Raw genomic sequence first — 689,169 nt, forward strand, 5'->3', positions numbered from 1 at the left:
CCGCCCTGGCCACCGCGCTGTTGGGTGCCTGGGCCGCACGCAGCGGGTTGCGCCCGTTGCGGCGCATGGGTGAAGTGGCCGCCGGTGTGTCCGCCCATTCCCTGACCCAGCGCCTGCCTCAACAGCACATGCCGATGGAGCTGGCGGAACTGGCCCAGGCCTTCAACGCCATGCTTGGCCGCCTGGACGATGCGTTCCAGCGCCTTTCGGCGTTCTCCGCCGATATCGCGCATGAACTGCGCACCCCGTTGTCGAACCTGCTGACCCAGACCCAGGTCATCCTTACCCAGCCGCGCCCGCTGGAGGATTACCGTGAAGCGCTGCACAGCAACCTCGAAGAGCTGCAATGGATGGCCCAACTGGTCAACGACATGCTGTACCTGGCCAAGGCCGACCACGGCTTGTTGATGCCCAAGCGTGAACCCTTGGCACTGGCGGATGAGGCAGAGGCGCTGCTGGAATTTTTTGCATTGCTGGCGGAAGACGCACAGGTTTCGCTGGTACGCGAAGGTAGCGCCCATACGGCTGGGGATCGCGGCATGCTGCGCCGGGCGCTGTCGAACCTACTGGATAACGCGCTCAGGTTTACCCCGGCGGGCGGCGAAGTTCGCGTGAGCCTGAGCGAACACGCAAAGGGCGTAACGCTGACGGTGGCGAACACCGGCGACGGGATTCCGGCGCAGCTGTTACCCAAACTGTTCAATCGGTTCTACCGGGCCGATCCGGCGCGCTATGAAGGTAGCAGCGAGCATGCGGGGCTGGGCCTGGCGATTACCCAGTCGATTGTGCGGGCGCACGGAGGGCGGATTTTTTGTGAGTCTGAGGCGGGGTTGACGCGGTTTGTGATTGAGTTGCCGGCTGGAGATTGAGGCAAGCTGTACCGGCCCAATCGGGGGCAAGCCCCCGATTGCAATCTAAAGGCTTACGAATACCTCAGCGCATGCGCCGGCTCAATCTTCGCCGCCCGATACGCCGGGTACAGCGTCGCCAGGAAGCTCAACACAAACCCGGCCGTGCAGATCAGCAGCACATCCGCGCCTTGCAGCTCCGAAGGCAGGTTGCTGACGAAATACACGTCCGAACTGAAGATATGCTGCCCACTCACCCGCTCGACCCAACCCACCAGCTCACTGACGTTGAGCGCCGCAATCACCCCCAGCACCCCACCTATCAGGGTGCCGACGATACCGATCACGGTGCCCTGCACCATGAAGATCGCCATGATCTGCCGTGGCGTGGCGCCGATGGTGCGCAAAATCGCGATGTCCGCGCCCTTGTCGTTCACCACCATGATCAAGGTGGCGATGATGTTGAACGCGGCCACGGCGACGATCATCAGCAGCAACAGGCCGATCATGGTCTTTTCCATTTTCATCGCGCTGAACAGGCTGCCCTGAGTGTGGGTCCAGTCATCGGCCTTGTAAGCCGCGCCCAGGCCGGTAGCGATAGCCGCCGAGACGCTTGGCGCCGCATACAGGTCTTTCACCGCCAGGCGCACGCTCTGCACCTGGTTGGGCTGCCAATGTTGGATTTGCGCCGCGTCGGCCATATGAATCAACGCCATGGAACCATCCAGCTCGGCGCCGACCTTGAAGATCCCGACCACGTTCAACCGCTGCATACGCGGGGTGATCCCCCCTGGTGCGCTGCTGATTTCGGGCACGATCAACGTGAGCTTGTCACCCACGTTCAGGCGAAAACGCCGCGCCGTGATTTCGCCCACCACCACGCCGAACTCGCCGGGCTTCAGGTCATCCAGTTTGCCCCGCACGATGTGCTGCGCCACGATAGACACCTTGCCTTCCTGGGCCGGGTCGATACCGCTGATCTCGATGGGCTGCATCGCGCCTTTGTAGGAGAACATGCCGTCCATTTGTGTGAACGGAACAGCGGCGGTCACTTGCGGGTTCTTCATCGCGGCGGCGGCCACCGGCTGCCAATCATCGATCGGGTTCACGCCGACGATGGTGGCGTGCGGCACCATGCCGAGGATGCGCGAGCTCATTTCGCGCTGGAAACCGTTCATCACCGACAGCACCACGATCATCGCCAGCACGCCCAGGGCGAGGCCGATCATCGAGGTCATCGAAATAAACGAAACAAAACGGTTGCGGCGCTTGGCGCGGGTATAGCGCGTGCCGATAAAAATCGATAACGGTCTGAACATTCGCGGGCACCGTTGAAAAAATAGAAAACCCGGCGTCGGACGCCGGGCTTGAAACAGGTCAGATGGCGACCAGATGACCTTCCTGCAGGTGCAGCACACGGTCCATCTGACGGGCCATGCTCATGTCATGGGTCACCACCAGGAACGCGGTGCGCATCTGGGTGCTCAGTTCCAGCATCAAATCCTTGATGCCCTGAGCGGTGTGGGAGTCGAGGTTGCCGGTCGGCTCGTCGAGCATCACCAAGCCTGGGTTGTTCACCAGGGCACGGGCAATCGCCACACGCTGACGCTCACCGCCGGACAACTCGGCCGGCTTATGCTCCAAGCGATGGCCCAGGCCGACGCGTTCCAGCAGGGCCTTGGCACGCTGGCGCGCTTCGGGGATTGCGGTCTTGCCGATCAACAACGGCATGCACACGTTTTCCAGGGCGGTGAACTCCGGCAACAGGTGGTGAAACTGGTACACAAAGCCCAACGAGCGGTTACGCAATTGGCCACGCGCCTTTTCGCCCACGGCCGACAGCTCTTCACCGGCCAGCCAGACGCTGCCCTGGGACGGCGTATCGAGGCCACCCAGCAGGTTCAGCAAGGTACTTTTGCCGGAACCGGAACTGCCGACGATCGCCACGCGCTCGCCCGGATGCAGCTCCAACTGCAGATTGGACAGCACCACCACCGACTCCGGACCTTCCTCATAGGATTTGCCCAGGTTGCGGCAGCTCAGGATTGCTTTTTCACTCATGCCCGATTCACTCATAACGTAAGGCCTGTGCTGGCTGGGTACGTGCCGCGCGCCAGGCTGGATACAGGGTGGCAAGGAAACTCAAGACCAACGCGGCGCCGCCCACCATCAACACGTCCTGGGCCTGAACCTGGGACGGCAAATAGTCGATGAAGTAGACATCGGCGTTGAGAAACTTGTGGCCGATCACTTTTTCCAGCAAGGCGATGGCGGCGCTGACGTTCAGCGCCGCCAGAATACCGACCGCCGTGCCGATCAGCGTTCCGACCACGCCAATCACGGTGCCTTGCACCATGAAGATCGCCATGATCTGCCCCGGCGTTGCGCCCAAGGTGCGCAGGATGGCGATGTCACCCTTCTTGTCGTTCACCACCATCACCAGCGTGGAAATGATGTTGAAGGCAGCAACCGCGACGATCAGCAGCAACAGCAGGCCGATCATGGCTTTTTCCATACGGATGGCCTGGTACAGGTTGCCGTGGGTACGGGTCCAGTCGCGAGCGTAATATTGGCTTTCACCCAGGTGCTGGGCGATTTCCCAGGCACCGCGCGGGGCGTCGAACAGGTCGGAGAACTTCAAGCGCAGGCCCTGCACCTGGTCCGGCTGCCAGCGATGCAGGCGCGCCAGGTCGGTGAGGTTGGTCAGGCCCAGGTAGCCATCGATTTCGCCGGCGCCAACGTGGAAGGTACCGACCACGGTAAAGCGCTTCATGCGCGGGAACATGCCGGCCGGGGTCACGGTGACTTCCGGCGCGACGAACGTCAACTTGTCGCCCAGGCCCACGCCGAGCTTGGCCGCGGCCTTGTCGCCAATCACGATGCCGAAACTGCCGGGCGCCAGGTCATCGAGTTTGCCCTGCAGCATGAACTTGTCGATGATCGAGACGTTGCGCTCCTGGGCCGGGTCGATGGCATTGAGCAGGATCTTCTGCACCTTGCCGTCGTTGGTCAGCAGCCCCTGCATCTGGGTGAACGGCGCGACGGCCACCACCTTGGGGTTCTGCTTGACCTTGGCGGCCAGGCTTTGCCAGTCGCTGATGGGCGCATCGCCCTCGATGGTTGCGTGGGGCACCATGCCCAGCACGCGGGTGCGCATCTCATGATCGAAGCCATTCATCACCGACAGCACCACGATCATCACGACCACGCCCAGGGCGAGACCGATCATCGAGGTCAAGGAAATGAACGACACAAAATGATTGCGACGCTTTGCACGGGTATAACGCGTGCCAATAAATACGAAGAGAGGTCTGAACATGTCGGGGCTTGTTCGGAGGAAAAGAAGACGTCCCGGTGGCGGGGTCTGATAAGCAGCTTTACACTCAGACCATTACCGTTACCTGGGGTTCGCCATGTCGACATTAGATGAAGAAGAGCGCCGCGAATACTACCGTATCGATGACATGATCGCACTCCAAATCAAAAGCCTGTCTGCCCCCGAAGCGGCGAGCAAGGAAGTGTTGCTGGATGATTCGCCGCTGTTCAACCTGCTCAGCGAGCTGCACCTCAGTGAATTCGAAGCCCAACACCTGTTGCGCCAGCTCAGCGAGAAGGATCGCACCCTCGCGGCCTTCCTGCGCGTACAGAACAAACGCCTGGATTTGCTCAGCCAGATCATGGCCCGCGGCCTGCTGGACGAGGTCGGGGCCCCGCAGCCGGTGATCATTTCCGAAGGCGGTATCGACTTTCAACACCCTGCCCCACTCGCCACCGACACCCACCTGGCCGTCAAGCTGGTGCTGATGCCCCAGGCACTCGGCCTGCTGCTGCGCGCAAAGGTGACCCACTGCGATCCCAAGGGCGACGGGTTTGATGTCGGCACTGAATTCGAAGCCATGACCGATGCCCAACGCCAACTGCTGGCGCGCTACATTCTGCAGAAACAAGCCCAGCAACGCCGACTGGCGCGGGAAAAGAGCGACGCCCAAGACACCTGATTTCGTATTGACCTGGCCAGAAGACCTGGCATTGAGGAGCAACTGTGACCCTGATTTACGGCCATCGCGGTGCCAAAGGCGAAGCACCGGAAAACACCCTGAGCAGCTTTCAGGAATGCCTCAAGCACGGTGTACGCCGTTGCGAACTGGATTTGCACCTGTCCATGGACGGCGAGTTGATGGTCATCCACGACCCGACCCTCAAGCGCACGACCGACCGGCGTGGCAAGGTCGTCGAATACTCGGCGGCCGACCTGGTAAAGATGGACGCCCGTAAAGGCGGCCCGGGCTGGGTCACGCCGTGCCCGATTCCACGCTTGGAAGAACTGTTCGAACAGTGCGATTTCGATCACTGGCAACTGGAAGTCAAAAGCGCTTCGCGCACCCGCGCCGCGACCACCGTGCTGGCGATCCGTGAAATGGCGGTACGTTTCGGCCTGATGGATAAGGTCACCGTGACCTCGAGCTCGCGGGAAGTACTCAAGGCGGCGGTTGAACTCACACCGGACCTGTCGCGCGACCTGGTGGCCGAATACGCCTGGCTCGACCCGTTAAAGGTCGCGCAGAACTATGGGTGTGAGTACCTGGCGTTGAACTGGACGCTGTGCACCCCTGAGCGCCTGGAAAAAGCCCAGCGCCAGGGTTTGCACGTGTCCGTGTGGACGGTCAACGAACCTGCACTGATGCGCAGGCTCGCGGACTTCGGCGTAGATAGCCTGATTACAGACTTTCCCGGTTTGGCCACTGCCACCCTCGGGAATTACTGAAATCGGTCTCCCCGGCCGGCTCAGGCCACCGGCCGGAGCCGCTCAAAAAAGCCGGTTGAGGCCGTCGTAGGCGGCGACCCGATAGGCTTCGGCCATGGTCGGGTAGTTGAACGTGGTGTTCACAAAATACTTGAGGGTATTTTGCTCACCCGGCTGGTTCATGATCGCCTGGCCGATGTGCACGATTTCTGAAGCCTGATAGCCAAAGCAATGCACGCCGAGCACTTCCAGGGTCTCGCGGTGGAACAGGATCTTCAGCATGCCTTGCGGCTCGCCGGCGATCTGCGCACGCGCCATGCTCTTGAAGAACGCCTTGCCTACTTCGTAAGGCACCTTGGCCTTGGTCAACTCGTGCTCGTTCTTGCCGATCGAGCTGATCTCGGGAATCGTGTAGATCCCGGTCGGCACATCGTTGACGTAACGCCAGCTGCCATTATCGACAATGCTGCCGGCCGCCGAACGGCCCTGGTCATGCGCCGCACTGGCCAGGCTCGGCCAACCGATCACATCACCGGCGCCGTAGATGTTCGGCACGCAGGTGCGATAGTTCTCATCCACCTCGATTTGGCCACGGCTGTTGACCTTGACCCCGATGTTTTCCATGCCCAGCTTGTCGGTGTTGCCGGTACGGCCGTTGCACCACAGCAAGGCGTCGGCCTTGATCTTCTTGCCGGACTTGAGGTGCAGGATCACACCGTTGTCCAGGCCTTCGACGCGCTCGTACTCTTCGTTGTGGCGCACGGTGATGTTGTTGTTGCTGAAGTGGTAGCTCAACGCCTGGGAAATTTCCGAGTCGAGGAAGCTCAGCAACTGGTCGCGGTTGTCCACCAGCTCCACCAGCACACCCAGGCCGCTGAAGATCGAGGCATATTCACAGCCGATCACGCCGGCGCCGTAGATAATCAGTTTGCGCGGGGTGTGGCCCAGGCTCAGGATGGTGTCGCTATCGTAGATACGCGGGTGGTGGAAATCGATGTCCGCCGGGCGATACGGGCGCGAACCGGTGGCGATGATGATGTGCTTGGCCACCAGTTTCTCGACCACGCCGTTGGAGCACACCACTTCAATGGTTTGCTCGTCGGCGAAGCTGCCGGTGCCGAAGAACAGGTCGACACGGTTACGGGCGTAGTAGCCGGTGCGCGAAGCGACTTGCTTGGAAATGACTTTTTCGGCGCTTTTCAATACGTCCGGGAACGAGAACCAGCGCGGCTCACCAATGGCCCGGAACATCGGGTTGGTGTTGAACTGCATGATCTGGCGGACCGAGTGACGCAAGGCCTTGGACGGGATGGTGCCCAGGTGGGTGCAGTTACCGCCGACCTGGCGACGGCTATCGACCATCGCGACCTTGCGCCCAGCTTTGGCGGCATTCATCGCCGCACCTTCTCCAGCCGGGCCGGAACCCAGTACCACCACGTCGTAGTTGTAGACAGCCATGCGTACTCCTCAGAACAGGCCAGGCGTACGGTTGGACGCCGGGCTAAATCATGCCGCGGCCAGCGGGCATGAAGGACAATTTGGCTCAAGTGTGTGAACCGGGGCACAGTCTATATAAGGCTCAACGCCGCGCACATTAACCCTTGGTCGCGTCGTAGGCCAGTATTGCCATACTACATGACGCAAATCAGCGCCAATTTCAGGATGAGCCATTATGCGACAACTCTTTATCTGTTTGATGCTGATGATGTCGATCACGGCTCACGCCAACGATGCGGATCGACTCAAGCATGCTGATTTCCCCGCACAGTTCGAGGGCCTGGCCCGCAAAAACCAGGCGGTGCTCACGTATCTGTGGGCCGATGTATACGCAGCCGCGTTGTATGCCTCTGCGGATGTGAGCGCCAGACAGGCCTGGGCCCAACAACAGGACCTGCGCCTTGTGTTGTATTACTTTCGCGACATCGACCGAAAGGATGTGATCAAAGCCGCCACCGCGACGTTGGAGCGCCAGCAAGCCAGTGCTCGTTTGAAGCCTGAGCTGGATCAACTGCATGCGCGCTTTCGCAATATCCGCAGCGGGGATCGTTACGCCCTGGATTTTCGGTCGGGGCGCGGTTTGAACCTGGAGATCAATGGCCAGGTGGTGTTCAGCAGTCGGGATACTGAATTGGCGAAAGCCTATATGGGTATCTGGCTGGCACCGAAGGGGTTGTCGGACAGTTTGCGTGGGCAGTTGCTCAATTGATGCGTCGGCTGAGCTACCAAGCCTCTTCCCACATTTGAATATATTCACAAATCAAACTGTGGGAGGGGGCTTGCTCCCGATGAGGCCCATACCCACACCACAAACCACCAGCCATAAAAAAGCCCCGAACCAGTCGGGGCTTTTTCATTCAGCACTCAGGCTTAGCGCGGAAACGCAGGCGGGTTGACCCCGGCCATGTCTTCCATCACGCGAACCACCTGGCAGCTGTAGCCGAACTCGTTGTCGTACCACACGTACAGCACAACGCGGTTGTCCTGGGTGATGGTCGCTTCCGCGTCCACCACACCGGCGTGGCGCGAGCCCACGAAGTCGGTGGACACCACTTCCTGCGAGTTGACGAAGTCGATCTGCTTGTGCAGGTCGGAGTGCAGCGCCATGTAGCGCAGGTACTCGTTCATCTCTTCACGGGTGGCGGCTTTCTCAAGGTTCAGGTTGAGAATGGCCATCGACACGTTCGGCGTCGGCACGCGGATCGCGTTACCGGTCAGCTTGCCGGCCAGCTCAGGCAGGGCCTTGGCAGCAGCGGTGGCCGCACCGGTCTCGGTGATCACCATGTTCAACGCGGCGCTGCGACCACGGCGATCGCCTTTGTGGAAGTTGTCGATCAGGTTCTGGTCGTTGGTGTACGAGTGAACGGTTTCAACGTGACCGTTAACGATGCCGAACTTGTCGTTCACTGCCTTGAGCACCGGCACGATGGCGTTGGTGGTGCAGGAAGCGGCGGACACGATCTTGTCGTCAGCGGTGATTTCGGCGTGGTTGATACCGTGCACGATGTTCTTGAGCTTGCCCTTGCCAGGCGCGGTCAGCACAACACGGTCAACACCCGGGCATGCGAGGTGCTGGCCCAGGCCCTCGGCATCACGCCATACGCCGGTGTTGTCCACCAGCAGGGCGTTCTGGATGCCGTACTGGGTGTAATCCACCTCAGTCGGGTTTTTCGCGTAGATCACCTGGATCAGGTTACCGTTGGCGGTGATGGTGTTGTTTTCTTCGTCAATGGTGATGGTGCCGTTGAACGAGCCGTGTACCGAATCGCGACGCAACAGGCTGGCGCGTTTGGTCAGGTCGTTTTCGGCGCCTTTGCGCACCACGATCGCACGCAGGCGCAGGCCGTCGCCGCCGCCGGTTTTTTCGATCAGGATGCGCGCCAGCAGGCGGCCGATACGACCGAAGCCGTACAGCACAACGTCGGTGCCTTTGCGGGCCGCCGCGTTTTGCTGGCCAACCACATCGGCCATTTCTTCACGCACGAACTGCTCGGCGCTGCGGCCATTGCCTTCGTTGCGGAATTTGTACGCCAACTTGCCCAGGTCTACCGAGGCCGCGCCGAGCTTGAGCTCACTCATGGCCTTGAGCAGTGGGAATGTTTCGTGGACGGAGAGTTCGCTGTCGTCGGCGGAGCGATGGCGCGCAAAGCGGTGCGCCTTGAGAATCGCGATGACAGACTGGTTGATCAGGCTGCGGCCATAGATCGAGCTCACCACATTGTTATTGCGGTACAGCTGACCGATAAGCGGGATCATCGCTTCTGCGAGTGCTTCACGGTCGATCCATTCACCAAGACACTGGTCGGGCTTCTGAGTCACGGGAACCTTCCACATGTAGGGGCTGAAAAAAGGGGCTACATTATGTCGCCCGACTGCGCGTTGAGCAATGCGCGACGGGCAACAAAAAGCCCTTGCAAAAAAATACCACCCCGCCACAGGCCAGGAAATACGCGGGCTTCAGAAGGCCACCATTGGCACAAGCCTGCCGACTTGTCCGTAACCCTCCGAAATATCCGCGCCGTTTGGCACTACATATTGAGTCAAAAGGCTGCATTGTTTGTCTTAACCACTACATTTCCTACAAACCGCATTACACACAGTCAGCAACTGACAGGCGGCACCTCGGGCCGCTACAATTACCGACTTTGTCGCAACGCTTGGAGCTCAACCTTCCGTGCCCGTTCTGCGTCTACCGCTACTCCCTGCCGCGGCAGGTAAACAGCATTGGGGCAACCTGCCCGGTGCCGCCCTGAGCCTGGCCATCGCCGAGGCTGCCAGCGCAGCCAAGCGCTTTACCCTGCTGCTCACCGCCGACAGCCAAAGTGCCGAACGGTTGGAGCAGGAGCTGAGCTTCTTCGCCCCCGATTTGCCGGTGCTGCATTTTCCCGACTGGGAAACCCTGCCCTACGACCTGTTCTCGCCGCACCAGGACATCATCTCCCAGCGCATCGCCAGCCTGTACCGCTTGCCGGAACTGGCCCACGGCGTGCTGGTGGTGCCGATCACCACGGCGCTGCATCGCCTGGCGCCGACCAAGTTCCTGCTGGGCAGCAGCCTGGTGCTGGATATCGGCCAGAAGCTCGATGTGGAACAGATGCGCACACGCCTGGAAGCCAGCGGTTACCGTTGCGTCGACACGGTGTACGAGCACGGCGAGTTCGCGGTGCGCGGCGCCCTGATCGACCTGTTCCCGATGGGCAGCAAGTTACCGTACCGCATCGACCTGTTCGATGACGAAATCGAGACCCTGCGCACCTTCGATCCGGAAAACCAGCGTTCCATCGACAAGGTGGAATCGGTCAAGCTGTTGCCGGCGCGGGAATTTCCACTGCAAAAAGATGCGGTCACCCGTTTCAAGGCGCGCTTTCGCGAGCGCTTCGACGTGGACTTCCGCCGCTGCCCGATCTTCCAGGACTTGAGCAGCGGGATTACGCCGGTCGGTATCGAGTACTACCTGCCGTTGTTCTTCGACGAAACCTCGACCCTGTTCGATTACCTGCCCCAGGACACCCAAGTGTTCTCGCTGCCAGGCATTGAGCAAGCGGCCGAGAACTTCTGGAACGACGTGCGCAACCGCTACGAAGAACGCCGCGTCGACCCCTCCCGGCCTTTACTGCCGCCCGCCGAACTGTTCCTGCCGGTGGAAGACTGCTTCGCACGCCTCAAAAACTGGCCGCGCGTGGTCGCCAGCCAACAGGACGTGGACGCAGGCGGTGGCCGCGAACGTTTCCCGGCGCAAGCGTTGCCAAACCTGGCGATTGAAGCCAAGGCCAACCAGCCGCTGGAAGCGCTGTCGAACTTCCTGGGTGGCTTCCCCGGCCGCGTGCTGTTTACCGCCGAATCCGCCGGGCGCCGTGAAGTGCTGCTGGAGCTGCTGGAGCGCCTGAAGCTGCGGCCGAAAACCGTCGACAGCTGGCCGGACTTCATCAGCAGCAAAGAGCGCCTGGCGATCACCATCGCCCCCCTGGATGAAGGCTTGTTGCTGGACGACCCGGCCCTGGCCCTGATCGCCGAGAGCCCACTGTTCGGCCAGCGCGTGATGCAGCGTCGTCGCCGTGAAAAACGCGCCGACGCCAACAACGACGCGGTGATCAAGAACCTCACAGAGTTGCGCGAAGGCGCGCCGGTGGTGCATATCGACCACGGCGTCGGTCGCTACCTCGGTTTGCAGACCCTGGAGATCGATAACCAGGCAGCCGAATTCCTCACCATGGAATACGCCGAGGGCGCCAAACTCTACGTGCCAGTGGCCAACCTGCACCTGATCGCCCGCTACACCGGCAGCGACGACGCCCTGGCACCGCTGCACCGCCTGGGCTCCGAGACTTGGCAGAAAGCCAAGCGCAAGGCCGCCGAACAGGTGCGCGACGTGGCCGCCGAACTGCTCGACATTTATGCGCGCCGCGCGGCCCGCGAAGGGTATGCGTTCGCCGACCCGAAAGCCGACTACGCCACCTTCAGCGCCGGCTTCGCCTTCGAAGAAACCCCAGACCAGCAAACCACCATCGAAGCGGTGCGCGCCGACATGCTCGCGCCCAAGCCGATGGACCGCCTGGTCTGCGGCGACGTAGGCTTCGGCAAAACCGAAGTGGCCATGCGCGCCGCCTTTATTGCCGTGCACGGCGGCCGCCAAGTGGCGATCCTGGTACCGACCACACTGCTCGCCCAGCAGCACTACAACAGCTTCCGCGATCGCTTTGCCGACTGGCCGGTAACCGTCGAAGTGATGAGCCGCTTCAAGTCGGCCAAGGAAGTGAACGCGGCCGTCGCCGATTTGGCCGAAGGCAAGATCGACATCGTGATCGGCACCCACAAGCTGCTGTCGGACGATGTGAAGATCAAGAACCTGGGCCTAGTGATCATCGACGAAGAACACCGCTTTGGCGTACGGCAAAAAGAACAGCTCAAGGCCCTGCGCAGTGAAGTCGACATTCTTACGCTCACTGCAACGCCAATCCCACGCACCCTGAACATGGCCGTGTCGGGCATGCGCGACCTGTCGATCATCGCCACGCCGCCGGCGCGACGCCTGTCGGTGCGCACCTTCGTCATGGAACAGAACAAAAGCACGGTCAAAGAAGCCCTGCTGCGCGAACTGCTGCGCGGCGGCCAGGTGTACTACCTGCACAACGACGTGAAGACCATCGAGAAATGCGCCGCCGACCTCGCCGAACTGGTGCCCGAAGCACGCATCGCCATCGGCCACGGGCAGATGCGCGAGCGCGAACTCGAACAGGTGATGAGCGACTTCTACCACAAGCGCTTCAACGTGCTGATCGCCTCGACCATCATCGAGACCGGCATCGACGTGCCGAGCGCCAATACCATCATCATCGAGCGCGCCGACAAGTTCGGCCTGGCGCAACTGCATCAGCTGCGCGGCCGCGTTGGGCGCAGTCACCACCAGGCTTATGCCTACCTGCTGACGCCGCCGCGCCAACAGATCACCTCCGACGCAGAAAAGCGCCTGGAAGCTATCGCCAACACCCAGGACCTGGGCGCAGGGTTTGTGCTGGCCACCAACGACCTCGAAATCCGTGGCGCCGGCGAACTGCTGGGCGACGGCCAGAGCGGGCAGATCCAGGCGGTGGGTTTCACCCTTTATATGGAAATGCTCGAGCGCGCCGTGAAAGCCATCCGCAAGGGTGAACAACCGAACCTCGACCAACCCCTGGGCGGTGGCCCGGAAATCAACCTGCGCCTACCGGCCTTGATTCCCGAAGACTACCTGCCCGACGTGCACGCGCGGCTGATCCTGTACAAGCGCATCGCCTCGGCCACCGACGAAGAAGGCCTCAAGGATTTGCAGGTCGAGATGATCGACCGCTTCGGCCTGCTGCCGGAACCGACCAAGAACCTTGTGCGCCTGACGCTGCTCAAACTGCAGGCCGAGCAGTTGGGAATAAAGAAAGTCGACGCCGGGCCTCAGGGCGGGCGTATCGAGTTCGAAGCGCAGACGCCGGTAGATCCCTTGGTGCTGATCAAGTTGATCCAGGGCCAGCCCAACCGCTACAAGTTCGAAGGGGCTACGCTGTTCAAATTCATGGTGCCGATGGAACGTGCCGAAGAACGCTTCAATACCCTGGAGGCGTTGTTTGAGCGCCTCATTCCGAAATCTGTTTGAAGGACGCCCCAATGCGCTTGTTCCGCATGCTGAGCTTGTTGTTGGTAGTCGTGGCGCCTTCGGCCTTCGCCGACAGCCCGTACCTGGTAGAAATGATTTTGGTACGCCAGAACGCGGAGCCCGTGATCAACAGCCGCGCCGCGCCGGAAAACTGGGATGCCGGGGCCGTGCGCCTGGGCGATAAAATGAGCCCGCCGCGCCTGAACAACATCGTCGACAAGCTCAATGCCGATAGCAGCTACACCGTGCTGGCGCATAAAACCTGGGAGCAGAACCTGGGCGAGCAGCCGGTGAAAATCGCGATCACCGACGGTCAGGAGCAGTTCGGCCAGTTTCCCATTGAGGGCACATTGAGCCTGCAACTGGGCCGCTTCACCGATATCGATGCGCAGTTCTGGGTCAACCAGTTCGACAGCAACGCCAGCGTGATCGCCAGCGAACACCTGAGCCAGACCGACGTGCGCACCAAGAACAATCAGCTCAATTACCTGGATGGCGGCCACCTGGCGCTGCTGATCAAGATTACCTCGCTGACCGCCAAGCCACCCAGCGCACCACCGCCCGACATCCAGGACTGATCCAGCGCCATGCCCCTGACGTCGTCGTTGACCAAGCCCCTGGCCCCTTCGTGGGCCAATCGCTTCAAAGAGCAAAGCCTGGAGCGCGGGCGGCGGTATGCCTTGGAGAACCGCGTGCGCATCGTCGAATCCGGCGACAGCACCATCATCGCCAATTGCGAAGGCTCGGGCGGCAACGTTTATCGGCAGACCATTTCACTGCGCGAGTCAGCCAAGGGCACGTTGATCCTGGTGGACAGCCGCTGTACCTGCCCGGTGCACACCAACTGCAAACACATCGCGGCCGTGCTGCTCAAAGTCCAGGAAACCCTGGCCTACCCGGCAGCGGCCCAGGATGCCGAGTTGTTGCAAAAACTCCAGGCCGTGCTGGATAACCGCGTGGTGCTGCCGCAAGTGGTGATGGACGATGTGCTACCGATCCCGCGCCTGTGGCTGGCCAGTGTCGAATTCAGTGCGTTTGAGCCGCGCAACGGCAAGATGCAGCGCTATATCCAGCACCGCGCGGCGCTGTCGTTCAACTATTTGGGCAACTATGTCAGCGGGCAGAAGAACGCCGACATTATTGTGCGCCAGGAAACCCAGAGCCTGCGCATCAAGCGGCATCCCGAGCTGGAGCAGCGCTATCGCGAGCAACTGCGCCTGCTGGGCTTCAAAATCGCCACGCGCCAAAGCAAGGCCTTGCCTGAAAGCGCCGGCGAGCTGTTCGAGATGGTCAATGACAGCGCCTGGCTGAACTTCACCCTCAATGCATCGCCCACCTTGCGCAGCGCGGGGTGGGAGTTGCAGATCGATGAGGATTTCGGCTTCGACCTGAGCCCGGTCGATGACTGGTACGCCACCGTCGATGAAGGGCCCGAGCGTGACTGGTTCGACCTGGAGCTGGGGATCATCGTCAACGGTGAACGCCTGAGCCTGCTACCGATCCTGCTGAACCTGATGCGCTCCCACATCGAGATCCTCAACCCGGAAAAAGTCGCGCGCCGCCGCGATGACGAACTGATCCTGGTGAACATTCCCGGCTTGCCCAACGGCGGCCACGGCCCCCTGCAAGTGGCACTGCCCTACGGCCGCCTGAAACCGGTGCTGGCCACATTGGGCGAGTTCTACCTGCAAGAGCCCGGCACCACCACCCTGCGCCTGGCCAAGGCCGATGCGATTCGCTTGAACCCTCTGCAAGACCTGCCCCTGCAGTGGGAGGGTGGCGAGAAGATCCGCCACTTCGCCCAGCGCCTGCGGGATATCAAGGACTTCACGTGTGTGGCGCCCGAAGGCTTGAATGCGACGCTGCGCCCCTATCAGCTGGAAGGCTTGAGCTGGATGCAGTCGCTGCGCCAGCTCGACGTCGGTGGCATTCTCGCGGATGACATGGGCCTGGGCAAAACCCTGCAGACCTTGGCACATATGCTGAGCGAAAAGATCGCCGGGCGCCTGGATCGGCCGTGCATGGTGGTCATGCCCACGAGCCTGATCCCCAATTGGCTCGATGAGGCGGCGCACTTCACTCCACAATTGAAAGTGCTGGCGCTGTACGGTGCCGGGCGCAAGAAGCATTTCGACAACCTGCAGGATTACGACCTGCTGCTGACCACCTATGCGCTGCTGCCCAAGGACATCGAACGGCTGGCCGCCCTGCCCTTGCATGTGCTGATTCTCGATGAAGCCCAGTACATCAAGAACCCCTCCAGCAAGGCCGCCCAGGCCGCAAGCGAGCTGAACGCGCGGCAACGCCTGTGCCTGAGTGGCACGCCACTGGAAAACCACTTGGGTGAGCTGTGGTCGCTGTTCCACTTCCTGTTGCCGGGCTGGCTGGGCGACGTAAAAAGCTTCAACCGCGATTACCGCGTGCCCATCGAAAAACGCGGCAGCGAGGTGCGATTGCAGCACCTCAATGGTCGGATCAAGCCGTTCCTGCTGCGGCGTACCAAGGAACAGGTGGCCACGGAATTGCCGCCCAAGACCGAGATCATCCACTGGGTGGACCTCAACGAAGCGCAGCGCGACGTGTACGAAACCATGCGCCTGGCCATGGACAAAAAAGTCCGCGACGAGATCACCCGCAAGGGCGTGGCGCGCAGCCAGATCATCATTCTTGAGGCGCTGCTCAAGCTGCGCCAGGTGTGTTGCGATTTGCGCCTGATCAACGACGCTACCCTGCCCGCCCGTGGCAGCACCTCGGGCAAACTCGACAGCCTGCTGGAAATGCTTGAGGAGCTGTTTGCCGAAGGCCGGCGCATCCTGTTGTTTTCCCAGTTCACCTCGATGCTGAGCCTGATCGAAGCAGAACTGAAAAAACGCGGGATTGCCTACGCCCTGCTGACCGGTCAGACCCGTGATCGACGCACGCCGGTGAAGGATTTCCAAAGCGGCAAGCTGCAGATTTTTCTGATCAGCCTGAAGGCAGGCGGTGTCGGCCTGAACCTGACCGAAGCCGATACCGTGATCCACTACGACCCTTGGTGGAACCCGGCCACGGAAAACCAGGCCACCGACCGTGCGTATCGCATCGGGCAAGAGAAGCCGGTATTCGTCTACAAGATGATTGCCCGCGGCACGGTGGAGGAGAAAATCCAGCACCTGCAGAAAGAAAAATCCGACTTGGCAGCGGGCGTGCTGGATGGACGTACCACCGGGGACTGGCAGTTGGGCAACGAAGATATCGAAGCGCTGTTTGCGCCGTTGCCCACTAAACAAGAGAAGCGCGGTTAGAGTGCGCCGGATGCCCAATCATTCGATGAGTTGGGCGGCCCTCAGAGCAGTCAGCGCCGCCAACCAACGCGGATCCTGCTTGTAGTCCGGTGAAGCGATCCCCTGGCCGCGCATGCGCGCGATCCGTGCCGACGGCTTGACATTCATGCGCTGCGCTGCGGTGAGTGCCAGCTCGGCAGCCGCGCGATCATTGCACACCAACCCCATGTCGCAACCGGCGGTCAGCGCCGCTTCTATGCGACTGGCTGCGTCACCAACCACATGGGCACCGGCCATGGACAGATCATCGCTGAAAATCACCCCGTCAAATTGCAGCTCGCCACGCAGAATCTCCTGCAGCCAGCGGCGCGAAAAGCCGGCGGGCTGGGCGTCGACCTGCGGGTAGATCACATGCGCCGGCATCACCGCCGCCAGTTGCTTGCTCAAACGTGCGAAAGGTATCAGGTCATTCGCGCGAATCTGTTCCAGGCTGCGTTCGTCATTGGGAATGGCGACGTGGGAATCGGCCTCAGCCCAACCGTGGCCAGGGAAATGCTTGCCGGTAGCGGCCATACCCGCGCTGTTCATGCCACGAATAAACGCCCCGGCAAGCACGGCGGCGCGCTCGGGATCGCCCTCGAAAGAACGCGTGCCCACCACGGCGCTGCGCTGGTAGTCCAGGTCCAGCACCGGGGCGAAGCTCAGGTCCAGGCCGACGGCCAGCACTTCGGTGGCCATGACCCAGCCGCACTGTTCGGCCAGGTACTCAGCGTTGGGGTTGTCCGCCAACGCGCGCATGGCCGGCAGACGCACAAAGCCCTGGCGCAGGCGCTGTACCCGACCGCCCTCTTGGTCGACAGCCAGCAGCAGGTCCGGGCGCACCGCGCGAACCGCCGCACTCAGCTCCCGCACTTGGCGCGGGTGTTCGATATTGCGCGCAAAAATGATCACGCCACCCACTTCCGGCTGGCGCAACAGGTGGCGATCCTCGGCCGTCAGCCAGGTACCGGCAACGTCGACCATCAAAGAACCTTGCAGGGCAGCAGTCATAAACCTTCCTTAAATAACGCGCACAACCCGTTGCCCTCAAGCGGCGCAATAAGCACAGCGAGGTACAACGGGTTGCGAGTAAATAGCTGAAATCGGCATGGCGGCTAGCTTAGCGGATGCAAGCGGCCGCGCACACCCGGAGCGGTCAAACCTTGGCGGGAACCGGCACGGTTTTGCTGCGTGGGCGCAACTGTGCGGCGGCCATGGTCGGGTCGGTCACACCGGTTTCGGCGCGCATGCCGGCGGCGAGGAACGGCACCATCAGGCGCATCACCTGCTCGATGGACGTGTTGACGCCAAAATCGGTCTCGGCAATCGCGCGCAACGCCTTGATCCCGGACATGCTGAACGCGGCCGCACCGAGCATGAAGTGCACGCGCCAGAACAATTCGATCGGCGGAATACGCGGCGCGGCGTCGTTGACCAGCAGCATATAGCGACGGAACACCTTGCCGTACATGTCTTCCAAATAACGACGCAAGTGACCCTGGCTCTGGCTGAACGCCAAGCCCAACAAACGCATGAAGATCGACAGGTCATTGCCGCTGCGAGGCTGAACCACCAAGGCCTGCTCGACGAGGATTTCCAGCAGTTCTTCCAGGCTGGGCTTGTTGTCGGCCTTGGCTTGGCGGCGCTCCAGTTCGCGGTCGAGACTGGCGCAGAACGGGCCCAAAAAGCGCGAGAACACCGCCTGGATCAGGGCCTTTTTCGAGCCGAAATGGTAGTTCACTGCGGCAAGGTTGACCCCGGCTCTGCTGGTGATAAGCCGCAATGAAGTTTCGGCAAATCCTTTTTCCGCGAACAATTGCTCGGCAGCATCGAGAATGCGTTCAACGGTTTCCGACTGGGCCATGGCTACTCCGCCTGACAAACACTTGTTTGAAACATACGTTTCAGGGTGTGTCTTGTCAAGCCTGCAGGTTCGTTTTGCGGCCGGGCAGTCATCTATTTGAGCGCTATTTAATCACATCCTTTCAGGTCTGTAGGCAGCGCTATCTCAACGGCGTAGGACGGCGGACCAATGACCGTCCAGCGGAGTCATGTAAAAGGATGATTGCCAAGCGCAGTTCACTGTATATAATCCCAGTCACTGTATAAAAAGACAGAGCGATCAACATGCTAAAACTGACGCCACGCCAAGCTGAGATTCTGGCTTTTATCAAGCGCTGCCTCGATGACAACGGTTATCCGCCGACACGAGCCGAGATTGCGCTGGAACTGGGGTTCAAGTCCCCCAATGCCGCTGAAGAACACCTCAAGGCCCTCGCTCGCAAAGGTGCGATCGAAATGACCCCCGGTGCCTCGCGAGGTATTCGCATCCCTGGTTTCGAAGCCAAGGCCGACGAATCGACACTGCCGATCATTGGCCGCGTCGCCGCCGGTGCGCCGATCCTGGCGCAGCAGCACGTCGAGGAATCCTGCAACATCAACCCGACCTTCTTCCACCCGCGCGCCGACTATCTGTTGCGGGTACATGGCATGAGCATGAAGGACGTGGGTATCTTCGATGGCGACCTGCTGGCCGTTCACACCACCCGCGAGGCCCGCAATGGCCAGATCGTCGTAGCGCGTATCGGTGATGAAGTCACGGTCAAACGCTTCAAGCGTGAAGGCAGCAAGGTCTGGCTGCTGGCCGAGAACCCTGAATTCGCCCCGATTGAAGTGAATCTGAAAGACCAGGACCTGGTGATCGAAGGCCTGAGCGTCGGCGTTATTCGCCGCTAAAGGAGGCATCATGCAGCTCGTGCACACCCCACAACACACGCAACTGTCGCTGTTCGAAGCCTTTATGGCCCAACCCCTTGTGCCTACTCTCAAGGAAACAGTCGAGGCGCCCTGGAGCGCCGAACCTGAGGCGTTCAGTGAACTGTCGTTGCGCGGCGCTGCCGGAAGCTGCCTGAGCCTGCTGGCACCGATACTGCGTGAGTTGAGCGAAGAGCAGGATGCCCGCTGGCTAACGTTGATCGCCCCGCCCGCCAGCCTCACCCAGGCCTGGCTGCGGGATGCCGGCCTGAACCGCGAGCGCATCCTGCTACTGCAACCACGCGGTACGCAAAGCGCCCAGCAGTTGACTTGTGAAGCGCTGCGCCTGGGGCGTAGCCACACGGTGGTGAGCTGGTTGAACCCGTTGAACGCGACGGCCAAACAGCAGTTGATCAGTGCTGCGCGCACAGGGGATGCGCAGAGTTTGAATATTCGATTGGGATAAAATCACAGGCTTGGCCTGTAGTGATCGGGCTCGCCACTAAAGCCCGTTCACCACGAGACTCAGTGAAGAATCCGCGGTCCGTCGTCTTTTTCCGGTTCGCCTTCCGCCAACCGACCGGCCATCTGCACACCCACGCTCAACATGGCTTTTGCCACTTCCACGTGCTGGCCTTGCAGAAACACTTTGGCGTCTTCGGAAAAATCCAGAGTAACCAGAGAACCTTCGTCCTCGGCCCGGCGCAGTTCGATTCGACCGTCAGGCAGTTCAACAATTTCCAGAAAGGACGTCGGCATAAAAGTCTGTTCTCCACGAAAGGCCGGGATTATATCAGTCATACACCCAGCCTCGCTGAGGATCTGAACAGGTTTCTTTACAGCTTGATGAACGGTGCTTTTTGAGTCCGAGCCGCTATTAGCACTCGTTAAGACCTTCACGAAAGCGCAGTGCCATCTTCTTCAGCTCTTGCCGCCAACCTTCCAGCTCCGCCCGACTCAGTGGCTGGGGCTCCTCCTCGTCCAAGGCTACCGCTACGATCAGCGGTTGAGTGACGTCACCCTTAGGCACATGGGGAACACGCGGCGGCTGGAACATATCAGCATGGGCCTTGAGCAAACGCGCCACCCAGCTGTCGGGGCTCTGAGCCATCTCTACCAGCTCGGCCAATTCGGGGATGGCCATGGACTCCAGCACTTCATGGTTCATGATCATTTCCGCACGAGGCGAACCGGCCTGGGGCAAACGGTAGAACCCTGCGATCTCATGGCACAGCCCGAGCAAGGCGCCGTACAAGTGGAACAACGCCGCCTCGCGCCCTGCCTGGACCAGCGCGATAGCATTCATCTCCTTGCCTTCCTCCGCACGGCCAAGGGCCTCCAGAGACAAACCCGCGAAGTAAATTTTCTGATTGGTACGGGTATAGAGTTCGTTGGCCATACGGCAATCTCCACAACGAATGAGGCAGGATGCTGGCTGAACAGTGTCACGGATCAGCCGAGCCCACTGCAAGTGCCATGAACGGCCGCTTACGTGAGAAGAAACTTCACTTACAGAACCACGCAGATGCAAAAGGGGCTTGCTCCCGATAGCGGTATACCAGTCGACGTGTATATAGACTGATGCACCGCTATCGGGAGCAAGCCCCCACACTCAAGCGTCGGCGTCTCCGGCGGATCAAGCGCCCTGGCGCTTGTCCTCGACTTTCCACTTGCCACCGTCGTAGAACGCTTTCCAGCCGGTAGGCTTACCGTCCACTTCGGTCTGCACGTACTGCTCCTTGGTTTTACGGCTGTAGCGGATCACGGCTGGACGACCATCCGGATCCTTCTTCGGCGCTTCACACAGGAAGTGGTACTTCGGATCGATCTCATCCTTGTGCGGCACGATCTCCAACACCAGCGGTGCACGGGTCTCGCGGTTTTTCGGGAACTGGCTGGCAGCCAGGAACAACCCCGAGGCACCGTCACGCAGGATGTAGGTGTCGTTGACCTTCTCGCACTTGAGTTCAGGCATCTTCACCGGGTCCATCTTCGGCGGCGCTGCGTCACCGCTTTTGAGCAGTTTGCGGGTGTTCTTGCAGGTCGGGTTGGTGCAGCCGAAGAACTTGCCGAAACGGCCGGTCTTGAGCTGCATCTCGCTGCCGCACTTGTCGCATTCCAGGCTCGGACCTTCGTAGCCCTTGATGCGATAAGTGCCCTCTTCAATCTCGTAGCCGTTGCAATCCGGGTTGTTACCGCAGATATGCAACTTGTGCTTCTCGTCGAGCAGGTAGGCATCCATCGCCGTGCTGCAGATCGGGCAACGGTGCTTGCCACGCAATACCAGCGACTCGGATTCACCTTCGTCATCGGCAGCGATTTCATCACCCGGCACCAGGTTGACCGTGGCCTTGCAGCGCTCTTTTGGCGGCAGGCTGTAGCCCGAGCAACCGAGGAACACACCGGTGGATGCGGTACGAATCTGCATCGGGCGGCCGCAGGTCTGGCACGGGATGTCGGTCATCACCGGCTGGTTGGCACGCATGCCGCTGTCAGGGCTTTCGGCCACTTCGAGTTTCTTTTTGAAGTCGCCGTAGAACTCGTCCAGCACGTTTTTCCAGTCACGCTCGCCCTGGGCCACGTCATCGAGGTTCTCTTCCATGCCGGCGGTGAAGCCGTAGTCCATCAGGTTGGAGAAACTCTCGGACAGACGCTCGGTGACGATGTCACCCATCTTTTCCGAATAGAACCGACGGTTGTGCAGCGCCACGTAGCCACGGTCCTGGATGGTGGAAATGATGGCCGCGTAGGTCGAAGGACGACCGATACCGCGTTTTTCCATTTCCTTGACCAGGCTGGCTTCCGAGTAACGAGCCGGCGGCTTGGTGAAGTGCTGCGACGGATCGAGCTTGATCAGCTTCAACGTGTCGCCCTGGGCCATGTCCGGTAGCACATCGTCATCGCCCGGTTTGGCGATTTGCGGCATCACACGGGTATAGCCGTCGAACTTGAGGATACGGCCCTTGGCACGCAGCTCGAAGTCGCCGGCGCCCACGCTCACGGTGGTGGACAGGTATTGCGCCGGCAGCATCTGGCAAGCCAGGAACTGGCGCCAGATCAGCTCATAGAGGCGCTCAGCATCACGCTCCATGCCGCTCAGCTTGGCCGGCGTGGTGTTGGCGTCGGAAGGACGAATCGCTTCGTGAGCCTCCTGGGCGCCTTCCTTGCTGCTGTAGACGTTTGGCTTCTCCGGCAGGTACTTCTTGCCGAATTCGCTTTCAATATAGGTGCGCGCCATCGCCACCGCGTCTTGCGACAGGTTGGTGGAGTCGGTACGCATGTACGTGATGTAGCCGGCTTCGTACAGACGCTGGGCCATCATCATGGTTTTCTTCACACCGAAGCCCAGGCGGTTACTCGCGGCCTGTTGCAGGGTGGAGGTGATGAACGGCGCCGACGGCTTGCTGCTGGTCGGTTTGTCTTCACGCTTGACGATGCTGTAACTGGATGCCTTGAGCTTTTCCAGCGCGGCCATGGCCTGGGCTTCGTTCAGCGGCTTGAAGGCCTCGCCTTTCTCGCGGGCCACTTCAAAGCGCACGTTGGCGCCCTTGGCGGTGCCGAGGTCAGCGTGGACTTCCCAGTACTCTTCGGGGTTGAACGCACGAATCTCACGTTCGCGCTCCACCACCAGCTTGACTGCTACCGATTGCACACGACCGGCGGACAGGCCACGAGCGATCTTGGCCCACAACAGCGGCGAGACCATGTAGCCCACGACGCGGTCGAGAAAACGTCGCGCCTGCTGGGCGTTGACGCGGTCGATATCCAACTCGCCCGGCTTGGAGAAGGCTTCCTGGATGGCTTTTTTGGTGATTTCGTTAAACACCACGCGTTTATAGCGGCTGTCATCCCCGCCAATGGCTTCGCGCAGGTGCCAGGCAATGGCTTCCCCTTCGCGGTCCAAGTCCGTTGCGAGATAGATGGTGTCGGCATCTTTGGCGAGCCGGCGCAGCTCTTCGATGACCTTTTCCTTGCCCGGAAGGATTTCGTACTTGGCCTTCCAGCCATGATCCGGGTCCACACCCATGCGCGAGACCAGTTGCTTGCGCGCTTTCTCTTTTGGCGTGAGTACCGGACCTTCACCCGCAGCCGCCTTGCCGCGCTTGGCGGCAGGCTCCTTGCTGGCGCTAGCCGAACCGCTGGTGGGCAGGTCTCGGATATGGCCGATACTCGACTTCACCACGTACTCGTTGCCCAAGTACTTGTTGATGGTCTTGGCCTTAGCCGGGGATTCCACAATGACCAGCGATTTGCCCATGGATCGGAAAATTCCTGAATTCGAGAAGTGAAAGGCAGTTGGCGCCTGACGCGGCAACGCTATATATAGTGGCAACCGGGTGAGGTCAAGCGCAGCATTCTGCGCGACCTGCCGTTATTGCCCTGAAAAAACACTGGGTTCGGCCTGGACCAAAGCAAAGCGCGGGACCTGCTCGCCGTCAACTTCGACGGACTCCAGGAACATGCTCAAGGGGCGCACCCAAAAGCCGTAATCACCATACAGAGCTTGGTAGAACACCACTTCCTCTTCGGTTTCGGAGTGCCGCGCCACACTGAAAACACGGTACTGCGGCCCCTTATAATGTTGGTAGAGCCCTGGTTCGACTTTCATGCTCCGGCCCTCTTACAAAATTTGTTTAAAAAAAAATACAAAACTGCCCAAAAACAAAAACCGGGGCACTGGGCCCCGGCTTCCGTCAACCCAACGCTCAGACGCGTTCGAAGACGGTGGAAATGCCTTGGTCGAGGCCAATGCACATGGTAGCTACCCCGAGGTTGCCGCCATTCTGCTTCATCACATTGAGCAAAGTGCCAGAAATCCGCGCACCAGAGCAACCGAATGGGTGGCCCAGGGCGATCGCACCGCCGTGCAGGTTAACCTTCTCGTTCATCTTGTCGAGTACTTTCAAATCTTTCAGCACCGGCAGGGCCTGTGCGGCAAAAGCTTCGTTGAGCTCGAAGAAGTCGATATCGGAGATGGAAAGGCCCGCACGCTTCAAGGCTTTTTGCGTGGCCGGTACAGGACCATAACCCATGATCGCAGGGTCCACCCCCGCCACCGCCATCGAGCGGATCACCGCCAGCGGCTGTATACCCAGGTCCTGGGCACGCTGCGCCGACATCACGATCATGCACGAAGCGCCGTCGGTGATTTGCGACGAAGTACCGGCAGTCACGGTGCCGCCCTTTGGATTGAAGGCAGGTTTAAGTGCCGCCAGGCTTTCCAGGGTGGTGTCCGGACGAATGGTTTCGTCATAGTCAAACAGTTTCAGGAAACCGTTTTCGTCGTAGCCGTTCATCGGGATGATTTCATCCTTGAACTTGCCTTCCACGGTGGCCTTGTGGGCGAGCTGGTGAGAGCGCACGCCGAACGCGTCCTGGGCTTCGCGGGTAATGCCATGCATTTTGCCGAGCATTTCCGCGGTCAGGCCCATCATGCCCGAGGCTTTTGCCGCGTACAGCGACATGTGCGGGTTAGGGTCGACGCCGTGCATCATGCTGACGTGGCCCATGTGCTCCACGCCGCCGACCACGAACACATCACCATTGCCGGTCATGATCGCCTGGGCGGCAGTGTGCAACGCGCTCATCGACGAACCGCACAGGCGGCTCACGGTCTGACCCGCCGCAGTGTGCGGGATCTGAGTCATCAAGGAAGCCATGCGCGCAATGTTCCAGCCCTGCTCCAGGGTCTGGTTGACGCAACCCCAGATCACGTCCTCGACTTCATTCGGGTCGACCTTGACGTTGCGTTCCAGCAGTTTGCTGATCAAGTGCGCCGACATGTCTTCGGCACGGGTGTTGCGGTGCATGCCGCCCTTGGAGCGGCCCATCGGTGTGCGACCGAAGTCGACAATCACCACGTCTCTTGGATTCAAGCTCATAAATATTCTCGCTCTAGTCGTTTGGGCGCTTAACCGAAGAAGCTCTGGCCGTTCTTGGCCATTTCACGCAGCTTCGCGGTCGGGTGGTACAGCGGGCCCAAATCAGCGTATTGATCAGCCAGGGCAACGAATTCAGCCACACCGATCGAGTCGATGTAACGCAGCGCACCGCCACGGAATGGAGGGAAACCAATACCGTACACCAGGCCCATATCGGCTTCGGCGGCGGTCTCGACGATACCGTCTTCCAGGCAACGCACGGTTTCCAGGCACAGCGCGATCATCATCCAGTTGATGATGTCCTCGTCGGACACCTCACGCTGCTCATAGATAACCGGCGCCAGTACTTCGTGCACCGACGGGTCAGCAACTTTCTTCTGCTTGCCCTTCTTGTCGGCCTCGTAGGCGTAGAACCCCTTGCCGTTCTTCTGGCCCAGGCGCTTGGCGTCGTAAAGTGCGTCGACAGCCGAGCGACGGTCGTCCTTCATGCGGTCCGGGAAACCTTCAGCCATCACGTCACGACCGTGATGACCGGTGTCGATGCCGACCACGTCCATCAGGTACGCCGGGCCCATTGGCCAGCCGAATTTTTCCATGACCTTGTCGATACGCACAAAGTCCACGCCAGCACTGACCAGCTTGGCGAAACCGCCGAAGTACGGGAACAGTACGCGGTTGACCAGAAAGCCCGGGCAGTCGTTGACCACGATCGGGTTCTTGCCCATTTTCTTGGCGTAGGCAACGGTAGTGGCAACGGCCAGCTCGCTGGACTTCTCGCCACGGATCACTTCCACCAGCGGCATCATGTGCACCGGGTTGAAGAAGTGCATGCCGACGAAGTTTTCCGGACGCTTGAGAGCCTTGGCCAGCAGCGAGATGGAAATGGTCGAGGTGTTGGAGGCCAGGATGGTGTCGTCTTTGACCTGGGCTTCCACTTCAGCCAGCACGGCCTGCTTGACCTTCGGGTTCTCGACAACCGCTTCGACCACCAGGTCGACATGACCGAAATCGCCGTAGGACAGCGTAGGACGAATACCGTTAAGCACTTCGGCCATTTTCGCAGCAGTCATGCGACCTTTATCAACGCGGCCCACCAGCAGTTTGGCGGCTTCCGCCAGGCCCTGCTCGATGCCGTGCTCGTTGATGTCCTTCATCAGGATCGGCGTGCCTTTGGACGCCGACTGATAGGCGATACCGCCGCCCATGATCCCGGCGCCGAGCACGGCGGCCTGTTTCACGTCTTTGGCGATTTCGTCGTAGGCCTTGGCTTTTTTCTTCAGTTCCTGATCGTTCAGGAACAGGCCGATCAGGCTTTGGGCAGCCGAGGTTTTCGCCAGTTTGACGAAGCCTGCCGCTTCTACTTCCAGGGCTTTGTCGCGACCGAAGTTCGCGGCTTTCTGGATGGTCTTGATCGCTTCAACCGGCGCCGGGTAGTTCGGGCCGGCCTGGCCAGCCACGAAACCTTTGGCGGTCTCGAACGACATCATTTGTTCGATGGCGTTGAGCTTGAGTTTTTCCAGCTTCGGCTGACGCTTGGCCTTATAGTCAAATTCGCCGCTGATGGCACCCTTGATCAGGTTAAGCGCGGCTTCGGCCAGTTTGTCCGGGGCAACCACAGCGTCGACGGCACCGACTTTCAGCGCGTCTTCCGCTTTGTTTTCCTTGCCGGCGGCAATCCACTCGATCGCGTTGTCCGCGCCAATCAGGCGTGGCAGGCGCACGGTGCCGCCAAAACCTGGGTAGATGCCCAGCTTGACTTCAGGCAGGCCGATTTTGGCAGTGGCCGCCATGACGCGAAAATCCGCCGCCAGGCACATTTCGAGGCCGCCGCCCAGTGCGATGCCATTGATGGCGGCAACGGTCGGCACATTGAGGTCTTCGAAATCGCTGAAAATCTTGTTGGCTTCGAGGTTGCCAGCCACCAGCTCGGCATCGGGCAGCTTGAAGTTGTCGACGAATTCGGTGATGTCAGCGCCGACGATGAACACGTCCTTGCCGCTGGAAACGATCACACCCTTGACCGAAGCATCTGCTTTGATGGCGTCTACGGCCTGACGCAGTTCGTTCAGGGTTAGACGATTGAATTTGTTGACGGACTCACCCTTGAGGTCGAATTTCAATTCGACGATGCCACTTTCAAGAGCCTTAACCGTGATGGCTTTACCTTCGTAAATCATCAACTGATCTCCACGATATGGAAGCTGAACAGTACACATTGGACGCTGGCCTCTGGTTTGACACTGACAGTTGCATCAATGCTCACGCCAATCCGCCAGGCACACCCGCCAATGCGATAGTCGGGATTCTGTATGAACGGTCTGACAGACAAACGCTCAATTCATACGCCCGTTTGATTTGGGTACGCCACCTTCATCCAATTCAGGGCAATTGTCAATCGCCCGAAAGGCTAGGAAAAAGGCGACTTTCCAGTCATTTTCAGAACCTCGCCCCAGGCGCGCGCCTCGCCAATATCTAACTATTCACGAAATCAATAATTCAAAAATTTTACGAAAGACTGTACAGAACGCGATATGCCGCTAGGCTTGCGGCAACCGTACCGCGCGCGGATCAACATCCGACGCGCCAAACCCTGATTTACCGGCCTGCCTGGCCAACTCCAGCCCGATGATGATGTCGGGCTTTTTATTGCCTGCTTATTTTAACCAAGTGCTATCAAGCCAATGCCTTGAGCAGTGCATCGATGGCCAGCAAGTCACTTGCCTCACCCTTCTCGCCCCAATACAGGGCGATCATTTGTTTGTCGGCGTCGACTTTGTAGACGTTGGCCGGCAACGTCGCAAAATGCGGCAACAACCTTTCATCCACACACACTTCGCGCCACTGATTGACCCACACACCTGGCTCCAACTGCCAATAACTCCAGATCGCCGGCGTACCGCCGCGCCGTGGCCGGCAGTACTGCGCGCACGGGCTTGGCGGCTCATGCTTGAGCCAGTGGGGCCACTCCTGAGGCGCCAGTTGCATGGCCAGGCCAATGCGGCGCGCCTCCATGCGCAAGGCCATGCGCCCGCTCTGATGGCGCGAAGGGCGCAGCCATGCCAGAGGGCTCAAAACCACGACAAGGATTGACACCACTATCCAGACCGTCATATGTGTACTCCCGATTTTTCTGATGAGCGGATTTGACCTGACGCAAGCCGATCCGCTTGAAAGCAGCCATACTGAATTTATTGCAGTCCCCCTGGAGGAACGCCTCATGCCCTACGAACATATTCTGGTCGCTGTCGACCTGACCGAAGAGTGCGATCCAGTGATCAAGCGCGCACAGGAATCTGCATTGGCCAATGGCGCCATACTGTCGCTGGTGCATATCGTCGAGCCCATGGCCATGGCCTTTGGCGGTGACGTGCCGATGGACCTTTCCCAGTTGCAGCAACAACAATTCGACCAGGTCAAGGAGCGCCTGGACCGTTTGATTCTCAAATACCCGCACCTGAAAAAGGAAGACTGCCACCTGACATACGGCCAACCGCGCCAGGAAATCCATCACTTGGCCAAGGAAAAGGCTTGCGACTTGATCGTGGTGGGTAGCCATGGTCGTCACGGTTTGGCGTTGTTGCTGGGTTCTACTGCCAATGATGTACTGCACGGCGCGCCGTGCGATGTGTTGGCCGTCAAACTGGTCAAAGACAAGTAAGACCGATGAAGATCCAACGTGGGAGGGGGCTTCCTCCCACATTTGAACTGCATTTCATATAAAAAAGCCCGACGCTCAATCAAACGAGCGCCGGGCTTTTTATCAGACCGCCATCACTCAGCCATCCAACTCAGCCCAACGCTCCACCAACACTTCCAGCTCCTGGTTCAGCGTCTCCAGGGAAGCGATGACCTTGGCGGTTTCCGCCGCAGGGCGCTGGTAGAAACCCGCGTCAGCCATTTCTGCTTCTACGGCGGCGATCTGCTGTTCCTTGGCGTCGATATCGCCCGGCAAGGCTTCCAGTTCGCGCTGCAGCTTATAGCTGAGCTTCTTCTTATTGGCCGTCGGCGCTGCCTCCGGAACCGGCGCAGCTGCCACAGGGGCGACCACGGCCGACGTCAGGTCGGCTTTGCCCGACTTACTTTCAGTCACGCCCAGCAAACGCGGCGAGCCACCCTGGCGCAGCCAGTCCTGGTAACCACCGACGTACTCGCGCACCTTGCCTTCACCTTCGAAGACCAGCGTGCTGGTAACCACGTTATCGAGGAATGCCCGGTCGTGACTGACCATCAGCACGGTACCGTTGAAGGTCAACAGCACTTCTTCCAGCAGTTCGAGGGTTTCCACATCGAGGTCGTTGGTCGGTTCGTCGAGCACCAGCAGGTTTGCCGGTTTGCTGAACAGCTTGGCCAGCAGCAAACGCGCACGCTCGCCACCGGACAAGGCCTTGACCGGCGTACGTGCACGCTGCGGGCTGAACAGGAAGTCGCCCAGGTAACTCAACACGTGGCGGCTCTGGCCGTCGATATCGATGAAGTCGCGACCCTCGGCCACGTTATCGATCACGGTTTTTTCCAGGTCCAGTTGATGACGCAACTGGTCGAAGTAGGCCACGTCGATGCGCGTACCTTCCTCCACGGTGCCGCTGGTCGGTTGCAAGCCACTGAGCATCAACTTGAGCAAGGTGGTCTTGCCGGTACCGTTGGCGCCCAACAGGCCGATACGGTCGCCGCGCTGCAGGACCATGGAGAAGTCCTTGATCAGGAACGGGCCGTCCGGGTGGTGGAAGCTGACGTTCTCCAGCACCATCACCTGCTTGCCCGACTTGTCGGCGGTATCCAGCTGGATATTGGCCTTGCCGGTGCGCTCGCGACGTTCGCTGCGCTCAACGCGCAAGGCTTTCAGCGCACGTACGCGGCCTTCGTTACGGGTGCGGCGGGCCTTGATGCCCTGGCGGATCCAGACTTCTTCCTGGGCCAGTTTCTTGTCGAACAGCGCGTTGGCGGTTTCTTCGGCGGCCAGCGCGGCTTCCTTGTGTACCAGGAAGCTGGCGTAGTCGCCGTTCCAGTCGATCAGGCCGCCGCGGTCCAGTTCAAGGATGCGCGTGGCCAGGTTCTGCAGGAAGGAACGGTCGTGCGTGATGAACAGCACGGCGCCCTGGAAATCCTTGAGGGCTTCTTCCAGCCAGGCGATGGCCCCGATGTCCAGGTGGTTGGTCGGTTCGTCGAGCAGCAGCAGGTCCGGCTCGGACACCAGCGCCTGGGCCAGCAGCACGCGACGACGCCAGCCGCCGGACAATTGGGCGAGGGTCTTGTCGGCCGGCAATTGCAGGCGGCTCAGGGTGCTGTCGACCAGTTGCTGCAGGCGCCAGCCGTCACGGGCCTCGAGGTCCTGCTGAACATGCATCAGCTTGTCCAGGTCTTCTTCGGTGACGCAGTTCTGCGCCAGGTGGTGGTATTGCGCGAGCAACTCGCCCACGCCGTCCAGGCCTTCGGCAACCACGTCGAACACTGTCCGTCCGTCGGCCACCGGTAATTCCTGGGGCAATTCGCCAATCTTGAGGCCCGGCGCGCGCCACACAGAACCGTCATCGGGCTTCTGGTCGCCTTTTACCAGCTTCATCATGCTGGACTTGCCGGTGCCGTTGCGGCCGATGATGCACACCCGCTCACCACGGGCGATCTGCCAGGACACCTTGTCCAACAACGGCATAGCGCCGAAAGCAAGGGACACATCGCTGAATTTGAGCAGGGTCATACGCTTCTCCAAAAACTGGGCGCGCATTCTACCTGAGTTGAGGGTGGGATGCGGCCCGCATTTTCTCTGTCGACACGTTCTGTAGGACATTTCCGATGAACTTGAATGAACCGCCCGGCAAAGCTTTCGCCGGTCGCTGGCAAAAGGCTAAGCTAGGGGCAATCAGTGTCGGCGGTGCCGGTGCTAGTCGTGATTTCTCTGCACGGACGTCTCATGCGCAGTCGCCTTTTCAACTTTTTATCTTGTCTGCTTCTTTCCGCCACCGCCGTTCAATCCGCCCAGGCCGTGGACCTCACCACCCAACGTCAATATTACGATGAAGCCAAACGCGCCCTCGCCAAGGGCGACAGCGGCCCGTACATGCAATACAGCCAGGCCCTGGCCGACTACCCGCTGACCCCCTACCTGGCCTACGACGAACTGACCGCCCGCCTGAAAACCGCGAGCAACCCGGAAATCGAACAGTTCCTTGCCAAAAATGGCGACCTACCCCAGGCCAACTGGATGAAACTGCGCTGGTTGCGCTGGCTGGCGGAACGGGGCGACTGGCAGACCTTTGAAAAGTACTACGACTCCAAGCTCAATTTCGTCGAACTGGACTGCCTGCACGGCCAATACCAACTCACCCACAACCTGAAGGCCGAAGGCTACAAGACCGCTGAAAAGCTGTGGATGACCGGTAAATCCCAGCCTGCCGCCTGCGATGCCACCTTCGGCCAATGGGCGGCGGACGGCCAGCTCACCGAACAGAAGATCTGGGACCGCGCCAAGCTCGCCGCCGAAGCGCGCAACTACGCGCTGGCCAATAGCCTGGTGAAAACCTTGCCCACCCTGGGTGCCCAAGGCCGCCTGATGGTGGACGTGGCGCAGAAGCCCGACATGCTCAGCGACCCATCGCGCTTCCTGCCGGCCACCGAGGCGATGTCGGATGCCGTCGGCCTGGGCTTGCGCCGCCTGGCACGCCAGGACCCGGACAAGGCCATGGCCCTGCTCGACGGCTACGCCAGCAGCATGCACTTCTCCCGTGACGAAAAAGTGTCGATCGCCCGCGAAATCGGCCTGACCCTGGCCAAACGCTTCGACCCGCGCGCCCTTGACGTGATGACCAAGTACGACCCGGAACTGCGCGACAACACCGTCTCCGAATGGCGCCTGCGCCTGCTGCTGCGCCTGGCCCGCTGGGAAGATGCCTACCAGTTGACCCGCAAACTCCCACAAGACCTCGCCACCACCAACCGCTGGCGCTACTGGCAGGCCCGCAGCCTGGAACTGGCCGAACCGAAAAACCCGCAAGCCCTGGTGCTGTACAAGAACCTGTCACGCGAGCGGGACTTCTACGGTTTCCTCGCCGCGGACCGCTCCAAGGCCCCTTACCAGTTGAACAACAAGCCACTGGTGATGAGCCAGGCGCTGATCAACAAAGTGCGCAATACCCCTGGCGTACGCCGCGCCCTGGAGTTTTACGCGCGTGGCCAGGTGGTCGATGGCCGCCGCGAGTGGTACCACGTCAGCCGCCACTTCAACCGTGACGAAATGGTCGCCCAGGCCAAGCTGGCCTATGACATGAAGTGGTATTTCCCGGCCATCCGCACCATCAGCCAGGCGCAATACTGGGACGACTTGGACATCCGCTTCCCAATGACCCACCGCGATACCCTGGTGCGCGAAGCCAAAGTCCGTGGCCTGCATTCAAGCTGGGTGTTTGCTATCACCCGCCAGGAAAGCGCCTTCATGGACGACGCCCGCTCCGGCGTCGGCGCCAGCGGGCTGATGCAACTGATGCCCGGCACCGCCAAGGACACCGCACGCAAGTTCAGCATCCCGCTGGCCTCCCCGGCCCAAGTGCTGGACCCGGATAAAAACATCCAGCTCGGCGCTGCCTACCTGAGCCAGGTGCACAGCCAGTTCAACGGCAACCGCGTGCTCGCCTCCGCCGCCTACAATGCCGGCCCCGGCCGCGTGCGCCAGTGGCTGCGCGGTGCGGACCACCTGAGTTTCGACGTGTGGGTGGAAAGCATTCCATTCGACGAAACCCGCCAGTATGTGCAGAACGTGCTGTCTTATTCGGTGATCTACGGGCAGAAGCTCAACTCGCCACAGCCGTTGGTGGATTGGCATGAGCGGTACTTTGACGACCAGTAAGGCACCCTTGGCAGAACGAAACCCCTCCCACATTTGGTTATTTGTAATGTCTGAACTGTGAGGCTCGTTAGCGCTCGCCACCACTGAACTGCAACGCCGCCAACCGCGCATACAGCGGATTGCTCGCGATCAACTGCTGATGCGTGCCCACCGCCACCAGCTTGCCCTGGTCCATCACGGCAATCCGGTCTGCATTTTTCACGGTGGCCAGGCGATGGGCGATGACCAGGGTGGTACGTCCCTGCATCAATTGCGGCAGGGCTTGTTGGATCAAGTGCTCACTCTGTGCATCCAGGGCGCTGGTGGCTTCGTCCAGCAGCAGGATCGGCGCATCCACCAGCAAGGCGCGGGCGATGGCCAGGCGTTGGCGCTGGCCGCCGGAAAGGCCCATGCCGCCATCGCCCAGATGGGTCTGGTAACCGTTAGGCATTTGCAGGATGAAATCGTGGGCGTGGGCGATGCGCGCGGCGGCTTCCACCTGCTCGCGGGTGGCGCCTGGGTTGCCGTAGCGGATGTTTTCTTCGACGCTGCCAAAAAACAACGCCGGGCTCTGCGACACCAGGGCGAAGTGGCGGCGCAGGTCCATGGGGTCGAGTGCGGTCAGCGGCTGGCCTTCGAGCAGGATGCGCCCCTGCTGGGGGTCGTAGAAGCGCAGCAGCAGGTCGAAGATCGTCGATTTGCCGGCGCCGGACGGGCCGACCAGCGCCAGGGTTTCGCCGGGGTTGATGGTCAGGCTCAGGCCATCGACGGCGTAACTGTCAGGCCTTGAAGGGTAGGAAAACCGCAGGTCCTGCAATTCCATGCGGCCGCTGACCCGCTGCGGCAATTTCACGGCGGCGGTGGCGGGTGCCTGGATGTCGTTGCTGGACTGCAGCAGTTCACCGATGCGCTCGGCTGCGCCGGCCGCGCGCTGCAACTCGCCCAGCACTTCACTCAACGTACCGACGGCGCTGCCGACGATCAGGCTGTAGAACACAAACGCCGCCAGCTCGCCGCCGGAAATGCGCCCGCTGATCACGTCCATACCGCCCACCCACAGCATCACACCCACGGCGCCGAGCACCAGCATGATCACCAATGTGATCAGCCAGGCGCGTTGCGCAATGCGCTTGCGCGCGGTGGCGAACGCCTCTTCCACCGTCACGGCAAAGCGCTGCTCGTCCTGCACTTGGTGGTTATAGGCTTGCACGGTCTTGATCTGGCCGAGGGTTTCGGCCACGTAGCTGCCCACATCGGCAATACGGTCCTGGCTCAGGCGCGACAGGCTGCGCACACGCCGGCCGAAAATCAGAATCGGCGCCAGCACCAGCGGCAGCGCCACCACCACGATGCTGGTGAGCTTGGGGTTGGTCACAAACAACAGCACAATGCCGCCGATCACCATCAAGGCATTGCGCAAGAACAGGGACAGCGATGAGCCGATCACCGATTGCAGCAACGTGGTGTCGGTGGTCAACCGCGACTGGATTTCCGAGCTGCGGTTGTTCTCGTAGAAACCGGGGTGCAGGTAGATCAGGTGGTTGAACACCTGGCGCCGAATGTCCGCCACCACCCGCTCGCCGATCCAAGACACCAGGTAAAACCGCGCAAAGGTGCCCACCGCCAGGCCCAGCACCAGCACCATGAACAGGCCGATAGATTGGTTGAGCAAGTGCGGCGACTGGGTCATGAACCCTTGGTCCACCAGCAGGCGAATGCCTTGGCCCATGGACAAGGTGATGCCGGCGGTGACGATCAGCGCCAGCAAGGCACCCAGCGCCTGCCAGCGGTAGGGCGCGATAAAGCGGCTGGCCAGGCGAATCGCGCGGCGTTGACGGGTAGAGAACATAGAAGGCATCACCGATGAGGAACCTACCCCTCAACATTGGGGGAACTCTGGCAAATAACAATGAGTCAGGTTAATTATGCCAACCGATGCGGGCCGCTAGAGGCTATTGGTCTAATGCCTGGCTGGCAATTGGCCGCCGTTTCTGGTGGACTGAGCGTTCGAACCGCCGACCCGCCAAGGAGTTGTAACAGCGTGGTCACGCGAGGGTTTTAGAGTAGGTACACAACCTGATGAGGAGACAGGCCATGACCTTGCAACACAGCAGCGATGCCAAAATTGAAGTCATCCGCCAACCGCAGCAACTGCCTTGCTCGTACATCGACGCCAAGGGCCGCGAAGTGCAGATTACCGAAGAAATGATCCAGCAAGCCTGCAGCGAGCTGGAACAGCGCCTGGTCAAACCTGCCCAGCAAGGCTGAAGCGCCCACGCTCTTTCAGACCCGGCCTAGATGGCCGGGTTTTTTATGCGCGTCAGATCAGTTCAGCGCCCAAGGCCGAGACGATCTGCGACAGCGCGGCGGATTCGCCGTTGATCCGCACCTTCAACCCCTCGATCTCACGGCGTGCGGGGTAGTGCTTGCGCAGCAGGTCAAACGCCGTGCGCTGTTCTTGCACTGTTCCTACAAGGCTGCGACGAAAATCCGCATCGTCGCGGCGCGGGTCGTAGACACTGCGGCACAAGGTCGCCAACGCCCACGCCGGGTCGGTTGCCGCATTCAAGTGCACCTCGGCCAGCCACAGGGGCGGCAGCAGGTCATTCAGTAGAATGCCTGGCGCCTGGCCCAGGTGCGCGCAGAACGCCTGATAAATCTGCGCCGTGCCGCGCTGCCGGCCTTCAAGGCTGTAACCGGCGATATGCGGCGTGGCCAACACGCACAGGTCGGCGAGGTCGACGTCCACCTCGGGCTCGCCCTCCCACACGTCCAGCACCGCTTGCAGGTCTTCGCGTTCCAGCAACACCTCGCGCAGCGCGGCGTTGTCCACCACCGCGCCACGGCTGGCGTTGATCAGCCAGGTGCCGGGCTTGAGCTGTTCAAGGCGTTGGCGATCAAGCAAATGCCAGGTGGCGCCGTTACCGGACTTGATCAGCGGCGTGTGCAGGCTGATCACATCGCACTGTTCGATGACCTGCGCCAGGCTCACATACTCGCCACCTTCGGCGCTCTGCCGTGGCGGGTCACACACCAGCACATTCCAGCCCAGGCCCTTGAGCACCTTGACCAGGCGCCCGCCCACTTCACCGGCACCGACGATGCCATAGGTGCGCGTGGCGAGGTCGGCGCCTTCGATCTCGGCCAGGGTCTGCAGGCTGCCCAGCACGTAGTCCACCACCCCACGGGCATTGCAGCCAGGGGCACTGGCCCACTGGATACCGGCCTGCTTGAAGTAGTCCAGGTCCAAGTGGTCGGTGCCGATGGTGCAAGTTCCCACAAAGCGCACCTTGGAACCCTCCAGCAGCGCACGGTTGACGTTGGTCACCGAACGCACCAGCAACACATCGGCCTGCTCGACGCTGGCGCGATCCATGGAGCGGCCGGGTACCCGGCGAATCTCGCCAAACCCTTGGAAAAATGCATCGAGTAGCGGGATATTTTCGTCGGCAACAATCAGCATGGCAGGCTCCTTTGGCGGACCGGCAGTGTACAGGCTTGCGAAGATCCAATGTGGGAGGGGCACTGATCTTGGGAGTGCTTACAAATCGCTAACACAGGTTTTTTCCTGACCGTTGCGTCAAAGCGTAGAATCCGCCGTCCTTGCGCCCCTTCTATCGGACACCTGTACGTGAACACTGCCATCGCCCCACTCACCCGCCCCGCCCGCATCCGCCGGGAAGTGCGCGACCTGCTGACACTCGCCCTGCCGATCATGATCGGCCAACTGGCCACCACCGCCATGAGTTTCGTCGACGCGGTGATGGCCGGGCGGGTCAGCCCTCAGGATCTGGCGGCGGTGGGCCTGGGCAACTCGATCTGGATCCCGGTGTACCTGCTGATGACGGGCACCCTGCTGGCCACCACGCCGAAAGTCGCCCAGCGCTACGGCGCAGGTCACTTTAGTGAAATCGGCCCGCTGGTACGTCAGTCATTGTGGTTGGCGGTGGTCGTGGGGGCCATCGGCGCCTTGCTGCTGCTGTGTGCCGAACCGATCCTGCAGGCGATGAAGGTCGAAGCCGACCTGATCGAACCGTCCATGGGCTATCTGCATGGCATTGCGGCCGGCATGCCGGCGGTGGCGCTGTATTACGTGCTGCGCTGCTTCAGCGACGGCCTGGGCCGCACCCGGCCCAGCATGGTGATGGGGCTGGTCGGCCTGGCGCTGAATATTCCACTGAACTACATCTTCATCTACGGCCACTTTGGCGTGCCGGCCATGGGCGGCGTGGGCTGCGGCTGGGCCACGGCCATTGCGATGTGGGTGATGATGCTCGGCATGGCCGTCTGGACGCGCTGGGGAGCGGCGTACCAGAGCAGCGAATTGTTCAAACGCTTCGACTGGCCGCAATGGGCGGTGATCAAACGCGTATTGGGGATTGGCCTGCCGATTGGCGTGGCGATCTTTGCCGAATCGAGCATCTTTGCCGTGATCGCCCTGCTGCTCGGCAGCCTGGGCGCCACGGTGGTGTCGGGGCATCAGATCGCGCTGAACGTCAGTTCGCTGGTGTTCATGATCCCCTACTCCCTGAGCATGGCGGTCACCGTGCGCGTCGGCCAGGCCCTGGGGCGTGGCGAGGCGCGTGAAGCTCGCTTCGCCGCTGGGGTCGGCATGGGCACCGCGCTGGCGTATGCCTGCCTGTCGTGCAGCCTGATGTTGGTGTTTCGCGAGCAGATCGCGGCCATCTATACGCCGGACCCGATAGTGATCCACCTGGCGTCGACGCTGATCGTGTTTTCCGCGTTGTTTCAGTTCTCGGACTCGATCCAGGTCACCGCCGCCGGCGCCTTGCGCGGCTACCAGGACACTCGGGTGACCATGGTGCTGACCTTGTTTGCCTATTGGGGCGTGGGGCTGCCGGTGGGCTATGCCCTGGGGCTGACCGATTGGCTCGGCGAACCCAGCGGCCCGAGCGGGTTATGGCAGGGGCTGATCGTGGGCCTGAGTTGCGCGGCGGGGATGCTGCTGGTGCGCCTGGCGCGCAGCGCACGCCGGCGCATCCGGGCCGACAAGGCGCGGGGTTAATCGGCCTTCTTGCGGATCCAATACAGGTAGGTACCGGCCTGTTCCTGCTGACCCACCAACTCGTGGTCAAGGAACACGCAGAACTTGGGGATATCGCGACGGGTCGACGGGTCGGTCGCGATCACCTTGAGCAAACCGCCAGCCGGCAGGTCGCGGATGTGCTGGTGCAGCATCATCACCGGCTCCGGGCAATTGAGGCCCGTTGCGTCGAGGGTGCCATCAACGGCGGTGTTGAAAATATCGCTCATTGTCTACTCCTGAAACCGGCGCTCAGTTCAGCGGGCCTTGGTTTTCTTCACATCCACCAGCCGACGCAGGTGGCACGTCACTTCCTCGCGGTCGTGGTACAGCTGCTTGCAGCCGATTTCCACGCGAATGCCGCGCGCCTTGAAGCCGTCTTCGATGCGCTCCAGCAGGCGCTTCACTTCGGCATAACGCTGTTTCATCGGCAACTTCAGGTTCACCACCGCTTCGCGACAATGCCCCTCGCCGATCCAGGTTTCCAGCAGCGCGGCGTTGCGCGCGGGTTTCTCGACGATGTCACACACCATCCAGTCCACCGGTTGCTTGGGCACGAAGGTAAAGCCGTCGGCCATCAGGTGTTGTACCAGGCCGGTGTCCATCAGGCTTTCAGCCATGGGGCCGTTGTCGATGGCCGTCACCAGCATGCCACGGTTGACCAATTGCCACGTCCAGCCGCCCGGTGCGGCACCGAGGTCGACGCCGGTCATGTCGCCATGCAAGCGCTCGTCCCACTGGTCGCGGGGGATAAAGTGGTGCCAGGCCTCTTCCAGCTTGAGCGTCGAGCGGCTCGGCGCTTCACGCGGAAACTTCAGGCGGGGAATGCCCATCGGCCACATCGCCGAGTTGTTCGACTCGGCCAGGCCCATGAACACTTCGCGGCCACTCTTGAACGTCAGCAACAGGCGCGGCTTGCTCGGGTCTTCCACCAGCTTGCCGGCATTCAACAAGGCTTTGCGCAGGTGCACTTCGAACTTTTTGCAGAAATTCGACAGCTCCTTGCCATCGTTGGTGTCGACCATCTCCAGCCACAGGCTGCCGCAGACTGGGAAGCTTTGCAGGTGGGTGAGGATGACGCTGATGCGGTCGGTTTCCGGCAGGTCGATGAACACCCCGCGCGCCCACTGCCGGGGGAAGATCAGCTCGGCAAAACGTTGGCCGTGCATCAGGCGCTGGGCGCCGTCCTCTTCGGTGCAGACGAATTCGGCGCAGGCGCTGCCAGTCTTGGCCTTGGCGTAGCCGGACACGTTCAAGCGCGCGGCGTGTTCCGCGATCTCGGAACAGACTTCGCCTTCAAACCCCGGGCGGCAGTGCATAAAAAGGGTGTTCATTGCATCTCCTGGTGAATCAACCGGCGTTGCGCTATCGCCATGCCTGTCATGAAAACGCGCGCATGATAGCCGAGTTCGGAACCTTGGACTCAGCGATAGAGTCCAGTTATTAGCCTGCTAATCAAAACAGAGCTAGTTTTAAAGCTCTGTTCGTCCCGTCAGGTCCGTAGCCGTGCGGACCATAAGGAGTTGCGTCATGTCATCGCTTGATAGCCTGAGAACCCTTAAGACCCTGCAAATAGACAGCAAAACCTACCACTACTTCAGCCTGCCCGAAGCCGCCAAGAGCCTGGGCGACCTGGACCAGTTGCCAATGTCGCTCAAGGTGCTGCTGGAAAACCTGCTGCGCTGGGAAGACAACAAGACCGTCACCGGCGCCGACCTCAAGGCCATTGCCGCCTGGCTCAAAGAGCGCCAGTCCGACCGCGAGATCCAATACCGCCCCGCCCGCGTGCTGATGCAAGACTTCACCGGCGTGCCCGCCGTGGTCGACCTGGCCGCCATGCGCGCCGCCGTGGCCAAGGCCGGGGGCGACCCGCAGCGCATCAACCCGCTGTCGCCGGTGGACCTGGTGATCGACCACTCGGTGATGGTCGACAAGTTCGGCAACGCCGACGCCTTCGAGCAAAACGTCGACATCGAAATGCAGCGCAACGGCGAACGCTACGCCTTCCTGCGCTGGGGCCAGAGCGCCTTTGACAACTTCAGCGTGGTGCCGCCCGGCACCGGTATCTGCCATCAGGTCAACCTCGAATATCTGGGCCGCACCGTCTGGACCAAAGACGAAGACGGCCGCACCTATGCCTTCCCCGACACCCTGGTAGGCACCGACTCGCACACCACCATGATCAACGGCCTCGGCGTACTCGGCTGGGGCGTCGGCGGTATCGAGGCGGAAGCGGCGATGCTCGGCCAGCCGGTGTCGATGCTGATCCCGGAAGTGATCGGCTTCAAGCTCACCGGCAAATTGAAAGAAGGCATCACCGCCACCGACCTGGTGCTGACCGTGACCCAGATGCTGCGTAAAAAGGGCGTGGTGGGTAAATTCGTCGAGTTCTACGGTGACGGCCTGGCCGACCTGCCCCTGGCGGATCGCGCGACCATCGCCAACATGGCTCCGGAATACGGCGCCACGTGCGGTTTCTTCCCGGTGGATGAGGTCACTCTCGACTATCTGCGCCTGTCCGGCCGCCCGGCCGAAACCGTGAAACTGGTGGAGGCCTACACCAAGGCTCAGGGCCTGTGGCGCCATGCCGGTCAGGAACCCGTCTTCACCGACAGCCTGGCCCTGGACATGGGCAGCGTCGAAGCCAGCCTGGCCGGGCCGAAACGCCCGCAAGACCGCGTGGCCCTGCCCCATGTCGGCCAGGCCTTCAGTGACTTTCTCGACCTGCAATTCAAACCCACCAGCAAGGAAGAAGGCCGCCTGGAAAGCGAAGGCGGCGGCGGTGTGGCCGTAGGCAATGCCGACCTGGTGGGCGAAGCCGATTATGAATATGAAGGCAGCACCTATCGCCTGAAAAACGGCGCGGTGGTGATTGCCGCAATTACGTCGTGCACCAACACTTCCAACCCCAGCGTGATGATGGCCGCCGGGCTGGTCGCCAAAAAAGCCGTGGAAAAAGGCCTGGCCCGCAAACCCTGGGTCAAAAGCTCCCTGGCGCCCGGTTCCAAAGTGGTCACCGACTACTACAAGGCCGCCGGGCTCACGCAATACCTGGACGCCCTCGGCTTCGATCTGGTGGGCTACGGCTGCACCACCTGTATCGGCAACTCCGGCCCGTTGCCCGAACCGATCGAAAAAGCCATCCAGAAAGCCGACCTCAGCGTCGCCTCGGTGCTGTCCGGCAACCGCAACTTCGAAGGCCGCGTGCACCCCCTGGTAAAAACCAACTGGCTGGCCTCGCCGCCGCTGGTGGTCGCTTATGCCCTGGCCGGCACCGTGCGCATCGATATCAGCAGCGAGCCGCTGGGTAACGATAAAAACGGCAAACCGGTGTACCTCAAGGACATCTGGCCAAGCAGCCAGGAGATCGCCGACGCCGTGGCGCAGGTCAGCACCGGCATGTTCCACAAGGAATATGCCGAGGTATTTGCCGGCGACGCGCAGTGGCAGGCCATTGAAGTTCCGCAGGCCGCAACCTACGTATGGCAGCCGGATTCCACTTACATTCAGCACCCGCCGTTCTTCGACAACATCGCCGGCCCGTTGCCGGTGATCGCGGACGTCAAAGGCGCCAACGTGCTGGCCCTGCTGGGGGACTCGGTCACCACCGACCATATCTCGCCCGCCGGCAACATCAAGACCGACAGCCCCGCCGGCCGCTACCTGCGCGAGCAAGGCGTGGAACCGCGTGACTTCAACTCCTACGGCTCACGCCGGGGCAACCATGAAGTGATGATGCGGGGCACCTTCGCCAATATCCGTATTCGTAACGAAATGCTCGGCGGCGAGGAAGGCGGCAACACGCTGTATATCCCCACCGGCGAGAAAATGCCGATCTACGACGCTTCGATGAAATACCAGGCCTCGGGCACGCCGCTGGTGGTGATCGCCGGGCAAGAATACGGCACTGGCTCAAGCCGCGACTGGGCGGCCAAGGGTACCAACCTGCTGGGGGTCAAGGCGGTGATTGCCGAAAGCTTCGAGCGCATTCACCGCTCCAACCTGGTGGGCATGGGGGTGCTGCCGTTGCAGTTCAAGCTGGACCAGAACCGCAAGACACTCAAGCTGACCGGCAAAGAGAAGATCGACATCCTCGGCCTGACGGACGTGGAGATCGTGCCGCGCATGAACCTGACGCTGGTGGTTACGCGGGAGGATGGCAGCAGCGAGAAGGTCGAGGTGCTGTGCCGGATCGACACGCTCAATGAAGTGGAGTACTTCAAGTCAGGCGGGATTTTGCACTACGTGCTGCGCCAGTTGATCGCCTCTTGAAGAACGACGCAAACCAATGTGGGAGGGGGCTTGCCCCCGATGGCGGTCTGTCAGTCAATACATCAGTGACTGAACCCCCGCTATCGGGAGCAAGCCCCCTCCCACATTTTGACCGCGTTTAACGCTTCGGCTCAGCCGAACAACCACTTCCACAGCAGTACGAGGACAACCACCGCCAACACCGGCCGCGCAATGCGGTAAGCCTTGGGATGCTTGCGCTTCCACTGTTTGACCTGGCCGCTGAACTTATCGCTGAAGGTCTTGCTCCAGGCATAGGCCTGGTTGATCCCACCGACACGCTCGTCATCCAGGTTCTGCGGCGCGGTGGCACGCCCCAGTTGCTTGCTGACCCAGCGATTGACGCGGGTCATCAGGCGGTTGCTCAGCGGGCGTTCGATATCGCAGAACAGGATCACGCGGGTCTGCTCGGTTTCGTTCTTCACCCAGTGCACGTAGGTTTCGTCGAACATCACATCTTCGCCGTCGCGCCAGGCATAAATCTGGCCGTCGACGAAGATGCGGCAGTCGTCGGAATTGGGCGTGGACAGCCCCAGGTGATAACGCAGGGAACCGGCAAACGGATCGCGGTGCGGGTTGAGGTGGCTGCCGCCCGGCAACAGCGCGAACATGGCGCCCTTGACGTTGGGAATGCTGCTCACCAGTGCCACGGTTTTAGGGCACAGCGCCTCGGCGGATGGCAGCGGCTTGTCATACCACTTGAGGTAGAAACGCTTCCAACCCTTCTTGAAGAACGAACCGAAACCGGCGTCGTTGTTCTTTTCGGCGGCGCGGATGTAACCCTCGTCAAACAGGTGCATGGCCTCCTCGCGAATCACTTCCCAGTTGTCCTTGAGCACATCCAGTTCAGGGAACTTGCTGCGGTCCAGATAGGGTTTGGAGGGCACCGCCGAGAACAGGTACATCAAGGCGTTGTACGGGGCGAACAGCGCCGAATGGTTGACGAACTGGCGCAACATCGGCAAACGGGCCTTACCGCGCAGGTGCACATACAGCGTGCTGCCGATAAACAACAGCAACACCGACAACTTGGCGGCCAACGAAACGGTCATGCAGCAACTCCTGAAAATAAGCGCCTAGCCAACAGCAGACATAGCAGCTGGCCATGATAAACAGTTGGGCCAGTATGCAGAAGGCCCTGGCTATCGGCGCTGACCCAAATCAAGCCTGGTTTTCCTGCTCGGTAAACAAATCGCTGAACAGCATGCTCGACAGGTAGCGCTCACCCGAATCCGGCAGAATCACCACGATGGTCTTGCCCTGCATTTCCGGCTTCTCGGCCAGTCGCACCGCCACCGCCATCGCCGCGCCGCAGGAAATACCGCACAGAATCCCCTCCTCCTGCATCAGGCGCAGGGCCATGGCCTTGGACTCGTCGTCACTCACCAGCTCCACGCGGTCAACCATCGACAGGTCGAGGTTTTTCGGCACGAAACCGGCGCCGATCCCCTGGATCTTGTGCGGGCTCGGCTTGATCTCCTGACCGGCCAGGGCCTGGGTGATCACCGGCGACACGATCGGCTCCACGGCCACCGACAGAATCGGCTTGCCGGCGGTGTTCTTGATGTAGCGCGACACGCCCGTGATGGTACCGCCAGTGCCCACGCCGGCCACCAGCACGTCTACCGCGCCGTCGGTGTCATTCCAGATTTCCGGGCCGGTGGTTTTTTCATGGATCGCAGGGTTCGCCGGGTTTTCGAACTGGCCGGGCATAAAGTAGGTAGCCGGGTCGCCAGCCACGATTTCAGCAGCTTTCTCGATGGCGCCCTTCATCCCTTTGGCCGGCTCGGTCAGCACCAGTTCGGCGCCGAGGGCCTTGAGCACCTTGCGGCGCTCGATGCTCATGGATGCCGGCATGGTCAGCAGCAGCTTGTAGCCACGCGCGGCGGCGACGAACGCCAGGCCGATGCCGGTATTGCCCGAGGTGGGTTCGACGATGGTCATGCCGGGCTTGAGTCGGCCACTGCTTTCCGCGTCCCAGATCATATTGGCGCCGATGCGGCACTTCACCGAATAACCCGGGTTACGTCCTTCGATCTTGGCCAGGATGGTCACGCCACGCGGGGCGATGCGGTTGATCTGAACCAGGGGCGTGTTACCGATCGAATGCGCGTTGTCAGCAAAAATGCGGCTCATGACGGGTCCTATTGGGCAATTTCAGGAAGGCAACAAGGGTATGCCTCGTCTTCCAAGGCGTCCAGTCGGAGGAACGTTGCGCCCATCGCAACAGTCCATCCCCTATATGGAACAGAGGACCCTTCCCATGAAACGTCGCTACAGTTGGCCGCTCCTGACCATCGCCGGGCTGGTGGTGGTTCTGGTTGCCTTGACTATCGCCCTGCCCTACCTGGTGCGCAATTACTTGAATGACAAGCTTGCGGACATGGGCGACTACCGTGGCCAGATCACCGATGTGGACCTGGCCCTGTGGCGAGGCGCCTACAAGATCAACGGGCTGCAGATCGTCAAGGTCGACGGCAAGGTGCCGGTACCGTTCGTCAAGGCACCGCTGATCGACCTGGCAGTGAGCTGGCACTCCTTGTGGTACGACCATGCGGTGGTGGCCACCGTGCTGTTTATCGACCCGCAAGTTAATTTTGTCGACGGCGGCGCCAACAAGCAGGCGTCCCAGACCGGTAAGGGCACCGACTGGCGCGAGCAACTGGGCAAACTGTTGCCGATCACTCTGGATGAGGTGCGCATCCAGAATGGCAAGGTCGCGTTCCATAACTTCAACTCCCAACCGCCGGTGAACATCAACGCTACCGAGGTCAACGCCAGCTTCTACAACTTGACCAACGTGGTCGACCTCAAAGGCAAGCGCGACGCACGCTTCGACGGCAAAGCCCTGCTGCAAGGCCAGGCACCGCTGGAGGCCAGCGCCACCTTCGACCCGCTGAGCAATTTCGAAGACTTCGAATTCCGCTTTCGCGCCAAAAACTTGCAGCTCAAGCGCATGAATGACTTTGCCTCGGCCTACGGCAAGTTCGATTTCAGGGCGGGCACCGGGGACGTGGTCATCGAAGCCCAGGCCGACAAAGGCCAATTGACCGGCTACATCAAGCCGCTGATGCGCGATGTAGAGGTATTTGACTGGCAGCAGGATGTGGAAAACAAAGACAAAAATATCTTCCGCTCGATCTGGGAGGCCGTTGTGGGCGCCAGCGAGACCGTGTTGAAAAACCAGCGCAAAAACCAGTTCGCCACCCGCGTCGAACTCAGCGGCAGCGTGCATCAGCAAGATATCAGCGCCTTCTCCGCATTTTTGGCGATCCTGCGCAACGGTTTTATCCAGGCCTTCAACGCACGCTATGAACAACCCAAGCCGTCAGCGGATTGATGTAAAGCTGACCGGCCATTCAGAGACTGAATAACCCGTCTGCGTTCACAGTCGCCGGGGCTGCGCGGTATAGTCCGGGCATTGATGAATTCGAGGAAACACCGATGAAGTTCGAAGGCACCCAGGCCTATGTGGCTACCGATGACCTGAAACTGGCCGTCAACGCCGCCATTACCCTGGAGCGTCCGTTGCTGGTCAAGGGCGAACCGGGCACCGGCAAGACCATGCTCGCCGAGCAGCTGGCCGAGTCTTTCGGCGCCACGTTGATCACCTGGCACATCAAGTCCACCACCAAGGCGCATCAGGGCCTGTATGAGTACGACGCGGTCAGCCGCCTGCGCGACTCGCAACTGGGCGTGGACAAGGTGCACGACGTGCGCAACTACCTGAAGAAGGGCAAGCTCTGGGAGGCCTTCGAGTCCGACGAGCGGGTGATCCTGCTGATCGACGAAATCGACAAGGCCGACATCGAATTCCCCAACGACCTGTTGCAAGAACTCGACAAGATGGAGTTCTACGTCTACGAAATCGACGAGACCATCAAGGCCAAGAAACGCCCGATCATCATCATCACCTCCAACAACGAAAAAGAGCTGCCGGACGCGTTCCTGCGCCGCTGCTTCTTCCACTACATCGCCTTCCCCGACCGCACCACGTTGCAAAAGATCGTCGACGTGCACTACCCGGACATCAAGAAAGACCTGGTCAGCGAAGCGCTGGACGTGTTCTTCGACGTGCGCAAGGTACCGGGCCTGAAGAAAAAGCCGTCCACCTCCGAACTGGTCGATTGGCTCAAATTGCTGATGGCCGACAACATTGGCGAAGCGGTGCTGCGCGAGCGCGACCCGACCAAGGCCATCCCGCCGCTGGCCGGTGCCCTGGTCAAGAACGAGCAAGACGTGCAATTGCTGGAGCGTCTGGCGTTCATGAGCCGTCGCGGTAACCGCTGATGTTGCTCAACCTGTTCAACGAGATGCGCGCCGCCAAGGTGCCGGTGTCGGTGCGCGAGCTGCTCGACCTGATCAACGCGCTCAAGCAGCGCGTGACCTTCGCCGACATGGACGAGTTCTACTACCTGGCCCGGGCGATCCTGGTCAAGGACGAGCGGCATTTCGACAAGTTCGACCGGGCTTTCGGGGCCTACTTCAACGGCCTGGAAAAGCTCGACGACCACCTGCAGGCGCTGATTCCCGAAGACTGGCTGCGCAAGGAGTTCGAACGTTCGCTCAGCGATGAGGAACGGGCACAGATCCAATCCCTCGGTGGCCTCGACAAGCTGATCGAAGAATTCAAGAAACGCCTGGAAGAACAGAAGGAACGCCACGCCGGTGGCAACAAATGGATCGGCACCGGCGGCACCAGCCCCTTTGGTTCAGGCGGCTACAACCCCGAAGGCATTCGCGTCGGCGACGCCGGCAAGCGTCAGGGCAAGGCGGTGAAGGTCTGGGACCAGCGCGAGTACAAAAACCTCGACGACCAGGTTGAACTGGGCACGCGCAATATCAAGATCGCCCTGCGCCGCCTGCGTAAATTCGCCCGCCAAGGCGCGGCGGACGAATTGGATATCGACGGCACCATCGACCACACCGCCCGCGATGCCGGCCTGCTGAATATCCAGATGCGCCCGGAGCGGCGCAACACCATCAAGCTGTTGCTGCTGTTCGACATCGGCGGCTCGATGGACGCCCACGTGAAGATCTGCGAAGAGCTGTTCTCGGCGTGCAAGACCGAGTTCAAGCACCTGGAATATTTCTACTTCCACAATTTCGTGTACGAATCCGTGTGGAAAAACAACCTGCGCCGCACCTCGGAGCGCACCTCCACCCAAGACCTGCTGCACAAGTACGGTGCCGATTACAAAGTGATCTTTATCGGCGATGCGTCGATGGCGCCGTACGAAATCACCCAGGCCGGCGGCAGCGTCGAGCACTGGAACGAAGAGCCGGGGTATGTGTGGATGCAGCGCTTCATGGCCAAGTACAAGAAGCTGATCTGGATTAATCCGTATCCGAAAGACACCTGGGACTTTACGGCCTCGACGGGGATTGTGCGCGAGTTGGTGGAGGACCAGATGTACCCGCTGACGCTGCGCGGGCTTGAGGAAGGGATGCGGTTTCTCTCCAAGTAACCACACATCCAGATAATTCAGGTAATCCAATGTGGGAGGGAGCCCCCCTCCCACATTTGGACCTCGGTGTTTTTCAGGCGGTGCTCAGCCGCTGCAGAAATTCGATGTGCTGCCGATGCGCCGTCTCCTGCACCACCGGCGCCAACCTCACCTTTTCCCCCGGCAAACATTGCGCCAGTCGCGCCAGCGATAAAGGCGTCAACGCGCCCAGACGCGGGTACCCGCCAATGGTTTGCCGATCATTGAGCAACACAATCGGCTGCCCATCGGGCGGTACCTGGATCGCGCCAAGCGGGATCCCTTCGGAAATCAACGACGGCCCCTGGTACTGCAATGGCGTACCCAGCAAGCGCAAGCCCATGCGGTCGGCGCGGCTGTCCAAGGCCCAGTCGGTGTTGAACGCATCAAACAGGCTTTGCCCACTGAACTGGCCAATTTGCGCGCCGACGATCACCTGCAGCGCTGCTTTAGCGGGCAAGGCGGGCTCGCTGAGCATTTTCATCGCCCCGCCTGTGCCCGAATAAGCCAACCGCCCGCCTTCGCCCAAGGCTTTGCCAAAACCGTCCAGGCCGCCCAACTCCTCGCGCACTACCGTGGCGCAACTGCCCAGCACAGCCGGCGCCTGGAACCCACCCGGCGCCGCCAGGTATGCCCGCGCGCCGCTGAATGGCTGGGTAAAGCGCAGACGCTGGCCCTTTTGCAGGATAAAACTGCGTCCAGGGCTGATGGCGCGCTCGTCGATATACGCGCCCAGATCCGCTCCGGCCAGGGCCAGCAGGCAATAATCCTCGGCCTGCACGATAAACCCGCCCAAGGTGATTTCCACCACCGGCGCATCCAATGCATTGCCCAGCAGCCAGTTGGCCCAGGACATCGACACCCAATCCAACGCGCCGCCCTGGGTCACGCCCAGGTGGCGCACGCCAAAGCGGCCGGCGTCCTGCAGCAGGCACAACGGCGTGCTGGCTCTCGATGATCAAGCGGCTCATGGTTGCGCCTCCAACGGTGTGTCATCGCCACCCAAGTTGATGAATTCGGCACGCTCGACGGGTTCAAAACGCACCGTGTCACCGGGTTGCATCAGGCTATAACCGTCACGCTCGCGGTCGAACAGTTTGGCCGGGGTGCGGCCGATCAGGTTCCAGCCACCGGGGGAGACCACCGGGTATGCCGCGGTCTGCCGTTCGGCAATCCCAACGCTGCCGGCGGCCACGCGCTTGCGCGGGGTGTTGAGGCGCGGCGCGGCGAGGATCTCGTCCACCAGGCCCATAAAGGCGAAACCGGGAGCGAAACCGAGGGCGAACACCTGGTATTGGTGAGCGCTGTGGCGACGGACTACCTCGCTTACCGCCAGGCCGCTGCGTTGGCTGAGCAAGCTCAGCTCAGGGCCGACGCTCAGGTCGTACCACACCGGCAGCACATGGCACTGGCCGCTGCCCTGGGCCTGGGCTTGCAGGTCGGTCAGGGCCTGGTCGATCAGTTCGCGTGCCTGGGCCGGGTTCAACGCGGTGAGGTCGTAATGCACCATCAAGGTGGTGTACGACGGCACCAGATCCACCAGCGCCGCGCCGAACCCGCTGCGCAGGCGCTGGGTGGCGGCGAGCATCCACGGCATGTTGGCTTCGGCGATCACGTTAAACAGACGCACCATCAGGCAGTCGATGGCTACCACTTCAATGCGTGGCTTCATGCTGGCTTCAACGCCTCGCGGATACGCTTCACCGCCGCGACGGAACTGGCATTGTCGCCGTGTACGCACAAGGTGTTGGCCTGCAAGACCAAGGGGCTGCCGTCACTGGCGGTGAGCGGTTGGCCACGGGAGAGGGTCAGGGCCTGTTGCACGATGGTGTCGGAATCGTGATGCACCGCGCCCGGCAACTGCCGGGACACCAACTGGCCGTTGTTGTGATAGGCGCGGTCAGCGAACGCTTCGAACCACAGGGTCACGCCGTACTCGTCGCCCAAGGCTTGGGCGGCGCTGTTGTCACGGGTGGCCAGCAGCATCAGCGGCAACTCGCCATAGGCGGCGACGGCCTGGATCACCGCGCGCAACTGCACGGGGTTGGCCATCATGTCGTTGTACATCGCGCCGTGGGGTTTTACGTAGCTGACCCGACCACCCTGCGCCCGGCAAATACCGTCAAGCGCGCCGATCTGATAGTGCAACAGGTCCTGGATTTCCTGGGGTGTGTACTGCATGGAGCGCCGACCGAAGCCTTGCAGGTCTTGATACGCCGGGTGCGCGCCGACTTGGACGCCATGCTTGAGTGCCAGGCTGACGGTCTTGCGCATGATGCTCGGGTCACCAGCGTGGAAGCCGCACGCCACGTTGGCGCAATCGATGAACGGCATGACTTCGGCGTCCAGACCCATGGTCCAGTTGCCAAAGCTCTCGCCGATGTCGCAATTGAGTAAAAGGCGGCTCACGCTGGTCGCTCCTGTAGGCTTTGTTTTTTTGTAGTGTGGGATCTTTTACCAAGATCCCGCAACGCTGTTGTCCTGAAACCCAACCACGCTTATCGTGGAATGGCTCGATTTTTGGCGCTGGCCGGCAACGGCGTCCAACTAATAAAAACCGATCCATGCATAAGAAAAAGTTGATCCCATGAATTTGAAGTTCCTCGAAACCTTCGTCTGGGTGGCCAGGCTCAAGAGCTTTCGCCTGACCGCCGAAAAGCTGTTCACCACCCAGGCTTCGATTTCCAGCCGCATCGCAGTGCTGGAAAGCGAGCTGGGCGTGAAGCTGTTTCTGCGTGATTCGCGCGGTGTGAGCCTGACCCCGGACGGTGTGAAGGTGCTCGATTACGCCGAGCAGATGATGGTGACCATGCAGGGTTTGAAACAGTCCCTGGAAACCACCAGCAGCAAGGTCGGGCGGATTCGCATCGGCGCGATGGACACCGTCATCCACACGTGGCTGAGCCCGTTCGTGGCGGAACTGATGGAGCATTTCCCGCTGGTGGAAATCGAATTGGTCGCCGATACCGCGCTCAACCTCAGCGATCAGCTGCAAAAAGGCTTCCTCGACCTGATCCTGCAAACCGACCTGCTGCGACTCGAAACCGTGCGCAGCCTGGAGCTGTGCAGCCATCCCATGGCCTGGATCGTCGCCAGCCGGTCGATCTATAACCGCGACTACGCGTCCCTCGCCGAACTGGCCCAGGAGCGCATCATCACCTACTCGAAAAACTCCCACCCGCACCAGGATGTACTGAGCCTGATGCAGGTCAACGGCGTGGCCGCGCCGCGCATGAACTGCGTGAATTCGGTGTCGGCGATCACGCGCTTGCTGCGCGACGGGTTTGGAATTGGCGCATTGCCGCCGGTGCTGGTCAGCGAAGAACTGGCGCGCGGGGAATTGGTGGTGTTGCCGCTGGCGCAGCGCTTGCCGCACTTGCAGGTGGTAGTGTCGTGGCGCGTGGGCGTGGAGCTGGTGGAGGAGATTGTGGGGTTGTGTCAGAAGGCGGTGGCGCGGTATGCCGAGGAAGTCGGCGAAGAGCGGATGGTGCTGCCTGCCCTGACGAAACACGATTAAAAATGTGGGAGGGAGCTTGCCCCCTCCCACAGTTTGACCGAGTTGGGTCTTTAGAGGCCTTTGAGGTCACGCTCTTCGATCGGCCGGCTCTGGCGCATGCGCTTGCCGCCCAGCACGATCCAATCGATCAGGCGGAACAGGCATTCCAACCCGAACGACAACAACATCGCCCCGCCCAGGCCCCAACCCATCGCCTCTGGCGTCAGCAGAATCTGGTAGCTGTAGCCGTTCCAGGTTTCCAGGCGGATATCCGGGTCGGCCGCCACCGCCACTTGCAGCGCGCGGATGTACCACGGGCCTTGCATGGCCTGGAATTGCTTGTCCAATGCCACCTGGCGATCGAGCATGGCGCCCAGGCTGTTGGCGTCGCTCTGGAACACCGGGTCATCGCTGGCGCGGTAGTGCGCCACCAACGCGTGCAAGTCGCCCTTGAAAAACTGCTGCGCGGTGGATTCAAACCCGCGCAAGCCGGTTTGGGCTTCGATCAGGTGAGCTTCGACGCGCTTGGCGTAGTCGTTGATAAACCCCGGCACTTGCACCCCGACCAACAGGCCAATGGCAAACAGCACCAACCGCAGATAGCTGAGCAGCATGGTCGATATCCTTACTCGGTAATGCCCTGGCTGACGCATTCACCGCGTCGCCACAAGCTCCATTGGCCCGGTTCGTAGCGGGTCCAGTTTTCATTGTCGGTCAACGGCTCGGTGGCGATCACCGTCACCACGTCATTGGGGGTGGTTTCGGCCTGAAAATCAACGATCACGTCGACATCCTTCAAGCGCGCCGGGCCAAACGGGGCGCGGCGGGTGATCTGGGCCAATTTGGTCGAGCAGTAGCAGAACAGCCAGTCGCCATCGCTGAGCAGGCAATTGAATACGCCTTTGCTGCGGTATTCGGCACAGGCCGCGATCAGGTCGGGCAGCATTTGCTCGATGTCCACAGGCTCCGGGAAGGCTTCGCGCACACGGTTGAGCAAATCGCAGAAGGCCGCTTCGCTGTCGGTATCGCCCACCGGCCGGTAAAAGGTGGCTCGCGGGCTGAAATCCGCCAGTTGGCCGTTATGCGCAAAACACCAGTTGCGCCCCCACAGTTCGCGCACGAAGGGGTGGGTGTTGGCCAGGCTCACCTTGCCCACGTTGGCCTGGCGAATATGGCCAATGACCACTTCACTCTTGATCGGGTAACGCTGCACCAGCAGCGCGACTTCAGACTCACTGCTGGCGGCCGGGTCCTGGAACAGACGCAGGCCGCGCCCCTCATAGAAGGCGATGCCCCAACCGTCGCGGTGGGGGCCGGTGCGCCCGCCGCGCTGCATCAGCCCGGTAAAGCTGAACACGATATCGGTGGGGACGTTGGCACTCATGCCCAATAATTCACACATGCCAGGGCTCTCGCTGCAACGTTAAAGGCGCGGTTCGACCCGCATGCCGCCCGGCGCCGGGCGACGGAATGGCTCGTCGTCATCCTCGTGCGGCTCGGCGGCCAGGGCGGCATCCGTAGCGGCCTTGCGCTCACGGCGCGCATTGGCCGCGCGCTCGATGGGCCAGCGGATCAAGACAATGATGAGATACACGCCAAAGGCGATCATCGTGTACATGAACAAATCGGAAATCGCCCGCCAGGCGTTGTTGCCGACCTTGAGCACCAGGTCCAGGGCGGTGATGGCCACGGCCGGTGCAAACTGGGTCTTGACCGGGTCGACGATGGTCGGGCTGAACAACAGCACCGCCATCAGCAATTGCAGCGGCTCGCGCAGCCAGCGCCAGATCCAGCGGGTCATGCGCCACCACACCAACAGGCAGCCCAAAGCGGCAAAGGCGTAAAGGCCCCACGCGGTCAGATAGTCGTTCTCGGTCATGGTGTCCATGGCAAGGTAGGCAAACAGGCGGCTATGATAACGGCTTTTGCGTGTCGCGGCTGCAATGCCTGCCACCGTCCGCCAGACAGAGAGTGATCCATGCCTATATCGACCGCCCCGATCGCCCGCAAGGCCCCAGGCCAAGACCCGTACGCCTGGCTGCAAGAGCGTGACAACCGCGAAGTACTCGATTACCTCAAGGCCGAAAACGCCTGGCAGGACGCCCAACTCGCCGATCAGGCCGCATTGCGCGAAAGCCTGTTCGAAGAGATCAAGGGCCGCATCCTCGAAACCGACCTGTCGCTGCCCTCACCATGGGGGCCGTACCTGTATTACACGCGCACCACCGCTGGCGACGAGTACGCCCGCCACTACCGCTGCCGCCGCCCGGCCGACGACAGCAACCAGGTGGACGAGCGCAGCGAAGAGCTGCTACTGGACCCGAACGAACTGGCCAACGGCGGCTTCTTCTCCCTCGGCGCGTTCAGCATCAGCCCCGACCACCAGCGCCTGGCCTACAGCCTCGACACCAGCGGTGACGAGATCTACACCCTGTTTGTGAAGGAATTGGCCAACGGCAAGGTCAGCGAACTGGAGTTTCAGGACTGCGACGGCAGCATGACCTGGGCCAATGACAGCCTGACCCTGTTCTTCGGCGAACTGGACGACACCCACCGCCCGCACAAACTCTACCGCTATCGCCTGGACGGCACGGCGGCGCAGGAAGTGTTCCACGAGCCCGACGGACGTTTCTTCCTGCATTGCTACCGTTCCAGCTCCGAACGCCAGTTGCTGCTGACCCTGGGCAGCAAGACCACCAGCGAAGTCTGGGCGTTGGACGCCGACCAGCCGCACCTGGCCTTTACCTGCCTGGCGCCTCGGGTCGAGGACCACGAATACGATGTCGACCACGGCCAACTCAATGGTGCCTGGACCTGGTTTATCCGCAGCAACCGGGACGGCATCAACTACGCGCTGTTCGTGGCCACCGACATTGGCGACGTGCCCACCGAGGCTGAGTGGCAAAACCTGATCCCCCACAGCGATGACGTGATGCTCGACGGTGTGAGCCTCAATACCGGTGCCATGACCCTGAGCCTGCGCATCGGTGGCCTGCCGGTGATCGAAGTGCACCCTCAGGGCGTGCCGGCGTATCGCGTGGAATTGCCCGACGCCGCCTACAGCCTTTACGTACAGAACAGCCTGGAGTTCGCCAGCGACAAGATTCGCCTGCGTTACGAGGCCCTCAACCGCCCGGCCCAGGTGCGTCAATTGGAGCTGGCCAGCGGCGCGCAACAGGTGCTCAAGGAAACTCCGGTGCTGGGCGTGTTCAACGCCGACGATTACGTAAGCCAACGCCTGTGGGCCACTTCCGCCGATGGCACCCAGGTGCCGATCAGCCTGGTGGTCAAGCGCGACCAGCTCGGTAAAGCCGCGCCGCTGTACCTGTACGGCTACGGCGCCTACGGCTCGAGCCTCGACCCATGGTTTTCCCACGCACGCCTGAGCCTGCTCGACCGTGGCGTGGCGTTTGCCATCGCCCACGTGCGCGGCGGCGGCGAGTTGGGTGAAGCCTGGTACCGCAACGGTAAGCAGGCCCACAAGCAGAACACCTTCAGCGACTTTATCGCCTGCGCCGAACACCTGATCAACAACGGCCTGACCACCTCCAAACAGTTGGCGATCAGTGGCGGCAGTGCCGGTGGCTTGTTGATCGGCGCGGTGCTCAACCAGCGCCCTGAGCTGTTCCAGGCGGCGATTGCCGAAGTGCCGTTTGTCGATGTGCTCAACACCATGCTCGACCCGGAACTGCCGCTGACCATCACCGAGTACGACGAATGGGGCAACCCCGAAGAGCCCGAGGTGTATGAACGCATCAAGGCCTATGCGCCGTACGAAAACGTCCGGCCCCAGGCCTACCCGCACCTGCTGGTGATCGCCGGCTACAACGACAGCCGCGTGCAGTACTGGGAAGCGGCCAAATGGGTGGCCAAGCTGCGTGACACCAAGACGGACGACAACCTGCTGTTGCTCAAGACCGAACTCGGTGCCGGCCACGGGGGGATGAGCGGTCGTTACCAGGGATTACGTGACGTAGCGCTCGAATATGCATTTGTGTTCAAGGCGCTGGGGCTGGTTTAAGGAACTAAGGGCGGCGGTTTTGTCTGAACACAGGACCGCCCACGGATTGATGGATCAAGATTGCAGCCATGGCACTACCGACTTTGATGAGTTCTTCCCTACAAACAGAAATCCGCGAAATGCTCATGGATTGCGGCCTGTTTGACCCTCTGTTGCCGGAAGATTTCCACATCGCCGCCGGCTACTTCAACATCAGCACCATAGCCCGCGATGAAGCGATTTTCCTCGAAGGCGATGCCGGCACCTTCATGTGCATCATCCACAGCGGCCAGGTGGCGGTGCAAAAAACCAACCATGACGGGCAACGCCTGACCATCGCCACCCTGCGCAGTGGCCGGGCCTTCGGTGAAATGGCGGTACTCGACGGCGAGCGACGTTCCGCCAGTTGCGTGGCCGCCAGTGACTGCGTGCTGCTGAACCTGGGCAAGGACTCCCTGGAAAAGATGCTCAACGAAGCGCCCAGGATTGCCGCCAAGATCATCCGGGCGATTGCGATTGCCTTGTCCAAGCGCCTGCGCATGGCGGATGGCCAATTACTCAATCAACAGTTTTAACCGCCGGGCGTCTTCGGCTTGCTGTCGTTCTGCTGCAGGCCAGGCACGGTCTGGTCCTTCGGCGGCGCGGGCAGCACAATAGGCGTCAAGGGCGGCGAGCCGTTGGTCTTGGGCAGTGCCGGCGGGGTGACTTGCGGGTACAGCGTCGGTGTCGGCGTGCCCGGCGCACCGGGGGTTGGCGCGGGTGCGACCGGTACGGTTTGCAACTCCTGAGCCCGTACCCCACCGCAGGCGAGCGCGCTCAACACAATGACCGTTAGAATGCTGCACTTCATCGATGGCTCCATGGCCTGACCGGAATGTCGTAAGGCTACTCCCAACCGCGCAAGAATGCCCTTCCCAATGAGATTTCCATGAAACGTTTCGTTCTGCTGGACACCACCCCGATCCCCGACAACGGCGGTGCCTTGTGCCTGTTCGAATACGGTGAGGATTTTGTCATCAAGATCCAGGGCGGTGATGGCGGCCAACTGATGAACACGCGCATGCACGGTTCCGAAGACGCGCTGGCCGAAATCCCCTGCCGCAAGGTCGCTGGCCGCCCGGCTTCACGGGTGCTGATCGGTGGCTTGGGCATGGGCTTTACCCTGGCGTCGGCGCTCAAGCATTTGGGCAAGACCGCCGAAGTGGTGGTGGCCGAACTGGTGCCCGGCGTCGTGGAGTGGAACCGTGGCCCACTGGGGGAAAAATCCGGGCGCCCGTTGCTCGACCCGCGCACGGTGATCCGCCTGGAAGACGTGGCCAAGGTGCTGCAAGCCGAGCCTCAGGGCTTTGATGCGATCATGCTCGACGTCGACAACGGCCCCGAAGGCCTCACGCAAAAAGCCAACAGCTGGCTCTACTCCGCCGGTGGCCTGGCCGCCTGCGCCAAGGCCCTGCGCCCCAAGGGCGTACTGGCGGTGTGGTCGGCCAGCGCCGACAGGCTGTTCAGCGAAAAACTGCGCAAGGCCGGCTTCAAGGCCGAGGAAGTGCAGGTGTTCGCCCATGGCAACAAAGGCACCCGGCACACCATCTGGATTGCGGAAAAGCTCAAGGGCTGAGCACAACACTGAAGATCAATGTGGGAGCCAGCCCCCTTCCACATTGTTGATCCCTGGTCAGTTATGGGAATTGCGGTAGTCGATCACGTACGGGATTTTCTTATCGAAGGTCTTTTCCAGTTCATCGCGGTCCAGCTGGGTCATGCCGCCCAGTTGCTGGGCGGTGAAGCCGCTGTTCCCGACCTGTGCGCCCGGTGCCAGGCGGACCATGCGTTTGGCCACCGCTTCGATAGCGTCCCTGTAGCCGCTTTTTTTGTTCAGGTCGTACTGGCCCAGATCCATTTGCGTGCGCAGCCAGTTGCCCCAATAGAACTCCAGAAATTCCGGTGCGACCTCCCCCGCGTCCGGCTTGCCGTAGGCAGCCTTGCGGGTGAAATACACCAGGCTGCGAAAGGTGTCGTCCTGCAAGTTCTTGAACCCCAGGTGCGCCGGCAGTTGCCCGGGCTGCAGGGGTTGCCCCTGATTGTTCTTGAGCCAAACCTTGCGGGCCGCTTCCATGCGTTGCCAGAAGGTGGCGAGGTCCGGGCTGTTGCTGAAATCGTCGGTGACCTTGACCCACATTTTCAGCTGCGGGCCACCACCGGGGGCTTCCCATAATGTGGTGAAACTGTGATGACCGTCGGTCAGGTACAACTGGCCGCCGGGGCCGACAACCACGGTTTTCATGTCCTCGGGGTGCGCGCCTACCGGGTCTTTGCAGGTGAAGCTGGTGGGCTGGAGCAGCTTGGCGTTCTTGGGCACCTTGTCGGCCTCGCCCTGACCGTTGGTCTCGCAGTATTCATCGAAGGCTTTGGTAGGTTTGTCGGCAAACAACCCGAGGCTGTAATAGATCTGGTCGAACCCGACCACGGCCTGGGTCGGGTGCAGTTGCTCAAGGGCGACCTCGATCACCTGCCCGGGCCTGGGCGTCGACAACGCCTGGGCCTGAGCCGCCAGGGCGCCGAGTAGCAGTGCAAGTATCCAGGTGTACCGGCGCATAGGGTTCAGCTCCTGATGAATTGAATGAACTGATACTACAAACGCGCGCCGGCGGCTAGAATCAAGCTTATCCGTGACCCACCAGACAGCCAGGAGCCATGATGAGCTCGACCAACCCGCCCTCCCACACCGCCAAGCTGGACCGCATTCTCGCCGATGCCCAGCGCGACCGGGAAATGGGCTATCGCGACAAAGCCCTGAAGATGTACCCCCACGTATGTGGCCGTTGCGCCCGTGAATTCGCCGGCAAACGCCTGAGCGAACTCACCGTTCACCACCGTAACCACAACCATGATGACAACCCCCAGGACGGCTCCAACTGGGAATTGCTGTGCCTGTATTGTCACGACAACGAACATTCGCGCTACACCGACCAACAGTACTTCGGCGAAGGCTCCACCAGCAGCCCGACCATTGCCAAGGCCACGCACAACCCGTTTGCGGCGTTGGCCGGGTTGATGAAGAAAGACGACTGAAGAGGCCCTTGCGGCCTCATCGGGAGCCAGCCCCCTCCACACGTTGATGGGTGAATACGTTCAAACGGTGGGAAGGGGCTGGCTCCCGAGAGCGGTGGCCCAAGCAATACATCACCTTCAGGCCGTATAATCGCCGCTTTTCTCCAAGGCACCTTCCCCCGTGGGCAATAAACGCTACAGCTGCATCGGCCTGTATAACCCCAAATCTCCCGAAAACGTCGGTTCGGTCATGCGTGCCGCCGGCTGCTACGGCGTGGCCTCGGTGTTCTACACCGGCGTGCGCTACGAGCGCGCCCGAGACTTCATCACCGACACCAAGAAGGTCCACCACGACATTCCGCTGATCGGTATCGATGACCTGAAAAAAATCCTGCCCCTGGGCTGCATCCCGGTTGCGGTGGAGCTGGTTGAAGGCGCCCGCCCGCTGCCCGAGTACACCCACCCCGACCGTGCGCTGTATATCTTCGGCCCGGAAGACGGCTCGCTGGATAAAGAGATTCGCGACTGGTGCGAAGACGTGGTGTACATCCCCACTACCGGCTGCATGAACCTCGCCGCCACCGTCAATGTGGTGCTCTACGACCGCATGGCCAAGGGCAATAACACCCGCTCGGGCCCCAAGTACTGAGTTTTCGGGAACATCCGGCTCTCGCCGACAGTCAGCTACTTACACTTGCCCTTGTTGGAGACAGATTATGAGCGACAGCAAAACCGTGCGACCTATCATCGAACCCGCGCCACTTCAGTCCCCACCCACGCAAAACGTGCATGGCTGGGAGCGCATCGGCTCGGTGGCCGGTGGCGTGATGATGGTGGGCAAAGGCCTGCGGCGTGGCGGGATTTTCGGTTTGATCCAAGTGGCGATCGGCGGCGTGGCGCTGGCCCGTGGTTTTACCGGGCACAGCTCGCTCAAGGATAAGCTGGAGCAGGGTCGCCAGGAAATGAACAGCGTGCGTACCAAGATTGAGCGCGCGGGTGAAGAGTTGAAAAACTTGAAGACCAAGGCGGAAGTGGCGGCTGAAAAAGCGGTGAAGACCACCGGCTGACCTCGGCCTCCAGACTATTGGAGATTCCAATGTGGAAGGGGGCTTGCTCCCGATAGCAGTGTGTCAGTCAATACATCAGTGACTGAACCACCGCTATCGGGAGCAAGCCCCCCACACATTTCGTTTTGTGCAGGGCTACGAATCAGCGCAGGAGTTTGGAATCGAGCACCACCGACGATTCGCCCAGGATGCTCTCGGCCAATTGAACGAAGCCTTGGGTATTGACGCTATCGGCCCGCATCACCGCCTGCGCCAAATCGTCCAGCGAGCGCTTGTTATGGGTTTTCACGCGAATCTCGCGGTCCAGCTCCTGCATCACCAACACCGCCCGTGACACCGTCGCGCCGCTGACGTGTTCGCCGCGCAGGGTGGTCACGTCCTGGCCTTCCCTGGCCAAGCGCACCTGTATCGCTTTATAGCGCTCATCGGTGATGCCGCCGGCACGCCGCAGCAGATCGATGGCGTAGTACTGCGCCAACCCTTCGCTGATCCAGTCACTGGTGTCGTGGTCGTTGAAACGGCCAATGGCTTGCACCACTTCACGCATCAACGGGCTGCTGCCGTTTTCGCTGACCAACGGCGTGCGGCTGTTGAGGTAAATCGAGTCATGCGCCGCAAATGCGCCACGGCGCATCGGGTCACTCGCCCCCACCACCAATAGTTTGCCCGGATGGCGCGGGAACACGGCTTCCACCTGCGGCCAGACGAACGTCAGCAACGTCAGCACATCCATGCGATGCATGGCCTGGCCCTTGGGCGACGCCACGGTGACTTCGGTTTCGCCCAGGCGCACGCGGCGGCTGCCGAGCGTGCCGGCGAGCATCCAGCCGGTGGGGCGGTCGAACAGGCGGGACACGTTGTCGATACGGAACTTGTTTTTGCCGATGCGCGGCCAGGCGGTTTCGATGCTTTTCCAGCCGGCCGGCAGTTCGAACACCAGCCGCGCGACCAACTCGACGCCGTCCTGCTGGTCCAGCCGCGCGCCAGGCACCAGGTCTTCGCCGCGAAACAGCGCCCAGCCCGGGGTGATACGCGCTTCATAGCTGCCCGGCTTGAGCGCCTGGGTCAGGCGTACGCGGTAGCTGAGGCTGGCCTTGTCGGCGCTGGGCTGCCACACGCCGCGGCTGCCCGTGACCTGCCACCGGCCGTCGGCCTTGAAATCGCTGTAGCGACCGTCGCGGCCAAGGTCGAAGTCCAGGCTGCGCACCGCCGAGCCCTGGGCCAGGCTCACACGCACCTGCGCCTGATCGCTCTGGGGCAGCAGCTTGACGTGATAGTCCAGGTCGACTTTGTTGGCGCACCAGGCCGGAGCGCTCAGCACCAGCAGCACCAGGCCTGCCGCCAGCCGGGTTCCCAGCTTCATACACACTCCTTGTTCAGCCCGCGCGGAAGATCAGGTAATCCTCCCAGTCGTCTTCGGGCACGCTGCCTTCACTGAGCATGCGCCCGGACTGGGAAATGCGTTCGTGGTGCACGGCGTCGCGGTCACCGCAGACCAGGTGGTGCCACAGCGGCAGGTCCTTGCGCTCGCTGACCAGACGGTAGCCGCAGGTGGGCGGCAGCCATTTGAACTGGTCGGCCTGGCCTGGGGTGAGCTGGATACAGTCGGGGACCGAGGCGCGCCGGTTGGGGTAGTCGGTGCACTGGCAGGTTTTCAGGTCAAGGAGTTTGCAGGCGATTCGCGTGTAATAGACGCTGTTGTCCTCTTCATCCTCAAGTTTCTGCAGGCAGCACAGGCCACAGCCGTCGCACAACGACTCCCACTCCTCCTGATCGAGGTGTTCGAGGGTTTTGCGTATCCAGAAAGGTTCGACTTTGGCGGCCATGGTTCTACATCAGTATCGGTAGGTGAAAAGGTCGCCAGTCTAGTACCCAAGGCCTTCGGAACCAAGTGCTTACGACTGGCGGCGTTACAAGACTTGTCAGCCCAGTGGGCGCGCAGTAGCTTGGAACGCCGAATCGTCCTTCAGGAGCCGCCCATGAGCGCCAATCCACGTGTTGCCGACCACTCGATCCACACTCAATTCACCGACCGCTGGTCGCCGCGCGCGTTCACCGGCGAGAGCATCCCGAAAGACACCCTGCTGAGTTTCTTCGAAGCCGCACGCTGGGCGCCGTCGGCCTATAACTCGCAGCCATGGCGTTTCCTCTATGCGCGCCGCGACACGGCAGACTGGGCGCGTTTCCTGGGCCTGCTCAATGAATTCAACCGCGGCTGGGCGCAGCATGCGTCGGCCCTGGTGATCATCGCCTCGAAAACCGACTTCATCGCTCCGGGCGCCACCGAAGAAACCCCGGCGCTGTGGCATACCTTCGACACCGGCTCGGCCTGGGGGCACCTGGCGCTGCAAGCCAGCCTCAGCGGCTGGCACACCCACGGCATGGCCGGCTTCGATCAGGACCTGACGCGCAAGGAGCTGAAGATTCCAGACGGTTATGCACTGCATGCCGCCGTGGCGATTGGCAAGCTGGGAGACAAGTCGAGCTTGCCGGAGTACCTGCAAGATCGTGAAGCGCCAAGCCCGCGCAAGCCGTTGAGCGAGCTGGTTTGCGAAGGTGACTTCAGCCTGTAGGCCTCCCACATTGGTATTGCGTCGTGTCAGTAACCCCGTGCGAAATCAACTTCCCCGCGCAGCGTTTCCTTGGTCCGGTAGGCACGCAGGTTCTGTAAAAACAACTCGACCATCATCGGCGGCGACGTCGGCGCGGAACTGTGCCCGGTCAACAACAGGCCCCAGGCGGTCCAGAACGGGTGGCGCTGCGGCAGCGGTTCCTGGCGGCACACGTCGATCACCGCGCCGGCCAGGTGCCCTTCTTTCAATGCCTCGACCAGGTCGGCATCGACCACCGCCACACCACGGCCCACGTTGATGAGCAAGCCCGTCGGCTTGAACTGCTTGAACAGCGCGGCGTTATACACATCGTGGGTATTAGGCGTGTTGGGCAGCAGGTTGATCACGTAGTCCACCTCCCCTACCAGCCGGCCCAGTTGTTCGAGCCCGGCCACTTCGATAAAGGGTGCTTGCTCGCGCGCGGTACTGGCGATGCCGTACAGCTTCACGCCAAAGGGTACGAGGAACTCGGCGACGCTCTGGCCGATATCGCCCGTGCCGACGATCAACACCTTGCGCCCCGCCAGGCTCTGGCCCGTGCGGTTGTCCCACTTGCGTTCGACCTGGCTGACCAACCGCGCCAGCACTTCGCGCTCATGGCCCAGCATGTAGGTGAGGACAAATTCGGCCATGACCTGGCCAAAAATGCCGACCGCGCGGGTCAGGCGATAATCGCGCGGCAAGCCTTCGGCCAGCAGCGGCGTAATGCCAGCCCAGGTCGATTGCAGCCATTGCGGACGATGGCCCTGGCGCAACAGCGTTGCCAACAGGTCCGGCTGGCCCAGCCACACCGGGCAATCGGCGGCCAGGCGCGACAGTTCGGCCGAGTCGCCGCTGGTGAGCACCTCAAGGTCCGGCGCCACGTCGTTGAGCAATTGTGCGTAGAGCGGGTGATCCTGTTCAGCAATCAGAACGCGCATGGTTCAAACCTTTCAAAAACAGTGCAGACGGCCGCCCGCATCCTTACGGCCACCGCCCACTAATACGATTTCATTGAAGCAGGTGCCCAGGACAGAGCACCGGTCGATCACATCGGGTCGTTGCGACGCAGCAGCTCTTCGGGCAAGTGTTCGATGTACTCGTCCTCGGCCGGCGGCATTTGCAGGTGGTAGCCCTGCGTGTCGAGGTTTTCCAGGACCACGGCGATGTCTTCGCGCGACAGCTTGCGCTCGGGCGTCAGCACCATGTCGAACGCGTGGTGCGGCTTGCCGAAGGCGGCCATCAAGGGCTCGGGCACGCGCTCGAGGGCATCGCTTTTGAGCACGTAGAGGTACATGCCGTCTTTTTTCAAGCTGCGATAGATGGAGCAGATACGTTTCAAGGCTGTTCTCCGGCAGTGGCCAGGCTGTCGAGCAGCGCCTGGCCCATCAACTCGCGGCGCCAGCCACGCAGCGAGTCTGGCAATTGGTAAGGCCCATCGGGGTAGCCACTTTTAACCAGGGCTTCGAGGGTTTTCTTGCGCAGCATCAGTTCCGGCGCCATGTCCAGGCGCTCGGCGAACGTTTGGCCCAGGGCACGCAGTTGCTTGATCAGCGCGGCGGCATCCACCGGCAGCGGTTCAGCCACGGCGGGCGGCCATTGGTCCATGGGCAGGCTGCCGGCACGTTTGATCAGGTCCAGCAGGAACTGGCCATCCTGGCGCACGGTGCGCGGGTGCATGTCTTCGATCTTGCCCAGCGCGGCGAGGTTGTCCGGCTGGGATTTGGCCAGGGGCCACAACGAGTGCTCGCGAACGATGCGGTTGCGCGGCAGGTCGCGGGCGCGGGCTTGCTGCTCGCGCCAGGCGCACAGCTCTCGCAGCACGGCAAGTTGAGCGCGGGACAGTTTCCAGGCCAGCTTGGCGTCGCGGTACACCTCGTACGGGTCGACTTCGCGGCGCAGGTTGGCCACCAGTTCGGCACCGTCCTCCAGCACCCAGGCGTATTTGTCGTCGGACAGCTGCGGGCGCAGGCGAATGTAGACCTCGGCCAAATGCACCGCGTCTTCGGCGGCGTAGCTGATTTGCGTCTCGGACAATGGCCGCTGCAACCAGTCCGAACGCGTCTCACCCTTGGGCAGTTCGATGTCGAGCACGGCTTGCACCAGGCGCGAATAGCCCATGGAAAAGCCGAGGTTCAGGTAAGCCGCCGCCAATTGGGTGTCGAACAACGGCACCGGCAGGCTGCCGGTCAGACGCAGCAAGACTTCGAGGTCTTCGCTGCAGGCGTGCACCACCTTGATCACCGCTGGGTTTTCCAGCAGCGCGGCCAAGGGTTGCCAGTTGTCAATGGTCAGGGGATCGATCAGGTAAGCGCGTGCGCCATCGCCGATCTGGATCAACCCGGCAATGGGATAAAAGGTGTCGACCCGCATGAATTCGGTGTCGAGGGCGACGAATGGCAACTGCTGCCATTCGGCGCAGTGCTGGCCGAGGCTATCGTTGTCGCAGATCCAGTGAATATCGATGGCCACACGGCTCTCCCTTGAAGAATGGCGCGCAGTATATATCGCGAAAGGGACTTGCGAGCATCCACAGTGCACAGGCAACCATGAAAACTCAGACAGGAGACGAAGAATAGCCCTACAGGGGATGGTTATCCTTTCTTACGCAGCACGTAGACACGCCACAGCGCGGAGCCCGGAATGAATTCCTGGTAATTCAGGACTTTGAAGCCGGCCTGGCGAAACTCATCGTCCACTGCCGTACGCGAGTTGACGGAGACAATCACCGTGTCGCGGCTGACCCGGTGAAACTCGCGCAGCAACGCCAGTCGCCCTTCACTGCTGGGCACATGACGAAACAACTCCAGGCAGAAGATGCAATCCACCGCATTCGCCGACAGACCAATGGAAAACGCCGAGCCCTGAAAGGTCTTGATCCGCTTGAGCAATGCCGCCGGGTGATGGGTACAGGCGTGATCGAGCATGGCCTGGGAGTTGTCCGACGCCAGGATCACCCGGTTGACGTGCTCGGCCAACACCGGCCAGAACCGCCCCGCGCCGCAGGCCAGGTCGAGGATCAGCCCCGGTTCGCCGGCCACTTTGAGCGCCTGGCGTACCAACCACTCGTCGCGCCACGACGCCAGGCGGCGGCGCAGCCCAGGCGGGCGCGTGTCGCCGCAGGCCCTGGCGTGTTCGCGGTCACAGCGTTCGGCGTATTCGATCTCGATCGAGGAGGGAGGTTGTGGCGACATCATCGGCTCATAAGGGTTAAACGGGAGTGAACGACCTTGATTCGCAGCTTAACCACTGCAACGTGAAAAAAAGGTCGAAGCCATCACGCCCGTTGATCGGCTCAGGCCTGATGCAAATACCAACGCCAATCCTGCTCCCCCACCTCACCCATGAACTGGCGATATTCAGCACGTTTGACCGCCAGGTACACGCCAAGGAACTCGCTGCCGAATGCCTCCCTGGCCCAGCTGGAATCTTCCAGCGCGCGCAGGGTGGTGAGCCAGTCGGTGGGCAAAAGGCTCTTGGCCTGGGCGTAACCGTTACCCTCGACCGGCGCGCCGGGGTCGCATTGTTCGCGGATTCCCCGGTGGATGCCGAGCAGGATCGCGGCGGCGGCCAGGTAGGGATTGGCGTCGGCGCCACAGATACGGTGCTCGATGTGCCGGGAGCTGGCCGGGCCGCCCGGCACGCGCAGGCTGACGGTGCGGTTGTCCACCCCCCATGTGGCGGCCAGGGGTGCGTAGCTGTTGGCCTGGAAGCGCCGATAGGAGTTGGCGTTGGGGCAGAACATCAGCAGCGAGTCGAGCAACGTGCCGAGCATGCCGCCCACCGCATGCCGCAGCAGCGGCGTACCGTCGCCGGCCTCGCTGGCGAACAGGTTGTTGCCCTCGGCATCCGCCAGGCTCACGTGCATATGCATGCCGGTGCCCGCCAGGTCGTCGAACGGCTTGGCCATGAAGCAGGCGCTCATCCCGTGCTTGTGGGCCACGCCCTTGACCAGGCGCTTGTAGCGCACGGCTTCGTCCATCGCCTGCAGGGCATCGGCGCGGTGTTGCAGAGTGATTTCCACCTGGCCCGGGGCGTACTCGGAAATCGCCGTGCGCGCCGGAATGCCTTGCAGCTTGCAGGCGCTGTAGAGGTCAGCGAGGAAGGGTTCGATCTGCTCCAGTTCGCGCAACCCGTAGACCTGGGTCGAACGCGGGCGACCGCCGTCGACATCCCGCGCCGGTTGGGGGCGGCCGTTGCCATCGGGTTTCTGGTCGAGCAGATAGAACTCCAACTCGGCCGCCATCACCGGGTAATAGCCGTCGGCCTTGAGCGCGTCGATTACCCTGGCCAGCAAATGCCGAGGGTCGGCCACGGTGGCGGGCAGGCCTTCAGTGGGGTGCATGCTGACTTGCACCGCGGCGGTCGGGATCAGGCGCCAGGGCATGCGTTGCAAACTGCCGCTGATCGGGTAGGCGCGGCAGTCGATGTCGCCCACGTCCCACACCAGGCCGGAGTTTTCCACGTCGTCGCCATTGATGGTCAGGCCCAGGATGGTGCTGGGCAACGGGCGCCCGCATTGATACACCGCCAACAGTTCATCCCGGTGCAGCAACTTGCCGCGCGGTACGCCGTTGTTGTCGAGGATGAACAGCTCGAACATCTCGATGTCGGGGTTGTGCTCAAGGAAGGATTGGGCTTCGTGCAGGCTGGCAAACACACTCATGGCGGTTCTCATACGGTTGCGACTGGCGGGCGCGCGGGCGCCGCCGGGCAGATGCGCACAGGCGCGCGTCATCCATGGGGTAGATCAACGTAGGAGAGAGGTGTCTGGAGGGCGTGCATGCCGACAGTGAAACAACGCCCAGAACGCCAGCGTGGACGGCAGTGTCGCAAGGTGCGTATCAGCGGAACCGTCCATGGGCGAATCACGGTGAGGTACAGGCCCGCAGCGTCACACGCCTGGGCAGGCGGTTAAATTCAGGGATGCCGGAGTGTGGTTGCAACCCGGCTAAACATTCGCCGCGCCTTGCCACCCTGCCCCGCGCTGGAAATAATGGCTGCCCCCGACCATGCCCCAAGGACTCGACCGCATGAAAGCTCCGCTCGCCCTGTGTGTACTGGCAACCCTGGCCACCAGCGCCCTGGCCGACACCGCCCCGTCGCGCCTGGATGAAGTGCTGCAACGCGGCACCCTCACCGTGTGCACCACCGGCGACTACAAGCCCTATACCTCCCTGCGCGCCGACGGCACCTATGAAGGCATCGACATTGCCATGGCCGAGTCCCTGGCCAAGAGCCTCACTGCCAAGCTCATCTGGGTGCCCACCACCTGGAAAACCCTGATGCCGGACTTTCTTGCCAAGCGCTGTGATATCGCCGTAGGCGGTATTTCGGTGTCGCTGGAGCGCCAGAAAAAGGCGTTCTTCAGCCAGTCTCTCGGCGAAGACGGCAAGATCCCGCTGGTGCGCTGCGCCGATGTGCAGCGCTACCAGACCGTCGAACAGATCAACCAGCCGCAGGTACGGGTGATCGAGCCGGTCGGCGGCACCAACGAAGTGTTCGCCCGCGCCCACCTGGGCCAGGCGCAGATCCGCCTGCACGACAACGTGACCATCTTCGACGAACTGCTCGCCGGCAAAGCCGATGTGATGATCACCGACGCCAGCGAAGCGCGTTACCAGCAAAAACTCAAGCCCGGGCTGTGTGCGGTCAACCCGCAGCGGCAGATGCAGTACAGCGAAAAAGCCTTTTTGCTGCCGCGCGACGATATGGCCTGGAAAAGCTATGTCGACCAGTGGCTGCACCTGAACGTGGCCACAGGCGAGTACCAAGCCATCGTCAAGCAGTGGCTGGCGGCGCCTTGATCAACGGGCACGCGGCGCGGCGGCAGGCAGTTGGAGGGTAAATACCTCCCGACAAACCGCTCTGATCAGCCGGCACCGTCTACGCTCTTGGAAATCAACAAAACGAGGGACGGGTCATGAAGGCACTGTTGCGGATCACCTGGCTGCTGTTGTTGTGTTTCAGCCAGGTGCACGCCAATCCAACTCAGGCTCAAGACGCCGAGGCGGCCAAGGCCCTGCTGGAAAAAGCCCTGGCTTACTACCAGAGCCATGGCGACAAGGCATTCGCCACGTTCAGCCGCCAGGGCGACTTTATCGACCAGGACCGCTACGTATTCGTGGTCGATACCCAAGGTGTGTTGCTGGCCAGCGGCGGGCCCTCTTCGGCCTTGATCGGCCGCGACGTGTCTGAAGTATTGGGGCCGGACTTGCGCCAGTCATTCAAGGACGCCCTCAAGGTACCCGAAGGCCAGGGTATCCAGCAGGCCGACTACCGCTGGCAGAACTGGAACGACGGCAAGGTCGAGCACAAGCATGTGTTTTATCAGCGCGTCGGCGAACGCATCCTCGCGGTGGGTTATTACCTGCCACGGGCCACGCCGGAACAGGCGCGCGCCCTGCGCAACAAGGCGGTGAACGCGCTGGTCAAGGATGAGGCCGGCACGCTCAAGGCCATCAACTCATTGCAGGGTGGCTTCCTGCAGGACGACCTGTATGTGTTTGTGGTGGACCTGAACACCCGACGCTACGTGGCCCACGGCACCAACCTGAGACTGATCAACACGGACTTCAGCAAGATCAAGGACCCGGATGGCAAACCGGTGGGCGAGCCGATTCTCAAGCTGATGGCCGAGCAGGACCAGGGGGAATACAAGTACCGCTGGAAAAACCCGGTGACCGATAAGGTCGAGAACAAACATGCTTATATCCGCAAGAGCGGGCACTTCATGGTGGCGGTGGGTTACTACAGCCCCTGAAGCTGAAATGCGGTAAAAAAATGTGGGGGGGGGCAGGCCCCCTCACAGATTTTGATCTCTATGGTGTCCGTTATCTGGCCTTGTCTTCGCGGCCGCGCAGTACCCGATTCGGCATGGCGATGGCGGCCGCGAGCCCCAATAGAGACACCGCTGCACTCACCATCAGCAAATGCCGGAACGTCACCGCCAGTTCCCCGCGCAAGGCATCCTGCGCCGGGCCTGGAGCGGCGTTCAGCCCGTCCAACAACACGTTGCCGGAACTGCCCTCGGCCACCAGCGCACCGCTGGCCAGGTGGGCGAAGCTGGAGTCCTGCAACAACGCCAGCAGCAACGCCGACATACAGGCCACGCCCACCGCGCCACCAAGGGAGCGGAACAGGTTAGTGGTGCTGGTGGCAACGCCGATGTCGCGCTGTTGCACCGAGTTTTGCGAGCCCACCAGCGAGGTCGGAAATTGCATGCCGGCGGCGATCCCGCACAGCAGCATGAACACGCCGGTGAGCAGCACGTCCTGAGGCGCACTCACAGCCATGCCCATAATCGCCAGCGGGCTCAACAGCGCACCGCTGAGGATCATCGGTTTATAGCGCCCAGTCACCGAGGTCATGCGCCCGGCGGTATACGCGCCCATCGGCAGGCCCATCGCCAGGGGCAGCAAGTGCAAGGCCGCGCTGTCGGCACCGCCGCCGGTCACGGCCTGAAAGCGCAGCGGCATCAACACTGTCAGGGAAATGGCCTGGAAGCTGGTGAAGAAAATCGTGCACCAGCACAACACCGCGCTGCGGTTGGCGAACAGGTGCATCGGCAGCAAGGGCTCCGGCGCACGGCGTTCGTGCCACACAAACAGCGTCAACGCCACCAGCGCGCACGCCAGCAGGCCGAGCACCTGGCTGTCACGCCAAGGCCGGCCCTGGCCGATTTCGGTGATGCCCAGCAGCAAGGCGGTCAGGCCGATGATCATCAGCACGGTGCCGAGGTAATCGATGATCGGCTTGCGCTGCGGCATCGGCAGCCCCACCAGGGTGCGATAGGCCACGTACCAGGCGCCGGCGCCCAGCGGCAGGTTGATCAGGAACACCCAGCGCCACGACAGATATTCGGTCATGTAACCGCCCAGCACCGGCCCGGCCACGCTGGCGACCGCATACATGCTGCTGAAATAGCCCTGGTAACGCCCGCGCTCACGGGGCGCGATGATGTCGCCGATGATCGCCTGGCTCACCGAGATCATCCCCCCCGCCCCGATGCCTTGCAGCACCCGCGCCAGCACCAGTTGCTCCATGCTTTGGGCCAGGCCGCAAAACAGCGACGCCACGGTGAACAGGCCCATGCCGATCAGCATCATCGGGCGGCGCCCGTACAGGTCGCCCAGCTTGCCGTAGATCGGCACCGCCACGGTCATGGCCACCATGTAGCCGGAGATCACCCAGGCCAGCAGGTTGACATCGTGGAACCGCGCGGAGATGGCGGGCATGGACACTGCGACGATGGTCTGGTCCAGGGCGCCAAGGAAGATCGCCATCATCAACGAGGCGAGGATACTGCGCACCGCCGGGAGCGGCGGTGCGGGCTGATTGAGCTGAGTCACGGTAGAACCTTCGAGCCAGGCCGGCAGGCAACGGCAGCCCACGGCAATGCTCGATACGATAGCAGGCTATTCGATAGCCTCGTAAGGAAGCCCGACGTAATTTTCCGCGATGGTTTTACGCCCGGCTTCGGAGTGAATGAAGTACTCCAGCTCGCTCTGGGCAATGCGCTGGCTGAAGCCATCGGCCTCCGGGAATTGATGCAGCATCGAGGTCATCCACCAGGAGAACCGCTCGGCCTTCCACACGCGGCGCAGGCAAATGGCGGAGTAGCGTTCCAGCAAATCCACGCGTCCTTCGCCATACACCTTGAGCAGGATCCGGAACAGGGTGCTCACGTCACTGGCGGCCAGGTTCAGGCCCTTGGCACCGGTGGGCGGCACGATATGCGCCGCATCCCCGAGCAGGAACAGGCGCCCGTATTGCATCGGCTCCACCACGAAACTGCGCAGCGGCGCGATGCTTTTTTCAATCGAGGGGCCGGTGACCAGCTGTGCGGCCAGGGCGCTGGGCAGACGGGTTTTCAGTTCGTCCCAAAAGCGCGCGTCAGACCACTCATCCAGCGGCTCCTCGGCCGGCACTTGCAGGTAATAGCGGCTGCGGGTGGGCGAACGCATGCTGCACAGGGCAAAGCCACGCGGATGCTTGGCGTACACCAGTTCATCGTGCACCGGTGGCGTGTCGGCGAGGATGCCCAACCAGCCAAAGGGGTAGACGCGCTCGAAGACTTTCAATGACTCCGCAGGGATCGACTGGCGCGCCACGCCGTGGAAACCATCGCAACCGGCGATGTAGTCGCAGTCCAGGCGATACGCCTGGCCCTGGTGCTCGAAGGTCAGCCAGGGGCGATCGGTTTTCAGGTCGTGGGGCTGCACATGGCTAGCTTCGTAAAAAGTCTGGGCCCCGGCGGCGGCGCGAGCGGCCATCAGGTCACGGGTGACTTCGGTCTGGCCGTAGACCATCACCGACTGGCCGCCGGTGAGGGCCTTGAGGTCGATATGGGTGAGCTGGCCATTGAGCGCCAGTTCGAAGCCATCATGCACCAGGCCTTCGGCCTCCATGCGCTGGCTGACACCGGCCTCGCGCAGCAGGTCGACCATGCCTTGTTCCAGCACCCCGGCGCGGATACGGCCTTGCACGTAATCGGCGCTCTGGCGCTCCAGGATAAGCGTCTGGATCCCGGCGTTATGCAGCAGCTGGCCGAGCAGCAGTCCGGAGGGACCGGCGCCAATGATGGCGACTTGGGTTTTCAGCGTTTTCATTATTTTTATCGCCCGCACGTTACACCCGAACGGATCAGGTGAAAGAGTTGTCATTGCTGAGGTAGCTGACATTTTTCACTTGAGTGGGCGGCATAAGAAGGTGAAAACTTAGCCAAAGCCTGCGCTTTTTGCCAATTGGGGCGATTACCGAACAACTATCCTGAGTGTCGGATTGAAACCATGACTAAAACCGCGATTCCGGTCTTCAAGCTTTACGGAGAAAGCCAGCAATGGCCGACCCCCGATTTGTTGCACTGCGAAACCATTTCCCGCCGCAGTCGGGAATACCAGTGGGAAATCCAGCCCCACCGGCACGCGGATCTGTGCCAGTTGTTGTATGTACACAAAGGCCAGGCACAGCTGGAAATCGAGGGCCAGCGCACCACGCTCAACGAAGCCACGCTGCAGGTATTGCCGCCGTTATGCGTGCACGGATTTCGCTTTGCCGAAGATGTCGAAGGCTATGTGGTGACCCTGGCGGCGCCGCTGGTCAGCCATTTGCAGGCCCAGTTGGGCGCCACGGCAGGCGGCCTGCAGGCGTTGGGCAGTTACCCGGCGGGCGCGGACAGCGACTACCTCAACAGCCAGTTCGCCCGCCTGCAAGCGGAATACGCCAACGAACAACCGGCACGGGACATGATGATGCACGCCTTGATCAGCGTGCTGCTGGTGTGGATCAGCCGCCAGGCCATCCAACGTCGCCACCCGCGCGCACCACGGGGCAGCGAGTATTTCCGGCGCTTTACCCAACTGGTCGAACAGCATTACCGCGAACACCCGAAGATCGAGGACTTGGCCCACAAGCTGGGTATTTCGGTCTCACACCTGAATGGAACCTGTCGCGAGCTGGGTGGGCAGCCAGCGTTGCAGATCATGCATGACCGCCAGTTGCTGGAAGCCAAGCGCTTGCTGACTTACACCAGCATGACCATCAATGAAATGTCGGAGGTGCTGGGTTTTTCCGACCCCACCAACTTCTCTCGGCTGTTTCGCCGACGGGTCGGGTTCTCACCCAAGGCGTTTCGCGAGCAACTCAAGGCTGAACCGCCGCTTACCTGAGTGCACTGAAACTGCCGGAGTGGGGAACGCAGTGGTCCTGATGGCAGCTGATCGCGAAGGTCGGCTGCATACGGGTCTGTTCCACCCGGTAGGCGGCAGTCCCGTAGAGTGCGCTGGCCAAGGCGCAGAGGGTGAAAATCATCAGGTATTTTCTGGTTTTGATGCTCATGGCACAGACCTCTGGACGGATCCACACGGTGCTGTTTAAAGCATAGGCCAGCCAGGGCGAGTTGCCATTATTGGGCGACATTCAACAGCGTTATGTCGCCCTAGAGACCGATATCCCATGCCGGCTCTTCGGGGAACCTCAGCACCAGGAAATCCAGCAGGCTGCGCAGCGCCGAGGGCATGTGTTTACGCGAGGCATACACCGCGTAGATGTTCATTTGCCGGGGGGCGGCCTGGGGCAGCAGTTTCACCAATTCGCCGCGGCGGATGTGATCACCGGCCTGGTAACTGGGCAGCATCGCCACCCCGGCCCCGGTCAGCGTCACGCGCAGCAGGGTGCTGGCCTCGTTGGCCGTGATATTGCCGTGCACTGGCACCGACACGTGCTCACCCTGCTCTTCGAAATGCCACAGGCTTTTGCCGAAATACGAGTGGGTCAGGCAGTTGTGCCGCGCCAGGTCTTCGACTTTTTGCGGCGCCGGATGCTCCAGCAGATACGCCGGGGACGCGCACACCACCGAGCGACACACGGTCAGGCGCCGGGCGATCAGGTTGGGGTCCAGGTCGTTACTGGTGCGGATGGCCAGGTCGATGCGCTCATCCACCAGGTTCACCGTGCGGTCGAGCATTTGCAGGTCGACCGTGACCAAGGGGTAGCGCTTGACGTATTCGGCAATGGCCTCGGCCAATTGCGCCTGGCCAAATGAAGTGCTGACGCTCAAGCGCAGCAGGCCGCGAGGCGCATCGTCGGGTTCGCTGACGGCGGCCTGCATGTCACCGCACAGTTCCAAAAGTTGCCGGCAGCGCGGCAAGGTTTCGCTGCCGGCGGCCGTGAGGCTCAGTTTGCGCGTGGTGCGGTGCAGCAGGCGCGCGCCGACCCAGTCTTCCAACTCGGCCAAATAGCGCGACACCACCGGGCGCGACAGGTCCAGATGATCAGCCGCGGCAGACTGGCTGCCCAGGTCCACCACGGTGACGAATACCCGCATTGCTTGAAGACGATCCATGATTTGCCCGATTTCAGAAACAAACTATGTCCCAGCATCGCATTTTTAGTCTTGTTTGGTGCAACTAAGCTCTGTGCACTCTTTGAACCGATTGCTGGAGCTGCACGATGTTCTCAACCTTCAAGCGCTTGACCCTGGCCACCGCCGCCCTGGCATTTGCCGCCCATGCGGCAGCGGCCGACCTGAGCCTGGACCTGTACAACCCTGGCGAGGCGGCGATCTTCCCGGTGACCTCGGTGCTGGTCAGCGGCGCCAAGGACGCGATCCTGGTGGACGCGCAATTCGGCAAAGGCCAGGCCGAGCAGTTGGTGCAGAAGATCCGCGCCAGCGGCAAAAACCTGACCACCATCTACATCAGCCACGGCGACCCGGATTATTACTTCGGCCTCGACACCCTCACCGCCGCGTTCCCGAAAGCCAAGGTAGTGGCGCCGCAACCGGTGGTCGACCATATCAACGCCACCGTGGCCGGCAAATTGGCGTTCTGGGGCCCGAAAATGGGCGCCGACAAACCGGCCAAGACCATCGTGCCGCAGGTGTTACAAGGCCATAGCTTGACGCTCGAAGGCCAGCAGCTGGACGTAATCGGCCTGGACGGCCCGCAGCCGGATCGCAGCTTTGTGTGGATCCCCTCGATAAAAGCCGTGGTCGGTGGAGTAGTCGTCGCCGAGAACATCCACGTGTGGATGGCCGACACCCAAAGTTCGCAGTCTCACAAAGACTGGCTGGCCACCCTGCAACGCATTGCAGACCTGAAGCCGCGCACCGTGGTCCCCGGCCACTACCTGGGCACACCGTCGCCGGCCTCGGTGGCATTTACCGCCGACTACATCAAGGCGTTCGACCTCGAAACCGCCAAGGTCAAGGACTCCGCCGCGCTGATCGCGGCCATGAAAAAGCGTTACCCGACCCTGGCTGACGAAAGCTCGCTGGAGCTGAGCGCCAAAGTCGCCAAGGGCGAAATGAAGTGGTGAAACCGTTCAAACCTTAACCGTACTGGAGAACATCATGAGCACAATCGCAATTATTGGGGCCACTGGCCGTGCGGGTAGTCAACTGCTGGAAGAAGCGCTGCGTCGCGGGCATAGCGTGGTGGCTATTGCGCGTAATACCGACAAGCTGGCCGCGCGCCCGGACGTCACCGTTAAACAGGTCGATGCGCTGAACGCCGAAGCCCTGCAACAGGCAATCAGCGGTAGCGATGTGGTGATCAGTGCCGCGCACTTCGCCACCCTCCCCGCCAGTGCCGTGATCGGCCCGGTGAAAAAGGCCGGCGTACCACGCTTGCTGGTGGTGGGCGGCGCGGGCTCGCTGTTGCTGCCGGGTGGCGGCCGGGTGATCGACAGCGAGGGGTTCCCTGCCGAGTACAAGGCCGAGGCCAGCGCAGGTGCTGAATTCCTGGAGGCCCTGCGCCAGGAAGCACAATTGGATTGGACGTTCCTGTCGCCATCGGCGCTGTTCGATGGCACCGAACGCACCGGTAAATTCCGCCTGGGCCAGGATAATTTGCTGGTGGGCAGTGACGGTAAAAGCTCGATCAGCTTTGCCGACTATGCCATCGCCATGCTCGATGAAGTGGAAACACCGAAGCACTCGCGCCAACGCTTTACCGTCGGTTACTGACCCAACGCGGTCAAAAATGTGGGAGGGGCTTGCTCCCGATAGCCGCGGATCAGTCAGGATGTAACCACTGAACCACCGCTATCGGGAGCAAGCCCCCTCCCACATTTTGATAGGTGCTCTTGCAGTCACTGCAATTTTTCAATAGTGCCTGCGACTTTCTCATTTGCCCCACTCCCCCAACCATGGCCTGATTGCCCCTTGTTCACCCAAGGCAGGCCCATGGAAAACGTTCAGGCAAAACCCACCACCGCCCTCTGGCTGATGATCAGCGTGGTACTGGTCGCCCTTAACCTGCGCCCATCGATGGCGGCGGTAGGCCCCTTGTTGGCGTCGATTCGCGGCGATGTGCCGTTGAGTTTCAGCAGCGCGGCGTTGCTGACCATGCTGCCGGTGATGGCCATGGGCCTGGCGATGTTCTTTGGCATGGGCCTGGCCAAGCGTGTTGGCGAGCACCGCAGCATTGTGTTGTCGCTGGTGGTGATTGGCGTGGCGACGTTGTCGCGGTTGTTCCTCGATTCGGCGCTGGAGCTGATCGTCAGCGCCATCGCGGCGGGCATCGGTATTGCGATGATCCAAGCGTTGATGCCGGCGCTGATCAAGTCGCGCTTCAGCAACAATGTTTCCCTGTTCATGGGCCTGTATGTCACCGCCATCATGGGCGGCGCGGCGCTGGCGGCAGCGTTCTCGCCCTTCGTGCAAGTGCACACCGGCAGTTGGCGCATCGGCTTGGCGATCTGGGCAGTGCTGGCGCTGGTGGCGGTGGTCGTCTGGTACGCCCAGCGCTCGGTGCTGCCACCGTTACCCCACGCCGGTTCAGGCGCACAGGAAGCTTTTTTCGGTAATGGTCGCGCCTGGCTGCTGGCGATCTTTTTTGGCCTTGGCACAGCGTCCTACACCTGTGTACTCGCCTGGCTGGCGCCGTACTACGTCGAGCAAGGCTGGAGCGAACAAAACGCCGGTTTACTGCTGGGTTTCCTGACGGCGATGGAAGTCGTGTCCGGCCTGGTTACCCCGGCCATTGCCAATCGGCGCCGGGATAAACGCAGCGTGGTGGCGGTGTTGCTGGTGCTGATCATCATCGGCTTCTGTGGGCTGATCCTGAGCCCGCACCAGCTGAGCCTGTTATGGCCATGCCTGCTCGGCCTGGGCATCGGCGGGCTGTTCCCGATGAGCCTGATCCTTTCCCTGGACCACCTGGACAACCCGCGCCGTGCCGGTGGGCTGACCGCGTTCGTACAAGGTATCGGCTACCTGATTGCCGGCTTGTCGCCGCTGATCGCCGGGATGATTCGCGACCAATTGGGCAGCTTCGAATGGGCCTGGTGGGCGCTGACGGCGGTTGTGGTGGTGATGCTGTTGATCGTCATGCGCTTTGACCCCAGGCATTACGCGCAACATATCCGCTGACGTCGTGTTGCAAACAGTATTTGTCCCACCAAAAACATAGAAAAAACCTACAGCTCTTTCTATTGGCACGCCCGTTCCGTTAAGCTTTTGCGCTGTTGTGTACTGAGTTCGGTACAGCGGGTTTACGGACGGAATGGATGCTAAACAGTAACTTGCTCAGAAAACTCGATATGCAGGACTTGATGGTATTTATCGCCGTCTACGATCAGAGCAGCGTTACCGATGTTTCAGAAACGCTGTTCGTCAGCCAGTCCACCGTGAGCTACAGCCTGAAGAAGCTGCGCACCAGTTTTGAAGACGAGTTGTTTATCAACACTCGGGCGGGCATGCGTCCTACGCACAAGGCCACGACCATGTACGGCCATGTGCAAAAGATCCTCGAAAGCATCAACCTGTGCCACGCCGGTGGCCAGGCCTTCGATCCCACGCAGAAGGCCGTGACCTTCAATATTTGTGCTCCGGAATACTTCGAGCAATTGATCCTGCCGCGCCTGTTGAAAACCTTCGACCGCGCCGACCTGCCGGTGATCGTCAATGTGCAGAAACTGGAAACCGACATCCCCGCCGACGACCTGCGCGAAGGCCGCCTGGACCTGGTGATCTGTTTCGGCCCGCATTTTCACCGCGCCCATAAAGACTTCAAGACCCAGATGCTGCTGGAAGACGATTTGGTGTGCGTGTTCGACAAACGCTCGGCTCCCCGGGAGCCCGCGTTCAGCCTGCAATCGTTCGTCGAGCGGCGCCACGTATTCCCCACGCCATGGACGTCCGATACCAACATGATCGACGGCTGGCTCGCCCGCCAGGCCCACAAGCGCCACGTGATCGCCCGGGCCAACAGCTACAGCGCAGCCTTAAAGATGATCACCGGCACCGACTTTATCGTCACCCTGCCCCGCCGCGTGCAAAAGCTGCTGGCTCTGGCCCCCGCCTACGGCCACTGCGAGGCGCCCAACGGGTTGCCTGGGTTCACGCTGGATATGCAATGGAATGAAACCAGTGAACAGGACAGCGCCAATACCTGGTTTCGCGAGCAAGTGGTGAAGGTGTGTGCCGAGCACGGTCTGCTCTGAACACCGGTGGTGAGGGAGCTTGCTCCCCCACCCGCCGTGTTAATGCGTATCAGCCGATTGCGACTTTGCTATAAGCGTCGCGATCCATGTCGACCAGTTGAACACTGAGTTGAACCTGCACGTCAGCCGGCCAGTCGCCCAGATCCTGCAATGCCGCCAACAGGCTCTGGGACAACTGCTGTTTGACCTGCGCCGACCGCCCGCTGAGCAACGACAGCTTCACCGCGATAAAGCCGCGTGAACTGAGCGATGTACCCACCTGGAAACTCTCGACTTTCACCGCGCGGCTTTTGATATCGAATTCAGAACCGAACTGCCCGGATGCCATCAACACATTGTTAAGCCGCAACAAGGCCTTTTCGACGGCCAGGCCTGTAAGGTTGGCGGTGTATTCGAGGTGCAGGTGGGGCATGGGTGTCTCCGAGTTCTTGTAGGAAGATTCTTAGATGTATACCACGGATAAACGCTTCAAGCCTTGGCCCCAAGCCCTCGATCACTCATAAACGCCTCCAACCGCGAGCGTACCCAGCGCTCGGCCGGGTCGGTGTCCACGTGGCTGAGCCAGACCATGGACAAGTCCAACGTCGGTGTTTCGAACGGAAACGGCTCACAGAACAGGTTGCCCGACACCGCCATGGCTTCGGCGGTGTAGTCCGGCAGGCTGGCGATCAGGTCGGTACCGGCCAGCAATGCGGGCAAGGCGCTGTATTGCGGCACCGACAGCACCACATGACGCTTGCGGCCGATTTCTGCCAGCCACTCATCGGCAAAGCCCGACACGTTGGCGGTGTGAGACACCAGCACGTGGGGGCGTGAGCAATATTCATCGAGGGTCAGCGGCGTGTCCGAGGCATCGGCGCGCAGCAGTCGCGGGCGGATATGGCGCAGCAATTTGCGCTTGGCATTCGCCGGCAGCCCACGGGTTTGGGTGATGCCGACGGTAATGTCACCGGAGGCCAGCAGGTCAGGAATGCGCCAGTAATCCACGTGTTGCACCACAAACACCACCTGCGGCGCTTCCTGGCGCAAGGCGCGCAGCAACGGCGGCAACAGGCCGAATTCCACATCGTCGGACAGGCCGATACGAAAGGTCATGGTGCTGATGGACGGGTCGAAATCGTGGGTCAGGCTCAGCGCCGAGGACAACGAATCCAGGGCCGGTGACAGGTGCAGGATGATCTCCTCGGCGCGCGCCGTGGGCTCCATGCGGTGGCCGACCCGAATGAACAACGGGTCGTTGAACAAGGTGCGCAAGCGGTTGAGGGCAGAACTGATGGTCGGCTGGCCGAGAAACAGCTTCTCGGCCACCCGCGTGACATTGCGCTCCAGCATCAGTGCTTCGAAGACCACCATCAGGTTGATGTCGGCCTTGCGTAATTCATTGCGATTCATCGGCGCCTGCCTCTTCCCCACGACAGGCCGCAGTGTAGAAAGCGCGGCGCGCGGCGTCTACGCGCCTATCTGCCGATACGCCGCAAGGCCCGCGGCTCAAGGCTTGAGCGGAAACTCCTGATCCCGCTCAGAAAGCTCCGTCCCGTCGTCCGGGTGCTTCCAGGTCTGCGGTTTCTCCTCTTCGTGCTGCCGCTGGGGTTGTTCGCGTTCCGGCTCGTCTTGTTGCTTGCGTTCGTTACCCATAGCCATCTCCCATCCGTAAGAATTGGTCACACCTTTAAGCATAGAACAGGCTGGATGATTTGAACGCTGTGCCCGTCCGGTAAGCGGCTCACAAAAATAAAAAGAAAAATATTCACTTATCATTTCTAAATGTGTCAGCCACTATCTCAGGTCGTAAGCGAAACAAGCACTTTAAAAGAACGCTGGAGACACATAACCATGACTAGCCCTTCCCGGCCCGATTCTGCCAGCTCGAAAATTGGTGCGGTTTTCCGCGTTACTTCGGGCAACTTTCTTGAACAGTTCGACTTCTTTCTGTTCGGCTTCTACGCCACCTACATCGCCGCCGCGTTCTTCCCCGCCGCCAATGAGTTTGCCTCATTGATGATGACGTTCGCCGTGTTCGGCGCAGGTTTCCTGATGCGCCCGCTGGGTGCGGTGATCCTGGGGGCCTACATCGATGACGTGGGGCGCCGTAAAGGCCTGATCGTGACCTTGTCGATCATGGCCAGCGGCACGCTGTTGATCGTGCTGGTGCCGGGCTACCACACCATTGGCCTGTGGGCACCGTTGCTGGTGCTGCTCGGTCGCCTGTTGCAAGGCTTCTCGGCCGGCGCGGAACTGGGCGGTGTGTCGGTGTACCTGGCGGAAATGGCCACCCCGGGCCGCAAAGGGTTCTACACCAGTTGGCAGTCGGGCAGTCAGCAGATTTCCATCGTGGTCGCCGCTGCCCTGGGTTACGGCCTGAACGTGTGGATGGAGCCGGCCGTGGTTGCCGACTGGGGCTGGCGCATTCCGTTTGCCGTCGGTTGCGTGATTATTCCGTTCATTTTCCTGCTGCGCCGCAACCTGCAGGAAACCGAAGAGTTCGCCAAGCGCCAGCATCGCCCGACCATGCGCGAAGTGATGGCGACCCTGGCAAAGAACTGGACCGTGGTGATCGGCGGCATGCTGATGGTAGCCATGACCACGACTGCGTTTTACCTGATCACCGTGTATGCGCCGACCTTCGGCAAGACCGTGCTGCAACTGAGCACCTCCGACGCCCTGCTGGTGACCTTGCTGGTAGCCGTGTCGAACTTTGTCTGGCTGCCCATCGGCGGCACATTGAGCGATCGCTTCGGCCGCAAGCCGGTGCTGCTGGCCATGACTGTGCTGACCGTTCTCACGGCTTATCCAGCCCTGTCCTACGTGGTGAATGCCCCAAGCTTTGCGCATATGTTGGAGACGCTGCTGTGGTTCTCCTTCCTCTATGGCATGTACAACGGCGCGATGATCCCGGCGCTCACCGAAATCATGCCGGTGGAAGTGCGCGTGGCAGGCTTCTCCCTCGCCTACAGCCTGGCGACCGCGGTGTTTGGTGGCTTTACCCCGGCCATTTCCACCTGGTTTATCCACATCACCGCAGACAAGGCCTCGCCGGCTTACTGGATGATGTTCGCCGCGCTGTGTGCCCTGTGCTCGACCCTGGCGTTGTATCGCCGCGCCGGCAACCGTGGGCAGGTGGTTCAGCAGGCGATGTAACGTCGCCTCGGCGCCTCACGACCTGCGTGCCACCCACCCGTGGTCGGTGGCACGCGCTTGCTACACCTGAAAGCGTGCCACCGCTTCGTTGAGTGCAACCGCCAGCCGCGCCAGCTCCTGGCTGGAACCATTGATCTGCCCGGCACCGGAAGACGATTGCGCCGACAGGTCGCGAATGTTCACGATGTTGCGATCCACTTCCTTGGCCACCTGGGCTTGTTCCTCGGCAGCGCTGGCAATCACCAGGTTGCGTTGGTGAATCTGGTCGATAGAGTCGGTGATCTGGCTCAAGGCCCCCCCCGCCCCCTCCGCCAGGGCCAGGGTGTCGGTGGCACGCTGGGTACTGGACTGCATTGAAGTCAATGCATCATTGGAGCCGGTGCGCATGGCGGTCACCATCTGATCAATTTCCAGGGTCGATTGCTGGGTGCGATGGGCCAGCGCACGCACTTCGTCGGCTACCACCGCAAAGCCACGCCCGGACTCACCGGCGCGCGCAGCCTCGATCGCCGCGTTGAGCGCCAGCAAGTTGGTCTGCTCGGCGATAGAGCGAATCACATCGAGGACCTTGCCGATATCCCGTGACTGCTCCGCCAGGTTCTGCACCAGGGTCGAGGTTTCGCCGATATTGGTGCTCAGGGCTTGAATCGCGCTGACGGTCTCGCCCACGCGATGCTGGCCTTCGCGCGCGGTTTCGTTGGACAGCCGCGTGGACTCGGAGGTGGACACCGCATTGCGCGCCACTTCGTCCGCCGCCGAGGTCATCTCGTTGACCGCGGTAGCGGCCTGCTCGATTTCCGCCGTCTGCTTTTGCAGGCTGCGACTGCTTTGATCGGTGATGCCATTCAGGTCGGTGGCAGACGACGCCATCTGCCCCGCTGACTGGCGAATCAGTTGCAAGGTCCCGCGCAGGTTGGCTTGCATGCTCTTGAGAGCCACCAGCAGGCGAGTGACTTCATCGTCGCCAGTCACCGCCACCGTTTGCGTCAGGTCACCCTGGGCAACGTTCTCGGCAGCCCGAACGGCCTGGCTCAACGGGCCGACAATACTGCGCGTGAGTAACCACGCCAGCACCACGGTGCTCAACGCGGCAAGGAGCACAAAACCGAACACCATGGTGCGCGAGCGGCTGTACTGCGACTCCGCCGCTTGCCCCTGTTGGTTGATCTGGGCGTTGTAGTAATCGGCGAGCGCATTGAGTTGAGCGCCGGAGCCATCGACCACGGTTTTCATATCCACCAACAGCAACTTGTTAAGTTCGGCGCCCTGCTGCTTGTCGGCCAGCACGAATGATTGAGCCAAAGCTTGCTGGTATTGGCGAAGCGAGACCTGGAACTGGTCGTAGAGCGTACGGACTTCAGGCGTGTCGATCACAGCCTCCAAATCGGCCAGCCGTTTCGTCAGGTCCTGGCTGCGAGTGTCCATCTGACTGCGGTATTGCGGGATGCCCGCAGGGTTCGGGTCCAGCGCCATTCGCAAAGAGATCGTACGAATGCGCAGCATGATTTCACGAATATCAGCGACCAACCGCATCTTGGGCACTAGCCCGCTTTCAACCTGTACCGCACTGGCGCGGATGCTCGCCATGTTCGATAGCGCAAAAAAACCCAACAGGGCCACGAGCAAAGCAATCAAGGCAAAACCCAGGCCCGCACGGCGGGCGATAGACAGGCTGCGAAGGGACATTTAGGCGGGATACTCTTATTTTGGGATACGACATCGTATGACAGCATTTCGACCAGAAGGAGGCGGACTTTAGGAATCGACCCTCCAATGCACGAAAAGCCTGCTGAGCATTGAGATCAGCGGGCTTTTTTCAGTCACCGACACAAAAACGCCCGCTTGTTCGCGGCGTTGGGGAAGATTTGCTGCAGTCGTTTTTCGGTGATGTTCATCTCGATAGCCCTCAGTAGTGCGTCACGTCCGCCACCAGCAGGGTTGGGGGGTGTCAGGTACGGGTCCTGGCCAACAGGTTGTCTTCCTGCTGTTGAATCTCCGTCAGCAGTTCCTCATAGCCGCGTTGGGTGTTGAGGTGATCAACCGCCAGCGCCGCCCGTTGCCGCCTGTGTAGATCCGGGCGTTGGGCAATGTCATCGCGGACGGCGTCTTCTCCAGTCGCAGGACCGCAGCTTCGCAATTTTCGAGCAGTATAAAGGCGAGACGCGGGTCGCTACCGAAGCGGTAGTCTCCGACGCCAAAGACAACGGTGGCGAGCGACAACAGTAGACCCATGCAGATGAATGAACGCGTGATGATCGGTCGCACGTTATTTCTCCCAGATGGAAAAGTGCGAACGTACCACCGGTTTTCAATCGAGTCTGTCGGCTCGGTCTGTCAGACAGCGGTTATTTTGTGACAACTCAAACTAACCGAGCGTTAATTTTTCCGAATTGATTTTTTTGGAATACATGTCGCTTGAAGCAGCGCACTGATGAAAGCGATCCATCGAACCCAATCGTTATTCACCAGAAACTCCAAGGGGGAGGAAAAAAGAAAAATTGAGCCGTAACGGGCCACACTAAACTGAGCCGCCCCCCAAAGCAGAACACCTACCAAGCACACCCAAAACCACTTCTCGCTAAAGTTATCGCCCGAAAGCTTTCTACTGACCAAGCGACAGACTAAAAATACCGAAAGAGACATTACAAAATAAATTACGGTTAAAAAAACCTGGTCAGCGTCCATCATTTTTAGACTCTTTATATAAGGCATCGACCGTAGCTAAATCAGCAATCATCGCCACGGGCAACCACTTCGGCATAGGCGGTGCTACTTTTGAAAGCGCGATGGTCGTCATCGCTGATACTTAGGCTGCCGCCTTTGTAGATCCGTGTGTTGAGCAGGGTCATCGCAGACGGTGTCTTCACCAGTCGCAAGTCGGCGGCTTCGCAGTTTTCGAGCAGTACGTACGGCGCGGCGTGTGTGTTGCCGAAGCGGTAGAAACCCAAGGCAACGATGAAGATGAACAACGCCAGCACCAAACTGATCAGGGAACGCTTGATGACAGGTCTCACGTGATTTCTCCTGGAGAGAAAAATGCGAAGGTATCATCGGTTTTCAATCGAGTCTGTCAGCTCGGCCTGTCAGCCAGCGGTTGCTTTCGTGGCAACTATCGCTTGTACGGTTTTTTGCTCGGAATGCTCGCTGCCTGTAATAGAACACTGATGAATGCAATCCATCGCACCCAGTAGTTTTGCACAAGAAAATCCAGTGGCTGTGTAAAGAACAAAATAGACCCGTTTTTAGACACACCGTATTGCATCGCCCCCCATAGCAAGACTCCAGCAAGGGACATCAAAAACCATATACCCCTAAAACACTCACTGGAAAAATACCTGATAACGGCACGCCAAAATAAAAAACCCAACATAGAAACAACAAAATATATAACGGTAACAAAAAGCTGATCACCGTCCATCTTCAGCAGTTTCCTTATACATGGAACCCATCGTAAACCCGTCAGCGGTCATATCTACTGCGAAAGCCTGTTTGCTCGTATTGATATACGCACGTTGATAATCACCACGAACATAACGAAACAGGCGCCAAGAGTCAGGTTTCAATACCAACCGGCCTAAACCATAGGCAGACATCAATAAGTCTGCGCCTCCATAGGCCATATTCCCTTCAAATTCGTCACCGCCCATCACTTTGGAAACTTCGTGATAACCCTTACGCACAGGTCCTTGGGTATCCGTGCGGTCCTCCCATAGATTGCGTGCAGTTTCATAAGTGTTATTAGCACCATGCGCCATCAATGGCGCGCCTGCCACCAGACAAAGCGTGCCAACAGAGCCGTAGCAAATCCCTGCCCCCGCCGCGAACTGCAATACACCAGCGACCACCCCGACACCCTTTTGAGCAATTTCCAGTGACTGCTCAAGCAGGCTTTTTTGCTCGTCCTCCAAGTCGCGAAGACCCTGCTCCGGTGATTTTCTACCCTGCTCCACATCGTGGACGATACTTCTCGCGTAGTACGCCACTTCACGATTGAATTGCAGACGTAACACACCATCTTGGATATGGCGGGCGCTCACGGTACAAGCTTGGTTAGCAAGGATGCTTCCAGCGCGGCTGACTTGCCAAAAGTCGCAGCTGCTTGGTTCATTGCCGCCATTCTTATCTCTGAACGGCATCACTCGTCCCCCCCCCCAAGAACTGTACCCGGTCGTTCCAGCAAGGTGGTGGACCCAAGTTATGCTCCGATAACGAATAGCAACATGCTCCTGGGGTTCAGCGTCATTTTGTAAAATGACATGCGGCATATCCAGCGTCAGGTCCGAAATGACGCCCCCTTCAATTGATATCGAATAGAACTTTTCCTGTTGTCCGAAAGAAGACACACGGTAAAAACTAATCGTACATTGAATTTCTTCTCGACTTGAAAGAGCTTGTGCCAGCAACGGTGAAGACTTATCGACATTTTTTGTTAGGACAATTGGCCGATGCGTCGGCTTATCGACATTCCCGAGATTTGCCATGTTATGGCTATAGGAAAGTACCATGATCTCATCGAGATGCCCTGGCTGGCATTTATTACCTATCGAGCTCTGACTTGAACATCCTGCCGAAATCAACCCTTGAATCTTACCAGTGATCGACATATATCCAGTGTTCGCCATGGGTGCCTTTCCTTGTAATAAACCAATCGGCTGAGCAGGCTATTACATCAACCCAAAGCGCAGTTGTAGGACGCTTCTGTATTTCAAAGAAATCTGAAACTCGAAGTTTCAAACTGTCTGCGTCGCCAGGTATTTACGCAGTTGTGTTTCGCCCTCATCCGCATCCAGATCTGCGGGTTCAGCTTTGCGCTGCCATTTCGGCAATAGCTCCAACGCCGTAACCTAAGTGCCAGAAGAAGCAGTTCAGCATTCGCAGTTTTGCCCTAAATTTGCCCTAAACCAAACCCCAACAACGAAAAAACCCCTGAAATGTTCAACCATTTCAGGGGCTTAGTCGTATTCAATAATGGCGGAGAGATAGGGATTCGAACCCTAGGTACCGGTGAAGGTACAACGGATTTCGAATCCGTCCCATTCGGCCACTCTGGCATCTCTCCAACGGCGCGCATCATAACAGCATGACTCGTGGATGCAAAGCGCCGAAGCGATTTTTTTCCGTGCTATCAGATGCTTGCGTCGATTAAAGCGGTACGCCTAGACGATTGGCGACTTCTTCGTAGGCTTCGATGACGTCACCGAGGCCCTGGCGGAAGCGGTCTTTGTCCATCTTCTTCTTGGTGTCCTTGTCCCACAGGCGGCAACCGTCCGGGCTGAATTCGTCACCCAGGACGATGGAGCCGTCGTGGAATACGCCGAATTCCAGCTTGAAGTCCACCAGCAGCAGGCCTGCGTCGTCGAACAGCTTGCTCAGCACGTCGTTGACCTTGAGGGACAACTCCTTCATGCGCGCCAGTTGTTCAGCGGTGCCCCAGCCGAACGCCACGACGTGGGATTCGTTGATGAACGGGTCGCCCTTGGCGTCGTCCTTCAGGAACAGTTCGAAGGTGTAAGGGTTGAGCTTGAGGCCCTCCTCCACGCCCAGGCGCTTGACCAGGCTGCCGGCGGCATAGTTACGCACGACGCATTCGACCGGGATCATGTCCAGCTTCTTCACCAGGCACTCGTTGTCGCCCAGCAGTTTGTCGAATTGGGTCGGAATGCCGGCCTCTTCGAGTTTCTGCATGATGAAGGCGTTGAACTTGTTGTTCACCATGCCTTTTCGGTCCAGCTGTTCGATGCGCTTGCCGTCGAACGCCGAAGTGTCGTTGCGAAACAGCAAGATCAGGCGGTTAGCGTCGTCGGTCTTGTAAACCGACTTGGCTTTGCCGCGGTAGAGTTCTTCACGTTTTTCCATGATGGGCTCCGCTTTGAGTGAGGTGGGCTAGGCGATGTGTCGCCAGTCGAGCCCTGAATCTTGATCGGCCAATTGCAGCCAGTCCGGGTCACACCCTAGGGTGTCGACAAAACATTGCCGGGCAAGCGTCGGCAGGTTGTTCTTGCTGCTCAGGTGGCCAGGACCAGGTGTTGCAGGTCTTGCCAGCCCAACTCATACACCAGGTACGCCGCCTGGTGGTTGTTCAAATGTCCCAGTTCGCCGCCCACCCGCTGCTTGAGGAAGTACGGGTAATGACCGCGAGCCAGCAGGTCTCGGCAGTGGTTGGACTCGATCATCAATGCGTCGAGGTCTCGATAGCCGTCCAGCACCTTGCTGCAATAGGAACCCAGGTCGGTCAGTACGCCGAAGCGCCGCTGCCCATCACTGAAGACATACTGCGTTGGCTCCTGCGCATCATGCGCCACGGCAATCACGTCAATGCTCAAGGCACCGATCTGGAGTTGCTCGCCACCGGCCAGGAAACCTGCGGGTTCAATGGGTTTGCGCATCCCGCGCAAGGTGCCGCGACTTAAGTACACCGCAAGATTGTAGCGCCGAGACAGCAAACCCACGCCATGCACGTGGTCGGCATGTTCGTGGGTCACCAAAATCGCACTCAGCTGCGCGGGGTGAACCCCCAGGCGCAGCAGGCGCCGCTCGGTTTCTTTTAACGAGAAACCACAATCCACCAGTATGTACGTGTCGTCGTGGGCGACCAGCGTGCCGTTCCCTTGGCTACCGCTACCGAGAACAGCAAAACGCATCGGATCAGCCCAGGTTGTCCTGAATCACGCCCAGCACTTTGCGGGCTGTTTCAGCCGGCGCAACGGTGTTGATGTTCTTCTCGACGGTGACTTGCACGCTTTCGCCAACTTTGCTCAAACGCACCTGATAACGCTCGGCGCGGGTCTCGATTTCTTCCTTGGTCGGCTGGCTGCCGAACAGCTTGCCGAAGAAACCAGGCTCGTCGTCTTTGCGCTCGGCCTTTTCAGCCACGTTGATGTAGTAAAGGCCCAGGCTGCGGTTGATGTCTTCAACACGCCACGGGCCTTGCTCCAGGGCACGACCCACGCTGGCCCAGGCACGGTCCAGGTCTTCACCCAGGTTCAGCACCACGTTGCCGCTGCCGTCTTCGGTGAGGCTGACGCGGCTCGGGGTGTCGTAATCACGTGCGGCGAGCAGGGAAACGGAACCGCCCTTCTCGGAAATACGGCTCATGCTGGCCAACATCTCGTCGACCAGTGCCGAATCGACGCCGGTGTTGACCGAACGGTTGGTGAAGGCGACATCGGCGGTGCTGCCGGCGGGACGCTCGGCGCTGACTACGTAGACTTCACTGGTATTGCGCTGCACGCCTGGCTCGATGCGCACACGCACGCGCGCTTCGCTGTCGGCGGCTACACCGCCGACCTGCAGGCGCTTGGCCATAGTGGCGGACAGTTCGCTGCCTTGCTGCCATGCCGTGGTGAATTCCCCGGTCTGCGGGCGCTGCTCGTCGATGCGAAAGCCGTTGTCCTGGAAGAACTGCACAGCCACCGGCCAAACTTCCGCGGGAGGGCGTTGAGCCACGATCCAGCGCGAGTCACCGCTCTTCTGCAGGCTGTAGTCGCTGGCATCCGCCACGGCCGAGATCGGCTGCGGACGAGGCACCACGTACTCACCCTTGGTGGTGTCGTCGGCAACGTTGCGCGGGATCGGCAGCAACGGATCAAGGCGCTTGGCGACGTTGACGCCCGGCGGCAATTCCATTGGTTTGGTGGGTTGTGCTTCCAGGTAATCGCTGCCGCGGTCACGGAAGTAGCCTTCCGGGCCCCAGATCCAACCGCAGCCACTGGTGCTGGAGATAATCAAGGCAAGTGCGGAAAGTCCGGCCAATCGCTTCATGCGTAGTGCTTCCTCAATTAAACCAGGACGCCGGACTGGCGCAGGGCCTGTCGCAGCGGTTCGTGACAGGCTTCGCTGAGACGGGTGAGCGGCAGACGGATACCGTCCGGCATCATGCCCATTTCAGTCAGTGCCCACTTCACGGGAATAGGGTTGGATTCAATAAAGAGTGTCTTGTTGAGCGGCATCAGCTTCTCGTGGATCGCCCGGGCGGTCACGGCGTCACCGGCGATGGCGGCGGCGCACATGTCGCTCATGGCACGCGGGGCCACGTTGGCGGTCACGGAGATGTTGCCCTTGCCGCCCAACAGGATCAGCTCGACAGCGGTGGCGTCGTCACCGGAATACAGCAGGAAATCGCTGCTCACGCCGGCCAGGATGTCCTTGGCGCGCTGCAGGTCGCCGGTGGCCTCCTTGATACCGATGATGTTCGGCACGGTGGACAGGCGGATCACCGTCTCGGCCTTCATATCGCACGCGGTACGACCCGGTACGTTATAGAGGATCTGCGGGATCTGGACGGCTTCGGCGATGGCTTTGAAGTGCTGGTACAAGCCTTCCTGGGTCGGCTTGTTGTAGTACGGGGTCACCAGCAGGCAGGCGTCGGCGCCGGCCTTCTTGGCGTTCTTGGTCAGCTCGATCGCTTCACGCGTCGAGTTGGCGCCCGTACCGGCGATGACGGCGATACGGCCCGCAACACGCTTGACCACGAATTCGATCACCTGGATGTGTTCTTCCACATCAAGGGTGGCCGACTCACCTGTGGTGCCGACGGCCACAATGGCGTTGGTGCCTTCTTGCAGGTGAAAGTCCACCAGTTTGCCCAGGCTGTCCCAGTCGAGATTACCTTGTGCATCCATGGGTGTGACCAGTGCCACCATACTGCCCGCAATCATGCAACCGCTCCTGCCGGAAAAAGAGAGCCGTAATGGTACTGGCGCCAAGATGCTTGTACAAGCAAAGTACCGCGTGTGGATGCGTTCTGGCGCAACTAAACGATGGGCAATGCCATCATCGGGCCAGAGCATGGCTTTGAACGGGGTGAAATCCAGCCGATCACGCAATGAAAACGCCACCTCCTATCCCTTAGCGATGCTTTTCGCTACCCTTGATCCTTTGATCGATACGGCCCCCATAGTATCGACCGCTCATCGTTTAGGAAGGCTGCATGTCCACCCCCACAGTTCGCGAACAATTCCTTGTTATCAGTGCCCTCGGCGCCAACCCCATGGAGCTGACCAACGTCCTGTGCCGCGCCAGCCATGAAAACCGCTGCGCCGTCGTGACCTCCCGCCTGACCCGCCACGGCGAGTGCAGCGCGCTGGTGTTGCAGATATCCGGCACCTGGGATGCGCTGGCGCGTCTGGAGACCGGCCTGCCGGGCCTGGCCAAGAAGCACAATTTCACCGTCAACGTGGTGCGCAGCGCCGCCCTGGAAAATCGCCCCCAAGCCTTGCCTTACGTGGCATACGTAAGTTCGGCATACCGCTCGGACATCGTCAATGAGCTGTGCCAGTTCTTTATCGACCATAACGTCGAGCTGGAAAACCTCACCTGCGATACCTACCAGGCCCCGCAAACAGGCGGAACCATGCTCAACGCCACCTTTACCGTGACATTGCCGGCCGGGGTGCAAATCAGCTGGTTGCGCGACCAGTTCCTGGATTTCGCCGATGCCCTGAACCTCGACGCACTGATCGAGCCATGGCGCCCACAGAACCCAATGTAAGGAAGTACTCATGGCGGTAGTCATCGATAAACCGGTCGCCGATTTCGACGCCCAGGCCACCAGCGGGCAGACCTTCAGCTTGGCCGCGCTCAAGGGCAAGCAAGTGGTGATCTACTTCTACCCGAAGGACAGCACCCCAGGCTGCACCACCGAAGGCCAGGGTTTTCGTGACCAGTACGCGGCGTTCAAGGCGGCCAACACCGAAGTATTCGGCGTGTCGCGCGACAGCGTGAAGTCCCACGAGAACTTCAAGGGCAAGCAGGCGTTTCCCTTTGAGCTGATCAGCGATAAGGACGAAGCGGTCTGTCAGCTGTTTGATGTGATCAAGCTGAAGAAGCTATACGGCAAGGAATACCTGGGCGTGGATCGCAGCACTTTCCTGATCGACAGCCAGGGTGTACTGCGCCAGGAATGGCGCGGCGTGAAAGTGCCAGGGCATGTGGATGCCGTTCTGGCGGCAGCGCAGGCACTGAACAAGGCCTGATGTAACGAGCGGGCTTGCCCCGCTCATTACAAAGGGTGATGCCGCTACAGCAGCGGCGCCACCACTGGCTCCCGTCGCGGCCACGCATCCAGCACCGCCTTGAACAGCGTCGCCAGGGGTATAGCAAAGAACACTCCCCAGAACCCCCACAACCCGCCAAACAGCAACACCGCGCAAATGATCGCTACCGGGTGCAGGTTGACCGCCTCCGAGAACAGCAGCGGAACCAGCACGTTGCCATCCAGCGTCTGGATAATCCCGTACACCGCCATCAGGTAGATGAACTGGTCGCTCCAGCCCCACTGGAACAGGGCGATCAGGGTGACCGGCACCGTCACCACCACTGCGCCGACATACGGCACCACCACTGAAATGCCGACCAGCAATGCCAGCAGCGCTGCGTAGTTCAGGTCCAGGGCGATAAACGCGATGTAGGTCACGCCGCCGCAGATAATGATCTCAATGACCTTGCCACGGATATAGTTGGCGATCTGCCGGTTCATCTCCTCGGCCACTCGGGTAATCAGCGCCCTTTCGCGCGGCAGGTAGCCACTCACCCAGCGGCCGATCATTGCGCGGTCCTTGAGAAAGAAAAACACCAGGATCGGCACCAACACCAGATAGATCATGATGTTGACCAGCAGCGGCAGGCTGGACAGGGAAAAGGTCAGCGCCCATTGCCCGAACTTTCCGATTTCACCGCGCGCCACTTCAATGGCCTGCAGCACCTGCTCATCTGACACCAGGTGCGGGTAGCGCTCCGGCAGTAGCAGCAACAGCGACTGCCACTTGGCGAGCATGCCGGGCAGTTCATTGAACAGCGTGATCAGTTGATGCCACAGCAGCGGCAACACCACCACGATAAACACCACCAGCAGCCCCATGAACAAGGCAAACACTAGCCCTACCGCCGCCCCGCCCGGCAAGCGCAAGCGTTCCAAGGTGGTGACCAGGCCTTGCATCAGATACGCCAGCACCATTCCCGCCAATACCGGCGCGAGCATGCCACCCAAGGTGAGCACCGCCGTAAAGGCCAGAAACAGCAGGACGGCCAGCACCACGGCTTCTTCATCGGAGAAGTAGCGCTGGATCCAGTCTCGTAACACTTTGAACATCAATCAACCTCGAGCGATGGGAGCAAACGGTTCAGGCCTTGCGCAACCAGTAACGGTACACACCGGCGGCGTCTTCTTCGTGCAGCAACGTGTGCCCGGCCAACTTGGCAAATGTACGGAAATCACGCTGTGACCCTGCGTCCGTGGCGATTACCTTGAGCACGGCGCCACTGGCCAATCGATTGAGCTCCAGCTTGGCCTTGAGCAAGGGCAACGGGCAATTGAGGCCGCTGGCATCGAGTTCGGCATCAAAGGCTACAGCGTCGGTCATGGTTTTACTCCGGGCAAGCGTTCGGGGGTGCTTAGAATATCTGGTCCGAAGCTCAGTGTCCGGCTACAGTAAGCTCTTTGTTGAAAGGCTTTGTGCATGACTTTTTTGCGCCCCACTCTGCTGACGCTGGCTTGCCTGCTGGCCTCCCCAGGCTTCGCCGACGACCTGCCGTCGCTTGGCGACGCCAGCTCTGCCATTGTCTCGCCGCAACAGGAATATCAATTGGGCCGTGCCTGGCTGGCTTACCTACGTGGGCAGGTTTCGCAACTGAACGACCCGCAACTCAAGGACTACGTCGAAACCAGCGTGTACAAACTGGTGGAGACCAGCCAGGTCAATGACCGGCGCCTGGAGTTCATCCTGATCAACAGCCCGCAACTCAACGCTTTTGCCGCGCCAGGCGGCATCGTGGGCGTGAACGGCGGCCTGTTCCTCAATGCCCAGACCGAGGGGGAATACGCCTCGGTGATGGCCCACGAATTGGCTCACTTGTCCCAGCGTCACTTCGCCCGTGGCGTTGAAGCGCAACAACGCATGCAGATCCCAATGATGGCAGCCCTGCTCGGCGGCATCATTGCAGCGGCGGCGGGTGCCGGCGATGCCGGCATTGCCGCGATTGCCGGCACCCAGGCCGCCGCCATCCAGGAGCAGCGACGGTTCTCTCGGCAAAATGAACAAGAAGCGGACCGCATCGGTATCGTCAACCTGGAAAAAGCTGGCTATGACCCTCGCTCCATGCCGACCATGTTCGAGCGGCTGGGTCGCCAGTACCGCTTCGACGCCAAACCACCGGAGTTCCTGCTGACCCACCCGGTCACCGAATCGCGGATCGCCGACACTCGCAACCGCGCCGAACAATCCAAGCCCGGCGGCAAGGAAGACAGCCTGCGCTACCAACTGATTCGCGCCCGGGTGCAACTGCAATATGAGGACACATCAGGACTCGCAGCCAAGCGCTTCCAAGCGCAATTGGACGAGAACCCGAAAAACGATGTGGCGCGCTACGGCCTGGCTATCGCCCAAATCAAAGCCTCGCAGTTCAAGCAAGCGCGGGATAGCCTGCAAACCTTACTGGCCAAGGCGCCCAACGACATTACCTATAACCTGGCGCAGATTCAGCTCGATATCGATAACAACCGTTTACCCGACGCCCAGCAACGCACCGATCGGATGCTGAGCCAATACCCCGGCAACTATCCGCTAAATCAGATGCGCGTAGACCTGCTGCTTAAACAGAACCGCACCGCCGATGCCGAAAAAGCGTTGGATGGCTTGCTCAAGTCCCGCCCGGATGATCCTGACGTGTGGTACCAGGTCGCGGAGACTCGTGGATTGTCCGGCAACATCATTGGTCTGCATCAGGCACGCGCCGAGTACTTTGCCCTGGTGGGCGACTTTCAGCAGGCGATCCAACAGTTGGATTTTGCCAAACGTCGCGCCGGCAGCAACTTCCCCCTTTCGTCGCGTATCGACGCACGCCAGCGTGAGCTGATCGAACAGGAACGCTTGGTCAAGGGGATGATGGGCTAAAACCCGATACAAAAAAGCCCCGCCTTCGTTTAACGAAGGCGGGGCTTTTTATCGGGCCGTGGAAGTTATTCAGCCAGCTTGAAGGTGATAAAGCTGGCACGCCCTTCACGCAACACGCGCATCGACACGGAGCGGTTCTTCGGCAATGCCTTGGCGATATCCGTGAATTGCTTGGTCGTTTCAATCGCCTGATTGTTCAGGTGTGTGATCACATCGCCCGGCTGCAGGCCGATCAAGGCGGCAGGACCGTCCTGCACTTCCTTGATCACGACACCGCTCTTGAGGTCGAACGCCTTCTTCTGCTCATCGGTCAACTCCGCCACGGCAATGCCCAAGCGGTTGCTGCTGCGCTCGGCGCCCGGCTTGGTGTTGCCCAGAGCATCCAGCGTTGCGCCTTCTTCAGGAATGGCGCCAACGGTGAGCTCCACATTCTGGCGTTTGCCATCACGGATCACTTCCAGCTTGGCTTTGCTGCCCGCCTTAAGTGCGCCGACCAGGTGTGGCAGGTCTGCCGACATGATGATCGGCTGGCCGTTCATGCTCAGGATCACGTCACCAACTTGCAGGCCACCCTTGGCAGCCGGACCGCCGTCCTGGATCTGCGCAACCAACGCACCGGCCGGCTTGTCGAGGCCGAAGGACTCAGCCAGGTCCTTGTTCACTTCCTGGATCACCACGCCCAACCAGCCGCGGCTCACCTTGCCGCCGCTTTTCAGCTGATTGGAAACATCCATGGCCACGTCGATCGGGATAGCGAACGACACGCCCATGAAACCACCGGAACGGGTGTAGATCTGCGAGTTGATGCCTACCACTTCGCCCGCCAGGTTGAACAGCGGACCGCCGGAGTTGCCTGGGTTGATTGGCACGTCGGTCTGGATGAACGGCACGTAGTTTTCATTCGGCAGGCTGCGGCCGATGGCACTGACAATGCCTTGGGTCACGGTGTGGTCAAAGCCAAACGGCGAACCGATGGCCACGACCCACTGCCCGGCCTTCAAGTCTTGAGACTTGCCCAGCTTGAGCACTGGCAAGTCCTTGCCCTCGATCTTCAGGAGCGCCACGTCGGAGCGCGGGTCGGTGCCCACCAGCTTGGCTTTCAACTCACTGCGATCGGCCAGGCGCACGAGAATCTCGTCGGCGTCGGCAATCACATGGTTATTGGTGAGGATGTAGCCATCGGGCGAAATGATGAAGCCCGAGCCCAGCGACTGCGCTTCACGCTGGCCACCGCCACCGCCACCGCCACGAGGCGCGCGCGGTTGAGGCATGCCACGCTCAAAGAACTCGCGCAGCATTGGCGGCAGGCCCTCCAGATCGGGCATCTGCTGGTTCGAGACCTTGCGATCCGGCAGCTTCTGCGTGGTGCTGATGTTCACCACGGCTGGCGAGGCTTGCTCAACCAATTGAGTGAAGTCAGGCAGCTCGACCGCTTGCGCGGTCACAGCCTGCCCCAGCACCAGCACCGTGGCGACTATGGATAGGTAGGATTTCAAACGTGGTATCGACATACAGCTCCCGTTACGACGAGCAGGGTTGAGCGACAGGGTTCAAGAAACGCCGAAAACTGCGACCGACGTCTTTGTTCCGCGAACAAAACAAGGCCAGAGCCGAGAAGCCCTGACCTATAAAAAACATGAGAGATTTTTGCAAGTGAAAATGCTGATCCGGACATTTCATGTCTCTCGGTAGCCAACGTGGCACAGACCAACAATGAAAGCGCTGGATGAACATAGGATTAACGGCTCACGGCTGAGTGATCGCCTTTTTTTCACCGCGCACCGACAGCGCGATACGTTCGGCCGTACCGATCGGGATTTCCCCCACCACCGTTACCATCATTTCCCCATCCACCGTGTTCAACCGACGGGACACCGCGACCGTGGGGCCCAACTGGGTACGCGTCTCGGTGATGCCCACATCACTGATCGGCTCAAGAAAAACCGAGAAACGCGCCAGCCCATCTTCATACATCAAGCTATCGACGGTGGCTTTGGTGTGGGTGTCTTTGCGCGAAGTGCTATTGGTCAGTTGAAAGCCAGGCGGCAACCATTCCAAATGCCACGCCTCGGTGGACTCAACGGCCGGCGCCCTGCCATCAACCACAGAAATAGGCGTGCACTCCTTGCTGGGCAGCAAGTCGCTATCATCGGGCGGCTTAGATGTGTTCAAACGTGTGAATTGAAAGCGCTCCAACAACTGCCCTTTGTCATTGAGCAAAAGAGACTTGAGCGGTAGCGCGGTTTCCCGATCCAGATGCAGCTCGAAACCGTAGCGGTACTGATCACGCGGCGCGATTGAAACAATCACCGCATTTCGACCAGCCACGCGGGATTTGCCAATGACAGCCAGTTCATAGAATTGATTGAGTTTCTGTGGGTCAAGCGCGCGTGAAGATGCATCACGCGAATTGCCAAGGCCGGCGACAAGGGTGCCACTGACGCATTGGGTTCGGCCATCTACCCGCACGACTTCCTGGGCGGAACCATCAAGCTGCAAGAGCCGCTCACGGACCTGACCGTTCTGGACACGATGCCAGATGTCATGGGTAGAAAAACTGCCGTTACGCTCGTAGACGAACGTCCCTTGGAAGCTTTGCTGCTGCTCTGCACGCCCAAGCCGTGTCAGCCAGTCTTGGGCTTCATCGGCATGGGCGGGGAGTGCAAACCAGCCACTGAGCAAAAGCGTAAGGAGCGGTATGGCGCGCATAGAGCCCCTTAGTGGTTTAGCGGTTTTCCAGGCTTGCAGCGCGAGCGTATGGCAGAGCGCTTTCAGTGCCTTTCAAGGCCGATTCCTGTGCGTGTTGGCGCAGGTAGCCTGGAAGACGCTGGTCTTGCCAGCCGGATTGCCCTTGCAATACACCGTTAGCCATGGGGCCGGTGGTGTCGGAGCTTTCCTTGTAGCCGGCCAGTACTGCTGGGCCTTTGACTTGCGGGCCGGTCATGACCGGTTGCTGCGTCTGCTGAGCCAGTTCGGCACCGGCAATTTCGTCCTGGTTGTACAAGCGAACACCGGCCAGCACTGCAACAGTTACCGAGGCAGCGACCGCCAGACGGCCCAGGCTACGCCAAGGACCACGAGCAGCTTTTGCCGGAACGGCTTCATCGGCCAACGCAGCAGAAACGGCCGCAGCAATATCCAGACGAGGGATTAGAAGATCCTTGTGCATCACCGCCCGAGCGACTTGGTAACGAGACCAGGTATCACGGGTTTCGGCATCATCAAATGCATTGAGCACTCGACGAAGTTCCAGTTCATCCGCTTCGTTATCCATCACTGCGGACAGCGATTCCTGCAGGGCATCACGACTCATGGCGGTTCCTCTCTTGGCTGTCGCCGCTGTCTTTAGTTTTCCTGCAACAACGGTTGCAAGGCTTTATCGATGGCTTCCCGGGCCCGGAAAATCCGGGACCTTACAGTCCCCACCGGACACTGCATGACGCTCGCAATGTCTTCGTAACTCAGACCATCAAATTCACGTAAAGTTAACGCCGTACGTAAATCTTCTGGCAGTTGCTGAATAGTGCGATGAACGGTGCCTTCGATCTCATCGCGCAGCAATGCACGCTCCGGCGACTCGAGATCTTTGAGGCCGTGATCACCATCGTAAAATTCTGCATCTTCTGAACTCACATCACTATCCGGCGGGCGGCGTCCGCGAGACACCAGATAGTTCTTCGCCGTGTTGATGGCGATGCGGTACAGCCACGTGTAAAACGCACTGTCACCGCGGAAATTGCCTAGTGCACGGTATGCCTTGATAAAGGCTTCCTGTGCAACGTCCTGCGCTTCATGGGTGTCGTGCACAAACCGCACGATCAACCCGAGAATTTTGTGCTGGTATTTCAGCACTAGCAGATCAAATGCTCGCTTGTCGCCGCGTTGTACGCGCTCGACCAGCTGCTGATCCTCTTCCTGGGTTAGCATGAACACTCCTCGTTGTGCTTTAAGGAGGCTTGCATAACTAAACGATCAGGCTTGCAAACATAGACTCGGACTTTTCGCAAAAGTTCTCCCCCTTCAAGCAAGTTTCCGGCATGCACTGATTTGGCACACACGAAAAACGCAGCGCGGGCAACGCCGGCTGCGCGAATAATCTTGTCGCCGGTTTTCTGACGCGTCCACTGCTCCCGACGGGCCAATAAACTCAACGTTTTCCCAGCTTTCGGGCAACCTGCTATTGAGTCAGGGCTTATGCAAAAAGTTCCCGTTTCAATAACCGGTTGATTTTACCCAAGCCGTGCACCGTAATCTCACATTGCCACGAATGCCTGACTATTGTGCCGCTCCCCCCTCTATATACTAGTGGGCCGTGTGACCCTTTGATTCGCCGATCCGGGCGTCCTGTTTGCGCCACCCCCTTTGGATCGCTTTTTGCGGAATCCTTCAAATGAGCCAACAGTTTCAACACGATGTTCTGGTGATTGGCAGCGGCGCGGCCGGGTTGAGCCTTGCGCTGACCCTCCCCGGCCACCTGCGCATTGCAGTACTGAGCAAGGGCGACCTGGCCAATGGTTCGACCTTCTGGGCCCAGGGCGGTGTAGCCGCCGTGCTGGACGACACCGACACAGTGCAATCTCACGTCGAAGATACCCTTAACGCCGGCGGCGGCCTGTGCAACGAAGACGCTGTTCGCTTTACCGTCGAGCATAGCCGCGAGGCAATCCAGTGGCTGATCGACCAAGGCGTGCCCTTCACTCGCGATGAACACGCGGGCAGCGATGACGGCGGCTTCGAGTTCCATCTAACGCGCGAGGGCGGCCACAGTCATCGCCGCATCATCCATGCGGCCGACGCCACCGGCGCCGCTATTTTCAAGACACTGCTCGAACAGGCCCGCCAACGTCCCAACATCGAATTGCTCGAACAGCGCGTCGCCGTCGACCTGATCACCGAGAAACGCCTGGGCCTGCCGGGCGAGCGCTGCCTCGGCGCCTATGTGCTCAACCGCACCAGCGGCGAGGTCGACACCTACGGTGCGCGCTTCACCATTCTTGCCTCGGGCGGCGCGGCCAAGGTCTACCTCTATACCAGCAATCCGGACGGCGCTTGCGGGGATGGCATCGCCATGGCTTGGCGCTCGGGCTGCCGGGTGGCCAACCTGGAATTCAACCAGTTCCACCCCACCTGCCTGTATCACCCGCAAGCCAAGAGCTTCCTGATCACCGAAGCCCTGCGAGGCGAAGGCGCACACCTGAAACTGCCCAACGGCGAACGCTTCATGCAGCGCTTCGATCCGCGCGCCGAGTTGGCCCCGCGCGATATTGTCGCTCGCGCCATCGACCACGAGATGAAGCGCCTGGGTGTCGACTGCGTGTACCTGGACATCAGCCACAAGCCCGAAGCCTTCATCAAGGCCCACTTCCCCACCGTCTACGAGCGCTGCCTGGCGTTCAACATCGACATCACTAAAGGCCCGATCCCCGTCGTACCGGCGGCGCACTACACCTGTGGCGGCGTGATGGTCGACCAGCACGGTCGTACAGACGTACCCGGCCTGTATGCGATCGGCGAAACCAGCTTCACCGGCCTGCACGGCGCCAACCGCATGGCCAGCAATTCGCTGCTCGAATGTTTCGTGTACGCCCGCTCGGCGGCGGCGGACATTCTCGAGCAACTGCCGCGCATACCGGTGCCGGCCGCACTGCCGCGCTGGGACGCCAGCCAAGTGACCGACTCGGACGAGGACGTGATCATCGCGCACAACTGGGATGAGCTGCGGCGCTTCATGTGGGACTACGTCGGGATCGTGCGCACCAACAAGCGCCTGCAACGCGCGCAGCACCGAGTGCGCCTGCTGCTGGATGAAATCGATGAGTTCTATAGTAATTACAAGGTCAGCCGCGACCTGATCGAACTGCGCAACCTGGCCCAGGTGGCCGAGTTGATGATCCGCTCGGCCATGGAGCGCAAGGAAAGCCGGGGCCTGCATTACACCCTCGACTACCCGCAGATGTTGCCCGAGGCCCGGGACACTATTCTGGTGCCAACCACCTACGCCGGCTGAACTTCAGACGAACCCGCAGGCGCCGATGCACATCGGCGGCCTGCGAGTCCTTTGGTACACAGATCGATCGCACCCACCATTCGCCTTGCACGCGATAGCGCAGCACCACGAGCAGCGGCAAGGCCAGGCTGTCGGGCCGCAATTGCACGCTGTGCCAGCCTCGCTCGTGACTCAATAGCTGCCAGCCATCTTCATCACGGCGCAGGCCCCGAATCGATGAGCGGTGAGTCAACAGGACATGGCGCGGCAGCACCCAGGCGGCGTGAGCCAGGCACAGGAACCCGCCAAGGAAAGCAAAAGGCAGGTCCAGCACCAGCAGAGCCCCCAGGGCGACTACCTGGGCAAGCAGATACACCGCGAGCAGCAACCGTGAGGCCTGCCAGCGGCATTCAAAGCGATTATTTGGGCTGGACACGATCCAGAATCATCCGAACCATGCGCTGCAACTCAGGGTCCTCAGATTCGGCACGCTCCATGAACCAGCCGAACATGTCCTGGTCTTCGCACGTCAGCAGCCGTACATAAAGGTCGCGGTCCACTGGGTTGAGCGTCGCATAGACCTCTTTGGTAAAAGGCACCAGCAACACATCCAACTCCAGCATGCCGCGGCGGCTGTGCCAGTACAGGCGATTGATTTCTACGTCTTCGACCATGGAACGCTCCTCAAATAGCGCGTCAGTATACAGGCCCGAGTACAGCGGAACAGTCGGCTTTGGTCGCCCCATATCGAAACTATCCATTTGCCGGGCGCCCCTCTATGATGCACCCATGACTTTTTGACCTGCGATGACCCATGGCCGACTCCGCTTTTTTCTGCCCCCTGTCCCACGAAGGCGTTCTCGCCGTCCGCGGCGCCGACGCTGCCAAGTTTCTGCAGGGCCAACTCACCTGCAACCTCAATTACCTGAGTGAAGCCCACGCCAGCCTCGGTGCGCGCTGCACGCAAAAAGGCCGCATGCAGTCGAGCTTCCGCATCCTGCTGCAAGGCGATGGCGTGCTGTTGGCGATGGCCAGCGAGTTGCTGGAACCGCAACTGGCCGACTTAAAGAAGTACGCCGTATTCTCCAAATCCAAACTCACCGACGAAAGCCCCGCCTGGGCGCGCTTCGGTGTAGCCAATGGTGATCACGCCCTTTCCAGTCTGGGTCTTGCGCTGCCGGCCGAGACCGACAGCGTGGTGCGCGCGGACGCACTGATCGCCCTCCGCGTCTCCCCCGGCCGTGCCGAACTCTGGGTGCCTGCGGAGCGGGCCGACGCCGTGCGCAGCCAATTGGCCGCGCACTTGCAGCAAGCCGAGTTGAACGAATGGCTGCTGGGCCAAATCCGCGCCGGCATCGGCCAGGTGATGGCGCAGACACGCGAACTGTTCATCCCGCAGATGCTCAATCTGCAGAGCCGTGGGCGGCGTGAGCTTCAAGAAAGGCTGCTACACCGGCCAGGAGATCGTCGCGCGCATGCAGTACCTAGGCAAACTCAAGCGTCGCCTGTACCACCTGAGCCTTGATGCGACACACATGCCCGAGCCAGGCACTCCGCTGTTTTCCCCCAGCCACAACAGCGCGATCGGCGAAGTGGTGCTTGCAGCGAAAGCTGACCAAGTGATTGAACTTCTGGCGGTATTACAAGCCGAAGCAGCCGATAGTGGCGATGTGCATGTAGGCACGCTGGAGGGTCCTGGCTTGCACCTGCTTGATCTGCCCTACACCCTCGACCGCGATCGAGAGATCCAGCGTTAGTCGCCGCACCTTTTTGCAACACCCTAGAGAGCATGAATGAACAAACTGGCGGAAAAAATCCAACAGGCGTTGGTTAAGGCCATCGATAACGATGACCTGGTTCTGCCGACATTGCCGGAAGTGGCCCTGAACATCCGTCAGGCCGCCGAAGACCCGGAAATCAGCATCAACCATTTGAGCAAAGTGATCGGTCGCGATACCGCACTGTCGGCGCGCCTGATCAAAGTGGTCAATAGCCCGTTGTTGCGCGCGACCCAGGAAGTCACCGACCTGCACACCGCCATTACCCGGCTGGGCACCAACTACAGCAGCAACCTGGCCATCGGCCTGGTGATGGAACAGATCTTCCATGCCCGCTCCGAAACCGTCGAACAGAAGATGCGCGATGTGTGGCGCCGCAGCCTGGAAGTGGCGGGCGTCAGTTATGCCTTGTCTCGCAGCCACAGCCAGCTCAAGCCGGACCAGGCGGCGCTGGGCGGCCTGGTGCACCAGATCGGCGTGCTGCCGATCCTTACCTACGCCGAAGACCACTATGAGCTGCTTTCCGACCCCGTCAGCCTCAACCACATGATCGACAGCATCCATCCGGTGTTGGGCGACAAACTGCTCAGTCGCTGGGACTTCCCGGAAATGCTGGCCAAGCTGCCGGGCCAGTACCTGAACCTGGAACGCGACTCTGCCAGCCTCGACTACATCGATCTGGTGCAGGTCGCCGTGCTGTATTGCCATTGCGATACGGATCATCCGCTGGCCAGAGTGGATGTCTCAAGCGTGCCGGCGATGAAGAAACTGTCAATTGACCCCTACAGCGAGAAGCTACGAGCGGAGCTGGATGAAGCACGGTCGATGTTCTACTGATCAACCGGCGATAAAACTCACCCGCACCTTCAACCCCGCCAGTTCGCCATCGTGCAGGCTGATCTGCGCCAGATGCGCCCGGCAGATTTCGCCGACAATCGCCAGCCCCAGGCCAGACCCCATGCCCTGCTGGCTACGCCGATAGAATCGCTCGAACACACGATCACGCTCGTCGGCCGGAATCCCCGGCCCGTCATCTTCAACTTCCAGTACCGCTGGCGCCGTGACCCGTAAAATCACATTGCCGCCGGGTGGCGTGTGGGCCAGGGCGTTGTCCACCAGGTTGCTCAGCAGCTCATTGAGCAACGTCGGTTCGCCGCGCAACCACACCGGTTCATCGGCCTCCAGCGCCAGCGCTACGCCTCGCGCGTGAGCCAACGGCGCCATCGCCATGCCCAGTTCACGGGCCAATTGGCTTAGGTCCAGCAATTGCGCGCCGCCTTCGGCAATCGCCCGGGCACCGTTTTCGATACGCGCCAGGGACAGCAATTGGTTGGCCAAATGGGTCAGCTTATCGGTGTTCTGCGCGGCCGTTTCCAGCGTGCTGCGCCAGGTCGCCGGGTCTTCGGCGCGCAGGCCCAGCTCCAGGCGCGCCTTGAGTGCCGCCAACGGGGTGCGCAGTTCGTGGGATGCATCGGCAATAAACTGCGCCTGGCGCTCAAACTGGCCGCGCAGGCGCTCGGTGAAGTGGTTGAGCGAACGCACCAACGGGCCGAATTCATGTTGCACCTCCACCAACGGCAATGGCCGCAGGTCGTCGGGCTGGCGCTCTTCCACCGCAGTGCGCAGGCGTTCCAGTGGACGCAGCGCCGCGCTCACGGCGAACCACACCAGCAGCAACGCGCCGATGGCGAGCATGCCCAGGCGTAGCAAGGTGTCGGCCATCAGGCTGCGGGCCATGCTCACCCGCGCTTCATCGGTTTCGGCCACGCGGATTTCCGCCATACCGTTCATGTTCGGTTCGGAGACGGCCTTCAGCAAGCTCACTACCCGCACTTGCTGGCCTTGATACTTGGCGTTGTAAAACCGTGCCAGCGCCGGATAGTCATCGGTTCGCGGCGTGCCGGGCGGCGGGCCGGGCAGGTTCTCGTAACCGGAGATCAGCTTCTGGTGGATGTCATTGACCTGGTAATAGATGCGCCCGGCGCTGTCGTAGGCGAAGGTGTCCAGGGCCACGTAGGGCACGTTGGCGCTGAGGGTACCGTCCACCTGGGTCAGGTCGGCGGCGATGGTCCGCGCCGAAGCCAGCAGTGTGCGGTCATAGGCGGTGTCGGCCGCCTCGCGACCGTTCCAGTAGGCGCTCATGCCGCTGGCCAGCATCAACAACACCAGCAGCAGCGCCAGGTTCCACAGCAGACGCCAGCGCAGGCTGCTGGGCTTATGCATCGCGAGCTTCCAGCAGGTAGCCGAGGCCGCGGAAAGTCACGATGGCGATAGGTTGGCCGTCGAGTTTCTTGCGCAGCCGGTGCACGTAGATTTCGATGGCGTCGGGGCTCGCTTCTTCATCCAGGCCGAACACCTGGGACGCGAGCTGCTCCTTGCTCATCACCCGGCCCGGGCGCGCGATCAACGCTTCAAGCACGGCCTGCTCGCGGGAGGTCAACGTCATCAGTTCGCCACCTACGGTGAACCGCCGCGTATCGAGGTCGTATACCAGCACGCCGCAGGACTGTTGGCGCTCACCGCCCAGCACACTGCGGCGCAACAACGCCTTGACCCGCGCTTCCAACTCCGTCAGTTCGAACGGCTTGGCCAGGTAATCATCAGCCCCCAGGTTCAGGCCATGCACGCGGTCTTTGACATCACTGCGCGCGGTCAACATCAGCACGGGCAGGTTTTTTCCACGGGCGCGTAAACGCGCAAGCACCTCAAAACCATCCATGCGCGGCAACCCCACATCGAGGATCGCCGCCGCGTATTCCTCACTGCTCAAGGCCAGGTCCGCGGCCACTCCATCGTGCAGCACGTCGACGGTCAACCCCGTGCTCTTGAGCGCTTGGGCAACACTTTCGGCGAGTTGCAAATGGTCTTCAACCAGGAGGACACGCATGGATTTCTACCTTATTCGAAAGTGGTCAGTGCCACGCTTTGCGAGGCAGTTTACAGGCGCCGCCTGCCCTGTGAAGCCCGAAAACATTGAAAGGCGATTGAAAGGTTGATGAAAGCTTCGCCCTTTAGCATCCAGACAATGTAGGCCATGCCCGCCCAGCTACCTCAACCGTAGCGCCCGAAAAACGCCTCGAAGCGTTTTCGCCAAAATAAGAACAATAACGGAGTGCACCACGATGCTGTCGACACAGCCCCACGCTTGCCCGCCTGTTCGTTTTTCCCGCCTGACCCAGACCGCCCTTGCCAGCGCCGCCGCACTTGCCGGCTTTTCGCCGCTTAGCCAGGCTGCCTTCTTCGAAGACAGTAGCGCGACCCTGGAAACCCGCAACATGTACTTCAACCGCGACTTCCGCGACGGCACCAGTGCCCAGCAATCCAAGCGCGACGAATGGGCTCAGGGCTTCATGCTCAACCTGCAATCGGGCTACACCGACGGCACCGTCGGTTTTGGCGTGGACGCCCTGGGCATGCTCGGCGTCAAGCTCGACTCAAGCCCCGACCGCACCGGCACCGGCCTGCTGCCCACTCACGACGATGGCCGCGCCGCCGATGAATACTCCAAACTGGGCCTGACCGGCAAAGTGAAAATTTCCGCCACCGAGTTGAAAATCGGCTCGCTGATGCCTGAACTGCCGATCCTCAAGCCCAACGACGGGCGCATCCTGCCGCAAATCTTCAATGGTGGCCTGCTGACCTCCAAGGAATTCAAGAACCTGGTATTCACCGGTGGTCGGCTGGATAAAGCCAAAGACCGCGACGACAGCAACTACGAAGACATCGCCCTCAACAACAAGAACAGCCGCTTCCTCAGCGGCGCCACCGGCAAGCATTTCAACTTCGGTGGCGTGGACTACAAGTTCGCCGACAAAATCACCGGCAGCTACCACTTCGCCCAGCTCGACGACGTCTACCGCCAGCACTTCCTCGGCCTGGTCGCCGCCCGCCCCATGGGCCCCGGCACCTTCGCCACCGACCTGCGCCTGGCCATCAGTGATGACACCGGTTCAGCCCGTGGCGGCAAGATCGACAACACTTCCCTCAACGGCCTGTTCAGCTATGCCCTTAATGGTCACAAGCTCAGCGCCGGCTACCAGCACATGTCCGGCGACAGCGCCTTCCCGTATGTGGACGGCAGTGACCCGTACCTGGTCAACTTTGTGCAGATCAACGACTTCGCCGGTGCCCAAGAGCGCTCCTGGCAGGCGCGCTACGACTACGACTTCGCCAAGTTGGGCATCCCCGGCCTGAGTTTCATGAGCCGTTACCTGTCGGGTGACAACATCAAACTCAAGAACGGCGACACCGGCAAAGAATGGGAGCGCAACACCGAGATCAAGTACGTGGTGCAAACCGGTACGTTCAAGGACGTGGCCGTGCGCCTGCGCAATGCCACGTACCGCTCCAACTACTCGGCCCGCGATGCGGACGAAATGCGTGTGCTGGTGAGCTACAGCGTCGCGCTCTGGTAAGTAGAACCCCATAACAACAACGATGGAGATAACCATGACCCCTTCACTGCGTAAATTGGCCCTCGCCGCCGGCTGCATGCTGTTTGCCGGCCAACTGCTGGCCGCCGATGAGCCCAAGCGCCCGGAATGCATCGCCCCGGCCTCCCCCGGCGGTGGTTTTGACCTGACGTGCAAACTGGCGCAAAGCGCGCTGGTCAACGAGAAGTTGCTGAGCAAGCCGATGCGCGTGACCTACATGCCCGGCGGCGTGGGCGCGGTGGCCTACAACGCGGTGGTCGCCCAGCGCCCTGCCGACGCCGGCACCCTGGTGGCCTGGTCCAGTGGTTCGCTGCTGAACCTGGCCCAGGGCAAGTTCGGGCGTTTCGACGAAAGCGCGGTGCGCTGGTTGGCCGCGGTCGGCACCAGCTACGGCGCCATCGCGGTGAAAAGCGATTCGCCCTACAAGTCTCTTGACGACCTCGTAAAAGCCTTGAAGAAAGATCCGGGTAGCGTAGTGATCGGTTCCGGCGGCACCGTCGGCAGCCAGGACTGGATGCAAACCGCCCTGATCGCCAAGGCCGCCGGGATCAACCCGCGCGAGTTGCGTTACGTGGCCCTTGAAGGCGGCGGTGAAATCGCCACCGCTCTGCTCGGGGGTCACATCCAGGTCGGCAGTACCGACATCTCCGACTCCATGCCGCACATCCTCAGCGGTGACATGCGCCTGTTGGCGGTGTTCTCCGAGAAGCGCCTGGACGAGCCCGAAATGAAAGACATCCCGACCGCCAAGGAGCAAGGCTACGACATCGTCTGGCCGGTGGTACGCGGTTTCTACCTGGGGCCAAAAGTCAGCGATGCCGAGTACGCCTGGTGGAAAGACGCCTTCGACAAACTGCTGGCCTCCGACGAGTTCGCCAAGCTGCGTGACCAACGCGAGCTGTTCCCGTTCGCCATGACCGGCCCGGAGCTGGACACCTACGTGAAGAAGCAGGTGGCTGACTACAAAGTGTTGGCCAAAGAGTTTGGCCTGATCCAGTAAACGCCCCCCCCTGTTCGCGCAGCCACGTCTTTGCGCAGCACAGACGTGGCCCAGGAGTTTCCCATGCTCTTACAACGCATTTTCGCGGCCGTGCTGTTACTGGCCTGTGTCGGCTTGGCGCTGATGGCCTGGCCGTATCAGGCGGCCTTTTCCTACGAGCCCGTAGGGCCCAGGGCCTTCCCATTGCTGCTGCTCGGGCTGATGGGGCTGGCGCTTGTTTATATGCTGATTCGCCCGCAACCGACCAAACACACCGACGACGAACCCGCGCTGGACCGACCGACACTGATCAAGATCGCGATCTGTGTGGTGTTGTTGCTGGTGTTTGCCGGCACTTTCGAATCCCTGGGTTTCATCCTCAGCAGCATGCTGATCGGTATACCGATGGCACGGCTGTACGGCGGCCGCTGGTTGCCCGGTGCGGTGATCATCACCTTGATGAGCGTCGGTCTTTATCTGTTGTTCGATAAAACCATGGACGTACCGCTGCCCCTCGGTCTGCTCGACGTTCTGGAGAACTGATATGGATACTTTTGGCTATTTGGGCCAGGGCTTCGGCATCGCGCTGAGCCCCTATAACCTGGTGACCGCGCTGTGCGGCACCTTGATAGGTACGGTGGTCGGCCTGTTGCCGGGCCTGGGCCCGATCAACGGCGTGGCGCTGTTGATCCCCATCGCGTTCGCCCTGGTCTGCCGCCGGAGTCGGCACTGATCCTGTTGGCGGCGGTGTACCTGGGCTGTGAATACGGCGGCCGTATCAGCTCGATCCTGCTCAACATTCCGGGTGAAGCCTCCACCGTGATGACCACCCTCGACGGCTACCCAATGGCCCGTAAAGGCCTGGCCGGCGTAGCGCTGTCGTTGTCGGCGTGGAGTTCGTTCATCGGCGCGTTTATCGCCACCTGCGGCATGGTGCTGTTTGCCCCGCTGCTGGCCAAATGGGCGATTGCCTTCGGTCCGGCGGAATATTTCGTACTCATGGTGTTCGCGATTGTCTGCCTGGGCGGCATGGCCGGCGACAAGCCCCTCAAGACCTTTGTAGCGGCGCTGATTGGCCTGTTCCTCTCGGCCGTCGGCATCGACGCCAACAGTGGCGTGTACCGTTTTACCGGCGACAACATCCACCTCACCGACGGCATCCAGTTCGTGGTGTTGGTGCTGGGCCTGTTCTCCATCAGTGAGATTCTGCTGCTCCTGGAAAAAACCCACCGTGGTCAGGAAGCGGTGAAAGCCACCGGACGCATGATGTTCAACGTCAAGGAAGCCTTGTCGGTGTTGACCGTGAATATCCGTTGCGGCGTGTCGGGCTTCATCATCGGTGTGTTACCGGGTGCCGGAGCGACCATGGCTTCGGCCGTGGCCTACATGACTGAGAAACGTATCGCGGGTGCCAGCGGCAAATTCGGCCAAGGCGATATGCGTGGCCTGGCCGCGCCGGAAACAGCCATCGGCGCGTCAGTCTGCGGCGCCATGGTGCCGATGCTGACCCTCGGCGTTCCAGGCTCGGGTACCACGGCGGTGATGATCGGTGCCCTGTCGCTGTACAACATCACGCCGGGCCCGCTGCTGTTCCAACAGCAACCGGACATTGTCTGGGGCCTGATCGCGTCGTTGTTTATCGCCAACATTATGCTGGTGATCCTCAACATCCCGATGATCCGCATCTTTACGCGTATCCTCGCCGTGCCGAACTGGGCACTGGTGCCGGTGATCGCCATTATCACTGCGATAGGCGTCTATGCAGTGCATGCCACCACCTTCGATCTGTTCCTGATGATCGCCATCGGCATCTTCGGCTACATCCTGCGCAAGCTCGACTTTCCGCTGTCGCCGCTGCTGCTGGGCTTTATCCTCGGTGGCCTGATGGAGCAGAACCTGCGGCGCGCGCTGTCGATCTCCAACGGTGCGCTGGAGATCCTCTGGTCGAGCCCTATCACCTTCGGCGTCTGGGTATTGACCGCGATCATGCTGTTCGTACCGCTGCTGCGTATCTGGCGTAAACGTGTGCAACAGCGTCGTGCACTGGCCGATGTCTGAGGTCACCTTTAAACAATGGTGGGCAACACCGCTGGTCGGCCTGGCCGGCGGTTACCTGGCCAGCCTCGTCGGCTGGCCGTTGCCGTACATGGTCGGCTCGCTGCTGGCGATCATCCTGGTGCGCTGCCTCACGCCGTGGCAATTGGCCGAAATTCCCGGCGGGCGAAAATGCGGCCAATGGGTGGTGGGCATCGGCATCGGGCTGCATTTCACGCCGCTGGTGATCGAGCAGGTGATGAGCCACTTCGGCCTGATCTTCTTCGGCGCGCTGGTCACCAGCCTGTCGAGCGTGGTCGGTGTGTGGCTGATGCGCCGCAGTGGTGAAGACCGAGCCACCGCGTTTTTCTCCAGCATGCCGGGCGGCTCCGGCGAGATGGTCAACCTCGGCGCCCGCAATGGCGCGGTGCTCAGCCGTGTCGCGGCGGGTCAGAGTTTGCGGGTGCTGGTGGTGGTGCTGTGTGTACCGGCGATCTTCAAGTATTTGCTGGGAGGCGGCGCGCCGCAGTTTCATCCGGCACCGGTCAGCTGGGCCTGGCTGGCGTTGCTGTTTCCCGTCGGCGCGCTGGTGGCGTGGGGCTGGCAGCGTTTGCATCAGCCAAACCCGTGGTTGTTCGGACCGTTGTTGGTCAGCGCCACCGCCAGCGTGGAGTGGGACCTGCATATCGGCCTGCCCGACGGCGGCAGCCAGATTGGCCAATGGCTGATCGGCAGCGGCCTGGGTTGCCACTTCAACCGTCAGTTTTTTCGCAGCGCGCCGTCATTCATGGGGCGCACCCTGATCGGCACGGCGCTGACCATGGCCTTGGCGACACTGGCGGCGGTGGGCTTGAGTGCCCTGACCCACCTCGACCTGCGCTCCCTGACCCTGGGCATGATGCCGGGCGGCATTGCCGAGATGAGCCTCACGGCCGAGACCCTGCAACTGTCTGTGCCGTTGGTCACGGCGATGCAAGTGATGCGCTTGTTGTTTGTATTGTTTTTGGCGGAGCCATTGTTCCGGCATTGGAACCGCCAGCCGGATAAGGCCTGAGCCCTCAGAGCGGTGGCAACCGCCATTCAATCGGCGTTTCGCCGTTCTGCTCAAGAAACTTGTTGGTGCGGCTGAAATGACCGCACCCCAAAAACCCGCGATACGCCGACAACGGCGACGGATGCACCGACGTCAGCACCAAGTGCTTGGTGGCATCGATCAGCTTCTGCTTGCTTTGCGCATGGGCGCCCCACAGCAAAAACACCAGATGCGGCTGATGCTCGCTGACCACTTCGATAATCCGATCGGTAAAGAACTGCCAGCCCTTGCCCGCATGGGCGTTGGCGTTGGCGCGTTCAACGGTCATGGTGGTGTTGAGCATCAGCACCCCTTGGTCGGCCCAATTTTGCAGGTAGCCGTGGTTGGGGATGTCGATGTTCAGGTCGCGCTTGAGTTCTTTATAGATATTGACCAACGACGGTGGCGCCGGCACGCCCGGCTGCACCGAGAAGCACAAACCGTGGGCCTGGCCAGGGCCGTGGTAGGGGTCTTGCCCGAGGATCACCACTTTGACGTTGTCCAGCGGGGTTGAGTTAAGCGCATTGAAAATCAGCGGGCCGGGCGGGTAGATCTCTTTGCCGGCGGCGTGCTCCTGGCGCAGGAACTCGCGCAACTGAGTCATGTAAGGCTTGTCGAATTCATCGCGCAGGGCGTGTTTCCAGCTGGGTTCGAGTTTGATGCGGTCGCCTTCGGTCATCGTGAGGTCATCGTGTAAAAAAGAATGGGCGAACCCTAGGAAAGCCGACCCCGCTTGTCAATTGATCTAACACACCACCCGCACTTTCCCTTGGCGCGACCATACTCATCCTTCACCTTCTTGAATGAGGTCATGATGAACCTGCACTTCCAAGAGCTGACCGGCAGCGCCGGCGCCCGTATCGGCATCGCCAGCCTCGATGCTGAAAAGTCTCTCAATGCCCTCTCCCTGCCGATGATCCTGGCCCTGGGCGAGCGCCTGGATGCCTGGGCCAAAGACCCGCAAATCGTCTGCGTGTTAGTGCGCGGCAACGGCCCCAAAGCGTTTTGCGCGGGTGGCGAAGTGCGCAGCCTGGCCCTGGCTCGCCTTGAGCAGCCAGGCGAAGTACCGGCACTGGCCTCGCAGTTCTTTGCTGCGGAATACCGTCTCGACTATCGCCTGCATACCTATCCAAAACCGCTGATCTGCTGGGGCCACGGCTACGTGCTGGGCGGTGGCATGGGCCTGCTGCAGAGCGCGGCCATACGCATCGTTACGCCGAGCAGTCGGTTGGCCATGCCCGAGATCAGCATCGGCTTGTATCCGGACGTGGGTGCCAGTTGGTTTCTGTCGCGCCTGCCGGGGAAACTGGGGGTGTTCCTCGGGCTCACCGGCGCCCATCTCAACGGTAGAGATGCCTTGGATTTGGGGCTGGCCGACCGTTTCCTGCGCGACGATCAACAAGACGAACTGCTCGACGGCTTGCTGCAACTGAACTGGCAGGAACAGACCGCGATGCAGCTCAACAGCCTGCTCAAGGCCCTGGCTCAGGAGGCCGTGGGCCAGCTACCCGAAGCGCAATGGCTGCCCCGCCGGGCGCAGATCGACGCGTGGCTGGATGTGGGGGATGTACACGGCGCCTGGCGCGCCATCAGCCAATTGCGCGATCACGCCGACCCATTATTCAGCCGCGCCGGCAAAACCATGAGCGAAGGCTGCCCACTGACCGCCCACCTGGTATGGGAACAAATCCAGCGCGCCCGCCATTTGTCCCTGGCCCAGGTGTTCCAGATGGAATACACGCTGAGCCTCAATTGTTGCCGTCACCCGGAATTCAGCGAAGGCGTGCGCGCGCGGTTGATCGACAAGGACCAGAAGCCCCACTGGCATTGGACGGACATCGACAAGATCCCGGAAACCGTAGTGCAGGCGCACTTTACCAAGGCGTGGGAAGGTCGCCACCCGTTGGCCGACTTGTCCGATTATTGAGATATCGGCCCACAAAAAAGCGGCGCTTCATGCGCCGCTTTGTCATGGGACCTGTCAACGGTGCCCACCCCGGTCACCGCCATGACCGCCGCGTCCATGCTCACCGCGCCCACGCCCACCGTTGCCCCAACGATCGCCCCAGCCCTGGTTCGGGTAAGGCCGATAACCGGCCCTTGGTCCCGACGGATAGTAGCGCGGTGCAGGCTGGTAATAACGTGGCGCAGAGTAGTAACGCGGTGCAGGCGCGTAATAGCGTGGCGACGGGTAGTAATCCCGGCGGTACGGGTACGCGGAGCCACCACCGTAGTAGTACGCCGGCGCCGGTGAGGTGTAGACCTCGGATCGATAGTAGCTTTGGCCTCCATCGTAGTAGGGCACACAAGCGCAAAGGGTTAGACCGAGTAAAGCGCTGAGCAGCAGTCGTCGATACATGGCGGCCTCCTGGACCGCGAAAGAGCACCTCCAGCGACGCTGAAGGGCGGCATACAGCTTTCACTGAATGACGAAATATCTGACATCAAAAACCGAATCTGGTGCGTTTCGGTAACAACTTGATACATGATGTGATCCGCAGCATTACCGACCAGACCAAGCTGCTGGCGCTCAACGCGGCAATCCAAGCAGCTCGCGCCGGTGAGGTGCGAGCACAGGCCCATCGCACCCAGACATCCAGGCCCTGTCGCGCCTGGCCACTTCGTTCAATGGGCTGGTCAGCAAGTTCCATTTGTAAGTAGCCGGTCGAGGGTGGGCGCTGTATCGTGCAGGTCCAAGCGAACCATGCCCGATGCAGCCCGCCCCATGACCACGCCAACCCTTTGTCCCGCCTGCGGCGCCCGCAACGACTGCTCCCTGGCCGACCCGCGTACCGCCGACCAGGCCTGCTGGTGCTACAGCGTCACCATCGACCCTGCGGTGCTCCAAGCACTGCCCGATGAAGTGCGCAACCAGGCTTGCCTGTGCCCACGTTGCGCCCAAGTGGACGAACAGTTGCGCAACCGCAATGCGGGTTGATCGCTTCCTCAGCAACTTGCCGCGGTTCAATCGCCAGCAAGCGCGACGGTTGTTGGTTGAACGACGGATCAGCGTGGATGGCGTGACGGTCAGCGACCCTCACTACGAAGTCCGCGAATTCAGCCGCGTATGCCTTGATGCTGAAGTGCTGCAGGCGGGCAAACCGGCGCGTTATTTTATGCTGCACAAGCCCCAGGGGTGCGTGAGCGCAACGTCGGACCCGCAACACCCCACGGTCCTCGACTTACTGCGTGAGTCGGATAAAAACGAGCTGCATATTGCCGGGCGCCTGGACTTCAATACCACCGGGCTGATGTTGATCACCAATGACGGCCAGTGGTCGCGGCGTCTCACGCAACCGACGACCAAACTGCCCAAGGTGTACCGGGTAGAAACTGAAGACGTTATCGGCCCCGATTACGCGGCGACGTTTGCCGCCGGCCTGTACTTCGCGTTTGAAGACCTCACCACCCAACCTGCCGAGCTGGCAGTGCTGGGGCCGACGACGGCGCGCTTGAGCATCATCGAAGGGCGTTACCACCAGGTGAAGCGCATGTTCGGGTACTTCAACAACAAAGTGATTGGCTTGCATCGCGAACGCATGGGGCCGCTTGAGCTGGATCCTGCACTCGCGCCGGGCGAATATCGCGCGTTGACCGTTGAGGAAATCCATCAGGTTTGACGACCGTTCGGCCGGTGAAAGCCAAATCTCTTTTTAACCACTTGCGTGATACCGAGTCTGTGCTTGACTCCCATTCACCAGCCCAATGATGACTGGCGAGTCGCCTATAACCTCCAAGACCTACCTTGCCATCGCCCGCGCTTGATCTACGGGCCCTCCAGGCAAACAGCCCGCCATAACAACACCCGCCGGCCAGCCGTCATCGGACCGACATGGGCCTTCCTTTTCCAGGCGTATGCCTACCTGTCACAAAGCTCGTGCAGAGTTATCTGCGCGCCCTACCCGCTTGCCAGGAGTCTTACGACATGAGGCCAGAAATCGCTGTGTTGGATATACAGGGTCAGTATCGGGTTTACACGGAGTTCTATCGCGCGGACGCTGCTGAAAAGACCATCATCCTGGTCAACGGCTCCATGGCCACCACGGCATCCTTCGCCCAAACCGTGAAAAGCCTGCACCCGCAATTCAATGTGGTTTTGTACGACCAGCCCTACGCTGGCCGCTCCAAAATCCATAACCGCCATGAGCAAATGCTGACGAAGGAAGTCGAAGGCCAGATCCTTCTGGAGTTGATCGATCACTTCGCCGCCGAACACGTGCTGTCATTCTCATGGGGCGGCGCCGCCACCCTGGTCGCCCTCGCCCACCGCCCGCGCCGTGTGGAAAGAGCGGTGATCAGCTCGTTCTCGCCCGTCATCAATGCGCCCATGCGCGACTACCTGGAACGCGGCGTCGACTACCTCGGTAACCTCGACCGCGATCGCGTGGGGCACCTCGTCAACAGCACCATCGGCAAACACCTGCCGTCGCTGTTCAAACGTTTCAACTACAAACATGTCAGCAGCCTGGCCGAACACGAATACGGGCAGATGCACTTCCATATCAGCCAAGTGCTCAACAGCGATCGCCTGTGCTACCTCAAGGCAGCCAAGGCCATCGACATTCCGGTGTTGTTTTTGAACGGTGAATGGGACGAATACACCAGCGCCCAGGATGCCAAGCTGTTTGGCCAGCATGTGGTCAACAGCAGCTTCAGCACCATTGCGGCGACAGGACATTTTCTGGACATGGAACACAAAGCGGCATGCCGGGACAGTCGGGACGCGGTCGTGGGCTTTTTGAAACCGCAGCGGCCGATCAGCCGGTTGCGTTACAGCCAAGGCCAGACACAGCATGCATTTGCGGTTTGAGGCGGCACCTGACGGTGGCGAGGGAGCGCGCTCCCTCGTCATAACTTGCACATTTCCAAAGAAAAACTTCAAATCCAGGCGAACATCTGGTACAAAGTCAGCCGCTCTGAGCGGGTATAGTTTAGTGGCAAAACGAAAGCTTCCCAAGCTTTAGTTGAGGGTTCGATTCCCTCTACCCGCTCCACTTTTTGCGTTCCCCTCGTTTTTCCGCATCATCCCCCCTACGTTTCCACATCAGCGACCTGCCCGGCAACCTGCGCTCTCTGCGGTCGTGTACGCTCATTGCGTAGCGCTAGCCGCACAACTTAGGGATAAGTTGGACATGCACACCTTCATAACAGAATTGCCAAAACCCTAATTTTTATCAAAATCAAGCCAAGGATGACGCTGTGTCACAACCCAATGCAAATATCGACGCCAACATCGTAGACTGGACCTTCCAGAACTACGCCACGCTGGCAAGCATGCTGAGTGGAATTGCAATCTGCGCGTTGATTTTTTATATCTACAAGCGCTCAGGTTCACTAATATTTTTGCGCGACCTCATGTGGCGCTTTTTTGGGGGTTCTACTAAATTCGAAGATGAAGAATATGAACTCGTTCGAAAAAACTTGCGCGAGGTTGAGTACTACCGTTTCGAATTTAATATACCCGCGCAAAATCTGACCGAGACAAAACTTGCTGAAGAGTGGATCAAAAAGCATGGCTTTTGTCACAGGGACGTGGCAAAAGTAAGAAACTACATAAATTGGAATAACTTCAGTACATTAACATTTAAAGAAACGCTATTTTCCAAGCTCACCCAAAACATCACCATTGGATTGCTTATATTCTTTTTTATTATCATTTCTTTCATCGTACCTGTCACAAACTCACCCTACCTGATGGTCTCGTTGAAAGACGCCCCCGAAGCCCCGTCATTTTATCTTTCAAAAGAGAATGCAAAATTCTACTTTTTCAAATCCGAGCCAACGCTATCAAATACGGAATGCCAATCGGCTGAGTCGCTTGAAGCCTTCTCCGAACTTGGATTCACAACAGACCAGTTAGATACTATTTGCTCGTTCTTCTTGCTCGACAACTACCGCACGCATATCGCCGATGGGCTAAAAGGGCAACGAGGCATCTTACTGAGCATTGTCGCCATCTCGATATTTTCCGTATTTTGCATGCTGGTCATGCTCACTAGGCAAGACGTAGCGAGAAAGCTTCATAAAAAAATAAACCTACCGAAAACAACCAATAAATAATAAATCGACTTTCCACTGCATCGCGACTCTACTGCCCTCCTTTAGAGTCGCCTTACATAAGCTATAGCGCATTGAAACTTAGCTAACGCGCTGCTCGAACCAGCATCAAATCCAGATTGCCGCTGACACAACCCCCCCAAGCTTCTCGCAGCCGTCCTGACCCATTGAAAGTCCGAGAAGGCTGCGTGGCCGATAAAGGGGCTCAGTAGTTCCTTGACCAAAAATCTATACAAACACAAAATTCTGTACAACTATAAGACCTTGAGCGCTGGCATGACGCCTCGCACGATCAAGGAGCCAGGCAATGAAACGCCTGCTGGTTTCACTGTTCCTGCTATTGAGCCTGTGCAGCTGCGGTAACGTCGGTGTCGAGCACTATGCCGACCAAAAGCCGCAATTGGACTTGGAGCGCTTCTTCAGTAAACCCGTCAAGGCCTGGGGAATATTCGAGAAACGCTCGGGCGAAGTCGCCAAGCGTTTTGAGGTGGATATTGCCAGTCATCGCGAGGGCAACAACCTTATTCTCGACGAAAAATTCCTGTACAGCGATGGCACGCGCCAGCAACGCGTATGGACGCTCACGCCCGATGGCCCGGGGCGCTGGCGCGGACGGGCCGGGGATGTGGTCGGTGAGGCCATCGGCGAAGTGGCCGGGAACGCATTGCGTTGGCGCTACCGCCTCAACCTGCCCGTGGACGGGTCGGTGTACGAAGTGAGCTTTGACGACTGGATGTACTTGATGGATGAAGACACGATGATCAACCGGTCGAGCATGTCCAAATTCGGCGTGGAGTGGGGCCAGGTCACGCTGTTCTTTCGACGCCAATAACACCCACAGCGAAGGTGAATCATGAATCTGCGCAGGCTGACCGCACTGGCCGAAAAAGGCGAAATACGTGAGTTGGAGTTACTGTCGTTGGAAGGCGGTTTCTATATTGCGCGTATAAAACTTGCGCACCTCGAGATGACGTTACTGGACGACAGCGGCAAGACTTTGCGCATCCGGTCGAGCACGCATTTACGCGACCTGTTGCAGCAAGTGCCGCCATTCCCGTGTGTGCTGGTGCAGCAGTGCGTACATGACGAAATGTGCGGTACCCGTGAAGGGGCGATCGGTGCGTTGCGCATTCCTTTTTCGCTAGCGGCACCCTTTTAAGATCGCGGTGTCTCTTGGCTGCGCTGCCCTTGATAGGCGCCTTCAGGTGCAAGCGGCGCCGGATAACGTCACGATGTTCGCTCCCGTAGAGGCTGCGCTGGCCGCCACCCGGTCAGCGCTATGACCAGAGTCAGCAGCTGAAAACCCATGATCAGCGCCACACACCCCGCCCAGCCCCACTGCTCCCAGATCAACGCCGGAGCGATAGCGCCGCAACTGCCACCCAAGTAGTAACACGTGAGGTAGACCCCAACGGCAGCGGCTTTGTTATCGCGAGCGGTCGCGGTGGTGAAGGCGTTGGCAGCGGCCTGGGCGAGGAATACGCCGGTGGAGCTCAGGGCGAGGTCGGTCACGATGCACCACAAAGATGGCACCAGGGTCAGGGCCGACCCACTTACGCCAAACAACGCAGCACCCGTCAGCAATTGGCCATGCGGGCGGGCTTTACTGAGGCGCCCTGCGATAGGGATCACAACCAGCGCCAGCAGGAACACCATGTACAGCGTACCCAAGGCCGCAGGCCCGAGGTTGAACGGCGGTAGGCCAAGGTACAAGCCCGCGTAGGTGAATGTCGCGACCTGAGAGAACAACACGCAAAAGCCTACGGCATAGGCGGCCAACAACGGTTGACGAAAAACACCTGAAACGGACCCACTGAGCCGCTTTGCTCGCGCACGATTGGCCGGCAGCAGGAACTGAATAAACCCGCCAACCATGAGGCTCAACGCCGCAAGCAATTCAAAGGCTTCGCGCCAACCGACATATTCAGTCATCACGCCGGTGACAAAACGCCCGGCAAACCCGCCCAACACCGTGCCGGCGACATACAGGCTGGTGACTTCAGTGACGGTACCGCCGCTCCAACGGTCGCCGATGTAAGCCACGCTGGTGGCAAACACCACCGGTATCAACATGCCTTCTACGAAGCGCCACACCAGCACTTCGGCAAAACTGTCGGCATACGCGGTCATGAGCGTCGGCAACGCCAGCAGCAGCGCGGCCGCGGCGATGACCGCGCGCTGCTCGAAACGCCCAGTCAGGCGGCTGACAAACGGCGCAGTGAGCGCCACCGCCAGCGTGGTCACGGTGATACTCCACCCGGCAGCCTTCGCGCTGATCTGAAACTGCGCGGCAAAGATTTGCAAGATGCTCTGGGTGGCGTACAGGTTGAGAAACGCCGCGCAACCACACAGGAAGAGGGCAAGGCGGGCACAATGCAGGCGCGGTTTCATGAAACCTCTCGTTTTATGTTGAAAGGCCTTTATAGAATGGCCGAAAGGTTTTGCACCAATACCGAATGACGACCGATTGATACCCAAGGACCTGGATGCTCGACCTACGCAAGCTGCGTTACTTTCTGACAGTCGCCGAAGAATTGCACTTCGGCCGCGCGGCCATTCGCCTGCACCTGGCCCAGCCGCCGCTGACACGTCACATTTCGGCGCTGGAAACCGCGTTGGGCTTCAAGCTCTTCGATCGCACCAGCCGCACAGTGGCCCTCACCGCGCAAGGCCGGTCGTTCCTGCCCTACGCACGTGGTGTGCTGGAACAGGTGGCGCTGGCTCAGGTCATGGCGGATAAACTGGCCGCGGGCACCGCCGGGCAACTGGCGCTGGGCTATGCCAGTTCGATCGCCCTATCGGATCTGTTCAGCCAGGCGATCCAGGCCTTCGCCCAACGCTTTCCCGACGTGCAGTTGACCTTGGTGGAGTGCGCCTCCGGCAACCTGGGCGCACAGGTGGCGGATGGGCGCTTGGATATTGGCCTGAGCCGGCTGTTGCCGCAACGCACAGACGTGCAGGCGCTGTCGCTGGGTGAAGAGCGCTTGGTCGCGGCGGTGTCCACCGACAGCCCGCTGGCGAACCTGGCGCAGATCAGCCTCGCACAGTTGAGCGCGTATCCGCTGATTCTGTTTCCGGCGGACTACGGCTCGGGGCTGAACCAATCCATCGAAGCGCTTTACCGCCTCCACGACCGGCCCTTGCGACGGGGGCCTACCGGGCGGCAGATCACCTCGATCATCGCGCTGGTGGCAGCCGGGCAAGGCGTGGCGCTGGTACCCGAATGTGCGCAAAGCCTGATGAACAAAGGTGTGACGTACAGGCCGATGATGGAATTGGAGGCGTGTGCACAGTTGCTCGTACTCACTCGCGCTGAAACAAAAAATGTATTGATCGACGCGTTTCTGACAGTCCTCACAGAGGCACCACACACGCTGTAATACCATCGAAAAACCCCGCAATACCTCTCTCCTGCGCCCTCTGCGCGCACTCATACACTTCCTTGACCCCCTACCGAAATACCGGTCATCGACTGTCGGTAGGTAGCGTATTGATAATTTATTTTCAGTGGTTATAGTCACCACCAACACACACCACAAGGAGGTGCTGTGGATAGCCGATATTTGATAGGTCACATCGTTGCGGACGGTTGGTATCTGGTGCGCACAAGGGGCAGTCATCATCATTTCAAACACCCTGTGAAGCCGGGGCTGGTGACGATTCCCCATCCAAAAAAGGACCTGTTGGACAAGACCGCCAAGAGCATTTTGAAACAAGCTCTAATGAGCTAACCGTCCCTGGAGGACAACACACATGCTGTATCCCATCGCAATTTCAACGGGCGATAACGACCATGCCTGGGGTGTGGAAGTCCCGGATATTCCCGGCTGCTACTCAGCCGGCGACGACCTGGACGACGCCATGGCCATGGCCCGGGAAGCGATCGAAGGGCACTTCGAGATCCTCGCCGAAGACGGTGCACCGATTCCCAGCGCGCGCAAAGTCACCGTGCATGCCGCCAACCCGCAGTACGCCGGCTGCACATGGGCAGTCGTGGATATCGACGTCACCAAGTACCTCGGCAAGGCGCAGAAACTCAACATCACCTTGCCGGGTTATCTGCTTAACCGCATAGATGAATACGTTCTGCACCACCCTGAAGAGAAAAGCCGTTCAGGTTTTCTCGCATCCGCGGCGCTGAAGGTGCTGCAACAGGATCGGTAGCATCACGTCAGCATTGCCTGACAGCCACCCACAGCAAGTACCCCGACAATGCCGGATTGTTGGCCTGAAAGCGGAAACACCCCATGCTGGAACCTGGACAACCCACACCAAAGTTCATAGTGCGCCAGGTATTCGGTTGGGTGCTGGTACTGCCCCTGCTGGTCTCGTTTATAAAACTGCCGTTTCCCTTGGCGCTGGTACTCTCGCTGGGCGTTTTGGCGGCCTCGCTTTACGGCGTACAGTTAGCCAGGCGCCATGCCAGTCGACGCGTGGCCCTGTTCGCCGCAATCGTCACCGCGCTCAATGGGGTCTCGTTTCTGGCAATGTCGACACCCTCAGTGCTCAAAGCCCTGTATTACATCGTCTGGTTGTACGCGTATCCGCATTATTCAAACTGGGCGTACTGGAGCTTTTAGACCCTGCAGAATTTGATCGCAAGAAACGTAGTTTCCCACCCGGCTGATAGAACTACAGTCACGACGTAACCGTTTGAACCGGCCTTTTGAGGAGCCCATCCATGCCCTACGACTACAAGCTCATGCCCTCCCCCGTCGGCCAGCTCACCCTGGTGGCGCGTGATGGCAAACTCAGCGCCATTTTGTGGGAGTGCGAGCGCGCCAACCGAGTGCGCCTGGGCGAATTGCGCGAGGCAAACGACAGCCGGGTGCTGCTGGAAGCCGAGCGCCAGTTGCGGGAGTACTTCGCCGGCACACGCAGCACATTCGAGCTGGAACTGGACTTCACCGGCACCGACTTTCAGAAGCAAGTCTGGCAGGCACTTCTCACCATCCCCTTCGGTGAAACCCGCAGCTACAGCCAGATCGCCCGACAGATCGGCAACCCCAAAGCCGTGCGTGCGGTCGGCGCCGCCAACGGGCGTAACCCGATCTCGATCATTGCCCCCTGCCATCGAGTGATCGGTGCGTCGGGCGGCCTCACCGGCTTCGCCGGAGGGCTGCAAGCCAAGCAATATTTGCTCGCGCTGGAAGGCACAGGCCAGGCGGCTCTGGCATTCTGAGCCAGGCAAAAAAAACGGCGGTTGAATCAAATCCAACCGCCGTTTTTTATTTCAACCCAAGGCCTCAACCGTCGCCTTGATGACCTTTGCCGTAGGTCGATGCCAAAGCACGGGCTTTGTGCAAACGCTCTTCCAGCTTAGGCAGTGTTTCGTCCACCAGGGCTTTGATTTCCGGGACATCCGAAGCAGCGCCTCCCTGCTTGAACAGGGCGATAGCGTCTTCATTTTCCTTGACCTGTTGCGCGGTGTAGGCGGCATCAAAGGAGTCGCCGTCCTTGAGTTCAGGCATCAGGGTCTCGGCTTTGTCGACGATCTTCTCGCGCGGCGCCACAGGCAGGTCGAGCTTCTTGGCAATGGCGGCCAGGTGCTGGTTGGCAAGGGTGCGCTCGTTGATTACCTCGATGGTGTAGTCCTTGATTTCCTGGGACGAGGTTTTGGCGTGGGCCATACGACTGGTTTCGATATCGGCCATGCCTTTGGCCGATGCCTGCTCGATGAATTCAGCAGGCGACTGGGCGAAAGCATTGCTGGCGCCGAGGCCCAGCAGCATCGCGAAACTGGCGGTGCGTAACCGGATAGCCATGCGGCTCATGATGGGTTCCTCCAGGGCAAAAATAAGTGCGGGGGAACACGCCCCGCCCTGAATTCGAATTTTCAGGACGGTAAAGGTTTAGAAAAAACTTGCCCGCACGACGAACGGTCGTTGCCGCATCAGGCCGGTTTACTGCCGAACAGGCCGGGTAATGCATGCGCCAAGGCGTTGATGGCGAAACCGATAAACATCACGCCGCAGAGCTTGGTGATAAGGATTTCATGACGTTGATACACCGTGCGCACGCGCTGCGCGCCGACCACGCCGACCAGGATCGCATAGGCCAATAGGCCGCCGATAAAGCTCAAAACAATCAACCCCGGCAGCATCGCCCAGGTCAGCATCTCGGCACGACTGGACAGCAACGCAGTGAAGGTTGCAACCGCCACCGGGTAAGCCTTGGGGTTGGTCAAGCCGAACACGATGCCGTGCCAGAACGGATGCCGCGCCGCGCCCTGTGGCGCATCACCGCTACGCTGGCGGGTGCGAATCGCGCGCCAGCCAAGCCAGAACAGGTACAGCCCACTGAGCACGCCCAGCACATCAAACGCACTGCTGCCCACTTCCCGCGCGCCGACAATCGCGATCAGCGCCGTGCTGCACCACACCACATCCCCCAGCAAATGCCCGCAAAGAAAACCCGCCCCGGCGCGACGGCCTCGGGCGGCGCCGATGCCGAACACAGCCAGCACACCAGGGCCAGGCGTGATGCCATAGATAAAGCCTGAAGCAAGGACCGCGAGCAGCAGGGATGGGGTCATGGCGGCGACTCTGGAGAGGTTGAACGTGGAGGGATTCTGCCTGTTCTGCCAAGGAGTGCAAATGCCACGAGCGGGTTACGTCAATACGCCCTGCACCCGCCCAATCAACCACTGCAACCCCGAATCCCCGCCGCGCCGCGCGTGCCATGCCAGCTCAAACGCAAACGCCGGGATATGAAACGGCGGTGGCACGGCCAGCAAATGCTGCTGATCGATATTCAGCAACCCCCGCGACGACACCGTCAGGATCAAGTCCGTGCCTTCAATCAACTGCGGCGCCACGCCCCAGTGCGGCAGGCTGACTGCCACATGGCGCCGCTCGCGAATCGCCGTCAGCGCCCGTTCGATTTCCGGGGTACCGCTGCCGCGCATTTCCAACAGCACGTGGGGACGCGCCAGGTAGGTAGGCAAATCGAGCGTGGCGTTTTCCGGCAGGCTATTGCGGTCCACCAGGCAGGTATAGTGCTCTTCGAATAATGGCGTAGTACGCAGCTCGCAGGGCATGTCGGGAAATACCCCGGCGGCCAGGTCGAGATCGCCATTGAGCACGCCGTCCACCATGCCCTCACGGCTGGCCTGGATGATCTGCAAGTCGATGCCCGGCGCTTCACGACGCAGCACACGGATCAACTTGGGTAGGAAAATTGCCGCGCTGTAGTCCGACATCGCCACGCGAAAACGGCGTTTGGCCGAGGCTGGGTCGAAGCGATTCGGCGCCAGCAGTGCCTGCACCTGGGCCAGGGCTTCGGCCAGTGGGGCAGCCAGCTCCAGCGCACGCGCGGTCGGCACCAATGCGCCGCCCTGGCGCACCAACAACGGGTCACCCAACAGGTCACGCGAGCGCGCCAGCGCATGGCTGACCGCCGGTTGGCTGAGGTGCAGGCGTTCGGCGGCGCGGGTGACATGTTGCTCACTCAGCAAGACGTCGAGGATCACCAACAGGTTGAGGTCGATACGGCGCAGGTCATTCATCAGCTGCATACTCAGCATAAAAACTTTGAATTTAAATTTGCGCGACGAATAACTTAGAGTCCAGCAAAACCTCTAGGAGTTTCGACATGACGATGTGGCATTGGGCAGGTTTGGGCGCGCTGGCACTGATGGCTGGCGCGGTGGTGCCGTTTCAAAGTGCGATTAACGCCAACCTCGGGCGCGGGCTCGGCCACCCGTTGTGGGCCACTTTGGCCTCGTTGCTGGTGAGTATCATCGTGTTGTTGCCCGTGATTATCGCCCTGCGACTGCCCTTGCCGAGCCTGGCGTTTATCACCCAGGCACCCTTGTGGATGTGGGCTGGCGGTGCATTTGGCGTGTGTTTTATTTCCCTGGCGTTGATGCTGTTGCCCAAGCTGGGGGCATCGGGGTTTATTGCCTTGGCCCTGGCCGGGCAGATGCTGGCATCGCTGCTGCTCGACCACTTCGGCCTGTTCGGCCTGGCGCAGCGCCAACTGACAACGCCCCGTGTCGTCGGGGCGCTGTTGTTGATGGCCGCAGTGGCGTTGATTCAGTTCGCCAACGCGCCGGCCAAAGCCTTGGCCGCTGCGTGAAACGAGGTCAGCGCTTGTCGGAGGTACGCATTTTTTGCGGCAGGCCCCACATCAGCAGCGCCGCGGCAACCAACGCGCACACGCCAATGACATACAGCGCCGGCGTGGTGCTGCCGGTGATGTCCTTGATGCGCCCCACCATTACCGGGCTGACGATACCGCCCAGTTGCCCCAGGGTATTGATCAACGCGATCCCGCCCGCCGCACCGGCGCCGGCACCTGCCAGCAATTTGGGCGGCAACGTCCAGAACGTCGGGATCGAGGCAATAATGCCGGCCCCCAGCAAACCCAGCGCAATGATCAGGAAGGTGGTGTGGTTATCAAAGATCCCAGCGCAGAAGAAGCCAATCGCCCCCAACACCACCAACCCACTGACGAACTTGCGACGCTCACCTGTGGCGTCCGACCAACGCCCCACCACGACCATGGTGATGGCCCCGCAGATGTACGGGATGGCGGTCAACAAGCCAATCACCATCGGGCTTTCGATACCCGCGCTTCGGATCAACTGTGGCGCCCAGAAGTTGAGGCCGTAGGACGCCACCTGGATCAGGAAATAGATCAGCCCCAGCATCAGGAAACCCGGGATGCGCACAGCCTGGAGCAACGAGCCTTTCTTGTGCACTTCATGCACCGCGATGCGGCTGGCCAACAGGGCCTTTTCGTCGGCGCTCAGCCAATGTGCATCTTCAATGCGGTCCTTGAGTTGCGTCAGCACCATCCACGCCAACAGCAGGCACGGAAGGCCACCCAGCAGGAACAACCAGTGCCAGCCGCGTATCTGCAGCACGCCATCCATGTGTTCCAGCACCAGCCCGGAAAACGGCGCGCCCACCAGCCCGGAAAACGCCGAAGCCAGGAACAGCATTGACGTGATGCGCCCACGGAAATCCTGCGGGAACCAAAGCGTCAGGTAATACAGCACGCCAGGGGCAAAACCGGCCTCCATGGCGCCGATCAGAAAACGCAGCGCGTAGAACTGCCACTCCGCGGTGACGAACACCATGGCGGCGGTCGCCAGCCCCCACGACACCATGATCCGTGCGATCCAGCGCCGTGCACCGAACTTGTACAGCATCATGTTGCTCGGCACTTCGAAGAGGACGTAACCCACCACGAAAAGACCCGCCCCCAGGCCATACGCGGTATTGCTCAAGCCCAGGTCGGCTTGCAATTGAAACTTGGCGAAACTGATGTTGATCCGGTCAAAAAACGCGAACAGGTAGCACACCATGATCAGCGGCATCAGGCGCCAGGCGACCTTTTTAACCACCGCTTTAATGGCGTCGTCTTTGCCGACCGGGTGCGCGCCAGTCTCTAACGTATCAGTGCTCATTGTGCTTCTCCAGCGGACCGCTCATGGGCGTCCGATTGTTTTTGTTGTCTGGTATGGCGTTACAACGTGGCGATGTAAGCCGCAGGTGAATGCAGGTCACTGTTGCGCCCGGTTCTGACCACCTGGCCGGGTAACTCATGGCCCAATAGCGCCGGCAAACGGCGCGACAGGGTCAGCAGATGCGGCAGGTCGATACCGGTGTGAATCCCCACTTCCTCACACAGGTTGACCAGGTCTTCGGTACAGATATTGCCCGACGCCCCCGGCGCAAACGGGCAGCCGCCAAGGCCGCCGAGCGCCGCGTCAAAACGCCGTGCGCCGGCCTCGTAGGCGGCCAGCACATTGCACAAACCCAGGCCACGGGTGTTGTGGAAATGCAGGGTCAGGTCGCTGACCGGCACGTGTTGCAGCACGCGTTTCACCAAACGCTGCACCTGACGCGGGTTGGCCATGCCGGTGGTGTCAGCCAGGGTGATGCCCTGGATGCCCAGCTCGCGATAGGCCTGCACGATCTGCAGCACGCGGTCTTCGTCGACCTTGCCTTCGAACGGGCAGCCGAAGGTGGTGGCGATGCTGCCGTTGAGGCGCACCGGATGGTCGGCGGCAAACCTCACCACCTCGGCAAACGCCGCCAACGATGCTTCGCAGCGCATGCGCATATTGGCCAGGTTGTGGGTCTGGCTGGCGGACATCACCAGGTTCAGTTCATCGGCGCGGGACTCGATGGCGCGCTGGGCGCCCTTGAGGTTGGGGATCAACGCGACATAGATCACACCCGCTTTGCGTTCGATGCCGTGGAACACTTGCTCGCCGTCACGCAGCGCCGGGATGGCCTTGGGCGAGACGAACGAGCCCGCCTCGATCCGTGAAAACCCGGCGAGAGAGAGTTGGTCGATCAGCGCGATCTTATCGGCCGTCTCGACCCAGGTCGGTTCGATTTGCAGGCCATCGCGCGGCGAGACTTCCTGCACGATCAATGGCTCGGAATAATCCTGGATCATTGCACCACCCCCGTATTTTTTAAGCGTTGGATATCGGCGTCGGCGAGGCCCAGCCCACTGAGGATGTCGTCGGTGTGCTGGCCCAGCGCCGGGCCTTGCCAGTTCACGGCGCCCGGTGTCTCGGAGAGCTTGGGCACGATGCCGGGCATCTTCACCGACACGCCGCCGGGCAACTGGGCGTTGAGCAACATGTCGCGCGCCTGGTAGTGCGGATCGCTGACGATGTCCGCCACCGAGTAAATGCGCCCGGCCGGTACTTCAGCGGCTTCCAGCGCGCTGAGCACTTGTTCGATGGGCAGGCTGCTGGTCCAGTGGGTGATGGCGGCATCCAGCACGGCGCTTTTGGCCGCGCGGCCATCGTTGTGGGCAAACTCAGCGGCTTCGGCCAGGTCGGCGCGGCCGATGGCGGTCATCAGGCGCTTGTAGATCGGGTCGCTGTTGCCGGCAATCACCACGTAGGCGCCATCGGCGGTCAGGTAGGTATTGGACGGTGCAATGCCGGGCAACGCGCCGCCGCTGCGTTCACGCACATGGCCGAGCATGTCGTATTCGGGCACCAGGCTTTCCATCACGTTGAACACACTTTCGGCCAGGGACACATCGACCACCTGCCCATCACCCTGGCCGGTCTTGACCCGCAGCAACGACATCAAGGCACCGATCACACCGTGCAGGGACGCAAGGGAGTCACCCAGGCTCACCCCCACCCGCGCCGGCGGCGAATCCGGGTTGCCGGTGGTGTAGCGAATGCCGCCCATGGCCTCTCCGATAGCACCAAACCCCGGGCGGTCGCGATAGGGACCGGTCTGGCCGTAGCCAGAAATGCGCACCAGCGTCAGCTTGGGGTTTAGAGCGTGCAATACGTCCCAGCCCAGGCCGAGTTTTTCCAGGCCGCCGGGGCGCAGGTTTTCGATGAGGACGTCGGCGTCGCCGAGCAGTTGCTTGATAAGCCCCAGGCCTTCGCTGGACTTGAGGTTCAGGGCCAACGACTTCTTGTTGCGCGATTGCAGGTACCACCACAACGACGTGCCTTCATGCAGCTTTCGCCATTTGCGAAGCGGATCGCCCTGGCCCAGGGATTCGATCTTGATCACTTCGGCGCCAAACTCGGCCATCAACCGTGCGGCAAACGGTGCGGCGATCAGGGTGCCGATCTCGATCACCTTGATGCCGCTCAGGGGAGTCGTCATGAGGTGTACCTCTTATTCTTGGAATGTGAACCAAGGCTAGAGGACCGGCATTAGAGAAATCCAACCGTCAGTCGGCAAGGTTCGTTCGCAAAACGCGAACGCTCAGCGAATAGTCTGTAGGACAGAACTCACAGGCCGCTCAAGGGCAGGCATCGAGAGGCTCAGATAATCGAACAACAAACGGCTCACCGGCGACAACTGCGCCTCGTCACGCGCCACGAGGATCAATCGGCGGTCCGACCAGGCGTCGGTCAGCGGCACCGCGTGCAGGCCCAGCGCACGTCCAAACAGTTCGTAGGCCTTCTGCGGCAGGATACCGATGCCCATATTCGCCTGGACCATGCGGCACATTGCATCAAAGCCCGGCACATGAATGCGCAGGCGCAACATCTTGCCGGCCTCGCGCGCGGCGGCATGGGTGCGCATATTGATGGAACTGGCAACATGCAGCCCCACGTAGTCACTGCCCAACGTCTCGGCGAAAGCCAAACTGTCGCGCGCGGCCAGCGGATGATGAGCGGGCATCAGTACCATCAGTTTGTCGTGGCGATAGGTCACGCTGAGCAGGCCCTTGGTATCGGTATCGCAGGAACAGATGCCCAGGTCCGCCACGCCATCCAGCACGCCTTGCACAACGCCGGTACTCGGGCGTTCTTCCAGGTCGGTCTTCACTTCGGGATGCAGCTCGGAAAAATCCCGCAAATCTTCCGGAAGGAACTGAATGATCGCCGAGAGATTGGCCAGCATCCGCACATAACCGCGCACACCGTGGCTGTGCTCGCCCAGCTCCATGCCCATTTTTTCGACGTTGAACAGCATCTGCCGTGCGTGGTGCAACAGGGTTTCGCCGGCGGCCGTCAGGTCCATGCCCTTGGCGCGGCGCACGAACAGGCTCACGCCCAACACATGCTCCAGATCCATCAGGCGCTTGCTGGCGGCCGATACCGCTATGGCTTCGCGGGCGGCGGCGCGGGTCAGCGTACCCTCCTCGAACACCGAGACAAACAACTGCAAGGTGATCAGGTCGAGGCGGCGCACCAGGCTTTTGTGCAACATCAGTGACGCTCGCCGGCCAAGCGATGGAGATCGGCCTGCTCCACCACCGGTTGCGGCGCGCCCTGACGCACCGCCTGCAACATCGCCCGGCCGACCGTCTCGGTACTCACCACCCAGCCCGGCCTGACACGGCGCACCAGCGACAGCAACGGGCCCAGGACGGCATAAAAACCTTGATACAGCGGCGTCTTCGAGCGCACGCCGTGCAGCGGCTGGATCAGCCCCGGCCGGAACAGGTACACGGCCTTGAACGGCAAGCGCAGCAACGCATTTTCGGTCTTGCCCTTGACCCGCGCCCACATCGACTTGCCCGCTTCGGAACGGTCGGTACCGGCGCCGGACACATAGATAAACGTCATCTGAGGATTGAGCCGCGCCAAGGTGCTGGCGGCAACCAGCGTGAGGTCATAGGTGAGGTGGGTGTAGCGGGTTTCATTCATGCCTGCCGACGAAACGCCGAGACAAAAGAAGCACGCATCAAAGCCTTGCAGCAGGTTTTCCAGGGGATGGAAATCGAGCATGTCGCTGTGCAATACCTGGTGCAGCTTGCCGTGCTCCTGAGGCAACGGCGTGCGGCCGACGGCGACGACCTCCTGCACGTCGGCGGCCAACAGGCATTCACGCAGGACGCCCTGGCCAACCATGCCGGTGGCGCCGAATAACAGAACTCTCATAAGGGGACCTCAGCGGCACGCCGCAAGCTCAAGTTAAACGCATTCGACTTGTAGCTTAACGCGTGCAGCGTGCCGCTGCCCCTATTCAAAACGCGCTGCGAAAGATCTCCTCGATCTGCCGCTGATCCGCGCGTCGTGGGTTGGTGAGCCCACACGCATCCTTGAGGGCATTGCCGGCCAGCAGCGGAATATCCTGCAATTTGGCCCCCAGTTCGCGCAGGCCGGCGGGAATTTCAACATCCTGGGCCAGGCTGCGAATGGCGGCGATGGCCGCTTGGGCGCCCTCTTCATGGCTGATGCCCCTGGTGTCAGCGCCCAATGCGCGGCCCACGTCGCTCAGGCGTCTGGCGCAGACGCTGGCGTTGAAGCTCTGCACATGGGGCAGCAGCACCGCATTGCACACGCCGTGGGGCAAGTCGTAGAAACCACCCAGTTGGTGCGCCATGGCGTGCACGAACCCCAGGGATGCGTTGTTGAAGGCCATGCCGGCGAGGAACTGCGCGTACGCCATGTTTTCCCGGGCGGCCTTGTCACTGCCGTCGCGTACGGCCAGGCGCAGATTGGCGCTGATCAACTCTATCGCCTTGATGGCGCACGCATCGGTGATCGGCGTGGCGGCGGTGGACACGTAGGCTTCGATGGCATGGGTCAAGGCGTCCATACCGGTGGCGGCGGTGAGGCCCTTGGGCATGCCGACCATCAACGAGGGGTCGTTGACTGACAGCAGCGGCGTGACGTTGCGGTCAACAATGGCCATTTTCACGTGACGGGTTTCGTCAGTGATGATGCAGAAACGGGTCATCTCACTGGCGGTGCCGGCGGTGGTGTTGATGGCCACCAAGGGCAGTTGCGGCTTGGCTGATTGGTCGACACCTTCATAGTCACCAATGTGCCCGCCGTTGGTCGCGCACAGGGCGATGCCCTTGGCACAGTCATGGGGCGAACCGCCGCCCAAAGACACCACGAAATCACAGGCACTTTGCTGCAGCAGCGCCAGGCCTTTCTCGACGTTTTCCACATTGGGGTTGGGCTTGGCGCCGTCGTAAATCACCGAATCGATGTCCTGCATCGCCAGTTTCTCGGCGATCATGCTCGCCACGCCCGCCTTGGCCAGGCCGGCGTCAGTGACAATCAGCGCCTTGCGAAAGCCGTAGTTGCGAATCGCGTTCATGGCTTCGTCGAGGCAGTCGGTGCCCATGATGTTGACGGCGGGAATGAAAAAGGTGCTGCTCATGGCGAATCCTCGGATAACGTTTATGCCTACAGCATCGACCTCGCGCGCCAGCGGCATCTTGATCAGGATCAACGCCGGCTCGTGATAAAGTCACCACCCAGCCGATTTGAGTAGACCCGCCGCAATGAAGGACTTCCAAGCTATTGACGCCCACCTTGAAGACTGGAGCGCACTGCGCAGCGCCATCCACTTCAGCGGGATTTTGATCGGCAACGGCGCAAGCCGCACGATTTGGGAAGACTTCGCCTACGACTCGCTGTTTGAAAACGCACGCACCGTGGAAGAAAAACCCCTGAGCCAATCCGAACTCAGCGTGTTCGACGCCCTGCAAACCCGTAGCTTCGAGCAGGCCCTGGGGGCGCTGAAAACCACCAGCCGGGTCAACAAGGCCCTGGCGGTCAGTTCGGCCGCACCGCGCAATCGCTACTACGCAATCAAGGAAGCCTTGATCAATACCATCCACAGCGTGCACATCCCGTGGCGTCTGGTGCAGCCATCGACGCTGGCGACGATCAACGCCGAGTTGAAGCACTACTCAACGGTGTTCACCAGCAATTACGACCTGCTCAATTACTGGGCGACCCTGCATGCCCCCGGCATCGACGATCTATTCGGCAGCGCCGACGCCAGCTTCGACCTGCGCCACACCCACTGCGAGGCCACGCGCATTCTGTACCTGCACGGCGGCCTGCACCTGGTGCGCAACCTCGACGGCACCGCGCGCAAATTGCCGTCCACCGACAGCACCTTGCTCAGCAGCTTTGCCATCAACCATACGATCAAGACCCTCGACGACGTGCCGCTGTTCGTCAGCGAAGGCCAGGTGCAAGAGAAGCTCAAAACCATCCGCAGCTCCGATTACCTGTCGTTCTGCTATGAGCAATTGTTGAACCACGAGGGCGCGCTGTGCGTTTTCGGCCATGAGTTGGGGCCGCAGGACAAACACTTGGTGGATGCGATTCGCCAGGCCCGGCTGACGACCCTGGCGATCTCGGTATCGGGGCGCAGCGAGGGGTTTATCCGCCAGCAGAAGCGGCGCTACTCGGAGTTGTTTGACGGCACCGGCGTGCAGCTGAAGTTTTTTGCGGCGCGCACCCATGCATTGGGTAATCCGGCGTTGTCGGTGCCGGTCGAGCGCTGATTTCAAGCCCCATCGCTATCATTCCTCGGCGCTGTGTACCACCACCAGCAACTGCGCCTGCACCTCCCCCACCGAGCGAATCCGGTGGGGCTTTTGCGCGTTGAAATGCAGCGCGTCACCGCGCTCCAGAATCACTCGCTCATTCATGAAATCCACCTCGACCGAACCTTCATGCACAAACAAAAACTCTTCCCCGAGGTGCTCCTTGAAGGTCTTGTCGCTGAATTGCGCCGGCGGGTAGATGATGAACGGCAACAGGCTGCGTTCGCTGACCTGATGGGCAAGTACCGCGTAACCCGGTGAGGTGTCGGGCCGCTCGTGGCTGCGTACCAGGCTGTAGCTGTCGAGGCTGACACGGTCTTCGCTGAACAGTTCTTCGACGTTCACGTTCAACGCCTTGGCCAGTTTTAGCGCGGCGGCGATGGACGGCGTATTGAGCCCGCGCTCGACCTTGGACAAGTAGCTCTTGGTCATCCCGGATTTTTCGGCCAGGGTCTCCAAGGTTACGCCAAGTTTTTTTCTCAATAATTTCAAACGGATAGACATGTGCTGCAGTTAATCCATGCAAGAAACGATAGGCTGCGCTTGCCAATGACACAAAGTGTCATATAGCATCATTAGTGTCATTTGCCTTCACCCAACGACCTTGCGAGCAGCGGGAAACAGCAAATCCGACGTCCATTGAACCACCCAAAGGACACCGATATGGCCAAGACATTAGCACTCCCCAAAGACCAACTGGTCAAGCAAGCGCTGGTCCAGATGCAAAACACCCTGGCGGATAATACGTGGACCGACCGGCAAAAGCTGGCGCTCACTTGCCGCATCCTGTTCGAGAACGGCCACGACTCCGGTCTGGCCGGACAGATCACCGCGCGCGGGCCGCAACCGGGCACCTATTACACTCAACCACTGGGCCTGGGTTTTGACGAGATCACCGCCAGCAACCTGTTGCTGGTGAACGAAGACCTCGAAGTGCTGGAAGGTCATGGCATCCCCAACCCGGCGAACCGTTTTCACAGTTGGGTGTACCGTGGCCGCCCGGATGTGAATTGCATTATTCACACGCACCCGACGCATATCGCGGCATTGTCGATGCTGGAAGTACCGTTGCAGGTGTCGCATATGGATCTGTGCCCACTGTACGAAGACTGCGCCTTCCTGGAAACCTGGCCAGGGGTGCCGGTGGGCAATGAAGAAGGCGAAATCATCACCGCGGCCCTGGGCGATAAACGCGCGATTCTGCTCTCGCACCATGGCCAATTGTCCACCGGCGCGAGCATCGAGCAAGCCTGCGTGATCGCGCAGTTGATCGAGCGCGCGGCCAAGTTGCAGTTGCTGGCAATGGCGGCGGGCACCATCAAGCCAATCCTGCCGGCGCTTGGGCGCGAAGCCCACGACTGGATCTCCCGGCCCAAGCGTGATGGCGCCGCGTTCAATTACTACGCCCGGCAGAACCTGCGCCAACACGCCGATTGCCTGAACTGACCTGCCCTTTTTCGACCGGAGACTTTCCATGTCCAGCCCAACTATTCACGGCATCATCGGCTACACCATCACTGCGTTCAGCGCCGACGGCCAGCGCATCGACCTGGATGCCCTCGGGCGCTCCATCGACCGTTTGATCGACAGCGGCGTGCATGCCATCGCCCCCTTGGGCAGCACCGGCGAAGGCGCGTATTTGAGCGATGCCGAGTGGGATGAAGTCAGCGCCTACAGCCTGGCAAAGATCGCCCGGCGCGTACCGACTATCGTCAGCGTGTCCGACCTGACCACCACCAAAGCCGTGCGCCGTGCCCGGTACGCCGAGGCCAACGGCGCCGATGTGGTGATGGTGCTGCCGACCTCGTACTGGAAACTCAGCGAGGCGGAAATCCTCGCCCACTACGCGGCGATCGGCGACAGCATCAGCGTGCCGATCATGCTGTACAACAACCCGGTCACCAGCGGCACGGACATGTCGGTGGATTTGATCCTGCGCATCATCAAGCAGGTGAGTAACGTCACGATGGTCAAGGAAAGCACCGGGGATATTCAACGCATGCATCAGTTGCATCGCCACAGCGACGTGCCGTTCTACAACGGCTGCAACCCGCTGGCGCTGGAAGCCTTCGCGGCGGGCGCCAAAGGCTGGTGCACGGCGGCGCCTAACCTGATCCCACAGCTGAACCTCGCGTTGTATGACGCCGTATTGGCCAACGACCTGACCAAGGCGCGGGATTTGTTTTATCGCCAGTTACCGTTGCTGGACTTCATCCTCAAAGGTGGGTTGCCGGCGACGATCAAGGCGGGCTTGCGCTTGACCGGGCTGGAGGTGGGCGATCCGCGCTTGCCGGTGTTTCCATTGGGCGAAGCGGCAATGGAACAGCTGAGAACATTGCTGCGCTGAAGCGGCGATCGAGTGTGGGAGGGGGCCCCTTCCCACCTTTTAAATAGAGACAAATAGCAATAATTCTCGATATCATTCGCGACCTTTCCAAGCCGTGCTTCGTCAAGAAGGATATCCATGTCTCGTCCCAAGCCCGACCCGTTGTCGGCCGATGCCTTTCGCGGGTTTTATACGGACATTCTGTATTTCCTGCGCAAACGCACCGACAACGTCAACGACGCGGCCGACATGACCCAGGATGTCTTTGCGCAATGGCTCAACTACCGCGACCGGGCCAACGTCGAGCAGCCACGGGCGTTTCTGTTCCAGATGGCGCGCAACCTGCTGCGTGATCACTGGCGCAAACAGAAGGTACGGCACACCGTCCATGCGGGTCACGATGACATAGACGCGGAACCTGTCACCGACGAGCAAAACGAACCCATGGCCGCGGCGCTGCGCCTGCAACGCCTGGAACAGTTGAAAGAAGTCCTCGCCGAACTCTCGCCCCGCAGGCGAGAAGCCCTTATGCTGCACCGCTTCGAAGGCCTGAGCCAGGCGCAGATCGCCGAGCGCATGGGCATTTCGACCAGCATGGTGGAAAAGCACATCGCCTTTGCCCTGCTGCATTGCAAGCGACGCCTTCACACCGAACCCGGCACGGAGCAGCCAGAATGAACCGCCTGAGCGACACCGACGCCCTCGACATCGAAGACAGCGACGCCATCGATGCCCAGGCCGCCAGTTGGTTTGCCCGCCATCGCAACGACGCCGACCGTGCCGACCGCAAGGCCTTTGCCGCCTGGCTGGCAACACCCGCGCACGCGCGCGCCTATGCCGAGTTCGAACAACTGTGGGCCGACCTGGCCCAATTGCAGCAACTGAACAAACCCGTGGCGCTGCCGACGCGCAAAACCTCCGTGTGGCGCCCTGCCCTGGCCGTGGCCGCCGGGTTGCTGTGCGCCGTACTGGCCACCCAGATAGGCGCGCCCCGCACGCTTTACCACACCCAGGTCGCGGCGCATGCCAAGGGCATGCGCACCTTGCCCCTGCCGGATGGCAGTACCTTGTATGTGAATGCCAATACGCGCCTGCGCGTGGATTTCACCGCGCACCAACGCATCGTGCATCTGGACAAAGGCCAGCTGTACATCGAAGTGGCCGCCGACAAGGAACGGCCGCTGTTCGTGCAAGCCGGCGAGGCCAGCGTGCGGGTAGTGGGCACCGGGTTTGACGTGCGGCGCAGCCCGCAACAGCTGGTGGTCAGCGTCGCCCATGGAGAGGTCGCCTTCGAGCCGGACGCAAAAAGCCCGGCCACCCTGCTTGGCGCCCGGCAACGCGCCAACTACAGCTACGCCCAGGGCACCGTGCAACAACAAACCCTCACCGGCGAAGAGGTCGCCGACTGGCGCGGTGGCCACTTGTCGTTTCGCAACCGTGAGCTGGCCGGCCTGATCGATGAACTGAGCCTGTACCGCCCCCAGGCACCGATGCAGGTCAGCAACGCCGTGGCGCACCTGAAGGTCTCGGGCAATCTTGATGTGAACGATCCAGACGCCCTGCTCAACGCATTACCGGCCCTGCTGCCGGTGAAAACCGTGGTCTCGGCCGATGGCATCGTACGGATTGAATCGAGCAAATAACTCGCTGAAAGCCACACATGAGAATATTTTTCATTCGCAGGTGTGGTTTTTTTTGCCTGCTCCGTCTTCCTCCGGTCTGCGTTTGATACGCGCACCTTTCTGGCCATTTGGCCGCACCGGGGGATTTCATGTTTCGCGCGCCTTGCCATGCTTCGCACCTGTTTCTTCGACCGACCCTCATCGCCACCTGCCTGGCCTTAAGCCTCAGCGCCCAAGCCGACTCGCTCACGCTGCAGCTGCCTGCGCAGCCATTGGCAACATCCTTGAGCCAAGTGGCGCAGCAGGCAAAAATCCAGCTGCTGTTCGATGAAGAGTTGCTCAAGAACGTAAAGGCGCCGGCCCTCAGCGGTGACTTCACGCCGGAAGTGGCGATCCGCACCCTGCTGAAAAACGGCGAATTCACCTTGATCAAGGTCGGCAGCACCTACGTGGTAAGGCCCGAAGAGGCCAAGACCACCAACAGCGGCGCGATCCAGCTGGACGCTCTGAGCGTGATCGGCACCGGCAATGAAGTCGACTCCAGCACCGTAGGGCGTTCCACCTTGAGCCAGGCGGATATCGATCGATACCAGCCCGACAACATTCCATCGCTGCTGCAGACCCTACCTGGGATATTCATGGGCGGCTCACCCAAGCCAGGCGGCCAGACCATCAACATTCGAGGCATGGGCGACGCCGAAGATGTGCCCATGACCGTGGATGGCGCGACCAAAAGCGGCTTCGAACGCTATCAACAAGGCACGGTTTTTATCGAGCCGGAGCTGATCAAAAGCATTGAGGTAGAGAAAGGCCCCTACTCGCCATTCAACGGCAACGGCGGTTTCGGCGGCACGGTCAACATGACCACAAAAGATGCACCGGACCTGCTCCAGGACGGGCGCAATGCCGGAGCAATGACCAAGTACGGCTACTCCAGCAATACCCACGAGCAGGTGTACAGCGGCGCGCTGTATGGTCGCACCGATGACGGGCGCATGGACGGCCTGATCTACCTGACCAAGCGCGACGGCGCAGACATGAAGCTGGCAGGCACGCCGCCGGACCCGCGCAATGAATACCCTATAAACCCCAAGCGCCTACCCAACAGTGCACAGGATGTAGAAGGCGAGCTGTTGAAGTTCAATGCTCACTTCACCGACGAACACAGCATGGGACTGTCCTACTCCAGCGCCAAAAGCGAACGCATGGCGCCGTTTTCGGCTAAAAGCTACCCGTCACCACCCACGCAATTGACCATCAACCGGTATGGCTACGAAGGCGCGCTGAAACGTCTTCTGGCCGACCGAGAAACCGTCGACACCACCTGGTCGGGCAAATACCAATACCAGCCGCTGAACAATCCGTTGATCGACCTGAAACTCAGCTACTCATTCTCTCAGACCGACCAGACTGACGAGCGCGCCGAGAACGCCGTCATAGGCCTGAGTACCGGTGGACGCAAGATGGAAACGTCTTACACCGATCGAATACTTGAGGTACGCAATATAAGCCTGCTTACCACAGGCCCGCTGGAACACGCGGTCACCACCGGCGTGCAGATCCGCAAGCACAGCCGCGAAACCGAAAGTTGGATGCCGGGGGCGACCTACAACACCGCTAGATACAACTATGGGCATTTCCAGCCCTACTTCATGCCTCACGGCAAGGCCGATACCAACGCTTTCTATGTGCAGGACGCCGTAACACTCGGCGACGTAACAATCACCCCGTCCCTGCGTTACGACCATGTGCGCAACCGCGGCGAAGCCAATGATGCGCCGTACTACAGCAACCCGGACCCGCGTGTCGGCCATGACTACAGCGACCGCACCTATACAGGATGGTCGCCGCGCCTGGCCGCGTTCTGGAACGTGACCCCGGATGTGGCGTTCTTCGCCAGCTGGAACCGCACGTGGCGTGCGCCGGTCATTGATGAACAATACGAGGTCCAAGGTGCCAACAGCACTCGCAGCGCCACCAGCCTCAACCTCGAACCGGAGCGCATTACGGCCATCACAGCGGGCAACGTCACCCATTTTTCCGGTGTCTTTACCCGCGATGACAACCTGCAACTGCGCACCACCCTGTTCCACAACCGTATCGAAGACGAAATCATGAAGGCCACCGGCATCGGCTGCGAACGGGAAATGACGGTGCCGGGCAATATCGATACGGTGTGTACCGACACGGCGTCCAGAACCAACTATCGCAACGTCGGCGGCATGACTATCAAGGGTGTCGAACTGGAGGGCTACTACGACTCGACGTACCTGTTCGGCTCCCTGACTTACTCCTGGGCTACAGGTAAACGCGATAACCCCTACACCAACCCCTGGGCTACCGACCGTCACGTATGGGCACGGGATATCCCCCCGGCCAAATGGGTCGTGGTATTGGGCACCAAGATTCCGAGCTGGAACGCGCAAGTGGGCTGGCAGGGCCAGTTCGTACGCAAGACCGATCGCGTACCCACCGACATCTACTCTGGCGGCTTGAACTCAACCATCGGCGACTTTATCTATGACCAAACCGAAAACGCCAGCTACGACACCCAGGGCCTGTTCGCCAACTGGAAACCGCAACAGGCAGGCCTCAAAGGCACCGAATTCAACTTCACCGTAGACAACCTGTTCAACCGCAGCTACCAACCTGCGCTCAGCGGCGAAGGTGTCTACAGCGAAGGCCGCAACGCCAAGATCAGCGTCACCCGCTTCTTCTAAAACTGTACGGATAAATCCGCGCCCAGCTGTAGGCCCGCGTTCGGCGGGGGTTGTGGCTAGATGGGCTTCCCTTGAAGCCCTCTGGATTTCGGTTACCCCATGAACTCGCGCGAAAACACCGGCATGGCCCTCGGCCTGTTGGGCGTCATCATCTTCAGCCTGACCCTGCCCTTCACTCGTATCGTGGTGCAGGAGATCCACCCGCTGCTCAACGGCCTCGGCCGTGCGCTGTTTGCGGCAGTGCCGGCGGCGGCGCTGCTGCTGTGGCGCCGCGAGCGCTGGCCTAGCTGGCGCCAGGTGCGCGGGCTGTGCCTGGTGATCGCCGGGGTGATTCTGGGCTTCCCGGTGCTGTCGGCCTGGGCCATGCAAACCTTGCCGGCGTCCCATGGTGCGCTGGTCAATGGCCTGCAACCGCTCTGCGTGGCGCTGTACGCGGCGTGGTTGTCCCATGAGCGGCCATCCAAAGCCTTCTGGGCTTGCGCGGCGTTGGGCAGCGGGTTGGTGCTCGGTTACGCGTTGATCACCGGGGCCGGCAGTATCCAGGCGGGCGATCTGTTGATGCTCGGCGCCATTGCGGTAGGCGGCCTGGGCTATGCCGAAGGCGGCCGCCTGGCCAAGGAAATGGGCGGCTGGCAGGTAATCTGCTGGGCACTGGTGCTGTCGACACCGGTACTGATCGGCCCGGTGTGGTACCTGGCGGCGCAGCATCAAGGTGTGATTTCCATACGCACCTGGTGGGCGTTTGGCTATGTGTCGCTGTTCTCGCAGTTCCTGGGGTTCTTTGCCTGGTACGCCGGGTTGGCCATGGGCGGCATTGCGCGGGTCAGCCAGATTCAGTTGCTGCAAATCTTCTTCACCATCGCGTTTTCGGCATTGTTCTTCGGGGAACATATCGAACCGATTACGTGGGTGTTTGCGTGTGGGGTGATCGTGACGGTGATGTTGGGGCGCAAGACAGCGGTGCAGCCTGCGCCCATTCCCAAGGTACACACCGTCTAACGGTGAGGTGCTGTGTTCAGCCCAGCAACCCATCCGCGCGCAGCAGGGTTTCCAGGCAGTGTTCGCTGATGTGGTAGAACGCCTTGAGCTCTTGAATCTTCTCCAGCAACTGCGCGTTGTCCACCGGCTCGGCGCGCTTGACCGCCAGGATCATCTTGTTCTTGTTGGTGTGTTCCAAAGAGATGAACTCGAACACCTTGGTCTCGTAACCACAGGCTTCAAGGAACAACGCACGCAAGCTGTCGGTGACCATTTCCGCCTGCTGGCCCAGGTGCAGGCCGTATTGCAGCATCGGCTTGAGCAACACCGGGCTCTGGATCTGCAGGCGGATCTGTTTGTGGCAGCACGGCGAGCACATGATGATCGACGCGCCGGAACGGATACCGGTGTGGATCGCGTAGTCGGTGGCAATGTCGCAGGCATGCAGGGCGATCATCACGTCCAACTCGCTGGGCGCCACGCTGCGCACGTCACCACACTTGAACACCAGCCCCGGGTGTTCCAGGCGGGCGGCGGCGGCGTTGCACAGGGTTACCATGTCTTCGCGCAGTTCCACGCCGGTGACTTCGCCTTCAGCCTTGAGGGTATTGCGCAGGTAGTCGTGGATCGCGAACGTAAGGTAGCCCTTGCCCGAGCCGAAGTCGGCGACGCGCACCGGTTGCGCAAGCTTCAGCGGTGACGAGGTCAGGGCATGGCTGAACACTTCGATGAACTTGTTGATCTGCTTCCACTTGCGCGACATCGACGGGATCAACGCCTGCTTGGCGTCGGTCACGCCCAGGTCGGCGAGGAACGGGCGGCTCAGGTCGAGAAAGCGATGCTTCTCGCGGTTATGTTCGGCCGAGGGCGCCTCACGCAGTTGCTGCGGCTTGCTTTTGAACAGCGAACTTTTGTTCTTCTTGCTGTATTCCAACTGCGCTTCATCGGTCAGCGCCAGCAAATGCGCGTTCTTGAACGCTGCCGGCAGCAGTTCGGCAATCGCTGCCACCCCGTCGGCCAAGGGCAAGTTCTTGGTGATGTCGCGAGTTTTGTAGCGGTAAACGAAGGACAGGCATGCCTGCTCCTTGACCGTCACAGGCTTGATGATCAGCCGTTGCAGTTCGGCTTCGTCACCCACGTACTTGGCCAGTACCAGTTTGATAAAGGCGTTCTGCGCCAGGTTTGTGCTCAGCAGTTCGATGAACTGGGCGTGATGATCCGGTTGAGCGGTGACAGACATGAACAAAAACGCCTCGGGCAGGGAATACCAGGCATTTTAGGGGGGATGGGGGTTAAGGGCACGGGGTTATTTGATCAGTGGTAAATTCCTGAGCCACTGTAGATCCAATGTGGGAGAGAGCAAGCCCCCTCCCACACTTTTGCTCAGTGGTGGCTGGGCTATTCGAGTACCACCAGGCGATTGGGCAACTCATTGCGAGCCTGCGTCACCGGCACATGCACCTTGAGCAACTCGCCACAGGCTTCAATGCAAGCGATAAACCCGGCCAGCGTCTGCCCCTGTTTCACCTGCTGGGTAAACGCCTTGACGATGGCATCCCAACTGCTGTTATCCAGGCGCTTGGAAATGCCCTCATCCACCAGGATCTCCACATACCGCTCGGCCTCGCTGACAAAAATCAGCACGCCGGTACTGCCCAGGGTGTGGTGCAGGTTCTGTTCGAGGAATTGGCGACGTGCCAGGTTCGAAGCACGCCAGTGGCGCACCGACCGGGGGATAAGCCGCGTGGTGACCTTGGGCAGGCGAAACACCAGGCACAGCACAATGAACGTCGCCCATTGCGCCAGCAACAAGGTGTACATGGTCAGGTAGCCCGACAGGTAATGCACCACACCTGGCACCACCAACGCGATCAAGCTGGCCCACAACAACGGGATGTAGGCGTAATCATCGGCACGCGCGGCCAGTACCGTCACCAGTTCGGCGTCGGTCTGTTGCTCGACCCGGGCGATGGCTTCGGCGACTTGGCGTTGCTCGTGTTCAGTCAGTAATGCCATGGTTGTACATGCTCTTTTCTCGTTATTGTCATCACCAGCCACCTGAAGCGCCGCCGCCGCCAAAACCGCCACCACCGCCACGGAAACCACCGCCACCACCGCCTCCCCCGCCGCCGCGCCCGCTGCTGAGCAGCGCCAGCAAGATCGCCCCCACCGGCAGGCCCATGCGGTTGCACAACCACAACACGCCGATCAGCAGCACGAACAGGCCAATGGAAAACCCGGGATTATCCTTGGCGAAATTGGCATCCGCCACATGGGCGGGCACCGCCAGCGGCTCGCCGCCCACCACCTGGATCATCGCGGCCACGCCGTCGCTGATGCCCTGGCTGAAGTTGCCGGCCTTGAATTTGGGAACAATGACCTGGTTGACGATCACCCAGGACTGCGCGTCGGTGAGCACGCCTTCCAGGCCGTAACCCACTTCGATGCGCAATTTGCGCTCATCGCGGGCGACGATCAACAGTGCGCCGTTGTCCTTGCCCTTCTGGCCAATGCCCCACGCACGCCCCAATTGATAACCGTAGTCTTCAATGGGCACGCCCTGCAGGTCGGGCACGGTAACCACCACGATCTGGTCACCGGAGGTTTGCTCCAGCGCCTGCAACTGTTGGGTTAGCTGCTGGCGCGTCGCCGGGTCGAGCATCTGGGCGTTATCCACCACCCGCCCGGTCAACGCCGGGAAGGTCAACGCCGCCTGGGCCGCGCCCACGCAGGCCAACAGCCACAGCGCCAGGCCTATCCGTAATAAACGCATCGACACCTCAGTGCAGCCTTATTTGAACTTCACTTGCGGTGCTTTATCGGCATCGGCGCTGGTGGCTTCAAACGTGGCGCGGATCGGCAAGTCGCTGTACATCACGCTGTGCCACAGGCGACCGGGGAAGGTGCGGATCTCGGTGTTGTAGGCCTGCACAGCCTGGATGAAATCACGACGGGCCACGGCAATGCGGTTTTCGGTGCCTTCAAGTTGCGATTGCAGGGCCAGGAAGTTCTGGTTGGCCTTAAGGTCCGGGTAACGCTCGGACACCACCATCAAGCGGCTGAGGGCGCCGCTCAAACCGTCCTGGGCTTGCTGGAACTGCTTGAGTTTTTCCGGGTTGTCGAGGGTGCTGGCGTCCACTTGGATCGAGGTGGCCTTGGCCCGCGCCTCGATCACGGCAGTGAGGGTGTCCTGCTCGTGGGCGGCGTAGCCCTTGACCACTTCCACCAGGTTGGGGATCAGGTCGGCGCGGCGCTGGTACTGGTTCTGCACCTGGCCCCAGGCGGCTTTGGCCTGCTCATCCAGCGTGGGGATGTTATTGATGCCGCAACCGCTCAGCACGGTGCTGATCAATAGCAAAGCCGCGGCCTTGAAGCCCCAGCGGTAACCGTGTGCTGCTTGCATGGTGTATCTCCTGCCCAATCTTTGATGGAATTTGACGACTAACCCTATAAACCACGCGCTTGGGGCATAATCCGCCACCACTGGAATGCATCGAGCCAATCAGCTACAAAGATGCCCAGCGCGAAAAAGAGTTCAGAGTGTGCTGCATTTATCTGAACAACACCCGAACAACAATAGACGCTCCCCACATTTTGGCCGACGGCGCCCATGGTGCTGTGCAGTGAGCCGAAAAAGGATATTCATGAAAAAGCTGTGTTTGCTCGGCCTTGTTGCCACTCTGGCCAGTCACCCCGTATGGGCAGAAACAAAGCCTGCTGCGCTTAAAGACAAGGACGCCTTCGTCAGCGACCTGCTCAAGCAGATGACCCTGGATGAAAAGATCGGCCAATTGCGCCTGATCAGCATCGGCCCCGAAATGCCCCGTGAGCTGATCCGCAAGGAAATCGCCGCCGGCCGCATCGGTGGCACGTTCAACTCCATCACCCGCCCGGAAAACCGTCCGATGCAGGACGCGGCCATGCGCAGCCGCCTGAAGATCCCGATGTTCTTCGCCTATGACGTGATCCACGGCCACCGCACCATTTTCCCGATCAGCCTGGCCCTGGCGTCCAGCTGGGACATGGACGCCATCGGCCGCTCCGGGCGCATCGCCGCCCAGGAAGCCGCCGCCGACAGCCTCGACATCACCTTCGCGCCGATGGTCGACATCTCCCGCGACCCACGCTGGGGGCGCACGTCCGAAGGTTTCGGTGAAGACACCTACCTGGTCTCGCGCATTGCCCAAGTGATGGTGCGCGCCTTCCAGGGCGCCAGCCCCGCGAACGCCGACAGCATCATGGCCAGCGTCAAGCACTTCGCCCTGTATGGCGCGGTGGAAGGCGGGCGCGACTACAACGTGGTCGACATGAGCCCGGTCAAGATGTACCAGGACTACCTGCCCCCTTACCACGCGGCAATCAAGGCCGGTGCCGGCGGCGTGATGGTGGCGCTCAACTCGATCAACGGCGTGCCCGCCACCGCCAACACCTGGCTGATGAACGACCTGCTGCGCAAGGACTGGGGTTTCAAGGGCCTGGCCGTGAGCGACCATGGCGCGATCTTCGAGCTGATCAAACACGGCGTGGCCAAGGACGGGCGTGAAGCCGCCAAGCTGGCGATCAAGGCCGGCATCGACATGAGCATGAACGACTCGCTGTACGGCAAGGAGCTGCCAGGGTTGCTCAAGTCCGGCGAGATCGAGCAGAGCGACATCGACAACGCCGTGCGTGAAGTGCTCGGCGCCAAATATGACATGGGCCTGTTCAAGGACCCGTACCTGCGTATCGGCAAGGCCGAGGACGACCCGGCCGACACCTACGCCGAAAGCCGCCTGCACCGCGCCGATGCGCGTGATATCGCGCGCCGCAGCCTGGTGCTGCTGAAAAACCACAACCACACCCTGCCCCTGAAAAAATCCGCGACCATCGCCCTGGTCGGCCCGCTGGCCAAGGCGCCGATCGACATGATGGGCAGTTGGGCGGCTGCCGGCAAACCCGAACAATCGGTGACCCTGCTTGACGGCCTGAACGCGGTGATCGGCGAGAAAGGCAAAATCATCTACGCCCGTGGCGCCAACATCACCAACGACAAGGCGGTGGTCGACTACCTCAATTTCCTCAACTTCGATGCCCCGGAAGTGGTGGATGACAAGCGCGCGCCGCAGGTAATGATCGACGAAGCGGTCAAGGCCGCCAAGGAGGCCGACGTAGTGGTCGCCGCCGTTGGCGAGTCCCGTGGCATGTCCCACGAGTCGTCGAGCCGCACCGACCTGAACATCCCGCAAAGTCAGCGCGACCTGATCAAAGCCCTCAAGGCCACCGGCAAACCGCTGGTATTGGTGCTGATGAATGGTCGTCCATTGTCGATCCTCGAAGAGAACCAACAGGCCGACGCCATCCTGGAAACCTGGTTCGCCGGCACCGAAGGCGGCAACGCCATCGCCGATGTGCTGTTCGGTGACTACAACCCGTCGGGCAAGCTGCCGATCACCTTCCCACGCTCCGTGGGGCAGATTCCGACCTACTACAACCACCTGACCATCGGCCGGCCGTTCACCCCAGGCAAGCCGGGCAACTACACCTCGCAGTATTTCGATGACACCACCGGGCCGCTGTTTCCATTCGGCTACGGCCTGAGCTACACCACCTTCAGCCTGTCGGACATGGCGCTGTCGTCCACCACCCTGAACAAGACCGGCAAGCTCGACGCCAGCGTCACCGTGCAAAACACCGGCAAGGTCGACGGCGAGACCGTGGTGCAGCTGTATATCCAAGACGTGGCCGGCTCGATGATCCGCCCGATCAAAGAGCTGAAGAACTTCCAGAAAATCATGCTCAAGGCCGGCGAAGAGCGCACCCTGCACTTCACCATTACCGAAGAAGACTTGAAGTTCTATAACACCCAGCTCAAGTACGCGGCGGAACCGGGTGAGTTCAATGTGCAGATCGGGTTGGACTCCCAGGACGTGCAGCAGCAGACGTTCGAATTGTTGTAATACCCGCGGCCCCCTCTTCAGCAAAAGAGGGGGCCACGTGCTCGCCCGTGTCGAGCCGCGCTAAGTTAACTTTCGCTCACCTCTCCAAGCCAAGTCCTACATCAAGCCCCCTGCGTACTCGCACACCCTGTCCGCCCAATTTCATGTGCAGGTGTGTGGACTATGTCGCCCACGAAAAACGCCCGAGCGGCAACTCGAAAGACGTTCGATCCATCATCGTTCAAGCGGAATGCGTTCGCCCTCTGTGTCCTTGGCGGCCTCTCGGGTACGCCCGTTGATGCTGCAAATTATGTGGAACAAGGCCGGCTGCACGACGCGGCCAGTTGGCGCAGCGAAGAATTCAAACGTAACTGGGGGCTGGGCGCCGTAGGTGCCGATTACGCCTATGCCCGAGGTTTGAGCGGCGCGGGTGTACGCCTGGGGGTGTATGACTCCGGAACCGACCTGCGTCATAGCGAGTTTGCGGGCAAGCCCAATAATGGCGTGCGTCTGGCAGACCCTGGGTGCATGAGCGATACCGTGCTGTACGACGGCTGCTTCTACAGCGAAGGTGACCGTGGTGCCGTAAACGTTGTGGATGCACTGCCACCCGAAGCGTTGCTCGCCCTGGAAGAGGCCATTGAAAATGGTGACCTCACCAGAGAGGAACTGGACAACTACCTCAAGAACGTGAGCAACCGATACGACCCGCACGGTACTCACGTTGCGGGTATCGCGCTGGCCAATCGAAATGGCGAAGGCGCACAGGGCGTTGCCTACGCCGCCACCGTGAGTGCGGTGCGCCGGTTCAGCAATACCTACCAAGGGACGCCTGGTGAATCACCCTTCATGGTCGCCAATATGACGCGCGAAGCGGTCGACCTCGCCTACGCCGACCTGCACAGGCAGGGCGTGCGTGTGGTCAACCACAGTTGGGGCGCCCCGACATTGCCGGCGGATGAAGCAGCGCTGGACGCGTTGTTAAACAACACCAGTAACCTCCAATACCCAGAGCTCAAGGCCATTGCCGACAGCGCGGTCAAATACGGCATGCTGCAAGTCTGGGCAGCGGGCAATACCCGGGTAGAAAACATGTCCCCGCAAACGGCGCCCTTTCCCGGACTTCATGCCAGCCTGCCACGCGCCATGGCAGAGCTTGAGCCGTATTGGTTGAGCGTGGTCAATTTAAATAAAGAGCTGACCTTGAGCGATCGTTCCTACCGCTGCGGTTTCAGCAAAGACTGGTGCCTGGCCGCACCGGGAACGGGCATCCAATCCACCTGGGTGGCAGGCTCGGTAAACACCGAAAATCACTACGACGACGAAGGCGCGGTCGACGGTTTCAAAGTGACCGGCGACACACCCGAACTCGCTTACTCGACTCAGTCAGGCACCTCCATGGCCGCCCCCCACGTCACCGGCGGGCTGGCGTTGCTGATGGAACGCTTCCCTTACCTCAGCAACCCGCAGATCCGCGACGTACTGCTGACCACGGCCACCGACCTCGGCGAGCCGGGCGTGGACGACGTCTACGGCTGGGGCCTGATGAACCTGAAAAAAGCCATCGATGGGCCCGGCCAATTGCGCGTCGATACCGTGGTGAATATGGACCGTCCTGCCGGCGGCGCCATCGTCTGGCAAGGCGCTGCCTGGGACGACTGGCGCAACGATATCAGCGGCCCCGGACGCCTGGAAAAAACCGGTATCGGCTGGCTGCGCCTGAGCGGTAATAACAGTTTTGCCGGGGCCACGCTCAAGGAAGGCGTTCTGGAACTGGACGGTACCAACCGTCTCAAGGGCGACGTCGCACTCGACGGCGGTGTCCTGCGCCTCAATGGCACGCTGGCTGTAGAGGGTGATTATCAGCAAGCCGGCGGCGCAACCTTGATGACCGGCCTGGTGGCTCAGCCCGCTGCGGCAAACCTGCAGGTCAGCCGGCAGGCTTCGATCAACGGCGGCACGCTGTACCTGAACGCATCGCCCAACAGCTACCCCTTGGGCCAGCGCTACAACATCCTGCAGGCCAAAGGCACGTTGAACGGCGAGTTTGCCTCGATTGACCATCGTGAGTTCTCCCCCTTCCTGAGCGTTTCGCAGCTCAAGCAGGGCAATGACTTGCTGGTGGAATTCGGCCGTGGGCGCTCCCTGGCGTCAGCGGCCGACACTGCCAACCAACGCGCCGTCGCCGCTGCGGCAGACGCGCAAACCTCGCCCACCCCGTTGCTGCAACGCCTGACAGCACTGTTTCCGGACCAGGCGCCGTCCGCCCTCGACCAGTTGAGCGGCGAACTGCATGCCAGCACCCAGGCGGTGTTGATCGAAAACAGCCGTGTGCTGCGCCAGGCGGTGCTTGAGCGTCAACGCGTTGCGCACGACAGCCGCGCCGACGAATCAGATGCGGCGAGCCGTGGCGCCTGGGTGCTGCTGCCCCGCCAATCCGGCCAACTGGCAGGCGATAACGGCAGCGCACGCACGTCGCACAGCAGCACGGGCCTGCTGGTCGGTTTCGATCATCAACTGGAACAAGGCACGCGCATGGGGCTGGTGGCCGGCACCGGTAGCACCGAAATCAAGGCCGGGCCACGCGGCAAAGCGACTGTCGACACCTACCAGTTGGGCCTGCACGCCGGGCACACCTGGGACGCGTTCGGCCTCTATGGCGGCATCGCCTATGCGCAACACGACATCCAGACCAAGCGCCGCGTCAGCTTCCCCGGCGTAGAGAACCGCCTGTCCGCCCACTACGCCAGCCGCACGGTGCAGACGTTTGCCGAAGCCAACTACAGGTTCATCCATGACTTCTGGGATTGGCAGCCCTATGTGCAACTGGCCAACGTGCAGCAGCGCAGCAAGGGTTACAAAGAGCGAGGCGGCGTGGCGGCACTGCGCGGCAAAGGTTCGAAAGAAAGCGTCAACCTGACCACCGGCGGTGTGCGACTCAACCTCGACCTGGGCAAGGCGCAAATCGGCCCATCATGGCTGAGCGTGCGTGGCGCTCTGGCCTACACCCATGCCAGCGGCGACCTGCAGCCTTCCACCCAGGCCGCCTGGGATGGCGCAGGGGTGATGACTGTCAGCGGTGCGCCGCTGGATCGCCTCAGTACCCGCATGGAGTTGGGCGCCACCGCGCGCCTGACCCGCGCGAGTGCCATCGACCTGAGCTTCACTCGGCAGCGGGGCGAACGCACGCGCGACCAAAGCCTCACCGCCCAGTACACGCTGCAGTTTTAAGCCACCGGCGGGGGTGCCTTACCCCCGCCGATCCAACAGGTTGACCACCAACCGATCAATCCAGCCCCACACCCGCTGCTTAACCCGCCGCCACAATGGCCGTGCTTTCCAGGCCTCCAGGCTCACCGCCTGGCTTTGCCCGAAATCACGCTCGAAACTGCCCGCGACCGCCTGCGTCAACTCAGGGTCCAACGCCTCAAGGTTGGCTTCCAGATTGAACCGCAGATTCCAGTGGTCGAAATTGCACGAACCGATGCTGACCCAGTCGTCCACCAGCACCATCTTCAGGTGCAGAAAACAGGGTTGGTATTCAAATATCCGCACGCCCGAGCGCAGCAAACGCGGGTAATAACGGTGCCCGGCGTAACGCACGGAGGGGTGATCGGTACGCGGGCCGGTGAGCAGCAAACGCACATCCACCCCACGCCCGGCCGCTCGGCGCAACGCACGGCGCACGCCCCACGTGGGCAGGAAGTAAGGCGTGGCCAGCCAGATGCGTGCCTTGCTGTTGTTAAGTGCACGGATCAACGATTGCAGAATGTCGCGGTGTTGACGGGCGTCGGCATACGCGACGCGACCCAGCCCAGGCCCGGTGGCCGGCAGCTTGGGCAGGCGCGGCAACCCAAAGTGGGTGGCCGGCTTCCACTCCCGGCGAGCCACGTTGGCGTGCCATTGCCGGTCGAACAGCGCTTGCCAGTCCAGTACCAGCGGGCCGCTGATCTGCACCATGACTTCATGCCAGTCGGCGGTGTCCTGCCCTGGCGTCCAGAATTCATCGGTAACGCCGGTACCGCCAACCACGGCGATGCTCTGGTCAATCAACAGCAACTTGCGGTGGTCGCGATACAGGTTGCGCATCCAACGCCGCCAGTTCAGGCGATTGTAAAAACGCAACTCCACACCCACCTCGGTCAAGCGCTTACGCAGCCCGAGGGTAAACGCCAGGCTGCCGTAATCATCGAACAGGCAGCGCACCCGCACGCCGCGCTCGGCGGCCAGCACCAACGCCTGCACCATGGCTTCGGCGCAGGCACCGGCCTCCACCAAATACAACTCCAGATCAACCTGACGTTCGGCGCGGGCAATGCCCACCAGCATCTGCGGAAAAAAACGCGGCCCGTCGATCAGCAACTCGAAACGGTTGGCGCTGCGCCACGGGAACACCGCGCCACTCACTTCAGCGCGCCGTAAAAATCAGCACCGCACCCACCGGCACCGACAAACTGATCGACTTGAGCCCCGCCGCCTTGCGCAACGCCGCCACACCCGGCGCGAGGTCGAAATCCTCGGCATGCAACACCACAGGTTCCAGGGTGACCACTTGGAAGCGCCGGTCATCCAGGCGCGTGGCGAGTAATTCGGCGCTGTAGGTCTGGGTTTTGCCGTGCAGGGTCACGCTCAGCGGCAAACGCAATTCCAATTGCGCGCCGGGGGCAAGTTCGTTGATGGGTTGCAGGTTGATCTGCGTGTTGATAAGCGCTTCGGGGAAGGTCTTGATCTGGAACAGGCTATTGCGCATGCGCTCGTCACGCAGCGGGATGCCGCTGTTGACCGACTCCAACTCCACCTCCAACTGCGCGGCGCCCTTGCCATCGACCTTGCCGTGCAGCACCAGAAAGCGCTGCACTTCGGCGATCTCGGTGTTTTTGGTGGTGACAAACGACAGGCGTGAGGACTCGTTGTCCAGGTACCAGTCGGCGTGGGCGGGCACGGCGGCACCGGCCAGCAAGGTGAAGGCCAGGGGTTTGAACACAGACGCGTTGAACATAAAAACTCGTGGGGCGAAAAACCTGGACGAACCTTAAGCGCATGTCACGAGCGGCGCAAATCCAAATGTGGGAGAAGGGCTGAATCAGGGGGTCAACCGACACCCCTGCCGCTCGCCCAACCACCGCGCCGTGTGCGTGCGCCCCAACCCAGTCGCCGTCACCTCGCTGCGCTGCGGGTTATCCCTGAACGCGCTGGTGGGTACGTATTGCTTTACATACCCCAGGCAATACGGCGCCGGGTTATTCGCCACGTACCGGCACGAGCAGTATTCCTTGGCGGTGTACGCCGCGATGATGTCGGGGAAGGCCTGCAGGTTGACGCGCTCGTGCCACCCCCAGCCGAGCAAGGCGAGCAACAGCAGCAGGAACAGGCTGGTAAACGGCCGACGACGGATCATGGCTGCACCGCTGCGAGTACGCGTTTAAGCAGTTCGTTGTGACGATAAGTACCGTCGCGATCATCGCCGTAGCGCACGATCACCACGTGTTCGGCGGGCATTATGAACAGTGCCTGGCCCCAGTGGCCAAGGGCGGCGAAGGTGTCGGCGGGGGCGTCGGGCCAAGGCTTTGGCGTGCCCTGGTTAAGCCACCAGTGGCCGCCGGGAACGGCTTCGTCCTGGCCGGTGTTGTAGTGAGCGAACGGCTGGCGGTTGAAGGCGACCCACTCCTTGGGCAGCAATTGCTGCTGGTGCCAACGCCCGTCACGTGCCATCAACAACCCTACGCGAGCCAGGTCGCGGGCGGTGAGGTAGGCGTAGGACGAGGCGACGAAGGTTTCGTCGGCATCGGTTTCCCAGGTGGCGTTGCGAATGCCCAGCGGCTGGAACAGCACATCCCACGGGTAACTCATGTAGGCCTTGTGGCCGAGCATGCCCTTGAGCGCGGCGGACAATAAATTGCTGTCGCCACTGGAGTAACGGAAAGCCTGACCGGGGGCGCTGAATGAGTCGGAGTTGGCGGCGAACTCGGCCATATCGCTGCGGCCTCGGGTGTAGAGCATCGCGACCACCGAAGATTTCAGCGGCGCGTATTCGTAGTCTTCCTGCCAGTCCAGGCCCGAGGCCCAGTGCAGCAGGTCGGCCATGGTCACCGTCGGGTGCTGTTTCATTGGCGGGTAAAAACGCGCCACGGGGTCGCTGAGTTTGAAGCGGTTATCGCCGTAGGCCACGCCGAGCACGGTGGCCATCAGGCTTTTACTGATCGACCAGGTCAGGTGCGGCGTGCTGGCGGTGGTGGGCGCGGCGTAGCGTTCATAAATGACCTGGCCGTCGCGAATCACCAGCAACGCGTCGGTGCGAATGCCTTGGCGGGTGGCGTCATCACGCGCAGGGAATGCGTAGGTTTCGAGGGCTTCGACGGCGGGGCCGGACAGTGGCGGGCCCTTGACCCAGTCCGTGTCGGGCCAGGTTTCAGCGCGGGCGGTAACGGTGATGAACAGCAGGGCAACACACAACAAGCCTCTGACCATGGACGCAGACTCAAGGGGGCATTCGAGCCCGCGAGCCTAGCCCAGGCGCATGACAGATTGACGACAGAGGGGCTGTCATCCAAGCGTCACCATAACTTCATGGAGATGACACCGGGGCTACATAGCCTGAGTTTGGACAAACAAGTCGACCGGCCGAAAGTGGCTGGCACTCGGAGATTCGCCATGACTCAGATCGCCCGCATCAGCGACACCGGCAATGAACGCCGCCTGCAAGCCGAACGCCTGGTTGGCGCCAACGCTTTGCAGGAAGCCCAGGCCCTGCGGTTCAACGTGTTCAGCGGCGAATTCAACGCCAAGCTGAAAGGCGCGGAACATGGCCTGGACATGGATGACTATGATGTTCACTGCAGCCACATCGGCGTGCGGGATTTGAACAGCGGTCGATTGGTCGCCACCACCCGTTTGCTCGACCACCAGGCCGCCAGCACCCTGGGCCGGTTCTACAGCGAAGAAGAATTCAGCCTGCATGGCCTGCTGCACCTGCAAGGGCCGATCCTGGAAATCGGCCGCACCTGCGTCGACCCGGCTTACCGCAACGGCGGCACCATCGCGGTGTTGTGGGGCGAGTTGGCCGAGGTGCTCAACCAGGGCGGCTACAGCTATTTGATGGGTTGCGCGAGCATTCCGATGCACGACGGCGGTATCCAGGCCCACGCCATCATGCAGCGCCTGCGCGAACGCTACCTGTGCAACGAACACCTGCGCGCCGAACCGAAAAAACCGCTGCCGGCGCTGGACTTGCCGTCCAACGTAATTGCCGAAATGCCGCCGCTGCTCAAGGCCTATATGCGCCTGGGCGCGAAGATCTGCGGCGAGCCATGCTGGGACGAAGACTTCCAGGTCGCCGACGTGTTCATCCTGCTCAAGCGCGACGAGCTCTGCCCGCGTTACGCACGTCACTTCAAGGCGGCCATGTGATGAGCCGGCTACGCATCTACGGGCGCATCGCCCGCGTGCTGGTGGTGGTGGCGCTGGGCTTGAGCATGGCCAGTGTATTTGGCCTGTTCGAACGCTTGGGCGTGGCCAATTCGATGGTGCGTCGCCAGCGCTGGTCGCGGTTCTTTATGGCCCGGCTGACCAACGCCCTGCCCTTTCGCGTGACGGTGCACGGCGAGTTGCCGACGCAGCCGATGCTGTGGGTGAGCAACCACGTGTCCTGGACCGATATTCCACTGCTGGGCGCGGTGGCGCCGATGTCGTTCCTGTCCAAGGCGGAAGTGCGCACCTGGCCGGTCGCCGGTTGGCTGGCCGCCAAGGCAGGCAGCCTGTTTATCCGTCGCGGTTCGGGTGACAGCCAACTGATCCGCAAGCAGATGACCCGTCACTTGGAACAACAGCACCCGCTGCTGATGTTCCCCGAAGGCACCACCACCGACGGGCGCAGCCTGCGCACGTTCCACGGGCGTTTGCTGGCCAGCGCAATCGACGCGCACGTATCGCTGCAACCGGTGGCGATCCGCTACCTGCGCGACGGGCAAGTGGATGCGCTGGCGCCGTTTATTGGCGATGACGATTTGCTGTCGCACCTGATGCGCTTGTTTGCCAACGATCAGGGCGATGTGGAAATCCACGTACTCAAACCGATTGCCTGCGCCGGGCAGGAACGCGCGGCGCTGGCGTATCAGGCGCAGCAGGCGGTGCAGAAGGCGTTATTCGGGCCGTTGCCGGAGACCGAACAAGTGGCTGTTCGGCCAGCGTTCGCCGCCTGATATGAGCTAAACACGGTTCCAATGTGGGAGGGGGCTTGCTCCCGATAGCAGTAGTTCAGTCAACCTATACAGTGACTGACCCACCGCCATCGGGGGCAAGCCCTCTCCCACAGCTAGATCTCAGTAGTCAGTTGGTCTTGTGCAAATGCCTGCAATTGTGGATAGAACATCCGGAAGTCCTCACTCAGCGGCTCATACAACACACGCAACTCCTGCATCGCATGTTCCAACGCCTGCGGCTGAGTCAACCGCCGCGAAATCCCGCGCAGCACCTGCTCCATCACCGCGAACTCACGGTACGAGCCCAGCCAATCGTCCGCTGCCATATACGGTGCAATCTGCGCCAGCCGCCCCGGCAGTTGCGGTTCGGCCGCGAGCACGCGGTACACCTGCGAAGTGAAATGCTCCAGCGGCTGGTCGGCATACAGCGCCCAATCCCGCGCCAGGCAGTGGTCGAAAAACACATCGAGGACGATCCCCGCATAGCGCCTGCGCGTAAGGCTGAAGCGCGATAACGCCGCCCCTACCAGCGGGTGGCTGTCGGTGAAGCGGTCGATGGAACGATGCAACTGGATCGCCGATTCGATCGGCAGGCTGAACTGGCCCTGCAGGCGACCTTTGACAAAGTCGCCATAAAGGCTACCCAGCAGTTGTGCCGGAAGTTGGCCGCCCAGATGCAGATGTGCGAGATAATTCATGGCGCGCAGTCTAGCACTGCCAACCACGTATCGTTATAACCCGATATACCGATTCAGAAGGGTCTCAGATCAAAATCATATTGGTATATCGGGATGTAGCGATTTAAAGTTCGCCTCATCGCGATATAACGCTTTACGAAACGAGCAACTGCCATGTCCATCGACCTCGACGAAATAATAAAAGCCCTGGCGCACCCAGTACGACGAGACATTCTCACCTGGCTCAAAGACCCGAAAGTGCAATTCCCCGAGCAACTGCACAACCACGAATACGGCATCTGCGCCGGGCAGATCGACCAACGCTGCGGCTTGTCCCAGTCGACGGTGTCGGCCCACCTGGCCACCTTGCAACGGGCGGGATTGATCAGCAGCCAGAAGGCCGGGCAGTGGCATTTTTTCCGGCGCAACGAGGAAACGATACAAGCCTTCCTCGCGGCGCTTACCACTGAACTCAGCGCTGAATTCAGCGCGCCGCTGTAAAGGACACGAAAATGCCTCTCTCGCTGCTTATCCTGGCCTTGAGCGCCTTCGCTATCGGCACCACCGAATTCGTCATCATGGGCCTGCTGCCCGATGTAGCGGCGGACCTCGGCGTATCGATCCCCGGCGCCGGTTGGCTGGTCACCGGCTATGCCCTGGGCGTGGCCATCGGCGCACCGTTCATGGCGCTGGCCACCGCCAAGCTGCCGCGCAAGGCCGCACTGGTAGCGTTGATGGGTATTTTCATTATCGGCAACCTGCTCTGCGCCCTGGCCAGCGACTACAACGTGCTGATGTTTGCCCGGGTGGTCACCGCGCTGTGCCACGGCGCGTTCTTCGGCATCGGTTCGGTGGTGGCGGCTAACCTGGTGCCGGCCAACAAACGCGCATCGGCCGTGGCCTTGATGTTCACCGGCCTGACCCTGGCCAACGTGCTCGGCGTACCGCTGGGTACCGCGCTGGGCCAGGAAGCCGGCTGGCGCTCGACGTTCTGGGCGGTGACGGTGATTGGTGTGGTGGCGTTGATCGGCCTGATCCGCTTCCTGCCCGCCAAGCGTGACGAAGAGAAACTCAACATGCGCGCCGAACTGGCGGCCCTCAAGGGTGCCGGTATCTGGTTGTCGCTGAGCATGACCGCACTGTTCGCCGCCTCCATGTTCACCCTTTTCACCTATGTGGCACCGCTGCTCGGTGATGTCACCGGCGTGTCGCCCAAAGGCGTGACCTGGACGCTGCTGCTGATCGGCCTGGGCCTCACCGTGGGCAACATCATCGGCGGCAAGCTGGCGGACAAGCGCCTGGCGGCCACGTTGATCGGCGTGTTTATCAGCATGGCGGTGGTGTCCACGGCGTTGAGCTGGACCAGCGTCGCGGTGATCCCGACCGAAATCACTTTGTTCCTGTGGGCCACCGCCTCGTTCGCCGCCGTGCCCGCGTTGCAGATCAACGTGGTGACCTTCGGCAAGGCCGCACCGAACCTGGTGTCCACGTTGAACATCGGCGCCTTCAACATCGGCAACGCCCTCGGCGCCTGGGTTGGCGGCAGCGTGATCGCCCACGGCTTCGGCCTGGCCAGCGTGCCTTTGGCGGCGGCGGCGCTGGCGATCCTCGCCCTGCTGGTAACCCTGATTACTTTCCGTCAGAGCGGCAACGCCGACCTGGCCCCTGCGACCAACTGATCAACTCACTTGAAAGGTGTTATTTCATGACGACTATTTTCGATCCGATCACACTGGGCGACCTGCAACTGTCGAACCGCATCATCATGGCACCGCTGACCCGTTGCCGTGCCGATGAAGGCCGGGTGCCCAACGCGCTGATGGCCGAGTACTACGTGCAACGCGCCTCAGCCGGGCTGATCCTCAGCGAAGCCACGTCCGTGACGCCGCTGGGCGTGGGCTACCCGGACACGCCGGGCATCTGGTCCAACGACCAGGTACGCGGCTGGGCCAACGTGACCAAGGCCGTTCACGGCGCGGGCGGCAAGATTTTCCTGCAACTGTGGCACGTGGGCCGCATCTCCCATGAGTCGTACCTGAACGGCGAGACCCCGGTAGCCCCTAGCGCGATCCAGGCCAAAGGCCATGTCAGCCTGGTGCGCCCGCTGGCCGACTACCCGACGCCGCGCGCCCTGGAAACCGCGGAAATCGCCGAGATCGTCGACGCTTACCGCACCGGTGCCGAAAACGCCAAGGCGGCCGGCTTTGACGGCGTGGAAATCCACGGCGCCAACGGCTACCTGCTCGACCAGTTCCTGCAAAGCAGCACCAACCAGCGTACCGACAACTATGGCGGCTCCCTGGAAAACCGTGCACGCCTGTTGCTGGAAGTGACCGATGCGGCCATCGAAGTCTGGGGCGCCGGCCGTGTGGGCGTGCACCTGGCACCGCGTGCGGATGCTCACGACATGGGCGACGACAACCTGGCGCAAACCTTTACCTACGTCGCCAGCGAACTGGGCAAGCGCGGCATCGCGTTTATTTGCTCCCGCGAGAAAGAAGGCGCCGACAGCCTCGGCCCGCAACTGAAGAAAGCCTTCGGCGGCGTGTACATCGCCAATGAGCGCTTCACCAAGGACAGCGCCAATGCCTGGCTGGCCGAGGGTAAAGCGGACGCCGTAGCGTTCGGCGTGCCGTTCATTGCCAACCCGGACCTGCCTGCGCGCCTGAAGGCCGATGCGCCGCTCAACGAAGCGCATCCGGAAACCTTCTACGGCAAGGGCCCGGTGGGTTACATCGATTACCCGACGCTGTAATCACCTCAGACGCAAAACCAAATGTGGGAGCAACTGTCTTGATGACCCTAACTTTGGCATCGCTTTTTAAGACAGCCAAGCTCCCACAGCTTCAAGCCGTGTGACCTTCAACCACACATCGCTGCAGATTCAGGCAGCGTGTTCTTTCCATTCGGCTCTATAACGCAGCATCGCGTTCAGCCTGACTAACAAAACACGCATGCATGCAATTAGCGCAACTTTTGCGCGTTTGCCTTTGTCGCGCAGTGCTTTATAGCGGGCCTGGAATTCAGGCTGTTCCCGGATGACAACCCAGCAGGCCATGTAGAGCGAGCGACGCACGGAAAACCTCCCGCCGCTAATGTGACGCGCACCTTGGTGTTTCCCACTGTCGTTGTTATACGGAGCGAGGCCCGCTAGCGCCGTGATCGGACGCCTGCCAATCTCGCCCAGCTCCGGCAGATATGCCATTAGGCTAGCCGCCGTAATGAGCCCGATGCCCTTAACTGAGCACAGGCGTTCGACTTTTTCGCGGTCTAGCCTGTTGGCGGTTTCGCGAATCAGCTGCTCTATCGCGTTCACAGCCTTGCTCAAGTAGTCGATATGGCTCTGCAACGCCGGTTTTACTACGTCGCAGGAGGCTGTTTTCAGGCGCCTTCTGTCATCGTCCCTCTGCTGAACAAAGTTCTCTCGCTGCTGGACTAACGCGCGCAACTCGTCATGTTCCGGGCTGGTGATTCGGCTGCTTGGTGAGTCGAGAACCGCTGCGAACTGCGCAAGAGACTTTGCGTCTATCGGGTCGGTTTTAGCGTGTTGCCCCATCGCCCTGGAAAAACTCTTGGCCCGACGGGGATTGACGCAGATGACATTAAGGCCCGCAGCCTGAAGCGCCTTCATGACTTTGCGCTCATAACCGCCAGTAGCCTCCAACACCACGCGTCCGACCTGGTGAAGCAATAGCCACCCAATCAACCCAGGGAAATCTTCTTCGGCGTTAGCGCAATTTACCCCAACGTCAACCTGATGAACTCGAGCTTCAAGGCTGTCCTTGGAAACATCAATGCCTGCTGGATAGGAAAACATAGCCAAACCCTCTTACACTAAAAGTGAGAGCGCTCTGGCTTGATCCACGCTTGTAACTGTTCGAGGTGGGCTCGTTCAACTGTTCGGGCTCATGTCCAGAGCGGAGAAGTGAGTGGCAGCATGGGCTCCCACACGTGCTTTAAGCACTTCGGGCATTCAGCTTGCCACTCACCCTCTCACTCTCAGCTTAATCCCGTATCAAGACACAAGGGGGCTTGCTCCCGATGGCGGCGGGTCAGTCACTGTATGTGTTGACTGATCCACTGCCATCGGGAGCAAGCCCCCTCCCACATTTTTGACTGTATGTTTCACCTTTGAAACATTGCTTCACATAGCGGCAACAATATCGCTACAAAATACTTAGGCGACTACCTATCAACCGCCTGCCAGCCCGTATATAAAGTCACCCCACCAATCAGGCAGAAGGACGATTGACTGTCCTTAGGCTTTACTGTTGACACAACCTGATGCAATTACGCATTTTGTCTCAATTGCGCAGGCTAGGGCTCAGGCGCAGCATGTCGAGCCCTGCATCCACCCAGCGTTCGGCTTCCTGATGTAACTGAAAGCTGTCGGGCACCAGCAACCACTGGCCAATCAACCCGTTGATGTAGGCATGGATGCAAACAGCGCCCCGGGTAGTGTCGAGGTTTTGCGGAAGCTGCCCGCGATGGACCGCGTTACGCAGTGTCAGGCCGATGCGCAAGTTGCATTCCAGGCTATGGGTTTGGCGCTGGCGGCGCATGTCGCACATTTCATCGGTGAATTCGCACTTATGAAACAAAATCTCGTTGATGCGCCGGGTTTTCGGGTCCAGGGCCACTTGATGAAACAGATGAATCAGCAGCTTGCGCATGCAGCCCAGTGGGTCGAGTTCATCCTCGCTTTCACTGGCCCTGGCCAATTCATCCAGCGGTTCATGCAACGTATCGAGCAGCGCCCGCAGCAGATCGGATTTATTGCTGAAGTGCCAGTAAATGGCGCCCCGCGTCACACCGGCCAACGCGGCGATGTCGGCCAACGTGGTGCGCGCGACGCCGCGCTCATAGAAGGCTTGCTCGGCGGCATCGAGAATCTGGCTGCGCGTTTCCTGAGCTTCCTCTTTGGTGCGACGAACCATGGCAGTAAAACCTCAATCAAGACACTTGAGACTATCGTTAACGCAACGTTAATAGACGCGGACGATCATCAAAATATTTGTGGGACGACACCGTCACGGGTGCCGAACGTAATGGAATCGAGGTTTCGGGCGTTGCTTTGTCAACAAAGCGCGAAACCTGTCAAGAGTTTACAAACAACCATGAACGTAAGTATATTGCGTAGCAAGCTACTTATCTACTCACCGTTTGTTTTTTACCCTTCCACACTGCTTGTGCGCACTCTGCGCGCCTGACCCGAGGATCTTCATGCAACTTAAGCCAGCTGTTACCGCTCTGGTCACTGCCGTCGCCCTGGCATCGCTGCTCAGCGGATGTAAAAAGGAAGAAGCGGCTCCGCCCGCTCAAACCCCTCAGGTCGGCGTGGTCACCATTCAACCGCAAGCCTATACCCTGACATCCGAGCTGCCTGGCCGCACCACCGCCTACCGCATCGCGGAAGTTCGCCCGCAGGTCAACGGCATCATTCTCAAGCGCCTGTTCAAGGAAGGCGCAGACGTGAAGGAAGGCCAGCAGCTCTATCAGATCGACCCGTCGGTGTACGACGCGACCCTGAAAAGCGCACAAGCCACCCTGACCCAGACCAAATCCATCACCGACCGCTACAAGCAGTTGGTCGATGAACAAGCCGTCAGCCGCCAGGAATACGACACCGCCGTCGCCAACCGCATGACCGCCGAAGCAAACGTTCAAACGGCCCAGATCAACGTGCGCTACACCAAAGTGTTCGCGCCGATCTCTGGGCGTATCGGCCGTTCTTCGGTGACCGAAGGCGCACTGGTCAGCAATGGCCAGGCCGATGCGATGGCCGTGATCCAGCAACTGGATCCGATCTACGTCGACGTCACGCAGTCGTCGGCTGAAATGCTCAAACTGCGCCGCGACCTGGAAAGCGGCCAGTTGGAAAAAGCCGGCGCCAATGCCGCCAAGGTCAAGCTGACCCTGGAAGACGGCAGCGACTACGGCCAGGAAGGCAAGCTGGAGTTCTCCGAAGTGTCGGTCGACCAGACCACCGGTTCCGTGACGCTGCGCGCCGTGTTCCCCAACCCTGACCACACCCTGTTGCCGGGCATGTTCGTACACGCCCAATTGCAAGCCGGTGTGAACAGCAAGGCCATCCTGGCGCCACAGCAAGGCGTGACCCGCGACATCAAGGGCATTCCGACGGCGCTGGTGGTGAACAAGGACAACAAGGTCGAGCAACGCACCCTGGTGGCCAACCGCACTGACGGCGCTTACTGGCTGGTGGAAAAAGGCCTGAACGCCGGTGACCGCGTGATCACCGAAGGCCTGCAATTCATCAAGCCGGGCATCGAAGTCCAGGTCAAGGACGCTGACAACGCCAAGCCCGCCGGTTCCGCTCCTGCTGCCGCTGCTGGCAAAGGGGAGTAACCCATGTCGAAATTTTTTATCGACCGTCCCATTTTTGCCTGGGTAATTGCCCTGGTGATCATGCTGGTCGGGACCCTGTCGATCCTGAAGTTGCCCATCAACCAGTACCCGGCCATCGCGCCGACCGCTATTGATATCCAGGTGACCTACCCAGGCGCGTCCGCACAAACCGTGCAGGACACCGTGGTGCAGGTCATCGAGCAACAGCTCAACGGTATCGACAACCTGCGTTATGTCGCCTCGGACAGTAACTCCGACGGCAGCATGACCATCACCGCGACGTTCAACCAGGGTACCAACCCGGACATCGCCCAGGTTCAGGTGCAGAACAAGCTGAACCTGGCGACCCCATTGCTGCCGCAAGAAGTGCAGCAGCAGGGTATCCGCGTGACCAAGTCGGTGAAGAACTTCCTGATGGTGATCGGTCTGGTGTCGGAAGACGGCAGCATGACCAAGGACGACCTCTCCAACTACATCGTGTCCAACATCCAGGACCCGATTTCCCGTACCGCGGGTGTCGGTGACTTCCAGGTGTTCGGTTCGCAGTACGCCATGCGTATCTGGCTGGACCCGGCCAAGCTGAACAACTACCAGTTGACCCCGGTCGACGTCAGCACCGCCATTTCCGCGCAGAACGTGCAAGTGGCCACTGGCCAATTGGGCGGCCTGCCCGCCCTGCCCGGTACCCAGCTGAACGCAACCATCATCGGCAAGACCCGCCTGCAAACCGCGGAAGAGTTCGGCAAGATCCTGATGAAGGTCAACGCCGACGGCTCGCAGGTTCGCCTGCGTGACATCTCGCGTATCGAACTGGGCGGCCAGAACTACAGCATCAGTGCGCAGTTCAACGGCAAGCCGGCGTCGGGCATGGCGATCAAACTGGCCTCGGGCGCCAACGCCCTGGACACCGCCAAGGCCATCCGTGCCACCGTGGCGTCCCTGGAGCCGTTCTTCCCGCCAGGCATGAAGGCAGTGGTGCCGTATGACACCACGCCAGTGGTAACCGAATCGATCTCCGGCGTGGTGCACACCCTGGTCGAAGCGATCGTGCTGGTGTTCCTGGTGATGTTCCTGTTCCTGCAGAACTTCCGCGCCACCATCATCACCACCATGACCGTACCGGTGGTATTGCTGGGTACCTTCGGGATCCTGGCGGCGTTCGGTTTCACCATCAACACCCTGACCATGTTCGGCATGATCCTGGCCATCGGCTTGCTGGTGGACGATGCCATCGTGGTGGTAGAGAACGTTGAGCGGGTGATGGCCGAGGAGCATCTGTCGCCCAAAGAAGCGACGGTCAAGTCCATGGGCCAGATCCAGGGCGCCCTGGTGGGTATCGCCCTGGTACTGTCGGCGGTATTGCTGCCGATGGCGTTCTTCGGCGGTTCCACCGGTGTGATCTACAAACAGTTCTCCATCACCATCGTTTCGGCCATGGCGCTGTCGGTACTGGTTGCGCTGATCTTCACCCCGGCCCTGTGCGCCACCATGCTCAAGCCGATCGACCCCGAGAAGCACGGCCAACCCAAGCGTGGTTTCTTCGGCTGGTTCAACCGCACCTTCGACCGTGGCGTTATCAGCTACGAGCGCGGCGTGGGCAACATGATCAAGCACAAGTACCCGGCGTTCTTCGTGTACCTGATCATCTTCGTCGGCATGATCTGGCTGTTCACCCGCATTCCAAGCGCGTTCCTGCCCGAGGAAGACCAGGGTGTGATCTTCGCCCAGGTACAGACCCCGGTCGGCTCATCCGCTGAACGTACGCAAAAAGTCATCGACGACATGCGGGCTTTCCTGCTCAACGACAAGGAAGGCGAGCCCGGCGAAGGCAAGGCCGTGAAATCGGTCTTTACCGTCAACGGCTTCAACTTCGCTGGCCGTGGCCAAAGCTCGGGCCTCGCGTTCGTGATGCTCAAGCCATGGGATGAACGCGATGCTTCGCAGTCGGTATTCGAAGTGGCCAAGCGTGCCCAGGGTTACTTCTTCGGGGCCTTCAAGGACGCCATGGTTTTCGCCATCGTGCCGCCTTCGGTCCTGGAGTTGGGTAACGCCACCGGTTTCGACGTGTTCCTGCAAGACCAGGGCGGTGTCGGCCACGAAAAGCTGATGCAAGCGCGCAACCAGTTCCTCGGCATGGCCGCCCAGAGCAAGATCCTGGCCGGTGTGCGCCCCAACGGCGTGAACGATGAGCCGCAGTACGAACTCACCGTCGACGACGAGAAGGCCAGCGCCCAAGGCATTACGCTGTCGAGCATCAACCAGACCCTGGCGATTGCCCTGGGTGGCAGCTACGTCAACGACTTCATCGACCGTGGTCGTGTGAAGAAGGTGTACGTGCAGGGCGACGCCGCCAGCCGGATGTCCCCGGAAGACCTGAACAAGTGGTTCGTACGCAGCGACTCCGGGAAGATGGTGCCCCTGTCAGCCATTTCTTCGGGCAAGTGGATCTACGGCTCGCCCAAGCTCTCGCGCTACAACGGTGTTGCGGCAATGGAAATCCTCGGTACGCCGGCACCGGGCTACAGTACCGGTGATGCCATGGCCGAAGTCGAACGCATCGCCAAGCAATTGCCGGCGGGCGTAGGCTATGCCTGGACGGGCCTGTCGTACGAAGAACGGCTGTCCGGCTCGCAGGCACCGGCGTTGTACGCCCTGTCGCTACTGGTGGTGTTCCTCTGCCTCGCGGCGTTGTACGAAAGCTGGTCGATCCCGATCGCAGTGGTACTGGTAGTGCCGTTGGGTGTGGTGGGTGCGTTGATCGCAACCAGCCTGCGCGGCCTGTCCAACGACGTGTTCTTCCAGGTCGGCTTGTTGGTGACGGTGGGCCTGGCGGCGAAAAACGCCATCCTGATCGTCGAGTTCGCCAAAGAGCTGCATGAACAAGGCAAAGGAATTGTCGAATCGGCCATCGAAGCATCCCGTATGCGTCTGCGCCCGATCATCATGACCTCCATGGCATTCGTGCTCGGCGTGTTGCCGCTGGCGATCTCCTCGGGCGCCGGCTCCGGCAGCCAGCACGCGATCGGTACCGGTGTGATCGGCGGTATGATCACGGCCACGGTCCTGGCGATCTTCTGGGTGCCATTGTTCTTTGCAACCGTGTCCGCCGCAGGCGAACGCAAACAGACTGAACCCAAGCAAACTCCTAAAGAGGCTGGCCAATGAGCAAGTCGCTACTTTCCTTAGCCGTCACGGCATTCGTGCTCAGTGGCTGCTCGCTTATACCTGACTACCAGCGCCCCGACGCGCCGGTGGCGGCACAGTTCCCGCAGGGCCCGGCGTATTCGTCGGCCCAGGCGCCGAACCAGGCCGCTGCCGAGCAGGGCTGGAAGCAGTTTTTCCATGACCCCGCGCTGCAACAGCTGATCCAGACCGCGCTGGTGAACAACCGCGACCTGCGTGTCGCGGCCCTGAACATCGACGCCTATGCCGCGCAGTACCAGATCCAGCGCGCCGACCTTTTCCCGGCCGTCTCGGCCACGGGCAACGGCAGTCGTTCGCGTACGCCGGCCAAGCTGTCGCAGTCCGGTCAGGCGACCATCGCCAGCCAGTACTCGGCGGGCCTGGGGATCAGTTCCTATGAGCTGGACCTGTTCGGCCGCGTGCGCAGCCTGAGTGAAGAAGCACTGCAAAAATACTTCGCCACTGAAGAAGCGCGGCGCAGCACCCAGATCAGCCTGGTGGCCAGCGTGGCCAACGCCTATCTGACCTGGCAGGCCGACAAGGAACTGCTCAAGCTCACCCAGGACACCCTGGGCGCGTATGAGCAGAGCTTCAAGCTCACCTCGCGCAGCAACGAAGTCGGCGTGGCTTCGGCCCTCGACCTCAGCCAGGCGCGCACCTCGGTGGAAAACGCCCGGGTAGCCCTGGCGCGCTATACCCGCCAGGTGGCCCAGGACGAAAACAGCCTGACCCTGCTGCTGGGCACCGGCCTGCCGGCGAATATCGCCAGCAAGCCGCTGTCGGATGACCTGCTCAGCGAAGTACCGGCCGGGTTGCCATCGGACCTGTTGCAACGTCGCCCCGACATCGTGCAGGCCGAGTACAACCTCAAGGCGGCCAACGCCAACATCGGCGCGGCCCGTGCCGCGTTCTTTCCGAGCATCAGCCTGACGGCCAGCGCCGGTACCGCCAGCCCGACACTGGGCGGCCTGTTCAAGGGCGGTTCGGGTACCTGGTCGTTCGCGCCGCAGATCAACATCCCGATCTTCAACGCCGGTAGCCTGCGCGCCAGCCTGGACTACTCGAAGATCCAGAAAGAGATCAACGTGGCCAACTACGAGAAGGCCATCCAGACCGGCTTCCAGGAAGTGTCCGACGGCCTCGCCGCGCGTGAGACCTACAAGCAGCAACTGGACGCCCAGCGCGGCTTCGTCGCGGCCAACCAGGATTACTACCGCCTGGCCGAGCGCCGCTACCGCATTGGTGTCGACAGCAACCTGACCTTCCTTGATGCCCAGCGCCAACTGTTCAGTGCCCAGCAATCGCTGATCACCGACCGCCTGGCGCAGCTGACCGCCGAGGTCAACCTGTACAAGGCCCTCGGTGGCGGCTGGAACGAGCAGACCGCGAAGAACGAGCCGTTGAAAGAAGAAGCACCGGCGCTGAAGTTGTTCTGATCGTGCTGCTGTAAACAAAAAAACCGCCTCCTCACCAGGAGGCGGTTTTTTTATGCCATTTTTTTACACCATCGATTAAATGTGGGGGCTTGCTCCCGATGGCGGTCTGTCAGTCAGCTCATCTGCAGCTGACCCACTGCCAGCGGGAGCAAGCCCCCTCCCACATTGAATTGCATCAAGCCGCCCTAAACCTGCCGCCTTGCTTTTCCGCCAACCTTTCAGGGTAAAATTAGTTACTGATTCTTACAGACCACAGAGGGAGCTTGTCGTAATGATCGTAGGAATCGACCTGGGGACCACCAACAGTCTCGCCGCTGTCTGGCGGGGTGACGCCGCCGAATTGGTGCCTAACGCCCTTGGCCATCTGCTCACGCCAAGCGTAGTCGGGCTGGATGATCAAGGCCGTGTGCTGGTCGGCCAGGCCGCCAAAGAGCGCCTGCATACCCACCCGCACCTGACCACTTCGCTGTTCAAGCGCTACATGGGCAGTGCCACCGAAGTACGCCTGGGCGACCGCTCGTTCCGCCCCGAAGAACTCTCGGCATTGGTGCTCAAAAGCCTCAAGGAAGACATCGAGCGCACCTACGGCCATACGGTCACCGAAGCCGTGATCAGCGTGCCCGCCTACTTCAGCGACGGCCAACGCAAAGCCACGCGCATCGCCGGTGAGCTGGCCGGGCTCAACGTTGAAAAACTGATCAACGAGCCCACCGCCGCCGCCCTGGCCTACGGCCTGCACCAGCGTGACAAAGAGACATCATTCCTGGTCTTCGACCTCGGCGGCGGCACCTTTGACGTGTCGATCATCGAGCTGTTCGACGGCGTGATGGAAGTACGCGCCAGCGCCGGCGACAACTTCCTCGGTGGCGAAGACTTCGACACCCTGCTGCTGGAGCACTTCGTCGACAGCCAACGCAACGCCGCCGACTTCCCACCCACCAGCAGCGTGCTGCACGCCCTGCGCCGGGAGGCCGAGCGCGTGCGCAAAGCCCTGGGCCAGGACGACAGCGCCGAATTCGCACTGCGTGTCGACGGCCAGCAGTGGGTCAAGACCATCACCCAGCAAGAGCTGGCCAAACTCTACACGCCGCTGCTGGAGCGCCTGCGCGCGCCGATCGAACGCGCCCTGCGCGATGCGCGGATTCGCGTCGGCGACCTCGATGAAATATTGCTAGTAGGCGGCACCACGCGCATGCCGCTGGTGCGCAAACTCGCCGCGGGATTGTTCGGCCGCTTCCCTTCCATCAGCCTCGACCCGGACCAGGTGGTCGCCCACGGCGCCGCGATCCAGGCCGCGCTCAAGGCGCGTTCCGCTGCCCTGGAAGAAGTAGTGCTGACCGACGTGTGCCCCTACACCCTGGGCATCGAAACCTCAAACCAGTACGGCGGCCATATCGAAAGCGGCCACTACCTGCCGTTGATCGAACGCAACAGCAGCGTGCCGGTGAGCCGGGTCAAGAGCGTGGTCACCCTGTACGACGACCAGACCCGCGTGCTGCTCAAGATCTATCAGGGCGAAAGCCGCCTGGTCAAAGACAACATCGAACTGGGCCAACTGGACATCAGCGTGCCCAAGCGCAAGGCCGGTGAGGTCGCGCTGGACGTGCGCTTCACCTACGACAACAACGGCCTGTTGGAAGCCCAGGTGAATATCCCGCTGACCGGCGAGCAACACTCATTGGTGATCGAGAACAACCCTGGCGTGCTCAGCCCGCAGGAGATCCAGCAACGCCTGCAAGCCCTGGCGCAGTTGAAGGTTCACCCGCGCGACCAGCAGGTCAACACCGTGCTTACCGCGCGCCTTGAGCGGCTCTATCAGGAAAACCTCGGCGAACTGCGCGAGCAACTCGGCCACTGGGCGGCGCAGTTCCAGCAAGTGCTCGATACCCAGGACGAACGCCGCATCCGCGAGGCCCGTAGCGAACTGACCCGTCAACTCGAGCAGTTGGACAACGGTTTCTGGCGCTGAGGGAGGACCCGATGGAGTGTTGGAACGTACTGCAACTGCCCGAAGATGCCGACGAGCGCACCATCAAGCGCAGCTATGCGCGGCTGCTCAAAAGCTGCCGCCCGGACGACGACGCCGCAGGCTTCCAGCGCCTGCGCGAAGCCTACGAGCAAGCCTTGAGCGAGGCACGCTGGCGAGCTGACCGCGAGCCACACGAACGCGTCGAAGTGCCGGTGGTCGAACCGACCTATGCCAACCTCAACGATTTGGCCGAGCTGATGGACATCCGGCCCCTGCAACCGGCCCCCTACGAAGCCCCGGCGCCGGACCCGGCCCACGCCCTGCTCAGCGGCCTCACCACACACAACCTCGACGCGCGCTGGGCCCAGGCCCAGCAACAGCACTGCACCGAGGCCTTCCAGGCCGGCCTGCTGCGCCATTGCTTCGATACGCCCGGCGAGCGCAGCGCCATCGCCCAGTGGGCGGTGCAACACCTGGACTGGCTGACGCCGTGGCAACAGATCGCCATGACCCCCTGGCAGCACGAAGCGCTGACCGGCGAGCTGTTGCAAGACTACCGCCGCACCTTGCAGGAATTGCTGGAGCAAAAGGCCGAGCGCGAGTTCATCAGCCAGCTCACTCACTACAACAACCAAGCGTGGCTGCGGGTGTTCGACCTGCAACAACAATGGCAACGCATCATTTTGCAACTGCTCCACGATACCCAGTGGAGCGTGCCGCTGTTCGAGCGCGTGTGCCAGGCCTTCGCCTGGGACGACCAGAAAGGCGTGTACCCGGAGCCGGCGTGGATGTGGCGCGAACTGGTGGGGCGCTGCGAACAGGAAAGCTTCTACGCCCACTTGCAGGACAAGGCCCAGGACACGCGACGCACCTCTGCCGACGCCATGGCCGCACGCTTGCTGCTGACGCCCATGACGGCCACTCAGCAAAACAACATGATCGATGGGTTTGGCGAGAACGAGTGGAATGCCTGCCAGCACCTGGCCCAGACCCTGACCTGGCGCTACCCGCAACTGGTTGAACGCTTGCCTCAGGCCGATGTGTTTTTCTGGCGCAAGTTCGTGCCGCGGCCGATCTACACCCAGGTGTTTATCCGACTGTGGGCAATCCTCGCCCTCGCCATCGGCCTGAACATTGCCCACGACACCCCGGGCAAGCTGGACCTGATGTCGGTGGTTCTGTTCATGCTGATGTCATTCGTGCCGGCCCTTGTGGCCTTCCGCGTCACTCAGTTCTGGGCGGTCATGAGCTCGGTGTATCGGGTGCCGGACGTCTGGCTGAGCCAGTACCTGATTCCCAAACGACTCAACCCCAACGACTATTGGCTGGTGATTCGTCACGGCGTTCCCCAGGCGATCATGCTGATCGCCTGTGCCTTGATGCTCGGCGTACTCGGCGCCGTGACCTATGCCGGCGCGCTGCTGATCAACCTGCTGCACACGAAACGCATCGGCCAGATGAGCCAGAAACTCAGCGAAGGTTACCCCTGGCTGAACGGCCTGCACTGGGCATTCTGGAGCCCGCTGCAAGCGGTGTTCGTGGCGGTGATGGTGGCGCTGATCATCGCCGCCCAGCATTACTTGCCGGCGATCCCCTGGACCCACCTCACCCCGCCCAAATCCTGACCGCCACGGCCGGGCCTCAGCGCCCGGCAACTTGCGTTCGATCATCGCCCACAACCCGCCCTCCCCCAATTGAACCGCCCCCGCACCGCCACGCACCATGGCCGCCACCTGCATAACCCCAATAACAACAGGTCCACCGCCATGAGCACGTTCCGCCCTCGCCAGCTGTTGCTGGCCACCGCTGTCGCCAGTGTTGCCTTGCCTGTCTTCGCCCAAGAACAGGGTTTTCTCGAAGACGCCAGCGCCAACCTCAACCTGCGCAACTTCTTCATCAACCGTAACTTCACCAACCCCACCAAGAGCCAGGGCGGCGCACAGGAGTGGACCCAGAGTTTCATCCTCGACGCCAAGTCCGGCTTTACCCAGGGCACAGTAGGTTTTGGCGTGGACGTGTTGGGCCTGTACTCGCTCAAGCTCGATGGCGGTCGCGGCACGGGTGGCACCCAGCTGCTGCCGCTGGACCATGACGGCCGCCCGGCGGATGAGTTCGGCCGTCTTGGCGTAGCGTTCAAAGCGCGCATGTCAAAGACCGAAGTGAAGGTCGGCGAATGGATGCCGGTGCTGCCGATACTGCGCGCGGACGATGGGCGCTCGTTGCCGCAGACCTTGCGCGGCGGGCAGATCACGTCAAAGGAAATCGACGGCCTGACCCTCTATGGTGGCCAGTTCCGCGCCAACAGCCCGCGTGACGACAGCAGCATGAACGACCTGTCGATGACCGGTAAAACCGCATTCACCTCCGACCGTTTCAACTTCCAGGGCGGCGAATACACGTTCAACGACAAACGCACCCAGGTTGGCCTGTGGAATGCCCAGCTCAAGGACATCTACCGCCAGCAGTTCATCAACCTGATCCACAGCCAGCCCCTCGGTGCCTGGACCCTGGGCGCCAACCTCGGCTTCTTCTATGGCGAGGACGACGGCAGCGCCCGCGCCGGCAAGCTGGACAACAAGACCTGGTCCGGTCTGCTCTCGGCCAAATACGGCGGTAACACCTTCTATGTGGGCCTGCAAAAACTCACCGGCGACAGTGCCTGGATGCGCGTCAACGGCACCAGCGGTGGCACCCTGGCCAACGACAGCTACAACGCCAGCTACGACAACGCCCAGGAAAAATCCTGGCAAGTGCGCCACGATTACAACTTCGCCGCCCTCGGCGTGCCGGGCCTGACGCTGATGAACCGCTACATCAGCGGCAGCAACGTACACACCGCCACTGTCACCGACGGCAAGGAGTGGGGGCGTGAGAGTGAATTGGGCTACACCGTGCAAAGCGGCAGCCTGAAGAACCTGACGGTACGTCTGCGCAATTCCAGCATGCGCCGCGACTACAGCAACAACGAGTTCGATGAAAACCGGTTGATCGTCAGTTACCCGATAAGTCTGCTGTAAACCCGCGCGGCACTTACTGTATCGTGCGCGCCTGCCGCTGCTGATCCACACAGCAGCGGCCTCTTATTCGAGCCTGCGCCCACCATGAAATCCTTTGCCATCGCATCCGCCGTGCTTGCCCTGGCCATGAGCCTCAGTGGCTGCATTGGCGCGCCCATCGCCTTGACGCCACAGACCGCGCAACGCCTGCAAGCCCAGGCGCCGATCCGGTTTTTGCTGACCTTCGATGACGGCCCCAGTGCGTCGGGCTACAACAACCCGAGCCGTTCGGTGGTGGCCGACCTGGCCGACAACCCGGTATTGCCGGGTATCAAGGCCGTGTTCTTCCTGCAGACCGAAGCAACCCGTTCCGGCGGCAGTTCACGGGGCCGCAAGACCATGGAACGGGAGTACGCCGGCGGCCATGTCCTGGCGTTCCACACGGCTACCGCGTTTCATACCAACCACCGCTGGCTGAACAACGCCGAGCTGGAAAGCACCCTCACCCAGGGCGCCGCAGACATTGCCGCCATCACCGGCGCGCCGCCGGTGCTGGTGCGCCCGCCCTTCTGGAACTATGACCGCCGCACCTTCGCCGCCTATCAGCGCCACGGCATGCAGGTGTTGCTGACCGACCTGAGCGCCAACGACGGCAAGATCTGGGGCTTCAACGCCAGCCCGCGTCGCCGCGCCAACCTGTATCGGCAACTGTCGGTGGTGCGCGAGCGCATTGCCCTGGGTGAATTGCCGACGGTGGACGGCGTGATACCGGTGGTGGTGACCTTCCACGACATCAACCGCTACACCGCACGGCATATGCAGGAATACCTGCAAATCCTGATGGACAGCGCCCGCGTCAATGGCATGAAGACGGCTGCCGAGCCGTTCTACACCGACCATGGCGCCCTGGAACGCGCGGCGCTGGCGCGGACGGTGAAGGATGTGAGCGAGCCAGTGCATCTGCCGGGGGTATGGAACTGGGTGTGGGATGGCGATTCCCACTGAAATCTACAGTCCTTGTGAAGAACACACATGTGGGAGGGGGCTTGCTCCCGATAGCGGAGTATCAGTCAGTACATATATCGACTGACACACCGCTATCGGGAGCAAGCCCCCTCCCACTTTTTCTACCGTATTTCAGTCCTGGCGGGACTCCACGCCAAGCTCATCCCACACCGACTCCGCCAGATGGAAAGTGGCATTCGCCGCCGGGATCCCGCAGTAGATCGCGCTCTGCATCAGCACCTCCTTGATCTCGGCCCGGGTCACGCCATTGCTGGCGGCGGCGCGCAGGTGCAGCTTGAGTTCTTCGGCGCGGTTCATGCCGATCAACATGGCGATGGTGATCAGGCTGCGGGTGTGCCGCGGCAGGCCCGGGCGGGTCCAGATATCACCCCAGGCGTGGCGGGTGATCATTTCCTGGAACTCGCTGTTGAACTCGGTCAGGGCATTGAGGCTGCGGTCGACGTGGGCATCGCCCAACACTTCGCGGCGCACCTGCAGGCCTTCGGCATAACGTTGTTTCTCGTCCACAAAATGCTCCTTAGCGGGCCAGCAGAAATTCAATCACCCGGTCGCTGAACGCAGCACCGGCCTGGACATTGGACAGATGCGCCGCATAGAACTCGGCATACTCCGCGCCCCGCACATGGCTCTGGATAAAGTGGCCACCGGCCGGCGGTGTAACGGCGTCTTCAGTGCCGGCAATCACCAGGGTCGGCGCCTGGATTGCCGCCAGTTGCTCACGGAAATCGGCATCCCGCACGGCGGCGCAATTGGCCGCATAGCCTGGCGGCGACGTGGCCGCCAGCATGTCGGTGATCTGCTTGGCCTGGTGCGGGTTGGCCGCGGCAAAATCGGCGGTGAACCAGCGCGCGATGGACGCATCACGCAGCGCAACCATGGCCGCCGCGCCGTCGCGCAGTACCATTTCGATGCGTGGGTTCCAGATGTCCGGCGTGCCGATTTTGGCGGCGGTGTTACACACCACCAGGCGCTCCAAGCGCTCGCCGGCGTTGATCCCCAGCCATTGGCCGATCAAGCCGCCCATCGACAACCCGCAAAAATGCGCGCGTTGAATGCCCAGTGCATCCAACAAAGCAAGCACGTCGCGCCCCAACTGCTCGATGCTGTAGGGCCCTTCGGTGACCAGGGATTTGCCATGGCCACGGGTGTCGAACCGCAACACGCGAAAATGCTCGGTAAAGGCCGGGATCTGGATATCCCACATATGCAGGTCGGTGCCCAGGGAGTTGGAGAGCACCAACACCGGTGCGTCGACGGGCCCGTCGAGTTGGTAATGCAGTTCGCCGTCGGCGAGTTGTACATAGGCCACAGTGGCCTCCTCAGGCAGTCAATTGAAAGTGTTCGGTTACTGCGCGAGTGACCCAGGTGCGCGCCTGGCCCAGGTAGTGGGCCGGGTCGAGCAGGCGGTCCAGCTCGGCGGCTGACAGCTGGGCGGTGACCTGCGGTTCATCCGCCAGCACCGCGCGCAGGTGGCGACCCTCTGCGACGGCACGTTTGCAGCACTGCTCAAGCAAATGGTGCGCGGTTTCGCGGCCCAGGCGTTGGGCCAGCACGATGCTCACCGCTTCGGCCAATACCAGGCCTTGGGTCAGGTCAAGGTTCTGCCGCATGCGCTCGGGGTCGACTTCCAACCCTTCGCTTATCAGCAGCGCCTGTTGCAGGGCGCCGGATACCAGCCGGCAAATCTGCGGCAAGGTTTCCCATTCGGCGTGCCACAGGCCCAGGCTGCGTTCGTGCTCCTGGGGCATGGCGCTGAGCATCGTCGAGACCAACCCCGGCACGCAGGTAGCCGCGCTGATCAGCACGGCGGCGCCCACCGGGTTGCGCTTGTGGGGCATGGTCGAGGAGCCGCCTTTGCCCGGCGCCGACGGTTCAAACACTTCCGCCGCTTCGGTTTGCATCAACAGGCTGATATCCCTGCCCAGCTTGCCGAGGCTACCGGCGATCAAGCCCAGCACGCCGGCGAACTCCACCAGGCGATCACGCTGGGTGTGCCAAGGTTGTTCGGGCAAGGTCAGTTGCAATTGCGCCGCCAACGCTTCGGCCACCGGCAGGGCTTGGTCGCCGAGCGCGGCCAAGGTGCCGGACGCGCCGCCGAACTGCAGCACCAGCAAGCGCGGCTTCAACTCGACAAGACGTTGCCGGTTGCGGCTGACCGCCCCCAGCCAACCGGCGATTTTCATGCCCAGGGTCACCGGCGTTGCATGCTGCAACCAGGTACGCCCGGCCAATGGCACATCGGCGTAACGCTGCGCCTGGTCAGCGAGAACCGCGCCCAGCCGAGCCAGGTCGGTTTCGATCAGTTCCACGGCGCGGCGCAGTTGCAGCACCAGGCCGGTGTCCATCACGTCCTGGCTGGTCGCGCCCAGATGCACATAACGCTCGGCGCCGGCGTCTTCAGCGGCAATCAATTTGCCCAACGCCTTGACCAACGGAATCGCCGAATTCCCCGCCGTGGCAATCGCCGCGCCCAAGGCATCGACGTCATACAGCGACGCCAGGCACGCCTGGGCAATCGGCGCCACGGCGGCCTGGGGGATCAACCCGACCTGGGCCTGTGCGCGAGCCAGGCCGGCCTCGACATCCAGCATGCCCTGCAAGCGGCCCTGGTCGCAGAACACTTCGGCCATGCTGTCGGCCGTGAAGTAAGCGTCGAACAATTGGTTGCTCGTGCGCAGCGTCATAACGTATCCCTTACAAATCGTGGTGCAGGTACGCCGCCTGCTTGGGCAAGCGCAAACTGAACAGGAAGGCCACGGCCATCATCGCAGTGACGTACCAGTAAAAGGTGTTTTCCATGCCCATGGATTTCAACCCCAGGGCGACGAACTCCGCCGAACCGCCAAAGATCGCGTTGGCCACCGCATACGCCAGGTCGACGCCGAGGGCACGGACCTGGGGAGGAAACATTTCCGCTTTCACCAGGCCGCTGATCGAGGTGTAGAAGCTGACGATGGCCAGCGCCAAGGTGATCAGCGCGAACGCCAGGAACGGGCTGCTCACGGTTTTGAGGGTCAGCAGGATCGGCACGGTGAACAACGTCCCCAGGCCTGCGAACCACAACATCGAATTACGTCGGCCGATCTTGTCCGCCAGCATGCCGAATACCGGCTGCATGCACATATAGAGGAACAATGCGCCGGTCATGATGTAGCTGGAGGTCTTGGCGTGCATGCCCACGGTGTTCACCAGGTACTTCTGCATGTACGTGGTAAAGGTGTAGAAAATCAGCGAACCACCGGCGGTGTAGCCCAGCACCGTGATAAACGCCGCCTTGTGGTCGCGAAACAGCGCAGCGACGCTGCCGGCGTCCTTGTCTTCGCGCATTTCCTTGCTGGTGGTTTCTTTCAGGGTACGCCGCAGCAACAGTGAGATAACCGCCGCAATCGCGCCGATCACAAACGGAACGCGCCAGCCCCAGGCACGCAGCTCTTGCTCGGTGAGGATCTGCTGCAGGATCACCACCACCAGCACGGCCAGCAACTGGCCGCCGATCAGCGTCACATATTGGAAGGACGCAAAGAACCCGCGCTGGCCCTTGAGCGCGACTTCACTCATATACGTGGCGGTGGTGCCGTACTCGCCGCCCACGGACAAGCCCTGGAACAGGCGCGCTACCAGCAGCAGGATCGGCGCCCACACGCCAATGTCGTTGTAGGTGGGCAAAAACGCGATGACCAACGAGCCGGCGCACATCATCAGCACCGAAATCATCATCGAGTTTTTGCGCCCGTGTTTATCGGCTACGCGACCAAACAGCCAGCCGCCGATGGGGCGCATAAGGAACCCGGCGGCGAATACACCGGCGGTGTTGACCAACTGGACGGTGGGGTTGTCCGACGGAAAAAACGCCGGGGCAAAGTAGATGGCGCAGAAGGCATAGACGTAGAAGTCGAACCATTCGACCAAGTTACCGGAGGACGCACCAACAATCGCAAAGATCCGTTTGCTGCGTTCTTCTCCGGTGTAATGACTGGTTTCTGTGGTCATGGCGTTTTCACTCAGTGGGAACGGTTATAGCCTAGACATACTTTGCAACAACCATGTTCCGCAAGCAGACATTTGGGTAGGTGTCTTCTGAAGCGGCCCTATCGGGGGCTTGCCCCCGATAGCGGCCTGACAAGCGACTCAATAATCGAAGAACACCGTTTCCTTATCGGTCCCCTGCAGGATCACATTCCACTGATATACCCCCGCCCCATCCGGCTGGGCAATCAAGGTGCCCCGCCGCTCTGCCGGCACACAGGCCAGCAACGGGTCATCGCCATTCAACGCTTCCCCGTCGAAGTAAATCCGCGTGAGCAGGTGCTTGACCAAGCCACGCGCAAACACCAGCACCACCAAATGCGGCGCCTGGGTCGTGCCTTGAAGGCCCGGCACGCTGCCCGGCTTGATCGTGGTAAACCGGAAGCGCCCTTCGGCGTCCACCGGCACGCGGCCAAAGCCTTCGAAGTTCGGGTCGACGGCTTTGTCCTGCTCGTCCTCGGGGTGGTCGTATTTGCCGGCGGCATTGGCCTGCCAGACTTCGAGCATGGCGTCGTTGACCGCATCACCGTTGCCGTCCACCACTTGCCCACTGATCGCCACGCGCTCACCGAGGGTGGCGGCGCTGGTCAGGTCTTCGCGGTTCAGCCAGGTCAGGCCGATGTGGTAATACGGCCCTACGGTATGGGACGTGGTTGCGTAAAGACTCATCTCATTTCTCCATCGGCGTGGCGTCGCGGCCGCGCAGGACGATGTCCCAGCGGTAGCCGAGGGCATAGGAAGGAATGGTTTTCTCCAGGTCGAAACGCGCGATCAGGCGTTCCTTGGCGCTGGTATCAGGCACACAGTTGTAGATCGGGTCGTATTCCAGCAACGGGTCGCCGGGGAAATACATCTGCGTCACCAGGCGCGTCAGCACGCTGGGGCCGAACAGTGAAAAGTGGATGTGCGCCGGGCGCCACGCGTTGTGGTGGTTGCCCCACGGGTAGGCGCCGGGCTTGATGGTCTGGAACTGATACAAGCCGTCGGCGTCGGTGACAGTGCGCCCGGTGCCGGTGAAGTTCGGGTCCAGCGGCGCGTTATGCAAGTCGCGTTTATGGTTGTAGCGTCCGGCGGCGTTGGCCTGCCAGATCTCCACCAGAATGCCCGGCACCGGCAGGCCGTTTTCATCCAGCACCCGGCCGTGGATGATGATGCGCTCGCCCTGAGGCTCGCCTTCATGCTGGGCGGTAAGGTCGTTGTCCTGCGCATTGATCCGCTCGGCGCCGATGGTCGGGCCGGTGATTTCCGACAGGGAATGGGGCAAAAACACCAAGGGCTGAGACGGCGAACGCAGGTTCGTCGACTGGTAGGCCGGGTGCAGGTAATCAGGTTGGGTGCCCGCTTGCGGGCGCCGGTAACCGGGCTTGTCACTCATGGAGCAATCCTCTCTTATTAGACGCGTTCAATCGCCAGGGCCAGGCCTTGGCCGACGCCCACACACATGGTCGCCAGGCCTTTGCGGCCGCCGGTTTTTTCCAACTGATGCAGGGCCGTCAGTACCAGCCGCGCTCCGCTCATGCCCAACGGGTGGCCAAGGGCGATGGCGCCACCGTTCGGGTTGACCTGCGGCGCGTCGTCGGCGATGCCCAGCTCACGCAGCACCGCCAGGCCTTGGCTGGCGAAGGCTTCGTTGAGCTCGATCACGTCAAAATCGGTGACGGCCAGGCCCAGGCGCTCGACCAACTTGCGCACTGCCGGCACCGGGCCAATGCCCATCACGCGCGGCGCGACACCGGCGCTGGCCATGCCCAATACCCTGGCGCGGGCGGTAAGGCCATGTTTTTTGACCGCTTCGGCCGAGGCCAGAATCAGCGCGGCGGCGCCATCATTGACACCCGACGCGTTGCCGGCGGTGACGGTCTTGTCCGGGCCGTTGACCGGCTTGAGTTTGGCCAGGGCGTCGAGGGTGGTGTCACGCGGATGCTCATCGCGCTCCACCACGGTTTCGCCTTTTTTATGCGCAACCCGCACCGGCACGATTTCTTCGGCAAAGTAGCCGGCGGCCTGCGCGGCAGCGGTACGTTGCTGGCTACGCAGGGCGAAAGCGTCCTGGTCGGCGCGCGACACGTTGTAATCGTCGGCCACGTTATCGGCGGTCTGCGGCATCGCATCTACGCCGTACTGGGCTTTCATCAACGGGTTGATAAAGCGCCAGCCGATGGTGGTGTCCTCCAGCTTCATGGTGCGCGAGAACGCCGCGTCGGCCTTGCCCATCACGAACGGCGCACGGGACATCGACTCGACGCCGCCGGCAATCGCCAGCTCCATCTCGCCGCTGGCGATGGCACGGAAGGCAGTACCGATGGCGTCCATGCCCGAGGCGCACAAACGATTGAGGGTCACGCCCGGAATACTCTCCGGCAGGCCCGCGAGCAACAGCGCCATGCGGGCGACGTTGCGGTTGTCTTCGCCGGCCTGGTTGGCGCAGCCGAGGAATACCTCGTCCACCGCCGTCCAATCCACCGACGGGTTGCGCTCCATCAGCGTCTTGATCGGCAGGGCGGCCAGGTCGTCGGCACGCACCGTGGCCAGCCCCCCGCCGAAACGGCCGATGGGGGTGCGGATGGCATCACAGATAAATACGTCGCGCATCAGGCTTCTCCTGGCGCTTGGCCATGGGCGGCGGCGGTGCGCGCTTCGAGGTCACGCAGGGCCGTGAGTTCTAGCTCGGTGGGTTCGGCGGTGGTATCAACCTGGTCGGCAAACCGAATCGCCCAACCGGTGGCCGCCACGACTTGTTCGCGGGTCACGCCCGGGTGCAGCGCGGTGACCACAAACTCATGGGTGCCCTCCTCCGGCTCCATGATGCACAGGTCGGTAATAATCCCGACAGGACCGGCTCCCGGCAGGCCCAGGCGCTTGCGTGAATCGCCGCCTTCGCCGTGGCCTACGGAGGTAATGAAATCCAGCTTGTCGACAAACGAACGCGAAGACTGCTTGAGTATGATCAGTACGCTCTTGGCCGAGCCGGCGATCTCGGGCGCGCCACCGGCACCCGGCAGGCGCACTTTGGGCCGGTGATAGTCACCGACCACGGTGGTGTTGATGTTGCCGAAACGATCAACCTGGGCCGCGCCGAGAAACCCCACGTCAATGCGCCCGCCCTGCAGCCAGTAGCGAAAAATCTCACCGGTCGGCACCACGGTGTCGGCGGTTTCCGCCAGCTCGCCGTCACCGATGGACAGCGGCAGTACCGAAGGCTTGGCGCCAATCGGGCCGGACTCGTAGATCAGCACCACATCGGGCGACGACGTCAGGCGCGCCAGGTTGGCCGCTTTCGACGGCAAGCCGATACCCACGAAGCACACCGAACCGTTCTTCAGGCGGCGCGCGGCGGCGACGGTCATCATTTCATTGGTCGAGTAAGCCATTAGTTGGCCTCCTGCGCGGTGGCCAGTTTGGCCTGGAATTCACTGAAGTCGGCAGTGCCGTGGATGTATTCGTCAATCCATGCGGTAAAGGTCTCACGGTCACGGGCGATCGGGTCCCACGCTTGGTAGAAGCGGTTATCGCGCTCGTTGTAGCCATGGGCATAGGACGGATGCGCGCCCCCCGGTACGTGGCACACCGCAGTCAGGGCCCAAGTCGGCAACACACAACTGTTCATCGGTGCGTTGAGGTCGTCGACGATCTCTTCCACGGTGACGATGCAACGCTTGGCCGCCAGGGCCGCTTCTTTCTGCACGCCGAGGATGCCCCAGAGCAGCACGTTGCCTTTGCGGTCGGCTTTCTGGGCGTGGATCACGGTAATGTCCGGACGCACCGACGGCACCGCTGCCAGCACTTCGCCGGTAAATGGGCAGGTCACGCTTTTGATCAGCGGGTTGACCTTGGGCAGGTCGGAACCGGCGTAGGCCCGCAGCACCGCGAACGGCAGGCCGGACGCGCCGGCGACGTAGGCGTTGGCCAGGTCGGCATGGCTGTGTTCTTCGATCTCCAGCGGCAGCGGCCATTGCTTTTCAACCGCGTCACGCAGCCGGTGCAGGGACCCCACGCCGGGGTTGCCGCCCCAGGAAAAAATCAACTTGCGTGCACAACCGGCGCCAATCAACTGGTCGTAGATCAAGTCAGGCGTCATACGCACCAACGTCAGGTCTTTCTTGCGCTGACGAATGATTTCGTGGCCTGCGGCAGTAGGGATCAGATGGGTAAAACCTTCGAGGGCGACGGTATCGCCGTCGTTCACGAAGCGCTTGACCGCATCACGCAGGGTGAGAATTTCAGCCATGGGGTTGGGCTCCCGGTGTTGATCGAAAAAGGCGCTGAGGTGGCGCCGAACAGCTTGAAGATTAAGCCGGCCCCTTAGGCCAAACAATCCGATAATCGACTAACCGTTCGATTATCGAACCGATTGTTGGCAAGCTATCAATCAACCTCAGGTCGCATCCGCGTGGCTGACCATGCCCTTGATGACCACTGCGGCAGTCGCCAAGGCAGCCGGGATCACCAACGCCGTGAGTACCTGCTCGAAGTTCCAGCCCAGACCCAGCAGGGTCGCGCCCATCCAGGCACCGAGAATCGCGCCGAAACGTCCGATACCGAGCATCCACGACACGCCGGTGGCGCGGCCTTGGGTCGGGTAGAAGCGTGCTGCCAGGGACGGCATCGCCGATTGCGCACCGTTGACACACATCCCGGCAACCAGCACCAGGGTGGCCAGCAGCGTGATGTTGCCCAGGCTCTGCCCGACCGCGTAGGCAAACACCCCGGCCAGCAGGTAGAAGGTGCCGATGACCTTGTGGGGATTGAAGCGGTCCATCGCCCAACCCACGCCGACCGCGCTCAACACCCCGCCGAACTGGAACAACGCGCCGATAAACGCGGCCTGTTCCATGCTCGCGCCGCTGTCACGCATCAGGGTCGGCAGCCAGCTGGTGAGCAGGTAAACAATCACCAGGCCCATAAAGTAGGTGAGCCACAGCAACAAGGTGCCGGCGCTGTAGGTGCCGGCGAAAATCACCGCCAGCACATTGCGGGCCTTTACGGTTTTTTGCTCGGGCACGCTGAAATGGGTGGCTTGACCCACGATATGGGGCTCGATGGGTGACAGTGTTTTGCGCACCTTGTCTGCGCCGCGATTGCGCACCACCAGGTAACGCGCCGATTCCGGCAACCACACCAGCAGCACCACGGCCAGGATCAACGGCAGGATGCCACCGATCAGCAACAGGCTGTGCCAGCCGAACGCTGGTATCAGCTTGGCCGAGATAAACCCACCACCGGCCATGCCCAGGTTGAACCCGCAGAACATGCTGGTTACCAGCAGCGACTTATGGCGTTCAGGGGTGTATTCGGACAGCAGCGTGGTGGCGTTGGGCATCCCCGCCCCCAGGCCCAGCCCGGTCAGGAAGCGCAGCACCAGCAGTTGATCGACGTTGCTGCTGTAGGCCGACGCCAGGCTGAACGCGCCAAACACAAGCACCGCGCCCACCAGCACCACCTTGCGGCCGAAGCGGTCGGCCAGCGGGCCGGAACCCAGCGCGCCAAACACCATGCCGATCAACGCGGCGCTCATCACCGGCCCGAGGCTGGCGCGGTCGATGCCCCAATCCTGAGACAGCGCAGGCGCGATAAAGCCCATGGCGGCGGTGTCGAGGCCATCGAGGAACACAATCAGGAAACACAGAATCACCACGCGCCACTGATAGCGTGACAGTGGCTGGGCGTTGATAAAGGACTGTACGTCCAGGGTGGAACCGACAGAAGGCTGATTCATTATTTTTATTCCACACCGATGGCGGGCCGACCACCTGGGGTCGTCATTATTATTGGGGGCACTGGCAAGAGCGCTGCCGCACATTAATAAGCCTGGGGAAACACCGTCAATTGATCACGCCGGGATCTGTGCGGTCACCGAACACCTTAGGCAAACAGCTGCGCGCTCAACTCACGGCTGGCACTGAGCATGCTCGGCAGGAAGCGCTGTTCCAGCTCGCTGCGGCTGACCCGTCCGGCGTGGGTGCTGACATTGAGCGCCGCCAGCACTTGGCCCGACGCGTCATACACCGGTACGGCAATCGAACGCAGGCCCTGTTCCAGTTCCTGGTCGACGATACACCAGCCCTGCTGACGCACTTGTTGCAGGCACTCGAACAGCGCTTCGGGGGTGGTCAGGGTGCGGCTGGTCTTGGTGGGCAGATCGGCGTGGTCGAGGTAGTCCTGCAGTGACGCGTCATCCAGCGCCGCGAGCAGGATGCGCCCCATGGAGGTGCAATAGGCCGGCAACCGCCCTCCCACTGACAGGTCGACCGAAATCAGGCGCTGGGTCGTGGCCGAACGAGCGATGTAGAGAATGTCATCACCTTCGAGGGTGGCCATGTTGCAGGCTTCGTGAAGCTGCTCGCTCATGCGGTCCAGATAAGGTTGCGCCGACACCGCCAGCGGCGTGGACGACAGGTAGGCATGGCCCAGGGTCAGGACCTTGGGCAACAGCGAATAGGTACGCCCGTCGGTGGTGGCGTAGCCGAGTTTGATCAGGGTGTGCAGGCAACGGCGTACGGCGGCGCGTGGGATTTCGGTGCGATGGCTGATCTGGGCGATGGTCAGGTGGCGCTTGCGTTCTTGAAAAGCCTGCACCACGGCCAGGCCACGGGCCAGGGAAGTCATAAAGTCCGGATCACCCGTGAAAGCCTGGATGCGCTTGGCTGGCGATGCAACGATCGGCGGCGCCACTGACGCGAAAGAGTTGCGCAATTGATCGTTCATGTGGGGGTCCTATTCTCTTATTGTCAACCACTGGAGGGATGGGGCTGCTATTACAAGCCGCGTCGGCCGCGATGCACAAGGCAGCGCCAAGAACATTGGGCGATTATCGGACGATCCGGCGATTATCGCAATTTGGCTGCCGCCCATGGGCTACGAGCGAGAAAACCGCGTAAACCCACCGCAGCGTTAAGGAGAAGTTGTTAACTCTGACCACTTTATACAATCTACGACGCCAGAACGCCTGCAAACTACCCACGCGTTGGTGTAATAAAACGCTCATACAACGTTGACGCTTTTTAACTTTATGCCGATAGTGTTATTCAAATGCGCCGCTATAATGCACCCTGTGCGCGGGTCACCCTTTATCGGGGCCCACGTTCGCCAGGCCATGCACATGCAGTGCATCGGCGGTTGCAACTACCCGCCTCGAAAGGCTGCCGACACCCAGTAATTTCGCCTCATTCAAAGTTGAACACCCACGGTTCAACTTTGGACAACGCGAAGGTGCCAGTCAGGCATAACGTTGCACTGTAATTACACTCAACTCAATTAGGTAACAATGTGACGAAAGATGAACTGCGCGCGGAACTTGAGCGCCAGGAGCAACGTTACAAGGACGTTTACGGCGGGGAAGTCACCACCTACGCCGCCCAGCCTGAACCTGAGCGCAAACCATGGCGCAAACGCGCCAGCTTGCTCGACCAGGCATTTGCCCAGGAAATCCAAAAGATTGAACAGGAACTCAAAGCCGAAGAGCCATAAGCGCTTCGGTTTGAGCCCAGGGCCGGCCTCGGCTGCTCGCCATGCCGGCAGCCGGCAATCCCGCGCCCTTAATCACCTGTAAAATTTCTTACAAATATTTCAGACATGACGTTTTGATGACAAAACCCTGCCTTCTCGCCCCGGCGCGTTATAAATCAAAGGCTTGCCAAAGCCCCGAAAAGCCTGGGACAGCCCGCTTCTACCCGGTTTTTTTCACTGAAGATTGTTACCGATGAGCAGCTAGTGCATCGATTACCGAGGTTTTCTGGCATAATCGCGCCCCCTTACGACCGGGTCAGAAAACCTTCATGATCGATTTATTCAGCGGACTGGATGCTTGGGTTCTCGTGAGCCTGTTGCTCGCCCTGGCCTTTGTCCTCGCCTTCGAGTTCATCAATGGCTTTCATGACACCGCTAACGCGGTGGCCACAGTCATCTATACCAAAGCCATGCCGCCGCATCTGGCCGTGTTCTTCTCCGGGGTGTTCAACTTCCTCGGCGTGTTGCTCGGTGGTGTCGGTGTCGCCTACGCCATCGTGCACTTGCTGCCGGTTGAGTTGCTGATCAACGTGAACACCGGCCACGGTCTGGCCATGGTCTTCTCGTTGTTGGCAGCGGCGATCACCTGGAACCTGGGCACGTGGTACTTCGGTATCCCCGCTTCCAGCTCCCACACGCTGATCGGCTCAATCCTCGGTGTCGGCCTCGCCAACGCCCTGATCAACGATATCCCCTTGGCTGACGGTGTGAACTGGCAGAAGGCTATTGATATCGGCGCCTCCCTGGTGTTCTCGCCGATGGCCGGCTTCCTGGTCGCAGCCCTGGTGCTGATCGGCCTGAAGTGGTGGCGCCCGCTGTCGAAAATGCACAAGACGCCGGACCAGCGCCGCAAGCTCGACGACAAGAAGCACCCGCCGTTCTGGAACCGCCTGGTGCTGGTGATCTCCGCCATGGCCGTCAGCTTCGTGCACGGCTCCAACGATGGCCAGAAAGGTATCGGCCTGATCATGCTGGTGCTGATCGGTATCGTGCCGGCCCAGTTCGTACTCGACCTGGGCAGCACCACCTACCAGATCGAACGTACCCGCGACGCCACCGTGCATTTGAGCCAGTTCTACCAGCGCAATAACGCCACGCTCGGCGAATTCCTGGCACTGGGTAAAAGCGTGAAGGATGACCTGCCGGGCAAGTTCCAGTGCAACCCGCAGCAGACCGAGCCGACCATCAATGCGCTCGTCAGCACGTTAAAGGGTGTCTCCGACTACCACTCGTTGACCTCCGACCAGCGTATCGAAGTGCGCCGCTACCTGCTCTGCCTGGATGACACCGCGAAGAAAGTCGGCAAGCTACCGGGCCTGGAAGCGCGTGAGAAGGCTGACCTGGACAAGCTGCGCAAAGACCTGACCGCCACCACCGAGTACGCACCGTTCTGGGTGATCCTTGCGGTAGCACTGGCCCTGGGCCTGGGCACCATGGTGGGTTGGAAGCGCGTGGTCCTGACCATCGGCGAGAAGATCGGCAAGCAGGGCATGACCTATGCCCAGGGCATGTCGGCGCAAATCACCACCGCGACGATGATTGGTTTTGCCAACATCTTCGCCCTGCCGGTATCCACCACCCACGTACTGTCTTCCGGCGTGGCCGGTACCATGGTTGCCAACAAAAGCGGCCTGCAAGGCGGCACGGTCAAGACCATCCTGATGGCTTGGGTGTTGACGCTGCCGGCAACCGTTGGCCTGTCGGCCGGGTTGTTCTGGTTGGCATCAAAGGCGCTCGGCAGCTAATAGTCCGCTGCAATAAAAAAAGGTGCGATCCGCAAGGGTCGCACCTTTTTTATTGCGTGTTTCAAACGCACCATTGTCCAACTGCGGGAGCCCGCGCCCCGCTTCATGTATCAAATAACAGGCAAAAAAAAGGCGACCGAAGTCGCCCAAAATGCCTTGCGTGCTCATGTAACCCGGAAAAACCTATGGTTTTTTACGCTTGTTCGCGTCTTTCCAGATAAAAAATCCAAACCCTACAAAAAACAGCACCATGAGGCTTACAGTCAGCACTCCGGCGAATACCACATTATCGATAAACATGACCGGCCTCCTGTGCTTGCCCTGTTGCGATAGGGCTAAGTTAATGGAGAAGGCGGGTTGGAAAATTGACGAGGATCAATGTCGCCCACAACAGGGCGTAAAGAAGGGCAATAACTGACCTGCATCAATAGATGCAGGGGGGGTTCAACGCTTTTTAGGTTTGTTTTTTGATTTTTTCTTGGCTTTCCCTAAGGGCATCGCCTGCTCAAACGCTTGGCGAACTTCATTCAGGCGCTTGTCATTGAGGTCATGAACTCGCTTGGCGCGTTCGGCACTCAGGTCAATCAACTTGTCGTCTTCACTCATGGCTTGGCTTACGTCGTGGCGGGAATGGCCCAATAATGCGGCCTCTCCCGCCTGACGGCAAATCAGCGCAAGACAAAAGGCAGGCCCTCGCCCAAAATCGACATTCTCGACCCGACCCAGGAAGCCCATTCAGGTGGCACTGCACAAAGACCTTCCGCCGTTGCTGGCCCTGCGCGCCTTTGAGGCGGTGGCCCGGCACTTGAGCTTTATCAAGGCGGCGGATGAGTTGTCGGTGACCCAGAGTGCCCTCAGCCATCAGGTACACAAGCTTGAGCAATACTTGGGCAAATCGATGTTTGTACGACGCACCCGCGCCATCGACCTGACCGCCGATGGCCAGCAGTACTACAACGAAATCCGTCCCGCCCTCGACATCATCGCTGCCGCGACCCGCGCGCAACGGGTAGCCCCCGGCACCACGGTGTTGCGCATCGGCCTGCTGGCGTCCTTCGCCACGCTGTGGCTGGCCCCGCGCCTGGCCGGGTTTCTCAGCCGCTACCCGCACATCCAGGTGGAACTGCTCCCGGCGATTCAACTGGCCAACGTTGCCGCTGCGCACGTCGACCTCGCCATTCGTTACGGCAAAGGCGGTTGGCCCGATGTAAAGGCCACGCGACTGATGCCGGAAGTGATCTCACCGGTGTGCAGCCCCGCGTTCAAGGCCAGCCGACCGCACAACGCACCGCTGTTGATGGCCACCTCGCACAGGCCGTTCGAGTGGACGGATTGGTCCCGGCATTATCAAGTCGACCTGCAACTCCACCCCCGCGTGATGCTGCACGACTACAACATCGTGGTCGAAGCCGCCGTGGCCGGCCAAGGCATTGCCATGGGGCGTCACCGCCTGATCGAGCGCCGGCTCCAGGACGGCAGCCTGGTCGAGGCTTTCGACTGGCCGCCCTACTACAGCGACATCGGCTACTGGCTGATCAGCCCTCAAGGCGCCACCAACGAAGCGGCCGACTGCTTTGGCCAGTGGTTGAAACAAGCCTGCGGCGATGCTTGAGTTATTTCGATACGTCGAGTGAGTTCTATCCGTTTGTCGCCGCCTCCCGAGCACCACATGCTTGCGCCTTTAGAACCCGAAGGATTGAGATCATGAGCGACTCCCTGCGCCTGGGCGTGTTTATCGCCAGCAGCGCCGATTTCCAGCGCCAAGGTGTGGTGGCCAACGGTGCGTCGAACCTATTGGTCAATGTCCTCGGTGAAAAGGGCCGCCATGTGCGCACGGCGGTGGGTGTTTGCAGCCTGCCGGCCGGCGTAGCGGTGGAGGTTGACGCGATTTTCGAGCTGCGCCCATGAGCCCGCTCGACGTGCGGCAATTGCGGGCCGCCACCCCCGGCTGCCAATCGGGCATCGTGCACTTCAACCATGCCGGAGCCTCCCTACCGAGCCAGGCAACCCTCGATGCCATCATCGATCAACTGCAACGCGAAGCCCGCGACGGCCCCATGGAGGCGGGTGAACAGGGCGCCGTGCTGATGGAAAACGCCCGCAGTGCCGCCGCGCAATTGCTCAACGCACCCACCCGCGCGGTAGCCTTCGCCGGCAGCGGTTCGGCCGCCTGGAATATGGCGTTCCAGGCCTTGGGCCCCTGGCAGCCGGGCGACCGTATTCTGGTGGGCCGTCATGAATGGGGCGGCAACCTGGCAAGCATGCAGTTGGCCGTGCAGGCGGGCGCGCGCGTGGAAGTGATCCCCTGCGATGAAACCGGCGCGGCCTGCCCGCTGGCGCTGGCGTCAATGATCGACGCGCACGTAAAGCTGATCGACCTCACCTGGCTGCCGGCCAACAGCGGCCTGATCAACCCCGCGCAGGCCATCGGCGAAGTGGCCAGGCGCCATGCGATCCCCTATTTCATCGACGCCGGCCAAGCCGTGGGCCAAGTGCCCGTGGATGTGCAGGCGCTGCATTGCGATGTGCTCAAGTCAGCCGGTCGCAAACACCTGCGCGGGCCTCGGGGCACAGCATTGCTGTACGTACGCCCGGATTTCCTGCAGCGGTTGAACCCTGCTCAGCGCGACGTATTTTCGGCACCCTGGAGCCCCCAGGGGTTCGACCTGCGCGACGACGCCCGGCGTTTTGAAACCAGTGAGGTGTCTTTCGCCTTGTTGGCGGGGTTGGGCAATGCACTGCAGGAGATGAATCGATTGGGGATTGAGCGCGTGTGGGAACACGTCTCCCGAACCAGCGCGCGAATCCGCGCAGCACTGTGTGAGATTCCGGGCATTTGCCTGCATGACCTGGGCGCGAAGCAATCCGGCTTGATCGCGTTCAACCTCGCAGGTTGGGACGCCTTTGAACTGAAGCGACAATTGGGTTTGAAGCGGATCAATATCGGTGCCAACGGCGTGGCCTACACCCCACTGGATATGCAGGCGCGCGGCCTGCCCAGCATTGCGCGAATCTCCGTCAGCCCCCTCAATAACGATCACGACATCGAACGGCTGATGGCTGGCCTGCGGGAACTGCGCGGTTAAACCTCGACGTCCACCCACAAGCCCTGGCGCGGTGCATCTTCGATCAGCGGCACCACGGGTACCGTGTTATCGGCGTTGAGCAGGTCGCCGGGGATCGCCAGGTGCTGGTCGGGGTCCGCGTCGGCTTCGCGCCGGCGTTTCTGTTGTTCCTGCTGGCGGCGCTGTTCTTCACGCAGCAAAAAGGTCGACTGCTCGGCATCGCCCTTTTTCAGGTCGATCGTGCTTTCGTTGGCGCCCGCTTGCACGGGGACCACCGGCGGGATATCCGGTTTCTGGCGGACCGGGTCGAGTTGTGACGTAACCGGCACAACGCTCACGGGCAGCATAGGTGGCAACATAATCTTTCTTCTCCTGATCAACAGGCTGTCGGCGCAACACAGGGCGACTTGAACACCCGTTCGCCAACCTGTGACCCAGTCGACACTCGCAAGTGCCCGCCACCTGTCGATTCACGGCTCGCCGCCGCCCTCAAACGGAGTAGTTTTTGTCAGAGTCCTTTGGCTGAGGACCTTGTTCCGTTAAGATAGTCGGCTTTTTCACGGCGGGAGTCAGGCAGCATGGCGCAGCAGTATCAACCGGGGCAACGCTGGATTAGTGACAGCGAAGCAGAGCTGGGGTTAGGCACCGTTCTGGCACAGGACGGCCGCTTGTTGACCGTGCTCTATCCGGCCACTGGCGACACTCGCCAGTATGCGCTACGGAATGCGCCCCTGACCCGCGTGAGGTTCTCGCCGGGCGACTCCATCACCCATTTCGAAGGCTGGAAAATGACCGTACGGGAAGTCGACGACGTCGACGGCTTGCTGGTCTACCACGGCCTCAACGGGCAGAACGAGCAGGTCACCCTGCCGGAAACCCAGCTCTCCAACTTCATCCAGTTCCGCCTGGCCAGCGACCGTCTGTTCGCCGGGCAGATCGACCCGCTGGCCTGGTTCTCGCTGCGCTACCACACTCTGGAGCACACCAGCCGCCAATTGCAGTCCTCGCTGTGGGGCCTGGGTGGCGTGCGTGCGCAACCTATTGCCCACCAACTGCACATCGCCCGCGAAGTGGCTGACCGCATCGCGCCACGGGTGTTGCTGGCCGACGAAGTGGGCCTGGGCAAGACCATCGAAGCCGGCCTGGTCATCCACCGCCAGTTGCTGTCGGGCCGCGCCAACCGTGTGTTGATCCTGGTACCGGAAAACCTGCAGCACCAATGGCTGGTGGAAATGCGCCGCCGCTTCAACCTGCAGGTTGCGTTGTTCGATGAAGAACGCTTTATCGAAAGCGATGCCGCCAACCCGTTCGAAGACACCCAGTTGGCCCTGGTGGCCCTGGAATGGCTGGTGGACGATGAGAAGGCCCAGGACGCGCTGTTCGCCGCCGGCTGGGACCTGCTGGTAGTCGACGAGGCCCACCACCTGGTCTGGCATGAAGAAAAGGCCAGCGCGGAATACGCACTGGTGGAGCAACTGGCCGAGGTGATTCCTGGCGTGCTGCTGCTCACCGCTACTCCGGAGCAACTGGGCCAGGACAGCCACTTCGCGCGCCTGCGCCTGTTGGATCCGAACCGTTTCCATGACCTGCAAGCCTTCCGCGCCGAAAGCGAAAACTATCGCCCGGTGGCCGAAGCCGTGCAGGAACTGCTCGACAAAGGCCGCCTGTCACCGGCGGCGCACAAGACCATCCAGGGTTTCCTCGGCAACGAAGGCGAAGCGCTGCTCAGCGCCGTCAACGATGGCGACACCGAAGCCGGTGCACGCCTGGTGCGTGAGCTGCTCGACCGCCACGGCACCGGCCGCGTGCTGTTTCGCAACACCCGCGCCGCCGTGCAGGGCTTCCCGGAGCGCAAGCTGCACGCCTACCCGCTGCCGAACCCGGACGAATACCTGGAACTGCCACTGGGCGAACACGCCGAGCTGTACCCGGAAGTCAGCTTCCAATCGCAGCCGGACATCGAGGAAGAAAACCGCTGGTGGCGCTTCGACCCACGGGTGGAGTGGCTGATCGACCAGCTGAAAATGCTCAAGCGCACCAAGGTGCTGGTGATCTGCGCCCACGCCGAAACCGCCATGGACCTGGAAGACGCCCTGCGCGTGCGTTCCGGCATCCCGGCCACGGTGTTCCACGAGGGCATGAACATCCTCGAGCGCGACCGCGCGGCGGCCTACTTTGCCGATGAAGAATTCGGCGCCCAGGTGCTGATCTGCTCGGAAATCGGCAGCGAAGGTCGCAACTTCCAGTTCGCCCACCACTTGGTGCTGTTCGACCTGCCGTCGCACCCCGACCTGCTGGAACAGCGCATCGGCCGTCTGGACCGGATCGGCCAGAAGCATGTGATCGAATTGCACGTACCGTACCTGGAAACCAGCCCGCAAGAGCGCCTGTTCCAGTGGTACCACGAAGCGCTGAATGCGTTCCTCAACACCTGCCCGACCGGCAACGCCCTGCAGCATCAGTTTGGGCCACGCCTGTTGCCGCTGCTGGAAAGCGCCGACGACGGCGAGTGGCAAGCCCTGATCGACGAAGCCCGCGCCGAGCGTGAGCGCCTGGAGCAGGAACTGCACACTGGTCGCGACCGCCTGCTGGAGCTTAATTCCGGCGGCGCGGGTGAAGGCGATGCGCTGGTCGAAGACATCCTTGAGCAAGACGACCAGTTCGCCCTGCCGATCTATATGGAAACCCTGTTCGACGCGTTCGGCATCGACAGCGAAGACCACTCGGAAAATGCACTGATCCTCAAGCCGAGCGAAAAAATGCTCGACGCCAGCTTCCCCCTGGGCGACGACGAAGGCGTGACCATCACCTACGACCGTAACCAGGCGCTGTCACGCGAAGACATGCAGTTCATCACCTGGGAACACCCGATGGTGCAGGGCGGCATGGACCTGGTGTTGTCCGGCTCCATGGGCAACACCGCCGTGGCGCTGATCAAGAACAAGGCGCTCAAGCCGGGCACCGTATTGCTCGAACTGCTCTACGTCAGCGAAGTGGTTGCGCCGCGCTCGCTGCAACTGGGCCGCTACCTGCCGCCGGCTGCGCTGCGCTGCCTGCTGGACACCAACGGCAATGACCTTTCCGGCCGCGTCTCGTTCGAAACCTTGAACGACCAACTCGAAAGCGTGCCCCGCGCCAGCGCCAACAAGTTCGTACAGGCCCAACGCGATCAACTCACCCCGCGCATCAACGCCGGTGAAGAGAAGATCACCCCGCGCCACGCCGAACGCGTGGCCGAGGCCAAGCGCCGCCTGGCAGCGGACACCGACGAAGAGCTGGCACGCCTGAGCGCCTTGCAAGCGGTCAACCCGACCGTGCGTGACAGCGAACTGGTTGCCCTGCGCCACCAACGCGAGCAAGGCCTGGCCATGCTCGACAAGGCAGCGCTGCGACTGGAAGCGATTCGGGTGCTGGTGGCGGGTTGATCAGCATTTGAGTCAAAAAAAGGCCCGCAATGCGGGTCTTTTTATTGGCCTTGAGGGCCTCATCGGGAGCAAGCCCCCACATTTGACCGCGTATCCATGTGGGAGGGGGCTTGCTCCCGATAGCGTCACCACTGTCTCAGGCCGTAGCCACCGCAACCGGCACCTCAACCGCACTCAACCCCTCTTTCATCCGCTTGGCATCGCGCACAAAACTGCGCGAGGCCTGGAACAGAAACAGCATGGTCAAGAACAGCGCCACCGGGATCAGGTACATGGCGTCGTGCAGGACCACCGCTTTATAAGCCTCGGTCATCTGTTCAGCCCCCGCTGCGTACATCGCCGAATGGGCAAAGTGATCGGACAAGCCGCCCACCACGATCGGCCCCATGCCGCCGCCGAGCAAATACAACCCGGCAAAGAACAACGCCATCGCGGTCGCCCGCAGGCGTGGCTCAACCACATCCTGGATGGCCGTGTACACGCAGGTATAGAAGTTGTAAGCGAACAACCAACCCACACTGAACAGAGCCACGAACACACCAATCTCGATGCGCCCGGCATGCAAGGCCCAAGCGGTGGTGACGGTGGAAATGATCAGGCTGAACGCGGCGAACAACAGCCGTCCATTGGCGATGCGTTGATGGATCTTGTCGGCAATCCAGCCGCCCAGGGTCAGGCCCACCAGGCCGGTCAAGCCGACGATGACGCCAGTGGCCACCGCCGCGTCCTGCAACGGCATGAGGAAATAACGTTGCAGCATCGGCACCAGAAACGAATTGCACGCATAGGTGGCGAAGTTAAAACACAGCCCCGCCAACACCAGCCAGAGGAAGGTCGGTACCGCCAGGACGCGGCGAATCGGGCGGTCGACGCGTTCCTGGGACACTTGCACGGTTTCGGCCGCACCGCGCTTGGGCTCCTTGATATAGAACATGAAGACCGCGAGGATCAGCCCCGGCACCGCGGCAATAAAGAACGGCGCACGCCAGCTGTCGAACGCCTTGACCATTGCGCCAATGGTGAAGAACGCCAACAACAGCCCCAGCGGCAGGCCCAGCATGAAAATCCCCATGGCCCGGGCCCGGCGGTGCGCCGGGAACAAATCGCCGATCAGCGAGTTGGCGGCCGGCGCATAACTGGCTTCGCCGATACCAATGCCCATGCGCACCAGCAAAAAACTCCAGAAACTGCCGACGAGCCCGTTGATCGCCGTCAGCCCGCTCCAGGCAAACAGGCCCCACCCCATCAGTTTGCTGCGCGAACCGGTGTCGGCCATGCGCCCCAGCGGCAACCCGGCGATGGCGTAGACGATGGTGAAGGCGGTGCCGATGATGCCGAGCTGGAAGTCGCTCAGGTGCCACTCCATGCGGATTGGCTCGATGATGATCGCGGGGATGGTGCGATCGAAGAAGTTGAACAGGTTGGCGAGGAACAGCAGGAACAGAATGCGCCAGGCATTCGCCGCTTGGGTCGAGTTCTGCATGGGTCCGTCTCTTTTATTGTTATGAGAGCTGCGATGCCCGATGCATCCTGCTCAGGTACCTGCAACATAGTCAGGCGCGCGACGGTTGTCTGTAATGATTCGTAAGGCTGATAGGGCGTAATTTCGCCCGTCGTTACGGGACTTTCCTGACAAAAATATATGTGTGTGCCCCCCTTCCTAATGGCCATGGCATGGATAGAATGGCGAGCCTTCCCGTCGTTCCCCTCCCTTACTTTTTATTGATGACGCCCATGTCCGAAGCCAGTCCGTGTCTGAGTTGCGGTGCCTGCTGTTCACACTTTCGTGTGTCTTTCTTCTGGGGCGAGTGCGCCTCATCGGGCGGCACCGTGCCCGATGACCTGGTGGTGCAGATCAACCCCACCCGCGTGGCGATGATCGGCACCGACCAAAAACCCGCACGATGCTGCAGCCTTGAGGGCGAAGTGGGCAAAGGCACGCGTTGCTCGATTTATGAGCAACGCGCAAGCCCTTGCCGAGAATTCGATGCATCGTGGAGCCAGGGTGAACACAACGTCGATTGCGATGCCGCGCGCGCCGCATTCGGCCTGCCGCCGCTGCAAGCCCCATTCGATTTGGACCTGCCCATCAGCGCTTAGCAGCGAACGCTATGGATGCGATGCCAAATTAGTTAAAAGCAAAGTGCCATTATCCGTGGAAAATCCCGCGCGGCTTCTATACTCGAGCCCATAGGTCACCGCCCTAGGCAGTGACGTGGGAGCTATGACGGGGCGTGCTATGGAATGGCTGGGGCTGATTTTTTTCACCGACCTTCCAGAAAACGGGCACTTATTGCTCAATTGCAGCCATAACCCTTTTCTGGTGCTGCTGGCTTATTTGGTCGCCTGCGCAGCTGGCTTCGGCACGCTGGACATGGCTGAGCGGGTCGGTCATGTCGAAGACCCCACCGCCCGTCGCCACTGGCGCTGGCTCGGTGCCAGCTGCCTGGCAGGCGGTATCTGGTCCACCCACTTCATCAGCATGCTGGCCTTCCAGGCGCCCATCGCCATTCATTACGAATTGATCACAACGTTCGCCTCGCTGGTCATCGCCCTGATCGCCTCGTTGTTCGCCATGCGCACCCTCAGCCATACGAACCTGCAGCTGCATCAATACCTGCTGGCATCGCTGTGGATGGGGCTGGGCATTGCCTTGATGCATTACGTCGGTATGTCGGCCATGCGCTCCCAGGCCCTGGTGTATTTTGAGACCGGGCGCTTCTTCGCCTCAGTGGTTATCGCCATTGGGGCCAGCCTGGCCGCGCTATTGTTGTCGAGCTACCTGCGCACCGGCGCGGGCATGTTTCATCAATTGCTCAAATACGCCGCCAGCCTGGTGTTGGGCGCGGGCATTCTGAGCATGCATTTCACCGGCATGGCCGCCATGCAGATGCTGGTGCCGGACGGGGCGGACCTATCATTGCCCCTGGCCGATAACCCCACGCAACTAGGCCTGTCGGTGGCGGTGATCACCCTGCTGGTGATCGGCAGCAGCATCAGCGCGGCCCTGGCGGACAAGAAGCTGCAACACAAGGAGCGCGACCTGCGTCGGGTCAATACGCTGCTCAGCGAACTGGACCAGGCCCGCGTCTCACTGCAACAGGTCGCGCATTACGACGCGCTGACCGATTTGCTCAATCGCCGAGGCTTCAACCAGATTTTTGCAGAGAAAATCGCGGAAAAAACCGCTTCAGGTGGCATGCTGGCGGTTATCTTCCTCGATATCGACCACTTCAAGCGTATCAACGACAGCCTCGGTCATGACGCCGGTGACCAACTGCTCACCGTACTGGCCGGCCATATCAAAGGCTCTGTGCGAAGCCATGCGGACGTAGTCGCACGGTTTGGCGGCGATGAATTCTGCATCCTGATCAGCATTCACCACCGCGACGAAGCCCGGCACCTGGCTCAACGCATTTTGCAAAAAATGAAAGAGCCGGTCGAACTGGCCGGCCGCCGCATGGTGATGACCACCAGTATTGGCATCAGCCTGTTTCCCGACGACGGCCAGACCTGCGAAGAACTGCTCAAAACCGCCGACATGGCGCTGTACCAGTCCAAAGACGCAGGGCGTAACAGCTTGCATTTCTTCAGCTCCAACCTGAAGACCCGGGCCTTCCTCGAGCTGCAATTGGAAGAAGAGCTGCGCAGTGCCCTGCACACCCAGAAACAACTGGTGCTGTTTTACCAACCGATCTTCGACATGCAACTGGGCAAGGTAACGCGCCTGGAAGCCTTAGTGCGCTGGCAGCACCCGCAGCATGGTTTGCTGGCCCCGGACCGCTTTATCGGCATCGCCGAAAGCAATGGGTTGATCGCTGAACTGGATCACTGGGTCCTGCGCCAGGCCTGTCATGACTTGAGCCTGCTCTCCGACAAGGGTTACACCGAACTGACGATGGCCATAAATTGCTCGGCCCTGAACCTGGCCCGTGATGAACTGGCGGACGAAATCGAAGATGCCCTGCGCTTCAGCGGGATCGCTGCAAACCGCCTGGAACTGGAAGTCACTGAAAACGCCCTGATGGGAAATATCAGCAGCACCCTCGCGTTGCTGCGCCAACTCCGCGCCCTGGGCGTGTCGCTGGCCATCGATGACTTTGGTACCGGTTACTCCTCGCTCGCCTACCTCAAGCGCCTTCCGCTCAACATGTTGAAGATCGATCGATCGTTTATCCAAGACATTCCCAAGTCGAGCGCTGACCTCGAGATCGTCCAGGCGATTATCGGCATCGCCCACACCCTGCACTTGCGGGTCGTGACCGAGGGCGTGGAAACCCAGGCCCAATTCGAGCTATTGCATGACCACGGCTGTGATTTCATTCAAGGCTATCTACTGAGCCCGGCGGTGCCCGTCAGTGACATCATTGGCGTAATGCAAGGCATCGACAGACACAACCCGCTTCGTTCGCTCGCTACGGCGGGTGCCCAAAAGGCGCGTTCGCCAAACGAGCCAGCCCCTGGTCGAAGCGGTGCTTTCATCGTCCGGCCAATACGCTGACGCCCAAACTTTGGCATTTCGCCATCAGTTAGCTAAAGATCGCCGACAAACGGCCGATTCATCAGAGTCCGGCCAGGTTTTCCTTGAGAACACAGGGACACGCCCGAACACGCCGGACAAGGACGCACTGCAAAGTCGCGAACACCCATTCCGTGATGGCCATTTGATTCTTTTCAGCCATCCGCCCAGGCACATGGCGCACAATGACTTCTAAAAATAACCCTGCCACCGTGGTATCCGACGTGTTGCCCACAGCTCCTGCGGACAAACCCTCAGGTTCAAAGTCATTGAGCACCACACGCCCGCTGGCCACCCAGCAGTACCTGTACTTCACCGAAACCAATACTGACCGCATCCTCGACAACCTCGACGGCCTGCGCGACATGGTGTTCCCGCGCCCGCCCCATCTTGAAGGCGACAGCGATCCGCGCAGCGAACAGGAATTTCCCTCGGTGTGCCTGATCGGCCTGGGCCGCTGCGGTTCCAACATTGCGCTGGACGTGGCGGAGTTGGTCTATAACGCGCGCAAGTTCTACCTGAACGAATTCAGTAACGAAGACAAACTTCAATTTAAAAAGACCCAGGGCTACAGCCCCACCCAGTGGATCCGCAATAACCTGCGCCTGGGCGGCGGCAAACCCAGCAAACCGGTGTTCCTGGTGGAGCCACTGGTGATGCTGGGCGACCTGGACAAAGACATTGCCGGGCGCATCCGCTTTTCGCGCAAGGGCGAAAAAAGCGGGTTCCTGCGCGACTACAGCAAGATGAAAATCATGGACCTCTCCGAAGTCCATGCCGGCGGCGCCGGTAACGCGCCGATCCTCGGCCAGTACCTGGCCAAGATCATCCTCAACAAAGACACCCAGCGCTTCTCCAGCCCCGACTGGAAGATGATCCACTCGTACCTGATCGACTCGTGCGGCATCAAGGCCAACCAGTCGCGCCTGTATTTTTCGATTTTCAGCGCCGGCGGCGGTACCGGCTCGGGCATGGCCTCGGAGTTCGGCCTGGCCCAGCAGCACTCGTACATGAACAAAACGTTCGACACCAAGCCCGCCGACGAGCACGACAGCAAGAGCGGCCACGCATTTGTGTTCGAGCCGATCTTTACCAGCGGCATCTGCGTGCTGCCGAATATTTCCGATCACCGCAGTGAAATGTCCGAGGCGCTGCACATCAACGCCGGGCGACTGCTGTGCAAGTACCTGTCGGAGGAATGGGACTTCTCGTACAACTTCGCCAATGAAGACAGCAGCGAAGCCAGCGTGAAAGGCCGTATCCGCCCGTGGAACGCGATGATGCTGATTTCCAACGACATCATGCGGTACGCCGAAGAGAGCGATGACGGCAACATCCAGAACATTGACGTCAATGCCATGGAAAAACACGCCAACCAGTACATCTCCCAACAGATCTTCAACATTCTCACCGCCCAGGCCGTGACCACCGACTACGACCAGAACTACTTCCGTCGCGCCGGCATCGACATCGGCGAAACCATCCGCCTGGATGCCAACGACCTGTTTATGAGCCTGGCGGGCCCGGTGGCAATTGCCTACGCCGAATCCGTCGTCCCGGAAACCCCGGCGCCGTCGAATGACAAGTTCAAAGTGTTCGAAAAAGAGCCGCAGCGCCTGAACATCGACGACCTGTTCTTCCGCTCCATCGACTTGCCGCACTTCAACAAGGTCACCCAAGCCATCGAAGGCATCAGCCTGTTGCCGATCGAATCCAAGCGTTACAAGGCGTCTCTGGAGCAGTACAAGAACTCCGGCTACGACGCGGCGGCGCTGCACGACCTGCACTTCTTCAAGAACTGCTCGTCGGTGGTGTCCATCGTCTCGCTGCCCAAGGACTACAAGCTGTCCTATATGGACCTGAACCGGCTCAAGACCCACCTCAACAGCCTGTTCCCCAACACCACGCTCAAACGTTACGCGCTGGTGATCGGCGCGTCGGCCAACCTTTCGCTGACCACCCTGATCGCCAAAAGCCCCTGCCTGTCGGATGATTTCCTGACGCTGATCGTGGCCTTTATCAAGCGCTGCTTCGCCCGTAACCCGTACCGCTTCGACGATACGCTGGACAACTCGATCCTGGACTTCATCATCCATGAGGACTTCGATGAAGACCGCATCGACGAGTTGCTCAACGAATTCGAGAACCCGGCCAAGATCCTCGACACCAACTGGTATGCGATCAAGCCGATGTATGAGAAGAAGTACCGCGAGCTGATCAACGACAAAGACAAGTTTGTGTCGATCAATGACATTCGCCTGTCACGCGATTGCGTGAAGAAGGCGATTAAGTACCTGCGCGAGATTTACCGTCATCGCATCGGCAAGACCAAGGTTATTTCGCTGAATAACCATACGGGCAAGACCGCTTAGACCAAGGCGCCCGTTCGCGAGCAAGCCCGCGCCCCTACCTGACCGCATGTGTGCTGAGATTCGGTCATGTGGGGGCGCGGGCTTGTTCGCGAACGGGCGCTAGACCCGGCAACTGATTTTCTCAGCCTGGAATACTTGGAAACAATTGCCCGCCGTCTCGGCCGCTCTTGTAACTGTTCCCGTGACGTTTACGTCACCCTGACCTGTGACCTTTCTCTACGGCAAGGTGCCATCACGGGCTCGGCGGTTACTCCGCTACACACTTGCCGCACCAGGATCACGCACCTTTTTCGTGCGGACTTTTCTTACACTGCCCTTTCCTGGATCAGAATCCACGGCGAAACCACCACCGCCCACAGGCTCGGATCGCGCTCAACCAGGTCCAATGCCCGCGTGGCAGACACTTCGCCAAGGCTCCCGGCGGCCAGCCAGGCGGCGACTTTGTCGCGGTTATCCTCGGCCATTCCTTCGGCCGCCTCGATCAAATCCAGACCGGCGTCGACCCACAATAGGGCACCCTTGGCAAAGAACGGTTCAAGCTCCTTCCAGGAAATTTCGGCGGTTTCACCGAGCAGCTTGGCATAGAGGGTGCTAGGTTCTTGCGTCATGGGAATCCACCTTGGGAAAAAATCGGCGCAATCATAACGTCGCAGCCCAGGTAGAAAAACCCAGTTGCAAATGAGTCATCGAGAGAAAGTGTCAGGAACGCCAAGGATTGCCCGAAAGTCTGGCACCACCCCGCCGCTATTCTGTCTCTTTCTTTCATTTATGCGACACACCCGGGTTTTGCCCCCAGCAGCCAGCTTTTCAAGCGATCAACCGGCGCTCTACACTGTACCGGTACAGTTGCCAGGGCACTGCCGGGGGGATATCCGAGATATCTGATCCGGTTCAGCAGCTCACGAGGCCGCTAGAACTATAAAAAATACAACAGTAAGAGTGGAGCACTATGAATAAGGCTACTAAGCAGATTTCCAAACTGTTTGCCGCTATGGTCCTGGCTGGGGTTGCCGGCCATTCGTTCGCAGCTGACACCATCAAGATCGGCATCGCCGGCCCCAAGACCGGTCCTGTAACGCAATACGGTGACATGCAGTTCATGGGTGCCAAACAAGCCATCGCCGACATCAACGCCAAGGGCGGCGTTGACGGCAAGATGCTTGAAGCCAAGGAATACGACGACGCTTGCGATCCTAAACAAGCCGTTGCCGTGGCCAACAAAGTGGTCAACGACGGCGTCAAGTTCGTGGTCGGTCACCTCTGCTCCAGCTCCACTCAGCCCGCGTCGGATATTTATGAAGACGAAGGCGTCATCATGATTACTCCTGCCGCTACCAGCCCGGAGATTACTTCCCGTGGCTACAAGCTGATCTTCCGTACCATCGGCCTCGACAGCGCCCAGGGCCCGGCGGCCGGCAACTACATCGCCGACCACGTGAAGCCGAAAATCGTTGCCGTGCTGCACGACAAGCAACAATACGGTGAAGGTATCGCCACCGCCGTCAAGCAGACCCTTGAGAAGAAAGGCGTGAAGGTTGCCGTCTTCGAAGGCCTGAACGCCGGTGACAAGGACTTCTCCTCGATCATCCAGAAACTCAAGCAAGCCAACGTCGACTTCGTCTACTACGGCGGCTACCACCCAGAGCTGGGCCTGATCCTGCGCCAGTCCAAGGAAAAAGGCCTGAACGCCAAGTTCATGGGCCCAGAGGGCGTCGGCAACGACTCCATCTCGCAAATCGCCCAAGACGCCTCCGAAGGCCTGCTGGTCACCCTGCCGAAGTCCTTCGACACCGACCCTGCCAACAAAGCCATCGTTGAAGAGTTCGCCAAGAACAAGCAGGACCCAACCGGTCCGTTCGTATTCCCGGCCTACTCGGCCATTGAAGTCATCGCCGGTGGTATCAAGGCAGCCAAGAGCGAAGACACCGCCAAAGTGGCCGAAGCCATTCACGCCGGTACCTTCAAGACCCCAACCGGCGACCTGAGCTTCGACGCCAAGGGCGACCTGAAGGACTTCAAGTTCGTGGTCTACGAATGGCACTTCGGCAAACCTAAAACCGAAGTTTCCCCTCAGTAAGCCAGGCGTTACTGGCCCTACAAGCCCACTGTGAAAGCAGTGGGCTTTGTTTTACGAGGTTTATGGGCCTGTCACCCGCGATCCGGGCGCTGGCTCACCTGAAAATCTTAAAACCGTCACCAGCGGTTCGCTGGCAAACGCTTTGTGCAAATGTGCTCACAGAACACAGCACGGGGCCGGAACATGACTCCACCAGTGAAATGCGTATCGGGTTTTTAGGAGCGCTGTAATGCCTGAGATCTATCATTTTTTCCAACAGCTGGTTAATGGCCTGACCATTGGCAGCACCTATGCCTTGATAGCCATTGGCTACACAATGGTTTACGGCATCATTGGAATGATCAACTTCGCCCATGGCGAGGTGTACATGATTGGTTCCTACGTGGCCTTCATCGCCCTTGCCGGGCTGGCCATGATGGGTATCCACTCCCTGCCGCTGTTGATGACCGCCGCGTTCCTTGCGTCGATCGTCGTAACCAGTGCCTATGGCTACAGTATCGAGCGCGTTGCCTACCGCCCCCTGCGTGGCAGCAACCGTTTGATCCCGCTGATTTCCGCCATCGGCATGTCGATATTCCTGCAGAACACCGTATTGCTGTCCCAGGACTCCAAGGATAAATCCATCCCCAACCTGATCCCGGGGAGCTTCTCCTTCGGCCCGGGTGGCGCGGAAGAAGTCCTGATTTCCTACATGCAAGTGCTGGTCTTCGTCGTCACCCTGGTGGCCATGCTCGGCCTGACCCTGTTCATCTCCCGCTCCCGTCTGGGGCGCGCCTGCCGGGCGTGCGCTGAAGACATCAAGATGGCCAACCTGCTGGGCATCAACACCAACAACATCATCGCCCTGACCTTCGTGATCGGCGCCGCGCTGGCAGCCGTCGCGGCGGTACTGCTGAGCATGCAGTACGGCGTGATCAACCCCAACGCCGGTTTCCTGGTAGGCCTCAAGGCCTTTACTGCGGCGGTATTGGGCGGCATCGGCAGTATCCCGGGCGCGATGCTCGGCGGGCTGGTGCTGGGTGTGGCCGAAGCGTTCGGCGCCGATATCTTCGGCGACCAGTACAAGGACGTCGTGGCGTTCGGCCTGCTGGTTCTGGTGCTGTTATTCCGTCCGACCGGCATCCTGGGCCGTCCGGAGGTTGAGAAAGTATGAGCAGATATCTTAAATCGGCGTTTTTCAGCGCCTTGCTGGTATGGGCCGTGGCCTTTCCGGTACTCGGCCTCAAGCTGAGCATTGTGGGCATCAACCTTGAAGTGCATGGCACAGGTCCCGTGACCCTGACCATCATTGCCCTGTGTTCGGTGCTGATGTTCCTGCGTGTGCTGTTCACCCAGCAGGTCGGTGCCTTGTTCAAGGGCAACCGCGCCCCATTGGTCTCGCCCAAGGTCAGCCAATTCCTGACCCTGCCGCGCACCCAGCGCTACATCATCATCGGCCTGATCGTGGCCGCGCTGATCTGGCCGTTCTTCGGCTCGCGCGGCGCCGTCGACATCGCCACCCTGATCCTGATCTACGTGTTACTGGGCCTGGGCCTGAACATCGTGGTGGGTCTGGCCGGCCTGCTTGACCTGGGTTATGTGGGCTTCTATGCCGTGGGTGCCTACACCTACGCGCTGCTCTCGCACTACCTGGGCTGGAGCTTCTGGATCTGCCTGCCACTGGCAGGTATGGCGGCGGCCACGTTCGGCTTCCTGCTGGGCTTCCCGGTATTGCGCCTGCGCGGTGACTATCTGGCGATCGTGACCCTGGGCTTCGGCGAGATCATTCGCCTGTTCCTGCGTAACCTCACCGATATCACCGGTGGCCCCAACGGCATCAGCAGCATCCCCAAGCCAACGTTCTTCGGGCTGTCGTTCGACCGCAGCGCCGCTGAAGGCATGCAGACCTTCCACGAGTACTTCGGGATCGCCTACAACCCGGTGAGCAAAGTGGTGTTCCTGTACCTGGTGGCGCTGTTGCTGGCATTGGCCGCCCTGTTCGTGATCAACCGCCTGCTGCGCATGCCGATCGGCCGTGCATGGGAAGCGCTGCGCGAAGATGAGATCGCCTGCCGTGCCCTGGGCCTCAACCCGACCATCATCAAGCTCTCCGCATTTACCCTGGGCGCTGCGTTCGCCGGTTTCGCCGGCAGCTTCTTCGCCGCGCGCCAAGGCCTGGTGACCCCGGAGTCGTTCACCTTTATCGAGTCGGCGATCATCCTCGCCATCGTGGTACTGGGTGGCATGGGCTCGCAGTTGGGCGTGATCCTGGCCGCGATCGTGATGATCCTGCTGCCGGAAATGATGCGTGAGTTCAGCGAATACCGCATGTTGATGTTCGGCGCCATGATGGTGCTGATGATGATCTGGCGCCCTCAAGGCCTGCTGCCCATGCAACGTCCTCACATGGAGCTGCGCAAATGAGCCGCGAGATCCTGAAAGTCGAAAACTTGAGCATGCGCTTCGGCGGCTTGCTGGCGGTCAACGGCGTAGCCCTGACCGTGAAAGAGAAACAAGTGGTTGCGTTGATCGGCCCCAACGGCGCGGGCAAAACCACGGTGTTCAACTGCCTCACCGGTTTTTACAAGCCGAGCGGCGGCAGCATCCTGCTGGACGGCCAGCCGATCCAGGGCCTGGCCGGTCACGAGATCGCCCGCAAGGGCGTGGTGCGGACCTTCCAGAACGTGCGGTTGTTCAAGGACATGACGGCGGTCGAAAACCTGCTGATCGCCCAGCACCGTCACTTGAACACCAACTTCTTCGCCGGCCTGTTCAAGACCCCCGCGTTCCGCAAAAGCGAGCGCGAGGCCATGGAATATGCGGAGTACTGGCTGGACAAGGTCAACCTCACCGAGTTTGCCAACCGCCCTGCCGGCACCCTGGCCTATGGGCAGCAACGTCGCCTGGAAATCGCCCGCTGCATGATGACCCGCCCGCGGATCCTGATGCTCGACGAACCGGCCGCCGGCCTGAACCCCAAGGAAACCGAAGACCTCAAGGCGCTGATCAGCGTGCTGCGTGAGGAAAACAACGCCACGGTACTGTTGATCGAACACGACATGAAACTGGTCATGAGCATTTCCGACCATATCGTGGTGATCAACCAGGGCACGCCACTGGCCGACGGGACGCCGGAGCAGATCCGCGACAATCCTGAAGTGATCAAAGCCTATTTGGGGGAAGCGTAAAATGCTGCAATTCGAAAACGTTTCCACTTTTTACGGCAAGATCCAGGCCCTGCACAGCGTCAATGTGGAAGTGCGCCAGGGTGAGATCGTGACCCTGATCGGCGCCAACGGCGCCGGCAAGTCCACCCTGCTGATGACCTTGTGCGGTTCGCCCCAGGCGCACAGCGGCAGCATCCGCTACATGGGTGAAGAACTGGTGGGCCAGCAGTCGTCGCAGATCATGCGCAAGAGCATTGCGGTGGTGCCGGAAGGCCGTCGTGTGTTCTCGCGCCTGACCGTCGAAGAGAATCTGGCCATGGGCGGGTTCTTCACCGACAAGGGCGACTACCAAGAGCAGATGGACAAGGTGCTGCACCTGTTCCCCCGGCTCAAGGAGCGCTTCAGTCAGCGCGGCGGCACCATGTCCGGCGGCGAACAGCAAATGCTCGCCATCGGCCGCGCACTGATGAGCAAACCCAAGCTGTTGCTGCTGGACGAACCGTCCCTGGGCCTGGCGCCGATCATCATCCAGCAGATTTTCGACATCATCGAACAGCTGCGCAAAGACGGTGTGACCGTGTTTCTGGTGGAACAGAACGCCAACCAGGCGCTAAAAATCGCCGACCGCGCCTACGTACTGGAAAACGGCCGGGTCGTGATGCAAGGCACGGGTGAGCAGTTGCTGACCGATCCCAAGGTGCGCGAGGCCTATTTGGGCGGTTAACCCACGGTTGCTGTAGAAACCGGCGCAAAAAATGTGGGAGGGGTGTTGCCCCTCCCACATTTGTTTTGTGTGCTATGAAGTTTTTTTGACTGAGGTTGTAACGAACTCAGTCCCCCCGTCTCTAGTGGTGCATGCAGGCAATCGAGCCTGCGCATTCAACCACTGCTGGAGAAACACCATGACCACCAAACTGTCCGCCGCTACCCTCGTCCTGGCCCTGGGTTCCGCCCTGAGCCTGTCCGCCCTGACAGGCACCGCCCACGCCGCCGACGACATGCAAAAGTGCTTCGGCGTCGCTGAAGCCGGCAAGAACGATTGCGCCGCGGGCGCCGGCACTTCCTGCGCCGGCACCTCGAAAACCAAAGACCAGGCCAACGCCTGGAAACTGGTCCCCGCCGGTACTTGCACCCAAACCCCAAGCTCCACCTCGCCGACCGGCTTTGGCCAGGAAGCGGCCTTCACCGCCAAGTCCTGAACCGCCACCACAGCCTGAGCACCGATGATGCCCCGTTCATCCCCGACAGCCGTCTCCCAGGCCCAGGCGCCCGGCCTCCCCTCTCGGGCGGGGCTGGGGCTCAAGCGCGAGCACTTCAGCGAAGTGCTCCATACCTGCCCCGACATCGGTTTTTTTGAAGTGCACGCCGAAAACTATATGGTGGCCGGCGGCCCGTTTCATCACTACCTGGGGTTGATCCGCGAGCAGTACCCGCTGTCATTGCACGGCGTGGGCCTGTCCATCGGCGGCGAAGGCCCGCTGAATGCCGAGCACCTGACACGTTTGAGCAGGCTGATCGAGCGCTATCAACCTCAGTCCTTTTCCGAACACCTGGCCTGGTCGAGCCATGGCGAGGTGTTTCTCAATGACCTGCTGCCCCTGGCCTACGACGCCGATACCCTGGACCGGGTGTGCGCCCACGTCGACCAGGTACAAAGTGCCCTCAAGCGACGGATGCTGCTGGAAAATCCGTCTACCTACCTGCAGTTCCAACGCTCCACCCTGGACGAAACCGAGTTTCTCAGCGAGATCATCCGACGTACCGGTTGCGGCCTGCTGCTCGATGTAAACAACGTGTATGTGTCGTGCATCAACCATCAGCGCGACCCGTTGGCCTACATCAACGCCTTGCCACTGCACGCGGTGGGTGAGATTCATCTGGCCGGTTTTGCCGAAGACACCGACAGCCTGGGTGATCGCCTGCTGATCGATGATCACGGCGCGCCCGTTGCCAGCACCGTATGGCATCTGTACGAGCAAGTACTGGCGCGCATCGGCCCGATGGCCACGCTGATCGAGCGCGACAACCACGTGCCCGCCTTCGGTGTATTGATGACCGAAGCCCGGCGGGCCGAATGGCATCTGACGCAGGCACGCTCATGAGCGTTCAAACCATATTTGCCAACGCCTTGTTGGCGCCCGACCAGCCTTGCCCCGACGGCCTGTTCAGCAGCAACGGAGCCGACCCGCAAAGCCGCTTTGCGGTGTACCGCAACAATGTGCACAGCTCATTGATCAACGCATTGGTCGCCGCTTACCCCGTCACCCTGCAACTGGTGGGCGATGATTTTTTTTGCGCAATGGCCAGCGTTTACGTACAAACATCGCCACCCGGCAGCCCGTTGATCAGCGAGTACGGCAGCACATTCGCCGATTTCATCCAGGGCTTCAAACCTGCCGCCAGCGTGCCTTACCTGGCGGACATCGCACGCCTGGAGCGCCATCGAGTGCGCGCCTATCACGCAGCGGACGCCCGGCCACTCGACCCGCTCAGCGTGCTCCAGCAACTGCAAGGTTCAACAGACCTCGGGCAACTGCGCCTGCAACTGCACCCGTCCCTCGCCACGCTCACTTCGCCCTACGCCATTGTCGCGATTTGGGCAGCGCACCAGGTCGAGGGCGCCGTGGCCACCTTAAACCCCTGGCATGCTCAAGCCGCACTGGTCTTGCGCCACGGGCTGGAGGTCAAGGTGTTTGCCATCGACAGCGGCGCGGCGGCGTTTATCGACAGCCTGAACCAGGGCACGGCATTGGAAATGGCCGTGGCGCAGGCCCTCGAAGCCTCGGCCGACTTCAACCTGCAGCAATGCCTGTCGCTGCTGATCAGCCACGACGCCATCACTCAACTCCTTCCAGAACAAAAGGTATCGCTATGAATATCCGCCCTTCGTGCCTGATCAAACAGGTCATCGCCGTTTTCGAAAAAATCCCCTACAGCCTGATCGCCTTTATCGCACGGTTCTCCATTGCCGCCGTGTTCTGGAAGTCCGGGCAAACCAAGGTTGAAGGTTTTGCCATTGACCTGGTCAGCGGCACCTTCCAGCTCGGCGAACCCAGGCTTGCCGCCTCCACCTTGCCGCTGTTTCGCAGCGAATACCACGTGCCGTTGCTGTCGCCGCAGGTGGCCGCGCATATGGCGGCATTCGCCGAACACTTCTTCCCGGTGCTGATCCTGGTGGGGTTCGCCACGCGCTTCTCGGCCCTGGCCTTGATCGGTATGACACTGGTCATTCAGCTATTCGTCTACCCCGACGCTTACCCCACCCACGGCACTTGGGTCGCCTTGATGCTGCTGTTGGTCGCCAAGGGACCGGGGCGTTTGTCCATCGACCAACTGATTGCACGCCGCTATCGCTAAAGCCGATCCAACGCCTCGCCGCTGCGCTTGAACCAATCCACCAGGTAGTCTGCCAGCACTTGGGTGCGACGCGGCAACCCCCCTTGATAGGGATGCACCAGGTACATCGGCAGGCTCCGCGTCTGGTAATCACGCAACAGCCAGCGTAATCGGCCGTCAGCCAACTCCGCCGGCAGCACGTAGGACGGCAGGCGGGCGATACCGGCGCCCACCAAGGCGGCCTTCTTCAACAAGTTGTAATGGTTGGAGGCGAACGTGCCGCTGACCCGCACGCGCAATAGCTCATGTTGTTGGTGATACAGCCACTCTTCGCGGCCACTGTAGTGGCTGTTGAGCAGGCAGTTGTGGGCGGCCAGGTCGGCGGGAGTCTGGGGTTCGCCGTACTGGTCCAGATAGGCCGGGCTGGCACAGGTCATTTCGTGCCAGGCCAGCAGCGGCCTGGCCACCAGGCGCTGGTTTTCAAGCGCGCCCGAACGCACCCCCAGGTCAAAACCGTCCCGCGCCAGGTCGCGGTAGCTGTTGTTGAGTTCCAGCTCGATCTGCACCTGGGGGTACTGCCTGGAAAATTCCAGCAACAACCCATCGAAGAATGTATCGCCTAACGAAACGGGAACTGTCATACGCACCGGCCCGGCCAAATCATCCTTGAGTCGCGCCAAGGCCTGACGGGCGCGATCCACCTGTACCACCAGCGCCTGGGCCTGCGGCAACAACGCCGCGCCGGCTGCCGTGAGGCTCAGTTTGCGGGTGGTGCGATGCAGCAGCACCACGCCAAACTGCGCCTCCAACTGGCTGATGCGCTTGGACAACTGCCCTTTACTGCAGCCCAGTTGCTCGGCCGCCACGGTAAAGCTGCCGGCTTCGATAAGCACGGCAAAGGCTGCCAGGTCATCCATCTCGCTCATGGATTGTTTCCAATTGAAAACCAAAGGTTGCCTATTAGCACGTTTATCCACCTGAAAAGCCACCCTAGACTGGACCCTCATTGACCCCTGGAGTAACTGCATCATGAAAATTCTATTGATTGGCGCCAGCGGCACCGTCGGATCGCAGGTCAAGGCGGAACTGGCCCAGCGTCACGAGGTGATCAGCATCGGCCGCAACAGCGGTGACTTTCAGGTAGATATCAGTGACAGCGCCTCGATCCGCAAACTGTTCGAACAGACCGGTAAGTTCGATGCCCTGGTGTGTGCGGCAGGCCGCGTGAATTTCGTGGCACTGGGCGACATGAGCGAAAGCGATTTCGAGCTGGGCCTGCGTGACAAGCTGATGGGCCAGGTGAATCTGCTGTTGATCGGCCGCGAATACGCCAACGACGGTGCGTCGTTCACCTTGACCAGCGGCATCCTCAACCGTGACCCGATTCGTACCGGCGCGTCGGCCGCGCTGGTCAACGGCGCAATCGACGCTTTTGTGAAAGCGGCCGCGATCGAACTGCCACGGGGCTTGCGCGTCAATGCCGTCAGCCCGACGGTGCTGGTGGAGGCCATGGGCAGCTATGCGCCCTATTTCCGCGGCTACAAACCGGCCAGCGGCGCCGATGTGGCCTTGGCCTACGCCAAAAGTGTGGAAGGCTTGCAGACGGGTCAGACATTCATCGTGGGTTGAATGCCACGTCTGTCAGAAACGCCTGAAGCTGGCAGGCGGGCTTGTGATGCATCGCCAGCCTGCGTAACGTGGCGGCACTTGTCTGGAGACCCCTTATGCGTGCCGTCCGTACCCTCACTTTATGTGCCTTGCTTCCTTTGTTCGCCGCTTGCCAGATGTTCGAAAGCGAGCCGGCCAAGCCGTCTACCGTCGGGCTGACCCGCATGCAGGGGCAACTCACGGCGGTCGGTGGCAAGCTGTTGTTCCAGCCGTGCCGCGATCAGCGCAACTACCTGGTCAAGGACACCGGCGGCACCAACATCCTGCAGGAAGCGGCCTCTTTGGCCGGCCAGCAAGGCGTGCTGTTTGCCGACCTGCGCGGCAAGTTTTCCGGGGTCGCCGCCGGCACCCAGGGCGAAGTGGAGCTGCAGCAGTTGTACCGTGTCGAGCGGTCGACCGCGGCCTGTGACGATCCGGACTTCAAACGCATGATCCTGCGCGCCAATGGCCACAAGCCAGCCTGGGCAATGAACGTGACGGCCAAGGGCATGGTGCTGGAGCGCGAAGGCCAGCCACCCCTGGCGGTGCCTTATGTGGAAGAGCAAATCGGTGACGGCCGCTTCAACCTGATGACCGAAGCCGATAACCAGCACATTGAGCTGTGGGTGGCCCCGCAACGTTGCGTCGACAGTGTCAGCGGCAGCCTGCAACACATGACCGCGCAGTTGCGCGTCAACGGCCAGGTGCAGCAGGGCTGCGCGGCGTTTGGCGGTTCGCGCGACGACTGAATCGGCCCTGCGCTGTTTTAACATGACGGAAACCGGCCATTGGGGCTTATAATCGCCGGTTTGCTAAAACAGCCGGCATCGAAGCCCGCCGCCTACCGGATCCCGTCATGTTACGAATCACCGAACTCAAGCTGCCCATCGACCATCCCGAAGAAGACCTGCGGCCCGCCATTGTGCAGCGCCTGGGCATCGCCAGTGATGACTTGCTCGATTTCACCCTATTCAAGCGCAGCTACGACGCCCGCAAGAAAACCTCGGAGCTGTGCTTCATCTACACCATCGACCTGAACGTAAAGGGTGAAGCCGCCCTGCTGCTCAAGTTTGCCGATGACCGTAACGTCAACCCGGCCCCGGACATCAGCTACAAAGTGGTGGGCCAGGCGCCGGAAGGTCTGGTCGAGCGGCCGATCGTGGTGGGTTTTGGCCCCTGCGGGATCTTCGCCGGGCTGCTGCTGGCGCAAATGGGCTTCAAGCCGATCATCCTCGAACGCGGCAAGGAAGTGCGCCAGCGCACCAAGGACACCTGGGGCCTGTGGCGCAAAAGTGTGCTCAACCCTGAGTCCAACGTACAGTTTGGTGAAGGCGGCGCCGGCACCTTCTCCGACGGCAAGCTCTACAGCCAGATCAAAGACCCGAAATTCCACGGCCGCAAAGTGCTGCACGAGTTCGTCAAGGCCGGTGCGCCGGAAGAGATCCTCTACGTCAGCAAGCCGCATATCGGTACGTTCCGCCTGACCGGCGTAGTGGAGAACATGCGCCAGCAGATCATCGCCCTGGGTGGCGAAGTGCGCTTCGAGCAGCGGGTTACCGACGTGCTGATCGATGATGGCCAGTTGAATGGCGTGGTGTTGGACAGCGGCGAACAACTCCTGTCCAGGCACGTGATCCTCGCCTTGGGCCACAGCGCCCGCGACACGTTCCGCATGCTGCACAGCCGTGGCGTGTACATGGAGGCCAAGCCGTTCTCGGTGGGCTTCCGTATCGAGCACCCGCAGTCGCTGATCGACGCGGCACGCCTGGGTAAATACGCCGGGCACCCGAAACTGGGCGCCGCCGACTACAAGCTGGTACACCACGCCAAGAACGGCCGCTCGGTCTACAGCTTCTGCATGTGCCCGGGCGGCACGGTGGTAGCCGCCACCTCCGAGCCGAACCGCGTCGTGACCAACGGCATGAGCCAATACTCGCGTAACGAGCGCAACGCCAACTCGGGCATCGTGGTCGGCATCACACCTGAAGTGGACTACCCAGGTGGCCCGTTGGCAGGTATCGAATTGCAGGAACGCCTGGAGTCCCACGCTTATATCCTCGGCGGCAGCAACTACGAGGCCCCGGCACAGCTGGTGGGTGACTTCATCGCGGGCAAGCCATCCACGGCCCTTGGCAGCGTGGAACCGTCCTACAAACCGGGCGTTTCGTTGGGCGACCTGGCCCTGGCGCTGCCGGAGTTCGCCATTGAGGCGATCCGAGAAGCACTGCCGGCGTTCGAGAAACAGATCAAGGGCTACTCGCTGCACGATGCAGTATTGACGGGCATCGAAACGCGCACCTCCTCGCCGCTGCGGATTACCCGTAACGAATCGATGCAAAGCCTGAACGTGAAAGGCCTGTTCCCGGCCGGTGAAGGTGCCGGCTATGCCGGTGGGATTCTCTCGGCGGGTGTCGACGGGATCCGGATTGCCGAGGCGCTGGCGCGGGATATGTTGGGTATCGAGGCGTGAGAAACGCCGCATGTTGAATGTGGGAGCAAGCCTCCCACATTTGGTTTTGCGTTGTTTTCAGATATTCGCGCGCAGGATGCTATCCGGCAATGGCTCGCCCCGCTCCACGCTGGCCGCAACGGCCGCGATCAACCCTGGCAGCGCATACCCCTGCGCCGCCAACCACGCCTGATCGTAATAGGTAGTGGCATACCGCTCGCCGCCATCACACAAGATCGCCACGATCGAGCCCGACTCGCCGGCGGCTTTCATCTGCTGCGCCGCCATCAACGCGCCGATCAGGTTGGTCCCGCTGGAACCACCGACCCGGCGCCCCAACCGCTCGGCCAGGTAATGCATGGCCGCCAATGACAACGCATCCGGCACCTTGACCATTGCATCGATCACCTTCGGCAAAAACGACGCCTCGACCCGTGGCCGGCCAATGCCTTCGATCCGTGAACCACAGTCCAGGCGCAGGCTGGCATCACCCGTCTGGTAGTAATCAAAAAATACCGACCGCTCGGCATCGGCGCACAACACGCGCGTGCAATGCTGGCGATAACGCACGTATCGACCGAGGGTGGCCGTGGTGCCGCCCGTGCCGGGGCTGGAAATCAGCCAGCTCGGCTCGGGATGCCGTTCAAAACGCAGCTGCTGGAAGATCGACTCAGCGATGTTGTTGTTAGCGCGCCAGTCGGTGGCGCGTTCGGCGTAGGTGAACTGGTCCATGAAGTGACCACCACTTTCCTGCGCCAAGCGTTCGGATTCGGCGTAGATCTGCGTCGGATCCTGTACCAGATGGCTCTTGCCGCCATAGAAAGCAATCTGTGCGATCTTTTCCTGGGACGTGGTGGCGGGCATGACGGCAATAAATGGCAGGCCGAGCAGCCGTGCGAAATACGCTTCGGAAATCGCGGTAGAACCGCTGGACGCTTCGATCACGGGCGCTCCCGGCTTGAGCCAGCCATTGCACAGCGCGTACAGGAACAGCGAGCGGGCCAACCGGTGTTTCAGGCTGCCGGTGGGGTGGCTCGACTCGTCCTTGAAATACAACTCGATGCCAGGCAAACCCGGCAGCGGCAAGGGGATGAGGTGTGTATCGGCGCTGCGCTGGAAGTCGGCTTCAATGATGCGAATGGCTTCGCGGGCCCAGGGACGGTGGTCGCTCATAAGGGGGATCTCTAAGGATTTTCAATCAGAATTTTAAGATGTTTCCAACACCGCATACCGATACAGTAACGACTCAATTGGTCACACAATTGCCGGGCCAAGGCGCAACGCCAAATCTGTCCATTTTTATAACAAATAAGAATATAACTTTTGTTTTAACAACTAACGGTACGGGTTAGGGTACCCACCTATTGAATCCGGATTGGAGAGCATCCCTTGGCTCTGCGTAGCACGTTCACCCGTTTCTTCCAGCTGGAAGCCGCCAGCGGTCTGTTATTGATCGCCGCCGCCGCTCTCGCGCTGATCGTCAACAACTCACCGTTGTCACACCTGTACGCCGCGTTTCTGGATGTACCGGTGGTGGCGCAGATTGGCGCGCTGAAAATCGCCAAGCCGGCCCTGCTGTGGATCAACGATGGCCTGATGGCGCTGTTCTTCCTGCTGATCGGCCTGGAGGTCAAGCGCGAACTGCTCGATGGCCACCTGTCCAAACCATCCCAGGTTGTCCTGCCTGGCGCTGCCGCCATCGGCGGTATGGTGGTGCCGGCGCTGATCTACTGGGCCATCAACAAAGACTATCCCGCCGCGCTCTCGGGCTGGGCGATCCCGATGGCCACCGACATTGCCTTTGCATTGGGCGTGCTGGCGCTGCTGGGCAAGCGTGTACCCGTGTCGCTGAAACTGTTCCTGATGACCCTCGCCATCATCGATGACCTTGGTGCGATCATCGTTATCGCGGTGTTTTATTCCGCCGATCTGTCCGGCGCGGCCCTGGCGGGTGCGGGCGCCTGCCTGGTGGCGTTGATCGCGATGAACCGCCTCGGTGTGATCAAGCTCGGCCCCTACCTGATCATCGGCCTGATCCTGTGGGTGTGTGTACTCAAGAGTGGCGTCCACGCCACACTGGCCGGCGTGACGCTCGCGTTCTGCATTCCGATGCGCACCAAAAACGCCGAGACCTCACCGCTGCTGACGCTCGAACACGCCCTGCATCCGTGGGTGGCCTATGCCATCCTGCCGCTGTTCGCGTTTGCCAATGCCGGCGTATCCCTCACCGGCGTCAGCCTCGATAGTTTCACCCATCACGTCCCCATGGGCATCGCCGCCGGCCTGCTGATCGGCAAGACCATCGGCGTATTCGGCCTGACCTGGCTGGCCATCAAGACCGGCCTCGCGGCATTGCCCAGCGGCGCCAGCTGGGGCCAGGTGTTCGGCGTGGCGATCCTGTGCGGCATCGGCTTCACCATGAGCCTGTTCGTCGGCTCCCTGGCGTTCGTACCGGGCGCCAGCGAGTTTGCCGGCGAGGATCGAATGGGCATCCTGACCGGGTCGATACTGGCGGCCTGTATGGGTTATGCGGTAACGGCGATGGCGAGTCGCAAAAAAGCCTGACCGTTTGCAGGAGCCGGCAAGCCGGCTCCTGCTTCATCCGATTCCTCCCTCTTTAGCAGTTCCTTCCTACACCCACCCTCCTCGGCTTGCTCTAACGTCAGCACCCGGCTTCTACGCCGGATTTCGTTAAGCATCACGCCAGGAGGGCAAATGGCAAACAACAAGGACGTATTTAAAGTCTGGCGGTCCTACGGCACGGGTACCGGCGGATATCGCCGACTTGAACCCATGACTGAGGCTGAGTCAGCGGCCTGGACGGCAATCCGGCAACAAGCTCAACGAGAATCGATCGACCGTCAGATTGCCGAAGACGCGTACTTTCAGGTTGAATCGCCACCGCCTGAACTGCCCAAGGTGGGGTGCGTGAATTGCGCTCCATGGCCAGGGCGCGCACTCGGGTACGCCTGCATATCGAGCAACGCGACGACGGCACGCTCAAGGGGTATGCCTTCTATACCGGAAAAAATCCCGGCTGGGAGATGATCGACGTCGTGCAGTTTGAGGTATCCGACACGCAGTACATCGCCCACTTGGGGGATGGCATTGAGCTGATCTGGACACCCGCCGCAGACACCGCCGATACACTCGGAATACCAGCACTGGAAGCGGCGCCATCGACACCACACATATGGGTGTATCCGCCGACCGAAAAAGCCGCCGCTATCATCGTGGACCCGATTTATCCGCCTGAGTACAGGGATTTCATTCTTGTCTTCCCGGCGGACTCCGGTGTCAGGCCCCTGTATGTCGTTGTGAGCTGGAAGTATGAGGATGCGCCTTATCACAGCAAGAAGGGCAACTCGGTTAAAAGTAAAAACCCCACTAACGGCCTGGACGCTTTGAACGACTCAGTGTTGGTCAAGCCTGGAGAGCCTCGCCAGATAGGTATTGACCCGCATACGAAGGAGTTTGTGATTGTTGACAAGTCAACAGATGACACTTTTCACGGCCACGTACGATCATGGAGCGCACTTAACCAACATATGAAAAACGCATTGATAAGGGCTGGAAAAACTAACCGCAAAGGAAAAGTCCTAGGAGACCTGAAATGAATATGCGCTATCACGATCCTGACTTGACTCACGATGAATCAGTGACTGATCTTGCCACTGGTGACGTAAGCAAAGTCACCACAGCACTAATTTCAGTGGGGCTCAACGAAACCGATTGTACCTGGGCACAAAGCGTTTGCTTACAACATATGCGTGACGACAACGAAGACATCGCGTCAGCTGCCATAGTTGCCATAGGCCACATTGCACGTCGATTTGGGACATTGGACATGGACAAGGTAATGCCGGCACTGCAACAAGCTATGCGTAAATGCCCTGCGCTCAGCGGTGTCATTGGAAGTGCAATGGATGACATCGAAATGTTTACCTGACACCTTCCGAAAAGCCATTCAACACAAAGCCCCAACCGGTCACCCGGTTGGGGCTTTGTGTTTCTACAACCGATGTTCAGCGAGTAACGCGGCTGGTGCCGTCGACGGTCATGATGCGCACGCGGTCGCCAATGCGGAAGATTTCATTTTCCTGCACGGCCTGTACGTAGGCGCGCATGCTGCCGTCGTCTTCACGAACGGTGATTTCCACGCCTTGTGTGCGGGTCAGGCCTTCTTCGGTGGCCGAACCCAGCAGGCCGCCGGCAACGGCGCCGATCACGGCAGTGACGATACTGCCACGGCCACCGCCAATGGCGCTGCCGCCCACGCCACCAATGACAGCACCGGCCGCGCCGCCGATTGGGGTCTTGGTGCCTTCGATTTTCACCGGACGCAGGGATTCGATGGTACCCATGCGCACAGTCTGTACACGACGCGCTTCATCACGGGAGTACGAGTCGCCGGTCAGACTCGAGGCGCAGCCACCCAACAGCAAGGACAGGGTGGTAAAGCAGGCAACCAGTAAAACGGACTTACGCATAGCATCAACTCCAAAGGACAGGTATTCATTAGACGCTGCGGCTTGACGCCTGTCACGGCAAGCGCGGCAGAAAATTGCTTTCATTCAGCCTTAGTACAGACTGCCAGCACCAAAAACCTCGACGAACGGTAGCACTCTTCTCAACAGGGACGTTCATGGATTACTTCATCATTGTAGTCACTACTCTAGCCGGCCTGTATTTCCATGGCTGGCTGTACCTGCGGATCAAACGGTGGGTAGACCGCGACCTCGCACTGTCTCTGGCCGGCGATGATCCGCTCAAGCGGGCCTTCATGCTGCAACAGTTGGAGCAGGCTCGCACCTTGAAAATCAAACGCGGCGACTTGCCGGGCTGGCTGAAAAACGCCGCGCAGCACTACACACCCGATGCCTCGTTATAGAGACGTCGGGGTGATGTGCATCATTCAGGTGAGGTGACGAAAGGTGCCGCTCAGGGCGCCAGGCGCTCGCGGGTCCAGTCGGCCCCTTGCAGGCGGTAGTTCAGGCGGTCATGCAGGCGACTGGCACGGCCTTGCCAGAACTCGATGCGCTCGGGCAACAGGCGATAGCCACCCCAATGCTCGGGGCAGTCAGGCTGGGTATCGCTGAAACGCTGTTCGGTGGCCTTGAGCAAGTCTTGCAGTTCTTCACGGTCACGAATGACCTGGCTCTGCGGCGACGCCCAGGCCCCCAGACGGCTGCCCAGTGGGCGGACCTGATAATACGCGTCCGACTCTTCGGGCGTGACCTTGACCACCCGCCCTTCGATACGCACCTGGCGCTCCAGGGTCGGCCAGAAAAAGGTCATGGCCGCAAACGGCCGCGTCGCGAGCTGTTGGCCCTTGGCGCTCTGATAGTTGGTGAAGAAGGTAAAGCCCTGCGCATCCAGGCCTTTGAGCAACAGGATACGGCAGTGCGGGCGACCGTCCTGGTCGACCGTGGCCAGGGTCATGGCGTTGGCTTCCACCGGCGGCTGCTCGGTGTTCACCGCATCGGCAAACCACTGGTGGAATAACGCAAACGGCTCGCTCGGGGCCTGGGCCTCGCTCAAACCGTCCCGTGTGTAGTCACGGCGCATATCGGCCAGTGCCTGAGTCATGCGGCTTTATCCTTCTGGTTCAGCAAATCAGTTTTTTGCCTGGTCGTTCGCCGGTGCATCGGCCTTGGCTTTGGCCGGCGCGGGTTTCTTCGCTGCTGGCTTGGCCGGGGCCTTCTTGGCGGCTGGTTTGGCGGCGGCTTTCTTGGTGGTTGCCTTGCTGGCGGCGGCCTTTTTTGCCGGGGCTTTTGCAGCCGGTGCCGGGGCGGGAGCGTTCTGCACCGCGACCATTTCAGCCACAGGCGGGGTCTTGCCCGAGTTGTACTTGCTCAGCAACGCCAACATGGTGCTGCGTTGAGTGAACATGATTTCCATGCGACGGTTCAGGGCACGGCCCTGGGAGCTGTCGTTGGCGGCACGCGGCATCAGGTCCCCCATGCCACGCAGCATCAGGCGATCCTGCTTCAGGCCGCTGAGGCTGAAAATCGAAGCGATGGATTGCGCGCGCTCCTTGCTCAACGCCTGGCTGGCTGGCGCCGTGCCAGTGGCATCGACGTGACCCAGAACCAGAACGGCGGTTTTCGGGTCGGCTTCAACCGCCTTGGCCACGCGTGTGAACGGACCGAGGGTAACCGGCAGCAGCATGGCCGGACGCTTCGGGTTGTAGGAACCGTCTACCGGAGCAATGACCACCAGCACGTTGTCGCGACGTTCCAGTTGCAGGTTGCTGTCCTTGATGGCGGCGCGCAGGCGCGGCTCATAGTCATCCAGCCAGGCCTGGGTGATTTTCGGGTCAGGCATCGGCACGTTGGTCACATCGACCTTGGCCAGTGGCTTGGGTTTGCTTTCGAACGGCCACCACCAGTGGGTTTCAGTCTCGTTTTTGGCAACGGACGGGGCTGGCTCGGCGGCCTTCAGATCGGCCTTCAGGTCAGCCTTGGCGTCAGCGGCCTTTTCATCAGCGGTTTTGGAACCAAACGGCCACCAGCTGGAGCCGGTGTCGGTTTTCGCGGCCGGCGCTACGGCTGGAGCGGGAGCGGCGGTGGCGGCTACCGGTGCGGCAGGCTTGGCGCCAGCGGCGGGCTTGGCATCCGGCTTGGCGTCGGTTTGGGTGACTGCGTCCTTGGTAACGGCCTTATCAGATCCAAATGACCACCAATGCCCACCTTCGGCATCATTTTGTGGCGTTTGTGCGCAGCCGGTAATGGTGAGGCAAAGAGCCAGTGCCAAGGACTTGTTCGATAACATGAGATATCCACAAAATGAGAAAAGAAACGGGGGTCTGGATGACCCGTTAAACAGACGCTTACAGAACTTTAAAGTTACAAAATTTCGTTCAGCGCCTTCTTATAGTTGCCTTTGTAACAAAAAATTGTGAAACAGCAAGGGGTTTACAGACAACCGGCCAATATTCCGACCAACTTCTGCGCGCGCGGGTCCATAAGTACATAGGGTCCCAATGTATTAGTTACGAAACCAAAGGCTACATCATGCTCCGGGTCGGCAAACCCGACCGAACCACCCGCGCCAGGATGCCCGAAAGCACGCGGGCCAAGGCCGAACGTCGCATTGGGCAACTGCGGTTGGTCCAACATGCAGCCCAGGCCAAAACGGGTGTTGGTCAATAATGTTTTGTCCGGCCCGATACTGTGTTCACGGGTCAACTCTTCGAGCATGTCGGCTTCAAGCAAACTACCGTCTAACAAACCACTATAAAAACCGGCCAGGCTGCGTGCATTACCGTGACCATTTGCCGCCGGCTGCTGCATGCGTCGCCATTCTGGCTTATTAGTACTGGTCAGAATGGACGGTGGGTTGGCAAATGCCCGCGTCGTCATTGCAGTCGGCTCACGCATCATTACTTGCAGTAAACGTTGCGCAGCTTCGTCGCCCATGTTGCCTTTGCTGCGCGCTATATGGGCTACGCGATGAAACTCTGCGTCCGCCAGCCCCACATGAAAGTCCAGCCCCAGCGGGCGTGCCACCCGCGCCACGATGGACTCACCCGGCCCACACCCGTCAGCGCGGCGCAGCAATTCACCGACCAGCCAGCCGTAGGTGATGGCCTCGTAGCCATGGCCCTGGCCCGGCGTCCACCACGGCGCTTCGGCGGCCAGGGTATCGACCATCAACTGCCAGTCATAAAGGGCTTCGGCGGGCAGCATCTCGCGGATCGCCGGCAACCCGGCCTGGTGGCAGAGTAACTGGCGCAGGGTGATGGCCTCTTTGCCGGCTGCGGCGAATTGCGGCCAATACCGGGCCACCGGCGCGTCCAATTGCAGTTTGCCCTCGGCCACCAGTTGCAGGGCCGTGACGGCGGTGAAGGTCTTGGTGCAGGAGAACAGATTGACGATAGTGTCGCTGTGCCAGGCCTCGGCGCCGTCCTTGTCAGCGGTACCGGCCCACAGGTCGACGACCGTCTCACCGCCGACCTGAATACACAGCCCGGCGCCACGCTCCTGCGGGTCATCGAACAACGCGGCGAACGCTTCACGCACCGCTTCGAACTGGAGCTCGTAATGACCCTGAACCTGCACCTAAGCCCCCTCGAAAAACACCATGAAAAGTGGCCGACATTGTTCCAGCCCTGGTGGGTTTTGTGAACCCGTCAACGCGCAATCAATGGCCATTTCCCGAATGCCCGCCGGCGTGCCCGGCGCCCTGCCCCGCGCCTTGGCCTGCATGCCCCGGCTTGCCGCCCTCGCTTTCGCGAACCACGTCGGCGGCCTGGGTTTTCTGCGCTTGCCTACCCAGTTGATCGACCGCCGCCAGGTTGCTTTTGCGCACGCTGTCGACAAAGCCCTGATACGGCACATCGGTAATGCCCACCAGGCCGAAGTGTCCGTTTTCCCCGTCAAGCAAACGGCCGGTCACCGGCTGGTCCAGGTACTGGAACCAATGCACACCGACAATCGACGGTTCGGCCATGGCCTGCTTGAGGAAGTTGGCGTACGCCACGCCGCGATCGTCTTCCTTGGCCAGTTGGGTCACGCCGCCCCAGAACGGGCCACGATCGGCCGAGCCAAAGTTGAACTCAGTGATCAGCACCGGCTTGTCCAGTGCGCGCAGCGCCGCGAAGTCATAACCGTCCTGTGGCTTGAGGGTGTACATGTTGAAGCTCAACACGTCGCAATACTGTGCGCAGGAAGCAACCGCTTCCGGGGTGCTCACCGCGTAACGACCGCCCAGCAGCAGCTGATTGGGGGCATGCCACTTGAGCGAATCGGAAAGGGTCTTGAAGTAAGCGTCGGCGAAGGTCTTCTGGAAGTATTTGAAGTCCGCTTCGATTTCCGGGTGCTCAGGGCTAGGCATCGGTGGCTCGAAACCGGGATCTTCCATCAGTTCCCAGCCCGCCAACTGAATGCCCCAGGCTTTCGACAAGCCCGCTTCGTTGCGGTACTTGTCGCGCAATTGCTTGAGAAACGCACGCTTGGCCGGTACGTCGGTGGTCATGCGCAACGTACCGTAGGCCAAGGCGTAACGGGATTTGGGGTCATCACCGGGGCCGGCCCAGGCCAGTTCGTTATCGGCAAAGAAGCCGATCAGCCACGGGTCATCACGATGATCGCGGGCGGCAATGGCCACGGCGCGCTCGGTGGCCATGGCGAAGCGCGGGTCGAACGGGTCGGGCATGCCGCCCCACCAATCGGTGCCGGTACTGATGCTGGCGTAGTCGCCGACGATCGACAGCGGCAAGGTGTAGGGCACGCGGTCGGCGGCGGCCAGCGCATCGTCGCTCCAATTGCCGACGGTGTTGAAACCCCAGGCTTGCAGACGGTCGAGGGTATGGCTGACCCAACGTTTCGGGTCGAAGCCTTCGCCACCATAGGTGCGCTGCAGGTTGGCCGCATAAAAGTCGTACCAACGGCCGGCACCGAAACTGCGCCCTTCGCCCGCACCATTACCGGTGCGGTTGTCGCCGCTGCCGTAATACTTGTCGAACGGCTCACCGGCCTTGGGCAATGCGGCAAACATCCACTCACGGCCGGCTACGTAGGTCTGGCTGTTGTCCGGGGCCACGGTATTGACGCCCAGGGAATAAAACGGATGGCCCAGCGGAGTTACCAGGTACCAGCGACCGTCGCGCTTTTCGGTGCGGAAGAACCCGCTGGCCTTGAACGCCGGGCCCTTGCTCCAGCCACCGTATTGATCCAGTGAGGATTTGTCCCGCGCGGCCAGCCAACCTTGGAGCTGGGTGTGTTCCCTGGCTGCGGCGGCCTTGAGCTGTTCGTCGCTGCTGACCTTCTCGGGCCAACGCGCACGGGTAGATTGCCCGTAAGCATCCACCAATTCGCTGTAGGCCGCCTTTAGCACCGGCTCACTGTCCTGCATGCCAAAGCGCTCCAACAGAATGCTCTGGGCCGCGTTGGGCTTGAGCATCGACAAGGTCACCGAGACCACCTGGCTGCGGTCGATTTCACCGGCGCTGGCGGCCAGCAACACGCGTTGGCCATCCACGGTGATCGGCATCGGCGGGCCGGCTTTCATGCCCTGGCTCAGTGGTGAGTTGGCTTGTAACGGAACCAGCAGGGTCTGGGCCGGACCGGCCGGCAGGTCGATGCGACTGACCAACGTTCGGCCGTCATTGCTCTGCACCTTGACGTAGAGGGTCAATGCCCAGTCCATGGCACTCTGGATCCGCAGGCTCATGGCACCGGACTGCGACCAGTCCCACACGCCGCTTTGCGGGCTGAGCACCAGGCTCGGCTCGGCGGCAGGGTTGAACGTGATACGACGAAGCACCTCGCCTTCAGGGGTTTGTTCGGCGTTGTATTGCGGCAGGCTGGCGTCCTGGGTCGCCACCTTGACCACATCGGCAGGCCGGACGAAGTTGAACAGCGTTTGTTGCCCGGCGGGCGCGGCCATCAAGGGCGCCGCGAACAACAAGGCAAAAAGGGCGGGCAGCGTGCGAATCATACGAGCAAGGTTCTCCCAGAGGGCCGATGAATGGCCTGATGAACGACATGAGATAGACCACGAAGTGGGCGAAACCGCCCACGGTGGCTTAAGAAATTTCGCGCCTGAAGGGCGGCAAAGCATTAAGGATAGCTTTGCCGTAGCGCTGAGTGACCAAGCGACGGTCGAGCAAGGTGATAGTGCCGCGGTCTTCTTCGGTACGCAGCAAGCGCCCGCAGGCCTGCACCAGTTTCAGAGAGGCATCCGGCACGGAGATTTCCATGAACGGGTTACCGCCACGCGCTTCGATCCATTCGGCCAACGCCGCCTCGACCGGATCATCCGGCACCGAAAACGGGATTTTGGCGATCACCACGTGTTCACAGTAGGCACCGGGCAAGTCCACGCCCTCGGCAAAACTCGCCAGGCCGAACAGCACGCTGGAGTCGCCACCATCTACCCGTGCCTTGTGTTTGTTGAGGGTTTCCTGTTTGGACAGGTTGCCCTGGATAAACACCTGCTTGCGCCAGTCGCGATCCAGGCCGTCGAACACGTCCTGCATTTGTTTGCGTGAGGAGAACAGCACCAGGGTGCCGCGCGAACCTTGCACCAGCTCCGGCAGGTCGCGGATGATCGCAGCGGTGTGCGCCGCTGCGTCCCGTGGGTCGGCCTTGAGATCGGGTACCCGCAGCACGCCGGCATCCGCGTGGTGGAAGGGGCTCGGCACTACCGCAGTGACGGCTTTTTTCGGCAACCCGGCGCGCATGCGGAAGCGATCGAAGGTGCCCAGGGCGGTCAGCGTGGCGGAAGTCACCAGGCAGCCGTAAGCCACGTTCCACAGGTTGCGGCGCAGCATTTCGGCGGCGAGGATCGGGCTGGCGTTGACTTCGATATCAAACAACGCACCGCTTTCCGACAGGGTCAGCCAACGGGCCATGGGCGGGTTGTCTTCAGGGTCTTCAACGGTAAAGGCGGTCCACAACTCCCAGTTACCCTGGGCGCGGGACAACAGGCTGCCGAACAGCGGGTACCATTCTTCGGCCTGGTTGCTGGCGATACCGATATTGACTTCGCCATCCATGCCTTCCTTGAGCAGGTCGGTCAGGCGCGTGAACAGGTCGGTCAAGCGTGAAAAACCCTTCTTCAGCTCGATGCCCATTTCGCGCATGTGCTCGGGGATCATCCCGCCGACAAAACGGTGGCGCGGCCGCTCGCGGCCTTCCACGTCTTCGCCGGGCTTGAAGTCGGCCACCTGTTCGCAGGCACTGAACATGAATTGCTGTTGGGTCTTGATCTCCCGCGCCAGCTCCGGCACTTGTTCGATCAGCTTGCCCAAATCGCCGGGCAGCGGGTGCTGGGCCAGCAGCTTGGTGAGGTTCTTGGCGGTGGACTCCAGCCAGTCGGCGGTGGAGCGCAGGCGCGTGTAGTGGGCAAAGTGACCGATGGCCTTGTCCGGCAGGTGATGGCCTTCGTCGAACACGTAGAGGGTGTCGCGCGGGTCGGGCAGCACGGCGCCGCCGCCCAGGGCCAGGTCGGCCAGCACCATGTCGTGGTTGGTGACAATCACGTCGACCTTGCCCATACCCTCGCGGGCCTTGTAGAAAGCGCACTGGCCAAAGTTGGGGCAATGGCGATTGGTGCATTGGCTGTGGTCGGTGGTCAGGCGCGCCCAGTCGGCGTCTTCCAGGGCGGTGGGCCAGCTGTCGCGGTCGCCGTCCCATTTGTTGCCGGCCAGTTTCTCGATCATGCTGGTAAACAGCTTCTGGCTGACTTCATCAACCTCGATCTTGAAGCCTTCTTCTTCGAACAGCGACGCCGTGGCGGTTTGCGCGTGGCCTTCCTGCAACAACACGTCGAGCTTGGACAGGCACATATAGCGGCCACGCCCCTTGGCCAGGGCGAAGGTAAAGTTCAGGCCGCTGTTGCGCATCAGGTCGGGCAGGTCTTTGTAGACGATCTGCTCCTGCAGGGCGACGGTGGCGGTGGCGATCACCAGGCGCTTGCCGGCGGCCTTGGCGGTCGGAATCGCCGCCAGGCTATAGGCCACGGTCTTGCCTGTACCGGTGCCGGCCTCGACGGCCACGACCGCGGGCTCACCTTCGCGGCGACCTTCATCGTCGGTGTCGATATCCCCGAGGACCTTGGCCACTTCGGCGATCATCAGGCGTTGGCCATAGCGCGGTTTCAAGCTTTTGGCTTCGAGAAAACGCGAATAGGCGCCCTGGATCGTGGTTTTGAGTTCAGTGCTGATCATGAATAGTCGGGCGCAAAAAACGCTGGATAAATTTTCAGTGGTTCGGATCGGCCGCTATCATACCCCGCTAATTAATCCCGCGCAGAACGGAGTACCACCATGACCGCGTTTAGCCTCGCTTACACCCTGCATGTATTGGCCGCCCTGATCTGGGTCGGCGGTATGTTTTTCGCCTGGATGATCCTGCGCCCCGCCGCTGTGGCGGCACTTGAAGGCCCTGCCCGCCTCACGCTGTGGGTAAATGTGTTTCAACGTTTTTTCGTATGGGTGTGGGTTGCGGTGCTGATTTTACCGATCAGCGGTGTGGGCCTGTTGCACCTGCGCTTCAGCGGGTTTGAAACCGCGCCGCGCTATGTACAGGTGATGATGGGGTTGTATCTGGTGATGACGGCGTTGTTTATCCGCATCCAGGCGTTGAAGCTCCCGGAGCTGAAGGCAGCCGTGGCGGCGCAGGATTGGCCGGCGGGCGCGACTGCGCTGGGGCAGATCCGCAAGTTGGTGGGGATTAATTTGAGTGTGGGCTTGATCGTGGTGGCGATTGCTTCGGCTCGGCCGATGTTCTGAAGCAGCGTTAGAGGGACCCATCGCGGGGCACGCCCGCGATGGCCTCAGAGCAACCGAATCAAAGCCTCTGGATCGTCACAGAACCCGCAGGCCCCACCGGCCCCGGTTGCCCTTCCAACCCTGGCCGCCCCTTCTCACCACCATCGGCGCGGTACACCAGGCAGCCTTTGGATTCGCCGCCCTTGCCGGGTTTACCCGCCGTGCCGGGCAAACCGCCCGCACCGCCGTCCACCCAGACCTTGATCTGTTGTGCCGGGAAGTCCTTCGGCAACTCGACACGCACTTGCGCCCCCGCCGCGCCCGGCAGGCCATCGCCGCCGTTATCGCCATTGAAGCCGCGCCCGGCCGAGCCCCAGGTGCAACCTGGGTCTTCGCCGTTGGCGCCGTCCAGCCCGGCATAGCCCTTGGCCCCGCTGCCACCACGGGCATCCACCGACAGTTCTTCAGCCGTCAGCTTATTGATCCGCAAGGTCAGGTCACGTCCGGCCTTGGCGGGTTTCTCGTGGGTACCGGGGGCGCCGCGCGAGGTAATCTGGCTGCCATGCTCGAGTTGCGCAGCCCCCACCTGCAATTGCAACGCAGTATTGCCGGGCACAATGGTGATGCGGGCGTCGCGCCCCAAATGCAGTTGATCCACAGTGACCTGGCTGATGGTCGCCGGAATCAGCAATGTGCCGTAATCCGCCACCTCAAGGCGCTCCAGTTGCAACACACCGGTGCTGCTGGGCAGGCGCATCAAGGAGTTGGTTTCAACGCTGACGCTCTGAGCCAGGGCAACGGGGCTGACCAACAGGGCCAGCAGGAAAACCTTACGCATCATGGGGCTCCTGAGTATTTTTTGAATTTTTCTTTGGACGCACAGTAACGACTTCTACAGGCGCTTTGCCAGTGAAGGATCAAAAAAGTTAATAAAGGGGAGGCTTCAACGAGGATCGCCGACAATGCCCCCGTGGAAACCACGGGGGCAAGGGTTATCAGCGGTTGATCTGGATTTCCGTGCGACGGTTCAGTGCGCGGCCGTCAGCGGTTTTGTTGTCGGCCACCGGATGGCTTTCACCCGCGCCGGTCACCGACACAAAATTGCTGCGCGGCACGCCGGCACCGATCAGGTACTCCGTGACCGAATGCGCACGCTTTTGCGATAGTTTCTGGTTATAGGCCTCTGCGCCGACGCTGTCGGTATGCCCGCTGACCCGCAGTTGGGCGCTGGGCGCTTCCTGTTTCAAACGAGTGGCGATGGTGTCGAGCTTGGTTTTGTCGGCCGCCGTCAACTTGGCCGAGTCGAACTGGAAGTGCACATCGCGAATCACGATGGTTTCTTCCTTGACCGCCACGACGTCCTCAACCACCGCCGCCGGGGGGCGCAGGAGGGCAACCATCGGCATCCACCTGTACGCCTTTGGGCGTACCTGGGCATTTGTCGCGGCTGTCCGGCACACCGTCGCCGTCCTCATCGCCGTCGCCATGTACCCAGCAATAGGCGCCGGCCATACCGCCGATCAACAGCGCGCCATAGCCCGCGTAGGCTGAGCTTTCCGTTGCGCCGATCGCCGCACCGGTCACACCGCCGACAGCGGCACAGGTAGGCCAGTCGGTTTTTTGCAAACCTGCGCAACCTGTCAATACTCCGGTTAGCAGAACCAAGGGTAGAGCTGTCCGCATGATGCTCATCTGTTTTCTCCTGAGGGCGTCGGCGGGGGCCGACAAAGCAAGTAAAGACCGCTCTTTTCAACTGCGCCACTACGCCACGCCCCCGTATTCATTGAGCTTTGCGCTCCATGTAGGACTTTTCGCCGCCGCCCGCTCTAGGCCCACACGCTCAGCCGCGCTAGTCTCTAGGGTTCTGATGTGAGGATCTGTGATGACCGCTGGTATTTCTGCCCGTACACCCCAGCAGGCGCTGGCCGCCTTGCTGGATCTGCACCAGCCAAAACGCCTGTTATTGTTGGGCGCCAGCCGGTTTCCGGCGCTGGATGCGTTCATAGAAGCGCATCCCGAGACGCAGGTGTCCGTCGCCGGGCCCGGGGCGCTGCCTGCGGAGTTGGCCGCGCAGCGTTTTGACCTGGCGCTGGTGGTCGACTGCCTGGAGCACCTGTCAAAACCGCAAGGCCTGACCTTGCTCGGCGGTATTCGCAACCTCAATGCCAGCCGCATTGCGGTGCTGGTAGACCTGGCGGCCTGCGACTGGAAGGACACCGACTTCTTCTCACTGGCCCTGGAGGCCGGCGAACGCTTCCAGCGTGATGAACAGGTGTTGACGCTGTTTACCTATGATCTGCTTGACTATAAACAGGTGCCGGACTGGCTTAACGCGCGGTTCTGGGCCAACCCGGAAAACTTTGGCAAGTATTGGTGGTAACCCAATGAGTACATCCATTTGCCCCTGCGGCAGTGGCAACCTGCTGGACGCCTGCTGCGGCCATTATCACGCCGGCCATCCCGCGCCCTGCGCCAGCGCACTGATGCGTTCGCGCTACAGCGCCTATGTGCTGGGCCTGGTGGACTATCTGGTTGCCACTACGTTGCCCGCGCAACAGGCCGGCCTCGACCGTGACGCCATCGGCGCCTGGAGCGCGCAAAGCACCTGGCTCGGCCTTGAAGTGGAAAGCTCCGAGGTATTCGGCGGCCAGCCGGAACATGCCTTCGTGACCTTTACCGCACGCTGGCATGACAGCAGCGGCGAACATAGTCACCGCGAGCAGTCGTCTTTCGTACAGAATGACGGGCGCTGGTACTTCATCGACCCGACGGTGGAAGTGAAAACCGGACGCAACGATGCGTGCCTGTGCGGCAGCGGGCAAAAATTCAAGAAGTGCTGCTCCAGCTATCTCTGACCCCCAAGGACCCACGCCATGCTCCGGATCTACAGCTTGATGCTGGCGTTAACGTTCGGCCTGACCGGGTGTACGTCGTGGTTCGAAGACGATTCGCCGCCGCCCCATGTCTCCCTGGTCAAGGTCGAAGTGGTGCGGGCCAAGCTGCTGGAGCAGAAATTCAAGCTGTACTTTCGCGTAGACAATCGCGACGACGCCGACCTGACCGTGCGTGGCCTGATCTACAAAGTGACCCTGGACGACTTTGTGCTCACCGAAGGCGAGTCCAACGAATGGCTCACCGTACCTCCTCGCGGCCATGGGTTTTTCAAGGTATCGGTGCGCACCAACCTCTGGCCGCAGATACGGGATGTGGTGCAGATGCTGAAAAAAACCCGCAAACCCGTGCCTTATCGTCTGGAAGGCGAGCTGAAAACCGGATTATTCATCGGTTATGACGTGCAGGTGGCCCACAATGGCGAGATAATCCCCGGCGATTTTATTCCGGAGCAACATCGATGACTCAGCAACCCCATGTCCACGGTCCTGACTGCAACCACGATCACGATCACCATGATCACGACCATGGTCATGTCCACGGCCCGAACTGCGGCCACGCCCACCAAGAACCGGTGCGCAACGCCCTGAAGGATGTTGGCCGCAACGATCCTTGCCCATGCGGCAGCGAAAAGAAGTTCAAGAAGTGCCATGGCGCGTAAGCCACACAGATAATCCTGATGCCTGATGTGGGAGAGGCGTGCTCCCTCCCACATTAATTTGCGCAAATCCCAAGATTTCACGCCCGGCCACAACTCCCGCTTGCGTCGTTTCACCGCGCTCACTAACGTAGCGCCTTTACTGACGCTACCCCCGCAGGAGCTTTGCCATGGCCTCGCCAGCCCTCTCACATTTTCTTCCCCGGTTCGGCGTAGCCGCGGCAGTGGCCAGTGCTTTAAGCCTGGCCGGTTGCCAGCTCCAGAGCACCCAGGACACCCTGCCGCCGGTTACCGGCGTGCAGCCGATCAAAGGTCTGGCACAGAATGTGTCGGTGCGCCGCAATGCCCAGGGCATGCCGCTGATCGAAAGCAACACCTTCCACGACGCGCTGTTCAGCCTCGGTTATGTGCACGCCAGTGACCGCATCACCCAAATGGTCACCTTGCGCCTGCTGGCCCAGGGCCGTCTGGCGGAAATGTCCGGGGCCGAGGTGCTGGATATCGACCGCTTCATGCGGGCGGTCAACCTGAAAAAAAGCGCCGGCGAGCTGTACAGCGCCTCTTCGCCGCGCCTCAAGCGCTTCTTCGAAGTGTATGCCCGAGGCGTCAACGCCTACCTGTTCCGCTATCGCGACAAGCTGCCGCCAGACCTGGCCCAGACCGGCTACAAGCCCGAGTACTGGAAGCCGGAAGATTCGGCGCTGTTGTTCTGCCTGCTCAATTTCAGCGAGTCGGCCAACCTGCGCGAAGAGCTGGCCTCCCTGGTGCTGGCGCAAAAAGTCGGGGTCGACAAACTGGCCTGGCTCACCCCCAGCGCACCGGATGAACCGATCCCCCTGGCCGAAGCCGACAAACTCAAAGGCGTGAACCTCAGCCAGATCACCGGCTTGGCCGGGTTGGACACGGTCAGCCAGCAACTGGGCAGCCTCAATTCGCTGGCGGTCACCACCTCGAGCAACTGGGCGATCGGCCCGCAACGCAGCCGTAGCGGCAAAAGCCTGTTGGCCGGCGACCTCGCCGCGCAGCCACAGGCCCCGTCGCCGTGGAACTACGTACAGATCCGCGCACCGAAATACCAGGCCGTTGGCGCCTCGATTGCCGGCCTGCCGACCCTGCTGTCCGGGTTCAACGGCAAAGTGGCGTGGAGCATGAGCACGGTCAAGGGCGACACCCAGGACCTGTTCCTGGAGAAGGTCAAGCGCCAGGGCAATGCGCTGTACTACGAGAACAACGGTAAATGGCTGCCGGCCGGCGTGCGTAACGAAACCTTCTTTATCAAAGGCCAGCGCTCGATTCGCGAAGTGGTGTACGAAACCCGTCATGGCGCCCTGCTCAACAGCAGCCAGGCCCTGACCAGCGGCCTGGGCCTGGCCCTGCAAACCGCCGACTTCAAAGATGACAAGAGCCTGGATGCGTTCTTCGACCTGTCTCGCGCGCAAAACGTCGCCAAGGCTTCGGATGCCACCCGGGAAATCCGCGCCATCGCCTTGAACATGGTGTTTGCCGATGCCACCAATATTGGTTGGCAGGTCACCGGCCGCTTCCCTAACCGCCGCGAAGGTGAAGGCCTGCTGCCCTCCCCTGGTTGGGACACGCGTTTTGACTGGGACGGATACGCCGACGCGATGTTGCACCCCTATGACCAGGACCCGGCCCAGGGCTGGATCGGCACCGCCAACCAGCGCACCGCGCCGCGCGGCTATGGCATGCAATTGTCCAACTCGTGGGACGCGCCGGAGCGCAGCGAGCGCCTGGCGCAACTGGCCAATGCCGGCAAGCATGACAACCGCAGCCTGATCGCCATGCAATACGACCAGACCACCACCTTCGCCGCCAAGCTCAAGACCATGTTCCAGGCACCGGGCATGGCCCTTCCGTTGAAGCAGGCAATCGACGCATTGCCGGTGGTCGAACAGGCCAAGGCACGCGAAGCGTTGAATCGCCTGATGGCGTTCGACGGCCGCCTTGCCTCGACATCCGCCGACGCCGCGCTGTACGAATTGTTCCTGCAGGAAAGCACCCGGCAGATCTTCCTCGACGAACTCGGCCCGGAAAACAGCGCCAGTTGGAAAGCCTTCGTGAGCAACGCCAACCTGTCCTATGCCGCTCAGGCCGACCACCTGCTGGGCCGTGAAGACAGCCCGTTCTGGGATGACGTGCGCACCGCCACCAAAGAAGACAAACCGGCGATCCTCGCCCGCAGCCTGGCCGCCGCGATCACCGCCGGCGACAGCCAACTGGGCGCCGATCACAAGGCCTGGCAGTGGGGCAAACTCCACAGCACCACCTGGAAGAATGCCGCCGGCCAGATCATTCGTGGCCCGCTGGCGTCCGGTGGCGACCACAACACCCTGAACCCCGCGCCGTATAGCTGGGGCCAGGACTTCAACACCACCCAAGTGCCGGCGCTGCGCATGATCGTCGACTTCGGCCAGGCGGAACCGATGATGGGCCAGGGCGGCATCGGCCAATCGGGCAACCCGGCCAGCCCCAACTATGCCAACGGCATCGACCCCTCGCTCAAGGCGCAATACCTGAGCTTCCCGATGCAGCCGCAGAACTTTGAGAAGGTGTATGGGAAGGCGCGGTTGACCCTGACACCGGGGAAATAACAGCCACCCAATGTGGGAGGGGCCTGCCCCCTCCCACATTGGGATCCCATGCATTCAGATAGAACTTCCGTGTCCGGCCTCATCTCATAAGTAACAAGCCCACCTCCCCGGTCACCCCATGGACCTCGTCATCGCCCGCCCCGAAGGCCTCTATTGCCCCGCCGCAGATGTCTACATCGACCCCTGGCGCCCGGTGGAACGCGCGGTCATCACCCACGCCCACGGCGATCACGCCCGTACCGGCAACGAGCATTACCTGGCGGCGGCCCCCGGCGAAGGCATCCTGCGCTCACGTCTGGGCCAGGACATCAACCTGCAAACCCTGGCCTACGGTGAAAAACTGCTGCATCACGGCGTCACCCTGAGTTTCCACCCCGCCGGGCATGTACTCGGCTCGGCGCAGGTGCGCCTGGAATACCAGGGCGAAGTCTGGGTCGCGTCCGGCGACTACAAGGTCGAACCCGATGGCACCTGCGCGCCTTTCGAACCGGTGCGTTGCCACACCTTTATCACCGAGTCGACCTTTGGCCTGCCGATCTACCGCTGGCAGCCCCAGGCGCAGATCTTCGCCGGGATCAATGACTGGTGGCAGGCGAACATCGCGGCCGGCAAGGCCAGCGTGCTGTTCTGCTATTCCTTCGGCAAGGCGCAGCGCATCCTGCACGGCATCGATGCCGGCATCGGCCCGATCCTCAGCCACGGCGCGGTCGAACCCTTGAACCGGGTGTACCGCGAGGCCGGCGTCTATATCCCCGAAACCCTCTATGCCGGTGATTTCAAAAAGACCGACCCCTTGCTGCGCCAAGCCCTGATCATTGCCCCGCCCTCCGCCGGCGGCAGCAGTTGGATACGCCGCTTCGGCGATTACAGTGATGCGTTCGCCAGCGGCTGGATGCGCCTGCGGGGCACACGGCGGCGGCGTGGCGTGGACCGTGGCTTTGTGCTGTCCGATCACGCCGATTGGCCGGGCCTGTTGTGGGCTATCGAACAAACCGGCGCAGAGCGGGTGATGGTCACCCACGGTTCTGTAGGCGTATTGGTGCGGCACCTGCGGGAAAAAGGCCTGGACGCCCAGGGGTTCAGCACTGAATACGGCGATGACGAAGAGGAAGCCAGCGCATGAAGGCCTTCGCCGAACTGTACGCCAACCTCGACGCCACCACGTCCAGTAACGCCAAGCTCGCGGCGTTGCAGGCTTACCTGCGGCAAGCCCCCGCGCAAGATGCTGCATGGGCCGTGTACTTCCTGGCGGGCGGGCGCCCCCGGCAATTGGTACCGACACGCCTGCTGCGCGACATGGCCAGCGAAGCCTCGGGCATCGAGCCGTGGTTGTTCGAGGAAAGCTACCAAGCGGTGGGGGATTTGGCCGAGACAATTTCCCTGCTGCTGCCAGAATCGACCTACACCTCAGAAGACGGCCTGGCCGTGTGGCTGGAAGAAAAACTCCTACCCTTGCGCGGCCTGTCTCCCCAGGACCTGGCCGCACGTTTGCCGACTTTGTGGGCACAACTGGATCAACCCAGCCTGATGGTGTGCATCAAATTGATCACCGGCAGCTTTCGCGTCGGCGTGTCCAAACTGTTGGTCACCCGCGCCCTCGCCGCCTTGGCCGAGCTGGACAGCAAGCGCGTGGCCCAGCGTTTGGTCGGCTACACCGACCTGTCCAACCGGCCCACGCCTGAGGGTTACCTCAAGCTGATCGCCGCCGAATCGTCTGACGAACATGCGCAACGCGGTGGGCAGCCTTATCCGTTTTTTCTCGCCCATGCCCTATCGCAACCGGTGGAGCAGTTTGAGGCGCTGCTCGGCTCACCCGCCGACTGGCAGGTGGAATGGAAGTGGGATGGCATCCGCGCGCAATTGGTCAAGCGCGAAGGCCGGTTGTGGGTCTGGTCGCGTGGAGAGGAGCTGGTAACCGAACGCTTCCCCGAACTCCACAGCCTGGTGAGTGGCTTGCCCGATGGCACGGTGATCGACGGCGAAATCGTGGTGTGGAAGGACTCGGTGCAACCCTTTGCACTGTTGCAGCAGCGTATCGGCCGCAAAACCCTGAGCAAAAAAGTCCTCGAAGAGGCGCCGGTCGCGGTGCTCGCCTACGACCTGCTGGAGTATCAGGGCTGCGACTGGCGCAACCACCCCCAGGCCGAACGTCGCGCCCGACTGGAACAGGTGATTGCCCAGTGCAACCAGCCCGTCTTGCAGCCCTCGCCCGTATTGACGGGCGCGACCTGGGAGGAACTGGCCCAGCAACGCGAAGCCTCGCGCAGCCTTGGCGTGGAAGGCATGATGCTCAAGGACCGCAACGGCCTTTACGGCGTGGGCCGCACTAAGGACATGGGCTTGTGGTGGAAGTGGAAAGTCGACCCGTTCAGCGTCGATGCGGTGTTGATCTACGCCCAACGCGGGCATGGTCGGCGCGCCAGTTTATACAGCGACTACACCTTCGCCGTGTGGGACGGCCCGCCCGGCAGCGAGCGCAGCCTGGTGCCGTTCGCCAAGGCATATAGCGGGCTGACCGACGAAGAAATGCGCAAGGTCGACGCCATTGTGCGCAAAACCACGGTGGAAAAATTCGGCCCGGTCAGCAGCGTGACGCCGAGCATGGTGTTTGAGCTGGGGTTTGAAGGTATTGCCTTGTCCAAGCGCCACAAAAGCGGGATTGCGGTGCGCTTTCCGAGGATGCTGCGCTGGCGCCAGGATAAGGCCGTGGATGAGGCGGATAATTTGGCCACCCTACAAGACCTATTGGCCTGACGCAGAACCCTGGTGGGAGCCCCCTCCCACACGCCCCGAAAAAGTGCACTCAATTTTCAATGCCCATTTTCGGGCACCTCCTACACTCCAAACTTCCTAGTCCTACCTTTTAAAACGAGTATTCGGAAACAAATCCGGAACTATGGTGCAGAAATTGCTACCAGTGATCCGTCTGACACCGTTCAGTAACAGTCCTACACGCGCCACAAGCGCTTATCTTGGTTTCCAGGGATTACATAATGAAAAAAGCATTGCTGACCCTTTCTGCACTGGCACTGTGCATGGCCGCAGGTTCCGCCTTGGCCAAGGAATACAAGGAATTGCGTTTTGGTGTCGATCCGTCCTACGCGCCGTTTGAATCCAAAGCCGCCGACGGCAGCCTGGTGGGCTTCGATATCGACCTGGGCAATGCCATCTGCGCTGAGCTGAAAGTGAAGTGCAAGTGGGTCGAAAGTGACTTCGACGGCATGATTCCGGGCCTGAAAGCCAACAAATTTGACGGTGTGATTTCGTCCATGACCGTGACCCCGGTGCGCGAAAAGGCCATCGACTTCTCCAATGAACTGTTCTCCGGCCCCACGTCGCTGGTGTTCAAGAAAGGCGCGGGTTACTCCACCCCTGAATCGCTCAAGGGCAAATCCGTGGGCTATGAGCAAGGCACCATTCAGGAAGCCTACGCCAAGGCTGTGCTGGACAAGGCCGGTGTGACCACCAAGGCCTACGCCAACCAGGACCAGGTTTACGCTGACCTGACGTCCGGCCGCCTCGACGCGTCCGTGCAGGACATGCTGCAAGCCGAACTGGGTTTTTTGAAGTCGCCAGCCGGTGCCGGCTACGAAGTGAGTGCGGCCATTGACGACCCGCTGCTGCCATCGAAAACCGCAGTCGGTATCAAAAAAGGTAACACTGAACTCAAGGCGCTTTTGGATAAAGGTATCAAAGCGTTACACGATGATGGCACCTACGCCACTATCCAGAAGAAACACTTTGGCGATCTGAACCTGTACAGCGGCAAGTAATGCCCGGGGCGCCCCTCCTCTGGAGGGGCGCTTTTTTATCGCCATAGGTCCTGATTTATGTTCGAAGATCTGTTGCAAACCCTCGGGCTGAGCGCGTTCAGCTTGAAGGGTTTCGGCCCGCTGTTGCTGCAAGGCACCTGGATGACCCTTAAGTTGTCGGTGCTGTCCCTGGCCGTCAGCGTATTGCTGGGCCTGCTCGGCGCCAGCGCCAAACTGTCCAGCCTGCCCTTCCTGCGCATTCCCGCCCAGCTCTACACCACGCTGATTCGCGGGGTGCCCGACCTGGTGCTGATGCTGCTGATTTTCTACAGCCTGCAAACCTGGCTCACCGGTCTTACCGACTTTATGGAATGGGAATACATCGAGATCGACCCATTCAGCGCCGGGGTCATCACCCTGGGCTTCATCTATGGTGCCTATTTCACCGAGACGTTTCGCGGCGCGATCCTGGCCGTCCCCCGTGGTCAGTTGGAAGCCGCCACCGCGTATGGCCTCAAGCGCGGCCAGCGGTTTCGCTATGTGACCTTCCCACAGATGATGCGCTTTGCCCTGCCCGGCATCGGCAATAACTGGATGGTGATGCTCAAGGCCACCGCGCTGGTGTCGATCATCGGCCTGGCCGACCTGGTCAAAGCCGCCCAGGACGCGGGCAAAAGCACCTATCAGCTGTTCTATTTCCTGGTCCTCGCCGCGCTGATCTACTTGCTGATCACGAGCGCCTCCAACTTTGTCTTGCGCCGTCTTGAACGCCGCTACTCCGCGGGCGCCCGGGAGGCCGTGCGATGATCGAACTCTTGCAGGAATACTGGCGCCCGTTCCTTTATAGCGACGGCCAACACATCACCGGCCTGGCCATGACCCTGTGGTTGCTCAGCGCCGCGCTGGTGATCGGCTTTCTGGTGTCGATCCCGTTGTCCATTGCCCGCGTGTCGCACAAGCGGCTGGTGCGTTGGCCGGTGCAGTTCTATACCTACCTGTTTCGCGGCACGCCCCTCTATATACAGCTGCTGATTTGCTACACCGGCATCTACAGCATCGCCGCCGTGCGCGCCCAACCGGTGCTGGATGCGTTCTTTCGCGATGCGATGAACTGCACGATCCTGGCGTTCGCCCTCAACACCTGCGCCTATACCACGGAGATTTTCGCCGGGGCAATCCGCAGCATGGCCCACGGCGAAGTCGAGGCGGCCAAAGCCTACGGCCTTAGCGGCTGGAAGCTGTACGCCTACGTGATCATGCCCTCGGCCCTGCGCCGCTCGTTGCCTTACTACAGTAACGAAGTGATCCTGATGCTGCATTCGACCACCGTGGCGTTTACCGCGACGATCCCGGACATTCTCAAAGTCGCGCGGGACGCCAACTCGGCCACCTTCATGACCTTTCAATCGTTCGGCATCGCGGCGCTGATCTACCTGGCCGTGACCTTCGCCCTGGTCGGCCTGTTTCGGCTGGCGGAGCGGCGCTGGCTGGCCTTCCTCGGGCCGAGCCACTAAGGAGATCCTATGCGTCATCAGGTGCATGAACTGATCGCGCCGGTGCCAGGTACCGCGCGGCAGATTCACAGCTTCCACTTCGGCCCTGCCCAGGCCGAAGGCAAGGTTTATATCCAGTCATCGCTGCATGCCGATGAGTTGCCGGGCATGTTGGTGGCCTGGCACTTGAAGGTGCGCCTGGCCGAGCTGGAAGCGGCCGGGCGATTGTCGAGCGAGATCGTACTGGTGCCCATCGCCAACCCGGCGGGCCTGGAACAGGTGCTGATGGACACGCCGCTGGGCCGCTACGAGCTGGAAAGCGGGCAGAACTTCAACCGCCTGTTTGTCGACCTCGGCGAAGCCGTCGGCGATCGGGTCGAGGCATTGCTCGGCGATGATGCGCAACATAATGCCCGGCTGATCCGCGCGGCATTGAGCGCCGCCCTGGCCGAGCAACACGCCGCGACCCAATTGCAGTCCCAGCGCTTGGTGTTGCAACGCCTGGCCTGCGAGGCCGACATGGTGCTGGACCTGCATTGCGACTTCGAAGCCGTGGCCCACCTGTACACCACCCCCGAAGCCTGGCCGCAGGTGGAGCCGTTGGCGCGCTATATCGGCTCGGAGGCCAACTTGCTGGCCACCGATTCCGGTGGGCAGTCCTTCGACGAATGTTTCACCCTGGTGTGGTGGCAGTTGCAACAACGCTTCGGCGAGCGCTTCCCGATTCCCTTGGGCAGCTTTTCGGTGACCGTCGAACTGCGCGACCAGGGCGATGTGAACCACGGCCTGGCCCGCCTCGATTGCCAGGCGATCATCGACTACCTGAGCCACTTCGGCGCCATTACCGGCGACCCGGCGCCACTGCCCGCGCTGCCCTACCCGGCCACCCCGCTGGCCGGCGTCGAGCCGGTGGCCACGCCGGTGGGCGGCTTGCTGGTGTTCAGCGCCCTGCCCGGTGAATACCTGGAGGCCGGGCAACTGATCGCCGAAATCATCGACCCCATTACCGACCGCGTAACGCCCGTGCACTGCCGGAACGCAGGCCTGCTTTACGCCCGTTCGCTACGCCGCATGGCCACTGCCGGAATGGTCATCGGCCATGTCGCCGGGACCCAGGCTTACCGTAGCGGCTATCTACTTTCGCCTTGAGGATGCACGCCCCATGTACAAATTGACCGTTGAAGGCCTGCATAAAAGCTATGGCGACAATGAGGTGCTCAAAGGTGTCTCGCTCAAGGCCAAGACCGGTGACGTGATCAGCCTGATCGGCGCTAGCGGATCGGGCAAGAGTACCTTTTTACGCTGCATCAACTTTTTGGAAACCCCCAATGACGGCGCCATGACGCTGGACGGCCAGCAGATCCGCATGGTCAGCGACCGCCACGGCATGCGCGTGGCCGACGAAGCCGAGCTGCAGCGCCTGCGCACGCGACTGGCGATGGTATTCCAGCACTTCAACCTGTGGAGTCACATGAGCGTGCTGGAAAACATCACCATGGCCCCGCGCCGGGTGCTGGGCTGCAACAAGAAGGACGCCGAAGACCGTGCCCGTCGTTACCTCGACAAAGTCGGCCTGCCGGCGCGAGTGGCCGATCAATACCCGGCGTTTCTCTCCGGCGGCCAGCAGCAACGGGTGGCCATTGCTCGTGCATTGGCGATGGAGCCCGAGGTCATGCTGTTCGACGAACCGACCTCCGCGCTGGACCCGGAACTGGTGGGTGAAGTGCTGAAGGTGATCCAGGGCCTGGCCGAAGAGGGTCGCACCATGATCATGGTCACCCACGAGATGAGCTTTGCGCGCAAGGTGTCGAGCCAGGTGCTGTTCCTGCATAAGGGCCTGGTGGAGGAGCAAGGGGCGCCGGAAGACGTGTTGGGTAATCCGAAAAGCGAACGCCTGCAACAATTTCTGAGTGGCAATTTGAAGTAAACCTTTGCGGTGCCTGGAGGGTCTGTGGCAATAGACCCTCCGGAATGTCAGCCGCCGTATGGCAAAACCCACCGACTTCGCCAAGCAATGGTTTGCCGCCAAAGGCTGGAAGCCGTTCGCCTTTCAAAAAGACGTGTGGGCGGCGGTCAAGCACGGCCAGTCCGGGTTACTGCATGCCAGCACCGGCGCCGGCAAAACCTATGCGCTGTGGTTCGCCGCACTCAATCGCTTGGCCATCACCCACGTGCCCGTTGCCGGTAAACGCAAGCCACCCGCCGAACCGCTGACGGTGTTATGGATCACGCCGATGCGTGCGCTGGCGGCCGACACCGCGCGCGCCCTGCAAGCGCCGCTTGAAGCCTTGCAGATTCCCTGGAGCGTCGGCCTGCGCACAGGTGACACCAGCAGCAGCGAGCGCGCCCGTCAGACGCGTCGCCAGCCGAGCGCACTGGTCACCACGCCCGAAAGCCTCACGCTGATGCTGGCCCGCGCCGACAGCGAGGTGAGCCTGGCGCACCTGCGCATGGTCGTCGTGGATGAATGGCATGAATTGATCGGCAACAAGCGTGGCGTGCAGTTGCAATTGGCATTGGCGCGGTTGCGACGTTGGCATCCGGGGTTGATGGTATGGGGGATCTCGGCGACCCTGGGTAACCAGGCCCACGCGCTAGAGGTCTTAGTCCCACAGGGCGGTGGGGTCAATGTGCAGGGGCAAACGGCCAAACAGCTGACAGTCGACACTTTATTGCCACCGATTGCCGAGCGTTTTCCCTGGGCTGGGCATATCGGCTTGAAGATGCTGCCGCAAGTCGTGGCGCAGGTGGACGGGAGCCGCAGTTGTCTGGTGTTTACCAATACCCGGGCACAGTCGGAAATCTGGTACCAGGCGCTATTGGAGGCGCGGCCGGATTGGGCCGGCGTGATCGCCCTGCACCATGGTTCGCTCTCGCGGGAAACCCGTGACTGGGTGGAGCGGGCCTTGAAAGACGGGCAACTCAAAGCCGTGGTATGCACATCCAGCCTGGATTTGGGGGTGGATTTTCTGCCGGTGGAGCGGGTGTTGCAGATCGGTTCAGCCAAAGGCGTGGCGCGCCTGATGCAACGCGCGGGGCGCTCCGGCCATGCACCGGGGCGGCCGTCACGGGTGACGCTGGTGCCCACACACAGCCTGGAATTGGTGGAAGCGGCGGCAGCCCAGGACGCGATTGCCGCGCGACGCATCGAAGCCCGCGAATCACCCTACAAGCCGCTGGATGTGCTCGTACAGCACTTGGTCAGCATGGCGCTGGGGGGTGGTTTTACGCCGGATGCGCTGCTGAAGGAAGTGCGCGGTGCCTGGGCTTATCGCGACCTCACCGACGCCGATTGGGCCTGGGCCCTGGGGTTTGTGCGCCATGGCGGCCTGTCGCTGACGGCTTATCCGGATTACCGCCGCGTGGAACCCGATGAGCACGGCGTGTGGCGCGTCCCCGACGCACGACTGGCGCGGCGCCATCGCATGAGCGTCGGCACCATTGTCAGCGATGCGAGCATCCAGTTGAAGTTCTGGAGCAAAGGCGGCGGCGGCAAGAACCTGGGTAGCGTCGAAGAAGGTTTTATCGCGCGGCTCAAGCCCGGTGATGGCTTCCTGTTCGCCGGGCGCTTGTTGGAACTGGTGCGCGTGGAAAACATGACCGCCTATGTGCGCCGCAGCACCGTCAAGAAAGCCGCCGTGCCGCGCTGGAATGGCGGGCGGATGCCGCTTTCCAACGAACTGGCCCAAGCCGTGGTAGAGCGCTTCGAAGCGGCGGCGCGCGGGCATTTCGAAGGCCGGGAGATGCAAGCGGTGCAACCCTTGTTGCAAACGCAGTTGCGCTGGTCGGGCTTGCCCACACGCGAGCATCTGCTGGCCGAAGCGTTGACATCGCGGGAGGGGTGGCACCTGTTCCTCTACCCGTTCGCCGGGCGGCAAGTGCACGTGGGGCTGGCAAGCCTGCTGGCGTGGCGGGTCGGCCAGGTGCAACCGGTGACCTTCTCCATTGCGGTCAACGATTACGGCCTGGAGCTGTTGAGTGCCACGGCGGTGGAGTGGCCGGTTGTGTTGAACAACGCGCTGCTCAGCCCGAAAAACTTGCTCGCGGACGTGGCGGCCAGCCTGAATGCCGGGGAACTGGCCTTGCGCCGCTTTCGCGAAATCGCGCGGATTGCCGGGCTGGTATTTGCTGGCTACCCGGGCGCGCCGAAAAGTACCCGGCAAGTGCAGGCGTCCAGCGGTTTGTTCTTTGAAGTGTTCAAGCAATATGACCCGCAGAACCTGTTGCTGGCCCAAGCTGGAGAAGAAGTCCTACGTGATGAGTTGGACATTCGTCGGCTGGAAGAGACCTTATCTCGTCTGTCTGCGCTGAAACTGGACTTACACGTCATCGAGCGCGCTACGCCGCTGGCCTTCCCGCTGTTGGTGGAGCGGATGCGCGAGAGCATGAGTTCGGAAAAGCTGTCGGAGCGCATCGCGCGGATGGTCAAGGACCTGGAGAAAGTCGCGGATAACGGGAAACGTTGATGCATTGCTCAGTGACGCTTGAGGGTGAAGAACTTTGGCTGCTGGCGGATAAGGCGGTGTATTGGCCTGCGCGCCAATGCCTGCTGATCGCCGATGCGCATTTCGGCAAGGCGTCTGCCTATCGCAGCCTGGGGCAACCGGTACCGCAAGGCACTACCACCGAGAATTTGCGGCGATTGGACCGGCTGCTGGCGACTTATCCCTGCCAACAGCTGATCTTTCTGGGTGACTTTCTGCACGGCCCCGGCTCCCATGCCAGCGGCACCCTGGGCGCGCTCGATGCCTGGCGGGCGCGCCATCGCGACCTGCCCATGACCCTGATCCGCGGCAATCACGATAAACGCGCGGGCGATCCACCTGCCGGCTTGAGGATCGAGGTGGTGGCCGAGCCGCTGCTGCTCGGCCCTTTCGCCCTGCAACACGAACCGCACGCCCATGCCAGCCATCATGTGCTGGCGGGGCATGTGCATCCGGTGTATCGCCTGCGCGGCAAGGGGCACCAACGTTTGCGCCTGCCGTGCTTTCAGTTGGGTACGCGGGTCAGTTTGCTGCCGGCGTTTGGAGCGTTTACCGGCGGATACGCGGTGGAGCAGGACGATGATCACCGAATTTTCGTGATCGGCGACCAGCAGGTCTGGCCAGTACACTGAAAGCCCCCACTGGCCATCCAGGTATCAGGCAACAGGCGCGGGTGGCGGCTCGTCCGGAAGGGTCGGCTCACCAGGTTCGGCAGGCTGCGGGTAATCCGGCTCGGGTTGGCCGGGGATGCCGCCCGCATAAGTGGGGTCGGCCATCAGGGACCAGGCCAGAACACCAATCTGGTTGGGTTCAAGCCGGGCAAGTTCTGCGCTGATTCGCGGGTTGATTTTCATAAGGCACTCCTCAAGCGTGGCTCGGCGCGCTTTACACGCGCCGAGGCAGTACACCCAATAGAGTCACTTTCTGCAGACTAATTCCCTTTGCGCGTAGGACCTTTCGATCAAGCGCGCGGCAAGGTGACGCCGCGCTGGCCCTGATACTTGCCGGCACGGTCTTTGTAGGACACTTCACAAGCCTCATCGGACTGCAGGAACAGCATCTGAGCCACGCCTTCATTGGCGTAGATCTTCGCCGGCAGCGTGGTGGTGTTGGAGAACTCCAGGGTTACATGACCTTCCCACTCGGGCTCAAGCGGTGTCACGTTAACGATGATGCCGCAGCGCGCGTAGGTGCTTTTGCCCAGGCAAATGGTCAGCACGTCGCGGGGAATACGGAAGAACTCCACAGTGCGCGCCAGGGCGAAAGAGTTTGGCGGGATGATGCACACGTCACTCTTGACGTCGACGAAGCTCTTTTCGTCGAAGTTTTTCGGATCGACGATCGCCGAATTGATATTGGTGAACACCTTGAATTCATCGGCGCAACGCACATCGTAGCCGTAGCTGGAAACCCCGTACGAAATCACACGCTCGTCGCCTTCGCCACGAATCTGGCGCTCGACAAACGGCTCGATCATGCCGTGCTCTTGCGCCATGCGGCGAATCCACTTGTCCGATTTGATGCTCATGGCGGGTGTCCTGAATAGCGAGGTGGAAAAATTCTGTGTGGCATCTTACCGGGGCAGACGTTGGGGTTCAAAGGCCGTGGGGGTTTTCTTGATGAATGCCCTGCCCGGCATAGGCCGCAGCCCGCGGGGCCGGTACCCGGACGACGGTGCCCGGCGACCGTAAATACCACCGCCAGTCACGAAATTAGAGAAACCTTCGGAAATACCATTGGCACGTTCCGGAAAAACGGTTAAGGTGGCGTCACTGTGTTGCTTGTGTCACTGAGAATCTCTACACGATATGTTGAATTTCGATCCAACCATCTCCAAGAATTTTTCCTGCTCTTTGCACTCAGTCTCGGCCAGGGCTTTTCCTGAGTCGCAGTTAACTTTGTTCAAGGAGTTACACCATGTCTAATCGCCAAACTGGTACCGTTAAGTGGTTCAACGATGAAAAAGGCTTCGGCTTCATCACTCCACAATCCGGTGACGACCTGTTCGTTCACTTCAAAGCTATCCAATCCGACGGCTTCAAAAGCCTGAAAGAAGGCCAACAGGTTTCTTTCATCGCTACCCGCGGTCAGAAAGGCATGCAAGCTGAAGAAGTTCAAGTTATCTAACTTGTACTGACTTAGTCGAAAAGACCCCGCCCTTAAAAGCGGGGTTTTTTTATGCCTGGATTTTCTTGAAATACCCGAACAAACGCCAGGCATAAAAAATGTGAGAGGGGGCTTGCTCCCGATAGCGGTGAATCAGTCAATGCATCCATTGACTGTCACTCAACAATCGGGAGCAAGCCCCCTCCCACATTTAAGCTTTCAGGTTGCGTCGTTATTGGAACAACGACTCGCTCGACAAGCCATTCCTCTCCAGGATCTCACGCAAGCGCTTGAGCCCTTCGACCTGGATCTGCCGCACCCGCTCACGGGTCAGGCCGATCTCCAGGCCTACGTCCTCCAGGGTACTGCTCTCATGGCCACGCAGGCCGAAGCGGCGAATCACCACCTCGCGCTGCTTGTCCGTAAGCTCAGACAACCACTGGTCAATGCTTTGCGACAGATCATCGTCCTGCAACAGTTCGCAAGGATCCGTAGGGCGATCATCCGTCAGGGTGTCCAGCAGGGTTTTGTCCGAGTCCGGACCCAGCGAGACATCGACCGAAGACACGCGCTCGTTCAGACCGAGCATGCGCTTGACCTCACCCACCGGTTTTTCCAGCAGGTTGGCAATTTCTTCGGGCGAGGGTTCATGATCGAGTTTTTGAGTCAGCTCACGCGCTGCCCGCAGGTAGACGTTCAGCTCTTTGACCACATGGATCGGCAACCGAATGGTACGGGTCTGATTCATGATCGCCCGTTCGATGGTCTGGCGAATCCACCAAGTGGCATAGGTTGAAAAGCGAAAGCCCCGCTCAGGGTCGAACTTCTCCACCGCCCGGATCAGGCCCAGGTTGCCCTCCTCGATCAGGTCCAACAGGGACAACCCACGATTGACGTAGCGTCGGGCGATTTTCACCACCAGGCGCAGGTTGCTTTCAATCATGCGTTTGCGCCCAGCCGGATCACCCTTTTGCGATAAACGCGCAAAATGGACTTCTTCTTCGGGAGTGAGCAGAGGGGAAAAGCCGATTTCATTGAGGTACAACTGGGTCGCGTCGAGCGCCCGTGTGTAATCAATGTACTTATGTTGCTTTAACGCGGTGGAGTTCTTGGATTTGGTGCGAACTGAAGGTGTTACAGGTCCCTCATTCGACATCGATTCCATAGCGATACCGGTCTCCATAAGGAGAACCTCATCGTCGATGTCAAACTCCGGCGCTTCTTTACTGAGAGCCATTGTTATAGTCCTTTGGTGAGTTCGACCTCAAGCTCAAGCGACGCCTTTATCCTTGGCAACGCTGGAGCCTGTTCCTTCTACGCAAGGAACAGGCTGTGCAACACATCAACGACGGGGTAGGAATTGCAGCGGATCTACAGGCTTCCCTTGACGGCGAATCTCAAAGTGCAGTTTCACCCGGTCCGTACCAGTTGACCCCATTTCGGCAATTGTCTGTCCGACTTTGACCTGTTGCCCCTCCCGAACCAAAAGCCTGCGGTTATGACCGTAGGCACTGACGTAGGTATCGCTGTGTTTGATGATGACCAGCTCGCCGTAGCCCCGCAAACCACTCCCGGCGTACACCACTGTCCCATCAGACGCAGCTAAAACAGGCTGTCCCAAATCCCCGGCGATATCAATGCCTTTATTCAAACTACCGTTTGAAGAGAATTTTCCAATCAACACTCCATTTGAGGGCCATCCCCAACCGGTCGGCGCAGGCCCCGCAGGTGGCAGCAGCGCGGGTGCCGGCTTGCTTGCAGGCGTCGCCGCAACCGTGCCGGCAGGCCTTGTAAAGACGGTGGTTTTGCTCGAAGACGACGGCGAAGATCCGGTGTTTGTCACAACTGCCGTGGGCGTTGAGCCGGTGCGGCCGTCAAAGCGAATCGTCTGACCCGGATGAATCGTGTAGGGCACAGGAATGTTGTTACGGGCTGCAAGCGCCTTGTAGTCCCAACCGTAACGAAAGGCGATCGAGAACAATGTATCGCCCTTGCGCACCACGTACTGGCCGGTGGTGACCGTCGGCTTTTGTGGGGCGGCATTATTACGATCGACGACCCGCGCGCCACTGCTTGGCGAGCTGGAACAGCCTACCAACAAGGAACCGAAGACAAGGCCAAGCACCAGTCGCTGAAAACTTGTTTTACCCATACGCTGCGCAAGACCTGTGAGACTCACCCGCCGCTCCCTTTGTGGTGGCTGAACATGTATGCCTGTATCAGGCTTGAAATATGTCGCAAGTATAACTGGGCATTGAAGTTTTACCGGCACACGACTGAAACGAATCATCCAGCGTGTTGAATCGCTGCGCCCATCATGTTGACTTGATAGACCCCGCTGTAAGACACATCCACACCAGCAGAATTCACTGTCGGCAAAAATTGATCAGGCCAGTGGGCCGTTGAGCAACGGAACAAAGCGCACGGCCCCCAGCACGTGCCGAGAGAACCCCTCTTCTTCACGCACAATAAGCATCAATTGTTGCACTTCACCGGAGCCCACCGGGATGACCAGCCGCCCACCGGGGGCCAACTGGTCGAGCAATGCCTGCGGTACGTCGGTGGCCACGGCGGTGACGATGATGCCGTTGTATGGCGCCAGCGCCGGCCAGCCTTCCCAGCCATCGCCCCAGCGGAACACCACGTTGCGCAGGTTGAGCTCAACCAGACGCTCCTTGGCGCGATCCTGCAACACCTTGATGCGCTCCACCGAGAACACCCGCTCCACCAACTGCGACAGTACCGCGGTTTGATAGCCGGAGCCGGTGCCGATCTCCAGCACCTTATCCAACGGCCCCGCCGCCAACAGCAGCTCGCTCATGCGCGCAACCATGTAGGGCTGGGAGATGGTCTGGTTATGGCCGATGGGTAACGCCGTGTCTTCATAGGCGCGATGGGCCAAGGCCTCATCGACGAAAAGATGGCGCGGCGTGCGGCGGATCACTTCCAGCACCTGGGCGTTGGACAGGCCTTCTTCGTACAGGCGCTGGATCAAACGCTCACGGGTACGCTGGGAAGTCATCCCGATACCGCGACGCAGCAGGTCGTCTTGTTCACGAGCCATCAGCGCAGCCCCTCCAGCCAGCCATCGAGACCACGGAAGGCATCACTGAAAGTGCGATCGAGTTGCAACGGGGTAATCGACACATAACCTTGCATCACCGCATGAAAGTCCGTGCCCTCGCCACCGTCTTCGGCGTCGCCCGCGGCAGCGATCCAATACCCTTCCTTGCCGCGCGGGTCGACCACTTTCAGCGGGGCCGCTGCCCGGGCGCGATGGCCCAGGCGTGTCAGCTGGATGCCGCGAATGTGGTCGAGGGGCAAATTGGGGATATTGACGTTGAGCACCGTGCGCGGCGGCAAGTCCAGGGAGCCGTGGGCCTCCACCAGCTTGCGCGCGAAATAGGCGGCGGTGGGCAGGTTGTCGAGTTGGCGCGACGCCAGGGAAAACGCGAACGAGGTACGGCCTAGGAAGCGCCCTTCAAGAGCTGCCGCCACCGTGCCGGAATACAGCACGTCATCGCCCAGGTTGGCGCCGAGGTTGATACCCGACACCACCAGGTCCGGTTCCCGGTCCAACAGGGTGTTGATCGCCAGGTGTACGCAGTCGGTAGGGGTACCGTTTACGCTGATAAAGCCATTGGCCAGAACCTGCGGATGCAGGGGACGGTCGAGCGTCAGCGAACTGCCGGCGCCGCTCTTGTCCTGGTCGGGGGCAACCACCACGCACTCGGCGTAATCCGCCAGCGCAGCATGAAGCGCGGCAAGACCGGGTGCGGTGGCACCGTCATCGTTTGATATCAGAATACGCATGGGCTGTCCGTCTGCCCCACCGGCACCAGATCAACAAGCTCGCGCACCAAGACAGTGGCGAAGCATCCGGCCGGCAGGACGAATTCCAATTGCAGAATGTCAGGCCCGGGATAATGCCACGTCAACCCGCCAATGGGCAGCCGCAGAATGCGACGTTCCTGGCTCATGCCGGCATTCACCAGCCAATCACGCAGATCGGCTTCGCTTGCGGCGATCGCCTGCTCAAGTTCATGGGTCGCGCCGGTTGCGGGCGAATCGCCCTCCCCCCACTGCGGCCCGGTCGGGTGCAGGTCCAGGATTGCCAGGCGCGGGTCGCTGCATTCAGCTTCGCCAGCCGGGAAAAAACTGCGGCTGTCGGTAAATGCCAGCAAGTCGCCAACCTGGGCCCGTTGCCACGAACCGTCGGCCACGCGTGCGGCCAGCACCTTATTAAAGAGAAAACTGCGCGCGGTGGACAACAGTCGCGAACGCACATTGCGCTGTTCGGGCAAAGCCTTGCGAGCGGCCCACTCACGGGCGTCAACCACGTTACCGCCGTTATGGCCAAAACGCTGGGCGCCGAAGTAATTGGGGATGCCGTGTTGTGCAATCTGTTGCAAGCGTGCGTCGATGGCGGCGGTATCGCCGGCCAACTGGGTCAGGCGCAGGGTGAAACCATTGGCCGAATGCGCGCCCCGTTGCAGCTTGCGCCTGTGGCGAGCGGTTTTAAGGATCTTGAGAGTGTCGTTTTCGGCACCCTTCATGTCCGGGTCAGCCTTGCCCGGCAACTGCACGCTGAACCACTGGCGGGTCAGCGCCTGGCGATCCTTGAGCCCCGCATAGCTGACGGTGCGCAACGGCACGCCGGCGGCCTTGGCGATACGGCGCGCGGCTTCCTCGGTGTTGAGGCCACGTTTTTCCACCCATAACCACAGGTGCTCGCCGTCGCCGGTCAGGGGGATATCCAGCACTTCGTCCACTTGGAAATCTTCAGCGGTGGCCTTCAGGACGGCGCTGCCCAAGGCTTCGCCATAGGCTCGCGGGCCCAACAGTTGCAGATCATTCATGCGCGCAGCAACAAGGCGACGGAGTGCACCGCGATGCCCTCTTCACGACCGGTAAACCCGAGCTTTTCGGTGGTGGTGGCTTTCACGTTCACTTGATCCAATTCAATTTGCAGGTCTGCGGCAATCAGTGCGCGCATCGATTCGATATGGGGCGCCATTTTCGGGGCCTGGGCCACGATGGTGTTGTCGACGTTGCCGACCTTCCAGCCCTTGGCATGGATCAGGCCGACCACATGCCGCAGCAACACCCGGCTGTCCGCGCCCTTGAACGTCGGGTCGGTATCCGGAAAGTGCTTGCCGATATCCCCCAACGCCGCCGCGCCGAGCAAGGCATCGCTCAAGGCATGCAACACAACGTCGCCGTCGGAATGAGCCAGCAACCCGTGGTGGTGCGCAATGCGCACGCCGCCCAGGGTGATGAAATCGCCTTCAGCGAAACGGTGCACATCGTAGCCGTGGCCAATACGCATAAAAAAACGCCCCGATTTTATTCAGGGCGTGATTCTACCTACTTTTGCCGCACATTAACCGAGCAAAGCACGGCCATGGTGCCGCAAATGGTCTTCGATGAAGCTCGCGATGAAGAAGTAGCTGTGGTCATAGCCCGGTTGCAGGCGCAGTTCGAGCGGATGCCCGGCTGCCTTGGCCGCCTGCTGCAAGGCTTCAGGCTTGAGCTGCACCGCGAGGAAATCGTCGCGGTCGCCCTGGTCCACCAGCAGCGGCAGCTTTTGCGAGGCTTCGCTGATCAGTACGCAGGCGTCCCATTCACGCCACTTCGAGCGCTCGTCGCCCAGGTAACGGGAGAAGGCTTTCTGGCCCCAAGGGCAATCCATCGGGTTGTTGATCGGCGAAAACGCCGACACCGACAGGTAACGCCCCGGGTTACGCAAGGCACACACCAATGCACCGTGGCCGCCCATGGAGTGGCCACTGATACCGCGTTTGTCCGACGCCGGGAAATGCGCTTCAACCAATGCCGGCAATTCCTGCACCACGTAGTCATGCATCCGATAGTGCTTAGCCCAAGGTTCCTGGGTGGCATTCAGATAAAAGCCCGCGCCCAGGCCGAAGTCCCAGGCGCTGTCCGGGTCACCCGGCACACCGGGCCCGCGCGGGCTGGTGTCCGGCGCGACGATGATCAGCCCCAGCTCGGCGGCCATGCGTTGGGCGCCGGCCTTCTGCATGAAGTTTTCATCGGTGCAGGTCAACCCGGACAGCCAGTACAGCACCGGCAGCTTGCCGCCCTGCTCCGCTTGCGGCGGCAGGTAGACGGCAAAGGTCATGTCGCAACCGAGCACATCCGAGTGATGCTTGTAACGTTTATGCCAGCCGCCGAAGCTCTTCTGGCACGACAGGTTTTCCAGACTCATGGCCGACCTCAGAAATGGATGACGGTGCGAATGCTCTTGCCTTCATGCATCAGGTCGAACGCTTTGTTGATGTCTTCCAGGCCCATGGTGTGGGTAATGAAAGTATCCAGCGGGATCTCGCCGGTCTGAGCCATCTCCACGTAGCTTGGCAATTCGGTACGGCCGCGCACGCCGCCGAAGGCCGAACCGCGCCAGACGCGACCCGTCACCAGCTGGAATGGACGGGTGGCGATTTCCTGGCCGGCCCCGGCCACGCCAATGATTACCGACTCGCCCCAACCTTTATGGCAGCACTCGAGGGCGGCGCGCATCAGTTGCACATTGCCGATGCACTCAAAGGAGAAGTCGACGCCACCGTCGGTCAAATCGACAATCACGTCCTGGATCGGGCGGTCATAGTCTTTTGGGTTGATGCAGTCGGTGGCACCCAATTGCTTGGCGATTTCAAACTTGGCCGGGTTGATATCGATGGCGATGATGCGACCGGCCTTGGCCTTGACCGCGCCGATCACCGCCGACAAGCCGATACCGCCGAGACCGAAGATCGCCACCGTGTCGCCCGGCTTGACCTTGGCGGTATTGATTACCGCGCCAATACCAGTGGTGACGCCGCAACCCAGCAGGCAGACTTTTTCCAGCGGGGCTTCTTCAGGAATTTTCGCCACGGAAATTTCCGGCAGTACGGTGTATTCGGAGAAGGTCGAAGTCCCCATGTAATGGAAAATCGGCTGACCCTTGTAGGAAAAACGCGTAGTGCCATCCGGCATCAAGCCCTTGCCCTGAGTGGCACGAATGGCCTGGCACAGGTTGGTCTTGCCCGACAGGCAGAATTTACATTTGCCGCATTCAGGGGTGTACAGCGGGATCACGTGATCGCCGACGGCCACCGAGGTCACGCCTTCGCCGACGGCTTCAACCACCGCACCGCCTTCATGGCCCAGGATCGATGGGAAAATACCTTCCGGGTCAGCGCCCGACAGGGTATAGGCGTCGGTGTGGCATACGCCGGAAGCCACCACGCGCAGCAGCACTTCGCCAGCCTTGGGCATGGCGACCTCCACTTCCACGATCTCCAGCGGTTTTTTGGCTTCAAAGGCGACAGCGGCGCGTGACTTGATCATCCGGTTTTCTCCAGGCACTGAAAATTGAGAAGAGCAGTGTAAAACACGGCTCATTGATTAATAATCCAGCACAAAGCAAAACATTATTGCTGTACAGGGATAATCATGACGCAGGAAAACCGCTGGGAAGGCATCGACGAGTTCGTCGCCGTGGCTGAGTGCAGCCAATTCACGGCGGCAGCCGAGCGTCTGGGCGTGTCGTCATCCCATATCAGCCGACAGGTCGCACGCCTGGAAGAGCGATTGCAAACCCGTTTGCTGTATCGCAGTACCCGCAAAGTCACCCTGACCGAAGCCGGGCAAACGTTCCTGCAACATTGCCAGCGCCTGCAAGACGGCCGCGAAGAAGCGCTGCGCGCGGTGGGCGACCTGGCCAGCGAACCCAAAGGCATGTTGCGCATGACCTGCGCAGTGGCTTATGGCGAACGCTTCATCGTGCCGCTGGTGACGCGGTTCATGGGGCTTTATCCGCAGTTGCGGGTGGATATCGAACTGAGCAATCGCCAGCTCGACCTGGTACACGAAGGCTTGGACCTGGCGATTCGCCTGGGGCGTCTTTCTGATTCAAGGATGGTCGCCAGCCGCCTGGCGCCCCGACGCATGTATTTGTGCGCATCGCCGTCCTATCTGGAACGGTACGGGCGCCCGCATAGCTTGTCGGAACTGAGTCGGCATAACTGCCTGATCGGCAGTTCGGATATCTGGCAACTGGCTCAGGATGGGCGCGAATTTTCCCAGCGAGTACAGGGAAACTGGCGCTGCAACAGTGGGCAAGCGGTGCTGGATGCGGCGCTGCAGGGGGTGGGGTTGTGCCAGTTACCGGACTATTACGTGCTGCAACATTTGCACAGCGGGGCGTTGGTGTCGTTGCTGGAGGCCCACCAGCCGCCGAACACGGCAGTGTGGGCGTTGTATCCGCAACAGCGGCATTTGTCGCCGAAGGTCAGGAAGTTGGTGGATTTTTTGAAGGAAGGGTTGGCTGGGCGGCCGGAGTACAGCGGGTGATTATTCGGTGTTTGCGCTGGACACGGTTTAACCGACTAGCGCCGATTCGCCCACCGCAACCTAAGCCACTCAAGATCCTCCGGTCGGGTCACCTTGATATTGTCCGAGCGCCCTTCGATCAGGCGCGGCGCCTGGCCGGACCACTCCATCGCCGAGGCTTCGTCGGTGATGACTGCGTCGGCCACCAGGCTGTCGGCCAATGCACGGTGCAAGGCACCGAGGCGGAACATTTGCGGTGTGTAGGCTTGCCAGATCAAGCGGCGGTCGACGGTTTCCACCACCCGACCGTGCCTGTCGACGCGTTTAAGGGTGTCGCGAGCCGGTACGGCCAGCAGGCCACCGACAGGATCATCGGCCAGCTCGCGTAACAGTTTGTCGAGATCATCGCGGCTCAAATTCGGCCGGGCAGCATCATGCACCAACACCCAGTCATCATCACTGGCGCCCAAGGCGTTCAACTGCAGCAATGCATTGAGCACCGACCCCGAGCGCTCTGAACCACCGTCCGCACGCTGGATACGGGGGTCGACAGAACAGGCCAGCGTGGGCCAATAGGGATCATCAGAAGCCAGACTGACCACCAGCCCCTTGAGGTCTGGGTGATCAAGGAAACAGCCAAGGCTGTGTTCAAGAATAGTGCGGCCACCCAACTGCAAATACTGCTTGGGACGGTCCGCGGCCATACGGGCACCGACGCCCGCGGCAGGAATCACGGCCCAGAAGGCCGGCAAACACTGACTCATTGGGCCAACTGGTAGAGGGTTTCGCCCTCCTTGACCATGCCCAATTCATGGCGAGCCCGCTCTTCAACGGTCTCCGTACCTTTTTTCAACTCAAGCACTTCGGCATCAAGGACGCGGTTGCGCTCCAACAGGCGTTCGTTTTCGGCGTGCTGGTCGGCAATTTGCTGGGTCAGGTCTTTTACCTGCGCAAAGCTGCCATTACCCACCCACAGGCGGTACTGCAGGCCAGCCAGCAACAAGAGCAAGACGAGGAACAACCAATTGGGACTGCGCATCGAATATCGGGTATCCAGTGAAAAAAGACAGCCATGCATCACTTTTGAAGCAACTGATAGCACGAAGCCTGGAAGAACCAGGCTTGTGCTTGATAGCCATCAGATTAACGCCGAAATGTTCACTATCGTGAACTTTCCGACGCAATCCGCTGACTTTTACCACGCCCTACCAACCAGTAGCGATCAACCGCGAAACTCGCCGCGACCGTTGTACTTGGCCTTGCCGGCCAATTGCTCTTCGATACGCAGCAATTGGTTGTACTTGGAAACACGATCGGAACGGCACAGGGAACCGGTCTTGATCTGGCCCGCCGAGGTGCCCACGGCCAGGTCGGCAATGGTCGAATCTTCGGTTTCGCCCGAGCGGTGGGAGATCACGGCGGTGTAGCCCGCAGCCTTGGCCATCTGGATGGCTTCCAGCGTTTCGGTCAGGGTGCCGATCTGGTTGAACTTGATGAGGATCGAGTTGGCGATCTTTTTATCGATGCCTTCTTTGAGGATCTTGGTGTTAGTCACGAACAGGTCGTCGCCCACCAATTGGACTTTTTCGCCGATTTTGTCGGTGAGGATCTTCCAGCCATCCCAGTCGGACTCGTCCAGGCCGTCTTCGATCGAAATGATCGGATAGCGCTGGGTCAGGCCCTTGAGGTACTCAGCGAAGCCTTCGGAGTTGAACACCTGGCCTTCACCGGACAGGTTGTACTTGCCGTCTTCATAGAACTCGCTGGCTGCGCAGTCCAGGGCCAGGGTCACGTCGGTGCCCAGCGTGTAGCCAGCGTTGGCCACGGCTTCGGAAATGACTTTCAGCGCATCTTCGTTGGACGCCAGGTTCGGCGCGAAACCACCTTCGTCACCTACGGCGGTGCTCAGGCCACGGGCCTTCAGTACGGCCTTGAGGTGATGGAAAATCTCGGTGCCCATGCGCAGGCCTTCGGAGAAGGACTTGGCGCCAACCGGCTGCACCATGAATTCCTGGATATCGACGTTGTTATCGGCGTGCTCGCCACCGTTGATGATGTTCATCATCGGCACGGGCATCGAGTAAACACCCGGCGTGCCGTTCAGGTTGGCAATGTGCGCGTACAGCGGCAGGTCCTGATCCTGGGCGGCAGCCTTGGCGGCAGCCAGGGACACGGCGAGGATGGCGTTGGCGCCCAGGCTGCCTTTGTTTTCAGTGCCGTCGAGCTTGATCATCGCGTGGTCCAGGGCTTTCTGGTCCAGCGGGTCTTTGCCCAGCAGCAGGTCACGGATCGGGCCATTGATGTTGGCTACAGCCTTGAGGACACCCTTGCCCAGGTAACGGCTCTTGTCGCCATCACGCAGTTCCAGCGCTTCGCGCGAACCTGTGGAAGCACCGGATGGCGCGCAGGCGCTGCCGATGATGCCGTTATCGAGAAGCACGTCGGCTTCGACGGTGGGGTTGCCACGGGAGTCGAGAACTTCACGACCTTTGATGTCGACGATTTTTGCCATTGTTGTAAACACTCCAAAGTTGACGAAAACGACGCAGCTGAAGGGAAACTTTTGACCGACCGCAAGGGTGGAACAACGGGGCAGGCTTGCAGGCGACAAGGCTCAGGCCCGACGGCCTGAGCAGAAAGCGTGGGAAAGTCTACCGGAGAAACGCCGCTTACGCGGTCTCTACCGTCGGAAAACTCTTGACCAGTTCGTCCAACTGCTTGAGCTGGGCCAGGAATGGCTCCAGCTTGTCCAGGCGCAGAGCGCAGGGGCCGTCGCATTTGGCGTTGTCCGGATCCGGGTGGGCTTCCAGGAACAGGCCGGCCAGGGACTGGCTGAGACCCGCCTTGGCCAGGTCCAGCACCTGGGCGCGGCGACCACCAGCGGAGTCTGCACGACCACCGGGCATTTGCAGCGCGTGGGTCACGTCGAAGAACACCGGGTATTCGAACTGCTTCATGATGCCGAAACCGAGCATGTCCACCACGAGGTTGTTGTAGCCGAAGCTCGAACCCCGCTCGCAGAGAATCAACTGGTCGTTACCCGCTTCCACGCACTTGTTCAGGATGTGTTTCATCTCCTGAGGCGCAAGGAACTGGGCTTTCTTGATATTGATCACGGCGCCGGTCTTGGCCATCGCCACGACCAGGTCGGTCTGGCGCGACAGGAAGGCCGGCAGCTGGATGATGTCGCACACCTCGGCGACCACGGCAGCCTGTTCAGGCTCGTGGACGTCGGTGATGATCGGCACGCCGAAGGCTTGCTTGATGTCCTGGAAGATCCGCATGCCTTCTTCAAGGCCCGGGCCGCGATAGGAGGTCACGGACGAACGGTTGGCCTTGTCGAAGCTGGCCTTGAACACATAAGGGATACCCAGTTTCTCGGTAACCTTGACGTACTCTTCGCAGACCTGCATCGCCATGTCGCGGCTTTCCAGCACGTTCATGCCGCCGAACAGCACCATGGGCTTGTCGTTGGCGATCTCGATGTCGCCTACGCGAATGATCTTCTGGGCCATCAGGTTTACGCCTTCTTCTGGTGTTGCGTCAGTGCCGCCTTGACGAAACCGCTGAACAACGGGTGGCCGTCACGTGGCGTCGAGGTGAACTCCGGGTGGAACTGGCAAGCGACGAACCATGGATGATCCGGTGCTTCGACCACTTCAACCAGCGCGCCATCACCGGAGCGACCGGAAATCTTCAGGCCGGCGGCTTTGATCTGCGGCAGCAGGTTGTTGTTCACTTCGTAGCGATGACGGTGACGCTCGACGATCACGTCCTTGCCATAGCAATCGTGAACCAAAGAACCGGCTTCCAGCAGGCAGTCTTGCGCGCCAAGGCGCATGGTGCCGCCCAGGTCGGAGCTTTCGGTACGGGTCTCGACCGCGCCGGTGGCGTCTTCCCACTCGGTGATCAGGCCCACGACCGGGTGGCCGCTCTTGCTGTCGAACTCGGTGGAGTTGGCGTCTTTCCAGCCCAGCACGTTACGGGCGAACTCGATGACGGCCACTTGCATGCCCAGGCAGATACCCAGGTACGGCACCTTGTTCTCACGAGCGTACTGCACGGCGGTGATCTTGCCTTCCACGCCACGCAGGCCGAAACCGCCTGGCACGAGGATCGCGTCGACCCCTTCGAGCAGCGCGGTGCCCTGGTTCTCGATGTCTTCGGAATCGATATAACGCAGGTTGACCTTGGTACGGTTGCTGATGCCGGCGTGGCTCATCGCTTCGATCAGCGACTTGTACGCATCCAGCAGCTCCATGTACTTGCCGACCATGGCGATGGTGACTTCGTGCTCAGGGTTGAGCTTGGCATCGACCACGGCTTCCCACTCGGACAGATCCGCGCCGTTGCATTGCAGGCCGAAACGCTCGACCACAAAATCATCCAGGCCTTGTGAATGCAGGATGCCCGGGATCTTGTAGATGGTGTCTGCGTCTTCCAGGGCAATCACCGCACGTTCTTCAACGTTGGTGAACTGGGCGATCTTGCGACGCGAGGAAATGTCGATCGGGTGATCGGAGCGGCACACCAGCACGTCCGGCTGCAGGCCGATGGAACGCAGTTCCTTGACCGAGTGCTGGGTAGGCTTGGTTTTGGTTTCGCCGGCGGTGGCGATGTACGGCACCAGTGTCAGGTGCATCAGCATCGCGCGCTTGGCGCCGACTTCGAAACGCAATTGGCGGATGGCTTCGAGGAACGGTTGGGATTCGATGTCACCCACGGTGCCACCGATCTCGACCATCGCCACGTCGGCATCGCCTGCGCCCTTGATGATGCGGCGCTTGATTTCGTCGGTGATGTGCGGGATCACCTGGATGGTTGCACCCAGGTAGTCACCACGGCGCTCCTTGCGCAGCACGTGCTCGTAGACACGGCCTGTGGTGAAGTTGTTGTTCTGGGTCATGGTCGTGCGGATGAACCGCTCGTAATGGCCCAGGTCCAGGTCGGTCTCGGCGCCGTCATGTGTGACGAACACTTCACCGTGCTGGAACGGGCTCATGGTGCCCGGGTCGACGTTGATGTACGGGTCCAGCTTGAGCATGGTGACTTTAAGCCCCCGCGCCTCCAGGATGGCCGCCAATGAAGCGGAGGCAATGCCTTTCCCCAATGAAGAAACAACACCGCCCGTGACGAATATGTAGCGCGTCATGAAAAACCCTAGAAGTCTGCGTTAAAGCGGTCCGAGCCGCCGGGGAAAGCGAAGAGAGGCCGAAGCCCCCGATCACCTGCATTAATCACAGTGCACCTTTCAAAAAAACCGCCGCGTTGTGACAGACCAGCAATGAAACACCGGTACGTTGATCGCTACACATTTTTTGGAATCGCCCAGCAAAGACTGCTTGGTAATCGGCAACTGCTGCGATTCAGGCGAATCCACAGAAGTTGTATCAAGAAGGGAGCGTAGTCTACCGGAAAGGCGCTATCAGCTCAAACCTTGATCGCAGCTCTGTGGCAACCAATCCAATTGCCCGTCATCCACCGAGCGGGTCCATGCCCCCGCGACGCTTGGCACAGCCAGCAATTGCTCGCCCCGATAGACCAGCGGCAATCTGCCACGGACGAAGCCCGGCAAACCACTTTCATTGAGCAGGCGCTTGAGATCACGCCGACCTCGCCCCGGCACATCGAAGATTTCGCCCCCCTGGCGATAGCGGACCACCAACGGGCCTTCGGGGGCCCGGCCGATAAATCTCAGCTGGCCATTGCCCATCAACTCGAGTGGTTGTTGGGGATCGGGCCAGCTCACCGAGGCGTCGGAAAACGTCGACCAGGTTGTGGGCAACCACCAGATGCGTTCACCGCTACGCTGCATTTGGCCGTCGGCCAGGCGCCATAGAGGCTGTGCGTCACCCTTGGCATCGCGCAGGGCGTTCCAACCGGTCCAGTGATCGCTGTCGGGCAAACGGGTCAGTGGCGTCAGCCAATACCGCAAAACGTTACGCTGGCGGGCATCGGACAATTGGCGTAAGGGTTCAAGCGCCAGGGACGGCAGAGGCAACCAGGGAAACGCAGAAGGCTGACCGGCGCGCTGCAGGTCCATCTGCGCCAACTCGTCGAGCAGCCCTTGAGCCTCAGCCATGTGTTCAGCCGTGCGAGCCAGCTGGGTGATCGCCTGCGGCCAGCGCTCCGTAAGGCTGGGAAGTACACGGTGACGCAGGTAATTGCGGGAAAACCGTGGATCAACGTTGGAGGGATCCTCGATCCAGTGCAATTGATGCTGTTGCGCGTAGGCTTCCAGTTCGCTACGGGAAAATGCCAGCAACGGCCGCACCAAGTGGCCCTGCGCCAAGGGGCGGTGCTCAGGCATCGCCGCCAACCCTCGCACACCGGCACCGCGCAGCAGGCGAAACAGCAGCGTTTCGGCCTGATCGTCGCGATGCTGGCCGGTGAAAAGCACCTCCCCTGCCCCCATTGCCTGCATGAACGCCTGATAGCGCGCATCCCGCGCCGCACGTTCAAGGCTCGCGCCCGGCCTCACCTGCACACGCATGAGGCGCAAGGGTACGCCCAGGCTGTCGCAGACCGCTTGGCAATGAGCTGGCCATGCGTCGGCAGCAGCTTGCAGGCCGTGGTGGACATGGACGGCGCGAAGGGGCGGTAGGGTTTGGGTGTTTGCCAGGGAGGCGAGAAGATGCAGCAGGACGGTGGAATCAAGCCCACCGGAAAATGCGATGTGCCAGGTCGGGGCATTGCGCCAGGGGGCCAGGGCTTGCAGGAGTCTTGCGGCAACATCCGGTTTCATCACACATCAACGCTGCAAATCTGGAATAGGTTTACCAGCATACACAAAGCAAATGTGGGAGGGGCTTGCTCCCGATAGCGCAGTGTCAGCCACCGCATGTGCAAGCTGATCCACCGCCATCGGGAGCAAGCTCCCTCCCACATTAAGTGCCAGCGTCGGCTTAGAGGCCGTAGCTCATCAGACGCTCGTAACGACGGGCCAACAGCGCTTCGTTATCAAGCTTCTTGAGCATCGCCAGTTGCGAACTCAACTCGGCACGGATGGTCGCGGCGGCAGCGGCCGGGTCGCGGTGCGCGCCACCCAGTGGCTCGGCGATGACTTTGTCGACGATCCCCAGGCCTTTGAGGCGATCAGCGGTGATGCCCATGGCTTCGGCAGCATCGGGCGCCTTTTCTGCGGTTTTCCACAGGATCGAGGCGCAACCTTCCGGCGAGATCACTGCGTAGGTCGAATATTGCAACATGTTCAGTTGGTCGCAGACGCCGATGGCCAACGCACCGCCGGAACCACCCTCACCGATCACGGTGGCGATGATCGGGGTCTTCAGGCGGGACATGACACGCAGGTTCCAGGCAATCGCTTCGCTCTGGTTGCGCTCTTCGGCGTCGATGCCTGGGTAAGCACCCGGCGTATCGATGAAGGTCAGGATCGGCATTTTGAAGCGTTCGGCCATTTCCATCAGGCGACAAGCCTTGCGGTAGCCCTCCGGACGCGGCATGCCGAAGTTGCGACGTACTTTCTCACGCACTTCACGGCCTTTCTGGTGACCGATGATCATGACCGGCTGGTCGTCCAGGCGAGCGATACCGCCCACGATGGCCGCGTCGTCAGAGAAGTGGCGATCGCCGTGCAACTCGTCGAACTCGGTGAAGATATGCTGGATGTAGTCCAGGGTGTACGGACGGCGCGGATGGCGAGCCAGGCGCGCGATCTGCCAACTGGTTAGCTTGCCGAAGATGTCTTCGGTGAGCGTGCTGCTCTTGTCTTGCAGGCGAGCGATCTCATCGCCGATATTCAGCGAATTGTCATTGCCGACCAGGCGCAGTTCTTCGATCTTGGCTTGCAGGTCAGCGATCGGCTGTTCGAAATCAAGAAAATTCGGGTTCATAAGCGTCCGTCTTGGGTCGACGGCCAAGGGGTACCTGGCCAGCCGGTTGTCTATTCGCGCCTTACCTTAAGGGAGAGGCGCGTTCAGGTCGAGATTAAATGTTCAGTCGAGATCAGGCGCAATGCCATCACCGACGCATCAACGGTATTGGAGGAAGACGTTGTCACGGCCGAACTGGTCACGCAATGCTTGAATCAAGCCATCAGCAGGATCAATTCGCCAGGTCTCACCAAACTGCAACATCGCCTTGGCGTCGTTGCCGGTGTACTCCATGGTCACGGGGCACGCACCACGGTGACGCTTGAGCAGGTCGCCCAACCAGCGTAGCTGATCGCCTTTGAGCGCTTCGGTTTTCACCTTCAAACGCAGGCTCTCGGCCAGGTTGGTACGCGCGTCTTCCATGCTCATCACGCGCTTGATGCGCAGGCGCAGGCCGCCGGAGAAGTCATCATTACTGACCTCCCCCTCGACCACCACCATGGCATCGGTCTGCAACAACGACTGCGCGGAGTGGAAGGCGTCGGCAAACAGCGACGCTTCGATCCGACCCGAGCGATCGTCGAGGGTAATGAAACCCATCTTGTCGCCCTTTTTGTTCTTCATCACTCGCAAGGCGATGATCATGCCGGCGACGGTCTGGGTGTCGCGTGCAGGCTTGAGGTCGATGATGCGCTGACGCGCAAAGCGGCGGATCTCGCCTTCGTATTCATCAATGGGGTGACCGGTGAGGTACAGGCCCAAGGTGTCTTTTTCACCTTTGAGGCGTTCCTTGAGGGTCAGCTCTTTGGCCTTGCGGTGGTTGGCGTACACGTCCGCGTCTTCTTCAACGAACAGCCCGCCAAACAGGTCGGCGTGGCCGCTGTCGTGGGTGCGGGCGGTCTGTTCGGCGGCCTTGATCGCTTCTTCCATGGCGGTGAGCAGCACCGCGCGGTTGCGGTCGATATTCGCTTGATACGCCTTGGGCTCGTCATGGAAATACGGGCCCAGACGGTCCAGCGCGCCGCTGCGGATCAAGCCATCCAGGGTGCGCTTGTTGATGCGCTTGAGGTCAACCCGCGCGCAGAAGTCGAAAAGGTCCGTGAACGGGCCGTCCTGGCGCGCTTCGGTAATCGCTTCCACCGGGCCTTCGCCCACGCCCTTGATCGCACCAAGGCCATAGATGATGCGGCCTTCGTCATTCACCGTGAACTTGAACTCCGACGCGTTCACATCCGGCGCGTCGAGGCGCAGCTTCATGGTGCGCACTTCCTCGATCAAGGTTACGACCTTGTCGGTGTTGTGCATGTCGGCCGACAGTACCGCCGCCATGAACGGCGCCGGGTAGTGGGCTTTCAGCCAAGCGGTCTGGTAGGACACCAGGCCATACGCGGCGGAGTGGGATTTGTTGAAGCCGTAACCGGCGAATTTTTCCACCAGGTCGAAAATGTTACCGGCCAGGTCGGCATCGATATTGTTGGTGGCGCAACCCTCAATGAAACCACCGCGCTGCTTGGCCATTTCCTCGGGTTTCTTTTTACCCATGGCTCGACGCAGCATGTCCGCGCCGCCGAGGGTATAACCCGCCATCACCTGAGCGATCTGCATCACCTGTTCCTGGTACAGGATGATGCCGTAGGTCGGCGCCAGTACGGGCTTGAGGCCTTCGTATTGGTAGTCCGAATGCGGGTAAGCCAGTTCGGCGCGCCCGTGCTTGCGGTTGATGAAGTCATCAACCATGCCTGACTGCAGCGGGCCAGGACGGAACAGGGCCACCAGTGCGATCAAGTCTTCCAGGCAGTCGGGCTTGAGCTTTTTGATCAGTTCTTTCATGCCACGCGATTCAAGCTGGAATACCGCCGTGGTTTCAGCCTTTTGCAGCAAGCTGTAGGTCGGCTTGTCATCCAGCGGGATAAACGCGATATCCAGCGGCTCTTCACCGACCTTGGCGCGGTCGCGGTTGATGGTCTTGAGCGCCCAGTCGATGATCGTCAGGGTTCGCAGGCCAAGGAAGTCGAACTTCACCAGGCCGGCCGCCTCCACATCGTCCTTGTCAAACTGGGTAACCAGGCCATCGCCCTCTTCGTCGCAATAGATCGGCGAAAAGTCGGTGAGCTTGGTAGGCGCGATCACCACGCCACCGGCGTGTTTACCCACGTTACGCACCACACCTTCGAGCTTGCGCGCCATGTCCCAGATTTCGGCGGCTTCCTCATCGACCTTGATGAAGTCGCGCAGGATTTCTTCCTGCTCGTAGGCCTTCTCGAGGGTCATGCCGACTTCGAACGGGATCATCTTCGACAGACGATCCGCCAGGCCATAGGACTTGCCCTGCACTCGCGCCACATCACGGATTACCGCCTTGGCGGCCATCGAACCGAAGGTGATGATCTGGCTGACCGCGTTGCGGCCATATTTCTCGGCCACGTATTCGATCACGCGGTCGCGACCGTCCATGCAGAAGTCGACGTCGAAGTCGGGCATGGAAACCCGTTCCGGGTTCAGGAACCGCTCGAACAGCAGGTCATATTCCAGGGGGTCGAGGTCGGTGATTTTCTGCACATAGGCCACCAGCGAGCCGGCACCCGACCCACGACCCGGGCCGACCGGTACGCCGTTGCTTTTGGCCCACTGGATAAAGTCCATTACGATCAGGAAGTAACCGGGGAAGCCCATCTGGATGATGATATCCAGCTCGAAATTCAGCCGGTCAACGTAGACCTGGCGCTTGGCTTCGTAATCTTCGGTGGTGTCTTTGGGCAGCAGGACCGAGAGGCGTTCTTCCAGGCCGTCAAACGACACTTTGCGAAAGTACTCGTCGATGGTCATGCCGTCGGGGATCGGGAAGTTGGGCAGGAAGTGCTTGCCCAGCTTCACTTCGATGTTGCAGCGCTTGGCGATCTCGACGGAGTTTTCCAGGGCCTCGGGCAGGTCGCTGAACAACTCGGCCATTTCCTCGGCGCTTTTGAGGTACTGCTCTTCGCTGTAGTTCTTGGAGCGACGCGGGTCATCCAGGGCCCGGCCTTCGCCGATGCACACGCGGGTTTCGTGGGCTTCGAAATCTTCCTTCTTGATAAAGCGCACATCATTGGTCGCCACCAACGGTGCGCCCAGCTTGTCGGCCAACGCCACGGCGGCGTGCAGGTGCTCTTCATCATTAGGACGGTTGGTGCGCTGCACTTCGAGGTAGAACCGATCGGGAAAGACCTGCATCCACTCCTTCGCCAGCACTTCGGCTTCATGGGGGTTGCCACCCAGCAGTGCGATCCCGATCTCGCCCTCTTTGGCGGCCGACAGCATGATCAGGCCTTCGCTGGCCTCGGCGACCCATTCGCGCTCGATAATGATCGAACCGTTGCGCTGGCCCTCGATAAAACCACGGGAGATCAGTTCGGTGAGGTTGCGATACCCCACGCCGTTCATCGCCAACAGGCTGATGCGGCTCAGGGCATTATCCGGATCTTTGTTGGACAGCCACAGGTCGGCGCCGCAGATCGGCTTGATGCCGGCACCCATGGCGTTCTTGTAGAACTTGACCAGGGAACACATGTTGTTCTGATCGGTCACCGCGACCGCAGGCATGTTCATGCCCACCAGGGTTTTGACCAGCGGTTTGATCCGTACCAGGCCGTCGACCAGGGAGTACTCAGTGTGCAGGCGTAGGTGAACGAATGAAGCCGGCATAGTGATCCTGTCTTATACGTGGAAACAACAAGGCCCGGATTGTACCGGGCCTTGGCAAAAACATCAGCCTCGCGACTAAACCTCGATGAGACTCCCGCGCGTCTCGTAAGCCAGCCGTACAGGGGCAAACGAGCGACGATGGATCGGCGTGGGGCCAAGGCGGGCCAGGGCTTCCAGATGAACGGGGGTCGGGTAGCCTTTATGGCCGCCGATGCCATAGCCGGGGTAGATCAATTCGAAAGCCGCCATTTCACGATCACGGCTGACCTTGGCCAGGATTGAGGCAGCCGCAATGGCCGGCACCTTGCTATCACCCTTGACCACCGCCTCGGAGGGCATGGTCAGTTTCGGGCAACGATTGCCATCGATCATCGCCATTTTTGGCGTGATATGCAGGCCTTCCACCGCACGCTGCATGGCGAGCATGGTGGCGTGGAGAATATTCAACTGGTCGATTTCTTCGACTTCGGCCCGGGCGATATGCCAGCTCAAGGCCTTCTCACATATCTCGTCGAAGAGCTTTTCACGGCGCGCTTCGGTGAGTTTTTTCGAGTCGTTGAGGCCGAGGATCGGACGGCTCGGATCAAGGATCACCGCCGCAGTAACCACGGCGCCACATAAAGGCCCGCGCCCCACCTCATCAACCCCGGCCACCAGTTCGTGGGCCTCGGCAACCAGGCTGAAATCCAGCCCCATCTGCGTGCTCATAAGGCTTCCTGTTTATGGCCAATCAAGCTCAATACGGCGTTTGCCGCCTGGTTTGACGCGTCACGACGCAAGGTGCGATGAATCTCGTCAAATCCGCGGGTCTGTTCTTCGCCGCCGTCGATCAAGGGGAGCAGGGTTTGCGCCAAGGCTTGGGGCGTTGCATCGTCCTGCAACAACTCCGGTACCAACAGGCGTTGGGCCAGCAAATTGGGCAAAGAGATGTAGGGACTCTTGACCATGCGCTTGAGAATCCAGAACGTCAGCGGCGCCAGACGGTAGGCCACGACCATCGGACGCTTGTACAGCAAAGCCTCCAACGTCGCTGTACCCGAGGCGATCAGCACCGCATCACAGGCCGCCAACGCCAGGTGCGACTGGCCGTCGAGCAAGGTCAACGGCAGGGTGCGACCTTCCAGCAGCGTTTCGATCTGCGCACGACGCTGCGGGCTGGCGCAGGGCAACACGAAACGCACGCCTGGCTTCAACACTTGCAGTCGCTCGGCGGCATCGAAAAACACACTGGCCAAACGACCAACCTCGCCACCGCGACTGCCAGGCATCAATGCGACGAGTGGACCGTCGGGCAAGCCCAGTTCGGCACGCGCAGCTGTGCGGTCTGCCTGCAAAGGGATGGTGTCGGCCAATGTGTGCCCGACAAACCGAACCGGCACGCCCTTCTCTTCGTAGAAACGGGCCTCGAAGGGCAGCAACGTCAGCATCAGGTCACAACCTTCACGGATCTTCAGCACACGTTTCTGCCGCCAGGCCCACACAGACGGGCTGACGTAGTGAACGGTCTTGATGCCGGCCTGACGCAACTTGAGTTCGATATTGAGGGTGAAGTCCGGCGCGTCGATGCCAATGAAGACGTCAGGCTTTTCTTCGATAAGCGTCTGGATCAGCAGCTTGCGCCGAGCGAGCAGCTCACGCAGGCGACCCAGCACTTCCACCAGGCCCATGACCGACAGGCGCTCCATGGGGAAGTAAGACGTGAGGCCTTCAGCCTGCATCAGCGGACCGCCGACGCCAATAAACTCAACCGCAGGGTGCTGGGCCTTGAGAGCCCGCATAAGACCTGCGCCCAGAATATCGCCGGAAGCCTCTCCCGCCACCAGCGCGATACGCAGATTGGCCATGGTCAGCGGGTGATGCCGCGAGTCGACGCCTGGATCGAGTCACGGAACACCGCGACTTCCGGGAACAACGCTGCCGGCTCGGTCAGTTGGGTCAATGCCTGGTCTACCGTCAACCCTTGGCGATACACCACCTTATAGGCGCGGCGCAGCGCATGGATCGCATCTTCGCTGAAACCACGACGGCGCATGCCTTCAAAATTCATGCTACGGGCCTCGGCCGGGTTGCCGAACACCGTGACGAACGCCGGAACGTCCTTGCCGATGGCGGTACCCATGCCGGAAAAGCTGTGGGCGCCGATATGGCAGTACTGATGTACCAGGGTGAAACCGGACAGGATCGCCCAATCATCAACGTGCACATGGCCCGCCAACGCAGTGTTGTTGACCAGGATGCAGTGGTTGCCGATCACACTGTCGTGGCCGATATGGGCATAGGCCATCACCAGGTTGTGATCACCCAGGGTGGTTTCCGCACGATCCTGCACAGTACCGCGGTGAATGGTCACGCCTTCACGGATGATGTTGTGGTCACCGATTACCAAACGTGTTTCTTCACCCTTGTACTTCATGTCCGGGGTGTCTTCGCCTACCGACGAGAACTGGTAGATACGATTGTGTTTGCCAATGCGGGTCGGACCTTTAAGGATCACGTGCGGCCCGATGACAGTCCCCTCGCCGATTTCCACACCTGCGCCGATGATCGACCAAGGGCCGACCTCAACGTCGGCGGCCAGAACGGCCGACGGATCGATGATTGCGCGAGGGTCAATCAAACTCATAGTTTGCGTTCCGCGCAGATGATCTCGGCGGAGCATACCGGCTTGCCGTCTACCGAGACCTGGCATTCGAATTTCCAGATCTGGCGCTTGCAGCTGATGAACTTGGCTTCCAGGATCAACTGGTCACCCGGGGTAACCGGGTTGCGGAAACGCAACTTGTCGGAGCCCACGAAATAGTAAAGCGTGCCATCGGCAGGCTTGAGGTCGAGCATTTTGAAACCAAGGATACCGGCAGCCTGGGCCATTGCTTCGATGATCAATACGCCTGGCATGATTGGATGCGCAGGGAAGTGACCGTTGAAGAACGGTTCGTTGATGCTGACATTCTTGTAGGCACGAATGCGCTTTTCCTCAACATTGAGGTCCACTACGCGGTCCACCAGCAGGAACGGGTAACGGTGAGGCAGGTATTCGCGAATCTCGTTGATGTCCATCATTTCGGGGGGAAGCCTGTAATAAAGATTGGGGGCGGGCGAATAACGCACGCCCCGCTAGCAAATCAAGGAGGCAAGTCTAGCGGCTGTGCACACTTGATATGGAAATGGTATCAGCCTTCTGATGAAGCATTACCGCCAGGGGTCACGTCCCCAACACGCTTTTCCAGCTGTTTGAGACGTCGAGCCATGTCGTCGAGCTGCCTCAAACGCGCTGCACTTTTACGCCATTCAGCCGCAGGCTGCATGGCGGTACCGGAAGAGTAGGCCCCAGGCTCGGTAATCGAGTGAGTGACCATGGTCATGCCGGTGATGAATACGTTGTCGCAAATATCGATATGCCCCACCAGCCCTACGCCACCGGCGAGCATGCAATGCTTGCCGATCTTGGTGCTGCCGGAAATCCCCACGCATGCGGCCATGGCGGTGTGATCGCCAATCTGAACGTTGTGAGCGATCTGGATCTGGTTGTCGAGCTTCACACCATTACCGATCACGGTATCGGCCAGGGCCCCGCGATCGACAGCCGTGTTCACCCCGATTTCCACGTCGTCGCCGATCAATACGCCGCCGACCTGGGCAATCTTGTGCCAGACACCTTTGGCATTGGCAAAGCCAAAGCCTTCACCACCGATCACAGCACCGGATTGAATTACCACACGCTCACCGATACGCACATCGTGGTACAAGGTCACGCGCGGGGCCAACCAACCATCCGCACCGATTTCGCAGCGTGCGCCAATAAAACAATGCGCACCAACCGTTACACCGGCCGCGATACGGGCGCCACTCTCGATCACCGTAAACGCACCAATGCTCGCCGCAGGGTCAACCTGGGCATCATCGGCGATGACCGCCGACGGATGAATACCACCGGCAGCCTTGGGTTTCGGATCAAACAGGTGCGACACCCGCGCATAGGCCAGGTAGGGGTCGGCCACCACCAGCGCATCCCCGGCAAACCCTTCAGCATCAGCGGCCTTCAGCAATACGGCTGCAGCGCGGCTGTCGATGAGGTATTTACGGTATTGAGGATTTGCGAGGAAGCTCAACTGAGCTGGGCCAGCCTCCTGCAAGGTGGCTAGCCCAGTAATTTCCTTCTCCGGGGAGCCACGCAAGGTAGCCCCCAGGAACTCGGCCAACTCGCCGAGCCTGATAATCGCGGTCATGGCTTACTTCAGCTGATTCATGCGCTCGATCACCTGACGGGTGATGTCGTATTGAGGCTTGACGTCGATCACTGCGCCACGCTCGAACACCAGGTCAAAGGCACCTTTCTTGATGACTTCTTCCACTGCGCTGTCGAGTTTAGGCTTGAGCTGCTTAAGCATTTCGCGGTCGGCAACAGCCTTGGCTTCGTTCAGTTCCTTGGACTGGAACTGGTAGTCACGAGCCTTTTGCTTGAATTCAAGCTCCAGACGCTCGCGCTCGCCTTGCTGCATCTTGTCACCACCGGCTACCAGACGATCCTGGATGCCCTTGGCACTGCTTTCCAGGGTCTTGAGCTTGGTCAGTTGCGGACCGAATTTTTTCTCGGCATCCACGGCGTACTTCTTGGCCGCGTCGGATTCGAGCAGAGCCATCTGATAGTTCAGAACGGCGATTTTCATTTCGGCGAAGGCCGGGGTGGTTACCAGCACGGTGGCCAGCAGAACCAATTGAGTCAACTTACGCACAATGCAACTCCTACAGAATCCGTTGTCGTTATCTTGGGTCAGACGCTTAGAACGTCTGGCCGAGGGAGAATTGGAAAATCTGGGTTTCAGCGTTATCCGGTTTCTTGATCGGCATGGCCAGAGCAAAGCTCAACGGGCCAAGCGCAGTCACCCAGGTCACACCCACACCCACGGAGCTCGCCAGGTTGCTGAGGCTCACGTCGTTGCACTGGGTCTTGGACTTCACGCCGCTTGGGTTGGTGACCTGTTCGCACTTGGAGTCGAACACGTTACCCACGTCCCAGAAGACCGACGTACGCAGCGACCGCTGATCTTTAACAAACGGCAGCGGGAACAGGATTTCCGCACCGCCCTGGATCAACACGTTACCACCGAATGGCAGCGGGTCGTTGTCAGAGTCAGGGTTAGTGCCCTGGTTACCAGTCACCGCAGCACCACGGCTTGGCGTACCACGCGGACCGAGGGTGCTGTCCTTGAAGCCACGTACGGAGTTGAAACCACCCGCGTAGTAGTTTTCATAGAACGGCAGGCCATTGGTCGAACCATAACCGTCGCCATAACCCAGCTCAGTGTGCAAGCGCATGGTGTAGTTATCGCTCAGCGGCTGGAACAACTGGCCACGGTAGTCGAGTTTGAAGAACGACAGGTCACTGCCCGGCGTGGTGGTTTCCAGGGTCAGGCTCTGGGAGTGACCACGGGTTGCCAACACGCCTTTGTTCAGGGTCGACTCGGACCAGCCGGCAGACGCCTTGAAGTTCAGGAACTTGTCGCCTTCGCGACGGGTAAAGTCGAAGATTTCATCCACGGTGTACACACCGGTCTTGATCTCATCCTGTTGCGCGGTCAGGCCGAACGTCAGACGCGACGTCTCGCTGATCGGGTAACCGACGTTGACGCCGGCACCCAGGCTGTCGATCGCATAGCTTGCAACATCAACATCGAGATCTTTGTAGTCGGTGGTGCGATAGAAGGCGTTGTAGCCAAGGCTCACACCGTCAGCAGTCCAGTAGGGGTCGGTATAACCGAAGTTATAGCGGCTCTGGTATTCGCTTCGGGTCAGGCCGATGGACACACGGTTACCGGTACCGAGGAAGTTGTTCTGGGTGATGGAACCACCCAGGATCAGGCCGGCACTCTGTGCAAAACCAACGCTGGCGGTGATCGAACCCGAGGCTTGTTCCTCTACGGCGTAGTTCACGTCGACCTGGTCGTCCACACCGGGTACGGCTGGCGTTTCGACGTTGACTTCCTTGAAGAAGCCCAGGCGTTCCAGACGGGTCTTGGACTGGTCGATCAGGTAAGTCGACGCCCAGCCACCTTCCATCTGGCGCATTTCACGACGCAGCACTTCGTCGGCGGACTTGGTGTTGCCACGGAAATTGATGCGGTTTACATAGGCACGCTTGCCCGGGTCGACCACAAAAGTGATGTCCACGGTATGGTCTTCATCGTGCGGAGTCGGTACGCCATTGACGTTGGCGAAGGTATAGCCTTCGTTACCCAGGCGGCGGGTGATCAGTTCGGACGTAGTGGTCATCAGCTTGCGCGAGAATACCTGGTCTTTCTGCACCAACAGCAGTGACTTGACCTGGTCTTCAGGTACTTTCAAGTCGCCGCTCAGCTTCACGTCACGAACCTTGTATTTCTCGCCTTCGTTGACGTTGACGGTGATATAGACGTGTTTCTTGTCCGGGGTGATGGATACCTGGGTGGAGGCGATATCCATGTTGATATAGCCGCGATCCAGGTAGTAGGAACGCAGACGTTCCAGGTCACCGGAGAGTTTTTCACGGGCGTACTTGTCATCGTTCTTGAAGAACGACAGCCAGTTGGTGGTCTTGAGTTCGAACAGGTCGATCAGGTCTTCATCGGCAAACTTGGTGTTGCCCACCACGTTGATGTGCTGGATCGCCGCCACGGTACCTTCGTTGATGTTGACCTTGAGGCCGACACGGTTGCGAGGTTGCGGCACCACTTCCGTTTCCACGGTCGCGGAGTAGCGGCCCTGGGCAACGTATTGGCGTTGCAGTTCGTTACGCACACCTTCAAGGGTGGCGCGCTGGAAGATCTCGCCCTCGGCCAGGCCGGATTGCTTGAGGCCCTTCATCAGGTCTTCAGTGGAGATCGCTTTGTTGCCTTCGATCTCGATACTGGCGACGGAAGGTCGCTCGACGACGGTGATGACCAGGACGTTGCCTTCGCGACCCAGTTGGATGTCTTGAAAGAACCCGGTTTTGAACAGCGCACGAGTGGATTCCACCAGGCGACGGTCATCAGCCTGTTCCCCGACGTTCAACGGCAAGGCACCAAAGACGCTACCCGCGGAAACCCGCTGGAGGCCGTTGACGCGAATATCGGAGATGGTGAAGGACTCGGCGTGAACTTCGGCGATCATCAATACGGTGAGAACCGCAGTTAGCAGCAGACGTTTCATGAAGTCCTTTCTTATTCCAACTGGCAATAAACAAACTGCCGCAAAATGCGGCAGATTCGCAATTCAGCGAAGCGTTACAGTCGACCCAGATCGTTGACCAAGGCTAATAACATCACCCCGACCACCAAACTGATACCGATCTGTATCCCCCAACCCTGCACCCGATCCGACAAGGGGCGACCACGCACCCACTCGACCAGATAAAACAACAGATGCCCCCCATCCAATACGGGAATGGGCAGCAAATTCAGAACCCCCAGGCTGATACTCAGATAAGCCAGGAAATTCAGGAAATCCGCGACACCCGACTGGGCAGAAGCGCCCGCCACTTTAGCAATGGTTATCGGTCCACTCAAGTTTTTTACCGAGAGCTCACCGAACAACATTTTCTTGAGGGATTCGAGGGTCAGCACACTCATGGTCCAGGTGCGTTTCGCGCCTTCGCCAATTGCCGCCAACGGCCCGAAACTCACCTCACGCACCATGGATGGCGGCCACTCGACACCTTTGACTCCAGCCCCCAGGTAACCCCCGGCCGCCTTGGCTTCCCCGCGAACCGCCAGAGTCACCGGCACGTCAATCTGAGCACCATCGCGCTCAACTTTCAGCAAAATCTTGGTATCAGGACGGACACGCACCAGGTCGACCACTTGCTGCCAATCGCCCAGCGCCTGGCCATCGAGCGCCAACAAACGGTCACCGGTTTTCAGACCTGCGGCCTGGGCCGGACCTTTCGGATCCAGCTCGGCGAGCACCGGCGGCAGTGCAGGTCGCCACGGACGAATACCCAGGGACTTGATCGGATCAGGCTCATCGGCCCCTTTGAGCCAATGGTCCAAGGCCAGTGCACGCGGGGTTTCAGCAGTGGAATCCTGCTCACGCACCACGACATTGACGGTGCCGCTTTCACCCAGGCGACGCACCAACTGCAAATTGACGGCGCCCCACCCCGTGGTCGGCTCGCCATCAATGGAAACAATTTCCTGCCCCGCTACCAGACCGGCCTTGGCCGCAATACTGTCCGCCTCAACCGCGCCGATAACCGGACGTACCTGCTGGCTCCCCAGCATGGCCAGGACCCAGAAAAACAGCATCGCCAACAGGAAGTTGGCGATCGGGCCGGCGGCGACGATGGCAATACGCTGACGAACGGTCTTGCGATTGAAGGATTGGTCCAACTGATCAGCCGGCACCTCCCCTTCGCGCTCGTCGAGCATCTTGACGTAACCACCCAGCGGGATGGCCGCGATTACAAACTCGGTGCCACGACGATCATGCCAGCGAACCAGCGGCATGCCGAAACCAACGGAAAAGCGCAATACCTTGACGCCGCAACGACGCGCCACCCAGAAGTGACCGAATTCGTGAAAGGTAACCAGTACACCCAGAGCAACCAGGGTGCCGACAATCATGTAAAGCGCACTCATCTAATTTCTCCGCATTCCAATCCAGTGCCTGGAGGCGCAAACGCCCCCACAGGCTAACGCGCGTTGCGGCTCAACCAGTGTTCGGCAAGCGCCCGGGCCTTGGCATCCGCCTCGAATACCGCATCCAGATCATCCACCGCCACAACTGGCTCAAGGCTCAGGACGTCCTCGATGATACTCGCGATCTGTGGAAAGCGGATGCGCCGTTCGAGAAATGCCGCCACCGCCACTTCATTTGCCGCATTGAGCATCGCCGGCGCGCTATTACCCGCCTCCGCCGCCTGCCGCGCCAGGCGCAGGCAAGGAAAGCGCTGCTCGTCCGGCGCCTCGAAGTCCAGGCGGGCAATTGCAAACAGGTCCAAGGCAGCCACACCGGAATCAATTCGCTCCGGCCAGGCCAGGGCGTTGGCAATCGGCGTGCGCATATCGGGGTTTCCCAACTGCGCCAATACCGAGCCGTCCACGTAGTCAACCAAGGAATGAATCACGCTTTGCGGGTGGATCACCACCTCGACCTGATCAGGCCGCGCATCGAACAGCCAGCACGCCTCGATCAACTCAAGGCCCTTGTTCATCATGCTTGCCGAATCCACGGAGATTTTGCGCCCCATGGACCAGTTGGGATGCGCACACGCCTGATCTGGCGACACATGCTCCAGCTCGCTCAACGGAGTTTGCCGGAACGGGCCACCGGAAGCGGTCAACAGGATGCGGCGCACGCCTACCTGACTCAAGCCACGGGCATAGTCACCAGGCATGCACTGGAAGATGGCGTTATGCTCGCTATCCAGCGGCAGCAACACGGCACCGCTTTTACGCACGGCCTGCATAAAAAGCGCGCCAGACATCACCAGTGCTTCTTTATTGGCCAGCAGGATTTTCTTACCGGCGTCGACGGCCGCCAAGGTCGGGCGCAGGCCCGCGGCACCGACGATAGCAGCCACCACGGTGTCCACCTCGGCGTCGGCCGAGACCTGGCACAAGCCCTCCTCCCCCACCAGCACACGCGTAGCCAACCCGGCAGCCCGCAGATCCTCCTGCAGACCTTGCGCGTCGCCCGCCTCAGGCACCACGGCAAAGCGCGGCGCATGGCGTACGCACAGGGCCAGCAACTGGGCCAGGCGAGTAAACCCGGTGAGAGCAAAGACTTGATAGCGCTGCGGGTGACGAGCGATCACATCCAGGGTGCTCAGGCCCACCGAACCGGTGGCACCCAGCACGGTTACTTGTTGCAGGCGGCTCACGAAGCGGTCATCCACAACAGTACGGCAAAGATCGGAATGGCCGCGGTGAGGCTGTCGATACGGTCCAGCACGCCACCATGACCCGGCAGAAGGTTACTGCTGTCCTTGATCCCGGCCTGGCGCTTGAACATGCTTTCGGTGAGGTCGCCCACGACCGAGATGAAGACGACAATGGCCGTGCCCACCAGGGCCAGGAAGATTTCCTTCACCGGCCAATCGCGCACCACACCCACCACCACGGTGATCAGCAAGGTCAGCGCGAGACCGCCGTATACGCCTTCCCAGCTTTTACCGGGACTGACTGCGGGCGCCAGCTTGCGCTTGCCGAATGCTCGCCCCGAAAAGTAGGCACCGATATCGGCCCCCCACACCAGCACCATCACCGCCATGATCAGCCAGTTGCCCATCGGCGAATTCTTGATTTCCACCAGCCCTTGCCAGGCAGGCAACAGAATCAACAAACCGATCACCAACTTGCTGGCCACGCTGGACCACTGCGCGCTGGTACGCGGGTACGTCAACACCAGGTAGGTCGCAAGCGCCCACCACAACACCGCAGCGCCCAACACCCAGGGCACGACGATGCTCGACAGGGTATGCATCAGGAACAGCAACACTGCCACGGCAGCGGCGTAGGCCACGCGTGGCAGCTGCGCGCTGAAACCTGCCAGGCGCGCCCACTCCCAGGCACCCAGGGTGACGACCAGACCGATAAACAGGGCGAAACCGGAACCATCGAGCAGGAAAAACCCACACAAGGCGATCGGCAACAGGATCAGTGCTGTGATGATTCGTTGTTTTAGCATTTAAACCCGGGCTCCAGCTTCGATCTGCTCGCTCGTTTTACCGAAACGCCGCTGACGGGAAGCGAAATCTGCCAGCGCAGTGCGCATGGCATCGTGTTTGAAGTCCGGCCAGAACAGGTCGGAGAAGTACAGCTCGGTGTAAGCCAGCTGCCACAAAAGGAAATTGCTGATGCGATGCTCGCCACCGGTACGGATGCACAAGTCCGGCAACGGCAGGTCGCCGGTTACCAGACAGGTTTGCAACAGTTCAGGCGTGATGTCCTCGGGCCGCAGATGACCGGCCTGCACTTCACGGGCCAGCCGTTGCGCGGCCTGGGCGATATCCCACTGGCCACCGTAGTTGGCTGCAATCTGCAGCACAAAACGGTCCGCACCCGCCGTAATGGCCTCGGCTTCACGCATAGCCGCCTGCAATTCAGGGTGGAACCGCGAGCGGTCACCGATGATGCGCAGGCTGATGTTGTTATCGTTGAGGCGCTTGGCCTCGCGACGCAACGCTTTGAAGAACAAGTCCATCAAAGCCGTGACTTCGTCGACCGGGCGCTGCCAGTTTTCACTGGAGAAGGCGAACAGGGTCAATACCTCGACCTTCGCCTCAGCGCACACCTCGATCACCGCCCGCACCGCATCGACACCCGCTTTATGCCCGGCGACACCTGGCATAAAGCGTTTTTTCGCCCAGCGATTATTCCCATCCATGATGATCGCGACATGGCGCGGCACCACTGAGGGTACAGTCTGCTTGGTCTTTTCCATGAAGGTGTCCTGACCCCTTATACGGCCATCAGGTCCTTTTCTTTTTCTTCCGTGGCCTTGGTGATCTGGGCCTCGGCATCTTTGGTCAGCTTGTCGATATCGGCAACGGCACGACGCTCTTCGTCTTCGCTGATTTCCTTGTCCTTGACCAGTTTTTTCAGGTCACCCAAGGCATCGCGACGGATGTTACGCACAGCAACGCGTGCATCTTCAGCCGCGCTGCGCGCCTGCTTGGTGAAGCCCTTGCGGGTTTCCTCAGTCAGGGCAGGCATGGAGATCAGCAGCAACTCACCCAGGTTGGTCGGGTTGAGGTTCAGGCCGGCGCTCTGGATGGCCTTGTCGACAGCGGCGAGCATGTTGCGCTCAAACGCTACGACCTGCAGGGTGCGCGAATCCTTAACGGTCACGTTGGCCACGCCGCTCAGCGGAGTGTCAGTGCCGTAGTACGGCACCATCACGCTGCCCAGGATGCTTGGGTGCGCCTTGCCGGTACGAATCTGGCCGAATGCGTGGCTCAGAGACTCCAGGGATTTTTGCATACGCGCTTGGGCGTCTTTCTTGATTTCGTTGATCATTGTTGGCCTTCCTCGATCAGAGTCCCTTCCGCGCCGCCGTGTACGATATTCAGCAGGGCGCCGGGCTTGTTCATGTTAAATACGCGCAGCGGCATCTTGTGGTCGCGGCACAGGCAAATAGCCGTCAGGTCCATCACACCCAGCTTGCGATCCAGCACTTCATCGTAGGTCAGATGATCGAACTTCTCGGCATGCGGGTCTTTGAATGGGTCTGCGGTGTACACGCCATCCACCTTGGTAGCCTTGAGCACCACGTCAGCATCGATCTCGATGGCGCGCAGGCACGCTGCCGAGTCGGTGGTGAAGAACGGGTTACCCGTGCCAGCGGCGAAGATCACCACTTCCTTGGCGTTCAGGTGGCGCATGGCTTTGCGGCGATCATAGTGATCGGTCACGCCGACCATGGAAATAGCCGACATCACGATTGCCGAGATATTGGCACGCTCCAGGGCGTCGCGCATTGCCAGGGCGTTCATCACAGTGGCCAGCATGCCCATGTGGTCGCCAGTAACCCGATCCATGCCGGCCGCACTCAGTGCCGCGCCGCGGAACAGGTTGCCGCCGCCAATCACCAGGCCGACTTGTACGCCGATACCGACCAGTTGGCCGACTTCCAGCGCCATACGGTCGAGCACCTTGGGATCAATCCCGAACTCTTCCGAGCCCATCAGGGCCTCGCCGCTGAGCTTGAGTAGAATGCGTTTATAGCGAGCCTGATAACCACTGCCCTGCTGAGCCATTGCGAATCTCTCCTGCGGCGTATTTTAAAAAATTCTTGGCGAGCCGTTTACGGCTTGCATTCACTCTAGCTGGACGCTATCACAGCGCCATCGGAACACGGCTTTGTAAGCCAGTTCCGAGGGGAAGCCAAATAAAATTGGCCTGCCCATTTGAAAAGAGGCTGCGCGCGTGAGCGGGCAGCCTCTTTCGGGCGACAGTTGAAAACTGTCTTATTGCTTAGCGGCAGCCAGCTGGGCAGCAACTTCTTCAGCGAAGTTGTCGACCGGCTTCTCGATGCCTTCGCCTACTTTGAAGTAAGTGAAGGAAACGATTTCAGCACCGGCTTTCTTAGCCAGCTCGCCAACCTTGATTTCAGGGTTCTTGACGAACGCCTGCTCAACCAGGCTTGCTTCGGCCAGGAACTTGCTGATACGGCCTTTGACCATGTTCTCAACAATGTTTTCTGGCTTGCCTTTGATTTTTTCTTCGTTCAGCTGCAGGAACACAGCTTTTTCACGCTCGATGGCTTCGGCAGAAACTTCCGAAGGCAGCAGGAACTCAGGGTTGCTGGCCGCTACGTGCATAGCGATGTCTTTGGCCAGTTCAACGTTACCGCCTTTGAGCACAACCGCAACACCGATCTTGTTGCCGTGCAGGTAACCACCAACCACATCACCTTCAACGCGCACCAGGCGACGGATGTTGACGTTTTCGCCAACCTTGCCGACCAGTACCAGGCGATCAGCTTCTTGAGCGGCGATCAGCGGAGCGGCGTCAGTCAGTTTGTCGGCGAACGCTTTTTCAACGCTGGCAGCAACAAATGCCTTGAAGTCGTCCTGCAGAGCCAGGAAGTCGGTCTGGGAGTTCACTTCCAGCAGAACAGCAGACTTGCCGTCTTCTTTCAGAGCGATAGCGCCTTCAGCAGCCACGTTGCCTGCTTTCTTGGCAGCCTTGATGGCGCCGGAAGCACGCATGTCATCAATGGCTTTTTCGATGTCGCCGTCAGCCTTTTCCAGGGCCTTCTTGCAATCCATCATGCCTTCGCCGGTACGCTCACGCAGTTCTTTAACCAACGCTGCAGTAATTGCTGCCATTTTCAAATTCCTCTTGGATAGGTTTTCAACCATTCCACCCGATCGAACGGGGGATCAATTCTTCCCGAACCACCCTTGTTAGCCGCTGCACGTTACAGATGTTGTAGCTGCGCTGCCGACAAATGGTTTTCGAGGTGGCAAAAAGGGGGCCAAGCCCCCTTTTTGCTTACTGAGTCAACGCCAGGGCGTCACTTACTCAGCTGCGGCTACCGGAGCTTCTTCAACGAACTGCTCGGTACCACCAGCAACGTGGTTGCGACCACGGATTACAGCGTCAGCCATCGAACCCATGTACAGCTGGATAGCGCGGATTGCGTCATCGTTGCCTGGGATGATGTAGTCAACGCCTTCCGGGCTGCTGTTGGTATCGACAACGCCGATAACAGGGATGCCCAGCTTGTTGGCTTCAGTGATCGCGATGCGCTCGTGATCAACGTCGATAACGAACAGTGCGTCAGGCAGACCGCCCATGTCCTTGATGCCACCCAGCGAACGATCGAGCTTTTCCAGGTCACGGGAGCGCATCAGCGCTTCTTTCTTGGTCAGCTTGGCGAAAGTACCGTCTTCGGCTTGCACTTCAAGGTCACGCAGACGCTTGATGGAAGCACGGATGGTTTTGAAGTTGGTCAGCATGCCGCCCAACCAGCGGTGATCGACGTACGGCGAACCGCAACGTGCTGCTTCTTCAGCAACGATCTTGCCAGCGGAACGCTTGGTGCCGACGAACAGAATCTTGTTTTTGCCCTGGGCCAGGCGCTCTACGAAAGTCAGAGCTTCGTTGAACATTGGCAGGGTTTTTTCAAGGTTGATGATGTGGATCTTGTTACGCGCGCCGAAAATGTACTTACCCATTTTCGGGTTCCAGTAACGGGTCTGGTGACCGAAGTGCACACCGGCCTTCAGCATATCGCGCATGTTGACTTGGGACATGATAGTTCCTTAATAAGTCGGGTTTGGCCTCCACGTATCCCAATGACCAACCAGCGGCATCAAGGCCTCCGGCACCCAGGTCATCGTGTCGACACGTGTGTGGATTTAAGCCTTTCGGGGCATCCCCGGAAAGCGGCGCATTTTATACCACACGAAGGGCGAAAACGAAACCCGCAATCACACCTGACGTGAGCGGCGTATAGGCAACCCGTTGAATAGAGCGGATTTAACCCCACCCTATAGAGAGAAGCGATCGTCAGGGGCTCATGGTTTACCACCCGCGTCTGGTAGAATCGCGTTTTTTGTGGCTTGTGCGAATTCTGTAACCTTTTGTCGCACGCCCGTAAACCGTATTGATTTCAGCGCGTCGCGCTAGAGAGAGCCTGTATGACCGTTAGTTTGAAAACCGCCGAAGACATCGCCGGCATGCGCATTGCCGGCAAGCTGGCTGCCGACGTGCTGGAAATGATTGCCGAGCACGTCAAGCCCGGCGTCACCACCGAAGAGCTGAACCAGATCTGCCACGACTATATAGTCAATGTGCAAAAGGCCATCCCTGCCCCGCTCAACTATAAAGGCTTCCCCAAGTCGATCTGCACCTCGGTCAACCACGTGGTCTGCCACGGCATTCCGGGCGACAAGCCATTGAAGGATGGCGACACGCTGAACATCGACGTCACCGTGATCAAGGACCGCTACTTCGGCGACACCAGCCGCATGTTCCACGTCGGCACCGTGCCGGTCTGGGCCGAGCGCCTGTCCCAGGTGACTCAGGAATGCATGTACAAAGCCATTGAAATCGTCAAGCCTGGCTGCCGCCTGGGCGATATCGGTGAAGTCATCCAGAAGCACGCCGAAAAGAACGGTTTCTCGGTGGTACGCGAGTTCTGCGGCCACGGTATCGGCACAGTCTTTCACGAAGAGCCGCAGATCCTGCATTACGGCCGTGCCGGCACCGGCATGGAACTCAAGGCGGGCATGACTTTCACCATCGAGCCGATGATCAACCAGGGCAAGGCCGACACCAAGGTACTGGGCGACGGCTGGACCGCCATCACCAAGGACCGCAAGCTATCCGCCCAGTGGGAACACACCTTGCTGGTCACCGAGACCGGTTACGAGATCTTCACCCTGCGCGCCGACGACACGATCCCACGCGTTTCAGCCTGAAGGTTGCCCAGGTTTTCCCCCACAGCGTGTTGTGACTGACTGACAGATAGAAAGGAAAGCCGATCGATGCCCCAGGTGGATCCCGAACTCTTCGACCGTGGCCAGTTCCAGGCCGAGCTGGCCCTGAAGGCGAGCCCCATTGCCGCATTCAAGAAGGCGATCCGCCAGGCTCGCGAGGTGCTCGATGAGCGCTTTCGCAGCGGCCGGGACATCCGCCGGCTGATCGAAGACCGCGCCTGGTTTGTCGACAACATCCTGCAAAAGGCCTGGGAACAGTTCAGTTGGAGCGAAGATGCCGATATCGCGCTGGTAGCGGTCGGTGGCTACGGTCGGGGCGAGCTGCATCCCTACTCCGATATTGACCTACTGATCCTGCTGGACAGCGCCGACCATGAGATCTTTCGCGATTCCATTGAGCGGTTTCTTACACTGTTGTGGGACATCGGCCTGGAAGTCGGCCAGAGCGTTCGTTCGGTCGACGAATGCGCCGAAGAAGCCCGTGCCGACTTGACGGTCGTCACCAACCTGATGGAAAGCCGCACCATCTGCGGCCCCGAGCGCCTGCGCCAGCGCATGCTCGAAGTCACCAGCACCGCGCATATGTGGCCGAGCAAGGAGTTCTTCCTGGCCAAGCGTGCCGAGCAGAAGGCCCGGCATCACAAATACAACGACACCGAATACAACCTGGAGCCCAACGTCAAAGGCTCGCCGGGCGGGCTGCGCGACATCCAGACGATTTTGTGGGTCGCCCGTCGCCAGTACGGCACCCTGAACCTGCGCGCCCTGGCCGGCGAAGGCTTTTTGGTGGAGAGCGAAAACGCCCTGCTGGCTTCGTCCCAGGAGTTTTTGTGGAAGGTGCGCTACGCCCTGCACATGCTCGCCGGGCGCTCGGAAGACCGCCTGCTGTTCGACCACCAGCGCTCCATCGCCACCCTGCTGGGTTTCGAAGGCGAGGACGCCAAGACCAGCATCGAAAGCTTCATGCAGCAGTACTACCGGGTGGTCATGAGCATTGCCCAGCTCAGCGACCTGATCATCCAGCACTTCGAAGAAGTGATCCTGGCCCCCGAAGACGAAGCGCCGCCGCAGCCGATCAATGCGCGCTTCCAGTTGCATGACGGTTATATCGAGGCGCGCAACGACAGCGTGTTCCGGCGTACCCCGTTCGCCATGCTGGAAATCTTCGTGCTGATGGCCCAGCAGCCGGAAATCAAAGGCGTACGCGCCGACACCATCCGCCTGCTGCGGGAAAACCGGCACCTGATCGACGACGACTTTCGCAACGACATCCGTAACACCAGCCTCTTCATCGAGCTGTTCAAGTGCAAGATCGGCATCCACCGCAACCTGCGCCGCATGAACCGCTACGGCATCCTTGGGCGCTACCTGCCGGAATTCGGCTTTATCGTCGGGCAAATGCAGCACGACCTGTTCCACATCTATACGGTAGACGCCCACACCCTGAACCTGATCAAGCACCTGCGTAAGCTGCAATACACCCAGGTATCAGAGAAATTCCCGCTGGCCAGTAAGTTGATGGCCAAGCTGCCCAAGCCGGAACTGATCTACCTGGCCGGCCTGTATCACGACATCGGCAAGGGCCGGCATGGCGACCACTCGGAAGTCGGCGCGGTCGACGCCGAGGCGTTCTGCCAGCGTCATCAGCTGCCGCAATGGGACAGCCGCCTGATCGTCTGGCTGGTGCAGAACCACTTGGTGATGTCGACCACCGCCCAGCGCAAGGACTTGTCAGACCCGCAGGTGATCCACGACTTTGCGCAGATCGTCGGCAATGAAACCCGCCTCGACTATCTGTACGTGCTGACGGTCTCCGATATCAACGCCACCAACCCGACGCTATGGAACTCGTGGCGCGCCAGCCTGTTGCGCCAGTTGTATACCGAGACCAAGCGTGCCCTGCGCCGTGGCCTGGAAAACCCGGTGGACCGCGAAGAGCAGATCCGCCGCACCCAAAGCGCGGCGCTGGATATTCTGGTGCGCGGCGGCAACGACCCGGACGATGTCGAGCAATTGTGGTCGCAACTGGGCGACGACTACTTCCTGCGCCACACCGCAGGCGACGTGGCCTGGCACACCGACGCGATCCTGCAGCAGCCGGCCGATGGCGGCCCGTTGGTGCTGATCAAGGAAACCACCCAGCGCGAGTTCGAAGGGGGCACGCAAATCTTCATCTACGCCCCCGACCAGCATGACTTTTTCGCCGTAACCGTGGCCGCCATGGACCAGCTCAACCTGAACATCCATGACGCACGCGTGATCACCTCCAGCAGCCAGTTCACCCTCGACACCTACATCGTGCTCGACACCGACGGCGACTCCATCGGCGACAACCCGGCGCGGGTGAAAAAGATTCGCGAAGGCCTCACCGAAGCCCTGCGCAACCCGGACGACTACCCCACCATCATTCAGCGTCGTGTGCCCCGCCAGCTCAAGCACTTTGCCTTCGCGCCCCAGGTGACCATCTCCAATGATGCGCAACGCCCGGTCACGGTGCTGGAACTCAGCGCACCGGACCGCCCGAGCCTGCTGGCACGCATCGGTGGGATCTTCCTGGAATTCGACCTGTCGCTGCAGAACGCCAAGATTGCAACCCTCGGCGAGCGCGTGGAAGACGTGTTCTTCATTACCGACGCCGACAACCAGCCGCTGTCCGATCCTGAGCTGTGCCTACGATTGCAGGAAGCCATCGTGCAGCAGTTGAGCGTGACTCAGGAACCCGGTGTCGAGCTGACGCGCCTGACGATCTAAACCTCATTCCAGTTTTTAACGCCTTGCACGAGATTCCCATGAACAACGCCCTGAACCAGCTGCAGCCCTACCCATTCGAGAAACTGCGCGCCCTGCTCGGCAGCGTCACACCGAACCCGGACAAGCGCCCGATTGCGCTGTCCATCGGCGAGCCCAAGCACAAGTCGCCGACCTTTGTCGCCGAGGCGCTCAGCAACAACCTCGACCAGATGGCGGTATACCCCACCACATTGGGCATCCCGGCCTTGCGCGAGGCCATCGGCGCCTGGTGCGAACGCCGCTTCGATGTGCCCAAGGGGTGGCTGGACCCGGCGCGCCATATCCTGCCGGTCAATGGCACTCGCGAAGCGCTGTTCGCCTTCACCCAGACCGTGGTCAACCGTGGCGACAATGCATTGGTGGTCAGCCCGAACCCCTTCTACCAAATCTATGAAGGCGCCGCGTTCCTGGCCGGGGCCAAGCCACACTACCTGCCTTGCCTGGACAAAAATGGCTTCAACCCGGACTTTGATGCGGTGTCGGCGGATATCTGGAAACGCTGCCAGATCCTGTTCCTGTGCTCCCCCGGTAACCCGACCGGTGCACTGATCCCGGTCGAGACCCTGAAAAAACTCATCGCCCTGGCCGACGAATACGACTTCGTCATCGCCGCCGACGAGTGCTATAGCGAGCTGTACTTCGACGAACAAACCCCGCCGCCGGGCCTGCTGAGCGCCTGCGTTGAACTGGGTCGCCAGGACTTCAAGCGTTGCGTGGTATTTCACAGCCTGTCCAAGCGTTCCAACCTGCCCGGCCTGCGTTCTGGTTTTGTCGCCGGTGATGCCGATATCCTCAAGGCCTTCCTGCTCTACCGCACCTACCATGGCTGCGCGATGCCGGTACAAACCCAGTTGGCCAGCATCGCCGCCTGGCAGGACGAGGCCCACGTACTGGCCAACCGCGACCTGTACCGCGAGAAATTCGACGCGGTGCTGGCGATCCTCAAGCCGGTGCTGGACGTGCAACACCCCGACGGCGGTTTTTACCTGTGGCCGAATGTGAATGGCGACGACGCCGCCTTCTGCCGTGACCTGTTCGTGGAGGAACACGTGACCGTGGTGCCGGGCTCGTATCTGTCGCGCGAAGTGGACGGCTTCAACCCGGGCGCCGGGCGAGTGCGCCTGGCACTGGTTGCGCCGCTGGCCGAGTGCGTCGAAGCGGCTGAACGGATTCGCGCGTTTATTCAGCGCAGGTCGTAACCCTTGCAAAACCCGCACTGTGCAATGCAGTGCGGGCGCCCGGCGCGATAACACAGGGAACCAGCTGCCACGCGCTTGCCACTACTCGGCGCATTACCACAAGAGTAGAACGCATGCGTCTGACATCCCAACACTCGGTCAACCTCCCTTCCAACCTGTCGCCCATCGACCACGAACCGCCAGCTTCTGCCGGCACCTCGCGAGTGAAAAGAGGCCTGGCCGATAACCGCAAGCTCTGGCCTCCCGGCGTTATTACCGTTTCGTTGGATTTGAAAGATCAAAAAAGCACCGCCTTGGCGGTAGATGCAATCCAGGAGTGGGCCCACAACACTCCGGCCCTGCAATTTCGCATCGTCAGAAGCAGAGAGGGTGATATCCGCATTTGCGACGACGAAAGTCTGAAGGGAAACTGGTCCGTGATCGGCACCGACGCGGGCAACATCCCCCTGAACGAGCCCACGCTGCATTTGGAGCGCAACGATGACTCGAAGACATTTCGCGCAACTGTTTTGCACGAGTTCGGACATGCCCTGGGGCTGCTGCACGAACACCAGAACCCCGAGCACACGATCAACTGGAACAAACCCGCGATCTACAAGGCTTACGCCAGTGATCAGTTCCCCAGAGAACTGGTCTATAGCCAGATCCTGGAACTGCCGGTGGGTGATCGGTTGGAGGTCACACGCTATGACAGTCGATCCGTCATGCACTACGCGTACCCCGGTTACGTAACCCACGACGCCAAAGGTGTCGATACCCAACACTGGCTTTCTGACGGCGACAAAGCCATCGCGCGCAGGCTGTACAGCTGACCCCCTGACGGCGTGCAGAGCCTGCCGGCCGCTATTTCATCACGCCCAGATTCGCCTCGCTCATATCCAGATCCGCCAACACTTCGCGCAATACGTCATCACCGATCTGGTGATGACGGCTCAGGCTGTACAGCTCCAAGCGTTGCGCGCGCAGGGCCTTGAGTCGCAACTTTCGCTCCAGCAAATCCATCTGACGCGCCAGCGCCTGGGCTTCGGCCGAGTCGTTGAACACGTCCAACTGATGGCGATATTCCGACATCAGCCGCGCCTTGAGTTCGGCGGCCAGCGCGACCTGGGCGGCGTCCGGGGTTTCACTTTCGCCAGGCTCTTCAGCTTCAAGGGCATGAATCGCGGCCACGGCGGTTTTTTTCCAGGCTTCACGCACTTCGTTATGCCGCTTCTCGTCGGGGCTCTTTTCGATGCCGCGCAGTAACAATGGCAAGGCGATGCAGGCGGCGACCAACGAAAACAGGATCACGCCGGCGGCAATAAAAATCAGCAAATCGCGCTCGGGAAAGTCTTTGCCCGGCGCCAGCAACAACGGCACCGACATCACACCCGCCAAGGTCACGGCACCGCGCACACCGCCGACCGTCAAGAGCCAACAGGATCGCGCAGTGGGCACCAATGTCAGCTCGCTTTTCCCCCGCAGGCGACGCAATAACCCCGACAACCGCCAGATGCTCTGCACCCAGATAAAGCGCAATACCACCAGCACCAGGAAGATCCCCAGCACCTCCAGGCCGCGATAGAGCAGCGCCGGCCACAGCGTCGACTCATGGCTCACCACGGCCTTGATAATGTCCGGTAATTGCAGGCCCAGCAGCAAGAAGATCAAGCCATTGAACGCAAACTCCAACAACGCCCACACGCTGCGGTTGAGCAGGCGCGTGCTCGTCTGGCGTGGCAGCAGGTCGAGCCAGCTTTGCATCATGCCCGCCGCCACCGCCGACAGAATCCCCGAGGCCCCCAGACGCTCAGCCAATACATACGCGGCAAATGGCAGCAACAACATGAACACCACATGGGTCGCAGGATCATCCCAACCACGGGCGATCATCCAGGCTCGCAAACGACCGACCAGCCAGCTCAGCGCTACACCAACCGCCAGGCCGCCCACCGCTACCAACACAAAGGTCAGGCTGGCGTCGGCAAGGGAAAACACCCCAGTCAACGCCGCCGCCAGGGCGAACTTGAACGTCACCAGGCCCGACGCGTCATTCATCAGCGCCTCGCCCTGAAGCATATGCATCAACGGCTTGGGCAAACGGTTCTGGGAAATGGCCGACACCGCTACGGCATCTGTCGGTGATAAAACCGCCGCCAGGGCGAAGGCGACCGGTAAAGGGATGGTAGGCAATAGCCAATGGATGAAGTAACCGGCACCCACCACGGTAAACAGCACCAGCCCCACCGCCAACGTCAGGATCGGCCCGCGCAGGCGCCACAACTCGCGCTTGGGCATGCGCCAACCGTCGGAGAACAGCAATGGCGGCAAGAACAGAAACAGAAACAACTCCGGGTCCAGCGCCACATGCAACCCCAGCGTGGGCCAGGCCAGCAAGGCGCCGGCGGCAATTTGCACCAGGGGTAGCGGCAGCGGGATGACACGCCCCACCAAACGCGAAACGCTGACCAGCATCAGCAGGATAAGAACGGTGTAGGCGGTTTGCATAACGCGGATTTCCCGGACAATCGACTTACTACGACACATCAGGCAACACGTAGCCGTTGAAGTGCCATATTTCCCGGCTATGGTACCCACCCAGGCTACGCGATGGCTTTTGCACAAAAGTCGCAGCGCGCAGGACGATCGGCACCCAAAGCCGCTGGTCGTGGCATAATCCGTAACCTTTCGTTTTCATCAGTCCAAAAGGGGGCAATTCCTTGACCGCTTCAAGCAAAACCTTGCACCTTTTCGGCATCAAAGCCTGCGACACCATGAAAAAGGCGCGCACCTGGCTCGATGAGCACGCGGTGAGCTATGAATTCCACGATTACAAAACGGCCGGTATCGACCGCGAACACTTGACCCAATGGTGCAACGAGCACGGTTGGCAGGTGGTGTTGAACCGTGCGGGCACCACCTTTCGCAAACTCGAAGACGAACGCAAAGCCGATCTCGATCAGTCGAAAGCCATTGAATTGATGCTCGCACAACCCTCGATGATCAAGCGCCCAGTGCTCGATCTCGGTGACAGAACCCTGATTGGCTTCAAGCCAGAAAGTTATTCGGCGGCCCTCAAGTAGGCCAGCCCTTCCATTTTTGTAGAGGTAACAGCATGTCCAATTCCCTGTTCAGCCTGGGCTTCGGCGTCGGCACTCAGAACCGCCAAGGTGCTTGGCTGGAAGTGTTTTACGCACAACCGTTGCTCAACCCATCGGCTGAAATCGTGGCGGCTATCGCACCGATCCTCGGTTACACCCAAGGCAACCAGGCCATCACCTTCACCGTGACCCAGGCCCTGCAACTGGCTGACGCACTTAAAGGCGTCGATGCTGCCCAAGCGGCCCTGCTGAGCCGCCTGGCCGAAAGCCACACGCCGCTGGTCGCCACTCTGCTGGCCGAAGACACCGCGCTGACCTCCACCCCTGAGGCCTACCTCAAACTGCACCTGCTGTCCCATCGCCTGGTCAAGCCTCACGGCCTGAACCTGGCCGGTGTGTTCCCACAGTTGCCGAACGTGGCCTGGACCAGCCAGGGCGCGATCGACATCGCGGAACTGGCCGAGCGCCAGCTCGAAGCGCGCCTGCGTGGCGACCTGCTGGAAGTGTTCTCGGTGGACAAATTCCCGAAAATGACCGACTACGTGGTGCCGGCCGGTGTGCGTATCGCTGATGCCGCCCGCCTGCGCCTGGGTGCCTATGTAGGCGAAGGCACCACCGTGATGCACGAAGGCTTCGTCAATTTCAACGCGGGCACCGAAGGCCCGGGCATGATCGAGGGCCGTGTGTCGGCCGGCGTGTTCGTCGGCAAGGGTTCGGACCTGGGCGGCGGTTGCTCCACCATGGGCACCCTGTCGGGCGGCGGCAACATCGTGATCAAGGTTGGCGAAGGCTGCCTGATCGGCGCCAACGCCGGTATCGGTATCCCGTTGGGCGACCGCAACACCGTGGAGTCGGGCCTGTACGTCACCGCCGGCACCAAGGTCGCACTGCTCGACGAGAAAAACCAACTGGTCAAGGTAGTCAAGGCGCGCGAACTGGCCGGCCAGCCGGACCTGCTGTTCCGCCGTAACTCCGAGACCGGTGCCGTGGAGTGCAAAACCCACAAATCGGCGATCGAACTGAACGAAGCGCTGCACGCTCACAACTAAGCAGCCACTCGATGCCACTAACGGGCCGCGCCTTCCGGGGCGGCCCGTTTATACGAGTCTTGACCACCATGCTTGTGCCCTCCCCCTGGCGCGCCGATTTCCCGGCCATCGCCACCCTGCAACGGCAAGACCAGACCTATCTGGATAACGCCGCCACCACGCAAAAACCCCAAGCCCTGCTGGATGCCATCAGCCATTACTACGCCAATGGCGCAGCCAATGTGCACCGTGCCCAGCATTTGCCTGGGGCTCATGCCACCCAGGCCTTCGAGGACAGTCGCAGCAAGGTCGCGCAGTGGCTGAATGCAGGCGACACCGGGCAAATCGTGTTTACTCACGGCGCGACCTCTGCGCTGAACCTCTTGGCTTACGGCCTTGAGCACTTATTCAATGCGGGCGATGAGATTGTGATCAGCGCCCTGGAACACCACGCCAACCTGCTGCCCTGGCAGCAACTGGCCAAACGCCGCGCGCTGCAGCTGGTGGTGTTGCCACTGGGCGATGACGGCGTGATCGACCTGCATGCCGCCGCCGAGCTGATCGGCCCACGTACGCGCCTGCTGGCGGTGAGCCAGCTCTCTAACGTACTCGGCGCCTGGCAACCGCTGGAAGCCCTGCTCGCGCGCGTCAAGGCCCACGGCGCCCTGAGCGTGATCGACGGGGCCCAGGGTATCGTCCATGGCCGCCACGATGTGCAGGCGCTGGGCTGCGACTTTTATGTGTTTTCCAGCCACAAGCTCTACGGCCCCGACGGCGTCGGCGTGCTGTATGGCCGCAACGAAGCCCTGCATCATCTGCGTCACTGGCAATTCGGCGGCGAGATGGTGCAACAGGCCGACTACCACAGCGCGAGCTTTCGCCCCGCGCCGCTGGGCTTCGAAGCCGGCACGCCGCCGATCGCCAGCGTGATCGGCTTGGGCGCGAGCCTCGATTACCTGAGTTCACTGGACCAGCAGGCCGTCGTGGCCCACGAAGCCGCCCTGCACGACTACCTCTTACGCGGCTTGAAAGCGCGCAATGGCGTGCACGTGCTGGGCGCGCCGCAGGTGGCGTTGGTCAGCTTTGTGGTAGAAGGCGTGCATAACGCCGACCTTGCGCACCTGCTGACCGAACAAGGCATCGCCGTGCGTGCCGGCCATCACTGTGCAATGCCGCTGTTCAAAGCGCTGCATTTGTCAGGAGCGATCCGTGTATCCCTGGCGCTGTACAACGATTCAGACGACTTGGAGCGCTTCTTTGACGCACTGGACCAGGCGCTGGATATGTTGCGATGAGCGTGCCAATCGACGCAGTCGCGGCGCTGGCGGCATTCCAGTCAGTCGGCAGTTGGGAACAACGTGCGCGCCTGCTGATGCAATGGGGCGAGCGTCTGCCCGCCTTGGCCGATGAAGAGAAGGTCGATGCCAACCTGGTGCAGGGCTGCGAAAGCCTGGTGTGGTTGGTAGGGCGCTTGCACGACGGCCATTGGCAGTTTGCCGCCAGCAGTGATGCGCGAATGATCCGGGGGCTGGTGGCGTTATTGCTGGCGCGGGTTAATGGGTTGTCGGCGGCTGAGTTGCAGGCGGTGGATTTGCCTGACTGGTTCAACCAACTGGGGCTTTCGCGCCAGCTGTCGCCGTCGCGCAGCAATGGCTTGAATGCCGTCCTGCAGCGCATGCGCGAACTCAGCCACTCGCCACACTGACATTCAGGCGGGCTTGACCCGCTCTGAAGGCCGGCGCACCCCGGCGACAATCTTGTCCACCGCCTTGGTGGCCGCCACCATGCCGAAGGTCGCCGTGACCATCATCACCGCGCCAAACCCACCGGCGCAGTCCAGCTTCACCCCGTCACCGACAAAACTCTTCTGCAAACAGATGCTGCCGTCCGGCTTGGGATAACGCAGTTGCTCGGTGGAAAACACGCACGGCACGCTGTAATGGCGGGTCACGGTGCGGGAGAAACCATAGTCGCGGCGCAACGTAGAGCGCACTTTCGAAGCCAGCGGGTCGTTGAAGGTGCGGTTCAGGTCGCACACCTGGATCAGCGTCGGGTCGATTTGCCCGCCGGCGCCGCCAGTGGTGATGATCTGGATCTTGCGACGCTTGCACCAGGCAATCAGCGCGGCCTTGGCGTTAACGGCGTCGATGCAGTCGATCACGCAATCGATGTTTGGGGTGATGTACTCGGCCATGGTGTCGCGGGTCACGAAATCCGCCACCGCATGCACCGTGCAGTCCGGGTTGATGCCGCGCAGGCGCTCGGCCATCACCTCGACCTTGGGCTTGCCCACGGTGCTGTCCAGCGCGTGCAACTGGCGGTTGCTGTTGCTCACGCAGACGTCATCGAGGTCAAACAGCGAAATTTCACCCACCCCGCAACGGGCCATGGCCTCGGCTGCCCAGGAGCCTACGCCGCCGACACCGACGATCGCCACGTGGGCCGCTTTCAAGCGCTCCAGGCCTTCAATGCCATACAAGCGGGCGACGCCTGCAAACCGCGGATCTTCTGTACTCATGACCATTACCCCAAAAACCGGCGCGCATTATGGACTACGCAGCGACAAGTTCGAAACGACAAGCTACAAGTAAAGAACTTAGATGGTCTTTCGCTGACTAACGTCCGGCTTTTCTCTGTCTGCTGTACGCTCGGGGAAAGGCCGGTGTAGGATGCGCGCCGTTCGGCGCAGGCCGGCACCTCTTTTCGTTCCACACCTTTTGGAACCCGACATAACCATGGCATCGCGTAAATTTGGACTCAACCTGGTGGTGGTGCTGGCAATTGCCGCGCTGTTCACCGGCTTCTGGGCGCTGATCAACCGCCCGGTCACCGCTCCCAACTGGCCTGAGCAGATCTCGGGGTTTTCCTACTCGCCGTTCCAGCAAGGCCAGTACCCGCAGAAAAACCAGTACCCCACCGATGAGCAGATGCGTCAGGACCTTGCGATCATGAGCAAGCTGACGGACAACATCCGCACCTATTCGGTCGACGGCACCCTGGGGGACATCCCCAAGCTGGCGGAAGAGTTCGGCCTGCGCGTGACCCTCGGGATCTGGATCAGCCCGGACCTGGAACGCAACGAACGCGAGATCCAGCGCGCCATCGAGATCGCCAACACCTCGCGCAGCGTCGTACGAGTGGTGGTGGGTAACGAAGCGCTGTTCCGTGAAGAGATCACCCCAGAGGCACTGATCGTGCTGCTGGACCGCGTGCGCGCCGCCGTGAAAGTACCGGTGACCACCTCCGAGCAATGGCACATCTGGGAAAAAAACCCGCAACTGGCCAAGCACGTCGACCTGATCGCCGCGCACATCCTGCCGTTCTGGGAGTTCATCCCGATGGACAAGGCCGGCCAGTACGTACTTGACCGTGCCAAGGACCTGAAGAAACTGTTCCCGAAAAAGCCGTTGCTGCTGTCGGAAGTGGGCTGGCCGAGTAACGGACGCATGCGCGGTGGCAACGAAACGTCCCCCGCAGACCAGGCGATTTACCTACGCACCCTGGTGAACAAGCTTAATCGCCAGGGCTACAACTACTTCGTGATCGAGGCCTTCGATCAGCCGTGGAAAGTCAGCGACGAAGGTTCGGCAGGCGCCTATTGGGGGGTGTTCAACGCTGCGCGCCAGCAGAAATTCAACTTTGAAGGGCCTGTGGTCGCGATCCCGCAATGGCGCGTGCTGGCCATCGGCTCGGTGGTGCTCGCGCTGCTGTCCCTGACGTTGCTGATGATCGACGGCTCGGCCCTGCGCCAACGTGGCCGTACCTTCCTGACGTTTATTGCGTTCCTGTGCGGTTCGGTGCTGGTGTGGATCGGCTACGACTACAGTCAGCAATACAGCACCTGGTTCAGCGTCACCGTGGGTATCCTCCTGGCGCTCGGCGCCCTGGGCGTATTTATCGTGCTGCTCACCGAAGCCCACGAACTGGCCGAAGCGGTGTGGACCCACAAGCGTCGGCGTGAATTCCTGCCGGTTGAAGGGGATTCGCACTACCGCCCGAAAGTGTCGATCCACGTGCCGTGCTACAACGAACCGCCGGAAATGGTCAAACAGACCCTCGATGCCCTGGCCGCCCTCGATTACCCGGACTACGAAGTCCTGATCATCGACAACAACACCAAGGACCCTGCCGTTTGGGAACCGGTGCGCGACTACTGCGAAACCCTGGGCCCGCGCTTCAAGTTCTTCCACGTCGCCCCGCTGGCCGGTTTCAAGGGCGGCGCACTGAACTACCTGATCCCGCACACGGCCAAGGATGCCGAAGTGATCGCAGTGATCGACTCGGACTACTGCGTGTCGCCAAACTGGCTCAAGCACATGGTGCCGCACTTCGCCGACCCGAAAATCGCCGTGGTGCAGTCGCCGCAGGATTACCGCGACCAGAACGAAAGCACCTTCAAGAAGCTCTGCTACGCGGAATACAAAGGCTTCTTCCATATCGGCATGGTCACCCGTAACGACCGCGACGCGATCATCCAGCACGGCACCATGACCATGACCCGTCGTTCGGTGCTCGAAGAACTGGGCTGGGCCGACTGGTGCATCTGTGAAGACGCCGAATTGGGCCTGCGCGTATTCGAGAAAGGCCTGTCGGCCGCGTATTACCACGACAGCTACGGCAAAGGCCTGATGCCGGACACCTTTATCGACTTCAAGAAACAGCGTTTCCGCTGGGCCTACGGCGCGATCCAAATCATCAAGCGTCACACCGCCAGCCTCTTGCGCGGCAAGGACACCGAGCTGACCCGTGGCCAGCGCTACCACTTCCTCGCGGGCTGGTTGCCGTGGGTGGCGGATGGCATGAACATCTTCTTTACCGTCGGTGCGCTGTTGTGGTCGGCGGCGATGATCATCGTGCCGACGCGGGTCGACCCGCCGCTGCTGATTTTCGCGATCCCGCCCCTGGCGTTGTTCGTGTTCAAGGTGGGCAAGATCATCTTCCTGTACCGCCGTGCGGTAGGCGTAAACCTCAAGGACGCGTTCTGCGCGGCCCTGGCCGGCTTGGCGTTGTCCCACACCATCGCCAAGGCGGTGCTGTATGGCTTCTTCACCAGCAGTATTCCGTTCTTTCGTACACCGAAAAACGCGGATAACCACGGCTTCTGGGTGGCTATTTCCGAAGCCCGCGAAGAGATGTTCATCATGCTGCTGTTGTGGGGCGCGGCGCTGGGGATCTACCTGGTGCAGGGCCTGCCGAGCAATGACATGCGCTTCTGGGTGGTGATGCTGCTGGTGCAATCGCTGCCGTATGTGGCGGCGTTGATCATGGCGTTCCTGTCGTCGCTGCCCAAACCGGCAGCGGCACCTGAGCCCGCACCGGCCAGTTAAAACTGGCGCAATGCACTAAACGGCGGCCTCTGGCCGCCGTTTTGCTATAAGATAACGGCCGTTTTGTCTGCCCGCCCTGCTCTTCCAAACATGCTTTCCGGAGTTTTCCCATGACGGCCCATGCCGACCTTTCGCCGACCCTTCAACTTGCCATCGACCTGATCCGGCGCCCCTCGGTCACGCCGATCGACGCCGATTGCCAGAAGCTGATGATGCAGCGCCTGGGCGACGCTGGTTTTGCACTGGAGCCGATGCGCATCTTCGAGGTAGACAATTTCTGGGCCACCCATGGCAAACACGAAGGCCCGGTGCTGTGCTTTGCCGGCCACACCGACGTGGTGCCGACCGGCCCGGTGCAGGCCTGGCAGAACGACCCGTTCGACGCGCTGATCGATGAAAACGGCATGCTGTGCGGGCGTGGCGCGGCCGATATGAAAGGCAGCCTGGCGGCGATGCTGGTGGCTGCCGAGCGCTTCGTCACCGACTACCCGGACCACAAGGGCTCGGTCGCCTTCCTGATCACCAGCGATGAAGAAGGCCCGGCGCACCACGGCACCAAAGCGGTCATCGAACGCCTGGCCGCGCGCAAAGAGCGCCTGGACTGGTGCATCGTCGGCGAACCGTCGAGCACTACCCTGGTGGGCGACGTGGTCAAGAACGGCCGCCGTGGCTCACTCGGCGCCACCCTGACCGTGCGCGGTGTACAAGGCCACGTGGCCTACCCGCACCTGGCGAAAAACCCGATCCACCTGGCCGCGCCGGCCCTGGCCGAATTGGCCGCGGAGCATTGGGACGACGGCAACAGGTTCTTCCCGCCGACCAGCTTCCAGATCTCCAACCTCAACTCCGGCACCGGGGCCACCAACGTGATTCCCGGCGATCTGACGGCGGTATTCAACTTCCGTTTCTCCACCGAATCCACCGTCGAAGGCCTGCAACAGCGCGTCGCGCAGATCCTCGACAAGCATGGCCTGGACTGGCACGTGGAATGGGCGCTGTCGGGCCTGCCGTTTCTCACCGAACCGGGCGCGTTGCTCGATGCCGTCTCCGCCAGCATCAAGGCGATCACCGGGCGCGAGACCCAGGCGTCCACCAGCGGCGGCACCTCGGACGGGCGTTTCATCGCCACCCTCGGAACCCAAGTGGTCGAGTTGGGCCCGGTCAACGCGACGATTCATCAGGTCAACGAGCGCATTCTCGCCAGCGACCTCGATGTGCTGACCGAAATCTACTACCAGACCCTGATCAAGTTGCTCGCCTGATGCTCGCTTGCCCCATTTGCAGCGCCCCGCTCAACGCGGTGGACAATGGCGTGGCGTGCCCGGCCGGGCACCGTTTCGACCGCGCGCGCCAGGGTTACCTGAACCTGTTGCCGGTGCAGCACAAGAACAGCCGCGATCCAGGCGACAACCTGGCCATGGTCGAGGCGCGCCGCGACTTCCTCAACGCCGGGCACTACGCCCCGGTGGCCAGGCGCCTGGCGCAATTGGCCGCCGAACGCGCGCCGCAGCGCTGGGTCGACATCGGCTGTGGCGAGGGTTACTACACGGCGCAAATCGCCGACGCCCTGCCCCAGGCCGACGGTTACGCGCTGGATATTTCCAAGGAAGCGGTCAAGCGCGCCTGCAAGCGCAACCCGGCGCTGACCTGGTTGATCGCCAGCATGGCCCGCGTGCCGTTGGCCGATGCCAGCTGCCAGTTCCTTGCCAGTGTGTTCAGCCCGCTGGACTGGCAGGAAGCCAAGCGCCTGCTCAGCCCTGGCGGCGGCTTGATGAAGGTCGGCCCCACCCGCGGCCATCTGATGCAATTGCGCGAGCGCCTGTACGACGAAGTGCGCGAGTACACCGACGACAAGCACCTGGCCCTAGTGCCCGAGGGTATGAGCCTGGCGCACAGCGAGACCCTGGAATTCACTCTGCACCTAAATGAACCCCAGGACCGCGCCAACCTGCTGGCCATGACGCCCCACGGCTGGCGTGCCAGCGCCGAGCGCCGTAGCGAGGTGATCGAGGCTGCCGAGCCGCTGCTGGTCACCGTGTCGATGCGCTACGACTATTTCGTGCTTCAATAAGCGACTTTTCTACATCCGCGAATGGATTTTCGAATCCCGCAACGAGGAACATCCATGCGCCAACCCGATATCGAGATTTACCTGAAGGACGCTGACGTCGACCACAAGGCCATCGCCGCCTGGCTCGGCGCCGCCCTCGGCCCATGCACCGACTGGGTCCAGAAGGGCCAGACCTACAAATGCAAGGCCGGCAATGTGCCGGTAACCTGGCTGCCCAAGGCTGTCGGCAAATGGAACAGCCTGTATCTGGAAAGCGACCAGACCCCGTGGGACGACGACATCGCCTGCGCCCGGGCGGCCTTTGCCGCGCTGAACGTCGAAGTGCGTTGTGCACCGGGCACGTGGATTGAGGAAGAAGGCGAGGAAAGCGCTGACATCTGGATTCGCATCAGCGCAGACGGTGAAGAGCAGATCACCTGGAAAACCGCCTGATCTTAAGCTGAACACCCAATCAAAAATGTGGAAGGGGGCTTGCTCCCGATGGCGGTGGGTCAGTCAATGTATTCAGTGACTGACACTCAGCCATCGGGAGCAAGCCCCCTCCCACATGGGTTCTGCGGTGTAACAAAAGCCCGCATTACAAACCGACCACATCCTCGGCCTGCAAGCCCTTCTCACCGCTCACCACGGCGTATTCCACCTGCTGGCCTTCGGCCAACGAGCGATGCCCGTCCCCGCGAATGGCGCGGTAATGCACGAACACATCCTTGCCGTCTTCACGCTGAATGAACCCATAGCCTTTTGCATCGTTGAACCACTTCACATTCCCGGTTTCGCGCGTTGCCATTTGTCTCACTCCCCCTTCGGTTTTTTTATTGTTGAGCCGGTTCGCGTTGAACTGCCGAGTATAAGACAGGCTCAAAAACGATCAACTCAAGTTTACATCGCTGCTTTTTTGCCGATTTTCGGCGAATACGGCACACTACCCGCCCGAGCGCCCGCTCGGTTTTTTCCACTTCAAGCAGCTCGCCTATGACCCGCTCCCCGTTCCGCCGTCTGGTATTTGGCACCTTGCGCCGACTGTTGTACCTCTGGGTTCGCTCGGAGACGATCAACCAGTCGTCCCTTACCCTTAACCTGGACCGCAGCCGGCCGGTGTTTTACGTCCTGCAATCGCCCTCCCTCACCGAGCTGGCCGTGGTCGATGCCGAGTGCACCAAGGCCGGCTTGCCGCGCCCGGTGCTGCCGGTATCGGTAGGCCCGCTGATGGAACCGGCAGCGTTCTTCTACCTCACGCCGGAACCCGACTGGCTCGGCCGCCAGGACAAGCGCGGCGCGCCGCCGACCCTGACCCGCCTGGTCAACACCCTGAGCGAACACGCCGAAGAGAATGCACAAATCATTCCGGTCAGTGTGTTCTGGGGGCAGACCCCGGCGAGCGAGTCCAGCCCGTGGAAACTGCTGTTTGCCGACAGCTGGGCCGTCACCGGCCGTCTACGCCGCTTGTTAAGCATCCTGATCCTGGGTCGCAAGACCCGTGTGCAATTCTCTGCGCCTATCAACCTGCGTGAGTTGATCGAGCACAATAAAGGGCACGAACGCACCGTGCGCATGGCCCAACGCATACTGCGTGTGCACTTTCGTAACCTGAAGACCGCCGTGATCGGCCCCGACCTGTCCCATCGCCGCAACCTGGTGAAGGGCCTGGTGAATATGCCGCTGGTGCGCCAGGCCATTCTTGATGAAGCCGAGCGCGAAAAAATCAGCCCGGAAAAAGCCAAGGCCCAGGCCCTGCACTATGGCAACGAAATCGCCTCGGATTACACCTACACCGCGATCCGCTTTTTGGAGGTGGTGCTGAGCTGGTTCTGGAACAAGATCTACGACGGCATCAAGGTCAATAACATCGAAGGTGTGCAAAAGGTTGCCCAGGGCTATGAGGTGATCTACGTACCCTGCCACCGCAGCCATATCGACTACCTGCTGCTGTCGTACCTGCTGTTCAAAAATGGCCTGACGCCGCCGCATATCGCGGCCGGCATCAACCTGAACATGCCGGTAATCGGCAGCCTGCTGCGCCGTGGCGGTGCGTTTTTCATGCGCCGCACCTTCAAGGGCAACCCGCTGTACACCTCGGTGTTCAACGAATACCTGCACACGTTGTTCACCAAGGGCTTCCCGGTGGAGTACTTCGTGGAAGGCGGGCGTTCGCGCACCGGCCGCATGCTGCAGCCGAAAACCGGGATGCTGGCGATTACCCTGCGCAGTTTCCTGCGCTCCTCGCGCATGCCGATTGTGTTCGTGCCGGTGTATATCGGCTATGAACGCGTACTGGAAGGCCGTACTTACCTCGGTGAGTTGCGCGGTGCGAGCAAGAAGAAAGAATCGATCTTCGACATCTTCAAAGTGGTCGGCGCGCTCAAGCAGCGTTTCGGCCAGGTGGCGGTCAACTTCGGCGAGCCGATCAAGCTGGCTGAGTTTCTCGACAACGAACAACCCGACTGGCGCGCCCAGGAGCTGGGCCCGAACTACAAACCGGCCTGGCTCAACGAAACCACCAACCGCCTCGGCGAACAAGTGGCCCGCCACTTGAACGAAGCCGCAGCGGTGAACCCGGTGAACCTGGTGGCCCTGGCTCTGCTGTCGACCACGCGCCTGGCCCTGGACGAACAGGCCATGGCCCGCCAGTTGGACCTGTACCTGGCGCTGTTGCGCCGCGTGCCTTATTCGCCGCACACCACCCTGCCGGAAGGCGATGGCCTGGCGCTGATCAAGCACGTCAAGGACATGAACCTGCTGTCGGAACAGAGCGACGCCCTGGGCAAGATCCTGTACCTGGACGAGCAGAACGCCGTCCTGATGACCTACTACCGCAACAACGTGCTGCACATCTTCGCCCTGCCGGCGTTGCTGGCGAGTTTCTTCCAGAGCAGTTCGCGCATGAACCGCGAGCAGATCCTGCGCTATACCCACGCGCTGTACCCGTACCTGCAATCGGAGCTGTTTATTCGCTGGTCGCTGGAAGAGCTCGACGCGGTCATCGACCAGTGGCTGCAAGCGTTTGTCGAACAGGGCCTGCTGCGCTTCGAAAAAGACGTGTACCTGCGCCCGGCGCCGAGTTCGCGGCACTTCGTGTTGCTGACGCTGCTGTCCAAGAGCATCGCCCAGACCCTGCAACGCTTCTACATGGCGATTTCGCTGCTGCTCAACAGCGGCCAGAACAGTATCAGCGCCGAAGAACTGGAGGACCTGTGCACGATCATGGCCCAGCGCCTGTCGATCCTGCATGGCCTCAATGCTCCGGAGTTCTTCGATAAGAGCCTTTTCCGACATTTTATTCAGACGTTGCTGGAGCAGGATGTGCTGCGCCGCGACGAAGCCGGCAAGTTGAGCTACCACGCATTGCTCGGCGAACTGGCCGAAGGCGCCGCCAAACGCGTGTTGCCGGCCGACATTCGCCTGTCGATCCGCCAAGTGGCCCTGCACCGTGTGGACGGCGCAGCCGAAGCGTCAGTCGAGGCGCAAGAAAACCGCTAGATTTAAACAGGCGCCCGTTGGATGCAGGCGCCATTGAAAGGAGCCGCACCATGAAAAAAATTATCCTGCTGGGCCTTACCGCCCTGCTTGGAGCCTGCCAATCCGTGCACCACTCCCCCCAGGCAAGCCTCGACGGCGAGGTGTTCTACCTGCAACGCATCGCTCTTCCTGCGGCCGCGACCTTGAGCGTCAGCCTGCAAGACGTATCCCTGATGGACGCGCCGGCCGTGACCCTCGCCGAACAGAAAGGCCCGGTCAAAGGCCAGGTGCCCCTGCCGTTTCACCTGAGCTACGACCCGGCGCAGGTCAAGCCCGGCCACACTTATTCGGTGAGCGCTCGCATCGAACTGGACGGCAAGCTACTGTTTACCACTACCGAACGGCACGCTGTTCAGCTCAACGGCCAGGACCCACAACCTCTGCGCCTGCGCGTCGATGCCGTGGCCCACTGAATTCGATCATAAGGAAGCGCCCATGCTCCGTAACTCCCTTCGCCTTACCGCCCTGTGTGCCGGCCTGCTGCTCGGTGCCAACGCCATGGCCCTGGACCTTGGCAGCCTGTCCCAAGGCGACGCCAGCGGCGGCCTCAAGGATGCCCTCACCCAAGGCGCACAGATCGCCGTGAAACAACTGGGCACACCCGGCGGCTTCAGCAACAACCCCGAGGTCAAGATCGACCTGCCCGGCAAGTTGGGCAAAGTCGCCGACAAGCTGAAAATGTTCGGTATGGGTGACCAGGTCACGCAACTGGAAACCAGCATGAACAAAGCGGCGGAAACAGCAGTGACCCAGGCTCAGCCGATCCTGGTCAATGCCGTGAAAAAAATGAGCGTCACCGACGCCAAGGGCATCCTCAGCGGTGGCCAGGACTCGGCAACCCAGTACCTGAATAAAACCAGCCGCGAAGAGATTCGCGCCAAGTTCCTGCCCATCGTCAAGGCCGCCACCGACAAGGTCGGCGTGGCTCAGCAGTACAACGCCCTGGCAGGCAAGGCGGCGGCATTCGGCGCAGTGGATGCCAAGAGCGCCAACGTCGAAAACTACGTGACCGAGCAGGCGCTGGACGGTTTGTTCAAGATGATTGCCGAACAGGAAGAAACCATTCGCAAGAATCCGGCGGCGGCGGCCACCAGCCTGGCGAAGAAGGTGTTCGGCGCGCTGTAACCCCTTCCTCACTGCGCCCAGGCCGCTTCCTGCGAAACTGGGCGCAGTGGTCTTACGCCTGACGCTTAGCGGTTAAACAACGCAAACAACGGCCGGCTCGGCAATTGAGGATGGCTGATCGGGTGCGTATGCGGGTGATGCGGTGTGGCACAAGCGGGACGCGTGGGGTGCGGCCGCCCATAACCTGGCCGGGTTGGATGGGGGCGATGAGCCTCGCCTCCTGGTCTTTGCTGTAAAGCTGGAGCAGTGCCTTCGCGCGGCAAGTAGCCACCCAGCAACGCCCCCAGAAATGCACCCTTGAACGCAGCAATTGCGCTGAAAAACGACATCTGACACTCCTTGAACTCAGTGAAATCAGGCCGGCCGCCAACGGGCGGAACCAAGACCTGTGCCTGTCCATCAGGCAAATCTGAGTGGAGTGAAACCCATGAACGTTCCACCTGGCCTGAGGCGTGTTTGCATCAGCATGTGAAACGCCGGCCAATCAATGCATAACCGCCTCGGCCAACCGCCCCATCATGAGCGTGGCAAAACAACCGATCGCCACGGACGTTGCGCGATTGATCCTCAACGGCGTGAGCCAGGTTTTTTGAATCCCTGCAAAGCGACTGCCCAGCACGATCCAGGCCGCCCCCACCGGTATCACCACCAGCGCCAGCGTGCCCATGAACGTGACATAACCTTGCAGCGTGGCAAAGGTGCTGGCCGGCGCGATGAAGGATACGATCAACAGCCCCTTGGGGTTCATGACCGTCAGCCAGAAAAAATAAAGCCCAGAGAAGCGGTCGTGCCGTGGGTCGAGGGCGCTGTTTTTGCGTTGCCAGAGCTTGTACGAGACATACAACAGGTAGCAGGCGGCGGCCAGTTGCGTCGCTTGCAATGCCCAAGGTGAATAAGCCCCCAGGTAGAGCAGCGCGACGCCCCACACCGACACTTGGAGCAGGTACGCCAGGCATTCGATAAACACCAACAGCCACGAAGCCCGAAGCCCAAACAACACCCCGGCGCGAAACAACAGGGTATTGGTGGGGCCTGGGGCGAGCAGCAGCAGCAACAGGGCTGAAACAGTGGCCAACATGATTACGCGACGTCCTTCCTCACTCGGAACCACGCAGCATACAGCGCCGGCAGGAACAATAGTGTCAACGCCGTCGCCACAATCAACCCACCCATGATCGCTACCGCCATCGGCCCGAAGAACACGCTGCGCGACAGCGGGATCATCGCCAGCACCGCCGCGAGTGCCGTCAGCACAATCGGGCGAAAGCGCCGCACGGTGGCCTCGATAATGGCTTGCCACGGTGCCAGGCCGGCCTTGATGTCTTGCTCGATCTGGTCCACCAGGATCACCGAGTTGCGCATGATCATGCCCGACAGGGCGATGGTGCCGAGCATCGCCACGAAACCGAACGGCTGGCGGAACACCAGCAGGAACAGCGTCACACCGATCAGGCCCAGCGGCGCGGTCAAGAACACCATGGCGCTGCGCGAGAAGCTGCGCAGTTGCAGCATGAGCAAGGTCAGCACCACCACGATAAACAGCGGTACCCCGGCCTTCACCGAGTTCTGCCCACGGGCGGAGTCTTCGACGGTGCCGCCGACCTCCAGCTGATAACCGTCCGGCAGTTCGGCACGTACGTCGGCGAGCGTTGGCAGGATCTGCTGGACCAGGGTCGCCGGTTGCTCCTTGCCATAGATATCGGCGCGCACGGTCACGGTCGGCAGGCGGTTACGGTGCCAGATAATGCCCTCCTCGAAGCCGTATTCGAGGGTGGCGATCTGCGACAGCGCGACGCTTTTGCCGTTGTCGGTCGGCACGGCCAGGCTTGGCAGCAGCGACAACTCGGTGCGTTCATGAACCGTGCCGCGCAACAGGATCTCGATCAACTCGTTGTCTTCCCGGTACTGGCTGACGCTGGAGCCGGTCAGCGAGCTCTGCAGGAATTTGGCCAGGTTGGCGGTACTGACCCCCAACGCCCTGGCGCGGTCCTGGTCGATATTCAGGTAGACGATTTTGCTCGGTTCTTCCCAGTCCAGATGCACATTGGCGACGTGGGAATTTTCGCGGACCTTGGCCGCCACTTTCCGAGCCAGGGCGCGGACCTCTTCGATGTGCTCGCCGGTTACACGAAACTGCACCGGATAACCCACAGGCGGTCCGTTCTCCAACCGGGTGACGCGCCCGCGCAGTGCGGGGAATTGTTCGTCGAGGGTTTCGATCAACCAGGTACGCAGGCCTTCGCGTTCTTCGATGGTTTTAGCCAGCACTACAAACTGCGCGAAGCTGGCCGCCGGCAGTTGCTGGTCCAGGGGCAGGTAGAAACGTGGCGAGCCGGTGCCGACATAGGCCACATAGTTTTCGACGCCGGCGTGGGCCTTGAGCAATCCTTCCAGACGTTTTACCTGGTCGGCGGTGTTGCTCAGGGAGGCGCCTTCGGCCAGTTTCAGATCAACCATCAACTCCAGGCGACCGGAAGCCGGGAAGAACTGCTGCGGCACAAAGCGGAACAAGGCCACCGAGCCGATAAACAGTAGCAAGGTCAACACGATCACGGTTTTGCGCCGGCGCACGCACCATTCCACCAAACGTCTGACGCGCTGGTAAAACGGTGTGCCGTAGGGGTCAGGGCCATCCGCGCCGTGTTTGGCCGCGTGAATCTTCGCCAGGTCAGGCAGGAGCTTTTCCCCCAGATACGGCACAAACACCACAGCGGCGACCCACGAGGCGAGCAACGCGATGGTCACCACCTGGAAAATAGAGCGCGTGTATTCGCCGGTACTGGATTGCGCGGTGGCAATCGGCAGGAAGCCGGCGGCGGTGATCAGCGTACCGGTGAGCATCGGGAAGGCGGTACTGGTCCAGGCGAAACTCGCGGCTTTAAGCCGGTCATAGCCCTGCTCCATTTTGATCGCCATCATTTCCACGGCGATGATCGCGTCGTCCACCAGCAGGCCCAAGGCCAATACCAGCGCACCGAGAGAGATCTTGTGCAGGCCGATGCCGAGGTAATACATGGTGGCAAAGGTCATCGCCAACACCAGCGGAATCGCCAGGGCCACCACCATGCCGGTGCGTACGCCAAGGGAGAAGAAGCTCACCAGCAAGACAATCGCCAAGGCCTCGGCCAACACCTGGACGAACTCTCCGACACTGGTTTTCACCGCTGCCGGTTGGTCCGATACCTTGCGCAGCTCCATGCCGGCCGGAAGGTTCTTCTGCAGGCGTGCGAATTCACCCTCAAGGGCCTTGCCCAGTACCAGAATGTCGCCGCCGTCGCGCATGGCCACGGCCAGGCCGATGGCATCCGCGCCCATATAACGCATGCGCGGCGCCGGTGGGTCATTGAAACCCCGATGGATGTCGGCCACATCGCCAATGCGGAAGGTGCGGTCGCCGACGCGAATCGGAAAGTTACGGATCTCTTCCACCGTTTTGAAGTTACCCGACACGCGCAGTTGCACGCGCTCGCTCGGGGTTTCAAAGAAGCCGGCGGTGGACACCGCATTTTGTTCCTGCAACGCCTGCTGCACCGCCGCCAACGGCAGGCCGAGGGTAGCGAGCTTGAGGTTGGACAGTTCGATCCAGATCTTCTCGTCCTGTAGGCCAAGCAGTTCGACCTTGCCCACATCCGGCACACGTTGCAGTTGAATCTGGATGCGGTCGGCGTAGTCCTTGAGCACGGCGTAGTCGAAGCCGTCGCCAGTCAGGGCATAGATGTTGCCGAAGGTGGTACCGAATTCATCGTTGAAAAACGGCCCCTGGATGTCCGGCGGCAAGGTCTGGCGGATGTCGCTGATTTTCTTGCGCACCTGGTACCACAACTCGGGAATCTGCACGGAGTGCATGGAGTCGCGAGCAATGAAGGTGACCGTGGACTCACCGGGACGCGAAAACGAAACGATGCGTTCGTACTCGCCGGTCTCCATCAGTTTTTTCTCGATGCGCTCGGTGACCTGGCGCGAGACTTCCTGGGCGGTAGCACCCGGCCAGTTGGTCTTGATCACCATGGCCTTGAAGGTGAACGGCGGGTCTTCGCTTTGCCCCAGTTTGGTGTAGGACAAAGTGCCGACCACCGCCAGCAGGATCATCAGGAACAGTACGATCTGGCGATTACGCAACGCCCATTCGGAAAGATTGAAACCCATCAGGGACTACTCCTTGGCCGCTAGATTGACCACACGGTTGGAGCGATCCACCGGGCGCACTTGCTGGCCCTCGTGGAGCACGTGCACGCCCGCCGCGACTACCCAGTCGGTGGGGGTCAGGCCTTCCAGCACCGGGACGGTTTTTTCGCCGAACGCGCCGATACGCACCGGCACGCGCTTGAGGGTGTTGTCCGGCTGCACACGCCAAACGTAGGACGCGCCATTCTCCGCGCTGAGGGCCGACAACGGCACCGACAGTGGAATAACACCGTCGGCCTGGATAAATACGCGGGCGCTCTGGCCCAGTTCCGCCGGCACCTTGCCACCGGTGAACGCAACGCGTGCAGCAAACGTGCGCGACTTGGGATCGGCAGCCGGTGACAGCTCACGAATGCGCCCGGCAAAGCGCTGGTCCGGCTGGCTCCACAACTCCACCGCCACCGGCTGGCCGATCTTGAAGCGGCCAAACCCCTGCTCCGGCAGGCTGATCAGGACCTCCCGCTCGCCATCGGTGGCCAGGGTGAACACGGTTTGCCCGGCGGACACCACCTGGCCGACTTCCACCGCACGTTTGGCAACCACACCGTCCTGCGGCGCACGAAGCACGGCATAACCGGCCTGGTTGCTGGCCACATCGAACTCGGCCTTGATCTGCTTGAGGCGCGCTTCACCGGATCGGTAGAGGTTTTCGGAATTGTCGTACTGCGAACGGCTGACCATCTGACGGTCCATCAGGGTTTTGTAGCGGTCACGTTCAGCGCGCACCAGGCTCAGGTTGGCCTCGGCGGCGGCCACTTGGGCACGGGTGGCTTCCAATTGCAGGCGCACGTCCTGGGGGTCGAGTTCCGCCAGGGCTTGGTTGGCCTTGACGCGCTCGCCCTCTTCCACCAACCGTTTGCTGACTTTGCCGCCGATGCGAAAGGCCAGGTCCGGTTCATAGCGGGCACGTACTTCGCCGGGGTAGCTGTCCGTCGACTGCGCCGATGGCTGCGGCTGCACCACCATGGCCGGGCGGACGGTGGTCTGGGCCGCTTCTTCATGGCCGCAGGCGGCCAATAGGAAGACCAGGCTGACAGGCAACGCAAGGGGCAGGAAAGTACTGCGCATGCTGAAGGACCTTTCGCAAATGGAGCTAGGAATAATTATACTGGCCAGTATGTTATTAATACCAAACTCACCAGTCCAGTATTAAAGGTGAAAATGTCCGACAATCCATTGAACACCAACAGCCCCGGGCGCCCCAAGGACATGGCAAAACGCCAGGCGATCCTCGAAGCAGCGAAATTTCTGTTTTTGAGTCATGGTTACGCCAACACCAGCATGGATGCCGTGGCCCTTGAAGCCGGCGTATCGAAACTGACCGTCTACAGCCACTTCACCGACAAAGAGACGCTATTCACCGCCGCCGTCGTGGCCAAGTGCGAAGAGCAATTACCGGTCATGTACTTCGAGCTGCCCGACGGCATGCCCGTCAAGACGGTGCTGTTGAACATCGCACGGGGCTTTCATCGCCTGATCAACAGTGAGGAGTCGGTCAACCTGCATCGCCTGATGATGACCACCGGCAATCAGGACGCGAAACTGTCGCGGATCTTTTTCGAAGCCGGCCCGATGCGCATGCTGCAAGGCATGGAGCGCCTGCTCGGTAAGATCGACCAAAGCGGCGCCCTGAGCATCGACAAACCCTTTAAGGCCGCCGAGCACTTTTTTTGCCTGCTCAAGGGCACGGCGAATTTCTGCTTGCTGTATGGCTGCGGCGGGCAACTGACTGAAGAAGCCGCCGAAGCGCATGTGCAGGACGTGGTGGGGTTGTTTATGCGGGCCTACAGGCCTTGAACATCAAGGCTTGAGCGCTTTCTTCGGATAGATGTCATAGCGGCTGGACTTGCCATCCAGCGCATGGCTCGGCTTGGGCCCTTCGATGCAGGGCGCCTTGCGTGGGCGCTTGACCACCACGCGGTGGCTGGCCAGGGCCAGTGCCGCGGCCAACAGGGCCGGCGCGTCCGGATCATCGCCCACCAACGGCCGGAACAGGCGCATTTCTTTCTTCACCAGGGCAGTTTTCTCACGATGAGGGAACATGGGGTCGAGGTAGATAACCTGCGGCGGCTCGCCTTCCCAATGACGCATCACCTCGATGGAGTTGCCCTTGAGCAGCTTCATGCGTGCCACGATGGGCGCCACTTCGAAATCCTCCGCGCCGCGCGCCAGGCCGTCTTCAAGCAAGGCGCCGATCAGCGGCTGGCGTTCGATCAGGCTCATGTCGCAACCGAGGCTGGCCAGTACGAACGCATCCTTGCCCAGGCCGGCCGTGGCATCCAGTACGCGTGGGCGCACGCCTTGGGCAACGCCAACGGCCTTGGCGATCATCTGCCCGCTGCCGCCACCGTATAAACGCCGGTGCGCGGCGCCACCCTCGACAAAGTCCACACGCACCGGCCCCGGTGCGTCAGGCCCGAGCTGTTGCAGTTGCAGGCCATGTTCCCCGACCTGCAGGGAAAACTCCGCATCCGCGAGCTGTAAAGGCAGACCAAGCAACGAAGCCCATTGCTCGGCGCGAGCCTGGAAACCTTCGGCCAAAGCCTCGACCTGGATGCGGCTGGCCGCTGGATGTTCGCTCATCAATCGCTACGCTCAAAAATATTAAGGATCGGCAAACAACGGCCGATAAAAATCACAGTCAGGTATTTTGCCAGAGCTGAGCGTCGACCGAAAAAAATGTCAGACATTCTCCCCCTAACCATCGGTGTACTGCCGACCCACAACCACTACGGCCTGCGCAATACCCAAGCGCTGGCCGGGGTGAGCCATGTGTGGCAGGACTTCTTCGCCCGCGCGTTGGCCGAGCAGCTTGGCGATACGCCAGGCGTGCCGGCTGCCCAGGCGTCGGCTGCGATGGACCCGGCGGTAGAACCCAGCGAAGGCGCCGACCTGCTGGCGCAGATCCTCACCCAGCGTGAGTGCGACGTGAAAGACACCATCATCGCCCCGCCTGAGCCGCTGTTCCTGCCCATCGCCGAATTCGACACCGAGTTGCTGCCACCGGCCGCCACGCCATTCCCGCAAGAAGAGATCGTCGCCCAGCAACGCCAGCAGAATTTTGAAAGCGGTTGGGTACGCCCCATCGTGCTGAGCGCCGGCCAGCCATTGCCCGAGCCAGGCCCGGCGCCGCAACCACGCCCATTGCATCTGCCGATTGCCGAGTTCGAGCTGGACCTGCTGCCACCTCCCGCCACGCCGTACCCGACCGAGGAGCTGCTGGCGCAACAACAGGCCCTGGACTTTGACTACCATTGGGCACGCCCGCTGGTCACCCAGAACCTGCGCCTGGCCGCCTGACCTTCAGCGACACACCCACCAGGGGCCCATGTCCAGGTGGAAATGGTTGCGGTGCGCGGCGTTGTAGTCCGGCCCCAACACCACGTTGAAATCATCACAGGCGCTGTCGCGTACCTGTCGCAGGAAGCGCGCCTTGTCGCCCTCCCCCGGCCAGTCCTTGAGCACGCTGATGCTGCGCCCATCCGCCAGGCGAAACCCGGCTATATCCAAGGCGTTGGCCGAGGCATGCTGGCTCAGCCGCCCTTCGGCACGGTTATACATGTTGCGACAGGCAAAACTGCCCAAATGATCGACCCGCGTCACCGCCTGGCCAAATATCGCCTGGGCCGCCGGTTGCAGGCTGTGACGCTCGAACAGGGCGAACGCCACGGCCAACGGGCAACTGGCGAGAAAGCTGCCGCTCAAGCCGACCGCCGCGCCCTGCACGCGCAAGGTATTGCGCAAGGGACAGGCAACGTCGGAGGGCGTATCAGCTTGATGGCTCACATGCAGGCCGGAAGTTTCCAGCACCTGTTCGCACAACGCGGGGTCATTTGCCAGACGCCCCAGTTTGTAGCGGGTCAGCAGGTTGGGGGTGGCGCGTACATCCAGCGGCGCCCAGGGGTTCCATTGATCCGCTACCGGCACCCAGCCGCGCCAGACCCCAACGGCAATAACGCCGCCGAGCACCAGCAGCGCCCCCATGACGTTGAAAAAACGCACGGCTTAACCTTTGAAGAACTGGTTGGCCCGGCTGAACGGCATCGAGCGCTCGGTAAAACTGAATGTGCCCAACTCATAAACCTCCTGAGCCGCGCGATAAAACTCGCCATAGGCCGCCAGCGCCATTGCCGAACCGACACTGATGCGCTTGACGCCCATCGAGTTCAATTGCGCCACGCTGAGTTTGAGCCCGCCGGACATCAACACATTCACCGGTTTGGGCGCCACAGCCTTGACCACCGCCAGCACTTCCTCGGCACTGCGCAAGCCGGGCGCATACAGCACGTCGGCACCGGCCTCGGCGTAGGCTTGCAGGCGGCGAACAGTGTCGGGCAAATCCAGGCGGCCATGCAGGAGGTTTTCCGCGCGGGCGGTCAGGGTGAAGGGGAATGGCAGGCTGCGGGCAGCCGCGACAGCAGCTTCCACACGTTCAACAGAGAGGTCGAAGGAATAGATCGGGTCGACGGCAACACCCGTGGCATCTTCGATCGAGCCGCCGACAATGCCGGTGGCCGCGGCACGCAGGATGGTGCGGGCGCAGTCATCGGGGGCGTCGCCGAAGCCGTTTTCCAGATCGGCCGCTACCGGCAACGCGGTGGCGTTGGCGATCATCGAGGCATTGAGCAAGGTATCTTCCAGGGACAGCGCGCCTTCCGCGTCCGGGCGCCCCAGGCTGAACGCATAGCCGGCACTGGTGGTGGCCAACGCTTCGAAACCCAGGCTGGCCAGCATCACGGCGGAGCCGGCGTCCCATGGGTTGGGCATGACGAACGCACGGTCACGCTCGTGCAGGGCCTTGAAGGTTTCGGCGCGAAGGGTTTGAGCATCCATGTCTGGCTCCTGGCGGAAAAAGGAGCCTAGAGTAACCCCAGTTGTTCCACTTCGGGAGTGCGATTGAGCGTAGGCAGCGCCGGCAGGTCGGGTAGGCGCTCGCGCAGTTTTTCGTGGAACCGCAGCGCCAGTTGCGCGGCCAGGCGGTTGTCGGAGGTGTGCAGGAACACATAGGGTGTGCGGCCCTCTTCGATCCAACCGGCGATTTTTTCTACCCAGGGAACCAGGAAGGGGTCATTCGCCTCAAGCTCGGGGTGGCCGATAAACCGCACCTGCGGAAACAGCGTCAGCGCGGCCGGACGCGGCGGCACCTTGGGCTTTTTTGATTGGGCATGCAGCACCGCCGCCGAGGTCGAGGTGCAACTGAACAGTGCACGTGGGTCGAGGCAGATGCGCTCCACACCACGGTCACGCAGCAAACGGTTGAGCATGCGTTCGGCATCGCCCTTGGCGAAGAACGCCGGGTGGCGTACTTCCACCGCCATCGGACGCTCCAGGCCCTCAATAAAACCGGCCAGCTCAGCCAGGCGCTGCGGCGAAAAACTCGCCGACAATTGCAGCCACAGCGGTGAAACCCGCTCACCCAATGGGCTCATCAAGCCAACAAAACTCTGCGCCGCCGGCAATTGCTCACGCAAATCGCCACCATGGCTGATATCACCGGGGAACTTGGCGGTGAAGCGGAAATCTGCGGGCATGATGTCGGCCCAGCGCTGCACCGTGGCGGCCGAGGGGCGGGCATAAAACGTGGTGTTGCCTTCAACCGCGTTGAAGACCTGGGAATACAGCGCAAGGTAATCGCTGGAGTGAGCATCGGAGGGGTACAGGTACTCGCGCCAGGCGTTTTCACTCCAGGACGGGCAACCGAGGTAGTAAGGCAGACGCATCAGATATGGATGTCGAGGCCCAGCACTTCCATATCCCATTCGACAAAGCTGGCGGTGGTCAGGTAACTGGCCAGGGCAGTGGCAACGCTTTTGCTCATGGAGCGCGGGAAGATCATGTCTTGCTGACGGGCTGGAAGGCCGCTGATGCGTGCTTGAGAACTGGCCTGCGCGTCGGACTGCACTTCGATGAAATCCGGCGAATCCTCGACGGAGTCGTCCACCGTGGCGTTTGCCTTACGCGGCTTACGCTTGATTGGGTACGACTGTGAGGAAAATCCATCAATACGCATGGGCGCGAACTCGCTATCAGTGATGGCATTTTGGCAGCACTGTCCGTTGTGCGCAAATGCTCTGGTGATAACTAGAACACATAATTTGAAAAAGGTTTAAAAACGGGGGCAAATTCTGACGATTGGCGACTTTTGCCCCAAATTGCCATCATTTTTGGCGTCAAATAATTCCTCGTTCCGCCTTGGTCTGCGCGACTTTATCGCGCAGGTAAACCGGTGCCGCCTGATCAGCAGCAATCGCCTCGCCCCGCTCAAAAGCAAAGCGTGCCAGCGTCAGCAGGTCTTCGGCGTGAGGCAACATCGTGACGTCCTGGCCAGCCAGTTGCACGCCGATACGCTCGCCATAGCCCCAGCCGGTGCCAGCACCAAACCAGTCACCGCCGGCGCCCTCAGGTAGCACCGAGGACTCGGGGGGCTGCACCGCCTCCACCCCCACCAGGCGCATCTCGCCAGCCGTTTCGCGGTAGCAGCCCCAATAGACCTCGTCCATTCGCGCGTCGATGGCTGCGGCCACTTGCAAGGCCCCTTGTTCGCGCAACGCACGCTGGGCCAGCACCGCGAGGTTGGACACCGGCAATACTGGCCGCTCCAGCGCAAACGCCAGGCCCTGCACCACGCCAATGGCGATGCGCACACCGGTGAAGGCACCCGGGCCACGACCAAAGGCGATGGCATCGACGGCGGCCAGGGTGGTGCCCGCGTCTTCCAGCAACTGCTTGATCATCGGCAACAGCTTCTGCGCGTGCAGGCGCGGGATCACCTCGTAGTGGCTGGTTACTTTGCCGTCGTGCAGCAAGGCAACGGAGCAAGCTTCAGTCGCGGTGTCCAGGGCCAGCAGGGTGCTCATCGGTGTGGGTGTCCAAGTCGAAAAAAAGTGCGCCAGTATAAACAACAACGGCCCGCAAGCGGGCCGTTGTCTGTGAAGCTGAGCGCAAGGGTTATTTCAGTGCTTCAAGCACCTTGGCAGTAATCGCTTCCACCGAGCCAACGCCAGGAATGTGGCTGTACTTCGGCTTGCCCTGGGCAGCGGACAGCTTCTGGTAGAAGTCCACCAGCGGCTTGGTCTGCGAATGGTAGACCGACAGGCGATGACGCACGGTTTCTTCGGTGTCGTCTTTGCGCTGTACCAGGTCTTCACCGGTGACATCGTCCTTGCCTTCAACCTTTGGCGGGTTGTAGACAACGTGATACACGCGGCCCGAACCTTCGTGAACGCGACGGCCGGCAATGCGCTGAACGATTTCTTCGTCTTCAACGGCGATTTCGACCACGGCGTCCAGCTCGACGCCCGCCTTCACCAGGGCTTCGGCCTGGGGAATGGTGCGTGGGAAACCGTCAAACAGGAAACCGTTTTTGCAGTCTTGCTGGCTGATGCGTTCCTTGACCAGGTTGATGATCAGGTCATCGGAGACCAGGCCGCCGCTGTCCATCACGCTCTTGGCGATCAGGCCCAGCTCGGTGCCGGCCTTTACGGCCGCGCGCAGCATGTCGCCGGTGGAGATTTGTGGAATGCCGAATTTCTCGGTGATGAACTTAGCCTGAGTACCTTTACCGGCCCCGGGAGCTCCCAGCAGAATGACGCGCATCGATGTGCTCCTCAATTTTTTATAGAGATGACGCTCGGATTCGCCGCGTGGGGCCAATCTCGTAAAAATATGGCTCTTAAAAATGTGAGCCGAGGCCGCCCAAACGGCCAAAGGCTGATCAAGATACACAGCAGGCCTTAACCACACAAGCCGCCAAAAGTCGCAGGAACCCGTGCCACGCATGCGCCATAGGTAGGGTGTGCCTGGGTGCAACCCGACCGTTCAAACAACGACCGCCCGTTTCGGGGCGGCCGTCGCGGTTTAGCTGCAAGCCATTGAGAACACGCCGAAAACCTCAACCGGTGTTGCGCAAACCAGCGGCGATACCGGCCACGGAGACCAGCAGCGCCTGTTCCAGAGGGCTGTCCTGTGCCGCTTCCTGCTGGCGCGAACGTGCCAGCAACTCGGCCTGCAACAAGTGCAGCGGGTCGAGGTAGGTGTTGCGCAGGCGGATGAACTCCAGGGTGTCAGGGCTATGGGCCAGCAGTTGCGACTGGCCGGTCAGGCCAAGCACCACGTCGCAGGCCTGCGACAATAGGTCGCGCAAATGCGCACCCAATGGCAACAGGTCGGGCTGCACCAGGCGCTCATCGTATAAACGCGCGATATCGGCATCGGCCTTGGCCAACACCATTTCCAGCATATCGATGCGCGTACGGAAGAACGGCCACTGCTCGCGCATCTGTCCCAGCAGTTCGCCCTCGCCACGCTCCAGGGCCTTGCTCAAGGCGGCTTCCCAGCCCAGCCAGGCGGGCAGCATCAGGCGGGTCTGGGTCCAGCCGAAGATCCACGGGATGGCGCGCAGGCTTTCGATACCACCGGCCCGGCGCTTGGCCGGGCGGCTGCCCAACGGCAAACGGCCGAGTTCCTGCTCTGGGGTGGACTGGCGGAAATACTCGACGAATTGCGGGTTTTCCCGCACCACGGCGCGGTAAGCGCTGACACCGTCCGCGGCCAGTTCGTCCATCAAATGCCGCCAGGCAGGCTCGGGTGGCGGCGGAGGCAACAGCGTCGCCTCCAGCACCGCCGCCAGGTAAAGATTGAGGTTCTGTTCGGCGATGTCCGGCAGGCCGAACTTGAAGCGGATCATTTCGCCTTGTTCAGTCGTACGGAAACGCCCCGCCACCGAACCCGGCGGCTGCGACAGAATCGCCGCGTGAGCCGGGCCGCCACCGCGCCCGACGGTGCCGCCGCGACCATGGAACAACAGCAGTTCCACCTGTTGTTCGCGGCAGATGTCCACCAGCCGTTCCTGCGCCCGATATTGCGCCCAGGCGGCGGCGGTGGTGCCGGCATCCTTGGCCGAGTCGGAGTAGCCGATCATCACTTCCTGCGGCCCCTGCAACCGCGCGCGGTAACCCGGCAGCAGCAACAATCGCTCGATCACGGGGCCGGCGTTATCCAGGTCGGCCAGGGTTTCGAACAGCGGCACCACGCGCATCGGCCGTTGCACGCCCGACTCTTTAAGCAACAGTTGCACCGCCAGCACATCCGAGGCGGCGCCGGCCATGGAGATGACGTAGGAGCCCAACGAGGCGGCCGGGGCGGCAGCGATCTCCTTGCAGGTATTCAATACTTCAGCGGTATCCGCCGACGGTTTGAAATAACCCGGCAGCAGCGGACGACGGTTGGCCAGTTCCTTCATCAGGAAGCTGATGCGTGCGTCTTCGTCCCAGTCCTCATAGCGGCCCAGGCCCAGGTAATCGGTGATTTCAGTCATTGCCGCGCAATGGCGACTGGAATCCTGTCGCACGTCCAGGCGCACCAGGAACAAGCCAAACGTCACGGCCCGGCGCAGGCAGTCGAGCAACGGGCCATCGGCGATCACCCCCATGCCGCATTCATGCAGCGACTGGTAGCACAGCTCCAGCGGCTCCAACAGATCGCGGTTGTTCTGCAACACTTCAGCCGGTGCCGGCGTACTGCTGCCCAACGCGGTATGGGCCCACTGGCGCGTGGCGCGCAGGCGTTCGCGCAGTTGCTTGAGCAAGGCGCGGTAGGGCTCGACGCTGTCGCCGACCTTGGCCTGCAATGCCGGGCTGGCTTTTTGCATCGACAGTTCGGACGCCAGGTGATCGATATCGCGCAGGTACAAATCGGCGGCCATCCAGCGCGCCAGCAACAACACTTCGCGCGTCACCGGCGCGGTCACGTTCGGGTTGCCATCACGGTCGCCGCCCATCCAGGACGCAAACCGGATCGGCGCGGCCTCAAGCGGCAGGCGCAGGCCGGTGGCGGCGTGCAAGGCCTGGTCAGCCTTGCGCAAATAATTGGGGATGGCGTGCCACAACGAATGCTCGATGACGGCAAAGCCCCACTTGGCTTCGTCCACCGGGGTGGGCCGGGTGCGGCGGATTTCTTCGGTGTGCCAGGCTTCGGCGATCAACCGTTGCAGGCGCTGGCGGATCTGTTCGCGCTCGGCCGTGGTGAGGTCGCGGTGGTCCTGCAGCGCCAATTGCGCGGCGATGGCATCGTATTTCTGGATCAGGGTGCGGCGCGCCACTTCGGTGGGGTGGGCGGTGAGGACCAGTTCGATCTCCAGGCGCCCCAATTGACGGGCCAGGGACTCGTTGCTGTGACCTTCGCTTTGCAGGCGCGCCAGCAGTTGCGGCAACACCCGAGACTCGAACGGCGCCGGTTGCGACTCATCGCGGCGGTGAATCAACTGGTACTGTTCGGCGATATTGGCCAGGTTGAGAAACTGGTTGAACGCCCGGGCCACCGGCAGCAGTTCGTCTTCCTGCAATTGGTTGAGGCTGCTGCTCAGTTCATCGCCGGCGCCGCGGCGGTCGGCCTTGGCGCCTTTACGGATCTGCTCGATCTTGTCGAGAAAATCAGCGCCGTACTGCTCTCGAATGGTGTTGCCCAGCAGTTCACCCAGCAGGTGAACATCCTCACGCAAGCGTGCATCGATATCACTCATCAGCCAATCTCCAGCCAGAAATCCGGGACGCGCAGGTGTGTCAGAGTGCCGCCAGCCTCGTTTTATGACAAGACTTTAAACCTTGCGGCGTGCAGCTAGTCTCACTGTTGAGTCGTCGCGTTTATCCACGCGGGCGACTGGTCACTCATCACCGCCCGCTATCGTGGGTTTTATTGAGGTTGCCATGAAAATTCGAGAACTGGCCCAGCATTGGGAAGAGAACGCCAAGGGTCGCCTGACCAAGACCGAGTACGCGATCCACCTGGATGTAGAAGCTGCCGCGCGGCTGGCGGCCATCGCCGAAATGTATCCCAAGCGCCACCCCGAAGAACTGCTCGGCGAGCTGATCGGCGCCGCCCTTGAAGAGTTGGAAGCCAGCTTTCCCTATATCAAGGGCCAGCACGTCATCGCCACCGATGAGGAAGGCGATCCGCTGTACGAAGACGTCGGCCCTACCCCGCGCTTTCTCACCTTGTCACGGCGTTACCTGCACGATATGGCTGCCGGCGCCGACAAACCCAAGCACTGATAAAACCCCGCCACACCCTTTTACGCCGGGCCTTGGTAAAGGCCCGGCGTACCGCTGCGCCTGCCGAAAGTTCCAAGTTTTTACGCTGACCATTCAGTCAGATATTTTTTTAGGCAAATCGCCATCTTCTCTGAACTATTCAAAAAAGCCGCCAGTCACAGCCAGTAAGCCATCACTTGGAACGGTCGTTTAAAAGGGCACCATGAGCGTTACCGTCGAGCCCTGAACCGTTGACCCACAGCGATGGATTTTGAAGTTTTTCAGGAGTTATCCAATGGAGTTGAAGACGATGAAGACCAGCACTGCCAAATCCACGTTTAACCACTTGCGCGGGCTCAAATTGGCCGCGCTGGCAATCGGCACCAGCTTCGTTTTGGCTGGCTGCGCCGGCAACCCTCCGACCGAGCAATACGCGGTGACTCAATCGGCGGTCAACAGCGCTGTGAGCGCCGGCGGCACTGAGTACGCGGCCGTAGAAATGAAGTCGGCCCAAGACAAGCTCAAGCAAGCTGAACTGGCTATGCATGACAAAAACTACGATGAAGCCCGTCGCCTGGCTGAACAAGCCGAGTGGGACGCTCGCGTTGCAGAGCGCAAAGCCCAGGCCGCCAAGGCTGAGCAGGCCGTGAAGGATTCCCAGAAGGCTGTTGACGAGCTGCGTAAGGAAGGCATGCGCCCGGCGGCTATCCAGCAGAAATAAGCCACGCGCCTTGACTGCATCGCACCCGATATCGAATTGAAAGGACGACACGATTATGCGTAAACAATTGATGATCCCTGCCCTGTTGGCGATGAGCGTTGCCCTGGCGGCGTGCTCTACCCCGCCGAACGCGAACCTGGAAAACGCACGAACCAACTTCTCGGCCCTGCAAGCCAACCCGAACGCAACCAAGGTTGCCGCTCTGGAAACCAAGGACGCCCAAGACTGGCTGGACAAGGCCGACAAGGCGTACCGCGACAAGGAAGACCAGAAGAAGGTCGACCAACTGGCCTACCTGACCAACCAGCGGGTTGAAGTAGCCAAAGACACCATCGTGCTGCGCGAGTCCGAAGCCAAGCTGAAAAACGCCGGTGACGAACGCGCCCGCGCCCTTCTGGATGCCCGTGATGCACAGATCAAGCAACTGCAAGACAGCTTGAATGCCAAGCAAACCGATCGCGGCACCCTGGTGACCTTTGGTGATGTGCTGTTCGCCACCAACAAGGCCGACCTCAAATCCAGCGGCCTGGTGAACATCAACAAACTGGCGCAGTTCCTTCAGGAAAACCCTGATCGTCAGGTGATCGTTGAAGGCTACACCGACAGCACTGGCAGCGATGCCTACAACCAGAGCCTGTCGGAGCGTCGCGCCGCGTCGGTGCAGGTCGCGCTGATCAAGATGGGCGTTGACCCACGCCGCATCGTGACCACCGGTTACGGCAAGGAATACCCGGTTGCCGATAACGGCAGCGTGTCGGGCCGTGCCATGAACCGTCGCGTTGAAGTGACCATTTCCAACGACAACCAGCCGGTCAAGCCACGTTCGTCGATGACGAACTGATTGATCCAGCCTGAAAAAAAACCCACCTGACGGTGGGTTTTTTTGGGTCAGCTCACTATTTGGCGACCGTTGTCACTGTCCGGCATCAGCGCTTCCATACCCTGGCGCCCCGACATCATCTTGCTGATCCGCTCTTGATCCACTTGACCGTCAGCACCGCCACCGCCCTGAGCGCCATCCGAAAGCATCTCCATCAGTTTCTTGAGCACGTCCGGGTCTATTTTTTCCTGGCGCTGGACAGTGCCTTGGGCGGCGTCCTGTCCCAGTCGTTCATGGCCCCTGGCCATTCTCAACATCTTGCCTATGGCAGCGATATCCATCTTTTACTCTCCAAAGTTCCGTATTCGTAAGTGATCTGCCAGTCGCACTGACAGACCCGTCAGTGGCGCCCTACGAAAAACGGTTCCAGATGTTTCCAGCTATTGGCGCGATCCTCCTATTGCTGCAGTTGCGGGGTTTCCTGCCCCATGCAGCGCACGGCTTGCTTCTTGTTGTTTACCAGCACGCCACTCAGGCCCTTTTGCTCGGTGTCGAACATCACCAGCACACCGTCCACACATTGCGCCACTTGGGCCGCCGGGGTCAGGGAGATCTTGTAGTCCTCGCCGGGTACGGTCTTGAGCATGGTGAAGTCACTGAGCAGCAGCGCATCCTGCGGCTTGGCAAAGTGCAGGTAGCCGTAGTACCACAGGCAACCGACGGTACCAATGATGGTGCCGATGCCAGTGAGGATCAGCGGGATCATGTTGCGTTCTTCGCTCATTGCGGGCTCTCTGATCAATCAACTTTAGAAGTGGGGTAGTTCGCGATTTCGCCCAGGCGACGCAGGCCATTGAAGTGTTGCGGGTCATCCAGATAGCGCAGCATCACGGTTTGCCAGGTTTTGTCGGCAAAGGTCTGCACATGCCCACCGCGCGTCAGTTGCAACACCCTGGGCGGCGGCGCGGCCTGGTACAGGCGGATGCCATTGGCCAGCGGCACGATCGGATCATCCAGGCTGTGGAACAACAGTTTCGGCACGCCGGTCAGTTGGGGCATGGCGTTGATTGCGCTGTCGGCATCCGGCACCAGCCAGGACAAAGGCACTTGTAACGGCCATGTTAACCAGGAGGTGCTCAGGGCGAATTGTCCTACGTCACGATAACTGGCGGGCACGCCGTCCAGCACCAGCGCCTTGAGCCTGGCCTGGCGCTCGGGGTGCGCCGCCAGGTAATGCACCGCCAGCGCGCCGCCCAGGCTCTGGCCGAGGACGATCAACGGTTGGCCCTGGGTTTCGGGAGCCTCGTCGATCCAACTGAAGGCGGCGTCTACATCCTGGTAGATCGCGGGAAGCGAGGGTTTGCCCTCCGACAAGCCGTACCCGCGATAGTCCAGCAGCAACACTTGATAGCCCTGCTCGGGCAGCCACCAACTCCCCCCAGGTGCCAGGCCAGGTTACCGCCGTTGCCGTGCAGGTGCAGCACCGTGCCCTTGAGCGGCACGCCCGGCTTGGCCGGCAGCCACCACGCGTGCAACTTCACGCCATCGGCGGTGGTAAGGGTGACGTCGCGGTAGGCAAGCCCGGCCTTTTGCGGTGTGAACGGCAGGCCCGGTTCGGGGTAGAACAGCAGTGAGCTGCAGCCGTTCAGTGTGAGTAGCAGGCACAGAATGCCGAGGATTCTCATCCGTTGAAGCCTCGTGATTGAGTTGGAATATGCCGACTTGTGCAGATCCACTGTGGGAGGGGGCTTGTTCCCTCCCACAGTGAGCCGGTTTCGTCTGTCATATCTGTTACAGGATGTTGGAGTAATCCGCCTCAATCCGGTCCAGGCTCAGGTGGTTGAGGAAGTTGGAGAAGCACATCCACGCCGCCAGCGCATTCATGTCGCGGAACTGTTCGGGCAGGTACTTGGGCGGCACCACCAGGCCTTCGTCGACCAGTTGGCGCAGGGTGCGCATGTCTTCCAGGGTGGTCTTGCCGCAGAACAGCAACGGCACTTGCTCCAGCTTGCCCTTACGCACGGCCAGCTGGATGTAGTTGTAGACCATGATAAAGCCCTTGAGGTAGGACAAATCCTTGGTAAACGGCAGGCCATTGGGCACCGAACCACGGAACACCCGACTCGCGTTGCCATAGCTCTCGGCCATTTCAAAGCCTTGCTCGCGGAAGAACTCGAACACCTGCAGGAAGTCGGCGCCCTCCTCCACCATATGGATGGCGCGGGTGCGGTTGGTCAGTTTGCGCAGGCGGCTGGGGTAGGACGCGAACGTGATGATCTCCATCAGGATCGCCAGGCCCTCCTGGGTCACGGTGGACGACGGCGGGCCCTTGGACAGGAACGTGCAGATCGGCTGGTTCTGGCCGTTCAAGGTAGTGCCGACGTGGACCAGGCCTTCATGCACTTCCAGGGCACGCACGTCACGGCTGTTGAACATCGCGTCGGCGCGGATCTTGATGTAGTCGGCCCCCGCCGCCGCGTCGGCGACGATACCGTCGGACTCAAACACGCGGATGGTTTCCTCGGCCTCGCCAAACACCTTGTTCAGGCGGGTTTGCAACAGCGCGACGGCGTCTTTGGCGGTGAGGGTCTTGGCTTCGTCCTTGAGGTCGCCACGCCCGTCGATATTGTTCAGGTAGTCGGAGAGCATCAGGCCAAGGTCGGCCAGGGTCGGGTCACCGGCGTGGAAGGCGTCGGAGGCGGCGCCGTAGAGTTCCTGGGAGATCAGGCCGAAGTCCTCGGTGCCGCGTGCTTCGAGCATGCGCACCACCATGCGATATTCACGGCACATGCGGCGCATGATCTGCCCCACCGGGCTGAACTGGCCGAGCCGGCGGGTGATGTCACGCTCGATGTTCTGGAACTCCAGCTTCACCGCGCTGGAGTCGAACGACAGCGGCCGGTTCAGGTAATAGTCGCGGTCCACCGCAGGCATCGCCTTGCCCTTGGCCTTGAGAAAGCCCTGGCGAATGTTGTCGTCCCACTTCACGGCGTCGAGCACGCGAATCGGTGTTTGCGCCAGCACAATGCGATCGGACAAGCTGCGTATCGTCTGCTGGTAATCGTCCACCGGGGGCTTCCTTCTTTAAACGTTATTTGCCCGCACGCTGGTAGCGCACGGCTTCAACGAACACATCGGCGTTGGCCGGGTTATCCAGGTAGGCAAACACCTGCTCCATCGGGCTGTCCACCAATACGCCGTCGCCTTCGACGGTTTCTACGGTGTGGCCGCGCAATGCCTGCTGGCCGATGGCTTGGTGGATTTGCTCCAGATCGAGGTTGTAGACCACCAATTCGTGCTTTTCGTTGATTTCGAAGCCCGCCAGAATAAAATGCCCGCCCAGCTTGGCCGGCAAAGGTGCCGACAGATACCAGCGGCTGCCATGGCGCGACACGCTGAACAGGTACTCATCCCGCTGGCCCGGCTTGGCGACAGGGTAGCTCACGGCTTTATATCGCTGCTCGCCCGCGCGGGTGATGTGCAGGTTGAGCGGCTCGCCCCAGGCGTTTTTGCTGGCCCACTTGCCCAGTAGTTCAGCCGGCGCCGTATCCTGCGTTGCCAGCGGCGACTTGAAGGTCACCAGGCAACCGCTGAGCAACAGTAACGACAAGGCGACTACCGCGATACGCCAGGTTTTCATGTAATACCCCGTCAGATGTGAGGCGCCGACACACCAGCTCCCACATAAAGCAGATCGTGCATGGGGCCAGGCTAGACCGAGGCCAACACCAAATGCATGTAGCGCTTGAGAATCTCAAGCATCTCTTCACCGGTCAGAGGCTCTGCGCCGCCCAGCAGGCCCTGATATTCCATCCGACTGATAATCGCCGTCAACACCTTGGCGTCCTGTTGCGGCTCGCGGGAGCCCAATACCTGAAAAAACTGCCCGGTGCCCTGCAACAGGATCTGCTGGTGAGAGCGCACCAGTTCAGCCAGGCGGGGGTTCAGCAGCGCTTCCTGGCGGAAGGCCAGCTCGGCCATCAGGTAGTCGCGACGGTTGGTCAGTTGGCGCAGCACGTAGTCGGCGGTCAACCGCGCAATGTCATCGGCCAACTGCGAGCGCGACGCTGCGCTGCCATCGCCATAGGCGACCATCTCGCGCAGCAAGCCTTCGTTGCGTACCCACAGCTTGCCCATGTACGCGGCGCTGCGCTCCACGTACTGGGCGAAGGTATCGGTGAGCAGGTCGTCGATGTCCTTGAAGTAATAGGTGGTGGCCGACAACGGCACCCCCGCCTCCGCCGCCACCGCCCGATGGCGCACGGCACGCACGCCATCGCGCACCACGATGCGCATGGCCGCGTCGAGAATGTCTTGTCGGCGCTGTTCGCTGCCTCGACGGCTGGCCTTGCGGCCCTGGTACTGGACGCTTTCAGCCACGGCAGCAGCGATGCCGGCGGCGCCTTCTTGTGCGGTTACGCGGTTCACCAAACACATCCTTGAGAGTAAAAAACCTGGCGTCGTTTGCTTGACGCTTATAAACGCCACATAAAAAAGCCGCCTTATAAAAGGCGGCTTCGGATTTCGCTACGGTTACGCTTGTGGCCGCATATGCGGGAACAAGATCACATCGCGGATCGATGGCGAGTTGGTCAACAACATCACCAGACGGTCGATGCCGATGCCTTCGCCGGCCGTTGGCGGCATGCCGTATTCCAGGGCACGTACGAAGTCAGCGTCGTAGTGCATCGCCTCGTCGTCGCCGGCGTCCTTGTCGGCCACCTGCGCCATGAAGCGCTCGGCCTGATCTTCGGCGTCGTTAAGCTCGGAGTAGGCGTTGGCGATTTCGCGGCCACCGATGAACAGCTCGAAACGGTCGGTGACGTTCGGGTTGTCGTCGTTGCGACGCGCCAGCGGCGACACTTCGAACGGGTACTGGGTAATGAAGTGCGGCTGTTCCAGCTTGTGCTCCACCAACTCTTCGAAAATCATCACTTGCAGCTTGCCCAGACCTTCGAAGCCCAGCACCTTGGCGCCGGCTTTCTTGGCAATGGCACGAGCCTTGTCGATGTCGTTGAGGTCGTCAGCGGTCAGCTCAGGGTTGTACTTGAGGATCGAGTCGAATACCGACAGGCGCACGAACGGTTCGCCGAAGTGGAACACCTTGTCGCCGTACGGCACGTCGGTGCTGCCCAGGACCAACTGCGCCAGCTCGCGGAACAGTTCTTCGGTGAGGTCCATGTTGTCTTCGTAGTCGGCGTAGACCTGGTAGAACTCCAACATGGTGAATTCAGGGTTGTGACGGGTCGAGACGCCTTCGTTACGGAAGTTGCGGTTGATCTCGAAGACCTTTTCGAAGCCGCCCACCACCAGACGCTTGAGGTACAACTCAGGCGCGATGCGCAGGAACATTTCCATGTCCAGGGCGTTGTGGTGGGTTTCGAACGGTTTGGCCGCGGCACCACCGGGGATGGTTTGCAGCATCGGGGTTTCCACTTCCAGGAAGTCGCGCTGCATCAGGAAGCTGCGGATGTGGGCGATGACTTGCGAACGCACGCGGAAGGTCTGGCGCACGTCTTCGTTGACGATCAGGTCAACGTAGCGCTGGCGGTAGCGCTGCTCGGTGTCGGTCAGGCCGTGGTGCTTGTCCGGCAGGGGGCGCAGGGACTTGGTCAGCAGGCGCACGCTGGTCATCTCGACATACAGGTCGCCCTTGCCCGAACGGGCCAGGGTGCCTTCGGCCGCGATGATGTCGCCCATGTCCCAGGTTTTCACCGAGGCCAGGGTTTCTTCAGGCAAGGTTTTGCGGTTGACGTAGACCTGGATACGCCCGGTCATGTCCTGGATCACCATGAACGAGCCACGGTTGAGCATGATGCGACCCGCCACCTTGACCGGGATCGCAGCCTCTGCCAGCTCTTCCTTGGTCTTGTCCGCATACTGCTTCTGCAAGGCATCGCAGTAGTTGTCGCGGCGGAAGTCGTTGGGGAAGGCGTTACCCTTGGCGCGCTCGGCAGCAAGCTTTTCCTTGCGCAGGGCGATCAGGGAGTTTTCTTCCTGTTGCAGGGCTTGCGGGTCGAGTTGTTGGTCGCTCATGTCTTTTGAAATTCCATTACAGGTTCGTTGCCCCCACTGGTGGCGGGGGACTTGGGTCTTGGCTGACGGTTTACAGCCCTGATTTCAAGCTGGCTTCCAGGTATTCGTCGATATCGCCGTCGAGCACCTTGTCGCAGTCGCTGCGTTCGATGTTGGTACGCAGATCCTTGATCCGCGACGCGTCGAGCACATAAGAACGGATCTGGTGACCCCAGCCGATGTCCGACTTGGTGTCTTCCAGCGCCTGGGAAGCGGCGTTGCGCTTCTGCATTTCCTGCTCGTACAACTTGGCCCGCAGCATTTTCATGGCGGTGTCCTTGTTCGCGTGCTGGGAGCGCTCGTTCTGGCAACTGACCACGGTGTTGGTCGGTACGTGGGTAATACGTACGGCCGAGTCGGTGGTGTTTACGTGCTGGCCACCGGCACCGGAGGAGCGGTAGGTGTCGATACGCAGGTCGGCCGGGTTGATCTCGATTTCGACTTTGTCGTCGATCTCTGGCGAAACGAACACGGCCGAGAACGAGGTGTGGCGGCGGTTGCCGGAGTCGAACGGGCTCTTGCGCACCAGACGGTGTACGCCGATCTCGGTACGCAACCAGCCAAAGGCGTATTCACCCTTGATGTGCACGGTAGCGCCTTTGATACCCGCGACTTCGCCGGCCGACAGTTCCATGATGGTCGCGTCGAAACCGCGCTTGTCGGCCCAGCGCAGGTACATGCGCAGCAGGATGTTGGCCCAGTCCTGGGCTTCGGTGCCGCCGGAACCGGCCTGGATGTCCAGGTAGGCGTTGTTCGGGTCCATTTCGTGGCTGAACATGCGGCGGAATTCGAGCTTGGCGAGGTTTTCCTCGAGACGGGCCAGCTCGGCGACGACATCGCCCACTGCGCCTTCGTCGTCTTCTTCGACGGCCATGTCCAGCAGGTCACGGCAATCGGCCAGACCGGTGTTCAGCTCGTCGAGGGTATCGACGATCTGCCCCAGCGCAGCGCGCTCGCGGCCCAGTTCCTGGGCGTATTCAGGTTTGTTCCAGACACTCGGATCTTCAAGCTCGCGATTGACTTCGGTCAGACGCTCATGCTTTTGATCGTAGTCAAAGATACCCCCGAATAGTTTCGGAGCGCTCGGACAGGTCCTTGATGGTGTTAAGGATCGGGTTGATTTCCATGGCGGGCAGCACTCGTTGGCGAACTTTTGAAAGCCGGCGAGTATAACGGCAAACGGGCGGGAGCGGCAGCCCGCTTGGCGAAAAGGCCAGTGTTTACACACGATTCACCGAATAACCGCGATCACATGTGGGGGCTTGCTCCCGATGAGGGCCTGTCAGTTGATGAAGCTGTGCCCGCCTCGAATTACTCGATGCCGACCAGATTGCGCCCGTTGTGCTTGGCGGTATACAAGCCCTTGTCCGCCGCCATGATCAATTTTCGGCAATCGGTGCCCTGCACCGGTGTCATCGTCGACAGCCCGATACTGACGGTCAGGCTCGAGCCTTCAACCGGGGCTATGTGCGGGATCTTCAGCGCGGCCACGGCCATGCGCAGCTTCTCGGCCACCAGACGCGCCCCACCCGGCGAGGTGTTCGGCAACACCAGGGCAAACTCTTCGCCGCCATAGCGCGCCGGCAGGTCCGAGGGGCGACTGCTTGCTCCACGGATGGTGTCGGCGACTTTGCGCAGCGCTTCATCGCCCTCGACGTGGCCGAAGCTGTCGTTGTAGGTCTTGAAGAAGTCCACGTCGATCATCAGCAGCGATAGCTGGGTCTGGTCACGCATGGCGCGGCGCCACTCCAGTTCCAGGTATTCGTCGAAGTGGCGACGGTTCGACAGCCCCGTCAGGCCATCGGAGTTCATCAGCCGTTGCAGCACAAGGTTGGTGTCCAGCAGCTGTTGCTGGCTGACCCGCAGCGCACGATAAGCCGCATCGCGCTGCAACAGGGTCATGTAGGAGCGCGAGTGATAGCGGATACGTGCCACCAGTTCGATGTTGTCCGGCAGTTTGACCAGGTAATCGTTGGCCCCGGCCGAAAACGCCGCGCTCTTGATCAACGGGTCTTCCTTGGTGGAAAGCACGATGATCGGGATGTTCTGCGTGGCCGGGTGGTTGCGGTATTCACGCACCAGGGTCAGGCCGTCGAGGCCCGGCATGACCAGGTCCTGCAGGATAACCGTCGGTTTGATGCGAATGGCCTGGGCAATCGCCTGGTGCGGGTCGGCGCAGAAGTGGAAATCAATATTCTCTTCATGGGCCAGGCCGCGTCGCACGGCTTCGCCGATCATGGCCTGGTCGTCGACCAGCAATACCATGGCGGCGTTTTCGTCAGTCTTGATGCCATCGATCTGTAAATCATTCATGTGCAGTCACCTGAATTACTGCCTGCAAGCCAGCGCTGCCAAAGACCCTGCTCATTGTGCAAAGACCTCCAGCAACCGGGGCGCAATTCTATCCAGTGGGCGAATTTCAACAGCAGCATCAATTGCCGCCGCCGCTTTGGGCATGCCATACACCGCGCAGCTTTGCTGATCCTGGGCGATGGTCAAATATCCTTGTTCCCGCATCAACTTGAGGCCTTGAGCACCGTCGCGGCCCATGCCGGTCAGCAGTACGCCGACCGCATCGCCACTCCAGTAGCTGGCCACGCTTTCGAAAAAAACGTCGATCGACGGCCGGTAAATCTCATTCACCGGCTCGGCGGTGTAGGCCAGCGTTCCGTTTTTGAGTAACCGAATATGGTGGTTGGTACCCGCCAGCAGCACTACCCCGCCTTGCGGCGGTTCGCCTTCACGGGCCAGGCGCACCGGCAACCCGGAGGCACTGCTCAGCCACTCAGCCATGCCGGCGGCGAACACCTGATCCACGTGTTGCACCAGCACAATGGCGGCGCAAAAGTCGCGGGGCAAGCCCTTGAGCAGGATCTCCAGGGCTGCGGGGCCACCGGCCGAGGAGCCGATAGCCACCAGGCTCTGGCGTTTGCCGGTATGGCGCGCCGGCGTGGTTTCGGCCCGTACGCGACTGCCACGCTGGCCGATCAACCAGCCGATATTGAGGATTTTGCGCAGTAACGGCGCCGCCGCATCCTTGGGGTTGCCCACGCCCAGCGCCGGGGTGTCTACCACGTCCAGGGCGCCATGCCCCATGGCTTCGAAGACCCGGCCCATATTGGCCTGGCGGTCGACGGTCACCAGCAGGATCGCGCACGGCGTCTCGGCCATGATCTGTCGCGTGGCCTCCACCCCGTCCATCACCGGCATGATCAGGTCCATCAGGATCAGGTCCGGCGTCAGCTCGGCGCAGCACCGCACCGCTTCCAGGCCATTGGCGGCCACCCACACCAGTTGGTGCGCGGGTTCGAAGCTCAAGGCACGGCGCAACGCCTCTACCGCCAGGGGCATGTCATTGACGATCGCGATCTTCATGCCCGCGCGCCTCCGATCAACTCGACCACGGCATCGAGCAGCGCGTCATCGTGGAAACTGGCCTTGGCCAGGTAGTAATCGGCGCCGGCGTCCAGGCCACGGCGACGATCTTCTTCTCGGTCTTTGTACGACACCACCATCACCGGCAATGATTGCAGGCGAGTATCACGGCGCAAGAGTGTGACCAATTCAATACCGTCCATGCGAGGCATATCAATGTCAGTGATCAAAAGGTCGAAGTCTTCGGAGCGCAAGGCGTTCCAACCGTCCATACCGTCGACCGCCACAGCCACTTCGTAACCACGATTAAGCAGCAATTTACGTTGCAACTCCCGCACGGTGAGCGAGTCGTCCACCACCAGCACGCGTTTGCGCGGCGCCTCGGTGGCCTGCTGGCTGCGCCGGGCGATACGTTCCAGGCGACCGGTGTTGAGCAATTTGTCCACCGAACGCAGCATGTCTTCCACATCGACGATCAGCACCACCGAGCCGTCGTCCAGCAAGGCACCGGCGGAAATATCCTGGACCTTGCCCAAACGCGCATCCAACGGCAACACCACCAGGGTGCGTTCGCCGACAAAACGCTCCACGGCGATACCGTACACCGCATCGCGCTCGCGTATCACCACCACCTTCAAGGTTTGATCATTGTTCTGCCCCGGCGGGCGCTGTAACAACTGGCTGGCGGCGACCAGGCCGACATGCCGGCCTTCGTGCCAGAAATGCTGGCGGCCTTCCAGTTGCACGATGTCTTCGGGGGCCAGGTCGCACATGCGCTCGATGTGCGCCAATGGAAACGCGTAGGCTTCTTCGCCGACTTCCACCACCAGGCTGCGCACCACCGACAAGGTCAGCGGCACCTCCAGATGGAACCGGCTGCCCTGCCCCGCCGTCTGCTCCAGCACCACCGCGCCGCGTAACTGGCGCACCATATGCTGCACCGCGTCCAGCCCGACGCCGCGCCCGGACACTTCGGTGACCTTGTCGCGCAGGCTGAAGCCCGGCAGGAACAGGAACGTCAGCAGTTCCTCTTCGCTCAGGTTCAGCGCCGTTTCCAGGGTCGAAAGGTGGCGATCCACAATGCTGCCGCGCAGGCGCTCCAGGTCGACACCATTGCCATCGTCGCTCAGTTCCAGCACCAGCAACCCGGCCTGGTGGGACGCGCGCAGGCGGATCAGCCCTTCGGCCGGTTTACCCGCCAGCAGGCGCTGTTCAGGGGTTTCGATGCCGTGGTCGACGGCATTGCGGAGCAAATGGGTGAGTGGCGCTTCGAGCTTTTCCAGCACGTCGCGGTCGACCTGGGTTTTTTCGCCTTCGATCTCCAGGCGCACCTGCTTGCCCAGGCTGCGGCCCAGGTCCCGCACCATGCGCGTTTGCCCGGCCAGCACATCGGCAAACGGGCGCATGCGGCACGCCAGTGCGGTGTCGTAGAGCACCTGGGCACGCTGCCCGACCTGCCAGCCGAACTCATCCAGTTCGGCGACTTTTTCCGCCAGCAAGGCCTGGGCTTCGTTCAGCAAGCGGCGGGTATCGGCCAGGGCTTCCTGGGCTTCAAGGTTCAGGGCCAGCGGCTTGAGCTGGCCGTCCAGGACGTCGAGGGCGCGCACGCTCTGGCTTTGAATGCGCTTGAGGCGCTGCATGCCGGCCAGGTAGGGCTTGAGGCGCTGGGTTTCCACCAACGACTTGCTGGACAAGTCCAACAGGCTGTTCAAGCGCTCGGCGGTCACACGCAATACGCGCTCGCCGCCTTCGGTCATGTGTTTGTTCTGGCGTGGCGTGTCGCCGACGACCGGCGACGCAGGCTCCGGGTCCGGCGCCAGCGCTTCAACGACGGGGGCGGGTACGGCGGGCGGCGGCGCGACTTTGGCGGTCGGCTGCGAGGGGTCGAGCAGGCGCTCCATCAGCACCACATAAGCGTCGATATCCGCCGGGCCCAGGCTGTTGCCCGGCGTGGCTATGCGCATCAGCAGGTCGGTGCCTTGCAGCAAGGCGTCGATATGTTCGGGTTGCAGGTACAGGCGGCCTTCCTGGGCACTGACCAGGCAGTCCTCCATCACATGCGACACGCTCACCCCGGCGTCTATGCCGACAATGCGCGCCGCGCCCTTGAGCGAGTGCGCCGCACGCATGCAGGCCTCGAGCTGGTCGGCCTGGGTCGGGTTACGTTCCAGGGCCAGCAGCCCCGCGCTCAGCACCTGGGTCTGCGCATCGGCTTCCAGGCTGAACAGTTCCAGCAGCGAGGCATCGCGCATCTGGTCGGGGGTCATGTGAGGCTCCGAGTCACGGCGGACAACAATTGCGCCTCGTCCAGCCAACGCAGGCTGCGGCCCTTCCACTGCAATACCCCCTGGGTAAAGCGTGCGCTGGCCTGGGCGCCCGAGGCCGACGCGGCGTCCAGGGTGCGCTCGTCGATAGCGTGGATGCCGTCCACTTCATCCACCGGCACCACCACCGGCCCATCCTGCGCGGCGATGATCAACATGCGCGGCATGACTCGCCCACCGCCGGTGCCGTTGCCGGTGGTGTCCAGGCCCAGCAGTTCCGCCAGCGACAGGCACGCCACCAGCGCGCCACGCACATTGGCCACGCCGAGCAGCGCGCGCGAACGCTGGTGCGGCAGCGAGTGGATCGGTTGCAACGGTGCCACTTCCACCAGGCAGCGGGTGGCAATCCCCAGCCATTCTTCGCCGAGGCGAAACATCAGCAAGGAGCGGGTCACGATCTCTTCGTCGACCTTGGCGGCCGTCGGGCGGCGGTCATCCTGCTGCAAGGCATAACGGTCCAGCAAGCGCGTAGCGGCCGCCGAGTAAACCGAGCAATTGCGACAATGGATGTGATCCACCAGCAGCGGGCACGACTTGTCGCCGTGAATACCGATGCGGTTCCAGCAATCGTCGATGGCTTGGGTATCGGCCAGCGTCAGGTCGAGGCCGGCGGTGTCGAGCGCGTCAGGGCTACTCATCGTTTGGACTCACTGTCAGCTCGCTCGCTACGGGCGGCCCGCGCCTGCAAACGGCGCGCCCCCGCGCTGTCGCCCTGGGACTCAAGCAACGCGGCCAGGTGCATCAAGGCCTGCGGATGCTGGGGTTCCAGGTACAAGGCTTTTCGATAATACCCCTGGGCTTGCAGGGCGCTGCCGTCCACATCGCTGAGCAGCCCCAGCCAGTAAAACACCTGGGCGGCCGGCGGGTGGCTGCTCAAATACTGATCGCACGCGGCCCGCGCCTCGGCACTTTTGCCCTCATTGGCCAGGGTGGCGATACGGCTGAGCAAGGTGCTTGCATCGGCGAGCGCCGGCTTGATCGGCACGACGTGCGCGCTGGCGGTGCTGAACGGTCGCGGCTTGACGGGGATGGGTGCCGCACTGCGCGGCGGCAGGGGCATGGGCACAAAGGTTGGCGCAGGCGCCACCGGCTCCGCATGCCGGCTGAACGCGAATGACTGCGGCACGCCAATCGAGCGCATGCCATGGCGCCCCAGCAGGCTGCCCTCGGCCGGGCCGATAAACAGCACCCCGTCCACGTGGGTCAGGCCCTTGAGCACATCGAACACTTGCTGCTGGGTCGGCTGGTCGAAATAGATCAGCAGGTTGCGGCAAAACACGAAGTCATAGCTCGCCTCATGGGCCAGCAGCGCCGGGTCGAGCAGGTTGCCGACTTGCAAGCGCACCTGTTCGCGCACGCGGTCGGCGATGTGGTAACCGTCGCCGCACTCCACAAAATGGCGCTCGCGAAACGCCAAGTCGCCACCGCGAAAGGAGTTCTTGCCGTACACACCCCGTCGCGCGCGCTCCACCGACAGCGGGCTGACGTCCATTCCCTGCACCTTGAACTGGTGCGGCGCCAGGCCCGCATCGAGCAAGGCCATGGCGATCGAATAGGGTTCTTCGCCGGTCGAACACGGCAGGCTGAGGATGCGCAGCGCGCGCATCTGCTTGATCTCAAGCAGGCGCGCCTTGGCCAGTCGGGCCAGGGTTGCAAAGGACTCGGGGTAACGGAAAAACCAGGTTTCGGGGACGATCACCGCTTCGATCAGCGCTTGCTGTTCATCTTCGCTGCTTTGCAGGTGCTGCCAGTACTCGCCTGCGGTCTGCGCCTGCACCGCCTGGCTGCGTTGGCGCACCGCGCGCTCAATGATCGCCTCGCCGACCGATGCGACGTCCAGGCCGATACGTTCTTTCAAGAAGACAAAGAAGCGTGGGTCGTGGCTCATAGGCTCAGCTCGGCAGAAAACAACAAGGCGCGCACTTCATCGGTGAGCAGGTCATTCACGCTGATCCACTGCATCAGGCCCTGCGCGTCTTCGCGCACGGGCCCCAGGTACGGCGCCTGGCGGTTGTCCAGGCCGTAGGGCTGGAACTGCGCCGGGTCGCAACGCAGGGTGTCGGTGGCCTGCTCCAGGATCAGCCCCAGCCAGCGCGCTTCTATCCACGGGTGCGGCTGGTAATTGACCAGCACCAGCCGCGTGCTGGTGCGGGCCTGGGCCGGGGTGCCGAAGGTCAATGCGCTGAGGTCGATCACCGGCACCAGCGCGCCGCGATGGGCAAAGATGCCCGAGACCCACAGCGGTGCATGGGCGATCGGCTTAAGCGGCAGGCGTGGCAGCACTTCGGCCACTTCGGTGGCCTTGAGGGCATACCGTTCACTGCCGATGTGAAACACCAGGAACAACGCCTTTTTCGCTGCCAGGACGGCGCCGCGTTTAGCCGCGAGGTCGCTCATCAGACTTTGAAACGCGAAACGCCGCCGCGCAGGCCCACCGCAACCTGGCTCAGCTCATCAATCGCAAAACTGGCCTGGCGCAGGGACTCCACCGTCTGGCTGCTGGCATCGCCCAGTTGCACCAACGCGTGGTTGATCTGCTCGGCACCGGTGGCCTGGGCCTGCATGCCTTCGTTGACCATCAACACGCGCGGCGCCAGCGCCTGCACCTGGTGGATGATCTGCGAGAGTTGCTCGCCCACCTGCTGCACTTCGAACATGCCACGGCGCACTTCCTCGGAAAACTTGTCCATGCCCATCACCCCGGCGGAGACCGCCGACTGGATCTCGCGCACCATCTGCTCGATGTCGTAGGTGGCCACGGCGGTCTGGTCGGCCAGGCGGCGCACTTCAGTGGCGACCACGGCAAAACCGCGTCCATATTCACCGGCCTTCTCGGCCTCGATGGCCGCGTTGAGCGACAACAGGTTGGTCTGGTCGGCCACCTTGACGATGGTCACCACCACTTGGTTGATGTTGCCGGCCTTCTCGTTGAGGATCGCCAGCTTGGCGTTCACCAAGTCGGCGGCGCCCATCACCGAGTGCATGGTCTCTTCCATGCGGGCCAGGCCCTGCTGGCCGGAACCGGCGGCCACCGAAGCCTGGTCGGCGGCGGTGGACACTTCGGTCATGGTGCGGACCAAGTCTTTGGACGTGGCGGCGATTTCCCGCGAGGTGGCGCCGATTTCGGTGGTGGTGGCAGCGGTTTCAGTGGCCGTGGCCTGCTGCTGCTTGGAGGTGGCGGCAATCTCTGTCACCGAGGTGGTCACCTGTACCGACGAGCGCTGGGCCTGGGACACCAGGGCCGTCAGTTCGGTCATCATGTCGTTGAAGCCGGTTTCCACGGCGCCGAATTCGTCCTTGCGCTCAAGGTTCAGGCGCTTGCTCAGGTCACCGGTCCGCATGACCTCAAGGATTTCGACGATACGCTGCATCGGCGCCATGATTGCGCGCATCAGCAGCAGGCCGCACAGGCCGGCGGCGAAGAGGGCCACGAGCAGCGACAGGAACATGCTGATTTTCGCGGCGGACACCGCATCATCAATGGCGTTGGTCGCACGGTCGGCGACATTCTTGTTTTCGGTAATGATGTCGTTGAGCTTCATCCGGCCTGCGGTCCAGGCCGGAGTCAGTTGCGTGTCGAACTCTTTGCGCGCGGCCGCGATGTCACCGCGCTGCAAGCTTTCTTTCACGGTGGCCAGGCTCTTGTTGTAGAGCTGGTGCAAGGTTTCGAATTTGTCGAACTCGGAACGGTCGTCACCGGCGGCGATGGTTTTCTCGTAGAGCGCCATCTGCTGCAGCATGCGCGTTTCGAAGCTTATGAACTCGGCCTTGTCGGCATCGCTGAGCTTTTTATCTTCGCGCAGGCCCAGAAGTTCCAGGGTATGCAGGTAACTGTCGACCCACGCGCTGCGAATCATCGAACTGAGGTACACCCCCGGCACCGCATCGTCGCGCACCGCGACTTCGCTGGATTCGATCTTCATCAACCGCGAATACGAGACCACAACCATGAGCAGCATGATGGCGATAATGACCGCAAAGCTTGCCAAGATGCGTTGGCGCAAGGTCCAGTTCTTCACAGTAATTCCTCGGAGGGCCATTCAAATGGAGGGCAGTATAGCCGAGCGCAAGCCCTCATAAATCAATGGGTTTGGATGCAGCGCTCGCAAATTGCAAAAACACCCCGGGGTATTGCACCAGACGGGGTGCCTGATATAAGCGCAAAGGCTCAGAGGGTGGCTTGGCGCACTTGCTTTTCCAGCTCCAGTTTCAAACCTGGTTCAAGCTTGAGTTGACGCGCCAATTCGTCCAGATAGGCCTTTTCCATGAAGTTTTCTTCGTCCACCAACATCACGCTGGCGATATACATCTCGGCGGCCATTTCCGGGGTGCCGGCCGCTCGCGCCACGTCGGCCGGGTCCAGCGGTTTGTTCAGTTCGGCGTGCAGCCAGCTTTGCAGTTCGCGGTCATTGTCCAGTTTGGTGAATTCACCCTCGATCAGTGCGCGCTCGCGCTCGTCCACATGCCCGTCGGCTTTTGCCGCGGCCACCAGCGCCTTGAGGATGCCCTGGCTGTGTTGCTCGACCTGGGCCGGTGGCAGGCGGTCAATGGTTTGCGGTTCGCCCCGAGGGGCGCCGCCCTGATTGGCCTGCCAGTTGCCGTAGGCCTTGTAGGCGATCACGCCCAGCGCCGCCAGCCCGCCATAAGTGAGGGCCTTGCCGCCGAATTTGCGCGCCTTTTTGTTGCCCAGCAACAGGCCCATGGCGCCGGCCGCCAAGGCACCGCCACCCGCGCCGCCGAGCAGGCTGCCCAGCCCACCGCTGCCGAGCAAACCGCCCAATGCGCCTTTATCGTCCTGCTTACGTTGGCCGCCAGCTTTGTTTTGCAACATGTCCTGGCCCGATTTGAGCAACTGATCGAGCAATCCACGGGTGTTCATAAAAGCCTCCAGACACTTGGGTTCATAGGACCAATAGGCCACCAGCGTAAAACTAAGTGCCAAAAAACCCCGATCTAGAGTGCTTCCAGATGTAACGCCGGTGCCGTTCGCTAAAATCGATATACACTCGATCAAATCTATAAAAACACCCCACCGGTAATTCCAGCATGATGACCCTGCGTCAAATCCGGCACTTCATTGCCGTGGCCGAGACCGGTTCGATCTCCGCCGCCGCGCAAACCGCGTTCATCTCCCAATCGACCCTGACCCTGGCGATCCAGCAATTGGAGCAGGAAATCGGCGTCAACCTGTTCAACCGCCACGCCAAGGGCATGACGCTGACCCACCAGGGCCACCAGTTCCTGCGCCAGGCGCACCTGATCCTCGCCACCGTCGACAACGCCAAGCGCAGCCTGCAACAGAGCACCGACCAGGTGGCTGGGCAGCTGATCATCGGCGTGACCAGCCTGGTCGCCGGCTATTACCTGGCGGACCTGCTCACCCGTTTCCAGCGTGCCTACCCCAATGTGGAACTCCGCGTGATGGAAGACGAGCGCCCGTATATCGAGCATTTGCTGGTCAGCGGCGAGATCGACGTGGGCGTGCTGATCCTCTCCAACCTGGAAGACCGCCATGCGTTGCAGACCGAAGTGCTGACCCATTCGCCCCACCGCCTGTGGCTGCCGGCGCAACATCCGCTGCTGGAGCACGACAGCATCAACCTCGCCGATGTGGCGCGCGAGCCGCTGATCCAACTGAACGTCGACGAAATGGGCCACAACGCCCAGCGCCTGTGGACCAGCGCAGGGCTGCAACCGCGCGTCACATTGCGCACGGCATCGACGGAAGCCGTGCGTAGCCTGGTTGCCGCAGGCCTGGGCGTGTCGATCCAGCCCGACATGACCTACCGGCCCTGGTCACTGGAGGGCGACATCATTGAAGCGCGGCCCATTGCCGACCTCAGCCAGACCCTCGACGTAGGCCTGGCCTGGCGCCGTGGCACGGCAAGGCCTGCGCTGGTCGACCCATTCCTTACCGTGGCCCGGGAGCAGCCACACCCACGCAAGCCATCTATTTAATCGAATGCTGCATTCAGTATTTAGTATTTGTTGAGCTCGTGCCTGGCCTCTAGTCTCTGTTGATCCCCTAAGAGAAGGTCAGGCGCCTTGTAAGAGAACGCCCATGACCGCACAAGAAAAGAGATCACGAAAAATGTCCGGCGCGCCCACTCCGCTGCTCACTGCGTTGCTGATCGACGGCGAACTGGTCCCTGGCCAAGGGTTTGTCGAGCCGATCCTCAACCCGGCCACCGGCGAAGTGCTCACCCAGATCGCCGAAGCCAGCCCCGAGCAAGTCGAAAGCGCCATCCTGGCCGCCCACCGTGCATTTGCCGGTTGGTCGCGCACCACGCCGCAGCAACGCTCCAACATCCTGCTCGGCATCGCCGATGCCATCGAAAAACAAGCCGACTACCTGGCCCGCCTGGAATCCCTGAACTGCGGCAAGCCGCTGCACCTGGCGCGCCAGGATGACTTGAGTGCCACCGTCGACGTGTTCCGCTTCTTCGCCGGTGCCGTACGTTGCCAAACCGGCCAGCTCAGCGGCGAATACCTGCCGGGCTACACCAGCATGGTGCGGCGCGACCCGATTGGCGTGGTGGCGTCCATCGCCCCATGGAATTACCCGTTGATGATGGCCGCCTGGAAAATCGCCCCGGCACTGGCCGCCGGCAACACCTTAGTGTTCAAGCCGTCGGAGCACACGCCGTTGTCGATCCTCGCCCTGGCGCCGGCCCTGAAGGATTTGTTACCACGCGGGGTGATCAACATCCTGTGTGGCGGCGGGGAAGGCGTCGGCAGCCACTTGGTCAGTCACCCGAAAGTACGCATGGTCTCGCTGACCGGCGATATCGTCACCGGGCAAAAGATCCTCCAGGCCGCCGCCAAGACCCTCAAGCGCACCCATTTGGAACTGGGCGGCAAGGCCCCGGTCATTGTGTGCAACGACGCCGACCTGCAAGCCGTGGTCGAGGGCGTGCGCGCTTACGGTTATTACAACGCTGGCCAGGATTGCACCGCCGCGTGCCGTATTTACGCCCAGGCCGGTATCCACGACACCTTGGTCGCCGAACTGGGCGCAGCGGTCAGCAGCCTGCGTTTTGCCGGCAAGCGCGATGCCGACAATGAACTGGGCCCGCTGATCAGCACGCGCCAGCGCGACCGCGTGGCCAGTTTTGTCGAACGCGCCCTCGGCCAGCCGCATATCGAACGCGTCACCGGTGCCGCCGTGCATTCCGGGGCGGGCTTTTATTACCAGCCGACCTTGCTCGCCGGCTGTAAACAGAATGATGAAATCGTGCAGCGCGAAGTGTTCGGCCCGGTGGTCACCGTGACGCGGTTTGACGAGCTGGAACACGCGGTGGACTGGGCCAACGAGTCCGAATACGGCCTGGCCTCGTCGGTGTGGACGCAAAACCTGGACAAGGCCATGCAAGTGGCGGCGCGTCTGCAATACGGCTGCACCTGGATCAACAGCCATTTCATGCTGGTCAGCGAGATGCCCCACGGCGGCTTGAAGCGCTCGGGGTATGGCAAGGATCTGTCCAGCGATTCGCTACAGGACTACAGCGTGGTGCGCCACATCATGGCTCGCCACGGCCAGCATCTTTAAAACAACAACTACGCTCATGCGTCACCGGTTCAAAACACTGCCCCGACCATAATTAAAGAAGAGGGAACTCCCATGTCCGCGCACAAGACAGCATTACTCAGCGCCTTGACCACCGCGCTGCTGGCCAGCGTCAGCGTTCAGGCCGCCGAACCGCTCAAGGCCGTTGGCGCAGGTGAAGGCCAGTTGGATATCGTCGCCTGGCCCGGCTATATCGAACGCGGCGAAAGCGACAAGGCCTACGACTGGGTCACCGGTTTCGAGAAGGAAACCGGCTGCAAGGTCAACGTGAAAACCGCCGCCACCTCGGACGAAATGGTAAGCCTGATGGCCAAGGGGGGTTACGACCTGGTCACCGCGTCGGGTGACGCATCGCTGCGCTTGATCGCCGGCAAACGGGTGCAACCGATCAACACCGCGTTGATCGCCAACTGGAAAAACATCGACCCGCGCCTCAAGGACGGGCCGTGGTACGTGGTAGGCCAGCAAACCTACGGCACCCCTTACCAATGGGGCCCGAACGTATTGATGTACAACACCAACGTGTTCAAGACCGCGCCCACCAGTTGGGATGTGCTGTTCAAAGCGCAGAACCTGCCGGACGGCAAACCGAACAAGGGTCGCGTGCAGGCCTATGACGGCCCGATCTACATCGCCGATGCGGCGCTGTACCTCAAGTCGACCAAGCCGGAGCTGGGTATCCAGAACCCGTACGAACTGACCGAAACCCAATACAAGGCCGTGCTCGACGTGTTGCGCGCCCAGCAACCGCTGATCCACCGCTACTGGCACGACACCACCGTGCAAATGAGTGACTTCAAAAACGAAGGCGTGGTGGCCTCCAGCGCCTGGCCGTATCAGGTCAACGGCCTGCAAAACGAGAAGCAGCCGATCGCCTCGACCATCCCGAAAGAAGGCGCCACCGGTTGGGCCGACACCACCATGTTGCACAGCGAGGCCAAACACCCCAACTGCGCCTACAAGTGGATGGACTGGTCGCTGCAACCCAAGGTCCAGGGCGATGTAGCCGCCTGGTTCGGCTCGCTGCCGGCGGTGCCCGCAGCGTGTAAAGAGAGCGAACTGCTCGGCGCCGAAGGCTGCAAGACCAACGGGTTCGACCAGTTCGACAAGATCGCCTTCTGGAAAACCCCGCAGGCCGAAGGCGGCAAGTTCGTGCCGTACAGCCGCTGGACCCAGGATTACATCGCGATCATGGGTGGGCGCTGAGGCCCTTCAGACAACATAGGCCCCTGTGGGAGGGGCTTGCTCCCTCCCACACTGACCGTATTCACAGATCTGTTGTTTTTTCAGAAGCCCAGGCCGGGCCGCTGCGACGGCCCATGCTTTTTTGGAGCACCGCACCATGACGCTTGCAGTCCAATTCACCCACGTTTCTCGTCAGTTCGGCGAAGTAAAGGCCGTTGACCGGGTTTGCATCGATATCCAGGACGGCGAGTTCTTTTCCATGCTCGGCCCTTCGGGCTCGGGCAAGACCACCTGCCTGCGCCTGATCGCAGGCTTCGAGCAGCCGAGCGCGGGCTCGATCCGTATTCATGGCGAGGAAGCCGCCGGCTTGCCGCCCTACCAGCGCGACGTCAACACCGTGTTCCAGGATTACGCGCTGTTCCCCCACATGAACGTGCGCGACAACGTGGCCTACGGCCTCAAAGTCAAAGGCGTGGGCAAGGCCGAGCGCCTGAGCCGTGCCGAAGAAACCCTGGCCATGGTGGCCCTGGGCGGCTATGGCGAGCGCAAACCGGTGCAACTCTCCGGCGGCCAACGCCAACGCGTAGCCCTGGCCCGCGCGCTGGTCAATCGCCCGCGGGTGTTGCTGCTCGACGAACCGTTGGGCGCCCTCGACCTCAAGCTGCGCGAACAGATGCAAAGCGAGCTGAAAAAGCTGCAACGGCAATTGGGCATCACGTTTATCTTCGTGACCCACGACCAGACCGAAGCGCTGTCAATGTCCGACCGCGTGGCGGTATTCAACAAAGGCCGCATCGAACAGGTCGACACCCCGCGCAACCTCTATATGAAACCGGCCACCGCGTTCGTGGCGGAGTTTGTCGGCACCTCCAACGTGATTCGCGGCGAGCTGGCCCAACTGCTGAGCGGCAGTGCGCAGGCGTTTTCGATCCGCCCGGAACACGTGCGTTTTGCCGAAGGCCCGCTGGCGGCCGGTGACGTGGAAATCAGCGGTGTGCTCCACGACATCCAGTACCAGGGCAGTGCCACGCGCTACGAGTTGAAACTGGCAAACGGCCAGGCGCTGAACATCAGCCAGGCCAACAACCAGTGGCTCGATACCAGCAGTGCGCATCAGGTCGGCCAGACCATCACCGCACGCTGGGCGCGGCAAGCCATGACGCCGCTGGCCGACAGCACAGGCGAGGTGTGAGATGAGCCTGGCCGTTTCCCGACAACCGCCGCTGCGCAGGTTTTCCAACCTGCTGTACCGCAAGCCCAACCTCTACCTGGCGATGTTGCTGATACCGCCGTTGATCTGGTTCGGCGCGATCTACCTGGGTTCGCTGCTGACCCTGCTCTGGCAAGGTTTCTACACCTTCGACGATTTCACCATGGCGGTCACGCCGGACCTGACCCTGGCCAACTTCGCCGCGCTGTTCCAGCCGTCGAACTTCGACATCATCCTGCGCACCTTGAGCATGGCCATCGTGGTGTCGATCGCCAGCGCGATCGTGGCCTTCCCTATCGCCTACTACATGGCGCGCTACACCACGGGCAAGACCAAGGCGTTTTTCTATATCGCGGTGATGATGCCGATGTGGGCCAGCTATATCGTCAAGGCGTACGCCTGGACCCTGCTGCTGGCCAAGGGCGGCGTGGCGCAGTGGTTCGTGCAGCACCTGGGGCTGGAGCCGCTGTTGCAGTTCGTGCTGGGCATTCCCGGCGTGGGCGGCAGCACCTTGAGCACCTCGCACCTCGGGCGGTTCATGGTGTTTGTGTATATCTGGCTGCCGTTCATGATCCTGCCGATCCAGGCTGCGCTGGAGCGTTTGCCGCCGTCGCTGCTGCAAGCCTCGGCCGACCTGGGCGCCAAGCCGCGCCAGACCTTTATGCAGGTGATTCTGCCGTTGTCGGTGCCAGGGATCGCCGCCGGTTCGATCTTTACGTTTTCACTGACCCTGGGCGATTTCATCGTGCCGCAACTGGTGGGCCCGCCGGGCTACTTTGTCGGCGGCATGGTCTACGCCCAGCAAGGCGCCATCGGCAATATGCCCATGGCCGCGGCGTTCACCCTGGTGCCGATCGTGTTGATCGCCGTGTACCTGTCCATCGTCAAACGCCTGGGGGCCTTCGATGCACTCTGATCAATCATCACTGGGCCTGAAAATCGCAGCCTGGGGCGGCCTGGTGTTTCTGCACTTCCCGATCCTGATCATCTTCCTCTACGCCTTCAATACCGAAGAGGCCGCGTTCAGCTTCCCGCCCCAGGGGTTTACCTTGAAGTGGTTCAGCGTGGCCTTCGCCCGGCCGGATGTGCTGGAAGCGATCAAGCTGTCGCTGCAGATCGCCGCGATTGCCACCCTGATTGCCATGGTGCTCGGCACGCTGGCGTCGGCGGCGTTGTATCGCCGGGAGTTCTTCGGCAAGCAAGGCGTGTCCCTGATGCTGATCCTGCCGATTGCGCTGCCGGGGATCATCACCGGTATCGCCTTGCTGGCCACGTTCAAGACGCTGGGCATCGAGCCTGGAATGTTCACCATCATCGTCGGCCACGCAACGTTCTGCGTGGTGATCGTCTACAACAACGTGATCGCACGGTTGCGCCGTACCTCCCACAGCCTGATCGAAGCCTCGATGGACCTGGGCGCCGACGGCTGGCAGACCTTTCGCTACATCATCATGCCCAACCTGGGCTCGGCGCTGCTGGCCGGCGGCATGCTCGCCTTTGCGCTGTCGTTTGACGAAATCATCGTCACCACCTTCACCGCCGGCCACGAGCGCACCTTGCCGCTTTGGCTGCTCAACCAGCTCAGCCGCCCACGGGACGTGCCGGTGACTAATGTGGTGGCGATGCTGGTGATGCTGGTGACGATGGTCCCGATTCTGGGGGCCTATTACCTGACACGTGGCGGGGAAAGCGTGGCCGGTAGTGGCGGTAAATAACTTGACTGGAGGAATGCGATTCCAATGTGGAAGGGGGCTTGCTCCCGATAGCTGTATTTCAGTCAATACAGGGCTGTCTGATGTACTGCCATCGGGGGCAAGCCCCCTCCCACATTTAGAGCCGGTTTCTTCAGGGAAATAACATTCGTTTGAGGAGAGCTGAACCATGCAAACCAAACTGCTGATCAACGGCCAACTGGTACAAGGCGAAGGCCCGGCCCAGGCCGTATTCAACCCGTCATTGGGCCGGGTGCTGGTGGAAATCAACGAAGCCAGCGAAGCCCAGGTCGACGCCGCCGTGCGTGCCGCCGACGCGGCCTTTGAAAGCTGGTCGCAAACCGCGCCGAAGGACCGTTCGCTGCTGCTGCTGAAACTGGCGGACGCGATCGAAGCCCACGGCGCTGAGCTGGCCAAGCTCGAATCGGACAACTGCGGCAAGCCGTACAACGCCGCACTGAACGACGAGATACCGGCGATTGCCGACGTGTTCCGCTTTTTTGCCGGCGCCAGCCGCTGCATGAGCGGCTCGGCGGGCGGTGAATACCTGCCGGGCCATACGTCGATGATCCGCCGCGATCCGGTGGGCGTGATCGCCTCTATCGCGCCGTGGAACTACCCACTGATGATGGTCGCCTGGAAAATCGCCCCGGCCCTGGCCGCCGGTAATACCGTGGTGCTCAAACCGTCGGAGCAAACCCCGCTGACGGCGTTGCGCATGGTTGAGCTGGCGGCGCGGATTTTTCCGGCTGGCGTGCTCAACCTGGTGTTCGGTCGTGGGCCTACGGTGGGCAGCCCATTGGTCAGCCACCCGAAAGTGCGCATGGTGTCGTTGACCGGCTCCATCGCCACCGGCGCGAATATCATTTCCAGCACCGCTGACGGCGTGAAGCGCATGCACATGGAGCTGGGTGGCAAGGCCCCGGTGATTATTTTCAACGACGCAGACATCGACGCCGCCGTGGAAGGCATCCGCACCTTCGGCTTTTACAACGCCGGCCAGGACTGCACCGCCGCGTGCCGCATTTATGCCCAGGCGGATATCTACGATGCCTTCGTCGAGAAACTCGGCATCGCCGTGTCGAGCATCAAGTACGGCTTGCAGGATGACCCGGCCACCGAGTTGGGCCCGTTGATCACCGCGCAGCACCGGGACCGCGTCGCCGGGTTTGTCGAACGTGCCGTGGCGCAGCCACATATCCGCCTGGTCACGGGTGGCAAGGCCGTGCAAGGCAATGGGTTCTTCTTTGAGCCGACGGTATTGGCCGATGCGCAGCAGGACGACGAGATCGTGCGCCGCGAGGTGTTTGGGCCGGTGGTGTCGGTGACCAAGTTCGCCGACGAAGCCCAGGTGCTGAACTGGGCCAATGATTCGGACTACGGCCTGGCGTCATCCATATGGACCGCCGATGTAGGGCGAGCCCATCGCTTGGCCGCACGCTTGCAGTACGGCTGCACCTGGGTAAATACCCACTTTATGCTCGTCAGCGAAATGCCCCATGGCGGTCAGAAACTGTCGGGGTATGGCAAGGACATGTCCATGTATGGGCTGGAGGACTACACCACCGTTCGCCATGTGATGTTCAAGCACTGAAGCCAATGGGGGAGGGAGCAAGTCCCTCCCCGTTTTTTATCTGCATGATTTCTGGGTAGGGTATTCCCCTCACAGGCTCGGAAACGTCTTGTTTCATATGCACTGCCATCACCCCGCCATCAATCAATTTTCCTTCCCCACCGAACCGCTTAAGCTATCCGGCGTCTGTTTAATGTCCGTTGCGTTTGGCCGAAGGCATGTCCGAACCGTAATTTCTGATCCAGCACGTGCCAGGTACGGCGCGGGATTTGCTCACGACAGGTTGTCTCTATGCATCGCAGGAATTTGCTCAAAGCGTCCATGGCCATTGCGGCTTACACCGGTTTATCGGCCAGCGGCCTGCTGGCCGCGCAGGCTTGGGCGGGTAACCGCGCCGCCGATGGCAAGGCCGTGGCGTTCGACTTCGACACGCTGAAAGCCCAGGCCAAGCAACTCGCCGGGACCGCGTACAAAGACACCAAACAGGTGCTGCCGCCAACCCTGGCGAGCATGACCCCGCAGAATTTCAACGCCATCGGCTACGACGGCAAGCATTCGCTGTGGAAAGAGTTGAACGGCCAACTGGACGTGCAGTTCTTTCACGTCGGCATGGGTTTCAAGACGCCGGTGCGCATGCACAGCGTCGACCCCAAGACCCGTGAAGCGCGGGAGGTGCACTTTCGTCCGTCACTGTTCAACTATGAAAAAACCACCGTCGACACCCAACAGCTGACCGGCGACCTGGGCTTCTCCGGCTTCAAGCTGTTCAAGGCACCGGAACTGGATCGCCATGACGTGCTGTCGTTCCTCGGCGCCAGTTACTTCCGCGCGGTGGATGCCACCGGCCAATACGGCCTGTCGGCACGTGGCCTGGCCATCGACACCTATGCAAAAAAACGCGAGGAATTCCCCGACTTCACGCAGTTCTGGTTCGAAACCCCGGACAAGGACGCCACCCGCTTCGTGGTCTACGCCCTGCTCGACTCGCCGAGCGCCACCGGCGCCTACCGTTTCGATATCGACTGCCAGGCCAGCCAGGTGGTGATGGCCATCGATGCGCATATCAATGCACGTACCACCATCGAACAACTGGGCATCGCACCGATGACCAGCATGTTCAGTTGCGGCACCCATGAGCGTCGGATGTGCGACACCATCCACCCACAGATCCACGACTCGGACCGCTTGGCGATGTGGCGCGGCAATGGCGAGTGGATCTGCCGCCCGCTGAATAACCCGGCCAAGCTGCAGTTCAACACCTTCACCGACAAAGACCCGAAAGGCTTCGGCCTGGTGCAGACCGACCATGAGTTCGCCAGCTACCAGGACACCGTGGACTGGTACAGCAAGCGCCCAAGCCTGTGGGTAGAACCGACCACCGCCTGGGGCGAAGGCTCGATCGACCTGCTGGAAATCCCCACCACCGGCGAGACCCTGGACAATATCGTGGCCTTTTGGACCCCGAAACAGCCGGTGGCCGCCGGTGACTCGCTCAACTATGGCTACAAGCTGTACTGGAGCGCCCTGCCACCGGTGAGCACACCGTTGGCGCAAGTCGATGCAACCCGTTCCGGCATGGGCGGGTTCACCGAAGGCTGGGCGCCGGGCGAACATTACCCCAGCGTGTGGGCACGCCGCTTTGCGGTGGATTTCAAGGGCGGAGGTCTGGAGCGTCTGCCCGCGGGCACCGGGATCGAACCCGTGGTGACCTGCTCCCACGGTGAAGTGAAAGACTTCAGCGTGCTGGTGCTGGACAACATCAAGGGCTACCGCATCCTGTTCGACTGGTACCCGACCAGCGACAGCGTTGAACCGGTGGAGCTGCGCCTGTTTATCCGCACGCAGGACCGCACCTTGAGTGAAACCTGGCTGTATCAGTACTTCCCGCCGGCGCCGGAGCTGCGCAAGTACACCTGATACCCATGTGAGAAGGGCTTGCTCTCAAGAGTGATGTGTCAGTGACAGGTTAGCCGACTGGTACACCGCATCGGGAGCAAGCCCCCTCCCACCCTGGTTCTACGTTGGCCCTAAAACCGCGACACACTCTTCATCGCTCCCACCAGATAACGCATCGCCACCTGATCGTTTTCGTTCAAAGCGCGATACTGCGTAAGCAATTCGGCCTCATCCGAACTCAACCTGCGACCACGCAAGGACAGCCTGCGGGCCAAAAAAGACGCCACCACACCCGCTACACCATAGGACTTGGCCATGGACTGCTTCTCCTGATCTCGATCAAATACTCACGGCGCCCACCCACCCACTGCCTCCTGTGAAGCGCTACGCCTCCCTGGACAAGACTGACTTCTTGGGCCAGCAACCAGTCCTACCCTAAGCGTAGAAACAATCTTGTTACGTGTGGGATTTTTTTAGAGCATTCACTTAAAAAACCCCTTCGGTAACAAATACCTACAGCCAAATCCCACGACCATACGCAAAAAAAAACCCACCGGCTCAGGGTGGGTTTACGACTGCCGAGAAAAACTCAATCGCGCAAGTCAGACTCATGAATCGGCTGGTCCCGATGAGTCGCCCGTTGGTACTGCGCCGGCCAGATCGCTTTGCGCCCGCCCAGGTCATCGTCGGCGTGCAACGGCCAGTACGGGTCGCGCAGCAGTTCGCGGGCCAGGAAGATGATATCGGCCTGGCAAGTGCGCAGAATGTGCTCGGCCTGGGCCGGTTCGGTGATCATGCCCACGGTGCCGGTGGCGATGCCCGACTCTTTGCGCACGCGCTCGGCAAACCGTGTCTGGTAGCCGGGGCCAGTGGGGATCTCGGCATTGGCGGCGGTGCCACCGGAGGAAACGTCGATCAGGTCCACGCCCAAATCTCTCAGGCGGCGCGCCAGTTCCACGGTTTCATCGGGGTTCCAGCCGTCTTCCACCCAGTCGGTGGCCGACACCCGTACGAACAGCGGCAGTTCTTGGGGCCAGACTTCGCGCACGGCCCTGGTTACCTCAAGCACCAGGCGGATGCGATTTTCAAACGAGCCGCCGTACTGGTCCTGGCGCTGGTTGCTGAGGGGCGAGAGGAATTGGTGCAACAGGTAACCATGCGCGGCGTGGATCTCTACCACCTCGAAACCCGCCGTCAATGCGCGTTTGGCGGCGGCGACAAAGTCGGCGACCACTTGCTGGATCTGCGCTTCATCCAGCTGCTTGGGTTGGGTGTGTTGCGGGTCGAAGGCAATCGGCGAAGGCGCTACCGGCACCCAGCCACCATCCTCGGGCTTGACGCTGCCATGCTTGCCGATCCATGGCCGGTGGGTGCTGGCCTTGCGCCCGGCATGGGCCAGTTGAATCCCCGCCACCGCGCCCTGGGCGGCAATGAAACGGGTGATCCGTTGCAGCGGTTCAATCTGCTGGTCATTCCACAGGCCCAGGTCCTGGGCGGTGATGCGGCCGTCGGCGGTCACGGCGGTGGCCTCGGTGAATATCAGCCCGGCCCCGCCGACGGCACGACTGCCGAGGTGGACCAGGTGCCAATCATTGGCCAGGCCATCGTCACTGGAGTATTGGCACATCGGTGACACCGCAATGCGGTTGAGCAGGGTCAATTGACGCAGGGTATAGGGTTCGAGCAGCTGACTCATGGCGCACCTCTTCCGGGTTCTGTGGGCGAGCTTCAAGACTCTCTAACGGTGAGTAGAGCCTAGTCGACAACGCTCGATTGCACAGGGTTCAGAAGACAAAACGGGAGCCGATTGCCGGCCCCCGTACAGCGCCAGGCTACATTTCGACCTGGGTGCCCAGCTCGATCACTCGGTTGACCGGGAGTTTGAAGAAGCGCAGGTTGCCGTTGGCGTTCTTCAACATGAAGGCAAACAAACCTTCGCGCCAGCGCGCCATGCCCTCGAGTTTGGAGGCAATCACCGTTTCGCGGCTGAGGAAGTAGGTGGTGCGCATCGGGCTGAAATCCAGATCGTCCAGATGGCACAGTTTCAGCGCTTGAGGCACATCCGGCTCGTCGGTGAAGCCGAAATGCAGAATCACACGGAAGAAACCTTCACCGTAGGCATCCACCTCGAAACGCCGAGAGGCCGGTACGCGCGGAATGTCTTCGTACACCACCGTCAGCAGCACCACTTGCTCGTGCAGCACCTGGTTATGCAGCAGGTTGTGCAACAGCGCATGGGGCACTGCATCCGGCCGCGCGGTCAAGAACACCGCCGTGCCCTGCACGCGATGGGGCGGTTGCACGCGGATGCTGCTGATAAAGATCGGCAGCGGCAGGCCGCCTTCGTCGAGGCGATCTACTAGCAATTGCTTGCCGCGCTTCCAGGTCGTCATCAACACGAACAGCACGATCCCCGCGACCACGGGGAAAGCGCCGCCCTGGATGATTTTCGGCACGTTGGCCGCAAAATACAGCCCGTCGACCAACAGGCAGCAAAGCAGTACCGGCACGGCCAGCACCGGTGGCCATTTCCACAGCAGCAGCATCACGGCCGAGACCAGGATGGTGGTCATCAGCATGGTGCCCGTCACGGCCACACCGTAAGCCGAGGCCAACGCGTTGGAGGACTCGAAGCCCAGCACCAGCAGGATCACGCCGACCATCAGCGACCAGTTCACCGCGCCGATATAGATCTGGCCCTGTTCGGCGCTGGAGGTGTGTTGAATATGCATGCGCGGGATGTAACCCAGCTGGATCGCCTGGCGCGTCAACGAGAACGCCCCGGAAATCACCGCTTGGGAGGCGATCACCGTAGCCAGGGTCGACAACCCCACCAGCGGGATCAGCGCCCAGCTCGGCGCCAGCAGGTAGAACGGGTTGCGCGCGGCTTCCGGGTCGCCCAGCAGCAGGGCACCCTGGCCGAAATAATTGAGCACCAGCGCCGGCAGTACCAGCATGAACCAGGCGCGAGCGATGGGCTTGCGGCCAAAATGGCCCATATCGGCATACAGCGCTTCAGCGCCGGTCAATGCCAGCACCACGGCGCCAAGGATGGCCACGCCAATGCCTGGGTGAGCTTCGAAGAACCGCACGGCCCAGATCGGATTCAAGGCCTTGAGCACTTCCGGATGCTGGGAGATGCCATAGATGCCCAGGCCGCCCAGCACCAGGAACCAGGTCACCATCACCGGTCCGAATAACTTGCCGATACGGTCGGTGCCGTGCTTCTGGATCAGGAACAGCGCCACCAGCACCACCAGCGCAATGGGCACGACCCATTTTTCCAGGCCATCGAACGCCAGTTCCAGGCCTTCTACCGCCGACAATACGGAGATCGCCGGGGTGATCATGCTGTCGCCGTAGAACAGCGCCGCGCCGCACAGGCCACAGACCACCAGGAAACTGCGCAACTTCCTGCGCTCCCCTGCCGCCCGTCGAGCCAGCGCCGTCAGGGCCATGATGCCGCCCTCCCCCTGGTTGTCGGCACGCAGCACAAACAACATGTATTTGATCGACACCACCCAGATCAGCGACCAGAAGATCAGCGCCAGGATCCCAAGCACACCATCATGATTGACCTGAACCCCATAACCGCCGGTGAACACCTCTTTAAGGGTATAGAGCGGGCTGGTCCCGATATCGCCGTAAACCACCCCAACCGCTGCCACCAGCATGCCAATCGGCTTGACGTTGGAATGCTCGGCACCCGCTGCCTGACTACTTGCCTGACCCATCAACCACTCCTGCCCTTTGACCTGCGGTCTTTTATAAACAACGCCTCTAAGCTGACCCTAGCATGCGCTGTTTTACTTCTCGTAACAGACGTTTTGTTGACCCACGGGTTTTCCCGGTAGGTAACGGCGCGAAGCATAGCGCAGCACTCGTCGCATTTCCCTGCTCAAGTGCTTTAGAGGCTGCTTTAGGCGATCAGTTATGACTGACACAGCCTTTTGGAGCCTTTTTGCCTGCATTGATCACACTTACCGCCGACCGTATATTTTGGCGCGACTCGGCGGTGCCTACCTTAAGGATGCGATTAAGAAATCCTTGGCCGGCTTGGTTCGCTCTATCAAACGTGCCCGCGCACGGCGATCGCAGTCGATATAGAAACTCAATCATCGACATGTCTCTTTTAAGGTACATTCCTTATGTACGAAGTGAAACACGTGCTGTCCGCCAATGGCGTGGATATCTACCAAGCCTGGCTAGACACCGTTCAAGACAATCGTTCTAAAGCAAGAATCACCACCCGAGTGGACCGAGCGTCACTTGGTTACTTCGGAATAACCGAGCCGGTGGGTGATGGGGTCTTTGAAATGAAGCTCGACTTTGGGCCTGGGTTTCGCGTGTATTACGCACTCCAGGACCGAAAAATTGTTTTCCTGTTGGGCGGTGGCTCAAAGGTCAGGCAGCAGAACGACATCGAGTAAGCCAAGGCTCTCTGGAAATCCTATAAGGTGCAGCAAAAATGACTATTCGTACTCGCTCTCATGAAGACAGCGTCCTTGAAATGCTCCGAGACAACAAAGCCTTCGCTCTGGAGTATCTATCCGCCGCACTTGAAGAAATCGATGAAGCGGGTGGTGAGGACGCCTTTCTTGTCGCTGTCCGTCGAGTGGTGGAAGCGCGTGGAGGGATGCTCAACCTGTCCCAGAACACGGGACTCAATCGGGCAAATCTGTACCGGTCCATTGCAGTCGGCGGCGACCCGAAGCTCTCCACCCTGCTCAAAGTGCTTCAGGCGTTGGGCGTGGGGATGTCCAAAGTCGTATCTCACCGTACAGAGCAAGATGTTCACGCTTAAAAAGCGTAAGTAGCCGCACTGCGAATTACCCAGCGCAGCACTCGTCGCATTTCCCTGCATAAAGCTGGTCAATTGCTTTGCCCGTCGCTAGAATTGCGCACTTTTTGATCAGAGGCGCGCCAAGCGCCCGTCCGTTGCCTCGTCGTGCACGACCGGCGGCGTCATTCAATACCGAGGTTAGACATGTCCACCACCATCGCAAAAGCCAACCCCAAGGTTGGCTTTGTTTCCCTGGGTTGCCCGAAGGCGCTCGTCGACTCCGAGCGCATCCTTACGCAACTGCGTATGGAAGGCTATGACGTCGTGTCCACTTACCAGGACGCCGATGTGGTGGTGGTCAACACCTGCGGTTTCATCGACTCGGCCAAGGCTGAGTCGCTGGAAGTGATCGGCGAAGCGATCAAGGAAAACGGCAAGGTCATCGTGACCGGCTGCATGGGCGTGGAAGAAGGCAATATCCGCAACGTGCACCCCAGCGTGCTGGCGGTGACCGGCCCGCAGCAGTACGAGCAGGTGGTCAACGCCGTGCACGACGTGGTGCCGCCGCGCCAGGACCACAACCCGCTGATCGACCTGGTGCCGCCGCAAGGCATCAAGCTGACGCCACGCCACTACGCGTACCTGAAGATTTCCGAAGGCTGCAACCACAGCTGCAGTTTCTGCATCATCCCGTCGATGCGCGGCAAACTGGTCAGCCGCCCGGTGGGCGATGTGCTGGACGAGGCCCAGCGCCTGGTCAAATCCGGCGTCAAAGAGCTGTTGGTGATCTCCCAGGACACCAGCGCCTACGGCGTCGACGTGAAATACCGCACCGGTTTCTGGAACGGCGCGCCGGTGAAGACCCGCATGACCGAACTGTGCGAAGCCCTCAGCAGCCTGGGCGTGTGGGTGCGCCTGCATTACGTTTACCCGTACCCGCACGTCGATGAGCTGATTCCGCTGATGGCCGCTGGCAAGATCCTGCCGTACCTGGACATTCCGTTCCAGCACGCCAGCCCGAAAGTGCTCAAGGCCATGAAACGCCCGGCCTTCGAAGACAAGACCCTGGCGCGCATCAAGAACTGGCGCCAGATCTGCCCTGAGCTGATCATCCGCTCCACCTTCATCGTCGGCTTCCCCGGCGAAACCGAAGAAGACTTCCAGTACCTGCTGGACTGGCTGACCGAGGCCCAGTTGGACCGCGTCGGCTGCTTCCAGTATTCGCCAGTGGAAGGCGCCCCCGCCAACCTGCTGGACCTGGCCGTGGTGCCGGACGACGTCAAGCAAGACCGGTGGGAACGCTTCATGGCGCACCAACAGGCGATCAGCTCGGCGCGCCTGCAACTGCGCATCGGTAAGGAAATCGAAGTATTGATCGACGAAGTCGACGAGCAAGGTGCCGTTGGCCGCTGCTTCTTCGACGCGCCGGAAATCGACGGTAACGTGTTTATCGACGACGCCAGCGGCTTGAAGCCGGGCGACAAGGTGTGGTGCACGGTGACCGATGCCGACGAGTACGACTTGTGGGCGGAAAAACGCGCCTGATCGGTAAAGAATAAAAAAGCCCTGCTTCTGGACAAGATGCAGGGCTTTTTTAGGTCTATTGTTTCGCCCATCAGCACCGTTCACAGCGAGGGGCAGCGGGCATGCGTCAGCATTCGGTTATCCACACACCTAAAACCAGTGACTACCCAGCATTGGCGCGGATCTGGGAGGCTTCGGTGCGGGCCACCCACGATTTCTTGCCGGACAGTTACATCGTGTTGCTCAAAGAGTTGGTGCTGACCCGCTACCTCGACGCCGTGATGCTGATCTGCACCAAGGACTCGCGCCAGCGCATCACCGGGTTTGCCGGCGTAGCAGCGGGCAAAGTGGAGATGCTGTTTATCGACCCACAGCACCGTGGCCAGGGCCTCGGCCGGCAACTGCTGGGGTATGCGGTTGAGCATATGAACGCCGAGGAACTGGACGTCAACGAACAGAACCCCCAGGCCCTGGGGTTTTATTTAAAGTTTGGGTTCGAAGTAATCGGTCGTTCGGCGCATGACGGCCTGGGCCAGCCTTATCCGTTGCTGCATCTGCGTTTGCGCCAGCAGCAGCAACGATGCCGTGGCTGACCCACACCGCGCCATTTTGAATTGCGTTTGATCAATAGAGCACCGCGCTGAAATGGGGCCGGGATTAACCGGCGCCAGGCAGGTACAATAGCCGCCCCCTTTTGTTACGGCCCTTGTCATGACTGACCCCATACGCCTCTCCAAACGCCTTATCGAACTGGTCGGTTGCTCCCGTCGGGAGGCTGAGCTGTTTATCGAAGGCGGCTGGGTCTCGGTGGACGGCGAAGTGATCGACGAGCCGCAGTTCAAGGTCACCACCGAGAAGGTCGAACTCGACCCCGAGGCCAAGGCCACCGCGCCGGAGCCGGTGACCATCCTGCTTCACGCCCCTGCCGGCGTGGATGCCGAGACGGCCATGGCCTCGATCAGCGCCGACACCCTGTCCGAAGAACACCGCTTCAGCAAGCGCCCGCTCAAGGGCCACTTCCTGCGCCTGACCGCCAGCGCCGACCTGCAGGCCAAGGCCAGCGGCCTGCTGGTCTTTACCCAGGACTGGAAAATTCTGCGCAAGTTGACCGCCGATGCAGCCAAGATCGAGCAGGAATACGTGGTGGAGGTCGAGGGCGACATGGTTGCCCACGGGCTCAACCGCCTCAACCACGGCCTGACCTACAAAGGCAAAGAGCTGCCAGCGGTCAAAGCCAGCTGGCAGAACGAAAACCGCCTGCGCTTTGCGATGAAAAACCCACAGCCCGGCGTGATCGCGTTGTTCTGCGAAGCCGTTGGCCTGAAGGTTGTGGCCATTCGCCGCATCCGCATCGGCGGCGTGTCCATCGGCAAGGTGCCGGTCGGTCAATGGCGTTACCTGTCCGGCAAAGAGAAGTTCTAAGCCGCTCCCCTTTTCTCGGTACCGCCCGATAGGCGGTGCCCTCAGTTGAATACCAGGATTGCCCACCATGATTCACAACGACGTACTGCGCAGCGTGCGCTACATGCTCGACATCAGCGACAACAAGATGGTCGAGATCATCAAGCTCGGCGGCATGGACGTGACCAAGGACGACCTGCTGACCTACCTCAAGAAAGACGAAGAAGAAGGCTTTGTGTTCTGCCCGGACGACGTCATGGCCCACTTTCTGGACGGCCTGGTGATCTTCAAGCGCGGCAAGGACGAAAGCCGTCCACCGCAGCCGATCGAAACGCCGGTGACCAACAACATCATCCTCAAGAAGCTGCGCGTGGCCTTCGAACTCAAGGAAGACGACATGCATGCCATCCTCAAAGCCGCCGAATTCCCGGTGTCCAAGCCGGAACTGAGCGCGCTGTTTCGCAAGTTCGGCCACACCAACTACCGCACCTGTGGTGACCAGTTGCTGCGCAACTTCCTCAAGGGGCTGACCCTGCGGGTTCGTGCGTAAACCATGAGCTATCAAGTCTCGCCCGTCGGCTTCGTTCGCTCCTGCTTCAAGGAGAAGTTCGCCATCCCGCGCCAACCGCAACTGGCGCCTGCAGCCCGGGGCGTGCTGGAGTTGGTGGCGCCGTTCGACGGTGGTGAGGCGGTGCAGGGCTTGGAGCAGGTCAGCCATGTGTGGCTGCTGTTCCTGTTCCACCAGGCCCTGGAAGACACACCACGCCTCAAAGTGCGCCCGCCTCGCCTGGGCGGCAACACGTCCATGGGCGTATTTGCCACCCGTGCGACCCATCGGCCCAACGGCATCGGCCAGTCGGTGGTCAAGCTGGACAAGGTGGAAGCGGGCCGGCTATGGATTTCCGGGATCGATTTGCTCGATGGCACACCGGTTTTGGATATCAAGCCATATGTGCCGTATGCCGATATTGTCGACACGGCCACCAATGGCATCGCCAGTGGTGCGCCGGCGTTGATTGCGGTGCAGTGGCTGAAGACAGCGCTGCAGCAGGCACAAGGCCATGCGCAGCGCCTTGGTGAACCGTTGGTGGAGTTGATTGATCAGTGTTTGGCGCAAGATCCACGGCCGGCGTATCAAACGCCTGGGCCTGAGCGCGAATACGGAGCGCAGTTCTGGGATGTGGATGTGCGGTGGCACTACCCTGAAGCTGGCGTCATTTGTGTATTGGAAGTGGTGCCTGCCGGATAAACCGGAAACCCAATGTGGAAGGGGCAAGCCCCTCCCACATTGGGTTCTACTGTGTTGCGAAGTCAGCACATGGCCTGACTGTTTTACTTCTCGACGAACGCACGCTCGATCAAGTAGTCACCCGGCTCACGCATCCGTGGCGAAACTTTCAGGCCGAAGCTGTTCAGCACTTCGCTGGTCTCATCCAACATGCTTGGGCTGCCACACAGCATGGCGCGGTCGTCCTCGGGGTTGATCGGCGGCAGGCCGATGTCGCGGAACAGTTTGCCGCTGCGCATCAGGTCGGTCAGGCGGCCTTCGTTCTCGAAGGGCTCGCGGGTCACGGTCGGGTAGTAGATCAGCTTGTCACGCAGGGCCTCGCCGAAGAATTCGTTCTGCGGCAGGTGCTCGGTAATGAATTCGCGGTAGGCGACTTCGTTGACGTAACGCACGCCGTGGCACAGGATCACTTTTTCGAAGCGTTCGTAGGTCTCTGGGTCCTGGATCACGCTCATGAACGGCGCCAAACCGGTACCCGTGCTGAGCAAGTACAGGTGTTTGCCCGGCTTCAAATCGTCAAGCACCAGGGTGCCTGTCGGCTTTTTGCTGATGATGATCTCGTCGCCTTCCTTCAAGTGCTGCAATTGGGAAGTCAGCGGGCCATCCGGCACCTTGATGCTGAAGAACTCCAGATGTTCTTCCCAGTTCGGGCTGGCAATGGAGTAAGCACGCATGAGCGGGCGGCCGTTGGGCTGTTGCAGGCCGATCATCACGAACTGACCGTTCTCGAAGCGCAGGCCCGGATCACGGGTGCACTTGAAGCTGAACAGAGTGTCGTTCCAGTGATGAACACTGAGGACACGCTCGTGGTTCATGTTGCTCATGTACGGGGGACTCCTGGAAGTGGGTCTGCGCCAGAGATGAAGCGCGCAATTGCACAGCATTCTAATGGCGGCGACAATATCTGTTAACTGGATTATTAAGATAAGGGTTATCGGTTATATCGATATGCGATTTACTCTCCGTCAACTGCAAGTCTTCGTCGCCGTCGCCCAGCAGGAAAGCGTCTCACGCGCTGCTGGCCTTCTGGCCTTATCCCAATCTGCGGCCAGCACGTCGATTACCGAGTTGGAGCGCCAATCCAGCTGCCAATTATTCGACCGTGCCGGTAAACGCCTGAGCCTCAACGCGCTCGGCCATCAGCTATTACCGCAGGCGGTGGCATTGCTGGACCAGGCCAAGGAGATCGAGGACTTGCTCAATGGCAAGTCCGGCTTCGGCTCCCTGGCAGTCGGCGCCACCTTGACCATCGGTAATTACCTGGCGACGCTGTTGATCGGCAGCTTCATGCAGCAGCACCCGGAAAGCCAAGTGAAGCTGCATGTGCAAAACACTGCCAATATCGTGCACCAGGTTGCGCATTACGAAATTGACCTGGGTCTAATCGAAGGCGACTGCAGCCATCCGGACATCGAAGTGCAAACCTGGGTCGAAGATGAGTTGGTGGTGTTTTGCGCGCCGCAGCATCACCTGGCCAAACGCGGCGTGGCAACGATGCAAGAGCTGACCCATGAAGCGTGGATCCTGCGCGAACAAGGCTCAGGCACGCGCCTGACTTTCGACCAGGCCATGCGCCATCACCGCAGCGCACTGAATATCCGCCTGGAGCTGGAACACACCGAAGCGATCAAGCGCGCCGTGGAATCCGGATTGGGGATTGGCTGCATCTCGCGCCTGGCGCTGCGCGACGCGTTTCGGCGCGGCAGCCTGGTGCCGGTGGAGACCCCGGACCTGGACCTGGCGCGACAGTTCTACTTCATCTGGCACAAGCAGAAGTACCAGACCTCGGCGATGCGCGAGTTTTTGGAGCTGTGCCGCGCTTTCACCGCAGGGGTTCAACGCAGCGACGAGATCGTACTGCCGAACATTGCCTGAGGCTCAGACCAGGATCACTGCCCATACCAGAGTGATCATGGTCAGCGCGACGAATTGCGCGGCGCTGCCCATGTCCTTGGCGTTTTTCGACAGGGGGTGGCGGTCCAGAGAGATGCGATCGATGGCCGCTTCCACCGCCGAGTTGAGCAACTCGACAATCAGGGCCAACAGGCATACCGCAATCAGCAAAGCGCGCTCGACCCGGCTGACGTTCAGGAAAAAGCTCAGCGGGATCAGGATCACGTTGAGCAGCACCAACTGACGGAAAGCCGCCTCGCCAGTGAAGGCCGCGCGCAGGCCATCCAGGGAATAGCCCCCCGCATTGAAGATACGTTTGATACCGGTTTGACCCTTGAAAGGCGACATAGACGTAGGCAACTGAACCAAAGAAGTGGGGAAGCTAGATCACGCAAAGTCAAAAAAGCGTGAACCCGTGACATTTTATTGCGACGAAATTGACTCAAGTTGTTGCAAAAGCAGCGCCGCCTGAGTCCGCGTCCGCACATTCAGTTTGCGGAAAATTGCTGTCACATGCGCCTTGATGGTCGCTTCCGACACGCTCAGCTCGTAGGCAATCTGCTTGTTCAACAAGCCCTCGCAGACCATGGTCAATACCCGGAACTGCTGGGGCGTCAAACTGGCGAGGCCGTCACGGGCAGCCTTGGCTTCGTCGGACACGTTGATTTCTTCGAACGCCTGCGGCGGCCAGGACACATCGCCATCGAGCACTTTGCGCACGGCGTTCTGAATATCGTCCATGGCGCTGGACTTGGGAATGAAACCGCTAGCGCCAAACTCTTTGGAGCGCACCACCACGTCGGCGTCTTCCTGGGCCGAGACCATCACCACCGGGATCTGCGGGTATTGCCCGCGTAACAACACCAACCCCGAAAAACCGTAGGCACCGGGCATGTTCAGGTCGAGCAGCACCAGATCCCAGTCGGACTTTTCGGCGAGGCGGGTCTCCAACTCGGCAATGCTGGCCACTTCGACCAGGCGCACGTCCGGGCCAAGGCCCAGGGTCACCGCTTGATGCAGCGCACTGCGAAACAGCGGATGGTCATCGGCTATCAGGATTTCGTATGTGGCCATTGATTAAATGATCCTGTTTTTTAAGGCAGCCCTGATGGGTTCAGGGTTCGCCAGTACACACGGCAGCGGCCAGGCAGCCATTGCCACAGGGCAAACTCGACGTCAAAAGCGCCTGGAACGACGTCGAAAAGTCACGGTTGCGCCCCAATCGGCGCCCAGCATGCCCAGCGTAGCCTGGGGGGTCAAGCACCACGCCCAGTGGGCATTTTAGCGGCGAGTGGCTTTACGGTGCCATCATGCAAACGTCGTCTGGCTATACGCTCGGTATATAGGGCGCCAGTCGAGTATGGACGATATCAGTCGGGTCCAAAGGCATCTGGAACTTGGCGGCCAGGTAATGAGTGCTGAAGACGTCGAGGTAGGCGTCCAGTACTTCGCTGGCGGCACCGTCGGCGGCCAACTCCAGACACAAGGCGGCGACTTCGGCGGTGCAGAAATGATCATCGCGCTTGGACCGGCGCAGTTTGTAACGCGACAGTTGCTCAGGCGCCAGGCTCAGGACCGGCAAATGCTCCAAATAAGGGCTCTTGCGAAACATCTTGCGCGCTTCACTCCAAGTGCCATCCAGCAGGATAAACAACGGGCGCTTGCCCTCTTCCACCTTGACCTCACCGACCACCCGTTCAGGCGCCACGAATTCGCCGGGGAACACGATATAGGGCTGCCATTGCGGGTCAGCGAGCAAGGTGAGCAACTCGGGATCGACTTCGGTTCGCGACCACGCGAAGGCGGTCGTGTCTTCGATGACATCGGCGATCAACCAGCCAGTGTTGCTGGGCTTCATCGGCTCGACATCATGCATCAGCAGGCACATGGCGGACTTGACCTGGACCCTGGGCCGCCAATCGCACAGGCAGTACTCGGGGATCACCCGGCAACCGGGGCAGCGTTCGGCACGGGAGCCCCGGTTGACGAAGGGCTTGATAGCACGCGCCAGACGCTGGGTACGCAGGCGGGAGACGGCGTGGTTCATCGGATGCGCCGCAGGGACGGAGAGATCGACACGGGATAGCTCAAGAAAGGTTGAAGTGGCGGCAGTTTACCAGCGATACGCCTGGCTGTAGTGGCAAGGGCTCACCTATAATTGCCCGCCACTGAACGCACAGCGCAGTGGCTGGTCTATGCACCAGTAACCGAATCAGGAGAGTTTCATGCTGCGTTCCATGCTGCGCCTTGCCGCCCCATCCATTGCGCTTGCGCTGGTTTTGCCCGTAGGCGCCCAGGCGGCCTCGCTGCTGGAGGCGCAAATGAACAGGAAGCTGCAAAGCGTCGCAACCGAAAGCAACAAGGACCTGCCCCGGGAAATCGATGAAAAAACCCTGGAAGTGGCCTACACCGTTGAAGGCATGCAACTGATCGATCACCTCAGCGTACTGCCCGACCGCGCCGAACAGATGCGGGCCAACCCTAAGGCTGTGTATTTCCAGCTGGGCCAGAGCGTGTGCCTGAACAAGGGTTATCGCGAGCTGATGGCCAAGGGCGCGGTCATGCGCTACGAAATCACCGAGAACAAAACTAACCGCCCGGTGGCATCGGTGAAGTTCGTGGAAGCGGATTGCCCTGCCCCCGCTTCAGCCAAGAAGAAAAAGTAACCTCTGCCTGACTTCGCGCGTTGCTGGCCAGTGACGCGCACTTCCCCCGCTTCAACGCTCCGCCTGCAGCTAGACTCCGTGTGAGTGACCAATAAGCGGTTGCCAGGCAAGGGTTTTTCAGCCCATCATCAGGCCATCCCCCACAGCTCACTCACAGCATTTCTCATGCTGTTCTGTAACATTTTCAGGGCAAAAGAAGGTTGCCCTCTGCGGCAAGCAGCGACACATGCAGTGTCGTAGCCTCCGGCGAATCGCTCGTCGGCCATCCGGGCCCTGTAAGAAGGAGACGTTGAATGCCATACGAACCGAATGACAGCCTGCTCCGGCACTTTGAAGAAAGTGGAGCCGACCTCACGCAACAGGTCGAAGCGCAACTCCATCTGATCGCCCCCAACAGCCCGAATATCCCTCTGTATCGCGACATGATCCTCACCGTGCTACGCATGGCCCAGGACGACCGCAACCGTTGGAACGCCAAGATCACCCTGCAAGCCATCCGCGAACTGGACCATGCCTTTCGCGTGCTCGAACAGTTCAAGGGCCGACGCAAAGTCACGGTATTCGGCTCCGCGCGCACGCCCGTGGAAAGTCCCCTGTATGCCCTGGCCCGTGAAGTGGGCGCCGCGCTGGCACGCTCCGACTTGATGGTAATCACCGGCGGCGGCGGGGGCATAATGGCCGCGGCGCATGAAGGCGCCGGCCTGGAGCACAGCCTGGGGTTCAATATCACCCTGCCGTTTGAACAGCACGCCAACCCGACCATTGATGGCACCGAGAATCTGCTGTCGTTCCACTTCTTCTTTACGCGCAAGCTGTTTTTCGTCAAGGAAGCCGATGCGTTGGTACTGTGCCCGGGCGGCTTCGGCACACTGGATGAAGCGCTGGAAGTGCTGACCCTGATCCAGACCGGCAAGAGTCCGCTGGTACCGGTGGTATTGCTGGACGCGCCAGGTGGCGGGTTTTGGCAAGGTGCCCTGGACTTTATCCGTAACCAATTAGAAGCCAATCGCTATATCTTGCCGACCGACCTCAAGTTAGTGCGCTTGGTATACAGCGCTGAAGAAGCGGTGGAGGAAATCAATCAGTTTTATGCGAACTTCCATTCCACGCGCTGGTTGAAACGCGAGTTTGTGGTGCGTATGAATCACCCGCTGAGTGATCGAGCGCTTAAATATCTGCAGAGTGAATTTGCCAGCCTGCGATTGAGCGGGGAATTCCAGCAACTTGCCTATACGGGTGAGGATCATGACGAGCCAAAATTCAGCCATTTGACACGGCTGGTGTTCAACTTCAATGGGCGAGATCAGGGCCGGTTGCGAGAGTTGGTGGATTACATCAACTTGCCGGAGAACTGGGCATCGGCTCAAGGGAAGACACAGCAGCGGGTGGCGCCGGAAACGGCTTGATTTTTAAGCGCAAAAAAAGACCCACTATTTTCATAGTGGGTCTTTTTTGTGGCGAATCAGGTCGGTGATGGAGGATTTAGGGCTGCTGTGCAGCTCTGCGGGAGCAAGCTCCCTCGCCACAGTCAACTCAGTCATCCATGTCTCGGCCGCTCAACAAGCGGCTGATCATCTCCATAGAAAATCCGCGATAACTCAGGAAGCGGCCTTGTTTCGCTCGCTCCTTGGCATCGATGGGCATCTGGCCAGAGAACTTGCGCCGCCAAGTGTCTTCCAACTGCGCCTGCCAACTGATACCGCACTCGCGCAGGGCAAGGTCGATATCGGCACGTTGCAGACCACGCTGGCTCAACTCTTCACGAATTCGCGCAGGGCCGTAACCGGAGCGGGCGCGGTAGGAGACAAAACTCTCAAGGTAACGGGATTCCGACAACAACCCTTCTTCCGTCAACCGGTCGAGTGCTGTATCGATCATCTCGGGGTCTGCGCCGCGCTGACGCAGTTTACGCGTCAGCTCGACTCGACCGTGCTCGCGTCGAGCGAGCAGGTCCATCGCAGTGCGCCGAACGGCGACGAGTGTATCCAGTACAACTGTCATCGTTTGCTTCAGATGTCAGTGTCGGCTTCTTCTACTTCTTCAACCGGCTCGCGGTTGGCGGCTGCTTTCACGTCTGGCGCGGCCGTCAGCAGCTTGTCGCGGATCTGCTTTTCAAGCGTGGCAGCGATGTCCGGGTTATCTGCCAGGAACTTGGCCGAGTTGGCCTTGCCTTGTCCGATCTTGCTGCCGTTGTAGGCATACCAGGCACCGGACTTCTCAACGAAACCGTGCAGCACGCCCAGATCGATCATCTCGCCGTTCAGGTAGATACCCTTACCGTAGAGAATCTGGAACTCGGCCTGACGGAATGGTGGAGCCACTTTGTTCTTCACAACCTTGACGCGGGTTTCGCTACCGACAACCTCGTCACCTTCCTTCACCGCGCCGGTACGACGGATGTCCAGACGGACCGAAGCGTAGAACTTCAGCGCGTTACCACCGGTGGTGGTTTCCGGGCTGCCGAACATTACGCCGATCTTCATACGGATCTGGTTGATGAAGATCACCAGGCAGTTCGCGTTCTTGATGTTGCCGGTGATTTTACGCAACGCCTGGGACATCAGACGGGCTTGCAGGCCACGTGCATGTCGCCCATTTCGCCTTCGATTTCCGCCTTCGGTACCAGGGCAGCCACGGAGTCAACCACGATCACGTCGATGGCGTTGGAGCGCACCAGCATGTCAGTGATTTCCAGGGCTTGCTCACCAGTATCCGGCTGGGAAACCAGCAGGTCGTCAACGTTGACACCCAGCTTGCCGGCGTATTCAGGGTCTAGGGCATGTTCGGCATCGACGAACGCACAGGTGGCGCCCATTTTCTGTGCCTGGGCGATCACCGACAGGGTCAGGGTAGTTTTACCCGAAGATTCAGGACCGTAGATTTCAACAATACGGCCTTTTGGCAGACCGCCAATGCCGAGCGCAATGTCCAGACCCAGAGAGCCAGTGGAAATAGCCGGGATAGCCTGACGGTCATGATCGCCCATACGCATTACGGCACCCTTGCCGAATTGACGTTCGATCTGACCCAGGGCCGCAGCCAAGGCTTTCTTCTTGTTGTCGTCCATTAAAGTCCTCACGTAATCAATAAGGCCTGACGGCCAACACCTGTATAAGTAGACAGTATTGTTCCACAAAGATCGGAGATCGCCTACCCCTGATTTTCTATTTCTGCTGCAGCTCGTCGCAACAAGCCCTCAAGGGCGGCCTTTACCGTTTGTCGGCGGACCTCGTCGCGGTTGCCGGCGAAGTGCTCAAGCTCGGCGGTCACCTCATCGCCCACACCGAACGCGAGCCATACAGTGCCCACCGGCTTGTCCGGCGAGCCGCCGTCCGGCCCCGCCACACCGCTGACCGCCACGGCAAACCGCGCCAGGCTTTTTTCCTGAGCGCCGCGCACCATGGCCTCCACCACTTCCCGACTGACCGCGCCCACTTTTGGAAACAAATCCTCCGGCACGTTCAACTGCCGGGTCTTCTGCCGATTGGAGTAGGTGACGTACCCCGCTTCGAACCAGGCAGAACTCCCCGGAACCCGCGTGATGGCTTCGGCGATCCCGCCGCCCGTACAGGACTCAGCGGTGGTGACATGGGCATTGAGCACCTGCAAACGTCGGCCTAGTTCAGCAGCAAGTGGGGTGATGTCGTTCACGGGCGTCTCCAGAAGTGGGCGGGCGTTCGCCTACCCTACAGGAGCGAATCGCACACGCAAGCGACAGACTGAATCAAGACGCTAACAGGCGACGCCACGCACATAGGCCTGGCAGGCACGCCCCCCTTCGACTAAAAAGCACACAGTTATTGCTGATCCGACCGGGAAGGTGGGCCCTGGTTGACGCCGATACGCTTGGCCGCCCAACGCTCATAAAGGCCGATGGCGACGTCGGCCCCCGCCATGGCGGTGAGGCAACCAATCGCGCCGGCGGTCCAGATCGACATACCCGCGGCGTAGCACAACATCAACGCCGAAACACCGCAGACCATGCACGCTCCGGATCGCAGCGCCAGGCGCCGTACCAGGGACCAACCGCGAGCGCCCTCCTTGTCGGCGCGCCACATTTCGCCGGACACTGCGCCGATCAGCGCCAGTACGATCACCAGCCAGATAGGCATTTCCGCTAACGCTTGCTGCTCGGTTGTCATGTCGCGCCTCCTGGCTGAGCAACGCCGGCAACATGCCGGTGTCTGGGTAATTCCGTATAGGCAGGCATTCCAAAAAGCCCGGTTGCCCAGGCTTTTCAGTAATACGGTCCTTCGGCGCTACTGGCGCGTTACGGATTGGTCCTTGATGTTTTTCCGACCACGATCCTTGTCTGCCGGATAACTGTTCTGATGCTTCAAGCTGTACACCCAGACCAACCTTCCGAACCGTCAAAGCCGATTCATTACTGTTTATCTGGATACAACCTTGTAACTAAAGAGCGTCGGCATCCTTGCCGGTGTTGCCTGGCGTCCTTGCCATCGCTCGGATGGCGTCCTTGCCGATGTTGCGTGCCTTCCCTGTCTTCCTAGGCAGCATCCTTGCCGCCTCCACCAGACCTTGTTGGCTGGCTTGAGATGAAGAGTATTACTGGATGCATATACAGTCAATGCATTAATGCATTTATTTCTCTCGGCAAAATGCACATACGCATTTATAGCCCGACAGGCTTAGGGTTTAGTGATTTTTTACAGGTAAAAAAGCCCGCACGTTGACGGGCTTCGTCTGACAGAAGATGGTTAGCGGGCGTACATGCCCCACCAGAACACATGGCCGAGGATGCTGATCTGCTCATCCTGAATATCCTGGAAGCTGTAGTCTTCATCCGGGTGCTCATCACGATTGAAACTGCGCAGGCGAATACCCGAGGGCAGGCGATAGAGCTGTTTAACCCGCAACTGGCCATTGTGATTAATGGCATACAGGTCGCCATCGACAATGTCGCCAATCGCGCTTTTTCCGGCATTCACTCCGACCGTCGCGCCATCGCGCAGCACCGGCAACATACTATTGCCGCGCACCGTCACACATTTGACCTGGTCGAACTGCACTCCGTTATGCCGCAGGCTGCGCTTTCCAAAACGCAGGCTGGCCTTTTCGCTTTCCTCAATGACGAATCTTCCTGATCCAGCAGCCAATTCAACCTCGCGCAAAAAGGGGATCGATACCTCGTCATCATTCACGGGGGTGTCATCGTCCCACAGGCTTATGTCCTTGAGTTCCGAATGCATCGGGTCGCGCCCCTCTTCGCGCGAAACGCCCAGCGCCACACGTCCGCGCAGTTGATCGGTGCTGACGCAAAAATACTCGGCGATACGGGAAATGTGCTTGTCCGATGGATCAACGATTTTGCCGCTGAGGATCCGGGACAGCGTGGATTGAGGCACTCCGGTGCGCCGGTAAAGCTCCGTGGGGGAGATCCGGTCGCGGCCCAGCAGTTCTCTTAAGACGATAGAAACGTTGCGTTTTTGCATAACGAGGATAGTGCCGGGTGTTTAAGGGGTTGGCAAATGCTGACCTGCATCAAAATGCATTATTTATGCACTCGGCATACCTTTTAGCAGACCTGCGAAGGTCAGGCTTGAGTGTTAACCTTTTCTACATCGCAGATATCGACGGGATGGGCGGCAAGGATGAGTCAATGGCGAACCTATAGTTTCTGGACCAAGGCCTGGATCCTCGGCCTCCTGGCACTTATGGCCGTAGTGTCCGATGGTGCAGACCTAAGTTCTCTGGGAGAGGGCTCGTCCCACCGCAAGCGCGTCTTCAGCCCCGGCTTCATTGTGTTGTGCATTTTTGTAGCCGTATGTGAGCTGATACTGCTGAACCACTTCTACGGTGTATGACCTGAATTTGTAACCCACGTGGTTGAGTCATACCCTTTCATATTTTGCCTCTCCGTTTGCGACCTGCGAAGGGCCGACCTCGCATGTTAACCTTGCCGCCATCGCAAAAACTGCTGGGCCAAGCGCGCCCTTTGCCCCATCACTTTCAACGAATTTGCCTACTACCCAATGAGTAAAAATACGTCCGATCTGTCCTCCCACACCCCAATGATGCAGCAGTACTGGCGCCTGAAAAACCAGCACCCTGATCAGTTGATGTTCTATCGCATGGGCGATTTCTACGAGATCTTCTACGAAGATGCGAAGAAGGCCGCCAAGCTGCTGGACATCACCCTGACCGCGCGCGGGCAGTCGGCGGGGCAGGCGATTCCGATGTGTGGGATTCCTTACCACTCACTGGAAGGTTACCTGGCCAAGTTGGTGAAACTGGGTGAGTCGGTGGTGATCTGTGAGCAGATCGGTGACCCCGCCACCAGCAAGGGGCCGGTGGAGCGTCAGGTGGTGCGCATCATTACGCCGGGTACGGTGAGTGACGAAGCGCTGCTGGATGAGCGTCGCGATAACCTGATCGCCGCGGTACTGGGCGATGAACGCTTGTTCGGACTGGCGGTGCTGGATATCACCAGTGGCAATTTCACGGTGCTGGAGATCAAGGGCTGGGAGAACCTGCTGGCGGAGTTGGAGCGGATCAATCCGGTGGAGTTGATGATCCCGGATGATTGGCCAAAAGACCTGCCGGCGGAAAAACGTCGTGGGACCAAGCGGCGCGCGCCGTGGGATTTTGAGCGCGATTCGGCGTTAAAGAGCCTGTGCCAGCAATTTTCCGTGCAGGACCTCAAGGGTTTCGGTTGCGAAACCCTGACCCTCGCCATCGGCGCCGCCGGTTGCCTGCTCAGCTATGCCAAGGAAACCCAGCGCACCGCCCTGCCGCACTTGCGTAGCCTGCGCCACGAACGCCTGGATGACACCGTCGTGCTGGATGGCGCCAGCCGTCGCAATCTGGAGCTGGACACCAACCTGTCCGGCGGACGCGACAATACCCTGCAATCGGTGGTCGATCGCTGCCAAACGGCCATGGGCAGCCGCTTGCTGACCCGTTGGCTGAACCGTCCGCTGCGGGACTTGAAGGTGCTGCAAGCGCGTCAGTCCTCTATCACGTGCCTGCTGGACGGCTATCGCTTTGAAAAGCTGCAACCCCAACTGAAAGAAATCGGCGATATCGAGCGCATCCTGGCGCGTATCGGCCTGCGTAACGCGCGCCCCCGTGACCTGGCGCGCCTGCGCGACGCACTCGGCGCGCTGCCGCAACTGCAAGCAGCGATGACCGACCTAGACGCACCGCACCTGCAACAGTTGGCCGTCACCAGCAGCACTTACCCAGAACTCGCGGCGCTGCTGGACAAAGCGATCATCGACAACCCGCCGGCGATCATCCGCGACGGCGGAGTGCTCAAGACCGGTTACGACAGTGAGTTGGACGAGCTGCAAGCCCTGAGCGAAAACGCCGGGCAATTCCTGATCGACCTGGAAGCCCGCGAAAAAGCCCGTACCGGCCTGGCCAACCTGAAGGTCGGCTACAACCGCGTGCATGGCTACTTTATTGAGCTGCCGAGCAAACAGGCCGAGCAGGCGCCGATTGATTATCAGCGCCGCCAGACCCTCAAGGGAGCCGAGCGTTTTATCACCCCGGAGCTGAAAGAGTTCGAAGACAAGGCGCTGTCGGCCAAGAGCCGTGCGCTCACCCGCGAAAAGATGCTCTACGAGGCGCTGCTGGAGGACTTGATCGGCCAACTGGCGCCGCTGCAAGACACTGCGGCAGCCCTGTCGGAACTGGACGTACTGAGCAACTTCGCGGAACGTGCGCTGAACCTGGACCTGAACTGCCCGCGCTTTGTCGGCGAACCGTGCATGCGCATCGTGCAAGGACGCCACCCCGTGGTGGAGCAGGTGTTGACCACGCCGTTCGTCGCCAACGACCTGTCGCTGGACGACGACACCCGCATGCTGGTGATCACTGGCCCGAACATGGGCGGTAAATCCACCTACATGCGCCAGACCGCGTTGATCGTGTTGCTGGCGCACATCGGCAGCTTTGTGCCGGCGGCCAGTTGCGAGCTGTCCCTGGTCGACCGTATTTTCACGCGGATCGGCTCCAGCGATGACTTGGCCGGTGGTCGTTCGACTTTCATGGTCGAAATGAGTGAAACCGCAAACATCCTGCACAATGCCACCGAACGCAGCCTGGTGCTGATGGACGAGGTGGGTCGCGGCACTAGTACCTTTGACGGCCTGTCCCTGGCATGGGCGGCGGCCGAGCGCTTGGCCCATCTGCGCGCCTATACGCTGTTCGCCACCCACTATTTCGAACTGACCGTGTTGCCTGAAAGCGAGCCGCTGGTGGCCAACGTGCACCTCAATGCCACCGAGCACAACGAGCGCATTGTATTCCTGCACCATGTGCTGCCAGGGCCGACCAGCCAGAGTTACGGCCTGGCCGTGGCGCAACTGGCGGGTGTGCCGAACGACGTTATCCTGCGCGCCCGCGAGCACCTCAGCCGCCTGGAAACCACGGCCATGCCGCACGAAACCGTGGTCGCCAGCCCTGCCAAGAGCAACCGCAAGCCCTCGGCGCCACACCAGAGCGACCTGTTCGCCAGCCTGCCCCATCCGGTGCTGGATGAGTTGGCAAAGCTTGATCTGGATGACTTGACTCCGCGTAAAGCGCTCGAAATGTTATATGCACTGAAGACTCGGATATAACGCAGACGCTTGCAAGCTGGTAGACTCTCGCGCGGTTTGGGATGCTGCAGACTTTTAGCCTGGCCTGCAGACTATCGCTCCCGAACCTCGCGAGCCCTGCCATAAAGGGTTTCGCTGCCGCCGCCTGAGGAGAAAATTAGAAATGACCTTCGTCGTCACCGACAACTGCATCAAGTGCAAGTACACCGACTGCGTAGAAGTGTGTCCGGTGGACTGCTTCTACGAAGGCCCGAACTTCCTGGTTATCCACCCGGACGAGTGCATTGACTGCGCCCTGTGTGAGCCAGAATGCCCGGCCGTTGCGATTTTCTCCGAGGACGAAGTGCCTGCGGGTATGGAACAGTTCATCCAGTTGAACGTCGAGCTGGCAGAAGTGTGGCCGAACATCACCGAGCGCAAAGATCCGATGCCGGATGCCGCTGAGTGGGATGGCAAACCCAATAAGATTGAGCAACTAGAGCGCTAAAACGCCGCTGCCCAACAAAAAAAGGCCCTCAAGGGCCTTTTTTGCATTCTGGTGCCTGCGTTCACTTTCCTACAGGCGAAAAAAGGGGCGGTATGACCCGCCCACATTTTTTCCCTAGTCCCTGTATTCCTTTTCATCATCCTGATGAATCGCATCCCGCGATATTCCTTGAACCATCGTTCCGTGATGGCCGTGCCAATCCGTGGACACAGGGCTGATGTTAGAGAGTTCCAAGGGAAGTTCAACGAGATGCTACCAGCGCACTGATGGGCTTACCCGCTTAGACACCAGAAAATAATTCTTATATTTCAATAAGATAGAAAACACGTTCGCAATTTCGAGACGGATACGGCGAATAAAAACCCCAAACGCTTACGAAAAAGTAAGCCATTGCTTACACGAACAATTGCGTAAAGGGGTAATCAGCGCACATTGCCCCTCTGCCAGGCGTAAAAAAGCCCCGACACTGTCGAGGCCTTTTACCTTAAACAATCTCAGTCGTCGCTGACGGTAATCGTCGGCATCGCCGGGGCAGCGGCTTCCTGCAACACGATCCGCGCGCCCACATGACGAGCCAGTTCCTGATAAATCAGGGCGATCTGGCTATCCGGCTCTGCCATCACCGTTGGCTTACCGCCGTCAGCCTGTTCGCGAATCTGCATCGACAACGGTAGCGAGGCCAACAGTTCCACCCCGTACTGGGTCGCCAGCTTTTCGCCACCACCTTCACCGAACAGATGCTCGGCGTGACCGCAGTTGGAGCAGATGTGCACGGCCATGTTCTCCACCACACCCAACACCGGAATGTTGACCTTGCGGAACATCTCAACGCCCTTTTTCGCGTCCAATAGCGCCAGGTCTTGAGGGGTGGTCACGATCACGGAGCCGGCCACCGGGACTTTCTGCGCCAGGGTCAGTTGGATATCACCAGTGCCTGGCGGCATGTCGATCACCAGGTAATCCAAGTCGCCCCACGCGGTCTGGGTGACCAATTGCAGCAACGCCCCGGACACCATCGGCCCACGCCACACCATCGGCGTGTTGTCGTCGGTGAGGAAGGCCATGGACATCACTTCCACGCCCAGGGACTCGATCGGCACGAACCACTTCTGGTCCTTGACCTTGGGCCGCGTGCCTTCGGCAATGCCAAACATCACGCCCTGGCTGGGCCCGTAAATGTCCGCGTCGAGGATGCCCACGCGCGCACCCTCACGGGCCAGGGCCAGCGCCAGGTTGGCCGCTGTGGTGGATTTACCCACGCCGCCCTTGCCGGACGCCACCGCGACAACGTTTTTAACGTTGGCCAGGCCCGGGATCTGCGCCTGGGCCTTGTGCGGCGCGATCACGCATTGAATGTCAACCTTGGCCGAGCGCACGCCGTCGAGGTTTTCGATGGCCATTTGCAGCATCTGCGCCCAGCCGCTCTTGAACAAGCCGGCGGCGTAGCCCAGTTCCATTTGCACTGACACCTGATCGCCCTGGACCTCGATGCCACGCACACAGCCGGCACTGACCGGGTCCTGGTTCAAATAGGGGTCGGTGTACTGGCGAAGAACGGCTTCCACCGCTGCGCGATTCACGGCGCTCATGAGCTACTCCCGAAAAAGACTGACTGAAACAGGCGGCTATCCTAACCGTTCCGGCGAATTAACGGCATGCTTTCGAAGGTTCGGAAGATTCGGAAACAGCGCCACGGGGTGAAATATATCCGCCGGCGCTTTATAGTGGCCGACCTCCGTTTCATCAAGTAGCCGAGCCCCATGTCCGAGCCACGCAAGATCCTCGTCACCAGCGCCCTGCCCTATGCCAATGGTTCCATCCATCTTGGCCATATGCTTGAGTACATCCAGACCGATATGTGGGTGCGTTTCCAGAAACATCGCGACAACCAATGCATCTATGTCTGCGCGGACGACGCCCACGGTTCGGCCATCATGTTGCGCGCCGAAAAGGAAGGCATCACCCCGGAACAACTGATCGCCAACGTGCAGGCTGAACACAGCGCCGACTTTGCCGAGTTCCTGGTGGACTTCGACAACTTCCATTCGACCCACTGCGAAGAAAACCGCGAGCTGTCGAGCCAGATCTACCTGCGATTGAAGGAAGCGGGGCACATCGACCAGCGTTCGGTGACCCAGTATTTCGACCCGGAAAAGAAAATGTTCCTGGCCGACCGCTTCATCAAGGGCACCTGCCCGAAATGCGGCACCGAAGACCAGTACGGCGACAACTGCGAAAAATGCGGCGCCACCTACGCACCGACCGACCTGAAGGATCCGAAGTCGGCGATTTCCGGCGCCACGCCGGTGCTCAAGGACTCCCAGCACTTCTTCTTCAAGCTCCCGGATTTCCAGCAAATGCTGCAAACCTGGACCCGCAGCGGCACCTTGCAGGACGCCGTGGCCAACAAACTCTCCGAATGGCTCGACAGTGGCCTGCAGCAGTGGGACATCTCCCGCGATGCGCCGTATTTCGGCTTCGAGATCCCGGGTGAGCCGGGCAAGTACTTCTATGTGTGGCTGGACGCGCCGATCGGTTACATGGCCAGTTTCAAAAACCTGTGCGAGCGTACGCCGCAGCTGGACTTCGATGCGTTCTGGGGCAAAGACTCCACCGCCGAGCTGTACCACTTCATCGGCAAGGACATCGTCAATTTCCACGCGCTGTTCTGGCCGGCGATGCTCGAAGGCTCGGGCTACCGCAAGCCGACCGGCATCAACGTGCATGGCTACCTGACGGTCAACGGTCAGAAAATGTCCAAGTCGCGCGGCACCTTTATCAAGGCGCGCACCTACCTGGACCACCTGTCGCCTGAATACCTGCGCTACTACTACGCCTCCAAGCTGGGCCGTGGCGTCGATGACCTGGACCTGAACCTGGAAGACTTCATACAGAAGGTCAACTCGGACCTCGTGGGCAAAGTCGTCAACATCGCCAGCCGATGCGCTGGTTTTATCCACAAGGGTAACGCCGGTGTACTGGTCGCCGAAAACGCTGCGCCGGAACTGACCGACTCGTTCCTGGCCGCCGCGCCAAGCATCGCCGACGCCTATGAAGCACGCGACTTCGCCCGCGCCATGCGCGAAATCATGGGCCTGGCTGACCGCGCCAACGCCTGGATCGCCGACAAGGCACCGTGGTCGTTGAACAAGCAGGAAGGCAAGCAGGCTGAAGTCCAGGCGATCTGCGCCACCGGCGTCAACCTATTCCGCCAACTGGTGATCTTCCTCAAGCCGGTGTTGCCGTTGCTGGCCGCCGACGCCGAAGCGTTCCTGAATGTGGCGCCGTTGACCTGGAACGACCACGCCACCTTGCTCAGCAATCACACGTTGAACGAGTTCAAGCCGCTGATGACCCGTATTGACCCGGTAAAAGTCCAGGCCATGACCGACGCCTCGAAAGAAGACCTGGTTGCCAGCCAGACCGATACCGGCTCGACGGCACCGGCAGGTAATGGTGAATTGGCCAAGGACCCGATTTCTCCAGAAATCGAGTTCGACGCCTTCGCCGCCGTGGACCTGCGCGTCGCGCTGATCGTCAAGGCCGAAGCGGTGGAAGGTGCCGACAAGCTGCTGCGTCTGACATTGGATATCGGTGACGAGCAACGCAACGTATTTTCCGGAATCAAAAGCGCTTATCCGGACCCGTCCAAACTCGATGGTCGCCTGACCATGATGATCGCCAACCTCAAGCCTCGGAAAATGAAGTTCGGTATTTCCGAAGGCATGGTGATGGCGGCCGGCCCCGGCGGTGAAGAGATCTACCTGCTGAGCCCTGACAGCGGCGCCAAGCCGGGCCAGCGCATCAAGTAAGCCCTGCCCGACAGCCCTGTCGTCTCGGCGACAGGGCTTTTCAGCTAGTGCCCCTCTCTTGGTTGCCGGATAATCAGGTTCTGTTTGTTTAACCGGCATGCCCTGGGGATTGTCATCACTCGGGTGACGCTCCTGGGTTTCAACGCAATGACCAACGCATGAACCTCATTCAACGTATCGACGCGCTCCTGCCACAGACCCAATGCGGCAAATGCGGGCATCCGGGCTGCAGGCCTTACGCCGAGGGTATTGCCCAGGGTGAGGCGATCAACAAGTGCCCGCCGGGCGGCCAGGAAACCATTATCGGGTTGTCGCAGTTGCTGAGCGTGCCGGTACTGAAGCTGGATACAACCCGGGGCGAGGCGCCTGCACAGGTGGCGTATATCCGTGAAGCTGAATGCATCGGCTGCACCAAGTGCATCCAGGCGTGCCCGGTGGACGCAATCGTCGGCGCGGCCAAGTTGATGCACACAGTGATCATCGACGAGTGCACGGGCTGCGACCTGTGCGTAGCGCCCTGCCCGGTAGACTGCATCGAAATGCGCCCACCAACGACAGTCCTGGCGATTGTGGGCGGCCTGGCGAAGAGCGACGAGGAGCGCCGCCAACGCGATTTCAAGCGCAACCGCGCACGGCAGCGCTTCGAACAACGTAACGCGCGCCTACACCAGGAAGAAGAACACAAATTGGCCGAGCGCCTTGCCAGGCTCAAGCGATCGCCGGCGATAGAGCCCGTTCAACTTGACGAAGCACAGGCTGCCCGGGACGCGGCGGTAAAGAAAGCCAAGATCAATGTCGCGATGAGCCGCGCCCAGTTGCACAAGTCCTTGAAGGCGTTTGGGCATCCACCGACCTTTGAGCAACAATCGCAATTGATTGCGCTACAGCAACAGTTCGAAACGTCGGAGCAGGCACTGGCCGCCCTAGAGGCGAGCCATACAATCACGCCGACGCCGCCCTCCAGTAATGCCGATCTAAAACGCGCCAAGATTCAGCTGGCTATGCGCCGCGCCGAGCTGAAAAAAGCCCAGGATCAGCATGCCGACCCGCAACAGTTGGCCCAAGCGCAACACCGATTGGATGAAGCACAGCGCCAGGTAGATACCCATGGTGCTTGACCCACTACTCGATACAACGCTGATCGAGCGTAAGGACCCCTGCGCCCCATGAATGCCGCAAAACGTCTGGAAATTTTCCGCCGGTTTCACGAAGACAATCCGGAACCCAAGACCGAACTCGCCTACTCGTCACCGTTCGAGTTGCTGATTGCGGTAATTCTGTCGGCGCAGTCCACGGATGTTGGCGTCAACAAGGCCACCGCAAAGCTGTATCCCGTCGCCAATACACCAGAGGCGATCTATGCCTTGGGTGTGGAGGGTTTGTCGCAATACATCAAGACCATCGGCCTGTACAACAGCAAGGCCAAGAATGTCATCGAGACCTGCCGCCTATTGATAGAACGGCATGGCAGTGAAGTACCGCAAACGCGCGAAGCGCTGGAAGCGTTGCCGGGTGTGGGGCGAAAGACCGCCAATGTGGTACTCAATACCGCGTTTCGGCAACTGACCATGGCCGTGGACACGCACATTTTCCGGGTGAGCAACCGTACCGGTATCGCTCGCGGCAAGAACGTGGTGGAAGTAGAAAAGCAGCTCATGAAGTTCGTGCCCAAACCCTATCTGCTGGACTCCCACCATTGGCTGATTCTTCATGGGCGCTACGTTTGCCAAGCCCGCAAGCCACGTTGCGGGAGTTGCCGCATCGAAGACCTGTGCGAATACAAGGACAAGACGTCCGACGATTGAGCGATCATTAACTTTTTCGATGAGTCGATTGAAAAAATCTTTTTTACCGCTTCATCAATTCTCGTTATAAGGAGCGCCAACGGCAGTCTTAGCCTGGAGTTAACCTTATGAGCACTGGCAAGGAACAACTGGAAGTAGAAGACGACCTCGTTGAGTCGGATGACGATGTGGCAGAAGCCCCTGTAGAGGTGGCAAAAACCAATCTAAGCAAACGCCGCACCATCGACAATCTTCTGGAAGAGCGACGCTTGCAAAAACAATTGGCCGATTACGACTTCGACCTCTGAACAAGCGACCAACGACCGGAAGCCTCCCTGACGGAGGCTTTTTTCTGCCGGTTGCCCTGGTTATTCGGGGAGTTGCGTCACCCCTATACCAGTCCGTTACGCTGCGCCAACTCGATCAAGTCAACCAGCGACCGAGCATTGAGCTTGAGCAACAGGCGAGTCTTGTAGGTGCTGACGGTCTTGTTGCTGAGGAACATACCGTCGGCGATCTCCTTGTTGGTCTTGCCCCGTGCCAATTGTTGCAACACCATCATCTCTCTGCCCGAAAGGCGCTCGACCATATCGGCTTCGCTGGCGTTGCCCATGGTGGAGCGCACGGAATTGAGCGCCTGGTTTGGAAAGTAGCTGTAGCCTGATAGAACAGCCTTGATCGCACTCAGCAACTCGGTCAGGTCCTGTTGTTTGCACACGTAGCCGGCAGCGCCTGCCTGCATGCACCGCATGGAAAAATGGCCAGGAGCCTGAGAGGTCAGCACCAGCACCTTGAACGGCACAGATTGTTTGGTTGAAGACAGCCGGCAAATAACCTCCAGGCCATCGAGTTTGGGAATCCCAATATCCAATATAACAATGTCCGGCATATGCTCCCGTGCAAGTTGCAACGCGTCGACACCGTTGTCGGTCTCGGCAACGACCTCATAACCATGACGTTCCATTAGCATACGCACAGCAAGACGAATGACGGGATGATCATCCACGATCAGCACTTTATTCATGAGAAAGTCCAATTTCGCTGTTCGAATTATTTAGAGCAAACACAATAGCCTAGTCGTTTCCTAGTTGGCATAGCGTTCCCCCCCGAGCAACAGCAAGCAGAGACGTAACCCACAGAGATAAAAGAAATGCCCTACAAAAAAACGCCGACTCAGATGTGTCTTGCTTTACAGAGCCTTTCAGACCTTTCCGGGGGCTTACATATTTTGAGGGAAATGACCCGACGATTAAGGGGCGGCGGTAAACGCGCCGCGCATGGCGTTCAGGCAAACCCTGCTGCACGGGGCATTCAGGAGCGGGACCGCGTGAAAACAAATAGTGTGTTTCAGTTCCCTTTAACATATTTATTAGATCCTTGTTTCCTACAGAACTTTCAGCGGCAAATAGACTCACCACAGTTTCATAAGTGAACTTTCTGTAAGACCAGTTCCTACACAGGTGTAAAAATTCATTCCCCTTTAAAACAACCCGCTTTAGGGCCGATACAAAATCGGTCCCACACGAACTTGAGCAATCATTAAATGGATAAACAACGCGTATTTATCCAAGGCTTTCGGCCAAAAAAAATGGCCCCTTTTAAGGGGCCATCCTTCACTGCGGATACAACAATCAGAACAACGAGCGGCCTTTGTTGGCAGCGATGCGCATGCGCAAGGCATTCAACTTGATAAAACCAGCTGCGTCCGCCTGGTTGTAAGCACCGCCATCCTCTTCGAAAGTGGCGATGTTGGCATCGAACAGCGAATCATCGGACTTACGCCCGGTGACAATCACATTGCCCTTGTACAGCTTCAGGCGCACAACGCCATTCACGTGGGCCTGGGAGGCATCGATCATCTGTTGCAACATCAGACGCTCAGGGCTCCACCAGTAGCCGGTGTAGATCAGGCTGGCGTACTTGGGCATCAGCTCGTCTTTGAGGTGAGCCACTTCACGATCCAGGGTAATGGACTCGATGGCGCGGTGAGCGCGCAGCATGATGGTGCCGCCCGGGGTTTCGTAGCAACCACGGGACTTCATGCCCACGTAACGGTTCTCGACGATGTCGAGGCGGCCGATGCCGTGTTCGCCGCCGATACGGTTCAGGGTCGCAAGCACGGTGGCCGGGGTCATTTCGACGCCGTCCAGTGCCACGATGTCGCCGTTGCGGTAGGTCAGTTCCAGGTACTGCGGTTTGTCTGGAGCGTTCTCCGGAGAGACGGTCCATTTCCACATGTCTTCTTCGTGCTCGGTCCAGGTGTCTTCCAGCACGCCGCCTTCATAGGAGATGTGCAGCAGGTTGGCGTCCATCGAGTACGGGGACTTCTTCTTGCCGTGGCGCTCGATCGGGATCGCATGCTTTTCAGCGTAATCCATCAATTTTTCACGGGACAGCAGGTCCCATTCACGCCAAGGTGCAATTACTTTCACGCCTGGTTTGAGAGCATAGGCGCCCAGTTCGAAACGCACCTGGTCGTTACCCTTACCGGTAGCGCCATGGGAAATAGCGTCAGCACCGGTTTCATTGGCGATTTCGATCAGGCGCTTGGCGATCAGCGGACGTGCGATGGAGGTACCCAGCAGGTACTCGCCTTCGTAGACGGTGTTGGCGCGAAACATCGGGAAAACGAAATCGCGGACGAACTCTTCGCGCAGGTCGTCAATGTAGATCTCTTTCACGCCCATGGCTTGCGCCTTGGCACGTGCTGGCTCGACCTCTTCGCCCTGACCCAGGTCAGCGGTGAAGGTCACCACTTCACAGTTATAAGTATCCTGCAGCCACTTGAGGATCACCGAAGTGTCCAGGCCGCCGGAATACGCGAGAACGACCTTGTTTACGTCGGCCATGCCATCACTCCACGGGGTTGTACGGAAAGGCGTCGATTCTACCGACCAAAACCGTGGATTTACAGGGGCGCGACAGCAAATGAAGATAAAGCGACAGATTATGTCGAGCGGGCGACCGATGGTCGCACGCTACGAGCGCACTTATGACTGCCGTTATGAAGTGTGCGCAGGATTGCTCGGGCCACTGGCCTGGGGAGCCGGTTTCTCCGGAGCCGCTACCCGCTCAAGCTGAATATTCACACGGCGGTTGCGGGCCCGATTGGCGGCATTGGTGTTGGGCACCAAGGGGTAGCTTTCGCCATGGAAACGCAGGGTGACCTGGGATTCCTGAATGCCGTTGGCCTTGAAGTAATCCATCACCGCCAATGCGCGACGACGCGACACATCGCGATTGCTCAGGCGGTTGCCACTGTTGTCCGAATGACCGTTCAACTCGATATGGTTGACGGTTGGATCCGCCTTCATGAATTCGAGAATCACCGACAATTTCTGTTTGGCCGCTGCATCCAATTCGATACCGCCGCCGGGGAAGCCGACTTCGGTCTGCTTGACCTGATCGTAATTCATCGGCAACAGCTTGGCGGTGCACAGCTGATAATCGCTGTAGGCCTTGTTGAACTTGACCGGCAACAGGCGAATTTCCGAGTAGCCGCCCTCACGCGCATAATGCCGAACAGTCGGCGAGCGCCCTTCGAGCAAGCCATTGAACAGGCGACCAGCCTGAGCCTGGGAGCTGTTAAAAAGCACATCGCCACTGCCGGCGCGCACGGCACCGAGGTTGATGTCGCCACGCCCCGGCTGCCAGGGAGCAGCAGCGGCCAGTAGGGTGGCCGACCCGGCGCCCAGCGAGCCGCCATAGGCTTTCAGACGGAAAGTCGCTTGCTCACCGGCCCGGCGTACGAACTCACCCGAACCGAAGTCGGTGATCGGCTGGGTCAGTCGGCACTCGAACTTGTCGCCTTCCACCTTCCACTCAATGTTCTCCAGACGTGTCTGGAACGTGAGGGCCATCGCAGGCAGGCTGGCGAACACACTGAGCAGGGCTAGATAATGCTGGCGCACGGGAGGCTCCACTGGTTTCTACAACACTTCAAAGCGTCATACATCGATAAGGCATACGAAAGGCTATCGGATGCATCCTGCAAAACTTGATAGCGAGTGCCTGCAAGAGTCTTTTCCGGTAGCATTCCCACCAGATTGACCCGCCTGGAATCCCCAATGTCCGACCGCCTGACCCTGCTGCGTCCCGACGACTGGCATATTCATCTTCGCGATGGTGCTGCGTTACCTCAAACCGTGGCCGATGTTGCGCGTACGTTTGGCCGCGCCATCATCATGCCTAACCTGGTACCACCGGTGCGCAATGCCGCTGAAGCCGACGCCTATCGCCAGCGAATCCTCGCTGCACGACCGGCCGGCAGCCGCTTTGAGCCGTTGATGGTGCTCTACCTGACCGATCGCACCCAGCCCGAAGAAATTCGCCAGGCCAAGGCCAGCGGTTTTGTGCACGCCGCCAAGCTGTACCCGGCCGGCGCGACCACCAACTCCGACTCCGGCGTAACCAGCATCGATAAAATCCTGCCGGCCATCGAAGCCATGGCTGAAGTGGGCATGCCGCTGCTGATCCACGGTGAAGTTACCCGTGGCGACGTGGACGTGTTCGACCGCGAGAAGGTCTTCATCGACGAGCATATGCGCCGTGTGGTCGAGCTGTTCCCGACCTTGAAGGTGGTGTTCGAGCACATCACCACCGCCGATGCCGTGCAATTCGTCACCGAGGCTTCGGCCAACGTCGGCGCGACCATCACCGCGCATCACCTGCTCTACAACCGCAACCACATGCTGGTGGGCGGGATTCGGCCGCATTTCTATTGCCTGCCGATCCTCAAGCGCAACACCCACCAAGTGGCCTTGCTGGATGCCGCGACCAGCGGCAATTCGAAGTTCTTCCTCGGCACCGACTCCGCGCCCCACGCTCAACACGCCAAGGAAGCCGCGTGCGGCTGTGCCGGTTGCTACACCGCGTACGCCGCCATCGAGCTGTACGCCGAAGCGTTCGAACAACGCAATGCACTGGACAAACTCGAAGATTTCGCCAGCCTCAACGGCCCGAAGTTCTATGGCCTGCCGGCGAATACCGACCGCATTACCCTGGTCCGTGAAGACTGGACCGCCCCTGCCAGCCTGCCCTTTGGCGAGCTGACCGTTATCCCGCTGCGCGCCGGTGAAACACTGCGCTGGCGCCTGCTGGAGGAAACCAAGTGAGTGAAGACCATTACGACGACGACCAGGAACACGGCGGCGGCTCGCGCCACCCGATGGCCGAACGTTTTCGCGGCTACCTGCCGGTCGTTATTGACGTAGAAACCGGTGGGTTCAATTGCGCCACCGACGCCCTGCTGGAAATTGCCGCCACCACTATCGGCATGGATGAACAGGGCTTTGTGTACCCAGAACACACCCACTTCTTCCGCGTCGAGCCGTTCGAAGGCGCGAACATCGAAGCCGCAGCCCTGGAATTCACCGGCATCAAGCTCGATCACCCACTGCGCATGGCGGTAAGTGAAGAAACGGCCCTGGCCGATATCTTCCGTGGCGTGCGCAAGGCGCTGAAGGCCAACGGCTGCAAGCGCGCGATCCTGGTCGGGCATAACAGCAGCTTCGACCTGGGTTTCCTGAATGCCGCCGTGGCGCGCCTGGACATGAAGCGTAACCCGTTCCACCCATTCTCCAGCTTCGACACCGCGACCCTCGCCGGTCTGGCGTACGGCCAGACTGTACTGGCCAAAGCCTGCCAGGCAGCCGGTATCGACTTCGACGGGCGCGAGGCCCATTCGGCCCGCTACGACACCGAGAAGACTGCGGAGCTGTTCTGCGGCATCGTCAACCGCTGGAAACAGATGGGCGGCTGGGAAGACTTCAACGACTGAGAGTCTCCTGAACGCGCCGCGTACCCAATGTGGGAGGGAGCTTGCTCCCGATGGCGGCGTGTCGGTGATGTATCCATGGGTTGATGCACTGCAATCGGGAGCAACCCCCCTCCCACAAAAAACCGGCCTTCACAGGCCGGTTTTTTTTACCTTGAATCCGGCTTACAGCTTGCCGGCGTTCTCGGTCAGGTAGGCTGCAACACCTTCCGGCGAAGCGTTCATGCCCTTGTCGCCTTTCTTCCAGTTGGCCGGGCAGACTTCGCCGTGCTCTTCGTGGAATTGCAGGGCGTCGACCAGGCGGATCAGCTCTTCCATGTTACGGCCCAGCGGCAGGTCGTTGATGATCTGCGAGCGCACAACGCCCTTGTCGTCGATCAGGAACGCGCCACGGAATGCCACGCCGCCTTCGGACTCAACGTCGTAGGCCTTGGCGATGTCGTGCTTCATATCGGCAGCCATGGTGTATTTGACTTTGCCGATGCCGCCATCGTTGATGGCCGTGTTACGCCAGGCGTTGTGAGTGAAATGGGAGTCGATGGAAACGGCAACCACTTCAACATTACGCGCTTTGAAATCGTCCATGCGGTGGTCCAGAGCGATCAGCTCCGAAGGGCAGACGAAGGTAAAGTCCAGTGGGTAGAAGAACACCAGGCCGTATTTGCCTTTGATGGCTTCGGACAGTTTAAAGCTGTCGACGATTTCGCCATTGCCGAGAACGGCCGGTACGTCGAAATCCGGGGCTTGTTTGCCGACGAGTACGCTCATTGGGTATCTCCTGATGCAGGGGTGACGATTGAAGTAAAAGGACCGGTCATGAGTCTGCCGCGTTTAAGCGACAGGCCTGTGACGCAGTCACGCTTCGTGAAGACCGACCATCATACACGGAAAAAACCGTTCGTCAGCGCGAGGGCGATGGCGGTAAATAGCCTACGAATCTACTTTGACAATCATTCTCGTTAACATTAAGATCCATCGCACTTAAGCCTTAAACCCGCGACGGTTCTCCCTTATGTATGTGTGCCTGTGTACCGGCGTCACCGACGGACAAATCCGCGAAGCAATCTACGAAGGTTGCTGCAGCTACAAGGAAGTGCGTGAAACCACCGGCGTTGCCAGCCAGTGTGGTAAATGTGCTTGCCTCGCCAAGCAAGTGGTACGGGAAACCCTGACGCAGCTGCAGACAGCCCAGGCCGCGCTCCCCTATTCAACTGAATTTACACACGCCTGATAACGCGTGTTTTAAAGAACCGGACTTAGTGTCCGGTTTTTTTATGCCTGTAATTCAATTAGTTAGCGCCAAGACGCGGAACACAAACATTCTTATTCCGATTAATTTTCATTTATTATTCAATAACTTAGGTTTGACACTAAGGTTTTCGCCGCTCAAACTCCGCCCTATACACAGCTATTACAGGGCAGGACCCCAGTCATGAAAGGCGACATCTCAGTCATCCAGCAACTCAACAAAATCCTTGCCAATGAACTGGTCGCGATCAATCAGTACTTTCTGCATGCACGCATGTATGACGATTGGGGCCTGGAAAAGCTCGGCAAGCGCGAATACAAAGAATCGATCAAGGCCATGAAAGACGCGGACGCGCTGATCAAACGCATCCTGTTCCTGGAAGGCCTGCCGAACGTGCAGGACCTGGGCAAACTGAATATCGGCGAGCACACCCAGGAAATGATCGGCAGCGACCTGGGCTTTGAACGCAAGAGCCACAGCGACCTCAAGGCCGCCATCGCGCATTGCGAAGCCCAAGGCGACTTCGGCAGCCGCGAACTGCTGGAAGATATCCTGGAAGACCAGGAAGAACATATTGACTGGCTGGAAACCCAACTGGGCCTGATCGACAAGGTCACCCTGGAAAATTACCTGCAATCGCAGATGGGTGAATAACCCTTCGCCCACAGGTACAAAAAAGCCCCGCTCTCGTATGAGAAGCGGGGCTTTTTATTGCGTGGCCTTTTACAACAGCATCAAGCTTCAGTCTTGCCTGCCGCTTTTGTCGCTGCGTCTTTGATCAACGCTTGCAACGAACCATCAGCCGCCATTTCGGTAATGATGTCGCTGCCGCCGACCAGCTCACCCGCCACCCACAGTTGCGGGAAAGTCGGCCAGTTGGCGTACTTGGGCAGGTTGGCGCGGATTTCAGGGTTTTGCAGGATATCCACGTAAGCGAACTTCTCGCCGCACTGCATAACAGCCTGGGACGCCTTCGCGGAGAAACCGCACTGAGGAGCGTTAGGAGCGCCCTTCATGTAAAGCAGAATGGTGTTATTGGCAATCTGCTCTTTGATCGTTTCGATGATATCCATGGAACACCTCTGCAGGAACTTTGCGACTCACGGGTCGGCACGGTGGCGCATTGTAACGCAAAATTCCAGCAGGGTGCTCAGCCACCTCAAGCCGCCGCCACTTGCACTGGCACACCATTCAGGGCCGCGTTGCCCGAAAGCTCATCCAACTGCCGTTCATCGGTCAGGTCATTGGCGCTTGCTCCCGGCTGCCCGCTGGCAATGCTCATCTGCACCCCCGGGCGGCCGTGCCCCCAACCATGGGGCAAGCTGACCACGCCGGGCATCATATCCAGGCTCGCCATCACCTCTACCTCGACCATGCCGATGCGCGAACTGACGCGCACCCGCTGGCCATCGCTCAATTGGCGGCGGGCAAGGTCGTCGGGGTGCATCAGCAATTGATGCCGAGGCTTGCCCTTCACCAGCCGATGGTAGTTATGCATCCAGGAGTTATTGCTGCGCACGTGACGACGGCCAATCAGCAGCAACTCGTCGGCCACCGGCACCGGCTGCGCGGCAAAACGTGCCAGGTCGGCGAGAATCACAGACGGTGCCGCCTGTACCTTGCCGTCCGCCGTTTTCAAACGCGCACAGAGGTTGGGACGCAGCGCGCCCAAATCCACACCATGAGGATGGTCGGCCAGCATCGCCACCGACAATTTATGGCTGGACGCATCCCCGTACACACCGGCGCGCAGTCCGAAATCGATCATCTGTGCCGGAGGCATGGTGGGTTTGAGCGCCACGCCGGTCTGCGCCGCGAACGCCTTGGCCAGACCGACAAAGATCTCCCAATCATGCAAAGCGCCATCAGGTTTAGGCAGGATCGCCCTGTTGAAGCGCGTGACATTGCGCACCGCAAACATGTTGAACGTGGTGTCGTAGTGATCGTTTTCCAGCGCCGATGTGGACGGCAAAATCAGGTCGGCATAGCGCGTCGTCTCATTGATGTACAGGTCGACGCTGACCATGAACTCCAACCCATCCAGGGCCTGCTCCAATTGGCGACCATTGGGCGTCGACAACACCGGATTGCCTGCCACCGTGACCAAGGCGCGGATTTGCCCTTCGCCTTCGGTGAGCATTTCTTCGGCCAGGGCCGACACCGGCAATTCGCCACCATATTCCGGACGCCCGGACACGCGGCTCTGCCAGCGATTGAAATGCCCGCCGCCGGTGGAAGCCACCAGGTCCACCGCCGGAGAGGTGCACAGCGCGCCGCCGACCCGGTCCAGGTTGCCGGTGACCAGGTTGATCAGTTGCACCAGCCAATGACACAAGGTGCCAAATGCCTGCGTCGAGACGCCCATGCGCCCATAGCAAACGGCCTTGTCCGCAGCGGCGAAATCCCGTGCCAACTGGCGGATCTGCTCGGCGGGCACGGCACACTGGTGGCTCATGGCTTGGGCCGTGAACCCGGCGATCGCACGGCGCACATCATCCAGCCCCTCAACCGACAAATGAGTGTCGCGCGTCAGGTTCTCGCTGAACAAGGTGTTGAGCAGCCCGAACAACAGCGCCGCGTCGCCACCCGGTCGCACAAACAGATGCTGGTCGGCAATCGCCGCCGTCTCGCTGCGCCGTGGGTCGACCACGACCACTTTGCCGCCCCTGGCCTGGATCGCCTTGAGCCGTTTCTCCACATCCGGCACGGTCATGATGCTGCCGTTGGACGCCAACGGGTTGCCGCCCAGGATCAGCATAAAGTCGGTGTGATCGATATCCGGGATCGGCAATAACAGGCCATGGCCGTACATCAGATGACTGGTGAGGTGATGAGGCAATTGGTCTACGGAGGTTGCGGAAAACCGGTTGCGCGTCTTGAGCAGGCCGAGGAAGTAATTGCTGTGGGTCATCAGCCCATAGTTATGCACGCTGGGGTTGCCCTGGTACACCGCCACCGCATTCTGCCCGTGCCGAGCCTGGATGCCCGCAAGGCGCTCGGCCACGAGGGCAAACGCCTCGTCCCAGGCGATCGGCCGCCAGTCACTGCCCACCCGCAGCATGGGCTGGTGCAGCCGGTCCGGGTCATTCTGGATATCCTGCAAGGCCACGGCCTTGGGGCAGATGTGGCCACGGCTGAATGTGTCTTGAGGGTCGCCCTTGATCGAAGTAATCGCCAGGCTGCCATCTTCGGCGCGGGTGGTTTCCAGGGTCAGGCCACAGATGGCTTCACACAGATGGCATGCACGGTGATGGAGAGTCTTGGTCATGGCCAGTCTCTTTATAGGGGCTTTGGCCTCACTATGGGCCGCGCCCCTGAGACGCACCAGCATCGTTCGCCGTGTGAATCCACAGGCATCAGGCCAGGCCATGGGCAAGCGTGAGCAAATGTTACAGAACCGCGCGCACAGCCCCCGAAACCGACGCAGCCTGGCCCAGGCCCGCCGCCGCGCATTGCAAAAGGTTGCGAGGCCAGTGTACAAATGGCTCGCTGCTGTCAGGAAATCGTCTTCAAAAGCGCTCTCGCGCCCTTCTTGAACACCTCTAAAAACGTAGCCCTATTGGTAAGACGCGACATTTAATGTCAATATCGCGCCTTCCCCTATTTCGTCGCCCCGTGCGGCTTTCGCCGCAGGTCTCGCCCGTTGTCACAATAAACAAGGCTTTGAGTATCTGCGGTCTGTTGCAAAAAGGTAGTTAATGATGAGCGCAAGGCACTTTCTCTCCCTGATGGATTGCACGCCCGAAGAGCTGGTCGGCGTGATTCGTCGAGGCATTGAGCTTAAAGACCTGCGTAACCGCGGCGTACTGTTCGAGCCCTTGAAAAACCGCGTTCTCGGGATGATTTTCGAGAAATCGTCCACCCGCACCCGCCTGTCTTTCGAAGCCGGCATGATCCAACTCGGTGGCCAGGCCATCTTCCTGTCACCGCGCGACACCCAGCTGGGTCGTGGCGAGCCGATCAGCGACTGCGCCATCGTCATGTCGCGCATGCTCGATGCGGTAATGATCCGTACCTTTGCTCACAGCAACCTGACCGAATTTGCCGCCAACTCGCGCGTGCCGGTGATCAACGGCCTGTCCGATGACCTGCATCCCTGCCAACTGCTGGCCGACATGCAAACCTTCCTCGAACACCGTGGCTCCATTCAGGGCAAGACCGTGGCCTGGATCGGCGACGGCAACAATATGTGCAACAGCTATATAGAAGCGGCGATCCAGTTCGACTTCCACCTGCGCATCGCCTGCCCTGAGGGTTACGAGCCCAATGCCGAGTTCATGGCCAAGGCCGATGGGCGCGTGCAGTTGTTGCGCGATCCGAAAGATGCCGTCGTGGGTGCCCATCTGGTCAGCACCGACGTCTGGACCTCCATGGGTCAGGAGGACGAAACCGCCAAGCGCCTGGCACTTTTTGCGCCGTACCAGGTAACGCGCGCCCTGCTCGACACGGCCGCGCCGGACGTGTTGTTCATGCACTGCCTGCCTGCCCACCGTGGCGAAGAAATCAGCCTCGACCTGCTCGACGACCCGCGTTCAGTCGCCTGGGACCAGGCCGAAAACCGCCTGCACGCCCAAAAGGCCCTGCTCGAATTCCTCGTCGAACCGGCGTACCACCACGCATGAGCCATCCATTACTGCTGAACCTGCGCAATCTGGCATGCGGCTATCAAGATCAACGGGTGGTGCAAAACCTCAACTTGCACCTCAACGCAGGTGACATCGGTTGCCTGCTCGGGTCCTCGGGCTGTGGCAAGACCACCACGCTGCGTGCCATCGCGGGCTTTGAGCCGGTGCATGAAGGCGAAATCAGCCTGGCCGGCGAAGTGATCTCCAGCGCCGGTTTTACCCTGGCTCCCGAGAAACGTCGTATCGGCATGGTGTTCCAGGACTACGCGCTGTTTCCTCACCTCAGCGTGGCCGACAACATCGCGTTCGGCATCCGCAAGCATCCGCAAAAGGAGCGCGTGGTCGCCGAGTTGCTGGAACTGGTCAACCTGAAGAACCTGGGCAAGCGTTTCCCCCATGAACTCTCGGGCGGCCAGCAACAACGTGTCGCCCTCGCCCGCGCCCTGGCGCCGGAGCCGCAACTGCTGTTGTTGGACGAACCTTTTTCCAACCTTGATGGCGAACTGCGGCGCAAGCTCAGCCATGAGGTACGTGACATTCTCAAGGCGCGCGGTACCAGTGCGATCCTGGTTACCCACGACCAGGAAGAAGCGTTCGCCGTCAGCGATCAGGTGGGTGTTTTCAAGGAGGGTCGACTCGAGCAATGGGACACGCCCTACAACCTCTATCACGAACCGCAGACGCCGTATGTCGCCAGTTTTATCGGCCAGGGCTACTTCATTCGTGGGCAGTTGAGCTCGCCTGAATCCGTGAGTACCGAACTGGGCGACCTGCGCGGCAATCGCGCCTATACCTGGCCCACCGGTGGCGCAGTGGATGTGCTGTTACGCCCGGACGACATTGTTTATGCGCCGGACAGCGCCTTGAAAGCACGGATCGTCGGCAAAACCTTCCTCGGCGCATCCACGTTGTACCGTTTGCAACTGCCGACCGGCGCGCAGCTGGAATCGATTTTCCCCAGCCATGCGGACCATCAGGTCGGCGCCGATGTGGGGATCCGTGTGGCGGCTGAGCATTTGGTGCTGTTCCAGGCATCAGGCAGCGTCGCTGCGCAAGTACCTCGTTCCGAGTCAGGCGTACGGCGCTACAGCCCGGTCAGTTGAGTATTTGAAGAAACCGGGGCGAAATCTGGGAGAGGGCTTGCCCCCTCCCACACTGGATCTCCAGTAGCCTGGATTATGCCCGGCCAATTTCTGCGAATTTAGCCTGGGTATGTTCAGCCAGCACCTGCGCCGACAGCTCCACCTCCAACCCCCGCCTCCCCGCACTCACGTAAATCGTCGCCAACGGCTGCGCCGTTTCATCGATAAACGTGCGCAGGCGCTTCTTCTGCCCCAACGGGCTGATGCCGCCCAACAGATAGCCCGTAGAGCGCTGCGCCGCCGCCGGGTCGGCCATTTCGACTTTTTTCACGCCAGCCGCATGCGCCAGCGCTTTCAAATCCAGACTTCCGACGACCGGCACTACCGCCACCAATAATTCGCCCTTCTCGCTGCTCGCCAGCAGCGTCTTGAACACGTGCGCCGGGTCCAGGCCCAATTTTTCCGCAGCCTCCAGGCCATACGAAGCCGCCTTGGGATCGTGTTCATAACTGTGGATACGATGTTCGGCACGAACTTTTTTCAACAAATCCAATGCAGGGGTCATGAAGGCTCCAGGCGAGACAAACAGAGGGCCGATTCTAGGCCAAGCCCACGTAAAACGCTCTAGTGCGGCGATTTATCTCATTACACCGGCTCATGTAAAGCGTGATCATTCATCAAACCAATAGTTCGAAAGTGACCAACAGTTCACTTTCGACCTTTGACAGCCGTCATTCTTGTCTATATTTTTTCGTTTCCGAATACTGCAAACATATAGCCGCAGCATTCGAGCAGTAAGCCGTGGTTTGGATGGGGATCCTCGTCACGGTGAAAATCGCGCAACAGCCCGTTGAGGCCGTGCGCCAGACAAGAACAACAACTGAGGTTTTCCATGACAACTGCTCTTCAACAGCCTTCACTTTCGAGCCAATGCATGGCCGAATTCCTCGGAACTGCGCTGCTGATCTTCTTCGGTACCGGATGTGTCGCTGCGCTCAAGGTCGCGGGTGCCAGCTTTGGCTTGTGGGAAATCAGCATCATCTGGGGCATCGGCGTCAGCATGGCGATCTACCTGAGCGCCGGCATTTCCGGGGCGCACCTCAACCCGGCCGTCAGTATTGCACTGTGCATCTTCGCCGACTTCGACAAGCGCAAACTGCCCTTCTACATCCTCGCCCAGATCGCCGGCGCCTTCTGCTCGGCCGCCTTGGTGTACACCCTCTACAGCAACCTGTTTTTCGATTACGAACAAACCCACCACCTGGTGCGCGGTACACAAGCCAGCCTGGAGTTGGCGTCGGTGTTCTCCACCTACCCTCACGCACTGCTGAGCACCGCCCAGGCGTTCCTGGTGGAAATGGTCATCACCGCCATCCTGATGGGCGTCATCATGGCCCTGACCGATGACAACAACGGCCTGCCACGCGGCCCACTGGCCCCACTGCTGATTGGCCTGTTGATTGCTGTGATCGGCAGTGCCATGGGCCCGCTGACCGGCTTCGCGATGAACCCCGCACGGGATTTCGGGCCCAAGCTGATGACCTTTTTCGCGGGTTGGGGTGAAATGGCCTTTACTGGTGGCCGCGATATTCCTTACTTCCTGGTGCCGGTTTTCGCGCCTATCGTGGGCGCATGCCTCGGCGCCGCGGCCTATCGCGGGCTGATCGCCCGTCACCTGCCGAACGCCGCACCTGCTATAGCTGAAACACCTGACACGGCTGTCAACGGCAACACCCGTATTTCCTGAAAGCGCCAGCCTGGCCCTGCTGCCCTTTGAGGCCCAGGCTGATTTCTGACTTCCTTATTTTCGTGCAAGGCAATCGACATGACCGACCTTCAGAATAAGAACTACATCATTGCTCTCGACCAAGGCACCACCAGCTCCCGGGCGATCATCTTTGATCGTGACGCCAACGTGGTGTGCACCGCCCAGCGTGAATTCGCCCAGCATTACCCACAGGCGGGCTGGGTCGAACACGACCCCATGGAGATTTTTGCCACCCAGAGCGCGGTGATGGTTGAAGCCTTGGCCCAGGTCGGCCTGCACCATGACCAGGTCGCCGCCATCGGCATCACCAACCAGCGTGAAACCACCGTGGTCTGGGACAAGGTCACCGGCCGCCCGATCTACAACGCCATCGTCTGGCAGTGCCGCCGCAGCACCGAGATCTGCCAGCAGCTCAAGCGCGACGGCCACGAGCAGTACATCAGCGACACCACCGGCCTGGTCACCGACCCGTACTTCTCCGGCACCAAGCTCAAGTGGATCCTCGACAACGTCGAAGGCAGCCGCGAACGTGCGCGCAACGGCGAGTTGCTGTTCGGCACCGTCGACAGCTGGCTGATCTGGAAATTTACCGGCGGCAAAACCCACGTCACCGACTACACCAACGCCTCGCGCACCATGCTCTTCAACATCCATACGCTGGAATGGGATTCGAAGATGCTGGAGATCCTCGACATTCCGCGCGAAATGCTGCCGCAAGTTAAGTCGTCCTCGGAAATCTATGGCCGCACCAAAAGCGGCATCGCCATCGGCGGTATCGCCGGTGACCAGCAAGCGGCGCTCTTCGGCCAAATGTGCGTAGAAGCCGGCCAAGCCAAGAACACCTACGGCACCGGCTGCTTCCTGCTGATGAACACCGGCGACAAAGCGGTCAAATCCAAGCACGGCATGCTCACCACCATCGCCTGCGGTCCGCGTGGCGAAGTGGCCTACGCCCTGGAAGGCGCGGTCTTCAACGGCGGCTCCACCGTGCAGTGGTTGCGCGACGAGCTGAAGATCATCAACGACGCCCACGACACCGAGTACTTTGCCGGCAAGGTCAAGGACAGCAACGGCGTGTACCTGGTCCCGGCGTTCACCGGCCTGGGCGCTCCGTACTGGGACCCCTATGCCCGTGGCGCGCTGTTCGGCCTTACTCGTGGCGTACGCGTGGATCACATTATTCGCGCAGCCCTGGAGTCGATTGCCTACCAGACCCGCGACGTACTCGACGCCATGCAACAGGACTCAGGCGAACGCCTCAAAGCCTTGCGTGTGGACGGCGGCGCGGTGGCCAACAACTTCCTGATGCAATTCCAGGCCGACATCCTCGGCACCCAGGTCGAGCGCCCGCAAATGCGCGAAACCACCGCACTCGGCGCCGCCTACCTGGCCGGTTTGGCCTGCGGCTTCTGGGGCAGCCTGGATGAATTGCGCGGCAAGGCCGTGATCGAGCGCGAATTCGCACCGCAACTGGACGAAGCCGCCAAAGAGAAACTCTACGCCGGCTGGCAAAAAGCGGTCAGCCGCACGCGCGACTGGGAACCGCACGAAGGCGCCGAATAAGCCAAGGGCAAAATCCACTTAGGGTTGTAACTGGCAGGGAGTCGATTCCTGCGTCATCATGGGCCACTTTTGTATGGCAGCCCAAAGGACGCCCCATGAATCTGCCTCCCCGCCAGCAACAAATCCTCGAACTGGTACGCGAACGCGGCTACGTCAGTATCGAGGAAATGGCGCAGCTATTCGTTGTCACCCCGCAAACCATCCGCCGCGATATCAACCAACTGGCGGACGCCAACCTGCTGCGTCGTTACCACGGCGGCGCAGCCTATGACTCCAGCGTCGAAAACACCGCGTACGCCATGCGTGCCGACCAGATGCGCGATGAGAAACAGCGCATAGGCGAAGCCATCGCCGCACAAATCCCCGATCACGCCTCGCTGTTCATCAACATCGGCACCACCACCGAATCCATCGCCCGCGCGTTGCTGAATCACAACCACCTGAAAATCATCACCAACAACCTCAACGTCGCCACCATGCTCAGCGCAAAGGATGACTTCGACGTGCTGCTCACCGGCGGCAACGTAAGGCGTGACGGCGGCGTGGTGGGCCAGGCCAGTGTCGACTTCATCAACCAGTTCAAGGTCGACTTCGCCCTGGTTGGCATCAGCGGTATCGACGAAGACGGCAGCCTGCTCGATTTCGATTATCAGGAAGTGCGGGTTTCCCAAGCGATCATTGCCAATGCGCGCCAGGTGATCCTGGCCGCCGACTCCAGTAAATTCGGGCGCAACGCCATGATTCGCCTGGGGCCGATCAGCCTGGTGGACTGCCTGGTGACTGACCAGCAGCCGGTGCCCGCGTTGGTGCAGTTGCTCAATGAGCATAAAGTTCGGCTGGAAGTCGTTTAGCGTCTGCGCTGACATCATCGGGGCAAGCCCCCTCCCGCCTTTTGAGCTGTGAACGCAGTCCAATGTGGGAGGGGGCTTGCTCCCGATAGCGATTTATCCTGCACCCTTTTTCTTGAGCCCGCCCCAGGCTCATGTTCACAAATTTTCCTTTTCCCGCCCTTCGATGAGTTTTTTCAATCGAAGTCGGCTGGCTGTGCCCGCGTTTATCAGCTACCATTTTCGCAAATGAACATTCATGTTCGAATTCCAATACGAAAAAGATCGCGAGGCCAGCCGATGAACCCCTCTACCTTGCCTGCTCCACCGCTTGCCGAAGTCTATGACGTCGCCGTTATCGGCGGTGGAATCAACGGCGTCGGCATTGCAGCAGACGCAGCCGGGCGCGGTTTGTCGGTATTCCTTTGCGAAAAGGACGACCTGGCCAGCCATACCTCCTCTGCCAGCAGCAAGCTGATCCACGGTGGCCTGCGCTACCTGGAACATTACGAATTCCGCCTGGTGCGCGAAGCCCTGGCCGAACGTGAAGTGCTACTGGCCAAGGCCCCGCACATCGTCAAGCAGATGCGTTTTGTATTGCCGCACCGCCCGCACCTGCGTCCGGCCTGGATGATTCGTGCCGGCCTGTTCCTGTACGACCACTTGGGCAAGCGCGAAAAGCTCGCCGGCTCCAAAAGCCTCAAGTTCGGCGCCGACAGCCCGCTGAAAAGCGAAATCACCAAAGGCTTCGAATACTCCGACTGCTGGGTCGATGACGCCCGCCTGGTGGTGCTCAACGCCATGGCCGCCCGCGAAAAAGGCGCGCACATTCACACCCAGACCCGCTGCATCAGCGCACACCGCAGCAACGGCATGTGGGACATGAACATGGAACGCGCGGACGGCAGCCTGTTCTCGATCCGCGCCCGTGCGCTGGTAAATGCCGCCGGCCCATGGGTCGCCAAGTTCATCAAGGACGACCTGAAGCTGGACTCGCCCTACGGCATCCGCCTGATCCAGGGCAGCCACCTGATCGTGCCTAAACTGTACGAAGGCGCCCACGCACATATCCTGCAGAACGAAGACCAGCGCATCGTCTTCACCATTCCGTACCTGAACCACCTGACCATCATCGGTACCACCGACCGCGAATACACCGGCGACCCGGCCGCCGTTGCGATTACCGAAGGCGAAACCGACTACATGCTCAATGTGGTCAACGCGCACTTCAAGAAGCAACTGAGTCGCGACGACATCGTCCACACCTACTCCGGCGTACGCCCGCTGTGCAACGACGAGTCAGACAACCCATCGGCCATCACGCGTGACTACACCTTGTCGTTGTCCGGCGGCACGGGCGAAGCGCCGATCCTGTCGGTATTCGGTGGCAAGCTGACCACCTATCGCAAGCTCGCCGAATCGGCCATGGCGCAACTGGCCCCGTATTTCACCCAGATGCGCCCGAGTTGGACCGCCAAGGCCAGCCTGCCGGGCGGCGAAGACATGGCCACCCCAGAAGCCCTGGCCGATGCCATCGGCAACACATTCGACTGGTTGCCGAGCGAGATTGCGCGCCGCTGGTCCACCACCTATGGCAGCCGCACCTGGCGCCTGCTGGAGGGCGTGCAGTCGCTGGCCGATCTGGGCGACCACCTGGGGGGCGGCCTGTACACCCGCGAAGTCGACTACCTGTGCACCGAAGAATGGGCAACCCAAGCCGAGGACGTGTTGTGGCGCCGAACCAAGCTCGGCCTGTTCACCACCCCGCAAGAACAGGACAACCTGAAACACTACCTGTGCAAGGTTGAGCAAAATCGCAGCAAGACCCAGGCGGCCTGACAGGCCCTCGCTCCCCAAGCCCCTGCACCGTGAGGTCCAGGGGCTTTTTTTATACCTGCCAGGCATTCGGTTTTCCGAACGCCATATCCAGGGCTATTCGGTTTGCCGGACTCAAGCGTTATAAATCCTCCGCCAAACAAAGATAATTATTATATAAATCAGCCGCTTAACCTTTTACTTCTGGCCTGGCACGACTCATGCTCTACACTTCTGGACGATTGCCTGAACCCCCTCAGGAGCCGTCACGGGCATTCGCTGTACAACAGAGCCGTTTAACCGGCTTCATAAAAAAAACAAATGTCGAGGAAGTATTGATGCGCATCGTTCCCCATATCCTGGGCGCAGCTATCGCTGCCGCTCTGATCAGCACTCCAGTTTTTGCAGCCGAACTCACCGGCACACTGAAGAAAATCAACGACTCCGGCACCATCACCCTCGGTCACCGCGACAGTTCCATTCCGTTTTCCTACATCGCGGATGGTTCGGGCAAACCGGTGGGCTACTCCCACGACATTCAGCTGGCCATCGTTGAAGCCCTGAAAAAAGACCTGAACAAACCCGATCTGCAGGCCAAGTACAACCTGGTCACCTCGCAGACCCGTATTCCGTTGGTTCAAAACGGCACTGTCGACATCGAGTGCGGTTCCACCACCAACAACGCTGAACGCGCTCAACAAGTCGCCTTCACCACCAACATCTTCGAAATCGGCACCCGTCTGCTGGTCAAAAAAGATAAAGACGGCAAGCCAAGCTACGCCGACTTCGCCGACCTCAAAGGCAAGAACGTCGTGACCACCGCCGGTACCACGTCCGAGCGTATCATCAAGGCGATGAACGCCGACAAGCAGATGGGCATGAACGTCATCTCCGCCAAAGACCACGGCGAATCCTTCCAGATGCTCGAAAGCGGCCGCGCTGTCGCGTTCATGATGGATGACGCGCTGTTGGCGGGTGAAGAAGCCAAGGCCAAGAAGCCGGATGAATGGGTGATCACCGGTACTCCACAGTCCTTCGAAGCCTATGCGTGCATGGTTCGCAAAGACGACCCGGCCTTCAAGAAGGCAGTCGACGACGCCATCGCCGGCCTGTACAAGTCCGGCGAGATCAACAAGATCTACGCCAAGTGGTTCGAAAGCGCGATCCCACCAAAAGGCCTGAACCTCAACTTCCCGATGAGCGACAAGGTCAAGGAACTGATCAAGAACCCGACCGACAAGCCGGCGCCTGACGTAAAAATCTGATTCCTGACTAACCTTATCCCCTGAGGGAGCCAACCCTCCCTCAGGTGTCTGTTACTACCTGCTGGCTATAACTTGGAACACTCGACCTGGCGGTTTTCGAGCCGATCGTGTGTGCCTGGCGTTCATCGCCGGGTGGGAACGGATTTTCCCCAAGCGGGTGCTTGTACATCGATCGATTTCGGGGGAGACCCTAATGAATTACAACTGGGACTGGGGCGTGTTCTTCAAGTCCACCGGCGTGGGCAGCGAGACTTATCTCGACTGGTACATCTCCGGGCTGGGCTGGACCATCGCCATCGCCGTCGTGGCATGGATTATCGCCTTGCTGCTGGGCTCCATTCTGGGGGTCATGCGCACGGTGCCAAACCGCATCGTATCGGGCATCGCGACCTGCTACGTGGAACTGTTTCGCAACGTGCCGCTGCTGGTTCAGCTGTTCATCTGGTATTTCCTGATACCCGACCTGCTGCCGCAGAACCTGCAGGACTGGTACAAACAAGACCTCAACCCGACCACCTCGGCCTACCTGAGCGTCGTCGTGTGCCTGGGCCTCTTCACCGCCGCCCGCGTGTGCGAGCAAGTGCGTACCGGTATCCAGGCGCTGCCACGCGGCCAGGAATCCGCCGCGCGCGCCATGGGCTTCAAGCTGCCGCAGATTTACTGGAACGTGCTGCTGCCCCAGGCCTACCGCATCATCATTCCGCCGCTCACCTCGGAATTTCTCAACGTGTTCAAGAACTCCTCCGTGGCGTCCTTGATCGGCTTGATGGAATTGCTGGCGCAAACCAAGCAGACCGCCGAGTTCTCGGCCAACCTGTTTGAAGCCTTCACCCTGGCCACGCTGATCTACTTCACCTTGAACATGAGCCTGATGCTGCTGATGCGCCTGGTCGAGAAGAAAGTGGCGGTGCCCGGCCTGATCTCCGTGGGGGGTAAATAATGGAATTCGATTTCAGCGGCATCATCCCCGCTATCCCAGGCCTGTGGAACGGCATGGTCATGACCTTGAAGCTGATGGTCATGGGCGTGGTCGGCGGCATCATCCTGGGCACGATCCTCGCCCTGATGCGCCTGTCGTCCAGCAAACTGCTGTCGCGCGTGGCCGGCGCCTATGTGAACTACTTCCGCTCGATCCCGCTGCTGCTGGTGATCACCTGGTTCTACCTGGCGGTGCCGTTCGTGCTGCGCTGGATCACCGGCGAAGATACCCCGATCGGTGCGTTCACCTCCTGCGTCGTGGCCTTCATGATGTTCGAAGCCGCGTACTTCTGCGAAATCGTGCGGGCCGGCGTGCAGTCGATCCCCAAGGGCCAGATGGCGGCGGCACAGGCGATGGGCATGACCTATGGCCAGACCATGCGCCTGATCATCCTGCCCCAGGCGTTCCGCAAGATGACCCCGTTGCTGTTGCAACAGAGCATCATCCTGTTCCAGGACACCTCGCTGGTCTACACCGTGGGCCTGGTGGACTTCCTCAACTCCGCCCGCTCCAACGGCGACATCATCGGCCGTTCCAATGAGTTCCTGATCTTCGCCGGTGTTGTCTACTTCATCATCAGCTTTTCCGCCTCGCTGCTGGTCAAGCGTCTGCAAAAAAGGTTTGCCGTATGATCTCTATCAAGAACATCAACAAGTGGTATGGCGACTTCCAGGTGCTGACCGATTGCAGCACTGATGTCAAAAAAGGCGAAGTGATCGTGGTGTGCGGGCCGTCGGGTTCGGGCAAATCCACCCTGATCAAGTGCGTCAACGCGCTGGAACCGTTCCAGAAGGGCGACATCGTGGTCGACGGCACCTCTATCGCCGACCCGAAGACCAACCTGCCGAAACTGCGTTCACGCGTGGGCATGGTGTTCCAGCACTTCGAACTGTTCCCGCACCTGACCATCACTGAAAACCTGACCATCGCGCAGATCAAGGTGCTTGGCCGCAGCAAGGAAGAAGCCACCAAGAAAGGCCTGCAACTGCTTGAGCGCGTGGGCCTCTCGGCACACGCCCACAAGCATCCTGGCCAGCTCTCCGGCGGCCAGCAGCAACGTGTGGCTATCGCCCGCGCCCTGGCCATGGACCCGATCGTCATGCTGTTCGACGAACCGACCTCGGCCCTGGACCCGGAAATGGTCAACGAAGTACTGGACGTGATGGTGCAACTGGCCCAGGAAGGCATGACCATGATGTGCGTGACCCACGAAATGGGCTTTGCCCGCAAAGTGGCCGACCGCGTGATCTTCATGGACGCCGGCAAGATCATCGAAGACTGCCCGAAAGAAGAGTTCTTCGGCGACATCAGCGCCCGCTCCGAGCGCGCGCAGCACTTCCTTGAAAAAATCCTGCAGCACTAAGCCCACAGCTTCCCCCTGCCGAAACAGGGCCAATGTGGGAGGGGGCTTGCCCCCGATAGCGGTGGATCAGTAACAGAAGTTGCGACTGACACACTGCTATCGGGGGCAAGCCCCCCTCCCACACTGGACCGCGCAGGATGGCAGCTCTGGTTGACCCAAGGCATCTGTGATGAAATGCGACCCCAACCAATTTCGCGCCGCACCGCCATCACTTGCCGTGAAACCTCGTCTGATCCGCCAACTGTTCCTGCCGCCGTTGATCCTCGCGCTGATGATCGGCCTGGGTTATATCGGCTTCTGCGTCAGCGAGTACTACGGCATCCGCGCCCTCAGCGACAATGGCGAACGCCAGTTGGAGCTGCACGCCCGCACCGTCGAGAGCGAAATCAGCAAATACACCTACCTGCCCAGCCTGTTGGAATTGGAGTCCAGCGTCTCCACGCTACTGGCCGACCCCAACCAGGAAACCCGGCAAACCGTTAATGATTACCTCGAAGGCCTGAACCGGCGCAGCCGCAGCCGGGCCATCTACGTAATGGACACCACCGGGCGCGTACTGGCCACCAGTAACTGGCGCGACGCCGACAGTTATCAGGGCGAAGACCTGTCCTTTCGCGCCTATTTCCAGAACGCCGTACGCGGCAGGCCCGGACGCTTTTACGGCATTGGCAGCACCAATGGCGAACCTGGCTATTACCTGGCCCATGGCCTGGAAGAACACGGCAAGATCATCGGCGTCGCCGTCGTCAAAGTGCGCCTCGAAGCCCTGGAAGAACGCTGGCAGCGCGCGCGCCTCGAAGCCTTCGTGAGCGACGAGAACGGCATCATCATCCTCTCCAGCGACCCGGCCCGCCGGCTCAAGGCGGTGCGACCGCTGAGCGATGAGACCAAGGACCGCCTGGCCCACAGCCTGCAATATTACTGGGCCACGTTGAACGAACTGGAGCCATTGGCCCGCGAGCGGCTCAACGAAGGCACCGAGAAACTGACCTTCCCGGCCAACAGCGAAGTGGTCAACGACGAGCAAGCCGTCAGCTACCTGGCGCAAACCCGCCCGCTCAACGACACACCGTGGAATTTCACCCTGCTCACCCCGCTCAACGAGCTGCGCCGCGCGGCCATCAACCAGGGCATCCTGGTGGCCGTGGCGTTCGGCCTGGTGGCGTTGTTGCTGATCGCCTGGAACGAGCGGCGCAAAGTCATCGCCACCCGTCTCGCCGCGCGCGAAGCCCTGCAGGAAGCCAACAGCCAACTGGAACGACGGATTACCGAACGCACCGCCGACCTGCGCGCCAGCAACGAACGGCTCAAGGGCCAGATACGCGAACGGCGCCAGGCCGAAGAAACCCTGCGCCGCGCCCAGGACGAACTGGTGCAGGCCGGCAAGCTCGCAGCCATCGGCCAGATGTCCACCAGCATCGCCCATGAGCTGAACCAGCCGTTGGCCGCGCTGCGCACCTTGTCCGGAAACACCGTGCGTTTCCTCGAGCGCGGCGCTCTGGACACGGCCACCGCGAACCTCAAGACCATCAACGAACTGATCGACCGCATGGGCCGCATCACCGCCAGCCTGCGCTCCTTTGCCCGGCGCGGTGACGACCAGGGCGAGGCCAGCCTCGCCAAAGCGGTGGATGCCGCGTTCCAGGTGCTCGGCGCGCGCTTGGACGGCCTGCCGCTGACCCTGCACCGCGACTTCGCCAACGCCCAATTGCAGATTGACCAGACGCGCCTGGAGCAGATCCTGGTCAACCTGATCGGCAACGCCCTCGACGCCATGCAGGCGCAACCGGCGCCCGAACTGTGGCTGGAGGGCAGCAGCAGCGAGGGCAAATACCGCCTGCATGTGCGCGACAACGGCCACGGCATCCCCCCCGAAGCGCGCAAGCATTTGTTCGAACCGTTCTTCACCACCAAGCCCGGCGAGCAAGGCCTGGGCCTGGGCCTTACGCTGTCCGCCAGCCTTGCGGCGGCCACCGGCGGTAACCTTGCCGTGGAACACCCGGCCAGTGGTGGTACTGCCTTTGTCCTGAGCCTGCCATTGGCGGGCGCTCAACCAGCTGAGTCGACATGAATATTGATCCTCAAGACCTCACCGTGCTGATCGTCGAAGACGACCCCCATGTGCTGCTCGGCTGCCAGCAGGCCCTGGCACTGGAAGATATCCCCAGCGTGGGCGTGGGCAGCGCCGAAGAGGCGCTCAAACGCGTCGGCGAGAACTTCGCGGGCATCGTGATCAGCGACATTCGCCTGCCGGGCATCGATGACCTGGAACTGCTCACCCGCCTCAAGGCCCTGGATAAAAGCCTGCCGGTGGTGTTGATCACCGGGCATGGCGATATCTCCATGGCCGTTGGCGCCATGCGCAACGGCGCCTACGATTTCATGGAAAAACCCTTCTCCCCCGAACGCCTGGTCGACGTCGCCCGCCGCGCCCTGGAACAACGCGGGCTGGCGCGGGAAGTCTGGTCGCTGCGCCGCCAGTTGGCCGAGCGCGACTCCCTCGAAGGCCGCATCATCGGCCGCTCCCCGGCCATGCAGAACCTGCGCGAACTGATCGCCAACGTCGCCGACACCTCGGCCAACGTGCTGATCGAAGGTGAGACCGGCACCGGCAAGGAACTGGTCGCCCGTTGCTTGCATGATTTCAGTCGGCGCCATGCCCACCAGTTCGTTGCACTCAACTGCGGCGGCCTGCCGGAGAACCTCTTCGAAAGCGAGATTTTCGGCCACGAAGCCAACGCCTTCACCGGCGCGGGCAAGCGGCGTATCGGCAAGATCGAACACGCCCACGAAGGCACGCTGTTCCTTGATGAAGTGGAAAGCATGCCGATCAACCTGCAGATCAAATTGCTGCGGGTGTTGCAGGAACGCACCTTGGAACGCCTGGGCTCCAACCAGAGCGTGGCGGTGGATTGCCGGGTGATCGCCGCCACCAAGTCCGACCTCGACGAGCTGAGCCGCGCCAGCCAGTTCCGCAGCGACCTGTACTACCGCCTCAACGTGGTAACCCTGGAACTGCCGCCGCTGCGCGAACGCCGCGAAGATATCCTGCAGCTGTTCGAACACTTCCTGCAGCAGTCATCCCTGCGCTTCGACCGCACCGCGCCGGAGCTGGACAACCAGACCCTGTCCAGCCTGATGAGCCACGACTGGCCCGGCAATGTGCGTGAACTGCGCAACGTCGCCGAGCGTTTCGCCCTGGGCCTGCCCGCTTTCAAAAAAAGCGGCGCCGGCAGCACCGGCCACGGCCTGGCCTTTACCGAAGCGGTGGAAGCCTTCGAACGCAACCTGCTCAGCGACGCCCTGCAACGCAGCGGCGGCAACTTGACCCAAGCCAGCCAGGAGCTGGGGATGGCCAAGACCACCCTGTTCGACAAAGTCAAAAAATATGGGTTGAGTCACTGATGGATCTGTTTTTGAAAGCCGCCCTTGGCGCGGCGGTGGTGCTGATCCTGGCCGCACTGGCCAAAACCCGGAACTACTACATCGCGGGGTTGGTGCCGCTGTTTCCCACCTTTGCGCTGATCGCCCATTACATCGTCGGCAAGGGCCGTTCGGTGGAAGACCTGAAGACCACCATCCTGTTTGGGATGTGGTCGATCATTCCGTACTTCGTATACCTGGCGACGCTGTATGTGATGGTGGACCGAATGCGGCTGGAGGCCTCTTTAGCGGTCGCAGCCGTTGCGTGGCTGATGGCCGCAACGATCCTGGTGAGTATCTGGGTACGCGTCCATACCTGACCCAACTCCCACATTGCTATCCCGGTTATGTCAGCGAACGATCTTGTCCACCTGGATACCGAGCTTTTTCAAGCGATACCAGAAGCTCCTCTCCGAAATTCCGATCTTCGCCGCCGCCGCGGCCTGCACGCCGTTGCTCTCGTGCAATGCCGCCAGAATATAGGCCTTCTCCACCTCCGCCAGCGCCGCGTCCAGGTCTTGGGGGATCCCCGGCCCGTCGCTCAACACCGCCGCAACACCGCCCGCCCCGCTCGGCTTGGATGCAAACAGGTAACCCGGCAAGTCGATATCCTCGATGAGCGGTGATGCCGCCACAATGGTTGCGCGTTCCACGCAGTTTTGCAGCTCGCGGATATTGCCCGGCCAGTGGTACGCCGCCATGGCCTGCAACGCCTCGGCGCTGAAACCGGTGATGCGTTTGCCGGCGGTGGCGCTGAGGGTCTGGGCGAAATGCCGGGCCAGCGGCGCGATGTCTTCCACGCGTTCGCGCAAGGCCGGCAATGGGATCGGGAACACATTGAGGCGGTAATACAGGTCTTCGCGAAACTCCTTGTTGGCCACCGCATCCAGCAAATTCTTGTTGGTGGCGGCGATCACCCGCACATCCACCTTGCGCTCGCGCGGGTCGCCCACCGGCTCGATCACTCGCTCCTGCAAGGCACGCAGGATCTTGGCTTGCAACGCCAGTGGCATGTCACCGACCTCGTCAAGAAACAGCGTGCCCTTGTCGGCCTGCATAAAGCGCCCTACCCGATCAGCCACGGCGCCGGTAAACGCGCCCTTGCGATGGCCGAACATCTCGCTTTCCAGCAGGCCTTCGGGGATCGCCGCGCAGTTGACGGCGACAAAGGGCTGGTCGGCGCGGCAGCCATGCTTATGGATAGCCCGGGCGACCATTTCCTTGCCGGTGCCGCTTTCGCCGGTCAGCAAGATGGTGGCGCTGCTGTCGCGCACCGAGTCCACCGCGTGCAGCACCTTGCGAAACGCCGGGCTATCGCCCACCAGGCTGTCGAACTGTGCGTGTTCGTCCAATTCGGCGCGCAGGCGGGCGTTGTCGCGCAGGATGTCGCGAAATTGCAGGGCCTTGGCCACGGTGATGTCCAGCTCGTCGATATCGAACGGCTTGGCGATGTAGTCATAGGCGCCGTTACGCATCGACTGCACGGCGTTCTTGACGGTGCTGTAGGCGGTCATCACGATCACCGGCACATGGGGGTAGCGCACTTTGATCTCGGCCAGCAGCGCCGGGCCGTCCATGCCTGGCATGCGCCAGTCGCTGATCACCAGGTCGATGGCTTCCTGCTCCAGCACCTTGAGCGCGTGCAGGCCGTTGCCGGCGATAAACACCTGGATGCCGTTCTGGCCCAGGGCCGATGCCAGCAGGTCGCACAGCTTGGGTTCGTCATCGACTACCAGAATGTTATGCGTCATGTGTGTCCTCGTCGTCTTCGCCCATCGCCGGAATGTACAGGCTGAACGTGGCGCCGGCATCTTTCTCGCTGGTGCATTCGATGCTGCCGTCGTGACTTTCCATGATCGAATAGACCTTGGCCAGCCCCAACCCCGTGCCCGAGGCCTTGGTGGTGACGAAGGGCGTGAAGATGCGCTCGATCATGTCGGGCGCAATGCCCTGGCCGGAATCGGCAATGCTGATGACCGTGTTGTCGCCGACCGTACGAATCCCCACCGTCAGGCGCCCGCCATCGGGCATCGCATCAATCGCGTTGAGAATCAGGTTGAGGCAGGCCTGTTTGAGTTGCTTGGCGTCGGCATACATCATCGCCCCCGGCGCCTGGTCGTCGACCTGCGCATCGATGTTATGCGTCGCCAGCTCCGGCGCACAGAAGCCGAGGATCTCCTCCACCAGAGGGCGCGCCGGCTGCACCACGCGCAAGGGTGGGTTGGGCTTGGCGAAATCGAGGAATTCGGTGATCAGGTCGTTGATGCGGCTGACTTCGCTGACCACATATTCCAGGTGGCGTTTGTCGGTGTCCGGCAGGTCGGCGCGGCGGTGCAACAACTGGGTGGCGGTCTTGATGATGCCCAGGGGGTTGCGGATTTCGTGGGCCAGGCCCATGGCGACTTCACCCAGCGCATGCAGGCGGTCACGTCGGCGCAGTTGGGCTTCGAGGTAATGCAACTCCCCCAGGCGCTCGGTCATATGGTTGAAGGTGCTGCTCAATTGCGCCAGCTCGTCGCCGCCGCTGACCGCCACGCGGTGCGTGTAGTTGCCGGAGATCACCGCCCCCACGCCTTGGGACAAATCTCGCAAAGGCCGGGTCAGGCGTCGCGACACCAGCACCCCCGCCGCCAGCGACAGCGCCGAGCTGACCAGGAAAATCAGCACGAACAGGTTGCTCTGGTTGACCAGCCCCACCAGGCTGCTGTGGCGCAGCAGGCCGCTGAAGATCACGCCTTGCAAGTCGCCGGCATCGTTGAAGATCGGCCAGTACAAGCCGCTGTAGTTATTGGTGAACTGCTCGCTGGGCTGGCGCGTGGCGCGCATGGCGGTTTCGACATTCTTGGGGATGCGCGCGGGGTGGTCCTCGAAGCGCTGGGTCGAAAAGATTTCCGTGAACCCGTCCGGGTTGGCCAGGTACAGGCGCAGGTCGAGGGAATGCACATCGGCAACACTGGTGAGGAAACTGCTGTCCAGGTAGGTACCGACCAGCAACAGATAGTCGACGCCGTCCCGGCTGGTCTCGAAGGTGGAGACCACAATACCGGTGGTGGCCCCGCCCACCTTGACCGTTTGCAGCACCGTGTTCTTGGCCAGGCTGATCTGCTGCACGATGTCATCGGCGGCGGTGGTAAAGACCACTTTGTGATCACTGGCGCGAATCAGCGCCACCACGTCGATATCCGTGGCATCGGCAATGTCGGCCGTCAGCCGGTCGTGCCGGACGGCTTGGCGGTTATCCGGCGCACTGGTGTAGCGCAAGAACAGCTTGGCCATGCGCGCGTTGTCGTGAAGGATGTCGCCGATCTCGTCCTTGACGATCTTGGTCGACTCCTGCAGCCAGATGCGCACGTTACTGTCGAAGATCTGCGACAGCGTAGTGGCGGCCAGCTCCGCCGCGATCATGGTGGGAACCACACTCACCAACCAGAACGCCAGCACCAGCTTGCGCTGGACACTCCAGCGCGAAATGGCAAAAGGGCGGGCTTTCTGGCGGGTCTTGGTGATCATCAGGTTTCGCTTATCGCAGCAGCCATGGCAGGGTCGGAACGATCCGGTCGAATGAACAGTTTTACAAGCTTGAGCAGGCCGTTGACCAGCCGGTTGCGATGGCGAAAGAACAAGCTGTTGCCCCGGAACCCGCAGCCCAGGCGCAGCTTACTGGCATACCCGGCCTGGCCGCACTCGTACAGCGCAATATTGTGTTGAATACAGTAGTCGACGTTGGTCAGCCAACTGCGCAAGTACAGGTTGTAGTCGCGAGTGGCCTCCACGTCATGCCCGAAAAACTTGTCGACCAGCCGCTGTTCGTCCACCAGCATCAGGTTGAACGCCACCAAGTGCTCATCCACCCAGTAAAGCGCACACACCGCGCGCGACCCAAGGCGCTCAAGCACGCCGGTGAAATAGCTGGCGGGCAAGCGTTCGAACTGCAACTCGGCGCGGCTCAGGGTGGCTTCGTACAGGCGCATGACCTCGGGCAGCACATCGTCGATAGTGCGCCGCCACTCTACCCGTGGGCCGGGCGCGCGCAGTTTGCGGCGCAGGTCCTTGCGTGTGGATTTGCCCAGCGAGCCGAGGTAGGCGTCCACCGAACCATAGGGCAACGGCAATACGCCCGTGGGCAAACTCGGCATCGTCTGGAAACCGTTGGCACGGCAACTGTCGACCCAGTGCGGGTCGTTGCTCGGCGCGTCCTTGACCGCCAGCAGGCCGATACCGAAGTCATCGGCATCGTGGCGCGCGGCCTCCAGCACATGCCGGAGCAACAGCGCACGCCGCGCCGCGGGCACGTGGCTGGCGAACCCGGCATCGCAGCGCTCGGCCACCGGCGAGCCGATGGCGTACAGCCCCAATTGCAAAACACCCGGCCACAGGCGCTCCAGGCGGTCGGTCAAGCGCTTGCCGGCGCCGGACACCGTGGTGTCGAGGCGGTAATGCGTGATGAACGCGGGCGCGACCGCCACCAGGGTCCCGTCTTGGTAAACCGCCAGGTAGCGCCATTGGAAATCCTCGATGGCGGCGTTTTCCACGGCGACGTAATAGTCCCAGTCCTCCAGGGCACCCGGGAAGCAATCGTTCCAGGCACTGCGCTGGAGGGCCCGGATGGTCGGGAAGGCTTGGGTGGTGATCACGTATTTCCCTTATGCCGAGCGGCAATCAACGGTGTGCAGGCTGTGGGAGCTTGTGTTCCGCTCGATAAACTCCGCACTCAACTCAATCACCCGCCGGTATTGCAGGTCGACGGTGATCATGTGGTAGCAGTTATCCAACAGGATCTTGGTCACCGGCCCGCCGAGGTGGCGCTCCACGTAGTCGGCGTTCCAGCGGCTGGTGATGTCGTCCTCGATGGAGTGCAGCACCAGGGCCGGAACCTGGATGCCGGGCATGCGTTTCTTGACCACCGCGTTCATCCAGTGCAACTCGCGCACGGTGACGCCTTCCATGGTCAACAACCCCGCTTCGCTGCTCTCGCCCTCCTTCATCTGCCGTTCGACGATCGCCCGCAGCCGTTCATTCTTGATGCCGTACGGGGGCTTCTCGGTGAAGCGGAACAGGCGCACACCGAAGGGAATGCGGATCAGCAACGGCGTGATAAACGCCATTTTGCTGATGCTCCAACCGTCGTACTTCAACGTAGTGGAGTACATCAGCAAGCCGGCGACCTGGCCCGGATGCTCGGAGGCCAGGTACATCGACATCACCGCGCCCATGGACAAACCACCGACAAACACCTGCGCGTGGCGCCGCTTGATCTGCACGAAGGTCTTGCGCACGCCTTCGTACCAGTCCCGCCAGCCGGTGGCCTGCAGGTCGCTGTTGTCACCGCAGTGCCCGGCCAGGGTGGGCACGTACACCGTGCAATTGCCCGCCCTGGCCAGGCCCTTGGCGACCTGGCGCAGTTCGGTCGGCGTGCCGGTCAGGCCGTGGATCAACAGGATCCCGACCGGCCCGGCACCGAGAACGAAGCCGGCATCCCCTTCGCCGAGGTCGATCCCTGCGCTGTTCACCGGTGGGTCGCTCGCACCAGCAGTTGCTCCAGCAGCTTCAGGCCCAGTTCGATTTCCGGGTAGCTGATTTCCAGGGACGGCGCCAGGGTGATCACGTTTTTGTAGTAACCGCCCACGTCGAGGATCAGGCCGAGTTTCTGGCCATCCACCAGCATGTCGCCCTTCATGCCTTCTTCGACCATGTAGTCCAGGGTCGCCTTGTCCGGCGTGAAACCATCCGGCGCGCAGATTTCGCAGCGCAGGGCCAGGCCCAGGCCGTCGACGTCGCCGATGATCGGGAAGCGTTTTTGCAGGTCTTGCAGGCCTTCGAGGAAAAATTTGCCCTTGGCCATGACCATCGCGCCGTAGTCGACTTCGTTGGTCATCTTGAACATTTCCAGGCCTACCGCCGTACCCAGCGGGTTGGAGGCGAAGGTGGAATGGGTGGAGCCCGGCGGGAAAATCTTCGGGTTGATCAGCTCTTCACGGGCCCAGATACCACCCAGCGGGTTGAGCCCGTTGGTCAGCGCCTTGCCGAACACGATCACATCCGGTTGTACGTCAAAGTGCTCGATCGACCAGAGTTTGCCGGTGCGGTAGAAGCCCATCTGGATTTCATCGGACACCATCAAAATGCCGTGCTGGTCCAGCACATGCTTGAGCTCGCGGTAAAAGTTCATCGGTGGGATCACGTAGCCGCCGGTGCCCTGGATCGGCTCCACATAGAAGGCGGCGTATTCGCTGCTGCCGACTTTCGGGTCCCACACGCCGTTGTATTCGGTTTCGAACAGGCGGGCGAATTGCTGCACGCAGTGGCTGCCGTATTCTTCTTTCGTCATGCCCTTGGGGCCACGGAAGTGGTACGGGAACGGGATGAACTGCGCGCGTTCGCCAAAGTGGCCGTAGCGACGACGGTAACGGTAGCTGGAGGTGATCGACGAGGCGCCCAGCGTACGCCCATGGTAGCCGCCTTCGAAGGCGAACATCAGGCTCTTGCCGTTGGTGGCGTTGCGCACCACTTTCAGGGAGTCCTCGATGGACTGCGAACCGCCGACGTTGAAATGCACGCGACCGTCGAGGCCGAATTTGTTCTTGGCGTCCACCGCGATCATTTCCGACAGCTCGATCTTGCCCTTGTGCAGGTACTGGCTGGCGATTTGCGGCAGGGTGTCGATCTGCTGTTTCAGCGCATTGTTCAGGCGCGGGTTGGCGTAGCCGAAGTTGACCGCCGAGTACCACATTTGCAGGTCGAGGTAGGCCTGGTCTTCGGTGTCCCACACGTAGGAGCCTTCGCAACGGCTGAAAATACGCGGCGGCTCGATGTAGTGGACGGTGTCGCCGTAGGAGCAGTACTTGGCTTCTTTATCCAGAAGGATCTGGTCTTCGGCGGTGGCGATGCGGATATCAGACATGGTGCAAGAGTTCCTGATTTTCAATAAAGAGGTCAGCCGTCGTAAAGGCGGTGGCATTGGCGGCGACGCTTTGCGGCAGCTGCGCGAGCAGCGCAGGCAGTTGGGCGAAGCAATCGAAGCGCGCATGGGGAATACGGTTGGCGATGCAGTACTCGGCGAGGCTGCCCTTGGCGAACACAAAGTCGGCGGTGGAGGCCACGCACATGTCGGACTTGCCGTCGCCGATCACCAGCACGCGTTTGTTGCGCGGCGTGGACTTGCATTTGCAGTTGCCCGACGCCGCGCGGCAGGCATCGCTCGAATAGGGGAAGTCGATGCGCCAGCTGTTCTGATCAACCTGGCGCAGGCGGTTGGCGAGGATCGGCAGCAGGGTCACGTAGTTGCGCGACAGAATCCGCGCGATGCCTTGCTCGATGCCATCGCTGACCACTTCGAGGGACGCGCCCAGGCCGATCACGTGATCGACGAAGTCCGGAAAGTCCGGGTCGATCTCGACGCTGTCGAAATAGGCCAGTAACTCGGCGGGCGTGGCCTTGATCAGCGCCAGTTGGCGGCTCAGGCATTCGCGTGAACCGATGTGCCCATCCAGCCATTGCTGTTCGATGGTTTCCCATTCGGGGCCGGCGAAGCGTTGGAGGACGTTGTCGATGACGTCGGTGGGGGTGATGGTCCCGTCGAAGTCGCACACGATATGCCAGTCGATCATTGCGGTTACCTTGATGGAGTGCGCTGTCTGCGCTTGCACCAGGGCTAGAGCAGGGATTGTGCCAATTGGCCATATCCCAGCGGGGCCGGGGCTTTGCGCGGTGCGCGCGGGGGATTTGTGTCGTGCAAGCTACAATTTTTGTAGCTTGCTACAAACAAGATGAGTGCTTGCACAGGCGCGCGGGTTTGCGCGTTCATGCGCGTGTACTCACCTAAGGAACTGTGACCATGTTGCGGATCACATGCGCTGCACTGGCCGGCTTATTGAGCCTCACCGCGCAGGCCCAAGGCATCACCGGTGACGTCGGCGCAGGCGTCAGCTATCAACCCCACGACCCCACCGGCAGCCGCTACGAAACCCGGCCCGTGCCCTATCTCGACCTGGACTGGGGCAATGTCAGCCTGGGCACCGATGACGGCCTGACCTGGAGCGCCTTGAACAGCCACGGGCTGACCGCCGGCCCGTATATCAATTACTTGCAGGGGCGCACCACCAACGGCTCATTGCAGGGGCTGCGCAATGTGTCGGACATGGCGGAGGTCGGAGGTTTCATCCAATACGCGCCGGCTGACTTCTGGCGCGTTTATGCGCGGTTGGGCCAGGCGGTCGGCGGTGGCCACGCGCAGAGCGGCGCGCTGGGCAAGGTCGGTGGCGAGTTGGGTTACCCGCTGGGCGGCGGGGTCATCGGCAGCAGCGGCCTGGTAGCGCACTTCGCCGATGCGCGCCAGACCCAAACGTTTTTCGGGGTGGATGATAACGAAGCGGCGGCCACGGGTTTCAAGGCCTACAACGCCAGCGGCGGTTTCCAGAACGTGACCCTGAGCCAGAGTTTCCAGTTTCCGCTGACGCCCAACTGGTCGCTGCTGACCAGCGCCAGCTGGGTACACCTGGTGGGTTCGGCGGCGGACAGCAGCATCGTGCGCCAGACCGGTGAAGTGAATCAGGGGCAAGTGCAGACGGCGATCAGCTATACCTTCGAATGATTCACCTGAGGTCTGGAGATACAAAGGTACAAAATGTGGAAGGGGCTTGCTCCCGATAGCTGTGTATCAGTCATGCATGTATCGGCTGAACCACTGCTATCGGGAGCAAGCCCCCTTGTGTCTTGATACGGGATTAAGCTGAGAGTGAGAGGGTGAGTGGCAAGCTGAATGCCCGAAGTGCTTAAAGCACGTGTGGGAGCCCATGCTGCCACTCACTTCTCCGCTCTGGACATGAGCCCGAACAGTTGAACGAGCCCACCTCGAACAGTTACAAGCGTGGACCAAGCCAGAGCGCTCTCACTTTTAGTGTAAGAGGGTTTGGCTATGTTTTCCTATCCAGCAGGCATTGATGTTTCCAAGGACAGCCTTGAAGCTCGAGTTCATCAGGTTGACGTTGGGGTAAATTGCGCTAACGCCGAAGAAGATTTCCCTGGGTTGATTGGGTGGCTATTGCTTCACCAGGTCGGACGCGTGGTGTTGGAGGCTACTGGCGGTTATGAGCGCAAAGTCATGAAGGCGCTTCAGGCTGCGGGCCTTAATGTCATCTGCGTCAATCCCCGTCGGGCCAAGAGTTTTTCCAGGGCGATGGGGCAACACGCTAAAACCGACCCGATAGACGCAAAGTCTCTTGCGCAGTTCGCAGCGGTTCTCGACTCACCAAGCAGCCGAATCACCAGCCCGGAACATGACGAGTTGCGCGCGTTAGTCCAGCAGCGAGAGAACTTTGTTCAGCAGAGGGACGATGACAGAAGGCGCCTGAAAACAGCCTCCTGCGACGTAGTAAAACCGGCGTTGCAGAGCCATATCGACTACTTGAGCAAGGCTGTGAACGCGATAGAGCAGCTGATTCGCGAAACCGCCAACAGGCTAGACCGCGAAAAAGTCGAACGCCTGTGCTCAGTTAAGGGCATCGGGCTCATTACGGCGGCTAGCCTAATGGCATATCTGCCGGAGCTGGGCGAGATTGGCAGGCGTCCGATCACGGCGCTAGCGGGCCTCGCTCCGTATAACAACGACAGTGGGAAACACCAAGGTGCGCGTCACATTAGCGGCGGGAGGTTTTCCGTGCGTCGCTCGCTCTACATGGCCTGCTGGGTTGTCATCCGGGAACAGCCTGAATTCCAGGCCCGCTATAAAGCACTGCGCGACAAAGGCAAACGCGCAAAAGTTGCGCTAATTGCATGCATGCGTGTTTTGTTAGTCAGGCTGAACGCGATGCTGCGTTATAGAGCCGAATGGAAAGAACACGCTGCCTGAATCTGCAGCGATGTGTGGTTGAAGGTCACACGGCTTGAAGCTGTGGGAGCTTGGCTGTCTTAAAAAGCGATGCCAAAGTTAGGGTCATCAAGACAGTTGCTCCCACATTCGCCCCCATCTCATAGCACTATTTCAGTTCTCTTCGCCCTCGGCCAACAGCGCAATCCCGCCGATAATCACCGCCACGCCCACCCAGTGCAGCGCGCTGATATGTTCGCCCAGCCCCAGCCACGACCCGAGCAACACCACCACAAACACCAGCGAACTCAGCGGGAACGCCAGCGACAGGCTGCTGCGCCGCAGGATCAGCATCCACACGAAAAACGCGCCGATGTAACAGGCAATCGCCGCCAGTATCCCCGGGTTACGCGCCACGTCGGCCAGCCACTGCCAATTGAAATCCATCTGCCCCAACTGGTCACCGGCGAGCTTGGTAAACAACTGCCCGGCGCTCTCGGTGCAGATCAACAAGGCCCACAGCACAATCGTGCCGAACCGCCCATGCAACCACGTCTGCGTCGTCATGCCTGGCTCCCGGCAACGGCCACCAGCATCACCCCCAGGGTGATCACCAACGTGCCCAGCCAGCGCCGGCGGCTGACGGTTTCCCCCAGCACCACCTTGCCCACCAGCACCACCCCGCAATAGGCCAGCGCCGCCGCCGGAAACAACAGGCTCAACGGCGCACGGGACAAGGCTTCCAGCCACACGAAAAACTCGATGACGTAGGCGCCGATCCCGGCCCATAGCAACGGCGCATTGAACACCTGGCCCCAGAACGCATTCAGGCGAAAGCCGCCTTCCAGCTCCGGCAAACGGTCCAGGCCGAGTTTGAAACACAGCTGGCCGATCACATCGAGCACGATAGAAAACGCTACCAACAACACCACGGTCAGGCTCACGGGAACAGCTCCTCAAACAGCTCGATCAAGGCTTCATTGGTCGCGGCATTGCGCTGCAGGTCCTCAGGCGTCCAACGCTGCGGCGGCTGGTCGGACTTGGCCTCCCAGCGCTTGAACGCATTGCTGAACGCCGGCGTGGCGAACTCGCCGCACACGTCGATGCCGATGATGCGCTTGCGCGCCGCCAACGCCCGCAGCGCTTGCAGCAAATGCGTCAGGCGCATGCCGCCCTGGTCCCAGTTGGTGGCCGCGTCTTCGCAGGCCAAGACGTCTTTGTCGATGGTGATCCAGATCGCCTCGGTGGGCAGGCCGCTGATCATCTGTTCGAGGAAGGCCGCCCAATCCAACTGCGCCAGGTTGCGCCAGTGCAGATGGTTTTCCTGCTGCTGGTGACCGGCGCCATCGCCCACCCTGCCCCACACTTTCGACGGCGGGTGCTGCCAGGGAAACAGCTGCAACTGCCCACGCTTGAGGGCGCCCAGGTTGCCGCCGCGCAGTTGCGGGTTATGCAGGTCATCGCTGCACGGGCCCAGGGTGACGATGCGTTTGATCGCCGGCATTTTCAGCGCGCGGTTGACCCACGAACCACAGTGACGCTTGGGCGCAAAACGCACCCAGTCGGGGTGGTTGTCGAAGTGGATCAGGCTGATGGGTTCCTTGAGATCGGCAAGAAACGCAGGCGTGAGATGGTGATAGTCGCCGGAGCCGACAAACAGGATTTCCGGCCGCGCATCCGTGGGCCGTGGCCGTCCGGCCAGGCGTTCGGCGAAGCGTTTCCAGGTTTTTTCGGTGGACCACAGGCGCAGCTTGGGGCCCAGGTCCAACAGGTCGATACGGGTGGCACGGCCACAGGCCAAACGCCGGGCAATCGGCGCCTGGGCCGTGAGGCTATGGTCGAGGTCGAGAATGTTCAAGGCAGTGTTTCCCCTATGGCTTTAGGGGGTCAATGCAAGGGGCGGGCCAGCGCTTAACTCAAGGACAGTGAGAAACAAATGTGGGAGGGGGCTTGCCCCCTCCCACATTCAGGATTTTGCTTCATTGATGATCTGGCGAATCGCGCCCACGAACGCTTCAGCCGGCTGGCCGCCGCTCACCGCGTATTGGTCGTTGAACACAATGGTCGGCACCGAGCTCACGCCACGGGAGATCCACAGCTGCTCCTGCTCGCGTACCTCGGCAGCGTATTCATCCGAGGCCAGGATCGCGGCGGCGCGCTGGATGTCCAGGCCGACGCTTTCAGCGATGATCGCCAGGGTGGCGTGGTCGGACGGGTTCTGGCCATCGCTGAAGTAGGCCTTGAACAGCGCCTCCTTGAGGTTGTACTGCAAGCCTTCCAACCCGGCCCAATGCAGCAGGCGGTGCGCGTCGAAGGTGTTGTAGATGCGGCTCTGGCCATCGGTGCGGAACGCGAAGCCCAGCGCGGCGCCCATGTCGCGGATGCGCGCGCGGTTGGCCTGGGATTCTTCGGCGCTGGAGCCGTATTTTTCGGTGATGTGCTCAACGATGTTCTGACCGATGGCGGGCATATTCGGGTTCAGTTCGAACGGCTGGAAATGAATCTCGGCCTGCACCTCGGCGCCCAACTGGTCGAGGGCTTCGGTCAGCCCGCGCAGGCCGATGATGCACCAGGGGCAGGACACGTCGCTGACGAAATCGATTTTCAGGGGAGTACTCATGACAGGCAACCTCGTAGGCAAAATGTGCCGCAAAGGTTGCACCATACACCACCTCACAACAGCTTCGCAGGCGCCACCGGTTCAATCTGCGCCCAGTGCGCCGCATCTTCACGATGGGCTTGCAGGTACGGCAACACCGCCGTCAGCAGCGGCGCCTTGAACGCTTCCTGGAAACGATGGGCCATGCCGGGAATCAGCTTCAGCTGGCTGCCCTGGATATGCGCGGCCAGGTGCACGCCGTGCATCACCGGCAACAACGGGTCGGCGGTGCCGTGCACCACCAGGGTCGGCACGCGCAGTTGGTTGAGCAGCGGCACGCGGCTGGGTTCGGCGAGGATCGCCATGATTTGGCGCTTCACACCGTCCGGGTTGAAGGCGCGGTCGTAGGACAGCGCCGCCTGGTGCAGCAACGCCTGGCGGTCGTCCTTTACCGTCGGGCTGCCGAGTGCGGCAAGCAAATCGGCCTGTTGCTCCAGGGCCACTTCACGGTTGGGCGCGCCACGCCGTGACAGTAGCTGTACCAGCGCCGCACTCGGTGCCGGCAAGCCTTCGGCGCCGGAGCTGGTCATGACCAGCGTGAGGCTCTCCACCCGCTGCGGCGCCATGGCCGCAAGATGCTGGGCGATCATGCCGCCCATGCTCGCGCCCAGCACGTGGAACTGCCGAATCTGCAGCGCATCCATCAACCCCAGGGCGTCATCGGCCATATCGGTCAGCGTGTAAGGCGCCGCCACCGGCAGGCCGAGTTTGTAGCGCAGCACTTCGAACGTGAGATTGGCAGTGGCCGGCGGCTGGCGCCAAGTGGACAGGCCCACATCGCGGTTGTCATAGCGGATCACCCGAAAGCCCTGCTGGCACAGGGCGACGACCACTTCATCCGGCCAGTGGATCAATTGCCCGCCCAGGCCCATCACCAGCAGCAAGGCCGGGTCGGACGCACGGCCGATACTCTGGTAGGCGATGCTCACCGTTTCCAGATCAACCGTTTGGGTCGGGACATTGACATCACATCGAGACGCCGCAAAAGACGGCAGGCCGAACAGGAAGGCGGCCAATAAAAGCAACACACGCATGAAAAACACCGAAACGCAGAACCCCAGTAGAGCGCGAGTCTGATGAACTTTGTTCAAGCGCGCTGCCACAGTTCGATGACAGTTTGATGAAGTGTGCCCAGCGGTCATGGTCGACACGCTTTGCAACATGAGACAAACTCACGCTATTCGTTTTCATCACAAATTGTCTTCATGGAGAGCCTGTGCTCGAGATCCGTCACCTCAAGACCCTGCACGCCCTGCGCGAAGCCGACAGCCTGGTGGAAGCCGCCGAGCGCCTGCACCTGACGCAATCGGCATTGTCCCACCAGTTCAAGGAGCTGGAAGAGCGCCTGGGCATGCCGTTGTTCGTGCGCAAGACCAAGCCGCTGCGCTTCACCAGCGCCGGTCTGCGCCTGCTGCAACTGGCCGACGCGACCCTGCCCTTGCTGCGCGGCGCCGAGCGCGATATCGCGCGATTGACCGGCGGCACGGCCGGGCGGTTGCACATGGCCATCGAATGCCACAGTTGCTTTCAGTGGCTGATGCCGACCATCGACCAGTTCCGCGATGCCTGGCCCGAAGTCGAGCTGGACCTGGCCTCCGGTTTTGCCTTTGCGCCATTGCCGGCCTTGGCCCGCGGCGACCTGGACCTGGTGGTGACCTCCGACCCGCTGGAACTGCCGGGCATCACCTATGTGCCGCTGTTTACCTACGAAGCCATGCTGGCCGTGGCCAACCAGCACGCGCTGGCGACCAAGGCGTATATCGTGCCCGAAGACCTGCTCACCGAAACGCTGATCACCTACCCGGTGGAACGTGACCGCCTGGACATCTTCACCCGTTTCCTGGAACCGGCCGACGTGGAACCGGCTCAGGTGCGCACGTCGGAGCTGACGGTAATGATGATGCAACTGGTGGCCAGCGGCCGTGGCGTGTGCGGCATGCCCCATTGGGCGCTGCATGAATACAGCTCGCGCGGCTACGTGAAGGCCAAGCGCCTGGGCGAAAAAGGCCTGTTTGCGACGTTATATGCGGGGATCCGTGCGGACATGCTGGACGCGCCCTACATGCGCGACTTTTTGCTGACAGCCAAGGACACGTCGTTTTCGACCTTGGATGGGGTGAGCGCGGTGCGCTGATTAACCCGCTGTCTGAATCAATCGGGTTGGAGTTCGCGCCACATGTGGATCTTGTCGAAGTACTCAAGGCCCACCCGCACGGCCAACGGCTCCAGGCCGTACTGGATAAAACCGCACCGTTGATAGAGCGCAAACGCGGCATCGTTGCCGGCGGTGACGGTCAGTTGAATCACCTTGAGGCCCGCCCGTTGGCGCGCCTCACCCAGCGCCGCCTCCACCAACCGACGGCCCAGGCCGTGGCGCTGATAGGCCGCGTTCACGTACATACCGAACAACGTCACCTTGTGCCGGGCCTTTTCCCGGGGTTCGAAGGCCAGGCCGACGATGCCCGCCAGCCGGTCATCCGCAAACGCGCCGAACAGCCGGTCCAGCGGGTTGTCCAGGCGTTTTTCCCACCAGCTCAACGGCATCGACGCGCGCTCGGCCACGCTGGAGGTGAACGCTTGGGGATAAACCCCATACGCCTCAAGCATCAATGCCCGATAAGCCTGGGCATCACTGGCCACCAGCGCGCGTATGAGCATCAGGCCGGCGTAGCCAGTGAGGCGCGATAGAACGGCAGGATCAGGTCCCGCGTCAGTGGCGCCAGGTGCAGGCCGCCGTCGCCCGCCGGGTCGATCCAGCAGACTTCTTCGATCTCGGCAGCCGGGCTCAGCGCCCCGTCGACCTGAACCTGGAACATTTCAGCGTGTACGGTGCAACCCGGCTCGTTGGCCGCCGGCGCCGAGAACTGCCCGAGGTAAAGGGCGTGTTCCGGGTCGATGTGCAGGTTCAGTTCTTCGTGCAATTCACGCGCCAAGGCTTGCGCGGGTTGTTCGCCGGCGTCGATCTTGCCGCCCGGTTGCATAAACGCCTGAGTGCCGCGCTTGCGCACCAGCAGGGTCTGGCCGTCGGCATTGATCAGGAGCGCGGCGGCGATGCGGATAGTCGTGGGCATAGGATAAAAGCCATCGATTCAAACAATGAGGGAACGCAGCTCACGCCTCGTCCGGTTCCTTGATAAATACGCTGTACTTGGCGCCTTCCATCGCTTCGAACGCGATGAGTTTGTCCACCAGCGGCAGGTTCAGCACCTTGCCGGCGTTGAGCAGCAGCATGCCGTTATCGGCATTGAGGTTGCGCGCCAGCACCATGCCGGCCTCCAGCTCGCGGGTGCTCAAGGCTTTAACGGTCGGGTCGCCCAGGGTCACGTCGCTGAGGAACGTGGCGCAGGCCAGGACGAAGTCTTCGACCAGGTCCGGGTCGTAAAGGCGCCCGGCATATTTGCGGATATAAAGCAGCGCTTCATCGCTGTTCAAATGGCGCTCAAGGATCAGCCCCTTCTGCAGCTCAATGAAATCCACCGCGAGTTTCAGCAGGCGCGAGCCAAACGGAATCGCGTCGCCCTTGAGGCGGTCGGGAAAGCCAGTGCCGTCCCAACGTTCCTGGTGATGGCGAATCATCCGCGCCGCATCCTTCATCGGCTCCAGGGTCATCAACAGCGACTCGCTCTGGGTCGGGTAGCCACGGTACCGCTCGCGATCAGTGCTATAGAGCTTGTCGACCGGCTCGTTCAGCATGCTGTCGCTCCAGCTCAGCTTGCCGATGTTGTACAGCGCGGCGGCCATCGCCAGGTCACGCGACGTGGCTTCGTCGATAAACTGGGCGGCGCAGTACACGCGCACCAGTTCGATCAGCGCGCGGTTGGTCTGTTTGGCCTTGGGCAGGCGCAGGTTGGCCAATAGCGAAAACACTTCGGTGCCGGTCACGTAGCTGCGCTTGAGCTCGTCGTAGGCCAGGTCGAGCATGTCGGCGGTCTGTTGCAGCTCACTGGTGCGCGCGGCCACGCGTTTTTCCAGGGTGGCATTGAGCGTCTTGAGTTGCTCGTTCTGCGCATGGGTCAAGCGTTCCAGGCGCTGGTGTTCCAGGGCCTGTTGCAGGATCAGCTTGAGTTCTTCGTCGTTCCAGGGCTTGGCGATATAGCGGTGGATCTGCCCGTCGTTAATCGCCTTGATGATCGTCGGCACGTCGGCATAACCGGTCAGCAGGATACGACTGGTGGTGGGGTACAACCGGTGCACCTCGGCCAACAACTGCGCGCCGTCCATGCCGGGCATGCGTGCGTCGCTCATCACCAGGTCGATGGGCTGGGCCGCCATGATCTCCAGGGCCTGGGCACCGCCGCCGGCGAGTACCACATCGAAAGGCTGGCCGCGTAACAGACGGCGCAGGCTGTTGAGGATCGACTCTTCATCGTCGACCAGCAAAATCGTGGGTTTGGTAGCGAGTTGTTCTTCCATGCCTGCGGCGCCTTCACATTAAACTGAATTGAGCTAGATTGAACCCGTGTGCCAAGCCGTCTTCCCTCGCTTTTGGCGCGGGGTTGATTTGACGCCAACTGGCCGTCAATTTCAAGGGAGCTGGACTATGCTGTCAAAGCAGCCCTGCCCCCCCGCTCAGAAGTAGAACCAAGGAAGGACTCGTTATGCCGTCGAACCTTTTGCCGTTGGGGATTGCGCCATGAACTCGGGTTCGGCACGCGCCAACCGGCGCATTTTGATCGTCGATGACACCGCCTCCATCCATACGGATTTCCGCAAGATCCTGTGTGCCGAGGCCGCGCACGAGCAGTCCCTGGACACCCTTGAAGAAACCCTGTTCGGCACCACCACGCCCCCACGCCAGGCGTTCATGCTCGACTCCGCCTACCAGGGCCAGGAAGCCCTGGCCCTGGTGAACCAGGCCCTGGCCGCCAACGCCCCCTATGCCATGGTGTTTATCGACATGCGCATGCCGCCCGGCTGGGATGGCCTGCAAACCATCGAACAGCTGTGGAACGTCGATCCCAACCTGCAAATCGCGTTGTGTACCGCCTATTCGGATTATTCCTTCGAGGCGATCGAAGCGCGGTTGAAGTTCAACGACCAGTTGCTGATCCTGAAAAAACCCTTCGACCAGCTGGAAATCCGCCAGATGGCCAGCGCCCTGACCTGGAAATGGCAGCTCGCCCAGGACGCCGCGCTCAAGGTCATCAGCCTGGAGCGCACCATCGAAGAACGCGTGCAGGAGCTGCTCAAGGTCTCGCACCTGTTGCAGTACGACGCCCTCACCCAGTTGCCCAACAGCACGCTGCTCGGTGACCGGCTGACCCAGGCCATGGCCCTCGGCCGGCGGCATGACACGCAATTGGCGGTGATGTTTATCGGGCTCGACCGCTTCAAGCGCATCAACAATGCCTTGGGGTATCCGGTGGGCGACGAGGTGCTCCAGCTGGTCAGCCAGAGCCTGGCCGCCAGCGTGCGCGAATCAGACTCGGTGTTTCGCTACGGCTCCGATGAGTTCGTGATCCTGCTCAATGATGTGCTGCATCCCCAGCAAACCCAGCACATTGCGCAGAAGGTGCTCATGGCCATCAGCGCCACCCGCCATGTCGCCGGGCATGACCTGAGCGTCACCGCCAGCCTGGGCATCAGCATTTACCCCAATGACAGCAACAATGCCGTGGTGCTGATCAAGCAGGCCGAAACCGCGATGCACACCAGCAAGGAACGCGGCCCGGACGATTTCAGCTTTTATACCGAAGACATGAACTTGCGCGCCCAGCACCAGCAAAACCTGGAAAGCGCCATTCGCCAGGCGCTGGAGCGCGATGAGTTCGTGCTGCACTACCAGCCCAAGCTGGCCCTCAAGTCCGGGCAGATCGTCGGTGCCGAGGCGCTGATACGCTGGTTTCAGCCGCGCTCGGGCTGGGTCAACCCGACCGACTTCATCCCGGTGGCCGAAGACAGCGGTTTGATTGTCCGCCTCACCCAATGGGTCCTGCGCCAGTGCCTGCGAGCAAGCGCAAAGCTGGAATGCGATGGGGCTGCCGGCGTTGCCCGTCTCGGTGAATATCTCGGCCATCGACTTTCGCCAGCGCGACTTTATCGACAATCTGGCCACCATCCTCAAGGAAACCGGGCTGCCCGCCCACCAGTTGGAACTGGAGATCACCGAAAGCGTGCTGATGCAAAACGTCGACGACACCGTGGAGACCCTGCACAAGATCAAGGCCATGGGCGTACGCCTGGCCCTGGATGATTTCGGTACCGGTTACTCCAGCCTCAGTTACCTGCGACGTTTTCCCATCGACGTGCTGAAAATCGACCAATCGTTTGTGCGCGGCTTGAACGTCAACAGCCAGGACGCACAGTTGATCAGCGCGATCATCGCCATGGGCAAGAGCCTGGAGCTGAACATCATCGCCGAAGGCGTGGAGACCGCCGAACAACTGGACTTCCTCAGGGCCCAGGACTGCGAAGAAGGCCAGGGTTTCCTGTTCAGCAAGGCGGTACCGGCAAAAGATTTCGCCCAGTTACTGCAGATGGGCTGCGCCATGCCGATAACCCGTCTATAGCCCCACGCTTGCAAGGAGTGCTCGCTTGAGCGAAGTCTCGATTTACGGTTTCGGCCTGGCCCTCATCGTGGGCTTTGCCTTGCCGGCGATGGCCGCGCCGCTGGACGAGGCACTCAAACCCTTGCCGGCGGTTCCGGTATTGGACGCGGCCAAGGTCGAGTTGGGCCGCCGACTGTTCAACGAACCGCGCCTGTCGGTGAACAACACGCTGTCCTGCGCCAGTTGCCATCGCCTGGAGACCGGCGGCGCCGATGACAAGCCGTTCTCCCTTGGCTTTGACGGCAAACCGGTAGGGATCAACACCCCCTCGGTGTTCAACGCCAGCCTGAATTTCAAGCAGTTCTGGAATGGCCGGGTGGACACGCTGGAAGCGCAGATCGAACAGGTGGTTATCAGCCCCGTGGAAATGGGCAGCGACTGGAAAACCGTGGTGCACAACCTCACCGACCTGCCCCTCTACCAGCGCGCCTTCAGCCAGGCCTACCCCGACGGCGTCACCGCCGCCAATGTGCAAAACGCCCTGGCCAGCTATGAGCGCACGCTGCTCACGCCCAACTCACGCTTTGACCAATACCTGCTGGGCAATACCGATATCCTCACCACCCAGGAAAAATACGGTTACCAGCGCTTCAAGGAATACGGCTGCATCGCCTGCCACCAGGGCATCAACATCGGCGGCAATATGTTCCAGAAGTTCGGCGTAATGGGCGACTACTTCAAGGCGCGTGGCAACCCGATCGAAGCGGACCTGGGGCGCTACCTGTTGACCCAGGACGAGGACGACCGCCACGTATTCAAGGTACCCAGCCTGCGCAATGTCGCCGTGACCGCGCCGTACTTTCACGATGCGTCGGCCAACACCCTGGCTGAGGCGGTGGATGTGATGTTCAAGTACCAGTTGGGGCGCAACCCGAGCCAGGAAGACAAAGACTTGATTATTCAGTTTCTCAAGACCCTGACCGGCGAATGGGCGGGCAAGCCTTTATGAGCAGACCGTCATGAGCTTCATCCGCCGCCACACCAGCTTGGTATTGCTCGGCCTGGTCGCCCTGTTGCTGGCCTCGACGCTAACGTTTCTGTACCTCAAATCATCCCGTGACCAGACGGCCAGCTACACCCAGTCGCGGGACTTGATCCGCCAGTTGCAGCAGCTCAATGCGCAGTGGGACAGCGAGGTGCTCAAGGCCCGTATCGCGATCACCCACAACTACGACCCACTGGTGACACCGCTGGCGGAAATGACCCGACTGTGGGCCGACCTCAACAACCGGGGGACGTACCACAGCCTGCAAGACCTGGCGCGCTGGCAGGCCAGCCACGCGGCTTACCAGGTCGCGATCCAGGAAAAAGCGCGGTTGGTGGACCAGTTCAAGTCCCACAACGCGGTGCTGCGCAACTCGCTCGCGTTTCTACCCACCGCCGAAGACGACATCCAGGCGGAGTTCAATCGCATCGACGGGGAAGGCCGACTGCAACTGCAAGGCGTGGCCAGCGACACCTACGACCTGCTGCTCAGTAGCCTGGAGTTCGCCCAGGTCACCAGCGACGAACGCGCCGCCGATATCCTCGTGGACCTGGGCAAACTGGCGATCAACAAAGAGCGCCTGCCCAGCGATTTCCAGGCCCCGGTGGAGATCCTCAGCAACCACATCTCGCTGATTCTGCGCGAACAGCCGGTGGTTAATACCTTGCTCGAACGCATTGCCGCCGTGCCTGTGGCCGAGCGCCTGGACGACTTGACCACCCACCTCGACCAGGACCAGCAAGCGGCGGACCTGAGCGACGATCAATACCACCGCTACCTGCTGATTTTCTCGACCTTACTGGTGGTGGTGCTGGTGTACCTGGCGGTGCGCCTGCTGCGTAGCTTCGCCGAGATCAACCGGGTCAACCGCGCCTTGCAGGCGGCCAACGAAACCCTCGAACAACGGGTGGAGCGGCGCACCCAGCAACTCAAGGATGCACAGAGCGAACTGCTCGACAGCGCGCGCCAGGCGGGCATGGCGGAGATCGCCACCAACGTGCTGCACAACGTCGGCAACGTACTCAACAGCGTGAACATCTCCGCCGACATCGTTACCCGCAAGCTGCGCAGCAGCAAAGCGCTGGGCCTGGGCAAGGCCATGCAGTTGATCAACGAGCACCGGGGTGACCTGGGCGCGTTTCTCACTGAGCATGAAAAAGGCAAGCTGCTGCCCGACTATCTCAACCAACTGGTGGAGGCCATTGCCGTCGAACAGCAAGGCATGACCGACGAGCTGGCACAACTGAGCAAAAGCGTCGACCACATCAAGGACATCGTCTCGACCCAGCAATCCTATGCCGGTGCGTCCACCCTGCTGGAACCGGTACACATCAGCGCCTTGATGGAAGACGCCCTGCGCATGAACGCCGGCGCGCTGAGCCGTCACAACGTCACGGTGGTCAAGGAGTATGGGCAGGTCCCGGAGATCATGGCGGACAAACATCGCCTGCTGCTGATCATGGTCAACCTGATCAGCAACGCCAAGTACGCCATGTCCAACCTCAGCGACCGGGCGCGGCAGATAACCCTGGCGGTCAAGCAACTGGAAGACAACACCGTGCAGATCAGCGTGAAGGACGACGGCGAAGGCATCCCCGCCGAAAACATGACGCGCATCTTTACCCACGGTTTTACCACCCGCAAGGAAGGCCACGGCTTCGGTTTGCACAGCTGCGCCCTGGCCGCCGTGGAAATGCATGGCCAGCTCAGCGCACACAGCGACGGGCCCGGCCTGGGCGCGGTGTTCACCTTGACGATCCCTATGACCCCTGCCGGAAGCCCCCTATGAACCAACCCCCTAACCGGCGCATTTTGCTGATCGACGACACCCCGTCGATTCACGATGACTTCCGCAAAATCCTGATGCCCGCCGTTGAGACCAACCAGGCGCTGGATGACATGGAGTCGGCGCTCTTCGGTGACACCAATGCCCCCACGGCGCAACCCTTTGACTTGCACTCGGCCTATGGCGGCGAAGAAGGCTTGCAATTGTTGACCACCGCGATGGCCGACAAACGCCCCTATGCCCTGGCATTTGTCGACATGCGCATGCCCCAGGGCTGGGACGGCGCCAAGACCATCGAAGAGTTGTGGAAAGTCGACCCCGGCCTGCAAGTGGTGGTGTGCACCGCGTATTCGGATTATTCCTGGGACGAACTGCTGCACCGCCTGAACGGCCACGACCGTTTACTGATCCTGAAAAAACCGTTCGATAACATCGAAGTGCAGCAGATGGCCAATACCCTGGCCAACAAATGGGACATGGCCCGTCGCGCCTCGCTGCAAACCGCGCACCTGGAACAGCTGGTTGAACAGCGCACCCAGGCGCTGCAAGTGGAAATCGACGAACGCAAGCAACTCGAAAGCCAACTGGTGCAGTCGGAAAAACTCGCCTCGCTGGGGCAACTGGCAGCAGGCGTGGCCCATGAGATCAACAACCCCGTGGGGTTTATCTCATCCAACCTCAGCACCCTGGACGGCTACTTCACCCAACTGCAACAGATGCTGGACGCTTACCTGCGCGCCGAAGAAAGCCTTGCGCCGGGCGAACAACGCGATCAGCTCAAAGCCTTGCGCAATGAGCTTGAGCTGGATTTTCTCAAGGACGACATACCGATCCTGATCCGCGAATCCAAGGAAGGCATCGGCCGCGTGGTGCAGATCGTCAAGGACCTGAAGAACTTCTCGCGGGTGGACAATGACCAGACCTGGCAATTCGCCAATCTGCAACAAGGCATCGATTCCACGCTGAACATCGTCGCCAGCGAACTCAAGTACAAGACCGACGTGGTGAAACACTACACGCCGCTGCCGGAAATCGAATGCCTGGCCTCGCAGCTCAATCAAGTGGTGATGAACCTGGTGGTCAACGCGGCGCAAGCCATGGGGCCGGAACGCGGCACCATTACCATCAGCAATGGCGTGGAGGGCGAGAACATCTGGCTGGAGGTAGCGGACAACGGCTGCGGGATCAGCCCGGACACGGTGCAGAAAATCTTCGACCCGTTTTTCACCACCAAACCGGTGGGCGAAGGCACGGGCCTGGGGTTGTCACTCTCCTACGGCATCGTCAAGAAACACCGCGGCGATATCTCGGTGAGCAGCGAGCTGGGCAAGGGCACTACGTTTCGGGTGGTGTTGCCGATTCGGCAGACGGCGGCGTAGGGCCTGGCTCAAACGCGAACGTCGTGGATAAAAACAGCCCGCACGGTCTATGCGCAGCTGCGCAAATGCTTGGTTGAAAGCACACACGCTGTTTTCAATCGGCTGACAGGCGCAGAATGCCGCATCGACCTGCAGAGTCCGAACCCAAGGAAACCGTATGAGCCTGTCCTTGCTAAGCCGCTACGCCTTCTTTGCCGTGTGCGTCATTTTCACCCTCGCCAGCCTCCCCTTTATCGAACATGAATGGCTATGGCCCATCAGCCTGGTCACCGGCCTGCTGAGCCTGATCGGCCTGTTCGACCTGCTGCAAAGCCCCCACGCGGTACGCCGCAACTACCCGATCCTGGGCAATATCCGTTACCTGGTGGAAGCCATCCGCCCGGAAATCCGCCAGTACCTGCTCGAATCCGACAGCGACGCCCTGCCCTTCTCCCGGGCCCAACGCTCGCTGGTGTATTCGCGCGCCAAGAATGAAACCGCCGACAAACCCTTCGGCACCTTGATCGATGTGTACCAGTCGGGCTTCGAATTTATCGGCCACTCCATGCGCCCCGCGCCGCTGAGCGACCCCAGCGCGTTTCGCGTCATGGTCGGCGGCCCGCAGTGCACGCAGCCGTACTCGGCCTCGGTGTTCAATATTTCGGCGATGAGTTTTGGCTCATTGAGCGCCAATGCAATCCGCGCGCTCAACAAAGGCGCCCAGCTGGGTAACTTCGCCCACGACACCGGCGAAGGCAGTATCAGCCCGTACCACCGCGAAAACGGCGGCGACCTGACCTGGGAACTGGGCAGCGGCTACTTCGGCTGCCGCACCCGCGACGGTCGTTTCGACCCGGAACGCTTCGCCGCGCAGGCGCAGGACCCGCAGGTACGCATGATCGAAATCAAGATGAGCCAAGGCGCCAAACCCGGCCATGGCGGGATCCTGCCCAAGCACAAAGTGACCCAGGAAATCGCCGAAACCCGCGGCATCCTGATGGGTGAAGACTGTGTCTCACCGTCGCGCCACAGTGCGTTTTCCACGCCGATCGAGCTGATGCAGTTCATTGCCCAACTGCGTGAACTGTCCGGCGGCAAACCGGTGGGCTTCAAGTTCTGCCTGGGCCACCCGTGGGAATTCATGGGCATCGCCAAGGCCATGCTCGAAACCGGCATCCTGCCCGACTTCATCGTGGTCGACGGCAAGGAAGGCGGCACCGGTGCCGCGCCCGTGGAGTTCACCGACCATATCGGCGTGCCGCTGCGTGAAGGCCTGTTGTTCGTACACAACACCCTGGTGGGCCTGAACCTGCGCGACAAGATCAAGCTGGGCGCCAGCGGCAAGATCGTCAGCGCATTCGACATCGCCAGTGTCCTGGCCATCGGCGCCGACTGGGCCAACTCGGCGCGCGGCTTTATGTTCGCCATCGGCTGCATTCAGTCGCAAAGCTGCCACACCAACAAATGCCCCACCGGCGTCGCCACCCAGGACCCACTGCGCCAACGCGCGCTGGTGGTGCCGGACAAGGCCCAGCGGGTGTTCAACTTCCACCGCAACACGCTCAAGGCCCTGGCCGAAATGCTCGCGGCGGCCGGGCTGGATCACCCTTCGCAACTCTCGGCCAAGCACCTGGTACGGCGCATGTCGGCCACCGAGATCAAACTGTTTTCGCAGTTGCACATCTTCCTCAAACCCGGTGAATTGCTCACGGGTGAAGTGAACGGCCAGTTTTATTCACGCATGTGGCAGATGGCGCGGGCGGATAGTTTTGAGCCGCGAGAAGTGGAAGCGGCATAACGCGAATACATGCGCCCATCCAACGATGGGCGACTGTGCATCAATCTCGCTTGAACTGCTCCGTGTAGTCCTCGGGATCGGCCCTGTACTTGAGCGTAATAAAACCACTGTCACCGACCACGCAGATTGCATAAAACGGATTATTCACAACGGTCTTGCACGGCTGTGTTTTCAGCGCATTTATCTCGGCCTGAAAACCCTTGAAGTAGCCATTCACAACGTTGGTTATACCGATCCTTGGAAAAAATTCCGGAAACAACATGGCATTCGAGCTACTTAAAATATAACGCTGCACCGGCATCTGCGTCATTGCGCCGTGGGCGCCAGGAATCCAATTGACCGACACCGGATGGGACAAATAGTAAAACACCTTCTTGGTATTAAGCTCGTTGTATGACATCAGGTCATAGGCAATATAAGTGGCCGTTGCAGTTTGCAATTCCTTCTTCGCTATCAGCACCTGACCATAGGCATAGCACAACGAAAACATGAAAACCGTCGGCACCACTAAGACACAGGTTGCGCTCTTGAACACGCGAATAAACAACTCATGACTCAGCAAAAACACAAACACCAGCACCACCGAAAATCCAATATAGTTTCGCGCATCCACATCATCCCCGACGAGCAGCAACATGACGCCAGGCACACATAAAGCGAGGATTGGAACGACCAAAAGATACAAGACGCTTATCACCGCTTTGCCAAGGATGCTTCCCGTCATCTCGGGAATCTGCTTGACCACGATCAAATAGCTGGTAGCCGCAGCCGCCAACAGTACAACGGCAATAGCCCACAGCACGGGGTTGAATAACAGCATCACCTTGTCCAGGGTAAACATCAGCTTGGCGCCGACTTGCTCCAGCCAGTAGCTGTCCAGCGGCAGGAACCGGCCGCGCTCACTGCTCGCAGACTGAAAGGCCGTGAGGAAATAAATCACCCCGCCCACTGTCAGTTGCAGGCCCCGGACTAGAACCGCCGACAACACATCCTTGACCGGAAGTTTGTTTCTAACACTCCACACAAACTCAACGACGCACAGCCCCACAAATACACTTACGGTCAGTTGATATAACCCCAGGACAACAGCAATCAACAGGGCCGAGACGGCACAGCGCAAGCCCGTGGATTTGGCATTATTGGTGAGTGCATAGAGAGCGGCTGCCACCGCCAACACCATTCCTGGCCCATCATATTGATAGGTCAGATTCCCCAGGAAAAACGGATTGCACAATAGCGGTAAGAACACCAGGCAGGTCATCAGCGAGGGTCGCGAAAAGAAGTACAACGTCACACTGGTCATCGCTGTAGCAATGACCAACATGGCTATCAACAGAGGCAGTGGGAACATATTTATCTTGGCCGGCGCGAACGAAAGGCCCTTGAGCATAAAATCCAGCAAGATTCGGCCCTGGTCGCGCCAAAGATCATATTCCAATAACAGCGATCGCCAGTTGTCGTCGATATACCGGAAATCGGCATGAATAACAGGAAACGCATACAGCATCGACGCTGCTAGGAAAAAACCAAAGACTTCCCGCCTGCTCAATACCCTATTGGCCCACATTGCTCACGTCCTCACATTCATTTCCTTGGACGGCCTGCCTCACTACCTCTTGCACCACATACCGCGGCCGATGCTTGGCCTCCATATAAATGCGCCCCACATACTCCCCCAATATGCCGATTCCTATCAGTTGCACCCCACCCAGAAACAAGATCGCCGTCATCACCGACGGATACCCCGGCACGTCATTGCCGAACAGCACTTTGTCCATCACCAGAAACCCCGCATACACCAGCGCCAGCAGCGAGATACAACCGCCGATATAACTCCACAACCGCAGCGGCACGGTGCTGAATGAGGTGATGCCGTCCAACGCCAGGTTCCACAGTTTCCACGCGTTGAACTTGCTCTGGCCGTTGCTGCGGGGGGCGCGGTCGTATTCGACGATGGCCACGCGAAAGCCCGCCCAGGACAGCACGCCCTTCATAAACAATTGCTGCTCGGGCAATGCCTTGATCACGTCCACCACCTTGCGGTCCATCAGCCGGAAGTCGCCGACGTTTTCTTCGATGTGGGTGTAGGCGATGCGGTTGAGCAGGTGATAGAACAGCGACGCGCTGTGGCGCTTGAGGTAGCCGTCGCTGACGCGATTGCGACGTTTGGCCAGCACCACATCAGCGCCTTTTTGCCATTCGGCAACCAACTGCGGGATGACCTCGACCGGGTCTTGCAGGTCCGCGTCGATGGGGATCACGGCGTCACCCGTGGCGTACTCCAGCCCGGCGAACAGTGCCGCTTCCTTGCCGAAGTTGCGCGAGAAGTTGATCAGCACCACGTTGCTGTCGGCCAGGGCAATCGCGCCGGCGTATTCGGCGGTGCGGTCGGTGCTGCCATCGTTGATCAGCACCATCTGCACGGTGTGGCCATGCAGCGTCGACTCCTGGCGAACGACGCGGTAGAACTCGCCCACCGCCTGTTCCTCGTTAAACAGCGGCACCACCAGCGAGATCCTCACCGCGCACGCTCACGAAACACCACCAGGCGCGAAAGCAGGAACCCCCAGACCAGGCTCACCAGCGAAAACACCAGCACCGTGACCAGCCCGGGCACGCGCCAGTGGTCGCCCAGCCAGCCCACGCCCAGGCTCAAACCGCCCAGGCACAACATGAACAGCCCATAGCGGGGCAGCGAGGCCGGCATGGCGAAGGTGTAGAGCGCATTCATATAAAAGGAGAACGACGCCGCCACGCAAAAGGCGAAGAGGTTGCTCATGGCCTGACTGAACTCGAACGCGGCCCTGAACACGAAAAACAGCTGCCAATGGATCACCGTGTTGGCGATGCCAATCACTGTGTAGCTGGAGAAGCCCTTCCACAGTCTGTTCATACCGTCGTCCTATTGCGGCTGAGCTCAGCAAGCCACAGCCCCGAGCGGTGCGTCTACTGTCAGATCTAACAGGTACGCCGCCTGCGCAATTGAGACATTCTGTAATACCCAACCTTTGCAATTGCTTACAAATCCCGCCAACCTGCGCCCGCCCGACGCACGGCGTATGACATCGGCGACGCCTTTCGGTCCTTACTAAACCCTTTGTTCAAGAGCCCGCTGCCATGCTGAACGGACGCGACCCGCGCATCGATTTTTTTCGCGGCCTGGCGTTGATCTTCATTTTCTGGGATCACGTGCCCCACAACCCCCTCGGCCAGATTACCCTGCGCAATATCGGCTTCAGCGATGCGGCGGAGGTGTTCGTGTTCCTCGCCGGCTACGCCTCGGTACTGGCCTATGGCAAGGTCTTGCAGCGCGAGGGTTATTGGATGGCCGGCCTGAAGATCCTGCGGCGCACCTGGGTGTTGTACGTGGTGCATATCTTTTTGTTGGCGATCCTGATGGGCATCGTGTTCTTCGCCAACAGCAAGGTGGAAACCCGCGACCTGGTCCAGGAGATGGGCTTGACGCACTTCATCACCAACCCGCAGCAAGCCCTGACCGATGAGTTGTTGCTGCGCTTCAAACCCAACCTGATGGACCCGCTGCCGCTGTATATCGTGCTGCTGGCCGGCCTGTCGCTGGTGCTGCCGTTGATGCTGCGCTACACGGGGGCGGTGGTGGCCGTGTCGGCCACCGTGTATTTACTGGCGCCCTGGATGGGCTGGAACCTGCGCGCGATTGCCGACGGTGTGTGGTACTTCAACCCGGTGACCTGGCAGTTGCTGTTTGTACTCGGCGGCGCGGCGGCGCTACATGCCGACCGGCCGCGCCCGGTGAAACCCCGTGGGCTGTGCAGGCAACCGCTGTTCATCGTGGCCGCCGCCTATGTGCTTGCCGCAGGCGTGATCACCCTGTCCTGGCGTTGGCCCGAGGTCCACGACGCGTGGATGCCGCCCGCACTCAGCAACCTGCTCTACCCGATCAGCAAGACCGACTTGTCGCCGGTGCGCTTGCTGCACTTTTTGGCACTGGCCTATGTCACCGCCAAACTGCTGCCGGGCCGCGCCTGGACAGAGCATTGGCTGGCCCGGCAAACCTGCCGCATGGGGCGTTTTTCCCTGGAGGTGTTTTGCCTGGGCGTGCTGCTGGCGCCGTTGGCGGACATGGTCAACGCGCTGGCCGGTGATGCCTTCGTCATGCAGCTTTTCACGGCGCTGGTGGGCGCCGGCTTGATGGCGCTGCTGGCGGCCTGGCTGGAGCTGAACAAGCGGTTGAGCCAACACCCTCAGAGTGCCTAGGCCTCTTTTTACTTCATGAGTCGTTTCAACAGCAGCGCCTGCAGGTTTTTTCGGGTGTCGCCAATGATGTGGATGTAGACCGTATTGTCGCGAATTTCGTAGATGATCCGGTTCATCCCGCTGACCACCTGCCGATACTGGATGAGATTCAACCTCTCAATCTCTTCAGGTACCGGGCCCGCATAAGGCAGCGTTTCGAGACAGCGCAGGGCCTGCTTCAACGACTCATAGGTGTGTTGCCAGGTCGATGTCGAAAACTGACCGATCAGGTAGGACTTAATGTCTTTCAGGTCGCTTTTGGCCGAATGCAACATCACGACTCTGAACGTCATTGACCATCATCCTTGTCCAGTTCCGCGAACACGTCCTCCAGGTCCTGAAACTGCTGGTGTTCAATCTGTCGATTACCCAAGGCCAGCAGCTTCAACAAGGCCATGGTTTCTGCCTGTTCTTCGAAACTTTTTACATCCATTACCACCAGCTTGGCTTCACCGTTTTGGGTGATAACCAGTGGTTCGCGGCTTTCCGTGAGCGTTTTAACGATTTCAGCCGTGTGGCTTTTCAAATAGCTGATCGGTTTTATCTGAGATGAAAACTTCATGGGTTGGCCCTCGCCTGGCAGTGCGACCGATTTTAGTCTTAATTCAGTTACAGATAGGCAGGTACCGACGAAAGGCCGGCATTCAAGCCCAAAAACCCACCTGCAAAAAAAACAAAAAGCCCCGATCCAGGGGCTTTTTGTTAGGCATTGGGCGGTCAGGCCTCTGAGCGTGCCGCCGTTTGGGTCGGCTGCAACTTGAACACGTAGAACAACACGGTCAGCAGCACCAGGAACGCGGGGCCGATGTACAACGCCACGCGCGTGTCCGGGAAGTACGCCATCAAGCCCACCACCAGCACCAGGAAGGCCAGGGCCAGGTACGAGCTGACGGGGTAGAGCCACATGCGGTATTTCAGGGCCTTTTGTTCGGCCGGGCTGAGGCTCCGGCGGAATTTGAGTTGCGCCAGCAGGATCATCACCCAGGTCCAGATCGCGCCGAAGGTGGCAATCGAGGTTACCCACACAAAGACTTTTTCGGGCACCAGGTAGTTGAGCAACACGCCCAGCAGCAAGGCAAAAATCGACAGCAGCAGCGCCCGGCGCGGTACGCCGTTGCGGGAGGTGGTGGCGAACGTCGCCGGCGCCTGGCCGTTTTGCGCCAGGCTGTAGAGCATGCGCCCGGTACTGAAAATGCCGCCGTTGCAGGACGACAACGCCGCCGTGATCACCACGAAGTTGATGATTCCCGCCGCCGTCTTGATGCCCAGGCGCTCGAAGGTCATCACGAAGGGGCTGCCCTGGGTGCCGATTTCATTCCACGGGTAGATCGACAGGATCACGAACAACGCGCCGACATAGAACAACAGGATGCGCCAGAACACCGAGCCGATGGCATTCGGTATGGTCTTTTGCGGGTTGCGCGCTTCGCCGGCGGTGAGGCCGATCATCTCCACGCCCAGGTACGCGAACATCACCATTTGCAACGACATCAACACACCGGTCACGCCATTGGGCATAAAGCCGCCATGGGCCCACAGGTTGGAGACGCCCAACGCCACGCCATCGTTGCCGAAACCGAAAGCGATGATGCCGACGCCGCCGATGACCATGGCGATGATCGTGACGATCTTGATCAGGGCGAACCAGAATTCGAATTCACCGAAGGCCTTTACCGCGATCAGGTTGATGGTGCCCATGCTCACCAGGGCGGCCAGCGCCCAGATCCAGCGCGGCACATCGGGGAACCACACGCCCATATACACGGCCACGGCGGTGATCTCGGCGACGCACGTTACCAGCCACAGGAACCAGTAGTTCCAGCCGGTGAGAAAACCCGCCAACGGGCCGAGATAGTCCTGGGCGTAGCGGCTGAACGAGCCGGCCACCGGGTTGTGTACGGCCATCTCACCGAGGGCGCGCATGATCACCAGAATCGCCAGGCCGCCAATGATGTAGGAAAGCATGATCGCCGGGCCGGCCATTTCGATGGCCTTGGCCGAACCTAAAAACAGACCGACGCCGATACAGGCACCGAGCGCCATCAAGCGAATATGCCGTTCGCCGAGTTCGCGTTTGAGCGGGCCGCCTTGAGCGGTCTCGCCGTGGGGCAGGTGATTGCCTACGGGCATAAGGTTACAACCTCGTCTTGTTATTGGAGATGAGTGGCGGAGCATTGGCCGATCAGCCGTCACTTCACGCCGACGCTGCGGCTTTGTGAGCCAAAACGCCGGCGAGTATTGCACAGCCTTGGTGCACGGTCATTCCCCTGCCTTGGTCGTAAGCGCTCTGGCACGGGCGATTCCGGCAGCCTTGCGTGGCGCCGGCGCCGACAAAAATTCCTGAGCGGCGCCAATCTGCGACTAAGCTTCAGACAAGTCCGATCAATCTGCTTGAAGGGATCAATCGACTATGGGCGCTCTGCGGCACACCGATTCGAGCAAGGCTGCGATTCTTGACGTCGGCCCGGATTATCTGCCGCAAAAAACGCCCCCGCGCCGTTACGGGCGGCGGCTGTTCTGGCTGATCGTGCTGATGGTCCTCGCCGCCCTGGGCTATGCCCTTTCCCGCGAAATGGGCACCTCCCGCTGGCAGGCCCGCCAGCTCAGCCGGTGGGCCGCCGACCTCGACTATCGCCTCGCCCCAGGCGCCAGCGACGCCCAGGTGTACCCCGGCGCCGGCCCTTTTGACAAACGCCTGGGCTACAGCGACCTGCCGCAATTGCTGCCGCGGTTGATCAAGCGCGATTATGTGATCGTCGAGCAGGCGCGCTTCTCCGCTGCCTTGCTCGATTACACGCGCCACGGCCTGTTCGTGCCCTATGCGGAAAAAATCCAGGCGGGCCTGTCGATCACCGATTGCCGCGCCGCACCGCTGTACCACTTCAACTACCCGCAGCAGCTTTATAACGACTTCGCCGCCATCCCGCCGCTGGTGGTCAACAGTTTGCTGTTTATCGAGAACCGCGACCTGCTCGACCCTGCGCGCCCCCAGGCCAACCCGGCGGTCGACTGGCCGCGTTTCGGCATGGCGGCGTGGTCGCAAGTGGCGCGGGTGCTGAACCTGCCCGGCCAGAGCGCGGGCGGCAGTACCCTGGCGACCCAATTGGAAAAATACCGCCACTCACCCGACGGCCTGACCCAAAGCGGCGGCGAAAAGATCCGCCAGATGCTCTCCGCCAGCGTGCGCGCCTACGCCAACGGCCCCGACACCGTGCACGCCCGGCAAGCCATCGTGCGTGACTACCTCAACAGCGTGCCGTTGTCGGCGGTGCCCGGCCACGGCGAGGTGCACGGCATGGCCGAAGGCTTGCGCGTGTGGTACGGCGCCGACTTCGTGCAGGTCAACCAGGCCTTGAGCAGCCGCGCGCAAGACGCACCCAGCCTGGCGCAACGCGGCCTGGCCCTGCGCCAAGTGCTGTCGTTGATGATCGCCCAGCGCAGGCCCTCCTATTACCTGACCAAGGGTCGCGACGACCTGGCGCAACTGACCGACAGCCACTTGCGCCTGCTGGCCCAGAACGGCGTGCTGGAACCGGCATTGTTGACGGCGGCACTGGCAAGCAAGGTGCGCTACCGCGATTGGCAACAACAGCCGACCCTGCAGATGATCGACACCAACAAAGGCATCAGCGCTGCCCGCAGCCGGTTGGCGGCTTTGCTTGACCGCCCGCTGTACGACCTGGACCGCCTTGATTTGTCGGCCACCAGCACCTTGCAGGGCCAGTTGCAGGAACAGGTCACGGCGTACCTCAAACACCTCGCCGACCCCGTCTACGCCGCTGAGGTCGGCCTGCTGGGCGAGCGCCTGCTCACCCCGGCCAGCACGCCACAAGTGCGCTACAGCTTTACGCTGTTCGAACGCACCGCCGATGGCGCACGCGTGCGGGTGCAAACCGACAACACCGACCAACCCTTCGACATCAACGAAGGCAGCAAACTGGAACTGGGCTCTACCGCCAAACTGCGGGTGCTCACCACTTACCTGCAAATCGTCGCGCAACTGCATGATCGCTACGCGGCCTCGACACCCGCCGCGCTGAAAAAAATCGAGGTCGCCGAACACGACAACATCAGCCGCTGGGCCCTGGATTACCTGCGGCAAAACCCCGGCAAGCCGTTGGCCGACATGCTCGACGCGGCGCTCAACCGCACCTATTCGGCCAGCCCCGGCGAGGCGTTTTTCACCGGCGGCGGCCTGCACCGTTTCCACAACTTTCGCAACGAAGACAACGGCCGCAACCCGACCCTGCGCGACGCCTTGCGCGAATCGATCAACTTGCCGTTCATCCGCCTGATGCGTGACCTGGTGCGCTACAGCACCTACACCAGCGCCAACAACAGTGCGCAGTTGCTCAAGGACGACAGCGAACCGCGCCGCCAGGAATACCTGGCGCAATTCGCCGACCGCGAGGGCACCACGTTTTTGCTCAAGTTCTGGAAGAAGTACCAGAAAAAAGACACCCAGGCGCGCCTCGAAACGTTCCTCGACGGCCTGCACCCCACGGCCATTCGCCTGGCGGCGGTGCACCGCTATTTGCTGCCCGAGGCCAGCCGCGAGAGCTTCAACCGCTTCGTCCGCTCGCGCCTGGCCGGCGCGAAAAACCAACAGCCGCTGACCGACAAGCGCCTCGACGCGCTCTATGACAGTTACGGCCCCGGCGCCTACGACCTGCCCGACCAAGGCTACATCGCCAAGGTGCACCCGCTGGACCTGTGGCTGCTGGGCTACCTGATCAATCACCCCGACGCGACGTTCAGCGAGATCGTCAAAGCCAGCCAGTTCGAGCGCCAGGAAGTCTACAGCTGGCTGTTCAAGAGCCGCCATCAAAGCGCCCGCGACAGCCGTATCCGCACCATGCTGGAAGTCGAAGCGTTCCTGGATATCCACCAACGCTGGAAGGCCGTCGGTTACCCCTTCGACCATCTGGTGCCGTCGCTGGCCACCGCCATCGGCAGCTCCGGCGACCGCCCCGCCGCGCTGGCCGAGTTGATGGGCATCATCCTTAACGACGGCGTGCGCATCCCGGTGCTGCGTATCGACAGCCTGCACTTTGCCGCCGGCACGCCCTACGAGGTGCGCTTGATCAACGACCCCAACCGGGCGCGCCGGGTGATGCCGTCTGAAGTCGCGACGGCCCTGCGCGGGGCGTTGTCCCAAGTGGTCGACGCCGGTACCGCCAAACGCGTGGCCGGCAGCTTCAAACTGGACGACGGCACGCCGCTGGCCATGGGCGGCAAGACCGGCACCGGCGACAACCGCATCGAAGCGATCGGCGCGGGCGGGCGGATTCTCAGCTCCAAGTCGATCAACCGCACCGCCACCTTTGTGTTCTACATCGGCGACCACCACTTCGGCACGCTGACCGCGTTCGTACCGGGCAGCACCGCGCAGAACTTCAAATTTACCTCCGCATTGCCGGTGCAAGTGCTCAAGGGCATGGCCCCGCTGCTGATGCCGTATCTGCAACCCGCCGGGCCTCTGCGCTGCGCGGTTCAATAACCGATGAGTGCGCCAATTATTTGCACTTTTATCCATTTTTCGAGGGATAGGCTGATGATTTAACCCCACCGGAAAACCCGCCCCATGCCCGAACTTCCCCGCACCCAGCGCGTGGCCCAAAGCGACAAAGGCCCGCATTACGCACTGATCAACAACACCGCGCCCGACTGGCTGAAAAACGCCGACCTGGAACGCCTTCACCCACTCAGCGAGTTGGTGCTGCAACGGCCCACCTGGTACGCCACCGCCACCGCGCAGCAGCATGCCACTTTGAAGGCCCTCAACGGCCAGGCCTGGGCCGCGCAAAATACCTTGGATACAAAACTGCGCCCGGTGCAGGACGTGTATGCCTTCGCCGAGCCGTTGCTCAAGCGCGCCATCAAAGACCAATACGCGCTGGACCTGGACGTCAAAACTACTTACCTGCGCATTTACACACCGAAAAAACTGCCCTGGTACGCCCTGGAACTGTCCAATGGCGTGACCTCCCGAGACGTGTCGCTACTGGACGCGGCGCTGCATAATTTTGCCGGCCACGAAACCTTCGAACGGTACTCCTGCTACATCACCCGCCCAGACTATCGGGGCCACTTCAGCATCCTGCACCACGAACGCACAATGAGCCTTGAGCAGTTCAAGACCCTGTGCCGCGAGCTGGACCTGGGTGCGCGCTATCAACAGCATCTCAAGCAATTCCTGTTGCCCGATGAGCCGGTGGCCCAGGGTTACCTGCAAGGGCTGGTCACCGCCAGCCAGAAGGCCACGCTCAAGGCCGCCGCGCAGATGGCGTTGATGAACAACGACCTGCAAGCATCAGCCTATGCGGTGGTGATGGGGGTACTCGATGGCACGGAACAACACGCCACGTTCTATCAACTGAGCATGCTCGACACTCCGCTGACCGGGATCCTGTTGATCTCTACCGACCTGGACCGCGCGGCCAGCGTGGCGAAGGTCATCGCGTATATCCCCAACGACCCGGCCAGCCCGCTCAAGCAGTACGCCTCCAGCAGCGAGTTCGTGATGGACTTGTCGCGCCGCTTGCAACTGAACGCGCCGCTGCCTTCCAGCAAACACTTGCCACAACACACCTACCAACAGTTTTTCAGCCAGTTCGTGCCGCACGCGCGGCGCGGTCTGTTCTTCGCCACGCTGACCGAGCACCTGTACAGGGTGCAATGGCATGAGCGCAGCCCCCTGGACCCGGCCCCCGCGTGGTGTGAGGACCCGGTCGACAAGCCATTCCTGAAATTCGAGGCAACGAAGATAAAAGGCGCGCTGTGGCCGCATCTGTATCAGGCCAGCTTCAACAAAATCCTCAATGATGGGCGCAGCCTTGCCGTGTCCACCGCCCAGGCCGACAGCCAGGAGCGCCGCAGTTGGTGGGACAACGTGCTGAAGATCGCGTCGGACCTGTTCAACGTGGCGCTGCTGGTGGTCACCCCGTTCGTGCCGGGGCTGGGCGAGTTGATGCTGGCCTACACCCTGTATCAACTGACCGACGATGTGCTCGAAGGCATCGTCGATCTCAGCGAAGGCCAGGCCGGTGAAGCGGCGCAGCACGTGATCAGTGTGGTCACCGACGTCTTGCAGCTCGCGCTGATGGGCACCGGCGGGGTGCTGGCCAAGGAGGTGTTGTTCAAACCTTCTGCCTTTGTTAACAGCCTCAAAGCGGTACAAGTGAATGGCCAAACGCGCTTGTGGAACCCGGACCTGGCGCCTTATGTACGCAATGACCTGCACCTGCCCGAGGGCAGCCGGCCCGATGCGCTGGGCCTGCATGCACATCAAGGGCAAACAGTCGTGCGCCTGGAAGAGCGGCACCTGGTGCTCGAACACGATGCGCAGAGCAACACCCACCGTATCCAGCATGCGACCCGGCGCGGCGCCTATTCGCCGTTGATCGAACCCAACGGCAGCGGCGCCTGGGTGCATGAGGGTGAAGACCCCTGGGCGTGGGACGACGCGCAACTGCGCGGCCGCCTCGGGCACGGCACCCAGGCGCTGGACGCCCGGCAAGTGGAAGAGGCCTGCAGCATCAGCGGCACCGACGACAGCGCGCTGCGCCAGATGTATGTCGAACTCAAGCCCACCCCGCCGCTGTTGGCCGATACGCTCACGCGCATGCACATGTTTGACCAGGCCAAGCAATTGCCCCAGAAAATCCGCAACGGCGGGCTCACGCAGGAAGAGTTCAACTGGTCGGCACAATTGAGCAGCGAGCTGAAAAACTGGCCGTCGGATAAAGCCATCAAGGTATTTTACGAGCCCGATTTAACCGGTTATCACATCACCTACGGCACGGCGAGCGATGCGGCCCACACGCTCAACATCAGCCATCAAGACATCAACGCCGGCGTGCTGCCCGAACGGCTCGTGGGGTTTCTAACCGAGGCCGAACTGCAAGCCCTGCTGCCCGCGCCCCTGCCCGACACCCCGGCGGCACGCACCGCAGCGCTGCGCGACCTGTTGGCGACCAAAGTGGCCAGCGAGCACATCTCGATCTTCAACCACCTCTACAGCACCCATGAAGTGCTTAACACCGCGCCTGCGCAACTGCTGCGCAGGCGCTACCCCCAACTGCCGGCCGAGTTGATACAACGCCTGATGCTGCGCGTGTCACCCGACGAAGTGAAGGCGATGGGCGATGAGCAGCGCATCCCCTTGCGGGTGAGCAACCTGGCCACTGAGCTGCAAAACGAAAGCATCGCCAGCCATGCCTATGAAGGGTTCTACAACGATGAGCTGATCACGCCGGACACCGAGCGCATGGTGCTGAACATCCTGCGCCGCCATCGCGATACCCTCGGCGATGTGAACATCAGCCTTTACCAGCACTCGCCCGCCGGTCGCTTGCGCGCCCAGGCCGGGCCGCAGGATGCCGGCACGCAAATCGTGTTGTTGCGCAAAGACGACGGCCGCTACCAGGTGCGGGGGCAAACACCCGCCGCGCACTATGACCTGTTCGAAGCGCTGCTGCGGGCCTTGCCCGCCGACAGCGTCGACTACGTACCCGGCCAGGGAAGGTTGTTCAAGCGGTGGCTCAAAGACCAGCTGCAGGCGCCGGCCGAGCGGCGTACCGCGCTGGAGGCCCCGAGCCTGCGCAAGCCCGACCCACGCGTGACGCAAAAACTGCTGCAAAAACCGATGTTCGGCGCCTTCCGCCGGGTGTTCACCCCCGCCACCCCGCCGACCACGCAAGAACGCGTCGCCAAACTGTTCCCGCGGCTGCGTGCGGAACCGGCGCAAACCCTGCTCGACGAACTCGCCGCCCTGGAAAACGGCGACCAGATCCTGGAGGCCCTGGAAACCGAAAAACGCCAGTTGCAGGAAGACTTCAAGCGCTGGAAACGGCGCCCCACCCAGGCCGCGCAATACAGCGAACAGGCCGAGAACGAAACCTATATGCGCGACCGCATCATCGACGACCTGGTCGAGTGCTGGGAGGCGCGCGCGGATGGCCGTGTCACCGCCCAGGGCTTGATGCCGCGCGGACGGCTACTGGATTTGTCCGAGAAATGGTTGGGGCGCTATATCCGAAGCCTGGGGAGGATGCGGGCCAATTTCGACCACGTCACCGTGTTGAATCTGATGAGCACCGGGTTCATGTCCGGCGACGTCGGGTTTCTGGACAACTTTCCCAACCTGCGCGGCCTGGACCTGAGCAATAACGTACTCTTCAGCGTGCCCACGCAAATGACCACCCTGCGCGATCTGGTGACCGTCGACCTGAGCCACAACCCGATTACCTGGAGCCACATGGACTTCACGCAACTGTACGAATGCCGGAACCTTGAGTACCTCAACCTGCAGGACCACCCGGACCTGAAGGTGGCCCCCGATCTGCGTAGCCTGCCTCACCTCAAGCAACTGGTACTGCGCAATACAGGCGTGACCGAATGGCCGCTGGGTATGGAAGTGCCGCGCGCACACCCGCTGGAGCTGAACCTTCTGAACACCGGCGTCAAACAGATACCGGTCCTGCCCGAAGGCTCACCTGCGATAGACGTGATCGCTCATAGCTGGCTGGACCGCGCCGCGCTGACCAATGCCGACGAAGCCCGTTTCGTCGCTTACCGACGCGCCTCCGGCATCGACCCCTATCGCACCCTGCCCGCGGGGGACCCGGAAGACAGCGAGTATTGGCTGGACGAGATGAAACCAGAACTGCTCGACGAGGCCAGAGCGCTGTGGAACACACTGGAAAACCAGCCCGGCTCTCAAGGCTTTTTTGAGATCCTCAAGCTGCTCCGGCCGTCGCAAGTCATGCAGACCGAGGCAGACCGAAAGCTGTTCAAGAAAGGCCGCAAAGACCTCAAAGACCGGGTCTGGGACGTGCTGGTCGCCATCGACCGTGACCCCCAACTGCGCGAACGGTTCTTCGCCGAAGCCAGTGCCCCCGTCAATTGTGCCGATGCGGGTGCGCAGGTCTTCAACAAGCTGGGGATCGAAACGCTACTGGCCGATATCCTTCAGGATTCAACCGAGCAAGGCCTGGCCACGCGGGACAACAAGCTGGTCGAACTGGCCTGGCAGACCTGGCGATTGAAGCAGCTCAATGAGTTCGCCAAGCAAGACATCATCCGGCGCACCCAACCCGTGGCACAGGGTGGCCTGGGGCTGGGGTTCGGCAGCGGCGCGCTGGAGGTCGACGAGGTGCAGGTGTATCTCGCTTACCAGACGGGCCTGAAGACGCGGCTGGACCTGCCTTGGCTGTCCGAACACATGGCCTACCGTAACACCGCCAAAGTGACCCGCGACCAACTGGATGCCGCCTACCAATCGGTGATCAGCGCCGCGGCCAATGACGGGGCGGTCAAGGGGGTGCTTGATCAAGACTTCTGGCGCGATCACCTGGAAGACAAGCATGCCGATCAATACGCAGCGCGACGGCGCGAACGCGATGACGCCGGCGGCGAACTTGCGGACTTGCTCGACGAGCAAAAAGAATGGGCCGCCACCGAGACCACGCCCGAGCGCAAGGCCCAGTTGCGCACCCAGATCGTGCGCAGGCTTAACGAGTTCAAGCGCATGGGCCTGAAGATTGCCGACAGCACGATCCTGGTCGACCACGCCTTGTCGGATGCCACCGTGCAAAAATTGTATGAAGAGGTGCAGCGCCCCTACCGGGAACTGGGCATTCGCCTCACACGCGAAGCGCTGCAAAATGCCGGGCTGTAAATAGCTACTTTTCACTCCTGATTAGTCGGCGCAAACGCCGCTGTTCGGCGCTTTTTACACCCAGATTTCACGCTTTTATTCCAACGCGTCATGCAGATAATCGGATGATCCCATTGCACTTCAAGGATCATCCGATCATGGCTTCCCCCGTACCTCCCGTGGCCGAAAACCTCGGCACACACCACGCCTTCATCCGGCAGAAAATCCCCGCCTGGCTCGCCGAAACCGCCTTGCCACGCCTCACCGCGCTCACTGCCACAAGCCCCGCCGACGCAGCGCCGCCGCCTGAATTACGCAACGCCTTCAAAACCGCCCTGGGTGAACATTGGTCGACCCAGAACACCCTCGACCAGAAACTCGCCGCGCTCAACGACCTGCGCGCCTTTGCCGAGCCGCGGCTCAAAACGGCCCTGCTCCCCTATGGCGATATCGACGTGACGCAGACCTTGATCCGCCTCTACGCCCCCGCCGATCTGCCGTGGTGGACCCTCGACGTGAAGCACGGCGTAAAGAGCCGCACCGTCTCGCTGCTGGATGCCGCTTTGCACAATTTCTCGGCCTCGGAAACCTTCGAAGACTTCGCGTTTTTATCCAAGGCCGATGCGCGCGGGCAACAACGGCTGCTGACCTTCACCCACAGCGCAACAGGTGAGGCACTCAGCGCCGAGACCTTCAAGGCGCTCTGTCGCTCGCTGGATATCGGCGCGCGTTACCAGAAACACCTCAACACCGCGCTGGGCTTTGACAACGTCACGGTGGCCGAGTCGTTGCGGCACAAAGTGGTCGCCCAGCAAAAAGCCGCGCTCAACGCCGCCGCCCACATGGCCCTGGCGCAACAACACATCGCCCGGGATGCCTATGACCTGATCCAGGCCATGCTCAGTGACGCGCCGCTGCTGCAACTGGACGGCCGCAGCGTGGAGTTGCATACCCTGGACCTGCTCGGCTGCAGGCTCACCGGCGTGCTGGTGATCGCCGCACCCAACCCCAAAGGCCTCACGCGACTGCTGGTTTACATGCCCAACGACCCCGAGCAGCCGTTGAAGGAATACGCCTCGCCCACGGCGTTTCACCAGGACTGCACGCAACGCTTGCTCGGCACTCCGGCCAACGCCGAGGCGTTCCCCGGCGCCTACGCGCGGTTCATCAGCCAGTTCATTGCCCACGACCAGCGCGGGCGGTTTTTCTACACCCTCAAGCAGCGCCTGTTCGAATGGCGCAGAACGCCAAGGCCTCCCGTCGAAGGCCCGACCTGGCAGGCGCAACCGGTGGCCCGCCCCAACCTGCAATGGCGGTTGCAGGCGGTGCGCGAGGATGTGCAAAACCGATCCAGCTCACCGGCCCGCGATGACCTGTGGCAGTACCTGTACCGGGTCAAGCTGAACAAGGTCGTCGATGACGCGCGCGAACTGGCCATCTCCACCGCCTACGCCGACCGCATGGCGCGCTGGGCGTGGTGGGACAACCTGGAAAAAATCGTCACCGACCTCACCAACGCCGCCCTGCTGGTGCTGACGCCCTTCGTGCCGCTGCTGGGGGAATTGATGCTGGCCTACACCGCTTATCAGTTGGCCGATGACGTCTTCGAAGGCATTGTCGACTGGGCGCAAGGCCAGCGCATCGAGGCCCAGGAACACTTGCTGGCGGCGACGCAAAACATTGTGCAGGGGCTGATTTTTCACCGGGGCGGCAAGATCGCAGAGATCGCGAAGCTCAAGCTGTCGCCCTTTGTCGAAGGCCTCAAGCCGGTGCAACTGCACACCGGTGAAAGCCGCCTGTGGAACCCCGACCTGAGCCCCTACCGCCTCAAGGCGCCGCCCGACACAACCGGCCCACAGGTCGTGAAAGTCGACGAACACCACTACCACGTCGGCCAGGACCCGATCACCGAAACCCATCATCTGCTGCATCCGCAGCGCCCCGAGGCCTACCGCCCGGCGATCAGACTCAACGGCGACGGCGCCTGTGTGCTGGAAGGCGAGCAGCCACGGCACTGGAGCGACGCGCAACTGATGCGCCGCCTGGGGCCGCAGACGCAAGGGTTGAGCGACGCGCAGCTTGAGCAAGTGCGCCTGATCAGTGGCGTTGACCACGATGCCTTGCGTCACCTGTACGCCAACAACCAACCGACCCCGCCGCTGTTGGCCGACACCTTGAAGCGCTTCAACAGCGCCAGGCAGGTCGACGGCGACATCCAGAAGGTGCGCGGCGGCCAGGCCCTGGACCCGAGCGCCTACTGGTTCGAGCAGATGGTCACCGAGCTTAAGGGCTGGCCTAAAAGCAAGGCGCTGCATGTGTACCCGCGCGCCGACCTCAGCGGTATGGCTCATGAGTTCGGCAACCCGAACGCTAGCGGGCGCAATGTGTTGAAACTGAGCACCGCCGAGGTGTTGTCGGGCCGTTTACCGGAGAAAGTCCTGGCGTTTCTCGACCCCTCGCAGGCCAATAAACTGCTCGGTGAAACCCTGCCCGCCGAGCAGCAGGTACAGGCCCTGCGCGAGCGGCTGGCCGATTACGTCAAGCAGCAAAGCGAGTCGCTGATCCGCCATCACTATCACCCGCAGGAAGCCTCAGCGGACCCGCAGATCCAGTTGCTACGCAGCCAATACCCCGACCTGCCGCTGAGTATCGCCCGGCAATTGGTCAGGCATACCCGAGGCAGCGATTTGACGGTAATGAGTGAAGAAAAACGCCTGCCGCTGGTGGTGAAAAACCAGGTGCAGGAAGCCAATTTCGAAGTGACCAGTACCCGATTGTTCGAACAGTTGCACCAGGACCGGTCGCTGTCACCCGAGGCCGAGCGCCTGATCCTCAATACCCTGCGCATCCATAGCGATGCCTTGGGGCGCCTGCAAATCGAAGTGCGCGACGGCGATTTTTTCGGCGACCTCAGGGCCCAGGTCGGCGCCCACGATGCGCCCGACGTGCGGGTGCTGGTACGCGACGACCAAGGACGCTACACAACCTTCGACGCCGACGGTAAACGCCTGCACCGCGCAACAGACTTCTACAGCGCAATGGACCACACCTTGACCAGGGCCAAACCGGCCACCGGCAGCGACAACCTCAGAGACTGGGTGCTGGAACACATCGCGCCTCCGGCAGAGCGTCGTCACGTACTCGCCGAACCGCCGATTCGCATGCGCGCGGCGCGCGAACCCCTGGTGTTGCTGCGCGGCGGTGGCAGCAGCTCCTTGCGCGGCACCTCGCCCGGCAGCGTCGAGCAGCGTATCCGCACCTTGCTGCCCGGCATGTCCGAACAGGGCGTGAAGCCATTTGCCCTGGCCTCGCAAAGCCCCGAGGGGCTCAAGGTGCTGGAGGGCCTGGAAGCCGAGAACAAAGCCCTTACTCACGCGCTGGATGACTACGTGCGCGCCGCCACCCAGTTCCGCCCCGGCAGCCGCCGCGAAGCTATCGCCCGACGTACCCGCGCCTTGTTCGCCGATCGCCTGATGGAAGCCTGGCACGAAGGTTACATCCGCAAGCACGATGAATTCAGCCCCGTGCGCGGTGGCGCGTCGCTGGACCTGTCGACGGCGCAACGGCCAGACTCACTGCCCACCTTGCCCAACCCGCTGCGGCGGGTCACGCACCTGAACCTGCAAGACTGTGACTTCACCTCCGACCGCGCCGACTTCCTGCTGCACTTCCCCAACCTGCGCGTGCTGGACCTGAGCGACAACCTGCTGCACAGCCTGCCCACGGCCATCGGGAACATGCGTTCACTGCGCGAGCTGGACCTGAGCGGCAACCAGATCGCCCTGGACGCCGACGCCGTGGGGCGGTTGCGCCCGCTCTCGCGCCTGCGCCGGCTCAACCTGGCCAGCAACCCCTTGGGCGCCACGCCGGATATCAGCCTGATGCCGGACTTGAACCTGCTTGAGCTGGGCTTTACCGGCATCAGCGAGTGGCCGGTTGGCCTGTTTGCCCAGTCGCGCAACGGCGGGTTCACCCTGCACCTGCAAGGCAACCCCATCACCAGCGTGCCCGAGGTCACGCCGGGCTCGGCAGAGGCGGCGGTGGTCGCCCTCACCCGCCTGGACCGACCACGCCTGCGCCCAGACTTCCAGGACCTGTTCGACAGCTACCGTGAATCGTTCGGGCTAGACCCCCAGCGCACCTATGAACCACAGGGCGACCACCAATTCTGGCTGGAAAGCCTGGGTGAAAACGCGCGCAAGCTCTACCGCACGGTGTGGGACGACCTGGAACATGAAAAAGGCTCCCAAGGCTTTTTCGAAGTGATCAAGGCGCTGGAACCGCCGGATTTTTTTGAAGACCCCACCGACGAAGCCCGCTACCAGCGCAACCTTGGCCTGTTGCGCTCACGGGTCAGGACCATGCTGTTGGCGATGGCAAGCGACACTGAACTGCGCGAAAAGCTGTTCATGATGTCCAGCTTCCCCGGTCTGTGCCCGGACGCAGGGCAGCAGATTTTCAGCAACATGGGGGTTGAGGTGCTGGTCAGCAACGCCAACGGCTTCAGCCGTACCAGCGCCGAACGCGAAGAACGCCTGGTCCACCTGGCCAGGGGCGCGGCGCGGCTCAAGTTCGTCAACCACGTGGCCCGCGCCGATATCGCACATCGCCTCAAGCCGGTGGAGCAAGGCGGCCTGGGCCTGTTGCTGACCTCGCAACGGGTCGACAGCGAGCCGGGCACGGTGGATGAAGTCGAGGTGCACCTGGCCTACCAGACCCGCCTGGCCAGACGGCTGGATTTGCCCTGGATCAACGAGCACATGCTGTACCGCCGCACCTCCGAAGTCAGCGACGCAGACATCGAGCGGGCCTACAACGCCGTACAGGCATTGAGCGAAGGTGACGGGCTGGTGGACCAAATGCTGCTTGAGCCGTATTGGGAGCAGTTTTTGCGCGAACAGTACCCCACCGAATACGCGCAGCATGAGCAGCACATCGACGAGCAGTTCGAGCGCCTGGACCACTTGCACAGCGAGCAGCAGGCCTATGCGCTGGCACCTGACGACACCCGGCGCGACACCCTGAAAAATCTCGCCGAACAGTTGAACCTGAGCCAGGCACAGGTGCTGACCGGCGAGCCGATGCCCGACGCGTTATACAGCCAGGTGCTCAACAGCCTGGGGGATCTGCGCAAGCAGTGGTTGCGTGAGCAGACGCATTTGCTGCTGAACCGGGCCGAGGCAACGCCAGGCCTGCCTCAAACCTCCGAGTCCCAGACCACCGTGACCACCCCCGAATAAGTGGTGCCGGGCTGCTTGAGCATCTCGGTCACGTGCTCCTTCTGGACCTCAAAGTGCAGGGTACCGGGCCGGTTGTTCACGTAGTGCAAGGCCTGGAATAGCTCGGTGCCCACGCCGTCGAGGCGCAGCGGCAGCTTGTTCACGGTTTGCCCGTACTGGTCGTTCAGACCAAACGGCAGGCTCACGGCGACCTGCAACGGCACCTCGTCGCCTGCGCCATTGCGCAGGCCGCAGGTGTTGCCGATGACCAGGCTGCATTCGAGGTTCATCTTGAAGCGCGAGCTGGCGGCGATGCGGAAGGTTTGATCGCGAAACAACCTTGCGGGCTGTCGCCCGCGATTGAGCCAGGCTTGCCAACCGCCTTCGGGCAGCAATTCGACACGGTTGCCGCCGGGCGGTAACTCGACCTTGAGGATGTGCTCCACCGTCAGGGTGAAGTTCAAGGTGAGCGCAGAATCGCTCGGCAGCATCATGTCGCCCAAATCGAAGTCCTGATTGGGGCCGATGCCGTAGTTCAATACACCGGTGTAGGTCCCGGCTGACATCGCCAATGGATTCGGGGTGCGTAACTCATAGCCGATCTCCAAATACTCATAGGCCATCTTCGGGATCTCGTATTGAGCCAGCTTGACGCAGTTAGCCTCCTCGGGCGTCCTCCAGACAAAGCTGAAATAGTGAGACCCATAGGCTGCCAAGCCTATCCCCTTGCAGGGGCTCGGCGGGTACAACCAGTTCCCGCCCCATAACATCCCATGCGCTTGCAGCGCAGAAACTCCGCCCCCTACAAGCTCGGCGGCGCTGCGATCAAGCACATACCTGGAGCCGATCGCATTAATACGTACTTCTACAGTCGCTTCCTCACCACTTGAATTAATCACGCTCAGTTGGCGCCATTGCGCGGGAACCCTCCACAGTGCGCTTTGCCGCGGGTCGCTCGGCTTTGCCGGCAGCGCGCCGCTGGACGCGGCAGTGATCGGCAATCGAATACTGAAGACGTTGATGCAATAGCCCGGGTAAGTCGCACAGAAACCCGTTACTGGCGTGGTATTGGTAAATCGGTCCTGATTCGGATTTGAGGGGTCTGGCCTGAACATGGCAGTTATTTCCTGCACAAATGCTGAAACCGGGTTTGCCCATATCAAGCTACCCAGCAATCCCGCAGACAGAAACAGGCCTCTGATAGTCCGTGTGCACTGATGATTCATGAATTAACCCGCCGCCTCAAATTTGATGGAAGTTTCCGCCAGGGTGTCCGGCGTGCAGCGCAGGTCACCGATCATCAACACGTCGTTTTCATTCGGCGCGTTGCTCGGGTCGAGGCGGAACTGGCAGAGCAACTGGTTTTGGTAACGCACTTGCAGGGTCGGCGAGCTGGCGCTCATTTCCATCGAGAAGAACCCGTCCACTTCGCTGACCCCACGGCTGGCGTGGTTGATCACGTGATGGCCCTTGAGCGGCGCGCCACGTTCGTCGAGCAAGCGCCCGAGCACGGTGACGGTCTTCATCACCGAGATCTTGCGGTAGTCCACGCCCCCCTTGTTCAGGTGATAGCTGGAGCGCGTCGGCTGGATGTTGGCCGCCGGCGGGTAGTTGCCTTCGAAGTCGAAACTGACGCTGCTGCTCTTGTAGGCCGACACCGGCACGTAGTTGCGCCCCGGCCGCAGCAGGGTGCTGCCGCCGCCCAGGTCGTCGGCGCGCAGGGCGATGTCGTCGAGGTCGGTTTCAAGGTCGATGATCATGCCCGCGCCGTTGCCCTGGTACTGGCTGCTGAGCAGCATCTGGCCGGCACCGGCGACGAAGGTGCTGTTGAGGTTCAAGCCACCGGTGAGTTCGCCGTTGTAGGAACTGCGCTGCAGGAAGCCGTCGCCGCTGACCGCACTGGTATTGAAGCTGGCCGTGCCCGACAGGCCGACGCCGTAGGTGTCGGTGATCGCAGTGGCCGAGACGCTTTGCAGCACGTGGTCGGTGAGGTCCTGGCGGTACGTGACCGAGGCGTTGTTGTCGCGCCCGCCGTCACGGGCGGTGCGGCTGCCGAGGCTGCCGGAAATCTGCCGGCCGTCGCTGCCCAGGTTCACGCTGAGCGACACATCGACCCCGCGATTACGCTTGTCGCTGGTACCGGTAGTGCCGGGCCGGTCGAACACCGAGAAACGCCAGTTGGCATCGCTGCCCAGGAACGTGTCGTGACGGCTCCAGCCCAGGTCGATGCCGGCGCCTTCGATATTGCCCTCGCTGTGGGACAGGCGCATGTTCGCGCTGTTTTTGGCGTCGAAACGGTGGTTGACCGACAACGCGGTATTGCTCGTCTCGCCGACAAAGGTGTTGCGCCGCAGACGGGTGCCGTCGGGCAGGGTTTCGTAGGTGTCGCGGGTGTCGAGCCAACTGCGGTTGTGGCTGAACACCAGGTTGGTCGCGCCAAAGGTATAGAGCCCTTGCAGGTCCATGCCCGTGCCGTGTTCCTGGGTTTGATACAGGTTGGCGTAGAGGCTGGTGTTGTTGGCCACGGTCCAGTCGACCGAACCGCCGTATTGCAGTTGTTCGCGCACCTGGCGGGCCGACAGGCCGAGGATCACGCGCGGGTGCAGCAGGTAGTTGATCGACGCACCGGCGGTCATCGCGCCCGAGGCTTGTTCATCCCAGTTGCTGAGCAGCTTGGTCTCGCGCCCGGCGAACAGGTTGTAGCGCCAGCGGTCTTCGGCATTGCGCCAGTTGCTGGGCTTGTACACCAACTCCTGGGTGGTGCTGGTGGTGAGGCCGTCTTCGATCAGGCGCACTTCCACCTCGTAGATACCGCCGGGCAACGGCCGGGTATCCAGGGTTTGCAGGCCGGCGGCGACCGCCTGGGTGTTGATCAGCAAGCCGTTGCGGTAGATCTCCACCGCCGCCTGACGGTTGGCGGTGACGTAGATCGGGTACACGCTGGGCTTGGCGTTGTTGATGGCCAGGCTGTCGGAACTGCCGTACATCACGCCCAGCGCCGTGTCGGGGCTGGCGCCGAAGCTGCGCAGTTGGCGGGTGAGGCCATCGGAATTGGGGGTGAAGTGGCCCAGGCGGAAGAACTGCCCTTCCATTTCACGCTGGGTGTAAAGCTCGTGGATCGCGTGGCGCATGGGTTCGTCATCACCGCTCTGACGCGCCAGTTGCAGGTTGAACACCTGGCTCCAATTACCCACGCTGGAACTGGCCTGCAGGCCGTAACGCCCGCCCAGGCTTTCTTCTTGGCCACCGTTGAGGTTGAGCTGGTTGTTGATGATCAACCCCAGGCTGCCACCTTCGGGCTGCTCGTAGAAACGCGGGATGTCGGCACTGCGTTCGACGTCTTGCGTGAGGATCGACAGCTGTGAGCTTTCGAGGTTGTAGAACGCCGAGATCATTTTTTCCGGGCAGGACTGGTTGCAGGCGCCCAGCGCGACACCTTTTTCCAACACCGCTTGCCAGGTGTCGCGAGTCGCGGCCGGGACCTTGCTGTCGCCGGTGTCGGTGAATTCGAGCAGGGTGACGCGGTCGTCGCGCGACAGCACGATCAACGCTTCGCCGAGCAGTTGCTCGTCGAGGTCCACGCGCACAGCCAGCGGCACCTCGAAAAAGTGGTCGGTAAACCCTGCGGGCAGGCCTTGGGCCTGGGTAATCAGGCTGCCGGGGGTCGAGGCAGGCGCAGCCAGGGCACTCGTACAAATCAACAGCGCAAGCGCAGCCGCGATGGAGGTCATCGGGAACATGGACGGATACTCTGAATGCCTAGAGACTAAGAAAACCAGGCCGGCGCACAGGGGAGAGGGGCACGCCGGCCTGCAAACAGCGCTCGCGGTCAGCGAGCGCTCATGTGCATCAAAGTGCTGGCAGTACCGCGTCGAACACCACCGGCATCACTGCGGTGTAGGCGCCGCGCTGAGTGGCCGTAGGCTTGGCGGCGACGATGCGCATTTCAGCACCCACGCCTGGGGTAGAGTCCGCCTCGTTGACCACTTCCTGCGGGGTGCCGGTCAGGGTCACGCCGTTGAGGGTGGTGGTGAGCGGAATGTTCTGGCTGGTATTGCCGTTGAACAGCATCGCCGGGCCACCTTCGATGTAGGCATGCACCGAACCGTTGGTGTTGCGGATGTCGTAGATGGCGGTCAGGGGCGCCAGCTCACCGCTCACCACGTTGTAGTTCATGGTTTCGTCGCGGCCCCAGTTCGGGTCACGTGGCTGTGCATGGAACACGGTGGTAGGGATGTTCGCCTTGAGGTTGACGGTATGGCTGGCTTCGCCGGCAGCGACTGCTACCTGGGAACTCAGCGCAATAACAGCCAGTGGAACAGTGATCGCTAACTTCTTGAACATGGGTCAATACCTATAGGTTTTCAGCATTAATTGGATCGTTGCTAGTTGAATTCAAAGCCAGGGCTTTAGCTGACTCACAACGAACTACGTTGCGCAAAGTTGAACTAGTGCAACGCCGGGCAATGATCCATGAATGTCAAAAACAGGTATGCAGGCCGCTTCCCACGCGGGCGTAGCTTAAGGAAACTGCGTTCGCGGGAAAAACATGGCCTTTTGCCAAAACTTATAATTCAACTGTAAGAATCGGACTACACACTAACAAGTTGCTGTTTGAGTGGGTATGAAACTGTCAGAACGGTACCACAAAAGTGCCTATTCACGTTAAACGAAAGTGCAAAATTGGAGCTTTAACTCTAATAACTAGTTATAGACTTACATAGAGAGAACCGTCCACGGTTTTTTTGCGGTTTTACGCTCGGCCTGCCTCGCCATACGGCCGTCGACCGTTGGTCGCGGCACTCTGTTCAGCGCTAAAGATATATCTTAAGTTATGTCTAAATCTTTCACAGAGCGACGAACATGCGCGATCACCCTCACCACCGCGACCCCGGCAACGACCCTGACGGCTTCGAAAAACGCCCCGGCCGTGAACGCGGCGGCCGTGGCCCCCGCGTGTTCGCACCGGGCGATTTGAAATTGCTGCTGCCGGCGCTCATCGCCGAACAACCGTGCCACGGCTACGACCTGATCCGCCGGATCGAAGGCCTGTTCGACGGCGCCTACACCCCGAGCCCAGGCGTGATCTACCCGACGCTGACCTTCCTGGAAGAGAGCGAGTTGATCAGCGGCGACGCCGAAGGTGGAAAAAAACGCTACACAATCACCGACGCCGGACGTCTGTTCTTAAGTGAACAGACGGTTGCGCTGGACGGCGTACGCATGCGCATCCAGCTGAGCAAACGCTCGCTGCGCGGGCATGACCGCCCGCCGCAAATCCACGAGGCGGTGCACAACCTGCGCCATGCCTTGCATTCACACCACGGGCGTTGGAGCCCGGAAGAAATCGCACGTGTCGCGGCGCTGCTCAACGGCACCGCTCAAGCCATTGCCGACGGGAAATCCTCATGAATACACACGCCATCCACCGCGTTACCCACGAGATCAAACGCCGCCGCCTGCAGGTGTTGCGCGTGGTCGATATCACCCCGCGCATGCGCCGCATCACCCTGGGCGGGCCTGAACTGGCCGGGTTCGTGAGCCTGGGCAGCGACGACCATATCAAGCTGCTGTTCCCACAGAACGCCGCCGAGCAGGCCGCGCTGCAAAGCCCGACCTTCACCGTCAAGGGCGACGGCCCGCAGCCAGCCATGCGTGACTACACGCCACGGCGTTTTGACCTGGACCTTGGCGAGCTGGATATCGATTTCGTGCTGCATGGCGATGGCCCTGCGTCCACCTGGGCGCAACAGGCCAGCCGGGGCAACACCTGTATATCGGCGGGCCACGGGGCTCGCTGATCGTGCCGGATATCTTCGACAGCTACCTGCTGATCGGCGACGAAACCGCGCTGCCGGCCATCGGTCGTCGCCTGGAGGAACTACCCGCCGGGTGCAAGGTGCTGGCGGTGATTGAGATTGCCGATTTGGCGGAGCGGCAAACGCTGGAAAGCGCCGCCGAGGTCGACATCATTTGGGTGGTGCGGGGCCAGGATGACCTACTGAAGTGCGTGCGCAACCTGACGCTGCCCAGCGGCACGCTGTACAGCTTCGTCGCCACCGAAACCAAGCTGTCGCGCCAGGTACGCCGCGTGCTGCTGGACACCCATCAGGTCGATGAAGATTTTCTGAAGGCCGTGGGTTACTGGCGCGCCGAAGGTAGCGACGACGAGTAAACCCACGTGTGGGAGCGGGCTTGCTCGCTCCCACAGGTTTTATTGCGTTCGCTTGAGCGCCTTATCCAGCCCCACCACTGCCAATGCAATCAACACAAACCCCGCCAAGATCCCTGCGGCATTCACAAACACCTGTGGATAACCGAGGGTGCTCACGTCGATGAACGGGTACTGATACTGCCCGAGCAAATTCCCACGCAGCAGCGCATAGGCGAAGTACACCAGCGGGTAAATCACCCAGGCGCCGATGTGTTTGAGGTGCAAGGTGCCCTTGGGCACACAGCGCCACCAGTAAATAAAAAACAGCACCGGCATGACGTCGTGGAGCAGCTCGTCGGCGACCAGTTGAAAGCCTTCGGGCTGCCACAAATGCCGCAGCAACAGGCTGTACGCCAGGCCCACCACCAGAATGCTCACCGCGATTGCGCTGCTGACCCTGGGGGCGAGAAAAAACCGCTTCGCCGCGCTGTCGCGGTTCACCACGGCGTAGCTCAACACCACCACCGCCAGGGTGTTGGTGAGTACCGTAAAGAAACTGAAAAAGTTGATCAGCCCGCCCAGCAGGCTGGCGCCGGTGGACCAACGCGAATAGAAAATAAGGTATTGCTGAATCGCCAACCCCACCCAACCGGCCAGTGCGGCCGCTGCCGTAAACCGCTTCATTGCCTCAGTCCAACGGGCGTTTGGTGCGCATCAGCTTCACGTACAACCCTTCGACTTTCTCCCGCGCCCACGGGGTTTTACGCAGGAACGTGAGGCTCGACTTGATGCTCGGGTCGCTCTTGAAGCAGCGGATATCAATGCGCTCGGCAAGGCCTTCCCATTCGTAATGTTCCACCAGGGTGGTGAGGACGTGTTGCAGGGTCACGCCGTGGAGGGGGTCGTTGCTTGTCGCGGTCATGCCGGGGCCTATGAAAAAAGGGTTGAGGAAGGCGCACACCTTATCACCCCGCCCGGCCAGTTATAAAAAGTTCCCGCTTGCGGCGAAAAAGAGATGTTATATTGTAACCATTGCTTTCAAATCTTTTCGCCGTATTGCCAAGGAATGTCCGATGTCCCTCTCTTCCCTGTGGCGCTTGACCCCGCTTGCCGCCGCCCTGTTGATCTGCTCCGAAGCCCACGCCCTTGAGCTGCCACCCCAAGTCATCACCGGCAACCCGCTGGGCAGCGAACAGCTGGCGTCGCCGACCACCGTGCTCGAAGGCGATGACCTGACGCTGCAGCAAAAAGGCAGCCTCGGCGAAACCCTGAACAAGCAGCCGGGCGTGTCGTCCTCGTATTTCGGCCCAGGCGCCAGCCGGCCGATCATTCGCGGCCAGGATGGCGACCGCATCCGCATCCTGCGCAACGGCGTGGGCGCGCTGGATGCCTCGTCACTGTCCTACGACCACGCGGTGCCGCTGGACCCGGTCAACGTTGAGCGCGTTGAAATCGTGCGCGGCCCGGCGGCGTTGTTGTATGGCGGCAGTGCCATCGGCGGCGTGGTCAACACCTTCGACAATCGCATCCCCACCCAAGCCATCGAAGGCATCCACGGTGCCGGTGAGTTGCGCTACGGCGGCGCCGACACCACCCGCAGCAGCGCAGGCAAACTGGAAGCCGGCAACGGCACGTTCGCCCTGCACCTGGACGCCAATGCGCGGGAATTCAATGACCTGAAAATCCCAGGCCAGGCGCGCAGCCGCCATGCGCCGGACAGCGAAGACAGCCCTGGCAAAAATGCTCGCCTGGGCAACAGCGACGGGCGCCAGGACGGCGGTGCCGTGGGCGGTTCCTACACCTGGGATGACGGTTACGCCGGGCTGTCCTACAGCAATTACGACAGCAACTACGGCTCCCCCGCCGAGCAGGCCGTGCGCATCCGCATGAAGCAGGATCACTACGCGTTCGCCTCCGAAATCCGCAACCTGCAAGGCCCGTTCAGTTCGGTGAAATTCGACGCCGGCTACACCGACTACGAGCACCGCGAAATCGAAGACGGCGAGACCGGCACGGTGTTCAAGAACAAAGGTTATGAAGCCCGCGTTGAAGCGCGTCACCAGCCGATCGGCCCGTTCGATGGGGTGGTGGGCGCGCAGGTGACCCGCAATGAGTTCTCGGCCCTGGGCGAAGAAGCGTTCGTGCCGCAGACCGACACCAATGCCGGCGCGCTGTTTATCCTCGAAGAAATGCAGGCCACCGAACGCCTCAAACTCAGCCTCGGCGGGCGCCTGGAACACACCCGCGTAGACCCGGACGCCAAAGGCAACGCGCGCTTTGCCGGCGCCGACAAGAGCAATGACTTCACCGCCGGCAGCCTGTCGTCCGGCGCGGTCTACACCCTGACGCCCATCTGGTCCGTGGCCGCCACCCTGGGCTACACCGAACGCGCGCCGACCTTCTACGAGCTGTACGCCAACGGCGCCCACGTCGCCACCGGCACCTTTGAGCTGGGCGACGCCAACCTGAAGAAAGAAAAAGCCGTGTCCAGCGACCTGGCGCTGCGCTTTGACAATGGCACCCACAAGGGCAGCGTCGGCGTGTTCTACAGCCACTTCTCCAATTACATCGGCCTGCTGGGCACCGGTCGTACGCTGAACGATGAAGGTGAAGAAGACGCGAGCGGCATCCCTGAGTACGAATATTCCGGCGTGCGTGCCCGTTTTGCCGGGTTTGAAGCCCAGGATCACTGGAAGCTCGGTGAAAGCGCCTACGGCAAGTTCGCGCTGGAGCTGTCAGGCGATTACACCCGCGCCACCAACCTCGACACCGGTGAAGCCTTGCCACGCATTGCCCCGTTGCGCTTGAACAGCGGGTTGCTGTGGGAGCTGGACCGCTGGCAGGCGCGTATCGACGTCGAACACGCCGCCGGCCAGGGCCGTGTGCCGGATAACGAAAGCGGCACCGACGGCTACACCACCTTGGGCGCGAGCGCCGGTTACCACTTCAATATGGGTGGCAGCCAATGGTTGGCATTTGTGAACGGGGAAAACCTCACCAACCAGACCGTGCGGTATGCCAGCTCGATCCTGCGCGACATCGCCCCGGCGCCGGGGCGCAGCGTGCAGTTCGGGCTTCGCACCACCTTCTAACCCACAGTGCAATTCCCGTGGGAGGGGGGGCTTGCCCTCCTCCCACAAGTGTTTTCGCAGCGACATCGGGTCACTGTTACCAAATCCGAAATGATGCATCTTGCGATTCAGGCTTTCTCTTGGCCCTGACTCCCTTTATCCTTCGCAACAACCTGAAACGTTTCACTTCCTCGGCCGCCCCCATCTTGCTGATTATTCCCGCACGTAAAGACAGCGCTGTCTTGCCCACGACCGCGCCTGGGGATAAATCGCCGGCCTGTGGATAACAGCGCCGCTCCACGGAAAAACCCAAATAACGCTGAACCAAGCCCGCGCCGAATCGTCATCTACAGTGAATGAAGCACGGGGTTACACCTTTATTCCAACGTCACGGAGAAACACACTATGAGCACTGATGGTGCTTCAAGTCCAAGCCGCCTGCTCCCCAGGCTGCTAGGCGTCTTGCTGCTGATCATGGGCCTGGCCTTGTTGGCCGGCGGTATCAAGCTGACGATGCTCGGCGGGTCGTTTTACTACCTGCTGGCCGGTATCGGCATCACCTTGACCGGCATCCTGTTGCTGGCCATCCGTCGCGCCGCGCTTGGCCTGTACGCAGTAGTGCTGTTCGCCAGCACGGTGTGGGCACTGTGGGAAGTCGGCTTGGACTGGTGGCAGTTGGTGCCGCGCCTGGCACTGCTGTTTGCCTTGGGCCTGGTCATGTTGCTGCCGTGGTTTCGCCGTCCGTTGCTGCGTGGCCAACCTGCCCCGCTGGGCACCGGCGCACTGAGCGTGGCCGTGGTGCTGGCCGGCGCCGCCGCCATCGCCAGCCAGTTCACCCACCCGGGTGAGATCAAAGGCCAACTGGACCGCGACGCGGTACCGGGCATGGCCAATGCCGCGCCGTCGCAGGCCGATGGCGACTGGAATTCCTACGGTCGTTCATCCTTCGGCGACCGCTACTCGCCGCTGGCGCAGATTACCCCGGAAAACGCCCACAAGCTGGTCCCGGCGTGGACCTTCCGCACCGGCGATATTCCGGGTGCGGGCGACCCAGGTGAGACCACCGCGGAAAACACCCCGCTGAAAGTCAACGGCATGCTCTACGTGTGTACCCCGCACAGCCAAGTGATTGCCCTGGACCCGGACACCGGCAAGGAAATCTGGCGTTTCGACCCGAAGATCAGCACCCAGGGTGCCGAGAACTTCAAGGGTTGGGCGCACATGACCTGCCGTGGCGTGTCGTATCACGATGACGCCGCCTACGCGTCCGAACAGAGCCCCACCGGCAGCGCCAGCCCGGCCACCGCGCCGACTGCCTGCCCGAAACGCATCTTCGTGCCGACCGCCGACACCCGCCTGATCGCCCTGAACGCCGACACCGGCAAGATGTGCGAAGACTTCGGCGACAAAGGCCAGGTCGACCTGCGCGCCAACATCGGCAGCTTCGCCCCAGGCGGTTACTACTCCACCTCGCCACCGGCCGTGACCAAGAACCTGGTGGTGATCGGCGGCCACGTGACCGATAACGTCTCGGTCGACGAGCCAAGCGGTGTGATCCGCGCGTTCGACGTACACACCGGCAAGCTGGTGTGGAACTGGGACAGCGGCAACCCGGGTGACACCACCCCGTTGGCCGAAGGCAAGACCTACACCCGCAACTCGCCGAACATGTGGTCCATGTTCGCCGTGGATGAAAAACTCGGCATGCTCTACCTGCCGATGGGCAACCAGATGCCTGACCAGTACGGCGGCGACCGTACCGACGATTCCGAGAAATACGCCGCCGGCCTGACCGCGCTGGACATCGACACCGGCCATGTGAAGTGGACCTTCCAGTTCACTCACCATGACCTGTGGGACATGGACGTGGGCGGCCAACCGTCGCTGATCGACATCAAGACCGAAGCCGGCGTGAAGCAGGCGGTGATGGCGTCGACCAAGCAAGGCAGCATCTATGTACTGGACCGTGCCACCGGCCAGCCGGTGGTGCCGATCCACGAAGTGGCGGTACCGCAGGGCGCAGTGGCGGGCGACCGCACCTCCCCGACCCAACCCAAGTCCGAGCTGAACTTCATGCCGCCGCCGCTCAAAGAGCGCGACATGTGGGGCGTGACGCCGCTTGACCAGATGCTGTGCCGTATCGACTTCAAGTCCATGCGCTATGACGGTGCTTTCACCCCGCCATCGCTGCAGGGCTCGATCGTGTACCCCGGCAACTTTGGCGTGTTCGACTGGGGTGGCATTTCTGTCGACCCGGTGCGTCAGATCGCGTTCGTGAACCCCAGCTTCATGGCGTTCAAATCCAAACTGATCCCGGCCGCCGACATCGCCAAGCAAGGCCCGCGCGTCAGCGAAACCGAAGGCGTGCAGCCGAACAAAGGCGCGCCGTACGGCGTGATCCTCGAAGCGTTGCTGTCGCCAATGGGCTTGCCGTGCCAGGCACCGGCGTGGGGTTATGTGGCGGCGGTCGACCTGACCACCCACAAAACCATCTGGATGCACAAGAACGGCACCGTGCGTGACAGCTCGCCGGTTCCGATCCCCCTGAGCATGGGCGTACCGAGCCTGGGCGGCACCTTCACCACCGCCGGTGGCGTGGCGTTCCTGAGCGGTACCCTCGACCAGTACCTGCGTGCCTACGACGTGAAAAACGGCAAGCAACTGTGGGAAGGCCGCCTGCCAGCGGGCGCGCAAACCACACCGATGACCTACACCGGCAAGGACGGCAAGCAGTACGTGCTGGTCGTGGCGGGGGGTCATGGTTCCCTGGGTACCAAGCAGGGTGACTATGTAATGGCGTTCAAACTGCCGGACTAAGCAGGACCGGCGGTAAAACAAAGGCGGCTACCCTCAACAGGTAGCCGCCTTTTTAATGGACGATGACGATCAAAATGTGTGAGGGGGCTTGCTCCCTCCCACATTTGAACCTTGGTGTTCAGGTGACTAGTGTTCGATCACTTCACCGCGCATCACCGCCAACCTGGCAATCAACCGATTCTGCACCGGCACTGGGATCCCCTCGCTGTCCATCGCCTCGATCAAATCCTCCACCAGCGCATTGAAGTCACTGCGGCTAACGTTCTGGCCCTTGTGACTTTCGGCCATGCTGTCTCCGGTGTAGGTACATGGCCCGCCGGCTTCGACGCAGAACTGTTCGATCAATTTGTTGCGCAAACGCTGGATGTCAATGCGCCGAAAGCGTTCGACGATGCGCTCATCGCGGGCGATGTGGAGCAGCATGCCTTCGACAATCCGCGTGATGCCGGGCATGGCGCCCAAATCGCGATACAGGCTGTCGTCCTTGGGCGGTTGTTGGGCGCAGGCGCTGAGCAGCACCGCCAGCGCGATGGGTAGAACGCGCATCAGAAGCTCCCCTGCACCGACAAGTAGGTGCCGTTCTGGTTATCCAACGTGGCGATTTCCCCAAGCCGCGCGTAGGCCAATACAAACGATACGTGCTTGTTGGGAAAGTAGCCGACGAACACATCCGCCCAATCGCTTTCACCGGCAAACGACAGGTTGTCGGGCTTCTCACGGTATTCGACGCCCAGCGCCCAGCGCGGGTTGAACAGCAGCGCCACCGAGCCTTCCTTGAGCAGGCTGCGGCTGCTGCGACGATCGCCGCCGAAGCCAAGCAACCCGGTTTCGTTGGCGCGGCTGTAGCGCAGGCTGGTGTTGACCAGCACGTTGTAGCCAAAGGCCGCGCCCATGAACAAACGGCTGGCGGCGAGGTAGCCTTCGACGTCGCTGTCGCGCTTGGCCCCCACCAGGCGGGGGATATCGAAGTGGGTCTGGTGTTTGTATTCCAGGCCGAGGGACACCTGCGGCAAACGGTCGTAAATCACGTCGCCGAACAGCCGCACCTTCACACCCAGTACATCCTGGCCCAGGTTGTCTTCGGCCAAGTTGAGCTTGTGCACCAGGCTGCCGAGGTCGAAGCGTTGGCGGGCGAAAGACACTTCGACACGGTTGTCGTAAGCCAGCGCCAAGCCGGCCACGTCCAGCCGATAGTCCGGCAGGTTGACCGTGGTGGCGAACGCCGTGGCGCCCCATTCGTGCTGTTCGCCGTAGCCGGCCAACACCGCCCAAGGCGTGATACCACCACCCGCAGAGCCCTCGATGCTGCTGGCACCGCCCGTGGCGATCAGGCGGCCGTTATCGGCCCACGCCGTGTGCAGGGTGAGCGCCGCGAGGCTGCCAATCAGAAAAGAAAGTCGCACGTCAGCTACTCAATGAACCAAGGAAGTGTGCGCACTGAGGGGCAACGCCACCCAGGCTTCGAAAGCGTCGGCGCTCAACGGCCGGCTGATCAGGTAGCCCTGGGCCGTGTCGCACTGCCACCGCTCCAACAAACGCAGGCTGTGGGCATACTCGACGCCCTCGGCGACGACCTTGAGGCCCAGGTTGTGGCTCATCTCGATGGTGGAGCGCACGATCACCGCGTCTTCACTGGTTTCATCGAGGTTGCGCACAAAGGATTGGTCGATCTTCAACTCCTGCACCGGCAGGCGCTTGAGGTGAGCCAGCGACGAGTAGCCGGTACCGAAGTCATCCACCGACAGGCTGATGCCGCAATCGCGTAACAGGTGCAGGACCTTGAGGGCTTTTTCCGGTTCACGCATCACGGCACTTTCGGTGATTTCGAACAGCAACTGTTCGGCCGGCAAGCCATAGCGCCGCAGCAAGGCCGAAACCCGATGGGCCAGCTCGTCACCGAGCAAATCGTCCGCCGAGATATTCAGTGACAGCTGTAGAGACAGGCCGCGACGGTTCCACTCGCACAGTTGGCGGATGCCCTCCTCGATCACCCATTGGGTCAACAATTGGATGCTGCCCGAGCGCTCGGCCAGGGGGATGAACTCTGCCGGCGAGACCATGCCGAACTGCGGGTGCTGCCAGCGCAGCAAGGCTTCGGCCTGGCGTACATGGCCTTGGCGAATGTCCAGTTTGGGCTGGTAATGCAGCAGCAATTGGCCTTGGCTGGGCGCGTGGCGCAGGTCGCGGATCAGGGTGATCTGGCGGCGGTGCACCAGGTCGCGGCCCTGCTCATAAACCTGCAGGCGGCCGGGCATTTTCGCCGCGTCGTTCATGGCGATGGCCGCGCGTTCGAGCACGGTGTGCGGGCTTTCGCCATCGGCCGGGTAGGCCGCGATGCCCAGCCGGCAATCCAGCGCCAGGTCGTGGCCATTGATGCGCTGGGGGCGCAGCAGCAGTTGTTGCAGCTTGTCGGCCATGCCCACGGCCTCGTCGCTGCCCGCGCCTTCGAGCAACAGCAGGAATTCATCGGCGATCAGGTGCGCCAGGGTATCGCCGGGGCGCAGCACTGCTTCCAGGCGGCGGCTGACGGCCAGCAGCAATTGGTCCACCGCATCAGGCCCGGCGGTTTCGCTGGCGGCGCGCAGGTTATCGATACCCAGGTAGATCAACGCCACCGGCCGTTGCAGAGCAATCGCACTGCCCAGGCGCTCCATGGCCAGTGCGCGGTTCGGCAGGCCGGTGAGGCTGTCGTGCAGCGCGTTATGCGCCAACTGTTGCTCACGTTCGGCGATGCCGCTTTGCATCGCATTGAACGCATTCGCCAGCAACCCCAGTTCGTCACTGCGCGCCAGGGCCACCGGCGTGTGGTAATCGCCCTGGCCTATGCGTTCGGCCGCCAGCGCCAACGTCTGCACCGGGCGCGATACGGTGCGCGCCAGCAACAAGGCGCCGATCAACGAGGCGAGCAAGGCGACCAGCGCGATGCCAAGGATCTTTTCGTCCAACGGCACGAAAGCCTGCATCGCCGCATCCAACGGGCTTTGCAGCAACGCCAGGACCTTGCCGTTCTGATCGCTGGCCAGCACCAGGGACTGGCTGAGAAAACGCTGCGCCAGGTGATCGGTGGTGGACACCCCAAGGCGTGCCGTATCGCCCTGCATCAGGGCCAGAATGCTGTCGCGCAGCACCTGCGGCTGGGTGCTGACCAACTCGCCCGGCCGATCATGAGCGATGGCCAGGAACGACACTTCCAGGTTGCTCAACGAGCGCAACTCATCGGCAAATGCGCCGTCCATGCTAAAGCCCATCACCACCCGTGCTATCGGCAACGGCGCCAGCACCGGGGCTTCCACCAACAGGTGCGGTTGGCCTTGCAGTGGCACGATCAGCATGGCCTGGCGGTTGCGCCGGGCATCGCGCAGTGACTGATCGTATTGGAAGGTCGAGCCCTCGGGCACTTCGCTCAAGGTACTGGCCAGGACTTGGCCGTCCATGCCCAGCAGGATCATGTCGCTGGCGTTGATGCGTCTGCCATGGTTGAGCAGCACCGAGCGCATCGTCGCCGAATCGCCGCTGGCCACCGCATCACGAAAGCCGAAGTCGGCGGCCAACAGTTGCACGCCATCGGCCAGACGGCGACCGCGAACGTCCAGCAAGCGCTCGAACACCCGCGAACCGACCTCCAACTGAGCCAGTGCCTGGCCGCGCACCGCTGAACGGGTGGCCACCTTGACACTGAAATACAGCGCACCGATCACCACCAGCAACAGCAGGATCAGGACACTGGCGACCCGCGCCTGGAAGCTACTGCGCAGTTTCACGGGAGGCTCGATTGAACGCATCGCCAAACGCACTCGGCGTCGGCGGGATATCGGCGGAGGTCGGCTCCAGGCTCAGCACCACGTTGTGGCTGAGGCCGGCGGCGGTGATATGCAAGGTGCCGCCGTCCAGGGGCTGCATATCCTTGAGTTGCGGGTGCCACACCGTGGCGTGGTAATCGCCGGGCGGCAGTTGTTCCAGGCGCACTCGGCCTTGGGCGTCGCTGACACCAAAACGTGGGTCGTCGGTCACGTAGATATAGCCGAGCATCCAGTCATGGATGTTACAGCCAAGCACCACCACGCCAGGCTTGTCGAACAGCAACGGGTCGGTGGGCGTGCCTTCGTACAGGCGCAGTTCGAAACGCTTGGCGGCGGAGAAGGAATAAACCTGATGGCGGATGTTATCGCTGTTGGGGAAGCGCACCTGGGTACCGGTGTGCACCGCCAGCACATAGGGCGCAAAGCGTTGGTCACGCTGGTCCATATCGGCCTTGAGCACACCGTTGAACGCACCCGCCGGGCCCTGAAGGGTCACGACGCCATCCGCCACCTTGCTGCCGTCGGCCTGGCGCAGCAACACTTCCAGGGTGGCGGCCGAGGCTGGGCACGCCACCAGCAGCGCCAGCGCTACACCTGAAAACACATGAATCATTCGGGCCATGGGGCATCCGCGACAGATAAAAAAAGAGCGGCCAGCCTTGGGACTGCAATGCGCAGCGATCATGCCGCAAACAAGGCAAAATGCCATCACTCAATGCCAAAAAACCTATGCGATCGGTCAAGCTCTGTAGAGGTTATCGACCCCGCGGCGGAATTCTGTAGCCCGCCGGCTGGGTTCTAGACGGGCGCACGCTCACGCCGCAGCCACCTCTCGAACGCCATGGCGTTCAATGGTCGGCTGATGAGGTACCCCTGCGCCGTGTCGCAATTCCATTGCTTGAGCAATTTCAAACTCGGCTCGAACTCCACCCCTTCAGCCACCACCTTGAGCCCCAGGTTGTGGCTCATCTCGATGGTCGAGCGCACGATCACGCCGTCGCCGCTGGTGCTGTCCAGGTTGCGCACGAAGGACTGGTCGATCTTCAATTCCTGCACCGGCAGGCGCTGCAACTGCGCCAGCGACGAATAACCGGTGCCGAAGTCATCCACCGCCAGGCTGATGCCGCAACCGCGCAGTTGCTCCAGCACGCGCAAGGCCTGTTGCGGGTTGTGCATGATCGCGCTTTCGGTGATCTCGAAAATCAATTGCTCGGCCTGTACCGCGTATTGCGCCAACAAGGCGGTAACGCGGATGGCCAGGTCATCATCGGCCAAGTCATCCACCGAGATGTTCACCGACAGCTGGATCAGCAGGCCACGCCGCGCCCATTCGGCACTCTGGCGGATGGCCTCTTCGATCACCCATTGGGTCAGGCCGGCCATGCTGCCGGTGCGTTCGGCCAAGGGGATGAATTCGGCCGGCGACACCAGCCCGAACGTCGGGTGTTGCCAGCGCAGCAAGGCTTCGGCCTGGCGCACCTGGCCGTGTTTGAGGTCAAGCTTGGGCTGATAACACAGGTGCAGTTCGCCTTCAGCGGCGGCCCGGCGCAGGTCGCGGATCAAGGTGATCTGGCGCTGGTGAGCCAGGTCGCGGTCCTGCTGGTACACCTGCAAATAGCCGGGCAACGCCGCCGCATCGTGACGGGCAATGGCGGCGCGGCTGATCAGCTCTTCCACCTGCTGGCCGTCGGCGGGGTAAGCGGCAATGCCGATGCTCACTTCGTGGCGCAGTTCGTCATGGCCGATGTGCTGGGGTTCGGTGAGCAGTGCGTAGAGACGGTCGGCGCGGGCCACGGCGCGGTCGACTTCGGTGTTTTCCAGCAACAGCAAAAACTCGCTGCCGGTGATGCGGGCCGCCGTATCGCTGGCCAGCAGGCTCATGCACAAACAGCGGCTGGCTTCGCGCATCATGATTTCGACGCCCTCGGGGCCGAAGCCTTCGTTGATCGCCCGATAATTCTCGATGCCCAGGTACAGCAACACCACCGGCCGCCGCGCACTGATCGCACTGCCCAGGCGTTCCATGGCCAGGGCCCGATTGGGCAGGCCGGTGAGCGGGTCATGCAACGCGTTATGCGCCAGTTGCCGCTCACGCACGGCGATGCCGCTTTGCATGGCATTGAACGCGCGCGCCAGCAGGCCGAATTCATCGTGGCCGCGTACCCGCACCGGCGTGCGGTAATCACCGGAACCGATGCGACCGGCCGCCTCCACCAGTGCATTCAGCGGGCGCGATACGCGCCGCGCCAGGAACAGCGCGCCGGCCAACGACACCACCAGCACCGCCAGGGCAATCCCGAGGAACTGCCGGTCCAGCGGCGCAAAGGATTCCAGCGCATGTTCCAGCGGGCTTTGCAGCAACACGCGCACCTCATCGGCGCCCCCTGTATTGGCCAGCGACACCACTTGGCTGAGCACGCGCTCGCCGTAAAACAGCTGGATTGACGCCTGCGCGTTGGCCGGCGCATCGCGCAGCAGGCTGAAGGTGGTGGCCTGATGCGCAACAGGCTGGGTGCTGAACAACGGGCCGGGCCGGCCGGCCTGCACGCTGAGGAACGATACGTCCAGGTTGCTCATGGAGCGCAATTCATTGGCAAACAGCGTATCCATGGGAAACCCCATGACCACCCGCGCGATGGGCTGTGGGTCGAGCACCTGGTCTTGCACCAGCAAGTAGGGGCGCCCGTCCATGGCGACGATGAGCATTTGCAGGCCACTGCGCCGCGCCTGGCGCAATGCATCGCGGTAGGGGAAGGTCTGGCCACGGGTGAAGAGCGCCAAGGTGCTGACCATTACATCGCCGTCGAGCCCCAGCACAAACACTTCGCTGGACCGAATGCCCGTGCCGTGCCGGCGCAATGCAGCCAGAACCTTGGCCGGGTTGCCTGCGGCCACGGCCTGCTTGAACGGGCCGTCTGCGGTCAGCCAACCCAGCCCGTATTGCAGGCGCCGCCCGCGCAGGTCGAGCAAGCGTTCGAACACCTGGCGACCGGTGTTCAACTGGACCTGGGCCTGGTTCTCCACCGCACGTGTAGTGGCGGCCTTGACCGCGAAATACGTGGCGGCGACCACCACCAGCAGCAACAGCGCCAGCACCCCGGCGATGCGGGTTTGGAACGTATGGCGCCACGTCATGGCAGTGCCCTCTGGCAGCGTTAGCCTGCTTCTGCCACTACGTCCCTTTGTCATGTGCATTCCTTGCAACAGCTGACCTGGCGTCAAAAAAATATCCATTTTTATTGGATATTTGGAATTAGCAGATTAGCTGGCGAAACGCATAAGTCCACCCAATAAAATCGGGTGCTTCACCGATGTTTGATGGGCGACGAGCACTGAGTCGACGCCTCAGCCACGGGCGCGCATAAAGTCCCCCCAGCGCCGCACCAGATAGTTGTGTTCATCCATCACCGAGTTCCACACGGCGATATGCCCCATGCGCTGTTCGTACGACCCGCCATCGCGCACTTCGCCGATATCGATCAACGGCAAATCGTCGCTGCCCACCAGTTCTTCCCGCGCAGGCAGGCCGGCGTACCAGTAGTCCCATTCGGCGCTGCTCAGGTGGTCGCGGCTGCGCGCCGGGTTGCCGATGTAGTAACCCTGGCGCGCCATCACCGCGCCGGGCCAGCCGGACAGCCACCAATTGAGGTACGCATACGCCGCATCCAGCACCGGGCCTTGGGCATGACGCGACAGTGACAAGCCACCGAACCAGGCGCGATAGCCCTCGCGGGGCACCGCCAGGCGGTATTTCACGCCCGCGCGATGCAGGCGCATCAAGGTCGGCGACCACAGGCTCTGGATATCGATGCTGGGGCTGAGCATCAATTGCGCAGCCTCCTCATCGTCCGACCAGAACGCGGCGAAGTGGCCGCCCTTTTGTTTGCGCACCAGGATATCGGCGAGCACATCGATCTCTTCGATGCTCATATTGCCGATGTCCCTGAAGTGCGCCAACCCCGCGCCCTGCACCGCCAGCGCGGCATCCAGCGCACCGATGGCGGCATCGCTTTGCAATGCGGTGCGCGCGCGCCAGGCCGGGTCCAGCAGCCAGCCCCAGCTCTCGTTGCCGTGGCAAAAACCCTCGGGCAAGCGCTCTGGGCGGTAGGCGAAACTGTCGGCGTTGTGGGTCAGGGGCAACATGCTGATGCGTTCGGTAACCGTGCTGCCCAGGCTGCCGTCGTGCTGCACGAACAGGCGTTCGCTGGGCACGCTGCCGCTGCCCAAACGGTCATGGGGTGACAGGCGACCGCGCTTGGGCAGGTCGTTGATCTCATGCCACAAGGCGATACGCCGGGTGTCGATGGGCTGGATCGCCCGCGCCGGCCACACGAAGTCGACGTTGTGAAACCACTGGTCGTACAGGTCATAGCTGTCGGGCTGCATCACCGCGATGCGCTGGGCCTGTTCGACGTCATGCACCTGGTAGACCAGGCGAATGCCCAGTTCCTGTTCGGCGCGCACGCGCAAGGTTTCGAGCAGGGTCACCGAGGTACCCAGGACGCGCAGTGTGATCATGCCGCGAACCGCCGCGAGAACACATCAAAGGAACGGCGCAGCAATGCCGGGTCGAGGTCGCGCAGGATAAACACCAGCCGTGACTGGCGGTCGGTGCCGGGCCACGCGGGCAAGTGCACCGGCGCATGCAGGCAATGCTGCACGCCATGAATGACGATGGGGGCGTTACTGGCGTTCACGTTGAGCAGTCCTTTGACGCGAAGGATTCGTTCGCCGTGGCATCTTAGCAGCATCGACAGCCACACCCCGAAGCCGACCCAATCGAGCGGCTGGTCGAAAGTCAGGCTGCACACCTGCGCGGCGCCATGGCTGGCGCTGGTGGCCTGGTGCAGTTGCCAGCGGCTGACTTCCACGGCCGGTTCGGCGCTGCGCAACCCCTCGCCCAGCAGCAGTTGATCGCCGCTGTGGATGTCCGTGGTGATGAGGATCGGTGTACCGGCGTTGAGCGCCTGCAAGTGCGCACGCAACGGCGTGCAATCGCCGGCCAGGTCGGTCTTGCTCAGCAGCAAGCGGTCGGCGGCGGCGACCTGGGCCAGCCATTCCGGGTGCAGGCGCTCTTGCAGCGCGGCATGGCTGGCGTCGACCAGGGTGATAACAAGGCCGATATGGAAGCGCCCGCGCAGTTGCACGTCGTTGTTCAACGTCGCGAGGATCGGCGCCGGGTCGGCCAGGCCGGTGGTTTCGAGGATGACGCGTTTGAACGCGGGTATTTCGCCACGCTCGCGGCGTTGCAACAGGCCGAGCAAGGCGTCCTTGAGTTCGCCACGAATCGAGCAACAGACACAGCCACTGGGCAACAGCACGGTGTCCGGCGCGACCTCTTCCACCAGCAGATGGTCGATGCCGACATCGCCGAATTCGTTGATCAGCAACGCTGTGTCGCCCAGGCTTTCACCTTGCAGCAGGCGCTTGAGCAAGGTGGTCTTGCCGCTGCCGAGGAAACCGGTGATGACATTCAGGGCAATGCTCATGGGGCTGACTCCAAGTGATCCAACAGCCTTGGATCGAGAGGATCCAACGCCCGGCCAAGCATGCTTTCGGCCGCCAGCCAGAGTTGATCCAGGCCGCTGGCCAGTGCCTGTTTGCCGGTCGCACCGAGCAGCAGGTAGGACGCGCCCTGAAAGTCTTCGACCTTGAGCCGGAACACCGCCAGCACCTGGTTGATCGCCGCGATGCGACGCAGGCGCTCACGCCGCCTGGGCAATTCATCGCCCAGCGGGTCGCTCCAGTGCAGGTCTTCGCCGAGCAAACCGCACAGTCCGCACATGGCTAAACCCCGCTCATGGCATGACATCGCCGGAGTTGGGGCCCAGGGTCTGGCCGACGAACAGGTTGCCGCCCGGTTCGCTGGCGAGCAGCACGGCGGTGGGCGCCACTTCATCCGCCAGGCCGAAGCGGCCCAGGGGCAGTTCGGCGGCCTTGGCGCGTTTCCATTCGGCGCTGATCCCGCCCACCAACGGCGTTTCAATCGGGCCAGGGGCGATGGCGTTGACCAGCACATTGTCCTTGGCCACTTCCAGGGCCAGGGACTTGGTAAAGCCGATCACCCCCGCCTTGGCCGCCGCGTAGTGAGTCAGCTCGGCACCGCCCTTGATACCCAGTTGCGAGGCGACGTTGATGATCCGCCCCCAGCGCTGCGCGAGCATGTGCGGCAGGGCACGTTGGCTGGCGACGAACACGCTGGTCAGGTCGACGCGCAGCATGTCGTTCCACATGTCGATGGACAGGTCGACGCAACGTGCCTGCGTGAGCATGCCGGCGTTGTTGACCAGGATATCGATGCCGCCGAAGTGCTCGACGCAACGGTCGACACTGGCCTGGGCGCCTTCGACCGTGCCGACATCGGCCAGGCACTCGAACACCTCGGCGCCGAGGTTGCGACAGGTGATCGCGGTTTCGGCGAGGCTGGCGGCGTTGCGGTCGGCCAACACCAGGCGCGCGCCTTCAGCCGCATAGGCACGGGCAATGGCGGCGCCGATACCGCTGCCGGCACCAGTGATGACGGCGCGGCGGTTAGAAAGTTGGGGCATATACCTATCTCCTAAAGCAAACACAGGTCCAATGTGGGAGCCCCCTCCCACAATTGGATTGAGTACATCCGTCAGTCGGGCCAGCGTACGGTCAAGCCGCCGTCGATGACGATGCTTTGGCCTGTGAGGTAACTTGAGGCTTCACTGGTCAGGAACTGCACCAGCGACGCCACTTCATCCGCGCGCCCGACCCGGCCCAGCGGGATCGAGCGCGCCGCTTTGGCCAAGCCCTGCGGGCCCAACGAGTTCTTTGCATCCAGCGACTGCGGCGTCTCGATCAGCCCAGGGATCACCGCATTGCAACGAATGCCCCTGGCCGCCAGTTCCACCGCCAGCGAACGGCATAACCCCGGCACACCGGCCTTGGCGGCGGCATAGTGTGAGTGCTCCTGCCAGCCATACACGCCACCGGCAATCGAGGAAATCGCCACCAGCGCGCCGCCTTCATGCATATGCCGGGTCGCGGCGCGGAAGGTACGCATCACCCCGGTCAGGTCGACGTTGAGCATCTCGTCCCACAGCGCATCCGTCATTTCCAGCAGTGGCGCACGGCGCAGCAAACCGGCGTTGGCCACCGCGTAATCCAGCCGGCCAAAGTGCTGCACGGCTTGCGCGGCCAGTGCGTCTACCGAGGCGGTATCGCCCACATCCAACGCCAGCATCAGGCACGCGCCACCGGCCTGTTCCACCAGGGCGACGGTACTTTGCGGGTCATGCGGGTCGGTCGGGTAATACCCGCCCACCACCGCCACGCCCACTCGCGCGTAGGCCACCGCGAGGGCTTGGCCGATGCCGCTGGCGGCACCGGTGATCAAGGCAACTTTACGGCTCATCTCACACTCCTTACTGAACGGTTTCCGGGCGCACATGGCGCGCGGCAAACATCAACATGCCGGACAAAAAGCACGGCACCGCGCCGAACCAGAGGGCGGCGGTCTGCCAATCGCTACCGGCGGACAACACTTGGGTGGCACCGAAGCCTGCAACCACCGCACCGATCGGGCCCATGGCGTGGATGATCGCGCCACCGGTGGCACGAATGCTGGTGGGGAAACTTTCGCTGATGAAGAACAGCGCCGCCGAGTACGGCCCGATCAGGAAGAACAGGCCCAGGCTGTACAGCCCGACCACCATCGCCATGTTGCTCGGGCCGAACAGCATCCCGGCAAACGACAGGCCGCCGAGCATCCAGCCGAGGCCGATCACGTTGCGCCGGCCAATCTTGTCGCCCATCCAGCCGTGGCTGAGGTAACCGCAGTAACCCACCAGGTTCGACAGCACGAGGATGATCAGCGAGTTCTCGAACGAGATGTGGTGCACGCTGACGATCACCGAGGTACCCAACACACTGAACACCTGGATCGCCGCCCAGTTGAGCAACAGCGCGGCGCCGATCACCAACGTGGCGCGACGGGCCGGGCCACGGAACGCCGCCTTGAGGCCGGCCTTGCTGTGTTCGTCGTAGTCGACGCCGTAGGTGATCGCGACGTTTTGCGCTTCGCTCACCGCGCCGCTTTTACGCAGTTGGCTGATGCGTTCGTGGATCTGGAACTGCGGGCTTTCCTTGAGCTTGCGCGCCATGATCGCGATCACAATCGCCGGGATCGCCGCGAAGATGAAGCAGCCCTGCCAGCCGATGATCGGCAGCAACAGCGCGGTCAAGCCGGCGGCGATCAACGCCCCCACCGGCCAGCCGCCCTGCACCAGGCTGTAGATAAAGCCGCGACGCTGGGTCAGCCGCGGGTCTTCGGAGGCGCCATATAACTCGGTCAAATAGGTGGCGTTGACGGTTTCTTCGGCATAACCCAGGCCGCCCAGCGAACGGATCAGAATCAGCGGCGACTTGCCCCAGGCCCCGCCAATCGCGGTCAGCGCCGAGCACAATGCGGAACCGGCCACGGTGAAAATAATCCCTTTGCGTCGCCCCAGTTTGTCGACGATCGGCCCGATGGCCAAAGCGACGACGGCGGTCCCCACCGCCACCCAGGTCGCGATTTGTGCTTGCTCCACTTCGCCCCAACCGAAGTGCCGGCCGATCTCCGGCAGCAAGGTGCCGAACAGGATGAAGTCGTACACCGCAAACACCCAGGCGAAAAACGCGATCCAGGTGGCGAAACGCACTTCCTGGGACGTCAGTTGCCGGGGTTTCCAGCCAGTCAGATCAAGCTTGTTGTAGATGGACATAATCGCGCCTCGAGGGTGGGGGGGGGCAGAAGGTCAGGAACGGGGTTGGCGGCGGGTAAAGTCGTCGGCGATTTCGTCGAAGGTGACGAAGCGCACGCCGGCATGGCTCTGGATGTGTTCGATCAGGCGCTCAAGCATCAACAGCACTTGCGGGCGGCCGGACACGTCGGGGTGGATGGTCATGGTGAACACCGCGTGTTCGTGTTCGCGGTAGACCCAGTCGAACTGGTCGCGCCACATTTCTTCGAGGTGACGCGGGTTGACGAAGCCGTGGCTGTTGGGGGCTTTCTTGATGAACATCATCGGCGGCAGGTCGTCGAGGTACCAGTTGGCCGGGATCTCCACCAGGTCGGTTTCTTCGCCGCGCACCAGGGGTTTCATCCAGGTGTCGGGGTGCTGGCTGTAGTCGATCTTGGTCCAGCTGTCGCCCTTGCGCACGTAGTAGGGATGGAAGTCGTTGTGCATCAGGCTGTGGTCGTACTTGATGCCTTTTTTCAGCAGCAGCTCGTTGGTGACCTTGCTGAATTCCCACCAGGGCGCGACGTAGCCGGTGGGGCGTTTGCCAGTGACCTGGGTGATCAGGTCGATGGACTTGTCGAGCACGATTTCTTCCTGCTCGGCGGTCATCGCGATGGGGTTTTCGTGGCTGTAGCCATGCACGCCGATTTCGTGGCCGGCGTCGGCCACGGCTTTCATCTGCTCGGGGAAGGTTTCCATCGAGTGGCCAGGGATAAACCAGGTGGTGCGCAGGCCGTAGCGTTCGAACAATTTGAGCAGGCGCGGCGCGCCGACTTCACCGGCGAACAGGCCACGGGAGATGTCGTCCGGCGAGTCTTCGCCGCCGTAAGAACCGAGCCAGCCGGCGACGGCGTCAACGTCGACGCCAAATGCACAGAGGATGTCTTTAGCCATGGTGTGTCTCCTTAAACGTTAAGTACGGATTCGACGGACAGGGCCGCGCGCAACAGGCGCGCGTCTTCTCCCGTCGGGGCGCTGAGCAGCAGCCCGGTGGGCAAGCCCAGGGCATCGTGGCCACTGGGCAGGTTCACGCCGGGCATGTCGAGCAGACTGCCGGGCATGGTCAGGCGCAGGGTGGCGAGGTTGGTGCTGACGAACAGCGCGTCGTCGGCTTCCAGCGGTGCCAGGGCCGGCGCGACATGGGCGACGGTTGGCGTGATGAGGACGGCGCCATCCAGGTCATCGATCAGTTGCTGTTGCAGGCGTTGGCGGGCGTCGATCAAGTGCATGAGTTGGCTGGCGGGCAGCGACCGCGCCGCTTCGAGGCGACGGCGTACGCGGGGGTCGAGCTGCTCGGCATCGTGGCTGTCCAGCAAGGTTTCGTGCAGGGCGAAGGCCTCGAAGGCGCCGAGCCAGCCGTGGTGCTTGATCAGGACCAGGGTGGCCTGGAACGTCGGGCATTCGCGTTCTTCGATCAGCGCGCCCTGGGCCTTGAGTTGTTCCACGGCGCGCAGCAGGTTATTGCGCACGGCCGGTTCGACATCCTGTTGCGCCAACACAAAGCGCTGGCCTTTGAGCGGGCGCGCGCGGTGGGTTTGGGTGCGGCCATGCAACAGATCATCGATGGCCAGTGCATCGCGCACACTGCGGGTCAGTGGGCCGAGGCTATCGAGGGTGCGCGCCAGCGGGAACACGCCGTCACGGCTGTAGCGTCGGCTGCTGCTGCGGTAACCGACCAGGCCATTGAGCGCCGCCGGAATACGGATGGAGCCGGCGGTATCGGTACCCATCGCGATCGGCACGATATTGGCCGCAACGGCCACCGCCGAACCGGATGACGAACCGCCGGGAATGCGCGGTTGGTCGACCCCACGCGGGTTGCGCGGCGTGCCGAAATGCGGGTTGAGGCCGAGGCCCGAATAGGCCAGTTCGCTGAGGTTGGTCTTGCCGACGCTGACCATCCCGGCACGGCACAACAGGCCCACGCTGGGTGCATCGAGCAAGGCGGCGGGCGCGTTGCGACGGTAAGCGGCGCCGGCGGTGGTGACGCTGCCGGCTACATCGAACAGGTCTTTCCAGGCCAGGGGCACGCCATCGAACACACTCAACGGCTGGCCGGCACGCCAGCGTGCGGCGGCGGCTTTGGCTTCACGGCGCGCGCGCTCGAGGGTCAGGCTGATAAACACGCCGGCGTAGCGTCCCGCTTGGTCGATCGCGTGTTCGAGGGCTTGCACCGGGTCGCTGCGACCGCTGGCAAAATCCTCGGCCATTGACGTGGCGTCTGACATTGGGCTGCACCTCATAAAACGTACATATTAATAAAATGTACATTTTACAAAGGCAGATTCCGTGCCAGTCTTCAGGCAGGTGTTTTGGTCTTATCGTTTTTTTAGCCTGGACGTGCAGGCTAGATGCGTACGCTGACCGAAAAAAATACGGCCGGGGCGGACCGATAGGCCTTCAATGGAATAATGTATCTTTTATTAATAAGTACATTTTGGTGCAGAAAAGTAACATTCTCGGCTTCAAGGCCCCAAAAAAGTGCCATCACCGTGGCGCAGAGTGACAGGCGCATCTATGAGAGAATCCCCGGCCACCGCCCTACATGCCCCAGAATTCTCAGAGAACGCGATGAAAGCAGTGTCCGCCTCGGCCTCCCGTTACGCGATGATTCACCAAGTGCTGCGTGATGCGATCGTCAACGGCACGGCGCGCCATGGGCTGGTGTTGCTGGAAGCCCCGCTGGCCGAGCTGTTCGGCACCAGCCGCGTGCCGGTGCGCAAGGCGCTGGACCTGCTGCACGCCGAAGGCCTGATCTGCCGTTTCAACGGGCGCGGTTACCTGATCAACCCCGACGGCCTGGCCATGGAGCCGCTGCGCCTGCCGCTGAGCCATGGGCAGTTGGGCCTGAACGATGAGGGTGAACTGGTGGACACGCGGCCGCTGGGCGAGCGCATCGTTGAGGAGATTGGCGCGGCGCTGTCCACCTGCATCGCTTTCGGCCATTACCGCCTGGATGAGCAAGCCGCCGCCGCCCATTACGGCGTCAGCCGCGCAGTGGTGCGTGAAGCGCTGATGCGCCTGCGCGACCGTGGCCTGGTCGAAAAGGAGCCCTACTCCCAATGGCTGGCCGGCCCGCTGACTGCCAGGGAAGTCACCGAAGACTACGAACTGCGCGCCTGCCTGGAGCCCGAAGCCCTGCGCCAAAGCGCACCGGACCTGGACCGCGACCTGCTCCAAGCCATGTTGCAACGCGTGCTCGACGCCCAGGACAGCCCGCAATGCAGCCTGGAAGCCATCGAGCAGATCGAAGAGGACCTGCACCAGCGCTGCCTGGCCGGGCTGCAGAACCGCAAGATCGCCGCGCTGATTCGCCAGGGCCAGAGCCCGATGATCATCAGCCGGATTTTCTACCGTTTGCTGGGGATCGGCGCTGATCCGGCGATGTTGGCTGAACATCGCTTGATTCTGGAGTTGTTGCTGCATGGCGCGTTTGATGCGGCGGCGTTGAATTTGCGCGAGCATTTGCAACGGGCCAGCCAGCGGATGTTGCAGCGGTTGAAGGTGCTTTCCGTACTTCCTGAACAACCGCTGCCCGCCTACCTGCATAAAATCAGCTGAGCAAGCCCCCTCCCACATTGACCGAGTCACATGCGAAATTTCATGCAAATTGTTGCTATGTCACCGCCCCCATTGAAACCACCATTGCCCTGCCCCATCTAAGCACCATACTTCCTGATGCAGGTGCCCCATGAGCGACCAGCAAGAATTCCCCGATTACGACCTCAACGACTACGCCGACCCCGAAAACGCTGAATCCCCTTCGTCCAATACGGGCCTGGCCCTGCCTGGGCAAAACCTGCCGGACAAGGTCTACATCATCCCGATCCACAACCGGCCGTTCTTCCCGGCGCAAGTGTTGCCGGTGATCGTCAATGAAGACCCGTGGGCCGAGACCCTGGAGCTGGTGAGCAAATCCGACCACCATTCCCTCGCGCTGTTTTTCATGGACACGCCGCCGGAAGATCCGCGCCACTTCGACACCTCCAGCCTGTCGCTGTACGGCACGCTGGTGAAGGTGCACCACGCCAGCCGTGAGAACGGCAAGCTGCAATTCGTTGCGCAGGGCCTGACGCGGGTGCGCATCAAGACCTGGCTCAAGCACCACCGCCCACCGTACCTGGTGGAAGTCGAATACCCGCACCAGCCCTCCGAGCCGACCGATGAGGTCAAGGCCTACGGCATGGCGCTGATCAACGCGATCAAGGAGCTGCTGCCGCTCAACCCGCTGTACAGCGAAGAGCTGAAAAACTACCTCAATCGCTTCAGCCCCAACGACCCGTCGCCGCTGACCGACTTTGCCGCCGCGCTGACCTCGGCCACCGGTAACGAATTGCAGGAAGTGCTGGACTGCGTGCCCATGCTCAAACGCATGGAAAAAGTGCTGCCGATGCTGCGCAAAGAGGTAGAGGTCGCGCGCCTGCAAAAAGAACTTTCCGCCGAGGTGAACCGCAAGATCGGTGAGCACCAGCGCGAGTTTTTCCTCAAGGAACAGCTCAAGGTCATCCAGCAAGAGCTGGGCTTGACCAAGGACGACCGCAGTGCGGATGTCGAACAGTTCGAGCAACGGCTGCAAGGCAAGGTGCTGCCGGCCCAGGCGCAAAAACGTATTGATGAAGAACTCAATAAACTGTCGATCCTGGAAACCGGCTCGCCGGAATACGCGGTCACCCGCAACTACCTCGACTGGGCCACCGCAGTGCCGTGGGGCGTCTATGGCGAGGACAAACTCGACCTCAAACATGCGCGCAAGGTGTTGGATAAACACCATGCCGGCCTGGACGACATCAAGAGCCGTATCCTCGAATTCCTCGCGGTGGGAGCCTATAAAGGCGAAGTCGCCGGTTCCATCGTGCTGCTCGTTGGCCCGCCGGGCGTGGGCAAGACCAGCGTGGGCAAGTCCATCGCCGAGTCCCTGGGCCGACCGTTCTACCGCTTCAGCGTCGGCGGCATGCGCGACGAGGCCGAGATCAAGGGCCATCGCCGCACCTACATCGGCGCCCTGCCGGGCAAGCTGGTGCAGGCGCTTAAAGATGTGGAAGTGATGAACCCGGTGATCATGCTCGACGAGATCGACAAGATGGGCCAGAGCTTCCAGGGCGACCCGGCCTCCGCGCTGCTGGAAACCCTGGACCCGGAGCAGAACGTCGAATTTCTAGACCACTACCTGGACCTGCGCCTGGACCTGTCCAAAGTGCTGTTCGTGTGCACCGCCAACACCCTGGATTCGATCCCCGGCCCGTTGCTCGACCGTATGGAAGTGATTCGCCTGTCGGGCTATATCACCGAAGAAAAAGTCGCCATCGCCAAACGCCACCTGTGGCCCAAGCAGCTGGAAAAAGCCGGCGTGGCGAAAAACAGCCTGACCATCAGCGACGGCGCCCTGCGCGCATTGATCGACGGCTACGCCCGCGAAGCCGGGGTGCGTCAGTTGGAAAAACAGTTGGGCAAACTGGTGCGCAAAGCGGTAGTCAAGCTGCTGGATGAGCCGGACGCGGTGATCAAGATCGGCAACAAGGATCTGGAAAGCTCCCTGGGAATGCCGGTGTTTCGCAACGAGCAGGTACTGTCGGGCACCGGCGTGATCACAGGTTTGGCCTGGACCAGCATGGGCGGCGCGACATTGCCGATCGAAGCCACTCGCATCCACACGCTCAACCGTGGCTTCAAGCTCACCGGGCAGTTGGGTGAAGTGATGAAAGAGTCCGCCGAAATCGCCTACAGCTACATCAGCTCAAACCTGAAGTCGTTTGGCGGTGATCCGAAGTTCTTCGACGAAGCGTTCGTGCACTTGCACGTGCCGGAAGGCGCCACACCGAAGGACGGCCCGAGCGCCGGCGTGACCATGGCCAGTGCGCTGTTGTCGTTGGCGCGCAACCAGCCGCCGAAAAAAGGCGTGGCCATGACCGGCGAACTGACATTGACCGGGCACGTGCTGCCGATTGGCGGTGTGCGTGAAAAGGTGATTGCGGCGCGGCGCCAGAAGATCCATGAGCTGATTTTGCCGGAGCCCAATCGCGGCAGCTTTGAAGAGTTGCCGGACTACCTGAAGGAAGGCATGACCGTGCACTTTGCCAAGCGCTTTGCGGATGTGGCGAAGGTGCTTTTCTGATAAATCTGCAGCGTCTGTGAAGGCCGCATCGGGAGCAAGCCCCCTCCCACTTTTGAATGTGTTCACACATCAAAATGTGGGAGGGGGCTTGCCCCCGATGAGGCCCACCCCGCCAACACCCCACCCGCCTGTCACACCTTGCCCCATCTTCGGTTATGCTCGCCCTTCGTCGTGTCTAAACGGAGCCCTCATGACCGCTGCCCGCCTGCTTCTCCCCTTGAGCCTTGCCCTGCTGGCCGCATGCGCCAGCGCGCCGAAGCAACACGTCACCGTGGAAAACCAGAGCGCCTGCCCGCTCCAGCTTAAAAACGGGCAAACCCTGATCCTGACGCTGCCAAGCAACCCCACCACCGGCTACCGCTGGGCCATCCAGGATTCCGCCGGCGGCGTGCTGCGCGCGCTGAGCCCCGAGGTCTACAGCAGCACGGAATCGGGGGTGATCGGTGGCGGTGGCCAGTCGACTTGGCGCTTCCAGGCCTTCGCCGCCGGCCAGGGCCGTTTGCGCCTGACCTCTCAACAACCCTGGGAACCGGAGGCCGAACCGGTCGAGACCTTCGACTGCGCCATTACGGTGAACTGATATGCCCTGGCTGATTCTGGCGTTGATGGGCGCCGCCACGTTTGTCTACGGCCTGACCACCCATGCCACGCTGCTCTGCCTGCTGGTCAAACCCTTGCCGGTGCTGGCGCTGCTGGGCTGGTTGCATGATGCACCGCCCACCGACTATCGACGCTGGATCAGCCTTGGGCTGATTTTTTCCCTGGTGGGCGATGTGTTGCTCGCCTGGCCGGGCGACCTGTTTATCTTCGGCCTTGGCGCGTTTCTGTGTGCGCACCTGGCGTACCTCAAAGCCTATTTCAGCGATTGCCGACGTTTGGCCCTGCTGCCGTTGGTACTGGCGCTGGGCGTGGGCGCGATCCTGTTGAGCATCCTGATCGCCCATGACCTGGGCGACTTGCTGATTCCCGTGGTGGTTTACGCCCTGGTGATCAGCGCCATGCTCTGGCGCGCCCTCGCCCGCCTCGGCAGCCAGGTGCCGCAACGCTCGGCACTGCTGGCGGCAGCGGGCGCGGTGTCGTTTGTGCTTTCCGACACACTGATTGGCATCAATCGCTTTGTGGTGGCGTTCGATGCGGCGCCGTATTTGCTGATCGCCACGTACTGGCTGGGCCAGTGGGGTATCACTGCATCTGCGTTCAGCCAGCGACACGCCAAGGACGAAGCCTACAATCGCTCCAAGGTGGATTTGTAGCTGACCACGGTATAGGCCAACTGGGCTTCGATGGCCTTCTTCAACAGCGCTTTTTCGGCGTCTTTTTCGGCGTTTTTTGCCGGGTCCGTGTTGTCTCGCACGCCCAGATCAAGGCGTCTGGCTTCCAGCGTCAACAGCTTTATCGCATCCGCCAGGATGTCGGCTGCGTTGGAAATAATGCGCAAGTTATCGTTTAAGGCCAGACGCTTGTTCTTAGCAACGTCATCATCGGAACGTTTTCTGAACTCAATGAACTCCACTGGCGAAACACGCTCGTCTTTGAGGATGGCTTTGATTTGCGCATCCAACTCGGAATCGGTAGAAGCAATTGTAAGACTCATGTCCATACCCTCTGGCGATTTAACGGTGCGATTCACCGACTCGTTAAGCTAGGTCGCCTAATGTCAGGGCGTCTACTGTCAGAGTTGACAGGTAGCTCACACGACTGACTAACGGTCCGATCAACCATGCACGCACCGGCCAACTTGGCTAAAATGCCGGCCTTTCCCCCTTCGTCGCCGGAACAACCGTGAGCAAAGAACCCGATCGCCTATTCGCCCAGCCCCTGCCCCAGGTGCCGGACTTCGCCTTTAACGAGGACGTGGTGCGGGTGTTCCCGGACATGATCAAACGCTCGGTGCCGGGTTACCCGACGATCGTCGAAAACCTTGGCGTACTCGCCGCGCAGTTTGCCCAGCCCCACAGTGTGCTCTACGACCTCGGTTCCTCCCTTGGCGCGGTGACCCAGGCGTTGCGCCGGCATGTACGTACCGACGGCTGCCGGGTGATCGCTGTGGATAACTCGGCAGCGATGGTCGAGCGTTGCCGTCAATACCTTAACGGCCAGGACTCGATGTTCCAGGAGCTGCTGCCGGTGGAGGTGGTCGAGGGCGATATCCTCGCGCTGCAGTTCCAGCCGACCTCGGTGGTGGCGCTGAATTTCACCCTGCAATTCATCGCCCCGGCCGAGCGCCTGGCGCTGCTTGGGCGTATCCGCCAGGCGCTGCTGCCGGGCGGTGCGTTGATCCTCTCGGAAAAGCTGCGCTTCAACGATGTTGAAGAACATGCGTTGCTCACCGACCTGCATATCGCGTTCAAACGCGCCAACGGCTACAGCGAATTGGAAATCGCCCAGAAGCGCAGCGCCATCGAAAACGTCATGAAGCCCGACAGCCTCGAAGAACATCGCGAACGCCTGCTGGCGGCCGGGTTTTCGAAAGTCGTGCCGTGGTTCCAGTGTCTTAACTTTGCCTCGTTGATTGCCTTGCCATGATTGATTTGTCCCCCCTCGCCCGCCATCTGGTCGGCACTCCCCTGGCCGTTTGGGCCCAGGGCCTGCAAGCGCAGCTCGACAGCAAGATGGAGAAAGGTCATGGCGACCTGGAGCGCTGGCAAAGTGCGCTGGATGCACTGCCCAAGGTTCAGCCCAGCGACGTCGACTTGCTCAATGGCCTGACCCTGGACACCGACTGCGACGACGCCACCCGCACGCAAATGCACAGCGCGTTGATGGGGTTGAGCCCATGGCGCAAAGGCCCGTTCCACCTGTTCGGGGTGCATGTGGACACCGAATGGCGCTCGGACTGGAAGTGGTCCCGCGTGGCGCCGCACCTGAACCTCAAGGGCAAGCGCATCCTCGATGTGGGCTGCGGCAACGGTTACTACATGTGGCGCATGCTCGGCGCCGGCGCCGACAGCGTGATTGGCGTGGACCCCAACTGGCTGTTCTTCTGCCAGTTCCAGGCCGTGCAGCGTTACCTGTCAGAGCCCAAGGCCTGGCACCTGCCGTTCCCGTTCGAAGACTTGCCGGCAAACCTGGAGGGCTTCGATACGGTGTTTTCCATGGGTGTGTTTTATCACCGCCGCTCGCCGATCGAGCATCTGCTGGCGCTCAAGGACACCCTGGTCAAGGGCGGCGAGTTGGTGTTGGAAACCCTGGTGGTTGAAGGTGATCAGCAACAGGTGCTGGTGCCGGAAGACCGCTATGCGCAGATGCGTAATGTGTGGTTCCTGCCATCGGTGCCGGCGCTGATGCTCTGGCTGCGCCGCGCCGGTTTCAGCGATGTGCGCTGCGTGGATGTGAGCGTGACCACGGTGGAGGAACAGCGGGGCACGGAGTGGATGAAGTATCAGTCGCTGAGTGATTTCCTCGACCCGGACGATCACAGCAAAACGATTGAAGGGCTGCCGGCGCCGATGCGGGCGGTGATTATCGCCAGGAAATAAACCGGTATAGATCCAATAGAGATCCCAATGTGGGAGGGGGCCCTCAGTGTTCTTTAGACAGTGGTGTTTTTGCTCTTCGGGCTTTGAAGAATTCGCTCAGGACCGTCCCGCACTCCTCGGCCAATACGCCGCCTTCATACAGAACCTTATGGTTGAGAAACCCCTGGGTAAAAAATTGCCCCTGGCTCTGCACGATACCCGCCTTGGGCTCCAGCGCACCGAACACCACCCGCGCCACGCGCGAATGTACGATCAAACCCGCGCACATGCTGCACGGTTCCAGCGTCACATACAGCGTGCTGCCCACCAGGCGATAGTTGCTGATGGCTTGCGCGGCGGCGCGGATGGCGACCATTTCGGCATGGGCGCTGGGGTCGTTGCCGCTGATCGGGCAGTTGAAGCCGCGGCCGATGATTTCACCGTCCTGCACCAGCACCGCGCCCACCGGCACTTCGCCCAGCGCGGCGCCTTGGGCGGCGAGGGCCAGCGCTTGGCGCATGAAGTGCTGGTCGCGGCTGCGGTCGATGATCGCGGCGGGGCGGATCTGGCGCATCACGCCACCTCGATGGCGGCCATCAGGCCGGTTTCCATATGGTCGATCACGTGGCAGTGGAACATCCACACACCCGGGTTATCCGCCACCAACGCCACCCGAGCGCGCTCGTTCTTGCCCAGCAGGTAGGTGTCGGTGAAATACGGGATCACCTTGTGGCGGTTCGAGGCGATCACCTTGAAGCTCATGCCGTGCAGGTGGATCGGGTGCTGGTACTGGGTCATGTTCTTCAATTCAAAAATGTAGCTCTTGCCCTTTTCCAGTTTGGCAATCGGGCGATCGGCACAGGTCTTGTCGGTGATGTCCCAGGCCTGGCCGTTGATCTGCCACAAACTGGGCGGCTTGCCGTTGTCCACCGACACCGAGCCGACCCATTCGAAATTGAAGTTGAGTTTCTCGGCATTGGCCAGGTCCGGTTCGGCCACGGGGTTGGCCGGCAATGCAGGCGGCCACTGGGTGGGCGCGTCGGTGTTGGCCACCGAGCGGAAGGTGCCCAGGCGCACCGGGCCGTTACGGATCGACAACTCTTCACCCGCCGGCGGCGCCTTGATCGCCAGGCAGATACGCATGCCGGGGCCCAGCCAGTATTCTTTGCCGAGGGGGCGCGGTTCGATGGGGTTGCCATCCAATGCGTAGATCTGCGCTTCAACGTCCGGAATGTTGAGGCGATAGGTCAGGGTGTTGTCGAGGTTGAGCAGGCGTACGCGCGTGATCTGCCCGGCCGGCAAATCGATCACCGCCTGGGACACACCATTGATGGTCGACAGCCGGCCGGCCGTGCCGCCGCGCGCCGCCTCACGGGGAATGCTGAAGGCCACGAAGGCGCCTTCCTCGTCCACGTGCCAGCTTTTCAGGCTGAGGGTGCGTTCGTACTTGAAGCCGGTGGGTTCGCGCTCTTCCACGATCAGCGGGCCGACCAGGCCACGGCCGAGTTCTTCGCTGCTGTTCACATGGGGGTGATACCAATAGCTGCCGGCGTCGGGCACCCGGAATTTGTAGTCGAAGTACTCACCGGGCAGCACCGGCAGTTGCGAGACGTAGGGCACGCCGTCCATTTCCAGCGGCAGACGGATACCGTGCCAGTGGATGGTGGTGGCGACCGGCAGGTGGTTGATGAAACGCACCCGCAGCCATTCGCCCTGGCGCACACGCAACTCGGTGCCCGGTGCCGACGGGCCGAAGGCCCAGGCGGGGGTCTTGTGGCCCGGCACCAGTTCCACGTCCAACGGTGCGGCAATCAGCTCGTAGTCGTGCCCCGCCTCGGCGTCGGCGACTTTTCCCAGCCAGTAGCGGTAGGCGCCGCCAGCGCCGGCACCGACTACGGCCAGGCCCGCAAGGCCACCCAGGATTTGTCGACGGGAAAAGGATCGGGACACAACAACCTCACGTATCAGCCGCAGGCCAGTGGCCTGCAAAGGGCAGATACGATACACCTGCATCGGCTAAACAGTAAGGCTTCGCATTGCCGCAGTGGCCCGATCAGCCCTTGGCGGCCGCCAGAATCAGGGCTTTCATCTCGGCAACCGCGCCTTTGAAGCCGACGAACAGTGCATGGGCCACCAGCGCATGGCCGATGTTCAGTTCGTTGATGCCCTTGATCGCGGCCACCGCTTCCACGTTGTGGTAATGCAGGCCATGGCCGGCGTTGACGATCAGGCCTTCGCCAAGCCCGCAGTTCACACCGTCGATGATGCGTTGCAGCTCATCGGCCACTTCAGTGGGCGTGGTGGCATCCGCGTAACGGCCGGTGTGCAGTTCGATGGCCGGCGCGCCGACCCGGCGCGAGGCTTCGATCTGGCGCTCGTCGGCGTCGATGAACAGCGACACTTCACTGCCGAGCTTCGACAGCCGCTCCACGGCAGCCTTGATCCGCGCTTCCTGGCCGGCCACATCCAGACCGCCTTCGGTGGTGAGTTCCTGGCGGGTTTCCGGGACCAGGCAGATATGCGCCGGACGAATGCGCTCGGCGAAGGCCATCATTTCTTCGGTGACACCCATTTCGAAGTTCATGCGGGTTTGCAGCACGTCCTTGAGCAGCAGCACGTCGCGCTCCTGAATGTGGCGGCGGTCTTCGCGCAGGTGCACCGTGATGCCGTCGGCGCCTGCTTCTTCGGCATCCAGCGCGGCCTTGACCGGGTCAGGGTAACGAGTGCCCCGAGCCTGGCGCAGGGTAGCGACGTGGTCGATGTTGACGCCGAGAAGAATGCGATTGCTGGTGGTCACGGAAGCGCTCCTGAAAGGGGAAAGAAACGCTGCACAGCATACACGGGGTTGTCAGGGCTTTCGAAACAACTCGCGGCTGACCAGCGGCCGTCCGCCCAAATGCACAGCCAGGGCCTGGCGCATCAAGCGCTTGGCGGCCGACAACGCGCCAGGGGCCGACCAGTCCGCTTCGCTCATGGCGAGCAATTCGGTGCCCTGGAACAGGCCCGGCTGAAGCAGGTACACGCGCTCCAGGCCCGCGTCCACTTGCAGACGGTACATGCCGTCGGCGGCGATGGGGTCGCCATGCAGGTCGTTGTTCAGTTCGAAGCCGTAGCCCAGGTCATCCAGCAGGCGCCATTCGAATGCGCGCAGCAGTGGTTCCAACGGGCGACCTTCGGCCAGGGCCAACAGGGTGGCGGCGTAATGATCGAAGACCGCCGGATGCGGGTCTTCGGCGGGCAGCAGGCGGATCAGCAGTTCATTGAGGTAGAGACCGCTGAACAGCGCATCGCCATTGAGCCAGGCGGAGGTGCCGACGCTTTCCAGCCGGCCGACGTTTTTCAGCTCGCCCTTGCCACGAAACTCCACGTCCAACGCCACGAAGGGCCGTGCCTGCGTGCCCGCCTTGCCCCGCGCGCTGCGCAACACTGCGCGCAGGCGGCCCTGGGGCGTGAGGAAGTCCACCAGGGCGCTCGTCTCGCGGTAGGCGCGGCTGTGCAGGACGTAGGCGAGTTGGCTGGGGGTGGGGATTGGGACATGGGTTCTCTATCTTGAAAACAATACAAACCTAATGTGGGAGGGGGCTTGCCCCCGATGGCGGTGGTTCAGTCACTTATCTATTAACTGACCCACCGCTATCGGGGGCAAGCCCCCTCCCACATTTTTTGCCCTGCGGTGTCCTTACAGGTCGCCATAGCCCAGGGAGCGCAGCGCACGCTCGTCATCGGACCAGCCACCTTTCACCTTCACCCACAGGTTGAGCATGATCTTGGAATCGAACAGCAATTCCATGTCCTTGCGCGCCTCGGTGCCGATGCGCTTGATGCGCTCACCCTTGTCGCCAATGATGATTTTCTTCTGGCCGTCGCGTTCGACGAGGATCAGCGCATGGATATGCAGGGTCTTGCCCTGTTGCTTGAACTCTTCGATTTCGACGGTGATCTGGTACGGCAGCTCGGCGCCCATCTGGCGCATGATTTTCTCGCGCACCAGTTCGGCGGCAAGGAAGCGGCTGCTGCGGTCGGTGATCTGGTCTTCCGGGAAGAAGTGCTCGTTCTCCGGCAGGTGCTGGGCGATCACGCGCTCCAGGGCATCCAGGTTGTGGCCATGCTGCGCCGAGATCGGGATGATCTGCGCGTTCGGCAGCTGTTCCTGCAGCCAGCTCAGGTGTGGCATCAGCTCGGCTTTGTCTTCGATGCGGTCGGTCTTGTTCAGCGCGACGATCAACGGGCCGGTCACGTACTGCACACGCTCCAGGACCATCTGGTCTTCGTCGGTCCACTTGGTGCGGTCGACCACGAAGATCACCACGTCGACGTCTTTCAACGCGGCCGACGCGGTTTTGTTCATGTAGCGGTTGAGGGCTTTTTCGCCGCCCTTGTGCATGCCCGGGGTGTCGACATACACGGCCTGCACGCTGCCTTCGGTCTTGATGCCCAGCATGTTGTGGCGGGTGGTCTGCGGCTTGCGCGAGGTGATCGCGAGCTTTTGGCCGAGGATGTGGTTCAGCAGCGTGGACTTGCCCACGTTCGGGCGGCCAACAATGGCAACGTAGCCACAGCGTGTTGCGGTTGAATCAGTCATGGCCATTCTCCACGCCCAGGGCAATCAGTGCTGCAGCGGCCGCTACCTGTTCGGCAATACGACGGCTCACACCCTGACCTCGGCTTTTTTCATTCAGTAAGGTGATTTCACATTCCACGAAGAACACGCGGCAATGCGGCTCACCTTGGATATCCACCACTTCGTAGCGTGGCAGTTCGCACCCGCGCGACTGCAAAAATTCCTGCAGGCGGGTCTTGGGGTCTTTGTTGGTGTCGACCAGGGTGAGGCTTTCGATCTCGGAGGTCAGCCACGCGGTGACGCGCTCCTTGGCCGCTTCCATGCCTGCATCCAGGTAGATCGCACCGATCAGCGCCTCGAGGGCATCGGCCAGGATCGATTCGCGGCGGAAACCACCGCTCTTCAATTCACCGGACCCCAGGCGCAGGTATTCGCCCAGGCCGAAACCACGGGCCAGCACGGCCAGGGTCTCGCCTTTGACCAGGCGGGCACGAAGGCGCGACAACTGGCCTTCACGGGCTTGCGGGAAGCGCTCGAACAGCGCTTCACCGGCGACAAAATTGAGGATGGCATCACCGAGGAATTCCAGGCGCTCGTTGTTGCGCCCTGCAAAGCTGCGGTGTGTGAGGGCAAGGATCATCAATTCCTGATCCTTGAAGGTGTAACCGAGCTGGCGCTCGAGACGACTGAGAGAAACGGTCACTGTTTAGCCATACCTGGTTGATGCATATCGAGTTCGTGGCACCGGCGGCCATCGACGATTGACGCAGTATTCAAATTCAAATCCTGATTGGTGTCGCACGGGGCAGGCCAGATTTGTCCCAACCCCAGAAAAGCACTCGGCGCTGTGTTCACAGCGCCGCTTGTATTACTTGATCAGCCCGACCCGCGAGAAGTTAGGCAGGTGACTCAGCTTGGGTTCCGGCCAGCTCATCCAGACCGCGAAGGCCTTGCCGACGATATTCTGGTCGGGAACCATGCCCAGCAGCTCTTTGGGAATAGTGGGGTCATCCCAGTAGCGGCTGTCATTGGAGTTGTCACGGTTGTCGCCCATCATGAAATAGTGCCCGGCCGGCACTTTCCATTGGCCATCAGGCATGGCGCGGTAGCGGGTCATTTCCTTGCGGATTTCATGCTCTACCGCACCGAGTTTCTCCTGATACAGCTCGGCGCTGCCCAGGCTGTTCGGTTCGGAACCGAGCAGTTTTTCGGCCACCGACTCACCGTTGATAAACAGGCGCTTGTCGCTGGTGTAGCGAATCACGTCGCCCGGCAGGCCCACGACACGCTTGATGTAGTTGACGTTGGGATCGCTCGGGTAGCGGAACACCATCACATCACCGCGCTGCGGGTCGCCGACTTCGATGACCTTCTTGTCGATCACCGGCAGGCGAATCCCGTAGGAAAACTTGTTCACCAGGATGAAGTCGCCCACGTCCAGGGTAGGCTTCATCGACCCCGAAGGGATCTGAAACGGCTCCACCAGGAACGAACGCAGCACCAGCACGATGAACAACACCGGGAAGAACGACTTGCCGTATTCAACCAGCAAAGGCTCTTTGTTCAGCTTCTCGACCACCACCGCATCGGGCTGGCTGACGCTGCCCTGATAGGACGCGATAGCCGAGCGCCGACGCGGGGCGAAGAACACCAGATCGAGCAACGCCAGGAGGCCGCAAACGGCAACGGCGATGACCAGCAACAGCGGGAAATTTAGTGACATAGGACCTAACTATCCAACCTGAGCACCGCAAGGAAGGCTTCTTGTGGAATTTCCACGTTGCCCACTTGCTTCATGCGTTTTTTACCGGCCTTTTGCTTCTCAAGCAGCTTGCGCTTACGGCTTACGTCACCGCCGTAGCATTTGGCCAGTACGTTCTTTCTGAGAGCCTTGACGGAGGTCCGCGCGATGATCTGCCCGCCAATGGCGGCCTGGATCGCAACGTCGAACATCTGGCGCGGAATCAGTTCTTTCATCTTTTCGGTCAACTGGCGCCCTTTGTAGTGCGCGTTGTCCTTGTGCACGATCAGTGCCAGTGCATCGACCTTGTCGCCGTTGATCAATACGTCCAGCTTTACCAGATTGGCCGATTGGTACCGGTCGAAATGGTAATCCAGCGAAGCATAGCCGCGACTGGTGGATTTGAGACGGTCGAAGAAGTCCAGGACCACTTCGTTCATCGGCAAATCGTAGGTCACTTGCACCTGGGTACCGAGGAACAGCATGTCGTGCTGCACGCCACGCTTTTCGATACACAGGGTAATGACGTTGCCCAGGTGTTCCTGCGGCACAAGAATATTGGCCCGCACGATCGGCTCGCGCATGTCTTCAATGGAGGACAGGTCTGGAAGCTTGGACGGGTTGTCGACGTAAATCGTTTCACCGTTTTTCAGCAACAACTCGAAAATAACGGTTGGCGCGGTGGTGATCAGGTCCAGGTCGTATTCGCGCTCGAGGCGCTCCTGGATGATCTCCATGTGCAGCATGCCGAGGAACCCGCAACGGAAGCCAAAGCCCAGGGCATCGGAGCTTTCCGGGGTGTACTGCAACGACGAATCGTTGAGGGTGAGCTTTTGCAGGGCTTCGCGGAAGTCTTCGAAATCGTCCGAGCTGACCGGGAACAGGCCGGCATAGACTTGCGGCTGGATACGCTTGAAGCCTGGCAGCACGTCGACGTCCGGGGTGGAGCTCAAGGTCAGGGTGTCACCCACCGGGGCACCGTGGATGTCCTTGATGCCGGCGATGATGAAGCCGACTTCACCGGCTTTCAGGTCAACGGTGGCGGTGTGTTTCGGGTTGAATACACCGACGCTGTCCACCAGGTGGATCTTGCCGGTGGACTTGACCAGGATCTTGTCGCCCTTCTTCACACGGCCATGGCGCACGCGTACCAGGGAAACGACGCCCAGGTAGTTGTCGAACCAGGAGTCGATGATCAACGCCTGCAGCGGATCTTCGATATTGCCGGTGGGTGCGGGGATGGTCTTGACCAGGCGCTCGAGCACTTCGTCGACGCCCAGGCCGGTCTTGGCGCTGCACTCGACGGCGTCGGTGGCATCAATCCCGATGATTTTTTCGATTTCTTCTTTTACCCGGTCCGGATCGGCCTGTGGCAGGTCGATCTTGTTCAGTACCGGCATGACTTCCAGGCCTTGCTCGATCGCGGTATAGCAGTTGGCCACGGACTGGGCTTCAACGCCCTGCCCCGCGTCCACCACCAGCAGCGCACCTTCGCAGGCCGCCAGGGAGCGGCTGACTTCATAGGTGAAGTCGACGTGGCCAGGGGTGTCAATGAAGTTCAGCTGATACTTGATGCCGTCTCGGGCGGTGTAGTACAGGGTAACGCTGTGGGCCTTGATGGTGATCCCGCGCTCGCGTTCGAGGTCCATGGAATCCAGCACCTGGGCTTCCATTTCACGCTCGGCAAGGCCGCCGCACATCTGGATGAATCGATCGGCCAGCGTCGACTTACCATGGTCAATGTGGGCGATGATGGAGAAATTGCGGATATGACTCAAATCACTCACGGATCAACACTCAAAAAGGCTGCAGGCAGATTGCCCGCTGAAAAATAGCCGGGAATTGTACCTGATGCTCAGGCCAGACGTCATCTTTGCTGACCAGAACAAAAATGCCCCGATCTCTCGACCGGGGCATTTTTTGTTCATAAGCGCGCTATCAACCGGCCCGGCGCAACAGCCAGAACCCGGCAAGGGCGCAGATGGCGGTGGGCACCAGCACCGCAAACAGCGGCGAGAAACCGAACACCAGGCTCGATGGGCCAAGCAGGTCCTGGGCGATGCGGAAGGTGAAACCCACCAACACGCCGGTAAATACGCGCTGGCCGAGGGTCACGGAACGCAACGGACCGAAGATGAACGAGATGGCCATCAGCACCAGCGCGGCGGTGACCACCGGCTGCAACACCTTGACCCAGAACGCCAGCCAGTAGCGGCCGTTATTGAGCCCCTGATCCTTCAAGTAGTGGATATAGCCCCACAACCCGGAGATCGGCAGGCTTTCGGGGATCATCACCACGGTATTGAGCAATTCGGGCTTGAGCGCGATGTCCCATTCTTCGCTGGGCGAATTGATCACTTCGGTGCTGGCCTTGGTGCCTTGGCCGACATTGCGGAAGTAGGTGGTGGTGATGTCGCTCAGCTGCCATTTTTCGTCGCCGTACTGCGCACGTTTGGCGAAGCTGGACGACAGCATGTGGCGTTCTTTGTCGAAGGTATAGCGCGTGACGCCGATCAACAGGCCGCCCGGTTGCACGGCGTTGATATGGATGAACTCGTCACCCTGGCGGTGCCACAGGCCATGCTTGGCACTTTGCGCATCGCCTGAACCCTGGGCCAGGGCACGGTTGGCCTGGGCGGTGCTTTCAGCCGGCGGCGCGACATATTCACCGATCAGCACGCTGCACAGCATCAGCAGCAGCATGGGCTTCATCACCGCCCAGACGATACGGCCGACGGACACCCCGGCGGCACGCATGATGGTCAGTTCGCTGTTGCTGGCCAGGCTGCCAAGGCCGATCAGACAGCCGATCAACGCCGCCATCGGCATCATGTCGTACAGGCGACGCGGCGCGGTGAGCGCCACGTAGCTCATCACATCCCACACGGTGTAGGTGTCGCTGACGTTGCCCACCTCATCAATGAAGGCGAACAGCGAGGCCAGGCCCAGGATGATGCCCAGAACCGCCAGGATGGCGATCAGGACGCTGCTACCAATGTAGCGGTCGAGCTTAACCACGAGCCAACTCCTTCTGGCCGCGACGGCTCATCATTTTCAAACGGATAGGTTCCCAGTAGAGCAGCCCCAGGCCGATCACCAGGAAGATCCCGTGCACCCACCACAAGCCCAGGGTTGGCGACAGCTTGCCTTTTTCCAGGGAGCCACGGGCGGAGATCAGGATGGTGAGGTAAGCCATATACAGCAGGATCGCCGGCAACAGTTTGAGGAAGCGACCCTGGCGCGGGTTGACGCGCGACAGCGGTACGGCCATCAGGGTCACGATAAACACCAGCAGCGGCAGGGAAATACGCCATTGCAGCTCGGCGATGGAGCGCAGTTCCTTGCTGCCCAACAGGTCTTGCGTGGGGATCGCATCGCGGTCGGTGACTTCACTGCTGACATCCGGGCGGGCGAGCAATACGCCATAGGTGTCGTACTTGATGGCGCGGTAATCGGCCTGGCCGGGGCTGCCGTCATAGCGGTAACCGTTTTCCAGGATCAGGTAGCGACTGCCGTCCGGGCGCACTTCCTGGCGGCCCGAGTCGGCCACCAGCACCGAAATGCCGCGGTCCTTCTTGTCCTGGCCCAGGCGTTTCTCAGAGATGAACACCCCGCCCAGGTTGGCGCGGTCTTCGGTGAGGGTTTCGGTGTAGGTCACCCGAGTGCCGTCATTGAGTGCCTGGAAACGGCCCGGCTCGAGGGTGTCGAACTCAGTCATCGCATCCTGCTTGTTCAATACCAACTGAAATTGCATCGCGCCCTGGGGGGCCAGGCTCAGGCTCAGCCAGGCCACGATCAACGCGACGCCGGCGGCCGGGATCATGGTCATGCCCAGCAGGCGCTGTTGGCTCATGCCGGTGGCCGAGAGCACGGTCATTTCGCTTTCGAGGTACAGGCGGCCATACGCCAGCAGGATCCCGAGGAACAGGCCCAGCGGCAAAATCAGCTGCAGGAACCCCGGCAGGCGAAAGCCCATGATCAGGAACAGCGAGCCCGGGTCCAGGGCGCCGGAAGCGGCCTGGGCCAGGTATTTGACGAAACGCCCACTCATGATGATGACCAGCAATACCGCGCTCACGGCACTCAGGGTCAATAGGACTTCGCGGGACAGATAACGGAAGACGATCAAACCAGACACTCCAGGGTTGTCAGGCTAAGGCGGCCAAACAAGCAAGCATACCGAGTCAGCCCATTTACAAGGGCCGGCTAAAAAGATGGCGCATTATCCTGTGATTGATCGCGCCTGTCACTGCGCAACCTCATGCGTAGGTACAAAGCATGCGCCAAGGGTTGTCAGGCTTTGCTTGCGAGGTTCAAACTGCGGCCTTTGTCGCGGGTGATTGACTCAGCCGCCACGCTTTAAAGCCTGGGTACATACGCCAGGCTCCCAGACCTTATATAAGGGACCCGAAAATGGAATTGGTTGTAAAAAGCGTTAGCCCCGAAACGTTGAAAACCGCCACCCTCGTGGTCGCCATCGGCGAAGGTCGCAAGCTCGGCGTGGCCGCCAAGCAACTCGACGAACTCAGCGGCGGCGCCATCAGCGCGGTGCTCAAGCGCGGCGACCTGGCCGGCAAAGTCGGCCAGAGCCTGCTGCTGCAAAGCCTGCCCAACCTCAAGGCCGACCGCGTATTGCTGGTGGGCGTGGGCAAGGACGAAGAACTGGGCGACCGCCCATTCCGCAAGATCGTCAGCGGCATCCTCAACACCCTCAAGGGCCTGGGCGGCGGCGATGCCACGCTGGCACTCGATGAAATCGTGGTCAAAGGCCGCGACAGCTACGGCAAGACCCGCCTGCTGGCCGAGTCACTAGTAGACGGCGGTTATACCTTCGACCAGTTCAAGAGCCAGAAAGCCGAACCCCGCGCCCTGAAGAAAATCACCCTGCTGACCATCAAGGCCGCCCAGGCTGAAGTCCAGCGCGCCGTGACCCACGCTACCGCCATTGCCAACGGCATGTCGTTCACCCGCGACCTGGGCAACCTGCCGCCGAACATCTGCCACCCCACCTTTCTGGGCGAACAGGCCAAGGCACTGGGTAAAGAGTTCAAGGGCCTGAAAGTTGAAGTCCTGGACGAGAAAAAGATCAAGGAACTGGGCATGGGCTCGTTCTACGCCGTGGGCCAGGGCAGCGACCAGCCGCCACGCCTGATCGTGATGCAATACAACGGCGGCAAGAAGTCCGAGAAGCCTTACGCCCTGGTGGGCAAAGGCATTACCTTCGACACCGGCGGCATCAGCCTCAAGCCGGGCGCGGGCATGGACGAGATGAAATACGACATGGGCGGTGCCGCCAGCGTGTTCGGCACCCTGCGAGCCGTACTGGAACTCAAGCTGCCGATCAACCTGGTGTGCATCCTGGCCTGTGCCGAGAACATGCCGAGCGGCGGCGCGGCTCGCCCAGGCGACATCGTCACCACCCTGAGCGGCCAGACCGTCGAGATCCTCAACACCGACGCCGAAGGCCGCCTGGTGCTGTGCGATGCGCTGACCTACGCCGAGCGTTTCAAGCCGCAGGCGGTGATCGACATCGCCACCCTGACCGGCGCATGCATCGTTGCCCTGGGCTCCCACACCTCGGGGCTGCTGGGCAACAACGACGAGCTGATCGAGCAACTGCTCAGTGCCGGCAAGGCCGCCGATGACCGCGCCTGGCAACTGCCGCTGTTCGATGAGTACCAGGAGCAACTGGACAGCCCGTTCGCCGACATCGCCAACATCGGCGGCCCGAAAGCCGGCACCATCACGGCGGCCTGCTTCCTGTCGCGCTTTGCCAAGAACTTCAACTGGGCGCACCTGGACATCGCCGGCACCGCCTGGACCAGCGGCGGCAAGGACAAGGGCGCCACCGGTCGTCCGGTTCCCCTGCTGACCCAGTACCTGCTGGATCGCGCCAAAGCCTGAAACTGAAGATGCCGGGGCGGCCAACACACCGCTCCGGTCTCAGGAACCGCAATGACCCAAGTCGACTTCTATATATTGCCCAGCGCCGACCCGCTCGCGCGCCTGGACTTTGCCTGCAAGCTCACCGAAAAAGCCTGGCGCATGGGCCACCGCATCTACCTGCATTGCAGCGATGGCGCCCAACGCGATGAACTCGACGCCCGCCTGTGGCGCTTCAAGGGCGAGAGCTTCGTGCCCCACGGCCCCGCCGAATCGGAACCCGAAGGCCTGGTTGTACTGGGTTTGGGCGACGGTTGCGGCGCTCACCACGACCTGCTGGTCAACCTGGACCTGAAAGTACCGCCCTTTGCCAAGGCGTTCGCCCGCGTGGCGGAAGTGGTGGTGGAGGATCCGGCTATTCGTCAGGCCGCGCGGGAGAGTTTCCGTTTCTACCGCGAACAGGGCTATCCTTTGCAAGATCACCGGCTACAACGACTTTGAGCACACGATGGACACTTCCAACCCCGTAAAAAAAGATGACCACCTGCTGGACGATCTCGAGTCGATCCGCAAGTTGCTGGGTGATGATGACTTACAACCGCCGCTGCTGACCGAACCGGTCGATGGCGAGGTACAGATTCCGCTGTTGTTCGACATGGTGGGCGGCAAGCCCGCCGCGCCGGCACCGAGCGTCGAGGCCCCCGTCGTCGTGGAAGCCGCGCCTGCCGATAAGGCACCCGACGCCTTGCTGCTGCACCTGGACAACGAACTGCGCGCCGCCGCGCAATTGATCATGCAAGACGTGATCGACGACTTTGCCCCGCATATCGAAACCGAGATCAAACGCCGGATGGATGCGCGGATGGAGCGGTTGCTTAGCCAGTACCAATCTTAAGCCACACCTATCCCCTGTGGGAGGGGCTTGCCCCCGATGAGGGTGCATCAGTCTCAATATTTTTGACTGTCACCGCGCTATCGGGAGCAAGCCCCCTCCCACATTTGCCCCGCACACAGCTCAACCTCGCCCTGCGCCCTATCCCCCGTTATACTTGCCGGCTTTCCTGAATAAATGCCAACTAGGGTCCCGCCGCGCATGGATAAGACCTACCAGCCGCACGCAATTGAAACTTCCTGGTACAACACCTGGGAGTCCGAGAACTATTTCGCTCCGCAAGGTGCGGGCGAGTCCTACACCATCATGATCCCGCCACCGAACGTCACTGGCAGCCTGCACATGGGCCATGGCTTCAACAATGCGATCATGGATGCGTTGATCCGTTTCCGCCGCATGCAGGGTCGCGACACCCTGTGGCAGCCGGGTACCGACCACGCCGGTATCGCCACGCAGATGCTGGTGGAGCGTCAACTCGAAGCCACTGGCCAGAACCGTCACGACCTGGGCCGCGAGAAATTCCTGGAAAAAGTCTGGGAATGGAAAGACCAGTCGGGCGGCAATATCAGTCGGCAGATCCGTCGCCTGGGCTCGTCCGTCGACTGGAGCCGCGAGCGCTTCACCATGGACGACGGCCTGTCGGACGCCGTGAAAGAAGCCTTCGTGCGCCTGCATGAAGACGGCCTGATCTACCGCGGCAAGCGCCTGGTCAACTGGGATACCAAGTTGCACACGGCGATTTCCGACCTCGAAGTGGAAAACCACGACGAGAAAGGCTTCCTGTGGAACCTTAAATACCCACTGGCCGACGGCGCCAAGACCGCCGAGGGCAACGATTACCTGATCGTCGCCACCACCCGTCCGGAAACCATGCTCGGCGATGCCGCCGTAGCGGTTAACCCGAACGACGAGCGCTACCAGGCGCTGATCGGCAAGTTTGTCGAGCTGCCGCTGGTTGGCCGCCGCATCCCGATCATCGCAGACGACTACTGCGACCCTGAATTCGGCACCGGCTGCGTGAAAATTACCCCGGCCCACGATTTCAACGACTACGAAGTCGGCAAGCGCCACAACCTGCCGCTGCTGAACATCTTCGACAAAAATGCCGCCGTATTGCCGGCCTGCCAGGTATTCAACCTGGACGGCACGCTGAACGACAGCATCGACGGCCAGATCCCGGCCGAATACGCCGGCCTTGACCGTTTTGAAGCGCGCAAGCAGATCGTCGCGGCCTTCGACGCCGTGGGTTTGCTGGTGAGCGTCGACGACCACGCGCTGAAAGTGCCGAAGGGCGACCGCTCCGGCACCGTGATCGAGCCTTGGCTGACCGACCAGTGGTACGTGTCCACCAAACCGCTGGCCGAGCCTGCGATTGCCGCCGTGGAAGATGGCCGCATCCAGTTCGTGCCTAAACAGTACGAAAACATGTACTTCTCGTGGATGCGCGACATCCAGGATTGGTGCATCAGCCGTCAACTGTGGTGGGGCCACCGCATTCCGGCGTGGTACGACGAGTCGGGCAAGGTCTATGTGGGCCGCGACGAAGCCGAAGTGCGCGCCAAGCACAACCTCGGCGCGGACATCGCGCTGCAACAGGACAACGACGTGCTGGACACCTGGTTCAGTTCGGGCCTGTGGACGTTCTCCACCCTGGGTTGGCCGCAGCAGACCGAGTTCCTCAAGAAATTCCACTCCACCGATGTGCTGGTCACCGGCTTCGACATCATTTTCTTCTGGGTTGCCCGGATGATCATGCTCACCATGCATTTGGTGAAAAACGAGGACGACACGCCGCAGGTACCGTTCAAGACTGTGTACGTACACGGCCTGGTGCGCGACGGCCAGGGCCAGAAGATGTCCAAGTCCAAGGGCAACGTGCTGGACCCGCTGGACATCATCGACGGCATTGACCTGGAAACCCTGGTGCAGAAACGCACCTCGGGCCTGATGCAGCCGAAACTGGCGAAGAAGATCGAGAAGCAGACCCGCGACGAATTCGCCGACGGCATCGCCAGCTACGGCACCGACGCCCTGCGCTTCACCTTCTGCTCGCTGGCGTCCACCGGTCGCGACATCAAGTTCGACATGGGCCGCGTCGAAGGCTATCGCAACTTCTGCAACAAAATCTGGAACGCCGCGCGCTACGTGCTGGATAAAGGCGAAGACTGCGGCCAGAACGGCGAAGCCGTTGAACTGAGCCTGGCTGATCGCTGGATCATCTCGCAACTGCAACGCACCGAAGCCGAAGTGACCCGCCAACTCGACCAGTTCCGTTTCGACCTGGCCGCACAGGCCTTGTACGAGTTCATCTGGAACCAATATTGCGACTGGTACCTGGAGCTGTCCAAGCCGGTACTGTGGGACGAAAACGCGCCGGTCGAACGCCAGCGCGGCACGCGTCGCACCCTGGTGCGCGTATTGGAAGTGGCGCTGCGCCTGGCGCACCCGTTCATGCCGTTCATCACTGAAGAAATCTGGCAGCGCCTGGCGCCGCTGGCCGGTATCGAAGGCAAGACCATCATGCTGCAGCCTTGGCCAGTGGCCAATGAAGCGCGCATCGATGAAGCCGCCGAAAGCGATATCGAATGGCTCAAGACCTTGATGCTCGGCACGCGCAACATCCGCGCCGAGATGAACATCGGGCCAGGCAAACCACTGGCGGTGTTCGTGAAGAACGCCAGCGTTGAAGACCAGCGTCGCCTCAGCGAGAACGACGCCCTGCTCAAAAAGCTGGCGAAGCTGGAATCGATCACCGTTTTGGCCGAAGGCGCCGACGCGCCGCTGTCCGCCACCGCACTGGTTGGCGAGATGGAAGTGCTGGTGCCGATGGCCGGCCTGATCGACAAGGGCGCGGAACTGGCCCGTCTCGACAAGGAGATCCTGCGCCTGCAAGGCGAAGTGCAACGTGTGGCCGGCAAGCTGTCCAACGCGGCGTTCGTCGACAAGGCGCCGGCTGAAGTAATCGACAAGGAGCGCGCCAAACTGGCTGAAGCGGAACAGGCGTTGGGCAAGCTGGCCGAGCAACACGCGCGGATTTCCAGCCTGTAAGGCCTGAACCGTGTGAAAAAGAGACCTTCGGGTCTCTTTTTTTGCCTGGATATTCCCACCTACTGCCGTCAACGCGGTCAATGTGGGAGGGGGCTTGCCCCCGATGGCGGTCTGCCAGCCAGACATGTATTGACTGATAGACGGCTATCGGGAACAAGCCCCCTCCCACATTTGAACGAGTTGATCTCAGGAATGTGTGACAATGCCCACCACTTTGAGCCAACACCAGAATCATCATGACCGCCCCCAGCACGCCAAAACCTCCGCGCAAGAAACCTAAAACCGCCGCCACGGCCAAGCCCGTGGTACCGCGCAAAGAGGCTACCCTGCATCCGCGCAACCGTCACACTGGCCGTTACGACTTCCCGGCGCTGATCAAGACCACGCCGGAACTGGCGCAGTATGTGATCCTCAACCCCTATGGCAAGGAGAGCATCGACTTCGCCAGCCCGGATGCGGTGCGCGTGTTCAACCGGGCGTTGCTCAAGGCTTTCTATGGCATCCAGCACTGGGACATCCCGCAGGACTACCTGTGCCCGCCGGTGCCGGGGCGTGCCGACTACGTGCACTTCCTCGCCGACCTGCTGGCAAGTACCAATGACGGCAAGATCCCGCGCGGCTCAATCGTCAAGGTGCTGGACATCGGCATGGGCGCCAACTGCGTCTATCCGCTGATTGGCTACATGGAATACCGCTGGAACTTCCTGGGCTCGGAGGTCGACCCGATCGCCGTGTCCGCCGCCAAGGCCATCGTGCAGTCCAATGACCTGAGCAAGGTCATCCAGTTGCGCCAGCAGCCCAACCCCAAGCAGATTCTGTTGGGCCTGCTGGAGCCGGGCGAACGCTTTGACCTGACGATGTGCAACCCGCCCTTCCATGCGTCCATGGACGAAGCCACCAAAGGCAGCGAGCGTAAATGGCGCGCCCTGGGCAAGGCCGACCCCAAGCGTAAATTGCCGGTGCTGAACTTCGGCGGCCAATCGGCTGAACTGTGGTGCGAAGGCGGCGAAGCACGCTTTGTGACGCAGTTGATCGCCGAGAGCGCGCACTTTGCCCACAAGGTGTTGTGGTTCAGTACCCTGGTGTCCAAAGCGTCGAACTTGCCTGCGATCGAGACCGCCCTGAAAAAAGCCGGCGTGCTGGAAAGCCAGGTGGTGGAGATGTCCCAGGGGCAAAAGCAAAGCCGCTTCGTGGCCTGGACCTTCCAGACCAAGAACGAACAGCAGATCTGGCGCCAGCGCTGGGTGCGTGACTAAGCCAGAGGTGTAAGGGAGCTTGCTCACCACCATGAGCCAGCTACCCCGATAAAATCGCAGGCAACAAAAAACCGTGCCCGGATCGCTCCGGAGCACGGTTTTTTTTGCTGCGTCTTACTTGTTAACAGCGTCGGTCAGGCCTTTGGCCACAACCAGCTTGATAACTTTCTTGGCAGCGATTTCGATGGCAGCGCCAGTCGAAGGGTTACGGCCAGTACGGGCAGGACGCTCGGTCACTTTCAGTTTGCCAACGCCTGGCAGAGTGATTTCGCCGCCGTTTTCCAGCTGATCAGCAACAACTTGGCTCAGTTGGTCCAGCAGAGCGCGCACGGTAGTTTTCGGTGCGTCTACTGCTTCAGCCAGGTCAGCGATCAGTTGGTCTTTAGTAATAGCCATTGTGGTGTTCCTTCCCTATCAAATTCATATGGATTGCAGAGTGCAGTGTCAGCCGTCGAGCCCGACCGTCTAGGCCTGGCACCCCAGGCTTATAACCTCGAAGATCGGGGTTATAGATGCTTGAAACGGGGATTGGTTCGACCTGACAGATGCTGAATGCACGCTTAACGCCGAGACATGGCGTAAGACGGGGCAAAACTAGCACAGAGACGGGGAAATATCCGCCTCTACCTACCCATTTGGTCAGCTTTATCGCTCTAAACCGTGAAAAAAAGGCATATGCCCGGTCGGACAGCGGTCAAAACCGCCTTCGACGCGTGTCTTGGCCAATGGGTGCGGTACACTGGGCGACTTTTCGGGGAGGCCAGACGCTCCCCTTCAACCAGCCGAGAAGCCTATGCCGATCCGTCATTGCATCGTCCACCTGATCGACAAAAAACCCGACGGCACACCCGCAGTTCTCCACGCCCGTGATTCGGAGCTGTCCGAATCGGCGGCCATCGAGAACATGCTCGCCGACCTCAACGAGAGCTACAACGCCAAACAAGGCAAGGCCTGGGGGTTCTTCCATGCCGAGTCCGGCGCGCACCCGTTCAGCGGTTGGTTGAAGGAGTATTTCGACGGTGGCCAGGACTTCACCACCTTCAGCCGCACGGCGGTCGAGCACCTGCAAAAGCTGATGGAAGAGTCCAACCTTTCCACCGGCGGCCACGTGCTGTTTGCCCATTACCAGCAAGGCATGACCGACTACCTGGCCATCGCCCTGCTGCACCATAGCGAAGGCGTGGCGGTGACCGATGAGCTGGACGTGACCCCGTCCCGTCACCTGGACCTGGACCAACTGCACCTGGCGGCGCGGATCAACGTGTCCGAGTGGCAGAACAACAAACAGTCCAAGCAGTACATTTCGTTTATCAAGGGCAAGAACGGCAAGAAGGTCTCGGAGTACTTCCGTGACTTTATCGGCTGCCAGGAAGGTGTCGACGGCCCGGGCGAGACGCGCACCCTGCTCAAGGCCTTCAGTGACTTCGTTGAAAGCGAAGACCTGCCGGACGAGTCCGCGCGCGAAAAAACCAAGACCCTGGTGGACTACGCCAGCAGCCAGGCCAAGCTCGGCGAACCCATGGGCCTGGAAGAACTCTCGGGGTTGATCGATGAAGATCGGCCTAAAGCGTTTTACGACCACATCCGCAACAAGGACTACGGCCTCTCGCCGGAAATCCCCGCCGATAAGCGCACCCTCAACCAGTTCCGCCGCTTCACCGGCCGCGCCGAGGGCCTGTCGATCAGTTTTGAAGCGCACCTGCTGGGCGACAAGATCGAATACGACGAAGCCGCCGGCACCTTGATCATCAAGGGCCTGCCGACCCAACTGACCGACCAGCTCAAGCGCCGTAATTGATGCTGGGCACCGTATTCAAGAAAGTCCTGTTGGTATTACTGGTGGTGGTGGCGATCCAGAACTGGGGCAAGGTCGAGCGGCTGTTCAACCCGTCGCAGGTGGCGTCGGAGCAGGTGCGGGCTTCGGCGCGCGTGGTGCTCTACGCTACCGAGTGGTGCGGTTACTGCAAACAGATCCGCCGCTTCCTCGATCAAAAAGGCATTGCGTACAAGGCATTCGATATCGAGAAAGACGCCTCGGCGCGCAAGGCGTACGAGGCGCTGGGCGGCGGCGGGATTCCGTTTGTGGACGTCAATGGCACGCTGATTCGCGATTACAACCCAGATGCGATCATGGCGGCGCTGAAGTGATCAGCGCACCACGATCATCCGCCCCAGCACGTTGTGCTGCTCAAACCCCAGCACCGCCTGCAACGCATTAAGCACCGCTTGCGGGTCTTTGCTCGGGAAGCTGCCGCTGACGCGCCTGGCGCCCATCTCTTCGTTGAGCAGCAGGATGCGCCCAGGGTAGTAGCGCGCTAGGTCCTTGATCACATCAGCCAGCGGCGCCTTGTAATAATTGAGCCAACCTTCGCGCCAGGCCAGGCGCGACTCGCTGTCCACCGCCTGCGGGGGCTCAGCCATGCCATCGGCGTAGGCGACGTGCTGGCCTGCCGTAAGAATCTGCTGCCGGCCCTGTTTGGACGGCGTAACGCCGACCCGACCGGACAACACCGTCACCTCAGCCCCCGCCGGTTGCAAGCGCACTTCAAACTGCGTGCCGAGCACTCGTGCTTCGCCGCTGCCCGCCTCCACCACAAACGACTGGCCGGTATGCGCCACGCGGAAAAAACCGGCGCCGCGACGCAGTTGGATATGCCGCTCGCCATGGGTGAAATCCACGGCAATCGCGCTGTCGGCGTCGAGGGTGACTTGGGATTTATCCGCCAGGGTGACGGTTTTCACCTCCCCGACCGCCGTGACGTAATCGGCGCCAAAGTCATCGACCCAACGCGACGGCTGCCAACCGGCACCCATCGACACCATCAGCAGCAGGCAGGCGGCCAGGGCCAGGGCGCCGGACCAGCGCATTACACGCGAGCGCTTGGAGGTATGCATCGCGTTGAGATAGCCCTGCAGCGCCAGGGCGTCTTCGCCCGCCAGTTTAAGCGCGGGCACTTCGCTCAATTCCCACGCCACCTGGGCCTGGGCGTAAGCCTCGACGTGGGCGGGGTCGGCACGCAGCCAGCGGTTGAACGTTGCCTGGTCGCCACTGCTGGGCTGGTCATGCAACAGGCTCAGCCAGGCCAGGGCGGCGTGTTCCTGGTCGGGCGTCGGGGTGACGTTCACGGTGCTTTCCCTGGCGTACGTGGGGGCGATGGTTCACGAAGGCTGGCCTTGCAGGCTTCGAGGGCACGCATCATATGTTTTTCCACGGCACTTTGGGACAGGCCCATGGCCTTGGCGATTTGCGCGTACTTGCGCCCGTGGATACGGTTGAGCAGGAAAATCTGGCGAGTGCGCTCGGGCAGGCTGCGCAAGGCGGCCTCAACATGGCGCAAATCGTTGCCCGCCTCCAGCGCGGCCTGGGGTTCGCAGCCCTGGTGATCCTGCTGCTCGGGTAACCAGCCTTCGCTGCTGCGCACGCGGGCGCCTTCGCTGCGCAGGTGGTCGATGGCGATATTGCCGGCGCAGCGCAGCAGGTAGGTGCTGAGTTCTTCGACCTGCACCAGCGGGCGGCGCCAGAAGCGCAGGAACAGGTCCTGCACCAGGTCGGCCGCCGTGGCGCGACAGCCCACGCGTCGGCTGACCAGGGCTTCCATCTGCGAGCGCTGCGACAAAAACACCTGCAAGAAATGCGCACGCCCGCCCGCCACGTCAGCCTGCGGGCTGTCCTGGGGTTCGGATGGGGGGCTGATCATCATGGCAGGGCTCAGAGGGCGGCGAAGGCCGCAACGGGGCTGACCAGCAGGCCGACGCCCGCCAGGATCAAGGCCAGCCTTGGCCGATAAGGCAACAACAGCACCAGCAGCAGCGCGCTGAGCATCAGCACCGCGCACCACTCCACCAGGCCCAGTGCCCAACCGTCGGCACTCACGGCGGGCCAGATCGCAATGGCCAGCAGCGCCCACCCCGCCAGGCGCAACCCCTGGCGCCGACGCGGCGACGGCTTGCTGTGGAGCAGTTCGCCGTGATGGCGGTCTGTGGCCAGGCACAACGCGGTGAACCCCGCGTAACACATCAAGAGCGCGAGCAACATTCAGTTCGCCTCCTGCTTGAGGTGCAGCGGGCGCGGCCGTTGCGCCTTGGGCTGCGGCACCGTGCGGCGTTGCATCTTCCAGGCCGCCCAGGCGAGGAATGCGCCGCTGGCCAGGCAGGTCAGGTCGAAACCGGCCATGGCCCAGTCGCCCCGGACCAGGGACACACCCAAATGTTGGGATGTAGTGAGTGCATTGAGCAGCGGTACGGCCATAAACAGCAGCGCGGCGAAGCCCAACTGTTCCACCCAAGCCTGACGACCACGACGCAGGACCGCGTGCAACAGGCTCAGGCCCCAGGCGATAAAGAAGGTCTGCACCTCCCAACCGGAACGCTCGGCGAAGCTCACCGGCAGCAGGCGGTTGGCCCAAAAGAATGCCGCGATGGCGATCAACAAGCCGGACATGCTGGCAATGTTCAGCACTTCCACCAGCCGCAATTCAAATGGCATCACGGCCGTCTTGGCGTGCTTGAGCTGGCGCTTGCCCAGCCATATCACCAGCCCGGTGCCGATCATCGCCGTGCCCGCCAAGCCGCAGATAAAGTACAACCAGCGCAATACCGGCCCGGCGAAATGCCCCATGTGCAGGCCGAAGAAACCGCCGGCGACGAGCGTCGGCAGCGACTGCTCGTCGCTGACCTGCAACAGTTCACCGGTGGTGCCGTTGAATTGCACGACACTGCCGAAGTCATGCACCACCTTGTCGGAACCTGCGCGGAACATATTGACCGACGCGTTCACATCACTGGGATTATTCACCGCGATACGCCCGACATGCCCGCCCGCCCACTGCGCCCGCGCTTGCTCGTACAGCGCCGGCAGCGGCAGCAACTTGCCCGGCACACCCTGGGCCGGCGCATTGTTGCTGGCCGGGAACACCTCATTGAAGAAGGCACGGGCATCACCGCCATAGGAAGCCAGGATCGGCGCCGGCATCACCATGGTCATGAAGATCACCAAGCTGCTGTAGGTGATCATCAGGTGGAACGGCAGCACCAGCACCCCCACCGCGTTATGCCCGTCGAGCCAGGAGCGCTGGCCTTTGCGGGGGCGGAAGGTGAAGAAGTCCTTGAAAATCTTCTTGTGGGTGATGATGCCGGTGATCAGTGCGAGGAACATCACCATCGCCGCGAACGTCGACAACCAGCGGCCCCACGGGTGCGGCATTTGCAGCTGGAAGTGGAAGCGGTAGAAAAACTCGCCGCCCATGCTGTCACGGGCCTCTACGGCTTGCGCATTGGTTGGATCAAGGGTCTTTTGAGTGAAATTGCCGCGTTTGCCGGGGTCGAGCTTGTCTTGCCACATCACCAAGAGCCCAGGGTCGCGGCTATTGGGCAAGGTGATGATCCAGCGGGCGGCGTCGGGCGCAACGTGCTGCAGGTAGTTTTGCGCGACGCCGAGGCTGCGCGCATCGTCCACTGCATGGGCCTGCACTTCGGGTTGCATCCAGTGACTGATCTCATCCTTGAAATAGGAAAGGGTGCCCGTCAGGAAAATCGCAAACAGCAGCCAGCCGAAGACCAATCCAGCCCAGGTGTGCAACCAGGCCATGGCCTGGCGAAATCCCTCTTTCATGTGCGCGTCATCCAAAAACCTACTCCAGCCAGCGTCGCAAACGCCGCGCTCGGCAGCATCACACCCAACCAGGCGCGCCACGCGGTGCGGCAGGCAAAGCACCACAACATCGCCAGCAGATAGAACACAAAGGAACTCAACATGCCGGTGATTACCGCATCCGCACGGGAAGTGGGCAGCCACAGAGCCAGGCAGATACTGGCCAGGGACGCCATCAGGTAACCGCCGATGACAGCGGCCAGCACGCGCGAGGTAACGGCGAAGCGGTAGGCAAGCGGCAGTGAGGGTTTGCTTTTCATGCGGGAGGCGCCAGGTTCGTCAGTGCGCGATATTAATGATAAATATTCTCATAAGCAAAAAAGAACGGGTGAATCACCTGCCCAGGCCGATTGCCGAACCGTGTCTTGCGCCCTACAATGCGAACAATTCTTGTTCTCTAACGCTTGTCGAGGCTTGTGGAGTGTTCCCGTTGAGCCCGTCCAACACCGTCGAAGTCCTGTACAACGACCATCACCACTGGCTCACCGGCTGGTTGCGACGCAAACTCGGCTGCCCGGAAAGTGCCGCCGACCTGGCGCAAGACACCTTCATCCGCGTGCTCAGCGCCCGCGAAGCCCCTACGTTGATCGAACCGCGCGCGTTTCTCACCACGGTCGCCAAGCGCGTGCTGTTCAACTTCTATCGCCGCCAGGACCTGGAACGCGCCTACCTCGACGCCCTGGCGCAGATGCCCGAGCACGTGGCACCGTCGGAAGAAGAACGCGCGATCATCCTGCAAACCCTGGTTGAGCTTGACCAACTGCTTGACGGCCTGCCCGTCCAGGTCAAACGCGCCTTCCTGCTGGCCCAACTCGATGGCCTGACTTACGCGCAAATCGGCGCCGAGCTGGGCATTTCCATCGCCACCGTCAAACGCCACCTGCATAAAGCCGCCCTGCGCTGCTACTTTGCCCTATGAATGTCTCGAACCAGGTCGCCGAACAAGCCGTGCATTGGCTGATGGAAATGCAGCAAGGCGCCCTCAACCCGCGCCAGCAAGCGGCCTGGCAGCGCTGGCTGAACGCCCACAGCGAACACCAGCGCGCGTGGGATCATATCCAGCACGTCAACCAACGCCTGCGCGGCATGCCCTCGCCCCTGGCGCATGCCGCGCTGAACGCGTCCACTTCAACCGGCCGGCGCCAGGCGCTCAAGCTGCTGCTCATCCTCGGCGCCGGCTCGGCCGCGGCCTGGAGCCTGCGTCAGCAACATATCCTGCCACCGCTGAGCGCCGATTACCGCAGCCCGGTGGGCCAGCGGCGCAAGGTGCAATTGGCCGACGGCAGCCAATTGCAACTCAACACCGGCAGCGCCGTGGATGTGCATGTCGACGGTCAGCAGCGCCTGATCCGCCTGCTCGAAGGCGAGATCATGTTGAGCGGCATCGCCGGCAATGCGCCGCTGCACGTACTCACCGGCCAGGGCCTGCTCACCAGCCAGGCGGCACGCCTGAACGTGCGCCAATTCAATGACCACACCCAACTGGCGGTACTCGACGGTCAGGTCGAGGTGCTGCCCAACAGCTACAGCGGCCTGCCGCTCACGGTGCAAGCCTCGCGCCAGGTCAACTTCACTCGCAAGGGCTGGGACACCCCACGCCCAACCGACGCCAACAGCGGCGCCTGGGCCGACGGCATGCTGGTGGCCGCGCATATGCGCCTGCAAGACTTCCTGGCGGAACTGGGCCGCTACCGTCGCGGCCAGGTCAATTGCGACCCGCAAGTTGCCGACCTGCTGATCTCCGGCAGTTACCCGCTGGACAACAGCGAGCGCATCCTCGACCTGCTGGAAGTCAGCCTGCCGGTAAAAGTGCGGCGCTTTACCCGCTATTGGGTGACCGTCCAGGCACGCGCCTGAAATTAATTTAAAAAACGGTGAGCCGTTTTCCCCGCCTCGCGTGACAGAGAAGGAAAGCCACCTTGAACCTTCCTTCTCAGGACCGCTCCTCATGCCCCAGCAGCCGACCCTCATCGCCCGCACCTTGCGCCAACTGTTCCTGGGCGCCAGCCTCAGTTTCACAGTCTTGCCTTGTGTGATGGCCGTCGACGCCAAGCCGTATCACATCGCCCCAAGCTCGCTTGAGGCAGCGCTGAACCAGTTTGGCCGCGAAGCCGGCGTGCTGATTTCCTTCGGTTCCGACCTCACGGCCGGCATGCAGAGCCGTGGTCTGTCCGGCAATTACAGCGCCGCCGAAGGCCTGCAAAAATTGTTGGAAGGCACCGGCCTGCAAGCCCGTGCCGAAGGTGACAACGCCTTCAGCCTGCAACCTGCGAACGCACCGGCGAGCGTCGAACTGGCAACCTCCAGCGTGGTCGGCGACTGGCTCGGCGATGCGGCGCAAACCAACGTGTTCGAACACCCCGGCGCCCGCGACGTGATCCGCCGCGAAGAATTCGAACGCCAAGGCGCCACCCAGGTCAAGGACGTGCTCAACCGCATCCCCGGCGTCAACGCGCCGGACAACAACGGCACCGGCAGCCATGACATGGCGCTGAACTTCGGCATTCGCGGCCTCAACCCGCGCCTGGCGTCGCGCTCTACAGTGCTGATGGACGGCATCCCGGTGCCCTTTGCGCCGTACGGCCAGCCACAACTGTCGTTCGCGCCGATCAGCATGGGCAACATGGACGCGGTGGACGTGGTGCGCGGTGGCGGCGCCGTGCGCTACGGCCCGCAGAACGTCGGCGGCGTGGTCAATTTCGTGACCCGCGCGATCCCGGATGCGCCCACCGTCAAAGGCGGCTTGCAGACCGAGACCAGCCCGTCGTCCAGCCACGACGGTTTCAAGACCACCGGCAACCTGCTGGCCGGCGGCACTGCCGACAACGGCCTGGGCGGCGCGATTCTATATTCCGGCACCCGTGGCGGCGACTGGCGCGAGCGCAGCGATACACAAATCGACGACCTGATCCTCAAGGGCAAGTACCAACTTGACGACGCCAACAGCTTCAACGCCATGGCGCAGTACTACGAAGGCCAGGCGGATATGCCCGGCGGCTTGAACGTGGCGGACTACAAGGCCGACCCGTACCAGTCCACCCGCCCCTACGACAAATTCTGGGGCCGCCGTACGATGTTCAACGTGGGCTATCGCTACGAACAGGATCGCCGTGAATTCACCGTCAACAGCTTCTTCACCAAGACCCTGCGCAGCGGCTACCTGGACCAGGGCACGTTCCTCTCGCTGTCGCCGCGTGAATATTGGGTGCGCGGCCTGGAAACCCGCTTCGCCCAAGGCTTCGACCTGGGCCCCACCAGCCATGAAGTGGGCGTAGGCTACCGCTACATCAACGAGGCCGGCCACGAACTGCGTTACCGCACGCCGATTTCGGCCAACAACCAGCAAATCCCCACCACCAACAGCCGCAACGACCGCGACACACGCGGCGGTACCGAAGCCAATGCGTTCTTCATCGACGACCGCATCGATATCGGCAAGTGGACCCTCACACCGGGCATTCGCTACGAGGTGATCGAGTCCCAGCAGACCAACAACCTTACCAACGTGAAATACAAGGGTGACTACAACACCGCCCTGCCGGCGTTGAACGTGCTGTATCACCTGACCGACGAGTGGAACCTCTACGCCAATACCGAAGGCTCATTTGGCAGCGTGCAGTACAGCCAGATGCCCAACCGCGTGACCAGCGGCGAAGTGAAACCGGAAAAAGCCCGCACCTGGGAACTGGGCACGCGCTATGACAACGGCAGCCTGCGCGCGGAAATCGGTGCGTTCCTGATCAACTTCGACAACCAGTACGAAAGCAACCAGACCAACGACTCGGTGATCGCCCGTGGCGAAACCCGCCACCAAGGCATCGAGACCAGCGTCAACTATGCGTTGGACGGCTTGAGCCCGGCGCTGGCCGGCTTCGATGTGTATGCCACCTACGCCTATGTCGACGCCACCATCCGTGAAGACGGCCCGAACAAAGGCAACCGCGTGCCCTTCTCGTCCAAGCACAAAGGCACTCTCGGCATGGGCTACACCGAAGGCCGCTGGAAGCTCAACCTGGACAGCAGCTACCAGAGCAGCCAGTTCGCCGACAACGCCAATACCCAGGCCGAAAGCGCAGACGGCGCCAACGGGCGCATCCCCGGCTACATGCTGTTCAGCAGCCGCGCGGCCTATGACTTCGGCCCGCAACTGTCGGATTTGAATGTGGCGGTGGGGGTGAAAAACATCTTCAACAAGCAGTACTTCACGCGCTCGTTCGATGACAACAACAAGGGTAAGTATGTGGGTGAGCCGCGCACGGTGTATGTGCAGACGTCCATTGCGTTCTGATCAACTACCCGCCAGGCAACTGGGCGTGGCCGCCACCAGCGCGTCGATCGCACAGCGCGTCTTGGCCGGCATATGCGTCGCAGTCGGCCAGATCACATGAATGGGTGACGGCTGCTCGCGGTAACCGGGCAGCACCGCTTCCAACTGCCCGCGCAGCACATAATGGGCAACCAGCCAACTCGGCAGCCAGGCCAGGCCGACACCCGCGATGGCGGCGTCGGCCACGGCCTGCAAATCGTCCACCAGCAACGGCGAAGCCACGCGGGAACGGTGCGGTGTGTTGTAACGGTAGGCGATGCCGCGATGGGCGGCGAGGTCTTCGATGGACTCAATCGGACCGACGCGCTGCATATACGCCGGTGCCGCCGCCAGGCACACCGATTGTTCCCCCAGGCGCCGTGCGCTCAGGCGGTCGGTGTCGGGCAGCGGGCCGATCCGCACGGCGACGTCGAAGCCCTCCTGCGCCAAGTCCACCAGCCGGTCGGCGAAGCAAATTTCGATCTCCAAGGCTGGGTAGCGATCCATCAAGCCCCACAACGCGGGCGCCGCATAGTGATGCCCGAAGGCCAGCGGCAAACTCACCCGCAAACGCCCGCGCGGCTGTTGCCGACCGCTTTCCAACACCGATTCGGCCGCCTCGAGTTCCGCCAGTGCGCGCAAGCAATGCTCGTAATAAGCCTGCCCGTCTTCGGTCAAGCGTTGGCGACGGGTAGAACGCTGCAACAGGCATGTGCCCAACCGCGCCTCCAACCGCGCCAAGCCTTTACCCACCGCCGAGCGCGTGAGGTTCAGCCGCTCGGCGGCCTCGGTCAGGTTGCCGCTTTCGACGATGTGCAAAAAGAGTTCAACGCCATCAAAACGCGCAGTGGCCATGCTTTATTTGTCATCCAATATTCCCCTATATGCGGAAAACTTATCACAAATAAAGAAACAGATTCCCCTGAGAATAAACCGACCCACTATCGAAAGGAGAATCCCATGCCACCCGCCACGACGTTATCGACCTCCCGCGCCCCAAGCACCGCCAGGAATAATCTCGCCCTCACCGCCGTGTGCCTGGTGGCCCTGATGTTCGGCCTGGAGATCTCCAGCGTGCCGGTGATCCTGCCCACCCTGGAGCAACAACTGGGCACGGGCTTTCAGGACGCCCAGTGGATCATGAACGCCTACACCCTGGCCTGCACCAGCGTGCTGATGGCGGCGGGTACGCTGGCCGACCGCTTTGGCCGGCGGCGCATGCTGGTGCTGTGCCTGTGGGTATTTGGGCTGGCCTCGCTGGCATGCGGGCTGGCCGATTCGGCCGTCACGCTGATCGTGGCGCGGTTTGTACAGGGTATCGGCGGCGGCGCAATGATGATCTGCCAGTTCGCCATTCTGTCGCACCTGTTTCGCGAGCCGGCGGAACGGGCGCGGGCATTTGCGATCTGGGGCGTGATCGCCGGCGTGGGCCTGGGCTTCGGGCCGATGGTGGGCGCAGTGATCCTGGCGCTGGCGGACTGGCGCTGGGTGTTCCTGGTGCACGTGCCGCTGACCCTGTTCACCCTGGCGCTGTTGCGTGTCAGCGTGGCGGAGTCCCGCGACCCGGCCGCGCACCGGCTGGACATCGCCGGCATGCTCACGTTGACGCTGTCGGTATTCGCCCTGGTTTACTTCATCACCCAAGGCAGCGAACACGGCTTCGGTACACCGGCCATGCTCGCCTGGGCGGGTTTGGCGGTAGTAGGGTTAGTGCTGTTCATCCTTGTTGAACGGCGCAGCGCGCACCCGATGTTCGACTTTTCGGTGTTTCGCATCCAGCGTTTCAATGGCGCGTTGATGGGCTCGATCGGCATGAACTTCAGCTTCTGGCCGTTCATGATCTACCTGCCGCTGTACTTCCAGGCGGGCCTGGGCTACGACACCCTGACCACCGGCGGCGCCCTGCTCGCCTACACCTTGCCCACCTTGCTGGTGCCGCCATTGGCCGAACGCCTGGCCCTGCGCTACGGTGCCGAACGCGTCATCCCCCTGGGGCTGGGCTTGATGGGGGCGGGCTTTTTGGCCATGGCTGCGGCCAACGGGGCCGAACGGCCGGGTATCGGGCTGGTGCTGCTCAGTTGCGTGATCGCCGGGGTGGGCCTGGCGCTGACCAACTCGCCCACCACCAACACCACCACCGGCTCGGTGTCGGCGGATCGCGCGGGCATGGCCTCGGGCATCGACCTCAGTGCCCGGCTGATTACCCTGGCGCTCAACATCGCCCTGATGGGCCTGGTGCTGTTGCTGGGGATCAGCCACCAACTGGCCGCAACGTTACCCGACAGCACCGCCATGGATTGGCCGGCCATCAGCCAAAGCATTGCCGCCGGCAAACTGGGCTCGGTGGGGCTGAACGCCAACGACGCCCAGGCGGCACTGCGCAATGGCACCGGTTGGGCCATGCTGTTTGCGGGGTTGGGTGCCGGCGGCTTGGCAGTGCTGAGCCGGTATTTTTTCCGACGCGGCCGTTGAACGAAAACGGGCCTGCATTTGCAGGCCCGTTTGTAGGGAGGGTTAAAAATCGATCAGCCGTTGATCACAGCGTTTTCGTTTTCCAGGAATTCCTCTTCCAGCGCGTCTTCATTCACTTTGTTGATGGGCTGGTTCTTCCCGGCAGCGCGAGGCTTGCCTTGTAATTTGCCAAACAGGTGTTCCAACGCATGGTCCAGCTTGGTGGCCGCACCGTCGATCGCCTGTTCCAGAGTATCGGCCTTGTGCAGTACCGAGATAGCTTGATGACCTTTTGGCCGCGCTTCCAGGCGGCAACTCAAATCATGGGGACCGGGCTTGTCGCCGTTCTCATCCCGCAGGTAGACCTCCACACGGGTCAGGTCTTCTTCGTAACGTTCGAGCGTGCTCTCAATGGTAGTACGTACCCACTCCTCCAGTCGGATGCTGCTTTCAATATGGTTATCGCTATTGACTTGGATTTGCATAGTTCTTCCCTTATTTCAGCTAGCTCGCGAGAGGTCACAACTGCGACACCGGGGTGGTGAAACCATGACCTCTTGATTACACAATTGAGCACCTGCAGGAACAATTCAACCCCTTTGCAAAGATAAATCCTACATTACAAATTAAGCCTGACGACAAGCAGAAACGCTGTTAGGGTGGGGAGTTAGTTACATCTTCTTACGCTCAGCGAACCTCACAATTGCCCCTCTCCCAAGGGATGCAATCCGCGAAAAATCTCCGCTTCCTCCACCAGCCAGTCATGTACCGCCCGCACGCCCGGATGGCTCAGCGCGCCCGGCGCATACAGCAACACATAGCGTTTATGGTTGGGCACGGCCAGGCCGAACGGTACGATCAAGGTGCCGCGTTCCAATTCATCGTTAAGCAACGTGCGTCGCGCAATCGCTACACCCATGCCGGCAATGGCGGCTTCGATGGTCAGGTGGTTACGGTTGAACGTGTGGCCGCGACGCACGTCAGCGACGTGGTAGCCGATAGCGTTCAGGTAAAACTCCCACTCGGCGTACTCATAACTCCCACGCCAGGCGGTGATGTCGTGCAGCAGCGGGAAATGCACCAGGTCGGCCGGGCCATGCAGCGGTGGGCGCCCCCGCAGCAAGCTCGGCGCGCACACCGGAAAGATCTGCTCATCCAGCAATGCGGTAGATAACAGGCCGGGGTAGCTGCCGTCGTTCAGGTCGATGGCCAGGTCAAAGTCGCCCTCGTGCAGCGCAATGCTGCTGTCCTCGGCGACCATGCGCAGTTGGATATCCGGGAAACGTTGCTGTAAACGCGGTAAACGCGGGGTGAGCCACTTGCCGAGAAACGAAGGGATCGAACGCAGGCGCAAGGTGCCGCTGATCATGCCCGCATCCAGCCGCTGCAATTCGGCATCGATGCTGCCGTAAGCCTCTCCCACCGTAGCCGCCAGCCGCTGCCCTTCGGCGCTGAGTTCCACGCCACGGGCTCGCCGGTGAAACAGTCGAAAGCCCAAGCGCTCCTCCAACTGGCGGATTTGCTGGCTCACCGCCCCCGGTGTGATGTGCAGTTCTTCGGCGCAACGGGTGAACGACAAATGCCGTGCCGCGCATGAAAACACATGGAGCCAGACATAGGTCTGACCATGAAGGGGGCGGGCCATAGAATTTAGTCCTGCTAAAGGGTGTCTTAGGATAATTCGTTGGTCAGTGCCAATCCAGAGGCTCAGTATCACGCCAATTGCGCTCGTCCTACAAAACATGGCAGCGATTCCTACTCCATTGCTTGTAAGGCTTTAGCATGGCTATCAGTGTTTTCGATCTATTCAAGGTGGGCATCGGCCCGTCCAGTTCCCATACCGTTGGCCCCATGCGGGCGGCGGCGACCTTTGCCCAAGCCTTGGGCGATCAGCAATTGCTCAGCGAAACCCGACGGGTGCAAGTGCGCTTATACGGTTCGCTGTCCGCCACTGGTGTCGGCCACGCCACCGACCGCGCCTGCGTGATGGGCTTGATGGGCGAGTGGCCGGACCGTGTCGACCCCACTTCGATCAACACCCGTATCCAGCGGTTGCGTGAGTCCGGCCGCTTGTTGCTGGCCGGCTCACAAGACATTGCCTTCGATTGGCACACCGATCTCCTACTGCTGGACGAAAGCCTGCCCTACCACCCCAACGCCATGTCCCTGCACGCCTATGGCGACAGCGGCCTGCTCAGCGAGCAAACGTACTACTCGGTAGGCGGCGGTTTCATCATCGACGCGGCTGAAGCGGCGTCCGGTATCGCGCCGACCAGCGATGTGGAGTTGCCCTACGACTTTTCCAGTGCGGCGCAACTGCTGGCCCTGTGCAATAAACATGACCTGCGCGTTTCCGAACTGATGATGGCCAACGAACGCGCCTGGCGCAGTGACGAAGAAATCCGCAGCGGCCTGCTGCATATCTGGTCGGTGATGCGCGCATGCGTGGAGCAAGGCCTGCGCGATGAAGGCATCTTGCCAGGCGGCCTGGATGTGCCACGGCGCGCGGCGAAATTGCACCGCAGCCTGTTGGAAATAGGCAAACCCAATGTCATCACCTCGACCTTGTCAGCCATGGAGTGGGTCAACCTGTTCGCCCTCGCCGTCAACGAAGAGAACGCCGCCGGCGGGCGCATGGTCACCGCGCCGACCAATGGCGCGGCGGGGATCATCCCGGCAGTGCTGCATTACTACATGAAGTTCAACGCCGACGCGTCCGATGACGATGTGGTCAACTTCTTCCTGGCCGCAGCCGCCGTCGGCATCTTGTGTAAGAAAAACGCCTCTATCTCCGGCGCCGAGGTCGGCTGCCAGGGCGAAGTCGGTTCGGCCTGCGCCATGGCCGCCGCCGGGCTGGCCGACATCCTCGGCGCCACGCCCGAGCAACTGGAAAACGCCGCCGAAATCGGCCTGGAGCACAACCTCGGCCTGACCTGTGACCCGGTCGGCGGCTTGGTCCAAGTGCCCTGCATCGAGCGCAACGCAATCGCGGCGGTCAAGGCGATCAACGCCACGCAAATGGCCCTGCGCGGCGACGGCAAACACTTCATTTCCCTCGACCGGGTCATCCGCACCATGCGCGACACCGGCGCCGACATGCATGACAAATACAAAGAAACTTCACGGGGCGGCCTGGCCGTGAGCTGGGTGGAATGCTGAGGAGCATTCCCTGACCGCCCCAACGTGAGCCCGCGCAAAAATAATAACGAGGCAATATCGATGACCGATGTACGTACACCTGCTGCCGAAAACCCTGAACGTGTAGAAAGCACCGTCACCACCGGCTGGACCCCGCACGACACCACCTGGATGCTCGGCCTCTACGGCACCGCCATCGGCGCGGGCACCTTGTTCTTGCCGATCAACGCCGGGGTCGGCGGCTTCTGGCCGCTGATCGTGCTGGCCTTGCTGGCCTTCCCGATGACCTTCTTCGCCCACCGTGGGCTGACGCGCTTTGTGTTGTCAGGCAAATCCGGCGATATCACCGACGTAGTCGAAGAACACTTCGGCGTCGGCGCGGGCAAATTGATCACCCTGCTGTACTTCTTTGCGATCTTCCCGATTTTGCTGGTGTACAGCGTGGCGCTGACCAATACCCTCGGCAGTTTTATGCAACACCAACTGCACCTGACGCCGCCGCCCCGGGCGATCCTGTCGCTGGTGCTGATCCTCGGCCTGATGGCGATTGTGCGCTGTGGCCAGGGCATGATCGTCAAGGCCATGAGCGTGCTCGTCTACCCGTTCGTCGCGGCGCTGCTGTTGTTGGCATTCAGCTTGATTCCCAATTGGAACGGCGCATTCTTCGCCTCCGCCAGGGAGGGCATGCCGCTGCCGATGTTCTTTCAGACGCTGTGGCTGGCGATCCCGGTGATGGTGTTCTCGTTCAACCATTCGCCAATCATCTCGGCCTTCGCCGTCGACCAAAAACGCGTGTACGGCCCGATGGCCGAGCGCAAAAGCAGCGGTATTCTCGCCACCGCCCACGGCATGATGGTGCTGACGGTGATGTTCTTCTGCTTCAGTTGCGTACTGGCGCTGTCACCAGCGGACCTGGCGGCGGCCAAGGCCCAGAACATTTCGATCCTGTCGTACCTGGCCAACCACTTCCAGACCCCGGTGATCGCCTACGCTGCACCGCTGATCGCGCTGGTGGCCATCACCAAATCCTTCCTCGGCCATTACATCGGTGCGAGCGAAGGCTTCCAAGGCCTGGTCGTCAAATCCCTGCGCGGGCGCAACCGCACGCTGTCAGCCAAATGGCTGGAGCGCAGCACCGCACTGTTCATGGTGCTCACCTGCTGGGCCGTGGCCACTTTCAACCCGAGCATCCTGGGCATGATCGAGACCATGGGCGGGCCGATCATCGCGTGCTTGCTGTTCCTGATGCCGATGTACGCAATTCGTCGAGTGCCATCTTTGCGCCAGTATTCTGGACAGGTATCGAATGTGTTTGTGGTGCTGATCGGTTTGATTGCGCTGTCTGCGATCGTTTTCTCCGTGCTGCCCTGAAATAGCCCACCGACTTCCAGCACAACGCAAAACACATATGGGAGGGGGCTTGCTCCCGATAGCGGCCTTTGAGCCAAGCATTCATTGGCCAATGCACCGTTATCGGGAGCAAGCCCCCTTCCACATGAGCATCCCACGGTCTGATAGGGCGTTATACGGCACGGCCCTTGCTGTAGAGCTTCTGAGGGAAATGGACTTTGGCCGGTGGTCAGGCAATGCGAACTAATCCCGACACCGGTCGTCAATGACTGCATGTTCTTATCAGGCGGTAACGCACCATGGACAATCCTTTTCAGATCATCACCGACACCTTCAGCCCAAAATACCGGGTCAACCTGAGCATTCAACGGCTTGACGGCAGCATCATGCTCACCCTTTCCGATGACACCGGCGTGGTGGCCAAGCGCATGATCAGCGCCGAACAACGCAACGACCCGCAACGGCTCAAACGCCTGGTGCAGAGCATCCAATTCGGCATCGCCATCGAGCAGGGGCACAGCGCGATGGAGATCCTGGCCGTGATGACGGATGGCGACAATCACAAACTATTGCAAAGGCCCCCCAGCCGCACCCTGCCCTTCAGCGTCGGGCTTTAAAGCTCACCTTTCTCCGTCTCCAGGCTCGCCTCGCCCTTGCGACGCGGGCCTTCGACCTTCACCGACGGAAACGCCGACGACGCATAGCGCACCACCAGAATCGCGAAAGCCAACAGCAGAATGCCGCCGCACAGGTAGATGATGCCCAGGTCTGGCGGGTTGTGGTGCGACACGTTAGAGATCAGCAGGCGCGTCAGCGCGGTGATGGCCACGTAGATCAGGAAACGCACGGGCATGTGGTTGGTCTTGAAATAAATCCCGACCATGGCGCCCAGTTCCAGATAGATGAACAGCAGCAAGATGTCATCGATCTTGATGTGCCCGTTCTCCAGCATCCCCAGAAATTCCATCACCGCCGCCCAGGCGGTCACCGCGCCAATGGCGAACAGCGCCAGGTAGTGGAACGACTCCACAAACAGATTGCCCAGCGACTCGGCCAGCCCATGGACTTGCTGGCGCAGCTTTTCGGCCCAGTTGATTTTCACGAAGGTGCTTCCTTAGGTCGGTTCGACCGGATAATGCGGGTTGGACGTGACGGTTGTTCTGCATGCAGAAAAAAGGCCAGAGGCGGGTATAAGATGATGGCGGGGTGACATGAGGCACAGATTGACCATTTCCCGACTACATTAAAAACCTACTATCCAAACCCCGGCGTTTGGCATATCCTCTTAGCTGTATATCGATACAGTAGTAGCAAAAGACAACTATCGTGAAGGCATGTGAGGTGGTGAATGGCCGTCGAAGTGGTATACCGCAGCAGCCGAGATCTGGAGCGTTTGTTCATGGATAAAGCCGAAGCTGACCGTCATGACAAAATGCTTGAACTCGCTGAGTTGCTGGCAGAAGTGTTGCAAAAAGCCGTGCCGTCCCTGAGCGAGCAGCAGGTGGAGGAAGCCGGGATCTACATGGCGAAGAACCGCGATGTATTTGCCAAGGCGTTCAAGAGCCAGCCGGACGCGTTGTCCGAATTGCTCAACGCAGCGGCCGAATAAAGCCCGAATTGAACAGGCCCTGAGTCCATGATTCAGGGCCTTTTTAATGCCTGCTCATGGGTAAAGCAGGCGCTCGGCGAGTTCGTCCGCCACCCGTGCGGGGGAGCGTTTTTCCGCTTGGGCATGGGCGTAGATCTCGGTCAGGCGCTTGCCGATGTTGGACAGGTGCGCGGTGATGGTCGGCAGTTCGGCGCCGCTGTGTTTGAGCGCGACGTAGATCAGGCCGCCGGAGTTGATCACATAATCCGGGGCATAGAGGATACCGCGGCCTTCCAACTGGTCGGCCACTTGCAGGTTGGTCAGTTGCGCGCTCGCGGACCCGGCCACGGCGGCGCAACGCAGTTGGCCGACACTGGTGCGGTTGAACACGGCGCCCAGGCCGCAGGGCGCAAGAATGTCGCATGGGGTGCTGAGCAAGGCGTCGTTGGCAATGGGGTGTGCGCCCAGTTGTGCCATGGCCAGTTGCACCTTGCCGTGGTCGATGTCGCTGACCAACAGTTCGGCGCCGGCGGCGTGCAGTTGCTCGGCCAGGGCATATCCGACGTTGCCCAGGCCCTGGATGGCCACGCGCAGGCCTTCGAGGTTGTCGCTTCCCAGGCGCGCCATGGCGGTGGTGCGGATGCCAGCGAACACGCCCATGGCCGCATGAGGCGAAGGGTCGCCGGCGGCGGTGGTGCTGGTGACGAAGCGGGTGTGCTGGGCGATGCAATCCATGTCGGCCACCGAGGTGCCACTGTCGATGGCGGTGATGTAGCGGCCATTGAGTTGCTCGACACACCGCCCGAAGGCTTCAAACAACGCAGCGCGGCTTTCCACATGCGCCGGGCGCAGGATCACCGCCGTGCCACCGCCCACCGGCAACCCGGCCAGGGCCGCCTTGTAGCTCATGCCCTGGGCCAGGCGCGCGGCGTCCGCCATCGCGCTTTCGTCGTCGGGGTAGGCGATATAGCGACAGCCGCCCAAAGCGGGCCCCAGGCGACTGTTATGGATGGCAATGATCGCCTTGAGCCCCGTGACCGGGTCGATGCTCAGGTGCAGCGATTCAAGGCGGGTGCTGTGCATGAGAGCAAACATCGTCAAGCTCCCGAATCACTTCTTGTGTCGCCAAGTATAGGCTGGCGGCAGAAAACTGCCGGAGCGCACTGGAATAAGCCGCCAGGTTTTGCGGGACTTGCGACATAAGCAGGTAGGATGTGTCTTAAGGCACTGGACGAATTTTCCTGGCAAGGCTAAAACGGGAGCATCCGCCGGAGAACGCAATGAAGCCCCGCCAAGCCTTTTTCGCCTGCCTGCAACGTTCGCCACCGGCGCTGTTCGAAGCCGCGCTATGGATCGCCGCCGAGCACGACCCGACGGTGCAGCCGCTGGACATCCTGCAGGACCTCGCATTGCTGCAACAACAGGTCAGCCTGGGCATGCCCATGTTGCCGGCGGACGAGTTGGGCCAGCCGTTACTGCGGCGCATGAACGACCTGGGCTTTGCCCAAGACGAGTTCACCCCGCTGCGCCCCGCCGCCGCCCTGCTGGACAAGGTGTTACAACGCAAACGCGGGCAACCGCTGGCCATGGGGCTGATCGCCATGGAACTGGCGCGACGCCTGCACATCCCCATGGCCGGGGTGAATTTCCCAGGGCATTTCCTACTGCGGGTGCCCGGCGCCGATCACCTGCTGGACCCATGCGGCGGCCGGCGCCTGTACCCCAACGATTGCCGCGAACTGCTGCAACGCCAATATGGCCCCAACCTCAAGTTGCAGGCCGATCATCTGCTGACGGCCGAGCCGCGTTCGATCCTGCAACGGCTGTCACGCAACCTGCGCCAACTGCACCTTTCCAATGACAAACCATTAGCCGCCCTGATTGACGCCGAGCGCGTGCTGGAACTGGGCAGCGCCAACGCCGCCGATTACCTGGCGCGGGCCAGCCTGTACCAACGCCTGGATTGCCCCAACGCCGAACGCTTCGACCTGGAACACGCACTGTTGCTCAGCGAAGACCCCATCCAGCGCCTGCGCCTGACCGAGCGGCTGGGGCACCTGCCGCCCAACTCCGTGGTGCACTAAGCCTGCGGCGTTTTGAGAATATCGCCATGCAGCGCGAGCTTCGGCGCTTGGCTCACCGGCGCGCGCACCTGGATGATCAGCAACGCGGCAATGACTGCCGGGATCGCGCAGAAGAAAAAAATCTGCTGCACAGGAATATGCATGGCCAGCAACAGGCTGCCGAACAGCGGCCCCAGGATCGAACCGAAACGTCCCACGCCCAACGCCCAGCCCGTGCCGGTAGCGCGAACATGTGCCGGGTAGAAATTGCTGGCGAAGGCGTTAAGGGTCAACTGCCCGCCGATGATGCAGAAACCGGCTGCGAACACACAGGCCACCAGGTAGCGCGGATTGTCGTGGTTCAACCCCAGCAGAACGGTACACACCGCCGCTGCCGCCAACACGCCGGACAACAGCCGCACCTCGCTTTTGAGGCGGTCGGCAAACCAGGCCATGCCGATCGCACCCAGGGTGCCGGCAAACAGAAACATCGAGGTCACCAGGTTGGCTTGCTTCAGCGCCAGGCCGCTTTCGAGCAACAACGATGGCAGCCAACTGATCATGAAATACAACAGGATCAGGCTGACAAAGAATGTCGACCAGATCAGCAAGGTCGGGCGCGCGTAACCGTTGCGAAACAGCTCCACCACCGTCAGCTTGCTGCCCTGCTCGTGCAGGTTTTGTGCCTCCCTCGCCGGCGGCGGTTGCCAATCGGGCAGCATGCGCGCGGTGACGCTGCGCAATCGCAGATACGGCGATGCGTCGCGTAACAGGCGCGGCAAGGATTCAGGCAGCAGCCACACCAAAAACGGCAACAACAGCAACGGCGTAACGCCGCCTGCCAGAAATACTGACTGCCAACCAAAATTGTCGATAAACCCTGCCGCCACAAACCCACCCGCCGCGCCGCCGAAGGAGAACCCGCACGCGGCCAGGGTCACCATCAAGGTGCGCAGGCGTGGCGGCGAATAGTCCGACATCAACGCCATGGCACTGGGCATCGCACCGCCCATGCCGATGCCACAGGTAAACCGCGCGGCCATCAGCGTGGTCAGCGAGTTGGCGAACACCATCAGCACGGTGAGGCTGGCGTAGATCAACACACAACCCAGCAGGATGCGCCGCACACCAAACCGGTCGGCCAGGGGCGTTACCAACAGCGAGCCCAGTGTGAGCCCCAACAGGTTGGCGCTGAACACCGGCCCGAATGCGGCTTTTTCCAGCTCCCAGTCCTTGACCAGCGCCGGCACCACATAGCCCAGCACCTGGGCATCGTAGCCATCGGTCACCAGCAGCAACACCAGTAACAGGAGGATCAACCACTGATAGCGCGACACCGGACGGGCGTCGAGTGCCGCGCGAAAGCTGGCAATCTGAGTGTGCATCGCAAGGTACCTACTTATTTTTATGGGTAGGCGGCCCCGATCCAATGTGGGCGCCTTGAGCGTTATGGGGTGTCGGGTTGGTGGGCGGGATGGGCCTGAATGAACGCCGGATGCTGCGCCGCCAACGCCGCCACCCGCCCAATACGCGGGTAGGCCGCCAACGGCACCTTGAAGCGCTGTGCCGCATATAGCTGCGGAACCAGGAACGCATCCGCCAGCCCCGGCTGCTCGCCGAAGCAAAACCCTGTGTCGCCAATCAACTGCTCCACCGCGCCCAACCCCTGGCTGATCCAATGACCGATCCACTCCAGCACCTGTGCCTCATCATGCCCCCACTGGCGCAACAGGTTCTGGGTGCTGGAGTTGTGCAGCGGGTGGATATCGCAGCCGATAATTGCCGCAACGCCACGCTCGTGGGCACGGGTGGCCAGGTGCTTGGACAGCAACGGCACCTGTGGATAACGTTCGTCCAGGTACTCGATGATTGCCGAGGACTGGATCAGTAACTCACCGTCATCGAGGCGCAACGCCGGCACGCGACCTTGCGGGTTGATGGCCAGGTATTCCGGCTGGCGATTGGCACCGCCCGCCGGTAACAGCAAGTTGACCGGCACCGCCGTACAGTCCAGCCCCTTGAGCGCCAAGGCAATGCGTACCCGGTACGACGCGGTGGAGCGGTAGTAGGTATAGAGTTCCATCACCCGCCCCTCTTAACGTGCCGCAACCACGGTACCCCGGCATTCGCCGAAGCCGATGGAGGCAAAGCCTTCACGCTTGCAGCGGGCGCGCAGGATGATCTCGTCGCCGTCTTCGAGGAACCTGCGCACTTCGCCGGACGGCAATTCGATCACCTTCTTGCCGCCTTCGGTAGTCTCCAGCAGGCTGCCGAACTGCCCCGCCTGCGGCCCGGACAACGTGCCGGTGCCGAACAGATCACCGGCCTGCAACTGGCAGCCGTTGACACTGTGATGCGCCACCAGCTGCGCCACGGTCCAGTACATATGCAGGCTGTTGCTCAGGGCCAGGCGATGGGCCGGCAGGTTCTGTTCACGCATGGCGGCGGTGGTCAGCAGCACCTCCAACTCGATATCCAGGGCGCCGTTGGCCTGGTCACGTTTGTCCAGCAGGTACGGCAGCGGTTGCGGGTCGCCCTCGGGGCGGGCCGGCTGGGCCTTGCGGAACGGCTCCAGCGCTTCGGCCGTGACCACCCAGGGCGAGATGGTGGTGATGAAACTTTTCGACAAAAATGGCCCCAGCGGCTGGTATTCCCACGCCTGGATATCGCGTGCCGACCAATCGTTGAGCAAGCAGAAACCGGCGATATGCTCGGCCGCGTCACCAATGGCAATCGAATCGCCCATGGCATTGCCCGGGCCGATCCAGATCCCCAGTTCCAATTCGTAGTCCAAACGCGCACACGGGCCGAAGGTCGGTTCGGCCTGGCCGGCGGGCAGCGTCTGGCCTTTGGGGCGACGCACCTCGGCACCCGACGCGCGAATGGTCGACGCGCGGCCGTGGTAGCCAATCGGTACGTACTTGTAGTTGGGCAGCAACGGGTTGTCAGGACGGAACAGCTTGCCGACGTTTTGCGCGTGTTCGATGCCCACGTAGAAATCGGTGTAGTCGTTGATCCGCGCCGGCACATGCAGCTGGCAATCGGCGGCGCGATGCAGTACCTGGGCCTCGCGTGCGTGCAATGGGCTGCCCTCGGCCAGCAGTTCCAGCAGGCGTTCACGCAAAGCCACGCGCGGGCCACGGCCCAGTTCGAAGAAGGCATTCAACTGGCCGCCGGCGGTCGCTTCAACGGCACGACGGGCCTCGCCGTCAAACGCGTCCAACGCAGCGTGAAGATCGAAGATGCAGTCACCAATCGCCACGCCACTGCGCGGTGCCGAGCCGTTGATACTGAAGATACCCAGCGGCAGGTTCTGCAGCGGGAAATCACGGTGACCGTTGGCCGAAGCCACCCAGCTGCGGGCTAGCGTCTGTTGAGTCATGGGTTATCTCCGGTTCGGGTTGAAGGTGGCGGGCAGCGCGGCCCAGCACGCGTCGTAAGCGGGTTGCAGTTGCGGGCAGTCCAGGGCGAACTGGGTGGGACGCAGCACTTGGCTGGTCTCGAACATGAAGGCCATGGTGTTGTCGATCTTGTGCGGCGCCAGCTCGACGTTGATGGCTTTGGTGCAGGTCTCGCCGTCCGGGCCATGGGCACTCATGCAGCTGTGCAGCGACGCACCGCCGGGCAGGAAGCCTTCGGCCTTGGCATCGTAGGCGCCCTGGATCAGGCCCATGTATTCGTTCATCAGGTTGCGGTGGAACCACGGCGGGCGGAAGGTGTTCTCGGCCACCATCCAGCGTGGCGGGAAGATCACGAAGTCGAGGTTGGCCAGGCCGTGGGTGCTGGTCGGCGACGTCAGTACGGTGAAGATCGACGGGTCCGGATGATCGAAACTCACCGTACCGATCGTATTGAAGCGGCGCAGATCGTATTTGTACGGCACGTTATTGCCGTGCCAGGCCACCACGTTGAGTGGCGAATGATCCAGCTCGCAGGCCCACAACTCGCCGAGGAACTTCTGCACCAGCGTCGTGGGTATCTTCAGGTCTTCGTAATGGGCGACCGGGGTGAGGAAGTCGCGCGGGTTGGCCAGGCCGTTGCTGCCGATGGGGCCCAGGTCCGGCAGGCGCAACGGGGCGCCATGGTTTTCGGCGATATAACCGCGTGCTTGCGCATCCAGCAGTTCGACGCGGAATTTGAGCCCGCGCGGCAGCACGGCGATTTCCAGCGGTTGCACCTCCAGCACCCCCAGTTCGGTGGCGATACGCAGGCGGCCCTGCTCCGGAACGATCAACCACTCGCCATCGGCGTTGAAGAACACGCGTTCCATCGAACGGTTGGCGCGGTAGTGATAAATGCTGATACCTGCGGGTTTTTCCGACGCCGAGTTGGCAACCATGCCGACGAGGCCGTCGATAAAGTCGGTCGGCTCGCTCGGAATATCCAGCGGGTTCCAACGCAGTCGGTTGGGTGTCACCGCGCCCAGCGGCCCACCGGCCAACTGCCGGTCCAGCTTGACGAACGCCGGGTGGTTGGCCGAGGGCTGGATGCGGTAGAGCCAGGTACGCCGGGCTTCGCTGCGCGCCATGGTAAACGCGGTGCCGGAGAACAGTTCGGTGTACAGCCCATACGGCGCTTTTTGCGGGGAGTTCTGGCCGACCGGCAGCGCGCCGGGCAGGGCTTCGCTGGCGAATTCATTGCCGAAGCCCGACAGGTATTCGAGGTTCATGGAGCATCCTCTGTATCACGTTATTTTTATCGTAATCGATTTACGCATAACGTAATTTGATCACTATCGAGCGTCAAGCTATAAAGACGCCCATTCATCTCTTGGATTCCCGCCCCTCCATGGAAAAGCCCCGCGACACCGGTAAACAGAAAGTCCGCTCGGCCGAAGTGGGTACCGACATTCTCAAAGCGCTGGCCGAGTTGGCGCCGGCCACCTCGCTGTCGCGCCTGGCCGAACATGTGCAAATGCCAGCGAGCAAGGTACACCGCTACCTGCAGGCCTTGATCGCCTCCGGGTTTGCCGAACAGAACACCGCCACCAACCACTATGGCCTGGGCCGCGAAGCCTTGCGCGTCGGCTTGGCCGCGCTGGGCAGCATGGACGTGTTGAAAGTCGGCGCCCTGCCCCTGGCGGAACTGCGCGACGAGTTGAATGAAACCTGCTTTCTGGCGGTATGGGGCAACCAGGGCGCAACCGTGGTGCAGATCGAACCGGCGGTGCGCGCGGTCACGGTGGTGACGCAGTTGGGCTCGGTATTGCCACTGCTCAGCTCATCCACCGGGCTGGTGTTCAGCGCCTTCCTGCCGTTGCGGGAAACCGTGGAGCTGCGCGAGCGTGAGGTGCAGGCAGGTCTTGCCCATGCGCTGGCGGACGACGGGGCCTACGCCATCACCTGCGAGCAGATCCGCCGCCGTGGCCTGCATTTTGTACACGGGTTGCTGATGCCGGGCGTGGACGCGTTGTCGGCACCGGTGTTCAACGCGGTCGGGCACGTCGCAGCGGTGATGACGGTGGTCGGCCCTACCTCGCTGTTCCACGCCGACGAAGATGGCCCGGCGGCGCAGCGCTTGCTGGCGGCGACCCGGGCCGTGAGTTGGCGCATGGGCTATCAGCCCTGAATCAGTCGCGCCACTGGGTCAGGGCCACAGCCAGGCGGTTTTCGAGGGCGCGGATCGGCGCCGCATCGCCCAGGTAGTTGTTGCTGAGCATCGAGAACACCAGGCGTCGCCCGTCGGCATCCTGGATGTAGCCACTGAGCGACGAGACGCCCGCCATGGAGCCGGTCTTGGCGTGCAGGTTGTTTTCAGCGGGCGTGCCGCGCAAGCGATAACGCAGGCTGCCGCCGCTCATGCGGTTTGCGTTGCCGGCGATCGGCAGCGCGTCGTACCAGGCCTTGAACCAGGGCTGTCTGGCCGTGGCCAGCAACAGGTCGGTCAAGTTCTGCGACGACACCAGATTGCGCCGCGACAAGCCCGAGCCGTCCACCTGGCTCAGCGTCGCCGGGTCCAGGCCCTGGCGCTGCATGAACGCCGCCACCGCTGCCACGCCCGCCTGGGCGGTGCCCGCATTCGCCGTCTGGCGCCCCATGGCCTTGAGCAAGGCTTCGGACATGTTGTTGTTCGAGAGCTTGAGCAGCGGCGTGATCAGTGCCTGCAACGGCGCCGACTGATGCTCTGCCAACAGCGTCGCGGTGTTCGGGGTGGCACCGCCGATCACGCGTCGACCCAGCACCTTGATGCCCTGCTGCGCCAGCGCCTGTTCAAACAGGTTGGCCACCAGTTGCGTCGGCTCCCAGACGCTCACCCACTCTCGGCGTTGCTCGCCCGGCGCCAGCGCACCGGTGAGTTGCAGCAGGTTGGTGCCGTGCCGGCGGGTGATGCCGTACGTATTGCCCGGGCCACTGACCGCGCGATTGCTCAGTTGTACGTAATCGGTTGGCGGGCTTAGCACCACACTCACCGGCTGGCCGGCTGTCGCCGGGGCCTTGGCGGTGACGATCAAGGTGCCCGCATCAAAATCGGTGTCGGGCGACACCGTGAGCGCCGAAATCTGCGCGCCGTAGTAGGTGCTTTCATCGTCCTGCGCCCAGTCGACACCCAGGCGTTCGGTGTCGAACCAGGTGTCGTCAAATACCAGGTCCCCCTGCACTTGACGCACGCCCTGGCTCGCCAGCTGCGCGGCCAGCGCCTGGTAATCGGCGAGCTGCGTGGTGGGGTCGCCCAGGCCACGCAGGTAAAGGTTGCCGGTCAGGCGCTCGCCTTGCTGCACGCCGTTACCGCGCAACTGCGTGGAAAACCGGTATTGCGGCCCCAGCACCTCCATAGCGGCCGCGGTGGTCAGCAATTTGAGATTCGAGGCAGGCACCAGCCGCGTACGCGGATTGTATTGGTAAAGCGTGGCGCCGCTGCGGGCGTCGCGCACCATCAGGGAGACGGTGGCGCCGTTGAGGGCCGGGTCGGCCAGCATTCGATCGAGGGTGGCCGAGGTGGAGGTCGGCGAAACGCTGGCGCAACCATTGAGTAACAAGCTCAAGCACAGCAGGTGCAGCCATCGTCCAAAGTGCATCGGTGTCGTTTCCCGCCAAGCCATCAGTGCCGGCAACGCTAACAGCTGCGCCCCCTTATGGCGAGCGGGCTGACCTCCCACACTTTGGATCGGTGCTGATCCGCAACCCCAGGTCACCGCTGCCCCTTTTAGAACTGCAGCGTGCTCGACACCGACACCTGCCGTGCATCCCCCATCGACACAAAGAACCGGCTGGCCGCCGAGGTGTAGTAGGTGCGGTCAAACAGGTTCTTCACGTTGAGCTGGAACTTGACCTTCTGCCCTTCAATTTTGGTGTCGTAAGTGGCGAACGCATCCGCCACGGTGTAGCCCGGCAAGTTGAAGTCGTTGGCCGCATCGCCTGCGCGCTCGCCCACATAACGCGCACCCGCGCCGACTCGCAATTGATCGCCGCCGAACACGTTGCCGAAGTCATACACCGCCGACAGCGAGCCGGTGTGCCTGGCCACGTTCTGCAGGCGGTTGCCTTGCAGGGTCGGGTCCTTGTCCTTGACGTCTTCGGCGTCGGTGAAGGCGTAGCTGCCGATCACGCTCCACTGGTCGGTCAGCTGGCCGCTGGCGTCCAGTTCCAAGCCCCGGGAGCGCACCTGGCCGGCGATGCTGTAGACCGTGTTGGCATTGGAGCCCACCGAGACCAGGACGTTGCGCTTGTCGATATTGAACAACGCCGCACTGGCGGTGATGCGCCCAGGGATGTCGAGCTTGGCGCCCAACTCCCATGATTTGGATTCCTCGGGCGTCAGGTCGCCGGTCAAGGTGCTGTTGTCGGCCAGGGCGGCGATGGTGGAGTTGGGTTTGAACGACTCGGTGTAGCTGCCGTAGAACGACAACTCGTCGGTGTAGCGATACACCAGGCCGGCGCGCGGCACCCAGGCCTGGCCGTTGCCGTTGGTGTTGGCCTTGAACGGCACGCCCTTGCCGGCGTATTGGTCGTACATCTGGTAACGCGCGCCGGCGACAAAAATCCACTGCTCGTTCAGGTGAATCGCGTCCTGGAAAAACACCGAGTCGCTGCGCAGCAGGTCGGTCTGGGCGCTGTCGGTGGCACTGACCGTGCTGCCCGCCACTTCATTGCCGTACACCGGGTTGTTGTAGTTGAAGGTGGTGCGCGAGGCCTGGCGGATCAGGTCGGCGCGATAGATCTTGCGGTACTCGTCGTCCAGGCCGAACACCACGTCATGTTGCATGCCCAGTGCGTTGACCTTGCCTTCCAGGCTCGCGGTGGCGAAACGGTCGGTGGTGATCGCGCCCTGGGTGCCGTCCATTTTGCGGGTCAGGGTGCCGTTGTCATTCACCGCACTGACGCGCACTTGGCTGGCATCGTAGGTCTCGCGGTTCCAGCTATAGCCGAAGTGGGCTTTCCAGTCGTCGTTCACGTCATGGTCGGCTTCGAAGCGGTACAGGTCGGAGCGGCCTTGCATGTTGTTGAACGGTTCATCCAGACGCCGGGTGGACGGGATGTCCAACGGGTGGTTGGACTTATCGATGGCGGTGCCACGGTCGAACGGCGAGAGAAACTCGCGGTGTTCATAGGCGAACAGCAACTTGGTGCTGTCGCCGTACCAGGCTCAGGGACGGGGCAACCAGCGTTTCGCGATGGGTGCCGAAGTTGCGCCAGTAGTCTTCGTCTTCGTGGTCGACGATCAGGCGATAGGCCAGGCCCGAATCACCGATCGGCCCGGTGGTGTCGAGGCCGCCGCCGCTGCCGTTCTTGCCGTCGCCAAAGGTGGAGCCGCGCACGGTCAGGGACGTGGAGGGGCTCAACTCGGGCTTTTTACTGACGATATTCACCACGCCGCCCGGGTCCTGGATGCCATACAGCAACGAGGACGGGCCCTTGAGCACTTCGACGCGCTCGGCCGTGGCGTTCAATGCGCGCCCCTGCACTATCGGCATGCCGTCGCGCATGATCGAACCGTTACGGTTGTCGCCGAAGCCGCGCAGCATCACCGCGTCCTGAGTGCTGGCCAAGGTGTTGGCCTGGGTGATGCCGCTGATATTGCCCAAGGCATCGTCCAGGTTGCGCGGGGTCTGGTCACGCAAGACCTGCGCCGGGACCACATTGACGGTTTGCGGGGTTTCCAGCAGCAACGCATGGGAGCGCATCACCGAGCTGGTGGGCGGCGGCTGGTAACTGGTGCTGTCCTGGGTTTGGCCGACGCCGCTGATGGTGGTGGCGCCGAGGTTGAGCGCGCCATCGGTGGGTAGCGGCTCCAGGGCCAATGTGCGGGCATCGATTTGGCGGAACGTGAAGCCGGAGTCGCCCAGCAGGCGTTGCAAGGCCGCCGTGGCGCTCATCTGCCCGCTGACCGCCGGGGCGTTGAGGCCGTAGGGCGCTTCGTCGGTGTAGATCACGCTGATGCCGGTCACCCGGCTGAAGTCGCTCAGGGCCTGGGGCAGCGGCTTGGCGGCCAGGGCAAAATTGAACTGGGCACTTTGCTGCTCTTGCGCCTGTGCCACGCACAACGGCAGCAACGCTAGCCCCGACACCACCAATACCGAGGCTCCCAGCCACTGTTTAACCAAACCGCCCGCCATCGACTTCATGCTGTGAGAACCCGTGTAGAAAACGCTGTTAATGCGAATAAATCGCAGTTTCAAGCACTACACGGATGGGCCGCCGGTTTACCTCACGTTTATGTGCAAATTATTTTTAATCAGTGCGCCTGGATGCGGAAACCGAAGCGCGGAAAATGCACATGCACGGTGCCCGCTCGCGCGTCGGTGCGGCGCAGGATCAGCTCTTCGCGCCCGGCAAAGAGCAATTCGCCGGCGACCGGGTCGACCCCGTAATCGATGGCGCTAATGCTCACCTGCTGACCGGGCTGGAAGCCATTCAAGTCCTCGAACACTTCCGCGGGCAACGGCGCCGGTGTGGCGTTGCGCGCAACGTCCAATGCTTGCTCGGCGCTCATCTGGCTGGCGGTGCCGTGACCAAAACCGAGCACGCGGCCCAACCACGCCGACACGGCCGGATACGCATCCACCAACGGCGCGGTCACGGGCGTCGCCTTGAGGAACCACAACGGATGGGCCAGGGCAAAGTCGGCAATGCACGGCTCGCCAAACAGAAAGTCCCCCGGTTCACGCTGTAATTGCTGCTCCAGGCGCGCCATGATCGCCGGCCATTGGTGCTTGGCCAGTTCCGCCGGCAGCTTGCTGGCCGTGCCGCCGCTGAACAGCGCGGCGCGGTCCGCGAGGAACGCCTTGATCGCTTCCGGCGGCAACTTGCCGAAACGCACCGCCACCGACTCAGGCTGGAACACCAGGCTCACGGCGTGGGCAAACACCACACTGTCGGCCCAGGTGGCGAAGGTTTGGGTGATCATCTCCTGGCCCAGCGGGAACAACGCCGGCGCGGATTTTTCCTGCTCCAGACGGCGGGCGATCAGGGCGGTGTCGCAATAGATATCGGCACCCACTTGCAGCACCGGGGTCTTGCGGTAGCCGCCGGTGAGGGCAGTCAGGTCCGGCTTTGGCATCACCGGCGAGATATGCACCGAGTGCCAGGACAGGCCTTTGAAGCCCAGCAGCAGCCGCGCTTTTTCCGCGAAGGGGGACGTGGGGTAGTGGTGCAGGATTAGCTCAGACATGCTGGGGTCCACTGGACAAATGAACCCGCAGCTTAGCCTGCAACGGGCTCAGTGGGTGTGATAGCCGCCCATCAGTCAGATCAATGAACCACTGGCCGCCAGACACTCCTTGGCGCTCTTCTTCAATTTCTTGATCAACCGCTCCTGGCGCAGCGCCTCGCCTTTGCTTGCGCACTGCTCGGTATAGACCAACGCCACCGCCGGGCTGGAGAGGAAAAACCGCGCGCCCTTGCCGCTCTGGTGCGAGGCAAAGCGGCGTACCGGGTCATTGCTGATGCCACAATACAGCGCGCCATTGGCGGCGCGCACCAGGTACACAAACCAGGGTTTGGGTTCGACAGGATCAGTCACAGGCGGATTCAACAAACCAGAGGAACGCCAAGCTTATCAACGACTCGCCTGAAATGCCTTCAAGCCTTTGTTCGCCTGGGCGCGCACGGCGTTTTTCACCAGCGGTGTCCAGCCCAGCAGCAAGCCTTTGGTGCCCAATGCCTGGCGCGACCAGCGCCACAGGTCGAAGCTGTCGTGGTGCTCGCAGATCTTGCCGTCGCGCAACACAAACCGCGCCTGAATATCATTGACCACGGTGTTGCCGGTGGCACTGAACAAGTACGTAGCCACCCAATGCGCACCGCCGCTGCGATCATCGCTGCGCACGTTGTCGAACGTCAGGGAGAAGTCCTTGGCACGCGTGGTCAGCATGCGCCACATATCGCCGACATCGCGCCCGCGCAACTCACCGAAGGCCGGGTCGCTGAACACCACATCCTCGGTGTAGCAGGCGGCCATCGCGTCGGCGTCCAGGCGCTGGAAGGCCGTGTAGAACTGGGTGATCAGGGCGTTATGGGCATCGCTCATGGGCAGGCTCCGCTGGCGTCGAAAAGGTAGGCGCACGATAAGCCGCCCGCGCCGCTAACGCCACTGACATTCGCCACGCAAATGACCGGGGCTAGGGGCACGGGGGCGGCGCTAGACTTTTTCGCTGCTCACGCCTACGTACCGCGCACGGCCCGCGCCAACCCCGGCGACCATGGCCGCCACGCCGATCACTGCGAAAATCCAGCCCGTCGCGCCCCACCCACCGGTCCAATCGTGCACCAGGCCCACGGCCAGCGGCCCCATGGAGGCCAGGGTGTATCCGATGCCCTGGGCCATGCTCGACAGGTTCGCGGCCACATGGGCGTCGCGCGAGCGCAGTACGATCAGGGTCAGCGCCAGGCTGAAAGTACCGCCCTGCCCCAGGCCGAGCACAATCGCCCAGGCCCACAAGCCGTCGAGGGGTGCATACAGGCAACCGAACAGGCCGCCCAGCGTCAGCAACATCACGATCACGATGGCCAAACGCTGGTCTTTACCCCGCGTGGCCAGCCACGGTGCCGCCAGGGAACTGAACAATTGCACGATGATGGAACCGGACAGCGCCAGCCCCGCTTCGGTGGCGCTCAGGCCACGGCCGATCAGCATCGACGGCAGCCAGCCGAACACGATGTAGGCCAAGGACGATTGCAGGCCCATATAAAGCGTGACCTGCCACGCCAACGGATCCCGCAATAACCCCTTCACGCGATAAGCAACACGGTGCGCGCCGTGTCGTTGCCCGACCTGCGGCAGCCAGCACAACGCCGCGACCAGCGCCGGCACCATCCAGAACCCCAGGCCTATCGCCCAGCTATCGCCGAAGTAATCACTGAGTGGCACCGCAGCCCCCGCCGCCAGCGCAGCCCCCAGGCACAACGCCATGGTGTAGACGCCGGTCATGGCGCCCGCCTGCCTGGCGAAATCCCGCTTGACGATGCCCGGCAGCAACACCCCGATAATGCCGATGCTCGCACCGGCGATCAGGCTGCCGAGAAACAACCCCGCTTCACCCAGCACACTGCGCAGGATGATCCCGGCGGCCAGGGTCAGCAGGATGCCCAACACCACCCGCTCAGCCCCAAAGCGCCGCGCCAGGATCGGTGCGGTGGGCGCGAACAAGCCCAGGCACAGCACCGGCAACGTGGTCAGCAGCCCAGCCTTGGCGGCCGACAACCCCAGGCTGCTGGAGACTTCACTGAGCAAGGGCGCCAGGCTCGACAACGCCGGGCGCAGGTTCAGCGCCACCAGCACCAGGCCCAGTAGCAGCAACCAGGGGCGGCTTACGGTTGGCGGCGTCTGTTGCACCACGTCGTCGTCGGCTTCGGCGTCGATCAGCAGTTCGGTGTTGCGTTGCGGTTCAAGGTTCATTGATCAACTGCCGGCAAAGGGATTTGGCACGTTCCGGGTCCTGGTGTTCCACGGCGTCGAGCAGGGCAACATGCAGGTCGAACACCGCCTGGCGACGCGGCGACATGCTCAGGGTCTGGCGCAACTGCGCACCGACGATGGCGGAAAAATACCGGTACAACTCGCTCAACGCCGGGTTATGCGCGGCGTCCACCAAGCGTGTGTGGAACACCAGGTCGGCGCGGATATAGGCCTCCAGTTCACCGTGGTACAGCGCGGCGCTGGCCTGCAGCGCCTCCCGCAGCTGTTCGAGGTCTTGCTCGGTACGCCGCAGTGCCGCCAGGCCGATGGCCTCCACTTCAAGCATCTGCCGCGTCTCCTGCGCCTGCTCCAAGGTGCAGTGGGACAGCGCGCGCATCGCCCCCAGCGGGTCGGTCATCGAGCGCAGGTAACTGCCGTCACCCTGGCGGACTTCGATCAACCCGGAAAACGCCAACACACGCATGGCTTCGCGCACGGTATTGCGACTGATGCCCAGCTCGGCGCACAACTCGGGCTCGGTGGGCAGGCGTTCACCGACCGCCCACACCCCTGCGGCGATGCGCAGACGCAGTTGCTCCAAGGCCTGATCGACCAGGGAGCGTTTAATCAGGGGAGCGATGTCTGTCATGGGTGCGCGCTTTCGTCCAATCATAGGATGAATTTTCCTACAGACTATTCAGAGTTGCCTACAAAGACAAGGCACTAGGGTTCTTGGGCGGGAAAAGAAGCAGTATTTTCGATTGGTAAAATTACCCTTAAAGGGTAATTATTTGACCCAGGTGTCTTATGGAAAAGTACACACCTCATTACGATTTGGCGGTGATCAAGGCGGATGTCAGGCGGCTTGGGGGAAAGGCCTTTACTTCAACGGCGAAGAGCACAGGGAGGAAACTCGGCTTTGAGATCCATGAAATGCAAGAGGCCGTGTTTCGATTGCAAACCAGGATGTTGTACAAATCAATGACTACCTATGCAGATCATAAGGTCTGGCAGGACGTGTACCACATCAGTTCACACGGCATGGAGATTTACATAAAGGTCACCTACGGCTCAGGCGGTAACCCACCGGTAATCTCCTTCAAGGAGTGCGACTCATGAAAACTCAACAGTGCTTTATATGCGGTACGCCCGACGGCATGACTCGGTTCGAGGGCCGTAGCGAGACTATTAGCGTCAAAGGGATGGAGCGTCGTGTCGATGATCTTTCCGGCTGGGAATGCCATGTATGCGGCGACGGCATGTATGACCCGGATAGTTCAGAGCGCCACGCAAAGGTAGGTGATGAACTCGTCCGCGCCGCGCGGACAATGATCGGCAACGAGATGAGACGTATCCGTCGCAAGCTGCAACTTACGCAAAAAGAAGCCGTGCAACTGTTGTCCGGTGGCGGTCACAACGCTTTTTCACGTTATGAACGCGGTGAGCTTCTGCCACCCAAGCCACTGGTTCTGTTGATGCGATTACTGGACCGTTACCCGCATTTGCTTGCCGACGCCAAGGTATTGGCCGAAGGCGCTGACTTACGGGGGTTCACTCATACAGTGGACACAGGGCATGAGGCGCTCAAGGCCTGCTGAACGGACAAAAATAAACCCGGCCAGGCCGGGTTTATTGTTTTAACCATCGATCAATGCAAAATCTGGCTCAAGAACAACTTGGTCCGATCATTCTGCGGGTTGTCGAAGAAGTCATTCGGCGCCGCCTGCTCAACGATCTCGCCCTTGTCCATGAAGATCACGCGGTTGGCCACGGTGCGCGCGAAGCCCATTTCGTGGGTCACGCACAACATGGTCATGCCGTCTTCGGCCAGGCCGATCATGGTGTCGAGTACTTCCTTGACCATTTCCGGATCGAGCGCCGAGGTTGGCTCATCGAACAGCATGATTTTCGGCTTCATGCACAAGGCACGGGCAATCGCCACACGCTGTTGCTGGCCGCCGGAGAGTTGCCCCGGAAACTTGTGCGCCTGCTCCGGGATACGCACGCGCTCCAGGTAGTGCATGGCAATTTCTTCGGCCTTGCGCTTGGGCATCTTGCGCACCCACATCGGCGCCAACGTGCAGTTCTGCAGGATGGTCAGGTGCGGGAACAGGTTGAAGTGCTGGAACACCATGCCCACTTCACGACGGATCGCTTCGATCTGCTTGAGGTCGTTGGTCAGTTCCACGCCGTCGACCACGATGCGGCCCTGCTGGTGCTCTTCCAGACGGTTGAGGCAGCGGATGGTGGTGGACTTGCCCGAACCCGACGGCCCGCACAGCACGATACGCTCGCCCTGCTTGACGTTCAGGTTGATGTCTTTCAACACGTGGAACTGGCCGTACCACTTGTTGACGCCCTGCATCTGGATAATGCCTTCAGGGCTCACAGGCTGTTTGATTGCTTCGCTCATAAAAAGAACTCCTAACGCTTGTGGCCTGTGTCGAGCTTGCGTTCCAGATGCATGGAATAGCGCGACATACCAAAACAGAAAATCCAGAACACCAGGGCGGCGAACACGTAGCCTTCAGTGGCCATGCCCAGCCATTTGGGGTCGGCGGCAGCTTGCTTGACGCTGTTGAGCAGGTCGAACAGGCCGATGATGATCACCAGGCTGGTGTCCTTGAACAGCGCAATAAACGTGTTGACGATGCCCGGGATCACCAGCTTCAGGGCTTGCGGCAGAATCACCAGACCCATGCTGCGCCAGTAACCCAGGCCCATCGCCGCGGCCGCTTCGTACTGACCTTTAGGAATCGCCTGCAACCCGCCGCGCACCACTTCGGCCACATAGGCCGACTGGAACAGGATCACGCCGATCAGCGCCCGCAGCAGCTTGTCGAAGTTCATGCCTTCAGGCAGGAACAACGGCAGCATCACCGACGACATGAACAGCACCGTGATCAACGGCACGCCGCGCCAGAATTCGATGAAGGTCACGCAGACCACACGAATCGCCGGCATGTTCGAACGTCGCCCCAGTGCCAGCACAATACCCAGCGGCAAGGCGCCGGCGATGCCGACAGTGGCGATCACCAGGGTCAGCATCAAGCCGCCCCACTGGCTGGTCGCCACGTTGGTCAAGCCGAACACGCCACCGTGCAGCAGGAAGTAGGCAACGATCGGGTACAGCACCAGGAAGCTCAGGCCGTAGATGGCCTTGTGTTGGAAGCGCGAGAGGAACAACGGCGCCACGCCGACAATCGCCAGCCACACGGTCAGGTCCACGCGCCAGCGCAGGTCGCCGGGGTAGTAGCCGTACATGAACTGCCCGAAGCGCTGTTGGATGAACACCCAGCAGGCACCTTCCTTGGTGCAATCGGCGCGAGTGGTGCCCACCCAGTTGGCATCGAGGATGGCCCAATGCAGGATCGGCGGCACCACCAGGTACACCAGGTAAATCGACAGCAAAGTCAGCAAGGTATTGAGCCAACTGGAAAACAGGTTGGCGCGCATCCATGCCACCGGGCCGAAGACTTTGCTCGGCGGCGGCATATCGGGTTTGAAAGTATGAGAACTCATGTGCGTTTCCTCACCGCTCGATCAGCGCAATGCGCTTGTTGTACCAGTTCATCAGCAGGGAAATGCTGATGCTGATCGCCAGGTACACGCTCATGGTGATGGCAATGACTTCGATGGCCTGGCCGGTCTGGTTGAGCACCGTGCCGGCAAACAGCGAAACCATTTCCGGATAACCGATACCGGCGGCCAACGACGAGTTTTTCGCCAGGTTCAGGTATTGGCTGGTCAGCGGCGGAATGATCACCCGCAAGGCTTGCGGAATGATCACCTTACGCAGCGTCGGCCCATTGCGCAGGCCCAGGGAACGCGCGGCTTCGGTCTGGCCGTGGCTGACCGACTTGATGCCCGAACGCACGATCTCGGCGATGAACGCCGCGGTGTACACCGTCAGGGCCAGGGTCAGTGCCAGCAGTTCAGGGATAAGCACCCAGCCGCCGACAAAGTTGAAGCCTTGCAGCTTGGGCATTTCCCAGTGCAGCGGCACGCCGAAGATCAACGCGCACAGTGCCGGGATCACGATGAACAACGCCAGGCCCGCCCAGAACTTATGGAACGGAACACCGGTGGCTTCAAAGCGCTTGTTGGCCCAACGAGTCATCAGCACGATCGCCACAATCGCCAGCACTACACTGGCCACAAACGGCCAGAACCCATCGGCGGCCAGCGCCGCCGGCATGTTCAGGCCACGGCTGCTGACAAAGAAGGTATCGCCGAAGTTATGGCTGTTGCGCGGCCCCGGCATGGTCAGGAACACCGCGAAGTACCAGAACAGGATCTGCAGCAGCGGCGGAATGTTGCGGAACACTTCCACATACACCGTCGCCAGCTTGTTGATCATCCAGTTCGGCGACAGTCGCGCCACGCCGACGATAAAGCCGAGCAGGGTAGCCAGGATCACGCCGATGAAGGTCACCAGCAGGGTGTTGAGCAAGCCGATTACAAAGACGCGGGCATAGCTGTCCGATTCGGTGTAGTCGATCAAGTGCTGCGCGATGCCGAAGCCGGCACTGCGCTCAAGAAAGTCGAAACCCGAGGTAATGCCTCGGTGTTGAAGGTTGGTCTGGGTATTGTTGAAGAGGTACCAGCCCAGCGAGACCACCGCCACAATCGTGATGATCTGGAAGAGCCACGCACGCACTTTGGGATCGCTGAAGCTGAGCTTCTGCTTTGGTGCGCCGATTTGATTTTGCATGAAGTGCCCCGGAAAGAATGGAACAGAACATCACCCGGCGGTTGGCCCACCGGGTGACAGAACCATCAGCGATCAGCGCACAGGCGGTGCGTATTGAATGCCGCCGTTGTTCCACAGCGCGTTCAGGCCACGGTCGATTTCCAACGGGGTGCTCTTGCCGAGGTTGCGCTCGAACACTTCACCGTAGTTACCCACTTGCTTGACGATCTGCACGACCCAGTCTTTCTTCACTTTCAGGTCTTTGCCGTATTCGCCGTCGGCACCGAGCAGACGCGCGACGTCCGGGTTCTTGGTGGACTTGGCTTCAGCTTCAACGTTTTTCGAAGTAATACCGGCTTCTTCGGCGTTGAGCATGGCGTAGCCTACCCAGCGCACGATGGCCAGCCACTCGTCGTCACCGTTACGTACCACCGGGCCCAGGGGCTCTTTGGAAATGGTTTCCGGCAGAACCACGTAGTCCTTCGGCGAGGCCAACTTGCTGCGCTGGGCGAACAGTTGGGACTTGTCGGAGGTCAGCACGTCGCAACGACCGGATTCCAGCGACTTGGCGCTTTCATCGGAGGTGTCGAAGGTGATCGGGGTGTATTTCAGACCGTTGCCACGGAAGTAGTCGGAAACGTTCAGTTCAGTGGTGGTACCGGCCTGGATGCAGATAGTTGCACCGTCCAGTTCCTTGGCGCTTTTAACGCCCAGTTTGTTGTTAACTAGGAAGCCGATGCCGTCGTAGTAGGTGATGAAACCCGGGAATTTCAGGCCCATGCCCGCATCGCGGGAGCTGGTCATGGTGGTGTTACGGGACAAGATGTCTACTTCGCCCGACTGAAGCGCGGTGAAACGCTCCTTGGCGTTCAACTGGCTGAACTTGACCTTGGTCGCGTCGCCGAACACGGCAGCGGCAACAGCGCGGCATACGTCAGCATCGATCCCCAGGATCTTGCCGCTGGCATCCGGTACCGAGAAACCCGGCAGGCCGTCACTCACGCCACATTGCACAAAGCCTTTCTTCTGCACGGCGTCCAGGGTGGCGCCGGCTTGGGCGAAACCACTGACACCCAGTACAGCGGCCGCGGAAACGATGGCCAGGGTGGATTTCAATACCTTCATTCAAACCTCCAGTTTTGCTCTTGTTGTGTCGGAGCTCGAACCCCACCGCACCCTTTTGAGGCGATCTTGACCCGTGTTGGCTTTTTTTGGGGTCAAACGGCATGAGGCTGTCGCTATAAGTCCAGTTGCTATCCCAGAGGCGGCTGTCACTGATAGTGTTACCGCCACGAGAGAGACCTGACATCGCTTTGTGCATAGCAAGCGCCGTACCAGAGTGACGGCTGAGTCGTTTCAGCCCATGGTCAAGAGCAAAAGATTCAAAGTTGCGACATCTAATTAACAAATCAACCGGTGACGCACCGTTCCGATGCACCCAATCGGAGCGAATGCACATCTATGGAGCAGACATGACCGAACCCTTGATTCTTCAGCCCGCCAAGCCCGCAGATGCCTGCGTAATCTGGTTGCATGGCCTGGGTGCCGATCGCTACGACTTCCTGCCTGTAGCCGAAGCCTTACAGGAAATCCTGCTGAGCACCCGCTTCGTTTTGCCCCAGGCCCCCACCCGTCCGGTGACGATCAATGGCGGCTACGAAATGCCCAGTTGGTACGACATCAAGGCGATGAGCCCGGCGCGGTCGATATCGCTGGACGAGCTGCAAACCTCTTCAAACATGGTCACAGACCTGATTGAAGACCAGAAGAGAACCGGAATAGACGCCTCGCGGATTTTCCTCGCTGGTTTTTCCCAAGGCGGCGCCGTGGTATTCCACACCGCGTTCAAGGACCTGGAAGGCCCTTTGGGTGGCGTGATCGCCCTCTCCACTTATGCACCGACCTTCGGCGATGAGCTCCAATTGTCCGCCAGCCAGCAACGCATTCCTGCCTTGTGCCTGCACGGCCAATACGACGAGGTGGTGCAGAACGCCATGGGCCGTACCGCGTATGAGCACCTCAAGAGCCGTGGTGTCACCGTGACATGGCAGGAATACCCAATGGGCCACGAAGTGTTACCCCAGGAGATACACGATATTGGTACCTGGTTGACCGACCGCCTGCGCTGAACGCCGCGTTTAGGTAGCCGTATGACAGACGCACTACGCCGCGCCCGATTCTTGCATTACACTGGCCGGCGTATATTCCTTAACCAATTAATGAGATCACCGTGCTCAAAGCACTCAAGAAGATGTTCGGCAAAAACGAGGCTGAGCCGCTCGCGCCTGATTCCAGTGCTCCTGTCCCCACGCCCGGCAACCGTAATGACGGCCAACAGCCAGACCGGACAGCACCTGTCGCCCAGCCGAAGACGCCGACGGTGACGCCACCCGCACAGGCCATACCTGCTGAGGTAAAAGCCGAACCTGCGCCCAAGCCTCGCCGTGAGCGAGCACCCAAGCCGGTCGTCATCCCCTGGAAACTCGAAGACTTCGTCGTCGAGCCCCAGGAAGGCAAAACCCGCTTCCACGACTTCAAACTGGCCCCGGAACTGATGCACGCCATCCAGGACCTGGGTTTCCCGTACTGCACGCCCATCCAGGCACAAGTGCTGGGCTTTACCCTCGCGGGCAAAGACGCCATCGGCCGCGCGCAAACCGGTACCGGCAAGACCGCCGCGTTCCTGATTTCGATCATCACCCAACTGTTGCAAACGCCGCCGCCCAAAGAACGCTACATGGGTGAACCGCGCGCGCTGATCATCGCTCCCACTCGCGAGCTGGTGGTGCAGATCGCCAAAGACGCCGCCGACCTGACCAAGTACACGGGCCTGAACGTCATGACGTTCGTCGGCGGCATGGACTTCGACAAGCAGCTCAAGCACCTCGAAGCCCGCCATTGCGACATTCTGGTGGCCACGCCGGGCCGCCTGCTGGACTTCAACCAGCGCGGCGACGTGCATTTGGATATGGTCGAAGTCATGGTGCTGGACGAAGCCGACCGCATGCTCGACATGGGCTTTATCCCACAAGTGCGCCAGATCATTCGCCAGACCCCGCCCAAGAGCGAGCGCCAGACCCTCCTGTTCTCCGCGACCTTCACCGAAGACGTGATGAACCTCGCCAAGCAGTGGACCACCGACCCGTCCATCGTCGAGATCGAGGCGCTGAACGTCGCCAGCGAAAACGTCGAACAGCATATCTATGCCGTGGCCGGTGCCGACAAGTACAAGCTGCTCTACAACCTGGTCAACGACAACGGCTGGGAACGCGTCATGGTGTTCGCCAACCGCAAGGACGAAGTGCGCCGCATCGAGGAACGCCTGGTGCGCGATGGCGTCAACGCCGCGCAACTGTCCGGCGATGTGCCGCAGCACAAGCGCATCAAGACCCTGGAAGGTTTCCGCGAAGGCAAGATTCGCGTGCTGGTGGCCACCGATGTGGCCGGGCGCGGGATTCACATTGACGGCATCAGCCACGTGATCAACTTCACCCTGCCGGAAGTACCGGACGACTACGTGCACCGCATTGGCCGTACCGGTCGTGCAGGCGCTGCCGGTGTGTCGATCAGCTTTGCGGGCGAGGACGACTCGTACCAGTTGCCGTCGATCGAGGCGCTGCTGGGGCGCAAGATCAGCTGCGAGACGCCGCCGACGCATCTGTTGCGGGCCGTGGAGCGCAAACGCCCTTAACGGTTGGAATGCGCTAAAAAATGTGGGAGGGGCTTGCACCCTCCCACATTTGCATCTGTGTTTGGCGTGCTATTTCCAGCGGTCTGCAGCAGCGTGGTCGCTGTCGCGCCCTTCCACCCAGCGCGCACCGTCGGGCGTGTTTTCCTTTTTCCAGAACGGTGCCCGCGTTTTCAGGTAATCCATCACAAACGCACAGGCGTCAAATGCCGCCTGGCGATGGGCACTGGCCGCCGCCACGAACACAATCGGCTCACCCGGCTCCAGCGCGCCGACGCGGTGCAACACCTCCAACTTGAGCAACGGCCAGCGCTGCTCAGCCTCAACGGCAATCTTGGCCAGGGCCTTTTCGGTCATGCCGGGGTAGTGCTCCAGAAACATCCCCGACACGTCGCGGCCATCATTGAAGTCGCGCACATAGCCGACAAAACTCACCACCGCGCCCACGCCCACATTGGCCGCGTGCATCGCGTTGACTTCAGCCCCGGGATCGAACGCTTCGACCTGCACGCAGATGGCCATGTTCAGCCTCCGGTCACGGGCGGGAAAAACGCCACTTCATCGCCGACCTGCACCGGTTCGTCGAGGCTGCACAGCTCCTCGTTGCGCGCGCACATCAGGCTCGTTTCGTTGAGCACTGCGAACTCCGGATCAGCGGCCAATGCCTGGCGCACCGCGTCGACAGTCGCGAAGTCGCCTTCCATTTCCAGCGAATCGAAGCCCACCGCTTCGGCGTAGCGCGCAAAAAACAGTACGTTGACGCTCATTGTTCATCCGCCTTGAAATGGCCGCTCTTGCCGCCGAGTTTTTCCAGCAGGCGAATACTTTCGATGGTCATGCCGCGATCCACCGCCTTGCACATGTCGTAGATCGTCAGTGCCGCGACACTGGCGGCGGTCAATGCTTCCATCTCCACACCGGTCTGCCCGGAGAGCTTGCAGCGCGCGACGATATGCACACAGTCTGCGCCCTCGGCACTGAGTTCGACCTTGACGCCCGTCAACATCAGCGGATGACACAGGGGGATCAGATCACTGGTTTTTTTCGCGGCCTGGATCCCGGCAATGCGGGCCACGGCAAACACGTCACCCTTGGGATGGGCGCCGTCGACAATCATTTGCAGGGTTTCGGGCAACATGCGCACCCGCGCTTCAGCCACCGCTTCACGGAACGTCACGGACTTGTCAGTGACGTCGACCATATGGGCGCGGCCTTGGGAATCGAGATGAGTCAGCACAGCGATACTCCTGATCAGGAGCCGCGATTGTAAACCCAACACGGAACAAAATGTGGAAGGGGGCTTGAACCCGACAGCGGTGGCACATTCAACATTTCTGTTAACTGGCCCACAGCAATCGGGAGCAAGCCCCCTCCCCCTTGATCGCGTTTACAGGTGCGATTCGGCGTATTCGGCCAGAATCGAGCGCGGTACCCCTTGCAGCGCGATATGCACGCCGTTCGGGAAGTCTTTGAAGCGTTCCGTGAGGTACGTCAGCCCGGAGCTGGTCGCGGACAGGTAAGGGGTGTCGATCTGTGCCAGGTTGCCCAGGCACACCACTTTGGAACCGGCGCCGGCACGGGTGATGATGGTTTTCATCTGGTGCGGCGTGAGGTTCTGGCATTCATCGATCAAAATCAGGCTCTGCTGGAAGCTGCGACCTCGGATGTAGTTGAGGGATTTGAACTGCAACGGCACTTTGCTGAGGATGTAGTCGACGCTGCCATGGGTGTTTTCGTCATCCATGTGCAAGGCTTCGAGGTTGTCGGTGATCGCCCCCAGCCACGGCTCCATTTTTTCCGCCTCGGTGCCGGGCAGGAAGCCGATTTCCTGGTCCAGGCCCTGCACGCTGCGGGTGGCGATAATGCGGCGATAACGCTTGGTCACCATGGTCTGCTCGATGGCGGCGGCCAACGCGAGGATGGTTTTCCCCGAGCCAGCGGCGCCGGTCAGGTTGACCAGATGGATATCCGGGTCGAGCAGCGCGTACAGCGCCAGGCTCTGGTAGATGTCACGCGGTTTCAGGCCCCAGGCTTCCTGGTGCAACAGGGGTTCCTGATGCAGGTCGAGGATCAGCAGCTTGTCTACCTGGATCTCTTTGATCCAGCCCACGAAGCCCTGTTCGTCGACGATGAATTCATTGATATGCACGGCCGGAAGGTTGTCGATCAGTTGTACCTGATGCCAGGTGCGGCCATGGTCCTGACGGGTTTCGACCTTGCTCACGCGGTCCCAGAACGAGCCGGTCATCATGTGATAACCACGGGACAGCATCGACACGTCGTCGACCAGTTGGTCGGTACTGTAATCCTCGGCCGCGATCCCACACGCTCGGGCCTTGAGGCGCATGTTGATGTCTTTGGTCACCAGCACCACACGCAGGTCCTTGTCACGCGCATGCAGGTCGATCAATTGGTTGATGATTTTGTTGTCGTTGAGGTTTTCCGGCAGCAGGCTGGTGGGCTCGCCGCGCTTGCTCATCAGAATCGACAGCAAGCCCTTGGGCCCGCTTTTGCCACGCTGGATCGGCACGCCGACTTCAACGTCCTCCGGTGACGCTTCGCCCAATGTCTTGTCGATCAGGCGGATAGCCTGGCGGCATTCGGCGGCAACGCTGTGGTGCCCACTTTTGAGTTTGTCGAGTTCCTCAAGCACGATCATCGGGATAGCGACGTGGTGTTCTTCGAAATTAAGCAGAGCGTTTGGATCGTGGATCAATACGTTGGTATCGAGCACATAAAGGATTGGCTGGTCGGAAGAAGGGGTGCGTCCATGATCATCCATACTCGGTCACCTTTGTGGGAGCCAGTCGACGCAATACCACGACAGTGCTGCGCCTCGATTCGACCACCGAAATGCACCTTAAGTGACGTCAAGTGCATTGCCCACATGAGGAGTCTTGTAAGACGCCACCTGTGATGCAGGTTTCGGCGATCTGACTTCGTAATACCGCAAAACCCATGACAGGAAAAAGCACTTTGACGTTTTTTTGAAGTTTATTTTTCAGGATGACGAATAGCACTAGCCGAGTGCCATGTACCTCGTTAAAGTCGGAAGTCAGCCTGCATCGAAATGTTGCAAAAAAATCCCCCAAAAATACCCCAGACCCAACAGGGCCGGGCCCCTCAGCGAAATGCCTCGCGGCAGTCCTGCCACCCCAGACCACTCTGCCCCGTCGCCTGCAGCAACTGCGGTAATGCCACGCGCGCCTTGTCCTGGGTGTCATGAAACACAATCACGCCTTTGCGCCACAGCAGCATCAGCGTCAACACCCGTTGTGCCGACTCCTCGGCCTTGAGTTTGCCCGGCTCATCCTGGGAATCGATGTCCCATAACGCCACCTGCAAGCCCTGCGCCTGGAAGAAGCCCTGGCTGTCCGCGCGACGCTGACCGTAGGGCGGACGGAACAGCGGCACGTAGTTCTCCGGCATCAGGTTCTGCACCAGCGCCGCACTGCGGGTGATCGAGCTTTGCCAGTCCACCCAATGACTGTGGGACCGGTATTGCCAACCCTGGGTGCCGACACACTGGCCCTGGTACACCGCCTCTACCTCGGCGGCGGAACTGCGTTGCACACGGGTTTGCAGGCTGCTGCCGAGGACGAAGAACATAGCGTTCATCTTCTGCTTGCGCAGGTAGTCGACCAGCCAGTCGGTATTGCCGCTGACCGGCGCCGGGCCGCCGTCGAAGGTGAGCAGGAACAGGCGGTCGTTGAGTTCGTCGCCATTGCGCTCGTGATCGCCGAAACGCGCGACTTCACTGCTGATCTGCGGGAACAGCGCGGCCTTGCGCAGCAGCTCGTCCAGATAGCGCTCGTGGAAGGCATGGCTGGGAGCGGCCCAGCCTATATAGAAGGAGTCTTCGCTGACCTGAAGCTTACCGGCCTCCTCGCGCAGGTCGTCCATGTTTTCCACCAGATAACAGAACGAGGCATCGACCTCGCAGCTCTGCTGGGCGAAGGTGTAGTTTTCCAGCAGGCGCTGCCAGAGCTGGCGGCGCAGGTCATCGATGGCGGCCCGGTTGATGATCTTCAAGCCCAGGCGCTGCTTGAGCGCCGCGTCATCCAAGGCTTCGCTGGCCAGCAGGCCGTGGGCAAACATCAGGATTTCCGCGCGCGAGGCCACATCGAACAGCGCCGGGCTGGTGAGCTTTTCGGGCCAGGTACCACGGTCCAGGCTGGCCACATCCACCGGCGCCGCATGGGCGCCCAGGCATAACAGGCACGAGGACAATAAAAGCGCTATTCGCACACAGGGTCTCCCTCTCCAGAGTCGTCGGCCACTATAGCGGATCACGCCTATCGCCATCATAGGTGGAGTCAAAACGCCCCAGCCCCTAGAATCGCGCCCACGATTAAAGGAGACGACTTCATGCTGATGGTGATTTCCCCCGCCAAGACCCTCGATTTCGAGTCAAAGCCGGTAACCCCGCGCTTCACCCAGCCGCAATACCTCGATCATTCCCAGGAACTGATCGAACAATTGCGCGAGCTGAGCCCGGCGCAAATCAGCGAGCTGATGCACGTGTCCGATAAAATCGGTGGCCTCAACGCTGCGCGTTTCGGCAGTTGGACGCCCGCTTTCACCCCCGAGAACGCCAAGCAGGCCTTGCTCGCCTTCAAAGGCGACGTGTACACCGGCCTCAACGCCGACACTTTCAGCGATGCCGATTTCAACTACGCCCAGGACCACCTGCGCATGCTCTCGGGCCTATACGGCCTGCTGCGCCCCTTGGACTTGATGATGCCGTATCGCCTGGAGATGGGCACCAAACTGGCCAACGCTCGCGGTAAGGACCTCTACGCCTTCTGGGGCACGCGCATCAGCGAGTGGCTCAACCAGGCATTGGCCGAGCAAGGCGATGACGTGCTGCTTAACCTGGCGTCCAACGAATACTTCTCGGCGGTCAAGCGCACGGCGTTGAATGCACGAATCATCAATACCGAGTTCAAGGACCTGAAGAACGGCCAGTACAAGATCATCAGTTTCTACGCGAAAAAAGCCCGCGGCATGATGAGCCGTTTCGTCATCGAAGAACGCATCAGCGACCCGGCCCGGCTCAAGCAGTTCGACGTGCAGGGCTATCGCTTCAATGCGGAGCAGTCCAAGCCGGACAACCTGGTGTTTTTGCGCGATCACGCACCTGAATGAAGCCTAGCGCCCTCTTTCAGACGATAAGTTGCACCTGTGGGAGAGGGCTTGCCCCCAATGGCGGTGTTTGAGTCGGCTCATATATCGACTGTTTTACTGCTATCGGGAGCAAGCCCCCTCCCACTTTTTGATTGCATTTCATCCCCGCATCGTCATTTATTTGACGTCAAAAAATATTCTGTCGCATACCTAACAATTCTTTCACTCGACATCCGTCGTTTTTTTTCGTAGTGGCACCACTTTTTTTGAACACTAGTGGCACAAAACTATCCCATCGCGCCAACTACCTGTAACTACTGGCCCAAATAGCAAGTGCTATCAATATAGTACTAGTGCCATCTCCGCTAATATTTCAAAAAATTTCGGCAAACAGGATGAGTGGCTAGGAACTTCACCCAAAAGCACCGCTCATACCACCGGTAACGAAATTCTCTGCTCCTGTAAGAGATGACTTACATAACGACCCAAGGAAGTAGCGAAGTTGCCCCATCAACTTTGACTCACGGGTCACATCATCAACTGATATGAGTTGAGGGCGGCGATAAGGATGTATTGCTATCCCCTATAGGCCAAGGCAGCGCTTACCCGAATGTGTCGGTGCTAACGCTTAAGAGATTGATTAAAAAGGGCTAATTGCCTCTATCAACGCTCTACGGCGCCGGCGCCAGGCCCTTCCCCCCGGAAGGCTGGCTGCATTTGAGGGCAAGCCCCAATAACAAGGCCACGTTGCGCACAACTTGAGTGCAATAGTTAGTCACTCACTATTAAACATGCCTGTACGCGGTAAGTCGGCGTCTGCTCGCCTAACTTCCGTGGCATTAGTGACGCTTGCAAACATGAACTCCAGCCATCTATTGGCAGAATTAACACCGTCTTCAATGACAACGAGGTAAATGCGATGCGCATCAGCATATTTGGTTTGGGTTACGTTGGCGCAGTCTGTGCCGGTTGCCTGTCTGCCCGTGGCCACGACGTGGTCGGCGTAGACATCTCCAAGGAAAAGATCGACCTGATCAACGCCGGCAAATCGCCGATCGTTGAACCGGGTCTGGGCGAACTGTTGAACCAAGGCATCGCAACCGGTCGACTGCGTGGTACCACCAACTTCGCCGAAGCCATCCGCGATACCGACCTGTCGATGATCTGCGTCGGCACGCCGAGCAAGAAAAACGGTGACCTGGAACTCGACTACATCGAAGCCGTGTGCCGCGAGATCGGTTTTGTCCTGCGTGACAAAGCCACCCGCCACACCGTGGTGGTGCGCAGTACCGTACTGCCGGGCACTGTCGCGAACGTAGTGATCCCGATCCTCGAAGACTGCTCCGGCAAGAAAGCCGGCGTCGACTTCGGCGTCGCGGTCAACCCGGAATTCCTGCGTGAATCCACCGCCATCGCCGACTACGACCTGCCTCCGATGACCGTTATCGGCGAGTTCGACAAAGCCTCCGGCGATGTCCTGCAGTCGCTGTACGAAGAACTCGACGCGCCGATCATCCGCAAGGACATCGCCGTGGCCGAAATGATCAAGTACACCTGCAACGTGTGGCACGCCACCAAAGTGACCTTCGCCAACGAAATCGGCAACATCGCCAAGGCCGTCGGCGTCGACGGCCGTGAAGTGATGGAAGTGGTCTGCCAGGACAAGACCCTCAACCTGTCCCAGTACTACATGCGCCCTGGCTTCGCGTTCGGCGGTTCGTGCCTGCCCAAAGACGTGCGCGCCCTCACCTACCGCGCCAGCTCCCTGGACGTGGAAGCGCCACTGCTCAACTCGCTGATGCGCAGCAACGAATCCCAGGTGCAGAACGCCTTCGACATCGTCTCCAGCCACGACAAGCGCAAAGTCGCCCTGCTGGGCCTGAGCTTCAAGGCCGGCACCGACGACCTGCGCGAAAGCCCGCTGGTAGAGCTGGCGGAAATGCTGATCGGCAAGGGCTTTGACCTGAGCATCTACGACAGCAACGTCGAATACGCCCGTGTACACGGGGCCAACAAGGACTACATCGAAGGCAAGATCCCGCACGTGTCGTCCCTGCTCAACTCGGACTTCGACGACGTGATCAACAACTCCGACGTGATCATCCTCGGCAACCGTGACGAGAAATTCCGCGCCCTGGCGCAGAACGCTCCGGACGGCAAGCAAGTGATCGACCTGGTGGGCTTCATGTCCAAGGCCACCAGCGCGACCGGCCGTACCGAAGGCATTTGCTGGTAACAGCAACGGCAAGTTTCGCGCTGCACGTGTCCTGATCCCCAGCACGTGCAGCGCGCAACCTTCTTCACCTTCGGATGACGCTTATGTCCAAGTTAAAACACGTACTGCTCCAATCCGCCGGCTGGCTGTTCTTCCTGAGCCTGCTGATGGGTCTCGCCCTGCTGTTGCCGGCGAGTACGTTCGACTCCGAGTCGAAGAATTTTATTTTCCTGATTGGCGCCGTGGGTATCTGGCGCTACTCGATGGGTGCTACGCATTTCTTTCGCGGCATGCTGTTCCTGTATGTGGTGTACCCGCACCTGCGCCGCAAAGTGCGCAAATTGGGCAAAGCCGCCGACCCGTCCCACGTGTTCCTGATGGTCACCAGTTTTCGCATCGATGCGCTAACCACCGCGCAGGTCTACAGCTCGGTGATTCGCGAAGCCATCGACTGCGGCTTCCCGACTACCGTGGTTTGCTCGCTGGTGGAAATGTCCGATGAGCTGCTGGTCAAGAGCCTTTGGGAAAAGCTGAACCCGCCCGACCGCGTCAAGCTCGACTTCGTGCGCATCGCCGGGACCGGCAAGCGCGACGGCCTGGCCTTCGGTTTCCGCGCCATCTCCCGCCACCTGCCGGACGACCGCGCCGTGGTTGCGGTGATCGATGGCGACACCGTGCTTGCCGAAGGCGTAGTGCGCAAGACCGTGCCTTGGTTCCAGCTGTTCGGCAACGTCGGTGGCCTGACCACCAACGAATTCTGCGAAGTACGCGGCGGCTACATCATGAGCGAGTGGCACAAACTGCGCTTCGCCCAGCGCCACATCAACATGTGCTCCATGGCCCTGTCCAAGCGCGTGCTGACCATGACCGGTCGCATGTCGGTGTTCCGTGCCAGCGTAGTGACCGACCCCGGCTTTATCGCCGACGTGGAAAGCGACTCGCTGCAACACTGGCGCCTGGGCCGCTTCAAATTTCTCACCGGTGATGACAAGTCCAGCTGGTTCAGCCTGATGCGCCTGGGCTACGACACGTTCTACGTGCCCGACGCCGCGATCAACACCGTGGAACACCCGCCCGAAAAGAGTTTTATCAAGGCCAGCCGCAAGTTGATGTTCCGCTGGTACGGCAACAACCTGCGCCAGAACTCCCGTGCCCTGGGCCTGGGTGTACGCCGCCTGGGCCTGTTTACCAGCGTGGTGCTGTTCGACCAGCGCGTGTCGATGTGGACCTCCCTGCTCGGCCTGACCGTGGCCGTCATCGCCACCTTCAAATACGGCGGCGCGTTCATCCTCGCGTACCTGCTGTGGATCGGCATCACTCGCCTGATCCTCACACTGCTGCTGTCGTGCTCCGGCCACAAAATCGGCCCCGCCTACCCGGCGATTCTTTATTACAACCAGATCATGGGCGCGCTGGTGAAGATCTACGTGTTCTTCCGCCTTGATCAACAGTCCTGGACCCGCCAGGACACCAAACTGACCCGCGATTTGGCCAGCTTTCAACGTTGGTTCAACACCTGGTCGTCTCGGACCATGACCTTCTCCGCCGGCAGCATCTTCGTTGCCGTGTTGCTGATGATGGTCTGACCCTGCCAAGCCTGAATTAACCTAGGAATTACACCCGATGAATAGCCAAGTAAACGCCAACGTTGTCCACGAATCCGAAGCTCAGCGCCAACACGCCCGGGTGAAAATCCCGGCCAAGCTGCGCTTCTTCAACAGCGACCGCACGCCGACCGAGGCGAAGGTAATCGACCTGTCCGCCGGCGGCCTGGCCTTCACCGCCACCCAGCCGCTCACCATCGGCCAAGTGCACAAGGGCCGCCTGCAGTTCGTGATCGATAACCTGGGCCTTGCCATGGACGTAGAGCTGCAGATCCGCTCCTATGACCGCCAGACCGGCCGCACCGGTTGCCAGTTCCAGAACCTCGACGCCCAGGACATTTCCACCCTGCGCCACCTGATCACCTCGCACTTGTCCGGCGACATCGTGACCATGGGCGATGTACTGGCGACCCTGCAACGCGACAATTTCACCAAGGCGCGCAAGGTCAAGGACGGCGGCAGCGGCATGAGCTTTTTCGGCCGCCTGCGCGCCGTGACGTTCAGCCTGGCGATTTTCCTGGTCGGCCTGGCCGCGTTCGGGTTCATCTTCAAATCCCTTTATGGCATGTACTTCGTCAGCCACGCCCAGGCCGACCTGGTCAGCGTACCCGGCATGAACGTAACCATGCCGCGCGACGGCACCGTGCAAAGCCTGCTCAAAGGTGACGCGATCGCCGCCAAAGGCGCACCGCTGGCAACCTTCAGCACCAGCATGCTGGATGTGCTCAAGGGCCACCTGGACGAAGACCAACTGCAGCCGGCCAAGGTTGAAGAACTGTTCGGCAAGCAAATGACCGGCACCCTGACCTCGCCGTGCGATTGCGTGGTCGCCCAGCAACTGGTCGCCGACGGCCAGTACGCCAGCAAGGGCGATGTGATCTTCCAACTGGTGCCACGCGGCAGCCAGGCCAACGTCGAAGCACGCTTCACCTATCGCCAGTTTGGCGACGTGCGCCCAGGCACTCCGGTGACCTTCCAGGTCGCCGACGAAGAGCAAGTGCGCACCGGCACCATCGTCAGCAGCACCAGCCTGAACAGCGCCGACTTGTCCTCCGACATCCGTGTACAGATCAAGCCTGATGCACCGCTGGACAGCACCTACGCCGGCCGCCCGGTCGAAGTGACCAGCGACCGCGGCCCTTCCCTGAACTGGCTGATCGACAAAGCCATGGCTCACGGTCTGTAAGCGAGGACATGCCTGTGATGACTCTCTCAAAAACGCCACAGTCCCTGTGGGAGCGGGCTTGCTCGCGATGGGATCAGCGCGGTTTGCCTGACGCACCGAGTCGCCTGCAGCGGGAGCAAAGCTCCTCTCACATGGGTTCGGTGGCGTTGCTGGCTATTGCGGTGAGCCTGGCCGGTTGTGCCGGTTTGCCAGATCAGCGTTTAGCCAACGAAGCGTTGAAGCGTGGCGACACCGTCACCGCTCAACAGAATTACCAGCAACTGGCAGCGCTGGGGTACAGCGAAGCCCAGGTAGGCCTGGCCGATATCCAGGTCGGCACCCGCGATCCTGCGCAAATCAAGCAGGCTGAAGCCACTTACCGTGCGGCGGCCGACACCTCGCCGCGTGCCCAGGCCCGCCTGGGTCGCCTGCTGGTGGCCAAGCCCGGCAGCACCGAAGCCGAGCACCATGAAGCCGAAACCCTGCTGAAAAAAGCCTTTGCCAATGGCGAAGGCAATACCCTGATTCCGCTGGCGATGCTGTACCTGCAATACCCGCACAGCTTCCCGAACGTGAATGCCCAGCAGCAGATCACAAAATGGCAAGCCGCCGGCTACCCGGAAGCCGGCCTGGCCCAGGTGCTGCTGTATCGCACCCAGGGCACCTACGACCAGCACTTGGATGACGTGGAGCGCATCTGCAAAGCCGCGCTGAACACCACCGACATCTGCTACGTCGAACTGGCCACGGTTTACCAGAAAAAACAGCAACCGGAACAACAGGCCGAACTGCTCAAGCAAATGGAAGCAGGCTACAGCCGCGGCACCGTCACCGCACAACGTGTCGACAGCGTCGCCCGCGTGCTGGGCGATGCCACCCTGGGTACCCCGGACGAGAAAACCGCCCAGGCCCTGCTGGAAAAAATCGCCCCTGGCTACCCGGCATCCTGGGTCAGCCTGGCGCAACTGCTCTACGACTTCCCCGAACTGGGCGACGTCGACCAGATGATGAAGTACCTCGACAACGGTCGCGCCGCCGACCAGCCGCGCGCCGAGTTGCTGCTGGGCAAGCTCTACTACGAAGGCAAGTGGGTACCGGCAGACGCCAAGGCCGCCGAAGCGCACTTCGAAAAAGCCGTGGGCCGTGAAGTGGCCGCCGATTACTACCTCGGCCAGATCTACCGACGTGGCTACCTGGGCAAGGTCTACCCGCAAAAGGCCCTGGACCACTTGCTCACCGCTGCGCGCAACGGCCAGAACAGCGCCGATTTCGCCATCGCCCAACTGTTTTCCCAGGGCAAGGGCACCAAGCCTGACCCATTGAACGCCTACGTCTTCAGCCAGTTGGCCAAGGCCCAGGACACCCCGGAAGCCAACGACCTGGCCGCCCAGCTCGAAGCGCCGCTGACGCCGGAACAACGCGCCCAAGGCCAACGCCTGGTGCAACAGGAACTGGCCGCGCGCGGCACCCTGGCCCAGAGCACGTTGCAACTGCACGCCCTGGATGAAGAAGACGACGGCGAGGAATCCCTATGAAGCTCAATCCATTCGTCAAGGCCGGTATCGGCCTGACCTTCGCCCTGCTGTGGTCGTGCCCGACCCTGGCCGCGCTGACCGAAGCCAAGAACTTCGGCCTGGAAGTCAAAATCACCGGCCAGTCCGAAGACGACCGTGACCTCGGCACGCAAAAAGGCGGCGACGTCAACGGCGTGGGTATCGACCTGCGCCCGTGGGTCTACGGCGAAAGCGGCAACTGGAGCGCCTACGCCATGGGCCAGGCCGTTGCTTCCAGCGACATCATCGAGACCGACACCCTGCAACAGTCGGCCGATGACGAAAACCAGCAGACCAGCAACAGCGACCGCAAGACCAAGAAAAACTACCTGGCCATGCGCGAGTTCTGGGTCGGCTACAGCGGCTTTACGCCCTACCCCGGCGAGATCCTCAAGCTCGGCCGCCAGCGTCTGCGCAATGACGACGGCCAATGGCGCGACACCAACATCGAAGCACTGAACTGGACCTTCGACACCACCTTGCTCAAGGCCAATGTGGGCGTCGCCGAACGTTTCAGCGAATACCGCACCGACCTCAAGGAGCTGTCGCCGGTCGACAAGGACCGCCAGCACCTTTACGCCGACGCGTCCTACCAGTGGACGCCGGGCCAGTGGATCGGCCTGCGCGGTCACCACACCCATGACAACGGCAAGCTCGACTACCCGCAACCGGGCGTGCCCACCGACTCGCTGGACAAGCGCGAGAACGGCGACCTGACCTGGCTCGGCATCGAAGCCAACAGCGACGCCTACAACTGGCGCAACACCAACACCGTCAACTACTGGGCCAGCATCACCGGCATGCAGGGCGACCGCGACAAGGTCAATGCCTTGACCACCGACGGCAGCCGCCCCGCCAATGCCAAGCGCAGCGATGACGTGAGCGGTTGGGCCACCGACCTGGGCATCCGCCTGCGTCTGGACCCGCAGTGGCAAGTGGGCGCGGCGTATTCGCGCGCCAGCGCCGAGTACGAGCAGAACGGCCTGCAAAGCAACCGCTCGAACTGGACCGGCACCCAGTCCCGCGTACACCGCTTCGGCGAAGCGTTCCGTGGCGAGATGAACAACATGCAGTCCATGAGCCTGTTCGGTTCCTGGCAACTGCGCGAGGACTATGACGCCAGCCTGGTGTACCACAAGTTCTGGCGCGTCGACGGCAACAAGCCGGTGGGCAGCAACGGGATCGATGCGGTGCAGAACAACACCGATGACGTGACCGGCGCGATTGTGTCCAGCACGTCCCTGCCGCTGGAAGACGGCAAGAAAGACCTGGGCCAGGAGATGGACCTGGTGGTCACCAAGTACTTCAAGAAAGGCTTGCTGCCTGCCGCGCTGAGCCAGTCGATCGACGAACCGTCGGCCCTGGTGCGCTTGCGTGCGGGCGTGTTCAAACCGGGCGATGCCTATGGCAACCAAGTCGACTCTTACATGCACCGCGCCTTTGTCGACGTGGTCTGGCGATTCTGATGGGAGCCTGCGCAATGAATCCTCACGCCTTCAAAGGCTCGGTCAGCCTGCTGGTTGCAGCCATGCTGCTGGCCAGCACTTCGGCCATGGCCAATGTAGAGCCGCAGGTCAAGGCGCCGACCATCGCCAAAGAACTGCAACAGGCCAAGACTTACACCATTTCCAGCCCGCCCACCGCGCCGCTGGAAATGGCCAAGCCTGCGCTGCCGGACCTGTCGGGCTACACCGGCGCCGCCATCGAGAAAAAGATCGTGCGCGGCAAGCCGGGCAAAATCAGCATCCGCCGCATGATGCAGGAAGACGCGCTCAAGGACTTTATCGGCGGCGATAACAAGATGGCCGAGTGGGTGGTGCGCCAGCACGGCATTCCACAGGCGATCTTCGTTGACGACGGCTACATGAACCTCAAGGACCTGCTGGGCAAAGTGCCCAAGCAGTACCTCAGCGAAACCTCGCCGGGCGTGTTCCTGGCCAAGTTGCCGATTGTGGTGGGGCGCAAAGGCATCCTGGAAATCGATAAAAAGACCCAGGAGCTGCGCCTGTCCCAGCAAGCCGGTTCGTTCCTGATCAACGACGGCCAGCTGTTTGTGCGCGACACCAAAATCACCGGTTGGGACGAGAAGGCCAACGGCCCGGCGCTGTTCAAGTCTCCCAAGGAATTCCGCCCGTTCCTGCTGGCGTGGGGTGGCACCGAGACCTACATCGCCAACAGCAAGATGGCCAGTTTCGGCTACGCCAACAGTAAGTCGTACGGGGTGAGTATTTCCCAGTACACGCCGAACATGGCCAAGGTGCTCAAGCGCCCGGAACCGACCGGCTGGATCATTGATTCCGAATTCTCGGACATGTGGTACGGCTTCTACTGCTACGAGACCACCGGCTTTGTGATCAAGGGCAACACCTACAAAGACAACATCGTCTACGGCATTGACCCCCACGACCGTTCCCACGGCCTGATCATCGCGGACAACACCGTCTACGGCACCAAGAAGAAGCACGGCATCATCATCTCGCGGGAAGTGAACGACAGTTTCATCTTCAACAACCGCAGCTACGAGAACAAACTCTCGGGCCTGGTGATCGACCGTAACAGCGTGAACAACCTGATCGCCGACAACGAGATCTACCGCAACCACACCGACGGCATCACCCTCTATGAGAGCGGTGACAACCTGCTGTGGGGCAACAAGGTGATCAGCAACCGTCGCCACGGCATCCGCGTGCGCAACAGCGTGAACATCAAGCTGTACGAGAACACCGCCATGGCCAACGGCCTGACCGGCGTATACGGCCACATCAAGGATTTGACCGACACCGACCGCGACATCGCGCTCGACCCGTTCGACGCCAAGGTCTCGCTGATCGTGGTCGGCGGTGAGCTGGCGGGTAACGGCAGTGGGCCGCTGTCGATCGACTCGCCGCTGAGCATCGAACTGTATCGCGTGTCGATGCTGGCCCCGACCAAATCCAGCGGTATCAGCTTCTCCGGCATCCTTGGCGATCGCCAGGAAGAAATTCTCGACCTGCTGGTACGCCAGCAGAAAGCCGTGCTGATCGACCCTGTCGAACGCCAGACCGAAATGCAGGACTGAGGATGACCCTTATGCACCCACACATGATCAAATTGCTGAGCCTCTCGGGTCTGACCCTCGGCCTGCTCGCGGCCAGCCAGGGCGTGCGCGCCGATGAAGTCAAAGCCCCCACGTTCACCGCCGAACCGTGCTGCAGCCTGTGCCCGGCCGCCCATGACGCGAAGAACTACACCACGCGCTACCAGCAGAACTTCACCACCCTGGTACAAGCCCAGGGCGACTGGTTGTTCCGTACCCAGGAAGACCTGCGCACCGAATTCGACACCACCCCGGCCGGCTACAAGCGCATGCAACAGTTGCACGATGCGTTCAAGAGCAAGGGCGTGGAACTGGTGGTGGTCTACCAGCCGACCCGTGGCCTGGTGAACCGCAACAAGCTCAACCCCGAGGAAAAAGCCAAGTTCGATTTCGACAAGGCCTTGGGTAACTACAAAACCATGCTCGGCCGTTTCGCCAAGATGGGCTACGTAGTGCCGGACCTGTCGCCATTGACCAATGAGCAACTGCCGGATGAACTGCCGGCCCACGACTTCTACTTCCGTGGCGACCAGCACTGGACCCCATACGGCGCCCAGCGCACCGCGAAAATCGTCGCGGCCAAGGTCAAGCAGATGCCCGAATATGCCGAGATTCCCAAGCGCGAATTCGAGACCAAACGCTCCGGGCGCATGGGCAAGACAGGCACCCTGCACAACATGGCCGGGCAACTGTGCGGCACCAGTTACGCGATCCAGTACATGGACCAGTTCACCACCGAGCCCAAGGGCGAAGCGGGCGACGGCGACCTGTTCGGTGATTCGGGCAACCCACAGATCACCCTGGTGGGCACCAGCCACAGCGGCAAGAACTACAACTTTGCCGGGTTCCTGGAAGAGGAAATCGGCGCCGACATCCTCAACGTCGCGTTCCCCGGCGGCGGCCTGGAAGGTTCGATGATCCAGTACCTGGGCAGCGAAGAATTCCAGAAAAACCCGCCGAAGATCCTCATCTGGGAATTCTCGCCGCTGTACCGCCTGGACCAGGAAACCATCTACCGCCAGATGATGGCGCTGCTCGACAACGGCTGTGAAGGCAAGTCCGCGCAGATGTCGGCCAGCACCACGCTCAAACCCGGCAAGAACGAATTGATGGTCAACAGTTCGAACAAAGACCTGCGTAATGCCAACCACCAGGTCGATATCCGCTTTGCCGACCCGTCGGTGAAAACCCTGCAAGCCACCCTCTGGTACATGAACGGGCGCCACGAGGACATCAAGATCGAGAAACCCGAAACATCCGAAACAGACGGGCGTTTCGCCTTTGAACTGCGCACCGACGAAGACTGGGCCGCGCAGAACCTGCTGGCCGTGGAAGTCCAGGGCCCGGAAGCGGGCCAGGCCGCGCAGAAGGTCGAAGCGAAAATTTGCACACGCAACGTATTCCCAAGCGGCGGCCAAAAAACCGCCTCACTCGGGCAATGAGGTTACTTATGCAGAAGTTATGGATTCCATCGTTACTGGGCCTGGCGATCTTCGCCGGCGCAGCCAACGCCGCCGCCCCGCTGCGTCCGCCCCAGGGCTACTTCGCACCGATCGAATCGCTCAAGACCGGCGCCGCCAAGGAAAGCTGCGACAGCATGCCGACGCCCTATACCGGGCCACTGCAATTTCGCAGCAAGTACGAAGGCTCCGACAAGGCCCGTTCGACGCTGAACGTGCAGTCGGAAAAAGCCTTTCGCGACAGCACCGCCGACATCACCAAGCTGGAAAAAGACACCAGCAAGCGCGTGATGCAGTTCATGCGCGACGGCCGCCCGGAGCAGCTCGAATGCACGCTGAACTGGCTGGTGTCGTGGGCCAAGGCCGACGCGTTGATGTCCAAGGACTTCAACCACACCGGTAAATCCATGCGCAAATGGGCGCTGGGCAGCATGGCCTCGGCCTATGTGCGCCTGAAATTCTCTGACTCGCACCCGTTGGCCAACCACCAGCAGGAGTCCCAATTGATCGAAGCCTGGTTCAACAAACTGGCCGATCAGGTGGTGAGCGACTGGGACAACCTGCCGCTGGAAAAAACCAACAACCACTCCTACTGGGCCGCCTGGTCGGTGATGGCGACCTCTATCGCCACCAACCGTCGCGACCTGTTTGATTGGGCCGTCAAGGAATACAAGGTCGGCGTCAATCAAGTCGACGACCAGGGCTTTTTGCCTAACGAATTGAAGCGTCAGCAACGCGCCTTGTCGTACCACAACTACGCCCTGCCGCCGCTGTCGATGATCGCCAGTTTTGCCTTGGTCAACGGTGTCGACCTGCGCCAGGAAAACAACAGCGCGCTCAAGCGCCTGGGCGACAAAGTGCTGACCGGGGTCAAGGACCCGGAGATCTTCGAGCAGAAGAACGGCAAGGAACAGGACATGAAGGACCTCAAGGAGGACATGAAATATGCCTGGCTTGAGCCGTTCTGCACCCTCTACACCTGCGCCCCGGATGTGATCGAGCGCAAGCACGGGATGCAGCCGTTCAAGACCTTCCGCCTGGGCGGCGACCTGACCAAGGTCTACGACCCGGCGCACGAAAAAGGCAACAAAGGCTCCTGAGCGAACCCGGTAAAAAATGTGGGAGGGGGCTTGCCCACTCCCAGATTTAGAGCCGGTTTCGGCAGTGAGAATGTTGTACCGCCCTCCCCGTCTTTTCGTGGGGGGGTTTGGGGGGGCTGCGGCCCTTGACTGTTGGTTAAACATGGAGAGATCGGGATGGTTTTCTCGTCCAATGTGTTCCTGTTTCTGTTCTTGCCGATCTTTCTCGGCTTGTACTACTTGAGCGGGCAACGCTATCGCAACCTGCTGCTGCTGATTGCCAGCTACGTGTTCTACGCCTGGTGGCGAGTGGACTTCCTGGCGCTGTTCGCCGCAGTGACCCTGTGGAACTACTGGATCGGCCTCAAGGTCGGTGCGGCCGGCGTGCGCACCAAGCCGGCCCAGCGCTGGCTGCTGCTTGGGGTGGCGGTCGACCTGTGCATCCTCGGCTACTTCAAGTACGCCAACTTCGGCGTCGACAGCATCAACGTGATGATGAAGTCGGCGGGCCTGGAGCCGTTCATCCTCACCCACGTGCTGTTGCCGATCGGGATCTCGTTCTACATCTTCGAGTCCATCAGCTACATCATCGACGTGTACCGTGGCGATACCCCGGCCACGCGCAACCTGATCGACTTTGCGGCGTTCGTGGCGATCTTCCCGCACCTGATCGCCGGCCCCGTGCTGCGCTTTCGCGACCTGGCCGACCAGTTCAACAACCGCACTCACACCCTGGATAAATTCTCCGAGGGTTGCACGCGGTTCATGCAGGGCTTCATCAAGAAAGTCTTCATTGCCGACACCCTGGCGGTGGTGGCCGACCATTGCTTCGCCCTGCAAAACCCCACCACCGGCGATGCGTGGCTGGGTGCGCTGGCCTACACCGCGCAGCTGTACTTCGACTTCTCCGGCTACAGCGACATGGCCATCGGCCTGGGCTTGATGATGGGTTTCCGCTTCATGGAAAACTTCAAGCAGCCGTACATCAGCCAGTCGATCACCGAGTTCTGGCGCCGCTGGCACATCAGCCTGTCGACCTGGCTGCGTGACTACCTCTACATCACGCTGGGCGGCAACCGTAAAGGCACACTCACTACCTACCGCAACCTGTTCCTGACCATGCTGCTCGGTGGCCTGTGGCACGGCGCGAACATCACCTACATCGTGTGGGGTGCGTGGCACGGCATGTGGCTGGCGATTGAAAAAGCCATCGGCCTCAACACCGCGCCGCGCAGTTTCAACGTGGTGCGCTGGGCCTTCACCTTCCTGCTGGTGGTGATGGGCTGGGTGATTTTCCGCGCCGAAAACCTGCACGTCGCCGGGCGTATGTACGGGGCCATGTTCAGCTTCGGCGAGTGGTCGTTGTCGGAACTCAACCGCGCCAATCTCACCGGCCTGCAAGTGGCAACCCTGGTGGTGGCCTACGCAACGCTGGCGTTCTTCGGCCTGCGCGACTTCTACACCAACCGCCCTGCCGAAAAAACCAAGCCGGCCGACCCGAGTCTGATCAAGGCGGTGCCGGGCGACAACCCCGGCAACATCCACCAGCCTGGTTTCAGCGTGGGCCGCGACGCCGCCGTGCAACCGGCCTACTGGACCGCTGACTGGCCACGCTACGCCATGCGCGCCGCCGTGCTGCTGCTGTTCGTGGCGTCGATTCTCAAACTGTCGGCGCAGAGTTTCTCGCCGTTCCTTTACTTCCAATTTTGAGGGAGCCGACCATGACCCGTTCATTACGCGTCCTCTATATCAGCCTGTTCATGGCCCTGCTGCTGGCCCTGGGCGCCTGGTCGCTGCGCAGTTTCTTCGGCTTCAGCACCAACGCCGATGCGACCGTGCTCAACGGTCGCTGGACCAAGGCCGTCGAGACGCACTACGACGATGAGTTCCCGATCAAGCGCCTGGGCACCAACCTGTGGGCGGCGCTGGACTACAAGCTGTTCAATGAAGGCCGCCCTGGCGTGGTGCTGGGCCGCGATCACTGGTTGTACAGCGACGAGGAATTCAACCCCGCCGTCAACGAAGACCAGAACCTGCAAGGCAACTACGCACTGGTCGAAGGCGTACGCCAGAAGCTCAAGGCCCAAGGCATTCAGTTGGTGATGGCGATCGTGCCGGCCAAGGTGCGCCTGTACCCGGAACACCTGGGCGAGGTGAAACCGGCCAGCATCCACGCCAACCTGTACCAGGACTTCCACGCCCGTGTGGCGGCAGACAAGATCCCTGCCCCGGACCTGCTCGGCCCGCTGCAACAGGCCAAGTTGGCCGGCAAGCAAGTGTTCCTGCGTACCGACACCCACTGGACGCCGGACGGTGCGGAAATCGCCGCCAAGCAATTGGCCAAGGCGATTGCCGACAAGACCCCACTGAGCGGCGAACCACAGCGCTTTGTCACCGAAGCGCAAACCACCGAACCGCATAAGGGCGACCTGCGTCTGTTCCTGCCGCTGGACCCGCTGTTCGAAAACCTGATGCCGCCCAAAGAGCCGCTGCAAAAACGCGTCACGCACCTGGCCGAAGAGAAAGGTGATGACGCGCTGTTCAGCGACAGCGAAACCCCGGTGGCCCTGGTGGGCACCAGCTACAGCGCCAACCCCAACTGGAACTTCGTCGGTGCCCTCAAGCAAGCCCTGGGCAGCGACGTGGTCAGCTACGCCGAAGACGGCCACGGCCCGATCCTGCCGATGCTCAGCTACCTCAAAAGTGACGACTTCAAGAACAGCCCGCCACAAGTGCTGATCTGGGAGTTCCCTGAACGCTATCTGCCGGTCAACAACGAAATCGGTGATGCCGACCCCACGTGGGTTGCGCAGCTTAAACAAGCCGGTTCGCGCCAACAAAACATGGCAATCAACACCGCCGTAAAAAATCAGAAATCCGAGACGCCCGACCGGGCGCAAAACTGAAAGAGAGGTAACTCACATGACTTTCACTACAACTCCTCGTCGTCTCGCCAAAACCCTGGCCATCGCTGCCGGCCTGAGCGTCGCATCGATGTCTGCCTTCGCCGCCGGTGACGCCGCCTTGTACGGCCCTGTCGCACCAAAAGGCTCGAGCTTTGTGCGTATCTACAACGCCAGCAACCAGGAAGTCAGCGCCACCGTTGGCAACACCAACCTCAGCGAGGTTGCGCCACTGACCAGCAGCGACTTCAGCTTCATGCCGGGCGGTGACTACAGCGCCAAGGTCGGCAGCCAGACCGTGCCGGTCAAACTCGCCGCCGACCACTACTACACCCTGGTCAACAGCGGCAGCGGCCAGCCACAGCTGATCGAAGAACCGCCGTTCAAGAACAAGCAGAAGTCCCTGGTGCGCGTGCAGAACCTCAGCGACAAGGCCCTGACCCTGAAAACCGCCGACGGCAAGACCGATGTGGTCAAGTCGGTGGCCGCCAAGGGCCGTGGCGAGCGTGAAATCAACCCGGTGAAAGTGAGCCTGGCGTTGTATGACGGTGACAAGAAAGTCGGCGATGTGAAGCCGGTTGCGTTGGAACGTGGTGAAGCGGCGGTGCTGTATGTCACAGGCTCCGGTTCGAGCCTGTCGCCAGTCTGGGTAAAACGCCCAGTGTCGACCCGCTGATCGCGCGAGTAATGAGCGACAAGCTTCAAGCTGCACCCCAAGCGCTGTTACTTGCAGCGTGTGGCTTGCAGCTTCCAACTATCTTTTAAGGAGAAACACTCATGATTCCAGTCATCCTTTCCGGTGGTAGCGGCTCACGTCTTTGGCCGCTTTCCCGCAAACAGTTCCCCAAGCAGTTCCTGGCCCTGACCGGTGAGCACACGCTGTTCCAGCAAACCCTGGAACGCCTGGTATTCGAAGGCATGGACAGCCCGATTGTGGTCTGCAACAAGGATCACCGTTTCATCGTCAACGAGCAGTTGAGCGCGCGTAAGCTCGAATGCCAACGCATCCTGATGGAACCGTTCGGCCGCAACACCGCGCCGGCCGTGGCCCTGACGGCGATGATGCTGGTCAACGAAGGCCGCGACGAGCTGATGCTGGTGCTGCCCGCCGACCACGTGATCGACGATCAAAAAGCCCTGCAACGCGCCCTGGCCCTGGCCACCGTGGCCGCCGAACGTGGCGAGATGGTGCTGTTCGGCGTACCGGCGACCCGCCCGGAAACCGGTTATGGCTACATCAAGTCCACCAACGATTCGCTGCTGCCCGAAGGCGTCAGCCGCGTTGAGCAGTTCGTAGAAAAACCGAATGAAAAACGCGCCGTCGAGTTCGTCAAAAGCGGCGGCTACTTCTGGAACAGCGGCATGTTCCTGTTCCGCGCCAGCCGCTTCCTCGAAGAGCTGAAAAAACACGACCCGGATATCTACGACACCTGCGTACTGACCCTGGAGCGCAGCGAGCAGACCCCCGACACCGTGACCTTCGACGATGCCACCTTCGCCTGCTGCCCGGACAATTCCATCGACTACGCCGTGATGGAAAAAACCCAGCGCGCCTGCGTGGTACCACTGAGCGCCGGTTGGAGCGATGTAGGCTGCTGGGCCTCGCTGTGGGCGGTCAACGATAAAGACGCCAACGGCAACGTGAGCAAAGGCGACGTGGTGATCCAGGACAGCCGCAACTGCATGGTGCACGGCAACGGCAAACTGGTGTCGGTGATTGGCCTGGACAACATCGTGGTGGTGGAAACCAAGGACGCGATGATGATTGCCCACAAGGACAAGGTCCAAGGCGTCAAGCAAATGGTCAACACCCTCAACGAACAGGGCCGCAGCGAAACCCAGAACCACTGCGAAGTCTACCGCCCGTGGGGTTCCTACGACTCGGTGGACATGGGCGGCCGCTTCCAGGTCAAGCACATCTCGGTCAAGCCGGGCGCGTGCCTGTCCCTGCAGATGCACCACCACCGCGCCGAACACTGGATCGTGGTCAGCGGCACCGCCGAAGTCACCTGTGACGACAACGTGTTCCTGCTCTGCGAAAACCAGTCCACCTACATCCCGATCGCTTCGGTGCACCGCCTGCGCAACCCGGGCAAGATCCCGTTGGAGATCATCGAAGTGCAATCGGGCAGCTACCTGGGCGAAGACGATATCGAGCGCTTCGAAGATATCTACGGTCGCTCGACGCCGGTTGAACGTGGCGTGTCGGTGAAAACTATCGCGCAGTAAAACAGTCGTACAAGAAGCCCTCGCCCAGCCCATTGCGTCCCCTATCCGCAGTGGGTTGGGTGGGGGCTTTTTCTTTGGATTTTGCGCTGCCTGTGAGGACGCCATCATTGACCCCTGCCCCCATCCTGCCTATCCTCGCGCCTGTCACGACTCATTCGTGATGAGGTTTGACGGCCTCGGACACTCATAGGACCAAGCACAGCGTTATGGCGACTGTGCGTGGGGCGCTTTCGAGCGCGCCGGGTTCCTATGACCGGTCCGTCAACCTGCGTACAGTTGCCACCCATTCGTTTGACGGCGATGCGTGGCAACTCCCGTTTTTATAGGAGATCCACCATGTCCAAACAGACCACCCGCCCCACCCCTTTCGGCCCCTGCGAGCGCAGCGAAGAACCGCTGTTTTGCGTCCGACCCGGCATCCCCATCGAACATGTACTGGAACATGCCAGTTATGTATTGGGCACTGCTCGCGTGCTCACCCTGGCGGCTCAGGACCTGTGTACCGAACACCAGAGCTACCTGAATTGGGCCAGCCTGCAGTTGGCCGAGACCGGCCTGGCGTTGGTTGAAGCTTCAATTGATGGTTTGCAGGCAGATTCTGCTGCTCAGTAAGTAAGCCATCGGGAGCAAGCCCCCTCCCACACTTGAATGTATTCACAACTCTAGTGTGGGAGGGGGCTTGCTCCCGATGGCGTCAGCCCAATCACCCCCCTCTCAAGGTAACCAATCCCACCTAAGCTTAAGTTAGGATGCTCGTTCCCTATTCGAGGCGGTCTCCATGTTCTTCGGCGTTCTACTGATCATCACCTGGCTGATCCTGCTGCTGCGCTACCCGGCCAGGGCCCTGCCGGTTTCCCTCGCGGCCTTGGCGGGCCTGGGTTGCGTGGCCGTCTGGGTGGTGTGGCTGGACAACCGCGAAGCCTCGCAGCTGGCGCGCCTGGAACTGCGCATCACCTACGCCCCGCAGGAATGCCCCGCCGACCGCCCGCTGAAACTGACCCTGAACAACGGCAACGACGTGCCGCTCACCGAATTGCGCTGGCGCGTCGCCGCCTACGCACCCGGCGATACGGTCAACCTGGCCGACAACGTCTACGCCGCACCGCGCTATCGCGGCCCCGGCGAGTTGCAGGCCGGCGCCACCTGGGACGACTGCCTGCCCACCCCACCGCTGCGCCCCGGCTATCGCCCGCAAACCCTGGAATTTCGCGCCGAGCACCTGCAAGGCAGTTTCTCGGACTGACAAAGGATTGAGCCATGCCCAACGTATTCATCACCGGTTGCTCCAGCGGCATCGGCCGCGCTTTGGCCGATGCGTTCAAGGTTGCAGGCTTCGACGTGTGGGCCAGCGCCCGCCGCATCGATGACGTCGCGGCCCTCACCGCCGCCGGTTTCCACGCCGTGCAACTGGACGTCAACGACAGCGCCGCCTTGCGCCATCTGGCCGAACAGCTGGGCGAGCTGGACGTACTCATCAATAACGCCGGCTACGGTGCCATGGGCCCATTGCTCGACGGCGGCACCGACGCCATGCAGCGCCAATTCCAAACCAATGTATTTTCCATCGTCGGCGTAACTCAGGCGCTGTTCCCCGCCCTGCGCAAACGCAACGGCCTGGTGGTGAATATCGGCAGCGTTTCCGGCGTGCTGGTCACGCCGTTTGCCGGTGCCTACTGCGCCTCCAAAGCCGCCGTGCATGCCTTGAGTGATGCATTGCGCATGGAACTGGCGCCGTTCGGGATTCGGGTGATGGAAGTGCAGCCGGGAGCTATCGATACAAGTTTTGCGAAAAACGCCGGCGCCCAGGCCGAGCTGCTGATCAACGAGCAATCGCCGTGGTGGCCGCTGCGCGACGGCATCCGCGCACGCAGCCAGGCCTCCCAAGACAAGCCGACACCGGCCTCAGTGTTTGCAATGGATGTGCTCAAGGCGGTGCAACAACCACAGCCGCCGCGCCTGTTGCGTTCGGGCAATGGCAGCCGGGCGTTGCCGTGGATGGCGGCGTTGTTGCCCAAGGGGTTGCTTGAGACGGTATTGAAAAAGCGCTTTGGCTTGAGCGGAGTGTTGTAAGCAACCGTGAAGCCCACCTGCCAAAACCCGGGATGAGTGCCATAATCGCCGCCTGCCTCTAGAAACTGACTGGCCCCACAAGGGTAATGCGATGGAAATCAGAAAAATTCGACTGAATAATGTCGGTCGTTTTACCGACTTGGAAGTCGCCTTTGCGCCTACCGAAAAGCATGCGTCGAAGGTGACGGTGTTTGTGGGGAATAATGGGGCGGGGAAGACGACGATTTTGAAGTCGATAGCCACCTCCTTCAGTTGGTTAGTGGCAAGAATTCGCTCAGAACGGGGCAGCGGCAGCCCAATTTCTCAAGACGATATCAGCAATGGTGCGCCGTCTGCATCGATCAGCATTGATATAAGTGCCATCACTCATCCCGCAGTGCACCTTTCGACTGTCTACTCGTGGACACTTGCACGCACCTTACGAGCCCGTAAGTCTAAGGTTGAAAGTGAACTTGCGAATGTTACTTTACTCGCCGACTTTTTCCGTTTTCATCTAGGTTTAGTTGATGAAAGCTCTGCATTACCACTCATCGCCTTTTACCCCGTCGAAAGATCTGTAAACGACGTGCCATTAAAGACTGGAAAGCCTGATCAGCCATTTGATCAGTTCGATGGTTACGAGAATGCGCTGAACGGCGGTATAGATTTTGGTCGTTTTTTCCAATGGTTTCGTGAACGAGAAGATAGCGAAAACGAACGAGGAATTTCGTTTGAAACTTTGAAGCACTTTGAAACCTCCCTTCCCGACTCAGAAGCAAAAATAATTTCTGAATTACGGGATATGCATATTGCTTCGCGCGATGTCCAGCTAACGGCAGTTCGCCTTGCTATCGAAGCATTCATGCCCGGTTTTAATAACCTGAGAGTTCAGCGTAAACCTCGACTGCATATGGCTATCGACAAAGCAGGTAAAACACTCGTTGTCTCTCAGCTTTCTCAAGGCGAAAAATCCTTGTTGGTCCTCGTGGGAGATATAGCCCGTCGTCTTGCGATTATGAATCCATCATTGAAAAACCCGTTGGACGGTAATGGAATAGTCCTTATCGACGAAGTGGATCTGCACCTGCATCCTCAGTGGCAACGCAGTCTTATCCGCCAACTAACTAAAACCTTCCCCAATTGCCAGTTCATTCTGACCACCCACTCCCCCCTGGTAATCAGCGATACCAAAGACGTCCTGTGCTACGTGCTGGACGACGGCGTACTGGAAGAACGCAACGGCTTATACGGTCTCGACGCAAACCAGGTACTGCTCAGTGTCATGGACACGGACGTGCGCAACAGTGAAGTTCAAGCGCGCTTGGATAAATTATTGGAACTGCTGCAGGACAAAAAATTGAAAGCAGCTAAAGCCCTCTTCGAAGAGCTATCCGCAGACCTGCCGCCCGGCCATATCGAACTGACCAAAGCCGCCCTTCTGATCCGCAAGCTGGAGTTGCGCAGTGCGTAAGATCACCAAAGGAGATGAACCGCCAGCCTTGACGAAATGGAAGCGCACGCACCCGAAGGGCCGCTACTCAGATTTAACCTCGCAAGAAAGGACGTGCATTCGCCACGCCTGTATCGAAGAGCAACATGGCTTGTGCGCGTATTGCTGCCACGAAATAACACCCGACAGCGCCCACAATGAACACGTTGAGGCCAGAGAAACCGCCCCACATCGTTCGTTGGATTTCGCCAACATCGTCGCGAGCTGCAACCGCAGCAAACAATGCGGCAGAGCGCACGCCCATCAGGTTTTGCCGCTGACATCCTTGATGGATGAATGCGAAACCGAGCTGAAATTTTATCTCTCCGGCCGCGTTGAGGGTCTTAGCCACAGAGCCGTGACCTCCATCCAGGTGCTGAACCTTGGAGACTCTCGCGAAAACAATCGCGCTCTGTTCGGCGCTAGAAAGTCGATTCTGGACGCGCTGCTTTACGACAGCGGAATGGACGGCGACGACCTTGAGGTAGCTGACATCGACTTATTAACGGCACTCAAGGAAGAACTGGAGCTGCCCGACGCCAACAACCGCCTGAAACCCTTCGCCCCCGTGCTGGTGAATGTGATTCGCCAGTTAAGCGCCTGATAACGAGTACCTCATGATCGACTACAGCGACTTTTTCGAAGAAGTAATCCAGACCCACGTCGAGATCGAGCAATGGTTTGCCGGCGTTGCGCCTGAGGGCACCCTGCAGAATTTGCTGGCGCGCTTCTCGCCGGAATTCAGCATGGTCGCCCCCGCCACCGGCACGCGGGTCAACACGGCTGGGGTGAACGCCCTGTTCACTCGGCTGGGCGGCATGCGCCCGGGGTTGAAAATCACTTTGAGTGAGATGGCCGGCATCGACAGGCATGCGCGTGGAGCCACGGTGACGTACCGCGAACATCAGGTGGATGACAGCGGCACGCAGACCGATCGACGTGCCACCGTGGTGTTCGAAAAACAGGCCAGTGGCGCGCTGCTCTGGCGTCATTTGCACGAAACCTTTATCAAGGCATAACACGGTCAAAGGTGGGAGGGGCGGTGCGACGATTCGACTTGCTCCCGATAGCGGTTTTCAGTCGACACATGCATTGACTGAACCCCTGCTATCGGGAGCAAGCCCCCTCCCACATTTTAGTTTTGCGCCTGGTCAACGATCACCGTGCAAGTAATCCCCGCCGCCAACAACACCCCTTCCGGCACCTCATCAATATGAATGCGCACCGGCACCCGCTGGGCCAACCTCACCCAGTTGAACGTGGGGTTCACGTCGGCGATCAGCTCCCGGCTCTCGGGGTTATCGCGGTCATAAATACCCCGCGAGATGCTTTCCACATGGCCTTTGAGGGTCTCGCCGCTCATCAACTGCATATCGGCTTTATCGCCGACCTTCACATGGGGCAACTTGGTCTCTTCAAAGAAGCCATAGACCCAGAACGAGTTCATATCCACCACGGCCATCTTGGCTTCGCCGATGCGCGCATAGTCGCCGCGATGCACGTTGAGGTTGGTGACATAGCCGTCTACCGCCGCCAGCACTTGCGTGCGTTTCAGGTTGAGTTCGGCGGCTTCCAACTGGGCCAGTGCGTGCTGGTAATCCGCCTGGGTCGAGTCGGCGATGTTGCTCGCGTCGTCGCGGTTTTCCCTGGAGATCACCAGGGCATCGAGGTCGGCGCGGCGGTGGGCGTTGAGTTTGCGCATTTCCCAGGTGGCTTTGCGCGACGCCACCAGCGCTTGCGCCTGTTTGACGGCGATGCGGTAGTGCTCGGGGTCGATCTGCATCAGCAGGTCGCCTTTTTTAACCAACTGGTTGTCGCGCACCGGCACGTCGACCACGACGCCTGTGACGTCGGCCGCCACGTTGATGATGTCGGCGCGCACGCGGCCGTCGCGGGTCCAGGGGGTCTGCATGTAGTGCACCCACAGCGTGCGGCCAATCCAGAGCGCCAATGCCAACACCAGCAAGGTGGCGAGCAGGCTGAAAAACTTTTTCATCGGGGCATTCTCAACGGTAGACGCTCAGCGCCAAAGCGCCGAACAGGCAAACGAACAGGCTCAGGCGCAGCAACGCCGGGTGCCAGAAAAAACGGTACAGGTCGAACCCGGCCAGGAAGCGGTCCAGCGCCCAGGCCAGCACGGCGGCAATCAAAAACATCAGGGTCATGGTCGGCATGTACAGGCCGTGGAACGCGATTTCACGGGGCATGCGGGGCTCCTTTGAGGGCCGCCAACGGCGATTGCGGGTCGAGCAACGAGGTGCGGATAAAGTGCAGGTAGCTCTTCACCCGACGCAGGGCCGAGGTGTCGAAATGCGGGGCGAAGGGTTCGTCGGTGGCCTGCACGCGGCTGATCGCATGGTCGACGGCGATCAGCCCACGCTCCAGGTTGCTGGCGCTGGGCTGCAGGAACAGCCGCACCAGCGAACGGCCCATCACGCGGATCGCCTGGCGCCACGGCTGGGATTCGGCATACGCCGGGTGCACCGGCAAAATCGCCTGTTCCTTGCGCAACTCGATGATCGCGTGGCCGACTTCGAGCACCACGAACATCCAGCGCAGCAGGTCGCGTTGCACGTGCGGCTGGCCGACGGCGAGGCCGTAGGCCTGGTGCAGCAAGTCACGGGTACGGCTCTCGAAACTCGACGTCAGGCCCTTGAGCTTGCCGCTGATCGCGTACACCACTTGCTCGCGCAGGTCCTGCTCCAGGCGGCGCCACAACCAGCGGCTGTTGGGCGGCAGGATGATCGCGCCGGCGGCCGCGCACACCAGCATGCCGATGACCATGGCGATGTAGTCGTTGATGAAGGTGTAGGGGTTGTAGACCGTGAGGTTGTCCGGCACCGAGCCGGTGCTGAAGAAGATCAACAGGCCCACGCCGACGCCCGCGTATTGCGGGCGCGACGCCAGGAAAGCACCGAGGACGATCACCGGCGCGAGCATCACGCACAGCAACGCGAAGCCGTCGATTAACGGGAACACGAAGAACATCTCGACAAAGCCCACCAGCGCACCGATCAAGGTGCCGCAGGCCATCTGGAACGCCATGCGCTTGGGGTTGGGCGTGGCGGCGGACAAGCCGACCGTGGCGGCGGCGATCAACGTCATGGTGGCGCCGCTGGGCCAGGCCGTCGCCACCCAGTAACTGCCGAGCACGATGAGGATAAAGGAGGCGCGGACGCCCGAAGCGGCACAGGCCAGCCAGTTGGTTTTCGGGGTGTAGGGTTCGTCCCAGTCTTCCCGCGCATGGGAGTGATCGGCCAGTGAGGCGTGGGTTTGCGCGTAGTTGTGCAGGTCATCGACAAAGCGGTACAGCAACTCGTAGGCGGTATGAAAATCCAGTTGCTCGGCTTCGCTCGGGTGGCCCTGCTGGAACGCCGCGCGCAGACTGCGCACCGTGGCGGGCAGGCCGTCTTTATAAGCGCTGAGCTGGTTAACCAGCCGTGCGGCATCAGGGCTTGTGAGCGCGCGGCCGGAAAAACCGTCAAGCACTTCGGCGAGGTCTTGCAAGCCGGGTTTGATCGCGACGACCACATGATCGGCGGCGTCGGTGCGCAGCCGCTCCAACAGTTGGTGCAGGGCGTTGAAGCGCGTCGTGATGCTCATGAATTCGCTGTTGAGGCGACTGAGCCGCCCATTGCGCCGACGCATGTGCGGGTCTTCAAACACGGTGATGCTGCGCAGCCCTTCCAGGCCCACGGCTTGGGCGATAAACCGCACGTTGCCGGCCTCGAATTCTTCACGCCGGCTACGACCGCGCAGGCCGTCGGTGACAAACAACGCGAACACGCCGAAGCGCTGGTACAAGGCATTGCGCATGGCGGCGCTGGCGGTCTGCGGCAGGATCGCCGCGCTGACCAGCGTCGAGCAAACAATCCCCAGGGAGATTTCCAGCACGCGCCACACTGCCGCCATGAACGCGCCGTCGGGGTGCGCCAGCGCCGGCAAACCGACCATCGCGGCCGTATAGCCGGCCAGCACAAACCCATAGGCACGAAAGTTGCGGTTACGCGTGGCACCGGCGGTGCAAATGCCCACCCAGATCGCCAGCGCGCCCAGGAACAATTCGGTGTTCTGCGCAAACAAGGCGATCAGCAACACCATCACCGCCGAGCCCGCCAGGGTGCCGAGCAAGCGATAAAAACTCTTGGCGAACACTTGGCCGCTTTGCGGCTGCATCACGATAAACACCGTGATCATGGCGGTGCGTGGTTGCGGCAGCTCCAGGCGCATGGCCAGCCACAGGGTAAGAAACGCCGCGATCAGCACCTTGAAGATATACACCCAGGTCACGCCGTCGCTGCGTGCCCAGTCGAAGAAGCCACGGCGCCATTCAAGGGAATGCAACCAGCGCAGCGGTGCAGGCAAGGGAGTCATCGCAACCTACTCAGTGGTCGAACACGGCCAGCGCCGCCGGGGTTTTGCCGGGGAGAGCCTGGGCGTCTTGGGGTATGTCCTTGCCAGCGTCGAGGCCGCCGCCCAGGGCGGTCACCAGTTCGGCATGGGCGCTCAGGCGCGCCGCCTGTACCTGCTGCTCGATCTGCTGCTGGCGAAACAGCAGGGTCTGGGCGTTGAGCACATTCAGGTAATCGGTGAGGCCGCGCTGGTAGGCGATCATCGCGATGTCATAGGTTTTCTGCGCCGAAGCCACCGACTGCGCGGCGAATGACGATTGCTTGTCCATGGATTCGCGGCGGATCAACTGGTCGCTGATGCCCTTGAGCGCATTGACCAGGGTCTGGTTGTAACGCGCCACGGCGAGGTCATAGCCGGCGCTGGCTTCACCCAGCTCGGCACGCAGGCGGCCACCGTCGAAGATCGGCAAGGTGAGCGCCGGGCCGACGCTGTAATTGAATTTCTTGCCGGCCAGAAACGCCAGCATGCCGCCGCCGGTGGCCACGTAGCCAAGGCTGCCGACCAGGTCGACGTTGGGGTAGAAGCTCGCCTGTGCCACGTCGATGCCACGCGCCTGGGCCGCCACTTGCCAGCGGCCGGCGACCACGTCCGGGCGCTGGCCGAGCAATTGCGCGGGCAGGGTCGATGGCAGTTTCAACGGCGCGGCCAGAGACAGGCTCGGGCGTTGCAACTGCGCGCCCTCGCCCGGCCCTTTGCCCGCCAATGCGGCCAACTGGTTACGGCTCAGGGCGATTTCCTCGTCGAGGGCGTCCAGTTGGCGATGGGTTTCGGGCAATGGCGTTTCGGCCTGGCTCACGTCGAAATGCGTGCCGATGCCGGCGTCCAGGCGTTTGTTGGCCAGCTCGAGGATCTGCTGTTGCTGGGCCAGGGTCGCGGCGACGATATCGCGGTTGGCGTAGTGCAACGACAGCTGGATATAGGCGCGCACCACGTTGTTCTGCAGTTCGAGCTGGGCCTGGCGCGCCTCGGCGACGCTCATGTGCGCCAGGTCCACGGCCCGCTCGGTGGCGTTGCGTTCGCGGCCCCACAGGTCGAGGGCGTAGCTCAGGCCCAACGACGAATTGTTGTCCCAGGTGTTGGCGCCGCTCAACTCGCCGGGGCCGTAGAACTGATCCTTCGGCCAGTTGTGGCGCTTGAGAGTGGTGTCGCTATTGATCTGCAACGACTCGGCCGACTCGGCAACCCCGGCCATGGCCCGCGCTTCACGCACCCGCGCGGCGGCCATGGCCATGCTCGGGCTGCCGCGGGTGGCCAGTTCGACCCAGCGGTCGAGTTGCGGGTCGCCGTACGCGTGCCACCAGTGCGCGGTGGGCCAATGGGCATCCCGGGCCGCGCTCTGGATGGCCTCGTCGGTGGCCAGGGTATTGGCATTCAGGGCCTGGCCTTGGGGGGCGATTCCTCCGGTTCCGATGCAGCCGCTGATAGCTAACGATAAAGCCCAAACACTGAGAGTCTTCAGCTCTCTGCTGATGCGAGGCGGCACGGCAAGCGAATTCCTGAGGTGGTGATGCACGGTAGGTGGCGCAATTCTAGGCGGCGCCATGGGGGACGATAAGCGGGCATTCCTGTGATTCTTTGTTACCGTTAAGGCGATAATCCATTGGTAGGGATCACTGGTCGACGTAACTTTCTGTCACAATTTGGCATCTCCCCAGAGAACACTCCATGGACACCTTGCAAAACATGCGCGCCTTCAGTTGTGTGGCCGACGCCGGCAGCTTCACCGCCGCCGCCGCGCAACTGGACACCACCACGGCCAACGTCTCGCGCGCGGTTTCCAATCTGGAGGCCCACCTGCAAACCCGCTTGCTCAACCGCACCACCCGGCGCATTGCCCTCACCGAAGCGGGTAAACGCTACCTGCTGCGCTGTGAGCAGATCCTCGCCTATGTTGAAGAAGCCGAAGCCGAGGCCAGCGATGCCCACGCACGCCCCGCCGGGCAGTTGAAAGTGCACACCATGACCGGCATCGGCCAGCACTTTGTGATCGACGCCATCGCCCGTTACCGCCGTACCCACCCGGACGTGACCTTCGACCTGACCCTGGCCAACCGCGTGCCCGACCTGCTCGACGAGGGCTACGACGTGTCCATCGTGCTGGCCAGCGAACTGCCGGATTCGGGTTTCGTCTCCCAACGCCTGGGCATCACCTACAGCATCGCCTGTGCCTCGCCGGACTACGTCAAGGCCAAAGGCTGCGCCCACCGCCCCAGCGATCTGCTCAACCACGCGTGCCTGCGCCTGGTCAGCCCGGTGGTCCAACTGGACAAGTGGACCTTCAACGGCCCCGAAGGCCAGGAAAGCGTGGCGATCAACACCTCGCCGTTTTTGGTGAACTCGGCGGACGCGATGAAAACCGCGATCACCAGCGGCATGGGCGTCGGCCTGTTGCCGGTGTATGCCGCCATCGAAGGCCTGCGCAATGGCACGTTGGTGCGGGTGATGCCCAACTACCGTTCCCAGGAACTGAACCTGTACGCCATCTACCCGTCGCGCCAGTACCTGGATGCGAAGATCAAGACGTGGGTGGAATACCTGCGCGGTTCGTTGCCGGAGATTCTCGCGGCACATCAGGCCGAGTTGGTGGCCTATGAGTTGAGTGGCAGTTTGGGCGGCGCGCGGTTGTCGAACTGATTGCCAACAAACACCACAGGGTCAATGTGGCAGGGGCGCCCTGACAATTGCCGGCGGGAATGTTAGCGTGCTTGGCATTCTTCCGTAGTCGATGAGCCCGCCTGCCATGAAAAAGACTGTCCTCGCCTTCAGCCGCATCACCCCGCCAATGATCGAACGCCTGCAACAGGATTTCGAGGTGATCGCGCCCAACCCCAAGCTGGGGGACATCAACGCGCAGTTCAACGAAGCCCTGCCCCACGCCCACGGCCTGATTGGCGTTGGCCGCAAGCTGGCCGGGCGCAGCTCGACGGCGCGGGCAAGCTTGAAGTGGTGTCCAGCGTGTCGGTGGGCTACGACAACTACGACGTGCCGTACTTCAATGAGCGCGGGATCATGCTCACCAACACCCCCGATGTACTCACCGAAAGCACCGCCGACCTGGCCTTCGCCCTGCTGATGAGCAGCGCGCGCCGTGTGGCCGAGCTGGACGCATGGACCAAGGCCGGCCAATGGAAAGCCAGCGTCGGCGCGCCGTTGTTTGGCTGCGATGTGCACGGCAAGACACTGGGCATTGTCGGCATGGGCAATATCGGCGCGGCCGTCGCCCGTCGTGGGCGCCTGGGCTTCAACATGCCGATTCTGTACAGCGGCAACAGCCGCAAGGCCGCGCTTGAGCAGGAACTGGGCGCGCAGTGGCGCAGCCTGGACCAGTTGCTGGCCGAGGCGGATTTCGTCTGCCTGGTCGTCCCGCTCAGCGACAAGACCCGTCACCTGATCAGCACCCGCGAATTGGAGCTGATGAAGCCCGGCGCGATCCTGGTGAATATCTCCCGTGGTCCGGTGGTGGACGAGCCGGCGCTGATCAAGGCCCTGCAGAACCAGACCATCCGTGGCGCCGGGCTGGATGTGTATGAGCAGGAACCCTTGGCCGAGTCGCCGCTGTTCCAACTGAGCAATGCCGTGACCCTGCCGCATATCGGCTCGGCCACCCATGAAACCCGCGAAGCCATGGCCAACCGCGCCCTGGACAACCTGCGCAGCGCCTTGCTCGGCCAGCGCCCGCAGGACTTGGTGAACCCGCAAGTCTGGAAGGGCTGACACACACTCAGTGTGGGAGGGGGCCAGCCCGACGGAAAATCCGGTTAAAGCCTGGCCCTCCCAAGTCGATACCCTTCCATAGAAGATCGTCATCCCTGATCCACAGAAGGTTTTTATGTCCACCACCAAAGCCCGCGCAGACTCACTCTCGCTTCTGCTCTTTACCTTGCGCAGCGGCAAGCTGATGGCCATCAACCTGCTGAAAGTCAGCGAGATTATCCCTTGCCCGCCGCTGACCAAGCTGCCGGAGTCGCACCCCCACGTCAAAGGCATCGCCACGCTGCGCGGTAACTCGTTGGCGGTGATCGACCTGAGCCGTGCCCTGGGCGAAATGCCCCTGGAAGACCCGGATGGCGGCTGCCTGATCGTCACGGACGTAAGCCGTTCCAAACAAGGCCTGCACGTGCAAGCGGTGAGCAAGATCGTGCATTGCCTGACCACCGACATCCGCCCGCCGCCCTACGGTTCCGGCGGCAACCGTGCGTTTATCACCGGGGTCACTCAAGTGGAAGGCGGCTTGGTACAAGTGCTGGATATTGAAAAAGTCATCCACGGTATCGCGCCGGCGCCGATTGAAACGGCGCCCACCGACCTGACCATGGAAGAAGCCGAAGTGCTCGGCAACGCACGGATTCTGGTAGTGGATGACAGCCAGGTCGCCCTGCAGCAATCGGTGCACACCTTGCGCAACCTCGGCCTGACCTGCCACACCGCGCGCAGCGCCAAGGAAGCCATCGACGTGCTGCTGGAGCTGCAAGGCACGGCTGCGCAGATCAACGTGGTGGTGTCGGACATCGAGATGTCCGAAATGGACGGTTACGCCCTCACCCGCACCTTGCGCGAAACGCCGGACTTCAAAGACCTGTACGTGCTGCTGCACACCTCCCTGGACAGCGCGATGAACAGCGAAAAAGCCCGCCTGGCCGGGGCCAACTCAGTGCTGACCAAATTCTCATCGCCGGAACTGACCAAGTGCCTGGTCGTGGCCGCCAAAGACGTGGCCGACAGGGGCCTGTAAGCGGTGCCTGAGTACTTCCAGCTGCTGCGCCGCGACCTGCGCGGCAGCCTGCCCGCGCCACAGTGGCCGGCCGGTACGCGGCTGGACCACTACCGCGACGACCTGGCCCCGGCGATTCACGCGGTGTTGAGCATGACCCAGAACCAGGGCGGCGGCCGCGTTCCCCATCTGTCGGCCTGGCAGCAGCAGTTCGTGACCGATGCGGAGTTCGACCCTGCGTTGTGCCTGGTGGCCAGCAACGACCAGGGCATCCTCGGCGTGGCCCAATGCTGGACCAGCGCCTTTATCAAAAACCTCGCTGTGCACCCGTGTGCCCAGGGCCAGGGGTTGGGCCGCGCGCTGTTGCTGCACAGCTTCCAGGTGTTCAAACAACGCGGCGAAGCTTACGTCGACCTCAAGGTAGTGGAGAGCAACCTGCGTGCCCGGCGGCTGTATGAAAGTGCGGGCATGGTGTTGGTGTTGCGGGATGTGCTCAGCGAAGACTGAAAGGTGCTGGCGCATAACTTGCTTCCAGAGCACTGCAACGGTGCCAAGAGGTAAAAACCCGTCACCGTTCCTGCGTCCCCCCTGACCTAGCCTGGTGACAGATCCGCGATGAATACCCACTTTTCCTGTGTCGGCTGCGGCAAATGCTGCAGCGACCACCATGTGCCCCTGACCCTCGACGAAGCCCGTATGTGGGCGGCGGACGGCGGTAACGTCATCGTGCTGGTGGAGGGTTTCCTCGGCAATGGCCTGGGCTTGGCGCTGCAACAACACGAGCACGCCGAGCGCCGTTCGGTGAGGGTGCCCAGCGGCAGCACCGAGGCGTTCGTGGCGATCACCTTTGCCGCCTACAACGCCGGGCGCTGCCGGAATCTTGACGCAGACAACCTGTGCCGCATCTATGAACGCCGCCCGTTGGTATGCCGCATTTATCCCATGGAGATCAACCCGCACATCCCGCTCAACCCCGCCGCCAAGGAGTGCCCACCGCAATCCTGGGAACAGGGCCCTGCGCTGATCGTGGGTGGCGAGTTGGTCGACCTGGAATTGGCCGAGCTGATCGGCCGCTCGCGCCAGGCCGACCGCGACGACGTGCAGACCAAAGAAGCGGTGTGCGCGTTGCTGGGCATACGCACCACCGCACTCAAGGGCGATGGGTTTACCGCATACCTGCCGGACATGGGCGCGTTTGCCCAGGCGCTTGAGCGGGCGGGCGACCAACCGTGCGTGGCCAACGAGTGGGTATTTCATGTGTCCGGCATGGATATCGCCGAACAGTTGCTGGATGCGGGAGCGCAGATTGCCACCGAAGTACCGGCCAATTATGCGTTTATCCCGCTCAGGGCTGCCTGAACTCAGGGCATCGCAACGGGCGCGTCCAGGCGGTAGGGCTTGATGATCCTTTGGTACTCGCCATTGCGGATCAGTTGTTCAAGGGCGCGGTTGAGCGCGTCGCGCAAGGCGATATCGGGCTTGCGCACCGCGATTGCCACGCCATCGCCCAACAACGCAGCCGAAACGGCGGGGCCCAGGAAGTCGAATTCCTTGCCCTCGGGCTTGTCGAGCAAGGCTTCACGTATTTCCACGGTGCCTTGCAGGGTTGCATCGATTTCGCCCGCCACCAGGCTGCGCACCAGGTCGTCATTGAGCCAGAAGCATTTGATGACAACCCCTCTCGGCGCCCATTTCGCAAGAACGAACGTCGCGCGGTTACTGCCCAGCAATACGCCCACCCGCTTGCCCTCGAGGGATTGCACGTTGGGCAACAGGCCCGATGTCTTGCGCGCCACCAGGCGCGTGGTGAAGGGGTAGAGGTTATCGGTGAAACTCGCCCAGCGACGCCGTTTCGAGGTAGGCGCCATGCCCATGATCGCGTCCAAATGCCTGGATTCCAGGGCGCGGAAGTCCTCGACAATCACCTGGTCGACCCAGGTGCAGCGCACATTCAACTGCTCGCACAACGCGTTGCCCAGCTCGATGTTCAGGCCTACCAACTGCCCTTGCGGGTTGCGGCTCTGAAAGGGGGGGAATTGCGCGGCAACGCCAAAACGGATTTCGCGTCGGGGTGAGTCGCCGGCCGCCACGGTATCCACCGAGAACATCAGGGCAAGCATTACACAGATGTGTATCAGGGCCACGGGAAACGTCCTTTTCCGAAAAGAGCAGCCTCGCCACACCCGCTCGGTAAACCGTGCGGGACAGCAAGGGCTGTGCAAGCTTTCAAGAAACGGACGTAGGCCTACAATCAGAAATCTCAGCAGGTTTTGTAGGCAAGAGTCGATGCAGCGTACGACTATTTAACCTCAGCGTTTACCCATGGAGCGGCGTGTACCCGGCGGCGCCATGCCCGGCGACTTGGTGTGACCGTTCTTGGCGCCGTTCTTGTACCAAGGCTGGGCCGCCTGCTTGGCGCCAGCCAGTTCACCCGGTTTGAACGGAAACTTGAACGCCGGGATCTCGGCTTTTTCAACGCCATCGGCGCTGGCCGGATCGACGATGTCGGCCGCTTCAACAGGAGGTTGTGTCGGGGAAGTCATGGAGGCTCCGGAGCGTGCAAAAAATGAGGCGGGGCCGACTTGCGGGCCGCACTGGCACGCAGTATACCTGCGCGCTTCGGATCTTTAACCACCGCCTGTACGAATGGTCCAGCGTTTGCTGACAGCGCTGTCAGTTAGTAGTCACCGTGCTGACCGGATCACAGGGTTATAAAGACCGCTCACTCTCCCCATCCTTTGTCCCCGGCGCCTCATCCATGCAGATTCGACCAAAAACCGCCTTGATCGTGGGTGTACTTGTGGTAACGGCGGTTGCGGCATGGGCGCTGAACCGCCCGGCCAAGGCCAAACTGGCGGCGCCCACGGCGACTCCGGTACGGGTGGTGAGCGTGGCGCAACAGGATGTCCCGCGGTTTGTCAGCGGTATCGGCACCGTGTTATCGCTGCACAGCGTGGTGATTCGTCCGCAGGTCGACGGCATCCTCACCCAGTTGCTGGTCAAGGAAGGGCAATGGGTCAAGGCCGGCGACCTCCTGGCCAGAATCGATGATCGCTCGATCCGCGCCAGCCTCGACCAGGCCAGGGCGCAACTGGGTGAGAGCCAGGCACAACTGCAAGTGGCACTGGTCAACCTCAAGCGCTACAAGGAACTGAGCGTGGACGATGGCGTGTCCAGGCAGACCTATGACCAGCAACAAGCCCTGGTCAACCAGTTGAAGGCCACCGCCCAGGGCAACCAGGCGGCGATTGATTCGGCTCAGGTACAGCTTTCCTACACTCAGATTCGCTCGCCGGTCAGTGGCCGCGTCGGCATCCGCAATGTGGATGAAGGTAATTTCCTGCGGACCAGCGATACCCAAGGCCTGTTTTCGGTGACTCAGATCGACCCGATTGCCGTCGAGTTCTCCCTGCCGCAACAGATGCTGCCCACCCTGCAAGGCCTGCTCGCCGCCCCCACCCAAGCCCGTGTCGACGCTTACCTGGGCGCCGACACCGACGGCCGGACCGGCGACTTGCTCGCTGAAGGCCACTTGAGCCTGATCGACAACCAGGTCAGCTCAACCACCGGTACCCTGCGCGCCAAGGCAACGTTCAACAACGCGTCGCAACGCCTGTGGCCGGGGCAACTGGTGACCATCAAGATCCAGACCGCCCTCGACAAAAACGCCCTGGTGGTGCCGCCAACCGTGGTGCAACGCGGCCTGGACTCGCACTTCGTGTACCGGGTCAAAGGCGACAAGGTCGAGGCAGTACCGGTGCAAGTGGCCTATCAAGACAGCGACATCAACATCATCAAAGGGGTACAGGCCGGTGACGTGCTAGTCAGCGATGGCCAGTCGCGGCTCAAGGCCGGCGCGCAAGTGGAGGTGCTCAAAGAGCCGCCGCAATTGATCCAGACGGTCGACGCAAAGGTGCAGCCGTGAGTCGCTCGCCATCGGCATGGTGTGTCGACCACCCGGTCGCCACCCTGCTGCTGACCTTCGCCCTGGTGCTGCTCGGGATGATTGCCTTCCCCCGACTGGCCATCGCGCCACTGCCCGAGGCGGAATTTCCGACCATCCAGGTGACCGCACAATTGCCCGGAGCCAGCCCCGACACCATGGCCTCCTCGGTGGCCACGCCTTTGGAGGTGCAATTCAGCGCCATCCCCGGCGTCACCCAAATGACCTCCAGCAGCGCCTTGGGCTCCAGCCTCTTGACCCTGCAATTTACCCTCAACAAGAGCATCGACACCGCCGCGCAAGAAGTGCAGGCGGCCATCAACACCGCAGCCGGCAAACTGCCCAGCGACATGCCGAGCCTGCCGACCTGGAAGAAGGTCAACCCGGCGGACAGCCCGGTGCTGATCCTCAGCGTCAGCTCCGACAGCATGCCCAGCACCGAACTGAGCGACTACGTGGAAACCCTGCTCGCCCGGCAGATCAGCCAGATCGACGGTGTGGGGCAGATCAACATCACCGGCCAGCAACGCCCGGCGATCCGCGTGCAGGCGTCACCCGATAAACTCGCGGCCATTGGCCTGACGCTCGCCGATGTGCGCCTGGCCATCCAGCAATCGAGCCTCAACCTGGCGAAGGGGGCCATCTACGGCGAGAACAGCGTATCGACGCTCTCGACCAACGATCAGCTGTTTCACCCCGAGGACTACGCCCAACTGATCGTGTCCTACAAAAATGGCGCACCGGTTCAATTGCGCGATATCGCCAAAGTCATCAACGGCTCGGAAAACGCCTACGTACAGGCCTGGTCCGGTGACACGCCGGGGGTCAATCTGGTGATTTCGCGCCAGCCCGGCGCGAATATCGTCGAGACCGTGGACCGCATTCAAGCCGAGTTGCCGCGCCTGCAAGCCATGTTGCCGGCCTCGGTGCAGGTCAGCGTGTTGAGCGACCGCACCAAGACCATCCGCGCGTCCCTGCATGAAGTGGAAGTGACCCTGCTGATCGCGATTCTGCTGGTGGTGGCGGTGATGGCGTTGTTCCTGCGCCAATTGTCGGCGACGCTGATTGTGTCCAGCGTGCTCGGCGTGTCGCTGGTGGCCAGTTTTGCGCTGATGTACCTGATGGGTTTCAGCCTGAATAACCTGACCCTGGTGGCGATCGTCATTGCCGTGGGCTTTGTGGTGGACGATGCCATCGTGGTGGTGGAGAACATCCATCGCCACCTGGAGGCCGGGCTCGACAAGCGCGAAGCGGCGATCAAGGGCGCCGGCGAGATCGGGTTTACCGTGGTCTCCATCAGCTTCTCGCTGGTGGCGGCCTTTATCCCGCTGCTGTTCATGGGCGGCGTGGTCGGGCGCTTGTTCAAGGAATTTGCGTTGACGGCGACCTCGACCATCCTGATTTCGGTGGTGGTCTCGTTGACCCTGGCGCCGACCCTGGCCGCACTGTTCATGCGCGCGCCCACTCACCCCGGCCACGACAAACCCGGCTTCAGCGAACGCCTGCTGGCCGGTTATGCACGCAACCTGCGCCGTGCCCTGGCGCATCAACGCAGCATGGCCGCGCTCTTCATCATGACGTTGGCCCTGGCCGTGGTCGGCTACGTGTTTATCCCCAAGGGTTTCTTTCCGGTGCAAGACACCGGCTTTGTACTCGGCACCAGCGAAGCGGCGGCCGACGTGTCGTACCCGGACATGGTCGCCAAGCACAAAGCCCTGGCCCAGATCATCCAGGACGACCCGGCGGTGCAGGCGTTTTCCCATTCGGTGGGCGTGACCGGCAGCAACCAGACCATCGCCAACGGCCGCTTCTGGATTGCGTTGAAAGATCGCGGTAATCGCGATGTGTCCGCCAGCCAATTCATCGACCGCATCCGTACGAAACTGGCAAAGGTGCCTGGCATCGTGCTGTACCTGCGCGCGGGGCAAGACATCAACCTCAGCTCCGGCCCCAGCCGCGCCCAGTACCAATATGTGCTCAAGAGCAACGACGGCGCGACGCTCAATACCTGGACCCAGCGCCTGACCGAAAAACTGCGCGCCAACCCGGCGTTTCGCGACCTGTCCAACGACCTGCAACTGGGCGGCAGCATCACCCACATCAGCATCGACCGGCAGGCCGCCGCCCGCTTCGGCCTGACCGCCACCGATGTCGACCAGGCCCTTTACGACGCCTTCGGCCAGCGCCAGATCAACGAGTTCCAGACCGAGATCAACCAATACCAGGTGGTGCTGGAACTGGACACCCAACAACGCGGCAAGGCCGAGAGCCTGAACTACTTCTACCTGCGCTCGCCCCTCACCAACGAGATGGTGCCGCTGTCGGCGTTGGCCAAGGTCGACCCGCCCACCGTGGGCCCGTTGTCCATCAGCCATGACGGTATGTTCCCGGCCGCCAACCTGTCGTTCAACCTGGCGCCCGGCGTGGCGTTGGGCGATGCGGTGATCATGCTCAACCAGGCCAAGAACGACATCGGCATGCCGGCCACCCTGATCGGCAACTTCCAGGGCGCGGCCCAGGCGTTCCAGAGTTCGCTGGCCAGCCAGCCGTGGCTGATCCTCGCGGCGCTGGTGGCGGTCTACATTATTTTGGGGGTGTTGTACGAGAGCTTCGTGCACCCGCTGACGATTATTTCCACCTTGCCCTCGGCGGGTTTGGGCGCGCTGATCATGCTGTGGCTGATGGGCCAGGACTTTTCGATCATGGCGCTGATCGGCCTGGTGCTGTTGATCGGCATCGTCAAGAAGAACGGCATCCTGATGATCGACTTCGCCCTGGAAGCCCAGCGCGTGCGCGGGTTGGCGCCGCAGGACGCGATTTATGAAGCCTGCGTGACGCGGTTCCGCCCCATCATCATGACCACGCTCGCCGCCCTGCTCGGCGCGGTGCCGCTGATGCTCGGCAGCGGCCCCGGCGCGGAACTGCGCCAACCGTTGGGCATCGCGGTGGTCGGCGGCCTGCTGGTAAGCCAGGCGCTGACGCTATTCACCACGCCGGTCATATACTTGTACCTCGAAAAATTCTTCCACCGACCCAAACCAACGCTCGCGTTGGCGACCACAGATTGAGGCGGTGTCATGCGCGTCCTGATTGTTGAAGATGAAGAAAAAACCGCCGACTACCTGCACCGTGGCCTGACGGAACAGGGCTACACCGTCGACGTGGCCCGCGAAGGCGTCGAGGGCCTGCACCTGGCGCTGGAAAACGATTACGCGGTAATCGTGCTCGATGTGATGCTGCCCGGCCTCGACGGCTTTGGCGTGCTGCGAGCCTTGCGCGCGCGCAAGCAGACGCCGGTGATCATGCTCACCGCCCGTGAACGCGTGGAAGACCGCATTCGCGGCCTGCGCGAAGGCGCCGACGATTACCTGGGCAAGCCATTTTCGTTCCTGGAGCTGGTGGCGCGCCTGCAAGCCCTGACCCGGCGCAGTGGCGGCCACGAGCCGGTGCAAGTCACGGTTGCCGACTTGTGGATCGACTTGATCAGCCGCAAGGCCAGCCGCAACGGCGTGCGCCTGGACCTGACCGCCAAAGAGTTTTCGCTGCTCAGCGTACTGGCGCGGCGCCAGGGCGAAATCCTGTCGAAAACGGCGATTGCAGAGATGGTCTGGGACATCAATTTCGACAGCGACGCCAACGTGGTCGAAGTCGCGATCAAGCGCCTGCGCGCCAAGCTGGACGGGCCGTTCGAACATAAGCTGCTGCACACCATCCGCGGCATGGGCTACGTGCTGGAGAACCGCAGTGTCAACTAACTCCATCGCCCTGCGCCTGAGCGGCATGTTCACCTTGGTGGCGCTGCTGATCTTTGTGTTGATCGGCGGCGCGCTCTATCAACAGGTGGACCGTGGCCTCGGCCTGTTGCCGGGGGCGGAGTTGGACGCGCGCTACAGCGTGCTGGAGTCATCGGTCAATCGCTTCGGCACGCCCGAGCATTGGCTGAAGATCAAGGCCAAGCTCAAGCTGCTGGGGGAGGAAGACAAGCGTATCCGTTTCTGGGTGGTCAGCACTGACCCGAGCTACGAATACGGTGAGCCGGACGCGCAGATCCGAGCCTTCGCCCAAGGCGCCACGGGTAAACGCGACTTGCACCTGCCCGGCTACGCTTACCCCTTCAAAGTGCTGGTAAGCCAGTTCCCGGCCAAGGAGCAACGCCCGCCACTGCGCTTCATGATTGCCATCGACACCGAAAATTTCCGCGCGACCCAACATCACTTACTGGTGGCGCTGGTCAGCCTGGCGTTGGTCGGCGTGGTGCTGGCGGCGCTGCTGGGCTTCTGGGTCTCGCGCCTCGGTCTCAAGCCGCTGGAAAAACTGTCCGAGGAAGCGCAAAAACTTGCGCCGCCCAAACTCTCCGGGCGCCTGCAACTGTCGCCATTGCCGCCGGAGCTCAAGCAATTCGTCAACTCGTTCAACGCCACCCTCGACCGCGTCGAGCAGGCGTATTCGCGCCTTGAGTCGTTCAATGCCGACGTGGCCCATGAACTGCGCTCGCCATTGACCAACCTGATCGGCCAGACCCAAGTGGCGCTGACGCGTGGGCGGTCCGCCGAGCATTACCTGGAGGTGCTGGAATCCAACCTGGAAGAGCTGGAACGCCTGCGCTCGATTATCAACGACATGTTGTTTCTGGCCAGCGCCGACCAGGGCACCAAGGCCACCAAACTGATCGAAAGCTCCCTGGCCGATGAAGTGGCAACTACCCTCGACTATTTGGACTTCATCCTTGAGGACGCCCAGGTGCAGGTGCAGGTCAAGGGCGATGCGCAGGTACAGATCGAAAAAGCCCACCTGCGCCGTGCGCTGATCAACCTGCTGAGCAATGCGGTGCAGCACACCGCGCCGGGGCAGGTCATCGAAGTCAACATCGACGTGCGAGACCGTCAGGTAGCCATCGGCGTGACCAACCCTGGCGAGGCGATTGCCAGCGAGCACCTGCCGCGGCTGTTCGAGCGTTTCTATCGGGTGGACGCCTCGCGCAGTAACAGCGGCGCCAATCACGGGCTGGGCCTGGCCATCGTCAAGGCGATTGCGCTGATGCATGGCGGCGATGTGTTCGTACACAGCGACAGCCACGGCAATACCTTTGGCATTACGCTGCCGGCCTGATCAACTCGCCCTTCATAGTGGGTCGTCTATCCGTCAGCGGTGTTTTAAGGCGCCGATCTTTCTTTTTAACCCGCTATTTAATTTTCGTCGGGTAGAACTAAACTGCCAGCATTCACACCGCTGAAGTCCGCCCGATGAGTCAACGCCGTCGTCATCCCCGCACTGCACACCCCGAGCTGCTATTGATTCTGGGCAGCGGCCTGACCGTCGTCCTGATCGTGGTGATCGTGGCGGCGTTGTTGATCCGCGAACATGCCAGCACCTTGCAAGCGGCCACGCGCGCGACCACCAACATCGCCCAGTTGATCAATGCCGATGTGTTGCGCAACGTCGAACTCTACGACCTGGCGCTCAAAGGGCTGATCGCCGCCAAACAACGCGAAGACCTGGCCCAGGTGACGCCGAGCATTCAACACCTGGTGCAATTTGATTTATCCACCGCCGCGCCGTTCAAAGGCGAAGTGTTGCTGCTGGACGCCGATGGCACTGTCATCGCCGACTCTTCGACCCTGCACCCCACGCCCCGTAACTTCGCCGACCGTGACTATTTCCAGGTGCATGTGAGAGAGCCGCAGACCGGCTTGTTCATCAGTCGGCCGTTCAAGATTGATTGCGACTGCGAGCAGGTATGGCGCATGGCATTCAGCCGGCGCGTATCAGGCCCCAACGGTGAGTTTATCGGCGTTGCGGTGGCAACCATGCGCCTGGCGTATTTCGATCAGTTGTTCAGCACCCTCACGATCGGCAACAGCAGCAGCGTCAACCTGCTCAACAACAGGGGCATCCTGCTGGCCCAGCAGCCACTGCTCGAACGCGACATGATCGACAAGGACTTGAGCGATCGACCGAATTTCAAACGCATTCTGCGCGAAGGCATGGGCAGCTTTCAGGCGATCTCGGCCATCAGCGGCAAGGAGCGCCTGTACACCTTCACCAACGTTGGCGAGCTGCCGCTGATCGTGGTGGTGGCCTTGTCCAGTGACGATGTTTTCGCCCCCTGGAGACGTGCGGCCCTGCTGACCAGCGGCGCGACCGGCATCCTCTGTATCGGCTTGCTATGGCTTACCTGGATGTTGCGTCGCGAACTGCGGCGCCGCTTTCGCGCCGAACGGGTGCTGTCAGAACTGGCAGCCACCGACGCCCTGACCGACCTGGCCAATCGTCGCACCCTGGATGAGCGCCTGCGCCTGGAATGGGACCGCGCCCAACGCTCGACGGAGCCGCTGACGCTGCTGATGATCGACGTAGACCACTTCAAAGCGTTCAACGATCGTCATGGCCATCAAGGTGGCGACGAAGCCTTGCGCACAGTTGCCCAGGTGATCGGCAGCAACATCCGCCGACCTGCCGACCTGGCGGCGCGGTATGGCGGGGAAGAGTTTGCGGTGGTGTTGCCGAACACCGATGCCAAGGGCGCCTGGCTGATTGCCGAACATATTCGCAGCAGCGTCGAGCATTTGCCGCGGGTGGCCGGGGATCAACGCCCCATTACCGTGAGTATTGGCATGAGCACTTGGCACAAGCGTAGTGGCACGCCATTGGAGGCTTTGCTGCTCAGCGCCGATCAGGCCTTGTACGAGGCCAAACACACGGGGCGCAATCGGATCGTGGATGCGGACGGGCTCTAACCCGGCTTCGCAAACGTGCTCACATAAAAATGGATATAAAAAAAGGCCACCCGAAGGCAGCCTTTAAAAACTAAAGAAAGAGAGTTGTTACTTACACCGCCGCAACGGGACGCATGTAAGAGATCGGTGCGGTGCTGGCATCTTCGAAGGTCACGACTTCCCAAGCGTCTGTCTGCTCAATCAACTTGCGCAGCAGCTGGTTGTTAAGGGCGTGGCCCGACTTGAAGCCTTTGAACTCGCCTATCAGGCTATTGCCCAGCAGGTAGAGGTCACCGATTGCATCGAGGATCTTGTGCTTCACGAATTCGTCTTCGTAGCGAAGGCCGTCTTCGTTCAGTACACCATCCGCGTCGACCACAATGGCGTTTTCAACGCTGCCGCCGAGTGCGAGGTTGTGCTTGCGCAGGTACTCGATGTCACTCATGAAACCAAAGGTGCGGGCGCGGCTGACTTCTTTTACGAACGAAGTGCTGGAAAAATCCACGCTTGCACTTTGGGTGCGGTCACGGAATACCGGGTGATCGAAATCGATCTCAAAGCTCACTTTAAAGCCTTCGAACGGGACGAAGGTGGCGCGCTTGTCGCCGTCTTCTACTGTCACTTCCCGCAGAATGCGAATGAACTTCTTGGCTGCGTCCTGTTCTTCCAGGCCGGCAGATTGAATCAAGAATACGAAGGGTCCAGCGCTGCCATCCATGATAGGGACTTCGGACGCGGAGAGCTCGACGTAGGCGTTATCGATGCCCAAACCGGCCATGGCCGAGAGCAAGTGCTCCACCGTGTCCACTTTGACGTCACCGTTGACCAACGTGGTCGACATAGTGGTTTCGCCAACGTTTTCCGCGCGAGCAGGAATCTGCACCACAGGGTCCAGGTCGGCACGCACAAACACGATGCCGGTGTCGACAGGTGCGGGCTTGAGGGTCAGGTAGACCTTCTCACCGGAGTGCAGACCTACACCTGTGGCACGAATAATATTCTTCAGGGTGCGTTGTTTAATCATGGCTTGGACCGCTTCAGCGCAAATTGCGAACTGGTATCAACAAAGGCTGGCGATAATAGCAGACCAGACCTTTGCTGAACACCAATCACCTTCATAGCCCTGATACATTCCATCAATCGGCCTGACGACGCAGGAATGCCGGGATGTCCAGGTAGTCCAGATCATCTTGCGGATTCGGGCTACGCGAGGCAGCAGCACCGGCCTGGGCCTGGTTGCGCATCACGGTCGGACGGTCCAGATCACGGTAGTTGACCGACGGCAGTTCCTGGCGCGAAGGCGCTGGGGCGGCAGCCGCTTGGCTCGCGTGGCTGGCTTGGCTGTTATGCAGCGTGTTGTCGATGACCTTCACAGGCTTCTCGATTTTTGCGCCCAGACCGGTTGCAACCACGGTCACGTGCAGCTCGTCGCGCATGTCCGGGTCGATGACGGTACCGACTTTGACCATGGCGTGCTCGGAAGCGAACGCTTCGATGATGCTACCCACGTCGGAGTACTCACCCAGGGACAGGTCGGGACCTGCGGTGATATTCACCAGGATGCCGCGTGCGCCTTGCAGGTTCACGTCTTCGAGCAGCGGGTTGCGGATGGCCGCTTCGGTGGCTTCACGCGCACGGTTAGGACCGCTGGCGCAGCCGGTGCCCATCATCGCCATGCCCATTTCGCTCATCACGGTACGGACGTCGGCAAAGTCGACGTTGATCATGCCTGGGCGCTTGATGATATCGGAGATACCGCGAACGGCACCGGCCAGTACATCGTCAGCCTTGGCGAATGCGGACAGCAAGCTTGCGTCCTTGCCCAGGATGGTCAGCAGCTTCTCGTTGGGAATGGTGATCAACGAGTCGACGCTTTCAGACAGCAGACGGATGCCTTCGTCGGCGATCTGCATGCGCTTGCGACCTTCGAACGGGAACGGACGGGTCACGACAGCAACCGTCAGGATCCCCATTTCCTTGGCCACTTCGGCAATGATCGGCGCAGCACCGGTACCGGTACCGCCGCCCATGCCGGTGGTGATGAACACCATGTTGGTGCCTTGCAGCACTTCGGCAATACGCTCGCGGTCTTCCAGGGCGGCTTGACGGCCGACTTCCGGATTGGCGCCGGCGCCGAGGCCCTTGGTCACGGCTGTGCCCAATTGCAGGATGGTCCGCGCGCCGATGCTTTTCAGCGCCTGGGCATCAGTGTTGGCGCAGATGAATTCAACGCCTTCAATGTTGCTCTTGACCATGTGGTTGACAGCGTTGCCGCCGCCACCGCCGACACCGATTACTTTGATAACCGGGCTAGCGGGGATGTTGTCTACGAGTTCAAACATGTTCCCTCTCCTTTCGTTTTCTCTAGTTTTTTCGCCTACTGCTTACTGCGGTGTTGCGGTAAATCTTTAGAAATTGCCTTTGACCCATGCCTGCAGCCGCTCCAACAACGGCGCTTTCGCCTCGTCGTCACTGCGGTAGCTGTCACGGTTGCTCGGGCCCGACAGGGAAATGCCGTCGGTCTGCTTTTGCAGCCCGTACAACAGCAAGCCCACACCGGTGGAATAAATCGGGTTGCGCACCACGTCGCCCAGGCCTTTGACACCATGGGGCACGCCCAGGCGTACCGGCATGTGGAAGATTTCCTCGGCCAGCTCGACCGCGCCTTCCATCTTCGAGGTACCACCGGTCAGCACGATGCCGGCCGGGATCAGGTCTTCGTAGCCGCTGCGACGCAGTTCAGCCTGGATCAGCGTGAACAGTTCGTCGTAGCGCGGCTCGACCACTTCGGCCAGGGCCTGGCGCGACAGCTCGCGCGGCGGACGATCGCCCACGCTCGGCACCTTGATGGTTTCACCGGCACCGGCCAGCTTGGCCAGGGCACAGGCGTAGCGAATCTTGATTTCTTCGGCGTACTGGGTCGGCGTGCGCAACGCCATGGCGATGTCGTTGGTCACCTGGTCGCCGGCAATCGGTATCACGGCGGTGTGACGGATCGCACCTTCGGTGAAGATCGCGATGTCGGTGGTGCCGCCGCCGATGTCCACCAGGCACACGCCCAGTTCTTTTTCGTCGTCGGTCAGTACCGAGTAGGCCGAGGCCAGTTGCTCGAGAATGATGTCGTCGATTTCCAGGCCGCAGCGGCGCACGCATTTTTCAATGTTCTGTGCGGCGTTGACGGCGCAGGTCACCACATGGACCTTGGCTTCCAGGCGCACGCCCGACATACCCAGGGGCTCGCGAACGCCTTCCTGGTTATCGATCACGTAATCCTGCGGCAAGGTATGCAGTACGCGCTGATCGGCCGGGATCGCCACGGCCTGGGCAGCGTCGAGGACGCGCTCAAGGTCGGCCGAACTGACTTCGCGGTCGCGGATCGCCACGATGCCGTGGGAGTTCAGGCTGCGGATATGGTTGCCCGCCACGCCGACGAACGCCGAGTGGATCCGGCAACCGGCCATCAGCTGCGCTTCTTCGATGGCGCGCTGGATCGATTGCACGGTGGACTCGATGTTCACCACCACGCCCTTCTTCAGGCCCCGGGACGGATGCGTGCCAATACCGACGATTTCGATCGTGCCGTCTTCCCCGACCTCGCCCACCAGCGCCACCACCTTGGAGGTGCCGATATCGAGACCGACGATCATTTTGCCGCTTTGCACGTTTGCCATGGGTCCTGCCTCTTCTTAATTCTTCGCGACAGCGGGTTGCGCTGCCGTGGGCGCAGCCGGTTCACGCCAGCCGACGGCAAGGCCGTTGGCGTAACGCAGGTCGACGCTCGCAATGTTCGTAATCTGTTCTTTCAAGGTCTTGTCATAGATGGCGATGAAACGGCGCATCTTTTCCACCAAGCGGTCGCGTCCCAGCAACAACTGGATACCCGGGCCGGAACTGCCTGCCCCGGTCGTCAAAAACCAGCTGCCCCGTTCACGCAGTTCCAGGCGTGCAATGGAGAAGCCCAGTGGCCGCAGCATCTGGCTCAGGGCCTGGTACTGCTGCATCACTTGCTGCTGCGCCCGCTGCGGCCCGAACAGCTGCGGCAGGTGCTCGTAGTTGGCCAGCTCACGCGGGGTGAACGCCTGGCCCTGGTTATTCAACAGCGCCTCGTCACCCCAACGGGCCACGGGCAGTTGTTCTTCCAGGCGGATCGTCACTTGGTCCGGCCATACGCGGCGGACCTCGGCGTGGGCGATCCACGGCATCTGTTCCAGCTCAGCGCGCATGCCGGCCAGGTCGATGGTGAAGAAACTCGACGCCAGGAACGGGCCGATACGCTGCTGCACCGCCTGTTGGCTGATGTAACTCAAGTCCCCCTGCACGCTGATCTTGGTGATCGGCCGGTCGGCATACGGCAACAGGCGCTGTGCGCCTTCGTACGTGCCAAAGCCCAACACCACCAGCATCACCGGCCAGAACAGCGCCTTGAGGAAACCAAAGTTGGCTTTCGGCAGGCGCGCCGACATCGGCTCTTTAGCCACCATTCGACTGGCACCCCGGGGCACCGGTTTGCGGCTCGGTGCTTGAGGGGGCTGATGACGAAGCGATGCGCCTTTCATGTCTTAGCCTCTGGGCTCAATACTGTCGGCCAGGATCGCCAGCACCAACTGCTGGAAATCCAGACCGGCGGCACGGGCGGCCATGGGTACCAGGCTGTGGTCGGTCATGCCCGGCGCAGTGTTGACTTCCAGGAACCAGAAATTCCCTTGGTCGTCCTGCATCACGTCTGCCCGCGCCCAACCGGCGATACCCAGCGCCTCACAGGCTTTCGCCGTGAGGTCCATCAATTGCTGTTCCTTGGTTGCGTCAAGGCCACATGGGATCCGGTACTGGGTATCGGAAGCCACATACTTGGCGTCGTAGTCGTAAAACGTGTGGGGCGTGCCCAATGCGATAGGCGGCAATACCTGGCCACGCAGGGTGGCGATGGTGTACTCGGGACCCTGGATCCACTGTTCCACCAACACTTGCGAATCGTAGGTACTTGCCGCTTTCCATGCGTCGATCAATTCGGCGGCCGAGTTCACTTTGGCCATGCCGATACTGGAGCCTTCATGGGCAGGTTTGACGATCAAAGGCAGGCCCAGTTCCTTGGCTGCGCAAATACAATCGTCTTCGCTGCACAGCACGCTGTGACGCGGGGTTGGAATACCCAGGCTGTGCCACACCTGCTTGGTGCGCAATTTGTCCATCGCCAATGCCGAGGCGAGGATGCCGCTGCCGGTGTAAGGGATGCCGGCGCATTCCAGCAGGCCTTGCATGCTGCCGTCTTCACCGCCACGGCCGTGAAGAATGATAAAGGCGCGGTCGATCTTCTCGGCCTGCAAGCGCGCGAGGAAGTCATCGCCCACGTCGATGCCGAACGCGTTCACACCGGCGCTTTGCAGCGCTTGGAGCACGGCATTGCCGGACTTGAGCGACACTTCACGTTCGGCGCTCTTGCCGCCGAACAGCACGGCCACGCGACCGAAGTCGGCAGGCGTAACCGTTGAGAACAGGGAGGCGTAGTCAGTGATCATTTCGACTTCCCCTTCGCCGCGACAAACAGCGGGCTCGCCAACAGCTTCGGCGCAAGGCCGCCGATATCACCGGCCCCCTGGCACAGCAGGATGTCACCGGCGCGCAGCAGCGGCTTGACGATCGGCGCCAGGTCCACACCGCGCTCGATGTAGATCGGGTCCAACTGGCCACGCTGACGGATGCTGTTGCACAGCTTGCGGCTGTCGGCGCCCGGGATCGGTTCTTCACCGGCCGGGTAGACTTCCATCAACAGCAGCACGTTGGCATCGGCCAGTACATTGACGAAGTCGTCGTACAGGTCGCGGGTACGGCTGTAGCGGTGCGGCTGGTACACCATGACCAGGCGACGCTCCGGCCAGCCACCCCGCACGGCCTTGATCACCGCGGCGACTTCGGTCGGGTGGTGACCGTAGTCATCCACCAGCATCACGTCACCGCCGTCTACCGGCAACTGGCCGTAGACCTGGAAGCGACGGCCCACGCCGGCAAAACGCGACAGGCCTTCGACGATGGCTTCGTCGCTGACGCCTTCATCGGAGGCGATGCAGATGGTCGCCAGGGAGTTCAATACGTTGTGGTTGCCCGGCATGTTCACCGACACATCCAACGGCTCGCGATCAGGGCGCAGCACGGTAAAGAAGGTTTGCATGCCTTCCTGGCGTACATTGATCGCGCGCACGTCGGCGTCTTCGCTGAAGCCGTAGGTCACGGTCGGACGCTTGACCTGTGGCAGGATCTCACGCACCACCGGGTCGTCCAGGCACACCACCGCCAAACCGTAGAACGGCAGGTTGTGCAGGAACTCGACGAAGGTTTTCTTCAACTTGTTGAAGTCACCGTCGTAGGTAGCCATGTGGTCTTCGTCGATGTTGGTCACCACGGCGACCAGCGGTTGCAGGTGCAGGAAGCTCGCGTCGCTTTCATCGGCTTCGGCGATCAGGTAACGGCTGGTGCCGAGCTGGGCGTTGGTGCCGGCTGCATTCAGGCGGCCACCGATCACGAAGGTCGGGTCCAGGCCACCGGCGGCGAACACCGAGGCGATCAGGCTGGTGGTGGTGGTCTTGCCGTGGGTGCCGGCGACGGCGATGCCGTGGCGATAGCGCATCAGCTCGGCGAGCATCTCGGCGCGTGGCACCACGGGAATACGGCGTTCAAGGGCGGTGGCCACTTCCGGGTTGGAGGTGTTCACGGCACTGGACACTACCAGCACGTCGGCCTCGGCGGCGTTCTCGGAACGGTGGCCGATAAAGATCTGCGCGCCAAAGGACTTCAGGCGCTCGGTGACCGGCGACTCTTTCAAGTCCGAGCCGGATACCTGGTAGCCCAGGTTCAGCAGGACTTCGGCAATACCGCACATGCCCACGCCGCCGATACCGACGAAGTGGATGCGACGGATGCGGCGCATCTCGGGTTGCGGCATGGCTTTCTGATTCTCAACCATGGGCCACCTCCAGGCAGATATCGACCACGGTGCGGGTTGCGTCAGGTTTGGCCAGGCGGCTTGCGGTGCTCGCCATGCTGTTGAGTCGTTCGGGTTGCATCAAAACCTCAGTCAGGCGTGCGGCCAAATCGGCCGCGCCAGTCGTTCTTTGCGGCAGCAGGAAGGCAGCGCCCTCCCCGGCCAAATATTCGGCGTTGCGGGTCTGGTGATCGTCAATCGCATGGGGCAAAGGCACCAGCAAGGACGGCAGACCGGCGGCGGCCAGTTCACTGACGGTCAGCGCACCAGCGCGACAGACCACCAGGTCGGCCCAGCCATAGGCATGGGCCATGTCTTTGATGAAAGGCTGTACGTTCGCCTCGACACCGGCCTCGCGGTAGCGCGTGGCGGTCACTTCATCGTGGTTCTTGCCGGCCTGATGGAAGATCTCCGGGCGCAACTGTTCCGGCAGTTGCGCCACCGCTTCCGGCAGCAGCTTGTTCAATGGCTCGGCGCCCAGGCTTCCGCCCAGGATCAGCAAATGCGCCTTGCGCCCGGCCAATGCCTGACGCGCGATGTCCATAAACAGTTCGGTGCGCACCGGGTTGCCGGTGGTACGCCGCTTGCTCGATGCTCCAAAAGTGTTCGGGAACGCTTCGCACACCCGCGCGGCCAAGGGCACCAGCAACCGGTTGGCGGTACCGGCGACGGCATTTTGTTCGTGCACGATCACCGGCACGCCGGCGAGCTTGGCGGCCACACCGCCAGGCCCCGTCACATAACCGCCAAAACCGAGCACACACACCGGCTGCAATTCACGGATGATTTTGCGCGCCTGCCACACCGCCTTGAGCAACACAAACGGCGCCTTGAGCAGGGACAATTTGCCCTTGCCGCGCAGGCCGGTGACGTTGATCAGATGCAGCGGCAAACCGGCAGTGGGCACCAATTCGTTTTCGATGCCGCGCGGCGTACCCAACCAATGCACGGTGTAGCCACGGTTCTGGAATTCCCGCGCGCAAGCCAGGGCCGGGAACACGTGGCCCCCGGTGCCGCCCGCCATGATCAGCACATTAGCGCCCATGGGTCGGCTCCTCGGCGAAGTCGCTTTCGCTGAACTCCATGTCTTCGCTGCCCAGGTGGGTTCGACTCTCCCACTCGATGCGCAGCAACAAGCCCAGGCAGGCGCAGCAAATCACCAACGAACTGCCGCCATAACTGAGGAACGGCAAGGTCAGGCCCTTGGTCGGCAGCAAGCCGACGTTCACCCCGATGTTGATCAGGAACTGGCCGATCCACAGGAACGACAAGCCGTACGCCACGTAAGCGGCGAAATATTGTTTGGCCCTCTCGGCCCACAAGCCGATGTACATGCCGCGTACACACACGAACACGAACAGCGCGACGGTGCACAGCGAACCCACCACGCCCAGCTCTTCGGCGAGTACCGAAAACACGAAGTCGGTATGCGCTTCGGGCAGGTAGAACTGCTTCTGCACGCTGTTGCCCAGGCCCACGCCCAGCCACTCGCCGCGACCAAAGGCGATCAACGCCTGGGTTAATTGGTAGCCGGAGCCGAACTGGTCGGACCAGGGGTCGGTAAAGGTAATCAGACGCGCCATTCGATAGGGCTGCGCCTGCACCAGGATGGTCACGGCGGCCACGGCCAGCACCACCATCAAACTGAAGCGGAACAGGCCCACGCCGCCCAGGAACAGCATCGCCGCCGCCGCCCCCATCATCACGACGGTGGCGCCGAAGTCCGGTTCCATCAGCAACAGGCCGGCCATGGGCAGCAGCACGATGAACGGCTTGAAGAAGCCCATCCAGCTTTCGCGCACTTCTTTCTGGCGGCGGACGAGGTAGCCGGCGAGGTAGATCACCACGAACACCTTGGCGATCTCCGACGGCTGCACGTTGAACGCACCGAAGCCGATCCAGCGCATCGAACCGTTCACCTCGCGGCCGATGCCCGGCAGGATCACCATGATCAGCAAGCCGAAGGCACCGATCAGCATCAGCCAACCCAGGCGTTGCCAGGTGGCGATGGGGATCATCATGGTCACGATGCACGCGCCCAGGCCGATGATCAGGTACACCAAGTGCCGGATCATCATGTAAAGGGTGTTGCCCGACTGTACGGCCGCCACTTCGGAAGAAGCCGAGGTGATCATCACCAGGCCCAGGCCCAGCAACGCGAGGCAACCGGCGAGCATCGGGAAATCGAGGTCAATGCCGCGCCCCGTGATGATCGGCGACGGGTAAGGCTTGATGATATTTCTGAAATCGATGCTCATGCCAAGCCCTCCACGGCGCGAGCGAACAACTGGCCGCGCTCTTCGTAGTTCTTGAACATGTCGAAACTGGCGCACGCCGGCGACAGCAGCACCGCATCGCCCGGCTGGGCCAGGGCCTGGCACTGGGCGATGGCATCGTCCAGGGACGTGGCGCGCACGTGCGGCACCGCATCACCCAGGGCAGCGGCGATCAAATCGGCATCGCGGCCCATCAACACCACGGCTCGGCAATGCGCGGCCACCGGTGCCTTGAGGTCTTTGAAATCAGCGCCCTTGCCGTCGCCACCGGCGATCAGCACCAGCTTGCCGTCGATATCGGCGCCAAGGCCTTCAATGGCGGCCAATGCGGCGCCCACGTTGGTGGCCTTGGAGTCGTTGTAATAGCTGACGCCATTGAGGTCGCGCACCCATTGGCAGCGATGTTCCAGGCCGCCGAAGGTGCGCAGGCTCGCGAGCATGGCGTCGAACGGCAGGCCCACGGCATGCCCCAGCGCCAAGGCGGCCAGAGCGTTGGATTGGTTATGGGCGCCGCGGATTTTCAGCTCGCGCACCGGCATCAGGTTCTGGAACTCGAAGGCCAGGTATTTCTCGCCGTTCTCTTCGCGGATGCCGAAGGCCTTGAAGTCGGGTTTGCCCAGGCCGAAGGTCCAGCAGGGCATGCCCTCGCCGATCAGCGGACGACTCAGGGCATCCTGGCGGTTGACCACAAACTGCTTGGCGCCGCGGAAGATCCGGTGCTTGGCCAGGTGATACGCGGGCAGGCCACTGTAACGGTCCATGTGGTCTTCGCTGACGTTCAACACCGTCGCGACTTCGGCGCCCAGGTCGTGGGTGGTTTCCAGTTGGAAACTCGACAGCTCCATTACATACAACTCGATGTCGTCGCTGAGCAGATCCAGCGCCGGCGTGCCGAGGTTACCGCCCACGGCCACGCGCTTGCCGGCCGCCATCGCCATGTCGCCGACCAGGGTGGTCACGGTGCTTTTGGCGTTGGAACCGCTGATGGCCACGATCGGTGCCTTCGCGTGGCGCGCGAACAGGTCGATATCGCCGGACAGCTTCACGCCACGCGCCGCTGCTGCTTGCAGGGCCGGTGTCGCCAGGGCCGAGGCCAGGGCTCACGTAAAGCTCATCGGCGCGGCACAGAAACTCGACATCCAACTCGCCACAACGCACTTCCACGTGCGGGTAGTCACGGCGCAGCGTGACCAGCTCCGGTGGATTTTCCCGCGTGTCGGCCACGGCAAACGACGTGCCCCGGTTCGCCAGGAAGCGAACCAGGGACATGCCGCTCTTGCCGAGGCCGACAACGATGCGGAAGTGGTCTGAAGCGATCAGGGACACTCGTTTCTACCTCAGTTTCAGGGTGGCAAGGCCGACCAGTACCAGAATCACGGTGATGATCCAGAAACGGACAATCACACGCGGCTCGGGCCAGCCCTTGAGTTCAAAATGGTGGTGAATCGGCGCCATGCGGAACACGCGACGCCCGGTCAACTTGAAGGACGCCACCTGGATGACCACCGACAGGGTTTCCATCACGAACACACCGCCCATGATGAACAACACGATTTCCTGGCGAACGATCACCGCGATGGTGCCCAGGGCCGCGCCCAGCGCCAGTGCGCCGACGTCGCCCATGAAGACTTGTGCCGGGTAGGTGTTGAACCACAGGAAACCCAGGCCGGCACCGATCAGCGCGCCGCAGAACACAATCAGCTCACCCGCGCCCGGTACATAGGGGATCAGCAGGTACTCGGCGAATTTCACGTTACCCGACAGGTAGCAGAAGATGCCGAGCGCACCGCCCACCATCACTGTCGGCATGATCGCCAGGCCGTCGAGCCCGTCGGTCAGGTTGACCGCGTTGCTGGAGCCGACGATCACAAAGTAGGTCAACACCACGAAGCCGATGCCCAGGGGGATGCTGGCGTCCTTGAGCATCGGAATGATCAAAGTGGTTTCCACGGCGCTCGGCGCGGTGGTGTACAGGAAGATCGCGGCGGCAAGGCCGAACACCGACTGCCAGAAGTACTTCCAGCGGCTCGGCAGCCCCTTGGAGTTTTTCTCGATCACCTTGCGGTAGTCATCCACCCAGCCGATGGCGCCGAACAGCAGGGTCACCAGCAACACCACCCACACGTAGCGGTTGTGCAGGTCGGCCCACAGCAAGGTGCTGATGCCAATGGACGACAGGATCAGCGCGCCGCCCATGGTCGGGGTGCCGGACTTGGACAGGTGCGACTGCGGGCCGTCATTACGAACCGATTGACCAATTTGCAGGTTCTGCAGGGTGCGGATCATCCACGGCCCTAAAAACAGCGACAGCGACAGCGCGGTCAGCACACCCAGGATCCCGCGCAGGGTCAGGTACTGAAAGACCGCGAAGCCTTTGTGGAACTGTTGCAGATACTCAGCCAGCAGCAGCAGCATTAATGTTTCTCCGTACTTGAGCCACACAAGGCTGCGACGACGTTTTCCATCACCGCGCTGCGCGATCCCTTGATCAAAATGGTTGTGTGTTTGTCGTGTTCGGCGGCCGTCAGCGCCTCGATCAGCTCGACCTGGGTGGCGAAATGCTGCGCACCGGGGCCGAAAGCGTTGACGGCGTGCGCCATGTTCGTGCCGACCGCGTAGAGGGCGTCGACTTTACCGGCGGCATACGCGCCGACGTCACGATGGCCTTGTTCGGCCCAATCGCCCAACTCACCGATATCGCCCAATACCAGCACCTTGCGTCCGGCAAAGCTGTTGAGCAGATCCACGGCGGCGTTTATGGAAGACGGGTTGGCGTTGTAAGTGTCATCAATCACGCGCATGCCGTTGCTCGATAGCTGCGCCACGGTGCGCCCCTTGACCGGCTGCACCGCACCCAGGCCCGTCGCGATACCGAACAGCGACACGCCCAAGGCATGGGCGGCGGCGGCAGCGGCCAGGGCGTTGGCGACGTTATGGTTGCCGAGCAGGTTCAACTGCACGTGCTCGTCACCTTGCGGGGTGTGCAAGGTGAAGGACGGGCAGCCACGGGCGTCGACGGTGATGTCGCCGGCATGAAAGTCGGCGGCCGCGTTCGACACGGCAAAGGTCAGGACCTTGCGACCGGCGGCGCGTACACGCCAAGTCTCAAAGGCCTTATCGTCGAGGTTCAGTACGGCGGTGCCCGAAGCGTCGAGGCCTTCAAGGATTTCGCCCTTGGCTTCGACGATTTTTTCCGGGCCACCGAACTCACCGACGTGGGCGGTACCGGCATTGTTGATGATCGCCACGTGGGGCTTGGTCAGCGCCACGGTGTAAGCAATTTCGCCGATGCGCGAAGCGCCCAGTTCGATCACTGCCGCGGTATGTTCCGGGGCCAGTTCGAGCAGGGTCAGTGGCGCGCCGAAATCGTTGTTCAGGTTGCCACGGGTCGCAAGCACCGGGCCGCGTGTGCGCAGCACACCGGCGAGCAGTTCCTTGACCGTGGTCTTGCCGCTGGAGCCGGTGACGGCTGCAACCGGCTTGGCGAACGCGGCGCGGTTCAGCGCACCCAGCCGGCCCAGGGCCAGGCGGGTGTCGGCGACCAGCAATTGCGGCAAGGCGGAGTCAGGCACTTCACGCTGCACCAACGCACCGACGGCACCTTTGGCGGCGACATCATTGAGGTAGTCATGCCCGTCGAAACGCGGGCCGGCCAGGGCGACGAACAGCTGCCCCGGCTGAATGTTACGACTATCAATACTCACGCCATTAAAGGTGCAGTCGCTCGACAGTACGCGGGCCGACAGCGCCTGGGCCAGTTCGCTGAACGTCATCGCCTTAAGCATGGGCCACCTCCCAGGCGGTCAAGGCGTTAGCGGCCTCGACCAGATCGGAGAAGGCATGACGCTCGCCGTTGATTTCCTGATAGTCCTCATGGCCTTTACCGGCCAGCACCACCACATCGTCAACGCTGGCGCTGGCGATCAGTTGGGCAATGGCAGCCCCGCGACCGGCAATAAAAGTGGCCTTGGACACGTCTTTGAAGCCCGTACGGATATCGTCGAAAATCCGGCTCGGGTCTTCGCTGCGCGGGTTGTCGTCGGTGACGAGGACGCCATCGGCCAGACGCTCGACAATCTCGGCCATCAGCGGGCGCTTGCCGCGATCGCGATCACCGCCGCAACCGAACAGGCAAAGCAGTTTGCCTTTGGCATGTGGGCGCAGCGCTTCGAGGACTTTTTCCAAGGCGTCCGGGGTGTGAGCGTAATCGACCACCACCAGCGGCTGCTTGCCGCCACCCAGGCGTTGCATGCGACCGGCCGGGCCTTCCAGTTTCGGCAACACCTTGAGGATCTCGTCGAGGGCGTAATCCAGGCCGAGCAAGGCGCCTATGGCGGCAAGTACGTTGCTCAGGTTGAAACGACCGAGCAAGGTGCTACGCAGGTGGTGTTCGCCCTGGGGCGTGACCAACGTGGCGCGTACGCCCTCGTCATTGAACTGGGCTTCGCGGCAATACAAGTACGCGCTGGAATCCAGCAGGCTGTAGCTGATCAGGCGCGCTTCGCTGTCTTCGGTGGCCAACTGGCGGCCGAACGCGTCATCCAGGTTGACCACCCGGCACTTCAGGTCATTCCAGGCAAACAGCTTGGCCTTGGCGGCGGCGTACGCCTCCATGGTGCCGTGGTAATCCAGATGGTCGCGGGACAGGTTAGTCACCACTGCCACGTCAAACGCCAGGGCGGTGACACGACCTTGATCCAGACCGTGGGAAGACACCTCCATGGCAACGGCCTTGGCCCCGGCCTTTTTCAGGTCGGCCAGGGTCGCTTGCACGGCAATCGGGTTCGGCGTGGTGTGCAGGCCGCTTTGCAGCGCGCCGTAGAAACCGGTGCCCAGGGTACCGACAATGCCGCAATGCTGGCCCAGCAGGTCGAGAGCCTGAGCGACCAATTGGGTCACGCTGGTCTTGCCGTTGGTGCCGGTCACGCCCACCAGATTGAGGTGACGGCTCGGCTCGCCGTAAAAACGCCCGGCGATGTCGGACAATTGCTTGGCCAGGCCCTTGACCGGAATCAACGGCACGTCGGTGATCGGCAGCACGGTGGCGCCTTCAGCCTCATAGGCCACCGCCGCCGCGCCGCGCTGCAGGGCATCGGCGATGTGCGCACGGCCATCGTACTTGCCGCCCGGCACCGCCAGGAACAGGTCACCGGCGCGCACATTACGGCTGTCCAGGGTCAACTCGCGAATCAGCAGATCGCGGCCGGCATGGGCAAATATCTTATTCAGGCTAAGAGACATCAGCCGCGCCCTCCATTGGCTTTGACTGCAGCGGCCGGAGGTACGGCGTTCGCTTGTTGGGTCGGCGGCAGGTTGTCCGGCGTGATGTTCATCAGGCGCAGGGTGCCGGACATCACTTTGCTGAACACCGGCGCCGATACCAGGCCACCGAAGTAACCGGCCTTGCTCGGCTCGTCGATGACCACGACGATGGCGTAGCGTGGGTCGCTCATCGGGCCGAAGCCGGCGAACAGCGAACGGTAGGAGTTTTCGGCGTAGCCCTTGGTGCCCACCGAGGTTTTACGCGCGGTGCCGGACTTGCCTGCCACGTGATACGCCGGCACCTGGGCGCGGAACACACCACGTGGCGCTTCGATCACTTGTTGGAGCATGCCCTGCATGGTCTTGGCGACGTTTTCCGGAATCACCTGGGTGGCTTTCGGCGCTTCGTCGACGTGAATCAGGCTCAACGGCACCATGCGGCCATTATTGGCCAATACCGAAAAGGCATGCGCCAGTTGGATCGCCGTCACCGATAGGCCGTAACCGTAGGAAAGCGTGGCGGTCTCGGCTTTTTTCCAGTCGCGGTAGTTCGGCAGGTTGCCGACGCGCTCACCGGGGAAATCCAGACCGGTGGGCTGGCCCAGGCCGATTTTTTGCGCCAGGTGGTAGATGGTCTCGCCACCGATATCGAAGGCAACCTTACTCATGCCCACGTTACTGGAGTTGATCAGGATACCTGTCAAATCCAGCACCGGGCCTTCGGTGCGCGACACGTCACGAATGGTGTACTTGCCCAACTGCAAGGTGCCTGGATACACCTCGACCTTGTCGCTGGGTTTCCAGCGTCCGGTTTCCAGGGCGGCACTCATGGAGATCGCTTTCATGGTCGAACCCGGCTCGAACACGTCGATCATGGCGCGGTTGCGCATCATCGCCGGTTGCAGGTTGCGACGGTTGTTCGGGTTGTAGGTCGGCTGGTTGACCATGGCGAGGATCTCGCCGGTCTTCACGTCCATGATCACCAGGCTACCGGCCTTGGCGCCGTTCTCGATGATCGCGTTACGCAACTCGCGGTTGGCCAGGTATTGCAGGCGCAGGTCAATCGACAACGCCAAGGGTTTGCCGGCCTTGGCGTTCTTGGTGACCTGGACATCTTTGATCAGCCTGCCGCGCCGATCCTTGATGACTTGTCGCTTGCCGGGCACTCCGGCCAGCCATTCATCGTAGGCCAGCTCCACACCTTCGCGACCGTGGTCATCGATGTCGGTAAAGCCGACCATATGCGCGGTGGTTTCACCGGCCGGGTAGAAACGGCGGAATTCCTCGATGCCGTAGACACCGGGCACTTTAAGGTCGAGCACTTGCTGGCCTTGTTCAGGGGTCAGGCCGCGAACCAGGTAGATGAATTCTTTATTGGCCTGGGCTTCCAGGCGCTCGGCCAGGGCCTTCGGGTCTTGCCCAAGAGCGGCAGCGAGCGCTGGCCAGCGATCCTTGGCCACTTGCAGTTCCTTGGCATTGGCCCACAAGGTGGTGACCGGCGTACTGACGGCCAGGGGCTCGCCGTTACGGTCGGTGATCAGGCCGCGGTGCGCGGGAATGGGAATATGCCGCAGGCTACGGGCGTCGCCCTGGCCGATCAGGAAGTCGCGGTCGACCACTTGCAGGTCGACGATCCGCCAGGCGATCGCACCCACCATCAATGCCAGCAAGCCGAGCATCAGACGGAAACGCCACGGGTACAGTGCGCCTTCGAGTTTCATCATGGCGCCACCATGCGAACGTCGGCCGCGCCCGGAATGTGCATTTTCAACTGTTCGGTAGCCAGCACTTCGATACGGCTATGGGCCGTCCAGGTGCTTTGCTCCAGGATCAACCGCCCCCATTCCGCCTGCGCCTTGTCGCGCACGCTCAGTTCCCCGTACAGGGTGTTGAGCAACTGGCGGTTATAGTGGGCGCTGTAGGACACCGCAATCGCGGACACCAGCACGCCGACAAACAGCAGCAACATAAAGAAGCTGCCGCCCGGCAGGGGTTTGGCGAAAAGCTTGCTCACCGCAACTTCTCCGCGACACGCATGACCGCGCTACGGGAACGTGGGTTGGCCTTCAGCTCGGCTTCGGAAGCGAACTGTGCCTTGCCATGGATTTTGATTTTCGGCACAAAGGCCTCGAAACGCACCGGCAAGTTGCGCGGCAGATTGTCGGACTCGCCCTTGACCAGGCGGCGCATGAACAATTTGACGATACGGTCTTCCAGCGAATGGAAGCTGATCACCACCAGGCGACCGCCCACTTCCAGCGCCTCGAGGGCGGCTTCGAGGCCAGCCTCCAGATCGCCCAATTCATTGTTGACGTGAATGCGCAGGCCCTGAAACGCACGGGTCGCGGGGTTCTTGCCCTTTTCCCACGCGGGGTTGGCGACCTTGAGCACTTCGGCCAGGTCGGCGGTGCGTTCGAACGGTTGGGTCTCGCGGCGCTCGACCACGGCGCGAGCCATGCGGCCGGCGAAACGCTCTTCACCGTATTCCTTGAACACACGGGCGATTTCTTCCACCGGCGCGGTGGCGATAAATTGCGCGGCACTCACACCACGGGTCGGGTCCATGCGCATGTCGAGCGGGCCGTCGTTCATGAAACTGAAGCCGCGCTCCGGATCATCAAGCTGTGGCGAGGACACGCCCAGATCGAGCAAAACCCCGGCCACCTTACCCGCCATGCCACGCTCGGCCACTTCGGCACCCAGCTCGGCAAAGCTACGCTGCACAACGACAAAGCGGCCGTCTTCGGCCGCTAGCGCTTGCCCGGTGGCAATCGCTTGGGGGTCTTTGTCGAACCCGAGGAGTGTTCCGTCGGGCCCGAGCTGGCTGAGTATCAACCGGCTATGCCCGCCCCTGCCGAAAGTGCCATCCAGATAGCAGCCATCCGCGCGCACGGCGAGAGCCTCAACGGCTTCGTCAAGCAGTACGGTGATGTGGTTAAAGCCGCTATCAATAGTCACAGAATCAAATCACGCAGTTCATCAGGCATGGCGCCCGGTTGTTGAATAGCCGCCAGGTCAGCTGCAGAAACAGCATCCCAGGCATCTTCGTCCCACAATTGGAACTTGTTCAGTTGGCCGACCAGCATTGCGCGCTTGTCCAGCTTGGCGTACTCGCGCAGACGCGGCGGCACCAGGAAACGACCACTGCCGTCGAGCTCGAGGTCGACGGCATTACCAATCAGCAAACGCTGAAGACGGCGGTTTTCTTCACGCAATGAAGGCAGGGCGCGCAACTTGGTTTCAATCAACTCCCACTCATCGAGCGGGTAAACACATAAACAAGGGTCAACGGCATCGATGGTGATGATCAACTGTCCGGAACTTCGCGAAATCAGCTCGTCACGATACCGGCTCGGCATGGCGAGACGGCCTTTTGCATCGAGACTGATAGCGTTAGCTCCGCGAAACACAGATGCGTTTCTCCAAATTTTAGCGTTTTACGTTCAAAAAACCCACTTTGTGCCACTTTCCGCCACTTGCGCACACTATAGGAATGCGCCCACCACACCGTCAAGGCGCGGATTCAAGGAAAAGCCTTACAGAACGGAGATTTAGGAGCGTAAAAGGAGGAGAAACCCGAGTTCGACGTAGTTTTTGACCCTGCAAACACAAACAACTCAAAGCGCTGTGACTCGAAGTTAAAGTGATTTATTAAGAGTAAGATTTTTTTGGTATTACGAAGATGCATCTGCCAATGATTTGGCAGGGAGGGATTCTTGCGTTACTACCGGTTTTCTGCCCGAGAGTCGAGCAGAAGGAAAAAGGTGGAGAGTCGATCTGTAAGCCGGGTTCTGTCTTGAACAGTCATTCGTCTACGATGGCCATCACTGGACACCTTTAGCAACCTACCCGGTCCCAGCGCGGGCCACGCCTTGGGACCCTATTTGGTCTTGCTCCAAGTGGGGTTTACCTAGCCACGAACTGTTGCCAGTCGTGCGGTGCGCTCTTACCGCACCTTTTCACCCTTACCGGCACCGAAGCGCTTAGGCGGTTATTTTCTGTGGCACTTTCCGTAGGCTCACGCCTCCCAGGCATTACCTGGCACTTCGCCCTATGGAGCCCGGACTTTCCTCCCCCCCTAATTTTCATAGAGGGCAGCGACTGTCCAATCGACTCTCCGCCGCGCAGGTTAACGGCACGACGGCCTCAGGACAAGTATTAAAGTGCAGCATGGCCATCACGTTCAGACGTAATACCGCTTTAACCTCGGAACTATTCGGCTTTCTGTTTATCCAGCGCCACTTGATACAACACATTCTTGCGCAGACCGGTAATTTCCGCCGCCAGGGCCGCCGCACGCTTGAGGGGCATTTCCTTGAGCAGCAGATCCAGAATACGCATGGCCTCGCTGCCGACGGCGTCTTCAGCCTCCGGCGCCGTCCAGCCGGCCACCAACACTACGCACTCACCGCGTTGCTGATTGCTGTCGCCCTCGACGAACGCGCGCAACTCCTCCAGTGGCAGGCCCTTGAGGGTTTCAAAGGTTTTGGTCAGTTCACGCGCCAGCAACGCCAGGCGATCGCCGCCAAAAACCAATTCCATGTCCTGCAGACATTCCAGGATACGGTGCGGGGCTTCGTAAAAAATCAACGTGCGTGGCTCTTCCTTTACCGCCTGAAGACGTGCGCGCCGCCCCACTGCCTTGGCCGGCAGGAAACCTTCGAAAATAAACCGGTCGGACGGCAGGCCCGCCGCCGACAATGCCGCGATAAGCGCGCACGCACCCGGAACAGGCACTACATTGATACCCGCGGCCCGCGCCTGGCGAACCAAGTGATAACCGGGGTCTGAGATCAGCGGCGTGCCCGCATCGGAAATCAGCGCCACATCGTCACCGGCCAACAGGCGCACGATAAAACGACTGCCTTCTTCGCGCTCGTTATGCTCGTGGCATGCGGCCAATGGCGTACTGATACCAAAATGCTGCATCAACCGCTGGGAGTGGCGCGTGTCTTCCGCCGCGATCAATTTAACCTCGCGCAGCACTTTCAGCGCCCGCGCACTGATGTCGTCCAGGTTGCCAATGGGCGTCGCCACGACAAAAAGCGAGCCTGCAGTGGAATTCAAAGGACCTGGAGCAGTCAAAACGCACACCTCGATGGTTGGCAAAAGCGGCATTGTAGCGCGTAGACGCCTTTAAAAAATGCCATCACGGCCGATGCCTTTTCAGCCGTTGATCACTGACAGCAACATTTGCACGACCTAAATCGACGGTTTCACGCCAGTAACATCGCGCCTGGGCCAGTGCTTGGGTACACTTCCACGCTAATTTGATCGGTATCAGGAACACTTACATGATCGCTTGCCTGCGGCTGCTCTCCGCCCTCTGCCTCGCTGCCTTACTGGCCGCTTGCGCCAGCTCGCCCTCGTCCAGCCTTGGCGACCTTCCACGGACCCCGGACGCCAGTATCGAGCAACTGCTCGAACAGGCCACTACCGCCAAGACGCCAGAAAAGGCTGCATTGCTGCGCCTGAGTGCGGCGGACCTAGCCTACAAACAGAACAACCCTGGCCGCTCGTCGCAGATTCTTGCGCAGGTGCCTCTGGATACCCTCAAGCCGGCCGCGCAGGTATTTGCCAGCACCCTGGCTGCCGAACTGGCCATGGCGCGCAACCAGCCCAAGGCGGCGCTGACCGCCTTGAACCATCCGAGCCTGCAAAACCTCAAGGATTTGCCGCCGGAACAGCAGATTCGCACCGCCAGCGTGCATGCCCGTGCCTATGAAGCCGACGGCCAGACCCTCGCCGCGGCGCGTGAGCGTGTCGCCATGGCGCCATTGCTGACCGGCGATGCCGCCAAGAGCAACCACGAAACCATCTGGACCTTGATTGCCGCCCTGCCTGCCGAACAGTTGCAGGCCAGCGGCAACCCGGTGCTGGACGGCTGGATCACCCTGGCCCAATCGATCAAGGGCGCCGGCACGCTGGAGCAACAGCAGGCCGCTATCGACACCTGGCGTGCACAGAACCCGGGGCACCCGGCGGCCGTGCAACTGCCCACTCCGCTGACCAAGCTCAAGGAACTGGCCAGCCAACCACTTAACAAGATCGCCCTGCTGCTGCCACAGGATGGCCCGCTGGCCTCTGTCGGCAAAGCGCTGCGCGAAGGCTTCATGGCGGCTCACTACCAGGCTGAACAAGCCGGGCAGAAACCTCCGGTCATCGAGTTCTATGACAGCTCACGCCTGAACTCCATCGACGAGTTCTACGCCAAGGCCCAGGCCGCCGGCGTGCAGTTGGTGGTCGGCCCGCTGGAAAAACCATTGGTCAAGCAACTCAGCGCGCGCGCTCAGTTGCCGATCACCACCCTGGCGCTTAACTACAGCGAGACCGATCGGGGCCCGGCGCAACTGTTCCAGTTCGGCCTGGCCGCCGAGGATGAAGCCCGCGAAGTCTCGCGCCGTGCCCGTGCCGACGGCTTGCACCGCGCCGCTGCCATGGTGCCGCGTGGCGAATGGGGTGAGCGCGTCTACAGGGCGTTCCGCCAGGACTGGGAAGCCAATGGCGGCACCGTGGTCGGCGTAGAGTACGTGGATCAGCCGGTTGCCCTGGCCCAACAGATTGCCGACCTGTTCCAACTGCGTAAAAGCGAAGGTCGCGCCAAGAGCCTGCAAAACACCGTCGGCACTGACGTAGCGGCGCAGCCGTCGCGTCGCCAGGACATCGAGTTCATCTTCCTGGCCGTCACCCCGCAACTGGCCCAGCAGATCAAGCCGACCCTGAACTTCCAATATGCAGGTGACGTACCGGTGTACGCGACGTCCCACGTATTCAGCGCCAGCGGTGACAAAAACCAGTACCTGGACATGACCAACGTGATGTTCTGCGAAACCCCTTGGCTGCTTAACACCACCGACCCGCTGCGCAACCAGGTTGCCGCACAATGGCCACAAGCCAATGGCAGCCTCGGCCGCCTGTACGCGATGGGTGTCGATGCCTACCGCCTGGCACCACGCCTGGGCCAGCTCAAAGCATTGCCGGACACCCGTGTGGATGGCCTCTCGGGCAACCTGGGCATCAGCGCCAACCAACGCGTTGACCGCCAGATGCCATGGGCGAAGTTCGTCGGTGGCGATATCCAACGTCTGCCGGATACCCCGCGCTGATGCCCGAGCGGTCCAGCGCACAAAGCGGCAAGGATGCCGAACTGCAAGCGCTGAACCACCTGCAACGACAGGGTCTGCGCCTTCTGGCGCAGAACTGGTTGTGTAAACGCGGCGAGCTTGATCTGGTCATGCTTGACGGCGATACAGTAGTATTCGTCGAAGTCCGCTACAGAAAACACGCACAATGGGGTGGCGCGCTCGCCAGTATCGACGGGCGCAAGCGTCAAAAGCTGATACTCGCCGCGCAGTTTTTTCTGCAAAAAGAGCATCGCTGGGCCGATTCCCCCTGCCGTTTCGACGTGGTTGCCATAGAAAGCACACCGTCAGGCAACGCTGATCTGAACTGGCTCAAAGATGCCTTCGACAGCTGATTCGCCGGACATCTTCACCACACACTTTTGCTCTTTGCTTTGCGGGCTGCACATTCCTGTGCCAAACAGCCGCGCTACTTAAGGTCACACAGATGGACATGCAATCCCGAATTCGCCAGCTTTTCCAGGCCAGTATCGACACCAAGCAACAGGCGATGGACGTACTTGCACCGCACATCGAGCAAGCCAGTCAGGTCATGGTCAATGCCTTGCTAAACGAAGGCAAAATGCTCTCGTGCGGCAACGGCGGTTCGGCCGGCGACGCCCAGCATTTCTCGTCCGAGCTGCTCAACCGCTTCGAGCGTGAGCGCCCGAGCCTGCCGGCCATCGCCTTGACCACCGACTCGTCGACGATCACCTCGATCGCCAACGACTACAGCTACAACGAAATCTTCTCCAAGCAGATCCGCGCCCTGGGCCAACCAGGCGATGTGCTGCTGGCGATTTCCACCAGTGGCAACTCGGCGAATATTATTCAAGCGATCCAGGCCGCACATGATCGCGAAATGATTGTCGTAGCATTGACCGGACGCGATGGCGGCGGCATGGCTTCGCTGCTGCTGCCCGAAGATGTCGAGATTCGCGTCCCGGCCAATGTCACCGCACGTATTCAGGAAGTCCACCTGCTGGCGATCCACTGCCTGTGCGATCTGATCGACAGCCAACTGTTTGGGAGTGAAGAATGACCGTTAACCGCCTCGGCCTCTTGGCCATTACGCTGTGCCTCGGTATCAGCGGCTGCAGCACGGCAATCACTGCGACACGTGACACCCCTATTCAGGATGACAAGGGCACCCGTACCTTCGGCAGCAAGATTGACGACTCATTGATCGAAACCAAGGTTGAAGTCAACATCGCCAAAGCCGCAACGGACCTGGGCAACGGTGCATCGCGCATCGTCGTAACCAGCTTCAACGGCGTGGTACTGCTGGCTGGTCAAACCCCGCGCGCCGACCTCAAGGCCCAGGCCGAACAAGCCGCCGCTTCGGTGCAGCGGGTCAAGAAGGTCCATAACGAACTGCAAGTGATGGACCCGATCACCCTGTTGGCCATCAGCAACGATGCGCTGCTGACCACCAAGATCAAGGCGCAGATGCTGACAGACAACGCCATCCCCGGCTCGCGCATCAAAGTCGTCACCGACAACGGCATCGTCTACCTGATGGGCCTGCTGACCCAGGCCGAAGCCACCCGCGCCGCCAACCTGGTGCAAGGCGTGTCCGGCGTACAGAAGATCGTCAAAGTGTTCGAATACATCGATTGATGTAACCGACAGCCACAAAAAAGGGCGCCGTGCATTGACTGCACGGCGCCCTTTTTTGTGGCCAGCGTTTATTGATACTGCTGGTACGGGTTGCCCTGGAACTGATTGTTTTGCTGAGGTGCCTGCTGCTGGCCCGACGGCTGGCCGTATTGCTGGCCAGGGATAGGGCCAAGGTTGACCTCTACGCGACGGTTCTGCGCGCGGCCATTGACGTCGGCGTTGCTGGCAATCGGGTTGTCCGGGCCGGCACCGCGAGCACTCAGGTTGGCGCCGTTCACACCTTGGGACGTCAGGTAGTTGGCCACGCTCTGCGCACGACGCTGGGACAGGTCCATGTTCAACTGACGGCTACCGGTGCTGTCGGTGTAGCCGACGATCTGGATCGTATTCTGGTTGAACTGCTTGAGGGAGTTGGCCAGGTTGTTCAGCGGCTGGTAGAAGCTGCTGGAGATCGCGTCCGAGTTGGTGGCGAAGGTGATGTTGCCCGGCATGATCAACTTGATCTGGTCGCCCTGGCGCTGCACTTCAACCCCGGTGTTGGCCATGCTTTCGCGCAGCTTTTTCTCTTGCTGGTCAGCGTAGTATCCATAACCGGCCGCACCTGCACCAGCAACAACGGCACCGATCAGCGCGCCCTTGCCACGGTTGTTATGGTCGATGGCCGCACCAGCCAACGCACCCGCCAGGGCACCGAGCCCACCGTACTTGGCGGTTTTGCTCATACCGCCGGATTCGTTATTCGCCTGTCCCTGGCTGCTGCCATCATAAGGATTAGGTGAAGCGCAGCCGGACAACATGGCTACGGCGGTGGCGACAACAAGCAGACGACGCGGAGTGAACATTAAGGTGAGCTCCTACTTTTGCATTCTGTGGTGCAGAGGACAATTGGCAATGGACCTGTGCGCAGTTTTGAACACGACAAACGGCAAAGATTCCGTTGGCGCGCGCCGAGCCGTAACAAAAGATTCGGCCTGCCGCTGCTGTGAAACCGTAGCAGACGCAGGCTGAACACAACCTGCGGTTTTGCTACAACAGATTGCTCGCTTGCCCATCACGCTCGCACAAACGGGTTCTCGCGCATTTCATCACCCAGCCGCGTATCGGGCCCATGCCCCGCTACCACCGTGGCGCCCTCATCCAGCGTGTAGAGGCGCTGCTTGATCGAGCGCACGAGGGTCGCCTGGTCCCCGCCCCACAAATCCGTACGCCCTACGCCACGTCGAAACAACGTATCTCCGGCAATCAGTAACTTGGCATCGGCAAACCAGAAGCTCATCGATCCTGGCGTGTGGCCCGGAGTGTGCAACGCTACGCCGCAGCCGCAGGCCAACTCTTCATCGTGGTCCAGCCAGCGATCCGGAGACGGTACTGGCGTGTAAGGCACGCGAAACATCTGACACTGCATTTCCAGGTTGTCCCACAGGAACTGATCGTCCTTGTGCAGGTGCAAGGTGGCGCCGGTCTTCTCTTTCAACTGGCCCGAGGCCAGGAAGTGATCCAGGTGGGCATGGGTATGGATGATGCTCACCACCTTCAAACCCAGCGCATCCAGGCGCGCCAGGATCAATTCCGGATTGCCGCCCGGGTCGACCACGATGGCTTTTTTGGTGAGGGAGTCGCCGATGATGGTGCAGTTGCACTGCAAAGGGCCGACGGGGAAGGTTTCGCGGATGAGGGATGGTGTTGCGGTTTCCATGAACGGACCTCTAGTGCACATCAAATGCGGTGTTCGGGCGGCTATCGCCAGAATAATTGCACTATTAAACCAGAGTAGGTGGGCGCTTCGCGGCCCCCGGTGAGCAAGCGGTCAGGCGTTAACCAATCAACCTCAACTCCTGCGCCCGCGCGACAGCCTGGGTGCGTCGCTCCACGCCAAGTTTGCTGTTGATATGGCTGGCGTGGGTCTTGACCGTGTGCAGGGAGATAAACAACCGGTTGCTGATCTCCTGGTTGGAGCAACCTTGGGCGATGAGTTGCAGGACTGCCAGTTCACGCACGCTCAGGGTTTCGTGATTGGATACTGTTTCGGCTATTACGGCCGCCGGCAACAGTGCCGACAGGCTCTGGCTCAGTAGGCCGTGCGGGTCTTTGCCCAACTGCTCGCGCATCCAGTCCGGGTAGCTGTCCAGCAAGCGCTGGAAGGGTTGCAATGCCCCGCCTGCGCCCGTTTCAAGCGCCCGGGCCAACACCGGCCGTGCCGTGAGTTCCTGGCCGCCATCGAGCAGCAACTGCGCCTGTTGGGTAAGCGCCATCAGGGCAATCATCAGGCGCCCGCTGTCATGGGCCCGCTGTGCCAGTGCAGCGAGCCGTTGCAATGCCGCGTCGGGTTGATGGCGGACGGCATCGAGCGCGGCTTGTTGCAGGCCGATATGTTGCGGCAGGTGCGGATGAAACTCCGGCGCGGCGGCGGCCTGCTCACCGTTATAGGTCTGCCCCAGTCGGGTCAGCCAGGCGTCGGCCAGGTCGGTGCGGCCCTGGGCCAGCCACAGTTCGCATTTGATCAGGGTGATCATCGCCAGGTAGTAGATCGGCGGCACATCCCAAATGTGCATCAAGCGCTCCGCCTCGGCCAGTTCGGCGAAGGCCTTGGCAAAGTCACCACGGCGCCCTTCGAAGCTGGCGATCACGCAATGGCCGATCAGCACGCTGATGTCGCGACAGGCACGCGCTTCGGCCAGGCCTGCGCGAAGATGGCTGATGCCGGCGTCGGGCTGGTTGCGTAACAACAGCAAGTACCCTTCGTACAACGACAGGCGCGCGCGCACCGCGTACAAGCGTTGCGGCGCCAGGCCCTGCAAACGTTGCAGGCCCTGGCGCACCTCATCGAGGGCACGCAGGATCTCGCCGCGCGCCTGCAGGACACGCGCACGGTCATAGTGGGCCAGGGCCTCGAACAGCGGGTTGCCGACCCGCTGCGCCAGCTCCAAGGATTCACGGTTCAAGCCGCGGGCGCGCCACAGATCGCCATCGGCGATGGCCAGGTTGGACAGCGTCGACAGGCACACCAGGCGCTGGCCGTACCGCCGCTGCGGCAAGCTTTCCAGGGCCTCGCTGCAATAGCGCTGGGTCAACTCACGATCACCTCGGCCCCGCGCGATAATTCCGCTCAGCGCCAGCCACTGGGCCAGCATCGACTTTTGTGCGGTGGCCGACGGCGCCGGCAGGAAGCGGCTGAGGTAGCCGGACAACTCTTCCGCCGCATCCAACTGGCAGGCCAGCCCCAATGCCCAGCTGTACAGCACGATCAGACGCGGCGTGCTGATCAGCAGGCTGTCGGGCAGGTCCATTTTCCAGCGCAGCAGCATGCCCACATTCTGTTCGGCCAGCAGCTGTTCCTCGGACAGGTTCTGCACCAGGTTCGCCGCCACATCGAGGTGGCCGGCGCGCAACGCCTGCTCCACCGCCTCGTCGATCAGGCCTTGGCCATTGAACCAACGACACGCGCGCAGGTGCAGGCTGGCGGCGGGTAATAGGTTGTTGCTTGCGCGTCGGGTACGCAGCAGGTCGGAGAATAAGTGGTGATAACGGTACCAGTGCCCCTGCTCGTCCAGAGGCACCAAAAACACTTGATGGGCTTGTAGATAACGCAGGATTTCCGCGCTGTCGTGGGCTTCGCGCACGGCATCGCACAGCTCGCTGCAAAAGCGCTCCTGGGGCGCGGTGTCGAACAGGAACGCCTGCACTTCGGCGGGCAGGCAGTCGATCACTTCTTCGAGCAGGTAGTCGCGGATCAGCCCTTCCCCACCGTGCAGGCTTTGCGGCAACGCGCCTTCGTTGCCGGCTTCGGACGCGGCCAGCAACCAGAAACGCAGGCCGGCCACCCAACCCTCGCTGCGGCGGATCAGGTTGTCGAGGGCCTCGCCCTTCAGGGAACTGCTGTGGCGGTCCAGCACCGCCAGGGATTCGGCATGGGTCAGACGCAGGTCTTGTTCGTGCAACTCCAGCAAGTGCCGTGACAGACGCAAGCGTGCCAGGTGCCAGTCAGGGCGCTGGCGACTGGTCACCAGTACCAGCAGGCCGTCAGGCAAATGGTTGAGGAAAAATTGCAGGCAGCGATCCAGCACCGGGCCCTGGGCCAGATGGTAGTCATCCAGCACCAGCAACAGCGGCGCGCGAGTAGACAGGTGAACGGCCAACTCATCAAGCAAGCCGTCAAGCCACTCTTCAAAGGCAAACGGTTGGTGCCGCTGGCGCATTTTCAACAGGCCCAGGGAATGGCTGCCCAGTTGCGGGAAGTACTGCTGCAAGCCTTCAAGCAGGCGCTCAAGAAACCGGCCCGGGTCGTTGTCTCGCGGGCTCAGGCCCAGCCACAGGCTTTGCCAGTGCGCCGGCAGGCTCTGGCAGAACTCTACGGCCAACGAACTCTTGCCGAACCCGGCCGGTGCGCTGACCAGCAACAGTCGCCCTTGCAGACCGGCGCTCAGCCGCTCGCACAGCCGCGGTCGCGGCACGTAGCCGTCGGGCAGCGGAGGCCTGTAGAAGCGACCTTCCAGGGTTGGGATCACCGCACTGGGAGGCCCTTGGATTCGGGACAGATCAGTCATCGCCGGGCTCTTGTAGAAGGCTGTTGTCGGCATTGCAGATGTCCGCAGACTAGCGGTAAAAGCCGCTGCTTTGTAGATCTTTGCAACATTTGCCTGAAAAAGAACTGAGACAAAAAATATCGCAACAAACAAAAAGTGGGAGGGGGCGTGCTCCCGATAAAGGTGGATCAGTCAATGCCTATGCTGACTGTCACACCGCTATCGGGAGCAAGCCCCCTCCCACATTGGGTTACCGCTGCTGCTTAGCGAACACCATCCTGGCGCAGGGCCGCTGGGGTAAAGTCGCTGGTGGTGGCGGTGAAGCCGAAGTCATACGCCTGCTTCTCTTCGTTCTTCATGCCCAGGGCCAGGTAGCGGCCGGACTGCAGGTCGTAGAGGGTTTCCAGGGCGTACCACGGCACTTGCTTGTCGTAGTAGTTCTCGCCATGGGCTTCGGCGACGCGCCACAGTTGGCCACGACCATCGTAGTGATCGATCACCGCGGCTTGCCAGGTGTCTTCGTCGATGTAGAAGTCACGCTTGGCATAGATGTGACGCTGGCCTTCCTTCAAGGTGGCGACCACATGCCAGACGCGGCGCAGTTCGTAGCGCGTGAGGTCCTGGTTGATGTGGCCGGCCTTGATGATGTCGGCGTACTTGAGCTTGGGATCGTCGATCTTGTAGCTGTTGGAGGCGATGTAGATTTCCTTCTTGCCTTCCAGTTTCCAGTCGTAGCGATCCGGCGCACCGTTGTACATGTCGAGGTTGTCGGAGGTGCGCAGGCCGTCGGCGGCGGTACCCGGGCCGTCATAGGACACTTGCGGTGCCCGGCGCACACGGCGCTGGCCGGCGTTGTAGACCCACGCCGAACGCGGCTCCTTCACTTGGTCCAGGGTTTCATGCACCAGCAGCACACCACCGGCCAGACGTGCCGGCGCCGTCACTTGCTGCTTGAAGTAGAACAGGATGTTGCCCGGGTTTTTCGGGTCGAAATCCTTCATCTTGTCGCGGAACACGAACTGATCGCGGAAGTACACCAGGCTGTAGGAACCGTTGGTTTGCGGCGTAGCCTGGGTGACCAGGCGCGTCACGCTGCCGCCGCGATAACGGGTGATGTGGTTCCAGATGACTTCCACACCGCTTTTTGGGATCGGGAACGGCACGGCGGTTTCAAAGTTTTCCAGGCCGTTGCCGCCGGACACCAGGTTGGTGGTGGTGGCGTTCTTCTTGATGGAGGCGAACACCTCCGCCGGCACCGTGGCACCGCGATGGGTCGGGTAGACCGGCATCTTGAAGGTCTCCGGGTAACGCTTGAACATCGCGTACTGCCCCGGTGCCAGCTTGTCCTTGTACTGCTCGACGTTCTGCGCGGTGATGGTGAATTGCGGTTGCTCACTGGCGTACGGGTTGGCAAGGAACCCCCTGGCATCCACAGCCCCGGCGTTGGTCGGCATCGGCGACCATTTCGGGATGGTGCCGGCCGCGTTCCCAGCCATTTCGGCGCCCATTGGGGTCAGGGTCGTGCCCAGCTTGGCGGCTTCATCCGCCGATACTGCCGCCATGACGTTACTCGCCAGGATCGACAGCCCAAGCACACCCACGTGCAACAGACTTTTGGTTATTTTCATGTTCTTGTTCTTCCTGAAATGCAGTGTGCTTAGAAGTTCACGCCAACGCTGAGGGCGACGAAGTCTCGATCATCAACAGTGCTGTAATCACCGCCAAAAAAGTTGGTGTAGTTCAGGCTGGCGGTGTAGGTGTTCTGGTATTCGGCGTCCAGACCGAGGCTGACGGCTTTTCGACCTTCTTCGAAGTTAGCACCAGGGCCTGGCGAGTAACCTTTGACGTCGTGGGACCACGCCACGCTTGGCTTGAGATTCACACCTGCGAAGACATCCGGGTATTCCCAGATCGCACGACCGCGATAACCCCAGGAGGTAGCAGTGGTGAAGCCGTCATTGTTGCAATTCTCGGAAAGATTGCTGGCATCGGCGCCGGGCCCTGCACCACCGATGGTTCCCGTGTTAAGAATTGCCGAGCAGGTATTACGTCCTAAAGTGGCTGGCAATGCACCCGGACCAAACACCGGGTCACGACCGTAACGTGCATCAGACTTGCTCTCCAGCCCACCCACATGAGTGATACCCACCTCACCTACCAGGGTCAAACGGCTCGCGCCCATCACCTGATCAAAGAAATGCGTCAGTGTGGTCTGGAATTGAGTGATTTCCTTGCGACGGTAGCCATTCAAGTCTTGACCCTTCGCACCGCGAAGCGGGGAAGCATTTTGATAAAGACCGCCCAAATCTCTCACACCCGCGTAGAGAATGTCGGTTGTATTGAGTTGCACCGGTGCATTAGGGCGGTAGCTGATTTCACCGCTCCAGGCCGTCCCTGTAGGCAAAGTGGTGGAGAAGCTCAACCCATAGAGACGGATATCTTCAGGGTACTCAATGAAATACTTGGAGTTACCCGCAATGAACACTGGCGCCAGGGAGCCAAAAGCGGGAGCCACTGTGTAGGCCGATGCAGGAGCGGCGGTTGCGCTGAAGATCGGTGCGCGACTGTGATAATTCATGAAGTAGGCACCGAACTCGGTGTCCAGCGGTTCAAAGTTGTAGTGCATGGCCACACCAAACTGGCCACTATCACGCGCGTCACGATCACCGCCACGCCGCACCAACGTACCCTCTTCGTTGATGTTCAGACCCCGCGCGTCGAACTGTGCCAACGCGCCACGGCCTGGAGCAGTGGCTGCAATGGTCGAACGCTTGGCGAGCAGGCGCAAATTGTCGCTGCAACCATCCGAAACTACGTCCGGCTGCGAAAAGAATGTCCCACAGTTATCTGTAACAGTCTGATCCCACTCCAACTGATAAAACGCCTCGGCCGACAAGTTATCGGTCAAGGTCTGCGACACATAGAACATGTTGACCGGAATCAGGCCTTCCTTGATCTCGGCCCCCGGACGACGGAACGCGGACACATCGATAGGGTTGACAGAGTTGATGCCGCCGCCGATGAAGGTACTTTCCCCCCAACTGACAACCTGCTTGCCAAAGCGCACCGACCCAGGCTGATCGGCAATTGCATAGTTGTGATAAACGAATGCATCAAGAATTTGGCCGCCGGATGACTTGGCCCCCTCTTTGCGGTTGCTGTCGCTGATGTCTTTGAACTGACGACTCTCGTCTTTCAACTCAAAGTCATACCAATACTTGCCACGCACAAACACACCGGTATCGCCGTACTTCAGTTCCAGATCATGAATGCCCTTGAAGATCTTCGAGAACGTCTCACCACGTTTGAAATTCAGGTGACCGTCGTCGGAGGTTTGGGACAAGCCCGAGCCACCATTGTTGACGCCAATCAGATCTTTGTTGGGTTTAGCCGTGCCCCAACTCGCCCCCACAGAAAGCGACGAGTCAAAGCTCCCTTCGATTTCACCGATATTGAAACTGACGCCGAATGCAGGCCCGGCGAGCGTAGAGGCGAGGCTGACGGTCAGGGGCAATCTTGCCCGGCGCCAGAACTGGTTTACTGAGGTCATCGACGCTACTCCATGTGCATTATTGTTATGGCAGTGAGTTCTTTCTGTGATGCTTGTATCGGCCGGAATACAACGATTCCAATGCCGCCCGGCAACTGAACCTCCATGGCCCGAAGCGACGCATCCTTGAAAAACCCATGGTGGGACTATAGCCAGCAGGGGGTACCGCTTGATCCCTCTAAAGTGTGATTTGCATCACCGACCCGTCTGCCACAGTCCTTTCGCCATGCCGGCGAAGGCCGACGCGGAGAGGATGGCTGAAAATCCGTAAATCACAAGTGAAGGCGCAAGATAGAGCATTGCCGTGCCCGAACGGGCACGGCGAAGGGCGTCAGAGGGTGGACAGGAAGGTGCTGTTGTTGGCCTGCCATTCAATGATGTCAATGCGGATACGTTTTTTGTCGAGCTTGCCGACGCTGGTCTTGGGAATTTCCGTAACAACGGCGATCTGGCTCGGAATCGCCCACTTGCTCAAATGGCCCAATTCCACAAAAGGCTTGAGGTGCTCCTTGAGCTCGCGGGCCCCTATCATATGGCCATCACGCACCACCAACAGCGCAAACGGGCGCTCGCCCCACTGCGGATCGGCGATGCCCACCACCGCTACTTCGCGTACCGCCGGGTGACGGCTGACCAGGTCCTCAAGAGCCAGCGAGGAAATCCACTCGCCACCGGTCTTGATGACATCCTTGATGCGGTCGCGGATATCGATCACCCCGAACGCATCCAGCGTGGCCACGTCTCCGGTGTGCATCCAACCACCGGCCCACAGCTCGGCGCCCTTTTGCGGCTCGTTGTAATAGCCTTCGGTCAGCCACGGCGCGCGCAGCACCAACTCGCCCTGGGACTCACCGTCGGCGGGCAGGAAGTTACCGTCGCCATCCATGATCGCCGCTTCCACCAGCGGCCCCGGCACCCCCGCCTTGATACGGTAAGTGATGCGCTCGTCTTCGCCGCCGGCCAGCAGTTCTTCGTTGAGATGGGCACAGGACACCAGCGGCCCGGTCTCGGACATGCCGTACGCGGCGGTCAGCTGGATACCACGGGCCTTGGACGCTTCATACAGCGTACGGTTGAGCGCGCTGCCGCCGATGACGATTTTCCAGCCCCCGAAATCCACGCCTTGGGCAGCCTTGGCATTGAGCACCATTTGCAGGATGGTCGGCACGCAGTGAGAGAAGGTGACCTTTTCTTTGCGCCACAGCTCCACCAGGTATTCCGGGTCGTAGCGGCCAGGGTAAACCTGCTTGAGGCCGAGCATGGTCGCCACATACGGCAAGCCCCAGGCATGTACGTGAAACATCGGCGTGATCGGCATGTACACGTCGTTGGTGCCCAGCAGGCGCACGCTGTCGACGCTGCCCATAATGGTCGCCACACCGATGGTGTGCAGCACCAATTGACGATGGGTGAAGTACACCCCTTTGGGGTTGCCGGTGGTGCCGGTGGTATAGAAGGTGGTGGCGACGGAATGCTCGTCAAAGTCCTGGAAGTCGTAGTGAGGGCTGGCGGCGGCCAGCAGCGTTTCGTACTCGCCCACCAGGCTGGGCAACTCGGCGGTTTTGGACTCCCCGTCGGTGAGCAGCAGGGTCTTGTCAACCGTAGTCAGTTGCCCGGCAATCGCCTGGTAAAGCCCCACGAACTCACTGTTGACCAGTACGAAACGGTCCTCGGCATGGTTCATGGTGTAGAGAATCTGTTCCGGCGACAGACGCACGTTAATGGTGTGGATCACCGCGCCGATCATCGGGATGGCGAACATGCATTCCAGGTAGCGATGGCTGTCCCAGTCCATCACCGCCACGGTATCACCGGCCTTGACCCCGGCCTCGGTCAGCACATTGGCCAGGCGCGCAACCCGCTCCATCAGCGTCGGGTAGGTGTAACGCAGTTTGTCGCGATAGACGATTTCCCGGGTTTTTTCGTAGCGGGCGCCGGACATCAGCAAACGCTTGATCAACAGCGGGTACTGGTAGGCACCTTCGGCGGGGGGGATAACACGGGTCTGCAACATACGAATCCCTTTTATGACTGCACGGTCTTGGCTGAACGATCTGCACTGTAGAGCGCTTATGTTTCAGCCAAATCAGCCAAAGGAATGATTTGCAGAGCCCGGCAAATACTAGCTTTGCGCCACCATCCTGGACTCACAAAGATCAATGTGGGAGGGGCTTGCCCCCGATGGCGGCGTTTCAGGCAAATGTTTATCAACTGATCCACCGCTATCGGGGGCAAGCCCCCTTCCACATTTTGACCGTGCCTACTTGAGCGAGCAGCGGTTATTTCATGCTGGTAAAGGCCAGCTTCACGCCGATGGCGATCAACACCGCGCCCATGGTGCGATCGAACCAGTGGCCCATTCGCGCAAAGCCCGCACGCACGCGCTGCTGGCTGAACAACATGGCTACCATGCAAAACCACAACGCCGTCGCCACCGCCAGGTACACACCGTAACCCGCCTGCACCGCGAGCGGCGTGTGCGGGTTGATGACCACGGTGAACAGCGACAGAAAGAACAACGTCGCCTTGGGGTTCAGGCCGTTGGTCACAAAGCCCGCGGTAAACGCGCCGCGTGGGGTGCGTTCGCCCGCTTCACGATGTAACTCGCCCTCGGCGGCGGGCTTGGCCGGTTGCGCGCGCAGGGCCTTGAAACCGATGTACAGCAAGTACGCCGCCGCAGCCCATTTCAATGCATTGAACAGCACGATGGACTGGGACACGATCAAGCCGATGCCGAGCAACGAATACCCCACGTGCAGAAAAATCGCCGAGCCCACGCCCAGCGCCGTCCAGGTGCCGGCGCGACGGCCATGGGTCACGCTTTCACGCACCACCACGGCGAAATCCGGGCCGGGGCTGGCCACCGCCAGGAGGTGAATCAGGGCCACGGTCAAAAACTCGGCGAGGTACATACGCACTCCATTAAGTAACGGATTATTTCATCTGATAGGCTCGGCAGATTACGCCTTCGAACCCTGCTGCAAAAGGTACAGTTGATGACGAACAATCGCCGCGCCGTCTTCCTTGATCACCCGTCCCTGGACCTGGGGGACCTCGACCTCAGTGGTTTACGCGACTGCTTCAGTGACCTGCAGTTGTACCCGGACACCACGCCGCAGAACGTGATTGCGCGCCTGCAAGGCGTCCAGGCGGCCATCAGTAACAAGATTGCGCTCAACGCCGAGACCCTGGCGGCCTGCCCGGAGCTCAAGCTGATCCTGGTATCGGCCACCGGCACCAACAACATTGACCTGCAAGCCGCCCGTGCCCATGGCATCACCGTGAGTAACTGCCAGGGTTACGGCACACCCTCGGTGGCGCAACACACAATCATGCTGTTGCTCAACCTGGCGACCCGCTTGCAGGACTATCAACGGGACGTGGCCGCCGGCAAGTGGCAGGAAGCCAAGCAGTTCTGCCTGCTGGGCCATCCTATCGTCGAACTGGAAGGCAAGACCCTTGGTCTGCTGGGCCACGGTGAGCTGGGCAGTGCCGTGGCGCGCCTGGCCGAAGCTTTTGGCATGCGCGTGCTGCTCGGCGCCATCCCAGGGCGCCCCGCCCGCGCAGATCGCGTGCCGTTGGATGAGTTGCTCCCCCAAGTCGACGCCCTCACGTTGCACTGCCCGCTCAACGAGCACACCCGCGGCTTTATCGGCGCCCGTGAACTGGCACTGCTCAAGCCGGGCGCGTTGGTGGTCAATACGGCGCGCGGTGGTTTGATCAACGAACAGGCCCTGGCTGAGGCCTTGCGCAGCGGTCATCTGGGTGGCGCGGCCACCGACGTACTGAGCGTGGAGCCGCCGGTCGACGGCAACCCGTTGCTGGCCGCTGACATTCCACGGCTGATCATCACCCCCCACAACGCCTGGGGCAGTCGCGAAGCACGACAGCGCATCGTCGGCCAACTGACGGAAAACGCCTTGGGCTTTTTCAGCGGCGCCCCGCTGCGCGTCGTCAGTTGATAAACTGCGCCCCTTTTCAAGGAGCAGACCATGGATCCGCGCAGTGAAGTACTGCTTCGTCAGGCCGAACTTTTTCAAGGCAACCTGTTGCTGGTGGGCTTGCCCGCCGACGACCTGCTGGGCCGCCTGCCCAACGCCCACGGCTGGAGCTGGCACGCCGGTGACCAGGCGGCGCTCGACGCACGGTTCCCCGAGCGCAGCCAGTTTGGCGTGAATGTGCCAGAGCGTGAGTTCGATGCAGCGGTGATCTTCCTGCCCAAATCCAAGGACCTCACCGATTACCTGCTGAACGCCGTGGCCGCGCGCCTACCCGGCGCCGAGCTGTTTCTGGTCGGAGAGAAAAAAAGCGGTATTGAAAGCGCCGCCAAACAGATGATCCCCTTGGGCAAGCCGCGCAAGCTCGACAACGCGCGGCATTGCCAGCTGTGGCAAATCACCGTGGCCAACGCACCACAAGCGGTGGCGCTGGAGAGTCTGGCGCAAGTCTTTGAAGTGCCGCTGGCCGAAGGTCCACTCAATGTCGTGAGCTTGCCGGGTGTGTTCAGCCATGGCCGCCTGGACCGTGGCACCGAGCTGTTGCTGGAGCACTTGGACAAACTGCCGAGTGGCCACCTGCTGGACTTCGGTTGCGGCGCCGGCGTGCTGGGGGCTGCGGTGAAACGCCGTTACCCGCACAACAGCGTGACGATGCTGGACGTAGACGCCTTCGCGGCTGCCAGCAGCCGCCTGACCCTGGCGGCCAACGGCCTGGAAGCCGAGGTGCTGACCGGCGATGGCATCGACGCCGCGCCGATGGGGTTGAATGCGATTCTGAGCAACCCACCGTTCCATGTCGGGGTACACACCGATTATTTCGCCACCGAGAACCTGCTGCGAAAAGCAGCCAAACACCTGGCAAAAGGCGGTGAACTTCGGCTGGTCGCCAACAGTTTCCTCAAGTACCAGCCGCTGATCGAAGAGCACTTGGGCGTGTGTGCGATCAAGGCCGAGGGCAATGGTTTTCGCATCTACCGCGCCAAGCGCGGCTGACAGGCGTTTGAAAAAGAAGGCTTGCCGAATAGGTTTTGCCTAGGCAGAATCCGCTCCGTCCTAGGGGAGTAGTCTCCCACGAGCCTCACGCTCGTCCGGCATACGTCAACATACTTGGTCAGCAGACCATGGCGTATGCGACCCAGGAGTCCGCACAGACGGACCGGGGTTTGACAAGACCTATGGCACGCACACCTTACCCGGGGCGGGAAGGCTGTACGTGTCATAGCCGTGTCGACCCGCCCCTGGAAACCTACCTGATGCTGGATTCACTCCTCGTTCCAACTGCAATCGTTGCCTTGGCCGAAATCGGCGACAAGACGCAACTGCTCGCACTCATTCTCGCCGCTCGCTTCCGCAAGCCCTGGCCGATCATCGCCGGCATCGTTGCCGCGACCCTGGCCAACCATGCGGCCGCCGGTGCCGTGGGCGCCTGGTTTGGCAGTTTCTTCTCGGATGCGGTGTTGCACTGGATCCTTGCGGCGAGCTTCTGCGCGACCGCCCTGTGGACCCTGGTGCCCGACAAGCTCGACGACGACGAAGCCAGCACCACACGCAAGTTCGGGCCGTTCCTGACCACACTGATTGCATTTTTCCTGGCAGAAATAGGTGACAAGACGCAGATCGCCACGGTGATGCTGGCGGCGCAATACCCTGAGCTGTGGCTGGTCATCATCGGTACCACCCTGGGTATGTTGATTGCCAACGTACCGGTGGTTCTGGCGGGGAATTTCGCGGCGGAAAAATTGCCGTTGACGTTGATTCGTCGATTGGCGGCAACGGCGTTCTTCGTGCTGGCGATTGTGGCGGTGTACAAAGCCATGCAAAGCAGTGGCTGGATCTAAGGCGCTAAGCCTGCAAACCCAAACCAATGTGGGAGGGTGTAGAACCCTCCCACATTTAGGTCTTCATCAAGCCTTAGGACTTCTTGGCCTGTTGGTAGAGCGGCATCACCTTCGGAATCGCCGCCTGCAGCGACGCAATCCGGCTGTCGGACGCAGGGTGCGTACTCATGAACTCCGGCGGCGCACCTTCCGATGCCTTGGCCATTTTGTTCCACAGCGTGATGGCCGCGTTCGGGTTGTAGCCGGCGCGGACCGATAGCTCCAGACCGATCAGGTCGGCTTCGTTTTCATTGCTGCGGCTGTTGGGCAAGGTCATGCCATAGTTGGCCACGGTGTCGGCCAGTGCCAGGCTGTCCTGGCCCAGGCCGAACAACGCACCGGCGCCCTGCTTGGCCATCTCGATACCGTAGGCCTTGGACATGGCTTCGCGACCGTGTTCACGCAAGGCGTGGGCGATTTCATGGCCCATCACCGCAGCCAGCTCGTCATCGGTGAGTTTGAGATTGTCGATCAGCGCGCTGTAAACCAGAATCTTGCCGCCAGGCCCGCAGTTGGCGTTCATCTCATCGCTCTTGATCAGGTTGACTTCCCAGTTCCACTGGGCGGCATCCGCACGGAAGGTCGGCGCCTGGGCGATCAAGCGTTTGGCGATGGCCTGCACGCGCTTGGCGTTGGCGCTGGTCTTGTCCAAAACCCCTTTGCCACTGGCTTCACCCAGGGTCTGCTGATAGGACTGGGCATACATCTGGTCAACTTCCTGACTCGACAGCATGCTGAACATGTATTGCTTGCGCTCAACTCCAACGGCGCCGCCGCTGGTGGTATTGACCGACTGACACCCAGCCAGCAGCATCGCCGCAGCCAGTACGCTTACCGCCACTGTTTTTTTCATCAACACTCTCTCCCTGAAAAAACGCCCTTGAAACATGGCGCGTATCGTAGGCGCTCATTTGTATCCACGCCAGATACACCAGACGTGTAGCTGCAAATTTTCAGATACATCCCACAGTCGCCAGGCTTAAGCCGGCGTCAGGCACTCCGGCCCATTGAGCTTGGGATCGTTGACCATATTGGCCAGGACGCGCTCGCGCAATGCGACCGGTTCACTGGCCAACAGGCCTTGCAGCACATGCAGCGGCGTCTCGGGGTCGAGCCAGGCCGCCTGCCCCGCCACATCCAGAATCAGTGGTCGACGCTGGCTCTGCGCGGCCTGGGTGACCACTGCCGTGCTCAGCCACACCTGCTCCTGCACCGGATAGGCTTCCCAGATCGCGGCAAAAAACAATGTGGAACCCTCCCCCGGTGTCAGCCAGTACGGGCGCTTGCGCTGGGTGCCACGCCACTCGTAGAAACCATTGGCCGGTAGCAGGCAGCGCCGCTGACGGAACGCCTCGCGGAACATCGGTTGTTCGGCCAGGGTTTCGGCGCGGGCATGGGCCGGGGTGCGGGAAAGGTCGGTGAGCCAGGGTGGCGTCAGGCCCCAGCGGGCGCGGGCCAGGGTGCGCTGGCCGTCGGCGGCGCGCTGGATCAGCACGGAATCATTCGGGGAGATGTTCCACTGGGCTTGCTGGTCGGCCGGAAAGCCCGGCAAGGCAGCAAAGGAAGGGTTCCAGCGAAACAGGGCATAACGTCCACACATGGGGCAACACGACTCTTGGGTAAACCGACCGACAGCCTAACAGACCAGCACGTCGGGGAAGCTGTCGGGTTCATCGCCGGGCAAGGGCTGCGCACCGATATAGGCAGTGATCAGCTCGCGGGCATCGGCGGCGCGGTCATTATCGACTTCCAGACCCAGCAAGCCGAAGATCGGCAATTCGCCGGTGCCGCCGAGCAAATGACGCCCCACCAGGTGCGCCTCGATGCCCTCGCTGGCGAGCATCTTTTGCAACAGCTCGCCCTCCATCAGGTTTTCCGGTTCGTAGATTCGCTGCATGGGCGTACCTGCTATTCGTTTTCACTGCGGGTGTCGAGCATCCACTCGTCACCATGCACCTGCAGGTCGAAAATAATCGGGCGGCAGCACACCTGACAGTCTTCGATATAACACTGATCTGCGCCCGACAAGTCCACCGTCGTCTCGACCTTTTCACCGCAATAAGGACAATCGTACGTCGCAGTTTCCAGCATCGCAGTCTCCCAAGTGACTTGTGCGTATAATCGCCGGTCTATTTACAGGGCTATTTTCGGCCTGGCCCATTACCTGGTCCGCACCCTGGTTTTTCCTTTACTTACCCTAGCCGTTTCTAACAAGAGAGCATGATGGGCGAATTCGATACCATCCGACCTTATAACGACAGCGAAGTCCCGGCAGTGCTGGACCGGCTGTTCAGTGACAAGGCCTTTCTGGACATCCTGACCCACTTCCGCTTCCCGCGCTTCGCCGGCCCCCTGGGCTGGTTGCTCAAGCCGATGATCGCTCGCAAGCTGCGCCGTGAATTCGCCGGGGTCACCACCGTGGCCACGCTGCAGGACAAAGTCGAGTATTACGTCGACCACACCATCGACCGGGCGACCGACGGCGTGACCTACACTGGCGTCGAGCAGCTCAAGTCCGGCAGCGCCTACCTGTTTTTGGCCAACCACCGCGATATCGTGATGGACCCGGCCTTCGTCAACTACGCCGTGTATCACGCTGGCCTGCCGACGCCACGCATCGCCATTGGTGACAACCTGCTGCAAAAGCCCTTCGTCAGCGACCTGATGCGCCTGAACAAGAGCTTTATCGTGCACCGTTCAATCACTGGGCGAAAGGAGAAGATGGCGGCGTTCAACCTATTGTCGGCCTACATCAATCATTCGATCCGCAACGACTGCCAGTCGATCTGGATAGCCCAGGCAGAAGGCCGGGCCAAGGATGGGGATGATCGCACCGAATCGGCGATCCTCAAGATGTTTCACGTCAGCCGCAAGGACGAGCCGTTTGCCGAAGTGATCCAGTCGCTGAACCTGACGCCGGTGTCCATCAGCTACGAATACGACCCGTGTGATTCGGCCAAGGCGCGCGAGTTGTACATCCGCGCAACCACGGGCACTTATGTAAAAGCGCAGGGCGAGGATGACGTCAGCATTGCCCTGGGCATCACCGGCTATAAAGGCCGCGTCCATATCAACTTCGCACCTCCGATTACCGAGCGTTTCGAAGACACCAAAGTACTGGCCGTGGAGATGGACCGGCAGATTCTGGGCGGTTATCGGTTGTTCCCGGTGCACTATCTGGCCTACGCCCAGTGGAGCGACGCCGACCCGCAATTGCAGGTACCAAAGGCCGCCGAGCTGTTCCCCGCAGATGAACTGGCCAAGGCGCAAGCGGAATGGGACCGACGCTTGAACGAGTGCCCCGCTGAGCACCGGCCCTACCTGGTGGTGCAGTACGCGACACCTGTGCGCAACCAGTACCGCGTTAAAGCCGGCATTCCCCTGTAAACGCCGAGCTTGAAAATGTGGGAGGGGGCTTGCTCCCTCCCACATTTGGTTTGCGCTGCGTTTATAGGTGGGTGCTGAGCCAGGAGATGCTCAGCGCCAGCCCCATACACACAAAACCGACTCGATAAGCCACACGGTGCGCCCGCTCGGTGCGCACATCCAGAAACAGCATGGGTTGGTCGATCGTGCGCTTCTCACTTTGCGCGGTCAGGTCAGCCATCGCGCGTTGCTCGCGCAGTCGGGTAATGAACAGGAGCGCTGCGCCGGGGCAGGCCACCGCTAAAGCGAGAGCATTGATCAATAGTGCGGGCAGGGCCATCGCAAACCTCAGCGAAACAGTGACTGGGTATCAGCCCAGCTACAAACCTGGACGATAGTGGCCTCCAGCGCCGAAAACGCTCCATCCCCCATGAACGGTTAATGTATCCAGTAATTTACAGCGTCACCTGAACGTCACCTTAACAAGCCACTCTGTTGCCCTTCGAACGTTCGGGAGCTTGTCATGTTGCACGCACACAACCAGGATCGGCTGTATCTGATGGCCCAAAGCGACGAGCAGGAGGCGCTGGTCGGCAGCCTGGCGTTCAACGTGCAGGACCGCCACTGGCTGGTGTATTGCGCCCTTGGCGGACATCAACATGCCGACCTGCCGGAAGCCGACCTGTTGACGGGGGTAAGCATGCTGGACTTCCGTATCGACACAGCCGCATGAAACTCAAGACATAAAAAAACCGGGCTCAACCAAGCCCGGTTTTTTTTGCGAAACGGTTATTGCGCGCTGAGCAACTGGCCGATGCTCGGGTCTTTGAACAGGCGGGTCAACGCGTCACTGAGGACGTCGCTGACCAGCTTGGTGTTGGTTTCCTGGTTGGGCGACATGCCGAAGCGCTGGTTGAGCGACGCACCATAGCGACCACTGTAGCGACGGGTGCCGGCGGTGACGTCGGACTTGAACGTAGCGCCGATGGCGGCTTCAGTCACGTACAGGCCTTCTTTGGGCGACTGATACTTCAGCTCCGCCAGGGTGATGGTCAACTGGGGAGCGCCCGGGGCGTTGGGGCTTGGGGTGAAGCCCAACAGGCGCACGGCCGCTTCAGCCTGGGCCTGCAGCTTGGGCAGCACGTCCTGGCCGGTGACCGAAATCAGCGCGGTCTCCGGGTACAGGCCGCCGCGCGAACCGAGCGTAGGCGACGGGCGACCATCCACTACACGCACCGACACCGGCTGGCCATGGCCTACCGGCGCCAGCTGGGTGGTGAGCTTAGGTTGCGGGCTGAGTTGTTGCGGGCTGTTGGCGCAGCCAACCAAAGTCAAACTGGTCACAGTGATCAAACCGAACAACAGGCGTTGCAACATACTCATTTCTCCAGGACTAGGTGCAAACAGGCGGGCAGTATAACGGTGTGCGCAGGGCACCCACCAGTCATCCTGAACAGCACCTGAAACCACGGCGAAATTACAATTTCGCATAAATCCGTCATTTCAATGTCATGGCAGACTGGCAACCTTCAAGCATGTAACGCAACCGGTACAAAACCATGCGCCTTCTCAAATCGCTGTTCATGTCACACACCCGTCATCGCCAGTTCGCCTTGCTCGACGCCAAGGGCCATTGCCTGGCATTCAAGCAGTGCAGCCTGCCGCCTGTCGGCGAAGGCTGGGTGGAAGTGACCGAGACCCGGCTATGCTGGATGCACCGCCCGCTGCCGGCCAGCGCCCGGGTTCGCCCAGCGGTGATACACGCACAACCGCGCCAAGCGTTGGCCTCCTGACCACAACTCGAATAAAAGTCATAAAACACGTCCATTTCCCTGACGTTCTTCGCTACAATCTCCCCCCGATTATAAGGACGTCTCCTGATCGGGCCTCGCAGCAACGTTAATGCCTCGGTATTAACCTCAAGAATCGCCCACAGAGAGCCGCCCACACAGATCGAGTGAAGCTGGCGCGCTTGCTGTTTCCTTTGCAAACCACCCGCCTTTACCGAATCTGCCAGAGCTGCCATTGCGCTCGGCCACTTGAGTTGTTTGCCCGTTTTGCCGCATGTCGGCAAAAGTACCGCGGGCCAGGTGCCAGGCTGAGGCAGCCCTTTTTTGAGGTTCACGTCTTCAAAAGAGCGTGAAAAAACGGGTTTTCACAACTTCACAAGAGTGTGGCGAGCAAATGAATAGTTTGGCGTTTGTACAAGCACCATCAGCGTCTGGAACAGCCCAACCACACAGGATTGAGTACTCCTCGACAACGGGAGCTTGAGCCTGTCCGCTACGGATTGATTGCACCCATCGCACGCTTTGACCATAAGTCGAATTGCCACAGGCGCCCATGAATGCGTTCATAGGCGGATTAGGCAGGCAGGAAGCGTGCGCTGAAGTTGCAAAGAATTGCGAAACGGACATGGCGATCCTGGCCATGGGTAACCTGGGGCATCACGTGAACCGCCCCGTCACTCCTGGCAGCCATGCCGTCAATTTGGTGCTGCAGATTTTGGAGACGCGTTAAATGGCGCATAACGAAGCAGTCGACGTAGTTCTGGTAGGGGCCGGCATCATGAGTGCCACCCTGGCCGTTCTGCTCAAAGAGCTCGACCCCGGCCTCAAGCTGGAAGTCGTTGAGCTGATGGACTCGGGTGCAGCGGAGAGTTCCAACCCGTGGAACAACGCCGGTACCGGCCACGCCGGGCTGTGCGAGCTGAACTACACCCCGCAGGCCGCCGATGGTTCCATCGACATCAAGAAAGCCATCCACATCAACACCCAGTTTGAGGTGTCGAAGCAGTTCTGGGCGTACCTGACCAAAAAGGGCACCTTTGGCTCGTCCAAGTCCTTTATCAGCCCCGTGCCGCACCTGAGCTTCGTGCAGGGCGAAAAAGGCGTGTCGTTCCTCAAGAAGCGCTTTGAAACCCTCAGCCAGCACCACGCGTTTTCGGATATGCACTACACCGAAGACCGTAGCGAGATGGCCGAGTGGATGCCGCTGATGATGCCGGGGCGTCCGCTCGACGAAAAAATCGCCGCTACCCGTGTGACGAACGGCACCGACGTCAACTTCGGCGCCCTGACCAACCAGTTGCTCGGCCACCTGACCAGCTCGCCGGACGCTCAGGTCAAGTACAGCAAGCGCGTCACCGGCCTCAAGCGCAACGGTGCCGGCTGGACCGTGAGCATCAAGGACGTCAACAGCGGCAATAGCCGTGAAGTGGACGCCAAATTCGTGTTCCTTGGCGCCGGCGGCGCGGCGCTGCCCCTGCTGCAAGCCTCGGGCATCGAAGAGAGCAAAGGCTTCGGCGGCTTCCCGGTCAGCGGCCAGTGGCTGCGTTGCGACAACCCCGAAGTGGTCAAGCACCACCAGGCCAAGGTCTACAGCCAGGCCGCCGTGGGCTCGCCGCCGATGTCCGTGCCGCACCTGGATACCCGCGTGGTGGACGGCAAGAAGTCGTTGCTGTTCGGGCCATACGCCGGTTTCACCACCAAGTTCCTCAAGCACGGTTCGTTCCTCGACCTGCCGATGTCGATTCGCGCCGGCAATATCGGCCCGATGCTGGCCGTGGCCCGCGACAACATGGACCTGACCAAGTACCTGGTCAGCGAAGTTCGCCAATCCATGGAGCAACGCCTGGAATCCCTGCGCCGCTTCTACCCGCAGGCGAAAGCCGAAGACTGGCGCCTGGAAGTGGCCGGCCAACGGGTACAGATCATCAAGAAAGACCCGAAGAAAGGCGGCGTGCTGCAATTCGGCACCGAGCTGGTTGCCGCCAAGGACGGTTCGCTGGCCGCTCTGTTGGGCGCATCCCCAGGCGCTTCGGTGACCGTGTCGATCATGCTGGAACTGATCGAGCGTTGCTTCCCGGCCAAAGCCGCCGGCGAGTGGGCGACCAAGCTGCAGGAGATTTTCCCGGCTCGGGAAAAGGTACTGGAGACGGATGCCGAGCTGTATCGCAAGATCAACACGCAAAACAACATCAGCCTGGAACTGGTTGAGCAAAGCAACGAGGCCGAAAGCTACGCTTAAGGCATTGCCAAGCCATAAAAAAACGCCCCTCGGGGCGTTTTTTTTCGCTCGGCGAATCAGTCGCGGGCGTTATCGATCAGCTCGATGTATTCGGCGGCGTTGCGCTGGTCCTTGATCAGATCAACAAATGTCTGGCCATGCTCATCCTTGCCATCCAGATCCAGGCCGGCCGCCTTGAAAAAACCCAGGAACCGCTCGAAGTCGTCGATACGCAGGCCACGGTAGGCCTTGATCAGCTTGTGCAGGGACGGTGAAGTCGCGTCGACCGGCTCGAAGTCCAGGAATAACTTGATCTGGTCGTCGCCAATCTCGTCACCAATCACCTGTTTCTTATCTTTACGCATTACCGACTCCAGCCTGCAGACATTACACGGGGTTTGAAGTCTACCTGCGGCGTGCAAGCTTCGAAAGCGCTGGAGACCCCTCCCACATTTGGATATTCAGCGTTTTTGCTATTGGGTACGGACCGCCCCGGTGTGCAAATCCGCCCAGATATGCCCATTGGCATAACTGAGGAACTGCACATATACCGTGTCATTGCGCAGCAGGTCGATGATCACGCGGTATTGGGCAACGGGATAAGACAGCGTCAGGGTCTTGGACTTATCGTCGAACACCGGCTTTTTCAGGCTTTTGCTTTCGGCATCGAAGTTGAGCACTACCTGGGCAATGGTCGCGCCTTTATTCAGGGACTTGCCTTTGAGGCGGATCATCAGCGGCGAGGTCACCGGGATCGGTTGCTGGTTGGACTGGCGCTGATTGCCCACCACCACCGCGTACTCGGTGACTTGCAGCAACTGTTGCTGGTCAGGCGTTTCGGTGCGAAGGGTGAGGTCATCGGGCGGCAGGAATTGGCCGTGCATCGGGGCCGGGGCAGCGGCCAGAGGCAAACTGAGGGTCAGCGCCAGGGCGGCGCAGGTGCGAATCAACAGGCTCATGGGCCGCTCCGTGCGAGATAGCCCAGCACTGTAGCTCAATCGAACTGGGCAAGCATCCAGCGTTGATAGGCGAGCACATCGGCGTCGCCTTCACGCGGCGCCCAATCGGCCAGCTCCCCCACGCCTATCGGACGATAAGGCCCGGCCTTGCATTCGAACATGACCGTGTCGGGTTCCAGCACCACCAGGCCGTGGAAAACACCGGGCGGCAGATCAACGCCGGAGCACTCGCCGCCCGCCTGCATTACACGCTTGGCGATGACCTCCCCGGCGTCATTGAACACCAGCAACCCCAGGCGCCCCTGAAGCACCAGCAAGGTTTCCGCCTTGTCGGCGCTCAAGTGTCGATGGGGTGGCACGTACGTGTCCGGTTGCAGGCCCACGGCCAGGCGATGACACGGCTCTTGCATCTGGTGGAAGTTATGGTGATGCCGCCCGCGAGGGCTGGCGCCCGCTTTCTCGGCCAGTTCGGCAAATAGCGTCTGATCAAGAAAACGGGTCATGGCTTACATCCCTTTGACGGCGTAGATCCCATTGGCATTGCGCCAGTAGCCTTTGTAGTCCATGCCGTAACCAAAGATGTAGCGGTCGATGCACGGCAGGCCGACGTAATCGGCTTTCAGGTCCGGACGGGCTTTGCGATCGTGGTCTTTGTCGATCAGCACGGCGGTGTGCACTTTACGTGCGCCGGCGTGTTTGCAGAAGTCGATGATCGCTCCCAGGGTGTGACCTTCGTCGAGGATGTCGTCGATGATGAGTACGTCGCGGTCGATGAACGAGACTTCCGGCTTGGCTTTCCAGAACAGGTCGCCGCCGGTGGTTTCGTTGCGGTAGCGGGTGGCGTGCAGGTAGGACGCTTCCAATGGAAATTGCAGGTGAGTGAGCAATTTGCCGGCGAAGATCAAGCCGCCGTTCATCACGCAGAAAACCACCGGATTGGTGTCGGCCATTTCGCGGCTGATGTGTGCGCCGACCTTGGCGATCGCCTCTTCGACTTGCGCTTCAGTGTACAGGCAGTCAGCCTCGCGCATGATTTGACGGATATGCTCGAGATCAGCGGACATGGCGCTCTCCAAGGGGTGCTGTGGCAAGAAAAGCGGGCGAAGGTACGCTTCTCGTGCGCTCCGAGCAAGCCTTAATGGACTAACGTGCTAGATGTCTATAGGACAACACCCTCGGATAGATTAATCTAGGCCGGTTTTTTTGCCCGCCGCCGGAGCCTTTCCCATGCCCACTCGCGAGATCCGCCACCCGCTGATCCGACACAAGCTCGGCCTTATGCGCCGCGCCGACATTAGCACGAAGAATTTCCGTGAGCTTGCTCAGGAAGTCGGAGCGTTGCTCACTTACGAAGCCACCAAGGATTTGCCCCTGGAGAACTACGAGATCCCCGGTTGGGCCGGTCCCGTCCAGGTGGAAAAAATCGCCGGTAAAAAAATCACCGTGGTGCCGATCCTGCGCGCCGGTATCGGCATGCTCGAAGGCGTCCTCAGCCTGATTCCCGGCGCCAAGGTCAGCGCCGTGGGCGTAGCCCGCAATGAGCAAACACTGCAGGCCCACACCTACCTGGAAAAACTTGTCCCGGAAATCGACGAGCGCCTGGCCATGATCATCGACCCGATGCTCGCCACCGGCAGTTCCATGGTCGCCACCATCGACCTGCTGAAAAAAGCTGGCTGCAAGGACATTCGTGCGATGGTGCTGGTCGCCGCCCCCGAAGGCATCGCCGCCGTCGAGAAAGCGCACCCCGACGTGCAGATCTACACCGCCTCGATCGATGAACGCCTGAACGAACACGGCTACATCATCCCGGGCCTGGGCGATGCCGGCGACAAGATCTTCGGCACCAAGCAGAAGGACGCGTGAGCATGCAGGATGAATTCAACGACCCGCTTTGGCGCCAGATCCTGTCTGGCGCACAAATGCTTTTTGTAGCATTTGGCGCGCTGGTGTTGATGCCGCTGATCACCGGTCTTGATCCAAACGTCGCACTGTTCACCGCCGGCCTGGGCACGTTGTTGTTCCAGGTGGTGACAGGCCGGCAGGTGCCGGTGTTCCTGGCCTCGAGCTTTGCCTTTATCACCCCGATCATCCTTGCCAAGGGCCAGTTCGGCCTCGCGGCAACCATGGGCGGCGTGATGGCGGCCGGTTTCGTTTATACGTTCCTGGGCCTGGCGGTGAAGGTCAAGGGCACCGGTTTTATCGACCGGCTGCTGCCGCCTGTGGTGATCGGGCCAGTGATCATTTCCATCGGCCTGGCCATGGCGCCGATTGCCGCGAACATGGCGATGGGCAAGTCCGGCGACGGTGCCGAGCTGATCCATTACCAGACGGCAATGATGATCTCGATGCCGGCGCTGCTCACCACGTTGATCGTGGCGGTGTTCGGCAAAGGTATTTTCCGCCTGGTGCCGATCATCTCCGGCGTGCTGGTGGGCTTTGCCATGGCGTTCTACTTTGGCGTAGTCGACACGGCAAAAATCGCCGCTGCACCCTGGTTCGCCCTACCCCACTTCACCGCACCGGAATTCAACTGGCAGGCCATCCTGTTTATCGTCCCGGTGGCCCTGGCCCCGGCGATCGAACACATCGGTGGTGTGATTGCGGTGGGTAGCGTGACCGGTCGCGACTATCTGAAGAAGCCTGGCCTGCATCGCACATTGCTCGGTGACGGCATCGCCACCACGGCCGCCGGCCTGTTTGGCGGCCCGCCGAACACGACTTACGCCGAAGTGACCGGCGCGGTGATGCTGACCAAGAACTACAACCCGAAAATCATGACCTGGGCTGCAGTGTTTGCCATCAGCCTGGCGTTTATCGGCAAGTTCGGCGCACTGCTGCAGAGTATTCCGGTACCGGTGATGGGCGGGATTCTGTGCTTGTTGTTCGGCTCGATTGCGGCCGTTGGCATGAACACACTGATTCGCCACAAGATCGACCTTGGAGAGGCGCGCAATCTGGTGATTGTGTCGGTAACCCTGGTGTTCGGGATTGGCGGCGTGCTGGTCGGTACCGGCACCGGCCCGGATGATTTCGGCCTCAAGGGCATCGCCCTGTGTGCGGTGGTAGCGATTGGTTTGAACCTGCTGCTGCCGGGCAATGATGGCTGGAAGAACAAGAAGCCGGATGAGCCGTTGCTGTAATTAGCAACACAAAACCAATGTGGGAGGGAGCAAGCCCCCTCCCACATTTGATTTCAGCGCCTGTTAGAGCTCGCCGAGACCATCGATCAGCGCCTGGTTCTGCTCCGGCGTACCGATGCTGATCCGCAGGAATTGAGCAATTCGCTCCTGCTTGAAGTGACGCACGATCACCCCTTGCTCACGCAGCTTGGCGGCCAATCCGGCTGCATCGTGCCGTGGGTGGCGAGCGAAGATGAAGTTGGCGGCCGAAGGCAGCACCTCAAAGCCTTTAGCCTCCAGCTGTGCGACCAGCGTGTTGCGGCTGTCGATCACCAACCGGCAGGTCCTGTCGAAGTACTCACGGTCGTCGAACGCCGCCGCCGCGCCGACAATCGCCAGGCGATCCAGCGGGTAGGAGTTGAAGCTGTTCTTGACCCGCTCCAGCGCCTCGATCAGGTCCGGGTGGCCCACGGCCAGGCCCACGCGCAAACCGGCCAGTGAGCGCGACTTGGACAGGGTCTGGGTCACCAGCAGGTTGGGGTAACGGTCCACCAGGCTGATGGCGGTTTCGCCGCCGAAGTCGATATACGCCTCATCGACCACCACCACCGAGTCGGGGCTGGCCTTGACGATCCGCTCCACCGCATCCAGTGCCAGCACGCAGCCGGTCGGCGCGTTCGGGTTGGGGAAGATAATCCCGCCGTTGGGCCTGGCGTAGTCCGCGACACGGATCTGGAACTGCTCGTCCAACCGCACCGGCTCGGACTTGATGCCATAGAGGCCGCAGTACACCGGATAGAAGCTGTAGCTGATATCCGGGAACAGCAGCGGCAGGTCGTGCTGGAACAGACCGTGGAAGATGTGCGCCAACACTTCATCGGAACCGTTACCGAGGAACACCTTGCCGGCGTCGATCCCGTAGTACTTGGCCACGGCCTGCTTGAGCAGGTCGCTGTTGGGGTCCGGATACAGGCGTAGGTTGTCGTTCAACTCGCCCTGCATCGCAGCCAGCGCCTTGGGCGACGGGCCGTAGGGGTTTTCGTTGGTGTTGAGCTTGACCAGTTTGGTCAGCTTCGGCTGTTCACCAGGTACGTAAGGCACCAGGTCCTTGACGAACGGGCTCCAGAATTTGCTCATCTCAATTACCTTTCTTGTCGTCAAGGATGCGGTATTCAGCGCTGCGGGCGTGAGCGCTCAGGGATTCACCACGGGCCAGCACCGAAGCGGTCTTGCCCAGTTCGGAGGCACCCTGTGGGGAGCAGAAGATAATCGACGAGCGCTTCTGGAAGTCATACACCCCCAGCGGCGACGAGAATCGCGCGGTGCCGGAGGTCGGCAACACGTGGTTCGGGCCCGCGCAATAGTCGCCCAGGGCTTCGCTGGTGTGGCGGCCCATGAAGATCGCACCGGCGTGGCGAATCGATGGCAGCCACGCTTGCGGGTCGGCCACCGACAGTTCCAGGTGCTCCGGCGCGATGCGGTTGGCCACTTCGATGGCCTGCTCCATGTCACGCACCAGGATCAGGGCACCACGGCCATTGATTGACTTCTCGATGATCTCGGCGCGGTCCATGGTCGGCAGTAGCTTATTAATGCTGGCGGCGACCTTGTCGAGGAACTCGGCGTCCGGGCTGACGAGGATCGCCTGGGCGTCTTCGTCGTGCTCGGCCTGGGAGAACAGGTCCATGGCGATCCAGTCCGGATCGGTCTGGCCGTCGCACACCACGAGGATTTCCGAGGGGCCGGCGATCATATCGATGCCGACCTGGCCAAACACGTGGCGTTTGGCGGTGGCGACATAGATGTTGCCCGGGCCGACCACCTTGTCGACCTTCGGCACGCTTTCGGTGCCATAGGCCAACGCCGCGACAGCTTGAGCGCCACCGATGGTGAACACCCGGTCCACGCCGGCGATGCAAGCGGCTGCCAGCACCAGCTCGTTGATTTCACCGCGCGGGGTCGGTACCACCATGACCACTTCAGTCACGCCCGCCACTTTGGCGGGAATCGCGTTCATCAACACCGATGACGGGTACGACGCCTTGCCACCCGGCACGTAGAGGCCCGCCCGGTCCAGCGGCGTGACCTTCTGGCCCAGCACGGTGCCGTCGGCCTCGGTGTAGCTCCAGGAATCCTGTTTCTGCTTTTCGTGGTAGCTGCGCACGCGTGCTGCCGCGACTTCCAGGGCTTCCCGCTGTGGTGCGGTGATGCGCGTCAGGGCCAGTTCCAGGCGTTCGCGAGGCAGGATCAAGTCTGCCATGGACTTGACGTCCAGGCCGTCGAACTGGCGGGTGAAATCCACCAGCGCTGCGTCACCGCGCTCGCGCACAGCCTTGATGATGTCGAGTACTCGCTGATTGACCGAGTCGTCGGACACGCTTTCCCAGCTCAGCAAATGATCCAGATGATGGGCGAAATCCGGGTCGGCAGCGTTGAGTCGGGCAATTGCAGTGGACGTGGTCATAGCGAGGGCCTCAATAGAATTGGCAAAAACTCAGGCGCCCTAAACTAGCAGTCGTTTCCGCTTGGGCACCTGAGAATTCTGGCTATGAGGCGGATAGACGGGCGCAGCTTTTCAGCTACGCGGGTAGGTCAACCGCGGTGTCGAGACTCCACGGCGGTGCGCAGGGTGTCGATCAACGCCTGGATACGGGCGTGTTGCATCTTCATCGATGCTTTGTTGACGATCAGGCGGGAACTGATGTCGGCGATAAAGTCCTGAGGTTCGAGACCGTTGGCACGCAGGGTGTTGCCGGTGTCGACCACGTCGATGATCTTGTCGGCCAGGCCGATCAATGGCGCCAACTCCATCGAGCCATAGAGTTTGATGATATCGACCTGACGGCCTTGTTCGGCGTAGTAGCGCTTGGCGACGTTGACGAACTTGGTGGCCACGCGCAGGCGGCCCTTGGGCTCGACATCACCGACACGGCCGGCGGTCATCAGCTTGCACAGGGCAATACGCAGGTCCAGCGGCTCGTACAGGCCCTGGCCACCGTACTCCATCAGCACGTCTTTACCGGCGACGCCCAGGTCGGCCGCGCCATGCTCAACGTAGGTCGGCACGTCGGTAGCCCGCACGATCAGCAGACGGACGTCATCCTGGGTCGTGGGGATGATCAGCTTGCGGCTCTTGTCCGGATTCTCGGTCGGCACGATGCCCGCTTCAGCCAGAAGCGGCAAGGTGTCGTCAAGGATGCGGCCCTTGGACAGTGCGATGGTCAACATGGGAAACGTCAGTCCTTCATCAGGCTATTGCTGTCCGGACGCAAACGGCGCCAGACACAGATCGAGGCCATTACAGCCTCGATTTGAAACCAATTCAGCGAGCGGCCAGCGGGTACCGGCTGTGGTGAACGGGCTTGCCCGCTCACCACAGCAAGCCCGGGGCTAGCCCGGTACGCGGCGGATCTTGGCGCCGAGCATCTGCAGTTTTTCTTCGATGCACTCGTAACCACGGTCAATGTGGTAGATGCGGTCGATCAGGGTATCGCCTTCAGCGATCAATGCCGAAATGACCAGGCTGGCCGAAGCGCGCAGGTCAGTCGCCATCACCGGCGCGCCCTTGAGCTTCTCGGTGCCGGTGACGATGGCAGTGTTGCCCTCGACCTGGATCTTCGCGCCCATGCGGTGCAGTTCATACACGTGCATGAAACGGTTTTCGAAAATGGTCTCGATTACCGCGCCGGTGCCTTCGGCAATGGCGTTCAGGGAGATGAACTGCGCTTGCATGTCGGTCGGGAAGGCCGGGTACGGAGCGGTACGCACGTTGACGGCCTTCGGACGCTTGCCGTGCATGTTCAGCTCGATCCAGTCTTCACCGGTGGTGATTTCGGCACCGGCTTCACGCAGTTTTTCCAGGACCGCTTCCAGGATAGTCGGATCGGTGTCCTTGACCTTGACGCGACCACCGGTAACGGCGGCGGCAACCAGGTAGGTACCGGTTTCGATGCGGTCGGGCATGACCTTGTAGGTGGCGCTGTGCAGGCGCTCTACGCCGTCGATGGTAATGGTGTCGGTGCCAGCACCGGAAACCTTCGCACCCATGGCGTTCAGGAAGTTGGCCAGGTCGACCACTTCCGGCTCGCGCGCGGCGTTTTGCAGCACGCTGCGGCCTTTGGCCAGGGCCGCGGCCATCATGATGTTCTCGGTACCGGTCACGCTGACGGTATCAAAGAAGAAGTTCGCGCCACGCAGGCCGCCTTCCGGTGCCTTGGCCTTGATGTAGCCGCCTTCGACGTCAATGACTGCGCCCATGGCTTCCAGGCCACGGATGTGCAGGTCCACCGGACGCGAACCGATGGCGCACCCACCGGGCAACGCCACTTCGGCTTCGCCGAAACGAGCAACCATCGGGCCCAGCACAAGGATCGACGCACGCATGGTTTTCACCAGTTCGTACGGGGCGATCAGGGTTTTGATGGTGCGCGGGTCGATTTCGACCGCCAGCTTCTCGTCAATCACCGGCTCGATGCCCATGCGACCGAACAGCTCGATCATTGTGGTGATGTCGTGCAGGTGTGGCAGGTTGGCCACGGTTACCGGGCCATCGCATAGCAGGGTCGCTGCCAGGATCGGCAAGGCGGAGTTTTTCGCACCGGAAATGCGGATCTCGCCATCAAGGCGGGCACCGCCGGTAATAATCAATTTATCCATAAGAATCTCGACGCCTTGGGGGCTCAGGTGCGCTCGGCCCAGGCCGCGCGGCTGAAAAATTTCATAGTGACCGCATGGATGCTGCCATCGGTGATCCATGGGTTCAAATGGGCATAGATCTGCTGCTGACGCTTGACCGGGCTCAATGCCGCCAGTTCATCGCTAATCACATTCAGCTGGAAATTGCAGCCTTCGCCTTCAACTTCAACAGTCGTTTCCGGCAGCTTTCCTTCAAGGAAGCTCTTCACTTCGTTGGCCTGCATGCTCAACCTCTATCGGCGCCCAGTGCGCACGGGTCGCACATCATACAAAAAAGCCCCGCGCCTGCGAACCCCGCATAGCAGGACTCTGACGGGGGGCTTCTTAATAATGTGTATTAAGGATGCGCCAGCAGCTCGGTTAACCCGGAAACTTCGGCGATTTCGCGCATGTCTTCCGGCAAAGCGCGGACGCTGACCGGCTTTTTGGCCGCGCCTGCGTCACGCATGAAGCACAACAGCAACGACAAACCAACACTGCTGGACTTGGTCACCGCCGAGCAATCCAACACCAGCGCCGGAGCATTGCTGGCCATGATCAGGGCCTGGCCCTGTTTGCGCAGGTCCGGCCCGGTGCGGTAATCCAGCACGCCGCTGAGGAACAACTCCCCGGCGTCGCCAAGACGAACAGCCGACTCGGTCATTGCGCGGACTTCCCTGCTTCCTTGTCGGAAGTTTCCTTGGCCTTGGCGACTTCACCGGCCCAACCGTTGATGGTCTTGTCCAGATCATTGCCATTACGCTGCATGGCGTCGGCGAACTGGTCACGGAACAGCTTGCCGATGTTGATGCCGTTGATGATCACGTTACGCAGCTTCCACTCGCCGTTGACCTTCTCCAGCGTGTACTGCACAGGGTAAACGGCGCCATTGTTGCCCTTGACGCTCATGTTGACGCTGGTGCGATCACCCGACTCATCGCCGGCTGGGGCGACGGTAATGCCCTGGTTGTTGTATTCAAGCAGCGCGTTGCCGTAGAACTGGAACAGGCCTTTCTTGAAGTTTTCCTGGAAGGTCTGCATCTGCGCCGGGGTAGCCTTGCGCGAATACTTGACCGTCATGATGCTGCGGGAAATACCTTCGGCATCGACAACCGGGCCGACGATGGTATTGAGCGCGTTATAGAACTGACTGGGATCTTGCTTGTACTTTTCCTTGTTGGCCGACAGGTCGGCCAACATCTTGTTAGTAGTGTCCTGCACCAGTTCGTGCGCAGAACCCGCCGCGTTAGCCATCAATGGCAGCGCTGCAAGCAGTACCAGGAGGCCACGTCGCAAGGTAGAGATCATGTACACATTCCTCATTTGGCGTCTTTATTGACCGTATTGAGCAGGAATTTACCGATCAGGTCTTCCAGTACCAACGACGACTGTGTGTCGTGGATGGTCGAGCCATCCTTGAGCAGGGCTGTCTCCCCGCCCACGCTGACACCGATGTACTTCTCGCCCAGCAGACCCGCAGTGAGGATAGATGCAGTGGAGTCAGTCGGCAGATTATCGACCTTCTTGTCCAGTTGCATCGTCACTCGACCGGTGAAGCTGTCGCGGTCCAGATCGATTGCCGTGACCTTGCCGATGGTGACACCGGCCATCGTCACTTTAGCTCTGACAGTCAAACCGGCGATATTGTCGAAATATGCGTAAAGTTTATAAGTATCGGCGGTGGGGCTGGCCGAAAGGCCGCTGACTCGCAGGGCCAGCAACAGTAAAGCCAGGATGCCAGCCAGCAAGAAAAGGCCGACACCGATTTCCACAGTGCGGTTTTGCATCAGAAATCTCCAAACATCAAGGCGGTCAAAATGAAGTCAAGACCCAGTACCGCCAGCGAGGCGTACACAACGGTCTTGGTGGTGGCGCGACTGATCCCTTCTGAGGTGGGCTCACAGTCATAGCCTTGGAAAACGGCGATCCAGGTCACGACAAAAGCGAAGACAATGCTCTTTATGATGCCATTGAGCACGTCACCGCTGAAGGTCACGCTGTTCTGCATGTTGCCCCAGTACGAGCCGTCATAGACGCCCAGCCAGTCGACCGCCACCCAGGAACCGCCCCAGATCCCCACCACACTGAAGATCATCGCCAGCAGTGGAAGGGAAATGAAGCCGGCCCACAGGCGCGGGGCAACAATGTACTTGAGCGGGTCCACGCCGATCATTTCGAGGCTGGACAATTGCTCGGTGGACTTCATGTTGCCGATCTCGGCGGTCAACGCCGAACCGGCACGGCCCGCAAACAGCAACGCAGTGACCACCGGCCCCAGCTCACGTAGCAGCGTAAGGGCAACCATCTGCCCAACGGCCTGCTCCGAACCGTAGCCGGAAAGGATATTGAAGCCCTGCAACGCCAGCACCATGCCGATGAAAATCCCGGAAACCACGATGATCACCAGGGACATCACGCCTACCGAATGCAGCTGCTTGATCAACAGGCCGAAGCCGCCGCCAATGCCACCGCGCCCGAGCAAGGCGTGGAACAGGAAAATAGTCGAACGGCCCAGCACTTCGACAATGTCGATGCCGGAGCGACCGAAAAGGCGAACCTTCTCGATTAGAGATGTCTTGCGCATCAGCGCTTCCCCAGAAGATCTGAGCGGTAATCCGCCGCCGGAAAGTGAAAAGGCACAGGGCCATCGGGATCGCCGGTCATGAATTGGCGAATGCGCGGGTTATCGGCGTTCATCAGTTCTTCAGGCGTGCCCTGCCCCAATACCTGGCCATCGCCTACCACATAGAGGTAATCGGCAATGCTCGCGGTTTCTGCAAGATCGTGGGACACCACGATGCTGGTGATGCCCAGTGCGTCGTTGAGCAGGCGGATCAAGCGCACCAGAACGCCCATGGCGATCGGGTCCTGGCCGACGAAGGGCTCGTCGTACATGAGGATCTGGGGGTCGAGGGCAATCGCGCGCGCCAGGGCCACACGCCGCTTCATACCGCCGGAGAGCTCGTCGGGCATCAGGTCGATAGCTCCGCGAAGGCCCACGGCCTGCAGTTTCAGCAGGACAATGTCACGAATCATTTCATCAGACAGCTGGGTATGCACTCGCAGCGGAAAGGCCACGTTCTCGAACACATCCAGGTCGGTGAACAGCGCACCGCTCTGGAACAGCACACCCATGTGCTTGCGCGCATCGAACAGATCGCTGCGCGACAGCGTCGGCAGGTTCTGGCCGTTGACCCACACTTCGCCGGCGCTGGGGCGCAATTGCATGCCCATCAGGCGCAACAGGGTGGTCTTGCCGCAACCGGACGGCCCCATGATGCCCGTGACCTTGCCACGGGGAATGCGAATATCGACATTATTGAAGATGCTGCGCGTCCCGCGCTTGAAGGTCAGTCCCTTCAGCTCGACCGCGTAAGCGTTATCGGCACTCATCTAAACTCCTTGGGATGCAGCCTTTCACTCAGACACCACGCATGCGATAAACCTATTCAACGGTTACGCAACAGATAGCCACGTGGGCTGGGCGGACCGAACTGGCGGCGAACTATATCACTGCTGGTACAACGCGCCCAAGGCCGGAACGGTGCTTGTTCAGATCCGGGACAGTGAAAAAACGTTGCCAGGCATGAATCTCGGGCTAGCGCGGAATAAAGCCTGACGAACTTGTGTGAGGGAATTGATCATTACCGCTATAATCGCCGACTTTTCGTCAGGCTATACGATTTCAGACATGAGCCAATCCAGCGACCTTATTCAATCCGCGCAACGCACCATCCGCCTCGAGCTTGAAGCCGTAGAAGGCTTACTGGCGCATATCGACGCAGATTTCGTACGCGCCTGCGAGATGATTCTGGCCAGCAAGGGCCGCGTTGTCGTGGTCGGCATGGGCAAGTCCGGCCATGTCGGCAACAAAATCGCCGCCACCCTGGCCAGCACCGGGACCACCGCGTTCTTCGTGCATCCGGCCGAAGCGAGCCACGGCGACATGGGCATGATCACCAAGGATGACGTCATCCTGGCGCTGTCCAACTCCGGCACCACCAACGAAATCGTGACCTTGCTGCCACTGATCAAGCGCCTCGGGATCCAGATGATCAGCCTCACCGGCAACCCGGACTCGACGCTGGCCAAGGCCGCCGAGGTGAACCTCAATGTTCACGTGGCCCACGAGGCCTGCCCGCTGAACCTGGCACCGACCTCCTCCACCACCGCCGCGCTGGTCATGGGCGATGCGCTCGCCGTGGCGTTGCTGGAAGCCCGCGGGTTCACCGCCGAGGACTTCGCGTTTTCACATCCTGGCGGAGCCCTGGGCCGCCGCCTGCTGCTGAAAGTCGAAAATGTCATGCATTCGGGCGATGAATTGCCCCACGTCCAGCGCGGCACCCTGTTGAAGGACGCGCTGATGGAAATGACCCGCAAGGGCCTGGGCATGACCGTGATCCTGGAAACCGACGGTCGCCTGGCCGGCGTGTTTACCGACGGTGATTTGCGCCGCACCCTGGACCGTACCATCGATATTCACACAGCCACCATCGACGCGGTCATGACCCCTCACGGCAAGACCGCACGCCCTGAAATGCTGGCAGCCGAAGCATTGAAGATCATGGAAGACCACAAGATCGGCGCGCTGGTAGTGGTCGATAGCCACGACCATCCGGTTGGCGCCCTGAATATGCACGACTTGCTGCGTGCGGGAGTGATGTAAATGACCAGCGACCTGCTACAACGCGGCAAACACATCAAACTGGCGATTTTCGACGTAGACGGCGTGCTGACTGACGGGCGCCTGTATTTCCTCGAAGACGGCAGCGAATTCAAGACGTTCAACACCCTCGACGGCCAGGGCATCAAGATGCTGATGGCGGCGGGCGTGCAAACGGCGATTATCAGCGGTCGAAAAACCCCCGTTGTGGAACGCCGCGCACAAAACCTGGGAATTGCTCACCTGTATCAGGGCCGCGAGGATAAACTGGTGGTTCTGGACGAGCTTCTTGGCCAACTCAACCTAAGCTATGAGCAGGTCGCCTACCTGGGTGATGATCTGCCGGACTTGCCGGTCATTCGCCGAGTGGGCCTGGGCATGGCGGTCGCCAATGCGGCGGCATTCGTTCGCGAACACGCCCATGGCATCACCACCGCCCGTGGCGGAGAAGGCGCTGCCCGCGAGTTCTGCGAGCTGATCCTGCGCGCCCAGGGCAGCCTTGAAGCGGCCCACGCCGCCTACCTATAGAGCGTTTTATGTTGAGCAAAAAGATTCGCAACTTCCTGCTATTCGGGGTCATCGCCGCGCTATTCCTGGCGGTGGGCTACTGGAATATCAGCCCGGAGCGCTTCCTCGACCAACCTGCCGCGCAGGTCGACGAAGGCGCTATCGACTATTACGCCACCAACGCCTACAGCGTGCAGTTCCTGCCGGACGGCAAGGTGCAGTACGAAATGACCTCGGACAAGGTCGAGCATTTGAAGACGACCGAAGTCACCCTGCTGACCAATCCGGACCTGAACCTGTATCGCGGCACTGAGTTTCCGTGGCACGTCACCAGCAAGCGTGGCGAGGTGAACCCGGACGGTACCGAGGTAGAACTGATTGATTCGGTGCGTGTTGCACGCACTGACGCCCAGAAACGCGACACGGTGATTACTACCAGTCGCATGACCGTATTCCCGCAGAAGCAATATGCGCAGACCGAGCAAGACGTTAGAATCGACGGCGCTGGCGGTGTATCGACTGGCAAGGGAATGAAAGCGTATTTGAAAGAAAGCAGGATACACCTGCTATCGAACGTAAGAGGACAGTATGAGGCTCGTTAAAACTCTCCCTATTTTGCTCAGTCTGGGCGCAGCACTGGGAAGCGTGAGCGCCTGGGCTCTGCCGAACGATAGCCAGCAGCCGATCCACATCTCGGCTGACGATGCGCAACTGGATGACAAGCAAGGTGTAGCGACCTACACCGGCGGCGTGATCATTACCCAGGGGTCGATGAAGATCACCGGCAATACCGTGACACTGACGCGCACCCCAAACGGTGATATTGACGTCGTGACCTCGGTGGGCAACCTGGCTTACTTCGAACAGAAGCAGTCGGCTACCGATACAGGCCCGATGAAGGGCTACGGCAAGACCATCCAGTACCATGCCCAGCAGAACCGCATTGTATTGATCGACCAGGCCAAGGTGCTGAGCCCCGATGGCAACTCCACGGAAGGTGAAAAAATCACCTATGACACCGTGAAGCAGATCGCCAACGCCGGTCGAGCCAATGGCAACAAGGTAACTGCGCCACGTCCGCGTATCGACATGGTTATCCAGCCGAAGAAGAAGGCCGAGTAATGGCAACCCTGAAAGCCCAGCATCTGGCCAAGGCCTATAAAAGCCGTCAGGTCGTGCGCGACGTCAGCCTGTCGATCGACAGCGGCCAGATCGTCGGCTTGCTCGGCCCCAACGGCGCCGGCAAGACCACATGCTTCTATATGATCGTCGGCCTGGTCCAGGCAGATCAGGGTCGCGTACTGATCGACGACCTGGATGTCAGCCATCAGCCGATGCACGGCCGTGCTCGCGCCGGTATCGGCTATCTCCCGCAAGAAGCCTCGATCTTCCGCAAACTGTCGGTTGCCGACAACATCATGGCTATCCTTGAGACCCGCAAGGAACTCGACCGTGACGGCCGCCGCCAAGAGCTGGAAAGCCTGCTGCAGGAGTTCCACATCAACCACATTCGCGACAACCTTGGCATGAGCCTGTCCGGTGGCGAGCGTCGTCGCGTGGAAATCGCCCGCGCCCTGGCGACCGCGCCAAAGTTCATCCTGCTGGACGAACCGTTTGCCGGCGTCGACCCGATTTCGGTCGGCGACATCAAGCAGATCATCCATCACCTCAAGGCCAAGGGTATCGGCGTATTGATCACCGACCACAACGTGCGTGAAACCCTCGATATCTGCGAAACCGCGTATATCGTCAACGATGGCCAGTTGATCGCCGAAGGCGATTCCGCGACCATCCTGGCCAACGAACTGGTCAAGGAAGTGTACCTGGGTCACGAGTTCCGCCTGTAAAACCACCTGTATGAACAGGGGGTGGCAGGTCGTTTGTCCGAAGCGCGCGTACCAAAGAAAAACCTACGGTTTTTTTATTGTTACCGCGCTCTAGGCAAAGCCCTCGATATCAGGCATATAATTTGCTTATGTTTGGCGCTCACGCGCCCTGTCGTGGATGGCGCATTGCGCCGGCGAATAAGGTGTTAAGCCCCTGCCATGAAACCATCGCTAGTCCTGAGAATGGGCCAGCAGCTGACGATGACACCGCAGCTGCAACAGGCCATCCGCCTGCTCCAATTGTCGACCCTGGACCTGCAACAGGAAATCCAGGAGGCCCTGGAGTCCAATCCGATGCTCGAACGCCAGGAAGAAGGCGACGACTTCGATAATGCAGACCCGCTGGCCGACAACATCGAGCAAAAAACCAATTCCGACGTGCAGGAACCCTCCTACCAGGAAACCGCCCCAACGGTGGATAACCTTGAGGAAGGCGACTGGAACGAACGCATTCCCAACGAACTCCCGGTGGATACCGCCTGGGAAGACGTCTACCAGACCAGCGCGAGCAGCCTGCCCAGCAACGATGATGACGAGTGGGACTTCACCACCCGCACCTCCGCCGGCGAAAGCCTGCAGAGCCATCTGTTGTGGCAACTGAACCTCGCACCGATGTCCGACACCGATCGCCTGATCGCCGTCACGCTGATCGATTGCATCAACAACCAGGGTTATCTGGACGAGACGCTCGAGGAGATTCTGGAGGCCTTCGACCCTGAACTGGACATTGAGCTGGACGAAATCGAAGCCGTCCTGCACCGCATCCAGCAGTTCGAGCCTGCGGGCATTGGCGCCCGCTCCCTGAGCGAATGCCTGTTGCTGCAACTGCGCCAGCTGCCCGCCAAGACACCTTGGCTGGCTGAAGCCCAGCGCCTGGTCACCGATTACATCGACCTGCTGGGCAGCCGCGACTACAGCCAGTTGATGCGCCGCATGAAGCTCAAGGAAGATGACCTGCGCCAGGTTATCGAACTGGTGCAAAGCCTCAACCCGCGCCCGGGCTCGCAGATCGAGTCCAGCGAAGCCGAATATGTGGTCCCTGACGTGATTGTGCGCAAGGACAACGAACGCTGGCTGGTGGAATTGAACCAGGAGTCGGTGCCACGCCTGCGGGTCAACCCGCAATATGCCGGTTTTGTGCGCCGCGCCGACACCAGCGCCGACAACACCTTCATGCGCAACCAGTTGCAGGAAGCCCGCTGGTTCATCAAGAGCCTGCAGAGCCGTAACGAAACCCTGATGAAAGTTGCCACCCAGATCGTCGAGCATCAGCGCGGCTTCCTGGAATACGGCGACGAGGCGATGAAGCCTCTGGTGCTGCATGACATCGCCGAGGCGGTAGGCATGCACGAATCAACGATTTCACGGGTGACGACGCAAAAATTCATGCATACCCCACGGGGTATATATGAGCTCAAATACTTTTTCTCCAGCCATGTCAGCACCTCCGAAGGCGGCGAATGCTCGTCCACGGCGATCCGCGCGATCATCAAAAAACTGGTTGCCGCGGAAAATCAGAAAAAGCCGTTGAGTGACAGCAAGATCGCTGGTTTACTGGAGGCACAAGGCATTCAGGTCGCCCGTCGAACCGTCGCCAAGTACCGCGAGTCCCTTGGGATCGCGCCTTCCAGCGAGCGTAAGCGTTTGATGTGACGGGCGGGCCACAGCGTTCCAGTGGCAGGCGTCTTTGCCTGCCGCTTTATGCACTGGCAACGAAGGAGAAGCTGTATGCAAGTCAACATCAGTGGACACCAGCTGGAAGTCACCAAGCCCCTGCGTGAGTACACCGAGAGCAAGCTGAACAAGCTTGCGGGGCATTTTGACAAGATCACCAACGTGCAGGTCATCATGGAGGTCGATAAGCTCAAGCAGAAAATCGAGGCCACCCTGCACGTACCGAATGCCAAGCTCGTCGCCAATGCTGAGCATGAGGACATGTACGCGGCGATTGACTCGCTCTACGACAAGCTGGACCGCCAACTCATAAAGCATAAGGAAAAGAATCTGCACCTGATGCAAGGTACAGGTCGTTAACTCTCCCCCCATGATCCGACTTGAAACCATCCTGACCCCCGGCCGTTCCCTCGTGAACGTGCCGGGCGGCAGCAAGAAAAAAGCCCTTGAACAAATTGCCAACCTGATCGCCCGCGAAGTGCCGGATCTGGAGATGCAAGTTGTCTTCGAGGCACTGGTTGCCCGTGAAAAACTCGGTTCCACCGGTTTTGGCAACGGCATCGCCATTCCTCACTGCCGCCTCAAAGGCTGTGACACCCCCGTGAGCGCCCTGCTGCATCTGGAAGCTCCGATCGATTTTGACGCCATCGACGGCGCCCCGGTTGACCTGCTATTTGTGCTGCTGGTCCCGGAAGCCGCCACCGATGCGCACCTGGAACTGCTCCGGCAGATCGCCAGCATGCTCGACCGCAAGGAGGTACGCGACAAACTGCGCAGTGCCAGCAGCAACGCGGCGCTGTATCAAGTTGTCCTGGATGAACAAAACGGGCAGTAATCATGCGTTTGATCATCGTCAGCGGCCGCTCAGGCTCGGGTAAAAGCACCGCCCTCAATGTTCTTGAGGACAGCGGCTTCTATTGCATCGACAACCTGCCCGCCGGCCTGCTGCCGGAACTGGCCGAACGGGCGCTTATCCACACCGAGTTGGCGCAACCCCTGGTGGCGGTTTCGATTGATGCCCGCAACTTGCCCAGCCATCTCTCGCGCTTCCCGGAACTGCTTGAGGAAGTGCGCGCCAAACATATTCATTGTGATGTGCTGTACCTGGACGCTGACGAAGAGACACTGCTCAAGCGCTTCTCCGAAACCCGTCGACGCCACCCCCTCAGCAGCCCCCACCGCTCCCTGGCCGAAGCCATCGAGGATGAAACCAAGCTGCTGGGGCCGATCATTGACCTGGCCGACCTCAAGATCAACACCACCAGCCTCAACCTGTATCAATTGCGTGACGCCATCAAGTTGCGCCTGCTCAACCAGCCCGAACCCGGTACGGCGTTTCTGGTCGAGTCATTTGGTTTCAAGCGGGGGATGCCGGTGGATGCCGACCTGGTGTTCGATGTGCGCTGCCTGCCCAACCCCTACTGGAAGCCTGAACTGCGCGAGCAGTCCGGGCTTGACCAACCTGTGGCTGAGTACCTCGCCGCGCAGCCTGATGTAGAGGAGATGTTCCAGGACATTTCCAGCTACTTGCTCAAATGGTTGCCACGCTTTGCCGCGAGCAATCGCGCGTATGTCACCATTGCCATCGGCTGCACCGGCGGCCACCACCGCTCCGTCTACCTGACCGAGCGCCTGGGCCAGGTGCTGCAACAAACCCTCAAGAACGTCCAGGTTCGCCACCGCGACCTCAGCTGAAAGGAACACCCCCGCGATGCCCGCTCGTGAAATTGAAATCATCAACAAGCTGGGTTTGCACGCCCGGGCCTCGGCCAAGTTCGTCGGCGTCGCCGGGCAGTTTCCTTGCCAGATCCGCGCCGGGCGCAGTCCGGACTCCATGGTCGATGGCAAGAGCATCATGGCCATGATGATGTTAGCGGCCGGCAAGGGCACAACGATTCATTTGAAGACTGACGGCGAGAAAGAACAGGAAGCGATGGATGCCCTGGTAGCGCTGATCAATAACTACTTTGATGAAGGCGAGTAACTCGCCCTTGCAAACAGGTGCGAGGCCGCAATGGCCTCAACCCAACGCAGTATCCATCACCATCATCAAGCAAAAACCGATGCACAAGCCGAGGCTCGCCAGCTTTTCGTGACCATTGCGCCGCGATTCGGGGATGACTTCGTGAGTCACCACCAGCAACATCGCCCCAGCCGCCAATGCCAGCCCCAAAGGCAACAACACTTGTGCGAGGCTCACCAACCAGGCGCACAGCACGGCGAATACCGGCTCTACCAAACCTGAGGCCGCGCCGATCAGGAATGCCTTGACCCGCGACATCCCCGCCCCCGCCAATACCAAGGCAATCACCAGGCCTTCGGGCACATCCTGCAAAGCAATGCCCATGGCCAGGCTGTCGGCATCCGGCATGCCGCCACCGGCGGAAACGCCGACCGCCATGCCTTCCGGAATGTTGTGAGCGATAATGGCGAACACAAACAGCCAGATGCGTGGAGGAATCACCGGTTTGTCGGGGCTACCCACCAGCATCTCCGGGCTGGCTCCAGAGACCTTGCGGTCGACCAGATACAACCCGAACGCCCCCAGCATGATGCCCAAGCTGATCAAGCCGCCAGCGCCCCAGGGCGAGAGCCCCAGGCTTTGCGCCGCAGTAATACCCGGCACGACCAGCGAAAAGGCGGTTGCCGCCAGCATCACTCCAGCACCAAAGCCCAGCAAGGTATCGCTCAAGGCTACCGGCATCCGCCGAATCACCAGCACCGGAACCGCGCCCAACGCCGTGCCAAGCGCGCATATCGCCCCGCCCTGCAACGCGCGCAGGATGCGCGGCGCCAGGTCCAGCCAGGCCAGCCCATGGGCCACCAGCAATGCAGCCCCCGCCAATAGCAGCAGCGAACCAAACGCATAACGAAACATCCGCACGCTGCTGATCGCCAGTGTTTCAGTACCCATAGTCGGCCTTAGATCTTGTTATGAAGACGAATGTCAGGCCAGAGCGGCCTGATAGCGTGCGGCGACTTCTGGCCAGTTGATAACGCTGTAGAAGGCATTGATGTATTCAGGACGACGGTTCTGGTACAGCAAGTAGTAGGCGTGCTCCCAGACATCCAGGCCAAGGATGGGCGTGTTGCCGCTCATCAACGGGCTGTCCTGGTTGCCGCTGCTTTCCACCACCAGGGTCTTTTGCGGCGTAACGCTCAGCCAGGCCCAGCCACTACCGAAACGCGTCAATGCGGCTTTGGTGAACGCCTCCTTGAAGCTATCGAAGCCGCCCAACTGGTCGTCAATCGCCTTGCCCAGTGCGCCCTCGGGCTTGCCCCCCCCTTTAGGTGACATCACCGCCCAGAACAACGAATGGTTGGCATGACCACCACCCTGGTTGATCACCGCTGCACGCAGTTTTTCCGGCAGTTGCTGAACGCTGGCCACCAGTTTCTCCACCGGCCAACCGGCGAACTCAGTGCCCTCTACCGCCGCGTTCAAGTTGTTGATGTAGGTCTGGTGATGCTTGGTGTAGTGAATCTCCATGGTTTGCGCATCGATATGCGGTTCCAGGGCGTCGTAGGCATAAGGCAAGGCAGGCAGGGTGTAAGTCATATCAATGTGCTCCGTATTGAGGCGTATTCGGCTGCGCCGCAGTACCGCCCAGCAGGCGATGGGTACGCGGGTACTCGCCGTGATCGCTGATGAAATTCAACAGTTCGACGTAGGTCTTGCTGCTCTGGCGCAGCGCTGCTTCGCGTAATTGCGGGCTCAAGCGCAAGTCCTGCATGGCCTGCAGCAGGCGCTGGTGGATGGCACACAGGTATTCGGCGCTTTCTTCCGGCTGGTTGAGGCGCAGGTGCAGGTCCGCCAGGTTGTGATGGGAAATGACACAGGCTGCCACTGCTTCGTCAGCATCCGCCCAGCGTTCGAACAACACGTGGGCCAGGGCCAGGGCCTGCAAATAGGCTTCGCGAGCGTCCACCAGTTCGCCCCGCATAAAGCAGCGATTGGCGCGTTCGATCGTGCGTTTCCAGTGCTCCATGGTGAGCCTCCAAAGCAGGGTCTGTGGTTATACGCCGCCGGCCGTGAGCTTTTCCGGATCCAACAGGATTTCCAGCTGGCTGCGAGGCAAGTCGGTGTGTTCAAGGGCGACATCAATCACTGGACGGCCCTGCTGATAGGCTTGTTTGGCGATTTCAGCGGCCTTTTGGTAACCAATGATCGGGTTGAGTGCGGTGACCAGAATCGGGTTGCGCGACAGCGCTTCCTTGAGCTTGGCTTCGTTGACTTTGAAACTGGCGATGGCTTTGTCTGCCAGCAGGCGGCTGGAATTGGCCAGCAACTCGAGGCTGCTGAGCAGGTTTTGGGCAATGATCGGCAGCATTACATTCAGCTCGAAGTTGCCGGATTGGCCCGCGACGGTGATCACCGTGTCATTGCCGATTACCTGGGCGGCGACCATCGCAGTCGCCTCCGGGATCACCGGATTGACCTTGCCCGGCATGATCGAAGAGCCGGGCTGCAAGCCTTCCAGCTCGATTTCACCCAGACCGGCAAGCGGGCCGGAGTTCATCCAGCGCAGGTCATTGGCGATTTTCATCAACGACACGGCGGTAGCTTTCAACTGTCCGGAGACGGCGACAGCGGTGTCCTGGGAGCCGATCAACGCGAACAGGTTCTTGCCGGGGGTGAATTTAACCCCCGTCAGCCCGCTTAGTTGCTGGCTGAAGCGTGCGGCGAATTCAGGATGCGCGTTAATCCCGGTGCCCACCGCCGTGCCGCCCTGTGCCAGGGCTTGCAGGCTTGGCAACAAGTCCTGCAAATGACCGATATTGGCCTTGAGTTGCTGCGCCCAGCCATTGAGCACCTGGCTCATGCGCACCGGCATGGCATCCATGAGGTGCGTGCGCCCGGTTTTGATGAACGGGTGAACCTCTTCGGCTTTGCGCTCGATCACCTGCACCAGGTGCAGCAGGGCCGGCAATGTTTGCTCATGCAGCACCAGCGCGGCACTGACATGGAGGGTGGTCGGAATGATGTCGTTGCTGCTTTGCCCACAGTTCACGTGGTCGTTAGGGTTGACCGCCTCACCGAGCAAACGGCTGGCCAGGGTAGCGATCACTTCGTTGGCGTTCATGTTGGAGCTTGTGCCGGAACCGGTCTGGAAGATATCCACCGGGAAATGCGGCATGAAATCACCTTCAAGCAAACCCTGGGCGGCATCGACGATGGCCTTGCCCTGCCCTTCACTGATCTGCTTGAGGTCGACGTTGACCTTGGCGGCTGCGGCCTTGGCCAGAATCAGCGCACGAATGAATTGCGCCGGCATGGGTTGGTGGCTGATCGGAAAGTTATTCACCGCGCGCTGGGTTTGGGCGCCATACAGGGCCTCGGCAGGTACTTGCAGTTCGCCCATGCTGTCGCGTTCGATACGGGTGTTACTCATCGTTAGATCCTTGCACCAAGTCGGAGTGAGAAATCGAAGGCAGCAATTGGCACGTCGCCAATTGCCAGGCAAAGGTCTGCCAGCGCTTGAGGCGGCAGGCACAGTGGGAGAGTTTTTCCAGGTCACGCAGCGGTCGCCAGGCCTGGTCCAGGCACATGGAGCGCCAATGCCAGGGCAACGCGATATCGCTGGCGGTGTCGATCAACAGACGGAAAGAGGTTTCAGCGATCGTCCACGGATGAGTCGCGGTGCAGCACGCCAGGTATCGCCCCTCATTGAGGTAATGTTCGATCAGGCGAGGCTCATTGGGATCGAGGCCGCAGCGAATCTGACGACTCATCCAGCGCCAGCTTTCCAGGTACGGATCCTCATGCAGGACAGAACTCATGATCCACACTCATTCGGTAATGATATTTATTATTAAATGATATTGAGAATCAAAGCAACGCCAACATGGTCTTCCACTTTTCCTGCGCCCATAAAAAAGCGCGCTATCCGGGGATAGCGCGCTTCTTATTTGTGGAACGAGTCGGTCAGCTGCCCGCGACGGTCATCCGCTCGATTAGTACCGAACCCGTGCGAATATTGCTACGCAATTCCAAGTCATTACCTACCGCGACGATTTGTTTGAACATGTCGCGCATATTGCCGGCGATGGTCACTTCCTGGACGGCGAATTGAATCTCACCGTTTTCCACCCAAAAGCCCGCCGCGCCACGGGAATAATCACCGGTAACCATGTTCAAGCCGTGCCCCATCAATTCGGTCACCAGCAGGCCACGCCCCATACGCCGCAGCAGCGCCGCCTGGTCTTCGTCGCCATGAGTTACGAACAGGTTATGCACGCCGCCCGAGTTGGCAGTACTTGGCAGGCCAAGTTTACGGCCGGCGTAGGTGCCCAGCACGTAGGACACCAACTCACCCTTCTCGACGAACGGTTTGGCATAGGTCGCCAAGCCATCACCATCGAACGCCGCGCTGCCCATGGCGCGCATCAAGTGCGGTCGCTCATCGATGGTCAGCCAGTGCGGAAACAGTTCCTGGCCAATTGCCCCCTCAAGAAACGACGACTTGCGATACAGGTTGCCGCCGGAAATCGCCCCCAGGAAACTGCCGAATAACCCACCGGCCAGTTCCGCCGAAAACAGCACGGGCACCTCACAGGTCGGCACCGGGCGTGCGCCCAAACGACTCGCGGCACGTTGTGCGGCGCGCTGGCCAATACTCACAGGGTCTGCCAGCAATTCACCCTGGCGGTTTACGTCATACCAGTAATCACGCTGCATCTGGCCATTGGCCTCGGCGATCATGACGCAGCTCAAGCTATGGCGGGTGGACGCATAACCGCCGATAAAACCATGGCTGTTACCGTATACGCGGCAACCCTGATGGGTGCTCAATGTGGTGCCATCAGCGTTCTTGATGCGGGCATCAGCATCGAACGCGGCGGCTTCGCAGGTCAGTGCCTGTTCAATGGCCTGCTCTGGCGTGATGTCCCAGGCGTGGAACAGATCAAAGTCTTTCAAGTCCTTGGCCATCAACGCCTTGTCGGCCAGGCCTGAGCTTTCGTCCTCGGAGGTGTGCTTGGCGATGGCCAACGCGGCGGCCACGGTCTCACGAATCGCGTCCAGGCCACTGGCCGAGGTACTGGCTGAGCCTTTGCGCTGCCCCACGTACAAGGTGATGCCAAACCCCTGGTCACGGTTGAACTCAACGGTTTCCACTTCCCGCTGGCGTACCGACGTTGACAACCCCTGCTCCAGCGACACCGCGACTTCACACGCACTGGCCCCCTGGCGCTTGGCCTCGGCAAGGATCTGCTCGACTTGTTCCTGCAGGGCCGGTAACGCTTGTGGGCCGACGCTTTGGGCTGCACTCATGGTTTTCTCCACTCAAATTCTGCTTTCGGTTAAGGCCATCGAGCGACCGGGCCGGACAAGCGGCCCCCGACTGGTTATCATGGCGGCGTTTCTTTGCGGACTGCCACCATGGTTGATTCTTACGACGACTCCCTCGATGGGGAGAAAAGCAAAACCCAGGTCAAACGTGAGCTGCATGCTCTGGTTGACCTTGGCGAGCGCCTTACAACGCTCAAAAAAGACTTGATTGCAAAACTGCCGCTGACCGACGAAATGCGCCGGGCACTTGCGGACGCGCCCAAGCACACCGCGAATATCGCGCGTAAACGGCACATCATGTTTATCGGCAAGCTGATGCGTGATCAGGACACTGACGCCATTCTGGCCTTGCTCGATCAAACCGATGCCTCCACTCGCCAGTACAATGAACGCTTCCACAACCTGGAGCGTTGGCGTGACCGCCTGATTTCGGGCGATGACGCGGTGCTGGAAAAATTCGTGCTGGACTACCCGGACGCGGACCGCCAGCAATTGCGCTCCCTCATCCGTCAGGCCCAGCACGAGCAGGCGCATAACAAGGCGCCGGCCACCAGCCGTAAAATCTTCAAGTACATCCGTGAGCTGGACGAGACTCAACGCGGCCTGCGTTGATGCCTTTCCCCGGGTGGCGGCCCTCGCCACCCGAAGCTCCACCGCTTACGATCCCGTGCCACCCACGGTGATTGCATCGATCTTCAGCGTTGGCTGGCCGACACCCACCGGCACCGACTGCCCATCTTTCCCACAGGTGCCCACGCCGCTGTCCAGCGACAGGTCGTTACCGACCATCGACACCTTGCTCATGGCCTCCGGCCCGTTGCCAATCAACGTTGCCCCTTTGACCGGCGCGGTAATCTTGCCGTCTTCGATCAGGTACGCCTCGCTGGTGGAAAACACGAACTTGCCGCTGGTGATGTCCACTTGGCCGCCGCCGAGGTTGGCGCAATAGATGCCACGCTTCACCGACGCGATGATTTCCGCCGGGTCGCTTTCGCCGCCGAGCATGTAGGTATTGGTCATACGCGGCATCGGCAGATGGGCGTAGGACTCACGGCGACCGTTACCGGTACGCGCCACGCCCATCAGGCGGGCATTGAGCTTGTCTTGCATGTAGCCCTTGAGCACACCGTTTTCGATCAACGTGGTGCATTCGGTGGGTGTGCCTTCGTCGTCCACGCTCAGCGAGCCCCGACGACCGACCAGGGTGCCGTCATCGACGATGGTGCACAACTTGGATGCAACCATTTCGCCCATGCGCCCGCTATAGGCGGAGCTGCCCTTGCGGTTGAAGTCGCCTTCCAGGCCATGCCCCACCGCTTCGTGCAACAACACGCCGGACCAACCCGAACCCAACACCACCGGCAACGTACCCGCCGGTGCCGGAATGGCTTCCAAGTTCACCAGCGCCTGACGCAGCGCTTCACGGGCATAGCCCATCGCGCGGTCTTCGGCGAGGAAATAACGGTAGTCGGTTCGCCCGCCACCACCATGACCACCGCGCTCACGGCGGCCGTTCTGTTCGACGATCACGCTGACGTTGAAGCGCACCAACGGTCGAACATCCGCCGCCAGGCCACCATCGGTCGAGGCCACCAGGATGCGTTCCCATACGCCCGCCATGCTCACGGTAACCTGCTGGATACGCGGGTCCAGGGCGCGGGTGGCCGCGTCGACACGCTTTAGCAGCTCGACCTTTTCCGCACGGCTGATCACTTCCAGTGGGTTATCCGGCGCGTACAACTGGGCCACGTCCTGGGTGCTGAACGCCTGCACCGTACCGTTTTGGCCGGCGCGGGAAATCGAGCGCGCCGCACGAGCGGCCAGGCCCAAGGCCTCCAGGGTGATCGCGTTGCTGTAGGCAAAACCGGTTTTTTCCCCGGATTGCGCCCGCACACCGACGCCCTGGTCGAGATTAAAACTGCCTTCCTTGACGATGCCATCTTCCAGCGCCCAGGACTCGGAGATCTGCCCTTGGAAATACAGGTCTGCCGCGTCGATACCCGGCCCGGCGAGATCACCCAGCACGGTTTGCAAACTTTCGATGGTCACGCCACCGGGTGCCAGGAGGTGTTCACTGACTGAGGACAACAACTCGCTCATAGGTTTGGCCTTAAATTCATCGTTGCGAGGCAGGCCGCTGCGCGCCCTGCGAGAAAAAGCGCCGATGGTTGACCACCGGCATGCGCGCCCGTATCGACGCTTGTTCACTGCTATCGCGCGCGGCCAACAACACCGCTTCGCCTTGATCCTGTTGAGACAACACACGCCCCCACGGATCGACAATCGCCGCATGGCCATAGGTTTCCCGTGGCCCCGGATGCACACCGCCCTGGGCTGCCGCCAGCAAATAGCACTGGGTTTCGATGGCGCGGGCGCGGATAAGCACATCCCAATGCGCCGCTCCGGTCACGGCGGTAAAGGCCGAGGGCGCGGAAATCAGTTCAGCCCCCGCCGCACGCAACTCGCTGTACAACTCGGGGAAGCGCAGGTCGTAACACACCGTCATGCCCAGGCGACCGACCGGCGTATCCGCCACCACCACATGGCTTCCGAAAGCATAGTCATCGGATTCGCGATAGCGACCCCGAGCGTCCGCCACATCCACATCAAACAAATGCAGCTTGTCGTAACGGGCAACGATTTCGCCGCGATCATCGATCAGCAGCGAACAGGCATTGGGCTTGGCGTGCGGTTGATCCCTGGGCGGCAACGGCAATGTGCCAGCCACTATCCATAAGGTGAGGTCGCGGGCGGTCTGTTTCAACCAGGGCAGTATCGGACCTTCACCCAGCGCTTCGGCACGACCGATATCCGCCACATCGCGACGGCCCATGGCGGCGAAGTTTTCCGGCAGCACCGCAAGCTTCGCACCGCCGGCCGCCGCTTGTTCCAGCAAACGCCGGGCCTGGGCCAGGTTGGCCAGTACATCGCTCTGGCTGACCATTTGAATTACCGCAAAGGACATGGGCCGACACTCCGTAATGGGCATGCGGCCATGCTACTCCACAGACCCTCAGTTTGGTTTTTCAAATGGTTTGTCGAAGCTGATTTTCGGGTCCTTCCACGGCCCTTCCACTTTGTATTGCACGCTGGCAAAACGCGAAACCCGGTCGCCGATCAGCTTGTCGATCAGGAACAATGCACCGCCAATGGCCGGTGCGCCGACGATCAGCGCCGCGATCGGCAAGTTGTTGGTCACCGGCAACGTCACCAACAGCTTGGCATCCACGCGGTCAGCCACAAGGTCCAGGGTGCCGTTGAGCTCCAGGTTGCTCGACGGGCCGGTCAATGTGATCGGTTCGCGGGTCACGAACACACCATTGCTCGCGGCCAACAACCCTTTGACCCGGTCATAGCTCAAGCCTTTGCCAAGCAGGTCCGAAAAGTCCAGGCGCAGTCTGCGCCCGATGGAGTTGAAGTTGAGCAGGCCGAAAACCCGCAGCGCCTGCGCACCGCCTTCCACTTCAACGAACTGGCCCTTGCGAAAGGTTGCATCCAGGCTGCCGGAGAAGCGTTTTGGCCCGACCCAGGCCGGCGAACCCGGCCAACGCCCATCCACATCCAGATGGAAGTCCTCGCTGGTTACCGTTGGCGCATAGCCCCAACCCTTGAGCACGTCGCCGATGTTCTTGCCGTCCAGGCGCCCCTTGTACCAACTGCCGCTGTCGCCCTGTGCGCCTTCCCATCCTCCGGCCCCCTTGAGCAGCATGCCCTTGAGGCCCAGGTCCAGATCGTTGAAGGCCAGGCCCTTGGCGGTAGGTCGAATCTTCAGCGACCAGGCGCCCACCAGGTCCGGGCCCTGGAACAGCTGGTCAATAGCGATATCCAGCGCTGGAATATCCTTGGGGTCGATGCTCGCCAGTGGGTCCGGCGCATTTTCATCCGCCTGTACGGAAGGGTCCACTGCCGGCAGTTTTACGTATTGCAGGTTGATCGCAATCGGTGCGCCCTTGGCATCCGGCAGGTTCACGCGCCCCTTGACCTGCTGACTGTCGAACTGCAGGCCCCACGCCGCGGCTTTGCGATCGAGTTGCAAATTGACCTGATCGAACTGGGTGCCTAAACCCGTGAGCTTGCCAATCTTGAAATCGGCACTGCTCAACAGTTGCTTGGCGCTGCCGCCCGGATCGTTGCCGGCGTATTGGTTGACCAGCTTTCTCCACGGATCGATGTCCAGCTCCGACAGCACGCCCCGAATGCGCAAACCCTTGGCGCCCGGCAGTACTGCGTCGCCATCGCCGAGGAACAACTCGCCACGGCCCTCATTGAATTTGTCCGGCGGCGCGGCGAAGGTGAAGTTCGCCAGTTCACCATAATCGAACCAATACCGGCGCTCGGCGCCTTGCAAGGTCATGCGAAAGACGCTGTCACGCCCCTGGCTGGCCGGCATGCCGAACGGCGCCGGCAGGTCCAGCGCAACGCCCTTGAGGTTGGAACTGATCATCAACTGGCTGTCGGCACCGTCCAGGTTCAGTTGTAACTGGTACGGAATGTCGCCGGACACCGGCAGCGGCTGAGTTATTTTTAGCCAGTCCATCAGTCGCTTGACCGTGACCTGCCCTTTGGCTGCGACACGGGTACTGATATTGCCCGGCTTGCCATCGGCAAAAATCTGCGCGGTGATAGGCCGGTCAAACGCCTGGGCGGTAATTTTTTCGCCACTCAGGCCCTTGGTGCTGTCAAAACGGAAATCGCCCTTGAGCTGCGTCAGGTCCAGGGTGGGTTCCGCCAATTGCAGCCGTGCCTTATCGGTCTGGAAGTCCACCACGATCTTGGGCTCAGTGCCTTTGGCCAACGGAATATCCAGGTCCAGCTTGCCTTGCAGGTCGCCCTCGCCCTTCCAACCGGCAAAGGTCGAAGCGGTGCCGATCGGCGCCTCTTGAAGAATTTTCAGGCCATCACCCAGGCCGCCGGCAAACGCCCCGGTCAGCAGTAAATGGCTGTCCTTGCCGGGCAGAGCGTGGGGAATATTGACGTAGATGTCCTTGACCTGGGTGTCGAGCAACTGGCCTTTGTCGGCCAGAATGCGGACGCCGCTCTCCTCGACAAACACCTCGCCATCAACCTTGCTCACATGGGGCCAGCCCGGCTGGAACGCCAACTCGGCGTCATGCACCTTGAAGAACAGGCTGATATTGCGCGAGGCCGGCAGCGCACCATGGCTCAGCGAGCCCTGATACTGGAAGAACCCCTGGTCTACCGCGCCCTTGAGAATCGCGGTGCGCAGCCACTCATCCAATGCGGGGCTCAGCACTGCGGGGAGGTATTTGGGGGTGAAGCGCCCATCGCCATCGACCAGGCCGACCCGCAGGTCCATATAGTCTTCCTGGTTATGGTCGAAATTGAGGCGAATAAGGAAGTCGGCGGCAATCTTGCCCTCTTCACCCAGCACCTTGATATAAGGGGCGATCAGGGTGAAGCCTTGCTTATCGAGCTTCCAGGTCAGCCGCGCATTGGCCTGCAGGTATTGCCAGGGCTTGGCGAAGATCGGGTCGAGGTGCAGGGAGAAATCCTTGCTGTCCATGCGCAGTTCGCCATGGCCCAGGTCGCCGCTGATGCTACCGGATACATTGCGTGCGGCCGGCGCGCCAAAGTAGGCATCAAAGCCCACCCGTTCCAGGTTGGCGGCAAAACTGACTTTTTGATCGGTAGTGTCCTGGGGACGAAAATCCACCAGCACATTACGCAGCAGGCCAGTGGCCTTGAGATGTTCGACGGTTTTGGCGAAGCCTTCCGGCAATGGCGCCAGAGCGTTGAGCAGCGGCGTGATCGGTGTCAGGTCGAGGCGGTCAGCCTGCAGTTTCCAGACCTCCTGGCCCTTGTCGGTCGCCAGGCTCTGCTGCAATTGCAGGCGCGATTCCCAACGGGTATCGCCCAGGTTCATCGCCAACGAATCAAACAGCACCTTCATGCCGCTATCACTGCGTTGCAGGTAGGCGGTAAGGGCGAGGTTTTCGATGTGCACCGGCTTGCGCTCGGCGTAACTGCCCTTGACCTGCGGCGAGTTGAGGCGCACCACCGCGCTTTGCACGGCGCCTTTGCCCCAGTTCAGCCAGAACTCCCCGCCGACCTTGAACTGCGTGAGCTTCCACTGCTGGGTCAGCTTGCTCGGAATCCACTTGGCCCAATCGCTCTGCGGCAGGCTGAGGTAGGCCTGGACTTCGGCGTCTTTCCATTGACTGGCACGTATGCGGCTGCGCAGGCTGACAGCCAGGGGCTGGCCGTCGGGCAGGGTCAGGCGCGCGTCGAGACGTTGGCGGGTGATGCCGGTATGCAGGCTAAAGCCCACATAGGTAAGGGTGAGGGGCGATTGGTCGAGCGGTTGCAAGGTGACCTGGCTGTCGAGCAGCGACACGCGCTTGACCCTCTGCAGGCGCGTGAGCAGTTGCTGCGGGTCCAGCGGTTGGTCGTCCTGCATCGGCAGGCCTTGCAGTGCCCAATGGCCGTCCCTGTCTTCCTTGGCACTCAGTTGCAGGCCACTGACTTGCAAGTGAGCCAGGCGCACTTCACGCGCCATCAGGCTGGCCCAGATATCCGGCACCACTTCCACCTGATCCAGGCGCAAGGCATTGCTGCCTTCGCCCACCATCACATCGCGGGCCAGCAGCACCGGTGCGAAACCGCTCCAGCGCCCTTCAAGCATGCCGATGTGCATCGGCATACCGACCGCGGCCTGGGCCTTGGCCTCGACCTGCGCTCGGTATTCGGCAACAAGCGGTGTCAACTCACGCCCCAGGCTCACGTACACCGCCGCCAAAACCAGCAGCAAGGCGCACAGGCCCAAGCCCCAACGGGTCAAAGCGGCAAAAAAGCGTGTCAGACGCTCCATGTCAGGCGACCCTCAAGGCAGTAGGCAGGCGGCAGACAAGGTCTGCCGGGATCAAAAAAGGCAAGCGAATGGGGATCAGAGCAGCACCACGTCGTATTGTTCCTGGGAATACATGGTTTCTACCTGGAAGCGAATCGTGCGCCCGATAAATCCCTCCAACTCGGCAACGTTACCGGACTCTTCATCCAGCAGGCGGTCGACCACTTTCTGGTTGGCAAGCACTCTATAACCTTCGGCCTGGTAGGCCCGCGCCTCTCGTAAGATTTCCCGGAAAATCTCGTAGCAAACCGTTTCCGGAGTTTTCAACTTACCGCGCCCCTGGCAACTGCTGCACGGCTCGCACAGCACCTGCTCCAGGCTTTCGCGGGTACGTTTGCGGGTCATTTGCACCAGTCCCAGCTCGGTAATACCGATGATGTTGGTCTTGGCGTGATCGCGTTCCAGTTGTTTCTCGAGCGTGCGCAGCACCTGGCGCTGGTGCTCTTCGTCTTCCATGTCGATGAAGTCGATGATGATGATGCCGCCCAGGTTGCGCAGGCGCAGTTGGCGCGCAATCGCGGTGGCCGCTTCGAGGTTGGTCTTGAAGATGGTCTCTTCGAGGTTGCGATGGCCGACAAAAGCGCCGGTGTTGACGTCGATGGTGGTCATGGCTTCCGCCGGGTCCACCACCAGATAGCCACCGGACTTGAGCGGCACCTTGCGCTCCAGGGCCTTCTGGATTTCATCTTCGACGCCGTACAGGTCGAAGATCGGCCGCTCACCAGGATAGTGTTCCAGGCGGTCGGCAATTTCCGGCATCAGCTCGGCAACAAATTGCGTGGTGCGCTGGAAGGTTTCCCGCGAGTCGATGCGAATTTTCTCAATCTTGGGGCTGACCAGGTCGCGCAGCGTGCGCAAGGCCAGGCCCAGGTCTTCATAAATGACACTTGGCGCGCCGATGGTCTTGATCTGGGCGCCGATCTGATCCCACAGCCGTCGCAGGTAACGGATGTCCATCAGAATCTCATCGGCCCCGGCGCCTTCCGCGGCGGTACGCAGGATAAAACCGCCGGCCTCCTTGATGCCTTCGGCGGCCACGCAGTCGCTGACCACCTTCTTCAGGCGTTCGCGCTCGCCTTCATCCTCGATCTTGAGGGAGATACCGACGTGGGCGGTACGCGGCATGTACACCAGATAACGCGAAGGAATCGACAGTTGCGTGGTCAGGCGCGCGCCCTTGGAACCGATGGGGTCCTTGGTGACTTGCACCACCAGGCTCTGCCCTTCATGCACCAGGGCGCTGATACTTTCGACCGCCGGGCCTTCACGCAGGGAGATTTCCGAAGCATGGATAAACGCGGCACGGTCCAGGCCGATGTCGACGAATGCCGCCTGCATCCCCGGCAGCACGCGCACTACCTTGCCTTTGTAGATATTGCCAACGATCCCGCGCTTCTGGGTGCGCTCGACGTGTACTTCCTGCAAAACACCGTTCTCTACCACCGCCACGCGCGATTCCATCGGCGTGATATTGATCAGAATCTCTTCACTCATGGCTGGGTCTCGTTCAGGCGTTTTCACAATAGTGGCCGGTCGCTTAAGGCTGGGCGCTGGAGTAACGCGTTCAGCGCGCGGTAAGGTGTTGCCAACAGGGTATGCCGAATCGGCCAAGCAGTTGCGCGGTTTCGCACACCGGCAGGCCTACCACGGCGGAATAACTGCCGTTGAGCCCGGCGACAAACACCGAGCCAAGCCCTTGAATAGCATAGCCGCCCGCCTTGTCTTGCGGTTCGCCGCTGTGCCAGTAGGTTGTAGCCTCCTCGACAGAAACCTCGCGAAAAAGTACACGACTCCTGACACATCGGGTTTCGCAGCGCAGCCCATCGGTGAGGGCAATGGCCGTGAGCACCTCATGCTCACGGCCCGCCAAGGCCATCAACATCGCCAAGGCGTCGGCTTGGTCTACCGGCTTGCCGAGGATCTTGCCGTCGACAATCACCGCCGTGTCGGCACCCAACACGCAGGCATCCGACGTTTGCTCAAGCGCAGCAAAACCCGCCGCCGCCTTGCCGCGCGCAAGACGCTCGACATAGGCAACAGCGGATTCATTGGGGATGGGAGTTTCGTCAATAGAGGCGCTGACCACCTTGAAGGGCACACCGATCTGGGTCAGCAGTTCACGTCGCCTCGGGGAGCCGGAGGCCAGATAAAGCGAATTCATGCAGACTCTCCCTGTAGGGTTCGATAACCAGGCAGAGCCTCGCAATCCATTCAATTGATTTTATAGCGACGACGCAGCCCACGCAGACCGAAACTGATCCATGGCCACAGCAGCGCGCTGACCAGCGCCGGCAGCACCAGCGCCAGGGTTGGCTGGCGGTTGCCGGTCAAGGCGCTGAGCCATAACTGAACAAGCTGCGCCAGGCCGAAAATCACCAGGATCACCAGGCATTGCTGCCACATCGGGAACATACGCAAACGCTGCTGCAGCGACAGTACCAGGAAGGTGATCAAGGTCAGGATCAACGCGTTCTGGCCCAGCAAGGTGCCATACAGCACATCTTCCGCCAAGCCCAGGAACATGGCCGTGACCATGCCCACTTTATGTGGCAGGTTCAGCGACCAGAACGCCAGCAACAAGGCCAGCCACAGCGGGCGCAGGATTTCCATGAATTGCGGCAGCGGCGAAACGCTGAGCAGCAGGCCGACCGCGAATGTCAGCCACACGATCCAACCATTGCGCGAATGAGTACCGGCCATTATTCCTCCCTCTGCCGCGTGGTCGCCGGGGCTGCAGCCGCAGGCTTGACGGCAGGCGTGGTGGTAGCAGGCGTGGTGGCCGGCGGTTTGGCGGCCGCCGGTTTTACCGGGTGGGTGTTATGCGATGCAGGCTTGACCGGCGTGGCCACTGGCGCCGCTGCGGCCGGAGTGGCCACCGGTGCAGTTGGGGCCGCCGGCGCAGGCTTGGGCACGGTTGCAGGAATGATCGGCGCCGTGCCGTTCTTCTTGTCCTCCGCTTCCTGGGCCTGGGCGGCGTCATTGGCGCGCTCTTCCGGGGTGCGGTTATCACTGAACACCAGCAGCAGGTAGCGGCTGCGGTTCAGGGCTGCGGTGGGAACGGCGCGCACGATGGCAAATGGCTGGCCGGAATCATGGATCACTTCCTTGACCGTCGCCACCGGGTAGCCGGCCGGGAAACGCTGGCCCAAGCCGGAACTGACCAATAGGTCGCCTTCCTTGATGTCGGCGGTGTCGGCCACGTGACGGAGTTCAAGGCGCTCGGGGTTACCGGTGCCGCTGGCGATGGCGCGCAAGCCGTTACGGTTGACTTGCACGGGAATGCTGTGGGTTGTATCCGTCAGCAGCAATACCCGCGAGGTGTAGGGCATCAGCTCCACCACTTGGCCCATCAGGCCACGCGCATCGAGCACCGGCTGGCCCAGGACCACACCATCGCGCTCACCCTTGTTGATGATGATGCGATGTGTGAAGGGGTTGGGGTCCATGCCGATCAACTCGGCCACTTCGACTTTCTCGTTGACCAGCGCGGAAGAATTGAGCAACTCGCGCAGCCGTACGTTCTGCTCGGTGAGGGCCGCGAGCTTTTGCATGCGCCCCTGCAACAGCAGGTTTTCGGTCTTGAGTTTTTCGTTTTCGGCGACGAGCTCGGTGCGGCTGCCGAACTGGCTCGCCACGCCCTGGAACAGACGTTGCGGCAGGTCGGTGATCCAGTAGGTCTGCATCAACACCAGCGACATCTGGCTACGCACGGGCTTGAGCAGTGCAAAACGAGCATCGACCACCATCAGCGCGACCGAAAGCACGACCAGCACCAATAAGCGCACGCCCAATGAGGGGCCTTTGGCGAAAAGCGGTTTAATAAGCCGCTCCTCCCAGGCAAATGTTCTCTTTATTCATACGGCATCTAACCGGCCTGGATGCAGATTGAAGAAGATAAACGCCAACAGGCAGCACTGCAACGTGCTGCCTGAGGGCAAAACATGGCGCAACCAACGATCTTATTCGCTGGAAAGCAGGTCCATGGTGTGTTTATCCATCATTTCCAGTGCACGACCACCGCCACGGGCAACGCAGGTCAGCGGGTCTTCGGCGACGATAACCGGCAGACCGGTTTCCTGGGCCAGCAACTTGTCGAGGTCGCGCAGCAAGGCGCCACCACCGGTCAGTACCAGCCCGCGCTCGGCGATATCCGAAGCCAGTTCCGGCGGCGATTGCTCCAGGGCACTCTTCACAGCCTGAACGATGGTGGCCAGGGACTCTTGCAGAGCTTCCAGCACTTCATTGGAGTTCAGGGTGAAGGCACGTGGAACGCCCTCGGCCAGGTTGCGACCGCGAACATCGACTTCGCGAACTTCGCCGCCCGGGTAAGCGGTACCGATTTCCTGCTTGATGCGTTCGGCGGTGGATTCGCCGATCAGGCTGCCGTAGTTACGACGCACATAAGTGATGATCGCTTCGTCGAAGCGGTCGCCGCCCACACGCACGGATTCGGCATACACCACACCGTTCAGGGAAATCAGGGCGATTTCAGTGGTACCACCACCGATATCCACCACCATCGAGCCGCGCGCTTCTTCAACCGGCAGGCCGGCACCGATCGCAGCGGCCATGGGCTCTTCGATCAGGAACACTTCACGGGCACCGGCACCGAGGGCCGACTCACGGATAGCACGACGCTCTACCTGGGTGGACTTGCACGGAACGCAGATCAGCACACGAGGGCTGGGCTGCAGGAAACTGTTTTCGTGAACCTTGTTGATGAAGTACTGCAGCATCTTCTCGCAGACACTGAAGTCGGCGATCACGCCGTCTTTCATCGGACGAATGGCGGCAATATTGCCAGGTGTGCGGCCGAGCATGCGCTTGGCCTCGGTGCCGACGGCAACGACACTTTTCTGATTACCATGGGTCCGAATGGCCACAACCGATGGCTCATTCAGAACGATACCGCGCTCGCGCACGTAAATAAGGGTGTTGGCAGTGCCCAGGTCAATGGAAAGATCGCTGGAAAACATGCCACGCAGTTTCTTGAACATGGGAAAGGGACCCTAGGCAACGCGTGGGTAAAAAAGTGCGGCAAACTCTAACAACGACAGGGATTTTGGGCAAGGCGCCAATGTGCTAAATTGGCCGACTTTCTGTGCACCAACCCCCACAATCGCGGCCGTAAGACCGTAGAAATGCGGTAGTGTTCCGACAATCTAACACACGGACAGCCTCCGTTCTGTTTTCCACTGGAGATTCCCATGGCGCTTGAACGCTCCGACGTGGAAAAAATCGCTCATCTGGCCTCGCTTGGCCTCAATGATGCCGATCTTCCACAGACCACCGCAGCCCTGAACAGCATTCTCGGGCTGGTTGATCAAATGCAGGCCGTCAATACCGACGGCATAGAGCCCCTGGCTCACCCGCTCGAAGCCAGCCAGCGCCTGCGCGCAGACCTCGTGACCGAGCGCAATCATCGCGAGGCCTATCAGTCCATCGCGCCAGCGGTCGAAAACGGCCTGTACCTGGTTCCGAAAGTCATCGACTAAAGGGAAAGAGCCTTTCATGCATCACATGACTCTGGCCGAGATCGCCCGCGGTCTCGCCGATAAAAAGTTTTCTTCCGAAGAGCTGACCAAGACCCTGCTGGCGCGTATCGCCGAGCACGACCCCAAGGTCAACAGCTTCATCAGCCTCACCGAAGAGCTGGCCTTGAGCCAGGCCAAGGCCGCCGACGTACGTCGCGCCAACGGTGAAAACGGCGCATTGCTGGGCGCACCGATCGCCCACAAAGACCTGTTCTGCACCCAGGGCGTGCGTACCAGCTGCGGCTCGAAGATGCTCGACAACTTCAAGGCGCCCTACGACGCCACCGTGGTCGCCAAGCTGGCCGCCGCCGGGGCCGTGACCCTGGGCAAGACCAACATGGACGAATTCGCCATGGGGTCGGCCAACGAGTCGAGCTACTACGGCGCAGTGAAAAACCCGTGGAACCTGGAACACGTGCCCGGCGGCTCGTCCGGTGGTTCGGCCGCGGCCGTTGCCGCCCGCTTCCTGCCGGCGGCCACGGCCACCGACACCGGCGGCTCCATCCGCCAGCCCGCTGCGTTCACCAACCTTACCGGTCTGAAGCCGACCTACGGTCGCGTTTCCCGCTGGGGCATGATCGCCTACGCGTCCAGCCTCGATCAGGGCGGCCCATTGGCCCGCACGGCCGAAGACTGCGCCATCTTGTTGCAAGGCATGGCAGGTTTCGACACGCAGGACTCCACCAGCATCGATGAGCCGGTGCCGGACTACAGCGCCCACCTCAACACCTCGATCAAGGGCCTGCGCATCGGCGTGCCGAAGGAATACTTCAGCGCCGGTCTCGACCCGCGTATCGCCGAGTTGGTGCAAAACAGTATCAAAGAGCTGGAAAAGCTCGGCGCCGTGATCAAGCACATCAGCTTGCCGAACAACCAGCATGCGATTCCTGCCTATTACGTGATCGCACCGGCGGAAGCCTCCTCCAACCTGTCGCGTTTCGACGGCGTGCGTTTCGGCTATCGCTGCGAAAACCCGAAAGACCTCACCGACCTGTACAAGCGCTCCCGTGGCGAAGGCTTCGGTGCTGAAGTGCAGCGCCGGATCATGGTCGGAGCCTACGCTCTGTCGGCCGGTTACTACGATGCCTACTACCTCAAGGCGCAGAAAATCCGGCGCCTGATCAAGAACGACTTCATGGCAGCCTTTGAAGAAGTCGACGTGATCCTCGGCCCGACCACGCCGAACCCGGCCTGGAAGATCGGCGCCAAGACCGGCGACCCGATCGCCGAGTACCTGGAAGACCTCTACACCATCACCGCCAACCTCGCGGGCTTGCCGGGCTTGTCGATGCCTGCAGGTTTCGTCGACGGCCTGCCGGTCGGCGTGCAATTGCTCGCCCCGTATTTCCAGGAAGGCCGCCTGCTCAATGTGGCGCACCAGTACCAGTTGAACACTGACTGGCACACTCGCACCCCTACCGGCTTCTGAGGAGAACACTATGCAATGGGAAGTTGTGATCGGGCTGGAGATTCATACCCAGCTCGCCACCCAATCGAAGATTTTCTCCGGTAGCGCCACCACGTTCGGCGCCGAGCCCAACACCCAGGCCAGCCTGGTCGACCTGGGCATGCCCGGCGTACTGCCGGTGCTGAACCAGGAAGCGGTGCGCATGGCGGTGATGTTCGGCCTGGCGATTGACGCCGAGATCGGCCAGCACAACGTGTTCGCGCGCAAGAACTACTTCTACCCGGACCTGCCCAAGGGCTACCAGATCAGCCAGATGGAACTGCCGATCGTCGGCAAGGGCCACCTGGACATTCCCCTGGAAGACGGCACCATCAAGCGCGTCGGTGTGACCCGCGCGCACCTTGAAGAAGACGCCGGCAAAAGCCTGCACGAAGAGTTCCCGGGCGCCACCGGTATCGACCTCAACCGTGCGGGCACGCCGCTGCTGGAAATCGTGTCCGAGCCGGACATGCGCAGCGCCAAGGAAGCGGTGGCCTACGTCAAGACCATCCACGCGCTGGTGCGCTACCTGGGCATCTGCGACGGCAACATGGCCGAAGGCTCGCTGCGTTGTGACTGCAACGTGTCGGTGCGGCCAAAAGGCCAGGCCGAATACGGTACCCGTTGCGAGATCAAGAACGTCAACTCGTTCCGTTTCATCGAGAAGGCGATCAACACCGAAGTGCGTCGCCAGATCGAACTGATCGAGGACGGCGGCAAGGTGATCCAGCAAACGCGCCTGTACGACCCGAACAAAGACGAAACCCGCGCCATGCGCAGCAAAGAGGAAGCCAACGACTACCGTTACTTCCCCGACCCGGACCTGTTGCCGGTGGTGCTGGAAGACTCGTTCCTCAATGACGTGCGCGCCACCCTGCCGGAACTGCCGCAGCAGAAACGCGAGCGCTTCAAGGAGCAATTCGGCCTGTCGGTCTACGATGCCAGCGTTTTGGCCTCCAGCCGTGAACAAGCGAACTACTTCGAAAAAGTTGTGAGCATTGCCGGTGACGCCAAGCTGGCGGCCAACTGGGTCATGGTTGAGCTGGGCAGCCTGCTGAACAAGCAAGGTCTGGAAATCGACGAAGCCCCGGTGACCGCCGAACAATTGGGCGGCATGCTGCTGCGCATCAAGGACAACACCATCTCCGGCAAAATCGCCAAGACCGTGTTTGAAGCGATGGCGGCCGGCGAAGGCAGCGCCGACGAGATCATCGAAAAACGCGGGCTCAAGCAAGTCACCGACAGCGGCGCCATTTCGGCCGTACTCGATGAAATGCTGGCGGCCAACGCCGAGCAGGTCGAACAATATCGCGCGGCGGACGAAGCCAAGCGCGGCAAGATGTTCGGCTTTTTCGTCGGCCAGGCCATGAAAGCCTCCAAAGGCAAGGCCAACCCGCAGCAGGTGAACGAACTGCTGAAAAGCAAGCTCGAAGGCTGATTGCGATGCAGGATCCGGGCAAGACTTCATGCTTGACTCGGACCTCCTGTGGGAGGGGGCTTGCTCCCTCCCACATTTGATATGGGGATACCTTGAATGAAGCGTTTACTTGGCCTTTTAGCCTTGTTCTCTCTGCTGACCGGTTGCGCCAGCGGCCTCATCGACCCCAACGGCTACGACGAAACCGGCACCGCCTCGTATTACGGCGCCCGGCACCATGGTAAAAAAACCGCCAGCGGTGAACCCTTCAACCAGAACGCCCTGACCGCCGCCCACCGGCGACTGCCCTTCGGCACGCGGGTCAAGGTCACCAATCTCGACAACGACAAATCCGTCGTGGTCCGCATCAATGATCGCGGCCCGCATACCCGTGGACGCCTGATCGATCTTTCGCGCGAAGCCGCCGAGCAACTGGGCATGCTGCGCAGCGGCACCGCGCGGGTTCGCGTGCAAGCCATGAGCAACTGACCGAGGGAGCCTGGCCATTTTCGGATTAACCGCCCTTTCGCCCTGGAGCCTGCTCGAACTGGCCAGCGGCCTGCTGCTGCTGATCGCCGGCGCCGAAATCCTGGTGCGCGCCGCCGTGCGCCTGGCGGCCAGCCTCAAGGTGCGCCCGCTGATCATCGGCCTGACCATCGTCGCCTTCGGCAGCAGCGCGCCGCAGATGACCGTCAGCCTGCAGGCCACCCTGGCCGGCAACACCGATATCGCCGTGGGCAGCGTAATCGGCAGCAGTATCTTCAACATCCTGGTGACCCTCGGCCTGTCGGCGCTGATCATTCCGTTACGTGTCTCGCGGCAACTGGTGCGCCTGGATATCCCGGTGATGATCCTCGCCGACCTGCTGGTGTTCACCCTGGCGGCCAATGAAGAGCTGACGCCGGTCGATGGGCTTTGCCTGCTGACCGCCTTGCTGGCCTACCTCGGCGTGCTGCACTACCAGACCCGTCACTCACGCCGCCCACGCAGCCTGGATACGGTGGCCCGAGCGCCCTGGCTGAGCAGCGTGCTGCTGATGCTCGGCGGGTTGTTGGTGCTGGTGCTGGCCGGGCACCTGCTGCTGGGCGCGGCCGTGGATGTAGCGAGCGACCTGGGCTTGTCGGAACGCATTATCGGCCTGACGCTGATCGGCGTCGGCACTTCGCTGCCATGCCTGGCCACCTCGCTGATTGCCGCGTTGCGCGGCCAACGGGAAATTGCCGTAGGCAACGTGATCGGCAGCAACCTGTTCAACCTGCTGGGAGTACTGGGGCTGACCGCGCTCTTGGCGCCGTCGCCGTTGTCGGTATCGCCCAACGCCCTGGACTTCGACCTGCCGGTGATGCTCGGCGTCGTGGTGTTGTGCTTGCCGGTGTTCTACACCGGCTACCGTGTGACTCGCGCCGAAGGTCTCGTGCTGCTGGGGTTATACCTGGCGTATGGGTTGCACGTGATGTCATTCACCACCGGCATGCCCCTGGCCGGCAAGCTGGAACAATTGATGCTGCATTACGTCCTGCCGGCGCTGCTGGTGTTCCTGGTGTTCACCTCGCTGCGCGCCTGGCGCCGCCAACATAAGAGGGAATCGCAATGACCGATCAGAAAAAGCCCGGGGTTGAAATGCGTCGCCAGGTCATGGGCGATGCGTTCGTCGACCGCGCCCTGGGCAATGCCACCGAGTTCACCCAGCCGTTGCAGGATTTCGTCAACGAACATGCCTGGGGCAGCGTGTGGAACCGCGAAGGTTTGCCGCTGAAGACCCGCAGCCTGATCACCCTCGCCGCCCTCACCGCGCTCAAGTGCCCCCAGGAACTCAAGGGCCACGTGCGTGGTGCGCTGAACAACGGCTGCACCGTGGAGGAAATTCGCGAAGCGCTGCTGCATTGCGCGGTGTATGCGGGTGTGCCGGCGGCGATTGATGCGTTTCGTGCCGCTCAGGAAGTGATCGATACCTACCAGAAAGAAGGCTAGATCCAGCCACCCGCCTGCAGCACAAAAATACCGATATTCGTGGTCACCGCCGCCATCAGGGTGGTGATCACAATAATCGCCGCCGCCAGCTCGTGATTGCCCTCGGCCGCCCTGGCCATCACGAAGCTAGCGGCGGCCGTCGGCGCGCCGAAATACAGGAACAGAATCCCCAGTTCAGGCCCGCGAAAGCCCAGCAGCCAGGCACCCAAAGTGGCGACCACCGGCAACCAGACCATCTTCATCAAGCTCGCGCTCAACGCCATGTTGCCGCTCTTGCGCAGCGCCGCCAGGGACAGGGTGCCGCCGATGCAGATCAATGCCAACGGCAAGGTGGTGTCGGCCAGGTACTGCATGGATTTTTCCAGCCAGCCGGGCAGGCCAATCTGAAAATACGCGAACGGCGCCGCCACGATAACGCTGATGATCAACGGGTTGGCCACCACACTTTTGAAGATGCTCCAGGGGTCGGACTTGATCACCGGGCTGTACACCGCCAGCACAATGGTCGAGAGGGTGTTGTAGAACAGGATCACCAGCGCTGCGAGGACGGCCCCGAGCGAGATCCCATAGTCACCGTACATGCTGGCCGCCAGTGCCAGGCCGATCACGCCGTTATTGCCGCGAAACGCGCCTTGGGTGTAGATCCCACGGTCCTCACGCTTGCAACGAAAGATCGCCCAACCCCAGGCCAGGGCAAAGCTCACCAGGGTGGCGACCGAAAAGTAAATCAGCAAACCCGGCTTGAGCGCCGAGTGCAGGTCGGCATGCAGGATGCCCAGGAACAGCAACGCCGGCATGGTGACGTTGAACACCAGGGACGAGGCCGTGTGGATAAAGTTGTCGTTAATCCAATTGATGCGCTTGAGCAGCACACCGAGAAACAGCATGGCAAACACCGGCGCGGTGATGGTCAGGGTGGTGAGGAAGATAGCCAGCATGCCGGGGGACCTTGGGTGGGCGTCGTTAGGTGGCTAATGATAAGCCATACAGCCCAACGGCGTCTGGGAGACCGCTATCGGGAGCAAGCCCCCTCCCACCCTTGATCGCGCTTTCATGCTGGAACTCGGTCAAAGGTGGGAGGGGGTTTGCCCGCGATGCAGGCAACTCGGTCTCAGGTAATCGGCGCCGGGTTGAACAAGGTGATGTCGTTGTGCAGCTTGTGATGCTCCGCCCAGGTCTGCTTCTTGCCGCTGGCCACGTCCAGGTAGAAGTGAAACAGCTCCCAACCCAGCTCTTCGATGCTCGCGCGGCCGGTGGCGATGCGCCCGGCATCAATATCGATGAGGTCCGGCCAGCGCTGCGCCAATTCCGTACGGGTCGACACTTTCACCACCGGGGCCATCGCCAGCCCGTAAGGCGTGCCGCGCCCGGTAGTGAACACATGCAGGTTCATGCCCGCCGCCAGTTGCAGGGTGCCGCACACAAAATCACTGGCCGGCGTGGCGCAAAAGATCAAACCCTTGCCCTTGAACCGCTCGCCTGGGCCCAACACGCCGTTGATCGCGCTGCTGCCGGACTTGACGATGGAGCCCAAGGACTTCTCGACGATATTCGACAACCCGCCCTTCTTGTTACCCGGCGTGGTGTTGGCGCTGCGATCCGCCTCGCCCTTGGCCAGGTAGCGGTCGTACCAGTCCATTTCCCGCACCAACTCTTCGGCAACTTCCTTCGTCTTTGCGCGAGAAGTCAGCAGGTAGATCGCATCGCGGACTTCGGTAACTTCGGAAAACATCACCGTCGCCCCCGCCCGCAGCAACAGGTCCGAGGCATACCCCAGCGCCGGGTTGGCGGTGATGCCGGAAAACGCATCACTGCCGCCACACTGCATGCCCAGAATCAGCTCGGACGCCGGCACGGTTTCGCGGCGGCGCTGGTCGAGTTTTTTCAGGCGGGTTTCAGCCAGGTCCATGATCTGCTCGATCATTTCGGTAAATCCGTGGCTGGAGTCCTGCAGCCGATACAACCACGGCTCGCTCAAGTCCACGGAACTGTCGTTGTCATGCATCACCTGCCCGGCCTGCAATTTCTCGCAGCCCAGGCTGATCACCAACGCTTCGCCCCCCAGGTTCGGGTTGCGCGCCAGGTTGCGCACAGTGCGGATCGGGATGTAGGCGTCGGTGGCGGTAATCGCTACCCCACACCCGTAGCTGTGGGTCAGCGCCACCACGTCATCGACGTGCGGGTACTTGGGCAGCAGCTCGTCCTTGATGCGCTTGACCGCATGGTCCAACACCCCGGTCACGCACTGCACCGTGGTGGTGATGCCGAGGATATTGCGCGTGCCCACGGTGCCATCGGCGTTGCGGTAGCCCTCGAACGTGAAACCTTCCAACGGCGCCTGAGCCTCAGGCACCTCGGTGGACAGCGGCAAGCTGTCCAGGGGCGGCGCGGTGGGCATGCGCAGTTGATCCTCCTGCACCCAACTGCCGCGCGGGATCGGCGCCAAGGCGTAACCGATGGTCTGGCCGTAGCGAATAATCTGACCACCTTGCGGGATATCTTCCAGGGTCACCTTGTGGCTCTGGGGGATGAATTCCACGGTCACCAGGCCGTCCGGAAACTCGGTCCCGGCCGGTACGCCCTGGTCATTCACCACGATCACTACGTTGTCGCGCTCGTGCAAACGAATGGAGCGTGGCGAGTCGGCATGTTCAATCAACTGCATCACGGTGCCTCTCAGGAATGCGCTTGGGTTAGGTTGGTCAACTCTGGCCCCTTGCTTGGCGGCTCTTTGAGTACTACACGCTTGATCGGGCCGACAATGACCAGGTAACTGAACACCGCCACCAGCGCGTTGGCGCCGACGAACACCAGGGCCCATTTGAACGAGCCGGTGGTGCTGATGATGTAGCCGATCACGATCGGCGTGGTGATCGACGCCAGGTTACCGAAGGTGTTGAACAAGCCGCCACTGAGGCCGGCGATTTGCTTGGGCGAGGTGTCGGACACTACCGCCCAACCCAGTGCGCCAACGCCCTTGCCGAAGAAGGCCAAGGCCATGAAGCCCACCACCATCCATTCAACGTCGACGTAGTTACACGCAATGATGCTGCTGGAAACCAGCAGACCGGCAATGATCGGCGCTTTGCGGGCGAAGGTCAGGGAATGGCCCTTGCGCAGCAGGTAGTCGGAAATCACCCCACCCAGCACGCCGCCGATAAAGCCGCAGATCGCCGGCAACGAGGCGATGAAACCGGCCTTGAGGATGGTCATGCCACGGTCCTGCACCAGATACACCGGGAACCACGTCAGGAAGAAGTAGGTGATCCCATTGATGCAGTACTGGCCCAGGTACACGCCCAGCATCATGCGATTGGTCAGCAGTTGACGAATGTAATCCCACTTCGGACCGTCGGTTTTTTTACCCTTGCCCTTGTCCTGGTCCATATCGACCATCGCGCCGTTGGCCGCGATGTGATTGAACTCTGCTTCGTTGATCATCGGGTGCTGGCGCGGGCTGTGGATAACTTTCAGCCAGACCAGCGAGAACACGATGCCAATCACGCCCATCACGATAAATACGTGCTGCCAGCCGAAGCGGTAGACGATCCAGCCCATCAGCGGCGCGAACAACACCGTGGCGAAATACTGCGCGGAGTTGAAGATCGCCGATGCCGTACCGCGTTCAGCCGTCGGGAACCAGGCCGCGACGATACGCGCATTGCCCGGAAAGGATGGCGCTTCGGCCAAGCCCACCATAAAGCGCAGCATAAACAGCGCAACGACCGCTGTGGAGACACCGAACTCACCCACATAGCCTTGCAGCACGGTGAACAGTGACCAGGTGAAAATGCTCAGCGCATAGACTTTTTTCGAGCCGAAACGGTCCAGCAGCCAGCCACCGGGAATTTGCCCGGCCACGTAGGCCCAACCGAATGCGGAGAAGATGTAACCGAGGGTGACCGCGTCGATGCCGAGGTCTTTTTGCAGGCTGGAGCCGGCGATGGCGATGGTGGCCCGGTCGGCGTAGTTGATCGTGGTCACCAGGAACAGCATGAGCAGGATCAAATAGCGGACGTGGGTCGGCTTGGTCGTTTGCATCTGGAGGTGCTCCCACTAATTATTTTTTTTGCGGGTAATTAATTGTGTGCGCGGGAACCGCTTCAGGTGAAAGCCGGTTCCCGCGGGTGTTGCGTATTACGAACCGATGTAGCTGGTTTTCACCACGGTGTAGAACTCTTGCGCATAGCGTCCTTGCTCACGCGAACCATAGGACGAGCCCTTCCGGCCACCGAATGGAACGTGGTAATCCACACCGGCGGTCGGCAGGTTGACCATCACCATCCCGGCCTGGGAATGGCGCTTGAAGTGGTTGGCGTACTTCAACGAGGTGGTGGCAATGCCCGCCGACAAGCCGAACTCGGTGTCGTTGGCCATGGCCAGCGCCGCCTCGTAGTCCGCCACGCGCACCACGTTGGCCACCGGCCCGAAGATCTCTTCACGGCTGATGCGCATGGCGGCTTCGCTGTCGGCGAACAGCGTCGGCGCCAGGTAGTAACCTTCGGTGTCGCACGTCACCACGCCGCCACCGCTGACCAGCCGCGCGCCTTCGCTTTGGCCGATGTCGATGTATTTAAGGTCTTGGTCCAACTGCGCCTGGGACACTACCGGGCCAATGTCAGTACCGCTTTTCAATGCGTGACCAACCTTGATCGACTTCATGCGCTCGGCCATGGCCGCGACGAATTGGTCGTGAATGCCGGCGGTGACAATCAAACGGCTCGATGCCGTGCAACGCTGGCCGGTGGAGTAGAACGCACTCTGTACCGACAGCTCGACGACCTGCTTGAGGTCGGCGTCATCGAGAATGATCTGCGGGTTCTTGCCGCCCATTTCCAACTGCACTTTGGCCTGGCGCGACACGCAGCTGACGGCGATCTGACGCCCCACACCCACGGAACCGGTGAAGCTGATGCCGTCGACCTTCGGGCTGTTGACCAGCACATCGCCGACCACACGGCCGCTGCCCATCACCAGGTTGAACACGCCGGCAGGGAAGCCGGCACGGGAAATAATCTCCGCCAGGGCCCAGGCGCAGCCCGGCACCAACTCGGCCGGCTTGATCACCACGCAGTTACCGTAGGCCAGGGCCGGAGCGATTTTCCAAGCCGGGATAGCAATCGGGAAGTTCCACGGAGTGATCAAGCCGACCACGCCCAGGGCTTCGCGGGTGACTTCAACATTGACGCCCGGGCGCACCGACGGCACGTAATCACCGGACAGGCGCAGGCATTCACCGGCGAAAAACTTGAAGATGTTACCGGCGCGGGTCACTTCACCGATGGCCTCGGGCAGGGTCTTGCCCTCTTCCCGGGCCAGCAGCGTGCCGAGCTCTTCGCGGCGCGCGAGAATTTCGCTGCCGACTTTGTCCAACGCGTCATGACGCGCCTGGATGCCGGAAGTGGACCAGGCCGGGAAAGCGGCGCGGGCGGCGTCGATGGCGGCGTTGACTTGAGCGACATCGGCCTTGGCATACTCACCAATGACATCAGACAACTCCGACGGGTTGAGGTTGACGCAATAGTCGGCACCCGCCACCCATTGGCCGTTGATGTAGTTTTCAAAACGCTGTGCTTGAGACACGAATCTTCTCCTGACGCAAAAGGCCGCTGATTACTCAGCGGCCTCGTTGATGGGTTATTGCGGGCCTTGCTTGTCGATCAGCGCGGCCAGGGCCTCGTACTCTTCCGGCAGCAGGTCGGTCAGCGGGGTGCGCACAGGGCCTGCGTCGTAGCCGACGATTTTTGCGCCTGCCTTGACGATGCTCACGGCATAACCGGCCTTGCGGTTACGGATGTCCAGGTAGGGCAGGAAGAAGTCGTCAATGATCTTGGCCACGGTGGTGTGATCTTCGCGGGCAATCGCGTGGTAGAAGTCCATCGCGGTTTTCGGGATGAAGTTGAACACCGCCGAGGAGTACACCGGCACGCCCAGGGCCTTGTAGGCAGCGGCGTAAACCTCTGCAGTCGGCAGGCCGCCGAGGTAGCTGAAACGGTCGCCCAAACGACGGCGAATCGACACCATCAACTCGATGTCACCCAGGCCATCCTTGTAACCGATCAGGTTCGGGCAACGCTCGGCCAGGCGCTCCAACAACGGTGCAGTCAGGCGGCACACGTTACGGTTGTAGACCACCACACCGATTTTTACCGATTTGCACACGGCCTCAACGTGGGCGGCAACGCCGTCCTGGCTGGCTTCGGTGAGGTAGTGCGGCAGCAGCAGCAGGCCTTTGGCACCCAGGCGCTCGGCTTCCTGAGCGTATTCGATGGCTTGGCGCGTCGAGCCGCCGACACCGGCGAGGATCGGCACGCTGGTGGCGCAGGTATCAACAGCGGTCTTTACCACTTGGGAATATTCGCTGGCGGCCAGGGAGAAAAACTCACCGGTGCCGCCGGCTGCGAACAAGGCGGTGGCGCCATAAGGGGCCAGCCACTCAAGGCGCTTGATATAGCCCGCCTGGTGGAAGTCACCCTGGGCATTGAAATCGGTCACGGGGAAAGACAGCAGACCGTGGGAGAGGATGGACTTCAGTTCTTGTGGATTCATTATTCGAACACCCTGGTAAAGACTTTCTGTCGAAAGGTTGTTGTTGGTTTTTGATGATGTCGTACGTCATCGTACAACTATAAAAAGATTCGTCAACTGCAATTCATCGACCTTCACGTTGAGGCGTGTTTATACCGCGCTTCTTGACGTAGGAAATTTATCCTCTATGCTCGCTACAACTGTATATACATACAGTTAAAAAGGAAGATTCCTACGACATAGCAAGGAGCTAACATGTCAGGTCTTGAACTCGCAGTACCCGAAAAAAAATCCCCGCCCCTGCGCTTCGAAGGCAGCGAACACACCGCCATCGGCGACGACACACTGTTGCGCTTCGCCAAGGACGCGCCGGCCATTCCCGCACGCCAAGTCGAACTGCACCTGCCCAACGGGCTGGCCCTGACTTACGGCCAAGTGATTGCCCTGGGCGGCGACTTCTATGGCGTTCCCGGCCGCCCCATCAGCGATGGCGCCTCCCCTGCCGACCGTGTGCAACGTTTTATGGCGGCCTTCAACTCGCTGGCGGTGTTGCCAGCCTCGCGGGAAGAAGCCGGCAAGATCCTCGCGGTGATGCAAAAGGAGATCAACGCGATCAACCAGGCGATCCAGGACGGCAAACAACCCCACGAAGCCTACGATGCCCTCGGTGATACGTTTTCCGAGGAATGGAACCGCATCACCGGAGGCGGCAGCGCGGTTTCGGCGCTGATTCCGCTGGGGCGTTATTTGAAGCTGGCGGCGGACAACGCTGACCACTTCGGTGAATGGGCCCTATCGACCTACCTGGCAGGGCACACGGCAGCCTTGCAACAAGCCGTCGCGGCCCATCAAACCGGTACCGACCAGGCACTGGAGTTGGCGTATGCCATGAACAGTTTCGCTGATCACTTTTTAACCGATCTATTTTCCGCCGGACACCTGCGCGTACCCCGCAAACAGCTGGCGGCGGTGGTGACGCCTGGCGAACTGGGCTCGTTGATCAGCCGCTTCATGCACGATGAAGACAGCCAGTTTGGGCTCAAAGTACGCAATGCCCTGGGTGATGAGTGGCATGCCTATGGGGATAAACGCTACTTCGACGGCATCGATGCGGCTAATCGGCTGCAGGTCAAACGCGCGGTGCAGGCGTCCGCCGATGAAATCTTCGCAACGTTTGCCAGCGGTGTGGCGCCCTCCCCGGCCAACTTCAAGGCGCCGCTGCATGTGCCGGACTTGAACGCTGCGCAAAACCCGGCGAATAACTTTTCGCCGCTGTTCAAGGTTGAGGGTGACAAGGTGCTGCGACGCAAGGACGTGAATGACCTGAACGACAAGCACTGGACTCACGATTGGTGGGGGTGGAGTACGTATTTGTTGCTCAAGGACTACAAGCCGAATACGCCGCTGAGTTGAGTGACTCTGGTCCCATGCGCGCCGTGAACCGTACGCATGGGACCATTTGTCGGAACTGTGATTTCTGACAGTTTCGCGGGCGCTTGATCATCGCGGATAAATGAACAGGCACATATACCTGAAAAGGAGACCTCGACATGACCTACCCAGCCCCAACCTTAATCACCTCGTCATTGGAGCGGATTGAACTCCAGCTGCCATCTAACGCGCCGCAGCCGGAAAATGCGAACGTCCAAGCTATTTTGTTTGAAAGGAATCCAGATGAGGAAGACGACCTTACCTACTACGAATCTGTTTTCGGGGTTCCTACAGAACTCTCCCCGCAGGTAACACTCGTTATTACGCCGACTAAAGACCAGCAGGAACGCCTTCAAGGCAAAACGTTGGAACTGGGCTATCGAGTAACGAAGCGAGAAACTTCAATGGAAGCCGACTCCGAACGTTTGAAAGTTACGCTTTAGCGTTAGCTAATTCACCCCCGCTGTGCCTGCGCCTCTTCATGCGCCTGGCGCAGCCGCTCGCGGCTGTTGGTCAGGTGCAAACGCATCGCCGCGCGCGCCGCATCCGAATCCTGGCGCGCGATCGCTTCATAAATTTCTTCGTGCTCGCGGCTCAGACGGCCCATGTAATGCTGCTGGTCATCATGGACCAGGCGCGCCGAGTTCAGGCGGGTTCGCGGAATGATGCTGGTGCCCAGGTGGGTCATGATGTCGGTGAAATAGCGGTTGCCGGTGGACAGGGCAATCTCCAGGTGGAATGCGAAATCGGACGCCACCGCATCGCCAGCATGCGCCGCGCTTTCATTCAGCGCATCGAGCGCCGCGCGCATGGCCGCCAGTTGTTCGTCGCTGCGGCGCAGGGCCGCCAGACCGGCTGATTCCACTTCCAGGCTGATACGCAGCTCCAGAATGGCCAACACATCACGCAACGTGACCACCGTGGCCGGGTCGATACGAAAACCGCTGGGGCTCGGCGTGTCCAGCACAAAGGTACCGATGCCATGGCGGGTTTCTACCTGCCCCGCCGCCTGCAGGCGCGAAATGGCTTCGCGCACCACCGTGCGGCTTACACCATGGGCTTCCATGATCGCCGACTCAGTGGGCAGCTTGTCGCCCCGTTTGAGCTCACCATCGCGGATTTGCTCGGACAACACCGTGACCAATTCCTGGGCAAGGCTGCGGCGCTTGCGGGGAAGACGAGGGGCGGTGTTGGCGTTTTCCATGATGAATCATCTTTCTCGGCGAACTTGAGCACGCATCATAGCCCATGGCGGTTGTACGATCACCGTCCGGGCACGACTTTCATCTATATCCTGCGCGCAAAAAAATGCCCCGACATCAATCGAGGCATTTTTCAGACAGGTCTGACGGAAAAACCGCTTACTTCACCACTTTCAGACTTGGCCGGCCGCTAGGGCGCGGTGGCTCCGTATCCGGTGGTGGCAGATCATCACCGTCTTCGCTGTCGATCGTTTCGTCGTCTTCAAAAGGCGACTCCAGATCGAACACCATGCCTTGGCCATTTTCCCGGGCGTAGATCCCGAGGATGGCACCAATCGGCACGAACAGCGTATGCGGCACACCGCCGAAACGCCCTTCGAAGCTGACGGCTTCATTGTCCATATGCAAGTGGCGCACGGCACTGGGTGATACGTTCAGCACAATCTGCCCGTCACTGGCAAAACCCTGCGGTACCTGAACCGCAGAAAATTCGGAATTGACCAGCATGTGCGGGGTGCAATCGTTGTCCACAATCCACTCATAGAGCGCGCGGACCAGGTAAGGTCGACTGGAGTTCATCAACGGCTCCTTAAGCCTTAGCGCATATCGCGTTCGACACCAGACAGACTCGCCTGGAAAGCCTCACGCGCAAACTGGCGCTCCATGTAATCAAGCAGCGGTTTGGCCGGCCGCGGCAGTTCAATACCCATTATCGGCAAGCGCCAGAGTATGGGTAATAGGCAGCAATCCACCAGGCTTTGTTCCTCGCTGAGGAAAAAAGGCTTATCGGCGAACAACGGGGAAACGCCGGTCAGGCTCTCGCGCAATTCCTTGCGCGCCACGACACGGGCCGCCTCTTTGCTGCGCGAATCCAGAATGACATCCACCAGCCCACACCAGTCACGCTGGATCCGATGGATCAGCAGACGGCTGTTGGCACGCGCCACCGGGTACACCGGCAGCAAAGGCGGATGCGGGTAACGCTCATCCAGGTATTCCATCACCACGGTCGACTCCCACAACGCCAGGTCACGATCGACCAGGGTGGGCAAGCTGCCGTAAGGGTTCACTTCGATCAGCTTCGGCGGATGACGACCCGCTTCCACACTGATGATCTCGGCGCTGACACCCTTCTCTGCGAGCACGATGCGTACTCGGTGGGAATAGTGGTCGGCGGGGTCGGAGTAACAGGCCAACCGATTGGTCACGCCCATGGCGGTCCTCCTCGCTTGTTGAAATTATCGAAAGCTCAAAAACGAGCGCGCCCAGAGAGCATCTCTGTAGGACCTGGTAACCAGGTCACTATGGGTCAGGGATGCCGCTGGGCGCGCAAGATTAACAGCAATTGCTTACGGTTGGATCAATGCACATCTTTCCAGTATTCGCGTTTGAGCAGATAGGCGAATACGAAGAAGAAAGCCAGGTACAGCAAGACGTAAGTACCAATGCGCTGGTGCTGCAGTTTGACCGGGTTGGCCGAGTAGGCCAGGAAGGTCACGAGGTTCTTGACCTTCTCGTCAAACTGCTCTTCGTTCAGCGTACCGGTCTTGGGCACAATGGTCAGTTGATCGCACGCTTCATGAGTCAGAGGCGTACCGGTCAACGGATCATATTGCTTCTTGCCATTGTCCACGACCTGAACCTGCTTGCATCCTACCACTTGGCGACCCTGCAAGCCGACCAGAACGTTAGGCATGCCGACGTTCGGGAACACTTTGTTGTTCACACCCCAAGGGCGGGCCGGGTCTTCGTAGAAAGACTTGAGGTAGCCGTAGAGCCAGTCGGTGCCGCGCACGCGGGCTACCAGGGTCAAGTCAGGCGGTGCAGCCCCGAACCAGGCCTTGGCGTCTGCCGGTTTCATACCGATGTTCATGTGGTCACCAATCTTGGCGCCGGTGAACACCAGTTTCTCCAGCATCAACTCGTGGGGAATGCCCAGGTCGTCGGCGACGCGCTCGTAACGTTGGAACTTGGCGCTGTGGCAGCCCATGCAGTAGTTGGCGAACGTTCGCGCGCCGTCTTGCAGGGCAGCCTTGTCAGACACATCGATGTCGACTTTTTCCAGCTCCGGGCCACCGTGCTCGGCGGCGAAGGACAGTAGCGGCAAGGCCGCAAGCATCAATGCAACGAATAATTTTTTCATCAGCCAGTCACCCTTTCCGGAACCGGTTTGGTCTTCTCGAGCCGGGTGTAGAACGGCATCAGAATGAAGTAGGCGAAGTACAGGAAGGTGCAGACCTGCGACAACAACGTACGCTCAGGCGTTGGCGCCAGTACGCCCAATACACCCAGGATCACGAAGGCAATGCAGAACACCCACAGCCAGATCTTGCTTAGCCAGCCTTTGTAGCGCATGGACTTGACCGGGCTTCGGTCGAGCCAAGGCAGTACGAACAGCACGGCAATGGCCGCACCCATGGCAATTACGCCCATGAGCTTGTCGGGGATCGCACGCAAGATCGCGTAGAACGGCGTGAAGTACCAGACCGGGGCAATGTGCTCAGGCGTCTTGAAGGCGTTGGCCTGTTCGAAGTTAGGTTTCTCCAGGAAATAACCGCCCATCTCCGGGAAAAAGAACACGATCGAGCAGAATACAAACAAGAACACCACTACGCCGACGATGTCTTTCACGGTGTAGTAAGGGTGGAATGGAATGCCATCCAGCGGGATGCCGTTCTCGTCCTTGTGCTTCTTGATGTCCACGCCGTCCGGGTTGTTGGAGCCCACCTCATGCAGCGCCAGGATATGCAACACCACAAGGCCAAGAATCACGATAGGCAGGGCTACCACATGCAACGCGAAGAAGCGGTTCAAGGTGATACCGGAGATCAGGTAGTCACCGCGGATCCACTGGGTCAGGTCATTGCCGATCACAGGGATCGCGCCAAACAGCGAGATGATCACCTGCGCGCCCCAGTACGACATCTGGCCCCACGGCAGCAGGTAACCCATGAAGGCTTCGGCCATCAGCGCCAGGTAGATCAGCATGCCGAACACCCACACCAACTCACGAGGCTTCTGATACGAACCGTAGAGCAGGCCACGGAACATATGCAGATAGACCACGATGAAGAACGCCGACGCACCGGTGGAGTGCAGCAGACGCAGGATCGAGCCGTACTCGACGTCACGCATGATGTATTCGACGGAGGCAAACGCCTCTTCCGCCGAAGGGGTGTAGCTCATCGTCAGCCAGACGCCGGTGACGATCTGGTTGACCAGCACCAGGAGTGCCAGGGAGCCAAAGAAATAGAAGAAGTTGAAGTTCTTCGGGGCGTAGTACTTGCTGAGATGGTCTTCCCACATTTTAGTGGCGGGGAAGCGCGCATCGACCCAATCCATGAACTTGCTCATCACGCGTTCTCCTTATCGGAGACCAATGACAATAAGGTCGTCAGTTTCGTAGGTATGCGGTGGCACGGGCAGGTTCAATGGCGCGGGTTGGGACTTGTAGACGCGTCCGGCAAGGTCGTAGTGGGAACCGTGGCATGGGCAGAAATAACCACCGACCCAGTCCTTGCCCAGATCGACAGGAGCGACTTCCGGGCGGAAGGTAGGCGAGCAACCCAAGTGGGTACACAGACCGACCAGCAACAGAATCTCTGGCTTGATCGAACGTGCTTCGTTTTTGGCGTAGGCGGGTTGGTCGGATTTCTCGGATTTCGGGTCGGACAACTGACCTTCGATCTTTTTCAGATTTCCCAGGATTTCCTCGGTACGACGAACAATGAACACCGGCTGGCCGCGCCATTCAGCAATCATCTGCTGGCCTGGCTCGATCTTGCTGACATTCACCTTCACCGGTGCACCTGCGGCTTTCGCCTTGGCACTGGGAAACCATGACCCCACGAACGGGACCGCAGCCCCCACCGCTCCTGCAGCACCCACCACGGATGTGGCTGCTACCAAGAAGCGACGCCGGCCTGCATTCACGCCGTCATTGCTCATTCAGTCCTCTCCCATCAGCTTTTTGGCCTGTTAAATCAGGCGTCTACTAAGTATTAAATCTGAACTTATAAAAATTTTGCCGAATGGTAATGAAAAGCCCCACGTCTGACAAGGGAATTGCCCAGGGCTCAGCCTCCAGGCCTTGTAGTATAGGGGGTCTACGGATGTGGCAAGTTGTCACGGTGAAAAATGTGTATAAATCGCAGGCAATAAAAAACGCCCAGCTCCGTAAGGAGGCTGGGCGTTTTTGTGGAACGTAAAGCGAATTAACGCTTCGAGTACTGCGGACGCTTACGCGCTTTACGCAGACCGACTTTCTTACGTTCAACTTCACGGGCATCGCGAGTTACGAAGCCAGCTTTGCGCAGAGCGCCACGCAGGGTTTCGTCGTACTGCATCAGAGCGCGAGTGATACCGTGGCGGATTGCGCCAGCTTGACCACTTACACCGCCACCGATAACGGTGACGTAGATGTCGAACTTTTCAACGGTCTCGGTCAGTTCCAGCGGCTGACGAACTACCATGCGGGCAGTTTCGCGACCGAAGAAATTTTCCAGAGTGCGGTTGTTGATCGAGATGTTACCAGTGCCCGGACGCAGGAAAACGCGTGCGGTTGCGGTTTTGCGACGGCCAGTGCCGTAATTTTGAGTCGCCGACATAATGAACTATTCCGTTAAAACTTCAGTTCTTGGGGCTGCTGAGCAGCATGAGGGTGTACAGCGCCCGCATAGACTTTCAGCTTGCGAAACATATCGCGACCCAGTGGGCCCTTAGGCAGCATGCCTTTGACCGCGATTTCGATCGGGGCTTCAGGCTTCTTGGAGATCAGGCCTTCAAAGTTGGAAGACTTGATACCGCCTGGGAAACCGGAGTGACGGTAGTACATTTTGTCTTGCGCTTTGTTGCCGGTAACACGTACCTGCTCAGCGTTGATGATCACGATGTAGTCACCGGTGTCAACGTGAGGGGTGTACTCAGGCTTGTGCTTGCCACGCAGACGGCTGGCGACTTCAGTGGCCAGACGACCCAGGGTCTGACCAGCGGCGTCGACGACAAACCAGTCGCGCTGAACTGTTTCCGGTTTTGCAGTAAAAGTTGTCATTCTTTAATAGCCTCAGGGGCCGCCCTGTAAATTAGACGGCGGATCTTACTGAATAGTGCGTACTTTGACAAGTCAAAGGCAGCCGGATACAGACGCTATCGGGGGCTCGGGTCGGCGCGTCCGTTCAACGGCAAGATTCTTCGGCAGACGGCGCATCACTTCCACTGCAGAAAGAGGTGGGCAATTATGCAGATTGCGAAAAAAAATTCAACCTGCTTTTATGATTGTTTTCCCTGAAGGAGTACCCGATGGATTATCGACAGCTGGGCCGTACGGATCTGAACGTGAGCGCGATAGCCCTGGGCACCATGACCTGGGGTGAGCAGAACAGCGAGGCAGAGGCCTTCGCGCAGATCGAGCGGGCCAAGTCCGCGGGAATCAACTTCCTCGACACGGCGGAAATGTACCCGGTGCCGCCCAAAGCAGACACCTACGCCACCACCGAACGCTACATCGGTAATTACTTCAAAAGCCGTGGCGACCGCAACGACTGGATCCTTGCCAGCAAGATCGCCGGCCCCGGCAACACCATTGACTACATCCGCGACGGCCACCTGCGCCATAACCGCAAGCACATCACCGAAGCCCTCGACGCCAGCCTCAAGCGCCTGCAAACCGACTGGATCGACCTCTACCAGTTGCACTGGCCGGAGCGCAGCACCAACTTTTTCGGCCAGTTGAGCTACAAGCACAAGGACGAAGACGACCTCACACCGCTTGAAGAAACCCTCGAAGCGCTGGATGAACAGGTAAAAGCCGGCAAGATCCGCCACATCGGCCTGTCCAACGAAACGCCGTGGGGCACCATGAAATTCCTGGCCCTGGCCGAAGCCCGTGGCTGGCCGCGCGCGGTGTCGATCCAGAACCCCTACAACCTGCTCAACCGCAGCTTTGAAGTGGGCCTGGCGGAAGTCGCCATTCGCGAGCAATGCGGCCTGCTGGCCTACTCGCCCCTGGCGTTCGGCATGCTCAGCGGCAAGTACGAAGGTGGCGCACGCCCGGCGAAGGCGCGCCTGACCGAATACAGCCGCTTCAGTCGCTACTTCAACCCGCAGTCGGAAGCGGCGTGCAGCCGTTATGTCGCCCTGGCGCGCGAGCACGGCCTGGACCCAGCGCAGATGGCGTTGGCGTTCGTGACGCAGCAGCCGTTTGTGACCAGCAATATTATTGGCGCCACATCACTGGAACAGTTGGATAGCAACATTGCCAGTGCCGAGTTGAAACTGTCCAAGGAGGTACTGGAAGGGATTGAGGCGATTCAGAAGGATCATCCAAACCCCGCGCCGTGATTGATCTTTAGGCCGCCATCGGGAGCAAGCCCCCACATTTGACTGGGTTCACACATTCAAGTGTGGAAGGGGCTTGCCCCGATGAGGCCCAAACAAACACCAGATTACTCAAAGCGCCCGCGCAATAATCTCTTTCATGATCTCGTTGGTCCCCGCATAAATTCGCTGCACCCGCGCATCCGCCCACGCCCGCGCGATCGGGTATTCCCACATGAAGCCGTAGCCACCGTGCAACTGCACGCATTCATCCAGCACCTTGCACTGCAGGTCAGTGGCCCAGTACTTGGCCATCGCCGCCGTGGGCACGTCCAGCTTGCCTTCCAGGTGCAACGCCATGCACTGGTCGACGAATACACGACCGATTTGAATCTCGGTGGCCATCTCGGCCAGCTTGAAGCGTGTGTTCTGGAAATCGGCAATCGCCTTGCCGAACGCCTTGCGTTCGCGGGTGTATTCCAAGGTCCATTGCAACGCCGCCTCGGCGGATGACAAGGCCCCGATCGCCACCGTCAAACGTTCTTGAGGCAACTCCTGCATCAAATACGCGAAGCCCATTCCGGCCTGGCCTAGCAGGTTTTCCCTGGGCACGCGCACATCCTGGAAGAACAGCTCCGAGGTGTCCTGAGCCTTCATGCCCACCTTCTCCAGCCGCTTGCCCTTGGCGAAGCCCGGCGTATCGGCCTCCACCAGAAACAGGCTGGTGCCCTTGGCGCCCGCCTTGGGATCGGTCTTGGCCACCACGATCACAAGGTCGGCAAGATAGCCGTTGGTAATGAACGTCTTGGAGCCGTTGATTACATACTCATCGCCCTCCAACACGGCGCTGGTCTTGACCCCTTGCAGGTCGGAGCCGGCCCCCGGCTCGGTCATGGCGATAGCGGTGACCATTTCGCCGGCGATCAATTTGGGTAGGTATTTGTGTTTCAGCGCCTCACTGCCGTAATGCAGGATGTACGGCGCGACGATATCCGAATGCAGGGAAAAACCGATGCCGGTCAGGCCCAGCCGGCTGATCTCCTCGATCACCACCGCACTGTAGAGAAAGTCCGCCCCCAGGCCACCGTATTCCTCCGGCAGATGGGAACACAGCATTCCGGCCTCCCCCGCCTTGCGCCACAGATCGCGGTCGATGAAACCCTGCTTTTCCCATTGCCCATGGAAAGGAGCAGCGTCTTTTTCGAGGAAAGTGCGCACGCTTTCGCGGAAGAGCTCGTGTTCCGGAGTGAACAAAGTTCTGGGAATCATGGGTCACCTGCATGGATTGTCGGACAAAGATCAGCTTACAGAGCCTATGCCGCGAAAGGCTCACGGGACACTGGACACATGCGACAAAAAATAAGACGATCCAGCCGTCTGGTGACCACTTTCCCCTATAAGAATAAATGAAATTATGTCTAACCAAATCTCCACGCCCCTGCGGCGCGTCAGCATTTTGGCCATTGATCGGGTATTCGCTTCAACCCTCATGCAAGCCAAGGATTTCTTCCACCTCGCCAGCCTGCGCTATGGCAAACAGCAAGGCCTGGGCCTGACGCCAGCATTCGCAACGCGCCTGGTCAGCCCCGACGGGCAATCGGTGTGCAGCTTCAGTGATGTGATCATGCCGGTGGATGGCGGCCTGGAAGATGCGGACATCATCGTCCTGCCAGCCTTCTGGGATGACTTCGATGCCCTCTGCACGCGCTACCCGCAAGTGCTGCCATGGTTGCGCGAACAACATGCGCGCGGCGCCGTGCTCTGCGGTGAAGCCACCGGGGTGTTCTGGCTGGCCGAAGCCGGGTTGCTCGATGGCAAGGAGGCGACCACCTATTGGCGCTTCTTCAATGCCTTCAGCGAACGCTTTCCCAAGGTCCAGCTCAACCAGGACAAGCACCTCACGGACGCCGATAACCTGTATTGCGCCGGCGGCACTACCTCAGCGTGCGACCTCTATATTTACCTGATCGAGCGCTTCTGCGGCGCCAACATTGCCCAGGCCGTGGCCCGCGACATTCTGTATGAAGTGCAACGCAGCTATGCGCCGGGGCGTATCGGTTTTGGCGGGCAGAAACTTCACCAGGACGTGATCATCCTGCAGATCCAGCACTGGCTCGAAGAGCACTTTGCCGACAAATTCCGCTTCGAGGATGTCGCCCGCGAACACGGAATGAGCATCCGCAACTTCATGCGCCGCTTCCAGACCGCCACCGGCGACAAGCCGTTGCACTACCTGCAACGCCTGCGAATCGAGACGGCCAAAGGCCTGCTCTCGGGCAGCCGTAAGAGCATCAAGACCATCAGTTATGAGGTGGGTTACGACGACGCGAGTTTCTTTGCGCGGCTGTTCAGGCAGCACACCGAATTGTCGCCGAACCAGTATCGCCAGCAATTCCAGCAGGCGGCATAACCCCAGCCAACAAACACAGTAAAAAAATGTGGGAGGGGGCTTGCTCCCGATAGCGGTGGGTCAGTCCACATCTTCAGTGACTGACATTCTGCTATCGGGAGCAAGCCCCCTCCCACATTCTGATTTGTGTTGCTTTTAAGGCTTGTGCCCGCGCGACAGGAACTCGTGGGACTGCATCTCCAGCAAGCGGCTCAGGGTGCGCTGGAACTCGAAGTTCAAACGGCCACCGGTGTACAGATCCTTAAGCTCAACTTCCGCCGAGATGATCAGCTTGACGTTGCGGTCGTAGAATTCGTCGACCATGTTGATAAAACGCCGCGCGATATCGTCAGTAGTGACACTCATCTGCTCCACGCCACTCAAGATCACCGCATGGAAGATCTTGCCCAGTTCGATGTAGTCGTTCTGGCTACGCGGGCCGTCGCACAGTTGGCGGAATTCGAACCAGGCCACGTCATCGCAGGTACGCAGGGCGATGATCTCGCGGTTCTCGATCATCAACTTGTCGTTTTCCACCGCCTGGGTGCATTCCGGTGTCAGCGCGCGGAAGCTTTTTTTCAAGCTTTCATGGGCCGCTTCGTTCAGCGGGAAGTGGAACAGCTCCGCTTGCTCCAGGTGACGCAGGCGGTAGTCGACGCCGCTGTCGACGTTGACGATCTCGGTGTGCTGCTTGATCAACGCGATGACCGGCAGGAAGCGCGCGCGTTGCAGGCCATCCTTGTACAGGCCGTCGGGCACGATGTTCGAGGTGGCCACCAGGGTCACGCCATTTTTGAACAGCTCTTCCATCAGGGTGCCGAGGATCATGGCGTCGGTGATGTCAGAGACAAAGAACTCATCGAAGCAGATCACCCGCGCCTCGTCGGAGAAGCGCTTGGCGATGATAGTCAGCGGGTTTTTCTCGCCCGGCAGGGTCTTCATCTCTTCATGCACGCGCTTCATGAAGCGGTGGAAGTGAGTGCGGACCTTTTCCTTGAACGGCAGTGCTTCGAAGAAGGTATCGACCAGGTAGGTCTTGCCGCGTCCCACGCCGCCCCAGAAGTACAGGCCCTTGACCGGTGCGCGGTCTTTCTTGCCAAACAGCTTGCCGAGCATCCCTGGCTTGCTTTGCGAGGCCGCGAGCAGGTCGTCGTAGAGGCGCTGCAAATGACGCACCGCCGTTTCCTGGGCCGCGTCATGGAAGAACTCAGGGCGTTTCAGATCAGCTTGATATCGTTCTAGGGGCGTCATAATTTCGTTAGCAAGGCAACAAAAACGGGCCGTCACTGTAACGACGGCCCCGGATAATGGCAATCAACCCTTGGTCGGGTTAATCCTCGAGTGGCGTCAACGCAGTGCGCAAAGCCTCAATGCCGGCATCACGTGATGCACCGTCGGCGAACTCGGCGCCGTCGGCGACCACGGCGCCGTCCAGCCAGACGCTAAAACTCAGAGCTTCGGGGCGTACATCCAAAGCGTCGCCGCTTTGCAGTTGCTTGGTCACCGCGCCCGCCGCTTTGCCGTCGGCAAAATTGCGTGACAGCAGCAATTGCTCGCCATCGGCAGCCAACAGGCGGAAGCGAAAGCTGCCGTCGTCTTCGCGAAAACTCACAAAGCGCGCCGCTTTCGCAGCTTTCTTTTTGCTGGCGACCGGCGCTGCCGCCTGGTTGACGAACGAACGCAGGCCCACCGCTTCACGCAGCTCGGCCAGGAACGGCGCCGCCACGGCACGGGCTTTTTTGGCGCCTACCAGCAAGAGGTCTTCCATGTCCGATGGGCGCGACATCAACTGGTGGTAACGCTCGCGAGCTTCGCCCAGTTGGCCGTCGAGCAGTTGGAACAGACGGTTCTTCGCCTCGCCCCAGCCCAGACCTTGCAGGAGTTCGGCGCGGAACGCCTCTTCCTGGGCCTTGCTGGCAAACGCCTGGTACAGGGTGAACAGGTGTGAGTTATCCGGGTCCTTGGCTTCGCCAGGGGCGCGCGAGTCGGTGACGATCCGCGAGATGGCGTCCTTCATGTCCTTGGCGCTGGTGAACAACGGGATGGTGTTGTCGTAGCTCTTGGACATCTTGCGGCCATCCAGGCCCGGCAAAGTGGCGACGCTTTCTTCGATCAACGCCTCAGGCATGGTGAAGAATTCTTTGCCGTTGCCGAACAGGTGGTTGAAACGCTGGCCGATGTCGCGCGCCATTTCCACGTGCTGGATCTGGTCGCGGCCGACCGGCACTTTGTGCGCGTTGAACATCAGAATGTCCGCCGCCATCAGCACCGGGTAGCTGTACAGCCCCATGGTGATGCCCGCGTCCGGGTCTTCGCCGGTTTCCACGTTCTTGTCCACCGAGGCCTTGTAGGCGTGCGCGCGGTTGAGCAAGCCTTTGGCGGCCACACAGGTCAGCAACCAGGTCAGTTCGGGAATTTCCGGAATGTCGGACTGGCGATAGAACGTTACCCGGTTCACATCCAGGCCACCGGCCAGCCAGGTCGCGGCGATTTCCATACGCGAGCGCTGGATGCGCTGCGGGTCATCGCATTTGATCAGGGCGTGGTAGTCGGCCAGGAAGTAGAAGGAATCGGCATTTGCGTCCTGGCTGGCAAGAATCGCGGGGCGGATCGCGCCGGCGTAGTTGCCCAGGTGCGGCGTGCCGGTGGTGGTGATGCCGGTGAGGATACGGGTACGCGTCGTCATGGGTTTATCGCTTATCAGACTGCTATCAATTCGAGAGGCGCGGCAGCACCAGATCCTTCAGATCGGTGAGCTTGCCATGAAAAAAGTGCCCGCATTCTGCCACTTTCAGCAGCTCATGGGGGCGTTTCAAGGCGCCGGACCAGTCGTAGACGAGTTGCGGGTCGACCACTTCGTCGGTTTCGGGCTGGATCAGGGTCAATGGGCAGCCTTGGGGCAGTACATCCGTATCACGCAGGCGCATCACGGCGGCGGCGACCATGAACAGGTGCGCGAGTTTTTCGCCCTTGGCTTCCAGACGGCCACCGAGGCTGGCGGCCACGTAGCCACCAAAGGAAAACCCGAGCAAGGTGATCGGCAGGTCGGGGTGTTTTTCACGCAGCCAGGTGACGGCCGCTTCGGCATCGTCGACTTCACCGGTGCTCATGTCATGCGTACCGGCACTGGCGCCGACGCCACGGTAATTAAAACGTAACGTAATCAAACCGGCATCGCGAGCCGTGCGTTGCAGGGTCGACACAACTTTATTGAGCATGGTCCCGCCTTGCACCGGGTTAGGGTGGCAGACCAGCGCCAGGCCACGTGGTTCGGGGTGGTCGAGGTACAAGGCTTCCAGTTGGCCCACCGGGCCATCGATCAAAACGGGGGTTTCACGCATGAGCAAGGATGAACTCCGTGACCTCTCAAGGGGTCGACTCGTCTAGCTAAAAGTCTGTGCATGGCATCATTGCGAGCTTAATCGCGGTATACAGCGCAGGTTTGAGCCGTTAACGTAAAGCAAAGCCGTTTATAGAGGAAGGACTCGTGGAACACTCGCTCTTAGTTTGGTTGTTGCCGACTCTTGCCCTGGTTGCCGGTGTCGCCATTGGATTCCTGGTTGCTCGCCTGCTGCCGAATGCCGCGCCTAACCGCACGCAGCGTCAGTTGGATGACATTCAGGAACGTTTTGACAGTTATCAGAACGAGGTTGTTACCCACTTCAATAGCACCGCGACCCTGGTCAAGAAGCTCACTCAGAGCTACCAGGAAGTACAGGATCACCTCGCCGATGGCGCAAACCGCCTAGCCCTCGACGACATCACCCGTCAGCGCCTGCTGGCCGCGCTGCATTCCGATGCTCCGCAAACCCCACGGGAACGCCTGACCCCACCTCGGGAAAACCAGGAGCCACCACGGGACTACGCACCCAAAACGCCAAACGCTCCAGGCATGCTGGATGAGCATTACGGCTTGAAGAAGTAAGTTTCTTCAAGCAAAAAAAGCCCGGCTGATCGAAGATCAACCGGGCTTTTTGTTGTCGCTGACTCGCGAAAACACTGAGGTCAAATGTGGGAGGGGCGTGCCCCCTCCCACACTGACCGAGTAAGACCTTAGGCCACGGGTTGCTCCTGCAGCCAACCACCCTCGATCCGCACATGCCGCTCATGGAAACGCTTGAGGCTGCTGCGATGTCCGACACTGACGATGCTCAGCCCCGGCAATTCATCGATCAACGCTTGATACAGCGTCGCCTCGTCCTCTTCATCCATGGCAGAGGTCGCTTCATCCATGTACAACCACTGCGGCGCGAACAACAAGGCGCGGGCGAATGCCAAGCGTTGTTGCTCGCCCGGTGAGAGCATGCGTTGCCAATGATTGGCTTCGTCCAGGCGCACGACCAGGTGCGCCAAGCGGCACGTTTGCAGGACCTGTGCATAACGTTCCGGCGAGTAGACGCTGTCTTCCTGTGGGTAACTCAACACGGCCTTCAGTGTGCCGATCGGCAGGTAGGGCTTCTGCGGCAGGAACAGGTAACGCTTGACCGGCAGGCGAATGCTGCCGTGACCCGCCGGCCACAGATGGCCCATCGCGCGCAACAAGGTACTTTTGCCGCTGCCGGAACGGCCGCTGAGCATGACGCGCTGGCCCGGCTCAACGATCATGTTGGCGTCGGTCAGCAAGTGGCGACCATCGCCCAGGTTCATGCCCAAGCCTTGCACCACCAGGCGTTCACCCTGCGTGCTCACATCGATGGCTGCCGGGCGTTGCTCGTTTTCAGTCATGGCCTGCTGAAAGCTCAATAGACGGTCGCTGGTCGCGCGCCAGCCGGCGAGGTCGGAATACGCGCTGATAAACCAGCTGAAGTTGCCCTGCACGTTGCCGAATGCGGAGTTGATTTGCATCAACTCGCCCAGCTCGATCTTGCCGGCGAAATACCGCGGCGCCGCGACGATAAACGCAAAGACGATTGCAATCTGCTCATAGCCGGCGGTGAAAAACGTCAAACGCTTGGACACTTTCATGATGTCCCAATAGTTATGCCAGACCTTGCCGAACCGCGCGCTCAGACGCTGCTTCTCGTTAGGCTCGCCGTTGTACAGGGCGATGCTTTCGGCATTCTCCCGCACCCGCACCATGGAGAAACGCA

General features: G+C 60.9%; 632 protein-coding genes, 2 tRNA genes, 1 other RNA gene, 17 pseudogenes and 1 riboswitch (1 of these 653 running past the window's edge). Of the genes and pseudogenes, 291 read left to right on the forward strand and 361 right to left on the reverse strand.

The window, feature by feature from the left end; all coding sequences use genetic code 11:
• A protein-coding gene (locus AB4O23_RS24690; protein ID WP_017526639.1) for a heavy metal sensor histidine kinase crosses the window boundary here: on the forward strand, nucleotides 1-869 show its 3' portion. It extends 487 nt beyond the left edge of the window; only the last 869 of its 1,356 coding nucleotides appear in the window; its start codon lies off the left edge, out of view; it ends in the stop codon at nucleotides 867-869.
• 53 nt (nucleotides 870-922) lie between these two features.
• Here the strand turns inward: AB4O23_RS24690 and AB4O23_RS24695 are convergent, their stop codons facing one another.
• From AB4O23_RS24695 to AB4O23_RS24705, 3 genes are read right to left on the reverse strand one after another with little or no spacing between them, the layout of a single operon-like run.
• The gene (locus tag AB4O23_RS24695; protein ID WP_017526640.1) at nucleotides 923-2,167 is read right to left on the reverse strand and encodes a lipoprotein-releasing ABC transporter permease subunit; all 1,245 of its coding nucleotides are present in this window, start codon (nucleotides 2,165-2,167) and stop codon (nucleotides 923-925) included.
• 58 nt (nucleotides 2,168-2,225) lie between these two features.
• Nucleotides 2,226-2,909, reverse strand: coding sequence for a lipoprotein-releasing ABC transporter ATP-binding protein LolD (gene lolD / locus AB4O23_RS24700; protein ID WP_460061040.1), 684 nt, complete (start codon nucleotides 2,907-2,909; stop codon nucleotides 2,226-2,228).
• Nucleotides 2,910-2,916: 7 nt separating this feature from the next.
• On the reverse strand, nucleotides 2,917-4,167 hold the full coding sequence (locus AB4O23_RS24705) for a lipoprotein-releasing ABC transporter permease subunit (protein WP_017526641.1): 1,251 nt from the start codon (nucleotides 4,165-4,167) through the stop codon (nucleotides 2,917-2,919).
• Nucleotides 4,168-4,261: 94 nt separating this feature from the next.
• Here AB4O23_RS24705 and AB4O23_RS24710 point away from each other — a divergent pair, with 94 nt between their 5' ends.
• Complete coding sequence (locus AB4O23_RS24710) at nucleotides 4,262-4,846, forward strand: PilZ domain-containing protein (RefSeq protein ID WP_017526642.1); 585 nt, start codon at nucleotides 4,262-4,264, stop codon at nucleotides 4,844-4,846.
• Between the two features lie 44 nt (nucleotides 4,847-4,890).
• Nucleotides 4,891-5,613 carry a glycerophosphodiester phosphodiesterase gene (locus tag AB4O23_RS24715; RefSeq protein WP_460084326.1) on the forward strand — a complete coding sequence of 241 codons (723 nt, stop codon included), beginning with the start codon at nucleotides 4,891-4,893 and terminating at the stop codon, nucleotides 5,611-5,613.
• A gap of 42 nt (nucleotides 5,614-5,655) precedes the next feature.
• Here the strand turns inward: AB4O23_RS24715 and sthA are convergent, their stop codons facing one another.
• Nucleotides 5,656-7,050: a Si-specific NAD(P)(+) transhydrogenase gene (gene sthA, locus AB4O23_RS24720; protein WP_017526644.1), complete on the reverse strand. Its 1,395-nt coding sequence runs from the start codon at nucleotides 7,048-7,050 to the stop codon at nucleotides 5,656-5,658.
• Between the two features lie 214 nt (nucleotides 7,051-7,264).
• Here sthA and AB4O23_RS24725 point away from each other — a divergent pair, with 214 nt between their 5' ends.
• Nucleotides 7,265-7,798: a chalcone isomerase family protein gene (locus tag AB4O23_RS24725; RefSeq protein ID WP_017526645.1), complete on the forward strand. Its 534-nt coding sequence runs from the start codon at nucleotides 7,265-7,267 to the stop codon at nucleotides 7,796-7,798.
• Nucleotides 7,799-7,959: 161 nt separating this feature from the next.
• Here AB4O23_RS24725 and AB4O23_RS24730 read toward each other — a convergent pair whose 3' ends face one another.
• Nucleotides 7,960-9,423 (reverse strand): glyceraldehyde-3-phosphate dehydrogenase, encoded by a 1,464-nt coding sequence (locus AB4O23_RS24730; RefSeq protein ID WP_017526646.1) that lies wholly within the window; start codon nucleotides 9,421-9,423, stop codon nucleotides 7,960-7,962.
• Nucleotides 9,424-9,763: 340 nt separating this feature from the next.
• On the opposite strand from AB4O23_RS24730, the gene mfd reads away from it, so the two are divergent.
• The 3 genes from mfd to AB4O23_RS24745 are packed head-to-tail and all read left to right on the forward strand — an operon-like array spanning nucleotide 9,764 to nucleotide 16,497.
• Nucleotides 9,764-13,213, forward strand: a complete 3,450-nt coding sequence (gene mfd, locus AB4O23_RS24735) for a transcription-repair coupling factor (protein WP_460061047.1) — start codon at nucleotides 9,764-9,766, stop codon at nucleotides 13,211-13,213.
• Nucleotides 13,214-13,224: 11 nt separating this feature from the next.
• Nucleotides 13,225-13,791, forward strand: a complete 567-nt coding sequence (locus AB4O23_RS24740) for a CsiV family protein (RefSeq protein WP_017526648.1) — start codon at nucleotides 13,225-13,227, stop codon at nucleotides 13,789-13,791.
• 9 nt (nucleotides 13,792-13,800) lie between these two features.
• Nucleotides 13,801-16,497: a DEAD/DEAH box helicase gene (locus tag AB4O23_RS24745; RefSeq protein ID WP_068937304.1), complete on the forward strand. Its 2,697-nt coding sequence runs from the start codon at nucleotides 13,801-13,803 to the stop codon at nucleotides 16,495-16,497.
• Between the two features lie 18 nt (nucleotides 16,498-16,515).
• Here AB4O23_RS24745 and nagZ read toward each other — a convergent pair whose 3' ends face one another.
• Both nagZ and AB4O23_RS24755 read right to left on the reverse strand, forming a co-directional pair.
• Nucleotides 16,516-17,526, reverse strand: a complete 1,011-nt coding sequence (gene nagZ, locus AB4O23_RS24750) for a beta-N-acetylhexosaminidase (RefSeq protein WP_017526650.1) — start codon at nucleotides 17,524-17,526, stop codon at nucleotides 16,516-16,518.
• Between the two features lie 145 nt (nucleotides 17,527-17,671).
• Nucleotides 17,672-18,379, reverse strand: coding sequence for a TetR/AcrR family transcriptional regulator (locus AB4O23_RS24755; protein ID WP_460150296.1), 708 nt, complete (start codon nucleotides 18,377-18,379; stop codon nucleotides 17,672-17,674).
• 263 nt (nucleotides 18,380-18,642) lie between these two features.
• On the opposite strand from AB4O23_RS24755, the gene lexA reads away from it, so the two are divergent.
• Both lexA and sulA read left to right on the forward strand, forming a co-directional pair.
• Complete coding sequence (gene lexA, locus AB4O23_RS24760; protein WP_003172575.1) at nucleotides 18,643-19,251, forward strand: transcriptional repressor LexA; 609 nt, start codon at nucleotides 18,643-18,645, stop codon at nucleotides 19,249-19,251.
• 10 nt (nucleotides 19,252-19,261) lie between these two features.
• Nucleotides 19,262-19,735, forward strand: a complete 474-nt coding sequence (sulA, locus tag AB4O23_RS24765) for an SOS-induced cell division inhibitor SulA (protein ID WP_017526652.1) — start codon at nucleotides 19,262-19,264, stop codon at nucleotides 19,733-19,735.
• 59 nt (nucleotides 19,736-19,794) lie between these two features.
• Here the strand turns inward: sulA and AB4O23_RS24770 are convergent, their stop codons facing one another.
• From AB4O23_RS24770 to AB4O23_RS24800, 7 genes are all read right to left on the reverse strand, one after another.
• Nucleotides 19,795-20,028, reverse strand: coding sequence for a hypothetical protein (locus AB4O23_RS24770; protein ID WP_017526653.1), 234 nt, complete (start codon nucleotides 20,026-20,028; stop codon nucleotides 19,795-19,797).
• A gap of 118 nt (nucleotides 20,029-20,146) precedes the next feature.
• Nucleotides 20,147-20,668 (reverse strand): DUF6586 family protein, encoded by a 522-nt coding sequence (locus tag AB4O23_RS24775; protein ID WP_017526654.1) that lies wholly within the window; start codon nucleotides 20,666-20,668, stop codon nucleotides 20,147-20,149.
• A gap of 237 nt (nucleotides 20,669-20,905) precedes the next feature.
• Nucleotides 20,906-23,527 carry a type I DNA topoisomerase gene (gene topA / locus AB4O23_RS24780; protein WP_017526655.1) on the reverse strand — a complete coding sequence of 874 codons (2,622 nt, stop codon included), beginning with the start codon at nucleotides 23,525-23,527 and terminating at the stop codon, nucleotides 20,906-20,908.
• Between the two features lie 114 nt (nucleotides 23,528-23,641).
• Entirely contained in the window at nucleotides 23,642-23,878 is a 237-nt protein-coding gene (locus tag AB4O23_RS24785; RefSeq protein ID WP_017526656.1) for a DUF1653 domain-containing protein, read from the reverse strand.
• Between the two features lie 97 nt (nucleotides 23,879-23,975).
• The gene (gene fadA / locus AB4O23_RS24790; RefSeq protein WP_460150298.1) at nucleotides 23,976-25,151 is read right to left on the reverse strand and encodes an acetyl-CoA C-acyltransferase FadA; all 1,176 of its coding nucleotides are present in this window, start codon (nucleotides 25,149-25,151) and stop codon (nucleotides 23,976-23,978) included.
• Between the two features lie 29 nt (nucleotides 25,152-25,180).
• Nucleotides 25,181-27,328 (reverse strand): fatty acid oxidation complex subunit alpha FadB, encoded by a 2,148-nt coding sequence (gene fadB / locus AB4O23_RS24795; protein ID WP_017526657.1) that lies wholly within the window; start codon nucleotides 27,326-27,328, stop codon nucleotides 25,181-25,183.
• A gap of 496 nt (nucleotides 27,329-27,824) precedes the next feature.
• The gene (locus AB4O23_RS24800) at nucleotides 27,825-28,262 is read right to left on the reverse strand and encodes a hypothetical protein (RefSeq protein WP_068934941.1); all 438 of its coding nucleotides are present in this window, start codon (nucleotides 28,260-28,262) and stop codon (nucleotides 27,825-27,827) included.
• A gap of 106 nt (nucleotides 28,263-28,368) precedes the next feature.
• Here AB4O23_RS24800 and AB4O23_RS24805 point away from each other — a divergent pair, with 106 nt between their 5' ends.
• Nucleotides 28,369-28,809 carry a universal stress protein gene (locus tag AB4O23_RS24805; RefSeq protein ID WP_460061058.1) on the forward strand — a complete coding sequence of 147 codons (441 nt, stop codon included), beginning with the start codon at nucleotides 28,369-28,371 and terminating at the stop codon, nucleotides 28,807-28,809.
• Nucleotides 28,810-28,926: 117 nt separating this feature from the next.
• On the opposite strand, the gene AB4O23_RS24810 is transcribed toward AB4O23_RS24805, so the two are convergent.
• Complete coding sequence (locus tag AB4O23_RS24810) at nucleotides 28,927-30,846, reverse strand: ATP-binding cassette domain-containing protein (RefSeq protein WP_017526660.1); 1,920 nt, start codon at nucleotides 30,844-30,846, stop codon at nucleotides 28,927-28,929.
• A gap of 213 nt (nucleotides 30,847-31,059) precedes the next feature.
• Between AB4O23_RS24810 and AB4O23_RS24815 the strand changes: the two genes are divergently transcribed.
• Entirely contained in the window at nucleotides 31,060-32,988 is a 1,929-nt protein-coding gene (locus AB4O23_RS24815; protein ID WP_460150300.1) for a transglycosylase SLT domain-containing protein, read from the forward strand.
• 67 nt (nucleotides 32,989-33,055) lie between these two features.
• Here the strand turns inward: AB4O23_RS24815 and AB4O23_RS24820 are convergent, their stop codons facing one another.
• The gene (locus tag AB4O23_RS24820) at nucleotides 33,056-34,825 is read right to left on the reverse strand and encodes an ABC transporter transmembrane domain-containing protein (RefSeq protein ID WP_161979889.1); all 1,770 of its coding nucleotides are present in this window, start codon (nucleotides 34,823-34,825) and stop codon (nucleotides 33,056-33,058) included.
• 236 nt (nucleotides 34,826-35,061) lie between these two features.
• On the opposite strand from AB4O23_RS24820, the gene AB4O23_RS24825 reads away from it, so the two are divergent.
• A complete protein-coding gene (locus AB4O23_RS24825; protein WP_017526663.1) occupies nucleotides 35,062-35,235 on the forward strand; it encodes a PA1571 family protein in 174 nt (57 codons plus the stop codon).
• 52 nt (nucleotides 35,236-35,287) lie between these two features.
• Here AB4O23_RS24825 and pdxB read toward each other — a convergent pair whose 3' ends face one another.
• Complete coding sequence (gene pdxB / locus AB4O23_RS24830) at nucleotides 35,288-36,430, reverse strand: 4-phosphoerythronate dehydrogenase PdxB (RefSeq protein WP_135196702.1); 1,143 nt, start codon at nucleotides 36,428-36,430, stop codon at nucleotides 35,288-35,290.
• Between the two features lie 168 nt (nucleotides 36,431-36,598).
• On the opposite strand from pdxB, the gene AB4O23_RS24835 reads away from it, so the two are divergent.
• Nucleotides 36,599-37,993: an MATE family efflux transporter gene (locus AB4O23_RS24835; protein ID WP_068934951.1), complete on the forward strand. Its 1,395-nt coding sequence runs from the start codon at nucleotides 36,599-36,601 to the stop codon at nucleotides 37,991-37,993.
• Here the strand turns inward: AB4O23_RS24835 and tusA are convergent.
• Entirely contained in the window at nucleotides 37,990-38,241 is a 252-nt protein-coding gene (gene tusA / locus AB4O23_RS24840; protein WP_065877054.1) for a sulfurtransferase TusA, read from the reverse strand. The two genes, AB4O23_RS24835 and tusA, sit on opposite strands and share 4 nt — an antisense overlap.
• A 27-nt stretch (nucleotides 38,242-38,268) precedes the next feature.
• Nucleotides 38,269-39,345: a 23S rRNA (cytidine(2498)-2'-O)-methyltransferase RlmM gene (gene rlmM / locus AB4O23_RS24845; RefSeq protein ID WP_065877055.1), complete on the reverse strand. Its 1,077-nt coding sequence runs from the start codon at nucleotides 39,343-39,345 to the stop codon at nucleotides 38,269-38,271.
• 196 nt (nucleotides 39,346-39,541) lie between these two features.
• Between rlmM and acnA the strand changes: the two genes are divergently transcribed.
• Nucleotides 39,542-42,283 (forward strand): aconitate hydratase AcnA, encoded by a 2,742-nt coding sequence (gene acnA, locus AB4O23_RS24850; RefSeq protein WP_460061069.1) that lies wholly within the window; start codon nucleotides 39,542-39,544, stop codon nucleotides 42,281-42,283.
• A gap of 131 nt (nucleotides 42,284-42,414) precedes the next feature.
• Here acnA and AB4O23_RS24855 read toward each other — a convergent pair whose 3' ends face one another.
• Nucleotides 42,415-43,353, reverse strand: coding sequence for an aspartyl/asparaginyl beta-hydroxylase domain-containing protein (locus tag AB4O23_RS24855; RefSeq protein WP_017526669.1), 939 nt, complete (start codon nucleotides 43,351-43,353; stop codon nucleotides 42,415-42,417).
• Between the two features lie 109 nt (nucleotides 43,354-43,462).
• Nucleotides 43,463-44,437, reverse strand: coding sequence for a cysteine synthase A (gene cysK, locus AB4O23_RS24860; protein WP_065877057.1), 975 nt, complete (start codon nucleotides 44,435-44,437; stop codon nucleotides 43,463-43,465).
• A gap of 127 nt (nucleotides 44,438-44,564) precedes the next feature.
• On the opposite strand from cysK, the gene AB4O23_RS24865 reads away from it, so the two are divergent.
• From AB4O23_RS24865 to AB4O23_RS24875, 3 genes are all read left to right on the forward strand, one after another.
• Nucleotides 44,565-45,641 carry a DUF748 domain-containing protein gene (locus tag AB4O23_RS24865; protein ID WP_017526671.1) on the forward strand — a complete coding sequence of 359 codons (1,077 nt, stop codon included), beginning with the start codon at nucleotides 44,565-44,567 and terminating at the stop codon, nucleotides 45,639-45,641.
• A 104-nt stretch (nucleotides 45,642-45,745) separates the two neighbouring features.
• Complete coding sequence (locus AB4O23_RS24870; RefSeq protein WP_017526672.1) at nucleotides 45,746-46,591, forward strand: AAA family ATPase; 846 nt, start codon at nucleotides 45,746-45,748, stop codon at nucleotides 46,589-46,591.
• Nucleotides 46,591-47,769, forward strand: coding sequence for a vWA domain-containing protein (locus AB4O23_RS24875; protein ID WP_017526673.1), 1,179 nt, complete (start codon nucleotides 46,591-46,593; stop codon nucleotides 47,767-47,769). Before AB4O23_RS24870 ends, AB4O23_RS24875 begins: the two co-directional genes overlap by 1 nt.
• 73 nt (nucleotides 47,770-47,842) lie before the next feature.
• Here AB4O23_RS24875 and AB4O23_RS24880 read toward each other — a convergent pair.
• The 3 genes and pseudogenes from AB4O23_RS24880 to AB4O23_RS24890 form a co-directional block, all read right to left on the reverse strand.
• Nucleotides 47,843-48,758, reverse strand: a pseudogene (locus AB4O23_RS24880) (5-oxoprolinase subunit C family protein).
• Complete coding sequence (locus AB4O23_RS24885; RefSeq protein WP_065877060.1) at nucleotides 48,755-49,459, reverse strand: 5-oxoprolinase subunit B family protein; 705 nt, start codon at nucleotides 49,457-49,459, stop codon at nucleotides 48,755-48,757. Before AB4O23_RS24885 ends, AB4O23_RS24880 begins: the two are co-directional and overlap by 4 nt.
• Nucleotides 49,456-50,196, reverse strand: a complete 741-nt coding sequence (locus AB4O23_RS24890) for a 5-oxoprolinase subunit PxpA (protein WP_017526676.1) — start codon at nucleotides 50,194-50,196, stop codon at nucleotides 49,456-49,458. Before AB4O23_RS24890 ends, AB4O23_RS24885 begins: the two co-directional genes overlap by 4 nt.
• Before the next feature lie 178 nt (nucleotides 50,197-50,374).
• Here AB4O23_RS24890 and AB4O23_RS24895 point away from each other — a divergent pair, with 178 nt between their 5' ends.
• A complete protein-coding gene (locus AB4O23_RS24895; protein ID WP_460147531.1) occupies nucleotides 50,375-51,304 on the forward strand; it encodes a LysR family transcriptional regulator in 930 nt (309 codons plus the stop codon).
• A gap of 50 nt (nucleotides 51,305-51,354) precedes the next feature.
• Here the strand turns inward: AB4O23_RS24895 and AB4O23_RS24900 are convergent, their stop codons facing one another.
• The 3 genes from AB4O23_RS24900 to AB4O23_RS24910 are packed head-to-tail and all read right to left on the reverse strand — an operon-like array spanning nucleotide 51,355 to nucleotide 53,237.
• On the reverse strand, nucleotides 51,355-51,897 hold the full coding sequence (locus tag AB4O23_RS24900) for a DUF2937 family protein (protein ID WP_017526678.1): 543 nt from the start codon (nucleotides 51,895-51,897) through the stop codon (nucleotides 51,355-51,357).
• Between the two features lie 11 nt (nucleotides 51,898-51,908).
• Complete coding sequence (locus tag AB4O23_RS24905; protein ID WP_003172536.1) at nucleotides 51,909-52,685, reverse strand: class II glutamine amidotransferase; 777 nt, start codon at nucleotides 52,683-52,685, stop codon at nucleotides 51,909-51,911.
• A 21-nt stretch (nucleotides 52,686-52,706) separates the two neighbouring features.
• Nucleotides 52,707-53,237, reverse strand: coding sequence for a hypothetical protein (locus AB4O23_RS24910; protein ID WP_017526679.1), 531 nt, complete (start codon nucleotides 53,235-53,237; stop codon nucleotides 52,707-52,709).
• A gap of 24 nt (nucleotides 53,238-53,261) precedes the next feature.
• On the opposite strand from AB4O23_RS24910, the gene AB4O23_RS24915 reads away from it, so the two are divergent.
• Both AB4O23_RS24915 and AB4O23_RS24920 read left to right on the forward strand, forming a co-directional pair.
• On the forward strand, nucleotides 53,262-55,304 hold the full coding sequence (locus AB4O23_RS24915) for a S9 family peptidase (protein WP_065877063.1): 2,043 nt from the start codon (nucleotides 53,262-53,264) through the stop codon (nucleotides 55,302-55,304).
• A gap of 68 nt (nucleotides 55,305-55,372) precedes the next feature.
• Nucleotides 55,373-55,858: a cyclic nucleotide-binding domain-containing protein gene (locus AB4O23_RS24920; RefSeq protein ID WP_065877064.1), complete on the forward strand. Its 486-nt coding sequence runs from the start codon at nucleotides 55,373-55,375 to the stop codon at nucleotides 55,856-55,858.
• Here AB4O23_RS24920 and AB4O23_RS24925 read toward each other — a convergent pair.
• Entirely contained in the window at nucleotides 55,855-56,133 is a 279-nt protein-coding gene (locus tag AB4O23_RS24925; protein ID WP_026067166.1) for a hypothetical protein, read from the reverse strand. The genes AB4O23_RS24920 and AB4O23_RS24925 overlap by 4 nt on opposite strands.
• Nucleotides 56,134-56,211: 78 nt before the next feature.
• Here AB4O23_RS24925 and AB4O23_RS24930 point away from each other — a divergent pair, with 78 nt between their 5' ends.
• Entirely contained in the window at nucleotides 56,212-56,898 is a 687-nt protein-coding gene (locus AB4O23_RS24930) for a spermidine synthase (protein WP_017526683.1), read from the forward strand.
• Nucleotides 56,899-56,955: 57 nt separating this feature from the next.
• Here the strand turns inward: AB4O23_RS24930 and AB4O23_RS24935 are convergent, their stop codons facing one another.
• Nucleotides 56,956-57,876 (reverse strand): ParB/Srx family N-terminal domain-containing protein, encoded by a 921-nt coding sequence (locus AB4O23_RS24935; protein WP_017526684.1) that lies wholly within the window; start codon nucleotides 57,874-57,876, stop codon nucleotides 56,956-56,958.
• Between the two features lie 101 nt (nucleotides 57,877-57,977).
• Here AB4O23_RS24935 and AB4O23_RS24940 point away from each other — a divergent pair, with 101 nt between their 5' ends.
• The 3 genes from AB4O23_RS24940 (at nucleotide 57,978) to AB4O23_RS24950 (ending at nucleotide 59,398) form a co-directional block, all read left to right on the forward strand.
• The gene (locus AB4O23_RS24940; protein WP_003210675.1) at nucleotides 57,978-58,352 is read left to right on the forward strand and encodes a YajD family HNH nuclease; all 375 of its coding nucleotides are present in this window, start codon (nucleotides 57,978-57,980) and stop codon (nucleotides 58,350-58,352) included.
• Nucleotides 58,353-58,512: 160 nt separating this feature from the next.
• The gene (locus tag AB4O23_RS24945; protein WP_017526685.1) at nucleotides 58,513-58,980 is read left to right on the forward strand and encodes an RNA methyltransferase; all 468 of its coding nucleotides are present in this window, start codon (nucleotides 58,513-58,515) and stop codon (nucleotides 58,978-58,980) included.
• A gap of 67 nt (nucleotides 58,981-59,047) precedes the next feature.
• Complete coding sequence (locus AB4O23_RS24950; RefSeq protein ID WP_017526686.1) at nucleotides 59,048-59,398, forward strand: YgaP family membrane protein; 351 nt, start codon at nucleotides 59,048-59,050, stop codon at nucleotides 59,396-59,398.
• A 142-nt stretch (nucleotides 59,399-59,540) separates the two neighbouring features.
• On the opposite strand, the gene AB4O23_RS24955 is transcribed toward AB4O23_RS24950, so the two are convergent.
• Together AB4O23_RS24955 and AB4O23_RS24960 are read right to left on the reverse strand one after the other, a co-directional pair.
• Nucleotides 59,541-60,761: a hypothetical protein gene (locus tag AB4O23_RS24955; protein ID WP_017526687.1), complete on the reverse strand. Its 1,221-nt coding sequence runs from the start codon at nucleotides 60,759-60,761 to the stop codon at nucleotides 59,541-59,543.
• Between the two features lie 13 nt (nucleotides 60,762-60,774).
• Complete coding sequence (locus AB4O23_RS24960; protein ID WP_016971382.1) at nucleotides 60,775-61,224, reverse strand: YcgN family cysteine cluster protein; 450 nt, start codon at nucleotides 61,222-61,224, stop codon at nucleotides 60,775-60,777.
• A gap of 153 nt (nucleotides 61,225-61,377) precedes the next feature.
• Between AB4O23_RS24960 and AB4O23_RS24965 the strand changes: the two genes are divergently transcribed.
• Nucleotides 61,378-61,971 carry a nitroreductase family protein gene (locus AB4O23_RS24965; protein WP_017526688.1) on the forward strand — a complete coding sequence of 198 codons (594 nt, stop codon included), beginning with the start codon at nucleotides 61,378-61,380 and terminating at the stop codon, nucleotides 61,969-61,971.
• Between the two features lie 26 nt (nucleotides 61,972-61,997).
• On the opposite strand, the gene AB4O23_RS24970 is transcribed toward AB4O23_RS24965, so the two are convergent.
• From AB4O23_RS24970 to AB4O23_RS24990, 5 genes are all read right to left on the reverse strand, one after another.
• Complete coding sequence (locus AB4O23_RS24970) at nucleotides 61,998-62,930, reverse strand: D-2-hydroxyacid dehydrogenase (protein WP_065877067.1); 933 nt, start codon at nucleotides 62,928-62,930, stop codon at nucleotides 61,998-62,000.
• Between the two features lie 107 nt (nucleotides 62,931-63,037).
• Nucleotides 63,038-63,331: a YcgL domain-containing protein gene (locus tag AB4O23_RS24975; RefSeq protein WP_017526690.1), complete on the reverse strand. Its 294-nt coding sequence runs from the start codon at nucleotides 63,329-63,331 to the stop codon at nucleotides 63,038-63,040.
• The gene (rnd, locus tag AB4O23_RS24980; protein WP_017526691.1) at nucleotides 63,328-64,461 is read right to left on the reverse strand and encodes a ribonuclease D; all 1,134 of its coding nucleotides are present in this window, start codon (nucleotides 64,459-64,461) and stop codon (nucleotides 63,328-63,330) included. Before rnd ends, AB4O23_RS24975 begins: the two co-directional genes overlap by 4 nt.
• 122 nt (nucleotides 64,462-64,583) lie before the next feature.
• On the reverse strand, nucleotides 64,584-65,183 hold the full coding sequence (locus AB4O23_RS24985; protein WP_017526692.1) for a class I SAM-dependent methyltransferase: 600 nt from the start codon (nucleotides 65,181-65,183) through the stop codon (nucleotides 64,584-64,586).
• A gap of 101 nt (nucleotides 65,184-65,284) precedes the next feature.
• The gene (locus AB4O23_RS24990; protein ID WP_068934963.1) at nucleotides 65,285-66,655 is read right to left on the reverse strand and encodes a glutamine synthetase family protein; all 1,371 of its coding nucleotides are present in this window, start codon (nucleotides 66,653-66,655) and stop codon (nucleotides 65,285-65,287) included.
• Nucleotides 66,656-67,022: 367 nt separating this feature from the next.
• On the opposite strand from AB4O23_RS24990, the gene AB4O23_RS24995 reads away from it, so the two are divergent.
• Together AB4O23_RS24995 and AB4O23_RS25000 are read left to right on the forward strand one after the other, a co-directional pair.
• A complete protein-coding gene (locus tag AB4O23_RS24995; protein ID WP_460061090.1) occupies nucleotides 67,023-67,796 on the forward strand; it encodes a transporter substrate-binding domain-containing protein in 774 nt (257 codons plus the stop codon).
• Nucleotides 67,797-67,912: 116 nt separating this feature from the next.
• On the forward strand, nucleotides 67,913-68,752 hold the full coding sequence (locus tag AB4O23_RS25000) for a cache domain-containing protein (protein WP_217855977.1): 840 nt from the start codon (nucleotides 67,913-67,915) through the stop codon (nucleotides 68,750-68,752).
• A gap of 70 nt (nucleotides 68,753-68,822) precedes the next feature.
• Here AB4O23_RS25000 and AB4O23_RS25005 read toward each other — a convergent pair whose 3' ends face one another.
• Both AB4O23_RS25005 and pobA read right to left on the reverse strand, forming a co-directional pair.
• On the reverse strand, nucleotides 68,823-70,340 hold the full coding sequence (locus tag AB4O23_RS25005) for an MDR family MFS transporter (RefSeq protein ID WP_065877356.1): 1,518 nt from the start codon (nucleotides 70,338-70,340) through the stop codon (nucleotides 68,823-68,825).
• A 66-nt stretch (nucleotides 70,341-70,406) separates the two neighbouring features.
• Nucleotides 70,407-71,591 (reverse strand): 4-hydroxybenzoate 3-monooxygenase, encoded by a 1,185-nt coding sequence (pobA, locus tag AB4O23_RS25010; protein ID WP_175404186.1) that lies wholly within the window; start codon nucleotides 71,589-71,591, stop codon nucleotides 70,407-70,409.
• 189 nt (nucleotides 71,592-71,780) lie between these two features.
• Between pobA and AB4O23_RS25015 the strand changes: the two genes are divergently transcribed.
• The gene (locus AB4O23_RS25015; RefSeq protein WP_017526698.1) at nucleotides 71,781-72,659 is read left to right on the forward strand and encodes a helix-turn-helix domain-containing protein; all 879 of its coding nucleotides are present in this window, start codon (nucleotides 71,781-71,783) and stop codon (nucleotides 72,657-72,659) included.
• Here AB4O23_RS25015 and AB4O23_RS25020 read toward each other — a convergent pair.
• Nucleotides 72,652-72,828, reverse strand: a complete 177-nt coding sequence (locus tag AB4O23_RS25020; protein WP_017526699.1) for a hypothetical protein — start codon at nucleotides 72,826-72,828, stop codon at nucleotides 72,652-72,654. The genes AB4O23_RS25015 and AB4O23_RS25020 overlap by 8 nt on opposite strands.
• Before the next feature lie 100 nt (nucleotides 72,829-72,928).
• Nucleotides 72,929-73,834, reverse strand: coding sequence for a LysR family transcriptional regulator (locus AB4O23_RS25025; protein ID WP_460150301.1), 906 nt, complete (start codon nucleotides 73,832-73,834; stop codon nucleotides 72,929-72,931).
• A gap of 107 nt (nucleotides 73,835-73,941) precedes the next feature.
• On the opposite strand from AB4O23_RS25025, the gene AB4O23_RS25030 reads away from it, so the two are divergent.
• The 4 genes from AB4O23_RS25030 (at nucleotide 73,942) to AB4O23_RS25045 (ending at nucleotide 77,937) form a co-directional block, all read left to right on the forward strand.
• Nucleotides 73,942-74,808: an MBL fold metallo-hydrolase gene (locus AB4O23_RS25030; RefSeq protein ID WP_460061099.1), complete on the forward strand. Its 867-nt coding sequence runs from the start codon at nucleotides 73,942-73,944 to the stop codon at nucleotides 74,806-74,808.
• Nucleotides 74,809-74,842: 34 nt separating this feature from the next.
• Nucleotides 74,843-75,457 (forward strand): NAD(P)-dependent oxidoreductase, encoded by a 615-nt coding sequence (locus AB4O23_RS25035; RefSeq protein WP_017526702.1) that lies wholly within the window; start codon nucleotides 74,843-74,845, stop codon nucleotides 75,455-75,457.
• Between the two features lie 219 nt (nucleotides 75,458-75,676).
• Complete coding sequence (locus tag AB4O23_RS25040) at nucleotides 75,677-76,864, forward strand: cyanate transporter (protein ID WP_017526703.1); 1,188 nt, start codon at nucleotides 75,677-75,679, stop codon at nucleotides 76,862-76,864.
• Nucleotides 76,865-77,001: 137 nt separating this feature from the next.
• Nucleotides 77,002-77,937, forward strand: coding sequence for a LysR family transcriptional regulator (locus tag AB4O23_RS25045; RefSeq protein WP_137219914.1), 936 nt, complete (start codon nucleotides 77,002-77,004; stop codon nucleotides 77,935-77,937).
• 49 nt (nucleotides 77,938-77,986) lie between these two features.
• Here the strand turns inward: AB4O23_RS25045 and AB4O23_RS25050 are convergent, their stop codons facing one another.
• The 3 genes from AB4O23_RS25050 to AB4O23_RS25060 form a co-directional block, all read right to left on the reverse strand.
• Entirely contained in the window at nucleotides 77,987-78,349 is a 363-nt protein-coding gene (locus AB4O23_RS25050; protein ID WP_065877073.1) for a 5-carboxymethyl-2-hydroxymuconate Delta-isomerase, read from the reverse strand.
• Between the two features lie 56 nt (nucleotides 78,350-78,405).
• A complete protein-coding gene (locus tag AB4O23_RS25055) occupies nucleotides 78,406-79,329 on the reverse strand; it encodes a LysR substrate-binding domain-containing protein (RefSeq protein ID WP_065877074.1) in 924 nt (307 codons plus the stop codon).
• 96 nt (nucleotides 79,330-79,425) lie between these two features.
• The gene (locus AB4O23_RS25060) at nucleotides 79,426-79,572 is read right to left on the reverse strand and encodes a hypothetical protein (RefSeq protein ID WP_175404185.1); all 147 of its coding nucleotides are present in this window, start codon (nucleotides 79,570-79,572) and stop codon (nucleotides 79,426-79,428) included.
• A gap of 198 nt (nucleotides 79,573-79,770) precedes the next feature.
• On the opposite strand from AB4O23_RS25060, the gene tcuC reads away from it, so the two are divergent.
• Nucleotides 79,771-81,075, forward strand: a complete 1,305-nt coding sequence (gene tcuC / locus AB4O23_RS25065; protein ID WP_017526708.1) for an MFS transporter — start codon at nucleotides 79,771-79,773, stop codon at nucleotides 81,073-81,075.
• Nucleotides 81,076-81,135: 60 nt separating this feature from the next.
• On the opposite strand, the gene AB4O23_RS25070 is transcribed toward tcuC, so the two are convergent.
• The 12 genes and pseudogenes from AB4O23_RS25070 to dapA form a co-directional block, all read right to left on the reverse strand.
• A complete protein-coding gene (locus AB4O23_RS25070) occupies nucleotides 81,136-81,999 on the reverse strand; it encodes a methyl-accepting chemotaxis protein (RefSeq protein ID WP_370737713.1) in 864 nt (287 codons plus the stop codon).
• Between the two features lie 42 nt (nucleotides 82,000-82,041).
• Nucleotides 82,042-82,761 (reverse strand): annotated as a pseudogene (locus AB4O23_RS25075) (MCP four helix bundle domain-containing protein); the annotation flags it as partial.
• A gap of 312 nt (nucleotides 82,762-83,073) precedes the next feature.
• A complete protein-coding gene (locus tag AB4O23_RS25080; protein WP_065877076.1) occupies nucleotides 83,074-83,340 on the reverse strand; it encodes a hypothetical protein in 267 nt (88 codons plus the stop codon).
• A 111-nt stretch (nucleotides 83,341-83,451) separates the two neighbouring features.
• The gene (locus AB4O23_RS25085) at nucleotides 83,452-83,763 is read right to left on the reverse strand and encodes a hypothetical protein (RefSeq protein WP_017529577.1); all 312 of its coding nucleotides are present in this window, start codon (nucleotides 83,761-83,763) and stop codon (nucleotides 83,452-83,454) included.
• Nucleotides 83,764-83,801: 38 nt separating this feature from the next.
• Nucleotides 83,802-84,089 carry a hypothetical protein gene (locus AB4O23_RS25090; protein WP_017529578.1) on the reverse strand — a complete coding sequence of 96 codons (288 nt, stop codon included), beginning with the start codon at nucleotides 84,087-84,089 and terminating at the stop codon, nucleotides 83,802-83,804.
• 393 nt (nucleotides 84,090-84,482) lie between these two features.
• Nucleotides 84,483-85,211 carry a DUF4225 domain-containing protein gene (locus AB4O23_RS25095; protein ID WP_068934966.1) on the reverse strand — a complete coding sequence of 243 codons (729 nt, stop codon included), beginning with the start codon at nucleotides 85,209-85,211 and terminating at the stop codon, nucleotides 84,483-84,485.
• Between the two features lie 12 nt (nucleotides 85,212-85,223).
• A pseudogene (locus tag AB4O23_RS25100) lies at nucleotides 85,224-85,697 on the reverse strand (Hcp family type VI secretion system effector); the annotation flags it as partial.
• A gap of 347 nt (nucleotides 85,698-86,044) precedes the next feature.
• Nucleotides 86,045-86,134 (reverse strand) — tRNA-Ser (locus AB4O23_RS25105).
• A gap of 83 nt (nucleotides 86,135-86,217) precedes the next feature.
• Nucleotides 86,218-86,931 (reverse strand): phosphoribosylaminoimidazolesuccinocarboxamide synthase, encoded by a 714-nt coding sequence (gene purC, locus AB4O23_RS25110; protein WP_003172493.1) that lies wholly within the window; start codon nucleotides 86,929-86,931, stop codon nucleotides 86,218-86,220.
• Between the two features lie 27 nt (nucleotides 86,932-86,958).
• Nucleotides 86,959-87,716: pseudogene (locus AB4O23_RS25115) on the reverse strand (MBL fold metallo-hydrolase).
• 4 nt (nucleotides 87,717-87,720) lie between these two features.
• Nucleotides 87,721-88,836, reverse strand: coding sequence for an outer membrane protein assembly factor BamC (gene bamC / locus AB4O23_RS25120; RefSeq protein WP_460150302.1), 1,116 nt, complete (start codon nucleotides 88,834-88,836; stop codon nucleotides 87,721-87,723).
• A 17-nt stretch (nucleotides 88,837-88,853) separates the two neighbouring features.
• A complete protein-coding gene (gene dapA, locus AB4O23_RS25125) occupies nucleotides 88,854-89,732 on the reverse strand; it encodes a 4-hydroxy-tetrahydrodipicolinate synthase (RefSeq protein ID WP_017529584.1) in 879 nt (292 codons plus the stop codon).
• A gap of 272 nt (nucleotides 89,733-90,004) precedes the next feature.
• On the opposite strand from dapA, the gene AB4O23_RS25130 reads away from it, so the two are divergent.
• Together AB4O23_RS25130 and AB4O23_RS25135 are read left to right on the forward strand one after the other, a co-directional pair.
• A complete protein-coding gene (locus AB4O23_RS25130; protein ID WP_017529585.1) occupies nucleotides 90,005-90,565 on the forward strand; it encodes a glycine cleavage system transcriptional repressor in 561 nt (186 codons plus the stop codon).
• A gap of 10 nt (nucleotides 90,566-90,575) precedes the next feature.
• Entirely contained in the window at nucleotides 90,576-91,049 is a 474-nt protein-coding gene (locus AB4O23_RS25135; RefSeq protein WP_017529586.1) for a peroxiredoxin, read from the forward strand.
• Nucleotides 91,050-91,093: 44 nt separating this feature from the next.
• Here AB4O23_RS25135 and AB4O23_RS25140 read toward each other — a convergent pair whose 3' ends face one another.
• Nucleotides 91,094-92,164 carry an AI-2E family transporter gene (locus AB4O23_RS25140; protein ID WP_003172484.1) on the reverse strand — a complete coding sequence of 357 codons (1,071 nt, stop codon included), beginning with the start codon at nucleotides 92,162-92,164 and terminating at the stop codon, nucleotides 91,094-91,096.
• Nucleotides 92,165-92,195: 31 nt separating this feature from the next.
• Complete coding sequence (locus tag AB4O23_RS25145) at nucleotides 92,196-92,435, reverse strand: sulfurtransferase TusA family protein (protein WP_010212198.1); 240 nt, start codon at nucleotides 92,433-92,435, stop codon at nucleotides 92,196-92,198.
• A gap of 96 nt (nucleotides 92,436-92,531) precedes the next feature.
• Here AB4O23_RS25145 and AB4O23_RS25150 point away from each other — a divergent pair, with 96 nt between their 5' ends.
• Complete coding sequence (locus AB4O23_RS25150) at nucleotides 92,532-93,965, forward strand: M48 family metalloprotease (RefSeq protein ID WP_267864532.1); 1,434 nt, start codon at nucleotides 92,532-92,534, stop codon at nucleotides 93,963-93,965.
• A gap of 65 nt (nucleotides 93,966-94,030) precedes the next feature.
• Here AB4O23_RS25150 and AB4O23_RS25155 read toward each other — a convergent pair whose 3' ends face one another.
• From AB4O23_RS25155 to rpoE, 4 genes are all read right to left on the reverse strand, one after another.
• The gene (locus tag AB4O23_RS25155) at nucleotides 94,031-95,476 is read right to left on the reverse strand and encodes a DegQ family serine endoprotease (protein WP_068937764.1); all 1,446 of its coding nucleotides are present in this window, start codon (nucleotides 95,474-95,476) and stop codon (nucleotides 94,031-94,033) included.
• A 235-nt stretch (nucleotides 95,477-95,711) separates the two neighbouring features.
• A complete protein-coding gene (locus AB4O23_RS25160; protein WP_017529590.1) occupies nucleotides 95,712-96,674 on the reverse strand; it encodes a MucB/RseB C-terminal domain-containing protein in 963 nt (320 codons plus the stop codon).
• A gap of 16 nt (nucleotides 96,675-96,690) precedes the next feature.
• On the reverse strand, nucleotides 96,691-97,278 hold the full coding sequence (locus AB4O23_RS25165) for a sigma-E factor negative regulatory protein (RefSeq protein WP_460084307.1): 588 nt from the start codon (nucleotides 97,276-97,278) through the stop codon (nucleotides 96,691-96,693).
• Between the two features lie 32 nt (nucleotides 97,279-97,310).
• Entirely contained in the window at nucleotides 97,311-97,892 is a 582-nt protein-coding gene (rpoE, locus tag AB4O23_RS25170) for an RNA polymerase sigma factor RpoE (protein WP_003172477.1), read from the reverse strand.
• A gap of 463 nt (nucleotides 97,893-98,355) precedes the next feature.
• On the opposite strand from rpoE, the gene nadB reads away from it, so the two are divergent.
• Entirely contained in the window at nucleotides 98,356-99,972 is a 1,617-nt protein-coding gene (gene nadB / locus AB4O23_RS25175; RefSeq protein WP_068937766.1) for an L-aspartate oxidase, read from the forward strand.
• Here the strand turns inward: nadB and AB4O23_RS25180 are convergent.
• Complete coding sequence (locus tag AB4O23_RS25180; protein WP_017529592.1) at nucleotides 99,941-100,387, reverse strand: protein YgfX; 447 nt, start codon at nucleotides 100,385-100,387, stop codon at nucleotides 99,941-99,943. The genes nadB and AB4O23_RS25180 overlap by 32 nt on opposite strands.
• A complete protein-coding gene (locus AB4O23_RS25185; RefSeq protein WP_017529593.1) occupies nucleotides 100,371-100,625 on the reverse strand; it encodes an FAD assembly factor SdhE in 255 nt (84 codons plus the stop codon). The genes AB4O23_RS25180 and AB4O23_RS25185 overlap by 17 nt, the downstream gene beginning before the upstream one ends.
• Before the next feature lie 140 nt (nucleotides 100,626-100,765).
• On the opposite strand from AB4O23_RS25185, the pseudogene ygfZ reads away from it, so the two are divergent.
• A pseudogene (ygfZ, locus tag AB4O23_RS25190) lies at nucleotides 100,766-101,708 on the forward strand (CAF17-like 4Fe-4S cluster assembly/insertion protein YgfZ).
• Between the two features lie 36 nt (nucleotides 101,709-101,744).
• A complete protein-coding gene (locus AB4O23_RS25195; protein WP_017529595.1) occupies nucleotides 101,745-102,566 on the forward strand; it encodes an HDOD domain-containing protein in 822 nt (273 codons plus the stop codon).
• Here the strand turns inward: AB4O23_RS25195 and AB4O23_RS25200 are convergent, their stop codons facing one another.
• The gene (locus AB4O23_RS25200; protein WP_460106264.1) at nucleotides 102,567-103,952 is read right to left on the reverse strand and encodes a sensor histidine kinase; all 1,386 of its coding nucleotides are present in this window, start codon (nucleotides 103,950-103,952) and stop codon (nucleotides 102,567-102,569) included.
• A complete protein-coding gene (locus AB4O23_RS25205; RefSeq protein WP_017529597.1) occupies nucleotides 103,945-104,616 on the reverse strand; it encodes a response regulator in 672 nt (223 codons plus the stop codon). Before AB4O23_RS25205 ends, AB4O23_RS25200 begins: the two co-directional genes overlap by 8 nt.
• A 235-nt stretch (nucleotides 104,617-104,851) precedes the next feature.
• Between AB4O23_RS25205 and AB4O23_RS25210 the strand changes: the two genes are divergently transcribed.
• The 5 genes and pseudogenes from AB4O23_RS25210 to AB4O23_RS25230 all read left to right on the forward strand — a co-directional run bounded on the left by AB4O23_RS25210 (nucleotide 104,852) and on the right by AB4O23_RS25230 (nucleotide 110,229).
• Nucleotides 104,852-106,144: an OprD family porin gene (locus AB4O23_RS25210; protein ID WP_460061124.1), complete on the forward strand. Its 1,293-nt coding sequence runs from the start codon at nucleotides 104,852-104,854 to the stop codon at nucleotides 106,142-106,144.
• Between the two features lie 34 nt (nucleotides 106,145-106,178).
• Entirely contained in the window at nucleotides 106,179-107,162 is a 984-nt protein-coding gene (locus tag AB4O23_RS25215) for a Bug family tripartite tricarboxylate transporter substrate binding protein (protein WP_017529599.1), read from the forward strand.
• Nucleotides 107,163-107,225: 63 nt separating this feature from the next.
• The gene (locus tag AB4O23_RS25220; protein WP_017529600.1) at nucleotides 107,226-107,684 is read left to right on the forward strand and encodes a tripartite tricarboxylate transporter TctB family protein; all 459 of its coding nucleotides are present in this window, start codon (nucleotides 107,226-107,228) and stop codon (nucleotides 107,682-107,684) included.
• 1 nt (nucleotide 107,685) lies between these two features.
• Nucleotides 107,686-109,199, forward strand: a pseudogene (locus AB4O23_RS25225) (tripartite tricarboxylate transporter permease).
• Nucleotides 109,192-110,229 carry an AbrB family transcriptional regulator gene (locus AB4O23_RS25230; protein WP_065877102.1) on the forward strand — a complete coding sequence of 346 codons (1,038 nt, stop codon included), beginning with the start codon at nucleotides 109,192-109,194 and terminating at the stop codon, nucleotides 110,227-110,229. Before AB4O23_RS25225 ends, AB4O23_RS25230 begins: the two are co-directional and overlap by 8 nt.
• A 4-nt stretch (nucleotides 110,230-110,233) precedes the next feature.
• On the opposite strand, the gene ung is transcribed toward AB4O23_RS25230, so the two are convergent.
• Nucleotides 110,234-110,926: a uracil-DNA glycosylase gene (gene ung / locus AB4O23_RS25235; RefSeq protein ID WP_065877103.1), complete on the reverse strand. Its 693-nt coding sequence runs from the start codon at nucleotides 110,924-110,926 to the stop codon at nucleotides 110,234-110,236.
• A gap of 135 nt (nucleotides 110,927-111,061) precedes the next feature.
• On the opposite strand from ung, the gene AB4O23_RS25240 reads away from it, so the two are divergent.
• Entirely contained in the window at nucleotides 111,062-112,174 is a 1,113-nt protein-coding gene (locus AB4O23_RS25240) for an enoyl-CoA hydratase/isomerase family protein (RefSeq protein WP_460084303.1), read from the forward strand.
• Nucleotides 112,175-112,228: 54 nt separating this feature from the next.
• Here AB4O23_RS25240 and AB4O23_RS25245 read toward each other — a convergent pair whose 3' ends face one another.
• Complete coding sequence (locus tag AB4O23_RS25245; RefSeq protein ID WP_083221617.1) at nucleotides 112,229-112,606, reverse strand: hypothetical protein; 378 nt, start codon at nucleotides 112,604-112,606, stop codon at nucleotides 112,229-112,231.
• A 128-nt stretch (nucleotides 112,607-112,734) separates the two neighbouring features.
• Between AB4O23_RS25245 and AB4O23_RS25250 the strand changes: the two are divergent.
• From AB4O23_RS25250 to AB4O23_RS25285, 8 genes and pseudogenes are all read left to right on the forward strand, one after another.
• A pseudogene (locus AB4O23_RS25250) lies at nucleotides 112,735-112,845 on the forward strand (methyl-accepting chemotaxis protein); the annotation flags it as partial.
• A 127-nt stretch (nucleotides 112,846-112,972) separates the two neighbouring features.
• A complete protein-coding gene (locus AB4O23_RS25255; protein WP_017529606.1) occupies nucleotides 112,973-113,185 on the forward strand; it encodes a cysteine-rich CWC family protein in 213 nt (70 codons plus the stop codon).
• Nucleotides 113,175-113,867, forward strand: coding sequence for a 16S rRNA pseudouridine(516) synthase (locus tag AB4O23_RS25260; RefSeq protein ID WP_065877105.1), 693 nt, complete (start codon nucleotides 113,175-113,177; stop codon nucleotides 113,865-113,867). The genes AB4O23_RS25255 and AB4O23_RS25260 overlap by 11 nt, the downstream gene beginning before the upstream one ends.
• A 305-nt stretch (nucleotides 113,868-114,172) precedes the next feature.
• Complete coding sequence (locus AB4O23_RS25265) at nucleotides 114,173-115,057, forward strand: alpha/beta fold hydrolase (RefSeq protein ID WP_017529608.1); 885 nt, start codon at nucleotides 114,173-114,175, stop codon at nucleotides 115,055-115,057.
• 110 nt (nucleotides 115,058-115,167) lie between these two features.
• Nucleotides 115,168-115,241, forward strand: a tRNA-Gly gene (locus AB4O23_RS25270).
• A 205-nt stretch (nucleotides 115,242-115,446) separates the two neighbouring features.
• Complete coding sequence (locus tag AB4O23_RS25275; RefSeq protein ID WP_065877107.1) at nucleotides 115,447-116,307, forward strand: DUF6216 family protein; 861 nt, start codon at nucleotides 115,447-115,449, stop codon at nucleotides 116,305-116,307.
• 304 nt (nucleotides 116,308-116,611) lie between these two features.
• Complete coding sequence (locus AB4O23_RS25280) at nucleotides 116,612-117,136, forward strand: DUF3833 domain-containing protein (protein ID WP_017529611.1); 525 nt, start codon at nucleotides 116,612-116,614, stop codon at nucleotides 117,134-117,136.
• 21 nt (nucleotides 117,137-117,157) lie between these two features.
• Entirely contained in the window at nucleotides 117,158-117,463 is a 306-nt protein-coding gene (locus AB4O23_RS25285; RefSeq protein ID WP_017529612.1) for a DUF6482 family protein, read from the forward strand.
• A gap of 68 nt (nucleotides 117,464-117,531) precedes the next feature.
• Here AB4O23_RS25285 and AB4O23_RS25290 read toward each other — a convergent pair whose 3' ends face one another.
• Nucleotides 117,532-118,695: an MFS transporter gene (locus tag AB4O23_RS25290; RefSeq protein WP_460084298.1), complete on the reverse strand. Its 1,164-nt coding sequence runs from the start codon at nucleotides 118,693-118,695 to the stop codon at nucleotides 117,532-117,534.
• Between the two features lie 95 nt (nucleotides 118,696-118,790).
• On the opposite strand from AB4O23_RS25290, the gene AB4O23_RS25295 reads away from it, so the two are divergent.
• From AB4O23_RS25295 to AB4O23_RS25315, 5 genes are all read left to right on the forward strand, one after another.
• Complete coding sequence (locus AB4O23_RS25295) at nucleotides 118,791-119,684, forward strand: LysR family transcriptional regulator (RefSeq protein WP_017529614.1); 894 nt, start codon at nucleotides 118,791-118,793, stop codon at nucleotides 119,682-119,684.
• 168 nt (nucleotides 119,685-119,852) lie between these two features.
• The gene (locus AB4O23_RS25300) at nucleotides 119,853-120,035 is read left to right on the forward strand and encodes a type II toxin-antitoxin system HicA family toxin (RefSeq protein WP_065877109.1); all 183 of its coding nucleotides are present in this window, start codon (nucleotides 119,853-119,855) and stop codon (nucleotides 120,033-120,035) included.
• A gap of 22 nt (nucleotides 120,036-120,057) precedes the next feature.
• Nucleotides 120,058-120,468 (forward strand): type II toxin-antitoxin system HicB family antitoxin, encoded by a 411-nt coding sequence (locus AB4O23_RS25305; protein ID WP_065877110.1) that lies wholly within the window; start codon nucleotides 120,058-120,060, stop codon nucleotides 120,466-120,468.
• An 83-nt stretch (nucleotides 120,469-120,551) separates the two neighbouring features.
• The gene (locus AB4O23_RS25310; protein WP_065877111.1) at nucleotides 120,552-120,884 is read left to right on the forward strand and encodes a hypothetical protein; all 333 of its coding nucleotides are present in this window, start codon (nucleotides 120,552-120,554) and stop codon (nucleotides 120,882-120,884) included.
• Nucleotides 120,885-120,985: 101 nt separating this feature from the next.
• The gene (locus tag AB4O23_RS25315; RefSeq protein WP_017529615.1) at nucleotides 120,986-121,486 is read left to right on the forward strand and encodes a methylated-DNA--[protein]-cysteine S-methyltransferase; all 501 of its coding nucleotides are present in this window, start codon (nucleotides 120,986-120,988) and stop codon (nucleotides 121,484-121,486) included.
• A 64-nt stretch (nucleotides 121,487-121,550) separates the two neighbouring features.
• Here AB4O23_RS25315 and AB4O23_RS25320 read toward each other — a convergent pair whose 3' ends face one another.
• The 3 genes from AB4O23_RS25320 to AB4O23_RS25330 form a co-directional block, all read right to left on the reverse strand.
• Nucleotides 121,551-122,078 (reverse strand): DUF4142 domain-containing protein, encoded by a 528-nt coding sequence (locus tag AB4O23_RS25320; protein ID WP_017529616.1) that lies wholly within the window; start codon nucleotides 122,076-122,078, stop codon nucleotides 121,551-121,553.
• A 119-nt stretch (nucleotides 122,079-122,197) separates the two neighbouring features.
• On the reverse strand, nucleotides 122,198-122,839 hold the full coding sequence (locus AB4O23_RS25325; protein WP_065877112.1) for a LysE family translocator: 642 nt from the start codon (nucleotides 122,837-122,839) through the stop codon (nucleotides 122,198-122,200).
• A gap of 75 nt (nucleotides 122,840-122,914) precedes the next feature.
• Nucleotides 122,915-123,820 carry a LysR family transcriptional regulator gene (locus AB4O23_RS25330; RefSeq protein ID WP_411736600.1) on the reverse strand — a complete coding sequence of 302 codons (906 nt, stop codon included), beginning with the start codon at nucleotides 123,818-123,820 and terminating at the stop codon, nucleotides 122,915-122,917.
• 77 nt (nucleotides 123,821-123,897) lie between these two features.
• On the opposite strand from AB4O23_RS25330, the gene AB4O23_RS25335 reads away from it, so the two are divergent.
• Nucleotides 123,898-124,383 (forward strand): DMT family transporter, encoded by a 486-nt coding sequence (locus AB4O23_RS25335; protein WP_017529619.1) that lies wholly within the window; start codon nucleotides 123,898-123,900, stop codon nucleotides 124,381-124,383.
• 7 nt (nucleotides 124,384-124,390) lie between these two features.
• Here the strand turns inward: AB4O23_RS25335 and AB4O23_RS25340 are convergent, their stop codons facing one another.
• The 6 genes from AB4O23_RS25340 to yiaY form a co-directional block, all read right to left on the reverse strand.
• Complete coding sequence (locus AB4O23_RS25340) at nucleotides 124,391-125,719, reverse strand: MFS transporter (RefSeq protein ID WP_065877114.1); 1,329 nt, start codon at nucleotides 125,717-125,719, stop codon at nucleotides 124,391-124,393.
• A 59-nt stretch (nucleotides 125,720-125,778) separates the two neighbouring features.
• Nucleotides 125,779-126,720: a hydroxymethylglutaryl-CoA lyase gene (locus AB4O23_RS25345; RefSeq protein ID WP_460150304.1), complete on the reverse strand. Its 942-nt coding sequence runs from the start codon at nucleotides 126,718-126,720 to the stop codon at nucleotides 125,779-125,781.
• Entirely contained in the window at nucleotides 126,717-127,910 is a 1,194-nt protein-coding gene (locus tag AB4O23_RS25350) for a CaiB/BaiF CoA transferase family protein (RefSeq protein ID WP_017529622.1), read from the reverse strand. The genes AB4O23_RS25345 and AB4O23_RS25350 overlap by 4 nt, the downstream gene beginning before the upstream one ends.
• A gap of 102 nt (nucleotides 127,911-128,012) precedes the next feature.
• Entirely contained in the window at nucleotides 128,013-128,966 is a 954-nt protein-coding gene (locus AB4O23_RS25355; RefSeq protein ID WP_223496981.1) for a LysR family transcriptional regulator, read from the reverse strand.
• Complete coding sequence (locus AB4O23_RS25360; RefSeq protein ID WP_017529624.1) at nucleotides 128,966-129,640, reverse strand: NAD(P)H-binding protein; 675 nt, start codon at nucleotides 129,638-129,640, stop codon at nucleotides 128,966-128,968. Before AB4O23_RS25360 ends, AB4O23_RS25355 begins: the two co-directional genes overlap by 1 nt.
• Nucleotides 129,641-129,725: 85 nt before the next feature.
• Entirely contained in the window at nucleotides 129,726-130,874 is a 1,149-nt protein-coding gene (yiaY, locus tag AB4O23_RS25365; RefSeq protein ID WP_026067406.1) for an L-threonine dehydrogenase, read from the reverse strand.
• Nucleotides 130,875-130,998: 124 nt separating this feature from the next.
• On the opposite strand from yiaY, the gene AB4O23_RS25370 reads away from it, so the two are divergent.
• Entirely contained in the window at nucleotides 130,999-132,015 is a 1,017-nt protein-coding gene (locus AB4O23_RS25370; RefSeq protein ID WP_017529626.1) for a DUF4917 family protein, read from the forward strand.
• Nucleotides 132,016-132,033: 18 nt separating this feature from the next.
• Here the strand turns inward: AB4O23_RS25370 and AB4O23_RS25375 are convergent, their stop codons facing one another.
• Nucleotides 132,034-132,561, reverse strand: coding sequence for a helix-turn-helix domain-containing protein (locus tag AB4O23_RS25375; protein WP_116078288.1), 528 nt, complete (start codon nucleotides 132,559-132,561; stop codon nucleotides 132,034-132,036).
• Nucleotides 132,562-132,720: 159 nt separating this feature from the next.
• On the opposite strand from AB4O23_RS25375, the gene AB4O23_RS25380 reads away from it, so the two are divergent.
• From AB4O23_RS25380 to AB4O23_RS25405, 6 genes are all read left to right on the forward strand, one after another.
• A complete protein-coding gene (locus tag AB4O23_RS25380; RefSeq protein ID WP_017529628.1) occupies nucleotides 132,721-133,503 on the forward strand; it encodes an aldolase in 783 nt (260 codons plus the stop codon).
• A gap of 28 nt (nucleotides 133,504-133,531) precedes the next feature.
• The gene (locus AB4O23_RS25385) at nucleotides 133,532-134,404 is read left to right on the forward strand and encodes a dihydrodipicolinate synthase family protein (protein ID WP_460089571.1); all 873 of its coding nucleotides are present in this window, start codon (nucleotides 133,532-133,534) and stop codon (nucleotides 134,402-134,404) included.
• Between the two features lie 117 nt (nucleotides 134,405-134,521).
• Nucleotides 134,522-135,061, forward strand: coding sequence for an RNA polymerase sigma factor (locus AB4O23_RS25390; protein WP_017529630.1), 540 nt, complete (start codon nucleotides 134,522-134,524; stop codon nucleotides 135,059-135,061).
• Nucleotides 135,058-136,026: a FecR family protein gene (locus AB4O23_RS25395; protein WP_017529631.1), complete on the forward strand. Its 969-nt coding sequence runs from the start codon at nucleotides 135,058-135,060 to the stop codon at nucleotides 136,024-136,026. Before AB4O23_RS25390 ends, AB4O23_RS25395 begins: the two co-directional genes overlap by 4 nt.
• 128 nt (nucleotides 136,027-136,154) lie before the next feature.
• The gene (locus AB4O23_RS25400; protein WP_460061147.1) at nucleotides 136,155-138,725 is read left to right on the forward strand and encodes a TonB-dependent receptor; all 2,571 of its coding nucleotides are present in this window, start codon (nucleotides 136,155-136,157) and stop codon (nucleotides 138,723-138,725) included.
• A 99-nt stretch (nucleotides 138,726-138,824) separates the two neighbouring features.
• Nucleotides 138,825-139,724 carry a DMT family transporter gene (locus AB4O23_RS25405; protein WP_065877120.1) on the forward strand — a complete coding sequence of 300 codons (900 nt, stop codon included), beginning with the start codon at nucleotides 138,825-138,827 and terminating at the stop codon, nucleotides 139,722-139,724.
• A gap of 16 nt (nucleotides 139,725-139,740) precedes the next feature.
• On the opposite strand, the gene AB4O23_RS25410 is transcribed toward AB4O23_RS25405, so the two are convergent.
• From AB4O23_RS25410 to AB4O23_RS25425, 4 genes are all read right to left on the reverse strand, one after another.
• Nucleotides 139,741-140,943 carry a class I SAM-dependent methyltransferase gene (locus AB4O23_RS25410; protein ID WP_017529633.1) on the reverse strand — a complete coding sequence of 401 codons (1,203 nt, stop codon included), beginning with the start codon at nucleotides 140,941-140,943 and terminating at the stop codon, nucleotides 139,741-139,743.
• 158 nt (nucleotides 140,944-141,101) lie between these two features.
• Complete coding sequence (locus AB4O23_RS25415; protein ID WP_017529634.1) at nucleotides 141,102-141,719, reverse strand: TPM domain-containing protein; 618 nt, start codon at nucleotides 141,717-141,719, stop codon at nucleotides 141,102-141,104.
• Nucleotides 141,720-141,750: 31 nt separating this feature from the next.
• Nucleotides 141,751-142,476 carry a TPM domain-containing protein gene (locus tag AB4O23_RS25420; protein ID WP_026067408.1) on the reverse strand — a complete coding sequence of 242 codons (726 nt, stop codon included), beginning with the start codon at nucleotides 142,474-142,476 and terminating at the stop codon, nucleotides 141,751-141,753.
• An 18-nt stretch (nucleotides 142,477-142,494) separates the two neighbouring features.
• On the reverse strand, nucleotides 142,495-143,106 hold the full coding sequence (locus tag AB4O23_RS25425; RefSeq protein WP_017529636.1) for a LemA family protein: 612 nt from the start codon (nucleotides 143,104-143,106) through the stop codon (nucleotides 142,495-142,497).
• 241 nt (nucleotides 143,107-143,347) lie between these two features.
• Between AB4O23_RS25425 and bglX the strand changes: the two genes are divergently transcribed.
• Both bglX and AB4O23_RS25435 read left to right on the forward strand, forming a co-directional pair.
• The gene (bglX, locus tag AB4O23_RS25430; protein WP_065877123.1) at nucleotides 143,348-145,639 is read left to right on the forward strand and encodes a beta-glucosidase BglX; all 2,292 of its coding nucleotides are present in this window, start codon (nucleotides 143,348-143,350) and stop codon (nucleotides 145,637-145,639) included.
• A 291-nt stretch (nucleotides 145,640-145,930) separates the two neighbouring features.
• Nucleotides 145,931-148,849, forward strand: coding sequence for a S8 family serine peptidase (locus AB4O23_RS25435; RefSeq protein ID WP_223497270.1), 2,919 nt, complete (start codon nucleotides 145,931-145,933; stop codon nucleotides 148,847-148,849).
• 18 nt (nucleotides 148,850-148,867) lie between these two features.
• Here AB4O23_RS25435 and AB4O23_RS25440 read toward each other — a convergent pair whose 3' ends face one another.
• From AB4O23_RS25440 to AB4O23_RS25455, 4 genes are all read right to left on the reverse strand, one after another.
• Nucleotides 148,868-150,025 (reverse strand): phospholipase D-like domain-containing protein, encoded by a 1,158-nt coding sequence (locus AB4O23_RS25440; RefSeq protein ID WP_068937774.1) that lies wholly within the window; start codon nucleotides 150,023-150,025, stop codon nucleotides 148,868-148,870.
• Between the two features lies 1 nt (nucleotide 150,026).
• A complete protein-coding gene (locus AB4O23_RS25445) occupies nucleotides 150,027-150,617 on the reverse strand; it encodes a YceI family protein (protein ID WP_017530485.1) in 591 nt (196 codons plus the stop codon).
• A gap of 84 nt (nucleotides 150,618-150,701) precedes the next feature.
• Nucleotides 150,702-151,016, reverse strand: a complete 315-nt coding sequence (locus AB4O23_RS25450) for an amidase (protein WP_460061157.1) — start codon at nucleotides 151,014-151,016, stop codon at nucleotides 150,702-150,704.
• A complete protein-coding gene (locus AB4O23_RS25455) occupies nucleotides 151,013-152,086 on the reverse strand; it encodes a serine hydrolase domain-containing protein (RefSeq protein ID WP_017530483.1) in 1,074 nt (357 codons plus the stop codon). Before AB4O23_RS25455 ends, AB4O23_RS25450 begins: the two co-directional genes overlap by 4 nt.
• A gap of 183 nt (nucleotides 152,087-152,269) precedes the next feature.
• Between AB4O23_RS25455 and olsB the strand changes: the two genes are divergently transcribed.
• Nucleotides 152,270-153,025 (forward strand): L-ornithine N(alpha)-acyltransferase, encoded by a 756-nt coding sequence (gene olsB / locus AB4O23_RS25460; protein WP_017530482.1) that lies wholly within the window; start codon nucleotides 152,270-152,272, stop codon nucleotides 153,023-153,025.
• Nucleotides 153,025-153,816, forward strand: a complete 792-nt coding sequence (locus AB4O23_RS25465; protein ID WP_017530481.1) for a lysophospholipid acyltransferase family protein — start codon at nucleotides 153,025-153,027, stop codon at nucleotides 153,814-153,816. Before olsB ends, AB4O23_RS25465 begins: the two co-directional genes overlap by 1 nt.
• A 113-nt stretch (nucleotides 153,817-153,929) precedes the next feature.
• Here the strand turns inward: AB4O23_RS25465 and AB4O23_RS25470 are convergent, their stop codons facing one another.
• Complete coding sequence (locus AB4O23_RS25470) at nucleotides 153,930-154,514, reverse strand: acyl carrier protein phosphodiesterase (RefSeq protein ID WP_017530480.1); 585 nt, start codon at nucleotides 154,512-154,514, stop codon at nucleotides 153,930-153,932.
• Between the two features lie 153 nt (nucleotides 154,515-154,667).
• Between AB4O23_RS25470 and AB4O23_RS25475 the strand changes: the two genes are divergently transcribed.
• From AB4O23_RS25475 to AB4O23_RS25485, 3 genes are read left to right on the forward strand one after another with little or no spacing between them, the layout of a single operon-like run.
• Nucleotides 154,668-154,994 (forward strand): ArsR/SmtB family transcription factor, encoded by a 327-nt coding sequence (locus tag AB4O23_RS25475; protein WP_017530479.1) that lies wholly within the window; start codon nucleotides 154,668-154,670, stop codon nucleotides 154,992-154,994.
• 11 nt (nucleotides 154,995-155,005) lie between these two features.
• Entirely contained in the window at nucleotides 155,006-156,172 is a 1,167-nt protein-coding gene (locus tag AB4O23_RS25480) for an MFS transporter (protein ID WP_017530478.1), read from the forward strand.
• A 26-nt stretch (nucleotides 156,173-156,198) separates the two neighbouring features.
• Nucleotides 156,199-157,248, forward strand: a complete 1,050-nt coding sequence (locus AB4O23_RS25485; protein ID WP_017530477.1) for an alkene reductase — start codon at nucleotides 156,199-156,201, stop codon at nucleotides 157,246-157,248.
• A gap of 129 nt (nucleotides 157,249-157,377) precedes the next feature.
• Here the strand turns inward: AB4O23_RS25485 and AB4O23_RS25490 are convergent, their stop codons facing one another.
• Nucleotides 157,378-158,310 (reverse strand): IS110 family transposase, encoded by a 933-nt coding sequence (locus AB4O23_RS25490; RefSeq protein WP_068931592.1) that lies wholly within the window; start codon nucleotides 158,308-158,310, stop codon nucleotides 157,378-157,380.
• Nucleotides 158,311-158,797: 487 nt separating this feature from the next.
• Nucleotides 158,798-159,430: a TetR family transcriptional regulator gene (locus AB4O23_RS25495; protein WP_017530476.1), complete on the reverse strand. Its 633-nt coding sequence runs from the start codon at nucleotides 159,428-159,430 to the stop codon at nucleotides 158,798-158,800.
• A gap of 286 nt (nucleotides 159,431-159,716) precedes the next feature.
• Here AB4O23_RS25495 and AB4O23_RS25500 point away from each other — a divergent pair, with 286 nt between their 5' ends.
• The 7 genes from AB4O23_RS25500 (at nucleotide 159,717) to AB4O23_RS25530 (ending at nucleotide 171,448) form a co-directional block, all read left to right on the forward strand.
• On the forward strand, nucleotides 159,717-160,859 hold the full coding sequence (locus tag AB4O23_RS25500) for an efflux RND transporter periplasmic adaptor subunit (RefSeq protein WP_017530475.1): 1,143 nt from the start codon (nucleotides 159,717-159,719) through the stop codon (nucleotides 160,857-160,859).
• 3 nt (nucleotides 160,860-160,862) lie between these two features.
• Nucleotides 160,863-164,024 (forward strand): efflux RND transporter permease subunit, encoded by a 3,162-nt coding sequence (locus AB4O23_RS25505; RefSeq protein ID WP_017530474.1) that lies wholly within the window; start codon nucleotides 160,863-160,865, stop codon nucleotides 164,022-164,024.
• Nucleotides 164,021-165,478: an AdeC/AdeK/OprM family multidrug efflux complex outer membrane factor gene (adeC, locus tag AB4O23_RS25510; RefSeq protein ID WP_017530473.1), complete on the forward strand. Its 1,458-nt coding sequence runs from the start codon at nucleotides 164,021-164,023 to the stop codon at nucleotides 165,476-165,478. Before AB4O23_RS25505 ends, adeC begins: the two co-directional genes overlap by 4 nt.
• Before the next feature lie 271 nt (nucleotides 165,479-165,749).
• A complete protein-coding gene (locus AB4O23_RS25515; protein ID WP_460061165.1) occupies nucleotides 165,750-167,447 on the forward strand; it encodes a molecular chaperone HscC in 1,698 nt (565 codons plus the stop codon).
• Nucleotides 167,448-167,458: 11 nt separating this feature from the next.
• Nucleotides 167,459-169,072, forward strand: coding sequence for a J domain-containing protein (locus tag AB4O23_RS25520; RefSeq protein ID WP_068934119.1), 1,614 nt, complete (start codon nucleotides 167,459-167,461; stop codon nucleotides 169,070-169,072).
• Nucleotides 169,073-169,213: 141 nt separating this feature from the next.
• A complete protein-coding gene (locus tag AB4O23_RS25525) occupies nucleotides 169,214-170,464 on the forward strand; it encodes an OprD family porin (protein ID WP_068934121.1) in 1,251 nt (416 codons plus the stop codon).
• An 84-nt stretch (nucleotides 170,465-170,548) separates the two neighbouring features.
• Nucleotides 170,549-171,448 carry a polysaccharide deacetylase family protein gene (locus tag AB4O23_RS25530; RefSeq protein ID WP_017530469.1) on the forward strand — a complete coding sequence of 300 codons (900 nt, stop codon included), beginning with the start codon at nucleotides 170,549-170,551 and terminating at the stop codon, nucleotides 171,446-171,448.
• Nucleotides 171,449-171,580: 132 nt separating this feature from the next.
• Here the strand turns inward: AB4O23_RS25530 and pcaC are convergent, their stop codons facing one another.
• The 11 genes from pcaC to pcaR all read right to left on the reverse strand — a co-directional run bounded on the left by pcaC (nucleotide 171,581) and on the right by pcaR (nucleotide 182,200).
• Entirely contained in the window at nucleotides 171,581-171,976 is a 396-nt protein-coding gene (gene pcaC, locus AB4O23_RS25535; protein ID WP_003172401.1) for a 4-carboxymuconolactone decarboxylase, read from the reverse strand.
• 10 nt (nucleotides 171,977-171,986) lie between these two features.
• Nucleotides 171,987-172,778 carry a 3-oxoadipate enol-lactonase gene (pcaD, locus tag AB4O23_RS25540; protein WP_017530468.1) on the reverse strand — a complete coding sequence of 264 codons (792 nt, stop codon included), beginning with the start codon at nucleotides 172,776-172,778 and terminating at the stop codon, nucleotides 171,987-171,989.
• Nucleotides 172,779-172,788: 10 nt separating this feature from the next.
• Complete coding sequence (locus AB4O23_RS25545; protein WP_017530467.1) at nucleotides 172,789-174,153, reverse strand: 3-carboxy-cis,cis-muconate cycloisomerase; 1,365 nt, start codon at nucleotides 174,151-174,153, stop codon at nucleotides 172,789-172,791.
• 10 nt (nucleotides 174,154-174,163) lie between these two features.
• Nucleotides 174,164-175,459 carry an MFS family transporter gene (locus AB4O23_RS25550; protein ID WP_460061171.1) on the reverse strand — a complete coding sequence of 432 codons (1,296 nt, stop codon included), beginning with the start codon at nucleotides 175,457-175,459 and terminating at the stop codon, nucleotides 174,164-174,166.
• Nucleotides 175,460-175,597: 138 nt separating this feature from the next.
• Nucleotides 175,598-176,164: a protocatechuate 3,4-dioxygenase subunit alpha gene (pcaG, locus tag AB4O23_RS25555; RefSeq protein WP_017530465.1), complete on the reverse strand. Its 567-nt coding sequence runs from the start codon at nucleotides 176,162-176,164 to the stop codon at nucleotides 175,598-175,600.
• Nucleotide 176,165: 1 nt separating this feature from the next.
• Complete coding sequence (pcaH, locus tag AB4O23_RS25560) at nucleotides 176,166-176,870, reverse strand: protocatechuate 3,4-dioxygenase subunit beta (RefSeq protein WP_460061173.1); 705 nt, start codon at nucleotides 176,868-176,870, stop codon at nucleotides 176,166-176,168.
• Between the two features lie 17 nt (nucleotides 176,871-176,887).
• Nucleotides 176,888-178,090 (reverse strand): 3-oxoadipyl-CoA thiolase, encoded by a 1,203-nt coding sequence (gene pcaF, locus AB4O23_RS25565; RefSeq protein ID WP_460064045.1) that lies wholly within the window; start codon nucleotides 178,088-178,090, stop codon nucleotides 176,888-176,890.
• The gene (locus tag AB4O23_RS25570; RefSeq protein WP_017530462.1) at nucleotides 178,087-178,866 is read right to left on the reverse strand and encodes a CoA-transferase subunit beta; all 780 of its coding nucleotides are present in this window, start codon (nucleotides 178,864-178,866) and stop codon (nucleotides 178,087-178,089) included. The genes pcaF and AB4O23_RS25570 overlap by 4 nt, the downstream gene beginning before the upstream one ends.
• Nucleotides 178,866-179,723 (reverse strand): CoA transferase subunit A, encoded by an 858-nt coding sequence (locus AB4O23_RS25575; protein ID WP_460061175.1) that lies wholly within the window; start codon nucleotides 179,721-179,723, stop codon nucleotides 178,866-178,868. The genes AB4O23_RS25570 and AB4O23_RS25575 overlap by 1 nt, the downstream gene beginning before the upstream one ends.
• Nucleotides 179,724-179,870: 147 nt before the next feature.
• Nucleotides 179,871-181,211 carry a 4-hydroxybenzoate transporter PcaK gene (locus AB4O23_RS25580; protein WP_065877130.1) on the reverse strand — a complete coding sequence of 447 codons (1,341 nt, stop codon included), beginning with the start codon at nucleotides 181,209-181,211 and terminating at the stop codon, nucleotides 179,871-179,873.
• 146 nt (nucleotides 181,212-181,357) lie between these two features.
• Nucleotides 181,358-182,200 (reverse strand): pca regulon transcriptional regulator PcaR, encoded by an 843-nt coding sequence (gene pcaR, locus AB4O23_RS25585; RefSeq protein WP_017530459.1) that lies wholly within the window; start codon nucleotides 182,198-182,200, stop codon nucleotides 181,358-181,360.
• A 561-nt stretch (nucleotides 182,201-182,761) separates the two neighbouring features.
• On the opposite strand from pcaR, the gene AB4O23_RS25590 reads away from it, so the two are divergent.
• Nucleotides 182,762-182,962: a hypothetical protein gene (locus AB4O23_RS25590; protein WP_003172389.1), complete on the forward strand. Its 201-nt coding sequence runs from the start codon at nucleotides 182,762-182,764 to the stop codon at nucleotides 182,960-182,962.
• 308 nt (nucleotides 182,963-183,270) lie between these two features.
• Nucleotides 183,271-184,746: an inorganic phosphate transporter gene (locus AB4O23_RS25595; RefSeq protein ID WP_017530458.1), complete on the forward strand. Its 1,476-nt coding sequence runs from the start codon at nucleotides 183,271-183,273 to the stop codon at nucleotides 184,744-184,746.
• 183 nt (nucleotides 184,747-184,929) lie between these two features.
• Here the strand turns inward: AB4O23_RS25595 and ccoM are convergent, their stop codons facing one another.
• The gene (gene ccoM / locus AB4O23_RS25600) at nucleotides 184,930-185,046 is read right to left on the reverse strand and encodes a cytochrome c oxidase subunit CcoM (RefSeq protein ID WP_017530457.1); all 117 of its coding nucleotides are present in this window, start codon (nucleotides 185,044-185,046) and stop codon (nucleotides 184,930-184,932) included.
• Between the two features lie 144 nt (nucleotides 185,047-185,190).
• Nucleotides 185,191-185,481, reverse strand: a complete 291-nt coding sequence (locus AB4O23_RS25605) for a hypothetical protein (protein WP_135196484.1) — start codon at nucleotides 185,479-185,481, stop codon at nucleotides 185,191-185,193.
• A 4-nt stretch (nucleotides 185,482-185,485) separates the two neighbouring features.
• On the opposite strand from AB4O23_RS25605, the gene AB4O23_RS25610 reads away from it, so the two are divergent.
• The 3 genes and pseudogenes from AB4O23_RS25610 (at nucleotide 185,486) to AB4O23_RS25620 (ending at nucleotide 187,832) form a co-directional block, all read left to right on the forward strand.
• Nucleotides 185,486-186,358: a LysR substrate-binding domain-containing protein gene (locus tag AB4O23_RS25610; protein WP_068935519.1), complete on the forward strand. Its 873-nt coding sequence runs from the start codon at nucleotides 185,486-185,488 to the stop codon at nucleotides 186,356-186,358.
• Nucleotides 186,359-186,462: 104 nt separating this feature from the next.
• Nucleotides 186,463-186,654: pseudogene (locus AB4O23_RS25615) on the forward strand (RidA family protein); the annotation flags it as partial.
• Entirely contained in the window at nucleotides 186,651-187,832 is a 1,182-nt protein-coding gene (locus AB4O23_RS25620; protein WP_017530453.1) for an aminotransferase class V-fold PLP-dependent enzyme, read from the forward strand. The pseudogene AB4O23_RS25615 and the gene AB4O23_RS25620, both read left to right, overlap by 4 nt.
• Here AB4O23_RS25620 and AB4O23_RS25625 read toward each other — a convergent pair.
• Nucleotides 187,829-188,170, reverse strand: coding sequence for a hypothetical protein (locus AB4O23_RS25625; protein ID WP_017530452.1), 342 nt, complete (start codon nucleotides 188,168-188,170; stop codon nucleotides 187,829-187,831). The two genes, AB4O23_RS25620 and AB4O23_RS25625, sit on opposite strands and share 4 nt — an antisense overlap.
• 219 nt (nucleotides 188,171-188,389) lie before the next feature.
• Here AB4O23_RS25625 and rapA point away from each other — a divergent pair, with 219 nt between their 5' ends.
• Complete coding sequence (gene rapA / locus AB4O23_RS25630; RefSeq protein ID WP_137219924.1) at nucleotides 188,390-191,236, forward strand: RNA polymerase-associated protein RapA; 2,847 nt, start codon at nucleotides 188,390-188,392, stop codon at nucleotides 191,234-191,236.
• Between the two features lie 136 nt (nucleotides 191,237-191,372).
• Here rapA and AB4O23_RS25635 read toward each other — a convergent pair whose 3' ends face one another.
• A complete protein-coding gene (locus AB4O23_RS25635) occupies nucleotides 191,373-192,719 on the reverse strand; it encodes a spinster family MFS transporter (protein ID WP_460089565.1) in 1,347 nt (448 codons plus the stop codon).
• A gap of 251 nt (nucleotides 192,720-192,970) precedes the next feature.
• Here AB4O23_RS25635 and AB4O23_RS25640 point away from each other — a divergent pair, with 251 nt between their 5' ends.
• The 3 genes from AB4O23_RS25640 (at nucleotide 192,971) to AB4O23_RS25650 (ending at nucleotide 198,127) form a co-directional block, all read left to right on the forward strand.
• Nucleotides 192,971-193,336 (forward strand): YkgJ family cysteine cluster protein, encoded by a 366-nt coding sequence (locus AB4O23_RS25640; RefSeq protein WP_065877134.1) that lies wholly within the window; start codon nucleotides 192,971-192,973, stop codon nucleotides 193,334-193,336.
• A gap of 139 nt (nucleotides 193,337-193,475) precedes the next feature.
• Nucleotides 193,476-195,737, forward strand: coding sequence for a putative bifunctional diguanylate cyclase/phosphodiesterase (locus tag AB4O23_RS25645; protein ID WP_026067470.1), 2,262 nt, complete (start codon nucleotides 193,476-193,478; stop codon nucleotides 195,735-195,737).
• Between the two features lie 203 nt (nucleotides 195,738-195,940).
• Nucleotides 195,941-198,127 (forward strand): hypothetical protein, encoded by a 2,187-nt coding sequence (locus AB4O23_RS25650; RefSeq protein ID WP_017530447.1) that lies wholly within the window; start codon nucleotides 195,941-195,943, stop codon nucleotides 198,125-198,127.
• 305 nt (nucleotides 198,128-198,432) lie between these two features.
• Here AB4O23_RS25650 and AB4O23_RS25655 read toward each other — a convergent pair whose 3' ends face one another.
• Nucleotides 198,433-198,735, reverse strand: a complete 303-nt coding sequence (locus AB4O23_RS25655; RefSeq protein WP_010212359.1) for a DUF2288 domain-containing protein — start codon at nucleotides 198,733-198,735, stop codon at nucleotides 198,433-198,435.
• A 341-nt stretch (nucleotides 198,736-199,076) separates the two neighbouring features.
• Between AB4O23_RS25655 and AB4O23_RS25660 the strand changes: the two genes are divergently transcribed.
• The 9 genes from AB4O23_RS25660 (at nucleotide 199,077) to AB4O23_RS25700 (ending at nucleotide 206,707) form a co-directional block, all read left to right on the forward strand.
• A complete protein-coding gene (locus AB4O23_RS25660) occupies nucleotides 199,077-200,204 on the forward strand; it encodes a branched-chain amino acid ABC transporter substrate-binding protein (protein WP_017530445.1) in 1,128 nt (375 codons plus the stop codon).
• A 229-nt stretch (nucleotides 200,205-200,433) separates the two neighbouring features.
• The gene (gene livH / locus AB4O23_RS25665; protein WP_065877136.1) at nucleotides 200,434-201,357 is read left to right on the forward strand and encodes a high-affinity branched-chain amino acid ABC transporter permease LivH; all 924 of its coding nucleotides are present in this window, start codon (nucleotides 200,434-200,436) and stop codon (nucleotides 201,355-201,357) included.
• Nucleotides 201,354-202,607, forward strand: a complete 1,254-nt coding sequence (locus AB4O23_RS25670) for a high-affinity branched-chain amino acid ABC transporter permease LivM (RefSeq protein ID WP_003172374.1) — start codon at nucleotides 201,354-201,356, stop codon at nucleotides 202,605-202,607. Before livH ends, AB4O23_RS25670 begins: the two co-directional genes overlap by 4 nt.
• Nucleotides 202,604-203,371 carry a high-affinity branched-chain amino acid ABC transporter ATP-binding protein LivG gene (livG, locus tag AB4O23_RS25675; protein ID WP_016975067.1) on the forward strand — a complete coding sequence of 256 codons (768 nt, stop codon included), beginning with the start codon at nucleotides 202,604-202,606 and terminating at the stop codon, nucleotides 203,369-203,371. Before AB4O23_RS25670 ends, livG begins: the two co-directional genes overlap by 4 nt.
• Nucleotide 203,372: 1 nt before the next feature.
• Entirely contained in the window at nucleotides 203,373-204,074 is a 702-nt protein-coding gene (locus AB4O23_RS25680) for an ABC transporter ATP-binding protein (RefSeq protein ID WP_010212366.1), read from the forward strand.
• Between the two features lie 178 nt (nucleotides 204,075-204,252).
• On the forward strand, nucleotides 204,253-204,549 hold the full coding sequence (locus AB4O23_RS25685; protein ID WP_017529640.1) for a BufA1 family periplasmic bufferin-type metallophore: 297 nt from the start codon (nucleotides 204,253-204,255) through the stop codon (nucleotides 204,547-204,549).
• A gap of 24 nt (nucleotides 204,550-204,573) precedes the next feature.
• The gene (gene bufB / locus AB4O23_RS25690; protein ID WP_017529641.1) at nucleotides 204,574-205,452 is read left to right on the forward strand and encodes an MNIO family bufferin maturase; all 879 of its coding nucleotides are present in this window, start codon (nucleotides 204,574-204,576) and stop codon (nucleotides 205,450-205,452) included.
• On the forward strand, nucleotides 205,449-206,225 hold the full coding sequence (locus AB4O23_RS25695; RefSeq protein ID WP_217855954.1) for an HvfC/BufC N-terminal domain-containing protein: 777 nt from the start codon (nucleotides 205,449-205,451) through the stop codon (nucleotides 206,223-206,225). The genes bufB and AB4O23_RS25695 overlap by 4 nt, the downstream gene beginning before the upstream one ends.
• The gene (locus AB4O23_RS25700) at nucleotides 206,222-206,707 is read left to right on the forward strand and encodes a DoxX family protein (RefSeq protein WP_017529643.1); all 486 of its coding nucleotides are present in this window, start codon (nucleotides 206,222-206,224) and stop codon (nucleotides 206,705-206,707) included. The genes AB4O23_RS25695 and AB4O23_RS25700 overlap by 4 nt, the downstream gene beginning before the upstream one ends.
• Here the strand turns inward: AB4O23_RS25700 and AB4O23_RS25705 are convergent.
• A complete protein-coding gene (locus tag AB4O23_RS25705; RefSeq protein WP_017529644.1) occupies nucleotides 206,704-207,612 on the reverse strand; it encodes a LysR family transcriptional regulator in 909 nt (302 codons plus the stop codon). The genes AB4O23_RS25700 and AB4O23_RS25705 overlap by 4 nt on opposite strands.
• Before the next feature lie 103 nt (nucleotides 207,613-207,715).
• Here AB4O23_RS25705 and AB4O23_RS25710 point away from each other — a divergent pair, with 103 nt between their 5' ends.
• The 3 genes from AB4O23_RS25710 to AB4O23_RS25720 all read left to right on the forward strand — a co-directional run bounded on the left by AB4O23_RS25710 (nucleotide 207,716) and on the right by AB4O23_RS25720 (nucleotide 210,803).
• Nucleotides 207,716-208,315, forward strand: a complete 600-nt coding sequence (locus tag AB4O23_RS25710) for a short chain dehydrogenase (RefSeq protein ID WP_065877138.1) — start codon at nucleotides 207,716-207,718, stop codon at nucleotides 208,313-208,315.
• A 95-nt stretch (nucleotides 208,316-208,410) separates the two neighbouring features.
• Nucleotides 208,411-209,082, forward strand: coding sequence for a COG3650 family protein (locus AB4O23_RS25715; RefSeq protein ID WP_065877139.1), 672 nt, complete (start codon nucleotides 208,411-208,413; stop codon nucleotides 209,080-209,082).
• A gap of 107 nt (nucleotides 209,083-209,189) precedes the next feature.
• The gene (locus AB4O23_RS25720; protein ID WP_017529647.1) at nucleotides 209,190-210,803 is read left to right on the forward strand and encodes an NAD(P)/FAD-dependent oxidoreductase; all 1,614 of its coding nucleotides are present in this window, start codon (nucleotides 209,190-209,192) and stop codon (nucleotides 210,801-210,803) included.
• A 57-nt stretch (nucleotides 210,804-210,860) separates the two neighbouring features.
• On the opposite strand, the gene AB4O23_RS25725 is transcribed toward AB4O23_RS25720, so the two are convergent.
• A complete protein-coding gene (locus tag AB4O23_RS25725) occupies nucleotides 210,861-211,955 on the reverse strand; it encodes a PLP-dependent cysteine synthase family protein (RefSeq protein ID WP_065877140.1) in 1,095 nt (364 codons plus the stop codon).
• 216 nt (nucleotides 211,956-212,171) lie between these two features.
• Between AB4O23_RS25725 and nhaA the strand changes: the two genes are divergently transcribed.
• The 3 genes and pseudogenes from nhaA to AB4O23_RS25740 all read left to right on the forward strand — a co-directional run bounded on the left by nhaA (nucleotide 212,172) and on the right by AB4O23_RS25740 (nucleotide 214,731).
• Complete coding sequence (gene nhaA / locus AB4O23_RS25730) at nucleotides 212,172-213,347, forward strand: Na+/H+ antiporter NhaA (RefSeq protein ID WP_017529649.1); 1,176 nt, start codon at nucleotides 212,172-212,174, stop codon at nucleotides 213,345-213,347.
• A gap of 365 nt (nucleotides 213,348-213,712) precedes the next feature.
• A pseudogene (locus AB4O23_RS25735) lies at nucleotides 213,713-214,109 on the forward strand (S-type pyocin domain-containing protein); the annotation flags it as partial.
• Nucleotides 214,110-214,395: 286 nt separating this feature from the next.
• Entirely contained in the window at nucleotides 214,396-214,731 is a 336-nt protein-coding gene (locus tag AB4O23_RS25740) for a hypothetical protein (protein ID WP_065877141.1), read from the forward strand.
• A 76-nt stretch (nucleotides 214,732-214,807) separates the two neighbouring features.
• Here the strand turns inward: AB4O23_RS25740 and AB4O23_RS25745 are convergent, their stop codons facing one another.
• The gene (locus AB4O23_RS25745) at nucleotides 214,808-215,272 is read right to left on the reverse strand and encodes an outer membrane lipoprotein (RefSeq protein ID WP_003189251.1); all 465 of its coding nucleotides are present in this window, start codon (nucleotides 215,270-215,272) and stop codon (nucleotides 214,808-214,810) included.
• A 155-nt stretch (nucleotides 215,273-215,427) separates the two neighbouring features.
• Between AB4O23_RS25745 and AB4O23_RS25750 the strand changes: the two genes are divergently transcribed.
• Complete coding sequence (locus AB4O23_RS25750; protein ID WP_065877142.1) at nucleotides 215,428-215,673, forward strand: hypothetical protein; 246 nt, start codon at nucleotides 215,428-215,430, stop codon at nucleotides 215,671-215,673.
• Nucleotides 215,674-215,723: 50 nt separating this feature from the next.
• Here AB4O23_RS25750 and pdxH read toward each other — a convergent pair whose 3' ends face one another.
• From pdxH to dinG, 5 genes are all read right to left on the reverse strand, one after another.
• Nucleotides 215,724-216,371: a pyridoxamine 5'-phosphate oxidase gene (gene pdxH / locus AB4O23_RS25755; protein WP_065877143.1), complete on the reverse strand. Its 648-nt coding sequence runs from the start codon at nucleotides 216,369-216,371 to the stop codon at nucleotides 215,724-215,726.
• Between the two features lie 27 nt (nucleotides 216,372-216,398).
• The gene (locus AB4O23_RS25760) at nucleotides 216,399-217,556 is read right to left on the reverse strand and encodes an OmpA family protein (protein WP_460061203.1); all 1,158 of its coding nucleotides are present in this window, start codon (nucleotides 217,554-217,556) and stop codon (nucleotides 216,399-216,401) included.
• Nucleotides 217,557-217,699: 143 nt separating this feature from the next.
• Nucleotides 217,700-218,845, reverse strand: coding sequence for an EstA family serine hydrolase (locus AB4O23_RS25765; RefSeq protein ID WP_017529653.1), 1,146 nt, complete (start codon nucleotides 218,843-218,845; stop codon nucleotides 217,700-217,702).
• An 82-nt stretch (nucleotides 218,846-218,927) separates the two neighbouring features.
• A complete protein-coding gene (locus tag AB4O23_RS25770; RefSeq protein ID WP_065877144.1) occupies nucleotides 218,928-221,225 on the reverse strand; it encodes a beta-galactosidase in 2,298 nt (765 codons plus the stop codon).
• Between the two features lie 88 nt (nucleotides 221,226-221,313).
• Nucleotides 221,314-223,458 (reverse strand): ATP-dependent DNA helicase DinG, encoded by a 2,145-nt coding sequence (gene dinG, locus AB4O23_RS25775; protein ID WP_017529655.1) that lies wholly within the window; start codon nucleotides 223,456-223,458, stop codon nucleotides 221,314-221,316.
• 99 nt (nucleotides 223,459-223,557) lie between these two features.
• On the opposite strand from dinG, the gene AB4O23_RS25780 reads away from it, so the two are divergent.
• Nucleotides 223,558-224,022 (forward strand): CopD family protein, encoded by a 465-nt coding sequence (locus AB4O23_RS25780; protein WP_017529656.1) that lies wholly within the window; start codon nucleotides 223,558-223,560, stop codon nucleotides 224,020-224,022.
• A 58-nt stretch (nucleotides 224,023-224,080) separates the two neighbouring features.
• On the opposite strand, the gene AB4O23_RS25785 is transcribed toward AB4O23_RS25780, so the two are convergent.
• On the reverse strand, nucleotides 224,081-224,839 hold the full coding sequence (locus AB4O23_RS25785) for a collagen-like domain-containing protein (RefSeq protein ID WP_026067409.1): 759 nt from the start codon (nucleotides 224,837-224,839) through the stop codon (nucleotides 224,081-224,083).
• Between the two features lie 157 nt (nucleotides 224,840-224,996).
• Nucleotides 224,997-225,693 (reverse strand): annotated as a pseudogene (locus tag AB4O23_RS25790) (OmpA family protein).
• A gap of 190 nt (nucleotides 225,694-225,883) precedes the next feature.
• On the opposite strand from AB4O23_RS25790, the gene AB4O23_RS25795 reads away from it, so the two are divergent.
• The 14 genes from AB4O23_RS25795 to pdeM all read left to right on the forward strand — a co-directional run bounded on the left by AB4O23_RS25795 (nucleotide 225,884) and on the right by pdeM (nucleotide 240,524).
• The gene (locus AB4O23_RS25795; protein ID WP_065877145.1) at nucleotides 225,884-226,381 is read left to right on the forward strand and encodes a DUF6231 family protein; all 498 of its coding nucleotides are present in this window, start codon (nucleotides 225,884-225,886) and stop codon (nucleotides 226,379-226,381) included.
• Between the two features lie 4 nt (nucleotides 226,382-226,385).
• Entirely contained in the window at nucleotides 226,386-226,856 is a 471-nt protein-coding gene (locus AB4O23_RS25800) for a YchJ family protein (RefSeq protein ID WP_065877146.1), read from the forward strand.
• Nucleotides 226,857-226,874: 18 nt separating this feature from the next.
• On the forward strand, nucleotides 226,875-227,357 hold the full coding sequence (locus AB4O23_RS25805; protein ID WP_460061210.1) for an LEA/WHy family protein: 483 nt from the start codon (nucleotides 226,875-226,877) through the stop codon (nucleotides 227,355-227,357).
• Entirely contained in the window at nucleotides 227,354-227,554 is a 201-nt protein-coding gene (locus AB4O23_RS25810) for an SEC-C metal-binding domain-containing protein (protein ID WP_003189235.1), read from the forward strand. The genes AB4O23_RS25805 and AB4O23_RS25810 overlap by 4 nt, the downstream gene beginning before the upstream one ends.
• Before the next feature lie 167 nt (nucleotides 227,555-227,721).
• Complete coding sequence (locus AB4O23_RS25815) at nucleotides 227,722-230,163, forward strand: penicillin acylase family protein (protein WP_135196488.1); 2,442 nt, start codon at nucleotides 227,722-227,724, stop codon at nucleotides 230,161-230,163.
• Nucleotides 230,164-230,281: 118 nt separating this feature from the next.
• Nucleotides 230,282-231,286, forward strand: a complete 1,005-nt coding sequence (locus AB4O23_RS25820) for a ligase-associated DNA damage response exonuclease (RefSeq protein WP_065877149.1) — start codon at nucleotides 230,282-230,284, stop codon at nucleotides 231,284-231,286.
• Complete coding sequence (locus AB4O23_RS25825) at nucleotides 231,283-232,917, forward strand: ATP-dependent DNA ligase (protein WP_065877150.1); 1,635 nt, start codon at nucleotides 231,283-231,285, stop codon at nucleotides 232,915-232,917. Before AB4O23_RS25820 ends, AB4O23_RS25825 begins: the two co-directional genes overlap by 4 nt.
• A 239-nt stretch (nucleotides 232,918-233,156) precedes the next feature.
• Nucleotides 233,157-233,936 carry a transporter substrate-binding domain-containing protein gene (locus tag AB4O23_RS25830; protein WP_017529665.1) on the forward strand — a complete coding sequence of 260 codons (780 nt, stop codon included), beginning with the start codon at nucleotides 233,157-233,159 and terminating at the stop codon, nucleotides 233,934-233,936.
• Nucleotides 233,937-233,993: 57 nt separating this feature from the next.
• A complete protein-coding gene (locus tag AB4O23_RS25835) occupies nucleotides 233,994-234,722 on the forward strand; it encodes an ABC transporter permease (RefSeq protein ID WP_003172331.1) in 729 nt (242 codons plus the stop codon).
• Nucleotides 234,719-235,429, forward strand: coding sequence for an ABC transporter permease (locus AB4O23_RS25840; protein WP_017529666.1), 711 nt, complete (start codon nucleotides 234,719-234,721; stop codon nucleotides 235,427-235,429). Before AB4O23_RS25835 ends, AB4O23_RS25840 begins: the two co-directional genes overlap by 4 nt.
• Nucleotides 235,430-235,438: 9 nt before the next feature.
• Nucleotides 235,439-236,557, forward strand: a complete 1,119-nt coding sequence (locus AB4O23_RS25845) for a succinylglutamate desuccinylase/aspartoacylase family protein (RefSeq protein ID WP_460150305.1) — start codon at nucleotides 235,439-235,441, stop codon at nucleotides 236,555-236,557.
• A gap of 13 nt (nucleotides 236,558-236,570) precedes the next feature.
• Nucleotides 236,571-237,335 (forward strand): ABC transporter ATP-binding protein, encoded by a 765-nt coding sequence (locus tag AB4O23_RS25850; RefSeq protein WP_017529668.1) that lies wholly within the window; start codon nucleotides 236,571-236,573, stop codon nucleotides 237,333-237,335.
• A gap of 58 nt (nucleotides 237,336-237,393) precedes the next feature.
• The gene (locus tag AB4O23_RS25855) at nucleotides 237,394-239,874 is read left to right on the forward strand and encodes a ligase-associated DNA damage response DEXH box helicase (protein WP_460061218.1); all 2,481 of its coding nucleotides are present in this window, start codon (nucleotides 237,394-237,396) and stop codon (nucleotides 239,872-239,874) included.
• Entirely contained in the window at nucleotides 239,874-240,524 is a 651-nt protein-coding gene (gene pdeM / locus AB4O23_RS25860; RefSeq protein ID WP_065877153.1) for a ligase-associated DNA damage response endonuclease PdeM, read from the forward strand. Before AB4O23_RS25855 ends, pdeM begins: the two co-directional genes overlap by 1 nt.
• Before the next feature lie 24 nt (nucleotides 240,525-240,548).
• Here pdeM and AB4O23_RS25865 read toward each other — a convergent pair whose 3' ends face one another.
• Nucleotides 240,549-240,746, reverse strand: coding sequence for a hypothetical protein (locus AB4O23_RS25865; RefSeq protein ID WP_017529671.1), 198 nt, complete (start codon nucleotides 240,744-240,746; stop codon nucleotides 240,549-240,551).
• Nucleotides 240,747-240,853: 107 nt separating this feature from the next.
• Nucleotides 240,854-241,420 carry a dCTP deaminase gene (gene dcd, locus AB4O23_RS25870; protein ID WP_003189215.1) on the reverse strand — a complete coding sequence of 189 codons (567 nt, stop codon included), beginning with the start codon at nucleotides 241,418-241,420 and terminating at the stop codon, nucleotides 240,854-240,856.
• A gap of 389 nt (nucleotides 241,421-241,809) precedes the next feature.
• On the opposite strand from dcd, the gene AB4O23_RS25875 reads away from it, so the two are divergent.
• Nucleotides 241,810-242,019 carry a cold-shock protein gene (locus AB4O23_RS25875; RefSeq protein WP_002554837.1) on the forward strand — a complete coding sequence of 70 codons (210 nt, stop codon included), beginning with the start codon at nucleotides 241,810-241,812 and terminating at the stop codon, nucleotides 242,017-242,019.
• Nucleotides 242,020-242,230: 211 nt separating this feature from the next.
• Here AB4O23_RS25875 and rpoS read toward each other — a convergent pair whose 3' ends face one another.
• The 8 genes from rpoS to AB4O23_RS25915 form a co-directional block, all read right to left on the reverse strand.
• Nucleotides 242,231-243,235, reverse strand: coding sequence for an RNA polymerase sigma factor RpoS (rpoS, locus tag AB4O23_RS25880; protein ID WP_017529672.1), 1,005 nt, complete (start codon nucleotides 243,233-243,235; stop codon nucleotides 242,231-242,233).
• Between the two features lie 105 nt (nucleotides 243,236-243,340).
• Nucleotides 243,341-244,177 carry a peptidoglycan DD-metalloendopeptidase family protein gene (locus tag AB4O23_RS25885; RefSeq protein ID WP_460061223.1) on the reverse strand — a complete coding sequence of 279 codons (837 nt, stop codon included), beginning with the start codon at nucleotides 244,175-244,177 and terminating at the stop codon, nucleotides 243,341-243,343.
• Nucleotides 244,178-244,384: 207 nt separating this feature from the next.
• Nucleotides 244,385-245,020: a protein-L-isoaspartate(D-aspartate) O-methyltransferase gene (locus AB4O23_RS25890; RefSeq protein WP_169865481.1), complete on the reverse strand. Its 636-nt coding sequence runs from the start codon at nucleotides 245,018-245,020 to the stop codon at nucleotides 244,385-244,387.
• A 41-nt stretch (nucleotides 245,021-245,061) separates the two neighbouring features.
• On the reverse strand, nucleotides 245,062-245,811 hold the full coding sequence (gene surE, locus AB4O23_RS25895; RefSeq protein ID WP_017529675.1) for a 5'/3'-nucleotidase SurE: 750 nt from the start codon (nucleotides 245,809-245,811) through the stop codon (nucleotides 245,062-245,064).
• Nucleotides 245,799-246,857 (reverse strand): tRNA pseudouridine(13) synthase TruD, encoded by a 1,059-nt coding sequence (gene truD / locus AB4O23_RS25900; RefSeq protein ID WP_017529676.1) that lies wholly within the window; start codon nucleotides 246,855-246,857, stop codon nucleotides 245,799-245,801. Before truD ends, surE begins: the two co-directional genes overlap by 13 nt.
• On the reverse strand, nucleotides 246,854-247,327 hold the full coding sequence (gene ispF, locus AB4O23_RS25905; RefSeq protein ID WP_012722614.1) for a 2-C-methyl-D-erythritol 2,4-cyclodiphosphate synthase: 474 nt from the start codon (nucleotides 247,325-247,327) through the stop codon (nucleotides 246,854-246,856). Before ispF ends, truD begins: the two co-directional genes overlap by 4 nt.
• A gap of 54 nt (nucleotides 247,328-247,381) precedes the next feature.
• Nucleotides 247,382-248,227 (reverse strand): S-formylglutathione hydrolase, encoded by an 846-nt coding sequence (gene fghA, locus AB4O23_RS25910; RefSeq protein WP_065877154.1) that lies wholly within the window; start codon nucleotides 248,225-248,227, stop codon nucleotides 247,382-247,384.
• 8 nt (nucleotides 248,228-248,235) lie between these two features.
• Entirely contained in the window at nucleotides 248,236-249,348 is a 1,113-nt protein-coding gene (locus AB4O23_RS25915; protein WP_065877155.1) for an S-(hydroxymethyl)glutathione dehydrogenase/class III alcohol dehydrogenase, read from the reverse strand.
• 105 nt (nucleotides 249,349-249,453) lie between these two features.
• On the opposite strand from AB4O23_RS25915, the gene AB4O23_RS25920 reads away from it, so the two are divergent.
• Nucleotides 249,454-250,353, forward strand: a complete 900-nt coding sequence (locus AB4O23_RS25920) for a LysR substrate-binding domain-containing protein (RefSeq protein WP_017529679.1) — start codon at nucleotides 249,454-249,456, stop codon at nucleotides 250,351-250,353.
• Between the two features lie 35 nt (nucleotides 250,354-250,388).
• Here the strand turns inward: AB4O23_RS25920 and ispD are convergent, their stop codons facing one another.
• From ispD to rpsB, 23 genes are all read right to left on the reverse strand, one after another.
• The gene (ispD, locus tag AB4O23_RS25925) at nucleotides 250,389-251,096 is read right to left on the reverse strand and encodes a 2-C-methyl-D-erythritol 4-phosphate cytidylyltransferase (protein ID WP_017529680.1); all 708 of its coding nucleotides are present in this window, start codon (nucleotides 251,094-251,096) and stop codon (nucleotides 250,389-250,391) included.
• On the reverse strand, nucleotides 251,093-251,371 hold the full coding sequence (gene ftsB / locus AB4O23_RS25930; RefSeq protein ID WP_003172294.1) for a cell division protein FtsB: 279 nt from the start codon (nucleotides 251,369-251,371) through the stop codon (nucleotides 251,093-251,095). Before ftsB ends, ispD begins: the two co-directional genes overlap by 4 nt.
• 183 nt (nucleotides 251,372-251,554) lie before the next feature.
• Nucleotides 251,555-252,844 carry a phosphopyruvate hydratase gene (gene eno / locus AB4O23_RS25935; protein WP_017529681.1) on the reverse strand — a complete coding sequence of 430 codons (1,290 nt, stop codon included), beginning with the start codon at nucleotides 252,842-252,844 and terminating at the stop codon, nucleotides 251,555-251,557.
• Between the two features lie 157 nt (nucleotides 252,845-253,001).
• Nucleotides 253,002-253,847, reverse strand: coding sequence for a 3-deoxy-8-phosphooctulonate synthase (kdsA, locus tag AB4O23_RS25940; protein WP_065877156.1), 846 nt, complete (start codon nucleotides 253,845-253,847; stop codon nucleotides 253,002-253,004).
• 5 nt (nucleotides 253,848-253,852) lie between these two features.
• A complete protein-coding gene (locus AB4O23_RS25945) occupies nucleotides 253,853-255,484 on the reverse strand; it encodes a CTP synthase (protein WP_017529683.1) in 1,632 nt (543 codons plus the stop codon).
• Between the two features lie 273 nt (nucleotides 255,485-255,757).
• Nucleotides 255,758-257,077 (reverse strand): tRNA lysidine(34) synthetase TilS, encoded by a 1,320-nt coding sequence (tilS, locus tag AB4O23_RS25950; RefSeq protein WP_460084269.1) that lies wholly within the window; start codon nucleotides 257,075-257,077, stop codon nucleotides 255,758-255,760.
• Nucleotides 257,078-257,237: 160 nt separating this feature from the next.
• Nucleotides 257,238-258,185, reverse strand: coding sequence for an acetyl-CoA carboxylase carboxyltransferase subunit alpha (locus AB4O23_RS25955; RefSeq protein WP_017529685.1), 948 nt, complete (start codon nucleotides 258,183-258,185; stop codon nucleotides 257,238-257,240).
• A 138-nt stretch (nucleotides 258,186-258,323) separates the two neighbouring features.
• Nucleotides 258,324-261,845 carry a DNA polymerase III subunit alpha gene (dnaE, locus tag AB4O23_RS25960; protein WP_017529686.1) on the reverse strand — a complete coding sequence of 1,174 codons (3,522 nt, stop codon included), beginning with the start codon at nucleotides 261,843-261,845 and terminating at the stop codon, nucleotides 258,324-258,326.
• Between the two features lie 75 nt (nucleotides 261,846-261,920).
• Nucleotides 261,921-262,553, reverse strand: a complete 633-nt coding sequence (rnhB, locus tag AB4O23_RS25965) for a ribonuclease HII (RefSeq protein WP_068937597.1) — start codon at nucleotides 262,551-262,553, stop codon at nucleotides 261,921-261,923.
• Nucleotides 262,550-263,689: a lipid-A-disaccharide synthase gene (lpxB, locus tag AB4O23_RS25970; protein WP_017529688.1), complete on the reverse strand. Its 1,140-nt coding sequence runs from the start codon at nucleotides 263,687-263,689 to the stop codon at nucleotides 262,550-262,552. Before lpxB ends, rnhB begins: the two co-directional genes overlap by 4 nt.
• Before the next feature lie 2 nt (nucleotides 263,690-263,691).
• The gene (lpxA, locus tag AB4O23_RS25975; RefSeq protein ID WP_017529689.1) at nucleotides 263,692-264,468 is read right to left on the reverse strand and encodes an acyl-ACP--UDP-N-acetylglucosamine O-acyltransferase; all 777 of its coding nucleotides are present in this window, start codon (nucleotides 264,466-264,468) and stop codon (nucleotides 263,692-263,694) included.
• Nucleotides 264,465-264,905 carry a 3-hydroxyacyl-ACP dehydratase FabZ gene (gene fabZ, locus AB4O23_RS25980; protein WP_460150307.1) on the reverse strand — a complete coding sequence of 147 codons (441 nt, stop codon included), beginning with the start codon at nucleotides 264,903-264,905 and terminating at the stop codon, nucleotides 264,465-264,467. Before fabZ ends, lpxA begins: the two co-directional genes overlap by 4 nt.
• 110 nt (nucleotides 264,906-265,015) lie before the next feature.
• Nucleotides 265,016-266,071: a UDP-3-O-(3-hydroxymyristoyl)glucosamine N-acyltransferase gene (gene lpxD, locus AB4O23_RS25985; RefSeq protein ID WP_017529690.1), complete on the reverse strand. Its 1,056-nt coding sequence runs from the start codon at nucleotides 266,069-266,071 to the stop codon at nucleotides 265,016-265,018.
• Between the two features lie 3 nt (nucleotides 266,072-266,074).
• Nucleotides 266,075-266,578 carry an OmpH/Skp family outer membrane protein gene (locus tag AB4O23_RS25990; RefSeq protein ID WP_003172279.1) on the reverse strand — a complete coding sequence of 168 codons (504 nt, stop codon included), beginning with the start codon at nucleotides 266,576-266,578 and terminating at the stop codon, nucleotides 266,075-266,077.
• Nucleotides 266,579-266,624: 46 nt separating this feature from the next.
• Nucleotides 266,625-269,012, reverse strand: coding sequence for an outer membrane protein assembly factor BamA (gene bamA / locus AB4O23_RS25995; RefSeq protein ID WP_460061242.1), 2,388 nt, complete (start codon nucleotides 269,010-269,012; stop codon nucleotides 266,625-266,627).
• A gap of 74 nt (nucleotides 269,013-269,086) precedes the next feature.
• Nucleotides 269,087-270,439, reverse strand: a complete 1,353-nt coding sequence (gene rseP, locus AB4O23_RS26000; protein ID WP_017529692.1) for a sigma E protease regulator RseP — start codon at nucleotides 270,437-270,439, stop codon at nucleotides 269,087-269,089.
• 53 nt (nucleotides 270,440-270,492) lie between these two features.
• Nucleotides 270,493-271,683 (reverse strand): 1-deoxy-D-xylulose-5-phosphate reductoisomerase, encoded by a 1,191-nt coding sequence (gene ispC, locus AB4O23_RS26005; protein WP_065877160.1) that lies wholly within the window; start codon nucleotides 271,681-271,683, stop codon nucleotides 270,493-270,495.
• Nucleotides 271,680-272,489 carry a phosphatidate cytidylyltransferase gene (locus tag AB4O23_RS26010; RefSeq protein WP_017529694.1) on the reverse strand — a complete coding sequence of 270 codons (810 nt, stop codon included), beginning with the start codon at nucleotides 272,487-272,489 and terminating at the stop codon, nucleotides 271,680-271,682. Before AB4O23_RS26010 ends, ispC begins: the two co-directional genes overlap by 4 nt.
• A complete protein-coding gene (gene uppS / locus AB4O23_RS26015) occupies nucleotides 272,490-273,245 on the reverse strand; it encodes a polyprenyl diphosphate synthase (RefSeq protein ID WP_017529695.1) in 756 nt (251 codons plus the stop codon).
• A gap of 17 nt (nucleotides 273,246-273,262) precedes the next feature.
• Nucleotides 273,263-273,820, reverse strand: coding sequence for a ribosome recycling factor (frr, locus tag AB4O23_RS26020; protein ID WP_017529696.1), 558 nt, complete (start codon nucleotides 273,818-273,820; stop codon nucleotides 273,263-273,265).
• Nucleotides 273,817-274,560: a UMP kinase gene (gene pyrH / locus AB4O23_RS26025; protein WP_003172271.1), complete on the reverse strand. Its 744-nt coding sequence runs from the start codon at nucleotides 274,558-274,560 to the stop codon at nucleotides 273,817-273,819. Before pyrH ends, frr begins: the two co-directional genes overlap by 4 nt.
• A gap of 210 nt (nucleotides 274,561-274,770) precedes the next feature.
• Nucleotides 274,771-275,634 (reverse strand): translation elongation factor Ts, encoded by an 864-nt coding sequence (gene tsf / locus AB4O23_RS26030; protein WP_017529697.1) that lies wholly within the window; start codon nucleotides 275,632-275,634, stop codon nucleotides 274,771-274,773.
• A gap of 192 nt (nucleotides 275,635-275,826) precedes the next feature.
• The gene (rpsB, locus tag AB4O23_RS26035) at nucleotides 275,827-276,564 is read right to left on the reverse strand and encodes a 30S ribosomal protein S2 (RefSeq protein WP_003189158.1); all 738 of its coding nucleotides are present in this window, start codon (nucleotides 276,562-276,564) and stop codon (nucleotides 275,827-275,829) included.
• A gap of 387 nt (nucleotides 276,565-276,951) precedes the next feature.
• On the opposite strand from rpsB, the gene map reads away from it, so the two are divergent.
• The 4 genes from map to AB4O23_RS26055 all read left to right on the forward strand — a co-directional run bounded on the left by map (nucleotide 276,952) and on the right by AB4O23_RS26055 (nucleotide 282,553).
• Nucleotides 276,952-277,734, forward strand: a complete 783-nt coding sequence (map, locus tag AB4O23_RS26040; protein ID WP_017529698.1) for a type I methionyl aminopeptidase — start codon at nucleotides 276,952-276,954, stop codon at nucleotides 277,732-277,734.
• A gap of 66 nt (nucleotides 277,735-277,800) precedes the next feature.
• Nucleotides 277,801-280,503 (forward strand): [protein-PII] uridylyltransferase, encoded by a 2,703-nt coding sequence (locus tag AB4O23_RS26045; RefSeq protein ID WP_460150309.1) that lies wholly within the window; start codon nucleotides 277,801-277,803, stop codon nucleotides 280,501-280,503.
• A 38-nt stretch (nucleotides 280,504-280,541) separates the two neighbouring features.
• Nucleotides 280,542-281,741: a succinyldiaminopimelate transaminase gene (dapC, locus tag AB4O23_RS26050; protein ID WP_017529700.1), complete on the forward strand. Its 1,200-nt coding sequence runs from the start codon at nucleotides 280,542-280,544 to the stop codon at nucleotides 281,739-281,741.
• A 113-nt stretch (nucleotides 281,742-281,854) separates the two neighbouring features.
• A complete protein-coding gene (locus AB4O23_RS26055; protein WP_083221620.1) occupies nucleotides 281,855-282,553 on the forward strand; it encodes a M12 family metallopeptidase in 699 nt (232 codons plus the stop codon).
• Nucleotides 282,554-282,584: 31 nt separating this feature from the next.
• Here AB4O23_RS26055 and AB4O23_RS26060 read toward each other — a convergent pair whose 3' ends face one another.
• On the reverse strand, nucleotides 282,585-284,228 hold the full coding sequence (locus tag AB4O23_RS26060) for a Na+/H+ antiporter (protein ID WP_460116597.1): 1,644 nt from the start codon (nucleotides 284,226-284,228) through the stop codon (nucleotides 282,585-282,587).
• A gap of 266 nt (nucleotides 284,229-284,494) precedes the next feature.
• On the opposite strand from AB4O23_RS26060, the gene AB4O23_RS26065 reads away from it, so the two are divergent.
• From AB4O23_RS26065 to AB4O23_RS26080, 4 genes are all read left to right on the forward strand, one after another.
• A complete protein-coding gene (locus AB4O23_RS26065; protein WP_231984831.1) occupies nucleotides 284,495-284,803 on the forward strand; it encodes an arsenate reductase in 309 nt (102 codons plus the stop codon).
• Between the two features lie 32 nt (nucleotides 284,804-284,835).
• Nucleotides 284,836-285,870: a 2,3,4,5-tetrahydropyridine-2,6-dicarboxylate N-succinyltransferase gene (gene dapD, locus AB4O23_RS26070; protein ID WP_017529705.1), complete on the forward strand. Its 1,035-nt coding sequence runs from the start codon at nucleotides 284,836-284,838 to the stop codon at nucleotides 285,868-285,870.
• Nucleotides 285,871-285,938: 68 nt separating this feature from the next.
• On the forward strand, nucleotides 285,939-287,144 hold the full coding sequence (locus AB4O23_RS26075; RefSeq protein ID WP_068937595.1) for an aminotransferase class V-fold PLP-dependent enzyme: 1,206 nt from the start codon (nucleotides 285,939-285,941) through the stop codon (nucleotides 287,142-287,144).
• Complete coding sequence (locus AB4O23_RS26080) at nucleotides 287,141-287,554, forward strand: SufE family protein (protein WP_065877163.1); 414 nt, start codon at nucleotides 287,141-287,143, stop codon at nucleotides 287,552-287,554. The genes AB4O23_RS26075 and AB4O23_RS26080 overlap by 4 nt, the downstream gene beginning before the upstream one ends.
• A 3-nt stretch (nucleotides 287,555-287,557) precedes the next feature.
• Here the strand turns inward: AB4O23_RS26080 and tcdA are convergent, their stop codons facing one another.
• The gene (gene tcdA, locus AB4O23_RS26085) at nucleotides 287,558-288,367 is read right to left on the reverse strand and encodes a tRNA cyclic N6-threonylcarbamoyladenosine(37) synthase TcdA (RefSeq protein WP_065877359.1); all 810 of its coding nucleotides are present in this window, start codon (nucleotides 288,365-288,367) and stop codon (nucleotides 287,558-287,560) included.
• Between the two features lie 217 nt (nucleotides 288,368-288,584).
• On the opposite strand from tcdA, the gene AB4O23_RS26090 reads away from it, so the two are divergent.
• The 4 genes from AB4O23_RS26090 to AB4O23_RS26105 all read left to right on the forward strand — a co-directional run bounded on the left by AB4O23_RS26090 (nucleotide 288,585) and on the right by AB4O23_RS26105 (nucleotide 293,679).
• Entirely contained in the window at nucleotides 288,585-291,176 is a 2,592-nt protein-coding gene (locus tag AB4O23_RS26090; protein WP_068934099.1) for a glycosyltransferase, read from the forward strand.
• A 110-nt stretch (nucleotides 291,177-291,286) separates the two neighbouring features.
• Nucleotides 291,287-292,438 carry a succinyl-diaminopimelate desuccinylase gene (gene dapE / locus AB4O23_RS26095; protein WP_017529710.1) on the forward strand — a complete coding sequence of 384 codons (1,152 nt, stop codon included), beginning with the start codon at nucleotides 291,287-291,289 and terminating at the stop codon, nucleotides 292,436-292,438.
• A complete protein-coding gene (locus AB4O23_RS26100) occupies nucleotides 292,438-293,247 on the forward strand; it encodes a putative RNA methyltransferase (RefSeq protein WP_017529711.1) in 810 nt (269 codons plus the stop codon). The genes dapE and AB4O23_RS26100 overlap by 1 nt, the downstream gene beginning before the upstream one ends.
• Nucleotides 293,248-293,301: 54 nt before the next feature.
• The gene (locus tag AB4O23_RS26105) at nucleotides 293,302-293,679 is read left to right on the forward strand and encodes a hypothetical protein (protein WP_017529712.1); all 378 of its coding nucleotides are present in this window, start codon (nucleotides 293,302-293,304) and stop codon (nucleotides 293,677-293,679) included.
• A gap of 145 nt (nucleotides 293,680-293,824) precedes the next feature.
• Here the strand turns inward: AB4O23_RS26105 and AB4O23_RS26110 are convergent, their stop codons facing one another.
• Nucleotides 293,825-294,034, reverse strand: a complete 210-nt coding sequence (locus AB4O23_RS26110; RefSeq protein WP_017529713.1) for a cold shock domain-containing protein — start codon at nucleotides 294,032-294,034, stop codon at nucleotides 293,825-293,827.
• A 185-nt stretch (nucleotides 294,035-294,219) separates the two neighbouring features.
• Between AB4O23_RS26110 and plsB the strand changes: the two genes are divergently transcribed.
• Genes plsB through AB4O23_RS26125 form a run of 3 tightly spaced genes read left to right on the forward strand, consistent with a single transcriptional unit; the run spans nucleotide 294,220 to nucleotide 297,888 of the window.
• Nucleotides 294,220-296,724 (forward strand): glycerol-3-phosphate 1-O-acyltransferase PlsB, encoded by a 2,505-nt coding sequence (gene plsB / locus AB4O23_RS26115; RefSeq protein ID WP_460061262.1) that lies wholly within the window; start codon nucleotides 294,220-294,222, stop codon nucleotides 296,722-296,724.
• 50 nt (nucleotides 296,725-296,774) lie between these two features.
• On the forward strand, nucleotides 296,775-297,176 hold the full coding sequence (locus AB4O23_RS26120; RefSeq protein WP_065877168.1) for a YbaY family lipoprotein: 402 nt from the start codon (nucleotides 296,775-296,777) through the stop codon (nucleotides 297,174-297,176).
• A gap of 22 nt (nucleotides 297,177-297,198) precedes the next feature.
• Nucleotides 297,199-297,888 (forward strand): DUF4197 domain-containing protein, encoded by a 690-nt coding sequence (locus tag AB4O23_RS26125; protein WP_460061266.1) that lies wholly within the window; start codon nucleotides 297,199-297,201, stop codon nucleotides 297,886-297,888.
• 484 nt (nucleotides 297,889-298,372) lie between these two features.
• On the opposite strand, the gene AB4O23_RS26130 is transcribed toward AB4O23_RS26125, so the two are convergent.
• Genes AB4O23_RS26130 through AB4O23_RS26140 form a run of 3 tightly spaced genes read right to left on the reverse strand, consistent with a single transcriptional unit; the run spans nucleotide 298,373 to nucleotide 303,141 of the window.
• Nucleotides 298,373-298,966 carry a LysE family translocator gene (locus tag AB4O23_RS26130; protein WP_065877169.1) on the reverse strand — a complete coding sequence of 198 codons (594 nt, stop codon included), beginning with the start codon at nucleotides 298,964-298,966 and terminating at the stop codon, nucleotides 298,373-298,375.
• A gap of 2 nt (nucleotides 298,967-298,968) precedes the next feature.
• Entirely contained in the window at nucleotides 298,969-302,034 is a 3,066-nt protein-coding gene (locus AB4O23_RS26135; RefSeq protein ID WP_065877170.1) for an efflux RND transporter permease subunit, read from the reverse strand.
• 6 nt (nucleotides 302,035-302,040) lie between these two features.
• Nucleotides 302,041-303,141 (reverse strand): efflux RND transporter periplasmic adaptor subunit, encoded by a 1,101-nt coding sequence (locus AB4O23_RS26140; protein ID WP_065877171.1) that lies wholly within the window; start codon nucleotides 303,139-303,141, stop codon nucleotides 302,041-302,043.
• Between the two features lie 93 nt (nucleotides 303,142-303,234).
• Here AB4O23_RS26140 and AB4O23_RS26145 point away from each other — a divergent pair, with 93 nt between their 5' ends.
• Complete coding sequence (locus AB4O23_RS26145) at nucleotides 303,235-303,870, forward strand: TetR/AcrR family transcriptional regulator (protein ID WP_017529720.1); 636 nt, start codon at nucleotides 303,235-303,237, stop codon at nucleotides 303,868-303,870.
• 3 nt (nucleotides 303,871-303,873) lie between these two features.
• Here AB4O23_RS26145 and AB4O23_RS26150 read toward each other — a convergent pair whose 3' ends face one another.
• Nucleotides 303,874-304,656, reverse strand: coding sequence for a class I SAM-dependent methyltransferase (locus AB4O23_RS26150; protein WP_065877172.1), 783 nt, complete (start codon nucleotides 304,654-304,656; stop codon nucleotides 303,874-303,876).
• Between the two features lie 96 nt (nucleotides 304,657-304,752).
• On the opposite strand from AB4O23_RS26150, the gene AB4O23_RS26155 reads away from it, so the two are divergent.
• A complete protein-coding gene (locus AB4O23_RS26155; RefSeq protein ID WP_017529722.1) occupies nucleotides 304,753-305,373 on the forward strand; it encodes a hypothetical protein in 621 nt (206 codons plus the stop codon).
• Between the two features lie 3 nt (nucleotides 305,374-305,376).
• Here the strand turns inward: AB4O23_RS26155 and AB4O23_RS26160 are convergent, their stop codons facing one another.
• From AB4O23_RS26160 to ppc, 7 genes are all read right to left on the reverse strand, one after another.
• Nucleotides 305,377-306,075, reverse strand: a complete 699-nt coding sequence (locus AB4O23_RS26160; protein WP_267864229.1) for an extensin-like domain-containing protein — start codon at nucleotides 306,073-306,075, stop codon at nucleotides 305,377-305,379.
• 3 nt (nucleotides 306,076-306,078) lie between these two features.
• Nucleotides 306,079-306,906 (reverse strand): isocitrate lyase/PEP mutase family protein, encoded by an 828-nt coding sequence (locus AB4O23_RS26165; protein ID WP_135196496.1) that lies wholly within the window; start codon nucleotides 306,904-306,906, stop codon nucleotides 306,079-306,081.
• Nucleotides 306,907-306,932: 26 nt separating this feature from the next.
• Entirely contained in the window at nucleotides 306,933-307,793 is an 861-nt protein-coding gene (locus tag AB4O23_RS26170; protein ID WP_460061274.1) for a DUF72 domain-containing protein, read from the reverse strand.
• The gene (locus AB4O23_RS26175; RefSeq protein ID WP_017529726.1) at nucleotides 307,793-308,083 is read right to left on the reverse strand and encodes a hypothetical protein; all 291 of its coding nucleotides are present in this window, start codon (nucleotides 308,081-308,083) and stop codon (nucleotides 307,793-307,795) included. The genes AB4O23_RS26170 and AB4O23_RS26175 overlap by 1 nt, the downstream gene beginning before the upstream one ends.
• A 160-nt stretch (nucleotides 308,084-308,243) precedes the next feature.
• Complete coding sequence (gene tsaB / locus AB4O23_RS26180) at nucleotides 308,244-308,930, reverse strand: tRNA (adenosine(37)-N6)-threonylcarbamoyltransferase complex dimerization subunit type 1 TsaB (protein ID WP_065877175.1); 687 nt, start codon at nucleotides 308,928-308,930, stop codon at nucleotides 308,244-308,246.
• A 91-nt stretch (nucleotides 308,931-309,021) separates the two neighbouring features.
• Entirely contained in the window at nucleotides 309,022-309,669 is a 648-nt protein-coding gene (gene adk, locus AB4O23_RS26185) for an adenylate kinase (RefSeq protein WP_017529728.1), read from the reverse strand.
• 295 nt (nucleotides 309,670-309,964) lie between these two features.
• Nucleotides 309,965-312,592 carry a phosphoenolpyruvate carboxylase gene (gene ppc / locus AB4O23_RS26190; protein WP_017529729.1) on the reverse strand — a complete coding sequence of 876 codons (2,628 nt, stop codon included), beginning with the start codon at nucleotides 312,590-312,592 and terminating at the stop codon, nucleotides 309,965-309,967.
• Nucleotides 312,593-312,776: 184 nt separating this feature from the next.
• On the opposite strand from ppc, the gene AB4O23_RS26195 reads away from it, so the two are divergent.
• From AB4O23_RS26195 to AB4O23_RS26205, 3 genes are all read left to right on the forward strand, one after another.
• Nucleotides 312,777-313,121, forward strand: a complete 345-nt coding sequence (locus AB4O23_RS26195) for a hypothetical protein (protein WP_017529730.1) — start codon at nucleotides 312,777-312,779, stop codon at nucleotides 313,119-313,121.
• Nucleotides 313,122-313,395: 274 nt separating this feature from the next.
• Nucleotides 313,396-313,821 (forward strand): DUF4398 domain-containing protein, encoded by a 426-nt coding sequence (locus AB4O23_RS26200; RefSeq protein ID WP_017529731.1) that lies wholly within the window; start codon nucleotides 313,396-313,398, stop codon nucleotides 313,819-313,821.
• Between the two features lie 55 nt (nucleotides 313,822-313,876).
• Complete coding sequence (locus AB4O23_RS26205; RefSeq protein ID WP_017529732.1) at nucleotides 313,877-314,662, forward strand: OmpA family protein; 786 nt, start codon at nucleotides 313,877-313,879, stop codon at nucleotides 314,660-314,662.
• A 47-nt stretch (nucleotides 314,663-314,709) separates the two neighbouring features.
• Here AB4O23_RS26205 and AB4O23_RS26210 read toward each other — a convergent pair whose 3' ends face one another.
• The 16 genes and pseudogenes from AB4O23_RS26210 to AB4O23_RS26285 form a co-directional block, all read right to left on the reverse strand.
• Nucleotides 314,710-314,982, reverse strand: coding sequence for a hypothetical protein (locus AB4O23_RS26210; protein WP_116078341.1), 273 nt, complete (start codon nucleotides 314,980-314,982; stop codon nucleotides 314,710-314,712).
• Nucleotides 314,983-315,098: 116 nt separating this feature from the next.
• Nucleotides 315,099-315,425, reverse strand: coding sequence for a hypothetical protein (locus AB4O23_RS26215; protein ID WP_017529735.1), 327 nt, complete (start codon nucleotides 315,423-315,425; stop codon nucleotides 315,099-315,101).
• A 14-nt stretch (nucleotides 315,426-315,439) separates the two neighbouring features.
• Nucleotides 315,440-316,326: pseudogene (locus AB4O23_RS26220) on the reverse strand (alpha/beta hydrolase).
• A 106-nt stretch (nucleotides 316,327-316,432) separates the two neighbouring features.
• A complete protein-coding gene (locus AB4O23_RS26225; RefSeq protein ID WP_017529737.1) occupies nucleotides 316,433-317,710 on the reverse strand; it encodes a flavohemoglobin expression-modulating QEGLA motif protein in 1,278 nt (425 codons plus the stop codon).
• 22 nt (nucleotides 317,711-317,732) lie between these two features.
• Nucleotides 317,733-318,281 carry a hypothetical protein gene (locus tag AB4O23_RS26230; RefSeq protein ID WP_017529738.1) on the reverse strand — a complete coding sequence of 183 codons (549 nt, stop codon included), beginning with the start codon at nucleotides 318,279-318,281 and terminating at the stop codon, nucleotides 317,733-317,735.
• Between the two features lie 71 nt (nucleotides 318,282-318,352).
• Entirely contained in the window at nucleotides 318,353-319,069 is a 717-nt protein-coding gene (locus AB4O23_RS26235; RefSeq protein ID WP_017529739.1) for a TetR/AcrR family transcriptional regulator, read from the reverse strand.
• A 105-nt stretch (nucleotides 319,070-319,174) separates the two neighbouring features.
• Nucleotides 319,175-320,677, reverse strand: a complete 1,503-nt coding sequence (gene lysS, locus AB4O23_RS26240; protein ID WP_460061283.1) for a lysine--tRNA ligase — start codon at nucleotides 320,675-320,677, stop codon at nucleotides 319,175-319,177.
• 70 nt (nucleotides 320,678-320,747) lie between these two features.
• Nucleotides 320,748-321,843, reverse strand: a protein-coding gene (gene prfB, locus AB4O23_RS26245; RefSeq protein WP_460061286.1) for a peptide chain release factor 2 whose coding sequence is annotated in 2 segments (ribosomal slippage) — nucleotides 320,748-321,770 and nucleotides 321,772-321,843 — 1,095 coding nt in all. Because the reading frame shifts where the segments join, the coding sequence is not laid out codon by codon here.
• A gap of 184 nt (nucleotides 321,844-322,027) precedes the next feature.
• Entirely contained in the window at nucleotides 322,028-323,029 is a 1,002-nt protein-coding gene (locus AB4O23_RS26250) for a diguanylate cyclase (protein ID WP_017529741.1), read from the reverse strand.
• A gap of 51 nt (nucleotides 323,030-323,080) precedes the next feature.
• Nucleotides 323,081-324,091 (reverse strand): chemotaxis response regulator protein-glutamate methylesterase, encoded by a 1,011-nt coding sequence (gene cheB / locus AB4O23_RS26255; protein WP_017529742.1) that lies wholly within the window; start codon nucleotides 324,089-324,091, stop codon nucleotides 323,081-323,083.
• Entirely contained in the window at nucleotides 324,088-326,358 is a 2,271-nt protein-coding gene (locus AB4O23_RS26260) for a response regulator (RefSeq protein ID WP_460061289.1), read from the reverse strand. Before AB4O23_RS26260 ends, cheB begins: the two co-directional genes overlap by 4 nt.
• Nucleotides 326,355-327,053, reverse strand: coding sequence for a chemotaxis protein CheW (locus tag AB4O23_RS26265; RefSeq protein WP_065877180.1), 699 nt, complete (start codon nucleotides 327,051-327,053; stop codon nucleotides 326,355-326,357). The genes AB4O23_RS26260 and AB4O23_RS26265 overlap by 4 nt, the downstream gene beginning before the upstream one ends.
• Nucleotides 327,050-328,303 (reverse strand): CheR family methyltransferase, encoded by a 1,254-nt coding sequence (locus AB4O23_RS26270; protein ID WP_065877181.1) that lies wholly within the window; start codon nucleotides 328,301-328,303, stop codon nucleotides 327,050-327,052. The genes AB4O23_RS26265 and AB4O23_RS26270 overlap by 4 nt, the downstream gene beginning before the upstream one ends.
• Entirely contained in the window at nucleotides 328,300-328,812 is a 513-nt protein-coding gene (locus tag AB4O23_RS26275; protein WP_017529746.1) for a chemotaxis protein CheW, read from the reverse strand. Before AB4O23_RS26275 ends, AB4O23_RS26270 begins: the two co-directional genes overlap by 4 nt.
• A complete protein-coding gene (locus tag AB4O23_RS26280; RefSeq protein ID WP_017529747.1) occupies nucleotides 328,812-330,434 on the reverse strand; it encodes a methyl-accepting chemotaxis protein in 1,623 nt (540 codons plus the stop codon). The genes AB4O23_RS26275 and AB4O23_RS26280 overlap by 1 nt, the downstream gene beginning before the upstream one ends.
• A gap of 149 nt (nucleotides 330,435-330,583) precedes the next feature.
• Complete coding sequence (locus AB4O23_RS26285) at nucleotides 330,584-331,294, reverse strand: tellurite resistance TerB family protein (protein WP_065877182.1); 711 nt, start codon at nucleotides 331,292-331,294, stop codon at nucleotides 330,584-330,586.
• A gap of 167 nt (nucleotides 331,295-331,461) precedes the next feature.
• Between AB4O23_RS26285 and AB4O23_RS26290 the strand changes: the two genes are divergently transcribed.
• The 8 genes from AB4O23_RS26290 to AB4O23_RS26325 all read left to right on the forward strand — a co-directional run bounded on the left by AB4O23_RS26290 (nucleotide 331,462) and on the right by AB4O23_RS26325 (nucleotide 341,579).
• Nucleotides 331,462-332,373 (forward strand): LysR family transcriptional regulator, encoded by a 912-nt coding sequence (locus AB4O23_RS26290; protein ID WP_017529749.1) that lies wholly within the window; start codon nucleotides 331,462-331,464, stop codon nucleotides 332,371-332,373.
• A 103-nt stretch (nucleotides 332,374-332,476) separates the two neighbouring features.
• A complete protein-coding gene (locus AB4O23_RS26295; RefSeq protein WP_080598170.1) occupies nucleotides 332,477-333,964 on the forward strand; it encodes a gamma-aminobutyraldehyde dehydrogenase in 1,488 nt (495 codons plus the stop codon).
• Between the two features lie 72 nt (nucleotides 333,965-334,036).
• A complete protein-coding gene (gene ydcS / locus AB4O23_RS26300) occupies nucleotides 334,037-335,188 on the forward strand; it encodes a putative ABC transporter substrate-binding protein YdcS (RefSeq protein WP_065877183.1) in 1,152 nt (383 codons plus the stop codon).
• A 136-nt stretch (nucleotides 335,189-335,324) separates the two neighbouring features.
• Nucleotides 335,325-336,359, forward strand: coding sequence for an ABC transporter ATP-binding protein (locus AB4O23_RS26305; RefSeq protein ID WP_017529752.1), 1,035 nt, complete (start codon nucleotides 335,325-335,327; stop codon nucleotides 336,357-336,359).
• Between the two features lies 1 nt (nucleotide 336,360).
• A complete protein-coding gene (locus tag AB4O23_RS26310; RefSeq protein ID WP_017529753.1) occupies nucleotides 336,361-337,293 on the forward strand; it encodes an ABC transporter permease in 933 nt (310 codons plus the stop codon).
• The gene (locus AB4O23_RS26315) at nucleotides 337,283-338,092 is read left to right on the forward strand and encodes an ABC transporter permease (protein WP_116078351.1); all 810 of its coding nucleotides are present in this window, start codon (nucleotides 337,283-337,285) and stop codon (nucleotides 338,090-338,092) included. The genes AB4O23_RS26310 and AB4O23_RS26315 overlap by 11 nt, the downstream gene beginning before the upstream one ends.
• Before the next feature lie 166 nt (nucleotides 338,093-338,258).
• Entirely contained in the window at nucleotides 338,259-339,683 is a 1,425-nt protein-coding gene (locus AB4O23_RS26320; protein ID WP_137219936.1) for a gamma-aminobutyraldehyde dehydrogenase, read from the forward strand.
• A gap of 270 nt (nucleotides 339,684-339,953) precedes the next feature.
• The gene (locus AB4O23_RS26325; RefSeq protein ID WP_065877186.1) at nucleotides 339,954-341,579 is read left to right on the forward strand and encodes a glucan biosynthesis protein D; all 1,626 of its coding nucleotides are present in this window, start codon (nucleotides 339,954-339,956) and stop codon (nucleotides 341,577-341,579) included.
• A gap of 110 nt (nucleotides 341,580-341,689) precedes the next feature.
• On the opposite strand, the gene AB4O23_RS26330 is transcribed toward AB4O23_RS26325, so the two are convergent.
• The 3 genes from AB4O23_RS26330 to AB4O23_RS26340 form a co-directional block, all read right to left on the reverse strand.
• On the reverse strand, nucleotides 341,690-341,875 hold the full coding sequence (locus tag AB4O23_RS26330) for a hypothetical protein (RefSeq protein ID WP_017529757.1): 186 nt from the start codon (nucleotides 341,873-341,875) through the stop codon (nucleotides 341,690-341,692).
• A 272-nt stretch (nucleotides 341,876-342,147) separates the two neighbouring features.
• Entirely contained in the window at nucleotides 342,148-343,254 is a 1,107-nt protein-coding gene (locus AB4O23_RS26335; RefSeq protein WP_068934112.1) for an NADH:flavin oxidoreductase/NADH oxidase, read from the reverse strand.
• A gap of 136 nt (nucleotides 343,255-343,390) precedes the next feature.
• The gene (locus AB4O23_RS26340) at nucleotides 343,391-345,292 is read right to left on the reverse strand and encodes a potassium transporter Kup (protein WP_017529759.1); all 1,902 of its coding nucleotides are present in this window, start codon (nucleotides 345,290-345,292) and stop codon (nucleotides 343,391-343,393) included.
• Nucleotides 345,293-345,706: 414 nt separating this feature from the next.
• Between AB4O23_RS26340 and AB4O23_RS26345 the strand changes: the two genes are divergently transcribed.
• The 7 genes from AB4O23_RS26345 (at nucleotide 345,707) to tsaA (ending at nucleotide 350,515) form a co-directional block, all read left to right on the forward strand.
• A complete protein-coding gene (locus tag AB4O23_RS26345) occupies nucleotides 345,707-345,988 on the forward strand; it encodes a type II toxin-antitoxin system RelE/ParE family toxin (RefSeq protein ID WP_460150311.1) in 282 nt (93 codons plus the stop codon).
• 38 nt (nucleotides 345,989-346,026) lie between these two features.
• On the forward strand, nucleotides 346,027-346,362 hold the full coding sequence (locus AB4O23_RS26350; RefSeq protein ID WP_065877188.1) for a helix-turn-helix domain-containing transcriptional regulator: 336 nt from the start codon (nucleotides 346,027-346,029) through the stop codon (nucleotides 346,360-346,362).
• A 183-nt stretch (nucleotides 346,363-346,545) separates the two neighbouring features.
• A complete protein-coding gene (rimO, locus tag AB4O23_RS26355) occupies nucleotides 346,546-347,886 on the forward strand; it encodes a 30S ribosomal protein S12 methylthiotransferase RimO (RefSeq protein WP_017529762.1) in 1,341 nt (446 codons plus the stop codon).
• Nucleotides 347,887-347,987: 101 nt separating this feature from the next.
• Complete coding sequence (locus AB4O23_RS26360) at nucleotides 347,988-348,458, forward strand: GNAT family N-acetyltransferase (protein WP_017529763.1); 471 nt, start codon at nucleotides 347,988-347,990, stop codon at nucleotides 348,456-348,458.
• Between the two features lie 118 nt (nucleotides 348,459-348,576).
• Nucleotides 348,577-349,287: an rRNA pseudouridine synthase gene (locus tag AB4O23_RS26365; RefSeq protein WP_065877189.1), complete on the forward strand. Its 711-nt coding sequence runs from the start codon at nucleotides 348,577-348,579 to the stop codon at nucleotides 349,285-349,287.
• Between the two features lie 67 nt (nucleotides 349,288-349,354).
• Entirely contained in the window at nucleotides 349,355-349,816 is a 462-nt protein-coding gene (locus tag AB4O23_RS26370; RefSeq protein ID WP_017529765.1) for a YehS family protein, read from the forward strand.
• A 3-nt stretch (nucleotides 349,817-349,819) separates the two neighbouring features.
• Nucleotides 349,820-350,515, forward strand: coding sequence for a tRNA (N6-threonylcarbamoyladenosine(37)-N6)-methyltransferase TrmO (tsaA, locus tag AB4O23_RS26375; RefSeq protein ID WP_065877190.1), 696 nt, complete (start codon nucleotides 349,820-349,822; stop codon nucleotides 350,513-350,515).
• Nucleotides 350,516-350,598: 83 nt separating this feature from the next.
• Here the strand turns inward: tsaA and fpr are convergent, their stop codons facing one another.
• Nucleotides 350,599-351,378: a ferredoxin-NADP reductase gene (fpr, locus tag AB4O23_RS26380; RefSeq protein ID WP_017529767.1), complete on the reverse strand. Its 780-nt coding sequence runs from the start codon at nucleotides 351,376-351,378 to the stop codon at nucleotides 350,599-350,601.
• A 124-nt stretch (nucleotides 351,379-351,502) separates the two neighbouring features.
• Between fpr and AB4O23_RS26385 the strand changes: the two genes are divergently transcribed.
• Nucleotides 351,503-352,429: a LysR family transcriptional regulator gene (locus AB4O23_RS26385; RefSeq protein WP_065877191.1), complete on the forward strand. Its 927-nt coding sequence runs from the start codon at nucleotides 351,503-351,505 to the stop codon at nucleotides 352,427-352,429.
• A 3-nt stretch (nucleotides 352,430-352,432) separates the two neighbouring features.
• Here the strand turns inward: AB4O23_RS26385 and AB4O23_RS26390 are convergent, their stop codons facing one another.
• The 3 genes from AB4O23_RS26390 to AB4O23_RS26400 form a co-directional block, all read right to left on the reverse strand.
• Nucleotides 352,433-352,795 (reverse strand): diacylglycerol kinase, encoded by a 363-nt coding sequence (locus AB4O23_RS26390; protein WP_065877192.1) that lies wholly within the window; start codon nucleotides 352,793-352,795, stop codon nucleotides 352,433-352,435.
• Between the two features lie 75 nt (nucleotides 352,796-352,870).
• Nucleotides 352,871-353,521 carry a response regulator transcription factor ErdR gene (erdR, locus tag AB4O23_RS26395; protein ID WP_017529770.1) on the reverse strand — a complete coding sequence of 217 codons (651 nt, stop codon included), beginning with the start codon at nucleotides 353,519-353,521 and terminating at the stop codon, nucleotides 352,871-352,873.
• Nucleotides 353,522-353,774: 253 nt separating this feature from the next.
• Complete coding sequence (locus AB4O23_RS26400; RefSeq protein WP_460150313.1) at nucleotides 353,775-354,494, reverse strand: tRNA-uridine aminocarboxypropyltransferase; 720 nt, start codon at nucleotides 354,492-354,494, stop codon at nucleotides 353,775-353,777.
• A gap of 178 nt (nucleotides 354,495-354,672) precedes the next feature.
• On the opposite strand from AB4O23_RS26400, the gene AB4O23_RS26405 reads away from it, so the two are divergent.
• Both AB4O23_RS26405 and AB4O23_RS26410 read left to right on the forward strand, forming a co-directional pair.
• Entirely contained in the window at nucleotides 354,673-355,113 is a 441-nt protein-coding gene (locus AB4O23_RS26405) for a PA3611 family quorum-sensing-regulated virulence factor (RefSeq protein ID WP_017529772.1), read from the forward strand.
• Between the two features lie 293 nt (nucleotides 355,114-355,406).
• Entirely contained in the window at nucleotides 355,407-356,519 is a 1,113-nt protein-coding gene (locus AB4O23_RS26410; RefSeq protein ID WP_017529773.1) for an LOG family protein, read from the forward strand.
• Between the two features lie 127 nt (nucleotides 356,520-356,646).
• Here the strand turns inward: AB4O23_RS26410 and recX are convergent, their stop codons facing one another.
• The 5 genes and pseudogenes from recX to AB4O23_RS26435 form a co-directional block, all read right to left on the reverse strand.
• Nucleotides 356,647-357,114 (reverse strand): recombination regulator RecX, encoded by a 468-nt coding sequence (gene recX, locus AB4O23_RS26415; protein WP_068937524.1) that lies wholly within the window; start codon nucleotides 357,112-357,114, stop codon nucleotides 356,647-356,649.
• 8 nt (nucleotides 357,115-357,122) lie between these two features.
• Nucleotides 357,123-358,180: pseudogene (recA, locus tag AB4O23_RS26420) on the reverse strand (recombinase RecA).
• Between the two features lie 83 nt (nucleotides 358,181-358,263).
• Nucleotides 358,264-358,764: a CinA family protein gene (locus AB4O23_RS26425; protein WP_065877194.1), complete on the reverse strand. Its 501-nt coding sequence runs from the start codon at nucleotides 358,762-358,764 to the stop codon at nucleotides 358,264-358,266.
• Nucleotides 358,765-358,910: 146 nt separating this feature from the next.
• Nucleotides 358,911-359,255, reverse strand: a complete 345-nt coding sequence (locus AB4O23_RS26430) for a phage holin family protein (protein WP_460150315.1) — start codon at nucleotides 359,253-359,255, stop codon at nucleotides 358,911-358,913.
• 576 nt (nucleotides 359,256-359,831) lie between these two features.
• Nucleotides 359,832-360,566 carry a LexA family transcriptional regulator gene (locus AB4O23_RS26435; protein WP_460150317.1) on the reverse strand — a complete coding sequence of 245 codons (735 nt, stop codon included), beginning with the start codon at nucleotides 360,564-360,566 and terminating at the stop codon, nucleotides 359,832-359,834.
• A 159-nt stretch (nucleotides 360,567-360,725) separates the two neighbouring features.
• Between AB4O23_RS26435 and AB4O23_RS26440 the strand changes: the two genes are divergently transcribed.
• The 3 genes from AB4O23_RS26440 to fdxA all read left to right on the forward strand — a co-directional run bounded on the left by AB4O23_RS26440 (nucleotide 360,726) and on the right by fdxA (nucleotide 364,164).
• Nucleotides 360,726-360,938, forward strand: a complete 213-nt coding sequence (locus tag AB4O23_RS26440; RefSeq protein WP_017526366.1) for a hypothetical protein — start codon at nucleotides 360,726-360,728, stop codon at nucleotides 360,936-360,938.
• Nucleotides 360,939-361,106: 168 nt separating this feature from the next.
• A complete protein-coding gene (gene mutS, locus AB4O23_RS26445; RefSeq protein ID WP_460061321.1) occupies nucleotides 361,107-363,698 on the forward strand; it encodes a DNA mismatch repair protein MutS in 2,592 nt (863 codons plus the stop codon).
• Between the two features lie 142 nt (nucleotides 363,699-363,840).
• Complete coding sequence (gene fdxA, locus AB4O23_RS26450) at nucleotides 363,841-364,164, forward strand: ferredoxin FdxA (protein WP_003172109.1); 324 nt, start codon at nucleotides 363,841-363,843, stop codon at nucleotides 364,162-364,164.
• Between the two features lie 494 nt (nucleotides 364,165-364,658).
• On the opposite strand, the gene apbC is transcribed toward fdxA, so the two are convergent.
• Nucleotides 364,659-365,753, reverse strand: coding sequence for an iron-sulfur cluster carrier protein ApbC (apbC, locus tag AB4O23_RS26455; protein WP_065877195.1), 1,095 nt, complete (start codon nucleotides 365,751-365,753; stop codon nucleotides 364,659-364,661).
• 171 nt (nucleotides 365,754-365,924) lie between these two features.
• Between apbC and metG the strand changes: the two genes are divergently transcribed.
• The 4 genes from metG (at nucleotide 365,925) to AB4O23_RS26475 (ending at nucleotide 370,068) form a co-directional block, all read left to right on the forward strand.
• Nucleotides 365,925-367,976: a methionine--tRNA ligase gene (gene metG, locus AB4O23_RS26460; protein ID WP_460061326.1), complete on the forward strand. Its 2,052-nt coding sequence runs from the start codon at nucleotides 365,925-365,927 to the stop codon at nucleotides 367,974-367,976.
• 158 nt (nucleotides 367,977-368,134) lie between these two features.
• On the forward strand, nucleotides 368,135-369,094 hold the full coding sequence (gene rsxB, locus AB4O23_RS26465; protein WP_065877196.1) for an electron transport complex subunit RsxB: 960 nt from the start codon (nucleotides 368,135-368,137) through the stop codon (nucleotides 369,092-369,094).
• Between the two features lie 48 nt (nucleotides 369,095-369,142).
• Nucleotides 369,143-369,781 (forward strand): endonuclease III, encoded by a 639-nt coding sequence (nth, locus tag AB4O23_RS26470; RefSeq protein ID WP_017526360.1) that lies wholly within the window; start codon nucleotides 369,143-369,145, stop codon nucleotides 369,779-369,781.
• Nucleotides 369,782-369,888: 107 nt separating this feature from the next.
• The gene (locus AB4O23_RS26475) at nucleotides 369,889-370,068 is read left to right on the forward strand and encodes a PA3496 family putative envelope integrity protein (protein ID WP_017526359.1); all 180 of its coding nucleotides are present in this window, start codon (nucleotides 369,889-369,891) and stop codon (nucleotides 370,066-370,068) included.
• 83 nt (nucleotides 370,069-370,151) lie between these two features.
• On the opposite strand, the gene AB4O23_RS26480 is transcribed toward AB4O23_RS26475, so the two are convergent.
• From AB4O23_RS26480 to AB4O23_RS26490, 3 genes are all read right to left on the reverse strand, one after another.
• Nucleotides 370,152-370,784, reverse strand: coding sequence for a response regulator transcription factor (locus AB4O23_RS26480; RefSeq protein ID WP_017526358.1), 633 nt, complete (start codon nucleotides 370,782-370,784; stop codon nucleotides 370,152-370,154).
• Nucleotides 370,785-371,391: 607 nt separating this feature from the next.
• Nucleotides 371,392-372,609 carry an argininosuccinate synthase gene (locus tag AB4O23_RS26485; protein WP_012722490.1) on the reverse strand — a complete coding sequence of 406 codons (1,218 nt, stop codon included), beginning with the start codon at nucleotides 372,607-372,609 and terminating at the stop codon, nucleotides 371,392-371,394.
• 153 nt (nucleotides 372,610-372,762) lie between these two features.
• A complete protein-coding gene (locus AB4O23_RS26490) occupies nucleotides 372,763-373,671 on the reverse strand; it encodes a flagellar protein MotY (RefSeq protein ID WP_017526357.1) in 909 nt (302 codons plus the stop codon).
• Nucleotides 373,672-373,827: 156 nt separating this feature from the next.
• Between AB4O23_RS26490 and pyrC the strand changes: the two genes are divergently transcribed.
• Entirely contained in the window at nucleotides 373,828-374,874 is a 1,047-nt protein-coding gene (gene pyrC, locus AB4O23_RS26495) for a dihydroorotase (protein WP_065877197.1), read from the forward strand.
• On the forward strand, nucleotides 374,871-375,539 hold the full coding sequence (gene rnt, locus AB4O23_RS26500) for a ribonuclease T (protein WP_065877198.1): 669 nt from the start codon (nucleotides 374,871-374,873) through the stop codon (nucleotides 375,537-375,539). Before pyrC ends, rnt begins: the two co-directional genes overlap by 4 nt.
• 162 nt (nucleotides 375,540-375,701) lie before the next feature.
• Here rnt and AB4O23_RS26505 read toward each other — a convergent pair whose 3' ends face one another.
• On the reverse strand, nucleotides 375,702-376,304 hold the full coding sequence (locus tag AB4O23_RS26505) for a peroxiredoxin (RefSeq protein WP_003172097.1): 603 nt from the start codon (nucleotides 376,302-376,304) through the stop codon (nucleotides 375,702-375,704).
• A 244-nt stretch (nucleotides 376,305-376,548) separates the two neighbouring features.
• On the opposite strand from AB4O23_RS26505, the gene AB4O23_RS26510 reads away from it, so the two are divergent.
• Both AB4O23_RS26510 and bfr read left to right on the forward strand, forming a co-directional pair.
• A complete protein-coding gene (locus AB4O23_RS26510; protein WP_017526354.1) occupies nucleotides 376,549-376,767 on the forward strand; it encodes a bacterioferritin-associated ferredoxin in 219 nt (72 codons plus the stop codon).
• Nucleotides 376,768-376,968: 201 nt separating this feature from the next.
• Entirely contained in the window at nucleotides 376,969-377,439 is a 471-nt protein-coding gene (bfr, locus tag AB4O23_RS26515; protein ID WP_017526353.1) for a bacterioferritin, read from the forward strand.
• An 80-nt stretch (nucleotides 377,440-377,519) separates the two neighbouring features.
• Here the strand turns inward: bfr and grxD are convergent, their stop codons facing one another.
• Complete coding sequence (grxD, locus tag AB4O23_RS26520; RefSeq protein ID WP_065877199.1) at nucleotides 377,520-377,858, reverse strand: Grx4 family monothiol glutaredoxin; 339 nt, start codon at nucleotides 377,856-377,858, stop codon at nucleotides 377,520-377,522.
• A gap of 86 nt (nucleotides 377,859-377,944) precedes the next feature.
• Complete coding sequence (locus tag AB4O23_RS26525) at nucleotides 377,945-380,053, reverse strand: molybdopterin oxidoreductase family protein (protein ID WP_065877200.1); 2,109 nt, start codon at nucleotides 380,051-380,053, stop codon at nucleotides 377,945-377,947.
• Nucleotides 380,054-380,486: 433 nt separating this feature from the next.
• On the opposite strand from AB4O23_RS26525, the gene argF reads away from it, so the two are divergent.
• Both argF and AB4O23_RS26535 read left to right on the forward strand, forming a co-directional pair.
• Nucleotides 380,487-381,407: an ornithine carbamoyltransferase gene (argF, locus tag AB4O23_RS26530; protein WP_017526350.1), complete on the forward strand. Its 921-nt coding sequence runs from the start codon at nucleotides 380,487-380,489 to the stop codon at nucleotides 381,405-381,407.
• Complete coding sequence (locus AB4O23_RS26535) at nucleotides 381,404-382,513, forward strand: ABC transporter ATP-binding protein (RefSeq protein WP_017526349.1); 1,110 nt, start codon at nucleotides 381,404-381,406, stop codon at nucleotides 382,511-382,513. Before argF ends, AB4O23_RS26535 begins: the two co-directional genes overlap by 4 nt.
• Before the next feature lie 73 nt (nucleotides 382,514-382,586).
• Here the strand turns inward: AB4O23_RS26535 and ybaK are convergent, their stop codons facing one another.
• The gene (gene ybaK, locus AB4O23_RS26540; RefSeq protein ID WP_017526348.1) at nucleotides 382,587-383,057 is read right to left on the reverse strand and encodes a Cys-tRNA(Pro) deacylase; all 471 of its coding nucleotides are present in this window, start codon (nucleotides 383,055-383,057) and stop codon (nucleotides 382,587-382,589) included.
• 327 nt (nucleotides 383,058-383,384) lie between these two features.
• On the opposite strand from ybaK, the gene AB4O23_RS26545 reads away from it, so the two are divergent.
• From AB4O23_RS26545 to AB4O23_RS26595, 11 genes are all read left to right on the forward strand, one after another.
• Nucleotides 383,385-384,239, forward strand: a complete 855-nt coding sequence (locus tag AB4O23_RS26545) for an MIP/aquaporin family protein (protein ID WP_017526347.1) — start codon at nucleotides 383,385-383,387, stop codon at nucleotides 384,237-384,239.
• A 78-nt stretch (nucleotides 384,240-384,317) separates the two neighbouring features.
• Nucleotides 384,318-385,823, forward strand: coding sequence for a glycerol kinase GlpK (gene glpK, locus AB4O23_RS26550; protein ID WP_460061344.1), 1,506 nt, complete (start codon nucleotides 384,318-384,320; stop codon nucleotides 385,821-385,823).
• A 95-nt stretch (nucleotides 385,824-385,918) separates the two neighbouring features.
• Nucleotides 385,919-386,674, forward strand: a complete 756-nt coding sequence (locus AB4O23_RS26555) for a DeoR/GlpR family transcriptional regulator (protein WP_017526345.1) — start codon at nucleotides 385,919-385,921, stop codon at nucleotides 386,672-386,674.
• A gap of 276 nt (nucleotides 386,675-386,950) precedes the next feature.
• Nucleotides 386,951-388,489, forward strand: coding sequence for a glycerol-3-phosphate dehydrogenase (gene glpD / locus AB4O23_RS26560; protein WP_065877203.1), 1,539 nt, complete (start codon nucleotides 386,951-386,953; stop codon nucleotides 388,487-388,489).
• A 314-nt stretch (nucleotides 388,490-388,803) separates the two neighbouring features.
• Nucleotides 388,804-389,730 (forward strand): glutamate/aspartate ABC transporter substrate-binding protein, encoded by a 927-nt coding sequence (locus tag AB4O23_RS26565; RefSeq protein WP_065877204.1) that lies wholly within the window; start codon nucleotides 388,804-388,806, stop codon nucleotides 389,728-389,730.
• Between the two features lie 193 nt (nucleotides 389,731-389,923).
• Nucleotides 389,924-390,670, forward strand: coding sequence for an amino acid ABC transporter permease (locus AB4O23_RS26570; RefSeq protein ID WP_017526342.1), 747 nt, complete (start codon nucleotides 389,924-389,926; stop codon nucleotides 390,668-390,670).
• Nucleotides 390,670-391,341, forward strand: a complete 672-nt coding sequence (locus tag AB4O23_RS26575; RefSeq protein ID WP_017526341.1) for an amino acid ABC transporter permease — start codon at nucleotides 390,670-390,672, stop codon at nucleotides 391,339-391,341. Before AB4O23_RS26570 ends, AB4O23_RS26575 begins: the two co-directional genes overlap by 1 nt.
• Nucleotides 391,338-392,072 (forward strand): amino acid ABC transporter ATP-binding protein, encoded by a 735-nt coding sequence (locus tag AB4O23_RS26580; RefSeq protein WP_017526340.1) that lies wholly within the window; start codon nucleotides 391,338-391,340, stop codon nucleotides 392,070-392,072. Before AB4O23_RS26575 ends, AB4O23_RS26580 begins: the two co-directional genes overlap by 4 nt.
• A 169-nt stretch (nucleotides 392,073-392,241) precedes the next feature.
• Nucleotides 392,242-394,143, forward strand: a complete 1,902-nt coding sequence (gene aauS, locus AB4O23_RS26585) for a two-component sensor histidine kinase AauS (RefSeq protein WP_065877205.1) — start codon at nucleotides 392,242-392,244, stop codon at nucleotides 394,141-394,143.
• A gap of 53 nt (nucleotides 394,144-394,196) precedes the next feature.
• Complete coding sequence (gene aauR, locus AB4O23_RS26590; protein WP_460150536.1) at nucleotides 394,197-395,477, forward strand: two-component response regulator AauR; 1,281 nt, start codon at nucleotides 394,197-394,199, stop codon at nucleotides 395,475-395,477.
• Nucleotides 395,477-395,815, forward strand: coding sequence for a GlpM family protein (locus tag AB4O23_RS26595; RefSeq protein ID WP_017526337.1), 339 nt, complete (start codon nucleotides 395,477-395,479; stop codon nucleotides 395,813-395,815). Before aauR ends, AB4O23_RS26595 begins: the two co-directional genes overlap by 1 nt.
• Before the next feature lie 30 nt (nucleotides 395,816-395,845).
• Here AB4O23_RS26595 and AB4O23_RS26600 read toward each other — a convergent pair whose 3' ends face one another.
• From AB4O23_RS26600 to AB4O23_RS26625, 6 genes are read right to left on the reverse strand one after another with little or no spacing between them, the layout of a single operon-like run.
• Nucleotides 395,846-397,246, reverse strand: coding sequence for a sigma-54-dependent transcriptional regulator (locus AB4O23_RS26600; RefSeq protein ID WP_017526336.1), 1,401 nt, complete (start codon nucleotides 397,244-397,246; stop codon nucleotides 395,846-395,848).
• The gene (locus AB4O23_RS26605; protein ID WP_065877206.1) at nucleotides 397,236-399,005 is read right to left on the reverse strand and encodes a sensor histidine kinase; all 1,770 of its coding nucleotides are present in this window, start codon (nucleotides 399,003-399,005) and stop codon (nucleotides 397,236-397,238) included. Before AB4O23_RS26605 ends, AB4O23_RS26600 begins: the two co-directional genes overlap by 11 nt.
• Nucleotides 399,005-400,129, reverse strand: coding sequence for a GNAT family N-acetyltransferase (locus tag AB4O23_RS26610; protein WP_065877207.1), 1,125 nt, complete (start codon nucleotides 400,127-400,129; stop codon nucleotides 399,005-399,007). The genes AB4O23_RS26605 and AB4O23_RS26610 overlap by 1 nt, the downstream gene beginning before the upstream one ends.
• Nucleotides 400,130-400,138: 9 nt before the next feature.
• Entirely contained in the window at nucleotides 400,139-401,005 is an 867-nt protein-coding gene (locus AB4O23_RS26615; protein ID WP_065877208.1) for an alpha/beta hydrolase, read from the reverse strand.
• Nucleotides 401,002-402,396: an aspartate aminotransferase family protein gene (locus tag AB4O23_RS26620; RefSeq protein WP_017526332.1), complete on the reverse strand. Its 1,395-nt coding sequence runs from the start codon at nucleotides 402,394-402,396 to the stop codon at nucleotides 401,002-401,004. Before AB4O23_RS26620 ends, AB4O23_RS26615 begins: the two co-directional genes overlap by 4 nt.
• Nucleotides 402,389-403,102, reverse strand: a complete 714-nt coding sequence (locus AB4O23_RS26625; RefSeq protein ID WP_017526331.1) for an MtnX-like HAD-IB family phosphatase — start codon at nucleotides 403,100-403,102, stop codon at nucleotides 402,389-402,391. Before AB4O23_RS26625 ends, AB4O23_RS26620 begins: the two co-directional genes overlap by 8 nt.
• 227 nt (nucleotides 403,103-403,329) lie before the next feature.
• On the opposite strand from AB4O23_RS26625, the gene AB4O23_RS26630 reads away from it, so the two are divergent.
• Together AB4O23_RS26630 and AB4O23_RS26635 are read left to right on the forward strand one after the other, a co-directional pair.
• Entirely contained in the window at nucleotides 403,330-404,085 is a 756-nt protein-coding gene (locus AB4O23_RS26630) for a MipA/OmpV family protein (RefSeq protein ID WP_017526330.1), read from the forward strand.
• A gap of 324 nt (nucleotides 404,086-404,409) precedes the next feature.
• Nucleotides 404,410-405,342 carry an IS110 family transposase gene (locus AB4O23_RS26635; protein WP_068931592.1) on the forward strand — a complete coding sequence of 311 codons (933 nt, stop codon included), beginning with the start codon at nucleotides 404,410-404,412 and terminating at the stop codon, nucleotides 405,340-405,342.
• A 132-nt stretch (nucleotides 405,343-405,474) separates the two neighbouring features.
• Here the strand turns inward: AB4O23_RS26635 and AB4O23_RS26640 are convergent, their stop codons facing one another.
• The 5 genes from AB4O23_RS26640 to AB4O23_RS26660 form a co-directional block, all read right to left on the reverse strand.
• Nucleotides 405,475-405,867: a DMT family transporter gene (locus AB4O23_RS26640; RefSeq protein WP_017526329.1), complete on the reverse strand. Its 393-nt coding sequence runs from the start codon at nucleotides 405,865-405,867 to the stop codon at nucleotides 405,475-405,477.
• The gene (locus AB4O23_RS26645; RefSeq protein WP_017526328.1) at nucleotides 405,864-406,244 is read right to left on the reverse strand and encodes a DMT family transporter; all 381 of its coding nucleotides are present in this window, start codon (nucleotides 406,242-406,244) and stop codon (nucleotides 405,864-405,866) included. Before AB4O23_RS26645 ends, AB4O23_RS26640 begins: the two co-directional genes overlap by 4 nt.
• A complete protein-coding gene (locus AB4O23_RS26650) occupies nucleotides 406,241-407,158 on the reverse strand; it encodes an arginase family protein (protein ID WP_065877209.1) in 918 nt (305 codons plus the stop codon). Before AB4O23_RS26650 ends, AB4O23_RS26645 begins: the two co-directional genes overlap by 4 nt.
• 108 nt (nucleotides 407,159-407,266) lie before the next feature.
• Nucleotides 407,267-407,920: a DsbA family oxidoreductase gene (locus AB4O23_RS26655; protein ID WP_017526326.1), complete on the reverse strand. Its 654-nt coding sequence runs from the start codon at nucleotides 407,918-407,920 to the stop codon at nucleotides 407,267-407,269.
• A 53-nt stretch (nucleotides 407,921-407,973) separates the two neighbouring features.
• Nucleotides 407,974-408,993 carry an alpha/beta fold hydrolase gene (locus tag AB4O23_RS26660; protein WP_017526325.1) on the reverse strand — a complete coding sequence of 340 codons (1,020 nt, stop codon included), beginning with the start codon at nucleotides 408,991-408,993 and terminating at the stop codon, nucleotides 407,974-407,976.
• A 182-nt stretch (nucleotides 408,994-409,175) separates the two neighbouring features.
• Here AB4O23_RS26660 and metR point away from each other — a divergent pair, with 182 nt between their 5' ends.
• Nucleotides 409,176-410,093, forward strand: a complete 918-nt coding sequence (gene metR, locus AB4O23_RS26665) for a transcriptional regulator MetR (protein WP_460150319.1) — start codon at nucleotides 409,176-409,178, stop codon at nucleotides 410,091-410,093.
• Between the two features lie 17 nt (nucleotides 410,094-410,110).
• On the opposite strand, the gene AB4O23_RS26670 is transcribed toward metR, so the two are convergent.
• From AB4O23_RS26670 to AB4O23_RS26680, 3 genes are read right to left on the reverse strand one after another with little or no spacing between them, the layout of a single operon-like run.
• Entirely contained in the window at nucleotides 410,111-410,617 is a 507-nt protein-coding gene (locus tag AB4O23_RS26670; RefSeq protein ID WP_017526323.1) for a GNAT family N-acetyltransferase, read from the reverse strand.
• Complete coding sequence (locus AB4O23_RS26675; RefSeq protein WP_017526322.1) at nucleotides 410,617-411,030, reverse strand: NUDIX hydrolase; 414 nt, start codon at nucleotides 411,028-411,030, stop codon at nucleotides 410,617-410,619. Before AB4O23_RS26675 ends, AB4O23_RS26670 begins: the two co-directional genes overlap by 1 nt.
• Before the next feature lie 40 nt (nucleotides 411,031-411,070).
• Complete coding sequence (locus tag AB4O23_RS26680) at nucleotides 411,071-412,372, reverse strand: HD domain-containing phosphohydrolase (RefSeq protein ID WP_460150321.1); 1,302 nt, start codon at nucleotides 412,370-412,372, stop codon at nucleotides 411,071-411,073.
• A gap of 220 nt (nucleotides 412,373-412,592) precedes the next feature.
• Here AB4O23_RS26680 and AB4O23_RS26685 point away from each other — a divergent pair.
• From AB4O23_RS26685 to AB4O23_RS26705, 5 genes and pseudogenes are all read left to right on the forward strand, one after another.
• Nucleotides 412,593-414,468, forward strand: a pseudogene (locus tag AB4O23_RS26685) (putative bifunctional diguanylate cyclase/phosphodiesterase).
• 25 nt (nucleotides 414,469-414,493) lie between these two features.
• Entirely contained in the window at nucleotides 414,494-415,456 is a 963-nt protein-coding gene (locus AB4O23_RS26690; RefSeq protein WP_068937532.1) for a cytochrome-c peroxidase, read from the forward strand.
• A gap of 10 nt (nucleotides 415,457-415,466) precedes the next feature.
• Nucleotides 415,467-417,281: a DAHL domain-containing protein gene (locus AB4O23_RS26695; protein ID WP_460150323.1), complete on the forward strand. Its 1,815-nt coding sequence runs from the start codon at nucleotides 415,467-415,469 to the stop codon at nucleotides 417,279-417,281.
• Nucleotides 417,278-418,657, forward strand: coding sequence for an ATP-binding protein (locus AB4O23_RS26700; RefSeq protein WP_460150325.1), 1,380 nt, complete (start codon nucleotides 417,278-417,280; stop codon nucleotides 418,655-418,657). The genes AB4O23_RS26695 and AB4O23_RS26700 overlap by 4 nt, the downstream gene beginning before the upstream one ends.
• Before the next feature lie 157 nt (nucleotides 418,658-418,814).
• Complete coding sequence (locus tag AB4O23_RS26705) at nucleotides 418,815-420,434, forward strand: FMN-binding glutamate synthase family protein (RefSeq protein WP_017526316.1); 1,620 nt, start codon at nucleotides 418,815-418,817, stop codon at nucleotides 420,432-420,434.
• A 40-nt stretch (nucleotides 420,435-420,474) separates the two neighbouring features.
• Here AB4O23_RS26705 and AB4O23_RS26710 read toward each other — a convergent pair whose 3' ends face one another.
• From AB4O23_RS26710 to AB4O23_RS26720, 3 genes are read right to left on the reverse strand one after another with little or no spacing between them, the layout of a single operon-like run.
• On the reverse strand, nucleotides 420,475-422,001 hold the full coding sequence (locus tag AB4O23_RS26710) for a glucosyltransferase domain-containing protein (RefSeq protein ID WP_065877213.1): 1,527 nt from the start codon (nucleotides 421,999-422,001) through the stop codon (nucleotides 420,475-420,477).
• Nucleotides 421,988-422,956, reverse strand: coding sequence for a glycosyltransferase family 2 protein (locus AB4O23_RS26715; RefSeq protein WP_065877214.1), 969 nt, complete (start codon nucleotides 422,954-422,956; stop codon nucleotides 421,988-421,990). The genes AB4O23_RS26710 and AB4O23_RS26715 overlap by 14 nt, the downstream gene beginning before the upstream one ends.
• Nucleotides 422,953-423,327, reverse strand: a complete 375-nt coding sequence (locus AB4O23_RS26720) for a GtrA family protein (protein WP_065877215.1) — start codon at nucleotides 423,325-423,327, stop codon at nucleotides 422,953-422,955. Before AB4O23_RS26720 ends, AB4O23_RS26715 begins: the two co-directional genes overlap by 4 nt.
• A gap of 224 nt (nucleotides 423,328-423,551) precedes the next feature.
• On the opposite strand from AB4O23_RS26720, the gene AB4O23_RS26725 reads away from it, so the two are divergent.
• Nucleotides 423,552-424,670: an OpgC family protein gene (locus AB4O23_RS26725; protein WP_460150327.1), complete on the forward strand. Its 1,119-nt coding sequence runs from the start codon at nucleotides 423,552-423,554 to the stop codon at nucleotides 424,668-424,670.
• An 8-nt stretch (nucleotides 424,671-424,678) separates the two neighbouring features.
• Here the strand turns inward: AB4O23_RS26725 and AB4O23_RS26730 are convergent, their stop codons facing one another.
• The 3 genes from AB4O23_RS26730 to AB4O23_RS26740 form a co-directional block, all read right to left on the reverse strand.
• The gene (locus AB4O23_RS26730; protein WP_135196511.1) at nucleotides 424,679-425,002 is read right to left on the reverse strand and encodes a type II toxin-antitoxin system RelE/ParE family toxin; all 324 of its coding nucleotides are present in this window, start codon (nucleotides 425,000-425,002) and stop codon (nucleotides 424,679-424,681) included.
• Nucleotides 424,999-425,271: a type II toxin-antitoxin system Phd/YefM family antitoxin gene (locus AB4O23_RS26735; protein ID WP_017526310.1), complete on the reverse strand. Its 273-nt coding sequence runs from the start codon at nucleotides 425,269-425,271 to the stop codon at nucleotides 424,999-425,001. The genes AB4O23_RS26730 and AB4O23_RS26735 overlap by 4 nt, the downstream gene beginning before the upstream one ends.
• Before the next feature lie 155 nt (nucleotides 425,272-425,426).
• Nucleotides 425,427-426,839, reverse strand: a complete 1,413-nt coding sequence (locus AB4O23_RS26740) for an amino acid permease (protein ID WP_017526309.1) — start codon at nucleotides 426,837-426,839, stop codon at nucleotides 425,427-425,429.
• 280 nt (nucleotides 426,840-427,119) lie between these two features.
• On the opposite strand from AB4O23_RS26740, the gene AB4O23_RS26745 reads away from it, so the two are divergent.
• The 3 genes from AB4O23_RS26745 (at nucleotide 427,120) to AB4O23_RS26755 (ending at nucleotide 440,609) form a co-directional block, all read left to right on the forward strand.
• Nucleotides 427,120-430,209: a transglycosylase domain-containing protein gene (locus AB4O23_RS26745; RefSeq protein WP_135196512.1), complete on the forward strand. Its 3,090-nt coding sequence runs from the start codon at nucleotides 427,120-427,122 to the stop codon at nucleotides 430,207-430,209.
• Between the two features lie 84 nt (nucleotides 430,210-430,293).
• Complete coding sequence (locus tag AB4O23_RS26750) at nucleotides 430,294-435,390, forward strand: NEL-type E3 ubiquitin ligase domain-containing protein (protein WP_460061381.1); 5,097 nt, start codon at nucleotides 430,294-430,296, stop codon at nucleotides 435,388-435,390.
• A gap of 137 nt (nucleotides 435,391-435,527) precedes the next feature.
• The gene (locus AB4O23_RS26755) at nucleotides 435,528-440,609 is read left to right on the forward strand and encodes an NEL-type E3 ubiquitin ligase domain-containing protein (RefSeq protein WP_460061384.1); all 5,082 of its coding nucleotides are present in this window, start codon (nucleotides 435,528-435,530) and stop codon (nucleotides 440,607-440,609) included.
• Here the strand turns inward: AB4O23_RS26755 and AB4O23_RS26760 are convergent.
• From AB4O23_RS26760 to AB4O23_RS26770, 3 genes are all read right to left on the reverse strand, one after another.
• Entirely contained in the window at nucleotides 440,567-441,211 is a 645-nt protein-coding gene (locus AB4O23_RS26760) for a hypothetical protein (protein WP_460106299.1), read from the reverse strand. The genes AB4O23_RS26755 and AB4O23_RS26760 overlap by 43 nt on opposite strands.
• A gap of 606 nt (nucleotides 441,212-441,817) precedes the next feature.
• Nucleotides 441,818-444,328, reverse strand: a complete 2,511-nt coding sequence (locus AB4O23_RS26765; protein WP_135196518.1) for a CS1-pili formation C-terminal domain-containing protein — start codon at nucleotides 444,326-444,328, stop codon at nucleotides 441,818-441,820.
• 109 nt (nucleotides 444,329-444,437) lie between these two features.
• Entirely contained in the window at nucleotides 444,438-444,932 is a 495-nt protein-coding gene (locus tag AB4O23_RS26770) for a CS1 type fimbrial major subunit (RefSeq protein WP_460061390.1), read from the reverse strand.
• A gap of 519 nt (nucleotides 444,933-445,451) precedes the next feature.
• Between AB4O23_RS26770 and AB4O23_RS26775 the strand changes: the two genes are divergently transcribed.
• Complete coding sequence (locus AB4O23_RS26775) at nucleotides 445,452-446,000, forward strand: PadR family transcriptional regulator (RefSeq protein ID WP_065877221.1); 549 nt, start codon at nucleotides 445,452-445,454, stop codon at nucleotides 445,998-446,000.
• Nucleotides 445,997-446,763 (forward strand): annotated as a pseudogene (locus tag AB4O23_RS26780) (siderophore-interacting protein). The gene AB4O23_RS26775 and the pseudogene AB4O23_RS26780 overlap by 4 nt, the downstream one beginning before the upstream one ends.
• A 39-nt stretch (nucleotides 446,764-446,802) precedes the next feature.
• Here the strand turns inward: AB4O23_RS26780 and AB4O23_RS26785 are convergent.
• Both AB4O23_RS26785 and AB4O23_RS26790 read right to left on the reverse strand, forming a co-directional pair.
• The gene (locus AB4O23_RS26785; protein ID WP_065877223.1) at nucleotides 446,803-447,426 is read right to left on the reverse strand and encodes a Pr6Pr family membrane protein; all 624 of its coding nucleotides are present in this window, start codon (nucleotides 447,424-447,426) and stop codon (nucleotides 446,803-446,805) included.
• A gap of 4 nt (nucleotides 447,427-447,430) precedes the next feature.
• The gene (locus AB4O23_RS26790; RefSeq protein ID WP_012722427.1) at nucleotides 447,431-447,664 is read right to left on the reverse strand and encodes a VF530 family protein; all 234 of its coding nucleotides are present in this window, start codon (nucleotides 447,662-447,664) and stop codon (nucleotides 447,431-447,433) included.
• A gap of 151 nt (nucleotides 447,665-447,815) precedes the next feature.
• On the opposite strand from AB4O23_RS26790, the gene AB4O23_RS26795 reads away from it, so the two are divergent.
• Nucleotides 447,816-449,834, forward strand: a complete 2,019-nt coding sequence (locus AB4O23_RS26795) for a TonB-dependent receptor (protein WP_065877224.1) — start codon at nucleotides 447,816-447,818, stop codon at nucleotides 449,832-449,834.
• A gap of 384 nt (nucleotides 449,835-450,218) precedes the next feature.
• On the forward strand, nucleotides 450,219-452,630 hold the full coding sequence (locus AB4O23_RS26800) for a glucose/quinate/shikimate family membrane-bound PQQ-dependent dehydrogenase (protein WP_460084220.1): 2,412 nt from the start codon (nucleotides 450,219-450,221) through the stop codon (nucleotides 452,628-452,630).
• A gap of 126 nt (nucleotides 452,631-452,756) precedes the next feature.
• Here AB4O23_RS26800 and AB4O23_RS26805 read toward each other — a convergent pair whose 3' ends face one another.
• From AB4O23_RS26805 to AB4O23_RS26865, 13 genes are all read right to left on the reverse strand, one after another.
• Nucleotides 452,757-453,176 (reverse strand): group I truncated hemoglobin, encoded by a 420-nt coding sequence (locus AB4O23_RS26805; protein ID WP_460061398.1) that lies wholly within the window; start codon nucleotides 453,174-453,176, stop codon nucleotides 452,757-452,759.
• The gene (locus tag AB4O23_RS26810; RefSeq protein WP_017526293.1) at nucleotides 453,176-454,033 is read right to left on the reverse strand and encodes a DUF3034 family protein; all 858 of its coding nucleotides are present in this window, start codon (nucleotides 454,031-454,033) and stop codon (nucleotides 453,176-453,178) included. The genes AB4O23_RS26805 and AB4O23_RS26810 overlap by 1 nt, the downstream gene beginning before the upstream one ends.
• Before the next feature lie 9 nt (nucleotides 454,034-454,042).
• Entirely contained in the window at nucleotides 454,043-456,391 is a 2,349-nt protein-coding gene (locus AB4O23_RS26815; protein ID WP_460061403.1) for a bifunctional diguanylate cyclase/phosphodiesterase, read from the reverse strand.
• On the reverse strand, nucleotides 456,375-457,043 hold the full coding sequence (locus AB4O23_RS26820; protein WP_460064051.1) for a methylamine utilization protein: 669 nt from the start codon (nucleotides 457,041-457,043) through the stop codon (nucleotides 456,375-456,377). Before AB4O23_RS26820 ends, AB4O23_RS26815 begins: the two co-directional genes overlap by 17 nt.
• A gap of 185 nt (nucleotides 457,044-457,228) precedes the next feature.
• Complete coding sequence (locus AB4O23_RS26825; RefSeq protein ID WP_065877228.1) at nucleotides 457,229-459,565, reverse strand: putative bifunctional diguanylate cyclase/phosphodiesterase; 2,337 nt, start codon at nucleotides 459,563-459,565, stop codon at nucleotides 457,229-457,231.
• A gap of 210 nt (nucleotides 459,566-459,775) precedes the next feature.
• Nucleotides 459,776-460,948 carry an ABC transporter substrate-binding protein gene (locus AB4O23_RS26830; RefSeq protein WP_017526289.1) on the reverse strand — a complete coding sequence of 391 codons (1,173 nt, stop codon included), beginning with the start codon at nucleotides 460,946-460,948 and terminating at the stop codon, nucleotides 459,776-459,778.
• Nucleotides 460,945-461,919: a CobW family GTP-binding protein gene (locus AB4O23_RS26835; RefSeq protein WP_460116581.1), complete on the reverse strand. Its 975-nt coding sequence runs from the start codon at nucleotides 461,917-461,919 to the stop codon at nucleotides 460,945-460,947. Before AB4O23_RS26835 ends, AB4O23_RS26830 begins: the two co-directional genes overlap by 4 nt.
• A complete protein-coding gene (locus AB4O23_RS26840) occupies nucleotides 461,916-462,215 on the reverse strand; it encodes a hypothetical protein (protein WP_017526287.1) in 300 nt (99 codons plus the stop codon). Before AB4O23_RS26840 ends, AB4O23_RS26835 begins: the two co-directional genes overlap by 4 nt.
• 13 nt (nucleotides 462,216-462,228) lie before the next feature.
• Nucleotides 462,229-462,978 (reverse strand): SDR family NAD(P)-dependent oxidoreductase, encoded by a 750-nt coding sequence (locus AB4O23_RS26845; protein ID WP_017526286.1) that lies wholly within the window; start codon nucleotides 462,976-462,978, stop codon nucleotides 462,229-462,231.
• 71 nt (nucleotides 462,979-463,049) lie between these two features.
• Nucleotides 463,050-463,811, reverse strand: coding sequence for an SDR family NAD(P)-dependent oxidoreductase (locus tag AB4O23_RS26850; RefSeq protein WP_460061410.1), 762 nt, complete (start codon nucleotides 463,809-463,811; stop codon nucleotides 463,050-463,052).
• Nucleotides 463,812-463,821: 10 nt separating this feature from the next.
• A complete protein-coding gene (locus AB4O23_RS26855; RefSeq protein ID WP_017526284.1) occupies nucleotides 463,822-465,162 on the reverse strand; it encodes an MFS transporter in 1,341 nt (446 codons plus the stop codon).
• Nucleotides 465,163-465,195: 33 nt separating this feature from the next.
• Nucleotides 465,196-466,074 carry a polysaccharide deacetylase family protein gene (locus AB4O23_RS26860; protein WP_460061413.1) on the reverse strand — a complete coding sequence of 293 codons (879 nt, stop codon included), beginning with the start codon at nucleotides 466,072-466,074 and terminating at the stop codon, nucleotides 465,196-465,198.
• Between the two features lie 11 nt (nucleotides 466,075-466,085).
• Nucleotides 466,086-467,408 (reverse strand): amidase, encoded by a 1,323-nt coding sequence (locus AB4O23_RS26865; protein ID WP_460150330.1) that lies wholly within the window; start codon nucleotides 467,406-467,408, stop codon nucleotides 466,086-466,088.
• A 343-nt stretch (nucleotides 467,409-467,751) separates the two neighbouring features.
• Here AB4O23_RS26865 and AB4O23_RS26870 point away from each other — a divergent pair, with 343 nt between their 5' ends.
• From AB4O23_RS26870 to AB4O23_RS26885, 4 genes are all read left to right on the forward strand, one after another.
• Nucleotides 467,752-468,741 carry a GntR family transcriptional regulator gene (locus AB4O23_RS26870; RefSeq protein ID WP_017526281.1) on the forward strand — a complete coding sequence of 330 codons (990 nt, stop codon included), beginning with the start codon at nucleotides 467,752-467,754 and terminating at the stop codon, nucleotides 468,739-468,741.
• A 130-nt stretch (nucleotides 468,742-468,871) separates the two neighbouring features.
• A complete protein-coding gene (lon, locus tag AB4O23_RS26875) occupies nucleotides 468,872-471,292 on the forward strand; it encodes an endopeptidase La (RefSeq protein ID WP_460061418.1) in 2,421 nt (806 codons plus the stop codon).
• Between the two features lie 190 nt (nucleotides 471,293-471,482).
• Complete coding sequence (locus AB4O23_RS26880; RefSeq protein ID WP_017526279.1) at nucleotides 471,483-471,872, forward strand: protease inhibitor I42 family protein; 390 nt, start codon at nucleotides 471,483-471,485, stop codon at nucleotides 471,870-471,872.
• A 1-nt stretch (nucleotide 471,873) separates the two neighbouring features.
• Nucleotides 471,874-472,545 (forward strand): lysoplasmalogenase, encoded by a 672-nt coding sequence (locus AB4O23_RS26885; RefSeq protein ID WP_460089539.1) that lies wholly within the window; start codon nucleotides 471,874-471,876, stop codon nucleotides 472,543-472,545.
• Here the strand turns inward: AB4O23_RS26885 and AB4O23_RS26890 are convergent.
• Entirely contained in the window at nucleotides 472,518-472,922 is a 405-nt protein-coding gene (locus tag AB4O23_RS26890; protein ID WP_223271439.1) for a hypothetical protein, read from the reverse strand. The two genes, AB4O23_RS26885 and AB4O23_RS26890, sit on opposite strands and share 28 nt — an antisense overlap.
• A 152-nt stretch (nucleotides 472,923-473,074) precedes the next feature.
• On the opposite strand from AB4O23_RS26890, the gene cmoA reads away from it, so the two are divergent.
• Both cmoA and cmoB read left to right on the forward strand, forming a co-directional pair.
• A complete protein-coding gene (gene cmoA, locus AB4O23_RS26895; RefSeq protein WP_460150332.1) occupies nucleotides 473,075-473,818 on the forward strand; it encodes a carboxy-S-adenosyl-L-methionine synthase CmoA in 744 nt (247 codons plus the stop codon).
• Complete coding sequence (gene cmoB, locus AB4O23_RS26900) at nucleotides 473,815-474,771, forward strand: tRNA 5-methoxyuridine(34)/uridine 5-oxyacetic acid(34) synthase CmoB (RefSeq protein WP_068937547.1); 957 nt, start codon at nucleotides 473,815-473,817, stop codon at nucleotides 474,769-474,771. Before cmoA ends, cmoB begins: the two co-directional genes overlap by 4 nt.
• 43 nt (nucleotides 474,772-474,814) lie before the next feature.
• Here the strand turns inward: cmoB and tadA are convergent, their stop codons facing one another.
• From tadA to lptF, 10 genes are all read right to left on the reverse strand, one after another.
• Nucleotides 474,815-475,324 carry a tRNA adenosine(34) deaminase TadA gene (tadA, locus tag AB4O23_RS26905; protein WP_065877234.1) on the reverse strand — a complete coding sequence of 170 codons (510 nt, stop codon included), beginning with the start codon at nucleotides 475,322-475,324 and terminating at the stop codon, nucleotides 474,815-474,817.
• A complete protein-coding gene (locus tag AB4O23_RS26910) occupies nucleotides 475,324-476,700 on the reverse strand; it encodes a multicopper oxidase family protein (RefSeq protein WP_135196394.1) in 1,377 nt (458 codons plus the stop codon). Before AB4O23_RS26910 ends, tadA begins: the two co-directional genes overlap by 1 nt.
• A 103-nt stretch (nucleotides 476,701-476,803) precedes the next feature.
• On the reverse strand, nucleotides 476,804-477,547 hold the full coding sequence (gene pdxJ / locus AB4O23_RS26915; protein ID WP_065877236.1) for a pyridoxine 5'-phosphate synthase: 744 nt from the start codon (nucleotides 477,545-477,547) through the stop codon (nucleotides 476,804-476,806).
• Between the two features lie 51 nt (nucleotides 477,548-477,598).
• Nucleotides 477,599-478,279, reverse strand: a complete 681-nt coding sequence (gene recO, locus AB4O23_RS26920; protein WP_460070324.1) for a DNA repair protein RecO — start codon at nucleotides 478,277-478,279, stop codon at nucleotides 477,599-477,601.
• Nucleotides 478,280-478,429: 150 nt separating this feature from the next.
• A complete protein-coding gene (era, locus tag AB4O23_RS26925; RefSeq protein WP_017526270.1) occupies nucleotides 478,430-479,332 on the reverse strand; it encodes a GTPase Era in 903 nt (300 codons plus the stop codon).
• A complete protein-coding gene (gene rnc, locus AB4O23_RS26930) occupies nucleotides 479,325-480,014 on the reverse strand; it encodes a ribonuclease III (RefSeq protein ID WP_017526269.1) in 690 nt (229 codons plus the stop codon). The genes era and rnc overlap by 8 nt, the downstream gene beginning before the upstream one ends.
• A gap of 165 nt (nucleotides 480,015-480,179) precedes the next feature.
• A complete protein-coding gene (lepB, locus tag AB4O23_RS26935; protein ID WP_017526268.1) occupies nucleotides 480,180-481,034 on the reverse strand; it encodes a signal peptidase I in 855 nt (284 codons plus the stop codon).
• 5 nt (nucleotides 481,035-481,039) lie between these two features.
• A complete protein-coding gene (gene lepA / locus AB4O23_RS26940) occupies nucleotides 481,040-482,839 on the reverse strand; it encodes a translation elongation factor 4 (RefSeq protein WP_017526267.1) in 1,800 nt (599 codons plus the stop codon).
• 151 nt (nucleotides 482,840-482,990) lie between these two features.
• The gene (gene lptG / locus AB4O23_RS26945) at nucleotides 482,991-484,070 is read right to left on the reverse strand and encodes an LPS export ABC transporter permease LptG (RefSeq protein ID WP_017526266.1); all 1,080 of its coding nucleotides are present in this window, start codon (nucleotides 484,068-484,070) and stop codon (nucleotides 482,991-482,993) included.
• Entirely contained in the window at nucleotides 484,063-485,181 is a 1,119-nt protein-coding gene (lptF, locus tag AB4O23_RS26950) for an LPS export ABC transporter permease LptF (protein ID WP_017526265.1), read from the reverse strand. The genes lptG and lptF overlap by 8 nt, the downstream gene beginning before the upstream one ends.
• Before the next feature lie 284 nt (nucleotides 485,182-485,465).
• On the opposite strand from lptF, the gene AB4O23_RS26955 reads away from it, so the two are divergent.
• The 5 genes from AB4O23_RS26955 to rlmF all read left to right on the forward strand — a co-directional run bounded on the left by AB4O23_RS26955 (nucleotide 485,466) and on the right by rlmF (nucleotide 492,131).
• On the forward strand, nucleotides 485,466-486,956 hold the full coding sequence (locus tag AB4O23_RS26955) for a leucyl aminopeptidase (protein ID WP_017526264.1): 1,491 nt from the start codon (nucleotides 485,466-485,468) through the stop codon (nucleotides 486,954-486,956).
• 51 nt (nucleotides 486,957-487,007) lie between these two features.
• On the forward strand, nucleotides 487,008-487,436 hold the full coding sequence (locus AB4O23_RS26960) for a DNA polymerase III subunit chi (protein ID WP_065877238.1): 429 nt from the start codon (nucleotides 487,008-487,010) through the stop codon (nucleotides 487,434-487,436).
• Nucleotides 487,437-487,443: 7 nt separating this feature from the next.
• Nucleotides 487,444-487,830, forward strand: a complete 387-nt coding sequence (locus AB4O23_RS26965) for a DNA polymerase III subunit chi (RefSeq protein ID WP_137219958.1) — start codon at nucleotides 487,444-487,446, stop codon at nucleotides 487,828-487,830.
• A 198-nt stretch (nucleotides 487,831-488,028) separates the two neighbouring features.
• On the forward strand, nucleotides 488,029-490,875 hold the full coding sequence (locus AB4O23_RS26970) for a valine--tRNA ligase (RefSeq protein ID WP_460061436.1): 2,847 nt from the start codon (nucleotides 488,029-488,031) through the stop codon (nucleotides 490,873-490,875).
• Nucleotides 490,876-491,111: 236 nt separating this feature from the next.
• Complete coding sequence (gene rlmF / locus AB4O23_RS26975) at nucleotides 491,112-492,131, forward strand: 23S rRNA (adenine(1618)-N(6))-methyltransferase RlmF (RefSeq protein WP_065877240.1); 1,020 nt, start codon at nucleotides 491,112-491,114, stop codon at nucleotides 492,129-492,131.
• Between the two features lie 114 nt (nucleotides 492,132-492,245).
• Here the strand turns inward: rlmF and AB4O23_RS26980 are convergent, their stop codons facing one another.
• Nucleotides 492,246-492,527 carry an HU family DNA-binding protein gene (locus AB4O23_RS26980; protein WP_003188840.1) on the reverse strand — a complete coding sequence of 94 codons (282 nt, stop codon included), beginning with the start codon at nucleotides 492,525-492,527 and terminating at the stop codon, nucleotides 492,246-492,248.
• 397 nt (nucleotides 492,528-492,924) lie between these two features.
• Between AB4O23_RS26980 and yejK the strand changes: the two genes are divergently transcribed.
• On the forward strand, nucleotides 492,925-493,929 hold the full coding sequence (gene yejK, locus AB4O23_RS26985) for a nucleoid-associated protein YejK (RefSeq protein ID WP_460150334.1): 1,005 nt from the start codon (nucleotides 492,925-492,927) through the stop codon (nucleotides 493,927-493,929).
• On the forward strand, nucleotides 493,929-494,279 hold the full coding sequence (locus AB4O23_RS26990) for a glutaredoxin family protein (protein WP_065877241.1): 351 nt from the start codon (nucleotides 493,929-493,931) through the stop codon (nucleotides 494,277-494,279). Before yejK ends, AB4O23_RS26990 begins: the two co-directional genes overlap by 1 nt.
• Here AB4O23_RS26990 and AB4O23_RS26995 read toward each other — a convergent pair whose 3' ends face one another.
• From AB4O23_RS26995 to AB4O23_RS27015, 5 genes are read right to left on the reverse strand one after another with little or no spacing between them, the layout of a single operon-like run.
• Nucleotides 494,280-495,257, reverse strand: coding sequence for a FecR family protein (locus AB4O23_RS26995; RefSeq protein ID WP_017526258.1), 978 nt, complete (start codon nucleotides 495,255-495,257; stop codon nucleotides 494,280-494,282).
• Nucleotides 495,254-495,832, reverse strand: coding sequence for an RNA polymerase sigma factor (locus AB4O23_RS27000; RefSeq protein WP_017526257.1), 579 nt, complete (start codon nucleotides 495,830-495,832; stop codon nucleotides 495,254-495,256). Before AB4O23_RS27000 ends, AB4O23_RS26995 begins: the two co-directional genes overlap by 4 nt.
• 8 nt (nucleotides 495,833-495,840) lie before the next feature.
• Nucleotides 495,841-496,167 carry a DUF3325 domain-containing protein gene (locus AB4O23_RS27005; RefSeq protein WP_017526256.1) on the reverse strand — a complete coding sequence of 109 codons (327 nt, stop codon included), beginning with the start codon at nucleotides 496,165-496,167 and terminating at the stop codon, nucleotides 495,841-495,843.
• On the reverse strand, nucleotides 496,168-497,742 hold the full coding sequence (locus AB4O23_RS27010; RefSeq protein ID WP_460061442.1) for a PepSY-associated TM helix domain-containing protein: 1,575 nt from the start codon (nucleotides 497,740-497,742) through the stop codon (nucleotides 496,168-496,170).
• Nucleotides 497,739-498,041 (reverse strand): DUF3649 domain-containing protein, encoded by a 303-nt coding sequence (locus AB4O23_RS27015; RefSeq protein WP_017526254.1) that lies wholly within the window; start codon nucleotides 498,039-498,041, stop codon nucleotides 497,739-497,741. The genes AB4O23_RS27010 and AB4O23_RS27015 overlap by 4 nt, the downstream gene beginning before the upstream one ends.
• Nucleotides 498,042-498,211: 170 nt before the next feature.
• On the opposite strand from AB4O23_RS27015, the gene AB4O23_RS27020 reads away from it, so the two are divergent.
• The 3 genes from AB4O23_RS27020 to fecA all read left to right on the forward strand — a co-directional run bounded on the left by AB4O23_RS27020 (nucleotide 498,212) and on the right by fecA (nucleotide 502,069).
• Complete coding sequence (locus AB4O23_RS27020) at nucleotides 498,212-498,700, forward strand: sigma-70 family RNA polymerase sigma factor (RefSeq protein ID WP_017526253.1); 489 nt, start codon at nucleotides 498,212-498,214, stop codon at nucleotides 498,698-498,700.
• Complete coding sequence (locus AB4O23_RS27025) at nucleotides 498,697-499,638, forward strand: FecR domain-containing protein (RefSeq protein WP_116078412.1); 942 nt, start codon at nucleotides 498,697-498,699, stop codon at nucleotides 499,636-499,638. Before AB4O23_RS27020 ends, AB4O23_RS27025 begins: the two co-directional genes overlap by 4 nt.
• 91 nt (nucleotides 499,639-499,729) lie before the next feature.
• The gene (gene fecA / locus AB4O23_RS27030; RefSeq protein ID WP_460116578.1) at nucleotides 499,730-502,069 is read left to right on the forward strand and encodes a TonB-dependent Fe(3+) dicitrate receptor FecA; all 2,340 of its coding nucleotides are present in this window, start codon (nucleotides 499,730-499,732) and stop codon (nucleotides 502,067-502,069) included.
• On the opposite strand, the gene AB4O23_RS27035 is transcribed toward fecA, so the two are convergent.
• A complete protein-coding gene (locus tag AB4O23_RS27035) occupies nucleotides 502,070-502,942 on the reverse strand; it encodes a LysR family transcriptional regulator (protein ID WP_065877244.1) in 873 nt (290 codons plus the stop codon).
• A gap of 105 nt (nucleotides 502,943-503,047) precedes the next feature.
• On the opposite strand from AB4O23_RS27035, the gene AB4O23_RS27040 reads away from it, so the two are divergent.
• A complete protein-coding gene (locus AB4O23_RS27040; RefSeq protein ID WP_460061451.1) occupies nucleotides 503,048-504,559 on the forward strand; it encodes an MFS transporter in 1,512 nt (503 codons plus the stop codon).
• A 53-nt stretch (nucleotides 504,560-504,612) separates the two neighbouring features.
• Here the strand turns inward: AB4O23_RS27040 and AB4O23_RS27045 are convergent, their stop codons facing one another.
• Nucleotides 504,613-505,023, reverse strand: coding sequence for an HPF/RaiA family ribosome-associated protein (locus tag AB4O23_RS27045; protein ID WP_017526248.1), 411 nt, complete (start codon nucleotides 505,021-505,023; stop codon nucleotides 504,613-504,615).
• 212 nt (nucleotides 505,024-505,235) lie between these two features.
• The gene (locus tag AB4O23_RS27050; protein ID WP_017526247.1) at nucleotides 505,236-506,183 is read right to left on the reverse strand and encodes a LysR substrate-binding domain-containing protein; all 948 of its coding nucleotides are present in this window, start codon (nucleotides 506,181-506,183) and stop codon (nucleotides 505,236-505,238) included.
• 137 nt (nucleotides 506,184-506,320) lie between these two features.
• On the opposite strand from AB4O23_RS27050, the gene AB4O23_RS27055 reads away from it, so the two are divergent.
• From AB4O23_RS27055 to AB4O23_RS27065, 3 genes are all read left to right on the forward strand, one after another.
• Entirely contained in the window at nucleotides 506,321-507,697 is a 1,377-nt protein-coding gene (locus AB4O23_RS27055) for an L-serine ammonia-lyase (RefSeq protein WP_017526246.1), read from the forward strand.
• A gap of 60 nt (nucleotides 507,698-507,757) precedes the next feature.
• A complete protein-coding gene (locus AB4O23_RS27060; RefSeq protein WP_065877246.1) occupies nucleotides 507,758-509,047 on the forward strand; it encodes a serine/threonine transporter in 1,290 nt (429 codons plus the stop codon).
• 278 nt (nucleotides 509,048-509,325) lie between these two features.
• Nucleotides 509,326-509,643, forward strand: a complete 318-nt coding sequence (locus tag AB4O23_RS27065; protein WP_017526244.1) for a DUF3509 domain-containing protein — start codon at nucleotides 509,326-509,328, stop codon at nucleotides 509,641-509,643.
• Here the strand turns inward: AB4O23_RS27065 and AB4O23_RS27070 are convergent.
• Nucleotides 509,640-510,128 carry a phosphate-starvation-inducible protein PsiE gene (locus AB4O23_RS27070; RefSeq protein ID WP_017526243.1) on the reverse strand — a complete coding sequence of 163 codons (489 nt, stop codon included), beginning with the start codon at nucleotides 510,126-510,128 and terminating at the stop codon, nucleotides 509,640-509,642. The genes AB4O23_RS27065 and AB4O23_RS27070 overlap by 4 nt on opposite strands.
• A 246-nt stretch (nucleotides 510,129-510,374) precedes the next feature.
• Between AB4O23_RS27070 and AB4O23_RS27075 the strand changes: the two genes are divergently transcribed.
• Complete coding sequence (locus AB4O23_RS27075) at nucleotides 510,375-510,635, forward strand: YebG family protein (protein ID WP_003171979.1); 261 nt, start codon at nucleotides 510,375-510,377, stop codon at nucleotides 510,633-510,635.
• 54 nt (nucleotides 510,636-510,689) lie between these two features.
• Here AB4O23_RS27075 and AB4O23_RS27080 read toward each other — a convergent pair whose 3' ends face one another.
• Entirely contained in the window at nucleotides 510,690-511,709 is a 1,020-nt protein-coding gene (locus tag AB4O23_RS27080; protein ID WP_017526242.1) for a Leu/Phe/Val dehydrogenase, read from the reverse strand.
• A gap of 185 nt (nucleotides 511,710-511,894) precedes the next feature.
• Between AB4O23_RS27080 and AB4O23_RS27085 the strand changes: the two genes are divergently transcribed.
• Nucleotides 511,895-512,698, forward strand: a complete 804-nt coding sequence (locus AB4O23_RS27085) for a SirB1 family protein (protein ID WP_068937556.1) — start codon at nucleotides 511,895-511,897, stop codon at nucleotides 512,696-512,698.
• On the opposite strand, the gene AB4O23_RS27090 is transcribed toward AB4O23_RS27085, so the two are convergent.
• The 4 genes from AB4O23_RS27090 to hmgA all read right to left on the reverse strand — a co-directional run bounded on the left by AB4O23_RS27090 (nucleotide 512,695) and on the right by hmgA (nucleotide 517,346).
• Nucleotides 512,695-514,062: an MFS transporter gene (locus tag AB4O23_RS27090; RefSeq protein WP_460106308.1), complete on the reverse strand. Its 1,368-nt coding sequence runs from the start codon at nucleotides 514,060-514,062 to the stop codon at nucleotides 512,695-512,697. The two genes, AB4O23_RS27085 and AB4O23_RS27090, sit on opposite strands and share 4 nt — an antisense overlap.
• Nucleotides 514,063-514,124: 62 nt before the next feature.
• Nucleotides 514,125-514,760, reverse strand: a complete 636-nt coding sequence (maiA, locus tag AB4O23_RS27095) for a maleylacetoacetate isomerase (RefSeq protein ID WP_017526239.1) — start codon at nucleotides 514,758-514,760, stop codon at nucleotides 514,125-514,127.
• 12 nt (nucleotides 514,761-514,772) lie between these two features.
• Nucleotides 514,773-516,059 (reverse strand): fumarylacetoacetase, encoded by a 1,287-nt coding sequence (gene fahA / locus AB4O23_RS27100; protein ID WP_068937554.1) that lies wholly within the window; start codon nucleotides 516,057-516,059, stop codon nucleotides 514,773-514,775.
• Between the two features lie 3 nt (nucleotides 516,060-516,062).
• Entirely contained in the window at nucleotides 516,063-517,346 is a 1,284-nt protein-coding gene (gene hmgA, locus AB4O23_RS27105) for a homogentisate 1,2-dioxygenase (protein WP_017526237.1), read from the reverse strand.
• A 119-nt stretch (nucleotides 517,347-517,465) separates the two neighbouring features.
• On the opposite strand from hmgA, the gene AB4O23_RS27110 reads away from it, so the two are divergent.
• Nucleotides 517,466-518,245: an IclR family transcriptional regulator gene (locus tag AB4O23_RS27110; protein WP_017526236.1), complete on the forward strand. Its 780-nt coding sequence runs from the start codon at nucleotides 517,466-517,468 to the stop codon at nucleotides 518,243-518,245.
• Between the two features lies 1 nt (nucleotide 518,246).
• On the opposite strand, the gene dacB is transcribed toward AB4O23_RS27110, so the two are convergent.
• The 7 genes and pseudogenes from dacB to AB4O23_RS27145 form a co-directional block, all read right to left on the reverse strand.
• Nucleotides 518,247-519,692, reverse strand: a complete 1,446-nt coding sequence (dacB, locus tag AB4O23_RS27115; RefSeq protein WP_026067134.1) for a D-alanyl-D-alanine carboxypeptidase/D-alanyl-D-alanine endopeptidase — start codon at nucleotides 519,690-519,692, stop codon at nucleotides 518,247-518,249.
• A 128-nt stretch (nucleotides 519,693-519,820) separates the two neighbouring features.
• A pseudogene (locus AB4O23_RS27120) lies at nucleotides 519,821-522,239 on the reverse strand (TonB-dependent siderophore receptor).
• 110 nt (nucleotides 522,240-522,349) lie between these two features.
• Complete coding sequence (locus AB4O23_RS27125; protein ID WP_017526233.1) at nucleotides 522,350-523,285, reverse strand: glutathione S-transferase family protein; 936 nt, start codon at nucleotides 523,283-523,285, stop codon at nucleotides 522,350-522,352.
• Nucleotides 523,286-523,360: 75 nt separating this feature from the next.
• Nucleotides 523,361-523,636 (reverse strand): GIY-YIG nuclease family protein, encoded by a 276-nt coding sequence (locus AB4O23_RS27130; RefSeq protein ID WP_017526232.1) that lies wholly within the window; start codon nucleotides 523,634-523,636, stop codon nucleotides 523,361-523,363.
• A gap of 36 nt (nucleotides 523,637-523,672) precedes the next feature.
• Nucleotides 523,673-524,143 carry a nuclear transport factor 2 family protein gene (locus AB4O23_RS27135; protein WP_017526231.1) on the reverse strand — a complete coding sequence of 157 codons (471 nt, stop codon included), beginning with the start codon at nucleotides 524,141-524,143 and terminating at the stop codon, nucleotides 523,673-523,675.
• Between the two features lie 111 nt (nucleotides 524,144-524,254).
• A complete protein-coding gene (locus tag AB4O23_RS27140; RefSeq protein WP_068937552.1) occupies nucleotides 524,255-525,511 on the reverse strand; it encodes a CynX/NimT family MFS transporter in 1,257 nt (418 codons plus the stop codon).
• The gene (locus AB4O23_RS27145) at nucleotides 525,501-526,160 is read right to left on the reverse strand and encodes a FadR/GntR family transcriptional regulator (protein ID WP_065877251.1); all 660 of its coding nucleotides are present in this window, start codon (nucleotides 526,158-526,160) and stop codon (nucleotides 525,501-525,503) included. Before AB4O23_RS27145 ends, AB4O23_RS27140 begins: the two co-directional genes overlap by 11 nt.
• 158 nt (nucleotides 526,161-526,318) lie before the next feature.
• On the opposite strand from AB4O23_RS27145, the gene AB4O23_RS27150 reads away from it, so the two are divergent.
• Both AB4O23_RS27150 and AB4O23_RS27155 read left to right on the forward strand, forming a co-directional pair.
• A complete protein-coding gene (locus tag AB4O23_RS27150; RefSeq protein WP_068937550.1) occupies nucleotides 526,319-526,630 on the forward strand; it encodes a type II toxin-antitoxin system MqsR family toxin in 312 nt (103 codons plus the stop codon).
• Nucleotides 526,627-527,109 (forward strand): type II toxin-antitoxin system MqsA family antitoxin, encoded by a 483-nt coding sequence (locus AB4O23_RS27155; RefSeq protein ID WP_068937549.1) that lies wholly within the window; start codon nucleotides 526,627-526,629, stop codon nucleotides 527,107-527,109. Before AB4O23_RS27150 ends, AB4O23_RS27155 begins: the two co-directional genes overlap by 4 nt.
• A gap of 50 nt (nucleotides 527,110-527,159) precedes the next feature.
• Here the strand turns inward: AB4O23_RS27155 and AB4O23_RS27160 are convergent, their stop codons facing one another.
• The 4 genes from AB4O23_RS27160 to AB4O23_RS27175 form a co-directional block, all read right to left on the reverse strand.
• Nucleotides 527,160-527,924: an amino acid ABC transporter ATP-binding protein gene (locus AB4O23_RS27160; protein WP_003171943.1), complete on the reverse strand. Its 765-nt coding sequence runs from the start codon at nucleotides 527,922-527,924 to the stop codon at nucleotides 527,160-527,162.
• Nucleotides 527,925-527,935: 11 nt separating this feature from the next.
• Nucleotides 527,936-529,033 (reverse strand): amino acid ABC transporter permease, encoded by a 1,098-nt coding sequence (locus AB4O23_RS27165; RefSeq protein WP_017526226.1) that lies wholly within the window; start codon nucleotides 529,031-529,033, stop codon nucleotides 527,936-527,938.
• A 10-nt stretch (nucleotides 529,034-529,043) separates the two neighbouring features.
• Nucleotides 529,044-530,225, reverse strand: coding sequence for an amino acid ABC transporter permease (locus tag AB4O23_RS27170; protein ID WP_017526225.1), 1,182 nt, complete (start codon nucleotides 530,223-530,225; stop codon nucleotides 529,044-529,046).
• Nucleotides 530,226-530,297: 72 nt separating this feature from the next.
• Nucleotides 530,298-531,329, reverse strand: a complete 1,032-nt coding sequence (locus AB4O23_RS27175) for an amino acid ABC transporter substrate-binding protein (RefSeq protein WP_017526224.1) — start codon at nucleotides 531,327-531,329, stop codon at nucleotides 530,298-530,300.
• Between the two features lie 347 nt (nucleotides 531,330-531,676).
• Between AB4O23_RS27175 and AB4O23_RS27180 the strand changes: the two genes are divergently transcribed.
• Entirely contained in the window at nucleotides 531,677-532,333 is a 657-nt protein-coding gene (locus AB4O23_RS27180; RefSeq protein WP_460106310.1) for an alpha/beta hydrolase, read from the forward strand.
• Nucleotides 532,334-532,428: 95 nt separating this feature from the next.
• Entirely contained in the window at nucleotides 532,429-533,895 is a 1,467-nt protein-coding gene (gene rhlB, locus AB4O23_RS27185; protein ID WP_026067133.1) for an ATP-dependent RNA helicase RhlB, read from the forward strand.
• Between the two features lie 69 nt (nucleotides 533,896-533,964).
• Here rhlB and moaE read toward each other — a convergent pair whose 3' ends face one another.
• The 5 genes from moaE to AB4O23_RS27210 form a co-directional block, all read right to left on the reverse strand.
• Nucleotides 533,965-534,414, reverse strand: a complete 450-nt coding sequence (moaE, locus tag AB4O23_RS27190; protein WP_017526221.1) for a molybdopterin synthase catalytic subunit MoaE — start codon at nucleotides 534,412-534,414, stop codon at nucleotides 533,965-533,967.
• Between the two features lie 2 nt (nucleotides 534,415-534,416).
• Nucleotides 534,417-534,659 (reverse strand): molybdopterin converting factor subunit 1, encoded by a 243-nt coding sequence (gene moaD, locus AB4O23_RS27195; RefSeq protein ID WP_460138563.1) that lies wholly within the window; start codon nucleotides 534,657-534,659, stop codon nucleotides 534,417-534,419.
• Complete coding sequence (moaC, locus tag AB4O23_RS27200) at nucleotides 534,656-535,129, reverse strand: cyclic pyranopterin monophosphate synthase MoaC (RefSeq protein WP_017526219.1); 474 nt, start codon at nucleotides 535,127-535,129, stop codon at nucleotides 534,656-534,658. Before moaC ends, moaD begins: the two co-directional genes overlap by 4 nt.
• A 150-nt stretch (nucleotides 535,130-535,279) precedes the next feature.
• Nucleotides 535,280-536,674 carry a PhoH family protein gene (locus tag AB4O23_RS27205; protein ID WP_017526218.1) on the reverse strand — a complete coding sequence of 465 codons (1,395 nt, stop codon included), beginning with the start codon at nucleotides 536,672-536,674 and terminating at the stop codon, nucleotides 535,280-535,282.
• A gap of 341 nt (nucleotides 536,675-537,015) precedes the next feature.
• Nucleotides 537,016-538,140 (reverse strand): polysaccharide deacetylase family protein, encoded by a 1,125-nt coding sequence (locus tag AB4O23_RS27210; RefSeq protein WP_460061479.1) that lies wholly within the window; start codon nucleotides 538,138-538,140, stop codon nucleotides 537,016-537,018.
• Nucleotides 538,141-538,260: 120 nt separating this feature from the next.
• Here AB4O23_RS27210 and yaaA point away from each other — a divergent pair, with 120 nt between their 5' ends.
• The 19 genes from yaaA to AB4O23_RS27305 all read left to right on the forward strand — a co-directional run bounded on the left by yaaA (nucleotide 538,261) and on the right by AB4O23_RS27305 (nucleotide 560,860).
• Complete coding sequence (gene yaaA, locus AB4O23_RS27215; RefSeq protein WP_065877252.1) at nucleotides 538,261-539,040, forward strand: peroxide stress protein YaaA; 780 nt, start codon at nucleotides 538,261-538,263, stop codon at nucleotides 539,038-539,040.
• Between the two features lie 898 nt (nucleotides 539,041-539,938).
• On the forward strand, nucleotides 539,939-541,255 hold the full coding sequence (locus AB4O23_RS27220) for a nucleotide sugar dehydrogenase (RefSeq protein WP_017526215.1): 1,317 nt from the start codon (nucleotides 539,939-539,941) through the stop codon (nucleotides 541,253-541,255).
• Nucleotides 541,256-541,338: 83 nt separating this feature from the next.
• Entirely contained in the window at nucleotides 541,339-542,820 is a 1,482-nt protein-coding gene (gene alg8, locus AB4O23_RS27225; RefSeq protein WP_161979891.1) for a mannuronan synthase, read from the forward strand.
• A 37-nt stretch (nucleotides 542,821-542,857) separates the two neighbouring features.
• Nucleotides 542,858-544,024, forward strand: coding sequence for a PilZ domain-containing protein (locus tag AB4O23_RS27230; RefSeq protein WP_460061483.1), 1,167 nt, complete (start codon nucleotides 542,858-542,860; stop codon nucleotides 544,022-544,024).
• A 131-nt stretch (nucleotides 544,025-544,155) separates the two neighbouring features.
• Complete coding sequence (gene algK, locus AB4O23_RS27235) at nucleotides 544,156-545,538, forward strand: alginate biosynthesis TPR repeat lipoprotein AlgK (RefSeq protein ID WP_116078434.1); 1,383 nt, start codon at nucleotides 544,156-544,158, stop codon at nucleotides 545,536-545,538.
• Entirely contained in the window at nucleotides 545,535-547,022 is a 1,488-nt protein-coding gene (locus AB4O23_RS27240) for an alginate export family protein (RefSeq protein WP_065877255.1), read from the forward strand. The genes algK and AB4O23_RS27240 overlap by 4 nt, the downstream gene beginning before the upstream one ends.
• Nucleotides 547,022-548,614: a mannuronan 5-epimerase AlgG gene (algG, locus tag AB4O23_RS27245; RefSeq protein ID WP_065877256.1), complete on the forward strand. Its 1,593-nt coding sequence runs from the start codon at nucleotides 547,022-547,024 to the stop codon at nucleotides 548,612-548,614. The genes AB4O23_RS27240 and algG overlap by 1 nt, the downstream gene beginning before the upstream one ends.
• A gap of 11 nt (nucleotides 548,615-548,625) precedes the next feature.
• Entirely contained in the window at nucleotides 548,626-550,074 is a 1,449-nt protein-coding gene (locus AB4O23_RS27250) for an alginate O-acetyltransferase (protein ID WP_065877363.1), read from the forward strand.
• A gap of 8 nt (nucleotides 550,075-550,082) precedes the next feature.
• A complete protein-coding gene (locus AB4O23_RS27255; protein ID WP_460150337.1) occupies nucleotides 550,083-551,192 on the forward strand; it encodes a mannuronate-specific alginate lyase in 1,110 nt (369 codons plus the stop codon).
• Nucleotides 551,193-551,348: 156 nt separating this feature from the next.
• The gene (locus AB4O23_RS27260) at nucleotides 551,349-552,881 is read left to right on the forward strand and encodes an MBOAT family O-acyltransferase (protein ID WP_460061488.1); all 1,533 of its coding nucleotides are present in this window, start codon (nucleotides 551,349-551,351) and stop codon (nucleotides 552,879-552,881) included.
• Between the two features lie 11 nt (nucleotides 552,882-552,892).
• Nucleotides 552,893-554,077, forward strand: coding sequence for an alginate O-acetyltransferase (locus tag AB4O23_RS27265; RefSeq protein ID WP_017526206.1), 1,185 nt, complete (start codon nucleotides 552,893-552,895; stop codon nucleotides 554,075-554,077).
• A gap of 16 nt (nucleotides 554,078-554,093) precedes the next feature.
• The gene (locus tag AB4O23_RS27270) at nucleotides 554,094-554,750 is read left to right on the forward strand and encodes an alginate O-acetyltransferase AlgF (protein WP_460150338.1); all 657 of its coding nucleotides are present in this window, start codon (nucleotides 554,094-554,096) and stop codon (nucleotides 554,748-554,750) included.
• 101 nt (nucleotides 554,751-554,851) lie between these two features.
• Nucleotides 554,852-556,303 carry a mannose-1-phosphate guanylyltransferase/mannose-6-phosphate isomerase gene (locus AB4O23_RS27275; protein WP_017526204.1) on the forward strand — a complete coding sequence of 484 codons (1,452 nt, stop codon included), beginning with the start codon at nucleotides 554,852-554,854 and terminating at the stop codon, nucleotides 556,301-556,303.
• A gap of 336 nt (nucleotides 556,304-556,639) precedes the next feature.
• Nucleotides 556,640-556,915, forward strand: a complete 276-nt coding sequence (locus tag AB4O23_RS27280) for a DUF3077 domain-containing protein (RefSeq protein ID WP_003171915.1) — start codon at nucleotides 556,640-556,642, stop codon at nucleotides 556,913-556,915.
• A gap of 166 nt (nucleotides 556,916-557,081) precedes the next feature.
• Entirely contained in the window at nucleotides 557,082-557,546 is a 465-nt protein-coding gene (locus tag AB4O23_RS27285; protein WP_078823312.1) for a multidrug transporter, read from the forward strand.
• A gap of 14 nt (nucleotides 557,547-557,560) precedes the next feature.
• Nucleotides 557,561-558,373, forward strand: a complete 813-nt coding sequence (locus AB4O23_RS27290; RefSeq protein ID WP_267864322.1) for an SDR family oxidoreductase — start codon at nucleotides 557,561-557,563, stop codon at nucleotides 558,371-558,373.
• 91 nt (nucleotides 558,374-558,464) lie between these two features.
• Nucleotides 558,465-559,823 carry an AAA family ATPase gene (locus AB4O23_RS27295; RefSeq protein WP_460061495.1) on the forward strand — a complete coding sequence of 453 codons (1,359 nt, stop codon included), beginning with the start codon at nucleotides 558,465-558,467 and terminating at the stop codon, nucleotides 559,821-559,823.
• On the forward strand, nucleotides 559,816-560,445 hold the full coding sequence (locus tag AB4O23_RS27300; protein ID WP_460061498.1) for an HNH endonuclease family protein: 630 nt from the start codon (nucleotides 559,816-559,818) through the stop codon (nucleotides 560,443-560,445). The genes AB4O23_RS27295 and AB4O23_RS27300 overlap by 8 nt, the downstream gene beginning before the upstream one ends.
• 13 nt (nucleotides 560,446-560,458) lie before the next feature.
• Nucleotides 560,459-560,860 carry a DUF4440 domain-containing protein gene (locus AB4O23_RS27305; protein WP_267864325.1) on the forward strand — a complete coding sequence of 134 codons (402 nt, stop codon included), beginning with the start codon at nucleotides 560,459-560,461 and terminating at the stop codon, nucleotides 560,858-560,860.
• A 116-nt stretch (nucleotides 560,861-560,976) separates the two neighbouring features.
• Here the strand turns inward: AB4O23_RS27305 and AB4O23_RS27310 are convergent, their stop codons facing one another.
• The 4 genes from AB4O23_RS27310 to AB4O23_RS27325 are packed head-to-tail and all read right to left on the reverse strand — an operon-like array spanning nucleotide 560,977 to nucleotide 565,737.
• Entirely contained in the window at nucleotides 560,977-561,837 is an 861-nt protein-coding gene (locus AB4O23_RS27310) for an efflux RND transporter periplasmic adaptor subunit (protein ID WP_460061500.1), read from the reverse strand.
• Between the two features lie 10 nt (nucleotides 561,838-561,847).
• The gene (locus tag AB4O23_RS27315) at nucleotides 561,848-562,048 is read right to left on the reverse strand and encodes a DUF1656 domain-containing protein (protein ID WP_003171907.1); all 201 of its coding nucleotides are present in this window, start codon (nucleotides 562,046-562,048) and stop codon (nucleotides 561,848-561,850) included.
• Nucleotides 562,038-564,215, reverse strand: coding sequence for an FUSC family protein (locus tag AB4O23_RS27320; protein WP_065877265.1), 2,178 nt, complete (start codon nucleotides 564,213-564,215; stop codon nucleotides 562,038-562,040). Before AB4O23_RS27320 ends, AB4O23_RS27315 begins: the two co-directional genes overlap by 11 nt.
• Nucleotides 564,216-564,225: 10 nt before the next feature.
• Nucleotides 564,226-565,737: an efflux transporter outer membrane subunit gene (locus tag AB4O23_RS27325; protein WP_065877266.1), complete on the reverse strand. Its 1,512-nt coding sequence runs from the start codon at nucleotides 565,735-565,737 to the stop codon at nucleotides 564,226-564,228.
• A 182-nt stretch (nucleotides 565,738-565,919) separates the two neighbouring features.
• On the opposite strand from AB4O23_RS27325, the gene AB4O23_RS27330 reads away from it, so the two are divergent.
• The 5 genes and pseudogenes from AB4O23_RS27330 to AB4O23_RS27350 all read left to right on the forward strand — a co-directional run bounded on the left by AB4O23_RS27330 (nucleotide 565,920) and on the right by AB4O23_RS27350 (nucleotide 570,324).
• The gene (locus AB4O23_RS27330) at nucleotides 565,920-566,888 is read left to right on the forward strand and encodes a LysR family transcriptional regulator (RefSeq protein ID WP_017526196.1); all 969 of its coding nucleotides are present in this window, start codon (nucleotides 565,920-565,922) and stop codon (nucleotides 566,886-566,888) included.
• Nucleotides 566,889-566,994: 106 nt separating this feature from the next.
• A pseudogene (locus AB4O23_RS27335) lies at nucleotides 566,995-567,968 on the forward strand (2-hydroxyacid dehydrogenase).
• A gap of 115 nt (nucleotides 567,969-568,083) precedes the next feature.
• Complete coding sequence (locus AB4O23_RS27340) at nucleotides 568,084-568,986, forward strand: chemotaxis protein CheV (RefSeq protein ID WP_017526194.1); 903 nt, start codon at nucleotides 568,084-568,086, stop codon at nucleotides 568,984-568,986.
• Nucleotides 568,987-568,989: 3 nt separating this feature from the next.
• The gene (locus AB4O23_RS27345; protein WP_017526193.1) at nucleotides 568,990-569,472 is read left to right on the forward strand and encodes a GNAT family N-acetyltransferase; all 483 of its coding nucleotides are present in this window, start codon (nucleotides 568,990-568,992) and stop codon (nucleotides 569,470-569,472) included.
• Between the two features lie 108 nt (nucleotides 569,473-569,580).
• Entirely contained in the window at nucleotides 569,581-570,324 is a 744-nt protein-coding gene (locus tag AB4O23_RS27350) for a YkgJ family cysteine cluster protein (protein WP_017526192.1), read from the forward strand.
• A gap of 2 nt (nucleotides 570,325-570,326) precedes the next feature.
• On the opposite strand, the gene AB4O23_RS27355 is transcribed toward AB4O23_RS27350, so the two are convergent.
• Together AB4O23_RS27355 and AB4O23_RS27360 are read right to left on the reverse strand one after the other, a co-directional pair.
• Complete coding sequence (locus AB4O23_RS27355; protein ID WP_026067130.1) at nucleotides 570,327-571,109, reverse strand: transporter substrate-binding domain-containing protein; 783 nt, start codon at nucleotides 571,107-571,109, stop codon at nucleotides 570,327-570,329.
• Between the two features lie 165 nt (nucleotides 571,110-571,274).
• Nucleotides 571,275-571,508: a hypothetical protein gene (locus AB4O23_RS27360; RefSeq protein WP_017526190.1), complete on the reverse strand. Its 234-nt coding sequence runs from the start codon at nucleotides 571,506-571,508 to the stop codon at nucleotides 571,275-571,277.
• A gap of 215 nt (nucleotides 571,509-571,723) precedes the next feature.
• Here AB4O23_RS27360 and AB4O23_RS27365 point away from each other — a divergent pair, with 215 nt between their 5' ends.
• From AB4O23_RS27365 to AB4O23_RS27385, 5 genes are all read left to right on the forward strand, one after another.
• A complete protein-coding gene (locus tag AB4O23_RS27365) occupies nucleotides 571,724-572,890 on the forward strand; it encodes an efflux RND transporter periplasmic adaptor subunit (protein WP_137219968.1) in 1,167 nt (388 codons plus the stop codon).
• Nucleotides 572,887-575,976: a multidrug efflux RND transporter permease subunit gene (locus AB4O23_RS27370; protein WP_017526188.1), complete on the forward strand. Its 3,090-nt coding sequence runs from the start codon at nucleotides 572,887-572,889 to the stop codon at nucleotides 575,974-575,976. The genes AB4O23_RS27365 and AB4O23_RS27370 overlap by 4 nt, the downstream gene beginning before the upstream one ends.
• A 9-nt stretch (nucleotides 575,977-575,985) precedes the next feature.
• Nucleotides 575,986-576,663, forward strand: coding sequence for a heavy metal response regulator transcription factor (locus AB4O23_RS27375; protein WP_017526187.1), 678 nt, complete (start codon nucleotides 575,986-575,988; stop codon nucleotides 576,661-576,663).
• Complete coding sequence (locus AB4O23_RS27380) at nucleotides 576,653-578,017, forward strand: heavy metal sensor histidine kinase (protein ID WP_460061514.1); 1,365 nt, start codon at nucleotides 576,653-576,655, stop codon at nucleotides 578,015-578,017. Before AB4O23_RS27375 ends, AB4O23_RS27380 begins: the two co-directional genes overlap by 11 nt.
• A 134-nt stretch (nucleotides 578,018-578,151) precedes the next feature.
• The gene (locus tag AB4O23_RS27385) at nucleotides 578,152-579,645 is read left to right on the forward strand and encodes a sensor domain-containing diguanylate cyclase (RefSeq protein WP_460138561.1); all 1,494 of its coding nucleotides are present in this window, start codon (nucleotides 578,152-578,154) and stop codon (nucleotides 579,643-579,645) included.
• 91 nt (nucleotides 579,646-579,736) lie between these two features.
• Here AB4O23_RS27385 and lpxC read toward each other — a convergent pair whose 3' ends face one another.
• The 18 genes and pseudogenes from lpxC to rsmI form a co-directional block, all read right to left on the reverse strand.
• On the reverse strand, nucleotides 579,737-580,648 hold the full coding sequence (lpxC, locus tag AB4O23_RS27390) for a UDP-3-O-acyl-N-acetylglucosamine deacetylase (RefSeq protein WP_003171886.1): 912 nt from the start codon (nucleotides 580,646-580,648) through the stop codon (nucleotides 579,737-579,739).
• Nucleotides 580,649-580,760: 112 nt separating this feature from the next.
• Nucleotides 580,761-581,966, reverse strand: coding sequence for a cell division protein FtsZ (ftsZ, locus tag AB4O23_RS27395; RefSeq protein ID WP_017526184.1), 1,206 nt, complete (start codon nucleotides 581,964-581,966; stop codon nucleotides 580,761-580,763).
• A 66-nt stretch (nucleotides 581,967-582,032) separates the two neighbouring features.
• Nucleotides 582,033-583,295, reverse strand: coding sequence for a cell division protein FtsA (ftsA, locus tag AB4O23_RS27400; protein WP_017526183.1), 1,263 nt, complete (start codon nucleotides 583,293-583,295; stop codon nucleotides 582,033-582,035).
• Nucleotides 583,296-583,310: 15 nt separating this feature from the next.
• A complete protein-coding gene (locus AB4O23_RS27405) occupies nucleotides 583,311-584,180 on the reverse strand; it encodes a cell division protein FtsQ/DivIB (protein ID WP_017526182.1) in 870 nt (289 codons plus the stop codon).
• Between the two features lie 3 nt (nucleotides 584,181-584,183).
• A complete protein-coding gene (locus AB4O23_RS27410; protein ID WP_017526181.1) occupies nucleotides 584,184-585,140 on the reverse strand; it encodes a D-alanine--D-alanine ligase in 957 nt (318 codons plus the stop codon).
• Nucleotides 585,137-586,582 (reverse strand): UDP-N-acetylmuramate--L-alanine ligase, encoded by a 1,446-nt coding sequence (murC, locus tag AB4O23_RS27415; protein ID WP_017526180.1) that lies wholly within the window; start codon nucleotides 586,580-586,582, stop codon nucleotides 585,137-585,139. Before murC ends, AB4O23_RS27410 begins: the two co-directional genes overlap by 4 nt.
• Entirely contained in the window at nucleotides 586,575-587,645 is a 1,071-nt protein-coding gene (murG, locus tag AB4O23_RS27420) for an undecaprenyldiphospho-muramoylpentapeptide beta-N-acetylglucosaminyltransferase (protein WP_065877271.1), read from the reverse strand. Before murG ends, murC begins: the two co-directional genes overlap by 8 nt.
• Nucleotides 587,635-588,858 (reverse strand): putative lipid II flippase FtsW, encoded by a 1,224-nt coding sequence (ftsW, locus tag AB4O23_RS27425; protein ID WP_017526178.1) that lies wholly within the window; start codon nucleotides 588,856-588,858, stop codon nucleotides 587,635-587,637. The genes murG and ftsW overlap by 11 nt, the downstream gene beginning before the upstream one ends.
• A pseudogene (murD, locus tag AB4O23_RS27430) lies at nucleotides 588,855-590,202 on the reverse strand (UDP-N-acetylmuramoyl-L-alanine--D-glutamate ligase). Before murD ends, ftsW begins: the two are co-directional and overlap by 4 nt.
• A 6-nt stretch (nucleotides 590,203-590,208) precedes the next feature.
• Nucleotides 590,209-591,291, reverse strand: coding sequence for a phospho-N-acetylmuramoyl-pentapeptide-transferase (gene mraY / locus AB4O23_RS27435; RefSeq protein ID WP_003171875.1), 1,083 nt, complete (start codon nucleotides 591,289-591,291; stop codon nucleotides 590,209-590,211).
• A complete protein-coding gene (locus AB4O23_RS27440) occupies nucleotides 591,291-592,661 on the reverse strand; it encodes a UDP-N-acetylmuramoyl-tripeptide--D-alanyl-D-alanine ligase (protein ID WP_460061526.1) in 1,371 nt (456 codons plus the stop codon). Before AB4O23_RS27440 ends, mraY begins: the two co-directional genes overlap by 1 nt.
• Nucleotides 592,654-594,117: a UDP-N-acetylmuramoyl-L-alanyl-D-glutamate--2,6-diaminopimelate ligase gene (murE, locus tag AB4O23_RS27445; protein ID WP_017526175.1), complete on the reverse strand. Its 1,464-nt coding sequence runs from the start codon at nucleotides 594,115-594,117 to the stop codon at nucleotides 592,654-592,656. Before murE ends, AB4O23_RS27440 begins: the two co-directional genes overlap by 8 nt.
• Nucleotides 594,117-595,859: a peptidoglycan D,D-transpeptidase FtsI family protein gene (locus AB4O23_RS27450; RefSeq protein ID WP_175404190.1), complete on the reverse strand. Its 1,743-nt coding sequence runs from the start codon at nucleotides 595,857-595,859 to the stop codon at nucleotides 594,117-594,119. Before AB4O23_RS27450 ends, murE begins: the two co-directional genes overlap by 1 nt.
• Nucleotides 595,859-596,152, reverse strand: a complete 294-nt coding sequence (gene ftsL / locus AB4O23_RS27455) for a cell division protein FtsL (protein WP_004371991.1) — start codon at nucleotides 596,150-596,152, stop codon at nucleotides 595,859-595,861. The genes AB4O23_RS27450 and ftsL overlap by 1 nt, the downstream gene beginning before the upstream one ends.
• On the reverse strand, nucleotides 596,149-597,096 hold the full coding sequence (gene rsmH / locus AB4O23_RS27460; RefSeq protein ID WP_017526173.1) for a 16S rRNA (cytosine(1402)-N(4))-methyltransferase RsmH: 948 nt from the start codon (nucleotides 597,094-597,096) through the stop codon (nucleotides 596,149-596,151). Before rsmH ends, ftsL begins: the two co-directional genes overlap by 4 nt.
• Nucleotides 597,093-597,548, reverse strand: a complete 456-nt coding sequence (gene mraZ / locus AB4O23_RS27465) for a division/cell wall cluster transcriptional repressor MraZ (RefSeq protein ID WP_003171868.1) — start codon at nucleotides 597,546-597,548, stop codon at nucleotides 597,093-597,095. Before mraZ ends, rsmH begins: the two co-directional genes overlap by 4 nt.
• 354 nt (nucleotides 597,549-597,902) lie before the next feature.
• Nucleotides 597,903-598,255, reverse strand: an RNA gene (gene rnpB / locus AB4O23_RS27470) — RNase P RNA component class A.
• A gap of 95 nt (nucleotides 598,256-598,350) precedes the next feature.
• Nucleotides 598,351-599,256, reverse strand: coding sequence for a 16S rRNA (cytidine(1402)-2'-O)-methyltransferase (gene rsmI, locus AB4O23_RS27475; RefSeq protein WP_017526172.1), 906 nt, complete (start codon nucleotides 599,254-599,256; stop codon nucleotides 598,351-598,353).
• A 176-nt stretch (nucleotides 599,257-599,432) separates the two neighbouring features.
• On the opposite strand from rsmI, the gene AB4O23_RS27480 reads away from it, so the two are divergent.
• The 4 genes from AB4O23_RS27480 (at nucleotide 599,433) to AB4O23_RS27495 (ending at nucleotide 602,879) form a co-directional block, all read left to right on the forward strand.
• Nucleotides 599,433-601,244: a penicillin-binding protein activator gene (locus tag AB4O23_RS27480; protein WP_017526171.1), complete on the forward strand. Its 1,812-nt coding sequence runs from the start codon at nucleotides 599,433-599,435 to the stop codon at nucleotides 601,242-601,244.
• Nucleotides 601,244-601,615: a YraN family protein gene (locus AB4O23_RS27485; RefSeq protein ID WP_017526170.1), complete on the forward strand. Its 372-nt coding sequence runs from the start codon at nucleotides 601,244-601,246 to the stop codon at nucleotides 601,613-601,615. The genes AB4O23_RS27480 and AB4O23_RS27485 overlap by 1 nt, the downstream gene beginning before the upstream one ends.
• Before the next feature lie 92 nt (nucleotides 601,616-601,707).
• Nucleotides 601,708-602,301, forward strand: a complete 594-nt coding sequence (locus AB4O23_RS27490; RefSeq protein WP_007904374.1) for a phosphoheptose isomerase — start codon at nucleotides 601,708-601,710, stop codon at nucleotides 602,299-602,301.
• Nucleotides 602,298-602,879, forward strand: a complete 582-nt coding sequence (locus AB4O23_RS27495; protein ID WP_017526169.1) for a BON domain-containing protein — start codon at nucleotides 602,298-602,300, stop codon at nucleotides 602,877-602,879. The genes AB4O23_RS27490 and AB4O23_RS27495 overlap by 4 nt, the downstream gene beginning before the upstream one ends.
• 68 nt (nucleotides 602,880-602,947) lie before the next feature.
• Here AB4O23_RS27495 and AB4O23_RS27500 read toward each other — a convergent pair whose 3' ends face one another.
• The 7 genes from AB4O23_RS27500 to AB4O23_RS27530 all read right to left on the reverse strand — a co-directional run bounded on the left by AB4O23_RS27500 (nucleotide 602,948) and on the right by AB4O23_RS27530 (nucleotide 613,864).
• Nucleotides 602,948-603,721: an OmpA family lipoprotein gene (locus AB4O23_RS27500; RefSeq protein ID WP_017526168.1), complete on the reverse strand. Its 774-nt coding sequence runs from the start codon at nucleotides 603,719-603,721 to the stop codon at nucleotides 602,948-602,950.
• A 209-nt stretch (nucleotides 603,722-603,930) separates the two neighbouring features.
• On the reverse strand, nucleotides 603,931-604,575 hold the full coding sequence (locus AB4O23_RS27505; RefSeq protein ID WP_017526167.1) for an MBL fold metallo-hydrolase: 645 nt from the start codon (nucleotides 604,573-604,575) through the stop codon (nucleotides 603,931-603,933).
• A gap of 118 nt (nucleotides 604,576-604,693) precedes the next feature.
• Nucleotides 604,694-607,423, reverse strand: a complete 2,730-nt coding sequence (locus AB4O23_RS27510) for a LuxR C-terminal-related transcriptional regulator (RefSeq protein WP_135196383.1) — start codon at nucleotides 607,421-607,423, stop codon at nucleotides 604,694-604,696.
• A 242-nt stretch (nucleotides 607,424-607,665) separates the two neighbouring features.
• Nucleotides 607,666-609,030, reverse strand: a complete 1,365-nt coding sequence (locus AB4O23_RS27515; RefSeq protein ID WP_065877275.1) for a DUF1329 domain-containing protein — start codon at nucleotides 609,028-609,030, stop codon at nucleotides 607,666-607,668.
• Nucleotides 609,031-609,059: 29 nt separating this feature from the next.
• The gene (locus AB4O23_RS27520) at nucleotides 609,060-610,952 is read right to left on the reverse strand and encodes a DUF1302 domain-containing protein (protein ID WP_460150341.1); all 1,893 of its coding nucleotides are present in this window, start codon (nucleotides 610,950-610,952) and stop codon (nucleotides 609,060-609,062) included.
• Between the two features lie 331 nt (nucleotides 610,953-611,283).
• A complete protein-coding gene (locus tag AB4O23_RS27525; protein WP_068937027.1) occupies nucleotides 611,284-612,966 on the reverse strand; it encodes a fatty acid--CoA ligase in 1,683 nt (560 codons plus the stop codon).
• A 265-nt stretch (nucleotides 612,967-613,231) separates the two neighbouring features.
• Nucleotides 613,232-613,864 (reverse strand): LysE family translocator, encoded by a 633-nt coding sequence (locus tag AB4O23_RS27530; protein ID WP_017526162.1) that lies wholly within the window; start codon nucleotides 613,862-613,864, stop codon nucleotides 613,232-613,234.
• A gap of 84 nt (nucleotides 613,865-613,948) precedes the next feature.
• Between AB4O23_RS27530 and AB4O23_RS27535 the strand changes: the two genes are divergently transcribed.
• The 3 genes from AB4O23_RS27535 to AB4O23_RS27545 all read left to right on the forward strand — a co-directional run bounded on the left by AB4O23_RS27535 (nucleotide 613,949) and on the right by AB4O23_RS27545 (nucleotide 616,788).
• Entirely contained in the window at nucleotides 613,949-614,914 is a 966-nt protein-coding gene (locus AB4O23_RS27535) for a 2-hydroxyacid dehydrogenase (protein WP_460061540.1), read from the forward strand.
• A gap of 30 nt (nucleotides 614,915-614,944) precedes the next feature.
• The gene (locus tag AB4O23_RS27540; protein ID WP_116078446.1) at nucleotides 614,945-615,943 is read left to right on the forward strand and encodes a class I SAM-dependent methyltransferase; all 999 of its coding nucleotides are present in this window, start codon (nucleotides 614,945-614,947) and stop codon (nucleotides 615,941-615,943) included.
• A gap of 50 nt (nucleotides 615,944-615,993) precedes the next feature.
• A riboswitch (yybP-ykoY riboswitch) is annotated at nucleotides 615,994-616,115 on the forward strand.
• An 88-nt stretch (nucleotides 616,116-616,203) separates the two neighbouring features.
• The gene (locus AB4O23_RS27545) at nucleotides 616,204-616,788 is read left to right on the forward strand and encodes a TMEM165/GDT1 family protein (RefSeq protein ID WP_005784895.1); all 585 of its coding nucleotides are present in this window, start codon (nucleotides 616,204-616,206) and stop codon (nucleotides 616,786-616,788) included.
• A gap of 73 nt (nucleotides 616,789-616,861) precedes the next feature.
• Here AB4O23_RS27545 and AB4O23_RS27550 read toward each other — a convergent pair whose 3' ends face one another.
• The 4 genes from AB4O23_RS27550 to AB4O23_RS27565 all read right to left on the reverse strand — a co-directional run bounded on the left by AB4O23_RS27550 (nucleotide 616,862) and on the right by AB4O23_RS27565 (nucleotide 618,918).
• On the reverse strand, nucleotides 616,862-617,680 hold the full coding sequence (locus AB4O23_RS27550) for a M48 family metallopeptidase (RefSeq protein ID WP_460150343.1): 819 nt from the start codon (nucleotides 617,678-617,680) through the stop codon (nucleotides 616,862-616,864).
• 126 nt (nucleotides 617,681-617,806) lie between these two features.
• A complete protein-coding gene (locus AB4O23_RS27555) occupies nucleotides 617,807-618,427 on the reverse strand; it encodes an SOS response-associated peptidase (RefSeq protein ID WP_017526158.1) in 621 nt (206 codons plus the stop codon).
• A 36-nt stretch (nucleotides 618,428-618,463) separates the two neighbouring features.
• Complete coding sequence (locus tag AB4O23_RS27560) at nucleotides 618,464-618,724, reverse strand: putative signal transducing protein (protein ID WP_065877278.1); 261 nt, start codon at nucleotides 618,722-618,724, stop codon at nucleotides 618,464-618,466.
• An 11-nt stretch (nucleotides 618,725-618,735) separates the two neighbouring features.
• Entirely contained in the window at nucleotides 618,736-618,918 is a 183-nt protein-coding gene (locus AB4O23_RS27565) for a CPXCG motif-containing cysteine-rich protein (RefSeq protein ID WP_017526156.1), read from the reverse strand.
• A 132-nt stretch (nucleotides 618,919-619,050) separates the two neighbouring features.
• On the opposite strand from AB4O23_RS27565, the gene AB4O23_RS27570 reads away from it, so the two are divergent.
• A complete protein-coding gene (locus AB4O23_RS27570) occupies nucleotides 619,051-620,214 on the forward strand; it encodes a 1-acyl-sn-glycerol-3-phosphate acyltransferase (RefSeq protein WP_026067128.1) in 1,164 nt (387 codons plus the stop codon).
• 61 nt (nucleotides 620,215-620,275) lie between these two features.
• Here AB4O23_RS27570 and AB4O23_RS27575 read toward each other — a convergent pair whose 3' ends face one another.
• A complete protein-coding gene (locus tag AB4O23_RS27575) occupies nucleotides 620,276-620,533 on the reverse strand; it encodes a hypothetical protein (RefSeq protein ID WP_017526154.1) in 258 nt (85 codons plus the stop codon).
• Nucleotides 620,534-620,716: 183 nt separating this feature from the next.
• Between AB4O23_RS27575 and AB4O23_RS27580 the strand changes: the two genes are divergently transcribed.
• Nucleotides 620,717-620,926, forward strand: a complete 210-nt coding sequence (locus AB4O23_RS27580; RefSeq protein WP_017526153.1) for a hypothetical protein — start codon at nucleotides 620,717-620,719, stop codon at nucleotides 620,924-620,926.
• A 56-nt stretch (nucleotides 620,927-620,982) separates the two neighbouring features.
• Here AB4O23_RS27580 and AB4O23_RS27585 read toward each other — a convergent pair whose 3' ends face one another.
• On the reverse strand, nucleotides 620,983-621,570 hold the full coding sequence (locus AB4O23_RS27585) for a YajG family lipoprotein (RefSeq protein ID WP_017526152.1): 588 nt from the start codon (nucleotides 621,568-621,570) through the stop codon (nucleotides 620,983-620,985).
• A gap of 182 nt (nucleotides 621,571-621,752) precedes the next feature.
• Between AB4O23_RS27585 and AB4O23_RS27590 the strand changes: the two genes are divergently transcribed.
• On the forward strand, nucleotides 621,753-621,986 hold the full coding sequence (locus tag AB4O23_RS27590; protein WP_017526151.1) for a hypothetical protein: 234 nt from the start codon (nucleotides 621,753-621,755) through the stop codon (nucleotides 621,984-621,986).
• Nucleotides 621,987-622,713: 727 nt separating this feature from the next.
• Complete coding sequence (gene mqo / locus AB4O23_RS27595; protein WP_135196380.1) at nucleotides 622,714-624,222, forward strand: malate dehydrogenase (quinone); 1,509 nt, start codon at nucleotides 622,714-622,716, stop codon at nucleotides 624,220-624,222.
• A 56-nt stretch (nucleotides 624,223-624,278) separates the two neighbouring features.
• Here mqo and AB4O23_RS27600 read toward each other — a convergent pair whose 3' ends face one another.
• The 4 genes from AB4O23_RS27600 to AB4O23_RS27615 all read right to left on the reverse strand — a co-directional run bounded on the left by AB4O23_RS27600 (nucleotide 624,279) and on the right by AB4O23_RS27615 (nucleotide 626,224).
• The gene (locus AB4O23_RS27600; protein WP_017526149.1) at nucleotides 624,279-624,566 is read right to left on the reverse strand and encodes a PA4642 family protein; all 288 of its coding nucleotides are present in this window, start codon (nucleotides 624,564-624,566) and stop codon (nucleotides 624,279-624,281) included.
• A gap of 108 nt (nucleotides 624,567-624,674) precedes the next feature.
• Nucleotides 624,675-625,160 (reverse strand): hypothetical protein, encoded by a 486-nt coding sequence (locus AB4O23_RS27605; protein WP_017526148.1) that lies wholly within the window; start codon nucleotides 625,158-625,160, stop codon nucleotides 624,675-624,677.
• A 35-nt stretch (nucleotides 625,161-625,195) separates the two neighbouring features.
• Nucleotides 625,196-625,663: a WbuC family cupin fold metalloprotein gene (locus tag AB4O23_RS27610; RefSeq protein ID WP_017526147.1), complete on the reverse strand. Its 468-nt coding sequence runs from the start codon at nucleotides 625,661-625,663 to the stop codon at nucleotides 625,196-625,198.
• A gap of 3 nt (nucleotides 625,664-625,666) precedes the next feature.
• Nucleotides 625,667-626,224 carry a hypoxanthine-guanine phosphoribosyltransferase gene (locus tag AB4O23_RS27615; protein WP_017526146.1) on the reverse strand — a complete coding sequence of 186 codons (558 nt, stop codon included), beginning with the start codon at nucleotides 626,222-626,224 and terminating at the stop codon, nucleotides 625,667-625,669.
• A 163-nt stretch (nucleotides 626,225-626,387) separates the two neighbouring features.
• Here AB4O23_RS27615 and upp point away from each other — a divergent pair, with 163 nt between their 5' ends.
• A complete protein-coding gene (gene upp, locus AB4O23_RS27620) occupies nucleotides 626,388-627,026 on the forward strand; it encodes a uracil phosphoribosyltransferase (RefSeq protein WP_017526145.1) in 639 nt (212 codons plus the stop codon).
• A gap of 2 nt (nucleotides 627,027-627,028) precedes the next feature.
• Entirely contained in the window at nucleotides 627,029-628,303 is a 1,275-nt protein-coding gene (locus tag AB4O23_RS27625) for a uracil-xanthine permease family protein (protein ID WP_017526144.1), read from the forward strand.
• Between the two features lie 63 nt (nucleotides 628,304-628,366).
• On the opposite strand, the gene hisC is transcribed toward AB4O23_RS27625, so the two are convergent.
• From hisC to AB4O23_RS27675, 10 genes are all read right to left on the reverse strand, one after another.
• Nucleotides 628,367-629,419: a histidinol-phosphate transaminase gene (gene hisC / locus AB4O23_RS27630; RefSeq protein WP_065877280.1), complete on the reverse strand. Its 1,053-nt coding sequence runs from the start codon at nucleotides 629,417-629,419 to the stop codon at nucleotides 628,367-628,369.
• 1 nt (nucleotide 629,420) lies between these two features.
• The gene (gene hisD, locus AB4O23_RS27635; protein WP_017526142.1) at nucleotides 629,421-630,746 is read right to left on the reverse strand and encodes a histidinol dehydrogenase; all 1,326 of its coding nucleotides are present in this window, start codon (nucleotides 630,744-630,746) and stop codon (nucleotides 629,421-629,423) included.
• A gap of 128 nt (nucleotides 630,747-630,874) precedes the next feature.
• A complete protein-coding gene (hisG, locus tag AB4O23_RS27640) occupies nucleotides 630,875-631,510 on the reverse strand; it encodes an ATP phosphoribosyltransferase (protein ID WP_003171824.1) in 636 nt (211 codons plus the stop codon).
• A gap of 162 nt (nucleotides 631,511-631,672) precedes the next feature.
• Nucleotides 631,673-632,938 (reverse strand): UDP-N-acetylglucosamine 1-carboxyvinyltransferase, encoded by a 1,266-nt coding sequence (gene murA, locus AB4O23_RS27645; protein ID WP_017526140.1) that lies wholly within the window; start codon nucleotides 632,936-632,938, stop codon nucleotides 631,673-631,675.
• A gap of 23 nt (nucleotides 632,939-632,961) precedes the next feature.
• Nucleotides 632,962-633,201 (reverse strand): BolA family protein, encoded by a 240-nt coding sequence (locus tag AB4O23_RS27650; protein ID WP_003171818.1) that lies wholly within the window; start codon nucleotides 633,199-633,201, stop codon nucleotides 632,962-632,964.
• 113 nt (nucleotides 633,202-633,314) lie between these two features.
• Nucleotides 633,315-633,620 (reverse strand): STAS domain-containing protein, encoded by a 306-nt coding sequence (locus AB4O23_RS27655; RefSeq protein WP_017526139.1) that lies wholly within the window; start codon nucleotides 633,618-633,620, stop codon nucleotides 633,315-633,317.
• The gene (locus AB4O23_RS27660) at nucleotides 633,617-634,264 is read right to left on the reverse strand and encodes an MlaC/ttg2D family ABC transporter substrate-binding protein (protein ID WP_017526138.1); all 648 of its coding nucleotides are present in this window, start codon (nucleotides 634,262-634,264) and stop codon (nucleotides 633,617-633,619) included. The genes AB4O23_RS27655 and AB4O23_RS27660 overlap by 4 nt, the downstream gene beginning before the upstream one ends.
• An 11-nt stretch (nucleotides 634,265-634,275) precedes the next feature.
• A complete protein-coding gene (mlaD, locus tag AB4O23_RS27665) occupies nucleotides 634,276-634,743 on the reverse strand; it encodes an outer membrane lipid asymmetry maintenance protein MlaD (protein ID WP_003171814.1) in 468 nt (155 codons plus the stop codon).
• On the reverse strand, nucleotides 634,743-635,540 hold the full coding sequence (gene mlaE / locus AB4O23_RS27670) for a lipid asymmetry maintenance ABC transporter permease subunit MlaE (protein ID WP_017526137.1): 798 nt from the start codon (nucleotides 635,538-635,540) through the stop codon (nucleotides 634,743-634,745). Before mlaE ends, mlaD begins: the two co-directional genes overlap by 1 nt.
• Nucleotides 635,540-636,349 carry an ATP-binding cassette domain-containing protein gene (locus AB4O23_RS27675; protein WP_003171811.1) on the reverse strand — a complete coding sequence of 270 codons (810 nt, stop codon included), beginning with the start codon at nucleotides 636,347-636,349 and terminating at the stop codon, nucleotides 635,540-635,542. The genes mlaE and AB4O23_RS27675 overlap by 1 nt, the downstream gene beginning before the upstream one ends.
• Before the next feature lie 298 nt (nucleotides 636,350-636,647).
• On the opposite strand from AB4O23_RS27675, the gene AB4O23_RS27680 reads away from it, so the two are divergent.
• The 10 genes from AB4O23_RS27680 (at nucleotide 636,648) to AB4O23_RS27725 (ending at nucleotide 643,670) form a co-directional block, all read left to right on the forward strand.
• Entirely contained in the window at nucleotides 636,648-637,622 is a 975-nt protein-coding gene (locus AB4O23_RS27680; RefSeq protein ID WP_017526136.1) for a KpsF/GutQ family sugar-phosphate isomerase, read from the forward strand.
• Entirely contained in the window at nucleotides 637,623-638,147 is a 525-nt protein-coding gene (locus tag AB4O23_RS27685) for a KdsC family phosphatase (protein WP_003171809.1), read from the forward strand.
• Between the two features lie 8 nt (nucleotides 638,148-638,155).
• Nucleotides 638,156-638,728 carry an LPS export ABC transporter periplasmic protein LptC gene (lptC, locus tag AB4O23_RS27690; protein WP_017526135.1) on the forward strand — a complete coding sequence of 191 codons (573 nt, stop codon included), beginning with the start codon at nucleotides 638,156-638,158 and terminating at the stop codon, nucleotides 638,726-638,728.
• Nucleotides 638,715-639,248, forward strand: a complete 534-nt coding sequence (gene lptA / locus AB4O23_RS27695) for a lipopolysaccharide transport periplasmic protein LptA (protein ID WP_017526134.1) — start codon at nucleotides 638,715-638,717, stop codon at nucleotides 639,246-639,248. Before lptC ends, lptA begins: the two co-directional genes overlap by 14 nt.
• The gene (gene lptB / locus AB4O23_RS27700) at nucleotides 639,248-639,973 is read left to right on the forward strand and encodes an LPS export ABC transporter ATP-binding protein (protein WP_004372092.1); all 726 of its coding nucleotides are present in this window, start codon (nucleotides 639,248-639,250) and stop codon (nucleotides 639,971-639,973) included. The genes lptA and lptB overlap by 1 nt, the downstream gene beginning before the upstream one ends.
• Before the next feature lie 198 nt (nucleotides 639,974-640,171).
• The gene (locus AB4O23_RS27705; RefSeq protein ID WP_065877281.1) at nucleotides 640,172-641,665 is read left to right on the forward strand and encodes an RNA polymerase factor sigma-54; all 1,494 of its coding nucleotides are present in this window, start codon (nucleotides 640,172-640,174) and stop codon (nucleotides 641,663-641,665) included.
• 75 nt (nucleotides 641,666-641,740) lie between these two features.
• Nucleotides 641,741-642,046, forward strand: a complete 306-nt coding sequence (hpf, locus tag AB4O23_RS27710; protein WP_003171804.1) for a ribosome hibernation-promoting factor, HPF/YfiA family — start codon at nucleotides 641,741-641,743, stop codon at nucleotides 642,044-642,046.
• Between the two features lie 10 nt (nucleotides 642,047-642,056).
• Complete coding sequence (gene ptsN, locus AB4O23_RS27715) at nucleotides 642,057-642,521, forward strand: PTS IIA-like nitrogen regulatory protein PtsN (protein ID WP_017526132.1); 465 nt, start codon at nucleotides 642,057-642,059, stop codon at nucleotides 642,519-642,521.
• Nucleotides 642,522-642,523: 2 nt separating this feature from the next.
• On the forward strand, nucleotides 642,524-643,381 hold the full coding sequence (rapZ, locus tag AB4O23_RS27720; RefSeq protein WP_017526131.1) for an RNase adapter RapZ: 858 nt from the start codon (nucleotides 642,524-642,526) through the stop codon (nucleotides 643,379-643,381).
• A 16-nt stretch (nucleotides 643,382-643,397) separates the two neighbouring features.
• Nucleotides 643,398-643,670, forward strand: a complete 273-nt coding sequence (locus AB4O23_RS27725; protein WP_017526130.1) for an HPr family phosphocarrier protein — start codon at nucleotides 643,398-643,400, stop codon at nucleotides 643,668-643,670.
• Between the two features lie 36 nt (nucleotides 643,671-643,706).
• Here the strand turns inward: AB4O23_RS27725 and AB4O23_RS27730 are convergent, their stop codons facing one another.
• The 6 genes from AB4O23_RS27730 to pmbA form a co-directional block, all read right to left on the reverse strand.
• The gene (locus AB4O23_RS27730; protein ID WP_017526129.1) at nucleotides 643,707-644,600 is read right to left on the reverse strand and encodes a ZIP family metal transporter; all 894 of its coding nucleotides are present in this window, start codon (nucleotides 644,598-644,600) and stop codon (nucleotides 643,707-643,709) included.
• A gap of 33 nt (nucleotides 644,601-644,633) precedes the next feature.
• Nucleotides 644,634-645,245 (reverse strand): superoxide dismutase, encoded by a 612-nt coding sequence (locus AB4O23_RS27735; protein ID WP_017526128.1) that lies wholly within the window; start codon nucleotides 645,243-645,245, stop codon nucleotides 644,634-644,636.
• Nucleotide 645,246: 1 nt separating this feature from the next.
• Nucleotides 645,247-645,675, reverse strand: coding sequence for a hypothetical protein (locus tag AB4O23_RS27740; protein ID WP_017526127.1), 429 nt, complete (start codon nucleotides 645,673-645,675; stop codon nucleotides 645,247-645,249).
• Between the two features lie 27 nt (nucleotides 645,676-645,702).
• On the reverse strand, nucleotides 645,703-647,079 hold the full coding sequence (locus AB4O23_RS27745) for a class II fumarate hydratase (RefSeq protein ID WP_017526126.1): 1,377 nt from the start codon (nucleotides 647,077-647,079) through the stop codon (nucleotides 645,703-645,705).
• Nucleotides 647,072-647,467, reverse strand: coding sequence for a hypothetical protein (locus tag AB4O23_RS27750; protein WP_017526125.1), 396 nt, complete (start codon nucleotides 647,465-647,467; stop codon nucleotides 647,072-647,074). The genes AB4O23_RS27745 and AB4O23_RS27750 overlap by 8 nt, the downstream gene beginning before the upstream one ends.
• Nucleotides 647,468-647,612: 145 nt before the next feature.
• Entirely contained in the window at nucleotides 647,613-648,959 is a 1,347-nt protein-coding gene (gene pmbA, locus AB4O23_RS27755) for a metalloprotease PmbA (RefSeq protein ID WP_065877284.1), read from the reverse strand.
• Between the two features lie 108 nt (nucleotides 648,960-649,067).
• Between pmbA and yjgA the strand changes: the two genes are divergently transcribed.
• Nucleotides 649,068-649,589, forward strand: a complete 522-nt coding sequence (yjgA, locus tag AB4O23_RS27760; protein ID WP_017138246.1) for a ribosome biogenesis factor YjgA — start codon at nucleotides 649,068-649,070, stop codon at nucleotides 649,587-649,589.
• Between the two features lie 45 nt (nucleotides 649,590-649,634).
• Here the strand turns inward: yjgA and tldD are convergent, their stop codons facing one another.
• The 8 genes from tldD to mreB form a co-directional block, all read right to left on the reverse strand.
• The gene (tldD, locus tag AB4O23_RS27765; RefSeq protein ID WP_460150346.1) at nucleotides 649,635-651,077 is read right to left on the reverse strand and encodes a metalloprotease TldD; all 1,443 of its coding nucleotides are present in this window, start codon (nucleotides 651,075-651,077) and stop codon (nucleotides 649,635-649,637) included.
• Between the two features lie 16 nt (nucleotides 651,078-651,093).
• Nucleotides 651,094-651,942: a carbon-nitrogen hydrolase family protein gene (locus tag AB4O23_RS27770; RefSeq protein WP_017529089.1), complete on the reverse strand. Its 849-nt coding sequence runs from the start codon at nucleotides 651,940-651,942 to the stop codon at nucleotides 651,094-651,096.
• 48 nt (nucleotides 651,943-651,990) lie between these two features.
• Complete coding sequence (locus tag AB4O23_RS27775; RefSeq protein ID WP_460150347.1) at nucleotides 651,991-655,806, reverse strand: YhdP family protein; 3,816 nt, start codon at nucleotides 655,804-655,806, stop codon at nucleotides 651,991-651,993.
• A gap of 75 nt (nucleotides 655,807-655,881) precedes the next feature.
• A complete protein-coding gene (rng, locus tag AB4O23_RS27780) occupies nucleotides 655,882-657,339 on the reverse strand; it encodes a ribonuclease G (protein WP_003171790.1) in 1,458 nt (485 codons plus the stop codon).
• Between the two features lie 70 nt (nucleotides 657,340-657,409).
• On the reverse strand, nucleotides 657,410-658,006 hold the full coding sequence (locus AB4O23_RS27785) for a Maf family protein (protein ID WP_068936334.1): 597 nt from the start codon (nucleotides 658,004-658,006) through the stop codon (nucleotides 657,410-657,412).
• Between the two features lie 50 nt (nucleotides 658,007-658,056).
• Nucleotides 658,057-658,545 (reverse strand): rod shape-determining protein MreD, encoded by a 489-nt coding sequence (gene mreD / locus AB4O23_RS27790; RefSeq protein WP_017530097.1) that lies wholly within the window; start codon nucleotides 658,543-658,545, stop codon nucleotides 658,057-658,059.
• Complete coding sequence (mreC, locus tag AB4O23_RS27795; protein ID WP_460061585.1) at nucleotides 658,545-659,636, reverse strand: rod shape-determining protein MreC; 1,092 nt, start codon at nucleotides 659,634-659,636, stop codon at nucleotides 658,545-658,547. The genes mreD and mreC overlap by 1 nt, the downstream gene beginning before the upstream one ends.
• Nucleotides 659,637-659,804: 168 nt before the next feature.
• Nucleotides 659,805-660,842 carry a rod shape-determining protein MreB gene (gene mreB / locus AB4O23_RS27800; protein WP_002555108.1) on the reverse strand — a complete coding sequence of 346 codons (1,038 nt, stop codon included), beginning with the start codon at nucleotides 660,840-660,842 and terminating at the stop codon, nucleotides 659,805-659,807.
• A gap of 210 nt (nucleotides 660,843-661,052) precedes the next feature.
• Here mreB and gatC point away from each other — a divergent pair, with 210 nt between their 5' ends.
• The 6 genes from gatC to AB4O23_RS27830 all read left to right on the forward strand — a co-directional run bounded on the left by gatC (nucleotide 661,053) and on the right by AB4O23_RS27830 (nucleotide 666,214).
• Nucleotides 661,053-661,340, forward strand: a complete 288-nt coding sequence (gene gatC / locus AB4O23_RS27805) for an Asp-tRNA(Asn)/Glu-tRNA(Gln) amidotransferase subunit GatC (protein ID WP_065877289.1) — start codon at nucleotides 661,053-661,055, stop codon at nucleotides 661,338-661,340.
• 16 nt (nucleotides 661,341-661,356) lie between these two features.
• The gene (gatA, locus tag AB4O23_RS27810; RefSeq protein WP_065877290.1) at nucleotides 661,357-662,808 is read left to right on the forward strand and encodes an Asp-tRNA(Asn)/Glu-tRNA(Gln) amidotransferase subunit GatA; all 1,452 of its coding nucleotides are present in this window, start codon (nucleotides 661,357-661,359) and stop codon (nucleotides 662,806-662,808) included.
• 10 nt (nucleotides 662,809-662,818) lie between these two features.
• Nucleotides 662,819-664,264, forward strand: coding sequence for an Asp-tRNA(Asn)/Glu-tRNA(Gln) amidotransferase subunit GatB (gene gatB / locus AB4O23_RS27815; RefSeq protein ID WP_017530101.1), 1,446 nt, complete (start codon nucleotides 662,819-662,821; stop codon nucleotides 664,262-664,264).
• Between the two features lie 96 nt (nucleotides 664,265-664,360).
• Nucleotides 664,361-664,732, forward strand: coding sequence for a septal ring lytic transglycosylase RlpA family protein (locus AB4O23_RS27820; protein ID WP_017530102.1), 372 nt, complete (start codon nucleotides 664,361-664,363; stop codon nucleotides 664,730-664,732).
• 58 nt (nucleotides 664,733-664,790) lie between these two features.
• The gene (locus AB4O23_RS27825) at nucleotides 664,791-665,837 is read left to right on the forward strand and encodes a calcium/sodium antiporter (protein WP_460064055.1); all 1,047 of its coding nucleotides are present in this window, start codon (nucleotides 664,791-664,793) and stop codon (nucleotides 665,835-665,837) included.
• A complete protein-coding gene (locus tag AB4O23_RS27830) occupies nucleotides 665,834-666,214 on the forward strand; it encodes a carboxymuconolactone decarboxylase family protein (protein ID WP_065877292.1) in 381 nt (126 codons plus the stop codon). Before AB4O23_RS27825 ends, AB4O23_RS27830 begins: the two co-directional genes overlap by 4 nt.
• On the opposite strand, the gene AB4O23_RS27835 is transcribed toward AB4O23_RS27830, so the two are convergent.
• The 5 genes from AB4O23_RS27835 to kdgD all read right to left on the reverse strand — a co-directional run bounded on the left by AB4O23_RS27835 (nucleotide 666,211) and on the right by kdgD (nucleotide 672,763).
• Nucleotides 666,211-667,152 carry an AEC family transporter gene (locus tag AB4O23_RS27835; protein WP_017530105.1) on the reverse strand — a complete coding sequence of 314 codons (942 nt, stop codon included), beginning with the start codon at nucleotides 667,150-667,152 and terminating at the stop codon, nucleotides 666,211-666,213. The two genes, AB4O23_RS27830 and AB4O23_RS27835, sit on opposite strands and share 4 nt — an antisense overlap.
• A gap of 173 nt (nucleotides 667,153-667,325) precedes the next feature.
• A complete protein-coding gene (garD, locus tag AB4O23_RS27840) occupies nucleotides 667,326-668,879 on the reverse strand; it encodes a galactarate dehydratase (RefSeq protein ID WP_017530106.1) in 1,554 nt (517 codons plus the stop codon).
• A gap of 11 nt (nucleotides 668,880-668,890) precedes the next feature.
• On the reverse strand, nucleotides 668,891-670,255 hold the full coding sequence (locus AB4O23_RS27845; RefSeq protein ID WP_017530107.1) for an MFS transporter: 1,365 nt from the start codon (nucleotides 670,253-670,255) through the stop codon (nucleotides 668,891-668,893).
• A 96-nt stretch (nucleotides 670,256-670,351) separates the two neighbouring features.
• Nucleotides 670,352-671,797 carry an aldehyde dehydrogenase family protein gene (locus AB4O23_RS27850; protein ID WP_460061594.1) on the reverse strand — a complete coding sequence of 482 codons (1,446 nt, stop codon included), beginning with the start codon at nucleotides 671,795-671,797 and terminating at the stop codon, nucleotides 670,352-670,354.
• Nucleotides 671,798-671,851: 54 nt separating this feature from the next.
• Nucleotides 671,852-672,763: a 5-dehydro-4-deoxyglucarate dehydratase gene (gene kdgD / locus AB4O23_RS27855; RefSeq protein WP_017530109.1), complete on the reverse strand. Its 912-nt coding sequence runs from the start codon at nucleotides 672,761-672,763 to the stop codon at nucleotides 671,852-671,854.
• A gap of 234 nt (nucleotides 672,764-672,997) precedes the next feature.
• Here kdgD and AB4O23_RS27860 point away from each other — a divergent pair, with 234 nt between their 5' ends.
• Both AB4O23_RS27860 and AB4O23_RS27865 read left to right on the forward strand, forming a co-directional pair.
• Complete coding sequence (locus tag AB4O23_RS27860; RefSeq protein WP_460150349.1) at nucleotides 672,998-674,155, forward strand: phospholipase; 1,158 nt, start codon at nucleotides 672,998-673,000, stop codon at nucleotides 674,153-674,155.
• Nucleotides 674,156-674,292: 137 nt separating this feature from the next.
• The gene (locus AB4O23_RS27865) at nucleotides 674,293-674,616 is read left to right on the forward strand and encodes a hypothetical protein (RefSeq protein WP_017530111.1); all 324 of its coding nucleotides are present in this window, start codon (nucleotides 674,293-674,295) and stop codon (nucleotides 674,614-674,616) included.
• Nucleotides 674,617-674,627: 11 nt separating this feature from the next.
• On the opposite strand, the gene AB4O23_RS27870 is transcribed toward AB4O23_RS27865, so the two are convergent.
• The 8 genes from AB4O23_RS27870 to rplM all read right to left on the reverse strand — a co-directional run bounded on the left by AB4O23_RS27870 (nucleotide 674,628) and on the right by rplM (nucleotide 680,425).
• The gene (locus AB4O23_RS27870) at nucleotides 674,628-675,377 is read right to left on the reverse strand and encodes a FadR/GntR family transcriptional regulator (protein WP_460106318.1); all 750 of its coding nucleotides are present in this window, start codon (nucleotides 675,375-675,377) and stop codon (nucleotides 674,628-674,630) included.
• A gap of 157 nt (nucleotides 675,378-675,534) precedes the next feature.
• Complete coding sequence (locus AB4O23_RS27875) at nucleotides 675,535-675,954, reverse strand: ClpXP protease specificity-enhancing factor (protein ID WP_065877296.1); 420 nt, start codon at nucleotides 675,952-675,954, stop codon at nucleotides 675,535-675,537.
• Nucleotides 675,955-675,971: 17 nt separating this feature from the next.
• Entirely contained in the window at nucleotides 675,972-676,589 is a 618-nt protein-coding gene (locus tag AB4O23_RS27880; protein ID WP_017530114.1) for a glutathione S-transferase N-terminal domain-containing protein, read from the reverse strand.
• Nucleotides 676,590-676,735: 146 nt separating this feature from the next.
• Entirely contained in the window at nucleotides 676,736-677,518 is a 783-nt protein-coding gene (locus tag AB4O23_RS27885) for a cytochrome c1 (RefSeq protein WP_017530115.1), read from the reverse strand.
• On the reverse strand, nucleotides 677,518-678,729 hold the full coding sequence (locus tag AB4O23_RS27890; protein WP_003171746.1) for a cytochrome b: 1,212 nt from the start codon (nucleotides 678,727-678,729) through the stop codon (nucleotides 677,518-677,520). Before AB4O23_RS27890 ends, AB4O23_RS27885 begins: the two co-directional genes overlap by 1 nt.
• Before the next feature lie 12 nt (nucleotides 678,730-678,741).
• Nucleotides 678,742-679,323, reverse strand: a complete 582-nt coding sequence (petA, locus tag AB4O23_RS27895; protein WP_460150351.1) for a ubiquinol-cytochrome c reductase iron-sulfur subunit — start codon at nucleotides 679,321-679,323, stop codon at nucleotides 678,742-678,744.
• Nucleotides 679,324-679,589: 266 nt separating this feature from the next.
• Nucleotides 679,590-679,982 (reverse strand): 30S ribosomal protein S9, encoded by a 393-nt coding sequence (gene rpsI, locus AB4O23_RS27900; protein ID WP_003216038.1) that lies wholly within the window; start codon nucleotides 679,980-679,982, stop codon nucleotides 679,590-679,592.
• A gap of 14 nt (nucleotides 679,983-679,996) precedes the next feature.
• Nucleotides 679,997-680,425, reverse strand: a complete 429-nt coding sequence (gene rplM, locus AB4O23_RS27905) for a 50S ribosomal protein L13 (RefSeq protein ID WP_003171742.1) — start codon at nucleotides 680,423-680,425, stop codon at nucleotides 679,997-679,999.
• 248 nt (nucleotides 680,426-680,673) lie between these two features.
• Here rplM and AB4O23_RS27910 point away from each other — a divergent pair, with 248 nt between their 5' ends.
• Complete coding sequence (locus AB4O23_RS27910; RefSeq protein ID WP_017530118.1) at nucleotides 680,674-681,714, forward strand: NADP(H)-dependent aldo-keto reductase; 1,041 nt, start codon at nucleotides 680,674-680,676, stop codon at nucleotides 681,712-681,714.
• Nucleotides 681,715-681,822: 108 nt separating this feature from the next.
• On the opposite strand, the gene AB4O23_RS27915 is transcribed toward AB4O23_RS27910, so the two are convergent.
• Nucleotides 681,823-682,959: an acyl-CoA dehydrogenase family protein gene (locus AB4O23_RS27915; protein WP_065877298.1), complete on the reverse strand. Its 1,137-nt coding sequence runs from the start codon at nucleotides 682,957-682,959 to the stop codon at nucleotides 681,823-681,825.
• Between the two features lie 220 nt (nucleotides 682,960-683,179).
• Between AB4O23_RS27915 and AB4O23_RS27920 the strand changes: the two genes are divergently transcribed.
• Nucleotides 683,180-684,100, forward strand: coding sequence for a GlxA family transcriptional regulator (locus AB4O23_RS27920; protein WP_175404191.1), 921 nt, complete (start codon nucleotides 683,180-683,182; stop codon nucleotides 684,098-684,100).
• A 135-nt stretch (nucleotides 684,101-684,235) separates the two neighbouring features.
• On the opposite strand, the gene zapE is transcribed toward AB4O23_RS27920, so the two are convergent.
• From zapE to AB4O23_RS27935, 3 genes are all read right to left on the reverse strand, one after another.
• Nucleotides 684,236-685,330 carry a cell division protein ZapE gene (gene zapE, locus AB4O23_RS27925; protein ID WP_460089516.1) on the reverse strand — a complete coding sequence of 365 codons (1,095 nt, stop codon included), beginning with the start codon at nucleotides 685,328-685,330 and terminating at the stop codon, nucleotides 684,236-684,238.
• Between the two features lie 79 nt (nucleotides 685,331-685,409).
• Nucleotides 685,410-686,765 (reverse strand): tryptophan--tRNA ligase, encoded by a 1,356-nt coding sequence (locus AB4O23_RS27930; protein ID WP_017530122.1) that lies wholly within the window; start codon nucleotides 686,763-686,765, stop codon nucleotides 685,410-685,412.
• Nucleotides 686,766-686,790: 25 nt separating this feature from the next.
• Nucleotides 686,791-687,420 carry an alpha/beta hydrolase gene (locus tag AB4O23_RS27935; protein WP_017530123.1) on the reverse strand — a complete coding sequence of 210 codons (630 nt, stop codon included), beginning with the start codon at nucleotides 687,418-687,420 and terminating at the stop codon, nucleotides 686,791-686,793.
• 146 nt (nucleotides 687,421-687,566) lie between these two features.
• Here AB4O23_RS27935 and AB4O23_RS27940 point away from each other — a divergent pair, with 146 nt between their 5' ends.
• Entirely contained in the window at nucleotides 687,567-688,004 is a 438-nt protein-coding gene (locus AB4O23_RS27940; protein ID WP_003171734.1) for a Z-ring associated ZapG family protein, read from the forward strand.
• 128 nt (nucleotides 688,005-688,132) lie between these two features.
• Here the strand turns inward: AB4O23_RS27940 and AB4O23_RS27945 are convergent.
• The coding region (locus AB4O23_RS27945) for an ABC transporter ATP-binding protein/permease (protein WP_460150354.1) at nucleotides 688,133-689,169 on the reverse strand (1,037 nt) is incomplete at its 5' end.

The organism is Pseudomonas sp. H2_A10, assembly GCF_054680085.1.

Excerpts from the sequence above, each read along its gene's own strand:
- AB4O23_RS25200 (WP_460106264.1), bottom strand. The coding sequence starts at position 103,952 with ATGCATAAGCCCAGCAGCCTGCGCTGGCGTCTGCTGTGGAACCTGGCG.
- fpr (WP_017529767.1), bottom strand. The coding sequence starts at position 351,378 with ATGAGCAACATGAACCACGAGCGTGTCCTCAGTGTTCATCACTGGAAC.
- AB4O23_RS26215 (WP_017529735.1), bottom strand. The coding sequence starts at position 315,425 with ATGAGCGAAGAACGCAACATGATCCCGCTGATCCTCACTGGCATCGGC.
- AB4O23_RS27205 (WP_017526218.1), bottom strand. The coding sequence starts at position 536,674 with ATGGATGATCATGGACGCACCCCTTCTTCCGACCAGCCAATCCTTTAT.
- AB4O23_RS27220 (WP_017526215.1), top strand. The coding sequence starts at position 539,939 with ATGCGCATCAGCATATTTGGTTTGGGTTACGTTGGCGCAGTCTGTGCC.
- AB4O23_RS27605 (WP_017526148.1), bottom strand. The coding sequence starts at position 625,160 with ATGAGCCTGTTGATTCGCACCTGCGCCGCCCTGGCGCTGACCCTCAGT.
- AB4O23_RS24970 (WP_065877067.1), bottom strand. The coding sequence starts at position 62,930 with ATGCGCGTTCTGATTGCTGAACAGGATCACCCGCTCTACGCACAATTG.
- AB4O23_RS26290 (WP_017529749.1), top strand. The coding sequence starts at position 331,462 with ATGATGACCCTGCGTCAAATCCGGCACTTCATTGCCGTGGCCGAGACC.
- fadA (WP_460150298.1), bottom strand. The coding sequence starts at position 25,151 with ATGAGCTTGAATCCAAGAGACGTGGTGATTGTCGACTTCGGTCGCACA.
- mqo (WP_135196380.1), top strand. The coding sequence starts at position 622,714 with ATGGCGCATAACGAAGCAGTCGACGTAGTTCTGGTAGGGGCCGGCATC.
- AB4O23_RS25015 (WP_017526698.1), top strand. The coding sequence starts at position 71,781 with ATGACTAAAACCGCGATTCCGGTCTTCAAGCTTTACGGAGAAAGCCAG.
- AB4O23_RS25520 (WP_068934119.1), top strand. The coding sequence starts at position 167,459 with ATGGAGTGTTGGAACGTACTGCAACTGCCCGAAGATGCCGACGAGCGC.
- AB4O23_RS26295 (WP_080598170.1), top strand. The coding sequence starts at position 332,477 with ATGACCGCACAAGAAAAGAGATCACGAAAAATGTCCGGCGCGCCCACT.
- apbC (WP_065877195.1), bottom strand. The coding sequence starts at position 365,753 with ATGAGCGCCGTGAATCGCGCAGCGGTGGAAGCCGTTCTTCGCCAGTAC.
- tusA (WP_065877054.1), bottom strand. The coding sequence starts at position 38,241 with ATGAGCGATATTTTCAACACCGCCGTTGATGGCACCCTCGACGCAACG.
- AB4O23_RS26660 (WP_017526325.1), bottom strand. The coding sequence starts at position 408,993 with ATGCGTGTGTTGCTTTTATTGGCCGCCTTCCTGTTCGGCCTGCCGTCT.
- AB4O23_RS26330 (WP_017529757.1), bottom strand. The coding sequence starts at position 341,875 with ATGGCCAAGTCCTATGGTGTAGCGGGTGTGGTGGCGTCTTTTTTGGCC.
- AB4O23_RS26855 (WP_017526284.1), bottom strand. The coding sequence starts at position 465,162 with ATGTCCATCTACAACAAGCTTGATCTGACTGGCTGGAAACCCCGGCAA.
- AB4O23_RS24805 (WP_460061058.1), top strand. The coding sequence starts at position 28,369 with ATGCCCTACGAACATATTCTGGTCGCTGTCGACCTGACCGAAGAGTGC.
- AB4O23_RS26745 (WP_135196512.1), top strand. The coding sequence starts at position 427,120 with ATGGGCGCTCTGCGGCACACCGATTCGAGCAAGGCTGCGATTCTTGAC.
- AB4O23_RS25240 (WP_460084303.1), top strand. The coding sequence starts at position 111,062 with ATGAACCTGCACTTCCAAGAGCTGACCGGCAGCGCCGGCGCCCGTATC.
- AB4O23_RS26340 (WP_017529759.1), bottom strand. The coding sequence starts at position 345,292 with ATGGGTCAGGCAAGTAGTCAGGCAGCGGGTGCCGAGCATTCCAACGTC.
- AB4O23_RS25210 (WP_460061124.1), top strand. The coding sequence starts at position 104,852 with ATGCTGTCGACACAGCCCCACGCTTGCCCGCCTGTTCGTTTTTCCCGC.
- AB4O23_RS27135 (WP_017526231.1), bottom strand. The coding sequence starts at position 524,143 with ATGAGCGATGCCCATAACGCCCTGATCACCCAGTTCTACACGGCCTTC.
- AB4O23_RS26055 (WP_083221620.1), top strand. The coding sequence starts at position 281,855 with ATGCGTCTGACATCCCAACACTCGGTCAACCTCCCTTCCAACCTGTCG.
- ybaK (WP_017526348.1), bottom strand. The coding sequence starts at position 383,057 with ATGACCCCTGCATTGGATTTGTTGAAAAAAGTTCGTGCCGAACATCGT.
- AB4O23_RS25680 (WP_010212366.1), top strand. The coding sequence starts at position 203,373 with ATGCTGCAATTCGAAAACGTTTCCACTTTTTACGGCAAGATCCAGGCC.
- dnaE (WP_017529686.1), bottom strand. The coding sequence starts at position 261,845 with ATGCCGGCTTCATTCGTTCACCTACGCCTGCACACTGAGTACTCCCTG.
- AB4O23_RS27440 (WP_460061526.1), bottom strand. The coding sequence starts at position 592,661 with ATGCTTAAGGCGATGACGTTCAGCGAACTGGCCCAGGCGCTGTCGGCC.
- bglX (WP_065877123.1), top strand. The coding sequence starts at position 143,348 with ATGAAAAAGCTGTGTTTGCTCGGCCTTGTTGCCACTCTGGCCAGTCAC.
- AB4O23_RS26155 (WP_017529722.1), top strand. The coding sequence starts at position 304,753 with ATGTCAGACATTCTCCCCCTAACCATCGGTGTACTGCCGACCCACAAC.
- AB4O23_RS27540 (WP_116078446.1), top strand. The coding sequence starts at position 614,945 with ATGGATCCGCGCAGTGAAGTACTGCTTCGTCAGGCCGAACTTTTTCAA.
- AB4O23_RS24985 (WP_017526692.1), bottom strand. The coding sequence starts at position 65,183 with ATGTCGCCACAACCTCCCTCCTCGATCGAGATCGAATACGCCGAACGC.
- rplM (WP_003171742.1), bottom strand. The coding sequence starts at position 680,425 with ATGACAACTTTTACTGCAAAACCGGAAACAGTTCAGCGCGACTGGTTT.
- AB4O23_RS25945 (WP_017529683.1), bottom strand. The coding sequence starts at position 255,484 with ATGACGCGCTACATATTCGTCACGGGCGGTGTTGTTTCTTCATTGGGG.
- AB4O23_RS27110 (WP_017526236.1), top strand. The coding sequence starts at position 517,466 with ATGGAAAAGCCCCGCGACACCGGTAAACAGAAAGTCCGCTCGGCCGAA.
- AB4O23_RS26740 (WP_017526309.1), bottom strand. The coding sequence starts at position 426,839 with ATGCCCGTAGGCAATCACCTGCCCCACGGCGAGACCGCTCAAGGCGGC.
- AB4O23_RS25340 (WP_065877114.1), bottom strand. The coding sequence starts at position 125,719 with ATGAGCACTGATACGTTAGAGACTGGCGCGCACCCGGTCGGCAAAGAC.
- AB4O23_RS27025 (WP_116078412.1), top strand. The coding sequence starts at position 498,697 with ATGAATGTCTCGAACCAGGTCGCCGAACAAGCCGTGCATTGGCTGATG.
- AB4O23_RS27870 (WP_460106318.1), bottom strand. The coding sequence starts at position 675,377 with ATGGAAAACGCCAACACCGCCCCTCGTCTTCCCCGCAAGCGCCGCAGC.
- AB4O23_RS26195 (WP_017529730.1), top strand. The coding sequence starts at position 312,777 with ATGAAAATTCGAGAACTGGCCCAGCATTGGGAAGAGAACGCCAAGGGT.
- fghA (WP_065877154.1), bottom strand. The coding sequence starts at position 248,227 with ATGAGTCTGGAAAACCTGTCGTGCCAGAAGAGCTTCGGCGGCTGGCAT.
- AB4O23_RS25530 (WP_017530469.1), top strand. The coding sequence starts at position 170,549 with ATGAAATCCTTTGCCATCGCATCCGCCGTGCTTGCCCTGGCCATGAGC.
- AB4O23_RS26570 (WP_017526342.1), top strand. The coding sequence starts at position 389,924 with ATGAATTACAACTGGGACTGGGGCGTGTTCTTCAAGTCCACCGGCGTG.
- AB4O23_RS25515 (WP_460061165.1), top strand. The coding sequence starts at position 165,750 with ATGATCGTAGGAATCGACCTGGGGACCACCAACAGTCTCGCCGCTGTC.
- AB4O23_RS26100 (WP_017529711.1), top strand. The coding sequence starts at position 292,438 with ATGCTCGCTTGCCCCATTTGCAGCGCCCCGCTCAACGCGGTGGACAAT.
- rsxB (WP_065877196.1), top strand. The coding sequence starts at position 368,135 with ATGAACCTCATTCAACGTATCGACGCGCTCCTGCCACAGACCCAATGC.
- AB4O23_RS26760 (WP_460106299.1), bottom strand. The coding sequence starts at position 441,211 with ATGGCCTATGAGTATTTGGAGATCGGCTATGAGTTACGCACCCCGAAT.
- AB4O23_RS26670 (WP_017526323.1), bottom strand. The coding sequence starts at position 410,617 with ATGCTCATACGCGCGCTGGTGGCCAGTGATGCCCAGGCTTATCGGGCA.
- AB4O23_RS26405 (WP_017529772.1), top strand. The coding sequence starts at position 354,673 with ATGCTGCGTTCCATGCTGCGCCTTGCCGCCCCATCCATTGCGCTTGCG.
- AB4O23_RS27705 (WP_065877281.1), top strand. The coding sequence starts at position 640,172 with ATGAAACCATCGCTAGTCCTGAGAATGGGCCAGCAGCTGACGATGACA.
- AB4O23_RS24940 (WP_003210675.1), top strand. The coding sequence starts at position 57,978 with ATGAGCTCGACCAACCCGCCCTCCCACACCGCCAAGCTGGACCGCATT.
- AB4O23_RS25360 (WP_017529624.1), bottom strand. The coding sequence starts at position 129,640 with ATGAGAGTTCTGTTATTCGGCGCCACCGGCATGGTTGGCCAGGGCGTC.
- AB4O23_RS26045 (WP_460150309.1), top strand. The coding sequence starts at position 277,801 with ATGCCCCAGGTGGATCCCGAACTCTTCGACCGTGGCCAGTTCCAGGCC.
- erdR (WP_017529770.1), bottom strand. The coding sequence starts at position 353,521 with ATGGCCACATACGAAATCCTGATAGCCGATGACCATCCGCTGTTTCGC.
- AB4O23_RS27035 (WP_065877244.1), bottom strand. The coding sequence starts at position 502,942 with ATGGCCACTGCGCGTTTTGATGGCGTTGAACTCTTTTTGCACATCGTC.
- AB4O23_RS27685 (WP_003171809.1), top strand. The coding sequence starts at position 637,623 with ATGACCAGCGACCTGCTACAACGCGGCAAACACATCAAACTGGCGATT.
- AB4O23_RS25325 (WP_065877112.1), bottom strand. The coding sequence starts at position 122,839 with ATGACCCCATCCCTGCTGCTCGCGGTCCTTGCTTCAGGCTTTATCTAT.
- AB4O23_RS27165 (WP_017526226.1), bottom strand. The coding sequence starts at position 529,033 with ATGAGTTCTCATACTTTCAAACCCGATATGCCGCCGCCGAGCAAAGTC.
- bufB (WP_017529641.1), top strand. The coding sequence starts at position 204,574 with ATGATGCCCCGTTCATCCCCGACAGCCGTCTCCCAGGCCCAGGCGCCC.
- AB4O23_RS26805 (WP_460061398.1), bottom strand. The coding sequence starts at position 453,176 with ATGCGCGTTCTACCCATCGCGCTGGCGGTGCTGCTCAGCGCCTGCGCC.
- rng (WP_003171790.1), bottom strand. The coding sequence starts at position 657,339 with ATGAGTGAAGAGATTCTGATCAATATCACGCCGATGGAATCGCGCGTG.
- AB4O23_RS25160 (WP_017529590.1), bottom strand. The coding sequence starts at position 96,674 with ATGCGCGCCATACCGCTCCTTACGCTTTTGCTCAGTGGCTGGTTTGCA.
- AB4O23_RS27550 (WP_460150343.1), bottom strand. The coding sequence starts at position 617,680 with ATGAAAAAAACAGTGGCGGTAAGCGTACTGGCTGCGGCGATGCTGCTG.
- AB4O23_RS26365 (WP_065877189.1), top strand. The coding sequence starts at position 348,577 with ATGACTGACCCCATACGCCTCTCCAAACGCCTTATCGAACTGGTCGGT.
- AB4O23_RS27890 (WP_003171746.1), bottom strand. The coding sequence starts at position 678,729 with ATGAGCAAGTTCATGGATTGGGTCGATGCGCGCTTCCCCGCCACTAAA.
- AB4O23_RS27750 (WP_017526125.1), bottom strand. The coding sequence starts at position 647,467 with ATGAGTTCTGTCCTGCATGAGGATCCGTACCTGGAAAGCTGGCGCTGG.
- AB4O23_RS25315 (WP_017529615.1), top strand. The coding sequence starts at position 120,986 with ATGCCCTACGACTACAAGCTCATGCCCTCCCCCGTCGGCCAGCTCACC.
- AB4O23_RS25280 (WP_017529611.1), top strand. The coding sequence starts at position 116,612 with ATGAAACGCCTGCTGGTTTCACTGTTCCTGCTATTGAGCCTGTGCAGC.
- AB4O23_RS25380 (WP_017529628.1), top strand. The coding sequence starts at position 132,721 with ATGGCCAAGACATTAGCACTCCCCAAAGACCAACTGGTCAAGCAAGCG.
- AB4O23_RS26510 (WP_017526354.1), top strand. The coding sequence starts at position 376,549 with ATGTATGTGTGCCTGTGTACCGGCGTCACCGACGGACAAATCCGCGAA.
- ung (WP_065877103.1), bottom strand. The coding sequence starts at position 110,926 with ATGACCGAAGGCGACCGCATCAAACTCGAACCCAGCTGGAAACACGCC.
- AB4O23_RS24950 (WP_017526686.1), top strand. The coding sequence starts at position 59,048 with ATGAGCGACAGCAAAACCGTGCGACCTATCATCGAACCCGCGCCACTT.
- AB4O23_RS27610 (WP_017526147.1), bottom strand. The coding sequence starts at position 625,663 with ATGACCCGTTTTCTTGATCAGACGCTATTTGCCGAACTGGCCGAGAAA.
- AB4O23_RS27375 (WP_017526187.1), top strand. The coding sequence starts at position 575,986 with ATGCGCGTCCTGATTGTTGAAGATGAAGAAAAAACCGCCGACTACCTG.
- AB4O23_RS26580 (WP_017526340.1), top strand. The coding sequence starts at position 391,338 with ATGATCTCTATCAAGAACATCAACAAGTGGTATGGCGACTTCCAGGTG.
- gatA (WP_065877290.1), top strand. The coding sequence starts at position 661,357 with ATGCATCACATGACTCTGGCCGAGATCGCCCGCGGTCTCGCCGATAAA.
- lon (WP_460061418.1), top strand. The coding sequence starts at position 468,872 with ATGAGCGACCAGCAAGAATTCCCCGATTACGACCTCAACGACTACGCC.
- cysK (WP_065877057.1), bottom strand. The coding sequence starts at position 44,437 with ATGAGCCGCATTTTTGCTGACAACGCGCATTCGATCGGTAACACGCCC.
- AB4O23_RS26390 (WP_065877192.1), bottom strand. The coding sequence starts at position 352,795 with ATGTCGCCTTTCAAGGGTCAAACCGGTATCAAACGTATCTTCAATGCG.
- plsB (WP_460061262.1), top strand. The coding sequence starts at position 294,220 with ATGACCCGCTCCCCGTTCCGCCGTCTGGTATTTGGCACCTTGCGCCGA.
- metG (WP_460061326.1), top strand. The coding sequence starts at position 365,925 with ATGTCCGAGCCACGCAAGATCCTCGTCACCAGCGCCCTGCCCTATGCC.
- AB4O23_RS26790 (WP_012722427.1), bottom strand. The coding sequence starts at position 447,664 with ATGACCGCGACAAGCAACGACCCCCTCCACGGCGTGACCCTGCAACAC.
- AB4O23_RS24925 (WP_026067166.1), bottom strand. The coding sequence starts at position 56,133 with ATGAAGTGCAGCATTCTAACGGTCATTGTGTTGAGCGCGCTCGCCTGC.
- AB4O23_RS27365 (WP_137219968.1), top strand. The coding sequence starts at position 571,724 with ATGCAGATTCGACCAAAAACCGCCTTGATCGTGGGTGTACTTGTGGTA.
- tilS (WP_460084269.1), bottom strand. The coding sequence starts at position 257,077 with ATGAAACCGGATGTTGCCGCAAGACTCCTGCAAGCCCTGGCCCCCTGG.
- AB4O23_RS26090 (WP_068934099.1), top strand. The coding sequence starts at position 288,585 with ATGGCATCGCGTAAATTTGGACTCAACCTGGTGGTGGTGCTGGCAATT.
- AB4O23_RS26705 (WP_017526316.1), top strand. The coding sequence starts at position 418,815 with ATGAGCCTGTCCTTGCTAAGCCGCTACGCCTTCTTTGCCGTGTGCGTC.
- hpf (WP_003171804.1), top strand. The coding sequence starts at position 641,741 with ATGCAAGTCAACATCAGTGGACACCAGCTGGAAGTCACCAAGCCCCTG.
- AB4O23_RS25330 (WP_411736600.1), bottom strand. The coding sequence starts at position 123,820 with ATGCAGCTGATGAATGACCTGCGCCGTATCGACCTCAACCTGTTGGTG.
- AB4O23_RS25685 (WP_017529640.1), top strand. The coding sequence starts at position 204,253 with ATGACCACCAAACTGTCCGCCGCTACCCTCGTCCTGGCCCTGGGTTCC.
- AB4O23_RS27915 (WP_065877298.1), bottom strand. The coding sequence starts at position 682,959 with ATGATTCCCAGAACTTTGTTCACTCCGGAACACGAGCTCTTCCGCGAA.
- AB4O23_RS27280 (WP_003171915.1), top strand. The coding sequence starts at position 556,640 with ATGTCCAAACAGACCACCCGCCCCACCCCTTTCGGCCCCTGCGAGCGC.
- AB4O23_RS26285 (WP_065877182.1), bottom strand. The coding sequence starts at position 331,294 with ATGAACACCCGTGGATTGCTCGATCAGTTGCTCAAATCGGGCCAGGAC.
- AB4O23_RS25485 (WP_017530477.1), top strand. The coding sequence starts at position 156,199 with ATGACGACTATTTTCGATCCGATCACACTGGGCGACCTGCAACTGTCG.
- AB4O23_RS25085 (WP_017529577.1), bottom strand. The coding sequence starts at position 83,763 with ATGATGGACGCTGACCAGGTTTTTTTAACCGTAATTTATTTTGTAATG.
- AB4O23_RS27340 (WP_017526194.1), top strand. The coding sequence starts at position 568,084 with ATGTCCACCACCAAAGCCCGCGCAGACTCACTCTCGCTTCTGCTCTTT.
- AB4O23_RS25415 (WP_017529634.1), bottom strand. The coding sequence starts at position 141,719 with ATGGCATTACTGACTGAACACGAGCAACGCCAAGTCGCCGAAGCCATC.
- AB4O23_RS27740 (WP_017526127.1), bottom strand. The coding sequence starts at position 645,675 with ATGGAGCACTGGAAACGCACGATCGAACGCGCCAATCGCTGCTTTATG.
- pcaR (WP_017530459.1), bottom strand. The coding sequence starts at position 182,200 with ATGAACGATCAATTGCGCAACTCTTTCGCGTCAGTGGCGCCGCCGATC.
- AB4O23_RS27320 (WP_065877265.1), bottom strand. The coding sequence starts at position 564,215 with ATGACTCCCTTGCCTGCACCGCTGCGCTGGTTGCATTCCCTTGAATGG.
- AB4O23_RS27575 (WP_017526154.1), bottom strand. The coding sequence starts at position 620,533 with ATGGCCCTGCCCGCACTATTGATCAATGCTCTCGCTTTAGCGGTGGCC.
- AB4O23_RS24810 (WP_017526660.1), bottom strand. The coding sequence starts at position 30,846 with ATGACCCTGCTCAAATTCAGCGATGTGTCCCTTGCTTTCGGCGCTATG.
- AB4O23_RS25165 (WP_460084307.1), bottom strand. The coding sequence starts at position 97,278 with ATGAGTCGTGATGCCCTGCAGGAATCGCTGTCCGCAGTGATGGATAAC.
- AB4O23_RS27480 (WP_017526171.1), top strand. The coding sequence starts at position 599,433 with ATGATCGCTTGCCTGCGGCTGCTCTCCGCCCTCTGCCTCGCTGCCTTA.
- AB4O23_RS27055 (WP_017526246.1), top strand. The coding sequence starts at position 506,321 with ATGGCTATCAGTGTTTTCGATCTATTCAAGGTGGGCATCGGCCCGTCC.
- AB4O23_RS25625 (WP_017530452.1), bottom strand. The coding sequence starts at position 188,170 with ATGTTGCCACCTATGCTGCCCGTGAGCGTTGTGCCGGTTACGTCACAA.
- rpsB (WP_003189158.1), bottom strand. The coding sequence starts at position 276,564 with ATGTCCCAAGTCAACATGCGCGATATGCTGAAGGCCGGTGTGCACTTC.
- AB4O23_RS25810 (WP_003189235.1), top strand. The coding sequence starts at position 227,354 with ATGACTCAGCAACCCCATGTCCACGGTCCTGACTGCAACCACGATCAC.
- AB4O23_RS25525 (WP_068934121.1), top strand. The coding sequence starts at position 169,214 with ATGAGCACGTTCCGCCCTCGCCAGCTGTTGCTGGCCACCGCTGTCGCC.
- AB4O23_RS24990 (WP_068934963.1), bottom strand. The coding sequence starts at position 66,655 with ATGAGTGTGTTTGCCAGCCTGCACGAAGCCCAATCCTTCCTTGAGCAC.
- AB4O23_RS26575 (WP_017526341.1), top strand. The coding sequence starts at position 390,670 with ATGGAATTCGATTTCAGCGGCATCATCCCCGCTATCCCAGGCCTGTGG.
- AB4O23_RS26775 (WP_065877221.1), top strand. The coding sequence starts at position 445,452 with ATGCGCGATCACCCTCACCACCGCGACCCCGGCAACGACCCTGACGGC.
- glpD (WP_065877203.1), top strand. The coding sequence starts at position 386,951 with ATGAACCCCTCTACCTTGCCTGCTCCACCGCTTGCCGAAGTCTATGAC.
- nth (WP_017526360.1), top strand. The coding sequence starts at position 369,143 with ATGAATGCCGCAAAACGTCTGGAAATTTTCCGCCGGTTTCACGAAGAC.
- AB4O23_RS25230 (WP_065877102.1), top strand. The coding sequence starts at position 109,192 with ATGTCTGAGGTCACCTTTAAACAATGGTGGGCAACACCGCTGGTCGGC.
- AB4O23_RS27935 (WP_017530123.1), bottom strand. The coding sequence starts at position 687,420 with ATGCGTGAAACCCCCGTTTTGATCGATGGCCCGGTGGGCCAACTGGAA.
- AB4O23_RS26785 (WP_065877223.1), bottom strand. The coding sequence starts at position 447,426 with ATGAAGCGGTTTACGGCAGCGGCCGCACTGGCCGGTTGGGTGGGGTTG.
- AB4O23_RS26475 (WP_017526359.1), top strand. The coding sequence starts at position 369,889 with ATGAGCACTGGCAAGGAACAACTGGAAGTAGAAGACGACCTCGTTGAG.
- grxD (WP_065877199.1), bottom strand. The coding sequence starts at position 377,858 with ATGGATATCATCGAAACGATCAAAGAGCAGATTGCCAATAACACCATT.
- AB4O23_RS27845 (WP_017530107.1), bottom strand. The coding sequence starts at position 670,255 with ATGCAAACGACCAAGCCGACCCACGTCCGCTATTTGATCCTGCTCATG.
- fabZ (WP_460150307.1), bottom strand. The coding sequence starts at position 264,905 with ATGATGGACATCAACGAGATTCGCGAATACCTGCCTCACCGTTACCCG.
- AB4O23_RS26620 (WP_017526332.1), bottom strand. The coding sequence starts at position 402,396 with ATGTCTGATATCCGCATCGCCACCGCCGAAGACCAGATCCTTCTGGAT.
- AB4O23_RS27160 (WP_003171943.1), bottom strand. The coding sequence starts at position 527,924 with ATGAGCGAAGCAATCAAACAGCCTGTGAGCCCTGAAGGCATTATCCAG.
- AB4O23_RS26325 (WP_065877186.1), top strand. The coding sequence starts at position 339,954 with ATGCATCGCAGGAATTTGCTCAAAGCGTCCATGGCCATTGCGGCTTAC.
- AB4O23_RS27485 (WP_017526170.1), top strand. The coding sequence starts at position 601,244 with ATGCCCGAGCGGTCCAGCGCACAAAGCGGCAAGGATGCCGAACTGCAA.
- AB4O23_RS25725 (WP_065877140.1), bottom strand. The coding sequence starts at position 211,955 with ATGAGCGACCACCGTCCCTGGGCCCGCGAAGCCATTCGCATCATTGAA.
- dacB (WP_026067134.1), bottom strand. The coding sequence starts at position 519,692 with ATGCACTTTGGACGATGGCTGCACCTGCTGTGCTTGAGCTTGTTACTC.
- AB4O23_RS25835 (WP_003172331.1), top strand. The coding sequence starts at position 233,994 with ATGTTCGAAGATCTGTTGCAAACCCTCGGGCTGAGCGCGTTCAGCTTG.
- garD (WP_017530106.1), bottom strand. The coding sequence starts at position 668,879 with ATGCAGTTGATTGAACATGCCGACTCGCCACGCTCCATTCGTTTGCAC.
- glpK (WP_460061344.1), top strand. The coding sequence starts at position 384,318 with ATGACCGACCTTCAGAATAAGAACTACATCATTGCTCTCGACCAAGGC.
- rlmF (WP_065877240.1), top strand. The coding sequence starts at position 491,112 with ATGACCGCCCCCAGCACGCCAAAACCTCCGCGCAAGAAACCTAAAACC.
- AB4O23_RS25655 (WP_010212359.1), bottom strand. The coding sequence starts at position 198,735 with ATGACGCAAGAACCTAGCACCCTCTATGCCAAGCTGCTCGGTGAAACC.
- AB4O23_RS25495 (WP_017530476.1), bottom strand. The coding sequence starts at position 159,430 with ATGGTTCGTCGCACCAAAGAGGAAGCTCAGGAAACGCGCAGCCAGATT.
- AB4O23_RS26555 (WP_017526345.1), top strand. The coding sequence starts at position 385,919 with ATGAATCTGCCTCCCCGCCAGCAACAAATCCTCGAACTGGTACGCGAA.
- AB4O23_RS25470 (WP_017530480.1), bottom strand. The coding sequence starts at position 154,514 with ATGAATTATCTCGCACATCTGCATCTGGGCGGCCAACTTCCGGCACAA.
- AB4O23_RS24730 (WP_017526646.1), bottom strand. The coding sequence starts at position 9,423 with ATGTGGAAGGTTCCCGTGACTCAGAAGCCCGACCAGTGTCTTGGTGAA.
- AB4O23_RS26315 (WP_116078351.1), top strand. The coding sequence starts at position 337,283 with ATGCACTCTGATCAATCATCACTGGGCCTGAAAATCGCAGCCTGGGGC.
- moaD (WP_460138563.1), bottom strand. The coding sequence starts at position 534,659 with ATGAGCGTCAACGTACTGTTTTTTGCGCGCTACGCCGAAGCGGTGGGC.
- AB4O23_RS26010 (WP_017529694.1), bottom strand. The coding sequence starts at position 272,489 with ATGCTAAAACAACGAATCATCACAGCACTGATCCTGTTGCCGATCGCC.
- AB4O23_RS27735 (WP_017526128.1), bottom strand. The coding sequence starts at position 645,245 with ATGACTTACACCCTGCCTGCCTTGCCTTATGCCTACGACGCCCTGGAA.
- AB4O23_RS27525 (WP_068937027.1), bottom strand. The coding sequence starts at position 612,966 with ATGTTGCAGACCCGTGTTATCCCCCCCGCCGAAGGTGCCTACCAGTAC.
- AB4O23_RS26640 (WP_017526329.1), bottom strand. The coding sequence starts at position 405,867 with ATGACGACGCAGACGTGGTTGCATGGGCGGTTCGGCACGATTGTGCTG.
- dapC (WP_017529700.1), top strand. The coding sequence starts at position 280,542 with ATGAACAACGCCCTGAACCAGCTGCAGCCCTACCCATTCGAGAAACTG.
- AB4O23_RS24775 (WP_017526654.1), bottom strand. The coding sequence starts at position 20,668 with ATGGCCAACGAACTCTATACCCGTACCAATCAGAAAATTTACTTCGCG.
- AB4O23_RS27920 (WP_175404191.1), top strand. The coding sequence starts at position 683,180 with ATGCAAGCCAAGGATTTCTTCCACCTCGCCAGCCTGCGCTATGGCAAA.
- topA (WP_017526655.1), bottom strand. The coding sequence starts at position 23,527 with ATGGGCAAATCGCTGGTCATTGTGGAATCCCCGGCTAAGGCCAAGACC.
- AB4O23_RS27835 (WP_017530105.1), bottom strand. The coding sequence starts at position 667,152 with ATGCTGGCTATCTTCCTCACCACCCTGACCATCACCGCGCCGGTGTTT.
- AB4O23_RS26680 (WP_460150321.1), bottom strand. The coding sequence starts at position 412,372 with ATGGAAGAACAACTCGCTACCAAACCCACGATTTTGCTGGTCGACGAT.
- AB4O23_RS26270 (WP_065877181.1), bottom strand. The coding sequence starts at position 328,303 with ATGAGCCACGACCCACGCTTCTTTGTCTTCTTGAAAGAACGTATCGGC.
- AB4O23_RS25420 (WP_026067408.1), bottom strand. The coding sequence starts at position 142,476 with ATGCGTTTATTACGGATAGGCCTGGCGCTGTGGCTGTTGGCCTGCGTG.
- algK (WP_116078434.1), top strand. The coding sequence starts at position 544,156 with ATGGGTTCGGTGGCGTTGCTGGCTATTGCGGTGAGCCTGGCCGGTTGT.
- lptC (WP_017526135.1), top strand. The coding sequence starts at position 638,156 with ATGTTGAGCAAAAAGATTCGCAACTTCCTGCTATTCGGGGTCATCGCC.
- mraY (WP_003171875.1), bottom strand. The coding sequence starts at position 591,291 with ATGCTGCTGCTGCTGGCTGAGTATCTGCAACAGTTCCACAAAGGCTTC.
- AB4O23_RS26850 (WP_460061410.1), bottom strand. The coding sequence starts at position 463,811 with ATGAGCCGTAAAGTTGCCTTGATCACCGGTGCCGCCAGCGGCATCGGC.
- AB4O23_RS25150 (WP_267864532.1), top strand. The coding sequence starts at position 92,532 with ATGACTTTTTTGCGCCCCACTCTGCTGACGCTGGCTTGCCTGCTGGCC.
- bamA (WP_460061242.1), bottom strand. The coding sequence starts at position 269,012 with ATGAAACGTCTGCTGCTAACTGCGGTTCTCACCGTATTGATGATCGCC.
- mutS (WP_460061321.1), top strand. The coding sequence starts at position 361,107 with ATGAGTAAAAATACGTCCGATCTGTCCTCCCACACCCCAATGATGCAG.
- AB4O23_RS25825 (WP_065877150.1), top strand. The coding sequence starts at position 231,283 with ATGAAGGCCTTCGCCGAACTGTACGCCAACCTCGACGCCACCACGTCC.
- AB4O23_RS26635 (WP_068931592.1), top strand. The coding sequence starts at position 404,410 with ATGTTTTCCTATCCAGCAGGCATTGATGTTTCCAAGGACAGCCTTGAA.
- AB4O23_RS26885 (WP_460089539.1), top strand. The coding sequence starts at position 471,874 with ATGCCCTGGCTGATTCTGGCGTTGATGGGCGCCGCCACGTTTGTCTAC.
- algG (WP_065877256.1), top strand. The coding sequence starts at position 547,022 with ATGGGAGCCTGCGCAATGAATCCTCACGCCTTCAAAGGCTCGGTCAGC.
- AB4O23_RS27005 (WP_017526256.1), bottom strand. The coding sequence starts at position 496,167 with ATGTTGCTCGCGCTCTTGATGTGTTACGCGGGGTTCACCGCGTTGTGC.
- AB4O23_RS25220 (WP_017529600.1), top strand. The coding sequence starts at position 107,226 with ATGCTCTTACAACGCATTTTCGCGGCCGTGCTGTTACTGGCCTGTGTC.
- mreD (WP_017530097.1), bottom strand. The coding sequence starts at position 658,545 with ATGGCCGGTACTCATTCGCGCAATGGTTGGATCGTGTGGCTGACATTC.
- lptA (WP_017526134.1), top strand. The coding sequence starts at position 638,715 with ATGAGGCTCGTTAAAACTCTCCCTATTTTGCTCAGTCTGGGCGCAGCA.
- AB4O23_RS27180 (WP_460106310.1), top strand. The coding sequence starts at position 531,677 with ATGACCGAACCCTTGATTCTTCAGCCCGCCAAGCCCGCAGATGCCTGC.
- AB4O23_RS26630 (WP_017526330.1), top strand. The coding sequence starts at position 403,330 with ATGTTGCGGATCACATGCGCTGCACTGGCCGGCTTATTGAGCCTCACC.
- AB4O23_RS26110 (WP_017529713.1), bottom strand. The coding sequence starts at position 294,034 with ATGGCAACGCGCGAAACCGGGAATGTGAAGTGGTTCAACGATGCAAAA.
- AB4O23_RS26105 (WP_017529712.1), top strand. The coding sequence starts at position 293,302 with ATGCGCCAACCCGATATCGAGATTTACCTGAAGGACGCTGACGTCGAC.
- AB4O23_RS26865 (WP_460150330.1), bottom strand. The coding sequence starts at position 467,408 with ATGTCAGACGCCACGTCAATGGCCGAGGATTTTGCCAGCGGTCGCAGC.
- AB4O23_RS27505 (WP_017526167.1), bottom strand. The coding sequence starts at position 604,575 with ATGGAAACCGCAACACCATCCCTCATCCGCGAAACCTTCCCCGTCGGC.
- AB4O23_RS27865 (WP_017530111.1), top strand. The coding sequence starts at position 674,293 with ATGACCTACCCAGCCCCAACCTTAATCACCTCGTCATTGGAGCGGATT.
- AB4O23_RS26700 (WP_460150325.1), top strand. The coding sequence starts at position 417,278 with ATGAACCAACCCCCTAACCGGCGCATTTTGCTGATCGACGACACCCCG.
- dapA (WP_017529584.1), bottom strand. The coding sequence starts at position 89,732 with ATGATTGCGGGCAGTATGGTGGCACTGGTCACACCCATGGATGCACAA.
- AB4O23_RS25385 (WP_460089571.1), top strand. The coding sequence starts at position 133,532 with ATGTCCAGCCCAACTATTCACGGCATCATCGGCTACACCATCACTGCG.
- pdxB (WP_135196702.1), bottom strand. The coding sequence starts at position 36,430 with ATGCTGATTGTTGCCGACGAAAATATCCCGCTACTCGATGCATTTTTC.
- AB4O23_RS26150 (WP_065877172.1), bottom strand. The coding sequence starts at position 304,656 with ATGAGCGAACATCCAGCGGCCAGCCGCATCCAGGTCGAGGCTTTGGCC.
- AB4O23_RS27530 (WP_017526162.1), bottom strand. The coding sequence starts at position 613,864 with ATGTACCTCGCCGAGTTTTTGACCGTGGCCCTGATTCACCTCCTGGCG.
- AB4O23_RS25055 (WP_065877074.1), bottom strand. The coding sequence starts at position 79,329 with ATGAATCGCAATGAATTACGCAAGGCCGACATCAACCTGATGGTGGTC.
- AB4O23_RS25455 (WP_017530483.1), bottom strand. The coding sequence starts at position 152,086 with ATGGTCAGAGGCTTGTTGTGTGTTGCCCTGCTGTTCATCACCGTTACC.
- lpxD (WP_017529690.1), bottom strand. The coding sequence starts at position 266,071 with ATGACCGCGATTATCAGGCTCGGCGAGTTGGCCGAGTTCCTGGGGGCT.
- AB4O23_RS26275 (WP_017529746.1), bottom strand. The coding sequence starts at position 328,812 with ATGAGCGACCTCGCGGCTAAACGCGGCGCCGTCCTGGCAGCGAAAAAG.
- AB4O23_RS25700 (WP_017529643.1), top strand. The coding sequence starts at position 206,222 with ATGAATATCCGCCCTTCGTGCCTGATCAAACAGGTCATCGCCGTTTTC.
- hisD (WP_017526142.1), bottom strand. The coding sequence starts at position 630,746 with ATGACCACGTCCACTGCAATTGCCCGACTCAACGCTGCCGACCCGGAT.
- AB4O23_RS26525 (WP_065877200.1), bottom strand. The coding sequence starts at position 380,053 with ATGACCAAGACTCTCCATCACCGTGCATGCCATCTGTGTGAAGCCATC.
- pyrC (WP_065877197.1), top strand. The coding sequence starts at position 373,828 with ATGTCCGACCGCCTGACCCTGCTGCGTCCCGACGACTGGCATATTCAT.
- AB4O23_RS27085 (WP_068937556.1), top strand. The coding sequence starts at position 511,895 with ATGAAGCCCCGCCAAGCCTTTTTCGCCTGCCTGCAACGTTCGCCACCG.
- AB4O23_RS25040 (WP_017526703.1), top strand. The coding sequence starts at position 75,677 with ATGGAAAACGTTCAGGCAAAACCCACCACCGCCCTCTGGCTGATGATC.
- AB4O23_RS27910 (WP_017530118.1), top strand. The coding sequence starts at position 680,674 with ATGGATTATCGACAGCTGGGCCGTACGGATCTGAACGTGAGCGCGATA.
- AB4O23_RS26140 (WP_065877171.1), bottom strand. The coding sequence starts at position 303,141 with ATGCGCAGTACTTTCCTGCCCCTTGCGTTGCCTGTCAGCCTGGTCTTC.
- AB4O23_RS25715 (WP_065877139.1), top strand. The coding sequence starts at position 208,411 with ATGCGTGCCGTCCGTACCCTCACTTTATGTGCCTTGCTTCCTTTGTTC.
- AB4O23_RS25320 (WP_017529616.1), bottom strand. The coding sequence starts at position 122,078 with ATGAGCCGCATGGCTATCCGGTTACGCACCGCCAGTTTCGCGATGCTG.
- AB4O23_RS26535 (WP_017526349.1), top strand. The coding sequence starts at position 381,404 with ATGAGCCATCCATTACTGCTGAACCTGCGCAATCTGGCATGCGGCTAT.
- AB4O23_RS26565 (WP_065877204.1), top strand. The coding sequence starts at position 388,804 with ATGCGCATCGTTCCCCATATCCTGGGCGCAGCTATCGCTGCCGCTCTG.
- AB4O23_RS26840 (WP_017526287.1), bottom strand. The coding sequence starts at position 462,215 with ATGTGCGGACTGTGCGGTTTGCTCGGCGAAGACCTGCACTGGAGCGAC.
- gatB (WP_017530101.1), top strand. The coding sequence starts at position 662,819 with ATGCAATGGGAAGTTGTGATCGGGCTGGAGATTCATACCCAGCTCGCC.
- murA (WP_017526140.1), bottom strand. The coding sequence starts at position 632,938 with ATGGATAAATTGATTATTACCGGCGGTGCCCGCCTTGATGGCGAGATC.
- AB4O23_RS25390 (WP_017529630.1), top strand. The coding sequence starts at position 134,522 with ATGTCTCGTCCCAAGCCCGACCCGTTGTCGGCCGATGCCTTTCGCGGG.
- tadA (WP_065877234.1), bottom strand. The coding sequence starts at position 475,324 with ATGCGCCAGATCCGCCCCGCCGCGATCATCGACCGCAGCCGCGACCAG.
- AB4O23_RS26075 (WP_068937595.1), top strand. The coding sequence starts at position 285,939 with ATGCTTGTGCCCTCCCCCTGGCGCGCCGATTTCCCGGCCATCGCCACC.
- tldD (WP_460150346.1), bottom strand. The coding sequence starts at position 651,077 with ATGAGCGAGTTGTTGTCCTCAGTCAGTGAACACCTCCTGGCACCCGGT.
- AB4O23_RS27155 (WP_068937549.1), top strand. The coding sequence starts at position 526,627 with ATGAAAACTCAACAGTGCTTTATATGCGGTACGCCCGACGGCATGACT.
- ptsN (WP_017526132.1), top strand. The coding sequence starts at position 642,057 with ATGATCCGACTTGAAACCATCCTGACCCCCGGCCGTTCCCTCGTGAAC.
- AB4O23_RS27680 (WP_017526136.1), top strand. The coding sequence starts at position 636,648 with ATGAGCCAATCCAGCGACCTTATTCAATCCGCGCAACGCACCATCCGC.
- AB4O23_RS25850 (WP_017529668.1), top strand. The coding sequence starts at position 236,571 with ATGTACAAATTGACCGTTGAAGGCCTGCATAAAAGCTATGGCGACAAT.
- AB4O23_RS27000 (WP_017526257.1), bottom strand. The coding sequence starts at position 495,832 with ATGATGATCAGCCCCCCATCCGAACCCCAGGACAGCCCGCAGGCTGAC.
- recX (WP_068937524.1), bottom strand. The coding sequence starts at position 357,114 with ATGACAGTTGTACTGGATACACTCGTCGCCGTTCGGCGCACTGCGATG.
- AB4O23_RS25260 (WP_065877105.1), top strand. The coding sequence starts at position 113,175 with ATGCGGGTTGATCGCTTCCTCAGCAACTTGCCGCGGTTCAATCGCCAG.
- AB4O23_RS27285 (WP_078823312.1), top strand. The coding sequence starts at position 557,082 with ATGTTCTTCGGCGTTCTACTGATCATCACCTGGCTGATCCTGCTGCTG.
- AB4O23_RS24995 (WP_460061090.1), top strand. The coding sequence starts at position 67,023 with ATGAAAGCTCCGCTCGCCCTGTGTGTACTGGCAACCCTGGCCACCAGC.
- AB4O23_RS26960 (WP_065877238.1), top strand. The coding sequence starts at position 487,008 with ATGACCCAAGTCGACTTCTATATATTGCCCAGCGCCGACCCGCTCGCG.
- AB4O23_RS25770 (WP_065877144.1), bottom strand. The coding sequence starts at position 221,225 with ATGATTCGCACGCTGCCCGCCCTTTTTGCCTTGTTGTTCGCGGCGCCC.
- AB4O23_RS25875 (WP_002554837.1), top strand. The coding sequence starts at position 241,810 with ATGTCTAATCGCCAAACTGGTACCGTTAAGTGGTTCAACGATGAAAAA.
- dapE (WP_017529710.1), top strand. The coding sequence starts at position 291,287 with ATGACGGCCCATGCCGACCTTTCGCCGACCCTTCAACTTGCCATCGAC.
- AB4O23_RS27885 (WP_017530115.1), bottom strand. The coding sequence starts at position 677,518 with ATGAAAAAATTATTCGTTGCATTGATGCTTGCGGCCTTGCCGCTACTG.
- AB4O23_RS26345 (WP_460150311.1), top strand. The coding sequence starts at position 345,707 with ATGTACGAAGTGAAACACGTGCTGTCCGCCAATGGCGTGGATATCTAC.
- rapZ (WP_017526131.1), top strand. The coding sequence starts at position 642,524 with ATGCGTTTGATCATCGTCAGCGGCCGCTCAGGCTCGGGTAAAAGCACC.
- AB4O23_RS25570 (WP_017530462.1), bottom strand. The coding sequence starts at position 178,866 with ATGGCTTACTCGACCAATGAAATGATGACCGTCGCCGCCGCGCGCCGC.
- AB4O23_RS25720 (WP_017529647.1), top strand. The coding sequence starts at position 209,190 with ATGTTACGAATCACCGAACTCAAGCTGCCCATCGACCATCCCGAAGAA.
- AB4O23_RS27770 (WP_017529089.1), bottom strand. The coding sequence starts at position 651,942 with ATGTCCTTTGCGGTAATTCAAATGGTCAGCCAGAGCGATGTACTGGCC.
- AB4O23_RS27010 (WP_460061442.1), bottom strand. The coding sequence starts at position 497,742 with ATGAAAGAGGGATTTCGCCAGGCCATGGCCTGGTTGCACACCTGGGCT.
- AB4O23_RS26125 (WP_460061266.1), top strand. The coding sequence starts at position 297,199 with ATGCTCCGTAACTCCCTTCGCCTTACCGCCCTGTGTGCCGGCCTGCTG.
- AB4O23_RS27310 (WP_460061500.1), bottom strand. The coding sequence starts at position 561,837 with ATGAAAAAGTTTTTCAGCCTGCTCGCCACCTTGCTGGTGTTGGCATTG.
- AB4O23_RS26835 (WP_460116581.1), bottom strand. The coding sequence starts at position 461,919 with ATGAGCATTGCCCTGAATGTCATCACCGGTTTCCTCGGCAGCGGCAAG.
- AB4O23_RS27495 (WP_017526169.1), top strand. The coding sequence starts at position 602,298 with ATGACCGTTAACCGCCTCGGCCTCTTGGCCATTACGCTGTGCCTCGGT.
- cmoB (WP_068937547.1), top strand. The coding sequence starts at position 473,815 with ATGATTGATTTGTCCCCCCTCGCCCGCCATCTGGTCGGCACTCCCCTG.
- AB4O23_RS25310 (WP_065877111.1), top strand. The coding sequence starts at position 120,552 with ATGCTGGAACCTGGACAACCCACACCAAAGTTCATAGTGCGCCAGGTA.
- AB4O23_RS26230 (WP_017529738.1), bottom strand. The coding sequence starts at position 318,281 with ATGAAAACCTGGCGTATCGCGGTAGTCGCCTTGTCGTTACTGTTGCTC.
- AB4O23_RS25620 (WP_017530453.1), top strand. The coding sequence starts at position 186,651 with ATGAGCCCGCTCGACGTGCGGCAATTGCGGGCCGCCACCCCCGGCTGC.
- AB4O23_RS24820 (WP_161979889.1), bottom strand. The coding sequence starts at position 34,825 with ATGCCTTCTATGTTCTCTACCCGTCAACGCCGCGCGATTCGCCTGGCC.
- rsmI (WP_017526172.1), bottom strand. The coding sequence starts at position 599,256 with ATGCCGCTTTTGCCAACCATCGAGGTGTGCGTTTTGACTGCTCCAGGT.
- era (WP_017526270.1), bottom strand. The coding sequence starts at position 479,332 with ATGACTGATTCAACCGCAACACGCTGTGGCTACGTTGCCATTGTTGGC.
- AB4O23_RS26845 (WP_017526286.1), bottom strand. The coding sequence starts at position 462,978 with ATGCCCCAACTTTCTAACCGCCGCGCCGTCATCACTGGTGCCGGCAGC.
- AB4O23_RS25840 (WP_017529666.1), top strand. The coding sequence starts at position 234,719 with ATGATCGAACTCTTGCAGGAATACTGGCGCCCGTTCCTTTATAGCGAC.
- murE (WP_017526175.1), bottom strand. The coding sequence starts at position 594,117 with ATGTCTCTTAGCCTGAATAAGATATTTGCCCATGCCGGCCGCGATCTG.
- AB4O23_RS27350 (WP_017526192.1), top strand. The coding sequence starts at position 569,581 with ATGAATACCCACTTTTCCTGTGTCGGCTGCGGCAAATGCTGCAGCGAC.
- ftsW (WP_017526178.1), bottom strand. The coding sequence starts at position 588,858 with ATGAGCATCGATTTCAGAAATATCATCAAGCCTTACCCGTCGCCGATC.
- AB4O23_RS27075 (WP_003171979.1), top strand. The coding sequence starts at position 510,375 with ATGGCCGTCGAAGTGGTATACCGCAGCAGCCGAGATCTGGAGCGTTTG.
- cheB (WP_017529742.1), bottom strand. The coding sequence starts at position 324,091 with ATGAAGATCGCGATCGTCAATGACATGCCCCTGGCGGTAGAGGCGTTG.
- AB4O23_RS26860 (WP_460061413.1), bottom strand. The coding sequence starts at position 466,074 with ATGGCTAAAGACATCCTCTGTGCATTTGGCGTCGACGTTGACGCCGTC.
- AB4O23_RS27140 (WP_068937552.1), bottom strand. The coding sequence starts at position 525,511 with ATGAACCTTGAACCGCAACGCAACACCGAACTGCTGATCGACGCCGAA.
- AB4O23_RS27510 (WP_135196383.1), bottom strand. The coding sequence starts at position 607,423 with ATGACTGATCTGTCCCGAATCCAAGGGCCTCCCAGTGCGGTGATCCCA.
- AB4O23_RS27015 (WP_017526254.1), bottom strand. The coding sequence starts at position 498,041 with ATGAAAAGCAAACCCTCACTGCCGCTTGCCTACCGCTTCGCCGTTACC.
- AB4O23_RS27725 (WP_017526130.1), top strand. The coding sequence starts at position 643,398 with ATGCCCGCTCGTGAAATTGAAATCATCAACAAGCTGGGTTTGCACGCC.
- rpoS (WP_017529672.1), bottom strand. The coding sequence starts at position 243,235 with ATGGCTCTCAGTAAAGAAGCGCCGGAGTTTGACATCGACGATGAGGTT.
- AB4O23_RS25640 (WP_065877134.1), top strand. The coding sequence starts at position 192,971 with ATGTCCGAAGCCAGTCCGTGTCTGAGTTGCGGTGCCTGCTGTTCACAC.
- lptB (WP_004372092.1), top strand. The coding sequence starts at position 639,248 with ATGGCAACCCTGAAAGCCCAGCATCTGGCCAAGGCCTATAAAAGCCGT.
- AB4O23_RS25060 (WP_175404185.1), bottom strand. The coding sequence starts at position 79,572 with ATGGGTAACGAACGCAAGCAACAAGACGAGCCGGAACGCGAACAACCC.
- bfr (WP_017526353.1), top strand. The coding sequence starts at position 376,969 with ATGAAAGGCGACATCTCAGTCATCCAGCAACTCAACAAAATCCTTGCC.
- AB4O23_RS25890 (WP_169865481.1), bottom strand. The coding sequence starts at position 245,020 with ATGACTTCCCAGCGTACCCGTGAGCGTTTGATCCAGCGCCTGTACGAA.
- AB4O23_RS27290 (WP_267864322.1), top strand. The coding sequence starts at position 557,561 with ATGCCCAACGTATTCATCACCGGTTGCTCCAGCGGCATCGGCCGCGCT.
- AB4O23_RS25915 (WP_065877155.1), bottom strand. The coding sequence starts at position 249,348 with ATGATCAAGTCACGCGCCGCTGTCGCCTTTGAAGCCAAAAAACCGCTG.
- AB4O23_RS26990 (WP_065877241.1), top strand. The coding sequence starts at position 493,929 with ATGCTGGGCACCGTATTCAAGAAAGTCCTGTTGGTATTACTGGTGGTG.
- AB4O23_RS27515 (WP_065877275.1), bottom strand. The coding sequence starts at position 609,030 with ATGAAAATAACCAAAAGTCTGTTGCACGTGGGTGTGCTTGGGCTGTCG.
- kdgD (WP_017530109.1), bottom strand. The coding sequence starts at position 672,763 with ATGAATCCACAAGAACTGAAGTCCATCCTCTCCCACGGTCTGCTGTCT.
- AB4O23_RS27265 (WP_017526206.1), top strand. The coding sequence starts at position 552,893 with ATGACCCGTTCATTACGCGTCCTCTATATCAGCCTGTTCATGGCCCTG.
- AB4O23_RS25395 (WP_017529631.1), top strand. The coding sequence starts at position 135,058 with ATGAACCGCCTGAGCGACACCGACGCCCTCGACATCGAAGACAGCGAC.
- AB4O23_RS26720 (WP_065877215.1), bottom strand. The coding sequence starts at position 423,327 with ATGAACAGACTGTGGAAGGGCTTCTCCAGCTACACAGTGATTGGCATC.
- AB4O23_RS26350 (WP_065877188.1), top strand. The coding sequence starts at position 346,027 with ATGACTATTCGTACTCGCTCTCATGAAGACAGCGTCCTTGAAATGCTC.
- livH (WP_065877136.1), top strand. The coding sequence starts at position 200,434 with ATGCCTGAGATCTATCATTTTTTCCAACAGCTGGTTAATGGCCTGACC.
- AB4O23_RS24770 (WP_017526653.1), bottom strand. The coding sequence starts at position 20,028 with ATGCCGACGTCCTTTCTGGAAATTGTTGAACTGCCTGACGGTCGAATC.
- AB4O23_RS27830 (WP_065877292.1), top strand. The coding sequence starts at position 665,834 with ATGACCGATCAGAAAAAGCCCGGGGTTGAAATGCGTCGCCAGGTCATG.
- tsaB (WP_065877175.1), bottom strand. The coding sequence starts at position 308,930 with ATGAGCACCCTGCTGGCCCTGGACACCGCGACTGAAGCTTGCTCCGTT.
- kdsA (WP_065877156.1), bottom strand. The coding sequence starts at position 253,847 with ATGGCCCAGAAGATCATTCGCGTAGGCGACATCGAGATCGCCAACGAC.
- AB4O23_RS24920 (WP_065877064.1), top strand. The coding sequence starts at position 55,373 with ATGGCACTACCGACTTTGATGAGTTCTTCCCTACAAACAGAAATCCGC.
- AB4O23_RS27745 (WP_017526126.1), bottom strand. The coding sequence starts at position 647,079 with ATGAGTAACACCCGTATCGAACGCGACAGCATGGGCGAACTGCAAGTA.
- AB4O23_RS25660 (WP_017530445.1), top strand. The coding sequence starts at position 199,077 with ATGAATAAGGCTACTAAGCAGATTTCCAAACTGTTTGCCGCTATGGTC.
- yejK (WP_460150334.1), top strand. The coding sequence starts at position 492,925 with ATGCCGATCCGTCATTGCATCGTCCACCTGATCGACAAAAAACCCGAC.
- hisG (WP_003171824.1), bottom strand. The coding sequence starts at position 631,510 with ATGTTGACCATCGCACTGTCCAAGGGCCGCATCCTTGACGACACCTTG.
- AB4O23_RS25445 (WP_017530485.1), bottom strand. The coding sequence starts at position 150,617 with ATGTTCAACGCGTCTGTGTTCAAACCCCTGGCCTTCACCTTGCTGGCC.
- AB4O23_RS27660 (WP_017526138.1), bottom strand. The coding sequence starts at position 634,264 with ATGATCTCTACCTTGCGACGTGGCCTCCTGGTACTGCTTGCAGCGCTG.
- AB4O23_RS26880 (WP_017526279.1), top strand. The coding sequence starts at position 471,483 with ATGACCGCTGCCCGCCTGCTTCTCCCCTTGAGCCTTGCCCTGCTGGCC.
- AB4O23_RS27590 (WP_017526151.1), top strand. The coding sequence starts at position 621,753 with ATGCGCCTTCTCAAATCGCTGTTCATGTCACACACCCGTCATCGCCAG.
- AB4O23_RS26755 (WP_460061384.1), top strand. The coding sequence starts at position 435,528 with ATGGCTTCCCCCGTACCTCCCGTGGCCGAAAACCTCGGCACACACCAC.
- pdxH (WP_065877143.1), bottom strand. The coding sequence starts at position 216,371 with ATGACTCAGGCACTGGCCGATATGCGCCGTGACTACACACGGGACGGT.
- AB4O23_RS26710 (WP_065877213.1), bottom strand. The coding sequence starts at position 422,001 with ATGTGGGCCAATAGGGTATTGAGCAGGCGGGAAGTCTTTGGTTTTTTC.
- AB4O23_RS25155 (WP_068937764.1), bottom strand. The coding sequence starts at position 95,476 with ATGTCGATACCACGTTTGAAATCCTACCTATCCATAGTCGCCACGGTG.
- AB4O23_RS25130 (WP_017529585.1), top strand. The coding sequence starts at position 90,005 with ATGTCCACCCCCACAGTTCGCGAACAATTCCTTGTTATCAGTGCCCTC.
- AB4O23_RS26205 (WP_017529732.1), top strand. The coding sequence starts at position 313,877 with ATGCGTAAACAATTGATGATCCCTGCCCTGTTGGCGATGAGCGTTGCC.
- AB4O23_RS25830 (WP_017529665.1), top strand. The coding sequence starts at position 233,157 with ATGAAAAAAGCATTGCTGACCCTTTCTGCACTGGCACTGTGCATGGCC.
- AB4O23_RS24785 (WP_017526656.1), bottom strand. The coding sequence starts at position 23,878 with ATGAAAGTCGAACCAGGGCTCTACCAACATTATAAGGGGCCGCAGTAC.
- aauS (WP_065877205.1), top strand. The coding sequence starts at position 392,242 with ATGAAATGCGACCCCAACCAATTTCGCGCCGCACCGCCATCACTTGCC.
- AB4O23_RS26485 (WP_012722490.1), bottom strand. The coding sequence starts at position 372,609 with ATGGCCGACGTAAACAAGGTCGTTCTCGCGTATTCCGGCGGCCTGGAC.
- AB4O23_RS25795 (WP_065877145.1), top strand. The coding sequence starts at position 225,884 with ATGACCGCTGGTATTTCTGCCCGTACACCCCAGCAGGCGCTGGCCGCC.
- AB4O23_RS27520 (WP_460150341.1), bottom strand. The coding sequence starts at position 610,952 with ATGACCTCAGTAAACCAGTTCTGGCGCCGGGCAAGATTGCCCCTGACC.
- AB4O23_RS26210 (WP_116078341.1), bottom strand. The coding sequence starts at position 314,982 with ATGGATATCGCTGCCATAGGCAAGATGTTGAGAATGGCCAGGGGCCAT.
- rlmM (WP_065877055.1), bottom strand. The coding sequence starts at position 39,345 with ATGAACACCCTTTTTATGCACTGCCGCCCGGGGTTTGAAGGCGAAGTC.
- lolD (WP_460061040.1), bottom strand. The coding sequence starts at position 2,909 with ATGAGTGAAAAAGCAATCCTGAGCTGCCGCAACCTGGGCAAATCCTAT.
- AB4O23_RS25800 (WP_065877146.1), top strand. The coding sequence starts at position 226,386 with ATGAGTACATCCATTTGCCCCTGCGGCAGTGGCAACCTGCTGGACGCC.
- AB4O23_RS25785 (WP_026067409.1), bottom strand. The coding sequence starts at position 224,839 with ATGCGTAAGGTTTTCCTGCTGGCCCTGTTGGTCAGCCCCGTTGCCCTG.
- ftsZ (WP_017526184.1), bottom strand. The coding sequence starts at position 581,966 with ATGTTTGAACTCGTAGACAACATCCCCGCTAGCCCGGTTATCAAAGTA.
- AB4O23_RS25345 (WP_460150304.1), bottom strand. The coding sequence starts at position 126,720 with ATGATCCAGGATTATTCCGAGCCATTGATCGTGCAGGAAGTCTCGCCG.
- AB4O23_RS27545 (WP_005784895.1), top strand. The coding sequence starts at position 616,204 with ATGCTGGATTCACTCCTCGTTCCAACTGCAATCGTTGCCTTGGCCGAA.
- rapA (WP_137219924.1), top strand. The coding sequence starts at position 188,390 with ATGGCGCAGCAGTATCAACCGGGGCAACGCTGGATTAGTGACAGCGAA.
- AB4O23_RS25575 (WP_460061175.1), bottom strand. The coding sequence starts at position 179,723 with ATGGCTGAAATTCTCACCCTGCGTGATGCGGTCAAGCGCTTCGTGAAC.
- AB4O23_RS25580 (WP_065877130.1), bottom strand. The coding sequence starts at position 181,211 with ATGAATCAGCCTTCTGTCGGTTCCACCCTGGACGTACAGTCCTTTATC.
- adeC (WP_017530473.1), top strand. The coding sequence starts at position 164,021 with ATGAGCAAGTCGCTACTTTCCTTAGCCGTCACGGCATTCGTGCTCAGT.
- AB4O23_RS24935 (WP_017526684.1), bottom strand. The coding sequence starts at position 57,876 with ATGCGCCGGTACACCTGGATACTTGCACTGCTACTCGGCGCCCTGGCG.
- AB4O23_RS27295 (WP_460061495.1), top strand. The coding sequence starts at position 558,465 with ATGGAAATCAGAAAAATTCGACTGAATAATGTCGGTCGTTTTACCGAC.
- AB4O23_RS25605 (WP_135196484.1), bottom strand. The coding sequence starts at position 185,481 with ATGGGCTTCCTGGGTCGGGTCGAGAATGTCGATTTTGGGCGAGGGCCT.
- AB4O23_RS27655 (WP_017526139.1), bottom strand. The coding sequence starts at position 633,620 with ATGACCGAGTCGGCTGTTCGTCTTGGCGACGCCGGGGAGTTGTTCCTC.
- AB4O23_RS25745 (WP_003189251.1), bottom strand. The coding sequence starts at position 215,272 with ATGCGTAAGTCCGTTTTACTGGTTGCCTGCTTTACCACCCTGTCCTTG.
- AB4O23_RS26970 (WP_460061436.1), top strand. The coding sequence starts at position 488,029 with ATGGATAAGACCTACCAGCCGCACGCAATTGAAACTTCCTGGTACAAC.
- lysS (WP_460061283.1), bottom strand. The coding sequence starts at position 320,677 with ATGAGCGACCAACAACTCGACCCGCAAGCCCTGCAACAGGAAGAAAAC.
- AB4O23_RS24725 (WP_017526645.1), top strand. The coding sequence starts at position 7,265 with ATGCGACAACTCTTTATCTGTTTGATGCTGATGATGTCGATCACGGCT.
- map (WP_017529698.1), top strand. The coding sequence starts at position 276,952 with ATGACCGTTAGTTTGAAAACCGCCGAAGACATCGCCGGCATGCGCATT.
- rpoE (WP_003172477.1), bottom strand. The coding sequence starts at position 97,892 with ATGCTAACCCAGGAAGAGGATCAGCAGCTGGTCGAGCGCGTACAACGC.
- AB4O23_RS25760 (WP_460061203.1), bottom strand. The coding sequence starts at position 217,556 with ATGTTATCGAACAAGTCCTTGGCACTGGCTCTTTGCCTCACCATTACC.
- dinG (WP_017529655.1), bottom strand. The coding sequence starts at position 223,458 with ATGATCAGCACTGAACTCAAAACCACGATCCAGGGCGCCTATTCGCGT.
- sthA (WP_017526644.1), bottom strand. The coding sequence starts at position 7,050 with ATGGCTGTCTACAACTACGACGTGGTGGTACTGGGTTCCGGCCCGGCT.
- AB4O23_RS27080 (WP_017526242.1), bottom strand. The coding sequence starts at position 511,709 with ATGTTTGCTCTCATGCACAGCACCCGCCTTGAATCGCTGCACCTGAGC.
- AB4O23_RS27060 (WP_065877246.1), top strand. The coding sequence starts at position 507,758 with ATGACCGATGTACGTACACCTGCTGCCGAAAACCCTGAACGTGTAGAA.
- AB4O23_RS25145 (WP_010212198.1), bottom strand. The coding sequence starts at position 92,435 with ATGACCGACGCTGTAGCCTTTGATGCCGAACTCGATGCCAGCGGCCTC.
- AB4O23_RS26320 (WP_137219936.1), top strand. The coding sequence starts at position 338,259 with ATGCAAACCAAACTGCTGATCAACGGCCAACTGGTACAAGGCGAAGGC.
- AB4O23_RS27360 (WP_017526190.1), bottom strand. The coding sequence starts at position 571,508 with ATGACTTCCCCGACACAACCTCCTGTTGAAGCGGCCGACATCGTCGAT.
- AB4O23_RS26385 (WP_065877191.1), top strand. The coding sequence starts at position 351,503 with ATGCGATTTACTCTCCGTCAACTGCAAGTCTTCGTCGCCGTCGCCCAG.
- mlaE (WP_017526137.1), bottom strand. The coding sequence starts at position 635,540 with ATGCGCAAGACATCTCTAATCGAGAAGGTTCGCCTTTTCGGTCGCTCC.
- murC (WP_017526180.1), bottom strand. The coding sequence starts at position 586,582 with ATGGTTGAGAATCAGAAAGCCATGCCGCAACCCGAGATGCGCCGCATC.
- frr (WP_017529696.1), bottom strand. The coding sequence starts at position 273,820 with ATGATCAACGAAATCAAGAAAGACGCCCAAGCGCGTATGCAAAAATCC.
- tsf (WP_017529697.1), bottom strand. The coding sequence starts at position 275,634 with ATGGCAGCAATTACTGCAGCGTTGGTTAAAGAACTGCGTGAGCGTACC.
- ccoM (WP_017530457.1), bottom strand. The coding sequence starts at position 185,046 with ATGTTTATCGATAATGTGGTATTCGCCGGAGTGCTGACTGTAAGCCTC.
- ispF (WP_012722614.1), bottom strand. The coding sequence starts at position 247,327 with ATGCGTATTGGCCACGGCTACGATGTGCACCGTTTCGCTGAAGGCGAT.
- AB4O23_RS25425 (WP_017529636.1), bottom strand. The coding sequence starts at position 143,106 with ATGCAAGCAGCACACGGTTACCGCTGGGGCTTCAAGGCCGCGGCTTTG.
- nagZ (WP_017526650.1), bottom strand. The coding sequence starts at position 17,526 with ATGACTGCTGCCCTGCAAGGTTCTTTGATGGTCGACGTTGCCGGTACC.
- AB4O23_RS26435 (WP_460150317.1), bottom strand. The coding sequence starts at position 360,566 with ATGCAAAAACGCAACGTTTCTATCGTCTTAAGAGAACTGCTGGGCCGC.
- rimO (WP_017529762.1), top strand. The coding sequence starts at position 346,546 with ATGTCCACCACCATCGCAAAAGCCAACCCCAAGGTTGGCTTTGTTTCC.
- AB4O23_RS25290 (WP_460084298.1), bottom strand. The coding sequence starts at position 118,695 with ATGAAACCGCGCCTGCATTGTGCCCGCCTTGCCCTCTTCCTGTGTGGT.
- AB4O23_RS24705 (WP_017526641.1), bottom strand. The coding sequence starts at position 4,167 with ATGTTCAGACCTCTCTTCGTATTTATTGGCACGCGTTATACCCGTGCA.
- AB4O23_RS26750 (WP_460061381.1), top strand. The coding sequence starts at position 430,294 with ATGCCCGAACTTCCCCGCACCCAGCGCGTGGCCCAAAGCGACAAAGGC.
- pcaH (WP_460061173.1), bottom strand. The coding sequence starts at position 176,870 with ATGAGTGACAAGCCCGGTTACCGGCGCCCGCAAGCGGGCACCCAACCT.
- pcaG (WP_017530465.1), bottom strand. The coding sequence starts at position 176,164 with ATGAGTCTTTACGCAACCACGTCCCATACCGTAGGGCCGTATTACCAC.
- AB4O23_RS24815 (WP_460150300.1), top strand. The coding sequence starts at position 31,060 with ATGCGCAGTCGCCTTTTCAACTTTTTATCTTGTCTGCTTCTTTCCGCC.
- AB4O23_RS27275 (WP_017526204.1), top strand. The coding sequence starts at position 554,852 with ATGATTCCAGTCATCCTTTCCGGTGGTAGCGGCTCACGTCTTTGGCCG.
- AB4O23_RS27820 (WP_017530102.1), top strand. The coding sequence starts at position 664,361 with ATGAAGCGTTTACTTGGCCTTTTAGCCTTGTTCTCTCTGCTGACCGGT.
- AB4O23_RS26360 (WP_017529763.1), top strand. The coding sequence starts at position 347,988 with ATGCGTCAGCATTCGGTTATCCACACACCTAAAACCAGTGACTACCCA.
- petA (WP_460150351.1), bottom strand. The coding sequence starts at position 679,323 with ATGAGCAATGACGGCGTGAATGCAGGCCGGCGTCGCTTCTTGGTAGCA.
- maiA (WP_017526239.1), bottom strand. The coding sequence starts at position 514,760 with ATGGAACTCTATACCTACTACCGCTCCACCGCGTCGTACCGGGTACGC.
- AB4O23_RS27170 (WP_017526225.1), bottom strand. The coding sequence starts at position 530,225 with ATGCAAAATCAAATCGGCGCACCAAAGCAGAAGCTCAGCTTCAGCGAT.
- AB4O23_RS25710 (WP_065877138.1), top strand. The coding sequence starts at position 207,716 with ATGAAAATTCTATTGATTGGCGCCAGCGGCACCGTCGGATCGCAGGTC.
- AB4O23_RS27050 (WP_017526247.1), bottom strand. The coding sequence starts at position 506,183 with ATGGCCCGCCCCCTTCATGGTCAGACCTATGTCTGGCTCCATGTGTTT.
- AB4O23_RS26595 (WP_017526337.1), top strand. The coding sequence starts at position 395,477 with ATGGATCTGTTTTTGAAAGCCGCCCTTGGCGCGGCGGTGGTGCTGATC.
- AB4O23_RS27600 (WP_017526149.1), bottom strand. The coding sequence starts at position 624,566 with ATGCGTAAAGATAAGAAACAGGTGATTGGTGACGAGATTGGCGACGAC.
- AB4O23_RS25035 (WP_017526702.1), top strand. The coding sequence starts at position 74,843 with ATGAGCACAATCGCAATTATTGGGGCCACTGGCCGTGCGGGTAGTCAA.
- AB4O23_RS27450 (WP_175404190.1), bottom strand. The coding sequence starts at position 595,859 with ATGAAACTCGAAGGCGCACTGTACCCGTGGCGTTTCCGTCTGATGCTC.
- AB4O23_RS25195 (WP_017529595.1), top strand. The coding sequence starts at position 101,745 with ATGAACAAACTGGCGGAAAAAATCCAACAGGCGTTGGTTAAGGCCATC.
- AB4O23_RS25475 (WP_017530479.1), top strand. The coding sequence starts at position 154,668 with ATGTCCATCGACCTCGACGAAATAATAAAAGCCCTGGCGCACCCAGTA.
- AB4O23_RS25465 (WP_017530481.1), top strand. The coding sequence starts at position 153,025 with ATGAGCCGGCTACGCATCTACGGGCGCATCGCCCGCGTGCTGGTGGTG.
- AB4O23_RS27065 (WP_017526244.1), top strand. The coding sequence starts at position 509,326 with ATGGACAATCCTTTTCAGATCATCACCGACACCTTCAGCCCAAAATAC.
- pyrH (WP_003172271.1), bottom strand. The coding sequence starts at position 274,560 with ATGGCTCAGCAGGGCAGTGGTTATCAGGCTCGCTATAAACGCATTCTA.
- fadB (WP_017526657.1), bottom strand. The coding sequence starts at position 27,328 with ATGATTTACGAAGGTAAAGCCATCACGGTTAAGGCTCTTGAAAGTGGC.
- AB4O23_RS27305 (WP_267864325.1), top strand. The coding sequence starts at position 560,459 with ATGATCGACTACAGCGACTTTTTCGAAGAAGTAATCCAGACCCACGTC.
- AB4O23_RS26800 (WP_460084220.1), top strand. The coding sequence starts at position 450,219 with ATGAGCACTGATGGTGCTTCAAGTCCAAGCCGCCTGCTCCCCAGGCTG.
- AB4O23_RS27675 (WP_003171811.1), bottom strand. The coding sequence starts at position 636,349 with ATGAGTGCCGATAACGCTTACGCGGTCGAGCTGAAGGGACTGACCTTC.
- AB4O23_RS24960 (WP_016971382.1), bottom strand. The coding sequence starts at position 61,224 with ATGGCCGCCAAAGTCGAACCTTTCTGGATACGCAAAACCCTCGAACAC.
- lpxC (WP_003171886.1), bottom strand. The coding sequence starts at position 580,648 with ATGATTAAACAACGCACCCTGAAGAATATTATTCGTGCCACAGGTGTA.
- AB4O23_RS25545 (WP_017530467.1), bottom strand. The coding sequence starts at position 174,153 with ATGACGCTGCGCACGAGCAACCAATTGTTCGACGCTTACTTCACGGCC.
- AB4O23_RS24905 (WP_003172536.1), bottom strand. The coding sequence starts at position 52,685 with ATGTGTGAATTATTGGGCATGAGTGCCAACGTCCCCACCGATATCGTG.
- hmgA (WP_017526237.1), bottom strand. The coding sequence starts at position 517,346 with ATGAACCTCGAATACCTGTCGGGCTTCGGCAATGAATTCGCCAGCGAA.
- AB4O23_RS27145 (WP_065877251.1), bottom strand. The coding sequence starts at position 526,160 with ATGACAGACATCGCTCCCCTGATTAAACGCTCCCTGGTCGATCAGGCC.
- AB4O23_RS26725 (WP_460150327.1), top strand. The coding sequence starts at position 423,552 with ATGCTGAACGGACGCGACCCGCGCATCGATTTTTTTCGCGGCCTGGCG.
- gatC (WP_065877289.1), top strand. The coding sequence starts at position 661,053 with ATGGCGCTTGAACGCTCCGACGTGGAAAAAATCGCTCATCTGGCCTCG.
- AB4O23_RS25020 (WP_017526699.1), bottom strand. The coding sequence starts at position 72,828 with ATGAGCATCAAAACCAGAAAATACCTGATGATTTTCACCCTCTGCGCC.
- AB4O23_RS25705 (WP_017529644.1), bottom strand. The coding sequence starts at position 207,612 with ATGAGCGAGATGGATGACCTGGCAGCCTTTGCCGTGCTTATCGAAGCC.
- AB4O23_RS26955 (WP_017526264.1), top strand. The coding sequence starts at position 485,466 with ATGGAATTGGTTGTAAAAAGCGTTAGCCCCGAAACGTTGAAAACCGCC.
- sulA (WP_017526652.1), top strand. The coding sequence starts at position 19,262 with ATGCAGCTCGTGCACACCCCACAACACACGCAACTGTCGCTGTTCGAA.
- AB4O23_RS25645 (WP_026067470.1), top strand. The coding sequence starts at position 193,476 with ATGGAATGGCTGGGGCTGATTTTTTTCACCGACCTTCCAGAAAACGGG.
- AB4O23_RS26605 (WP_065877206.1), bottom strand. The coding sequence starts at position 399,005 with ATGATCACCAAGACCCGCCAGAAAGCCCGCCCTTTTGCCATTTCGCGC.
- AB4O23_RS26600 (WP_017526336.1), bottom strand. The coding sequence starts at position 397,246 with ATGACGCATAACATTCTGGTAGTCGATGACGAACCCAAGCTGTGCGAC.
- mlaD (WP_003171814.1), bottom strand. The coding sequence starts at position 634,743 with ATGCAAAACCGCACTGTGGAAATCGGTGTCGGCCTTTTCTTGCTGGCT.
- AB4O23_RS27875 (WP_065877296.1), bottom strand. The coding sequence starts at position 675,954 with ATGAACTCCAGTCGACCTTACCTGGTCCGCGCGCTCTATGAGTGGATT.
- AB4O23_RS24955 (WP_017526687.1), bottom strand. The coding sequence starts at position 60,761 with ATGAAGCTGGGAACCCGGCTGGCGGCAGGCCTGGTGCTGCTGGTGCTG.
- AB4O23_RS25370 (WP_017529626.1), top strand. The coding sequence starts at position 130,999 with ATGAAGGACTTCCAAGCTATTGACGCCCACCTTGAAGACTGGAGCGCA.
- AB4O23_RS26310 (WP_017529753.1), top strand. The coding sequence starts at position 336,361 with ATGAGCCTGGCCGTTTCCCGACAACCGCCGCTGCGCAGGTTTTCCAAC.
- AB4O23_RS27045 (WP_017526248.1), bottom strand. The coding sequence starts at position 505,023 with ATGCAAATCCAAGTCAATAGCGATAACCATATTGAAAGCAGCATCCGA.
- AB4O23_RS25955 (WP_017529685.1), bottom strand. The coding sequence starts at position 258,185 with ATGAACCCGAATTTTCTTGATTTCGAACAGCCGATCGCTGACCTGCAA.
- ftsB (WP_003172294.1), bottom strand. The coding sequence starts at position 251,371 with ATGCGCAGTCCCAATTGGTTGTTCCTCGTCTTGCTCTTGTTGCTGGCT.
- AB4O23_RS25480 (WP_017530478.1), top strand. The coding sequence starts at position 155,006 with ATGCCTCTCTCGCTGCTTATCCTGGCCTTGAGCGCCTTCGCTATCGGC.
- AB4O23_RS26795 (WP_065877224.1), top strand. The coding sequence starts at position 447,816 with ATGTCCCTCTCTTCCCTGTGGCGCTTGACCCCGCTTGCCGCCGCCCTG.
- AB4O23_RS25095 (WP_068934966.1), bottom strand. The coding sequence starts at position 85,211 with ATGCCGTTCAGAGATAAGAATGGCGGCAATGAACCAAGCAGCTGCGAC.
- tcuC (WP_017526708.1), top strand. The coding sequence starts at position 79,771 with ATGACTAGCCCTTCCCGGCCCGATTCTGCCAGCTCGAAAATTGGTGCG.
- AB4O23_RS25650 (WP_017530447.1), top strand. The coding sequence starts at position 195,941 with ATGACTTCTAAAAATAACCCTGCCACCGTGGTATCCGACGTGTTGCCC.
- AB4O23_RS27270 (WP_460150338.1), top strand. The coding sequence starts at position 554,094 with ATGACTTTCACTACAACTCCTCGTCGTCTCGCCAAAACCCTGGCCATC.
- AB4O23_RS25215 (WP_017529599.1), top strand. The coding sequence starts at position 106,179 with ATGACCCCTTCACTGCGTAAATTGGCCCTCGCCGCCGGCTGCATGCTG.
- AB4O23_RS27250 (WP_065877363.1), top strand. The coding sequence starts at position 548,626 with ATGCACCCACACATGATCAAATTGCTGAGCCTCTCGGGTCTGACCCTC.
- AB4O23_RS25025 (WP_460150301.1), bottom strand. The coding sequence starts at position 73,834 with ATGGATCGTCTTCAAGCAATGCGGGTATTCGTCACCGTGGTGGACCTG.
- AB4O23_RS25050 (WP_065877073.1), bottom strand. The coding sequence starts at position 78,349 with ATGCCCCACCTGCACCTCGAATACACCGCCAACCTTACAGGCCTGGCC.
- AB4O23_RS27560 (WP_065877278.1), bottom strand. The coding sequence starts at position 618,724 with ATGCAGCGAATCTACGAACCGGAAAACCTGATGGAGGGCGAGCTGTTG.
- AB4O23_RS24965 (WP_017526688.1), top strand. The coding sequence starts at position 61,378 with ATGAGCGCCAATCCACGTGTTGCCGACCACTCGATCCACACTCAATTC.
- AB4O23_RS26080 (WP_065877163.1), top strand. The coding sequence starts at position 287,141 with ATGAGCGTGCCAATCGACGCAGTCGCGGCGCTGGCGGCATTCCAGTCA.
- AB4O23_RS25550 (WP_460061171.1), bottom strand. The coding sequence starts at position 175,459 with ATGACCACAGAAACCAGTCATTACACCGGAGAAGAACGCAGCAAACGG.
- AB4O23_RS27730 (WP_017526129.1), bottom strand. The coding sequence starts at position 644,600 with ATGGGTACTGAAACACTGGCGATCAGCAGCGTGCGGATGTTTCGTTAT.
- AB4O23_RS26980 (WP_003188840.1), bottom strand. The coding sequence starts at position 492,527 with ATGGCTATTACTAAAGACCAACTGATCGCTGACCTGGCTGAAGCAGTA.
- alg8 (WP_161979891.1), top strand. The coding sequence starts at position 541,339 with ATGTCCAAGTTAAAACACGTACTGCTCCAATCCGCCGGCTGGCTGTTC.
- AB4O23_RS25500 (WP_017530475.1), top strand. The coding sequence starts at position 159,717 with ATGCAACTTAAGCCAGCTGTTACCGCTCTGGTCACTGCCGTCGCCCTG.
- AB4O23_RS26770 (WP_460061390.1), bottom strand. The coding sequence starts at position 444,932 with ATGTTCAAGAAGTTAGCGATCACTGTTCCACTGGCTGTTATTGCGCTG.
- AB4O23_RS25350 (WP_017529622.1), bottom strand. The coding sequence starts at position 127,910 with ATGACGACTCCCCTGAGCGGCATCAAGGTGATCGAGATCGGCACCCTG.
- AB4O23_RS26370 (WP_017529765.1), top strand. The coding sequence starts at position 349,355 with ATGATTCACAACGACGTACTGCGCAGCGTGCGCTACATGCTCGACATC.
- yjgA (WP_017138246.1), top strand. The coding sequence starts at position 649,068 with ATGGTTGATTCTTACGACGACTCCCTCGATGGGGAGAAAAGCAAAACC.
- AB4O23_RS24885 (WP_065877060.1), bottom strand. The coding sequence starts at position 49,459 with ATGAAGCCACGCATTGAAGTGGTAGCCATCGACTGCCTGATGGTGCGT.
- AB4O23_RS24915 (WP_065877063.1), top strand. The coding sequence starts at position 53,262 with ATGCCTATATCGACCGCCCCGATCGCCCGCAAGGCCCCAGGCCAAGAC.
- AB4O23_RS27260 (WP_460061488.1), top strand. The coding sequence starts at position 551,349 with ATGGTTTTCTCGTCCAATGTGTTCCTGTTTCTGTTCTTGCCGATCTTT.
- AB4O23_RS25695 (WP_217855954.1), top strand. The coding sequence starts at position 205,449 with ATGAGCGTTCAAACCATATTTGCCAACGCCTTGTTGGCGCCCGACCAG.
- AB4O23_RS27615 (WP_017526146.1), bottom strand. The coding sequence starts at position 626,224 with ATGTCCGCTGATCTCGAGCATATCCGTCAAATCATGCGCGAGGCTGAC.
- pmbA (WP_065877284.1), bottom strand. The coding sequence starts at position 648,959 with ATGAGTGCAGCCCAAAGCGTCGGCCCACAAGCGTTACCGGCCCTGCAG.
- pdeM (WP_065877153.1), top strand. The coding sequence starts at position 239,874 with ATGCATTGCTCAGTGACGCTTGAGGGTGAAGAACTTTGGCTGCTGGCG.
- AB4O23_RS26735 (WP_017526310.1), bottom strand. The coding sequence starts at position 425,271 with ATGAAGTTTTCATCTCAGATAAAACCGATCAGCTATTTGAAAAGCCAC.
- AB4O23_RS26625 (WP_017526331.1), bottom strand. The coding sequence starts at position 403,102 with ATGATCGACTGGCATATCGTGTGCGACTTCGACGGGACCATCACCCCC.
- AB4O23_RS25595 (WP_017530458.1), top strand. The coding sequence starts at position 183,271 with ATGATCGATTTATTCAGCGGACTGGATGCTTGGGTTCTCGTGAGCCTG.
- AB4O23_RS26120 (WP_065877168.1), top strand. The coding sequence starts at position 296,775 with ATGAAAAAAATTATCCTGCTGGGCCTTACCGCCCTGCTTGGAGCCTGC.
- AB4O23_RS27930 (WP_017530122.1), bottom strand. The coding sequence starts at position 686,765 with ATGACGACGCGTACCCGTATCCTCACCGGCATCACCACCACCGGCACG.
- AB4O23_RS27565 (WP_017526156.1), bottom strand. The coding sequence starts at position 618,918 with ATGCTGGAAACTGCGACGTACGATTGTCCTTATTGCGGTGAAAAGGTC.
- murG (WP_065877271.1), bottom strand. The coding sequence starts at position 587,645 with ATGGGCGCTAATGTGCTGATCATGGCGGGCGGCACCGGGGGCCACGTG.
- AB4O23_RS27775 (WP_460150347.1), bottom strand. The coding sequence starts at position 655,806 with ATGGAGCGTCTGACACGCTTTTTTGCCGCTTTGACCCGTTGGGGCTTG.
- AB4O23_RS27490 (WP_007904374.1), top strand. The coding sequence starts at position 601,708 with ATGGACATGCAATCCCGAATTCGCCAGCTTTTCCAGGCCAGTATCGAC.
- AB4O23_RS26400 (WP_460150313.1), bottom strand. The coding sequence starts at position 354,494 with ATGAACCACGCCGTCTCCCGCCTGCGTACCCAGCGTCTGGCGCGTGCT.
- argF (WP_017526350.1), top strand. The coding sequence starts at position 380,487 with ATGAGCGCAAGGCACTTTCTCTCCCTGATGGATTGCACGCCCGAAGAG.
- AB4O23_RS25865 (WP_017529671.1), bottom strand. The coding sequence starts at position 240,746 with ATGAAAATCAACCCGCGAATCAGCGCAGAACTTGCCCGGCTTGAACCC.
- dapD (WP_017529705.1), top strand. The coding sequence starts at position 284,836 with ATGTCCAATTCCCTGTTCAGCCTGGGCTTCGGCGTCGGCACTCAGAAC.
- AB4O23_RS25335 (WP_017529619.1), top strand. The coding sequence starts at position 123,898 with ATGACGATGTGGCATTGGGCAGGTTTGGGCGCGCTGGCACTGATGGCT.
- moaE (WP_017526221.1), bottom strand. The coding sequence starts at position 534,414 with ATGGCCATCTGCGTGCAGGTCGAAGCGTTCGATCCCGGGGCTGAAGTC.
- AB4O23_RS24745 (WP_068937304.1), top strand. The coding sequence starts at position 13,801 with ATGCCCCTGACGTCGTCGTTGACCAAGCCCCTGGCCCCTTCGTGGGCC.
- AB4O23_RS26130 (WP_065877169.1), bottom strand. The coding sequence starts at position 298,966 with ATGTTGGCCACTGTTTCAGCCCTGTTGCTGCTGCTGCTCGCCCCAGGC.
- ftsA (WP_017526183.1), bottom strand. The coding sequence starts at position 583,295 with ATGGCAAACGTGCAAAGCGGCAAAATGATCGTCGGTCTCGATATCGGC.
- tcdA (WP_065877359.1), bottom strand. The coding sequence starts at position 288,367 with ATGAGTACAGAAGATCCGCGGTTTGCAGGCGTCGCCCGCTTGTATGGC.
- tsaA (WP_065877190.1), top strand. The coding sequence starts at position 349,820 with ATGAGCTATCAAGTCTCGCCCGTCGGCTTCGTTCGCTCCTGCTTCAAG.
- AB4O23_RS26175 (WP_017529726.1), bottom strand. The coding sequence starts at position 308,083 with ATGCGTATTGATGGATTTTCCTCACAGTCGTACCCAATCAAGCGTAAG.
- lpxA (WP_017529689.1), bottom strand. The coding sequence starts at position 264,468 with ATGAGTTTGATTGACCCTCGCGCAATCATCGATCCGTCGGCCGTTCTG.
- AB4O23_RS26165 (WP_135196496.1), bottom strand. The coding sequence starts at position 306,906 with ATGGATGCTCAAACCCTTCGCGCCGAAACCTTCAAGGCCCTGCACGAG.
- AB4O23_RS25405 (WP_065877120.1), top strand. The coding sequence starts at position 138,825 with ATGAACTCGCGCGAAAACACCGGCATGGCCCTCGGCCTGTTGGGCGTC.
- AB4O23_RS26060 (WP_460116597.1), bottom strand. The coding sequence starts at position 284,228 with ATGCAAACCGCCTACACCGTTCTTATCCTGCTGATGCTGGTCAGCGTT.
- AB4O23_RS27570 (WP_026067128.1), top strand. The coding sequence starts at position 619,051 with ATGGGCGAATTCGATACCATCCGACCTTATAACGACAGCGAAGTCCCG.
- AB4O23_RS25815 (WP_135196488.1), top strand. The coding sequence starts at position 227,722 with ATGGCCTCGCCAGCCCTCTCACATTTTCTTCCCCGGTTCGGCGTAGCC.
- AB4O23_RS24855 (WP_017526669.1), bottom strand. The coding sequence starts at position 43,353 with ATGACCGTTTCGTTGGCCGCCAAGTTGTCGGTGTTGCTGTTGTTTATC.
- AB4O23_RS27315 (WP_003171907.1), bottom strand. The coding sequence starts at position 562,048 with ATGCCCCGTGAAATCGCGTTCCACGGCCTGTACATGCCGACCATGACC.
- AB4O23_RS26200 (WP_017529731.1), top strand. The coding sequence starts at position 313,396 with ATGGAGTTGAAGACGATGAAGACCAGCACTGCCAAATCCACGTTTAAC.
- AB4O23_RS26825 (WP_065877228.1), bottom strand. The coding sequence starts at position 459,565 with ATGACGTGGCGCCATACGTTCCAAACCCGCATCGCCGGGGTGCTGGCG.
- AB4O23_RS25855 (WP_460061218.1), top strand. The coding sequence starts at position 237,394 with ATGGCAAAACCCACCGACTTCGCCAAGCAATGGTTTGCCGCCAAAGGC.
- AB4O23_RS26655 (WP_017526326.1), bottom strand. The coding sequence starts at position 407,920 with ATGAGTACTCCCCTGAAAATCGATTTCGTCAGCGACGTGTCCTGCCCC.
- AB4O23_RS25740 (WP_065877141.1), top strand. The coding sequence starts at position 214,396 with ATGAATATGCGCTATCACGATCCTGACTTGACTCACGATGAATCAGTG.
- ppc (WP_017529729.1), bottom strand. The coding sequence starts at position 312,592 with ATGAGTGATATCGATGCACGCTTGCGTGAGGATGTTCACCTGCTGGGT.
- AB4O23_RS27040 (WP_460061451.1), top strand. The coding sequence starts at position 503,048 with ATGCCACCCGCCACGACGTTATCGACCTCCCGCGCCCCAAGCACCGCC.
- AB4O23_RS25265 (WP_017529608.1), top strand. The coding sequence starts at position 114,173 with ATGAGGCCAGAAATCGCTGTGTTGGATATACAGGGTCAGTATCGGGTT.
- lpxB (WP_017529688.1), bottom strand. The coding sequence starts at position 263,689 with ATGGCCAATCTGCGTATCGCGCTGGTGGCGGGAGAGGCTTCCGGCGAT.
- yiaY (WP_026067406.1), bottom strand. The coding sequence starts at position 130,874 with ATGAGCAGCACCTTTTTCATTCCCGCCGTCAACATCATGGGCACCGAC.
- AB4O23_RS26265 (WP_065877180.1), bottom strand. The coding sequence starts at position 327,053 with ATGAGTAGCCCTGACGCGCTCGACACCGCCGGCCTCGACCTGACGCTG.
- rpsI (WP_003216038.1), bottom strand. The coding sequence starts at position 679,982 with ATGTCGGCGACTCAAAATTACGGCACTGGCCGTCGCAAAACCGCAACC.
- hisC (WP_065877280.1), bottom strand. The coding sequence starts at position 629,419 with ATGAGCAAATTCTGGAGCCCGTTCGTCAAGGACCTGGTGCCTTACGTA.
- AB4O23_RS25820 (WP_065877149.1), top strand. The coding sequence starts at position 230,282 with ATGGACCTCGTCATCGCCCGCCCCGAAGGCCTCTATTGCCCCGCCGCA.
- AB4O23_RS24930 (WP_017526683.1), top strand. The coding sequence starts at position 56,212 with ATGAAACGTTTCGTTCTGCTGGACACCACCCCGATCCCCGACAACGGC.
- AB4O23_RS26820 (WP_460064051.1), bottom strand. The coding sequence starts at position 457,043 with ATGATTCATGTGTTTTCAGGTGTAGCGCTGGCGCTGCTGGTGGCGTGC.
- AB4O23_RS25400 (WP_460061147.1), top strand. The coding sequence starts at position 136,155 with ATGTTTCGCGCGCCTTGCCATGCTTCGCACCTGTTTCTTCGACCGACC.
- AB4O23_RS27175 (WP_017526224.1), bottom strand. The coding sequence starts at position 531,329 with ATGAAGGTATTGAAATCCACCCTGGCCATCGTTTCCGCGGCCGCTGTA.
- AB4O23_RS25030 (WP_460061099.1), top strand. The coding sequence starts at position 73,942 with ATGTTCTCAACCTTCAAGCGCTTGACCCTGGCCACCGCCGCCCTGGCA.
- dcd (WP_003189215.1), bottom strand. The coding sequence starts at position 241,420 with ATGAGCATCAAATCGGACAAGTGGATTCGCCGCATGGCGCAAGAGCAC.
- bamC (WP_460150302.1), bottom strand. The coding sequence starts at position 88,836 with ATGAAGCGATTGGCCGGACTTTCCGCACTTGCCTTGATTATCTCCAGC.
- rnhB (WP_068937597.1), bottom strand. The coding sequence starts at position 262,553 with ATGAGCACGCAGATGGGGCTGGATTTCAGCCTGGTTGCCGAGGCCCAC.
- AB4O23_RS26480 (WP_017526358.1), bottom strand. The coding sequence starts at position 370,784 with ATGAATAAAGTGCTGATCGTGGATGATCATCCCGTCATTCGTCTTGCT.
- AB4O23_RS25000 (WP_217855977.1), top strand. The coding sequence starts at position 67,913 with ATGAAGGCACTGTTGCGGATCACCTGGCTGCTGTTGTTGTGTTTCAGC.
- acnA (WP_460061069.1), top strand. The coding sequence starts at position 39,542 with ATGTCATCGCTTGATAGCCTGAGAACCCTTAAGACCCTGCAAATAGAC.
- AB4O23_RS25450 (WP_460061157.1), bottom strand. The coding sequence starts at position 151,016 with ATGATCCGTCGTCGGCCGTTTACCAGCCTGTTCCTGCTGCTGTTGCTC.
- AB4O23_RS26305 (WP_017529752.1), top strand. The coding sequence starts at position 335,325 with ATGACGCTTGCAGTCCAATTCACCCACGTTTCTCGTCAGTTCGGCGAA.
- AB4O23_RS25635 (WP_460089565.1), bottom strand. The coding sequence starts at position 192,719 with ATGCAGAACTCGACCCAAGCGGCGAATGCCTGGCGCATTCTGTTCCTG.
- AB4O23_RS27650 (WP_003171818.1), bottom strand. The coding sequence starts at position 633,201 with ATGCAGGCCAACGAAGTGAAGAGCTTCCTTGAAGGAAAGCTGCCGGAA.
- AB4O23_RS27785 (WP_068936334.1), bottom strand. The coding sequence starts at position 658,006 with ATGAATTCGCTTTATCTGGCCTCCGGCTCCCCGAGGCGACGTGAACTG.
- AB4O23_RS26545 (WP_017526347.1), top strand. The coding sequence starts at position 383,385 with ATGACAACTGCTCTTCAACAGCCTTCACTTTCGAGCCAATGCATGGCC.
- AB4O23_RS27255 (WP_460150337.1), top strand. The coding sequence starts at position 550,083 with ATGCAGAAGTTATGGATTCCATCGTTACTGGGCCTGGCGATCTTCGCC.
- AB4O23_RS27385 (WP_460138561.1), top strand. The coding sequence starts at position 578,152 with ATGAGTCAACGCCGTCGTCATCCCCGCACTGCACACCCCGAGCTGCTA.
- AB4O23_RS24755 (WP_460150296.1), bottom strand. The coding sequence starts at position 18,379 with ATGGCCCAGTCGGAAACCGTTGAACGCATTCTCGATGCTGCCGAGCAA.
- ispD (WP_017529680.1), bottom strand. The coding sequence starts at position 251,096 with ATGAGTCAGTGTTTGCCGGCCTTCTGGGCCGTGATTCCTGCCGCGGGC.
- zapE (WP_460089516.1), bottom strand. The coding sequence starts at position 685,330 with ATGACGCCCCTAGAACGATATCAAGCTGATCTGAAACGCCCTGAGTTC.
- yaaA (WP_065877252.1), top strand. The coding sequence starts at position 538,261 with ATGCTGATGGTGATTTCCCCCGCCAAGACCCTCGATTTCGAGTCAAAG.
- truD (WP_017529676.1), bottom strand. The coding sequence starts at position 246,857 with ATGAATGATCTGCAACTGTTGGGCCCGCGAGCCTATGGCGAAGCCTTG.
- surE (WP_017529675.1), bottom strand. The coding sequence starts at position 245,811 with ATGCGTATTCTGATATCAAACGATGACGGTGCCACCGCACCCGGTCTT.
- eno (WP_017529681.1), bottom strand. The coding sequence starts at position 252,844 with ATGGCAAAAATCGTCGACATCAAAGGTCGTGAAGTTCTCGACTCCCGT.
- AB4O23_RS26410 (WP_017529773.1), top strand. The coding sequence starts at position 355,407 with ATGCCATACGAACCGAATGACAGCCTGCTCCGGCACTTTGAAGAAAGT.
- upp (WP_017526145.1), top strand. The coding sequence starts at position 626,388 with ATGCCCACTCGCGAGATCCGCCACCCGCTGATCCGACACAAGCTCGGC.
- AB4O23_RS26145 (WP_017529720.1), top strand. The coding sequence starts at position 303,235 with ATGTCCGACAATCCATTGAACACCAACAGCCCCGGGCGCCCCAAGGAC.
- AB4O23_RS27090 (WP_460106308.1), bottom strand. The coding sequence starts at position 514,062 with ATGCACACTCAGATTGCCAGCTTTCGCGCGGCACTCGACGCCCGTCCG.
- AB4O23_RS27330 (WP_017526196.1), top strand. The coding sequence starts at position 565,920 with ATGGACACCTTGCAAAACATGCGCGCCTTCAGTTGTGTGGCCGACGCC.
- AB4O23_RS25355 (WP_223496981.1), bottom strand. The coding sequence starts at position 128,966 with ATGTTGCACAAAAGCCTGGTGCGCCGCCTCGACCTGATCACCTTGCAG.
- AB4O23_RS24740 (WP_017526648.1), top strand. The coding sequence starts at position 13,225 with ATGCGCTTGTTCCGCATGCTGAGCTTGTTGTTGGTAGTCGTGGCGCCT.
- AB4O23_RS24710 (WP_017526642.1), top strand. The coding sequence starts at position 4,262 with ATGTCGACATTAGATGAAGAAGAGCGCCGCGAATACTACCGTATCGAT.
- lepB (WP_017526268.1), bottom strand. The coding sequence starts at position 481,034 with ATGTCACTAAATTTCCCGCTGTTGCTGGTCATCGCCGTTGCCGTTTGC.
- AB4O23_RS25070 (WP_370737713.1), bottom strand. The coding sequence starts at position 81,999 with ATGCAAGCCAACCTGCGCGGGACCTTGCAACTGATTCGCCAGTCAGCG.
- AB4O23_RS26695 (WP_460150323.1), top strand. The coding sequence starts at position 415,467 with ATGAGCTTCATCCGCCGCCACACCAGCTTGGTATTGCTCGGCCTGGTC.
- AB4O23_RS24875 (WP_017526673.1), top strand. The coding sequence starts at position 46,591 with ATGTTGCTCAACCTGTTCAACGAGATGCGCGCCGCCAAGGTGCCGGTG.
- AB4O23_RS26675 (WP_017526322.1), bottom strand. The coding sequence starts at position 411,030 with ATGCCCACGACTATCCGCATCGCCGCCGCGCTCCTGATCAATGCCGAC.
- AB4O23_RS26335 (WP_068934112.1), bottom strand. The coding sequence starts at position 343,254 with ATGAGTCAGCTGCTCGAACCCTATACCCTGCGTCAATTGACCCTGCTC.
- AB4O23_RS25140 (WP_003172484.1), bottom strand. The coding sequence starts at position 92,164 with ATGTTCAAAGTGTTACGAGACTGGATCCAGCGCTACTTCTCCGATGAA.
- AB4O23_RS27230 (WP_460061483.1), top strand. The coding sequence starts at position 542,858 with ATGAATAGCCAAGTAAACGCCAACGTTGTCCACGAATCCGAAGCTCAG.
- AB4O23_RS26135 (WP_065877170.1), bottom strand. The coding sequence starts at position 302,034 with ATGGGTTTCAATCTTTCCGAATGGGCGTTGCGTAATCGCCAGATCGTA.
- AB4O23_RS25295 (WP_017529614.1), top strand. The coding sequence starts at position 118,791 with ATGCTCGACCTACGCAAGCTGCGTTACTTTCTGACAGTCGCCGAAGAA.
- AB4O23_RS25750 (WP_065877142.1), top strand. The coding sequence starts at position 215,428 with ATGGATTACTTCATCATTGTAGTCACTACTCTAGCCGGCCTGTATTTC.
- AB4O23_RS25255 (WP_017529606.1), top strand. The coding sequence starts at position 112,973 with ATGACCACGCCAACCCTTTGTCCCGCCTGCGGCGCCCGCAACGACTGC.
- AB4O23_RS27535 (WP_460061540.1), top strand. The coding sequence starts at position 613,949 with ATGACGAACAATCGCCGCGCCGTCTTCCTTGATCACCCGTCCCTGGAC.
- AB4O23_RS25205 (WP_017529597.1), bottom strand. The coding sequence starts at position 104,616 with ATGCGTGTCCTCCTGGTTGAAGACCATTTGCAACTCGCCGAAAGTGTT.
- purC (WP_003172493.1), bottom strand. The coding sequence starts at position 86,931 with ATGGAAAAACGTGAAGAACTCTACCGCGGCAAAGCCAAGTCGGTTTAC.
- AB4O23_RS25505 (WP_017530474.1), top strand. The coding sequence starts at position 160,863 with ATGTCGAAATTTTTTATCGACCGTCCCATTTTTGCCTGGGTAATTGCC.
- AB4O23_RS26965 (WP_137219958.1), top strand. The coding sequence starts at position 487,444 with ATGGACACTTCCAACCCCGTAAAAAAAGATGACCACCTGCTGGACGAT.
- AB4O23_RS26505 (WP_003172097.1), bottom strand. The coding sequence starts at position 376,304 with ATGAGCGTACTCGTCGGCAAACAAGCCCCGGATTTCGACGTACCGGCC.
- AB4O23_RS25920 (WP_017529679.1), top strand. The coding sequence starts at position 249,454 with ATGACGCAGGAAAACCGCTGGGAAGGCATCGACGAGTTCGTCGCCGTG.
- AB4O23_RS26170 (WP_460061274.1), bottom strand. The coding sequence starts at position 307,793 with ATGCGTCTGCCTTACTACCTCGGTTGCCCGTCCTGGAGTGAAAACGCC.
- AB4O23_RS26870 (WP_017526281.1), top strand. The coding sequence starts at position 467,752 with ATGAAAGCAGTGTCCGCCTCGGCCTCCCGTTACGCGATGATTCACCAA.
- AB4O23_RS25185 (WP_017529593.1), bottom strand. The coding sequence starts at position 100,625 with ATGGTCGAAGACGTAGAAATCAATCGCCTGTACTGGCACAGCCGCCGC.
- AB4O23_RS24870 (WP_017526672.1), top strand. The coding sequence starts at position 45,746 with ATGAAGTTCGAAGGCACCCAGGCCTATGTGGCTACCGATGACCTGAAA.
- AB4O23_RS26430 (WP_460150315.1), bottom strand. The coding sequence starts at position 359,255 with ATGACAACCGAGCAGCAAGCGTTAGCGGAAATGCCTATCTGGCTGGTG.
- AB4O23_RS25045 (WP_137219914.1), top strand. The coding sequence starts at position 77,002 with ATGCTAAACAGTAACTTGCTCAGAAAACTCGATATGCAGGACTTGATG.
- AB4O23_RS25780 (WP_017529656.1), top strand. The coding sequence starts at position 223,558 with ATGACCGCGTTTAGCCTCGCTTACACCCTGCATGTATTGGCCGCCCTG.
- olsB (WP_017530482.1), top strand. The coding sequence starts at position 152,270 with ATGACTCAGATCGCCCGCATCAGCGACACCGGCAATGAACGCCGCCTG.
- AB4O23_RS24695 (WP_017526640.1), bottom strand. The coding sequence starts at position 2,167 with ATGTTCAGACCGTTATCGATTTTTATCGGCACGCGCTATACCCGCGCC.
- ydcS (WP_065877183.1), top strand. The coding sequence starts at position 334,037 with ATGTCCGCGCACAAGACAGCATTACTCAGCGCCTTGACCACCGCGCTG.
- AB4O23_RS27625 (WP_017526144.1), top strand. The coding sequence starts at position 627,029 with ATGCAGGATGAATTCAACGACCCGCTTTGGCGCCAGATCCTGTCTGGC.
- AB4O23_RS27500 (WP_017526168.1), bottom strand. The coding sequence starts at position 603,721 with ATGTTCACTCCGCGTCGTCTGCTTGTTGTCGCCACCGCCGTAGCCATG.
- mreB (WP_002555108.1), bottom strand. The coding sequence starts at position 660,842 with ATGTTCAAGAAACTGCGTGGCATGTTTTCCAGCGATCTTTCCATTGAC.
- AB4O23_RS26830 (WP_017526289.1), bottom strand. The coding sequence starts at position 460,948 with ATGATCACACTGCGCGTCCTGGGTACCTCGGTGACCCTGCTCGAAACC.
- AB4O23_RS27240 (WP_065877255.1), top strand. The coding sequence starts at position 545,535 with ATGAAGCTCAATCCATTCGTCAAGGCCGGTATCGGCCTGACCTTCGCC.
- AB4O23_RS25845 (WP_460150305.1), top strand. The coding sequence starts at position 235,439 with ATGCGTCATCAGGTGCATGAACTGATCGCGCCGGTGCCAGGTACCGCG.
- nadB (WP_068937766.1), top strand. The coding sequence starts at position 98,356 with ATGAGCCAACAGTTTCAACACGATGTTCTGGTGATTGGCAGCGGCGCG.
- rseP (WP_017529692.1), bottom strand. The coding sequence starts at position 270,439 with ATGAGTGCGCTTTACATGATTGTCGGCACCCTGGTTGCTCTGGGTGTA.
- AB4O23_RS25410 (WP_017529633.1), bottom strand. The coding sequence starts at position 140,943 with ATGTCTGTCACCGCTCAACCGGATCATCACGCCCAGTTCATCGAACTG.
- AB4O23_RS26765 (WP_135196518.1), bottom strand. The coding sequence starts at position 444,328 with ATGTTCCCGATGACCTCCATCGCGGCTGCGCTTGCGCTGTTGATTTGT.
- AB4O23_RS25305 (WP_065877110.1), top strand. The coding sequence starts at position 120,058 with ATGCTGTATCCCATCGCAATTTCAACGGGCGATAACGACCATGCCTGG.
- AB4O23_RS26730 (WP_135196511.1), bottom strand. The coding sequence starts at position 425,002 with ATGACGTTCAGAGTCGTGATGTTGCATTCGGCCAAAAGCGACCTGAAA.
- AB4O23_RS25670 (WP_003172374.1), top strand. The coding sequence starts at position 201,354 with ATGAGCAGATATCTTAAATCGGCGTTTTTCAGCGCCTTGCTGGTATGG.
- AB4O23_RS25135 (WP_017529586.1), top strand. The coding sequence starts at position 90,576 with ATGGCGGTAGTCATCGATAAACCGGTCGCCGATTTCGACGCCCAGGCC.
- AB4O23_RS27860 (WP_460150349.1), top strand. The coding sequence starts at position 672,998 with ATGTCAGGTCTTGAACTCGCAGTACCCGAAAAAAAATCCCCGCCCCTG.
- AB4O23_RS25285 (WP_017529612.1), top strand. The coding sequence starts at position 117,158 with ATGAATCTGCGCAGGCTGACCGCACTGGCCGAAAAAGGCGAAATACGT.
- uppS (WP_017529695.1), bottom strand. The coding sequence starts at position 273,245 with ATGGAAAAGACCAAGCAGACTGTACCCTCAGTGGTGCCGCGCCATGTC.
- AB4O23_RS24865 (WP_017526671.1), top strand. The coding sequence starts at position 44,565 with ATGAAACGTCGCTACAGTTGGCCGCTCCTGACCATCGCCGGGCTGGTG.
- AB4O23_RS27555 (WP_017526158.1), bottom strand. The coding sequence starts at position 618,427 with ATGTGTGGACGTTATGCCCTGTTTCGCTGGAACCCTTCCTTTGCTGCC.
- AB4O23_RS26250 (WP_017529741.1), bottom strand. The coding sequence starts at position 323,029 with ATGAATGATTTACAGATCGATGGCATCAAGACTGACGAAAACGCCGCC.
- AB4O23_RS24895 (WP_460147531.1), top strand. The coding sequence starts at position 50,375 with ATGAATTTGAAGTTCCTCGAAACCTTCGTCTGGGTGGCCAGGCTCAAG.
- adk (WP_017529728.1), bottom strand. The coding sequence starts at position 309,669 with ATGCGCGTCATTCTGCTGGGAGCTCCCGGGGCCGGTAAAGGTACTCAG.
- fahA (WP_068937554.1), bottom strand. The coding sequence starts at position 516,059 with ATGACTCAACAGACGCTAGCCCGCAGCTGGGTGGCTTCGGCCAACGGT.
- AB4O23_RS27410 (WP_017526181.1), bottom strand. The coding sequence starts at position 585,140 with ATGATCACTGACTACGCCTCCCTGTTCTCAACGGTTACGCCTGCCGAC.
- AB4O23_RS27585 (WP_017526152.1), bottom strand. The coding sequence starts at position 621,570 with ATGTTGCAACGCCTGTTGTTCGGTTTGATCACTGTGACCAGTTTGACT.
- livG (WP_016975067.1), top strand. The coding sequence starts at position 202,604 with ATGAGCCGCGAGATCCTGAAAGTCGAAAACTTGAGCATGCGCTTCGGC.
- lexA (WP_003172575.1), top strand. The coding sequence starts at position 18,643 with ATGCTAAAACTGACGCCACGCCAAGCTGAGATTCTGGCTTTTATCAAG.
- fdxA (WP_003172109.1), top strand. The coding sequence starts at position 363,841 with ATGACCTTCGTCGTCACCGACAACTGCATCAAGTGCAAGTACACCGAC.
- AB4O23_RS26260 (WP_460061289.1), bottom strand. The coding sequence starts at position 326,358 with ATGACCCCCGACCAGATGCGCGATGCCTCGCTGCTGGAACTGTTCAGC.
- AB4O23_RS27405 (WP_017526182.1), bottom strand. The coding sequence starts at position 584,180 with ATGAAAGGCGCATCGCTTCGTCATCAGCCCCCTCAAGCACCGAGCCGC.
- fecA (WP_460116578.1), top strand. The coding sequence starts at position 499,730 with ATGCCCCAGCAGCCGACCCTCATCGCCCGCACCTTGCGCCAACTGTTC.
- AB4O23_RS27150 (WP_068937550.1), top strand. The coding sequence starts at position 526,319 with ATGGAAAAGTACACACCTCATTACGATTTGGCGGTGATCAAGGCGGAT.
- AB4O23_RS26065 (WP_231984831.1), top strand. The coding sequence starts at position 284,495 with ATGAAAAAGGCGCGCACCTGGCTCGATGAGCACGCGGTGAGCTATGAA.
- AB4O23_RS25375 (WP_116078288.1), bottom strand. The coding sequence starts at position 132,561 with ATGTCTATCCGTTTGAAATTATTGAGAAAAAAACTTGGCGTAACCTTG.
- AB4O23_RS24800 (WP_068934941.1), bottom strand. The coding sequence starts at position 28,262 with ATGACGGTCTGGATAGTGGTGTCAATCCTTGTCGTGGTTTTGAGCCCT.
- AB4O23_RS26440 (WP_017526366.1), top strand. The coding sequence starts at position 360,726 with ATGAGTCAATGGCGAACCTATAGTTTCTGGACCAAGGCCTGGATCCTC.
- AB4O23_RS27580 (WP_017526153.1), top strand. The coding sequence starts at position 620,717 with ATGTTGCACGCACACAACCAGGATCGGCTGTATCTGATGGCCCAAAGC.
- AB4O23_RS27880 (WP_017530114.1), bottom strand. The coding sequence starts at position 676,589 with ATGGGCGTGACCAATCGGTTGGCCTGTTACTCCGACCCCGCCGACCAC.
- AB4O23_RS27125 (WP_017526233.1), bottom strand. The coding sequence starts at position 523,285 with ATGTCTGAGCTAATCCTGCACCACTACCCCACGTCCCCCTTCGCGGAA.
- AB4O23_RS25805 (WP_460061210.1), top strand. The coding sequence starts at position 226,875 with ATGCTCCGGATCTACAGCTTGATGCTGGCGTTAACGTTCGGCCTGACC.
- AB4O23_RS25490 (WP_068931592.1), bottom strand. The coding sequence starts at position 158,310 with ATGTTTTCCTATCCAGCAGGCATTGATGTTTCCAAGGACAGCCTTGAA.
- AB4O23_RS24825 (WP_017526663.1), top strand. The coding sequence starts at position 35,062 with ATGACCTTGCAACACAGCAGCGATGCCAAAATTGAAGTCATCCGCCAA.
- AB4O23_RS25245 (WP_083221617.1), bottom strand. The coding sequence starts at position 112,606 with ATGTATCGACGACTGCTGCTCAGCGCTTTACTCGGTCTAACCCTTTGC.
- AB4O23_RS24900 (WP_017526678.1), bottom strand. The coding sequence starts at position 51,897 with ATGCTGCTCAGCTATCTGCGGTTGGTGCTGTTTGCCATTGGCCTGTTG.